The following is a 907423-nucleotide window of genomic DNA, read 5'->3' on the forward strand; positions in this document are numbered from 1 at the left end:
ACGATCGGCAGCGTCATGCCGAACACGTCCAGTTCCTGGAATGCGTCGGTGCCCATCAGCGGCGTCGCCACCTGGCCGGTGATCACCACCATCGGCACCGAGTCCAGCATCGCGTCGGCGATGCCGGTCACCAGGTTCGAGGCGCCCGGGCCGGAGGTCGCGACGCACACACCGACGCGCCCACTGGCCCGCGCGAACCCGTTCGCAGCGAACGCCGCGCCCTGTTCGTGGCGTACCAGCACGTGCTTCAACGATGCGCCGTGCAGCGCGTCGTAGAACGGCATGATCGCGCCGCCCGGATAGCCGAAGATCGTGTCGACCCCCTCGGCTTCCAGCGCCTGCACCAGCCAGCGGGCGCCGTTCATCAGGCGGCCTCGCTCTGCGGTTGTGCCGGCGCGCCGGTCTGCTCGCCCAGCCAGGTCATCTTGGCGCGCAGTTCGCGGCCGACCTGCTCGATCGGGTGGTCCTTGTCGGCCTGCTGGAACTTCTTGTAGTTCGGCAGGCCGGCGTCGTATTCGGCCTGCCAGTTGCGGGTGAAGGTGCCGTTCTGGATGTCGGTCAGCACATCCTTCATGCGCGCCTTCACCGACGCGTCGATCACCCGCGGGCCGCTGACGAAGTCGCCGTACTGCGCGGTCTCGGAGATGAACTCCAGCATCCGGGTGATGCCGCCCTCGTAGAACAGGTCGACGATCAGCTTCAGCTCGTGCAGCACTTCGTAGTACGCGATTTCCGGCTGGTAACCGGCTTCGACCAGCGTCTCGAAGCCGGCCTGCACCAGCGACGACGCGCCGCCGCACAGCACCGCCTGCTCGCCGAACAGATCAGTCTCGGTTTCTTCCTTGAACGTCGTCTTGATGATGTTCGCGCGCGCGCCGCCCAGGCCCGCGGCGTAGGTCAGCGCCAGCTGCTCGCCCTTGCCGGTGGGATCCTGGTGCACGGCGTAGATGCAGGGCACGCCACGGCCGATCTCGTACTCGCGACGCACCAATGCGCCCGGGCCCTTGGGCGCGACCAGCACCACGTCCAGATCCTCGCGCGGCGCGATCATGTCGAAATGCACGTTGAGGCCGTGCGCGAACAGCAGGCAGGCGCCCTGCTTCATGTGCGGCGCGAGCACGTCGGCATACAGCTGCTTCTGCACCATGTCGGGCGTCAGCACGGCGACCAGGTCGGCATCGGCGACCGCGTCGGCAGGCGTCTTGACGGTGAAGCCGTCGGCCTTCGCCTTCTGCTCGGTCGGGCCGCCGGGACGCAGGCCGACGACGACGTCGAAGCCGGAGTCGCGCAGGTTCAGCGCGTGCGCGCGGCCCTGGCTGCCGTAGCCGACGATGGCGATGGAGGGATTGGTATTGCTCATGGGTGGTGGTGTCCGATCTGCGGGTGGAAAGGGGAGGGCGGGCGGCTCACGCGGTGACGCGTGAGGCCCGGATGTGGAAACGGCCGGCGGTCGAGGGCGTTGCCCCGTCCCGACCGGCCGTCCGAAACACCGCGTCGGCGGTGGAGGAGGCGGTATCGCCGCATGCATCCGGACACGCGGCCGACGCACGCGCTGCGCCTTGCGGCGTCGCGGGCTGGGTCGTGCAGGCGTTGGCGGGATGGCTGTGCATGGCGGGTGGCTCTGGGACTGGAGGTTTTGTGGGGGCCAAACAAAAACCCCGCGCCTTTCGGCGCGGGGTTCAGGTTCTTTCGACCTTCTGGAGTTTCGTCTTGCTACACGAACCCCATCCCCGCGCCATTCCGGACGGTAATAAGGAGTACGAGTACGAGGAGAATGGCCGAGGTGAGCGCAACCGGCAGGCGCACGTCGCGCACGCGGAGGCGTGCGGCGGTCGCGATCTGGCGGTGGTTGTTGCGCTGCGTCATGTGGTCGAGAAAAACACGCCAATGACCGGCGTGTCAACAGTTACTTCGACAACGGTTTGCCGGCCGGACGCTTGCGATGCCGCTGACGCAACAGCTTCAACGCAGACGCTTCCCACTGGCGTTCACCGCGCGCGTTGCCCGCCGCGCGCTGCAGTCCGCCATCGCGCCAGGCCTCGTAGAGCACCGGATCGATGTAGGCCTTGCGGCACACTGCGACCGTATTGCCGAGCGCATCGGCGACATCGGCGATGACGATCTTCTCCTGCGTCGCCAGCGCACGCTCGCTGGGCTCGCCGCCTTTTCTGCCTTCGGGCAACGGCATCGCCGCGAACCGGCGGAACGCCATCAGCGTGCCGCCCCAGGTGCGGAAATCCTTGGCCGTGAACGCGCCGCCCATCGCCTCGCGCAGGTAGTCGTTGACCATGCCGGAGTCGACGCCGTGGCGTTCGCCGTCGTCGTCGACATACTGGAACAACGCCTGGCCCGGCAACTGTTGCACCTTGCGCACCAGTGCGGTCAGCTTGGCGTCGTCGAGTTCGATCTCCTGCTCCTGCCCGCTCTTGCCACGGAACTTCAGCCGCGCGCGGCCGCCGCGCACGAGTTCGAAATGGCGGTTGCGCAGCGTCGTCAGACCGAACGAGCCGTTGCTGCGCGTGTAGCTGTCGTTGCCGACGCGCACAAAGGTCTGCGCCATCAGCGAGACGACGATCGCGAGCACCTTGTCGCGCTGCATGCCCGGCAGTTTGAGATCGCGCCCCAGCGCACGGCGCAGACGCGGCAGTGCGGTCGCGAACGCGACGATGCGATCGAACTTGCCGTGGCCGCGCACCTCGCTCCAGTCCGGGTGATAGCGGTATTGCTTGCGTCCGCGCGCGTCGCGGCCGGTGGCCTGCAGATGTCCGTTCTCGAGCGCGCAGATCCACACGTTGCGATACGCGGGCGGGATCGCGAGCATGCGCACCCGGTCGAGTGTCGCGCGATCGCGCACGGCCTTGCCATCCGGATCGCGATAGCTGAATCCCTTGCCGGCGCGGCGGCGGCTCAGCCCGGGCAGATCGTCGCTGACCCAGCGCAGGCCCGCGAGGCGCGCAGCGCGCACGTTGTCGTCATCGTTCACGGATTTGCCCGTCAGCTTCATGAGCGGCTGATAACAAGCGCGGGATCAGTGCCTCGTGAACAGGCCCCGCTTCACCCCTTCGGCACGCGGCGGTTCGCACACTCCGCCCACACAAATGCACGAGGAACACCGCCATGAAGACGATGCACAAGACCCTGATGGGTGCCGCGATTGCCGGCACGATGCTGATCTCGGGTACGGCTGTTGCGCAGCAGATGCAGGAGCGCGGCGAACGCACCGTGGCCGCGCAGTCCGAGTCGGACCAGCCGGTCTCCGATACGTGGATCACCACCAAGGTCAAGGCCGACCTGCTCGCGTCGAGCGACGTCGCCGGCCTCGACATCGGTGTCGAGACCACCAATGGCACCGTGAGCCTGTCAGGCGATGTCGAATCGCAGGCGCAGATCGACCGCGCCAAGGCGATCGCCGGCGAAATCGAAGGCGTCAAGCGCGTCGACAGCGCGCAGCTGAAGGTCGGTCCGGCGAACTGACGCCTCAGCGATCCGCATGACCTCGAGGCCTCCCGCATCTGCGGGAGGCCTTTTCGTTTGCGGTGTCCGCAGATTTTCTCAGCGTTGTGCTGCGAGCAGCACCTGTTCCAGCGCATCGCTGTCGTTGTGCATCGGCGCGCCTGTCGCGGGACGCGACAGGCAGTCGGCCAGTGACGCCGGCAGCGCTACCGTGTGACCCACCAGCGGCTCGACGATCGTGTCGAATTTCGCAGGGTGCGCAGTCGCCACCACCGCCCAGTCGCGGGTATCACCATCCGCGCGCAGGGTTTCAAGCAGATGCAGGCCCGTCGCGGTATGCGGGCAGGGCACGATGCCGTGGCGCGCGGGCGCGGTCTGGATCGTCGTGCGGATGGTCGCGTCGTCCACCGAGCGCGCGACGAACGCGGCGCGCAATGCGGCGTCGTCGGCATGCCAGTGGCGCAGCCGTTCGAAGTTGCTCGGCGCCCCGACATCCATCGCGTTCGCGAGTGTGGCGCGCGTGGGTTGCGCGTCGTAGTCCGCGCCGTCGAAGAACCGTGGCAACGTGTCGTTCGCATTGCAGGCTAGGCGGATCTCGCCCAGCGGCGCGCCCATCGCACGCGCCACGAACGCGGCCGACGCGTTGCCCAGATTGCCGGTCGGCACGATCAGATTGAGGACCTGGCCGGTCGCGGCGTGGTGGTGCGCGGCGGCATGCGCGTAGTACGCGGCCTGCGGCAACAGACGGCCGAGGCTGATGCTGTTGGCGGTGCCCAGCGTGATGCGCGCGCGCAAGGCCGGATCCGACAGGGCCTGCTTCGCGAGGCGCTGGCAGTGGTCGAAACTGCCGTCGACGCGGTAGGCGTGCACGTTGTCGCCCCAGCACTCCAGACCGTGCGCCTGCCGCGGCGACACGCGGCCGTCCGGGTACAGGATCACGACCGAGAAACCGGGCCGGCGATGGAACGCGGAGGCGACGGCCGCGCCGGTATCGCCTGACGTCGCCACGAGAATCGTCGTCTCCGGTGCCGCGGGGTCGCGCAGTGCGCCGAGCGCGCCTGCGAGGAAGCGGGCGGCGTAGTCCTTGAACGCCGCGGTCGGCCCGTGGAACAGCTCGAGCAGATGATCGCCCGGACCTGCGAGCGGACGCAGCGGCGCATCGAACGCGAAGGCCGTTGCACAGAGATCGGCGAGTTGCGACTCGATACGCGAACCAGCGAACCACGGCGCGAGCGTGGCGACGGCGGTGTCGACGAGCGTCGCGCGCGGGGTGACGAGATCGATCGTCGGAATCGACTCGGGTACGTACAGGCTACCATCCGGTGCGAGACCGGCGACGAGCGCATCGTCGATGCCGACTGCAGGTGCGTTGCCGCGGGTGCTGACGAACTTCATGTGGCGTCTCCATCGAGCAGATCTGCGCGTGGACCGGCGACTGGCGACACATAGGCCTGCGCTTCGATGCCGGTATCGGTGAAGCCCGCGCGCATTGCAGGTGCGGCGCGTTCGGCCGCCTCGCATGAATCGAACCACGCGAACACACTGGGCCCGCCACCGGAAATGCTCGCGCCCAGCGCGCCGTTCGCGATCGCCGCGGCCTTGACAGCAGCGAAGCCGGGAATCAGCGGTGCGCGGCGTGGTTCGACCAGCACGTCGTGCAGGCCGGCACGGATCAGGTCGCGATCGCCACGCTGCAGGCCGGTCAGGAACAGCGCCAGATGCGTGCTGTGCGTCACTACATCGTGCAGCGCATACGGATCCGCCAGCACCGCGCGCGAGCGACGCGTTTCCAGCACCTGGTCGGGATGCACGACGACCGCGAACAGCCAGTCCGGCACGTCGAGCGCGATGAGTCGATCGGTGGTCGACAGCGTCACGCCGCCGAGCAGCATCGGCGCGATGTTGTCGCCGTGGCGCGCGCCCGAGGCGACCGATTCGCCGTCGAGCGCGAACGGATACAGCGCTTCGCGCGACAGCGGGTCGTCGAGCAGTGTGTTAGCCGCGACCAGCGCCGCGACGCAGGACGCCGCGGAACCGCCAAGCCCCGAGCCGAGCGGAATGCCCTTCTCCAGCGTCACCGCGAAGCCGAACGGCAGCGACAGCGCGGCGCGCAGCGACTGCAATGCACGGCCGGCGGTGTTGTCGGCCGCTGCCAGCGGCAGGCGTTCGACGCCCTCGACCGCGCCACCGATGGACTCGATGCGCACCTCTGGCGTGTCGAGGCGACACACGTGGGCGATGTCGCGTGGGCCTTCGATGACATGACCGAGCACGTCGAATCCCACGCCGATGTTGCCGACGCTGGCGGGCGCGAACGCGCGCGCGGATGCAGGCCTGTCGCTCATGCGTGGCGCCATCCGGTGCGCGCGCCGAGTGCGTGGGCGATTGCGAGCACGTCGCCGAATACGCCGGCGGCGGTGACCTGCGGGCCGGCGCCCGGGCCCTGCACGACCAGCGGATTTTCGGCATAGCGGGCCGTGGTGAACTGGACGAGGTTGTCGGTCAGGCGTGTATGCATGCACGCATGATCGGCGGGAAGTGCGCGCACGCCAACACTCGCGTCGCTGCCGGCGCCGAGCCGGGCGATGTGGCGCAGCCCGCACCCGGCCGCGCGCGCGGCATCCAGGCGCGCCTGCATCGGCGCATCGAGTTCGGACAGGCGATCGAGGAACACGTCCAGCGACACCTCGCGCAGCGCTTCGGGCACCAGGCTTTCGACGTCGACATCCGCCAGCGACAACGGCCGGCCGGCCTCGCGCGCGAGAATCACCAGCTTGCGGGCGACATCCAGCCCCGACAGATCGTCGCGTGGGTCGGGCTCGGTGTAGCCGAGGGCGCGCGCTTCGCGCACGAGTTCGGAGAACGGCCGGCTGCCGTCGAAACTGTTGAACAGCCAGGCCAGCGTGCCCGACAGCATGCCGTCGATCGCATGCAGCGTGTCCCCCGTGTCGAGCAGGTTGCGCAGCGTCACGATCACCGGCAGACCCGCGCCCACCGTCGCCTCGTAGAGAAACCGGCTGTGGCCGGTGACGCGTGCGTCGGCGATCCGCGCATAGCGCTGCCAGTCGCCGCTGCCGGCGTGCTTGTTCGGGGTGACGACGTGGATGCCGGCGGCGAGCCAGTCCGCGTACTTCGCCGCGACAACATCGCTGGCACTGCAGTCGACGATCATCGCGTGCGGCAGATGGTCGGCGCGGACGTGCGCGGCGAAGGCATCGAGATCGCAGGCGTCGGCGTGGTCGTCGAGCAATGCGGATGCGGCATCCGGATCGATGGCGGCGTCGCTGAGGCGCATGCGCCTGCTGCTCGCGACTGCACGCAGGCGCAGGTCGACACCGGCGCGCGCACGCAGGGCCGGGATCACGTCGGCCAGCTGCGCCAGCAGCGCGCGGCCGACGTTACCGGGACCGATGACACCCACCGACACCGTCTGCGGCGACAGCCAGAACGCGGCATGCGCGGCGCGCAAGGCGCGTGTGGCGTCGTCCTGCGCGATCGCGACCGAGATGTTGCGTTCGCTCGCGCCCTGGGCAATCGCGCGGATATTGACGCGGGCCTGCGCCAAGCCGTCGAACAGGCGCGCCGCAACGCCCTGGCTGCCGACCATGCCGTCGCCGACCGCTGCGAGCACGCACAGATCCGTCGTCACCGCGACACCCTGCGCCTGGCCTTCGGCGATCGCATCGGCGAAGGCTTCGACAATCGCGTCGTGGCCGCGGTTCGCCTGCTCGGCGCGCACCACGCAGCAGATCGAATGCTCGGACGAGCCCTGCGAGATCATCGTCACCGACACGCCGGCGCCGTGCAGCGCGGCGAACATGCGCTCGGCCATACCCGGCACGCCGACCAGGCCGTTGCCGACGAGTTCGAGCACCGCGACATCGCGCACCAGGCTCAGGCCCTTGACCGGGGACGCCGCGGGGGCTGCGTCCAGCGCGATCAAAGTGCCGGGCGCTGCAGGATTGCGGCTGTTGCGGATACGCACCGGCGTGCCGCGTGACTGCACCGGTGCCAGCGTCTGCGGATGCAGCACCTTGGCGCCGAAATAGGCGAGTTCGCAGGCTTCCGCATACGACATCGCGTCGAGGCACACGGCGTCCGGGACGAGGCGCGGATCGGCGGACAGCACGCCGTCGACATCGGTCCAGATCGTCAGCGCGTCGGCATCGAAGAGATTGGCGAAGATCGCCGCCGAATAGTCACTGCCGTTGCGGCCCAGCGTGGTGTCGCGGCCGTCGGCAGCGCGCGCGACGAAGCCGGTGATCACGACGTCGCGTGCGCCGTGGGCGAGGCGCCAGGCGGCGAGCCGTGCGCGGCTGGCATCCCAGTCGACGACGGCGCCCATCTCGGCGGCGTGGACGACCAGGACATCGCGTGCATCGAGGCGGTGCCAGTCCGGACCGAGCGCGGCCTGGGCAAGCCGCGAGGACAGTTGTTCGCCGCAGCCGTGGATGCGCGCGAGGCGCGCGTCCCGCGATTGCGGATCGGCACCGGATTCGTGGTCCTGCAGATCGCGGGCCAGTGTGGCGAACTCCGCCTCGAGCGCGACGTGCAGCGGACCGCCCGCTTCGGATTCGAACGCATCCGCCGTGTCGAGATGGCGCTGGCGCAGTGCGTCCCAGCCCGGCTTCCAGTCTTCACCAGCAGCGGCCGCATCGCCGAGTGCAACCAGCGCGTTCGTGGTGCCGGCCATTGCCGAGACCACGACCGGCCGCAGGCGCGCGTCAGCAGGTACGAGGGCGGCAAGCCTGCCGATATGCGCGGCATCGGCCAGGCTGCTGCCGCCGAACTTGTGCACGTGACAGGCGAGCGCGGGCGATGCCAGGGGGGCGGGTGGAGCGAGCGGCGCAACAGCGGACATCGGAGAACTCCTCATGGAGCTCCGCAGCCGTCTGGGCGGGACGTAGCGTCCGCACCCCGGGTCGGGATGCGGAGCGGGCGGTCAGATCAACTGGCGGCGCGCGTCCACATCCCGTGGCCGGTGGTACCGGTGCCGGTAATGTTGCCGCGCGTGGTGATGGACGCCGCGTCCGCACGCACGCCGACGATCGCCGGGGCGGCGATCGGGCGGGGAGTGCGCTGGTTGGTGCGGCGCGTCATTTCTGCAGGGAATCACGGCGCCGCGCGGAGTGTCAACGGTTTTCGCGGTAACGATCGACGCGTGCGCAGGTGACGGATGCGACGCGAGAGGCGCGTCGGGCGGCAGAGCCTGTTGGGGCATGCCCGCGCTTCATGCTCTAATCCGCGCCGAAGCGGGGGTACCGGCGTCAGCCGGTTGAGACAGTCCCTTCGAACCTGATCCGGTTGATACCGGCGTAGGGAAGCTTCGCAGGACCCGCCGCAGGACCGTCTTCCGCATCTCCGTGCGGCGGTTGTCGCGTCAGGCCCGCGCCGCCGCTTCGTCCGCGAGAAGGAGAGCCCGCCCTCGGGCTCCCGTCGCCACCACAGGACGAATGCCATGAATGCCGTGCCTTCCACGCTGCTGCAGCAGACCGACCAGCTGTCCGAATCGGTGACGCGCCCGATCCCGGGCTCGCGCAAGATCCACGTCGAGGGCTCGCGCCCGGACCTGCGTGTGGCAATGCGCGAGATCGTGCAGACGCGCACGCCGACGCTGTTCGGCGGCGAGGAGAATCCGCCGATCACGGTCTACGATCCGTCGGGCCCGTACACCGATCCGGACGTCACGATCGATCTTGCCGCGGGCCTGGCGCCGCTGCGCGCGCGCTGGATCGAGGAGCGCGGCGATACCGAAGCGCTTTCGGCATTGAGTTCGGCATTCGGCCGCGGCCGCGAACACGATCCGAAACTCGCTCACGTGCGATTCCCGTCGCGCACGCTGCCGCGCGTGGCGAAAGCCGGCACTAACGTCACCCAGATGCATTACGCACGCCGCGGCATCGTGACGCCGGAGATGGAATACGTCGCGATTCGCGAGAACCAGCGCCTCGAACTCGTGCGCGATGCGCTGCTGCGCCAGCAGCATCCGGGCGAGGCGTTCGGCGCGAACATCCAGCAGGTGATCACGCCGGAATTCGTGCGCGACGAGATCGCCCGCGGACGCGCCATCCTGCCCAACAACATCAACCATCCCGAAAGCGAGCCGATGATCATCGGCCGCAACTTTCTGACCAAGATCAACGCCAACATCGGCAACAGCGCGGTGTCCTCGGGTATCGCCGAGGAAGTGGAGAAGCTGGTGTGGTCCATCCGCTGGGGCGGCGACACCGTGATGGACCTGTCCACCGGCAAACACATCCACGAGACGCGCGAGTGGATCATCCGCAACTCGCCGGTGCCTATCGGTACGGTGCCGATCTACCAGGCGCTGGAGAAGGTGGACGGCCGCGCCGAGGAGCTCACCTGGGAGATCTTCCGCGACACGCTGATCGAACAGGCGGAGCAGGGCGTCGACTACTTCACGATCCACGCCGGCGTGCTGCTGCGCTACGTGCCGCTGACCGCGAAGCGCGTCACCGGCATCGTGTCGCGCGGCGGCTCGATCATGGCCAAGTGGTGCCTCGCGCATCACCGCGAGAGCTTTCTCTACACACACTTCGAGGACATCTGCGAGATCATGAAGGCCTACGACGTGGCCTTCTCGCTCGGCGACGGCCTGCGCCCGGGCTGCATCGCCGATGCGAACGACGCCGCGCAGTTCGGCGAGCTGGAGACGCTGGGCGAGCTCACGAAGATCGCGTGGAAGCACGACATCCAGACCATGATCGAAGGCCCCGGCCACGTGCCGATGCAGCTGATCAAGGAGAACATGGACAAGCAGCTGCGCGAGTGCGGCGAGGCGCCCTTCTACACGCTGGGGCCGCTGACCACCGACATCGCGCCGGGCTACGACCACATCACCAGCGCGATCGGTGCGGCGATGATTGGCTGGTTCGGCACCGCGATGCTCTGCTACGTGACGCCGAAGGAGCACCTCGGCCTGCCCAACCGCGAGGATGTGCGCGACGGCATCATGGCCTACAAGATCGCCGCGCATGCGTCCGATCTCGCCAAGGGGCATCCGGGCGCGCAGGTGCGCGACAACGCACTCAGCAAGGCGCGCTTCGAGTTCCGCTGGCAGGACCAGTTCCATCTCGGCCTCGATCCGGAAAAGGCCGAAGCCTTCCACGACGAAACCCTGCCCAAGGACGCGCACAAGGCGGCGCACTTCTGCTCGATGTGCGGCCCGCATTTCTGCTCGATGAAGATCACCCAGGACGTGCGCGAGTACGCGGCCGAACACGGGGTCGGGACCGGTGACGCGCTGGCCGCGGGCATGGCGGAGAAGTCGGCGGAGTTCCGCGCGCAGGGCGCCGAGGTCTACCGCCCGGGCTGAATGCACGGCGGCCGGATGAACCGTTCCTCCGGCCGTCGCATCCGCGCGACACTGCACCGCGTATGTTCAGTAACGGTATCGGGACAGCGCGTCACGATCCGCCCCAGAACAGGGAGATCCGATATGAAGACTTCGACGTCCCGCGTCGCCGTATGGCTCGTGGCGCTGTGCGGCCTCGCACTGCTGGCCGGCTGTGCCACTGGCCCCCGCATCACCACCGAGGCCGATCCGCGCGCGGACTTCTCGGCGTACCGCACGTGGTCCTTCTACACGCCGCTGGCGATCGAGAAGGAAGGCTACGAGACCCAGACCAGCGAAATCACCAAGGCCGCCGTCCGCGCCGAGATGGAACGCCGTGGCTACCGCTACAGTGAATCCAATCCGGATCTGTGGGTGAACATCAATGCCTACATGGAACGCCGCACCGACGTCAGCAGCTATCCGACGGTCGACTACGCGTACTACTACAGCTATCGCGCTCGCGGCTATTTTGCGGTGCCGTACTGGAACGAGCGCACCAGCGTGTACCGCTACACCGAGGGCACGATGAACGTCGATCTGATCGACGCAAGCGCGAAGCGTCTGGTGTGGGAGGGCATCGCGGTGGGCCGCGTCTCCAACAACCGGGCGGACCAGCGGGCCCAGCGGATCAACTCGACGATCGCCGAGATCTTTGCGAACTATCCGCACCAGGCCGGCGCACGCGCGCAGACCTTGTAAGCGAGGTGCTCATTGCGGCAACGAGAAAGCGGGCCATGTGGCCCGCTTTTTTTTTGTGCGATACGTGCTTCAGTCCGCGTCGGTGCGCGCTGCGCCAAGATCCTGCGCGAGCCGCTGCAGCCAGCCGCGCCAGGTGGCGCCGTCACGGGTCGGGTCGTACTCGCTGCCCAGCGCGGCAATCCGGTGGCCCAAGGCCTCTTCGTCGAGTACTTCGCCGAGCAGCGCCTCGGCCTCGGCACGCGCGCGCGACACCTGCTCGGGTGCCTCGCTGCTGCTGTAGTAGGCGACCACCGCATCCGGCGTGTCGTGCTCCATCGCCCAGTCCTGATGGAAGTAGGCGGCGAAGAAGTTTTCCAGCGTCGGATAGGCGCTCATCAGGGCTTCGACTCGTCAGGGCTTGTTGGGATAGCCGGTCACGATTCTATAGCCGATGTCGAGCTGGTTCGAACGCTCGAGCACCAGGCGTACCGAGAAGACGTCGACAGCGCTGGTGTCGCCGCGGCTGACCGAAATGCCGGTGCTCGCGTCGAAGCGGGTGTCGATAACCAGACGGTTGCCGCCACTGCCATCCACCCACGCGTCGACGCGATCCTGATGGTCGGCGATCGTCGCTGACACGAAGTGTTCCGCTGCCGGCATGTCGCGGAAGGTGGAGGCCGCGCTGATGTTCTGCCCGGTCACGCGGTCGACCAGCCACTGCTCGCTCTTGCCGACATGGCGCTCGATCAGATGTCCGCCGGCATCCTCATGGGCCTGCAGGCCGCCGCCGGGGACCTGGGCCGTGCCGTCAGGCCCCTCCGGTGCGTCGATGCTGCCCAGCCAGGTGTCGATCTCTCCGACCGTCGTCTCGACCGCATCGCGCTCGACCCGCGACAGGGACTGCGGATCGAGTGCCGACAGCGCATCGCGGATATCGCCGAGCAACGGGGCGAGTTCGTCGGCGAACACCGGACTGCGCTCGGCCAGCATGACCGCATCGCCTGTTTCCTCGAGGAATTGTGGAAGGGTGCCGGCTTCGAGTCGTGCAGCGACGTGGGCGTCCAGTCCCTCGCGCGACAGAGCCAGTCCCTCGCGCGACAGAGCTAGCGACGGAAGCGCAGCATCGCCTGAATGCGCGGACCAGGCAGTCGGTTGCCCCGATATAGGGGCGTTGGCGGGGAGGCTCACGTCCATCGGCGGTTCCTGTCATCGGGGGCTGCCACGCTAAAGCCGCCGGGGATGCTGCGCAGCCTCGGGCCGACCCGAGGTGGCTTGATCCTGACCCGCGCGACGCTGTGCATGATCTGTCGTGGCATTGCACTTCATTCAGCCCGGGGTGACTAACCTCCCGACTCCTGAGCTGGTGTACCGATGTCAGATCCGATCCTCCCCGGCACCCGGTCGCATGCGCGGCTGCGTGTAGGTGCCGGTATCGTCGATCTCGCCACGCGCGAGGTCCGCATGCCCGATGCACGCCTCGCGCGCCGCGTGACGCCGAAGGCGATCGGTGTGCTGCGCGCGCTTGCACGCGTGCCGGGCGCCGTGGTGGGCCGCAACGAGCTGCTCGGTGAGGTGTGGCCCGACACGCTGCCGACCGATGATGTCCTGACGCAGGCCATCACCCAGCTGCGCAAGGCTTTCGGCAGCGGCTCGGTCGGTGCGGAGGCGGGCAAGCAGTACATCGAGACGATCGCCAAGGGCGGGTACCGGTTGACGGTGCCCGTCGAAGTGCTGGATCCGGTGCCGGACGCTAAGGAGGGTGTGGTCCGGGTTACCGATCCGGCATTCGATACGGCCTCGGTTCCTGCAGAGCTGGCGACGTCGCAGAGGCCGCAGCAACGGGGTTGGCTGTTGGCGGTCGCTGCCTTGCTGCTGGTCACGCTGGCAGTGCTGGGCACGTGGACTGCGTTCGAGGCCGCGCGGTTGCCACGGGATGCTTTGGCGGCAGGCCCCGGCCCGGCGCCCCTCAACCGGCCCTACCGGCTGATCACCAGCGGAGCTGGCTTCGAGCTGTCGCCCTCCCTGTCGCCCGATGCCTCGATGCTGGCCTACGCATCGACGGGGGGCGGGGGAGAGACGACGAGCGCCTCCAGGATTCTCGTGCAGACCACCAACAGTGCGTCGCCGCGTGCGCTGTCGCAGCCGCCGGAAGGCGCGCGTGATGACTTGCCGGCCTGGTCGCCGGACGGGCGCGAGATCGCGTTCGCGCGCTGGGCGGTCGACGGGTCGTGCCGCATCCTGCTGACCCCGGCCGCTGGTGCGGGCGGCGAGCGCGAGATCGCCCGCTGCGACGGCAGCGATCTGCTGAGCTTCGGCTGGTTGCCCGATGGCAGTGGGCTGCTGTTCGGCACGATGACCGGCGTTGAAGACGGGGGCCGTCTGCGGATTCTGGATCCGGTGCAGGGCCGCTGGCGGAACCTGGCGTATCCCGGTGCTCCCGGAGACATCGATTACGCACCGCAGGTGTCGCCGGACGGGCGCTGGATCGGCTTCATCCGCAATCCGCAGATGGGCGACCTGTGGCGGGTACCCGTCGAAGGCGGTACTCCGGAGCAGATCACGCGCCTGGGCGCGGAGTTGCGCGGCTGGGCGTGGGCGCCGGACGGGCGGACCATGGTGTTCGGTTTGCGCGTCGACAGCGAGGCGCGGCTCTACCGGGCCGATGTGAACGCAGGGACGATCGTCGACCTGGGCATCGAGGACGCGCAGGCGCCGGTGATCTCCCCGCGTACCGGCATGATGGCGTTCGTGCACCGGCGGCCGCAGTTCGGTCTGTACCGGGTCGACGGCAGCACGGGAGACTGGGGTCGGCTGTTTACGTCCAGTGGACGGGACTCTCAACCGACCTTGTCTCCGGATGGTTCACAACTCGTGTTCACATCCGACCGCGCAGGGCGTTTCGAACTGTGGTGGGCCCGTCTGGATACGCCCGATTCCCTGCGCCCGATCGAGGGTGTGCGGCCCGATACGCGGCAGCCGCCCGGATGGTCGGCAGACGGCACACGCCTGTTGATGACGGCGCTGGACGCGGACAACAGCCCGGTGGTTCTGGAAGTCGAGCCGTCCAGTGGGCGGGTGGAGCGACTCCCCGTTCCGTCCACCCGTCCTGCGCAGGCGATCTACGGGCCCGCAGGGACCTTGTTCGTGGTGGAAGAGACGGGTGCAGAGGGCGCGACGTCGCTCGTCGCCTATTCGCGCGATGGCTGGCGGGTTCTCGGACGTATCGACGGCGTGTCGCAGGTCCGGTTCGATGCAGTCCGGCAACGCCTGCTGTACACGCGGCTCGATGCCAGCGGCCTGTGGGCCACCGCTCCGACGCTCGACAAGTCCTCCATCGTGAGGTTGAGCACGTCGGTGCCGTCGCGATGGCGCTACCGCAGCTGGTCGCTGGCGGCCGACGGCAGCCTCGCATACCTCGACGCGACGCCCGCCTGTTGGACCCGGTTGTCCCGCTACGAGGTCGAAGGCTCCGGCTTGGCCCCTCTGGGCGAGGCCTGCGTGGATCCGGAAGTCCGCAGTGCCACCAACGGATTTTCTACGGGTGACGGCGCCTGGTACGTGTCGCTGGCGTCCGACGATGGCAGCGACATCGGATTCATGCGCTTGCCAGATGTATCGGAGGCGCCGGACGCGATCGCCAAGTGGTTGATGATGCTAAGGAAAAAGCCTTCGTAATTTCGTCGTAAAAGAATTCGCAGCAAATTCGGCAAACTCTAGGCGTGGGTTCGGGCAAGGCGTCCAGCACTCCCTCACAACGTCGGCATCCATTCCTTACGGGTGTCGGCATGTCGAACTGTGTATGGGCCGCTCGCGGCCAGTTGCTGTCCATCGATTCGTTGGAAGATGCTTCCGCGCGCTGCATCGGTGCGTCACGCCTCGGCGCCGTGCAGTTCTCCGCGCCAGTGTTCAATCTGTGGATCCAGGTGCGCGGCGAAGGCTGGATCGAATCGCGCGAAGGCCGTTTCCGGATGCGGCGTGGCGACTGGATGGCCTTCGAGCGCGAGTCGGCACCTCTGGTGCAGACCGGGCCGCAAGGGCTGTGCATCGGTATCGCCATGGATGCGAGTGCGCTTGAAGCGCTACAGGCCCTGAGCGACGGCAGTCTGTATACGGGCCGTGGCCGCTTGCCCGCACGCGAGATCCGGGTGCTGTTGCGCCTGTGGCGCGAGGCGGCGGAAGCCGGTGGTGAAGCATTGTCGATCCGCCCCCTCCTGCTGCAGCTCGCCCACGTGCAACGCGACCTGGCGGCCCGGGTGCGTCGTTGTCCGGGGCGTTCGCGGAGCCGCAAGCGTCAGGTGTTCGGCCGCATGCAGCGTGCCCATCTCTATCTGCAGGGCAACGCGGATCGCGTCGTGAGGATCAGTGAACTGGCCGATCTCACCAGCTTCTCGAACTGGTACTTCTCGAAAGCGTTCCACGCGCTGTACGACGAGAGCCCCCAGGCACTGTCGGTGCGGCTGCGGCTCGAGCGTGCCGCACAGCTGCTCCGCACCACCTCGATGATGGTCGGTGAGGTGGCGGCCGCGACAGGCTTCGATAACTGCTGCAGCTTTGCGCGTGCCTTCAAGAATCATCATGGAGTGCCTGCAAGCCGCTATCGCGGGAACGCGCGTCGGGCGCAGTCGATGAAGGCCAACGGAACCCTTGCCTCGGCTTAACACGCCCGTGTGACAGGCGTCGCGCAGCAAGGCCGCGTGACGTCCAGGCGACACACTCGGCAAAGCAAGAGAGGGGTGGCAGCAAGGCGGTGCGGGTCGTTCCAGACGTAACGTGCGAATGGCGTCTTAACGCCTCAGTAACGCACACACTCTGGAGAGAGAACTTTGAACAATTTTCGCACTCCCGCATTGCGGAAGGGCCTGCTGCCGGCTGCGATCCTCGCGGCTGTCGCCCCGGTAGCCGCGTTCGCGCAGGCACAGCCCGCGACCGGTACGACTGAGCTCGACCGCATCCAGGTCACGGGTTCGCGCATCCGCAAGGTGGATGTCGAGAACGCACAGCCGATCCAGACGATTTCGCGCACCGAGATCGAGAACCAGGGCTTCCAGTCCGTCGGCGACATCCTGCAGAACATCGCGGCGACCGGCAGCCCGGCGCTGAGCCGCTCCTCGCCGCTGAGTTCGGGCGAAAGCCCCGGCGGTACCTATGTGGACCTGCGCAACCTTGGTCCGCAGCGCACCCTGGTTCTGCTCAACGGACGCCGTCTGGGCGTCAACAACGATGGCCTGCAGGATCTTGCGACGATTCCGTCGTCCGCAGTCGAGCGCATTGAAGTGCTGAAAGACGGCGCCTCGTCGCTGTACGGCTCCGATGCGATCGCCGGTGTCATCAACGTGATCACGCGCCGCAACTTCGATGGCGCCGAGATGAATGCCTACATCGGCCAGTACGGCCAGGGCGACGGTCAGACCCAGTCGTTCGACTTCACCATCGGTGCACAGGGCGAGCGCAGCTCGATCGTGTTCGGCGCGCAGTACGACAAGGAAGAGCCGGTCTTCTCGAAGGATCGCTTCTGGGCGATCGACAGCTACCCCGGCTTCCCGTCCTACAGCTATTCGACGGTCGGCGCGATCGGCAACATCCGTAATCCGGCCAATCCCGCGCAGTGGCTGGTGCTCGGAGAAGGTGGCGACCCCACCAATCTCGCCGATTACCGTCCGCAGGTCGGCGGTCCGAACGGCGACACCAGCAACCCGGCCGAGCAGATGATGGCGAAGACCGGCATGGAGCGCACGTCGATCTTCACCAGCGCCGATTTCGACCTGACCGACAACCTGCGCCTCACGACCGACGCGAGCTTCAATCGTCGTGAAACCAGCGTGCAGGTGGCGGGCTATCCGCTGCAGAGCGCCGCGGTCGATGTGCAGACTCCGATCAGCGCCGACAGCTACTTCAACCCGACCGGTGAGGAGCTCGACTTCCGCCGCCGTGGCTCGGAAGTGCCGCGCACCACCGACCGTCGTCTCGACACGTACCGCTTCAGCGCTGCGCTCGAGGGTTCGTTCGAGGTTGGCGAGAAGTTCTTCGACTGGGATGCCGGCTACCTGTTCACCCGTGGTGACGCGACGATTCGCGGCCAGGGCGACTTCAACAAACTCGCAGTGCGTGACGCCGTGGGCCCGTCGTTCCTCAATGCCAACGGCGTCGTCCAGTGCGGCACTGTCGCCAACCCGATTGCGCTGGCGGACTGCACCCCGTGGAGCCCGGTCCTGAGCGAAGGCCCGAATTCCCTGGCCAACCCGGACATCCAGCGCCGCTTCTTCCTGATGGAGAACGCGACGTCCGAGACCACCACGCACAACTACTTCGCCAACATCAGCGGCACCCTCGCCACGCTCCCGGCCGGTGATCTGGCGTTCGCGGGTGGTCTGGAAAACCGTCGCGTGAGCGGTCGCTATTCGCCCGATGCGTTCGCGCAGACCGGCAACTCGACCAATCTGGCCGCACAGGAAACCTCGGGCGGCTACAGCGTCAACGAGGCCTACCTCGAGCTCGACATCCCGCTGCTGGCCAATGTGCCGGGTGCGCAGGAACTGGCCATCAACGTCGCCAGCCGTTACTCCGACTACGACGTGTTCGGTGACACCACCAACAGCAAGGCCAGCTTCCGCTGGAAGCCGATCGACGACGTGCTGGTCCGCGGCACCTGGTCGCAGGGCTTCCGTGCCCCGGCGGTCTCCGATCTCTACGGTGGTACCGGCCAGACCTTCGATTTCTACAGCGATCCTTGCGATACGGTGAACGGTTCCGCAGCGTCCAATCCCGAGGTGTACGCGCGCTGCGCCGCCGCCATCTCCGGCTATGCGGGTTACACCTATGTGGATGACGAGGATGGCAATGTCGGCTTCCAGCAGACCGGCCAGGGCGGCACTCTCTCCTACTCCGGCCAGACCGGCACGCCGTTCCTCAGCGGCTCCAACCCGGAGCTGACGCCCGAAACCTCGGTGAGCCGTTCGCTGGGCCTGGTGTACAGCCCGCAGTTCGTGACCGGCCTCGGCCTTTCGCTCGACTGGTGGAAGACGCGCATCGACAACGTCGTGACGGCGTTCTCGGCCAGCGGCATCCTCAACGACTGCTACGTCTACAACATCGACGCACAGTGCGGTTACTTCACCCGCGACGAGTCCACCGGCGTCGTCAACAACCTGACCCGTATCGGCCGCAATGCCGGCTTCATGGAAGTCGAGGGTTGGGATTTCGAAGCGAACTACAGGCTTCCCGAAACGAGTGTCGGCAACTTCAGTGTCAACTGGGCGACGACGTACTACAGCAACTACGAGACCAAGTCTGACAGCACGGACAACACGGTCCCGCAGCCGCAGGTCGGCTTCTACAACAACTTCCGGATCCGCTCGGTCGCGACTCTGAACTGGGAATACGGTGACTTCGGTGCCAGCTGGACCGCCCGCTACTTCTCGGGCACGAAGGAAGACTGCGTGATTCCGGGTCAGGTCTGCAGCCTGCCTGACTTCGTGACCCACGACGGTTTCGCGGTCCCGATGAACGAGATCGGCTCCAACACGTTCAACGACGTGCAGGTCCGTTGGAAGGCACCGTGGAATGCGACGGTCTCGGTCGGTGTGAACAATGTCCTGGATCGCACCGGCCCGGTCATGTTCACGCAGAACCTGATCGGTGCCAACGGCTACGCGTACTCGCCGTCGTTCGACATCGGTCGTTTCATGTACATGAAGTACCAGCAGCGCTTCTGATCCATCGAAGCCCTGTGTGAAACCGCTACGGCCCCGCAAGGGGCCGTAGTTTTTTCTGGAGTAGGGGGCGCAGCACGCGTGTCGACACGATCGTCCGGGGGTATTCGGGCGATCTTGGAATCCCTGGTTTCCAGAGCACAATGCGTGTAGCGCAGGGCGCGCCTCAGGGGATGCCGCACAAGCATATGAAGGCGGGCCGCTTGGCAATCCGGCACCTCATCCCGCAGTCGGGTGCAGGACTCGCCCCTCGACGTGCGCGTCAGCGCTGGGCGAGGACGGGCCGCAGATCGCGTCGCAGCCAGTCGTCGATCAACTGCTTCTCGTAGCGCAGCGAATCGCTGCCCAGACGGGTCCCTGCGCGGTCGAGGAAGCCCAGGTCACGCAGGTCGCGTGCGCCTTCGGCGACGACCGTGCCCGACGCGTCGCGCAGCACGAAATCGAGATCGATCCGCGGCGGGTAGTGGTTCTTGATGATCCGCACGTGGTCCATCTGCGGGCCGCGCCACGGTTCGTACATGCCTGCGCGGCGGATGTCGCGGATGGTCACGTCCAGCGTGGTGCCTGCGGGCAGTTCGCGTTCGGCACGCTGGCGGACGTATTCGGCGAGCTGCACGACCCAGTTGCCACGGCGCGCTTCCCAGCGGTTGCCGCTGAGCCGGATATCAGAGAACGCTTCAGGATCGGTCCACTGCACGGCCACCGGGCTGTCGCCCGTCAAGTTGCGCGACAGTTCCGGATTGGTGACGTCGTTGCCGGCAAGTGCCGGCATAGCGAGGGCACTCAGTGAGGCAGCGAGCAAAAGGGGCAGTGATCGGAGGTGCATCGCGATGACTTCCTCGTGTGCGGCGGCCCGCACAGCACTTGTGGACTGGAGCCCGAGCATGCGCTGGATGGGCTTAACCGGCGGTCAAGATTGCAGATCGTCACTGGAGCAGAAACGGGTGCGCTCTGGCTCGGTAGTGCTGCAGCGTCTCGTGCGCCATCACCAGATAGGCCGAAATCAGCAAGGGCCACACGATGAGCAGTGCCGGGATGAAGCGCGTCTCCGGGATACGGAAGAAGCCGAGGGTCATGGTGATCGTCGATAGGACAATCAGCGGCACCAGCATCAGCAAAGCGCGTCTGGAGACGAGGGATCGGCCGGCCAAGGCCCGCAGGCACAGCATCAGGCTAGCGGCAGCTACACCCATCCACATGACGCCCATCAACAAGAGCTGGGTGACCAGGGGCTGCCGTGTCCCTGCGGCCAGGGCCAGACCGGCTAACATGAAAATCAGCAGCCGTGCCAGGCGCCTCAGCATCAACCCGAGCATGGTCCGCCGCGCGGCGTCCGGGCTGCCCAGGCCGGGCAGCAGCGCCAGCTCCGATTGGGGGCCCGAGGCTCTCTGCTGTTGCAACTGCACCCCTCTGGCGAGCAGCCAGCCGTAGGCCAGTGAACCGCCTACGCCGCCCCAGAGCACGGCGTCGCGCATGTAGGACAGGCTCGTCGCCGATAGCGGGTTTGCCACTAGGATCAGGACCACAAATGCCAACAGTCCCCATTGCTTCATGGCATCGCGCGGGGGGCGCTCGCCGAGGTCGCCGCCGAAGCACGCGCCGATCGCAGCGCCGATATCATGCGGGCCGGCATGGTCAGCGCGCATGCGCGTGTTCTGGCCGACGACGGATACCTGACGGGTGTCCGCATCGCGCTGCGGCGACGTCGGCACGTCCTTGTCGGCTGCAATCGCGGTGTGGTTGAGCACCATCGCGCGTTGCCATCGGCGCAGGCGTTCGGGTTCGCACGCACCGGCCACGACGCGCCAGCGCCAGGCGACCAGAGCGGCAGTCAGCCCGATGCAGGCCAGCGCTGCCGTGGGCGGAAACGCATGCAAGCGGAACTGTGCGCCGAACCAGGTCGCAACCGTTTCCGCGAGCGTCGGTCCCACAATCGGCAGCATCAACAGCGCCCAGGCGAACGGCGCCGGGCTGAGCGCTGCCAGCAGTCCCCAGAGCGCTGCAATGACTGGCAAGCTCAGGGCCCAGATCGGCGTCACGCCGGACCACGCGAAGAAGAGGCCGGGAACCAGGACGGTCACCATCGTCACGATCGCCAGGGCGCGCGTGACGGTGGACGCGATTCCCGGCAAACGGAGGCTCTCGGCCTTCGACTGCATCAATGCCAGGCGACCCACCCACATGTGCCAGATCAGCGCGATGCTCATGAGCGGAAACGGCATCAGGTAGATCGTCGCGCTTGTAGCGTCGTGCGCAGTACGTGGACCGAAAACCATGATCGACAGCATCAGCACACACGGTACGAGTGCCCATATCCGGAGTCGAAGCGGGATCGCGGCCTGGAGGAGAGCCAGCACCTTCCATCGCAGGTGCGCACGCGTGCGGACGGCGCTCACGCCGACACCTCGATGAAGAGATCCTCCAGCGGCAACGCTTCGGCGCGCACCCCCGGCACCTGGACCAGGTCCGGCCACGGCGCGTCCTCGCCGCGCAGCACGGTGATCGACACGCCCCCGTAGGGATGCGGGCGACGCGAGACTTCGCCGGGCACGTCGTCGCGCAGTTGCGCGGCGACCGCCTCGGGGACGTGCAGGCGCAAGTTGCGCTCCTTGAGGCTGTCGAGCTCGCTGTGCAGCAGCAGTCGGCCTTCGTGCAGGAAGGCGACGTGCGAGGCGACGCGCTCAAGATCGGACACGATGTGGGTCGAGAACAGCACGGTAGTGCCGGACTCGCCCGCGCGCGACGCGATCTCGCGAAGCAGTTCCCGACGTCCGACCGGGTCCAGCGCCGAGGCCGGTTCGTCGAGCACCAGCAGTTCCGGCTGCGGGGCCAGGGCGCGGATGATCGCCACGCGCTGTCGCTCGCCGGGCGAGAGCCTCGCTAGCAGTTTCCTGCGCGGCAGTTGCCAGCGGTCGAGCGTCGCGTCGACGTAGGCCGCGTCCCAGCGCGGGTAGAAGCGGCCAATGAAGTCGAGCATCTCGCCGACCTCCAGCCATGCCATCGCTTCGGGTTGCTGGGGCACGTAGCCCAAGCGCTGCTTGGCCGCATCGCCCATGCGCAGCGCCGGTTCGCCCCAGACGGTCACGGTGCCGGCATCGGGTTCGATCAGACCGAGCATCGCGCGGATTAGGGTGCTCTTGCCTGCCCCGTTGCGGCCGATCAGGCCGAGTACCGTGCCCGGCTCAACAGCCAGAGACACACCCTTGAGCACGCTTTCGTGGTCGTACTGTTTGATCAGGCCGTCTGCCGCGAGCGGCGCGGCGCCGCCGAGCGCAGCCGGCATGGCGACAACGGAAACGGAACGGTCGAGCATCGTGTTCATGGCAGGTCCTCCGTGAGTCGGGTCTTGAGGCGGTCGAGCAGGGCGTCGGCCGGCAGTTCGAGTTCGCGCGCCTGGCGTGCCAGCGCGTCGAGTGCGGGATCGATCAGCGCCCAGCGCGCGGCGAGATCGGGTGGCGCGGCGAGATCGGCGACGACCATCCCCTTGCCACGCAGCCGCAGCAGCACGCCCTCGGCCTCGAGCTGGCTGTACGCCTTGGACACGGTCATCGGATTGATCGCGTGCAGCCCGGCCACATCGCGCACCGAGGGCAGGCTCTCGCCGGGGCGCAGCACACCGCCCGCGACCAGCCGCCGAATCTGACCGGTGATCTGCCGGTACAGCGGCTCGGCGGCATTGGGCTGGATCGAGAGCAGGCTTGCGTCCATGTGTATCAATACAACAATACACTTGGACGGGTGTCAAGCGCTCGGGGTGGATACGCGCGGGAAGTCAGGCGGTGTCGAGTGGGGGGAAGCCGTTGGACGTGCCCCCGCCAGCGCTAAGCTTTGCCGCATGCGCACCCTCATTCTTCGGGCACTGCTGATGCTGTCGCTACTGGCGACGTCATCGATGCTGCAGGCTGCCGACGCCACGCTCGACACCCTGTCCGCCGCCGCGCCGGCGCTCGATCGCGACGTGCTGTCGCTCGCACTCGATGCGCGCGCATGCGCGGCGCGCGATCACGAGGTCGGACGCCGGCTCGCGGTCATCGACTACTCGCGCCCTTCGACCGACGTCCGCATGTGGATCTTCGATGTGCAGACCGGGCGCCTGCTGCATGCCGAGCATGTCGCGCATGGCCGCGGCAGCGGCGACAACGTGCCCACGGTGTTCTCCGATGTCGAAGGCAGCTACCAGTCGAGCCTCGGCCTGTTTTCGACGGCCGAAACCTACACCGGCCAGAACGGGTATTCGCTGCGCATGGATGGACTGGAGCCCGGCATCAACGGCCGTGCGCGCGAGCGGTTGATCGTCATGCATGGCGCCGATTACGTGGATCCGGAACAGGCGCGTCGGCAGGGCCGGCTCGGGCGCAGCTGGGGCTGTCCCGCCGTGCGTGACGAAGTGGCGCAGGCGGTGATCGACGATCTCAAGGACGGCCAGCTGCTGTTCGCCTACGCCAACGATCCGGCGTGGCGGCGCGACTCGACATTGCTGCGCTGCCCGGCACGCTGAACGGTCCGCGCGCGGCTTCACGCGGTTGGCGCGCGCGCGCCGGGAGCATGCGGCGTATCGAGCCCAAGGAATGACGCCATGCCCGCCCACTGGATCCGCACCGCCCACGCGCCTGTCTGCGCATTCGCCATGCTGCTGGTCGCAGCGCCCGCGGTTGCGCAGGACGCCTCCGCACGCGATGACATCGCGCAGAGCGCCGAGGCGTCTGCGGCGCTAACGGCTGAATCGGTCAATGCAGCGGACATGGACGCCGGTGACGCGGCGATGCTGCGCACGCAGGTCCTGCTAGATCGCGTGCATTTCTCGCCCGGCGAGATCGACGCGCGCGGTGGCACCAACACCACGCGTGCGATCGCCGCGTTCCAGCGTTTTCGCGGCATCGAGAGCAGCGGCACGCTCGATGCGCGCACCTGGGACGCGTTGACCGGTGACGCGGCGCCCGCGCTGCTCGCGCACACGTTGACCGCCGAAGACGTCGCCGGTCCATTCGTCGCGGTGCCCGACGACATGATGGCGCAGTCCAAGCAGGACGCCCTCGGCTTCGAGAACGTCGTCGAAGCCCTCGGCGAACGCTTCCATGCATCGCCCGCGCTGCTGCGCCGGCTCAATCCCAGCAGCGACTTCAAGGCCGGTACGCGCATCGTCGTGCCGAACGTCACCGAGGCCGCGCCGCTGGCCGAGCCCGCGCGCGTGGTCGTGAGCAAGTCGGATTCGGTGGTGCGTCTGGTCGATGCCGGTGGCAAGGTCTATGCGCAGTTCCCCGCTTCCACCGGCACCGAGCGCGATCCGCTGCCGATCGGCGAGTGGAAGATCGAAGGCGTCGCCACCGACCCGACCTTCCACTACAACCCGGACCTCTTCTGGGATGCCGATCCTTCGCACGCGAAGGCCGCGCTGCCGGCCGGCCCGAACAATCCGGTCGGCACGGTGTGGATCGATCTGTCGAAGCCGCATTACGGCATCCACGGCACGCCCGAGCCGCAGAACATCGGCAAGACCCAGTCGCACGGCTGCATCCGCATGACCAACTGGAGCGCGCGTCGCGTTGCCGATGTGGTCAAGCCGGGTACGGTCGCGCTGCTCGAGGAGTAAGCCATGAAGCGGCCGGGCACATGGATTGCGCTGATCGCCGTACTGCTGCTTGCGAACATCGCATGGTTCGTCTGGAAGGGCGGGCCACTGTTCGAGCAGGGTGGCAACCAGCCTGGCGATGTTTCAGAAAGCGTGCCCGCAGAGCCGCCCGGCGTCCCTGTAGTGTCCGATGTCACGTCCGCACGTTCCGGCACAGTGGCGCTCGGTGCGCCGGTCGCGGCGCCGCCGGCGAGGCCGCCCATCCCTGCATCTGTCACCGGCTCCGAATCGGCCGAAGGGTTGTTGCTGCCCGTGCAGGGCATCGCCATCACCGACATCCACGACACCTTCGGCGATGCACGCGGCAGCGAGCGCCAGCACGAAGCGCTGGACATCATGGCGCCGACCGGCACGCCGGTACTCGCGGTCGCCGACGGCACGATCGAGAAGTTGTTCACCAGTGATCGCGGCGGACTGACGATCTACCAGTTCGAGCCCAGCGGGCAGTTTTCGTACTACTACGCGCATCTGCAGGCGTACGCGCCCGGCCTGGCGGAGGGTGCGACGGTGAAGCGCGGCGACGTGCTGGGCACCGTCGGCAGCACCGGCAACGCGGATGCTGCCGCGCCGCATCTGCACTTCGCGATCTTCCAGCTGACGCCGGAAAAACAGTGGTGGACCGGGACACCGGTCAATCCGTATCCGCTGTTGCGTGCGGCGGATGGCACGGCCGCGCCGTCGCGGTAACCCGCAACGATCGCGCGACAAAAAAAGGCGGCCCGAGGGCCGCCTTCTTCGTGTCTGCAGAACGGAACAACCGTTTCGCAATTCGTGCGTGCGCCGTTACGGCATCAGCACCGTATCGATCACATGGATCACGCCATTGCTCTGACGCACGTCGGCCGTGGTGACGCGAGCCACGTCGCCCTTGGCGTCGGTCAGCGTGACGGTCTGACCATCCAGCTTCGCGGTCAGCTCGGCGCCTTCCACAGTCTTGAGCATGGCGCTGCCGCCACCGGCCTGGATCTGCTGCACCAACGCTGCGGCATCGATGTTGCCCGGCACCACGTGATAGGTCAGCACCTTGGTCAGGTCGGACTTCATTTCCGGCTTCAGCAGGCCGTCGACGGCACCGGCCGGCAGCTTCTCGAACGCCGCGTTGGTCGGCGCGAACACAGTGAACGGGCCGGGACCCTTGAGGGTATCGACGAGGTCGGCGGCCTGGACGGCAGCGACCAGCGTGGTGTGGTCCTTCGAGGTTGCAGCATTGGTGACGATGTCGCGGTCGGCGAACATCGGCGCGCCGCCGACCATCGGGTTGTCGGTCTGCGCGGTGGCATCGGCTTCGGCGGACATCGCCGGATCCGTGGCCGTGGCGACCGGCGGTGCGGTGACCGGGGCTTCGGCCGGCGGCGGCATCGTGGCAGCGGTGGAGTCGGTGGCGGCGTCCTTCTGGCATGCAGTGAGGGCGGCGATCGAGGCGAGCAGCATCGTGGCGAGCAGAGTGCGCTTCATGGTGTTTTTCTCAGAAATCGTCCGGAGACGGTGAGGTGACCCGCCGCACATTGCGACGGATTCACCCCTCTCTACGCGCCTGGAAGGCCCGCTGGATGCATCACGCGATCCTTACATTTGCGGCGCTGCGGACGGCGCCCGGAGCGCGCCTGTTCAGTCCAGCAGCGGCTGCAGTGCGGTCCACACATGGTCGAGCAGCTGCCCCTGCACCGCGGCGGTCGGGTGCAGATTGTCGTCCTGGAAATTCCCGCGATCGCTGGCGATCGGTTCGAGCAGGAAGGGCAGCAACGCGGTATCGAAGGTCTTCGCCAGCAGGCGGTAGTTGTCCTCGAAGCCGCGCGTGTAGTCGGCGCCGAGATTCGGCGGCATGCGCATGCCAACCAAGAGCACCTTGGCGCCCACGTGCTGGGACGCGCCGATCATCCGCGCGAGGTTGCGGCGCGCATCGGCCAGCGGCAGGCCACGCAGTCCGTCGTTGGCACCGAGCGCGATGATCACGATGTCGGGCTGCTCGCGGACCACCGCCTCCGCAATCCGCGATGCGCCGCCCGCACTGGTCTCGCCTGAGATGCTCGCGTTGACCACGCGCCAGCCGGGCGTATCGCGCTGCAGGCGCTGCTGCAGCAGCGACACCCAGCCCTCGCCGGCGGACATGCCATAGCCCGCGGAGAGTGAATCACCCATGACCAGAATGGTCTTCGCCGCGCCGCCGGGCTGCGCTGCAGGTGACGCCGACTGCGCCTGTGCTAGAACGGGCAGTGCCAGCAGGCACGCCAACATCCAGCGCATCCACCGCGCTTGCATCCGGCGGCGCGCGGCCGCAGTTCCCTCAATCATTCCCACATCTCCGGTCGGTCCGGCGACGCCGCTGCTTGGCGACGTGCGCGGCGCTGGTTCGATACATCGAAGGATATCTATGCACGACGGCACCCCCACGCAAGATGAAACCGCACGCGCCGGTCATGCACTCGACGTCACGGCGCTGGGCAAGCGGGTCGCACTGCCGTCGGGCGAACTGACCATCCTGCAGGACGTCGGGTTCCGCATTGGCCACGGCGACACGGTGGCGATCGTCGGCGCGTCGGGTTCGGGAAAGAGCACGCTGCTGTCGCTGCTCGCCGGTCTCGATACGCCGAGTACCGGCACCGTCGTGCTCGATGGCGCGCCGATCTCCACGCTCGACGAGGACGGTCGCGCGAAGGTGCGCGGCGAGAAGGTCGGCTTCGTGTTCCAGAGCTTCCAGCTGCTGCCGTCGCTGACCGCGCTGGAGAACGTGATGCTGCCGCTGGAACTGCGCGGCGATCGCGAAGTGGAAGTTCCGGCGCGCGACGTGCTCGCGCGCGTGGGCCTTTCCGAGCGCCTCGGCCATTACCCGCGTCAGCTGTCCGGCGGCGAGCAGCAGCGCGTGGCACTCGCGCGTGCGTTCGTGACCCGGCCGTCGCTGCTGTTCGCCGACGAGCCCACCGGCAACCTCGACACCGCGACCGGCCAGTCGATCATCGAACTGCTGTTCGCACTCAATGCAGACGCCGGCACCACGCTGGTGCTGGTCACCCACGACGATCATCTGGCGCAGCGCTGCAAGCGCCGCCTGCGCATCGACAGCGGCCGTCTCGTTGCCGACGAGGCGATGACCGCATGAGGACCGCCGCGCTCGCGTGGCGCCAGCTGCGCCGCGATTTCAAAGCCGGCGACATCCGCATTCTGTTCGCCGCACTGGTACTCGCGGTCGTCGCGGTGACTGCAGTGGGCTTCGTCACCGACCGCGCCGAACGCGCGCTGGCGATCGAAGCCAATCGTCTGCTCGGCGGCGATGCGGTCGTGCGTGGCGACGCGCCGATCGAAGGCGCGATCCGCGATGCGTCCAAGGCCGCGGGTCTCGAAGCCGTCGACACGATCGAACTCGACAGCATGATCCGCGTCGGCGCGGGCAACACCGCGACCCTGCAACTGGGTGACGTGCGCGCGCTCGGTGACGGTTTTCCGCTGCGCGGCAGTTTCCGCATCGCCGGCGCCGATGGTGTCGAGCGCGATGCCGAGGCCGTGCCCGAACCCGGCACTGCATGGATGAGCCGCGCCGGCGCCGACACGCTGGGCGCGTCGGTCGGCGACACCGTGTTTCTCGGCGACCGCAGTTTCCGCCTGACCGCGCTGGTGCTGCAGGAACCGGATGCGTCGATCGATTACTTCAACGTCGCGCCGAAGGTCTTCCTGCACCTGTCCGACCTGGAAGCGACTGGCCTGATCCAGCCGGGCAGTCGCATCCGCTATCGCCTGGTGATCGCCGGTGACGCGAACGCCGTCGACAGCTTCGCCAACGCCGCGCGCGCGAACATCGGCCGCGGCCAGCGCGTCGAAACCATCGGCGATGCGCGCCCGGAAGTGCGTTCCTCGCTCGATCGCGCCGGCCGCTTCCTCGGCCTTGCTGCGCTGGTGTCGGTGATCCTCGCCGCGGTCGCCGTGGCAATGGCCGCGCGCCAGCATTCGGCGCGGCATCTGACCTCCGTCGCGGTGATGCGCTGCATGGGCGCGCAGCAACGCACGCTGGTCGGCATCCATGTCGGCGAACTGCTGTTGCTCGGCGTGATCGCCTGCACCCTGGGTGTCGTCATCGCCTTCGGTCTGCAGTGGGGCATCGGTCGCTGGCTGGAATCGTTGCTGGGCCTGTCGATTCCGTCTGCGGGGTGGATGCCGGCGCTGCAGGGTTACGGCGTTGGCCTCGTCGTGCTGATGGCCTTCGGCGCGCCACCGGTGCTCGCGCTCCGCCGCGTGCCGGCGTTGCGCGTGCTGCGGCGTGATCTCGGCGGTTTCGAGCCGAGTGCGTGGCTGGTCGGCGGCGCCGGGTTCGTCGGCCTCGCCGCGCTGCTGTGGTGGAAGGCGGGTTCGGCGACGCTCGGTGGCGCGATGCTCGCGGGTATCGCGGCGACGTTCGCCGTACTCGCACTGCTGGCCTGGGGCCTGATCCTGCTGGTGCGCGCGCTGCGGTCGCGGCTGCGCGGTAGCCTGCGTTACGGCCTGGCCAATGTGAGCCGGCGCGCGGGCACCAGTGTCGCCCAGGTCACCGCGCTCGGGCTCGGCCTGATGGCGCTGCTGCTGCTGACCTTCGTGCGCACCGATCTGCTCGACCGCTGGCAGCTCGCGATCGGCCAGGACGCGCCGAACCGCTTCATCATCAACGTCCAGCCCGACCAGCTCGATCCGGTGCGTGCCTTCATCGCCGATCAGGGCGTCGATGCACCGGTGCTGTTCCCGATGATCCGCGCGCGTCTGGTCGAGCGGAACGGTGAGCCGGTGCGCGGCGAAGACTATGCCGGCCGCAGCGGCGACGAGGCGCAGGACCGCCAGGCGCAACGTCGCGCCGAGCGCGAGTTCAATCTCTCGATGCAGAGTGATCTGCGCGACGACAACCGGGTCACGGCCGGCACATTCTGGGGCGAGACCGCGCCGGCGACGCCGGAGATCTCGGTCGAGGAAGGCTTCGCCAAGGATCTGGGCTGGCAGCTCGGCGACCGCATCGTCTTCGACATCGCTGGCCAGCGTTTCGAAGCACCGATCACGAGTTTCCGCAGCATCGAGTGGGAGAGCTTCCGGCCGAACTTCTTCGTCGTCGCCTCCCCCGGCGCGCTGGATGCGTATCCCGCCAGCCACATCACCGCGGTCCGCGTGCCGACCGACACACCGCGCTTCACCGCCGATCTGGTGCAGCAGTTCCCGAACCTGTCGGTGGTCGACATCGACGCGGTGCTGACCCAGGTGCGCAGCACAGCCGATCAGGTCTCGACGGTGGTGCAGGTGGTGTTCTGGTTCTCGCTCGCGGCTGGCGTGCTGGTGCTGCTGGCGGCTGTCAGTGCGAGTCAGGACGAGCGTCTGCTCGAAGGCGGCGTGATGCGCGTACTCGGTGGCAAGCGTGCACAGCTGCGCCTCGCGCAGGCGTCGGAGTTCGCAGCAATCGGTCTGCTGGCGGGACTGGTCGCGTCGATCGCGGCGTCAGTGCTGGCGGGCGTGATCGCGGTGCAGGTGTTCGATCTGCCGTGGACGCCGAACTGGGCGCTGGCCGCGGCCGGCGGTGGCATCGGCGTGCTGATGACGCTGCTCGCCGGCTTGTGGGCGACGCGCAAGGTGCTGGATGCGCCGCCTTCAGTGACGCTGCGCGCGCTGCAGGACTGATCGACGGCGCGCCGCGCGCAGTGTGCGGCGCGATGTGGTCGTCACGGTGTTGCCGGAGCGCCGCATCCTGCGCCCGGCTGGGGCGCAGGCGACGGCGGCGGTTCGACGCTCAGTCGACCGCAGTCTCGGTCGCACCGAAGCGCCGCGCATAGTCGCGTTCGCCGCTGACCCGTTGGACTTCCCCGGTCGACACATCCGGCGCGCCGTAGACCGCATACGCAACGTCATCGCCGCTGCGGCCGACCGCATGGAGGCGATAACGCGAGTGCCCGCTGCCGGTTTCGGGCGGGTAGTGCACCGGCGGCTCGGTGCCGTCGAGGTCGAGTTCGTTGTTGTCGATGACACCGCCGACGAACAGTGCGCGCATCGGAATCTCCCGGACTGTGGACAGGATTGGAGACTGCGCGGGCGGATGTTCGGGAAAGCTCAAGATCGCGTTGGGATTCGATTGCGCCGCAGCCTTCCGTACAGGTGCACACGCGGTGCATGCGCTGGGCAGGCCGGTCCTGGAACGATGCCGGCAGGCTGCCGGTTAGAATCCGCGTCCCGATCTTCCTCGCGTGCGTACCCGCCTTGTCGCAGTCCGATCCCGCCCTCGACGCCTTGTTCCTGCCGCTCGAACACCGCCAGATCCCCTGGCCCGACGACGGCGCACTGTTCCTGCGCGCGCGTCCGGGCGTGCCGACGACCGGTGGCCGCTGGCCGGGTCTGGTCTGCGAACAGAGCCTCAAGCCACTGCATGTGGCCCTGCAGCGCGCCGGTCTCGAGGTGCTGCCCGGCGACGACGGTGATGTCGCATTGCCGCGCAAACCGCTCGTGCTGGTGCTGCCGCCGCGTCAGCGCGACGAGTCGCGCGCGGTACTTGCGCGTGCGCTGCAGACGGTGACGCCAGGCGGCTGGGTGCTGGCCAGCGTGTCCAATGACGCGGGCGCGAAGTCCGCGCAGGATGATCTCGCGAGGCTCGCCGGCAACATCGGCGCATTGTCGAAGCACAAATGCCGCGTGTTCTGGGCGCAGGCCGGTGACACCGTCGACACCGCGCTGGTCGAGAGCTGGGCCACGCTGGACCGTCCACGCGACGTGCTCGGCGGCCGTTTCCAGAGCCGCCCGGGCGTGTTCGCCTGGGACCGCATCGATCCCGCGTCCGCGCTGCTGGCATCGCACTTGCCGAGCACGCTGGCCGGGCGCGGCGCCGATCTGGGGGCTGGTTACGGCTATCTGTCCGCCGAACTGCTGCAGCGTTGCAAGGGCATCACTGCGCTGGACGTTTTCGAAGCGGAAGGTCGCGCGCTGACACTGGCCCGCCGGAATCTGGATGCACTCGGCGCGGGCGCGACGCTGGCTTATCACTGGCACGACGTCACCACCGGCGTGCCGCAGGGCTATGACTTCATCGTCAGCAATCCGCCGTTCCATGCGCACGGCCGCGAAGGCCGGCCCGACATCGGACGCGCGTTCATCGGCGCCGCTGCAGTCGCGTTGAAACCAGGCGGCGCCTTGTGGCTGGTCGCCAACCGCCATCTTCCGTACGAGGAAGTGCTTGATTCGCGCTTCAGCGAGGTCAACGAGATCGCGTCCAGCGGCGCGTTCAAAGTGATCCATGCGGTGCGCGCACGCGCGACGCCGGCGAGGCACCGCGCATGAAGCTGGTCAAACTGCTCGCCAATCTCGGCTACGGCAGCCGCAAGCAGGTCGCGTGGATGTTCCGCGAAGGCCGGGTCACCGATGCGGCCGGCGATGTGCTGTATGCCGACGACCAGGTCGGCCATGCCGACGTGCGCGTCGACGGCGAACCGCTCGATCCGCCGCTCGGCCTGACGCTGCTGATGCACAAGCCGCCCGGCTACACCTGTTCGACCAAGGACATCGGACGCCTGGTCTACGACTTGTTGCCGCCGCGTTTCCGGCTGCGATCGCCGGTGCTGTCGACGGTCGGTCGACTCGATCGCGAGACCAGCGGCCTGCTGCTGTTCACCGACGATGGCCAGTTGCTGCACCGGATCATCTCGCCGAAGGCCGCGTTGCCGAAGGTCTACGAGGCCACGCTCGCCGAGCCGTTGCGCGGCAACGAAGCCGTGCTGTTCGCCAGCGGCGCGATGCTGCTGGAGGCGGACAACACCCCGTTGAAGCCGGCAGTGCTCGACGTGCTGTCGCCGACGCAGGCGCGACTGACGATCACCGAAGGTCGTTATCACCAGGTGCGGCGCATGTTCGCCGCGGTGGGCAACCACGTCGTCGCGCTGCATCGCAGCCGCGTCGGCGGACTTGCGCTCGATGATCTGCCGGAAGGCGCATGGCGTGCGCTCGATGCCGCCGATATCGAGAGGCTGATGGCCGCGCATGGCTGAGATCGCGCCGCTGCCGTTCCGGCCCGCGGCGGTGATCTTCGACATGGACGGGCTCATGCTCGACAGCGAGCGCGCGATTCTCGATTGCTTCCGCGAGGCTGCGGCAGAGCAGGGCGCAGACATCGAGCCCGAGTGGTGGCTGGGCATGACCGGCCGTGGAGATGCGGTCTGTCGCGCGTTGCTGACCGATCGTGTCGGCACGACGGTCACGTCTGAATTGCTGGGGCGCGGGCAGGCGCGTTACGTGGCCATGGCGGAGGCGGGCTTGCCGCACCGGCCGGGCGTCGTCGCGCTGCTCGATCTGCTCTCGTTGCACGCCATGCCGCGCGCAGTCGCGACGTCGACACGTGCACCGTTGGCACAGCGCAAGCTTGAAGCGGCGGAACTGCTCGGATACTTCGACGTGGTCTGTACCAGCAGCGATGTCGCGCATCCCAAGCCTGCGCCGGATGTCTATCTGCTCGCCGCCGAGCGTCTCGGCGTGCCGCCGGCGCAGTGCCTGGTGCTGGAGGACTCGCCGACCGGTGTACGCGCTGCACTCGCCGCCGGCATGACCGTGGTGCAGGTGCCGGATCTGCTGGCGCCGGACGACGACGTGCGTGCGCTCGGGCATCGCATTGTGGACTCGCTGGAGGATGCGCAGGTGCTGCTGGCGCCATGGTTGCCGGTGACGACGGCTGTCTGATCGCAGCGGCAGGGGACCACCCGCAAAGGCCACTGCGTGTTCGAGCCGAACCCACACAGGTCCGCTGGCAGGTGAATTCGGCTTCGTCGGCAGGCGTTCGTAGTGAGCGCCGCCGATGTGGGGCCTCCCTGCCTCGTGATCAGGCGTGCTCGCCGGTGTGGTCGAGCATGTCGCGCAGCATGTCCTGCACGTGCGCGTCGTCGGCCTCGTACAGCACCTGACGCGCCTGACGCTCGCCACGCACCAGTCGAGCGCCGCGCAGCAGTCGCAGGTGATGGCTGACCAGGGGCTGCGAGGCGCCCGTGCGGCGCGCGATCTCGCCAACCGCGACCGGCCCGTCGAGACAGGTCAGCAGCACCCGCAGGCGCGTGGGATCGCCGAGCAGCTTGAAGGTCTCGGCGAGAATCGCCAGACGCGCATCATCGAGAGTGGTCATCGCACAGCACCGGAGCCATGCGGCGTGTCGTGCGTGTCGTCGTGATCTTGATCGTGGTGATGCGCGTGTTCGTGCGCATGCGCGTCGCCGCTGCGCTGCTGCTCCAGCGCGCACTGCGCCTGTGGCATGTGCACGACTTCAACGGTGGCGTGGCCGATCGCGAACCGCTCGGCGAGCGCGCGTTTGACCGCGGGCACCACCTGCGCCGGTTGCGCGTTTTCGGACAGCGTGAGTTCCAGCGTCGCCAGCACCTTGCCCGACGTGATCGACCACACATGCACGTGGTCGATGTCTGCGACGCCCGCCACGGTGTTGCGCACGTGGTCCTGCAGTACGGCGATATCAATGTCCGGCGGCACGGCTTCCATCAGGATGTCGAACGCGCTGCGCAGCAACGCCCAGGCGCTGCGCAGGATCAGCAGGCACACCAGCACCGACAGGATCGGATCGATCGGCATCCAGCCGGTGAAGTGGATCACCAGCGCCGCGATGATGGCCGCGACCGAGCCGAGCAGATCGCCCAGCACGTGAATCGTGGCGCCCTTGATGTTGACGTGCGACTGGTCGCCGCGATGCAGGATCCAGAACACCAGACAGTTCACCAGCAGGCCGACCACCGCGACCGCGAGCATCGGCCCGGCCAGCACCTCGCCCGGGCTGCGCAGCCGCTGGACGGCCTCCCAGACGATCCAGATCACCAGCGCAAACAGCGTGACCGCATTGACCAGACCGGCGAGAACCTCGAATCGCATGTAGCCGAACGTCCGCCGGGCATCGGATGCACGGCGCCCGATGCGAAAACCCACCCATGCCAGCAGCAGCGCCGCCGCATCGGTCAGCATGTGCCCGGCATCGGCGATCAGCGCCAGCGAACCCGACAGCACGCCACCCACGACCTCGACCAGCATGAAGCTCGCGGTCAGCGCGAAGCCGGTCAGCACCACGCGTTCGTTGGCGGCGGAAACCGACGGCGCGTGGCTGTGGCCGTGTTCGTGGGTGTGATCGTGGTCGTGCGACATGGGAGAGCGGGGCAGGTCGGTCCGGCGGTCATTATATAAACATATTTTTATGTGTTGATAGCGGTCGCTGTCTGAGCCGGTCAGTTGGCGCCGAGGCCGGGTCAGGAATTCCCTGCAGCGTTGCGGGCAGCGCTCGTTCCGACGTCTGGGCTAACCTCGACCGATCGCGTATGGAAGCGCCGAGGTCGGAATGGACACGATGGGTCCGTCAGGTCGCCACGCCCGCATGTCGCAGTGGCGCGACCTGTGCACGAAATGGTTGCTTGCCCTGGCGGCGTCGATCGTCGCGCTGTCCGGCTGCGTGCTGGCGTTGCCGCCCCCTGACCCAACGGGCGAACGCGCCGCGGCCGCGCGTGTGTTCGAAGATCCGAAACTGCAGGCGCTGGCCATCGCGGCCGGCAGCGGTGACGCGGCCGCGGTCCGTCGCCTGATGCGCGACGAGGGCGTCGATCCCTATGGTGTGTTCTGGGGACGCGACGGCGGGATTCCGATGCTCGCGTGGCCGATCTATCGCGGCAATCCCGACGGGCTTCGCGCGATGCTGGAGAGCGGTGCGGATCCGAACGTGAAAACGCGCTACCCGTCCGACGATGGAATCGTCCGATACCACAGCAATGCAATGGTCTGGGCTGTCCGGCAGCAGGATCCAGTCTATTTGCGGATGCTTCTGGACCATGGTGGTGACCCGGATACGCGCAATCCCAACCGCGAGACGCTGCTGTACCAGGGCTTCCTACACGACAGATGGGAGAACGTGCAGCTACTGGTGGAGCGCGGGGCGGATGTAAATGCCCGGGCATCCCCAGGCAGCTCGATCATCGACAGCTATGTGCTTTTCGGCGCCTTCGAGATGGTGTACTGGCTACTGGAACATGGCGCTGATCCTTCGGTGCAGTTCTCCTACGGAAGGCCGGTGCAGCGCGCCGACTCGCATGTGATCGAGGCGATTTTCTGGCATCACGGCAATCCGGATGATCCGCAGTGGCAGATCAAATGCCAGCGTTGGCTGTTGGCGCGCGGATTCGAACGTCCGCCCATGCCGGAGTTCCATCGGAAAAAACGCGAGGCGCTCGGGTTTCCACACAGCGAAGACCAGATTCCACTGCCCGACATGGACGACGAAGGAGGTGGAACATGACGACACGCCACGAGGCACGGCAGCATCTGTTGCATGAACTGCGCAGCAGCGGTTCCTATGCGGCCGCCGAGGAAGCTGACCGGCTTGAAACGCTCTATCACGCACTGGAGATGGCCGGGTTGTCGCATGACAGCTACGACGCCGCCAAGAATGTCGGGGCACCCGATGCGGGCTGGGCACGCGTCAGTGCGAATCCGGGATTGCTGCGGGAGCTGCTGCCCGATCTCGATCTTGATGATGCGGAGATCCGGGAACTGCTGCATCCCGGGGACTCTGGGCTACGAGCGGAAATCTACATTCCGGATACTGCCGTATTGGGGCCGGGCTTCAAACCGACCCTTGTGTTCAAGGGCTCCAGAGGAGAGGTCATCGAGAACGGCGCGCTGCGCGACACTTCGCTTGAGGATTTCCTTGGCAACAATCTGCCGCAATCGATCGGGAAAGAGACCCATTACTACACCGGCGCAATGAGGTTGGCGCTCGCACTCGAGCGCGCAGGGCTCGACTTCGATATCGCGGGTCACAGCCTTGGCGCTGGCATGGCGTCGGCGGCATCCGCAGTGACAGGCATGCGAACGGTGACCTTCAACGCGGCCGGGCTGCATCCGGACACCGCGCCCAACTTCCTGAAAGACAAGCCGGGAGCGCAGCTCTTCGACACCAGCGAAACCGTCACCGCCTGGCAGGTGCAAGGCGAAATCCTCAACGACGGCGTGCAGCAGGACATCCGTGGCATGAGCGATCTGCAGCGCGAGCGGTTTGCAACGGTCTTCACCAATGGCGTCGCCGCTCTGCAAAGCACGCCGGCTGGCCGTGACTATCTCGAGCACCGGCTGCTCCCGAGCATCCCCGAATCGTCGCATCCCGCCGTGCGCGCACTGCTCGCCGCGCTCGAGCGCGGCGAGGCAGCGTCCATGATCCACAACATGCCCGAGGCCGCAGGCAAACGCATGCCACCGCTGGTGGCGATGACGCAACAGGAACAAGCGCTCGTCGCGCGCGAAGACCGTGCCTCGATGGCCGAACTGCATCAGCTGGGCGGACCCCTTCTGACCGTGCTGGCGATGGGCGCGCGTGGTGCGAACGCCGGCGCACAGGCGGGCGAAGTGGTCGCCAACGGAGGCCGCGCGCTGGGCGACGGACTCGCGAACGCTGGTGATGCGGCGCGCACCGGAACGTCGCTCGCCGGCGTCCACATCGACCGGACCTGGCAAGGCGCAGGCATCGTGTTATCGCAGGGCACACAGGCGATGGGGGAGTTCACCGCGCAGGCGCGGCTGGTGGGCGCGCATGGCGCGGCGGCCATCGATCATGCGCAAGGCCGGGCACAAGCGGGTGTTGCGAGCGCGCGTGGTGGTCTCCTGCGCAGCGTGGGAGATGCGGCGGGCATGTTCTCCGACACATGGCGCGAGGGTCTGTACGCGCGCGCGGAACGCATCGAGACAGAAGGCGATGCCGCGCTGCAACGCAACCGGAGCGAAGCCGCAGCTGCGATCGAACAGGGGCGCGCTGCGGCGCAGGATCGGCGCGACGTGGCCGGTGCCATCGCAGACGGCGTCCAGGCAGGTACGAGTGCGGTCGGCACCCAGGCGCGCAATCAGCTTGTCTACGTCGGCGAACGCCTCGACGCGGGCTTCGAAGTCGCCGGCGCGCGACTCACGCAGGTGACGGCGCATGCGCCGACCGCCGGTGCAGGGCTCGGCGGACTGAGTGGCGTGATTGCCGGCGGCGCTCTCAGATTCGACCCGCGCACGCCGCAGGGGATCCAGCATTGGTCCGGTGCGATCGAACTGGTGCGCGAGGCCGGCCCGGCGCTGTCCGAGGCGGTGGAGCGCCACGGCATGGCGTCGGCCGTGTTGCCGAGCCTGGAGCGCCACGTCGCCGAACAGGAAGCGGCCGCGCGGGACATGCTGCGCGAGCGCGACCGGAAGGTGGAAGCGCCGACGTTGCAGACGCAGTCCGCACTGCTGTCAGGTGGCACAGGCGCCGCGCTGGAGCGTCTGTTCTCGGCGGTCAGGCAGGGCGATGCGGAGTCCGCAAGACAGGCGTCGTCCGCACTGATGGAGACGACGGGCGCGCAGGCATGGCTGGCAGAAGGTCAGACGCGACTCGGCGCGCGCGACCAGGTCACGGCGCAGGCGCCTGAGATGGAACGGCACCCGACGCAGGCACTGCAGAGCGCCGCCGAGCAGACGGCGCCGGCGCACTGACCTGACGTTCCTGCGGTAGCCAGACACGCGACGCAGTCCCGGGTCGCGCTGCCCTTCAGTTCGCTGCGGTGAACAGCCGCGCCCAGCCGGCATGTCCCAGCGTTTCGAGCGTGGCGAGATTGCGGTCGATGATGCTGTCCGGCTCGGGATACGCATCCACCGCGCGTGCCACGCTGTCTTCGCGCAACAGATGCAGCGTCGGGTACGGCGCGCGGTTGGTGTAGTTGCCGATGTCGTCGGGCGCGGTGCCGGCGAACTGGTAGTCGGGGTGGAAACTCGCGACCTGCAGCACGCCATCGAGATCCAGCGCTTCGACCAGGCCGTCGGCCTGGTCGAGGAAATCGTTGTAGTCGAGGAAGTCGCCGAGCACCTGCGGGTGCACGATGAGGGTCGTGTCGATGTCGTCGGCAGGCGTGTCGCGCAGGCGCAGCAGCTCCTCGCCCAGCACTTCGAGCAGCGTCTCGGGCGTGATCGCGTCGCTCAGCACGAAGCGCACCTGCGCCTTGACCACGACCGCCTTGGCGAAAGGACACAGGTTCAGTCCGATCACCGCGCGTTCCAGCCACAGGCGGGTATCGGCGATCGGGTCGGCACCGGGGCGCGACTGCATACGGGAACGCTCCTTGAATCGGGCGGGAAGTCTAGTCGAGTCCAGCGGCTGCGATGGTTTATGATGTTATAAAATAACTATTGCAGTGGTGTCCCGGTTGTCCACGTTGTCCTCCTCCCTGCCGTCGCAGCGGCTGGCGCAGATCGATCTGCTGCGCGGCCTGGTCATGCTGCTGATGTTGCTCGACCACGTCCGCGAGACCTTCTATCTGCACATGCAGCTGTCGGATCCGGTCGATGTCGACCAGGTCTCGCCCCTGCTGTTCGGCTTCCGGCTGCTGGCGCACCTGTGTGCACCGGTCTTCGTGTTCCTCACCGGTCTGGCGGCGTGGCTGTACGGCCAGCGGCAGGCGGATCCGCGCACGGCAACCGCCGCGTTCCTGTTCAAGCGCGGCCTGTTTCTGGTGGTGCTGGAACTGACCCTGGTCAACTTCGCCTGGACCTTCGCGTTCCCGCCCGACACGGTCTATCTGCAGGTGATCTGGGCGATCGGCGTGTCGATGCTCGCGTTGTCGGCACTGCTGTGGCTGCCGCGCCCGGCGCTCGTGGCGCTGGGCCTGCTGATCATCGCCGGCCACAACCTGCTCGACGGTGTCGCGCCCGGCGAAGGGCCGGCGGCGACGCTCTGGGCCGTGCTGCACCAGCGCGCATGGCTGGAACCCTTCGATGGCCTGCGGCTGCGCACCTCGTACCCGGTGCTGCCGTGGATCGGCGTCATCGCGCTGGGCTATTCGGCCGGTCCGTGGTTCGCGCGCGATGCCGATCCGGCGCGGCGCCGACGCCTGCTGCTGTGCTGGGGCGTGGCGGCGCTGGTGGCATTCGCGGTGCTGCGCATCCTCAACGGTTACGGCGACGCGCCTTGGCAGGGCGGCGGGGACGTCACGCGCACGCTGATGAGCGTGTTCAACGTCACCAAGTACCCGCCGTCGCTGCTGTTCCTGTGTCTCACGCTGGGCGCGGGACTGCTGTTGCTCCGGCTGTTCGAGCGTCCCGGTCTCTTCGGGCGTCTGGCGCCGCTGGCCGTATACGGTGCGGCGCCGATGTTCTTCTACCTGCTGCACCTGTATGTGCTGAAGCTGCTGTACATCGGCGCTGAGGCCATCTGGGGACGCAACCAGGGCGCGTTCTTCGGCTTCGACCACCCGGCCTGGTTGCTGCCGGTGGCCGCCGCCCTGGCGGTGGGCCTGTATCCGGCGGTGCGGTGGTTCGCGCAGCTGAAGGCCCGTCGCCGGGACTGGGCCTGGCTGCGTTACCTGTAGCGGTCAGTCGCGGAAGTTGTCGAACTGCAGCGGCAGTTCGAAATCCGCGCCGCGCAGCAGCGCCATCGCGGCCTGCAGGTCGTCACGCTTCTTGCCGTTCACGCGCAGCTTGTCGCCGTTGATCTGGCTGTCGACCTTGAGCTTGGCCTCCTTGAGCGTGTTCTGGATCTTCTTGGCCAGATCGCGCTCGATGCCCTGCTTGACGGTCACCGTCTGCCGCGCGCCGGCGAGATTGGTCTCGATGTCACCGAACTCCAGACACTTCACGTCGATCTTCCGCGCGGCCAGGCGCTGACGCAGGATTTCGGTCATCTGCTGCACCTGGAAGTCGCTCGGCGCCGACTGCTTGATGGTCGCCTCGTCGAGCTCGAACGAGGCTTCGACGCCCTTGAAGTCGAAGCGCGTGGTCAGCTCGCGATTGGCCTGGTCGACGGCATTGGTCAACTCGTGGGTGTCGACTTCGGAGACGATATCGAAGGAGGGCATGTAGGCACCTGCAGGTGGGACGAAGGCGCGCAGATTACCGCACAGGCGGTATGGGCTGTTCCGTCACTGCCACACCGGCGACGCATGGCGGCGCGCAGAATAGGCGGTCCCCCGATTGCCTACGACGAGGCCTCCGCCATGCTCGACACCCCTGCCTACGCCGCCGCCGACGCCACCACGCCACTGGCGCCGACCACGATCCAGCGCCGCGCCCCGCGCGCGAATGAAGTCCTGATCGATATCGCCTTCTGCGGCGTCTGCCATTCCGATCTGCACCAGGTCCGCGACGAGTGGGGCGGTTCGATCTTCCCGATGGTCCCGGGTCACGAGATCGTCGGCCATGTCGCCGAAGTCGGCACCGGCGTCACGAAGTTCAAGGTCGGCGATGCCGTGGGCGTCGGCTGTTTCGTCGACTCCTGCCGGTCGTGCGCGCAATGCCAGGCGGGCGAGGAGCAGTTCTGCGAGCAGGGCATGACCGGCACCTACAACGCGATGGAACGCGACGGCAGCGCCCCGACCTACGGCGGTTATTCGACCCGCATCACCGTCGACCAGGACTACGTGCTGCGCGTGCCGGAGTCCCTGCCGCTCGACGCCGCAGCGCCGCTGCTGTGCGCCGGCATCACCACCTATTCGCCGTTGCGCCATTTCGGCGTCAAGGCCGGCGATGCAGTCGCGGTGGTCGGCCTCGGCGGCCTCGGCCACATGGCGGTGAAGTTCGCCGTGGCGATGGGCGCGCGCGTGACCGTGCTCAGCACGTCCGAATCCAAGCGCGAGGACGCACTGAAGCTCGGCGCGCACGATTTCGCCGCCACGCGTGACGACAACACGTTCAAGACGCTGGCCAAGACCTTCGACTTCATCGTCGACAGCGTCTCCGCGCCGCACGACTACAACGCCTATCTGTCGCTGCTGAAGGTCGACGGCACGATGATCCTGCTCGGCGTGCCCGACCAGCCGGCCCCGGTCGCGGCCGGCGCACTTATCATGCAGCGCCGTCGCCTGACCGGTTCGCTGATCGGCGGCATCCGTGAGACCCAGGAAATGCTCGACTTCTGCGCCGAGCACGGCATCGTGTCCGACATCGAGCGCATCGGCATCGCCGACATCAACACCGCCTACGAGCGCATGCTCAAGGGCGACGTGCGCTACCGCTTCGTCATCGACACGGCCACGCTGAAGGGCTGAGCCGTAACGCGCGCGCCGGATGCCCGGCGCGCGCGTCCATGCGAGGATGCGCGGCCCGTCCGCCGAGTCGCCCATGTCCCGCTCCGCCACTGCACCCCGGACCGATGCCCGCGCCGCCGCGCTGTGGATGCTGTTTGCCGTGCTCGCGTTCGCCGGCATGGATGCGGGCATGAAGTGGATCGCCAACGACTATTCCGCCTTCCAGGTCGCGACCTTCCGCAGCCTGGCGACGCTGCCGCTGATCGTCGGCTGGCTGCTGCTGCGCGGGCGTGCGGGCAGTCTGTTGCGTATCCACTGGCCGCTGCATCTGCTGCGGGGGATTCTGGGCGTCGGCATGATCGCCGGCTTCGTCTACGGGCTGGCGCGGATGCCGTTGTCGACGGCCTACGCGATCGTGTTCGTGTCGCCGCTGATGGTCACCGCGCTGGCGGTGCCGTTGCTCGGCGAGAAGGTCGGGCCACGGCGCTGGACGGCGATCGCGCTCGGCGTCGTCGGTGTGCTGGTCGTGCTGCGGCCGACCGGCGAGGGCATGGCGACGCTGGCCGGGCTGTCGGTCGTCGGTGGTGCGCTGTGTTACGCGATCGCGTCGATCACCGTGCGCAAGCTTGCGCAACGCGACAGCCCCGAGGCGCTGGTGTTCTGGTTCCTCGTGCTGATGGCGGTGTTCGCCGGTGTGCTGGCGTGGCCGGACTGGCAGCCGCTGCAGCGCGAACACTGGTGGGTGCTCGCGCTGATCGGCGTGACCGGTGCGCTGGGCCAGGTCGGGCTGACGCATGCGTTCCGGCTCGGCGAAGCCAGCCAGGTGGCGCCGCTGGAGTACACCGCGCTGCTGTGGGTCGTACTGCTGGATCTGTTCGTCTGGCAGGTGCTGCCCGACGGCATGACGTGGCTGGGCACCGGCATCATCGTCGCCAGCGGTCTGTACATGTTCCGGCGCGAGAAAGTGCTGTCGGACACCGGCACGGTCGATCCGGAAATCAAGCGGCTCGACGGAACGCCGCCGCCCTAGCGTCGCCGCGCGCATCGGCGCGCATCTTCATCGATGTCCTGCACGCGATCGTCGATCATGCGTGCACGCCACCTGCGGAATCCGCGACACCTCATGCCTCTCCTGCTGCTCGCCGTGTGTCTGATGGTCCTGTTCGCGCTGATGCTGCTGCTGTGGCCGCTGGCGCTGTGGAACCGCTGGCGCGTGGGCACGTCACGGCGACAACCGCGACGCTGGCTGACGCGTCTCAACGCCTGGCTGATTCCGGCGTCGCTTGCGCTGTTTCTCGCGGCGATGGGCGTCACGCAGCTGTTCGTCGCACATGCGTTTCCCTACGCCGCGCTCGGCGTGCTGGCAGGGCTCGCGCTCGGCGGCGTCGGCTGGCTGTTGACCCGGGTCGAGCATCGTCCCGGGCAGGTCTGGTACACGCCCAACCGCTGGCTCGTGCTGGCGCTGACGCTGGCCATCGTCGCCCGGGTCACCGCAGGCATCTGGCAGGCCTGGGAGCGGATGCGCGGCGATACCGCGGCGCTCGCGGCGTGGGGCCCGCTGGGCGAGCCCGCCGGTCTGTTCGCCGTGGCCGGCCTGTTGCTCGGCTACCACGCGGCCTACGCCGTGCTGCTGCACTGGCGCCTGGGCCGCTGGGCGCGTTGAGCCCGCCCGGGTGCTGACGCAGGACGGGTATCCAACACCGCGTCGCGACCGGGCAGACGCCGGAAACAGGAAAGGCCGCGCAGTGCGCGGCCTCTCCCGAAACGCACTCCGCACGGCAATGCCGTGCGGACAGGCTCAACCGCCCTGCTTGTAGCGTTCCATCGACTCGACCAGCACCGCCTTGGCGGACGCGGCGTTCTCCCAGCCCTCGATCTTGACCCACTTGCCCTTCTCGAGATCCTTGTAGTGCTCGAAGAAGTGGCCGATGCGCTCGAGCCAGTGCGCTGAGACCTGCTCGATGTCGCTGATGTGGGCGTAGCCGCCGAACACCTTCTCCACCGGCACTGCGAGGATCTTCTCGTCGCTGCCGGCCTCGTCGGTCATCTTCAGCACGCCGACCGGACGGCAGCGGATCACCGAGCCGGGAATCAGCGGCAGCGGCAGCACGACCAGCACGTCGGCCGGATCGCCGTCGCCGCAGACCGTGTTGGGCACATAGCCGTAGTTGCACGGATACCGCATCGGCGTGGACAGGATGCGGTCCACGAAGATCGCGCCGCTTTCCTTGTCGACCTCGTACTTGACGGGCTCGGCGTCCTTCGGGATTTCGATGATGACGTTGATTTCGTCCGGCGGATTCTTGCCGGTGGGGACGGAGTCCAGGCCCATTGCGATGCACATCCAGTAATCGGTGGAACGGCCATTTTACGGCAAGCATGTTGCGACGCAGCGGTCGGACGCAGCCGGGCATGGTTTCGGCTGCAACTGCGGGCCGGGCAGGGGACCAAGGGTACGCCCCAGTATGGAAAGTCCATACGGAGGCGTACACATGGATCCCCGTCTTCCGTCCTGCAGGCCTGTTCCCGATGACCACGCTCGATTCGCTGTCTCCTTCCGTCAACGCCGCCCAGGGTTACTGGCAGAATCCGCTGGCACCGACGCACACGCATGATCACGACGGTCCCGCCACCGGCGGTGTCGATCCGCACGCCGACATCGAGGGGCTGGCCGACGGCCAGGACGTGTCGCTGCTGGATGGACCGGACCGCACACCCGACGGCGCGATCGCGATCGATGGCAACAGTGGCAATTCCACGGGTCAGACGACCGGCCGCACGCCCGATGGCAAGCCGATCCAGATCGATCCGCTGCACAGCGACGGCCAGGTCGAGATCGCCCGCGAGCGCACCGTCGCCCAGGGCTACGTCAGCCGCGACCAGGTGGTCTTCACCACCGGAACCGGGGACGACAATGTCGGCGTCACCCAGCGCGACGACGGCACGCTCGATGTCGCCGTCAACGGCGAAAGCTATGAAGTGCGTCTGGCCGAAGGACAGGAACTGACGCTGCGCACCGGTGCCGGCAACGACACCATCCAGGTCGCTTCCAACGTCAAGGTCAACGTCGTCGTCGACGCCGGCGACGGCAACAACGACATCAACGTCGAAGGCGACGGCGACAACCGCATCACCAGTGGCGATGGCGACGACACCATCCGCGCCACCGGCAGCGGCCGCAACGACATCCACACCACCGGCGGCACCAACGAGATCTTCGGTGGCAGCGGCGTCAACGTGATCTACGGTGGCGACGGCAGCGACACCATCCACGCCGGCACCGGCACCAACTACATCGAGGGTGGCCGCGGCGACGACGTGATCCACGGCGGTGGCACGTTCGACATCATCTCCGCCGGTGGCGGCGACGACACCATCAACGTCGGCGCAGGCACCACTACCGTCTACGCGGGCGCCGGCGGCGACACGATCGAGGGCGCGCATGCGGACACCACGATCTATGCCGAAGCGGGCGATCTCATCAACGCCGCCACCGGTGCGCGTCCAACCGTGGTCAACGTCGAGATCGACAGCACCGTCGGCGACACCGGCGTGCGCGTCGAAGGCTCCGATGCCTTCAAGCAGCGCATGCAGTCGGAGCTGGATTTCCTGCGGGCCTCGCCCAACGGGCAGCAGATGATGGCCGAGTTCGACCAGGCGGCCGAGGCCAAGGGCAACACCGTGACGATCCGGGAACTGTCGAACGAAGACAACGGATATGCCCAGACCTTCAGCAATGACGCCGACATCGTCAACGGCCGGCCGGGTGCCGGTGGCGACGTGACGATCAGCTACAACCCGTCGTTCCACATGGATGCGTTCCCGGCGCCGTCGGTGGTCCTGTACCACGAGATGTCGCATGCCTATAACGGCGTCAACGGCACGTTCCTGCAGGGCACCTATCGGGGTGAAGGCCCCGACAGCGGGCGCGTCCCCAATGCCGAGCGACAGGCCGTGGGCCTGGAGACCAGTGCAACGCCCTTCGATTTCGACGGCAGTGGTGCGATCACCCACAATCCGATTCACCTGACCGAGAACGGCATCCGTCGCGAACTGGGTCTGCCGGATCGTCCGAGCTACGCGCTCTGATGCAGTGATCCGCAACGGGGCGACGCAGAGATGCGTCGCCTCCGCGTCGTCGGATCCCGCGCGGCAGACGGTCCCTGTCCGCCACCTGCCATGCACACGCCCACGCAGCTTCATCGATGACCATGCCCATCCCTGAGTCCACGCCACGGGTGCCGTCGCCCGGTCTGCAGCGCCTGCGACTCGCCGTTGCCGCCTCGTGCATTGCCTGTACCGTGTGGCCGGCGCCTGCAGTGTCCGGCGTTGCTTCCCCATCCACGCAGAGATCCGAAATGCCGTCCAGTGATTCCGCCCGCGCCCGTGTCGAAGTCGAAGGCGCCGTCCTGGAGGCGGTGTTCGCGCGCGAAGGCGAGGGCATCCGCGTGGACTACCGGATCCGCAATACGGGCGAAACCACCCTGCTGGTGTTCGACCGCGGCGACCGGCACGCGGTACTCACGCGTCGCCAGGCGTCGGGCGATGTCGGTGTGCCGCTGCTGCAGACACAGGCCGGTGCACGCGCGACGCTGACGCATCTCGCCCGCGCATTGCCGACACCGGCGCCCACCGTGCCGCCCACGCCGCTGGCGCGCCGCGTCGCGCCGGGCGACAGCGTCGATGCGACGTTCGGGTTCTCGAACTGGCTCGAGGCGACACCCGCGCAGGTGCAATGGTGCGTCGGGGTCGCAGTGGCGGACGAGGCGCGCCTGTTCTCACCCGACGCCAGTGGCGATGTCGAAGTCTGGCAGGCCGACTTCGGCTATGCGGGTGACCAGCAGACGCTCTGCACGCCGTGGTTCGACATGGACAGCGGGACCTTCGAACGCTAGTGCCGCAGTCTCACGCGCCGGGTCCGCATGGACCCGCGCACCGGATGGTGCGCGGGTCACAAGCGGTGGTGCCCGCAGTCAGAGCAGGGGCACCAGCAGCAGCGCCACGATATTGATGATCTTGATCAGCGGATTGATCGCCGGGCCCGCCGTGTCCTTGTAGGGATCGCCGACGGTATCGCCGGTCACCGCGGCCTTGTGGGCTTCGCTGCCCTTGCCGCCGTGGTGGCCGTCCTCGATGTACTTCTTGGCATTGTCCCAGGCACCGCCGCCGGTCGTCATCGAGATCGCGACGAACAGGCCGGTGACGATCGTGCCGATCAGCAGGCCGCCGAGTGCGCGGATGCCGGCGCCGGGTCCCATCAGGGCATTCATGCCGAGCGCCACAACCACCGGCACCAGCACCGGCAGCAGCGAGGGCACGATCATTTCCTTGATCGCCGATTTCGTCAGCATGTCGACCGCGCGCGAATAGTCGGGCTTGGCGGTGCCGGCCATGATCCCGGGGATCTCGCGAAACTGGCGACGGACTTCTTCGACCACTGCGCCCGCCGCGCGACCCACCGCTTCCATCGCCATCGCGCCGAACAGGTATGGAATCAGGCCGCCGATGAAGAGGCCGATGATCACCGCCGGATCCGCGAGGTCGAAGCGGAACTCGGTGCCCGGATACTTCGCTTCCAGGTTGTGGGTGAAGTCGGCGAACAGCACCAGCGCCGCAAGCGCCGCCGAGCCGATCGCATACCCTTTGGTCACCGCCTTGGTCGTGTTGCCCACCGCGTCCAGCGGATCGGTGACATCACGGACTTCCGATGGCAGTTCCGCCATCTCGGCGATGCCGCCGGCGTTGTCGGTAATCGGCCCGTAGGCGTCGAGCGCGACGATCATGCCGGCCATCGACAGCATCGCCGTCGCCGCGATCGCGATGCCGTACAGACCCGCGAACGAGAAGCACGCCCAGATCGCAAAGCACACCGCGATCACCGGCATCGCGGTCGACTTCATCGACACGCCGAGGCCGGCAATGATGTTGGTGCCGTGTCCGGTCGTCGACGCCTGCGCGATGTGCTGCACCGGCGCGTACTGCGTGCCGGTGTAGTACTCGGTGATCCAGACGATCGCACCGGTGAGCAGCAGACCGATCAATGCGCACCAGTACACGTTGGTGGCACCGTGCACGTTGTCGGCCATCAGTTGCGTGGTGATCGGCCAGAACAGCACGGCAGCGATGACGCCCGACACGATCACGCCCTTGTACAGCGCGCCCATGATCGAGCCGCCGGCCTTCACCTTGACGAAGAACGTGCCGACGATCGACGCCAGGATCGACGCGCCGCCGAGCACCAGCGGGTACAGCACACCGTTCGCGCCGACCGTCGATGCCATCAGGAACCCGAGCAGCATCGTGGCGATCACGGTGACCGCATAGGTCTCGAACAGATCGGCCGCCATGCCGGCGCAGTCACCGACGTTATCGCCTACGTTGTCGGCGATCACCGCCGGGTTGCGCGGGTCGTCCTCGGGAATGCCGGCTTCGACCTTGCCCACCAGATCCGCGCCGACGTCGGCGCCCTTGGTGAAGATGCCGCCGCCCAGACGCGCGAAGATCGAGATCAGCGAACTGCCGAACGCCAGCCCTACCAGTGCGTGCAACGCGGCTTCGCCTTCCAGGCCGAAGTACGGCAGCACCATCCAGTACCCGGCGACGCCGAGCAGGCCGAGCCCGACCACCAGCATGCCGGTGATCGCGCCGCCTCGGAATGCGACGTCCATGGCCGGTCCGATTCCGCGACGTGCCGCTTCGGCGGTGCGGACGTTGGCCTTCACCGAGACGTTCATGCCGATGTAGCCGGCCGCGCCCGACAGCACCGCACCGAGCAGGAAACCGATGCCGGCCGCCCAGCCCAGAAACACGCCGATCAGGACGAACAGCACGGCGCCGACGATGGAGATCGTCAGGTATTGCCGGTTGAGATACGCGCGTGCGCCTTCCTGGATCGCGCCTGCGATTTCCTGCATCCGTGCGTTGCCGGCAGGTTGCCGGTTGATCCAGCCGGCGGAGATCACGCCGTAGAGAATCGCGATGGCGGCACAGCCCAGTGCCAACCACAAACCGTGTTGCTCGAGCATGGAAACCCCTCCCAGAGTCGGTATGCCAAGACTTACAGCGGTGCAGCGGTGTTGATGCGCGCCGACTATCGCACAGCGCGTCTGCGCCGGCACATCAGTGCAGGCGGGCGGGATCTGTCGACACGTTGCGCGGTTGCGCCGGACGCGCCAGGCAGTGTCTCCGACGCGGTCAGGAGGTCGGGGCGTCCTCGTAGCCGAACGTGAAACCACGCAGGACGTGCACGCGCGTCGCATTGAACAGCGGATACCCGACATGCTGCCCGTGGATGGTGCCGCGCAGGACCAGCGCGAGCGGTGCGGGCAGGCGCGCTTCGAGGTTCACGTAAAGCTGGGTGCGGGTGATTGCGGACAGCGGCAGCGATGCGAACAGCAGGAACGCCAGGAACGGGCCGGCCAGGACGGCGACGCCGATCAGACGTGCACGCGCCGGGGGGCGGCCGAGCACCAGCTTGAGCGTCAGCAGGGCCAGTTTGCCGACGTGGGCGAGGGCACCCAGCAACGACAGCGACAGGGCGATCGCAGGAATCAGCAAGGCCCGCATCGCGTCGCGTCCGGCCTGCGGTTCGGCCTGCGCGGCCAGCGTCTCGGCCTTGAGGCACTCGACCTCGGCATCGTAGACATGGACCTTGAACGCCTCGGCCGTCGGCAGGTTCGTGTCGAACGTCGTCAGGCAGCGGTACCCCATGGCTCGTAGCACGCGCGTCTGGCCGTCGGGCTCGCGCAGCAGTTCCCCGAGACTGTCGGGAGGGCTGATGCCACGGAACGCGGCGTGTTCGGTGGCCAGTTCGCCGGCGAAGCGGCGCGACGCCTCGTTCCGCTGGGGCGCGGTGGCTGCGGCGATGAAGCCTGCGCGTTCGTTCGGTCGCCAGCTGTCTGGCACATGGACACCGTCGCGGCGGACCTGGTTGCGAACCCTTGCATGACCGCGACGCGGAACGCTCCCGGGGCTGTATCCACGTTTGCGCAGCGCACGCACGTAGTCACCCCAGGCGTCGTGTCCCGCCTGGTCGATCTCCGCGAGCGCCTCGCCATAGGTGGTGTACGCGGTCTGCAGGCCGGTGAGCAGTTCGCGGTAGCCGTCGAGATGGCGATTGGGATCGCCCATCTCGCGGCGCACGAGGCTGGCGGTCGCCTGCTCGCGCTGCGTCGCACCGAAGACGTTGCCCACGACCGGCCCCAGCCCGCTGCCGAGCATCGGAAACATCGCCATGAACGCCTTGCCATCGGGTTCCGACAGCTGGCTGCGCGGTACGTCGAGCCCGGGAAGTGCGACGTTGCCGTGATGGAGCGAACTGCGTAGCAGCACCAGATGCTGGGCCTGCTGCATCGCGTCTGGGGATGCGCGGGACACGAGCCAGCGCAGGAAGGCTTCCTGCGCCACGTACATCACCAGCATGGCCACCAGTGTCCAGGCCATGATCGACCACAGCCGCCTCGCCAGCGAGCCGAAGTGCAGCCAGGCCCGCGCGATGATCTTCGGCCAGAACAGCAGCGCCAGCGCGAAGCCGGAAATCGCGCGGCCCCACAGTTCGATCCGGTCGATCTGCTGCGCCGTCGCACTGCCGCCGACGACATCGAGCAGTCGCGCATTGAACGAGAACTCGATCAGCAGATAGAGCGCGGTCGCGATCCAGACAGTGACGAGCCAGCCCGGTCGGGGCGCGGCGAGCAGTGGAGGACCGAACTCGATGCCGGTCGCATTCGCGGTCGACGATGCCGACATCTCAGTTGCCGGCGCCGGTCAGATCGACGATCTCGGTCGGTTCGGTCTGCGTTGCGATGGAACCGGTCGGCATCACGATGGGGGAACTGGCCTTGGCCGCGCGCGGCGGCACGGTCGCGGGTCGTGAGGCAGACGATGTGGCGGCGCCGGTGCTCTGCGGGCGAGGCGCGGGGCGAGCCGACGCGGCCGGCGTTGCACGCCGTTCGGCGGCGACCGCAGGCGCCGGTGTGCGTGCGGGCGGCGGCATGCGCCCACTGCGGACACCTGCGGGCGTCCACGCCCAGAAACGCGGCTGCGTCTGCGCCTGTTCGCGGACGATCAACTCGTCGTTCTGCACGAAGGCTTCGAGCCGCGTGCCGCAATTCGTCGACAGCCGGTTCCGGCCGACCTGGTCGGCCGTGATCGTCAGGAGTTCGTACCTCGAACACGTCCCGTCGCGCAGCTCGAACAGTGCACCGGTCTTGCCGCCCGAGGAATGCTGCGTGACGAGTCTGACTTCGTCTTGCCGCCCCATCCGGTACTGGTTGAAGCGGTCGGGAAAATACAGGCTGTAGGTGCCGTCGAGGTGGCGTCGCAGCCGGGTGTTGCCACCGGCGGAATGGAACTGGGCGACCGACGCGCCCGGATCGATGAACCCGAACGAATACTGGCCGTTGCGTGTCGGCGTCACCACGCAGCCGACGAGCAACGCGGCACCGATGATGCCTGCGAGCATGATTTTCATGTTGTCCCCTGTCCCTGTGATGCGCAGCGCACGCACCGGGTGCGAGACGACTGCGGTTCCATGATCCCCGGTTGCCATGATGCCAAGCTGCGTCGCATCGCGAAAGCGGGGTTGCCGGTCGACCGGCCCTGGTGTCGATTACGGAGGCGGCGGATCGTTGTCCTGCACCTCGCGCGCACCTGCCATCGTCAACGCGAGCGTGCCGTCGGCATCCGCGCGGATGCGCACCGGTGCGTCGAACGCCTGCGACAGCAAGGCATCGGTGAGCACGGCCTCGCGCGGTCCGTCCGCAAGCACGCGGCCCGCGCGCAGCAGGACGACGTGGTCGATCTCCGGGACCAGCTCTTCGAGGTGATGGGTGACCAGCACCAGCGTGGTGCCGGCGCGGGCGATCGCGCCGATCTGCTTCATGAGTTGCGCGCGGGCCACGACGTCGAGTCCGCTCGACGGTTCGTCGAGCAGCAGTGCGGCCGGCGCATGGAACAGTGCGCGCGCCAGCAGCACACGCCGTGCTTCGCCCGCAGACAACGTGGTGTAACGACGCCCGGCAAGATGCGCCGCCTGCATCCGCTGCAGCGCCGCGCGTGCCTGCACATGCAGTGTCGAATCCGTTGCGCTGTGATCTGCGATCGCGCCCAGGGAGGCGCCGGCGACCACCGCACTCGCGGTCAGTGAAGGCAGCGTGCGCAGGTCCTCGTGCAACCGCTGCGTCACGATGCCCAGCCGCCCGCGCAATGTGCGCACGTCCCACAGATGCGCGCCCAATACACGGACCGGCGCGCGACCGTCGTCATGGGCCAGCGGATGCAGCTCGCGTGTCAGCAGCTGGATCAGCGTGGACTTGCCACTGCCGTTCGCGCCGAGGATGGCGGTATGCCGGCCGAGCGGGATCGTCAGGTCGAGCGCGTCCAGGGCGACATGGGCGCCGCGACGCACCGTGGCGCGATCCAGTTCCAGCAGGTGCACGAGGCTCCGATTCATGCACAGACGCGCCGCGACGCGGCATGAATGCGACGTGCGTAGCGAGTCTGAATCGCGAGGTCGTCCATACGTGGTCGGAGGGATGGAAAGGGGCCGGGGATGCCGCCATGATGCATGGGTTCACGCCTTCTAGACGCGCCCATGACCTCTACGATTCTCGAGTTCCTGTCCGGTGGCCTGCTGCAGTTCGGCTGGGGGGCGATGCTCGTCTACCTGCTGGTGGTGACGCAGCTGACGATCCTTGCGGTGACCCTGTATCTGCATCGCAGCCAGGCGCATCGCGGCGTCGATTTCCATCCGGTGATCGCGCATTTCTTCCGCTACTGGACGTGGCTCACCACGTCGATGATCACGCGCGAGTGGGTGGCGATCCATCGCAAGCACCACGCCAAGTGCGAGACCGAAGACGACCCGCACAGCCCCCGCTTCAAGGGCATCAAGACCGTGTTCTGGCAGGGTGTGGAGCTGTACCGCGAAGCACGTGCGCAGCGCGCCGACATCGAGCAGTACGGCAAGGGTGCGCCCACCGACTGGATCGAACGCAAGCTCTACACCCCGCACGCCAATCTCGGACCGACCTTCCTGCTGCTGCTGAGCTTCGTGCTGTTCGGCTTCAAGGGCGTTGCAGTGTGGGCGATCCAGATGGCGTGGATTCCGTTCTGGGCCGCCGGCGTCGTCAACGGCCTCGGCCACTGGTGGGGCTACCGCAATTTCGAGACCACCGACACGGCGACCAATCTGACGCCGTGGGGCGTGTGGATCGGTGGCGAAGAGCTGCACAACAATCACCATGCATTCCCCAGCTCGGCGAAGTTCGCGCTGCGCAAGTGGGAGTTCGATCTGGGCTGGGCGGTCATCAAGGGTCTGGAGTCGGTGCGTCTGGCGAAGGTGCTGCGTGTCGCGCCGTCGCTCGACATCCGCCCCAACATCCATGTGCCGGATACAGACACCATGCGCGCGCTGCTGGCGCACCGTTTCCAGGCGATGACCGATTTCCAGCGCAATGTGCTCAAGCCCGCGCTGCGCGAAGAAGCGCAGGCCGCCGGTGCGCGCCTGCGCGCGCTGTTGCCGCGCAAGCTGCGCAAGGGACTCGTCGACGACGGTCGCTGGCTGCAGCCCGATGCGCGCGAGGAACTGCAGCAGTGGGTCCAGCAGCGCCCGCGCATCCGCACGCTGGTCGAACATCGCGCACGCCTGACGGCCTTGCTCGAAGCGCGTTCGCAGAACGCCAGCGAAGCGCTGCACAACCTGCAGGTCTGGTGTCGCGAGGCCGAGGCCAGCGGTATCCGCGCGTTGCAGGAGTACTCGGCCCGGCTCAAGGGTTATTCGCTGCAGAGCGCGCACGCCTGAAACCGCGGGCGACGTCCGTGACACCCCGGCCGGTCCGGAAACGGGTCGGCCGCAGCGTGTGTGCGGCGCTCGCACTCCTGCTGGCCACCGGCGCCGGCGCGCAGGTCACGCGCACGGCCGAGTATCTCGAACAGATGGACACCGACGGCGATGGCCGCGTGTCACTGGCCGAGTACCAGGCGTGGATGCGCTACGCCTTCGACCGGATGGACCGCAACGGCGACGGCGTGCTGACCGCCGATGAACTGCCGGGCGGCAAGGGCCGCCCGGTGACGCTGGCCGAGCACATGGCCAAGCTCGCGACGACCTTCAACCGGCAGGACACCAACCGCGACGGTTACCTCGACGCGCGGGAACTCGCGGCGCCCCCGCAGAAGTAGACGGCTGCTGCGACGGATCCATGCCGCGTCACCTTTCGTCTGGTGCGCGCTGTGCGTCGCAGTGCTGCAGCAGACCGCCGACCGACGTCATCGGATCGCGCCCTGTCGCGGTCGCTCGAGTTCAATCCAGCGGCATCGCGGTTTCGATCCAGCGTGTGACCGAATCGTGACGCGGTGCCCAGCCCAGTTCGCGCCGCGCGCGCGTGCCGCGGACACGGCTGTTGGAGCCGAACGAGTATCGCGCGTGGCCTTCGCCCCAGACCTGCGCGGCCTCGTCGACGGTCCAGGATTCGACGGGTCCGAGTCCGAGCCGCGTCGCGATCGCCGCGCCGAGTTCCGCGTACGAGGCTTCACCGTTCTCGACGAAGTAGAACGCGCCTGCCGGCGCATCCGCGAGCGCGAGGCGGTACAGCGCAACGACATCTTCGATGTGCACGTTCGACCAGCGGTTGATGCCGCGGCCGACGATGCGGACCACGCCGCTGTCCTGCGCCTGTTGCACCAGCGGCGGAATCTGCACGCTGTCGCGCGCCAGGCCCGTGCCGCTGCCGTAGATCATCGTGTTGCACAGCACGACGCTGCGCACGCCGTCACCGGCCGCGGCGAGGATCCGCGTGTCGACCGCATGGCGGGCCTGCTTGCCGGGTTCGACGATCAGCGGCGTGTCCTCGTCGAAGATGTGTGGTGACAGCGCATTGCCGGCGACGTCGTCGCCGATGACGCTGGAGCCGCTGGTGTGCAGGAAGGCCTTGCCGGAACCGCGCAAGCCGTCGAGCAGGGCGTCCACCGCACCGCGGTGGTCGCTGCTCGCGGCATTGATGACCGCGTCCGCGCGCTGCGCCTCGGCGATCAGCAGATCGCGGTCCTCCAGCGTGCCCGGCACCGGCACGATGCCGAGCGCCTCGAGCCGCGCGGCCGCGTCCGGTGCGCGGACCAGGCCGCGGACCGTGTGGCCGTCCTGCAGCAGGGCCGTGGCGAGCGAGCCGCCGATGAAGCCGGTGACGCCGGTGATGAAGAGGTCCATGGGGCATCTCGATGCGGGGAGGACGGCCAGTCTGCGCCGCGGGATTCGCCCCGGAAACCGCCCATCCGGGAGATGTCTTTTGATTTCCGGTCAATAATCGACACCCGATCCGTCGCGGACCCAGCTGCCATGAAGACCACGCTGGACGAACTGCAGGCCTTCGTCGCCGTCGTCGACAGCGGCTCGATCACCGCCGCCGCGCGCCAACTCGAGCAGACGGTGTCGGGTGTCAGCCGTGCGCTGGGCCGGCTGGAATACAAACTCGGGACCACGCTGCTGCAGCGGACCACGCGGCGCATTTCGCTGACCGGGGAGGGGCGCGCGTTTCTCGATGACGCACGCGAGGTGCTCGCGCGCATGGACGCCGCCGAGGACCGCATGCGCGGACTGCGCGAGGGGCCGTCGGGCGTGCTGCGCGTCGACGCGGCGACGTCGTTCCTGCTGCATGTGCTGGTGCCGCGCGTGGCCGCGTTCCGCGCCGCGTATCCGAAGATCACGCTTGAACTCACCAGCAGTGATCGCACCATCGATCTGCTCGAACACCGCACCGACATCGCGATCCGCGTCGGCCCGCTGAAGGATTCGAGTCTCGTCGCGCGGCATCTGATGGACAGTCGCCTGCGTCTGCTGGCATCGCCGGCGTATCTCGACGCGCATGGCGCACCGGCCACGGTCGCGGCACTGGCCGATCACGCAGTGCTGGGCTTCACCGGCCTGCCGCATCTCAATGTCTGGCCCGTGGCCGGCCCCGATGGTGGCGCGCTGACGATCGTGCCGACGGTTGCCGGTTCCAGCGGGGAGACCGTGCGTGCGCTTGCGGTCTCCGGTGCGGGCATCGCGTGCCTGTCCGACTTCACGACGGAGGAGGATCGCCGCACGGGGCGACTGGTGGAACTGCTCGCGGGCAGGACGCGCGACGTGCGCCAGCAGGTGCACGCCGTGTACTACCGCAACTCGGGCGTGTCGTCGCGGATCCGTGCGTTCGTCGATCATCTGGCCGCATCGCTGGCCGACGACGCGCGGACATCGAATCCCTGAAACGAAGAACGCCGGCCCTTCCGGGCCGGCGTCCTGGTGAAACGCGCGGGAGACGTGGTCCCGCGCGGGTGCCGCACTTACTTGGTGATGTCGACGTCCTTCGTCTCGCGCAGGAAGATCGTGCCGATCACCAGCGACATCAGCGCGATGCCGATCGGGTACCACAGGCCGTAGTAGATGTTGCCGGTGGCCGCGACCAGGGCGAACGAAATCGCCGGCAGGAAGCCACCGAACCAGCCGTTACCGATGTGGTACGGCAGCGACATCGACGTGTAGCGGATCCGGGTCGGGAACAGCTCGACCAGATACGCCGCGATCGGGCCGTAGACCATCGTCACGAAGATCACCAGGATCCACAGCAGGAAGATCGTCATCGGGATGTTGATGCGATCGGTGTCCGCCTTCTCCGGGTAACCCGCGGCATTGAGCGCGCCGCGCAGGTCGGTGCCGAAGGTGCCCTGCTGGGTCTTGAGCGCATCGCCGGCCAGGCCTTCGGCCTCGTACGACGCGACGCTGTTGGCGCCCACGCGCACTTCGGCCAGAGAACCCGCCGGTGCCGGCTCGACGCTGTACGGCACACCGGCGCGTGCGAGCGCGGCGGTCGCCACGTCACAGGAGCTGGTGAACTTGCGCGTGCCCACCGGATCGAACTGGAAGCTGCAGGTCTTCGGATCGGCCACGACCACCGCCGGCGAACTGGCGACGGCTTCTTCGATCGCCGGATTGGCGAAGTGGGTCAGGCCCTTGAAGATGGGGAAGTAGGACACCGCCGCGATCAGACAGCCGGCCATGATGATCTTCTTGCGGCCGATCTTGTCCGACAGCCAGCCGAAGAACAGGAAGAACGGCGTGCCGAGCAGCAGGGCCGCGGCGATCAGCAGGTAGGACACCGTCAGATCGACCTTCAGCATGCTCTGCAGATAGAACAGGGCATAGAACTGGCCGGCATACCAGACGACGGCCTGGCCGGCGGTTGCGCCGAACAGCACCAGCAGCATCAGCTTCAGGTTGCCGCCCTTGACCGAATCACGGAACGGCTGCTTGGAGCCCTTGCCCTCGGCCTTCATCTGCTGGAACAGCGGGGATTCGCTCAGCTGCAGGCGGATCCACACCGAGACGCCCAGCAGCACGATCGAGCCCAGGAACGGAATGCGCCAGCCCCAGTCTTCGAACGCTTCGACACCGAGGAGCCAGCGGCACAGCAGGATCACGGCCAGCGACAGGAACAGGCCGAGCGTCGCCGTGGTCTGGATGAAGGCGGTATACAGGCCGCGCTTGCCCTGCGGTGCGTGTTCCGCGACGTAGGTGGCCGCGCCGCCGTACTCACCGCCCATCGCCAGGCCCTGGGCCAGACGCAGCACGATCAGCATGATGGGCGCCGCGATACCGATCGACGCGTAACTGGGCAATACGCCGACGAGGAACGTCGACACGCCCATGATGATGATCGTGACCAGGAACGTGTACTTGCGGCCGATGCGGTCGCCGAGGCTGCCGAAGAAGGCCGCGCCGAACGGACGGACGAAGAAGCCGGCCGCGAACGCCAGCAGGGTGAAGATCATGCCCGTCGTCGGATTGACGCCACTGAAGAACTGGCGCGACAGGATGATCGCGAGCGAGCCGTACAGATAGAAGTCGTACCACTCGAAGACGGTGCCGAGACTGGACGCGAAGATGACCTTTTTATGGCCCTTCGTCAGCGCGGGCTTGGGTGCCGGGTTGGCGGTCGTGCTGGACATGGAAGCTTCCCCTCCGAAGCGTTCGTGATGTGGTCGGGGCCGGTGGAATACCGGCGACCCGGTCAGGCGTGCTGCATGCGATCGCGGAACAGACGTTGGTGCGGGTGGGGGCCGCTCGCACGCGGCGGTGAAACGCAACAGGGACGGCGCGTGGCCGTCCCTGTCGGGTCAATCAGAACGAGTAGCGGGCCATCGTGTGCAGGCGCATCAGCTCGCCGTCGGCACCGGACTGCAGCGTGCGCTCGCCCCAGATCGCCTCGACGCCGAAGTCCAGCTTGGGCACCGGCGACCAGATCATGTTGGCGTGCACCGAATGCACCTTGCGGGTCACGCCCAGGCCGGTCCACGCCGCGTTGTTGTCCCACTGCGAGCGCGAATAGAACAGGTTGCCGCGGACCTTCGGGCTGAACACCTGGCGCAGGCCGACATAACCGGCCCAGCCGCCGAGCGCGTCGATGTCGCCGGCGGCATCCACCATCGCGTCCTGCTGCACCGTGGCCAGACCGATGTAGCGGCCGATGCCGTCGCCGCCGCTGACCTGGTAGCGGATGTCGGTGCTGTCGCCGAGCTTGACCAGGCCACTCACCTGCGCGCCGAAGCCGGTGTCGGTGCTCTCGGCACCGGCAGGCTGCAGACCGGCGGCGTTGTAGGGCTGGTACTTCAGCTGGCGGGCGAGGCCGGCGAAGCTGATGTGGCCCCAGTCACCCTTGTGCGTGTAGCGGGCGATGATGTCCGGGATCGCACTGTTGTCGCCGCCGATCACGCGCGCGCCGCCACCGAAGGGCTGCACGGTGGTTTCGGGACGCTCGATCGAGATCGCCCACGGGCCGCTGGTGTAGCGCAGCTGCGGCTGGCGGACGAAGGCGACGCCGTCGGTCGGGCCGACGAAGTCGACCGCGTCGATCAGCGCGTTGGTGTCCATGAAGTTGGACCACGTCTGACCGACCAGCCAGTTGTTGTAGGTCAGGTAAGCGTGGCGCAGCGTCGCACCGTAGGTGTTGGTGGCCGCCGGGTTGCCCAGCGCGCCGCCGAAGAAGTCGAACTCCACGCGCGCGCCGAGCTTGTCGCCCGAATCGAGCACCGTGCTGGCGTCGAACCACAGGCGCGAGAACTTCAGGTGCGCGTCCGAATAGGTATCCGGGGCCGTGCCGCCGACCGGAATCGCGCCGGGCACGTAGAAGTCGCGGCCAGCCGAACCCTGGGCGATGTCACCGTCGGTGGTCTTGGTGACCATCGCGTCGGTGCGGATCATGCCGCCCACGGTGAACTTGGTGCCGGGGTTGGCGGTCGGGGTGATCGTCGTCGCCTGGATCGGCGCGGCGGCACCGGTGCCGGCGGCAACCGGTGCGGGCTGCGCCGCCTGTGCGGTGCGGACCTCGGTCACGACGGTGTCGGTCTGCTGCTGCTGGGTCACCAGCTGCTGGACCATCGCCTCGAGCTGGGCGACGCGTGCTTCGAGCTCACGCTCCTTGGCGGTCTGCGCGAAGGCGACGCCCGGCAGCGTGAGTGCGGCGAGTACGGCGGCGGCCAGAAGGCGTGGACGTGCCGTTTTGATCTGTGTCATCGGGTTTCCCCTCCCAGGGATGGTCAAAGGCAAGCGGTGGAGGCGAACGGTCTGCCGGTCCATGGGTGGACGGTCTGTTTCACGCAGACTGCACGCTGCGCGCGTCCCCGCCCATTCCCCATTGGTCGATACCGCCCGCCGCCGGTTAGACCAAGGTCTAGCGTGGCGCGATGGCGAATCCGGCACACTGGTCCGACGTGTTCCCGGGAGGTCCCCACGATGTCCAACCCCGCAGAAATCCACACGGTGCCGGCCGGTTTCGCCGGTCCCGACACCATTACCGCCGATGCCTACGAGCGCGACTACGCGCGCTCGGTGCAGGACCCGGACGCCTTCTGGGGCGAGGCCGCCAAGCGCCTCGACTGGTTCAAGGCGCCGACGAAGATCCGCAACGTCAGCTACGACCTGCAGGATTTCCGCATCCGCTGGTTCGAGGACGGCGAGCTCAATGTCAGCGTCAACTGCCTCGACCGGCACCTGGCGACCAAGGGCGACAAGACCGCGCTGATCTGGGAGGCCGACGGCCCCGACACCGAGTCGCTGCACGTCAGCTATCGCGATCTGCATGCGCGCGTCTGCAAGCTCGCCAATGCGCTGCGCAACCTCGGCGTGGGCAAGGGCGACCGCGTCACGATCTACCTGCCGATGATCGTCGAGGCAGCCGTGGCGATGCTCGCGTGCGCGCGCATCGGCGCGGTGCATTGCGTGGTCTTCGGCGGCTTCTCGCCGAATTCGATCGCCGACCGCGTCTCCGACTGTGGCAGCAAGCTCATCATCACCGCCGATGAAGGCCTGCGCGGCAGCAAGAGCGTGCCGCTCAAGGCGAATGTCGATGCGGCGCTGAAACTGCCGGGCACGAATACCGTCGAAACCGTGCTGGTCGTGCGCCACACCGGCGGCGCGGTCGACATGCAGATGCCGCGCGACCGCTGGTACGACGCCGTCGTCGACGATCAGCCCGATACCTGCGAACCGGAGCGCATGAACGCGGAAGACCCGCTCTTCATCCTCTACACCTCCGGTTCCACCGGCAAGCCGAAGGGCGTGCTGCACACGACCGGCGGCTATCTGCTGTTCGCCAGCTACACGCACGAAGCGATCTTCGACCTGCGCGACGACGACGTGTACTGGTGCACGGCCGACGTGGGCTGGGTCACCGGCCACAGCTACATCGTCTACGGCCCGCTGGCGAACGCCGCGACCTCGCTGATCTTCGAAGGCGTGCCGAACTATCCGGACGTCTCGCGTTTCTGGAACGTCATCGACAAGCACCAGGTCACGATCTTCTACACCGCGCCCACCGCGATCCGCGCGCTGATGCGCGAGGGCGAAGCGCCGGTCAAGAAGACCTCGCGCAAGTCGCTGCGCCTGCTCGGTAGCGTCGGTGAGCCGATCAATCCGGAAGCCTGGCGCTGGTACTACGAGGTCGTCGGCGACAGCCGCTGCCCGATCGTCGATACCTGGTGGCAGACCGAAACCGGCGGCATTCTGATCTCGCCGCTGCCCGGCGCCATCGACGCCAAGCCCGGTTCGGCGACCAAGCCGTTCTTCGGCGTGCAGCCGGCGCTGGTCGATGCCAACGGCGCTTTCCTCGAAGGCGCGGCCGAGGGAAATCTGGTCATCACCGATTCCTGGCCCGGCCAGATGCGCAGCGTCTACGGCGACCACCAGCGCTTCATCGACACCTACTTCAAGGCCTATCCCGGCACCTACTTCACCGGTGACGGCTGCCGTCGCGACGAAGACGGCTATTACTGGATCACCGGCCGCGTCGACGACGTCATCAACGTCTCCGGTCACCGCATCGGCACCGCGGAACTGGAAAGCGCGCTGGTCGCGCATCCGAAGGTGGCCGAGGCCGCAGTCGTCGGCTTCCCGCACGACATCAAGGGCCAGGGCATCTACGCCTACGTGACGCTCAAGGCCGGCGAGGAGTACAGCGAAGACCTCCGCAAGGAACTGGTCAAGCACGTGCGCAGCGAAATCGGCCCGACCGCATCGCCGGATCACATCCAGTGGGCACCGGGTCTGCCGAAGACCCGCTCGGGCAAGATCATGCGTCGCATCCTGCGCAAGATTGCCGAGAACGCGCCCGACCAGCTCGGTGACACCAGCACGCTGGCCGATCCGTCGGTCGTCGATTCACTGGTCAAGGAGCGGTACATCCCGCAGGCATGATTCTGACCCGATGACCACCCTGCTGATTGCCGACGATCACCCGCTGTTCCGCGAGGCACTGCGCGGCGCGATTTCCCGCGCCGTGCCGAACGCGCGCCTGCGTGAAGCGCACAACGTCGATGCGCTGTATGCAATGGTCGAATCCGAACCGGATGCCGACCTGCTGATGCTCGACCTCAACATGCCCGGCGTGCACGGTTTCAGTGCGCTGGTGCACCTGCGCGCGCAGTTCCCGCAACTGCCCGTGCTGATGGTGTCCGCGCGCGAGGAGCCGGCGGTGATGCGCCGCGCACTCGACCACGGCGCATCGGGCTTCGTGCCCAAATCCGCCGATGCCGAAACGCTGGCACGCGCCGTCGCGCAGGTGCTCGACGGCGATCGTTTCGTGCCCGAAGCGGCCGCGTCGGCCGCCGGTGTATCGCCCGGCGAACACGACGTCGCCGCGCGCCTGCGCGATCTCACCCCGCAACAGTTCCGCGTGCTGCAGATGCTCGGCGACGGCATGCTCAACAAGCAGATCGCCTACGAACTCGGCGTCTCGGAGGCGACCGTCAAAGCGCACATGACCGCAGTGCTGCGCAAGCTGGGTGCGTCGAACCGCACGCAGGCGGTGCTGATTGCCGGCAAGCTCGCGGTCGATCCGGATCCGGACGAGATTCCTGCAGACGCGCGCTGAAGGTCAGCTGCCTGCGCGCGTTCGACGCGCCCCAGCAGTCGTCCGAACGATGACATCGGCGGACGCCTGACCGGTCCGGACGGGTCCCGCTTCCGCGTGCGGAAGCGGGACTTCGCTGATCAGCGGGCCCGGTAGGCCCGCGGCAGTCCACCCTCGTTCGCTGGCATCGCCGGACGCAGGTAACGATCCCGCAGCTCCGTCTGGCGCGAGCGCATCTCGATCGCGCGGCCGTCGAACCAGACCTGGTCGGCGGTGCTGGTGACATCGAGCGGATCACCGGACCACAGCACCAGATCCGCGGTGCGACCGACCGCGATCGTGCCGATGGAATCGCCGACGCCGAACGTCTCCGCCGGCACGCGCGTCAGGCCCGCGAGGCCTGCGTCCCACGGCAGGCCGTGCGCGACGGCGTTGCCGGCGAGCTGACGCAGCTTGCGCGCGTTGTGCGAGGCGTCGCTGGCCTGGGCGAAGCCGACGCGCACGCCGGCGGCCTGCAGGCGCGCGGCGTTCTCGAGCGTCGCGCCGATCTGGTCGAAGTCCGATGGCAGGTTTACCAGCGGATCGACGAACACCGGCACATCGGCCGCCGCGATGTCCGACGCGACACGCCAGCCTTCTGCGCCGCCGCGGATCGCGATGCGCAGGCCATGACGCTTCGACCAGCGCAGCAGCTGGCGGATGTCGGCCGCGCGATTGACGCCGACCACGATCGTGCCGCGACCATCGAGGTAGGGCGCGAGTGCGCGCTTGCCGGCCGGGGTCAGCGCGGCGACGTGCGAGTCGGCCGGCAGACGGCCGCGCGCTTCGTCGATCAGCTGGTCGAGCAGCATCCACTGCGCCGCACGCGAGGACCCGCTCTGCTCCGCACCGCCTGCGCCGAGCGACAGATACAGCACCTTCGGACCCGCAGGATCGAAGCTGCCGTCCAGGCGCATCACCGCGCCCTGGCCGCCGATGATCGAACTCGCGCTGCCGGCCGAGATCAGGGTGAAGCCGATGCCCTCCACGCGCGCCACCGGAATCACGATCGAATCGGGATTGAAGGCCAGCGTGACGTCGAACTCGGGCCGCACGGCCATGTCGCTGGCTTCGCCGAGCGACAGGCGATCGTCGCGCGTGCCGCGCTCGCCCGATACTTCCTCGATGCCGATCCCGGTGACGCCGCCGAACAGGGTCGGCGTCAGCGGACGACCGTTGGCTTCGACGACCTGCGCATCGCCTGCGGCGAGTCCCGCGCCGACCGCGGCCACGCGGCCATTGCGCACCAGCACGTCGGTGTTCTGCAGCGAACCCTGCGGGCCGACGGTGTGCACGGTCGCGCCGCGGATCAGCACCGACTGCGCGGCGACGGGCAGGGTCGCGGCGAGCAGCGCGCCCACGACCAGCAGGCGCGTCATCGCGCGTGGCAGACGGCGGCTCATCGGGCACCTCCATTGGCTGCGGCGCCCTGGCCGAGCATGAAATCCGAGACTGGCTGACGTGCCGGATCGAAGCGGTCGTAGACGTGGGCGCCGTCGATCCACACCTGTTCGGCCAGCGCGTAGACGGTGAACGGATTGCCGTTCCACAGCACCGCATCACCCATCTTGCCGGCGGTCAGCGTGCCGGTCTGCTCGAGCACGCCCAGCGACTTCGCCGCGTTCTCGGTGAGCCAGCGGATCGCGTGTTCGGGTGTGATCTCGATGCCCGCGCGATGTGCACTGGCCATGACCTTGGCCGCTTCCTGGTTGAGGCGCTGGATGCCTTCATCGGAATCGGAATGCACGATTGCGCAGCCGCCCGGCGCGCGGTCGACGATCGCGATGTTTTCCTGGATGCCGTCGAAGGCTTCCATCTTGAAGCCCCACCAGTCGGCCCACAGCGCGCCGCAGACACCCTCGGCGCCAAGCCGGTCGGCAATCTTGTAGGCCTCCACGCCGTGGTGGAACGCGGCGATCCTGAAGTCGAATTCCTTCGCGAGATCCAGCATCTGCGCCATCTCGTCGGCGCGGTAGCAATGGATGTGCACGAGGATGTCGCCATCCATCGCGCCGGCCATCGTCTCGACCTTGAGGTCGCGCTTGCCGGGCGAATCGCCAGCCTGCTTGCGGCGGTACTCGGCCGCGTCGATCAGCGCCGCGCGATAGCCGGCGACGTTGCCCATGCGTGTCGCCGGGCCACCCTTCTGGCCGTAAACGCGCTTCGGGTTCTCGCCGCAGGCCATTTTCAGACCGTAGGGCGCGCCCGGGAATTTCATGTCGGTGACGGTCGTCGACGCGACGTTCTTCAGCGTCACGCCACGACCGCCGATGAGGTTGGCCGAGCCGGGCAGGATCTGCAGCGACGTCACGCCGCCGGCGAGTGCCGCGCCGAAGCCCGGGTCCTGCGGCCACACTGAATGCTCGGCCCAGACCTGTGCGGTATTGGGCGCGGTCATCTCGTTGCCGTCGCTGTGCGCGCTGGCGCCCGGGCTCGGATACACGCCCAGATGCGAGTGCACATCGATGATGCCCGGCGTGACCCACTTGCCGGTGCCGTCGACGCGCTGCGCGTTCGCGGGTGCGTCGAGACCGACGCCGACCGCACTGATGCGCCCGTCCTGCAGCAGCACGTCGGCGCCTTCCAGACGCTGGCCGTCGCCGACCAGCACGGTGGCGTTGGTGATCAGCACCGGCGCCGATGCGATCGGCGCATAGGTGCTGGCGTAAGCGGTCGCACCGACGTGCGAGGTGTCGGACGACGCGGCAGACGTGCCGGACGTGGAGGTGGTGGCACAGCCACCCAGCAGGACCGCCGCAACGGCAGCGGACAACAGACGCGACATGGAGAATCCCCTTGCAGATGGTGCCCACTGACGTGGCGCGGTCATGGCCGCACCACGTCCGCTGCATGCGGGCGTGGGCGCCAGGGCAGTGTAGCCGGGCATCGGCGTGCGGGCCGGGCACGGCCGCACACTAATGACGGGTGATGGCCGCATCGCGCGTGCTGCGGTCAGAACCACGCGCGGATGCCGACGACCACGCGGGTGTCGCGCGCATGGTCGCCGGCAGCGTCGGCGTATGCGGCGGTGTTGCCGAATCTGCGCTCGTGCACCAGGCCGACATAGGGCGCGAAGCGACGGCTGAGCACATAGCGCAGGCGCAGTCCCGTCTCGACACTGCCCAGTCCCGCGCCGATGCCCGCCTGCGGTTCGTTCTTCGCCGACACCGTCGCTTCCACCATCGGCTGCAGCACCAGCCGGTTGGTGAGCCGGATGTCGTACTCGGCCTCGGCCTTGAACTGCACCTGCCCGCCGCTGCCGACATAGGCGGTCGCGGAGATCTCGAACATGTGCGGTGCCAGCCCCTGTACGCCGAGCGCGGCCCAGGTGCGGCCCTGCGGCTGGACGTCGTGCCGCACGCCGGCCACACCGTCCCACCACGCCGTCAGGCCGCGTCCGTACAGCGCCTCCAGACGCGCGCTGCCAGTGCGTCCACCGCTGCGTTCGCCTTCGCTGCGCAGCCACAGCCGGTGCAGGTCGCCACCGATCCACGCCTTCGCGTCCCAGGCCTGGCCGGTGGCGGCATCGGCGTCCCACACTTCGAGACGGTCGAGCAGCACCATCGAAGTGATCGGCGACGCGTGTTCCATCGAGTGGTGGTGCAGGTCCGGGAATGCCGCTGCACGGTCGGCATCCGTGGGCACCGGGACCGGCGTACGCAGCTGCTGCGGTGCGGTGGCGGGCATCGTGCAATGGCCCATCGCCGCGTGTTCGGGCGTGCAGCCGGCGTGGGGAGCAGGTGCATCGTGCGGCGGCGTCGCATGCGATGCAGATGCCGGCATCGAGCAATGCCCCATCGCTGCATGTTCGGGCGTGCAGCTGTCGTCGGCGGCATGCGCGTCGTGTGGCGATGTCGCGGGTGGTGCGGGTGCAGGTGCCGGCATCGTGCAGTGCCCCATTGCCGCATGTTCGGCCGAGCAGGTGGCGCGGGTGCCTAGCGCGTCGTGTGGGGTCGACACCTCTGTTGCAGGTGCGCGTGGCGTTGCAGGCGCACGTGTGGGCGCAGGCATCGTGCAGTGGCCCATCGCTGCATGTTCGGGCGTGCAGCCGGACGGTGCGGTGTGACTGCCGGAATGCTGCGCATGCACGGCCGCGGGTACGGCCAGCAGCATTGCCATCTCCAGCAGATGGCGGCGTGGATACCGGCTCATGCGCTGGCCTCCTCGATCCGCACCTCGCGCATCATCCCCGCCTCCATGTGGTAGAGCAGGTGGCAGTGGAAGGCCCATCGGCCGAGGGCGTCTGCGCGGACGCGGATGCTGCGTTTTGTGCCGGGCGCGATGTCGACCGTGTGCTTGCGCACCATGAAGTCGCCGTTGGCATCTTCGAGATCGCTCCAGACACCATGCAGGTGGATGGGGTGGGTCATCATCGTGTCGTTGACCAGCACGATGCGCATGCGCTCGCCGTAATTCAGGCGCAGCGGTTCGGCGCTGGCGAACGGGATGCCGTCGAACGACCAGGCGAACTTCTCCATGTGGCCGGTCAGATGCAACTCCACGTCGCGGCCCGGGTCCCGGCCATCCTCGTCGGGCGCGATACTCGCCAGATCGGCGTAGGTCAGCACGCGGCGACCGTTGTCGCCCAGGCCGATGCCCGGATCGTCGAGACGCGGTGTCGGCGTCATCGTCTGCATGTCGACCAGCGGGTTGCCCGTTTCGCTGGCCGGATGGGCCTGCATGCCGCCGCCGCGTGCGCCATGTCCGCCGTGGTGCACATGCGGATCGGGCGCACCGCCACCGTGCGACGCGTGATCGCCGTGGCCCATGTCGGCCATGGTCAGCAGCCGTCGCGGATCGACGGCCGGTACCGGCGCCGCCAGCCCCGGCTGCACCGCCAGCGTGCCGCGTGCGAAGCCGGTGCGACCCATGTCCTGGGCGAAGATGGTGTAGGCGTCCTGGCCCGACGGTTCGACGATGACGTCATAGGTCTCCGCCGCACCGATGCGGAATTCGTCGACCGTCACCGGGTGCACCGGCAGGCCGTCGGCCGCGACCACGGTCATCTTCAGACCCGGAATGCGCACGTCGAAATAGGTCATCGCACCGGCGTTGATGAAACGCAGCAGCACCTTCTCGCCGGAGCGGAACAGACCGGTCCAGTTCGCGGCCGGCGTCGTGCCGTTCATCAGGTAGGTGTAGGTGTGCGCGTTGACGTCAGACAGGTCGGTCGGCGTCATCCGCATGCGACCCCATGCGCGGCGGTCGGCCACGGTGGCCGCCCAGCCCTGCGCACGCACGTCGCGGACGAAATCGCCGACGGTCGGCTTGTACCAGTTGTCGTATTCCGCGTCCTGCTTCAGGCGCCGGAACAGGCGGCCGGGATCCAGATCGGTCCAGTCCGACAGGAGCACGACATGCTCGCGGTCCCAGCGATAGGGCGGCGGTTCGACCGGGTCGACGATGATCGCGCCGTACAACCCGGCCTGCTCCTGGAACAGCGAATGGCTGTGGTACCAGTAGCTGCCCGACTGGCCGAGCGTGAAGCGGTAGAGATAGCTCTCACCGGGCTGGATGCCGTCGAAACTCAGCCCCGGCACGCCGTCCATGTTGCTCGGCAGGATGATGCCGTGCCAGTGGATCGAGGTCATCGCGTCGGGCAACCGGTTGGAGACGCGCAGGGTCACCGTGTCGCCCTGGCGCCAGCGCAGGATCGGTGCCGGCAGGCTGCCGTTGACGGTGATGGCCGGCCGCGGCCGGCCGGTGAAATTGACCGGCGAGGTGCCGATCGACAGATCGAACGCAGTGCCGGCCAGCACCTGCGGGCCAGTTCGGGCATCGGCCATGGCGGCCTGGGCGGGTAGGCGCCAGCCGGCGCCCAGTGCAAGACCGCCCAGGGCCAGGCCCTGGACGAAACGGCGGCGCGACAGCGCCTGTCCGTCGGACGGAAAGGGGGAATGCTGCATGGAGAACTCCAGGTGCGGCGCCGCGCGTGGCGGTGCCGTCATGACGCGGACGCATGGCAGCACATCGGCGGCCATGCATGCGGAGGCGGGTCGTCAGGCGACCCCGGCGTCAGACCGGAATTGGAGGGCGCAGCGGTGGATACGGTTGCTTGGATGCCGGCCCCTGCGCGTGCAGAACCGCCGGCCCCTGGCGGGCGGCCGGCGCGGCGTCGATGACGTGGCCCACGGGCAGCGCGGGCGCATGCTGCATGCAGATGTCGACGCAGCGTTCCAGGCAGCCGTCGTCGGCAGGCGGTGCCGGCGTGCCGGCCGCCGCATGCGGGCAGTCCGCATCGGCCGCGTGGGCCATCCCGGCCGACGCGGCCGCTTCCATCTGCATCACGTGCACCGACGCCATTGCCGAGCCGATGCCGTTGAACAGCAGCAGGGCGCAGAGCAGCAGTCGGAACAGGCAGGGACGCACGGCGGGCACACGCGGGGCGGGAGTCCGCAGCATACCGCAGCGTCGCGCGCGGCCCGGTGGCGGGCCGACCCGATGCACGTCCTAGAATGGAGGCCACGATTGCCGGAGGTTGCATGAAAGAAAAAGAACAGATCGTCGAGAACTGGCTGCCGCGCTACACCGGCGTCCCGCTCGACCAGTTCGGCGAACACGTCCTGCTGACCAATTTCGGCGGCTACCTGCATCACTTCGCCCGGCTGACCGGCACCGAGGTGGTGGGCCTGGACCGGCCGATGCCCAGCGCCACCGCCGACGGCATCACCATGATCAACTTCGGCATGGGCAGCCCCAACGCCGCAACGATGATGGACCTGCTGTCGGCAATCATGCCCAAGGCCGTGCTCTTTCTCGGCAAGTGCGGTGGCCTGAAGCGCAAGAACCAGCTCGGTGATCTGGTGCTGCCGATCGCGGCGATCCGCGGCGAGGGCACCAGCAGCGACTACCTGCTGCCCGAAGTGCCGGCACTGCCCGCGTTCGCGCTCCAGCGTGCGGTCTCCACGATGATCCGCGACCTCGGCCACGACTACTGGACCGGCACCGTCTACACGACCAACCGCCGCGTCTGGGAACACGATGCCGCGTTCAAGGAACGCCTGCGGACGATGCGTTGCATGGCGATCGACATGGAGACCGCCACGGTGTTCGCCGCCGGTTTCGCCAACCGCATTCCGTCGGGCGCGCTGCTGCTGGTGAGCGACCAGCCGATGATTCCAGAAGGCGTCAAGACCGAGGCGTCGGACGCGCTGGTCAGCGCGGACTTCGTCGAGCGCCACATCAACATCGGCATCGAGGCACTGAAGCTGATCCGCCGCCACGGCAAGTCGGTGCGGCATCTGCGCTTCGACGAATGACGCGCATGCCGGACGCCGCGTCTGCAAGCGACATCCGGAACTCCGTTCCATGAAAAAGCCCGGCGCAAGCCGGGCTTTTTTTTACATCCGCGACAGGCGCGGGACTTACTTCGCGTCGGGCCGGCGGACGCCGAAGATCAGGCCGTCCTCATGGGCCTTGAGCAGGTCGGCCTTCGGAATCTGGATGCGCTCGCTCTCGTCGAACACGATCTCGGCCTGGTCGCCGCGCAGATCGCTGCGTGCGACCGACTGCTCGCCCGCGGCGGCATTCTCGGTGATCACCACCACGCCGGCGGTATCGGCCGAGACGACCTGCATCAGGCCGTAGGCCGGATCGATCGGCTGCTGGGCATCATCGGTGAATTCGAACTCGGAGAACGCGCTGAGCTGCGCGGCGTACAGATCGCCGACCGCCGGTGCTTCGAGGAGCGCCTTCTCGCTTTCGCCACGCTGGCAGGCGACGAGAAGCAGGGCACCCATGGCGAGGGTCAGAACGGGCAACAGGCGCTTGCGCAAACGCATCGGGAATACTCCGGGTGATGAGGTCACGCGGAGTATAGGACGCTGTCATGCCGGTCGCGCTAGTCTGTGGCGATGGACATTCCAGACCCCAAAGACGTCATCGCGTTCTGGCGCGAGGCCGGCATGCAGAACTGGTTCAAGGGCGGCGACGCCTTCGACCGCGAATGCGACGACCGCTTTCGCGATCTGCACTTCGTGGCAGGCCGCCGCGAGCTCGAACACTGGATCGACACCGCCGACGGCGGACTGGCGCTGCTGATCCTGCTCGACCAGATTCCCCGCAACATCTTCCGCAGCAGCGGCCATGCGTTCGCTACCGATGCGCTCGCCCGCCACTACGCGGACCGCATGATCGCCGCCGGCCACGACCGCAGCTTCGAGGCCGACCTGCGCGGCTTCGTCTACCTGCCGTTCGAGCACTCGGAAGACCTGGCCGACCAGCGCCGCTCGGTCGAACTGTTCGCCGATGTCGACAACGCGCAGTACCGCGATTACGCGCAGGCGCACCTTGATGTCATCGCACGCTTCGGCCGGTTCCCGCATCGCAACCGCGCGCTGGGCCGCACGAATACGGCCGAAGAGCAGGCCTGGCTCGATGCCGGCGGCGGGTTCTGAAGTCAGCCGGCGCGGCCAGCTTTACAGGAACGAATCGGCCAGCCGGGCGATGCCCTCGACGCTGCGGCGCCACGCAGGCCGGGCGCGCCATGTGTCGATGTCCAGCACATCGGACTGCCGCAGGTAGTCCTGCTCGATCGTCCGCAGCTGCGCCACCACGGCGCTGTCGTAGCAGAGCAGTCCGGCTTCGGCGTTGAGGGCGAACGAGCGGATGTCGAGATTGCTCGACCCGACCAGCGCGATGTCCTCGTCGATGCTCAGGTGCTTGGCATGCAGGAAGTGCGGCCGGTACAGCGCGATGCGCACGCCCGCCGCCAGCAGCTCGTCGTAGAACGCCGCCTGTGCCCACGCGGTGAGCCGCTGGTTGTTGGTGGCCGAGAGCACCAGCTGCACCGACACGCCCGACAGCGCCGCCACGCGCAACGCGCCCAGCGTCGCCTCGTCGGGCACGAAGTAGGGCGTCACCAGCACCGCACGCCGGCGCGCGCGCTGGACCAGGGCGATGAAGACGTCGCGCGCGTTCTCGAACGGATACGCCGGCCCGCTGGGCAGCAGTTGCGCCGGGCTGCGGCCGCTCGGTGCGATCGGCGGGGGATCGACTTCCAGCACCTCGCCGGTCTCGATGTACCAGTCACTGGCGAACAGCGCCTGCAGCTGCGCCACCACCGGTCCGCGCACGCGTGCCACGACCTCGCGGTTGGGATGCCCGGCAACGAAGTGCGGCTCGGCCAGGTTCTGCGAACCGGTCAGCGCGACGCGCCCGTCGAACACCGCGATCTTGCGATGGTTGCGCAGATCCATGCGCGCGCTGCGACGCCAGGCCAGACCGCCGGCCAGCGTGGCCTGTACGGTCACGCCGGCCTCGCGCAGCGGCCGGGTGAACGCACGCAGGCCGCGCTTGGCGCCCACCGCGTCGAGCAGCAGGCGGCAACGCACGCCACGCGACGCTGCACGCACCAGCGCATCGGCAACGGCGCGGCCGGCCGCGTCGTCGAACATCAGGTAGTACAGCAGGTGGACTTCGGTCGTGGCCTGGTCGATCTCGTCGACCAGTTGCTGCAGCGCGCCCGCGTAATCGTCGAGCAGCTCGATCGCGTTCCCGCCCATCGGCATGAAATCGCCGAGCCGCTCGGCCAGGCGCGCAAGCTCGGCCTGGTTGGAGTGCGGCTCCGGCGGACACCAGCGCAGCGCGCCCGGCGGTGCCTGCCGTTCGCGGATCAGGCGTGACGCACGCGCCTGCCGCTCGCGGCGCAGGCGCGACAGCCAGGGATGGCCGAACAACAGATAGGCCGGCAGTCCGAACAGCGGCACGAACCCGATCAGCAACAGCCAGCTGCGCGCCGCAGCGGGCCGCGTGCGCGCCGGAATCCACAGCAATGCGGCGATGCGGATCAGCCAGTCGGCGACCAGGACCCACAGACCCACATGGAGGTCATGCGTCGACATGGCGGGCCGTGTTGCCTGCACCCGGAGACGACGACGCGCGCATCGCCCCGGTCACGCCACCAGCGTGCGCACGATGCCGGGCAACTGCTCCAGATCGTCCTTGAGCAGCAGCGCATCGCCTTCGGGCAGGGCGTCGTCGCCGAGTGCGAACGCCGAGCCGGTCAGGAATACCACCGGCAGCCCGGGCAGCAGCGCGCGTGCCAGTGCCATGGCTTCCGCGCCGGAATAGCCGGGCAGGTTCACGTCCGACAGCAGGACCTGCGGCCGGAATTCGCTGAGCAGCGCCGACAGCCCGGCCGCGCCGGCGGCGCGCCGGCAGTCGATCACCATGCCGGCATCACGCAGGGTCAGTTCGGTGAGCTCGGCATCGTCGCGGGAGTCATCGACGATCAACACCCGCAACGGCTCGACACCGGTCATCGGATTATTCTTCGACCGTCTCGTTGAGCACGGCCCAGAACTTGCCCAGCGTGCGCACCGCGTCGAAGAACTGGTCCACGTCCACCGGCTTGACCACGTAGGCATTCACGCCCAGGTCCCAGCTGCGGGCCAGATCGCTTTCCTCGCGCGACGACGACAGGATCACCACCGGCATGCGCTTGAGCGTCTCGTGCTCGCGCAGCTGCTTGAGCACTTCCAGGCCGTCCATGCGCGGCATCTTGATGTCGAGCAGCAGCACCGCCGGGTCGCCCTCGGGACGGCCTTCGAACTTGCCGCGGCGGAACAGGTAGTCCAGCGCCTCGACACCGTCCTCGACGTGCACGATCGGATTGGCGAGGTGGGCTTCGCGCAGCGCATCGATCGCCATCTCGGCATCGTGCGGGCTGTCCTCTGCGAGGAGGATCGTGCGGATTTCGCTCATTGCGTTTTTCCTGGTGAGGACAGATGGCCCGGCTCCTGCGAGGAGGCGGGCAGGGTGAAGTGGAAGGTGGCGCCCTTGCCGGGCTCGGCTTCGGCCCAGATGCGGCCACCGTGGCGGCCCAGCACGCGACGCACGCTGGCCAGACCCACGCCGGTGCCCGGGAACTCGGTCGCCGAATGCAGACGCTGGAACACGCCGAACAGCTTGCCCGCGTACTGCATGTCGAAGCCGGCGCCATTGTCGCGCACGCTGAACTGGTAACCGCCATCGGCGCCGCGGCGGCAATCGATCTCGATCTTCGCCGGCTCGCTGCCGGTGCTGTACTTGACCGCGTTGCCCAGCAGGTTGAGCCACACCTGCCGCAGCATGTTCTCGTCGCCGACCACGATCGGCAGCGGCGTGATCGTCCATTCGATGCGGTGGCCGGGATGCTCGGAGCTCGAGTTCGAGTCCAGCATCGCGCGCGTGTCGGACACCATCGACTGCAGGTCCACGCTCTGCATGCGCAGCGCGCTGCGGCCCAGGCGCGAGTACACCAGCAGGTCGTCGATCAGCGCCGACATGCGCCGCGCCGAGCCGCCGATCACACCCAGATAATGCGTGGTCTTCTCGTCAGCCCCGTCGCCCAGATGCCGGCCCAGCTTGTCGGCGAAGCCGGCGATGTGGCGCAGCGGCGCGCGCAGATCGTGCGACACCGAATAACTGAAGGCTTCCAGCTCGCGGTTGACGTCCGAGACCTGCTCCACCTTGCCTTCGAGCTGTTGGTTGAGTTCGCGGATATGGCGCTCGCTGATGGCCTGCGCGGTCACGTCGGACGCGGTGACCAGCACCACCGCATCGTCGCGGTCGGGCAGCGGCATGCGCCGGGCGTTGAGCAGCATCGTCCGCTCCACGCCATCGACCGTCGACTGGCTCAGCCGGTAGTCCCACAGCTCGCGGTCGCGGGCCAGCACGTCGTGCAGCCGGCGCAGTGTCTCCGCGTGGTCCCACGCGCCTTCGCCGATCTCCGCCAGGCGTTCGCCGCGGATTTCGCCGCCGCTCACGCCATAGAGTTCGGCGAACGCGGCGTTGTGCATCACCACGCGCTGGTCGCGGTCGATCAGCACGATCGGCTCGCGCACGCTGTCGAGCACCAGCGCCGACCGGTTGCTGGCGCGCGCGGCAAGCCCTTCGGCTTGCCGGCGACCGGTCTGCTCGCGCAGCGCGAAGTAGCTCGCACTCAACAGCAGTGCCAACTGCACCAGCATCGAGGTCCAGCGGGCGATGTCGGCGTTGCTGTCGGCGCGCGTGGCGCGCGTGGTGCGCTCCGCAAGCAGTGACTGCTCTTCATCGACGATCTGGTCGATCAGGCGCTGCAGCGGGTACAGCACCAGCATGTCGTCGATGTCCTGGTCGCGGGCGCTTTCGCCCGCGCTGTACACCGCATCCACGCGCTGGAGCTTCTGTTCGATGTTGCCGCGAAGCGCGCCCAGGCGCGCCAACTGGTCGGGGTTGTCACGGGTCAGCTGCAGCACCGCGTCCACGCTGGGCAGCACCCGCGCCCGCGCCTCGTCGTAGCGCTGCTGCAGCGCGGGCGTGTCGATGCCGCGGGTCCGGATGACCGCCGCGCCTTCCAGACTGCGTGCGTCCGCCGCCACGGTCTGCATCAGCGATTCCACCTCGCGGGTGTGCAGCACCTTCTCCGTGGCGTAGTCCGCCTCGCTGATCGCCGACCGCATGATCAGGAACGGCCCCACCACGATGGCCACGATCGCCAGGCCCAGGACAGGCAGGCGCCAGCGGCTCAGCAGGGAGGGGGCAGAGGCGGTGTGCGGCATCGGAGCGGGCGTCTCGCGCGGGCGGAGTGGTCGCGCATCATGCCGCATCCCCCCCTGAACACGGGATCATCGCCGAGGGTCCCGGCGGCTGGCAATCGGAACCGTTCGCCACCGTCCGGTACCCGGTGTCACCCCTGTTAGAATCGAGGGTCCGAACGACCCCTTGAGACGCGGGCATGCGCGCCGCGCTGGAGCACTGAATGAACTGGCTGAACGACGTCCTGCAGAACGACCCCGATCCGACCGAGACCCGCGAGTGGGTCGAGTCGCTCAAAGCGGTCATCGACGTCGGCGGTCCGGAACGCGCCCACCAGCTGCTGGAGAACATGGTCGAGCTGACGCGCCGTGCCGGTGCGCACCTGCCGTTCGCCCCGACCACCGAATACGTCAACACCATCCCCACGCATCTCGAGCCGAAGATGCCGGGCAATTCCGAGCTGGAATGGCGCATCCGCTCCATCATCCGCTGGAACGCGATGGCGATGGTGGTGCGCGCCAACCGCAAGCCGGGCGACCTCGGCGGCCACATCGCCAGCTTCGCCTCGTCGGCCACGCTGTATGACGTGGGCTTCAATCACTTCTTCCGCGCGCCGTCGGCCGATCACCCGGGCGACGTCATCGCCACGCAGGGCCACAGCTCGCCGGGCATCTACGCCCGCTCCTTCCTCGAAGGCCGCTTCACCGAGACCCAGCTCGACCACTTCCGCATGGAAGTCGACGGCCAGGGCATCTCGTCCTACCCGCATCCCTGGCTGATGCCCGATTACTGGCAGGTGCCCACGGTCTCGATGGGTCTGGGCCCGATCGCCGCCATCTATCAGGCGCGCTACTGGAAGTACCTCGAAGCCCGCGGCCTGATGCCCAAGTCCGACCGCAAGGTGTGGTGCTTCATGGGCGACGGCGAGACGGACGAGCCGGAAAGCCTCGGCGCGATCTCGGTCGCCGGCCGCGAAGGCCTCGACAACCTGGTCTTCGTCATCAACTGCAACCTGCAGCGCCTCGACGGCCCGGTGCGCGGCAACGGCAAGATCATCCAGGAACTGGAAGGCGGCTTCCGCGGCGCCGGCTGGAACGTCGTCAAGACCGTCTGGGGCAGCTACTGGGATCCGCTCCTGGCGAAAGACAAGGACGGCATGCTCAAGAAGCTGATGATGGAGACCGTCGACGGCGAGTACCAGAACTGCAAGGCGTTCGGCGGCGCGTACACGCGCGAGAACTTCTTCGGCAAGTACCCGGAAACCGCGAACCTCGTCGCCAACCTCAGCGACGACGACATCTGGCGCCTCAACCGCGGCGGCCACGATCCGCACAAGGTCTTCGCCGCCTACCAGAACGCGATGGACACCAAGGGCCAGCCCACGGTCGTCCTTGCCAAGACGGTCAAGGGCTACGGCCTGGGCAGCGCCGGTGAGGCGCTCAACCCGACCCACAACACCAAGAAGCTCGACGACGAAGCCGTGCGCACCTTCCGCGACCGCTTCAAGATTCCGGTGTCCGATGCCGCGCTCAAGGACGGCGAAATCCCGTTCTATCACCCGGGCAAGGATTCGGAGGAAGTGCAGTACATGCTCGAGCGCCGCCAGGCGCTGGGCGGCTTCCTGCCGCAGCGTCGCCGCAAGAGCACCGAGACCCTCAAGGCGCCCGAGCTCAAGGTGTTCGACCGCCTGATGCAGGACACCGGCGAGCGTTCGATCAGCACCACCATGGCGTTCGTGCAGTCGCTGTCCATCATCCTGCGCGACAAGCAGGTGGGCCCGCGCGTGGTGCCGATCGTCGCCGACGAAGCCCGCACCTTCGGTATGGAAGGCCTGTTCCGCCAGCTGGGCATCTACGCCCCCCAGGGCCAGAAGTACAAGCCGGTCGACCGTGACCAGCTCTCGTACTACCGCGAAGACGCGGCCGGCCAGGTGCTGGAAGAAGGCATCACCGAAGCCGGCGCGTTCTCCAGCTGGATGGCGGCGGCGACGAGCTACAGCACCAACGACGTGCCGATGCTGCCGTTCTACATCTACTACTCGATGTTCGGCTTCCAGCGCATCGGCGACTCCGCCTGGCAGGCCGCCGACATGCGCGCCCGCGGCTTCCTGCTCGGCGCCACCGCTGGGCGCACCACGCTCAACGGCGAAGGCCTGCAGCACGAAGACGGCCACAGCCACCTGCTGGCCGGCGCCATCCCGAACTGCCGCGCGTATGACCCGACCTTCGCCGGCGAAGTAGCCGTGATCCTGCACTACGGCATGCAGCGCATGCTCGACGAGCAGGAAGACGAGTACTTCTATCTCACCCTGATGAACGAGAACTACAGCCACCCGGCGCTGCCCGAAGGCGCAGCCGAGGGCGTCATCAAGGGCATGTACCTGCTCAAGGATGCCGGCAAGGCCAAGAAGGGTGAGCTGCGCGTGCAGCTGCTGGGCTCGGGCACCATCCTGCGAGAAGCCATCGCCGCCGCCGAGCTGCTGGACAAGGACTTCGGCGTCACCGCCGACATCTGGTCCTGCCCCAGCTTCACCGAGCTGCGTCGTGACGGCTGGGATGCCGAGCGCTGGAACCGCTTCAACCCCGAAGCCAAGACCCCGCGCAAGGCGTACGTCACCACCTTGCTCGAAGGCCGCCAGGGCCCGGTCATCGCCGCGACGGATTACGTCCGCGCGTTCGCCGACCAGATCCGTGCGTTCGTCCCGGCCACGTACACCGTGCTCGGCACCGACGGCTTCGGCCGCTCCGACACCCGCGCCAACCTGCGCCGTCACTTCGAGGTCGATCGTTACTACATCGCCCAGGCGGCGATCGAGGGCCTGATGAAGGACGGCAAGATGACCGGCAAGGATGTCGCCCGGGCGATCAAGCTCTACAAGATTGATCCGGAGAAGGCGAATCCGGTTGGGGTTTAATTTTCCAAGAATGTGAGTTAGAAAGCGGCCAATGGCCGCTTTCTTTTTTGGGACGATAGATGGCGAAGGTTGTTGAAACGGACTTTCGGAATTTGGTGAGCGCGGACGGTGACATAATGAGGTCGTCGCTGAGGGTGGTCACTGGTGTGAATGGGAGTGGGAAAAGTAGATTCTTGAGGATTGAACTTGATCGGGCCCTGCGCCGTGGGCAGAGATGTCTGGCTATCTCCAGCTCGCAACATGACAAGTTCAAAGGGGCGCCTCGCAGCGTAAAGGTGCTATCTCCAAGGAAGAGTAGTAGCAAGCCCCAGCGAGTGTTGAAGGATGCTATAAAAAACTCTCTCAAAGGAGATGAAATACTTCTGCGATTAATCTCGAGAATTCTTCGGTACTGCGGTTATGTCCCGGAGGTCGGAGTTAGAGTGGTTGTTGGAAAGAACAAGAGGTACTTGAGGCGCGAGGAGGAATTGCCGGGAGTTTTGGGGGATTCTGAAAGACTTGACGCGGTTTTCTCTGCGAAACTTCTTGCTGAAAAGTATAAAGATGAAATCGTCTGGCTGGCTTTTGACGAATCTAGATTTCATTACTCTCAGCAGGGAAATATTGCTCTTATGCTTTCTGAGGAGTCAGCGCTGCGAGCTATTGGTCTAGTAAGCGAAATTGATCTCTATTTAAGGCGCGACGACTCAGTAATATCACTCAGCGAGGCCAGCTCTGGCGAACTGTCGCTAATTACACACCTCTCTTTTATAGCTACCTATTTGCGTGAAGGCGACTTGATTCTCGTCGATGAGCCTGAGAACAGTCTCCATCCGAGGTGGCAACGGGAGTATATAAATCTACTTCAGCAAGCGGTCTCATATCGCAATTGCGAAGTGGCAATTGCCACGCACTCGCCATTAGTTGTCATTGGGTCGAGTGATCTAGATAATGCTCAGATTATTATTCTGAATATTCTGACCCAGCAAGGCGGCCACCTCGAAGAGGTCAAGCCTCTGGTTGATCCAGGGCTTGAAGAGGTTATGGCCGAAGTGTTCGACACTATTACGCCAAAGAATCACTATCTAAGTCAGAAGTTGGTTGCTTGCTTGGAGGGGCTGGAGTCAGGAGCGCTGAGTGACGAAGAGTTCATCAACGTCTTAGACGACATAGAGAGTAGTGGCGTCGATGAAAATCAAAGAAAAGCCATTGCTTTAACAAAGAAGATGGGCACGGAGGCTTCGCGTTGACCTATCTAAACCTAATTTTCAATGACGAAGAAGCGGCTTTGAACGCGCAGGTCGTCGATAGGTCGATATCGTGGTCGGATGATGCTTTCCAAGCGACCAGAGTCAGGATTAGAAATTTCTTCAGAGCCTTGCAGGGTGACAAGTGCTGTTACTGTCGAAAAAGCTTCGAGGATGATCATCCGCTAGCTGTGGATGTTGAGCACGTGCTTCCGAAGTCAAAGTTTTCAACTTTGGCGGTGACTCCTCTGAATCTCGCTGTGGCATGCAAGCGATGTAATTTGACAGTAAAGAAAACTAAATACGATTTCGTGTTCGGGGTAGACGATGAAGAGCTGTTGTTAAATTACGAGTTATCGCAAGCTTATGAGATAGTTCACCCCAACCTTGACAACTACTACGATCATATAGGTCTGGCGGCAGTTCGCATTGACGATTCGGAATTTAAGCACTACTTGGTGAAGAACGGATCTCTGAAGGCGGTGAAAACAATTGATTTCTTTCGTTTGCGAGATTTGGAAGTAGATAACTTAGATGCCGTGCAGGGGATTGAGGTGCAGCACGAAAGTGAAAGTTTAATCGTCATCAAAGAAGCACTCGGGATCTAGTCAATTGCACGGCGCGATAACGGGGTCAGGTTCACTTCCCGTAGCGGCACCTGCGTCAGGTTCACTTATGGAGCATCTGCTGACGTTGCATCTGGCGTCGAACAGGCATTGATCCGCTCCATCCAAGATTCGCCGACCTTTGCTGCAATCTTCTCGGCATCGCTGTGCCAGAGGCTTAGGAGAGCGCCGGCGCCCATGACTATCGCAAACGTTGCGAACACCCACTGGTTGAAGCCGCTGACGCGAGTCGCGTAGTACGCGCCGAGGACGCCGGCGCCGATCATCAGGAAGTACCGCAGAACCGGCCAGAAGCGCAGCACGCCTCGGCTGGTCTTGTTGCGGTGCCGCTTGTGCTGCCAGCGGACTCGGCGTGTCTCCGGGTCGTAATCGAGAAACAACCAGAGCTCCGAGAGGTCGAGCAGCGCCTGGCTCGTGTGCGGATGCGCGAAGGCAGCGCGGATGACGTGGGCGGGAAGATGGGTGCCGTAGAGGTGCCGGATCGTCACTTCGAGCCAAAGGTCATCGTCGATCCGCTTCGAGTCCCAATGCTCCAAAAACTCCCGCCGATGCTGGCTGCATCGTCCGTGCAAGCCGAACAGGCCGCGGATGGCATACAGCATCAGCGCGAACAGGATGACGGGAATCAGCAGGCCCGGCCCCCCGGCCGAGATCAGATCGTTGAACACGCGAACCCTCCGTGGTGGGCGTCATCCGATGGGTGAAGTCTATGCCGCTAGCTGCGCCAGGAACGTGGTCGGATCGAGACGGCAGTGCGTGGCGATCGCGCCCGGCAGGTTGAAGACGCGCGGTCGCTCCCGGAAATCGAACACCCGATACAGCTGGTAGCGCTCCGCATCGGTGTTCGACCGCGCCAGCTCGTTGCGACTGACGAAGAACGGCGTCAGTTCGCCGAATGTGGTGGTCTTGACCTCGATCAGGCGCTCGCGGCCATCCGTCTCGAATGACAGCACGTCGTAGCCCAAGCCATCTCCCTGCGTGGTGGCGACATGTTCTACGCGGTTCGCGAGCGGCTAACGGGGTCAGGTTCACTTATCGGATCGATTAGGACGACACTCGCGGCTGGGGTTACACGCAAGGAAGAAGTGCTTATGCGGATTTCGTTGAAGGCGGTCGCGTTGCTGCTATGCCTCCTTACGCCGGCCTGGGCCAAGCCACCCGCCGAGACGGCATTCGACGAATGGCTGGACGCATTCAACCGCAACGACCGCGCCGCGCTGACCGATTTCAACGCACGGCGATTCGGCGAGCCCGAACACAACATCGAGTACCTGCTCGACAGTCGTGAAGAGACCGGCGGCCTGAATGTGGTCGCTGTCGAACGCAGCGAGCCCTTGGAGTTCGTCGCGTTGACGCAGGAGCGCAGCTTTCCCGTCCAACGACGCATCACCGTGAAGGTCGAGGACACAGCGTCGGGACGACTCGATCACATCACGCAGGCGCCGCTGCAGATTCCGCAGGCGAAAGCGCTGGAAGCATTCGACGCGTTCGCGACGCAACTGGCAGCAGCGGATCGCTTCTCGGGTGTGCTGGTGATCGAGCAGAACGGTCAGCGGCTCTACGCCAAGCCCTTCGGACTCGCCAACCGTGAAGACGACACGCCGGTGCGGTTGGACACGCAGTTCCTGTTCGCATCGCAGGGCAAGATGTTCACCGCCGTGGCGGTGCTGCAGCTGGTCGAAGCAGGAAGAGTCGGCCTGGACGATCCCATCGGCAAGTTCCTGACCGACTACCCCAATCAGGAGATGGCGGCCGTCACGATCCGGCAGCTGCTGTCGCATCAGGGCGGCACCGGCGACATCGGCGTGCTGCAGCCGGACGAAAGCGCGAACCGCGCGTGGGTGCGCTCCATCGCCGATCTGATCAAGCTCAACGGCGACCGCGCACCGGCGTTCCCTCCGGGATCGGACTTCGAGTATTCGAACTACGGCTTCCTGCTGCTCGGCGCGGTGGTCGAGGCGGTCAGCGGTCAGAGCTATTACGACTATGTTGCCGAACACACCTTCGCGCCCGCCGGCATGACGGCCACGCGCTTCCCGATGCTGGACGAGATGGACGACGTCGCGCGTGGCTATACGCAGGCCGATGACGGCACGCTGGTGCCCAGCGCCGATCAGTTGCCATGGCGCGGCACACCCGCGGGCGGCGGTGTCACCACGGCCAATGACGAAGTGCGATTCGTCGAAGCGCTCAAGGCCGGCAAGCTGATCCCGCAGCCGCTGCTGGAAGAGGCCATCAAGCAGCAGACCGACTGGTACGGCTACGGTTTCATCTCGTCAGGCCCAGCCGAGTTTCCGCACTGGGGCCACGGCGGCGGCGCGCCCGGGAACAGCGCCGCCCTGTCGATCTATCCGACCAACGACATGACCATGGTCTGCCTCAGCAACCGCGACCCACCGGTCTGTGACCGCTTACTGACGCGTCTGCATTGGCATCTATCGCCGTTGGCTGAGAAGGGAGGGTCGGCGAAGGAGTGACGGTGCTAGGCGCATCCAGTCCGAGAGCGATCTCCGCCGCCGGGTGCAGTGTTGAGGCGGTGTTGATCCTGTCGATCCATGCTTCGCCGACACGTGCGGCTACTTTGTCGGCGTCGCTGTGCCAAAGACTCAGGAATGCGGTCGCAAGCATGATCACCGCAAAGGTCGCGAAGACCCACTGATTGATGCCGTCGATACGCGTCGCATAGAACGCGGCGCAAACACCGACGGCGGCATATATGAAATATCGAAGAAACGGCCAGTGGCGAAGCGCATTCCGGCTCGTCTTGCTGCGATGCCGCTTGTGTTGCCAGCTGACACTGCGCGTCTCCGGGTCGTAGTCGAGAAACAACCACAGCTCTGAGAGGTCGAGCAGCGCCTGACTTGTATGCGGATGCGCGAAGGCAGTCCGGATGACGTGCGCGGGAAGGTGGGTGCCGTAAAGGTGCCGGATCGTCACTTCGAGCCAAAGGTCATCGTCGATCCGCTTCGGGTCCCAATGCTCCAGGAACTCACGACGATGTTGGCTGCGTCGCCCGTGTAGTCCGAACAGACCGCGGATGGCATAGAGCAGTAACGCAAACAGCACGACGGGAATCAGTAGGCCCGTCCCCCCGGCCGAGATCAGATCGTTGAACACGCGAACCCTCCGTGGTGGGCGTCATTCGAATGCTGGAGTCTATGCCGCGAGCTGCGCCAGAAACGAGGTCGGATCGAGGCGACAATGTGTGGCGATCGAGCCCGGCAGGTTGAAGACTCGCGGTCGCTCCCGGAAATCGAACACCCGATACAGCTGGTAGCGCTCCGCATCGGTGTTCGACCGCGCCAGCTCGTTGCGACTGACGAAGAACGGCGTCAGTTCGCCGAATGTGGTGGTCTTGACCTCGATCAGGCGCTCGCGGCCATCCGTCTCGAATGACAGCACGTCGTAGCCCAGGCCATCTCCCTGCGTGGTGGCGACATGTTCTACGCGGTTCGCGAGTGACTGTTTGCCGGCTGCGTGCAGGCGCTGGGCTTCGAGTTCCAGCACGAACAGTTCGCCAGCTTTTCCCAGTGAACGATTGCGGGCTTCCTGGGCGAGGTAGTCGCGGCGCGCGGGCGAGAATCGGGGTGCGTACTCGGGGGGTGAATCTCTGACTGCAGCAGGCTTGGGGCGAACCACCCAAGGCTGATCGATCAATTGCACCGGCGTTGCTAGAGCCGGGCGCTGTACCGCGTTCTCGACGGACGCCTGCAATGTTGTATTGGTCAACAGCTGTGACTCGATCACTTCGAGCAACAGCAGCTGATAGTTTTCCAGGGACTTGTAGCCGGTGACCGTGGGCCAGCCGAGTTCCTGCATCACCGCACTGATGTTGCGGAATTTGTACTCGGCCGAGCCTTTGCTACGCCCATCCAAACGCTGCATCAGTGCCTGGATGCGCTCGCTTTTGTTGAATCTCTGCCCATTGAGCTGCAAAGCCAACATCTGCAGGTAATCGGCGACGCAGGCTTCCACCTCGATCCGCGACCAATCTTCCCCTGTTGCCATGCTCGCGTGCCTGCTGCGGTTTCGAGATCGCGCCAGGTTAGCGGGCGCACGGCGCTAGAGTCGAGGTGGGTGTAGGACGCTGGCGCCGCTCCGTGGCTTCATTGTGCTTTGAGCCACTCGTCCAGCATCGCTTCGGGCATGGGGCGCGCAAACAGATAGCCCTGGAAATGGTCGCAGCCCATCCCGATCAGCAGATCGCGCTGAGTCGCGGTTTCGACACCCTCGGCCAGCGCGCTCATGTGCATGACTTGGGAGATCTCGATGATCTTGCCCAGCAGGCGCTGTGCGCTGTCCTGGCCGGCCGCTTCCTGCACGAACTGGCGGTCGATCTTCAGCTTCCGTACCGGCAATTGGCGCAGCGTCGCCAGAGACGAGTAGCCGGTGCCGAAGTCATCCAGTGCCCAGGTGATCCCCAACGCCTCGATGGCCCGCATCTTGTCGACGATCGCCGATGTGTCGGTGGACAACGCGGACTCGGTGAGCTCCAGTTCCAACAGGGCCGGGTCGATGCCCGTCTGGCGAATGACGGCGGTCAGGGACGGCGTGAAATCCTCGTCCATCAGCTGGATCGGGCTGACGTTGACGGCAATGCGGAGATGACGGGTGCGCGTCCCCTCGGACCATCCCCGGAGCTTCTCGCAAGCCTGACGCAGCACCTCCAGTCCGATGTCGCTGATCAGCGTGCTTTCTTCGGCCACGGGGATAAACACGTCGGGCGACAGCAGCGTCCCCGACGGGTGGCGCCAACGCGCCAGCGCCTCCACACCCGTGACCGCGCCGTCGCCCCGCACCTGCGGCTGATAGTGCAATTCGATCTCGCCGTTGCGCACGGCCCGGCCCAGTTGGCGCTCCAGATGCAGGCGCTTGCCGACGTCTGCCCGATAGATCCTGAAGATGGCCGCCAGCAGCGCGATGGCAATGAGGATGTTGGATCGCGCACCCCACTCACGCACTTCGAGCGGCGGCGAAATCTGCGGCGCCAGTGGATCCAGTGCGCCGGCCGCGAACGCGGCGAACGCGGCCAGGCAGATCAACGGGAAGACCAGCGAGCCGTAGCGCTCGCGCGCTTCGAACGTGAAAGCCGCCCCGGCCGCCAGCGGGAGCAGGAACATGTGCGCCGATCGCGGCACCCACTCGATGGGCGCATCGATCAACGCGATTGCGCACACCGCGACCAGGATGCCGTGGGCGACGAGCAGGATCGACCTGCCATCGCTTCGCTTGCTGCGGGCCAGTGCCAGTACGCCAACGACCATGACGCCTACGAACAGCAGCGACAGTCCCGCGCGGTCGAAATACCAGTAGCACAGCGCCCACGCCAGCCCGAGAACGATGCAGGCCACGCCTGTCAGCGACAGGATGGTGGCCACCTTCTCGCGACGCGCCGTGCTCTCGAACTTCAGCATCCGGTGCTGATCGTGCCCGTCTCTATCCGTCATTCTGTTGATCGTTCTTTGAGCGGCTGCGTGAAGTGACGACGTCAGCTCGTCTCCCCGGGAGATGGCTGACTGGGCAAGGTCAATTGGGGGAGCGTTCCGTCGCACCGATCCACGCTTCGAGGCAGCGCCGGACGGTTCGGAATGATGCCGGTTCCGCGTTCATCTTTGGCCCGAAACGTGCGGCCCGACGTCATCAAATGCGAACGCTGTCACAGCGCTTGGCACCGATGTGCTGCCGAGTGAGCAGCGCATCCCTGCATGTCGTCGCTGGGTGGCAACGGCCAATCGTGAGAATCAAGGATCGGCCGCGCCGCCACGCGACACCCGGCTGGCCGCAGGTCGGATAACGGTGCCAGGTGCACTTCGCGATCCGACACACATCGATGCCAGGTTCGGTCCTTGATGCGTCACGGACGATCGTGGGCAGGCCAGCCTCAGTCGAGTCGGTTCAAGAACAGCCCGAATTCTTCGGTCGACAGCAGCAGACCATCCTGCCCGCTGCGTTCGGCCAGCGGCGAGGCATAGAGGACCGCGATCGCGTCGTCCGAGCTTGGCATCCCGGAGGCCGAGGATTGCACGCGCAATTCAGGGCAGCGCGAAGCGAGATCGCTCGGCATCGTCTCTGGCGTGGTGAAGCGCCCCGTCTCGTCGAGTCGATAGTTGAGGCGCAGTTCGGGGCACGCGGTGTGCCGGAGCGTGCCGTCGGCGAAGACCAGGTGTCCGGGCGCTTCGGACAGGCCGGTACCCTGGGTACCGCCACCCGGCACGTAGTGCGTGATGTCCAGCAGTTGCCAGCTGCCTGCCAGTTCGCTGGGCGTGGGGATGAAGGCAAGCCGGCGTACCTCGGGGCGCTCGAGGATGAGCGTCTGGTCGCCGGCTTCGAGCAGCAGGCGGTGCGTGCCGACACTCCTGATGCTGGCCCGCTGATCGAAGAAAGTGAAGTAGCGTGCCTCGCGTGCATTGCCGTCCGTGCCGCAGCCCATCAACGTCTGCATGTGGTCCGCATCTGCCGCGGTCTCGAACACCCCGGCGCGCACCGCGCCGCGTCGGCCGGCGTAGTTGCACTCCATGCGCAGCCGCACGCCATCGGTATCGAAATCCGCATACGCGGCTCGGGTGGAGCCGACCATTCTCGACTGAGGCGTGTAGCCCTCGAACGACACGACATCCCACGCGCCCAGCACGTCTGCCGGGTCAGTGATTGCGATCGATTCGGTCTTCGTGCGGGGCGCGTCGGTCTCGGCTGGAAGACTCTGGTTTCCACCGCACGCACTCAACGCAGTCAGCGCAACAGCGCAGGCGAATCCTCGGTACCTGGCTGCGATCGGAAAGCTGGCTGGATCACGCATCTCTTCACCTCTCAAGCATCTGCGCTACTGATCGATGCATTGTGCCGCGGTGAAGGGTTTCACCCCGGTGATCGCCTGTCCGGTCCTGCCATACATTCGATGCAGTTCCATCAGCAAGGCCGTCATCGGTGATTCAAGGCACGCGCCAGGCTCGCGGGCATACGTTTCATGATCGTCCCCGCAGTCACTGAAAGTGTGCGTGGCGGTCACAGTGCCGCACTTGACTTGCCGTGTCGAAAGCGCACTCTGCACGAGGGATGGGCAGATCGGGGATGGTCTGCACACCGAAACCGCAGAGGATCAAGGATGAACAGAATGTTCGGTTCTTCGAAGGGGCGTGTGGGGGTATTGGTGCTGGGACTGGCGCTGGTGCCGCTGGCGGGATTCGCGCAGACGGGTGTCTGCTGGCAGAACAACGCGTGCTGGGGCGATCGACTCCAGGTGGGCGTGACGACGTCGGCTGATGCCGAAGCGCTGCTGGGTGCAGACCAGCGTCGGGTCGAACGCAGCTCCGAGCTGTCGTCCGACAACAAGCCGATTCATTACGAGAGCTGGTACTACTCGGCTGCCAGCGCGCCGCCGAAGCGGGGTCTGCTGGGCGGATTGCGTCAAGCCGCGAGCAGCGCCTTCGGCGTGGCAGACGATGTCAGCAGTGTGGTCGGTGGCGAGACCGGAAACAGGATCGTCCAGCAACGCACCACAGCCGCGTTCGGCGTCAGCCGGGCCAACCAGCGGGCGACGGGTGCGGAGCGTCTGGCGGGTCGGGCTGGCCTCAACCAGGAGGACGACGCAGTCGGACAGGGTGCTCGGTCGCTGCGACTGTCGTTCCGCGACGGCATTCTGGTGAGCGTCGCGGACGGCAGCTGACGCGGACTCGCGGGCATCGGCCCTCAGTGCCGATGCCCGGGCAGGGCGCGGCGGGTTGCCGCCCGCCGTGGTGCGGCCTTGGCGATGCGACTTGCGGTCGCGAATGCCGGATCAATCTCGCATTGCGCTCAGATCTGGATCATCTGTTGTGCACCGGCTTGTTCAAGATCGGGTGGCGCAGTGATCAGTCGCGGCTCGCATGCCGAAATTCTTCTTCGAGTTTGCTGACGCGGCAGCGCTGCAATGTCGAAGTGGCACATCGCCGAGGGAACGAAGGTCACGTACCGACTGCGCTGAGGCGTCAGCTGTGTGCGAACGCGGCTCCAGCGGGGTCGAACGCGACGATGCAGGTGCCCCGTCCACTCCGCGAGAATGGCGGGGCAGGCTGAATTCCATCCTCGAATGAAGCGTTTCGCGGCGCGGCGCACCTGCCACTGCTGCAAGTCAGAAGTGGCGGTCGTCCACTCGTTCGCGGATGGCTGGAAAGCGAGCGAATGCAAAGGTCGCAGGTGCGACAAAGTGTCGCGCGGATGCGCTCGGAGACAGGTCTAAGATGCTCTCGATGCCGGCACGCCCGAACTGGAGCTGCTGAAGCAGCGTTGTGAGGCCTGCGCGCCTCGCGAGCGGTGTGATCGAGTGCCGGCCTGGATGAAATCAGAATGTACGATTGGTTCCCGATAGTCTTCATCGTGTTCAAGGTTGCCGTGCTCGGCACGGGCATGTTCTTCGCCATCAAGTGGCATCACGATCAGGCGAAGAAGGACGCGCAAGAGAAGAAGGACGCGCAGGAGAAGCGCGACGCGCTGGAGAAGAAGGCGCGGGACGAGGCCAGCGAACCCTAAGCGCCTGTCGGACAGACTCGCGGTCGAATCGATCGACAGATCCGACGGCGATAGGGTCCGCCTGGCCCGCGAAGGTGCGCGTTCGTGCGCAAGCCGACCGCAATCGATGCAGGCCGCGACGGCGCGAGTAGACCCGTTGCCCATGCCGCCTTTTCTGGCGGGTCATCGGCCGCCGAACGGCATCTCTCAGGGCTTCACGAACCGATAGGCGAAACGATCGGTCCGGCCCTTGATCGAGGGGTCGAAGACCTTGATTGAATGTGCGTCTCGCTTGTCCGCGAGCAGGGTGCTCTCCTCGTCCAGCACGAAACCCGCCGCTTCCACTTCTTCGCGGACGGCCGCAGGGTCGATCCGGTGCAGCGACTGTGCGTCGCTCGTGCCTGTTCCTGCGTTCGCAGCGTGGTCGACGATGACGTAGCCGCCACCGGGTTTGAGGTGTTTGAGAACGGCGCGATTGAAGGCGGCTGCTGTCGCGCTTTTGGACTGCATCAGCGCGGTGTGGAGGTCGTGATAGAACAGATGCAGCCACAGCACATCGGCCTGCCGTGTGACCTCCGGGAACGCCACCAGGTCTGTCGAGACCGCTTCCACGTTTTCTCTACCCGGCTCCGCCGCGAGCGACTGCATGCGGCCGACCGGGTCATTCTTGAAGAACTCGGCCAGCTCGGCGGGTACGAAGCTATAGACCCGTCCTTCGGGCCCGACCGCGTCTGAGAACAGGCGTGTCCAGTCGCCGTCTCCCGGGTAGATGTCGATGACGGTGGCGCCTGTTTCGACGCGTGCGAAACGCAGCAGTTCGGATTGCGTGGATGGGTCGTACATGGGATCTCCTGTGCCGTGCGACATGCGATGCGTGCGCGGATGCCTGGGGCAGGGGACTCGGGAGACGCGCACCGTCTACCCGAATCGATGGCCATGAAGAGAGGATCCTCCTCCCGCGATGTGTGCGTGGCTGTGATCTTTCCGTTGTGGCGGCACACGGCCAGAGCGCGACCCCAGCGTTACGGATTCGAGGGCTTCGAACAGCGACGGGGTGTTGCGGGTGACGTCCCGAGTGCATGCGCGACAGGAAGGGCGTTGTGCGCGGATCTGTCGCAGCCGCGGGCAGCGTGTTCGCAATCGTTGATGGGGCAAAGACACGATGTCGCGTCGGCGTATGTCGACACGCGGAGTGGGTCTGCACCGCGCATCGCGGTGTGCATGCTCAGGCGTGGCGCGCATCCCGGTCAGACACGCGCGATCGAGCCGGCGCCTGCTGTCTCAGTTCCGACGCCGCGATGTGGGCCGTGCTTCGAGCGCATCCAGCGCGGGGCTGTTGCGACGGGCCCATGCGTAGATCAGTTCGATCGGTTCCAGCAGCGTGACGCCCAGCGGCGTCAGCGTGTACTCGACCATGGGCGGGACCGTGTCGGTCTCGTTGCGGGTCAGGGCGCCGGCATGCTCGAGGTCGCGCAGCGTCTGGGTCAGCACCTTGCGCGAAATGCCCGGCAGGCTGCGGTGCAGCGCGTTGCTGCGGGCCGAGCCCGCGTGCCGGTTGCCCAGCGTGTGCAGCACCATGGAAATCCATTTGGCGCTGAACAGTTCGAGCACGCGTCGGGGTGCGCAATCTTCGCGTCCCTGGTCTTCGGACGTTCCGGCTTTCATCGCATGGGTACCATTTGGTGCCTTCTATCGCGGCAGGTACCCGCCGACTAAGGTGGGCGCCCGATTTCCTGATGAGGTGGCAGTGTGGCGCACGAGGCGTTGATTGTTGGTGTAACGGGCATTGTGGGAAGCGCGTTGGCGCCGCAGCTGCAGCAGGCGGGCCGGTCGGTGTACGGGCTCGCACGTGGCCTGAAGCAGCTGCCGCCCGGCGTGACGGGCGTGCAGGCGGACCTGACCGATGCTGCAGCGACACGCGCGGCCCTGGCCGGACTGGCGCCGGAGCAGGTGTTCATTACCACCTGGTCCAGGCAGGCCAGCGAGGCCGAGAACATCCGCGTGAACCGCGCCATGGTGGAGAACGTGCTGGACGCGCTGGCACCGGCGGGCAGTGTCCGTCACGTCGCCCTGGTGACGGGACTCAAGCACTACCTGGGACCGTTCGAGGCCTACGGGCAGGGTGTGTTGCCCGCCACGCCGTTCCGCGAGGACCAGGGACGTCTCGACGTCGAGAACTTCTACTACGCGCAGGAAGACGCGGTGTTCGCGGCGGCGGCCCGCGGCGGATTCCAGTGGAGCGTGCATCGGCCGCATACGATCATCGGTCAGGCCGTGGGCAACGCGATGAACCTGGGCACCACGCTCGCGGTGTACGCGTCGCTGTGCAAGGCGAGCGGACGCCCGTTCTACTTTCCGGGTTCGGCCGTGCAGTGGAACGGCCTGACCGACATGACCGATGCGCGCCTGTTGGCATCGCAGCTGGTGTGGGCGGCTGGAACGCCCGAGGCTGCGAATCAGGCATTCAACGTGGTCAATGGCGACGTGTTCCGCTGGAGCTGGATGTGGCCGCGTCTGGCCGAGTGGTTCGGGCTCGAAGCTGCGCCGTTCACCGGCGAAGTCCGTCCGCTGGAACTGCAGATGGCCGACGACGCATCGCGCTGGGCGGAACTGGCCAGGACGCATGGCCTGGTGGAGCCGGACCTGCAGCGACTGGCGTCGCCGTGGCACACCGATGCGGATCTGGGACGTCCGGTCGAGGTGCTCACCGACATGTCCAGAAGCCGTCGCCTCGGGTTCCGCGAATACCAGCAGACCGACGAAGCGTTCTTCGACCTGTTCGCAGCGCTGCGCGCACAACGCCTGATTCCGTAAGTCCCGCGTTCCGTGCAGGGTCGCGTCGTGCATGGCTGTCCAGCCGGTGACCGCACCGGCCTGGGCGCTGAAGCCGGGGGTGCAGGCTTCAGTCGCTGCACTTTTCGGGAGGTCCGACGATGAGCGCAGGCATGCGTGCATGCATGGATGGCGAACGCCGGCGCGGCACGCCGTGCATCTGGTCTTGCCAACACGATCGCTAGACTCGTGCGCCCTGTTTGCGCTGGAGCATCGTGGATACAGAAGCGGACGTCGCACGCCTCAACGTCATCGAGCGCACCGGCCTGGCGTTCCTGCGCCGTGGCTGCCGTCGCGATGCGGGCGAGATCCGGGTGTGGCAGGACGAGGATCGCGCGCGCGTGCGCCGGCTGCAGTGGTGGGCGGCCGGCCTGTGTGCGCTGGCCGGTGCCGTGTCCGCGGCGTTGATCGGCGCGGCGGATCTGTGGCTTCGCGACGTGCTGGGCACCGGTGCCGAGCCATCCCTGTTCTCACCGGCGAGCGACGCGGCCTACTGGGCGTGGTACGGCGGCATCGCGCTGCTGGTGAGTCTGCTGGAACTGCTGGCGATGTACTGGGTGCTGCTGCGCAGCGTCGCGGGCATCGCCGATGCGGCAGGTCTTTCGGTGTCCCGCGAGGATGCCGAGGACGTGCTGGTGACGGGGCTGTCCCGCGCGGCGCTCGATATTCCCAATCCGCGTCGCTCGCTGCATGGTCTCGATCCCTACGCGCGGGCCTCGCGTTTCAAGATGCTGGCGTACACCGCGCTGTACCGCGTCAAAGTCGGTGCGACCAGCTTCCTCGTGCGCATCCTCGCCCGGCGCGTGCTGGCGCGCAGTGGCCTGCGCGTGTTGTTGCCCTTCGCGGCAGTGCCCGTCTTTGCGGGCTGGAACGCGCTGATCGCGTGGTGGGTGATCCGCGAAGCGCGCGTGCGTGCGGCAGGGCCGTTGGCCGTCCGCGAAGCGCTCGCGGCGCTCGGGCGCGCACAGCTGGATGACACGGGCCGGCGCCTGGCGCTGGACGCTGTTGCGGAACTCATCGTCGCGGCCGAGGACGCGCATCCCAACTACGACCTGCTGCTCGCGCACCTGTGCGAGGCGCTTGGCATCGAGGCGCGCGTGCCCGACTGGAGCGAGGTGCGTGCGCGTCTGTCCGATGCGGACGCGTCGACACAGCACGCCGTGCTGGCGTTGATGACGACGACGATCGCGCTGCGCGGGCGCAGCAGCCGTCGGCAGCGGCGCGTGCTCGAATCCGCGTACATCGCATGCGATCTGCCGATGGGCGATGCATTGCGGGAGGCGCGGCGGCGTATTGCCGAAGGTCGCTGTACGCCGGCATAGGCCGGCGCGTGTCGTTCGATCGTCGTCGCTGCGCTCCGGTCAGCGATGCGCGTTCGCTTGCTGCGCCGGATGCGGCTCACTGCAGGACGGTGCAACGTCCGCGTCGTCCAGGAATGCCTTCGTCGCCGCAACGAAGCAGGCCGGTGCGAAGAACGCCAGCATGTGTGCGCCACGCTCAACGGTCGTCATTGCGACCGGCCCGGCTTTGGCCAATGTGGCGACGTGCGTCTGTGCGCCTGCGTAGGACGTGTTCGGATCGAGTGTGCCGTGGATGACGAGCGTGCGCGGCAGCGCATCCGGCGTGCCACCGAAGAAGCGGTCGCGCGGATACAGCGGCACCGGCGGATCCACCAGGAAGCCGGGAATCGCGCTGGTGAACAGTGCATCGCGCGCTTCGGCGTCGACCGTCGCGCGGTCGAGGTCCGGACGGCTGTTGTTCTCGGATGAGGAGATCAGCATGACCAGCGGCAGCGAAGGCGGCGCGACCGGGTCGGCGGTGAGTTGTGCGTGGATGTCCTTGAGCGCGGCGAGCGCGTCCTGCAGTGGCGTGGCGTCGTTGCGGGACAGGGCGTCGATGATGGCCGGCAGGCGATCGCGAAGCGTCGGGAAGTTCAGCAGCGTGCCCAGCGTGCGACGCAGGTCGCCGCCGGGAACATGCGCGCGCCATGCGGCCTGCGGATCAGCGTTGGCCAGTACGGCCGCGTAAGCGGCGGATGCGTCCGGCCCCAGGACCTCGCGGCCGACGGCGTCGACGAGGGTGGTGCGATGGCCCAGGTCCCACTGCGTGTCGGACTCCAGCGGCACCAGACCATCGAGGACCAGTCCATCGAGTGGCTGGGGTGCGACCTGGAGCATGCGCAGGGCCAGCTGGGTGCCGTATGACACCGCGTAGACATGCACGTCGCCCGCACGGCGGTCTCGGGCGATGAGGGCCGACAGGTCCTGCGCGGACTGGGTGATGTTGAAGGCCGCCGTGCGTGGGGCATCCGCGTACAGCGCGCCGATGCACGGCCCCCATTCGTTGTCGGCGAGCGCGACGCCGTTGGCACTGTCCGGCGATTCCTGCGCCGGGCACAGGCGCGTGGAGCGCCCGGTGCCGCGATGGTCGGGAATGACCAGATCGTGATCGGGAAACGCAGCGCGGAATGTGGCGAACATGGGATGCAGCGAGACGCCGGGCTCACCCGGTCCGCCGGCGATCAACCAGACCTCGCCGCGCCGGCGTGCGGCATCGGCGGCCGGCACGCGGCGGACGAAGATCTCGATGCCGTCGTCGTCGGGTGCTTCGTGACGCAGTGGCAACGTGGCGATCGTGCATTCGCTGCCCGCGAACAGCTGCGCCGGCACCGCATCCGGGCACGGCACCTGGGTATCCGCTGCATGTGCGGTGTGCGGCAGCCAGCTGCCTGTCAGCAGAAAGAGGGTGGCGACGTACAGACGCATCGGGTCGTTCCTTGAAAGTCCGGGACGCAGTCTATTCGGCGGTGCACGCCAAGCCCATGCCTGCGTTCGCAAGCAGAAAGTATCGAAGCACAGGCCAGTGCCAGACCTCGCGCCGCGCCGCCAGCGCTCGTGCGAAACGTTCTGCGTGGTACCTGCGTACCGCTGTTGCCTGATCGACCGGCGACCACTGCAGTCGCAGCGATCGCCCCCGGTCCAGACGTCCGCCGCGTCAGTTCCTCGTGACCGCCAGGTCCGCTTCGTCTTCCAGGTCGTCGCGGCCGCCATCGATGCGATCCAGGCGCAAGGCCAGGCGCGTGTCGGCGGTGAGGTGCGCATCCGGCATGTGGCCCGGAATACGTTCACCGCGTTTCGGGGCACGGAAGCGCAGGCCCACGCCTGCGATCGTTTCGACGAGGGGTTCGGCGAACCCCGAGTTCAGCGCTCTGCGCAACTGGTAGAGATGGCTTCGCAACGAGTCGGAGTCGGGAAGGGTGTTTCCCCAGATGCTGCGCAGCAGGTCCTCCCGGGAGACGACGCGCGGATGGGCGCGCATCAGCGCCGCGAGGATGGCCGCGCCGGTGGGCAACACGTTGAGGAGTCGTCCTCCGCGCATCACGTGGCCGTCGAGCAGGTCGATCCTGACGTCCTCGAGCGTGATCACTTCAGGCGCGACCTCATGCCGGCTGCGCCGCATCAGCGCGGTGAGTCGCGCGACCAGTTCGTCCGGTGAGAACGGTTTGACGAGATAGTCATCCGCGCCGGCTTCCAGGCTCTGCAACGTCCAGTCGAGGCTGTCGCGGGCGGTCAGCATGATGATCGGCGTTGCAGGACTCGAGGTCGCACGCAGCCTCCTGCAGACGGTCACGCCGCCGATATCCGGCAGATCCAGGTCGAGGATGATCGCGTCGAAATGCTGCTCGCCCGCCAGGCTGAGGGCGTCGGCACCGCAGGCGGCGAAATCCATCCTGAAGCCTTTGCGTTCCAGCCAGTCTCCCGCCAGTGCCGCCAGGCGGGCATCGTCATCGACCAGAAGAACAAGCGCTTCCCTGTGAGGAACACCCATCTCGGCAACTCCCTGACGTTTCCGGAGGGCCGGGATTAAAAAAAAGGCGTCGTCAAACCGGCATGAATTTCGCGGGCAATTTCGAGGTGACGCTGGTGGACTCCGAAGGCGCCGCTGCGCGCATGCGGGACGGGCCGTTCGTGGGTGCCTGCGTGATGCGTCGCAGGCCGGGAAATCGCGAAAGCGTCAGGCGCAGACGACGCGTCCCCCGGCGCGTCCGCGACACGATGCGGACGCGGTTGGCGACGTCGAACGAGCGTGAATCACGTCGCCTGCGGTGCAACGATGCGATGCGGCCGATCGCGCGTCCCGATCGCTGCGGCGCTGAACTTCTGTCGGACCGTGCCTGTGCGGATCACGCGCGCCCGGGTCTTGCCGGCGTGTTACGCGTCGCGTGGCAGGGAGATCGTAAAACGCGTCACGCCGTCGGCCGAGGATGCAACGACGTCACCGCCATGTGCCCTGGCGATCTCGCGTACGAGGAACAAGCCGAGTCCCAGACTCACGTGTTCGTCCGTGGAGGCACGCTTCGCGCCGCGTCGCAGTGGATCGAACATCGCGTCCAGTGCGTTGTCCGACAGCGGTTCGCCCACGTTGCAGACCGTCACGCGGACGCAGTCGGCGTCGCCGGTCACGTCGACGTGCACGTCGGTGCCGGGACTGCCGTACTTGGCCGCGTTGGCGACGAGGTTGTGCAGCGCCTCCCGGAGACGCGACGTATCGAACACACCCCCGGTCGCGCCTGCCGTCTCGAACCGGATCGGGGTATCGGGCAGGGCCGCACGCAGCAGGTCGACCTCTTCGCCAAGCGCGGCGCCGAGATCACAGTCCTCGCGATGGAGCACCATGTCCGCACCGAGCTTGCTCCTGCTGTAGGCGAGCAGATCGTTGAGCAGCTTGTTGATGCGTTCGCCGCCGTTGCGGATGCGCTCGATGTGCCGCGCATACGGTGTGTCGCGGGTCTTCTCGACCAGCATGTCGGCCGTGAACACGACGGCCGTCAGCGGTCCCCGCAGGTCGTGCCCGAGTGCGCCCAGAAAGATCTGGCGCCAGGACTCCACCTGCGACGAGTACTCGGCCAGCGATTCGGCCACCGCCTGGTCGATGGCTTCGTTGAAGCGCACCAGGTCACTGGCGGAATCCGCGGTCAGCGATGCGTCGGCGGACCACAGGCGCAGGACCGATGCACGCAGTGCCCGGTACTCGGCCACCATCTGGTTGACGTCGAATCCGGACTTCGCACGCGTCCTGCCATGGATGCTGGCTGCCGTTTCCGGGCCGGTGTCCTCGGGTGCCCGCCCTTCGGATTTCGCGCGCTGTTCGGAGGGGCTCTGGGCGGTCCTGAGATCGAGCACGATCGCCTTGAGAATCTCGGGCAGATGGTCTCGCAGATCGCGAGCACTCAGCTGCACACCCGTCGGGACCTGGGTTTCTGCAAAGGCCTCGGCGCCTGCAAGGATCTGCGCTGAATTCTGGTCGATGAAATCGGCAAGTCGCATGATCTACCCGGCCAAGTCTCTGGGAGCGGGCATGGTACAGCGGCTGAATAGGTCGCTTCGGAACCGGTGTTCAGGTCCTGGGCGACGCGGGATCGCGATTGCGGGTGCGGTCAGTGCGGTCGCTGGATTCGGGGCATCGGGATTCCGCCAGAAGCGCCATATGCGCGCTGAAGGACATCGCGCTGGTGGGCCTGCCGGCGTCCACTTGATCACGACAACCGGCGGTTCCCCGATGTCGAAATGGCATGGCACTGCCGGCAGGCATGCCCTGGCTGACCTCAGCGTCCGCGGTACGGCTCGCAGCCCACGCCGTCGTTGTCGCGATCGAGATGCGGTCCGTAACCGGGGTCGCCACGACGGACCGGTGCAGCGCCGGCGGCACGGGCTTCCGCACAGTTGCGGAACATGTGCGGTGTGCGTTGTGGCGAAGGCGACTGTCGCGCGCGTGCAACACGTCCGGGCTGCAGTGTGTCCGGGGGCGGCACTGCACCTGCAGGTGCGCGATGGCAGTGGTAGCCGCCGTTCTTCCGGTCGTTGTGGCACCCGTGCCTGTCGAGGCCGCCGCCATGTGCGTGGACGGCGCCGGTGGTCAGCGCAAGCACGAGCAGCAGGTGACGTGCCACATGCACGGGCGGCGCACTGCCGCGCCCAGCTGCGGATGCGTTCAACCGTGTGCGGCGGAGGACAGCGATGCGCGGGATCGGACCTCGGTTTCGATCCGTTGCCAGATGGCACTGATGCGCGCTTCGAACGCCAACTCCTCTTCGAGCGAGAGCTTCTTCGTCGCATCGTGCAGCATCGGCGTTGCATATTCGGCAAACGCAGCGCGTGCGCTTTCGACGTCATCCGACGCGCTTGCGATCAGGCTCTGCATGTCCGACAGGCGATCCGCCTGCTGCTGCAGATGCCGGAGATGCGCGTCGACGAGTGCACTGGGGCCCAGTGCGCCTGCGACCTCGTGCATCAGCTCCAGCGTGGTCGCATCGATCTCGCTCGGCAGCAGATCGAACTGGCACAGCGTGCCGAACACGTTGCCGGATTCGTCGAGCAGGGGAACGCCGCAGTAGGCCTGCACCAGCTCGCGGGACGGGTGCTCCGCCAGGCGCGGTTCGGACAATGCGTCCGGTATCACCAGTTCGGCTTTCATCGCCTCCACGAGGTGGCAGTAGGTCGCGTCGTGGGGAATGTCGTCCATCAAGGGCGCGCGCGCATCGTCGCGGTCGACCATGATGAAATTCTGGGCATGGGTCGGACCGAGCCGGTAGAGCGCGGTGAACCGCAGCCGGGACTGGAGATTCAGCAGTTGCAGCGCTTCCCGCACGTTGCCTGCCAAAAGCAGGAAACGGAGCTGGTCGATATACGTGCTGCTGCCCTGATCTGCCATTCCGACAGGCTACCACCGGGGGGCGGGGCGGCTCTGTGCGTCGGCTCGCTTTGATCTGCGAGCGGGATATCCGGGTCCGATATTCACTGCGGCGCCCCGATCGCGGACCTAGGCTCGCGCTTCCTTCGATGAGGCCGCCCCCATGCATATCCGTATCACGCTGCTTGCCGCCGCGATGGCGCTCGGCCTGTCCGCCTGCAACAACCAGGATCCCGCCAACGACACCACCGGTCAGGACGTGGAGACCACGGCCGTCGCACAGGGCGTCGACAGCGACCGCGACGACGGAGCGACGCGCACGGGCGAGCGGACGGCAGCGGGAGCCGACCGGCTTTCCGCAGCGGATCGCAAGGCGTTGATGACGGTCGAGGAAATCGACCGTCACGAGATTGCCGCCGCAGAAGATGCGCTCAGGAAAACGCTCGAACCCGATGTGCGCAGCTATGCCGAGACGCTGCGTGACGATCACACACGCAACCTGGAAGCGAGCCGTCGCCTGCTGTCCAGCGGGGTGGCCGGTGCCTATGCCGCGGGGGCCGTAGAGACGCCGGCCGTGCGCGGTACGACGGATGCAGACCCGGCTGCGGACACGCCTGCGACGACCACGGCAGAGCGTGACGCAGCACAGCCCGCGGATCCCGCAATTGCGGCGATGCGTGCGGCGCACGACGCGGAGCGCGCACGTCTGGCGGCGCTGGGCGACGATGCGTTCGCGACTGCCTGGGTGGATGCCATGGTCAAAGGACACGAGGACGCACTGGCCAAGCTCGACGGTGAACTCATCCAGAGCGCGACCGACGAAGAAGTCGCACGTCACCTGCGTGCGACGCGCGACGCGATCGCGGCGCACCTGGAGACGGCACGGGGTCTGCAGCGCGCGCGCTGAGCCATCTGTCGGCCCGTGTCCGCACGGGTACCGCATGCCGATCGCAATGAAAAACGGAGCGGTGCACCGCTGCGTGTTGCAGGGGTGCATCGCTCGGTCAGCGGCGTGCGCAGCGGTGCTTCGTCGCGCGTGATCCGGAATGTCCCGGCGCTCGGGATCTGCCGGGGCGCTGGCCGCCGGCGTCGTTACGACGAGGCGGGTGTCAGATAGCCGGTCCACGTCTTGCTGGCGATCATCCACTGCCCCTCGACCTTGATCAGGACGACGTAGTCCACGCCGCGCCAGCCGGGGTAATCCAGGTCCACGCGGACCGCCGCGAGATCACGGGCCACGTCGACGATCTCGTAGCTGCGCTTGCGCCGGTCCTCGTTCGCGGCGGGCTTGCCGTCGAAGCCTTCGGCGAACTGTGCGCCGGTGCGCTGCACAAGTGCGGGGCCGCGATGTTCCGAGGTACCGATCATCACGCCGTCGCTCCGGAATACTTCTTTCGCCAACGCGTTGTCGGCGGTCGTGTACGCGCGCATGAAGGTCTGCATGACGCGGTCGACCGCGTCGCGGTCGCTGGTCTGGGCCATGGCGCCGGCGGGGAGCAGGAAGAAGAGGGCGGCTGCGAACGCGGTGGTGCGGTGTGCGGTGTGCATGGGTCTGTCCTGTGGGTGGTGGGTGGGGTCTTGCAGCAGCGCCATCGCGTTGCCGATGGCGCCGGGATTGCGTCAGCGTTGCGCCGTATCGGCGCGTGACGGGTGCGCGGCCAGCCTGCGCAGCACGTCGACGACGGCGTCGGCCACGGGTGCTGCGGAGGCGTAGTTCTGTCCGGTGACGACGCGGCCATCGACTTCGATGTGCGGGGCCCGGCTGTCCACCATGTGGAAGGTGGCGCCACGGGCTTCGACCGTCTGCCGGATCAGGAACGGGAACTGCCTGAAGTAGTCCGCGTCCTGGTCTTCGTGTGCTTCGGGGTAGCCGCTGATGCGCTTGCCCGCGACGAGATACCGGCCGTTCGCGAGCCGGAGGTGTGCGATGCCTGCGGTGCCGTGGCACACGGCGGAGATCACGCCGCCGTTGCGCTCGTACACTTGCATGGCGATGCGCTGCAGGACCGGGTGCTCCGGCACGCCGTACATCGCGTTGCTGCCGCCGACGTAATACACGGCGCGGTAGAGGTCGGGATCGATCTGTGCCGGCGTTGCGGTGTTGCGGAGGCCGCGCATGATGCGGCTGTCTTCGAGGCGCGGCGCCACGTCGTCATCGACATAGGGGTCGAGGATCGGCACGTCACCGCCATCGGGCGTCACGAAGTCCACCGCATAGCCCGCCGCATGGAATGTGTCCCAGGCGTGCACCACCTCGCCGAAGCTGATGCTGGCCGGAATCGTCGAGGTGCCGTGGACCTTGCTGCTGGCGAGGATGAAGAGGATGCGGCCCTGATCATCGCGGGCAGGCGTGCCGCGTCGGGCGTTCGCGGCGGTGCGCGTGGTGCCGGTCGTGGTGGCGGATGCGTCAGCCGGCAGACGGTCTGCACCGGTCCAGGCGGCGGGCTCGGGGGTCGCGAAGGCGCTGGAGATCCCGCACATCCAGGGCGACAGGACCAGAAGCAGGAGGGACAGGAGGAGGCGGATCGGATGCATGCGCACGGGCTCGCAGGAAGGAGCCGGTACGCTAGGTGATCCCTTTCAGATCAATGCATTGCAATCCATTCCCGGAGTCCGGGAATCGATTTCAGGAGTCTGCGTGGGCCGCGCGGAAGGCCGCCGGGGTGGCGCCTTCCTGCTTCTTGAAGGCGCTGTAGAAGGTCGACATCGACTGGAACCCGGCTTCCTCGGCGACGATCTCCAGGGGCCTGGCGGGCGTCTGCCGCAGCAGTGCCTTGGCCTCGATCACACGCAACTGCGCCAGGTACTGCTTGAACGAGGTCTGGTTGTGCTGGTTCAACACCTGCGACAGCCGGGTTGCCGGTACACCGAGCCGGCGCGCGAGGCGGGGCAGGGTCAGTGCGGGATCCAGGTGCAGCCGCTCACGCGCCATCAGGTCGGCCAGTGCCTGCAGCTGTGCGCTGGCCTCGGACTCCGGAATCCGGCGGTCCTGGTAGGGCTCGATCGGTGCCTGGCCGGCGCGCAGGCGCAGCCAGACCAGCACGCTCGCCGCCAGCAGGAAGGTGAAGGACAGCGCGCCGACGATGTAGGAGGTGTAGCCGGCGGTGTAGTACGCGGTCCAGATGACCCAGATGCCGGCCAGCGCCCCCAGCAGCAGCGCGCCGGAGGGCGTGCCACGGAGACGTGCACGATGGACGTACAGCTGCGCGGTCGCGAGCAGCAGATACGCCAGCCATGCGTAGTTGATGCCCGGCGTGATCACCCCCCGCCACAGCGCCCCGTGCTCGGTATAGGGGAACAGCAGGTTCACGGCTGCGGCGACGAGCAGCAGCGCGCCGATGTGCCAGCGGTCGGCCAGGCCGGGGCCGGGGCTGTCGCGCTGGCTCGATCGCACCAGGAAGAGCAGGCAGGGTCCGATCATGAAACACGCGGTCAGGCCGATCTGCAGCACGACCAGCGGAATGTCCGGCCAGAAGTGGAAAGCCACGGATTTCCCGGTGCGGACGCCGACCATCAGGATCAGCAGCGCCAGCCAGCGCTGCGTCGGCTGACCCTTGGCGCGCCACCACAGGAACGACGCCACGCCGATTCCGTTGAAGGCGCCGAGCATGGCGAAGAAGAACAGGAGGTGTTGGCTCAGCACACGTGCGTCATCGGTCGATCCGGTGGTCCTCGGCTTGCATCCGCGCGCCACGCCAGGGGCGCCGGTGTGCAGCGGACGGTCAGGAGGATAGTCCGATATCGCTTCGATGCTGCACGTTCCGACGCATTCGATGACACGTCGAAGTGCAGGGCGACGTGGGTACGCGTCCGCAGCGCCGGATCCGACCCGCGCCGCGCATCACGACATGTGGCATCGATCGCGCGCTGCCGCTGGAGACCGGTGAGGCCGCCAGCGGCAGGTGACGCTGCCTCAGCGTGCGCGGATCGCCGGCGTGTCGATGCGTGCGGCGCGTTCGCGGTACTCGAGCCGGCCCATGCGTCCCTGGTCGTGCAGACCCAGCTGCCGCAACTCGTAGGGCGCACGGCTGCCCGAGATGACGTCCGGTGGGAAGACCAGCGTCAGCGCACGGGCGCCCGGCGTGAGCCAGTCGGCGGTGTGGCCCACGGCCACCGGCGCCAACCGGCCGTCGGGCCCGGTGCCATAGAGCACGGCCCGCGCCTCGTAACGGCCTGCACTGCCGACATCCAGCGGCAGGTCGACGCTGAGCTGCCCGTCGGCCGTGCGCGACACGGTGTGTCGTCCATGCAGGCGCGCGGTCGGCGCGGTGACTTCGAACGCGACCTTCGCATCGCGCAGGACCGGCTGACCGTCGGCTTCACCACTCGCCAGGACATGCGCTTCCCACAATCCGGGCACGCGGGAGGGCGTGGCCGGCAGGGCGGCTTCCAGGACGATGCCTGCAGGCGTGCGTGTGCCGCGCAGGGGAATCTCGCGCCCGTCCGGGGCGGTCAGCACGCCGCCGATCTCACGCAGATCCGCAAGGCCCGCAGTGTTGTCGAGGCGCGCCTGCAGGCGGACCTGCGCGCCGGTGCGGTAGTCGGGCACCGGACTGTCCACGTGCAGCGCGACCGGACTGTCGGGTTCGCGGACATGCACGACGTAACGCCCCTGCGCGCCGGCCACCTGCAGCTCGATCTCGCCGACGCCCAGTGCCGGACTGAGCCTGAAACCGAGTGCGCCGGGCGCGAAGCGTGTGTCGGTGGCGTCTTCGAGTGCAGCCTGCGGCGCAAGCGCGACGGTGGCCTCGCCTGCGGCCACGACGCGACCGGCCTGGCGCACCTGCAACGCGTCGCGTGCCACCGCCAGGCTGTCGGGCCCCGCCGGGCTGATCAGCACCAGCGCACCGGGCGCGGTGGTATGCAGGCGCAGGCCGCGGGCGAGAGTGGCGCCGTCCACGTCGCGCCAGTGTTCGCGACTGGTGGCGGTATAGGGGGCGGGCGCTTCGATGGGGCCGGCGTCGGCAGGCAATGCCCAGGCGAAACGGACGGGTGCACGTTCGATCGTGGCCGGAGACGCGGGGGCGTCACGCACGAGACTGCGCAGCACCACGTCGCTGCGTGCGGGTGGCAGCAGTGCGGCATCTCGGGACTGCGCGGCGGCCGGCAGGACGAACGCGAGGGCGAGGGACAATGCGGTGTATCGGATCATGGTCGGGGCCCTCACAGATCGTTGCGCAGGATGACATCCAGGCCGAAGCAGTCGCGCCGGCTCTGGTTGTGGTTGAGCACGCGCTGGCTGGCGGTGCGCTGGGTGTCCTGGAACCAGATCAGACCGGCCGCGGACTGGCTGCGGCAGTCCAGGAAACCGTCCGAGCACGAGGCCAGCCAGTTCTGGGTGAACTCCAGACCCACGCTCTGCATGTAGCCGCCGCACGTGGCGTTGGCGCTGAACGGCATCGAGCGCACGTCGCTGCCCACCACGGCGTAGAAGTTGCGCGGCAACGCCGGGCGGCCCGCAGTGCCGTACAGCCAGTTGCTGTTGTAGTTGGCCATCCAGCCCACCTGCTGCATGCGGACGGCATCGTTCTGGTACCCCATCAGCCAGCCCAGCGCGGACTCGAACATGTTGCCGGCCATCACCGCATCGGCCAGCGGCGTGCCCGCCGAGGACGGTGCCAGGGCATTGACCCAGCGGGTGCGCGAGATGATCTGCGGGTAGCGGCTGTCCCAGGTCGGATTGGACAGGATCCAGCGCATGACGTTGCCGCCGTTGCTGTGCGTGATCACGACCAGGTCGGTGATGCCGCGGTTCTGGATGAAGCTCGTCAGCTGGCCGGCCAGGCAGCCCGCGGCATCGGCGTGCCACATGTACTGGGTGAAATCACAGTTGATGACGGTGTAGTTGGCCGGGTCCGGCAGGCCTTGCCTGACCGAGTCGATGTTGGCGTGCGTCCAGTAATCGGCCGCGGCATTGGTGTGCTGGCTCGTGCCGTGCACGAACGCGACGCCGGTTGCAGCGTGGGCGATGCCCGTGGTGGTGGCGCTGGCAAGCAATGCCGCCAGCACGGCGGTGTGGATTCGCATGGTCCCCTCCCTTCCCTCGATGGGCGCCGGTCGATGCCGGGCCGGTGACCACCGCCCCCCTGCGATGGATGTGCGGCAGGCGCGGCCTGCCGGCATCGATCATGTCCCAGGTGACGCCGTGGGGCATGACGCAGTGCGTGATCGCGCCGGACGACGCGGGCGTTGAAAACAGGTGTTCCCCGGTGCGTCACGGGGCCGGTCACGGCTGCGGGCCTGTGCGTCGTCGCACCGGGACGGGTCTCGATCGAGGTGAAGTGGCGGGACGCGCACGTGCCTGTCTGGCCGCACTGCAGGCAGCACGCACGGCATCTGGTCGCATCGTCGAAAGCGCACGCGATGCCAGCGCCTGAAAGGCGCGTCGCGTCGTGGACGCAGTGCGTCCGGTCTCGCGGATCCGTGCCCGGATCCGGACGGATCCGCGTGGACCCGTCCTGCAAGCGGACTCAGTTCCGGGGCAGGGACACCGAAACCCGTGTGCCTTCGCCCAGCGCGGACTGCACGTCGATCTGTGCGCCCAGCACGTCCGCGGCCTGGCGGACCAGCCACAGGCCGATGCCGAGACCTTCGGATGCGGCGTCGGCCTGGCGGAATGCGGCGAAGTAATCCTCGACCCGCGCGGCGTCCATGCCGATGCCGGTATCGGCCACGACGATGTCGATGGTGTCGTCGCCCACACGGCAATCCATCGTCACGCGGCCGCCGTCGGGCGTGTACTTGATCGCGTTCGACACCAGGTTGCCGAGCAGGGTTTCGAGCAGGCCGGCATTGGTGCTGGCGGTGCAGGCCGACGAATCGACGACCAGTTCGATCTGCTTGCGCCGTGCGGCGCGTGTCCATACCCGGCCCACTTCGGCCAGCAGCGGTGCCAGGTCGGTCGGGCGCAGTTCCGGTGCTGCGGCGCCACGCTTGCCGGTGGCGCCGGCGATCAAGTCGCCGAACTTCTGGTTGATGTAGGCGAGGTCCTGCTCGGCACTTTCGAGACGTGCGGCGCGGTCGTCGCCCTCTGCGGTCCGCGCCTTCGTCAGCGCGTACAGCGCCGCGCGCAACGGTCCTTTCAGGTCGTGGCCCGCGGTCGCGAGCACGCGCGCACGATGCTGGTTCAGGGCCTGCGCTTCGACCAGCATGCGGCGCAGTTCGAGCTGCGCCATCACCTGCCGCGCGAGCGCCTGCAGCGTGTCGATCTGCACCGCCGTCAGCGTGCGCGGCACCGTGTCGAGGACGCACACCGTGCCCAGCGGCAGGCCGTCGGGCGTCTTCAGCAGCGCGCCGGCATAGAAGCGCAGGCCCGGGTCGCCGGTCACCAGCGGATTGCTGGCGAAACGCGCATCGGTGGTCGTGTTGGGAACTTCGAGAAAATCGTGTTCGAGGATCGCGTGTGCGCAGATCGACGTATCGAGTGGCGTCTCGCGCACGCCCAGGCCGATCTCGGACTTGAACCACTGGCGGTCGGCGTCGATCAGGTTGATCACCGAGATCGGCGTGCCGCAGATTGCGGCTGCGATCCGGGTGATGTCGTCGAACACCGTTTCCGCGGACGTGTCGAGGATCCCGTAGCTGCGCAGCGCGGTCAGGCGCCGGGATTCGGCGTGGGCGGGCAACTTTGCGGCGGCCTGATGCATGGATCACTCCGAGGGGGTGGCGGATTCTGCCACGTCGGGCGGCAGCGGCACGTGCAGTCGTCGCACGAGGCCATCACAGGGCCCGCCTGTCGGGGATCGCATCCGGAATGTGCGGTCACGTCTCACGCCATGCGCCACGCCTCGGACACGCTGCGCCGATGGAATGGCAGACCAACCCCCTGCTGCGGGAAGAGATCACGGTGGCCCGGCGGGCGCCGCGGACGATTCCGTTGCTCTACGAGTGGCGTGCCTGCGCCGGCGCGACCCTGTTGATGTGGAAGGGCAAGACGGTCGGCGCGATCTATCCGGGCGGGCGTTACTGGATCCGCTGGCGGCGGAGGGAGTACGCCGGCACGGCGGCGTCACCGGCGCAGGCCAGGCGTTTCATGGCGCGCTGGATCGGGGCGCGTCGCAACGTCGCGCCGCTGCTGGACGAGGATTTGCCGCCGAAGGCACTCGTGCCACTCGAGACGTTCCTGCGCGAGTACGACGCGCACGGCGTTTGATGCGCCTGCGTCGACGCGGATGCCGGCCACGCTTGGCAGCGGTCGCATGTGTCCGCGCAGCGTGTCGCGTCAGCCCGTGGCGGCGACGCGCGGCGCAGCGGTTCGCGTCGGAAAGGTCAGCAGCCATAGCAGCACCAGCAGACCGGCCACCGGTACCAGGCTGATGAGCTGCCACCAGGGACCGAGGCCGGCGTCGCGCAGGCGTCGGGTGCAGGCGGCGATCCAGGGCAGCAGCACGAGCAGCGATGCGATCTGCAGGGGCAGGGGTCCGGTCTCCGCGGCAAGCAGACTGGCGAGCCCCAACATCATCAGCATGGCGAGCGCGAACCACCAGAAATCCGCACGCCCGGTGGTGCCGCTGAAATCCAGGCCGCGCAGCACGCCGGCGCGCATCGCGGCGAGCGCCGGCTGGCCTGCGGGTGACGTGCCCAGCAGCAGGCGCTCGGCCGGCACCTCGAAGACCGCGGCCAGTGCGCGCAGGGATTCAGTCGAGACCTTCGCGCCCGACTCGAGCCTTTGGATGGTCCGCAGGTTCAGGCCGCTGAGTTCGGCCAGCTGTTCCTGCGACCAGCGTCGGCCGGTGCGCAGTTCGCGGAGATAGGCGCTGTCGATATGCATGGGGCGGCTCGGTGATCGGTCCCGGAATGCGGCGATCATCGTGCCGCAGGACGCCCACCCGTGACGACTCGGACCCGACATCGGCATGACACGGGCCCGGCACCGCGCTGCCAGGGCGCAGTCTGCGCGTTCCATATCGCGCGTGCGCGGGGTCCGCACCGGAACGGGGCGAGCTTTGCGCCCCGGCAACACCCGGCCGCAACGCACGCAACTCTAGAGTGACGCCTTCGGCGAGCCAGGCTCGCGACCGCAGGATCCCGCCATGCCAGAGACGACCATGACCGCCATCGCCATCCGGGGTGGCACGGGCGATGCCGACGCACTGCATCCGGTGCAGCTGCCGCGGCCGGTGCCGAAGGATGGCGAAGTCCTGATCCGCGTCCGTGCGGCGGGCGTCAACCGGCCCGATATCGTCCAGCGCGGCGGCAAGTACCCGCCGCCGCCCGGCGCGCCGGAGACCCTGGGGCTCGAAGTCGCGGGCGAAATCGTCAGTGGCGCCGGACGCTGGAAAGCGGGCGACCGGGTCTGCGCCTTGCTGGGCGGCGGCGGGTATGCACAGTACGCCGTGGCCGACGCGCGTCACGTGCTGCCGATTCCCGACGGGCTCGACTGGGCCCACGCCGCGGCGCTGCCGGAGACCGTCTTCACCGTGTACGCCAACGTGTTCGAACACGGCGCGCTGCAGCCCGGCGAGTGGTTGCTGGTGCACGGCGCGACCTCCGGCATCGGCGTGGCCGCGATCCAGATGGCGAAGGCCGCCGGCGCGCATGTGCTGGCCAGCAGCCGCGGCGCGGACAAGGCGACGCGCACCCGGCAGCTCGGCGCCGATGTGTCGGTCGACACGCAACGCGAGGATTTCAGCGCGGCCGCCAAGGCGCATGGTGGCATCGATGTGGCGCTGGACATGGTCGGCGCGCCGACGTTCGAGGCCACGCTCGATGCGCTGAACCCCAAGGGCCGCGTCGTCTACATCGCAAGTCTCGGCGGGCCGACGCTGCAGGTGCCGGTGATGAAGCTGATGCAGAAGCAGGCGGTGCTCACCGGTTCCACGCTGCGTCCACGCAGTGCCGACGAGAAGGCGCGACTCGCGGTCGCGGTCGAGCACGTCGTCTGGCCGTGGATCGCCGACGGCCGGGTGAACGCGATCATCGACCGCACATTCCCGCTCGCCGAAGCCGCTGCCGCGCATGCGTATCTGGAAGGCGGCGAGCACTTCGGCAAGGTGGTGTTGGAAGTCGCATGAGCACCGCGCCCGCATCGTTCGCCGTCGGCACGGTCGACGCGCACTGGATCACCCTCGACGACGACGTGATGGGCGGACACTCCCGCAGCCATGTCGCCGTACGCGATGGTCTGCTGCAGTTCACTGGCACGACGTCGCTCGAGGACAACGGCGGCTTCGCCTCGATCCGCGCGCGCGGTGCCTTCGATCTCGGCAATGCCACCGCGCTGCATCTGCGCGTCCGCGGCGATGGCCGCGCCTGCCAGCTGCGCATCGCCACCGATGCCCGCCATCGCGGCTCGAACGTGTCCTGGCGCGGTGACTTCGACACCATCGCGGGCGCCTGGGTCGAAGTCGCAATCGCCTTCGCCGACATGCAGCCCACCTGGCGCGGCACCGTGCTCGACGACCAAGTTCTCGATACGTCGAAGATCGAAGAGGTCGGCCTGTTGATCGGCGATGGTCGTGCGGGTGACTTCGCACTGGACGTCGAATGGATCCGGCCGGCCGTGTGATGCAGACGGCTGTTTGCGCAGCGCACACACGCCCGGCATGACCTTCGGCACGTGGTGATGACTACAGGTGTAGTCATCATCTGCGGCCGTTGTGGACCAGGAGTTTCGGATGCGCGCACTGCTCGCGACCGTCATGTGCTGTATCGCGGCGTCGGCCGCCGTCGCTGCGGAGACGCAGCAGCCGTCGGACGTCATCACGGCCATCGAGACCCGCGCCGTCGCGTCGCATTCGGATGCGGTTCTCATCCAGCGTGGTGACGCGACCCTGTTCGAGATGCACGCGCCCGACGCGCCGGCACAGATTCCGTTGATGTCGGCGACCAAGTCCATCGTCGCGCTCGCATTCGGGCTGCTGATCGAGGACGGCACGCTCGACGGCATCGACCGGCGGGTCAGCGATGTCTACCCGGAATGGGCGCAGGGCCGGAAGCGCGACATCACCTTCCGCATGCTGCTCGACCACACCTCGGGTCTGCAGAACGTGCCCAATGCAGGCGTGGAACTCGAGGGCGCCCCGGATCTCGTACAACTCGCGCTTGCGGCCGAACTGGCCAGCGACCCGGGCACGACCTTCGCCTACAACAACAAGGCGACGAACCTGCTGACCGGCATCGTGGGCACGCTGGCAGGTGAGCCGATCGACAGCTTCGTTGCCACGCGACTCTTCGCGCCGCTGGGCATCACGGACTACACCTGGATGCGCGACGCTGCGGGAACGCCGATGGGCATGGCCGGACTGGCGCTGTCGGCGCAGGATCTCGCCAGAATCGGCCGGCTGATCCTGGACAGGGGCGTGGCCCCCGACGGCACGCGCATCCTCGGCGAGGACTTCGTCGCGATGCTGATCGCGGAGAGCGCGCGTTCGCCGGATGTCGGGCTGCTGTGGTGGCGGCACGCGGCATGGGAGCGCTACACGCTCGACGACGATGCGGGCGCGGTGCTCACGGAGAACGCCGTCGCTGAAGATGTGCGCGATGCGGTGCTCGCTGCGTCCGGCACGCAGTTCGACAGCCGGGCCGCGTTGACCGGTTTTCTGGCGCAGCGGCTCGGGCCGTCATGGGCGCAGCGTTACGGCGAGGAGATCACCGGGCGCGGCATCCGCCTCACCGATCTGTTCACGCGGGCGCGCGGACCGGTGGCAGCGTATGCCGCGAACGGCTATCTGGGTCAGCATCTGGTGATCGTGCCGGCAGAGGACATCGTTGCAGTGCGGTTGATCCACAGGCGCGAGACCCACGTGTTTCCGGAAGACGACTACGCCGGATTCGTCAGCGACGTGCTGCGGCTTGCGGAGACGACCACAGCGCATTGATCCGACGCGGCATGCAGCACGCCATCAGACGGATGTGCGCGCTGACGCGAGGTGATCCGCATACCAGTCCGCATACGGCGTGTTGCGGGCGAGATGCCGGTTGTAGTCCTGCGCGCCATCGGTCCACCACACGGGCCCGCGTTCGCCGAGTGCGTGCTTGGCGGCATCGACGTCTCGACGCGCGTCGGCCATCGCGTCGGCGTCGTCCGCCTGCTTCGCGTGTTTCACCGCACGCCGTGCGTCCATCAGTGCATCGACCAGACGCTGGCGTGTCACTTCGGGCAGATGCGGATTGCTGGTGCGCCACAGGCGCCCGCGGACGATCAGATAGCGGCCGTCAGGCGTGGTGAGTGGCGGCATCCGTCGTGGGCCCGTGGTGTGACGTCGTCGCGAGTCTAGGCGCGGCCGCGTGGTGTCGACGGCATGTGCGCTTCACGGGATGCGAAGGCGCGCGCGGCGAGGATCGCTGTTCCGGGCCGCCTGTCGTCATGCGCGGCCGCAACACAGACGAGGTCTGCATGTTCCCGACGAAATCCTCTGCGCTCACACCGTCTTCCATCGCGAAGGCGCTCGCCATCGCGTTCTGTTCGACGGCCCTGCTTGCGTGCGCGCCTGCCGACGACGCGGCCGAACCGGCTGCCGATGCACCCGCGCTCGCGCCGACCCCCACGGCTGCCGACGAGGTCGCGCCCGAGCCCGTCGCGCCTGCGCCGGTGGCCGCAAGCGGCACGGTCGGTGGCGACGGTTCGGAGATCGTGCTCGACACCCTGAGCGAAACCGATCTGACCGGCGCGGATCTGTCGGGCGAACTCGCCTGCAACTTTTCGGAAGACGGCGCGCAGCCGTTGCTCCACGCGATGGGCGTCGTCGGCTCGCAGGACCCCGCGCAGGGCATCGTCAAGGTCGCCGGCTACGTCGAACCGGTGCGTGCGTCGGGCGGCTTCGACGGCATGACCCGGAACCCGACCTTCACCGGACAGGGCAAGACGATCCGCATCGAGGAAACGGGCGCGGCCATCGGCGGTGGCGAGTCGCCGCCGCGACCGGCCACGCTGACCTATCAGCGCGCCGACGGCGCGAGCCGGACCATCGAAGGCCGCTGGCAGTGCGGGCCCTGATACAGACGGCGGAAACGCAGCAGCGCTGATGCAGCACCCGCAGGGCAGCATCGGCTGCCCTGCGGGTGTGTCAGCGCGTGTGACGCAGGCAGAACGCCAGGATCAGCGCGGACGCGTCCGGTCCCTTCGCGTCGGTGTGGCTGCCTGCCGGATCGCCGCCGCTCCAGGCGTGGCCGGCGCCGGCGATCAACACGTGTTCCACCCGGACGCGACCGTCGGCATCGACGAATGCGGTGTGCGTGCATTCGCGACCGTTGACCTTGCTGGTGCTGGACATCTCCGCACGCAGCGGCACGACCGCGGTGTTGCCGGCAGTCGCATCGGCCACGATCGCGCTGCCGTTGTCGGAACGCACGGTGTGATCGGCAGCGCCATGCAGGACGATCGTCGGCACGCGTTGCGCGTCGGTCGCGGGCAAAACTTCGGGACGCTTGCTGCGACCCTGCATCGCGGCGAATGCGCCGGGCACATCCGTCGCTGCCCCGAAGGGCAGACCCGAGTGCGCGCCGACGGCTGCGAATCTGTCGGGCCAGGTGCGGCCGAGGATCACCGCCATCGCGGCGCCTGCGGACAGGCCTGCGACATAGACGCGGCGCCTGTCCACACGATGCATGCGGTCGATGTCGTCGACGATGCCGGCCAGGATCGCGGGCTCGCCCGCGTCGCGTGACTGGTCTTCGCTGCGGAACCAGTTCCAGCACTTCTGACCGTTGTCGCGCGCGGTCTGTGCCGGGTACACCACGATGACGCCGTGCGCATCGGCGAGCGCGTTCATGCGCGTGCCGGTTGCGAAGTCCGCGGGCGTCTGCGTGCAACCGTGCAGCATCATCATCAGCGGCGCTGCGGGCGCATCCTCGGCATCGAGACCGGGCGGCACATACAGCGTGTAGCTGCGCGTGCCGGCGTGGTTGCTGTAGCTGTGCTCGGTGGTCGTGCCGCGTGCGGTCCGCGTGGTCGGCTCCGCGCCATGCAGACGCGCAGTAGCGTCCCGGTCCGCGGCAGTGCCCGTGGACGTCGCACCATCGGCAGGTGTCGTCGGGGTGGATGCGGCATCTTCCGGTGACAGCAGGCCGGCCTGCTGCAGCGCATCCTGGATCGTCTTCTGCATGCCGGTTGCGTTGGCGTCGGCGCGGATGCCTGCGGAGGACAGCGCGTCCTGGATGGTCGTCTGGATCTGCTGCGCACCGGCGGTGCCACGCGTCATCACGGATTTCGGGACCAGTGCAGCCATCGCCGGCGCATGCCGACGGAACAGGGAACTGAAGGATTTCAAGACAGGCGCCATGCGGAGAGGGGGAGGCCGCCTGTGCAGCCTACGGCCGGGCATGTGAGCGGGATGACGCAATCCAGCGCGAGGCCTGAACGGCTGGTGCAGCCGTCTGCTTCGACAGCGTGCGGGCGGGGCATTCGCCCCCCCGCCCGCAGGACACGGTCAGGGCGACACGCGGCCTTCGATCGAATCGTCGAGCGTCTTGCCGATCGCCGCACCGACGACCATCTTCGACGCGGCCACGAAGTCGCCGTGCTTGTTGTCCCAGTAGTAGCCGCCGGTCGGCTTGACCTGGATCACGGTGATGCGCGGGTCGTCCTTGCCCTCGGTGAACCAGGTTTTCATGATCGGATTCCACAGGTCCTCGATGCGCTGACGATCACGGCTGATCGTCGCGTGGCCGTCGAGGGCGAGGAAACCGGAATGCTTCGAGGCCTGGAAATACAGGCGCACGGCCGGGTCTGCTTCGATCTCGGCATTCTTGTGACTGTCGGATGCACTGAGGAACCACAGCGCACCGGTCTCGTCGGCCTCCTCGATCGACATCGGCCGTGTGCCGCCGGTGTCGCTGTTCGACAGCGGCGTAGTGCAGAAGAAGCACGACTCGGCATCTTTGGTCATGTCGCGGATGCGCGCAGCGGCGTCAGTGCCGGCGAGGTCTTCGCGGTTGTGCTCGGGCTGGTTGCGGTTGATCGAATCCATGGGTGGCTCCAGTGGTGTCGCAGGCGGCCGCCGCGCGCGGGCAGGGCCAGCGCGGCGGATGGTCGGGTCAGTGTGCGTTCGCGCCGCGAGACGCCGTCGTGTCGTCGTAGGACGCGCGGTTCGCGGTGTCGGATACGTCGGTAACCAGTGGCGGCGCCGCACGTTCGACTGCATCTGTATCTGTCTCGAGTGTATCTGTCTCGAGCGTGGGTGAAGCGGCCGCGCGGCGCTGCCAGGCCTGGTACGCGAAGTAGCCGAGTGCGCCTGCGGCAGCGATTCTCAAAAGTCCCATGGGATGTCCTGGGTGGTGGGTGAGGCGGGCACGACGGATCAGACCGGCGTGCGGTAGGCGGTGCGGGGAGCGTGATGTGCGACAGGCACGCCCGACGTAGGTGCGTCGCGCGGAGGTGTCCCGGTGGCATCGGGTGCGGCGTCGTCCGGACGCGTTGTCGGGTCCAGCGGCGTGCGTGTCGTGTCGTGATCGCGGCGGACCGGCGTGCGCGGCATGGTCGAACCCATCGTGTCGGAAGGCGCGACGCTGCATGGGCGGATGTGAATCCGGGGCGAGTCCGCAGCATTCAGCCGCGTCGGCGATGTGGCTGGACAGGCACGCTTCACCTGCGCGCAGCGTGCGTGATCCGCGTGGCGCGCAACAGCGCCTGCGGCGTGTTCCGCGAAACCATGACCATGCGATGTTGCCGGGGAGCGCCACGCGGCGGGCCCACCGGAGCCTGCGCTTCCCGGCTTCAACCGGGAGACGCCATACAGCGCTCCGGACTGTCGGTGTGACGAAATTTAGTTAAGCGTGCGGTCGGTTTCGACCTTAAATTCAGGTCGGAATTTTCCGAAGCCCGCCGATCGCAATGCACAGCCCGATGTCGAATGTCCGCGCCACAACGCCGCCACCACGTTGTCCGTGGTGTCGACGCTGTCCGGGCGCATCGACCGGCTGACGCCCCTGCGTCACCGCACCCGTTGCGGGCTTCGCGGCACATGACCTTCCGGGTCCCGCCGCACCACGCCTGATGTTTCCCATGAGCGCTGTCGCGATTGCGACGGATGGCCTGCGCTCGCCCCCACCGCCCCACGTCCGAGGTTGTTGCATGAAGAACGTCCGTCCTCCCGTCGCCACGCCGCTTGCGCTTGCCTGCCTGCTGGTACTCGCGCCCACCCTCCACGCGGCGGATACCGCCGATGCGGACACGCTGGCGCAAGCCGCCGGCGACGGCACACCGGCCGCCACGCGCACGCTGGATTCGGTGGTGGTGACGGGCTCCAACATCCGCCGCGCGCAGGTCGAAGGCCCCAATCCGGTGCAGGTGATCACCCGCGAGACCATCGAGACCAGCGGCAAATCGACGCTCGCCGAGTTCATCCGCGCACTCCCGGTCAACACCGGCAACAGCGCCGACGAGCAGTCCACCGGCAGCTTCTCCTCGGGCACCGCGAACATCGCACTGCGCGGCCTGAGTCCGAAGAACACGCTGATCCTCGTCAACGGCTACCGCGTCGCGAACTTCGGTTTCGCACAGGGCACGCAGGACACGTTCGTCGATCTCAACGCGCTGCCGATCAGCGCCGTCGACCGCGTCGAGGTGCTCAAGGACGGTGCATCCGCGGTCTACGGCTCCGACGCCATCGCCGGCGTGGTCAACATCATCCTGCGCCGCAATTTCGAAGGCATCGAGTTCGGCGCCGACTACGGCGCGGCCACGCAGGGCGGCTTCGACGAGTACAAGGGCAACGTGCTCGCCGGCTTCGGCGATCTGGACACCGATGGCTGGAACGTCCTGTTCGGGCTCGACGTGCTGCACCGCTCGCGCCTGGACGCCAGCGAGCGTCGCTACACCCGCGACGGCGATTTCCGCGACCGGCCGGGCGGGCGTCTGGCGTGGACCACGAATGCCGGTGCGTGGTTGACCAACCCGAGCCGGCCGACACCGTTCGATCCCTGCCCCGATGGCACACAGCTGCGGCCGTATTCCGACTTCGGCAGCACCGTGCCCGGCAACACCTGCGCCTTCAACCCGCGCGAGTACAGCACGTTGCAGCCCAGCGCCAAGCGTTACCAGGCGTCGCTCAGTGCGACGATCAAGCTCGGCGACAACACCGAAGCCTTCGGCGATCTGATCTACAGCGACAACTACACCGACCAGATCTTCAGCGCGCCGCTGGCCGTGGGGCCGGGTCTGCGCGCCTGGAATCCGGAAACCGGCACGCTGGTCGACGTGCCGTCGGTACTGCCGGTCGGCCATCCGAACAATCCGACCGGTGCGCCACTGCCGTTCCAGTACAACTTCTTCGACATCGGCCCGCGCCTGAAATGGAACAAGCAGGTGTTCTATCGCGCGCTCGGCGGCGTGCGCGGGCAGGCGGGCGAGTGGGACTGGGAAGCGGCGATCGAAACCTCGCAGAGCCGCCAACGCGAGTACGTCGACAACTTCATCGACCGCTACGCGTTCGAAGAGGTGCTCGCCGACGGCAGCTACGATTTCCTCGATCCGGCCAGCACGCCCGAGCGTCTCGAGGATCTGCGCCTGCAGACGCGACGTCCCGGCTTCTATCGCCTGCACTCGGCCAACTTCAAGGCATCGACGTTCCTGTTCGACCTGCCGGCGGGCGCGGTCGGTTTCGCGACAGGCGTCGAGCTGCGCCGCGAGACCATGGACGCACGCACCAGCGAGCAGGTGCTTTCGGGTGCGGAACTGCGTCCGGCGATCAACATCGTCAACGGCTCGCGTGACGTGGGCGCGATCTACAGCGAGTTCAGCGTGCCGGTGCACGAGACCGTCGAGCTGCAGCTCGCCGGTCGCGCCGACCACTACGACGATTTCGGCAATGCCTTCTCGCCCAAGTTCGGCGTGCGCTGGCAGCCCACGCAATCGCTGCTGGCGCGCGCGTCGTTCTCACGCGGCTTCCGGGCGCCGGCGCTGCCGGAAATCGCCGATGGACAGACGGTGAGCTACGGATCGGTGATCGATCCGCGCGACCCCTTCAACCCTGGCGGCAGCCGTGGCATCACCAATGTGCGCACCGGCAATCCGGATCTCGATCCCGAGCGCTCGCGCAACTTCAACGTTGGCGTGATCTGGTCGCCCAGTGCGGACACGACCATCGGCGTGGACTGGTTCCGCATCGAGCAGGAAAACCTGATCAATCCGGACAGCGCGCAGTTCATCGTCAACAACGAGGCGCTGTTCCCCGGTCGCGTGCTCCGCGATGCGCAGGGCCAGATCCAGATCATCACCAACCAGTACGCCAACCAGGGCGAGCGCGAGGTGTCCGGTATCGACATCGAGCTGGGCCACCGCATCCGCACGTCGCTGGGCGACTTCACCGCATCGGCCAACTGGAGCCATCTGCTCGATTACAGCGAGCCGCTGATCGCCGGCGCACCAGCATTCAACGGTGCCGGCAACAATCGCCTGGGCGTACTGCCGAAGTGGAAGGGCGTGACCTCGCTGGGCTGGAAGCGCGGTGACTGGCGCGCCACGCTCAACGCGCTCTACACCCACAGCTACGACCAGGCGGTCGCCACCGCGGCCAGCGCGCCGGGACTGCTCGATCACGTCAAGCCGTATCACCAGCTCGACCTGCACGTGGGCTACTCCGGCTTCGAACGCACGGTGGTCTCGCTGTCGGTGCAGAACCTCACCGACAAGGACCCGCCGTTCGATCCGGCCAGCACCTACAGCAGCTCGCAGTACAACCTGCGCGGGCAGTTCATCAACCTCGGCATCGACTACCGGTTCCGCTGAGGACGGCGTGCGGGGTCGTCGCCGCGCGACGCGGTGGCGGCCCTCTGCCCTTCATGCGGCGCGCTGCGCCGTGCCATCACATCGCGCGTCCGGTGGGGACGCGCACAAGGGGAATTTCATGCGCATTGTCCTGTCGCCGCTGGTGGCGGTCGCGTTCGGTCTGGCGGTGCTGTGCTGGCCGGCCGCAAGTCCGGCGGCGCCGGCGATCCAGCCCGGCGACCACACCCGCTTTCTGGACGTCGGTCACCCGCAGGTCTCGCCCGACGGGCAATGGGTGGTGTACACCGTCGGCACGCCCGACTTCACCAGCGACCGTCGCAACACCGACCTGTGGCTGGTGCGCTTCGACGGCAGCGAGCGGCGCCAGCTCACTTTCAGCAGTGCAAGCGAACGGCAGCCGCGCTGGCGTCCCGACGGACGCGCGGTGTCGTACCTGCGCGCACCCGGACAGGGCGAGGACGGTGTGCAGGTGTTCGTGCACGAGATCGACCAGCCCGAGCCACGCCAGCTCACGCGCCTGCCCGGCCGCATCACCGGGCATGCCTGGTCGCCGGACGGACATCGCCTGGCGCTGGAGTACCGCGCGCCGGAGCCGACCGACGCCGCCGGCCGCGATCGCGCGATCGTCATCGACCGCTATGTCTTCAAGCGCGACGGCGAGGGCTACCTGACCGATACCCAGCGCAGCCGGATCCATCTCTACGATGTCGCCAGTGGCGTGCTCGAGCCGCTGACCGCAGGCGGCGATCACGAAGAGTCGCGGCCGGCGTGGTCACCGGACGGGCGCCTGATCGCCTATGTCAGCAACCACGACGCCACTTGGGACCGCAGCCGCAACGACGACGTGTTCGTCGCCGATGCGCAAGCCGGCAGCGCGCCGCGGCAGTTGACCGCGACGACGCGCATCGAGGGTGGCTTCCTGGCCTGGAGTCCGGACAGCCGGCTGGTCGCCTTCGGTCGTGGCAGCGAGCAGACACTCGCGTTCCACAGCCAGAACGCGCTGGCCGTGGTGCCGGCCGCCGGCGGCGAGGTGCGCGAACTGACGACCGCATTCGACCGCGGTGTCTCGGCGGCGGTCTTCAGCGCGGACGGCAGGCACCTGCGGTTCCTCGTCGCCGATGATCGCGACCAGTCACTGGCGCAGGTGCCGGTGGCGGGTGGCGAGGTCCGCGTCCTGACGCCACGCGGGCAGCATGTGAGCGGGCTGGACCAGAACGCCAGCGGACGACTTGCGGTCGTCGCCACCGGCGACACCACGCCTGCGGAGATCCACGTGCTCGATGGCAGTCGTCTGCGTCGGCTGAGCACGCACAACACCGCAGCCGCCGCGACGCTGCCTTTGCAGCCCGCGCGCCGGATCGAGTTCGACGGTGGCGACGGCACGCGCGTGCATGCCCTGCTGACGTTGCCACCCGGCCATCGCCCGGCCGATGGCCCCTTGCCGACCCTGGTCTGGATCCATGGCGGTCCGAACGCGCAGGATGCGCACGGGTTCCGGTTCGAACGGCAATTGTTCGCCGCGCACGGCTATGCGGTGGTCAACGTCAACTATCGCGGCAGTTCCGGCAGGGGCGTCGCCTTCGGCCAGCAGATCGCAGGGGCCTGGGGACAGCGGGACGTACAGGACATCCTCGCCGCCGCCGAGCATCTCGTGGCCACGGGTATCGCCGATCCCGGACGCCTCGGTGTCGGCGGCTGGAGCTACGGCGGGCTGCTGACCAACTTCGTCATCGCCAGCGACACGCGTTTCCGCGCTGCGGTCAGCGGTGCGGGCAGTGCCAACAAACTCGCGCTGTACGGCCACAACCAGTACATCCATCTCTACGACAGCCAGTTCGGCGCGCCGTGGGAGAACCTGGAGGCGTGGATCGACGTGTCGTATCCGTTCCTGCGCGCGGACCGCATCAGGACACCGACGCTGTTCCTCGGTGGCGAGCAGGACTTCAATGTGCCGATCATCGGCTCGGAGCAGATGTACCAGGCACTGCGCGCGCTGGACGTCCCGACGCGCCTGGTGGTGTACCCCGGACAGCATCACCGGCTGACCCGGATCGGATTCGAAACCGACCGCTACCGGCGCTACCTGGACTGGTTCGACCGGTATCTGGCGCCGCCCGTTCCGCAGTCCTGAGGGACGTCGATCCGTGCGATCCGTGCGGATCGACCCTGACGGAAGCGGCGGGAGAGACGCGCCTCCGCGATACGCCGCATCGATACGCAGTGCTGCGCCGACTAGTCGGCTGGTGTGATCCGCAGCACGCGGCCGTTCTCGTTGTCGGTGAGCAGATACAGCGCACCATCGGGGCCGGTCCGCACATCGCGGATGCGTTCGTCGAGTTCGGTGAAGAGGATGTCCTGCGGACCGGGTCGGCCACCGGACATCGGCACGCGTCGCACGCTGCGCTCGGCAAGCGCGGACACGAACAGGCTGTCTCGCCATTGGGGAAACAGGGTGCCGTCGTACCAGGCCATACCCGATGGCGCGATCGAAGGCGTCCAGTGAGTCAGCGGCGCGGTGATGCCGGGCCAGGTGCGATAGGGCGTGACGCGGGCGCCGGTGTAGTCGACGCCATCGGTCGTGATCGGCCAGCCGTAGTTGGCGCCCGCATCGAGCAGGTTGAGTTCGTCGCCGCCTTTCGCGCCGTGCTCGTTCGAATACAGCAGACCGCCGACGCGGACCATGGCCTGCGGATTGCGATGGCCCAGCGTGTAGATCTCCGGCAGTGCGCCGTCGCGCTGGACGAACGGGTTGTCGTCCGGCACGCGTCCGTCGACGTGGATGCGGATCGCCTTGCCCAGGTGCGTGTGCAGACGCTGGGCATCGGTGCGCTCGAGGTTGCCGTCGCCGACGGCGGTCACCAGCGTGCCGTCCTCGAGCAGCGCCATGCGGCCACCGAAATGCTGGCCGTGGGATTTCGCCGGTTGCGAGGTGAAGATCGGCGTGACGTCGTGCAGGCCGTTGTCCTGCAGTCGTGCACGCACGATGCGCAGGTGGTTGGCCGTCGGTGTGCCGTGGGCGAACGACAGATACAGCGTGCCGGTGTCGGCGAACGCCGGATCCACCATGACATCGAACAGACCGGCCTGGCCCATTGCCAGAACCGGCGGCACACCGGAGACCGCGGGGTGCAGCACGTAGCCGCCACGTGCGTCGCGTTCGATCACCCGCAACTGCCCCGGCCGCTCGGTGACCAGCATGCGTCCGTCGGGCAGGAACGCGAGCGACCAGGGATGCACCAGCCCGCCGGCAATGGTTTCGACCCGGTAGCCGCGTGCGTCCGTCGCGGCCGCGATCGGCGCCGCCGTGAGCCACAGCGCGAGCACTGCCACGCACAGTCGTCCGAAGCCGTATCGCGTGCGTGTCTGTGCAACGCTGTCGTGCAGGCGGGGCGCAATCCGGGTCATGCAGGGTCCACGTCGGCGCCGCGACTGCGGCATCATGTCCACATGATGCTGCACATCTCCCGCCGATGACGACCCGCCTCCATCGCGACAGCGCGGGTTCCTGGCGCCGGACGACGTTCGCATTCGTCGTGGCCGCGTTGTGTGCGACCGCATGGGGCAGTGTGGTGCAGACACAGTTCAACCTGCAGGCGCTGGTCGCGCTGGACGTCGAGGTGCCGCTGCGAGTGCGGGCGCTGACCACGCTGCAGGATCTCGTCGGCTTCGGTCCCGCGTACGCCGGCATCGTGCTTGCAGCCTGGTTGCCTGCATTCGGCGCAGCGGCCCTGGGTACGCGCATGGCCAAGCGCCGCACGTGCGCATGGCGCACCGCGATCTATGCGCTGGCAGCGGGCGTCGGTCTCGTCGTCGCGGTGCGTGTCGTCGACGCAGTCGCGCCGATGCCGGTATTGATCGATGCCACCCGCGGCATGGGTGGCCTGCTGGCCATGGCCGCCGGCAGCGTCGCCGCTGGTGCGCTGTTCGCGCGTCTCGCCTGGGGACGTGCCATCCGCTGAGCCCATCGGCGCGGCGGCGACACGGCGCGTAACGGGTTCCGGATTGTCGTTGCGCACGTCTGCACGCGGTGTCGGATGTCTGTACCGCCGGCAACACGACACGACTGAATGCAATGCCCTCGCGATCGGCTCACGCCGTCTCGCAGAGCCTGCGCGCACGGCGATTCCCGCCGTTGGAGCACTCCCATGCGCAATCAGAATCCGGATCAGAGCCACCAGCCGCAGACGCCCGATACACGGGCGCCTGGTCATCAGGATGGTGCAGGCGGCCAGAGTGGCGCGCCGCGTCAGCAGCCCAGGACACCGGGCGAGGACAACGAGGAAGAGTGAGGGCGGGCCCGGCGTCGAGGCGCCGGTGCCGGAAGCGCGATGCCCCGACCGGGGCATCGCGACAACAGGTCAGGCGACTGCCTGACCGAGGTCTGCAACGCGGTAGCCCGCGCCGGTGATCGTGTGCAGCAACTGCACATCCTGATCGCGATCCACTGCCTTGCGCAGGTTGTAGAGATGGCTGCGCAGCGTGTCGGAGTCGGGCAGCGCCAGCCCCCAGATTTCCTGCTCGATCTCGCGACGGCTGACCACACGCGGTGCTTCGCGCATCAGGATCGTCAGGATCTTCAGTGCGATCGGCGCGAGATTCAGTTCGCGTCCGCTGCGCTGCACGCGCAACGATGCCGGGTCGAGCACGAGATCTGCGATCTGCAGCACGCTCGCACCCACTTCGCGGCGCTCGCGGCGGATCAGCGCACGCACGCGCGCTTCGAGTTCCTTGATGTCGAACGGCTTGGTCAGATAATCGTCGGCGCCCGCTTCGAGGCCTTCGATCTTCTCTTCCAGCGAGTCGCGTGCGGTGAGCATCAGGATCGGCGTCGTCTGCCGGTGCTCGGTGCGCAACCGGCGACAGACCTCGAGTCCACCGAGTCGCGGCAGCATGAGATCGAGCACGATCACGTCGAACGCGATCTCGGTTGCAAGGTTCACCGCATCGAGGCCGTCAGCCGCGTAATCCACTTCGAACCCCCGGCTTTCGAGAAACTCGCCGACGGGCTCGGAGATGTTGCGGTTGTCCTCGACGAGCAGGATGAGACCGCCGGGACTGTGGTGTGCCATCGAACGACTCCGTACATGTGAATTCAGGTTCGCGACGCTCGCATGAAGCGGGTGGATGGTGGGTGAAAACCCATGTTCGAAACCGCACATATGCGGCGCCACGAACGGGTGTCCCGCCGGGTGGCGCAGGGGACATGCGGACAGCCTGTCCCGGCGCTATCGTCGACGCTTCTGGACTGCCTGGAGCCGGACATGGACACGCAGCATCTGCACCGCGGACGCCTGATCGACCATCTGCAGTTGGTCGTCCACGACCTGCCGGCGAGCCGCCGCTTCTACGCAGCGGTGCTCGGGATCCTCGGCGTTCCGATCGGTGGCGAAGGCGAGGGCTGGTTCTGGGCGGACGAACTGTTCGTGTCCGCGCTGGACAGCGAGGCCGCGGCGGGACGTCCGACCGGTCGGCACCATCTGGCGTTCCAGGCCGGAGATCGCGCGACGGTCGACGCGTTCCACGCCGCTGCGCTCGCGGCTGGCGGCCAGGACAACGGAGCGCCGGGCGAGCGTGCCTACCATCCGGGTTACTACGCAGCGTTCGTGCTCGATCCGGACGGCAACAACATCGAAGTCGTCTTCCACGGGCCGGCGCATCGCAACGCAGCGTCGGTGGAGATCACGTTCGAGTCCTGAGTCGTACCGGCACGCGCGGTACCCTGTGCCGACTCTCAGGCTGTGCGTCCATGGGCTTCCGCGCGATCTTCCATCTGCTGTTGCATGCCGCCGTGCCGGCGCTGCTGGCCTGGCTGTTCTGGCGCGAGCGTTTCGCGCGCGCCTGGGCGCTGCTGATGCTGGGCTGGGTGATCGACGTCGATCATCTGCTGGCCGATCCGATCTACGAACCGGGGCGTTGCAGCATCGGCTTCCATCCGCTGCACACCGCGCCGGCCGTCGCCGTCTACGCCGCACTGACGGTGCCGCGTCGCACCCGTCTGTTCGGCATCGGCCTGCTGGTGCACATCGCGCTGGACGCCATCGATTGCGTGTGGATGCACCATGCGGGCTGAGGGGGCGACGGTCCTGCTGGTGGGTGCCAGCGGGCTGGTCGGCGGGCAGGTGCTCGACCGCCTGCTCGACGATCCCGGCGTGTCACGCGTCATCGCGCCGGCACGCCGGCCGCTCGCACGCGCGCATCCACGCCTGCAGGTGATCGAGGTCGATTTCGATGCACTGCCCGTCGACGCCGTGTGGTGGCGATGCGATGCGGTCATCTGCACCCTCGGGACGACCATGCGACAGGCCGGTTCGCGCGCTGCATTCCGGCGCGTCGACTTCGACTATCCGCTGGCGGTTGCCCGGTGCGCACGCCAGCAGGGGGCGACTGCCTTTGCGCTGACATCCGCAGCGGGCGCGGACGCTGGATCCCGCTTCTTCTACAACCGCGTCAAGGGCGAGCTGGAAGACGCCCTCGCCGCGCAGGCGTGGCCATCGCTGACACTCGTGCGTCCGGGATTGATCGGCGGCGCGCGCGAGGCGCGACGCGGGGGCGAGCATTTTGCCGGTCTGGTGCTGGGCGCGCTGGCGCCGTTGTTGCCGCGTCGCTGGCGCATCAGTCCGGCGACGCACATCGCCGATGCGCTGGTGACCCATGCGCTGGCTGCAGTGCCGGGACGCCATGTCGTGGATGCGGACACGCTGGCCGGGACCTGAAGCCAGCGCCGATTCAAGCGCGGTTTGCTAGCGTGTCGTGCAGGGCGCCACGCCCGCCCACGAATGAAGGTCACGCCGATGCGCATCCCGTCACTGCTGTGGATCTCCCTGCTGGTCGCGCCGGTGGCTGCGTACGCGGCGGAAGACGGCCAGGTGGATCTGAGCCTGCCGTCGACGCCGATGTTCACGGGTCCTGCTGCATTCGGTGATGGCGAGTACACCGGTCCACGCACCGACACGGCCGGGTATCGCGAGGCCCGCGATCCGCGCCTCGTCCGGCGCGGCGGCTGTCCGACCGGACCCGACGGCAGCGAGCGCACGGTGACGGGCAGTGTCAGCACCGGGATCGGCTATGCGTCGCGCGGTGGCACCAGCCACTGGAATGCGGCCGACATCAATCTCTGCAGGGAGACGGTGAGCAACTCGGGCAACGTCAACACCATGCATCTCAACATGCGGGTGTCGCAGTCGGACGGTCCGGGTTACTTCGGCGGTCCCTACGGCGGCTATTACGGCGGCGCCGGCGGGTATTTCGACACCTTCGGGCCCCGCTACCGCGACATCCACTCGCCCTGGGGCATGGGTGGCATGCCGCGCAACGAATCCTGGACCGAGGGTCGCCAGCCCTGGCGTTGAGCCGCCCGGCGCGGGATCGTGATGTGGGGACGTCGGCCGACTGCGTTCCGCGTCGGCCTCCGTGCACACCTGCCGCGTCGCAGGCCGGTCGCGTCTGAATGCATCCGCAGCTTTGAACGCCCCCGTGCCGCGCCGCTCACATTTGTCTGCCTACGCTGGCTGCAGCCGTATCGCGGCGCAGACCAAACGAAAAGTGGAGGCGATGATGACGATGAAGATTCCGAAGGGTGCCCTGATCGTAGTGGCGGATGGCGGCTCGGCCCGCGTGTTCAGCAACACCGGTGATGAGCGCAACCTGGCCCTGAAGCAGGAAGCACTGCTGGAAGGCATGAACCTCGATGACGAAGGCCCGTCCGGTTCGATGCCGTCGGAATCCAGCGCCTCGCAGCTCGACGAGGCGACGTTCGCCAAGCAGCTGGCCAAGGGCCTCAACGACGGCGCCCTGAAGAACAAATACGCGCATCTGGTGCTGATCGCCGATGCGAAGACGCTGGGCCGCGTGCGTCCGCTGCTGCACAAGGAAACCCAGCAGCGTCTGGTCGGCGATCTCGCCAAGGATCTGACCAACGCGCCGCTCGACGACATCCAGCGCTCGCTGTCCTGATGACGGCCACCAGCGGCTACCACGCAGAGGCGCCGTCACGCGACGTGGTCGACGCGATGCGTGGGCCGCTGGTGATCGAATTCGGCACGGACTGGTGCGGACATTGCCAGGCCGCACAACCGGCGATCGCATCTGCGCTCGCCGGTCACGGTGCCATCGAGCACCTCAAGATCGAAGACGGCAAGCGCCGTCCGCTTGGACGCAGCTTCGCGGTGAAGCTGTGGCCCACCCTGATCGTGATGCGCGACGGCGTGGAGCTCGCGCGTGTCGTGCGTCCGACGGATGCAGCGGCAGTTGCCGCGGCACTGCGCGCGCTGGGCTAGTCCGCGACGCGGCGCCGGGCCTTCGGTGGTCCGCGATGACGCGACACATGGGGATTGCCCGGCACACAGAAGCGCCACGGCGCATCGACTGCACGACGGATGCCGATACGGGTCGTGATGAGCGGTGTCTGCGGCGCCGGGGTGCCGTCGTCGCCGATCCAGATGCGTGATGCACGCCTCGTGATGTCGAGCCCCCCATCCTCCCCCGTCACGCCCAATGCCTGCGCAAGACGCCCCGGGCCCGAGGCGAGCAGGGTCGGCGTCGTGGTGCGTCGCACCGCGGACATCGCCCCCACGCCCGCCATCGGCTCCGCCGCGCGGATCAGCACGCCATGTCCCGAGTGCTGCCCGCAGACGGCATTGATCGCCCAGTGCATGCCGTAGATGAAATACACATACAGATGCCCCGGCGCGCCGAACATCACCGCATTGCGCGGCGTCGGTCCACGGAACGAATGCGCCGCCGGATCGTCGCCGCCGCAGTAGGCTTCGACTTCGACGATGCGTGCGCGGCGTCCATCGGCGGTGACCAGCACCTTGTTGAGCAGTGCGGGTGCGACGACATGCGCATTGCGGGCGTAGAAGCGACGGGGCAGGGGACGCATGTGTGCAGCGTGCAGGCATCGGCGTGGTTCGCGTGCGAACGCGGATCGCGCGTCGACTCACGCCGGGTCGTGCGCGCCGTCCTTGCGCGGGATGAAGGTGATCTCGCCCGAGGTCTCGAGCACGGCCAGCTCGATCTCCCCCAGCGTCGCGTAACCGGCTGCGCGACGTGCGATCGCGAAGTCCTGCTCGCTGATCGCCTGGCGCGCGAGCTGCGCGCGGAACACTTCGCCGCGACGCGCCAGGATCACCGGCGCACCTTCGATGAACCGGTCGAAGCGACGGCTGTGCGCCGACAGGCGGCCGACCAGCGAGTTGAGAGCCAACAGCGTGGCCGCGAGGATCAGACCGCCGAGCAGCGAACTGTCCTCGCCGATCAGGGAGTTCTGCACCGCGTTGCCGAGCAGCACGACGACGAGCAGATCGAACGGGGTGAGCTGGCCGACGGTGCGTTTGCCGGTTAGGCGCATGAGCACCAGCACGACGGCATAGACGACGACCGCACGCAGTACGAACTCCCACCACGGCATGCTGAGCGAGAACAGACTGTCGAACGCACTGTGCATGGTCTCTCTCCACCGGCACGACCGGTGTGCGGCTTATCGCGCGGGCGATGTGGCGCGCCGGTGAATGCGACCGTCAGGCGCATCCCGCAGCGGAAAACCCGGCTTCCGCGCGTGTCGGAAGGTACGGCGCGGATCGCCACACACGATGTCGTCATGCCGGACGTGTGAGGATGGCGTTGTGCCCGGCGGCCTCCTCACCGTCGATGGACATCCTGCAATGCCTCCCTTCAGTTTCACCTTGCGGCACAACGCCGCCACCTTCGACTGGGAACTCGCCGCTGCTGGCGACGCCGCACCTTCGCACCACGCCACCCATTCGTCCGCGTTCGACATGCTGTCTGCCAATCCGCTGATCATTGCGCGCGGCGCCACCGTGCGTGTCTTCGGCGCAGACGGCGGTTACGAACGCGAGCGCACCTATGCGCCTGCGCTGCCGAAGCCCGCTACCGGATCGGCGATTTCAACGGTCGCGCTCTAGCGCGCGACACGCGCCCGCGCTGTGCGCGGGGATCCTGCAATCCGCACGATTGTTCTCGATGCGGCATGGCGTGACCGTCAGCTGTGCGGCCCGATACGCCCGTCGCGCACACCGCGCCGACGCTTGATGCGTCGGCCGTTGCCGTGCGTCAGTACTGCTGTGGCGGATCCTGCGGCTGGTTCGGCGCGGGCGGGTCCTGCATCGGCTGCGGATCCCGCTCCGGATCGCCGGGCGTGGGCAGTGGCGGATCGACGGGCTGGTCCGGCATCGGGTCGTGCATCGGGTGCGGAATGCTGCCCGGCACGTCGTCCTGCGGTGTCGGCGGTCGCGAAGGATTCGGCATCTGCATGGCGCGTCTCTCGGTGCGGTGATGCGACCACCGTGATCGCAACGACGCCATGCACGCGTGAATTCCGCACATGCTTCACGCGTGTCATCGCAGGCTGACGGCATGTCGCAACGCGCGCGCCACGCTTCCGTCCCAAGGCCTTCCGATGCGTAGGTTCGTGCAGGCGATCGCCGCCGATGCCGTACCGGACAGCGTGTCGACCGACTGTGCGGCCGCGCTGTCGGACGCGCCGCCGCGCTACAACATCGCATCCGGCGCCGACGCGCTCGCACTGTTGGTGCACGACGGCAATGTCATCGTCGACACACTGCGCTGGGGACTGGTGCCGCGCTGGTCGAAGCTGCCGGAGACTGCGTACAGCACCATCACCGCACGTCTGGACCGTGCACCGAAGAGCCGCATCTACGCGCGGCCCTGGGCATCGCGTCGGTGCGTGGTGCCGATGAACGGCTATTACAAATGGGACCGCAGCGGCGCACGGCCGGTCCCGCATTTCATCCAGTCGCGCAGCGGCGAGCTGCTGTTCGCCGCAGGCCTGTGGGACCTGTGGGAACGCGAGCCGCCGCCGTTGGCATCCTTTGCGTTGCTGACGATGCCCAATGCCGCGATTCCGCGGCCGTTGTCGCCCGACGGCCCGCTGTTCCTGCCGGCATCGGAGGTCCCGGCCTGGCTGTCCGGCCCGGCGCCCGACCCCGCCCGGATGGCCGCCACACCGCAGCCGGTGCTGGAGGCCTATGCCGTATCACGACGGATCCGCAGTCGCGATGTCGACGACTACACCCTGCTCGAACCCGCTCCGCCGGACACGCCGGACGCACCCGACGACGGGTTCGATTCCGACGACGCCGACGCCGACTGACGGAAATCTCACATCGCAGCGCTATCGTCCGCGCGTCCCCCATCCGTTCCGGAGTCCGTCATGCCGATCCTGCGTACTGTTTGCCTGGCGTTGTCCCTCGCCGCCGTCAGCACCATCAGCTCTGCCCAGACCCCGCCCACCGACGCGCAGGCCGCGTACATCGGTGCGCATATCTTCGATCGTCAGATCGAGGTGTTCCGCGAGTTCTGCGGCACAGATCCGGCTGGCGCGCAGGCGCTGGATACCGGTCTGACCCAGTTCCGCATGAACAATCCCGACTACATCGCAGCGAAGGGCAGCAAGCCCGATTCGCCCGAATTCGGGGCCACGGTGCAAGCCATCGACGCGCAGTTCGACCAGGTGGCCGGCACCATGCGCACGCAGCTCGCGTCGCGCCCGGTCGGGCCGCAGTGCACGACGCTCGGCGACCAGCTGCGGCAGGCGCGTTTCGCGGCGCTGCTGGAGCAGGCCCGGCGCGGTGCACCGCCGCCGCCTGCGACGCCCTGACGCAAGGCGCTAGAACGGCGCGCCGTCGACGGGATCGTGCGGCGGCGCCGGCAGCGCATGGATGCGCGCGCGTGTCGCCGCATCCGGCGCGTCGCGCTGCAGATCCCAGTCCTGTCCGTCGGGATAGGCGCCGACCACACGGAACGCATCGTCGGCATCGATACAGCGATGGCCGGTGCCGACCGGTAGCAGCAGCGCGTCGCCTGCTTCGAGCGTGACGACACTGCCGCCGGGTCCACCGATTTCCAGTCGCGCATGACCGGCGTACACGCCCAGCACTTCGTGCGCCGTCGAATGGTAGTGGTGATAGTCGTAGACGCCACCGCGCCAGTCCGGCGGCCAGCCGTGCGCGGCGAACATGCGCTCGAAAGCCGGCGCATCCGGCACATGATCCTTGGCTGAGCGCAGGCCGCGATACACGCGCACCGCGATCGATGGATTGTTCGGCACCCGGTCGTTGCGGCCGAGGATCAGACGTTCGATGCGCATCGCAGGCTCCGGACAGATCTGCCGACAGCCTGCCTGCGGACACGTCAGCGCGTCGGGAAGTCAGCCCTGCAGCGCGACGTGCAGCGGCGCGTCGCTGTCCCAGCGTGCGCGGCCGTCGAGCTCGGGCAATTCGACGAGTACAGCCGCACCGACGACGGTCGCACCCTGCTGCCGCGCCAGTGACAACGCGGCACGCAGCGTGCCGCCGGTGGCGAGCACGTCGTCGACCAGCACCACGCGCGCGCCGGGCGGCAAGGCATCGGCATGCATTTCCAGCCGGTCGCTGCCGTATTCGAGTGCGTAGTCGTGCGCCAGCGTACGCGCCGGCAGCTTGCCCGGCTTGCGCACCGGCACGAAGCCCGCGCCCAGCGCATGCACGAGCGCGGCCGCAAAGATGAAGCCGCGCGATTCGATACCGATGAAGGCGTCGGGCACCGCGTCGCGCCATGGCGCGGCCATCGCATCGATCGCATCGGCGAATCCGCGTGCATCGGCGAGGACCGGCGTGATGTCCTTGAACACGATGCCGGGTTTGGGGAAGTCCGGGATTTCCCGGATCAGCGACGACCAGTGCGGCATCGGGGGAGGGCTCGTTCGGCGGGCGACGATCATGGCCGCACACGCGTTCCGACACAATGTGCACGCCACGCGGCGTATACAGCCGCGACCCGCTTCCGGTGCCGTCATGCCCCAGCTCCAGCCCATGTCGCACCGGTGGTCGGCCATTGTGCTCGCCGCCGCACTCGTGGCCGCCGCGCCGGTCGAGGCGCGTACCGTGTGGCGCTGCGTCAAGGGCGGCACCGTGAGCCTGTCGACCGCGCCCGAGCCGGGCTCGACATGCGAGGCGCGCGAGATCGCAGACGACGCGGTGCAGACGCCGAATCTGTGGGGCTCGATGGGCGTCTTCAGCGGCGTGCTGTACGAACGCGAGCAGGACGGCGTGATGGTCTACGGCACGCGCCGGCTGCCGGGGTCGCGCGAGTACCTGCGCTTCACCGCGCAGACGCCGCCGGGCGAACCCGCACACGAAGGCCTGGGCAATGTCGGCGCGCCGCAGCTCAAGCCGCACTCGGCGCTGTTCGCGGCGAACGCGAAGACCTATGGACTCGACGAAGCCTGGCTGCGCGCGATCGCCCATGCGGAAAGCGGCTTCGACGCCACCGCGGTCTCGCCCAAAGGCGCGCGCGGGGTGATGCAGCTGATGCCGGATGTCATTTCCGATTACGGCGTCGTGGATCCGGACGCACCGGCCGAATCGATCCGTGCCGGCGCGCAGCATCTGCGTGGTCTGCTGCGACGCTACAACGGCGACCGCACACTCGCGCTCGCGGCCTACAACGCCGGCATCGGCACGGTCGCGCGGTTCGACGGCGTGCCGCCGTATGCGGAAACGCGCGCCTACATCGACAAGGTGCAGGCGCTGTACGTGCGCTACCGCGCGGCGCTGGGCAATCCGATCGAACGACCGGAAATCTGAAAGCCCGGAACGACGAAGGCCGCGGTTGCCCGCGGCCTTCGATGCGACGCGTCGAGGATCAACCCTCGCGCGGCGCCAGGCGGATCAGGCGGCCGTCCTTGCCGTCCTCGATCACCCACAGGGCGCCGTCCGGTCCCTGGGTCACGCCGCGGATGCGCGCGCCCATCGCAAAGCGCTCGGCTTCACGCGCGCTGGTGCCGTCGAGTTCGATGCGCACCAGCGTCTGGCCCGAAAGTCCGCCCGCGAACGCATTGCCGGTCCACTCCGGGAACAGCGTGCCCGAATAGACCATCAGGCTCGACGGCGAGATGACCGGTGTCCAGCTGATCAGCGGCTTGATGAATTCCGGACGCGTGTCGTGGTCGGGAATCGGACGGCCGTCGTAGTGGTTGCCGTTGGAGACGATCGGATAGCCGTAGTTGCCGCCGCGCTCGATCAGGTTGAACTCGTCGCCACCGGCGGGGCCCATCTCGATCTCCCACAGCTTGCCAGCGTCATCGAACGCGATGCCCAGCGGATTGCGCAGACCCAGTGCCCAGACCTGCGAGGCGACTTCACCCTGGTCGGCAAACGGGTTGTCCGCAGGCACGCTGCCGTCGTCGTTGAGCCGCAGCATCTTGCCCATGTTCGACGTCATGTCCTGGGCCGGGTCGAACTTCTGCCGGTCACCCGACGAGATCCACAGCTTGCCTTCCGGACCGAATGCGATGCGGTGCGCGTAGTGCCCATTGCCGCTGACCTTCGGCACTTGGCGCCAGATCACTTCGACGTCCTGCAGCGCGCCCGCGTCGGCATCCAGTCGTGCACGTGCCACCGCTGCGCCGCGGCCGCCGTCACCGTCTTCGGCATAGCTGAAGTACACCAGGCCGTTGTCGGCGAACTGCGGATGCGGCATCACGTCGCCGAAGCCACCCTGGCCGCCGTAGCCGACGTCGGGCACGCCGGAAATCTCGCGTGCTTCGCCGCCGGGCAGGGTGACGTGCTTGAGCACGCCAGACTTTTCGGTGACCAGCAGGCTGCCATCCGGCAGGAAGGCCAGCGCCCACGGCTCGTTGAAGCTCGCGATTTCGGTGCTCGCGAACGGCAGGCCTTCGATCGCATCTTCCGCAGGCGCGGCGTTGGCCGCGTCGGTCTGTGCCTGCGGCGTCGCAGTCTGCGTCTCGCTGCCGTTGGCTGCGTTGCCGCTGCAGCCCGACAGCCAGAACAGCGAGGCGGCGAGTGTGGTGAGAACGAGAGGGCGCGTGTGATTCATGCGTGGCTCCGGGGCGCAATCAGGGAAAACCCGAGTGTCGCATAACGTCCTGTGCAGCCCTCGCGAGCCGCGGTTTCGTAAACGTTGTGTTCGATTCAGTCGCGCGCATCGATCGCGCAGTGCATGCGGCCAGCGACGACACGCATGCGCAACGGCGACGTGGCGCGTTTCGATGTCGCTGCCTCACGTGGCGTGGATATCCGGCTAGGCGCACCCAAGGCGCGTGTGGTTAAGCGTTCGTAAGCGCAGTCGCTTCGCACCGGTGCGGCATTCATCCGTTCGATTGCAAGGTGGAGTCGTGCGGTATCCACGACGAGGACGACTCACCACCCCGCGCAACAGAACCCAAGTCTAGTAACTGGAGTAGAAGCTCATGAAGAACGCACGCAATCCGCTGATCGCGACCATCGCCCTGGGTGTTGCCATGGCCATGCCGATGGCATTCGCGCAGGATCCGACCTCTTCCACCCAGGATGCGACCTCCCCGCCGCCGACCACCACGCAGGACTATGCGCAGGACGCCACGGCAGAAGCGCCGCAGGCCCAGCAGGGTCAGGTGACCTGGGCGGATCTGGACACCGATGGTGACGGCAAGCTGAGTCAGGCCGAGGCGGCAGGCCTCGAGGGTCTCTCGCAGGTCTTCAGTGAAGTCGATGCCGACGGCGATGGCTTCATCACGCCGGAAGAGTATCGCGACTTCGTGAACCGCCAGGCTGCAGGTGTCGGCGCTGCTGACGAGTGATCCCGGTAGAGGCGTGATGTGATCGCGTGATTGGATCACCTCATGAGGGCGGCCTTCGGGCCGCCCTTTTTTGTGGGCCTTTTTGGTCACTGCACGCGGACCGCAGCGCATAATCCGTGCATGACGCAGATCCGCATGATCGGCTTCGATGCCGACGACACCCTCTGGCGCAGCCAGGATTATTTCGACGACGCGCAGGCCGAGTTCGAACGCATCGTCGGCCGTTACGTCGACCTCGCGGACGTGCGGGTGCTCGATGCGCTGTATGCGGTCGAAACCGCCAACATCGCCGTGTTCGGTTACGGCGTGAAAGGCATGACGCTGTCGATGATCGAGTCGGCGACGCAGATCACCGGCGGCCGCATCGCGGCGCTCGACCTGCATCGCATCGTCGAGATGGCCAAGGGGCTGTTGCGGCATCCGGTGGAACTGCTGCCCGGCATCCGCGCGGCGGTGGAAGCGGTCGCCGCCGATTTCGACGTGGTCCTGATCACCAAGGGCGACCTGTTCCATCAGGAAGCCAAGGTGCGCGACTCGGGACTGTCGGACCTGTTCCGGCGTATCGAGATCGTCAGCGAGAAAGATCCGCCGACCTACGCGCGTCTGCTGGCCGAATTCGACATCGACGCAGGACAGTTCCTGATGATCGGCAACTCGCTGCGCTCGGATATCGCACCGGTGCTCACGCTGGGCGGCTGGGGCGTGCACATGCCGTATCGCACGACATGGGCGCACGAAACGGAGGCGGTGATCGACGCCGGACTCGATGACCGGATGTGCGTCGTTGCCGAGCCGGGTGCATTGCCGGATGCGGTCGCGATGCTCGCCGCGCGCGCAGCGGTATCGCGCAACGGTTGATTCGAATCGCCGCCCGATCGCGGCGTAAACGCTTCCATTGTCGGTAAACGTTTACAGTTTGAACCGTCTCTTTACGTGGCTGCGATCGCGGTCGCGCAAGCCGCGAAATTGCACGCGTGTTCATTCCCGGCGCGCCATGTTGGTGCCATGGCCGCTGCGGTGGCGGCCCACTGGAGAGACGCCATGACCACCAATCCTCTGACCCGATGGCTTGCGCCCGGCCTGCTTGCAGTCGGTCTGTCTGCCGCTGCGATCGCGCCCGCTCCGGCGCATGCCCAGTCCAACGACGACCTGGTGCAGGTCATCGTCGACGTGGCCGATGTGGTGCTGCGTGGCAACCAGCCGTACTACCGCGGCGACTACAATAACCAGCTGCGGGTGTCCTACGACAATCGCGGACGTCCGGTGTACTACCGCAACGCGCCGCGCCACGACCAGCGCTACAACGCCCGGAACCACCGCAACGGTCCGCCGCGCCACGCGCCGGCGCACGGCTGGCGCAACCAGCAGCAGGTGCGCCGCGAGACCTGTGACCGTCGCGGCCGCTGCACCGTGCAGTACTACGACCCCCGCCAGGACAGGTCGCGCGACCGTCGCTGGCGCTGAGCCGCCTCGCGGCATCGCCCTCTCATCGGGTCGCTTCCATTGCGCCGCAGTCATCCGACTGCGGCGCCTTTCTGATAGCGTTCCGCAATGTCCTGTCACCGCCGCGCCCACATGCACGCACGCCCCCTGGATGCCCGCTGGTTGCGCCTCGCCGCCGTTGCCGTTCTGGCATTGGGGTCGATGCCGGCCGCTGCGGCGGAGACGATGACCTGCGAACTGGTGTTCACCGCGGGCAACTGGTCGTCCCTGCACCAGGCCGCGCGTGGCCAGGGCGAACTGCGCTGCGCTGACGGACAGACCTTGCCCGTGCGCGTGAGCGTCAAGGCTGGTGGCCCGCAGTCGTTGCGCATCGATGCGGGTGCGGCCAGTTTCAGCAACGTCGAAGACCCGCGCGACGTGCTCGGCGCCTATGTCGCCGACGGACAGGTTGGTAGCAGCGATCTGTCGATGCGCAAGGGTGCGATCGCGTTGCGGGTGACCGCTGCCGGCGACTGGTGGCAGCAGGGTGGACGTCCCGACACGCTGGTGATCGCCGCGCGCTGAGCGGCGCCGTTCATTCGCTGCGGCCGGCCTGTTCGCTCTGTGGCAGCGCGCGGAGCGTGCTTTCGGCATCCAGCCCGATCCGCGCCGCGAACCGGTCCAGCGCAAGCCACCACGCGGCCAGCAGTCCGATCACCACGATGATGCCGATGCCCCAGCGCCAGAGGCGGGGCGTGCGGTTCTGCGGGCGGGAAGTGGCCATGGCGGCTGTCCTTGGATTGCGGGCGTGGGGTATGGTCGTTCGCCGCGTGTCGCGGGTGCGTCGCGGTCGGGGACGCATGTCGTGACACCTGTGCCGGACAACGCGTGGCGCCGGGCCGCGCGGCCAGTCGAGGAGCCTGTCGCCATGTCATTCCGTTCCGCCGCGATCGCCCTGCTGCTGGCCGGTATCGCCCTGCCCGCGATGGCGCAGGACACGTCCGGTGCGTCTGACGAGCCCGCGCAGGCACCGGCGGTCGCGGTCTGGTCCGCTGCAAGCGGCGACGACTGGCTCGATACGTGGCTGGCCGACACCAACACCTATGCCGGGCGGTATCGCGGTGCGTTCGTCGACGAACTGGTGCGTTACCAGGGCGCGCCGCGGGTGTTCGTCACCGAACTGCTGGACGCCGGCGCGCGACCGGGCGATGTCTATCTGGCCTGCGCCACGGCATACGTGCTGGGCCGGACCTGCCGCGAGGTGGTCGGGGAATGGCGGCGCGACCCCGCCGGCGGCTGGCGCGATGTGCTGGCGCGGCTGGACGCGGGCCCGGGCACGGAGGCGTTCTCGCGCGTGCGGCGTGGGCTGGTGTCGAGTTACGACCGCTGGGCGCGGCCGATCCGTCTGGACGCGGCATTGCGCCGCGCGTTGCCCGACCGCGAAGGTTGAGCCCGGGCGCCGCGAACGCGACGCCCGGAACCGGACTCAGCCGATCGCCAGCGTCTTGTTCTTGCGTTCGGCGAGGCGCTTTTCCAGGTAGTGGATGTTCTGTCCACCGGCATGGAAGCCCTGGTCGCGCATGATCCGCTGCTGCAGCGGGATGTTGGTCTTGATGCCGTCGACGACCATTTCCGACAGCGCCACGCGCATGCGGCAGATCGCCTGCTCGCGGTCGGCGCCGTGCACGATCAGCTTGCCGATCATCGAGTCGTAGTTCGGCGGCACCGCATAGCCTTCGTAGACGTGCGTGTCGACGCGCACACCCGGTCCGCCCGGTGCGTGGAAGTGGCGGATCGTGCCGGGCGAGGGCAGAAAGGTGTCCGGATCCTCGGCGTTGATACGGCACTCGATCGCATGGCCGGTCAGCACCACGTCTTCCTGTCGGATCGACAGCTTGTGGCCCGACGCGATCATCAGCTGCTCGCGCACCAGATCGATGCCCGTCACCAGCTCGGTCACCGGATGTTCGACCTGGATGCGGGTGTTCATTTCGATGAAGTAGAAGCGGCCGTCCTCGTAGAGGAACTCGAACGTGCCCGCGCCGCGGTAGCCGATGCGGATGCAGGCATCCACGCAGACCTTGCCGATCTGCGCGCGCGCTTCGGGCGTGATGCCCGGCGCCGGTGCTTCCTCGACGACCTTCTGGTGGCGACGCTGCATCGAGCAGTCGCGCTCGCCCAGATGGATCGCACCGCCCTGGCCGTCGGCCAGCACCTGGATCTCCACATGGCGCGGGTTCTCGAGGAACTTCTCCATGTAGACCATGTCGTTCGAGAACGCGGCCTTGGCTTCCTGCTTGGTCGTCGCGATCGCGTTGACCAGTGCGGCTTCGGTGTGGACTACGCGCATGCCGCGTCCGCCGCCACCACCGGCCGCCTTGACGATGACCGGGTAGCCGATCTCGCGGGCGATCTTGACGTTGGTCGCCGCGTCGTCGCCCAGCGGGCCGCCGGAACCGGGTACGCAGGGCACGCCGGCTTCCTTCATCGCGCGGATCGCCTCGACCTTGTCGCCCATCAGGCGGATGGTCTCGGCCTTCGGCCCGATGAAGATGAAGCCCGACTGCTCGACGCGTTCGGCGAAGTCGGCGTTCTCGCTGAGGAAGCCGTAGCCGGGATGGATCGCCTGGGCATCGGTGACCTCGGCCGCGGCGATGATCGCCGGCATGTCGAGGTAGCTCTGCGCGGATGGCGGCGGGCCGATGCAGACCGACTCGTCAGCCATCGCCACGTGCTTGAGGTTGCGGTCGACGGTGGAATGCACCGCGACCGTACGGATGCCCAGGGTGTGACACGCGCGCAGGATGCGCAGCGCGATCTCACCCCGATTGGCGATGACGACTTTTTCCAGCATCGTGGCGGCCTCAGCCGATCACGAACAGCGGCTGGTCGAATTCGACCGGCTGGCCGCTCTCGCACAGGATCGCGACGACCGTGCCCGAGGTCTCGGCCTCGATCGGGTTGAACATCTTCATCGCTTCGATGATGCCCAGCGTGTCGCCGACCTTGACCTGCTGGCCGACCGAGACGAACGACGGCTTGTCCGGTGCGGGCGAGGCGTAGTAAGTGCCGACCATCGGCGACTTGGTCACCACGCCGGCGGGCAGATCGTCGCCGGCGGCCTTCGGCGTGCCGCCGGTGGCGGCGTCGACCGGCGAGCTCATCGGCATCACCGGCTCGGCGGCGCGCGGGGCGGCCGCGGCCGGCGCGGGGGCGTACATCATCGGCGCGGCGGCCGCATTGCGCGACAGGCGCACGGACTCTTCGCCTTCCTTGATCTCGATCTCGGTCAGGTTGGACTCTTCGAGCAGGTCGATGAGCTTCTTGATCTTTCTCAGGTCCATGCGGGCCTCTCTCTTTGCGTGGGTCGCGCAGACGCGCGAATACGGAACGGGATGGATTCGGGTCGGATGTCAGCCGGCGCGCAGCCGGGCGATCGCGGCGTCGAGCGCGTAGCGGTAGCTGTCGGCGCCGAAGCCGCAGACCACGCCGATGGCGAGGTCGCTGAAGTAACTGGTGTGGCGGAACGGCTCGCGGCGGTGCGGGTTCGACAGGTGGATCTCGTAGAACGGCAGGGCGACCGCGGCCAGCGCGTCGCGCAGGGCCACGGAGGTATGGGTGAACGCGGCCGGGTTGAGCAGGATCAGCGCGGTGCCGTCGGCCCGGGCGGCCTGCACCCGGTCGACCAGCACGTGCTCGGCGTTCGACTGCAGGCTCTCCAGCATGTGGCCGGCGGCCTGCGCGGTCGTCTGCAGCGAAGCGTCGATGTCGGCCAGCGTCGCGTGCCCGTAGACCTCCGGCTCGCGGGTGCCGAGCAGGTTGAGGTTGGGACCGTGCAGGACGAGGATCGAGGCCATCGGGGACGGGGTGCGGCGGGTGCGCGAAGTCTGCGGGATGTCCCCGATGGTGTCCAGTTCGCAGACGTTTGACGATTTTAAACGTCCGTTTGAATTTCCGAGGTCAGGGTGCGACCCAGCCGTCGATCTCGCCGTGGGCGAAGGGGCCGATCCGTTGCTTGAGCAACCGCCCGTCCGGCGACAGCAGCACGGTATAGGGCAGTACGCCGCGCGGATTGCCCAGGCGCACGCCGGCGTCGGCCGGGCCGGGCGCATCCAGGGCGATGGCGTAGTTCACCGGAATCCGCTCGAGGAATGCCCGAACGGCTTCGGCGTCGTCGAGCGCAATGCCCAATACCTGCACGCCGGTGTCACCCTGTTCGCGGGCGAAGCGGTCCAGTTCGGGCATTTCCTCGATGCAGGGCCCGCACCAGCTGGCCCAGAGGTTCACCAGCACCGGACGGCCCGCATAAGCGTTCGGCATCTGCAGCGTCGGTCCGTCCAGACCGGCGACCTCGAACGGTGCGATGACATCGCCGCGGCGCGCGACGGTCACGCCTTCGGGCGGCGCAGGCGCAGTGGCGCTGAGCGTGTCGGCATACAGACGTTGTCCGGCTTCGGATCCGAGCAGCGGGCCGGGGCCGCCGACGAACAGGCTGGCGAGCACACCGAGACCGCCGGCAACGACCGCGATCGCGACGACCGTCAGCGGGCCGACCTTCACTGCGCCGAACCCGTGCGCCCGAGCGCGTCGACGATGATCGCGTCGCTGAGCAACGCAGGCAGCACGACGCCGTCACCGCCGCCGGCCGGATACACCACATACAGCGGCACGCCGACTGCGCCATGCGCCTCGAGGAAGGCGCCGATTTCCGGATCCACATTGGTCCAGTCGCCGACCATGTAGGTGGCACCGGCATCGGCCATCGCGGTCTTGAACGTGGCGCCCGACAGTACCCGGCGCTCGTTGGCCTTGCAGGTCACGCACCAGTCGGCGGTCATGTTGACGAACACCGGCGTGCCGGCGGCGCGCAAGGCGGCCAGGCGTTCGGCAGAGTAGGCGACGTGCGTGCCGCTCTCGCTGGCCGCGGTGTTCGCAGTCGCCGGCGTCGTGAGCCGGCCGACCGCGATCACCGGCAGCAAGGCCACCAGTGCGAGCGCCAGCGCGAGTCCGCGATGCAGGACGTGGCCGGTCCAGCGGCGACGTTCGAACCACCACAGCGCCAGCGCGAGCACGGTCATGCCGGCGACCAGCAGCGCCATCGCATCGACGCCGCGCTGCTTGCCGAGCACCCACGCCAGCCACAGCGCGGTCAGATACATCGGGAATGCCAGCACTTGCTTGAGCGTTTCCATCCATGCGCCGGGCTTCGGCAGGCGGTCGGCCAGCGCCGGCACCAGACCGATCAGCAGGAACGGCAGGGCGAGTCCCAGGCCCAGCATCAGGAATACCGCCAGCGCCATCGGCGTCGATGCGGTGAACGCATAGGCCAGCGCGCCGCCCATGAAGGGCGCGATGCAGGGGCTGGCGACTACACAGGCCAATACGCCGGTGAAGAAGTCGCCGACCGGGCCGCTGCGTCCCGCGAGCGCGTGTCCGACGTTGCCGATACGCCCGCCGAGGCTGAAGACGCCCGACAGGCTCAGGCCCACCGCGAACATCAGATAGGCGAGCGCCGCGACGAACCACGGTTGCTGCAACTGGAAGCCCCAGCCCATTGCCTGGCCGGCGGCGCGCAGAGCGATCGCGAGCAGACCGACCAGCGCGAATGCGACCAGCACGCCGGCCGTGTACCAGAGCGCATGCGAGCGTGCGGCCGCGCGACTGCCGCCACTCTTCGCAATGCCCAGCACCTTCAGCGACAGGATCGGCAGCACGCAGGGCATCAGGTTCAACAGCACGCCGCCGAGCAACGCCAGGCCGAGCGCGGCGAACAGGCCGATCGAGTCGGCGCCAGGCGGTCGCGTGCGCGATGCGTTGTCGGCGCTGGCGTCGGGGGTGTCGATATCGGGAGTCGGCGCGCTCAGCGCGTCGTTGCCGCCGCTCGCAACAGGCGACGGGATTTCAGACGTGGCGACATCGTTCGCATCGACGGCCGTGTCAGTCGTGGCAGCGTCGCCAGTGGATGCAGCACCCGCCAACTCAGCCGCGGCTTCGGCCACCGTCTGCACGCGGCCCGCCGGCAAGGCGACGCGCACGGAGCGGGTCATCGGCGGATAGCAGATGCCCTCGTCCTGGCAGCCCTGGAAGGTCGCGACGACCTCGACCTGCGCGGCCTCGGCCGTCGTGCGCACCAGCGGCAGCGGTACGTCGACCTGGTCGAAATAGACGGTGACGTCGCCGAAGTGCGCATCGTGATGCGCCTGTCCGGCCGGCCAGCGCGGTGCGCCGGCGCGGATGCCCTCGGCGCCGCGGACCTCGAACCGGTTGCGGTCGCGATAGAGGTAGTAGCCCTTGGCCGGGGTGAAGCGCAGCAGGATCGTGTCGCCGTCGCCCGCGATGGCCTCGAATGCGAACGCGCGCTCGGGCGGCAGCGCATCGTTCGCACCGGTGAGCGTCGGCGCGCGGCCGGCGCCGTTGCCGCCGAGCGCCTGGCCGAATGCGGCAAAGCCCGAATCGTTCGCGGCTGGCGCGCGCGCCGCACCCGCAGCGCCGCGAGGCAGCGCGACCTGCAGCATGCGCGTCTGCGGCGGATAGCAGATGCCCGCATCCGCGCAGCCCTGGTATTTCACTTCGACCTGCAGCGTGTCGACGCCGTCGGCCGGCGCGCCGGTCAGCACGCCGGTGACCCGTCCTCGGTAGGTCTCGACTTCGCCAAAGAATTCGTCGGTGTGCTTGCGGCCGGCCGGCAATTGCAGCGGATTGGTCTTGAAGCCGCTCTCGACCCGCGCGCCCATGCGATGGCGATACAGGTAATAGCCGTCGGCGATCGCCCAGCGGATCTCGATCCGGTCCGGGCCCACGGCCTCGGCCGAGACCGCGAGCGCTTCGTCGACCGGCAGCACGTCGTCGAAACCGATGCCTTGTGCCCATGCCGGCAGGCAGGCGAGGAACAGCATGCAGGCCGTCAGCCAGCCGATGACGCGGCCCGTCCTGTCTGCTGGAGAAGAACGCCGGTGTTCGCGGCTGGCCATGGATTCGGAGTCGGGCGGACGCATCGCGCAAGTATCGCAGGCCGTCGTCGTCGATGCCGAACGCAGGTTCAGCGCGGACGGGTCAGCTGCGCGGTGCAGGGGCGGTCGCCTCTTCGATCCACTGCAGGTAGGCCGGCAGTCCCCCGGCAACCGGGAGGGCGATCAGCTCCGGCACGTCATGGGGATGCAGCGCGACCAGTCGCTCGCGCAATGCCGGCAGGTGTACGGATGTGGTCTTGATCATCAGCAGGACTTCGTCGTCCACCACCACGTCGCCCTCCCAGCGATAGACCGAGCGCACGCCGGACAGCAGGTTCACGCAGGCGGCGAGCCGGGCCTCGACAAGCGCGCGGGCGATGCGCTCGGCGGTCGGGGCGTCGGGGCAGGTACTGAAGCAGGCGAGGGTGTCCATCGACGCACGATACTGCGGGCCGACCTGCACGAGGCCTGCACGGGCGCGTCGCCACGCTGGTGCGGCGCGGGACGGACGCTGCATCCCGTCAGTGGGAGAAAAATGTCGCGCGCATTACTGAACTGGTCGGTATGATTAATCGATCCCCTTCCAATATGCCGAGCCCTCCGCGGCTCCCGACGAGTTCGATGCGCCTGATCCCTACCGCTGTCGCCATGGCCGTGCTGTCGTGTACCGCCATTCCTGTTGCTGCCCAGTCCGCACCCGTCGAGGTCGGCATCGGCGCCTCCGCCACCCGTGAGAACGAGACCACCCTGGTGGCCAGCGTGGCCTGGCTGCCCGAGTGGCGCCGCACCGAGCATGGTGTGCTGCGCTGGGACGTCGGAGCGGTCTATGTCCGCGGCCGCGACAACACCCGTTTCGATCTGTCCGAAGATGCGGGCGTGTTCCATGGCGGCGCCCGTTACGAACGCGACAACGGATTCGTCGCCGGCTTCGGCGTCGGTGTGCAGGCCGGTCGTACCAGTGCGCTGTCGGGCAATCCGCAGTTCGTGAGCACGGTCGGCTGGCGCTGGGACCGGTTCTCGCTGCTGGCCCGGCATATCTCCAACGCCAGCATCAAGCAGCCCAACGACGGCGAGACCATGCTGCTCGCGACCTGGCGCTTCCGCTGAAGACAGCGCGGCGCCCGTCCGGACGCCGGTAGACGTGGCGTGCCGTCCTGCAAGACGGCATCCGATCCGTCGAAACGTCCGCCTGCCCTTGTAATCCCCGTTGCGGTACCCATCTCCCGTCCGGTCCCGGTTCTGCCGGGTGCGTGCGCCAGCGTTTCTGGCAGTCGCCATGGGCGAGTGCTAGAATCTGCGCACGATTTCTTTCCAATCAATCACTTAAAGAGGGTGACATGAGCAACCTGAAGCCGCTGTACGACCGTGTTGTGGTCAAGCCCGTCGAGGCAGAAGAAAAGAGCGCCGGCGGCATCCTGATCCCGGACAACGCCAAGGAAAAGCCCACCAAGGGTGAAGTCGTCGCCGTCGGCGAGGGCAAGGCCCTGGACAACGGCAGCGTGCGCGCGCCGAAGGTCAAGGCTGGCGACATCGTGATCTACGGCCAGTACTCGGGCAGCGCCTACAAGGCCGACGGCATCGAATACAAGATCATCAAGGAAGACGACGTCCTCGCGATCGTCGGCTGATCCGCGGCGGACGCCCTGCGTCCGCGCGACTCCGTGATCGACCCCGGCGGGCATTGCCCGCCATCCAATCCCCCTTTCATTTCTGAGGTAATACCGCAATGGCTGCGAAGGAAATCCGCTTCGGCGAAGACGCACGTTCCAAGATGGTGCGTGGTGTCAACATTCTCGCCAATGCCGTCAAGGCAACCCTGGGCCCGAAGGGCCGCAACGTCGTGCTCGAGAAGAGCTTCGGCGCGCCGACGATCACCAAGGACGGCGTGTCCGTCGCGAAGGAAATCGAGCTGGCCGACAAGTTCGAGAACATGGGCGCGCAGATGGTGAAGGAAGTCGCGTCCAAGACTTCCGACAACGCCGGTGACGGCACCACCACCGCGACCGTGCTGGCACAGGCGTTCATCCGCGAAGGTTCGAAGGCGGTCGCCGCCGGCATGAACCCGATGGACCTCAAGCGCGGCATCGACCAGGCCGTCAAGGCTGCCGTCGTCGAGCTGAAGAACCTGTCCAAGCCGACGGCCGACGACAAGGCGATTGCCCAGGTCGGCACGATCTCGGCCAACTCGGACGAGTCGATCGGCACGATCATCGCCGACGCGATGAAGAAGGTCGGCAAGGAAGGCGTGATCACGGTCGAAGAAGGTTCGGGTCTTGAGAACGAACTCGACGTCGTCGAGGGCATGCAGTTCGATCGCGGCTACCTGTCGCCGTACTTCGTCAACAACCAGCAGTCGCAGACCGCGGACCTCGATGACCCGTTCATCCTGCTGCACGACAAGAAGATCTCGAACGTCCGTGACCTGCTGCCCGTCCTCGAGGGCGTGGCCAAGGCCGGCAAGCCGCTGCTGATCGTCGCCGAGGAAGTCGAAGGCGAAGCGCTGGCGACCCTGGTCGTCAACACCATCCGCGGCATCGTCAAGGTCGTCGCCGTCAAGGCGCCGGGCTTCGGTGACCGTCGCAAGGCGATGCTCGAAGACATGGCCACCCTGACGGGCGGCACCGTGATCTCCGAGGAAGTCGGCCTGTCGCTCGAGAAGGCGACCATCGCCGATCTCGGCCGTGCGAAGAAGGTGCAGGTCTCCAAGGAGAACACCACGATCATCGACGGCGCCGGCGAGACCGGTGGCATCGAGTCGCGCATCAAGCAGATCAAGGCTCAGATCGAAGAGACCTCGTCCGACTACGACCGCGAGAAGCTGCAGGAGCGCGTGGCCAAGCTGGCCGGCGGCGTTGCGGTGATCAAGGTCGGCGCGTCGACCGAGATCGAGATGAAGGAAAAGAAGGCCCGCGTCGAAGACGCCCTGCACGCCACGCGCGCAGCGGTCGAAGAAGGCGTGGTCCCGGGCGGCGGCGTGGCCCTGGTGCGTGCACTGCAGGCCATCGGCCAGATCAAGGGCGCGAACGAAGACCAGAACCACGGCATCCAGATCGCCCTGCGCGCGATGGAAGCCCCGCTGCGCGAGATCGTCACCAACTGCGGTGAAGAGCCGAGCGTCGTGCTCAACGCGGTCAAGGACGGCACCGGCAACTACGGCTACAACGCCGCGACCGGCGAATACGGCGACATGATCGCGTTCGGCATCCTGGACCCGACCAAGGTCACCCGTTCGGCCCTGCAGAACGCGGCCTCGATCGCCGGTCTGATGATCACGACCGAAGCGATGGTCGCCGAGCTGCCGAAGAAGGAAGAGCCGGCGATGCCGGGCGGCGGCGGCATGGGCGGCATGGGCGGCATGGATTTCTGATCCAGCTCCATCCGCTTGACCGTTGCACGAAGAACCCCGCCGCGAGGCGGGGTTTTTTTGTGCCGCGCATGCCGGCGCGCCGCGGTGCCGGGGGGGCTCATATGTGACAAGCGTCACGGTTATCATGAGATGGCATGGCGGGCGCACGGGGAGGTGCACCGCCAAGCTCCGGCGGGGAGCCGGAATCTTTCCCAAGGGGTTGGAATGTGTCCAGGAATGGGGCAGCGGGTCGCCAAGGCGTGCCTTCGATGAGCACCACGCGCATGCGGGACTTCCGCAAGGCAGTCGACAAGGCGCGGTCATGGCAGTGCGCGTGGCCGGTCGCGGTGTGGGCGGGCATGCGTTACGCGCTGACCGGCAACAGCGGACGCTTCCGCAGCCACGGCGGCTGGCGCGTGTCCCGGATCGTACGGGACTGAGCCGGGCACATCCGGGACACCCGGTTCGAACGACGCGCATCGGCGCCTCGCCGGCCATGCCGCCGAACGTGGCCTGCATGATCGGACGTGCGCAGCCGGAGACGGTATCGGGAGGCGCGTTGATCGCGTATCTGTTGTCATGCACGCGGCCGCCGCCGCGTCACGTGCAGGCCGCCGTCACCGTGATTCCGCCATGCTGCGCGGATGCCGATGTCTTCCCCTGATCCGTGGTGGCGCGCGCACCGCACGGGGCTGCGGCGCGCGGGTGTCGCGCTGGGCGTGCTCTATCTGCTCTACCTCCTCGCGGCCAACGTCTTCCTCAACACGTCGGTGGGCGCCGACGTGATCAACCGCAAGCCCGACCGCTTCCACGCGCGCTGGGACTGGGCGATGAGCCTGTATCCGGGGCATATCCACGCACGCGGCATCGTCATGGGCGGCCATGCGCGGACCAACCTGTGGACGATCGCCAGTCCGCGCGCCAACGGACGCATCAAGATCCTGCCGCTGCTGGGGCGCCAGCTCGCGTTCGGCACCATCCGCGCGCAGAACGTGTCGGTCCACGTCGCACGCACGTCCCGGGACATGCCGACCACCAAGCGTCCGGGCAAGACGCCATGGACGCTGCGCTTCGATGCGATCACCACCCCGAGCCTGCTGCGGCTGGATTTCTACGATGCCCGCGTGACCGGCAACGGCGAGGCGCGGTTCGTGTTCGAAAAGGTTCTGCAGGGCGGCGCGATGGAAGTCGGTCCGTCCACGCTGACGATGCCGGACGCGACGCTGCAGATCAGCGATGTGACCGTGCTGCGCGAGGGCGCGCTCGAACTCGATATCGAAATTCCCGCGCACATCCGCGAGCAGGCGCAGGGCGAGGAGAAGCTGGTGCTGCTCGATGCGCGCATGCGCGTCGACGGGCCGGCGCCGGGCATCGATCTGGTCGCGCGCAACGACGATGCCCTGCCGATCGGCACCGCCGGTTTCGTCGGTCACCTGCGCGCCGATCTGACCCTGGAGCGCGGCGTGCTGATGCCGGGCAGCCAGCTCGACTGGTCGGCGCCGGTGTATTCCAGCGCGGCCGACGGGACGCCACTGCGGCATCCGCTGGGCGTGGCCTTGCGCACAGCGTCCGACGCGATTCTCGTCGCCGCCCGTGTGCCGGCGCCGGCGTCGGGCACGCCGTGGCTGCGTGCCGACCTGCGTGTGGCGGATCGCCGCATCGGCCCGGACGACTGGTTGCGGCCCGTGCGCGCGCTGGGCGGCACGGTCGAGACGCAATGGCCGGCGGTGCCGCTGCGCTGGATCGACGTGATCCTGCGCAACGTCGACTGGCTGGCCTTCGACGGTCGCGCCGATCTCGACGCCGACGTGCGCCTGCACGACGGGCAACTGCAGCCCGGCAGCCGCATCGATCTCGACAATGCCGCGCTGACGGCGCGCGTGCTCGACAACCGTTTCAGTGGCAATGCGCACGCCCGCATGCGGATGCGCGATGACGCCGAATCCGGTCAGCGCACGACGATCGGCATCGTCCTCGACCGCTTCACCCTTGCGCCGGAATCCGCGCCGGACCGGATCGACCTGCGCGGCCGCGATCTGCGCCTCGATCTCGCATCGACCGGCACGCTGGCCGAGTTCCACGAGCATCTCGATGCGCGGCTGCGCTTCGACGATGCGCAGGTGCCGGACCTGCGCACCTACAACCGCTATCTGCCCGGCGACAGCGCACGTCTGGTCGGCGGCAGTGGCCATGCCAGCGGCGATATCCGTCTCGACAATGGCGGCGAGATGATCGGCGGGCGCATGCGTGTGCGCGGACAGGACGTGCGCGTCGCATTAGGACCGTCGCAGCTGTCGGGCAACGTCGATCTCGACAGCCGCCTGTCGCGCATGCAGCGCGTCGGGCGGCGCTACAAGATCGATGCGATGGCGCTGCGTCTCGACGGTGTGCGGCTCGACGGGTCCGGCGGCGACGACGCGCCTTGGTGGGCGCGGCTCGCGCTGGAAGACGGCACGCTGGACTGGCGCGAGCCGTTCGAAGTCAGCGGCCGCGGCCGCGTCGACATGCGCGACGTCAGCGTGCTGCTGGGACTGTTCGCCGAGCGCAGCGTGTTTCCGCGCTGGATCGGCAATCTGATCGATTCGGGCGAAGCGCACGCGACCGGCGATCTGCGTCTGCGCGGCAACGAGCTGGTGTTCGATCGCGTGCAGGCCAGCAACGACCGCATCGACATGCAGGCGCGGCTGCGCATCGCCGACGGCACGCCGAACGGCGATCTGTACGCGCGCTGGGGCGTGCTGGGCATGGGCGTCGAGCTGCAGGGCGGCGACCGCAAGCTGCACATCGCCGGTGCGCGCGACTGGTACGAATCACGGCCGCCGCTGCTGCCCGAGTGACGGCGGCGGGCCGCGATGGTCGCGACTGCAACCGTCGCACCGCGCGGATCGCCGTGTTATCAATGGCGCCATGACCTCGCGCCCCTCCAGCTTTCTCTATTGGTATGCGTTTCCGACGCCACAGGCGGCGGACGGTCCGCGCGCGCCCTGACACCAGGTCGCACGTATTCCCCGGAAGCCGCCAGAGACCCTGGCGGCTTTTTTCGTTTCCAGCCTTCCGTTTCCGAGATCGACCATGCCCCCGCACACCGACGACCTCCGCATCCGCGACCTGCAACCGCTGACCCCGCCCGCCACGCTGCTCGCCGAACTGCCCTGCAGTGACGCGATGTCGACGACCGTCGCCGACGCCCGCGCGGCCTGCCACGCGATCCTGCACGGCGAGGACGACCGAATGATCGTCGTCGTCGGTCCGTGCTCGATCCACGACCCGGTCGCGGCGATGGAGTACGCGCATCGCCTGCGCGCGCTGCGCGATACGCATGGCGACGCACTGGAGCTGGTGATGCGCGTGTACTTCGAGAAGCCGCGCACGACGATCGGCTGGAAGGGCTTGATCAACGATCCCGATCTCGACGGCAGCTTCCACATCGACAAGGGCCTGCGCCTCGCGCGCGGCCTGCTGATTGAGGTCAATGCGCTGGGCCTGCCGGCCGGCGTGGAATTCCTCGACATCATCAGCCCGCAGTACATCGCCGATCTGGTCGCCTGGGGCGCGATCGGTGCGCGCACGACCGAGAGCCAGGTGCATCGCGAGATGGCGTCGGGGTTGTCGTGTCCGGTCGGCTTCAAGAACGGCACCGGCGGCGACGTGCGCATCGCGGTCGACGCGGTCGGCGCGGCCTCGCATCCGCATCATTTCCTCGCCGTCGGCAAGGACGGGCGCTGCGCGGTCGCCTCAACGTCCGGCAATCCGGATTGCCACGTGATCCTGCGCGGCGGCGCGGCGCCCAACTACGACGCGGCGCACGTCGAGGCTGCATCGGGCGTGCTGCAGGCGCAGGGTCTGCGCGCGGCATTGATGATCGACGCCAGCCACGCCAACAGCAGCAAGAATCCCGACAACCAGCCGAAGGTCATCGACGACATCGCGCGTCAGCTGGAAAGCGGCGAGCGCCGCATCGTCGGCGCGATGATCGAAAGCCATCTCGTGGCCGGCAAGCAGGCGCTGGTGCCGGGCACGCCGCTGGTCTACGGGCAGAGCATCACAGACGGCTGCATCGACTGGGAGACGACGGTGCGTACGCTCGATCGTCTTGCCGATGCGGTGCGCACGCGTCGCGCGCGGGCGGATTCGCGGGCGGCCTGAGCCTGCATGACGGCTAGGCCGCGCTGCCGGCCGCCACGCCCGAGGCCCATGCCCACTGGAAGTTGTAGCCGCCGAGCCAGCCGGTGACATCGAGTACTTCGCCGATGAAGTACAGCCCGGGCGCGTGCTGCGATTCCATCGTGCGAGACGACACGCCGCCGGTATCCACGCCACCCAGGGTGACTTCCGCGGTGCGGTAGCCCTCGGTGCCGCTGGCGACCAGCGGCCAGGCCTGCAGCAGCGCGGCGGTGTCCTGCAGCTGCGGCGGGGTGAACTGTTTCATCGGCCGGTTCGGCAGCCAGATCTCGCACAGGCGCTGGGCGAAGCGGCGTGGCATCAGTTCGGCGAGCACGTTCTTGAGTTCGGTGCCGGGGCGTTCGGCCTGCTGCGTCTGCAGCCACGCCAGCGCATCGCGGCCGGGCAGCAGGTCCAGACGCAGATCGTCGCCGGGTTGCCAGTAGGACGAGATCTGCAGGATCGCCGGGCCGCTGATGCCGCGATGCGTGACCAGCATCCGGTTGCGGAAGAACGCGCCATTGCAGCCGGCTTCGACATCCAGCGCGACGCCTGAGAGTTCGTCCAGGCGTTCCTGATGCTTGCCACTGAGCGTCAGCGGCACCAGGCCGGCGCGCGTCGGCACCAGCGTGTGGCCGAAGCCGCGCGCGAGGTCATAGCCGAAACCGGTCGCGCCCATGCTCGGAATCGACAGGCCGCCGGTCGCGACGATCAGCGAGGCGCAGCGCAGTCGACCGGCTGCGGTGTCGATCACGTAGCCGTCGTCGATGCGTCGCGGCAGCTGCACCGCGCAATGCGTGCGCACCTGCACGCCGACGGCATCCGCCTCGTCGAGCAGCAACTGCACGATCTGCTTCGAGGATCCATCGCAGAACAGCTGGCCCAGCTCCTTCTCGTGCCAGGCGATGCCGTGGCGGTCGACCAGCTCGATGAAATCCTGCGGCGTGTAGCGTGCCAGCGCCGACTTGCAGAAGTGCGGGTTGTCCGAGAGGTACTGCGCCGGCGTGGTGCCGGTGTTGGTGAAATTGCAGTGGCCGCCGCCCGACATCAGGATCTTTTTGCCGACCTTGTTCGCGTGGTCGAGCACCAGCACGCGCCGGCCGCGCTGGCCGGCCGCGATCGCCGCCATCAGGCCGGCCGCACCGGCGCCCAGCACGATGACGTCCCACTCGGTGGACGGAAGGGCGGCGGAGGCGGGGGCGGGAACGACGGACATCGCAGGACCGGTCGGGCAGGGGCGCGCAGTCTAGCGGGCGGCGGCCGCGGCTGTCGTCGGAGGCTGTCACCGACGCGTTCACGCACGCGTGCCTAGGCTGTCGCACCTCCCACACGATGCGCGCGCATGGACCTCAAGAGCGGTTACCCCTTCTGGGCCGTGCGCAACGGTCTGATGCACGCGTTCCCGCAGCTTGAAGCGGACGTGGCCTGCGACGTGCTGGTCATCGGCGGCGGCATCACCGGCGCGCTGATCGCCGACGAACTCGCCACGCACGGACATTCGGTTGTAGTCGTCGAGCAGCGGGACATCGCCTGGGGCAGCACGGCGGCGAGCACCGCGCTGCTGCAGTACGAGATCGACACCCATCTGGTGGATCTGGCCAAGCGTTACGGCGAGGACGATGCCGCGCTCGCGTATCGCGCCTGCGGCGAATCGATCGACATGCTGGCCGAGGTGGCACGCGGCCTGCGCGATGTGGATTTCGAACGTGCCGACAGTCTGTACTACGCCAGCCGCAAGCGCGACGTCGCCAGCCTGCGTGAGGAATACGACGCACGTCGACGGCACGGCTTCGACATCGAGTATCTGGAATCGGAACCGCTGAAAGCCAAATACCTGATCGACGCGCCCGCTGCGCTGCGCAGCAAGCAGGCTGCGCAGGTCGATCCCTACCGCTTCGCGTCACGGCTGCTCGCTCGACTGGTGAAACGCGGCGCGCAGGTGTTCGACCGCACCGCGATCCTGCGTCTTGATGCGCGTGCGCGCGATGTGGTCGCAACGACCGACAAGGGCGTGCGCATCCGCGCCCGCCACGTCGTGATCGCCGCCGGCTATGCCAGCCAGCACTGGCTGCCGAAGCAGGTCGCGCGCAACCGCAGCAGCTATGCCTTCGTCACCGACCCGATCTCCGAAGCCCAGCTCGGTCCGCTCACCCGCACCCTGGTCTGGGAAACCGCGCGGCCCTATCTCTATATGCGGACCACCGGCGACCGGCGCCTGCTGATCGGCGGCGAGGACGACGATGTCGACGTGCCCGCAAGGCGCGACGCGCGCGTCGAGAAGAAGGCGCGCGTGCTGATGAAACAGATCGCGAAGATCCGCCCGGATCTCGATCTCACACCCACGTTCTCCTGGGCCGGCACCTTCGCCGAAACCGAAGACGGCCTGCCGTTCTTCGGCCCGCATGCCGCGACGGGCAAGCGCGTGCATTTCGCGATGGCCTACGGCGGCAACGGCATCACCTATTCGATGCTGGGCGCCGGCCTGCTGCGGGCGCTGATCGAGCGGCGCAAACATCCGCTGGCGTCCCTGTTCTCCTTCGATCGCCTGGACCGCTGACAGCGTCGCGCACGTATGGATAATCGGTGCGATGACCGCACCGTCGCCCTGGCACCTGTACCTGCTCGAATGCCGCAACGGCAGCTGGTATGCCGGCATCACCAATGATCTCGACGCGCGGTTCAAAGCCCATGCCGCAGGACGCGGCGCGAAATACACGCGCGGCAACCCGCCGGTGCGCATCCTCGCCAGTCGCGGCTATCCCGATCGCGCCAGCGCCTCGCGCGCCGAATGGCAGCTCAAGCGCCAACCACGTGCGCGCAAGCTGGCTTGGCTGCAGGCGCCCGAGTCGACGCTGGAAATCCGCGCCGGCGGTCTCGACGATCCGCGCGTCATCGCGCTGCTGCAGGCCCATCTCGACGCGATGGCGTTGCATTCGCCGCCTGAAAGCATCCACGCGCTGGATCTGTCCGGCCTGCGCGCACCGGGCGTGTCGTTCTGGGGCGCCTGGCGCGGCGATGCCCTGGCCGGCTGCGGCGCGCTGAAGGATCTCGGCGAGGGGCATGGCGAACTCAAATCGATGCGCACCGATGTCGCGCACCTGCGCCAGGGCGTCGCCGCAGCGATGCTCGCGCACCTGATGGCCACGGCCGGCGCGCAGGGCTGGCAGCGGCTGAGCCTGGAGACCGGCACCGCGGCCGCGTTCGCGCCGGCACATGCGCTGTACGCGCGCCACGGGTTCGAACCCTGCGGCCCGTTCGGCGATTACGTCGACGATCCCTTCAGCACCTTCATGACCCGCACCTTGGACGATTGAGCGCCCCTTGCAGGCGTGATCGCATCGGGCGCACTGGCTATAGTCGTGCGCTGTCGTGAGCTCCCAGGTTGTCCATGTCGCACGTGTCTCCCGCATCGCTCCCCACCATCGCCTGCGCCGCTGGCGGCACCGGCGGGCATCTGTTCCCGGCCGAGGCGCTGGCGCGCGAGCTGCAGCGTCGCGGTCATCCGGTGGTGATCTACACCGAGCGCCGCGGCGCCGCGTACACGCAGGCGCTGGCGGGACTCGACCACGTGGTGCTGCCGGCGCGCAGCCTCGAAGGTGGCCTCTCGGGCAAGCTGGCCGCCGGCCTGACGATCCTGCGCGCGACGGCGCAGGCACGCGCCGACATGCGCCGTCGCAGCGTGCGCCTGCTGGTCGGGTTCGGTGGCTACCCGAGCTTCGCGCCAGCGTTGGCGGCCAAGAGCCGCGCGCTGCCGCTGCTGCTGCACGAGCAGGGCGCGCGCCTGAGCATGGCCAACCGCAAACTGCTGCGCTTCGCCGATGGCGTGGCGACGTCGTTCCCGGACACCGCCGGTCTCGACGGCTTCGACGCCGCGCGCATCGTCGACACCGGCAATCCCGTGCGCCAGGCGATCCTCGATGCACGTGGCGACTATCCGCTGCTCGATGCGGCCGCTCCGTTGCGCCTGCTCGTCGTCGGTGGCAGCCAGAGCGCACGCGTGTTCGGCGAGGTCGTGCCGCCGGCGTTGCTGCAGCTGCCCCAATCGATCCGGCAGCGCCTGCAGGTCTCGCTGCAATACAAGGGCGACGCGACCGACGAGATCGAGCGCACGCTGCGCGAGGCTGGCATCGACGCGACCGTGCGTCCGTTCTTCGACGACATGGGTGCGCGTCTGCGCGATGCGCATCTGGTGATCACCCGCGCCGGCGCAACGACAGCCGCGGATCTGCTGACCGTCGGCCGTCCGGCGGTGCTGGTCCCAATTCCCGCCGGCGGCTCGCGCGACGAGCAGCGCCGCAACGCCGAAACGCTGGCCGCGGCCGGCATCGGCTGGTGTGTGCCCGAATCCGAACTCACGCCCGAGCATCTGTCGAAGTTGCTCGCAGACGCCTTCGCATCGCCGACCGTCCTGCCCGATGCCGCGCGCGCCTCGGCGGCGCTCGGTCGCCCGCAGGCCGCGTCGACGCTGGCCGATCTCGTGCAGTCCACGCTGGCCCGGCACGCATGAGCGCCCGCCGCGACGACTGCGATGTGCTGGTCGTCGGCGGCGGCCACAACGGACTGGTCTGCGCGGCGTATCTCGCGGGCGCGGGCTTGCGCGTGCGGGTACTGGAACGTCGCCGCATCGTCGGCGGCGCGGCCGTCACCGAGGAATTCCACCCGGGGTTCCGCAACTCGCTCGCGAGCTACACCGTCAGCCTGCTCAATCGGAAGGTGATCGCCGATCTGCGGCTGGCGCAGCACGGCCTGCGCGTGGTGGAGCGGCCGTACTCGAATTTCCTGCCGTTGCCGGACGGCCGCGCATTCCGTCTCGGCGGCCCGGACGGTGCCGCCGAACTCGCGCGCTGGTCGCCACGCGATGCGGCGCGTCTACCCGAGTACTACGCGATGCTCGATCGCGTGGTCGTCGTGCTGCGAGAACTGATGCACGCGACACCGCCCAACGTCAGCGACCGTTTCGTGCTCGCCGACTGGCTCAACTCGCTGCGCGTCGCGCGGCAGCTGAAGTCGCTGGATATGCGTGGCCGCCGCGACCTGCTCGATCTGTTCTCCAAATCCGCCGGCGAACTGCTCGACGACTGGTTCGAATACGAACCGCTGAAGGCTGCGCTGGGCTGGGATTCGATCGTCGGCAATTTCGCCAGTCCCTACACGCCGGGCTCGGCCTACGTGCTGCTGCATCACGTGTTCGGCGAGGTCAACGGCAAGAGCGGCGTGTGGGGGCATGCGATCGGCGGCATGGGCGCGATCAGCGATGCGATCGCCACCGAATGCCGCGCGCGTGGCGTGGTGATCGATACCGATGCCGAGGTCGCGCAGGTGATTGTCGAGAACGGTCGCGCGGTCGGTGTCGCACTCGTCGACGGACGCACATTGCGCGCGGGCGTGATCGCATCCAACCTCAATCCGAAGCTGCTGTACACGCGTCTGGTCGCACCCGAACATCTCGACGAGGACACCACCGCGCGCATCCGCCGCTACCGCTGCGGATCCGGCACGTTCCGAATGAATGTCGCCCTGTCGGAACTGCCGGATTTCCGCGCAGCACCGGGCACGACGCTGCAGCCGCATCATCAGAGCGGCATCCTGATCGGCGATTCGCTCGGCTATTTCGAGCGCGCGTACTTCGATGCGAAATCGCGCGAACACAATCCCGGCTGGGCGCGCGCGCCGGTCGTGGAACTGGTGATCTCGTCGACGCTCGACGACAGCCTCGCGCCGCCCGGCCAGCACGTCGCTAGCCTGTTCTGCCAGCACGTCAATCCGGTGATCGAGGACGCCGACGGCGGCTGGGACGCGCACCGCGACACGGTCGCGCAACTGATGATCGACACGGTGGATGCGCAGGCGCCGAACTTCGCGCGCAGCGTGCTCGGCTATGACGCGCTGACGCCTTTCGATCTGGAACGCAGGCTCGGCCTCATCGGCGGCGACATCTTCCACGGCGCGCTGGGCCCGGACCAGTTGTTCAGCGCACGGCCCGTGCTCGGGCAGGGGAACTATCGCGGCGCGCTGGGCGGCTTGTACCTCTGCGGCTCCGGCTCGCACCCGGGCGGCGGCGTTACCGGTCTGCCCGGGCGCAACGCTGCGCGCGAGATCCTGCGCGACCTGCGGCGCGGTCCAAGACCCTGAACGGGCGGGGTTTTTGAACCCGTCGGTATCGTTTTGCAATGCAGCGTGCAAAGCGGTAACGACTCTTTCACTATCGCCCTGCACCCGACGTGGGGGAGGGAGCAAGGCCCGCAACCGGTTTACCGGTCGCGGGCTTTTTTTTTGCCTGACGTTTTTGAAGGGCATGCCGGAACGCCACGCGTCCGGGCGCGATATCCGCATCGCGATGCGACAATCCGCGGATGCCTGACGCCCCGTTGCCGCCCGAAATCGACGCCCAGCTCGACCGCCTGATCGCGCGACTGCCGGATGCCACCCGCAGCGATGCCGATGCCATCGCGCGCATCCGCCCGGTCGCGCTCGCCAGCGATTTCGCGCTCGACGTCTTGCAGCGTCAGCCGGACGCGCTCGCGCAACTCCTGAAGGACAGCGCGCAACACGGCATCGCGCCACCCGCACTCGACGCCGGCAACCGCGGCGAATGGCCGGCGTTGCTGCGTCGCTATCGCACCGCGTGTTCGGCGCGATTGGTCTGGCGCGATGTGCATGGTCTCGACGATGTCGACGAGACGCTGGCTGGCAGCACGGCGCTGGCGGAAACCTGCCTGACGCTCGCGCTCGACGCGCTGGAAGCGGAGTTCGCCCAGCGCTACGGCCAGGTGCGAGATGCCGACGGGAATGTCGTACGTCTGGTCGTGTTCGGCCTCGGCAAGCTCGGTGGCGGCGAACTCAATTTCAGTTCCGACATCGACCTGATCTACGGCTTCGCGACCGCGGGCGAAAGTGATGGCGCACGTGCGCTTGCGGCCGAGGACTACTTCACCCGGCTCGGCCAACAGCTCGCGAAGCTGCTCGACGAGAACACCGCCGACGGCTTCAGCCATCGCGTCGATCTGCGTCTGCGTCCGTTCGGCAGCGCGGGACGCATCGCGTTGAGCTTCGCGGCGATGGAGCAGTACTTCCAGCACGAAGGCCGCGACTGGGAGCGTTACGCCTGGCAGAAGGCGCGGCCCGTTGCCGGCGACATCGAGGCCGGCGAGCGGTTCCTGTCGCAGCTGCGGCCCTTCATCTATCGCCGCTATCTCGATTACGGCGCGCTCGACGGCCTGCGACAGATGAAGGCGATGATCGCGGCCGAGGTCGCGCGCAAGGAGCTGTCCGACGACATCAAGCGCGGAGACGGTGGCATCCGCGAAATCGAATTCCTCGCCCAGGCCTTGCAGCTGATCCGCGGCGGCCGCGAGCCGGCGCTGCGCGACCGGCGCCTGTTGCCGACGCTCGAGGCCTTGCACGCGCATGCGCAGATCGATGCGGACACGTTGGCGTTGCTCCAACGCGCGTATCGATTCCTGCGCCAGCTGGAGAACCGGCTGCAGATGCTGCGCGATGCGCAGACGCACATGTTGCCTGCCGATCCGCTTGACCGTCTGCGGATCGCGCGCGGTCTCGGCTATGTCGACTGGGACGCGCTCGTCGATGCACTGCGCGCTGTGCGCGCGTCGGTCGCGCAGGAGTTCGATGCGCTGTTCGCCGTGCGTAGCCAGCAGCGGGCGGTGGAGACGGATGACGATCTCGCTGGCTACTGGCGCGCGCTGCCCGAGGGCGGCGAGCGCGCGGTGCTCGAAGCCACGGGTTTCAATGACAGCACTGAAGTCGACGCGGCACTGCGCGATTTCGCGCGTTCCCCGAGCGTGCGCGATCTCTCCGACAGCGCGCGCACGCGACTGGACAGGCTGATGCCGGTACTGCTGCAGGCGTCCGCGCCCGCGGACCGTCCGCTGCAGGCGATCCGCCGGCTGCTCGCACTGCTGCACAACATCCTGCGGCGCGCGAGTTATCTGGCCCTGCTCGACGAACGCCCGGCAGCGCTCGCACGTCTGGTCGACGTGGTCACGCGCAGCGCGTTTCTCGCCGAACGGCTCGCCGCGCATCCGCTTCTGCTCGACGAACTGCTCGACACGCGCGATGAAGGACCGCTGCTGCAGCGTGGCGAGATGGCCCAGGCCTGCGCGCGCGCGTTGCGGCAGCCGGATCTCGAAGCCGGCCTGCTGGATCTCAACGAGACCCGCCAGCAGCTGAGCTTCCGCATCGCGCTCGCGACGCTCGATGGGCGCCAGTCGGGACAGGACGCCACGCGCCAGCTCGCGTGGCTGGCCGACGCGGTGGTCGACACCGTGCTGGCACTGGCGATGCGCGATCTTGAATCCACACATGGCGCGCTGCCCGACGCGCGGTTCGCGGTGATCGGCTACGGCAGCCTCGGCGGCGAAGAACTCGGCTTCGGTTCCGATCTCGACCTTGTATTCCTTTACGACGCGCCCGCCGATGCGCAATCCACCGGCGAGCGTCCGCTTGATGCACAGCGCTGGGCCGCACGGCTGGGGCAGAAGATCGTCGCGCTGCTGGGCACCGTCACCGGCGGCGGCCGTCTTTACGACGTCGACGTGCGCCTGCGCCCGGACGGCGGCAAGGGGCTGCTGGTCTCGTCGCTGGCCAGCTACGCCGAATACCAGCGCGAGCGGGCCTGGACCTGGGAACACCAGGCACTGGTGCGCGCGCGCTTCGTGGCCGGGCATGACGATATGGCGGCCGCGTTCGAAGACGTGCGCCGCGACATCCTGGCGACGCCGAGAGATCCGGCGAAGCTGCACGAGGACGTGCTGTCGATGCGCCGGCGCATGCGTGCCGAGCTGGACCGCAGCGCAGGCGACCGTTTCGATCTGAAACAGGGCGCGGGCGGTCTGGTCGATCTGGAATTCCTGCTGCAGTGGCTGGTGCTGCGCGAGGCGTCGACGCGGCCTGCCTTGCTCCCACCGCGCGCGACGCCGCTGCTGCTGGAAGCAGCGGGTGCGGAAGGGTTGATCGATGCGGCCACGAGCGCCGGGCTCCGCGCGGCCCACGCGACGCTGCTGGAACTCGGTCTGGGCTGCATGCTGGACCGGCGGACCCGGATCGTCGTCGAGACGCCCGAGCTCGAGACCGCGCGCGAGACGATCCGTTGCGCGGCCGACTGGGCCTGAATGCGGCGGTTTTCATGCGAGGTTGGCGGGTCGGTCCGCAGACTTGCTCCCAAGATGCGCAGTGACCGCCGGGGCCAACGACAATCCCGGACGTGAATAGAAGTCAACGAAATTCCCGGTGTCGTTCTGTGAATGGAACATTCGGGAACTCCTGTGCGTCTTAGCAGTCATAGGTATCGACTGCTAACATCCCTCCCCATGAGCACGCAGACCATGTCCCACGCCCTGGTTGCCAACAGCCTCCCGACCCTCAACCCGCTGGGCTCGCTGGATGCCTACATCGGCGCCGTGCACCAGATTCCGGTGCTGTCGGTCGAAGATGAGCAGGCGCTGGCGCAGCGCTACCGCGACGACGACGATCTCGACGCCGCACGCGAGCTGGTGCATTCGCACCTGCGCTTCGTCGTGCACGTGGCCCGTGGCTACAACGGCTACGGCCTGCCGTTGGGCGATCTGATCCAGGAAGGCAATATCGGCCTGATGAAGGCGGTCAAGCGTTTCGACCCCGACGTGGGCGTGCGCCTGGTGAGCTTTGCGGTGCACTGGATCCGTGCCGAGATGCACGAGTTCATTTTGAAGAACTGGCGCATCGTGAAGGTCGCCACGACCAAGGCGCAGCGCAAGCTGTTCTTCAACCTGCGCAAGAGCAAGAAGCGTCTGGGCTGGCTCAACGCGAGCGAGGTCCGGGCGGTTGCTGCCGATCTGAACGTGTCCGAGCGCGAAGTGCTCGAGATGGAGTCGCGCCTGTCCGGTCGCGACATCGGTTTCGACGCGCCCGCAGGCGAGGACGACGACAACGCGCCACCGGCGCCGGTCGCCTACCTCGTCGCGCAGGATGAAGATCCCGCGCAGGCCTACGAGCGTCGCGACAGCGAAGGCAGCAAGCTGGACCTGCTGCGCGAAGGCATGGCCACGCTGGATGCGCGTTCGCGCGACATCATCAGCCGCCGCTGGCTCGACGACGAGCACAAGGTGACGCTGCAGGAACTGGCCGACGAGTACGGCGTGTCCGCCGAACGCATCCGCCAGGTCGAAGCCAACGCGCTGAAGAAGATGAAAGCGCTGTTCGCGGCCTGATCCCCGGCTCGAATGCGACATGTGAAACGGCCCGCGCAAGCGGGCCGTTTCTGTTTGCGATGTCTAGGCGCGCCAGGCGCGGCGTGCACTCACCACTTGAACAGCACCAGGCTGATCGCCAGCGCGGCCATGCCCGAGACCAGGCCGTACACCGTCTCGTGTCCCTTGGCGTAGCGCTTGGCAGCGGGCAGCAGTTCGTCGAGGGCGAGGAACACCATGACGCCGGCGATCAGGCCGAAGACGACGCCGAACACCGGTTCGGACAGGAAGGGGCGCAGCACGGCGTAGCCGATCAGCGCGCCGATCGGTTCGGCCAGACCCGACAGCAGACAGGCGAGGAAGGCGTAAAGCTTGTTGTTGGTGGCGAAGTACACCGGCACCGCGATCGCGATGCCTTCGGGAATGTTGTGGATCGCGATCGCGAACGCGAGCGGCATGCCCACGCCGGGGTTCTCCAGCGTGGCGAAGAACGTCGCCAGACCTTCGGGAAAATTGTGTGCGGTGATGGCGACCGCGGTCAGCAGGCCGACGCGCTTGATGTAGCTGGTGTTGTGCTCGCGGAAGTAGGGATCGTCGACTTCCAGACGCTCGTGCGGGTTGGGCACCAGCCGATCGATCGTGACGATGAAGAGCACGCCGCCTAGGAACGAGAGCGTGCCCCAGGTGAAGCCGAGCTGCGGACCGTAGGCATTGGTGAAGGCGAGGATCGACTTGTCGAGGATCTCGGTCAGCGACACGTAGACCATCGCGCCGGCGGCGAACGCCAGGCCGAACGACAGCAGGCGCGCGTTCGGCTGTTTCGCGAACAGCACCAGCAGGCTGCCGAGGCCTGTGGCCAGGCCAGCGGCAGTGGTGACCGCCAGCGCGATCCAGAAATTGTGGGTCGAGATTTCGAGCATGCGCGGAACGCCGGAACGTGTGGGGGGAGCGACTCAGCCTGGCTGCAGATCCGGCTTGGGTGGGCGCGCGGCCATGCTAGCCGATGCGCGGTGCGTCGGGCCCTTCACGGTCCGGCTTGGCGGCCGCTTCGGCATCGAGGGGCGGGCCGAAGATGATCCGCGCCGCGCGCTGGTAGCTCCAGTACGCCATCGTCCAGTTGAGCAGCACGACCACGCGGTTGCGGAAGCCGATCAGGAAGAACACGTGGGCGATCAGCCAGAACCACCAGGCGAGTGCGCCCGACAGTTTGAGCCGGCCGAAATGCACGACCGCGGCCATACGCCCGATCGTCGCCAGGTTGCCGAAGTCGCGGTAGGCGAACGGCGTCGTCGCCTGGCCGCGCAGGCGTGCGCGGATGCTGGTCGCGACGTGCCGCCCCATCTGCTTGGCGGCCGGCGCGACGCCCGGCACGGGCTGGCCGGCGCTCTGGATCGCGGCGAGATCGCCGGCGACATAGATGTCGGGATGGCCCGGCACACGCAGATCGGGTTCGACCTGGACGCGACCGGCGCGGTCGCGCGGCGCATCGAGCAGGGCGCCGAGCGGCGACGCTGCCACGCCCGCGGCCCAGATCACCGTTTTCGCGGCGACGCGCTGATCGCCGAGGCGGTAGCCGTCGGCATCGATGTCGGCGACCGGCGTGCCGGTCTGCACCTCGACACCGAGTTTCTGCAGCTGGCGGCGCGCCTTCTCCGACAGATCGTCCGGGAACGACGACAGCACGCGCGGCCCCGCTTCGACCAAGCGCACTTTCGCCAGGGCCGGATCGATGTTGCGGAACTCGCTGCGCAGCGTGTGCCTCGCGATCTCGGCCAGTGTGCCGGCGAGCTCGACGCCGGTCGGGCCACCGCCGACGACAGCGAAGCTGAGCCACGCGGCGCGCTTGTCGGGATCGGTTTCGGCCTCGGCGCGCTCGAAGGCGAGCAGCAACTTGCGCCGCAACAGCAACGCGTCGTCGAGCGTTTTCAGGCCCGGCGCATGCGCGGCCCAGTGATCGTTGCCGAAGTAGGCATGGGTGGCGCCGGCAGCGAGTACCAGCGTGTCGAAGCCGAGGCTGGTGCCGTCGGCGAGCGCGAGTGTCTTCGCGGCGGTGTCGATGTCCTGCACCTCGGCCAGCCGCACCTCGACGTTGTCCTGGCTGCGCAGGATGTGGCGCAGCGGCGCGGCGATGTCCGGCGCTGACAGGCCAGCCGTCGCCACCTGGTAGAGCAGGGGCTGGAACAGATGATGGTTGCCGCGATCGACGAGGGTGATGCGCACCGGATCGCGCGCGAGTGCACGCGTGGCCCAAAGGCCGGCGAAACCGCCGCCGACAATGACGACATGGGGAATGCGATCGGAACTGGACATGGGATCGACGTGCGTGGGGTTGGCCGATTGTAGGCGGCCACCCGGTAACGCTTCGTCAGGACGCGCGCTGCACGCGTACGTGTGCAGCGGTCAAACGCCGGCGCTTGTGAGCGCCGGCGTCATGCCTCAGAGCCGCGCGCGCTGCGCGGCGAGAGCGTCGTGCTGCGCGGTCCAGTCGACGAGGCGCTGACGCTCCTGGTCGACGACGGCCGCCGGCACCTTGTCGCTGAACTTCGCGATCTTCGCGGCGCTCTTGTCCTTCTCCGACAGCACGCGGGCGATTTCCTTGTCGAGGCGCGCGCGCTCGGCATCCAGATCGACCAGACCTTCGAGCGGCACGAACAGCTTCACGTCACCAACAAGACCGGTCGCGGCCGGCGGTGGATCGCCGTCGACGCTGTCGATGCGTTCGAGCCGGTTGAGGAACTTCAGCTGCGAATCGAAGCGCTGCAGACGTGCGCGCGCGGCGTCGCTGCCGGCCTGCACCAGCAACGGCACCTGCTTGCCCGGCGAGACGCCCAGCTCGCTGCGCACGCGGCGCAGCGCGGTGACCATCTGCTTGAGCCATTCGACGTCGGTCGTCGCCTGCGCGCAGCGGGCGATCAGATCGCTGTCGGGTGCCGGATAGGGACGCAGCGAAATCGTCGCGTCCGCGATGCCGACGCGCGGTGCGACCTGGCGCCACAGCTCTTCGGTGACAAACGGAATGAGCGGGTGCAGCAGACGCAGCAGCGATTCGAGCACGTGCAGCAGCGTGTGCCGGGTGCTGTTCGCGGCGGCGGCGTCATCGCCGAGCAGCGCCGGCTTGGCGAGTTCGACGAACCAGTCGCAGAAATCGTTCCAGGCAAATTCGTACAGCGTCTGCGCGAGCAAATCGAAGCGGTAGCTGGTGAAGTGCGCGCGAGCCTCGTCGGCGGTCGTCGCCAGACGCGCGAGGATCCACTTCTCCGCATCCGTCGTCGGCTCGGGCGCACCCTCGGCGCTGAAGCCTTCGGTATTCATCAGCACGAAGCGCGTGGCGTTCCACAGCTTGTTGCAGAAATTCTTGTAGCCCTCGGCGCGGCCGAGATCGAACTTGATGTCGCGGCCCGGGCCGGCCAGCGCGGCCATCGTGAAGCGCAGCGGGTCGGCGCCGTGGGCGATGATGCCGTCCGGAAATTCCTTGCGCGTCGCCTTCTCGATCTTCGGCGCGTCCTTGGGCTTCATCAGCCCGGTCGTGCGCTTGGCGACGAGGTCCTCGATGGTGATGCCATCGATGATGTCGAGCGGGTCGAGCACATTGCCCTTCGACTTCGACATCTTCTGGCCGTCGCGATCGCGCACCAGGCCGGTCATGTAGACGTCGCGGAACGGCACCTGGCCGGTCAGGTGATCGGTCAGCATGATCATCCGGGCGACCCAGAAGAAGATGATGTCGAAACCGGTGACCAGCACGCTCGACGGCACGAAGTGCTCGAAGCCGCGCTCGGACATCGCCGTCTCGTCCGGCCAGCCCATCGTGTTGATCGGCCACAGGCCCGACGAGAACCAGGTCTCGAGCACGTCGGTGTCCTGGGTCAGCACGACATCGGCGCCGAGCCCGTTGCGCGCACGCGCTTCGGCCTCGTCGCGGCCGACGTAGGCGCGTCCGTCAGCGTCGTACCACGCCGGAATGCGGTGGCCCCACCACAGCTGGCGGCTGATGCACCAGTCCTGGATGTTCTCCATCCAGTGGCGATAGGTGCTGGTCCAGTTCAGCGGCACGAACTTCACCTGGCCGCTTTCGACGAGGTCCATGCCGCGCTTGGCGAAGCCTTCCATCGCGACGAACCACTGGTCGGTCAGATACGGCTCGATGACCTGGCTGGTGCGGTCGCCGCGCGGGACCTGCAGCTTGTGCGGCTTGGTTTCGACGAGGAAACCACCGGATTCCAGATCGGCGAGCACGGCCTTGCGCGCGTCGAAGCGATCGAGGCCGCGGTACTGCTCGGGCGCGTTCTCGTTGACCGCGGCGTCCGGCGTGAACAGGTTGATCATCGGCAGGTCGTGACGCTGGCCGACCTGGTAATCGTTGAAGTCGTGCGCGGGCGTGACCTTGACCACGCCGGTGCCGAACGCGCGGTCGACGTAGCCGTCGCCGATCACCGGAACCCGGCGACCGGTCAAAGGCAATACGACCGATTGGCCGATCAGATGCGCGTAGCGCGCGTCGTCCGGATGCACCATCGCCGCGGTGTCGCCGAGCATGGTTTCCGGGCGCGTCGTCGCGACGACGAGATAGTCGCGCGTCTCGCGCAGCGTCTCCACGCCGTCCGCGTCGACTTCGACGTGTTCGTAACTCGCGCCATCGGCAAGCGGATAGCGGATCGACCACAGCGAACCGTCTTCCTCCTCGCTGACGACTTCGAGATCCGAGATCGCGGTCTTGAGCACCGGATCCCAGTTGACCAGGCGCTGGCCGCGATAGATCAGGCCTTCCTCGTGCAAACGCACGAAGGCTTCGACCACCGCCTGCGAGGGCAGTGGATCCATCGTGAAGGTCTTGCGCGACCAGTCACCCGACGCGCCGAGACGGCGCATCTGGCGCTCGATCGTGTCGCCGGACTGGCTCTTCCACTCCCACACCTTCTCGATGAAGCCGTCGCGGCCCAGCGAGTCGCGGGTCTCGCCCTTGCCTTCGAGCGCGAGGTTGCGCGAGACGACCATCTCGGTCGCGATGCCGGCATGGTCGGTGCCCATCTGCCACAGCGTGCGGTGCCCCAGCATGCGGTGGTAGCGGATCAGCGCATCCTGCAGCGTGTGTTGGAACGCGTGGCCCATGTGCAGCGTGCCGGTGACGTTCGGCGGCGGCAGCAGGATGGTGTAGGCCGGGCCGTCGCCCTGCGGCTGGAAGACGCCGCTCTTCTCCCATTCCGCGTACAGGCGGGCTTCGAAGGTACCGGGGTCGTAGCTTTGGGCGAGGGACATAGGGCGTGGGATTCGGAAAAGGGGGAGTCGGGATTGGGCGGAGCAGGGATCCCGGCGGGGCGGAGTTCGCGTGTCGAATCCCCGATCCCCAATCCCGAATCCCGGCCCTCACATATCGTGCTTGGCGAGATCGAGGCCGGCGGCCTTGTACTGCTTCCAGCGCTCGCGCAGCGGTTCGCGGGCCGAGTCGTCGGCCGGCACCACTTCGAGCACGCGTTCGAAGCCGGGCGGGGCCACGGCGTCACGCAGGTTGATGACCAGCGCGCGCATCGGCGCGTCGAAGTCGGGCGTGGCGATGAGGACAGGCGTCTCGTCGTCCTCCTCGTCCATGCCGGCGATCTGGTGCGGGATGTAGGCGTCTTCGCCCATGTCCCACAGCAGATCGTCGAGCGCTTCGGCCTGTTCGGCGTCGCGGGCGAGGATCAGCGTCCACAGGTCGGCCGCATAGGATTTGCGGACGAGTTCGCAGACCAGGCGCAGCGGTTCCTCGCGGAAGCGCGGCTTGGCGATCAGGTAGAAGTCGGCGCGGGCCATGGCGGTGGCGGTCGGGCCGGAACCGGGGACGCGGCGCGATGCCGCATCCCCGCAAGGCCCGGACCGGTCAGTCGACCTGGTCCATGAGCCACTGGCTCAGCAGGCCGACCGGGCGGCCGGTGGCGTAGGCCATCTTGCCGCTGCCGCTGGCACTGCCGGCGATGTCGAGATGCGCCCAGCGCTGGCCTTCGGTGAAGCGCGACAGGAAGCAGCCCGCGGTGATCGCGCCGCCCCAGCGGCCGCCGATGTTGTAGACATCGGCGAAGTTGGAATCGAGCATCGACTGGTATTCGTCCCACAGCGGCAGACGCCAGGCGCGATCGAAGACGTGCTCGCCGGCGGCCAGCAGTTCGGCGGCCAGATCGTCGTGCTTGCTCATCAGGCCGGTGGCCTGCGTGCCGAGCGCGATCATGCAGGCGCCGGTCAGCGTGGCCACGTCGACCAGCGCAGCCGGCTCGAAACGCTCGGCGTAGGTCAGCGCGTCGCACAGGATCAGGCGGCCTTCGGCGTCCGTGTTGCCGACTTCGATGGTCTTGCCCGACATGCTGGTGATGACGTCCGACGGGCGATACGCGTCGCCGTCGATGCCGTTCTCCACCGCCGGCACGATCACGTGCAGGTTGATCGGCAGATCGAGGCCGACCGCGGACACGAAGGTGCCCATGACCGTCGCCGCGCCGCACATGTCGAACTTCATTTCCTCGATGCCGCCCTGCGTCTTGAGGTTGACGCCGCCGGTATCGAACGTGATGCCCTTGCCGACCAGCACGAAGGGCTTGGCGTCGCCGCCGTTCTTCCAGCTCAGCACGACCAGACGCGGGCGATTGGCCGAACCGCGCGCCACGGCGAGCAGCGAACCCATGCCCAGCGCTTCCATCTGGGTCTCGTCGAGGACTTCGCACGAAGCCTTGTCGAAGCGCGACGCGAAGGTCTGCGCCTGCTCGCCCAGATAGGCCGGGTTGCAGATGTTCGGCGGCAGGTTGCCGAGCTCGCGGGCGAACTTCACGCCGGCGGCGATCGCCTTGCCCTGTGCCAGCGCATCGGCGTCGTCGCCGACGATCGAGATCGCGGTCAGCGTGTCGGGCTCGCGCTTCTTGTTCTTGGCGCCCAGCGTGGCCACGTAGCGGTACGCGGCGTGGTCGGCGGCGACCACGGCCTGGCGGATCTTCCAAGCGGTGTCGCGGCCGGCGACGTCGAGGTCGGCCAGCGCGATCGCAGCGCTCGTGCTGTTGCCGTCGCGCAGGGCGCGCACGGCATCGGCAACCGCCTTGAGGTACTGCGGCACGCCGAACTTGGCGCGCTCGCCCAGGCCGATCGCCAGCACGCGCAGCGCGGTGACGCCCGGCAGGTCGTGCAGCAGGCTGGTGCGGCCGGCCTTGCCGGACAGATCGCCACGCGTGGCGAGGGCAGACAGACGACCGCCGCTGGCGGTGTCGATCGCGGCGGCGGCGCCGGCCAGCGGGCCGTCAGCGAAGACGCCAATGACGAGGCAATCGCTGGACAGGGTGGCGGGGGACGCTTGGTTCAGGGTGAATTCGAGGGTCATCAACCAGATTCCATGGGGTGATCGGTACACTTCACGGTCCAGCGCGCGGCGCCCAGTCAGGCTTGCCGCTGCAGAAGCGCCGTGGTGGCGCGGCTGGACGAACCCCCAAGTCTAAAGCAAAGCCCCCACACACGATGTCGAAGCTCGACCGATACCTGTCCCGCGAGTTGGCCCAGTCCACGTTCGCCGCCCTCGTAGTGCTGCTGATCGTGAGCCTGGGCGGCGTGTTCGCGGACGTACTGAGCGACATCGCCCGCGGCCGGGTGCCGGCCAAGCTGATGCTGGCCCAACTGGGCCTGTCGGTGATCAGCTACATGCCGCTGATCCTGCCGCTGGGCCTGATGCTCGGGCTGATGCTGGGCTTCGGCCGGCTGTACCGGGATTCGGAAATGCCGGTGCTGACCTCGGTTGGCATCGGCCCGCGACGCCTGCTGCGGCCGCTGTCGCTGGTGGTCGGGCCGATGCTGCTGATCATCGGCGCCTGTTCGCTGTGGCTCGGCCCGTGGGCGCGCGACTACTCGCAGCAGATGATCGAGGCCGGCCAGCGCAGCCTGCTGGTCACCGGACTGGAAGCCGGACGCTTCGTCGAGTTCCCCGGCGGTGGCGGTGTGGTTTACGTCAACGCGATGTCCGATGACGGCAGCCAGCTTGGCCGCGTGTTCGTCTATCGCCAGGACGATGGGCGGATGGATGTCACGACCGCGCTCAGCGGTGCGTTGAGCATCGAAGGCACCGAGCGGTTCCTGCGGCTGGACGAAGGTTTCCGCGTGGAAGGGCCGCTCGACGCCGGACTCGACTACCGCCTGATGCGCTACGCCAGCAACGAGCTGCGCCTGCCGACGGCCGAGGCGCGCGCCGATGGCGACGATCCCGAACTGCAGCCGACGCTGGCACTGTTCGGCGACGCGCGGCCGCAGGCGCACGCCGAGCTCCATTACCGGATGGCGCCCGTGCTGCTGACCCTGGCCTTCGCGCTCCTTGCGGTGCCGCTCGCGCGCAGTCCGCCGCGCCAGGCGCGCTACGGCCGGATGATGACCGGCTTCCTGGCCTACGTGCTGGGAATGAATTTCATGATGCTCGGCAAGGACTGGGTCGGCGAAGGCCGCATTCCGGTGCAGTTGGGCCTGTGGTGGCTGGTCCTGCCGCTGCTCGGCTTCGCCTGCTGGATGTACTTCACCGATGGCCGGGTCATCGCACCGAAGTGGAGGCGCGCGAAATGAGGCCCTTGCTGCGCATCCATGATGTGTATGTCGCCAAGGTCGTCACCGTCATGGTGATGGCGACGTGGGTGGTCCTGATCGGCCTCGACGCGTTGATGGCCGGCGTCAGCGAAATCGGCGCCGTCGGCCAGGGCGATTACACCTATTTCGGCGCGGTGACCTACATCCTGCAGACGCTGCCGCGCCGCGCATACGTCATGTTTCCCACGGCCGCGGTCATCGGCTCCCTGATGGGCTTGGGCCAGCTGGCGGCGACCTCGGAACTCATCGCGATGCGCGCCGTGGGCCTGTCGCGCACCCGCCTGAGCGTGTCGGTCGCGCTGCCGCTGCTGGTGCTGACCGGGGTGATGGTGCTCAACGGCGAGACGCTCGGCCCGATGGCTCAACGCAGCGCCGACAGCATGAAGTCGGCCGCGCGTTCGAGCGACATGATCGTCGGCCGCTATTCGGGCCTGTGGGCGCGCGAGGGCGACACCTTCCTCAATGCGCAGAACGGCAACGAGATCAGTGATGGCGCCGGCAGCCGCATCCAGTTGCAGGATGTGCGCCTGTTCGAGTTCGCCAGCGACGGACGCCTGGAATCGGTGGCGCACGCCAAGACCGCCGAGCACGGCGCCGATGGCTGGTTGCTGCGCGACGTCAATCGCACATGGTTCGAACCCCGCGCGGTGACGCGGACCGAGGCGATCGAGGAGCGCTGGGAGTCCCAGCTCGACGCATCCACGCTGGCTGCCAGCGCGAGCAACATCTGGCGGCCGCGTTATATGCCGGCGAGCGAACTGCGTGCGGGCATCGAGTACCGGCATCGCAACCAGCTCGATGCCAGCGAGTTCGAAGAGCATTACTGGGGCCGCTGGTTCTATCCGCTCAACGTGTTGGCGCTGTGCCTGGCGGCGATTCCTTTCGCGTTCGGGTCGCTGCGCAGCGGCAATGCCGGCGTGCGCCTGTTTGTCGGGGTGGTCTTCGCGCTGGGCTTCTGGCTCGCCCAGACCCAGGTCGTCAAGCTCGCCGCGGTGTTCCGCCTCGATTACCGCCTGGCCTACCTCATTCCGCCGGTGGTGATGCTGCTCATTTCCTGGACCCTCTTCCGACGCCGGAGTGGGTGAGGCCCCGTCGTTCACGCGGCATGCCGCGTGATGGGGCCGAACGCCCGGCGTGCTTCGCCGGGCCGGACGGGCGGTCCAATGAAAAGCCTGTCGCGTTTCGACCAAGACCGCGTGACGGGGCCGAACGCCCGGCGTGCTTCGCCGGGCCGGACGGGCGGTCCAATGAAAAGCCTGTCGCGTTTCGACCGAGACCGCGTGGCGGGGGCCGAACGCCTCGCGTGCTTCGCGAGGTGGAGCAAGCGATCCACTAAAAAGCCAGTAACGTCTCGACCGGTGTCACACGACGGGTCCGAGCGCATGGGGTGCGTCGCAGTGGAGAGCCCCGCGCTGGGCACCGCCCCGGCGACACAGCCGTTCAGTCGCGCGCGACGTCCCGCTTCGCTTCACGCACCACGCGCGTCCCACTCGCGCGGTCGTGCCAGGTCAGCTTTTCGCGATCGATCCATGCCCACCAGAACCCCAGTCCGCCTGCCAGCAGCGACACCGTGGCCACCGCGAACCGCAGCCAGAGGGTGCCGGTCGACGCACGCCCGCCATCGCGTCCGCGGACACGCAGCCGCCAGGGGCGCATGCCCAGTGTCTGCCCGCCGGTGCGCCAGCTGATGACGGCGTACAGCCCGGCCACAGCCCAGCAGGCCGTCCACAGCAGCCACTGGATGGCGCTGAACGGTCCGATGTTGTGGTGGACGTCGCCGCTGACGACCACATCGAACAGGACGAACGGGACGGCCGTCGCGAACCAGAGCGCCAGTACCGGCCACAGGTCGTAGAGCATCGCCAGCAGACGCCAGCCGATCCATGGGCGGGGCGGGGCGGGTGTCGTGGCGTCGGGCGCTGGCATCCACAGAGCATAGCGGGGACGTGGCGGCGGACTAAGCTGTGCGTGATGTCGAACCCTGCACATACACCTGCCGAGCGCCGTGCCCTCGCCATGGCCCTGCCGCCATTGCGCGAGCGGGACGCGCGCGACATCGAGGGATTCCTCGATGCGTTCTGGGCCGAGCACGGCACTGCGAAGCAGACCAGCGCGGCCTATCGGAGCGATCTGGAGGGATTCGCGCGCTGGCGGAACACCGACGGCGGTATCGCCAGTGCCGATCGTGAAGCGATCTTCGGGTTCCTGGCCTGGCGATCCGGTCACGGCTGGACCGCGCGCAGCAATGCACGTCTGCTGTCGGCACTGCGTGCGTTCTATGCCCACCGGCAGCGCCGGCATGACCGCAGCGACGATCCGACCGCACTGCTGGAGCCGCCGAAGCTGCCGCGTTCGCTGCCCAAGGCACTCGGTGAGTCGGAGATTGACGCGCTGCTGGCGGCGCCCGACACCGGCGACGTCGAGGGCCTTCGCGATCGCACCATGCTGGAGCTGATGTATGCCTGTGGCCTGCGTGTCAGCGAACTCACGGGCCTGCCGGCCAACGGGGTCAACCTGCGCCAGGGCGCGCTGCGGGTAACCGGCAAGGGCGAGCGCACGCGCCTGGTGCCGCTCGGCGAGGAGGCGCAGCACTGGCTGCAGCGATATCTCGGCGAAGCCCGTCCGGCGCTTGCCGGCGGCAAAGGTCCTGTGCGCGACGCGGCCGGCGACACGCCGCTGTTTCTCACTGCGCGCTGTGCCGCCATGACCCGGCAACAGTTCTGGGTCCTGGTGAAGCGCTATGCCGCTGCGGCCGGTATCGATCCCGCGCGCGTCAGCCCGCACGGCCTGCGCCACAGCTTCGCTACCCATCTGCTCAACCACGGCGCCGACCTGCGCGCCCTGCAGATGCTGCTCGGCCACAGCTCGCTGTCGACCACGCAGATCTACACCTTCGTCGCCCGCGAACAACTCAAACGCCTCCACACCACCCACCATCCGAGGGGGTGAGGCGCACCCGTTCGCGCGGCACCGCCGCGCGGGTGCGCCGAACGCCTCGCGTGCTTCGCGAGGCCGGGCGTGCGATGCAGTGAAGCGTCCGCAACAATCGGATCTTGACCTTGCGATAGAGCCGAACGCCCGGCGTGCTTCGCCGGGCTGGGTAAGAACCCGTCGCTCACGCGGCATGCCGCGTGATGGGGCCGAACGCCCGTCCTGCTTCGCCGGGCCGGACGCGCGAAGCACGGTCCCGCCGGCCCCCCGAATTAACACCGGACTCCCCGTCGGATACCCCAAACCGCCGGCCGACTGACTGGCCGCAGGCATGCCGCGATCCGCCCGCGGCCTTCATGCCAGAATGGCCGCCCCCGGGATGCCCCGTCATGGTCGCCATATCCGATGAAGCACTATGTGTTCGCGCTGCTCGGCGCTTTCAGCCTGTCCGCCTGCGCCCAGAACCCGGAAGCGTCCGATACCGCTGCAGCACCTGCCGGGACGGCCGCGCCGGCGTCCGCGCCTGCCGCGATCGAAGCGCCTGCGGGCTCGCCGGTCGCTGAAGCGCGCGACGCGATCATGTCGATCAACCCCAAGGTGTCGATCGAAAGCATCGCCGATGCGCCGTTGCCGGGTTTCCAGGAAGTCATCGTGTCCGGCCAGGTGCTGTACGTCAGCGACGACGGCCGCTATGTGCTGCAGGGCAGCCTGTTCGATGCGCGCGAGAAGCGCGACCTGAGCCAGGCGGGTTTGTCGAAGCTGCGCCAGCGACTGCTGTCCGAAGTGCCGGAAGACCAGCGCATCATCTTCGCGCCGGCCAATCCGAAGTACACCGTTTCGGTGTTCACCGACGTCGAGTGCGGGTATTGCCGGCGCCTGCATGAGGAGGTCGCCGAGTACAACAAGCGCGGCATCGCGATCGAGTATCTCGCCTATCCGCGCATGGGTCCGGGGACGGAGGACTTCCGCCTGATGGAGTCGGTCTGGTGCGCCAGCGATCGCAAGAAGGCGCTGACCGATGCCAAGGCCGGCCGTCGCGTCGATTCCAATGCCTGCGAGAACCCGGTCGCTGCGCACTACGCGCTCGGCCAGCGCGCCGGTCTGACCGGTACGCCGATGATCATCGCCGCCGATGGCACCACGATGCCGGGCTACATGCCGCCGGACCAGTTGCTCGAAGCACTGCAGCGGCTGGATGGCGAGACCGCCGGCGGCAGCCGCTGAGCGATGACGCCCCGCTCACGGACGTGACGGGGCGTGTGGGTGGAGGGCGCCGCCCGGACCGCGAAGCAGCGCTGATGCGGTCTGTTTCCAGGCGTTGTGCGCTCCCAGCCGGAACGATGACCTGCGGAGCGTCGCGGAATCCGCCTTGCGAGGCCCGCGTCCCGCTTCGAACGCCTCGGTCGCCAAACAGGCACGGGGCAGCGGGCGCGGCCATTGGCTACAATGGCCGGCCCTGAAATACGGTTTCCCCGGACATGATCGTCCTCGAGGGCCAGCAGGCCCTGTCGCCGTTCCGCCGCGAACGGCTTGAAGCACGTCTGCAGTCGGTGTCGCCCGCGCTCTCCGTAGCCGGCGCCTGGCATGTCTACTTCGTCGAAGCCGACGCCGGGCAGTCGCCCGACGACGCCACGCTGCGACGCATCCTCGAGGTCGATGCCGGTCCCGCACCGGCGCGCGTCGAGGGTGCGGTCTCGCGTTACGTCTCGCCGCGGCTGGGCACGATTTCGCCCTGGGCCAGCAAGTCGACCGAGCTGCTGCGCGGCGCTGGTCTGCCGGTGCATCGCGTCGAACGCGGCCTGCGGCTGGATCTGACCGGCTGGCCGGACGATGCGGCCACGCAGGCGGCCGTCTCGAAGCTGCTGCACGACCCGATGACGCAGTCGCTGCTGGGCGACGTGGACGCCGCCGACGCGCTGTTCGCGGCGCCCGCGCGCGGCGCGCTCGAACGCATCGCGCTCGACGATCTCGATGCCGCCAACCGTCGCCTCGGCCTGGCACTGGCCGACGACGAGATCACCTATCTGCGCGAGCGCTTCGGCGCACTCGGCCGCGATCCTGCCGACGTCGAGCTGATGATGTTCGCGCAGGCGAACTCCGAGCATTGCCGGCACAAGATCTTCAATGCGTCGTGGACCATCGACGGCGAGGACATGCAGCGCAATGGCCGCGCGCAATCGCTGTTCGGCATGATCCGCCACACGCACGCGAGCACGCCCGAGCACACGCTGTCGGCCTACAGCGACAATGCCGCGGTCGTCGAAGGCTATCCGGCGCGCCGCTTCCGCCCTGATCCGGTGTCGTTCGAGTACCGCAGCGAACCGCTGATCGACAGCGCGTTCTGCATCAAGGTCGAGACCCACAACCATCCGACCGCGATCTCGCCGTTCGCGGGCGCGGCAACCGGCGCCGGCGGCGAAATCCGTGACGAAGGCGCGACCGGCCGCGGCGGCAAGCCCAAGGCTGGCCTCACTGGTTTCTCGGTCTCGCACCTGCGCATTCCGACCCTGCCGCAGCCGTGGGAAGCGCCGCGCGCGCTGAATCCGCGCATGGCGCCGGCGCTCGAGATCATGCTCGACGGCCCGCTCGGCGGCGCCGCGTTCAACAACGAGTTCGGCCGCCCGAACCTGCTCGGCTACTTCCGCAGTTTCGAACTGCCCGAAGGCGACGACGGTCTGGTGCGCGGCTACGACAAGCCGATCATGCTGGCCGGTGGCCTCGGTGCGATCGATCGCGCGATGGTCGAGAAGAAAACCCTGTCGGCCGGCGATGCTGTCGTCGTGCTCGGCGGCCCGGCGATGCTGATCGGTCTGGGCGGCGGCGCGGCGAGTTCGGTCGCGTCGGGCGAAAGCGCCGAGGATCTCGACTTCGCTTCCGTGCAGCGCGACAACCCGGAAATGGAGCGTCGCGTGCAGGAGGTCATCGACCGCTGCGTGGCGCTGGGTGACCGCAACCCGATTCTGTGGTTCCACGACGTCGGCGCGGGTGGTCTGTCGAACGCGATTCCCGAACTGCTGCACGATTCCAGCGTCGGCGGCGTCATCGATCTCGACCGCGTGCCCAGCGACGATCCGTCGCTGTCGCCGATGCAGCTGTGGTGCAACGAATCGCAGGAACGTTACGTCCTCGGCATTCCGCAGGACCGCGTCGAGGAATTCGAAGCGATCTGCGCGCGCGAGCGCTGCCCGGTCGCGATCGTCGGCGTGGCGACAGCCGAAGAACATCTGACGGTCGGCCATGGCGCGACACCCGCGATGATCGGCAGCGGCCGTGACTGGCCGATCGATCTGCCGATGGACGTGCTGTTCGGCAAGCCGCCGAAGATGCACCGTGATACCGCACGCACCACGCCGCATCGCTGGCCGGCGCTCAACAGCCGCGCCGTCGATCTGCACGAAGCCGGTCTGCGCGTGCTCGCGCATCCCACGGTCGCGTCGAAGTCATTCCTGGTCACGATCGGCGACCGCAGCGTCGGCGGCCTGACCGCGCGCGACCAGATGGTCGGCCCGTGGCAGCTGCCGGTCGCCGATTGCGCGATCACGCTGTCCGGGTTCGAAGGCTTCACCGGTGAGGCGATGGCGATCGGCGAACGCAGCCCGCTGGCGCTGATCGATTCCGCCGCCGCCGCGCGCATGGCCGTGGGCGAGGCGATCACCAATCTGTGCGCCGCGCCGGTCGAGACCCTGCACCGGGTCAAGCTGTCGGCGAACTGGATGGCTGCCGCCGGACACGCTGGCGAAGACGCGCGCCTGTTCGATGCCGTGCATGCGGTCGCGATGGAGCTGTGCCCCGAGATCGACCTGTCGATTCCGGTCGGCAAGGATTCGCTGTCGATGCAGGCGCAGTGGCAGGCCGACGGCGCCGCGCACAAGGTCGTCTCCCCGGTCTCGCTGGTGGTCACCGCGTTCGCGCCGGTGCCCGACGTGCGCACGCAGCTGACGCCGCTGCTCAGCCGCGAGCCCGATACCGAGTTGTGGCTGATCGGCCTGGGCGCCGGAAAGCAGCGCCTCGGTGGCTCGGTGCTGTCGCAGTGTTTCGAAGGCTTCGGCGGCGCGGTTCCGGACGTCGACGAGCCCGAGCGCCTGAAAGCGTTCTTCGAACTGATCTGCGAAGCGCGTGAGGCCGGGCTGCTGATGGCCTATCACGACCGCTCCGACGGTGGCGCGTTCGCCGCGCTGTGCGAAATGGCGTTCACCGCGCATGTCGGCCTCGACATCGACCTCGAAGGCTGGGGCGACGACCGCAACCGCGATGCGTTGCGCACGCTGTTCTCCGAAGAGCTGGGCGCAGTGGTGCAGATCTCCGCAGAGGACCGCGCCGAGTTCGCCGACCTCGTCGCACGTCACGGCCTGATCGAATGCGCCCAGCGCATCGCCCGTCCGACGACCGCGAATGCGATCCGCGTGCTCGACGGCGAGGACGTGCTGGCCGAGTGGAAGTGGGAGACGCTGTTCGACGCCTGGTGGTCGGTCACCCATGCGATGCAGGCGCTGCGCGACAACCCGGAATGCGCCGAAGAAGAACGCGCAAGCGCGCGGCGCTTCGATGCGCCGGCGATGCGCCCGGTGCTGACCTTCGATCCGTCGGAAGATGTCGCTGCGCCGTACATCTCGACCGGCGCACGCCCGAAGGTCGCGGTGTTGCGCGAGCAGGGCGTCAACGGCCAGATCGAAATGGCGTCCGCGTTCGACCGCGCGGGTTTCACTGCGATCGACGTGCACATGAGCGACCTGATCGCCGGTCGCGTGGATCTGGCGACGATGCAGGGCCTCGTGGCCTGCGGCGGCTTCAGCTACGGCGACGTGCTCGGCGCGGGCCGCGGCTGGGCGACGTCGATCCTCGAGACCGCCGAACTGCGGGCCGCGTTCGAACGCTTCTTCGCCCGCGGCGACACGTTCTCGCTGGGTGTCTGCAACGGCTGCCAGATGCTGTCGCAGCTCAAGCCGATCATCCCCGGCGCCCAGCACTGGCCACGGCTGCTGCGCAACCGCAGCGAGCAGTTCGAGGCGCGCTTCGGCCTGCTCGAAGTCGACGAATCACCGTCGCTGTTCTTCACCGGCATGGCCGGTTCGCGGATTCCGGTGGCGATTGCCCACGGCGAAGGTCGCGTGCAGTTCGACGACGATGCTGACCGGATCGCAGCGATCGTGGCTTTGCGATACGTCGACGGCAACGGTCAGGCCACCAGCTACCCGGCGAATCCGAACGGCTCCCAGGATGCCATCGCCGGGCTGGCCTCGACGGATGGCCGGGCGACGATCCTGATGCCGCATCCCGAGCGCACCCCGCGCACGGCGAATCTGAGCTGGGCACCGACGGATTGGGTCGAAGACAGTCCGTGGTTGCGGATGTTCAGAAATGTGAGACGTTCTGTCGGGTGAGGTGACGCAGAGCGTCAGATTGAATGCGTGTTCCAGCAAGTCGGCAGGCCTACAGGCCTGCCGACTTGTTTTGTTTCAGGGGTTGCAACGCGCGGAAAGGACCGGCGAGAAGGATGATCAAGGTCTGCTGACTGCGCTGAAATTGCGGTCGATTCTTTTCTTATCAGCGACTTGCATGTCTTTCCTGAACCCGTTTGGAGGCTGAAGGCGGTAAGTGGCTACCCGAACGCGCGATTCCCGCCAGGACTGACAAATTTCCGCACCGGACCTTGACGCGGTCCGCTGTGCCGGACGAGTATCGGTCACAGTTCGACGTTTGGGGACGATTCAAGTTGCGTACATCCCAGCTTCATGCAGCGCTTTTCAGCGCCCGATGGGCGGCACCGGGAGACGGGGCCGACAACGTCTGACACAGGACATCAGCCACAGTGGTCGCATGACGACCCTGTGGCTTTTTTTTCGCCAATAATTTCAATCGAAACAAGTACTTCCAGGGGCAGGACCTAATGAATCGCATCTTCCGCAAGGTTTGGAACCGTACGTTGAACCAGGTCGTCGTCGCATCGGAGCTCGCCTCGAGCGACAGCGCCGGTGCGCAGGATGGAGGCGCGACCACGGCGCCACGTCGTAATGCCCTGATGCTGGCGGTCAGTGTCCTGCTGTTCGGATTCGGGTCGCCATTGGCGATGGCGCAGGCCGTCGAAGTCGGCGGCACGGTGCCCTGCACGATCCTGTCGAACGGCGTCCAGATCGAGACCAATTGTGCCGTCGACGGCAATGCCATCGCGTCCGGCAACGGCGTCGCCATCGGCGTCAACAGCGTGTCCACCGCGCCGCAGTCTGCTGCCCTTGGCGCGAACGCGGCGGCGAGCGCGAACAATGCCTCTGCACTGGGCGCCTTTGCGGTCGCCAACGAGTACGGCGCGACCGCAGTGGGTTCCGTCGCGCGTGCGACTGCGCAGTACGGCGTGGCCTTGGGCCTGTCCGCCCGCAGCTCCGCGACAGGCGCCATCGCGATCGGTCACAACGCCTTCGTCCAGACGGGCGGGACCGACTCCGTCGCGCTGGGGCAGGGTGCGTTTACGGACCAGGCCAATGTCGTGTCCGTCGGTCACGGCGGCTGGGGCGGTGCCACGCCGGGTACGCCGGCCACGCGCCGCATCGTCAATGTCGCCGATGGCGTTGCCGCATCCGATGCAGCGACGGTCGGCCAGGTCGACGCGCTGGCGGACGCGTCCGATGCCGCGATCGCCGAGGCGACGCGCCACTTCCAGGCCAATGGCACGGCAGACGCCGTCGCACAGGCTGCCAACAGCGTCGCGCTGGGTGCGGGTTCGGTCGCCGATCGTGCGAACACCGTCTCGGTCGGTGCGGCGGGCAACGCGCGCCAGATCACCAACGTGGCGGCGGGCGAACAGGACGGCGATGCCGTCAACGTGGCGCAGCTCAACGCGGTTGCCGATGTGGCCGATACGACCGCCGGCTACTTCACAGCAACCGGCACCGGTGATGCGGAAGTCGAAGGCGACAACGCACTGGCGGCCGGTGCGGGTGCCGCCGCGATCGGTGACGAGGCCGCCGCCGTCGGCGCCAATGCCATCGCCGTCGGCGAGGGAGCGTCCGCGTTCGGCAGTGATGCCACTGCGGTTGGTGCGGTGGCGACTGCGGTCGGCGCATTCGCCGTTGCCAATGACGAGGGCGCCGTGGCGATGGGTGGCTACAGCTACGCCTCGGGCCTGGGTGCGGTTGCGGTCGGCCTGGAAAGCTATGCCGAAGGCATCACGGCCGTCGCGCTCGGCGGTGCCGCAGAAGCGTTCGGGGATTTCAGCACCGCGATCGGTGGGCTTTCCACCGCGTCCGCGGAGGACAGCACCGCGCTCGGCAATTTCGCCCGCGCGACCGCCGTCGACAGCGTTGCGCTCGGCGCGAACTCCATCGCCGATCGCGCTGGCACGGTCTCGGTGGGTTCGGCCAACAACGAGCGTCAGATCACCAATGTCGCAGCGGGTGAGGAAGCGACCGACGCGGTGAATGTGGGCCAGCTGGCAGAAGCCACGGCCTATAACCAGTATTTCCGCGCGACCGGCGAAGGTGAAGCGTTCGCATTGGGCGAAGACGCCACGGCGTCGGGCTCGAATGCCTACGCTGAAGGTGACTACAGCACCGCACTGGGTTCGACGAGCAGCGCCTACGGCGCAGGCACCACGGCGGTCGGCAGCGGTGCGACCGCGGAGTTGGACTACGCGACGGCGGTGGGCTTCAACGCCTCGGCCTCCGGTGCCAATGCACTGGCAGCAGGTGCGCTGGCGGAAGCATCGGGCGTGTCATCGGTGGCGCTTGGCGCGGAGAGCCTGGCCAGTGGCCAGTTGTCGACGGCCACAGGCGCCGGCGCCATCGCCAGCGGCGATGCCTCTCTGGCGAGCGGCGCGTTGGCCGAGGCCAGCGGCCTCGAGTCGACAGCGGTCGGCGTCGGCTCGTTCGCGTCGGGCGATGCGAGCACCGCATTGGGTGTGGCCAGCGCAGCCGGCGGTCTGGGTGCGACGGCACTGGGCTATGGCGCTGAAGCGCTTGGCGACTTTGCGACGGCGGTCGGTGTTCGCGCTGATGCATCCGGCGTGAGTTCGACCGCGGTCGGCGAGTTCTCGATCGCTTCCGGCGCGGAAAGCACCGCAGTGGGTGGCAGTGCGATCGGGGGGCTGGTGTCCGCCGAAGCGCTGGGCACCAACGCGTCCGCATTCGGTGCTGGCGCGGGTGCGACAGGCGAGTTCACCACCGCACTCGGTTCGCTGTCGTGGGCACGGGGCGATGACAGCGTGGCGATCGGTTACGACGCCTATGCCGTGGCCGAGAACAGCGTGGCGATTGGCGTGAGTTCGGTGGCGAATCGTGCCGGAACGGTCTCGGTGGGTTCGGCCAACAACGAGCGTCAGATCACCAATGTCGCAGCGGGTGAGCAGGCGACCGATGCGGTGAACGTGGGTCAGCTGGCAGAAGCCACGGCCTACAACCAGTATTTCCGCGCGACCGGTGAGGGTGAAGCGTTCGCGGAAGGCATCGACGCGACTGCGTCGGGCTCGAATGCATACGCCGAAGGTGACTACAGCACCGCGATCGGTTCGACGAGCAGCGCCTATGGCGAAGGCACGACGGCGATCGGCAGCGGCGCGACCGCGGACCTGCAGAACGCGACAGCGGTGGGTTTCAACGCCAGCGCATCGGGTCAGAACAGCGCCGCGTTCGGCGCCGGTGCCGAGGCGATCGGTCCGGCGAGCGTGGCGATCGGCGGCAACGCGGTGGACGAGAACGGTGAGCCGCTGCTGCAACTGGGTGGTGTGCCGGTGGAGACCTCGGCAACGAGCGCGGGCGTGGCCGGTACGGCCGTCGGCGCGAGCGCCGATGCCTCGGGCTTCGCGGGTTCGGCCTTCGGTGTGGGTGCAACAGCGTCTGGCGAGGTCTCGTCGGCGTTCGGCGCGGTTTCTACGGCGGCCGGGGCCGCGTCGACGGCGATGGGCTACGCATCGGCCGCCAGCGGCGCTGACTCGACCGCGATCGGTTCGTACTCGGTGGCTTCGGGCCTCAACAGCGTGGCGGTCGGCGGTGGTGCCGGCTTCTTCAACCTGTTCCCGACCGAGGCGTCGGGCGACTACTCGACCGCGATCGGTGGTGCGGCCTGGGCCAGCGGCTTCAACAGCACGACGGTCGGCAACTTCTCGACCGCGTCCGGCGATGACTCGCTGGCACTGGGTTCCGATGCCACGGCATCGGCGGACGGCAGCGTCGCGCTGGGCCAGGGCTCGGTGGCGGATCGCGAGAACAGCGTGTCGGTGGGCAGCGCCAACAACGAGCGCCAGATCACCAATGTTGCGGCAGGTGAGCAGGCGACCGATGCGGTGAACGTGGGCCAGCTGGCGGAAGCCACGGCCTACAACCAGTACTTCCGCGCGACCGGTGCGGGCGAGGCGTTTGCACTGGGGGAGGATGCGACTGCATCCGGCTCGGATGCCTATGCCGAAGGTGACTACAGCACCGCACTGGGTTCGACGAGCAGTGCCTACGGTGAAGGCACCACGGCGGTCGGCAGCGGCGCGACCGCGGACCAGGACTACGCGACCGCGTTGGGCTTCAACGCCAGCGGCGAAGGCGCGGGTGCAATCGCCGCAGGTGCGTTCAGCACTGCTTCGGGTGAGCTCGCCACGGCCGTGGGCAACAGCGCTGCGGCCAGCGCGATTGGCGCTTCGGCGCTGGGCAATGCGGCGCAGGCGACGGGGGCCTATTCCACGGCGACCGGCACCGAGTCCGCGGCATCGGGCCAGCAGGCACTGGCGGACGGCTTCCGTGCGATTGCATCGGCGAATGGCGCCACTGCGACCGGCAGCTACAGCGAAGCGACCGGTCTGCTGTCCAGCGCGCTCGGTTATGGCGCCGTGGCCAGCAACACGCGTACGACGGCGGTGGGTGTGGCTGCCGAGGCCAGCGGTCTGAATGCCACGGCGGTGGGCAACACGGCGCTGGCGTCCGGTACGTCGAGCCTGGCAGCCGGTACGACCTCGAATGCGACCGGGCTCAACAGCACGGCGCTGGGTGGTTCGGCCTGGGCGACAGCGGACAACACCACGTCGGTGGGCCAGTTCGCATGGGCCACGGCGATCGGCGCAACGGCCGTTGGCCGGGATTCGTATGCCTACGCGCAGAATGCGACCGCGCTGGGGCTGAACGCCTGGGCCAATGGCGTCAACAGCGTGGCCCTGGGTGCGGGCTCGCGGGCGTCGGACGCGAACGTGGTGTCGATCGGCAACGGCACCGGCGCAGGTGGATATCCGGCGACGCGTCGGATCACCAACCTGTCGGCGGGCGTGAACGCGACAGACGCGGTGAACCTGGGTCAGCTCGAAAACGCGACGGCCTACAACCAGTATTTCCGCGCGACCGGTGAGGGTGAAGCGTTCGCGGAAGGCATCGACGCGACTGCGTCGGGCTCGAATGCATACGCCGAAGGTGACTACAGCACCGCGATCGGTTCGACGAGCAGCGCCTACGGCGAAGGCACGACGGCGGTCGGCAGCGGCGCGACCGCGGACTTGCAGAACGCGACAGCGGTGGGTTTCAACGCCAGCGCATCGGGTCAGAACAGCGCTGCGTTCGGCGCCGGTGCCGAGGCGATTGGTCCGGCGAGCGTGGCGATCGGCGGCAACGCGGTGGATGAGAACGGTGAGCCGCTGCTGCAACTGGGTGGCGTGCCGGTGGAGACCTCGGCAACGAGCGCGGGCGTGGCCGGTACGGCCGTCGGCGCAAGCGCCGATGCCTCGGGCTTCGCGGGTTCGGCCTTCGGCGTGGGTGCAACGGCGTCTGGCGAGGTCTCGTCGGCGTTCGGCGCGGTTTCTACGGCGGCCGGGGCCGCGTCGACGGCGATGGGCTACGCATCGGCCGCCAGCGGCGCTGACTCGACCGCGATCGGTTCGTACTCGGTGGCTTCGGGCCTCAACAGCGTGGCGGTCGGCGGTGGTGCCGGCTTCTTCAACCTGTTCCCGACCGAGGCGTCGGGCGACTACTCGACCGCGATCGGTGGTGCGGCCTGGGCCAGCGGCTTCAACAGCACGACAGTCGGCAATTTCTCGACCGCGTCGGGCGATGACTCGCTGGCACTGGGTTCCGATGCCACGGCATCGGCGGACGGCAGCGTCGCCCTGGGTCAGGGTTCGGTGGCCGATCGCGAGAACAGCGTGTCGGTGGGTAGCGCGAACAACGAGCGCCAGATCACCAATGTTGCGGCAGGTGAGCAGGCGACCGACGCGGTGAATGTGGGGCAGCTGGCGGAAGCCACGGCCTACAACCAGTACTTCCGCGCGACCGGTGCGGGCGAGGCGTTTGCACTGGGGGAGGATGCGACTGCATCCGGCTCGGATGCCTATGCCGAAGGTGACTACAGCACCGCAATCGGTGCATCGAGCACCGCCAACAGCATCGGTACCACGGCGATCGGCAGCGGCTCGACCGCAGACCAGAGCTACGCGACGGCGGTGGGCTTCAACGCCAGCGCAACGGGTCAGAACAGCGCTGCGTTCGGCGCCGGTGCAGAGGCGATCGGTCCGGCGAGCGTGGCGATCGGCGGCAACGCGGTGGATGAGAACGGTGAGCCGCTGCTGCAACTGGGTGGCGTGCCGGTGGAGACCTCGGCAACGAGCGCGGGCGTGGCCGGTACGGCCGTCGGCGCGAGCGCCGATGCCTCGGGCTTCGCGGGCTCGGCGTTCGGCGTCGGTGCGACGGCGTCTGGCGAGGTCTCGTCGGCGTTCGGCGCGGTTTCCACGGCGGCCGGGGCCGCGTCGACGGCGATGGGTTACGCATCGGCCGCCAGCGGCGCGGACTCGACCGCGATCGGTTCGTACTCGGTGGCCTCGGGCCTCAACAGCGTGGCGGTCGGCGGTGGTGCCGGCTTCTTCAATCTGTTCCCGACCGAGGCGTCGGGCGACTACTCGACCGCGATCGGTGGTGCGGCCTGGGCCAGCGGCTTCAACAGCACGACGGTGGGCAATTTCTCGACCGCGTCCGGCGATGACTCGCTGGCCCTGGGTTCCGATGCCACGGCATCGGCGGACGGCAGCGTCGCGCTGGGGCAGGGTTCGGTGGCGGATCGCGAGAACAGCGTGTCGGTGGGTAGCGCGAACAACGAGCGCCAGATCACCAATGTTGCGGCAGGTGAGCAGGCGACCGACGCGGTGAATGTGGGTCAGCTGGCGGAAGCCACGGCCTACAACCAGTACTTCCGCGCGACCGGCGAGGGTGAGGCCTTTGCGGAAGGCATCGACACCACGGCGTCGGGCTCGAATGCCTACGCCGAAGGCGACTACAGCACCGCACTGGGCTCGACCAGCAGCGCTTACGGCCAAGGCACGACGGCGGTGGGCAGCGGCGCGACCGCAGACCTGCAGAACGCAACGGCGGTGGGCTTCAATGCGACAGCGACGGGCCAGAACAGCGCCGCGTTCGGTGCAGATGCCCAGGCGATCGGCCCGGCGAGTGTGGCAGTGGGCGGCAACGCGGTGAACGCTAATGGCGAACCACTGATCAACGTCGGTGGCGTGCCGGTCGAAACCGGTGCGACCAGCGCAGGTGTGGGCGGCACGGCCGTCGGTGCCAGTGCCAATGCCACGGGCTTTGCGGCCACGGCCACCGGCGTCGGGGCGTTTGCACAGGGTGACCAGTCCTCGGCCTTCGGCGCGGTGTCCAACGCGCTCGGAGACGCCAGCACGGCGGTCGGCTCGCAGGCGCTTGCGGAAGGCGATCTCGCCACCGCGGTGGGCTTCGGCGCGGCGGCTTATGACTCGGGCAACGTGGCGCTGGGTGCGAACGCATCGGCCGCAGGTGCAGGCAGCCTGGCCATCGGTGCAGGCGCAGAGACCGGGTTCTCCCTGTTCGGTATCGGTTCGGCCGATGCGGTGGCGGTGGGCAGCAACGCATGGGTGCTGGGCGACCAGGGCACGGCGGTCGGTTCGGAGGCGTGGGCGGTGGGCCAGCAGAGCACGGCGCTGGGCCAGAACGCGTTTGCCTCCGCCACCGGCAGCGTGGCGCTGGGTCAGGGTTCGATCGCCGATCGCGAAAACAGCGTGTCGGTGGGCTCGGTCGGCAACACGCGCCAGATCACCAACGTCGCAGCCGGTACTGCGGGCACTGATGCGGTGAACGTGGGCCAGCTGGCAGACGCCATCTCGGCAGTCGATGCGGAGGGCAACCGCTACTTCTCGGCGACGCCGGCAGAAGGCGACGCCGGTGTCGGGGCGACGGCAAGTGGTGTGAACTCGGTTGCCGCAGGTGAGCTGGCGCAGGCCTCCGCAGAGAACACGGTCGCAGTGGGTGCGAATTCCAGTGCGACGGGTGTCCGCTCGACAGCGGTCGGCCAGGGTGCGACGGCCAGCGACGAGGAAGCTGCGGCATTCGGCCAGGCGGCCAATGCATCGGGCTTCCATTCGACGGCGATCGGCGCTCTGGCCGAGTCCAGCGGCCGCGGCGCGACCGCGATCGGCTGGGATTCCACGGCCTCCGGCGCACTGTCCACGGCATTGGGTAACTCGGCATCGGCGACCGGGGAGAACAGCACTGCCCTGGGTCGCGCGGCGACGGCGTCCGCGTTGCGGACGACGGCGGTGGGCCAGGGTGCGTCGGCCAGCGATGAAGAAGCCGCAGCGTTCGGCCAGGCAGCCAATGCGTCCGGCTTCCATTCGACGGCGATCGGCGCGCTTGCGGTCTCCAGCGGTCGCGGTGCAACGGCGATCGGTTGGGATTCGGACGCGACCGGCGCGCTGTCCACGGCGGTCGGCAACCAGGCCGCTGCAACGGGTGACAACAGCACCGCGCTGGGTCGTCAGGCAGCTGCGTCGGGTCTCAACAGCACCGCTGTCGGCCAGACCGCAGTGGCCAGCGCGGACAACAGCGTGGCGCTGGGTCAGGGCGCCGTGGCGGACCGGGACAACACGGTGTCGGTCGGCGCGGCAGGCAGCGAGCGTCAGATCGTCAACGTCGCCGAGGGCACCGAAGACACCGATGCGGTGAATCTGGCCCAGCTCCGCCGGATCTCCGACGGTGTGGGCGAGAACCTCAATGCCGGCCTGCAGAGCGTGGCCGATGCACTGGGCGGTGGCTCGATGGTGGATACGGCTTTCGGCACGATCTCGACGCCGAGCTATTCGATCCAGGGCAGCAGCTACGCCGGAATCGAAGCGACGTTCGGCGCCCTCAACACCGAGATCACCCAGCTCAAGCAGCGCGTCTCCAGCGTGGAAACGGTGATCGAGGCAGGTGATGGCACCAACGACCGCGTCGCGGTGGGCGGTGACGGCACCGGTACCGATGACGCCAGCGTCGGTGCGGATACCAATGCGGTGGCGATCGGTTCGAACGCGGCGGCCAACGGTCAGAACGGTGTCGCCGTCGGCGGCAACGCATATGCCCACGGCCCCAACGACACGGCAATCGGCGGCAACGCCCGCGTCAATGCGGACGGCAGCACGGCGGTCGGTGCGAACACCAGCATCTCGGCCAATGCGACGAACGCGGTGGCGGTGGGTGAGGGGGCGTCGGTGACGGCGGCTTCGGGCACGGCGATCGGTCAGGGTGCCAGCGTGACCGCGCAAGGCGCAGTGGCACTGGGTCAGGGCTCGACGGCCGACCGCGCGAATACGGTGTCGGTGGGCAGCGCGGGCAACCAGCGCCAGATCACCAACGTGGCCGCCGGTACGCAGGCGACGGACGCGGCGAACGTGGGTCAGGTGGATGCAGCCCGCACCCAGGCGGTCGCGACGTCGAACGCCTACACGGACCAGAAGTTCGCGGCGTGGAACGACAACTTCGACGCGTTCAAGGGCGATGTGGATCGCCGCTTCTACGACACCGAGCGTCGTATCGACCGTCAGGGCGCCATGGGCGCGGCCATGCTCAACATGGCCACCAGCGCCGCAGGCATCCGCACCCAGAACCGGGTCGGCGTGGGTGTGGGCTTCCAGGGTGGCGAGAGCGCGCTTTCGGTGGGTTACCAGCGTGCGATCAGCGAGCGCGCGACGGTGACCGTGGGTGGTGCGTTCAGCGGTGATGAGAAATCGGTCGGCGTGGGTGCTGGCTTCGGCTGGTAACGCGATGACGAAGCCGTCCGGTGTGCACAGCGCCGGGCGGTGGTGGTTCGGGGGAATGGAATGCAGACCGCAATGGATGCGACCCAATTAATTTCAGAGAGGAGCTTCACCTGATGCGTATCAACAAGAAATCCGTAGCGTGTGGTCTGTCGGTCGCCATCTCGATGGCACTGGCCGCGCCGGTTGCATGGGCGGGTGGATCGCTCGAGTACCTCCGTGCCAACACCACGGCGCTGCAGGCAGGCGAGACGTACGACGAATTCATCGTGAAATATCGCGCCGACAGCGTGCAGCGCGCAGATCGCACCCGACTGATGCAGTCGGTGAACACCGCAGCCTCGCGTGCCCTCCCGAGCACCGGCAAGTCCAATCTCGCGCTCAATGCGCAGTTCCAGCGCCGCCTGGCCGTCGGTGCCGACGTGGTGAAGATGTCGCGCAAGCTCGATGAGGCTTCGGCTGCTGCGCTGATCCGCCAGATCGCCGCCGACCCGGCAGTCGAATACGTCGAGCCGGTGATGCGCATGGTGCGTCTGGATACGCCGAACGATCCGATGTGGAACAACCAGTGGGGCCTGAAGGTTCCCTCGCAGAGCGGTGGCGGCATCAACCTGCCGCCGGCACTCGACCTGGCTAGCGGCGAAGGTGTGATCGTGGCCGTGCTCGACACCGGCGTGACCGAGCATCCCGACCTGTCGGCAAACGTCCTGTTCGATGCGGGCTACGACTTCGACGAGCGCAAGCCGGGCGGTTACGACCCGGGCGACTGGACCGACGGCAGCGAAGGCTGCGGCGTGGGCGCCAGCTCCTGGCACGGTACCCACGTGGCGGGCACGGTGGCCGCGGTCACCAACAATGACCTCGGCGTAGCCGGCGTCGCGCCCGAAGCAACCATCCTGCCGGTGCGCGTGCTCGGTAAGTGCGGTGGCGGCACGGCTGCTATCGCCGACGGCATCATGTGGAGTTCAGGCGCGACTGTCGCGGGCGTGCCGGCCAACCAGTACAAGGCCGACGTCATCAACATGAGCCTGGGCGGGCGCTCGCCTGCCGCATGCCCGAACGTCTTCCGTGACGCGCTGGCCTATGCGGAAAGCCAGAACGTGACCGTGGTCGTGGCGGCCGGCAACTCGGGCATCGACGTGACCCAGGCCAATGGTCTGGGCACCACGATGGGCAACTGCGGCAGCAGCATGGTCGTCGTCGGTGGCGTCGGCCCGGACGGCCGTCGCGGTGGCGTGGCGCCGAGCGGGCAGGTCGCCGGGAGCGGTGGCTCCAGCCACGGCGCGCGCGTCGACGTCGCGGGTCCGATGGGGCTCGGGTTCCTGCCCTACGAGGATCAGGTGCTCTCGACAGTGAACCTGGGAACCCAGGGTCCGACCGAGCCGGGCTATGACTACTACTACGGCACCTCGATGGCATCGCCGCACGTGGCGGGTGTGGTGGCCCTGATGATCAGCGCGACCGACGAAGTGCTGACGCCGGCGCAGATCAAGGAATTCCTGAAGGACAGCGCCCGTCCGTTCCCCGTGGCCATCGACCGGCCGATCGGTACCGGCATCGTCGATGCCGCTGCCGCCGTCCAGTTCGCAATCGACGGTCCGCCGCCGCCGTGTGACCCGGAAGTCGAAGAGTGCGGTCCGACGGCCACGATCATCGCCAACAAGGTGCCCCTCACCGGCCTGAGCGGTACGGGCGGGGAAGCGCTGTATGCGATCGAAGTGCCGGCAGGCGTCACGGGCCCGCTGAGCATCGCCACCAATGGCGGTACCGGCAACGTCGCGTTGCATGTCAGCGTGGGCGAAGCGCCGACGACGACATCGGCGCAGTACACCTCCAACCGTCCGGGCAACACCGAGTCGGTCCGTCTCGCCACTGTGGCGGCGGGCACGTACTACATCCTGCTCTCGGGTACCTACAGCAACGTCACGCTGAACGTACGTCACAACTGAGACAGGGGATGACCGGCATGCCGGTCACTGCCTGAAACCCGCGACCGGCTTCCGGTCGCGGGTTTTTTTTCTTGCCCGATCCGTATGCGCGCGGCAGACGGGCGCGCTCGTGTCCGGTAGTCCGGGCGTGATCTGGAATAATGTCGCGTCCGCCGTTGCCGAACTGCCGTCCCGATGTCCACGTCGTCCAAGTCCCGTCGCGTTGCGCCCTCCCGCACCGGCTCGCGTCGTACCGACAGTCGCACCGGCGCGCCGCAGATCCATGCGCAGCTCAAGGGGCCGGAGGATCGGGTGATCGCGGGCGCCACCTATCTGGAAGGCGAGTGGACACTGGTGCTGGGCGGCAAGCCGGTTGCGACCACCGTGAGCGCGGCCATGCTGATCGCGATGCTCCGGCATACGGCGGCCTCGCGCCAAGCGCAGGGCATCGCCACGCGTCTGTCGGTGTCGAAGGCACTCGATGCAGCCGCATGCGCCGAGGCGCAGGCCGAAGGCCGCACCCTGGGCGAACACCTCGACTGGCTCGAAGCCGAGCGCCGCACACGGAACGCGCCGGCAGAGGAACCGACCGCCCACTAGGCAGCCGCCCGAGCCGACCGTCCCTTCGCGTCCTGGGTCGCATCGACGCGGCCCCCGCTCCGGCAGCGGGAGCAGTCGAGTCTGTGAATCTCCACCAGCCCCGGAAGCACATGGACGCGGACTTCCCGGGTGTGACGTCTGTCGCCAGAAGCGGCCTGGCCAGCAAAGCGTCCAGCGCCGGCTTGTCCCGCCGCGTCACGCGTGGCAGAGTCGAAGCCAGTGACGCAAGTCAATCGCATTAGGAGTCCGCATCGTGATCGATCCGGACGGGTTCAGGCCCAATGTCGGCATCGTGCTGATGCACACGGACGGACGCGTCTTTTGGGCGCGTCGGGTCCGTCGTGACGGCTGGCAGTTCCCGCAGGGCGGGATGAACACTGACGAGACGCCGCTCGAGGCGATGTATCGCGAGCTGCGCGAGGAGACCGGGCTGCTGCCCGAACACGTCGCCGTGCTGGGCGCGACCCCGGGCTGGCTGCGCTACCGGTTGCCGCAGCGTGCGATCCGTCGCAACGACCGCATCGTCTGTGTGGGCCAGAAGCAGGTCTGGTTCCTGCTGCAGTTCGTGGGCGAGGAGACGCATCTGCGTCTGGATCTCACCGACAAGCCCGAGTTCGACCACTGGCGCTGGGTCGATTTCTGGTACCCGCTCGAACATGTGGTGATGTTCAAGCGTGGGGTCTACACCAGCGCACTGAGCCATCTGGCCAAGTACGCCCGGCAGGTCGCAGGCGCGCAGGCGATTCCACAGCCGGCGATCGAAACCTGGCCACGCAGCCGCCGTCCGCAACGTCGCCAGCCGCGGCGCGTGCAGGATGTCGCGCGCGGTCGTGACGAAGGCGCCTGAACGGTTCTCATTTGACACTAATTCTCGTTTATGGCCGAATGGAGTTCTCAGCCTCCGGCCAGGAACGCAGCCTTGTACGTGTGCATCTGCAACGGCGTCACCGACTCCCAGATCCGCCAGGCGGCCGGCAACGGCTGCCGTGAAGTCAGCGAGCTGACGATGCGCACAGGATGTGGCGCCACCTGCGGCAGTTGCCTGGACATGGCCGCCGGCATGCTCGACGAGTTCCATGCCGCAGCACGCCGTGCGCCGGTCATCGACCTGCCGCTGATCGCCTCGGCCGCGTAATCCGTCTGCGGCGCATCGCGCCGAATAATGATCACGATTCGCGTTCCGTCATCCCGGCTGACGGGTCGGTAGAGTGTGCGCATTCCGCGACACCAGGAGCATCCCTCGATGAAGGGCGACGCGCAGGTCATCCGTTTTCTCAACCAGGCGCTCTACAACGAGCTGACGGCCATCAACCAGTACTTCCTGCATGCCAAGATGCTGAAGAACTGGGGCCTCGACGCGCTCGGCAAGCGCGCTTACAAGGCGTCGATCGACGAGATGAAGCATGCCGACAAGCTGTCGGAGCGCATCCTGTTCCTCGAAGGCCTGCCGAACTTCCAGGCGCTGGGCAAGCTGCGCATCGGCGAGGCGCCGGTCGAGACGCTCGAGTGCGATCTGGCCCTCGAGATGGACGGGCTGCCCACGCTCCGCGAGGCCATCACGCACTGCGAGTCGGTCGGTGACTTCGTCAGCCGCAAGTTGCTGGCCGACATCCTCGCGTCGGAGGAAGAGCACGTCGACTGGCTCGAAACGCAGCTGGATCTGGTCTCGCGCCTCGGCGTGGAGAACTATCTGCAGAGCCAGATCGAGGAAGACTGAGCCAGTCAGACGCCGGGTGAATCCCGGCCCTCGCGCAGCATCCTGCGGGCGCGCGCGAACTCGTTGGACACCAGCGCCACTGCGACGGCAGGGCGTTCGAGTGTGCGCGCCCGGGCGCCGGCCTCGATCCGGCGTGCCGCGGCGGACAGCGACATCGCACCGAGGTTCGCACTCGAGGACTTGAGCGAGTGGGACGCGTCGCGAAGCGCGTCGTAATCCGGCCCGTCCACCGCATTCTCGAGTGCGGACAGCAGGCGCGGGGTGTCGTCGAGAAACACGTCGATCAGCCGGTCGACTTCGTCGCCGAGGATAGTCCGCAGATCGTCGAGCACTTCGTGATCGATAACCGGCGGCAGTGACTCGCGCGGCTCGCCCGGGGCCTGTGCAGGCGGTGCTGCCGTCGGCAGGGGCGTGGTAAAGGACGGTGCGGTGTCTGCAAGACCGGGTGCATCGGCCCGCAGGAGCGGCGTCGGCGCGGTGTCAGGCTCGGGCTCGACCGGCACCGTTGCCGGGTGCGACGCCGGATCCCACCAGCGATCGACGCAGCGTTCGAGCTCGCTCCGCGTCACGGGCTTGGCGAGGTAGTCGTCCATGCCTGCATCGAGGCACTTCTGCCGGTCCCCCGCCATCGCATTGGCGGTCATGGCGATGATCGGCAGGCGACGTGGGCTGCCTTCCGCGGCCTCGTGTTCGCGCCAGCGACGCGTCGCGGTGTAGCCGTCCATGACCGGCATCTGGCAATCCATCAGCACCAGGTCGTAGCGCGATGCGGCGATCCGCAGCAGGCCGGCCTCGCCATTGCTGGCGGTATCGCAGGTGATGCCCAGCACCGCCAGCAGACGCTGGCCGACCATCAGGTTGACGGGGTTGTCCTCGACCAGCAGCACGCGCGGTTTGCGCGGCCCCGGTCCATGGCTTCCATGCACGGTCGGATCTCCGGATTGCGTCGGGGCGATTGGGGTGGTCTGCGGCGTCGAAGCCGGGGCCGCCGGCAGAACATCGTGCGCGTCCGACGCAGGCAGCGTGGCGGCTTCGACCGGCTGTCCGGCCACGAACGCGGACGGCGTGCTCTCGATGCCGAGTACTGCCTCGCGCAGGTCGGCGTCGGGTGCCTGTCTGCTGAGCAGGGTCGCTCCCTGACGCAGCTCAGCGGCCACGACGTCATCGCCGTACAGACACACCAGACGCAGGTGTCCATAGGCGTCGTGGCGGGTGAGGTTGCGGTGCAGTGCGACCGCGGTGTTGCGCATGCCGGTGAGGTCGGCGACGACCACCGTATAGGCATGCGGCGCGCCCTGGTTGGCGGCGGTGCGCAGCCGGTCGAGTGCTTCCTGGGTGGTGTCCACTGACGTCATCCGCAGGCCCCAGTTGGGCAGCAGCATGCTCAGGCGCAGACGCAGGCGCGGATCCCCGCTCAGCAGCAGGAGACGTCCCGCCTGCGGCGCACCGGCTTCGACGGGCATGTCGCCCTGCGCCTTGCGCAGGGGAACCTCGAACCAGAACGTCGACCCCGCACCCGGCTCCGAGACCACGCCGATCCGCCCGTCCATCAGCTCGACGATGCGTCGCGAGATCGCCAGGCCGAGGCCGGTGCCGCCGTAGAGGCGTGTCGTCGACGCATCCGCCTGGCTGAAGGCCTGGAACAGGCGGCTGCGGCCTTCGGTGGTGATGCCGATGCCGGTATCGCGCACTTCGAAGCACAGCTGATGTTGCGCGGCGGTCTCGCCGATCCGGCGCACGCTCACGGCCACATTGCCGCGCTCGGTGAATTTCACCGCGTTGCTGATCAGGTTGCCCAGCACCTGGCGCAGGCGGACCGGGTCGCCGCGCACCGCGAGCCGCACGCCCGGGTCGACCTGCAGACTCATCCGCAGGCCCTTGCTCTGCGCGGCGCGCTCCATGAACTGGATCACGCCCTCGAGCAGTTCGCGCAGGTTGAAGCCGGTGACTTCGAGTTCGAGCTTGTCGGACTCCAGCTTGGAGTAATCCAGGATGTCGTCGACGATGCGCTGCATCTGCTGCGACGACAGGAAGGCGGTGCGCACCAGCTCGAGATGGTCGGGCGCCAATGGCGCATGCATCAGCAGGTCGAGCATCGGCGTGATGCCGTTGAGCGGCGTGCGGATCTCGTGGCTCATTGTCGCCAGGAATTCACCCTTGGCCATGACGGCGGATTCCGCGGCGCTCTTGGCCTGGCGAAGTTCGGCTTCGAGCCGGGTGCGTTCTTCGAGTTCACGCTGCAGTTCGCCCAGTGCCAGCTCGTCCTGGCGCAGACGCTCGTCGGCCGCCTCGAGTTCGCGCACGCTCTGCTGCATGTGCACGCCGACGCCGATCGACGCGATCACCGCCACCAGCGCGAGCACCAGGGCCAGGACCTGCCAGGGACCCGGTACCGACAGTGCGGCCAGCACCATCGTCAGTGCCGCGCCGCCGGCGGCGCCGAACGTGAGCCAGCGCAGGATCAGGGCGGACGGTCGACGACGGGCGATCATGAGCGTCGACGGGCCCCTAGAGCACGGAGTGGTGGAAGTCGAAGTCCAGCACGTTGTCGACCCGCTGGACGAGGTTGCCCTGGATGAAATCGATGCCGCTCATCCACAGCGTGGCGGCCGCCTGCGGGTCCTCGACCTGCTGGCCGATCACCTGCAGTCCCAGGCGGTGCGCACGCTCCACCGCCACGCGCATCTCGTCACGCACGCGCGGTTCGTCGAGCTGGCGCGAGTAGCGCGCCGACAGGCGCACGAAGCCGAGCGGCAGCTGGGCCAGGAGTGCGTCCGCCTCCTCGCTGGCGCTGTACTGCCCCAGGCACAGCTGCACGTCCGCCGGCACCATCCGCGCGCAGAAGTCGCCCAACGACAAGGCGTGGATCAGTGCATCGTCCTGGCGCACGTCGAGGACCAGCGCGGTGCCGGGCAATCCCGCCGCGGACAGCTGCTGCAGCAGCCAGTCGGCGTGACCGGCCAGGGTGAGACTGCGCGAGGACTGCGATACGAACAGCCGCATCGTGCTGCCCACGCGCTTGCGCTCGACGAGGGTGGCGATGGCCAGTTCGATGACCCGGCGGTCGATCTCGAGCAGCAGGCCTGCCAGTTCCGCCGCCGGCAGCACCTGCGCGGCGGAATGCAGCTCGCCATCGCGGCCACGCAGGCGCAGCAACGTCTGGTACTGGGCCTGGTCGCCACCGGCCACTGCCACGATGGGCTGGAACGCAAGTTCGATCCGCTGCTCGGCCAACGCCTCGCCCAGTTCGTCGCCCAGGCTGCCACGCACGTTCACCGGCACGCGGGGCGCCGGGATGTGGACGCTGATGCCGACCGGCGTACCACGCGACTCGCGTAGCGCCTGCTCGGCGGCGGCCAGCGCGGTCCCCGGGTCGTCGTAGCCGTGGGCCAGGTCGGCGTAGCCCACGAGCGCACGCAGGCGGATGGACTGTCCTGCCAGCGGGAAGGGATGACTGCCGATGCCGTCGCGCAGACCACGCGCCCACGCATCGAGCCCGCTGCGGGCGATGTCCGGCGCGAACACCAGAAATGTGTTGTCGTTGAGGCGTGCGGCCGCGGACGCACCGACCAGGTCGCGCAGATGCCGGCTGGCATCGGTCAGGATGGATTCCAACCCCGCATAGCCGTAGCGGTCACGCAATGCCGTGATGCCTTCGACCTCCACGAAGCCCAGCGCGCCGCGTGGCTGCGCAGGAATTGCCGCGGCCAGCTGTTGGAGCAGGCGCAGGCGGCTGTCCAGCCCGGTCACGGGGCTGCGTGCCGGGTCCGGCGCATGCTGGAGCGCGCGTGCGCGGCGGATCCGGTTCTGCACCGTCGACACCAGGTGCCTTGGACGCACCGGCTTGGTCAGGAAATCGTCGGCGCCCACCTCGAGCATCTCGAACTGGCGCTCCGGGTCCGCGTCGCCGGTGAGGAACACGACCGGTATATGCGAGAACGCGGGTGCCTTGCGCAGCTGTGCGGTCAGCTCGGCACCATCCATGCCGGGCATGTGCAGATCCATCAGCACCAGGTCGGGCTGGAAGTCCGCCAGCGTCTCCATGAAGGTAGCGGCCACGAACAGCACACGTGCCTCCATGCCGGCGCCGTTGAGCACGCTTTCGGCGAACAGCGCCTGGCTGGGATCGTCCTCGACGACCAGCACGCGCTCGGGTGTCGCGGATGCTTCCAGGGTGCCCGGGGCGACGGTCTCGTCGCGCGCCGGCTCGGTCGGATCACCGGGCGGAACGGGGTGGCCGGCATCGGCCACCCAGCGCCTCCAGTAGGCGGCGGGCGGGAATTCTGCGCGGTGTCTGCTGTCGGAGTCGGACATGGAGGCGGCACTGTGACGCGATGGGGGAATGCGGACAACTCTAACTGGTGTGTCCACAGTCGCGGACGGCCCTGCGTCTCAGGCCGCGCGTGGCCTGCGCCCGGGCAGGCGTCGCCACACCCACCGCATCAGCAGCACACAGGACACGACAACCCCGATCACCAGTGCCAGCGCAAGCCACGGATAGGCGAACACCAGCGCCAGCACGCCGACCGACAGGATGTCTTCGCCCGTGGACGCGGCGACATTGCTGAAAGGTTCGGGGGATGCGTTCAACAGCAGTCTGCTGCCGGCCTTGAGCGTGTGGCTGGCGAGTGCGACACCTGCGCCGGTGGCCAGCATGCCTGCAGCGAGATCCCCGTCGGGCGACAGCGTCGCCGCCGCCAGGAACGCCCCGGCCGGCACGCGGGCAAGCGTCTGCAACAGGTCCCACGCCGAGTCCACGCCGGGGATCTTGTCGGCGAAGAACTCCACTACGGCCAGCGTGCCCGACACGCCCAGCACCCAGGGCGAGGTGGCCGCTTCCAGCGCGGGTGGCAGGTCCAGCCATCCCAGTGCGCCCGCAAGACCGACGCCGAATACGGTCAGGTAAGCGCGCACGCCAGCCAGCCAGGCGAGCAGCACGCCGACCGCGAACAGATGGGCTTCGGACATCGCGACGCTCCGTGGCGAACGACAACGGGTGCACAACGCCGGCGAGTATAGGACCGGCTTCGCCTTGACGCGGCGCGACGGCGCTGGCTATACCGTGGCGATGAACGACACTCCACCTCCCGTGGCCAAGCCGCCATCGGCCACCCGGCGCGCGCGCGGCCCGCGCATCGTCATCGCACTGGCAGCCGTCGTCGCGCTCGCGCTGCTGTTCGGTCTCTGGGGTGCCTGGCAGGTGTTCTCGCCGACCTCGGGCAACCCGCAGCGCCAGCTCGCGACGCAACAGACCGTCCTCGAGGGCCTGCAGCAGCAGGTCTCCACGCTGACCCGCTCCGACCAGATCAGCCGCGATGCGAACCGCGAATTGCAGGGCACACTGGCCGAACGCGACGAAGAGATCGCCGCGCTGCGTGCCGACGTCGCGTTCTACGAGCGTTTCGTGGGCGCGACCGCACAACGCCGTGGCCTGACCGTGCACGAACTGCGCATGCAGCCGCGCACCGACCAGGGCTGGCACTACACCGCAACGCTGACCCAGAGCCTGAGCCGCGAGGCGGCCAGTGTCGGCACGATGCGTCTGTCGGTCGAAGGCACCCGCGACGGTCGGCTGGAGACGCTGGAGTGGGATCAGTTGCGCCAGCGCGACGACGCGGCGCGCGTGGCGTACTCGTTCAAGTACTTCCAGCAGGTCGAAGGCGACATCGTGCTGCCGACCGGCTTCCAGCCCTTGCGGGTCGTAGTGCGGCTCGAACCGGAGCGGGGCAGCGCGGTCGAGCGGCCGTTCAGTTGGGCCGACGTGACGCCGCGTTCCGCACCCGGCGCTTGAAGCGGGGGGCACGCAGCCCCATCCTGTGTGCCATGAATGACGTGCTCACCATCGAAGGTCCCGGTTACCAGTCGCTGGAGCGTCCGCTGGATTTCACCCCCGCGGCTGCGGCCAAGGTGCGCGAGCTGATCGAGGGCGAAGGCAATGCCGCGCTCAACCTGCGTGTCTACATCCAGGGTGGCGGCTGCTCGGGCTTCCAGTACGGCTTCGAATTCGACGAGCAGCGCACGGACGACGATCTGGCCGTGGTGACCGACGACGTGACCCTGGTGGTCGATCCGCTGAGCCTGCAGTACCTGATGGGTGCGTCGGTCGATTACGTGGAAAGCCTGCACGGCGCGCAGTTCACCATCCGCAATCCGAACGCCAAGTCGACCTGCGGTTGCGGCAGCAGCTTCACCGTATAAGCGCCGCTGCGCGACGGTCGCCATTGTGGCGGCGGTCGGGGCGATAATCGCCCGATGGACTTCAGCTTCGCGGACGCGCCGCTCGATCGCGCAGAACATCTCCGGACCGACTCCGATGCCCTGGCCCGCTTGTGGCCGGAAGCGCGTGTGCTGGTGCTCGACGCCAGAGGCGATGCCTGCGTCGATGCCCACGGCATGCCGCCGGCGCTCGACGGCACGGTGGTCGGCAAGCGCCCCGAATCCGCGGTCTTCCTCGGTCTGCACGATGCGCAGGGCTGGTTCGCGTTGCCGGCCGTCGATGCGCCCGCCACGCTGGATGTGCCGGCGACGATCGATCTGCGCACCGCGGCCGCGCAATGGCCGGTGCGCGAGGCGACCGCATTCGCGCAGGCGCGCGCGGTGCTGCACTGGCGCGATCGCCACCTCTTCTGCGGCGCCTGCGCTGCGCCGCTCGAATATGCACGTGCCGGTTGGCTGGGGCGCTGCACCGGCTGCGGCATCGAGCATTACCCGCGTACCGACCCCGCCGTGATCGTCGCGGTGACCGATGGCCAGCGCCTGCTGCTCGGTCGCCAGGCCGCGTGGCCGCCCGGGCGCTATTCGACGTTGGCCGGTTTCGTCGAGCCGGGCGAGACGCTGGAGCAGACCGTCGTGCGCGAGGTGTTCGAAGAAAGCGCGGTGCGCGTGACCGGCTGTCGCTATCTTGCCTCGCAACCGTGGCCGTTTCCCGCCTCGCTGATGCTCGGCTTCATCGCTGACGCGGGGCCGGATGCACCGCAGGTCACCGACGAACTGGAAGACGCACGCTGGTTCGACGCCGACACCATCGGTGCCGCGCTGCGCAATGCGCATCCTGAGTTGAAGTTGTCACCGAAGTCGTCGATCTCGCGCTGGCTGATCGCGCACTGGCATGCGCAGCACACGGGCGATGCGACTGGCTGAGTGTTTCGATCAGCCCGGCGCGAGCAGGGTGAACGGAAACCACGGCAGGTTGCGCGCGATCCAGTAGATCAGCACCAGCGCGACCCAGGGTTTCCAGTCCGCGGCAACGCGGGCGAGCCGCTGCAGCCACGGCGGCCGCCAGCCCAGATGCCAGACCGCGAACAGCGGTGCCAGCGCGAGCAGCACGAACAGCAACGGGTTCATCGAGAACGCCCGCGGCAGGTCGCCGTGGGCAAGCGCGTGCAGACAGCGGGTCAGGCCGCAGGCCGGGCAATGCCAGCCTGTGGCGCTGTAGAACATGCACGGCGGAAACGGATTGCCGGGCGCGTTCGGATCGAACGTGCGCAGCAGCCATGCGCCACCCGCCGCCAGTGCCACGCCGCCGCCCGCAAGGGGGAGGGTCGAAGCACGGAGGCGGCGCGGCGCGTGGCTGCCGGCCAGCGACATCAGCTGCCGGCCTGCATCTGGTCGAGGATCATCTGGTACTGCGCCATGCCGCCGCCGAGGGTCAGCGAGTAGATCGTCCACAGCAGGCCGATGATGCACAGGCCGGTGGTCACCCAGCACCAGGTCTTGGCGGTGTTCGACGCGCGCTGGGCGCCGGCGAGATCGCCCTGGCCGAGCAGCGTGTTGACCTTCGCCGAGAACACGATGGCGACGATGCCGGGGATCGTGCCGATGATGCAGCACAGGCACAGCGACAGCACGGTGACCACGATGGACCACGCGAGATAGTTGGGCACGGTGCCCGGGGCGATCGGCGAACCGGGAAGCGGCGCTTCCGGGATGCCGTACGAGCCGGGTGGCGGCGGCGGAATCGAACTCATCGAGAAAGCTCCTGGGTGCTGGAACGGTTGGGAAATGTCGATGACCGCCGTCCGTGGACGGGGACGCCGTACTGTAGCGCCAGAGACGCAAAAAGCGATGTCACGAAAGACTCAGGCGGCGTCGCCGCGCAGCATCCGCACCTGCGCCTCGAGCGTGCCGGCATCGATCGACGCGCCGTCCTCGATCCGCGGCCCGGCCACGACGTCGATATGCGCACGCGCGCGGCGCGGCACGCGCATGCGGCCCATGCGCGAATCGCGATGGCTCCACATGCTCGACCACATCCCGCGCAGCGCCATCGGCACCACCGGCACGCGCTGACCGCGTTCCGCGGCGCGCTCGAGGATGCGTTCGACACCCGACTTGAACGCGGCGATCTCGCCGTCGCGGGTCAGTTTGCCTTCGGGGAAAATGCCGACCAGTTCGCCTTCGGCCAGCGCCGCATCCACCGCGTCGAACGCGCGCTGCATCAGTTCGGGATCTTCCTTCGCACCGGCGATCGGAATCGCCTTCGCGTGGCGGAAGATCCAGTGCATGCCCGGCACGTTGTAGATGCGGTGATACATCACGAAGCGCACCGGCCGCGGAATCGCCGCCGACAGGATCAACGCGTCCATGTAGCTGACGTGGTTGCAGACGATCAGCGCAGCGCCATCGGCCGGCACCGCGGATTCGATGTCGCGCAGGCGCAGCCGGTAGAGCACGCGCACCAGCAGCATGCTGGCGAAGCGCATCAGGAACTCGGGCACGATGGTGAAGATCCACAGCGCGACCAGACCGTTCGCGATCGCCAGCGCCAGGAACACCTGCGGAATGCTCAGCCCCGGCAGCGGCACGCGCACGCCGCCAAACGCGAGCTCGTCCATCTGCAGCAGCACGCCGAGGATCGCGGCGGTGACGATGAAGAGCGAGTTCTGGATGTTGAGCCCGGCGATCACACGCGAGAGTTCGGACCTCGGCGTGCGGCTCTGGATCAGCGCGAACAGCGGCACGACGAAGAAGCCGGTGAACATGCCGATGCCGGTCAGATCGATGACGATGCGCCAGCCGGCCCAGTCGCCGAGAAACTGCGCGATGGTCAGGCCGGTGGCCGGCGGGGCGCCGGGGCGCGCGAAATACAGATCCAGCAGGAACGCGGTGATGCCGAACGCACCGATCGGCACCAGGCCGATTTCGACCGAGCGGCCGGACAGCTTTTCGCACAGCAGCGAACCGACGCCGACGCCGATCGAGAACAGCGCGAGCGCGAAGATGTACAGCGCGGTGTCGTTGGCGACGCCGCCCAGATGCAGTTCGGCGTAGGTCGGCAGCTGCGCGGTCAGCACCGTGCCGACGAACCAGAACCACGACACGCCGAGGATCGCATTGCGCACCGCGAGCTGACGCTTGGCCAGACGCATGATCGCGCGCGATTCGGGAACCGGGTTCCAGTTGACCTTGAGCTCGGGCGCGCCGGCGTCGACTTTGGGAATCATCCGCGCGACGACGTTGCCAGCGACGGCCAGCACGATCACCGAGACTGCGGCTGCCTCGGGCCCGTAGCTGCCGGCCAGCTTGAACACCAGGCCGCCGTAGATCATGCCGACGAGGATCGAGATCGACGTGCCCATCTCGACCAGGCCGTTGCCGCCGGTCAGTTCTTCCGGTCGCAGCACCGACGGCAGGATCGAATATTTCACCGGGCCGAACAGCGTGGACTGCGTGCCGGTAAGGAACAGCGCGACCAGTAGCACCGGCATGTTCTCGAGCAGGAAGCCCGCGGCCGCGACCGACATGATCACGATTTCCATCGTCGTCGTGATGACGATGAGCTTCTGCTTCTCGACCTTCTCCGCGATCTGTCCGGCGATCGCCGAGAACAGGAAGTACGGCAGGATGAAGAGTGCCGGCGCGAGGTTGGTGTAGAGCGTGCGCTCAGCGGTGCTGACGCCGAGGAAGAACAGCAGCGCGATGATCGACTGCCGGTAGACGTTGTCGTTGAACGCGCCCAGCGCCTGGACCGTGAAGTAGGGCAGGAAGCGGCGCTGCTTCAGCAGCGCGAACTGGGACTGGCCGGACATGCAGGCTCCTGTGCGATTGCGCGGAGCCTAGCAGGCACGCATGTCGATGTGCGCGTCAGCGGGCGTGCGCTGCGGGCGCGTCGAGCACCAGATGATCGGCGAGCTCCGGACCGCCACCGCGGTTGCCGCTGCCGGCGACGATGTGCAACGCGCCATCGAGCGCGGTGACCTGGGTGCCGTGGCGGCCGGTCGGCAGCGCGGGCAGACGCTCCCATCGAGCCGCGGCGGGGTTCCAGGCTTCGATCTCGTCGTGCGCATGGCGGTGCGCATCACTTTCGCCGCCGAGCACCAGCACGCGGCCGGCATGCGCGATCGCGGACGTGCCGGAGCGTGGCGTCGGGATCGGCGCATCGAGCGTGGACCAGGTGCCGGCCGCGATGTCGTAGACGTCGACCGCGGCGACCGAACGCATCGGGGTGCCGCCCCCATGCGCGCTGGTGCGTCCGCCTGCGGCATACAGCTGTCCGTCGAGTACGGCCGCGTGGAAATGATCGCGCGCATGCGGCGCATCGGGCAGCTCGCGCCAGGCGCCGCTGGCGGGATCGAAGACGTCGAGCCACGGCACGTAGCCGCCGGTATGTCCGCGGGTCACGCCGCCGACCACATAGAACAGGCTGTCGTGCACGGCGACACCGCTGGCGCCGCGACGGCGATGTTCGGGCACGGCGGGACCTTCCTGCCACGCGTCCGCGGCCGGGTCGTAGGTCCACACGGCAGGCACGGCCGGTTCATCCGGAAAATCTCCGGTCAGCGCGCCGAGCAACCAGATGCGGCCCGCATGCGCGACCGCCTGCACGTGATGCACCTCGAACGGCGGCGCGGTGCCCTGCGTCCATCGGCCGGTCGCCGGATCGAAGATCTCCAGCGGACGTTCGCCGCGACCGCCGAGCAGGTACAGCTTGCCGTCGAGTGCGACGAAGGCGTTCTCGTGCCGTGCGGTCGGCGCGGTATCCGAGGTCTGCGGGCGCCAGGCAGGCGCATCTGCGGTCACAGCGGACGTATCGATGGCCGGAGGATTCGCGCTGCCGGCGAGCGGCGTCAGCGCGAGTGCGAGGACGAGCAGGGAACGACGGATCATGCGGGCTCCTTCGACGTGCGCGCGGCGGAATCGCCGCGCCGGACGCATCATCGTGCCGCAGCGCGTGTCAGCGTTCTGCCGAGACCTCGTCGCGCACCGCGCGATAGCGCTCTTCCAGTTCCTGGCGGATCTCGCGACGCTGCTGGCCCTGACGGAAGCGGCGACGCTCTTCGTCGGTCTGCGGTTCGCGCGGCGGCACCGGCGTCGAGCGACCGTCCTCGTCCATCGCCACCATCGTGAAGAAGCAGCTGTTGGTGTGGCGCACCGCGCGGCTGCGGATGTCCTCGGTGATGACCTTGATGCCGACTTCCATCGAGGTGCGCCCGGTGTAGTTCACCGAGGCGAGGAAGGTCACCAGCTCGCCGACATGGATCGGTTCGCGGAACGTCACCTGGTCGACCGACAGCGTCACCACGTAGCGGCCGGCGTAGCGGCTGGCGCAGGCGTAGGCCACTTCGTCGAGATACTTCAGCAGCGTGCCGCCATGCACGTTGCCGGAGAAGTTCGCCATGTCCGGCGTCATCAGCACGGTCATGCTGAGCTGGGCGTTGCCTGGGATCACGAGTGTGGCCTTGGCGGGAGGGAAGGGATCAGGCGTCGCCGCGTTCGCGTGCGATCGCGCGCCAGCCGATGTCGTGGCGGTGGAACTCGCCCGGCCATGAAATGCCGGCAAGCTCGCCATAGGCGCGCTTCTGCGCGTCCGCAACAGTCTCGCCGAGCGCGGCCACGCACAGTACGCGACCACCGGCGGTCACGGCCTGGCCGTGCGCGTCGAGTTTCGTGCCGGCATGGAAGACCTTGGTATCGGCCAGCGGCGGCGTGTCCCAGGTATTGATAACGTCGCCGGTGCGCGGGGTGTCGGGATAGTGTTCGGCGGCCATCACCACGCCGAGCGACGGACGCGGATCCCACTGCGCTTCGATGCCGGCGAGCTGGCCGTCGATTGCGGCCTCGACCAGATCCAGCAGGTCGGACTGCAGACGCAGCATCACCGGCTGGGTTTCCGGATCGCCGAAGCGCACGTTGAATTCGATGACCTTCGGCGCGCCCTGCGGGTCGATCATCAGGCCGGCGTAGAGAAAGCCGGTGAACGGCACGCCGTCTTCGATCATGCCGCGCACGGTCGGCTCGACGACCTCACGCATCACGCGCGCATGCACCTCGGGCGTGACCACCGGCGCGGGCGAATACGCGCCCATGCCTCCGGTGTTGGGGCCGGTGTCGCCATCGCCGACGCGTTTGTGGTCCTGGCTGGTCGCCATCGGCAGCGCGGTCTTGCCATCGACGATCGAAATGAAGCTGGCTTCCTCGCCGTCGAGGAATTCCTCGATCACCACGCGCGCACCGGCCGCGCCGAACGCGTTGCCTGACAGCATGTCGGTGATCGCGGCTTCGGCTTCTTCCAGCGACATCGCCACGATGACGCCCTTGCCCGCAGCGAGGCCGTCAGCCTTGATGACGATCGGCGCGCCGTGCTGGCGCACGTATTCGATCGCGGTGTCGGCATCGGTGAACACCGAGTAGCCCGCGGTCGGAATCGCGTGGCGCGCGAGGAAGTCCTTGGCGAAGGCCTTGCTGCCTTCGAGCTGCGCAGCGGCCGCGGTGGGGCCGAAAATGCACAGGCCGGCTTCGCGGAAGCGGTCGACGACACCCGCGACCAGCGGCGCCTCGGGACCGACAACGGTCACGTCGACACCTTCGGACTGCGCCAGCGCCAGCAGCGCATCGAGATCGGTCGCCGACACGTCGACGTTGCGGCAGCCGGCTTCCTTCGCGGTACCGGCATTGCCCGGCGCGACCAGAACTTCACCGACCTGCGGCGACTGCGCGAGCTTCCACGCCAGCGCGTGTTCGCGACCGCCGGCACCGATGACGAGGACCTTCTTCATGCGCAACAGACCGGATGCAAGGGGGCCGCCAGTTTACGGCGTCGCGGCGGCCCTCGCTGGACGCGGCGCCACGGCCGCGCCGCCATGCCGACGGGTCGTCCCGGACCCGATTGCTAGACTCGATCGTTTCGCCGCAACGGAGTCGTGACCGCCGATGGATCTGGTCCAGCTGATCGAGAACGTCCTGTCACCCATCGTCGGCGGCATCAACGGCGTGTTGTGGAACTACCTGCTGGTCGGCGTGCTGCCGCTGGTCGGCATCTGGTTCAGCGTGCGCCTGGGCTTCATCCAGTTCCGGCGGTTCCCGAAGATGATCTCGGGCCTCGTGCGCGGCACCGGCGATGACAATGCCGGCATCTCGCCGCTGCAATCGCTGTGCACCAGCCTCGCGTCGCGCGTGGGCACCGGCAATCTGGTCGGCGTGGCGATCGCGCTGACGGTCGGTGGCCCGGGCGCGATGTTCTGGATGTGGGTGGTCGCGTTCTTCGGCATGGCGACGGCGTATGTGGAGAGCGCGCTCGCGCAGCTGTACAAGCGACGCGACGCGGTGGGCCACTATCGCGGCGGGCCGGCGCTGTACATGGCCTACGGCCTGCGCAAACCGTGGCTCGGCGCGATCTTCTCGGTGTGCCTGATCCTCGCCTTCGGTTTCGTGTTCAGCGCGGTGCAGGCGAATTCGATTTCTGAAGCGGTGACCGGCGCCTGGGGCATCCATCCGGGCTGGACGGCGGCAGTGCTCGTCGCGCTGTCGGCGCCGGTGATCTTCGGCGGCCTGCGCCGGGTGGCGAAAATGTCGGAGCTGATCATTCCGGTGATGGCATTGGCCTATCTCGCGCTCGCGGCCTGGGTGATCGTCAGCAACATCACCGAGGTACCGGCGATGCTGGCGCTGATCGTGCGCAGCGCCTTCGGTCTCGACCAGGCGGCCGGCGGCGTGCTCGGCGGCCTCGCGGTCGCGTTGCTCAACGGTGTGAAGCGTGGTTTGTTCTCGAATGAAGCCGGCATGGGCAGCGCGCCAAACATCGCCGCATCCGCGACACCGGTGCCGCATCATCCGGCCAGCCAGGGTCTGGTGCAGTCCTTCGGTGTGTTCGTCGACACGCTGGTGATCTGCACCGCGACCGCGCTGATGATCCTGATGTCGGGCGCGCTCGACACGGCGGGCGGCGACGGCGCGGTGCTGACCCAGCAGGCGATGGCCTTCCACTTCGGTGACTGGGGACCGACCTTCATTGCGGTGGTGCTGTTCTTCTTCGCCGGCACGTCGATCTTCGGCAATTACGCCTACGCCGAAAGCGCGGTGATGTTCCTGCGCGGCGGGCGCATCTCGATCCTGCTGCTGCGCCTGGGCAGTCTGGCGATGGTGGCCTGGGGCGCGTTCGCCAAGCTCGACATCGTCTGGGATACCGCCGATGCAGCGATGGGCATGATGGCGACGGTGAACCTGATCGCGGTCGTGCTGCTGTCGGGTGTGGCGATCAAGCTGACCCGCGACTACGACCGCAAGATCCGCGCCGGTGATGCGTCACCGCGACTGGATGCGGCGGATTTCCCGGAGCTGGGCGATGCGATCGATCGCAGCATCTGGACGGCGGAGAAGACGGTGGCGCCGGTGGCGAACGTCAAGTAAGCGCGGCGACGTCTACGGGCGTCGATACGGTCCTGCGGGCGAAGACGGGTGTCGCTGCGCTGTACCCGTCCTGCGATGCGTTGGCCCGGCTCAGTCGCAGCCTTCGCGCTGCAGCGAGGCGGGCACGGTCCACGTGCCGCTCGCCACCTCGAACGGCACCTGGTGCGTGCGCTCGACGCGACGTCCGCAGGCCTCGCCCTGTTCGCGCACACGCAGCGGCCACGCGGCTGCGCTGGCATCGCGATCGTCGATATCGAGTTCGAACGACAGGTCGTAGGCGGCATCCGGCGCGCAGTCGTCGCGCTCGCCGCAGCCCGCCATCGCGCCGAGATTGTCGAGGCTGCTGCGCAGCGTTGCGGCGACCTTGAAGCCGTCGCCGTCGGGCAGCACGAGGCTGGTGTTGCCGACAGTGATGCCCTGTCCGGTGAACCCGTCCTCGACAACGAAGCCGTACAGCCTCGGACCGAAACGGCGTACGGCGACTTCGGCGACATCGCCGGTGCTGCCGAACGCATCCATGTGCGTGCGGGCGGCCGGCGTGACCGTGCCCGCGTCTGCCCGCAGCAGGAAGAAATCGACGCGGGCGGTGGTCGCATGTCCCGCATCGTCGGGCACACCGCATACAGCGACGAGCTCGGCGGGTGCGTCCGGCGTGCCGATCGCCTTGCGTGCACAGACCTCGCGCGACGCGGCATCGCTGCCGAGCCCGTCGGCGATCGGCGCGCCGGGCCAGTCGCCCTGCAATTGCGCGAGCTCGCCGTACTGGGTGACGAGGAAGGTCCGCACCGCACCACCCCCCAGACCGGTGACGGCTGTCGCATCATCGTGCGGCCTGTCATCGGTCCGCGTGGCGATCGCCTCGGGCGTCGAGGCCGGCATGGCGGCAGCGGCCGGTGGCGCCGGTGCCTGGCCGCAGGCGCCGAGCGCGAGCAGCAGACACGCGGGGAGAGCGGCACGCGGCAGCGTCGAGCGGAACCACAACATCGGCGCATCCTGCGAAGAAGATGCGCCGGACTCTAGCAGCGGCATCGGCGTGCACCATTCACGCCGACGTGCATGCGCGATGCGCGGCGATCAGTGGCGGAAGTGGCGCACGCCGGTGAACACCATCGCGATGCCGTGCTCATCGGCGGCGGCGATCACCTCGCCGTCGCGCATCGAACCGCCCGGCTGGATCACCGCCTTGATGCCGGCTTCCGCGGCGGCGTCGATGCCGTCGCGGAACGGGAAGAACGCATCGGACGCCATCACCGAACCCGGCACGACCAGCCCCGCATCGCCCGCCTTGATGCCGGCGATGCGCGCCGAGTACACGCGGCTCATCTGGCCGGCGCCGACGCCGACCGTACGATGATCCTTCGCGTAGACGATCGCGTTCGACTTCACGAACTTCGCTACCTGCCAGGCGAACAGCAGGTCGCGAAGCTGCGGGTCGGTCGGCGCGATCTTCGTCACGACCTTGAGCTCATCCGCGGTCACGTCGCGCAGGTCGGCGCTCTGCATCAGCAGGCCCGAGCCGACGCGCTTCACGTCGACGGTGTTGCGGCCGTCGCCATGCGGAATGCGCAGCACGCGCACATTGGCCTTCTTCGTCGCGTAATCCAGTGCGCCCGGCTCGTAGTCGGGCGCGATCAGCACCTCGACGAACTGGCGGTCGAGAATCACCTTCGCCGTCGCCGCATCGAGCGTGCGGTTGAACGCGATGATGCCGCCGAACGCCGAAGTCGGATCGGTCGCGTAGGCGAGCTCGTAGGCATCGCCGCAGGCAGCACCGACGGCGACGCCGCAGGGATTGGCGTGCTTGACGATCACGCAGGCCGGCGCGTCGAACTGGCGCACGCATTCCCACGCGGAATCCGCATCGGCGATGTTGTTGTACGAGAGTTCCTTGCCCTGCAGCTGCTCGAACGTCGCCAGCGTGCCCGGCGCCGGGTGCAGGTCGCGATAGAACGCCGCCTGCTGGTGCGGGTTCTCGCCGTAGCGCAGGTCCATGACCTTGACGAAGTTGCCGTTGCTCTGGCCGCCGAAGGGCGCGCGCTGCGCGGCGCCGGCATCGGAGGGTTCGGCGATCGACGAAAGCATGTCGCTGATGCGCGCGTCGTACTGCGCGACGCGGTTGAACGCGGCGACCGAGAGCGCGAAGCGCGTCTGCGCCGACAGCGCGCCGTCGTTGGCGTCGAGTTCGGCCAGCAGCGCCTCGTACTGCGCCGGATCGGTGGCCACCGCGACATGGGCGAAGTTCTTCGCCGCCGCGCGCAGCATCGCCGGGCCGCCGATGTCGATGTTCTCGACGATGTCGTCGAACTTCGCGTCGGGCGCGTAGGCCACGCGTTCGAACGGATAGAGGTTGAGCACCAGCAGGTCGATCGCGTCGATGCCGTGTTCGGCCATCACCGCATCGTCGGTGCCGCGGCGCCCGAGCAGGCCGCCGTGCACCTTCGGGTGCAGGGTCTTGACCCGGCCGTCCATGATCTCGGGGAAGCCGGTCACGTCGCTGACGTCGCGCACGGTGAGGCCTGCTTCGCGCAGCGCCTTCGCGGTGCCGCCGGTCGACAGCAGTTCGACGTTGCGCGCGGCGAGCGCGCGGGCGAGATCGAGCAGGCCGGTCTTGTCGGACACGGACAGCAGAGCGCGGCGGATCGCGGTGGGCGCGCCGGACGGAACGGAGACGGTCATGGAAGTCGACTGCGGGCGAGGGAGCCCGCAATTATAACGGCGCTGCGCCGACGGCTCAGACGAGCGCGTATTCGCGCAGTTTCTTGCGCAGCGTGGCGCGGTGGATGCCCAGCATCGCCGCGGCGCGGCTCTGGTTGCCGTCGCAGAAATTCAGGACTTCGACGAACAGCGGAATCTCGAGTTCGCGCAGCGCGACCTCGTAGAGGTTGTCAGTGTCGTTGCCGTTGAGATCGCCGAGGTAGCGCTGGATCGAGGTCGCGACGTGCTCGCGCAGCGGCGTGTGCGGTGCTTCGCGCGGGCTGCTGTCGGTGCGGTCTGCGTTCAAGTCGACTCTCGGAAAGGCGGCGTCGCTGTCGCGGCCGGAAGTCGAGGACGACGGCTGTGCGGACGGCGGAGCGGCAGTCCAGTCTAGCGCGGCCCCCGGGTGCCTGCCAGCGTGGTTTCAGAGAAAATCGAAGGCGAACGAGACCGCCCGCGCGTCGGGCTCCACCAGGTGCAGACGGACCTGCGCGCTGTCGCCGGCGGCAAGTGTCGGCTGCGTCGGCGCGTCGGGCAGATAGTCCTGTGCGGTGAACACGCGGGTGCCCAGCGCCCGTCCGTCGATGTCGGACAGCGTCAACCGGAGACGTGGCCACGCCTGTGCCCAGCGCGCATCGTTGCGGAACGTCGCGGTCGCGAGAAGCTGGTCGGGACGCGTGCCGTCGGGCCGCACATCGCGCGCGAGCACGGTCAGTGCAGCGGGCTCGTGCCACGGCGGCAGACTGCAGCGCAGGACGCCGCACAGGCGCGCGAGCGTCGGGCGCCAACCCGGATCGGACGCGAGGCGTGCGCGATCGGCCAGCAGCACCTGCAGGCCGAGCAGCAGGCTCAACGCAACGACGGCGCCGGCGAGGATGCGGTGCTGCCGACGCATGCGCGCATCGAGCGGTCCGTTCGCGCCGCGACGCGCGAAGCTCGGGGACGTGCGCGTCGCAGCAGGCGCTGGCACCGGCAGCGGCGGTGCACGCTCTGCGGGCGTCGGAGGCGCAGGCGTCGTGCCGGTGGCAATGGTGTTCGCGTCGTCCTGGACTGTCGCGTCGACGGACACCTCAACCGGGCGTGACGCTTCGACGCCCTCGTTCCGTACCGCGTCCGGCAATGCGGGCGCCCCGTCCACTGATGCCGCCCGTTCCTGGGACGCACCGGTCGCGTGCGCAGCCGGCGCTTCGGATGCAGGCACCGGTTGCGCCGGGGTGTCGCCTGAGAGCGGCACCACTTCCACCGCTGGCGTCGGCGGCTTCAGCAACGACGCGACCGAGACCTGCGGCGTCGCACTGCGCAGCACGCCGCGGCAACGCGGGCAGCGTTCCGGCGGCTGGTCCGTTACCGGGTCGGTGGCGACCAGCGAACCGCAGTGCTTGCAGTTGATGAACATGCGGCTATTGAATCACGCCGCCGCGCCGCCGGATGCGGTGTCAGGCCGGCTTGCGGACGCCGTCGATGCGTACCCAGTCGCCCTCGCGCGTGACCGCCAGTTGCTCGAACCACGGCCGGTAGCGACGCAGCAGGTCTTCCTCCTGTCCATCGAGGATGCCCGACAGTGCGATGCGCCCGCCGAGTGCGACACGTTCGGCCAGCGTCTCAGCCAATGCATCGAGCGCGGTCGCGAGGATGTTGGCGACGACGACCGGATACGTGCCCTGCGGTGCCTCGGCCGGCAGGAACACGTCGAGCGCGGCGCCGACCTCGTTGCGGTCGGCGTTGTCGCGCGAGGCGAGCAGCGCCTGCGGATCGTTGTCGATGCCGACCGCACGCGCAGCGCCGAGCTTGAGTGCGGCCAGCGCGAGGATGCCGCTGCCGCAGCCGTAATCGAGCACCTCGGCATCGGCGAGCACGCCCTCGGCCGACAGCGCGTCCAGCCACTGCAGGCACAGCGATGTGGTCGGATGCGTGCCGGAGCCGAACGCGAGGCCCGGGTCGAGCCGGATCACCACCGCATCGTCGCCGGCTTCCTCCGGCAGCTCCGCATTCCACGGCACGATCCAGGTGCGTGCGCCGAACTGCAGCGGCGCGTACTGGTCCATCCACGCGCGCTCCCAGTCCTGGTCCTCGACCTTGCGGAAGCTCGCGCGGCCCCAGTCGAGCCCCGCGTCGAAAGCTTCCAGCGCGGACAGCACCAGCAGCGCATCGGTGTCGTCCTCGAACAGCGCGGTCAGCACGATCGCATGCCACAGCGGGGTCTCGCCGACGCCCGGTTCCAGGATCGCCTGTTCGTCCGTGGTGTCGGCATCGGCGTCGATCATCGTCACGGCCAGCGCGCCGATGTCCTCGAGGGCATGGGCGTAGCGCGGCTGCTCGGCTTCGGTGCAGCGCAGGCTCAGTTCGAGGAAAGGCATCGGGGTGGTCCGGGTGGGGCAGGGGGTCGGGCATCTTGGTGCCCCGGTCGGGGCGCGTAAAGGGGCGAACGGTGCCGCGTGTCGCAGACGGCCGATGACGGTCCGGACCGGATGTGCGCACCATCACCGCATCGACGCGCCCGGGCGCACGGTCCGGGCCGGCCGGACCGGTCCGGCCATGGGCGCCACCGCGGTCGGCTAGAATCCGCGCTTCAGAACCGCGTTATCGCCACCGCGACAGCGTCCGGCCCACCGATCACGGCGGCCGGATGCCGCAGGATCCGACGTGACCATCCGAGTGTTCGCCACCATCGCGCTGTTGGGAGCCGTCGTCGCCGCCTTGGCGATGTGGCGCCCGGCTGTGCCCGGTGTGGACGGAATCGCGCCGGACGCGGTCCCGCATGCCGACGTGGAGGCGAGCGGTGGTAGCGCAGCGCCCCCGTTCTACGCGGCCACGCGCCCGGAGGCGGAGCGCGCCGTCGCATGGTCCACGGCCACGCGACCGCTGCACCGCCAGTTCGAGCAGGCCGACGATCTGTTCGCGTTCCGCCAGCAGCTGCAGCCGATGGCCGATGCCGGCGATGCCGACGCGCGCTGGGTGCTCAGCCGCGTCGACGAGTACTGCGCCGGTTTTGCGCGTGATCCGGCGGGGTTCGAACGCGACAGCACGCTGATCGACGGCCTGCAGCTGGACGCGGCCCGCGCGCTGGGGAGCGCGCGCGATCGCATCGGTGCGCGCTGCGGCCGCTTCGTGCCCGGCGATGCGCCGACGTTCGTGCAGCTGGTCGAGCGGCGCCAGGAAGCGGCCGAGGCCGGCAGCCTCGCCGCCGAGGCTGCGCTGCTGGCAATGGGCGCACCGCTGCAGGACGACATGGACTACCGGCGCGATCTGGTCGGGCGCGTGCAGGCCTCGCGCGATCCCGAGGCGTTCGTCGCGCTGTCGCCGGCCATGGGGGTTGCTGCGAGCGGCGACGTGGCGCTCGCCGACAGCGTCGCCGGCACCCAGGCCAGCGAACTGGCCTGGCAACTCGCGGCCTGCGATCTCGGTCTGGACTGCAGCGCAAAGGGCGTGCTGATGACCGAGTACTGCGCCAACGGCGGCATCTGCGCACGCGATGCGCGACAGGATTTTTCCGCTTTCGTGCGTGACGCGGCGGTGCCGCGGCAGGGCGCGGAAGAACTTGATCGAATGAAGAAGACCCTGGTCGAGGACGCCCCCGCGTCCCGCCAATTGCTCGGAATGGTGACACGATGAAACGCATGCTCCCCCGCAAGCTCCGCTTCTGGCTCTGGGCGACGCTGTTCGTCGGCTACTCGGTGGCCGTCGCAGGCGTGGTCGTCGACGCGGTCGGCGAGAACTACCGACGCCTGGCGCAGGTGGCGGAGACCACGACCGCTGCGCCGCTGGAGCAGCGCCAGCTCGGTGCCGCGCAGATCGCCGCGCTGTATCGCGCGCAGAGCGCCACGCCGTTCCTCGCGCTGCCGCCCGGCAACACCTTCCGTGTCGTGTGGCCGGACGGCTCGACCGAGCTGGTGCGCATCGTCAGCCAGTCGAGTCCGCATGGCGCAGTGCCGATCGACGGCAGCCAGATCGAAGCCGCGCCGCAGCTCAATGGCGCGCAGGCCGAACTGCAGGTGGTGCCGGTGTCGGTCGCACCGCGCCAGGCGGCCAGCGTCGCGGAATAAGACGACTCAGTCCGCGCGCTGTCGCAACGCCCGCGCATGGCGCCGCCGCTCGGCGACGCCAGACCAGAACATCGCCGAGTGGAACTGCGCAACGCACAGCGCCAGCAGCGTCCAGACGACATCCAGATTGAGATACACGCCGGCCGCACGGTTCAGCACGGCCCATTCCGAACGGCGCATCGCCAGGCTGCCTTCGCCGAACACGCGGTGCAGGGCCTGGCCGGTCGACAGCGACTGCCAGTCGCCGTAACGCAGCAAGCCGGACGCACCGAGGCCGATGCAGGCCACGATGCCCAGCGCCCAGACGACCGCCAGCCACATCGGCGCGGCGTGCAGCACGCGACCGCGCTGCGACAGCTGGACCGCACCGAAGCACCACGCCAGCAGCAGCAATGCGGAGACCTGGAGAAACACCATCGACGGCTTCCTGCGCGCAGCGGTAGGGCGCTACAGGATGCCCGGCGCGCGCCGGCTGCGGCATGAAGCCAAGGGGCTGCGTGTATCCTGACGTCCCGTCGTGGCGGGCGGCCCGTACGCCACCGGCCCCGATGCGCCCCGCGCCCCACGCGCCTTCCAGCCCCGCAGACACATGACCGGATCCACGCTCCCGTCCTATGACGCGCATGCCGATGCCTATGCGGCATCGTTGCGTCTGTCCGTCGCACCGATGATGGACTGGACCGATACGCACTGCCGCGAGTTTCACCGGCTGCTGGCGCCGGGCGTGCGGCTGTACACGGAAATGGTCCACGCCAAGGCGGTGATCCACGGCGATCGCACGCGGCTGCTGGCGAAGACGCCGCTGCAGTCGCCGCTCGCGCTGCAGCTCGGCGGCAGCGAGCCCGACGCGCTCGCGCAGGCCGCGCGCATCGCCGCCGACCATGGCTTCGACGAGATCAATCTCAACTGCGGCTGTCCGTCCGATCGCGTGCAGGCCGGGCGCTTCGGCGCCTGCCTGATGCGCGAGCCGGCGCTGGTCGCCGACTGCGTTGCCGCGATGGCGCAGGCCAGCGACGTGCCGGTGACGGTGAAGTGCCGGCTCGGCGTGGACGACGATGACGATTACGACGCGTTCGCGCGTTTCGTCGACGGCGCGGTGGCCGCGGGCGCGTCGATGATCGTCGTGCATGCACGCAATGCCTGGCTCAACGGCCTGTCGCCGAAAGAAAACCGCGATATCCCGCCGCTGCGCTACGACTGGGCGCACCGGCTCAAGCGCGAGCATCCCGCCCTGCCGGTGGTGCTCAACGGCGGCATCGCCACGCAGGCGCTCGCGCTGGAACAGCTGGCGCACGTCGACGGCGTGATGCTGGGGCGCGCCGCGTATCACGATCCCTATCTGCTGCACGTGCTGGACGCGGCGCTGTCCGGCGCACCGCTGCGGCCGCGCGCCGATCTGCTGCGTGCGCTGCGGCCCTACGTCGAAGCGCGGATGGCCGAGGGCGTCTCGCTCAAGCACATCGTCCGCCACGTACTGGGCCTGTTCCACGGCCAGCCCGGCGGTCGCCTGTATCGTCAGGTGCTCAGCGAGGGCGCGCATCTGCCCGGCGCGGACTGGTCGCTGGTCGAGCAGGCGCTCGCGGCGACCGAGGCCACGGCTGCGCGCCACGCCGCCTGACCGCCGATTCGCGCGCCCGGGATGTCGCGAACGCGTTCGTAGCGCATCTCCGGCTGAACGGATACAGCCATGTCAACGAAAAGTTAAGGACGGATTCAACCCGTTTGCCCGACCATCGACAGTCCAGACCCGACCCAGAACAGGAGCGGCCGTGCCCGTCCCGTCGTCCACAACCCGAGTCCGACTGTGCGCAGGTGTGCTGCTGTTGAGCGCCGCGTCGGCTGGCGTGGCCGCGCAGGATGCGCCTGCGAATCCGGAAGCGGTGCGGACTGCCGAGAGCGGTCCGGAGATGCGCGCATCGTTCTCCCGTCCGGCCAGTGGTCGCCAGCGTGTGCACGATTCGATGTCCGACTCGGTCCGCCGGATCGAGCGCCAGACCCGCGGTCGTGTGCTCAGCATCGAGCAGATGCACTCCGACGGGCGTGACCTCAACCGGGTCAAGGTGATGGACGACAGTGGCCGCGTCCGCATCTACGTCGATGACCCCGCGCGTCCGGGCCGTGCACGCGGCAACGACGATTGATCCTGCATCCTCACCCCCATTCACGGCCGGTCCGGCCGTCAGACCGGAGTTGACCCATGCGTATCCTGCTCGTCGAAGACGAAGCTCCCCTGCGTGAAACCCTTGCCGCGCGCCTCAAGCGCGAAGGCTTCGCCGTCGACGCCGCCCAGGATGGTGAGGAAGGTCTGTACATGGGCCGCGAGGTGCCGTTCGATGTCGGCATCATCGATCTGGGCCTGCCCAAGATGTCGGGCATGGAGCTGATCAAGGCCCTGCGCGAAGAGGGCAAGCAGTTCCCGGTGCTCATCCTGACCGCGCGTTCGAGCTGGCAGGACAAGGTCGACGGCCTCAAGCAGGGCGCCGATGACTACCTGGTCAAGCCCTTCCACGTCGAAGAGCTGCTCGCGCGCATCAACGCGCTGGTCCGTCGTGCCGCGGGCTGGAGCAAGCCCACGCTCGAGTGCGGCACGGTCACGCTTGATCTGGCAGCGCAGACCGTCAGTGTCGAAGGCAAGAACGTCGACCTGACCAGCTACGAGTACAAGGTGCTCGAGTACCTGATGATGCATGCCGGCGAACTGGTCTCGAAGGCCGACCTGACCGAGCACATCTACCAGCAGGACTTCGATCGCGACTCCAACGTGCTGGAAGTCTTCATCGGCCGCCTGCGCAAGAAGCTCGATCCCGAAGGCACGCTCAAGCCCATCGAGACCGTGCGGGGCCGCGGGTACCGGTTCGCGATTCCGCGCAACGGCGAGAGCTGATCGCCCGCGCTGGCCGCAGTTGCGGCCAGCGCCCTGACCGCCCGCCCGGTGCCGCCGGTGCCGGGCAGGTCCTATGATTCCCGCAATGGCGTCCCACACTCCACTGTCCGCGCGGCTGCGTCCGCGCTCCCTGCGCGCCCGGCAGCTGCTGGCGGCGAGCATGGGCCTGCTCGCGTTCCTCGCGCTGGCGGGGTACGCGCTCGATCGCGCCTTCATCAACGTCGCCGGTGAAGGGCAGCGCGAGCGGTTGCGCAACTACGTCTATTCCTACGCCAGCGAGATCGACTTTCTCCGCGGCGGGGACATGTACCTGTCCGAATCCTCCGCACTCGACGAGCGCTTCCAGCGTCCCGGCAGTGGCCTGTATGCGGAGGTCGTCCTGCCCGCCGGGTCGTGGGCCTCGCATTCGGCGTCCGGACCGCAGTTGCCCGAGGCGACCATGCTGTCGCCGCGGGAGGAAAAGTTCGAAGGCCCGCTGGCGATGGTGCAGAGCAACGGCACCCCCGGCGAGGTGTACCGCTACGGACTCGGCCTGGTCTGGGCACCGGACGGCCGCAGTGACGAAGAGTTCGGCTACACCATCTACGTGATGGAAGACGCCGGCATCGTGCCGCGGCAGGTGCGCGTGTTCCGGGCGGCGCTGTGGGTCAACCTCGGCGTGGCGGGTGTGATCCTGCTGCTGCTGCAGGGCCTTATCGTGCGCTGGAGCCTGTGGCCGCTGCGCGGTGTCGAGCGCGAACTGGTGCGCGTCCAGCGCGGCCAGGCCGAGCGCATGGGCGTCCAGCATCCGCGCGAACTGCAGCCGCTGACCGAGAGCATCAACGCGCTGATCGACAGCGAGCGCGAACATCTCGCGCGGCAGCGCAACACCATGTCCGACCTGGCGCACAGCCTGAAGACGCCGCTGGCCGTGCTGCGCTCGCGTCTGGACGCCGGCAGCGGCGATGCGGAGCTGCGCGAGGAAGTGGAAACCCAGCTGCAGCGCATGACGGATCTGGTGACCTACCAGCTCGCTCGCGCGGCTTCCAGCGGCCACCAGCTGTTCTCGGCCGCGATCGAGATCGAACCGCATGCCGAGCAGATCGTGCGCGGGCTGGAGAAGATCTACGCGTCGAAGGGCGCGGTCTGCGAGTTCGAGATCGACCCTGCCGCGCGCTTCCATGGCGAACCGGGAGATCTGCAGGAACTGCTCGGCAACCTGCTGGAGAACGCATTCAAGTGGGCGGGCTCGCGCGTGCTGCTGACGGTGCGTCCCGGTGAGGCCGCGCCCAACCGCAGGCCCGGTCTGGAGCTGATCGTCGAGGACGACGGCCCCGGCATTCCGGCCGACCGTGTCGCCACCGTGCTCCAGCGCGGCGTACGTGGCGACGAGCGCGTCCAGGGCCACGGCATCGGCCTGTCGATCGTGCAGGACATCGTGCACAGCTATCGGGGCGAGCTGCATGTCGGCCGCTCGGAAGAGCTCGGCGGCGCCTGCTTCTCGGTACGCCTGCCGCCCGGTTTCTAGGCTTTCGCCTGGAACGGCGAAGGGCCGTAGAGCCGTGCCAGATGCGCGGCGACATCCGGCAGCACCTCACGCAACAGCGCCGGCGCACTGAAGTGGTATTCGCTGCAGACGGCGAAGAATTCTTCCGGTGCTTCGGCTGCATACGGATCGATCGGCATCTCTTCGCCGGCGTCGACGCGTTCGACGAACGCATCGAAGCTGCGCTGGAAATCCGCCGCCCACGCGCGCTGCCAGTCGCGCGGCAGTGGCGGGGTGCCGTCGAGCAGTCCGTCGAGCGCGTCGATCTTGTGCGCCATCTCGTGCACCGCGACGCAGAAGCCGGCGTCGGGTTCGGCGATGTCGGACTCGACATCCGCCCACGACAGCACCAGCGGACCGCTTTCCCAGGATTCGCCGATCAGTTCGTCGTCCCACTCGTGCATCACGCCCGCCGCATCGACGTGGCTGCGGTTCACCCGGAACGCTTCGGGATAGACGATCAGTTGCGACCAGCCGTGCAGGCCTTCCTCGCCGAATTCCAGCAATGGCAGACAGCACAGCGCGGCGAGCATCGTGCGCGCCGGGCCGTCGAGCTGCAGCCCGGCGACCGGCGTGATGGTCTTGCGGTGCAGGAACAGCGCGGTCAGCGTGCGCAGGCGCTCGCGCCGCGCCACGTCGAGCGCGCGGACCCACGGCAGACGGGCCGTCGCAGCGGTCCAGTCGTCATCGGAAACGGAGGCGGGCGCGCCTGCGAACAGGCGCCGGATCAGCGAACGCACGTGCGCACAGATGCCGTCAGCGGAACATGCCGGGCAGGAAGCTGTGCCAGCGCGGCCCGCGCGCCGGGCTTTCGATCTCGCCACCGGCACCCGTCGCCGGGCGGGTCCTCGACGCATTGCCGGACGTGGGCGCACGGCGCGTGCCACCAGCATCGAGCAGGGGCTCGGCCTGCGGCGCAACGGTCGTGCGCGGGCAGGGGTCGGCCGCGGCATCCGCAGTCGCGTCGCGGGCAGCCGCGGGCAGGCTGGCGCCCAGCAGGAGCATGCAGAAGATCAGTCGTGCGGACATCGGAACACCCCGGCAGGAAGCGGACGCACAGCCGGCCGATCATACCGCACGTTCCAGCGCGGTGACGCTGTGTCGCGATGGCGGGCGACACGCGGCGCCGGCCTCGCCGATAATCGGGCGATGCCGTCATCGCCACCTCCCCTGTCCGCCGCGGTGCCGCCCGAACGCGCCCTGTTGCAGCGCCTGATCGAAGGGCCGGTGTCGGGCGACGCACTCGCACGCGAATCGGGCCAGACCCGGGCTGCGGTGTGGAAGCGGATCGGCCTGCTGCGTGACGCCGGCGTGCCGGTCGTGGCGCGTCCTGGTACGGGGTACGTCCTCGCGCAGCCGATGTCACTCCTCGATGCCGCAATGATTCTGCGCGCGCTGCCCGACGATGCCGGTGCGGGCCTCGCCGCGCTCGATGTCGCCTGGAGCGTGGATTCCACCAATGCCGAACTGCTGCGCAGACCCATGCCGGGCCCGGCCGCCGAGGTGTTGCTGGCCGAGCGCCAGACCGGTGGGCGTGGCCGGCGTGGCCGCAGCTGGCAGTCGCCACTGGCGGCGCATCTCTATCTCTCGTTGCAACGCGGCTTCGAAGGCGGGCTCGCGCGGCTCGGCGGGCTGAGTCTGGTGGCCGGCATCGCGGCGGTCGATGCGATCCACGCGCTCGGCATCGGCGCGGTCCGTCTGAAGTGGCCCAACGACCTGGTCGTCGTGGACGCGGATGGCCTGCGCAAGCTCGGCGGCATCCTGGTCGAGGGCGGCGGCGAGCATGGCGGGCCGGTGCGGGCGGTGCTGGGTATCGGCGTGAACGTGCGCATGCCCGAAGCGCAGGCCGCTTCGATCGACCAGCCGTGGACCGATCTGGCCACGTGCTGCGATGACGCGCCGCCGACGCGCAACGCGCTCGCATCGGCATTGCTGGCTGCCTGGCTGCCGGCACTGGATCTTTTCGACCGGGAAGGCCTGGCGCCGTTCCGCGAACGGTTCGCGCGCATCGACGCGCTCGGCGGGATGCCGGTCGAGGTCTACACGGGCAATGGAACGGTGCATGGCGTCGCCGCCGGCATCGCAGACGACGGTGCATTACGCGTGGTGGTGGACGGCGAGACACGCGCCTTCCATGCCGGCGAAGTCAGCGTCCGCAGGGAGGAGCACGCATGAGCACGTGGTTGTTCGACCTCGGCAATACCCGGTTGAAATTCGCATCGATCGACAGCGATGGCCGCATCGGCGTCGTCCAGGGCACTTCGCATGTCGAGGGCGGCTTCGATCCCGAATGGCTCGAAGCACTGCCGGCGCGGATCGACACCGCCATCGTCGCCAGCGTCGCGGCGCCGGCCTTGCGGATGATCCTGCTCGACGCGCTGGCCGCGCGTGGCGCGCAGGTGCAGCTGGTGCAGACCTTGCCCGCGATCGACGGCCTGACGATCGCCTATCCGGATCCGGCGCGTTTCGGCGTCGACCGCTTCCTCGCGTTGCTGGCCGCGCATGACGGCCGCGGCCCCAGCTTGGTGGTCGGTGTCGGCACCGCGCTGACCATCGACCTGCTCGACGCCAGTGGCCGCCATCACGGCGGACGGATCGCACCGTCGCCCACGCTGATGCGCGAGGCGCTGCACCGTCGCGTGGCGCAGCTCGCGCCGTCGGGCGGCCGGTATGTGGAGTTCGCCGACGACACTGACGATGCGCTGGTGTCGGGCTGCGAGGGCGCTGCCGTCGGGCTGGTCGAACGCAGTCTGTCCGAGGCGACGCAGCGGCTCGGCGACACGCCGCGCCTGCTGCTGCACGGCGGCGGCGGCGCGCCGCTGCGTGCGCGTCTGCCGGACGCGCAATGGCGCGCCGATCTCGTCCTGCACGGCCTGGCGCGCTGGCACCGCGCCAGTGCCGGCGTCGCGGCACCGGAAGGCTAGGCCGGCATGCTGCTGCGCGCGCTGGTCGTCCTGCTGGTGATCCTCAATTTCGGCGTCGCTGCCTGGTGGGCGCTGCGCGGCGAACCCGGCGATGCGGTGCAGCCCGATGTCGCCGGCACGGCGACGCTTCGGCTCGTCGGCGAGGCGGATGCCGGGGACACGGCACCGGCGGTCGAACCGGCCGTAGCGCCTGCAGATGCCGAGCCCGGCTACGCCTCGGCACCGGTCGCTGTCCTGCAGCCCGGCGATCCGCCGCAGTGCGTCGCCCTCGGCCCCTTCGCCGACGCCGCCACGCGCGATGCCGCACGCGCGCGCCTGACGGAAATCGCGGTGACAACACGCAGCCGCGAGGTCGGCGAGACGCCGCGCGGCTGGCGCGTGTGGCGGGCGCCGCTGCCTGATCGCGCCGCGACCGACGCGGAAGTCGCCCGGCTCGTGTCTGCCGGCTTCAACGACTACTACGTGATCGCCGACGGCGCAGAAGCCAACGGCATCGCGCTCGGCCGGTTCGGCAGCGAGGCATCCGCGCAGGCGCGGGCGCAGGCCTTGCGCGCGTCGGGCTTCGAGGCCGAAGTGGAGCCGCTGGGCAGTCTGCTGGTGCGGTACTGGATCGACGCGATGCTCGCCGACGGCGGCAGTGGCGAGGACCTGCGCGCACAGGCGGGTGCAGCGCGCAGCGAAACCGGGGACTGCGACGCATTGACCGTTGCGGGTTAGAATTCCGCCGCGGCACTGCCGCATGCCATGCCGGCATAGCTCAGTTGGTAGAGCAACCGCCTTGTAAGCGGTAGGTCCCCAGTTCGAATCCGGGTGCCGGCACCATTCCGACGCGAGTTCCCGCGTGCCGCGCCTCCACGGCGTTCTCCCGGCCGCCGTGATGCCGGCGGCAGCGTTGCCGGCGCGACCCGCGTTGCCGCCCGCGTTCGCCAGGAGCGTCCATGCAGCAGTCCTATCTCCCCGTCTCGATTTTCGGCGTGCCCACAGATGTCGGGGCAGGCCGTCGCGGTGCATCGATGGGCCCCGAAGGCCTGCGTGTCGCCGGTCTGGTCGAAGCCCTCGTCGCGCGCGGTATCGAGGTCGACGATCTCGGTGATCTGGGGGGGCCGAAGAATCCCTGGACCGGCCCGCGCGACGGCTATCGCCATCTCGACGAGGTCGTGGCGTGGAACCGTGCGGTGCTGGAGGCATCGTCGGCCGAACTCGCACGCGGCCGCATGCCGATCATGCTCGGCGGCGACCATTGCCTGGCGATCGGGTCGATCGCCGCGGTCGCCAACCACTGCCGGGCGAACGGCCGCAAGCTGCGCGTGCTGTGGCTGGACGCGCACACCGACTTCAACACCTCGCAGATCACCCCGTCGGGCAACGTCCACGGCATGCCGGTGGCCTGCCTGTGCGGCATCGGCCCGGACGTGCTGACGCAGCTGGGCGGCGCATCGCCCGCGATGCAGGTCTCGCAGTTCCGGCAGATCGGCATCCGCTCCGTGGACCAGGACGAGAAGCGGCTGGTCAAGGCACACGGGCTGGACATCTACGACATGCGCTACATCGACGAGGTCGGCATGCGCCGGGTCGTCGAACAGGCGCTCGACGGCCTGGACGCAGACACGCATCTGCACGTGAGCTTCGACGTCGACGTGCTCGATCCCAGCATCGCGCCCGGCACCGGCACGCCTGTGCCGGGCGGCATCAACTACCGCGAGGCGCAGCTGGTGATGGAGATGATCGCCGACAGCGGGCGTCTGGGTTCGCTGGACGTGGTGGAGGTCAACACCGCGCTCGACCACGGCAACGCCACCGCCGAACTGGCCGTGGACCTGGTCGAAAGCCTGTTCGGCAAGTCCACGCTGATGCGTGACTGAAGCGGCGTTCTTCACGCGGCGGACGCATGGTTGAACGGGCGGTGTGACACGCCGCATCGATGCACACGGCTTTCACGAGGCAGGTTCCTATAGTCGCGCCATGGTTGTGGAGGTCCGCAGCCGTTTCGCAACGAAACCGGAATCCCTGGAGAATCCCATGAAGCGTTTGACCGCACTGATGCTGCTCGCCATGTTCACCGTCGGCACCCTGTCCGCCTGCAACACCATGAAGGGCGCCGGCCAGGACGTGCAGAAGGTTGGCGAGAAGGTGGAAGACAGCGCCAACAAGACCGGCGGCACCACCACGCGTCCCTGATCCACGCAGTCCATCGCATACGGGAAGGCCGGCGCAAGCCGGCCTTTCTGTTGTGCGGCATCCGGCCATGTCCGGGTGCTGGTGGCGCGCATGCCCGGTTCTACCTACCCTGAGCATCGTGTCCACGAACCCGGAATCGCATGAGCGAGCGTGTCGTCGAGGTCGTTGCCGGTGTCATCACCGACAAGCGCGGCCGCATCCTGCTGTCGCGTCGGACACCCGGCCGGGACATGCCCGGTCTGTGGGAATTCCCCGGCGGCAAGCGCGAGGCTGGTGAGACGCCCGAGGCGGCGCTGGCGCGCGAGCTGGACGAGGAGCTGGGCATCCAGGTGACCGTGGGCATGCCGGTGATGTGTGTGCCCCAGGCGTGGCCCGGCAGGCGCCTGCGGCTGGATGTCCGCCACGTGGTGCAGTGGCAGGGCACGCCGCGTGGGCGTGAGGGGCAGGCGCTGGCCTGGGTCGAGCCCGGACGGCTGGGCCGTTACGACATGCCCTCCGCCGATCTGCCGGTCGTGGCCGCGCTGCTGACGCCCGACCGGTATCTGGTCACACCGCCGCCGGGCAACGACGATGCGGCCTGGCTGCGGGGACTCGACGAGGCCTTGCGACTCGGCGTCCGCCGCGTCCAGTTGCGCCTGCCCGGCATCGACATCGAGCGCCAGACCACGCTGCTGCAGCAGGCGACCCTGCGCTGCCGCAGGCGGGACGCGCAGTTGCTGTTCAACGGTCCGGTTGATACCGCGCTGGCGGCCGGCGCCGGGGTCCATCTGACATCGACTGCGCTGCACGCCGCGACCGTGCGTCCGGTGCCCGACGGCACACTGCTCGCCGCGTCCTGCCACGATGCCGACGACCTCGCACAGGCAACGCGCCTGGGCTGTGATTTCGTGGTGCTGGGACCGGTCGCCGAGACCGCCAGTCATCCCGGCATGCCCGGCATCGGGTGGACCGCCTTCGCGCGCCTGCGCGAGACGAGCGCGCTGCCGATCTATGCGATCGGTGGAATGACGCCCGACGACATTTCCGAAGCCCGGCGGCATGGCGCCCAGGGCATCGCCGCGATCCGCGGCCTGTGGCCACGCGCAGAAGATCCGGGGCAGACGGGCGACTGATCCGCCGCGCGTGCGGCCCGCGCTACAGGCCGGGCGTGATCTGCCCGCGATACCGGCGGTCGAGATCCGCGACCGCCGCGTCCAGCGCTTCCAGCGTGCCGTCGTTGACGATCACGTCATCCGCAATCGCGAGTCGCGCGTCGCGCGAGGCCTGCGCGGCCACCATGCGCGTCGCCAATGCCAGGTCGATGCCGTCGCGGGCCAGCAGCCGTTCCAGCTGGATGTCCGGCGGCATGTCGATGACCAGCACCCGGCGCAGCCACGGATAGGCAGCGCGGCCACCTTCGGCCAGCAACGGAATCGCCGCCACGGCGTACGGGCCGGCAGCCGCCTCGCAGGCGCGTTGCAGGGTTGCACGCACCAGGGGATGCACGATGCCTTCCAGACGCGCACGCGCGTGCGGATCCTCGAAGATCCGGCGTCGCATCGCGGCCCGGTCCAGCCCACCGTCGGCCGACAGCGCGTCCGCGCCGAAGGCCTCCACCACGGCTGCCAGACCCGGGCTGCCGGGCGCGACCGCCTCGCGGGCCGCCACGTCGGCATCGGCCACCACGATGCCGCGCGCCTCGAACGCCCGCGTCGCCGCGGTCTTGCCCGAGGCGATGCCGCCGGTGAGGCCGATGATCAACGCAGGCATTGCCGGGCAGGGGTCAGCCGAGGCCGGCGATGCGCATGTAGGCGCCCACCAGATCGTGACCCCACATGAAGGTCACCCAGCCGGCGATGGCGAGATAGGGCCCGAACGGAATCGGCGTCGACCGGTCGCGGCCCTGCACGGCCAGCATGATCGAGCCGATGATCGCGCCGGCCACGGCCGACAGCAGGATGATCGGCAGCAGTCCGCTCAGCCCACACCAGGCGCCCAGCGCGGCAAGCAGCTTGAAGTCGCCATGGCCCATGCCTTCCTTGCCGGTGGCCTGCTTGAACAGCCACCACACCGTCCACAGGCTCACATAGCCCACCACCGCGCCCAGCAGGGCCGGTTTGGCGGGCATGTAGAGCGTGTCCAGACTGGCGATCAGGCCCAGCCACATCAGCGGCAATGTCAGCGAATCGGGCAGCAGCTGCGTGCGCACGTCGATGCCGGACGCCGCGATCAGGAAGCCGGTGAGCACCAACGCGCCGAAGCCCTGCCAGCCGAAACCGAACTGCCACACGCAGGCCAGGAACAGCAGCATCGTCAGCAGCTCGACGGCCGGGTACTGCGCCGAGATCGGTGCCTTGCAGCTGCGGCACTTGCCGCGCAGCGCCACCCAGCTCAGGACCGGGATGTTCTCGTACCACGAGAGCTGATGCCCGCAGTGCGGGCAATGCGAGCGCTCGACCACGATGCCGGGAGGCGGCGGGTCGTAGAGTTCCGGCTCTTCGAGGATCTCGCGCGCGTCGCGCTTCCACTGCCATTCCATGCGCCGGGGCATGCGCAGGATCACCACGTTGAGAAAACTGCCCACCAGCAGGCCGAGGCCGGCGGCGAGCGGGTACCCGAGTGCGGGGTTCTGATCGAGAAACGCCATCCGTCAGCCCATGGCCGCCATGGCGATCTTGAAGATCGGCAGGTACATGGCGATGACGATCGAGCCCACCAGCGTGCCGATGATCACCATCACGAACGGTTCGATCAGGCTGGAGATCGTATCCACGGCGTTGTTGACCTCTTCCTCGTAGAACTCGGCCACCTTGAACAGCATGGTGTCCAGCGCGCCGGCCTCTTCGCCGATCGCGGTCATCTGCACCACCATGTGCGGGAACAGCGCGGTCTGCTTCATCGCCAGGTTCAACTGGTAGCCCACCGACACGTCGTCGCGCATGCGCAGTACCGCGTGCTCGTACACCGTGCTGCCGGTCGCGCCGGCCACCGAGTCCAGCGCTTCGACCAGCGGCACGCCAGCCTTGAAGGTTACCGCCAGCGTGCGCGCGAAACGGGCGATCGCCGAGTTGTGCAGCACCTTGCCGATGATCGGAATGCGCAGCATCAGCCGGTCCACACCGTGTTGCATCTTCGGCGAACGTTTGTAGAGGTAAATGAAAATGCTGACAGCGGCCATCATCACCAGCAGCATCAGCCACCACCAGCCCACCACGACATCGGAGATCGCGAACATCAGCTCGGTGAATGCCGGCAGGTCGGTGCCGAAGCTCTGGAACGTCTCGCGGAAAGTCGGCACCACGAAGATCATCAGCGCCGCGCAGACCAGGATCGCCACCGCGATGACCGCGGCCGGGTAGAACAGCGCCTTCTTGATCTTGCCCTTGATGGACTCGATGCTTTCCTTGTAGTTGGCGATCGTCTCGAGCACGGTTTCCAGCGCACCGGCCGATTCGCCCGCGCGCACCAAATTGCGGTACAGCTCGTCGAACTGCACGGGGTGGCGGCTGAGCGCTTCGTAGATCGACGCGCCGCCTTCGATGTCACCGCGGATGTCGCCGATCAGCTTGCCCATGCGCGGATTGCGCTGGCCGTTGCCGATGATCTCCAGCGACTGCACGATCGGCACGCCGGACTTCATCATCGTGGCGATCTGGCGGCTGAAGACCGCGATGTCCTTGGCCTTGATCGACTTGCCGGCAGCGCCGAACAGCGGCTTGGACTTGACCTTGACGGTCTTGGGCTGGATGCCCTGGCGGCGCAGCTCGGCGCGCAGCAGGTTCGCGTTCCGGGCCTGCTGCTCGCCCTTCATCACGGTGCCGCGCTTGTCGGTGCCTTCCCACACGAACGTTTCGAGCGCCGGCATCTCGCGGACGGACCGGGCGGCGGGCTTGCGGACTGCAGTACGTGTGGTGGACATCATGGACTCCCCGGGCGCCGGCTCCCCAGCCGGAATGGTCCGCCGCATGGTAGCGGGTTGCGGCGGCATATGGGGTCCGCGGTTGTGACGTCCTGCGGAATTCGGCTGATCGTCCACGCCATGGACCCTGCCATCACAGTCTCGCAGGCCTCAGAGGTAACGACTCCAATGGACGCGGACCGCCATCGTCGGAGTGGTGGGCGCCGTCCCGCCGCCGCAGGTGCCGTTGAGCATGCAGGGCTGGGGCAAGGGGTCGTAACCGGCGGGCAGCCCGCGCAGGTCGATGGTGGTGCTGCCGCCGGCCGCGTGATCGGCCGATCCCTGTCCCAATGCAGTGACCGACCCGCGGATGGTGGTGCTGCCACCCGCGGTGAACATGTCGCCAGCCAGCACACTGCCGAACACGTTCACCGAACTGCCCAGCGCAATCTTTCCGCCCTGGTATCGGCCATTGGCGCCGTAGCTGCCTGCCAGTACTGCGTAATGCCCCAGCGTCGTGCCGGCGGGCGGCGTGAGCGTGCGTTTTGTCATGTCGCACCAGTTGGTCGGGTAGCGACCGGCGAACTGTCCGTTGACGCAGATGCCGCTGTAGTTGATCGAGTTCCCGTCTTCCCGTCGGGTACCGCCCGCGTAGCCGGCAAAGGTCATCGAGAAGATGCGGGTGCTGCCGGAGGTGGAGACATCGCCTGACGCGACGAAGGTGTTGTAGTAGTCGCCATTGCGGACATTGAGGTTGCCGTCGAACCAGGCGACGCCCGGAGAAAGCCCTTGGCCGTCAAGGCGCCATTCGCGCGTCGAGGCGTTGTAGGTCACACAGCCGTTCCACTCCGAATGGCCGCGGCAGATCGGCATGGGAGTTGTCGGAACGGGCGCCGCGCAGACCGGATTGGCTGCCGTGGACGCTGCCGTCAGGGTCTTGCACAGATGGTCCTTGTAGGGCCCGCTTGAGTAGTCGGCGATGAAGTAGGTGTCGTTCGCGATGCCGTGGATGTTGCGCAGGGTGACCACGCGGTAGCCGTTGCGGTCCACCTTGAAGACGTAGTGCGCCTGCGGCTCCACATCGTAGGCATTGAAGGCGGTCGCCTTCAGGACCACGGGCGATGCCGGCGCGATGGGCACCTGATGTCCCGGCACGATCCGCACCCGGTCACGATCTGCGGGGTTGGTGACGGTGACCGTCTTGCCGACCACGCCCGACTGCGACCCGCCCCAGTTCGTATCCACGAAGTGACCGACCGCCTGCAGGCCATTGGCCTGCGAAATCTGTCCCGAGGAGATGCGTACGCTTGCGCCGGCGCGCACGCTGCGCGCGCTGGAATTGCCCTGCAGATCGACCGCGTAGATCTGTCCGTCAACGTCCTTGCCGGGGACCTGGTTGGCCTGCGCGCAGAACGGAGACAGGGTGCCGCGGTCGCTGCGGCCGATGGCGGCGATGTCGCCCAGTTGAACGCCGCCATTGGCGAAGATGGAGCCGTTGGCCACCATGGTTGGGCCGCTGGCGCCTCCGGTCACGCAGATGTCGCCGCGGGAAGACACCGACTCCCGCACTGTGACAGAGCCGTCGAAGCGGATATCGCCATTGGCGCGCAGCACGCCGAACGACGAGCCGCTGTTGATGCGCACCGAGCCGGTCGACCAGATGGTGTCGACACCGGTGATGGAGTTGCCGCCGGTCGTGAGATCCCCGTCGACGTTGAGCTGGTAGCTGGTGCCCGGGTCCTTGCGGATGGTGATCGCGCCCGACAGATTCAGATCCCGGATGAAAGTGATCGCCGCCGAGTAAGGCGGTGCGGCGTCCTCGCCAGCGGGCGTGTCCCCGTCGGCACCGACCTCGTACACCACGTCGACGGTCGAGCGCGTAGCCGCGCTGCCTTCGCCGGCATCGGCGGCGATACGCGCGCGGACGCGGTAGCTGCGCGCGGTTTCCAGCCGAGAGATCTCGGTCAGCACCGCATGGATGCCGTCCTGCCCCGGCAGGGACACCACCATGCCGCCATCGCGCGCGCGCGCCACGGCGCCAGCGCCCGGCCATGCGGACGCACCGGCGCTTGTGCTGCTCGCCCGCGCGCTCTGGCTGCCATCGATGCGGAACGGTCCGCTGCCATCGGCCCAGGTATCAAGTACCTGGCGACCATTGGTGTCATTGGCCAGATCCACCAGGCCCAGTCGCACGATCTCCACGCCGCGCCATGCGGCCGCCTGTGCCGACGTCGCCGAGTGGGTCGTGAGGTGGCGTTGCTGCGTGCCGCGCAGCCCGTAGACGGTGTAGAGCACGGTGGATGTCACCGCCAGGCCCAGCATCACCGTCGTGAGCAGGGTGGCCGCGCCGCGTTGCCGTTGCAGCGGGTGAGAAGTGCCGTTGGAGACTTTGCGCATCAGGCCTTGCTCTGCAGGAGTCGAACGCGCTGACCCAGATTGGGCAGGCACGTGGAAAACACTTCACCGGCCGGCGGGTGGTAGCGCGTGGCGTTCTGATGCTGCTCGTAAGGCAGACAGCCGACATCCGGCAACTGTTCGAACCGCAGCAGACTGACGTCGATCGCGCCCGCATCCCGCGTGGCGGCCGCAGCCAGGGTGCCGTCGATGACCGCCAGCTCGCGTGCCGTGCCGGCGACCAGCGCGCCGGCGCAGGCAGTGGGCTGCAGCATCGACAACGTCCAGGTGCCATCGTTGGCCGCGCTCAGACGCAGGCCTGCACAGGTGAGCGGTCCATCCAGATCCTGGCGATAGCGCCAGAGCACGCGGTTGTCGCTGACCTCCAGGCTGTTGGTGCCCGCGTCCACGCCGAACCCGGCCTGCTGCAGTTCGATCTGCGCGCCCAGCAGGGCAGAGGCCAGCTGGCCCTCGCGCTGGGTGGTGCCGGTGGCGGCGGTCGCGGCTTCCACGGTCACCTTGTAGATGGCCAGCATCGCCGCGATACCCAGCAGCGCCAGCAGCATGCCGACCATCATCGAGACCAGCGAAGCGCCGGCCTCTGCACGACGGCGGGCATGTGGCGTGGCGGTCGCCGTCATCGGGTCTGACGCTGCGGGAACGCGGTATCGAAGGCGATGTCCGGTCCGCCGATATCCAGTCCGCTGGCACCTACCGACACCTGGATGCGGGCCGGCATCGCGACCTTGCTGGCGGTGTACTGGGTGCCGAAGACCACATCCGTCGTCCCCGGCTGGCAGGTCACCTTGGCCTTGGCCGCGGCCAGTTGCGCGGGCAGTGTCAGCGACACCTGGCCGGCGTCGCACAGCGCCAGACCCTGGTGCTGCAGCCCCGCGCGCACCTGCTGCACGGCCATCTGCTCCACGCGGGTGCCGTGCTGGGCCACCAGCACCCGCGACAGCACCTGCGACAGGCCCGCGCCGATCACCGCGGTCAGCGCCACGCCGACCAGCGCCTCGAGCATGATGTCGCCGCGCTGGCGGCGCCCGAAATCAGAGCAGGTGGACATCGGGCATCCCCCGGTTGTCGCCGCCGACGTGCAGTTTCAGAACGCGCTGCCCCTGGCAATCTGCAGCCCCGGTCATCAACGCACCGCGGCTGTCGTACGCGGCCAGACACACCGTCGCATCGCCGGCCGGGGCGTCGAAAGCCGCCACACCGACGCTGGCATGCACCGGGCCGGACCACACCGTCGTACCGGCGCTGCGGACTTCGAATGCATTGCGCGCCGTGCCCACGCCGGGCGCGGTCCACAACACGCGCGTCACGGCGGTGCCCGTCGCCAGGCCCTGCGGGTTGCGGATGGCGCGCGCACGCGCCTCGCCCACGGCCTGGGACAGCGTGCCGCGGGCCTGCATCTGGCGGTTGTCGTCGATCCACTGGCGGCCGAACGAGGCGCCGCCCGACATCAGCACGGCCATTACCGCGAGGGTGACCATCAGTTCCACCAGGGTCACACCACGCATGCGATGCGCGGTCACGCGCCTCACCATGTCGTGTCGCTGACGGTGGGGCAGCCGCTGATGCCACGGGTGCCGTCAGCGGTCAGGGTGATGGTGCAGCCGGCCAGCGTGCCGCTGCCGCTCGCGGTCAGCGTGTAGCCCGCCGCGTTGCTGTAGGCGAAGCCGAAGTCCGACGGTTTGGAACCGCTGGTCCAGCCCGGGAACGCGGCTTTCACCGCAGCCGCATCCTTGGCGGCCGCGGCGGGGTAGCCGAGCGTGCGCTGCCGGTGGTTTTCCACCAGCGCCGACAGCGCCTGCAGGTCGGACTGAGCCGTGCCGATCTTGGCGCGTTTGATGAAGCCCTGATAGGCGGGCAGCGCGATGGTGGCGAGAATCGCGACGATCGACACCACGATCATCAACTCGATCAGCGTGAAACCCGCCATCGGGGCGGGAAAACGTCGGGACGCGGCAGGCCGGACCTGTCGCGTGCACATGTGGGGGGTGCGCATGGGGCAACTCGGAATAGCGGACGGAAGACGCTGCGTCCGTGCGCGTCGGGGCGTATCAAGCAAATGCCATGCCAGATCCTGACGGCCGCCGGGTGTCGCCGTCCCTAGCCCCGTCGGCGTGGAGGTGGCGTGACAGTCGGGCGTGAAGTGACGACAGGCGTCGCCTTGTGCCGGTCTGCGAAGCGCACCGGTGTCATCTGCCACCTCAGGCAGCCCTGACGCAACGCGCCGGGCGATGACGCCCGGCGGCGGACTCAGTCCGTGGTGACGCGGTTGATCTCCGCCAGGCTGGTCATGCCCTGCTGCGCTTTGCGCAATGCGGACTGCCGCAGATCGCTGACGCCAGCGCGCTGCGCGGCTTCGGCAATCTGGATCGCGTTGCCGCCCTGCAGGATGATTTCCTGGATCTGCTCGCTCATCGGCATCACCTGGTATACGCCCACGCGGCCGCGGTAGCCATTGGTGCAGTCGTCGCAGCCCACGGCTTCATAGATCTCGATGCCCGCGCGCACCTGGTCCTCGCTGAAACCTTCGGACAGCAGGGCGTGGTCGGGCAGGTCCACCTTGCGCTTGCACTTGGGGCACAGCCGCCGCGCCAGTCGCTGCGCGATCACCAGCGTCACCGAACTGGTGATGTTGTACGGCGCGATGCCCATGTTCATCAGGCGGGCGATGGTCTGCGGCGCGTCGTTGGTATGCAGGGTGCTGAGCACCATGTGGCCGGTCTGCGCGGCCTTGATCGCGATTTCCGCCGTCTCGATGTCGCGGATTTCGCCGACCATGATGATGTCCGGATCCTGTCGCAGGAACGAACGCAGCGCCGCGGCGAAGGTCATGCCGCGCTTGTTGTTCTGCTGCACCTGATTGACGCCCGGCAGGCGGATTTCCACCGGGTCCTCGGCGGTCGAGATGTTGCGGGTCTCGTCGTTGAGGATGCCCAGCGCGGTGTACAGCGAGACCGTCTTGCCCGAGCCGGTCGGGCCGGTCACCAGCACCATGCCGTAGGGCTTGTGGATGGCGTCCAGGAACAGCTTCTGCTGTTCGGGCTCGTAGCCCAGCTTGTCGATGCCCAGCTTGGCCGCACTGGCATCGAGGATACGCAGCACCACCTTCTCGCCGAACAGCGTCGGCAGAGTACTCACGCGGAAGTCGATCTGCTTGGTCTTGGACAGGTTGAGCTTGATGCGCCCGTCCTGCGGGATACGCTTCTCCGCGATGTCGAGCTGCGCCATGACTTTGAGGCGCGCGGTGATGCGCTGGTTGAGCTTGACCGGCGATTTGGCGACCTGTTTGAGGATGCCGTCCACGCGCAGGCGCACCCGGTAGTCGGTCTCGTAGGGCTCGAAATGGATGTCCGACGCGCCGCGCTTGATCGCGTCCACCAGCACCTTGTTGACGAATTTGACGATCGGCGTGTCGTCCTTGCCGTCGACCACGTTCTCCAGCTTGCCGCTGCCGTCCTCGTCGGTGCCGACCTCCAGCGTCTCCAGCCCGTCGGAGTCGTCCAGCGAGTCGCCGAAACTGTCATTGGCCTGCAGCCAGATTTCCAGCGTGCGGCGGATGCTGTCCTCGTCGACCAGGATCGGTTCCACCGTCAGGTTGGTGTGGAACTTGATCTCGTCCAGGGCCTGGGTGTTGGTCGGGTCGGACGTGCCCACGAACAGCCGGCCGCCACGCTTGAACAGCGGCAGCACCGCGTGCTTGGCCAGCAGTTCCTCGCTGACCAGCTTCACCGCATGCGCTTGCGCGTCCATCGTCGTGGGGTCGAACAGCGGCATGCCGAACTCGACCGCATTGGCGGCCGCCATCTGCGCCGCGGTGACCAGCTTGTGCTCGCGCAGATAGATCGACACCTGCTTGCGCGCGGCGGTCGCCTTGTCCAGCGCCTCGCGCGCGGTCGCCTCGTCGAGTGCGCCATCGAGGACCAGCCGACGGGCGATACCGGTGATGCCGACGAGGTTGACGGTGGAAATGGCATTCATGCGACGCAGGTCCCGATGGGCGGATGCAGGCACTTTAGCGCACGGCATGGAGCAGGCAGGCCACGCAGCGCCGACAGAAGATCAGAGCAGGACGCAGGACCCGGTGCGCATGTCACAACGGGTCTGTCGGGTGCCGGGCAGCTGCGGCGTGCCCGTGATGTCGACGCCCAGTGCCGTCGCGTTCTCGGCGCTGGTGCAGGCGCCAAGCGGTGCGATGGCGGGGGTCTGCTGGTCCTGCAGCGCGACCAGTGCAAAGCTCGCGTAGTGCTTCATCTCGGCCTGGCACGCGCTTTCAGCCGTGCGTACGCGGTACTGGTTGTAGGCGGGCAGGGCGATGGCTGCCAGCACGGCGATGATGGCGACAACGATCATCAGTTCGATCAGGGTGAAGCCGCGTGCGGGGCGGTGCATGGGTGGCGTCCTAGTAGTGCGTGTGAAAGCGGACGCAATAACCGGGCCAAAGAGGGAAACATTCGAGAGACGCTGTCTTTCGAATAACGCATTGGGACAGCCGTCGTGATCTTGAAGAGCGTTCCTGGGGGGGATTGCGCCCGTGTCACGAACTGCGAGGGCGCCTCGATGATCGAGAAGCACGGTCAGCGGCAGTTTCCCCGGCTGACAGGTCGCCCGGCTGGACGCACGCCCGAGAACCGGCCGGTCCTGGCCTCGACCCATGCCTTGAACGTGTCGCCGCCGAACGCGCGTTGCTGTTTGAGATGGGCGCGGATCTCGGCCGCCAGTCCCGCCGGGAGCGCGTCTTCGAACAGCTGGCGATAGGCGGTTCGGCGTGAGGCAGGGTCGGGTGCAAGCGCCTGATAGGTGTCGTGGGGCGTGAGCAGCAGATCGTGGTGGCCATACGCGTTGCTGCGGAAGCTTGACCACGCGTAGTCATCCGGACGCTCGACCATCCATGCCCTGACGGGATTGAGCTCGATGTAGCGCATGCAAGCCAGCAGGTAATGGTCCGAGTCGACCAGACAGGCTTTGTATCGCCCTTCCCACAGCGTGCCGGTGCGGCCATGCCGTCCGTTGAACAGCCCAACGTAGTTGCGCGAGAAGGTCTGCATCAGGCGCGACAGTGCGCCGACTCCGGCGGCGGGATCAGCAGGTGGACGTGATTGGTCATCAGGACGTAGGCGTGGAGGCAGCACCCGAAACGCGTCAGTGCCTGGGCCAGCACGTTCAGGTATCGATGGCGGTCTCCATCGTCCAGAAAGCAGGGCAGGCGATTGTTGCCGCGTTGGATGATGTGTTGGGGATGCCGGGTAGGTCGGGTCTGGGGTGGCGGGCCATGGGTGGACCATGCCCGGCGCGTTGCGCGCTTCGTATAGGCGCTGTGGCGTTCGCGTTGTCAAACTCGGATGTTGCAAGAGTGGGCACCGTCATACCGACGGGAATCGATCCGGGTTAAACAAAAAACCCCGCCGAGGCGGGGTTTTATGCAAATCATGGCGTCAAGTCGAACGCGAAGGTGGCAGGGCAAGGCTAGCTACTTAATTGTCCCTGACACCGTTCTTTCTATCATTCAGTCGGGGTTCGGGGTCGTGCCGCCGCCAGCTGCCAGCTGACAAGTCGCATTGCCAGCGTTACAGGTCGTGCCGCGGGCACCGTCCGGGGACGCAGGCGCAGCGAACGTGATGGTCCCATTGCTTGCAACAGCGGCGTCGTCGATAGCGACAGTGCTTACGCCACACGCTTGATTATCGTAATCCTCAACTTCCATGTCGGCATGGACTGCAGCTACTGCAGAGTTCACGTAAGCCTTTGCCTCGCCGAGGCATGCATTTTCAGCCGCGCGAATCCGATAATTGTTATAAGCCGGCAACGCAATCGCCGCCAGAATCGCGATGATCGCAACAACGATCATCAGTTCGATCAGCGTAAAACCCTTCTGATTCTTCATGGTATTTCCCCTAGGAGTGGATGAGTCACGTGCCGCGTGGCCGGCTGGTGCCGATCCCTGGGCAGCCGTGCAACCTGCACGTGCACGGGGACTGATGCATAACGCGTGCCAACTGCTTCACGCGCGGTCCACGGGGCGTTGCTGGACACGAAATCGCGCTACGGACTGCATGTTGGCTGAACGAAGATGACCCGATGGGTCACATGGTGACGCTTAGGGTCCTTGTGAACGGACATACGCGTCGTTGGCGTCGTCTGCAGCGGTGGGCACTCACCACGCGCGTGAGCCGGGATGTGGTCGTGCTTGAGGGCGTCACTTGCCTGGGCGCGGACCGCGCCGCGCCTCAGTCGATGCCGAGCTTCTTGAGCTTGTAGCGCAGCGCGCGGAACGTGATGCCGAGGGCTGCCGCGGTCTTCGTCTTGTTGTAACGGTGTTCCTGCAGCGACTGCTGGATGGCTGCGCGCTCGATGTCCTCGATGAAGGAGGGCAGGGCGGTGCCGGCAGTTTCGTAGGGGCTCACGGTGCGCGGGTCGCGCGGCGGGGGCGCGGCGCTGGGTGGCAGGGCCTGGTGGGTGCCGGTGACGAAGGGGGATGTCGTGCGTGCCGCGGTCTGGGCGTTGCCGCGCGGGACGGGCAGGTGCAGGTCGGCGGCGGTGATGCGCTCGTCGTCGGCCATCGCCAGGGCACGTTCGAGCACGTTTTCCAGTTCGCGCACGTTGCCGGGAAAGCCGTAGCCCTCCAGCGCGGCAACGGCATCGCTGCTCAGGACGGGCGCCGGGCGGTGCATGGCCTGCGCGAGGCGGCGCAGGATGGCGTCCGACAGCAGCGGCAGGTCGCCGGCGCGGTCGCGCAGCGGCGGCACGTTCAGACCGATGACGTTGATGCGGTAATACAGGTCGTGGCGGAACCGGCCGTCGCTGACCAGTTGCGAGAGATCCTTGTGGGTGGCCGACAGGATGCGCACGTCCACCTGCACTTCGGCCGACGCGCCCACCGGGCGGATCGACTTTTCCTGGATGGCGCGCAGCAGCTTGACCTGCATCGGCAGCGGCAGCTCGGCGACCTCGTCGAGGAACAGCGTGCCGCCGTCGGCGGCCTGGAACAGGCCCGGCTTGTCGCTGTGGGCGCCGGTGAAGCTGCCCTTCTTGTGGCCGAAGAACTCGCTTTCCATCAGTTCGGTGGGAATCGCGCCGCAGTTCACCGGTACGAACGGACCGCTGGCACGCGCGCCCTGGGCGTGGATGGTGCGGGCGACGAGCTCCTTGCCGGTGCCCGACTCGCCGTTGATGAAGACCGGTGCCTGGCTGCGGGCGACCTTGGCGATGGTGTTGCGCAGCGTGACCATGGCCTCGGAGGTGCCGAGCAGGCGGCTGGCGTGTTCGTCGGTGTTGCGCTTGGCGCGCTCGCCCAGTTCCAGCGCCTGGTGGACCAGGCCGCGCAGGACGTGGATGTCGACCGGCTTGCTGACGAAGTCGAACGCGCCGGCCTTCAAGGCGTCGACGGCGGCTTCGACGTTGCCGTAGGCGGTGATGACCGCGACGGGCGTGCCGGGAAAGCGGGTGCTGATCTCGCCGACCAGGTCCAGGCCCGAGCCGTCGGGCAGGCGCATGTCGGTCAGGCAGAGGTCGTAGGGGGACGCGCCCAGCAGTTCACGCGCGGCCGCCAGGGTGGGGGCCGTCTCGGTGCGAAGCCCCATGCGACTCAGGGTCAGGACCAGCAGTTCGCGGATGTCGTGCTCGTCGTCGACGATCAGGACGCTGCGGTGTTCGCTCATCGATCAGGTAGGCAGGCGTTTTTGATGTGACGCATGGTGACAGCTTTCGACAAACGTGACGACTTTGACACCGGTGACCCCATGGCGCGGCCCGGACGGCGTGGGGCCGGGCCGGATGTGCGCCGTCGCCGCCTAGCGCTGCAGCAGCGTCTGCCGGGCGGCCATGGTGACCCGGAAGCAGGCACCGCCGCCGGGCACGGCCACGTATTCAAGATGCGCCTCGTTGGCCCGGCACAGCTCGTGGGCGATGTACAGGCCCAGACCGGTGCCGCTTTCGGACGTGGTGAAGAACGGCCGGAACAGCTGGGCGGCCACGGCATCGGGAATGCCGGGGCCGCGGTCGAGCACGCTGAGCGTGGGGCAGTCGCCGACCTGCTCGATGTGCAAGGTGATGCGGGGCGGGCCGCCGGGCAGGCGGCCGTAGCGCACGGCGTTGTTGGCCAGTGCGGTCAGGACCTGCTGCAGGTGGCGCGGGTCGAAGATCGCGCGCAGCGCCGGCTGGGCGCTGCTGATGCGGACCTCGGCGTTGTCCTCGGTGACGATGAGGCGGAAGTCGTGCAGGAAGGCCTGCGCGGCGCCGACCAGATCGACCGGCTCGGGGCGCGCGCGTTCGCGGCGGGCAAGTCCCAGCACGCTCTCTACGATGCCGTTGGTGCGCATGCATTGCTGGTGGATGATCTGCAGCAGCCGGCGGTCGGCCTCGCCGATCTGGTCGGATTCCTCCAGCAGCTGGGTGGCGTAGCTGATCGCCGCCAGCGGGTTGCGGATCTCGTGGGCGAGGCCTGCGGAAAAGCGGCCCATCGTCGCCAGGGTCAGCGATTCGGCGCGGCGCGAGACCAGCGAGGTGTCATCCAGGAACACCAGGGTGTTGTCGCTTCCGGCGACCAGTTTCACGAAGCGCGGCATCACGTCGGCATGCTCGCGCAGCGCCAGCGGCGTGCTGTCGACGGCGCCGTTGCGCATCCATTCGGCCAGGCGCATCGCCAGGGGCGGCGCCAGCTGCGAGAGCGGGCGACCGTGCACGCCCTCTGCGTTCGGCGCGCCGGCGTCGCCCAGCAGCAGCATGGCCGCTTCGTTGGTCAGGCGGATGCGACCGGCGCCATCGACCAGCAGTACACCGGTCTGCATGCGGCGGATGATCAGCTCGTTGATTTCGGCCAGGTTGGCCGCCTCGGCGCCACGCCGGTCGGCCAGCGCCTGGGTCTCGCGGACCTGGCTGCCCAGCTGGCGGGTCAGCGAGGCCACGGCGAAAAAGCCCAGCGCGAACATCATCATCTCGGCCAGCGGCCGGTCGAAGGTGCCGGTGCCGAACAGGCCGATGAAGCGCTCGGCCAGCAGGGCGGCCGAGGCGGCCGCTGCGATCAGCAGGCCGCTGCGCAGGCTGACGAACAGCGACGCGGCGCCGATGTTGAACAGCAGCAGCATCGCGATGCCGGGCGCGACTTCCGGCACGGCGTGGGTGACCAGGGTCGCCACGGCGATATCGACGCCGACGCCGACGATCGCGTGGTGGTGGGCGTGGGCGGCATCGGCGCGTCGCGCATGCAACAGCAGGCCGCTGGCGGCGATGAGGTAGCCGATGCAGGTCGCGATGGCCACCGGCCGGTCGGTGATTTCGCCCAGGACCGCGCCCCAGGGGCTGAACACCAGCAGCGCCAGCAGCGCCGCTTCCAGCACGCGATACAGGGAAAACAACGCCAGTTCCCGCTGCAGCAGCGAGGGAGGCATCGGGTGCGCGGCAGGCTGGGGCACGTGGCGTGATCCCAGAGGACGGGGTGCCGAGTATAGGAGGCGCCGGCGGGCGACAGGACCGGCGTTTTGCCCGCCGCCGCTGCATGGGCGAGAATAGCGGACCCCATCGGCCCGCCGCGCGCTCAGCGCCGCCCGTCGACCGGTGTCATTTCCTCCTCCGTACGGACCCCACATGAACTTCCACGAATACCAGGCGAAGCAGTTGTTTGCCGATTACGGCATCCCCGTGCCGGCAGGACGCGTTGCGTCCACCGCCGACGAAGCAGTCGAAGCAGCGAACTCCCTGGGCAATGGCCCCTGGATGGTCAAGGCCCAGATCCATGCGGGCGGTCGCGGCAAGGCCGGCGGCGTGAAGTTCTGCAAGACCACCGACGACGTGAAGGCCGCGGCTGCCAAGATGCTCGGCACCAAGATGGCCACCTATCAGACCGCCGGCGTCGAACTGCCGGTCAATCTGGTGCTGGTCACCGAAGCCGGTGAGATCGCCAAGGAACTGTATCTGTCGGTGCTGGTAGACCGCGGCACGCAGTCCATCACCTATATCGTCTCGAGCGAGGGTGGCGTGGACATCGAGCAGGTCGCTGCCGAGACGCCGGAGAAGATCGAGAGCCTCAACGTCAGCTTCGTCGAAGGCTTCCAGGCCTACCAGGGCCGCGAGATCGGCTTCAAGATCGGCCTGACCGCCAAGCAGGCCAACCAGCTCGCCAAGATCATGGGCGGCCTGTACACCCTGTTCAACGAGAAGGACCTGGCGCTGGTCGAACTCAACCCGCTGGCGATCCTCGACAATGGCGACCTGTACGCCCTTGACGGCAAGGTCGACTCCGACGACAACGCCGCGTTCCGTCACAAGGATCTGGCGGCGATGCGTGACGCCACGCAGGAAGACGAGGCCGAGGCGCGTGCCAGCCAGTACGACCTGAACTACGTGACCATGGACGGCAACATCGGCTGCATGGTCAATGGCGCGGGCCTGGCCATGGCGACGATGGACGTGATCGCACTCAACGGCGGTTCGCCGGCGAACTTCCTCGACGTGGGCGGCGGCGCGACCAAGGAGCGCGTGACCGAGGCGTTCAAGCTGATCCTGTCGAGCGACAAGGTGAAGGCGATCTTCGTCAACATCTTCGGCGGCATCGTCCGTTGCGACATGATTGCCGAGGGCATCATCGCCGCGGTCAAGGAAGTGGACGTCAAGGTGCCGGTGATCGTGCGCCTCGAAGGCACGAACGTCGAAGCGGGCAAGAAGCTGCTGGCCGAATCCGGCCTCGCCATTACCGCAGCCGACGACATCAACGACGGCGCCAAGAAAGCCGTCGCGGCTGCCGCGTAAGCCCACACATCATCTGTAGAAGCGCGCTTGCGCGCGGTCACGGTCTCCGTGATCCCGCGCGCGTTTCTACGACACCACAGGATTTCCAATGAGCGTCCTCATCAACAAGAACACCAAGGTGATCGTGCAGGGCTTTACCGGCCAGCAGGGTACCTTCCACGCCACCCAGATGGTGGAATACGGCACCCAGGTCGTCGGCGGCGTCACGCCCGGCAAGGGTGGCACCACGCACATCAACCTGCCGGTGTTCAACACCGTGCGCGAAGCGGTCGAGGCCACCGGCGCCGATGCCTCGGTGATCTACGTGCCGCCGCCGTTCGCGGCCGACGCGATCCTTGAAGCGGCTGCGGCCGGCATCAAGGTCATCGTCTGCATCACCGAGGGCATTCCGGTGCTCGACATGCTGCGCGTCAAGAACGTGCTGAAGTCGCATCCGGACGTGACCCTGGTCGGTCCGAACTGCCCGGGCGTGATCACGCCGGGCGAGTGCAAGATCGGCATCATGCCGGGCCACATCCACATGCCGGGCAAGATCGGCATCGTGTCGCGCTCGGGCACGCTGACCTATGAAGCGGTCAAGCAGACCACCGCGGCGGGCCTCGGCCAGTCGACCGTCATCGGTATCGGCGGCGACCCGATCAACGGCCTGAACTTCGTCGACTGCCTTAAGCTGTTCAACGAAGATCCGCAGACGCTGGGGATCATCATGGTCGGCGAAATCGGCGGCGACGCCGAGGAAGCGGGCGCCGAGTACATCAAGGCGCACGTCAAGAAGCCGGTCGTCGGCTTCATCGCCGGCGCGTCGGCCCCTCCGGGCAAGCGCATGGGCCACGCCGGTGCGATCGCCTCGGGCGGTTCGGGCACGGCCGAAGGCAAGTTCAAGGCGATGGAAGCGGCGGGCGTCAAGACCGTCCGTTCGCCGGGCGACCTGGGCGAAGCGATCGCTGCGCTCGTGAAGTAATCGCGCCTCATCGCGTGATGGGAAAGGCCGCCTCCGGGCGGCCTTTTTCTTGGCCGGTCGCCTGTGTGCGATGCGGCGCGCACGCGTGCGCCGCGCGCTGCCCGCGGCAACCGCGCCGCTATGATGGATGCCCCCGTTCCAGGCGTCCTCTGACATGACCGAACCCCTGCGTATCGCCCTGGCCCAGTTCGACTTTCCGGTCGGCGATGTCGGCCGCAACGCCGAGCGCATCGCGGAGATGATCGCCACGGCGCGCGACGAATTCGGCGCGGCGGTGGTGGTGTTTCCGGAACTCGCGATCAGCGGCTATCCGCCCGAGGACCTGCTGATGCGCCCCGGCTTCCTGATCGACTGCGAAGCGGCGCTGATGCAGATCGCCAAGGATGTGCGCGGCATCGTCGCCGTCGTCGGCTGGCCGGAATCGGCGGGCAGCGTGCTCTACAACTCGGCCAGCGTGCTGCGCGACGGCAAGGTGGAACGCACCTACCGCAAGCGCGAGCTGCCGAACTACAACGTGTTCGACGAGCGCCGCTACTTCCATGTCGACCCGGACGGCGAACCATGCGTGGTCGACGTGGGTGGCGTGCCGGTCGGCGTGCTGGTCTGCGAGGACCTCTGGTTCCCCGAGCCGCTGGCCGATACCGCGGCTGCGGGCGCGACCGTCGTCGTGGTGCCGAACGCTTCGCCCTACGAGCGCGGCAAGCACCGCCAGCGCGATGCGCTGCTGGCCGAGCGCACGCGCGAGAGCGGCGTGGCGCTGGCCTACGTCAACGTCGTCGGCGGGCAGGACGCGCTGGTGTTCGATGGCGCATCGGTCGTCGCCGATGCCGACGGCACCGTGCACCCGGCTGCGGTCGCATTCGACGACCAGTGGCTGGTGGTGGACTTCGATCCCGCCACGCGCGCGTTCTCGCCGGTGGTGTGGGTCGACGATGGCGACGAGAGCATCGACGCGCTGGCCTGGCGCGCGGTGGTGCGCGGCACGCGTGACTACTGCGGGAAGAACGGATTCTCGAAGGCGTGGGTCGGGCTGTCGGGGGGCATCGATTCGTCGGTGGTGCTGGCGATGGCCGTCGATGCGCTGGGCGCCGACAACGTCACCGCCGTGCGCATGCCGTCGCGGTTCACCGCAGGGCTGAGCAACGACCTGGCGGCCGAGCAATGCGAGGCGCTGGGCGTCCGCATGCTGACCATTCCGATCGAGCTGCCGTTCCAGGGATTCCTGGACACGCTGTCGGATGCGTTCGAGGGCAAGGATGTCGACATCGCCGAGGAAAACCTGCAGTCGCGCACCCGCGGCGCGATCATGATGGCGCTGTCGAACAAGCATGGCGGCTTGCTGCTGACGACCGGCAACAAGAGCGAGTACGCGGTGGGTTACGCGACGATCTACGGCGACATGTGCGGCGGCTATGCGCCGATCAAGGACCTCTACAAGACCGAGGTCTTCGGCCTGTCGAAGTGGCGCAACACCGTCGCCGGCGCGCCGGTGATTCCGCCCGCGGTGATCGCGCGGCCGCCGTCGGCCGAGCTGCGCGACAACCAGCTCGACCAGGATTCGCTGCCGCCCTACGACGTGCTCGACGCGATCCTGCGCCGCTTCGTCGACCAGGAGGAATCGCGCGACGAGATCGTGGCCGCCGGGTTCGATGCCGCGACCGTCGACCGTGTGCTGCGGCTGGTGCGCATCAGCGAGTGGAAGCGCCATCAGGCTGCGCCGGGACCGAAAATCTCACGCCGCGCGTTCGGTCGCGAGCGCCGCTATCCGATCAGCAACCGGTATTCGGGTTGAGCGGCGCGTCGATGCTTGCCGCGGCCGCATGCACCCGGCTCGGCGTGCGCGGGGTGCGGCAGTGCGCGGCGGATCGCGACGGGCGGCGCGCATGCTGAGCCTGATCCAGCGCGTCAGCCAGGCCGCGGTGCGCGTCGATGGCGAGGTCGTCGGCCAGACCGGCCCCGGCCTGCTGGCCCTGGTGGGCATCGAGCCGGGTGACGGCCCGGCGCAGGTCGCGCGCATGGCCGAGCGCCTGTTCGCCTACCGGGTGTTCGCCGACGAGGCGGGGCGGATGAACCTGTCCCTGGCCGACACCGGCGGCGGCCTGCTGCTGGTCAGCCAGTTCACCCTCGCCGCCGACACCCGCTCGGGCAACCGCCCGGGTTTCAGCACCGCTGCGGCGCCGGAAACGGCTGAACGGATCTTCGATGCACTGGTGACCGCATGCCGTTCGCGACAGTCGGGGGTGGAAACCGGGCGCTTCGGTGCCCATATGGAGGTCAGCCTGGTCAACGATGGCCCGGTCACCTTCCTGTTGCGGGCATGAACCCGGCCCTCCAGGTGGTATAATTACGGGTTCACTTTGACAACGGTGCGCCACATGGCGAATGAACGTCCCGCCCAGCAGTCCGACATCAAGCTCCTGATCAGCAAGGGCCTGGAGCAGGGCTATCTGACTTACGCCGAAGTCAACGATCACCTGCCCGACGACATGGTCGATCCGGAGCAGATCGAAGACATCATCGGCATGATCAACGGCATGGGCATTGCGGTCCATGAGGTCGCGCCCGATGCCGAGACCCTGTTGCTGGCTGGCGAGTCCAGCGGCAACCGGGAAGTCGACGAAACCGCGGCCGAAGAAGCCGCGGCCGCGCTGACTTCGCTCGACACCGAGGGTGGCCGCACCACCGACCCGGTGCGCATGTACATGCGCGAGATGGGTACGGTGGAGCTGCTGACCCGCGAAGGCGAAATCGCCATCGCCAAGCGCATCGAGGAAGGCCTGAACCAGATGATGGCCTCGGTGGCCAGCTTCCCGGGTTCGGTGCAGTTCCTGCTCGAAGAGTACGAGCTGCACAAGACCGGCAAGAAGCGTCTGGCCGAAGTGGTGGCCGGCTTCAACGACCAGTTGCTCGAAGAGCTGGCGGCCGAGGAAGAAGCGGCTGCAGGCAACGCGCCTGCGGCGGTCGAAGCCGAGGAAGAAGCGGACAGCGACGAAGACGAGTCGGACGATTCCTCGGACGAGGAAGAGAGCACCGGTCCGACCGGTCCGGATCCGGCGGAGGTCCTGCGTCGCATGGACCTGATGGGCGACCTGTACAACAAGTTCCAGAAGGGCTACGCCAAGAGCGGCGCGACCGCCAAGCCGGTGATCAAGCTGCGCGCCGAGATGGCCGAGATCTTCATGACCTTCAAGCTGCCGCTGCCGCTGACCGATGTGCTGGTCCGCAAGCTGCGCGAAGTCGTGTCGGGCCTGAAGGACCACGAGCGTCGCATCCTCGACCTGTCGACCCGCGTCGCCAAGATGCCGCGCAAGGACTTCATCCGCGCATGGGACGGCAACCAGACCAATACGGCCTGGGCGGACGAGATGATCAAGCGCAAGCAGAAGTGGTCGTCGGGTCTGAAGGACGTGCGTGACCAGATCGTCGCCGAGCAGGAAGCCACGATCGCGATCGAGAAGGCGATGGGCGTGACCCTGGGGGATCTCAAGGAGATCAACCGGGCGATGGCCTACGGCGAGACCAAGGCCCGCCGCGCGAAGAAGGAAATGGTCGAGGCCAACCTGCGTCTGGTGATCTCGATCGCCAAGAAGTACACCAACCGCGGCCTGCAGTTCCTCGATCTCATCCAGGAAGGCAACATCGGCCTGATGAAGGCGGTCGACAAGTTCGAGCACCGTCGCGGCTTCAAGTTCTCGACCTATGCCACGTGGTGGATCCGCCAGGCGATCACGCGTTCGATCGCAGACCAGGCGCGCACGATCCGTATCCCCGTGCACATGATCGAGACGATCAACAAGCTCAACCGCATTTCCCGCCAGATGCTCCAGCAGTACGGCCGCGAGGCCACGCCGGAGGAGCTGGCCAAGGAAATGGACATGCCGGAAGACAAGATCCGCAAGGTGATGAAGATCGCGAAGGAGCCGATCTCCATGGAGACTCCGATCGGCGACGACGAGGACTCGCACCTGGGCGACTTCATCGAGGACACCAACGTGGAGTCTCCGATCGACGCGACCACCAACACCAACCTCATGGAGACGGTCCGCGATGTGCTCGGCGGCCTGACCCCGCGCGAGGCCAAGGTGTTGCGCATGCGCTTCGGCATCGACATGAACACCGACCACACCCTCGAGGAAGTCGGCAAGCAGTTCGACGTCACCCGCGAGCGGATCCGCCAGATCGAAGCGAAGGCGCTGCGCAAGCTGCGTCATCCTTCGCGCAGCGAACAGCTGCGGAGCTTCCTCGACGTCGAATGAGTCGAGGCTGCGTGCCCCACGAAAAAGCCCGCCGGAAGGCGGGCTTTTTCTATGGGTGATGCGGCCGCGCGGATGCGGTTTCAGAGCACCGTCGGTGTCGCCGTGCCCACGATCACCACATCCGCCTTGCGGCGTGCGAACAGGCCCACACTCACCACGCCCGGGATCTGGTTGAGCTTCGCTTCCAGCGCGACCGGGTCGGTGATCGACAGGCCGTGGATGTCGAGCACCCAGTTGCCGTTGTCGGTCTTCACGCCTTCGCGCCACACCGGCTGGCCGCCGGTGGTTTCGAGGATCGTGCGGGCGACGAGGCTGCGCGCCATCGGGATCACCTCGACCGGCAGCGGGAACGTGCCCAGTACCGGCACCTGCTTGGCGGGATCGATGATGCAGATGAACTGCTTGCTCGCCTCGGCAATGATCTTCTCGCGCGTCAGCGCCGCGCCGCCGCCCTTGATCAGGTGCTTGCCGGGATCGCATTCGTCGGCGCCGTCGACGTACAGCGCCAGCGGGCCGGTCGCGTTGAGGTCGAGCACGTCGATGCCGTGGCCGCGCAGGCGCTCGGTACTCTGGTCCGAACTGGAGACCGCGCCGTCGATGCGGTGCTTGATGCGCGCCAGCGCGTCGATGAAGTAGGCGACCGTCGAGCCGGTGCCGACGCCGACGATCATGCCGTCTTCCACGTACTCGATTGCCTTCTCGGCGGCCAGGCGCTTGCCTTCGCTCATCGCTTCTTCTCCAGGGACAACAGCAGTTTCCACTGCGCGGACGTGACCGGCAGCACCGACAGGCGCGCGCCCTTGCGGATCAGCGCGAACTCTTCGCCGAGCGCCGCGGCATGCTCGCGGATCTCGGACAGGGGGATGGGGTGGGCGAGCGTGCGGACATAGCCCACGTCGACCAGGAACCAGCGAGGGGTCTCTTCCGTCGCCTTTTCGTCGTAGTAGTCGGACGACTTCTTGAACTGGGTCGGGTCCGGATACGCGGTGCTGGCGACCTCGGCGATGCCGTAGATGCCGGGCACGGCCGCGTTCGAGTGGTAGAAGAACACCTGGTCGCCGACCTGCATGCCGTCGCGCATGAAGTTGCGCGCCTGGTAGTTGCGTACGCCGGTCCATGGTTCGGTGCCGACACGGGCGAGATCGTCGATCGAGAATTCGTCCGGCTCGGACTTCATCAGCCAGTAGCGCTTGCGGGTGCTCATGGTGTCTCGTCAGTGATGGCGGTCGGGAACAGCGTGCCCGCTTCGGTGCAGACCGCATCCAGCGGCACGTCCCAGTCGGCGGCGTCGAGTGCGTCGACCTGCTGCAGCGCGAACGCCGCGCCCACCAGCAGCGGCGGCGCGGCTTCGGTGCGTCGGAACGCGAAGCTGCGGTCGTACCAGCCGCCGCCCATGCCGAGACGATGCCCGCGCGTGTCGAAGCCCACCAGCGGCGTGACGACCAGGGCCATGTCGCGGGCATCGAGGGCCGATGCCGGTTCGACGTCGGGCTCGGGAATGCCGTAGCGGTTGGTGACCAGCGGATCGCCGGCACGCCAGGGCGCGAAGCGCAGCAGGTCGTCGTGCAGCACGGGCAGGCAGTAGACCAGACCGGCAGGCAGGCGCATCTGCAGGACGTGCAGGCCGATCTCGCCATCGCTGGCCCAGTAGCCGGCGATGTAGCCGGTGGCGGGCAGCATGGGCAGTGCGAAGAGTTGCGACGCGAGTCCTTCGGCGGCGGCAATGCGCGCGGGCGCCGGCAGCGCGCGACGCTGGTCGCGCAGACGGCGGCGGAGGGTGGGGCGATCGATCATGCGGCCGGGCTCGTCGTCGGAAGTGCCGGCGACGCGGCAGGCGGGCTCAAAAAATACGTTCTCCGCCGATGCCGATGCAGGCGAAACGACCTTGAACCCGGGGTTCAAGTGGGAACGCTGGGATTCCTTTGGGCTTTCCGCTCGGGGGCGGACTGGCACTCCCGGTTTCCTGACGTCCCCGGTGTCGTTATTAAGGGACAAGGCGAATGTTTTGCACGCTGTCGAACACGGCAGAGAACGCACACGCAGTATAGCCAAGTGCTGTCGCGCGCGCGGGCCGTCCGTCGGCTGCACTGCAGATGCGACGGCAGAGATTCAGTTGTGTGTGCAGCGCGTGCAGCGCCACCGCAGTCAGCGCGGATCCACGTCCGCGGCGTCGAGGCGACGATGCAGCGCCGCGACGGCGTTCGCGATCTCGCGGCTGCCCTGCGACTGCCCGTCGCCCAGCAACTGCAGTTCGTGCGCCAGGTTCAGTGCGGCCAGTACCGCCACCCGGTCCACGGCCGCCATGCGGTTGGCGCCGCGGACTTCGCGCATGCGCGCATCGAGCACGCGGGCGGCGGCCATCAGGCTGTCGCGTTCGTCGGGCGCGACGCCGACGGTGTACTCGCGGTCGAGCACACGCACGCTCATCGGCTCGTTGCCACTCATGTGTGCTGCTCCAGCGACTTGAGACGCGCGATCATGGCTTCCACCCGCGAGCGTGCCTGTTCGTTCTTCGACAGCAACTGGGCACGTTCGCCGGTGATGGTTTCCTGCTGCTGGCGCAGGCTGCGGTTCTCGTCGCCCAGGATGCGGACGCGTTCGAGCAGCGCGTCGATGCGCGACGTCAGTCTCTGGAGCTGGGCGATGACGTCGGGCTGATCCATTTCCGCACCATAGGCAGCGCGCCGTTGGCGGTCAAGGCAGGGCAGCGAGCCGCTCGCGACGCAGCGGTGGGGCCGTGGCGGCGCGCCGGTTGCGCACGAACGCCAGGCACTGCAGCGTATCGAGCGGCGGGGAGATCCAGAAGCCCTGGATCTCGTCGCAGCCACGTTCGGCCAGGAACCGCATCTGCGCCTCGGTCTCCACGCCCTCGGCCACCACGCGCAGTCCCAGCGAGTGCCCCATCGCGATGATCGTCGGGGTGATGGCCGCATCCTCGATGTCGTGCGGCAGCCCGTCGATGAAGGCCTTGTCGATCTTGATCGTGGTGATCGGCAGACGCTTGAGATAGGCGAGCGAGGAATAGCCGGTGCCGAAGTCGTCGATCGCCAGCGACACGCCCAGCGCGCGGAACGCCTGCAGATGCGTCGCGGTCTGCTCGGCGTTGGCCATCAGCACGCTCTCGGTGAGTTCGAGCTCGAGCAGGTGTGGCGGAATGCCGGTGTCCTGGAGCACGCGCGCTACCACGCCGGCGAAATCGCCGCGCAGCAACTGCAGGACCGACACGTTGACCGAGATGGTCAGGTCGTCCAGTCCGTGCTGGCGCCAGCGCTGCAGCACCAGGCAGGCTTCGCGCAGCACCCATTCGCCGATCTCCAGGATCAGCCCGCTTTCCTCCGCGATCGGAATGAACTCGGCGGGCGCGATGTCGCCGTGCTCCGGGCTCGACCAGCGCAGCAGGGCCTCCACGCCGGTGATGCGCTCGGGCGACAGCGACATGCGCGGCTGCAGCACCAGTCGCAGTTCGCCCCGGTCGAGCACCTTGCGCAGCGCGCCGGACACGGTGGCGCGCTGGCGCACCGCCAGATCCATGTTGTCGTCGTAGCGCATGAACGTGCGCCGGCCTGCCGCTTTGGCCTGGTACATCGCCGTGTCGGCCTGCTTCAGCAGTTCGGTGGGGACCTGTGCGTTCTGCGGATAGAGGCTGATGCCGATCGATGGCGAGATCGACACCTCGCGGCGATCCTCGAGCACCAGCGGTGTCTCGAAGGCGTTGATGATCTCGCGCGCGACGTGTTCCGCATCGCCCGGTTCGCGGACGTCCTCGAGCACCACGGTGAACTCGTCGCCACCCAGCCTGGCCACGGTGATCTGCTCGCCGACGGTGCGCTGCAGGCGTGTGGCGACCGCGCGCAGGATGCGGTCGCCGGCGGCATGGCCCAGGGAGTCGTTGATGTCCTTGAAGCGGTCCAGGTCGAGGAACAGCACCGCCAGTCCGGCATCCTCACGATGCGCGCGCACGATCGCCCGCGACAGCCGCTCCGACAGCAGCGCGCGATTGGGCAGGCCGGTGAGCGTGTCGAAATTAGCGAGGTAGCGCAGTTCCTGTTCGGCGCGCTTCTGCTGGGTGATGTCGTTGAGGACGCAGACATGCAGCACGCAATCGTCGTCCGCCACACGCACCGTGCGCAGCTCCAGCGCGGCCAGCAGCTCTTCGCCGTCCTTGCGCCGCTGCCAGATCTCGCCGCTCCACTGGCCACCGGCACGGGCGTGTTCGCGCAGCTGCTCCATGAGGCCGGCATCGTTCCGGTAGCTGTCGAGCAGGGAGATGCTCTGGCCGACCAGTTCGTCCTCTCCGTAGCCGGACATGCGCAGGAACGCGGGATTGGCCGAGACGTAGCGGAAGTCGGCACACAGCACGATCACCGCCTCGCCCATGCTGCGCAGCACGGCGCCGGCGATCTGGCGCTCGCGTTCCGCCTCCCGTGTCGCGGTGACGTTGAGCGCGGTGCCCGCGATCCGCATGACCGAGCCGTCATCGCGACGTTCGACCGCGCGGCCGCGGACGCGGACCCAGATCCAGTCGCCCGCACCGTCGGCAATGCGCAGCTGCACCTGGAAGCGGCTCGATGCGCCCTGTAGATAACGCTGCAGCGTGTCGAACGCCAGCGCGTGGTCGTCGGGGTGCAGCAGCGCCTCGGCGGGCATGCTGTCTTCGAGGGTGCGGCTCTCCGCATCACCCGTGTCGCTGATGAGGCGGCGCAGGATGCCGCTGGCGATGTCGTAGTCCCAGTAGCGTTCGCCGGTCGCCCACAGTGCGAGCTCGAGCCGGTCGCGGCGATCGTGGATCTCGGTGAGGTAGGCGTGCTCGCTGCTGCGGCGGCGGACGACCACGACGACCAGCAACACCAGAAGCGCGATCAGAACCGCGGCGCCGGGCACGTGCAACTGGCTGGGTTCGATCACGCGGCGACACTCCATGCCGGGTTCGGCGTTGCGAATATAGGCACGCCGGCGCTGGCGCAACAAGCGGAGATGTGGCGGCGTGGGCGCGCGGTGCGGCGGAGGGCCGTTGGTACAATGAAGGGCCCCGTCCCGAGAGTGTCCGCCGTGTCCGAAACCCTGCCTGCCCTTGCACAGATCGAGGCGGAAATCCGCCACCTGCAACTGGCGGTCTCCGGCAGCGAGCTGCATGGCGGCCTCAGCGGCTGGCTGGCCGGCGGCGGCGACGATACGGGCGCCTGGCTGGCGCCGGTGCTGGCCGATCCCGCCTTGCCCGCGCCCGCGCAGGGCAGCGCGCTCGATCGCCTGCGGGTGGTGACCGCCGCGCAGTTCGAAGACCGCAACTTCGCCTTCGTGCTGGTGTTGCCCGAGGACAGCGCCCCCCTGGCGGAGCGCAGCGCGGCCCTGTTCGACTGGTGCCGCGGCTTCCTCGGCGGGTTCGGACTGGCCGCGGGTGGCCGGCCGCCCTTGTCGGAAGAAGGCAGCGAAGCGCTGTCCGATCTCGCCCGGCTCGCCGCTGCGCATCACGACGCCGACGGCGAGGATGACGACAGCGAGGAGGATGCGCTGCTGGAGATCGAGGAGTTCGTGCGTGTGGCGGTGTTGCTCCTGCACGGCGATGCGGCGCTGGGCCCCCGTCACCGCAGCCGGTTGAACTGACATGGCGGGCGCGACCGGCATCACCGCGGCCACTTACGAGAAGCGTCGGCGCCAGCTGATGCGGCTGGTCGGCGACAACGCGATCCTCGTGCTGGCCAGCGCGCCCGAGCGGGTGCGCAGCCGCGATACGCATCACGCCTACCGGCAGGATTCGGACCTCTGGTATCTCACCGGCTTCGCCGAACCCGATGCGGTGCTGGTGCTGGTGCCGGGCCGCAAGCACGGCGAGGCGCTGCTGTTCTGCCGCGAACGCGACCTGGAACGCGAAGGCTGGGACGGTCCGCGGGTCGGTCCAGAAGGCGCGGTCGAGGCGCTGGGCATGGACGATGCGTATCCGATCGATGATCTCGACGAGATCCTGCCCGGCCTGCTCGAAGGCCGCACGCGCGTCTATTACCACTTCGGCCGCGACACCGAATTCGACCTGCAGCTGATCGGCTGGCTCAACCGCGTGCGTGCGCAGGTGCGGGTCGGTGCGCAGCCGCCGCATGAATTCCTGGAACTGGGCCATCTACTCGACGAGATGCGTCTGTTCAAGGATGCCGGCGAACTCAAGCTGATGCGGCGCGCGGCGAAGATCAGTGTCGAGGCGCATGCCGCGGCGATGCGCGCCGCGCGTCCGGGCATCCACGAATACGCGCTGCAGGCCGAACTCGAATACGCGTTCCGCCGGCACGACGCGAGTCCCGCCTACGAAAGCATTGTCGGCGCAGGCGCCAATGCCTGCGTGCTGCATTACCGCGCCAACAATGCGCAGGCGCGCGACGGCGACCTGGTGCTGATCGATGCCGGCGCCGAGTACCGCGGCTATGCCGCCGACATCACCCGGACCTTCCCGGTCAACGGTCACTTCACGGCTGCGCAGCGTGCCCTGCACGAAGTGGTCGAATCCGCGCAGCAGGCCGCGCTCGCACAGGCGCGGCCGGGTGTCGCCTACGAAGCCGGCCACAACGCCGCGGTCGAGGCGCTGACCGAAGGCCTGCTGCGGCTCGGCCTGTTGAAGGGCAAGCTGGCGAAGAACATCGCCGACGGCAGCTACAAGCGGTTCTACCGGCACAAGACGGGACACTGGATCGGTCTCGACGTGCATGACGTCGGCGACTACCGCATCGAAGGCGAATCGCGGCTGCTGGAGCCGGGCATGGTGTTCACCATCGAGCCCGGCCTGTACGTGTCGACCGACGACACCAGCGTCGATGCGAAGTGGCGCGGCATCGGGATCCGGACCGAGGACGACGTGCTGGTGACGAAGACCGGGCATGAAGTACTGACGACCGGTCTGGCGCGTACGGCCGACGAGATCGAGGATTTCATGGCGCGCAGATAAGCGCGCGTGTCCGGTCCGCAGCGCGCATGGCGCGCGCTGCGTCTTCAGGTGTCAGCGGGCGCTCGACGCGCCCGTCATGATCAGGCGGCCGCGTTCTCTTCCGCCCACGCATCGCGCGTGAGGTTCTCGGGTGCGTCGTCGGTGCAGACCACATCGTCCTCGATGCGGATGCCGCCGTAGGGACGGAAGGCTTCGATGCGATCCCAGTCGATGCTGTCGCCGTGGCCGGCCGCCTTCAGGTCCTCGAGCAGCATGTCGACGATGTAGACACCCGGTTCGATGGTCACGACCATGCCCGGCTCCAGCACGCGGGTCAGGCGCAGGAACGGATGGCCATCGGGCTTGGCGATGACGCCGCCGGTCTCCGACGCCGCGAAGCCGGCCACGTCGTGCACCTGCAGGCCGATGCCGTGACCCAGGCCGTGCGGGAAGAACGCGGCGCTGACGCCGGTGGCCAGCGCGGCTTCCGGCGACACCTTGATCAGGCCGAAGTCGCGCAGCACGCCGGCGAGGGCGAGATGCGCATCGAGATGCATCTGCTTGTAGTCGGTGCCCCCGCGCACCTGCGCGACCATCGCCTGCTGCGCGGTGTCGACCGCTTCGATCATCGCCTGGAACTCGCTGCCGGTATCGGTGGCGTAGGTCCGGGTGATGTCGGCGGCGTAGCCGGCGTGACTCGCGCCGGCATCGATGAGGAAGCTGCGCACCGGATCTGGCGGCAGGCGTCCAAGCTCGGTGTAGTGCAGCACTGCCGCATGCTCGTTGAGCGCGACGATGTTGCCGTAGGGCAGTTCGTTCGCGTCCTGACCGGCCGCCTGGCAATACGCCAGATGGATGCCGAACTCGCTGGCGCCTGCGCGGAACGCACGCTCGGCCGCTGCATGTGCACGCACGCCACGGCGCGAGGCTTCGCGCAGCATCGACAGTTCGTACGGGGTCTTGAACGCACGGTGGTAGTCGAGATGGTCGATGACCGCCTGCGGATTGTTCGGCTTGTAGGCGCCGTAATGCCCCAGCGCACTCTGCGGCTCACCGAGGATCGCGCAACGCGCGGCGTTCTTGGGCAGATGCTGCTGCGCATCTTCGGGCTTGCGGATCACGACGATGTCGAAGTGCTCGACCCAATAGCCCGACGGCGCTTCCGGCACGACATGCCAGTAGTCGCGCGGCTGCAGATACACCAGCTTCGGTCGTGCGCCCGGCGTGATCACCAGCCAGCTGCCCGGATTGCGCGTCAGCGGCAGCCAGGCCTTGAACTGCGGATTGACCGCGTACGGATAGTCGCGGTCGTCGAACATCTGGTAGTGCAGCGTGCCGCTCGGGATCACCAGATGATCGAGTCCGGCGCGATCCAGCGCGGTGGCGGCGCGCGCCTGCAGCGTCGCGAGGTGGTCGGCGTAGAGGCTGGCGGCGGACGGAGCAGGCGTGGACATCTTGATCCCGGGGCGGCGAATGGATCGGCCTATTCTGCCGTATCGACAGCGGCGCGTTTTCCTGCCGGGCGGCGGACTTTGCCTGATCTGCGGCGTCGCGCGTCCTGTCGTGTCTTCGCCATCGCCCCGCGTTGGCTGTTGCGCGCCTTTCCCGGATGGACATGCACGCCGCGCGACTCGCATACGGCGGACGCCGCACGGCGCCCGCTGTGTCTGTTCACCGGAATGCCTGGGTCTGGAGGATCGAGCGCGGGCGTAGCGACCGTGACGCCGGACACGTCAGGCGTAATGGCTCCCCGGCGCATTGACCCATCCCTGCAACCGGTGCGCCAGCACCGGCGTCGTTGCGATGAAACGGAAGCCCGCCCAGCGGACGCCGGCGAGTGTCGCTTCATCGAGCCACAGCAGATGGGCGCCGACTTCGATGCGTGTGTCGGGGGCATCGGGCAGGGTGAAGGTGAACTGGTAGAGCGCATCGTCCAGCAGGGCTTCCTGGGCGATCAGCAGCATGCCGGTCGCCGACAGATTGCCCACACGACCGATCACGCGATCCGTCATCGCGTCGGTCACCAGGATGACGTCGGGCGCCTTGCGTCGTTTGGCGCGGCGGAATTCCTGCTTCATGCGCTTTCCTCCGGAGCACCCTGCTCGCCACGGGCGGCGAAGCTGCGCAGTACGCCCAGCGCCGTCTGCCAGGCGCGGTCGACGAGACGGCTGCGGTCGTTGGTCACCACGCGGGCGTTGCCCGAGGCCATGCGTCGCGCCACGGCATCCAGCGACTGCTCGCCGCAGCGCTGGCCCCGCTGGTTGACGAACAGCACGTGATCGCTGAGCGGGCTGAACCAGGACATCCGCCTGCGGACGATGTCGCCCTGCTGGCCTGTGGTGAATTCGATCCACGTGCCGAACGGCAGTGTCCGCAGGTAGTCGTACTGGGCCTGCTCCTCGGGCGACCGCGGGGGCAGCGTTTCGCGACGCGGCGCACCGGCTTCGTCGCCGAGCCGCGCACGCGCCTTGAGCCGCATCGCCAGTTCGGTCCTCGACGCGGCGTCGTCCGCGTCGTCGTGGCGGCAGGTCAGACGCTGGGCGATCACGGTGGCTTCTTCCCCGTGGTAACCGACCTGACCGAGTGCGCCTGCCACCTCTGTCTGCAGTGCGGCGTCGCCGGGGGGCGCCTCGCCCAGTGACAGGTCGACGATCTGACGGGTCGTGGCCAGTTGCCGCTGCGCCTCGTCCGAGGACTCGCCATGGCGCAGCAGGGTCAGCGTGACCACATCGGCCCAGGCCTGGTCGAGCAGGGCGCGCGCGAACTTCGGGACCCGGCGCTCGCCGATGATCGTCGACATCAGGTCTTCCGCACGGGCGCGCGCGGCGACGAGTTTCTCGCGGCCGCGCGCGGCTTCGACGTGGCGGCGCTCCTGCAGCTCGGCGGTGCGCGCCTGTGCCTGCAGCTGCGCATGCACGCGCGAATTGCCTTCGTCGAACACCGACAGGTCGGTTTCGTAGTTGTCGACCACATACGCGACGGCTGCGCGCAGCGCGGCTTCGGCGCGGGGATCGAGGGCGCCATCGTCGTGCCACGTGGCCGCGCTTTCGGCGACGGTATTGAGCAGTTGCCGGGCGGGATGCAGCTTGCGGGTGAAGAACGAATGGTCCTGCAGGGCGGCGCGAAGCACCGGGATCTGCAGCTCACGCACCAGCGGTGCGGCCGGGGCTTCCTGGCGGATCTCCTGTTCGATGTGGCCGTACAGCATGCCCAGCAGTTCGAACGCGTCTTCGTCCTGGGGTGCCAGGCTCGCGCCCTCGCCATTGCGCTGACGGGCCTGGGCCAGCAGTGCGCGTTTGAGTTCCGGCAGGCTGCGACCGGCGCGTCCGTCGTGCCCGACATGCTGCAGCTGGCGCAGGGCATCGGACACCTCGCTGGTGGCGAGCTGACGGCGCGGCAGGGCGGGCTGGGCGCGCGGCTGGAACTTGCGCAGCAGGTCCCGTCGGCCGGACATCAGCTGCTGCAGACGGGCGTATTCCGATTCGTGCGTCTGCGGATCGGCGAGCGGGTCCTGCCGGTCCACGGGGTCGCCCCAACCGGTGTAGGGCTGCTGGCCCGCAGCGGCCTGTGGCAGTGGCGGCGGCGCGGCCGTGCGATCGGGCAGCACTTCGACCGGTTCGGCCCGTGTGCGGATCGGCACGAATGTCAGTGCCGGCAGGATGCCGTCGTCGGCGAGCTGGGCATCCAGGCGTTCGAGCACCGTGGCATACCCCGAAAGCACCACGCGGTCGAAGACCCGGTACAGCAGCAGTCGCGCGTCGTGCTCGATCTCCAGCGCACGCGCCGCAACGGCGATCGCCCGGCACAGGCACTGGGGACCGAGCGGCAGCCGCTCGGCATCGAACGCCGGTGCGGCGGCGAGGACGCCGAAGCGTTGTCCCAGCAGGTGCAATGCGAGATTCGCGCGGCCTTCCTGGCGGCTGGCGATCTCGCGCAGCACCGTGCCCTCGTCCATCACGCTGTCGTCGACCAGGCTCAGGGTCCAGAACGTGGACGCGTTGCCGGGCGCGGCGGGGCCCGGGGTAGCGACAGGCGTCCGCACCGTCGCGAGCGAGCCCTCCAGTGCCAGCAGGAAGCGCGGCACCAGATCGGCACGGATGGCGCGGAATGTCCGCAATGAAGCCATGTAGCCGGCCTGGAGGCCCGGATCGCGGGCCAGATCCGCAAGCCGGAACAGCTCCCGTTCGAACTCCGACACCAGCGTGCCCAGGCCGGTGTCGAGTTCGGTGGACACCAGCGTCAGCGCACGGTCCAGCGTGCGTCGCACGCGGGGAGGCAGACCTGCCGCGGCGAGCGATCGGGGTGACGGGATGGACGGTTCGGTCACAGGCATTCCGGTTGCCAGGCTGGACATTGATCACGCTTCTTTAACACGCCGTCACGACCGCGACCAGCGTCGCCACCGACCGACCGTGGACTGCACGGGCAGACGTGTTGCGCGGGCGCTTCGTTCGCCCGGGATGCCGCGATGCGGCGCAGCCTTGCGGAGGCTTCAGTCCTCGAGGAACAGGGCGACGACGTCGTTGGTGAAACGCCGGCCGAGTTCGGTCGGCACCACCCGGTCGGCGTCGCGCTGCAACCAGCCCCTGTCGATGGCGATGGCCAGCGGGGCATCGATGGTCGAGGGCCGCAGGCCGGTCGTGGCCTCGAAGCCGGAGAGGGTGAAGCCGTCGACCAGTCGCAGCGTATTGAGCATGTATTCGAACGGACGACGCGCCGGCTCGATGCGTTCATCCCCGCCGATGCCGGCCTGCGTGCCGGCGCCTGCCAGCCACGCAATGGGGTGCTTGGATTTCCAGCGGCGCAGGATCGTCTGCTCGCTGCCCAGCGTGAGCTTGCCGTGCGCGCCGGCGCCGATGCCGAGGTAGTCGCCGAAGCGCCAGTAATTGAGGTTGTGCGCGCACTGCCTCTCGTCGCGCGCGTACGCGGACACTTCGTACTGCGCGTAGCCGGCGGCGGCCAGCAGCGCCTGGCAGCGCTCCTGCATGTCCCAGGCGAGGTCATCGTCGGGGATGCCGGTCGGCGGTCGCGCGGCGAACACGGTGTTGGGTTCCAGCGTGAGCTGGTAATGCGAGATATGCGTCGGCGCGAGATCGATCGCGCGCAGCACATCCGCCTCGGCCATCGCCAGCGTCTGGTCGGGCAGGGCGTACATCAGGTCGAGATTGAAATTGTCGAAGCCGGCGTTGCGGGCCAGATCGACGGCTGCAGCCGCCTGCGCGCTGTCGTGGATGCGACCGAGCTTCTTCAGCGTGGCGTCGTCGAAGGTCTGGATGCCGAAGCTGATCCGGTTCACGCCAGCGCGCCGGTAATCCTCGAAACGGCCGTGCTCGGCGGTGCCGGGATTCGTCTCCAGCGTGATCTCCGCCTCGGGCGCGAAACGCAGCCGCGAGGACGCGCCCTGCAAAATGCGTTCGATCGCATCGGCCGGAAACAGGCTCGGCGTGCCGCCGCCGAAGAACACGCTGTGCACCGTGCGGCCCCAGACCAGCGGCAGATCCTGGTCGAGATCGGCGAGCAGCGCATCGACGTAGGCGTCGAACGGGGGCGTGCCGCCCTTGAACTCGTGCGAGTTGAAATCGCAGTACGGGCATTTGCGCACGCACCAGGGCAGGTGCACGTACAGCGAGAGCGGCGGCGGGATCAGCATCGACAGAAGGTCAGGGCGGCGAGCGACATGCGCAAGTGCGCGCGGCGCTCGATCAGGCGAGCAGGCCGGACGACGCCAGCCGGTCGCGCAGCGCCTGCAGCGCCAGCGCGCGGTGGCTGATGCGGTTCTTCTGCTCGGGCGGCATCTCGGCCGCGGTCAGACCGTGCGTCGGATCGAGGAACACCGGGTTGTAGCCGAAGCCGTTGTGACCGCGCGGCGCGTCGAGGATGCGGCCTTCCCAGCTGCCTTCGGCGATCAGCGGCTGCGGATCGTCGGCGTGGCGCAGCAGCACGATCACCGCATAGAAGCGCGCAGTGCGTTGCGCCTCCGGCAGGCCATCGAGTGCCTGCAGCAGCTTGGCGTTGTTGGCGGCATCGTCAGTCGGGCTGCCGGCGTAGCGCGCGCTGTAGAGACCAGGCGCGCCATCGAGCGCATCGACGATCAGGCCCGAGTCGTCAGCCAGCGCCGGCAGGCCGGTGACGTGCGAGGCATGCCGCGCCTTGATCAACGCGTTCTCGACGAAGGTGGTGCCTGTCTCGGGCACATCGTCCACGCCGAGTTCGCGCTGCGGCACGATCGTCAGCGGCAGGTCGGCCAGCATCGCGCGCAGTTCGCTGAGCTTGCCGGCGTTGCCGCTGGCCAGGACGAGGGTCTTCATGCGGCAGGCTCCAGCAGATCCCATTTCGTGCCGTACAGATCGACGAACACCGCGACGGTGCCGTAGGGCTCGACGCGTGGCGCTTCGAGGAAGGTCACGCCGGCCGCGGTCATCGACGCGTGGTCGCGTTCGAAGTCATCGGTATAGAGAAAGTGGTCGACCCGGCCGCCGGTCTGGTCGCCGATGCGCGCGCGCTGCGCGTCATCGGCAGGCTGCGCCAGCAGCAGCGACGCGTCGTCTGCCTCGCCGGGACCGATCTGCACCCAGCGCTTGCCGTCGCCGAGTGGTCGATCCTCGAAGACCCGGAAGCCCAGCGCATGCGTGTACCACGCGATGGCCGCGTCGTAGTCGGCCACCAGCAGCGTGGTCAATGCGATGCGCCGCTTCGCGCGTCTGGATGTCATCCGGCGAGGGCTTCGCGCTGCAGGGCGACGAGCTGGGCGACGCCGGCTTCGGCCAGCTGCATCATCGCGTCCATCTCGGTGCGGCGGAACGCGTGGCCTTCGGCGGTGCCCTGGACTTCGATGAAGCCGCCGCCGTCGTTCATCACGACATTCATGTCGGTGTCGCAGTCGCTGTCTTCGGCGTAATCGAGATCGAGCACCGGCACGCCGCGATAGATGCCGACCGAGACGGCCGCAATCGCGCCGTGCACCGGGTCGCGGGTGATCTCACGACGGCCGCGCAGCACGCCGATCGCATCGACCAGCGCGATGTAGGCGCCGGTAATCGCAGCGGTGCGGGTGCCGCCGTCGGCCTGCAGCACGTCGCAGTCGAGCGTGATGGTGCGTTCGCCGAGTGCCTTGCGGTCCACGCAGGCGCGCAGGCTGCGGCCGATCAGACGCTGGATTTCCAGCGTGCGGCCGCCCTGCTTGCCGCGCGAAGCTTCACGATCGTTGCGGGTATTGGTGGCGCGCGGCAGCATGCCGTACTCGGCCGTCACCCAGCCCTCGCCCTTGCCGCGCAGGAAGCCCGGCACGCGGTTCTCCACGCTGGCCGTGCACAGCACGCGGGTGTCGCCGAAGCTCACCAGCACCGAGCCCTCGGCATGGCGCGTGAAGCCGCGCTCGAAGCGCACGGCGCGCAGCTGATCGGCAGCGCGGCCGCTGGGACGGGTGAAGTCGGACATGGAGAGCCTGCAGGGGGAAAGCGGGCATGGATTCTAGCAGTGGCGCCGGAACCGCCCCCGCGGGCGGTGGCATACTCGTCCGCCGTTTTCCGCAGTGAACTTGCCGATGATCCGCAGCATGACCGCCTTCGCTTCAGGCGAGCGCAGCACCGAGTGGGGCACGCTGGGCTGCGAACTGCGCGCGGTGAACCACCGTTTTCTCGAACTCGGCACGCGGATGCCCGAAGAGATGCGTGCGGCCGAACCCGCGCTGCGCGAGCGCATCGCGACGAAGGTCTCGCGCGGCAAGGTCGATCTGGGCCTGCGCCTGCGCAGCGCCGAGGGCGGCGGCGAGCTGCAGCTCAACCAGGCGCTGCTGACCCAGTTGCAGAATCTGGCCCAGGACCTGCGTGGCGGATTTCCGGAACTGCGCGCCAGCCTCACCGAGTTGCTGCAGTTCCCCGGCGTTCTGCAGTCGCGCGGTGTCGATCCGGCGGTGCTGCAGGTCGAAGTGCTGGCGCTGCTCGACACCGTGCTCGCAGACTTCATCGCCGCGCGCGAGCGCGAGGGCGGCAAGCTGGTCGCCGCGATCCTCGAGCGCGTCGACGGCATCGCCGCGATCGCCGCCGAGATCCGTGTGCTGATGCCGCAGATCGGCGAGGCCCAGCGCGCCAAGCTGCAGGCGCGTCTCGACGATCTGCCGCACCCGGTGGAGCCGGGCCGCATGGAGCAGGAGCTGGTGCTGTGGCTGCAGAAGCTCGACGTGGACGAGGAACTCGATCGCCTCGACAGCCACGTCGTCGAGATCCGCCGCGTGCTGGGCCAGCGCGAGCCGCAGGGGCGTCGCCTCGATTTCCTGCTGCAGGAATTCAACCGCGAGGCCAATACGCTGGGCTCCAAATCGGTCGACCGCCGCAGCTCGCAGGCGGCGATCGAACTGAAAGTGCTGATCGACCAGATCCGCGAGCAGGTCCAGAACATCGAGTGATCCCGCGCGGGCCGTCCGCCCTCCGGCGCGGGCCCGCGTAAAGCGGTACGATGCGCGGCCTTTCGAGCGCTGGAGACGGGCGTGACCCCCGAATCCCACCCTGCCGCGGACACGCCGCCGATGCGCGGCACGCTGTTCATCGTCGCCGCGCCGTCGGGCGCCGGAAAATCCAGCATCGTCAACGCCTGTCTGGCGCGCGATCCGGATATCGCCCTGTCGATCTCGTTCACCTCGCGCCTCGCGCGTCCGGGTGAGCGGCATGCCGAGCACTACCACTTCGTCGGCAAGGACGTGTTCCAGCAGATGATCGATGCCGGCGATTTCTTCGAGTACGCGCAGGTGCATGGCGACTGGAAGGGCACCGCGCGCCAGTCGGTGGAACCGCAGCTTGCCGCCGGCAAGGACGTGCTGCTGGAGATCGACTGGCAGGGCGCGCGCCAGGTGCGCGACAAAGTGCCAGAGGCCGTGAGCGTCTTCATCCTGCCGCCGTCGCGCGAAGCGCTGGACCAGCGCATGCGCAAGCGCGGCCAGGACAGCGAAGCGGTGATGGCCCAGCGCCTGGCCGCGGCGCAGGAAGAAATGTCGCATTACGACGAGTTCGACTTCGTCGTGGTCAACGAGGATTTCGACACCGCCGTGGGCGAGATGTGCGCGATCTTCCGCGCCAGCCGCCTGCGTCGCGAGCGCCAGGCCGAGCGTCATGCCGCACTGATCGCGCGCCTGTTGCGCGAACAGGCCGTGGCAGCGGCCTCGAACGCAGGCTAACTGTTTGATTCCTATAGCCGGCGCTTGCGTCGGCATGGGCCCGGCGCTACGATGCGCGACCCTTTTTCGTCAATTCGCGCGGCCGATCCGGTCGCCGGGAGCCCGTATGGCCCGCATTACCGTTGAAGATTGCCTGGAAGTCGTCGACAACCGCTTCGAGCTGGTCATGATGGCCGCCCGTCGCGCGCGTCAGCTCGCCAATGGCGTCGAATCGCAGCTCGACAACAGCGAGAACGATGACAAGCCGACCGTGCTGGCGCTGCGCGAGATCGCTGCGCGCCGCATCGACCAGCCCTACATCGAAGCGGTCGACAAGTCCGAGCGTGAGCGCAAGGAGCGCGAGGCGCTGGAGTGGGCGGCGGCTGAAGTCGTTGCCGATGAGGACATGGCCAAGGGCGACGATCTCTGATCGTTCCCGCCGCGCCTCCGGGCGCGGATTGCACGTCCCCCGACGACCCCGCCCCGGCGGGGTCGTCGCGTTTGCGGCACCGTGACGGAACGGCGATGTGACAGGCCTGTCACATGGTTCCCAAAGTCCGACCTTGGCCGTAGGCTTCGTGGATGACGCCCGCCGCACCTGCCACCGCCTTCGAACTGCCCGCCGCGCCCGCTGACGACGCGCTGCCCGAGTACGTGCGCGAGCTGGAACGGGCGGCGTTGTACCTGCCGGAAGCGCAGCGCGTGCAGCTGCGTCGTGCATGGACGGTCGGCGCGGCCGCGCATGCCGGGCAGATGCGCAAATCGGGTGAGCCCTACATCACCCACCCGGTCGCAGTGGCGGTGGTGCTGGCCGAACAGAAGGTCGACATCGAGACCCTGGTCGCGGCGATCCTGCACGACACGATCGAAGACACGCCGCTGACGCGCGAGGCGCTGGCATCCGCGTTCGGCGAGACCGTCGCCGAGCTGGTCGAAGGCGTCACCAAGCTCGACAAACTCAACTTCGGCAGCCGTCAGGAAGCGGATGCGGAAAGCTTCCGCAAGATGATGCTGGCGATGGCACGCGATCTGCGCGTGATCCTGATCAAGCTCGCCGACCGCCTGCACAACATGCGCACGCTGGGCGCACAGCCGGGCCCGTCGCGCGAGCGCATCGCGCGCGAAACGCTCGACATCTACGCGCCGATCGCCCAGCGCCTGGGCATGAACAAGATCAAGGCCGAGCTGCAGGATCTCGGCTTCCATGCGCTGCATCCGATGCGGCACATGATTCTGGAAAAGCGCATCCGCAACCAGCCGCTGGTGCGACGCGAGGCCCTGGCCAGCATCGAGGCGCAGCTGGCGCAGCGGCTCGCCAGCGCCGGGCTGCAGTACCGCCTGGTCGGGCGGGTCAAGTCGCCGTGGAGCATCTACAACAAGATGCAGGGCGAGGGGAAAACCTTCACCCAGGTCATGGATGTTTTCGGCTACCGGATCATCGTGGGCAACGCGGCGGACTGCTACCACGCGCTGGGCATTGCGCACTCGGTGTTCAAACCACTCGATGGCCGCTTCCGCGACTTCATCGCGATTCCCAAGGCCAACGGCTACCAGTCGCTGCATACCGTGCTGTTCGGCCCCTACGGCGCGCCGATCGAGGTGCAGATCCGCACCGAGGAAATGGACCTGATCGCCGAGCGCGGCATTGCTGCGCACTGGGCGTACAAGCACGGTGGAGACGGTCCCAACAGCGCGCAGTCGCGCGCGCATACGTGGATCGCCGGGCTGCTCGAATCGCAGCGCGCGACCGGTTCGTCTCTGGAGTTCCTCGAGAACGTCAAGGTCGATCTGTTCCCGGACGAGGTGTACCTGTTCACGCCGAAGGGCGACATCATGTCGCTGCCGCGCAATTCGACCGCGCTGGATTTCGCGTACTCGGTGCACACCGACATCGGCAACCAGGCGGTGGCTGCGCGTGTCGACGGCAAGCTGGTGCCGCTGCGCACGATGCTCGCCAGCGGCCAGCGCGTGGAGATCGTCACAGCGAAGTCGTCGATGCCGCGGCCGCAGTGGCTGGAATTCGTCGTCACCGGCAAGGCCCGTACCGCGATCCGCGCCCAGCTCAAGCATCTGCAGCACGAGGACGCGGTGCAGCTGGGTCACCGCATGCTCGACCGCGCGCTGGAACTGCTCGGCACCTCGCTCGACCGTCTGCCGCAGGAACGTCTGGACGCCTATCTCGTCGAAGCGAAGTATCCGCGCCTCGAGGAGCTGATGGCCGACATCGCGCTCGGCAACTGGATGCCGGCGCAGGTCGCGCTGGCGCTCGCGCAGCACGACGGCGGCGTGCCGACCGAGCAGATCGCCCGCGCTGGCGAGACGATCCGCATCCGCGGCGACGAGCGCGGAATCATCACGTTCGCCAACTGCTGCATGCCGATCCCGGGCGACGACATCATGGGCTACCACACCACCGGGCGCGGCATCGTCGTCCACCGGCAGGAGTGTCCGAACGTCGCCGAGTTCCGCAAGTCGCCCGAGCGCTGGGTCGCGATCGACTGGGACCGCGATGTGGTCGGCGACTACAACGTCGCGCTGCGCATCGAGGTCGAGAACCATCCCGGTGTGCTGGCGCAGGTGGCCGCCGCGATCGCCCGCGTGCATTCCAACATCGACGGTGTCGAGTACCTCGAACGCGACAGTACCGTCGCGGCGATCCGGTTCTCGATCGAGGTCAAGGGCCGGAAGCATCTGGCCGAGGTGATTCGCCGGACACGCCGATTGCCGGTCGTACATGGTGTGCAGCGGATGTAATCCGAGGTGCCGCATCGCCTGCGCCCGCTAGAATGGGTGTTTTCCCGCTGCCGGAGTTCCACGATGCCCCGTACGCCCGTTTCCACGCCGGATGCACCCGCCGCGATCGGTCCTTACTCGCAGGCCGTCCGCGCCGGCAACACCGTGTACTTCTCCGGTCAGATCCCGCTCGATCCCGCCACCGGCGAAGTCGTTGCGGGCGACATCACCGACCAGGCGCGTCGCGCATTCGACAACCTCAAGGCGGTGGCCATCGCGGCCGGCGGCAGCCTCGACGACATCGTGCGCGTCGGTCTGTACGTGACCGATCTGGGCGAGTTCGCGCAGGTCAATGCGGTGATGGCGGAATACTTCGCGTCGCCGTATCCCGCGCGCTCCACCATCGAAGTGCCGGCACTGCCCAAGGGCGTGCGCTTCGAGGTGGATGCGGTGATGGTGCTCGCCTGACCGAAGCCGCCCGCGCATGAGCCGGTCCGCCACGCAGGCGCCGACGCTCGCGGACGCGGGCCAGACGCCCGTCTCGGCATTGTCGGGCGTCGGTCCGGCAGTGGCTGCGAAGCTCACCGCGCGCGGGCTCGCCACGCTCGGCGATCTGTGGCTGCACCTGCCACGGCAGTACGAGGACCGCACCCGCGTCACGCCGATCCGCCACCTGCGCGGCGGCGTGCCGGCCCAGGTCGAAGGCGTCGTCGAAGCGGTCGAGAAGGGCTTCCGGCGTCGGCCGATGTTGCGCGTGGCGATCGGTGATGGATCCGGCGGCACGCTGGTGCTGCGGTTCTTCCACTTCCGCGCCGCGCAGGTCGCGCAACTCGCGGTCGGCACCCGCGTGTGCTGTTTCGGCACGCCACGTCCGGGCCAGCAGGGCCTGGAAATCGTGCACCCGAACTACCGGGTGCTCGAGGGCGACGCGATCACCGTACTGGATGACCGGCTCGATCCGGTCTATCCCGCCATCGAGGGCATCGGCCCGCAGGTGCTGCGCCGTCTCGTGGGTCAGGCGCTGGACCGGCTGCCCGCCAGCGCCACGCTGGAACTGCTGCCGGACGATGCGCTGGCGTCGCTTGCGATGCCGTCACTGCGCGATGCGTTGCTGTACGTGCACCGCCCACCGTGTGACGCCGACCTGCAGATGCTGGCCTCCGGCCTGCATCCCGCCCAGCGCCGGCTGGTGCTCGAAGAGATGCTTGCCCACCACCTGAGCCTGCGCCGGCAACGTATTTCGCTGCAGTCGCACCGTGCACGCGCGCTGCGCCCCGGTGCGCTGTCCGGAGCGCTGCAGGATTCGCTGCCGTTCGCACTGACCGGTGCGCAGGCGCGCGTGTACCGGGAGCTGCTGACCGATCTGGCCAGGCGCAAGCCGATGCTGCGCCTGGTGCAGGGTGATGTGGGCAGCGGCAAGACCGTGGTGGCCGCGCTCGCCGCCGCGGCCGCGATCGACGGTGGCCGCCAGGCTGCGCTGATGGCCCCGACCGAACTGCTGGCCGAGCAGCATGCGCAGACCCTGCGCGCCTGGTTCGAGCCGCTTGGCATCCGCGTTGCCTGGCTCGCCGGCAAGGTCACCGGACGCGCCCGCGCGGCCGTGCTCGAGGAGATCGCCTCGGGCGCGGCGCAACTCGTCGTCGGCACCCACGCGCTGATGCAGGCCACCGTCGCTTTCCATGATCTCGCGCTCGCCATCGTCGACGAGCAGCACCGCTTCGGCGTGCACCAGCGCCTCGCGCTGCGCGACAAGGGTGCCGACAGCGGTTGCGTGCCGCATCAACTGGTGATGACGGCGACGCCCATCCCGCGCACCCTGGCCATGTCCGCGTACGCCGATCTCGATGTGTCGGCGATCGACGAACTGCCGCCGGGCCGTACCCCCGTGCAGACGGTCGTGCTCAGCAGCGAACGGCGGCCTGCGCTGATCGAGCGGATCCGTCACGCCTGCGCGGAAGGCCGGCAGGCCTACTGGGTCTGCACCCTGATCGACGACTCGGACGAGGTCGTCGCGCAGGCCGCGCAGAGCACCTTCGAGCAACTGTCGGCCGCATTGCCGGCGCTGCGCCTCGCGCTCGTACACGGACGCCTGAAACCGGCCGCAAAGCAGGACGCTATGCGTGCGTTCAAGCAGGGCGCGGTCGATCTGCTGGTCGCCACGACCGTCATCGAGGTCGGGGTGGACGTGCCCAATGCATCCTTGATGGTGATCGAGAACGCCGAACGTCTCGGTCTCGCCCAGTTGCACCAGTTGCGCGGACGGGTCGGTCGCGGCAGCGCCGCATCGAACTGCGTGCTGCTGTACCAGTCGCCGCTGTCGAGACTGGCGCGGGAACGTCTGGACACGATGCGGACGACCAGCGACGGCTTCGTCATCGCCGAGCGTGATCTGGCATTGCGCGGACCCGGAGAGCTGCTGGGGACCCGGCAGGCAGGGCTGGCCGAATTCCGGATGGCGGATCTGGTCCGGGACGCCGATCTCCTGCCGGATGTACATCGTCTAGGCGCTTCGATCCTGACCCATCGTCCGGATCTTGCGGACCGTCTGGTGGAGCGGTGGATCGGAAGCGCGTCACGGTATGCGGATGCCTGAAACGGCGGATCGGAACCGCAGCAGGGCGCGATCCTGATCTATTCATATTGACGACGCTCACGTTTCGTTCATGATGGGCGTCGCAGTTGGCAGGATTGGCGCTGCGGTTTCATCTCCAGAGGTCTGTGCCGGTGGTATTCCATCCACACTGCACGAGGCTGGCTGGTTCCAGGAAGGAGTACCGGTGGTGCAATACCGCGTTTTCATTGCGGACGATCATCCGCTCACGCTCGCTGGCGTGCGCGCGGAGATCGAGCGCGCCGGAGATTCTTTCGTCATTGCCGGGGAGGCGGCGAGCGGCAAGGCGCTGCTTGCACTTCTGGAGCAGGCGAGCCTAGCGCGATCGGCGGCCGGGTGTCTGCTGGTCACCGACTTCTCCATGCGCGTCGGGCGGCTGCGCGAATGCGACGGCATCAACCTGCTGCAGACCCTGCGTCGCCAGTTTCCGCTGCTGCCTGTCATCGTCCTAACCGAGATCGGCAGTCCGGCGATGCTCCGGGCGATGGTCGAATCGGGTGTGCGCGGTCTTGTCGACAAGGTGTCTGCACCGAACGAGCTGCTCGTGGCCATCCAGCGTGTGGCTGCGGGGCGCATCCATTTCTGCCAGCGGATCCGTGCGGCGCTCGATCAGGCCGGTGGCGCAGAGAAGGGTGTCCGCATCTCGCCGCACGAAGCCGAGGTGATCCGCCTGTTCGTCGGCGGCTTGACGGTGAGTGAGATCGCGGTGCGCCTGTCGCGCAGCGTCAAGACCATCAGCCGTCAGAAGAGCGATGCGATGCAGAAGCTGGGTGTGGAAAACAACAGCCAGCTGTACGGGTACGCGCGCGACCACGGCTTGTCGTGACTGCAGGGGTGGCGCTGCATGGGGTCGCCGATTCCGGCGTCACCGGCAATAATGCGGGCATGACCCGACCGATTCCCCTTCTGATCGACACCGATCCGGGTGTCGACGATGCGCTGGCACTGCTGCTCGCGCTCGACGATGCCTCCCATGAGGTGGTCGCGCTGACCATCGCCGCCGGCAATGTCGGCCTGACGCATACCGTGGCCAATGCGCTCAAGCTCTGCGAAGTGATGGGGCGTGACGATATCCCCGTACACGCGGGCAGCCCGTCACCCCTGCTGCATGCCGCGCCCGATGCGGCCTACGTCCACGGCAATGACGGTTTCGGTGACATCGGATATTCCGCGGCGAAGCGCGGTGTGGAAGACGAGCACGCCGCGTTGGCGATCATCCGGCATTCGCATCTGCATGCCGGCCATCTGGTGCTCGTTGCGCTCGGACCCCTGACCAACGTCGCGCTGGCGCTGAAGCTCGACCCGACGTTGCCGTCACGCGTCGCGCGTTTCGTGGCGATGTCCGGCGCGGTGACCGGGCACGGCAACATCACGCCCTGTGCGGAGTTCAATGCCTACTTCGATCCCGAAGCGGCGAAGATCGTGTTCGATGCGTTTCCCCGCTTCGACCTGTCCGACTGGGAGGCCACGGTCGCCCATGGTCTGCCGCATGACGCGGCGCTGGGCTGGATGCAGGCGGGCGGTGAGGTCGGGCATTTCTATGAATCGATCTCGCGCAAGACGCGCGAATGGTCCGCGGACCGGCGTGGTGACGAGTGGCACTCCGCCGATGCGCTGGCGATGGCGTGGGTGCTGGAGCCGGACGGCGCGCTGGAAGTTGTCGAGCGGCCCCTGGATGTCGTGCTCGATCACGGGCCGGCGCGCGGTGCGACTGTGGTCGACTGGTCGCGGCAGCTTGGCCGCCCGGACAATGCCCGCATCCTGATGCGCTACGACACCTCGCGTTTCCACGCCCGGATCCGCAGTGCGCTTTCCCGCTGACGCGCGACTTGCGCGATGGGCAGGACGATGGTTAAAATGCCGCTCTTCCCTTGCGCAACTCTGGTGCCCGCCATGAAGGCCGACATCCATCCTGATTACCGTGAAGTCGTCTTCCAGGACGTCACGTCCGATGGCTTCAAGTTCCTTACCCGCTCGACCCTCGCCTCTTCGGCGAAGGAAAAGATCCAGTGGGAGGACGGCAACGAATACCCGCTCATCAAGATCGAAGTTTCTTCGGCCACGCATCCGTTCTATACCGGTCAGAACAAGATCATGGATACGAGCGGTCGCGTCGACAAGTTCCGCAAGCGCTACGCCAAGTAAGCGCGTGCGGGATGGTGCGTACCGCGTATGCGGTGCGTATCGCTCGACGACACCGGCGGCCGCCCTCGGGCGGCCGTCTGCGTTCCGGATCATCTGCATGCCTGCTGCGATTTCGACGTGGCAGGCATTGCCGTGTTCGACTTTCGTGCAATGCCGCGTACCGGCGCGCATGGAATCGCTATGCGATAATTGACGCATTGCGGCACGCGCCGCCCGCCAGGCCGGATGGCGTCGCCGTCCGGGGAAATGAGGAGCCTCCAGAGTGTCTGAATCCAACGCCAAGCTCGACCAGGTCACGCTCGATGCCGCCGGCAAAACGGTGACGCTGCCCGTTCTGCACGGCACGCTCGGCAACCCCTGCATCGACATCTCGAAGCTGCCCAAGGAAACCGGCTGCTTCACCTACGACTCCGGCTTTACCGCCACTGCCAGCTGCAAGTCGGCCATCACCTACATCGATGGCGACGAAGGCGTGCTGCTGTACCGCGGTTACCCGATCGACCAGCTGGCCGAGAAGTCGAGCTTCCTCGAAGTCGCGTATCTGCTGCAGGCCGGCGAACTGCCGACCGCCGACGAATTCGCCAAGTTCGAGCACGAAGTCACGCATCACACGATGATGCACGAGTCCCTGAAGAGCTTCCTGCAGGGCTTCCGTCACGATGCGCACCCGATGGCGATGCTCGCCGCGTCGGTCGCGTCGATGTCGGCGTTCTATCACGACACGCTGGATCTGCAGGATCCCGAACAGCGCCGCCTTGCCGCGATCCGTCTGATCGCCAAGGTGCCGACGCTGGCCGCGGCCGCGTACCGGTACTCGATCGGTCAGCCGATCCGCTATCCGCGCAACAGCCTGAACTACGTCGACCGCTTCCTGCACATGATGTTCGAAGTGCCGAGCGAGCCGCTGGAGCTCAACCCGGTCGTCGCCAAGGCGATGGACCTGCTCTTCATCCTGCATGCCGACCACGAGCAGAACGCGTCGACCTCGACCGTGCGTCTGGTCGGTTCGACCGGTGCGAACCCGTACGCTTCGGTCGCAGCCGGCATCACCGCGCTGTGGGGCCCCGCGCATGGCGGCGCCAACGAGGCGGTGCTCAAGCAGCTGGCCGAGATCGGCACGGCGGACAACGTCGAGAAGGCGATCCTGCGCGCGAAGGACAAGAACGACCCGTTCCGTCTGATGGGCTTCGGTCACCGCGTCTACAAGAACTTCGACCCGCGCGCGAAGATCATCCGCGAGATGACCCACAAGGTCCTCGGCGAGCTGGGCGTCAACGATCCGTTGCTCGATGTCGCGATGAAGCTGGAAGAAGCGGCGCTGAAGGACGACTACTTCGTGGAGCGCAAGCTCTACCCGAACGTCGATTTCTACAGCGGCATCATCTACAAGGCGCTCAACATCCCGACCGAAATGTTCACGGTGATGTTCGCGATCGGTCGCACCGCCGGCTGGGTCGCGCACTGGCTCGAGCAGCAGGTCGACCCGGAAGCCAAGATCGGCCGTCCGCGCCAGATCTACACCGGCTACGACGTGCGTGACTACCAGGACAGCGCCAAGCGCTGAGGCATCGGAAGCAGGCCGCTTGGCCGGCACCCGTGTCCTGTAAGGGCGGCCTATTGGCCGCCCTTTCTGTTTCTGAGAGCGCGTGTGTCGGGAGCGCCCCCGGAAGGGGGCGTGCCAGAGGCTGATGCACGTGGCCCCGGCCAGACCGGCCCTCTGTCATGCGCGAGGCGCCCGGTTGGCGCGCTCGCCCGAGTGTCTGGCTCGGGCGCGGCCGCGAAGATCATTGCCGCGCAGTGCTCGGCTGGGGCGCGCCTACCCCAGGAATCGCACCCTGTCAGTCGGCGCCGTGCTCCAGCGCGATCAGGCGCTCGAGCTGGGCGCGCGAGGTGCGGCGCATCGGTCGTTCGTCCACCCCGGAGAGCGGGGCCTGGCGCAGTGTCGCCTCAGGCAGGACCGTCAGGTCGAACGTGATGTCGTCGGCGGCAAACACCCAGACATCGAAATCACCGGCCCGCTCGCGGTCCAGGCGCACGCGTCGCACCCGGTTGTCGGCCGGAATGCCGTGATCGTCGAGGAAGCGGGCGACCACAGCGGGATCGTCCGTGTGGAGGTGCAGCGTCACTGCCGAATGATCGTCAGCGGTGCCTTCGAGTACGGGGCCTGCGAGCCGGGGCGAAAAGCGTTCGAAGAAGCCCAGGGCGCGCACGGCCGCTTCGCGACGGGTGCGCACCGCATCCATGTGGCGCACGCCGACGAACAGACGCTGATGGTCGCGCAACGCATCTTCGATCTCGCGGTTGCGGGGCAGGGATGCGTCGTCATGGATGCCCAAGCGACTCGCGGCCTTGAGCTTGGCCTGATGGAAGTCCCGGATTCCGCTTTCGGCCATCATGCGCGCGGCTTCCTGGGCGACACGGTAGCGGCGTTCGCGGGTGCGGGTTTCCGCGTGTTGCTGGGCGCGGTGCATGCACGTCCCCTGTTCCAGTCACCTGCATGGACTCTACGCCAGCGTCGTGACGGGTCAAGGTCGCGATGCGCGGCCTCGGCATCAGCGCGCCCGCCGGGAGACTCGATCAAAGGATCTCGCAGCGTCATGCCGACGCTGCGAGCGTGTGTCAGAAGATGTCGAAGGCTTCTTCGGCCGGCACGTCGTCGATCTGCAGATCGATCTCCGATTCCATCCGCTCCAGGTCCTCGGCTTTGACGTACTCGACGATGCCGCCGTCGGATGTCGTGGGCAGCAGGCGCCCGCCCGGCGTCACGGATACGCGCACCATGCCCTCCGGCGGCGTATTCGGTGATTCCGGTGTGCCGTCGAGCGCAACACGCATGAAGTCGATCCAGATCGGCAGCGCCGAGCGACCGCCATACTCGCGGAAACCCAGCGAGCGGTTGTCGTCGCGGCCCACCCAGACCGACGTGACCAGATTGCCGCCGAAACCGGAGAACCAGGCGTCGCGGTGATCGTTGGTCGAGCCGGTCTTGCCACCCACGTCTTCGCGTTCCAGCACGCGCGCGGCGGCGCCGGTGCCGCGACGGACCACGTCGCGCATCATCGAGATCATCTGGTAGGCCACGCGTTCGTCGATCGCACGCGGTGCCAGGACGGGTGCGGCACCGTCGGCGCGGGGTTCGGGTGCGGGTGCCGCTTCGACGGCTGTCGCAGCGGTCACTTCGCGTTTCTCTGCGGCAGGTCCCAGGTTGAACCCGTCGACCACGTGGCCGGGCGTAGCGGGCTGGCCCGGCGTGCCGCCGGTGTCGCAGCCACGGCAGGCACGTGCAGGATTCTCCTTGAAGATCGAGATGCCTTCGCGGTCGCGGACTTCATCGATGAACCACGGCGTGACGCGGAAACCGCCGTTGGCGAACACCGCGTAGCCCCGTGTGACGTCGAGCGGCGTCAGCGATGGCGTGCCCAGCGCGATCGACAGGTTCGGCGGCAGCTGCGATTCGTCGAAGCCGAAGTGGCTGATGTAGCGCCGCGCGTAGTCGACGCCGATGGCATCGAGCAGGCGCACTGCCACCAGGTTGCGTGACTGCACCAGCGCTTCGCGCAGGCGCATCGGGCCGACGAACCTGCCGTCCGAATTCTGAGGGCGCCAATCCTGGCCGCGGCGCATGCGGAAGAGCACCGGCGCGTCGAGGACGATCGACGCCGGATTGAAGCCCTTTTCGAAAGAGGCCGCGAAGATGAAGGGCTTGAAGCTCGAGCCCGGCTGGCGGCGCGACTGCGTGGCGCGGTTGAAGTTGCTGCCGGCGAAGCTGAAACCGCCGATCAAGGCGCGGATCGCGCCGTCGTCGGGTTCCATCGACACCAGCGTGGACTGGGCGCGGGGCAACTGGTCGAGCTGCCAGGTGACGGTCGGCGGCGGCAGGTCCTCGGGTGCGGTATCCGCAGCAGCCTTGGCGGGCGTCTCGATCCGGCGCACGCGGGTGAGATCGCCGCGGGCGAGCAGCGCGGCGGGATTCTTGCCGGTCCAGCGGCTTGCGGCGGCCTCCAGCGTCACCGTGCTGCCGTCTGCCAGCACGACGTCCGCCGTTCCCGAGCCACTGCGCGTCACGATTGCCGGCAGCAGGCCGCCCTGCGGCGCAATGCCGCGCAGGCGTCGGGCCGTGGTGTCGATGTCCTCGTCGGCTGCCAGCTCGAAGGTGTCGGCAGGCTTCACCCAGCCATGGCGATGGTCGTAGGTCGACAGGCCGTTGCGCACGGCCAGTTCGGCGGCGGCCTGCATCTTCGGGTCGATCGTGGTCGTGACGTGGTAGCCGCGGGTCAGGACGTCTCCACCGTAACGGGCCACCATCTCCAGGCGCACCATCTCGGCGACATAGGGCGCGAACACCTCGATCGGACGCTCGTGCGGGCTTGCGTGCATCTCGACGGCGCGGGCGGCGGAGGCTTCCTGCGGGCTGATGAAGCCCAGCTCCTGCATGCGCGCGAGCACGTACACATCCCGGCGCTCCTTGGCGCGTTCGGGATTGCTGAGCGGATTGCCGCTGGACGGGAACTTCGGAATCGCCGCGAGCGATGCCATCTCGTCGAGATCGAGCTCGTCGAGCGACTTGCCGTAGTAGAACTCGGCGGCCGCCGCGACACCGTAGGCGCGGTTGCCGAAGAAGCTCTTGTTGAGATACAGCTCGAAGATCTCGTCCTTGCTGAGGTTCTGCTCCATCTTCCTGGCGAGCAGCATCTCGGCGAACTTGCGTGTGAAGCTGTACTCCGAGCTCAGGAAGAACTGGCGTGCGACCTGCTGGGTGATCGTGGAGCCGCCGGGGACGCGGCGATCCCGCGTCGTGGCGAGCAGCCAGAGCGCGCGGGCGACGCCGCGGTAATCGATACCGCCGTGTTCGTAGAAGCGCGCGTCCTCGGTAGCGAGAAACGCCTGCTTCAGGCGGTCCGGAACGTCGTCGATGCGGACCGGGTAGCGGCGGGTTTCGCCGAACAGCGCAATCAGGCGCCCGTCGTTGGCGTAGACGTACATCGGCTCCTGCATCTCGATGTCGCGCAGCGCTTCGACATCGGGCAGCTTCGACGCGACCGCGGCATACAGGATGCCGCCACTGATCGCACCCAGCACCGCCAGCACCAGGACCAGGACGACGGTCCAGCGGACGACGCGGCGGAGCCGGGAGGGACGTGGCTTGGCAGGGGATTCGGTGACTGGGCTCATGGCCGCGGAGTATAGGGGAGCGGGCCGGGCGGGCGCTGGCGGCCGCCTGACCGGGCGGGTGCGGTGGCCTGTCGCGACGGACGATCGGCGCCCATCCGTGCAGGCTTTTCATCCCTCCCGGATGGTCGCGCGTGTTGCCAATACCCGGAAAGTCCGCTATTTAATGCGCCGGGACACGAGGCGTGGCTAAACGCCCGTGGCAAAGGGGATATTTCGTGGGGCTCATCACAAAAAGCCAGGTGCCGGTCATCGGCATCGATATCAGTTCGACTGCGGTCAAGCTTCTGCAGCTGTCGCGGCAGGGCACCCGGTATCGCGTTGAGCACTACGCGGTGGAGCCTCTGCCGCCCAATGCCGTCGTCGAAAAGAACATCGTCGAGGTCGAGGCGGTCGGCGAGGCGATCCGGCGTGCCGTGTCGCGCTCCGGCACCAAGGCCAAGCACGCGGCCGCGGCCGTGGCCGGATCGGCGGTGATCACCAAGACGATCCCCATGCCGGCGGACCTCGACGAGGACGAGATGGAATCGCAGGTCGAGCTGGAGGCGGTGAACTACATCCCGTATCCGATCGAAGAAGTGAACCTCGATTTCGAGGTGCTGGGCGCAGTGCCGGGCAACGTGGAGATGGTGCAGGTCCTGCTGGCCGCCTCGCGTTCGGAAAACGTCGAGCTGCGTGCCTCCGCGCTGGACCTCGGCGGTCTGACCGCCAAGGTCATCGATGTCGAGGCATTCGCGGTCGAAAACGCGTTCGCGATGATCGCCGGCACCCTGAGCATCCCGTCCGATGGCGTGGTGGCGCTGGTGGACGTGGGCGCGACGATGACCACGCTCAATGTGCTGCGCAACGGGCGCAGCCTGTACTCGCGAGAGCAGGTGTTCGGTGGCAAGCAGCTCACCGACGAGGTGATGCGCCGCTACGGTCTCAGCTACGAGGAAGCCGGTCTGGCCAAGCGCCAGGGTGGCCTGCCGGAGAGCTACGAGGTCGAAGTGCTCGAGCCGTTCAAGGAAGCCATGGTCCAGCAGGTGAGCCGCCTGCTGCAGTTCTTCTATGCGGGCAGCGACTTCAACCGCGTCGACCAGGTCGTACTGGCCGGCGGGTGCGCATCGATCCCCGGCGTGGCCGAGATGGTCGAAGAGCAGCTCGGTGTGCAGACCGTGCTGGCCAATCCCCTGGCGCAGATGACGCTGGGTCCGCGCGTCCAGGCGCACGCGCTGGCGCAGGATGCACCCGCGCTGATGATCGCCTGCGGCCTCGCGCTGAGGAGCTTCGACTGATGTCCAGGATCAACCTCCTCCCGTGGCGCGCCGAACGGCGCAAGCAGCGGCAAAAGGAATTCGGCGTCATGGTCGGCCTCGCCGCGGCGGTCGGCGTGGTCCTGTGGCTGCTGGTCAACATGTACTACAACGCGCAGATCGACGGCCAGAAGGCGCGCAACGCCTTCCTCCAGCAGCAGATCGCCCGCGTCGACACGCAGATCACCGAGATCGACGCGCTCGAGTCGCAGCGCGCGCGCCTGCTGGCACGCAAGGCGGTCATCGAGGAACTGCAGGGCAACCGTTCACAGATGGTCCACCTGTTCGACCAGCTGGTGCGCACGATTCCCGATGGTGTGCTGCTGACCTCGCTCAAGCAGGAAGGCCAGACCCTGACGCTGGAAGGACGTTCGCAGTCCAATGCGCGCGTCAGTACCTACATGCGTTCGCTGGACAGCTCCGGCTGGATGACCAGCCCGCAGCTGTCGGTGATCGAAGCGCGTGACGGTGTGCCGGGCCTGCCCTACGCCTTCACCCTCAACGTGCAGCTGTCGACGCCGGCCGCCAAGGAAGCTGCCGCGACCGGAACCGGTGACCCGATCGACGACGCGCCGGGCGCGGCGCCGGCTGCCGCACCCGCCGCCGAAGGAGCCGCATCGTGAGCAAGAAGAAGGTGTCGCTGCGCGATCTCGACGTCAACAACACCGGTGCGTGGCCGCGCGAGTACAAGATCGGCGCCTGCATCATCGTCGGCCTGCTGATCTTCTTCCTGCTGTGGTACGTCATCACCCGGGAGAAGGGCAACGAACTCAAGGGACTCGAGACGCAGGAATCCGATCTGCGCCGCGACTTCGAGGACAAGCAGGGCAAGGCCGCGAACCTGGAACCGCTCAAGCAGCAGCTCGCGCAGATGGAGCAGCAGCTCCAGCAGATGCTGCGCCAGCTGCCCAGCAAGACCGAAATGCCCGATCTGATCGTCGACATTTCCCAGACCGCGATCGCCACCGGCATCCAGAACGACCTGTTCAAGCCGGGCGAAGAGCTGCCCCGCGAGTTCTACGCCGAGCAGCCGATCGCCCTGCGCATGGTCGGCACCTACCACCAGTTCGGCGCCTTCGTCAGTGGCGTGGCCTCGCTGCCCCGCGTGGTGATCATGACGATGCACGACATCTCGCTGAAGCCGCGCGGTGGTGGCAGCGGGACCGATGGCCTGGCCGCGATCGGCCCCAATTCGAGTCTGGAACTGTCCGGGACCGTGAAGACCTACCGCTACCTCGACGAGGATGAAGCGGCCGCGCAGGCGCAGGTCGTGGAGGGCACGCCGTGAGGGCCGCCGCACGCGACACGATGCTGCGCGGCGCCGTGGCGCTGGGGATCGCTCTGGCCGTCGGTGGCTGTGGCCGGGGCGTGACCAGTGAGCCCGGACAGGCCCCCAATCTGGAAGTCTGGGTGGAAGAGGTCAGGCAACGACCCGCACCGGCGCTGGAGCCGCTGCCGGTGATGCAGCAGTTCGAGACCTTCGAGTACTCGGCGCAGGGCATCCGCGACCCCTTCAGCAACGCCTTCACCGACGACGGCACCGGCAGCGGTCCGCGTCCGGATTCCAACCGGCGCAAGGAGATCACCGAGCAGTTCCCCCTCGACGCCATGTCGATGGTGGGCACGATCGGAACCGGCAGCCGGATCGTGGGGCTGGTGCTGGCGCCGGACAAGGTGACCTACCGCATTACGCCCGGGAACTACCTGGGTCAGAACGATGGCCGCGTGACATCGGTCAATGAGAACCGCATCGAGCTCGTCGAGCTCGTGCCCGATGGCGCCGGTGGCTGGTTGGAGCGCCCGGCTTCGCTCGCGCTGAACGAACAATGATGAGGGGAAGCAACATGACCGTGAGCAATGCGGGTGGCCAGCGGACGGGCCGGATGAACTCGATGCGTGCCTGCGCGCTCGGGCTCGCCATCGGGCTGGTGGCGACGTTCAGTGGTGCCCAGGCGGCACAGGCGCCTGCGCCTGGCCTGTTGCTGCCCATGCTGCAGGCATCGGCGGTCGCGGCGCAGCCGGGGGGCGCGCTGGCCGTGACCGATCTCGACTTCCGGCGCGGCGACGGCGGCTCCGGCAAGCTGGTCCTGCGTTTCGATGGCGACGGTGCCGCGCCCGACCTGCGCACGCAGGGCGACAACATCGTGGTCAATCTGGGCAGCGCCACGCTGCCCGCATCGCTGCAGCGCCCGCTCAACGTCACCGACTTCGCCACGCCCGTGCAGCGCATCGATGCGCGTCAGGGCGCCGATGGCGCGCAGGTCGTACTGAGCGCGCGCGGCGATTTCGAGCCGATGGCCTATCAGAGCGGTCGCGACTACATCGTGGAGATCATCCCGCGTACCGGGGCGGCTTCGGCCGAACGTGCAGTGGGTGCGGCGAGCACGGCGGCCACCATGGGCCAGTCCGCGGCGGCGACGGTGTCCGACACCCGCTCGTACGGCGGTGCGCCGGTGACGTTCAACTTCCAGGACGTGCCGGTGCGCACGGTGCTGCAGCTCATCGCCGACGAGTCGAACCTCAACATCGTCGCCAGCGACAGTGTCGCCGGCAACGTGACGCTGCGTCTGCAGAATGTGCCGTGGGACCAGGCGCTGGACATCGTGTTGCAGGCCAAGTCGCTCGACAAGCGTCGCAGCGGCAACGTGGTCTGGGTCGCGCTGCAGAGCGAGATCGCCGCGTTCGAACAGGCCAAGGAAGATGCGCGCCTGGCGATCGAAGAACGCGCGGAGATGAGCACCGAATACATCCCGATCAGCTACGGCAACGCCGAAGACATCGCCAAGCTGCTGACCGAGGAGAGCAAGACCTCCGCGCGCGGCGGCGGCAGTGGCGGCGGCGGTGGCAGCGGCAGCCAGAGCCGTGATGCGGGCTTCCTGTCCTCGCGCGGCAGCCTGAGCTTCGACCGCCGTACGAACACCCTGCTGGTGATCGACATCCCGCAGCGTGTCGCGGAGATCAAGCGTCTGGTCATGATGCTCGACAAGCCGGTCGACCAGGTCGTCATCGAAGCGCGCATCGTGATCGCGAACGAATCGTTCGCCCGTGATCTGGGTGCGCGGTTCGGGGTCAGCGCGACCAAGGAGCGCGTGAATGTCGGCGGTGCACTAGATGGTTCGCTGACGCCGGGCGGACTCAACGTCAGCCTGCCTGTGGCTCTCGAAGGCGGTGCGCCATCCCTCGGATTCACGATCCTCGGGCGCACGATCGACTGGGCCGTGGAACTGCAGGCCCTGCAGACAGAGGGTCGCGGCGAGATCGTGTCCAATCCGCGTGTCGTCACCAGCAACCAGCGCGAGGCAGTGATCCGTCAGGGCCAGGAAGTCGGTTACCTGACCGTGACCGGTGGCCAGAGCAACAGCGTGCCGACCGTCGAGTTCAAGGACGTCCTGCTCGAGCTCAAGGTCACCCCGACGATTACAAACGATGGCCGCGTGTTCCTGGCGATGGACATCAAGAAAGACGAGATCGAGCGCTTTGTCAGCTTTGGTGAAAGCGGTGAAGTGCCGCTGATCAGCAAGCGCAACGTGACCACGGCGGTGCTGATCGACGACGGCCAGACCGTCGCCATCGGCGGTGTCTACGAGTTCACCGATCGCGCCTCGCTGCGCAAGGTGCCGTTCCTGGGCGATATCCCGGTGCTGGGCAACCTGTTCAAGAGCCGGGGACGCAGCAAGGAAAAGGCCGAGCTGCTGATCTTCGTGACCCCGCGCGTCATGCGCGTGGCCCAGCGTCCGGCCGGCTGACCGGTCCGCGCTGCGGCATCTGCGACGGGGCCTTCGGGCCCCGTTCGCGTTCCGGCGACCGGCGGTTTGGCTGGCGTTGAACCACCGGCGCGGGTTCCGGTCAAACTGGCCTCCTGCGCGACGTGCGCATGCGAACGGGAATGGCGATGGATCTGGAGGAACGGGTCGCGGACGGCCTGCATGCGCGTTTCGTCGCGCTGCGCGACGCGCTGTCGGAGGAGATCATCGGGCAGTCTGCGCTGGTCGAAAGGCTGCTGGTCGCGTTGCTCGCCGACGGTCATCTGCTGGTCGAAGGCGCGCCGGGCCTCGCCAAGACGACGGCCATCCGCGCGCTGGCGGCGCGGCTCGATGCCGACTTCGCCCGCGTCCAGTTCACCCCGGACCTGCTGCCGGCCGACCTCACCGGCACCGAGATCTGGCGGCCGCAGGACGGGCGCTTCGAGTTCCAGGCCGGCCCGATCTTCCATCCGCTGCTGCTGGCCGACGAAATCAACCGGGCACCGGCCAAGGTGCAGTCCGCGCTGCTGGAAGCGATGGGCGAGCGGCAGGTCACGGTCGGTCGCCAGACCTACCGTCTGCCGGACCTGTTCCTGGTCATGGCGACGCAGAATCCGATCGAGCAGGAAGGCACGTTCCCCCTGCCCGAAGCGCAGTTGGACCGCTTCCTGATGCACGTGCGCGTGGGCTACCCCGAAGCCGATACCGAGTCGCGGATCCTGGCGCTGGCACGTGGACGTGCGCTGGCCCAGCTCGATGCGGTGCCCGAGCCCGTCGAACGCATGCCGCTGGCGCAGCTGTTCGAAGCGCGACGCGCGGTACTGGCCCTGCACATGGCGCCGACGGTCGAGCGCTACCTCGTCGAACTGGTGCTGGCCTCGCGCGATGCCGCGCGCTACGACCCGGCGCTGGCCGGGCGGATCGCCTGGGGCGCGAGCCCGCGCGGTTCGATCGCCCTCGAGCGATGCGCGCGCGCCACCGCTTGGCTCGCCGGTCGCGATTTCGTGACGCCGGACGATGTGCGCAGCGTTGCGCCCGACGTGTTGCGCCACCGTGTGCTGCCGAGTTACGAGGCGACGGCGGAAGGCTGGGACGGCGAACGTCTGGTGCAGGCGCTGATCGAGCGGGTGCCATTGCCGTGAATCCCGGCGCGGACCCTGCACCGGGCATCCGGCCCTCGTTGGCCGAACTGGTCGCATTGCGTCCGGCGGCCCATCAGCGCGGTCTGGTGCGGCGCGCGCGCAGCGGTGTACGGGCGCTGGCGCCGTCACCGCACCGGGGGCAGGGCATGGAGTACGCCGAATCACGCGACTACGTCGCCGGCGACGATGCACGCCACATCGACTGGCGGGTGACCGCGCGGACCGGGCGACCGCACACCAAGATCTTCCAGCGCGAGCGGGAGCGCCTGACGCTGATCGTCGCCGACACCGCAGCCGCGCTCTATTTCGGTACGCGCGTGCGCTTCAAATCCACCCAGGCGGCACGTGCCGGCGCGATCGCGGCGTGGGCGGCGGCTGCCGACGGCGACCGGATCGGCGCCCTGCGTGGCACCGCGATCGAGCCACCCGTTGCACCCGCTGGCGGTACACGCGGGGCGCTGCGCGTCCTGCATGCGCTCACGCGCTGGTACGCGGCGCCGCCCGACGGCGATACGGGGCTGGGCGTGGCGATGGATCACGCCCGGCGCCTGTTGCGTCCCGGGTCCAGGCTGCTGGTCCTGGCCGATGCCGGCAGTGCGGCCGCCGTGCCCGCGCGCGACTGGGCGGCAGTGGGCGCGCATTGCGATGCGCTGGTGCTGCTGCTCGACGATCCGCTCGAGCGCCAGCCGCCGGACGCGCGCCTCGGATTCGCGCATGCGGACACACGCATCGACCTGGACCTGTCTGGCGCGGAACAGCGGGCGCGTTGGCGCGACGCGTTCGACATCCCCCGCGACACCGCCGTCGGGCATCTGCGCCGCGCCGGTATCGGCGTCGAGTCGCTGTCCAGCGATGCGCCCAGCGACGTCTGGCTGCCAGCGTTCGCGCGCGCCCGGCAGGGCTGATCGATGGCCATCCCCGATCTCGTCCTGCGCGACATCCACCAGCCGACCGCACCCTCGTGGTGGCCGCCTGCACCCGGCTGGTGGTGGTTGGGTGCCGGACTGCTCGTCGTGGTGCTGGCGCTGGCGGGCTGGCGCCTGTTCCGGGCATGGCAGCGGCGGCGCTGGATGCAGCTGTTCGATGCCGACGTGGACGCAGCCACGGGTGGCGCAGCCCGGATCGCGGCGATGTCCGCGCTGCTGCGCCGGGCGGCACGTCGCCAACGGCCCGACGCCGACCGTCTGCAGGGGCAGGCCTGGCTGGCATTCCTCGACGCCGGCATGCCCGGCGCACCGTTTACGACCGGGACCGGCAGCGCATTGCTCGACGGGGCGTTCCGGCGGGACGCGGACGCAGTCGACCTGCCGGCGCTGCAGACGCTTGCACGCAGCCGCTTCGTCGCACTGATGGTGGGTCGGTGAGCGGCGATCTGCCCGCCTGGCTGCAGGGCATCGGCGAGGTCTTCGCCTGGCCCTGGCTGCTGCTGGCACTGCCGTTGCCGTGGCTGGTGCGCCGGTTCGTGCCTGCATCGGCGACGACCGGGCATCACCTGCGTGTGCCGTATCGCGGGCTGGAGGCACTGGCGGCGCCGCGGTCCACATCGCGCGCGGCAGCGACGCCGTGGCTGCTGTGGATGGCCTGGTGCCTGCTGTGCATCGCCGCAGCGCGGCCATTGCAGTGGGGCGAGGTCGAACAGCCGCCGCGCAGTGCGCGTGACCTGATGCTGGCCGTCGACCTGTCGGGCAGCATGAGCGAAGAAGACATGGTCGTCGGACGCCGTCCGGTCGACCGGCTCACCGCGGCAAAGGCGGTCATCGCCGACTTCCTCGAACGCCGTGCCGGTGACCGCATCGGCCTGATCGTGTTCGGCCAGCGCGCCTATGCGATGACCCCGATGACGCTGGACCGTGAGACCGTGCGCCAGCAGCTCGATGCGACCGTCGTGGGTCTGGTCGGGCGCGAGACCGCGATCGGCGATGCGGTCGGGCTGGCGGTCAAGCGCCTGCACGACGCGCCCCGCGGCCAGCGCCTGCTGATCCTGTTGACCGACGGGGTCAGCAACGCCGGCGCCTTGACGCCGGACAAGGCGGCCGAGCTGGCGCGCGATGCCGGCGTGCGCGTGCACACCATCGCGTTCGGCAGCGACGGTGGCGCCGGTGGTCTGTTCGGCTTCCAGATGCCCGGTGGCGAACCGGCCATCGACGAGGCCGCGTTGCAGCGCATCGCCGATACGACCGGAGGACGTGCCTTCCGCGCCCGGGACACGGCTGAACTTGCCGGCATCTATGGCGAGATCGATCGCCTGGAGCCGGTCGCGCAGCCCGGGCCGGCCGTGCGCCCGCGCATCGAACGCTACCCCGTGCCGCTCGCGGCGGCCTGCGCCGTGCTGCTGCTCGCGCTGCTGCCGCGTCGGCGTGTGCTGGCAGGTGCACCGGCATGAGCCTGCCCTTCGACCTGCTGCAATTCGCGCGTCCCGCCTGGCTGTGGGCGTTGCTCGCGCTGCCCCTGCTGGCCTGGATCTGGTGGCGACGCCGACGCGGCGCCGATGCCTGGCGCGAGGCGGTCGATCCGCACCTGCTCGCACATCTGCGCGTGGCGCGCCCCGACCGCCGCAGCCTGTCCGGGCTGGGTGCCTGGTTGCTGGCCGCGCTGCTCGCGGTGCTGGCGCTGGCCGGGCCCGGCTGGCGCGCAGTGGAGGTGCCTCTGGAGGCCCGCGACATGGCGCCGCTGGTGGTGGTCATCGATCTGTCGACGGCGTCCACCGCCAGTGACCTGCCACCGTCGCGGCTGTTGCAGGCGCGGGCCAAGCTGGCATCGCTGCTTGCCGAGCGTAGCGCCGGCCAGGTCGCGCTGGTCGCCTATGCCGACGACGCGTTCACCGTCGCGCCGTTGACCGACGACGCGCGCAACGTGGCGCTGTATCTGGATGCCCTGTCGCCGGAGATCATGCCGGCCGACGGACATCGCGCGGATCGCGCGATCCCGCACGCGGTGGGACTGTTGCGACAGGGGCAGGCGGTGCGGGGCGACATCCTGCTGCTGACCGGCGATGCCGATGCCGCCGCCGTGGCCGAAGCGGGCATCGCCGCCCGCATGGGGTACCGGGTGTCGGTGCTCGGCCTGGGCACGGTGGCCGGTGCGGCCTATCGTGACGGTGCCGGTGCGCTGTCGCATGCACGACTCGACGCCGCGACGCTGCAGGCGCTGGCGGCCGCCGGCGGCGGGCAGTACCGGCGCTTGACGATCGACGACGACGATCTCGATGGGCTCGACGTCCTGCGTCCGGACGCACTGGCCGGTCCTGCCGCATCGCGCACGGACGCCAGCGTGCGTCGGGTGCTGGACGAAGGCTACTGGCTGCTGCTGCCGCTGCTCGCACTCGTGTTGCTGGCCTTCCGTCGCGGTACCGGCTTCGCCTGCGTGGCGGCCCTGGCGCTGGTGCCGGCTTTGCTGCCGGTGCACGCGCAGTCCCCGGCTGCGACGCCCTGGCAGCGTGCCGACCAGATCGCGCATGGGCAGATGCGCGATGGCACCCGGGCCTATCGCGGCGAACGCTACGACGAGGCCCTGAAGGCCTGGACCGCGCTGCCCGGTGCCGATGCCGCTTACAACCGGGGCAATGCGCTGGCGCGAATGGGACGCTTCGACGATGCCGTCGCCGCCTATGACGAGGCGCTGGCACAGCAGCCGGGTATGGACGATGCGCAGGCCAACCGCGCGGCCGTGATCGCCGCGCGCGATCGCAAGCCGCCGCCGGGTCCGGGCCAGGACCCGCGTGCGCCGCCAGCGCCCCGTGATGGGGATGGCGACGCGAAGCCCGGCGATGCGGGCGATCCGTCCGACCGTCAGCCCGGCGATGCGCAGGGGCAGGGGAAAGGCGAGCCGCGACCGCAGGATGCAGGCGCGCAGCCCGACGCCGGTGATGCCGGAACGCCGGTGGATGCGCAGGCCCAGCGCGACGCCGACGATGCACAGCGTGAGCGCATGCGGCGTGCGCTCGAGGGGCAGGCGGATGCGCCGCCCGAAGCGGCCTCTGCCACTGATGCGGACGCACAGCCCGGCGACGAGCGCGAGCAGGCCAATGCCGCCTGGCTGCGACGGGTACCGGATGATCCCGGAGGATTGTTGCGGGCCAAGTTCCGGCTCGAACACGAGCGTCGCGCCGCAGGAGGTGATCGATGAGCACAGCGGGTCGGATGGGCATGCGGACGACCGCCCGGGTGGTCGCGGTGCTGACGCTGCTGGCGCTGATGTGCGTGGTCGGTACTGCATACGCGCAGACACGCGCCTGGCTCGACCGCGAGCAGATCGCGCTCGGCGAGACCACGACGCTCAACGTCGAGACCGACGCTGCGACGGATACGCCCGACTGGGCACCGTTGTCGCGCGATTTCGAGGTCAGTGGCCACACCAGCCGGCGACAGGTGGAACTGACGGGCGGGCGTCGCAGCACCCGGGCGTTCTACGGCGTGGCCCTGAAGCCGCGCCGCGAGGGCGTGCTGGCGGTGCCGGCGCTGCAGGTCGGCACTGCCCGCACGCAGCCGCTGTCGCTCAGCGTCGCGCCTGCGCCGGCCGCCTCCGCACGCAGGGGCGGGCCGGTCTTCATCGAGGCCGAGGTCGACGCGCGCGCACCCTATATCCAGCAGTCGGTCGGGTATGTCCTGCGGCTGTTCTATGCGACGCCCCTGCTGTCGGGCAGCCTCGACCAGCCGGCGCCGGACGGCGCATCGCTGCAGCGCATCGGCAGCGATGTGCAGTACAACCGCGACATCGGCGGACGCCGCTACAGCGTGGTCGAGCGCCGCTACCAGATCGTGCCCGAACGGAGCGGCACGCTGACCATTCCGGGCGCGCGGTTCGAAGGCCGCGGCGCGAGCGGCGGCCTGTTCGACGACATGTTCAACCGGGGCCCGCGCGAACTCGCCGCGACCGGCCCGGCCAACGTGCTGGAGGTCCGCGCGATGCCCGCCGCTGCGCCACAGCCCTGGCTGCCGCTCCACGGTGTCCAGGCGCGCTGGCTGGAAGCGCCCACCGACGGCCGCGCCGGCGCGGCGAGCACATTCGTGCTGGAGGCCGTGTTCGATGGCGCTGTGGGCGTGCAATTGCCCGAGATCGGCCTGCCGCCGCTGCAGGGCGCGCAGGTGTTCGCCGAGCCGCCGCAGTACGACGAGAGTTTCGAGGATGGTCGGCCGCGGGTGCGGTTGACCCGTCGCTACTCGGTCGTGCCCCGGGACGCAGGCACCGTGCAGGTCCCCGGTCCGCGTATCGCCTGGTGGGACGTGAACGCCGATGCCGCACGCGCGAGCGGCCCGCCTGCGGTATCGCTGGCCGTTGCCGCCGGCGAAGCGCAGCCTGGTATTTCGGACGCGGCGGGGCAGGCCGACACGGTGCCGCTGTCCGTCGCCCCGGCGCCGGCCACTGGCAATAGCCGTTTCTGGCCCGCGATCGCGGCGGTGTTCGCGGCGCTGTGGCTGGCGACCGCGTGGCTGGCATGGCGGTTCCGGCAACAGCGGACTGATGGCGGGACGCGGCCACCGGCAGACGCTCCAGCCGCGCCGACGCGGGCGGCGTCCGCCGGCACGTCCGCGCAGGCGCATCGCAGACTGATGCAGGCCCTGACGACCGGTGAACCGGTCGAAGTGGAAAGCGCGCTGCTGGGCCTGCCGGCGGCGGGTGCACGCGATCTCGACACGCTGGTGGAGCAGTTCGAGTCCGCGCCGCAACGCGCGGCCGTGCAGCACTGGCAGCGCGCGCGCTGGACCGGCGGCGACCTGCCGGCTGCGCGTCAGATCCTGCGCGACGCGTTCCGGGGCGGCGTCGCATGGCGGACCCCACCGCGCGCCGACCGCGCGGGACCCGCATTGCCGCCGCTGTACCCGCACCGCTGAGCCCGGCTTCCTGCTAGCCTCCGCGCTTTCCCGCGGTCCTCCATGCCATGGCCGATTCCGAAGACGTTGCCGCGCGTGCGCGGATGCCGCTCCACTGGAAGATCGCGATCGGTTTTGCCGCGGGCCTCGCCCTCGGCCTGATCGCTCATTACACCGGCCTGACCGCGTGGACGCTGGCTGATCCCGCATCGGCCGCCTGCACCGGCGCGGAGCCGTCCTGGCAGTGCCGGCCGCTGATCGAAAGCTTCGTCGGCTGGGTCACCGAGCCGCTCGGCACGTTGTTCCTCAGCCTGATCTTCATGCTGATCGTGCCGCTGCTGTTCTCGGCGCTGGTGATCGGCGTGTCGGAAATGGGCGATGTCGCGGCGCTGGGCCGGATCGGCTGGCGCACGCTCGCGTGGACCGTCGTGCTGTCGGGCATCGCGGTGGTGGTGGGACTGGTGATGGTGAACCTGTTCCGGCCCGGCGAAGGCGTGGATCCCGCGCTTGCGCAGCAGTTGTTGGCCGAAGGTGCGCAGCGCACCGCGGCGATCGTGCGCGACAGCAAGGAAGGCGCGACCGGCATGGACATGCTGATGTCGATCGTGCCGCAGAACGTGGTGGGCGCCGCGTCTGACAACGCCAACATCCTGTCGCTGATGTTCTTCGCGCTGATGTTCGGCATCGGTCTGGTGCTGACCAAGTCCGAAGCCACCGCGACGCTCAAGCGCGGCATCGAAGGCCTGTTCGAAGTGTCGATGACGCTGATCGGTCTGGTGATCCGCCTCGCGCCGATCGCGGTGTTCTGCTTCATGTTCAATCTGGCCGTGCTGTTCGGCTGGGATCTGCTGCTGCGTCTGGGCGCGTATGTGCTGGTGGTGGTCGGCGCGCTGGCGCTGCACATGCTGGTGACGTATTCGCTGGCGCTGAAGTTCGTCGGTGGCTGGTCACCGCTGGCGTTCTTCCGCGGCGTGCAGGAAGCGATGCTGATGGCGTTCTCCACCGCGTCCAGCAACGCCACGCTGCCGACCGCGCTGCGCATCGCCGACGAGAACCTCAAGCTGCCGCGCAAGGTGTCGCGCTTCGTGCTGACCGTCGGTGCGACCGCCAACCAGAACGGCACCGCGCTGTTCGAAGGCGTCACGGTGATCTTCCTGGCCCAGTTCTTCGGCGTGGATCTGTCGATCTGGCAGCAGGTGCTGGTGATGCTGGTCTGCATCCTCGGCGGCATCGGCACGGCGGGTGTGCCGTCGGGCTCACTGCCGGTGGTCGCGCTGATCTGCACGATGGTCGGCGTGCCGGCCGAAGGCATCGGCCTGGTGCTGGGCGTCAACCACTTCCTCGATATGTGCCGGACCACGGTCAACGTGACCGGCGATCTCGGCATCGCGGCGCTGGTCTCGCGTGGCGAGGACGACGCGCCCGAGCCGTTGAAGACGGCCTGACGTCGCGCGGATCTGCAGATACGAAAACGCCCGGCAATGCCGGGCGTTTTCATGAAGCGGAACGCGATGCTTACTGCAGCAGCGAGCGCAGCATCCAGGCGTTCTTCTCATGCGTCTGCAGACGCTGGATCAGCAGATCCTCGGTCGGATCGTCGTCGGCGTCGTCGGCCACATCCAGCGCCTTGCGTGCGCTACGGCATACGGCCTCGTTGCCGACGACCAGCTGGCGCACCATTTCGCGCCAGTCCGGCGCCTTCTCCAGGCCCGGCTCTTCCTTGATCGACGACAGCTGGATGAACTCGCCATACGAACCCGGCGCGTTGTAACCCAGCGCGCGGATGCGCTCGGCGATCTCGTCCAGCGCGTTCCACTGTTCGGTGTACTGGCCCTCGAACATCACGTGCAGGGCGTTGAACATCGGCCCGGTGACGTTCCAGTGGAAGTTGTGGGTCTTGAGATACAGCGTGTAGGCATCGGCGAGGAACACCGACAGATGCTGGGCGACCGCCTTGCGATCGGCGTCGCTGATCCCGATATCGATGGCCGGCGCCTTCGACTGCGCGTCCGGCGACGCGACGGCCGGGGCGACCAGTGTCTTGGAGGATTTGGACTTGTTCGACTTGGCCTTGGCCATGACAGGACTCCGGTGATGAGGGGATTGCGCCCACAATATGGGCGCATCCGTTGTGGATTTGTGACTTGAGGGCGGGTTCGAGCGTGACGCAGCATTCCAGCGACAAGGCGGTGAACGGCGCGTTGAAGCACGCGCAGGCCGCGATCGAAAGCGCATCGACGCGCGACCGCGGCCGCCTGCTCGGACTGCTCGGTCGCTGGCGGCGCTCACCCGGCGATGCGTCGGCGCGCGAGACGTTCGAAACGCGCCTGCAGGCCTCCATCCGGCAGCGCGAGACGCGCGCCGCGCAACTGCCGCGTGCCGAAGTCGATCCGGTGCTGCCGATCGCCGGCAAGGCCGAGGAAATCGTCGCGCTGATCCGTGCGCACCAGGTCGTGGTCGTCGCCGGCGAGACCGGTTCGGGCAAGACGACGCAGCTGCCCAAGCTGTGCCTGACCGCCGGCCGCGGCGCCGCCGGACTGATCGGGTGCACCCAGCCGCGCCGCATTGCCGCGCGCACAGTGGCCAAGCGCGTGGCCGAAGAGCTGCAGGTGCCGAGCGGCGGCCTGGTCGGTTACCAGGTCCGCTTCAACGACAACGTCAGCGATGCGACCGCGATCAAGTTCATGACCGACGGCATCCTGCTGGCGGAAATCGCGTCCGACCGCTGGCTGTCGGCCTACGACACGATCATCATCGACGAGGCGCACGAGCGCAGCCTCAACATCGATTTCCTGCTGGGCTATCTGAAGCAGCTCCTTGGCCGGCGCCCGGATCTCAAGCTGATCGTGACCTCGGCGACGATCGACACCGCGCGCTTCGCCGAACATTTCGACGGCGCGCCGGTGGTGGATGTCGAAGGCCGCGGCTTCCCGGTCGGGGTGCGTTACCGCCCGCTGGACGGCGAAGGAGACGACGCCGGCGAGCGCAGCGTGCTCGACGGCATCGTGGCGGTCTGCGACGAGATCATGCAGATGCGCGGCACCGGCGACACGCTGATCTTCCTGCCCGGCGAGCGCGAAATCCGCGATGCGCACCAGGCGCTCGAGCGCCGCAAGTACCGGCACACCGAAGTGCTGCCGCTGTATGCGCGGCTGTCGGCGAAAGACCAGGACCGCGTGTTCAATCCCGGGCCGCAGCGGCGCATAGTACTGGCGACGAACGTCGCCGAGACCTCGCTGACGGTGCCGCGCATCCACTACGTGGTCGATCCGGGGCTGGCACGCGTCAAGCGCTACAGCCCGCGGCAGAAGCTGGATCGTCTGCACATCGAGCCGGTCAGCCAGGCCAGCGCCGACCAGCGCAAGGGGCGTTGCGGCCGTATCGCGCCGGGTACGTGTTTCCGCGTGTTCTCGGAAGCGGATTTCGCCTCGCGTTCGGCCTATACCGATCCCGAGATCCGCCGCGCATCGCTGTCGGGCGTAATCCTGCGGATGCTGTCTCTGGGGCTCGGCGATATCGAATCCTTCCCGTTCGTCGAGCCGCCGGATCCGCGCGCGGTCGCCGACGGCTGGCAGCAGCTCGCCGAGCTCGGCGCGATCGACGGCGGACGCCGGCTCACCGCGACCGGCCGCACGATGGCGAAGCTGCCGGTCGACGCCAAGCTCGCGCGCATGCTCGTCGCCGCGCGTGCGCATGGCTGTCTCGATGCGATGCTCGCGATCACCTCGTTCCTCGGCATCCAGGATCCGCGCGAGCGGCCGGCCGACCAGCGCGGCGCGGCCGATGCGGCGCACGCGCAATTCGCCGATCCGAAGTCCGAGTTCGTCGGCATCGTGAAACTGTGGGACGGCTACCGGCAGGCGCACGCCGACCTCACCCAGTCGCAGCTGCGCAAATGGTGCGACCGTAATTTCCTCGGCTTCCTGCGCATGCGCGAGTGGCGCGAACTGCATCGCCAGCTGCGGCTGCAGTGCGAGGATCTGGGCTGGTCGATCGAAGCACGCGACGCCGCCGTCGTGGACACGGATCCGCGCATGGCTGCACGTGCGGACGCCGCCGCCTTCATCGCGCTGCATCGCGCGTTGATCGCCGGTCTGCCGACCCAGGTCGGCCATCGCGCCGATCCTGGTGGCGGGGGCCGCGTGTCCGGCCAGTACGAAGGTCCGCGCGGACGGCGCTTCCAGCTGTTTCCCGGCTCGCCGCTGTCGAAGAAGCCGCCGCCGTGGGTCCTGTCGGCGACCTTGCTGGACACCGAGAAGGTGTGGTCGCTGACCAATGCCGCGATCGAGCCGGACTGGGTCATCAGTGAACTCGATCACCTGCTCGCGCGGCGCCATCACGATCCGCGCTGGTCGCGCTCGCAGGGGCGCGTGGTCGGCAGCGAACAGATCAGCCTGTTCGGTCTGGTGCTTGCACCGAAGAAGCCGGTCGATTACGGGCGGCTGTATCCGGACGAATCGCGCGCGCTGTTCCTGCGCGACGGACTGGTGACCGGCGAGATCAACACACGCGCGACGTTCGTCGAGCGCAACCTGCGTACGCTCGAACGCGCACGCGAAGAAGAAGCCAAGCAACGCCGCTCGGGACTCGTCGTCGACGAAGACTGGATGGCGCAGTGGTACGCGCAGCGCCTGCCCGCCGACGTGCTGTCGGCGCAGGCGCTGGATGCGTGGTGGCGCAAAGCGCCCGAGGCAGCGAAGCAGGCATTGGCCTGGAGCCGCGACGATCTGCTGGTCGCCGATGCCGTGGACGCCGATCTGTTCCCGGCCTTCATTGCGCTCGGCGACGCGCGGCTCGCCGTGTCGTACCGCTTCGAGCCGGGCGCGGTCGACGACGGCATGACCGTCTCGGTGCCGCTGCATCTGCTCAATGCGATCGATCCGGTGCGGTTGTCATGGCTGGCACCCGGCTTCGTCGAGGACAAGGCGGCGGCCTTGATCCGCAGCTTGCCGAAGGCACTGCGCCGCAATTTCGTGCCGGCGCCGGATTTCGCGCGTGCATTCGCGCAGGCCTGGCGCGACGGCGATGCCGACGCGTTCACCGGCACCCTGGCGCGGTACCTCAAGAAGCTCGCCGGTGTGGACATCACCGCGTCGGATTTCGACGAGACGGCGCTGGAGCCGCACCTGCGCGCGAACCTGCGTCTGGTCGACACCGGCCGCGATCGAAAGGGCGCTACGGTGCTCGCCGAATCGCGCGATCTCGATGACCTGCGCCACCGCTTCGGCGAGCGCGCGGCGCGCGCCTTCGCCGCGCACGCGGCGGACGGCCTGCAACAGGGCGGGCTGACGACGTTTCCGGAGACGCCGGTCCCGGTGTCGATTCCCGGTGCCGGCGGCTTGCCGGCGTATCCCGCATTGCAGGACGACGGCGACAGCGCGTCACTCGCGGTCCACGCCGACGCGACGAATGCGCGGCGCCTGCATCCGCAGGGCGTGCGGCGCCTGCTGACGATCGCGCTGGCGGATCGCGTGCGCCACGCGCGCAAGCAGTTGCCGGTCGCGCCGAAGACCGCGTTGCTCTATGCCGCGATCGAATCCGCCGCGCCGCGCGACGGCAAGCCGGGCGACCGCTTGCGCGAGGATCTCGTCGATGGTGCGCTTGCCGCGCTGCTCGCCGACGGACTCGAGACGATCCGCGACGCCGACGCCTTCGCCGCGCATCGTGACGCGGTCGGCAAGGCGCTGTTCGGCGAAGCGATGGCGCGCCTGCGGCAGGCGGAGGCGATCCTCGATCGCGTCGCTGAAGTGCGCGCGAAGCTCGAATCGAAGCTGATGGGCTGGGCGCGCGCGAACCTCGACGACATGCAGGACCAGCTCCATGCACTCGTGCCGCCCGGCTTCCTGCGCAATACACCGGCCACGGCACTGGCGGAGTACGCGCGCTGGCTGCACGCCCTGTCGCTGCGGGCCGAACGCGCGCAGCGCGATCCGCAACGCGACCAGCAGCGCATGCTCGATGTCAGTCCGTTCGTCGAGGCGCTCGCCGATGCCGCAGCGCGCGGACACGTCGCCGATCCGGCCTGGCAGGCCCTGCGTTGGGATATCGAGGAGTTGCGGGTGTCGCTGTTCGCCCAAGAACTGGGTGCGAAAGGCGGCGTATCACCGAAGAAACTGGCAGCGCGGGTCGCGGCGCTGCGCTGACCCGTGCGAGGTTCCCACCGGTGCGGCGTTGCGCACCGGTGGGGTGACGCGCGTCAGCGGACGCGCTCGACCTTCGCCTGGGTGTTGTAGCCGTCGATCTTCAGCCACCACACGCCCATGAAGCCGGGGCGGATCCTGACACCGACGTCATTGCCGCGCGCGCCGTCCAGGCGCGTGGCGTCGATCTGTCGCCAGACCTGGCCGTTGGCGAGCGTGTACTGGCGGCCGCTGGCGAATCCTTCGAAGGGACCGGTGATGGTGCTCTCGATCGGCTCGCGGGACTGGGCGGCGGCGGGCATGCTGGCGGCATCGGTCGCGGCTTCGCGCCGGCCTTCCTCGCGTGCCTGCGCAATGCGTGCTTCGACGTCTGCTGGCGGCGCGACGCCCGCCGTCGTGCCGGCAGTGCCGTCTGCCAAGAATGCGTTGAGGCGCGCAAGCTCCGATGCATCGAGCTTGTCCAGGCCTGCAGCCCGGAACTGGGCGGCGCTCATCCGGTCCTCGATCCGGGTGTCCTGCGCATGAAGCGGCGCAGTTGCGAGAAGTGCCGCGATCAAAACGCTGTGGACTGCACGCATGCTCTGTTCCTCCGGTCTGGGCGCGGCTAGTGTAGACCGTCCTGCCCGCATCGAGCGGCCGATGCCCGTGCGACCGGACAACCTGCGCGACCGACTGCTGACCCTGCCGACACTGCGGGTGTCCGGCGATGCGGTGCGCAACCTGCTGGCATCGCTGCCGGACGACACGGAGATGGCCGAAGGCGCCACCACCGTGCTGCTCGACACCGTGGGCGCGCTGGGCCTGCTCGGCGCCGACGTGGACGTGATCGCCACCGCGCTTGCCGACGCGGTGCCTGCGTGGCGGCCGGCGCTGGAGTCGCGTGTGCCGGCGATCACGCCGTTGCTCGAAGGGCTCGCCGCCGCGCACCAGGTGTGGTCGTTGCATGCCGAGCACGCCAGCGAGGGCAATCCGGAAGGCCTGCGCCGCCTGTTGCTGGCCCTGATCCGCGATCTGCGGCTGGTGCTGGTGCTGCTGGCGCGGCAACTGGCGCTGATGCGCGCGGCCGTGCGTAGCGAGGATGACGTCGCGCGTCGCGCACTGGCGTCGCTGACCCGCGACATCCACGCGCCGCTCGCCAACCGGCTGGGCATCTGGCAACTCAAGTGGGAACTCGAGGACCTGGCGTTCCGCTATCTCGAGCCGGAGACCTACCGGCGGATCGCCGGGCTGCTCGATGACAAGCGCTCGGGTCGCGAGGGCTACATCGAGCAGGTCCGCGTGCAACTGGGCGAAGCGCTGGCGTCGCAGGGCGTGCGCGGCGAGGTGGCCGGGCGTCCCAAGCACATCTACAGCATCTGGAAGAAGATGCAGCGCAAGCAGGTGCCGATCGGCGAACTCTACGATCTGCGCGCCGTGCGTGTGCTGGTCGACGACATTCCCGGCTGCTACGCCGCGCTCGGTGTGGTGCACGCGCTGTGGACGCCGATTCCCAGCGAGTTTGACGACTACATCGCCCGCCCCAAGCACAACGACTACCGGTCGCTGCATACCGCGGTCGTCGGGCCGGACGGCAAGACGCTGGAAGTCCAGATCCGCACGCGCGAGATGCACGAGGCCTCCGAGCTCGGCGTCGCCGCGCACTGGCGCTACAAGGAAACGGGCGGATCGCAGCGCTCCTCGGCTGGCAATGCCGCGCTCGAACGCCGTATCGAGTGGATGCGGCGTCTGCTCGACGCACACACCGAGCCCGCACGCGATGGCGATCCGTCACTCGCCGGCGCGCTGGGCACCGAACTGGTCGAGGACCGGGTCTTCGTGCTGACGCCCAAGGGCGAGATCGTCGACCTGCCGCAGGGCGCCACGCCACTGGACTTCGCCTACCACGTGCACACGATGGTCGGGCACCGCTGCCGCGGCGCCAAGGTGGACGGCCGCATCGTGCCGCTGGACTCCACCCTGCACAGCGGCCAGCGCGTCGAGATCCTGACCGCGAAGACACCCGCACCCCGACGCGACTGGCTGGTCGCGGCCAACGGCTTCCTCGCCAGTGCACGTTCGCGCGAGAAGGTGCGCAACTGGTTCCACAAGCTCGACCGCGCACGCAACCTGCAGGCCGGACGCGAGCTGCTGGAGAAGGACCTCCGTCGTCTGGGCCTGCTGCAGGCGGATCTGGTGCCGGTGCTGCAGCGCTTCAACGTCGCGACGGTCGACGATCTGTACGTGGTGGTCGCGCTGGGTGATGTCGGCCCCAACCAGGTGGGACGTGCACTGCTGGAACTCGAACGCGAGCGCGACGCACCGGCCGAGCCGGCTGCGCCGACGCTGCCGCTGCGTCAGCCGCGACGCGTGCCCAAGGCCACCGATTCCCAGTTCCATGTCGTCGGCGTCGACAACCTGCTGGTGCAGGTGGCGCGCTGCTGCCGCCCGGTGCCGGGTGAGCCGATCGCCGGCTATCTGACGCGCGCACGCGGGGTGACCGTGCACCGCCGCGATTGCCCGTCCTTCCTGCGCCTGTCGGCGAACGAGCCGCAGCGCGTGCTGCCGGTAGAGTGGGGGCGTGCGGGCGTCGGGCACGAATCCGATGTCCTTGTCGAGGCGGTCGATCGGCGTCACCTGCTCAAGGACCTGAGCAATGTGATCGCGCAGGAGGATGTGCACGTGCTGTCCATCCAGAGCGAAACACTGGACCTGTCCCGCGTGCGTCTGCGGCTGCGCGTGCGGGTGGCCGACTACGGCCAGCTCGCCCGGCTGCTGGGCAAACTCGACGACATGCCGGGCGTGGATGCCGCGCGCCGGTGACGCGATTGTTCAGCGGGGGCTTCCATACTGCGCCGCGTGCGCCACGAACCCGACATGCCTGATCCCGTGATGCCGTCCGAGCGCCAGCCGCTGGCCCGGCGTGCGTCGCCGTCCGCACGGACGGCCGCACTCCAGGTCGCGCACCGGCGGCGGACATGGTGGATCGCCGCCGCGGTGCTTGCGGTGACGGTGCTGCTGGTCGCTGGGGTGCGTGTGCTCGTGGTCGACCGGCTCTGGCCGGAGAACCGCGTCCAGGCGCTGCTCGACGATGCGTCCGCCGCCGCGACGGCCGGGCATCTGAGCGCACCCGACGGGACCGGCGCGCGTCAGCTCTACGAAGCGGCACTCGCGCTCGATCCCGACGACGCACGTCCGCGGGCGGGTCTGGCCGGTGTTGCCCGCGCAGCTGTCGCCGAAGCGGCGGCGGCCGTCGACGCCGGACGGTTCGAAGACGCACACGCAGCGCTGCGGCTCGCTGCCGAACTGTCCGCGCCGCGCGAGCACGTCGATGCGGTGACATCCGCACTGCGGCGGCGCGAAGCGGCGGGTGCCGGACTGGACGGACTGGTGATTGCGGCACAGGCGGCGCAGGCTGCCGGCAGGCTCGACGGCGACGATGCCAGCGCGCTGCCGCTGTACCAGCGGGTGCTGGCGTTGGCGCCCGACGACGCGGATGCGCTGCGGGGCCGCGAGGATGTGCTGGCGCTGCTGCAGGAGGATGCGCGGGCGGCGCTGCGGACCGGTGGGCTGCGCGAGGCGTCCGATCTGATCGCACGCGTCCGCAGCGCCGATCCCGGTCACGTCGATCTGCCCGATACCCAGGCACGCCTGACCGAAGAGCTCGATGCGCTGCGCCGGCGCGCCGCGCAGAGCCTCGAGGCAGGCAGCATCGAGCGGGCGGTCGCCGAATGGCGCACGCTGCTGGCGTTCGATGCTGCGGATACGCGTGCGCAGCGCGGATTGCTCGATGCCGGCGCCGCTTACGCGCGCCGTGCCGAACGGATGGCGCAGGACTTCAACTTCGCCGACGCCGATGCCCAGTTGCGCGAGGCGCGTGCCCTGGCCGGCGAGACCGATGCAGTGCGGATCGCCGGCGAACACGTCGAGCGCTCGCGTGCACGGCATGCGCGTCTCGCGCCGACGCTGCCGCCGGCCGAGCGTCGCCAGCGCGTCGACGCGCTGCTGCGGGAAGCGGCGGCGGCAGAAGCGCGCGGCGATCTGCTCACCCCGCCCGGTGACAGCGCCTACGACAAGCTGCGCGCGGCACGTCTGGTGGCGCCGGACGATCCCGCGATCACACGCGCGTCCGCACGGTTGCTGCCGTCGGCGCGGCAGTGCTTCGATGCCGGCCTGCGCGCCAACAGCCTGGCGCGTGCGCGCGGATGCCTGGATGCGCGCGAGGTGCTGGGCGACGACGCCGGTGCGGTCCGCGACGCGCGCCGGCGTCTCGCGCAGCGCTGGCTGGCGATCGGCGACGAGCGTCTGGGCGCAGGCAATCTCGCCGGCGCCGAAGCGGCGCTCGCATCGGCGCGCGATGTCGATGCCGGCGTGCCGGGCCAAGCCGAGTTCGCGCAACGCCTGCGCGCGGCGTCACCGGGCCGGAACTGATCGCGCGTCAGGCGTCGAGGAACACGCGCCGCACCGTGTCGCGCGCGGCATCGAGCGAGAAGTGCGCCTGCACGTTCGCCAGCCCGTTCGTCGACAGGCGCGCCCATCGCGTTTCGTCCTGGTAGAGCGCGACGACCGCATCGGCGAACGCGCCGGCGTCGTCGGCCAGCAGGACGTCTTCGCCATCGACCAGATGCATCCCCTCGGCCGCGCAGGGCGTGGCGACGACCGGCTGGCCATGCGCCATGCTCAGGTTGACCTTGCCCTTGACGCCGGCACCGAAGCGCAGCGGTGCGACCGCGATGCGGCAACCATCCATGTAGGGCGCGATGTCGGGCACGTGGCCGTGGATCTCGACACCGGGCGTGCCCGCGAATGCGGCGATCGTGTCGGGCACATAGCCACCGATGCAGTGGAAGCGCACCGTCGGCAGCGCGGCACGGATTCGTGGAAACACGTCGCCCAGGAACCAGCGCATCGCGTCGACATTGGGCGGATGGCGGAAGCCGCCGACGAACACCAGGTCGTGGCGGTCGGCGAACGCGGCGCCGCTGCCGGCGATCTCGTGCAGGTTCGACAGCACCGTGACCCGCGCGTCGGGCGCATCGCGCGAAAGCACTTCCGCTTCGGCGGCACTGACGACGAGGGTGTCGTCGCTGCGCGCGATGACATCGAGCTCGAGTGCGCGCGTGCGTGCAGCCGCCCGCACCAGTGCGGCATCGTCCGCGACCTCCGCGCCGCGCTGCTCGCGCACGTAGTGCAGATCGATGCTGTCGAAGACCACGCGCGCCTGCGGCGCATGCGTGCGCACCAGCGGCAGGAACTCGCGCGCGATGTAGTGGCGGCACAGCAGGACGCGCTGGAAGCGGGGGCCGTGGGTGCGCATCCAGCGGGCCACGCTGCCGACATGCGGGTCGTGCCAGACCTCGACACCGATCGCCTGCAGCGCGCGTGAGGCATCGCCGGCATGGCGGCGGTCGGCCGGCAGGAACACCACGTGCACACCGGCCTCGCGCAGCAGGCGCATCAGGTTGACCAGTCGCAACGAGGCCGAATCGCGGTCGGGACTCGGCGTCAGGTTGTCGACGATCAGCACCTGCGGTGTGCCGGGCCTGGGCAGCTGTCCGGCCGCGACCGGATCGACCGGTCGTGATGCCAGCGCGTCACGCCAGCGCGCTTCGAAGACCGGCAGGTTGCGCGCCTGCGCGGCCTTCATTCCGCTGCCGGGATCGGTGCCGGCGGTCGCGCCTTCCAGATGCACCACGCGCGCGGTCGCCTGTACCAGCACGCGCAGCCCGGCATCGCGCACCTTGAACGCGAGGTCGGTGTCCTCGTAGTAGGCCGGCGCATAACGGACGTCGAAGCCGCCGAGCCGATCGAACAGCGCGCGTTCCAGCATCAGGGCCGCGCCGGACACGTAGTCCACGTCGGCGCACCATGCGAAGGCCGGATGCGCAGGATCGGCGAAGCGGCCACGGCTTTCGCCGCGCCCGTCGCGTGCCAGCATCGCGCCTGATTCCTGCAGACGCCCGTCGGGATACACCAGCTGCGCACCGACGATGCCGGCGCCGGGCTGCGCGTCGAAGGTCGCGTGCATCGCATCCAGCCAGCCGGGCTGCGGCACCGTGTCGTTGTTGAGGAACAGCAGGAAACGGCCACGCGCGATCGCCGCGCCTGCGTTGCAGGCGCCGATGAAGCCGAGATTCTCCGGCAGCACGTGCAGCCGCAGGCCATCGACCTGCGCCAGCAGCGCCCGCGTGTCGTCGGGACTCGCGTCGTCGACGACGATCACTTCGAACGCCACGCGCGGGGGATGCGCGGCGATCGCGCGCAGGCAGGCGAGCGTTTCGCCGACATGGCCGTGCACCGGCACGACGATGCTGACCACCGGCGCGTCGGAGGCAGGCAGCGCGAACGGCGCGAACGGCGACAGGTCCGCCGTCAGCAGCGACTGCGCGGCAGTGGGCGCGAACAGCCCCAGCTGCGCGCTGACCCGCTGCCAGGTGGCGAGGGGGCCGCGCGTGCGCAGGCTGGCCAGGCCGCGGCGGCACAGGCCCAGCGCACGCGCCATCCAGAAGCGGGCGCCGGCCAGGGAAAACGACATGCGTGCGTAACTCCAGCTGACTGTTCGGGGTGCGGCCCGGCTCCGCGCCGGAGCGCTGGGATAGACTGCCCGGCGCTATTGTGGCATCCACATCGGCCCGCGCCCTGCGGGTGCAGGAACTCCATGGCCCGGATCGACTACGAAGACGACGACAGCGAGATTCTCGACGACGACGCACCCCCTGCGTGGCGCCGTCGCCTCGTCACCGCGCTGCTCGCGCTGATCGGCCTGGGTCTGGGCTTCCTGATTCCGTACACGCTCTATCTCAATCACCAGGTGAGCGAGAAGTTCGGTGCACTGACCTGGCAGGTGCCGACGCGGGTGTACGCGCGTCCGCTGCAGATCACACCCGGCGTGGCGATGAACGCCGCGACGCTCAAGACCGAACTCGATGCGGCCGGCTATCGCGAAGGCGACGGCGTCCGGCTTGGCACCTATGCGACCGAGGGTGCGCGCTGGACGATCTCCAGTCGCGGCTACCGCGATGTCGACGGCGCCGTGGCGCCGGGTCGCGTGCAGCTCACGCTGTCGGGTGGTCGTGTGTCGCGGCTGCGCGACGGCGATGGCGAACGTGCGCTCAAGGTCGCGCGCATGGATCCGGCGCGCATCGCGACGTTGTATGGCCAGCGTCAGGAGGAGCGTCGACTCGTGCGCCTCGACGAAGTGCCGCAGCTGCTCACCGATACGCTGCAGTCGGTCGAGGACAAGGACTTCGCGCATCACCACGGCATCGACCTCAGCGGCATGGCGCGCGCGGCGATGGTGAACCTGCGCGCAGGCGAAACCCGCCAGGGGGCCAGCACGCTGACCCAGCAGCTCGCCCGCAGTGGCCTGCTCGGCATCGGTCGCGAACAGACCTATACGCGCAAGTTCAACGAAATCCTGTACGCGATGCTGATCGAAGCGCGCTACGGCAAGGGCCCGATCCTGGAGGCCTATCTCAACCAGGTCTATCTGGGCCAGCGCGGTGCGCAGGCCATCCATGGTGTCGCCGCAGGCGCGGAATTCTGGTTCGGACGCCGGCTCGACGATCTGGAGACGGAGCAGGTCGCGCTGCTCGTCGGCATCATCCGTGGTCCCTCGCATTACGACCCGCGGCGGAATCCGGAACGTGCGCTGGCACGACGGGATTTCGTACTCGGCCGGATGCTCGAGTCCGGTCTGATCGACCAGGCCACGCACGACAGCGCCGCGAAGCGTCCGCTGGGCGTGACCGACACGCCGGGCAGCATCGCGGCGAACCGGTTTCCGGCCTATATCGACCTCGTCCGGCGCCAGCTGGCGCGTGACTATCCGGCCGGCGAACTGCAGGGCGCGGGACTGGCGGTGATGAGCGCGATGGCGCCGTCCGCGCAGGCCTATGCCGAGGGCGCCAGCGTGCGCACGCTCGAAGACCTGAGCACCGGCAAGCGCCCGCCGCTGCAGACGGGCCTGGTGGTCACGGATGTGCACTCGGGCGAAGTGGTCGCGGCCCTCGGCAGCCGGAACCCGCTCGAACACGGCTTCAACCGGGCGGTGGAGGCGCAGCGTCCGGTGGGCTCGCTGCTCAAGCCGTTCGTCTATCTGCTGGCGCTCGGCAATCCGGCGCAGTACTCGCTGGCCAGCTGGGTCGACGACTCGCCGGTGACGATCACGCTGGAGAACGGACGGCGCTGGACGCCGGGCAATTCGGACGGTCGCAGCCACGGCACTGTGCGGATGATCGACGCACTCGCGCGGTCCTACAACCAGGTCACGGTGCGCATCGGCATGGATGTCGGTCCGCGTGCACTGGCGGACCTGGTGCACGTGCTGGCCGGCGTGCGCGCGGAGGCCAATCCCGCCTTGATCCTCGGCTCGATGGACCAGAGCCCGTACGCAATGGCGCAGCTCTACCAGTTCCTCGCATCCGGTGGCGAGATCCAGCCGCTGCGCACCGTGCGCGGCGTCATCGACGAGCAGGGTCGCGTCGTGAAGCGTTACGACAATGCGCCGCGCCCGGCGCAGGACGGTGATGCGATCGCCGCGCGCATGGTCACGCTGGCCCTGCAGCACGCGGTCACCTCGGGCACCGGTCGCCAGCTCGTCAACGATGGCCTGGGTCGGCTCAATGCCGCTGGCAAGACCGGCACCAGCAACGACGGTCGCGACAGCTGGTTCGCCGGCTGGACCGGCGACCATCTGGCGGTGGTCTGGGTCGGCAACGACCAGAACGAACAGACCGGTCTCTACGGCGCCACCGGTGCGATGCGCATCTGGTCGGGGTTGTTCCGGCGCCTGCCGAGCGCACCGCTCGAGGTCGGCGATGCCGGGCTGGAATGGCAGTGGGTCGCGCAGTCCAACAGCACCGACGCCGATTGCCCGGACGCGCGCCGTTTCGCCTTCGTCGCCGGCTATGCGCCGCCGTACCAGCCGTGTCCGACCTACGATCCCAACCAGACCTTCGTCGACGAGAACGGCAATCTCGTCGATGCGACCGGCGCGCCGGTGCAGCAGGAGCGTCGCGGCTGGCGCGAATGGTTCGGCATCGGTCGCAACGAAGAATCCGCACCGCCGCCGGAACCCGCGCCGGCCGAACCGGCGCCCGCGCCGATCAACGAGGAGTCGCCCTGATGCGTTTGATCCGCATGCGTACCCGGCTGACGGCAGTCGCTGCCGTTTTCGTACTTGCCGCCTGCGCCAGCCCGTCGCCGACCACGGCCGATGCCGCCCCGGTCTCGACCATCCCGCCCGCGGCCATGGTCCAGGCGATCCGCGCATCCGCCGGCGATGGCGATGGCGAACTCGCCGTGCAGCCGCTGCGCGATCCGATGGTCGAGGACCTGCGCGCACGCGCGGTCACGCTGGAAGCGCAGGGCGATCTGGCGGGCGCCGTCGCCGCACTCGACGAGGCGATGACGATCGTCGACAGCGATCCCGCACTGCTGCAGGAGCGCGCGGAACTGGCGATCCTGCAGAACGATCTGCCCATGGCCACGCAGCTCGCCGAACGCGCCTACGCGCTGGGTGCGCAGGTCGGTCCGCTGTGCCGTCGCCACTGGATCACGCTCGAACAGGTGCGCCTGTCGACCGGCGATGCCGAAGGCGCGACCCAGGCACGCGGCCAGGCTGACGGCTGTCGCGTCGCCGGGCCCAATCGCTACTGATCGCGCCACCGGCCGGGCCCGTGCTCGACGCGCGTGACGCCCGCCTCGCGGACCGCAGCCGCGAGGCCCTCGTCGAAGGCGGCCTGCTGGCGGAACGGATTCCCGCGTTCCGGCCGCGCGTCGCCCAGCAGTCGCTGGCGATGTCGGTGGCCGATGCGATCGACCAGCGGGCCACGCTGCTCGCCGAGGCCGGCACCGGCACCGGCAAGACCTTCGCGTATCTCGTGCCGGCGCTGCTGTCGGGTCTGAAGACGATCGTCTCGACCGGGACGCGCGCGCTGCAGGACCAGCTGTTCCACCGCGATCTGCCGCGCGTGCGTGATGCGCTCGGCAGTGGATTGCGCAGCGCATTGCTCAAAGGCCGCGCGAACTATCTGTGCCTGTATCGCCTGGAGCAGGCGCGTGGCGAACCGCGGCTGGCCTCGCGCGAACAGATCCATCAGTTCCAGCGCATCGTCGCCTGGGCCGGGCGCACGCGCATGGGCGACATGGCCGAACTCGACGGCCTGCCCGAAGACACGCCGCTGTTGCCACTGGTCACCTCGACCGTCGACAACTGCCTCGGCAACGACTGCCCGTTCTGGAGCGAGTGCTTCCTGGTGCAGGCGCGCCAGCGTGCGCAGGCCGCGGACGTGGTCGTGGTCAACCACCATCTGCTGCTGGCCGATCTGGCGCTGAAGCAGGAAGGCTTCGGCGAAATCCTGCCCGGCGCGCAGCTCTTCATCGTCGACGAGGCGCACCAGTTGCCGGAACTCGCCGCGCAGTTCTTCGGCGAGGGCATGAGCGCACGACCGCTGGTCGAACTCGCGCGCGACGCGATCGCCGAATGCAAGGACGTGCCCGGCGCGTTGCCGGTGCTGCAGTCGCCTGCGCATGCGCTGGAAGAGGCGACGCGCGCGCTGCGCACCGCGATGGACGGACTGCCGCCACGCGGCACCCGCTATCGCGCGCTGTACGAACCCGCGGTCGAGGACGCGCTGCACGCGCTCGACGACGCACTGCTGCATCTGCGCGATGCGCTCGGTCCATTGCGCGAAGCCTCGCCCGGCTTCGACAGCTGTCACGCCCGGGCGCTGGCTTTCGTCACGAAGCTGCGACGCTGGAACGATGGCAGCGCGGCGGCGGATTCGATGTTCGACGACGACGCGCCCGTCGAGAGCGCCGACGCGCCGCCGCTCGATGACGGCGTGCTGTGGTACGAGCTCACGCCGCGCGGCTTCCGTCTGCAGCGCACGCCGCTCGATGTCTCCGCGCCGCTGCGCGCGCATCGCGAAGCTTCGGGCGCGGCGTGGATCTTCACCTCGGCGACGCTGGCGGTCGACGGCCACTTCGATCACATCGCCGAGCGCCTCGGTATCGAAGCGCCGCAGACCCTGCTGACGCCGAGCCCGTTCGACTGGCCGCACCAGGCGCTGTGCTATCTACCGCCGAAGCTGCCGCAGCCGTCGGCGCAGGACTACACGCGTGCCGTCGTCGATGCGGTGCTGCCGGTGCTCGAAGCCTCCGCTGGCCGCGCATTCCTCCTGTTCGCCTCGCATCGCGCCCTGCGCGAAACCGCGGCGCTGCTGCGCGATGGCAGCCGCGACTGTCCCTGGCCGTTGTTCGTACAGGGCGAAGCGCCGCGTCACGTGCTGCTGCAGCGCTTCCGCGAGTCGGGCAACGGCGTGCTGCTGGGCGCTGCAAGTTTCCGCGAAGGCGTCGACGTTGCCGGCGATGCGCTGAGCGTGGTGGTCATCGACAAGCTGCCGTTCGCCGCGCCCGACGATCCGGTATTCGAGGCAAGGCTGGATGCGATCCGCCGCGCCGGCGGCAATCCGTTCCGTGACGAACAGTTGCCGCAGGCGGTCATCGCGCTCAAGCAGGGCGTGGGCCGTCTGATCCGCACCGAGTTCGATCGCGGCGTGCTGGTGCTGTGCGATCCGCGACTGCTCGGCCGCAGCTACGGCGGCGTGTTCCTCGATTCGCTGCCGCCGCTGCCGCGCACGCGTGAGATGTCGACCGTTGCCGCGTTCTTCGCATCGCCTGCGACAATGCCGGCCGACGCAACCGCGTCGTCCCCGCTTCCGGAAATGCCGCCGTCATGAAACTGCTCGCGTTCGAAACCGCCACCGAAGCCTGCTCCGTCGCCATCTGGGACGACGGCCGCGTGCTGGAGCGCTTCGAGATCGCGCCGCGACGGCACGCCGAACTCGCACTGCCGTGGGCCGAGGCGCTGCTGCAGGAAGCCGGCATCGCACGCAGCCAGTTGGATGCGGTGGCCGTCGGTCGCGGGCCGGGTGCCTTCACCGGAGTGCGCCTGGCGATCGCAGTGGTGCAGGGCATCGCACTGGCGCTCGACCGCCCGGTCGTCGCGTGCTCCACGCTCGAAGTCTTGGCGATGCGCGCGCAGGCTGCGCCGGGCACGCAGGTGCTGGCCGCGATCGACGCGCGCATGGGCGAGGTCTACAGCCAGGCCTTCGTGCACGGCACCGATGGCCTGCGCGCACTCGGCCCGGCGCGTGTGTGCGCGCCCGGCCTGGTCGAACTCCCCGACGAGGCATCGGCGTGGTCCGGCGTCGGCACAGGATTCTCCGCGGTCGAGGGCGCGCTGCAGTCGCGCCTCGGCACGCGCTTCGCGCAGGTCGATGCGGCCGCGCTGCCGCACGCGGCGGATCTGGCGCACCTCGCGGCGGCGGCATTCGCGCGGGGCGAGGCGATCGCGCCCGAGCGCGTCGAACCTGTCTACCTGCGTGACAACGTCGCGCTGACCCTCGTCGAGCAGGTCGCGCTGCGCGCGTCCCGCCGCGCCGCGGAACCCGGTACGCCGGGCGCGGTCTGACGCCTGACCGGATGGAGATGCCCAGATGACCGCACACCCCACGCCCCCATCCCCCTGGCGCTCGGGGCAGCGCGGTGCGCGCCTGCGCATGTGGTTGCGGCGCGAGGCGCTGCCGCTGGTGTGCCTGCTCGGCCTGTTGCTGGTGGCGCGTTCGTCGCTGGCCAATCACTACTACGTGCCCAGCGGCTCGATGGAGCCCACGTTGCTGCCGGGCGATCGCGTCGTCGTCGACATGCGTGCCTATGGCCTGCGCGTGCCCTTCACCCAGTGGGCGGTGTGGGCCGGCGATGCGCCGACGCGCGGTGATGTCGTGGTGTTCCGCTCGCCGTCGGATGGCATCCGCCTGATCAAGCGTGTGGTCGCCGTCGGCGGTGACCGTGTGGATCTGATCGATGGACGTCTGGCGATCAACGGCACGCCGCTGGCGCTCGATCACGATGCGCCCGAAAACTTCGGCGATGTACAGGTCACCCTCAACCTCGATGCGGGCGGCGGCCCGGATCTCGATGACCTGCGTGTGCCCGACGGTCAGGTGCTGGTGCTCGGCGATCACCGGGGCGCCAGCATCGACGGGCGCTACTTCGGCTTCGTGCCGGCTGCGGCGATCTACGGCCAGGCGCGCGGCGTGTTCTGGCGTACGGGCGACGGTTTCGGCTGGCGCCGGCTCTAGGCGCCCATCTCAGCGGTCGTCGACCAGTTCGCCGCCCGGCAGGAAGTTCCAGGTCCGGGTCACGTGCAGCACATCGATCTCGTCGCCAGTCGCGGGCAGTGGCGGATAGGGCTCTGCGAGGCGCGCAATGCGCAAAGCCGCATCGTCGAGCATCGGCGTGCCGCTGCTGCGGATGATGTCGGCGCGCTCCACCGAACCGTCGCGGCGGATCGCCACGCTGATCACCAGCTCGCCGGCCAGCTGCCGGCGCCGCGCTTCGTCCGGGTAGTTGAGGTTGCCGACGCGCTCGACGCGATCGACCCATTGCCGCAGATACGCGGCATAGGCGTACTCCTGCGTACTCGCCGACACGAACTTGCGTTTGGGCCGGCGCGCGTAGCGCTCCGAACGCATGTGGATCTCGGCCGCGAGCCGCGCCATTTCCAGATCGCGTTCGATCTTCTCCGGCCCGCGCGGCAGCGTCGACGGCTCGCTCTGTGTGGTCGGATCTTCGACGGGCAGCGTCGTCTCGCCCCGCGTGCTGGCGACCACGCGGTCGAGCGGCGGAGGCTGCACATCCGGCGACTGCGCGCGCAGTTCCATCGGCGCGACGCCGGTGGTGTCCTGCGGTACCTGGCCGATCTGCGCCTCGCGCGGGCGGTTGGTCTGCTCGTGTTCGCCGCCGCCCTGGTTGCTGGCCTGGGCGAGGAAGTCGGCCTGCGCCTGGGTCAGCGGACTCGTGGTCTCGGTCAGGATCACGTCCAGCGTCGGCATCACCGGCGCGGCGTCCTCGGTCGCGAAGCCGATGCCCAGCACCAGCAGGCCGTGCACCAGCAGCGACAGCACCAGCGTCGCACCGAGGCGCGCGCCGTCGTCGATCTGCGGAGGCGGCGGGGCGGCCTGCATCGTCGGCAGTGCGGGTCGCGTCAGGGCGTGTGCGTCGCGACCGGGCCGCGCTCGATCGCGTCGAACAGCAGGCCGGCGATGTTGGTGCCGTAGGCCGCGTCGATCTCGCGGATGCAGGTCGGGCTGGTGACATTGACCTCGGTCAGCCAGTCGCCGATGACGTCCAGACCGACGAAGCGCATGCCGCGCGCGGCGAGCGTCGGGCCGACCTGCGCGGCGATCCAGCGGTCGCGCTCGCTCAGCGGACGCGCTTCACCGCGGCCGCCGACCGCAAGGTTGCCGCGGAACTCGTCGCCCTGCGGAATCCGCGCCAGGCAGTAGTCGACCGGTACGCCATCGATCAGCAGGATGCGCTTGTCGCCAGCCACGATTTCCGGCAGATAGCGCTGCGCCATCGCCAGGCGACGGCCGCCATCGGTCAGCGTTTCCAGGATCACGTTGAGGTTGGCGTCGCCGGCGACGGCGCGGAAGATCGAGCGACCGCCCATGCCGTCGAGCGGCTTGAGTACGGCGTCGCGATGTTCGGCGACGAAGGCCTTCAGCGACGGCGCATCGCGGCTGACCAGCGTCGGCGGACAGCACTGCGGAAACGCCAGCGCGCCCAGCTTTTCGTTCATGTCGCGCAGGCCCTGCGGATCGTTGACGATCATCGCGCCCTGCCGCTGCGCCACGCCGAGGATCTGCGTGTCGCCGACGAACTCCGGATCGACCGGCGGATCCTTGCGCATCAGCACCACGTCGCCGTCGCCGAAACGGCGCAGCGCCGGCGTGCCGAGGGTGTACCAGTCGCCCGGGTCTTCGCGCACGGTCAGCGGCGCGGTGCGTGCGACCGCCTCGCCGCCGGTCATCGCCAGGCCACCGGGAATCACGTAATGCAGGCGATGGCCGCGGCGCTGCGCTTCGAGCAGCATCGCGAACGTCGAGTCCTTGGCGATCCTGATCGACCCGATCGGATCCATCACCACGACGACATCCAGGGACATGCGCAACGCCTGCAGGGAGAGAGCAGCCGATCTTATCAGGGGGCATCGCGCGTGCCGCGCCGCCGCATTTGAGGCTTCGCGCACAAAGCGTGCGGAAATCTTGACAGTCCGACATCCGGGCGCGGTATAACACCTGCCTGCAGCGGCGTTGCCGACGTTCCGCGCCGCGCACCAGGGGAGACTGCATGACCACTGACGACAAGCCGTCCACCGGCAGCCTCGATGGACTGCGGGTGATGGTGATCGACGACTCGAAGACCATCCGCCGGACCGCCGAGACGCTGTTGCGTCGCGAAGGTGCCGAGGTCGTGACCGCGGTCGACGGCTTCGAGGCGCTGGCGAAGATCGCCGACCAGAAGCCGCAGATCATCTTCGTCGACATCATGATGCCGAGGCTCGATGGCTATCAGACCTGCGCGCTGATCAAGAACAACCAGGTGTTCCGCCACACGCCGGTGATCATGCTGTCCTCCAAGGACGGCCTGTTTGACAAGGCGCGCGGCCGCATCGTCGGTTCCGAGCAATACGTCACCAAACCGTTCACGCGCGAGGAACTCCTCGGCGCCATCCGTACGCACGTCAACGCCTGAGGGGGCAGGGACATGGCTCGCATCCTGTTGATCGAGGATTCGCCGACAGACACCGCTGTGCTGACCCAGTGGCTGGAGCGGCATGGCCACCAGGTGCTGGCATCGGCCAACGCCGAGGACGGCATCGCGACCTGCCGGCGCGAGCGTCCCGACCTCGTGCTGATGGACGTGGTCCTGCCCGGCATGAGCGGGTTCCAGGCCACGCGTGCGCTGGCGAAGGATGACGACACATCGGGCATCCCGATCATCATCATCAGCACCAAGGGCATGGAGACCGACCGCATGTGGGGCATGCGGCAGGGCGCGAAGGGCTACATCGTCAAGCCGCCGACCGAGGATGCGCTGATCAGCCAGGTCAACGCGGTTCTCGCGGGATGACTGCGGACGTACGGACAGGCGAGGCGCCTGCCAGCGGCGCGTTCGCGCTGCTGGCCGAGTACGAGCGGCGCAGTCTGGCCCACAGCGTAGGCCTGCCCGACCAGCTCGACGCGCCGGGCCTGTGGCGCGGCGTGGGCTATCGCGTCGGCCGGCGCATGCTGGCGTCGTCGTTCGAGGAAGTGATCGAGATCCTGCCCATGCCGCCGGTCACCAGCGTGCCCGGGGCGCAGCCCTGGATGCTGGGCGTGGCCAACATCCGCGGCAGCCTGCTGCCGATCGTCGACCTCAAGCAGTTTCTCGAAGGCGAGCGCACGGTGCTGCAGGAAAGCCAGCGCGTGCTGGTGGTGCGTCAGCCCGGCGGTGACGTCGCGCTGACCATCGACGAACTGTTCGGCCAGCGCAGCTTCCTCGAGGAAGACGAGGTCTCGGCCGACCGCATCGCCGAAGGCCGCTATGGCCACTTCGTCGAGCGCGCCTACGCCCATGCCAACGCGACCTGGGGGGTCTTCAGCCTCGACCGGCTCGGTCGCACACCCGAATTCAGACACGCCGCGGCCTGAAGGCCGCCGACGCACCCGGAACCAGGAACGGACCCGCAGCATGAGTACATCCACCGACACCCTCGTCGCCAAGCGTCGCACGCTGGGCACCAACTTCTGGGTCGTGCTGCTGGTCGTGGCCGGCGCCGTTCTGGTGCTCAACACCGGCTACAGCACCTGGAAGGCCTCGCGGCTCGGTGGCGCCAGCACGGCGGCCTCGAACCTGCGCGTCGACAGCCAGCGCCTCGCCAACCAGGGCACCGAGGCCGTGCGCGGCAACGCGGCGACGTTCGAAGCGTTCAAGGCGACGCGTGCGCGGATCGACGACGACATCCAGCGGCTCAACAGCAACTACGGCCAGACGACGGGTGTGTCTGGCCCGGTGGCCAAGGTCATCGACACCTGGGCACCGCTCAATGCCAGCGCCCAGCGGCTTGCGGACAGTGAGGCCGCAGTGACCGCATTCGCCGGTCAGGCCCAGCGCTTCAGCCAGGGCGTACCGCAGTTGCAGGCCCTGCTCGACGAACTGGTGCGCGCGATGTCGAGCAGCGGCTCGCCGTCCTCGCAGGTGTACATGGCGCTGCGCCAGGTGGTGATCGCCGGCGACATGGCGCGCCGCGTGACCGAGGTGCAGTCCGGCGGCGCCGGCGCGGCGATCGCAGGCCAGGGCCTGCGTCGTAACGCGGAGGATTTCCAGCAGGTCATGACCGGCCTGCGCGAAGGTGACCAGGCGCGTGAGCTGCAGGCGCTGACCAACGGCAACGCGCTTGCCGCGCTGACCCGCGCCGACGAAGCCTGGGGGCAGATGCGGGCCGAACTCGAAGCGATCCTCGGCAGCAGCGAGCAGCTGTTCCAGGCACAGGCCGCCGCCGGCGCCCTGGTCGCCGGTTCCGACGCCCTGCTCACCGACAGCGAATCGCTGTTCAGCGCCTTCACCGCGTTCGGCTCGCTGACCGACCGCAGCCTCATCGGCAACATCTGGATCAGCATCATCGCAGGCCTGGTCGCACTGGCCGCCATCGCCGGTCTGCTGATCGCGCTCAACCGCGCGCAGCGCGAGCGTTACGAAACCACGATGGAACTCAACAACCGCAACCAGGAGGCGATCATGCGCCTGCTGGACGAAATGGGTTCGCTCGCAGAGGGCGACCTGACGGTCAAGGCGACGGTCACCGAAGACATGACCGGCGCGATCGCCGACTCGATCAACTTCGCGATCGAGCAGCTGCGCAGCCTCGTGCAGACGATCAACGACACCTCGGTGCAGGTTGCCTCCAGCGCGCAGGAAACCCAGGCCACCGCGATGCATCTGGCCGAAGCCGCCGAGCATCAGGAGCAGGAAATCAACTCCGCGTCCGACCGGATCAACGAGATCGCGGTCAGCATCGACCAGGTCTCGAAGAACTCCGCCGAATCGGCCGACGTGGCGCAGCGTTCGGTGCAGATCGCGACCAAGGGCGCGGGTGTGGTGCGCGAGACGATCGCCGGTATGGACTCGATCCGCGACCAGATCCAGGAAACCTCGAAGCGCATCAAGCGGCTGGGCGAGAGTTCGCAGGAGATCGGCTCGATCGTCGAACTGATCAACGACATCTCCGAGCAGACCAACATCCTGGCGCTCAACGCCGCGATCCAGGCGGCCTCCGCCGGTGAAGCCGGCCGCGGCTTCGCGGTCGTGGCCGATGAAGTGCAGCGCCTCGCGGAACGCGCGACCAATGCGACACGCCGTATCGAAACGCTGGTGCAGACGATCCAGTCCGACACCAACGAAGCGGTGACGTCGATGGAGCAGACGACCTCCGAAGTGGTCGCCGGTGCGCGCCTGGCCGAAGACGCCGGCACCGCGCTGGGCGAGATCGAAAGCGTCTCGACCAGCCTCGCCGACCTCATCCAGGGCATCTCCTCGGCCGCGCATCAGCAGTCCTCGGCTGCGACCAACATCACCACGGCGATGCATACGATCCAGTCGATCACCAGGCAGACCTCGCAGGGTGCGAACCAGACCGCGGCATCGATCGGCAACCTGGCGCAGCTGGCCGCCGACCTGCGTCGCTCGGTCGCCGACTTCAAGCTGCCGGCCTGAGCCACGGAACGGACTCCATGACGGTCAGTTTTTCCAGGGCGTGCCGATCCCCTGACGGGGTCGCCGCATGAGCGGCCTGCGCGACGCCATCGACCACACCATGCTCGGCTGGATCAAACCCGAGCTGGACGAAGTCCTGCGCCAGGCGCGGCTCGAGCTGGAGGGGTTCGTCGACGATCCCCTCGACGTCAGCCGCATGCGGCTGTGCGCGGGCTATCTGCACCAGGCGCAGGGCACGCTGCGGATGGTCGAGCTGTACGCGCCGGCGACGGTGGTCGAGGAGATGGAGCTTCTGGCGGAGGCGCTGCGCAGTGACACCACCGCTGATCGCGACGTCGCATCGGCTGCCCTGCTGCGCGGCATGCTGCTGCTGCCCGATTACCTCGAGCGGTTGCAGAGCGGGCATCGCGACATTCCGATCGTGTTGTTGCCGTTGCTCAACGAACTGCGCGCCGCGCGCGGTGAAGGCGGGCTGGGCGAAAGCATCCTGTTCGCGCCGGATCTGGCACGTGCTGTGCCGGAAGCCTTGCCGGCGCAGGCTGCGGAGATCGATGGCGAGGCCGCGCTTCGCCAGTTGCGTGTCGCCCTGCAGGCGTGGCCGACCACCGGCGCACCCGGTGATGCCGGTGCACTGGTCGCCGGCGTGTCGGCGCTGTCGGCACGCGCAGAGTCGGAATCGCAGCGGCGCATGCTGTGGGTGGCCGCCCATGTTGCCGAGGCGATCGCCGATGGCGCGTTCGCGCCTGCCACGCTTGCCGCGCTGCGTCCCGTGTTCGCCAGCGTCGAGCGCGAGACACGCCAGCATGTGCAGGCGTCGCGCCTGGATGCCGCACTGTCGGATGGCGCGCAGGAACCGACGCGCCAGCTGCTCTACTACGTCACCGATGCGGAGGCCACGCATCCGGCGCTGGACGTCCTGCGCGAGGCATTCGACCTGCAGGCGCAACTGCCCAGCGAAGCGGAACTCGAACACGCGCGCGGCAGTCTGGGCGGGCGCAACCGGGCTCTGCTGAGCACGGTGTCGTCTGCGGTCAAGGAAGATCTGCTCCGGGTCAAGGATGCACTCGACCTGCATCTGCGCACCGGCGCGACCGACACCATCGGGCTGCAGCCCGAGGTGGAAGTGCTGGCCGGCGTGGCCGACACGCTGGGCATGCTCGGTCTCGGCGCGGCGCGAACCGTCGTGCAGCAGCAGCGCGATGTCATGCGCGACATCGTCGAGGGCCGCACTGCGGCCACGGAAGACACGCTGCTCGATGTCGCCGGCGCACTGCTCTATGTCGATGCGACGCTGGACGAGCAGGTCTCGCGCATCGGCGGCGACGGTCCCGACGTCGCCCAGGACACGCTGGCCGTCGAGGCCCAGCAGTCGCTCGCGGTGCTGATGCGCGAGGCCATCGCCAATTTCTCCGACGCGCGCCAGGCCCTGGTCGCGTTCGTCGAAACCAGCTGGGATCACGCCGAACTGCAGGAAGTGCCGCGTCTCCTCGCCGAAGTCGGCGGTGCGCTGGCGATGCTGGAACTGCCGCAGGCCGCCGACTATCTGGCGGGCGTGCGGCTGTATGTCGAGCGGGAACTCATCGCGCGCCAGCGCGTACCCAACGGCCGCCAGCTCGATACGTTCGCCGACGCGCTCGCCAGCCTGGAGTACTACCTGGAGGCGTTGCGCGAGCAGCGTTCGAACCGGAGCGACATTCTCGACATCGCGCGGGGCAGTCTCGAAACGCTGGGCTACTGGCCGTTGCCGTCCGAAGCGGACCGGGTGGACGACGACACGGCATCGCCGCTTGCCGATGCCTACGACGCCCCCGAGGTCGACATCGGACTGCTGGCGCGCGGCATCGAGGCGTGGACACCGCCGACGTCGGTTCCCGAGCCGGCTCCACCTGCGATCCCGCCCGCTGCGGTTCCCGTAGCACCGGCGCGCAATGTCATCGGCGGCTTCGCCGATGTCGGTGACGAGATCGACGACGAGATCCGCGAGGTGTTCCTCGAAGAGTTCGCCGGCGAGATCGAGAATCTCGATACGCTGCTGCCGCCCTGGCGCGCCCAGCCGGCGCACGTGGAACTGCTCCGCCCGATCCGTCGCGTGTTCCACACCCTCAAGGGCAGTGGTCGCCTGGTGGGTGCCAAAGCGCTGGGTGAATTCAGCTGGTCCATCGAGACACTGCTCAACCGGGTGCTCGACGGCAGCCGCGTGGCCAGCCCGGCGGTGGTCGAGATGGTCGACCAGGCCTTCTTCACCCTGCCCGAGCTGCTGGCGGTCCTGCGCGGTGATGCGCCCCTGCGCGCGGATCTCGAAGCGCTCCAGGCCAATGCCGCCCGGATCGCCGACGGCGACGAGACCGCGCCCGCGCGTCCAGCGCCGCTGGCCGTCGTCGCGGCGCCGGATCCGGCAACGGCGCCGGCTGTCGTGGACGAGGCGGATGCGACGTCTGCAACTGGCGCCCCGGATGTGACGGCTGCAGGCGAGCGGATCGATGACGACGCAGGTGCGGTTGCCGATGAGACCGTCCCGGCGTCGGTAGACGGGATGCTGCTGGAGATTCTGGACGCCGAAGTTCAGGGCTATCTGCTGAGCGTCGGCGACTGGCTCGGCGCCGTCGCGGCCGGTGTGCCGGTCGATGGGGAGCGTCTGCAGCGCGCGCTGCACACCATGCATGGCGCGTTCGCCATGGCCGAGGTGCCGGCCATCGGGCTGCTGCTCGGCCCTGCAGAGGAGTATTCGCGACGCCTGCTCGCAGCCGGGAGGCTGCCTGCTGCCGACGATCTTCCGGTGCTCGACGCAGTCTGCGTGTCCGTCCGCGAAGCCCTGCGCGAACTGCACGGCGATGAACCCAGGATCGCCGTGCAGCACGATCTTGCTGCGCGGATCCGCGCGCTGCGCGATGCGCTGCCGGACGTCCCGGCGCACTCGTTCGAGTTTGATCCGCTCGACATGCTGGAAGATGGACAGGCAGAGGCTTCGGACGCCGGAACCGGCGGTGCGGTGCCGGCTCCGCTCGAACCTCTGCCTGCCGACATGGCACGTGCGGAGGACGAACGTGTTGAAGCGATACGCGCTGAAGTTGCGCAACTTGAAGCCGAACGTGTCGAAGCCGAACGTGTCGAGTCCGAACGCGTCGAGGCCGAGCGTGTCGAAGCCGAACGCGTCGAAGCCGAACGCGTCGAGGCCGAACGTGTCGAAGCCGAACGTGTCGAAGCCGAACGCGTCGAGGCCGAACGCGTCGAGGCCGAACGTGTCGAAGCCGAACGTGTCGAGTCCGAACGCGTCGAGGCCGAGCGTGTCGAAGCCGAACGCGTCGAAGCCGAACGCGTCGAGGCCGAACGTGTCGAAGCCGAACGTGTCGAAGCCGAACGCGTCGAGGCCGAACGCGTCGAGGCCGAACGTGTCGAAGCCGAACGTGTCGAAGCCGAACGCGTCGAAGCCGAACGCGTCGAAGCCGAACGCGTCGAAGCCGAACGCCTCGAAGTTGAGCGTGTCGAAGCGGAGCGCGTCGAGTTCGAACGCGTTGAAGCCGAACGCATCGAAGCCGAACGCATCGAAGCCGAACGCATCGAAGCCGAACGCATCGAAGCGGAACGCGTCGAGTCCGAGCGCATCGAGGCCGAACGCGTTGAAGCCGAACGTGTCGAAGTTGAGCGTGTCGAAGCGGAACGCGCTGAAGCCGAACGTGTCGAAGCCGAGCGCGCAGAAGCCGCGCGCCTCGAAGCCGAACGTAGCGACGTAGCGCAAATCGACGTCGGACGGCCGGGCCAGGCCACGGTCGATCAGGCAGCCGCCGCTGCGGTGGCTGCCCTGCGCACGCAGGCCCTGCTCGATGCCGGCGTCCTTGCGGCGGAACGCATCCGGTTCGAGCGGCAGGCACGGGCAGCACAGGCACAGCCGGTGCCTGCACCTGCATCCATCGACGCGGACGCACCCGCCGCATCGCCGCCGTCGGAGGCCGCAGCGCATGTATCGGTTCCTGACGCTGGCGTTGCAGATACCGGGCAGGCACCCCTCGACGTGGCGGCAACGGCAGCAGTGCCGGACGAGGACACTGCGGACCCCGCCGGACAGGTGCGCCCGGTCGCGAGCCCGGATTCCGGCGCCGCGGCTGTCCCGGTGTCGGACGAGGATCCGGATGCGCCGCTTTCGCTCGAGGGCCTGGACCCCGAGCTGATCGACATCTTCGTCGAGGAAGGCATCGACCTGCTCGACCACTCCGACGCACTGCTGGCGCAGCTGCGTGCATCGCCCGAGAACCGCGACGCGATCGCGGGCCTGCAGCGCGACCTGCATACCCTCAAGGGTGGCGCGCGCATGGCCGGGCTGATGGAAATCGGTGAGCTCGGGCATGCAATGGAGACGCTGCTCGAGTCGGCTGCCGAGCGGCAGCGGACGCTGCGCCGCAACGACGTCAACCTGCTGGAGCAGGGCTTCGACCGGCTGCATACGATGGTGTCGCGTGCCGGCGAACGCCGCGCGATCGGCGCCTCGTCGGCGCTCGTCGATGCATTCAGCGGCAAGCGGAGCGATGAGACATCCGCGGATACCGCGCGTCCGGACGAAGCGCCCTCTCGTATCGGGCTGGCGCCCCTGTCGGCGCCGTTGCCCACGGCGGAGCCGGGCATCGACGACGACGACGGCGCGCTGCGTGGTTCGCAGGAACAGGTGCGCATCCGCGCCGATCTGCTCGACAAGCTGGTCACCTACGCCGGCGAGGTCGCGATCTATCGCGCGCGTCTGGAGCAGCAGCTCGGTGCGTTCCGCGGTGCGATGAACGAACTCGCGCAGACCAATACGCGTCTGCGCGACCAGCTGCGCCGCCTCGACAGCGAAACCGAAGCGCAGATCGTCGCCCGCTACCAGCGCGAGGGCGAGGACACCGATACCACCTTCGATCCGCTGGAGCTCGATCGTTTCTCGACGCTGCAGCAGCTGTCGCGTGGTCTCAGTGAGACCGCGTCCGACTTCGGCAGCCTGCAGCAGATGCTCGAAGACCAGACCCGCCAGTACGAGACGCTGCTGACCCAGCAGTCGCGGGTGAGTTCGGATCTGCAGGAAGGTCTGATGCGCACGCGCATGGTGCCCTTCGACGGCCTCGTGCCGCGCCTGCGGCGTGTGGTTCGCCAGGCCGCGCAGGACACCGGCAAGCAGGTGCAGCTCAAGCTCGACGGCACGCAGGGCGAGCTGGACCGCAACGTGCTCGAACGCATGGTCTCGCCGCTCGAACACCTGTTGCGCAACGCCGTCGCGCACGGCCTCGAAACGCCCGAAGCGCGGCGTGCCGCCGGCAAGGCGGACGAGGGCAGTGTGCGGGTGGCGGTGCGCCGTGAGGGTTCGGAAGTGGTGCTGGAAGTCGGCGACGACGGCGCAGGACTCGATCGCGCGGCGATCCGTCGGCGTGCGGAAGAGCGCGGCCTGCTGCAGCCGGGTATCGAGGTATCCGACTTCGAGCTCGATGCACTGATCCTGCAGCCAGGCTTCTCGACCGCGACCGAGGTCAGTCGCCTTGCGGGCCGCGGCGTCGGCATGGACGTGGTCGCCAGCGAAGTCCGCCAGCTCGGCGGCACGTTCGACATCCACTCGCAGCACGGCGCCGGCACCCGCTTCACGCTGCGCCTGCCGCAGACGCTCGCAGTCACGCAGGCGGCGTTCGTGCGCATCGGCGAGACCGTATTCGCGGTGCCGATCGCTTCGGTCCGCGGCGTCGGGCGCATCGGGCGCGACGATGCGAAATCCGGTGCGGTCTACCGGTATGGCGGCGAAGACTATCCGCTGCACGACCTCGGTCGCCTCGTCGGCCAGCCGGTCGCGCGCGCCGAAGGGCAGTTGCAGATGCCGCTGCTGCTGATCCGTGCCGGTGAGCTGCGCGCCGCGGTTGCGGTCGACGAGATCGTCGGCAACCGCGAGATCGTGGTGAAGCCGGTCGGTCCGCAGATCACGTCGATTCCGGGCATCTTCGGCGCCACGATCATGGGCGATGGCCGCGTGGTCGTGATCCTCGACATCGCGCCGCTGGTGCGACGCCATGGCGCGATGCTCGCCACGCAGCCCGACGTGCCGGCGCAGGCGCCCGAGCCCGTGGTGGAGCGCCGGGCCGTGCCCCTGGTCATGGTGGTCGACGACTCGGTAACGATGCGCAAGGTCACCGGCCGCGTGCTGGAGCGCCACAACTTCGAGGTGATGACCGCACGCGATGGTGTGGATGCACTCGAACGCATGGACGAGCGCGTGCCCGACCTGATGCTGCTCGATATCGAGATGCCCCGCATGGACGGCTACGAGCTGGCGACGCACATGAAGGCCGACCCGCGCCTGCGCGACGTCAGCATCATGATGATCACCTCGCGTACCGGTGAGAAACACCGGCAGCGCGCGTTCGAGATCGGCGTCGACCGGTATCTCGGCAAGCCCTACCAGGAGCCGGAGCTGCTGCGGCACGTCTACGCGCTGCTGAAACTGGAGCGCGACGATGACTGAAGCGATCCGCACCGTCGTGCTGTCGCGTGAAGGCGCAGCCTGCGACCGCGTGGTCGAAGGGCTGGCCGAAGCGGGTGCCGAACTGGTTGCGACACTCGACCCGTCGCAGCACGCGCCGGATGCGCTCGAAGCGCTGTCGCCTTCGGTACTGGTGGTGGTGCTCGATCCGGCAGACGAGGACGTGCTGGAAGCCTTCGAGCCGGCCTTCGCCGCGCCGGGTCGCACCGTGATCTTCGAAGAAGCCGCGCTGGTGCTCGAACGCACCGGCTGGGATGCCGCGCGCTGGGTCCGCCATCTGGCGGCGAAGCTGCGGGGCGTCGGCGATGTGCTGCCACCGTCTGCGACCAGTGACGCGGCGGGTGCCAGCACGCCGATGGCACTGGAATTCGACGCGCACACGGATGCTGCGCCCTCCGTCGTGCCGGACGCCGACGTGACATCCGACGGGTCGGAACCGTCGGCATCGGAATCGACCACCGACGATGCGATGCATCTCGCGTTCGACCCGGTTGCGGCCGAGTTCGATGCGCCAGCGAGAGCGCCGACACCGGCTGTGGAGTTCAGTTTCGATTTCGAACTGGCTGATTACGACGAGACCAGTTACACCCCGCCGGCCGCGCCCGCGGGCGAAGTGCGCGATCTGGACGAGAATCTGGCGGCGTTCCCGAACGCGACGTCGGTGTTCGACCCGCCGCCGGGCGATGTCGACGGGGCGGAGGCGGAGACTGGTGCGCCCGTGGTGTCTTCGGACGCATCGCCGGCAGACGCCGCACCGGAGCCGCTGACGCTGCTCGACAGCGATGCACTGCCTTCGTTCCGCGTCGCCGCACCGGCCGACGGGGATGCAGTTGGCGCAGCCACACCGGCCCACCCGTTGCAGCGCGACCTGGCCGAGCTCGAATCACGCATTTCCGGCCTGAGCCTCACCGATACCGACAGCTACGGCCAGGGCCCGGTCAGGGGCGTCGTGCTGATCGCCGGCGGCCTGGGTGGCCCCGACGCGGTGCGCCAGCTGCTGGGCGCCCTGCCCGAAGGGTTTCCGCGTCCGGTCCTGGTGCGGCTGCAGCTCGACGGTGGTCGCTACGACCGCCTCGTGCGGCAGATGGAGCGCGCGACTGCATTGCCGGTACAGCTGGCCGAGCCTGGCATGCGCGCTTCGCCGGGCGAGGTCTACTTTCTGCCGCCCGACCTGCTGCCGGAAGCCGTCAAGGGCGAGCTCCGTTTCGCGGAAGGCAGCGGCATCGCCGATCTCGCCGATGCGGTGCCGGCCGACGACAGCGCGCTGCTGTTTCTCAGCGGCGCGGATCCGTCGCTCGTCGACGTGGCGATGGGGCCTGGCTGGCAGGGCGCGCTGGTCGGTGGCCAGAGCGAAGAGGGCTGTTACGACCCGGTCGCGGCACGTGCCGTGGCGCAGCGTGGCGGTCCGTCGGGCAGCCCGACCGAGATCGCCGACTGGCTGATCGCGCGCTGGATGCCCGGTGCGCGACGTTTCGAATCCGGAGGGTTGTCGCTGTGAGCGCAGATCAGGAAATCCGCGGCGTGTTGATCCGCAGCGGTGCGACCCAGTTGTTGCTGCCCAATGCGACGATTTCCGAAGTGCTGTCCTACTCGCCGCCCGAAGCCGTGGCGAACGCCCCCGACTGGCTGCTCGGACGCCTGCGCTGGCGCGGTTGGCGCCTGCCATTGGTCGCGTTTCCGGTACTGTCCGGACAGGGCGAGGAGCGCGCGGATCTGGGCAGCAAGGTGGTCGTGCTCAAGACGCTGGGGGGTGATGCGCGCCTGCCGTTCTTCGCGCTGCTGACCGAAGGCTTCCCGCGGCTGGTGACGATTTCCGAAGCGAATCTGCTCGACGAATCCGACGGCGACGGCGATGCGCTCCCGTTCGCGGTGCGCGCCCGCGTGCGCCTCAACGACGACGTCGCGCTGATTCCCGATATCGACCTGATCGAACAGTCGGTGCGCGAGGCGCTGGCGGCCTGACGCGCCGCCGGCGCTCAGCTGGCGGAGTGTCCGATTTTGACGCCGGCGCTCAGCCGGCGAGATCGCCGAACCGCGCCTGCAGCGCCGCGATCGCGGCCATGCCGGCGGTCTCGGTGCGCAGGATCCGCGGGCCCAGTCGCAACCCGTTGAAGCCGGCGTTGATCAACGCCGCACGATCGTTCGCGGACCAGCCGCCTTCCGGACCGATTGCGAGCACGATGCTGCCGGAAGGCGGCGTCATCGTCGCGAGCCCTGATGTCGCATCGGGATCGAGCAGCCAGCGCGACGCACCGGGAGGCAGATCGGCGAGCGCGGCGGCCAGCGCGCGCGGCGGCGCGACTGCCGGAATCTTCGAGCGCCAGCTCTGTTCGCAGGCCGACACCACGACGCTGCGCCAGTGCGCCAGACGCTTGGCCGCGCGCTCGGCGTCGAGCTTCACTTCACTGCGATCGCTGGAGACCGGCACGAAGGCGGCGACGCCGAGCTCGGTCGCCTTCTGCAGGATCCAGTCCATCTTCTCGCCGCGTGCGATGCCCTGTACCAGGGTGATCGACAGCGGCGATTCCAGATCGATCGCGCGGCTGCCGGTGATCTCGGCCACAGCGCTGCGCTTGTCCACGCGGACCAGACGCGCGTCGTGATCGACGCCGTCGCCGTTGAACAGTACGCAGGCATCGCCTTCGCGCAAGCGCAGTACACGCACCAGGTGCGCCACGGCGTCGTCGGGCAGTTCGACCGGCTGGCCGGTGGCGAGCGGGCGATCGACGAAAGCGCGGATCACACGCATGCGGTGCCCGCCTCGATGGCTTCGGCAGTGACGTCGGCCAGCAACTGCAGCTGTGCATCGTCGATGCAGTAGGGCGGCATCCAGTACAGGATGTCGCCGAGCGGACGCAGCAGCACGCCGCGTTCGACCGCGTGCCGGTACGCGCGCAGGCCGACGCGCAGCGCCGGATCGAACGGCGTGGTCTTGTCACCATCACGGGTGAGTTCGAACGCGACGATCATGCCGGTCTGGCGCGTGTCGGCGACATGCCGGTGCGCACCGATCTGCGCCGCGAGTGTCGCCATCTTCGCTGCCGTGTCACTGTTGCGCGCCAGCACATCATCGGTGGCGAAGATGTCGAGCGACGCCAGCGCCGCGGCGCAGGCCAGCGGATTGCCGGTGTAGCTGTGCGAGTGCAGGAAGGCGCGTTCGCGTGAGGCGTCGAGGAAGCCGTCGTACAGCGCCTGTGTCGCCAGCACCGTCGACAGCGGCAGGAAGCCACCGGTCAGGCCCTTCGACAGGCACAGCAGATCCGGCTGCACCCCGGCCTGTTCGAATGCGAACAGCGTGCCGGTGCGACCGAAGCCGACCGCGATCTCGTCGGCGATCAGGAACACGCCATGCACATCGCACAGCTCGCGCACGCGCTTGAGATACACCGGGTCGTGCATGCGCATGCCGCCGGCGCACTGCACCAGCGGTTCGAGGATCAGCGCGCAGATCTCGCCGGCGTGTGCATCGAGCAGATGCGCCAGCGCATCGGCCGCGTCTTCGGCGTGGCCGGCCGCGCTCTGACCGGCGCGCGCGGTATAGGCATCGGGCGAGGGCGCGAACACCGACTCGCACAGCAGCGGCGCATAGACGCGGCGGTACAGCGGAATGTCGCCGACCGCGAGCGCACCGAGCGTCTCGCCGTGATAGCCGTTCTGCAGCGCGACGAACTTGGTCCGGCGCGGTTCGTCGCCGCGGTTCTGGAACCACTGGAACGCCATCTTCAGGGCGACTTCGACGCCCGCCGAGCCGTTGTCGGCGAAGAACACTTTGGTGAGCGGCGGGCGGCCCGGCTCGCGCGGGGCCACGGCGAGCAGGCGCTCGGCGAGTTCGACCGCCGCCGGATGCGTGCAGCCGGCGAGGATCACCTGTTCCAGCGTGCGCGCCTGCGTGGCGATGGCCTCGGCGATGCGTGGCTCGGCATGGCCGTGCAGGTTGGTCCACCAGCTGCTGCCCGAATCGAGGATCTTGCGGCCGCCCGCCTCGATCAGCCAGGCGCCTCCGCCACGCACGATCGGCAACATCGGCTGGATATCGGGATGCTCGCGCATTTGGGTGCAGGGGTGCCAGACCGCGGCGAGGTCGCGGGTCCGCCAGTCGTTGCCGTCGGCTAGAATGGCCGCATCGTGAATCTGTCCAGTCATCCCGTCATTATCGCTCCCCAGCGCCGCCGTCGTGCAGACGGGAGGGCGCGGGCATGAGTAAGACGCTGCCGACCATCCACGAGGTCACCGAGCACGAAGCGGCGCTGTACCGCATGGAGCGGCTCGATCTGGAGTTCTCCAACGGCGAACGGCGCCTGTACGAACGCCTGCATGGCCGCGGCCATGGCGCGGTGATCGTGGTGCCGATGCTGGATGCGGAGACGGTGCTGCTGGTGCGCGAGTACGCCGCCGGCTTCCATCGTTACGAGCTGGGTCTGGTCAAAGGCCGCATCGATGCCGGCGAGTCCGCGCTCGAAGCCGCCAACCGCGAGCTCAAGGAAGAGATCGGCTATGGCGCGCGCAGTGTCGAAGCGCTGCGCTCGATCTCGCTGGCGCCGCAGTACATGAGCCACCAGGCGACGCTGGTCATCGCGCGCGATCTGTATCCCGAGCGTCTGGCCGGCGACGAGCCCGAAGAGCTCGACGTGGTGCCGTGGAAGCTCGATGCTTTGCACGAGCTGATCCTGCTCGACGAGTTCTCCGAGGGTCGTTCGATCGCCGCGCTGTTCATCGTCCGCGACTGGCTGCGTCACCACGGTGGCTGACGCCGCCGGGCCCGTCACTGCAGCGGTTCGCGACGGCGTCATCGCGATCGCGCGCGCCGCGGCCGACGCGATCCTCGCCGTCTACGCCCAAGACTTCGACGTCATCCGCAAGGCCGACGCCAGCCCGGTGACCGCCGCCGATCTGGCCGCGCACCGCGTCATTGTCGAAGGCCTGCGCGCCCTGACGCCCGACATTCCGATCGTCTCCGAAGAATCCGCCGTCGTGGTGCCCGCTGCGGAGCGCCGCGCATGGACCCGCATGTGGCTCGTCGATCCGCTCGACGGCACGCGCGAGTTCGTCAAACGCAATGGCGAGTTCACGGTCAACATCGCGCTGATCGAAGACGGCGTCGCGGTGTTCGGCGTGATCCAGGCGCCGGTGACCGGTGCGCTGTGGCATGGCGCGCCCGGGCATGGTGCGTTCGTCCGCGAAGGCGATCGCGACATCGCACTGCAGGCGCCGCGCCATGACCCCTCGGCGCGCGTCGCATTGCGCGTGGCCGCGAGCCGCTCGCACCGCGATCCGCGCACGACGGCGCTGCTCGAGCGGATCGGCGATGTCACGCCGGTGCCGCTGGGCTCGTCGCTGAAGTTCTGCCGGCTCGCCGAGGGCGGCATGGATGTCTATCCGCGCTTCGGCCCGACCAGTGAATGGGACACCGCGGCCGGCCAGGCGATCCTCGAAGGCGCAGGCGGCGCGGTGCTCGACCGCCAAGGCCGGCCGTTCCGCTACAACCAGCGCGACACGATCCTCAATGGCGATTTCATCGCCCTGGGCGATCCGTCGCTGCCATGGCGCGACTGGCTCGACTCGCGCGACTCGCGCGACTGATCATCGCGTTGACGTCGTGCAGCGACGCCTTTCGACGCGCCCGTGCAGGCGCAGACACGCACGACGCTGGCTAGACTGGCGCACGCCGCATCCCACGTCTGGCCACAGGATTTCCCATGTCGCATGCCCCCGGCGATATCCATCGCATCCTCGACATCATGGCGCGCCTGCGCGATCCGCAGAGCGGCTGTCCCTGGGACGTCAAACAGGATTTCGCGTCCATTGCCGCCTACACGATCGAGGAGGCCTACGAGGTCGCCGATGCGATCGATCGCGGCGACCTGCCTGGCTTGTGCGACGAACTCGGCGATCTGCTGCTGCAGGTCGTCTTCCACGCGCAGATGGCGCAGGAGCAGGGCGCGTTCGCGTTCGGCGATGTCGTCGATGCGATCAGCGACAAGATGATCCGCCGGCACCCGCACATCTTCGGCGACGTCTCGGCCGACGATGCCGAGACCGTGCTGCGCAACTGGGAGGCGATCAAGCGCGAGGAGCGCGCCGCAGCGGGCGAGACGGACACGTCGGCATTGGCCGGCATCGCACGCGGGCTGCCGGAATGGCAGCGCGCGGTGAAGCTGCAGCAGCGTGCCGCACGCGTGGGCTTCGACTGGCCGGGCCCGGAGCCGGTGATCGCGAAATTGCACGAGGAGATCGACGAGGTGCGGGTGGAGTTCGACGCGGTCGCTGCCGATCCGGATGACACTGCGGCACAGGATCGACTCGAAGAAGAACTGGGCGATCTGCTGTTCGTCGCGGCGAATCTCGCGCGGCACGCGAAGGTCGATGTCGGCGCCGCATTGCGGCGCGCAAACCACAAGTTCGAGCGTCGTTTCCGTGCGATGGAAACGATGGCAGCGGCCGAGGGCAGTGCGCTCGCAGGCCAGTCGCTGGACGCGCAGGATGCGTACTGGAACCGCGCCAAGCAGGCCGAGCGCGAGACATGAAAACGCTGCTGCTGTTCGTCGCCACCGCGTTCTTCGAGATCGTCGGCTGCTATCTGCCGTGGCTGTGGCTGCGCAAGGACGGCAACGTCTGGTTGCTGCTGCCGGCCGCTGCGGCACTGGCCGCGTTCGTGTGGTTGCTGACCCTGCATCCCACCGCATCCGGGCGCGTGTACGCGGCCTACGGCGGGGTCTACGTCGCAGTCGCGCTGCTGTGGCTTTGGCGCGTCGACGGCATCGTGCCCAGCCGCTGGGATCTGCTGGGCGCCGCGCTGTGCCTCGGCGGCATGGCGGTGATCATGTTCGCCCCGCGCAGCGCCTGACGACGGTTGACGCACGCAGGCGCCGGTGCGATCAATGGCGCGTATACCGCCTGCTCTGGGAGGACGCATGCGCCGCTTCGCCAGTTTCCGCGAGTTCTATCCGTTCTATCTCGGCGAGCACGCGCATCCGGTGTCGCGGCGCCTGCATTTCATCGGCAGCTGCGGCGTGCTGGCGCTGGTCGGCGTGGCGATCTGGCAGCGCAATCCGATGTGGCTCTGGGCCGCGCTGGTCTGCGGTTACGCCTTCGCGTGGGTCGGCCACTTCTTCTTCGAGAAGAACCGGCCGGCCACGTTCAAGCACCCCATCTATTCCTTCATCGGTGACTGGGTGATGTTCAAGGACATCCTGACCGGCCGCATCCGCTTCTAGGCGGGCACTGCCGGGCCCGTGGCCCGTTCATGGTCGCTCCGGGACAGGTCCCGCCGGCACGCGGCTGCTAGACTGTGCAGCGCTGTCCGGGCTGGCGCCCATGCGCCGCGCGGCCACGTCTTTCCCACTTTTGCCGCGTGAGCGCGGCTGCAGGAGTCCGGATTCATGGCGATCAAGGTAGGCATCAACGGCTTCGGCCGCATCGGCCGCAACGTGCTGCGTTCGGCAGTGGAGAACTTCGACGGCGAGATCGAGATCGTCGCGATCAACGACCTGCTGGAGCCGGACTACCTGGCCTACATGCTGTCCTACGATTCGGTGCACGGCCGCTTCAAGGGCACGGTGTCGGTCGAGGGCAACACGCTGACCGTCAACGGCAAGCAGATCCGCCTGACCCAGGAACGCGATCCGGCCAACCTGAAGTGGGACGAAGTGGGCGCCGACGTCGTCATCGAGTCGACCGGCCTGTTCCTGACCAAGGACACCGCGCAGAAGCACATCGATGCGGGCGCGAAGAAGGTGATCCTGTCGGCGCCGTCGAAGGACGACACGCCGATGTTCGTGTTCGGCGTCAACGACAAGACCTATGCCGGCGAGACGATCGTCTCCAACGCCTCGTGCACCACCAACTGCCTGGCCCCGATCGCCAAGGTCATGCACGACAAGTGGGGCATCAAGCGCGGCCTGATGACCACCGTGCACGCGGCGACCGCGACGCAGAAGACCGTCGACGGCCCGAGCAACAAGGACTGGCGCGGCGGCCGCGGCATTCTGGAGAACATCATTCCGTCGTCGACCGGTGCGGCCAAGGCCGTCGGCGTGGTGATTCCCGAGCTCAACAAGAAGCTCACCGGCATGAGCTTCCGCGTGCCGACGTCCGACGTGTCGGTGGTCGACCTGGTGGTCGAGCTCGACACGCCGGCGAGCTACGAAGAGATCTGCGCCGAAATGAAGGCGCAGAGCGAGGGCGCGCTCAAGGGCATCCTGGGCTACACCGAGGACAAGGTGGTCGCCACCGACTTCCGCGGCGAGACCTGCACCTCGGTGTTCGACGCAGAGGCCGGCATCGCGCTCGACCCGACCTTCGTCAAGCTGGTCAGCTGGTACGACAACGAATGGGGCTACTCCAACAAGTGTCTGGAGATGGTCCGCGTGGTCGCGGCGAAGTAATCGCGCAGTCCCGCGACGCGATATCCGAAGCCCCGCACATGCGGGGCTTCTTGTTTCCGGGGCATCGCCGGTAAGGTGGCCGGACGCGCCGTCCGGCGCGGCGGGGGTGCCATGGAAGAACTCGTCGTACTGATCGGGCTTGCGCTGTTGACGGTGCCCGTCCTGCTGGTCGTCGGGCTGGTCATGCTGTTCGGCCTGCGCCGGCGCGTTGCCGAGCTCGAAGACCTCAGCGAACGGCTGCGTGCGGAGATCGCCGGTCGGGCAATGCCGTCCGCCGCGTCCGTGCCGGTCCGCGTGGCGCCCGCACCGGCTGTGACCACGCCCGTCGATCCATTGGCGCCGGCGGCTGCGGCGGCTTCTGTGCCGGTACCGCCAGTGCAGCAGGCGTCACCCGCGCCGGTCGCAGCGCCGCCACCGTTGCCGGCCGCGCCGCCGCGCGCGGCCTGGCGCGATGCGGACCCGGTCCGTCCTGCGCCCACCTCACACCAGCCGGCCACGCCTGGCGCGCCTGCCGGGCCGGACGTGTTCGAACGCGGCCTGCGCCTGGTCCGGCAGTGGTTCACCTCCGGCAACGTGCCGGTGAAGATCGGCATGCTGGTGCTGTTCGCCGGTGTCGCCGCGCTGCTCAAGTACGCCAGCGACGAGGGCCTGCTGCAGGTGCCGGTGTCGCTGCGTCTGGCGGGCGTGTCGGCGGCCGCGGTCGCGGGACTGGTGTTCGGCTGGATCCGCCGCGACAGCCACCGCACGTTCGCGCTGAGCCTGCAGGGCGGGATGATCGGCATCCTGCTGCTGGTGGTATTCGCCGCATCGCGGATGTTCGATCTGGTTCCGATGGGGTTCGCGTTCGCGGCGAGCGTGGCGCTGGTGTTCGGCGCCGGCGCGCTGGCGGTGCTGCAGGGCGCGATGGCGCTGGCGGTGTTCGCGGTGCTGGCGGGCTTCCTCGCGCCGATCTGGCTGTCGACCGGCAGCGGCAACCACGTCGCGCTGTTCGGTTACTACGCGGTACTCAATGCGGCGATCGTCGCCATCGCCTGGTTCCGGGCGTGGCGGCTGCTCAACCTGCTCGGTTTCGTCTTCACCTTCGGCATCGGCACGCTGTGGGGCGTGCTGGATTACGACGCGACCGACTACCCGTCCGCGCAGGCATTCCTCGCGCTGTTCTTCGCGATCTACCTCCTCGTGCCACTGCTGCATGCGCGCCGGCGCCCGCCGGGACGTCGCGATGCCATCGATGGCGCGCTGGTGTTCGGAACGCCACTGGTCGCCTTCTCGCTGCAGTCCGGCCTGTTGCGCCATGACACCACCGCGCTGGCGCTGTGCGCGCTCGGCGTGGCGGCGCTGTATGCAGGTCTGTCGTGCTGGCTGCGGCGTGGCGGACGCTTCGAAGTGCTGCAGCAGTCGTACGCGCTGCTGGCGGTCGGGTTCGCGACGCTGGCGGTCCCGCTTGCGCTGTCCGCGCAGGCGACCGCATGCGTGTTCGCACTCGAAGGTGCTGCGCTGGTGTGGCTGGGACTGCGCCAGCAGCGGCGGCTGCCGCGCTGGTCGGGCGTCGGCCTGCAGGTCGCGGCCGTGGTGGCCTATGTGTTCGCGGCCGGCAACACGACGGTCGACGGGACGCCATTCGCGAACGGACTGTTCGTCGGCGCGATGCTGATCGCGCTCGCCGGGCTCGCGATCGCCTGGGCCTACGCGCGCGCGCAGATGCGTGTGCCGGCACGCCTGGCCTGGATCTGGGCGCTGGCGTGGTGGCTGGGGGCGTGGGTGCTGGAACTGGAACGCGTCCTGCCGCAGGCGTCGGTGCCCGACGCATGGCTGGTGCTCGCCGCCGTGACCGCCTGGCTCGCTGCCGAGCGCCACCGGCGTGACCCCGATGTCGTGCTGGCTGCGACGGTGTGCGGTGCACTTGCGGCGGCAGTGCCGCTCGCGCTGTGGCAGGCCGATGTCCACCAGCAGCCGTTCGCTGGTTACGGCGTGTGGGCCTGGCTGGTGTTCGGCGTCCTCGGCGTGCGAAGCCTCGTCTGCCTGCGTGCGGGAGAGGGTGGCTTCGCGCGGGCGGCGCAGTGCGTCTGGTGGCTGCTGTGGCCGTTCGTGCTGTCGCTGCTGCTGGTGCGGATCGTCGACGACGTCGGCGGCGCATGGCGGCTGGTCGCGGTCATCGCGCCCTGGCTGGTGATCACCGCAGTCGCGTTGCTGCGCTGGACGCTGCTGACGCATCCGCTGGGTGCTGCGTTCGAACCGATGCGCGTGCCGTTCCGTGCGATCTGCTGCCTGGTACTGGCCGCATGGTGGCTGCTGGCATTGCGTACCGCCGGTGATCCCGCACCCCTGCCATGGATCGCGCTGCTGAATCCACTCGATCTTGCACAGCTCGCAGTCCTGTTGCTGCTGTCGCGCTGGTTGTGGAGTGGCGATGCGGCGGTCGGGATACCTGCACGCGTGCCGTTGCTGGCCGCCGGCGCATTCCTGCTGGTCACCGCGATCACACTGCGCGGCGCGCATCACTGGGGCGGCGTGGCATGGGATGCGACGCTGGCGGGCAGCAGTCTGGCGCAGACCAGCCTGACGGTGGTCTGGAGCGTGCTGGGCGTGCTCGGCTGGGTCATCGGCTCGCGTCGCGGCCAGCGCGTGCTGTGGCTGGCAGGTGCGGTGCTGATGGCGATCGTGCTGGCCAAGCTGGTGCTGGTCGACCGCAGCCACCTGGGCAACCTGTGGGGCATCGGCTCGTTCATCGCCTACGGCCTGCTGTGCACGGTCGTCGGCTTCTTCGCGCCGGCGCCTCCGCGCACCGCGGCACCCGAACCGGCGCCGGAGGCCGCCGCATGAGCCGCCTGCTGCGACGCATGAGTCTGCTGGCCTGCTGCCTCGCGAGTGCTGCAGCGGTCTCGGCCACGGACGACGCGGCCTTCGTCGCGCAGTGGGAACTGACGTTGCCGCCCGGTGATGCAGGGGCCTACCAGGTCCAGCTCGATGCAGCGGTCTATACGACCGCGGTGTCGCCCGCGCTGCGCGATGTCATCGTGGTCAACCGCGATGGCCGCCAGGTGCCGGCATTGCTGCAGTCCGCACCCACGCCGCCGGCACGCCGCACGACGCAGCCGCTGGCGTGGTTCCCGTTGCCGGCGACGGCTGCGCGCACGGGCAGTGACATCACGGCGATCAGCGAGCTCGACCCCGACGGCCGCCTGCGCCGTATCCAGTGGCAGCCGGCGCGCGACGATGCGCCGCCGGCTGCGTTGCTGGTCGACACCGGTGCGTCCGGGCAGCCGCTGCAGGCACTGGTCCTGGACTGGGGCACCGCGGCGTCGCCGTTCGAACGCACGCTGCATGTCGAAGCGTCCGACGACCTGCGCGCGTGGCGCCCGCTGCCGGCCGCGGCGCGCCTGCTCGATCTGCGTCGCGGCGAGGCGCGACTGGTCGAGCGGCGGATCGCGTTCGATACGCCAGCCCGGATGCGCTATCTGCGGGTCACGCCAGGCGCAGGTGCGGGCACGATGCCGGCCATCGTGTCGCTGGTCGGCGAAACGACGGTCGCAGGCGACGCGCCGGCACGGGAGTGGGTCGCGCTCGAAGCGACCGGTGCGCCCGACGCGGCCGGCGGCTTCGTCTACAGGCTCGATGCGCGCGTACCGGCGACCCGGGTCGACATCGGTCTGGACGGCAACGCGACCGCGCGCTGGACGCTGGCCGTGCGCGATGACGATGACGCGCCGTGGCGCACGGTGGCGCAGGACTGGCTGGTCTATCGCATCGGTGCGGATGCCGCCACGCGCACGCCGCCGCTCGGGCTCGACGCGCCGCTGCGCGCACGCCAGTGGCGACTGCTGCCGGATGCAGCGCAGGCAGGCGCCGCGCCGACGTTGCGCCTGGGCTACCGGCCGGAACGCCTGGTGTTCGTCGCCGAGGGCGCGCCACCGTTCTCGCTGCGCGCCGGCAGCGCGCGCTCGGTGCGCGGCGATGCGCCAGTTGCACCGGTGCTCGCCGATCTGCGTGCACGCAACGGCGGCAGCTGGACGCCGCCGGTCGCCACGCCGGGTGCGCGCGCCGCACTTGCGGGCGAGGCGGCGCTGGACGACACGCCGCCGCGCGACTGGGGCACGTGGCTGCTGTGGGGCGTGCTGGTGCTGGGCGTCGTGCTGGTCGGCGGTTTTGCGGTGCGCCTGCTGCGGACACCAGCGCCGGATCGATAGATCGACCGGGCGGCGCCCACGTCCGCCTGGTGCGGATGATCGACCTGCCGGTTTGCCTGCCCGCAGGCACAGCGCGGACAATGGGCGGCTGACGCACACGCGTTTCCCCCTCCCACTGCAGCGAGTCCAGCGCCCATGACCATCGTCCGCATGACCGACCTCGACCTTTCCGGCAAGCGCGTCCTGATCCGCCAGGATCTCAACGTGCCCGTCGACGGCGGCAGGGTCACCTCCGACCAGCGCATCACCGCGTCGCTGCCGACGCTGCGTTACGCGCTGGAGAAGGGTGTCGCGGTCATGGTGACCTCGCACCTGGGCCGGCCGAAGGAAGGCAGCTGGAGCGAGGCCGATTCGCTGGCGCCCGTCGCTGCGCGCCTGTCGGAGCTGCTGGGCATCGACGTGCCGCTGGTGCGCGACTGGGTCGACGGTGTCGAGGTCGCGCCGGGCCAGCTGGTGCTGCTGGAAAACTGCCGTATGAATGTCGGCGAGAAGGACGACGACGAGGCGCTGTCGAAGAAATATGCCGCGCTGTGCGACGTGTTCGTCATGGACGCCTTCGGCACCGCGCACCGCGCGCAGGCGTCGACGCACGGCGTGATCCGCCATGCGGCGACCGCGGCGGGTGGCCCGCTGCTGATGGCCGAACTCGATGCGCTGGCCAAGGCGCTCGACGCGCCGGCACGCCCGCTGCTGGCGATCGTCGCCGGCAGCAAGGTCTCGACCAAGCTCGAACTGCTGTCGTCGCTGGTCGGCAAGGTCGACCAGCTGATCGTCGGCGGCGGCATCGCCAACACCTTCATCGCCGCGCTGGGCCACAGCGTCGGCAAGTCGCTGGTCGAGACCGACCTGCTCGACACTGCGAAGCAGATCATGGCCGACGCCAAGGCACGCGGCGCCGACATTCCGGTGCCGACCGACGTCGTCGTCGCACCTGCATTCGCGGCAGATGCACCGGCGACCGTCAAGGCGGTGGATGCGGTCGACGCCGACGACATGATCCTCGACATCGGCCCGGACACCGCGAAGCGCTACGCGGCGATGATCGCGGATGCCGGCACCGTGGTCTGGAACGGCCCGGTCGGCGTGTTCGAATTCGACGCGTTCGGCAAGGGCACCGAAGCACTGGCGCGCGCGATCGCGTCGTCGAAGGCGTTCTCGATCGCCGGTGGCGGCGACACGCTGGCGGCGGTCGACAAGTACGGCATCGCCGACGATGTCTCGTACATCTCGACCGGTGGCGGCGCGTTCCTGGAATTCCTCGAAGGCAAGACGCTGCCGGCGGTTGCGGCGCTGGCTGCACGCGGGGCATGACCGACGCGCTGTTCTTCGATCTCGACGGCACGCTGATCGATTCGGAGGCCGGCATCCTCGGCGGCATCGCGCATACGCTCGAGGTGCTCGGCCAGCCGGCGTTGCCGCGCGAAGCATTGCTGCCGTGGATCGGCCCACCGTTGCGCGACAGCTACGAGACGCTGTTCGACGGGGACCGCGCGCGTGCCGAACACGCGGTGGCGCTGTACCTCGCGCGGTACGACGCCAGTGGCTGGCGCGAGCACACGGTGTATCCCGGGATCCCCGACGCGATCGCCGCCCTGCGGGCCGCGGGTTACAGGCTGGCTGTCGTCACGTCGAAGAACGAAGGCTTCGCGCGCCGGATCATCGACGCGTTGCCGTTCGGCACCGCGTTCGAGACCGTGGTCGGTGCCAGTGGCGACGGCACGCGCCGCTACAAGCGCGAGCTGATCGCCGAAGCCCTGTCGCGCCTGGCGATCACCGCGTCGCAGGCCACGATGATCGGCGACCGGCGCTACGACATGGAGGGGGCAGGGCAACACGGCATGCGCGCAGTCGGCGTATCGTGGGGTTTCGGCAGCGACGCCGAGCTCCGGAACGCAGGTGCGGACGTGGTCGTGGCATCCCCCGGGATGCTGTTTCCGGTCCTCGCCCGGGGCGCCTGACCGGACGATCGTGGCGCCGTTCCGCCCTTTCACGCAATGCGCGTGCTGCTCCGCAGCATGCGATTGACTACCGGTGGACATTACACTCGGCCCATGACCAAGACCGACCTGCCTTCCGTTCCGGCGCACCGTCGCCGCACCCGTATTCTCGCCACGCTGGGCCCCGCGACCGACGCGCCCGGGGTCCTCGATGCGCTCATCGCCGCCGGCGTCAACGCCGTCCGCCTCAACTTCTCGCATGGCGATCCTGCCTCGCAGCAGGTACGCGCCGAAGCCGTGCGCGCCGCGGCCGATCGCGCCGGCGTCGAGATCGGCATCCTCGCCGATCTGCCGGGCCCGAAGATCCGCATCGAGAAATTCGCCGAGGGCAAGGTGCAGCTGCGCGCCGGCGCGCGCTTCGATCTGGTCGCCGATCCCGCAGCGCCTCCGGGCACCGTCGACGAAGTCGGCGTCAGCTATCTCGGCCTGCCGGGCGACGTGGAGGCAGGCGACGTGCTGCTGCTCGACGATGGCCTGATGCAGTTGCAGGTCACCGCCGTCGAAGGCGCGCGTATCGTCACCACCGTGCTCAACGACGGCGTGCTGTCGAACCGCAAGGGACTCAACAAGCAGGGCGGCGGGCTGTCGCTCGGCGCGCTGACCGACCACGACCGCCAGCTGATCAAGGTCGCGGCCGACATCGGCGTCGACTTCATCGCGGTGTCGTTCTGCCGCAACGCCGCCGACATGGAAGAGGCGCGTTCGATCGCACGCTCGCACGGCAGTGACGCCGCGCTGGTGTCGAAGATCGAGCGCACCGAGGCGATCGACAACCTCACCGAGATCATCGACGCCAGTGATGTGGTGATGGTCGCGCGCGGCGATCTGGGCGTGGAGATCGGCGATGCCGAGCTGCCGGGCCTGCAGAAGAAGATCATCCGCGAGTCGCTGGCCCGCAACAAAGTGGTGATCACCGCGACGCAGATGCTGCAGTCGATGGTCGAAAGCCCGATGCCGACGCGCGCCGAAGTGCTGGACGTGGCCAACTCGGTCATCGACGGCACCGATGCGGTGATGCTGTCGGCCGAGACGGCTGCCGGCGCGTATCCGGTGCGTGCGGTCGAAGCGATGGCGCGTATCTGCGTCGGCGCCGAACGCCAGTTCGCCCACGACACCGATTTCGAGAAAGCACCGCGCAATCTGGAGCGCGCCGACCATGCGATCGCGATGGCGGCGATGTTCCTGTCCGAGCACGTTGGTGTCGGCGCGATCGTCGCGATGACCGAATCCGGCGGCACCGTGCGTTACCTGTCGCGTTTCCGCGGCGGCGCGTCGATCTATGCGTTCGCCCGCCACGATGGCGCGCGGCGGCGCATGTCGCTGATGCGCGACGTGTTCCCGTTCAACTACGACAGCCGCGGCCAGACGCCGCGTGAAGCCGCGCGTGGCAGCGTGCGCCTGCTGGTCGAAGCGGGCCTGCTCGGCCCCGGCCAGCGCGTCGTGTTCACCAGCGGCGAGCACATGGAAACCCACGGCGCTACGAACACGCTGCGCCTGCTGCAGGTGGGACCGGACGGGCGCGCCGAGGGCCTGGGCGAGCTGTAACACGCGGCCTGCGCGCGCCGGATTCTCGGAAGCGGCGCGCGGCAACCCGATGTCTCCGGAAGCCCGGCCGATGCGCCGGGCTATAATCGCGGCCCTTTCCCGTCGCGATCCCGGAACCCCGTCATGAGCATCGAACAACTTGCCGAAACCGCCCAGGCCATGGTGGCGAAGGGCAAGGGCATCATCGCGATCGACGAGTCGACGGGCACGATCGGCAAGCGCTTCGAGCAGGTCGGAATTCCGAACAACGAAGAGAACCGTCGCGCGTACCGCGAGCTGCTGCTGACGACGCCGAAGCTGTCGGAGCACATCAGCGGCGCGATCCTGTTCGACGAGACCCTGCGCCAGTCGACGAAGGCAGGCGTACCGTTCGCGAAGTACCTGACCCAGCACGGCATCATCCCCGGCATCAAGGTCGACAAGGGCACGCATGCGCTGGCGGGTTTCCCGGGCGAGCTGGTGACCGAAGGCCTTGACGGCCTGCGCGCGCGCCTGGAGGAGTACTACAAGCTCGGCGCGCGCTTCGCAAAGTGGCGCGCGGTGATCACGATCGGCGAAGACATGCCGTCGGGCACCTGCATCGACGTCAACGCGCATGCGCTCGCGCGCTACGCGGCGCTCTGCCAGGAGCAGGGCCTGGTGCCGATGGTCGAGCCGGAAGTGCTGTTGGAAGGCGACCACGACATCCAGACGTCGTACGAAGTCACCGAAGTCGTGCTGCGCGGTCTGTTCGATGCGCTGTACAGCCAGAACGTCATGCTCGAAGGCACGATCCTCAAGGCGTCGATGGTGCTGCCGGGCAAGGACTGCGAGGAAGACGCGGACATTGAAGAGGTCGCCGAAGCGACCCTGATGTGCCTGAAGTCGTCGGTGCCGGCGATCCTGCCGGGCATCGTGTTCCTGTCGGGCGGCCAGTCCGACGAACTGGCCACCGCGCATCTCGATGCGATGAACCGTCTCGGGCCGAACCCGTGGCCGCTGTCGTTCTCCTACGGTCGCGCGATGCAGCAGGCCGCGCTGAAGCTGTGGTCGCAGGATCTGGCCGGCAACGTGCGCAAGGCGCAGGACACCGTCTATGCGCGCGCCCGCGACAACGGTCTGGCCGCGCAGGGCAAGTTCGACGGCTGATCGCGGCAGCGGATCGTCTCTGGAAACGCCGGCTTCGTGCCGGCGTTTCCGTGTCCGGCCTTTAGCAATCCGCGAGCGCGGCTTCGTAACGCGCGCGCATCGCGGCGTCGTGGCAGCAGAACAGCACCTGCGTCGGCGTGTCGCCGGTCCACGCGCGCACGGTGTCGACGGCGATCTGCACCGCTTGATCGATCGGATAGCCGTAGACGCCGCAGCTGATCGCCGGAAATGCGATGCGTGCGAAACCATGTTCGTGTTCGGCTGCGAGCGCGAGGCTGTTGCGATAGCAGGCCGCGAGCGCCTCGGCTTCGCCGGCATCGCCGCCGCGCCACACCGGGCCGACGGTGTGGATCACCGACTGCGCCGGCAATCTGAAGCCCGGCGTGATCCGCGCCTCGCCGGTCGGGCAGCGCACACCCGGACGCACCTCCGGCAGGGCGCGGCACGCCTGCAGCAGGGCAGGCCCGGCAGCGCGATGGATCGCGCCGTCGACACCGCCGCCGCCGAGCAGGGTTTCATTCGCGGCGTTGACAATCGCATCGGCGTCGACGCGGGTGATGTCGGCCTGACGGGCTTCGAGAATCGGCATGCGCTCAGGCTCGGCGCCGCGGCGTGGAGGCCGGGTGAGTCTTTCGCGCGGAGGCGGCGATTAGGCTGGTCCGGCATTTCCGAGCGCCGAGGTCATCGATGAGCGTCGTTTCCCGATCCACACGCCTGCATGTGCCGCTCGCGGTCCACGACGCGCTACGACGCGGCAGCGCCATCGAGGCGATCAAGCAGTTGCGCGAGGCGAATCCCGGGCTGAAGCTCGCCGACGCGCGCGACGCGGTGCAGCGTCTGGCGGAAAACCCGTCGGATGCGCTGGATCCCGATGACCGGTTCCGGCCCGCGGGCGGCGCCGCGCCCCCGTCGAGCGGCACGCTGCCCAGCGAAGTCGCCGCGAAGCTCGCGACCGGCAACATCGTCGACGCCGCGAAGCGTCTGCGCGAGGTCAAGCCGGGACTGAGCGACCAGGCGGCACGCGACGCGATTGCGAAGCACAGCTCGTCATTGATGCGCGAGGCGCGCCAGGAAACCGTGGTGCGCGGCGACAGCGGCCAGTTCGGCTGGCTGGGCTGGGTACTCGCGCTGGTGATCGTCGGCGGTGGCCTGGCGATCTGGCTGGGCTGAGACGTCCGCCCGGGGACGTCGGACGCATCGGCGCACGCGGATGCATGCGCCGATGCATAGAGCGGTCAGGGCAGGCCGGCCAACCAGTCGTCGTCGGAGCCTTCGTTGACGTCGGCGAACAGCGGCGTAGAGAAATAGCGCTCGCCGGTGTCGGGCAGCATCATCAGGATCACATCGCCGTCTTGTGCGGTCTTCGCCACTTCGAGTGCGGCGGCCGCGGTCGCGCCGGCGGAGATGCCGACGAAGATGCCTTCCTCGGCGGCGAGCCGGCGTGCAGTCTCGATCGACAGGCCGTCATCGATCGAGATCACTTGCGCGGCGATGTCGCGATTCAGCACGGCCGGCACGAAGTCCGGCGTCCAACCCTGGATCTTGTGCGGTGCCCATTCCTTGCCCTGCAGCAGCGCGGCGCCTGCAGGTTCGCAGGCGGTGACCTTCACTTCCGGACGCGCGACCTTCAGCACTTCGCCCACGCCGGTCAGCGTGCCGCCAGTGCCCCAGCCGGTGACGAAATGGTCGAGCCGGCGGCCGGCGAAATCGCGCAGGATCTCGGCGGCCGTGGTCTGCCGGTGATACGCCGGATTGGCGGGATTCTCGAACTGGCTGGCCCAGAACCAGCCGTGTTCCTCGGCCAGCGCCTTCGCGCGCTTGACCATGCCGCTGCCACGTTCGGCGGCGGGGGTGAGGATGACCTTGGCGCCATAGGCGCGCATCAGCTTGCGGCGTTCGATCGAGAAGGTCTCGACCATCGTCGCGACGAACTTGTAGCCGCGCGCCGCGCAGACCATCGCCAGCGCCACACCGGTATTGCCCGACGTCGCCTCGACGACGGTGTCGCCCGGCTTGAGCAGGCCCCGCTGTTCGGCATCGAGAATGATCGCCAGCGCGAGGCGGTCCTTGACCGAGCCACCGGGGTTGAAGGATTCGACCTTGGCGTAGAGTTCGACGTTCGGCGGGGCGATGCGGTGCAGACGCACGACCGGCGTATTGCCGATGGTCTGGAGGATGTTGTCGTACAGGGCCATGGGGGATGCCTCGACACGAGCGCTGGGCGCGGTCGGACCAGACTGGGCCATAACGCACGAGGCCGCCAGCGGTTGACGTGGAACGCTGTTTTTTCATGCCCATCCGATGGCACAGGGAACGTCACGGACCAGCGGGTAAGATCGGGCGGTTTTCCGTACCGGTAGCGCTCCCTTGTCCCAGCAGCACGTCTCTGTCCGTCCCGCATTTCCGCTGCGGGCCCTTGGTTTGGCCGCCGCACTCGTGCTGTCTGCCTGCGGAGGAGGCGAGGCCGGACCGTCCGGTCAGGCCGCAGCCGCGGCCGTGCCGGTGACGACGACCGTCGTGCAGCCGCGCCAGTGGAACGACAGCGTCACCGCGCTGGGTACCGTGAATGCGCGCGAGTCGATCACCGTGACCGCGAAGGTCAGCGAGATCGTGCAGGGCGTCCACTTCGACAGTGGCGACGAGGTCGCGGCCGGCGCGCCGCTGATCACGCTCAGCGGCAACCAGCAGCAGGCCACGCTGCAGGCGGCCGAGGCGGCTGCCATCGACGCCGACAGCCAGTACCGCCGCGGGACCGAACTGGTGGAAACCCAGCTGATCGCGCGGGCATCCGTCGATACGCTGCGTGCGAACCGCGACTCGGCACGCGCCAACGTCGCCGAGATGCGGGCCAACATCGGCGACCGCACCATCCGCGCGCCCTTTGCCGGCGTGCTGGGCCTGCGCCAGGTCAGCCTGGGCGCGCTGGTCACGCCGGGCACGCCGATCGCCACGCTCGACGACATCGGCGCGGTCTATGTCGACTTCCCGGTGCCCGAAACCCAGCTGTCACGCGTGATCACGGGCCAGCGCCTGTTCGGCCGCATCGCCGCGTTCCCCGGCCGCGATTTCGAGGGCGTGGTGCAGACGGTCGATGCGCGCATCGATCCGCAGTCGCGCGCGGTCACGGTACGTGGCGCCTTCGAGAATCCTGATCGCGAACTGCGCCCCGGCATGCTGGTGCAGGTGCGCCTGCAGCAGGCGGCGCGCGAGGCGCTGATGATTCCGGAGATCGCGGTGATCCAGGTCGGCCGCGACACCTTCGTCTATCGCGTGCGCGAGGACGAGACCGTCGAGCAGGCGCCGGTGACCGTCGGCGTGCGCGCCGAGGGCCTGGTCGAGATCCTCGAGGGGCTGGAACCCGAGACGCGCATCGTCGTCGACGGCACCGGCAAGCTGCGCCCCGGCATGCAGATCACCGAAGGCACGGTGCAGGAAGCGAAAGCGCAGCAGGCCGACGAGGCCGCACCGGCGGGTGACACGCAGTGAAGCTGTCCGATCTCTCGATCAAGCGGCCGGTCTTCGCGGCCGTCATCAGCCTGCTGCTGGTCGTGCTGGGCATCATGGCGTTCATGCGCCTGACGGTGCGCGAACTGCCGAACGTCGATCCGCCGATCGTCTCGGTCGACGTCAGCTATCCGGGCGCATCGGCGGCCGTCGTCGAGACCCGCATCACCCAGATCCTCGAAGACGCGCTGGCCGGCATCGAGGGCATCCGCACGATCGAGTCGCGCAGCCGCAACGGCCGCTCCGACGTCACCATCGAATTCAATCTCAACCGCGACATCGAGGCGGCGGCCAACGACGTGCGCGACGCGATCAGCCGCGTCATGGACCGCATGCCGGTGGAGGCGGATCCGCCGGAGATCTCGAAGGTCGAGGCCGACGCCGACGCGATCATGTGGCTCAACATGCGCTCCACGGTGATGGACACCATGGAGCTGAGCGACTACGCCGACCGTTACGTCATCGACCGTCTGTCCTCGCTCGACGGCGTGGCCCGCGTGCAGCTGAGCGGCGCGCAGCGCTACGCGATGCGCATCTGGCTGGACCGCGATGCGATGGCGGCGCGCGGCATCACCGCCAACGACGTCGAGACCGCACTGCGCAACGAGAACGTCGAACTGCCGGCCGGCCGTATCGAGTCGGAAACCCGCGACTTCACCCTGCGCGTGGAGCGCGGCTACCGTGAGCCCGAACAGTTCGCGACGATTCCGCTGCGCCGTGGCGCCGATGGTTACGTGATCCGCATGGGCGACGTGGCCCGGATCGAACTGGGCACGGCCGAGCGCCGCTCCTACATGCGCAGCAACTCGGTGCCCAATGTCGGCCTCGGCATCGTGCGCACCTCGATCGCCAATGCACTGGACGTGGCCCACGCCGCGCGCGCCGAGGCCGAGCGCATCCAGCAGACGCTGCCCGAAGGCACCGAGATCTTCGTCGCCGCCGACAACACGGTCTTCATCGACGCGGCGATCAGCCGCGTGTACTGGACGCTGGCCGAAGCGATGGGCCTGGTGTTCATCGTCATCTGGCTGTTCCTCGGCAGTCTGCGTGCGGCGCTGATTCCTGCGATCACCGTGCCGGTGTGTCTGGTCGCAGCGTTCATCGCGCTGTACGCGTTCGGCTTCTCGATCAACCTGCTGACCCTGCTCGCGCTGGTGCTGTGTATCGGCCTCGTCGTCGACGACGCGATCATCGTGCTGGAGAACGTGCAGCGCCGCGCCGATCTCGGCGAGCCGCCCCTGGTCGCGGCCAAACGCGGCACCGCGCAGGTTGCGTTCGCGGTCATCGCGACGACCGCGGTGCTGGTCGCGGTGTTCCTGCCGGTCGGTTTCATGGAAGGCAATTCGGGACGTCTGTTCCGTGAACTGTCGGTGGCACTGGCCGGCGCGGTCGCGTTGTCGGCCTTCATCGCGCTGACGCTGACGCCGATGATGTGCTCCAAGCTCGTGCGTCCCCAGAATCACAAGAAGACCGGCTTCAATGCATGGAGCAACCGTCAGCTCACGCGCCTGTCCAACGGCTACGGGCGCCGAGTCGGCGGGCTCGTCGCGCTGTCGGGTGGTCGTCTGCTGTTGCTGGTGGTGGGTGCGATGGCCGCCTGCGCCGTGGCTGCGGCACTGCTGTACTGGCGCGTGCCCAGCGAGCTGTCGCCGGCCGAGGACCGCGGCCGGTTCTTCATCGGTGTCGACGGCCCGGAAGGTGCAGGCTACGACTACACGGTCGCGCAGATGCAGCAGGTCGAGCGGATCTTCGCGCCGCTGGTCGGCGAGGACCAGCCGATCGAGCGCGCCAACTCGCGCGTGCCGCGCGGCTGGGGCGGCAGCGAGGACATGCACACCGGACAGATCGTGGTCTTCCTGCAGGACTGGCGCACGCGTGATGTCAGCACCGCGTCCGTCGTCGAAGAACTGCGCGGACAGCTGGCCGAGCTGCCGGGCGTGCAGGCGCGCGCCAACGTGCCGGGTGGTCTGGTCGGTGGTCGCGGCCAGCGCTACCAGCTGGTACTCGGCGGACCGGACTATGCGGAGATCGCCCAGTGGCGCGACCGTATGCTCGTGCGCATGCGCGAGAACCCGGGCATCCAGGACCCGGATTCCGACTACAAGGAAACGCGCCCGCAGATGCGCGTCGATATCGACCGTGCACGCGCGTCCGACCTCGGCGTCTCGGTGCAGGAGATCGGCCGCACGCTGGAAACCATGATGGGCCAGCGCCAGGTCACGACCTTCGTCGACAACGGCGAGGAATACGACGTGCTGCTGCAGGCCGACCGCGAGCGCCGCATGTCGCCGTCGGATCTCACCGGCACCTTCGTGCGCGGCCGCGACGACACGCTGGTGCCGCTGTCGAACCTGGTGACGCTCAGCGAGATCGCCGAGCCCGGCAGCTTCAACCGCTTCAACCGTCTGCGTTCGATCACCATCGCCGCCGGCCTCGCGCCGGGCTACACGATGAGCGAGGCGATCGCGTGGACCAACGCGGTCGCGGCCGAGGAACTGCCGGACTACGCGCAGGTCGACTGGAAGGGCGAGAGCCGCGAATTCCAGGAAGCCGGCGGCGCGGTGCTGCTGACCTTCGCGATGGCGCTGCTGATCGTCTATCTGGTGCTGGCGGCGCAGTTCGAGAGCTTCATCCATCCGCTGTCGATCATGCTGACGGTGCCGCTGGCGGTGCTCGGCGCGCTGCTCGGGTTATGGGCGACCGGGGGTACGCTGAACCTCTTCAGCCAGATCGGCATCGTGATGCTGATCGGCCTGGCGGCGAAGAACGGCATCCTGATCGTCGAGTTCGCCAACCAGCTGCGCGACGACGGCCGCAACGTGCGCGAAGCGATCGCCGAAGCCTCGGCGGTGCGTCTGCGTCCGATCCTGATGACTTCGGCGGCGACGATCATGGGTGCGATCCCGCTGGTCGTGGCCGGCGGTCCGGGGTCGGCGAGCCGCGCGACGATCGGCATTGTGGTGATCTTCGGCGTCGCGTTCTCGACGCTGCTGTCGTTGTTCGTCGTGCCGGCGTTCTATGCGCTGCTCGCGCCGTTCACGCGTTCGCCGGAAGCACTGGCGCACGAACTCGAGCGACTGGAAGACGAGACGCCCGTGGTCAGCGGCCATGCCTGATGCCGCGCGCTGGGACGCGGTGCGCCTCGGCGGTGCGGGCTTCGTGCTCCGCCGCTGGCGCGCCAGTGATCTCGACGCGCTGCTGCACCACGCGGACGATCCTGCGATCGTCCGCGGTCTGAGCGACCGGTTTCCACATCCCTATACACGCGCCGATGGCGAGGCTTTCCTCGCCGGGCGCGTCGTCGATCTGTCGCTGCCGGTGCTGGCGATCGAGATCGACGGCGCGGCCTGCGGCAGCATCGGCGTGCGCCATGTCGCCGGCGGCGAGCGCGCGCACTCGGCCGAACTCGGGTACTGGCTCGGCCGCACGCACTGGAACCGCGGCGTGATGCGCCAGGTTGTCGCGCTCTACACACCCTGGGTGATGGACGCACTGTCGCTGTCCCGGATGCAGGCCAATGTGCTCGACATCAACCCGGCCTCGGCGCGGGTGCTGCAGGCCAACGGCTTCGTCGAGGAAGGCCTGCTGCGCGGCGCGATCCGCAAACCCGATGGTCTGCACGATCTGCGCGTATTCGGCTTGCTGCGCAACGTTGCCGACGCCTGATCCGCCCCAGAAAAGCGGTCGTGGCGCGGCACGCAGCGTGGAAATGCAGGTATCGTGTCCGCCAGTTGCGACGGGGGTCGCGACAGCCACCCGACCGGAGCATCGCGCCACGTGGATACCTTACTCAGTGCATTGAACGGGCTGATCTGGAGCAAGGCGCTGATCGCGCTGTGCCTGGGCGCGGGCCTCTGGTTTTCGTTCCGCACCCGTTTCATGCAGGTCCGCGGCTTCGTCGAGATGACCCGGCTGACCTTCAGCGGCAAGAGCTCGAATGCGGGCGTGTCCTCGTTCCAGGCACTGGCAATGTCGATGGCTGGCCGGATCGGCATCGGCAACATCGCCGGCGTCGCGACGGCGATCGCCTTCGGCGGCCCGGGCGCGGTGTTCTGGATGTGGGTGATGGGGTTCCTCGGCGCCTCGACCTCGTTCGTCGAGTGCACGCTGGCGCAGATCTACAAGGAAAAGGACAGCGAAGGGCGCTATCGCGGTGGCCCGGCGTACTACATCGAAAAGGCCATGGGCCTGAAGTGGTACGCGCTGGCGTTCGCGTTCGCGACGCTGATCGCCGCCGGTCTGCTGATGCCGGGCGTGCAGGCGAATGCGATCGCCGACAGCATCGCCAACGCCTGCGTGGGCACTTCGGTCTGCGGTGACCTGTCCGGCCAGTGGATGGGCATGGAAGCGCGCACCGCACTCAAGGCCGGCATCGGCATCACCGTGGCGCTGATGCTGTCGGTGATCATCTTCGGCGGCGTCAAGCGCATCGCCGCGTTCGCCGAGCTGGTGGTCCCGGTGATGGCGATGGCCTACATCTTCATCGCGGTCGCGGTGATGATCATCAACTACGACTTCGTGCCGACGATGTTCCGCATCATCTTCGAGAGCGCGTTCGGCGTGCACGCCGGCTTCGGCGCGATGCTGGGCCTGGCGATCGAGTGGGGCGTCAAGCGCGGCATCTACGCCAACGAAGCGGGCCAGGGCACCGGTCCGCATGCGGCGGCCGCGGCCGAGGTCTCGCACCCGGCCAAGCAGGGTTACGTGCAGGCGTGGGCGATCTACTTCGACACGATGCTGGTCTGCACCGCGACCGCGTTCCTGATCCTGGCGACCGGCATGTACAACGTGATCATGCCCGACGGCACCGTGCTGCATCAGGCACTGCCGGGCGTGGAAGCGGGCTCGGGCTTCGCCCAGGCGGGCATCGAATCGATCCTGCCGGGCTGGGGCGCGGCGATGGTCGCCGTGGCGCTGTTCTTCTTTGCGTTCACCACGATCATGGCCTATTACTACATGGCCGAAACCAACCTCACCTACCTCAACAACCACGTCGCCCGTCCGACCCGCACGCTGCTGCTGCGCCTCGCGATTCTCGGCATGGTGATCTTCGGCGCGGTGCGCAGCGCGGAGATGGCGTGGATGCTCGGCGACATCGGTGTCGGCCTGATGGCCTGGCTCAATATCGTCGCGATCCTGATCCTGCAGAAGCCCGCAATGCTCGCATTGCGCGATTACGAGACGCAGAAGAAGCAGGGTCTCGACCCGATCTTCGATCCCGACAAGCTCGGGATCCGCAACGCCGATTTCTGGCGCAAGGCCCCCTGATATGACGAAGTCCCCCTGGTCCGGCAGTGGCCGCGACACGCCACGCACACCAGCGCCCGCCCCCGGGCGTGACAGCCCATGGGGCGCGCGTTCGCGTCCCGCGACGTCGGCCCCGCCGCCGCGCGCGCCCGCGCCGCGGCCCGACGTGCGCGCGGACGAAGCGGATGCCGGTGAGACCGAAGACCGGCGCGAAATGCGCCTCTACGGTCGAAACGCGATCGATGCCGTGTTCGCCCGCCGACCCGAATCGATCCGCAAGCTGTACCTGCTCGAGGCCCGTATCCCGCAGTTGCAGCCGCTGTTGAAGTGGTGCGCAGCGAACCGCATCGGCTATCGCGTCGTCGCCGAAGACGACCTGCGCAAGCTCGCGGCCAGTTCGCACCACGAAGGCGTCGTCGCTGATGTGTTGCGCGAAGCGCCGCAGTCGCTGGGCACATGGCTGCAGGCACTGCCGGACGGCCCCGTGTGTGGGCTGTGGCTCGACGGCGTCGGCAATCCGCACAATCTCGGCGCGATCCTGCGCTCGGCGGCACACTTCGGCGCGTCCGCGGTGCTGCTGCCCAAGACCTCGACGCTGGCGCTGTCCGGGGCCGCCGCGCGCGTCGCCGAAGGCGGCGCGGAATCGGTGCCGTTCGTGCGTCTTGGGCGCGACGACAACGCGCTCGCCCAGCTGCGCAGTGTCGGCTTCTCGCTCGCGGCCACCGTCGTGCGCGGCGGCGAGAACCTCTTCGCACGCCCGCTGCCCGAACGCATCGTGTTCGTGATCGGCTCGGAGGGCGAAGGCATGGACCCCGACCTCGCCAAGGCCTGCGATCTGCAGATCGGCATTCCCGGCAGCGGCAAGGTCGAGAGCCTCAACGTGGCATCGGCGACGGCCGTACTCCTGGCGCAGTGGACCCAGCACTAGCACCGGGCGTGAGCCACTGGCGTGATCTCGCGTCATGGCAGGCGGATGCCGCGGCCGCGAGAGCGTCAGACCATGTGCTGCAGCTGGATGGGCGCGTGCGTCCGGGTCTGTGTGATCTGTGCGGATCGGCGCGGGGATTCTCGCCCGCTTCCGGACCGGCAGACGCGCGGGAAGGACTGCAATGCCTGAGCTGTGGCTGCAACGCGCGCCAGCGCGCTGCAGGTCGCCTGCTGCTGGAGCAGCTGGCTGCGCACGCGCAAGCCCGGATCCATCTGACCGAGCAGGCGAGTCGTCTCTATCTCGCTGTGCGGCGGCGGTTTCCGCGTACGAGTGGCGCGGAGTTCATCGGCAGCTGGCACAAGCGGCTGCGTCTTTCGTTCTGGCTGTGGCGCAAAGGGGTATTCGAGATCGTCCGGCACGGCGACGTCACCGCATCCGGTTCGGCGGATGGCGCTTTGGACGCCGTGCTCAGCCTCGATGTGCTCGAGCATGTGCCGGACGCGCGCAGCGCGTTCTCGGAGCTGGCGCGGGTCATCCGGCCTGGCGGCGTCCTCGTCGCGACGATTCCGTTCTATGACGACGCGTTGCAGAGCACGCAGATCGCGACGCTGTCCGCCTCGGGCGCCGTCGAGTTCGTCGGCGAGCCCGAGTACCACGGCGATCCACTGGGCAGCGGCGTGCCCTGTTTCCATCATTTCGGATGGGCGGTGTTGCAGGACCTGCGTGACGCCGGCTTCAGCGACGCGGCAGCGCATCGCGTGTCCGACGCCACGCGCGGTCTTCCGCACGGCATCTGGGTGATCGTCGCGAATCGCTGATCGCGATCCGCAGCTGGATCAGTGCGCCGGCGCGTCTCCGGTCTTCGGCGCGCTGCCGAAATCTCCTTCCGCTTCCGCCGCCAGCCACGCGAACACGGCATAGGCGGCGGTGTTCTGCGCGACCGCGTCGGGATCGACCTTGTCGAAGGTGTCGTTTGCGTTGTGGTGCAGGTCGAAATAGTCGGTGCCGTCCTGACCGAGCCAGCCCCAGGCGCCACCCCGGGCCGCCAGCGGCGAGATGTCCGGACCGGGGCCGCCTGCGTCCTGCAGATAATCAATGCCGAGCGGGCGCAGCACTTCGGCAATGGCGTCGCTGGTCGCACGCTGGCCGGCGGGTGCGCTGGTGTTGAAGCCGTAGATGCGCCCTGCACCGAAGTCGCTTTCCGCACCGATCACGTGCCGTGCGATCACGTCCGGGCCGCCATGCGCCTGGGCGTAGGCGCTGGCGCCGATCAGGCCCTGCTCCTCGTTCGCGAACGCGACCACGCGTACCGTGCGACGCGGCCGCTGGGGCAACTGCGCGATCAGGTGCCCGGCCGCCATCGTGATGCCGACGCCGGAGGCGTCATCGACCGCGCCGGTGCCCAGGTCCCAGGAATCGAGGTGCCCCGCGATCAGCACGATCTCCTCAGGCACTTCGCGCCCGGTCAGTTCGGCGATGACGTTCTGCGAGGTGTAGTCGCCGTTCCAGCCGACATCCAGCGCCAGGTGCACCTGTACCGGGCCGCGCGCGAGCAGGCGGGTGAGCTGGTCCGCATCGGGCAGCGACAGCGCGGCGGACGGGATCGGCCGCACGTCGGCATCGAAGCGGGTCAATCCGGTATTGGCGACGCGGTGCGGACTCGTACCGATCGAGCGCATCAGGTAGCCGGCAGCCCCCTTGCGCGCCGCGATCGAGGGACCACGGCTGCGGACCGGTCCGGCGACGCCATAGCCGCTTCCGTCGCGCGAACGCGCCATCGGGACATCGACGAACGCGAGCTTGCCGTGGAGTGCGGCGGGATCAGCCGCTTCCAGCGCGGCGATGCTGTCGAAGCGCACGAGTTCGGCGGTGACATCGCCGGCCGGGCTGCCGCCGAGCGCGGTGATCACCAGCGGCTGCGCATGCGCGCCGACGACGGCCGCGTGTTCGCTGCGGCGCTCCCATTTCGGAAATGTCACCGGTTCGGTCCACACCTTGTCGTAGCCCAGCGCCTCGAAACGCGCCTTGGCCCACGCGACCGCACGCGCGTCGGCTTCGCTGCCGGGCAGGCGCGGGCCGACCTCGGTGGTCAGCGATTCGATCAACGCGTACGCGGTGCCGTCCTGCGCGGCGCGTTCGCGCAATTGTGCGGCCTGTTCGAGTGCGGCCGCCGACAGCGGCGTGGCCTCGCGCGATTGCGCGAATGCGGGAGATGCGGCCAGCAGCGCGGTCGACAGCAGGGCGATGGCCAGAGGCCTGATGGACGGAACGCGCATGTGGACGACTCCAGCGATGAAAGGGATCGGCGATACAGAAACGGGCCGCGGCAGTGTCGCGCGCGGCCCGTGGGATGGCTCTGACGTGTGGAACGCCGCGTCAGGGCTGCGTCCGCAGCGAGTCGCGGATCTCGCGCAGCAGCTTCACTTCTTCGCTCGGCTCGGCCGGCTTGGCCGCTTCCGGCGCCTCGGCCTGCTTGCGCTTCAGGCGGTTGATGAACTTGACCGCGAGGAAGATCGCGAACGCGACGATGGTGAACTGGATGATGGTGTTGATGAAGATGCCGTAGCCGATCGCGACCGCGGGAATCTCCTCACCGGTGGCGGCGTCGATCGTTGCCGCGCGCAGCGTGATGGCCAGTTCGGTGAAATCGACATTGCCGATCAGCCAGCCGATCGGCGGCATGATGATCTGGTCGACCAGCGCGGTGACGATCTTGCCGAACGATGCGCCAATGACGACACCGACCGCGAGATCGATGACGTTGCCGCGGACCGCGAACTCCTTGAACTCGGACAGAATGCCCATGGATCACTCCTGCACTGTATTTGGGGAACAAGCGCGGACGACTATACCGACGGCGGAGTGATTTCGAGATGCAGTTCGATCGCGTCGTCGAGCCTGGCGACGCAGCGGTCTCCGGGCTGCAGCGCGGCGACACCGGCCGGCGTGCCCATGAAGACCAGATCGCCTGCGCGCAACGCGAACAGCTTCGACAGTTCGTGCAGGATCTCGGGCACGTCCCAGATCAGCTGGTCGAGTGTCGACACCTGGCGCTGCACACCGTTGACCTCGAGGAGAAGCGTGCGCGATTCGAGCGCGCCGATCTCCGATGCCGGCACGAGTTCGCCGACCGGCGCGGACGCATCGAAACCCTTGGCGATATCCCACGGCAGGCCCTTGGCCTTGGCCGCTGCCTGCAGGTCACGACGGGTGAGATCGAGACCGACCGTGTAGCCGAGCACCAGCGCCTGCGCGTCCGCGACCGCGAGCACGCCTGCCGGCGCGTCGGCACCGAGCGCGACGACCAGTTCGACTTCGTGATGCAGATCCTGCGTGGCGCTGGGGTAGGGCACCGCATCGCCGGTCACGACCGCATCGGCCGGCTTGGCGAAGAACACCGGTGTCCCACGTGCGGCCTTCGAGGCCGGCGCCTCGGCACCCATCTCCTTCGCGTGATCGGCGAAGTTGCGGCCGACGCAGTAGACCCGGCGTACCGGGAAGCGGCCACCGCCCCGCACCGACAGGCGCACGGGCTCGAGAGCGGGCACGACATCGCGCGCGGGATCGGTCATCGCGGGTCCTCGGCGCAGCGCGCCATCAAGATGGGGGACAGGCGCGGCGCAGTCGCCGCGCAAGTTGGATCAGCGCAGTGCGGCGTGGTCGCGCTCGCGCACGACGCGATATTCGGCATCGACGATGCGCGTGTCGCGGCGTGGCGCGGGGCCGCGCACGAGCAGGCGACGAGCGATGCCAAACAGGATCATCGCAGCGCCGATGAAGACACCGGCGACGAGCAGCACCGCGAGCATCGCCACGCCGACCAGGCCGAGCGCGATGCGCAGCAGCGGATGACGCGGTTTACGCGGCGCGAACATCGCGCGCACGCCGGAGGCGTCGAATCGGGCATGGAGATCGCGGAAGAAAGGCTTGGACATGGGTTCCGTAAACGTCGTGACACAATGCGGCCTGTGTGGCCGATGACCAGTATCGGTCCGGGGCCAATCGGAGTTGTAATGTCTTCGTTAAATCCACGTGAGGGGCATCCGCCGCTGCTCGCGCTCGACGCCATTGCCGACGGCGGATTCGCCGAAGTGGAGGCAGTGCTGGACGGTGATGCGGAATCGCTGGTGCTGTTCCGCGAAGGCACACGCGTACAGGCGTGGTTGAACATCTGCCCGCATGCAGGGCGCCGTCTTGATTGGGCGCCGGGCCAGTTCCTGCGCGCGAAGACCGGTGAACTGGTGTGCGCGGCGCATGGTGCGAGTTTTTCGCTCGTCGACGGTGTATGCGTCGCCGGGCCATGTCGCGGCGAATCGCTGCGCTCGGTCGCGGTGCGCGTGCAGGACGGGCAGGTCGTGCTGGATTGAATGTGGCGCGCTGCGTGCCGGCGTGCGATTGAACGGCTTCGATCAGAACAGCAGATTGACCATCAGCACGACGATCACCGTATAGATCAGCGAGATCGGCAGGCCGATCCGCCACAGCTCGCGCGCCTTGTAGCCGGCCGGGCCGATGATCATCGACATCACCGGATTCGACTGGGTCATGAAGTTGTTCGACGCCGACAGCGCGACGATCAGCGCGAACGCGGTGGGATTGCCGCCCACCGCAAGCGCGAGATTGATCGCCAGCGGCACCACGACGATCGTCGCGCCGACATGACTGATGACCATCGAGAACGCCGCCGTCAGCAGCGCGACCGCGATCTCCAGCACCCAGATCGGCAGACCGCTCGGCAGGCGTTCGATCGTGTGCCCGGCGACCCACGCCGCCGCGCCACTGGAATCCATCGCCCAGCCCAGCGGAATCAGGCAGGCCATCAGGAACACGGTCTTCCAGTTGATCGCGCTGTAGGCCTCGTCCATTTTCAGCACGCCGAACACCAGCATGCCGGCGACACCGGCCATCAGCGCGACCGATGTCGGCACGCGCGAGGACAGCGCGATCAGCATCGTCACCGCGAAGATCGCCATCGCGATCTTGAACTTGTGCGGTCGCTGCTCGCCCTTCGGGTAATCGGTGACGATGATGAAGTCGAGGGATTTCGCCGTGTTCGCCAGGTCCTGCCAGATGCTGTGCAGCACCAGCATGTCGCCGGCGCGCAATGGCATGTTGCGCACGTCTTCGCGGATCACCTGCTTGTCGCGGTTGATCGCGAGCAGGCGCACGCCGTACTTCTTGCGCAGGCTCAACTCGGCTGCCGACTTGCCGATGAACTTCGAGGTCGGCGGCACCACGGCTTCGGCGATGCCGGCGCGGCTGGGGTTGAACAGATCACCGAAATTACGCAGGCGCGTGCTCAGACGCAGGAACTGGTTCTGGGCGAAATCGGCGACCTGCTGGCGCTGGCCCATCGCGCCGATCACGCTGCCGACCCAGATGCGCGCATCCGACGGCGGTGCGAGTCGTGACTCGTTCTCGGACTTGAGCGCGAGCAGCACCGGCGCGTCGTGGATCGATTCCGCTTCGCCGAAGGTCATGCCGACCAGCGGACTTTCCGCGGTGACCACGAGTTCGTAAACATCGCCGTCGATGCCGTAGGCGCTGGCGAAGTAACTCTGCGTGCGCGCCGGCGTGACATTGCCTTCGCCGTCGCCCAGATCGCCCAGCTGCCGGTTGCCGCGGAAATGGAAGTAGGCGAGGGCGGCGGCCAGCAACACCAGACCGATCGGCAACGGCGCGAACATGTTTAACGATTCCAGCGTCGCCGAGCCCGAGGGCAGGTTGGCGTTGGCCGCGGTCAGCAGATCGTTGAGCAGGATCAACGGCGAGGAGCCGACCATCGTCAGCGTGCCGCCCATGATGATGGCCACGCAGATCGGCAGCAGCATCTGCGCCAGGCGCAGACCCGAACGAGAGGCCAGACGCGCGGCGACCGGCATGTACAGCGCCATCACCGACGGGTTCTGCATGACCGAGGAATTGAGGCCGGCGATACCGGCGGTCAGCATCAGCAGCCGGTCTTCCTGGCCCTTGGCCCGCCGCAGCAGCCAGCCCGCGAGGCGGTTCAGCGCGCCGGTGCGGTCGAGGCCCATGCCGAGGATCATCGTGGCGATGACGCTGATCGTCGCGTTCGACGAGAAGCCGTTGAACACGTCTTCCGGTGCGACTAGACCGGTCAGCCCCAGCATCACCAGCACCACCAGCGCCACCAGATCCGCGCGCACGCGCTGGAACACGAAGAGCACCATCGTCAGGCCCACGAGGGCCAGGACGATCTTCATGTCGGTGGTGAGGGCGAGCGCGGTGTCCATCAGCGTCGCAGGCCGTCCTGGCCATCGGTGATGCGTGGAGCGGGGCGGGCGCAGGCCATCGGCAACAGACTGCGCGGCGCCGCGTGCAGCGGATGTCGAACCCGGCGTCCTGGGGCCCGTGTCACGGCACTAGCGTCCGGCGGCGTCTTCGGCGACGCGGTCGTACAGCAGATCCCAGACGCCGTGTCCGAGCTTCTGCCCGCGGGTTTCGAAATGGGTCTGCGGCCGCCACGGCGGTCGCGGCACGTGGCCACGTGGACCGGCACGATTGCGCAGGCCGGGCGTCGCGTCGAGCACGTCCCACATCTGCTCGGCGTAATCGGCCCAGTCGGTCGCCAGGTGCAGTCGGCCTTCGGGGCTGAGCTTGCGCACCAGCAACGCCGCGAACTCCGGCTTCACCAGTCGGCGCTTGTTATGGCGCTTCTTGTGCCAGGGATCCGGGAAATAGATGCGGATCTCGTCGAGCGCGCCGTCTGCGATCTCGTGTTCCAGCACTTCGACCGCGTCGTGGTGATACACGCGGACGTTGCCGTTGCCGTCCTCAGCCAGCGCATTGAGCACGCGGCCGACGCCCGGCGCGTGCACTTCGATGCCGATGTGGTCGCGCGCGGGATCCAGCTGCACCGAATGACGCAGGGCCGTGCCGTTGCCGAAACCGATCTCGACGATGCGCGGCGCACTGCGGCCGAACACTGCGTCGAAATCGCGGGGGGTGCCCCCACGTTCGGATGGTGTGTAGTCCAGGCCGAACTTCGGCCAGGCGTCATCGAACGCGCGCTGCTGGGCCGGCGTGAACCGGCCCTGGCGCAGCACGAAACTGCGGATCTCGCGACGGCCTTCGGTTGCCGTGAACGGCTTCGGCGGGGCCTTGGCACCTTCGCTGGAAAACGGGTTGGTCATGGAATTGTCTGGTCGTTCCGCAGCGATGCTGCCGTCCGTGGCGCAGCGACAGCGACTCCGGGCTGCCCGGCCCGGCCATCCGTGGCCGGGCGTTCGCCGATGTGCGCGGCAGTGCCGCGCGAGCGACATCTGCTCACCCGATAACGCCATCGACGGGCGAAGACGCGCTCGCGAACCGCTTGCGCGGAATCCGGCCGGCGAGGAACGCCTCGCGACCGGCTTCGACTGCCTTGCGCATCGCGCTGGCCATCAGCACGGGATAGCGTGCGCCGGCGATCGCGGTGTTCATCAGCACGCCGTCGCAGCCCAGCTCCATCGCGATCGCGGCATCGGACGCGGTGCCGACACCGGCGTCGACGATGATCGGCACCTTCGCGTTCTCGATGATCTCGATCAGGTTGTACTTGTTCTGGATGCCCAGGCCCGAGCCGATCGGCGCGGCCAGCGGCATCACCGCGGCGCAGCCGATCTCTTCCAGGCGCTTGGCCAGGATCGGATCGTCGGAGGTGTAGACCATGACGTCGAAGCCATCCTTGACCAGCTGCTCCGCAGCTTTCAGCGTCTGCACCACATCGGGGAACAGCGTGCGCTGGTCACCCAGCACTTCGAGCTTGGTCAGGTTGTGGCCGTCGAGCAGTTCGCGCGCCAGGCGGCAGGTGCGCACCGCGTCTTCGGCGGTGTAGCAGCCGGCGGTGTTGGGCAGGATCGTGTAGCGGTCCGGCGGCAGCACGTCGAGCAGGTTGGGCTCGCCCGGGTTCTGGCCGATGTTGGTGCGGCGGATCGCGACGGTGACGATCTGCGCGCCCGCGGCCTCGGTGGCCAGGCGGGTCTCGTCGAGATCCTTGAACTTGCCGGTGCCGGTCAGCAGGCGGGAAGCGTAGGTCTTGCCGGCGATGATGAGGCCGGCATCAGCAGGGGATGCAGTGGTCATCGGGGGATTATCGCGCGTATTGGCGAGTTTGAGGCGTGTCCCGATGGCCAGTGCGCCGTAACAGAGTCGATCTGTCGAACATGCCTGCTGCAACCGTCCCACACCCTCGGGCTCGTATTGCCGGCTTGCGCTGGGTTTCGGCGCGTGTTACCGATTGCAGGCAGCTTTCGACGCATGGTGCAACTGTCAGGAGACCGGGGTGATGAAAATGGAAGAGCGGTTCGGCTTTGTCTGCAGTGGGTTTCTGCTGGTAGCAATGTTGAGCTTTTCGGCAACCATCGAAGCCAACGATCGTGCTATCGATGTGAGTGGGGAGTTCGGTCTGCAGCGCGAGGAAGTGCTCCGGGATCTTTCGGACGGCAAAACCTATGCGGAGATCGCCCCGGTAGATCGGGATCGGGTGGTGCAGGCGCTGACCCGCATCGGAAACACGCTCGGGGGCGTGTCGTCTATCGACGAGCTGAACGAGGATGCCCGACTCTCGGTCCATAACGACCAGGATGTGATCAACACTGTACTGACGCGCGCACGCGCGGACAGTCGGCTCATATGCGAGAGACGCGCGCAAACCGGTTCGCATCGTCGAACCTCGGTGTGCACGACAGTGGCGCAACGTAATCGACTCCGAGACGAGTCCACCGACGAATTGCGCAACAGTCTTTACCGTACCCCGGGGCGTCAGATAGGCAACTGACGGGGCGAAGGCGTAAAGCGCCTCAGCCGCCGCCCAGCGCGTGCACGATCTCGACCCGGTCGCCGTCGTGGATCGTGTGCTCCGGATGCCGCCCGCGCGGCACGATTTCGCCGTTGATTTCGACCGCAACGCGGCGGCCGGCCAGTCCCTGTCGGATGAGCAGTGCGGCGATGGTGCTGCCGGTGTCGATGGCGAGATCCTCGCCGTTGAGTCGGATGTTCATGGCGGAATTGTCGCCGCTTCGTGCAGCCGGCGCACGTGTGCCGCACTGCGGCGTGCCGACTCTGGAGCCGGGTGGGATGATCCCGCGATTCGGCGCCATGCGCTGCCGGATGGACCGGCGGACACACGCCGGCCACTTCGAATTCCCAGGAGAACCCCCAGATGTCGTCCAGGCCCATCCGTGCCGCCCTCGCTGTCGCGCTCGCCGCGGCTGCCACCCTGCCTGCATTCGCAGCCGAGACGTTCTCGCGCACCGTGTTCTTCGGCGACAGCCTGACCGACTCGGGCTATTTCCGCCCGGTCATCGTGGGGCAGGTCGGCGCCCCCGGTGCACTCCTCGGTCGCTTCACCACCAATCCGGGCCTGACCTGGGCCGAGCATGTCGCGGACCGCTACGGCACCCGCGCGGACGCGAACGGCAACGGGCAGGTCGGCGACAACTACGCCGCCGGTGGCGCACGCGTGTCGGCGACCGCGGTCACCGCGCTCGGCCAGGCGCCGTCGCTGGCATCGCAGGTCAACACCTACCTGACCGCCAACGGCGGCCGCGCGGACGCCAATGCGCTGTACACCGTGTGGGGCGGCGCCAACGACCTGTTCGCGGTCGCTGCCAACCCCGCGCAGGCGCAGCAGATCATCGGCTCGGCGGTCACCGCCCAGGTCGGTCTGGTCGGCACGCTGCAGGGCGCGGGCGCCCGCTATGTCGTCGTGCCGTCGATCCCCGACATCGGCCTGACCCCGCAGTCGCGCGCCGGCGGTCCGGTGGCGATGGCGACCGGCACCGCGCTCGCCAACGCCTACAACACTGCGCTCTACGCCGGCCTGGCCGGCCAGGGGCTGCGCGTGATTCCGGTCGACACCTTCCACTTCTTGCAGGAAGTCTCTGCCAGCCCCGCGCTGTACGGGTTCGCGAACGTGACCTCTGCTGCCTGCCGCGCGCAGCCGGGCGTGGGCGACTCGTCGGTGTTCTGCAATCCGAATTCCTACGTCACGCCGACAGCAGCCGACAGCTATCTGTTCGCCGACGGCGTGCACCCGGCCAGCCGCGCGCACGAAATGATCGCCGACCTGGCGATCGCGATGATCGACGGCCCGCAGCAGATCGCGGTGCTGCCGCAGTCGGCGACCATGACCGGCCGCGCGCGCGCTGATCGCATCAACAACCGCCTGAGCCTGGCACCGGTACGCAGCGAAGGCCGCAGCTGGTGGGCCGACGTGCGCGCCGACATGCAGCGCTACGACCATGGCGATGCCTACGACGGCGTCGGCCCGGCCCTGACCGCGGGTCTGGACTGGACCTCGGGCAGCACGACCTTCGGCGGCTTCGTCGGCTACGGCAAGCAGGGCAACGACTGGGGCCTGCGTCGCGGCAACTGGGACCAGAGTGAAGCGACGGTCGGCGGGTTTGTCGGCTGGCGCGCCGACAGCGGCGCCTGGGTCAACGCGCAGCTCAGCTACACCTGGCTCGACTTCGACACCGACCGCACCGTGCAGATCGGCCCGGTGACGCGCGTGCATTCCGGTCAGGCCGACGGCAGCAACGTCACCGCCGCGATCGGCGCGGGCTGGAACTTCGGCGAGGGCGCGCTGCAGCACGGCCCGGTGCTGTCGCTGGTCGCGCAGCGCATCGAGGTCGACGGCTTCGCCGAAAGCGAGCCGACCATGTCGAGCTCGCTGGCATATCCGTCGCAGGACATCGACTCGCTGATCGGCAGCGCCGGCTGGCAGTTCGCCTATGCCGCCAGCGACGCGTTCCGTCCCTACGCGCGCCTCACCATCGATCGCGAGTTCGAAGACGCGCCGACGGAAGCCTTTGCGCAGTCGCAGTCGCTGCCGTCGACGCTGCCGTATGCAGTACCGGCGCGCGGCTACGACAACAGCTACGCAACCGCGACGCTGGGCACGCAGACGAAGCTGTTCGGCCTCGACGCCAACATCGGTGCCAGCCTGACGATCGGCCAGAAGGCCGGCAGCCACACGACCGCGTTCGCGACGATCGGCGCCGGCTTCTGAAGCCGCGCTTCGCGCTGGCGGCGACGCTTGATGCGTCGTTGCCAACGCGCGCGGCGGCGGCATAGACTGCCCACCTCGCGCGGGTGTAGTTCAATGGTAGAACTGCAGCTTCCCAAGCTGCTAGCGTGGGTTCGATTCCCATCACCCGCTCCAACAGGTTCCAGTGGTATCCGGGCGGCGACACCATCGAACTGGTGTCGCCGTTTTCGTTGGTGGCCCGTCTCTCTTCGCTGTGCGTCCTTCCGGTGATTCGATGAAGCTCGCGATCCTCTCCCGCAACACCAGGCTCTATTCGACACGCCGTCTGGTCGAGGCCGCGCGCGTGCGTGGGCACACCGTGCGCGTGCTCGATCCGCTGCGCTGCTACATGCGCATCAGCAGCGAGGGGTTCTCGATGCGCTACAAGGGCAAGCCGGTCACCGGCTACGACGCGGTGATCCCACGTTTCGCGGTCCAGGTCACGCGCTACGGCAATGCGGTACTGCGCCAGTTCGAACTGCTGGGGACGTTCGCACCCAACCCGTCGGCGGGATTCGCGCGCGCGCGGGACAAGCTGCTGTGCCAGCAGTTGCTCGCCGCCGAGGGTCTGGGCTTGCCGGTGACGGTATTCGGCGACAACCCCGACGACACCGACGACCTGCTGGCGATGCTCGGCCCGCCGCCGCATGTCATCAAGCTCAACGAAGGCATGCAGGGCGCCGGGGTGATGCTGACCGAGAAGCCGTCGGCATCAAGAGGCGTCGTCGAAGCGCTACGCGGTCTGTACGCGAGCTTCGTCATGCAGGAATTCATTGCCGAAGCCCAGGGCGCGGACCTGCGCTGTTTCGTGGTCGGGGACCGGGTCATCGGTGCGATGCAGCGTCAGGCGCCGCCCGGCGATTTCCGTTCCAACCTGCACCGGGGCGGTATTGCGACGCCGGTCGAGACGACGGCCGAGGAGCGTGCGGTCGCGGTACGCGCCGCACAGGTCATCGGCCTGGGCATCGCAGGCGTCGATCTGCTGCGGTCCGCGCGCGGGCCGCTGGTGCTGGAGGTCAATGCCTCGCCGGGGCTGGAGGGCATCGAGGAAGCGACCGGGGAGGACATCGCCGGGGGCATCGTCGACTATCTCGCGGCCCACGTCGGCGCCCGAACACCGCCCCGTCGCACACGCCGTGTCACGCCGAACGGAACTTGAACGTTTTTTTTCCGGATTTCGACGTTTGCGTCCGTAATCTGCACGTCCGGAATGCGCTCGCGCTCTCTCTCCGTCCCGGGTCACCGGGGCAGCAGCGGATGACGGCAATCGGGGCAACACTCCTTCGGCCCGGGCGGTTTCCGCCCGGGTCTTTTTGTGTCTGCCGGTGTGCCGTTCCATCGGAGTACGCCAGAGGCCCGTCCCGGCGATCTTTGTATGCGCGGCGACGACGTGCGCCGTGGAAGCATTGCGGGGCTGTGCCATCATCCGGCGCTGTACCGCATTCACCGTAATGCGCGCCCGCGGGCGCGACCCCAAGGACACCCAATGCACATCCTCGTCATCGAAGACAACCAGGACATCGCGGCCAATCTCGGGGATTACCTCGAAGACCGCGGACATACCGTCGACTTCGCCGCCGACGGCGTCACCGGCCTGCACCTGGCCGTGGTCCACGACTTCGACGCGATCGTGCTCGACCTCAACCTGCCGGGCATGGACGGCCTGGAGGTCTGCCGCAAGCTGCGCAACGACGCACGCAAGCAGACCCCGGTGCTGATGCTCACCGCGCGCGACAGTCTCGACAACAAGCTCGCCGGGTTCGATTCGGGCGCCGACGACTATCTGGTCAAGCCGTTCGCGCTGCAGGAAGTGGAAGTGCGGCTCAACGCGCTGTCGCGTCGCGGCAAGGGCACGCACACCCGCGTGCTCGACGTCGGTGAGATCGAATACAACCTCGACACGCTGGAAGTACGTCGCGGCGGCAAGCTGCTGCAGCTCAACCCGACCGCGCTGAAGATCCTGCAGTCGCTGATGGAGGCCTCGCCGGCGGTGGTCACCCGCCAGGATCTCGAGACCCGCGTGTGGGGCGAAGAACTGCCCGATTCGGATTCGTTGCGCGTGCACATCCACGGCCTGCGTGCGGTGATCGACAAGCCGTTCGACACGCCGTACATCCAGACCCGTCACGGCATCGGCTACCGCATCGCGGTTCCCGATGCGGCCAACTGAGGCCACCCAGGGCCGACCGGCCCGCACGCGTGGGCGTCGCCGCTACCGGCGGCGTCTGCGCAGTCGCATCATCCTGTCGTTCGTGCTGCTCGGTCTCGGGCTCACGACGCTGTTCGCATTCCTGACCCAGGAAGCGCGCGACCGCGTGGAGAACACGCTGGTCGAAGACCTGATGAACCGGAACATCGACGAGTACGCGCGTCGCTACTACGTCGACCCGACACGCAATCCGGCGGCCCCTGTCCAGCAGATCCAGGGGCGCGTGATCCGGCGCGACCGCTTCGAGGAACTGCGCCGGGACCAGCCGGACTGGTACGAACTGGGCGACGGTATCCACAACCTCAGTGGTATCGACGAGGACGGCACGCCTTTCATGTACAAGCTCGCGGTGCGCAAGACGCCCGACGAGTGGTTCTTCCTCGCCTACGACATGAGCGAGACGATGCGCGGCGCGACCCAGTTCCAGCGCGCGATCTTCGGGTCGGTCGTGCTGGTGTCACTGTTGTCGCTGCTGATCGGCTGGTGGTCGGCGTCGCGCGTCATGAGTCCGGTCTCGGCGCTGGCGAACCGGTTGCGCAGCTCCGGCGACACGTCGACACCCGAGGCGCTGGCGCCGCATTTCCCGGACGACGAAGTGGGTCAGCTCGCGAGTGCGCTCGACGACTACGCATTCCGGCTGACCGAGGTGGTGCAGCGCGACCGTGAGTTCAACGCCGACGTCAGCCACGAGCTGCGCACACCGCTCGCGGTGATCAAGGGTGCGGTGGAACTGTTGCTGTCGCGGCCCGAGCTCGACGCCAAGACCCGCACGCGCCTGGAGCGCATCCAGCGCGCCGAGCAGCAGTGCACGGATCTGATCAGCGCATTGCTGCTGCTGTCGCGCAACGAACGCGGGCATGGCGCGACCGATGTCGGTCGCGTGGTCGAGCAGTTGTTCGAAGCACATCGCGGCCAGCTGGGCGGCAAGGCGCTCGAACTGCGTCTGGAGACCGGCCCGCAGCGGCTGGTCGTCGATGCGCCCGAGGCTGCGGTCACGGTCGCACTCGGCAACCTCGTCGGCAACGCGATCAAGTACACGCAGGAAGGCGAGGTGGTCGTGCGTCTGGGCGAGTCGACCGCCGAGGTTGCCGACTCCGGGCCCGGCCTCAGTGCCGAGGACGCGGCACGCCTGTTCGAGCGCGGCTATCGCGGTACCCATGCCGAGCATTCGCAGGGCGGCGGCATCGGCCTGTCGATCGTGCGTCGCCTGTGCGCCCTGTACGGCTGGCAGGTGCGCGTGGTGCCCGGTGCGGTGCAGGGCGTCGTCGCCACCCTGTCCTTCGGCCCCGAACGGCCGCCGGTGGCGCCGGAGCGGCGCGGGCACTGAGCGGTGGGTCGGCGGGCGTGCCCGCCGACGCAGGCCCTGTGCCGTGCGGACCGGCCGTATCGTGGGCGACACCTCCGCGCGACGCGGGTGGTCGGCAGGTACCGTCCCGGCGTTACAGGCTCAGCCACCAGCAATCGAGGTGGCGCCTCAGGCGGAGGACGGTCTGGACCGCGCCGGTCCCGCTGTCGCCGGTCTGCTCGATCCGCAGCGATGACGGCGGGCGTTCCGGCGCGGCGGTGGGGATGTCGCGTGCGTTGACCCAGCCGGTGAATCCGGTGTCCGCCTGCGCGACCACGGTCTGCGCGGGCCGCTGGGCGACGATGTCGAGCAGGGGGCGCTGGGCGATCGCATCCAGTCGATCGAGAATCTGGTACCCACCCGCGTGGCTGATGCCCTGCCAGTGATAGAGCCCTGCGAGGCGGTTGGTGTCGCGCTGGTCGATTGCGAACTGCAGTTCCTGGATCAGTCCGCGCAACGTGCGCTGGCAACTGATCCGCGGTTGCCTGGCCTGCGCGCCGCCGCGGCGGGGCGTATTCGCGGTCGCGCCCAGCGCCGCGCAGGGCCGGTCGGTGTAGATGGTGCCGCCGTCAGGCGCGGTGCAGCGTCGGACCTGCGCTTCGGCGGGGGACGGCCAGCCAGGCGCGGCGATGACGACCAGCAGCAGGACGGGCATGAGGCGGCGTGACATTGCGGGAGCCTAGCCGCTGCACGGTGGGGGCGACAGTGACGACCGCGCCGGATGTTCAGGACAGTCGCGCGAGTACGGCCTGTGTGGGCCTGGCGAGATTCAACGTATAGAAGTGCAGCGCCGGGGCGCCGCCGGCGATCAGGCGTTCGCACAGGCGCGCCACGATTTCGGTCCCCAGCTCGCGCACCGCGTCGGTGTCGTCGCCGAAGGCGGTCATCTGGCGCTGCATCCAGCGCGGGATCTCCGCGCCGCAGGCCTCGGAGAACCGGCGCAACTGGCTGAAGTTCGAGATCGGCATGATGCCGGGGACGATCGGGACATCGACGCCCAGCCGCCGCGCGCTGTCGACGAAATGGAAGTAGGCGTCGGCGTTGTAGAAATACTGGGTAATGGCTGCGTCCGCGCCCGCATCCACCTTGGCCTTGAAATGCCGCAGGTCGCTGTGGGCATCGTCCGATTGCGGATGGATTTCCGGATAGCAGCCGACCTCGATATGGAACAGGTCGCCGAACTCGGCGCGGACGAACGCCACCAGATCGGCGGCATACCGCAGATCGCCCGGACGGCCCATGCCCGAGGGCAGGTCACCACGCAGCGCGACGATCCGCCGGCAGCCGATCGCGCGGTAGAGCTTCAGCAGTTCGCGGATTTCCTCGCGGCTGCCGCCCACGCACGACACGTGCGGTGCGGCTTCCAGCGCGTGACGCTGCTTGAGCCGGCGCACGGTCTCGGGGGTGTGGCTGAGCGTCGATCCGCCGGCACCGAAAGTGCACGACACGTACTCGGGCGCGTGGACCGCCAGCTTGCGCGTGGTGCGGTCGAGCTGCGCGCGCTGGTCATCGGTCTTGGGCGGATAGAACTCGAAGCTGATCGGGATCATCGCTGCAGGGTCTGCGAGTGTCGGGAAAGTCTATCTCTTTATCGAGATGGAAGCATGCAATCCGGTTGCAGGGTGTTCCGCTCTCGCATCGGGACCGCCGGGCCGGACACAGCGTTGCAGGGGATTTCGCCGGCCGATCACAAGCACGGGCCTATAATTGCTGCACTGCAGCAGCATCCCGTGCACGAACAGGAGCACTTGGCGCGCTGCCCAAACTGGAAGTGCCCGAGATGAAAAAGCTGCTCACGACCCTCGTGGGTCTGTTCGTGCTGTCGGCCGTGGCCGGCGTCGTGTTCCTCTACTGGCCGCTGTTCGAGCGTTCGCCGCCCGAGCCGGAAAATGCCGAGCCTGTCGACGTCGTCCTGATCGGCGCGGGTGTCATGAGCGTCACGCTGGCGACCTATCTCCAGGAACTCGAGCCCGACTGGCGCATCGAGATGTACGAGCGCCTGGACGGCGTCTCGCTGGAGAGCTCGGATGGCTGGAACAACGCCGGCACCGGACACTCGGGCTTCGCCGAACTCAACTACACGCCCGAGCGCGAGGACGGCAGCATCGAGACCGCGCGCGCTGTCGACATCGCCGAGCAGTTCGAGATCTCGCGCCAGTTCTGGTCGCACCAGGTCGAGGCAGGTCGCCTCGGCACGCCGACCGATTTCATCAACGCCACGCCGCATATGAGCTTCGTGTGGGGCGATGCGAACATCGATTACCTCCGCCGTCGCCACGCCGCGCTGTCGAAGGAGCCGCTGTTCAACGGCATGGAGTACTCGGAAGATCCGGCGCAGATCGCCGCGTGGGCGCCGCTGATGATGCAGGGGCGCGATCCCGCGCAGAAGATCGCCGCGACCTGGATGCCGCTCGGCACCGACGTCAACTTCGGCGTGATCACCCGCCAGCTCACCCAGGCGCTCGAGCGCAGTCCGAACTTCGGCCTGCATCTGCGTCACGAAGTACGCAAGCTGCAGCGCGAGGACGACGGCACCTGGACCGTCGCCGTGCGCGATCTCGCCACCAATACGACCCGCTCGATCCGCACGAAGTTCGTCTTCGTGGGTGCCGGCGGCGCCGCGCTGACGATGCTGCAGCACTCGGGCATTCCGGAAGCCGCGAACTATGGTGGCTTCCCGGTGGGTGGACAGTTCCTCGCCGCCGACAATCCGGCCGTCACTGGACGCCACGACGTGAAGGCTTACGGCAAGGCGGAAGAAGGCTCGCCGCCGATGTCGGTGCCGCATCTCGATGCGCGCATGCTCGACGGCAAGCCGGTGCTGCTGTTCGGCCCGTTCGCGCTGCAGAGCACGCGTTTCCTCAAGCACGGCTCGTGGTTCGACCTGTTCTCTTCGGTCAACAACCACAACGTCGCCGGCATGATGCGCGTCGGCGCGGAGAACCGGGATCTGGTCGGCTACCTCGTCAGTCAGGCACTCCTGTCGGACGCGGACCGCATGGCCGAGCTGCAGAAGTACTACCCGGATGCGCAGCCCGCCGACTGGCGTCTGGTGACCGCCGGCCAGCGCGTGCAGGTGATCAAGCGCGATCCCGAGAAGGGCGCGATCCTGCAGTTCGGTACCGAGATCGTCACCGACGCCGACGCCAGCATCGCCGCACTGCTGGGCGCGTCGCCGGGTGCGTCGACATCGCCCAAGATCATGCTCGACGTGATGCGCAAGGTGTATCCGGCGCAGATGGAAGGCCCTTGGCGCGATCGCATCGAGCAGATCGTGCCGTCGTTCGGTCAGACGCTCAACACCGATGTCGCGCTGACCAACCGCATCCGCGGCATGACCAGCCGTGTGCTGCAGCTGCCGTACCACGAAGTGCCGGGCGCGGCGATCGGCGACGGCCAGCCGCCGGCGGCGAACGACGAACTGCACGGGCCGGACGAAGGTCCCGACGAGGCCGAGCTCGACCGGCGCATGCAGGCGCTGTGATCGACCGGATGTCGTAAGCGGAACGGGAAAGGCGGGCCTCCGGGCCCGCCTTTTTCATGCGCGACGCCGGCGCGATACCCTGTCGCGCCATCGATCCGGCCCACCTCGATGTCCATCGTCCTCACACCCTTCGCCCGTCCACGCCTGTTTCCGCGCACGCCGCGCGGCAACACCATCCAGGACATCACGCCTGCGCAGTTCGAGGCGCACCTCAACAGCGAAACGCCGCACGCGGTACTCGATGGCTACGCGCCGTTCTGCAAGCTGCACGTGCATCGCAACTGGACCTCGACGCGCTGTCTGACGGTGCCGGTTACCGACGCCAACCGGCACCTGCTGCGCTCGGGTTACGAAGCGCGAAACAGCGCCGAACTGCCGGTTCTTGTGCGCTGGTTCGAAGGCGTGGAATCGCCGCGTGCCGAATATCTCGTCGTAATTCTCTACAGCGCCGAACAGCTCGCGAAGGAAGGCTCGCCGATCGATGCGGACTGGGGCATCGTCGGCTGCATCTACACCGCCGAGCCGGAAGAGATCCCGATGGCCCCGATCACGATGCTGCGCAACGCGCTGGGTTTGGAGGAGGGCGGTTCCGGCGTGCCGCTTGATCGCGAGGCCTACCGGCGCAGCGTGGAGTTCTGGGAACGGAACGCGAACTGGCGGCCGTAAGGCGGCCAGAACATCGCCGCACGAAAAACGGGCGCCTTTCGGCGCCCGTTCCGTGTCGCATCCGCGAAGCGGTTCGATCAGTAGCGGTAGTGGTCCGGCTTGAACGGGCCTTCGACCGGCACGCCGATGTAGTCGGCCTGTTCCTTCGACAGCGTGGTCAGCTTCACGCCGATCTTCTCGAGGTGCAGGCGCGCGACTTCTTCGTCGAGCTGCTTCGGCAGCAGGTACACCTTGTTCTCATAGCTGTCCTTGTTCGCCCACAGGTCGATCTGCGCGAGCGTCTGGTTGGCGAACGAGTTCGACATCACGAAGCTCGGGTGGCCGGTGGCGCAGCCGAGGTTCACCAGGCGGCCGTCGGCCAGCAGGAAGATCGCGTTGCCGTTGCCGAAGATGTACTTGTCGACCTGCGGCTTGATGTTGATCTTCTCGACGCCCTTCAGTGCGTTGAGCGCGTCGACCTGGATCTCGTTGTCGAAGTGGCCGATGTTGCAGACGATCGCCTGGTCCTTCATGCCCTGCATGTGCTCGACCGTGATGATGTCCTTGTTGCCGGTCGTGGTGACGTAGATGTCGCCGCGGCCCATCGTGGACTCGATCGTGTTGACCTCGAAGCCTTCCATCGCCGCCTGCAGCGCGCAGATCGGATCGATCTCGGTGACGACGACGCGCGCGCCGTAGGCACGCAGCGACGCGGCGCAGCCCTTGCCCACGTCACCGTAGCCGCAGACCACGGCGACCTTGCCGGCCAGCATCACGTCCATCGCGCGCTTCAGGCCGTCGGCCAGCGACTCGCGGCAGCCGTAGAGGTTGTCGAACTTCGACTTGGTGACCGAGTCGTTGACGTTGATCGCGGGCACCAGCAGCGTGCCGGCCTGGGCCAGCTGGTACAGACGGTGCACGCCCGTGGTGGTCTCTTCGGAGACGCCCTTCCACTCGGCGACGGTGCGGGTCCAGAAGTCCGGACGCTCGCTGCGCACGCGCTTGAGCAGTGCCTTGATGACCTGCTCCTCGTGGCTGCCGCCGGAGCTGTTGACCCAGCTCTCGTCGCCCTTTTCGAGTTCAAAGCCCTTGTGGATCAGCAGGGTCACGTCGCCGCCGTCGTCGACGACCAGCTCTGGACCGATCAGGCCGCCCTTGCCGTCGGGGAAGCTCAGCGCGTCGAGCGTACAGTCCCAGTATTCCTCGAGCGACTCGCCCTTCCACGCGAACACCGGCGTGCCGGTCTTGGCGATCGCGGCGGCGGCGTGGTCCTGGGTCGAGAAGATGTTGCACGACGCCCAGCGCACGTCGGCGCCGATGTCCTTGAGGGTCTCGATCAGCACCGCGGTCTGGATCGTCATGTGCAGCGAACCGGTCACGCGCACGCCCTTGAGCGGCAGGGTGGCGGCGTGCTTCTTGCGGATCGACATCAGGCCCGGCATCTCGTGCTCGGCGATGTCGAGTTCCTTGCGGCCCCAGTCGGCGAGCGTGATATCGGCGACCTTGTAATCACCTTCGGTCGAGAAGGTCTTCAGCTGTGCGTTCATAGCAGGCTCCGTAGTGGAATGCGCCACGCGCATTCGCGATTACGGGCGCCGTTCACAGGACACCGCGCCGAGCCTGGCCGTGCATTCCACGGTCGCAGCGCCCCTCGGCGAGGCGATCCCCATTCTATCGCAGGGCATGTCGGAGGCGTTGCAGTCTGAACATGCCTTCAGCGGGGAGGCGTCATCTGGGGTTTACCCCAGTGCGCCTGGCGGCTCGGGCAGGCGAGCATCACCGGTCTCCCGATCGAGGTGTGCAGATGGTCAACATGGTCCACGACGGCGGCGGTTCCGCGCCGGTCACCCAGCCGGGCGCGCCGGTCCAGCCGTCTTCCGACGCACGCGCGCACCGCGCCAATGGCACCGAGACAATCGATTCGCTTGCCGCGCTTTACGCAGTCAGCCCGGAATCGATCGTGGCTGCCAACCCGCAGCTCGCGAATGCCCCGTCCAACGGCGGCAATCCCATCCAGGCCGGTGACCAGCTGCAGATCCCGGCCTCGCCACAGAGTGTGGCGGGCGACATCGAGACCGGCGACGCGAACCACTCCACCACCGACGTCAAGGTGACGCTGAAGGATGCCAACGGCAGCATCACCTGGCAGCCGGACAGCGCTGCGCTGAAGCTGACCGACGAGCAGAAGACGGAGCTCGATTCCAATCGCCCCGAGGGCGCCGGCAAGCACACGAAGGGCGCGTCGATCTCACTGGCCAACGAGCATTCGGTGACGCTCACCGAAAGCCGGGGTGACGACAGCACCAGCTTCTCGGTCAAGACCCAGACGGAGGTCACCCTGTCGGCGGAGGCCACCGCCGGCGGCCGGGCCGGCGGTGCCGATGTCGCGGCCAGCGGTTCGACCGGGTTCGAAAGCACCTACAAGGTCACGTTGCCGGGCGAGGCGACGGTGGAGCAGGCGGCCGCGGTCAATCCGTTCGACCCGACCACCGTGCCCGTCGGCGGCAGTGTGACGCTCGACAGCCAGACGTTCGCGGGCACCTCGCTCGAAGGGTCGTTCCGCCACATCGCGGCCAAGTCGGAGCTTCAATACAACGCGGGCGTCAGCTACACGCTCGAGCGGGTCGACTCCGACACCGTCCGTGTCACGACCGGACCGACCGAGACCCTAAACGCGTTCAACGGCGTCGGCATCAAGGTCGGCGACGTGTCCGCGCTGGCCGGGCGCGAGGACCAGCTCCACGGTGCGACGCTGCAGACCGCCGAGTTCGACATCTCGACGGCGGAAGGCCAGGCCGCGCTGTCGCACTTCAACACCACAGGACAGATCGCGGACACCACGCCCGGCGTGGGCAACGTCGCCACCATCGACCGGATCGACTTCTCGTCGCAGACCCAGTTGCGCGCAGAGGCCGGCGATCTGAGCCTGGTGCTGGGCGGCCAGGCCAATCTCGGCAGTTCGGTCAAGGTGACCTACCCCGACGGGTCCTATTCTCTGACCACCGATCTCGGCTATGGCGCCAACGTGCCGCTCACCGTCGAACAGCGTTTCGATGCGCAGGGCAACGAACTGCCTGGCGAACGCCGCTTCGAATTCGAGGTCAGCACCGACCGGCCGGAATACAACTGGATCGAGCGCAACATCCTCGGCAAGAACGAGGCAAGCGAAGAGCGTTTCCTCGCCGAGCAGCTGAACTGGGCGATCGATGGCGATCCGTCGAGCGGTCGCGTGGCACCGGGCGAAACCGTGACCCTGTCCTTCACCGAGTCGCAGATCGATACGCTGATCGGACAGATCCAGTCGACCGTCGAGGGCAACAACATCGCCGGTGCCAACAACGATCTGCAGTTGCTGTTGAACAGCCGCGACGGTGGCGATGTACCCAACTCGATGGAGTTCGCCGTGTCGCTGGCCCGCAACCTCGGCAGCGAGGACGGTGGATTCATCGACAAGCTGTTCCGGATCTCGTCCGGCGCCGATGGCGACAACGCCAACAGTGTCTACGACGGCATCGATGTGTCGGTGAGCGGCGATGCATCGCGCGGCGGCGGCATGTAACGCACCGCGACCGGTACGATTCTGCGGCGGTGGATTCCGCCGTGTTTCCAGGGGCGCACGTTGCGCCCCTTTTTTCTGCCTGCACGATCGCGCGGATGGGTGCGAGGGTCGCGAGGCCGCGTTCCGCGCCGGTCGTCTGCCCCGGTCCGCACCGTTGCGCAAGTCCCGTCGGTCCTCCGTCGGATGCCGCGGAGGCACATCGCGTGCCGGTTATGCTCGACGACCCGTGTGCTTCCGGATCGCCTGCCGATGTCCCCAACGACCTCCCGCCGTCGACTGTCTCTCGTCGTCTCCGCCACGCTGCTCGCCGCAACGCTCTGCAGTGCGCCCCTGTTCGCGCAGTCTGCACCGGCGGCGACCGCCGACGCAGGGGGCTACCAGTTGCCACCCGATGCATTGCGCGCGATCGTCGACGCACCGCGTCCGCCGCGCTTGTTGTTGAGCCCGCAGCGTGACCTTGCGGCATTCCTGCAGACGCCCGCGCTGCCGTCGATCGCGGAGGTGTCCCAGTCCGAGCTCAAGCTCGGTGGTATCCGCATCAATCCGAAGACGTATTCGACCAGTCGCGCCTCGTTCGTGACCGATCTGTGGCTCAAGCCGATCGACGGCGGCGACGAGCAGCGCATTGCCGGACTGCCGGAGCCGCTGTCGCTGGCTTCGCTGCTGTGGTCACCGGACCAGCGGCACATCGCCTTCAGCCAGGTCGACATGCAGGCGGGCGAAGTGCAGCTGTGGATCGTCGACGTCCAGACGCGCCAGGCACGTCGCCTGCTTGCGCAGCCGCTCAACGCGGTGGTCGGCAACGGTTTCGAATGGATGTCCGACAGCGCCGGACTGCTGGTGCGCCTGCGCCCCGACGGGCAGGGCGCGGTGTCGCAGGAGGAGAGCGTCCCCGCCGGACCGAACGTGCAGGAAACCGGTGCCGGCGGCACGGTGCAGCAGCTGCGGACCTATCAGGACCTGTTGCGCAGCGAGCAGGATGCACGCGTGTTCTCGCACTACATGACCAGCCAGCTCGCGCGCGTTGCGCTCGACGGGACCGTGTCGCCGATCGGCACGCCCGGCCTGACCACGAGCGCGACCGTGTCGCCCGATGGGCGCCACATCCTGCGGCAGCAGATCGACCGGCCGTTCTCCTACCAGGTGCCGTATACGCGGTTCCCGCGTCGTATCGAGGTGGTCGGCCTCGATGGCCGCGTCCAGCACACTGTCGCCCGGCTGCCGCTGGTCGAAGGCCTGCCGGTCGGCAACGATGCAGTGCCGACCGGCGTGCGGTCGGTGGCATGGCGCAGCGATGCGCCGGCCACGCTGTCCTGGGCCGAGGCGCAGGACGGCGGCGATCCGGCACGCGAGGTCGCGGTGCGCGACATCGTGTACATGCAGGCCGCGCCGTTCCGCGGACAGCCGCAAGTCCTGGCCGAACTGTCGATGCGCTATGCCGGCACACGCTGGGGCAGCGGCGATCTCGCGCTGCTGAGCGAGTACTGGTGGCGCACCCGGCAGATCCGCGAATGGCGCCTGCATCCCGATGGCGGCACGGCGCCGGTCAAGATCCGTGACGGCTCCTACGAGGACCGCTACGCCGATCCGGGCCTCGCGGTGATGATGCCCGACGACACCGGCAACAGCCGGCTGTTGATCGCTGCCGACGGCAACAGCATCTACCGCATCGGCGATGGCGCATCGGAGGAGGGCGGCCGGCCGTTCCTGGACCGGCAGAATCTCGCGGACGGCAGCACCGAGCGCCTGTTCCATTCGCAGGCCCCGTACTACGAGTCGCCCAGTGCGGTGCTCGATGCCGAGGCCACGCGCCTGCTGACCTCGCGCGAGACCCAGACCGCGCCGGCGAACCACGTCGTGCGTCGTCTGGACGCGCCCGATGCGGCTCCGGTGCCGCTGACCGCGTTCGAACATCCCACGCCGCAGCTGCGCGACGTGCAGAAGGAACTGGTGCGCTTCAAGCGCAAGGATGGCGTGGACCTCAGCGGCACGCTGTATCTGCCGGCCGGCTATGACGCCGGGCGCAACGGCCCGCTGCCGATGCTGATGTGGGCGTATCCGGGCGAGTTCAAATCCGCCGACGCCGCCAGCCAGGTCACCGACTCGCCGCATCGCTTCAACGCGATCGGCTTCTGGGGGCCGCAGGCCTATCTGGCGATGGGCTACGCGGTGTTCGCGGATGTGTCGATGCCGATCATCGGTGAGGGCGATGCGGAGCCGAATGACACCTACATCGAGCAGCTCGTCGCCAGCGCCGAAGCCGCGATCGATGAAGCGGTGCGCCGCGGTGTCGCCGACCGTCGCCGCATTGCGATCGGTGGGCATTCCTACGGTGCGTTCATGACCGGCAATCTGCTGGCGCATTCGCGTCTGTTCGCCGCCGGCATCGCCCGCAGCGGCGCGTACAACCGTACGCTGACGCCGTTCGGCTTCCAGGCCGAGGAGCGCAACTACTGGCAGGCGCAGGAGACCTACCTGAAGATGTCGCCGTTCAACTATGCCGGCGACATCAAGGACCCGATCCTGCTGATCCACGGCGAGGAGGACAACAACTCCGGCACGTTCCCGATGCAGAGCGAGCGCATGTTCGCCGCGATCAAGGGGCTGGGCGGCAATGCGCGGCTGGTGATGCTGCCCAAGGAATCGCACGGCTACCGCGCGCGCGAATCGATCCTGCACATGCTCTACGAAACCAACGCCTGGCTCGAGCAGTACGTGAAGAATCGACCGGCGGAAGACGCGGCGCGCTGACGTCGATGGCCTCCCGCATGCGCGGGAGGCCGACTGCACCGCAGGACAGGTAGAGCGCAGCGCAGCCCATCATCGACCTGGCTGCGCGCGACGACAGAGCGCGAAGCGACGCATTCGGCATCCGGCGTACGGCGCGCTGTCTCCGCTGTGTCGCTCAGGCCCATTCCGGCGACGGCAACTCCGCGACCGCGCGCCGCATGCTGTCGTTCCAGTGATTGCGGATCGACTGCAGATACGCGTCGCCGTCTTCGAAGCGCTGCTGGATCTCGACCTTGAAGCTGTCGCGCCTGTAGACCAGCAGATCGATCGGCGGGCCGACCGAGAGGTTGGAGCGGATCGTCGAATCGAACGACACCAGCGCGCACTTGGTCGCGGTGACCAGGTCGGTGTGGCTGTTGATCACGCGATCGAGGATCGGCTTGCCGAACTTGATCTCGCCGGTCTGGAAGAACGGCGTCTCGCCGGCGCTCTCGATGAAGTTGCCTTCCGAGTACACCAGGAACAGACGCGGCGCTTCGCCGGCGATCTGGCCGCCGACGATGAAGGAGCCGCTGGGGTCGATGCCGCCGTCCCGCAGATAGGCCTCGTCGCGACTGCGGATCTCGCGCATCGCATCGCCGACCACCTGCGCCACCTGGAACATCGACTGCGCGTTGAGGATGCCGACGCGTTCGGGTTCGTGGCGTGCGCGATGCTCGAGCAGATTGAGCACGTTCTGCGTCAGCGAGAGGTTGCCCGACGACAGCGTGACCACCACGCGTTCGCCCTCCTGGGCGAAGACCCGCATCTTGCCCGCACGGCGGATGTGGTCCACGCCGGCGTTGGTGCGCGAGTCGGAGGCCAGCACGAGGCCCTCGTCGAGGTTCAATCCGATGCAGTAGGTCATGTCATGTCGCGGTACAGCGCAATTGCAGGCGCCATTGTGCCCCGCGATGACGGGCAGTGACAGCTCAGCTCGTGCGCTGCCGCTGGAACTGCCGGATCACCGGCGGTTCGGAGGGGGCGGCACCGGTGGTCATGAACTGCCGGTGGATCTCCACGCCCAGGCGCGACAGTCGGGTCATCGTGTCCTGCAACCACGGTTCCAGGCCGCCGGCGATGATCTCATCGATGCGCGCATAGCGCGACTGCGCCGCCAGTGCACCGGCCTGGCGCGCGACTTCCAGCGACTCGCCGCCCGAAAGCTGCTGCAGGATCTGGTGGATCGCGCCGACGCAGGTCTGCAGCGAGCGCGGGTTGTCGTCGTTGAGCAGCATCAGCGCTGCAACACCGGCAGGGCTCACGGACTCGCGGTACAGCCGGCGATAGGTCTCGAAAGCGGACAGCGCCTGCAGCAGCGCACTCCACTGGAAGTACTGCGTGGCGTCGCGCGCTTCACCGGTCTCGGGCAGTTCCTCGTCACTGCTGATCATGTCGAGCAGCCGGATCGACCACTCGGCGCGCTCGACGAATGCGCCGAGCTGCAGGAACTGGTAGCCCTCGCCGCGGCCGAGTGTGCCGATGGTGATGCCGCGGAATGCGGCCGAGCGGGTCTTGACCCAGTCCAGCGCACTGCTGAGGCCCTGCTGGCGCAGCCGGTTCGCATCCAGACGCCGGATCTCGAGCCAAGAGCTGTTGAGGTCCTCGTACATTTCCGCGGTGATGGCCACCCGCTGCGCGCGGGCATTCTCGCGCGCAGCGCGCAGGCAGCTCAGTACCGAGCCGGGATTGTCCGGCGACAGCAACAGGTGCTGCACGACGCCTTCGGCATCGATGCGCCCGTGCGATGCCTGGAAACTCTGCACCAGCCCGAGCGAGTCGAGCGCGCGACGCCACGGCGCCGCCTGCGCCTTGCCGCGATCGAGGCGCTCTGGCAGCAACGCGATGCGCTGCGCCATGTCGAGCAGGCGCGCGGTGTTCTCGGCGCGCTCCATGTTGCGGGCCACCCAGTAGAGATCGTTCGCGGTGCGGCAGAGCATGGGTCAGCGCCTGTTCGGATGGCCGGCACGCAGCGCGCCGACGGACGTGTGTGTGCCGGGGCGGGCGTCGCGGCAGACGGACATCGCGCGCCTCATGCCTCCATCACCCAGGTGTCCTTGGTGCCGCCGCCCTGTGACGAGTTCACCACCAGCGAGCCCTCGCGCAATGCGACGCGCGTCAGCCCGCCGGGCACCACATGGATGCGCTGTCCGCTGAGGATGTAGGGACGCAGATCGATGTGGCGGGGCGCAAGGCCGCTCTCGACATAGGTGGGGCAGGTGGACAGCGACAGCGTGGGCTGGGCGATGTAGTTGCCCGGATCGGCCAGGATGCGCGCCCGGAACTCCTCGATCTCCGCCTTCGTCGATGCCGGCCCGACCAGCATGCCGTAGCCGCCGGCACCGTGGACTTCCTTGACGACGAGTTCGGGCAGGTGCTCGAGCGTGTACTTCAGGTCGTCCGGATTGCGCAGCTGCCAGGTCGGCACGTTGTGCAGGATCGGCTCTTCGCTGAGGTAGTAGCGGATCATGTCCGGCACGTACGGATACACCGACTTGTCATCGCCGACGCCGGTGCCCGGTGCATTCGCCAGCGTGACGTTGCCGGCGCGGTAGGCGCCGAACAGGCCGGGCACGCCTAGCATCGATTCGGGCCGGAACACGGTCGGGTCGAGATAGTCGTCGTTGATGCGGCGATAGATCACGTGGACCCGCTGCGCGCCGCGTGTGGTCTGCGCGTAAACCATGTCGTTCTGCACGAACAGGTCGGCGCCTTCCACCAGTTCCACGCCCATCTGCTGGGCGAGGAAGGCATGTTCGAAATAAGCCGAGTTCGCCGCGCCCGGGGTCAGCACCGCGACCACCGGATTGTCGACGTTCGCGGGCGCGCACTGGCGCAGGATGTCGAGCAGCGCATCGGGGTACCGCTCGACCGGCGCGATCTGCTGGCGCGCGAACAGCTCGGGTGTCAGCCGCGCCATCATCCGGCGGTTTTCCAGCATGTAGGACACGCCGGACGCCACGCGCAGGTTGTCTTCGAGCACGTAGTACTCGCCGTCGCCGGCGCGCACCAGGTCGATGCCCGAGACGTGGGAATAGGTGTTGCAGGCGACCTTGAGCCCCTGCATTTCCTTGCGGTACTCGCTGTTGTCGAGCACCAGTTCAGCGGGGATGCGGCGGTCGCGCAGGATGCGCTGCTCGCCGTAGATGTCGCCGAGGAACAGGTTCAGCGCATGCACGCGCTGGCGCAGGCCGGCCTCGAGCATCTTCCATTCCCGCGCCGGCAGGATGCGCGGGACGATGTCGAACGGGATCAGCCGCTCGTTGCCCGATTCCTCGCCATAGACCGAGAAGGTGATGCCGACGCGGTGGAAGGAGATCTCCGCCTCGCGGCGCTTGTGCGCGACCTGCTCGTCGGGGGTGGCCTGTCGCCAGTCGTCGAAGCCGCGATAGTGCGGGCGGACGTGCCCATCGGCATCGTGCATCTCGTCGTAGCTGGGCGGCATCGTGTGACAGGCTCCGTGAGCAGCGCGCGGGCGGATCCGTGCTGCACTGCACAGATAGCATGCGAACTCGGCGATGCACAACGGGTGACGGCACCGGCCACGGCCCAACGGAAAACGGGCCGCATGTGCGGCCCGTTCCGGGATTGACGCAGTCGCGGCAGACGCCGCAGCCCGATCCCTTACTTCAGCTTCGCATCCGCACGCAGTGCATCGGCGCGATCGGTCTTCTCCCACGAGAACGACGTCGCGTTGTGCGAAGCGCCGGCGCCGTCGGTATAGCTGAAGTCCTTCGGCTTGCGACCGAAGTGACCGTAGGCCGCCGTCTGCTGGTACATCGGGTGGATCAGGTCGAGCATCTGGATGATGCCGTACGGGCGCAGGTCGAAATGCTTGCGGATCAGCTTCTCGATCTTCTCGTCCGGAATCTTGCCGGTGCCGAAGGTCGTCACCGAGATCGAGGTCGGCTCGGCGACACCGATGGCGTAGGACACCTGCACTTCGCAACGGTCGGCGAGGCCGGCCGCGACGACGTTCTTGGCGACATAACGCGCAGCGTACGCAGCCGAGCGGTCGACCTTCGACGGATCCTTGCCCGAGAACGCACCGCCACCGTGGCGCGCCCAGCCGCCGTAGGTGTCGACGATGATCTTGCGGCCGGTCAGGCCGCAGTCGCCCACGGGGCCGCCGATGATGAACTTGCCAGTCGGATTGATGTGGAACTTGGTGCCCTTGTGCAGCCACTTCGCCGGCAGCACGGGCTTGATGATCTCTTCGCGGACGGCCTCGATGAGATCCTTCTGCTTGACGCCCGGATCGTGCTGGGTGGACAGCACCACCGCATCGATCGCGGTCGCCTTGCCGTCTTCATAGCGCAGCGTGACCTGCGACTTCGCGTCGGGGCGCAGCCACGAGAGATTCGAATTCTTCTTCTTGCGGATCTGCGCTTGGCGCTCGACGAGGCGGTGCGACAGGTGGATCGCGGCCGGCATGTAGCTGTCGGTCTCGTTGGTCGCATAGCCGAACATCAGGCCCTGGTCGCCAGCACCCTGCTGCTCGGGGTTCTTGCGATCCACGCCCTGGTTGATGTCGGGCGACTGCTTGCCGATCAGGTTCAGCACGCCACAGGTCTCGCCGTCGAAACCGACGTCGGAGCTGTTGTAGCCGATGTCGAGGATCACCTTGCGGGTCAGCGCTTCCAGATCGATCCATGCGCTGGTCGTGACTTCGCCGGCGACGATCGCCACGCCCGTCTTGACCATCGTTTCGCAGGCCACGCGAGCGCGCTTGTCCTGCGCGAGGATCGCGTCGAGGACGGCATCGGAAATCTGGTCGGCGATCTTGTCCGGGTGGCCTTCGGAGACCGACTCGGAGGTGAAGAGATAGCTGGACATCAGGCCTATATCCCTATATTCGGATGAAAAGATGGGACGAAATGATACAGCGACCGCCCCGGAAATGCATTCTGCCCTGCAGAAGATTGCGCTGCGGTTAAGCGCGCCGCCGGCGTCCCGACTGTCACAGGCCTGAAAGCGCGCTGCAATGCGCGCGACGCGGCGCAGGCACAGGCTGCGCGCATCCCGCCCGCACTGGTTTCCCATGCTCCGGATCGAGGATCGCCTCCGGCAACGCTGGCCCGACTGGTTCCGCGGTCGCCGCGCCCGCATCACGCGCCCGCTGCTGCGTGGCATCGGCCACTGGTCGCGCTTCGACGACATCGACGCATTTCTCGCCGGCAGCGCCCACCTCTCCGGATTCGACTTCGTCGCCGCCTGCAGCGAGCACCTGGGCCTGCGCTTCGAGGTGAGCGACGCCGACGTCGCTCGCATCCCGGCGCGCGGCCGGTTGCTGGTGGTTGCCAACCATCCCTCCGGCGCACTCGATGCGCTGGCGCTGCTGGCCTGCATCGGCCGGGTGCGTCGCGATGTGCGCATCGTCGCCAACGATCTGCTGTCGACAGTCCAGCCGCTGGCGCCGCTGATGCTGGGCGTGCGGATTCTCGGTGGCCGGCCGACCGAAGCCAGCATCGCCGCGGTCGAAGCCGCGTTGCGCGAAGATGCCTGCGTGGTGATCTTCCCGGCCGGTGAAGTCTCGCGACTCGGCCCGGGTGGGGTGCGCGATTCGCGCTGGCGTCGCGGCGTGCTGCGCTTCGTACGCACGACCGGCGCGCCGGTGTTGCCGGTCCGTATCGAGGCGCGTAATTCGCCGCTGTTCTACGGCGTCTCCGCGCTATATCGGCCTGCGGGCACGGCGCTGCTGGCGCGCGAAATGTACGCGCGGCGCACGCGGCCGTTGCGTCTTCGCATCGGCATGCCGCTGGCACTGCCTGCCGATGACGATGGCGATGCCGTGCTGCGTTCGCTGCGCCGTCAGCTCTATGCGATCGGCACCCGCCGCGAGGCCTGCGCCGACGGCCAGGCGCCGCTGGCGCGTCCGGAATCGCCTGCACGTCTGCGCGCGGCGGTCGCAGTGACGGAATGTCTGTGCGAACTCGGCGCCGGTCAGCAGGTGCGGTTGTTGCGCGGCGACCTGCGCAATCCGCTGCTGCGCGAAATCGGCCGCCTGCGTGAGCTGACGTTCCGCCGGGTCGGGGAGGGCACTGGACGCGCCCGCGATCTCGACGCCTTCGATGCGCACTACGACCACATCGTGCTGTGGGACGACAGCGCGGCGCGCGTGGTCGGTGCGTACCGCGTGGCCTGCGGCGCGGACGTGCTCGCGCAGCGCGGACTCGAAGGCCTCTACTCGGCATCGCTGTTCCGCTATGCCGACGCGGCGCTGCCGCGCCTGCAGGCCAGCATGGAACTGGGCCGCAGTTTCGTCGTGCCCGAGTGCTGGGGCGGGCGCGGGCTCGATGCACTCTGGCAGGGCATCGGCGTGTATCTGCAACGTCATCCACAGGTGCGCTGGCTGTACGGACCGGCGTCGATCAGCGCGGCGCTGCCGCGCGATGCACGCGAACACCTGGTCGCGTATTTCCAGTGCTACCACGCCGGCGATGGATTCGCGGTCGCGCGCCGCCCGTTCGCGTTCGCCGGCGACGCGCCATCGTTCGGCGATCTTGACGCCGCATCCGCGCTGACGCGACTGAAGACCGGACTCGCTGCGTTCGGTGCCGGCGTGCCCACGCTGTACCGCCAGTACGTCGAGCTGTGCGAGCCGGGCGGCGCGCGCTTTCTCGCATTCGGCGTCGATCCCGACTTCTGCAATTCCGTCGACGGCCTCGTCGAACTGGACCTGCACCGCCTGCGTCCGCACAAGCGGCGCCGCTACCTGGGGAAGACCGACGCATGAGCCAGCCGACCCGACTGCCACCAGCGCGCCCGCATCACCGCGCGGTGTTCGTTTCCGATGTGCATCTCGGGGCCAAGCACTGCCATGCCGCGGAACTGGCCACGTTCCTCGATGGTCTGCGCTGCGACCGGCTGTATCTGGTCGGCGACATCGTCGATCTGTGGTGGATGGCGCAGCGCCGCGCGCGCTGGGGCGCGCCGCAGATCCGCGTGGTCGAAGCGCTGCACGCATTGCGCCGCGCCGGCACCACGATCGTCTACGTGCCCGGCAACCACGACCGCGCCCTGCGTCGCGTCTGCGGCCTTGCGCTGCCGGCGATGCAGGTGCGCAGGCGCACCGTGCACGAAACCGCCGACGGACGGCGTCTGCTGGTCACCCATGGCGACGATTACGACGCCATCACGCACTTCGGCGGCCTGCAGGAACGGTTCGGCGACTGGCTCTACTACCGCATCCTCACCGGCAACCAGTGGCTCAACCGCGCGCGCCGGCAACTGGGCATGCGCTACTGGTCGCTGTCGGAATTCCTCAAGTCGAAGAGCGGCGCGGCCGAGCGCTACATCGAACGCTTCGTGCAGGCCGGTCTCGACGACGCGCGCCGCCGCGGCCTCGACGGCATCGTCTGCGGCCACATCCATCGCGCGTCGCTGGTCGAACGCGACGGTCTGGTCTACGCCAACGACGGCGACTGGGTCGAAAGCCTGACCGCGCTGGCCGAGGCGCAGGACGGCAGCCTGCGCCTGCTGTCGCACTAGGGCGAGGTGCTCGCGGCCCTGCCTGCGCGGGACGCGAAAGTGCCGGCGGCACTCGTGCCGCGCGCGGCCTGAGGCATCGCCGTCGCGTGGCCGACTGCTAGCATCGGCGGATGGATTCCCTGACCCAGATCGTGCTCGGCGCATCGGTCGCCGCTGCCATCGTGCCTGCCGCCCATCGTCGTGCCGCGCTCGCAGCCGGCGCCGTGCTCGGCACCTTGCCGGACCTCGACGGCATTCCGATCGCGCTGATGACCGATGACCCGGTGCTGCGGATGACGCTGCATCGCGGCCTCACGCATTCGCTGCTGGTGCTGCCGCTGATCGCCGCTGCCATCTGGTGGCTGTTCAAGCGCTTCGGCAAGGGCCGCGTCGCCGAGTCGCCGGTGCGCTGGTTCTGGGCGATCGCGCTGGCGCTGGTCACGCATCCGCTGCTCGATGCGTTCACCGTCTACGGCACGCAGCTGTGGTGGCCGCTCACGCCACCGCCGGCGATGTGGTCCAGCGTTTTCATCATCGATCCGCTGTACACCATCTGGTTGTTGATCGGTGTACTCGTCGCCGCGTTCGCCGGCCCGCGCCTGATCGCCGGTCGCCTGATCGCCGCCGGCCTCGTGCTCAGCACGGTGTATCTGGGCTGGTCGCTGGTCGCCAAGACCCTGGTCGATCGCGAAGCCGATCGCGCTCTGGTCGCGATGGGCCTCGGCGATGCACCGCGGTTCTCGGTGCCGATGCCCGCCAACACCGTGTTGTGGCGCGTCGTCGCGATGACCGACGACGGTTATGTAGAAGGCTTCCGCTCATTGGCGGCCGATCGTGGCCCGATGCAGTTCACCGCATATCCTTCCGATGTCGCCGCACTGCGCGAAAACGCGGGCCTGCCCGCGGTGCAGCGGCTCGCGTGGTTCAACCACGGCTTCATGGGCGCGACTGTCGTCGACGGCACCCTGCAGCTCAGCGATCTGCGCATGGGCAACGAGCCGGACTACTTCTTCCGCTTCGACGTGGCACAGCGCGCCGGCGATGGTTGGCAGTCGGTTCCGCCGACGCAGGCGCCGATGGCGCGCGACCTGGCCGGGACATGGAACGCCACCTGGGCGCGCATCTGGCACGAGCCGGCAGCGCCTGGCCTGGACACCGGCGAGGCAGTCGGCAGCCATTGAGGCCGGATGCCCGGGACCTCAGGCGGCGAGTGTCGGCCTGACGTCACCAGCGACCAGCGCGTCGAAGTAATCGCGGGTCAGCGCGAGCTGCGCGTCGGCGCTTTCGGCGCGATTGACCACGCTGCGGAAGGCGGCGTTCTCCGGGCGATCCTTGGCGTACCAGCCCAGATGCTTGCGCGCGATGCGCACGCCGGACGTCTCGCCGTAGAACGCGTGCAGCGCTTCGAGATGGCCGAGCAGGATGTCGCGGATCTCGGTCAGCGTCGGCGGCGCCAGATGCGTGCCGGTGGCGAGAAAATGCGCGATCTCGCGGAAGATCCACGGTCGGCCCTGCGCGGCGCGGCCGACCATCACCGCGTCGACGCCAGTGTGTCGCAGCACTGCAAGCGCTTTCTCCGGCGAATCGATGTCGCCGTTGGCGAGCACCGGAATCGACAGCGCGGCCTTGATCGCGGCGATCGTGTCGTACTCGGCGGTGCCGGTGTAGTGCTGGTCGCGGGTGCGGCCGTGTACCGCAAGCGCGGCGATGCCGGCGTCCTGCGCGATGCGCGCGATGGTCGGTGCGTTGCGGTGTTCGGCGCACCAGCCGGTGCGGATCTTCAGCGTCACCGGCACGTCGACCGCACGCACCACGGCGTCGAGGATGCGCGCGACCAGTGCCTCGTCCTGCATCAGCGCCGAACCGGCCCAGGCGTTGCAGACCTTCTTCGCCGGGCAGCCCATGTTGATGTCGATGAGCTGCGCGCCATGGTCGACGTTGTAGCGCGCGGCGTCGGCCAGCATCGCCGGCTCGGTGCCGGCGATCTGCACGCCGACCGGCGCCGGTTCGCCGTCGTGATCCATGCGTCGCAGCGATTTTTCAGTCTGCCAGAAGCGCGAGTCGCTGATCGTCATTTCCGACATCGCCAGGCCCGCGCCCAGCCGCTTGCACAGCTGCCGGAACGGCTTGTCCGTGACCCCGGCCATCGGCGCCAGGACCACGTTCGGTTCGATGCGGTAGGGACCGATCTGCATGCCGCTATTGTCGCCGATCGGCGGACGCCGGCCAGGCGCGGTCGGCGAGAGGCGTTCAGCCGCCGGCGGTGAGCCGTGGCATCGCCAGTGCGGCGCCGACGTGTTCGGTCGACAGGCCGGCGTAGCGGTTGGCGAAGCGCACGTGCTCGGCGAACGGGTGGCCATGCGAGGCGGCGTAGGCCGCGGCGAGGGCGCCATTGAACGCATCGCCGGCGCCGGTGGTGTCGACCGGCTCCACCTTGTCGGCGGCCACGCGATAGAACGGGACGTCGTCGCCGCGCAGCAGGTCTTCGCGGTGCGAGACGAACGCGCCGGCGGCGCCAAGCGTGATCACCACGGTGCCGCGCGGCAGCAGGGTGCGGCACAGGCGGTGCAGCTGCGCATCGGGCGTGCCGGCGATCGCGTCGTTGTCGATGCGGTGGCTGGTGTGGCATTCCAGCAGCGCAGCGAACTCGGTCTCGTTCGGGGTCAGGATGTCGGCGGCGGCCAGCAGTTCGCGCAGGCAGTCGGCATTGGCCGGTGCGGGGTTGAGCATCGTGGTGGTGCCGGCCGCACGGGCCAGGCGCATCGCTTCGAGCACGCTGTCGAGCGGCGATTCGAGCTGGGCCAGCAGGACGCGTGCACCGGCGAGGGCCTGGGCCTGGCGGGCGAGCCACGCCGCGCTGAGGTCGGCATTCGCGCCGGCGCCGATCACGATGGTGTTGTGGCCGGCCTCGTCGACGTAGATGCCAGCCGTGCCGGTGGGGTGGACGCTGTCGTGGACCCGCAGGTCGATGCCGTCCGACTCGGCGAGCGCGCGGGCCTGACGGCCGCCTGCGTCATCGCCCAATGCACACAGGAAGCCGGTTTCCGCGCCCGCACGCGCAGCCGCGACCGCCTGGTTGAACCCCTTGCCGCCAGGACCGGTGTGGTACTGGCCGCTCAGGGTCTCGCCACGACGCGGCAGCGAGGCGCAGTTCCACACATGGTCGACATTGAACGAACCGACGACAACGACACGACTCACGCGCACATCCCCTTGTCCCGCATCACTGGCACCGCATTCCGGATCCGGCGTCTCAGACGCCGACGTAGGTCAGCACGCCGGCGATGGTGGCCGTCATCAGCGTGGCGATCGTGCCGCCGAGCACCGCGCGCAGGCCGAAGCGCGCCAGGTCCTGGCGACGGTCGGGGGCGAGCCCGCCGATGCCGCCGATCTGGATCGCGATCGAGCTGAAGTTGGCGAAGCCGCACAGCGCGTAGGTCGCGATCAGGCGGCCCTGCTCGCTGAGCACCACGCCGTCGACGCGGCCGTTGACGATGTCGGCCAGCTGCAGGTACGCGACGAATTCGTTGATGACGATCTTCTGGCCGATCAGCGAACCGACCACCGAGGCGTCCTGCCACGGCACGCCGATCAGCCAGGCGATCGGGGCCAGCACGAAGCCGAAGATCGTCGCCAGATTGGTCGGCTTGCCGATCGCTTCGGCCAGACCGGTGACTTCGCCGATCCACTCCAGCGGGTAGTTCACCATCGCGATCAGTGCGATGAAGGCCAGCAGCATCGCGCCGATGTTCAGCGCCAGACGCAGACCGTCGCCGGCGCCCGCGGCTGCCGCATCGATGACGTTGCTGGTGGTCTTCTCGACCTCCATCTTCACCGTGCCGCGGGTCAGCGGCTCGCCGGTTTCGGGAATCAGGATCTTGGCGATCACCAGCGTGGCCGGTGCGGCCATGATCGACGCGGCCAGCAGATGCTTGGCGTAGAACGCCTGCTCTTCCGGATTGCCGCCGCCGAGCATGCCGACATACGCGGCCAGCACGCCGCCGGCGATGTGCGCCATGCCGCCGATCATCATCGTGATGAGTTCGGATTCGGTCATGCGCGAGATGTAGGGGCGCACCGTCAGCGGCGCCTCGGTCTGGCCGATGAAGACGCTGGCGCAGACGCTGGTGGTCTCGGCGCCCGACACGCGCATCACCTTGGTGATCGCCGAGGCCATGATCCGCACGATGAACTGCATGATGCCCAGGTGGTACATCACGCCCATCAGCGCGGCGAAGAAGATGATCGTCGGCAACACCTGGAAGGCGAAGATGAAGCCATAGGTCTCGATGTTCATCAGCCCGCCGAAGATGAACTCCGAGCCGGCGTTGACGAACGAGAGCACCTTGACGAAGCCGTGTCCCAGGGCGTCGAACACCTCGCGGCCGCCGGGCACGCGCAGCACGACCGCGGCGAATGCGATCTGCAGCGTCACGCCGGTAACGACCAGTTTCCAGTCGACCCTGCGCTTGTTGTTGGAGAACAGCCACGTGATCGCGAGCAGCACGGCCAGTCCGAACAGGCCGAAGCCGATCCGCGTCAAGTCATCCATCATGGCCCCCGGGCCCTTCGCCAAGTCGCGCAGACTAGTGCAGCGGGGCGGCATGGGCAACCACAGCGCCTGTGAAAACGCCGTCGTTCAGGCGTCGCGCGCTTCCACGCGGTTGCGTCCGGCGCGTTTGGCCTGCTGCAGACGACGGTCTGCGACACCGAGCAGGGCCGACACGTCGCCACCGTCGGGCGGGAACGCGGCGAGTCCGGCGCTGAAGCTCAGCGGCAGCGGTCGCCCGTCGCGATCGACCACCAACGACTCGGTGCTCATGTCGCGTCGCAGCCGGTCCAGCCGCTCCCAGGCGCTGCCGGCCGGGCAGCGCAGCAGCAGCACGAATTCCTGGCCGCCGATGCGCGACAGCGACTCGTCGTCCTCCAGCATCGTCTGCAGCCGCAGCGCGATGCCGCGGATCGCGCGGTCGCCGGCGCGTGGGCCGGCGTCGGCGTTGATCCTCCGGAAGCCGTCGAGGTCGAGCAGGCCCAGCGTCAGCGAGCGGCCTTCGCGGCGCGAATCGGCGAGCTGCCGCGGTGCGTGCTGCAGCAGCCAGGCGCGGTTGGGCAGGCCGGTCAGGCCGTCCCGCCCCGACAGGTCCACCAGCCGCTGCATCCGGTACACGACGGCGCAGGCGATCACCGTCATCATCGCCAACAGCAACAGGCGTTCGACCTGTCCGGCAACCGAGGCCACGCCATAGCCCAGCGATGCGGGGCGCGCCTCGCCGGTGCCGGCCATCAGCACGATCACCAGCACCGCGTACTGCACGACCGCCAGCCCGCCGACGTACAGCGCCAGGCGGCCGTCGTTGCGGAGCGCAGTCAGTGCGATCGCCAGCATGTAGAAGTTCCACACCACCACACTGTTGAGTGCGGCTGCCGGCTCGCGGGTTGCCAGCAGCACCAGCACCAGCGTGGTCATGCTGATGTCGTAGCTGGCGGTGGCGTAGGGCAGCCAGGGATGACGACGCTGGCGCCGCGCGAGCGCCAGCCACACCTGGGCCATCAGGTTGGCGAATGCCGCCAGCGCAAGTCCGACCACGACCGTGCGGGTGCCGTGGCCCCCGACCGCGGCGATCAGCGGCAGCAGCAGGATCAGCAGGGAGAGCGCTGCGCGGACGCGCGCGACCATCAGTTCGCCGCCGGCACCGAGCTCGAGCATCACCTCGTCGGCGCGGCCGAACAATGTGGCGACGACGCCCTGCCGGGTGCGTTGCGGTGCGCGCATCAAGACGGTCCCTGTGGCAGCTGCGGCAGCATAGCGCGGGCGGTGGCCGGTGGACGGCGGGCATACTTCCGCATTCCGACCGTTCCAGGAGTTCCCATGCAGTACCGCCGCCTCGGCTCGTCCGGCCTGCAGCTGTCCGCGTTGTCGTTCGGTGCCTGGGTCACCTTCGGCAGCCAGATCGGTCGCAGTGAAGCGCGCAACCTGGTCGCGGCTGCGTGGGACCACGGCGTCAATTTCTTCGACAACGCCGAGGGCTATGCCAACGGCGCGGCCGAAGAGGTCATGGGCGACGTCATCGCCGATCTGCGCCTGCCGCGCGACGGCTACTGCGTGTCGAGCAAGGTGTTCTTCGGCGCGGCCGCCGATCCGCGCCCCACGCAACGCGGCCTGTCACGCAAGCATGTGCGCGATGCCTGCGACGCGACGCTCAAGCGCCTGCGCGTCGATCACCTCGATCTGTACTTCTGCCATCGGCCCGATCCCGACACCCCGGTCGCCGAAACCGTGTGGGCGATGGATGCGCTGATTCGCCAGGGCAAGGTGCTGTACTGGGGCACGTCCGAATGGCCGGCGGCGCTGATCCGCGAGGCCGCCCAGATCGCACGCACGCACCATCTGCACGGTCCGACGATGGAGCAGCCCGAGTACAACCTGCTGCGCCGCGAACGCGTGGAACTGGAGTACGCACCTTTGTATGCAGAGCTCGGACTCGGCACGACGATCTGGTCACCGCTGGCGTCCGGCCTGCTGACCGGCAAATACGCCGATGGCGTGCCGGCCGACAGCCGCCTCGCGCAACCGCAGCTCGAATGGCTGCAGGGCAGCGTGCTCGGCGACGCGAACGCCAACCGCGTCGGGCGGGCAGGGCGCTTCACCGCGCTGGCCGCCGAACTCGGCGTAGCGCCGGCGCCGCTGGCGATCGCGTGGTGCCTGACCAATCCGCACGTCTCGACGGTGCTGCTGGGCGCGAGCCGGGTGTCGCAACTGCTCGAGAACCTGGAGGCGCTGACACTGCTCGATCGTTTCGACGACAACGTCTGGCGGCGGGTGGAGGCGGTGACCGGCTGACGGGTATCGCGCCGAAGTGGTCCGTGCCCGGCGGCGAGGAAACGCCCGGGACAGGGCATGGCCACGCGCAAGCAGGCCGACCCGCACCCCTGCTTGACTAGTGAATGAGAATCACTATCATCGGAATCCCCTACCGGAGGATCCCGACATGCGCGTGTCCCAGTTCCAGGATGCATCCGCTCCCCGCGACGCCCACGACGCCGGCAACGTCCATCCGTTGACCCGCACCCCCGAGGTCATCGAACTCGACAGCGTGCAGTTGCTGCGCGGCCAGCGCGAACTGCGCATCCGGCACGGCAACGAGATCTACCGTCTGCGCCACACCCGCAACGACAAGCTGATCCTCACCAAGTAAACCGCTTTCGCGCGTCGCCGCCCGGTCCCGATGGATCGTGCGGGCGACGCGCCGTGTTGCCCTTCCTCTCTCCAGAGGCTGCCCGCCCGCGCGATCCTCCCCCGCGCCCGCCAGCTCGCCGATCTCCACTTTTCGCGAGCGCCCATGCGTCCCAGCCTGCTGTCCGTCTCCCTGGCCCTGTGCCTGTCGTCCACCGCCGCCGTCGCCGCACCCGAAGGCGAGCCGCGCGACTTCGACCAGATCGTCGTCACCGCCACCCGCACCGAGCGGGCGATCAGCGACGTACCCAATACCGTCGACGTGATCGACCGCGCGCGCATGGACACGTTGCTGGTGCGCGACATCGCCGACCTGTTCCGCTACGAGCCGGGCATCACCGTCGGCAGCAGCTTCGGCCGCTTCGGCCTCAACGACATCCGCATCCGCGGCCTGGGCGGCAACCGCGTGCGTATCCAGACCGACGGCATCGCGGTGCCCGATGCGTTCGCGATCGGCAGCTTCTCCAGCGCCAACCGCAACTTCGTCGATCTCGAGACGCTCAAGCGCGTCGAAGTGGTGCGCGGGCCCACGAGTTCGCTGTACGGCTCCGACGCGCTCGGTGGCGTGGTCTCGTTCGTCACCAAGGACCCGTCGGACTACCTGCGCGCAGGGAAGACTGCGCACTTCGGCGCCAAGATCGGTTTCGAGGGCGCCAACGAGGGCCTGTTCGCCGGTGCGACTGCCGCCTTCGGGGGCGAGCGCTGGTCGGGCCTGGTCGCGGTGAGCCATCGCCAGGGCAAGGAAACCGAGAATATGGGCGAGGTCGGCGGCCAGGGCGCCGCGCGCACGCAGGCCAACCCGCAGTCGTCGAACGGCCGCAGCGTGCTCGGCAAGCTGGTGTTCGCGCCCAGCGATACGCAGCGCTTCAAGCTGACGGTCGAAGGCAACGAGGATGATGTCGACACCGACGTGCTGACCGCCCGTACGACGACACGCTCGCCGTTCCCGCCCTTCACCGAGACCAGGGTGCTGTGGCAGGACGGGCGCGACCACCAGTCCCGCGCGCGCATCACCTTCGGCCACGAGATCGACGGATTGTCGCTGGCGTTCGCCGACAGCATCGATTGGCAGGTCTACCGGCAGGACTCGCGCACGACGCAGGACACAGCGGAAGAGCGTACGCTGACGACGACTGGCAGGCCGGTCGTTCGGGATCGTCGCGAGCGCACGTTCCATTTCGATCAACGCAGCTACGGCATACAGGCCAATGCGCGAAAGTCTTTCGATACCGGGCGCGTGCGTCATGAACTCGTGTACGGGCTGGATGTCGATCAGACCGAGACGAGGCAGAAGCGCGACGGCCGCTACACGGACCTCGACACCGGCGCGGTCACCAACGTCATGCTGCCCGATGTGTTCCCTGTGCGGGACTTCCCGATCAGCGATACGACCAAGGCCGCGCTGTACGTCCAGGACGAGATCATCTTCGCCGACGGTGCGTTCCGGCTGGTGCCGGCGCTACGCGTCGATCACTACCGGCTGTCCCCCGACGTCGACACCATCTTCCGCGAAGACAACCCGACCACGCAGGTCGCCGACCTCAGTGAAACCAGCGTGTCGCCGAAGCTGGGCTTCGTGTGGACGTTCGCCGATGCCTGGTCGCTCTACGGCGGCTACGCGCGGGGCTTCCGCGCGCCGCCCTACAACGACGTCAACATCGGTTTCACCAACTTCCAGTTCGGCTACACCGCGATCCCGAATCCGGATCTGAAGTCGGAAACCAGCGACGGCCTGGAACTAGGTCTGCGCTACTCGAGCGACGCCGCCTACGCCAGCCTCAGCACCTACTACACGCAGTACGACGACTTCATCGAGTCGACGCGTTACACCGGTATCGATCCCGTGTCCGGGTTGATGGTCTACCAGTCGCAGAACATCGCCGACGCGCGTATCCGCGGCGTCGAGTTCAAGGGCGGCGTGTACTTCGACAGCTTCGCACCGGCACTGGCTGGATGGTCGCTGAGGGGCGCGGCGGCGTGGTCGCGTGGCGAGGACCGCACCACGGGTGAGGCGTTGACGAGTGTAGATCCGCTGACCGCGACACTCGGCGTCGCGTTCGACCAGGCAGCATGGGGCGCCGAACTCGCTGGCCGCTTCGTCGGCCGTCGCGACCGGTTGCCGACGGCGCCGGCCGGCAGTACCTACTTCGAAAGCCCCGGCCATGCCGTGCTCGATCTCTATGCGCACTGGAATTTCGCACCGGGCACGCGCCTCAATGCCGGGGTGTTCAATCTCGCCGACCGCAAGGTCTGGCAGGCGGGGCTGGTGCCGTTGATCGCTGCGAGCAGCGCCACGCTCGACCGCTACACCGCGCCGGGCCGCAACGTCGCGGTCAGCCTGTCGGTCGACTTCTGACCATGGCCACCGCCCTGTCGCCGTCCACTACATGCGTCGTCCCCACGCCGTCGCAACTGGCGGCGCTGGGCACGGTGTTGTGTCTGCACCGCCCGGGTGCCGCGCGCGAACTCGGCGGCTGGTCGTCGGCACTCCGCGCGCAAGCGCATTCCGGCCTCGACTTCGACGGCATGCACGAAAGCCTGCGCTTCTTCGATGCCGACGATGTCTGTTGCTGGCAACTGCACCTGCTGCCCGACAGCGACTTTCTCGCCTGGGAGCGTCTCGCCGGCAATCTCCCGCGTTGCAGCGATGTGGCGCCCGGCGGCATCGGCGAGCGTCTGTGGCGCGGCCTCGCACAGCGCATCCGTGGCGGCGCCTGGGAAGCCAGCGTGCTGCGCTTCCAGTCGGTCCCGGCGGCGCCGGAGGAGGGCGGCCCGATGCTGGTCGCCAGTCTCGGCACGCTGTCGCCGCTCGGCATCGACTGCGCGCGTCGCATCACGCGCGGCAACGGCATCACCCCGTCGTCCTCGCTCGACGACTGCTGCTGCCGACGCGCAGCCGCGGCCGCCAGAACCGCGTCGCCAGACGCGTATCGCCATCTGATCCATCTGACGTTTCCCCACTACGAGGTTCCACCGACATGACACCGCAAGCGACTGCGCTGGCACTCGCCGCCCTGCTGGCCGCCACCGCCGCACCGGCTGCCACCCGCACGCCCGCCACCCCGCCTGAGGCCGACCGCAGCGCGATCCTCGGCATGCAGGGCGAATACACCGTGCGTTTCCTGTTCGACGAGACAGTCGTCCTCGCGCCGGGCTACACGCGCAAGGAACCCAAGCGCAGCGGCGGCGACGAAGTCGTCATCGTCGTCGAGGACACGCCGACGAAGATCGTGCTGCAGCATCTGCTGCTCGACGTCAAAAGCGGTCACGTGATCAAGCACTGGCGTCAGGACTGGACGTTCGAAGCGCCGACGCGCTGGGAGTTCGCATCCGATCAGGCCTGGCGCCAGCGCAGTGTGCCCGCCGAGCTGGTGCAGGGCGGCTGGACCCAGTGCGTGTTCGAAGTCAGCGATGCGCCGCGCTACTGCGGCAGCGGTCGCTGGGTCCACGGGAACGGCGCATCGACGTGGACGTCGGATGCCGGCTGGCGTCCACTGCCGCGCCGCGAATACACCACCCGCGAGGACTACAACGCGCTCGCCGCGGTCAACCGCCACACCATCGTGCCCGGCGGCTGGACCCACGAGCAGGACAACCGCAAGGATGTCCGTGATGCAGCCGGCGCCGTCACCTCCAGCATCGTCCGCGAGACCGGCTTCAACGATTACGTGAAGACCGATGCGATCGATTTCACCCCGGCCTACGACTACTGGAAGGCGACGCAGGACTACTGGGCACGGGTGCGCGCGCGCTGGGATGCGCGACTGTCCGCACCTGATGGCGTGCACCTCAAGACGAAGGTCGACGGCATGGCACTGATCATCCCGTTCTTCGAACAGGCGCAGACCGTGCAGGACGGCGGCAGCGTCAGCGACGCTCAGATCGATGCCGTGTTCGCCGAATGGGTGGACACGCCTCGCGACTGAGCGCAGCGCTGACGGGAACCGGAAGGCGGGCGATGCCCGCCTTCCGCGTGTCGGGCGGGGGCGTTACAGGGCTGCGCCTATACTCGAAGCCAGCGGCATCGGCCGCCCGCACACAAGGATCGATCAATGGGAACCGGACTGTTTCTCGCCGTGGTACTGGCACTCGCCGGCGTCATCGTGCTGTTCAAGACCGTGCGCATGGTGCCGCAGGGATTCGAGTGGACCGTCGAGCGCTTCGGCAAGTACACGCATTCGATGGCGCCGGGCCTGCATTTCCTGATTCCCGTGGTCTACGGCGTCGGCCGCAAGATCAACATGATGGAACAGGTGCTGGACGTGCCCAGCCAGGAAGTCATCACCCGCGACAACGCGGTCGTGCGCGTCGACGGCGTCGTCTTCTTCCAGGTGCTGGACGCGGCCAAGGCGGCGTATGAAGTCTCGAATCTGGAGATCGCATCGATCGCGCTGGTGCAGACCAATATCCGCACCGTGATCGGTTCGATGGATCTCGACGAATCGCTGAGCAACCGCGAGCGCATCAATGCGCAGCTGCTCAACGTCGTCGACCACGCCACCAACCCCTGGGGCATCAAGGTCACGCGCATCGAGATCCGCGACATCCAGCCGCCGCGCGACCTCATCGATTCGATGGCCCGGCAGATGAAGGCCGAGCGCGAACGCCGCGCGGTGATCCTCGAGGCCGAGGGTCACAGGCAGTCGGAAATCCTGCGCGCGGAAGGCGACAAGCAGTCGTCGATCCTGCAGGCCGAGGGCAAGAAGGAAGCCGCGTTCCGCGAGGCCGAGGCGCGCGAGCGTCTGGCCGAGGCGGAAGCCAAGGCGACCGAAATGGTGTCCAACGCGATTGCGAACGGCGACGTGCAGGCGATCAACTACTTCGTCGCGCAGAAGTATGTCGAGGCGTTCAAGGAACTGGCGATGGCGCCGAACCAGAAGTTCGTGCTGATGCCGATGGAGACCAGCGGCCTGATCGGTTCGATCGCCGGCATCGGCGAACTCGCGCGCGAAGCGTTGTCGGGCAAGCCGGCGTCGCCCACGCCGCCGCCGGTCCAGCGTCCGCGCGCCGGAGCCTGAGCCATGGACTGGATGCGCTGGGATGTCGCGGGTTGGGGCGCGCTGGCCTTGCTGCTGATGGCGGCCGAGACGCTGGCGCCGGGTGCGTTCCTGTTGTGGATGGGCTTCGCCGCCGCGGCGGTGTTCCTGATCGCGCTGTTCGCTCCCGGACTGACGCTGCTGACCCAGGTCGCACTGTTCGTCGTGCTGAGTTTCTTGTCCGTGCTGGTCTACCAGAAGTTCTTCCGCAAGCGCGCCCGTCAGAGCGACCAGCCGCTGCTCAACCGCCGCGCGCAGCAGCACGTCGGTCGCGTGTTGCCGCTGGAGCAGGGCATCGTCGACGGCCGCGGCCGGATCAAGATCGGTGATGCGTTCTGGGTCGTCGAAGGTCCGGACCTCGTCGCCGGTACGCCGGTGCGCATCGTCGGCACCGACGGTGTGAACCTGCACGTCGAAGCGGCCTGAGCCTCGGTTGCCGGGGCGCAGCAGCGCCCCGTTCCGACCTGCGATAATCCCGGCTTTCCGCTTGCGAGCCGGCCAGATGACGCAGAAGACGATCCTCAACGATGCCCACCGTGCGCTCGGCGCACGCATGGTCGATTTCGGCGGCTGGGACATGCCGCTCAACTACGGCTCGCAGATCGAGGAACACCACCACGTCCGCCGCGACGCCGGCATGTTCGACGTCAGCCACATGACCGTCGTCGACCTGCGCGGTGCGGGCACGCGCGATTTCCTGCGCCGCCTCGTTGCCAACTCGATCGACAAGTTGAAGGTGCCGGGCAAGGCGCTCTACACCTGCATGCTCACGCTGGACGGCGGCATTGTCGACGACCTGATCGTCTACTTCATGGCCGACGACTGGTTCCGCCTGGTCGTCAATGCGGCGACGCGCGAGAAGGACCTGGCGTGGATCGCAGCGCAGGCCGCCGACTTCGATGTCGCCGTGACCGAGCGCCCCGAGCTGGCGATGATCGCCGTGCAGGGCCCGCAGGCGCGCGACACGGTCGCCGCGCTGCTCGGCGACGGCAACGGCAAGACCGTCGCCAAGCTCGGCCGCTTCGCCGCCGCCGCGCTCGAAGGCACCTCGTTCGGCGATCTGTTCGTCGCCCGTACCGGCTACACCGGCGAGGACGGTTTCGAGATCGTCGTCGGCGAGTCGCACGCGGTCGCCCTTTGGACTGCGCTTCACGAAGCAGGCGTCGCACCGGCCGGTCTCGGCGCGCGCGACACGCTGCGTCTGGAAGCCGGCCTCGCGCTCTACGGGCAGGACATGGACGAAACCGTGTCGCCGTTCGAAGCCGCGCTTGGCTGGACCGTCGTGCTCGACGAAGGCCGTGCGTTCAACGGCCGCGCACTGCTGGAGTCGCAGGCCGATGGCGCGCCGCGGCAGATGATCGGTCTGGTGATGGACGACAAGGGCGTGCTGCGTCACGGCCAGACGGTCGCGACCGCGAACGGCGCCGGCGAGATCCTGTCGGGCACGTTCTCGCCGACGATCGGCAAGGCGATCGCGTTCGCACGCGTGCCGGCCGGCGAGCCGGGCGAGGTCACCGTCGACATCCGCGGCCGTCAGGTCCCGGTGCGCGTGGTCAAGTTCCCGTTCGTCAAGAATAGCCAGCCCGCCGACGGCGTCTGATGCGCGCCGCTCGGCATCGTCGTTACACTAGCCACACCTTCCCGATCGAACGTTTCCCCCGGAGCCGACCATGAGCGAAATCCCTGGCGACCTGAAATTCCTGAAGTCCCACGAGTGGGTCCGTATCGAAGGTGACGGCAAGGTCACCATCGGCATCTCCGACCATGCCCAGGGCCTGCTCGGCGACCTGGTCTACGTCGAACTGCCCGCCGTCGGCGACGACATCCAGGCCGGTACCGGCGTGGCTGTGGTCGAGTCGGTCAAGGCGGCGTCCGATGTCTACGCGCCGGTCTCGGGCACGATCACCGCCGTCAACGAAGCGCTGGCCGACAAGCCGGAGACGATCAACGAAGACGCCTATGGCGAAGGCTGGTTGTTCGTCGTCGAGCTGAGCGAGCCGGAGCAGCTCAACGAACTGCTCGCGCCCGACGATTACGCCGAGCAGCTCGAGGGCGAAGAAGACTGACGTCTTCGCTCGAACGTCGTGCACATCGACCGGTGCGTTCCGAGAGGAGCGCGCCGGTTTTCGTTTCCGCCGTTCCGATCCGGCGACGTGACGGCGACGTCGTGCAGGATCGTCGTGGCATGACCGTCGATGTCCTTCGACGCACGACGCGAACAGCGGATGACGCGTTCGAAGGCCGCGCATTTTTCGCGCAAACCGATCCCGCAACCGCGCAAATGCATCGCAAGTGACGTCGCCCGATTTACGTTGCGGTCGGCTGGGTGATCGGTCTTTCACCATGCCGGACATGCAGCCGCGCGTTTGGCGCAACCGCGCGCCATCCACACGCGTCTTTCCCGTGATGCCTTTTTTTATGATGTTTTTCGAATGCGTTGTGCATGCGATGTTCGATGACACAGGTCCTGGCGCAGCGAGGACGTGGCATCGCGGCAGGACAGCGCCGCGCAGGTGCGACTGCAGGCACGCAAGAAAATAGCGACGACCTGTTGACAGTGGAAAAAACCGTGATTAGGTTCGCCGCAACACATGTCTGCAATGAAACGAGTGAGTCGAGCCACGACACCAGCGCGCAGCACAACTCGGAACTCCGCCAGGAACATCAACAGGTGGATGCGGGCATCGTCTCCACTGCGAAACCTCACCCCTTTTTTTCGACGTCCGCATCCGCTCCGGCGCATGTGGATGTCCGCTCCACCGGGCGACGTCGTGAAGTCGACGACCTCTCCGTTTTGAATCCGGTCCGATGCGCGGCGCGCGTCGGCGGTTGTGCGCGGGTCCAACTCCCGCGCGCCGTTTGAGAACTGGGCCGCTGTACCTGCAAGTCCACTGACGAGGAGAGCCATTCCATGGCCACGAAGAAAGCCGTAAAGAAAGCGCCTGCCAAGAAGGCGGCCAAGAAGACCGCGAAGAAATCCACCGCCAAGAAGGTGGTGAGCAAGGTCAAGAAGGCAGTCAAGAAAGTTGTGAAGAAGGTCGCGAAGGTCGCCAAGAAGAAGCCGGCGAAGAAGACCACCAAGAAGGTCGCCAAGAAGAAGGTAGCCGCCAAGAAGACCGCGAAGAAGGCGGTGAAGAAGGCTGCGAAGAAGACGACCAAGAAGGCCGCCACCAAGAAGGTCGCGAAGAAGTCTGCAGCGAAGAAGGCGACCAAGAAGACCGCCAAGAAGTCGACTGCGAAGAAGGCGACCAAGAAGGCCGCAACCAAGAAGACTGCGAAGAAGTCGACCGCCAAGAAGGCCACGAAGAAGGCCGCCACCAAGAAGGCTGCGACCAAGAAGTCGGCGACCAAGAAGGCTGCAACCAAGAAGGCTGCAACCAAGAAGGCTGCAACCAAGAAGCGGGCTCCGGCCAAGCGCGCGAAGAAGTCGGTGCTGCCGGAAATCCAGACGCCGCTGGTGAACTCGCTCTGACGTCACGCTGACGATCCGTCGTCGAAAGCTCTTCCTCCGCGTGCCCAGGCGGAGGAGGAGTTTTTTTTGGCCGACGCACACGCACGAAGATCGAGGCGCCGGCATTGCAGGGCGCACGATGCGCGTCACGCGGCGACGCCGCGGGTTGAAATCGACCCGGGGGTGACGTGAGAGGTGCGGCCAGCGTACCGGCAGCGCTTTGGCCTTATTCGGGGGTCGCGGCTGCGCGCTGGGTCGTGCTGCCGCTCGACTGTGTCGTCGGCGAGGTCCGCGCACGCTGTGCGTGCAGCGTCTCGAGATTCGGATCCACGTCGAGCCAGCGCTGGGGCGGCAGGCCAATCGCGCGGTCGAGGATGGTCGGCAACATGCCTGACGGCAGGCTGCTCTCGCTGTTCCACAGGACGACCATGCCGAAGTCGCGCCCGGGAATGAGCGCCATCAGGCCGCGATAGCCCTGCACGGCGCCACCGTGGAAGACGACGCGTTCGCCGGCGTAGTCGTAGACGCGCCAGCCCAGCCCATAGCCGGCGGCATCGAGCCGATCCCGGCGCCAAGACGAATTGCGCATCTCCGGCGGCGTGCCGACGATGGGCGCCTGCAGCGTTGCCAGCAACGGCGCCGGCAGTACATCGGGCCGATGCCCGGTCTGCGCGACGAGCCACTGCGCCATGTCGCTGATGCTGGCGTTGACACCGGCCGCCGGGGCGAGCCGGTAATAGGTCGGCTTGGGCATCAGCGACGTCCAGCCGCCACCAGCGCGGACGTGAGGCTTGGCCCAGCGCGTGCTCGCCTGGATGCCCTCGAGTCCATAGCTGGCATCGTTCATGCCCAGCGGCTTGAAGATCCGTCGCGACACCGCTTCGCTGTAGAACTGGCCCGAAGTCGCGAACACCACGTCACCGACCAGACTGAAGGCGACGTTCTGGTAGGCGTAGCAGTTGCCGGGCTGGCAGGTCATCGGCAGCGCCGACAGACGCTGCACGAGATCGTGATAGTCGGCGTTGCGCTCGATGTCGCGATCGTAGGCATTGCGGCCCAGGCCGACGCGATGGCTCAACACGTCGGCGACCGTGAGCTGCTGCGCTGCCGACGGATCGGAGAAGCGCAGCGAGGGCAGGTAGTCGACGACGTGGCTGTCCCAGCGCAATGCGCCCTCGGACACCAGCATGCCGGTGATCGTGCCGGCGAAGGATTTCGACAGCGACGCAAGACGGAACACCGTATGCGCATCCACCGGCTCGGCGGCCTTGACGTCGGTGATGCCGTAACCGCGTGCGCTGAGCACTTGGCCCTTGTGCACGATCGCCATCGCCAGGCCCGGTACGCGCTGGTTGGCGACGAGATCCTGCGCCATCGCTTCGAGCAGGGTGACGTCGAATGTCGATGCCAGCGGACTGGCGCGGCCGGGAACCATCGGCTGCGGCTTGACCGCATCCTCGCGGCTGACGACGGCGGGATGTTCGTCGAGCGGCACGATGGCCGTGATGTCTTCGTCGAGCTCGTTCTCGACTACATCGGCAGAGGTTGGCGCCTGCGCGGCGGAACCCAGTGCGGCAGGCAGCAGCAGGCCGATCAGGCCCAGCCGTGCGAGCGGCCGGCGTGCTGGATGTCGGCTTTTCATCGGTCGGCCCCCCTGCGTATGCTCTGGTGCTGCGGCGATGATAGCGCCTGTGTAATGGATTGCATGAACAAGGGGAAGTTTGATGGCTAGCGCATTGATCCTGCTGGTATTGCTCGTGGTGATTGCCGCGGCTCTGGCGCTGTGGGGCGTCGGTATCTACAACGGGCTGATCACCGCCCGCAACGCATACAAGAATGCGTTCGCCCAGATCGACGTGCAGCTGCAGCGTCGTTTCGACCTGATTCCGAATCTCGTCGAGACCGTGAAGGGCTATATGAGCCACGAGCGCGAGACGCTCGAAGCCGTCACCCAGGCGCGCAATCTGGCGCAGGCCGGCCTGTCGGCGGCCAAGGCCGATCCCGGCGATCCCGCGGCGATGGCGCAGCTCGCGCAGTCGCAGGGCATGCTCAATGGCGCGCTCGGTCGCCTGCTCGCCGTGTCGGAGGCCTATCCGGACCTCAAGGCCAGCCAGAACATGCTGCAGCTCACCGAGGAGCTGACCAGCACCGAGAACAAGGTCGCGTTCGCGCGCCAGGCCTACAACGATTCGGTGATGGCCTACAACAACAGGCGCGAGGTGTTTCCCTCGAGCGTCCTCGCCGGCATGTTCAATTTCAAGGCAGCGGCGCTGCTCGACATTCCGGCCGATCGCGCCGAAGTGCGTGAAGTGCCGAAGGTGACGTTCTGAGGTTGACCCGCCCGCTGTCACCGGTCGCCTCGCGATGAACTTCTTCGAGCGCCAGGCGCAGGCGCGGCGCAACAGCACGCGCCTGATCACGCTGTTCTCGCTCGCGGTGCTGGGCATCGTGCTGATGGTCGGTGTGCTGGTGCTGCTGGTCGTCGGGCCGCGTCCCGGGCCATTGCTTGCGGCCGCGGCGGCGACGCTCGCGGTGATCGGACTGGGTTCGCTGTTCCGCATTTCGTCCCTGCGCAGCGGTGGCGACACGGTGGCCCAGCAGCTCGGCGGCGTGCCGGTTTCGGAAGACACGCGCGATCCGCAACTGCGGCGGCTGCGCAACGTGGTCGAGGAGATGTCGATCGCGTCCGGCGTGCCGGTGCCGAAGATCTATGTGCTCGAACAGGAAGCCGGCATCAACGCGTTCGCGGCCGGCTATTCGACGTCGGATGCGGTCGTCGCGGTGACCCGTGGCGCGCTCGACCGGCTCAACCGCGACGAGCTGCAGGGTGTGGTCGCGCACGAATACAGCCACATCCTCAACGGCGACATGCGGCTCAACATCCGTTTGATCGGCGTGCTGTTCGGCATCCTGATGATCGGCATCATCGGCCGCAAGATCCTGATACACGGTCGTGGCTTCAGGAACAGCGCGACGATCGTGGTGGTCGTGGGCGCGCTTGCGGCCATGGCCGTCGGCAGCCTCGGCATGTTCTTCGGCCGCATGATCAAGGCCGGTGTCAGCCGCTCGCGCGAAGTGCTGGCCGATGCATCGGCAGTGCAGTTCACCCGGCAGACGACGGGCATCGCCGGTGCATTGAAGAAGATCGGCGGTCTCGACAGCGGCTCGCGTCTCGCGCACCGCGAGGATGCCGAGGAGGTCAGCCACATGCTGTTCGGCGACGGCGTGGGCCTGAGCGGACTGTTCGCCACGCACCCGCCACTGATCAAGCGCATCCAGGCGCTGGAGCCGGGCTTCCGTCCCGAGCAGCTGACGCGCCTGCAGCAGCAGTGGATGACGAATCCACCCGATGGTCTGCAGGAAGACGTGGCGCTGGGTCTGGTCGCACCGGGCGAGGCATTGCCGCAGAAAGATCGCGCGCTGGCGGTGACGCCGCCGATGGTCGCCGCGCAGGTCGCGCACCCCCACGACGACGATTACGCCCGCGCGCATGCGCTGGTCACGGCCATCAGCGACCCGCTGCATGATGTCGCCACCCATCGCGAGGCAGCGATGCCGCTCGTGCTCGCTCTGCTGTTCGACGACAGCGATGTCGTGCGTGGTCGACAGCACACCGAGATCGTCGCGCGCATGGGCGCGTCGGTGGCGACGGAAGCAGCGCATCTGCACGAAACCCATCTGTCGGACCTGCACCCGATGCTGCGCATGCCGCTGGCGGCGTTGGCGTTCCCGGTGTTGCGTCGGCGTCCGCGCCCGGAACTGGCGACGTTCCTCGACACCGTGCACGCGGTGGTGCACGCCGACCAGCAGGTATCGCTGTTCGAGTATTGCCTCGGCCGGTTGCTCGAAGTGCAACTGCGCGAAACGCTCGACCCGGGGCGCCACATCCGCTTCGGCCGGCGCAAGCCCGGCAACGTGAAGCAGGAATTCGCGACGCTGCTGGCCGTCGTCGCGCAGGCCGGCAATCCCGGCGACAAGGCTGCCGCACAGCGTGCGTATCTCGCCGGCATGCAACGCGTGCTGCCGCGCGATCACGTGCCGTACGCACCGCCTGCGGGCGGCGTGCAGGCGCTGGACGATGTGTGGGAACCACTCGACGCACTCGACCCGCTGGCCAAGCAGGTGATGGTCGAGGCGATCACCGCGGCGGTCAGTCACGACGGCCAGGTCAGCGTGGCGGAGTCCGAACTGCTGCGCACGATCTGCGGCGTGCTGCATTGCCCGCTGCCGCCGTCGCTGGAACAGCTGCCGCACTAATCCGCGGAAGCGTGTTCAGCCCGTGCGGATGATGTCCGCCGCGCGCTCGGCGATCATGATCACCGGCGCATTGGTGTTGCCGCCCGGCAGGCTCGGCATCACCGACGCATCGACGACACGCAGTCCGTTGACGCCGCGCACGCGCAGCTGCGGATCGACCACCGCGTCATCGGCGATGCCCATGCGGCAGGTGCCAACCGGGTGATAGACGGACTCCGCCTTCGCGCGGACGAATTCGGCCAGTTCGGCATCGCCCAGATCGTTGCGCGCGGGAAAGATCGGCGTACCGCGGATGCCATCGAACGCGGCCTGCGACAGGATCGTCCGCGAGATGCGCGCGCACTCGACCATCATCTTCAGATCGAAGCCGTCCGCATCACTGAGGTAGTTCGCCTCGATGCGTGGCTTGTCGCTGACGCGGTTGCTGACCAGCGTGACGCGGCCGCGACTGCGGGGGCGCAGGAAGCAGGCGTGCAGGGTGTAGCCGTCGCCGGCCAGACGGTTGCGGCCGTGATCGTCGAGCATGGCCGGCACGAAATGGAACTGGATGTCGGCGCGGTCGTCGGGTGCGAGCGGCGAGCGGTAGAAGCCCCCTGACTCGGCGAGATTGCTGGTGCCCGGGCCGCGACGGCCACGCACGAAGTAGTCCCACGCGATCGCGGCATCGCTGACGCGGTCGTAGGTGATGCGTTGCGTGGCGTGGAACAGCGTGCAGATGTCGAGATGGTCCTGCAGGTTGCCGCCGACGGCGGGTGCGTCGTGCACGACTTTGAGGCCCTGCCGGCGCAGATCGCGTGCCGGGCCGATACCGGACAGCATCAACAGTTGCGGCGTGTTGATCGCGCCGCCGCACAGCAGTACCTCGCGCGTTGCCGGCTGGTGGAACGCACCACGTGCGGTCGAATACACCACGCCGGTCGCGCGTCCATCTTCGAACGTCACGCGGCTGGCGATGGCGCCGGTCTGGATCGTCAGATTCGGTCGCGCGCGCGTGGCGCGATCGAGGTACGCCGTCGCCGCCGAACACCGTGCGCCATCGCGCTGGGTGACCTGGTACAAGCCGACGCCCTGTTGCTCTGGCCCATTGAAATCGTCGTTCGCGGGCAGCCCCGCCTGCTGCGCGGCCTCGATGAACATCCGCGACACCGGATTGACGTAGCGCAGATCGGACACCGTCAGCGGTCCATCGCCGCCATGCAGTGCATCGCCTCCGCGCGTGTTGCCCTCACTGCTGCGGAACCAGGGCAGCACGTCGTGCCATGACCAGCCCTGCGCGCCCTGCGCGGCCCAGTCGTCGTAGTCCCCCGGCACGCCGCGGGTGTAGCACATGGCGTTGATCGAACTGGACCCGCCGAGCACCTTACCGCGCGGCCACCACAGCGTCCGGTTGTCGAGTTGCGGTTCGGGCGCGGTGTCGTAGTCCCAGTTCACGCCCTTGCGGTTGACCAGCTTCGCCAGGCCTGCGGGCATGTGGATGAAGGGGTGCGCGTCGTTCGGCCCCGCTTCGAGCAACAGCACACGCACGTCGGGGTCGGCGCTGAGCCGGTGGGCGAGCACGCAGCCGGCAGAACCGGCGCCGACGATGATGTAGTCGTAGACAGGAGCAGGGCGGGGAGGCATCGCGGCACGGCAGGTCAGGGGACTGGAGCATATGCTCCTCGCAAAGCACTGTACCGGTGATGTGCTGGTCGCCGTCATGGTGTTGCGTTAACGTGCCGCGTCCGCCAGGAGCCCGCCATGCGTCCCCCCGTCATGACGCCGCCACGCCCGCGGCTGCGCGCCGCGCTGGCGGAGTCGCCGCCGCTGTGGTGGGCGCTGCTGTATTTCTTCTGCCTGCTGTGCGGCTACTATGTGCTGCGCCCGGTGCGCGATGCGATGGGCGCATCGTCTGACGCTTCCGCGGTGTTTCCGTCTTTCCTGCTGGACTGGGCCGCGACGCGCGGCATCGCGCTGGGGGACTTCACCCTGCAGGTGCTCTTCAGCGCCACATTCGTCGTCATGCTGCTGTTGCAGCCGCTCTACGGCGCGCTGGTGTCGCGCTTCCCGCGCCGGGTGTTCCTGCCGGTGGTGTACCTGATCTTCATCGTCTGTCTGCTCGGTTTCCGCTGGGCCTTCGACACGGATCTCCAGGGCCGCGGCGCGCTGTTCTTCATCTGGATCGCGGTCTTCAATCTGTTCGCGGTGACGGTGTTCTGGAGCTTCATGGCCGACGTGTTCGATAACGAACACGCCAAGCGCTACTACGGCTACATCGGTGCGGGCGGCACGATAGGCGCCTTCGTCGGGCCGTTCATCACGACGATGCTGGTCGGTCGGATCGGCGTGGCGAACCTCACGCTGGTGTCGGTCGGTTTCTTGTGTGTGTGCCTGCTGTGCATCCTCAAGCTGCGCAGCTGGGCGCGGCGCAACGAGGCGACGCGCGCCGAGCAGGGCGAGCAGGCGATCGGCGGTTCGATCTGGGCCGGCTTGAAACTCATTGCCGCCGATCCGCTGCTGCGCGGCCTCGCGCTGCTGATGTTCTTCGGCGTCGGCGTGGGCACGCTGCTCTACAACGAACAGGCCGCGATCGTGCGGCGCCTGTATCCCACCGCCGAGGCGGCGACGCGTTACTACTCGATCATCGACTGGGCCGTCGCCAGCCTGACGATCCTGGTGCAGCTGCTGCTGACGCGCTGGCTGCTGCGGCGCTACGGCGTAGCGCCCCTGCTGCTGCTGCCGGCGGTGGCGATCCTGATCGGATTCGCGCTGCTGTCGGCCTCGCCGCTGCCGCTGCTGATTGCGACCGTGCAGGTGATGACCCGCGCCAGCGAGTTCTCCTTGGCCAAGCCGGCGCGAGAGACGCTCTACACCCGGGTAAGCCGCGAATCGCGCTACAAGGCCAAGGCGGTCATCGACACCGCCGTGTATCGCGGCGGCGACGTGACCTTCGTCTGGGTGCACAAGGCGCTGTCGGTGCTGGGGTCGCAGCTGGTGTTCGTGGCCGGCATCGGCATCGCGCTGGGCATGACCTTCGGCGCATGGCGGGTGATCCGCGCCGAGCGCAGGCTGCCGGAACAGCCGGTACCTGCCCGGCCTCCGGAGCACACCCATGGCAAGCCGTCGTGAGTTCCTCGCCCACAGCCTGACCGCCGCGACGTTCGCCGCGCTGCCGGCCGCCGTCTTCGCCTCGACCGGGCGCGCCGCGCGTCCGCTCAAACTCCTGATCCTCGGCGGCACGGGCTTCCTCGGCCCGCACTTCGTCGAACGCGCGCACGCACGTGGCCACACGCTGACCCTGTTCAACCGCGGCCGCAGCAACCCGACGCGCTTCGACGGCACACCGCTCGCCGGTATCGAACAACTGCGCGGCGATCGCAAGGACGATCTCGCCGCGCTCGAAGGCGACCGCCGCTGGGACGCGGTGCTCGACACCTCGGCGTACTTCCCCGACGACGTCGCGCGCAGCGCGGCGCTGCTGGCCGGGCGCGTCGGTCACTACCAGATCATCTCGTCGATTTCGGTCTACGCCCGCAACGACATCGCCAATGACGAGGACAGCGCGCTGGCGACGCTGGGCGATCCGTCCACCCGCACGATCACCGGCGAGACCTACGGCGGGCTCAAGGCCGCCTGCGAGCGCGCCGCGCAAGGCGCATTGCCCGGCCGCACATCAGTGGTGCGGCCCGGGTTGATCATCGGGCCCGGCGATCCGACCGACCGCTTCACGTACTGGCCCGCACGCGCCGATCGCGGCGGCGAGATCGCAGCCCCCGGTGCGCCAGACAATCCGACCCAGTGCATCGATGTGCGTGACCTCGCGGCATTCCTGCTGCAGCTGATCGAACAGGACACGACTGGCGTGTTCAACGCCGACGCGGCGCCCGGCACGCTTGATATGGGGCGTCTGCTCGACAGCTGCCTGCGGCAGGCGAAGGCGGCCGGCGGTGCGTCGGATGCAAGGCTGACGTGGTTGCCCGCGGATTTTCTCGAGGCGCAGGGCGTGAACGCGTGGTCCGACATGCCGGTCTGGATCGCGCCGGTGGGCGAGTATGCCGGCTTCGGACGGACACGCGTCGATCGTGCGATCGCGGCCGGGCTCACCCATCGCCCGATCGACGACACGGTGCGCGACACGCTGGTCTGGTGGCGCGCGCAGCCGGCCGAGCGCCGCGCTGCACTCAAGTCGGGACTGACGCCGCAACGTGAGGCCGAGGTGCTGGCGACGTGGCACGCGCGGAACGCCTGACCGGGCGCCTCCCACATACGCGTGATGGATGTTGGCAACGAGTCGTCCTTCGCGCGCTCAGCGCAGCGCGGCCACCGTGAACAGCACCGCGCCGATCAGGAATGCCGCGCTCAACGCATGCACCAGCAGGTGCTGCAGGCGCAGCCAACTGCAGCGCCAATCTCAGCCACCAGAAGCCGGCCATGCCGGCGAGCACCGCACGCCCGAGCGGGGTGTTATCCAGGTCGCCGGGCATCACGAAGCAGAGCAGGGCGACCGCGCCGAATACCCACACCAGCTGTGCGTTCGCGATCTGCACGATCGCGCGATTGGGGCGCGTCGTCGTCTGCAGCGTGCGTGGCCAATCGAACAGCCGCCAGAAGCCGAGATGGAACAGTGCAAAGGCTGCGCTGTGCAGACCGCAAAGGAGAACCAACCAGTCGGGTGCGGCCCGCATCTGCGCGTGCTCAACCGCTGCGAGTGGCGCGCGGTGAGACCCACATCGCGATCTGCGCGCGGAACACCGCATCGCCAGCCGGATCGCGGATCACCACGTCGACCGGCAAGGCATAGCCCGAGTCGGACTCGACAGGCTGGATCGCAGGCGTCGCCGTGGCGGTCATCGTGCCGACGGCCTTCTTCAGATATTCGACGGTCATGCCCCTGGGAATCCAGCGCATCGACACAGGAATGCTGACGTCGGTCGTCAGGCCGCCGATCAGTTCGGCGAGGTTGCACAGCGCGATCGCATGCACGGTGCCGATGTGGTTGGTGACCGCCCGACGATGGCGCATCGTCGCCTCGCCCTGGCCGATGCGTAGTGCAGTGATGCGTGGCGCGATGCTGGCGAAGTAGGGCGCCTTGCGGCACACGAGGAAGCCGAACAGCCAGGTACCGCCCGGCCAGCGGATGAGGCGATTGCGCAGCGTCAGCAGTGGGGCGGTCATCGCGTGCTCCGAAGACATGGTGAAAACCGGAATGCCGGATACGACAACGGCGGGACTGGCCCGCCGTTGCCGGTGTCACGTCACGTGTGTCGCTCAGGCTGCTTCGCGCGACGCGCTCGACGGCTGCGTCGGCGCGCGATAGCCCGCCGAACGCAGTTCCTCGGTATCGAAGTCATCGACGGTGATCGCATCCAGCGTGAGTTCGCGAAGCTCCACCAGCAGCGTGCGCTCCTCGGCGGTGATGTGACCTTCGCTCACGGCTTCGTCCAACTGCGCGCCGTAGTCCAGCGCCTCGATGCCCTTGCTCTTCATCGCCTTGAGGAACTTGCGCTCGACCGGCTCGGCTGCGATTGCCTTGGCCAGATAGCTGTCGATACGGCCGCCCGGATTGTTCTCGCAGGGCGTCATGAACACACCCTCGGCCAGACGCGAGCGCGCTTCGTTCGGCGCCATCAGCAGCGCGGCAACGCGACGCGACAGGCGATCGCCCGGTGCCTCGGCACGACGGCCCCACGGGAAGATCAGCAGCCACATCAGCCAGCCGACCGGACGGATCGGGAAGTTGCGCAGCGCAGCCGACAGTGCGAGTTCAATCTTGTGCACGCTGTCGTGGAAGGCCCACGCCAGCAGCGGCTGGTCGGCCTGCGGCGCGCCTTCGTCGTGATAGCGCTTGAGCATCGCGCTGGTCATGTAGACATGGCTGAGCACGTCGCCGAGGCGGCCCGAAAGCGATTCCTTGAACTTCAGCTTGCCGCCGAGCGTCAGCATCGACACGTCGGCCATCAGTGCGAGATTCGCGGAGTAGCGATCCAGCTTCCGGAAGTAACGGCGCGTGTAGTCGTCACCAGGTGCCGCACCGATCTTTGCGCCGGTCAGGCCGAACCAGAACGAACGCACGGCGTTGGAGATCGCGAAGCCGATGTGGCCGAACAGGTTGCGGTCGAATTCCTCGAGACCGCGCTGCGCGTCCGGGTCCTGCGCCGCCTTCATTTCCTTCATGACCCACGGATGGCACAGGATGGCGCCCTGGCCGAAGATCAGGAGACTGCGCGTCATGATGTTCGCGCCCTCGACGGTGATGCCGATCGGCGCGGCCTGCCAGCTGCGGCCGACGAAGTTCTTCGGGCCCAGGATGATGCCCTTGCCGCCGACGACATCCATGACATCGCTGACGACTTCGCGACCCATCGAGGTGCAGTGGTATTTCGCGATCGCCGACGGCACCGACGGCACGTCGCCGCGATCGACCGCAGCCGCTGTCGCCTGCGACAACGCACTGATCGCATAGGCCTTGCCGCCGATGCGCGCCAGCGCTTCCTCGACGCCCTCGAAGCGACCAACCGACAGGCCGAACTGCTTGCGGATGCGCGCATACGCACCGGTCACGACCGCGCCTGCCTTCGCACCGCCCGAAGCGGTGGACGGCAGCGTGATCGAGCGGCCGACGGCGAGACACTCGTTGAGCATGTTCCAGCCCTTGCCCGCCATGTCGGCGCCGCCGATCAGCTGGCTCAGCGGAATGAAGACATCCTCGCCGTGGATCGGGCCGTTCTGGAAGGGCGAGTTGAGCGGGAAATGGCGACGACCGATTTCCACACCCGCCGTCTCACGCGGCACCAGCGCCAGGGTGATGCCGATATCGTTGGTGTCGCCGATCAGGCCGTCCGGGTCGTACATGCGGAACGCAAGGCCGATCAGCGTCGCGACGGGCGCCAGCGTGATGTAGCGCTTGTCGAAGGTCAGGCGCACACCGAGTACGTTTGCGCCGTTCCAGTCACCCTTGCAGACGATGCCGTAGTCCGGAATCGAGGTGGCATCCGATCCAGCGAACGGGCCGGTCAGGCCGAAGCAGGGCACTTCCTCACCCACTGCGAGTCGGGGCAGGTAGTAGTCCTTCTGCTCTTTCGTGCCGTAGTGGTTGAGCAGCTCGCCGGGGCCGAGCGAGTTCGGCACGCCGACCGTCGAACTGACCACGCTCGACATCGATGCCAGCTTCTGGATCACCTTGTGGTGCGCCAGCGCCGAGAACCCGAGGCCACCATATGCCTTGGGAATGATCATGCCGAAGAACTTGTTGGCCTTGATGTAGTCCCACAGCTCCGGCGGCAGATCGGCGTGGACGTGGGTGATCTCCCAGTCGTTGATCATGCTGCAGAGCTCTTCGACCGGCCCGTCGAGAAATGCCTGCTCCTCGGCGGTGAGCTGCGGCTTGGGATAGTCGAGCAGCTTCTGCCAGTCGGGATCGCCGGTGAACAGTTCACCTTCGAAACCGACCGAACCGGTTTCCAGCGCGATGCGCTCGGTCTGCGACAGCGGCGGCAGCACCTTGCGGAAGAATTTCAGCAACGGCGTGGTGATCAGCGATTTGCGCACCGATGGGATCAGCAGCGGCACTGCGATCGCGGCGACCAGCAGCGCGGCGATGACGGTGGCGACGCCATTGGCGCCGAGCAGCCAGCACGCGAGCAGCACAGTGACCGTGATCGCCGCCCAGTAGACGAGACGAAGACGGTGGTAGGCGGCGAAGGCACCCACCAGCAGGAAGGCGAGAAAGGGGATCGCGACGCTCATCATCAACTCCGGCAAACGCATTACAGAGGACGGGGCCGGCGCTGGGCCGGCTGCACGGGCGGATCCCGATGCTGACCGTACGGTCGAGTATGGTGACGGTTTTCGATGGTGTCAATGCTGCCAGCCGGCCTGTGTCCGGCATGTCGATACTGTTGCGGATGGATGCGTATGGATAGACTGTCGCAATGAGCAGACCTGCCCCGAAATCCGCGGTGCCCGCCCAGTCGGGCGACGCTTCGCCCGCCGAACGTCCAAGCCGTCTGAGCGCCGATGACTGGGCCCAGGCCGCGCTCGACCTGATCGCTGAAACCGGCGTGCAGGCCGTCGCGGTCGAGCCGTTGGCGCGCCGTCTCGGCGTGACCAAGGGCAGTTTCTACTGGCATTTCCCGTCGCGTGATGCGCTGCTGCAGGCCGCGCTCGAGCGGTGGGAAAACGTCGAGCAGGAAGCGCTGTTCGGTGCGCTCGAAAAAGTGCCCGACGCCCGTGAGCGTCTGCGCGCGCTGTTCCACATGGTCGCGCGCGAGTACAAATCGCACGTGATCTACAGCGCGCTGCTCAAGGCACAGGATCATCCCATCGTGCACCCGGTGATCGAACGCGTCTCCAAGCGCCGCCTCGACTATCTGACCGCCTCGTTCCGCCAGGCCGGCCTCGGCCGCGAAGACGCGCAGCATCGTGCGCGCCTCACGTACGCGGCCTACGTCGGCTTCCTGCAGCTCAACCTGCAGCTGCACCAGGCACGCATGCAGCAGGATGAGTTCGACGCGTACGTCGAGCATCTGGCGCAGACGCTGGTTCCTGCCTGATAGGCGCGCACCCGCGAGGCGCGACAGAGGATGGACCTGCAAATTCGTTTTTGTGCCAGCGCGGCCCGGCGGCGGGGGCTAGAGCCTGCAGATGATTGACCAGCCGAGCAGCCGACTCGTGTCGCGAAGTTCGTCGCACGAGATGATTTCCAGTCCCACGCGAGCGAGCGCATCACGCAGATGACCGCATGTCACCTCGTCGAGCGCACTCGCGACGAGTTCGCTGGATCGGAGCTGCGCATCGCGGATGCCGTCGCGATAGGCGTCGAGTTGCGTCTGCGCGGCTGCGGCGTTCCCTGATGCGAGAGTTTCACCGATCAGCCGTCCGCACACCGCCCGGCCCTCGAGCAGAGCATCCGGTGTCGCCAGAGTCGACGCCACATCGGCGAGATCGTGCAGTGCGCTGTTGTAGGCGCGACGTGCTTCGTTTCCAGCGGCGGGCATGTCGGATGCGGTTTTGACCATGGCCGCGAAGGGAAGCACCTCGTGTGCCCGATCAAGGAGATGCGCATCGGCGAGAAGCCAGTCATAGGCTGTTACATCGTCCCTTGCGACTTCGCAGAGGGCGGAACGCGCGTGATGGAGGACCATGGCCGCAATCGCGCCAGGCGCCATGACACGACGTAGCTCGGGAATCGACAGGTCTAGATCGGTGTACTCAAAGCCGTATTGGCTCGACACGAACTCGAAGCGGCCGGACTCGAACGGCAAGACTTCGGCAGTCGTCCCGGAATGGAAGATCAGCGTTCCAGGCAGCGACGATGACAGTGTGGGAGGCGAGATACGCGCGCAGTCGATTGCATCGATCCGAGTGCCTTCTGCGACAAACATATCCGCAAACATGACGGGAAGCGCGCCATTGCCGGTCGCGATATCCAGGATGCGTGTGGCAGAGGGTGCCAGCCCGACAGCGCGCTCCCAGAAACCAGCGATGGCACCGCTGTATCCGGCGTCGAACGACCCCTCGAGAGTGTGCGCGAATCCATGTGCCCAGTATCTGGACCATGCAGCGCGCCTGCGTGCGGTTTCGTCCTGTTTCATCTGCCAAGTATGCGGTGCTTCTGCGTTCGATCGAACTATCATGGTTGTCGACGGGACTAGGGTGGCAACGTATGCAGGCAGGTAGCCGATCAATCGCGAACGCGTATGACGAAGTTCCATACCATTCGATAGCCCTGCCGCAGACGTCGCCGGAGCGGCTCGCTTCCCTTGCGACCCTGTGGGGGCTGGAGCCGCGTTCGCCGAGCGACTGTCGTGTTCTCGAGATCGGTTGTGCAAGCGGCGGCAACCTGATCCCGCTGGCTTGTCGAAATCGCGGATCACACTACGTCGGGATCGATATCTCCCCCGCTCAGATTCGTGCCGGTCAGGCTTGCGTCGAGGCGCTAGGCCTGCGGAACATCGCTCTCGACGTACGGGATGTCGCCGACTGCGACGATCTTGGCGACTTCGATTACGTCATATGCCATGGTGTTTACAGCTGGGTGCCCGAACACGTGCGGTCAGCGATCCTTTCGCTTTGCGCACGGTCACTGACGCCTGACGGCCTGGCTTATATCAGCTACAACACCTATCCGGGGTGGAAATTCCAAGAAGTCGTCCGTGACGCGATGATGTACTGGGCCGATGGGGCGAAGACGCCTGCTGAACGGCTTGCACGGGGCAAAGGAATCGTGGACTTTCTCTCGGGCGCGGCGGCCGAAGACTCTCTTCTGCAAAGGGTGATGCATGAGCAGGCTGGTGGCTGGGGCGATGCGCGCCACGATTACCTTCTGCACGAGTATCTCGAAGAGCATAACGCGCCCTGCTACTTCTCCGCCTTCGTGGAGCGCGCGGAAGCAAGCGGTCTGGCCTACGTCGGCGATGCAATTCCCGCCACCATGTCGTCAGCCGGACAGAGGCCGGAGGTCGTGAAGGCCTTGCGTGCCGAATGCGGTAGCGACCGGCTGCGTTTCGAGCAGGCCCTGGATTTCGTAGTCGGGCGAAAGTTCCGGCAATCCGTTCTCACGCGTGGGGTTGATCGTTCCGGGATCTCGATATCGGCTTCCGCGGATCGACTCCAGCGGCTGCACTTCGGCGCACCGATCCGAGCTGTGGGGCAGATGGGCTCTGCGACGCGTGGAGATGCGCGCGAGTACGAGAGTCTGGCTGGGCGGCGTTTCACTCTTTTTTCTCCGGTCGCAAAAGCTGCTGCAGATGCGATCGGCCAGGCATGGCCCGGCACCCGGGACTGGAATGCACTCGTCGGCGCGGGGGACGGGCATTGGGACGAGGCCTTCAGAGTCCGCGAGCTCACTACGTTCCTGTCATTTGCCGTCGAGTGTGATCTTGTCAGGACACGCGTGTCAGGCATCGATGTCCCCGATGGCGGGGGAGCGCCCGTCGCGCAACGCGAGGTGCGGGACATGGTGGCATTCGTCGCCCGCGACGCGTCGCCCGTGATCGCGAATGCGTGGCACGACCCGGTGCCCTTGGACGAGGTGGAGTTGCTCCTGCTGCCGCTCCTTGATGGTACGCGTGCAGAATCCGCTCTCGTCCAGGTCATTCTCGACGCAGTCGCCGACGGCAGGCTGCGGGTCTCGGACCGGGGGCGGACGCTGGCCGGTCTCGAACTCGACGAAGTTGCGATCAGACTCGTACAGAACGCTGTGGCGACATTGCGAACAAAGCTTCTGGTGAGCTGAGAGCGGTCCCAGTCGTCCAGTTCTGCAAGGGGTCTAACGCACCCGCAGCTGGCACCACGCTCCATTTCGTAGGAAAAAAAGAGGGGCGCTTGCGCGCCCCTCCTTCTCAAGCATTGTCGATCCGATCAGAACTTCTGCTCGTAGCGGACGTACGGCGAGCGGCCGTAGGCGTCGTAGAGGCTGAAGTTGAAGGGGCGACCGTCGAACGCGATCAGCTGGGGGAACTTGTCTCCGACATTATTCACGCCCAGCGTCACTTTCCCGTTCCAGGGTGCGTTGTAGGACAGCTGGAGGTCATGGGTCGTGTACGAGGATGTGTAACTGGCGTCCGATCCATGGTCGCCGATATGGCGGATGTTGTAGCCGAAGCCCACATCACCAAAACTCCACTCGTTCTGCAGAGTCGCACGGATCTGCGGGAAGCCCTGGATCTTCACCTGATCCTCGCCACCGTCAATGGTGTATTCGTTGACGTACGTGACCTGCAGCTGGTTGCGGAGCGCGCCCCAGCTGTCGAAAGCGAAGTTGGTGCGGAGGGTGAGATCCACGCCGTCCGTCTTGACTTCACCCTGGTTGAAGTAGCAGTTGTGGATTTCCGACAGGGGATTGCCCAGCGCGGTGGTGATGTTCGGGTTGCGCAGGAGGCTGCAGGGTGCGCCCGGAACCGGCGTCGGGTCATCGCCGATATCGATGTCGATCAGCTTCTGCGAGCTGAAGAACGCGATGCGGTCTTCAATCTTGATGTTGTAGTAGTCGGCCGTGATGCTCAGCCAGTCGGCCGCGTCCCACACCACGCCGAACTGGTACTGCGTCGACTCTTCCGCACCCAGGCCTTCCGCCCGCTCACGGTACGAATCGACCTGGATGCCGCCCAGGCCACCTGTTGCGGCGCAGTACGCGGCAGCATCGGCATACTGCTTGCCGGCACCGACCTTGCTCGGGTTGATGTCGCCATTGAGGAGACACGTAGCCGGATCGAAGACGGTATCAGCCGAGAACGCTGTGGCCTGCGAGATAACATCCAGCGTCGGGGCGACGAAGCCCTGCCCGACCGACGCACGCAGTGTCAGCGCGTCAAACGGCTGGAAACGTACGGAAAGCTTCGGTGCGAAGTTCGTGCCGAAGTCCGAATAATCCTCGTAGCGACCCGCGAGATTGGCTTCGAACATCGATGTGATCGGAAACAGCCATTCGAAATAAGCTGCGCCGACGCGACGGCTATCGCCTGCCGAAGCGCCCGAGCTGCCGAGTACCACGCCGGCAGCGGACAGAGAATCGTAGATGTCTGCGAAGTCTTCTTCGCGATACTCGGTGCCGAGTACCAGGGCAGAGGAGCCGCCGCCCATTTCGAAGAGGTCGTTGAACGTGACGCTCGCGTAGGCTTCCTTCGTGGTGAACTCGCTGTCGCGGCTGATGGTCGCCTTGATCGAGTTCAGCACTTCGGCCGGCGTGCTTGCCGGATTGTAGATGTTGTAGCGACCGTCCTCGATGGCCTGCTCGGCCAACGACTGGACGATGTAGTTCCGGCCCAGCTCGAGGAACTTGTAGGTGTTGTAGCGCACACCTGCGGTTACATCGATCGAGTCACCTACCGTGCCGTTGACGCCCAGGTTGATGTCGTAGACGTTCGCGTCGGTGTTGTTGTCACGGTTACCCGCAGCAGCGAAGCGGTGATAGAGATATGTGATGTCGCCGGGGGACGGATTCGCCGCACTGTCCGGGGAAATCGTCACCAGGCCCGGTGTCGGCGCGTAACGGCCGAACGACTTGGTGTTCGACACGCTCGTGCGGAGATAGATCGACCAGTCGTCGTTGATATCGAATTCGCCGTTGGCGAAGAACGACTTCTGCGTGATGCTCGCTTCGTCGGCGGCAACAGCGTTGAAGTTGTAGCTGCAGCGACCGTCGGACTGGGTGCCGGTGCCGCTGAGGATGTAGAAGTTCGGGTCGGTACAGCCACCCGGAACAGGCGAGACGATGTCACCGCTCGGACGACCACTGGTGATCGCACCGGTGTCGGGATCAACCGATACGTAGTTGTTTCCGTAGACGCTGACGCCGAGACGCTGTCCCCAGGGACGCTGGTTCGTATAGATCATCGCGCGACGGTTCGTTGAAACACCCGCGATGACGCGGCCGCGCTCACCGGTGACGCCGACGACGGCCGAACCCTCATCGGTCTCGCCGACGGTGGGGAACGACTTGCCGATCATCACGGACGCGCCGTTGAAGTCTTTGCGGGTGATGATGTTGATCACGCCGCCTACAGCGTCGGCGCCATAGATCGCGGATGCGCCATCGGTCAGGATTTCGATGCGCTCGACGGCGGCAAGCGGGATGACGTTGAGATCCTGGGAGTCGGCGGCGAACGGCGACTTCGGTGCACGGTGTCCATCGATCAGCACCAGAGTGCGCTGAGAGCCAAGGCCGCGGAGATCCGCGAACGCACCTGCCTGTGCAGAGCTGCCCGACTGGGGACGGAACTGACCCGTTGAGCTGAAGTTGGTCGAGCGCAGATAGTCGGAGACGGACGTCTCGCCGCTGGCATCGATCTGGGCACGGCTGATGACCGCAACGGGCACAGACCCTTCGATGTCTGCGCGGCGGATGCGCGAGCCGGTCACTTCGACCCGGTCAAGCGTCGTCGCGTCAGTGGAGCTCGATCCTTCGTTGGTGGTTTCCTGTGCAACAGCGGAGCCGAGGCCGACCAGAGTGGTCGCACCTGCAACGAGCGCGAAATTGATCGCGTCTCGCAGTTTGCTTGTCTTCAACATCTCTCTCTCCAAGAAAGGGCAGGACACGTCTTGCACCTGTAGGGGGCCGCAAACGGAAAGTGAAAGGCCAGAACCTGCAAGGTGATCCGATGTTAGCTGTGGTAGAGAAAGAATTAAAGAGCTGTTAAGAAACAGAACTGCTTATTTCTTATTCATGTTTGTGAAAGAGTTCTGCATAGTTGCGCCATCTTCCCACTGATCCTTGATGGATGGGCTGTCTGACCTGCCAGCGACTTGGAGTCGCGATTGGACGATCGCTACCCGCGTAGTCTTCTTGCCCGTCATCCGGCGCAAGCCCTGCTTCGACCAGAAGCCGGGATGAAGCGCGGGGCGGATCTTTCACAAGCTCCTCGTACACGGAGGGATAGATGTGCAAGCGCGTGGTGTCGATCCAGTGTTGCATCAGATCAGCCTGGATACGCCCGTACGCTATGACGTCTTCTATACGGGTTGCGAATGTGGATTCGATGGCGAAATTCTCACCGAAGATCGATAGCGCGACATCTCGCAGGTCGCGTTGACACCACACGATAGTGCTGCCTGGAAACAGGCGGTCGATCAGCCACAGGTGCAGGAAGTTCAGGGGCGCCTTGTCGATCAGGGTCCGGGTGTCGCTGGGCGCACCTCGACCGGCTGCAGTCAGCCAGCGCGCCTGCGCTTCACCCAGCCAGCCCGGGTCGAGCAATCTGTCTGGCGCTGATCGGACTTCCCGAGCCAGAAGACCGATCTCCGTGAGCTCTCCGGCCCCATGGACACCCCTTCGCGAGGCAAGGATCTGCTCGGTGAGTGTCGTACCGCTGCGCGGCATGCCGACTACAAAAATCGGGTGAGCCGCTGGAGTTGCGGCTGCGCGACTTGATGGCGGTGGTAAGGACGCATGGAGGCTCTTGACCTCCAAGACGTATCTCTCAAACGCGTGATGCGAATAGGGTGGCGCGTAGGAGCGTCTGGCGTCATTGGCCACGATCCACGCATCCGCTGCTTCGACATGCCGCGCCTTCATGTCCAGCACTTTTCCAAGAGCGTAGCCGAGCATCGCCTTCTCTTGCGCTGAACTCGTCTCGCCGAACACATGCGAGCGTGCCTCGGTGATGGATGCCTCGTCGGTCTCTCCGCGATCGACCGAAAGCAGGCCCGCAAGCGGAAAGGGCCAGCCGGGCTTGAGTTCAAGTGCGCGGATATAGGCTTCACGCGCATCAATGCGTCGGCCGAGGTCCTCCGAGATTTCTCCGATCGCCACCCACAGGTCAGGTGAATCCGGGAGGAAGCGGACGCCCTCTTCAAGCAGCGATTTGGCATCATCGAAGCGCCCCATGCGAGACATGGATTCCGCAGCCCGAAGCCGATAGTTGACGTCGCGCGGATTTCGCATCAGCAGGCTGGTATAGAGCGGGAGCGCATCCTCTGCGGATCCCCAACGGAACAGAGCGTCTGCCAGAGGCGCCGTAATCCGGCTGTCTGCGGGTCGCATTATCGACGCGTGCTCCAGTGCCTTGATCGCGGGAGCACTCAGGCCGAGTCGCGAAGCGGTCATGCCGGTCAGCAGCCATCCCTCTGCATTTCCGGGGTCCGATTCGGTAACCGCCTGAAAGTGGGGGAGCGCATCGCCGAGACGCCCCGAAGAAGCGATGACCTGCCCGAGCGCCAATCTGATGTCCATCGCGCCGGGACTGATCCGGAGGGCGTCCCTCAAATGGCTTTCAGCCTTGCTCAAGTCTCCGGCAGCAGCGCATCCGCGGGCCTGTCCCAGAAGAATCCGGGCTTGGTTCTGTGCAGGTTGCAACATGTTTTCCAGTCGGCGATCGCGGTGGTGCTCACGCTATCGGCTGATGTCGGCTGCGACAACCATGCATTTGCGACCTGCAGCTTCTGATCGAACCCGCTGCTCGTTCTGACGGTCGATGTAGAAGATGAAGTGCTTGGACACCGAAATTTCTGCGGCCGAGCGAGGGCCGACTATTGCCTCAGATAAAGCGGTATGCAGGACTGTCAAGGTAATTGGAGATACCCGGCAACCTTCATCCCTCGATCGCTCAAAGGTCCTGCTGGTACCGGATGTACGGCACCGCGCCCTCGTCTTCCGCACTCTCGGTCATTTTCGAGAACGGATTCCTGCCGCGGGTGATGACGTTGTCGGCACCTACGGTCAGCTGCCCACTCCAGGGCGTACGCCAGCTCACGCCCACGCCGACGCCTTCCCACTTCGGCAGGCCGGGGGTGTCGACGACCTGGCCGACGATGTTGGCGCTGAAACGGCCGATGCCGCCGCCGACGGACACGCTGCGGCTGGACCAGTGATCCGAAAGATTGGCTGGCGCTGCGGATGTCGGAATCAGGGTCGCCTTGGCCAGTGTGCCGGCCAGTGAGACGTAAGCGTCATCACCGATATTGCGCTGGGCGAAGACGGTGAGGTCGTGGACGTCGACTGCGCCCGCCGACCCGGCCCGGGAGGGGCTCAGCCAGGCGGGAAGCGTCTCGCGACCTTCCCCGACAGTCAGGCCGACGCCGCCGGCCGGACGGCTGAAGGCTGCGCTGGCGGTCGCACGGCGGTCGCCGGGCACGGCATCGCCCACCGTGGCCAACTGGCAGTTGCGGGCCAGGCTGCTGACCGCACCGGTGAAGCTGCTGCCGGGGCTGCACAACAGGGCAAGTGAACTGCCGGCATCGAGGCCGAACGCGGCATCGAACTGGCTCCCGCCTGCGCGCCAGCTTCGGCTGGCGGGATTGGTGCTGGCAGGTTCGAGTACGAGGAACGCTTCGACCTTTCCGGAGGTGTCGAGTACAGGCAGGACCGTCTGGCCACGCTTCTCTTGCGCAGCCACACCCGAGGCCGCCGCGAGGGCGATTCCGAGGGCTACAACGAGGCGCGTGACGGGCAGATGCATGGCCTTGTGACCCGGTCTGAACCGGAAAGTTCCCCAATCGTTCGATCCAAGACTCTATGGCATTTATGTTTATTTAACAATCAAGGGAGTGTGACGGCGGCCACTATTGCAGACGTTCCGATGCCACGATGTCCGTGCTCGGCGCTTCGACAAGATCTTCGATCTGCGCGGCCGTGAACCGGTAGTGCTGTCCACAGAACTCGCAGATCACGAGCGCCTCGTCGTCGACTACTGCAGCGCGGGCCTCGTCCGCCCCCAGGGAGGTCAGCATGTCTTCGACCCGGGCCCTGGAGCAGGAGCAGCCGAAGGTCAGCGGACGTGTCCCCAGCAGTTGCGGTGCATCATCGGGAAACAGGCGCGACAGGAGCGTTTCGACGGGCCATCGGAGCAGTTCGGACGTCGTGAGCGTGTCAAACAGCACGCTGGCGCGATTCCAGCCGTCTTCGTCTCCACCGTCGCCGGGAAGCTTCTGCAGCATCAGGCCGGCGGCCTCGTTGCCGTCTACCGTCAGCAGAACGCGGGTGGGCAACTGCTCGGACTGCCGGAAATAGTCCTCGAACGCGCCCGAGAGGGACTCTGCAGTCAGGCCGACCAGTCCCTGGTAGCGGTTCGGTTCGCGGTTCGCGGAGGGATTCTCGATCGTGATCGCCAGCAACGCCTCGTCGCCGAGGGCGCGCAGGTCGCGGGAGACATCGGCGCCGTTACCGTCGAAGCGTGCGATGCCCCGAATGGTTCCAGCCGCGGTGCACTCGGCGAACAGGGTACGCAGCGGCCCGGGCGCGCGCAGTTGCACGGACAGACGACCGTCGACCTTGGCATGGCCGGTGAACAGGGCGGATGCGACGCAGGCTTCGCCCAGCATCTCGTCGATAGCCAGCGGATACGGACCATTCGCCTGCACGGACTGCCATGCCTCGCGGAGGTGGACACGCACGCCGCGCACGCCGGCAGTCTGCAAGAGGAAACGGGACAGGCAGTCGCTGTCGGGTGGGGTATCGGTCATGTCGGCTCGCAGGAATTTCGATTGGCGGTATCCGGGGCGACCGATAGAGTGGCCGCCATGGAACCTCTGGAAGCACGACAAGATGGGGGCGCAGACGGCGCGCGGCAAGCGCGTCCGTCCTTTGCCCGGCGATGGTTGCGACGGCTGGCCTCGCTGGCGGTGCTGGTCGCGGTCGCACCGGTGTTTCAGGTCCTGCTGCTGCGCTTCGTCGACCCGCCGTTCTCGTCGTTCATGGCGATCCGGCAGGTCGAGGCGTGGACGGGGCGGCAAGCCGACTTCCAGCTCCACTACCAGTGGCGGAACTTCGACGGGATCGCGCCGTCATTGCCGGTCTCGGTGATTGCGGCCGAGGACCAGAACTTCGCCAGGCACCGGGGCTTCGACCTCGAGGCGATCGAGAAGGCGCGCGCGCACAATGCCCGCGGCGGACGCATGCGCGGTGCCAGCACGATCAGCCAGCAGACGGCGAAGAACCTGTTCCTGTGGGGCGGACGCAGCTGGGTGCGCAAGGGTCTGGAGGCGTACTACACGCTGCTGATCGAAACACTGTGGCCGAAGACGCGGATCCTCGAGGTCTACGTCAACGTGGCCGAGTTCGGCGACGGCATCTACGGCGCGCAGGCGGCGGCGAAGCGACATTTCGGCAAGGACGCCGCCCAACTGAGCGCCAGCGAAAGCGCGCGACTGGCGGCGGTGCTGCCGAGTCCGCAACGCTATAGCGCTTCGCGGCCTGGCCCGTATGTGCAACGACGCGCGCAGTGGATCCAGCGCAACGCGCGCCAGATCGGCGGCGAGTCCTATCTGGAGGCGCTCAAGTGAGTGCCCACGATCGGCTGACCATCGTCATCGCCGCGTTCGACGAAGCGCATGCGTTGCCGGTCCTGCATCCGCGCATCGCCGCGGTCATGGAGACGCTCGCCGCGGACGGCATCGAGACGCGTGTGCTCTACGTCGATGACGGCAGTGGCGACGCGACCTGGGAGGTGCTGCAGGGCATCGCGGCCGGCGACGCGCGCGTGGCACTGCTGCGGCTGTCGCGCAATTTCGGCAAGGAAGTCGCGCTGACCGCAGGCCTCGACGTGGTGACCGAGGGCGCGGCGATGATCCTCGATGCCGATGGCCAGGATCCGCCGGAACTGATTCCGCAATTCGTCGCGCACTGGCGCAACGGCTACGACGACGTACACGGCACGCGGCTGAGCCGCGAAGGCGAGAGCTGGCTCAAGCGGTCGACCGCCCATGTGTTCTATCGCGTCATCCAGCGCCTCGCGAAGACGCCGGTGCCGGCCGACACCGGTGATTACCGGTTGTTGTCGCCCCGTGCGCTCGATGGGCTACGCCAGTTGCGCGAACGGCATCGCTTCATGAAGGGGCTGTTTGGCTGGATCGGATTCAACCGCATCGCCGTGCCGTACGCGCGCGAGCAGCGGATTGCCGGACACACCAAGTTCGGCTTCTGGCGCCTCTGGAATTTCGCGCTCGACGGCGTGACGAGTTTTTCGACCGCACCCTTGCGACTGGCCACCTATGTCGGCGTGTTCACGGCCTGCGGCGCGTTCGCGTTCGCGCTGTACGTGATCGGAAAGGCGCTGATGTACGGCGACCGCGTCGCGGGCTGGCCGACGATGATGGCGGTGATCCTGTTCCTCGGCGCCGTGCAGCTGGTCGCGCTGGGCGTGATCGGCGAGTACCTGGGGCGCCTGTACGAAGAATCGAAGCAGCGTCCGCTCTATCTGGTGAGTGCCTGGCACCCGGCGCCCGGACCAGGCGCGTTGAACCAGCTGTCCGACGTCTGATCGTCTACTTGGCGTAAGGCCCGCCGCAACCGCTGTCTTCGCCGCCGCCCAGTTCCAGCGTCGCGAGCAATGCGGCCGGCGGGGCGATCGAACCGAGCGCGAGGGCGATCGCGCCGCGCAGGCCCAGACGCGCGAGATCGGGTCGGAAGCTTGGCGATGCGAACGTGCCGCTGATCGTCAATGGCGTACGCAGCGCGAGGATGCTGCGGTCCTTGGGGCGTGGACGCAGCAGCAGATCCAGTTGTTCCTCGCGCAGATTGATCGTGCCTTCGCCGAGGATGATGGTGTCGGTGGTGTCGAACGCGAACGCGCGGCTTTCCATCACGCCTCGCTGCACGCCGAAGTCCGCGAACGCGCAACGCACCGGGATCTGCTTGTCGTTGCCGATCAGGTATTTCAGCGTCTCGTAGACGTCGATGCCGGCCAGCTCGACCAGCAGGTTGCTGACCCGTCCGGCGCCCATGCCGATCGCGACGTTGCCATTCGCGCTGCCGAGCATCGCCGCGACCGAATTGCCGGTGCCGGCGAGATTGAAATCGCCGCCGATCCGGCCGACGGCTTCGCCGGCGAGCGTATCGGGCGGGAACAGCCCGCCGAGGCTGATGCGACGCACCGAGGCCTGCAGTCGGGTCTGGATGACGTCCTGGCGCGCGTCGAGCCGGATGTTGGAGCGGATGTTGCCGCCGGCCACGCCGAAGTTCAGCGGCTCCAGCTGCAGCAGACCGGCATCGAGCTTGAGATGCGCATCCATGTCGTCGATCGGCAGCTTCGGCGCATTGATGCGCTGCGCGCGCAGGCGCACGTCGGCGTCCATTGCCCGTAGCTTCGCGAGGTCGTAGGGCGTATCGGGCAGCACACGGCCCTTGGCCGCGAGCGCGCGTTCGCGTTCGACGAGTTCGGGGTCGAGCGCGTCGCCTTCGGTATCCGGCGTGCCGCCGATGAAGCCGGCGAGATCGTCGAAGTCGAGGCGCTTGGAGACCAGATCGGCCTTCAGGAACGGACGTTCGCCGCCGAGCGTGATCGCGGCGGAACCGCCGAGATCGCTCTGGCCGACCTTGCCGGTGAAGCCGTCGTAGTGCCACGTGGCCGCATCGCGGGTCAGGCGACCATCGAGTGCATAGGGCGGCGTGTCGGGCAGGGCGACGCCGACGAGCGGAAACAGATCGGCGAGGTTGCGTCCCGACAGTGCGAACTGCAGATCGAAGTCGCGCAACTGGAACGGCGCGACCAGCGAACCGCGCACATGGGCGCGCGTGGCACCGGCGCGGGCACGCAGATCGATGCGATACGGCTTGTCCGTGTCCTGCAAGGCGAGTGGCGATTCGGCCACGCCCTCCAGCGTGAACCGGTTGTTGGTCCAGCTGCCGCCGCCTTCGATGCCGATCGCCGGCGCGGCATCTTCGCCGCCGCGCGATTCACGGCTGGCGAGACGCACGTCGATGTCGGTCTGGCCCGGCACATCGAGATAGCGCAGGCGCCCGTCGTCGACCCAGAGGCGTCGGATCTGCGGCGGTGGGCCGTCGCCACCGCCACCGAACGCGATGTCCCAGTTGCCGGTGCCGCCTTCGGGATTGGTTTCCAGACGCAGGATCGGTTTCACCAGCCTGATTTCGGGCAGCCGCACTTCGCGCTTGAACAGCAGCGGGAAGACCTCGACTTTGATCTCCAACCGCTCGACCGAGGCCATCGTCTGCGACTCGGACCAGTCCGCATTCGCGAACCGCAGCGCATCGGCGCGGACGGTCGTCGTGCGCCCCAGGTCGACATCGAGATCGCCGCCGATGACCAGTGCGCGGCCGGTGCGGGCTTCGACGATGCGCTCCACCGGACCCTTGAACCAGTTCCAGTCCCACAGCAGCACCAGCAGCACGATAGCCACCAGAAGCACGAGCGCGATGATGCGCAGCGGTCGCGACGATGCAAATCGACGGAAGCGCGGACGCGGCGTTGCGGAAGGTGGGGGCGTGGTCGTCATGGGGGGCCTTGTTCAGCCCCACCATCGACGCGCCGCGGTCAACTGCGGGTGAATGTTCCGTTGCGGTTCGGCATCACGATGCTTCCGCGGGCCCCGAGTCCGGTAGTGCGGTTTCGGTGCAGCGCACGGTGCGGCCGTTGTCCTGCGACAGTTCGGCGCCGTCATCGGTGGTGACGAAACGCAGGCCGACCTCCGACCACACCGGCGGCTGGCTGCCGCGGATCACGCCGAGATTGACGATGCGGCCATCGGTCATGCGCAGCCGGGCGAAGCGACCCTCGCGGATGATCTCGACGACGGCGGCCGTCGGGCAGTCGTAGGCCGCGGTGACGGTTTCCGGCGCGGGCGCAGGCGTCGCGGGCGGCGGCGCGGGCGCGGCCACGGGTGCAGGCGGCGCCGGTGGTTCGGCGGAACAGGCCGCCAGCATGACGACGGCGAGGGCGGACAACATCGGGGCGGATCGCATGCGGAACTCCGGCGTGGGCGACGATCGCTTGATTGTCGCGACGCGCGCGCAGGCGATCAACGCGCCGGCACGACCTGGGCCAGCACGGCCACGTAATGGCAGACGCTGCCGCCGATGCAGAACAGGTGCCAGATCGCATGCGCGTAGGGAATCGAATCGCGCATATAGAAGAAGGTGCCGGCCGTGTAGAACACGCCGCCTGCGATGATCCAGCTCAGCGTCCAGGTGTCGAGCGCTGCGGCAACCGGTCCGATCGCGATCACCACCAGCCAGCCCATCGCCACATAGATCGCGGTCGACAGACCGCGGAAGCGGCCGGTGTAGAACAGCTTGAACACCACGCCCGCCAGCGCCAGCGTCCAGATGATGCCGAACAGCCACCAGCCCAGCGTGCCGCGCAGGCCAATCAGCGTAAAGGGCGTATAGGTGCCGGCGATCAGCAGATAGATCGCGCAGTGGTCGAATACTTTCAGGCGGCCTTTGGCCACCGGATGTTCGACCGCGTGGTACAGCGTGGACGCCAGATACAGCAGCAGCAGCGAGACGCCGAACACGATCGATGCGCCGAGTTGCCAGCCGTTGCCGTAGAGCGCGGCCAGGGTGATCAGGACCGCACCGCCGGCGAGCGCGGCGGTCGCGCCGAGACCATGGGTCAGGGCGCTTGCAAACTCTTCACGCTTCGCGCGCAGCGAACGGGGCGGGGCGGTGATCATCGACGTCCGGCTGGGGGGTTTGGACTGCCGCGAAGTATGACCGCGCGCCCGTGTCCTGTCAGAGGTCGCGGCGCGGATCAGTCCACCGACACCGCATGCGCGTGCTCGCGCGTGGCAAGGAACTCGACACCCTCCGCGCGCTCCTGGGCCAGCTGCAGGTTCACCCGGGTCGGGGCCAGATAGACCAGCTGATCGGCGGCGTCATAGGCCAGATTCATCGCGTGCTTGTCGCGGAAGGCCTCGAGCGTTTTGGCGTCCTTGCAGCGGATCCAGCGGGCGGTATTGACCTGCACCGCTTCGAAGCTCGCGTCGACGCCGTATTCGTCCTTCAAGCGGTACGCGACCACGTCGAACTGCAGCACGCCGACCGCGCCGAGAATCAGGTCGTTGCTCATCAGCGGCTTGAAGAACTGCGTCGCGCCTTCTTCCGACAACTGCGCCAGGCCCTTCTGCAGCTGCTTGAGCTTGAGCGGATCGCGCAGGCGCGCGCGGCGGAACAGTTCCGGGGCGAAGTTCGGGATGCCGGTGAAGGCGATGTTCTCGCCTTCGGTGAAGGTGTCGCCGATCGAGATCGTGCCGTGGTTGTGGATGCCGATGACGTCGCCCGGAAACGCCTCGGCGGCGATCTCGCGATCACTGGCCATGAAGGTCAGCGCGTTGGCCAGCTTGAGCGGCTTGCCGGTGCGCGGCTGGAAGACTTTCATGCCGGCTTCGAACCGGCCCGAACACACGCGCATGAATGCCACACGGTCGCGATGCATCGGATCCATGTTCGCCTGGATCTTGAACACGAAGCCGGTGAGCTTGTCTTCCTGCGGCGCCACTTCGCGCGTCGTCGTTTCGCGCACCTGCGGCGGCGGCGCGTGGTCGACGAAGAAGTCCAGCAGCGGCTGCACGCCGAAGTTGTTGACGCCCGAGCCGAAGAACACCGGCGTCTGCTTGCCGGCGCGGTAGGCGTCGAGATCGAAGGGATGGCTGGCGCCCTGCACCAGTTCCAGTTCGTCGCGCAGATCGGCCAGCATCTTCTCGCCGATCTTCTCGCTCAGACCCGGCGCATCGATCGACGGGAAGATCGTCGAATCCTGACGGGTGAAGTTGCGGCCCGGCTCGTAGAGATGCACTTCGCCGGTCACCAGATGCACCACGCCCTTAAGGCGTTGGCCCATGCCGATCGGCCACGTCACCGGCGCGCACTGGATGCCGAGCACGGTTTCGACTTCATCGAGCAGGTCGATCGGGTCCTTGCCCTCGCGGTCGAGCTTGTTGATGAAGGTCATGATCGGCGTGTCGCGCAGCCGGCAGACTTCCATCAGCTTGATCGTGCGTTCCTCGACGCCCTTGGCGACGTCGATCACCATCAGCGCCGAGTCGACCGCGGTCAGCACGCGATAGGTGTCCTCGCCGAAGTCGGCATGGCCGGGCGTATCGAGCAGGTTGACGACGCGGCCCTCGTAGGGGAACTGCATCACCGAGCTGGTCACCGAGATGCCGCGCTCCTTCTCCAGCGCCATCCAGTCGGACGTCGCATGGCGTGCGGCCTTGCGACCCTTGACCGAGCCGGCCATCTGGATCGCCCCGCCGAACAGCAGCAGCTTTTCGGTGAGCGTGGTCTTGCCGGCGTCGGGATGCGAAATGATCGCGAACGTGCGGCGGCGGGAACTTTCGGAGGCGATATCGGACATGCGGGCGGCCGCGCGGGTGCGCGCAGGCTGGAATCGGGAAGCCGCCGATTATACGCCGCCGTGCGGCGGGCTCAGGGCTCGGGCCGCCCTGCCTCGGCCTGCACCTGTCCGAAGCGCAACGGGCCGTTTGGCCCGGCCATCCGGAACGGCAGTGATTCGAGCCGCATGCCGCGGTTGGCCTGGACGACGAAATGCAGATGCGGCGCGGCGCTCAGGCCGGTGTTGCCCGAGAAGCCGATGATCGTGCCGCGCAGCACGCGTGCGCCGGGTGCGACGACCACGCCGGCCTGCTGCAGGTGCGCGTAGAGCGCCATCGTGCCGTCGTCGTGGAGGACGCGGATGAAGTTGCCGCGCACGCGGTCGTCGCCCGCATCCACTATCGCTTGCGGATCGAGGCGCGCGGTCGCGCCGGACTCGACCTGCATCACCAACCCGTCGCGCGCCGCGAGGACCGGCGTGCCGGCGGGCACCGCAAAATCGACCGCGTGCCGGTTTTCGTCATCGGCGTGACTGAAGCCGCCGCCGAAGCCCTGGGCGATCCGTACGGGCGCGTCGCGCAGTGGATACAGATATTCGACGTTGCGCGCACGGGCGCCCGGCAGACCGGGGATGGCGACGAGCCGCAGGCGCGTGCCGGCGGCGCCATCCTGCAACTGCGCGATCACGAGGCGGCTGTCGCCCGGCACCGCGACGCGTGCCGGCAGGGCCGGCGTGGCGATCGGCGGCGGACCGTCGGCCAGTAGCGTCACTTCCACCGGCCCGGCGAGATGGTTGATCGCGGTCGCCTCGGTGCCGCCGAAGCGCGGGCGCAGTTCGAGTTCGACGCTCGAAGCGCGGGTTGGCGAGGTGACGGCCTCGACCGAAGGCGCGGGTGGCGGCGTCGTGGTGCCGGGCCAGGTTCCGCTCGACGGCGTCTGCGCGAGCGCGGCGCCGGATGCGCACAGCGCCAGCAGCGCGAGCGCTGACTGCCATCGCCGCATCGGCATCAGCGCGCTCAGCGGCTGCAGTCGGGATCGAGCTGCAGCGCGGTCGCGACCTCGCGCAGATCGAACGCGACCACCGATGTGTCGTCGTCGACGGCGAACAGCGCACCGGCGGGGAAGCGCGCGGTAGGCGAGGGATGCAGTGCGATGCCGTCGGTCGCGGCGACGTGGGCGCCGGTGAAGCTGCCGGCCGGCGTCAGGTGTTCGCGATCGAACACCCGGAACACGGTGCGTGGCCGCTGCTGGTCGGCGACGATCCAGTAACCGCCGTCGACACTGCATGACCACAGCGCGATGCCTTCCGGTTCGGCATCGAATGTGCCGGCCGGCAATGCGCGGCCGGTATACGCGCCTTCGAGCGTGTAGACGTGGACCGTCGCGTTGTGGCGCAGATCCTCGTCGGCGATCAGCAACTGGTCGTAAGCGGCGTCACCGGCAATCGACTCGACGATGCGCAACGCGGTCTGCGCATCGGTAGCGCCGAAGCTGCCCAGCGCGGTGACCTTGGGCGCGGCGCCGTCGTGCGATTCGAAGCGGTAGCGGCGCACGCGCTGGTCGAGGCGGGAGAAGTCCGGCACCTGCTTGTGGTCGGCGCCGTCCATGAAGCTGTCGGTGACGTAGACATCGAACGCGTCCGGCGCGGTCTCGTGGACCCATAGACCGTAAGGGCTGCGGAGGTCGTCGGCGCCAAACGCGGCCAGCGGGGTGAAGCCGGGGAGCGAGAACACCTGCACGCGGTGGTTGTCGCGCTCGGCGACGAACACCAGATCGCCGTGCACGGCGATGCCGTTGGGCCGGTCGAACTGGCCGGGCATGGCCCCGCGGGCACCCACGGTGCGCAGCATCGCGCCGGTGTCCGCATCGAACACGCGCAGCTGATGCGTGCGCTTGGCCGTGGCGATCAGCCAGGTGCCGCCCTCGGGCGTCGGCCAAGTGGCGAGCGAATCCAGTTCATCGCCCGCGTGCGCGGACGAGCGCCAGGCTTCGACGATCGCCGGTCGGTCGGCCGCTTCCGCGCCTGCCATGGCATCGGCTTCGGGCGCGGTGGGACGGGGGGAACTGGTGGTGCAACCGGCCAGCAGGGCGGCCGCGAACAGGAGGGCGATGCGCATCGTCGGATTATGCCGAGCGCCGCGTCATCTGCGTGACCGGTTGCATCCGAAATGATCCATCGCTGCATCCGGATGAAGCGATTGACTTTCCGGAATCGCGCTGGCAACCTGCACGCTCCATCGAGACCGGCGGAGGGGCAGGCCCTTTGATGCCGGGGCAACCTGATGGGATCCGCGTTTCGCGCGGCGTCCATCGCGGTGCCAAGTCCTGCGGGGACCTGTGTGTCCACCGGAAGATGGTGATGCCGTATCGGCGTTCGCGCCGGTGTTGTATTCCGCCGACAGGCGACTTCCGGTGATTCCCGCGAGACGCGATGGCCCAGTCCATCCGGAATCCCGTGCCATGAGTCTCGTCGACACCGCCTACCGCCCCGAACCCACGCCCGACGCGGCGTACGTGCACGCGCTCGCTGCCGATGCGCTGATTGCGCATGACGTCACCCGCGGCAGCCTCGACGTGCAGCTCGCCACCCGGCATGCCGGCATGCGTCAGGTCACGCTGCGGTATCAGCTGCAGGGCCCGGCAATGGCGCCGGTGGTGTTCGTCGCCGGCGGCATCTCCGCGCACCGGCATCTGGCGGCGAACGCCGCGCATGCTGAAGCCGGCTGGCTGGAAGAGCTGGTCGCACCGGGCCGTACGCTCGATCCGGCGCAGCTGCGCCTGCTGGCCTTCGATTTCGTCGGTGCCGATGGCGCGCTCGATGCGCCGATCGACACGACCGACCAGGCCGATGCGATCGCCGTGCTGCTCGACGCGCTGGGCATCGCGCGCTTGCATGCCTTCGTCGGCTATTCCTACGGTGCGCTGGTCGGCCTGCAGTTCGCGGCGCGCCACGCGACCCGTCTGCAGCGGCTGGTCGCGGTCAGCGGTGCGCATCGCGCGCATCCCTATGCGGCCGCGTGGCGCGCGCTGCAGCGGCAGGCCGTCGCGCTGGGCCAGCTGCAGTGCGCCGATGCGCAGGGCCTGTCGCTGGCGCGCCAGTTCGCGATGCTCAGCTACCGCACGCCGGAAGAATTCGCCGAGCGTTTCGACGCCCCGCCCGAAGTCGTCAACGGCCGCGTGCGCGTGGCTGCCGAGGACTATCTCGATGCCGCGGGGGCGCGTTACGTCTCGCGCACGCCGGTCACCGCGTGGCTGCGGTTGTCGGAATCCATCGACCTGCACCGCGTCGATCCGCGCGACATCCGCGTGCCGACCACCGTCGTCGCCGTCGAGGGCGACCGCCTCGTGCCGCTGGCCGATGCGGTGACGCTGCTTGAAGGCCTGGGCCCAAACGGCCAGTTGCGCGTGCTGCGCTCGCCCTATGGCCACGACGCCTTCCTCAAAGAAACCGACCGCATCGATGCACTGCTCGCGACCGCGCTGCGTGCCCCCACTTCCGGAGACCCCGCATGAGCATCCACGCCCCGACCGACGCCGCCTGTCAGCCCGCGACCCGCGCCGTGCGCGCCGGCATCGATCGCGATCCGGCCTACGGCGCGGTGACGCCGCCGATCGTGCTGTCGAGCAACTTCAGCTTTGCCGGCTTCGGTGAGAAGCGGCAGTACGACTACACCCGCAGCGGCAATCCCACGCGTGATCTGCTCGGCGAAGCGCTGGCCGAACTCGAAGGCGGCGCGGGCGGTGTGATCACGCCGACCGGCATGGCCGCGATCACCCTGGTGCTCAATGCGCTGCTCGAGCCGGGCGATCGTCTGGTCGTGCCGCACGATGCCTACGGCGGCAGCTGGCGCCTGTTCGATGCGTTGGCGCGCAAGGGCCACTTCGAACTCGTCACCGCCGATCTCACCGATCCGCGCAGCCTCGCCGACGCGTTGGCGAAGCAGCCCAAGCTGGTGCTGGTGGAGACGCCGTCGAACCCGCTGCTGCGCATCACTGACCTGCGCTTCGTCATCGAGGCCGCGCATCGCGCCGGCGCGCTGGCGGTGGTCGACAACACCTTTCTGTCGCCCGCGCTGCAGCGCCCGATCGAATTCGGCGCCGATGTGGTGCTGCATTCCACGACCAAGTACATCAACGGCCACAGCGACGTGGTCGGTGGCGCGGTGATCGCGCGCGACGCCGAACTGCATGCGCAGCTCGCGTGGTGGGCGAACGCGCTGGGTATCACCGGCTCGCCGTTCGACAGCTTCCTGACCCTGCGCGGCCTGCGCACGCTGGATGCGCGCCTGCGCGTCCATCAGGAGAACACCGCCGGCGTAGTCGCGCTGCTCGACGCGCATCCGGCGGTCGCGCGCGTCCACTATCCGGGTCTGGTTGACCATCCGGGTCACGCGATCGCCGCGCGTCAGCAGTCGGGCTTCGGCGCGATGCTGTCCTTCGAACTCGCCGGCGCGCCCGGTGTGGCGCAGGAAGATGTGGTGCGCGCATTCGTCGCTGGCCTTCAGCAGTTCACGCTGGCCGAATCGCTCGGCGGTGTGGAGAGCCTGATCGCGCATCCGGCGACGATGACGCACGCGGCGATGACGCCGGCGGCGCGCGCTGCGGCCGGCATCTCCGACGGTCTGCTGCGCCTGTCGGTCGGCATCGAAGCGCTGGACGATCTGCTGATCGACATCGAGGCCGGCCTCGCTCGCGCCGCGACCGTGCTGGCCGCGGCCACGCGTCCGTCCCGCGCAGGCGTCGAAGCATGAGTACCGTCGTGCAACTGCGGCAGGGGCGCCGCGCGCAACCGCGGCCCGCGCGTCTGGCGTTGCTGGGTACCGGCACGGTCGGCTCGGCGTTCGTCGAACGTTATGCGCGACTCGCCAAGCAGGGCGTGGCGCTGCCCGAGGTCGCGTGGCTTTGCAATTCGCGGACCCAGGTCGGCGGTGGCGATGATCTGCATGCCGCGCTCGCGCAGGCCCGCGCCGCGGCGCGTCGGCGCGCCGGATTCCCGCCGTGGGCCGAAGGCGAAAGCCCGAAGCCGGGCGACATCATCGTCGACGCGACCGCGAGCGAAACCGTCGCCGACTGGCATCCCGAATGGCTGACCCGCGGCGTGCACGTGGTGACTGCGAACAAGCTCGGCACCGGCGGCGATCTCGGGCGCGCGCTGTCGATCGGCGATGCGCGCGCGATCGGCGGCCGCTATGGCGACAGTGCGACGGTGGGCGCCGGCCTGCCGCTGTTGCGCAGCCTGCGCGCGCTGATCGACGGCGGCGATCGCATCCACGCGATCGAGGGCGTGCTGTCGGGCTCGCTGGCCTGGCTGTTCTCGCATCACGACGGCAGCCAACCGTTCTCGGCGCTCGTGCGGCAGGCGAGCGCGGCGGGCTACACCGAGCCGGATCCACGCGTCGATCTGTCCGGCGAGGATGTGCGCCGCAAGCTGCTGATCCTCGCGCGCGCCGCGGGCATCGCATTGCCGGCGCATGAAGTCGTCGTCGAATCGCTGGTGCCGGATGTGCTCGCGCGCGCCGCGGGTGCGGATGTCGATCAGGCGCTGGCCGCACTCGACGACACACTCGAAGCGCGTCGCGCGGAGGCGGCCGCGAACGGTGATCGGCTGTGTTTCGTCGGCCGCTTCGACGCCGACGGTGCACGCGTGGGTCTGCGTGCATTGCCGGTCGGCCATCCACTGTGTGCAGGCAACGGCACCGACAACCGTGTCGCGATCCACAGCGATCGCTACAGCGCGCAGCCGCTGGTGATCCAGGGCCCGGGCGCGGGCGCGGAGGTCACCGCGGCGGCATTGCTCGATGACGTGCTGGCCATCACCCACGCGCAGGTGGTCTGACGGCGGCGCAAGTTTCGGAAGTCCCTGACTGGGGCGAACCCTAGATCGGGTGCGCCCCGGTGTCGTGGGCGCTGCGCGCGCGCTGGAATGGCGTCATTCAGATTCCATCCAGCCAGGGGCCCACCGTGACCGACAACCTCAGCATCTCCGTCTCGCTCAGCATCAGCGGTCAGCTGCCAGCCGTGCAGAGCGCCGCCAGTACGCAGCGCACCGCCGACGGCCGCGTGCAGTTCGAAAACGAGAATTACCGCATCACCGCCGGCGACAACGACGAAGTCATCGTCTTCAACAAGGGCACCGGCGAGAACTACCGGATCTGGGGCGACCCGCACGTCGAGATCGACGGCAAGCACGCCTTCGATTTCTGGGGCCAGACCACGTTCCAGCTCGACGACGGCACCAAGGTCACGATCGAGACCACGCCGTGGGCGCAGGGCGGCGACGGCGCGACCGTGGCATCCGTAGTGACGATCACCGATGGCGACTACGGCGTGCAGATCAGCGGCGTGGACAGCAACACCCATGGCGATCTGTCGTTCCAGGAATTCGCCGGCGGCGGCCGCGTGCTTGATGCCGCGGTGCGCGACGGCAACGTGTTGCTGGAGAACGAGAACGGCAGCGGCTTCATCGCCGTCGACCGGAATGGCAACATCCAGAACGTCGATCAGGCCTTCATTCTCGCGACAGACGAACTGAAGAACGGCGGGCCGGATTTCCTCGCCCACTTCGCCGAGATCTTTTCGTTCTTCACCGGCCTGATGGCGATCAACTTCAACGGCGGCCTCGCGCTCGGCAGCGACAACGCTCATCGTGATCCCGAACCGGTGGCGAAGCCGGCGGTGCCATGGCAGTTCAGCCTGACGCTGTCGATCAGCGCCTGAGCCGCAGCGTGCCTGTGTGCGGCGCGCGTTCCGGCCAGTGCCCGGTCGCGCGCCGCTGTCTTCATCTGCCGTGATGCTTCTGAGTTTCCGGTGACGACCAGCGGGATTACGCAGGCGGGTCGCGTCCGCACAGCAAAGGACGAGGTCAGGTTGCTGCGTGTCCCGAGTGTCCCGCATCGCGCTCCGGACCGATCGCCAGCGACCGGACGTCCACCTTGGGCAGCAGCCTCCTGGTGAAGTAGCCATCCTTGTAGTACCGGATCTTCCGGCACAGCACCGGGTGCGCCAGCCCCTCGTACAGCACGATCTCCTTCTCGGGCCCCATGGCCTTGAGTTCCTGCGGCAGCATGAGCGCGCGCCGCTCCAGGACTTCGTTGTCGGACACGTTGCGGGCGCCGCCATGCGAGTGCGTGCGGGCGCGACGTCGAACGGTGGTGAAGCCCAGCATCTCGGAGTAGTCGTTTGCGTCCTGCTGCTCGCGCGGGGCGTAGATGATCTGCAGCGCATGGTTGGTGATGATGGTGCGCGAGAGCTCCTTGCCATAGACCGCGTCCAGCTGGGCCATCGACTGGATGATCGGCAGCAGGCGCAGGTTGTAGCCCGCCATGTAGGCAACCGCTTTGGTGATGATGTCGACGCGACCGATCGATGTGAACTCGTCCATCAGCAGCAGGCACTGGTGCTTCAGCGAAGCGTCGTTCTGCGGCAGGGTCCGGGTGTTGACGTTGATCAGCTGGCTGAAGAAGAGATTCACGATCAGCCGGCTTTCGGCCAGCTTGCTGGGCTGGATGCCGACGTAGATGGTCATGCGTCTGCGGCGCACGTCGTCGAGGCGGAAGTCGTCGCCGCTGGTGGCCGCGTCGAGTACAGGATTGAGCCAGGCATTCAATGGTTCGCGGAACGCGCCCATGATCGAGGCGAAGGTCACGTCGGCCTGGGAGAGCAGACCCGCGAATGCAGTGCGTGCCTGGTCACCGAGAAAGGGAGCCCGGGACAACGTCTGCAGGTAGGGCTTCAGCTCGCTGCCGTCGCCCGAGGAGAGCCGCAGTACTTCGCCCAGCGTGGGCGTCGGTGCATCGTCCTGGTGATCGGCGCGTTCGAAGAGGTACAGCGTGAACGCGAGGAAGGCGTTGCGCGCCTGGCCGGTCCAGAACCTGTCGCGGTCGTCACCGTCGGGATACAGCATCGCGGCGATCGCCTGCAGATCCGAGACGCGGAACGATGGATCCGACGCCACGTAGGTCATCGGGTTCCAGCGATGCGACCGCCGGTCGTCCGCAAACGGATTGAACAGGAAGATCTCGTGGCCGATCGATCTGCGCCAGCCCGAGGTCAGATCGAAGTTCTCCTGTTTGATATCGAGTACGACGGCCGACTCGCGGTAGTCAAGCAGGTTGGGGATCACCACGCCGACACCTTTGCCCGAGCGTGTCGGCGCTGCGAGGATCACGAACTGCTGGCCCGACAGACGCAGCAGCTTGCCGTTCATCCGGCCGAGAATGATGCCATCGTCGCGATGCTTCAACAGACCCGTGTTGGCGAGATCGAGCATGCCGGCGAAACGCGCGCGGCCATGGATGTTGCGATGGCTGCGCAGCTTGAACAGCATCACCACGAGCGCCAGCCATACTAGGCCCATCAATCCGAAGCCGATCCCCCCAGCGGTCCAGATCCGCCAGGCATGCGGCGCGACCTGAGGATGTCCGACGACGCTGGCGTAGGCGTACCAGGTGCCGATGCCGAGCAATGCGGTGTCCAGCCCGAGCAGCACGAGCACGAGATAGCCCGCGAGATAGAGCGCGGCCACGACCGTGCCGATCGTGACGAGTGCGGCGCCAATCCAGCGCTCAGCCGACATGTGGCGCCCTCCGGTCGCGCTGCCCGGTGGCTGCTGTGCACACGGTCATGGCGCCGGTTGCCGCGTATCGACGAACACGTAGTCATCGTTCGAGGACCAGCGGCTGAGTCCATCGTCGAGCTTGATGCAGGGGCGACCGTCGCAGGCGGTGATGGCGACCTGCTGCAAGGCCTCGAGCACGTCCGCGCGCACGCTGGCGCGTTCCGCACGGTCCAGATTGAGCTTGGCGACATAGCCACTGGCGCCGATCAAGGCAGTCCCGCCGAGCACCAGCGCCAGCAGGGCTCCACTACCCAGCAGGCGTGATCGTGCAGTCAGGCCTGCCTGGGTGCGGTCGAGGTGCGCGATGAGGTGCTCGATCCGTTGTGCGGCCGATTCCGCACGCGTGGTGGTGGCATCGAGCTGACCGGTCAGGGCATCCCGCACTGCCGTTGTGGTGGCCCGCAACACTGCGTCGCGACCTGCCGCGGTGTGCTCGGCGACCCCTGCCGCCGCACTCTGCAGTGCGCCGGCTGCCTCGCGTTGATCGCTCGCGGCCTGTTCGCACTGCCGCGTCAGGTGCGCGGCGAGCAGTGCCGCGCTCGCAATGAAGTCTTCCATCTGCGTCCGTTCCATGGCTTCCGCTGACGATGTCTTCCCGTGGGGAGAAGGATGCGGGCACCTGCATCGCCGCAGCGGATCTGGTTGTCCGGAACAAAGGGTCGGGAAATCACCCGAGGGTTTGCGGGATTCGCGTCATCGCGTGTCGGCCGAGGCCTGCACGCGTCGCAGGAAACGTCGGGAGAGCGGTTCCGATCCGGCCGAAACCCCTTGATTCAAGAGGTTTCCCACTGCCTGTGCCACACCGTCCAGATCGCGCCCTCCGGTGCTGAATCGAAAGACCGATGCGTTGACGGGTTTTTTCCGGGTCGCTTAGCGTCGGCCGTCATCGCATCGCAGGCGCCGGCAGAGACGGCACGCGATGTAGCCAGGGGACGCACTTCGGCGATCGCGCGCTCGAACCGCGAACGCAGCGCCGTCGAACGTGCACATCGGGGGAGGAGCGCGTGGGCACAAGCACACCATTTGCAGGATGGATGTCTGCAGGGATGACGGGCCTTGGCCTGTTCGCACTGGTTGGCTGCGCAACGCCGCAGGCGGCCGACCCGCGGGGACAGTGGCGGCCTGTTCACCAGTTTGCAGAAGCGCCGCAGGTGCTCCCCCTGCAGCAGGCCTACATGTTCCAGGCCTTTCCGTCGGATCGGACGCTCAAGGCGCTGCTCACCCGCTGGTCGAATGATGCCGGCCTCGCGCTCTCTTACCAGCACGCCAACGATTACACGCTGCACGCGCCAGTCGCGTTGCTCAGGACCACAAGCATCGAACAGGCTGCGTCCGCGTTGACGGCTGCCTATGCGGCGCAGGGCGTGCGGATATCGGCTGACCGCGGGGCGATCGTGGTCAGTCAGACCCACGTTGCGTCGGTCGCAGCGGCCTCCGGTCGCCCGGACTGACGGAGCGGACATGTTCGGAAAGCGCACCGCATCGCCCGAGATCGACAAGGCCGTCGCGCAGGGCGTCAGTTACGAACTCACGCTGACCGACCAGATCCGGCGCAGCGAGCGACGTGCCTGGCGTATTGCCGGGTGCGCAGTCGCGATGTCGCTGTTGCTCGCTGGCGGGTACGTGCTGTTCCTGCCGCTCAAGGAGCGCGTGCCATACCTGGTGATGGCCGATCCCTACACCGGAACCGCAAGCGTTGCGCGCCTGGCCGGCAACTTCGACGAGCGGGACGTCACGATGGAGGAGGCGATCAACAAGAGCAACGTCGCCCAGTTCGTGCTCGCGCGCGAGTCCTACGACTCCGGGTTGATCGGTCAGCGCAACTGGCGGACCACGCTGTCCATGGCCGGCCCGGCCGTTGCGCCCGCCTATATCAACCTGCATTCGGAACAGAATCCCGAGCGCCCGTTCCGGCTGTACGGCACGGGTCGTTCGGTCAGGACGCGGATCCTGAGCATCGTGCTGATCGGTGGTGGCGAAGGCCGGCGTCCCGCGGGTGCGACCGTGCGCTTCCAGCGCAGCCTCTATGACAAGTCCAATGGCCGGCTGGAGCCGATCGATGCGCGGATCGCAACGCTGGAGTTCAGCTACAACCGGGAGCTGCGGCTGAGCGACGAAGACCGCCTGCTCAATCCGTTGGGCTTCCGGGTGACCAACTATCGCGTCGATCTCGACTTCGCTGCCGCACCGGTGCCGGAACGGGAGTTCCCGGTGTATCGCTCCGCGGCACCGGCAACAGGAATCGAAGGCGTCGACGCGGAGCCGAGGGTGCCCGCCAGGGACGGAGAAGACGTATGACTCGTGGCTTACGTACCCGGCCGGGCGTGAATGGGTTCCTCGTCGCGGCTGTCCTGCTGCTGGCAGGTCCACTGCCGGCACTGGCGCAGGTCGTGGAGGAGTACGCCTACCAGCCCGACGCCGTCTACCAGGTGCGGACCGGGCTGGGCATCACCACGCAGATCGAGCTCAGCGCACACGAGCAGATTCTCGACTACAGCACCGGCTTCAGTGGCGGCTGGGAGATCAGCCGCCGCGACAACGTGTTCTACGTCAAGCCGCGGAATGTCGATGTCGACACCAATCTGCTGGTGCGCACTGCCGCGCATGCCTACATTTTCGAGATGAAAGTCGTCGCGAGTGACTGGCGCTCGCTCGACCAGGCGCGCGCCGCCGGGGTGCAGTACAAGATCCGTTTCAGCTATCCCGGTGATACCCGCTTCGCGCCCGATACGACCGAAGCGCCGGAGGCTGCCGCCGAACTGAGCACCGGCCTGCATCCGGACCGCCACTACCACTTCCGCTACGACTACACCCAGCATCGGCGCACGCCGCACTGGCTGGTGCCCTCGACGGTCTACGACGATCGTCGCTTCACCTACATCCGCATGGGGGATCGCGCCCGTTTTCCCAGCGGCAACTTTCCTGCAGTGTTTGCCCGGGACAGCGAAGACGGCGAAGAGTTCGTCGTCAATTCGACGGTCGAAGACGATGTGATCGTGGTCCATGGGACCTATCCGTTTCTGGTCGTCCGGCACGGCGCACACGTCGTCGGCCTGCGCAGGAGTGCCGAGCCGTGAGCGAGCATCCCGTCGACAACGAACGCCCGCCTGCTCCTGGCGGTCGCGGCCCTGCGAATCCCTACGAGGCACGAGTCGGCCAGCAGACAGATCTGGACGCGGACGCGCCCGTGCTGCAGTCGTCCGAGGTCCAGCGTCTCAACCGTCGCGCGCTGGTGTTTCTCGCAGGCATCGTGCTGCTGCTCGGTGGACTCGCATTCTGGCTGTTCTCGGGCGGCGGCCCGAGCGGCGAGGACGCGCGTCCCCGCACGCAGGTGGCCGAACAGATCGTGATTCCTGCCGCGCCGCGGGATCTGCCCGAACTTCCCGTCGCAAGGATCCCTGCACCGCAGCCGGAGCTGCCGCCACTGCCGGTGATCGAAGATCCGCGTCCGGCATCGTCAGGCGGCATGGGCGATGCGCTGTCGGGCGGCATGTTCTCCGGCAGCCAGCAACCCTCCTTGCTGGAGCGGCGCATGCAGGATGTCGCAGCAGGATCGGGCACGTCCGGCATACCAGGGGCGGGGCCTGACGGAATGACCGGGATGCCTGACGGTTTCAGCGCAGCCGCGCCGGTGTCCGTCACGCAGGCGCCCGCCGATGGGCCAACGAGTGCACGTCCGCTCTACGGCCCCGATACGCTGCTGCTGCGCGGCACGTACATCCGCTGCGTGCTGCAATCCCGCGTCATCAGCGACTTCCCGGGATACACCTCCTGCATCGTCACCGAGCCGGTGTATTCGGTGAACGGTCGGCGGTTGCTGCTGCCGCGTGGTTCGAAGGTCATGGGTTTCTACAACGCCGACAGTGTCATCGGCGATCGCGCGGGCATCGTCTGGGACCGGATCACGACGCCGACCGGCCTCGACGTCAATATGCGCAGCCCGGGCGTGGACGGGCTCGGCTCAGCGGGCAACGCAGGCCACTACACGGCGCACTGGGGACAGCGGCTTGCCTCGGCCCTGTTGATCAGCATGCTCAGCGACGCCTTCAAGTACGCGGCTGCGGAACACGGCCAGCCACAGGCCTCATTCGGCAACGGCTTCGTGGTGCAGAACCCCTACGAGAGCAACACCGCGCGCACGCTCGAGCGGATGGCCAACATGGCCCTGGAACGCAACATGGCGCGTCCACCGACGGTCACGATCAACCAGGGCACGGTGGTCAACGTCTACGTCGCACGCGATGTCGACTTCTCCGCGGTGGTGCGCTGAGCCGGCCATGGACCTCCAGCCCGCCACCGTCGCACAGATCTCCAACCGGTTCCTCGAGTACCAGTACGAGGTGCTCGGCATCGGTGCGCACATGCAGTCCGCGGACGTGACCGAGATCTGCATCAACCGTCCGGGCGAGCTGTACCTGGAAACCCGGGAAGGCTGGCGCCGCACGGACGTCCCGTCGCTGACTTTCGAGCGTGCACGCCAGTTCTGCACTTCGATCGTCAATGAAAGCAATACGGGCCAGCGGATCACCGATGTCGATCCCATGGTGTCGCTGACGTTTCCCACCGGGCAACGCGCGCAGTTCGTGATTCCGCCCGCATGCGATGCCGGCCGCGTGTCGATCACGATTCGGCTGCCGTCGCGCTACGCCAGGACACTCGACGAGTACGAACGCGACGGCTTCTTCGCCGAGATCCCCGAGGCGTCGGCGTCGATCAGCGACCAAGACCGGGAACTGCTCGAACTGCGCCGCGCGCGCGATTACGCCCAATTCTTCCGCCAAGCCGTCCGCTACCACAAGAACATCGTCGTGGCCGGCGCGACCGGCAGCGGCAAGACCACATTCATGAAATCCCTCGTCGACCATATCCCCGAGCAGGAGCGGCTGGTGACGATCGAGGACGCACGCGAACTCTTCCTGCGCCAACCGAACGTAGTGCATCTGCTGTACTCGAAGGGCGGCCAGAGCGCGAGCAACGTCACCGCCAAGAGCTGCATGGAGGCCTGTCTGCGGATGAAGCCGGACCGGATCATCCTCGCCGAGCTGCGCGGCGACGAGTCGTTCTACTTCATCCGCAACTGCGCCTCCGGCCACCCCGGTTCGATCACCAGTTGCCACGCCGGCAGCACCAGCCAGACCTGGGACCAGCTCGCACTGATGGTCAAGGCATCCGCCGAAGGCGCAGGTCTGGAGTTCGACGTGATCAAGCGTCTGCTGCGCATGACCATCGAGATCGTCGTCCACATCAAGGCACATGCAGGTCGACGCTTCATCACGGGCATCGACTTCGATCCCGAACGTGCGGTGGCAGCATGAGCCGGGCCTGCACACGCATGCATCTGCGCGCAGCGGTCTGCATGGCCCGGATGAGGAGGGCACACTGATGCTGCCCGGCATGGAACTGATGGGCTGCGCGGGGCTCGCTGTCCCCGCCGAGGTCATGCACCACGTGGTACAGGTCGAGTCCTCGTACAACCCGTTCGCGATCGGGGTGGTCGGTGGGCGGCTGGCGCGCCAGCCGCGGAGCCTCGAGGAAGCGCTGTCGACCAGCCGCATGCTCGAGCGCGAGGGCTACAACTTCTCGCTCGGCCTGGCACAGGTGAACCGGCACAACCTGCGCCATTACGGCCTCGACTCGCACGAGAAGGCGTTCGACATCTGCCCGAACCTGCGCGCTGGCGCGCAGATCCTGTCCGAATGCCATACGCGTGCCGGCGGCGACTGGGGCAAGGCCTTCAGCTGCTACTACTCGGGCAACTTCGTCACCGGCTACCAGCACGGCTACGTGCAGAAGGTGCTCGCCTCCTGGCAGGCGGTGGCGCCGGCGCAATCCATTCCGGTGATCCGCAATGGATCGGCTTCCGCTCCTCCTGCGCGCGTCAGCGGCGCTTCCGCGCAGTCCGCAAGAGTGGCCAGCCGCGTGCAGGAGGCGGCCCGCTCCCCGCAAACGGACGCGTCCGAAGTCGGGGCCGGGCTATCCGGGCGAGCAGCACCCGCAGACACGCCCGTGCACCTGCAGGCAGACGGGAATGCGCAGACCCCGTCGATCGGCCAGGCGCCTGGTGCCACATCGCTGCAGGTCGACGACGACGCCCCGGTCACGGTGCAACTCAGCGCTGCGCCGGCCCAGCAAGCCGCGCCGTCATCGAATACGCCTCGCCAAGCCGCACCACCGGGCCAGCCGGCCGACACCGCATTCGTGTTCTGAGCGAACCGGACGACATCGAACCTCCCACCGCCAACGCCAACGCCGAGGAAATCATCATGCAGAAGACCATCATTCCGGACCGCGCCCGCAACGCCCGCACGCAGCTGCGTGTCTCCCTCGCATGCGGGTCGCTCGCGCTGCTTCCGGTCGTCGCCTGGGCCCAGGACGTGGCGGGCGCGACCACGCGTGTGCAAAGCTTCTTCGGCAACATCAACGCGCTGTTGAACATCGCCTCGATTGCGGTCGTCACCATCGCAATCATCTTTGCCGGCTACCAGATCGCGTTCAACCACAAGCGCATCGGCGATGTCGCGCCCGTTCTCATCGGCGGTTTCCTGATCGGTGCCGCGGCGCAGATCTCCAAGATGCTGCTGCCCGGCGATGTCACGTCGACCGCGATGACCGTGATCCAGCTGCTCCCGGGTCATGCGTAAGGACATCCTGTTCCGGGGCTGCACGCGTCCATCGATGTTCATGGGCGTCCCCTACCTGCCGTTCGCGGTCGGGGCGGGCGCGTGCCTGTTGCTGACGTTCTACATCGACATGTTCTTCCTGGCCCTGCTGCCCTTCGTGATCATGGTCATGCGACAGATGGCGCGACGCGACGAGATGATCTTCAGGCTGCTCGGGCTGCGCTGGATGTTCCGGCTCAGGGCCCGGAATGTCAGCCGGGCCGCGGGTGTCTGGGTATTCACCGCCAACAGCTACCGGGCGGAGATCCACGACGGCCGAAGGACCTCCTGACCATGCGAGCGCCCGCCACGTCGATTGCCGAGTTCGTGCCCCTGTCGGCCCATGTGTCGCCGCACGTGGTCAAGACCACCGGCGGCGACTATCTGCTGACCTGGCGTCTGGGTGGCCTGCCGTTTGTCGGGCGCGACACCTGGGAACTCGAACATCGCCACGCAACGTTCAACCGCCTCCTGCAGACATTGCGCGCGCCGGATTTCGTCAACGTGGCGTTCTGGGTCCATGACGTGCGCAGACGGGGTCGCGTCGAGATGCCGGCCACATTCGCGCAGGCGTTCAACCAGTCGCTGTCCGACCATTACTTCGAAGCGCTCTCGACGCAGAAGATCATGCAGAACGAGCTGTACCTGACGATGATCTTCCGCCCGGTCGTCAGCGGGAAGAAGCTGATGGAGAAATCTTCCGACCTGGTGCGTCTGCAGGCCGAGCAGGACCAGGCGGTGGCCAAGCTCATCGAGCTTGCCGGCAATGTCGAGGCGGTCCTCAGGGACTACGCACCGGTGCGGCTGGGCATGTACTCGGGCGAGAACGGCGTGGTGTTCTCCGAAACGCTGGAGCTCTTCGCGTACCTGCTCAATCGCATCGACGCGCCGGTGCCGGTGCTGCGCGCACCGGTCTGCGACTACCTCGCGGTGAGCGGTCACACGTTCTCCGCCCGCACCGGGGACTTCGTGATCAGTACGCCCGGCGGCGGCAACCAGTACGGCGCGATCCTCAACATCAAGGAATACACCGACGCGACCTGGCCGGGCATCCTCAACGCGCTCAAGTACCTCGACTTCGAGTACGTGATCACGCACTCCTTCAGTCCGATGGGTCGCCAGGATGCCTTGAAGGTACTCGACCGCACCAAGGGGATGATGATCTCCTCCGGGGACAAGGCGGTCAGCCAGATCGGCGAGCTCGATCATGCGATGGACGAGATCGCCTCGGGCAACTTCGTGCTCGGCGAGTACCACTTCATCATGGCGCTCTACGCCCCGGACCAGCAGGCGCTGGCGCAGCAGATCGCCACGACACGCGCCGAGTTGTCCAACGCCGGCTTCGTGTCGGTGAAGGAGGACCTCGCTGTCTGCGCGTCGTTCTATTCCCAGCTGCCGGCGAACTGGAAATTCCGTACCCGGCTGGCCAACGTCAGCTCGCTCAACTTCCTGGGGCTCTCGCCGCTGCACAATTTCGCGACCGGCAAACGTACGCAGAATCCATGGGGAGAGGCGGTCACCGCGCTGCAGACCACCAACGGTCAACCCTATTACTTCAACTTCCACGCCACGCATCCGGCCGAGGATTCGCTTGGGGAGAAGGCGATCGCGAACACGATGGTGATCGGCAAGTCCGGCACCGGCAAGACGGCGCTGATCAACTTCCTGCTCAGCCAGGTGCAGAAGTTCGATCCCGTGCCCACGATCTTCTTCTTCGACAAGGACCGCGGCGCCGAGATCTTCGTGCGGGCCTGTGGCGGGGCCTATCTGGCGCTGGAGAACGGCGCGCCCACCGGTTTCAACCCGTTCCAGTGCGCGCACACCGAACCCAACGTCCAGTTCCTCGCCGGGCTGATCAAGGTGCTCGCCGGAAAGTCCCAGTACACCGCGCGTGAGGACGAGGACATTCACCGCGCGGTCGGGAGCATCCTCGACATGCCTCCCCAGCTGCGGTCGATGGGCAACTTCCAGAAGAGCCTGCCCAACATGGGCGACGACGGCCTGTTCGCGCGCCTGCGCAAGTGGACGGCCGGTAACGCACTGGGCTGGGTATTCGACAACCCGGTGGATGTCATCGACCTGGAGCGGGCCAGCATCATCGGTTTCGACTACACCGATGTGATCGACAACCCCGAAGTGCGCGTACCGGTCATCGGCTATCTGTTGCACCGGCTCGAAGCACTCATCGACGGCCGTCCGCTGATCTACGTCATGGACGAGTTCTGGAAGATCCTCGACGGCGGTGGTGCGTTGAAGGATTTTGCCAAGAACAAACAGAAGACCATCCGCAAACAGAACGGCTTCGGCATTTTCGCCACACAGAGCCCGGAAGATGCGCTGGCGAGCGACATCTCCGCAGCCCTGATCGAGCAGACGGCGACGCTGATCCTGCTGCCCAATCCGAACGCGTCGCGGAAAGACTACGTCGAAGGTCTGAAGCTGACCGAAGCGGAGTTCGAGGTCGTCCGCTCGCTCGACGAGCGTTCGCGCAGCTTCCTGGTCAAGCAGGGACACGGCTCGACCGTCTGCCAGTTGAACCTGCGCGGTATGGACGATGCGCTGGCAGTCATCTCGGCAAGCACCGACAACATCGAGATCATGCATCGGGTCGTTGCCGAGGAGGCGGCGTCTCTCGGAGTGGAGTACGGCGATCTAGATCCAGAAAGATGGTTGCCCGCGTTCTACGCACGGCGGAAAGGATCGGGACGCAACCGGCCGGTGCAGACCCGAGGCGAGCCAGTCGACCAACCCGAAGCCGCCGCGCTGGCGGATCGATGAGCTTTCCAACCCGCACCGGCACAGGAGGTGTCGCATGAGGTCCAGGACGATCCATCAGGCGAGGACGCACAGCCTCGAGAACGGCCTGCAACGCACGTTCGGACTCCGCTTCGGGTGGCCGCGCATGAGGCGCCGGTTCGTCTTCGCGATCGCAGCGGCGGCTGCCCTCGCGACAGGGGCAGCCGCAGCCGCGTGGCAGGTCCATGATCGCGAGACCTATCAGCAGGTCCAGCAGCTGCGCGACCGGATCGGCGGAGGCGGCACCACTACCGTTGTCGGCGAACTGCAGAAGGTCAACACGCGACTGCAGGTCGGTCACAAACCGACCGACGGGACCGTCGAACTCGTCGACGTGCCTGAAGGCGCGGTCGAGCTCGACCCGGCCGGGCCCTCGGCCGCGCCTTTGAGTATCGGCAGGCTTTGCCCATCGGGCGTAAGGAGCGGCCTTGGGCAGCAGCAGCGTACGCTGTGCCAGGAACTGGTGGAGACCGAACTCGCCCAGTACGCATTCGCGATACGCATGTTCGAACGTGCCGCGGAACACCACGCGCGTCTGGAATCGATCGAGCAGCGCCGACGCGCACTGGGCACCGAGGACTATGCCGACCTGCAGTCCAACTCGAACGAGCTGCTCGCGCTGACCGCGCTGATGGACAACGACCGTGACCGCTACCAGACCTATATGCGTGCCTATGAGGCGCGTGTCGCATATATCCGGCATACGCAAATCGCGCTGACCCGGAATGTATTCCGAGGCCGGGGCGGTGTGGACGTGCCCACCTCGTTGTAACGCATCTGGAGTTCGACATGGACAGTCTGGCCGGCTTCGCACAGTGGGCGTTCTTCGCGCTGGTCTTCGAGTTCCTCAACTCGCAGATCGCCTCGTTCCAGACCGGCCTGATCGCGCGTGGTACCCAATTCGTCAGTGGGCTCGCACTCACCCTGTGCACCCTCTGGGTGCTGCTGCAGGGATTCATGATCGTCACCGGGCGTAGCCGCGAATCGATGATGGGCCTGGTCGTCGGTTCGTTAAGAGTGTTTCTGATCGTCTCAGCCGCCACCGCGATGTCGTTCGCCGGCACCAATCTGACCAGCTTCCTCGCCGACGGACTGCCCAAGTCCATCAACACCATCGTGGCCGGCATCGACGAGAAGCCCGAGGATTCGATCGACAAGAACCTCAAGATCATGGGTCTGATCTTCGCCTTGGTCGACACAGTCGGAATCGGCGATAACGATCCACAGAACAAAGACAGTCAGAACCGTACGGTCGCGTTAACGGCCATCGGCATCGCCGGGCCATCTGTGGTCGGGGGCGCGATGTTGCTGCTGTACAAGATCGCGCTGGTGCTTTTCGTCGGCTTTGGGCCGTTGTTCATCCTGAGCCTGATGTTCGAACAGACCAAGGAACTGTTCAAACGATGGCTGCTCTACGGTCTCGGCACGATGTTCAGCCTCGCCGTCCTGTCATTCATGGTGTCGGTCGCCACGAAACTGGTGGCTATCACCGCCGCCGCCATGCTGTTGCAGTACACGCTGATCACCGAGGATGGGTTCGGTATACCCGGCGTCGTGCCTTCAGGTGGCCTCAACGCGGCGGCAATCCAACAAGGCGGAATCGGTTTGTTGATGTCGGTGCTCATGGTGATGGCGCCACCGATGGCCGCGATGTTCTTCAGCGGTACGCTTGGGCAGTTCGCGGCGAACTCCAGCTTTGGTAATGTCGGTCGCAACAGTACTGGCCAAGAGACGGACTACACGCAAAGAACTTCATCTGTTGAGCCGCCACCGTCTCATGGCACAACTACGACAGAAACCACGAAGAGAGTTGGGTAACGCTGCTGCGTTCGTCATGGAGGACGTGAAGTGAATTTACGTAGGTTCTGTGTTTTATTCGTTCTCATTGTTGTCTGCAGCGTCGGCTGGGCTCAGCAGCCTGGAACGGTTGAGTACAACACCGTATTTCTTCCTGCACACGGCGTTGGCGATACCCGCACGCCGATTCGAAACCAGTCTTGGGGGGCGTTCTCGATTGCGATGCTCGATGAGGGCGAAATATCAATGACTGGCTGGGCAATCAATCACGACACCGAGGCGAAGGCAGTACAAGCATCATTGGAAATGTGTTCTCGTCGCGGAGGGGTCGGCTGTGAAATCAATCTCGTTTTTATGAACCAGTGCGCGGCCGTTACGACCTCCGACGGTGGCACCTACGCGTCGAGAGATCGGACGCTGAGACTTGCGCGAAGCGCCGCCAGAAAGCCATGTCAATCGGACTGTCGGATTCTCTACGAAGGGTGTGCTCGCCCGAGGTAGAACGAAATGAGTGTTTCGCGCGCTGATTGAGTAGCAGTTTCAGAACTGGTGGACATAGGAAGCGCCGTAAGCAATCGGGTCAACCCGTGCGGTGCCCAGCTCGTTGCCATCCAGCCGCACCGCACTGTCGATGTCCATCCACCGCGCATCCAGCCGCAGCTTTCCGCGCCCGACCCGGATGTCTATGCCGGCGTGCAGCGCCAGCCCCCAGGAATCACCGAGTGCAAGCGTCGAGCCGGTCAACGCGCCGCGGGCCTCTTCTTCGAAGAACTTTGTGTAGTTGATGCCCGCGCCGGCGAAGGGGGCGAGGCGTGCCGTTGGTGCGAAGTGGTACTGCAGGCTCAACGACGGCGGCAGGTGCTTTGCGCTGCCGATATGGCCCATTCCGGCGATGTCGAGGTCATGGCGGAAGGGGGCGGCAGCGAGCAGTTCGACACCGAGTCCGTCCCGGATGAAGTACTCGACCGCGACGGTCGGTCGGGTACTGCTGCCGACCTTCAACGGCAACGTGCCGCCAGCCAACTGGCCGTTGTCGGATTTCGGGTTCACCTGGTGGACCCCCAGGGCGATGGTCCAGTCGCCGGCGGACTGGGCGGCGGCGGGGACGGCGAAGGACAGGCCGGCGAGAATGCACAGCATCAGGGCGGAACAGCGCATCGATGACTCCAAAGGCGGGGGAAACGCCGTCAGTGTCCGGTGACTGCATGTGCGCCGCCTTGATCGTGATCATTGCGCGCCGGCCGCGGGAGAGGCAGATGCAGTGCGCATTCCACGGGCGGAATCGTTACGCCGCGGATCACGACAGCGCTCCAGGAACCGGAAGCGATGTCGATGTTGATGCTGTGCCGTGCCGCCGTCGACACGGCACGTGCCACTACTCTAGAAAAATCAGCCAGGCCGCGACCACGATCAGCGCGAAACCGGCCCAGTGGTTCCACTTCAGCGGCTGATCGAGATACCAGGTCGAGAAGCCAGCGAACACCAGCAGGGTGATGACCTCCTGCATGCCCTTGAGCTGCGGCGCCGAGTAGACCGCAGCGCCGATCCGGTTCGCCGGGACCATCAGCATGTATTCGAAAAAGGCGATGCCCCAGCTGACGACGATGACCGTCAGGATCGGCACGCTGCGGTACTTGAGATGCCCGTACCAGGCGAACGTCATGAAGATGTTCGAGCCCACCAGCAGGAGGATGGGCAGATAACGCTCGTAGCCGGGCATGACGCGATTTCCGAAGGTGGAAGGGGCGGCGCAGATCGTAGCGCCAAGCCCGCCGTGACGCGGTCGGTCCACGAAATCTTCACAAATCCTGCACTGTGAAAGTGGGAAATTCACAAAGCTTAATCCACACGCACCCAGCTACGGAGTCGTTCATGCGCGCAGGTCAGGAACCCGGAGGCCTCGTCCTCATCGTCGAGGACAACCGCAACATTTCCGAGATGGTCGGCGAGTATCTGGAGGGTCGCGGCTTCGAGGTCGACTACGCCGCCGATGGTCTGGACGGCTACCGTCTGGCCACCGAAAACAACTACGACGTGATCGTGCTCGACCTGATGCTGCCGCGTCTGGACGGTATCGAAGTCTGCAAGCGCCTGCGCGAAGACGCGCGCAAGTCGACGCCGGTGCTGATGCTGACTGCGCGCGACACTCTCGACGAGAAGCTGACGGGCCTGAGCTCGGGCGCTGACGACTATCTGACCAAGCCCTTCGCGATCCAGGAACTCGAGGCGCGCCTGCGTGCGCTGATCCGCCGCGAGCGCCGCCAGGTCGGTTCGGAAGTGCTCAAGGTCGCCGACCTCGTGCTCGACCCGGCGAGCATGCGTGCCACACGCGGCGGCACCGAACTCCAGCTCTCGCCGATCGGCATGAAGCTGCTGACGATCCTCATGCGCGAATCGCCCCGTGTGGTGAACCGTCAGGAGATCGAGCGCGAGATCTGGGGCAACAGCCTCCCGGACTCCGACACCCTGCGCAGCCATCTCTACAACCTGCGCAAGATCATCGACAAGCCGTACGACAAGCAGCTGCTGCACACCGTCCAGAGCGCGGGCTACCGGATCGCCGACATCGAACAGTCGCCGGCGTGATCCGACGACGCGACGCCTGACGATGCCCCAGGGGCTCCCCAGTCGCATCCGTGATGCGTTCACCTTCCAGGCCGTCATCGCTGGAATGACGCTGATCGTCTGCGTGATGACCGCGGCCTTCATCGGTCGCGAGGTCGTCGCACGGCAGTGGCTGCAGGCTGAAGCCGATGCCTGGTGGCAGGCCAAGGTGACGGACGCGGCGTATCCCCCGCCGTTCGGTGTGAACCTGCAGGGGTACTTCGTACCGGCGGAAGGTGGCGAGCTGGAGGCCATCATCGGTGGAGACCGCGCGGTGGCGAACCTGCTGTGGTTCAAGGATGCGCCGGATGGGTTCTCCTCGCGGCGCGACACCGAAGGCGTGCTGCTGGTCGATCGACGCCCGGCTGGCGTGCTGTATCTGGCCGCGTCGCTGTCGCTGTTCGACCGCATCCTCGCGCTGGCCGCAGGCGGGCTGGCACTACTGTTGATGGCGACGATCTTCGTCGTCTCCTGGATGACCTACCGCACATCCAAGCGCTTGGTGTTGCCGATCCACCGGCTGGCCGACGAAGTGGGGCGCTGGAATCCGTCCGACAGCGATGACGGGGTCACCGCAGCGTTGACCACGCGCGACGATGCCGGACGCGAAGCGCAGGCATTGACCGGTGCCCTGCATGGCCTCGGCGAGCGGATCGGGGCGTTCGTGCGCCGCGAGCGGGAGTTCACCCGCGACGCCAGCCATGAGCTGCGCACACCATTGACCGTGATCCGCGTCGCCAGCGACATGATCGCGGCCGATCCTGCAACGCCGCCGCACCAGCAGCGTCCGCTGCTGCGCATCCGTCGGGCGACGCAGGACATGGAAGCGGTGATCGATGCGCTGCTGGTGCTCGCGCGCGAGCGCGGCGTCATGCCGCAGAGCGAAGTCTTCGACGTGGTGGAAGTGGTCGAAGAGGAACTCGACAAAGTGCGGCCGCTGTTCGACGGCAAGCAGCTGACGCTGGATCTCCAGATCCATGCAAGGCCGCGACTCGATGCGCCCCCGCGCGTGCTCGGCGTCATGCTCGGGCACCTGCTGCGCAACGGCTGGGCGTTCACCGAGACCGGCGGCGTTGAAGTGGTCGTCGACCGCGATCGCATCATCGTCCGCGACACCGGCATCGGCATGACGCCGGACGTGCTCAAGCGTGTCTACGACCCGTTCTATCGCGCCGATCCCTTTTCGCAGTCCGGCAAGGGCATCGGGCTGTCCATCGTGCGCCGCCTGGGCACGCGCTTCGGCTGGCCGGTGGCGCTCGACAGTACGCCCGACCAGGGCACCACGGTCACCATCGTGCTGGGCGACCGCCTCGTCTGAACCGACGCCTGCGCCGTGGCGGGGACCGGCGCATGGGACACAAAAAAATCGGTGCAGCGGTCAACTCCACGCCGCGCGATGCGTTAGCGTCTCCAGTTGCCCATCAAGACCGGACCCATGTCGACCCGTCCCAAGCCCCGTCGCCGCGCCGTATCGCGGTTCGTACCTGCCATCGTGATCGCCGTCGTTGTTGCGGGCGGCCTGTGGTTCTGGTCCCAGCGCAATGCAGCCGCCGCAGAAGGTGCCTGGCGCACCACGCCGGTCGAGCGCGGCGACATCCGCGTCGTGATCTCGGCTACCGGTACGCTCAGCGCGACCTCGACGGTCGTGGTCGGCAGTCAGGTCTCCGGCCAGATCACCGACGTCCTGGTGGACTTCAATGATCCGGTCGAACAGGGTCAGGTGCTCGCACGCATCGACCCGGCGACGTTCCAGGCGCAGATCGAACAGGGGTCGGCCCAGGTCAACAGTGCGCGGGCCTCGCTCGCGCAGGCACAGGCCAGCCTGCGCAACGCCCAGCTCGACTACGACCGCAAGGCATCGCTGGCCGGCCAGCAGCTGGTTGCGCGCAGCGATGTCGATCTCGCCCGCGCTGCGCTGGATCAGGCCAAGGCGCAGGCGACATCCGCCCAGGCGCAGATCGTGCAGCAGACCGCATCCACGCAGACCTCGCGCATCAACATGGAGCGCACGGTGATCCGCTCGCCGGTCGACGGCACGATCCTCACGCGTTCGATCGAACCCGGGCAGACCGTCGCCGCAAGCCTGCAGGCGCCTGAGCTGTTCACCATCGCCGAGGACCTGCGCAAGATGCGCATCGAACTCGCGGTGGACGAGGCCGACATCGGCCAGGTGCAGGTCGGCCAGACGGTGACGTTCACCGCCGATGCATTCAACGACCGCCGCTTCAACGGCACCGTCGAGCAGGTGCGGCTGGCGGCGACGACGACGAACAACGTGGTGACCTATCCGGTGGTCGTCGCGGTCGACAACGCCGACGGCACGCTGCTGCCTGGCCTGACCGTCAATGCGGAGATCGAAGTCAGCAACCGCGAGGACGTGCTGAAGATCGCCAATGCGGCGCTGCGTTATCGCCCGGCCGACGCCGCCGACATCGCCGCGGCCGCGCGTCCCGAAAGCGGCAATGCACCGCGCGGCGGCGGGTTGGCCGATGATCTCGCCGCCGCGGCTGCCGCAATGCAGCTCACCGCGCCCCAGCAGGCCGCGTTCGACACCGCGCTCGCCGCAATGCGCGAGCGCCAGCAGGGCCCGCGTCCTGGCGGCGCACAGGGCGGTCAGCGTGGCAATACCGGTGGCGGTCCGCCGCCGGGCATGACGATGGGCGGTGGCAGCAGTGATCCCAGCGTGCAGGCGCAGATCCGCCAGAGGATGATGGACCGCTTCCAGCAGACCTTCGCCGGCTTCACCGCGACGCTCGACGCCAACCAGCGCGCGCAGTGGAACCGCACACTGGCTGCGACCGTTGGCGCGACCCGCGTCACCGTGTACCGCCTGGTCGACGGACGTCGCGAAGCTGTGCCGGTGCGACTGGGCGCCAGCGACGGCAGCATGACCGAGGCCTCGGGTGGTGTGTCGGAAGGCGATCTGATCGTCACCGGCGAGCGCGCGGCGACCCGATGAGCACGGCCGACGTTGCGCCGCAGGCCGGCACCCGCCCGCCGGTCATCGAGACCCGCGGGCTGGAGAAGATCTATTCGGCCGGCACCGAGGCCGAAGTGGTCGCGCTCAAGGGCGTGCACATGTCGATCGCCCACGGCGAGTTCGTCGCGATCATGGGCCCGTCGGGCTCGGGCAAGTCGACGCTGATGAATCTGGTCGGCTGCCTCGACACGCCGACCGGCGGCCAGTACCTGTGCGACGGCATCGATGTCGCCACGCTCGACCGCGAGCAGCTGGCCGAGCTGCGCCGCGACAAGATCGGCTTCGTGTTCCAGGGCTTCAATCTGCTGCCGCGCATGACCGCGCTCGAGAACGTCGCGATGCCGCTCGGCTATGCGCGCGTGCCGAACGAGGAGCGCGCCGAACGTGCGCGCGAGGCGCTGGCCTCGGTCGGTCTGGAGAATCGCGGCACGCATCGTCCGAGCGAACTGTCGGGCGGTCAGCAGCAACGTGTGGCGATCGCACGCGCGCTGATCAACCGGCCGCCGGTGCTGCTCGCCGACGAACCCACGGGCGCGCTCGACACCAGGACCGGCGAGGAAATCCTCAGCCTGTTCAAACGTCTGCGCGACGACGGCCACACCGTCGTGCTGATCACCCACGATCCCGAGGTCGCCGCGCACGCCGACCGCACCTTCGTCATGCGCGACGGCGAGCTGCACGAGGAAGGCCCCTACGACACCCGCGCGCGCGCGCAGACCGGAGTCGCGTCATGACCTATCTCGACGTCCTGCGCACCGCGATCTTCGCGCTGCGCGGCAACTGGATGCGCAGCGCGCTGACGTCGCTGGGCGTCATCATCGGCATCGCCGCGGTCATCGTCATGGTGTCGGTGGGCCAGGGCACGCAGGCCGAGATCGATCGCATGGTGTCGGGCCTGGGTTCGCAGCGACTGGACATCTCGCCCGGCTCGCGGCGCACGCCGGGCGGCGCGCGGCAGGCGAGCAGCAGTTTCTTCACCTTGAACGAAGGAGACGCCGAAGCGATCCGCGGCGAGATTCCCGAAGTGCAATTGGTGTCGGGTTCGCTGCGTGGCAGCAGCCAGATCGTGTTCGCCGAAAAGAACTGGGCCAGCAGCTGGCAGGGCGTGCAACCGGACTTCTTCGAGATCAACGGCTGGACGGTCGTCGACGGCTCGGGCTTCGAGCCACAGGATTACAGCGGCGCCGGCAAGAACGTGATCATCGGTGAGACCGTGCGGCGTGAACTGTTCGGCGAGGACAGCGGCGTTGGGCAGACGGTGCGCATTGGGCGCACGCCGTTCGTGGTCGTGGGCGTGCTGAACTCGAAGGGGCAGGGCGGCTTCGGCCAGGACCAGGACGACGTGATGATGGTGCCGCTCGAAACCGGACGCCGGCGTCTGCTCGGCGCGATGGGCATGCCGGCGGGCGCGGTGATGCAGATCGCGTTGACGGTCGGCAACGCGGACGATCTGCCCTACGTGCAGGGCGAAGTGGAAGCGCTGCTGCGGCAACGTCATCGCATCGCGCCGGGCGCGGAAGACGATTTCAGCGTGCGCAACATTTCCGAGATCGTCGCCACGCGCACGGCGACGACACGCCTGATGTCATTGCTGCTCGGCGCGGTCGCGACGATCTCGCTGATCGTCGGCGGCATCGGCATCATGAACATCATGCTGGTCTCGGTGACCGAGCGGATCCGTGAAATCGGCCTGCGCATGGCGGTCGGTGCCGGACCCACCGATGTACGCCGCCAGTTCCTCGCCGAAGCGATGCTGCTCTCGCTCGGTGGCGGCGTGCTCGGCATCGCGATCGGCGTCGGCGGCGCCTTGCTGGTGGGCCGCTTCAGCGATCTGCCGACCGCGCTCAACAGCCAGATCGTGCTGCTGGCGGCGGGCTTCTCGGTCGCGACCGGTCTGTTCTTTGGCTACTACCCGGCGCGCAAAGCCTCGCAACTCGACCCGATCGACGCGCTGCGGCAGCAGTAAGGGTCGGCAGGGAAAGGGCGCCGGAAGGCGCCCTCTCTTCAGGTGCGTCCGCGCAGGCGGCACGTGCAGACCCGGACGGCTCAGCGCACCAGGTACGGCCCGATGATGTCCCGCCACAGGACATAGCCGGCGGCGTTCATATGCAGGCGATCCGCGATGAACAGGTCTTCGCGGGGGACCCCGTCGGCGTCCAGCATCGGCGTGAAGACGTCGATGTACGCGACGTTCCGCTGGGTCGCTGCCCAGGTGCGCAGTGCGTCGTTGGCGTCGCGCTGGATGCCGAGCAGGTGCGCGCGCGACGGGCTGGGCTTGATGCCGAGCAACGCGATCGGCGTGCCGGGCTGGACGGACCGGATGCGCGCCACGAAGGCTTCGGTGTCTGCAAGCACCTGCGCGGCGCTACGGCCTTCCGACACGTCGTTGTCACCGGCATACAGTACGATCTGCCGCGGCCTGTAGCGCAGCGCGACCTCGTCCGCATACCAGATCGCGTCGCGGACCTGCGAACCGCCGAAGCCGCGGTTGAGCACCGTGACGTCCGGAAAGTCGGCAGCCAGCGTCTCCCACATGCGCACCGACGAACTGCCGGTGAAGACGATGGGGCGCTCCGGGGGCGGTGTGACGGCATCCTCGGCGGCGAAACGCGCCATGTCGGCGGCCCATTCGGACGAGGACACCGGGTCCAGATCGGCTGGCACGCCGCCGCCGCTGGTGCAGCCGGTGAGCAGGCCGGCTGCCAGCAGCACCCCGGCACACAGGGCCCGGCAGCTGCGGAAGACATGGGACATACGCATCGCGTCGCTCCTGGAAAGATCCGGCGGGCAGTCAAACAGTCGCCGCCCTGCAATGCAAACCGCTGCCACCGTCGCGACGCGGACGATGTGTCAGAATTGCCGCAACGCGACTGCCTGACGCTCCGGCCCACCATGTCACCGACTGTTCCGCGGCCCGCGCATGGCCGCAGCGTGGCGCGCCCCGTGCGCGGTGTCGTTCGGCAGGGGCCCTGACCCGTGGCAGACGGGATCGGTCATCGCCCGCGCGGTTTCGGCCGCATGCTCCAGGCAGCCGTCTGGTCATGCCAGGGTCTGCGTGCGGCCTGGCTGCACGAGTCTTCGTTCCGGCTTGAGGTGTATCTGCTGGCGGTGCTCGCGCCACTGGCGCTCTGGCTGGGTGCCGATGGCGTAGAACGTGCGCTGCTGCTCGGCAGTTGTCTGCTGGTGCTGGCCGTGGAACTGCTGAACTCGGCGATCGAAGCCGTGATCGAGCGCTACGGCCCTGAATTCCACGAACTCGCGGGCCGGGCCAAGGACATGGGCTCGGCCGCGGTGTTCGTCACGATGGTCAATGTAGTGGTGGTGTGGGGCCTGATCCTGCTGCCGCGCTGGCTGTGAGCGTGGTGGCGGCCGGGCGCCGCGCCGATCGAATCTCAATGAGGATGTGTCACCGATGATGGAATTGATTACCGACCCGCAGGTCTGGATCCTGCTGATCACGCTCAGTGCGATCGAAATCGTGCTCGGCATCGACAACCTGGTCTTCATCTCGATCGCGGTAGCCAAGCTGCCGGTCGAGCAGCGCGAATTCGCGCGCAAGTTCGGCATCGCGGTGGCGTGCATCACGCGCATCGGCCTGCTGCTGATGCTGGCCTGGCTGGCCGGCTTGACCGAGCCGCTGTTCGAACTGTTCGGCCGCGGCATCTCGGTCCGCGATCTGGTGCTGATCCTCGGCGGCCTGTTCCTGATCGTGAAGGGCGCGATGGAGATCCGCGAGCAGCTCAAGGGCGAGGACGGTGAAGCGCACGGCACGCTCGGCAAGGCGACCGCCTCGTTCGGCGCGGTGATCGCGCAGATCGCGGTCATCGACATCGTGTTCTCGCTGGACTCGGTGATCGCCGCGGTCGGCATGGCCGGCGATTACGTGCCGGTGATGGTCTGCGCGATTCTGCTGGCGGTCGCGGTGATGTTGCTGGCGGCGCAGCCGCTGGGCAAGTTCATCGACGCGAACCCGACGGTGAAGATGCTGGCACTGGCATTCATCGTGCTGATCGGTGCCTACCTGCTGCTCGACGGCCTGGGCGTGCATGTGCCCAAGGGCTACATCTACGGCTCGATGGGTTTCTCGGCCGCGGTCGAGATGCTGAACCTGTGGGCCAAGCGCAACGCGATGCGCGTGCGCGGCGAGCGCACGCCGCCAGTGAACGAGCCGACCGATCCGTTGCCGCGCTGATCCGATGACGATCCTCCATCAGATCGATCCGATCGCGGTCCACCTGCCACAGGTGGGCCCCTTCCAGCCGTCGATCCACTGGTACGGCCTGATGTACCTGCTGGCCTTCGGCACGGCGTGGCTGCTCGGTCGCAGCCGCATCCGTGCGGGCCGACTGCCGGGCGTCAATGTCGAGCAGTTCGGCGATCTGCTGTTCTACGGGATCCTCGGCGTGATCCTCGGCGGCCGGATCGGCTACGTGCTGTTCTATGCCTTCGGTGATCTGCTGCGCGACCCGCTGATGCTGGTCAAGGTCTGGGACGGCGGCATGAGCTTCCACGGTGGCCTGCTCGGCGTGCTGGTCGCGGCCTGGTGGTGGACGCGCAAGCAGGGCCTGCACTTCTTCGATGTCATGGATTTCGTCGCGCCGTGGGTGCCGCCGGGTCTCGGTCTCGGCCGCGTCGGCAACTACATCGGCGCCGAGTTGTGGGGCAAGTACACGCAGGCCGGCTGGGGCGTGGTGTTCCCGACCGATCCCGCGTTTCGCGGCTGGTCGGCCGAACGCCTGCAGAGCGAATTCGCAACCGGCGCGCTGGACCAGTTCGCCCGCCATCCCTCGCAGCTCTATCAGGCATTTCTCGAAGGCCTGGTGATGTTCGTCGTGCTGTGGTGGTTCTCGCGCAAGCCGCGGCCGCGCTACGCGGTATCGGGCCTGTTCGCGCTGCTGTACGGCGTGTTCCGCTTCATCGTCGAGTTCGTCCGCGTGCCCGATGCCGAGCTCGGCTATCTGGCGTTCGGCTGGCTGACGATGGGCCAGGTGCTGTCGCTGCCGCTGATCGCGCTGGGCCTGTTCCTGCTGTGGCGTTCGCGCAGTGCGCCGACCCTGCAGCCGGTGCCGCCCGCGGCCACCGTCGAGACGAAGTAAGCGATGCACGCATCGCCCCGCATGATCCGGAGATCGCGATGAAGCAGTACCTCGATCTGCTGCAGCACGTCCTCGAGCACGGCGCCGAGAAGTCCGACCGCACCGGCACCGGCACGCGCAGCGTGTTCGGCTGGCAGATGCGCTACGACCTCGATGCCGGTTTCCCGCTGGTGACGACGAAGAAGCTGCACCTGCGCTCGATCATCCACGAGCTGCTGTGGTTCCTGCAGGGCGACACCAACGTCGCCTACCTGCGCGACAACAAGGTCAGCATCTGGGACGAATGGGCCGATGCCGACGGCGAACTGGGCCCGGTCTACGGCAAGCAGTGGCGGCGCTGGACGACGGCCGACGGCCGCACGATCGACCAGATGCAGTGGCTGGTCGACGAGATCCGTCGCAATCCCGATTCGCGTCGCCTGGTGATCAGTGCCTGGAACGTCGGTGAGCTGTCGGAGATGGCGCTGATGCCCTGCCACGCGCTGTTCCAGTTCTACGTCGTCGACGGCAAGCTAAGCTGCCAGCTATACCAGCGCAGCGGCGACATCTTCCTCGGCGTGCCGTTCAACATCGGCAGCTACGCGCTGCTGACCCACATGGTCGCGCAGGTCACCGGCCTGGGCGTCGGCGATTTCGTGCACACGCTGGGCGATGCGCATCTTTACTCGAACCACTACGAGCAGGCCCGCGAGCAGCTGACCCGCACGCCGCGTGCGCTTCCGACGCTTCGGCTCAATCCGGACGTCACCGATCTGTTCGGGTTCCGCTTCGAGGACATCGCGATCGAAGGCTACGATCCGGCGCCGGCGATCAAGGCGCCGATCGCGGTATGAAGCTCGCGCGCATCGCGCTGGCGCTCGTCGCGTCGTTGGCCGCTGCGGGCTGCCAGCAGATGCCGACGCGCGATGCCGGTACCACGGCGAAATCCGCTGCGTGCGCCGGCGCATCGCCAGTCGATGCCGCAGAGACGTTCTACCGTCAGGTCGTCGCGTTGAATCCCCGCGGCCTGCCGTCGGCTGACGAGATGCGCACGCTCGGACCGTTGCTGTCATCCGGCATGCAGGCTTCGATCGCGCAGGCACGTGTCCGGCAGCAGGCCGAAATCGCGGCGTCTCCGGACGACAAGCCGTCCTTCATCGAAGGCAGCCTGTTCACCAGCCTGTTCGAAGGTCCGACTGCGGTGCTGTCGGCAGAGGCCGATCCCGCTGCGCCCACGCGCGTGGCGGTCGAGATGACCTATGCCGGGCAGGGCGACGCGCGCTGGCGCGACCATGCGCTGATGCGCTGCGAGAACGCGCAGTGGCGCGTCGACGACGTCGAGTTCGGCGGCGACTGGGATTTCGCGTCCGATGGTCATCTGCGCGACGCGCTGGACGCCGAATGAGCCAGCCGACGCTGGTCCTCGTCGCAGCGCTCGATCGCCACCGTGCGATCGGGCGCGGCAATGCGATGCCGTGGCATCTGCCCGACGACTTCCGCCACTTCAAGGCGCTGACGCTCGGCAAGCCGGTGCTGATGGGGCGACGCACCGCGGAATCGCTGGGACGCGCGCTGCCCGGACGCACCAACCTCGTGCTGACCCGCAGCGGACGTGTGCCGTTCGCCGGTATGCAGGCGGTCGCAACGCTCGACGAGGCGATTGCCATCGCGGGCGCGCAGAACGCGGGCGAGCTGTGCGTCATCGGTGGCGGCGAGATCTACACGCTCACGCTGCCGCAGGCGGACGTGCTGCAGCTGACCCACGTCGACACCGCAGTGGACGGGGCTGATGCGTTCTTTCCCGCCTGGGATGCCGCGGCGTGGCGCGAGATCTCGCGTATCCCGCATGCCGCTGATGCGCGCCATGCGCACGCCTTCGACTTCGTCGAGTACCGCCGCGCGTGATCTAAGCGGTGCAGATGCGCCTCGCTGACTGACGTCAGGCTTGGACCTTCCGCGGCGGCAGGCCGGATACATCGCGGCCAGGCACCTGCACCAGATGCAGGGTTTCGGCATCGAGCTGCAGCGCGGTGAGCTTTCCGCCCCATACCGCACCGGTATCGAGCGCGTGCACGCCCATGCCCAGGAACAGGCCCAGCGTCGACCAGTGGCCGCACACGATCTTCAGGTCGCGCTCGGCGCGGCCGGGCACTTCGAACCAGGGATAGATGCCGGGCTGCTGCGTGCCGGGCGTGCCCTTTTCCTCGAATGCGATGCGCCCGCGCGGCGAGCAGTACCGCATGCGCGTGAACACGTTGATGATCGCGCGGTCGCGGTCGTAACCCGTGAGGTTCGGCGACCACGCCGGGCGATCGCCGTACATGTTGCGCAGCAGTTTCTTGTAGCCCGGGCCGCGCAGCTTGTTCTCGATCTCGCGCGCATGGCGCTGCGCCAGATCGACATCCCAGCGCGGTGCGAGGCCGGCGTGCAGCATCATCCAGCCGAGCTCGCGGTCGACGTGCAGCAGCGGGCACGCACGCAACCAGTCGAGCAGCACGTCGCGGTCGTGCGCGAACAGCACGCCCTGCAGATCGGCGTTGACCTTGCGCTGGTCTTCCTCGCGTCGCTCGGCGATGGCCAGCAGCGAGAGGTCGTGATTGCCGAGCACGCTGACGACGTTGTCGCGCAGCGAATGCACCAGGCGCAGCGTCTCGACCGATTCGCCGCCGCGGTTGACCAGATCGCCACAGAACCACAGACGATCGACCGCCGGGTCGAAGCGGATCGCTTCAAGCAGTCGCTGCGTCGGGCCGTAGCAGCCCTGCAGATCGCCGATCGCCCAGACGGCCATCAGTGCAGGGTTCGCGGAATCGAGAGCGTGAACGGCGGAATCGGCGCATCGAACTGCGCACCGTCGTCGCCGACCATGTCGTAGGAGCCTTCCATCGTGCCGACCGCGGTCGACAGCACAGCGCCCGAGGTGTAGGTGAAGGCTTCACCGGGTTCCAGGCGCGGCTGTTCGCCGACCACGCCGTCGCCGTGCACTTCCTCGATCCGGCCATTGGCGTCGGTGATGACCCAGTGGCGGGCCATCAGCTGCGCGGGCAGGCGGCCGGTGTTGCGGATGCGGATGGTGTAGGCGAACACGTAGCGGTCGTCGTCGGGCGTCGATTCCTCGTCAAGGAAGCGCGTCGCGATCTGGATCTCGAGTGTGTAGTCGGCTGTCTCGTCCATGCTGGAGACAGTGTATCCGCAGGCCATGAATGCATCGACTACGGTGTCACCGGATGATTCGCGAGACGCACGAAATCCGCGACTGCGAGCTGCTCGGCGCGCAGTTGCGGATCGATGCCGGCAGCGGTGATCGCATCGCTGTCCATGAGCGTCGACAGCGCATTGCGCAGCGTCTTGCGGCGCTGGCCGAACGCGGCGCGCACGATGTCGGAGAAGCGCCGTGGATCGTCGATGCCGACGGTGTCGGCCGGACGCGGCTTCAGGCGCACGACGGCCGAATCCACCTTCGGCGGCGGACGGAATGCGCCGGGGCCGACGACGAACAGCATCGTGACTTCGCAGTAGGCCTGCAGCATCACGCTCAGGCGGCCATAGACCTTGCTGCCCGGGCCGGATGCCATGCGCTCGACGACTTCCTTCTGCAGCATGAAATGCATGTCGGTCACGACGGCCGCATGGTCGAGCGCGTGGAACAGGATCGGCGAGGACAGGTTGTAGGGCAGGTTGCCGACGAGCCGGATCGGCGCGTCGCCGGCGAGCGCGGTGAAGTCGACGTCGAGCACGTTCGCGTGTATCAGCTCCAGTGCGCCATGTGCAGCGGCCTGCAGCGTCAGCGGTTCGAGCAGATCGCGGTCGAACTCGATCGCGGTCAGCGCGCCGTGGCGCTTGAGCAGCGGAAACGTCATCGCACCCTGGCCGGGGCCGATCTCGACGAGCCGGTCGCCGGGCTGCGGATTCACCGCGAGCACGATGCGATCCACGACGCCACGCTCGTGCAGGAAGTTCTGGCCGAGGGATTTCTTCGGCGGCTCGGAGAACGCGCCGGGCGCGGCAGGGGAACGCATCATCGTGTGATCAAGCCGAAACGTAAGGAGGGGTGGGTCACAGCAGGCGCGTGCCGGCTGCGATGTCGCCGTCGGGCATGCACAGGCGCACATGGCCGTCGGCATCATGGAAACCGGTAACCAGGCATTCGGACATCAGCGGGCCGATCTGCTTGGGCGGAAAATTGACCACGCCGACCACCAGCCTGCCGATCAACGTCTCGGGCGTGTAGTGCGCGGTGATTTGCGCGCTGGACTTGCGCACGCCGAGCTCCGGACCGAAATCGACGTGCAGGATGTAGGCCGGGCGGCGCGCTTTCGGGAATGGTTCGGCCGACACCACGCGGCCGACGCGCAGATCGACGCGCATGAAATCGTCCCAGCCGATCAAGCCGTCCGCGCTCATGCGGCGTGTCTGCGGTTGCGGCCGAGCGCGGCGCACTGCGTGATCGCGGCGAACAGGCTCGACGGGTCGGCGCGGCCGCTGCCAGCCAATTCCAGCGCGGTGCCGTGGTCGACGGCGACGCGCAGGTAGGGCAGGCCGAGGGTGAGGTTCACCGCGGATTCGAAGCCGCTGTACTTGAGCACCGGCAGGCCCTGATCGTGATACATCGCCAGCACCGCGTCGGCATTGGCCAGACGCGCGGGCAGGAACGCGGTATCTGCCGGCAGCGGGCCCTCGAGCAGCAGGCCGCGTGCGCACAGGCGTTCGAGTACCGGCGTGATGGTCTCGATCTCCTCATGGCCGAGATGTCCGGCTTCGCCGGCATGCGGATTGAGGCCGAGCACGGCGATGCGCGGCGCGGCGATGCCGAAGTCCGTGCGCAACGCGGTGTCGAGGATCCCGATGACGCGTTCGAGCAGCGGCGCGGTGATCGCGTCCGGCACGGCGCGCAGCGGCAGATGCGTGGTCGCCAGTGCAACGCGCAACGTCGGGTTGGCCAGCATCATCACGACGTCGCAGCCGGCGTCGTGGGCCAGCAGTTCGGTGGTGCCGGTGTAAGGCACGCCACCGGCGTTGATCGCCGCCTTGTGCACCGGGCCGGTGACCATGCCATCGAAGCGGCCGTCGCGGCAGCCGGCCGCGGCATGCAGCAAGCCGTCGAGCACGCTGCGGGCGTTGCGCGGATCCGGGGTGCCGAAAGCGGTGGCCGCGGCGTGCGGCAGTTCGATCAGGCGCAGCGTGCCGGGCGCCACGTCGGTGGCTTCGGCATCGGTGAAGGTGATCGACAGGCCGATGGCTTCGGCCGCGCGTTGCAGGGTGGGACGGTCGCCGATGGCGACGAGGTCGCAGTCCCAGGCGCGCCAGGCGGCGCGCACGCAGAGTTCCGGCCCGACGCCGGCCGGTTCGCCCGGGACCAGCGCCAACCGGACAGGTCGCATCTCAGCCGCCGCTGCCGATCTCGGGATCGCGGTTCGGACCGACGCGGACGCTGACATAGGCTTCGCCGCGCAGTTCGCGCACGTAACGATCCCACTCGTCTTCGAGCTTGCGCTGGCCGATGGCCTCGCGGACCTGGGCCCGGCGGTTGTTGTCATTGCCTGCCGCCTGGCGCGTCGCCTGGCGCTGGACGATGTGCCAGCCGGCCTGGGTGCGGAAGGGCTCGGACACGTCACCGTCGCCGATCGCCGCAACCTGTCCGCCGAAGTCAGGGCCGAACTCGTCCTGGGTGAACCAGCCGAGATCGCCGCCGTTGGCCTTGGTCGCGTTGTCTTCGGAGTCCTCGCGTGCCACTTCGGCGAAGTCGGCACCGCCGACGATGCGGGCGCGCAGGCTGTCCGCACGCCCCTTGGCGGCGGCGTCGTTGCCCGGCTCGCTGCGGATCAGGATGTGACGCGCCTGGTACTCGGTGACCGAGCCGGCGTCAGCCGACTCCGCGGCCTCGCGGCGATCGACGAGCTGCAGGATCTGGAAGCCGCTCGGGCCACGGATCGGGCCGAGGGTCTGGCCGGGCTGCAGGCCGGTGACCGCAGTCGCGAACGCAGCCGGGATCTCGTCGGCACGACGCCAGCCCAGATCGCCGCCTTCCAGCGCGTTCGGGCTGTCGGAGTAGCGCACGGCCGCTGCCGAGAACTCCATCTCGTTGCGGTCGAGAAGGGACTTGATGCCGTCGACCTTCTGCTGGCCGGTCTGGATCTGCTCCGGCGTCGCGCCTTCCGGCAGCGCCACCAGGATATGGGCCAGACGGTACTGCGCGCCGGTCGCTTCCGCCGACAGCGCCGCGTCGACTTCGGCGTCGCTGACCGAGATGCGGGTCTGCGCGAAGCGCTGGCGCATGCGCTGGATCATCAGCTCCTCGCGCAGCGAGGCGCGGAAGTCGTCGAACGACATGCCGTCGCCCGCCAGCTGCTGGCGCAGCTGATCCATCGAGAAGTTGTTTTGCTGGGCGATCGCGGCGATGGCCTGGTCGACTTCCTGGTCGCTGACGCGCACGCCGGTCCGCGATGCATTCGCAGTCTGCAGGCGCATCGTGATCAGGCGCTCCAGCACCTGGCGCTCGAGGATTTCCTGGGGCGGCAACTGGTCCTGACGTGTCGCGTACTGGCCACGGATGTTGGCGACCGCGCGGTCGAGCTCGCTGGCGAGGATTACGTCCTCGTCCACCACCGCGGCGATGCGGTCCAGCGGCTGCAGGTCCTGCGCGTGCGCAGTCGATGCGAACAGCGCGGCAGCGGCCGCGAGGGAATAGATCAGTGTCTTCATTGGCTCAGGCCGGGGGTCAGGGTTGCATCGTCGTCACTGTTGCGCAGCTCGGACGGCGGCACGAGATAGAGGTCATCGCGGTAATAACCGAGAATAGCACGGCGCAAACGGTCTTCCGTGTTGGGTCCGGCCGAGCCCAGACCCTTCAGTTCAAGTTCGAACATGATGGCGTTGTTCAGCTCGCCTTGGCGGTTGCGCAGGTAGCGACGGCCGACGACGCGGGCCGCGAGACAGCAGCTGTCCCACTGCACACCGGCCACGGCTTCGAGCAGTCGGGCCTCGGTGAACGAGTAGTAATAGCGGCCGACGATGCTCCAGGCCGGGCTGATCGGGTACAGGAAGGACAGATCGGCCTGTTCGATCAGGTCCGCGCGGCGGCGGTAGGCAAAGTTCGCGATGCCTTCTTCGCCGATCAGGTAGCGCGTCCGCAGCGACATCAGGTCTTCGCGGCGGAACTTGGGGTCCCACTGGTAACCGGCGCTGACCGTCCAGCGGTCGTTGATGGCATAGGTCGCGTCGGTGACCCAGGCGGAGCGGCCCTGTTCGACCTGCGCCTCGCCCGGGACCGTGACCCGCGAGTCGGAGAGGTAGACGATCTGGCCGAGGCTCGCAGACAGCTTCTCCTGGCCGTCGGATTCCCGGATCAGGCGCGTGCTGACCGCCATTGTGATCTGGTTGGCATCGGCCTGGCGATCGGCACCCGAGTAGCGGTTATCACGGAACAGCTGGCCCCAGCCGAAGGTCAGCGGGCTGGTATCGAACAGGGGTAGCGCCGACTGGTCGCGGAACGGCGAGTTCAGATAGAAGAGCCGTGGCTCGAGGGTGTGCAGGTACTGCTCGCCACGCCAACTGGTATTGCGGTCGAAAAACAGGCCCGCGTCGATCGAGCCGATGGGCTGACTGCGGCTGGGCGAGCTGTTGCGGTAGAGCGCTCGTGTATCGGCGGGTACCGGCACATCGCCGGGGATGCCAAGTTCTGCCCGGGCGCGCTGGTCGGCCAGTGCATCGGCCAGGGGCCGATCCAGTGAGTAGCTCGTATGCCGGAATGCAAGCGTCGGACGTACGAACCAGGCGGCACCTTCGAATGGCAGCGAGACGTAGGGCTTCAGGTCAAGGCGGCTGCCGCCTGGGCGCGCGGCATCGTCGAGATGGGCAAAACGTGTCGCAGTCGCGTCCACACCGGCGTTGATCCAGTCACCGTATGGACGTTGCCAGGTGAATGACGCCTGGGGCATGCGGTTGTAGGGAAGGATGCGTTCTGGAAGCGTGTAATCGGTCAGCAGCTGGTAGTCGGCGAGCACACTGGCGTTCCAGAAACCCCGGTCGCCAGAGCTGCCCTGACCGAACACGCCGATCAGGCTCACCGCGCTGACCGCCGAGATGCCGTCGACATTGTTGCTCGAATCCTCGAGGTAACGCGGGTCACTCATCCAGGTCAGGTTGGTGCGACCCTGCCACGTGGGGTTGATGTCCAGCGACCCACCGAAGTTCAAGAATGCTCGATCGGCCTTGCGCCGGTTCTCGACGATCAGCACCTGCGTTTCCTCCAGCTCGCGTTCGCGAGTGGTCAGCTTGTCCGACGGCAGATAGGCGAGGTCGAGTTCGCCACGCGCGCGCCCGGTCTGGAAGCGGAACTCGGCGCCCAACTGCACGCCGCGCCGGCTCATGAAGCGCGGCTCGAGCGTCAGATCGTAGTTCGGCGCGAGATTCAGGTAGATCGGCTGGGAATAGTCGAAACCGTTACGACCGGACTGCGAGATGCGCGGGAACAACAGACCCGACAGACGGCGCTCGTCGATCGGGAAGCGGAACCACGGCACGTACAGCACCGGCACCTTGCCCACGCGCAGGGTCGCGTTGCGCGCGGTACCCATGCCCATGTCGGTGTCGATGTCGATCTGGCCGGCCTTCAGCTCCCACCAGCGGTCGCTGGGCGTGCAGGTCGAATAGGTCGACCCGAGCAGGGCACCGACGGTGCCGTCCATGCGGATGTGGTCGGCGCCGCCGTTGCCGCGGCGCGCGGTCAACTGGTACTGCACGCTGTCCATGCGATAGGACTCGGCGATCGTGTCGCCTTCCACGCGGTCGGCCACGATGCGCATGCCACGGTCCTGGTAGCGCACGTTGCCGTCGGCGACGAAGGTGCCGTCGTCCTGGGAGAACTGCAGATCGTCGGTGCCCAGGAACTGGTCGCCGCGGCGCAGGGTCACGTTGCCGCTGACGTTGCCGGTGAAATCGCTGTCCACGCCGGCCAGGCCGTCGAAGGCGTCGCCGTCGATGTCGGTCGGCTGGGTCTCGCGTTGCTCGACCGTGCCCACCGGTGCCTGGGCGTCGGTGAAGGCCGGCACCGCGTCCTCGATCGGACACAGCGCCCAGTAGTTCGGACGGAGCTGGTCGTCGGCGTTGGCGGACAGCGAAATCGCGATGCAGAACGGAAGGGGAAGCAAGCGGAGGGCTGTGCGCACGGTCGATCCGTTCAGCGGTAAAAACGGGCGCCAGCATGACCGATCCACAGGGCAGCGGCAATGCGGCCTCGATACATGCTGTTCACGTGCGAGATCGCCGGTTTCAGCGGCCTCGAGACGCTAGCCCACGGCTGTTCAGCCGGACAGGGCGCGCAGGTGCGCGACGCTGCTCTCGCGCAGTGCCTGCAGGTCGTATCCGCCCTCGAGCATCGAGACGATCCGGCCTTCGCAATGCCGCTCGGCAATGGTCACGAGTTCGCCGGTCAGCCAGCCGAAATCCTCGGCATCGAGCTGCAGTTGCGCCAGCGGATCGCGCCAGTGCGCGTCGAAGCCGGCCGAGATCATCACCAGCTGCGGCGCGAAGGCGTCGATCTCGGGCAGCAGCCGTTCGCGCCAGGCCTCGCAGAAACGCCGGCTGCCGGTGCCGGCGGTCAAAGGCAGATTGACGATGTTGCCGACCCCGCGCTCGTCGCGCCGCCCGGTATCGGGGAACAGCGGCATCTGGTGCGAGCTGACGTACTGCACGCGCGGCTCGGTCTCGAAGATCGCCTGGGTGCCGTTGCCGTGGTGCACGTCGAAATCGACGATCGAGATCCGGGTCAGGCCGTAGCGATCGAGCGCATGCGCGGCCGCGACCGCGATGTTGTTGAACAGGCAGAAGCCCATCGCGATGTCGCCGGTGGCGTGGTGGCCGGGCGGACGTACGGCGCAGAAGACGCGGCGCTCCGTCCCGCCCTGCACCGCGTCGACCGCGGCGACGCCGGCGCCGGCCGCATGCAGCGCGGCCTGTGCCGAGCCCGGGGACAGCACGGTATCGCTGTCGAGCGGAATGCGGCCGCTCGGTTGCGAATCGAGCACCGTCTCGAGCAGCGTGGCGTCGTGGACGCGCAGCAGCTGGCCGCGTGTCGCGGGCGGCGCCTGGCGCAGGTCCAGATCGGGGAAGGCGGCGCGCAGTGCCTCGATGACGGCCGCGAGGCGCTCGGGACGCTCGGCATGGCCGGGGCCGGTGTCGTGGTCCAGCAGGCTCGGGTGCGAGAACACCGGCACCTGCCGCGGGTCGCTGCTGCCGAAGCCGACCGGATGGTGCATCAGCTCCGCCTCCCCTGGTGCCACAGCACTTCACCGTGGCCGCTGGCGCGCGCCAGCACCCGCGCAAGGACGAACAGCAGGTCCGAGAGCCGGTTGAGGTAGCGCACCGCCTGCGGGCGGACGGCCTCGACCCGGGACAGCGCGACCGATTCACGTTCGGCACGGCGGACCACGGTGCGGGCGATGTGGCAGCGCGCAGCCGCTTCGCCGCCACCGGGCAGGATGAAATCCTTCAGGGGAGGCAGGTCGTCGTTATAGCGGTCGAGTTGCTGCTCCAGGCGCTCGATGTCGGCGTCTTCGATCGCGGCGTGGCCGGGGATGCACAGCTCGCCGCCCAGATCGAACAGCTGGTGCTGGACGGTCGTCAGCAGGACGCGGATGTCGTCGGGGACGTCAGTGGCCAGCAGCAGGCCGATCGTCGAATTGGCCTCGTCGACCGTGCCGTAGGCGGACACCCGCAAGGCGTCCTTGCCGACGCGGGTCCCGTCACCAAGACCGGTCGAACCGTCGTCGCCGGTTCGGGTGTAGATCTTCGAGAGACGGTGGCCCATCGCCGGAACGCGTCAGTCGGCGTGCAACGGACGTGCGCCGGTCATCGGCCTCGGCAACACGCGCGTCAGCAGCACGTGGGCCATCGCGGCGGCGCCGACGTACAGGCCGGCGACGCGCATGTAGGGCAGCAGCCAGTCGCTGTAGTTCTTCCACCAGCCCGCGAACGTCGGCTCGGCGACCGAGGCGCTGATCCAGTAGAAGCTGCCTTGCGCCAGCAGATGGCAGACCGCGACCGAGACCACCAGCGCGACGACCAGCTGGCCGGTCGCGACCGGCGCGGACGCCGCCAGGCGCCGACGCAGCAGGCCGCCACCGGCCCACATGACGAAATAGGCAGGCACCAGACACCAGTACGCCGGCGACACGCAGTAGTGCTGCCAGAACGACAGGCCCTGACGCGTGATCACGAACCAGTCGATCACGACCGCCAGCACCATCAGTGCCGGGAATGCCCAACGCTGCCAGGAAGCAAGGTAGAAACCGCCGATGAAGAACACGGCCCAGGACGCATCCGGAATGGCGCCGAAGTGATGCACGCGCGTCGCCGCCATCAACGCGACCAGCAGAGCGAGGATCGTGGCGCGGCGGGCAGTGACGGACATCGGACGGTTCCGGGCGGGGCGGGGAGTCGGCTGCCAGTCTACCTGCGGCATGCGCCCGGCGTCGTGGCGCGCGGGGTGCGCGCGTATCATCGCCGCCATGGTGGACGCACATCCAGAACAGCAGTATCCGGTCCTGATCGTCGGCGGTGGTCTGGTCGGCGCCAGTCTTGCGATCGCCCTCGACCTGGCAGGCATCGATGTCGCGCTCGTCGAGGCCACGCCACCGGCGGCGATGCCCGCAGTGTTCGACGAGCGCAATCTCAGTTTCGCCGAGGCCACGGTCAACGCATTGACCGCGCTGGGGGTGCTGCAGCATCTGCGCGCACCGACCGGCCCGATCCGCGAGATCCATGTCAGCCGCGCCGGGGACTTCGGCCGGGTGAAGCTGGCCGCGCGCGATTACGGGCGCGACGCTTTCGGCCAGGTGGTGGTCGCACGTGATTTCGGTGCGGCGCTCGAGGCCAGGCTGGGTGGGCTGCAGCGGGTTGTGCGGCTTCGGCCCGCGCGCTTCGTCGGTTTCGACGGCATCGAAGACGGCGCGCGCATCGTCCGGCTCTCCGGCCCCGGGGGCGAGTATCGCGTGCGTGCGCAACTGGTGGTGGGCGCAGACGGGATCGACAGCGCAGTCCGGCAGGCCTCGGGCATTGCCGTCGAATCGCACGACTACGGGCAGACGTTGTTCGTCGCCCGCCTGCGCACCGCCCGCGCCCCGGACGGCCGCGCGTTCGAACGCCTGACCGATACCGGTCCGACCGCCCTGCTGCCGCGTGGCGACCGGCATTACGGGCTGGTCCACGGGGTCGCCAGCGATGAGACCGACGCGGTAGCTGCCCTCGACGATGCGGCTTTCCTTGCGCGTGTGCAGGCGGCCTTCGGCTGGCGGGCCGGGCGCATGCAGGAGGTCGGACCGCGGAGCCGCCACCCCGCAAGACGTGTGGTGGCCGAACGTTGTGTCGACACGCGGGTGGCCCTGGTGGGCAACGCTGCGCAGAGCCTGCATCCGATCGGCGCCCAGGGATTCAACCTCGGCCTGCGCGATGCGCTCACCCTCGCCGAATGCATCGCGGGCGCTGCCGATCCCGGCGCGTCGGCGCTGCTCGAACGCCACGCCGCGCGTCGTCTGGACGATCGCACCCGCACGCTCGCGTTCTCCGACGGCCTCGCCCGCGTGACGTCCAATCCCGCGCGCCTGCTGCGGCCGCTGCGCAGTCTCGGCCTGCTGGCGATCGATCGCGATTCCGCCTTGCAGGCGATGCTCGCCGGCGGTGCGATGGGCTATCGCGGCGATGTGCCCGCGCTCTGCCGCGGGGCCGCCGCGTGAGCCGCCGCGAGCGACGCGATGTCGTGATCGTCGGCGGCGGCGTGGTCGGTGCCGCCTGCGCGCTGGCACTGGCCGAGCAGGATCTCGATGTGGTGCTGGTCGAGGCGCGCGCGCCCGCCGCATGGTCGGCGGCGAGTCCCGATCTGCGCGTCTATGCATTCGCGCACGACAGCGCCGGCCTGCTGCGTTCGGTTGGTGCCTGGGACGACATACGCGCCGCGCGTGCACATCCCTACCGGCGCATGCAGGTCTGGGATGCGGGCGGCGGCAGTGAGCTGGTGTTCGACGCCGACCAGCTCGGCATGCGCGAGCTCGGCTGGATCGTCGAGCACGGCCTGCTGGTCGATCGGCTGTGGGCGCGACTGGCCGCGGCCGGTGTCGACGTGCGTGCGCCAGCACAGGTCGAAACGCTGGAGCAGGACGCCGACAGCGCGACCCTGCGCCTCGATGCGGGCAGCCGTATCGAGGCGCGTCTGGCGATCGCCGCCGATGGCGCCGCATCGACGCTGCGCACGCTCGCCGGCATCGGCACCCGCGCGCACGACTACGCGCAGGCCGGCGTGGTCGGCTATGTCGACAGCACGGAACCGCATCGCGATACCGCGTGGCAGCGTTTCCTGCCGACCGGTCCGCTGGCGTTGCTGCCGGTTGAACAGGGCTGCAGTTCCATCGTCTGGACGCTGCCCGCCGATGAAGCCACGCGCATGCGCGAACTCGATAACGCGGCGTTCTCGGATGCAGTGACGCGCGCGTCCGGTGGCCGGCTCGGCACGCTCACGCCGGTCTCGCCGCGTGCCGCGTTTCCGCTGCGGCGCCAGCTGGCCGATGCGCAGCTGCAGGGTCGCGTGCTGGTGATCGGCGATGCGGCGCATGTCGTGCATCCGCTGGCCGGGCAGGGCGTAAATCTCGGCCTGCGCGACGTGATCGGGCTGGCCGACAGCGTCGCCGATGCGCGTCGTCGCGGCGCGCGTTGGGATGCCCCGCAACGGCTGGCGCGCTGGGCGCGTATGCGACGCAGCGAAAGCGCGATCGCTGCCCATGCCTTTGAATCGATCAACCGCGCCTATTCCAACGAGGCACTGTTGCCAGTGCTGCTGCGCAGCCATGCGCTCGGCATTGCACAGGCCTTGCCGCCGTTGCGCAATCTGCTGTGGAAGCGGGCGGCGGGACTTTGAGTCCTGCGGTCCGGTTGCTGGTCGCCACGCTGCTGGCGTGCGCCGCATCGCCGGCGTTCGCGATGACCCAGTGCCCGGTCGAATCGGTCAAGCCGGGCTGGTTTATCGCCCTCGGTGTCGGCGTGCTTGCGCTCGCCGTGTGTATCGGACTCGCCGCGCCGGTGTTCACCTGGCGGCGCACCCGTGCATTGCGACCGGGCATGCGCGCGCTGTGGTTGCTCGGCGCCTGCGTCGTGATGCTGGGGTTGTGGCTCGCCGGCCTGATGATCTGGCTCGGCGCGTTCGTCCTGCCTTGCTGAGCGCGCGCCGTCAGTGCGCGAGCGCGGGCTTGCCGCGCATGCGCCGGATCAGCGCGATGATGCCCACCACGATGCCGCCGGCAACGATGCCGACCACCGCGTTGATCACCGTCGGCAGCATCGCGCCGAGCACCATGCCGACTTCGGGCAGTGCACCGAGGCCGGTCGCCGCATCGTCGATCCAGGTCTGCACGTCGTGCACGCCGTGGGTCAGGATGCCGCCGCCGACGAGAAACATCGCCGCGGTGCCGACGATCGCCAGTGTCTTCATCAGCCAGGGCGCGACGCGCAGGATGCCGCGACCGATCGCCTGCGCCGCGCTGGACGCGCGCTTGCTCAGATAGAGGCCGGCGTCGTCGAGTTTGACGATGCCCGCGACGAGGCCATACACGCCGACCGTCATCAACGCCGAGATGCCGACCAGCACGCCGACCTGGGTCGCGAACGCAGCGCCGGCGACGGTGCCGAGGGTGATCGCGATGATCTCGGCCGACAGGATCAGATCGGTACGCACGGCGCCGCGGATCTTGTCGCGCTCGAATGCCACCGGATCGACGTCCGGGCCGGCCAGCGCTGCGGTGCGGCCGGGCTTGGCGGCATCGTCCTCGGCCTTGTGCAGCACTTTGTGCAGCACTTTCTCGAACCCTTCGTAGCAGAGGAACAGGCCGCCGGCCATCAGCAGCGGCGTGACCAGCCACGGCAGCCATGCGCTGATGGCGAGCGCGGCCGGTACGAGGATCAGCTTGTTGCGCGCCGAGCCCTTGGCGACCGCCCAGACCACCGGCAGTTCGCGGTCGGCCTGCACGCCAGTGACCTGCTGCGCGTTGAGGGCGAGGTCGTCGCCGAGTACGCCGGCGGACTTGCGCGCGGCCACCTTGGTCATCAGGGCCACGTCGTCGAGCACGGTGGCGATATCGTCGAGCAGGGTCAGCAGGCTGGACGCCATGCGGGCGGATCCGGAAGGGGTGGCGCGCGCAGTATGCAGCCCGGATGTGGCGGCTGCGTCAGTACCGGTGCGATGCCGGCTGCGTCTTCCAGCTGGCGCCCGAACGGTGTCCGGATTGCGCGCGTCCCGCGCGTCGGCTGCGCCATCCGGAGGCGCGCGCGGCGGAGCCTCTAACAGGTTCTAGCGTGCGAGCGCCCAGGCCGCGAGGCCGAAGGCCAGCACTGCCACGGTGGTCGAGACCACGGCCAGCACCTGCGCCCGGAGCAGGCGTTTCTCGACGCGCGCCGCGCCCAGCTGCAGCACTTCGATGGTCTTCTGCATGTCGGCGGCCAGCTTGCCGATCGAGTCGGCGTTCTGGCTCGCCGCGTCCTGCAGCTCGGTGATCTGCGCGTCGATCACATCGTTGCGGCGCTGCTGCCCCAGGTCGACCAGGGGTGGCGGCGTGCGGGTGAAGATCGGCCGTGCCAGCCGGACGATTTCCGGCAGGTACGGGGCGACGACGGTGATCCAGCCTGCTGCCATGACGCGCTCTCCGGGTTCGGACTCAATCGACGCTGGCGTAGACCGTGATCTCTTCGCGGTCGTGATAGAGCTGACGCGCGCGGATCACCAGGTTCTCGTGCTCGCCGGCGTTGTTGGCGAACAGATCCAGCGCCAGCAGCGTTTCCTGCCAGCGCTTCTTCATCGGCAGCTTGAGGTTGAACACCGCATTGCGGCACCAGCCTTCGCGGAACCAGGTCGCCATGCGCTCGGCGACCTTGCGCGGCTGCTCGACCATGTCGCAGACCATCCAGTCGACCGCGCCCACGGGCTGGTAGCGGAAGCCGTCGACGCGGTGGTGGTCGACCAGACCGGTCTCCATCAGGTCGGCCTGCATCGGGCCGTTGTCGACCGCGACCACACGCATGTGCTCGCGCGTCAGCACCCAGGTCCAGCCACCGGGCGCAGCGCCCAGATCGACCGCACGCATGCCCGGCTTGATGCGCGCATTGCGCTCGCGTTCGGTCAGCAGCGCCATGAACGCTTCTTCGAGCTTCAGCGCCGACCGCGACGGCGCATCGGCGTGCGTGCGCAGGCGCGGAATGCCCATCGGCCACGGTGCGCTGTCACCGACGACCGACTGCGCGATGAAGGCATGCGTGCCCGACAGGAAGAACACATGCAGACGCGGGAACCGCGCCTCGTCCTTCTGGCTCAGGAAGCCGCGCTTGCGCAGTGCCGGACGCAGCGCATTGGCGAAGCTGCGGGCGAGGCCGGCCAGCTGCTTGCCTTCGTCCGAGTCCGGATGCTCGACCACCAGCTCACCATGGCGGCCGCGGCCGGCAAGAAGCTCGAAGATCGGTGTGATGCGGTCGGTCGGATCGAGATCGCGCAACTCCGCCAGCAGCATCAGCTTCTGTCGCGCGAAGATCAGTTCGCGGAACGGCAGTTCGCTGGTCAGCGACGGGCCGTTGTCGGAATGGAACAGCACATAGCCATCGCCGCGCCTGGTCTGGGCGTAACCGGCGACATGCACGCCGGCTGCGCGCTCGGTCAGTTCGGCGGCCAGGTCGGGCTCGAAGCCCGGGCGGCAGTAGCAGAGCAGGCCGCTGACCGCATGCAGCGGGGAAGTGGCCTCGTCGGCCGGTGCGGCGGCGCCGGTCTGATCGGTGTCGATATCGGTCATGTCAGTACTTCGCCCCATCGGTTTCGCCATAGGCGCGCAGCACCGCACGCGCGTCATCACGCCGCAGGTCGCGCACGACCTCGATGCCGCGCTGGTTCAATGCGCCGACCCAGTCTTCGGGCAGCGGGCCTTCGTCGAACGGCGTCAGTGCCTCGACGTCTTCCGAACGTGCGCCGATCAGCAGCCGGTCGATGCCGGCCCAGACGGTCGCGCCGTAGCACATGCAGCAGGGCTGCGAAGACGTTGCGAGCGTGACCGGACCGCCGTGCTCGTTGAGGCGCGGCGTCTGCAGGCGCTGCTGCGCGAGCATGTAGGCCATCGTTTCGGCGTGCGCGACCGAGCAGGTATGCGGCATCACCCGGTTCACGCCGACGGCGATGATGCGGTCGTCGCTGCCGAACACGGCCGCGCCGAACGGACCACCGCTCTGCGCCTCGATGTTCAGGCGCGAGAGATCGATCGCGAGTGCGACCTTGGCGTCATCGCCGGCGTAGTCGCGCGACACGTCGACGTGTTCGTGCACCCACGCGGGCAGGGTCAGGTGGACCTGGGCATACAGCATTGGAATTTCCGGAAAATGAAGCGGGGGATCAGCGCGGCAGGCGACCCGGTTCGGGTGCCTCGCAGCGCGAATTGACGCAGGCGCAGGACGTGATCTCGGCGAAGCCGCAAACCCCGACGATGCCGCGTCGGGCGCAGTCGGCCTGCACCGCCTGCGGGTCGACCTGCGCGTTCGCGTTGACGCAGGCCGGCTGGTAACCGCAGCAGCTGCCGACGTTCCTGACGGCGCAGTCGCTGTCGACGCGGCAGCTGGTGTCGAGCCGGGGTACACCCGGGGACGCAGCCGGTGCGCCGATGACCGGTGTACCGGCGGGCGGCGCGACCTCGGTCACCGGCGGCGCAGGCGCTGCGCATGCCACCAGCGCCAGCAACAGCAGGGCAGGCAGCAGACGGAACGGCAGGGCGCGCAGGCGGATCATGCCGGGGATGTTACCGCCCCGGCGCGCCCAGCGCCCGCAGCCGGCAGCCTTCGCCGCTGCATCGCAATGCCCGGATCAGCCGCTCGCCGGGCGCGCGGCAGCGTCCGGATTCCGCGATGCGCGGCCGCGTTTCAGCCCGCGGCCCTGTCTGCCGCCCAGGTATCGCGCAGGGTCACACTGCGGTTGAACACCGGCTTCGCGGCCATGTGGTCGACGCGGTCGGCGACGAAGTAGCCCAGACGCTCGAACTGGAACGACTGCTCGGGCGCGGCCGTCGCGGCAGCCGGTTCGACGTAGCCGGTCACGCTGCGCTTCGACTCGGGATTGAGATGGTCGCGGTAGGTCTGGCCGGTCGATTCGTCGTCGGGCTTCTCGACCAGGAACAGGCGATCGAAGAGGCGCACTTCGGTCTCCACCGCATGCGCGGCGCTGACCCAGTGGATCGTGCCCTTGATCTTGCGGTTCGCGCCTTCCGTGCCGGGACGCGATTCGGGATCGAGCGTGCCGCGCAGTTCGACGATCGCGCCGCTCTCGTCCTTGATCACCTCGTCGCAGCGCACGATGCCGGCACCGCGCAGGCGCACTTCGCCGCCCGGGATCAGCCGCTTCCAGCCCTTGGGCGGCACTTCGGCGAAGTCGTCGTGCTCGATCCACAGCTGGCGCGAGAACGGCACCTCGCGCACCCCCTGTGCTTCGTCCTTGGGGTGGTTCGGGAAGCTCAGGGTTTCGGCGTGGCCATCGGGCAGGTTGGTCAGCACCAGCTTCAGCGGGTTGACCACGGCCATGCGGCGCGGCGCGCGGGCGTCGAGATCGTCGCGCAGCGCGCCTTCGAGCACCGAGAAGTCGATGACCGAGTTCTGCTTGCTGATGCCGACGCGATCGACCAGCAGGCGCAGACTTGCCGGTGTGTAGCCGCGGCGACGCAGGCCCTGCAGTGTGTACATGCGCGGATCGTCCCAGCCGTCGACCAGGCCTTCGCCGACCAGCTGGGTCAGCTTGCGCTTGCTCATCACCGTGTAGTTAATGTTGAGGCGCGAGAACTCGATCTGGCGCGGCTTGGCGGCCACGACCGGCAGCCCGCGTTCGGTCAGCGACGCCAGCAGGTCCGGATTGCCGGCCAGATCGACGCGGTCCACCACCCAGTCGTACAGCGGGCGGTGATCTTCAAATTCCAGCGTGCACAGCGAATGGGTGATGCCTTCGATCGAATCGCCCAGCGCGTGGGCGAAGTCGTACATCGGGTAGATCGGCCAGGCGTCGCCGGTGTTCTGGTGGGTGACCTGCTTGATCCGGTACAGCGCCGGGTCGCGCAGGTTCATGTTGCCGCTGCTCATGTCGATCTTCGCGCGCAGCGTGCGCGTGCCGTCGGCGAACTCGCCCGCGCGCATGCGCCGGAACAGGTCGAGGTTTTCTTCGACGCCGCGGTCGCGGAACGGCGAGTTGCGGCCCGGCTCGATCAGCGTGCCGCGGTACTCGCGGATCTGCTCTGGGGTGAGATCGCAGACGAAAGCGTCGCCCTGTTCGATCAGCTTCTGCGCGGCGCGGTAGTACACGTCGAAGTAATCCGAGGCGTGGCGCAGCTCGGCCCACTCGAAGCCCAGCCAGCGCACGTCGTCCTCGATCGCGCGGACGAACTCGAGGTCTTCCTTTTCCGGGTTCGTGTCGTCGAAGCGCAGGTTGCAGCGGCCGTCGAATTCGGCGGCGATGCCGAAGTCCAGGCAGATCGCCTTGGCGTGGCCGATGTGCAGGTAGCCGTTCGGCTCCGGCGGGAAGCGCGTGCGCACCGCGGCGTGTTTACCGCTGGCCAGGTCCTCGCGGACGATCTGCCGGATGAAGTCCTGGCGTGCCGGGGCGGCGGCATCGGTCGGCGAGGCGGCGGATTTGGCGGTGCCTGCGGAAGACATGTCGGGGGCTCGGATGCGGTGGCGGAGAGCCGGACAGTGTAGCGGACGGCCCGGCCGTGACCGGGATACAGCGGTGTGCAGGCCCTATCTTCCGGCGTCAGCTCTGCCATAATTCCGCGCCGCAGGAAGCGGTGGCACGAAGTTTGCGTGTTGTGGATGGATCTCAAAGGGGGCAGGGCATGCGCGAATCTGCGCGTGCGGACATGACGGTATCCGGATACTGGCCGAGCGCAGCGGCTGGATGGGCGTGCCTGTGGAGGTGAACACCCGCCATCCCGCCATGCCCGGCCACGGGTGGGTGCTGGCGACCTGTCTGTTGCTGCTGCTCGGACTGTTTGCGGCGCTGGTGGCCACGACCCAGCTGCGGCCCGGCGAGACGCGTCCGCTCGAAGTGCGGGACGCCCCAGACGGAACCCTGGAGCTGCGGTTCGACCTGCCCGACGAAGCGACCCAGCGCTGGGCGTTGTGGTTTCCGCGCAAGCCGGTCGACACGCTGCAGGTCTCGACCCCCGATGGCTGGCATAGCGAGGTGCTGGGGTTCTTCCGCGTCGGGGATCAGGAAGGGATCCTCCCCGCAGGTTTCGGATTCGTGCTGCCGCAGGGGGCCGCCGGCGCCATGCGTGTCGATGTGCATCTGGAAGGCGGGCTGAGGGACGGCGTGCTGCCGGTCGTGGCACGGGTGGCCGACATCCGCCGGATCGAGCGCTCGGGTGTCGCCCTGGCGGCGGCCGTCTACGGTGGCCTGTTGGTGCTGGCCGCATTGGCGCTGGCACTGGCCTACGCCTCCCGCGACCGGATGTTCATCGGTCTGTTCGCCTTCGTCATGCTGCTGGTGCTGCTCCTGCAGGCGATGAACGGCCACCTGTACGGTCTGCCGGGCGTGCGCCTGTTCGGGTTCTGGCGCCTGCAGGGCCTGTCGGTCCTGATGCTGCTGCACAGCGCCACCACCCTCTGGCTGGTGGAAGCCTGGGCGATGGACAGGTCGCATCGACATGCGCGTGCGGTGCGCGGGATCGGTCTGGGACTGGTCGCAATGGCCGCGCTGTGCATGCTCAACCTGCCGATCCTGGCACCCGTCTCGCAGCCGTTGGCAGCGGCGGGCGGCACGGTGTCCAGCGCCGCATCGCTCTGGCTGCTGATCTGCGCCTGGCGTCGGGGACTGCCGATGGCAGCCGCGCTGGGCGCAACCGCCGCGCTGTGGACCTGCGTCGGGCTCTGGCTTGCACTGGCGCGTCTGGGGCTCGTGCAGCACGGCCCCTTGCTGCAGTTCGCCTACCAGGGCGCGGCGGTGGCGTTCGCGCTGCTGCTGGCGTTGGCGCTGATCCGCCGGATCGGCGACTACCGCGAGCAACGCGACCGGGATCGACGTGCGCGCGTGGAGACCGAGAAGAAGATGCGGCGCGAAGCGGCCCGCTCGGATCTGTCGACGGCCCTGCAGGGGCGGCTGGACGGACTCGATCCGGGTGAACTTCCGGCGCACGGGTTCCGGCTGCTGATGGACCATCTGCTGCCGCTGGTGCCCGCGGAGTCTGGCGTGGCGATCCTGCGGGGCTATCAGGGGCGCGACCATCTGCTGGTCGAGCCGGCCGCAGCGCTGGATGGTGTCGAACACGAAATCCGCCGTCGCAGCCTGGTCCTGCGTCGACAGGCGATGGCCGGGCTGCCTCTGCAGCAGCCGGTCCGGATACCAGCGGGCAGTGCGGCGACGACGATGGAAGCGCTGGTCCCGTTCCAGGTGCGTGCGCCCGGCTGGGGCATGCTGCTGCTGCGTCGAGCGGGAAGTGACGGTTTCAGCAGCGAAGAGCTGTCGGTGATCGCGGACATGGCGCGCGTGCTGCAACTGCACGTCGACCAGGCGGCTGCAGCCGTCAAGCTGCGGCGTTCGGCGGAAATGGACGCACTGACCGGCAGCATGAACCGGCGCACGATCGATCTGTGGATCGAGCGGGTCTTCGCCGAGGCCGAGCGGAGTGGCCGGCCGGTCTCGGTGCTGTTCATCGATCTCGACCACTTCAAGTCGGTCAACGACCGGTTCGGACACGCCTGCGGCGACGAATGTCTGCGCGAGGCGTCCAGGACCCTGCGCGGGGTCCTGTCGGAGGCAGACCTGTTCGGCCGCTACGGTGGCGAGGAGTTCGTGGCCGTGCTTCCCGGCCGCGACGGTGCCGAAGCGCGTGCGATCGGCGAGCGGCTGCGCAGCGCGGTGGAGAACATCGAGGTGCGCCACGAGGGCCGGCGGGTGACGCTGACCGTCAGTATCGGCCTCGCCACACGCCAGCGTGGCGAGAACACGCCTGCGGCGACGATCGCGCGCGCCGACAAGGCGCTGTACGCGGCCAAGCGCCAGGGCCGCAATTGCGTGCAGGTGGCGCCCGCCGTCTTCAGCTGAGGGCGCCGCAGCTGAAGACCGCCGCGCGGCGCTGCTACGCTGCGCGTCCCCCACGCGAGTCCTTCCCGATGCACGACACCCCGGCCGGTCGCGCCGCACTCGCGTGGATGCTGACCGGCGCCGCGCTGATCGGCACCAACGGGCTGATGGTGCGTCTGGCCGGCACGCCGCCGACGGTTTCGGCCTTCTACCGGATGCTGTTCGCCGGCGTGCTGCTGGCGCTGTTCGTGCATCTGCGCCGCGACTGGCGTCCGCTGCCGCGACGCATGTGGTGGCTGGCACTGCTGCCGGCCACCGCGTTTGCCGCCGACCTGTGGCTGTGGCACCGGAGCATCCTGCTGATCGGCCCAGGCCTGGCGACGCTGCTCGCCAATGCGCAGGTCTTCTTCATGGCGCTGGCCGGCGTGCTGCTGTTCGGCGAACGCGTCGGCCTGCGGTTCGTCGCCGGCATTGCGCTGGCGTTCTTCGGCCTGTGGCTGATGCTGGGCGCGGACTGGGCGACGCTGCCGGCCGATTACCGCTGGGGCGTGTGGCTCGGGCTCGCGACCGGGCTGTGCTACGCGGTCTACAACATCGGTCTGCGCCATGTGCAGCGTGCCGGCAATGTCGGCGCGTCGGGCGCAGCGGCCGCCGCGCCGGTGGCCCAGGTGCTGGCGATGGTGTCGCTGCTGTGCGCGGGGCTGCTGGGGCTGGCCGGCGTCGCCGAGGGCGTGTCGTTCGCGATTCCGACCTGGCAGGCGCTGGGTTGGTTGCTGCTGCTCGCCGCGCTCGGCCACTGCCTGAGCTGGATCCTTATCTCGCGCGCCATGCAGCACCTCTCGGTCGCACTGGTCGGTCTGCTGCTGCTCGTGCAGCCGGTCTGCGCGTTCCTGCTCGATATCCTCGTGCTGCAGCGCGAAACCCTGCCCCGCGAATGGATGGGTCTTGCGTTCACCCTGGCCGGCATCTTCCTCGCGAGCCTGAAGGGCCGGACGCGGGTCCCGCAGCAGCCGAGCTGACGCCCTTGGAAGCGGGCCCGCGCGCCCGCATCCAGAACGGACGGCAATCTGCCGCGTCCCCCGGAGATATCGCGATGCTCGGAATCGGAGCCTGGAAACAGCGTCTGCCGCGGCCCCAGGACGCGCTGCCCGGTCGCGATACACCGGTGACGCTACACAACGCGCACGCGGTGCACGGCCGCCCGCTGCAGGATGCGTTCGAAGGCCTGGAGCAGGTGCAGTTCGGCATGGGCTGCTTCTGGGGCGCGGAACGCAAGTTCTGGTCGCTGCCGGGGGTGGTCACGACCGCGGTCGGCTATGCCGGCGGCGTGACGCCGAATGCGACGTATCGCGAAGTGTGTTCCGGACAGACCGGCCACACCGAAGTCGTGCTCGTCGTCTACGACCCGGCGCAGGTCGCGTTCGAGACCCTGCTGCAGACGTTCTGGGAAAGCCACGACCCGACCCAGGGCATGCGCCAGGGCAACGACGCCGGCACCCAGTACCGCTCTGCGATCTACTGCACGACGCCCGGACAGGCCGCGCTGGCCCATCGCAGCCGCGACGCCTACGCGGCGAAGCTGCAGGCGGCGGGGTACCCGGACATCACCACCGAGATCCTCGACGAGGCGCCGCCGTTCTACTACGCCGAGAACGAGCACCAGCAGTATCTGCACAAGAATCCCGGCGGGTATTGCGGCATCGGCGGCACCGGCGTGGCCTGCCAGGTCGGCGTGCCGCTCTGAATCGTTTCGGTGAACCGTGCGGCGCCCGGGTTGGCGCCGCACGCAGTGCGATCAACGATCGGCGGGCGCGACTTCCAGTACGCGCAGGCGCAGGGTGCGACCGCCGCTGACCGGCCAGTCGATGCGCTGGTCGATCGTCAATCCCAGCAGGGCCGTGCCGACGGGCGCGAGGACCGACACGCGGCCGGCGTCCACGTCCGCTTCGTGCGGATAGACGAGGGTGAGCGTGTGTCGGGCGCCGGTGGCGTCGTCGATGCATGTCACGCGTGCATGCATGCCGACGGTCGCGTCGGCGGGCGCATCGTCCGGCAGCAGGTCGGCGCGATCGAGTTCGCGCTGCAGCGCGGCTGCGCCGGGATGTTGTCGCCAGGTCGGTGAGGCGAGCAGCGCGTCGAGGCGCGCGAGGTCGTGACGGGTCAAACGGATCGACGGTGCGTCGGAGGGTGGCAGGCCGCTGGTGGAGTGCGATGACATCAGGATTTCCTCGGGTCGGGAGAGCGCTCGAACGACGCCCATGAGAAAGGCGACGCTGTGCGCCGCCCGGGGTCCATTGTGCCGTGTCCTGCGTACGCGGGACGACTCAGGCCGCAGCGTGCTCGAACAACGCGGGCGGCAGATCGCGCAGCACGCCCGCCAGTTCCAGCAGGAACGCGTGCATGGCCGAGCTGCGCCGCCAGACCAGGGCGATGCGCCGGGTCGGGCGGGTGTCGCTGAAGTCGAGAAGGCGCAGATGCGGTGACGGTGCAACCGGCGGTTTCGTCGCCAGCACCGGCAGCAGGGTCACGCCGACGTTCGCGGCCACCATCTGCCGCAGCGTTTCCAGACTGGTGGCGCGGAATTCGGCGTGTTCGCCGGCGCCCGACAGGCGACAGACATCGAGCGCCTGTTCGCGCATGCAGTGTCCGTCCTCGAGCAGCAGCAGCTTCTGCGACGACAGCTCCTGCAGGCTCAGGCGTTCGTGTGCGGCGAGTGGATGCTGGTCGGAGACCGCGAGCAGGAACGGTTCCTCGAACAGGAACTCGGCATGCAGCGCGTCCTCGTCGACCGGCAAGGCGAGGATCGCCGCATCCAGGCGCCCGTCGCGCAGCCGCGTCAGCAGCACGTCGCTCTTCTCTTCGACCAGCAGCAGTTCCAGCTGCGGAAACCGTGCGCGCAGCGGCGGCACCGCGTGCGGCAGCAGATACGGGCCGAGGGTCGGAAACAGGCCGAGCCGGATCGAACCGGCTTCGGGATCCATGCTGCGCCGGGCCAGCGCCTTCATCTGCTCGACATCGCCGACGATGCGGCGCGCGCGATCGGCCACCTGCACGCCGATCGGCGTCAGCATGACCTTGCGCGGTGCGCGTTCGACGAGAGCGACGCCGAGTTCTTCTTCGAGCTTGCGGATCTGCGTCGACAGCGTCGGCTGGCTGACGAAACACGCGGCCGCGGCGCGGCCGAAATGCCGCTCGTCGGCGAGCGCGACCAGATAGCGCAGGTCGCGCAGGTTCACGGCGCGCACTCCGCACATGTCCCAGATCGCGCAGGCGATGCCGGGACGTGCAGGGCGCGTTCCGTGCGCGGGATCACGCCGCTTCGGCCTCGGCCGTCTCGACGACCGGCACGCGGATCAGATGGTCGAACGCGCTGAGCGCAGCCGTGGCACCCTGGCCCATCGCGATGACGATCTGCTTGTAGGGCACCGTCGTCGCATCGCCGGCGGCGAACACGCCGGGCATCGAGGTCTGGCCGCGGTCGTCGACGATGATCTCGCCACGCGGCGACAGCGCGACCACGCCCTTGAGCCACTCGGTATTGGGCAGCAGGCCGATCTGCACGAACACACCCTCCAGTTCGACACGGTGGCTGTCGCCGCCGACGCGGTCGCGGTAGACCAGCGCATTGACCTTCGCGCCGTCGCCGAGCACTTCGGTCGTCTGCGCGCTGGTCACGATGCGCACGTTCGGCAGGCTGCGCACCTTGCGCTGCAGCACTTCGTCGGCGCGCAGCTGCGCGTCGTACTCGATCAGGGTGACGTGAGCGACGATGCCGGCCAGATCGATCGCGGCTTCGACACCGGAATTGCCGCCGCCGATCACCGCCACGCGCTTGCCCTTGAACAGCGGGCCGTCGCAGTGCGGGCAATAGGCCACGCCCTTGTTGCGGTACTGGTCTTCGCCGGGCACGCCCATCTGCCGCCAGCGGGCGCCGGTCGACAGCACCACGGTGCGCGACTTCAATGCGGCGCCGTTCTCGAGCTTGATCTCGACCAGGCCGTCATCGCCGGCCGGCACCAGCTGCGTCGCGCGCTGCAGATCCATGACGTCGACGTCGTACTCGCGCACGTGCTGCTCAAGCGCCGCCGCCATCTTCGGGCCTTCGGTTTCCTTGACCGAGATGAAGTTCTCGATCGCCATCGTGTCCAGCACCTGGCCGCCGAAACGCTCGGACGCCACGCCGGTGCGGATTCCCTTGCGCGCGGCGTAGATCGCCGCCGCCGCGCCGGCCGGACCGCCGCCGACGACGAGCACGTCGAAGGGCTTCTTCGCCGCGATCTTCGACGCTTCGCGCTTGGCCGCGCCGGTATCGAGCTTGGCGACGATCTGCTCCAGCGTCATGCGGCCCTGGTCGAACTTCTGGCCGTTGAGGAACACGGTCGGCACCGACATGATCTCGCGCGCCTCGACTTCCGCCTGGAACAGCGCGCCGTCGATCGCCACGTGGCGGATGCGCGGATTCAATACTGCGGCGAGGTTCAGTGCCTGCACCACGTCCGGGCAGTTCTGGCACGACAGCGAATAATAGGTTTCGAACAGGTAGTCGCCATCGAGCGCCGCGACCTGCTCGATCGTGTCCTTGGCCGCCTTCGACGGATGTCCGCCGACCTGCAGCAGCGCCAGCACCAGCGACGTGAACTCGTGGCCCATCGGCAGGCCGGCAAAGCGCACGTCGATGTCCGTATCCGGCGACGTCAGTGCGAACGACGGCTTGCGCGCGTCGTCACCGGCGGTGTCGACGGTGATCTTCGGGCTGGCGTCCTTGAGGTCTTCGAGCAGCGACAGCAGCTCGCGCGACTTCGCGCCGTCGTCGACCGACGCCACGATGTGGATCGGGCGCACCGCGCGCTCCAGATAGGCCTTCAACTGCGCCTTGAGATCGGCTTCCAACATGGCAACGCTCCTGACGACGGGTGGGGGCGTCCGCGACGCGCCGTTGAGCGGCGCATCGGAACCGGGGGAGAGGGGTGGACCGCAGCCGGCGGGGGAGGGGGCCGGCTGCGGTCCACCCCCATCCGCGCTGGGCAGGATGGGGGTGGAAACGGCGCGGTGGACTGCGCCGTCGGGTCGCGTGAATCAAATCAGCGTGATTCAGATCGAGGCGATCAGATCTTGCCGACGAGGTCGAGCGACGGGGCGATGGTCTTCTCGCCGTCCTTCCACTTGGCCGGGCAGACCTCGTTCGGGTTGGCGGCGACGTACTGGGCAGCCTTGAGCTTGCGCAGGGTCTCGCTGACGTCACGGGCAATCGCGTTGTCGTGGATCTCGAGGGTCTTGATCACGCCGTCCGGGTTGATCACGAACGTGCCGCGCAGGGCGAGGCCGGCTTCTTCGATGTGCACGCCGAACGCGCGGGTCAGCTGGTGGGTCGGATCGCCGACCAGCGGGAACTGAGCCTTGCCGACGGCCGGCGAGGTTTCGTGCCAGACCTTGTGCGAGAAGTGCGTGTCGGTGGTGACGATGTAGACCTCGGCGCCCAGCTTCTGGAACTCGGCGTAGTTGTCGGCGGCGTCTTCGACTTCGGTCGGGCAATTGAAGGTGAAGGCGGCCGGCATGAAGATCAGGACCGACCACTTGCCCTTGAGGCTCTCGTTGCTGACTTCGATGAACTCGCCGTTCTGGAATGCGGTGGTCTTGAACGGCTGGACTTCGGTGTTGATGAGGGACATGAAAGCTCCTGGACTGGGGAAGGCGGGCGACTCGAAAATCGCGGCCGGCGAATCCGGCTGCGCATAGAGTAGGCGGCGCCTATCGATATGGGAAATCGATTATAGGAATTCAATCGATAGTCTTGGGCTATCGATTTCCGTTCAGGAATTGACGGCGGGAAACGGTTCCACAGGGGCTTGCAATCGCTGTTGCGCTGCAGCAATATCGGGTCAACAGGCGTCGCGCAGCGGTTTCACGCGGCGCCAGCGGCCCTCCGGGGCTGCGTACCGGGTTCCGTGTCCGTACCTCCCTCCCACACGTCCACGGAATTTTTGAAGGCGGCTTCGGCCGCCTTCATTTTGTCTGTTATTCGGCTTCGGTCGGATCCAGACCGATGAACGTCCGGATCGCCGGCAGCACCTCGGGCGCGCGCTCCGGGTCATAGAACGCGGCGGCGGTGACGAAGTGGTTGCCGCCCGAGATGATCTCCAGCGTCGAGTCCACGCCCTTGCGACGCAGCGCGAAGTCCAGCTTGCGGCTGTTGCCGACATCGACCGTGCGGTCGCCGTCGCCGTGGATCAGCAGGAACGGCGGCTCGTCGCCGTCGACGAACCGCACCGCCATGGCCTCGGGCCACTGGCTGCGCGGGCCGAAGATCTCCTCGAGCTTGCCGCTGATGACGAAGTCGTAGGGGCCCGACAGGCCGATCACGCCGGCCAGATCCCTGGGCTTCAGATCGACCGCAGCGAGGTGCCCCGCGTCCGTGCCCAGCAGCGCAGCGATCTGCGCGCCCGCCGAATGGCCTGCGATGAACACACGCTTCGGGTCGCCGCCGTATTCGGCCGCGTGGTCAACGGTCCAGCGCACCGCGTGCGCGGCATCGCCCATGAAGGCCGGGAAGCCGGCGGCCGGCCAGGTGCGGTAATCCGCGACGATCGCCACCACACCGTTCTGCGCCAGGCGGCTGCCGACGAACCGGTATTGCGCGCGCGTGCCGTACTGCCAGGAGCCGCCGTAGAAGAACAGCACCACCGGCGTATCGGGCGCTGCGTGTTGCGGACGGTAGATGTCGAGCGCCAGACCGCGCGTGGTGTCGTAGACCGCAGTGGCATCCGGCTGTGTGCTGTCGCGATTGACGAAGCCGAAGAACGCGCTCTGACAGCCCGAGACCAGCAGGGCGAGCGTGGCGGCAACACAGGCGTGGATTGAACGGCGCATCGGTGATCTCCTCGAGGTGCGACACCATGCCCGGCCGGGGGCCGGCTACGATGTGAAGTCATGATTACGAATCGAAGTCCCGCGCTGGATGCATTGCTGCGCGACGCCGCCGGCCGCATCGACGCGACCGACGCGCGCTGGCTGCTCGCGCACGCCGCCGGCCGATCGCAGACCTGGCTGTACGCGCATGCACGCGATCCCGCGCCCGACGGCGTAGCTGCACGTTTCGAATCGCTGGTCACGCGCCGCGCCGCGGGTGAGCCGGTCGCCTATCTCACCGGTGTGCGCGGCTTCTTTGGGCTGGATCTGGCGGTGACGCCGGCGACGCTGATTCCGCGGCCGGAAACCGAACTGCTGGTCGAGCTGGCGCTGGCGCGGCTGCCTGCAAAGGACGCGCGACTCGCGGATCTCGGCACCGGAAGCGGCGCGATCGCTCTGGCGATCGCACGCGAACGACCCGACGCCGCGGTGTTGGCGACCGATGCCAGCGTCGACGCACTCGCAGTCGCCCGTGCGAATGCGCAGGCGCTGGAGGTGTCGAGCGTGCGTTTCGCCCACGGCGACTGGTATGCACCGTTGGCCGGCGCCCGATTCGACGTAGTCGCGAGCAATCCGCCTTACATCGAAGATGCCGACCCGCATCTGGCGCAGGGCGATCTGCGCTTCGAACCCCCTTCGGCGCTGTCGTCGGGTGCCGATGGTCTGGACGCGATCCGCGTTCTCGCCGCGGGTGCGCTTGCGCACCTCGCGCCGGGCGGCTGGCTGCTGATCGAACACGGCCTCGCGCAGGGCGCGGCGGTACGCGCGCTGTTCAATCAGGCGGGCCTCGTCGAGGTCGCGACCGAGCGCGATCTTGAAGCCCGCGACCGCGTGACGCTGGGCCGTGCGCCCGGGCTCCAAAGGGCCGGCTGATAGACTGGGGACCGGTTTTCCCCGGATCCACGCGCATGCGCCAGCTCTATCCCGCCATCGAACCCTTCGACACCGGCACGCTCGCCGTCGACGACCGCCACACGCTCTATTACGAGCAGTGCGGCAATCCGAAGGGCAAGCCGGTGGTGCTGCTGCACGGCGGTCCGGGCGGCGGCTGCAGCCCGAAGATGCGCAGCTTCCACGACCCGGCCAAGTACCGGATCGTGCTGTTCGACCAGCGCGGGGCAGGGCGTTCGACGCCGCATGCCGATCTCGTCGACAACAGCACCTGGGATCTCGTCGCCGACATCGAGAAGCTGCGCACGCATCTGGGCATCGACCGCTGGCAGGTGTTCGGCGGCTCCTGGGGCTCGACGCTGGCGCTGGCCTACGCGCAGACGCATCCGCGCCAGGTCACCGAGCTGATCCTGCGCGGCATCTTCATGCTGCGTCGCTGGGAACTGGAGTGGTTTTACCAGGAAGGCGCCTCGCGCCTGTTCCCGGAAGCCTGGCAGCAGTACATCGCCGCGATTCCGGAGAGTGAACGCGGTGATCTGATCGCCGCGTTCCACAAGCGCCTCACCAGCGACGACGAGGCCACCCGCCTGGCGGCCGCGCGCGCATGGAGCGTGTGGGAAGGCGCGACGAGCTTCCTGCACATCGACGCCGATTTCGCCGACAGCCATGCCGACGCGCAGTTCGCGTTGGCCTTCGCGCGCATCGAGAACCACTACTTCACCAACGCGGGTTTCTTCGAGGTCGACGACCAGTTGCTGCGCGATGCCTACCGCATGGTCGACATCCCCGGCGTCATCGTCCATGGCCGCTACGACGTGGTGTGCCCGGTGCAGAGTGCATTCGATCTGCACCAGGTGTGGCCGAAGGCCGAACTCGTCGTGACCCCGACCTCGGGCCACTCCGCGTTCGAAGCCGAGAACGTCGACGCGCTGGTGCGCGCGACCGACCGTTTCGCCTGACGCACGCGCCGCAGTCGATCTGCGGCGACGTCATCTCCCATCTCGATGCGCGACGGCCAGCCCGTCGCGCACAGGAAATTCCGATGTCTGAAGAAGAACTCGTCGTCAAGGACAGCAACGGCGCCCGTCTCGCCGACGGTGATGCGGTTACCGTGATCAAGGACCTGAAGGTCAAGGGCACCAGCGTCACGCTCAAGCGCGGCACGCTGGCCAAGAACATCCGTCTGACCGACGACCCCGACCTGATCGAATGCAATGTCGAGAAGGTGAAGGGCCTGGTGCTGCGGACGGAGTTCGTCAAGAAGGCCTGAGGTCCATCCGATGGATGTACTCGAACACAATCGGGCGGCCTGGAATCGCGAATCGACGTCTGGCAGCGGGTGGACGATGCCGGTGGACGCCGAGGTCATCGCGGCCGCGCGACGTGGCGACTGGTCCGTCATCCTGACGCCGAACCGCACGGTGCCACGTGACTGGTTCGGTGCGCTGGATGCGCGTGATCTGCTGTGCCTCGCATCGGGCGGCGGACAGCAGGCGCCGGTACTGGCCGCGGCAGGGGCGCGCGTCACCAGCTTCGATCTGTCGGACGTGCAACTCGAAAAGGACCGCGCCGTCGCCGAGCGCGACGGGCTGGCGCTGCGTTGTGTGCGCGGCGACATGGCGGACTTGTCGGCATTCGCGGATGCGAGCTTCGATATCGTGTTCCACCCAGTGTCGAACATCTTCGTGCCCGACGTGGAAGTGGTGTGGCGCGAGTGCGCCCGCGTGCTGCGGCCTGGTGGACGCCTGCTGGCCGGCTTCATGAATCCGGCGTTCTTCCTGTTCGATCATGACGAGGCGACGGACACCGGTGCGTGCGTCGCGCGGCACCGGCTGCCTTACGCCGAGCCGGACAGCTTGAGCCCCGACGCGCGTGCGGCATGGAACGCAAGCGGACGTGCCGCGGAGTTCGGGCATTCGCTGCAGGCCCAGATCGGCGGGCAACTGGCGGCCGGTTTCCGCCTCGCCGGTCTCTACGAGGACGACTGGGACGACGCGGTCACTCCACTGAACCGCCTGATGCCGGTCGCCCTTGCGACCCTGGCGCTCCGCGCGCCATGAGCCTGCCGGGTGCATCAATCCGCGGGTGAACCATCCGGATTGAAGTCGACCATCCACAGGCCGGCCCAGAGCTTGAGATCGAGCTCGAAGCCTTCCGCATGTTTTTGCATCAGCCACGCCGGCGCAGTCGCGCGCGGCACGGTGTGGACGATGATCGCTTCGTCGTCGACGCCACCGCCGTCACCGACCCGCGTCAGTTCGCGCGCACGTACGAAAGCGACGCGCTCGTTGCTCATGCCGGCGGTGGTCGGGCCGGTCAGCAGCACGTCGACGCGGCCGGCGGACCAGCCGGTTTCCTCGATCAGTTCACGCCGCGCGGCGTCTTCCAGCGAATCGGTGGAACCGCCATCGCCGACCAGGCCAGCCGGCATTTCGATCGTGCGGGCGCCCAGCGGCACGCGGTACTGCTCGACGAACAGCACTTCGTCGTCGGGCGTCACCGCGATCACCAGCACCGCCATGCCGTTGCCGCCGTGCGTGCGTTCGCAGGCTTCCCATTTGCCGTGGCGGACCAGCCGCAGCCAGTCGCCCTGATAGAGGACTTCGGTGTGTTCGCGCATCGATGGATTCGTCATGCGCCGATGCTAACGCGCGGCCGTGACGACCGACAGCGCACTCAGGCCATCGCGGGCGGCGCGTAATCCAGGCCGGCGACGCTGTGCAGCCGACGCCGCGTCAGCGGTCCGAAGCGCAGCGCTTCGCACAGTGCGTGCAGCGCTGCGGCATCGCCGCTGCGACGCGCGAATCCGGTCGTGCCTTCGCCGAGCGGCGCATCGCAGGCGATCGTCGTCAGCTGGCGGTACAGACGCGCGGCATCGGCGTGTTGCCGCAGCTTCGGCCCGACCTGTCCGGCGCCGCGGAAGCGCAGGAACTGGATCTCGTCGCTGCGTTCGAGCAACGCGTCGAGCGTGCGGAAGTGATGCAGCAGACTGGCAGCGGTCTTGCTGCCGATGCCAGGCACGCCGGGGATGTTGTCGACCGCGTCGCCGCACAGCGCGAGATAGTCGGCGATCTGGTGTGCTTCGACGCCGTGGCGGTCGCGCACGCCGGCCGCGGTCCAGCGCACGCCGCGCGCGTAGTCCCATTGTTCGTCCGCGCCTTCGAGCAGCTGCGACAGGTCCTTGTCCGCCGACACGATGATGCCGTGATGCGCGCGGGCACGCCCGGCGACCAGTGCGCTGCCGATCAGATCGTCGGCCTCGTATTCGGTGTCGGCCAGCACCACGAATCCGAGCGCGCGGCACAGCGCCTTGCACTGCGCGAACTGGCGACGCAGTTCGTCGGGCGCGGGTGGGCGGTTGGCTTTGTACGCCGGGTAGATGCGGTTGCGGAAACAGCTGTCGAGCGCTTCGTCGAACGCGATCGCGATGTACTGCGGATTCGTCCGCTCCACCAGCTCGGCGAGAAAGCGCGCGAAGCCGTGCACCGCATTGGTCGGCCAGCCCTGCGCATCGCGGAACTCGTCGGGCATCGAATGCCAGGCGCGGAACACGTAGAGGCTGGCGTCGACCAGGTACAGCGGCGCGGTGGGCGGCGCCGGCGTCGCCTGCAGCGTCTGCGGCGGCAGGGTCACGGTGCGTGCCAGTCGGTCAGCAGGGTAGCCGGGTCCGGCCGCTCGCGTTCCGGCGCTTCGATGCGCGGCGTGCCGATATGGATGAAGCCGGCGACGCGCTCGTTCGCATCGAGACCGAGCAGGGCGAGCACTTCGGGATCGTAGGCGGGCCAGCCCGACAGCCACGAGCCACCGAAGCCCAGTGCCTGCGCGGCCTGCAGCAGGGCGAAGCAGACGCTGCCGGCGGTCAGCAGGCGCTCCACCTCGGGAATCTTGGTGTCCTCGGGATCGAGGACCGCGACCACGACGATCACCAGCGGCGCATGTGAGAACCGACGGCGGTCCTTGTCGAGGGCGCCGTCGCCGATGCCGGGATCGCGTTCGAGCGCGCGCGCTGCGAGCCGTTCACCGAGTGCGTCGCGATCGGCGCCTGCGATGCGAAGGAAGCGGAACGGCACGCGCTTGCCGTGATCGGGCACGCGCGAGGCCGAACGCAGCATGCGCAACAGGGTGGCGTCGTCGGGGCCGGGCGCCTCCAGTTGCCGGGCAGGCACGGAGCGGCGCGTGTCCAGTGCCGTCAGGGCACCGTGTTCAGAATTTGCGGATGTCGTCACAGACCTGTCGTCGGGGTTGCGGAATCTTATGCACGGGGCAGACTGCCCTTCCCCCGATTCTCCTCCAAATGACCCATCACCACGACATCGGCACCGGTTCCGCTCCGCGTGCAGGTCCGTCCCGCGATGCTGCGCGCGTGCTCGAGACGCTGCGCCATGATGCGGTGACGGCGCTTGGCGGCCTGCTGTCGGGGTTCTGGAGTGCGATCGAAGAGCAGGTCCAGCTGGCCGGCCTGGCGCGGCACGACTACATGGTGGCGCAGGAGGAGCGGGTTGCCGTACTCGACCTGAGTCATCGCGCGCTGGAACTGGCGACGCGCTTCCGGAAGACCATCGAAAGCGAATTCGACCAGTGGCTGGCCGACCAGCCTGCGCCGCAGGCGGCCGATGCGCTGTCGCTGATGTCCGAAGGCGAGCTGGAAGTCCATCTGGCCGCCCAGCAGATCATCGAACTGATGGACCATCAGTTCCTGCATCCACTGACCGCGCTCGGCGAGCGCCTGCATGTGCTGGCCAATCGGCTGGGCATCGAGGGCGTCCACGCCAATCCGCTGCGCCCCGAGGTGCCGGTCAAGGCCTTCATGCGCCTGTTCGAGGCCGACGAGTTGCCGCCTGGCCTGCGGACAATGGTGTTCAACCAGTTCGACAAGCGGCTGCCGTCGATCCTGGGCGAGGTGTACGCACGTGCGAACACCTCGCTGGATGTCGCCGCGATCACCCCCGCCGTCAGGACCGCGGCGCAGCCGCAGGCCAAGGCCGGACGGGTCGTGCCGGCCGCACAGCAACAGCCGACCGTACGCAGCGACGCCGCGCAGGCGGGCTGGATACCCGACGGCGGGGTGGTGGAACATGCCGCCGTGTCCCCGACCGGCGATGCCGGACAGGCGCCGCACTACGGGCCATTGGCTTCGGGTCTGATGGACGTCCTGGCCGCACACGGCCATGCACCCGCAGGCGCCGCGGCGCCCGCGCAGACGCGTTACCGGGATCTGGTCCGCGAACAGCTTCACCAGTGGCGCGAACGTCGCGAGCGCGACGGCGCGGTCCCCGCCGACGATGGCGACGACGCGGTGCTGAGCATGTCGCAGCTGCTGAGCGTCGCGCGGATGCTGCAGGGCGACGATCCGGCGCCGTTCGCGCGTGCGCTGGTCGGCGATGACCGCCGGCAGCTCGCCGACGTGATCCGCGACCAGCTGGTACGCGGACTGCGGGAGCTCGGCGTGGATCCGGAGCAGACGCCGCTCGCCCGCGATGACGAGGATGCGATCGATCTGATCGGGATCCTCTTCCAGTCGCTGTTCGACGCCAACGATCTGCTGCAGCAGGCGCGTGACATCTACGGCAGGCTGGTGGTGCCGTATCTCAAGGTCGCACTGACCGACGATTCGATGTTCAACCAGCGGACCCATCCGGCGCGCCGGCTTCTGGATGCGGTCACCGAAGCCTGTGACGGCAATGCAGGCGAGACGCCGCAGGACCGCGACCTGCTCGACCAGACCGGCCGGGTGGTGGACCGCGTGGTCGACGAGTACGAGACCGATCAGGCCGTGTTCGACCTTGCCGCGGGCGAGTTGCGTGAGCGTCTGGACCAGCAGCGTCGCCGGTCGGAGGTCGCCGAACGCCGTGCGGCCGAGGCGATCCACGGCCGGGAGCGCCTGCAGCAGGCCCGGCGCGGTGTCGACGACATCGTCGCCTCACGCCTGGCGGATCGGCCGCTCACGTCTGCGGTCGCGTTCTTCCTGGATCAGCACTGGCGCCACCACCTCACCCAGACCTGGCTGCGCGAAGGGCCCGAGTCGGAGCGCCACCTGTCGGCGATCGGCATCGGTGACGCGATGGTCCAGGTCGATGCCGATGCCGCCCATGCGCTGGGCAGTGCCGTCGCGGACGAACTGCTGGCTCTGCAGGTCCCGCTTGCCAGTTGTTATTCGAGCTGCGGGATGGACGCCGGGGCTGCGCGTGATGCGCTGGCCCGCATCATCTCGGCGCTTGCATTGCCCGATACGCCGCGGGCGGTCCATGCGCCGCACGCCCTGGAGGGAATGGAGGACGTGTCGGAGCCGGACCTCCATCTGGCGGGTGGCCACGATGCGCTGGAATTCGATCCTACGGTCGCCGCTCGCATGCGCCAGATCCGGGTCGGCCAGGGCCTGCGTCTGATCGACGGCAATGGACGTGAATCCGCTGCGCGCGTGGCCTGGATCAGCCCGTTGACCCATCGCCTGCTGATCGTCAACCGCCGGGGCGTGCGCCGGATGGTGGTGTCGCCGGAGGAGCTGGCCGCACTGGTCGGCGCCGGCCGTGCGGTCGTGCGTGCCGTCGATGCACCGTTCGACGAAGCCATGAAGCAGGTGTGGCAGCAACTCAACGCGGCCAATGACGTGCTGGGCGATACCGCCATCGCCTGATCAGGCCGGGGTGTCGGGGCACGAAGACGGCACCTGGCGTTGAACGGGTGATTCTCGGGAGGCGGAGTGGTGCTGCGCCTGAGCCGGGACTGGTGCAGACCATTTGGGTTACACACCCGCAGGCCTCGTGGACGACGTCCCAGCGCTGCGCTGTCAGCCGGTTTGGAGAGCCGAGCTTGTTCGACGACCGGTGCCCGCAGCAGTGGTGGGATGCAGCCACTGTTGCCGCGATCGGGCGTTGGCGATGGCGTCGTTTCTCGGCGCATCGGAGCGGGCCGCGCAGGCCAGCACGATCCGATCCGGGCTAGGATGAGATCGACTCCAGGCGAGGACGATGTCGATGGCGGTGACGATCGGCGTGGCGCGTGAGACAGCGGTAGGCGAACGGCGCGTCGCGCTGACGCCGGAGACCTGCAAGAAGCTCGTGGCGGCTGGCGTCGAGGTGCGCGTCGAGCGTGGACTCGGCAGGTCCGCCCATTTCTCCGATGACGCCTATGCCGATGCCGGCGCGGCCCTGGTCGACGATGCGCACGCGGCGTTGTCCGGCGCGGCTGTGGTGCTGTGCGTGCGACCGCCGGAGATCGAGCGCCTGCAACAGCTCGACGCCGGTGCGATGCTGGTTGGCGTGCTGCAGCCGGAAGCCGACGCTGCGCGCGGCGACGCGATCGTCGCGCGCGGATTGATCGCGTTTCCGCTCGAGCGTCTGCCGCGCACGACGCGCGCGCAGTCGATGGACGTGCTCAGTTCGCAGGCCGGCATGGCCGGCTACAAGGCGGTACTGATCGGCGCGCAACTCGCGCCGCGCTTCTTTCCGATGCTGACGACCGCGGCCGGCACGATCCGGCCGTCGAAGGTGCTGATCGTCGGCGCCGGCGTTGCAGGCCTGCAGGCGGTCGCGACCGCGAAGCGTCTCGGCGCGCAGGTCGAGGGCTTCGACGTGCGCCCGGAAACGCGCGAGCAGATCGAATCTTTGGGTGGACGCTTCCTCGATCTCGGCGTCAGCGCCGCGGGCGAGGGTGGGTATGCGCGCGCGCTGACCGACGAGGAGCGCGCCGAACAGCAGCGTCGTCTCGGTGATCACCTCAAGGGCATCGACGTCGTCGTCTGTACCGCGGCGGTGCCGGGGCGGCCTGCGCCGAAGATCGTCACCGCGGCGATGGTTGCCGGCATGCGGCCGGGCAGCGTGATCGTCGATCTGGCGGCGGAGAGCGGCGGCAACTGCGAGGCGACGCGGCCAGGCGAGACGGTGGACGTCAGCGGCGTCATCGTCGCCGGGCCACTGGATCTCGCCTCCATGGGCGCCACGCACGCGAGCGAGATGTTCGCGCGCAACATGTTCAATTTCGTCCAGCTGCTGCTCGTCGATGGCGCGCTGGCACCGGACTGGAACGACGAGTTGCTGGCGAAGACGGTGTGGCCGGTGCGCGCTGCAGCGGAAGATGCTGCGGCCTGAAGTCTTTGGCGTCCTGACTCATGAAGTCGGGAAGCGATGGGTTTCGCTGCGCGCTACCCATCCTGCGGATAACGCTCCGCCGTCATCAGGGGCCGCGCGATTCGCGACGCGGCGGTGCCGGATTTTCCGCGGCCCAGCGGCGGCGCTGTTCGGGCGTCATCTGCTTCCAGCGTTCGCGCAGGGCTTCGCGCTCGGCTTCCGGCAGCGTGCGCAGTTTGCTGTAGAGCGCGCGGGCTTCTTCGCGCTGCTCGGGCGGCAACTGTTTCCAGCTGTGCATGCCGTGACGCGCTTCGGCGCGTTCGGCCGGCGTCATCGACTGCCAGCGTCGTGCGTGCTCGAGCATGCGGCCGCGCTCCCGCGCATCGGCGCTGTTCCAGCGCTCGCGCACGGGGCCGATCAGCTGTTCGCGCTGCGCGGGGGTGAGCTGGTCCCACGCGGCGGGCGCCGTGGACTGGGCGAGCGCGGTGTCGCTGCACAGCAGCAGCAACGGCAGTGCGGCGGCGAGAAGAACGGTTCGGGTCAGTGACATGGTCATTCCACGGCAAGCAGGGTGGATTCGTTGGCGGCGAGCCAGCGATAGAAGTCGGGTGATTCGTCGTAACCGGCGAGGGCTTCATCGACGCCTTCGTCGATGTGCGCGGCCGATTCGGCCGCCGCGAGGACTGGCGTTGCCGTCGGCGCATCCGCGGCCGGCATCAGCATTCGTGCGCCGATCGCGAGCGCACAGGCTGCAGCGAATCCGGTCGCCAGCGGCATGCCCCAGCCGCGACGCGCGGGCGTAGTTCCCTGCGACGCGGCATGGCGTGCGCGGTGCAGGCGCGTGGTGGTCGCAGGCGTGATCGTGTCCTGCGCCTGGACGTAGAGCGCGCGCAGCGCGGCATCGTCCTGCGGGTCGTGAGACCGGTTCATCGGAATTCCTCCAGGTGCTTCTGCAGCGCTTCGCGGGCGCGGAACAGATGGGTTTTCACCGAGCCCTCGCCGCATCCCATGATGCGGGCGGTGGTTTCGACATCGAATTCTTCGAGCACGCGCAGCGAGAATGCTTCGCGCTGGCGCCTCGGCAGCTGCCGCAGGGCCTCGGCCAGCCGCCCCCAGGCCTCGCGCCCGTCGTGGTTGCGGGCCGGGTCCGGACCGGCGTCGGCCCAGTCGATCTCTTCGCCGTCCGGCATGCGCGCATCGCTGAGCCAGGTCAGCCGGAACGTGCGCCGACGCTGCACGTCGATGATCCGGCTGCGCAGCACCGTCCAGAACAGCAGGGTCCATTCCGACGGCGGTCGATCGCGATAGCCGAGCATCTTGATCATCGCGTCCTGGACCGCGTCCAGCGCATCGTCGCGCTGGCGGAGGCCGAGTTCGGCGAAGCGGAAGGCGCGGCGTTCGACGCTGGCGAAAAAGCCTTCCAGCGTCGTCGGCGGTACGGGGATGGCGGCGTCGGCCGCGACAGAAGTGTCGGTCACGTCGCCAAGCCTACCGTGCGCGATGTGCGCATGCGGGTCGGGAAAGTGGCTGCCATCCATCGTCGGGTCGTCGCCAGTGGCGGGGGTGTGCACAGGTCAACGCGCGTGCCGCGTCGCGGTTGACATGGGCGGTGCCGCGCGGCTGGCGCGCCGTTCAACGGCGGTTATGATGCGGACGACGGGCCCGGGGAATCGCAATGATCGATGGTGTCGTGGCGCTGTACATCTTCATGCTGGCGGCGATCGCCGGTCACGTGATCATCTCGCGGGTGCCGGTGATCCTGCACACCCCGCTGATGTCGGGTTCGAACTTCATCCACGGCATCGTGCTGATCGGCGCGATGCTGGTGCTCGGCCACGCGGACACGACGCTGGAGAAGGCGATCGGCTTCATCGCCGTGCTGATGGGCGCCGGCAACGCGGCCGGCGGCTATGTGGTGACCGAGCGGATGCTGGAGATGTTCAAGCCATCCGGCCGTCCGGGGAAGCCGGAGTGAGGGCCGCCAGCATTCCGATGGCCTCGCACGTGGGGCGCATCGCATGAGCGGCCTGCAGTGGCTCGTCGCTGCCAGCTATTTCATCGCCGCCACGCTGTTCCTGCTCGGCCTGCAGCGCATGGCCTCGCCGCGCACCGCGCGTTCGGGCATCCAGTGGGCCGGCGTCGGCATGGTGCTGGCGACGGTGGCGACGTTCTTCGTGCCGGGGCTCGCGAACATCGGTCTGATGCTGGTCGCGATCGCGCTGGGCACCGGGCTCGCCTGGGTGTCGGGCAAGAAGGTCGCGATCACCGACATGCCGCAGATGGTCGCGCTCTACAACGGCCTGGGTGGCGGTTCGGCGGCGGCGATCGGTGCGGTCGAACTGCTGCGCTGGTCGGCGGCGGGCGGCGCGCCGGCCAGGTTGTCGCTGGTGCTCGCGGTGCTGGGCGCATTGATCGGCGCGATCGCGCTGTCGGGCTCGGTGATCGCCTGGGCCAAGCTCGACGGGCGCATGGACAAGCGCTACGTGTTCCCGGGCCAGCAGCTCTTCAATCTGGCGGTGTTCGTCGGTGCGCTGATCGCCGGCGGCCTGATCGTGCACGCGCTGGGCGTGCCGGCGATCGTGGTGTTCTTCGTGCTGGCGCTCGCGCTGGGCGTACTGATGACGCTGCCGATCGGCGGCGCCGACATGCCGGTCGTGATCTCGCTCTACAACGCGCTGACCGGTCTCGCGGTCGCGTTCGAAGGCTACGTGCTGGGCAACGAGGCGCTGATCATCGCCGGCACCATGGTCGGCGCGGCCGGCATGCTGTTGACGCGGTTGATGGCCAAGGCGATGAACCGCTCGATCGCCAGCGTGCTGTTTTCCAGCTTCAGCGCCGGCGGCACCGCGGCGGCGATCGAAGGCAGCCAGAAACCGATCGAGGCCGCCGATGTCGCCGCGCAGATGGCGTATGCGGAGCGCGTGGTGATCGTGCCCGGCTATGGCATGGCCGTGGCCCAGGCGCAGCACAAGATCTGGGAGCTGAGCCAGCGGCTGATCGAACGCGGCGTCAAGGTGCGCTTCGCGATCCATCCCGTCGCCGGGCGCATGCCCGGGCACATGAACGTGCTGCTGGCCGAGGCCGGCGTGCCCTACGACCTGATCGTCGACATGGACGACGTCAATCCGGAGTTCCCGAACACCGACGTGGTGCTGGTGATCGGTGCCAACGACGTGGTGAATCCGGTTGCGAAGACCGACCCGCAGAGTCCGATCTACGGCATGCCCATCCTCGATGTGGTGCTGGCGAAGAACGTCGTGGTGATCAAGCGCGGCAAGGGCACCGGTTTCGCCGGCATCGAGAATGCGCTGTTCTACGCCGACAACACCCGCATGCTCTATGGCGATGGCGCCGAAGCCGCTGGCGCGCTGGTGGCGGAACTCAAGGCGCTCGACGGCGGCCACTGAGCCGTCGCGCGGTTCAGCGCGACGCCACCGCCGCGATCACGAGCGCGGCACCGAGCCAGGCCAGATCGACTGGAGCGTTGGCCAGAGATGCCAGCGTGTACGCATGGTGCGGGCCGAGTTTGAGCAACGACTCCCACGGCAGCATGCCCATCGGGCGGGCGAGCTGCGAAGCGACGATGCCGAAGTTCGCGATCACGATCGCCAGCGCGGTGGCCGCGGTGCCGGCGAGTGCGCGGACCAGACCGGGCCGGGCACGGGCCAGTCGCAGCAGCCAGGCTGCATCGAATGCGGCGATGACGGCCATCCAGCTCGTCTGCGCGTCGCGCGCGTCGGCCAGAAGAATCCAGGCGGCAGCGATGCCGAAACTGCCGAGCAGCAGCAGAGCAGTCGCCGTCGGCCAGCGACGGGCGCCCGCGGGGTGGTGCCTTGGCGGCATGGAAGGCTGCGTCGCGGAAACGGCCGGCCAGCATACCGGCGCGCAGCGATACAATGACAGGCCTTGTTGTGGCCGCCCCTGGCCACCATCTGATGGTCCTATGTACTCCCGCAGCAGCGAACCCGTCCGTTTCGAGCGCGATTGCGCCGCCGTCCTTGTGCCGGCCGGCGAACACGTGACCCTGCCCGCGGGCAGCGCCGGCTACATCACCCAGGCACTGGGCGGCAGCTACACGCTGTTCGTGGAGGGCAACCTGTTCCGGATCTCCGGCCGCGATGCCGATGCGATCGGCAAGGAACCGCCGGTGCCGCTGGAACTGCCCGACGGCGCCGACGATGCCGCCGTGGAGCGCATGGTCTGGAACCAGCTGCGGACCTGCTTCGACCCTGAAATTCCGATCAACGTTGTCGATCTGGGACTTATCTACGAAGCCGAGGTGCAGCCAACCGACGATGGACAGCGCCGGCTCGAGGTCAAGATGACGCTGACCGCGCCCGGTTGTGGCATGGGCGACATCCTCGTCGACGACGTGCGCAGCAAGCTGGAGCTGATTCCCACGGTCGTCGAGGCCGATGTGGAACTCGTGTTCGATCCGCCGTGGAACCGCTCGATGATGTCGGAAGCCGCGCGCCTCGAAACCGGCATGCTCTGACGGGCCGCGCGGCCCTCAACGCAGCAGCGGTCCAGCCGACCCGTCCATAAGGCGAGTGCGGGCGGCGACACCTCCGAAACCGGATCCCTGTTCCCCCTCGAGGCTCCTGCCTGCGGGTGGCTTTGCCGTGCGCGGTATTCGGATCTGATGCCCCGAACCTCCCGTCCTCCCCGACGCTGCCCCCGGAACGACATCCCTGCATTCAGTGTGCGTTCGGTACCGGAACCGCGATCGACATCGCAGTTATGGGATATCCATCGCATTTATTTACTAAAAATTAACGGTCTATTGCGTTGCGAAGGCGCTGCAGTGTCGCGTAGCGTCAGTTTGCGGCCGGTTTTGTCACGTCCGCGTTCGTTCCGGAGTCGGCGTTGCCCGAAGTTCAGGCGGCGATGCGGCTTCCGGATCTGCCGCTCACGTTGCGGCCTAGCCACGGTCTGGGGGTCATCGGATGTCGAATCACCCGCATCAAGCGCCGCGCCGTCGTCTGCTCGTCGCCGCCACCTCTCTCGCAATTGCGGCTCTGGCGCCGCTTTCGCTCAACGCCACGGACCGGCTCAACCTGGGCGGTCTGCAGTCTGGCGAGAGCCACGACCGCTTCATCGTCAAATACCGCGACGGCTCGGCCGTCCAGGCAGATCCGGCCACGATCGACACCGCGCTGCGGGCCTCCGCCAGCCGGATCGCCGTCAGCGGCGGCGGCAAGCAGCTGCGTCTCGAGCACGTCCGGCGCATGACGCTGGGTGCCGATGTCGTGCGCACCAGCCGCAAGCTCGACCGCGCCGACGCCGAATCGCTGATGCGGCAGATCGCCGCCGATCCGAACGTCGAATTCGTCGAGGTCGACAAGCTCAACCAGGTGTTCTGGACGCCGAACGATCCGCGCTTCAGCAGCCAGTACGGCTTCGGCACCGGCGCCGGCGGTATCCGCGCGACGACCGCCTGGGACACCACGAAGGGTGCGGGCGCGGTTGTCGCCGTGCTCGATACCGGCATCACCAGTCACAGCGATCTCAACGCGAACATCCTCCCCGGCTACGACTTCATCATCGATGCCGCGGTGTCGGGTGACGGCGGCGGGCGCGACGCGGATCCCAGCGATCCGGGCGACTTCTACAACGGTCGCGCGTCGAGCTGGCACGGCACCCACGTCGCCGGCACGGTCGCGGCGGTCACCAACAACGGCATCGGCGTTGCCGGTACCGCGCCCGAGTCGAAGGTCGTGCCGGTGCGCGTGCTCGGTCGCGGCGGCGGCTACGACTCCGACATCGCCGATGCGGTGATCTGGGCGTCGGGCGGCACCGTCAGCGGCGTGCCCGCGAACGCCAATCCGGCCGAGGTCATCAACCTCAGCCTCGGCGGTGCCGGCACCTGCGGCAATGCGATGCAGAGCGCCATCAACGGTGCGGTCAACCGGGGCACCACGCTGGTCATCGCCGCGGGCAACAGCAACGCCAACGTGTCGGGCTTCTCGCCGGCCAACTGCAGTAACGTGATCTCGGTCGCGTCGAACACCAGCACCGGTGCGCGTTCGAGCTTCTCCAACTACGGCGCCGGCATCACGATCTCGGCGCCGGGTTCGGGCATTGTCTCCACGCTCAACAGCGGGCAGACCACGCCCGGCAGCGAGAGCTACGCGTCCTACGACGGCACTTCGATGGCGGCGCCACATGTGGCCGGCGTCGTCGCGTTGATCCAGTCGGTCTCCAATCCGGCCAGGACCCCGGCGCAGATCAAGACCCTGCTGACCAGCACCGCGCGTGCGTTCCCGTCGACGCCGTCCCAGCCTATCGGCGCGGGCATCGTCGATGCCGCGGCGGCCGTCGCGGCTGCGACCGGCGGCACGGTCCCGAATCCCGATCCGGGCCCGGGCACCGGCGGTCTGCAGAACGGCGTGCCGGTCACCGGTGTGTCGGGTGCGGCCAACAGCACGCGGACGTGGACGTTCACCGTGCCGTCGGGTGCCCGCAACCTGGTCATCGCGATCTCGGGTGGCAGTGGCGATGCCGATCTGTACGTGCGTCGGGGCAGCGCGCCGACCACGTCGACCTACGACTGCCGGCCGTACCGCACCGGCAACAACGAAAGCTGCGCGTTCGCAACGCCACAGGCGGGCACGTACCACGTGCTGGTCCGCGGCTACACATCGTTCTCCGGGGTCACGCTGCGCGCCAGCCACAACTGAAGGCGGGTTCGGGGAGTTCCGGGGGAGGAAGGGCAGGCAGCGGACGTCGTGATCGTGATGTCTGCCGCCGGCGGAGCATGCCGCACGCGGTGTGCTCCGTTTTTATCTGTCACCACTGAGGGGTAGAGAACAGGATGAAGACTCTTATCGCATGCATCACCGCCGGCACGTTGTCGGTCGGCGCTGCCGCGGCGGCGACGCGCGACGCGCGACCGGCTGCGTTCGACAACCGGTTGCCGGCCGAACAGACGATCGAACTCAAGCGCATGCCGGCCGTCGACGCCGCGCGCCTGCGGGCCGAAGACGCGCGCCAGGATCGCGCGCTGGGCCAGCGCCCCGTCCGCTTCGCGACGCCGCACGCCGTCAATCTGACGCCGAACAACGCGGGTGACTGGGACGAGATCGCTGGCGGCGATCTGGTCTGGCGCCTGCGCGTCGAGTCGAAGGATGCGTTGTCGCTGAACTTCGGTTTTTCCGATTTCCATCTGCCCGAAGGCGCGCGGCTGCTGATCTATCCCGAAGGCTTGGACCGGAACGCGAATCCCGAAGCGATCCGTACGTTCACCGCTGCCGACAACAAGGCCAGCGGCAGCCTGTGGACGCCGCTGGTGCCGGGCGACAACGCAGTGATCGAGGTCGTCGTGCCCAAGGCGCGTGTCGGCGAGCTCAAGCTGCGCCTGACCAGCGTCAATCACGATTACGTCGGCTTCGGACGCCTCGCACGCGAGGGCGCATTGGCCGAGACCAAAGGCGTGTCGGGCAGCTGCAACGTCGACGTGGTGTGTCCGGATGGCGACGAGTTCCGCGACGAGATCCCGTCGGTCGGCGCCTACTCGCGCTTCGGCACGTTCTATTGCAGCGGTTCGCTGCTCAACAACACGTCCGGCGACCAGAAGATGTATTTCCTGACCGCCCATCACTGCGGCATGGGCACGCCCGATGCCGCTGCCAGCATCGTCGTCTACTGGAACTATCAGAACTCGACCTGCCGCACCCCGGGCAGCCCCGAGAGCGGCGCCAACGGCGACGGCAGTCTGTTGCAGAACCAGACCGGCGCCGTGGTCCGTGCGACCAGCGCGGCCTCGGACTTCACCCTGCTCGAGTTCGACGACGCGGCAGACCCCACGTTCAACCTGAGCTGGTCGGGCTGGGACCGTCGCGACATTGCGCCGTCGGGCGCCACGGGTATCCACCACCCGCGTGTGGCCGAGAAGCGCATCACGCACTCCGACAATCCGCTGCGTATCGAAGGCTACAGCGGCGCCAGCGGCACCTCGCATCTGTGGGTGCAATGGAACCAGCGGGGCACCACCGAGGGCGGTTCGTCCGGCTCGCCGATCTACAGCCCCGAAGGGCGCGTGGTCGGCCAGCTGCACGGCGGCCGGGCTACCTGCACCACGACCGGTTCGAACCACGTCGACTGGTACGGCCGTCTGTTCACCTCCTGGACCGGTGGCGGTACTGCGGCAACGCGTCTGAGTGACTGGCTGGATACGGCCGGGACCGGCGCCCAGTTCGTCGACACCATCGGTGCCGATGGCGGTGGTGTCCCGGGCGCACCGGATGCGGGCTTCGACTTCACGGTCGACAACGCGACCCTGACCGTGAGCTTCACCGACACGTCCAGCGACGACGGCGAGATCGTCAGCCGCGCCTGGGCCTTCGGCGACGGCACCACGTCGACCGCCGCCAATCCGGTCAAGACCTATGACGAGGCCGGTGTCTACTCGGTCGCGTTGACGGTCACCGACGACGAGGGCAATACCCACACCCGCACGCAGCAGGTGGAAGTGGGCGACCTCGGCCCGGATGCGACCGAACTGACCAACCGCACGCCGGTGACGGGGCTGTCGGGCGCGGCCGGTACCGAACTGCTCTACAGCATCACGGTGCCGGAAGGCGTCAGCGGACCGCTGTCGATCTCCACCTCGGGTGGCAGCGGCAACGTCACGCTGTACGTCAGCCGCGACGAGGAGCCGCAGGCCGATGCCTACGACTACATCTCGCAGCGTCCGGGCAACAGCGAGGCGGTGCGCATCGCCAATGCCGAAGCCGGCACGTACTACGTGAAGGTGGTCGGCGTGACCGCGTTCGCCAACGTCAGCGTGCAGGCGCGCTACGCCCCGCCGGGCGGCGGTGGCGGCGATGGTGGCCTGCAGAACGGCGTGCCGGTAACCGGGGTCGGCGGTGCGACGGGCAGCCAGCAGTTCTGGACGGTCCAGGTGCCGGCCGGTACCAGCACCCTGACGGTTGCGCTGAGTGGCGGTACGGGCGATGCGGATCTCTACGTCCGGGCCGGCGCCCAGCCGACGACCACCGTCTACGATTGCCGTCCGTACCTGCTCGGCAACAACGAGACCTGCACCATCAGCAACCCGCAGGCGGGCACCTACCACGTGCTGGTCGACGCCTACACGACCTTCAGCGGAGCGTCGCTGGTCGCGACCTGGTAACCGCACGAGGCGTTCACCCCGGGCACGCCCGGGGTGGAGGCATCATCACGGGGTCGCACACAGATGCGTGCCCCGCGGAGACCGCCATGTACCGACCTCATCATTTCGCGCGGCGCTTCGGCGCCGCGTTCTTCTTTCCGGCCGTGCTGCTGTCGGGGTGCGCGATGGGCGGCGATCCGCCCGCCACCACGTCCAGCGAGGTCAGCGCCATGCAGCAGCGTTTCATCGTCCGCTACACACCCGGCAGTGCGCCGGAACGCGATCCCGCGCTCGTCGCCGAGCGCATTTCCGAGAGTGCCCGCGGCGCGGGTCTGGTCGATGCCAGGGGCATGCCGGGCAAGGTGACCTGGCTGCGCCGGCTGGCCGTCGGCGCCGATGTCGTGTCGATCGATCCCGAACTCGATGCCGCGCAGGCGCAGCGGCTGCTCGAGGCGCTCAACGCCGAATCCGATGTCCAGTACGCCGAGCCCGATGGCCGCATGACCATCGGTCCGGGGCCGGAAACGCGGATGCGCGGCCCCGCGGTCGACTGAGGCTCAGCCCAGCGGTTCGAAGCGGTTGGCTTCGACGTTCTTGCGGACCTTCAGCGGGTCCCAGATGCGTCCATTCATGGCGACATAGACGCCCGGCGGCTTCGACTGCACGGCGCCGACGGCGGTGCCGATGTTGAACTCCGCGTCCGAGCCACGGAACCGCGCCGGGCTCAGCGCGCCGGTCAGGATGATGGTCTTGTCGGCGATCGAGGACAGCACCTTGGCGGTCTCGACCATCGAATCGGTGCCGTGGGTCAGCAGCACGTGCTTCGCCGGCTGCGCGGCGATCGTTGCGCGGATCAGCTCGCGGTCGTCATCGGTGATGTGCAGCGAGTCCTTGCGGATGATCGGAATCACCCGGAACCGGAACGCGACGCCGAGTTCCTCGAGCATGCGTCCGATCTGCGGATCGCCGACCTGGAAATCCGACTTGTCGTCGAAGTAGATCTTGTCGATCGTGCCACCGGTGGTGACGATCAGCAGTTCGTCCATCGTGATGCGGTCCTGCAGGGCAGCGAATCGGGCCGCCCATGATACCGGCGCGCGCGGCATCCGCCGCCAGCGCGTTCAGTCCCTGGGCGCACGACCCTTCGAAAAACGCGCCCGCATGCCGGGCAGGCTGGCCGAGAACACGACCGCCAGCGACAGCGCGATGCCGGCCCACGGCCACAGGCCGAGCTCGGGGTGCGACCAGGCGTACATCACCCCGTGCGAGAACCAGAACAGCGCGGCGATGCCCGACCACAGCGGCGCACTCGGCCGGCGCAGCAGCACACCGGCGAACAGCAGCAGCGGCGGCAGTACGAACACCAGCAGGGCCGCACCGAAGTGCGCATCGTTGCGGTGCCACGCCGCGTACAGCAGCGCGATCAGCAGCAGGGACGTCGCCAGCACGCGCGTGGACGGGGGCCGCATTCCACTCACGCGCCGAGCTTCGCGGCGAGCGTGGCGATGCGCCGGCCGAGCGCACGCGCGAGCACGGCCTCGTCATCGGTCGGCTGCGGATCGTCCTGCTGCCCGGCGACATGGCTGGCGCCATATGGCGTGCCGCCGCCGCGCGTGGTCGTCAGTGCCGGCTCGGTATACGGAATGCCGGCGATCACGCAGCCGTGGTGCAGCAGCGGCACCAGCATCGTCAGCAGCGTTGCTTCCTGGCCGCCGTGCTGCGTGGCGGTCGAAGTGAACACACCGGCCGGCTTGCCCACCAGCGTGCCGCTGGCCCATTCGGCGCCGAGGCCGTCGAGGAAATGCTTCAGGGGCGCAGCCATGTTGCCGAAGCGTGTCGGACTGCCGAGCAGGAGGCCCGTGCACTCGGCAAGGTCTTCGCGCTCCACGTACGGCGCACCGTCCTCGGGCACCGGCGGCGCCGCCTCGCGGGTGACGGCCGCGACCGGCGGCACCGTACGCAACCGCGCCTGCATGCCCTCGACCTCACCGATCCCGCGCGCGATCTGCCGCGCGAGCCGGGCGACGGAGCCGTTGCGGCTGTAGTAGAGAACCAGAATGTCGGGCATGGGATCGCCTGTATGCGAGAGGGAGCTGCGGGCCATCGAAGCCAGGTTGCCGCGCGATGGAACTGACGCGTCTGGCGGCGCTTGCGCTGCATTCGCTGCGACGACAACCGTGAGCAGGCCATGGTACCGAAGCGGAGGCTGCTCGAAGTCCCGCGCCGGCGGGCGAAGTGTCGGCGGATGCGCCTGCGACACCGGCATCGATGGATGTGAAGTCCGCTGCGGGCGCTGCAGTGTAGGGAAGCCATCTGTCCAAGCCGCATGGTGCACGTGCCTCTGCTGATCCACGGCAATTGCGGTCCCGATCCCGCCAATGTCTTGGGCTTGGATACGCCCCGTCGTCGCGGGTGAACGCTGGGCGAATCGAACACATGTGTTCTGCCTGCCTGGAGACGCAATGCGTCGCGAGGTGCCATTGCATGTTTCCGTGCCGCTCGATGCGCGGCAAGGGCGGCGTCCGCCCCCGGTGACTTGCGCAATTGTCAGAAAACACTTGGATCAAGTGGGAGAACGACCCGATACGCACCGGTCCGATAATTTTATGAACAAGAATATATTCAATAAAAACAGTTGCTTGAGTTTAAATCATGAACGGTTCATGCATCAGTATTCAGCTCGTAATCTTTTAGGGGTTGTTTTTTCAGAAACCTGTTGATTGTTAAGAGGAGGTTATCCGATAGTCGCGACGCCGCCGCTCCGCGCGGTTCCGTTCGGGTTTCAACCTTCTCTTGGGGAGAACAGCAATGTCGAAGCATCGTGGTGCCATGCGGTTCCGATATTCCGCTTTGGCGCTGGCTTTGGGCCTGGGTCTTGCAACGAGCGTCGTCTCTGCGCAAAGCACGACGGGCAGCATCTACGGCAACGTGGGGACCGGGGGCGGCGACGTCGTTCTCGAGAATCTGGATACCGGCGCACGCCTGACGCTGCGGCCGGATGCGAGCGGTCGCTATACCGCCAATGCGTTGCCCACAGGCCGCTATCGCGTGACGCTGCAGCGGGACGGGGCAATCCTGTCCCAGCGCGACGGCGTGCAGGTGCTCGTTGGACGCGGCACGGAAGTCGGATTCGTTGCAGGCGCCGGCGGGACCGAAGCCACCAACATGGCCGCAGTGACCGTGACCGGCCAGTTGCACCAGATCGACGTGTCGCAGATCGAATCGCGAACCGTGATCACCAAGGATGAGCTCGACCGGCTGCCGATCGCGCGCAATCTGGGTCAGATCTCGCTGCTGGCGCCTGGCGTGGTGAGCGGCGACTCCCGCTACTCGAGCAACGGGGCGGCCCTGCCGAGCTTCGCCGGTTCTTCGCAGTCCGAGAACGCGTATTACATCAACGGCTTTTCCGTCATCAATCCTCTGACCAATATCGGCTACACGCAGCTGCCGTTCAACGCGATCAGCCAGGTCCAGATCTCCACCGGCGGCTACGGTGTCGAGTACGGCCGCGCGACCGGCGGCGTGGTGAACGTGATCACCGCCCGCGGCACGAACGACTTCGAAGCGGGCGGCCAGGTCATCTGGCGTCCGGAAAGCCTGATGGCCGCGCCCCGCAACATCTACTACGGGCCCAACGAACGGAACCTCGGCGCATTCGGTGATGCCGGGCGCATCTACCAGTACCGCAACCAGAATACGTTCGGCCGCAAGACCTATTCGGCGTACGTGGGCGGGCCGATCATTCCCGATCGTCTGTTCTTCTACGCTGCAGGCGAATTCGTCGATCAGGAAGGGCAGGGCACCCGCATCGTCGCGAACTCGAATGCGACGGTGAACGGCACCGCGCTGCAGACCGGCTGGAACGAGAACCAGACCGACATTCCCCGCTGGCTCGGCAAGATCGACTGGCAGATCAACGACGATCACCGCGTCGAGCTGACCGGTTTCATGGACCGGAACAAGGTCGAGGACGCGTACTTCGGCTTCGATTACCGCAACGAGGCATATACGCATGACTTCGTGCAGCGCGGTGGGCTGTTCACCGACGACAAGAACACCACCTACGTCGCGAACTACACCGGTTACTTCACCGACGATCTGACCATCACCGCGATGTATGGCGAGGCGAAGTACGAGCACATCAGCCTGCCGTTCAACTACGACGCGTCGTGCCCGCGGACTTCGGTGACCTCAGCGCCGCCGGGTCTGACGATCCCGAACTGCCAGAACGCCACGGCCGCGCTCCTGATCCCGGACGCCAACGACAAGACCACCGGCTACCGCTTCGACATCGAGTACCGGCTGGGATCGCACACGCTGCGTGCGGGTTACGACTACCAGGACGTGAAGTCGTTGACCGGCACCAGCCTGCCGGGCGGCGCGACGTTCAACTATCTGCGTGCGACCAACCCGAACGAGGCCATCCTGCCGTCCGCCGGTATCGGTTCGCCCGCGTCGGGCGGCGGTTTCGGCACGCAGGGTTACTACGTGCAGCGTCTGGTCAACGGCGGTCGTTCGAGCATCGAGGTCGAGCAGAAGGCGCAGTACATCAAGGACCTGTGGCAGGTGACCGACAACGTGCTCGTCGAGATCGGCGTGCGCAACGAGCAGTTCGCCAATTTCAACAGCGCCGGACAGGCCTTCGCGGAAAAGAACCGCCAGATCGCGCCCCGCTTCGGCGCGACCTGGGACGTCAACGGCGATGCGAGCCTCAAGCTCTTCGCCTATGCCGGTCGCTACCACCTGGCAATGCCGCCGAACGTCGCGTATCGCGGTGCCGACGGCATCGTCAACACGCAGGAGTTCTTCACCTACACCGGCGTCGACCCGGTGACCGGCGTGCCGACCGGTGCGACCTCGCTGGGCCCTGTCTACTCGGCGAACAACGAGTTCGGTCTTCCGAAGGATCCGCGGACGGTGGCAGCGGATGACCTGCGCTCGCACTACCAGGATTCGTTCGCACTGGGCATGGAGCAGCGGCTGGGCGTCTACAACGTGGGCGCGAAGCTGAGCTACTCGACGCTGCGCAGCGCGATCGACGACTTCTGTGATTACCGTCCGTTCGAGGCCTGGGGCGCACGCAATGGCTACAGCGAGGACGACGCCGAGTACTTCGCCAACACCTTCAGCTGCGCACTGTTCAATCCTGGCGAGAGCAACGCCTTCTATCAGGATTACGACGGCGACGGCACGCTCGAGTACATCTCGCTGAGTTCGGCTGACCTGGGTTACCCCAAGCTCAAGCGCAAGTACTACGCGCTCGACCTGTTCGCCGAGCGCCCGTTCGACGGCGTGTGGTACGGCAAGCTCGACTACACGTTCTCGCGCAACTACGGCAATGCGGAAGGACAGCTGCTGTCCGACCTCGGCCAGGCGGACGTGTCGCAGACGCAGAACTTCGACTTCCCCGAACTGATGCGCGATGCGAGCGGCCTGCTGCCCAACCACCGCAAGCATCAGATCAAGGCGCTGGGCATGTACCAGTTCGCGCCCGAGTGGATCGTCAGCATGCGCGGCATCTATGCCAGCGGGCGGCCGCGCAACTGTCTGGGAGGCTACGACTATCCAGACCGCGCGACCAATCCGTCGGTGGGCTACGGTTCGAGCTTCTTCATCTGCGACGGGCGGCCCGTGCCGCGCGGCACCTTCGGCAACCTGCCGGCGGTGTATTCGCTCGACCTGGGCCTGCGCTACGCACCGAAGGCGGTCGAAGGTCTGCAGTTCGCGGTCGATGTCTACAACGTGGCCAACCGCCAGTCGGCGACCGGCATCTGGGAGCGTCGCAACCAGGGCACGTCGGTGACGACCGTGTCCCCGGACTGGGGCCGCGTGATCAACTACACGGCACCGCGGTCGATCGAGTTCACGCTTCGCTACGACTGGGGTCGCGGTCGTAGCGGGTCGAGCAGCACGCCGTCGGGGGGCGCACGCCCGAACAGCTGACGATCTGCAGGGCCGCCCGCAGCTGCGGGCGGCCCACCGTTGCGAGGGTCCGCGCCGTCGTAATGGCGCAGCGGGCCTGCAGTGCGTCGCGCGATGACAGGTGTTCTGCAAGCGCCGCCGATGCGCCATCGAGCGGGGCAGCCGCTGCCCATGCATCCCTGCACAATCGGCTTTGCTACGCTTCGCCGATGGAGCCACTCGCCACTTTCAACCGCTGGACCGAACGGATGGCGGACCGCGCGCGCGCGCTGAGTTTTTCGCGCTTCCTGTGGCGTCGCTTCATCGACGACCGTCTGTTCGAAGCTGCGGGCGCGCTCGCGTTCACCACCGTGTTCGCGCTGGTGCCGCTGTCGATGGTGGTGTTCGGCGTGCTGTCGGTGTTTCCGGCGTTCGGGCAATGGCGCGACCGGCTCAGCGACTACATCTTCTCCAATTTCGTGCCCGACTCGGCGCGCGCGGTGGAGCAGGTGCTTCTGCAGCTGTCCACCAACACCGGCCAGCTGACGACGATCGGCGTGATCGCGCTGGTGATCTCGGTGCTGGTCACGTTGCTCAGCGTGGAGACCACGTTCAACCGCATCTGGCGGGTCAAGTCGGCGCGGCCTACCTTCGGCCGGTTCCTCGTGTACTGGACCGTGCTGACGCTCGGCGCGCTGGTCGCCACCGCCAGTCTGGCGGTGTCCGCACGGTTCTTCGCGCTGGAGATCTTCAGTACCGATTCGGGACGTCTGCTGCGTGGACTGATGCTGTGGGCGGCGCCGATGCTGATCGAGATCGCGGCGTTCACGACGATCTTCCGCGTGGTGCCGCACCGCACGGTGCAGTGGCGCCATGCGCTGGCCGGCGCGTCGCTGGCGGCGCTGCTGTCGGAAATCGTGAAGTGGGCGATCGGCCTGTATCTGGGCAGCTTCGATGCCTACGAGAAGATCTACGGGCAGATCGCATTCCTGCCGATCTTCCTGTTGTGGGTCTATCTGAGCTGGGTCGCGATCCTGCTCGGTGCATCGTTCGCGTCGTCCATCTCCGCCTTCCGCTACCAGCCCGCGCATATGCGTCTGCCGCGTGGCTACGAGCTGTACGGGCTGCTGCGCATGCTCGGCCGGTTCGCCCATGCACGCCGTGAGGGGCGCGGGCTGCACAGCGACGAGATCCAGTCGCTGGAACCCATGCTCACCGACACGCTGGTGCAGCAGATGCTGGCGCAGCTGGAGGAGATCGCGTTGCTGCGCCGCGCCGAGACCGGCGAGTGGTTGCTGGCCCGCGATCTCGGCGACCTCACCGTGGGCGATCTCTATGAAGCCTGCGAGTTGCGCATTCCGGTCGCCGAGGCCCGCCTGCCGTGTCGTGACGATGCGCTGGGCGTGGCCGCCGGCGCCGCACTCGACCACCTGCGCATTCCGTTGCGCGACCTGCTCAAGCGGCCGGTCGCCAGCCTCTACGATTCCATGGAGACCGCTGCATGACCCGTTTCATTCCCTGCGTCGCACTCGCCCTGATGCTGGCCGCCTGTTCGCCGGACGGGCCGGCGCCCGCGACCCCGGGCACACCCGATGCAGCGACACCGGACAGTCCGGGCGATGTGCCGGCCGCCCAGGCGACCTCGAAAACGCATCCGACGCTGCAGGTCGAGACCCTCGACGGCGACACCTTCGATCTGGCCGCGCATCGCGGGCAGTGGGTGGTGGTGAATTTCTGGGCGACCTGGTGCGCCCCGTGCCTGAAGGAAATGCCCGAACTCTCCGCGCTCGACGCGATGCGCGAGCATGTGCAGGTCGTCGGCCTGGCCTACGAGGAGATCGAGGCGGACGACATGCGCGCGTTCCTGCAGAAGCACCCGGTGGTCTATCCGATCGCGATCATCGACACCTTCGACCCGCCCGCCGATTTCGACACGCCGCCCGGCCTGCCGATGACCTATCTGATCGGCCCGGAGGGACAGGTGGTCGAGAAGATCCTGGGGCCGGTGACGGCCGAACGGCTGGAAGCGCTGATCACCGCAGCAGGCGGACCCGCGCCGCAGGCGTAGGCGACGCTGCCCGGCATGTGTCTGTCGGGCTCAGGGAGCCGGCAACAGCCGGCGTTGTGTGTCGAGGCTGACCATCAGGTCTGTGCGCGCTGGAAGCGTGCGCAGCGCATGCCGGCTGACCCGCTCGTAGTGCTGCACGAAGCGTGCGATCCGGGCGCGGTCCATGCCGCTGCGTCCGGGATTGGCCGCCTGCAGCGCCTGCTCCTGCTGCCAGCGCCACTCCGGCACGATGTCGAACCCGGGCGGTTGCAGGAACAGCAGGCGATCGATGCCGGCCCAGAGCGGTGGATAGTCGCGTGCGAGCGCGTCGTTGCACCAGCCGCGCCAGATGCCCTCGACATCCTCGTCACGTTCAAGCGCGTTGATGGGCGCCACCAGCGCCGCGTCGTCCTCGGCGGTCGCGCCGACGCACCAGCCTTCGAAGACGAGCAGGTCGAGGTCGTGGACCTCCGGCCATGCGCTGGCCGGCAGACGACGATCGTCCAGCTTGTCGAAGCGCGGCAGACGGACCGGGGTGCCTGCCCGGACCGCGTCGAATACCGACAGGCCGAGCGCGACCTCGTGGGTGCCCGGCGGACCGCGCGTGGCCAGCAACGGATGGACATCCTCCGCAAGGGCCGCGCGGACGTCGCGATCGAAATAGAGATCATCGAGCGACAGCACCGCGCCCCGCAGGCCACGCGCCCCGGCTGCGGTGATGACCTGCGCTGCGAGCGTGGATTTGCCGGTGCCCTGCAGACCGCTGATGCCGAGCACGCGCGGCGGTTCGCCCGGGCGCAGACCCTCGAGCAGTCGGTCGACGAGTGGGGCCGGCCAGGGGCCGTGAGTCGGGGATGCGGACATGCGCGCCACGATAGCCGGTCCCGGCGCGCGTGCTGCGGCGCGGTTCGACAACGTCGCGGCCTGCGGCGATCATCGAGACATGAGCAACGCGACCACGACCCTGCTGTCCGAAGCCCTCGAGACCTTCGCCACCCTGTTCGACGAGGCGGAGGCCGCCGGCGAACCCGATCGCACCGCGATGACCGTCGCCACCGCGGCGCTGGACGGGCGGCCGTCCGCGCGCACCGTGCTGCTGAAGGCCTGGGACGAGCGCGGTTTCGTGTTCTACACGCACCTCGATGGCCGCAAGGGCCGCGAGCTGCAGGAGAACCCGCACGGCGCGCTGCTGTTCCACTGGCCGCGGGTGCGCAACGGCGTGCAGGTGCGGATCGAAGGGCCGGTGGTGATCGTGTCCGACGACGAGGCCGATGCGTACTTCGCGTCGCGTCCGCGTGGCAGTCAACTGGGCGCGTGGGCATCGAAGCAGTCCGAGGAACTCGCGACGCGCGAGACGTTCGAGACGCGCCTGTCCGATCTCGAACGCGAGTTCGAAGGTCGCGATGTGCCGCGTCCGCAACGCTGGTCGGGTCTGCGTGTGCGGGCGGACCGTATCGAGTTCTGGTACGGCGCGCAGTACCGGCTGCACGAGCGCTGGCTCTACGAGTGCGATGTGACCGGCGACTGCCGCAAGCGGATGCTGTATCCCTGACGCAGTGCGTGACCGCGAACCGATCGGTCGAAGGCGGTCTCGCAGTCCCGGTCGCGCGTGTTTGCCGGAACAGTGGGTTGCGATGCCGTCGCCCCGCACCTCTCGGCGGGGGCCTAGCATGGCGCCTCCCCACACCGCAGGTGCAGTCCCATGCAGCGCATCGCCCTTCTCGGCATCACCGGACGCGCGGGCTCGCGTATCGCCAGCGAACTGCTGGCACGCGGCCATCGCGTTACCGGCATCGCCCGCAATACGTCCGACACCCAGGCCCAGGCCGGGCTGATCCTGCAATCGGCCGACGCCTCGCGCGCCGATGCCATCGCGCCGCTGCTGCAGGGCCATGACGTGGTCGTCAGCGCGACGCGCTTCGATGGCGGCCCGACCGCCGACGTGCTGCTCGATGCCGCGCGCCAGGCGGGCGTGCGTCGCCTCCTGGTCGTCGGCGGCGCCGGCAGTCTTGAAGTCGCGCCGGGCGTGGCGCTGATCGACACGCCGGAATTCCCGGAGATCTACAAGGCCGAAGCCGGGGCTGGCCGCACGTTCCTCGACAGCCTGCGCGGTGTCGATGACGTCGACTGGACCTTCGTTTCGCCCGGTGCAGTGTTCGAGCCCGGCACGCGCACCGGCGCATTCCGCACCGGCGGCGATGCCCTGCTGGTCGGCGCGGACGGCAACAGCGCGGTCTCGATGGAGGACTACGCGATCGCCTTCGCCGACGAGATCGAGCATCCCGCCCACGTGCGCCAGCGTTTCAGCGTGGCTTACTGATGGCTGCTGCCGGACGCGGCACCGGTCGCTACTGGGCGCTGGTGTTCGCCGGCGGCCTGATCGAAACGGTCTGGGTGGTCGGGCTCAAGGCCGCGACCACACCGCTGGGCTGGGCGCTGACGATCGGCGCGATCGCGGTGAACTTCGCATTGCTGATGCGCGCGATCCGCTTCCTGCCGGTCGGCTCGGTCTATGCCGTGTTCTGCGGGCTCGGTGCAGCCGCGTCGGTGATCGCCGAGACCGTGTGGTTCGGTGAGCCGGTGCAGCCGGCGAAGATCGCGCTGATCGCATTGCTGATCATCGGCGTTGCAGGCCTGAAGCTGGTGACACCGCTGGCGCCGGCGCCCGACGTGGAGACAACGCCATGACCGGCTGGCTGTTTGTGTTCGCGGCCGGTCTGGCGGAAGTGGCCGGCGTGGTCGCGATGAACGCGATCAAGCAGCGGCCGAGTGCACTGGCCTATGCACGACTGGTCCTGTGTTTCGGCGTGAGCTTCGGCCTGCTGTCGCTGGGGCTGAAGAGCGGCATGTCGATCGCGATCGCCTATGCGGTCTGGGTCGGCATCGGCACCGTGGGCGCGGTGGTCGTCGGCATCCTGCGCTACGGCGAATCGGCGCGGCCGCTGCGGCTGTTCTTCGTCGCGCTGGTGCTGGCCGCGGTAGTCGGACTCAAGCTGATCGGCTGAGCCGCGTCGTCAGCGCGGGATATCCCGGTTGAAGCGCAAGGTGGTGCGCGCGCCGTCCTCGGCTGTGATCTGCAGGTCGATGCGCAGCGTGTCCGGGCCGCTGACACGGGCGACGGCGACGTGTTCGACCAGACCATCGAGATCCACCGAATCGAAGGCCAGCGTCTGACGTACGCCGCGCAGATCGCGCGCATTGCCGGTGATCTGCACCGGCACCGGTACGTCGCCGCGTTGCACGCTCACCAGCACCAGCGCCCGGTCGCGCGCCGGTTCGATCGCGTAGCGCCGCGCGACCGCCGCACCCATGTGCGCGGCCGGCACCACGCTGGCCATCACTTCGGCATCGCCGAGCATCGTCTGTGCAGGCATCGCGGCGTTCTGCGCACCGCCCGCCGCGCCGCTTTCGACGGGTGGCGCCTGTCCGCAGGCGGTCGCGAGCAGTGCGAGCCCGACGATGCATGCGGCGCGCGCGATCTCAATCATTGGCGGCCGACAGCTCGCCACCACGGCGCGCGGCATTGGCGACGGCGTCTGCCACGAGCGTGCGCAGGCCGCCGGCCTCGAACGTCTCGATCGCAGCCTGGGTAGTGCCGCCGGGCGAGGTGACACGGCGACGCAGGTCGGCCGGTGCCTCGTCGGATTCGACCAGCATGCGCGCCGCGCCCAGCACGGTCTGCAGCACCAGCGTGCGTGCGTCCTGCGGGGCGAGGCCCTGCGCGATCCCGGCGTCTTCCATCGCCTCGGCCAGCAGGAAGATGTAGGCCGGTCCGCTGCCGGACACGGCAGTGACCGCATCCATGCGCGCTTCGTCATCGATCCACACGGTCTCGCCGGCGCTTTCCAGCAGCGCCTGCGCGCGTGCACGGCCGGCATCGTCGACGCGCGCGTTCGCGAACAGGCCGGTCACACCGGCACCGAGCAGGGCAGGGGTATTGGGCATCGTACGCACCACGGGCACATTGCCGCCGAGCCAGCGATCGAGCTGTGTGGCGGTGATGCCCGCCGCGATCGACAGCACCAGCGGCTGCGTGGTCTGTGCCACGTCGGCCAGCGATTCGCAGACCCCGCGCAGCACCTGCGGCTTGGTCGCCAGCACCCAGGTCGCGGCGCCATCGGCGGCTTCGGCCACATCGGCGTAGACGCGCACGCCGAAGTCGCGGACCAGGGCGTCGCGGGTATCGGCATTGGGATCGACGACGCGGACATGTGCGGGATCGTTTCCGCGGGCGATCAGGCCGCCGATCAGGCTGCGGGCCATGTTGCCGCCGCCGATGAAGACGATGGGCGCGGCGAGGGTGTCGTGGATATCGGTCATGGTGTCTTCGCAGTCGGGAACGGGTCGATGGTAGCCGACCGCCTGCGTGGGTCCGGTCAGCGCGCCGGACGTGCGCCGAACAGCGCCGAGCCGACACGCACCATCGTCGAGCCTTCTGCGATCGCCAGTTCCAGGTCGTCGCTCATACCCATCGACAGCGTGTCGATCACCGGATCCTGTCCGGCCACGGTGTCGAACAGGCGGCGCATGCGCGCGAACGCGTCGCGCCGCCGCGCGGGCTCCGCGTGCGGGGCGGGGATTGCCATCAGTCCACGCAGTTGCAGGCCCGGGGCCGCACGGATCGCGGCGACCAGCGCCGGCACTTCGGATGGCGCGCATCCGTGCTTACTCGACTCGTCGTCGATGTTGACCTGCACCAGCACGTTCAGCGCGCCGCGTGCGGCCGGGCGATGCGCGGCCAACGCGTCGACGAGTTTCATCCGGTCGACCGTCTGCACCCAATCGAACAGCTCGGCCGCCTGCCGGGCTTTGTTCGACTGCAGATGGCCGATCAGATGCCATTCCAGCCCCAGGCCCGCGAGCGCCTCGATCTTGCCGGCCGCCTCCTGCACGTAGTTTTCGCCGAACGCTCGCTGGCCCGCCGCGGCGAGCGTCGCGATGGCCGCGGCCGGATGCAGCTTGCCGACCGCCAGCAGGCGCGGCGTCACTGGCCGCACTGCGGCGTGGGCCGCGTTGTGGATGCGTGCAAGCACGGCGTCGAGCGCGGGACTGGCAGGGGACGACGACACGGGCGTGGGGCCTCCGGGAGCGGGTGTGGATGGACCGGAACGGGTGGCGGGCGCCTGCGGGTCCGGGTCTATACTGCCGCCGGGGACGGGAGCGACGCCAGCCGGACGGCAGGTTTCGAAGCCCCGTGCGGATCATCATCAAGGGGAAGTGCATGGATATCGCCGAGCTGCTGGCGTTTGCGGTCAAGAACAAGGCGTCGGACCTGCATCTGTCGGCAGGGCTGCCGCCGATGATCCGCGTCGATGGCGACGTGCGGCGCATCAACATTCCCGCGCTCGAGCACAAGCAGGTCCACGCGCTGATCTACGACATCATGTCGGACAAGCAGCGTCGCGATTTCGAAGAATTCCTCGAAGTCGACTTCTCGTTCGAGATTCCGGGTCTGGCCCGCTTCCGCGTCAACGCGTTCAACCAGAACCGCGGCGCCGGTGCGGTGTTCCGTACGATTCCGTCGGAAGTGCTCACTCTCGAAGACCTGAACTGTCCGCCGATCTTCCGCCAGCTGATCGACCAGCCGCAGGGCCTGATCCTGGTGACCGGCCCGACCGGTTCGGGCAAGTCGACCACGCTCGCGGCGATGATCGACCACATCAACAAGAACGAGTACGCGCACATCCTCTCGGTCGAGGATCCGATCGAATTCGTGCACACCTCGCAGAAGTGCCTGATCAACCAGCGCGAAGTGCACCGCGATACGCATGGCTTCAACGAGGCGCTGCGCTCGGCGTTGCGCGAAGACCCCGACTACATCCTGGTCGGCGAACTGCGCGACCTGGAAACCATCCGCCTGGCGCTGACCGCTGCGGAAACCGGCCACCTGGTGTTCGGCACGCTGCACACCTCCAGTGCGGCCAAGACCATCGACCGCATCATCGACGTGTTCCCCGCGGGCGAAAAGCCGATGGTGCGCTCGATGCTGTCGGAGAGCCTGCGTGCGGTGATTTCGCAGGCGTTGCTCAAGAAGGTCGGCGGCGGACGTACCGCCGCATGGGAAATCATGGTTGGCACCCCGGCGATCCGGAACCTGATCCGCGAGGACAAGGTCGCGCAGATGTACTCGGCGATCCAGACCGGTCAGGCCGCAGGCATGATGACACTCGACCAGCATCTGCAGGATCTGGTCAAGCGCGGCCTGATCACGCGTCCGGCAGGCAAGGAATACGCCAAGGACAAGCGTCTGTTCGAATGATGCGTGAGCGGTGAGGGGGTGGGACGCCAGTCGTCAAACCCCGCGCCCTCGCGACCCCCTGACGTCTCACGCCACACGTCTTACGGGACACCACATGAGCAGCATCGACTTCACCTCGTTCCTCAAGCTGATGGCCCACCAGAAGGCCTCGGATCTGTTCATCACCGCCGGCATGCCGCCGTCGATCAAGGTGCACGGCAAGATCTCGCCGATCACCCAGAACCCGCTGACGCCGCAGCAGGCGCGCGATCTGGTGCTCAACGTGATGACCCCGCCGCAGCGCGAGGAATTCGAGAAGACCCACGAGTGCAACTTCGCGATCGGTGTCTCCGGCGTCGGCCGCTTCCGCATCTCGTGCTTCTACCAGCGCAACCAGGTCGGCATGGTGCTGCGCCGGATCGAGACGCACATCCCGAGCGTGGACGAGCTCAACCTGCCGCCGATCATCAAGACGCTGGCGATGACCAAGCGCGGCATCGTGATCTTCGTGGGCGCCACCGGCACCGGCAAGTCGACCTCGCTCGCCGCGATGATCGGCTACCGCAACCAGAATTCGACCGGCCACATCATCACGATCGAGGACCCGATCGAATTCGTGCACAAGCATGCGGGCTGCATCATCACCCAGCGCGAAGTCGGCATCGACACCGACAGCTGGGAGGCGGCGCTGAAGAACACGCTGCGACAGGCGCCTGACGTGATCATGATCGGCGAGGTGCGGACGCGCGAGGGCATGGACCACGCGATCGCCTTCGCCGAAACCGGCCATCTGGTGCTGTGCACGCTGCATGCGAACAACGCCAACCAGGCGATGGACCGCATCATCAACTTCTTCCCCGAGGACCGTCGCAACCAGTTGCTGATGGACCTGTCGCTGAACCTCAAGGGCGTGGTCGCGCAGCAGCTGATCCCGACGCCGGACGGCAAGGGCCGGCGCGTCGCGATGGAGATCATGCTCGGCACGCCGCTGGTGCAGGACTACATCCGTGACGGCGAGATCCACAAGCTCAAGGAGGTCATGAAGGATTCGACCAACCTGGGCATGAAGACCTTCGACCAGGCGCTGTTCGAGCTCTACCAGGCCGGCGAAATCTCCTACGAGGACGCGCTGCGTTACGCCGACTCCGCGAACGAGGTGCGCCTGCGCATCAAGCTCGCCCAGGGCGGCGACGCACGCACGCTGTCGCAGGGTCTGGATGGCGTCGAGGTGGCGGAGGTCCGCTGACCGTTCGCATCCCTCGCCAATGCCTGTACAGACGCCCCGCATCCGCGGGGCGTTGCGTTTCCGTCGGGTGTCCGCAACGCAGTGTTGCCACAGACCGTCACGCCGCAGCGCTATCGTGACGCTGCCTTGTCGCCAACTTGACCCCGTCCGGGGGACAATGGAGCGCATTCATTCACCAAGGAGATCGCTGATGGCCTACACCCTCCCCGAGCTGGGTTACGCGTACGACGCGCTCGAGCCGCATATCGATGCCAAGACGATGGAAATCCATCACACCAAGCATCACCAGACCTACATCAACAACGCCAATGCCGCGCTGGAAGGCACGCAGTGGGCGGACAAGTCGGCTGAAGAACTGATCGCCGATCTCGATGCGCTGCCGGAAGACAAGCGCGGCCCGCTGCGCAACAACGCCGGTGGTCACGCCAACCACTCGCTGTTCTGGACGGTGATGTCGCCCAAGGGCGGCGGCAACCCGGTCGGCGACGTCGCCAAGCACATCGACAGCGACCTCGGTGGCTTCGACGCGTTCAAGGAAGCCTTCACAAAGGCTGCGCTGACGCGCTTCGGCAGCGGCTGGGCCTGGCTGTCGGTCGACACGTCCGGCGTGCTGAAGGTCGAGAGCAGCGCCAACCAGGACAACCCCCTGATGAAGGGCGTCGGCTCGGGCAACACCCCGATCCTCGGCCTCGACGTCTGGGAGCACGCGTACTACCTGAACTACCAGAACCGTCGTCCCGACTACATCGCTGCGTTCTACAACGTCGTCGACTGGAACGAAGTCGAGCGTCGTTACCAGGAAGCGGTCAAGGGCTGAGAGTTCGCCCCTTGATGCAGTTCCGTTCCGGCCGCGCAAGCGGCCGGAATGCTGTGGGGCCTACTGCGGCGGGTCGTCACGGCGTCGACGCGACAAGGTGACCCACGCGATCAGCCTGCAGATCCCGAACCAGACGGACAGCCAGACGAACGCCCCCCAGGGCCGCGGTCCGAAGAGCCACAACGTCTGCTGGCAACTGACGGTTCGGAGGCGCGCCATTGCCGCAAGAGGCACGGCGGTTCCAGTGTGTAGAGGTGAATCCTGCCTGCAGCTATCAAGACGCCAATCAAGGCCGACGACGCTGTCAGGAGCCACAGTGCGAGGCGAACGACATGAGAGATCGTTGGCCGCTCCATGGATGCCTCCGCCTATGCGCGCGTCGCCCGCGCGATGTCCTGCATCACCGGACAGTCCGGCCGGTGCGCACCGGGCAGGTAGCCCAGGCTCATCAGGAATTCGCCGGTGATCTCGCCGCCGGTAAAGCGGAAGGTCTTCTTGAACAGCTTGACCCACGACGCCTTGTCGCGCGGCGCGCCGTCCTCGATCGCATGGGCGTCGAGCCAGTCCACGAAACCGCCGTGGCTGTCGCGCAGGCGCTGGATCACCTGCGCGTTGTGGATCGCCGCATCGACCTTGAGCCGGTTGCGGATGATCGAGGCGTCACCGAGCAGGCGCGCACGGTCGGCCTCGCCATAGCCGGCGACCGCATCGACGTCGAACCCGTCGTAGGCCGCGCGGAAGCCCTCGCGCTTGCGCAGGATCGTCTCCCAGCTCAGACCTGCCTGGTTGATCTCCAGCAACAGGCGTTCGAACAGCACGGCCTCCTCGCGCTGCGGAAAGCCGTACTCGGTGTCGTGATAGGGCCCGTGGACTGGATGTCCGGGGGCAATGTCGCAGTAGCCGCTCATCCGCGCAGCATAGGCGGGCGCGGACACCGTCGCCATCGGGTCCGACCCGGGTTGCGGCATTCACATGCATCGCGCCACCATGCACCGTCGCCCCTGCACGGATCTGTCGATGGAAATCGCCCACCGCCGCGTCGCCACGGTGCACTTCAGCCTGTCCGATACGACCGGCCAGCACATCACCAGCACCCGGGGACATGAGCCGCTCGTGTACATGCATGGCAGCGGATCGATCATCTCCGGGCTCGAGGAGGCGCTCGAAGGCCGCAAGGCCGGCGACACCTTCACCGTCGACATCCCACCCGAGCAGGGCTTCGGTCCGCGCCACGACGGCTTGGTGCAGGTCATCCCGCGCAGTCTGTTCAGCGGCAGCAGCACGCCGGCGATCGGCGAGAAGCTGCGGGCGCAGACCGAGAAGGGTCCGCTGGACGTGGTAGTCACCGGGCTCGATGCCGATCGCATCACCGTCGACGGCAACAACCCGCTGGCCGGGCGCACGCTGCGTGCGGACGTCGAGGTGGTCGCGGTACGGGTGGCCACGGCGCAGGAGATCCAGTTCGGCCTCTAGCGGCACCCGGCTTGCCGCATCCCCGACGTATCTGCCGCAGGTCTTGCGGTTCAGCGTCGCGTGGACGGGCGCACGGTGCCTGTACGTGCGCCCGGATAGAATGGGTCCATGTCGTTTTTCGCCAACCACATGCTGGTCGCGCTGCCCTCGCTGCAGGACCCGAACTTCTCCCGCACGGTGGCGCTGATCTGCCAGCACGACGCCGAAGGCGCAATGGGCGTCGTCGTCAACCGGCCTTCGGAGTACAGCTTCGGCGATCTGCTCGAGCAGATGGGAATCCCCCTGCGTGATGCGCGTCTGCGCGATCGCCGTGTCCTGGCGGGCGGCCCGGTGCACCCGGAGCGCGGCTTCGTGCTGCACGACGGTCAGGGCGGCTGGGATTCGACGCTTTCGATCACCGGTTCGCTGCATGTCACCACGTCGCGTGACGTGCTCGAAGCGATGGCCGCCGGCGAAGGTCCAGCGCACGCGACCGTCGCGCTGGGATGTGCCGGCTGGGGCAAGGGGCAGCTGGAGCGCGAACTCACCGAACACAGCTGGCTGACCGTCCCGTGCGATCCGCCGCTGGTGTTCGAGACGCCGCTGGATGCGCGCTGGCAGGCTGCCGCGGGCCGCATCGGCGTCGACATGATGCACATCGCCAGCCACAGCGGCCGCGCATGAGCGACGCCCCGAAACCGGCAATCCGCCGCGATGGCACGGTGCTCGGCTTCGATGTCGGTTCACGCCGGATCGGTGTCGCGGTCGGCAGCGCCTTCGGCCACGGCGCGCGCGCGCTGGCGGTCATCGACGTGCACGGCGAGCAGATCGACTGGCAGGCGGTCGACCGCCTGCAGAAGGAATGGCGGCCCGACGGCATGATCGTGGGCGATCCGATGACGCTCGAAGGCGGCGACCAGCCCGCCCGTGCACGAGCCCACGCGTTCGCGCGCGAACTGGTCGCGCGCTACCGGTTGCCGGTGGTGCTGGTGGACGAACGCGCCAGCTCGATCGAGGCTGCGCAGCGCTTCGCGATCGATCGCGCCGAAGGTCGCCGCAAACGTCGCGACGCTGCGGCGCTGGATGCGGTCGCGGCCGCGATCATCGTCGAACGCTGGCTGGCGTCACCGGACGAAGGCGTGCCGGTCTGAAGCGTCGTGCCCCGGGGTTGCTGGAATCGCCCGGGTCGTCTGCCGCTTACATCGATTCGCCACACGCGGCACTCGCCGCATCCGCGCCGCTGCGGGACAATGGCGCTCCCGACGCCGCACGTGCCCCGCAATGACTTCTGCTCCCGATGCCCAGATCGATGCGACCGGCCGTCTGCGCCATCTGCTGACGCTCGACGGCCTGCCGCGCGCGACTCTCGAAGCGCTGCTCGACCGGGCGCAGACGATGGCAGACGCCGGCGAAGTCAACGCGCGCCTGGCCGGCATCGCGGTCTGCACGCTGTTCTTCGAACCCTCGACGCGCACGCGGCTGAGCTTCCAGCGCGCCACCCAGCGCCTCGGCGCGGATGTGCTCGGCTTCGATGCCTCGACATCGTCGACGACCAAGGGCGAGACCGCGCTCGACACCTTCCGCAACATCGAGGCGATGGGCGTGCGCGGTTTCGTCGTGCGGCATTCCGACGACGGCGCGGTCGCCGCGCTCGCATCCGCCGCCGCGCCGGACACCGCGCTCATCAATGCCGGCGACGGCCGCAGCGCGCATCCCACCCAGGGCCTGCTCGACATGCTGACCCTGCGTCAGGCCAAGGGCACGGATTTCTCGGGCCTGAAGGTCGTCATCGTCGGTGACGTGCGGCATTCGCGCGTCGCGCGCAGTGATCTGCATGCGCTGCGTGCGCTCGGCGCCGGCGAGATCCGCGTCTGCGGACCGGCGTCGCTGCTGCCCGATGCCACGCTGCTGTCGGGCTGCACGGTCTCGCACGATCTCGACGCGGCGCTCGAAGGCGTCGACGCGGTGATGATGCTGCGGCTGCAGCGCGAGCGCATGGCGGAAGGGCTGGTCGATTCGCTCGAGGATTACCACCGCGACTACGGTCTCGACGCGCGTCGTCTGCGTCGCGCCGCGGGTGATGCCGTGGTGCTGCATCCCGGGCCGATGAACCGTGGCGTCGAGATCGACGACGACGTCGCCGATGGTCCGCAGTCGCTGATCCTGCGCCAGGTTGCCAATGGCGTCGCCGCGCGCATGGCAGTGCTGGAAACGCTGCTCGGCTGAGGGCCGCGCCGGCGCGAATCCGGTATGGTGCGGCGTCCCTTGGCCGCGCCCACACGATGTCCTCGAACGATCCCGATGCTTCCCTGCCGGCGCAGGCCGCCGCCGCGCCCGCGCACGCACTGACCCCGCGCCAGCTGGTGATGATGGGTCTGGGCAGCGCGATCGGCGCCGGCCTGTTCCTCGGTTCAGGCGTCGGCATCCAGACCGCCGGTCCAGCCGTGCTGGTGTCGTATCTGATCGCCGGCGCGCTGGTGATCGTGGTGATGCACGCGCTCGGCGAGATGGCCGCGGCCAAGCCGGCCAGCGGCGCGTTCTCGGTGTACGCGGCCGATGCGATGGGCCCGGTCGCCGGTGCAACGGTCGGCTGGTTGTGGTGGTTGCAGGTGGTGATCGTGATCGCCGCCGAAGCGGTCGGCGCGGCCGGGTTGCTCGCCTCGATCTGGCCGTCGCTGTCGGTACCCGGTCTCGCGGTGTGTTTCATGGTGGTGTTCACCGCGATCAACCTGCTGGGCGTGCGCAACTTCGGCGAGTTCGAATTCTGGTTCGCGATTCTCAAGGTCATCGCGATCCTCGCCTTCATCGCAATCGGCATCGCCCTGGTCGCAGGCTGGCTGCCGGCGGTGGCATCGCCGGGCCTGTCGAATCTGCTGGGCCCCGACGGCTTCGCGCCACGCGGCTGGGCCGGCATCGGCGCAGCGTTGCTGGTGGTGGTGTTCGCGTTCGGCGGCACCGAGATCGTCGCGATCGCCGCGGCGGAAACCAACGATCCGGCGAAGAGCCTCGCGCGTGCGATCCGTACCGTCGCCTGGCGCATTCTCGTGTTCTATCTCGGCTCGATCGCGGTGATCGTCGCCGTGGTGCCGTGGGACAGCCCGGCGCTGTCGTCGCCGTTTGCCGCCGTGCTGCAGGTCGCGCGCATTCCGGGCGCGGCGACTGCGATCACGCTGGTCGCGGTGATCGCACTGCTGTCGGCGCTCAACGCCAATCTCTATGGCGCCTCGCGGATGATCTGGTCGCTGGGTCGCCGCGGCGATGCGCCGGCCGTGCTCGGTCGTAGCGACCGCCGTAACGTGCCGATCGCCGCCGTCGTCGCGAGCGTGACCTTCGGGTTCGCCGCTGCCGCGCTGGAACTCGCATTCCCGCAACGCGTGTTGCCGGTGCTGCTCAACATCGTCGGCGCGACCTGCCTGCTGGTGTGGACGCTGGCGCTGGTGTCGCAGTACATCCTGCGTCGCCGCGCCGACCGCGCGAACGCACCGCTGCCGTTCCGCATGCGCGCGTTCCCGGTACCCACGCTCGCCGCCCTGGCGGTGCTCGCGCTGATCTTCGCGATGCTGATCGCGTCCCCGGATACGCGCGCGCAGTTCCTGTCGATGGCCGCGCTCACGCTGGCCATCGCCGGGCTCAATGCAGTGGCGCAGCGCCTGCGGCGGACACCGCCGGCAGGCTGAGATACGTCAGCGTGTCTGCTGGAACAGCCAGGACCACAGGTCCCCGGTGCGGTAGGCCGCATCCCAGCTGTTGTGGTTGGCGTCGGGAAACTCGGTGTAACGCACATCGGCGCCGGCATCACGTAGCGCGGCATGCATGCGTCGCGACTGCTCGGGCGGCACCACATCGTCGAGTGCGCCGTGGAAGATCCAGACCGGAATGTCGCGCAGACGACGCGCGGCCTCGGCGAACGGATCGGCGGCCCTGTGCGTGGATTCGACGAACAGCGTGTCCAGGTCCGGCCGTGAGCCGGGCGGGGTGATGCCGCCGCAGACCGGCACCAGCGCAGCGAAGCGTGTCGGCTCGCGCAGTGCCAGCGACCAGGTGCCATAGCCGCCGCGCGACATGCCGGTCAGCGAGGTGCGGCTGCGGTCGCCGTCGAATTCGGCGGTCGCCGCATCGAGCGTCGCCAGCGCCATCGTGGCGGTGTCGCCTTCCCAGGATTCGCCTTCGGGTGATTGCGGGAACACCACCAGCGCCGGGAAATCCGCCGCGTGCGCGCGCACGTAAGGCCCGAGTCCGGCGTGGATCTGCGTCTCGCCGTCTTCGCCGCGCTCGCCCGAGCCATGCAGGAACAGCACCACCGGCAGCGGACGCGGCAGCTGCGTCGCCGGCACGAAGACCTGGTAGACGTAGCGGCGGCCGTTCGAGGTGAGCTCGCGGCGTACGAAGCGGCCGGGTGCCGCGCCCGACGCGGGCAGTGCGCTCACGCAACCCGACAGCACAGCGGCACCGCCGGCGAGCGCGAGACCACGCAGCAGACGGCGTCGTGCACTGGAATGGGAGACGTTGGACATGCGATCACTCCGGAATGGATCAGGCGAAGGTCCACAGACCCAGCGCCAGCAGATGCAGAACGATCATTGCGACGAACATCTGGCGGTAGGCCGGTTTGGCGCGTTTGTGACGCAGCAGTTGCTGCGCGAACCCTGCGGCGGGCCAGCCGCCGAGCAGTTCGAGCAGATGCAGATGCGCCTCGGGCGTGCGCCAGCGCCCGTGTCGCGCGGCGTGCTTGTCGAGCGCGTAGGCGGCCGCGGTCAGGACATTGAGACCGGCCAGCGCGGCGAGTGCGAGGTGCGGCAGGCGTCCGGACACGACCCCGTATCCGAGCAACGCACACCAGGCCACGATCGCGATCAGCAGTCCGCGCATGCCGCCCGCGGGTGCGGACGGTGCACGCGCATTGCGGTGCTTCGACGTGGCGCGCGCCGTGCGCGGTGATTGCGCCGTGCCGACCGCGGCGACGTTCACCGCACGCCAGCGCCCGTCGGCCTGCCGTTCGGGCGTGTAGCGCACGCGTGCGCCGACGTCGGGACGCGCGCCGCTGCGATCGAAATCGCGGACGTGGAAGAACAGGCGATCCGGTCCATCGGCAGCGGCGTCTTCTGGCGTGATGAAACCGAAGCCGCGCGCGTCGTCCCAGCGTTCGATCCGACCGAATCCGGCACGTGCGCGCATGCTCGTCGCCTCAGCGCAGCATGATCGCGGTGGCGAGGCCGAGGAAGCTGAAGAAGCCCACGATGTCGGTCACCGCGGTGACGACCACGGTGCCGGCGACGGCGGGATCGACGCCCATGCGCTTGAGCAGCAACGGCAACAGCGTGCCTGACAGCGCGGCCGAGCAGAAGTTGATCACCAGCGCGGCGAAGATCACCAGCGAGAGCACCCAGTCGTGGAACCAGACCAGGGCCACGAGGCCGACCAGACTGCCGATCAGCAGACCGTTGATCAGCGCGACACGCAATTCCTTCCAGAGCAGGATGCGCGCGTTGCTCGCGCCGACCTGGCCCAGCGCGATGCCGCGCACCATCAGGGTGAGCACCTGCACCGCGGCGTTGCCGCCGATGCCGGCCACGATCGGCATCAGCACCGCGAGCGCGACGATCTGCTCGATCGTCGCCTCGAAGCGGCCGATCACGAACGCCGCCAGGAACGCGGTGCACAGGTTGATACCCAGCCACACCACGCGACCGCGCACGGCACGCTTGATCGGCGAGAACAGATCCTCGTCCTCGTCCAGACCGGCGGCGGACAGCGCCTGGTGCTCGGCCTGCTCGCGGATGATGTCGATCACGTCATCGACCGTGATGCGGCCGAGCAGGATGTTGCCGTCGTCGACGACCGGCGCCGAGACCCAGTCGTTGTCGGAGAACTGGCGCGCGACCTGTTCGGCGGATTCGCCGACGTGGATCGAATCGAGCTCGTCGTCGATCAGCTTGTTGATCGGCGTACCGGGCTCGCGCGTCACCAGATCCTGCAGCGCGACCCAGCCCGCCAGCTGATGGCGGCGGTTGACGACGTACAGATGGTCGGTGTGCTCGGGCAGTTCACCGCGCAGGCGCAGGAACCGCAGCACCACGTCGACGGTGGTATCGGCGCGCACCGTCACCACGTCGGGATTCATCAGACGGCCGGCGGTGTCCTCGGGATACGAGAGCACCTGCTCGAGACGTTCGCGGTTCTCGCGATCCATCGCCCGCAGCACTTCGTCGATCACCGCATCGGGCAGGTCCTCGACAAGGTCGGCCAGATCGTCGATGTCGAGATCCTCGACCGCGGCGACCAGCTCGTCGGCATCCATGTCCGCGATCAGGCTTTCGCGCACCTCGTCGCCGACGTGGACCAGCACCTCGCCGTCGTCCTCGGGATCGACGAGGCCCCACACGACCATGCGCTTGTCGTGCGGCAGCGATTCGAGGAGGTTGCCGATTTCGGCCGGCGCGAGCGTGTTGATCAGCCGACGCACCGGTCCCAGACGGCCGCTGTCGAGTGCATCGGACAGCAGGCGCAGCTGGCGCGCGGTCTTGTCGGGGCGGACGGCTTCGGCCATGTAAAGCTCCGTTGCGCGTCGCGACAGTCTCGGCGCGACAGGGGTCAGATGTGCATCCCGCCATTATCCGGGAAAGCGCACGTCTTACGCCATCGTCCCTGTGTCGACGGGCAGGTGGGCTTCATGCGGCCGGCCCATGTGACACGCGCGCGCGCCGGTGAATCAGCGGCTCCGGACAACAGCGAAGTGCGCGCGGACTCAGTCCGCCGCGTGCACGGGCTGCACCGCATCGAGCCAGCGCTCGATGCTGGCACGGTCACGCGCGCGCAGCAGCGCAGGGGCGCGGGCACGCAGATGGCCGAGGTCGAGTGCGCGGATCGCGCGGCGCACTTCCAGCAACGGCGACGGATGCAGGCTCAGTTCTTCGATACCGAGCGCGAGCAGCAGCGGGGTGAAGCGGGCATCGCCTGCAATCTCGCCGCAGATCGACGCGGGCATGCCGCGAGCGCGGGCGACGCGTACGACGCTGTGCACAAGTCGCAGCACAGCCGGGTGCAGCGGCGAATAGAGATCGCCGAGCGCGTCGTTGTTGCGGTCGGCCGCGAGCAGGTACTGCACGAGATCGTTGGTGCCGATCGAGATGAAGTCGAGATCGCGGGCAAAGGTCGGCAGCGCGATCGCCGCCGACGGCACCTCGATCATGGCGCCGAGCGGAATCCGCGCGGCGGTCTCCTGACCTTCGCGCGCGAGATCCTTGAGCACGCGCGTGAGCAGCAGCCGCACCGCGACGATTTCCTCGCGGCCGCTGACCATCGGCACCAGGATCCGGACCGGTCCGTAGCCGGAGGCACGCGCGATCGCACGCAACTGGGTCTCCAGCAGACCGGTACGCGCCATCGACAGGCGCACACCGCGCAGGCCGAGCGCAGGGTTGGGTTCGTTGCGCAGCGCGAGGCCGCTGTTGTCGGCCTTGTCGGCGCCGATGTCGAGCGTGCGGATCGTAACCGTGCGACCGGTCATGCCGAGCACCAGATCGCGATAGGCGCGGAACTGCGCGTCCTCGTCCGGGACCTCGCGGCCCTGCAGGAACAGGAATTCGGTGCGGTACAGGCCGATGCCCGCCGCGCCCAGCGCATGCGCCTCGGCGACGTCCTCGCGTGACTCGGCATTCGCGTACAGGCGGATGTCGATGCCGTCGAGGGTCTTGCTGGGCTCGCGGCGCAGGCGGCGCAGCTGTTTGCGCTCGCGCTTCTCCTCGCGCAAGCGTGCGCGGTAGACGCGCAGGTCGGCGGGACCGGGCTCGACAACGATCTCGCCGGTGGTGCCGTCGATGACCAGCACATCGCCGTCGTTGATCGCCCCCAGCGCCTGTGGCGCATTGACGATCAGCGGCAGGTGCAGGCTGCGGGCGAGGATCGCGGTATGCGACAGCATGCTGCCGCCCGAGGTCACGATGCCCAGTACACCCTGCGCGTGCAGTCGGCCGATCTCTGAAGGCGCGATCGCATCGGTGACGAGGATCTCGCCTGCCACGCCCTGCAGTTCCGCCTCGTGGTCGTGCAGCGCGGCATGCACCCGACCGATGACATGGTCGATGTCCTCGATGCGGCTGCGGAAGTAGGCATCGTCCATGCCCTCGAACACTGCGGCCAGCCGGTCGCGTTGCAGACGCAGCGCGTAGTCGGCGCCATACAGGCCCGAGCGCACGAGTTCGTCGAGACCGTGCAGCAGTTCCGGGTCTTCGAGCAGCAGGGTGTGCAGGTCGAGGAACTCGCCGACTTCGTGTGCCAGAGCGCCATGCAACTGGTCGCGCATCGCGCGGATTTCGCCGCGCACCTGCTCGATCGCGGCGTGCAGCCGCGCGAGTTCGGCCTCGGCCTCGTCCGGCGCGACCCGGGCCTCGGCGACTTCCAGCGCATGCGGCTCGCGCACGCGTGCACGGCCAAGCGCGCTGCCGCGTGAGGCACCCTGACCGTGGAGGCCCTGCCGCATCAGCCCTCCTCGTCGAACCTGCGCTCGAACAGTGCGGCGGCGGCCTCCATCGCAGCGGCTTCGTCCTCGCCGTCGAGTCGCAGCACGACGTGGGTCCCGTGCCCGGCAGCCAGCAGCATCACCCCCATGATGCTCTTGGCGTTGACCTCACGGCCCTTGGCGACGAGCGTGGCGTTGCAGCGGAAGCCCGACAGCACCTGGACGAGCTTGGCGGTTGCACGGGCGTGCAGGCCGAGCTTGTTGGCGACGAGCAGTTCGCGTTCGATCATCGGGAAGCAGTCCTGGTACAGCGCGGGGGAAAGAGGGTGGAGCGGTACGACTCAGGCATCGTCGAGCAGGACGCCGTTGCGGGCACCCGCAGCCGCGGTCGCAGGCAACCCGTCGAGTGCGAGCTCAGGATAGTTCATCACCCTGAGCAGCATCGGCAGGCTCAGCCCCGACACACGCCTGGCCGGCGTGCCCAGACGCGCGAGCTGCGCGGCGACGTTGCTCGGGCTGGCGCCGTACAGATCGGTCAGGATCAGCACGCCATCGCCGCTGTCGACGCGCCGCATCGCCGCGCTCGCACGCGGCAACGCAATATCGGGGTCCTCGTCGAACGGCATCTCGAACACATCCGTCTTCAACGGGAGCTGCTGCATCAGACGGGTCGCGACGGCGAGCATCGCCGAGCCGATGCCCTCGTGGGTCAATAGGAGTACGCCAACGGCCATCTGCAGACGTTAGCAGAGCAGGGGGATCACCCGGAAGCATTGCGGACGCGATGATGCGTCCATGCGCACGCACGCGCCTGCCTTCAGTCGAGTTCCCGGTGCCAGGTGGCCACGTCGCGCCAGCCCTGTTCGCGCGCATGCCGCGCCAGCGTCTCGGCGAGGTACACCGAACGGTGGCGACCGCCACTGCAGCCGAACGCCACGGTGACGTAGCTGCGCGTGTCGCTGCGCAGGCGGGGCAGCCAGTTGCCGAGGAACTGCGACACCTGGGCAACGAACTCGCCGACCAGCTCCTGGCCTTCGAACCACGTGCGCACGTCGGTATCCCGGCCCGACAGCGGCCGCAGTCGCGGATCCCAGTGCGGGTTGGGCAATGCGCGTGCATCGAACACGAAGTCCGCGTCGGGCGGCACACCGCGCCGGTAGGCGAAGGATTCGAACAGCAGCGAGACCGACTGGTCCTGGGCCAGGTCGAGCTCGGTGACGATGCGCCGGCGCAACTGGTGGACGTTGAGGTCGCTGGTGTCGATGACCGTGTCGGCGAGACTGCGAAGCGGCCGCAGCAGATTGCGTTCGAGCGCGATCGCATCGGCCAGCGACAGGCCGATCCGGCTCAGCGGATGGCGTCGGCGCGTGTCGGCGAACCGGCGCAGCAGCACCTCGTCGCCGGTCTCGAAGAACACCAGTCGCGGGTCGAGACCCAGCGCGCCGACGTCGGCCAGCCAGCCGGGCACCCTCGACAGATCGGTGTGGCGGTTGCGGACGTCGATGCCGACTGCCAGCCGACGCGGCGGTTCGTCCGCGCGGGTCAGGTTGGCGACGAAGTCGGCCAGCATGCCGGCCGGCAGGTTGTCGACGCAGTAGAAGTCGAGATCCTCCAGCGTACGCAGCGCGACCGACTTGCCGCTGCCCGACAGACCGCTGACGACATAAAACAGCGGCGGTGCGGTGTCGCTCACGAGGATCCCCGTTCGAGAAACTGCGAATGCCGGGCAAGGAACGCCGCGGCCGGATCCAGGCCCTTGGTCCGCAGGATATGGGTGCGCGTGGCGGCCTCGGCCAGCACCGCCAGGTTGCGGCCGGGCATCACCGGCAGGGTGATCAGCGGAACTTCCAGATCCAGCACCTGGCGTACGCCCAGATCACCGGTCAGGCGCACCATGCCGTCGCCGTCGCCCGCCATCGTGTCGGCGTTGGGCCGGCTGAGATGGATGATCAGCCGCAGGTACTTGTTCCGCTTGACCGCGGTGTCGCCGAACATCTGCCGGATGTTGAGCACGCCCAGGCCGCGCAGCTCCAGCAGGTCCTGCAGCAGTTCGGGGCAGGTGCCGTCGAGCACGTCGGGCGCGATCTGGGTGAACTCCGGCGCATCGTCGGCCACGATGCGGTGGCCGCGGGTGATCAGCTCTAGCGCGAGTTCGCTCTTGCCCGAGCCGGATTCGCCGGTGATCAGCACGCCGATCGAATACACCTCCATGAAAACGCCATGCAGGGTGATGCGGGGCGCGAGCTGGCGGGCGAGGTGGTACTGCAGCAGGTTCAGCAGCTCGTGGCCGCGGTTGGGCGAGCTCCACAGGGGCGTCTGCGACTCTTCCGCGGCTTCGCGCAGATCCTCGGGGCAGGGTTGTCCCTTGCTGATCACCAGCGCGAGCGGGCGGTACTGCATGACGCGTTCGATGGTCTCCCAGCGCAGTCGCGAATCGAGACCGTCGAGCCAGGCCAGTTCCTCGGTGCCGAGGATCTGGACCTTGTTGGGATAGATGATGTTGAGATAACCCGCGAGCGACGGACGTCGCGCGATCGTGTCCACCGCTTCGAGTACCCGGCGGGCACCGTGTTGTCCGGCAAGCCAGCGCAGGGCCAGCTTGTCCTGCAGATGCGCGAAGAGTTCCTGGGCCTGGATGCTTGCGTTCATGCCGGAAGCTGCCCGCTTCGCGGCGCGCGTTCGAGCAGGTGGTTGCGCAGCCGGGCCAGGTCGCGCGCATCACGCAATGCGTCGCGGAACTCGGCGTCGGAGAAATGTTCCACCAGTCCGGACAGGGTCTGCAGATGCTGGTCGACCTGGTGGTCGGGCACGCACATCGCGAAGACGAGATCGACCGGCTGGCCGTCCGCGGCGCCGAAATCGATGGGGTGTGACAGCCGGAGGAATGCGGCACGGGGTTCGCGGAACGCCGAACTGCGTGCGTGGGGAATCGCGACACCGCGTCCGATTCCCGTACTGCCCATCTGCTCGCGCGCACGCAGTGCGTGGGCGAGCAGCGGGGTCAGGGTGGGAGAGTTGCCGGCCAGCAGACGCGCGGCGGCATCCAGTACGACATCACGCGAGCCGGGCGCCACCAGCATCACGATGCGGTCGGCGGCGAGGAGATCGATGAAGGACATGCCGCGCGTTGCCCGGGGCTTTCGACGTGGAGCCGCAGCCTAGCCGAAAGTGCCGTCGCGTGCAGGGTTCTCGCCGCGATGGTGGTCGACGACCTTCTTGCGGTGCTTGACCAGCAGGCGGTCGAGCTTGTCGGCAAGCTGGTCGATGGCGGCATACATGTCGGCGGCGCTCGCATCGGCGTGCAGCGTCTTGCCGGCGATCAGTACGGTGGCTTCGGCCTTGTGGTGTGGCTTGTCGATGCTGAGCTGGGCGCGGATATCCAGCGGGCGATCGAAATGCTTGGCGAGCTTCTGCAGTTTCGTATCGACGTAATCGCGCAGGGCGGGCGTCACCTCGATCTGGTGGCCATGGGTTTCGACATGCATCGGCAACCTCCTTCTACGGTTCGGGAAGGACCCGCCCGCGATCGCGGGCGATCGGGTCCAGAGTAGCGCGGCCGGGGCGCGGTGCAAGCGCCGTCGGTCACATCTACATCGACCACGTTAGGGCGGAGGAAGTTCAGGCGATGCGAACGCGCTCGTGCGAGGACACGATCTGCAGGGCTTCGCGGTACTTCGCCACCGTACGCCGTGCAACGGGAACGCCTGCGGCCTTGAGCAGGTCGGCCAGGCGCGCGTCGGACAGCGGCTTGCGCGGGTCTTCTGCATCGACGAGCCCGCGGATCATCTGCTGGATGGCGGTGCTCGACGCCTCTCCGCCACTGCCGGTGCCGACGCCGGAATCGAAGAAGTCGCGCAGCGGAAGCGTGCCGCGCGGGGTGTGCACGTATTTGCGCGCGACCGCGCGTGACACCGTGGACTCGTGCATGCCGATCTCCTCGGCGACCTCGCGCAAGGTCAGCGGCCGCAGTGCGCGCTTGCCGAACTCGAGAAAGCCTGACTGCTGCCTCGCCAGGCAGCGCACCACCTTGAGCAGCGTCTCACCGCGCGCCTCGATGTTGCGGAGCAGCCAGCGCGCTTCCTGCAGTCGTCCCTTGAGATAGCCGGCGTCACTGGAGCCCGCGTGCTGGATCATCTGCTCGTAGCCGCGATGGATGGTCACGCGCGGAAAATGCGAGCCGGCCAGCGTGACCTTCCAGACGCCGTTCTGGCGCGCGATCACGCAGTCCGGGGTGACGTAGTTGTCGTGCGGGACGTTGCCGATCTGCGCGCCCGGGCGCGGATCGAGACTGCGCAGCAACTGCAATGCGGTCGCGGCTTCCTCGGGCGGGCAGCCCAGCGCATCCGCCAGTCCCGGCGCGCCGAGCTTGGGCAGACGTTCGATGTGATCACGTGCGGCCAGCAGCGCGACCGAGCGGCCGGGCGTATCGACGTGCAGCGGTTCGAGCTGCAGGCGCAGGCATTCGCCGAGATCGCGTGCGCCCACGCCGACAGGGTCGAAGCGCTGCACGCGGCACAGCACCGCAGCGACTTCGCCGGCGGTGGCGCGCGTTTCCGGCAACAGCGCCGCGACGATGTCGTCCAGCGATTCGCGCAGATAGCCGTCGTCGTCGATCGCGTCGATCAGCGCGATGCCGATGTTGCGGTCGCGCGGCGAGATCGTGCTCAGGTGCAGTTGCCAGGACAGATGGTCCTGCAGGCTTTCGGACTGGATCATGCGGTCGGCGGCATCGCCGTCACCGTCGTTGTCGCCGTGGCCCTGACCGCTGCCGCTGCCGCGTTCGTTCCAGCCGTCGTCGCCATCCCACGCAGCGGCGGGTTCGGCATCGCCGTCGCGACCGTTGTCGTCGTGATCCTGACGGCTGTTGTCCTGGTCCTGCGTGTGGCCGCGTTCGGACAACGGCTGCGCGGAGATGGACTCGGGTTCTTCCCAGTCGAGCAGCGGATTGCTTTCGACCGCGGTGGTGATCTCGGTCTCGAGTTCCACGGACGACAGCTGGAGCAGATGCAGCGCCTGGCGCAACTGGGGCGTCAGGACGAGGTGTTGCCCCAGCGATGTCTGCAGACGTGGCTTCATCGACTCCGGAACTCTCCGACCGGATGCGTGCGCCGCCTACAGACGGAAGGATTCCCCCAGGTAGACGCGACGCACGTCAGGATTGGCCAGCAGCGCTTCCGGAGCCCCCTGCGCAAGCACGCCGCCGTCACTGAGGATATACGCCCGGTCACAGATCCCCAAGGTCTCGCGGACGTTGTGATCGGTGATCAGCACACCGATGCCACGTTCCTTGAGATGGGTGACGATCCGCTGGATCTCGCCGACCGAGATCGGGTCGACGCCGGCGAAGGGTTCGTCGAGCAGCATCATGCGCGGATTGGCCGCAAGTGCACGGGCGATCTCGACCCGGCGCCGCTCGCCACCCGACAGGCTGGCGCCGGCCTGGTCGGCGACGTGGGTGATCTGCAATTCGTCCATCAGGTCGGCCAGCGCTTTCTGGCGACCGGCCTTGTCCAGGTCCTCGCGCAGCTCCAGCACCAGCATGATGTTGTCGGCGACGCTGAGCTTGCGGAACACCGACGGTTCCTGCGGCAGGTAGCCGACGCCGCGCTTGGCGCGGGTGTACATCGGCTCGGCAGTGATGTCGTGGCCGTCGAGCACGATGCGGCCGGCATCGGCCGGCACCAGGCCGACGATCATGTAGAAGCATGTCGTCTTGCCGGCACCGTTGGGGCCGAGCAGACCGACCACCTCGCCGGCATCGAGCGTCAGGCCGAATTCCTTGACGACCTCGCGCTGCTTGTAGCGCTTGCGCAGACCTTCGGCGACGAGCATCAGCGGCCGCCCTGCGCCGCAGGCGCCGGCTGCTGCGCCGGGGTCTGGTTGCGCGGCTGGAACTGCATACGCACGCGCCCCTGGCCTTCACCGCCGCCCTGCACCTGGCCGGTCGACATGTTGTAGACGATGCGCTGGCCTTCCATCTTGCCGCGCCCCGGCTGGTTGACGACGGCATTGCCGGTCAGCACCACGGTGTCGTTGGGCATGTTGTAGTCGGCCTGGGCCGCAGTCGCATCGACCCAGCCGCCGTCGTCCATCTGCTGCTTCATCTTCACCGGGCCACCGGTGAGGATCACGCGCTGGAATTCGCCACGGCTGCGGCGCACGTCCGCGCGGGTCGCCTGGATTTCCAGAGTGCCCTGGGTGATGGTCACGCCGCTGGTGAACAGGCAGGGCAACTGCTCGTTGCTGACCGAACAGTCGCTGCCGCCGGCGTCGACGTCGAGCGGCTGGTTGCGGTCCGAGGACTTGGCAGCTGCAGCCATCGGCAATGCCAACGCTGCAAGCAGGAGGAGACTAGCGGCGGGTGTTGGGGTCATTGCGGAGTTTCACATTGGAGAGGAGTTCGATCCGTCCCGAATCGAGGTCGGCGCGCATGCCGGTGCCCTGCATTGTAGAGCCGGGCTGTACGACATCGACCAGCGCCTCGGACGTGGCGCGATTGCTCTGCGGGAACACGTCCAGCGCCTCGGTGCGCATCGTCGTGGGCCGCGGACTGCCTTCTGGACTGTCGGCGACGACGTCACCGCGCAGGCGGACTTCATCGTTGTCTTCCGATACCCACCCCGTCTGTGCGCGGACCTGCCAGCGCCCGTCGCCTTCCTTCTCGGGGATGTGGAACAGCGGCGTCACCAGATCGAGGGTGCGCGCGCCGGGCGTCTGCTGGAGTTCGGGGGCCTGCAGCGAGAACGCTTCGCGGCCCTCGCTGTCGAGCGCGACGATGTCGAAATCACGCAACAGGTAATCCGTGCGGCCGTCACCGGCACCGTCGGCCGCGATGCTGTCCTGTTGGCGCCAGGCCGACCAGCCCGACACGAGCGCGCCGACCAGCAACACGACGGTGAGGACGAGGCGCCAGTTCACGAGACACGCCCATCGGCATGGATGCCGGCCAGGCGGCCCTGCGCGTGCAGGATCAGATCGCACAGTTCGCGCCCCGCGCCGCGTCCACCGTTGGCGCGGGTGCGCCAGTGCGCGCTGTCGCCGGCGCAGGCGTGCGCGTCAGCGGGCGACACGGCGAAACCGACGGCGCGCATCACGCCAACATCGGCCAGGTCGTCGCCCATGAAGGCCACTTCGTCCAGCGTGACGCCGAGCGAAGCGCACAGCGACTCGACGCGCTCGCGCTTGTCGGCGACGTGCACATGCGCCTCCACGCCGAGGTCCGCGGCGCGGCGCTCTACGATGCCGCCCTTGCGCGCGGTCACCAGCGCGACCGCGATGCCGACCTTGCGCAGCAGCACCAGGCCCTGACCGTCGTGGACATGGAAGGTCTTGATCTCGCGGCCGTCGCTGTCGAAGCCCAGGCTCCCATCGGTCAGCGTGCCGTCGACGTCGAAGCACGCCAGGCGCACGCGGGCGGCGCGGGCGAGGATCGCATCGGAGACATCGGCAAAGGGGGCAGGGGCGTCGGGCATGGTTTCGAAGGTATCGGGCATTGAATGAATGGGCGCCGGCTCAGACCACGCGGGCGCGCAGAAGATCCTGGATGTTCAGCGCGCCGACCACCCGGCGATCGCCGTCGATGACCGGAAGCATGGTGATCTTCCGGGTTTCCATCAGGCGCGCCGCCTCGACCGCGAGCGCATCGGCCGCGATCGCGATCGGGTCGCGGGTCATCACGTCGGCAATGCGCGCATCGCGGACGTCGATGGCCGGATCGGTCAGCGTGCGGCGCAGGTCGCCGTCGGTGTACAGGCCGATCAGGCGCTGGGCCTCGTCGACGACCACGGTCATGCCCAGTCGCTTGCGGCTCATCTCCAGCAGCGCGTCGGCCAGCGAAGCATCGGCGGACACGGTCGGAATCTCGCCGCCGCCATGCATGACGTCGCGGATGTGCAGCAACAGGCGGCGACCGAGGGCGCCGGCCGGATGCGAACGGGCGAAATCGTCGGCGGTGAAACCGCGGGCCTCCAGCAGCGCGACGGCCAGCGCATCGCCCATCGCCAGCGACGCCGTCGTGCTCGCGGTCGGTGCCAGCGCCAGCGGACAGGCTTCGGCCGGCACGCTGATGTCGAGGTGGATATCGGCGGCCATGGCCATCGTCGACGTGGCGCGTCCGGTCACAGCGATCAGCGCATTGCCCTGGCGCTTGAGCACCGGCAGCAGCATCAGGATCTCGTCGGACTCGCCCGAATACGACAGCGTCAGCACGACGTCGGCGTCGGTGATCATGCCCAGATCGCCGTGACCGGCTTCGCCCGGGTGCACGTAGAAGGCCGGGGTGCCGGTCGACGCGAAGGTTGCAGCGATCTTGCGGGCAACATGGCCGGACTTGCCCATGCCCATGCAGACCACGCGGCCGCGGCACTCGAGAATTCGCGCGCAGGCGGCGGAGAATTCGCCGTCCAGCCGCGCGGCGACCGCCTGCAGACCTTCGACCTCGACCGCGAAGACACGTCGTCCGCTGGCGGCGAAACCGGACCCGGCAGCGGTAACTTCACGGGGGTGGTCGACCATATCCGGCACAGGGCTTTTCCGTTAGGCTAAGCCGTTCATTTTATGCGCTTTCCGGCGTGAATGCCCCGCGACAGGCGGCGTCGGCGATGACGGCTCATCCGCGCTTCACGCAGCGGTCGCAGCGACGTTCACGGCCCGGCAGCGCGGCCACAGGACCCGATTCTTGGATACCCAGACCATCACCGACCTCATCCAGCAGGGTCTGCCCGACGCCGTGGTGCACGTGCAGGGCGACGACGGCGTGCACTTCGAGGCGCTGGTCGTCTCGCCCGCATTCGCCGGCAAGCTGCCGCTGGCACGCCATCGCATGGTGTACGCGACGCTCGGCGCGCTGATGGGTCGCGAGATCCACGCGCTCGCACTCAACACCAAGACGCCTGACGAACACGCGGCCGCCGGCGCAGGACAGGGCTGATGGACAAGATCATCGTCACCGGCGGCGCCACGCTGCAGGGCGAGGTGCGGATTTCCGGTGCCAAGAACGCCGTGCTGCCGATCCTGTGCGCGACCCTGCTCGCCGATGCGCCGGTCGAAGTCACCAATGTGCCGCATCTGCATGATGTGCTGACGACGACCAAGCTGCTGTCGGGCCTCGGCGCCGGCGTGGAACACGACGTCGACAACGGACGCGTCACCGTCGATCCGCGCAGCGTGACCAGTCACGTCGCGCCGTACGAACTGGTACGCACGATGCGCGCCTCGATCCTCGTGCTCGGCCCGCTGCTGGCCAAGTACGGCGCCGCGGAAGTGTCGCTGCCGGGTGGCTGCGCGATCGGTGCGCGCCCGGTGGATCTGCACATCAAGGCGCTCGAAGCGCTGGGTGCGACGATAACCGTCGAACACGGCTTCATCCGCGCGCAGGCCGAGCGTCTGCGCGGTGGCCACGTGGTGTTCGAGACGATCAGCGTCGGCGCGACCGAGAACGTGCTGATGGCGGCGACGCTCGCCGACGGCACCACGCTGATCGACAACGCCGCGCGCGAGCCGGAGATCGTCGATCTCGCCGAATGCCTGATCGCGATGGGCGCCGACATCCGCGGCGCGGGCACGTCGCGCATCGAAGTGCGCGGTGTCGAGCGCCTGCATGGCGCCACGCATGCCGTCGTCGCCGACCGTATCGAGACCGGCACCTTCCTCGTTGCCGCGGCGATGACCGGCGGTCGCGTGACCGCGGTGGGCGCGCGTCCGGACACGCTGGGCGCGGTGATCGAACGCCTGCGCCAAGCGGGCGCGACGGTCGAGATCGACGGCGATCGCATCACCGTCGACATGCACGGCCGTCGTCCACGCGCGATCGACATCGTCACCGCGCCGCATCCCGGTTTTCCGACCGACATGCAGGCGCAGTTCATGGCGATGAACTGTGTCGCCGAAGGCAACGGCACGATCGACGAGACGATCTTCGAGAACCGCTTCATGCACGTCAGCGAGCTGATGCGCCTGGGCGCGGAGATCGACATCGACGGGCCGCGCGCCAGCGTGCACGGTGTCGAACGCCTCAGCGGCGCGCCGGTGATGGCGACCGATCTGCGCGCATCGGCGTCGCTGATCCTCGCCGGCCTGGTGGCCGAGGGCGATACGACGATCGACCGCATCTACCACCTCGACCGCGGCTACGAGCACATCGAACGCAAGCTGTCCGGTCTGGGCGCACGCATCCGGCGGGTGAAGTAGGTCATGGCGTTCAGGGGCCGGTTGTCGAACCGCCGCATCGCGCTGTTCGCGACGATCGCGGTCGTGCTGCTCGCGCTGGGCTGGATGCGCTACACCAATGCTGCGGCACTCAGCGGCATGCCGTTCAAGGACATGGACTGGAACGAGGACGGCGAGCTGACCCGCGGCGAAGTGCTGCAAGGCTTCTTCACCATCACTGCGGTGCGCACGCGCGACGGCAACCGCAGCTGCGTCGACTATCGCCGCCGCGGCTCGGCCGAATCGATCCGGGTGGAGTGCAGGACCGAAACCGCGCCCTGATGCGCGGTCGCCGGAACCCACAAAAAAGGCCCCGCGATGCGGGGCCTTTTGCGTGATGCGACGTGCGGATCAGTTGACCGACTGCAGGCGCATGTCGATGTGGTCCTTGCCGTCGCGACGCTGCAGCAGACGCGCAGGTACCGGCATGTCGTCGACGATCCACGCGATGATCTCGCGGCGTCCGTCAGTACGCACGACCTTGGTGGCCTGCAACGCACGACCGCCGACGGTCACCTGCTCGGTGCCCTGGCGCTCGAACACCTGGCGCCTGGCGCGGCCGTCTTCGACCAGACGGTAGCGTAGCGGCGACTTGCCGGCCTGCACGTCACGCACCAGCACGAGGTTCATCAGCATGCCGTCGAGATCGCCGGCCTGCAGCTTCACCGGTCCGCTCTGGCCGTCGCGCACGTCGCCGGCGAAACGGGCTTCGCCCGCGTTCCAGTCGTACGTGGTGTTGAGTTCGCGGTTCTTCATCAGCATCGCCGCGAGGCCGGATTCGCCGCGCTGCGAGTCGCTGCTCGACACCGGACGCCACTGCTCGCCATTGGCTTCGAAGGTCGTCGTCTGTTCCAGACGCGCGCCGGCGCCCGCCACCTGCAGGTCGTACTTCCATCGGTTGCCGCCTTCCTGCGCGAGATTCATGTTCGCCTGCGCGCGCATGCCCATGTAGTTGGCCTGGTAGGTCGCGGTGAACGGCTCGATTGCCATCGCGGGCAGCGCAGCGAAGGCCAGCAGCGCAGCGCCGGTGGCGGTCAGCAATCGGGTCATGGGGGCTCGTGTCTTCATTGTGGTGCTCCTTGGTATTCGACCAGGCGCAGGTCCACCGCGTCCTCGCCATCTTCGCGTTGCAGGATCCGGACCGGCGTCGGTACGCCGTCCGCGACCCAGATGATCATCTCGTCGTTGCCGCCGTTGGTTCGTGAAACGCGCAACGCCGAATAACTGATGTCGCCGACCTGCACGAGCTCCGGCTCGGCCGCCGCCTGATACGCGTACTGGCGCACGCGGCCGCCGTCGACGAAGCGGTACTGCAGTGTCGCGTTCGGCGCGGCATCTCGCATCACTGCCAGATTGATCAGCAGCGCGCTCATGTCGCCGGGCTGCAGCGGTACCGGATCGCGGCGACGCTTGCTCAGATCGCCGGTCCAGCGTGCGACGTTGTTGGCCCAGTCGTAGACGCCCTCGACCTTGCGGTTGAAGAACACCGCAGCCTTGCGCGTCGTGCTCTGGCGCAGCGGGCGGTAGACGGTGCCCACCACGTCGAACAGCGTGTCCTGTTCCAGATTCAGACCCAGGATGCCGGCGAACCCGCGGTTGCCGCGGATGCCCAGATCCACCTGCCACTGTGCGCCCTGCGGTTGCAGGCGCATCGTCGCCGTGCCGGCCTGCTTGCCCTGGTGCCAGGCGTCGTAGGTCGCGACGAACGGCTCCAGCCCGGCACCGCGCGCGGCCGTGGGCCACGCGACGATCAACAAGGCGGTCGCGAACAGGGAGAGGAGGGCGCGCATAGGACGGGCATCATGCGAAGCGATCAGTGGCTGCCAGCTGAAGCGGCGCGGCGGCGCGCTGGCCGTCGACATGAACGCCGTCTTCATGCAGCCGCACACGGTCGGCGGCGATCCAGCGCAATGTCTCCAGCAGCAGCGGATGTTCCCGGCCCAGCACGCGCGCCGACAGCGTCTCGGCATCGTCGCCGGGCAGCACCGGCACCCGCGCCTGCGCGATCACGGGGCCACCGTCGAGCTCGGCGGTCACGTAATGCACGCTGGCGCCGTGTTCCGGCACGCCGGCATCGAGCGCGCGCTGGTGCGTGTGCAGGCCCTTGAAGTCGGGTAGCAGCGAAGGATGGATGTTGATCATCCTGCCGGCGCGCGCGGTCATCACCTCGGCGCCGATCAGGCGCATGTAGCCGGCGCAGACGATCAGGTCAGGTGATGCGGCATCAAGCGCGCCGAACAACGCGGCGTCGTGCGCGGCGCGGTCGGCGAAGTCGCGCGGACGGATCGCATGGGCCTGCAGGCCGGCGTCGCGGGCGCGCACCAGCGCCTGCGCGTCCTTGCGGTCGGACCAGGCGCCGATGACGTCCGCGTCCAGCGTGCCGGCCGCGATCGCATCGAGGATCGCCTGCAGATTGCTGCCGCGGCCCGAGGCCAGTACCGCCAGTCGCAACGTCATCAGCGTGCGCCCGTGGCGTCGAACAGGGCGCGGGTGTCGGGGCGCTGCACGATCACCAGCGTCGCGATGCCCAGCGCGGTGCCGAGCGGCACATGCAGGCAGAGCAGCGCGGCGACGGTCGTGCACAGGCCGGGGCGCGTGTGCCGCAGCAGATGCAGCCCGGACCAGATGCACAGCACGCCGCCGATCAACGAGCCGATACCCAGCATCGCGAAGACCGCGATCGTCGCCTTGCCGACGGGATCGGTGAAGCCTTCGGCGGCTTCCTGGGTGAAACCGAACACCAGAATGATGCCGAAGACCACGGCGCCGGCGAGCGAGAGCCCGCCGAGGATGAGGTGCAGCACGCCGAGCGTGCGCAACTGGCTGGACGCCGTGGCAGGCAACACCGGCACGCGCAGCACCGGCGATGCGGCCACCGGCGGCGCGTACGGAGACGCGGGTTCGGATCCGGCCGACACAGCGCCGGAATCAGCCGATGCGGACGCGATCGCCGTCGCCGGCTTCGATCACTTCGCCGATCGTCCAGTGGGCGAGATCCAGGCCATCGAGCGCGGCGCCGAACGCGGCCACGCTGTCGGCCGGCACCACCAGCACGAAGCCGATGCCGCAGTTGAACGTGCGCCACATCTCGTGATCGGCGACTGCGCCTTCGCGCTGCAGCCACTCGAACACCGGCGGCTGCGGCCAAGATTTTGCGTCGATCGTCAGGCCAAGGCCGTCGGGAATCACGCGGATGATGTTCTCGGTAAGGCCGCCTCCGGTGACGTGGGCCATCGCGTGCAACTGCGGGCCGAGATCGCTGCGCAGCAGTTCAAGCACCGGCTTCACGTACAGCGTGGTCGGTGCCATCAGCGCGTCGACCAGATTCACGCCGCCGACTTCGACATCGGTCGGGCGACCGGCGCGCTCGAAGATGCGGCGGATCAGCGAGTAGCCATTCGAGTGCGGGCCGCTCGATGCGATGCCGACCAGCACGTCGCCGGCCTGCACCTTGCTGCCGTCGCGCAGCTCGGATTTCTCGACCGCGCCGACGGTAAAGCCGGCCAGGTCGTATTCGCCGATGCCGTACATGTCCGGCATCTCGGCGGTCTCGCCGCCGATCAGCGCGCAGCCCGACAGCTCGCAGCCGCGGGCGATGCCGCCGATGACGGACGCGGTGGTGTCGATGTCGAGCTTGCCGGTGGCGAAGTAGTCGAGGAAGAACAGCGGCTCGGCGCCCTGCACCAGCACGTCGTTGACGCACATCGCGACCAGATCGATGCCGATCGTGTCGTGGCGGCCGAACTGCTGGGCCAGCTTGAGCTTGGTGCCCACGCCGTCGGTGCCGGAGACCAGCACCGGCTCCCGGTACTTGCCCGAAAGGTCGAACAGCGCGCCGAAACCGCCCAGGCCACCCATGACCTCGGGCCGGAAGCTGCGCTTGACCAGCGGCTTGATGCGTTCGACGAGTTCGTTGCCCGCGTCGATATCGACGCCGGCATCACGGTAGGTCAGGGGAGTGGGTGCGGTCACGGCAGCCGTCGCAAAGCGGGAAGACCGGTGATTTTAGCAGCCGGCCGGCTCCCGGGCGCAGGCCATGCGTCGGCATCGCCACGGACCGTCCGCATCGTTTATGGCACCATCGCGCCTCGATGACGCCCCGATCCAGGACTTGCCGGATGCACCGCCAGAAGCGCTCGTTGGACATGATGACGTGGCTGGTGGCCGCGCTGCTGGGCCTGTGTGCCGTTTCCGGCACCGCTTCCGCGCAGCGCGTGGAGGGCGACCGGGCCTCGGCCGTCGGTCTCTACGCGGCCGAAATTCCGGTCCGCAGCCAGAGCGAGTCCGAGCGCGAGGCCGGCTTCACCCGCGCGCTGGCACAGGTGCTGGGCAAGCTGTCGGGCGACCGCAACGCCGCCCAGCGTCCGGGCGTAGCGCAGGAACTGCGCCGCGCCGCCCAGTACGTCGAGGGCTACGACTACCGCCAGGACGAGGGCGTGTCCTCGCGCGGCTCGCCGACCTTCACCACCACCTTGGTCGTGCGCTTCCGCGAGGACGACGTCGACGCCGTCGCCGGCGCGCTGGGCCTGCCGGTGTGGCCGGATCCGCGGCCCAAGCCGGTGATGTGGCTGGCGATCGACGACGGGTCCGGCCCGCGTCTGGTCGGGCTGCAGCAGAACAATGTGGCCCGACCCGCCCTGCAGCGGGCCATCGAGCGCGGCTATCGTCTCGGCCTGCCGACCGGCAACGCTGCCGAACAGGCCGCCGTCGGCGCGATCTGGCGCGGTGACACGGCGTCGATCGCGCGCATCTCGGCGCGTTACAACCCGCCGATGCAGCTCATCGGCAAGCTCTACCGGGACGGCAGCGACTGGAAAGCCGACTGGATCTTCGTCGACAGCGGTCGTGTCCTCGCGCGCTGGAGCGAGACCGGTGCCGATGCGCGCCGGACGCTGGCGACCGGTGCCGATGGCGCTGCCGACGCGCTGACGAAGCGTTACGCGCGCACCAGCCCGACCGGCGCGCCGTCGACTCAGGCGATCGTGTTCTCCGGCATCAACAGCAGCGCCGACTACATCAAGCTGTCCGCGCAGCTGCAGCGCATGTCGGTGGTGCGCGGCATCCGTCCGGTCCGGGCGACGCCGCTGGGGCTGGAAGTGCAGCTCGATCTGCTCACCGGCCTGACCGGCTTCCGCCGCATGGCCGACGAGAATGTGTTCGTGGAAGCCGACGGCAACATCGAGGGCGTCACGCCCGTGTTCCATCTGCGTTGATCCCTTCTTCGCTGCACCGCACGGACCGCCACCGATGATCCAGACCGACCCCGCGAACGCCGACATCGCGCGTTTCCTCAAGCGCCTGCAATGGGGTCTGGTCGCGTTCGCCGTCGGCTATGTGATCTGGCTGCTCGGCCCGATCCTGACGCCCTTCGTGCTGGCGCTGCTGCTCGGCTGGCTCGGCGATCCGCTGGTCGACCGCCTCGAGCGTCGTGGCCGGTCGCGCGCGGTCGCGGTGACGCTGGTGTTCCTGCTGATGACGCTGCTGCTGGCGCTGGTGCTGATCATCCTGGTGCCGATGATCGAGCGGCAGATCGTCACCCTGATCGACAGCCTGCCCGAGTACCGCGACTGGCTGCTCGGCACCGCGCTGCCGTGGATCGAACAGCGCACCGGTTACGAAGTGGTGTCCTGGCTCGATACCGAGCGCCTGATCGAACTGATCCGCGGCCACTGGCAGCAGGCCGGCGGTGTCGCGGCGACCGTGCTGGCCTATGTGTCGCGCTCGGGTTTCGCGATTCTCGCGCTGGTCATCAATCTGGTGCTGGTGCCGATCCTGGCGTTCTATTTCATGCGCGACTGGGACCTGCTGGTCGACCGCGTCGCGGCGCTGATCCCGCGCGACCACATCGACACCGCCACGCGCCTCGCTCGCGAGACCAGCGAGTCGCTTGGCGGCTTCCTGCGCGGCCAGTTTCTGGTGATGCTGGGGCAGGGCGCGATCTATGCCGTCGGCATGTCGGTCGTGGGTTTGCGTCTGGGTCTGCTGATCGGCATGGTCGCCGGCCTGATCAGCTTCATTCCTTATCTCGGTGCGACCGTCGGCATCCTGCTCGCGCTGATCGCGGCCATCGTGCAGGCGCAGGGCTTCGACTGGCAGTTGCTGATCCTGATCGGCGTGGTGTTCACGATCGGCCAGCTGGTCGAGAGCTACGTGCTGACGCCGCGTCTGGTCGGCGACCGCATCGGCCTGCACCCGGTTGCGGTGATCTTCGCCGTGCTCGCGGGCGGCCAGCTGTTCGGCTTCCTCGGCATGCTGCTGGCGCTGCCGGTGGCGGCGGTCGTCAACGTGCTGCTGCGCTACGCGCACGAGCGCTACACGCACAGCCGCCTGTACGCCGGCGACAAGCCGGATATCGAGATCGCGGGCGCGGCGACGTCGCAGCGTCCGGTGATCATCGTGACCGACACCAAGGGTCTGGACGGCGAGCGTTGAGCCAGGCATGAGTGGTCCATCGCCCCAGTTGCCGCTGGCGCTCCGGTATCCGCCGGACCAGCGGCTCGAAACCTTCGTCGCCGACGATGCCGCGTTGCTGCCGCAGCTGCGCGACTTCGCGCTGGCCGGCGTGCGCCGCGGGCTGTATGTCGAAGGCGCCTCCGGCACCGGCAAGACCCATCTCGCGATCGCGCTGTGCGCGGAAGCCGACCGGCTCGGCCGGCGCGCCGTCTATCTGCCGCTGCGTGGCATCGCCGGCCGCCTGCGCGACGCTGCGCAGGCACTCGATGGTCATGATCTGGTCGCGATCGACGATGTCGATGCGATCGCCGGCGACCGCGACGACGAGGTCGCGTTGTTCGATCTGCACAACCGGCTGCACGACGCCGGCCGCGCGGTGTTCTACACCGCGTCTGCATCGCCGGATGCGCTCGCACTCGGCCTGCCGGATCTGCGCTCGCGACTCGGCCAGTGCATCCGCGTGCCGCTGCCGGTGCTCGACGACGCGGGCCGTCACGATCTGCTGCGCCTGCGCGCCGAACGTCGTGGCCTGCAGGTCGACGCGGCGACCATCGACTGGCTGCTGCGTCGCCATGATCGCGATCTCCCCGCGCTCACCGCGCTGCTGGATCGTCTCGATCACGCCTCGCTTGCCTCACAGCGCCGACTGACGGTGCCCTTCGTACGCCAGGTGCTGGCGCTCGACTGAGCGCGCGACTGGCGAAAGCCTCTCCAGGACGCTCGCGCGAAAACTCAACTCAAGGTTGCATCCAGGTGCGCCAGCCGCTCGGGCGTGCCGACATCGGTCCAGCGCCCCGGATGATGCGCGCCGGTCACGCGGCCGTTCGTCATCGTCGCGCGCAGCAACGGCGCGAGCTTGAATCGCGGCGGCTCCAGATCGACGCCCGGCGCGCTACCGATGATGTCGCGCCAGTCGTGCAGCAGGGCCGGGCGATAGACGCCGATCCCCGAGAACGTCAGCTTCGACGCGCCATCGCTGCGTACGTCCGCGCCGTCCAGTGCGAAATCGCCTGCGGGGTTGTGCGCGGGATTGTCGACGAGCACCAGATGCGCATCGCCCTCCGGCTCGGCCGGCAGCTGCGCGAAGTCGTAATCGCTCCAGATGTCGCCGTTGACCGCGATGAAGGGCGCATCGTCCAGCAGACGCAGCGCGTGCAGCATGCCGCCGCCGGTTTCCAGTGGCGGCGCACCTTCGTGCGAGTAATGCAGCCGCAATCCCCAGCGACTGCCGTCGCCGAGTGTCGGTTCGAATCGCTCGGCGAGCCATGACACATTGACCACGACATCGCGTACGCCGAGCGCGGCAAGTTTTTCCAGATGCCAGACGATCAGCGGCTTGCCGCCCGCCGCCAGCAGCGGCTTGGGCGTGGTGTCGGTCAGCGGCCGCATGCGTTCGCCCAGGCCCGCGGCGAAGATCAGGGCCTGGCGATGGCGGGCAGATGCAGGCGCGTTCGACACGGCGGATCCAGCAGGGCGGGCGCGACAGCGTACCCGTCAGCCGCAGTGCCGGCGAGCCGGCCCGCGGCTGAACGTCATCAGCGCATTGCCGCGTGCGCGGCACAAGCCGGGCGCATCATCGACTGCATCTCCGCAACCGTGCATCCGCAGGAGCCCCTCATGGTCCCGACCGTCCGCCGCCGTCTTCGCACTGGAGCAGCGCTGCTCGCGGTGCTCGCACTCGCCGCCTGCGGGAGCTTTCCGCGCACCACCGACGCCGAGAAGTACGCGCTCTACGACGCGCATGCCGGCGAAGCGGTCGATCACTTCCGCTACTTCGGTTCGATCAACGGCTGGACACCGCTCGGCGATTCGGCGCTCGCGGTGTGGACGCGGCCGAGCGAGGCCTGGCTGCTGGATCTGACCGGCACCTGCCAGGACCTCACGTTCACTCCGGCGATCGGCCTGACCAGCAGCATGGGGCGCGTCAATGCGCGCTTCGACAAAGTGCTGGTGCGCAGCCGCGGTTCGATCAGCATGCCGTGCCACATCCAGCAGATCCGTCCGCTGGACATCAAGGCGGTCCGCGCCGCCGAGAAGCGCAATCCCGAAGGCGCGCCTTCGATGGATCAGGCGTCGGACGCAGGCACGTAACCGGCGACGGTGCCGGTCTGGCGTTCGAACAGGTACTTGCGCATCTCGCCTTCGAGGAAGGCGCGGTGCTTGGGATCCAGCGGCGACAGCCGGTTCTCGTTGATCAGCATGGTCTGGTGCGCCAGCCAGCGCGCCCAGGCCGGCTTGCCGATTTCGGCGAAGACCTGCTTGCCGAGTTCGCCGGGCCAGGGAACGAAGTCCAGGCCCTCGGTTTCGGTCTGGTCGTGGACGCAGAAGACGCGTCGGCTCATGGTCAATCCTCCAGGGCGATGCGCGGCGCGAGCAGCAGCGTGCGGATCGGGGCGGGAATGCCGAGCGTCGCGAGTTCATCGCGTGCCACCCAGCGCAGTCGGTCATTGTCGCCCACGCGGTGACGGGCCGGGAGGCCCGACCAGTGCAGCGGTTGCAGGCGCAGTCTGAAATGGGTGAAACCGTGCTGCACCGGCAGCAGGTGTTGCGGCGTATCGAGATCGACAGCGTCGACGAGACCGGGTGCGTGCATGCGCAGCCAGTCGAGCGCGCGCGCATCGTCTTCGGCCTGCGGCAATGACCACAGCGCGGCCCAGATGCCGGTCGGCGGGCGCTTTTCCAGCAGCACGCGGCCCTTTGCGTCTTCGAGCAGCAGCACGCTGGCTTCGCGCTCGGGTAGGGCCTTGGTGGGCCTTGGCGTCGGCAGTTCGTCGACGCGGCCCTGCGCGAACGCGGCGCAATCCTCGTTGACCGGACAGAGCAGGCACGCGGGGTTGTGGCGCGTGCACAGCGTTGCGCCGAAATCCATCTGCGCCTGCGTGTAGTCAGCCAGGCGCGTGTCCGGCAGTAGCGTCGCGGCGATCGCCCACAGCTGTTTTTCGATCTTCGGTTGCGCAGGCCAGCCTTCGACGGCGTGGCGCCGCGCGAGCACGCGCTTGACGTTGCCGTCGAGGATCGGAAACGGATCGCCCCAGGCCTGCGACAGGATCGCGCCAGCCGTGCTGCGGCCGATGCCGGGCAGGTCGAGCAGGGCGTCGAGGTCTCGTGGCAGATCGCCGTCGTGCAGCTCGACGCAGCGCTGCGCGGCGGCGTGCAGATTGCGCGCGCGGGCGTAGTAGCCGAGGCCCGACCACAGCGCGAGCACGGTGTCCTGCGGCGCGTCGGCAAGTGCGCGCACGTCGGGCAACGCGTCGACGAAACGCTCGAAGTAGGGAATCACGACTCGCACCTGGGTCTGCTGCAGCATGATTTCCGACAGCCACACGCGATACGGCGTGCGCGGGTGCTGCCACGGCAGATCGTGCCGACCATGCACGTCGAACCACGCCAGCAGACGCGCCGCGTAATCGGTGCGTGCGATCACGGCGTCGTGTCTCCGCTGCCGTCGTCGAAGGTGATCTCGACGCCTTCCAGCACTGCGCCGGAGACTTCGACGCGATCGGCGGTCAGCTGTCCGCGCAGGGGCGGCAGGGGTGAGCCGGTCGAGAGTGCATCGAACCAGCCGAGCATCGCCGCGATCCGCGCCTCGCCATCGAAGCGCGCATGTTCGTGCTCGAGCCGCAGCGCGATCGGCGCCGACGCATCCGCCGGACCGTCATAGCGCAGCGCGAATGGCAACGGTTGTGTCGAGTCCGACAGCGGTGGCGGCAATGCCGGCCATGCGTCCGGCCACTGTGCGATGCGGCCATCGAGCGCGAGGGTGAGTCGTTCGCCGAGTGCGACGCGGCCACCGGCGACGAGATCCGGCACCACGCCTTCGCCGCGCAGGGCGATGCCCATCGGCGCGAAACCCAGCACGTTGCCGTCGCCGCCGACATGCAGCGCGCCGTGCAGACCGAGTACGAACGGCAGCGCATCGGCAGCGTCAGCGCCCTTCCAGCGCGCATCGATCGCGATGCGCAGCGGCGACAGTGCGAAACCGGGCATGTCCGCATCGATGCGTGTGGCATCGGCCTGCAGCGTGGTGTCGAGCCGGCCGGATGCATGCACCACCACGAGCGTGCCACGCGCCTGCAACTCGCGTGCATCGACTGCGCGATCTGCGTGCACGCGCAGCCGGAACGGCGCCTGGAGCGCGTCGATGTGCACGGTGCCGCCGACCTGCGCGTCGAGCGGCCGGTCGGCATGCAGGGCCGGCAGATCCAGCGCGAGTCCGTCGACATACCAGCCATCACCGTCGAGGCGGCCACGCACGATGCGCACGCCGTCGGTGATCGTCGGCACCTTGCCGTCGCCCGGCGGACGCGCATCGAGCCAGCGCAACAGCGACGGCAGATGCAGGCGCGGTGCATCCAGTTCGACGCGGCTGATTTCGAGATCGGCGCCGCGGCTGCGGATGGTTTTCCACGGCAGCGACAACAGCATGCGGTCCGCATGCAGCATCGGCACGTCGGACGTGGCCGATCCGGTCGCGGCGATGCTGACGTCGCGCACCACCAGTTGCGGCGTGCCGCGCAGACGGTATTCGACATCGCCTTCGAAGCTGATGCGCAGGCCCAGCGTGGGTTCGATGCGCGCCAGCACCAGACGCAGAGCGCGTTCGGGCGGCAGCAGTACCTGCACCAGCAGCGCGGCGACGATCGCCAGCACCAGCGCGATCAGCAGCAGGCGCAGCCAGCGCAGGCGCCGCGGCGCCGATGGCTCGGGCGCCGGAGCGGGGTTGCTCACGCCCCCAGCGTCTCCGGCAGCATCGCGTCGACGAAGGATTCGGCGTCGAACACCCGCAGATCTTCCGGACGCTCGCCGATGCCGGCGAAGCGGATCGGGATGCCGAACTCGCGGGCCAGCGCGAACACCACGCCGCCCTTGGCGGTACCGTCGAGCTTCGTCACGACCAGGCCGGTGACCTGCGCCGCGGCATTGAACTGGCGCAGCTGCGACAGCGCGTTCTGGCCGGTGGTGCCGTCGATGACCATCAGCACTTCGTGCGGCGCGGTCGGGTCGATCTTGCCGAGCACGCGGCGGATCTTGCCGAGCTCGGCCATCAGGCCCTGCTGCGTGTGCAGACGGCCGGCGGTGTCGGCGATCAGGATGCCGGTGCCGCGCGACTTCGCCGCCTGCAGCGCATCGAAGGCGACCGCGGCCGGATCGGCGTCCTGGCCCTGGGCGACGACGGGCACGCCGTTGCGTTCGCCCCAGGCCTTGAGCTGAGACACTGCAGCGGCGCGGAAGGTATCGCCGGCCGCGAGCATCAGCGCGTGGCCTTCGTCCTTGTAGCGCTTGGCGAGCTTGCCGATCGTCGTGGTCTTGCCGACGCCGTTGACGCCGACGGTCAGGATCACGAAGGGCTTCGCGTTCGTGTCGATGACCAGCGGTTTCGCGACCGGCTCGAGCATGGCGATGAGATCACCGCGCAGCGCTTTGAGCAGATCGTTGGCATCGACGAACGCGCGCGCCTTCATGCGTTTGCGCAAGGACTCGACCAGTTCGGTGCTCGCGGCGACGCCGACGTCGGCGGTCAGCAACGCGGTCTCGATCTCGTCGAGCAGATCTTCATCAAGCTTCGGATTGCGGGAGAACAGACCGCCGAAGCTCTTCGCGAACGTGCTGCCGCCCAGGCGCTCGCGCCAGCCGGACTTGCCGGGCGCGGCGGCGGGCATGGTGCTCGCGAACACATAGTCGGCCAGTGCCGCAGCCGGATCGACGAACGCGGGCGGAGGAGGCGCAGGTGCGGGCGTTGCAACGGGTTCGGGAACGACCGGTGCGATCTGCGTCGCCGGCAACGCCGCATCGGCGGGCAGGCGCTCGGCATCGAGCGGCTGCAGCGGTGCCGCGATCGGATCGACGGCCTGCGTATCAGGCGCAGCAGTCGGCGCAGGCGGGGGAACGACAGGCGCCTGCGCAGGTGCAGGTGCGGGCGCAGCGGGCGGCGCGAACGCAGCAGCGATGTCTTCGGCGCTGAGGCGGCGTCGGCCGCTGTCGGCCTCGGGCTTGTCGGGGGATTTGTCGCGCTTGAACCAGCTGACCATGCGGCGGTCGGGTCGGGGATGGGGGAGAATGGCGCGCATGGTATCACCCGCCTTTCAGGCGCCCCGTGCGGGCGCACACGTATGAAGACCCCTCGTAGCGGCGGCTCGGGCAGGTCGTCACCGAACGTCAACCGCAACACCGGGCCGGGTCGGGTGCGCATCGTCGGCGGCCGCTGGCGCGGCACGCGTCTGGATGTGCCCGATGTCGCCGGGCTGCGGCCGACCTCGGACCGGGTCCGCGAAACCCTGTTCAACTGGCTGCTGCCGGTGCTGCCCGGTGCGCGCGTGCTCGATCTGTTCGCGGGCACCGGCGCGCTCGGGCTGGAAGCCGTCTCGCGCGGCGCGGCCAGCGCGGTGCTGGTCGAACGCGACCTCGGACTCGCCGCCGCCCTGACCGCAACCGCGGCACGCCTGTCCGGCGGCGAAGTGGTCTCGGTCCAGCGCGGCGATGCGGTGTCGATGGCGGGCGCGCTGCCGGCCGGCAGCATCGACATCGCTTTCGTCGATCCGCCGTTCGCCGCCGACCTGTGGGCGCAGGCCTTCGCCGCGCTCGCGCCGGCGCTGGCGACGGACGCCTGGCTGTACGTCGAATCGATGGCCGAACGGCCCGCGCAACCCGGTCCCGGCTGGCAGCTGCACCGTGAGCTGGCGACCCGCGAAGCGCACTGCGCGCTGTACCGGCGCGCCGGCTGATCGCCGCGCGCGCCGCTGCTACACTTGCCGCCCGCGCCACGTTCCATCCGATTCCTTCGACAGCGAACGCAAGCCATGAGTGCGAGCCGCCACCGTATCGCGGTCTATCCCGGGACCTTCGATCCGATCACCAACGGCCACGTCGACCTCGTCGACCGTGCCGCGCCGCTGTTCGAAAAACTGATCGTCGGCATCGCCGAAAGTCCGGCCAAGCGCCCGGCGATGACGCTCGAAGAGCGCGTCGAACTGGCCCGCGTCGCGACCGCCCACCACACCAATGTCGAAGTCATCGGCTTCGACTCGCTGCTCGCGCACTTCGTGCACGAAGTCGGCGCCGGTGTGCTGCTGCGCGGTCTGCGCGCGGTGTCGGATTTCGAATACGAATTCCAGCTCGCCAGCATGAACCGGCATCTGATTCCGGATGTCGAAACGCTGTTTCTCACGCCGGCCGAGCAGTACGGCTTCATCTCCTCCACGCTGGTGCGCGAGATCTCGCGTCTCGGCGGTGACGTGTCGGGCTTCGTGCCCGCCGCTGTCGATCGCGCATTGCGCAAACACTCGCAACGCTGACGTTGCCCATCAAACACCAGAGAAAAGAAGAGGGAATCCCATGAAGTCCATCACCCGCGCAATGCTGATCGCCTGCCTCGTCCTGCCGGTCATCGCCTGTGGCAAGAAGGAAGAGCCGCAGCAGGTCGAGGCCGCGCCGGTCGCGGTGCCCACCACCGAGGACAAGACGGCGTGGAACGCCTATCTCAACGATGTGGCCGGCCGCCACATGGAAGGCGTCAACAACTCGCCCTACGTCTATCTGGTGCCGCCGGCGCCTGCGCCTGCTGCCGATGCGCCGCCCGCAGAGGCCACGACCGCCGATGGTGACCCGACGCTGTCGACGCCGGTCGACGGCGCGTATGAGCGTCTGCTCGAGAAGGCCGAGCAGGACGTCGCCCGCGGCATCACCCGCGGCAACCTGCTGATCTTCGCGGGCCTGGATTCGTCGCGCACTGCCGATCTGATGGTCGCCTCGTTCGCCAAGGTCGGCGCCGGCACCATGAACGGCGTGCGTGTGCTGTTCATCGGCAGCGCAGCGGACAGCGAGCGCGTCAAGGCCGTCGTCGAGCCGACCGGTTCGGAGTACGTGTTCATCGACAACGCCGCCTGATCCAGCGGTTCGACGGCGGCCGGCACGTCCGGTCCGCCGTTCTCGACAACGCCACCGCGCGCAGGCCCGGTGGCGTTGTCGTATCTGAAAGACGCGCGGTGGACCGAGTTCCACCCATGGAACGCCGGCACCACGGCGCACGCTCTACAATGCGCACATGTCCTTGAAGATCAACGAGCTCTGCGTCAACTGCGACGTGTGCGAGCCGGCTTGCCCGAACCAGGCGATTGCCCAGGGCGAGACGATCTACGTCATCGATCCGGCGCGCTGCACCGAATGCGTGGGTCACTTCGACGAGCCGCAGTGCGTGGTCGTCTGCCCGGTCGAATGCATCGACCCCGATCCTGATATCCCTGAAACCCAGGTGCAGTTGCTCGCCAAGCTGGCGCGCCTGCAGCAGGAGGCGTCATGAGCCGTTCCCGCTTCGCGTTCGCCGGCATGCCGGCGCTGCTGCTGTCGATGCTGCTGCTCGCGATCGCGCCGTCCTGTGCACGCGACGTCCGTGCGCCGGACGCGCCTGCGGCCAGCGCCGTGCAGAACACGGCGACGCCGCCCGGCAATGCGGTTGCGTCCGCGCACACGCTGGCGACCGAGGCCGGCCTGCAGGTCATGCGCGAGGGCGGCAATGCCTTCGACGCGGCGATCGCGACCTCGGCGGTGCTGTCGGTGGTCGAGCCGATCTCGTCCGGCCTCGGCGGCGGCGGCTTCTTCCTGCTGCACGACGCCAGAACCGGACGCGACATCTTCGTGGACGCGCGCGAGACCGCGCCGGCCAGCGCGCAGTCGGATCGCTATCGCAAGGCCGACGGCAGCTTCGACCGCGACCGCGCCGAGAACGGCCCGTGGTCGGCCGGCATTCCGGGCCTGCCTGCGGCGTTCGTGCACATCGCCGAGACCTACGGTGCGCTGCCGCTGTCGAAGTCGCTGGCGCCGGCGATCCGCATCGCCGAGGAAGGCTTCCCGGTCTACGCGCGGTTCGCGCGCGGCTACCAGTCGCGTCGCGCGGTGATGGAGCGCTACCCCGGCACGCGCGCAGTGTTCCTTGCCGATGGCCAGGCGCCGAAAGAAGGCGACACCTTCCGCCAGCCCGATCTCGCGAACACCCTGCGCCTGCTGGCCGAGCGCGGCTTCGACGGGTTCTACGGTGGCGAAACGGGCGCCAAGCTCGTTGCCGGCGTCAATGCAGAAGGCGGCGAATGGACCGCTGCGGACCTGTCCGCCTACAAGGTGGTCGAACGCGAGCCGATCCGGTTCCGCTATCACGACTGGGACGTGGTCACCGCGCCGCCGCCGTCGTCGGGCGGCATCGCGATGGCGCAGATGCTGCAGATCCTCGAGCCCTGGGATCTGACGAAACTGGACAATGCCGCGCGTACGCACCTGGTCGTCGAGTCGATGCGCCGCGCGTTCCGCGACCGCACCTTCTATCTGGGCGATCCGGACTTCGTGAAGATTCCGCAGCGCATGCTGCTCAGCCGCGACTACGCCGCCGGCCTGCGCGCGACGATCAATCCGGCCAAGGCGACGCCCAGCGATCTGCTGTCGGGCGATCCCACGCCGCTGGAAGACGAGGAGACCACGCACTTCTCGATCGTCGATGCCGCCGGCAACCGCGCCGCGGTCACCCAGACGGTCAACCTGCTGTTCGGCAGCGGCCTCGTCGCGCCCGGCACCGGCGTGCTGCTCAATAACGAGATGGACGATTTCGCCCTGCAGCCCGGCGTGCCGAATGCGTTCGGCGTGATGGGTTTCGATGCGAACGCGCCGAAGCCGGGCAAGCGCCCGTTGAGTTCGATGACGCCGACCTTCCTCGTTTCCGACGATCGCGTCGCCGTGCTCGGCACGCCCGGTGGCAGTCGCATCATCACGATGGTGCTGCTGGGCATCCTCGGTTACGACGCCGGCCTCGATGCGCAATCCGTCGCCGCGCTGCCGCGCTACCACCACCAGTGGATGCCGGACACGATCTCGGCCGAATCCGACGCGTTCTCCGCCGACACCGCGGCCAAGCTGCGCGCGATGGGCCACACCGTCGATCTGCCCGGCGATCGCGCTGCGGGTGGTCGCGGGTCCAGCCACGTCTGGGGCAACCTGCAGACCATCGAATGGAATCGCGCGAACGGCACGCTCACCGGCGGTAGCGATCCGCGCAATCCGGTGGGTTCGGCGAAGGTGGAACCCGTCGCGCGCTGAGCGGCTGCGCCTGGAATCGCGCACACATCCGGCGCGGGAGGCGTCATGACGCGGAGGTCGATCCGGAGCATTTCCCTCGCACCGGACCGGTGTCCTGCAACGCGCCGGCCGCGGCACGCGTCTCTGTTCCTGATCTGCGCTCCTGAAACCATACTGGCGCAGGTCGTGCGTGATGACGCCCGCCGCTCCAGCACCTGCCAACCCGCCGCGGCACTCGCCGCGCGTTCCCTGCACCACGCCTTCGAGACGACACCATGACGCCACGCATCTCGCTTCTCATCGCATCGCTGCACGTGCTGCTCTATCTGGTGCTGACGGTTCGTGTGGTCCTGCACCGCAACGTGCACAAGATCGGGATCGGCACAGGCGGCGACGAGACCCTGTCGCGCAAGGTCCGGGTGCACGCGAACTTCATCGAATACGTTCCGCTCGGCCTGCTGTTGCTGGCGCTGCTGGAACTGGCGGCCGTCAACACGACGCTGCTGTGGACGTTCGGCATCGCACTTCTGGTCGCGCGCGTGCTGCATGCGATCGGGCTGGGCGGTTCGGCGGGGTATTCGTTCGGCCGCGGCACCGGCGCGTTGCTGACCTTCGCGACGCTGTTCGCGATGGCCGCCTTCGGCATCTGGCGTTTCGTCGCCGGGGCGATGATCGTCCCCTGAGGGTGTTTGCGCAGGCGCGCGTTCGCGCGCGCCTGTTCTCGTGCTTTGTTCTCGTGCTTCAGTCGACTCGCGTGCCGAAGATCTTGTCGCCGGCATCGCCGAGTCCCGGCAGGATGTAGCCCTTCTCGTTGAGGCGTTCATCGATCGAGGCGGTGTAGACCTCGACATCCGGGTGCACCGCCTCGAGTGCCTTCAGGCCCTCAGGTGCCGCGACCAGGAACAGTCCCTTGATGCGGCTCGCGCCCGCGGCCTTGAGCATCGACACCGTCGCGATCAGTGTGCCGCCGGTCGCTAGCATCGGATCGAGGATCAGCGCGGTGCGATCGGCCATGTCGCCGACGAGATTCTCGTAGTAGGGCACCGCTTCGAGCGAATCCTCGTCGCGTTTGATGCCGACCACGCTGACCTTGGCCGCGGGAATGAGATCGAGCACGCCCGGCAGCATGCCGATGCCGGCGCGCAGGATCGGCACCAGGGTGATCTTGCGGCCCTTGATGCGGCGCACGCGCACGGTGCCGGCCCAGCCTTCGACCTCGGCATCCTCGGTTTCCAGATCCGCCGTGGCCTCGTAGGTCAGCAGCGTTGCGACTTCAGCCGAGAGTTCCCGGAAGGTCTTGGTGCTGTTGTCGGCGCGGCGCATCAGGCCGAGCTTGTGCTGCACCAGCGGATGGCGGACTTCGACGGTTTTCATGGCAGGACCTGTGCGGAAACGATGCACATAGGATCGCATGCGACTCCGCAGCAGGCGCCTCCGTCTCCGGAACGTAGAGGGGCCGGACAGGCCGGCCCCTCGTCACACAGGGTGCTGCGATGGATCAGAACTGGTAGCGCACACCGGCCAGCCACGAGCGGCCGAAGCCTTCCATTTCCAGCACGCGGTTGCGCTGACCCTGGAAGCGCACCTGGCGGGTGTCCTGGAGGTTGTTGGCCTCGCCGAACACGGCCCAGCCCGCACCCAGCTGGTAGCTGGCGGAGAGGTCCAGGCTGGCGCGGTCGTCCCAGTACACGTTGAGCGCGGTATTGCTCACGTCGAAAGCCTGGATGAACTTCGAGCGGTAGTTGTACGCGATTCGTGCGTTCAGGCCGTACTTCTCGTAGGTCAGTGCGACGTTGTAGTTCGTGCGTGATGTGCCGGGCAGTTCGGTCTTGCCGAGGCCGAACGGAAGCTCGGCTTCGGAATCGGCATAGGTGAAGTTCGCATAGATGCCCAGGCCGTCGAGCGCGCCGGGCAGCATGTCGAAGGTCTGCTGCCAGGTCAGCTCGGCACCGAAGATGCGGCCGTTCTCGCCGTTCTCCGGCCGGGTGATGCGCTGGCGCACGTCCGCGGTGGTGCCATCGGCCTGCGGCACGTCCTGCCAGAGTTCGGTGCTGTTGGCGACGAACAGCGGGTTCTCGATGCGCTTGTAGAACAGCGCTGCCGAGACCAGGCCCAGCGGGCGGAGGTAGTGCTCGAACGAAACGTCGAAGCTGTGCGCGTAGGCGGCCTTGACCTCGGGATTGCCCACCTGGATGTCGTTCCATGCGTTCTCGCCGAGGATGCGGTACGGCGCGGTGTGCATGAAGTCCGGGCGGTTGAGGCCCGTCGAATACGACGTGCGCAGGATCGTGTCGGGCGAGAACTCGTAACGCAGGTGCAGGCTGGGCAGGACGTGGCCGTAGGTCCGGCTGGCGGTGACCGGCGTGACTTCGATGATGTTGCCGTCTGCATCGGAGCGCAGCGAGGTGGCGGTGCCTTCCAGCTCGGTCCGCTCGTAGCGCGCACCGGCAATCATCGTCAGGTCGCCCCAGTTCGCGTCGACGCGCGCATAGGTGGCGTAGATGTCTTCGGATGCGGTGTAGTCGCCGGTGATCGAGGCGGCGTCCAGCCGTGCGTGGTTGTCGCTCTCGCGCAGCGGGTCGGCGTACTTGTTGAAGATGTCGCGGCAGAAGCGGCGGCCCGTCAGGAAGTAGTCGAAGTTGTTCGACACGCTGTCGCACAGCATGTCCGAGTAGCTGATGCCCAGTGCGTTGAAGTCGGCCGCGCTGCCGTTGCGATGGCGTTCGTCGTCGAAGCGCTTGTCACGCAGTCGTGCACGCACGCCGAACCGGAGGTCGCCGGTGTCGCCGACGAAATTCTGCGCGCGGGAGAAGTCGACGCGGAAGCTGTCTTCGCTTTCCTCGCTGTACTCGTAGCGTTCGTTGAGGCGCCGGAACTGGTACCAGTTCTCGGGCAGGTTGACGCCCGTCGCCGGTGCGTCCGCGCGTCCCAGGATCGTCCAGACGGGGAAGTCGGGGTTGCTGTAGTCGTAGGCCATCCGCGGGCGCACCGAGGAGCGGAACACGTACTGGTCGCGCGGTTCCGTGGTCTTGGTGGCCTTGCTCTGCGCGGCCTGCCAGTCGACGCGCCACTGGTCGCCCAGGTAGTGCTCGCCGCCGAGGTTGTAGGTGCGGATGGACTTGTCGTACGTGCGCTCGCGCAGCTCCTTGTCGAAGGTCGCGCGCCCGGCCACGCCGGAGCGTTCGTCGGAGCCCGCTTCGTGACGCTCGAGTTCGATGGCGAGCGTGTCGCGGAATTCGCGGTCCTCGAAGTTGGCGTCCGAAGCCACGAGATAGAGCAGGTGATCGGGGTTGATGCGGTAGTCGAAGCGGCCGGTCAGACCGGTCCGCGTGCGCGTGCCCTCGTAGTCCTTGATCTCGACGACGGTCGGCAGGATGTCGCCGTCCACGTCTTCGTACAGCGCTTCGACGTTGTCGGTGAAGCGTTCCTGCTTGCTGAGCGAGCCGGAGATCAGCACGCCGAAGTTGCCTTCCGCGCCGAAGCGATGGCCGACCGTGGCGTTGTAGCGCTGGTTGTCGCCGTCGCCGAGCTGGTACTTGCCGCCGGCGGCGGACGCACGCAGGGTCAGGTCCTCGCGGTCGAGCGCGCTCTGGGTGCGGATGTTGATGTTGCCGGCGATCGCATCGCCATCCATGTCCGGCGTGATCGCCTTGGTGACTTCGAGCGCGGCGATGACATCGGCGGGAATGGTGTCGAGCTCGACACCGCGGCTGGTGGCGTCGGGATTGGCCAGCTGCACGCCGTCGATGGTGACGGTGGTGAATTCCTTGGGCGCGCCGCGCATGGTGACGTAGCGGCCTTCGCCCTGGTCGCGTTCGATCGACACGCCCGGGATGCGCTGCGTGGATTCGGCGATGTTGTTGTCCGGGAACTGGCCGAGCAGATCGGCCGAGACCACGTTGACGTAGTTGGTCGAGGCGCGCTGCTGGTTGAGCGCCATGGCCTGCGCGTCGCGGCTGGCGCGCACTTCGACCACGCCCATGTCGGTCGCGGCGACCGTGCTGCGCAGCGTGACTTCGATCTGTGCGCCGCGCGTGTCGCCGACTTCGACGTCGGACTGGTGGCGTGTGTAGCCCAGGTAGTCGACCTGCAGCGGGTAGCGGCCCGGGGCCAGGCCGGTCACGCGGAAGAAGCCTTCGCGGTCGGTGCTGACCTGGCGGCCGTCGACGGTGACGATCGCGCCTTCGAGCGACACGCCGCGCGAGGCTTCGCTGACCTTGCCGACGATCGTGTTCGCCATGGCGGCGATCGTGTCGACGCTCGACGGCTGTGCGGTGGCGGGCTGCGGGCAGGCCAGGGCGAGCGTGGCGGCGATGGCCGCGGCAAGGACGGTACGACTGGGTGACATGGGGACTCCGATGGAAGATGCGTGTGCCGGGGGCATGGCGAAGCCGCAGCCGTCACGTCGCGGCAGGCGGCGTGCGTTGCGTGTGTGCGTTGTGGCGTGCGTCGCGTATCGGCGACGCCCCGTTCCCCCGGGGTCGGCATCTTGCGACGCTTCGATGACAGTTCTGTTGTGGTGGCGCGTCAGTGCGATGTCGCGGTGCGCATGCAACGTGCCTGCAACCTCGCGCGGCGATCATGACGCCCCGTGTCGATACGCATGACGGTCCCGCGACATCGATACGACCGTGGCGTGGCGATCGCCACCTCACCTCTCCACGCAGAATCTTTCGACATCCGTCGCCTGCGATGCCTTCGCAACCGTCGGATGCGGCTTTACACAAGGACACACCACCCATGACACACGCGCTGCCCGTACGCCTGCCCCGTCTTCTGCTGCTGAGCGCCGCGCTGCTCGCGATGCCGCTTCATGGCATGGCGGCTGGCGAAACACGCGTCGAGCCGAACACGCTCGTGCCTGAAGGCATCATGCGCTACGCGCCGAGCGTGTTTCCCGACCGCATCGTCGCGTCGCCGGCGCAGGACGCATCGACGGGCTTTGGCGTGTCGTGGCGCACGGCAGTGCCGGTCGACGCATCGCCGGTCGTCGATGCGCTGGTCGTGGAAATCGTGGTGGCCGGCGACTCGCCGGACATGGGGCCGCGTCGCCGGGTTGCCGCGCGCAGCACGACCCTCGACAGCGAGAACGGCAGCGCGGAGTTCCATCGCGCCGAAGTCGATGGCCTGCAGCCAGATACGCTCTATGCCTGGCGTGTGCAGGGCGGCGGCACCTGGAGCCCTTGGATGCAGACGCGCACCGCAGCCGCTGCCGACGCGCCGCTGACGCTGCTGTACTTCGGTGACACCCAGAACAAGAACGCCAGCCTGAGCACGCGGGTGCTGCGCGAAGCGCACCGGCATGCGCCCGACGCGAAGCTCGCGTTGTTCGCCGGCGATCTGGTCAGTGGCGGCGACGGCGAAGACGACAACGAGTGGGGCGAGTGGTTCGACGCGGTCGGCCCGCTGGCAACGATGGTCGTCAACGCGCCGGCGCCCGGCAATCACGAGTACTGGGAAGAATTCGAGGACACTCCGCAGGAGCGTCGCGTGCTCGGCGGCCACTGGCCGCGCACCTTCGCGCTGCCGGCCAATGGCGCGCCCGGCGCGGAGAAGACCAGTTACTGGTTCGACTACCAGGGCGTGCGCGTGGTGGTGCTCGACGGCACGTCCGCGCTCGATCTCGGTACGGCCGAAGCGCAGGCCGCCTGGCTGGATCGCACGCTCGCCGCCAATCCGCATCCCTGGTCGATCGCGCTGATCCACCAGCCGATGTATTCGCCGCGCCAGGATCGCGACAACGTCGCCCTGCGCGAACATGTGTTGCCGGTGCTGGACCGCCGCCGCGTCGATCTGGTGCTGCAGGGTCACGACCACGTTTACGGGCGTCGCCCCGGTGAGGACGCGTCGCGCGCGACGCCGCAGTACCTGGTGTCGGTGGTCGGCGCGAAGCAGTACCGCCTGTCGGACGGCGCCCGCCGCGACATGGCGCCGACAGCGGAAGACACCCAGCTGTTCCAGGTCATCCGTCTGGACGGCGACACGCTGCATTACGAATCGCGCACCACCACAGGCCGTCTCTACGACGCGTTCGAGATCCGTGGCGCCACGCTGGAGACCCGCACACTGCACGAGATCACCGAGGGCCGCATCGCACCACGCGACTGCGCGCGCGACGCAACGCTCAAGGGCCGCGCCGACCGGTGCTGGGAGTGACGCGTATGCGCAATCGCATGTCTGCAACGGTGCTGGCTGCCGCGCTTGCCTGCGTGATGTCGCTCGCAGCGCACGCCGCGACACCGCCCGCGCACGATCGCCAGCCGGCGAACGCGCCGGACGAAGCGGTGTTGCTGGTCGAGATTCCGGCCGGCGGGTTCACCAAGTACGAGAGCGATGCCGAAGGCCGGATCTTCGTCGACCGTTTCCTGTCGATGCCGATGGCCTACCCGGCGAATTACGGCTCGATGCCCGGCACGCATGCCGGCGACGGCGACCCGCTCGACGCGCTGGTGCTGACGCGCGCGCCGCTGTATCCGGGCGTGCTGATCCGCTTCCGTCCGCTGGGCGTGCTGCGGATGATCGACGGCGGCGAGCCCGACGAGAAGATCATCGGGGTGCCGGCCGACGACGTGGATCCCACGTACGCCGGGATGCGCACGCTCGACGACCTGCCGGCGATGGAGCGCGAGCGCATCGAAGCCTTCTTCCGCGTCTACAAGGATCTGCCGGCCGGCAGCAAGCGCGTCGAACTGTCGGGCTGGGGCAGTGCGGACGAAGCGCGCGCGCTGATTCGCGCCACGATCGACGCGGCAGCACGCTGAGCGTCGTCCGGAGAGAGGCAGCATTCGCGGTGCGAGCCGCCTGTGCGGTTACGCGCAGTACTGTGACCGCGCCAGTACCGCGTCCTGCAGCAGTGCGTGGTCGCGCGTACTGAGCGACGGCGCCTGGGACAGGGTGTCGATGGTCCGCCGCAGCGCCGGGCATGGACTTTCCGTATAGCCCGGCGGCCACAGGCCGATCAGCTGCGAGAACCCGCGCACGACGTCGGCCGGTGTGATCTGGCGACGCATGCGGAAGCGCTCCGGCGCCGCTTCGGGACGCGAAGCGGCGCGCTCCCACGGCAGCGTTTCGGCGATCGCGACAGGCACCTCGGCCTGGCCGAGCAGATTGCCGTAATCGAGTGCGACGCCCGACGTCTGCGTGTGCATCAGCGTCGCTTCGTCGCCCGGTGCATGCGTCCCATCCGGCACGGCGACGGCGGGCCGTGGCGCCGATGTCGACCGCGGCGTCTGCGGGACGACCGGCGCGGCGTCCGTGCGCCCGGCGACGGTGTCGACGGATGCTGGCGCCGCGCGCGTGGGGATGAAGACGAGGCGGGTGACGACGGTGGACGCATGCGTGCGCGTGGTGTCGTGACCGCTGCGCCAGCCCAGCAGCCACAGCGCCATCAGGGCAGGCAGCAACAGGGCGGTCGCCAGTGCGGCCAGCGCATGCGGTTCGTCATCGCGCAGGCGCGGTGTTCGGTGCGTCGACGACATGGGCATCCTTGCCTCGGGAACCGACAGGATAGTCCTGCGGTGCAGCGCCTTCCATCGCCGGACGTGTGTCCGCCGCACAGACGCAGCGCGCGGTCATGCGTGCGCCGGCAGGATCTCCTGCCGACGCGCGCGTTCGCTCAACCTTCGGCGGCTTCGGCCGCCTGTGCCTCGCGCGCCGTCTGCAATGCGCCATCGACCGCATTCCATGCCTGCGCGAGATCGACGGATGCGCCATTGGCCCACACCGCGTGGATGGTCCGCGTTGCGCGGATGTCGGCCAGCGGATTCCCGCTGACGACCAGCACATCGGCGCGTGCGCCGGCTTCCAGCCGGCCGAGATCGGGCTGGCCGAGGATGTCGGCGGCAACATGCGTCGCGGCCTGCAGCGCCTGCACCGGTGTCAGGCCGGCGCCGACCAGTGCATCGAGTTCCTGGTGCAGCGCGGGGCCCGGCACGATGTACGGTGCGGCGGGCGCGTCGGAGCCGGCGCCGACCGGCACACCAGCGGCATGCAGGCGCGGCAGCAGTGCATCGAGCAGGCGCTGGTCGGCGCGTGCGCGGGCGTGTGCGGCCGGCGGCTCGAGCACGCCTGCCAGATGCGACCAGTAGCCGTCGAAGTGCGGCGCGATGCGGTCGCCGCCGGGCAGGCCGTCGCGCTCGAGACTGTCGGGCGCGAGGAACTGGGCGGTGTTGCCGGCCGTCGGCACGACAGCGACCGCGCTGGCGGCGAGATCGGCGACGATCCGATCGATGTGCGCGGCGTCGAGCGTCCCGGCGAAGGGATCGCCGCCGAGCCGTGCGTACGCCAGCGCGGCGCCGCCGATGTGCTCGAGCGTGGTCACGCCCGTCGCAGCCGCCTGGCGGGCGTCGACGTCGGCGCCCGAGAGGCCGCGCGTGACCACCAGCCCGAGGTCGCTCATCACCGGCAGGTCGTGACGTGCGGCCGCTACAACGGCCGCGTCGAAGACGTCCGGCGGCAGTTGCTCATAGAGCTTGATCCAGTCCACGCCATGCTCGGCAAGCGCCGCGATCGCGGTCTCGGCCTCGGCGGCGTTGGTTACCGTCAGCGAAGGCTGTGCGCCGAGTGTGTCGACGTCGAGCGGCCGCGGGCCGTCGGGTGTCATCACGCTGTCGGGCCCGTCGATCAACGGGCCGGCGGCGAAGATCCGCGGCGCACCGGGCGTTCCGCGCAGCTGCGCGATGTTGTCGAGGGTGTTGCCGGCATCGCGGATGGTGGTCACGCCCGCGGGCACGAAGGCGCCGATGAAGTGCGGCCGCGCGTGCACATGCAGATCGATCAGTCCCGGCAACAGCAGGCCGTCGCCGTAATCGTGCTGTGCGTTCGCGTCGTCCCAGCTGCAGGCCTCGCGTTCGCCGGCGCAGCGGATGCGTTCGCCGGCGATCACCACGACGCCGCGTTCGATCACCGTGCCCGCGCGCGCGTCGAATACCCGGCCGAGCAGCACGGCATCGGCCGGGGAGTTCATCGAGGCTGTGGACGGCTCGCTGCCGCAGGCCGAGAGAAGAAGCGCCGCACACGGAAGTGCGAGCAGGGCAGAACGTCGAATCATGGTCACCACGCTGTCGGAAAAGCGCGCGGATCGAGGGCGACGGTGCACGTCTTCCAGGCACGTCCCGCGACTTGGACGCCGCGTCTGCGCCCGGGCGGACGCAGACCGGTGCCGGCCGCGCGGGGTGCAGACCTTATCAGGCCGCGGCGGCGTCCGTCTGGCGCGGACCTTCGCGCAGCGCCTTGCCGACCATCGACACCAGCAGTGCGATCTCGTCGTCGCCGATGTTGAAGTGCGGAGTGAAGCGCAGCGAATTCGTGCCGCCGTGGATCACGCCCATGCCCTGTTCGCGCAGCCATTCCTCGGTCGAGCCGGCGCCGTAGCACTTGAACTGGGGCGCGAGTTCGCAGGAGAACAGCAGACCGGTGCCCTGGACCTTGGTGATCAGTCCACCCAGTTCGGCCTTCAACGCTTCGAGCGCCTCGACCGACTTGCGGCCGGCGTCGCGGATGTTGGCGCGCACCTCGGGCGTGAGCTGCGCGAGCACCGCGCAGGCGACGTCCAGCGCACGCGGATTGGCGGTCATCGTGTTGCCGTACACGCCGCTCTTGTAGAGCTGCGCGGTGTGCTCGGTCACCGCGAGTACCGACAGCGGGTACTGGCCGGCGTTGAGGGCCTTCGAATACGTCTCCATGTCCGGGGCATCGAGACCTTCGAAGCCCGGGTAGTCGACGACCGACAGCACGCCGTGCGCGCGCAGGCCGGCCTGGATCGAGTCGACCAGCAGCAGGCTGCCGTGGGCACGGGTGACTTCGCGCGCGGCGGCGTAGAACGCCGGCGGCAATGCACGACCGGGGTCGCCTTCGCCCATCACCGGTTCCAGGAACACGGCTTCGACGAACCAGCCGTTCGCGTCCGCATCGGCGAATGCCTGGCGCAGCGCGTCGGCGTCGTAGGGCGCGATCGTGATCAGCGAATTCTCGTCGCGGAAGCTCGCGAGGTACTTCTTGTAGGTCGCGCGCGAGGAGTCCGAGTACAGCGCCGGACGCTCGGTGCGGCCGTGGAAGCTGCCCTTGACGACGATGCGCTTGATCGTGCGGCCGGCATGGCGGCCACCCGGATCGGTCTGGGTGCGGGTGTTGATGTCGGCGATGCGCGCGGCCAGGCCGACCGATTCGGAGCCGGAGTTCAGGCACAGGAAGTGGCTGTAGGGACAGCCGCCGTCACGGGTATGGCCGATCTCGCGGCGCAGCGCGCGGTCGAGTTTCAGCTGCGACAGACTCGGCGTCATGATGTTGGCCATCGGCACCGGCTGCGCCATCGCGGCGATCACATCCTTCGGCGTGTGGCCGAAGCCGAGCATGCCGTAGCCGCCCGAATCGTGCAGCACCGCGCCCTTGAGCGTGACGATCCACGGGCCGCGTGCGCTCAGTGCGACGTAGGGGTTCACCGCATCGCCGGGATAGAAGTTGATGTAGCCCGCCTGCACGGCGCGCGCCTGCGCGTCCTCGTCCAGATCGAGCAGGTCGGCGAAGTCCTGCGTCAGGCCTGCATGCGCCTGTGCGGCGGCCTGCACGGCCTCGACGAGTTCGGGGTGCGTCGCGGCGAAGCGTTCCAGCACGTCGTCCGGCAGGCCGGTGGTGCGGCGGGTGCCGCCATGGGCGCGCAGGGGGGCGAGGGTCTGGATCACGGACATGCGGGTCACTCCTTGGAACGTCGGGGAGGGCCGGGCGCTGGGCACGCTGGAGCGCGATCAGGCCGGCGGTCTCTCCATTATCTGGACGATTGTGTCGAACGGAAGCGACGGAACGACGAGCGATGGGTAGAATTTCGGCAGATCGCCGAACCGTTGCCGCACCTATGTCCACCGAATCCGCCGATGTCCGCCTGCTGATCCTGCTGCGGGAGAACGCGCGCCTGTCGACGGCGGAGATCGCGCGCCGCCTGGGGCTGTCGCGGACCACGGTGCAGAGCCGGATCGAGCGGCTGGAGCGCGACGGCGTGATCAGCGGCTACACCGTGCGCGTGCGCGACGATTTCGAGCAGGGCCACATCCGCGCGCAGATCATGATCACCGTGCGTCCGCGGCAGACCACACCGGTGGTGACTGCACTGCGTGCGATCGATGCGGTGCGCACGCTGCACTCGGTCAGCGGCCCCTACGATCTGATCGCGCTGGGCGTGGTACCCACGGTGGCCGACATGGACGAACTGACCGATCGCATCGGGTGCATCGAAGGCGTCGAGCGGACGACCTCATCGATCATCCTGTCGACGAAATTCGACCGCTGAGTCCGGACGGTCGGCGCCGGCCGCTCAGTCGGCGGTGTCGTCGAGTGCGGGCAGCAACGTCCGCGGATCGCCATCGTTGTCGACGGGCGTCACGCCCAGCAGGCGCGCCAGCATCGGATAGAGATCCACGTTGTCGAACCCGTCCAGCGTCACGCCGCTGCGGAACGCCGGGCCGTGCGCGATGAACACCGCGCGCATCTCCGGTGTCGCCGGATCGTAGCCGTGCGAGCCGCGGGTCCTGCCTTCGCGCCGGGCGAGCCCCGCGCGCGGAATCGCGTCCCAGCCCGGATGCATCTGGCAGACGATCGGCGGCACCCGCGGATGTGTGCCGAAATGCCAGCGCGCCGGCATCTCGCCGCGGCGCCAGCAGTCGTACTGCGGATGCGCGCCAAGCAGGCGCTGTTCGACGCGGGCCTCGTAGCCCGGGTTCGGAATCACGCCGATCACCTGGCCGGTGGACACCACGCGTGCTTCTTCCATGGTGACCATGTCCTCGATCGCGATCGACTGGCCAGGTGGCACCTCGGCCATGCCGTGGTCGGAGACGAGCACCAGGTTCACGCGGTCGTACAGGCCGCGCGCGCGCAGGCCGTCGAGCAGGCGCCCCAGCGCGGCGTCGACATCCCGCAACGCCGCGTGCAGCTCGGGCGAATCCGGGCCGTGGTTGTGACCGGCCGTGTCGGTCTGTTCGAAGTACAGGGTGGCAAAGGCGGGGCGGGTCGCTGCGGGGCCGGAAAGCCAGCCCAGCACCGTGTCCACGCGCACGTCGAGCGGACGCGTGTCCTCGAACGGCAGCCAGGTCGTGGGACGCACGCCACGGACCGGTGCCTCGCTGCCGGGCCACGACAGCGTCGCGGTGCGCAGGCCAGCATTCTCGGCAGTCACCCACAACGGTTCGCCGTCGCCGTACCAGTCGCCATTTCCGACCGCGTCCCGGTCCGACAACCGGAAGTCGCCGAGCGCGGCATCGTGCATCGAGTTGTGGATCAGACCGTGGCGGTCCGGACGCAGCCCGGTCACCAGGGTGTAGTGGTTGGGAAAGGTGAGTGACGGATAGGACGGGCGCATCCATGCCTGCACGCCTGTGGCGGCGAGCGCGTCGAGATGCGGCGTTTCGCCGCGACCGAGATAGTCGGGGCGCAATCCGTCGAACGAGACCAGCAGCAGGGTCGGACGCGCATCCGCGGTATCCGATATCGAAGCGGTCGTCGGGTCGGTGGGCGGGTCGGGCGGCGTGGCGCAGGCAGCCAGCAGCAACAGCGGAAGCAGCGCGAATGCGCGCGCAGAAGAGACGGAAATCATCGCGGCAGGATACCGGGACGACATGACATCCCGCAGTCAGCGGCATGAAAGCGGCACGACAGGACCGCACGACGGCTGAACATGGAACGCCCGTGAACCCGGGTACGGTCCGGCGCGCGTATCGTATGTCCACTGGTATCTGGCACCGCAGGAGGTGCGCGATGAGACATGCATGGTGGACGACGGCCCTGTTGGCCGGCCTTGCGTTCGGCGCAGCCGGTCAGGTGGCGCACGCGCAGCAGCAGGAAGAGGAAGAAGAGTCGGCGCGTGACCGCGGTCAGCGGACCAGTGCGGCCGATCGTTTCTGCATCCGCGAGACCGGGTCCCGCATCACGGCGTCCCGCAATGCACGCTCCAAGCGTGCCGAGCAGGAGTGCGTCACCGGCGGCGGTCGCGTCTATACGCGTGAGGACATCGACCGCACCGGCTCGACCGACGTCAAGGACGCACTGCGCAGGCTCGACCCGTCGATCTTCTGAATCGGATCGATCGCGAGACAGGCAACGCCCGGCTCCGGCCGGGCGTTTCCGTTTCCGGCGTCAGCAGGCGTCGCTGTGCCCGGTGCTCCACAGCAGGCCGCGCAGCAGCTGGGCTCGGAACACCGGATCGGCGTACAGCGCCGGATCGTGCCCCAGGCCGGTGTACCAGGCGCGGCCGCCGGCATTGCGGTGGCACCACGCGATGGGATGGTCCTCGCCCATGCGTCCGTCGGGATGCGAGGCGGTATCGATCGACGCGGTCACCCGCACGAAGGACCGCGGATTGCGCCGGTAGTCGTAGATCTCGTCGGTCACCCGCCACTCGCGCAGGCCGTCCGGTCCGGCGTCGTGTTCGAACACCACACGCACCGACTGCAGGCCTTCGGGATGCCGCGAGAACCACGCGCCTACCAGATCGCCGTACCAGGGCCAGGTGTAGCCGCTGTCGGCGGCCGCATGCACGCCCATGAAACCGCCGCCCGCACCCACATAGCGTTCGAACGCGGCCTGCTGTGCGGGATCGAGCACCTCGCGCGTCGTGCTGACGAACACCACGGCCGCGTAGCGCGACAGACCGGCGTCGTCGAACAGCGTCGCGTCTTCGGACGCGTCGACCGCGAAACCGGACTGCACGCCCAGGGCCCGCAGCGTGTCGATCGCGACCGGAATCGAATCGTGGCGGAAACCGGCGGTGCGCGAGAACAGCAGCACGCGTACGGGCGCTTCGCTTGAAGCGGGCGTGGCAGGCTGCGTCGATCCGGTCTGCGCGGCGCAGCCGGCAAGCGCCATCGTCCACGCGGCAATGAATAAACGAAACGTCACGGGCCGAGGATAGGGCGGCCGCGTCCGTGCGCTCACGCCGCAGCGCACCAGTCGGCGCCGGGATGCGATGCGATAATCGCCGCATCGACTTCAACGGAATGCCGCAATGACCGACGCCTCGCGCCACGACCCGTCCCGCACGATCCGCGCGCCGCGCGGCAGCGAACTGACCTGCCGGTCGTGGCTCACCGAAGCGCCGTTCCGCATGCTGCAGAACAATCTCGATCCTGATGTCGCCGAGCGGCCCGAGGACCTCGTCGTCTACGGCGGCATCGGCCGCGCTGCGCGCGACTGGGCCTGCTACGACGCGATCCTCGAATCGCTCAGAACCCTCGGCGACGACGAGACGCTGCTGGTGCAGTCCGGCAAGCCGGTGGGCGTGTTCCGCACCCACAGCGATGCGCCGCGCGTGCTGATCGCCAACTCCAACCTGGTGCCGCACTGGGCGACGTGGGAGCACTTCCACGAACTCGATCGCAAGGGCCTGGCGATGTACGGCCAGATGACCGCGGGTTCGTGGATCTACATCGGCAGCCAGGGGATCGTGCAGGGCACCTACGAGACCTTCGTCGAGATGGGGCGCCAGCACTACGGCGGCGACCTGACCGGCAAGTGGATCCTCACCGCGGGCCTCGGCGGCATGGGTGGTGCACAGCCGCTGGCCGCGAGCCTCGCCGGCGCGTGTTCGCTCACCATTGAATGCCAGCAGAGCCGGATCGATTTCCGCATCAAGACCCGCTACGTCGACGAGCAGGCCACCGACCTCGACGACGCGCTTGCGCGCATCGAGAAGTACACGCAGGCCGGCGAAGCGAAATCCATCGCGCTGCTGGGCAATGCGGCCGAGGTGCTGCCGGAACTGGTGAAGCGCGGTGTGCGTCCGGACTGCGTCACCGACCAGACCAGCGCGCACGATCCCGTGCACGGTTACCTGCCGATCGGCTGGAGCGTCGAGCGCTGGATCGCCGAACAGACGGCGAATCCAGAATCGGTCCGCGATGCCGCGAAAGCCTCGATGCGGGTGCACGTCGAAGCCATGCTCGCCTTCCACGCCGCCGGCATTCCCACCGTCGACTACGGCAACAACATCCGTCAGATGGCCCAGGACGAGGGCTGCACCAACGCCTTCGATTTCCCCGGCTTCGTGCCGGCCTATGTGCGCCCGCTGTTCTGCCGCGGCATCGGCCCGTTCCGCTGGGTCGCGCTGAGCGGCGATCCAGAGGACATCGCGAAGACCGACGCCAAGGTCAAGGAACTGATTCCCGATGACGCGCACCTGCACCGCTGGCTCGACATGGCAGCCGAGCGCATCGCCTACCAGGGCCTGCCGGCGCGCATCTGCTGGGTGGGCCTGGGCGTGCGCGACAAGCTGGGCCTCGCGTTCAACGAGATGGTGCGCAACGGCGAACTCAAGGCGCCGATCGTCATCGGCCGCGATCACCTCGATTCCGGCTCTGTCGCGTCGCCGAACCGAGAGACCGAAGCGATGCAGGACGGTTCCGATGCTGTCAGCGACTGGCCACTGCTCAACGCGATGCTCAACGTCGCGGGCGGCGCGACCTGGGTGTCGCTGCACCACGGCGGCGGCGTCGGCATGGGCTACTCGCAGCACTCCGGGGTGGTCATCGTCTGCGACGGCACCGCGGAAGCCGACAAACGCATCGCCCGCGTGCTGTGGAACGATCCCGGCACCGGCGTGATGCGCCATGCGGATGCGGGCTACGACATCGCGAGGGACTGTGCGAAAGCGCAGGGGCTGAATCTGCCGATGGTGCGCTGAGGCGCGACGCCTTCGGGCAAGCGCTCATGTCGATCGCGCGCGTGTGCAGGCGGCCCATGGTCGCGGCCCGCGCCCGGTAGACGACGTTGCAAGCGGGTGTGACAGCAGACATCCAGTTTCCGGGGAGGGGTGCGATGAAGTGCGTTGAACGTCTGGCCGCATGTGCGGTGTTGTCGATCTCGATCGCCCCGTCCGCGTTGGCCGCGCCGCTCCTGCGTGGCGACGCGCTGCACGTCTGCAACGCGCTGAGCGGTTTCACCAACCTGCGCGAAGGACCCAGTGCCAGCAGGTTCGACGTCGTGGCCCGGATGCCGAACGGCCAACGGCTCCGATTCGCGAATGCCGAGCGGACGCCCGAAGGGCATGTCTACTATCGCGTCGCCATGCTGGATGCGGAGGGCGACGCGATGCGCAGCGGCTATGTGCACCACGAGGCCGTGCGCGCCAGGTGCGACATTCCGCCCACGCAGAACGATGCGCTCGCGCGGCTGGCGACCAGCATCGCCGCGGACAATCCGGAGCTCGCTGCGTCCGACATCGTGGCCGTCAATGCGGACTTCGATGGCACTTCGATCGACCTCAAGCATCTGCCGCAACTGCATGACCTCTCCGCACTGGCGGCGTGGAAGACGCTCGAATTCATCGATCTCACCGGGTCGGGCGTCACCGATCTGTCGCCGCTGTCCGGCCTGCAGTCGCTGAAGACGCTGAGCCTCTACGAAACAGCCGTGCGCGACATCACGCCGCTGTCGTCGCTGCGCGCGCTGCGGACGCTGAATCTCCACGGCACGCGGATCGACGATGTGGATGCGCTGTCGGGGCTGCCGGATCTGCAGACGCTCTATATGTCGTCGAGCAGCGTGCGCGACATCTCCGCACTCGCCTCGCTGCCCGATCTGCGTCTGTTGACCCTGTCGGAAACGCAGGTGCGTGACTATGCCCCGCTCGGGGCGGTGTCGTCCCTGCGCACGCTGAGCCTCACCCGCGGCGGCGTGCGCGACACCTCATTCCTCCGTAACAAGCCGCTGCTGCGGTCCGTCAATCTGGACGGGAACGCGATCGTCGACCTGTCGGTGATCGCGACCCTGCCGGTGGTCGAGGATGCGGCGCTCAGCACCAATCCGTTCACCGACATCGGCCCGCTGGCAGGCATGCAGACGCTCAGAACGCTGTCGCTGGCCAACAGCAGGACTGTGGACTATCGCCCGCTGGCCGCGCTGACGTCGCTGACCGGGCTGGTGCTGACCGGCAGCACGGTCGTCGACCTTGCGCCGCTCACAGGGCTGACCAGGCTCGAATCGCTTTCGCTCGGGGAGACCGCCGTTGCGCGTATCGATCCTGTGGCGAACATGCCGTCGCTTCGCATCCTGGGGATGCACAACACGCGGGTCAGCGAACTGTCGCCGCTCGCAGGCCTGCATCGCCTGGAGCGGTTGTCGATCTCCGGCACGTCCGTCGACGATCTGTCGCCGATCGCGGGTCACCGGGCGCTGCGTGTGCTGGCGCTGCGGGGGACGCAGGCCCGGGACTTCTCGATGCTTGCGGGCCTGACCGCACTCGAGGATCTGGATCTGGCCAGCACGCCGTTCACCGCGATGGCGACGCTTGCGCCGCTGGCATCACTGCAGACACTGACGCTGTCGAGGACATCCGTCGACGATGTCTCGGTGCTCGCAGGCTTGCCCGAACTGCGCTGGCTGACCCTGGAAGAAACCCGCGTGGACGATGTGTCACCGCTGCGGTCCATGACCACGCTGCGCTCCCTGCGGTTGACCGGGTCGCCGGTCGGGAACGTGGACGTGCTGTCGGCACTGGCGGACGCGGGGCTCGATATCCGGAGCGACTAGTGCAATCAGGAGATCACGGGTCCAGGTTCAAGTTTGGGCGTGCACCTCTTCCAAAGGCCCACCAGGCTTTGGTGTTGTGTGGTGAACTGGAGCCTCGATGGCGGCCGTATCCCCCTCCCAATGAGACATCGGGTGATGACCATGAACGCTTGTGTGCGCGGGGCGATCGCCACGCTGGTGCTGTTCCTTGCATGCGTCGCCCATGCGCAGACGCAGCAACCGCTGCTGGACGCCATGCAGGCGATGGGGGTGGGATCAGCGGCGGTCGATTCGAAGGCCGGACGCGGTGATTCGACCATCAATGGACCTGAATTCGACCAGGCCAGCAACGAGTGGCGGATGATGATCGAACGGGGCGAGGGCGCCGCTTACCGGCGATTCTTCGTGTCGCTCAACGAGTCTTCCGGCCTGGTCTGCGTACATGCGCTGACCAGCGAGTGCGCTCCGCGCGACGACGCCATGCGGGCACTGCGGGATGCGCGCGACAAGCGGCGTGGCCTTGCCGACGCAGCGTTGAATCCTCCTCCCGATCTGCAGGGCGTCATGATTGCGGTGATACGCCATCAGCTGGACGCTGGCGGTTACCTGGCGAGCAACCGCATGCCGCTGTATGTCTCGCTGCATTTGCCCGGTGACGATCGCCCGATCGACCTTTCCGAGGAATCGATTCGATCTTTGGGTGATACGGGCCTGCAACTGCTGGCTGGTTCCGAATGGAGAGCGCCGGAGAGCGGCGCGCAAGAGCACACCGCGATGAGGATGGGCGTCGGCACGCCGACGCGACGGGCGGACGGGGGCTACGACATCACGTTCGGATTCTGGTGCGGCCCGCTCTGCGCTTCCAGCCATACGGCGGTCTCGCGCCACGGGACGTCGGGCTGGCACGTGATCTCCTCGGAGATGAAATCGATCTCCTGATCAGCAGGTGAGGTTTGCAGGTTCACTCACCGAGCTGTCGCAGGAGCGTTACTGGATGGACAAGATGCTCTGTCGAGATCACAGACGCGGCATTCGCGCGCGGAGCGCGGTTCTGTTGCTAGTGATGTCCTTTACGACGCTTTCGGCACAGGCCTGCATCGTCGCGCCATCGAGCGAGGCAATGGCGCCCAGCGTCGCGGCGGCCCAGCTCGTCGCCCACGGTGTGGCGTCGGGCGAACGCTTGGATGATCGAAGCAACAGCCTTTGGATTCTTGTCGATGTCGACAAAGTGTCGCGCGGTTTGACGCCGTTTCGCGTTGAGGCAATTTCTCCATGTGGCGTTGTTCTGCCAAAAGGGACGCGCGTGGTGGTGCTGGGGAACGGCCCGCGCTTGACGGTGTTCAGTGCGTGGACGCTGCGCGATGCAGGCGTGCCCGATCTGGCGCCCGCTCGCTGAGGCAGTGCTTGTTTGTCGCAGAAAGTCTCCGCAAAGCCTTCAGTCAGACACGCTTTGAACGAGCCAGTCGACGATCGCATCGAATCTTTGCTGGTCGAGCGCATGCCCACGCTCGACGCGCAGTTCGGTGATGAAGTCACCGGCGACCTTGGCCACGACCTGATCCGCGTCCCGCGAATATTTGTCCTCGCTCCCCGACACGACCAGCGTCGGGCGCGGGCCGATGGCCGCCAGCACGTCGTGCGTGTCGATCAGCTGCGCCAGGCCCGGTACCGCTTCGAACAGGGTGATGCCGGTCTCTTCGCGGCGTCGGGTGTCGAAGCTGCAGACCGCGCCGCTGATGCAGGCGAAGCGGCAGCGCGGGTCGACGGCAGCGTGGTACAGCGCGGTGTAGCCGCCGTACGAATGGCCCACGATGCCGACGCGGCGTGCGTCGAGTCCGGCGGCGTCGATCAGCACGCTCAACGCACGCTGGGCGTCGTCGAGGCCCTTGCGCATCAGCGTGTCGCCGTCGAGCAGGCGGTAGCTCATGGCGCTGTAGTGCTGCAGCCAATCGTAATAGTGCGGCTCCACGCCGTGCACTTTGCCGCGGCGATCCTCGAACGTGAGGGCGTCCGGCGCCAGCACTGCGAGGCCGCGACGTGCGAGCGCCGGGCCGAAGGCCTGGAACTGGCTGCCGACATCGCCGGCGATTTCGCTCTTGCCGAAGTGGAACTCGCCGTTGTGCTGGTGGAAGACCACCACGCCGCCTCGGGTGCTCTGCGTCGTGGGCATGAAGAGGAACGCTGGAATGATGTCGCCTTCCAAGCCGCGGTATTCGATCCGTTCCCGGGTGAATCCATCGAACGTATCGACGTCGCCATGTTCGAACGCGACGGGCACAGGCGCCGCAAGCTGGAGACGCTCTCGAAGCATCGCGCCGATGTTGCAGGTCATGACGTTCCCCATAAAAGGTGTGTGCCGATTCCGGTGTTCGAGTCGCGTTCCTGACGCCTGCGCATGTATCGAACGCGCGAGCGCATCAGTGATGCGTGTGCGCGTCGTCATCCGGAGCAGGCGCGTCAACAGCAACGCCGCGGTCCTGCAGCCAGCGCTGCATCTGCGCGATCTCGGTTTCCTGCGCGGCGATGACCTGCTGCGCGAGGGCGCGCACTTCCGGGTCGGTGCCGTGTTCGAGCACGACGTGGGCCATGTCGATGGCGCCCTGGTGATGCGGAATCATGCCGCGCATGAAGTCGACATCGGCATCGCCGGTGAAGCCGGCGCCCATGCCGGCGTGCATGGCGTCATTGACGCGCTGATAGGCCAACGTGGATGCGCTCGCGGTGTCGCTTTCAGCTGCTGCGGCCGCGGGCACGGATTCGACGGCTGCAGGCGGCGTTGCGTTGGCCTCGACCGTGGATGCGGTGTCGGACGCTTCGGGCGTGCAGGCGGCGAGCAGGGCGGTCATCGCCATCAACGGGATCAGGCGCATGCGGGTGGTCCTCGGGGTTGCGTGGAGCGCGACACCATGCCCGGTCGACTCGGCGCCTGTCCAATGCGCGGCAACACGTGCAGGGTGCTGCCGCGCTGGGCGCGGCTGGCGTTGTGGGCAGACGACCCGGATCCACCGCCGCCCGGGCGCGTATCGCGGCAGACAGGGGCCCGCAGGTGCGCCGATCCGCGCGTATCGATGCGTTCGCGTCCGGAGTCGCCTCGCCGGCCGGCAACTGGGAGAATGCCGGGAACCGCCGCCGTTCCCGCCGAGATCTCCTTGAACCCTTCGACCCAGAACGACACGCTCCAGGCCGCACGCGACGCCGAGCGCGTCGAACTGGCGCTCGCCGCCGGGGCCATCGTCGGCACATGGTTCTGGGACATTCCCCGCGACAACGTCACGATCGACGACGCGCTGGCCGAGGCCTTCGGTCTGGATCCGGCCGTGGTGCGCGGTGCGCTGCGCCTGGACCAGATCCTGGACTACGTGCATCCCGAAGACCGGTCGGGGCTGAAGGGCGCGATCGACGACGCGGTGCGTCGGGGCGGGCGTTACTCGCACGCCTACCGGACCCTGGGCCGGGATCGGCAGTACCGGTGGATCGAGGCGATCGGCCGGGTCGATCACGACGCCGACGGACAGGCCGTCGGTTTTCCGGGTGTGCTGATCGACATCGAGGAACGCCGGCGGATCGAGGCCGAGCGGGATCACGCCCAGACGCTGCTGCGGTCCTTCGTCGAGGCCGCGCCGGGCGTGGTCTACGCCAAGGACCGCCAGGGCCGCATCCTGATCGGCAACCGCGGGACCACCGAACTGATCGGCCGCCCGCCCGAGGCCTACATCGGCCGCACCGATGCCGAACTGCTGGGCGATGCCGCGCAGGCCGCCGCGGTGATGGCGACCGACGAACGCATCATGTCGAGCGGACGCGCGGAGCAGGTCGAGGAGGAGGTGAGCTTCCCCGATGGACGGCGCGCGTGGTGGCTGTCGACCAAGGCGCCATTGCGCGATGCCGACGGCACCGTCACCGGCCTGGTCGGCACCTCGCTCGACATCACCGATCGCAAGGCCGCGGAAGCGCGTCATCTGGAGATCGAGGAGCGCTACCGGCTTGCCGCGGGCGCCACCAACGATGCGATCTGGGACTGGCGCATCAACGACGGTCATGTGGTCTGGAACGAGGCGCTGTACACGCTGTTCGGCCACGCCGAAACCGCGACCGGTGCGCAGTGGTGGCTCGACCACATCCATCCCGAGGACCGGCACCGGATCGACACGCAGATCCACGCGGTCATCGAGGGGGATGGCTCGGTGTGGACGGGCGAGTACCGGTTCGAGCGCGCCGATGGCAGTTATGCGGCGGTCCTGGATCGCGGCACCGTGCTGCGCGACGCCGCCGGCGAACCGGTGCGCATGATCGGGGCGATGCTGGACCTGTCGGCGAGCAAGGCCGCCGAAGCCGCACTGGCGCAGAGCGAGGAGCGGCTGCGTCTTGCCACCGACGCCGGCGACATGGGGTTCTGGGATGTGGACCTCGTCAACAATGCGTTGATCTGGCCGCCCCGCACCAAGGCCATGTTCGGCATCTCCGGCGATGTCGCGGTGACCCTGCGCGATTTCTACAAGGGTCTGCATCCGGAAGATCTCGCAGCCACCACGGCCGCATTCGACGCGGCGGCCGATCCGGATCGGCGCGCGCTCTATGACGTCGAATACCGCACCGTCGGACAGGAAGACGGCGTCGTGCGCTGGGTCGCGGCCAAGGGCCGCGGCCTGTTCGAGGGTGACCGGTGCCTGCGTGTGCTCGGTGTCGCCATCGATGTCACCGCACGCAAGCGCGCCGACGCGCGGCTCAAGGAACTGAACGAGCGGCTGGAAAGCCGGGTGCTGGAAGAGGTCGCCGAGCGCACGCGTGTGGAAGACGCACTGCGGCAGAGCCAGAAGATGGAGGCGGTGGGCCAGCTGACCGGCGGCATCGCGCACGACTTCAACAACATGCTCGCAGCCGTCGTGGGCCCGCTGGATCTGCTGGCCTCGCGGCTGAAGGACCACCCCGATCCGCGTACGAAGCGCTACATCGACATGGCGATCGACGGCGCCAGTCGCGCCGCGCAACTCACGCAGCGCCTGCTGGCGTTCTCGCGGCAGCAACCGCTGCAGCCGGTCGCGGTGGATGCGAACCGGCTGGTCGCGGGCATGTCGGATCTGCTGGCGCACTCGCTGGGCAGCAGCGTGCGTCTGCAGATCGAACTCGGCGCCGACCTGTGGCCCACGCATGTCGATGCCAACCAGCTCGAGAACGTGATCCTCAACCTGGCGGTCAATGCGCGCGATGCGATGCCCGGTGGCGGGCGACTGGCGATCGCGACACGCAACTGCACGCTGGCGCCCGGAGATGGCGGTGGTGTGCAGGACGTGCCGCCCGGACAGTACGTCCTGATCACCGTGACCGACGACGGCTGCGGCATGCCGCCCGAGGTGATGGCCAAGGCCTTCGATCCGTTCTATACGACCAAGAAGGTCGGCAAGGGCACGGGGCTCGGTCTGTCGCAGGTCTACGGTTTCGTCAGGCAGTCGTCGGGCCACGTGCGCATGTCGTCCGAGGTCGGGCAGGGCACGGTCGTCCAGATCTGGCTGCCCAGGCTCGAGGGTGACGCCGGCATCGTGGCGCCTGCCGTTGCCGATGCGACCTCGCTTGCGACGGGACACCGGCAGCTGGTCCTCGTCGTGGACGATGAACCCGCCGTGCGGCAGTTTTCCACCGATGCCCTGCACGAACTCGGTTACCGCGTGCTCACCGCCGACGGTGCGGCCAGGGCGCTGCAACTGCTCGATGCGCACCCCGACATCGTCGTGCTGTTCACCGACGTCGTGATGCCCGAGATCAACGGACGCCAGCTGGCCGACGAGGCATTGAAACGCAGGCCGGATCTCAAGGTGCTGTTCACCACCGGCAACAGCCGCAACACGCTGGTGCAGGACGGCGTACTCGATGGGGGCGTGCAACTGATCGGCAAGCCGTTCACGGTCGATGCGCTGGCCACACGCATGGCCGCGGTGCTGGGCGCCACGCCCGACGCCTGAGGGCGATCGCAATCCAAGGCGGCGCGGCCGGAAGTCATGATGGCGAACGCCACGGGCGCGTGGCAGGCGCGCCCGCTGGATTTGCTGCCTGACCCCTGGAGCGCCTGGCGTCGCTCGCGCGGGTCCGCCTCCATCGCCTGACACGACGGGTTGTGCGACGGCCTGCGCGTCGCCATCTTGTGGGGACCCGCGAACTGCCGGAACTCCCATGAGCCGTTTCGATCTCACCCCGCCGTCCGCCGAACAGCGCGCCGCGCTGGAAGCCGACCTGTCCGCCGACGAACGTCGCGTGCTGCTGCAGCACGGCACCGAGGCGCCGTTCTGCGGCGTGTTCCTCGACAACAAGCGCGAGGGCGTCTACTGCTGCCGCCTGTGCGCGCTGCCGCTGTTCCGCTCCAGCGCGAAATTCGATTCGGGCACTGGCTGGCCGAGTTTCTTCGCGCCCTACGACGCGGAACACATCACCCTGATCCGCGACACCAGTCACGGCATGGTGCGTGTCGAGGAAGTCTGCGCGCGCTGCGGCAGCCATCTGGGCCATGTGTTCCCGGACGGTCCGCCGCCGACGCACGAGCGGCATTGCCTGAATTCCGTCGCGCTCACCTTCGTCGGCGAGGGCGAGGCACTGGCTGATCCGTTGCAGCGCGGCGGTGCGGAAGCCGGCGCCGCCTGAGGCACCGCTTCGATCCGCACAAGCAAACGGCGCCCTCGAGGCGCCGTTCGTCTGACAGCCGTGGGTCAGGGCGTCAGCACGACCTTGCGGCAGGCGTCTTCCTTGCCGTCGAAGATCTCGTAGCCCTTGGCCGCATCGGCCAGCGCCATGCGGTGCGAAATGATGACGTCCGGCTGCAGCCGGCCTTCGCCGATGTGTTCCAGCAGCTCGGGCATGTACCTCTGCACGTTGGTCTGGCCCATCTCGAAACGCAGACCCTTGTCGAAGGCATCGCCGAACATGAAGGCGTGGATGAAGCCGGCATACACGCCCGGCACGCTGACGGTGCCCGCGCGGCGCGTCGCGGCGATGCACTGGCGCAGTGCGGCGCCGCTGCTGCCTTCGAGCTTGAGCTGGGTGGCGATGGTGTCGGCCTTGCTGCCTTTGGCCTCGAAACCGACGGCGTCGATCGTCGCGTCGACGCCGCGGCCATTGGTCTGCGAAATGATTTCTTCCGCCGGGTCGTCGGTGTCCTCGAAGTTGATCGGAATCACGCCGTAGGTCGCGACGGCGAAGTCGAGGCGGTACTGGTAGCGGTCGATCATGAAGATGCGCTCGGCGCCGAGCATCTTCGCGCACGCCGCGGCCATCAGGCCGACCGGGCCGGCGCCGAAGATCGCGACCGTCGACCCCCTGGTGACGCGCGCATTGAGCACGGCCTGGTAGCCGGTCGGCAGGATGTCGGACAGGAACAGCACCTGCTCGTCGGGCAACGCATCGGGCACCACGATCGGTCCGACATTGCCTTTGGGTACCCGCACGTACTCGGCCTGGCCGCCGGGCACGCCGCCATAGAGATGGCTGAAACCGAACAGCGCCGCCGGCGGGCGCATACCCTTGGAGTTGAGTGCGGCGCCCGTGCCCGTGTTGGTGGTTTCGCACGCGGAAAACTCGGCCAGACGGCAATGGAAGCAGTCGCCGCAGGCGATGACGAACGGAATCACCACGCGGTCGCCCTTGCGCACGTTGGTCACATCACTGCCGACGTCTTCGACGATGCCCATGAACTCGTGGCCGAGGATGTCGCCCTTGTGCAGCTCGGGAATCTTGCCGCGGAACAGATGCAGGTCCGAGCCGCAGATCGCGGTCGCGGTAACGCGCAGCAGGATGTCGTCGGCGTCCTGCAGGACCGGATCGGGCACGGTGTCGACCCGCACATCCTTGCTGCCGTGGTAGGTGAGCGCTTTCATGTCGTGATCCTGTGCTTCGAGTGCGTCCATGAGGCACAGGCCCGATGGCAGGAACACGTGACGCGGAAATCGTGATGGCGTGATTCGCAACCGCCGCAGCGGGGTGGATCGCCATGCCACCGCGGTGCGCCGCGGTCGCAGGCGGCGTCGCCGAGCGCCGGAACAGGTGTCGCATTCCGTTACAGGCCGCGATGAATACGCGCATCGCGCGCCGTGTGGGGGCGGGGATGCGCGGATGCGGCGCGCGTTCAGCCCGCTTCGAACGCCTCGATCTCGTCGAGCAGGCGCTGGCTGCGGCGGATGCCGTCCGCGCCATCGGCGCGATCGGTGGGGCCATCTGTTCCGGTGCGCAGGCGCGCACGAGTGCGCCAGGCATAGCCCCAGGTCGCCGCAAGGCCGACACAGCCGATGACCAGGCTCCAGACGATCCAGACCGGCGTGGCGCCTGACGCAGGCGCATCACCGAGACCGGCAAATGCGACGACCACCGGCAGCCACATGATCCACCAGGGTGCGCCGCAGAGTCCCGAGTTCAACGCGTGCACACGCAGCAACGCGGCCAGCTGTCGCTGGATCTGCAGCACCGGCGCGGCGTAGTCGATGCGTATCGCAAGGACCAGCATCGCGGCTGCGCCCAGCACCGTCAGCACGCCGAATGCATGCACCGCGATGCCGGCGATGCGCAGCCCGGCGACATCCGTGTTGCGGGTCCAGCAGGCGACGCCGAGCACGATCAGGCACAGGCCCAGTTCGAGCTGCAGCCAATGGCCGACTTTCAGCGGGAGCAGCTGACGTTTGGCCCGCGTCATCCGTGTTTCGCGCAGCAGCGCGAGCTGCACGGCGTCGCTGCGGGCCATGCGTGCTTCCAGCGATTGCCAGGCGGTCTTCAGGTCATCGGGTTCCATGGCGGGTCCTCTACAGGGCTTGGCGGATGCGCTGACGCAGCCGGCTGATCTTGGTGGCGACATTGGTCTCGGAGAGACCGAGGATGTCGGCGATGTCGCGGTGGCTGCGGTCGTCGAGGTAGAGCAGCAGCAGGGCGCGGTCGAGCGGCGCGTGGTCGTGGATGAAGCGGTGCAGGGCGCGGACCTGCTGTTCGGCCTGCGGATCGCGCGGCGCGGGGTCGGCGAGGTCGTGCAGGGTCTCGTCGAGCGGCACCGCGTGGCGATGGCGCACGGTGGCGCTGCGGACCGCGCTGATCGCCACGTTCAGCGCGATCCGGTACATCCAGGTGCTGAAGGCCCTGGCCGGGTCGTATTTCGGCCACGCGCGCCACAGCTGCACGGCGATTTCCTGGGCCAGATCGGCGCGGTCGTCCGGATCGCTGCAATAGCTGGCCGCCACGGTCGCGACGATGCCGTGGTGGTCCTGCAGCAGCCGGGTGAACGCGGCGCGGTCATGCGCGAGGGGCATCGTGGTGTCCATGGAGTCCGTGTCGAACCTGTCATGAGGTGGTTCGTACCGGGGCGGCAGATATCACACGCCTGCCGGACAGATCCGGCAAACCGTCCGTCGGCACGGGCTGGAAGGCCCCGCCCGCGCAGGGCATCCATCTAGTCCCTCTTCGCTATTGACGCCGATCACCCCCGCTCCGGTGCCTATACTCGCCATCCCTTGCCCCCACGCAGGCCCCCCAACGATGACTGCTTCAAGCTCCGTGGCATCACCCGCCGCTCCCAATGCGGCCCGACCGGCCAGCCTGCGCCGGTCCGTGTCGAACACCCTGAAGGGTTCGGCCGGCAACCTCGTCGAGTGGTACGACGTCTACGTCTACTCGGTGTTCGCGATGTACTTCGAGTCGCAGTTCTTCTCGCCCGACGACAAGAATTCCACCCTTTACGTCTGGGCGATCTTCGCCGCGACGTTCCTGATGCGCCCGATCGGTGCCTGGTACTTCGGCCGCTTCGCCGACCGCTACGGCCGGCGCCTGGCGCTGACGGTGTCGGTGTCGGTGATGGCCGGCTGTTCGTTCCTCATCGCGATCAGTCCGACCGCCGCGCAGATCGGCATCTGGGCGGCGGTGCTGCTGCTGATCGCACGACTGGTCCAGGGCTTCGCGACCGGCGGCGAGTACGGCGCCAGTGCGACCTACATGTCCGAGGCGGCGATTCCCGGCCGTCGCGGCTTCCTGTCGTCGTTCCATTACGTGACCCTCGTCGGCGGCCACGTGCTGGCCCAGGCGACGCTGCTGGCGATGCTGCTGATGCTCGACACCTCGCAGATCTCCGAGTGGGGCTGGCGCATCGCGTTCGGCATCGGCGGTCTCGCGGCGATCGTGGTGTTCTGGCTGCGTCGCACGATGGACGAATCGCTGGAGTCGGGTTCCATCGAAGCGGCCAAAACCGGTGGCGCACAGGCCTCGGGCTCGATCCGCGAGCTGTTCGTGAACCAGTGGCGTCCGCTGCTGCTGTGCTTCCTGATCACCGCGGGCGGCACCGTCGCGTTCTACACCTACTCGGTGAACGGGCCCAAGATGATCCAGGCCGCGTTCGCCGGCGACGACGTCATGGTGGGCACGCTGATCAATCTGGGTCTGCTGACCTTCCTGATGCTGCTGCAGCCGGTCGGTGGCTGGCTGTCGGACAGCGTGGGCCGCAAGAGCCTGCTGGTGTTCTTCGGTATCGGCGGCGTGCTCTACACCTGGTTCCTGGTGACGGCGCTGCCGCAGCAGACCAGCGCGCTGTCGGCCTTCATCATTCTGGGTGTCGGTTTCATCATCCTGACCGGCTACACGTCGATCAACGCGGTGGTGAAGGCCGAACTGTTCCCGACGCACATCCGTGCGCTGGGCGTGGGCCTGGGCTACGCGCTGGCGAACTCGGCCTTCGGCGGCACCGCGCCGCTGCTGTACCAGGCCGCGCTGACGTCGGACCAGGTCATCGCGTTCGCGGTGTACGCCACCATCATCATCGCGGTCTCGCTGGTGGTCTACGTGTTCTTCCTGAAGAACAAGGACCAGAACTGGCTCGATGACGAAGCGCACATGCGCGACCGGATCGCCAAGCGCGGCTGATCGCAGCGTGACCGATGCAGCCATCCGCCCCACGCCGGGGCGGGTGGCTTTTTTTTGGGGCCGCTCGTCAGCCGAGGGTCAGGCCGGCGGCGGCACCGGCGCGCCATCGAACCGGTAGATGTCCATCGCCAGAAAGCCCATGTCGATGCCGGCATCGATGCGTTGCGCGTGCATCGGCGTGCCGCCTGCGCCCATCGCGACGTACAGCGGCAACAGATGCTCGTCGGTCGGATGCGCGCGTTCGGCGAACGGAGCCTGCTTCCGGTAGTCGAGCAGTGCGTCCACGTCCTCGCCCGCCAGCCGCTGCTCCACCCAGTCGATGAAGGGCTGCACATACGGCGCCTGACGGGCTTCGTCGTAGCTGCGCCAGTCATGCAGGTTGTGGGTGATGCTGCCCGAGCCGATCACCAGCACGCCCTCGTCGCGCAACGGCGCCAGGGCGCGGCCAAGCTGGAACTGGTGCGCGGGGCCGAGTCCGGGCTGGATCGACACCGGCACCACCGGAATGTCGGCATCGGGATACAGCAGGCGCAGCGGCACCCAGACGCCGTGATCGAGACCGCGTTGCGGGTCGAGCTGCGGCGCCAGTCCTGCCGCCTGCAGCAGCCCGGCCACGCGCGCGCTGAGCGCGGGGTCACCGGGCGCCGGGTACCGGATGTCGAACAGCGCCTGCGGAAAGCCACCGAAGTCGTGGATGGTCTCGGGCTTCGCCGCGCCGCCCACCAGCGGCGCGCGTGCCAGCCAGTGGGCGGACGCGATGACGATCGCACGGGGCCGGGGCAGCGTGCGCGCCAGCTCGGCCAGGCGTTCGCCGACCTGGCCCGGTTCCAGCGCGGTCATCGGCGAGCCATGCGAGATGTAGAGGGCGGGCAGGCGGGTCATCAGGCGTCTCCAGACACGATGCGGACAGGCTATGCCCGTCAGCGGGGGCGATAAACGGCCGCGCCGGCGAAGAACTGTTGCGGAGCGGGGCACAATCGCGGTCGCCCGTGTCGATTCACTGATACGGGGAATCCAATCCCGCCCTTGTGGCGTATGACCTCATGTCTCCGCCTGCACGTTGCCCACACGGCGCCATGCCCAAGCTGCCTGCCACCGCCGTCTCGAAGGTCACGCCCCTGCACGGGGCGGTTCGCATGTCCAAGCTGCTCGCCGATCCGGCTCCCGATGCGGTGTTCTGGTCCGACCAGATGAGCCGTGTGGCTGCGAATGCCGACGTCGACTGCTTCATGCGCATCTACGACCACTTCGCGCCGCGGCTCAACCGCTATCTGCTGGGCCAGGGCATTCCCGCCGCGCAGGCCGAGGATCTGGTGCAGGAAGCGATGCTGCGGCTGTGGCGCCGCGCGCGTTCCTTCGATGCGAAACGCGCCAGCCTCGGCACATGGCTGTTCCGCATCGCGCGCAACCTGCATATCGATTCGCTGCGTCGCGGCGCGTTGGCGACCGCGTGGCCCGACGATGTCGAACTGCTGCATGACGACGATGGCGAGATCGGCGCGAGCGGGCCGGAAGCCTTCACCGATCATGTCGGCCTCGGCCGCGCGATCGATGCGCTGCCGGTCGGGCAGGCGCGTCTGATCCGCATGTCGTATCTCGAATCGAAGAGCCACTCGGAAATCTCCAATGAACTCGGCATGCCGCTGGGCTCGGTGAAGTCCACGCTGCGGCGTGCGTTCGCGAAGTTGCGGCGCGGGCTGGGAGGCGAGGCATGAAAGTGCCGGTCCGCCATCTCGATCACGCGACCCTGGTCGGTTACTCGGCTGGCGCGCTGCCGGTCGCGTTCGCGGCCGTCGTCGCCAGCCATCTGGAACTGTGCGCGACCTGTCGCGCGCAGTTGCATGCGGCCGATGCGATCGGCGCGCGGCTGATCGAGCAGCAGGAAGGCGCGCCGTTGTCGGCACCCGCGCGTGATGCATTCCGTGCGCGACTCGAAGGCGCCGCGCCTGCGCCGCCTGTCGTCATCGCCGAGCCGGCACCTGCCGATCCTGATCTCCTGCCCACGCCACTGCGGCCGTGGTTCGGCGAGCGGTATTCCACGCTGCGCTGGCGCGCGGTCGGGCCGGGCATCCATCTGTTGCGCGCGCAGGACGAGGCCCTCGGTGCGCAGTTGCTGATGCTGCGCACGGCATCGGGTAAGCGCATGCCGATGCACAGCCACGGCAACAACGAACTGACCCTGATCCTGCGCGGCGCCTACGACGATGTGCTCGGCCACTTCGGCCCCGGTGATGTCGCCGATCTCGATCACGAGACCGAGCACCAGCCGGTCACCAGCCACGGCGTGCCTTGCATCTGCGTGGCCGCATCCGATGCGCCGATGCAGTTCAGCGGCTGGATCGCGCGGGCGATGCAGTCCGTGCTGCGGCTCTGACCGCGGCGGGCCGGCGGCCCGGCCGGATCGAAAGCGGAAGCGCGGTCGCGACCGTTACCTTGGTTGATGACGTTCGCACGCCGTGTCCGGCGTCCGACAGCGTCGGTGCGCCTGGAGATCGCAGGGCCTGCGACGTCGTGCTGATACACAACACGTCGGCCCGGATCGCGCACGCATATGCTCACCACGCTCGCCATCGCCCACTACCGCTCGCTGCACACGCTGGTCGTGCCGATGGGGCGGCTGAATCTCGTCACCGGTGCCAACGGCAGCGGCAAGTCCAGCCTGTATCGCGCGCTGCGCCTGCTCGCCGAAACCGCGCAGGGTGGGGTGGTGTCGGCGCTGGCGCGCGAAGGTGGTCTGCAGTCCACGCTGTGGGCGGGGCCGGAAACACTGAGCGCACGCATGCGCCGCGGCGAGGTGCCGATCGAGGGCGGGCCGCGCCAGCAGCCTGTGTCGCTGAAGCTCGGCTTCGCCGGTGAGGACTTCGGTTATGCGATCGATCTCGGTCTACCGGTGCCCGCGCGTTCGCTGTTCGCGCAGGAGCCCGAGATCAAGCGCGAAGTGATCTGGAGCGGGCCGTTCCTGAGGCAGGGCAACACGCTGGTCGATCGCCGCGGTGCGCTGGTGCGGGTGCGCGACGGCCGCGAATGGCGCGTCGCCGGTGAGCATCTGAATCCGTTCGAGAGCCTGTTCGGCCAGATCGCCGATCCGCGCAATGCACCCGAAGTGCTGCAGCTGCGCGAGACGATCCGCGGCTGGCGTTTCTACGATCACTTCCGCGCCGATGCCGATGCACCGGCGCGTCTGCCGCAGCTCGGCACGCGCACGCCGGTGCTCAGTCACGACGGCCATGATCTAGCGGCGGCCTGGGCGACGATCCGCGAGATCGGCGATGTCGAAGCGCTGGATGCCGCGGTCGCCGATGCGTTTCCTGGCGCGCGCGTCGAGGTGCTGGTGGAAGGCGGGCGCTTTTCGCTGCAGTTCCGCCAGCACGGGTTGCTGCGGCCGCTGTCGGCCGCCGAACTGTCCGATGGCACGCTGCGCTATCTGCTGTGGATCGCCGCGCTGCACACACCGCGCCCGCCGCCGCTGATGGTGCTCAACGAACCCGAGACCAGCCTGCATCCCGATCTGCTGCCGGCTCTGGCGCGGCTGATCGCCGGTGCATCGCAGCGCACCCAGGTCTGGGTGGTCTCGCATGCGACGCGGCTGATCGCCGCGCTGGAACAGGATCCCGACTGCAATCCGGTCCAGCTGGTCAAACGCGACAGCCAGACGACGATCGAAGGGCAGGGCATGCTGGACGCGCCGGCCTGGCACTGGCCGGAGCGCTGAGGCCGGACACGAAAACGGCCCGTTGCCGGGCCGTCTCCGTTGCACACAGGTGTGCGGTGCTCAGAGGCGCTGCGCGCTTCCGCTGGCGATGACCTCGTCCACGATGGCCTTGGCCCGGCGGCTTGCAAGCGCCTGTGCCTCGACCTGCTGTTTTGCGAGCTCGCTCTGTTCGCCGGCAAGCGCGGCCTGCTGCCGGGCGAGCGTGCCCATCTGCGCACCGAGCTCCTGCGACTCGTCCTGCAGCGTCAGCAGGATCTGCCTGCGCGAGGTGTCGTCGCCTGCGGCTGCAGCCTGCACCGCGATCTCGGCGATGCGCCCACCGATCTCGCCTTGGCGAGCGCCCAGCGTGCCCTGTTCCGTGCCCAGCGTGCCTTGACGGCCCCCGAGCGCGCCCTGCTGCGCGCCGAGTTCAGTCACATCCTCGAAGGCGTCGCGGAAGCGGGCGAGGGTCGCGGCATCCCGGACGACGTATCGCGCATCGCCGCGACGCACCCACAGCACCGGCGCGTTGCCCTGCTGCGCCGCACGCGCTTCGAGCAGTTCGTCGGTCGAACTCACCGCGACACTGTGCTCGCTGTCGAGCAGGACGTAGGACTCGGCGCCCGGCGTGCGGCCCAGGGTGAAGGTGCCGCGGATTGGCGTGCCATCGGTCTGCCGCGTGCTGGTGCGGACCATGTGCACGTTGCCACGCGCCGCGCTGGGGTCGAGAGCGGCAGGCGCGGGCGGCGCCGGCGGCGCGGGCGGTGTCGCCGGCAGGCGCGGTGTTGCGGGCGTCGCCGGGATGAGTGTGACGCGCGGTGCGGGCGGTGCAGGAGGCGCTTTGGGGGCGGCTGGCGCGGCGGGAGCCGCCGGCGGAGGCGGGGGCGCGGCACTGGTCACACGGTAGGGCAGCACGCCGACGGCGGCGACGAACAGGGTTGTCGACAACGCGATCGCGCGCGACATGGGGCGTGTGGTCTGCAACATGGTGAGTCTCCGCTTGAGGAAGGTGTAGTCGGGGGAGGCACTGGCCAGCCCGGCATCGGGACGCGGCGCGATACCGAGTCGCAGCAGCAGTTGGGCGTATTCGCGGGCGCCGTGTTCCTGGCCTGCGAGCACGGCGGCATCGCAGGCGCCTTCGCGGGCCAGGCCGTATTCGCGCACCGCCAGATGCGCGAGCGGGTGGAACCAGAACAGGTGCTGCGCCAGCGCCGGCAGCAGACCGAACCAGAGGTCGCGGCGCTGCAGGTGCACCAGTTCGTGGGTCAACGCCATGTCGAGTTCGTCGGCGCGCAGGGTGTGCGCGTAGCCCTGTGGCAGCAGCAGAACCGGATGCCAGGGGCCGATCAGTTGTGGCGATGCGATCGCGTCCGACACGCGGACCTCGGGCGCGGTGCGCAGGCCGTACGCATCGGCAGCGAGTGCGAGTGCCTGCAGCAGCGTCACGTCATCGCACGGCGCGGCGGCTGCGACGAGCCGGCGCGAGGCCTGCAAGCCCAGCAGGCTGCGCGCGACCGTTGCCGCGACACCGAGCAGCCAGAGAACAGCAATTGCCACCATCCACGACCATCCGGACGGTGCGGCCGCCTCGACCTGCACCGGATCGAAGGTGGCCGGCAGGGCCGTGAACGTCGATTCCATCTGCATGACTGCCGCGGATGGCGCGACGATCTGTTCGACCGCAGGCAGCAACGGCAGTGCGACCGGCGACGACCACGCCAGGCCAACGACGAGCTGCAGGGCGACCAGCCACCACAACCAGCAGCGCGCATTCGCCGACAGCCGCGGCAGGACGCGGCACAGTGCCCAGACCAGCGTCACCAGCAGGGTGCTCTGCACGCTCGCCGCAAGCAGGCGGGGCAGCAGCAGTTCGATCCACGTGGCGAGGACCATGTCAGGACTCCTTGCGCTTGGACTGGAGGGTCGCGACCAGCGCCTCGAGCTCGGCGAGTTCGTCGGCACTGACGTCCTTGCGCTCCGACATCCACGCGACGAACGGCGATACCGAGCCCTGCAGCGTCTTCTCGACGAAACTGCCGACCGCGTTGCGCACCACGTCGTCCTGGCGCGCGGTGGCCGAGTAGCGGTACACGCCGCCGTCGCCCTGCTTGCGCTTGAGGTAGGCCTTCGCGCGCAGGCGCTCCATCATCGTCAGCACCGTGGAGCGGGCCAGCCCGCGCGGCTCGCCGAAGCTGGCCGCGACCTCGCCGACCGAAGCGGCATCGTGTTCGGCGATGTGTTGCAGCAGGGCCAGTTCCTGGTCCCCGACGGTCTTGCTGCGCATGGCGCGTTCCTTGGTGATTACAACTGTAGGCAGATTGCGCCTGGCTACAGATGTAGTCAATAGGCGGGAAGTCACTCCTGCGCATGGCACCCGCCAGCTGGAAAGGGCAGGGCTTGCGTCGTGGCCGGCCGAGGGAACCGGGCGCGTTGCAGTCGATGGGCGCCGCGTTGCGCGGCATCGCGCAGAGACCTGCCATGTCCAATGCCGTACGTCACGCGCTATCACGTGGGATGGTCATCGTGCTGCTCTGGGCGGGCGCGGACATTGCCACCGCTGCCGGTGGCAACAGCGGCGACGCGGGCAGGTTCGCGATGCAGGCGCACGCACAGGCACTGGTGGACGGGTTCGTGGCGGACGTGCGCGCCCATGACGATCCGGCGTTCGAACGCATTGCAGTCGTCGTGCACACGACACCGTCGCTGACACATCTCGACCGCGAACGCCGCACGATCGTCGTGCCGTGCTGGCACGCATTGGCCCCGGCCACGCGCGCCGCCTTCGAGCAACGCGCCGGTGACGCGGAGGGCGGACGCCGGCTATTCGAACTGATGGTCAGCCGGTTCCTCGTCGTGCAGCAGGCGGCAATGCTCCTGTCACCCGGCGGCCCGGACCATTACCGCAACGAAGCGGACGCGAATGCGCGCGCCGTCGCGTACTGGATGCGGAACGCCGAAGGCCAGGCGCTCCTGTCAGCGCTGCAGCCGCTGGTGATCCGGGCCTTCGGACGGACGCCCGATCCGGTGCCGGAGGACACCACGCCTTCGGTCTACTTCAATCGCGGACACGATGCCTTACGGTTGGCACCGATGCCTTACGGCTGGTTCCGCCTGCGCGCCATCCTCAGCGCGCTCGATGCGCGACCTGTGGACACGGGACGCACGTCTGCGGCCCGGTAATGAAGCAGCGCGAGGCCTGCCGTCCGCGTTGGCAGCCAAAAACGTAGGTGCAGGTGTTGCGGAAAAGATGCGGCCCATGAACCAGCGTGCGTCGCTCAGTCCAGGCCGAACGATCCCGTCCGCACCTCGCCCGCACGCGCGTAACGCGCCACGACGATGCCGGTCGGTGAAACGATCGAGGTCTCCAGCGCGAACGACGCGGCCTCTGCGTCGTGTCCGAACAGCCGCTTGCCAGCGCCGAGCAGGACCGGGAACGTCATCAGCTGCAGGGTGTCGACCAGATCCGTCGCCAGCAGCTGCTGCACGAGGGCGCCGCTGCCCTGGGTCAGCAGGTCGGGGCCGTCCTGCGACTTCAGTGTGCGCAGCGCGCCGATGACGTCGTTGCCGAGCGCGCGGCTGTTCTGCCAGTCCAGCGATTCGGGCCGGTGTGTGGCGACATGCTTGGTCACGCCGTTGAACAGCCGGGCAAGCCCGGCGTCTCCGCTGTCGGCCGGGACGCGCGGCCAGTGTGCGGCGAAGATGTCATAGGTACGGCGCCCGAGCAGCAGTTCGAAGGGCTGCGCGAACAAAGCACCCACAGCCTCACCGAACACGGCATCGGCGAAGGGCACCGTCCAGCCGCCGTGGACGAATCCGCCCGTGGTGTCTTCCGCCGGTCCGCCTGGACCCTGCAGAACGCCGTCGAGGCTGACGAACGCGGCAACGATGAGCTTGCGCATGGGAGGTCTCCGGTTGCGGATCGGCCGCCGGTTGGCGGGTTTCATCATGACGACGCACGACGGCCCGCGAAATCGACATCCGACGCGAGGTGTCCGCAACGCAGGTCACGCGCAGTCCAGGGTGCCTGACCCATCAGGACCGCCGGTCGGCGGGGGACCCGTCCCGTGCGATCCCGGACGAGGCGATCCGCTGCGATGGGCCTGCTGGATGTCCGGCTGCGGGCACCCGCTGCGTTCGAGAGGAGGGGCGCCTCGTTCCCGCCGCACCGCGAAGACATTCTCCATGTCCGGATTCCTGTCCTGCTTTCTGTCGCGCGCGCTGGTCGGCCTCGTGTTGTGGACCGGTGCGAGCGCCGCGGTGTCCGCTGCCGACTGCGCGTGCCAGTACACCGACAAGGCCGCGCTGCAGTCCGGCGCGCAGACGATGGTCGACGGCTTCGTCGCTGCGGTCCGCGACAACGGCGAGGCCGATTTCACCGGCGTACCGGTCGTGGTCGACACCACGCCCAACCTGATCTACGTCAGCTTCGATCGCCGCGCGATCTTCGTGCCGTGGTGGGACGACATGGACCCGGCCGCGCAGGACATGTTCACGCAGCTGGCCGGCGATGCGACTGCGGGTCGACGCATGTTCGACCTGCTGTTCCAGCAGTTCTTCGTCGTGCACGAAGCCGCGCACTGGCTGCAGTTCCAGGCCTCCGGTCTGCGCGGCAACGCCGACTTCCTCGGGCAGGTGGACCACTATCGCAACGAGTCGGAAGCCAACGCGTTCGCGGTCGCTTACTGGATGCGCACGCCGGCAGGCGCCGCATTCCTCGACGAGATCGCACCGGTCATCGCCAGGGCGCACGCGAAACTGCCGGACCCGGTACCGCCCGGCACCACCGCGTCAGCCTATTTCAACGACAACTACGAAGCGCTCGGCCGGGACCCCATGCAGTACGGCTGGTACCAGTTCCAGTTCGTGCTCGATGCGCTTGCGCAGCGCAGGGCGCTGTCACTGCCCAGGCTGCTTGCCGGCCTCGACCGCGGTGATCGGGAGACGCCGCGGATCGGCGTGCTGTGGGTCGATCCGAACGCCCCGCCGAGCCTGCCGGGCGATCTGACGCCCTGACCAGGGCCGGCTCCGCCACCCGGTGACGCGTCCGCAGATGCGGGATCCGGGCGACGGGATCGCGTTACAGGCGGGCGTCGACGTCCGATGCGGGCAGCACGGCTTTGACGTCGAACAGCACCGCGCCCGGCTTGCCGAACGCGCGCAGGCCGTCGGCGCCGAGTTCGCGGAACCGGGTGTGCGCGACCGCGAGGATGACCGCGTCGTAGGCGCCGGGCTCCGGCGTATCGATCGGCGTGAGTCCGTACTCGTGCTGCGCATAGGCCGACGCGACCCATGGATCGTGCACATCGACTTCGATGCTGTAGCTCTGCAGTTCGCGCACGACATCGATCACGCGCGTGTTGCGCAGGTCCGGGCAGTTCTCCTTGAACGCGAGGCCCATCACCAGCACGCGCGCGCCGGCGGTCTGGATGCCGCGCTGCTGCATCAGCTTCACCACGCGCTGGGCGACATGCAGGCCCATGCTGTCGTTGATGCGGCGGCCGGCGAGGATCACTTCGGGGTGGTAACCGATCTCCTGCGCCTTGTGCGTCAGGTAATACGGATCGACGCCGATGCAGTGGCCGCCGACCAGGCCCGGGCGGAACGGCAGGAAATTCCACTTCGTGCCGGCGGCTTCGAGCACTTCGTGCGTGTCGATGCCGAGGCGGTCGAAGATCAACGCGAGCTCGTTGACCAGGGCGATGTTGACGTCGCGTTGTGTGTTCTCGATGACCTTCGCCGCTTCGGCCACGCGGATGCTCGACACACGATGCGTGCCGGCTTCGACGATGTCGCGATACAGCGCGTCGACGAAACCTGCTGCCGCGTCGCTGGAGCCGGCGGTGACCTTGAGCGTGTTCTCCAGCCGGTGCTGCTTGTCGCCGGGATTGATGCGCTCGGGGCTGTAGCCGACGTGGAAGTCGTCGCGATAGCGCAGGCCGGAAGCGGCCTCGAGGATCGGCACGCAGATCTCTTCCGTCGCGCCCGGATACACCGTCGACTCGTAGATCACCACGCCACCGCGCTGCAGCGTGGCGCCGACCGCGCGACTCGAAGCTTCCAGTGCCGAGAGATCGGGTCGCTTGTAGGCATCGACCGGCGTCGGCACGGTGACGATGTGCACGTTGCAGCCTGCGAGATCGGCCGCGTCCGCGCTGTAGCGCAGATGCACGGCTGCGCGCAGTTCGTCTGGCGACAGCTCGCGGGTGTGGTCGTCGCCACGCTGCAGGCCTGCCACGCGCGTCTGGTCGATGTCGAAGCCCAGCGTCGCGTGGCGACGCCCGAATGCGACCGCGAGCGGCAGGCCCACGTAGCCGAGGCCGATGACGGCGATGCGGATGTCGTCGCGTGCGGGCAGCGGTGCGGTCATGCAGGGAGTCGCTCGTTGGGCAATCGGCGCAGTGTAGCGGACGCCCGCAACCGGCCTCAGGTGCCGGCGAGCCAGGCGGCGATCGCATCCGGTGTGCGCATCCACGCGAAATGGTCGGCGTTCGCGCCCAGGCGCGCGGCGTCGAAACCCTCGATCGCGGTGTCCGTGCTGCCGAGTTTGCCGAGCAGGAAACGCAGCGACGATGGCGGGCCGAGCCAGTCGTCGTCGAGCCAGGCTGCGCGGACGGGCACATCGACACGCGCCATCGCCGCATCGATGTCGACATCGACGCCGGCGGCCCCGTAACGCCCGCGCAATCCGCTGCGCGTCCAGTCGGCGATCACGCCGCGCGATTCGTTGCCGGCGAAGCGCAGCCGGCGCCCTGGCAGCACACCGCGCGTACGCGCGAGCCACGCCATGAAGCGGTACAGCGGTGGCAACGTGTAGCGCACGCGCGGCGGAAACGCGCGCCAGTAGGGCGCGCCGCTGGCGACCAGCCACAGCGCGTCGGCCGCATCGGGCTGCAGCGCGAGATGGCAACAGGCGAGCTGACCGCCGAGGCTGTGCCCGCCGGTGACGCGTGTCGCGCCCGGCACGGCGGAATCCAGCGCCGCTTCGCTGCGCGCGATGTCGGCCAGCAGTTCGCGATAGCCCCAGTCGTGCGCGCGGCCGGCGCGCAGGCTGCTCGAGCCGATGCCGCGCCATTCGTGCAGGCCGACGGCGATGCCGCGCGCAGCCAGCGCGTCGGCGAAGGGCAGATAATGCTTCGCGGGCACGCCCATCGCCGGCAGCCACAGCAGCCGCCGCGTCGGCGCATCGGGCAGGCGCATGATCAGTTCGAAGCGGTGGCCGTCACCGCTGTCGAGCGGTTCGACGCGGTCAGCCGCCGTGCTCACGACGCCAGCGGGCCCAGGTGGCCGAGCACACTGACCGCGCTGCGTCCTGGGCGGTAGGCGTCGCGCATCGCGCGGTGCACGTAGTCGATGCCGGCGCGGCATGCAGTCGCGGCGTCGTCGCCCAACGCGAGGCGTGCGGCGATCGCCGATGACAGCGTGCAGCCGGTGCCGTGGCCGTCGATGTCGAGCCGTGGCGCGCGATGTGCGAAGGCCGCATCGTCATCGGCGTAGCGATCCACGACTTCGTCGCCTTCGTCGAGATGGCCGCCCTTGAGCAGCACGCCGTGGGCCCCGAGCGCGCGCAGCGCCGCAAGTGCGGCTTCGGCGTCGGCGCCGGCGGCGATGCGGCGGCCGAGCAGCAGCTCGGCTTCCGGCAGGTTCGGTGTCAGCACGCGTGCGCGTGGAATCAGGCGTGTGCGCAATGCGCCGAGCGCGTCGTCGTCGAGCAGCTTCGCGCCCGAGGTCGCGATCATCACCGGGTCCAGCACCACCGGCACGTCGGGAAACAGCGCCAGCGCGTCGGCCACCGCGTCGACGATCTCCGCGGTCGCGAGCATGCCGATCTTCACCGCACGCACGTCGAAGTCGTCGAAGCAGGCGTCGATCTGCGCGCGCAGGAACGCGACGGGCGGCGCATGCACGGCGGTGACGCCGCGGGTGTGCTGCGCAGTCAACGCGGCGATCGCGGACAGGCCGTGCACGCCGTGCGCGGCGAAGGTCTTGAGGTCGGCCTGGATGCCGGCGCCACCGCCGGAATCGGAACCGGCGATCGTGAGCACGGAAGGCGGGCGGGGCGCGGACGGATCGGTCATGCGCACATTGTGCAACAGCGCCCGGCGCGGAATGCAGCGTGCACGCATCGACCGGCCGCGTGTGCGGCCGGTCGTGCGCGGGTCAGAGCACTTCGGACGCGAAGTCGGCCAGACGCGAACGCTCGCCCCGACGCAGCGTCACGTGCGCGCTGTGCGCCCAGTTCTTGAAGCGGTCGACCGCGTAGGTCAGGCCCGACGTCGTCTCGGTGAGGTAGGGCGTGTCGATCTGTTCGACGTTGCCCAGGCACACGATCTTCGTGCCGGGACCGGCGCGGGTGATCAGTGTCTTCATCTGCTTGGGCGTGAGGTTCTGCGCCTCGTCGAGGATCAGATACCGCGACAGGAACGTGCGCCCGCGCATGAAGTTCATCGAGCGGATCTTGATGCGCGACGCCAGCAGATCGTTGGTCGCCGCGCGGCCCCAGCTGCCGCCTTCCTGGTTGTGCGTCAGCACTTCGAGGTTGTCGGTCAGCGCGCCCATCCACGGCGTCATCTTTTCCTCTTCCGTGCCGGGCAGGAAGCCGATGTCCTCGCCGACGCTGACCGTCGCGCGGGTCATGATGATCTCGCGGTAACGCTGCTGGTCCATCGTCTGCGCCAGCCCTGCCGCGAGTGCAAGCAGCGTCTTGCCGGTGCCGGCGGTTCCGAGCAGGGTGACGAAGTCGACCTCCGGATCCATCAAGGCGTTGAGCGCGAAATTCTGCTCGCGGTTGCGCGCGTTGATGCCCCAGACCGCGTGCTGGCTGTGGCGGAAGTCGTCGACGATCTGCAGCGTCGCGCGGCCGTCTTCCACTTTCGTCACGCGGAACTCGGACTCCTCGTCACCCGGCAGATACAGGAACTGGTTCGCGTACCAGCCGTCCTCTTCGGACACGGAAAGGTCGTAATACGTGCGGCCCTTGTCGGTCCACGAGCGCAGATCCTTGCCGTGGATCGTCCAGAAATCCGCCGGCAATGCGGTCGCGCCGGTGTAGAGCAGGCTGAAATCGTCGAGCGCGCGGTCGTTCTCGTAATCCTCGTTCGGAATGCCGGCGATCGCGGCCTTGATCCGCAGGTTGATGTCCTTGGAAACGAACACCACCGGGTAGTCCGGTTCGGTGCGTACCAGGTCGAGGATCGCGCCGAGGATCCGGTTGTCGGGCGCGGCTGCGCCGAACGAGGTCGGGTCTTCGCTGGGCGTCGTGGTCTGGAACCGCAGCTTGCCGACGCTCTGCGCGCCGCGCAGCTGCAGGCCCTGCGGACGCAGCAACGGCAGGCCGGTCGCGATCTGTTCGCTGCCCGCCGCTTCGATCAGTTCGTTGAGGAAGCGGCTGACCTGCCGCGCATTGCGGCTGGCCTCGGTGGTGCCTTTCTTGCCGTTGTCGAGTTCTTCGATCACCTGCATCGGCAGGTAGACATCGTGCTCCTCGAACTTGAACAGCGCCGTGGGATCGTGCATGAGCACGTTGGTGTCGAGAACGTAGACGCGCTTGCCTTTGGTCATCATCGGAGTGTCGGCGTTCCGTGTTGAAAAGGGATGACGGGAGTGGAGCTTTCGTTGCACACGCACGGCCGCGCCGCCGTGACCCGCGATGCGGGACGGCGAGTGGCACGTTCGGAAGTGGCCGTCACTGCGACTGCGCAGCCTGCAGTGCGTCGAGTACGGCCTGCGCATGGCCCGGCACACGGACCTTGCGCCATTCGGCCGCGATGCGGCCGTCGGGATCGATCAGGAACGTGCTGCGCTCGATGCCCAGCACGGTCCGGCCATACATGTTCTTCTCTCGGATCACGTCGAACGCGCGACACAAGGCTTCGTCCGCATCGCTGACGAGCGGAAACGCGAAGCCCTGCTTGGCGCAGAAGTTGTCGTGCGATTTCACCGAGTCGCGCGAGACGCCCAGTACGTCGGCGTCGAGCGCCTGGAACTGCGGCAGCAGCGCGCTGAAATCCAGGCCCTCGGTCGTGCAACCGGGCGTGGAATCCTTCGGGTAGAAGTAGAGGACGAGCCAGCGTCCGGCGTGGTCGGCCAGTGTGGCCTTCGCGCCGCCCGACAGCGCCAGTGGCAGCTGCAGGGTGGCCTTTGCGAGCTTCTTGCGTGTTCCGCTCATCGTTCGAACGGGCGTTCCATTGCGACGGTCGTGATCACAATGCGCGCGTGTTCCTGCTTTCGCAAGCGTCCGCGCGCATCACGTCAGAACTTCATCGGATCCATGATCGCGTCGAGGTTCAGGTGGTCGCAGAACTCGAGGAAATCGTCGCGGAGCGCGGCGATGTGCATGTTCGCCGGGATGCCGATCGTGATCTGCGCCGAGAACATGTCGGCGCCGGTCTGCATCGCGCGATAGCGCGAGGAGTGGAGGCTTTCGATCGTGATGCCCTGGCGATCGAAGAAGTCGGCCAGCTGGAACAGGATGCCGGCCTTGTCGGCCGCGACCACTTCCACCACGTAGGGCAGCAGGTTCGACTGGATCGGCTTCGGGCCCGTGCGATACCACACCAGCTTCAGGTCTTCCTCGCGCTCCAGGCGCGTGAGCATCGCTTCGAGCTTGGCGACCGCATCCCAGGGGCCGTTCGCCAGCGCCGTCACCGAAACGTCCCGGCCCACGGTCGACAGGCGCGTGTCGACCATGTTGCACCCGCTGTCGGACACGCGACGCGACACCGACAGCAGCGGCGAAGCCGGATGCGTGGTGTACGCGTTGATCAGCAGGTAATTCTCGTTCGGCGAGGGCCGGGCAGCGGTATCGGATTCGGTCAAGGGGGCGTCCGCGGCGGGAAATCTGTTCGACTGCAAGGGTCGATGGCGACTGGAGGGTGAACGGCGGTCCGGGCAGGGCCGGATGCGACGGTCAGCATACTTGCCCGCGCTTCGTGGCCGCAAGTAACATCGGCCAGCATTTTCCGGGCCAAACTGCGTGTTTCCCGGCCTCCACGTTTCTCTGCGACCGCACTGCGGCCGCCCATCGGACTCCCATCTTGCGACTTTCAGGCAGCATCACCGCACTCGCCACCCCCTTCGACGCCACCGGTGCACTCGACCGCGCGGCGTGGAAACGGCTGGTCGAGTGGCAGCTGGCGGCCGGCACGCAGGGACTTGTGGTCGCCGGATCGACCGGCGAAGCGGCGACGCTGGAAGACGATGAATACGAATGGCTGGTCCGCAGCGCGGTCGAACTGGCTGCCGGCCGCGTGCCCGTGCTCGCCGGCACCGGCCTGTCGGCGACGTCGAAGACGATCGCCGCGACGCAGCGGCTCGCGCAGCTCGGCGCGGACATCGCGCTGGTCGTCGTGCCGGCGTATGTGCGGCCGACCCAGGACGGCCTGCTCGCGCACTACCGCGCGGTTGCCGATGCCGGCGGCCTGCCGGTGCTGCTCTACAACGTGCCCGGTCGCACCGGCACCGACATGCTGCCCGGGACCGTCGCCGAACTGGCGAAGCACCCGCGCATCGTCGGCATCAAGGAAGCGCACAGCGGTGTCGAACGCATGCAGGCGCTGCTCGCGCTGCAGAGCGAGGATTTCGCGGTGTTCAGTGGCGACGATCCGACCGCCGCGCGCGCGATGCTCGCCGGCGCCGATGGCGTGATTTCGGTCGTATCGAACCTTGTGCCCGGCGCATTCCGCAAGCTGTGCGATCTGGCCCGCAGCGGCCAGGCCGACGCCGCGCATGACTTGGACGCGCGCCTGCAACCGCTGCACACGTTCTGCGGCATCGAACCCAACCCCATTCCCGTCAAGGCGGTGCTGAGCAGGCAGGGCCTCGGCCATGGTCTGCGTCTGCCTTTGACGACACTGGCCCAGGCGCATGACGCGCAGGCCGACGATGCGACGCGACTCGCGGCGGACCTCGAAATGTCCTGCCGTGCCCGCGCCGCCTGATTTCCCAGGAGATTCCACGATGCGTCCACCCCGTTCCTCCATGCGCTATCTCGCCATTGCCGTCGTCGCGGTCGCAGTCGTGGGCACCAGCGGCTGCCGCTGGTTCAAGAAGGACAACGCGCTGTACGCGCAGAGCCCGGAAACCCGTCCGCTCGAAGTCCCGCCGGATCTCGACCGTCCGCGTACCGACGGTGCGATGGCACTGCCGGAAGCGACCACTTCGGTGACCCGTTCGGGCACGGCGGCAGCGCCGGCCGATTCGAACGTGTCCTTCAGCGCTACCGGCACACGCGATGCGGTGTTCGCACAGGTCGGCGAGGCGCTGGCCGGGATCGACGGCGCCACCGTCAACAGCCGCTCGCAGGTGCTGGGCACCTACGACGTGTCCTACGCCGGCAGCCAGTTCCTGGTGCGCGTGGCGTCGCAGCAGGGCGGCGCCGTGGTGTCGGCCGTCGATCCGCGCGGCGTGGCCGCGACCGGTGATGCGCCGACGCGTCTGATCGCGTCGCTGCAGGCGGCGCTGGCACAGTAAGGGCGGGCAGGCGGCGTCCGCGGTTCGGACGTCGCTGATCCCTGGATACGGAAACGGGCGCCTCGGCGCCCGTTTTTCGTAGTGCGAGTGCGGTGCGCGGATCAGCGCTCCAGCAGTGGCAGCTTGTCCGGCTTGCCTTCCCAGTCCTTGGCATCTGCCAGCGCATCTTTCCGCGTGGTGATGACCGGCCACGCCTTGGCGAGATCGGCATTGAGCGCGACGAACGCTTCCTGCCCCGCCGGCACGTCGTCCTCGGGATAGATCGCGTTGATCGGGCATTCCGGCTCGCACAGCGTGCAGTCGATGCACTCGTCGGGATCGATGACGAGGAAGTTCGGCCCTTCGTGGAAACAGTCCACCGGGCAGACCTCTACACAGTCGGTGTACTTGCACTTGATGCAGTTTTCGGTAACGACGAAAGGCATGGATTCGGATCGGGTGGGGCGACGACGGGCTGCACTTTAATTCATCGCCCCGGGCGCCGGTGCGAAGTGTTCGCATTTGCGGAAGAGGTGGCTTCGCCCAGACAAGGATGGCGGGCGGCCGTGTCGTCCTGGAGCGCGAGCCGGAATCCCGGCTTCCGGGTCGCCCGCCGTTACCGATGGGTTCTCGATCGTCTCGCAAGGCAGAGGCGTGTGCTCGCCGGGGCAGTGGTGTGCAGCGCGTTGACGGGTAGCGGGTCGGCGGGCAGCGGCCATGAGCAACGCTCGATGCTCTGGGCGAGGGGCTTTGCCGCTCGTCAGCCCGTCGGCAGTCCCGGGTCGGCGGCTGGCGTGCACAAACGCAGACAGCCCACGCCTTGCGGCATGAGCTGTCTGCTTTGATATGGTGCTCCCTACGGGATTCGAACCCGTGTTTTAGCCTTGAGAGGGCCACGTCCTGGGCCTCTAGACGAAGGGAGCTGGGTGCCGCGAGCGGCTCCGGTTGGACGACCGGTCTGCAAACGCGTCTAAGACGTGTGCAGCTTGCTAGTATAGCAGGCTTGCTGGCGCCGCAACGGCCGCCTGAGAATTTTTTCAGACTTGATGCATACCGATTCCGCTCCGATTCCAAGCGCCGTCTCCGCCGAGCTGCGGACCATTCCGCGCGACCAGCACACCATCTCGCGGCGGCAGATCAGCCAGAACGCGCTGCGCGTGCTGTACCGCCTGCACGAGGCCGGTCACGAGGCCTATCTGGTCGGTGGCGCGGTGCGCGATGTGCTGGTCGGCCTGACCCCGAAGGACTTCGACATCGCGACCGACGCGACGCCGGAGCAGGTCAAGGGCCTGTTCCGCAACTGTCGCCTGATCGGCCGCAGGTTCCGCCTGGCGCACGTTGTGTTCGGCCGCGAGATCATCGAAGTCGCCACGTTCCGCGCGAATGTCGACGACGGCAGTGGCGACCGCGAGGTCCACGACGGCGGTCGCCTGCTGCGCGACAACGTCTACGGCACCATCGAAGACGACGCGGTGCGCCGCGACTTCACCGCCAACGCCCTGTATTACGCGATCGCCGATTTTTCGGTGCGCGACTACACCGGTGGCTTCGAGGATGTGCAGAACCGGGTCATGCGCCTGATCGGCGATCCCGACACGCGCTACCGCGAAGACCCGGTGCGCATGCTGCGCGCGGTGCGTCTGGCGGCCAAGCTCGGTTTCACGATCGAACCCGGCACCGCGGAACCCATTCCGCGCCTGGCCTCGCTGCTGGCCGAAGCCGCGCCGGCGCGACTGTTCGAGGAATGCCTGAAGCTGTTCCTGTCCGGACATGCGGTCGCCAGTTTCGAAGGTCTCGAGCGTCACGGCCTGCTGCCGGCGCTGTTTCCCGAATCCGCGGCCGCGCTCGCCAGCAACCGCAGCGGCGCGTTGCGCTCGATGGTGCTCGCGGGGCTGGCGTCGACCGATGCGCGCGTCGCCGCGGGGGATCCGGTATCGCCGGCGTTCCTGTTCGCCACCCTGCTGTGGCCGGCGTTCTGCCGCGCGTGGATGAAGCTGCAGGCCGACGGCGTGCAGCCGGTCGAGGCGCAGCGCCGCGCGGCCGACCGCGTCACGCTGCACCAGGTGACCACGGTCGCGCTGCCGCGCCGTTTCTCGCTGCCGATGCAGGAAATCTGGCTGCTGCAGGCGCGCTTCCCGTTGCGCCAGCGCAAGCGGGTCACGCGCACGCTGTCGCATCCGCGTTTCCGCGCGGCGTTCGACTTCCTCGTGCTGCGTCAGACCGCGTCCGATGCACACACGGCGGACGTCGCGTTCTGGGAAGAAGCGCAGAACGACCCGGATCACGCGATCGCGCTGTATCCGGGCGAAGACGACGTGGACGGCGAAGAAGGCGCACCGCGTCGTCGCCGTCGTCGCCGCCGCGCGCCCGCGACCGCCGGGTGACAACCTGCCCCGCACGCGTTGCGGGCGCCGTGCCCATGGCGCTGCACCGTTGAGCGTGCGCGCCTTCGTAGGGCTCGGCGGGAATGTCGGCGACGTGCCGAATGCCCTTCGCGAGGCCGTCGAATGTCTTGCGGCCTTGCCCGGGACCACGGGTGTGCGTCTGTCGTCGCTGTACCGCACGCCGGCCTGGGGACGCACCGACCAGCCCGACTTCGTCAATGCAGTGGCAACGCTCGACACCGCGCTCGCGCCGATGGATCTGCTCGATGCGCTGCTGGCGATCGAGCTGCGATTCGGTCGCGTCCGCAGCGACGAGGCCGGCGACCACTGGGGGCCGCGCACGCTCGATCTGGATCTGCTGCTGTACGGCGATGCGGTGGTCACGCTGCCGGGACTGACCGTTCCACACCCGCGTCTGCACGAACGCGCGTTCGTGCTCGTACCGCTGCTGGAACTGGATCCCGGATGCGTGATTCCCGGTGTCGGTCCGGCAAGCGACGCGTCCGCAGCCGTGGATCATGCGGGCATCGAAGCGCTACGCTAGTGCGATGAACACAACGTCTTCCGCGCCGGTCACCGTGCCCGCGCTGTTCGAGGCACGCGCCGCCGGTCGCCGGCTCGCGATGCTCACCGCCTACGACGCCGGCTTCGCCCGCACCTTCGATGCCGCAGGCGTGGATCTGCTGCTGATCGGCGATTCGCTGGGCATGGTGGTCCAGGGACACGGTTCGACGCTGCCCGTGACCGTCGACGACATCGCGTACCACACGGCCTGCGTGGCCCGTGCGGTGCAACGCGCACTGGTGATCGCCGATCTGCCGTTCCAGGCCGACGCGACACCCGAGCGCGCGCTCGATGCGTCGACGCGGCTGCTGCAGGCGGGCGCCGGCATGGTCAAGCTGGAAGGTGCGACGCCGAACAAATGCGACGTCGTACGTTTCCTCGTCGAGCGCGAGATTCCGGTCTGTGCGCATCTCGGCCTGACCCCGCAATCGGTGCTGCGTTTCGGCGGCTTCAAGATCCAGGGGCGTGGCGATGCCGCGGCGCAGGCGCTGCGCGACGATGCGCGCGCGATCGCCGAAGCCGGCGCGACGCTGATCGTGCTTGAAGGCGTGCCGGCGTCGCTCGCTGCCGAAATCACCGCCGCCTCGCCGGTGCCCACGATCGGCATCGGCGCGGGCCCGGATTGCGACGGCCAAGTGCTGGTGCTGCACGACATGCTGGGTCTCGACAGTGGCCATCGCCGGCCGAAGTTCGTCCGCGATTTCCTGGTCGAAGGCGGCTCGGTCGCTGGCGCCGCGCGCGCCTACATCGAGGCGGTGCGCGACGGCAGCTTCCCGGGGCCGGAGCACTCGTACAAGTAAGCAGGGCGTCGTGGCCGGGCAGGCGACCACGCGCGTCTAGCGATGACCTGCTGAGGTGTGCGCGCTGACGCCCGGGGACGCAGATCTGCGAAAATCGACGCTTCTCCATCGCCGGACTCGCCGTGATCGACACCGTCCATGACCTCGCCGCGCTGCGCGCGCGGATCGCCGACTGGAAGCGCGCGGGCCTGCGCGTCGGTCTCGTGCCGACGATGGGCAACCTGCACGCCGGTCATTTTTCGCTGGTCGAGGCGCTGCGCCCGCACGTGGATCGCGTGGTCGCCAGCGTGTTCGTCAATCCCACCCAGTTCGGCCCGAACGAGGATTTCGCCCGCTATCCGCGCACGCCGGACCAGGACGCGCAGGGTCTCGCCGCCGCGGGCTGCGATCTGCTGTGGCTGCCTTCGGTCGAGGCGATGTATCCGCTGGGCCTGCACAACACGGTGACCGTGCGGGTACCGGGCGTGACTGAAGTGCTCGACGGTGCGCATCGACCAGGCCATTTCGACGGCGTGGCGACCGTGGTCGCGCGTCTGTTCAACCAGGTGCAGCCGGACGTCGCCGCGTTCGGGCGCAAGGACTACCAGCAACTGGCGGTGATCGCGCATCTGGTCGCCGATCTCGCATTTCCGGTGGAACTGCTGCCGGTCGCGATCGCGCGTGAGGCCGACGGCCTGGCGATGAGCTCGCGCAACCAGTATCTCGACGCCGATGCGCGCGCCCGTGCGCCGGCGATGCACGCGGCGTTGCGCGCACTTCGCGACGCCATGCAGGGCGGCGCACCTGCAGCGCAGGCGGCGGGCAATGCCGCAGCGGCGCTGCGCGTGGCGGGCTTCGTGGTCGATTACGTCGAGGTGCGTGCGCCCGACCTGTCGGCCTACGTCGACGGCCAACAGGCTGCCGTCGCGCTAACAGCGGCACGGCTCGGCGCCACACGCCTGATCGACAACCTCGAATTCAGCATCGACGGTACGCCGACAGCCCGCTGAATCTCCCGTCGCTGCGGCAGGCGGTGATGTTGCGATGCCGCAGATGGTCCCTATACTTCGCGGTTCCTGCGGGCTTCCCGCGTTGTCCGATGCCGTGACCCGGCCGCATCCGTCATGCAACTCACCCTGCTGAAAGCCAAGATCCACCGCGCCTCCGTCACCCACGCCGAGCTGCATTACGAAGGCTCGTGTGCGATCGACGGCCGCCTGCTCGACCTGTCGGGCATCCGCGAGTACGAGCGCATCGAGATCTACAACATCAACAACGGCGAGCGCTTCGCGACCTACGCGATCCGCGCCGATGTCGGTAGCGGCATCATCTCGGTCAACGGCGCCGCCGCGCACAAGGCCGGCGTGGGCGATCTGGTGATCATCTGCGCCTACGGCGCGCTGGACGAAGCCGAAGTGGCGAAGTTCAAGCCCAAGCTGGTGTACGTGGACCGCGACAACCGCATGACCCACACCAACGATTCGATTCCCGCACAGGCCGCCTGATGACGACAGCGGCGCGGCGGATCGAAGACACGCTGGCGCCGCACGCGCGTCGCCTCGATTCGGCGCGCATCGCCGACCTCGTCGAAGCCGATGCGGTGCGTCCGCAGGATTTCGCGCTGCGCATCGGCGGGCTCTACGCCAGCTTTGCGCGCCAGCGGCTCGACCGCGACGCGCGTGACGCGCTGGTCGCGCTCGGTGACGCCGCGGCCTTGCCGCAAGCGTTCCGCGCGCTGTTCGACGGCGTCATCGTCAACACCTCGGAGAACCGTCCGGCGCTGCACATCGCGCTGCGGTCCGCGCTGTCGGACACCGCCATTGCGCGCGACGCGCATGCGCAGGCTGCCGAAGCGCGCGTGCGCATGGCCGAACTGGTCGCGCAGCTCGAAGCGTCCGACGTCACCGACATCGTCAATGTCGGCATCGGCGGTTCGGATCTCGGTCCGCGTCTGGTCGTCGACGCGCTGAAGGATTTCGGCACCGGTCGCTTCCGCGTGCATTTCCTGACCAACGTCGACGGCAGCGATGCGCAGCATCGTCTGGCGAAGCTCGATCCGGCGAAGACCGCCGCGATCCTGGTTTCCAAGACCTTCGGCACGCAGGAAACCCTGCTCAACGGCGCGGTGGTGCGCGACTGGCTCGGCGGCAGCGAACGCCTGTACGCGGTCAGCGCCAACGTGCCGCGCGCCGAGGCCTTCGGCGTCGCGCCCGAGCGCGTGCTGCCGATGTGGGACTGGGTGGGCGGGCGTTATTCGCTGTGGTCAGCGGTCGGTTTCTCGATCGCACTCGCGGTCGGCATGGACGGATTCGAAGCGCTGCTCGCCGGCGCCGCCGACATGGACACGCACGCGCTGCAGGCGCCGATCGGCGAGAACCTGCCGCTGCTGCACGCGCTGACGGGCGTGTGGAATCGCAACGCGCTCGGCCTCGCCACGCACGCCGTATTGCCCTATGACGAGCGCCTCGCGCTGCTGCCGGCGTATCTGCAGCAGCTGGTGATGGAAAGCCTCGGCAAGTCGGTCACGCCCGATGGCGAAGCGGTCGGCATCGATACCGTGCCGGTGCTGTGGGGCGGGCCGGGTACCAATTCGCAGCACAGCTTCTTCCAGGCGCTGCACCAGGGCACCCAGACCGTGCCGGCCGATTTCATCGGCGTGGTGAATCCTGCGCATCCGCATGCGGACAACCACGCGGCATTGCTGTCGAACCTGCTCGCGCAGACCGAGGCGCTGGCCAACGGCTATTCGGCCGACGATCCGCAGAAGTCATATCCGGGCAATCGCCCCTCGACGCTGTTCCTGCTCGATCGCCTCGACCCGCGCAGCCTCGGCGCGCTGATCGCGCTCTACGAGCACAGCGTCTACGCGCAGTCGGTGCTGTGGGGCATCAACGCCTTCGACCAGTGGGGCGTCGAGCTCGGCAAGCGCATTGCCGGCGAACTGATGCCGGCGGTGCAGGGCGATGACGTGGCGGTGGCCGATCCGGTCACGCGCGCACTGCTGGACGAGATCCGCGCGCGCCGCGCGCGCTGATCGATCGCTGTTCGCGCGGGCGCGTCCCGCGCCTGCGGAGTCAGTACACGCCGTGGCGCGCCAGCGCCCAGTCCACGTGCTCTTCGATCAGAAGATCGCCGGAGTCGCGGCGCGTGCGCAGCGCGGCGATGGTCTCCGGCGTCGTTGGTGCATTGCCGAGCGCAACGGCAAGATTGCGCAGCCAGCGGCGATGTCCGCTGCGGCGGATCGGCGAGCCTTCGGTACGCTGCAGGAACTCGTCCTCGTCCCAGGCGAACAGCTCGGCCAGGCTCGCGGTGTCGAGGCTGTTGCGCGCGCGGAAGTCGGGTTCGTCGGTGCGCTTGGCGAACTTGTTCCAGGGGCAGACCAGCTGGCAGTCGTCGCAGCCGAAGATGCGGTTGCCGATCAGCGGGCGCAGCGAGACGTCGATCGCGCCTTCGTGTTCGATCGTCAGATAGGCGATGCAGCGCCGCGCATCGAGCCGGTGCGGCGCGATGATCGCGCGCGTCGGGCAGACGTCGATGCAGCGGACGCAGGTGCCACAGTGCGCGGTGGCCGGTGGATCGATCGGCAGTGCCACATCGACGTAGATCTCGCCGAGGAAGAACCAGGAGCCGCCATCTTTGTCGATCAGGCAGGTGTGCTTGCCGATCCAGCCGAGCCCCGCGTTGCGTGCGAGCGCACGCTCGAGCACCGGTGCCGAATCGACGAATACGCGATGGCCGAACGGACCGATGTCGTCCTGGATCCGGTGCGCGAACTTCTGCAGCCGGTTGCGCATCAGCTTGTGATAGTCGCGGCCCAGCGCATACCGCGCCACGTAGGCGCGGCTGCCGTCTGCGAGCGTATCCCAGGCGCTGTCGTCGTCGTTGCGGCCGTAGTCGAGCCCGACCGAGATCACCCGCACCGTGCCGGGCAGCAGCTCTGCGGGGCGCGCGCGCATGTCGCCGTGGCGGGCCATCCAGTCCATCGTGCCGTACAGCCCCTGCGCCAGCCAGTCGCGCAGGTGTGCCTCGTCTTCCCGCAGATCGATGCCGGCGATGCCGCAACGCTGGAAACCCATGTCGGCAGCGATCGCTTTGATGCGCGCGGCAAGGGCGTCGGGCGTCGCAGTGGATGCGGCAGCAGGGGCGGCGGGCAGGTTCACGATGCGCGAAGTATAGAATCCGCGCGATGAGTGCTTCCTGTGCCACGCCCGTGTCCGGCGCTTCGCTGCCGGGCATCCCGCTGTACGACGCGGCCGCGTTGCGCGTGATCGAGGCTGCGGCGCTCGCGCACGCCAGCGATGCGACCACGCTGATGCGACGGGCCGGTCGAGCCGGCTGGCGCACGCTGCTGGCGCACTGGCCACAGGCGCGCCGCATCGTCGTAGTCTGCGGGCCGGGCAATAACGGCGGTGATGGCTACGTGCTGGCGACTCAGGCACTGGGCTCGGGCTGCGACGCAGTGGTCGTCCGGCTCGCCGCGCATGCGCCGCGCACCGATGCAGCGCAAGCCATGTGCGCAGCGTTCGAGGTCGCGGGCGGTAGGATCGTCGTGTTCGACAGACAGTTGCCGGCTGCGGACATCGTCATCGATGCGGTGTTCGGCATCGGTCTGTTCCGTGCCCCCGACCACGAAACCGCTGCACTGATCGAGGCGATCAACGTTGCCGGCGTGCCGGTGTTCGCACTCGACACGCCCAGTGGCCTGTCCGGCGATCGCGGCAGCGTGGCGGGTGCCGTCGTGCGCGCGACACGCACGCTGCAGTTCCACGCGCCGCAGATCGGACTGCAGACCGGCGACGGCCCGGATCATGCCGGTGCACTGTCGCTGGATACGCTCGGCGTCGACCCGCAGTGCTTCGCGGATGCGCAGGCGCAAGCGCGTCGGATCGATGCACGCGATCTCGGGCGCTGGCTGCGGCCGCGTCCGCGCAATGCGCACAAGGGCAGTCATGGGCGCGTGCTGTGCATCGGTGGCGATCACGGCACCGGGGGCGCGGTACTGCTCGCGGCCGGTGCCGCGTTGCGTGCCGGCGCAGGCCTGGTGGAAGTCGCGACCCAGGCTGTGCACGTCGCCCCACTGCTTGCGCGCTGGCCCGAGGCGATGGTCCGCCGGACCGACAACGTCTCGGCACTTGCCGGTGGCTTCGTCGCCGCCGACGTCATCGCGCTCGGTCCCGGCCTCGGGCAGGGCAGCTGGGGCCACGCCCTGTTCGACGAAACGCTCGATGCGGCCAGTGCAGCGGGCACGCCGCTGGTGCTCGATGCGGACGCGCTCAATCTGCTCGCCGCACGCCCGCGTGCGTTGCCGACTGGCGCGATACTCACCCCGCATCCGGGCGAAGCCGCGCGGCTGCTCGATCTCGATACCGCCGCGATCCAGCGCGATCGGCCGGCGGCGGTGCGCGCACTCGCCGCGCGCTGGAATGCGGTCGTCGTGCTCAAGGGCGCCGGTACGCTGGTGTGCGCGCCTGGTGGCCTGCCGTGGCTTGTTGCTGCCGGCAATCCGGGCATGGCCACCGGCGGCACGGGCGATGTGCTGACCGGCGTGATCGCCGCGCTGCGCGCGCAGGGACTCAAAGCCGAGCACGCGGCTGCCTGCGGCGCTTTGCTGCACGCCGTGGCCGGCGATACCGCCGCGCGCACGTCGGGCGAGCGCGGCCTGCTGCCGGGCGACCTCATCGAAGTACTGCGCGCCTGCGCGAATCCGGAACCGAACGCATGATCCGACGCCATCTTCCCGACGCCGCCGCGACCCGCCTGCTCGCCGAGATCCTCGCCGCGCACCAGCCGCGCGGCGCCGTCGTGCATCTGCAGGGTGATCTGGGGGCCGGCAAGTCCACCCTGGCCCGCGGCTGGCTGCGCGCGCTCGGCGTGACCGGCACGGTGCGCAGTCCCACGTACACGCTGGTCGAGCGCTATCCGGTGGATGGGGGCGAGGCTCTGCATCTGGATCTGTACCGGATCGGCGACGCCGGCGAGCTGGACTTCCTCGGACTCGACGACGTCGATGCCGCGCTGTGGCTGGTGGAGTGGCCCGAACGCGGCGCCGCAGCGTTGCCGGCGGCCGATCTGGAGATCCACCTGGCGATCGACGGATCGGGGCGCTCGGTGGAACTGATGCCGGACGGCGGGTCCGGAAATGCCTGGCTGGCCGCTGTGCTGGACGATCCCCGTTTGTCGACCCTTCCTGAACCGAAACCATAGGAAGGATCTGCAGGCCACGGATTTGAAAGGGAAAACGGCTTGCAATGTTCCAAGCGCGGTGATTGACTAGCCGCCATGCGCATCCGGGGGATCAATCTGTCTCAGCTCGCGTTGGCGGTCGCCCTGATCGCCGCGCTGTGCTGGAACCTTGCCTACGGCGCCGAGCTGCGCGGGGTCGACGTGCGCACCGGCGCCACAGGTACCCGCGCGGAGCTCAAGCTGGACGCCCGCGCCGAGTATTCGGTGATTTCCCTCGCCAATCCCGACCGCCTGGTCGTCGATCTCCCCGGCACCCGCCTGCGGACGACGGCGATGCCGGCCGGCGCGGGCACGATCAAGTCCGTGCGCAGCGGCCAGCCGGTCGCCGGCACCACCCGCATCGTGTTCGACCTGACTTCGTCGGTGCAGGCGATGCCGCCGCGCATCGAGGACGGCCCGGACGGTCCCAAGCTCGTCATCGAGTGGCCCGGTGACGGCGCGGCCGATCCGATCGCGCGCATTGCCGCGGCAACCACGCCGGCGCCCGCCGGTGCAGTGCCGACGGCGGCGCCCCCTAGCGATCCCGCACTGGCATCGAACGATGCCACCTCGCGCCTGATTTCGAGCATGGGGCCACAGCAGGGTCCGGCCGAGTCGGCGCCTGCGCCCGCCCAGGCCACCGCGCAGGCACCTGTCACGCAGTTGCCTCCGGCGCCCATCTCCACGCCGCCACCCGCGACCCAGCGCCAGATCGAACCCGCGGCACAGGTTCCGATGCCGGCCGCAGTCGGCCCGGGCATGCGCCCGCTGGTGATCGCGATCGATCCCGGCCACGGTGGCCGCGACCCCGGCGCGATCGGCCCGGCCGGTACCCACGAGAAGAACATCGTGCTGGCGATCTCGCGCGAGCTCGCGCGCCAGATCAACGCCACGCCCGGCATGCGCGCCCACCTGGTGCGCGACAACGACACCTACATCGAACTGCCGCAACGCGCACTGCGTGCGCGCCGGGCCAAGGCCGACATGTTCGTGTCGATCCACGCCGACGCGGCCCATAACCGCGCCGCGTACGGCTCGTCGGTCTATACGCTGTCCACGCGCGGCGCGTCGTCGCAGCAGGCGCGCTGGCTGGCCGACCGCGAGAACAGTGCCGATCTGGTCGGCGGCGTCTCGCTGTCGCGCGACACCCTGTCGAACGTGCTGCTCGAGATGGCGCAGAGCGGTCACATGCGCGCATCGCAGGATGCAGCCACGCATGTGCTCGCCGGCCTGCGCGGTGTCGGCAAGACCCACAAGGCGAACGTCGAGTACGCGAACTTCTCGGTGCTGCGCAATGCCGACATGCCGGCGATGCTGGTCGAGACCGGTTTCATTTCCAACGCCGAGGAAGAGCGCCGCCTGCTCGACCCGGCGCATCAGCGTCGCCTTGCGACGGCCGTGCTCAACGGCATCAACACCTATTTCACCGCGCAGCCCCCGCCCGGCACGCTGTACGCCGCACGCGCCGCGGCATCGGCAGCCAACGGTTCTGGCAGCGCTTCGGGTGCGGCTGCCGGCGGCAGTCCCTGATCCGGCATCCGCGTGTCTGACGGCCGCGCTTTGCGCGAGCCGCTATCATCACCACTGATTCCTGCCGCGACGTGCCGCGTCGCCGATGCCTCCGTGCCGATCCGCCAACTGCCCGACATCCTCGTCAACCAGATCGCCGCAGGCGAAGTGGTCGAACGCCCTGCGTCCGTGGTCAAGGAGCTGGTGGAGAACGCGCTCGACGCAGGCGCGCGCCGTGTCGACATCGACCTCGAGGAAGGCGGCGTCCGCCTGATCCGCATCCGCGATGACGGCGGTGGCATTCCACCCGATGAGCTGCCGCTGGCAGTGTCGCGCCACGCGACCAGCAAGATCGGCTCGCTCGACGATCTCGAAGCGGTCGCCACGCTCGGCTTTCGTGGTGAAGCGCTGCCTTCGATCGCGTCGGTGAGCCGCTTTTCGCTGATTTCGCGCCGCGAAGACGACGCGCACGGCTCGGTGCTGGAAGTCGAAGGCGGTCGCGTCGGCGAAGTCACCCCCAGGCCGCATCCGCGCGGGACGACGGTCGAGGTGCGCGATCTGTTCTACAACGTGCCGGCGCGACGCAAGTTCCTGCGCGCCGAACGCACCGAACTCGGGCATATCGAGGAGTGGTTGCGTGCGCTGGCGCTGGTGCGCCCGGATGTGGAACTGCGGGTCAGCCACAACGGCAAACCGTCGCGGCGCTACAAGGGCGACGAGGATCTGTTCTCCGGTGCGCGGCTGGTGGAGACGCTGGGCCGCGAGTTCGCCGACAGCGTGTTGCGCATCGAACACAGCGGCGCGGGTCTGCGGCTGCACGGCTGGATCGCACAGCCGTCTTACTCGCGTGCCAGCGCCGACCAGCAGTACCTGTACGTCAACGGTCGCGCGGTGCGTGACCGCAGCGTCGCGCATGCGGTCAAGCAGGCGTTCGCCGACGTGATGTACCACGGCCGCCAGCCGGCCTACGTGTTGTTCCTCGAACTCGACCCGACGCGCGTCGACGTCAACGTGCACCCCGCCAAGCACGAAGTGCGCTTTCGCGAGGCGCGCCTGATCCACGACTTCGTCTACCGCACGCTGCACCAGGCGCTGGCTGACACGCGTGCAGGGCAGGCGGGTCATTCATCGGCGGAGGCGGCGATGACGGGGTTCGCAGCCGCGCCGGTGTCTGCGGGCGCGTCGATGCCCGACTGGTCGCGGCCGATGCCGCAGCCGAATCTCGCGCTGCGCGTCGACGAAACGCGTGCGGCCTATGCGGGGCTCTACGGGCCGACGCCTGCGCAGATCGCATCGGGTGCCGAGACCTGGACGCCGTCGCCGATGGCACCCGACGCCGCAGTCGACGATGCCGGGACCCTGGTGCCGCCGCTCGGCTACGCGGTCGCACAGCTGCATGGCATCTACATCCTGAGCCAGGCCGCCGACGGCATGATCGTGGTCGACATGCACGCCGCGCACGAACGCATCGGCTACGAAAAGCTCAAGACCGCGCACGACGGCGAAGGCGTCCGCACGCAACCGCTGCTGGTACCGCAGACGGTCGCGGTGTCCGAGCGCGAAGCCGATGTCGCCGAGGCCGAAGCGGGGACGCTCGCCGACCTCGGGTTCGAGGTCTCGCGCGCCGGCATCCAGTCGCTGTTGCTGCGGGGCGTACCTGCATTGCTTGCGCAAGGCGACACCGAAGCGCTGCTGCGTGACGTGCTGACCGACCTGCGCGAGCACGGCGAAAGCCTGCGCGTGCGCTCGGCGCGCGACGAACTGCTGTCGACGATGGCCTGCCACGGCGCGGTACGCGCCAACCGGCGTCTGACGGTGCCTGAAATGAACGCCTTGTTGCGGCAGATGGAAGCCACCGAACGCTCCGGGCAATGCAATCATGGCCGTCCGACGTGGGCGCATTTTCCGCTCACCGAGATCGACCGCTGGTTCCTGCGAGGACGCTGACATGCTGCGATGGCGCCACTGCTGCACGATCGGACTGGTGGCGTTGCTGGCCGCCTGCGGCGAGACGTCCGCGCCCGAGGATCCGTCTGCGCGTGCCGACGCGGCGCGACTCGACGTGATGTTCTCGGCGCAGACCCGCGTCTGGCAGGACACGCGCCGCGCGGAACTGGTCGCGCCCGATGGCTGGCTGAGTCTGATCGGCCTGCATCGCATCGAACTGGAATCGCATTTCATCGGCAGCGGCGAGACGGCCGGCATCCGCCTGTCGATGGGCCCCGGCAAGCTCGGCCTGCTGCAATCCGACGACGGCGAGTATGCGTTCACGCCCGAGCGCGGCGTCGCGGTGACGCTCGACGGCGCGCCGGTGCGTGATCGCGTGTCGCTACAGACCGATGCAGATGCGGCACCCAGCGTGCTCGGTTTCGACTCGGGCAAGGGTGCGCTGACGATCATCGAACGTGGCGGCTCGGCATTCGTACGCGCGCGCCACGAAGACGCGCCCACGCGACGTCGCTTCACCGGTATCGGGTACTGGCCGACCGCGCGCGACTGGCAGGTCGATGCGGAGTTCGTGCCGGCGGCGGCCGGTGCGACGCTGCCGATCGCCAACATCCTGGGCATGGTCGAAGACACCCCGACGCCGGGCTCGGTCGCATTCGAACGCGACGGCACGCGCTACACGCTGCAGGCGATCGAGGGCGGCGACGGCACGCTGTTCCTGATCTTCGCCGACCGCACCAGCGGCCACGGCAGCTACAGCGCCGGACGTTATCTCGATGCACCTGCGCCGGGCACCGACGGCCGGCTGCAGATCGACTTCAACCGCGCCTACAACCCGCCGTGCGCATTCACCGCATTCGCGACGTGTCCGCTGCCGCCGGCCGGCAACCGGCTCGATCTCGCGATTCCCGCGGGCGAGAAGGTCTACGTACCTGCGACCACGGTATGACACCGAACTCCGAACAGGACCGCTCCCGCATGCGTCGATCCGCACCGATCCGTTTCTTCCGCGCGTGTGCCGTGCTGGTCTGCCTGTTCGCCGGCGGCGCGAGCCAGGCCGAACTGCCGCCACTGGAAGCGCCCGCGATCCTGCTGTCGCCGGTCGTCGTGCCGGCCGACGGTCTGCAGGAGACACCGGCCATCGGCTACGGCGCGCTGGCACCGGCGCCGGTACCGCTGTTGTGGCGGGTCAGCGGCGAGCATGGCGCGTTGTATCTGCTGGGCTCCTTCCATTTCCTGACGCCAGCGGATTACCCGCTGTCGGAGGACGTCGCGCGCGTCGTGTCCGGCGCTGGCGAAGTCGTGTTCGAGCTCGCGCCCGAAGAACTGCATTCGCCGACGCTGGGCCTGCAGATGATGCAGGCGGGCCTGCGCAACGATGGCAGCCAGCTCGACGACGAGATTCCGGCACAGACCGCGACGCAACTGCGCGCATGGGCCGACACGAATGCAGCATCGCTGCAGGGCGCAGGCGGCGCATCGAACCTGCAGCTGTTCGAGCCCTGGTTCGTGTCGCTGCTGGTGACGACCACTGAACTCGGCCGCTTCGGCCTCGAGGCGAAGCTGGGCATGGATGCGCAACTCGCGCGTCAGGCCCAGGCCGCCGGCACGCCGACTGCCGGTCTGGAATCCGCGCAGCAGCAGATCGAACTGCTCGACGGCATGGGCCGCGTCGAGCAGACGCAGATGCTGCAGGAAGCGCTGGAGCAGGCGGGCGCGGGCGCCGAATCGATCCAGGCCCTGCACGAGACCTGGCGCGCCGGCAACGCGGACGCGCTGTGGCAGGAGATGGGCCTCGACATGCAGGCGCGTTTCCCCGCGCTCTACGCGCGCATCAATACCGAGCGCAACGACGCCTGGCTGCCCAAGCTCGAACAGATGTTGCAGCAGCAGGGCGACATCCTCGTCGTCGTCGGCGCACTGCATCTCGTCGGGCCTGACGGTGTCGTCGAGAAGCTCGCGGCGAAGGGGTACGCGGTCGAGCGCGTGTGTTCGACCTGCGCGCCGACCGATGCGACGCTGCCTGCGACACCTGCATCGGTGCAGCCCGAACAAGGCACCTGACGTGCCGGCCGTCTAGGCGGCCGCGACCATCTCGATGCAGTCCACCGGACACGCCGGCACGCAGAGTTCGCAACCGGTGCAGGCATCGACGAGCACGGTGTGCATCAGCTTCGAACCGCCGACGATCGCGTCGACCGGGCAGGCCTGGATGCACTTGGTGCAGCCGATGCAGTCGGCTTCGATGACCAGCGCGACCGGCGGCAGTGCATGGTGCTCGCCGCGCTCGCGGTCGAACGGCAGCGCGATGGTCTCGAGTGCGCGGGCGAGCGCGCGCGCGCCGGCATCGCCGCCGGGCGGACACCGGTCCACGTCGGCCTCGCCGCGCGCCATCGCGTCGGCGTAGGGGCGACAGCCGTCGAAACCGCACTGGCCGCACTGGGTCTGCGGCAGCAGGCGGTCGAGACGTTCGACGAGAGACGGCGGCATGCGTGGCGTTCGGCTGGGCGTGCGGGCTGGGCAGGGATCGCGGCGATGCCGCGCCGGCTCAGCGGACCGGCATGCCCGGCTGCGCGGCGGCGTCGGCATCCAGCAATGCGAGCGCACCACCATCGAAACCGGCCGACAGGATCATCCCTTCGCTGATGCCGAAGCGCATCTTGCGCGGCGCGAGATTGGCGATGAACACCACGTTGCGCCCGACGAGCACGTCCGGCTCGCCGTAGCTCGCGCGGATGCCGGAGAAGATCTGACGCGTGCCGAGATCGCCGGCGTCGAGTTCGAAGCGCAGCAGCTTGTCCGAACCTTCGACGAACTCGCAGGCGACGACCTTGCCGATGCGCAGATCGAGCTTCGCGAAATCGTCGATCGAGATGTGCGCCGGCGCATCCGCGTCAGCGGCCTTCGCGGGCGTCGTGACAGGTGCTTCGACCGGCTTCTTCACCGCGGCGGGCGCGGCCGGTGCGGCGGCGAGGGTGTCCTTGGAAGCGTCCGTCATGGCGTCGATCTGCTTGGAGTCGATTCGGGTGAAGAGCGGGGCATAGGGTTGGATGACGTGGCCGAGCAGCGGCGCGTCGAGCGCGGCCCACGTGTCGGCCGGTGCGGCGAAGAACGCATCGACGTCGCGCGACACACGCGGCAGCACCGGCCGCAGCGCCGTCGCCAGTACGCGGAACAGGTTCAGACCCTGCGTGCAGACCGCCTGCAGTTCGGCATCGCTGCCATCCTGCTTGGCGATCACCCACGGCTTGCGGTCGTCGATGTAGCGGTTGGCCTCGTCGGCCAGTGCCATGACCTGACGCAGCACACTGGCCGGCTCGTTGCGCGCATAGGATTCGCGGATCGGCGCCAACGCCTCGACGAAGCGCGCATAGGTTTCCGGCTCCGGCAACGCATCGCCCAGACGGCCCTCGAAGCGCTTGCCGATGAAGCCGGCACAGCGGCTGGCGAGGTTGACCAGCTTGCCGACGACGTCGCTGTTCACGCGCGCGATGAAATCGCCGAGATTGAGGTCGAGGTCGTCGACACCGCCCGAGGATTTCGCGGCGAAGTAGTAGCGCAGCGCCTCGGGATCCAAGCCCTGGTCGAGATACGTACGCGCCATGACGAAGGTGCCGCGCGACTTCGACATCTTCGCGCCATCGACGGTCAGATAGCCGTTGACGTGCAGGCGCGTCGGCGCGCGCAGACCGGCGCCGTGCAGCATCGCCGGCCAGAACAGGCCGTGGAAATTGACGATGTCCTTGCCGATGAAGTGGTGCAGTTCGGCACCGCCTTCGGGTGCGAGCCAGGAATCGAAGTCCAGACCTTCGCGTGCGCACAGCGCCTTGAAGCTGCTGAGATAGCCGATCGGCGCGTCCAGCCAGACGTAGAAGAACTTGCCCGGGTGACCCGGAATCTCGAAGCCGAAGTAGGGCGCATCGCGGGAGATATCCCAGGCGCGCAGGCCGCCTTCGCCGTCGAGCCATTCGGCCAGCTTCGCCTTGACGCCCGACACGGCGACATCGCCCGCCAGCCACTTGCGCAGGAAGGCTTCGAAATGGCCGAGCTCGAAGAAGAAGTGCTCCGACTCGCGCACTTCCGGCGTCGCGCCGCTGACCACCGAGACCGGATCGATCAGGTCGCTCGGGGAATAGGTGGCGCCGCAGTTTTCGCAGTTGTCACCGTACTGGTCCGGCGTGCCGCATTTCGGGCAAATGCCCTTGACGTAGCGGTCCGGCAGAAACATGCCGCGCACAGGATCGAACAGCTGCGCGACATCACGCCGCGCGATGTGACCGCCCGCATCGAGACGCGCGTAGATCGTTTCGACCATCGTGCGGTTGCCCGCAGAATGGGTCGAGTCGTAGTGATCGAAGTCCACGCCGAACGCTGCGAAATCGCGCTCGTGCCCGACCTGGATATCCGCGATGAAGGCTTCAGGCGTCGTCCTCGCCTTTTCGGCCGCCAGCATGATCGGCGTGCCGTGCGTATCGTCCGCACAGACGAACCGCGCCATATCTCCGTCCATGCGCCGCGCCCGCACCCAGATGTCGGCCTGGATATAGCCGACCAGGTGGCCGAGGTGCAGCGGCCCGTTGGCATAGGGCAGGGCAGTGGTGACGAGCAGCGTGCGCGACATGGGGCGGGGCTTGAAGGAGCAGGCGGAGCGGGATTATCGCATGTGCGCTTGCCGTCAAAAAAAGAGCCCGGCCGAAGCCGGGCTCTTTCATGCAGCAGTTACAGGTTCATCAGAACTTGTAGGTGGCGCCCAGATACACGAAGCGACCCACACTGTCATAGAACGCAGAGCTGATGTCCGCGCCGAAGTAGTTCGCCGGCGGATCCTTGTCGAACAGGTTGTCGGCGCCGATGTACACCTTGATGCCCGAATCCGGGAAGGTATAGCCGACCTGCGCGTTGTGATAGACGTACGAACCGTTGCGGATCGGGTTGGCCTGGCCCGGATTGCTCTGGTAGGAGGCCGGCTCCACGCGCAGGTTGTGGTGCATGTAGCGCATCGTCCACGACGCGTCCCAATCGTCGCGGTTGTAGGCAGCTTCCAGATTCGCGCGGTAACGCGGATCGCTGACGGACGTGACCCACTCCTTGAACTCGTTCGGGAAGTCCTGGAAGGCCCACTCGCGCGACTGGATCAGGCGGGTGCCAACCAGGCGCGTGACAGCATTGCCGCCTGCCAGGTCGAAACGGTAATCGACCTCGAAATCGACGCCGACGCGACGCGACTTGGCGAGGTTCTCGTTCAACGCGGTCCAGTTGTAGATGCTGTAGCTCGGGAAGGCACGACCCTGGGGGTCGTTGTAGCCGCCAACCGGCGCACGGAGGATCTGGTCGCAGAAGATGTTATTGGTCACGCCGCCGGGCGAATCGACGCAGCGCGTCGCATTGGTCTGCGCGCTGACCGCACCGATTGCGTCATGCAGCGTGATGCGCCAGTAGTCGATCGAGACACCCAGACCCTTGACGAACTCGGGCTGCCACACAAGGCCGAACGAGACCGTGTCGGCTTCTTCCGGGTTGAGGTCCGGATTGCCGCCGCTCACGCCCGGACGGTTGGCGGAGTACTCATCTTCCCAGTTTGCAGGAACGCCGAGCGCTGCGCAGTTAGCCTGGCGAAGCGCGACATCGGCTGCCGTGGACGGGCGGTTCGGGTTGGTGATGCGTGTGTTGCAAGGATCGTTGATGACCGCAAAGTTCTGCGACTGCGGATTGAACAACTCGCCGATGCCGGGTGCACGTACGGCCTTGGCCGTGGTGCCGCGGAGGCGGAGGGACGGGATGATCTGCCAGTCAAGACCGACATTCCAGGTCGTCGTCGTACCGATCGTGCTGTAGTCCGAATAACGGCCAGCGAGGTCAAGCGACAGGCGCTCGACGCCAGGCAGATCGGCGAGCAACGGAATCGTGGTTTCCGCAAAGACGTCAGTGACGTCGTAGCGGCCGCCACGGCTGGAAATCGCGTTGAGGAAGGTCAGGCCGAGAGCAGACAGCGCGTCGGTGTTTTCCTGGCTCTCTTCACGGCGATGCTCGATACCACCTGCAAAACCGACATTGCCGGCGGGGAGCGAGAACAGCGCGTTGTTGGCGACCGAGGCGCTGTAGACCGTCTGCTTGAGCTTCGAGGAATTCAGCGAATTGGTGTTGAACCACGCGGCCGCTGCCGGATTCGCGGCCACAGCACCATCACCGAAGACCGAGAACGGCACGCAGCCCTGGACCAGTGCAGCGTTGTAGCGCTGACCGGTGTGGACGTTGATGGCATTGGGGTCGAGCGTGGAGCGGCACACGATGTTGCCCGTCGCAGGATCGCGCACGGCATCAAGACCTGCATGCCAACGCTCGTTGATGCGGTTGTTGAGGTTGATGCGTGAAATCGTCGACTCGCCGAAGTTGACCGAGGTCTCATAGCTCCAGTCTTCGCCGAGGAAGCCTTCCAGGCCCACCACGATGCGCTTGGTGTCACGATCGACGCGCTCACCGCGGCGGCCTGCATCCACGTTCATGCGATTGACGTTCAGGACGCGGTAGGAGCCCGGAGTGCCCGGAACCGGCGTTCCGAAGGTGACGGTGCTCAATGCAGTCGGATTCGCGCCAAGGAACGCAGCCAGCTCCGGCGAGATGAACGCGTTGTCCGGACGGACACGGATGGACTGGTCGAATGCCGACTGGCCGAAGAAGTGTGATTCGGTCTTGCTGTACTTCGCCTCGGCGAAGACGTTGTGGTCGTCGCTCAGCGCGAAGTTGAACATCGCGTTGACGCTCGTGCGATTGAATTCGGGCTCAAGGTCTGCAAGGGCGTTGAGATCGGTGAATTCGCAGTCGATACAGGAGTTGGCATTGAGCCAGCCGCCGTAGGTGTTGCGGACGAAGCTGCCATCAGGCAGGAAGCGGTAGCGCTGCGTCGGATTCGCCGGGTTGAAGGCGCCGACGTTGAAAGTGCCACCGTAGGACAGCGAATGATTGCCGCCCGGGCCGTCCAGGATCGTCTGCGGATTGGCCTCGCTCGACGGCTGGCTCGGATCGAAATTGGGATTGGGACGCGAAACCAGATAGCGGCGGCCGATTTCCCGGCTTGTGCGGCTGAAGCGGTCCTGCTCGCTGCGCTCAACCGAGATTGCCGCGTTACCACGGCCATCGGCGAACTCGCCGCCCGCGGAGACGCTGGCAAACGCGCGACCGAAGCCGCCTTCGCCCGCTGCACCACGCTGGGCGCGCATCTCGACACCGTCGAACGACTTCTTGGTGATGAAGTTGACGACACCTGCCACGGCGTCGGCGCCGTAGACTGCGGACGCACCGCCCGTGATCACTTCAACGCGCTCGATCCACTCCACGGGAATGGTATTGACGTCGACAGCGGTGGAGCCCGGCGTGGCGCCTACGTGGCGGCGACCGTTGACCAGAACCAGCGTGCGCGACGTACCCATGCCGCGCAGGTCCAGCAGACCCAGACCGGCAGTACCGATGAAGCGGGTCGAGTTGCCGAGTGTGTAGTTCGGGCTCAGAGCCGGCATCTTGGTCATCAGATCGGCGATGGTGACGGCGCCGGTGGCGCGGATCTCTTCAGCAGAGATCGCGGTGACCGGCGACGGCGTTACGAAACCTTCGCGCGCGATGCGCGAGCCAGTAACGTTGACGCGATCAAGCGTCTGCGTGTCGGTCGGCGCGGTGTTTTCCTGCGCGTGTGCAGCGGTCGCTGCGGTAGCAAGAAGCGTGGTGGCGATCGCCGCATAGAGCGGCGAGATCTTGTTCACAATCATTGACATCCCCATTGATGAAAAACCGCAAGCCGCCCAATTCCTTCCGGCTTGCAAACATCTGCTTAACGCAGGTTTAACCTATTTGCCATAAGGAAGTAACAAGTGCAAGTCTTTTTGCGCCTGCTTCCGATCAAATCCGGCGAAATCGCCGCGGGGAATGTGGTGCGGTCAAACGTGCAGCCCTACGGACGCACGAGCGTGTTGCGACGCAGCATAATTTTGCGCCATTCGTTTCAGGATCAATAGCTTGGCCCCCTCGCATGAAGCCGTGGACGTGCGTCGCGGTTCCGACGCCGTCGGTGGCGACCGGAACCGCGGCCGATGGAGGCGTGCTTACTCTCGCTGCCAGATCTGTTCGCGACAGATGAAGGCGATGCAGCCCGACACGCCCAGGCGGTTGGGGTCGATCAGCTTGGCTTTGGACCTGTAGGTCTTGCCATTGGCCGGATCAAGGATGGTGCCGCCGGACCACTCGCTACCTGCCGGTCTGAGATCCCACAGGATCGTCATCCCGGTGATGGGCTGATTGCGACGTTCGCCACTGCACTTGTCACAGGTGGGATTGGGACCCCGGTCGGATTGCAGCACCCGAGCGACACGGCCACTGAGCGTACCGTTGGCTGCCTGGCTGATTTCAACGATCGACTTCACACTGCCGGTCTCGTCGTCGATCGTCTTCCACCGTCCGACCGGCGACTGCGCTGCCGCAGCCATCGATGCAAGCAGGAGCGGCAACGCGGCCAGCGTGCTCAGGCGCATTCTCATATTGTTCAACACTTTGGTCTTCTCCTTTCACGTCATGCGACTGGCAAATGCCCGCATGGATCGACGTTGTTATAGCCGATCGGCCGGACGCTGTGAGGCGCGGTGCAGCGACCTTCGGTCGTCGGGATCTGGCCAGCCCTGGCCGGCACGCAGGGGGCTCAGCTCGTGCGTGCGGAACCCGGCCGGCACTCCGGCATCGGGCCGATCTGGAGATGGAGGTCGAAGGCGCCTGTCCATCGGGCGTCTGGATGCCTGAGTGACTGGACTTCGCTTGGTGCCCGTATCTTTGGCGAGGATGTGACAATGGAACGCCTAGGTCCGGTCGTTGTCATGCACACGCATCCCGTTGTTCCACGTTCCGTTCAAGGTGCACTGTCGCCACTCCCCCGCATCCGCAACATCATCGCCATCGGCTCCGGCAAGGGCGGCGTCGGCAAGTCGACCACTGCGGTGAACCTCGCGCTTGCGCTCGCGGCTGATGGCGCGCGGGTCGGGGTGCTGGATGCCGATGTGTACGGGCCAAGCATCCCGATGATGCTCGGGCTTTCAGGCAAGCCGGACAGTCCGGATGGCAAGTCGATCCTGCCGATGCGGGCGCATGGCATCGAGGCGATGTCGATCGGGCTGCTGGTCGATCAGGACACGCCGATGATCTGGCGCGGGCCGATGGCGACATCGGCATTGACGCAGCTGCTCAACGACACGCTATGGGGGGGCGACGAGGCGCTCGACTATCTGCTGGTCGATCTGCCGCCTGGCACGGGTGACATCCAGCTCACGCTGGCGCAGAAGATTCCGGTGGCCGGCGCGGTGATTGTGACCACGCCGCAGGATGTGGCGACGCTCGATGCGCGCAAGGCGCTCAAAATGTTCGAGAAGGTCGAGGTCGCGGTGCTCGGGCTGGTCGAGAACATGGCCCAGCACGTGTGCTCGAACTGCGGGCATGTCGAGCATCTGTTCGGCGACGGCGGTGGCCAGCGCATGGCGACGCAGTACGGCGTGCCGCTGCTGGGTTCGCTGCCGCTGGAGATCGGCATCCGCGCGCAGGGCGATGTCGGCGTGCCGATCGTCGTGGCGGCGCCGGATTCGCCTGCCGCGCAGGCCTATCGCGCCACGGCGCGGCGGCTGGTGGCGGAACTCGAGAAGCGGCCGCGGGCGCCGATGTCGATTTCCGCGTCGCTGGTCTGACACCGCGGCGGTGGCGGGGTGACGCAGGCGGGCTGGGCGGCGACAATGCGCGTCCAGGCCGCCGCGCCGCAGGAACCCCACGATGAGCATCAAGAGCGACCGCTGGATCCGCCGCATGTCCGAGCAGGGCATGATCGAGCCCTTCGAGCCGGGCCAGGTGAAACAGGACCCCGCCGGCCAGCGCATCGTCAGCTACGGCACGTCGAGCTACGGCTACGACGTGCGTTGCTCGCGCGAGTTCAAGATCTTCACCAACATCAATTCGACGATCGTCGATCCGAAGCACTTCGATCCCGGCAGCTTCGTCGACATCGAGGCGGACGAATGCATCATTCCGCCGAATTCGTTCGCGCTGGCGCGCACGGTCGAGTACTTCCGCATCCCGCGTGACACGCTGGTGGTGTGCCTGGGCAAGAGTACGTACGCGCGTTGCGGGATCATCGTCAACGTGACGCCGCTCGAGCCGGAATGGGAAGGGCACGTCACGCTGGAATTCAGCAATACGACACCGCTGCCGGCGCGCATCTACGCCAACGAAGGTGTCGCCCAGATGCTGTTCTTCCAGTCCGATGCCGACGACGTGTGCGAGACCTCGTACAAGGATCGCGGCGGCAAGTACCAGGGCCAGCGCGGCGTCACCTTGCCTCGGACCTGAGCCAACGGACCTCACGAACGGGCGTATCCCGCTCTGGGCACAAGCGAGTGGGCGGTGTGGCTGACCGCCGTTGATCGTGGGTCAGCGCCTGCCGCTCTGGATGTCGCGCGTGCTCCGCATGTGTCGGGTTGGATGCCGGTCCGGGCAGATCTGAGTACTGCCCGCTCGCCTACACATGCGGGCGTGTGCGCCGGTCGAAGCGGTTGCCGAGTCGCGACCGGCAGTAGTTCAGTCCGGCAATGCGGCCTGCAACTGACCGATGCGTTCCACGAGCTGTTCGGGCGTGTAGGGCCGCGCGGCGACACGGCCCCAGACCGGTGCCGGCCACGCGGGATCATCCTGTTCGCGGCCGATCACATGCACATGCAGCTGCTCGACCATGTTGCCGAGCGCGGCGATGTTGAGCTTGTAGGGCCGGAACGCATCGCGCAGCAGGCGCGCAGCGATGTCGATCTCGTCGGTCAGCTTGCGACGCTGGTCGGCATCGAGATCGATCATCTCGCGCGCGCTGGCGATGCGCGGCACTAGCACCAGCCACGGATAGTTGGCGTCGTCCATCAGCCGCAGCTCGCACAGCGTGAGCGTCGTCAGCGGGTGGGTGTCGTCGGCCAGCTGCGGATGCAGCGCGAAGGCGGTGTGGGTCATGGCGTCGCGTCCTGCCGCAGGGCGGCGTCGAGGAAGGCGAGGGTGGCGCGGCGTGCGGCGGCTGCGCTGGCTGCGTGATAGTGATCGGGGTCGACATCGCGGTTGAAGCCGTGCCCGCCCGGATGCACCAGCAACTCGGCGTCGGGCTGGGCGCTGCGATGGCGCTCGATGTCCTCGGGCGAGATCGCGGAATCTTCGGTGCCGAACTGGAACAGCATCGGTGCCTGCAGCGGTTCGTCGAGGAACGGCACGGTGCGCGCGCCGTAATAGCTGACCGCGGGCAGCGCCAGGCGCGTATTGGCGAGAAAGGCCAGCGTGCCGCCCCAGCAGAAGCCGACCACACCGATGCGGCGATGGCCTTCGGTCTGCAGCGCGCCGCGGCAGCTGCGGAGGATGCCGACGGCACGTTCGGTGCCCAGCGCTTCAACGAGTTCGCGGCCGCGCGCGAAGCCTTCGGCGTCGTAGGCGAGTTCGACATGGCGCGCGACCGGGTCGAACAGTGCCGGCGCCAGCGCCACGTAGCCCGCGGCCGCGTAGCCATCGGCGACGCTGCGGATATGCGCGTTGACGCCGAAGATCTCCTGGATCACGACGACCGCGCCGAGCGCGGCAGCGCCGTGGGGCGGATCCGCGCGCCAGGCGTTCACCGGTCCGGAGGGCGTGGCGAGGATGACGTCCCGGCCCATGGGGGAATCCCTGTTCAGGTGGCGCCCCGAGTCTAACCGAGTCGCGAACGGCGAATCCGTGCGGCCGGTCCACAGGCGGGCCGGCGGTATACTGCGCGGCCATCGCGCGCGGGCGTCACGCCGCGCGAGCGCGATCCCAGCCGCCCTCGGCGGCCATCTCCAAGCCACGGTTCCCATGTCCGCAGCCAATCCCAAGGTCGGGTTCGTCAGCCTCGGCTGTCCGAAAGCCCTCGTCGATTCCGAACGCATCCTCACCCAGCTCCGCGTCGAGGGGTACGACATCGTCCAGACCTACGACGATGCCGACGTCGTCGTCGTCAACACCTGCGGCTTCATCGATTCGGCGGTGACCGAATCGCTGGACGCGATCGGCGAGGCCATCGCCGAGAACGGCAAGGTCATCGTGACCGGCTGCCTGGGCAAGCGCGAAGAGGTGATCCGCGAGGCGCATCCGGGCGTGCTGTCGATCAGCGGCCCGCAGGATTACGGTTCGGTGATGCGTGCGGTGCACTCGGCAGCGCCGCAGTCGCACAATCCCTTCCTCGATCTGGTGCCGCGCCGCGCGGCGCTCGACGACATCGGCATCAAGCTGACGCCCAAGCACTACGCGTATCTGAAGATTTCCGAAGGCTGCAACCACCGCTGCAGCTTCTGCATCATTCCGTCGATGCGCGGCGATCTGGTTTCGCGCCCGGTCGACGACGTGTTGCGCGAAGCCGAGAAGCTGGTGCGCGGCGGCGTGCGCGAACTGCTGGTGATCTCGCAGGACACTTCTGCCTATGGCGTCGACGTGCGTTACGCCGAGCGCACCTGGCGCGAGCGCCAGTACGCCACGCGCATGAAGGCGTTGTGCGAAGGGCTGTCCGAACTCGGCGTGTGGACGCGCCTGCATTATGTGTACCCGTATCCGCACGTCGACGACATCATTCCGCTGATGACCGAGCGCCACGCCGACGGCATGCCGAAACTGCTGCCGTATCTCGACGTGCCGCTGCAGCACGCCAGCCCGCGCATCCTGAAACTCATGAAACGTCCGGGCGCGATCGACAAGACCCGTGAGCGCATCGCGCGCTGGCGCGAGATCTGTCCGGAGCTGACGATCCGCAGCACCTTCATCGTCGGGTTCCCCGGCGAGACCGAGGACGACTTCCAGCAGCTGCTCGACTTCCTCGACGAAGCCCAGCTCGACCGCGTCGGCGCGTTCGCCTACTCGCCGGTCACTGGCGCGACCGCCAATGCACTGCCTGATGCGGTGCCCGAGGAAGTGAAGCAGGAGCGCCTCGCGCGCTTCATGGAGAAGCAGGCGGAGATCTCGACGGCGCGGCTCGAGGCCAAGGTCGGCACGGTGCAGATGTGCATCGTCGACATGGTCGACGGCGATCTCGCGATCGCACGTTCGATGGGCGATGCGCCCGAGATCGACGGCGTGGTGCAGATCCAGGACGGGCGCGAGGCCGACCTGCAGCCCGGCGATTTCGTCGATGTCGCGATCATGGGCAGCGACGAACACGATCTCTATGGCGAGGTCGCCGAGGTGCTGGCGTGATCCGCCGCGCGGTGCTGCTGGCCATCGCGCTGCTCGCTGCGGGTGCGGTACACGCCGCCGACGGGCTCAGCGGGACCTATCAGCCGGCGGACGCGGGAGGGGAAGCATTCCCGGCCGAGGCGCAACTGGTGGTGCGCGCCGAAGGCCGCGGCTGGCTGGCGATGTTCCGCGGCGAAGGGCTGGCTTTGTTGCCTCTGACCGGGTTGGAACAGGCCGGCCTGTTTCCCGGCGTCGGCAGCGAGGCGCGACTGCAGTGCGCCTATTCGCAGGCATTCCTGTTGTGCCGCGTCGCCCCGGGAACGGAGTTCCCGGACAAGAACTTCACGTCGACGACCGGCTACTTCACCGCGATGTCCGACGACCGGATCTTCGAGATGCGGCGCGTCGACTGATCAGTCCAGCGCGCGGCCCAGCCGCCAGTAGCCCATGCAGGCCACCGCACGTCGATCGATGTCGAGTGCGCCGATGAGGTGACGCCGCATCGCCATTGCCGCAGCGGATTCGCAGGCGATCCATGCGTGGAAGCCATGGTCGCCCGCGGCGCTGCGTTCCCACAGGATCCCGGTATCGGGATCGATGTCGAGCCGGGCGGATGCGTCATCCGGCGCATGGATGGCGGGCATCAACCGGTGCAGCGCCGCCTGCAGCCGAGCACCGTGCGCGTGTTCGCCGCGCGGCAGCCAGTGGATCGCCGCGCCCACTGGCGCGCGCAGGTCGAGCTGGTCTGCGGTGTGCGGAACTTCGAGTAGAGCGACGACGCGTGGCGGATCGGGCGCCAGCGCCAGCTGTTCGAGGATGCCGGCGATCGCAGGCAACGCGGTTTCGTCACCGACCAGCAACACCTGGCGCAGCCCCGGGGGTGGTCGCCACTCGAAGCCGTCGGGCGCGCCGTCGAAATCCGCGTCGGGCGCCAGCATCACCAGTGCATCACCAGTACCGGCACGCAGGGCCCAGGCCGAGGCCGGACCGTTGTCGCCATGCAGGACGAAGTCCACATCGACTTCGCCCTTGTCGGCGCGCAGCGCGCGGATCGTATAGGTGCGCATCGGCGGTCGCGAGTCTGCCGGCATCGCGCGGTACTGCGCGTACCAGTCGTCGCCGTCCGGCAGGGCGGGCATCGTGTCGCCGTCCAACGGGAAGAACAGCTTCACCCGCTGGTCGGGTGCATGCGTGGCCATGCCGGCGACGGACGCGCCGTGCAGGGTGAAGCGGACGAAGCCCGGCGAGAGCGGGGTGCGGCGCAGGACGTGGAGCGGGAACTTGCGGTACGAGGCACGGGACATGCAGCGGATCCGGACATGCGCGGAGCGCGGGAAGGATTGGCTGCGTCGACCGGCGACGTGGCTGGGTGAGGGATTACCGGCCGTCATTCTAGAAGATCGGAATCCACGCGCGGCTGAAGCGCGGTTGCCGGTGCGTGGCTGGGTGCGATGGCGTATCGACGCCGCGCTTCGTCTGCAGGCCTGTGCGCCTGCGGTGCCGGATCAGTAGGTCGCCTCGACCGCATCCACGTAATCCCAGGTCGCCACCTCGATCGCGTCGATCGCGGCGATCGCCCAGGGCAGCAGGCGCCGGCCTTCGTCGCCGCCGTCGTCGCGCATCGTGCCCGCGGCGTTGTAGTCGACCAGGGCCTGCCATGCCGGAAGACGCGCATCGACGGTGTCGCGCAGCCGGCGTAGCGCGGCGTCGGCCACGGGCGCCGAACCGGGCGTGGAGAGGGTGGCGCTGGCCCGTGAGTGAAAGTCGGCCCCGAAGTGATGGGTATCGGTACGGGCGCGCCAGAACGCGCCGAACCGGAAGCGTTCGTCGTCGGCCGCCATCGGTCCACGCGGGACACCCGGCGGGGTCCGGTCGATCAGGAAGCGTCGCAGGCGGTGCGCGAGATCCGCGTGCGCCAGCGTCCTCGCGTCGGATGCCGGGCTCGCCGCGTTGTCTTGTGAGGGCGCCGGCGTCGATGCGTCTCGCGTACATGCGGATAGAGCGAGCGACGCGAGCGGCAGCAGCAATGCGGTCAGAACGCGTGCGGCGAAGCGGGCGTTCGAGCGCCGTCGCGGCGCAGGGCAACCAGACGCACTCACGCCGCGCGATAGTCCACGGCGAGCACCGCGAAGCGCACCAGACCGCTCGGCAGCTGCGCCTCGAACTCGTCATCGACACGCTTCTTCAGCATCGCGCGCGCCAACGGCGAATCGATGCTGATCCAGCCGGCCTTCGCATCAGTCTCGTCGGGCCCGACGATGCGGTACTGCGCGAGTTCGCCGCTGTCGGTGTCTTCCAGCTCGACATGCGCGCCGAAGAACACGGCGTCGGGATCGCTGGGCGCCGCATCGATCACGCGCAGTGATTCCAGCCGCTTCGACAGATAGCGCACGCGCCGGTCGATCTCGCCGAGCTGCTTCTTGCGATAGGTGTATTCCGCGTTCTCCGACCGGTCGCCTTCCGCGGCGGCGGCCGACAACGCCCGCACGACCTCGGGCCGGCGCACGCGCCACAGATCGTCGAGCTCGGCCTTCAGGCGCGCGTGGCCTTCTGGCGTGATCAGTGCCGTGCTCTTCTCGGCGGGTGGGCGCCAGCGGCTCATCGATCGCTCACTTCAGCCGGATCCCGCCGAGCAGATTGCGCACGATGCGGTTGGTGATCGTGCGCACTGCCTGCTTGCCGGCGCTCTGCACGGCGCCCTGACGGCGCTTGGTGCCGAACAGGAATTCATTGATCGAGCGGCCCACGCCACCTTCGCCCGCGTCGGCCTCGGCTTCGCGCGCGGTCTTGGCGGGCGGTGCCTTGGCCTGCGCGGTCGCATCTTCGGCGCGCTTTGCGAGCAGTTCGGCGGCGGACTCGCGGTTGATCGCCGTGTCGTACTTGCCGCCGACCGGGCTGTTCGCACGCACCTGCGCGCGCTCTTCCGGGGTGATCGCGCCCATGCGGCAGCGTGGCGGGGCGATCAGGGTGCGCTCGACCGGCATCGGCACGCCTTTGTCCTGCAGCGTGGAGACCAGCGCTTCGCCAGTGCCGAGCTGCGAGATCGCGCTGGCGACATCGAGTGCCGGGTTGGGCACGAAGGTCTGGGCGGCGGTGCGCATCGCCTTCTGGTCGCGCGGGGTGAACGCACGCAGCGCGTGCTGCACGCGATTGCCCAGCTGGCCGAGCACGTTGTCGGGCACGTCGTCGGGAAACTGCGAGCAGAAATACACGCCTACGCCCTTGGAGCGGATCAGGCGCACCACCTGTTCGATGCGCTGCTGCAGCGCGGCCGGCGCATCGTTGAACAGCAGATGCGCCTCGTCGAAGATGAAAACGAGCTTCGGTTTGTCCAGATCTCCGACTTCAGGCAGCGTCTCGAACAGCTCCGACAGCAGCCACAGCAGGAAGCTCGAATACAGTCGCGGGCGCAGGATCAGCTGGTCGGCGGCGAGAATGCCGATGACGCCGCGACCATCGGTGGACGTGCGCATCAGATCGTTGAGTTCCAGCGCCGGCTCGCCGAAGAAATGATCGCCGCCGTCCTGTTCCAGCCGCAGCAGCGAGCGCTGGATCGCAGCCACCGACTGCGGGCTGACCAGGCCGTACTGTGTGGAAATGTCCTTTCGCTCGTCGGTCACCACGCCCAGCAAAGCGCGCAGGTCTGCGAGATCGAGCAGCAGCAGGCCGCGGTCGTCGGCGAGTTTGAACACGATGTCGAGCACGCCCGACTGGGTGTCGTTGAGTTCGAGGATGCGCGACAGCAGCAACGGGCCGACTTCGCTGACCGTCGTGCGCACCGGATGGCCGAGCTTGCCGTAGAGATCCCAGAACACCACCGGGCTCGCGGCCGGCGCCCAGTCGGCGACTCCGATGTCTGCTGCGCGTGCGAGCAGCTTGTCATTCGATGTGCCCGCGACCGCCAGTCCGGCGACATCGCCTTTGACGTCGGCCATGAACACCGGCACGCCGATGCGCGAGAAGCCTTCGGCCAGCGTCATCAGGGTGACGGTCTTGCCGGTGCCGGTCGCGCCGGCGACCAGGCCGTGGCGGTTGCCGAGCTTGGGCAGCAGGTGGACGGGCCCGGCCTCGGGGGTGGTGACGGCCTTGCCGAGCAGGATCGGGTCCATCGCGCGCGCGCTCCATGTGGTGGATGCCGCGATTCTAGCGACTGCGTCGCGGTTCGCGCTGCATGCCTTGCCGCGTCGTGACGGGCGGGGCTACCCTGCGGGCCCTGTCTGCTGGACCCCCGTCACGATGCGAGATTCCGTTTCCACGACGCTGCGCCTGGGCGCCCTCGCGCTGGCGCTCGCGCTGGCCGGCACGGCCACCGATGCGAACGCGCAGTCGCGCCGCGACCGCGAGGCCGGCGAGGCGCTCAACCAGCGCATGCTCGATGCCGAAGCCCGCTACCGGCAGGCACTGGTGCAGATCGCCAACGACGATCCGGCAGGCATGACGGCCAGCAATGCGGCGCTGGAGGACATGGAAGACGTGATGCTGGCCTGCGAGAAGCAGCGCGGCTGCAGCGTTCCGCAGCTGCTGACGACCTACAAGCGCCTGCTCAAGTCCGATGCCGACGCCCAGGCCGGGCAGGGGCCGGAGGATGCTGACGTCGATGGCCTCGAAGGCACGCTGCCCACCGCGGACGTGCCGGCCGCCGCCAGCGCGTCGGCGCTGCTGGCCGAGGACGAGCGCTTCAAGCGCATGGTCCAGCTCAATCCCGCCGTGCAGGCCTCGATCCGCCGCTGGCTCACCGACATGCGCGTGTCGCTGATGACCAGCCACGAGAACTACCAGTACATGCAGCACCTGATGTCGCCGGCGTTCAAGCGCAGCGGGCTGCCGGAGGCGTTGCTGTTCGGCATCCTGGCCAAGGAGTCCAACGGGCGCGTCCATTCGCGTTCGCGTGCCGGTGCCGCCGGACCGCTGCAGTTCATGCCGGCGACCGGTCGTCGCTTCGGTCTTGGCCCCGACGGCACCGGATTCGACACGCGTTACGACCCGCGCCTGTCGGCCGATGCGGCCGCGGTCTATCTCAACGAGCGCTTCGCCCAGCACGGCAACGAGATCGAGTACTGGCTTGCCGGCTACAACGGCGGTGAGGGTCGCGCGCTGCGCGTCTACCGCGAGGCGGCTGGCCGCAGTTTCTGGGATCCGGACGTCTACAACCAGTTCCCGGCCGAGACCAAGGACTACGTACCGATGGTGATCGCCGCGGCGTGGCTGTACCTGCATCCGCAGGAATACGGCCTGACGTTCCCGAAGATCGACACGCGCCCGGCGACCTTCACCCTCGAGCGCCCGGCCTCTATCTACGAGCTGACGATCTGCCTGGGCAATGGCAATACCCGCGACGGCTACATGCGCGCGCTGCGCAATCTCAACCCGAGTTACGAGGCCGAGAGCCTGCTGCCGGCCGGTACCACGCTGGCCGGCACCACGCGCATGGCGAGCCTGTACCGGCGCTGGTGCGTGCGCGGCGAGCGCGCCGATCTGGCAGCCGAACTGGTCAACAGCGATCCGCGCGCAGCGATCGTGCGCACGGGTGCGATCGAAGTGCTGTCCACCGAAGGTGACGTGACACCTGCGGTGCAGACGCCGCCGCCGGCCGCGCCAGCGCCCGCGCCGGCCCGCACGCATCGTGTCGCTCGCGGCGAGACGCTCGGCAGCATCGCCCAGCGTTACGGCTGTGATGTACCGGTGCTGGCGCGGGCGAACGGCTTGCGTGCCCCCGCGTATGCAGTCCGGCAGGGGCAGTCGCTGCAGCTGGAAGGCTGCACGCGCTGACGGCAGCGCGCCGATAGGCAGACCTGCAGGCACCTGTGCCTGCAGGTTTGGGATGCAGCTTCAGGCGCCGGTGCGCACCGCCAGCCGCTGCCCCAGCCGCACGGGCGATTCGGCGTGCAGCGACGGATCCAGATCCGCCACACCCTTCGGCAACAGCACGATCACCGTCGAGCCGTAGTTGAAGCGTGCCATCTCTTCGAAGCGCTGCAGGGTGATGCCCTGGCCGCGCCAGTCCTTGCGCTGGATGCGGTCGCCATAGGCGGGAATTTCCTCGCCGCTCCAGACCGTCTCCACGCCCGAGACCAGCAGCGCGCCGACCATGACCTGCACCATCGGACCGAAGTCGGTGTCGAAGTGGCAGACCAGACGCTCGTTGCGGGCGAACAGGCGCGGCACCTTCGAAACCGCCGCGGTGCCGACGCTGAAAAGCCGGCCGGGGACGTGCACGGTTTCGCGCAGCGTGCCGGTCCATGGCATGTGCACGCGGTGGTAGTCGCGCGGCGACAGGTAGACCGTCGCGAAGCTGCCATCGAGATACGGCGCGGCGTCGGCTGCGTCGCCAAGCAGCTCGGCGACGGTGAACGACTGCCCCTTGGCCTGGAAGATACGGCCCGCTTCGATCGGGCCGCACTGGCTGATATGGCCGTCGGCCGGCATCACCAGTGCACGCGGATCGGGATCGGCGACGCGTGCGCCCTCGCGCAGGGCGCGGGTGAAGAACGCATTGAAGCTGGCGTAGGACTCGGGATCGGAGTTCGCCGCTTCCGACAGGTCGACGCCGAACTTGCGCACCACGGTGTCGATCAGCCAGCGGCGCGTGCCGGGGTTCTGCGAATACGCCAGACGGCGTGCCAGCGACGACAGATAGCGGTGCGGCAGGGCGTAGGTCAGCGAGGTGACGAGGCTCATGGGCGGTGCTCGGCCGTCAGGCGCAGCAGATCGGCGGCCACGGCCTCGGGGCGCGGGGTCTCGGCGTTGAGCACGCTGCCCGAGACCACGCCGGCCATGCGGCCCTGCGGATCGAGCACGGCCAGCGAGGCGCTGTGATCGACGGTGTAGGCGCCGTCGGGCGCGTCGCGGTCCAGCGGCACCTTGGCGAACACCATCGACAGCGAACGCGCGAAGCGCTCCAGCGACGGGATGTCGGCGGTCGCGGCCAGCGTGTCGCGATGGAAGGCATGCGCGTAGTCGCCGAGGCGCTCGGGCGTGTCGCGCTCGGGATCGACGGAGACGAACAGCACGCGCGGGCGCGTCGCTTCGGGCAGCGCTTCCCACTGGCGCTGGGCCTGGGCGAGGTGGGTCAGCGTCATCGGGCAGACGTCGGGGCAGTGGGTGAAGCCGATGAACACCAGTGTCCAGTGACCGGCGAGCTCGCCCGGCAGCAACTGCGTGCCATCGGATTGCTGGAGCGCGAAATCGGGCAGATCGCGCGGCGCGGGATACAGCTGCACGACCTCCAGCTGCGGCGTGGCGGCGCTGCTGCTCGAGGCGAAATACTTCTGCGCGACCAGCAGGCCGAGCCCGCCGGCGAGCGCAACGCAGAGGATGATGAGGGTGGTCCTGTTGAACATCGCGAAGTCCGGTTCGAGCGCCGGGCATGATAACCGGCACGCCGTCGGGGGCCGCGGCAGGCCGGTGACCTATAATCCGCGGCCATCAAGCCGTCCCGAGCTCCGCGCGCCATGACCGAAGAACTGCAGACGATCGTCGACCTGATCCGTTACGGCGCCAGCCGCTTCAACGCCGCCGGCCTGACCTTCGGTCACAGCTACGACAACGCGATCGACGAGGCCACCCAGCTGACCCTGCACGCGCTGCACCTGCCGCACGACCTGAGCCCGGTCTATGGCCAGTCGCGGGTCACGCTGTCGGAGAAGGAAGACGTGCTGGGCCTGTTCCTGCGCCGCATCGAAGAGCGCGTGCCGGCGGCATACCTGACCGGCGAGGCCTGGTTCGCCGGGCTGAGCTTCAAGTCCGACGCGCGTGCGCTGGTGCCGCGTTCGCCGATCGCCGAACTGATCCTCGCCGGCTTCGAGCCCTGGCTCGGCGGCCGCGAAGTGCGCCGCGCGCTGGACCTGTGCACCGGCTCGGGCTGCATCGCGATCGCGATGGCGCACCACAACCCGGACTGGCACGTCGACGGCATCGATCTCAGCGACGAGGCCCTGACGCTCGCCGCCGAGAACGAAAAGCGGCTCGAAGTGCCCAATACGCGCTTCCTCAAATCCGACCTGTTCGACGGCCTGCAGGGCGAGCACTACGACCTGATCGTCACCAATCCGCCCTACGTCACCAACGACGAGACCGACGCGCTGCCACGCGAGTACGCCTATGAGCCCGAGATGGGCCTGCGCGCAGGCGACGACGGCCTGGACCTCGTGCTGAAGATCCTGCGCGACGCCCCGCTGCACTTGACCGAAGACGGCTTGCTGATCTGCGAGGTCGGCGAATCCGAGCAGCACCTGATCAAGCTGCTGCCGGAACTGCCGCTGTTCTGGATCGAATTCCAGGTCGGCCAGATGGGCGTGTTCGTGGTCGAGCGCCACGATCTGGTCACGCACAGTGCGCGCATCACGCAGCTGGCGGCGACGCGCGAAGCTGCGCACGCGCCGGCGGCCGCGACCGGCCGCAGCGGAACGGACCTGTTCTGAGCAAGGTCCGCTGACGCGAGTGCCCCGGTTGCGGAACGATCCGGGGCGACGCGGATGTGCCGGAGGCGAGAGCGGCCCTTTCGCGCGGCGCAGGGCGCTGGCCGTTCCAACGGTTCGTCCGGAAACCATGCGTCCACGCGCGGCCCCGGCGCGTTAAGCTTGCCGGCCCGCGTTTTCGTGCCGCGTCGCTCCGACGCCCCGTCCCATGTCCAGCAACAGCTTCGGCCAACTGTTCACCGTCACGACCTTCGGCGAAAGCCACGGGCCGGCGATCGGCTGCGTGGTCGATGGCTGTCCGCCGGGCATCGCGTTGACGGTCGAGGATTTCGCCCACGACCTGGCGCGGCGCGCGACCGGCAAGACCCGGCACACCTCGGCGCGGCGCGAGGCCGACGCGGTCGAGATCCTCAGTGGCGTTTATGAAGGTGTGACCACCGGGACGCCGATCGCGCTGCTGATCCGCAACACCGACGCGCGCAGCAAGGACTACGGCAACATCGCGCAGCAGTTCCGGCCCGGGCATGCCGATTACGCCTACTGGCAGAAGTACGGCATCCGCGATCCGCGCGGTGGCGGCCGCTCGTCGGCGCGCGAAACCACGATGCGCGTCGCCGCGGCGGTGATCGCCAAGAAGTGGCTGGCCGAGCGTTTCGGCGTGCGCGTGCACGGCTATCTGTCGCAGCTCGGCGAGATCGTGCCGGCGCAGTTCGACAGCGCCGCGATCGACTGGGACGTCGTCGAATCGAATCCGTTCTTCTGGCCCGATGCCGCGCAGGTGCCTGAGCTCGAAACGTATATGGACGCGCTGCGCAAGTCCGGCGATTCCGTCGGCGCGCGCGTGACTGCCGTGGCGGACGGCGTGCCGCCGGGCTGGGGCGAGCCGATCTACGGCAAGCTCGACGGCGATCTGGCCGCGGCGATGATGTCGATCAATGCGGTCAAGGGCGTCGAGATCGGCGCCGGCTTCGCATCGATTCCGCAGAAGGGCAGTGAACACCGCGACCTGATGACGCCGCAGGGCTTCGCCTCCAATCACGCTGGCGGCGTGCTCGGCGGCATCAGCACGGGCCAGCAGATCGTGGTGTCGACGGCGTTCAAGCCGACGTCCAGCCTGCGGCTGCCGGCCGATGGCCTGGATACCGACGGCAACACGGTCGAAGTGATCACCACCGGGCGGCACGACCCGTGCGTGGGCATCCGCGCGACGCCGATCTGCGAAGCGATGCTGGCGCTGGTGCTGATGGACCAGGCGTTGCGCCATCGCGCGCAGTGCGGTGATGTCGGCACGGTGACGCCGCGGATTCCGGGACGCATCGATGACTGAGTCGCGGCCGAAGGTCTGGGTGTCGCAGCCCTTGTTCGACGACATCGTCGAGCGGCTGCACGCCCATTTCGACGTAGTGCAGGTGCCGGACGTCAGCGAACACGACGCTGCTGCAATCGCCGCCGCATTGCGCGAGGTCGACGGCGCGCTGGTGACGCTCAACGAGCGCATCGGCAGCGACGCGATTGCAGATGCGCCGAAGCTGCGCGCGATCGCCAACGTTGGCGTCGGCTACAACAATCTCGACGTGCCGGCGCTGCATGCGCGCGACATCGTCGCGACCAACACGCCCGACGTGCTGACCGAGACCACGGCCGATTTCGGCTTCGCGCTGATGATGGCCGCAGCACGCCGCGTCACCGAGGCCGAGCGCCATCTGCGCGCCGGCAAGTGGCAGGGCTGGAACTTCAAGGGTCTGCTCGGCGCCGATCTGCACGGCAGCACGCTGAGCATTCTCGGCATGGGCCGGATCGGGCAGGGCATTGCGAAGCGTGCGTCCGGCTTCGACATGCGTGTGATCTATCACAACCGCAGCCGCCTGCCGGCCGATGTCGAGCGCGAATTCAAGGCGTCGTATGTCGATTTCGACGCGCTGTTCGCGCAGGCCGATCACCTGGTGCTCGTGCTGCCGTACTCGGCCGCCAGCCACCACATCGTCGACGCCGCCGCACTGGCGAAGATGCAGCCCACCGCGACGCTGACCAACATCGCGCGTGGCGGTATCGTCGACGAAGCTGCGCTTGCCGATGCGCTGGCAAGTGGCCGTCTGGCCTCGGCCGCGCTGGACGTGTTCGAAGGCGAGCCCGCGGTCGATCCGCGCCTGCTCGCGCTCGACAACATCGTGCTGACCCCGCACATCGCCAGCGGCAGCCTCGCCACGCGTCGCGCGATGGTGACGCTCGCAGTCGACAACCTGATTGCCGCGCTCGGCGCGGGTCCGGATGCCGGCCATCCGCCGAGTGTGATTGCGCCGGCGAAACAGGACGATACCAACGCGAAACGTCCGGGAACCGCCTGAGCATCAGGGCGGGCGGTTCCCCGAAGCCCCAGCTGTGCAGCGCCCGCGCGCCACGCGCGACCCACGTCCAGATCTTTTCGAGAAGTTGTCCATGTCCAGTTCCCAGAACCGCCGTTTCCGCGTTGCCGTCGTTGGTGCCACCGGCGCCGTCGGCGAGACCATGCTGTCGATCCTCGCCGAGCGCGATTTCCCCGTCTCCGAACTCGTGCCGCTCGCCAGCGAGCGCTCGGCCGGCACCACTGTGAAGTTCGGCGACGACGACATCGTCGTGCAGGATCTCGCCACCTTCGATCCCGCCGGCATCGACATCGCCCTGTTCTCCGCGGGTGGCGACACCAGCAAGGAGTACGCGCCGAAGTTCGCCGCAGCTGGCGCCGTCGTCATCGACAACAGCTCGGCGTTCCGCTACGACGACGACGTGCCGCTGGTGATCAGCGAGGTCAATCCGGAAGCGGCCCGCCAGCGTCCGCGCGGCATCATCGCCAACCCCAACTGCTCGACGATGCAGATGCTGGTCGCGCTCGCACCGCTGCATCGCAAGGCGGGCATCGTGCGCATCAACGTGTCGACCTACCAGTCGGTGTCGGGCGCAGGCCGTTCGGCGATGGAAGAACTCGGCCGCCAGACCGGCGACCTGCTGAACTTCCGCAGCATCGATCCGCAGAAGTTTCCGGTGCAGATCGCGTTCAACCTGATCCCGCAGATCGACGCCTTCCTCGAGAACGGCTTCACCAAGGAAGAGATGAAGCTGGTCTGGGAGACGCACAAGATCCTCGGCGACGACAGCATTCTGGTGAACCCCACCGCGGTGCGCGTGCCGGTGTTCTACGGCCATTCGGAATCCGTCGCCGTCGAACTGCGCGAGCGCATCACCGTTGACGAAGCGCGCGCGATTCTCGCGACCGCGCCGGGCGTGGAAGTCGTCGACGAGCGCGTGAGCGGTGGCTGGCCGACGCCGGTCACGCACGCCTCGGGCCGCGACCCGGTGTTCGTCGGCCGTATCCGCGAGGATCTCTCGCACCCGAACGGCCTCAACCTGTGGATCGTCGCCGACAACATCCGCAAGGGCGCTGCGCTCAACGCGGTGCAGGTCGCCGAACTGGTCGCCGCCGAAGGCTGATCGCGCGCCACGATGCGTCGCAGCCACGGCTGCGGCGCGTTGCGTGGATACTGGAGTGATGCGGCGGACGCGTCGCGCGTTGCGGAGCGGGAGTCCGCGCCGCTACAGTCGCCGGATGAATCCGGAGCATCGGCAGCAGGCCCGGCAATGCCGGGTGGGGCAAGCCGCAAGAACCAGGGGATGTTCGTGTCGCGCACCTTGAAGCGTCTGTTGCTGGCCGGCGGCCTGTTGGCCCTGGCCGGGCCCGTGCTCGCGCTGGGACTGGGCCGCATCGAGGTCCGTTCGCAGCAGGGCCAACCGCTGCTGGCCGAGATTCCGGTCGTCTCCAGCGATCCGGCCGAGCTGCGTCAGCTGCAGGCGCGCCTCGCATCGCCCGAAACCTTCGCGCGCATCGGCCTCGAGCCGCCGCGCGGCGTGGTGTCCGATCTGCAGTTCAATGTCGCGCTCGACCGGAGCGGCCGGCCGGTGATCCGTGTCACCAGCGCCGCACCGGTGACGCAGGAAGCGCTGACGTTCCTGGTCGAAGTCGACTGGGGGCAGGGCCGTCTGGTCCGCGAGTACTCTGCGCTGGTCGCCGTGCCCGATACCGTGGCCGCGCCCGCGCAGGCGACGATCCAGGCGCCCGTGGCCGCGCCCGCACCGAGCATCGTGCGTCCGCCGGTCACGCCTGCGCCCGTGCAGGCACCGCCCGCACCGCCGCCGCAGCAGGCTGCCGCGCCCGTCGAGCCGGCACCTGCCAACAATTCGATCGCGACGACACCGCCTCCGCCGACTCCGACGCCTGCACCTGCACCGACACCCGCACCTGCGGCGCGTCCTGCCGCTGCAGCCGTCACGCCGGGCGATGCGCTGCCTGCGGTGCGCGCCGGACAGACGCTGTCGTCGATCGCCGCGCCGCTCGCCGACGAAGCCGGCATCAGCGTCAACCAGGCGATGTTGTTGCTGCTGCGCACGAACCCGGACGCCTTCATCGGCGGCAACCTCAACCTGATCCGTCAGGGCGCGGTGCTGCGGGTGCCGGCGCGTGATGCCTGGACCCGGTTCAGCGCCGCCGAAGCCAATGCCGTAGTGCGCGAGCAGGTGGGCCAGTGGCGTGAGATGCGCCGTCCCGCGCCGCAGCCCGCAGACTCCGTGGCCGAGGCGACGCCGACGACGGCGGCCACCACGCCGCCGGCCGCTGCCCCGCGCACCGCCGATGCACGACTCGAAATCACACCGCCCGCCAGCGACAGCCAGCCGGCGGGCACCCAATCCGGCATCGCTGCCGGCGCTGGAGGCGACATGCTGCGTCAGGAACTGCAACAGGCCAACGAGACCGTCGCTGCGCGCACCGCGGAAATCGACGAACTCAAGGCCCGCCTCGACGATCTCGAACAGCTGCAGCAGCAACAGCAGCAGCTGATCCAGCTCAAGGACGCCGAACTCGCCGCCGCGCAGCAGCGCATGGAAGCGAGCAACCAGCAGCCGACCAGCGTGGCTGCGCCGATGCCGTGGCTGTGGTTGGGTGTGTCGATCCTCATCGTCGCGGCGCTCGCATTCCTGCTCGGCCGTCGTGGCCGCACGCAGACCACGAAGCGTCCGTTCGACAGTGCCGCGCTGGCGGCCGGTCTGCCGACGGCGACCGTCGAACCGGCGGCGCCTGTCGTGACCGTGCCGGAACCGGCGACGCCGCCTGCATTCGTACGTGAACCGCCAGCGCCTGGCGTCGAGCCGGCACCGGTCGTCGCGCCGCCCGTGTCCGGCGGTCCGACCTGGCATGCGCCGCCGGCATCGGCATCGGCATCGGCCGTCGAGCCGATCGAACCCGAGGCCGCGCCGGTGATGGATGTGACCCCGGCGGTCAACGCGCCGGTCGAACTCGACGGCGGCGACGCCGTCGAGACGCCGATCGGTGTGGAGCGCATCGAGCTGGCGCGCGCCTACATCGACCTGGGCGACACCGAGACCGCGCGCAGTCTGCTGCTGGAAGTGGTGGAAGGCGACGATCTGCCGGCCGCCGCGCAGGCCGCGCAGCTGCTGCGCACCCTGGACTGAGACACGCGATGCGGGTCGCGATTGGCGTCGAGTACGACGGTCATGGTTTCCACGGGTGGCAGCGGCTGGGCAAGGCTGCCGAGACCGGTCCCGGATCCGTGCAGGCCGCGCTCGAGAAGGCGCTGTCGCGCGTCGCCGCGCATCCGGTCGTGACGACGTGCGCGGGGCGGACCGATTCCGGCGTGCACGCGCGCTGCCAGGTCGTGCATTTCGATACCGATGCCGTGCGCACGCCGCGCGCGTGGATGCTCGGCACCACCGCGCATCTGCCGCCGGCGGTCTGCGTGCGCTGGGCACAGCCGGTGCCTGACGATTTCAGCGCCCGCTTTTCAGCGCGCGCGCGTCACTACCGCTACCGGCTCATCAACCGACCCGTGCGGCCTGCGTTGCACCGGCAATACCTGTCGTGGGACCTGCGCCCGCTCGATGCCGATGCCATGCACCGCGCCGCGCAGGCGCTGCTGGGCGAACAGGATTTCTCTGCATTCCGCACCGTGCACTGCCAGGCCCCGCATGCGCGTCGTGACCTGCAACGCATCGCGGTGACGCGCGATGGCGACGAGGTCATCGTCGAAGTGCAGGCCAATGCGTTCCTGCACCACATGGTGCGCAACATCGTCGGTTCGCTGCTGGATGTCGGCGCCGGTGAGCAGCCAGAGGGCTGGATCGCGGAACTGCTGGCGGGTCGCGACCGCAGCGTCGCCGGTGCGACTGCACCGGCTGCGGGCCTCGTATTCCTGGGGCCGTTGTATCCGCCGGAGTGGGCACTGCCGGCGGAAGTGACGCTGTCCTGATATCCGGGCGCATGGCGCCCGGAATGCTGGGGTCAAAAGCGGGCTTCGAGGCCGAGCGTTACCAGGTCGGCGCGATTAATGGTGGTTCCATACACCGTGCTGTTCCAGTTGCGATAGACGTAGCTGCTGGCGTACGCGTGATAGGTGTATGCGAGCGTCAGATTGAGGTGGCGATTGAAGTCCACACCGAGGCCGACACCTGCGTAAGCACCGTCCACGATCTCGCTACCGAATCCGGTATCGGTATCGGCGCGCCAGTAGCCGACGCGTGTCATCGCGAACAATGGGCTGCTGCCGAACTGGAAACGCGCGTTTGCACCGAGGCTTGCGTAATCCGCCTTGCCGGTGCGGTAGGTCGTATTACCCTCGGTGAAGATCGTGCTGTCGATGCGGCCGTACACGCCTTCGATACCGACCTGCACGACCGGACCCGCCTGCCAGCGGTAGCCTGCGCTGATGGCCCGGGTGTCCTGGCGGACGTCATCGACAATCCACGCTTGGCCGGCCTGCGCGGCCACGAAGAACGCGCCACGCGTGCCATCGGCGGGCGGAGCGGCGTGTGCACTCTCCGATGCATGCGCGACCAGTGCGCTGGCGGCCGGTGCGTACGTCTGCTGTGCGGGTGCGACGTTTGCAGGTGCAGCGTCGGTGCTGCGCGTGTCGGTCGGCGCCATAGCTGGTGCATCGGACTGCGTACGTTCGCGATATTCGGTCCAGGCGGGCGACAGGCTCTGCGCGTGGACCGGCAATGCCGCCGCCAGTGCAACGAAGAGAAGCGCGCGTGGAATGGATGTGGATGTCATGGAGTTTTCCCCTGTCGTGCAGCCGCAGGCATGCCCGCATCCCTCCGGATGCGGCGCGCGCTGGTGCGCGAACGAGCTGCGTACCGGACGCGCGTCGGACATGACGCGGACCTCGAGATCGGGGCGATCCATCGGATAGAACGAAGGGCGCGGCAGGACAGCGGTCGTGACCGCACATCCCTGTCCACCTGTCGTCGTCCCTGACGGCACCCCCTGCCGGCGGCGCGTAGCGTGTGCATCGCCCGATGCGCTGTCAAGCGCGCGAATGCGCGCGGGCGACGTTAGGCTGTCGCCATGTCACGCACCTCGATCAAGTTCTGCGGCCTGACCCGCGCCGAAGACGTCGCCGAAGCGGTTGCGCTCGGCGTCGACTGCATCGGCCTCGTGTTCGCGGCGCGCAGTACGCGTCGGCTCACGCCGGACGCTGCGCGCGTGTTGCGCGAGGCGGTGCCGGCGTCGATCCGGGTCGTCGCGTTGACGATGGACAATCTGGTCGATGAAGTCGCGGCCATCGTGTCGACCGTGCGGCCGGACATCCTGCAGTTCCATGGCGCCGAGGACGACGCGTTTTGCGCGCGTTTCGGCCTGCCGTACTGGAAGGCGATCGCGATGGGCGGCGATCCGGCTGCGGCGTTGCGCACGCTGGATGCGTGGCCGAACGCCTCGGCATTCCTGTTCGACGGCCATGCGGCGGGCGAGCCCGGCGGCAGTGGCGAACGCTTCGACTGGGCGGCGCTGCCGGCGTCGCTCGATAGACCGTTCTGGCTCGCGGGCGGACTCGATGCAGGCAATGTCGCGCAGGCGATCGACGTGGCGCGCCCGGCGGGCGTTGACGTGTCCAGCGGCATCGAATCCGCACCGGGCATCAAGGATGCAGCGCGGATGCGCGCGTTCGCCGACGCGGTGCGCGGCACGCGCTGATCGTCAGGGCTGTCCGGGTCCGTCGCTCGCGCGTCGACGCGCGGGCATTCAAGTCATGCCAGTTCCTGCCTGAGCCAATCCGCCAGCGCATCGAGTCGCGCATCATCGTCGTCGCGACGCGTCGCCAGGATCCACTGCGCATCGGTTTCGACGAAGCCCCACGGCGCAAGCAGACGACCGGCGGCGAGATCGTCGGCCACCAGCTCCTGCGGCGCGATCGCGACACCGAGGCCAGCGGCCGCGGCTTCGAGCAGGAAGTACAGATGCTCGAAGCCCGTGCCGAGGTCACCGGGCGATGCGGCGCCTTGCAGCGAGGCCCACGTCGGCCACGCCTGCGGACGCGAGGTGGTGTGCAGCAGCGGTTCGCGCAGGAGCGCGTCGGGCGTCAATGCTGCGAGGCGTGTCGCGTCGGCGTGGCGTGCACTGAGCACCGGACCGATCCGCTCCGATGCGAGTGCGCGCACCGTCCACGAGGCCGGCCACGGCGGCGTGCCGATCAGCAGCGCCGCATCGAATCCGTCCAGCGACGCCGGAAACGCGCCTTCGTGCGGCGACAGATGCAGCTTCAGATCGGGCAGGGCATCGGTCAGGTGCGGCAGTCGCGGAATCATCCAGCGGGCAAGCAGGCTGCCCGGGCAACCGAGCACCCGCGCAGGCGACGTGCCCGAGCGACGGATAGCTGCCGCAGCGCCCTGCAAACGCGCGAACGCATCGCCGGCTGCGTCGCGCATGCGCATGCCGGCCGGCGTGAGCCGCAGGCCGCGGCCGGCGCGCACGAACAGCGGCGTGCCGAGCGCGTCTTCGAGCAGGCGTACCTGACGGCTGACCGCACCGTGGGTCACGTGCAGCACTTCGGCCGCGCGGCTCAGACTGCCCAGGCGCGCGGCGGCCTCGAAGGCACGCAAGGCGTTGAGCGGGGGCAGGTCGGTGTCGGTCATGTGAGATTTCCTGACATAAGCGTCAGATCTTATCGATTCTGGACGCAAGACGTGTGCGTTAGAGTGCAGACCAGCCCGCACCGTGCCCGCCCCGATGTCGCAGTCACCGATCACCGATTTCCACGCCTATCCCGATGCCAACGGTCATTTCGGCCGCTATGGCGGGCGCTTTGTCGCCGAAACGCTGATGGGGCCGATCGCCGAGCTTGCGGCGGCATACGACACCGCCAAGGCCGATCCCGCGTTCCAGCAGGCTTTCTACAAGGACCTCGCGCATTATGTCGGCCGGCCGAGCCCGATCTATCACGCCGAACGGCTCAGCGATGCCGTCGGCGGCGCGCGCATCCTGCTCAAGCGCGAGGACCTGAACCACACCGGCGCGCACAAGATCAACAACACCATCGGCCAAGCGCTGCTTGCCAGCCGCATGGGCAAGACCCGGATCATCGCCGAGACCGGCGCCGGCCAGCATGGCGTCGCATCGGCGACCGTGGCCGCGCGGCTGGGCCTGGAATGTGTCGTGTACATGGGCGCGACCGACATCGAGCGGCAGAAGATCAATGTCTACCGCATGCGCCTGCTGGGCGCGGAAGTGGTGCCGGTGACCTCGGGCTCGGCGACGCTCAAGGACGCGCTCAACGAGGCAATGCGCGACTGGGTGACCAACATCGCCGACACCTTCTACATCATCGGCACAGTCGCCGGTCCCGATCCGTATCCGCGCATGGTCCGCGACTTCAACGCCATCGTCGGCCGCGAAGCGCGCGCGCAGATGTTGGCCGAATACGGCCGCCTGCCCGATGCGATCACCGCCTGCGTCGGTGGCGGTAGCAACGCGATCGGCCTGTTCCATGCGTTCCTCAACGATCGCGATGTGCGCATCGTCGGCGCCGAAGCGGCGGGCGACGGCATCGATACCGGGCGCCATGCGGCATCGATCGCCGCCGGTCGTCCGGGCGTGCTGCACGGCAACCGCACCTATGTGATCTGCGACGACGACGGCCAGATCACCGAAACCCATTCGGTCTCCGCCGGCCTCGACTACCCGGGCGTCGGACCCGAGCATTCCTTCCTCGCCGACGCCGGGCGCGCGCAGTACGTCGGCATCACCGACGACGAAGCCCTGGCCGCCTTCCACCAGCTCGCGAAGACCGAAGGCATCCTCGCCGCGCTCGAATCCAGCCACGCGATTGCACAGGCGATCAAGCTCGCGCGCGAGCTGCCGAAGGACGCGATCGTGCTGGCGAACCTGTCCGGCCGCGGCGACAAGGACGTGCACACGATCGCGCAGCGGGAGGGCTTCGTGTTGTGAGGTTTGTCGCGGCATTCGCTGTGACCCTCGCACTGGCTGCCGCCACATCCTTCGCACATACGCCAGTCGCCGGTCCGGCTGGATTGACCGACAGCGTTTCCGGCCTGCGTGTCGGCGATCGGTTTCCGATTCCGCCTGGCGATCCTCGCTGGCGTATGGAGAACTGGCCTGATCCGATGTCGTGCACGCAGGTGTTTGGAGGCAGCCTCCCAGAGGGCATCTCCATGATGGTCATGGACGGGCGGATCGCGAGATTCGAGATTTTCTCGTCCCTCGCCGTTGTACCGACGTTGGAGCCCAGTGCGCCATTCGGATTGCGAACGGGAATGAGCATGGCCGAGGCGATGGTGCGGCTACCGTCCGGTGTGATCATCGAAGAACACAAGTACAACTGGCCGGGTGGTTATTACGTCACCTGGTACGACGTTCTGCGTCGTCGTGCGATCCGCATCCAGGTCGCGGATAGCCGATTCGTCGACGTCATCCTCTGGGGGGAGATCGAGGCTGTGAGGCTGACGGAAGGCTGCGTCTGAAGCCACCGCCCTTGTTTTGGTTTCCCCTCGCTACCGCAACCATCATCGCGCGTCGCCGACTTGGGCGCGCCCACCTTCTTTCATGTTCCATAAGCTCGACGAGTTCATTGCCATGTCCCGCATCGACACCCGTTTCGACACACTTCGCGCCGCCGGCCGCAAGGCGCTGATCCCCTTCTTCACCGCCGGTGATCCCTCGCTCGAGGCGACGGTGCCGGTGATGCATGCACTGGTCGCGGCCGGGGCCGATGTCATCGAACTCGGCGTGCCGTTCTCCGACCCGATGGCCGATGGCCCGACGATCCAGCGCAGTTCCGAGCGCGCGCTGGGGCGCGGCGCGGGCATGACCTATGTGCTCGATGCGGTGCGCGCGTTCCGCACGCAGGACGACGCCACACCGGTCGTGCTGATGGGCTATCTCAATCCGGTCGATATCCGCGGCGCGCAGACCTTCGCGAAGCAGGCAGGCGACGCCGGTGTCGATGGCGTGCTGCTGGTCGATCTGCCGCCGGAGGAAGCCGACGAGTTCCGCGTCGCCTTCGATGCCGCCGGCATCGCTCTGGTGCTCTTGGCCTCGCCGACGACCACCGACGCACGCATCGAAGCGCTGTGCGCGGGCGCGCAGGGCTATCTGTACTACGTCAGTTTCGCCGGCGTCACCGGCGCGGCAGACCGGCTCGATACCGCGCGGGCGTCGTCCCGCCTGCGGACGATCCGCGCCGCCAGTCGTGCGCCGGTCGTGGCCGGTTTCGGCATCCGCGATGCCGCGAGCGCTGCAGCGATGGCGGTCGATGCCGATGGCGTCGTGGTCGGCAGTGCGCTGGTCGCGGCGCTCGATGGCGCAGCGGATGCGGACGAGGCCGCCGCACGTGCGGCGGCATTCCTCGCGCCGCTGCGCCAGGCGCTCGACGCAGGCTGAACGAGCGCGGGATTCAAGCCGTCCCTGCAGGCGGGCGAGGGCTCGACGTCTTCCGCTCCGGGATGGGCTGGGGCAGTACTTGCCGTACGGCCCCCACCGGAAGCCCAACGGGCCGTCGGTTACACTTCCGCGCTTTGCGGCCCCGTTGCGGCCGTCGGGAGAAATACCCCCATGTCCTGGTTGCAGAAGATCATGCCGCCGCGCATCCGCACCGATGCGCCCGCGGCCAAGAAGCGCAGCGTTCCCGAGGGTCTGTGGGAGAAGTGCGAGCGCTGCAGCACCGTGCTGTACGGCCCGGAGCTCGAAGAGAACCTGGAGGTCTGCCCGAAGTGCAACTTCCACCGCGCGATCCGTGCGCGCGCGCGCCTGAAGGCGTTCCTGGATGCGGGCAGCCTGCAGGAGATCGCGGCCGATCTGGGCCCGACCGACATCCTGAAATTCAAGGACCAGAAGAAGTATTCGGACCGCATCAAGGCCGCGCAGCGCGCCACCGGTGAGCGCGACACGCTGATCGCGATGCAGGGCACGCTGATGCAGCGCCCGATCGTCGCCTGTGCGATGGATTTCGCCTACATGGGCGGCTCGATGGGGTCGGTCGGCGGCGAGAAGTTCGCCCGCGCAGCCGAGCAGGCGCTCGCGCTGGGCACGCCGTTCGTGAGCTTCGCCGCGAGCGGCGGCATGCGCATGCAGGAGAGCATGTTCTCGCTGCTGCAGATGGCCAAGACCTCGGCCGCGCTGGCGCGCCTGCGCGAAGCGGGCCTGCCGTATATCTCGGTGCTGACCAATCCGACCTACGGCGGCACCTCGGCCTCGTTCGCGATGCTCGGCGACATCAACATCGCCGAACCCGAAGCGCTGATCGGCTTCGCCGGCCCGCGCGTGATCGAACAGACCGTGCGCGAGACCCTGCCCGAAGGTTTCCAGACATCGGAATTCCTGCTCGAGCACGGCGCGATCGACCAGATCTGCGACCGCCGCGAAATGCGCGACCGCATTGCCCGCCTGGTGGCGCTGCTCGGAAAGCAGGACATGCCGACCGAGGCCGCTGCGTGAGCCGCAGGTACTTCGGTACCGATGGCATTCGCGGGCGGGTCGGTGAGGGGTCGATCTCCGCCGATTTCGTGCTGCGTCTGGGCAATGCCTACGGCCATTCGCTGCGTGGACGCGGCGGTGACTGGCGTCGCCCGCAGGTGCTGATCGGGAAGGACACGCGCATCTCGAACTACATGTTCGAGGCGGCGCTGGAAGCCGGTCTGGTCGCGGCCGGTGTCGACGTGCAGCTGATGGGCCCGATGCCCACGCCTGCCGTCGCGCATCTGACGCGCTCGCTCGGCGCGGACGGCGGCATCGTCATTTCGGCCTCGCACAATCCGCATCACGACAACGGCATCAAGTTCTTCAGCGCGCAGGGCGAGAAGCTCGACGACGCGACCGAACTCGCGATCGAAGCCGCGCTCGACCAGCCGTTTCGCACCGTGGCCTCCGAGAAGCTCGGCAAGGCCGTGCGCACGCGCGATGCGGTCGGCCGCTACGTGGAAGCCTGCAAGGCCTCGGTGCCGCGCGGGTTCGATCTCGACGGCATGCGCATCGTCGTCGACTGCGCGAACGGCGCGACCTACCAGGTCGGCCCGATCGTGCTGCGCGAACTCGGCGCACAGGTCGAGGTGATCGGCGCCGAACCCAACGGCGTCAACATCAACGATGGCGTCGGCTCCACCCATCCCGAACACCTGAGCGAACGCGTCAGCCGCAGCGGCGCGAACCTCGGCATCGCCTTCGATGGCGATGGCGATCGCGTGCTGTTCGTCGACGCCAATGGCACCGTGCGCGACGGCGATGACCTGCTGTACGTGCTCGCGCGCGACTGGCAGCAGTCGGGGCGCCTGCAGGGCCCGGTCGTCGGCACGCTGATGAGCAACTTCGGCCTGGAGCGCGCACTCGGCGAGGCCGGTATCGGCTTCGCGCGGGCCAAGGTCGGCGACCGCTACGTGCACCAGATGCTGCTCGAACACGATGGTGTGCTCGGCGGCGAAACTTCCGGACATCTGCTGTGCTTGGATCGCGCGACGACCGGCGACGGCATCATCAGCGCGCTGCAGGTGCTGGAAGTGTTGCGCCGTCGCGGCGAGTCGCTGCAGGAAGCGCTGCACGGTTTGTCCAAGGTGCCGCAGAAAACCGTCAACGTGCGTTTCGAAGGTGCGTCGAAACCCGCCGAGGCGCCGGCCGTGCAGGCCGCCCTTGCCGAAGCGCAGGCCGCCGTGCAGGGCCGCGGGCGCGCGTTCCTGCGCCCGTCGGGCACCGAGCCGGTGGTGCGCGTGACCGTCGAGGCCGACGACGACACCCTGATGCAATCGACACTCGATCAACTGGCCGACGCCGTGCGCGCGGCCGCTGCCTGATTCCAAGGAGTCCGCGATGCCCCCCCGTATTCCCACGCTCGACATCCGCCGCTTCGACACGGACCGCGAGGCTTTCGTTGCCGAACTCGGCGCCGCCTACCGTGAGTGGGGCTTTGCCGGCATCAACGGCCACGGCATTCCGCAGGCGCAGATCGACGGCGCCTACGATGTGTTCAAGGCGTTTTTCGCGCTGCCCGAAGCCACCAAGAAGCAGTACCACGTGACCGGCGGTGGCGGCGCGCGCGGTTACACCGCGTTCGGCGTCGAGACCGCGAAGGGCGCCCAGCACTTCGACCTCAAGGAGTTCTGGCACATCGGCCGCGAGATTCCGGACGATTCGAAGTACCGCGAGGTGATGCAGCCGAACCTGTGGCCGACCGAAGTGCCGGGCTTCCGTGAACACGGCTACGGCCTGTACCAGACGCTCGATGCACTGGGCTCGAAGGTGCTGTCGGCGCTGGCGCTGCACATCGGTCTGCCGGAGGACTACTTCGTCGACAAGACCGACTACGGCAATTCGATCCTGCGCCCGATCCACTACCCGCCGATCACCTCGGACGACATCCCCAACGAGCGCGCTGGCGCGCACGAGGACATCAACCTGATCACGCTGCTGGTCGGCGCGTCGGCGGCGGGTCTGGAAGTGAAGTCGTCGCGTGGCGAGTGGGTGCCCTTCACCTCGGACGCCGACACCATCGTCGTCAACATCGGCGACATGCTGCAGCGCCTGACCAATCACGTGTATCCGTCGACGACGCACCGCGTGACCAATCCGCCGGGCGAGCAGGCGCGCAAGCCGCGTTATTCGGTGCCGTTCTTCCTGCACCCGAATCCGGATTTCGTCATCGACGTGCTGCCGTCGACGGTGACCGCCGACAATCCGAGCCGCTATCCCGAAGCGATCACCGCGCAGGGCTATCTCGAAGAGCGGTTGCGCGAGATCAAGCTGAAGTAGGGCGTCAGTGGCGTCAGATGCAAGCAGAAACGGCGCCCGAGGGCGCCGTTTCCGTCATTGGGGATCGCGAGTTTCTAGAAGCCGTAGACCACATTGACCGTCGTCAGCCGGTCCGTGCGGCGGCGATCGTCGGACACATCGGTGTTGTGGCGGATCTCGAAGCCGGCCTTCAGCGCCAGCGCATCGGTCATCCGCACCTGTACGCCGAACTCGTTGCGCACGAAGGTGTTGTCGCCGCCGGATTCGATCAACAGCGTGTCGAACAGTCGCGTCGTTTCCGTCAGCTGGTGGCTGAAATCCATGAAGCCGCGCGCGATGGCCTCGTTGTTGTGCACGCGCACGTCCTGTTCCTTGGACCAGCGGTAACCCGGGCCGATCTCGAACACCAGCTTCGTCTCCTCGGACATGAAGGCCTCGAAGCCGTAGCCGCCGGCGATCGTGGTCTGGTATTCGTCGCTGCTGAAGTGGTCGCGCTCGTTGCGGCCCGAACCGAACACGTAGTGCCGCTCGGCGAAGCGGTAGCCCGAGGAGCCGAACAGCTCGTAGCGGCGCGCGTTTTCCAGACCGTCGCTGGTGCCGTAGAGGAACGAGGCGAGCACCGAATGCTTCCAGGTGTCGTCCTCGCGGGCGAGCTTGAACTTGCCGACCACGGTCTCGCTGTCCGTATTGCCCTTGGAAATCGCCAGACCCAGCTCGCCACTGCCGCTCCAGCCCTCCTCGACGGCGAATGCGGACAGGGGCATGAGGGCGCAGGCGAGCGCAGCGAGAACGGGTAGACGCATTGGGATCTCCATCGGACACGGACACGGTTCGACACACACGAAAGCACCGGCGAATGCCGGTGCACGTCTATTTTGCAACGTGAACAACGTGGTTTTGAACCCGTGGGATCCGTCGCACACTTTTCCAGCGCGTATCGGCGGCCGGACGGATGTGCAAACGCCGCGAAAAACCCGCCGGGAAACGCCAGAAACCGGTAGCGCAGCGGGAACGCTTCTGGTGCAATGCATGCGCCGTCCGCATGCGGCGGTACTGGGGAATCGGGAACATGATCGCGTCGAACAGGCTGCGCCTGTGGGTGAGGCAGTGGTGCCTGTGTGCGCTGGGCGTCTGCGCGATGGGCAGCGCGGCGGCCGCATCGCTGACCGTGGCGGTGGACGGGGCCGGCGAACACCTGGAGGGTGCGGTCGTGAGCCTGCATTCGTCGGCCGCGCGCGCCGCGGTACGACCGATGTCGGCGGAGATGGACCAGCGCCAGGCCGAGTTCGTACCGCATGTCCTGCCGGTCACCACCGGCAGCCGGGTGCGGTTTCCCAACAGCGACAATTTCCGCCACCAGGTCTATTCGTTCTCGCCCGCGCAGCGCTTCGAGTTGCCGCTCTACAGTGGCCGCCAGGCGCAGCCGGTGGTGTTCGACACGCCGGGCGTGGTCGAGCTGGGCTGCAACATCCACGACTGGATGCTCGGCTATGTGGTGGTGCTCGACACCCCGTATTTCGCCACGACCGGTTTGGATGGCGCTGCGCGCATCGACGCACCGGCGGGCGACTACACGCTGCAGGTCTGGCACGAGCGGCTCGACGACGGCCCCGGCGCGCGCGTGACACGTCGCGTGCAGGTGGGGGCGACACGGGTCGAGCGGGTCACGCTGGAACTGGAGGCCGCGCGGCCCCCGCCGCAACCCGCCGACGCGCGTCTGCGCCATCTGCAGGAGCGGTTCCGGAGTCTCAAGCGTGGCGGATGAGGGCTTGCTGCCCCGGCGCGGACTCGGGTTCCGGGGCCGGATCGTCCTTGGATTCCTGCTGCTGCTGATCGGCGCCCAGGTCGCGACGCTGACGATCGTCGGTCTCGCCGCCGAGCGCGCGGTGCGCGAGCAGCTGGGCGACCAGCTCAAGGTCAGCGAGCGCGTCTGGGCGCAGCTGTCTGCAGCCAGCGCCGAGCGGCTGCAGGAATCGGTGTCGGTGCTGGCCAACGATTTCGCATTCCGCGCCGCGGTCGCCACGCAGGACCAGCCGACGGCCGAAATCGCGCTGCTCAACCACGGCATGCGCATCGATGCCGATGTCGCGCTGCTGCTCGCGCCCGATGGCGCGGTGCAGGTGTCGATCGGTCCTGAAGACGATCCGGCAACCGCGCGCGCGATGGCGCCGCTGCTGGCCGAGGCCGAAGCCAACGGCCGCGCCACGGGCGTGGTGCTGCTCGACGCGCGGCCGTTCCTGATGGCGGTGGTGCCGGTCATGGCGCCGCGGCGCGTGGCCTGGGCGGCGGTCGGTCTGCATTACGGTGAAGCACTGGCGCGGCGCTACCGCGGCATCATCGGCATGGACGTGGTGTTCGTCGAAGACGACGGCGACTACGTCCGCGTGCTGGCCTCGACCCTGCCCGAGGCACAGACCGCGGCGCTGCGTCTCGACCGCCGGGCCGCGCGCGCCATCGATGGCGCCGATGTCGATCTCGCGCTCGATGGCCGCCACTACGCCGCACACAGTTTCAGCGCCGCGCTGATGTCCGGCCGCCAGGTGCAGGTCATGCTGCTGGCCGATCTGGACGAAGCGCTGACGCCGTATCACCGCCTGCGCGACCAGATCCTGTGGCTGGCCGGGTTCGCCGCGCTGGTTGCAGCGGTGCTGGCGGTCCTGGTGGGGCAGGGCATCGCACGGCCGGTGCAGCGTCTGGCCGATGCCGCGCGCCGGATCGGCGCCGGCGATTACGACACCACGCTGCCGGTGCGCGGCCGCGATGAACTCGCCGATCTCGCCCGTGCCTTCAACGGCATGCAGCGCGAGATCGGCCAACGCGAAGCGCGCATCCGCTTCCAGGCCACGCACGACGATCTCACCGGCCTGCCCAGTCGCGGTCACGCGCTCGGCGTGCTGGAACGCACGATCGAACGCGCCCGCCAGCAGGGCCGCAACTGCGCAGTGCTGATCCTCGACCTGGACCGTTTCAAGGAGATCAACGACGCGCTCGGCCACGCCTACGGCGATGCGGTGCTGACCGGCGTCGCCGATCGCCTGCGCGCGGCGGTGCGTGGCGAGGATCTGCTCGCGCGTCTCGGTGGCGACGAATTCCTGGTGGTGCTCGACGACGCGGATGCCGACGCGGCCTGCGAACGCGCGCGCCAGCTCGCGCAGGTGCTGGAGACGCCGTTCCGGCTCGAAAGCACCCAGGTCGGACTGGAAGCCAGCATCGGTGTCGCGGTCTATCCGGGCCATGCCGACGACGCGGCCACGCTGCTGCGCCGCGCCGACATCGCGATGTACGAGGCCAAGCAGCAGCACGTGCGCGTGCTGGTCTACCGGGCCGGCGACGACGAACATCACCTGCGTCAGGTCGGTCTGATGGGTCTGCTGCGTTACGCACTCGAGCTGCAGCAGTTCCGGCTGGTGTTCCAGCCCAAGATCGATCTCGCCAGCCGCCGTGTCGTGCACGTCGAAGCGCTGTTGCGCTGGACCACGCCCGAGTATGGCGACGTGATGCCCGACGAGTTCATTCCGCTGGCAGAACGCTCCGGAGTGATCCGCGCGATCACCCACCACGTCGTCGACGAGGCCTTGCGCCAGGCGGCGCCGTGGATCGCCAAGGGCCTGATCGAAGGCGTCGCGGTGAACCTGTCACCGATGGATCTCGTCGACGGCGATCTGCCCGAGTACGTGGCCCAGCGCCTGCAGGTCCACGGCGTGCCGTCGCGCAGCCTGGTGCTGGAAGTCACCGAACACACGGTGATGCGCGATCTCGAAGCCGCGCGCACCACGATGCACCGGCTGCGCGGGCAGGGCGTGCGGCTGTCGATCGACGACTTCGGCACCGGGCATTCCTCGCTCGCGCAGCTGCGCAGCCTGCCGGTGGATGAGATCAAGATCGACAAGAGCTTCGTTGCCGATCTGGGCAATGACAGCGGCGATGCGGTGATCGTGCGTTCGGCGATCGAGATCGGCCACAACATGGGGCTGAAGGTCATCGCCGAGGGGGTCGAAGGCGAAGCGAGTCTGGCGATCCTCGAGGCGCTCCACTGCGACATGGTGCAGGGCTATCTGTTCTCGCGGCCGCTGCCGCCGGAGGCCTTCGTCGACTGGTGCATGCGCTTCCAGCGCGAGCAGGCCGACGCATGACGCGCCACATTCGCGCGCTGGCAGTCGCGGCGCTTGAGTGCCTGCCGGCGTTGGCCTGCCAGGCGGGCGACGCGCGCCTGCTCGCGACCGGTGGGGCCAGCCAGATCGAAGGCGCTGCGGGCGGCGGGCTGGTGCCCTGGGCGGTGCTCGCGGGTTACGGCACCGAGGACCAGCAGGGCGGCACCGCCTTCGTGACCGCGGTGCGCACCGGTGACTACGGACTCGACGTCATCGGCGCTGCCTGGAGCTGGGACAACCGCATCGAACTGTCGATCGCGCGGCAGGCGTTCTCGCTCGACACGCTGCGCGACACCCTGTCGTTGCCGACGGCGCGCTTCCGCCAGGACGTGCTCGGCGCGAAGCTGCGGTTGCGCGGCGATCTGGTCTACGGACGTGGCCCGCAGATCTCGCTCGGCGTGCAGGCCAAGCGCCAGCTGGATTTCCAGGTGCCGTCGCTGGTCGGCGCACGCGACGACGACGGCATCGATGTCTACTTCAGCGCATCGCGCCTGATGCTGGCTGCGGCCGGCGGTCGCAACCTGTTGCTCAACGGCACCCTGCGCGCGACGCGTGCCAACCAGGCCGGCCTGCTCGGGTTCGGCGGCGACCGCCGCTCCGGTTACAGCGTCGTCGCAGAAGGCAGTGCCGCCGTCCTGCTGGATCCGCGCTGGGCGGTCGGCATCGAATACCGGCAGAAGCCGGACAACCTCGGTTTCGCCCGCGAGGACGACTGGCGCGACGTGTTCGTCGCCTGGTTCCCGAGCAAGCGCGTCGCCGTCGTCGGTGCGTGGGTCGATCTGGGTGACATCGCCACGCTGCAGCGCCAGCGCGGCGCCTACCTGTCCGTGCAGGCGAGCTTCTGATGGTGAGTCGCGCGCGCATCCGGATGGTGCTGGTCGCGGCCGTGCTGGCCTGCGGTGTATCCGCCTGCGCCACGCGTCCCGCTGCGCCTGCACCCGCGCCGGTCGACGACTCGGTCTATCGCGACCTGGGCGGACAGGTCGGCATCGAGGGCATCGTCGACGATCTGCTCGACGTGGTCGTCGAGGATCCGCGCATCAACTTCCAGTTCGCACTGGCCAACATCGTGCGCCTGCGCGCCATGCTCATCACCCAGTTCTGCAGCGTGTCCGGCGGCCCGTGCCGCTACGACGGTCTGTCGATGGAAGAGGCGCACGCGGGCCGCGGCATCACCACGGCGCAGTTCAACGCGCTGGTCGAAGACCTGATTCTGGTGATGGAGCGTCGGCGTGTGCCGGTCGCGGCGCAGAACCGGCTGCTGCGCCAGCTCGCGCCGATGCACGGCGACGTCACCGGTCCCTGAACCGGGCCGGCGGGTGCATCGGCTATCCTTTGCGCCCCTCGTCACAAGGAGTCGCCCATGCGCCGCAGGATCGTCGCCGGCAACTGGAAGCTGCAGGGCAGCCGCAATTTCGCCACCGATCTCGTCGAGGGCATCGCCGCCGGCCTGCCGGGCGGGGTGGAAGCGATCGTGCTCCCGCCGTTCCCGTATCTCCCCCTGCTGACGCAGTCGCATGGCGGACGTGGCGTGGCCTTCGGTGCGCAGGACGTCAGCGCGCATGCCAAGGGTGCCTACACCGGCGAAGTGGCCGCTTCGATGCTGGCCGATGTCGGCGCCGTCTACACGCTGGTCGGCCATTCCGAGCGCCGCCAGTACCACGGCGAGGACGACGCGCTGGTCGCGCAGAAGTTCGTCGCCGCCCGCGCTGCGGGCCTGGTGCCGATCCTGTGCGTGGGCGAGACCCGCGAGCAGCGCGAGGCCGGGCGCACCGAGGCCGTCATCGCCGCACAGGTCGAGGCGGTACTGGCCGAGGCCGGCGTGGCCGCGTTCGACGGCGCGATCGTCGCCTACGAGCCGGTCTGGGCGATCGGCACCGGTCTGACCGCCAGCCCCGAGGAAGCGCAGGCCGTCCATGCGTTCCTGCGTGGCGTGGTCGCGAAGCAGGATGCTAGAATCGCCGATTCGCTGCCCTTGCTGTATGGCGGCAGCTGCAAGCCCGACAACGCCGCCGCGATCTTCGCGCAGCCCGATGTCGACGGTGGGTTGATCGGCGGCGCCTCTCTGGCGTCCGACGACTTCCTGGCCATCGTCGCCGCGGCCGCGCGCTGAGCGCGGGCGGCGCTTCCGACACAAGGCCCGCTTGCGGGCACCCCAGAGCACCGACGCAATGCTGCTGACCGTATTCAATATCCTGTTCGTCATCATCGCCATCGCGATGATCGCGCTGATCCTCATGCAGCGCGGTTCGGGCGCCGCAGCCGGCTCCGGCTTCGGTGGCGGCGCTTCGGCGACCGTGTTCGGCGCCCGTGGCTCGTCGAACTTCCTCTCCAAGGCCACCAAGTGGCTGGCGATCACCTTCTTCGCGATCACGCTGTTCATGGCGTGGTACGCGATGCACCGCGCCAACCCGAATGCGCTGGACATGGATCTGGGCGTGATGGGCGGCGAGGTCCCGACGGCTCCGGTCGAGGGTGCGCCGGCTGCGCCGCAGGCGCCCGCCGACGCGACGGTGCCGGCGGCACCGGCTGCGGAAGGTGCTGTTCCCGCAGCGCCGCCCGCGCAGGAAGATTCTTCGCAGGAATCGCCGCAGCAGGCTCCCCAGAACGATTGATCAGGGGTACAATGCGCGGCTCGCCGGGCGGCATGCCAGGCAGACGGTTTCAGGTTGATCAGCCCAGGTGGCGGAATTGGTAGACGCACTACCTTGAGGTGGTAGCGGCTTAGGTCGTAGGGGTTCGAGTCCCCTCTTGGGCACCAACCGGAAAAAGCGGCACGATGCGAGTCGTGTCCGCGAACGAAGAGCCCCGCGCAAGCGGGGCTTTTTCGTATCCGATCCGGCGTTTCAGGTGTGGACGCGAATCATTCTCGCGACGCGCCCGTGCGTTGTCCGGCTGCATCACCGGAAGTTCCGGTCAAGCGGTCCGGCGGGGTCGGAAATCGTTTACTCATGAGTTCTGTAAACGGTACAATTGCCGCGATCGGGCGATCGCACACCACGTGCATCGCCCGGCCTTCGTGAAGCGCTTCGACGCTTCGAGAATGCGGCGTTTAGAGGCGCCGAGCCAAGGCCGCACATCGCGGCCGTAGCCGAGAGAACATCCGAGTGCTGGCCGAATATCTGCCGACCCTGCTGTTCCTGATCGTTGCCACGGGGATCGGCATTGCATTGCTGATCATTGGCAACCTGCTGGGGCCCAAGCGCCCGACGCTGGAAAAGCTGTCGCCCTACGAGTGCGGATTCGAAGCCTTCGAAGACGCGCGCATGCAGTTCGACGTGCGCTATTACCTCATCGCGATCCAGTTCATCGTCTTCGATCTGGAAATCATCTTCATCGTGCCCTGGGCCACCGTGTTCCGCGAACTCGGCGTGCTGGGTCTGATCGAGATGGGCATCTTCGCCGGCATGCTGCTGCTCGGCTTCGTCTACGTGTGGAAGAAGGGAGCGCTGGAATGGGAGTGAACCAGACCGTCGCGCGCCTGATGAACAACCCGCTGCCGGAAGGCCGCGTGGACGACATCCTGCGCCCGGAAGGCGAGAACCCGCTGCTCGAGCGCGGTTTCGTCACGACCAGTTCCGATGTGCTGCTCAACTGGGCACGTACCGGCTCGATGTGGCCGATGACCTTCGGTCTCGCCTGCTGCGCGGTGGAAATGATGCACGCCGGTGCGGCGCGCCTCGATCTCGACCGCTACGGCGTGGTGTTCCGCCCGTCGCCGCGCCAGTCGGACGTGATGATCGTGGCCGGCACCCTCGTCAACAAGATGGCCCCGGCGCTGCGCAAGGTCTACGACCAGATGCCGGATCCGAAGTGGGTCATCTCGATGGGCAGCTGCGCCAACGGCGGCGGCTACTACCACTACTCGTATTCGGTGGTCCGCGGCTGCGATCGCATCGTGCCGGTCGACGTCTACGTGCCGGGCTGCCCGCCGACGGCCGAAGCGCTGATCTACGGCATCCTGCAGTTGCAGAAGAAGATCCGCCGCGCCACCAACTTCGGCGACACCAAGACGGGGCAGCGCGATGCGTGAGTCCTCCACCGCGTTCGCGGCGCGCCTGCGCGCGCGCTATTCCGACGCCGACGTGGCAGTCGCATTGCCGCGCGGCGAGGTGACGATCACCACCGCCGGCGACTGGCTCGACACCGCGCGCGCCTTGCGCGACGAGTTCGGTTTCGAAATGCTGATCGACGTCTGTGGTGTCGACTATCTGAGTCACGGCAGCGACGAGTGGGACACCGACGTGTCCTCCGAAGGCTTCAGCCGTGGCGTCGAAGGTCGCGGGCCGGGCCGTTTCAAATTCGGCGAAACCGGCAGCCGCCAGGTCTCGCAGCCGCAGGGCGAAGCCGATATTCCGGTGCCGCAGCGCCGCTTCGCCGCGGTCGCGCAGCTGCTGTCGCTCCAGCACAACCAGCGCGTGATGCTGAAGTGCTTCGCGCCCAGCGACGATCTGCCGGTGGTGTCTTCGCTGACCGTGCTCTGGCCGGTCGCGAACTGGTTCGAGCGCGAAGCGTTCGATCTGTTCGGCGTGATCTTCGAAGGTCACCCGGATCTGCGCCGCATCCTGACCGACTACGGTTTCGTCGGTCATCCGTTCCGCAAGGATTTCCCGTTGATCGGCAATGTCGAAGTGCGTTACGACGCCGAGCGCAAGCGCGTGGTGTACGAGCCGGTGACCTCGGTCGAACCGCGTGTCGGCGTGCCGCGCGTGATCCGTGACGACGCCCGTTTCGCGACCGCAAGTGGCGAACAGGCCGCGCGTCGCGTGGAGGCTGCCAAGTGAGCGCCGTGCCGACCACCTCGCTGCACACCAATGCGACGCCGAGTGCGGAAGCGCTGAAGCAGGAAATCCGCAACTACACGTTCAACTTCGGTCCCCAGCATCCGTCCGCCCACGGCGTGCTGCGCCTGATCCTGGAAATGGACGGCGAGACCGTGATGCGCGCCGATCCGCACATCGGCCTGCTGCACCGTGGCACCGAGAAGCTGGCCGAGTCGAAGCCGTTCAACCAGTCCATCGGTTACATGGATCGCCTCGACTACGTGTCGATGATGTGCAACGAGCACGCCTACGTGCGCGCGATCGAGACCCTGATGGGAATCGAGGCGCCCGAGCGCGCGCAGTGGATCCGCACGCTGTTCGACGAAGTCACGCGCATCCTCAACCACCTGATGTGGGTGGGCTCGAACGCGCTCGATCTCGGTGCGATGGCCGTGATGCTGTACGCGTTCCGTGAGCGCGAAGAACTGATGGACGTCTACGAGGCGGTGTCGGGCGCGCGCATGCACGCGACCTATTACCGTCCCGGCGGCGTCTACCGCGATCTGCCGGCGCAGATGCCGCAGTACGCCGAGTCGCGCTGGCGCAAGGGCGAGAAGCTCAAGCGTTTCAACAAGTGGCGCGGCGGCTCGATGCTCGATTACCTCGAGGCGTTCGCGAAGGATTTCCCCAAGCGCGTCGACGAGTACGAGACCCTGCTCACCGACAACCGCATCTGGAAGCAGCGCACCGTCGGTATCGGCGTGATTCCGCCGGACCTGGCCAAGGCCTGGGGCATGACCGGCCCGATGCTGCGTGGTTCGGGCGTCGAGTGGGATCTGCGCAAGACGCAGCCTTACGCCAAGTACGCCGAAGTCGATTTCGACATCGCGGTGGGCGTCAACGGCGACTGCTACGACCGCTACCTCGTGCGCGTGTTCGAAATGCGCGAGTCGGCGAAGATCATCCAGCAGTGCGTCAACTGGCTGCGGGCGAATCCCGGCCCGGTCATGCTGGACAACTACAAGGTGTCGCCGCCGTCGCGTGAGTCGATGAAGGACGACATGGAAGCGTTGATCCATCACTTCAAGCTGTTCACCGAGGGCTACAGCGTGCCCGCCGGCGAGACCTACAGCGCCGTCGAAGCGCCGAAGGGCGAGTTCGGCTGCTACCTGGTCTCCGACGGCGCGAACAAGCCGTTCCGCGTGCATCTGCGCGCGCCCGGTTTCGCGCACCTCTCGTCGATGGACGCCATCACCAGCGGACACATGTTGTCCGACGTGGTGGCGATGATCGGTACCTATGACATCGTGTTCGGAGAAGTCGACCGATGAAGGCGACTGGCAATTTCGAGAACGCCCGCAACGTCGACCCGATGGTCGTGCTCAGCGGCGATACGCGCGCGCACATCGACCACTGGCTGACCAAGTTCCCCGAAGACCGCAAGCGGTCCGCGGTGCTGCAGGGTCTGTTCGCGGCGCAGGAGCAGAACAACGGCTGGCTGACCGACGAGTTGATCGCCGGCGTCGCCAAGTATCTGGGTCTGCCGCCGGTATGGGCCTACGAGGTCGCGACGTTCTACTCGATGTTCGAGACCGAGAAAGTCGGCCGCAACAACGTCGCGTTCTGCACCAATATCAGCTGCTGGCTCAACGGCGCCGAGGATCTCGTCGCGCACGCGGAGAAGAAGCTGGGCTGCAAGCTGGGTGAATCCACCGCCGACGGTCGCGTCTTCCTCAAGCGTGAGGAAGAGTGCGTCGCTGCGTGCTGCGGCGCGCCGGTCGTGGTCATCAACGGTCATTACCACGAGAAGCTCACACCCGAGACGGTGGACGAGCTGATCGACGGTCTGAAGTAAGGCATCGCGCGGACATGGCACATCACCATCCCAAGTCTTCCGAAGGTTACGGGCCCGTCGGGCCTGCGCCGCAGGAACACCAGGCGGTCTACACCACGCTGCATTTCGACAAGCCGTGGTCCTACGAGAACTACCTCAAGACGGGTGGTTACAGCGCGCTGCGCAAGATTCTCGAAGAGAAGATTCCGCCGGCCGACGTGATCGAGATGGTCAAACAGTCGGGCCTGCGCGGCCGCGGCGGCGCGGGCTTCCCGACCGGTCTGAAGTGGAGCTTCATGCCCAAGGGCGAGATGCAGAAGTACATTCTCTGCAATTCGGACGAATCCGAGCCGGGCACCGCGAAAGACCGCGACATCCTGCGTTACAACCCGCATTCGGTCATCGAGGGCATGGCGATCGCGTGCTACGCGACCGGCTCGACGGTGGCCTACAACTACCTGCGCGGCGAGTTCCACCACGAGCCCTTCGAGCATCTGGAAGAAGCCACCGCCGAGGCCTATGCCAACGGCTGGCTGGGCAAGAACCTGCTCGGCTCGGGCATCGACGTCGACATCTACAACGCGCTCGGCGCGGGCGCATACATCTGCGGCGAAGAAACCGCACTGATGGAATCGCTGGAAGGCAAGAAGGGACAGCCGCGCTTCAAGCCGCCGTTCCCGGCCAACTTCGGTCTGTACGGCAAGCCGACGACGATCAACAACACCGAGACCTACGCGTCGGTGCCGGCGATCGTGCGCAACGGCGCGCAGTGGTTCATGGATCTGGGCAAGCCCAACAACGGCGGCTGCAAGATCTTCTCGGTCTCCGGCCACGTGGCCAAGCCGGGCAACCACGAAATCCGCCTGGGCACCTCGTTCGCCGATCTGCTGGCGCTGTGCGGCGGCATGCGCGAAGGCCGCACGATCAAGGGCGTGATTCCGGGTGGTTCGTCGATGCCGGTGCTCCCGGGCGAGACGATGATGGGCCTGACGATGGATTACGACGCGCTGCAGAAGGCCGGTTCCGGCCTCGGCTCGGGCGCGGTGATCGTCATGGACGACACGACCTGCATGGTGCGCGCGTGCCGACGCATCGCGCGCTTCTACTACAAGGAGAGCTGCGGCCAGTGCACGCCGTGCCGCGAAGGCACCGGCTGGATGTACCGCATGCTGTGCCGCATCGCCGACCACACGGCGACGGTCGAAGACCTGCAGATGCTGCGGGCTGCGGCCGGCCAGATCGAGGGACACACCATCTGCGCGTTCGGTGAAGCGGCCGCATGGCCGGTGCAGGGCTTCCTGCGCCATTTCTGGGACGAATTCGAGTACGCGATTGTCAACAAGCGCTTCCTCGTCGACGACCAGCGCAACGGCACCGTGGTGCCCAAGGCGGTCGCCGCATGAGCGCGCAACCCGTGAATCCGAACCTGCCGCCCGACCACGTCACCGTCTTCATCGACGGCGTCGAACTGGCCGCGCCCAAGGGCTCGATGATCATTCATGCCGCCGACAAGGCCGGCATTCCGATCCCGCGTTTCTGCTATCACGACAAGCTCGAGATCGCCGCGAACTGCCGCATGTGCCTGGTCGACACCGAAGTCGGCGGCCGCGGTGCGCCCAAGCCGTCGCCGGCCTGCGCCACGCCGGTGATGGACGGCCTGAAGGTCTTCACGCGCAACGAGAAGGCGCTCAAGGCGCAGCGCAACGTGATGGAGTTCCTGCTGATCAACCATCCGCTCGACTGCCCGATCTGCGATCAGGGCGGCGAGTGCGAACTGCAGGATCTCTCGCTCGGTTACGGCCGTTCGGTCAGCCGCTTCGCCGAGCGCAAGCGCGTCGTCGCCGACGAGGACCTCGGTCCGCTGGTCGCGACCGAAATGACGCGCTGCATCCAGTGCACGCGCTGCGTACGCTTCACCGCTGAAATCGCCGGCACCTACGAGCTGGGTGGCATGCAGCGCGGCGAGAATCTGCAGATCGGCACTTACGACGGCAAGCCGCTGACAACCGAACTGTCGGGCAACGTCATCGACGTGTGCCCGGTCGGCGCGCTGACCAACAAGGTGTTCCGCTTCCGTGCGCGTCCGTGGGAACTGATCGCGCGCGAATCGCTCGGCGGTCACGACGCGCTGGGCAGCAACCTGTTCCATCACCTGCGCCGCGGCGACGTGATGCGCACCGTGCCGCGCGACAACGAAGCGGTCAACGAGTGCTGGATCTCCGACCGCGACCGCTATTCGCACCAGGGCCTGACGGCCGATGACCGTGCGGTGCATCCGCTGGTCAAGGACGGCGGGCAGTGGCGCGAGGTTTCGTGGGACGAGGCGCTCGAGCGCGCGATGAAGATCCTGCGCGACAACGCGGCCGACGAACTCGGCGTGCTGGTGCATCCGTCGACCTCGAACGAGGAGGGCGCGCTGCTGGCACGTCTGGCCGAGGCCCTGGGCACCGGCAACCTCGATCACCGCATCGCCCAGCGCGATCTCTCCGATGGCGCCATCGCGGAAGCCTTCGCGATGCCGGTCGCCGAACTCGAGCAGGCGGATGTCGTGCTGCTGGTCGGCAGCAACCTGCGCCACGAAGTGCCGCTGCTGCATCACCGCGTGCGTCAGGCGTGGAAGCGCGGCGCCAAGGTGTACGTGGTCAATCCGGTCGATTTCGAGTTCACCTTCGACATCGAAGACAAGGCCATCGTGGCGCCGTCGAAGATCGCCGAAACGCTGCAGGTCGCCGAGCTCGGCGACGCGCTGCGCGGCGCGAAGCACGCGGCGATCATCGTCGGTGCGCAGGCGGAAGCCAGCGCGCACGCGGCCGATATCCGCAAGGCCGCTGCTGCACTCGCCGCGGACACCGGCGCGTCGCTGTGTCGCATTCCGCATGGCGCAAACGCACTGGGTCTGTCGCGTCTCGGCGTGCTGCCGACCTCGCGCGATGCGAACGCGATGCTGGCCGAGCGCCGCGGCGCGTATGTGATCTACGGCATCGAGCCGGGTCTGGACTTCGCCGACCAGGCGCAGGCGTTGCAGGCGCTGGGCGCGGCGCAGGTCGTGGCCTTCAGCCACTTCGCCTGCCAGTCCACGCGCAGCGTCGCCGACGTGATTCTGCCGATCGGCGCACTCGCCGAAATCGACGCAACGCTGACCAATCTTGAAGGCCGCGACCAGCAGGCCACCGCGGCCGGCAAGCTGCCGGGCGACGCGCGTTCCGGCTGGCGTGTGCTGCGTGCCCTCGGTGGTGCGCTCGAAGCTCCGGGCTTCGAGTTCACCGATCTCGCCGGTCTGCGTGCGGGCCTGCAGGGCAGGGCGGTGTCGGTTGCCGCTTCCGCGGCGCCGGTCGTCGATGGTGATGGCTTCGAGCTGGCCGTCAGCCAGGCGATCTATCGCGTCGACGGTCTGACCCGTCGCGCTGCCGCGCTGCAGTCGCATCCGCTGACCTTGGGTCCGCGCATCGTGCTGCATCCCGACGACGCGGTCGCCAGCCAAGTTGCCGATGGCGGCATGGCCAAGGTCTCGAACGCGGTGGGCACCGCGACGCTGCAGGTGGCGATCGACGATCGCGTCGCACCGGGCGCGGCGTGGGTGGAATCGGGCTACGGCGCCACGGCGGCGCTGTCGGCCGGCAAGGTCAAGGTGGTGGCGGCATGAGTGCGACCCAAACCGGCGTGACCAACACCGCATCGCTGCTGGGCGATCTGTCGGCGCCGCTGTACGACTGGCTGATGTCGCTGGGCGCGATCGGCCTGATCCTGTGGATCGTGCTCAAGATCCTGCTGATCGCGATGCCGGTGATCATCTGCGTCGCGTTCTATGTGGTCTGGGAGCGCAAGCTGCTGGGCTGGATGCATCAGCGCCACGGTCCGATGTACGTGGGCATGGGCATCTTCCAGGCCTTCGCCGACGTCTTCAAACTGCTGTTCAAGGAAGTCATCCAGCCGACCAACGCGCAGCGCGTGCTGTTCGTGCTGGCGCCGCTGATCACGCTGGCGCCTGCATTCGCGGCCTGGGCCGTGGTGCCGTTCGATGCGCAGCTGGTGCTGTCGAACGCCAACGCCGGTCTGCTGTATCTGCTGGCGATGACCTCGCTCGGTATCTACGGCATCATCCTCGCCGGCTGGGCGTCGAACTCGAAGTACGCGTTCCTCGGTGCGATGCGCGCCTCGGCGCAGATGATCAGCTACGAGATCGCGATGGGCTTCGCGCTCGTCGGCGTGATGGTCGGTGCGGGCAGCTTGAACCTGTCCGAGATCGTCATGGCGCAAGCCGGCGGCAAGGGCCTGTTCGACTGGTTCTGGCTGCCGATGCTGCCGCTGTTCGTCATCTACTTCATCTCCGGTGTCGCCGAGACCAATCGCGCACCGTTCGATGTCGTCGAGGGCGAGTCGGAAATCGTCGCCGGTCACATGGTCGAATATTCGGGGTCGGCGTTCGCGCTGTTCTTCCTCGCCGAATACGCGAACATGATCCTGATCAGCTTCCTGGTCGCGATCTTCTTCCTCGGCGGCTGGCTGTCGCCGTTCCAGGGCTGGGGCATTCCGCTGCTGTCGGTCGACGGCTGGTGGTGGCTGTTCGCGAAGGTGTTCTTCTTCGCCAGCTGCTTCATCTGGTTTCGCGCCTCGTTCCCGCGCTACCGCTATGACCAGATCATGCGGCTGGGCTGGAAGGTCTTCATTCCGATCAGCATCGGCTGGATCGTGGTCACCGCGCTGATGGCGTACTTCGGAATCTTCGAGGCAGGGCAGTAATGGCCAAGTTCGTTGCATGGTTCAGGGGCCTGTTGCTGCTCGAGTTGCTCGGCGGCATGGCACTGACCTTCCGGTATCTGTTCCGGGACAAGTACACGCTGATGTACCCGATGGAAAAGACCCCGCAGTCGCCGCGCTTCCGCGGTCTGCATGCGCTGCGCCGGTATCCCAACGGTGAAGAGCGCTGCATCGCGTGCAAGCTGTGCGAGGCCGTGTGCCCCGCGCTGGCGATCACGATCGATTCCGAACAGCGCGAGGACGGCACCCGCCGCACCACGCGCTACGACATCGATCTGTTCAAGTGCATCTACTGCGGTTTCTGTGAGGAGTCGTGCCCGGTGGACTCGATCGTCGAGACCCATCTGCACGAGTACCACTTCGAGAACCGCGGCGAGAACATCGTGACCAAGCCGCAGCTGCTGGCGATCGGCGACCGTCTCGAGAGCGAGATCGCAGAACGCCGCGCCGCCGACTCCGCGTACAGGTAAGTCATGAATTTCGACCTGATTGCATTCCTCGTCTTCGCCGCGATCACCGTGATGTCCGCGGTGGCGGTGATCAGTGCCCGCAACCCGGTGCACGCGGCGCTGTTCCTGGTGCTGACGTTCTTCTCCACCGCCTGCACCTGGCTGCTGGTCGGCGCCGAGTTCCTCGGCCTCGCACTGGTGCTGGTCTACGTCGGCGCGGTGATGGTGCTGTTCCTGTTCGTGGTGATGATGCTCGACGTGGACGTCGCGCCGATGCGCGAAGGCTACGTGCGCTATCTGCCGGTCGGCCTGATCGTCGCGGTGGTGATGCTGGTCGAGATCGTCACCCTGATCGGCGTCCGCGCGAAGATGGCGCCATTCGCCGCCGATGCGGTCGACGAGGCGGGCGTATCGAACACGGTGTGGATCGCACGCCGCTTGTTCACCGACTTCCTGCTGCCGTTCGAAGTCGCCGCGGTCATCCTGACCGTCGCGGTCATCGCCGCGGTGATGCTGACGCTGCGCCGCCGTCCCGGCACCAAGCACCAGAATCCGGGCGAGCAGGCCCGCGTGCGGGCGTCCGATCGCATGCGCGTGGTCAAGATGGACGCGGTGCGTCCGGTCGTCGAGCCCACACCGGGCGAAGGCGAGGGAGAAGCGAAATGACCGAGCTGTTCGGGACCGGCCTCGCGCTGGGACACTACCTCTCACTGGGCGCGGTGCTGTTCTGCATCAGCGTCGCGGGCATCTTCCTCAACCGGAAGAACGTGATCATCCTGCTGATGTCGATCGAGCTGATGCTGCTCGCGGTCAACATCAACTTCATCGCGTTCTCGCGCGAGTTCGGCGACGCCGCCGGGCAGATCTTCGTGTTCTTCATTCTCACCGTGGCTGCGGCCGAGGCCGCGATCGGTCTCGCGATCCTGGTCACGCTGTTCCGCAACCGGCGCACGATCAATGTCGCCGAACTCGACACGTTGAAGGGCTGATCCGGGCATGGAGAACGCTGTTTCCGAGATCATGATTTCCCAGACCACGCTGGTCGCGATCGTCCTCGCGCCGCTGCTGGGCTCGATCATCGCCGGCCTGTTCGGCCGCCAGGTCGGCCGCGCCGGTGCGCACACGGTCACCATCGCGGGTGTCGCGATCAGCTGCGCGCTGTCGATCTACACGCTGTGGCAGCTGATGCAGGGCGCGCCGACGTTCAACGAGAACGTCTACACGTTCTTCGAAGTCGGCAACTATTCGGCGCACGTCGGCTTCCTGATCGACAACCTCACCGCGATGATGATGGTCGTGGTGACGTTCGTGTCGCTGCTGGTGCACGTGTACACCATCGGCTACATGTCCGAGGACCCGGGCTACCAGCGCTTCTTCAGCTACATCTCGCTGTTCACCTTCTCGATGCTGATGCTGGTGATGGGCAACAACTTCCTGCAGCTGTTCTTCGGCTGGGAAGCGGTGGGCCTGGTGTCGTACCTGCTGATCGGTTTCTGGTTCAAGAAGCCGACCGCGGTGTTCGCCAACATGAAGGCGTTCCTGGTCAACCGCGTCGGCGACTTCGGCTTCCTGCTCGGTATCGCCGGCGTGCTGTACTGGTTCGGCAGTCTCGACTACGCGACCGTGTTCGCCGCGGCGGATTCCACCATCGGTGGCGGCCAGACGATCGAGGTGATCACCGGTTTCGAGTGGTCGGTCGCGACCCTGGTCTGCATCTGCCTCTTCATCGGCGCGATGGGCAAGTCGGCCCAGGTGCCGCTGCACGTGTGGCTGCCCGACTCGATGGAAGGCCCGACCCCGATCTCGGCACTGATCCACGCCGCGACGATGGTCACCGCCGGCATCTTCATGGTGGCGCGCATGTCGCCGCTGTTCGAACTGTCGGAAACCGCGCTGCAGTTCATCCTCTTTATCGGTGCGACCACGGCCTTCTTCACCGGCCTGATCGGCATCGTGCAGAACGACATCAAGCGCGTCGTCGCGTACTCGACGCTGTCGCAGCTGGGTTACATGACCGTCGCGCTCGGCGTGTCGGCGTACTCGGCCGCGGTGTTCCATCTGATGACGCACGCGTTCTTCAAGGCGCTGCTGTTCCTGGCCGCAGGCTCGGTGATCATCGGCATGCACCACGAGCAGGACATGCGCAAGATGGGCGGCCTGCGCAAGTACATGCCGATCACGTTCTGGACCAGCGTGATCGGCACGCTGGCCCTGGTGGGCACGCCGTTCTTCAGCGGCTTCTACTCCAAGGACACGATCATCGAGGCGGCCAAGCACGCCAGCGACGGTGGCGGCTGGGTATTCCAGTACGCGTACTGGTCGGTGCTGCTGGGCGCGTTCGTGACCTCGTTCTACAGCTTCCGCCTGCTGTACATGACGTACTTCGGCAAGGAGCGTTTCCGCGACGCGCATGCGTCCGACGCCCATGCCGCGCATGACGCGCACGGCCACGAGACGCATCACGAGCCGCTGCACGACGACGGCCACGGCCATGCGGTCGCAGCGACCGGTCACGACGACCATGCGCACGACGACCATGGCCATCACGGTCCGCACGAGCCGCACGAATCTCCGTGGGTCGTGACGCTGCCGCTGATCCTGCTGGCGATCCCGTCGATCCTGATCGGTTACTTCACCGCCGGCCCGATGCTGTTCGGCACCGACTGGACCGGCCATCACGAAGTGCGCGGGTTCTTCGACGGCGTGATCCACGTGCTGGCGTCCAACGACGTGCTGGCCGCGCTGAAGGAAGAGCTGTGGCACGGCCCGGCGGCGTTCGCGCTGCACGGCTTCATGGCGCCGGCGTTCTGGCTGGTCGTCGCGGGCTTCGTGCTGGCGACCGTCATGTACTGGTGGAAGCCCGAGCTGGCGGCGAAGGCCGCGCACGTGTTCCGCCTGCCCATCCGCGTGCTCGAGAACAAGTACGGCATGGACGACCTGTGGATCGGCGGTTTCGCCGGCGGCGGTGTCGGCCTCGGCAAGCTGTCGCGGGTGTTCGATACCAAGGTGATCGACGGTGTCTTCGTCAACGGTCCGGCGCGCGTCGTCGGTCTGGTCTCGGGCGTTGTCCGCCGGCTGCAGTCCGGTGCTCTCTACCACTACGCTTTCGCGATGATCGTGGGCCTGATCGTGCTTCTGGCCATCCTCATCAAGTACTGGCGCTGACGGAATACGATACGTGTCGAACTGGCCTCTTCTCAGTCTCCTGATCTGGCTGCCGATCCTCGGCGGTGCGTGCGTGCTCGCTCTGGGCGAACGCCGCCCCGACGCGGCGCGCTGGGTATCGCTGGCGTTCGCGCTGCTCGTCTTCGTCCTCAGCATTCCGCTGTTCACCGGTTTCGACTACGGCAACGCGGGCCTGCAGTTCCTTGAGCGGCGCGAGTGGATTCCGTCGCTCGACATCGAGTACCACCTCGGCGCCGACGGCATCTCGATTGCGCTGATCATCCTGACCACGCTGACCACCGCGCTCGTGCTGATCGGCGCGTGGGGTTCGGTGACGAAGCGCGTGTCGCAGTACTTCGCGTCGATGCTGATCCTCGAAGGCATGATGGTCGGCGTGTTCTCGGCCGTGGACGCGATGCTGTTCTACGTGTTCTTCGAAGCCATGCTGATCCCGATGTTCATCATCATCGGTGTCTGGGGTGGCGCGAACCGCGTGTACGCGTCGGTGAAGTTCTTCCTGTACACGTTCCTCGGCTCGGTCTTCATGCTGGTCGCGCTGATCTATCTGTACATCCAGGCCGGCAGCTGGCAGCTGCCTGATCTGTACGCACTGCGCCTGTCGTCGACGGAGCAGATGTGGATCTTCTTCGCGTTCCTCGCCGCTTTCGCGGTGAAGGTGCCGATGTTCCCGGTGCACACCTGGTTGCCGGATGCGCACGTCGAGGCGCCGACCGGCGGCTCGGTGATCCTGGCGGCGATCATGCTGAAGATCGGTGGCTACGGCTTCCTGCGCTTCAATCTGCCGATCACGCCGGATGCGGGCCACGAATGGGCCTGGCTGGTCATCGGCCTGTCGCTGATCGCGATCGTCTACGTGGGTCTGGTGGCACTGGTCCAGCAGGACATGAAGAAGCTGGTCGCGTATTCCTCCGTGTCGCACATGGGCTTCGTGACGTTGGGTGTGTTCATCGCGTTCGCGCTGATGCGCGACGTACAGGGTGGTTCCGACGCCGCGCGTCTCGGCCTGCAGGGCGCGATGGTGCAGATGGTCTCGCACGGCTTCATCTCCGGTGCGATGTTCTCCTGCATCGGCATCCTCTACGACCGCATGCACACCCGGAACATCAAGGATTACGGCGGCGTCGCCAATGTGATGCCGTGGTTCGCTGCGTTCTACGTGCTGTTCGCAATGGCCAACTCCGGCTTGCCGGGCACCTCGGGTTTCGTCGGCGAGTTCATGGTCATCCTGGCCGCGTTCCAGAGCCATCCGCTGATCGCGTTCTTCGCGGCGATGACGCTGATCATCGGTGCGGCCTACACCCTGTGGCTGGTCAAGCGCGTGCTGTACGGCGAAGTGTCGAATGCGCACGTCGCGGCGCTCAAGGACATCAACGCCCGCGAAGCACTGGTGCTCGGCGTGTTCGCCGCCGGCACGCTGCTGATCGGCGTGTATCCCAAGCCGCTGACCGATCTGATGGAGCCGTCCATCGCGCAACTGGCGAACCTGATCGCCGCAAGCAAGCTTTAAGGACACCGTTGCGATGATTTCTGCCCCGATGACGCCTCCCATCCGCACGCTGGCCGAGCTGGGCCCGATCGTGCCCGAGCTCGTGATCGTGCTGGGTGCGTTCGCCCTGCTGATGCTCGACCTGTTCATCGACCCGCGCCGCCGGATCATCACCCACGTGCTGGCCGTCGCGACGATGCTTGCCGCCGCCGCGCTGATTGTGTTCGGTGTCGGTAGTCACGGCAGCATCCTCGCCGACATGTTCGTGCGCGATGGTGGTGCCGACGTGCTCAAGGTCGCCGGTCTCGTGGTCGGCGCCGTGGCGCTGGGCTACGCCTGGACCTGGTTGCGCGAGCGCGACCTGTACCAGGGCGAGATCCCGGTGCTGTTCCTGTTCACGACCGCCGGCATGATGCTGCTGGTGTCGGCGAACAACCTGACGATGGTCTATGTCGGTCTGGAACTGCTGGCGCTGTGTTCCTACGCACTGGTCGCCTGCGACCGCGACAGCAAGCTGGCCTCCGAAGCGGCGATGAAGTATTTCGTCCTCGGTGCGCTGGCGTCCGGCATGCTGCTGTTCGGCATGTCGCTGATCTACGGCGCCACCGGCACGCTGTCGCTGCCGGAGATCAACGATGCGATCGGCGGTCTTTCGGACGACGGTCGCGTGCTGATGCTGACCGGCATGGTGTTCCTGATCGTCGGCATCGCGTTCAAGTTCGGCGCCGCGCCGTTCCACATGTGGCTGCCCGACACCTACCACGGTGCGCCGACGCCGATCGTCGCTTTCATCAGCTCGGTGCCCAAGATCGCCGCGTTCGGCATGGCCTGGCGCCTGATGGAAACCGCGCTCGGCCCGCTGCACGACCAGGCGCAGATCCTGCTGTCGATCCTCGCCGCGCTGTCGCTGGTGGTCGGCAACCTGTTCGCGCTGGCCCAGACCAACCTCAAGCGCATGCTCGCGTATTCGACGATCTCGCACGTCGGCTTCCTGTTCCTCGGCCTCGCCGGTGGCGGGCAGGTGGGCTACGCGTCGGCGATGTTCTACGTCGTCAGCTATGCGGTGATGTCGGCGGCCGCGTTCGGCGCGATCGTCATGCTGTCGCGCAACGGTTTCGAAGCCGATCGCATCGACGACTACAAGGGCCTGAACCAGCGCAGCCCGTGGATGGCCGGCATGGTCCTGTGCATCATGGCCTCGCTCGCCGGTGTGCCGCCGTTCCTCGGCTTCTGGGCCAAGCTTGCAGTGCTGCAGGGCGCCCTGCAGGGTGATCTGCTGTGGCTGGCGATCGTCGGCATCGTGTTCGCGGTCATCGGCGCGTTCTACTACCTGCGCGTGATCAAGGTCATGTACTTCGACGCACCCGAGGCCGCGCCGATGGCGCAGCGCGCCGGGACGCCGATGCGCGTGGTGTTCGCACTGAACGTGCTGGCCTTGCTGGTCGTCGTGCCGTTCTTCAGCCCGCTGATGGCGTGGTGCCAGCAGGCATTCGCAGCCTAATCGTTTCAGCGCTGGTAATACGCGCGTCATCTGGTTAAGATGCGCGCCCGGTCACTGCAATGTGGTGATCGGGGGAAGTTCGAGGGACGCGGAATCGCTCGAAACTTCTTGCAATATCGAAGAGAAATCTTCATAATTCCGCTTCTGATGCGGGGTGGAGCAGTCTGGCAGCTCGTCGGGCTCATAACCCGAAGGTCGCAGGTTCAAATCCTGCCCCCGCTACCACATTCAACGCGGTACAGAGGACGCACTCCAGGGTGCATCCGGCGCGAAGAATCTGGGCTTTGCCGAAGCAACTGCTTCGCTTCGGCGCCGACATCCAGTGGTATCGGACAAGGGGCCCTCAGGGCCCTTTGTCGTTTTCCACGATCGGAAAACCGCAGGCGCCCCGGGTCATCGCGGCGCGCCCCCAGCGGCGTCGATCGTGCGGTACCGGACACACAACCGACGAGGGACCAGTGGCGGACAAGGCGACTCAACTCACGGAATTGCTGGCACCGACGGTCGCGGCCCTCGGGCTCGAACTGCTGGGCATCGAATACCTGACAGCGCCGGGTGGCGCGCTCGTGCGCATCTACATCGATGTGCCGGCGGACGCCGAGGCCGGTCAGGCCGATCCCGAAGGCGAGGGCGGGCAGGGCGTGACGATCGAACACTGCGAGGCGGTCAGCCGCGAAGTGTCGGCGCAGCTCGACGTCGAAGATCCGATCACCGGCAACTACACCCTCGAGGTGTCGTCGCCCGGGATCGACCGTCCGCTGTTCAACGTCGCCCAGTTCGCGCAGTTCCAGGGTCAGACCGTCAAGGTCGGCCTGAAGCTGCCGCAGGACGGGCGCCGTCGCCTGACCGGTCGCATCACCGCGGTCGAAGGCGACACCGTGACGTTCGACGTCGACGGCAATGCGTTCACCGCACAGGCCGACAACATCGAAAAGGCCCGCGTGGTGCCCGACTGGGCCGCGCTGGGCCTCGCCGCGTCGAAGGACAAGAAAGAGAACGGCCGCGCTACCGGTGCGACCCGCAAGGCCAACCACACACCACGTGACAACAAGCGGTCGACGGATCCGTCGACCGGTGCGGAGTGAATGAAAAGATGAGCAAGGAACTGTTGCTGGTCGTCGACGCGGTCGCCAGCGAGAAGGGCGTACCGGAATCCGTGATCCTGGAGGCCATCGAAGCCGCGCTGGCGACTGCCGCCAAGAAGCGCTACGTGGACCAGGACGTGCTGACCCGCGTCGCGATCGATTCGAAGGACGGTAGCTACGAGACCTTCCGCCGCTGGGAAGTGGTGGCCGACGACGTCGTCATGGAATCGCCGGATCGCCAGCTGCGCCTGATGGACGCCGTCGATGAAGCCGAAGGCGTCGAGGTCGGCGATTACATCGAAGAACAGATCGAGAACGTCGACTTCGGTCGCATCGCCGCACAGGCCGCCAAGCAGGTCATCGTGCAGCGCGTGCGCGAAGCCGAGCGCCAGCAGGTCGTCGATGCGTGGAAGGATCGCGTGGGCGAGCTGGTCACCGGCGTGGTCAAGCGCGTCGAGCGCGGCAACGTCTATGTCGACCTCGGCGGCAACGCCGAAGCGCTGATTCCGAAGGACAAGGCGATTCCGCGCGATGTCGTGCGCGCCGGCGACCGCGTGCGCGGTTTCCTGTTCGACGTGCGCAGCGAGCCCCGCGGCCCGCAGCTGTTCATCAGCCGCGCCGCGCCGGAATTCATGATGGAGCTGTTCAAGCTCGAAGTGCCGGAAGTCGGCCAGGGCCTGGTCGAGATCAAGGCCTGTGCACGTGATCCGGGCGACCGCGCCAAGATCGCCGTGCTGGCTTACGACACCCGCACCGATCCCATCGGCGCCTGCATCGGCATGCGCGGTTCGCGCGTGCAGGCGGTGTCGAACGAATTGAACGGTGAGCGCGTCGACATCGTGCTGTGGTCGGACAACCCGGCGCAGTTCGTCATCAACGCGATGGCCCCGGCCGAAGTGCAGTCGATCGTCGTCGACGAAGACAAGCACTCGATGGATCTGGCGGTCGCCGAAGACAAGCTCGCCCAGGCGATCGGCAAGGGCGGCCAGAACGTGCGTCTCGCCAGCCGCCTGTCGGGCTGGCAGCTCAATGTGATGACCCAGGACCAGGTCACCGCGAAGTCGGATGCCGAGCAGGCATCGGCGCGCGCCCTGTTCCAGGAGAAGCTGGAAGTCGACGAGGAAATCGCCGGCATCCTGGTCGCCGAGGGCTTCAGCACCGTCGAGGAAATCGCCTACGTGCCGGTCGGCGAGCTGCTGGCGGTCGAGGGCTTCGACGAGGACATCGTCGAGGAACTGCGCGGCCGTGCACGCGACTCGCTGCTCAACGACGCGCTGGCTGTCGAAGAGGACCTCGACGAGCACGCGCCCGCCGACGATCTGCTGGCGCTCGACGGCATGGACGAGGCGACCGCGTACGCGCTGGCCGCCAATGGCATCCGCACCAGCGAGGACCTGTCGGACCTCGGCGCGGACGAAGTGGTCGAGTTCGGCATCGAGGACCTCGACGAGGTCCGCGCCGCCGCACTGATCCTCGCCGCGCGTGCCGAAGAGATCGCGCGCCTGGAAAGGGAAGGCTGACGGGTCGCGCCCGGCCGGTGCCATGCACCCGCCGAGAACGCGGCCGCAGGCCTCGGAAGACGCTCCAGTTCGGAACGCATCCCATGCAGCGGTAGAATGACAAATCCACTGCGCCCCGCACTTCGCGGCGGCGCGCAAGGAACCGGAATCACGAATGTCGCAACAAACCACGATCCGCAAGCTGGCCGCACTGGTGAATACGCCGGTCGAGAAACTGCTTGAGCAACTGTCCGAAGCGGGCATGCCGTTCAGCGATCCCGACCAGAGCGTGACCAGTGCCGAGAAGCTCAAGCTGCTTGGTTTTCTCAAGCGCGCGCACGGCAAGGGCGATGCCCCGGCCGAAGAAATCGCTGCGCCCAAGAAGATCACGCTCAGCCGCAGCCGCAAGCAGGAATTGACGGTCGGTGGCGGCAAGAACCGCCAGACGGTCGATGTCGTCGTGCGCAAGAAGGTCACGCTGAGCCCTTCGGCCGCGGTCGACCCCGATGCCGAGCGCGCCGAGATCCTGCGCAAGCTCGAAGAGTCGCGCGCGAAGAACCTGTCCGAGCAGCAGCGTCTGGCGCAGGACGACAAGCGTCGCGCCGACGAAGCCGAAGCGCGCAAGCGCGAAGCGGAAGCCGAGGCCGAGCGTCTGCGCCAGGTCGCCGCGGCCGCTGCCGCTGCGCCGCCGGAAGAGGCCGCGGAAACCACGCGCCGTCCGCCGGCTGCGCACGGTCACGGTCACAAGCCGCCTGCGCCGCCGCGCGCCGATGATCGCAACGCGCCTGCCGGAGCCAAGAAGGGCAACCGTGGGTCGCACGCGATGGTCAGTGGCGTCGAGGATGACGACAAGACCGCGCGCTTCGCCGGCCAGATGCATCTCAGCGCCTCCGATCGCGCCCGTCGCAGCACCAGCAACACGCGTGGCAAGCCGCAGCGCGGCGGCCCGCAGCGTCGCGGCAATGCGCCGTCGCGCAGTGGCGGCGGTCCGCACGGCTTCGAACGTCCCACCGCGCCGATGCAGCGCGAAGTGGCGATCGGCGAAGCGATCACCGTGGCCGACCTTGCGCAGAAGCTTGCGATGAAGGGTGGCGACGTGGTCAAGGCGCTGTTCAAGATGGGCGTCATGGCGACCATCACCCAGTCGATCGATCACGACACCGCCGTGCTGGCCGTCGAAGAACTCGGCCACATCGCAGTGCGCGCTGACGCCGACGACGCCGAGAGCGAGCTGATCGCGCACGTGGGTGAAGCGCAGGGCGACCAGGTCGTGCGTCCGCCGGTCGTCACGATCATGGGTCACGTCGATCACGGCAAGACGTCGCTGCTCGACTACATCCGTCGCACCAAGATCGCCTCGGGCGAAGCGGGTGGCATCACCCAGCACATCGGCGCGTATCACGTCGAAACCGACAAGGGCGTCATCAGCTTCCTCGACACCCCGGGCCACGCGGCATTCACCTCGATGCGCGCACGCGGCGCCAAGCTCACCGATATCGTGATCCTGGTGGTCGCGGCCGACGACGGCGTCATGCCGCAGACGGTCGAGGCGATCAAGCACGCGAAGGCGGCGAAGGTGCCGCTGATCGTGGCGATCAACAAGATCGACAAGTCGGGCGCGGATCCGTCGCGGGTCAAGAACGAACTGCTCGAGCACGAGATCGTGGCCGAGGACTTCGGTGGCGACACGCAGATGGTGGAGCTGTCGGCCAAGACCGGTGACGGCGTCGACGATCTGCTCGATGCGATCTCGCTGCAGTCCGAAGTACTGGAACTGCGCGCAGTGGCCGAAGGCCGCGCGAGCGGTACGGTCATCGAGTCCTCGCTGGACAAGGGCCGCGGCCCGGTCGCGACGGTGCTGGTGCAGAACGGTCTGCTGTCGCGTGGCGATTACCTCGTCTGCGGCGTGCAGTACGGCCGCGTGCGTGCGCTGTTCGACGAAACCGGCAACCAGGTGCCGACGGCCGGTCCGTCGATCCCGGTGCAGGTGCTGGGTCTGTCGGGCGTGCCGGATGCGGGCGATGATTTCGTCGTCGTCGCCGACGAGCGTCTGGCCAAGGACGTGGCCTCGCAGCGCGACACCAAGCGCCGCGAAACGCGCCTGGTGCAGGCTGCGGGCAACCGCATGGAAGACATCATGGCGCAGATGGGTCAGGCCGAGCAGCAGCTGTCGCTCAACCTGGTCATCAAGGCCGACGTCCAGGGTTCGGTCGAAGCGCTCAAGCAGTCGCTGGTCGCGCTGTCGAACGAACAGATCCGCATCAACGTCATCGTCTCGGGCGTCGGCGGCATCACCGAGTCGGACGCCAACTCGGCGGCTGCGGCGAAGGCCACGATCATCGGCTTCAACGTCCGTGCCGACGCATCGGCACGCAAGGTGATCGAGAACAGCGCGCTGGATCTGCGCTACTTCTCGGTGATCTACGACGTGATCGACCAGGTCAAGCAGGTTGCCTCGGGCATCCTCGGCATGGAGATCCGCGAAGAGATCATCGGTACCGCCGAAGTGCGCGACGTGTTCCGCAGCTCCAAGTTCGGTGCGGTTGCCGGCTCGATGGTCATCGAGGGTGTGGTCAAGCGCAACAAGCCGATCCGCGTGCTGCGCGACAACACGGTCATCTTCGAGGGCGAGCTGGAATCGCTGCGCCGCTTCAAGGAAAACGTCGACGAAGTGCGCAACGGCACGGAGTGCGGCATCGGCGTCAAGGCCTACAACGACGTCAAGCCGGGCGACCAGATCGAGTGCTTCGAGCGCATCGAGGTCCAGCGCACCCTGTAAGGGCACGCCGGATGCAATGCCGGCGGCCGGGCTCCGTACACACGGACCCGGCCGTCGTCGTCTAGGGCGGTTCCATCCGCCGTGTTCCAGAGTTTCTTCCGTCCCATCGCAACAGGTTCCCATCCGTGCCCACGAAATCCTTCCACCGTACCGACCGCGTCTCCGCCCAGCTCCGTCGCGAGCTCGGAACGCTCGTGCGCGAGGCAGTCTCCGAACACGGCTTGCCGTCTGTCAGCGTGTCCGACGTCGAGGTCACCCGCGACATGGCCCACGCCAAGGTCTTCGTGACCGCGCTGCAGTCCGAGCGCGCCGACGAGGCGATGAAGGGCCTCAAGGCCGTCGCGCACGAGATCCGCTTCCGCCTGGCGCGTGCGGTGAAGCTGCGCCACGTGCCGGAGCTGCATTTCCATTACGACGATTCGGTCGATCGCGGCGAGCGCATCGACAATCTGCTGCGCGATCTCGACGACGGCCGTCCGGCCGAGTGAGTCCGGCGCGGCCACACGGCCGCATCGCAAACGCCCACGCACGCGCCCGCCCATGACGAGCCGCACCCAGCACAACCGGCCCCGCACGAAGTTCCGCAAGCTCGACGGCATCCTGCTGCTCGACAAGCCGCGTGGCATGAGTTCCAACCAGGCGCTGCAGCGCGTGCGCCACCTGTTCCGTGCGGACAAGGGTGGCCATACCGGCAGCCTTGATCCGCTGGCGACCGGCCTGCTGCCGGTGTGCTTTGGTGAGGCGACCAAGATCGCCGGTGGCCTGCTCGGTGCACGCAAGGCCTACACCACTGTCGCCCGTCTGGGGCAGGTCACCGATACCGATGATGCCGACGGGGAGATCCTGCGCGAGCGCCCGGTGCCGGCGCTGACCATCGAGACCCTCGATGCCGCGCTCGGCCAGCTGGTCGGCCGCATCCAGCAGCGCCCGCCGATCTATTCCGCACTCAAGCGCGGCGGCGAGCCGCTGTACGCCAAGGCGCGTCGCGGCGAGACGGTCGAAGTCGACGTGCGTCCGGTCGATGTCCACGCATTCGAACTCCAGTCGGCGGCCGATCTGCTCGACGGCGTGCTCGAACCCGGCGGCATGCCGCAGTTGCGCCTGCACGTCGAGTGCGGCTCGGGCACCTATGTGCGCAGTCTGGTCCGCGATCTGGGCGAACTGCTGGGCTGTGGCGCGCATGTGGCCGAGCTGCGCCGGCTCTGGGTCGATCCGTTCCGCGATCCGCGCATGTGGACGCTGGAAGACCTGCAGGCCCTGGCCGCGCGCAGCGAATCGCAGCTCGAAGCCTGCCTGCTGGAAATCGAGGCCGGCATGCTGGCCTGGCCGAAAGTGCACGTCGATACACGCCAGGCCGCGCGTCTGCAGAACGGCCAGGACGTGCCGGGATCCTACGCACCGGTAGGCGAGGTGGCCATCATCGGGCCGGCCGGCCGCGCCGAAGGTCTGGGCCAGGTGGCCGAGGATGGCCGCCTGAAACCGCAACGCATGTTCCGCCGCGCCGACGCGAACGACACCGGGGCCTGAATGGCCGCCTTGTCCGGCTGTCCGGCCGGCGGTACAATTTCGCCGCCTTTTTCAAGGCACACTGCAGCATCCATCCACAGGCGGTCCGGGCGGTACGCGACGGTCACACGACCGGTCGCTGTCTTCTGCGGGACCCGCGTCCAGAGAGCATGAAATGACCAGCACCATCGACAACGGCAAGATCATCGAAGACCACAAGCGCGGCGACAACGACACCGGTTCCCCGGAAGTCCAGGTCGCCCTGCTGACCGCACGCATCGTGCACCTGACCGAGCACTTCAAGACGCACAAGAAGGACCACCACAGCCGCCGCGGCCTGCTGATGATGGTCAATCGTCGTCGCAGCCTGCTCGACTATCTGCACCGGAAGGATGCGGTTCGTTACAAGGCCCTGATCGAGAAGCTCGGTCTGCGTCGCTAAACCCGATACACACCACGGCGCAGAAATGCGCCGTGGTTCTTTTTTGGGCGTGCCAGCGCCCTGCTGGCCGGAACACGGGTTCCGGACGGTTCATCGCAAGAGACATCAAGGAATTCCAACGTGGCAAAAGTGACAAAGAGCTTCCAGTACGGCAGCCAGACGGTGACGCTCGAGACCGGCGAGATTGCGCGCCAGGCCGGCGGCGCCGTGATGGTGTCCTGCGATGGCACCCAGGTGCTGGTCGCCGCGGTCGCCAACAAGACCGCGCGCGAAGGCCAGGATTTCTTCCCGCTGACCGTCGACTACCAGGAAAAGTTCTACGCCGGCGGCCGCATTCCGGGTGGCTTCTTCAAGCGTGAAGGTCGCGCCACCGAGAAGGAAACGCTGATCTCGCGTCTGATCGACCGTCCGATCCGTCCGCTGTTCCCCGATGGCTTCCGCAACGAAGTCCAGATCATCGCCACCGTGATGTCGATGAACCCCGATGTCGACGGCGACATCCTGGCCCTGCTCGGTGCATCCGCCGCGCTGGCCCTGTCGGGCGCGCCGTTCGACGGCCCGATCGGCGCCGCCAAGGTCGGTTACAAGGACGGCCAGTACCTGCTGAACCCCACCATCTCCGAGCTGAAGGATTCGGACCTCGAGCTCGTCGTCGCCGGTACCGCGAACGCCGTGCTGATGGTCGAGTCGGAAGCGAAGGAACTGTCGGAAGACGTGATGCTCGGCGCCGTGATGTTCGGCCACCAGCAGATGCAGGTCGCCATCGCCACGATCAACGAGCTCGTCGCCGAAGCCGGCAAGCCGAAGTGGGAATGGTCCGCGCCGGCCGCCAACGAAGGCCTGATCTCGGCCATCCGCACCGCGGTGGGCGAGCAGCTCGCCAGCGCGTTCCAGGTGCGTGACAAGCTCGAGCGCAAGGACGCGATCTCCAAGGTCAAGAAGGCGATCCTCGAAGCCGTGCAGCCGCACGCCGAAGCCAACGCCTGGTCGAACAGCGAACTGTCGAAGGAATTTGGCGAGCAGGAATACCAGACGATGCGCGACTCGGTCCTCAAGACCAAGGTCCGTATCGATGGTCGCGCGCTCGACACCGTGCGTCCGATCGCATCGAAGGTCGGCATCCTCCCGCGCGTGCACGGCTCCTCGCTGTTCACCCGTGGCGAGACGCAGGCGATCGTCGCCGTGACCCTTGGCACCGCGCGCGATGGCCAGATCATCGACGCCGTCGCCGGCGAGTACAAAGAGCACTTCCTGTTCCATTACAACTTCCCCCCGTACTCGGTGGGCGAAGCCGGCCGCATGATGGGTCCGAAGCGTCGCGAGATCGGCCACGGCCGTCTGGCCAAGCGCGGCGTGCTCGCCGTGATGCCGACGATGGAAGAATTCCCGTACACCATCCGCGTCGTCTCGGAGATCACCGAGTCGAACGGTTCCTCGTCGATGGCGTCGGTCTGCGGTTCCTCGCTGGCGCTGATGGACGCGGGCGTGCCGATCAAGGCACCGGTCGCCGGTATCGCGATGGGCCTGGTCAAGGAAGGCGACGACTACGTCGTGCTGTCGGACATCCTGGGTGACGAAGATCACCTCGGCGACATGGACTTCAAGGTTGCCGGCACCACGAACGGCATCTCGGCGCTGCAGATGGACATCAAGATCCAGGGCATCACCGAAGAGATCATGAAGGTCGCGCTGGCCCAGGCGAAGCAGGGTCGTCTGCACATCCTCCAGGAGATGAGCAGCGCGCTGACCACTGCCCGTACCGAACTCAGCGAGTTCGCGCCGCGCCTGATCACGATCAAGATCCACCCCGACAAGATCCGCGAAGTCATCGGCAAGGGCGGTTCGGTCATCCAGGCGATCACCAAGGAAACCGGCACCCAGATCGACATCCAGGACGACGGCACGATCACGATCGCATCGGTCGACGCCGCCGCCGGTCGCGCCGCGAAGGAACGCATCGAGCAGATCACCTCGGACGTCGAGCCGGGCCGCATCTACGAGGGCAAGGTGGTCAAGCTGATGGACTTCGGTGCATTCGTGACGATCTCCCCCGGCAAGGACGGTCTGGTCCACGTGTCGCAGATCTCCAACGATCGCGTCGAAAAGGTCGGCGACGTGCTCAAGGAAGGCGACGTCGTCAAGGTCAAGGTGCTGGAAGTCGACAAGCAGGGCCGTATCCGCCTGTCGATGAAGGCCGTCGAAGAAGGCGAGGGCACGCCGGCCGAGTAATCGCCAGCGTTGCATGTGACAGGAAAACGGGCCGCGCAAGCGGCCCGTTTTAGTTGGGGGCGTCAACGGGGCGCGCGCGGTCGCCACGTGACACATCCTGCATCGACATCGCGGTCCGGCCCTGGGCGCCGCTCTCACTGCTGTGCGGCGGAGGCGATGCCGGCACCGTCCTCGATCGGTCACGGCCCGCATTGCAGCCGGTCAGCGCGGTACGGCACAACACCGCGCAGCGGTTGGCAAGCGAATCAGGTCGCGCTGTCGTCGGTACAGATCCATGGTGCATTGCCGTCGTGCAGCCACGCGGGCAACTGCCAGAGCGGCGGTCCGCATCAACCTGACTGCGCCATCTAGTCCCATCGGGTGAGTTTGCGAAAGGCGTTCATCTGGCAGGCTTGCGGCATGCAGACCGAAACCTCTCCCCAGACACCCGTCAAAGCTCCGACTCCCGGGCCCGCGCTGAAGCGCAAGAAGCTGTGGCATCACCTGTATTTCTGGGTGTTGCTCGGCATTGCGGCAGGCATCGCCATCGGCCTTGCGGCGCCGGAAGTCGGCGCGCAGATGAAATGGCTCGCCGATCTCTTCATCAAACTGGTCAAGGTCGTTATCGCGCCGACCATCTTCGCGACCGTCGCGGTCGGCATCGCCGGGCTCGGCAATCTCGCCAAGGCCGGTGGCCTCGCGCTCAAGACCGTCGTCTATTTCAACGTCACCACCGTCTTCGCACTGGGCATCGGCCTGGTCGTCATCAACCTGCTGGGCCCGGGCCGCATGCTCGGCCTCGACATCGCCACCTTCGACGCCTCGGCGGCCGACGGCACGCTGCAGAGCGCGGGCGCGGCGGCCGGCGACGGCCTCACCGGCTTCCTGCTGCATCTGGTGCCCAGTTCGTTCTTCGGCGCCTTCGTCGAAGGCCAGCTGATCCAGGTGCTGGTCATGGCGATCCTCGTCGCCTGTGCGATCACGATGCTCGGTGAGCGCGGCAAGCCTGCCGTGGCCGCGCTCGACACGATTGCCCAGGTGATGTTCGGCGTCATCAAGATCGTCATGTGGTTCGCGCCGCTGGGTGCGATGGGTGGCATGGCCTTCACCATCGGCGAGTACGGCAGCGCGATCCTCGGCTCGCTCGGCTACTTCATGGTGAGCTTCTGGCTGACCTGCCTGCTGTTCCTGATCCTGGTGCTCGGACCGATCTGCTGGTGGTCGGGTTTCAGCATCTTCAAGTACATCCGCATGATCCGCGACGAGCTGCTGATCGTGCTCGGCACCTCGTCGTCGGAGACGGTGCTGCCGCGCATGCTGACCAAGCTCGAAGCGGCTGGCGTGCCGAAGTCGGTCGTCGGGCTGACGATTCCCACCGGCTATTCGTTCAATCTCGACGGCACCGCGATCTACATGACGATGGGCGCGATCTTCATCGCCCAGGCGTTCGGCATCGAAGTCCCGCTGGGCACGCAGATCGCGCTGCTGGTCTTCATGCTGATCTCGTCGAACGGTGCAGCCGGTGTGTCGGGTGCGGGCCTGGTGACGCTGGCGGCCTCGCTGGCTGCGTTCGAGAGCGTGATTCCGCTTGCGGGCATCGCCTTGATCGTCGGCATCGACCGTTTCATGTCGGAAGGTCGTGCGCTGACCAATCTGACCGGCAACGGCATCGGCACGCTGGTGATCGCCCGCTGGACCGGACAACTCGACCGCGAGCGTCTGGCCGAGGTGCTCGACAATCCGTCGCTGGTCGATCCCGACCGTCTGCTCGCCGAGAAGAACGCTGCCGAAGCAGCGGCGCCGGCCGACGCCGTGCCGGTCAAATGACCCCGATGGCCGCCCGTCGACGCCGCGTGCGTTGAACGGGTAGACGCAGCCGTTGCGCACGCAACGGTTGCGCGTCCACCCCATAGCCTTTAGGTTGCAGTCCATGCCCCGCATCGCCGCCAACAATCGCAACCGCAACGCACTGCGCACGAATAATCGTGCGCGGCCGATGCGGGTGTGGGAGCTGGCGCAGCAGTAAGACAGGACGCGCAGGCACCGGAACACGAACCCGCATCGGCCGCGATGCGGGTTTTTTTGTGTCCGCATCCGGCTCCCCCGACATCGCAATCCACGACATCCCAGGAGCTTCACCATGTGTTCGATCTTCGGCATCTTCGGCCTGCAACCCGGCGACGACGCAACCGTTCTGCGCCGGCAGGCGCTCGAGTGTTCGCAGCGCCAGCGCCACCGCGGCCCCGACTGGAGCGGTGTGCACGTCGACGACCGCGCGATCCTCGTGCACGAGCGTCTCGCGATCGTTGACCCGGCGGGCGGTTCGCAGCCGCTGCTGTCCGAGGACGGCGCGCTGGTGCTCGCGGTCAACGGTGAGATCTACAACCACCAGACGCTGAAAACGGAACTGCGCGTGCCGTACGCGTTCCAGACCGCATCGGACTGCGAAGTGGTCAGCGCGCTCTACCGCGAGCACGAAGCCGACGGCAGCGGCCCGTCGGCGTTCCTCGAGCGGCTCAACGGCATCTTCGCGTTCGCGCTGTGGGACCGCGACAGCGGCCGCGCGATCATCGCCCGCGATCCGATCGGCGTGGTGCCGCTGTACTGGGGCCATGACCGGGAAGGCCGCCTGCGCGTCGCATCCGAGATGAAGGCGCTGGCCGACACCTGCGCCGATGTCGCGCAGTTCCCGCCCGGTCACTGGTACGACAGCGCGACCGGCGTGCTCACGCAGTACTACAAGCGGCCGTGGCGTAACTTCGATGCGGTGGAAGGTGTGGATGTGTCGCTCGACGATGTGCGCGAGGCCTTCGAGGCTGCGGTGCATCGCCAGCTGATGACCGATGTGCCCTACGGCGTACTGCTGTCGGGTGGTCTCGATTCCTCGCTGGTCGCCGCCGTCGCTGCGCGCTATGCGCGGCATCGCGTCGAGGACGGCGACCAGAGCGAAGCCTGGTGGCCGCGCCTGCACTCGTTCGCGATCGGTCTCAAGGGCTCGCCGGATCTCGCGGCTGCCGCAATCGCCGCCGAATCACTGGGCACCGTGCATCACGGATTCGAATACACCTTCGAGGAAGGGCTCGATGCGATTCCCGATGTGATCCGCCACGTCGAGACCTTCGACGTGACCACGATCCGCGCGTCGACGCCGATGTTCCTGCTCGCTCGCCGGATCAAGGCGATGGGCGTGAAGATGGTGCTGTCGGGCGAAGGCAGCGACGAGATCTTCGGTGGCTATCTGTACTTCCACAAGGCACCGGACGCGCGGCAGTTCCACGAGGAGCTGGTGCGCAAGCTCGATGCGCTGCACAACTACGACTGTCTGCGCGCGAACAAGTCGATGATGGCCTGGGGGGTGGAGCCGCGCGTGCCGTTCCTCGATCGCGAGTTTCTCGACGTGGCGATGCGCTTCGACGCCGCGCACAAGATGATCCAGCGCGGCAGCGACGGCTATCAGCGCATGGAAAAAGGCGTGCTGCGCGCCGCGTTCGACGGCCACCTGCCGGACGAGATCCTTTGGCGGCAGAAGGAGCAGTTCAGCGATGGTGTCGGTTACGGCTGGATCGACGGGCTCAAGGCGCATGCCGACGCGCAGGTCAGCGATCGCGAACTCGCGGCCGCGGCGAGCCGCTTCCCGCACAACCCGCCGCAGACCAAGGAAGCGTACTTCTATCGCAGCGTGTTCGAGCGTGTGTTCCCGTCGCCGGCTGCAGCTGCAACCGTGCCGGGCGGCAAGTCGATCGCCTGTTCGTCGCCTGCTGCGATCGCCTGGGACGCCGCGTTCGCGAATGCGGCCGACCCATCGGGACGTGCGGTCGCCGGCGTGCACAACGCGGCGGTGGCGGCCTGAGTGCAAGCCCTTCCTCCCGAAGCGAGGAATAGCCATTTCCGCGAGCGGATGAGGCGCGCACCTGGGGCGACGCTGAAACAATCGTCATTCCCGCCTTCGCGGGAATGACGCGCAAAACCGGACTTGATCAAAGGCGCTTCAGAGCTTGCCCGCCATCCGCGCCAGCGTCGTATCGCGCCAGAAGACGTGATGCAGCGCGACCATCGCGACGTGGCCGGCGACGACGGCGAGCAGGGTCCAGGCGATGACGCCGTGCGACAGGTTCGCCGGCGCCATCAGCCATTCGAGCTTTTCGCCGGTGGCGGGAAACAGCGGCACGCCCCACGGTGCAAAGCCGCGGCCGCTGCCGTATTCCCGCAGCAGCGCGACGGTCGGCACGTAGGCCATCAGCGCGTACAGCAGCGCATGCCCCGCGAGTGCGAGGCGGCCGACCGGCGTCGCCGGATGCGGCGGGCGATTGCGCCACTGCGACAGGCCCCAGGCGCCGCGCAGCAGGATCGCCAGCATCAGCAGTGTGCCCACCGGCTTGTGCGAACCGACAAGGAACGCGGTCAGCGGATGCTTGCCCAGCGTCAGCTTCACGCCCATGCCGGTGAACTGCCACGCGAACAGCGCGCCCATGCCCCAGTGCAGCGCCCGCGTGACCAGGCCGTAGCGCAGCGGTGAATCGGTCCAGCGAGACGGCATGGGTGCATCCAGGGCGGAAATCCGGTGCACAGTTCAGCCGGGCGCCCGCGTGCTGTCAATCGTCTTTGCAAACGCGGGAACGGCGCCACGACAGCGATTGCCGCAGACAGCTCCCGGCGTGCTGGAGACAGGCGGCGGGCTGCGGAACAAACGATCCAGCTGCCGCCTCACCATCGACCCCCGTACGGGACCCCGGCGACCCCAGCCCGTAAACTGGGTGTCACGTTTCCAGACACACGAGCAGCACAGTGATCATCCATCCCAAGGTCCGCGGCTTCATCTGCACCACCACGCATCCGACCGGCTGCGACCACAACGTGCGCGACCAGATCGCCGCCACGCAGGCGCGCGGTGTGCGCGACGACGGTCCGAAGAAGGTGCTGGTGATCGGCGCGTCCAGCGGCTACGGCCTGGCGGCACGCATCAGCGCGGCGTTCGGCTTCGGCGCCGACACGCTCGGCGTGTTCTTCGAGAAGCCCGGCACCGAGAAGAAGCCCGGCACCGCCGGCTGGTACAACTCCGCCGCGTTCGATCGCTACGCGAAGGACGCCGGCCTCTACAGCCGCTCGATCAACGGCGATGCGTTCTCCGACGCCGCGCGCGCGCAGGCGATCGATCTGATCAGGAAGGAGATGGGCGGCCAGGTCGATCTGGTCGTCTATTCGCTGGCCTCGCCGGTGCGCAAGCTTCCCGACACCGGCGAAGTGAAGCGCTCGGCGCTCAAGCCGATCGGCGAGGCCTACACCTCGACCGCGATCGACACCAACAAGGACCAGATCATCGAAGCGTCGATCGAGCCTGCGACCGAGCAGGAGATCGCCGACACCGTGACCGTGATGGGCGGCGAAGACTGGCAGCTGTGGATCGACGCGCTGCGCGAAGCCGGCGTGCTGGCCGACGGCGCGAAGACGGTGGCCTTCAGCTACATCGGCACCGAGATCACCTGGCCGATCTACTGGCACGGCGCACTGGGCAAGGCCAAGGCCGACCTCGACGCGACCGCGCGTCGCATCGATGCGCAGCTCGCCGAAACCGGCGGCAGTGCGAACGTCGCCGTGCTCAAGTCGGTGGTCACCCAGGCTAGCGCCGCGATTCCGGTGCTGCCGCTGTACATCGCCATCGCCTTCAAAGTCATGAAGGAGAAGGGTCTGCACGAAGGCACGCTCGACCAGCTCGACCGCCTGTTCCGCGACCGCATGTACCGCACCGATAGCGCAGCGGCCGAGGTCGACGATGAAGCGCGTCTGCGTCTCGACGACTGGGAATTGCGCGACGACGTGCAGGCGCAGTGCAAGGCGCTTTGGCCGCAGATCACCAGCGAGAACCTGTTCGCGCTGACCGACTACGCCGGCTACAAGCACGAGTTCCTCAAGCTGTTCGGTTTCGAGCGCAGCGATGTGGATTACGACGCCGAGGTGGATCCGGTGGCGGAATTCGATGTAATCGAACTCCGCGACTGATTGCCCACGCGGTCCGGACAGAACCCCGCACCCGCGGGGTTTTTTTGTGCCTGCCTGCCGCCGGAGCTGCAGGCGTCTCGGGCGACGAGACGCACGTCTGCTCCACTGCAGTCCCATCGTGCGACCGCCATGACCCTGTTCGCTTCCGACACTGCGATTTCCCTCGTCGACGACATCGAGGGCGGCATCCGCTACTGGCCGAGTGCCGTGGATCCGCACACCGCGATGTCGTGGTTCGAAGCGCTGCGCGACGGTGTGCGCTGGGTGCGGCAACGTCGGCCGATGTACGACCGGATGGTCGAGGTGCCGCGCCTGCTCGCGGCCTGGCCGGTCGACTTGCTGCCGCGGCACCTGCCTCTGGCGGCGATGCTGGCCTGCGTGCAGCGGCTGGCGCCCGCGCCCTATACCGGCGCCGGTCTGAATTTCTATCGCGATGGCCAGGACAGCGTCGCGATGCACCACGACACCCTGCGCACGCTGGTGCCCGGTCATCCGCTGGTGCTGCTGTCGCTGGGCGCGCCGCGGCGCATGCTGCTGCGCGCCCAGGACGGATCTGCGAAGGCGATCGCCGTCGAGCTGGCGCCGGGCAGCGTGCTGGCGATGAGCCATGCCTCGCAGCGGACGCACCTGCACGGCATTCCCAAGACCACGCGGCCTGTGGGGCCGCGGATCAGCGTCGTGTTCCGGGTGCGTCCGGAGGCGGTGCGCGACGACGACCGCTACGGCGACTGACGCCGCAGACGGTTGACGGTTCAGCGCGGCACGAGCCGCAGCGTGTGTGTGGTCGCCTGCGGCAGGAACGGCGATGCCCGTCCCTGTGCCCAGTCGTCGTGGCCCGCGCCCCAGTAGGGCGACAGCGGGTGCCCGCTCTGGCCGCCTGGCATGTGGGTGATGCCGTCGGCCTCGTGTCCGGGTGCGACGACCATGCGCTGCGAGGCGCCGAATGCCGGCCCCTGGACGCGCGGCACGGTGCCGTCGCCGGGCAGCGGGTCGGCCGGCATGCACAGGGCACGCGTGCCGACCAGTGGCAGCGCTGCCGCCAGCGGATGACAGATCGCGGCCGTGTTGCGTTCGCCCCAGGTGCGCTCGGCCAGCGGGCCGCTCCCGGCCAGACTGTCGCGCACCTCGCGGGCGGCGTCTTCGAACAGGGCCTGCCAGCCCCCGTCGACCGGCGCGCAGACCTCGTGCTGCGTGTCCGCAGTGCAGGCGAACCGTCGCGCCAGCAGGTGTGCCGGACGTTGCTGGGCCAGCGGCCAGGCGACGCCTTCGAAGTTCGGAGGATCGGGCACTTCGAACGCATCACCTGCTGCAACTGCGGCAGGCGCCGCGAGACCGGCGGCGAGACGCGCGTGCACCGCCAGCCGCCACGCACGGACGAGCCGGTAGCCGACGGACTCGACGCTGGCGTGGCCGCTCCAGTCGCGTGAGGCATCGGCCAGTGCACGCAGTGCGCTGTCGCCGGTGGCGTCATCGGCGACCTCGCCGAGCAGCGCATGCCAGCGCGACAGCAGCAGGGCGCGATCGTCGAGCTGGATCGCCAGCAGGTCGGATTCGCTGAAACGCGCGTGCGCGGCGAGGCGCTCGCGGATCTGCCAGGCGCGGATGCCCAGTGCGGCCCCGCCGTCGCCGATGCGGGCGAAGTCGGCGCCGTCCACGACACGGCTGTTGGCGGTCCACAGGCGGTCGGCGTCCGGTGAGCGCAGCAGCGGGGACGCATCGGTGGCGATGGTCCACGGTGCGCACAGGTTCGTACCCGGTGCGGCATCGCGGGCCGGTGGCGGCTGCGAGACGCTGCGGCCATCGCAGCCTGCGCCGCGCACCGGAACGGGGCCCAGCAGACGCCAGGCGATCCGGCCGCTGCGATCGCCGATGACCAGGTTCTGGGTCGGCGTGGCGGTCCGGTCGGCGACCGCGAGCGCAGCGTCGAGATCGCCGGCGTGCGCGAACTCGGCGAGACCGAAGTTCAGCGCACCGGGCAGATGGGCGGTCCAGCGCAGGGCCAGCGCAGTGCCGTCGGCATCGTGATGGACGACGGGTCCCCAGGCGCTTTCGTCGACGGCCAGCGTGACGGGTGCATCGCCGGCGACCTCGATGCGTTCCTCATGCCGCACGACCGGCGTGCAGTCCGCGGCCGGGTCGTCGCCGCAGGGCACGATCTGCTGCCAGTCGAGGTAATCGCCGTAGCTGTTGGTGAAACCCCAGGCAACATGGGTGTTGCTGCCCACGATGACGGCCGGCAGGCCGGGCAGGGTGAAGCCGGTGATGTCGACCTGTCCGCCCGGGGCACGTGGATCGGGATAGCGCAGCCGCGCGCGGAACCAGATGTTCGGCGCGCGCAGGCCCAGATGCATGTCGTCGGCGATCAGCGCGCGGCCATCGGCGGTCAATGCGCCGGAGACGGCGAAGTTGTTGCTGCCGCGCGCGGCATCCGCCGACGCGAGTGCCGCTGCGAAGAGGTCCGGGGCGGGGCCGCGTGCGGACAGGGACGCCTGTGCCTGCGCGTCATCACGTGGCGGTACCGCCAGGGCACGCAGGTCCACGACATCCGCGCCCGGCAGGACCGCATCGCCTCGCGGGCCGCCGAACAGTGGCGCATCCCAGGCGCTGCCATCGTGCGCGAACAGGGCCACCAGTGCGGGCGGCAGGGCCTGGCTGAGTCGATGCATCTCGAGCTCGCGTGCGTTGCTGGCGTCCTGCAGGTCGAAGTACATCGCAAATCCGGTCAATGCCGAGTCGGCCGGCGCCCATGGCCGGGGCGTCTGGCGCAGCACCAGATAGGGCCACGGCCGCGAGCCCAGCGCTGTGAGGCCTGCATTGGCGCCGTCCGCGTAGGCCTGCAGTTGCGGCATGCGTGCGCCGGCGACATCCGCCAGCGATGCATCCACGCGGGCGCGCATGCGGTGCACGCGATTGGCGCGATCGACATCGAGTGCGCGGCTGCCGAACAGGGCGGAGAGCTCACCGGCCGGCACGCGGCGCATCAGGTCCATCTCGAAATACCGTTCCTGCGCATGCACGAAGCCGAGCGCGCGCATCGCGTCGGTTTCGCTGGCGGCGGTGATCGTGACCACGCCATCGGCATCGCGCTCGATGGTCGCCGGCGCCACGAGGCCGGCCAGCGGCTGGTCGCCGTCGAGCGTCGGCAGGCTGGCGCGCAGCGACAGCCAGGCGACGAGGCCGGCCGCGACGAGCAGCACGACGAGTGCGAGCACCGCCCGCAGGATCCATTTGCGCATGCGCGATTCCCCGGCCGCGACAGATGCGGCGCGGTCCGATTATTCCACGGGCATGTTGCGGGCCGGCCCGGTGACTCAGTTGCGCGCGTGCTCGGCCAGCCCGGACACCACGCCCAGTGACGGATCGCCGCGCACGATACGCGCCTGCGGAAAACGTGCCTGCGCCGCGGCCTGCACATAGGGCGCGCCGGACATGCCGCCGGTCAGGAACAGGCTGTCGGGCGGCGCATCGAGATCGCCACGCACCTCGTCGAGCAGGCCGCCGATGGTGTCGAGAAAGCGCGCGCTGGCGGTTTCGAGATCGACCCGCGTGGCCGCCACGTGCAGACCCCGTTCGATGTAGTCCAGTGCGTGGTCCGCGTCATCGTGCCCGCTCAGCCGCACCTTCATGCCTTCGACGCCGCGGTACAGGCGGGTGGTGCCGCCATCGCGCTGCAGCGCCTCCAGCCGTGTGCCGAACGGCGCGTCGACGTGGCGGAAGTCGCGGGCATGGAACTCGCGCTGGCGGGGCATGTCCTGCACCGTCGCCGCCTCGACGAAGTGATGCACCGGAATGCGGCTGGCGCCCTTGCCGAACAGCGGCATGACCTGGGCCATGCTCAACGCGAGATCGACGTCGGTGCCGCCGTTGGCCACGCCCCAGGCGCGATGCACGCGCGGCGCGCCATCGCCACCGACCTCGGCCAGTGCGATGTCGGTGGTGCCGCCGCCGATGTCGACGACTAGAGTCGTGTGCCGCTGCGGGCTTTCGGCGTGGTAATGCAGGGCCGCAGCTGCAGGTTCTTCGAGGAACTCGATCGAATCGAACCCGGCCTGCGCCGCCGCGTCGCGCAGCAGGGCCAGCGCCTGTTCGCCGCCGGCTTCGCCGAGCGAACTGCGGAAGCGCACCGGCCGTCCCAGCGTGGCCGAGCGCACCGTAGTGCCGAGCTGCTGGCCCGCGGTCAGGCGGATGTGTTCGAGGATGTGCGCGGCGATGCCGGTGATCGTCTCCTTGGCGCGCGGGTGCAGGTTGAAACCCAGCATGGACTTGGGCGACTGCACGAGATTGCCGCTGCCTTCGAGCAGATAGTTTTCGATCGCCGCTTCGCCGAATACCGCGTGCTGCAGGTCCGCCGCCGACGCGTGCGCATCGCGCATGCGGGCGTCCAGCCACTGCCGGCGCACGATGCGGATCGCGTCGCGGCGCAGTTGCGCGGACGGACGCGGCGCACCGCCTGCGCGGGCCTGGTCGTTGCGCAGGCTGCGGATCAGCGCCTCGACCTCGGCTTCCATCGCGTCGTCAAGCGCGAACGCGTCGAGATCGGGCAGGGTGGTCGGGAAGAACACCGCGGTCCGGAACTGCGGGTGCCCGTCGAACTGGATGTGGACCAGACGGTCGCCGATGCGCGCAGCGGCGGCGGAGTAGCTGGTACCGAAATCGATGCCGATCTTCATGTGGACGCCCGATGGAAGGCGCCGGAGTCTACGCCGAAGCGCGCAGCAACGCATGCGACAGCGGGATGCGCGGCACGGCCGGACGGCTGACGGAGCGGGCTGCCTGAGAATGCGAAATGCATGCATTCCCATCCGATCATCGTCATCCGCAGGTCGGCATACTGCGGGCATTCCAGCGTTGCGAGCAGCCGTCATGAAAGGCCATTCCGAAGTCGTCGATTACCTGAAGTTCCTGCTCCGTGGCGAGCTGGCAGCCCGCGACCAGTACTTCCTCCATTCGCGTCGTTACGAGGATCTGGGTCTGCACGATCTGTACGCGCGCATCAACCACGAGATGGAAGAGGAGACCCAGCACGCCGATGCGTTGCTGCGACGCATCCTGTTCCTGGAGGGCACGCCGGACATGCGGCCCGATGCGTTCGAACCCGGCGTCACGGTCGAGGAGATGCTGCGCAAGGATCTCGATCTCGAGTATCTGGTCCGCGACAACCTCGCCAAGGGCATCGCGCTGTGCGAGCGGCACGGCGATTTCGTCAGCCGCGAAGTGCTGGTGACCCAGCTCGCCGACACCGAGGAAGACCACACCTACTGGCTGGAGAAGCAGCTGCGGCTGATCACCATGATCGGTCTGGAGCGCTACCAGCAGAGCCGCATGGGCGAGGCTGCAGGCACGCACGCCGGCGTGGGTTGAACGCGGGGGCGGCGTTCAACCCATCGCGTACGTTTCGAGGACGCCCGCGCCAGTCGCGGGCGTTTCCGTTTCCGGAGCCCGCAGTGCCCGGGTCTTCATCTCGGCCTGCGCGGATTCGGGACGTCGGCGGGGATGCGCGCATGCGTCCACGCGCAGACGACCGGAACCGGTCGACAGAAGGCCAGGATCAATCCCGGCGCGCCACCCGGTAGACCGCGGTCGACAGCGCGGTCACCCCATCGGCCATGAATCCCGGCTCGTGCGCCAGGATGTCGCGCCGCTCGACGGCGTCGATCCGCCAGTCGTCATCGAGCAACGCATGCACCTCGTCGGCCACCACCGAGAACGGCGGGCCGGACTTCTCCGCCTGCGGATACTCCAGCGTGACCAGCAACCCGTGACATCCCGCCGGCAGACGCCGCCACGCGGTGGCCGCATAGGTGCGGCGCAGATCTGGCGGCAGTGCGATCAGGGCCGCACGGTCGTAGACGGCGGTGCAGTCCGCGAGCACGTCGGCCTGCAGTGCGAAGGCGTCGCCGACGATCAGCTCATAGGCACCGGCGACGAAATGCACGCCGGCAGCCGTTTCATGCATCGCCGGCACCAGGTCACGTTCGACGAAGAACTGGCGCACCGCCAGTTCCGACAGTTCGACACCGAGCACGCGATGGCCGCATCCGGCCAGCCAGACCATGTCGAGCGACTTGCCGCACAGCGGCACGAACACGCGGGCATCGGTCGCGAGGCCGAGCGTGGGCCAGTGTTTCAGGAGCAGCGGCAGGGGCGCATCGAGGTGGAAGCCGATGCGGTTGTGCGACCAGCGTTCGTGCCAGAACCCGGGGTGCATGACGGCTCCAGAATCAGGACGGCGTCGCGATCGCGACGATCAGATGCGCGTGGCGACCGGTCGTCGCCACGCGCGCATGCAGCGCATCACTCGACGTGCAGCCCTTCGACCTTCTGCCAGCCGCGCGGCAGCAGGCCACCACGCGATGCACGTGCGCCGATGTAGGCGTCGAGTTCCTTGAACGACAGCGTCATCGTGCGTGCGCCCGAGCGCACCAGCAGCGCGCTGCCCGGCGCGACCACAGCGAGTGCGACCACCTGTTCGGTACCGCGCTTGGCTTTCGGAATCTCGATGATCTTGTTGCCTTTGCCCTTGTCGAGTTCCGGCAGTTCGGCGACCGGAAACACCAGCAGATGACCGGCGCTGGTCACCACGACCAGACGGTCGGCATCGACAGCGCGCACCGCGGCCGGCTGCAGAACCGTCGAACCCGGCGACAACGACAGCATCGCCTTGCCCGCCTTCTGGCGGCCGGTGAGGTTCTCGAAGCGGGTCACGAAGCCGTAGCCGTGCGAAGACGCGACCACGAAGCGCGCGTCGGCTTCGCCGGCCACGACCGCCTGGAACGAGGCACCTGCAGCCGGCGAGAAACGGCCGGTCAGGGGTTCGCCGTTGCCGCGCGCCGACGGCAGCGAATGCGCGACGGTGGAATAGCTGCGGCCGGTCGAATCGAGGAACGCGACCTGCTGCGTGGTGCGGCCGCGCGCGAACGCGAGCAGGCTGTCGCCGTCGCGATAGTTCATGCCGGCCGGATCTACGTCGTGGCCCTTGGCTGCGCGCACCCAGCCCTTCTCGCTGACGACGATCGTCACCGGCTCGCTCGGCACCAGATCGCTTTCGTCGAGCGCCTGCGCGGCGCCGCGTGCGACCAGCGGCGAACGACGCACATCGCCGTACTTCTTGGCATCGGCCTGCAGTTCGTCCTTGATCAGCTTCTTCAGCTTGGTCTTGCTCTCCAGCGTCGTGATCAGGCGGTCGCGCTCGCTTTCCAGCTCGGCCTGTTCGCCGCGGATCTTCATCTCTTCCAGGCGCGCGAGCTGGCGCAGACGGGTTTCGAGGATGTAGTCGACCTGGTCGTCGCTGAGTTCGAACCGCGCCTGCAGCACGGCACGCGGCTCGTCCTCGGTGCGGATGATGTGGATCACCTCGTCGAGATTGAGGAACGCGACCAGCAGGCCATCGAGCAGGTGCAGGCGACGCTCGACCTTCTCCAGGCGATGGGTCAGGCGGCGGGTCACGGTGTTGGTGCGGAACTGCAGCCACTCCGACAGCAGCATCTTCAGGTTCTTGACCTGCGGACGCCCGTCGAGCCCGATCACGTTGAGATTGACGCGATAGCTCTTCTCGAGATCGGTGGTGGCGAACAGATGGCCCATCAGCTGTTCGGCGTCGACGCGGTTGGAGCGCGGAATCAGCACCACGCGCACCGGATTGGCGTGGTCGGATTCGTCGCGGATGTCTTCCAGCCACGGCAACTTCTTGGCGCGCATCTGCGCTGCGATCTGCTCGATCACCTTGCTCGGGCTGACCTGGTGCGGCAGCGCGGTGATGACGATGTTGGTGTGTTCTTTCTCGAACGTCGCGCGCGCGCGCACGCTGCCGTGGCCGGTCTCGTACATGTGCAGCAGGTCGGCGGACGGCGTGATGATCTCGGCGCTGGTCGGATAGTCCGGGCCGCGCACGTGCTCGCACAGGTCGCGCACGGTCGCGTCGGGATCATCGAGCAGACGCAGACAGGCGCTGACGATCTCGTTGACGTTGTGCGGCGGCACGTCGGTGGCCATGCCGACGGCGATGCCGGTGGTGCCGTTGAGCAGCAGGTGCGGCAGACGTGCCGGCAGCCACGAAGGCTCCTGCATCGTGCCGTCGAAGTTGTCGGTCCAGTCGACGGTGCCGTGGCCGAGTTCGGCCAGCAGCATCTCCGCGATCGGCGTCATCTTCGATTCGGTGTAACGCATCGCCGCGAAGGATTTCGGATCGTCGCTGGAACCGAAGTTGCCCTGGCCGTCGATCAGCGGGTAGCGGTACGAGAACGGCTGCGCCATCAGCACCAGCGCCTCGTAGCACGCGCTGTCGCCGTGCGGATGGTATTTGCCGATCACGTCGCCGACGGTGCGCGCGGACTTCTTGGGCTTCGACGCCGCGCCCAGGCCCAGCTCGCTCATCGCGTAGATGATGCGGCGCTGCACCGGCTTGAGGCCGTCGCCGATGAACGGCAGCGCGCGGTCGAGCACCACGTACATCGAATAGTCGAGGTAGGCGCGCTCGGCGAACTCGCGCAGCGGCAGCTGCTCGAAGCCATGGAAGGGGGTGCGGACGGACTCGGTCATCGGGACAGCATCTACGGTGGAACCGGGATTTTAGCGGGTGGTGGTCGCAGGTGCTGCGTTGCGATGCGTTGTCGACGCCAGCGGGCAGGGGCCAGGCCCGCCACCGGGCGCCGACGGGGCATCGGCGGTCGGCGGATGCGTGGCGGGTATCATGGTCACGTATGGACACCAAGCCGAGACCGCGCAGTTACGCCGAGCCTGCCGGCGCCGCGCGTCATGCCGCGGCCGGCAGCCCGAAGCGTGCACCGCACGGCGGCTGCGACGGCTGTCTGGCGCGCCCGCTCGCGATCTGCGCGTCCATTCCCGAGGCCGACACCCACGCGCTCGAAGCCACCGCCGGTGAAGTGTTGCTGCCCATCGGCGCCACGCTCGCCAGCGAAGGCGATCCACGCCGCGAGGTCTACACCGTCACCCGCGGCATGCTGCGCCGTGTGCGCCTGCTGCCCGACGGCCGCCGGCTGGTCGCAGGCTTTCTGATGACGGGCGATTTCATCGGCTTCAGTGGCGCGCCGCAGTACCGGCATACGCTCGAAGCGGTGACCGACTGCGTGCTGTGCGTGTTCCCGATGCAGTCGATGCGCAGCCTGTGCCAGCGCTATCCCGACCTCGAATCGGGAATGCTCGCCCAGGCCTGCAGCGAACTCGATGCGACGCGCGGCAGTCTGATGCTGCTCGCCCGGCTCGGCCCGGGTGAGCGTCTGGCCGGGTTCCTGGTCGAACTGGGCGAGCGCCAGCAGCGGCGCGGCGGGGCAGTCCATCACGTGGACCTGCCGATGACCCGCGCCGACATTGCCGACCATCTGGGGCTGACGATCGAAACGGTGAGCCGCAGCTTCACCAGGCTGCGGCAGAGCGGGGCGATCGCATTCGAGGATCCGCGGCGGATCGATCTGGTCGACGTGCCGGCGTTGCGACGCGCAGCCGGGATGTAACGGGTCGCCGCGCCATGTGGTTGCCTGGCGGTCATCAGGCCCGCGCGGCGCCAGGCGATACTGCAGGCGACAGGAAGCGGGGACGACCCCGCCGCTCCATCCAGACAGGGGACGACCCCATCGCAACGATGGAGGTTTCTCGTATGTCCTGGACCATTCTGGTACTTGCCGGCCTGTTCGAGATCGGCTGGGCGATCGGCCTGAAGTACACCGAGGGATTCACGAAGTTCTGGCCGACGGTCGGCACGGTCACGGCCATGGTGGTCAGCATCGGCCTGCTCGGCATCGCGATGCGCGAATTGCCGGTCGGCACGGCCTACGCGGTCTGGGTCGGCATCGGCGCGGTGGGAACGGTGATCCTGGGGATCGTGCTGCTGGGCGACGCCGCAAGTCCCGCGCGTCTGGTGAGTCTGGCCCTGATCGTGGCCGGGATCATCGGGCTCAAGCTCGCCGGTTGATGCGCACGGCCTGCACGGTCAGCCGTGCAGGCCGCAACACAGCTTTCCGGCGCGGGCGGGCCCGCGGGTGCTGGCATGCGCCAGCCGCATCGTCGACCATGGCCGGCCCACGTCGGTCCGTTTCGCACGGGCTGCCTGTCGACTGTTGCCGGAATTGCCTGTGCTGAGCGTCGTTGCGATCGTTCTTGCGTCCTATCTCGTCCTGCGTGTGGTGCTGCCGCTGCGACTGCCCTGGCCGGTCCGCGCCGGGTTGGCGGTGCTGGTCTACGGGCTGGCGCTGCACCATCGCATCGTCGCGCGCTTCGCCGGCACCATGGCCTCGCCGGAGTTGCCCAAGCTCGTCATCGCCGCGCTGGGCACCGGTTTCATCGCCCTGCTGCTGACCGCGGTGTTCGTGCTGCTGCTCGATGTCGTCACTTTGCTGGTCTGGGCGCTGCGTCGACGCCGGGCGCTCGGCACCTTGCGCGGGCCGTGGCTGCGGCCCGGCGCGGCGCTGCTCGCACTGCTGATATCGGGCTATGGCACGTGGCAGGCGATGGTGGTGCCGCAGGTCCGCCAGGTCGAGGTGTCGATCGCGGGTCTGCCGCAGGCCTTCGACGGCTACCGCGTGCTGCAGCTGACCGACATCCATGCAAGCCGGCTGCTGACCGGCGACTGGGTCGCCGGGGTCGTCGCCGCGTCCAACGCGGAGCAGCCCGACCTGATCGTCATCACCGGCGACCTCGTCGACGGCAGCACGACCGCACGCGCCGACGACGTGCGCCCGCTGGCGGACCTGCGCGCGCCCGACGGCGTCATCGCGATCACCGGCAACCACGAGTACTACAGCGCCTACAGCGAATGGATGGACGCGTTCCGCGCGCTGGGCATGGTGGTGCTGGAGAACGCGCACCTGCGCATCGAGCGCGGACCTGCGGCACTGACCATCGCGGGTGTCACCGATCCGGTCGCCGCAGGGCGCAACCTGCCCACGCCGGATCTCGACGCGGCGCTGGAAGGTGCGGACCCGCAGGCCACTGTGATCCTGCTCGACCACCGCCCGGTCGAGGCCCGCACGAACGCCACGCGCGGTGTCGCGCTGCAGCTGTCGGGCCACACGCACGGCGGCCACATCGTCGGCATGGACCGGCTGGTCGCGCGGGCCAATGGCGGTTTCGTCTCCGGGTTGTATCCGGTCGACGGCATGCAGCTCTACGTCAGCAACGGTGCCGGCCTGTGGCCGGGCTTCGCGACGCGGATCGGCGTGCCCTCGGAGATCACCACGATCACGCTGCGGCGCGCGCCCGACTAACGGCTGCGGTCAGTCGTCGGTGTCTGTCGCGTCCGGGGCGGCCGTCGCCATCGTCGGCCAGGCGTTGGCGATGCGGCAGAACAGCTGCGCGGTCAGCGTGGTGTCGTACAGCGCCGAATGCGCCTGCGCCTGGTCCCACTGCAGGCCGGCGGCCTGGACCGCGCGCGCGAGGACCGTCTGGCCGTACGCCACACCGGCCAGCGTGACCGTATCGAACACGCTGAAGGGGTGGAACGGGTTGCGCTTGTGCTGGGTGCGGGCGACCGCGGCGTTGACGAAGCCCAGGTCGAAATGCGCGTTGTGCCCGACCAGGATCGCGCGCTGGCAGTTGTGGTGGCGCACTGCATTGCGCACGTGCGCGAAGATGTGGTCGAGCGCGTCGCGTTCGGGCTTGGCGAAACGGAACGGGTGGTGGATGTCGATGCCGGTCACTTCGAGCGACTGCGGATCGATGTGCGTGCCGTCGGCCGGTTCGACGTGCGCGTGCACGGACGCACCGGGGACGAGGCGTCCGTCCTCGTCGAGATCCAGCGGAATCGCCGCGATCTCCAGCAGGGCGTGACGGCGTGACTCGAACCCGCCGGTTTCGACGTCGACGACGACCGGCAGGAAGCCGCGGAAGCGGCGGGACATCGGCAAATGGGACGTGGCGGCATCGTCTGCGGATGCCTGGTCGGGTGCTGCGGTTTCGATCATGCGCGCAAGCCTAGCAGAGCCGGGCGACGCGGCCGGCACGTGTGCGGGCGCACACGTGCCGATGGCGAGCATTGCGTCGCGCGGCGCTCAGGTGACGGTGTTGGTGAAGTCGCGCTTGTCGCGTGGCGGCAGCGGCTCGTCGCCCTTGACCAGGAACCAGACGTTTTCGGCGATGTTGGTCGCGTGGTCGCCGATGCGCTCGATGTTCTTGGCCATGAACAGCAGATGCGTGCAGGGCGTGATCGCGCGCGGATCTTCCATCATGTAGGTCAGCAGTTCGCGGAACAGGCCGGTGTAGACCGTGTCGATCTCCGCGTCCTGGGCGCGCACGCGCTGCGCCGCTTCCGGATCGCTGTCGCGGAACGCGACCAGCACTTCACGCACCTGGCGCACTGCCAGCTCACCGAGCACGGTCAGGCCGCGGGTGTAGGGCAGGGGCGGTGCGAGGTTGAGCGCGGTGGAGCGCTTGGCCACGTTGGCGGCGTAGTCGCCGATGCGTTCGATGTCGGCGGCGATGCGCAGCGCGGACAGGATCTCGCGCAGGTCGCGCGCCATCGGGCCGCGCAGCGCCAGCTTCATGACGTCCTGGCTGACCTCGTGCTCGAGCGCGTCGATCGCGTCGTCGTTGGCGATGATGCGCTCGGCGGCCTTGTCGTCGCGACGCTCCACGACGTCCAGCGCTGATTCCAGCTGCGCGGCGGCCATCTCGCCCATCCGCAGGATCTCGTTGATCAGACGGCTGCGCTCGTCGTCGTAGCTCTTGACGATGTGGTCGTTCAGTTGGTTGGGCATGGCGGGAAACCTGGAAGAGTGGCGACGATGTGCGATGGGGAGCTCGGGTCAACTGCGAACCGGCAGACTGCGCCCGTCCGGCCACACACAGCGCGTGTGGCGTTCGGCAGGCCGCGCGGCAATGCCGCGCAAGCCGGCCTGTCTCAGCCGAAGCGACCGGTGATGTAATCCTCGGTCTGCTGCTTCGAGGGATTGGAGAAGATCGTCTCGGTGGTGTCGTGCTCGATCAGGTCGCCCAGATACATGAAGGCGGTGAAATCCGAGACGCGCGCCGCCTGCTGCATGTTGTGGGTCACGATGACGATCGTGTAGTCGACCTTGAGTTCCTCGACCAGCTGCTCGATGCGACTGGTGGAGATGGGGTCGAGTGCCGAGGTCGGCTCGTCGAGCAGCAGCACATCCGGACGCAGCGCCACGGCGCGCGCGATGCACAGACGCTGCTGCTGGCCACCGGACAGGCCCAGCGCGTTCTGGCCCAGCTTGTCCTTGACCTCGGTCCACAGCGCCGCCTGGGTCAGGGCCTGCTCGACGCGCACGTTGAGCTCGGCCTTGGACAGCTTTTCGTGATGGCGGATCGCGTAGGCGACGTTCTCGAAGATCGTCATCGGGAACGGCACCGGCTTCTGGAACACCATGCCGACCTTCGAACGCAGACGGTTCATCGGGTACTTCGGCGACAGGATGTTCTCGCCGTCGAGCAGCAGCTCGCCGCTCGCCGTCATCTTCGGATACAGCGCATAGATGCGGTTGAAGATGCGCAGCAGGGTCGACTTGCCGCAGCCCGAAGGACCGATCAGCGCGGTCACGCGCTTTTCGGGAATCTCCAGGTCGATGCTCTTGAGCGCGTGGAAATCGCCGTAGTGGAAGTTCAGCCCGCGCGCGGCGATCTTGACCGGCGTCGGCGCCAGTTGCGTGCGCGCATGCGTCGCCAGCTGGATGCGCTGCGACGGAGCGGTGTGGAGGTCGTTCATGGACGGGTCCAGGCTGAGGTTAGTCATGGGAGATCTTGTTGCGCAGCAGGATGGCGCGAGCGCCCAGGCTGACCAGCAACACGAAACAGGTGAGCACCAGCGCGCCGGCCCAGGCCAGCTGCTGCCAGGACTCGTACGGGCTGCCGGCGTACTGGTACATCACCACCGGCACACTGGCCATCGGCTGCATGATGTTGTTGTTCCAGTACTGGTTGCCGAACGCGGTGAACAGCAGCGGTGCGGTCTCGCCGGAGATGCGGGCCAGCGCGAGCAGCACGCCGGTGACGATGCCGGCCGAGGCGCTGCGGTAGAGGACCTGCACGACGACCTTCCACTGCGGCACGCCGAGCGACAGCGCGGCCTCGCGCATCTGCGTGGGCACCAGCTGCAGCATCTCGTCGGTGGTACGCACGACCACCGGCAATACGATGAAGGCCAGTGCGATCGCGCCGGCCAGCGCCGAGAAGCGGCCGCCGGTGGTCATCACGAATGCGGTGTAGACGAACAGACCGAGCACGATGGACGGTGCCGAGAGCAGGATGTCGTTGATGAAGCGCACCACGACGCCGGCCTTGCGGGCGCGACCGAACTCCGACAGCCAGGTGCCAGCGGCGACGCCCAGCGGCGTGCCGATGGCGATCGCCATGCCGCACATCACCGCACTGCCGAAGAAGGCGTTGAGCAGGCCGCCTTCGACCATCGGCGGCGGCGTCATCTGGGTGAACAGTGCGGGATTGATGCCGCCGGCGGCCTTGGACACCAGCGTCCACAGGATCCAGCCGAGGAAGAACAGGCCGAACGCGGCGGTCAGGCATCCCATCGCGATGGCGATGCCGTTGTGCACGCGGCGGCGCGCGTAGAGGCGGTCGGCGACCTGGCGCTCGCGCTCGGTGACGGTGGCGACGGCCATTACTTGCCCTCCTTGCGGGACAGCTGCATCAGCATCAGGCGGGCGATGGCCAGCACGACGAAGGTGACCAGGAACAGCACGAAGCCGAGCAGCAGCAGCGCCGAACGGTAGGTCTCGGTCGCCTCACCGAAGTCGTTGGCGATCAGTGCCGCGATGGTGGTGCTGGGCTCGAGCAGCGAGGGCGTCAGGCGCACCGAGTTGCCGATGACGAAGGCGACCGCCATCGTCTCGCCCAGCGCGCGGCCGAGGCCGAGGAACACGCCGCCGATGACCGCAGAGCGCGTGTACGGCAGCACGATGTCCCAGCTCACTTCCCACTTCGTCGCGCCGAGCGCGTAGGCCGATTCCTTCAGACGCGTCGGCACGGTGAGGAACACTTCGCGCATGACCGCCGAGATGAAGGGGATGACCATGATCGCGAGCACGAAGCCGGCGGTCAGCGTGCCGATGCCCAGCGGCGGCCCCTGGAACAGGATGCCGATGCCGGGAATCGCACCCAGGTAATCGTTGAGGAACGGCGTGACGTAGGTCGTCATCACCGGCACGAGCACGAACAGGCCCCACATGCCGTAGATGATCGAGGGAATGCCCGCGAGCAGTTCGATCGCGGTGCCGACCGGCCCGCGCAGCCAGCGCGGCGCGACCTCGGTCAGGAAGAAGGCGATGCCGAAGCTGACCGGTACCGCGATCAGCATGGCTATCAGTGCAGTGGTGATCGTGCCCAGGATCGGCACGAGCGCACCGTAGCGGTTCTCGACCGGATTCCAGTCGGCGCTGGTGAAGAACGACAGGCCCTGCGAGGACAGGGCATCACGCCCGCCCCACAGCATCGACAGTGCGGCGCCGGCAAGCGCCAGCATCACGAAGACGACGGTGGCGGTCAGGACGATCTTGAACAGGCGATCGGCGCGCGCATCGCGGATATCGCGTTTGCTCGGAGCCGGTGGCGCGGCATGGAGGGTGGCGGCGTTCATGGGGAGTCCGGAAAAGGAGAGCCGCGGAGCGGTTCGGGACCGTCGTTCCGGCGGAGGCCGGAAGGCTGTTCAACAGCCGGAGGGCGGGTCACCCCGTGACCTGGCGCGTGGGAGCGCGTCCAGGTCACGGGATGACGCGACGTCAGCCGCGCGCACCGCGCGCGGCATGGGGCATCACTTGAACTCGGCGGCCCAGTAGGCCTCGATCTGCTGCACCAGCTCGGGCGGCAGCGGCACGTAGTGCAGCTCGCTGGCCTGCGTCTGGCCCGACTCGAACGCCCACTTGAAGAAGTCGAGTGCGGCCTGGCTGCGCGCGGCGTCCTTCGGCTGCTTGTGCATCAGCATGAAGTTGGTCGCGGTGATCGGCCACGCGTCCGGACCGGGCGCGTTGGTGATGACCAGGTTGAAGTCCTGCGCGCTCGCCCAGTCGGCGGTCGCGGCAGCGGCTGCGAAGCTGTCCTCGCTCGGCTGCACCCAGTTGCCGGCCGCGTTCTGCAGCGAGGCGTAGGGCATGTTGTTCTGCAGCGCGTACGCCAGCTCGACGTAGCCGATCGAGCCCTTGATCTGCTGCACGTACGACGCGACGCCTTCGTTGCCCTTGCCGCCCACGCCGGCCGGCCACTGCACCGAGGTGCCTTCGCCGACCTTGGACTTCCACTCTTCGCTGACCTTGGACAGGTAGTTGGAGAAGTTGAACGTCGTGCCCGAGCCGTCCGAACGGTGGACGATGCTGATCTTGCCGGCCGGCAGGGTCACGCCCGGGTTGAGCGCGGCGATCGCCGGATCGTTCCAGTTGGCGACCTTGCCCAGGAAGATGTCGCCGAGCAGCGCGCCGGTCAGCTTCAGCTGGCCCGGCTGCAGGCCGTCGACGTTGAGCACCGGCACCACGCCGCCGATGGCGGACGGGAACTGGCCCAGGCCCGCGGCCTGCAGTTCGGCGCTGTCGAGCGGCTTGTCCGACGAACCGAAGTCGACCGTGCCCGCCTTGATCTGGGCGATGCCGCCGCCCGAGCCGATCGACTGGTAGTTGACGCGGTTGCCGGTGGCGGCGTTGTAGTCGGCCGACCACTTGGACACCAGCGGGAAGATGAAGGAGGCACCGGCGCCGGAGATGTCGGCGGCGACGCGGTCGCCGGCCGGCTGGGCCGGGGCGGGCGCGCCATCGGCGGTCTGGCCCGCGGGGGCGTCGGTATTGCCGCCACACGCGGCGAGGAAGATGAGCGAGGACAACGCGAGGGCGCCAATCCGGACCGTCTGACGGGACATGCGGAACTCCATGTGAAGGCGGCAACGCTGGGCGTCGCCTCGGTCCGCACATGAAATGATGTTTTTGTTACAGCCGTATGACGCCCGTCATCTCCGGCTGTGACAGCCGCAACCGACGGGCGCGGCGCAGTGCGCTACCAAGGCAACGGGGGCGACATCAGACGCTCACTGCGTCGTGACACATGCACCCGGGCGCTCGGCGTTGATCGGAGGCGCTCGGGCGCCTGGAGACCGCGGATGCGCAGCGGTGCGCCCGGTCGACGCCTGCACGCCCGGCCACCCGGCGTGGCGGAACAGGCAAAAAAAAACGGGCCCGAAGGCCCGTGGAGGAAAAGAGAGAGACGTGCGTGTTCTGTGGTGCTGGGTTCAATAGCGGGCGTTTTCGGCCCAGTAGCGTTCGATCTGCTGCACCAGCGGCGCGGGCAGCGGCACGTAGCCCAGTGCGCGTGCCTGGGTGCCACCGTTGGCGTAGACCCAGCGGAAGAACTCCTGCGCGTTCTTGGCGCCGGCACGGTTGCGCGGCTGGCGGTGCATCAGGATGAAGTTGGTCGCGGTGATCGGCCAGGAGTTCTCGCCCGGCGCATTGGTCATGACCAGGTGGAAATCGCGGGTCGCAGCCCAGTTGGCGCTGGCGGCGGCAGCCGAGAAGGTTTCTTCGCTCGGATTGACGAAGTTGCCGGCGGCGTTCTGCAGGCGCGAGTAGGCGAGGCGGTTCTGCAGTGCGTACGACAGTTCCACGTAGCCGATGCCACCGCGGATCTGGCGGACGTAGGCGGCGACGCCTTCATTGCCCTTGCCGCCGATGCCGACCGGCCACTTGAGCGACGTGCCTTCACCGACGCCGCTCTTCCACTCCGGGCTGACCTTGGCCAGGTAGTTGGCGAAGTTGAACGTGGTGCCCGAGCCGTCCGAGCGATGCACGACGGTGATGCGCATGTCGGGCAGGTTGATGCCGCCGTTGAGCGCGGTGATCGCCGGGTCGTTCCAGCGGGTGATCCGGCCGAGGAAGATGTTGGCCAGCGTCGCGCCGTCGAGCTTCATCGCGCCCGCAGCCACGCCGTCGACGTTGATGATCGGCACCACGCCGCCGATGACCGACGGGAACTGCACCAGGCCGGACTTGGCGAGGTCTTCCGGCGTCAGCGGTGCGTCGGACGAGCCGAAGTCCACCGTGCCGGCCTTGATCTGGGCGATGCCGCCGCCCGAGCCGATCGACTGGTAGTTGATCTGCTTGCTGGTGGCGGTGCGGTAATCGGCGGACCAGCGGGTCATGGCCGGGTAGACGAACGATGCGCCTGCGCCGGTCACGTCGTTGGCCATGGCGGGTGCGGCGAACGAGGTCGCCAGCAGCGTGGTCGACAGCGCGACGGCCGTGACACGGTTCTTGAGCAGTGCGTACATGGGGTTCCCTGGAGTGATGGACGGCCTGTGTCGCCGCGGGCCGTATTTCACGCGGGGACCATGACGGTTCCGGGTCAATCGGGTGACGGATCGATGACGCGGTGCGGGCGCAGCGGTCCGGGCTGCGGAATGCGATGTCATGTTTCTGTCATCTGCGCGCCATCGGACTGTCAGCAAACCTGCGCAGTCTGCGCACCGTCGCTAACGGGCGCTTAACGCCACGACGGTTGCAGCCGGCGTGGCACGCGTGCGGAGGGCGATCCATACCTCACTCTCCTCGGGAATCCACCATGCGTCATTCCATCCTGGCCGCGTCTGTCGCACTTGCCGTCGCGTCCGTGTCGTTCTCCGCCGCCGCCCAGAGCCAGAACCGGGATTCCGAAGTCGCCGCACTGCGTGCGCAGCTGGCCGAAATGCAGGCCAAGATCGACGCACTCGAAGTCCGCACCGATGCGCAGTCCGACATCAACATCGGCACGCAGGAGAGCCTGGACAAGATGGCGACCACGATGCCGGTCGTCGACACCAAGGGCGGCCTGAAGGTCACGTCCGCCGACAAGAAGTTCGAGTTCTCGGCCGGCGGCCGCATCCACTTCGACGCCTACGCGTTCGACCGCGACACCGCGGCGAGCACCGGCACCACCGAATTCCGCCGCGCGCGTCTGACCCTGCAGGGCAAGGCCTACGGCTGGGACTACAAGCTGGAGCAGGACTTCAGTGCGGGCAGCGGCCTTGAGGGCTTCCGCGACGTCTATATCGCCAAGTCGGCGCTGGGCGGCAAGTTCACCATCGGTCACTTCAAGCCCTACCGCTCGATGGAGGAACTCACCAGCTCCAACGAGATCCTGATGATGGAGCGTCCGTTCTCCACCGCGACCGGCCTGTTCAACGGTCGCCAGTTCCAGCAGGGCGTGGGCTACATGCGCGCCGATGGCAACTACACCGCGGGCCTGTCGGTGTTCAACCTGCGCAGCGCCTCGGGCGTCCGCAACGAGGGCGTCGGCGCGGCCGGCCGCGTCACGTTCGCGCCGATCAACACCGAAGAGAGCACGCTGCACTTCGGCGGTTGGGCGAGCCAGGAAAATCTCAACCAGGGCTCGGCCGATTTCACCGCCGCCGCGAACTACGCCGGCCGTCGCGGCCCGTCGCAGACCATCGCCACGACCACCGGCGCGAGCCGCAACCAGGTCACCGCGGTCGGCGTCGAAGCCGCCGGTTCGTTCGGCCCGCTGTTCTTCCAGGCCGAGTATGCGAACGCGACCTACGGCCGTCCGCTCGGCGGCGACCAGGATCTGGCCACGTGGTACGTGCAGGGCAGTTGGCTGCTCAACGGTGGCCACAAGGCCTACAAGCCGGGCAACGGCATCTTCGCCTCGCCCAAGGTCGCCGACCGCGGCCTGTGGGAGCTGACCGCGCGCTACGACACGATCGAGAACAAGGACGTCTCCAACATGGACGTCAGCAGCTGGATCGTCGGCATGAACTACTACGTCAATCCGAACCTGCGCTTCATGTTCAATTACACGAAGGGCGACAACACCTTCACCGGTGACGAGACCGGCCAGTACGCACTGCGGACCCAGTTCTCGTTCTGATCGAAGCGAACCGTTCGTCCGGAAGGCCCGCGGCGATTGCCGCGGGCCTTCTGCGTTCTGGGCGGCCGGTCAACGCGTCTGGGCGCTGTCCGCACCGGCGAGCGCCTGTGCCTGCCGCAACACGCGCAGCAGATTGCCGCTCCACATCGCCTCGATCTGCGTTTCGGTGTATCCGGCCTCGAGCAGCCGCGCGGTGATCTTCGGCAGATCCGATACGTCTTCCAGTCCGACCACACCACCGCCGCCGTCCCAATCCGCACCAAATCCGACATGCTCGGGCCCGGCGACTTCGATGATGTGCAGGATGTGGGCGAAGTAATCGTCGAGCGTGGCCTTCTTCAGACCATGCTTCGCATCCAGTTCGCTGCGCAGGCGGTCGAACTGCGCGTAATTGGCCTCGCTCAGGTTCGCGCGGCCGCCGAAGCGTTCGTACAGCGCGCGCAGATCGCTCTGGTAGGCGCGCGTGGCGCCGGTGTCGATCAGATAGCTGCCCAGCGAGTTCACCAGGATCACGCCGCCGTGTTCGGCAAGCGTGCGGATGCGCGCATCGTCGATGTTGCGCGGATGCTCGAAGACCGCGTCCGCGCCGGTATGGCTGAGGATGATCGGCGCTTTGGACAGCTCGATCAGCTGGTCGAATACCGCGTCGGACGCATGCGAGTGATCGAGCACGATGCCCAGTCGGTTGGCCTCCGCGACGAGTGCGCGGCCTTTGTCGCTGAGCCCGTTCCATTCCGGCGGCGTACTCGCCGAATCGGCGAAATCGTTGTTGGAGGTGTGCACCAGTCCGAGCACGCGTACGCCGAGGCGGTGATACAGCGCCAGCAGTGACGGGTCCGCGCTCAGCGGCGAGGCGTTCTCGATGCTGATGTAGACCACACGCTTGCCGGCATCGCGGATGCGCACGGCGTCGTCGGCGGTGAGCGCGAGTTCGAAGGTGTCGGGATGCGCGGCCAGCAGCTCGCGAATCTCGACCAGCCGCACCAGGCCTGCGTCACGCGCCGCGCGATCGTCTTCGGGGGTCCGTCCGCGCTGGCCGGTGTAGATCACCCACAGGCCGCCGTCGAGACCGCCTTCGATCATCTTCGGCAGATCCACCTGGCTGGCCAGCGGCGGCTGGTCATTGCGCTGCAGGATGTCCCAGCCGTCGCGGCCGAAGAACATCGGCGTGTCGAGGTGGCTGTCGAGGGTGAGGATGCGTTCGTGCAGGGCGCGGGCGTCGGCGGAGACGGTGTCGTCGGCGAATGCGGGGGCGCAGGCGAACGACAGGGCGAGGGCGAGACCGGACAACAGTGGTTTCATGCGGGCGCGTCGGTGAGGGAACTGTCCCGATGGTCGCATCCCGCGGCGTCGCGGTGCATGCGGAGACGGACTGGCGACATGCGCGGAACGCAGCGTCAAGTGCCGTCATGCACCGGTCGCACGCGGCAGGCTGCGGGTAGCATGTGCAGCCGCACGCTGCGGGAGACGGTGCCGACACCGGTCTGCCATGCCTCGCGGGCCCATCGTTCCGATTTTTTCCGGGGAGTTCCGTGAGCAAGCCGCAATCCAACCGTATCCGTCTGCTGCAGGCGGCAATGGCCACCGTCGCCCTCGTGCCGTGTCTGGCCCTCGCGCAGACGGTCGAGCCGGTCGATCTCGATGTCGTCGCGCAGATCCGCCACGAGGCGTTCAACCGTTCGCAGGTCGCGGCCAACCTGAAGGAACTGACCGAGACCATCGGCCCGCGTCTGACCAATTCGCCGGCCTATGTGCGTTCCAGCGAATGGGCACGCGACAAGCTGACCGGCTATGGCCTGACCAATGTGCGCGACGAGGTCTACGACGAGGCCTTCGGCCGCGGCTGGGAGTTTCGCGCATCGCGCGTCGAGCTGCTGACACCGCGTGAGCTGCCGATCCACGCGCTGCCCAAGGCGTGGACGCCCGGCACCGATGGCCCGGTCGAAGGCGAACTGGTGCGCGCGACGTTCAAGACCGTCGAGGACATCGAAAAGCAGCGCGGCAAGCTCGCGGGCAAGATCGTGCTGCTCGACGAAGCGCGCGCCTACAAGCCGGCCGACAAGCCCGACTTCCGTCGCCACACCGAGGAAGACCTCGGCGAACTGCAGACTTTCCCGGTGCCGCAGGACCGCGATCCCGAAGCGCAGAACAAGCGCCTCGATGAGTACCGCAAGCGTCAGGAACTGGTGCGCGCGCTCAACACCTTCTTCGCCGAGGAAGGCGTGCTGGCGACGCTGTCGATCAGCTCCTGGGACAACGGCATCGTCCGCGTGATGGGCGGCGGTGGCCGCAAGGCCGGCGATCCCGAAGGGGTGCCGGACCTCGTCGTCGCGGCCGAGCACTACAACCAGCTGGTGCGCGCGGTCGACAGCAAGCAGGCGCCGCGCCTGCGCGTCGACGTGCAGGCACGTTTCACCAGCGACGCCGATCTGCCCGCGACCAACACCTTCGCCGAACTGCGTGGCAGCTCGAAGGCGAACGAGACGGTGATCATCGGCGCGCATCTCGATTCCTGGCACACCGGCACCGGCGCGGCCGACAACGGCGCGGGCGTGGTCGTGATGATGGAGGCGATGCGCATCCTCAAGGCGATCGACGCGCGCCCGAAGCGCACGATCCGCATCGCGCTGTGGGGCGGCGAAGAGCAGGGCCTGCACGGTTCCGCCGGCTACGTCGCCACGCATCTGGCCGACTGGCCGGCGCCGACTGACCCCGAGCAGATCGCATTGCCGCGCGCCTTCCAGCGCGGCACCGGCCCGCTGCAGCGCCGCGCCGGTTACGACCGCTTCTCGACCTACTTCAACTTCGACAACGGCACCGGTCGCATCCGCGGCATCTACGCGCAGGAGAACCACGCGGCCGTGCCGGTGTTCCGCGCGTGGCTCGAGCCGTTCGCCGATCTCGGCGCGACGGTCGTGACCACCCGCAACACCGGTTCGACCGACCACATCTCGTTCGACCGCGTCGGCCTGCCGGGTTTCCAGTTCGTGCAGGATCCGGCCGACTACTTCAGCCACGTCCACCACACGCATCTCGACACCTACGATCACGTCGTGCCGGACGACCTGAAGCAGGCCGCGGCGATCATCGCCTCGTTCGCGTACCACGCCGCAATGCGCGACGAGCGCCTGCCGCGCAAGCCGTTCACCGACCGCGACGAATGACCGCCCAGGCACGATGGCGCCTGCGCCGTCGTGCCGTCCGGCAGGTGATGCATCGCTGGAGGTCCGCCCCCTTTTCGTGCGGGCAGGTGCGCAGGCGGAGGCCGCGCGGTTGCGGCGACGCCGTCCGGGCAGCCGGTCTCGGCGCTATTCCACCGCGCCCGGCGTCTTGTCCTTGAACCGGCACAGATCCCGCACCACGCACGTCGGACAGTCGGGCTTGCGCGCCTTGCACGTGTAGCGGCCATGCAGGATCAGCCAGTGGTGCGCGCCGAGCAGGAATTCTGCCGGCACCACGCGCATCAGCCGGTCCTCGACCGCGCGCACATCCTTGCCCGGCGCGAGGCCGGTGCGGTTGGACACCCGGAAGATGTGCGTATCGACCGCGATCGCCGGTTCGCCGAACACCGTGTTGAGCACGACGTTCGCGGTCTTGCGGCCGACGCCTGGCAGGGCTTCGAGCGCAGCGCGATCGTTCGGCACCACGCCGCCGTGCTGTTCGACGAGGAGGCGGCAGGCGGCGATGACGTTCTTCGCCTTCGCGTTGAACAGGCCGATCGTCGCGATGTGGCGCTTGAGCGCGTCCTCGCCGAGATCGAGGATCGCCTGCGGTGTGTTCGCGACCGGATACAACCGCCGCGTGGCCTTGTTGACGCCGACATCGGTGGCCTGCGCCGACAGGATCACCGCAATCAGCAGTTCGAACGGGGTGGTGTATTCGAGTTCAGTCGTCGGCTCGGGATCGATCTCGCGCAGGCGGGCGAGAAATTCATGGATCTCCGCGCGCGTCATCGTCGGGCCGCGCCGTCTGGGCGCGGCGGTCAGGGCCGCACTCATGGTGTGCCGCCGCCGGCACGCGCCTTGGCGCGGGCGAGCAGGGCGGCCGCGCCGGCAGGCAATGCGGGGCGGGGTGCCGCGACATCGGCAGCGACCACGGGCGCCGGCACGCGGCGTCCCGCATCACGCTCGGCTGCGCGTTGGGCGAGCCGCAAGCGCCGCGCCTGGTAACGCGCACGCGCCGCCCACGCCTCGCGCAACCGCCGGCGTGTCGCCAGCAGCAGGCTGCGCGCATCGCCGTCGAGCGCATCGGCGCAGGTGTCCGGCCAGGCATCCATCAGGCCGGCTTCGATCGCGGCGTCGACGTCATCACCGCGCAGCAGCGCGACCAGATGGTCGAGGAACTCGGGGGTGGGGGCGCTGGCGGCGGGCTGGCGGTCCGACATGGCGGGCAGGCGACTCAGCGGTTCGCGAAAGCGGGTTTCCGGCGCTCGAGAAACGCGCGGGTGCCCTCGCGCATGTCCTCGGTCGCGAACATCAGGCCGAACTGCGCGGCCTCGTATGCAAGGCCTTCGCCGATCGCGCTTTCGCCACCGAAGTTGACGCAGTCCAGCACCCCACGCAGCGCGAGCGGCGCGGCATTCGCCAGCTGTTGGGCCAGTGCGAGCGTCTGCGTCTGCAGGTCGGACGCCGGCACGACGCGGTTGACGATGCCCAGCGCCAGCGCGCGCGCGGCATCGACCGGCGCACCCGTCAGGCACAGCTCCAGCGTCGCCGCGCGGCCCGCAAGACGCAGCAGGCGCTGGGTGCCGCCGAAGCCCGGAATCAGGCCGAGATTCACTTCCGGCTGACCGACTTTGGCGGTGTCGGCGGCGATCCGCAGATGGCAGCACATCGCCAGCTCCAGTCCTCCGCCCAGCGCGAAGCCGTTGACCATCGCGATCACGGGCTTGGACAGGGTTTCGACCCGGCGCATCATCGCCTGGCCACACAGGGCGAAGTCGCGGCCCTCGACCGGGCGCAGGTCTGCCATCTCGGCGATGTCCGCCCCGGCCACGAAGGCCTTCGGGCCGGCGCCTGTCAGCACCACGACGCGGACGGTGTCGTCGTCGGCGGCCGCGTCGAACGCGTGGTGCAGCGCATCCAGCGTGGCCGAGTTCAACGCGTTCAGCTTGTCCGGACGGTTCACGGTGATGACGCGCACGGCGCCCTGGTCTTCGACGAGCAGCGGGGATTCGGACATGGGCACTCCGGGCGCAAACGCATCGCCCGGGGAACTTGTGGGGGCGGGCGGGGTCTAGTTGGGGGTCGTCAGTGGCGGTTAAGCCCTTCGGCCGTTATCCTAGCGCGTCCACAGGGGGCGGTTCGACCGCCCTTTTGCGTGACAGGCGATATTGAAATCTGACCTAGCGGAGATCCACGGAATGAAGTTGCGTTTTATTGCGGCCGCCGTCGCGGCCATCACGTTCAGCGGCGCGGCGTACGCGCAGCAGGCGGCGGCCCCAGCGGCCAACGCGAACGACAGGACCACGCTGAGCTACGCGTTGGGTTTCGATCTCGGTAACCGCCTGGCGGAAACCGGTGAGTCGGTCGACGTCAACACGATCATCAAGGGGCTGCAGGACGGTCACGGTCGCAAGGACCCGACCTACACCCCCGAGCAGATGGGCACGGCCTACAACGGCTTCCAGCAGCGCATGCAGGAGCGCATCGTCGCCGAGCGTCGCGCGGCACTGACCCAGAACGAGGGCCAGGCCACGACGTTCATCAACGAGTACAAGGCGCGCGAAGGCGTGATCTCGTTGCCGAGCGGCGTGATGTACCGCGTTGTCGAAGCTGGCGCCGGCGCCAAGCCGACCGCTGCGAGCACTGTCGAAGTCGCCTACCAGGCCCTGATCGTGCCGGCCGGCATCGGTCTGAGCCAGGAAGACCAGACGCCGCCGTTCCGCGTCTCGGAAGCGCCGATCGCCGGTCTGCGCGAAGTGCTGCCGCTGATGCCGCTCAATGCGGTCTACGAAGTGGTCTTCCCGCCGGGCAAGTTCGTCACCGGTGAAGGCACGCAGGAAATCGCCCGCCAGCCGGTCGGCGTGATGGTGAAGCTGCTCAGCACCCGCTGATCCGCACTGCGACTTGAGATACCCGACGCCGACGTGCCTGCACGTCGGCGTCGTCGTTTGCGGCACGTCGCGCTTGCATGCAGTCGTGGGCGTCGGCGCGCGGCCCCGCGCACCGGCGCATCGTTAGAATGACCGGATGGACGAACGCCCCCGCGCCATGCCCACACCCTGCACCGGCGTCTGTACGCTCGACGCACACGGCATCTGCCATGGCTGTCTGCGCAGCCTGGCGGAGATCAGCGACTGGTCGCGTATGAGCGACGCCCGGCGCCAGTGGCTGATGGATGTCGAGCTGCCCGCACGCGAGGCAGCCCGCGGATGAATGCTGTCTTCGACGCCGCGTTCGACGCAGGCAGCCTGGCGCGCGCGTTGCATCCGCTGGATGCGCCGCCGCCCGCGCGTGGCTGGAATGTCGACGAGCTCGACGGCCTGCTGGACGGCACGGTCGTGCTGCGCGAAGCGGCGGTGCTGGTCGGACTGGTGCGGCGCGCCGATGGCCTGCAGGCGGTGCTGACGCGGCGCACCGATACGCTGCGCCACCACGCGGGGCAGGTCAGCTTTCCGGGCGGCCGCGAGGAGCCGGGCGATGGCGGGCCGCTTCAGGCGGCGCTGCGCGAGGCCTGCGAGGAGATCGGTCTCACCGCATCGCAGGTACAGCCGCTCGGCTATCTCGATCCGCTGGCGACGATCACAGGCTATCGCGTCACGCCGGTCGTCGCGCTGCTCGATCCCGATTTCGAAGCGGTGCCCGAACCCGGCGAGGTGGCCGAGGTGTTCGAGGCGCCGCTGGCGTTCCTGATGGCGCCGGGCAGCCTGCGCCACGTCGACATCGAGTTCCGCGGTCGCATGCGCCACGTCCTCGAATACGAAACCCTCGCCGCTGCGCCCACGCATCGCATCTGGGGCGCGACGGCGTCGATCCTGCTCAACCTGCGCGATCGTCTGGAGCGCGCATGAGCGCGCGCTGGACCACGCTGGTCGACGCGCCGACGCTGGCGGCATCGCTCGGCGATACGCGCGTGCGCATCGTCGATTGCCGCTTCACCCTGGCGGTGGCCGGCGCGGCGGATGGCGCCGGCGAAGCGGCGTGGCGCGACGCGCATGTTCCGGGCGCGGTCTACGCGCATCTCGAACGTGATCTGTCGGGTCCGAAAGGGCCGGGCCTCGGCCGTCATCCGTGGCCGACGGCCGACGCGTTCGCCGCGACGCTGTCGCGCCTCGGCATCGCGCCGGGCATGCAGGTCGTCGCGTACGACGACAGCGACGGTGCCTTCGCCGCGCGTCTGTGGTGGCTGCTGCGCAGCTTCGGCCATCCGCAGGTGGCGGTACTCGATGGCGGCTGGGCGGCGTGGCAGGCAGGCGATCTGCCGGTCGAAACGACAGAGCCGAACGTCCAACCCGCGCCAGCGCGTGCAGGTGCCTTCGACGAAACGCACCTGTTGCGCGATGCCGACGCCGTGCAGCGTCATCTCGATGCCGGCGGCCTGCTGCTCGACGCCCGCGCGGGTGCACGCTTCCGCGGCGAAGTCGAACCGCTGGACCCACGCGCCGGCCATGTGCCGGGCGCGCGCAACCGGCCGTATGCCGACAATCTCGAAGCGGGGCGGTTCAAGCCTGCCGGTGTGCTCGCGTCCGAGTTCGACGCCCTGATCGGCGGTCATGCGCCTGGCGATGTGGCGGTGATGTGCGGCTCCGGCGTCACCGCCTGCCATCACCTGTTGGCGATGGCGCATGCGGGGCGCGATGGCGCGACGTTGTACGCGCCTTCGTGGAGCGGGTGGGTGGATGCGCCCGAGCGTGCCGTGTCCGTCGGCGCCTGATCGTCAGCGACCCAGTCGCGCCACCAGCGCCCGCAGGCCCGCCTGCGTATCCGGCGCATTCCAGGCATCGACGAAGCGATCCAGTTCGATGTTCTGTTCCGACAGCGCATCCACCAGATCCGCACGTGCGATCGCGCGGGTCTCCAGCATCGGGGCGCGGGGCAGGGCGAGCAGGGATTCGAGCCACAGGCGCGCGCGCAGCGGGACCTCGTCGATGCCCGCCAGTTCGTCGACCAGGCCCAGGCGCAGCGCTTCCCCGGCATCGACCAGCAGACCGCCGACCAGCAGGCGCTCGGCCTGACGCGCGCCGATCGTGCGCCGCATCAGCCGCTGGATGCCGTCCGGTGCGACCAGGCCGACCTGGGTTTCGTTGAGACCGATGCGGTACGCGCCTGAGGCCATCACGCGGTAGTCGCAGCACAGCGCCAGTACGCAGCCGCCGGCGGGCGCATGGCCGGCGATCGCCGCGGCGATCGGCATCGGTGCACCGGCAAGCGCGCGCGCCGCGGCGAAGAACGCGTCCCAGGCCCCGCGCAGCGATGCGGTATCGGGCAGCGACAGCAGATGCGGCACGTCGAGGCCGCCGGAGAACACCTTCGGGCCACCGGCAAGCACGACGCCGCCGACGTCATCCGCGGCTGCTGCCTCGATGGCATCGCGCAAGGCGAGGCACAGCGCCGGATCGAGCGCATTCGCCGGCGGGCGGGCGAGCGTGAGCGTGCGGATCGGGCCGTGGTCCTGGATCTCGATCAAGGCGGTCATCGCGTCGGGTCCATGCGGGAAGACTCCGCATGGTAGCGGCAGTGCGATGACGGGCCGTGGGCCAGGCACTGGAAACGCAGCGCCTGCAGGTAACAGGCGCTGCGTTGAATCAGCCGGCGGCGAGCGCCTTCGCGCGCACCGATTCCGGCAGCGTGACCGGCCGCCCGGTGGCGCGGTCGATCCACACCATCACCACGTGGCCGTCGGCATGCAGCGTGGCGCCGTCGTCGGACACGATGCGGTGGCCGATCGTCACGCTGGAGTTGCCGAGACGATCGGCCAGCAGCTCGACGACGATCTTCGACGGATACGGAATCGGCACCTTGTAGTTCATCTGCACCGCCGCGAGCAGCGGCGCAGTTTCGTCGGTGACCCAAGGCTCGCCCACCGTGTCGAACCAGCGGATGCGCGCCTCTTCGAGGTAGGTCATGAAGTTGGAATTGTTGACGTGGTTGAACGCATCGAGATCGCGCCAGCGCAACTCGATCGGCATCCGGATCAGCACCTTCGACTCACTCATGCCTTGGCTCCCTTCTTCTTCGGCGCCTGCTTCGACGCGGTCTTCTTCGCACGCGGCGGCGTCGCTTCGACCGCTTCGGAATCCGCGTGCTTCGAGCCCGCCTTCATCAGTTCGGCGCGCACCTTCGCATCGGCCTCGGCAGCCTTCGTGGACGCGCCCTTGCGCGGCAGCGGCTTGGGCAGATGCGTCGTGGCCTTGCGCGCAAGCTTGCGTTCCGGCTTCGGCGCCGCTGGTTCCGGCAGCTTCGTCTCGAGCAAGCGCGCGAGGAAGTGGCCGGTATGCGACTGCGGCATCGCCGCGACCTGTTCGGGCGTGCCCTCGGCGATGATCTGGCCGCCGCGATGTCCGCCTTCCGGGCCGAGATCGATGACCCAGTCCGCCGTCTTGATGACGTCGAGATTGTGCTCGATCACGACCACCGTATTGCCGTCGTCACGCAGCTTGTGCAGCACGGCGAGCAGATGTTCGATGTCGTGGAAGTGCAGGCCGGTCGTCGGTTCGTCGAGGATGTAGAGCGTGCGTCCTGTATCGCGGCGCGAGAGTTCCTTCGACAGCTTGACGCGCTGCGCCTCGCCGCCCGACAGCGTGGTCGCGCTCTGGCCCAGCTTGACGTAGGTCAGGCCCACATCGACCAGGGTCTCGAGCTTGCGCGCGATCGGCGGCAGGTTCTCGAACAGGACCAGCGCGTCCTCGACCGTCATCTCCAGCACGTCGTGGATGCTGTGGCCCTTGTAGAGGATCTCCAGCGTTTCGCGGTTGTAGCGCTTGCCGTGACAGACGTCGCAGGGCACGTAGACGTCGGGCAGGAAGTGCATCTCCACTTTCAGCAGGCCATCGCCCTGACAGGCTTCGCAGCGTCCGCCGCGCACGTTGAAGCTGAAGCGTCCGGCTGCGTAACCACGGGCACGCGATTCCGGCACCTGCGCGAACAGCTCGCGCAGCGGCGTGAACAGACCCGTGTAGGTCGCCGGATTCGAGCGCGGCGTGCGGCCGATCGGCGACTGGTCGATGTCCACGACCTTGTCGAACAGGTCCAGCCCTTCGATCTCGCGATACGGCGCTGCCTTGTGCGACGCGCCGTTGATCTCGTTCGCCGCCAGCGAATGCAGGGTGTCGTTGACCAGCGTCGACTTGCCCGAGCCGGATACGCCGGTGATCGCGGTGAACAGGCCCGAATGGATCGTCAGATCGACGTTCTTGAGGTTGTGGCCGGACGCGCCGAGCAGCTTGAGCTGCATCTTCGGATTCGGCTTGTGGCGCCTGGTCGGAATCTCGATGCGCTTGCGGCCGCTGAGGTACTGGCCGGTCAGCGAGCGCGGTGCCTTGAGCACGTCTTCATACGAGCCCTGGGCGACGACTTCGCCGCCGTGCACGCCGGCGCCGGGGCCGATGTCGACGATGTGGTCGGCGAGACGGATCGCATCCTCGTCATGCTCGACGACGATGACCGTATTGCCGAGATCGCGCAGCCGCGTCAGCGTGCCGAGCAGGCGCTCGTTGTCGCGCTGGTGCAGGCCGATCGACGGTTCATCGAGCACGTACATCACGCCGACCAGGCCGGCGCCAATCTGCGACGCCAGGCGAATGCGCTGCGCTTCGCCGCCAGACAGCGTGTCGGCCTTGCGCTCCAGGGTGAGGTAATCGAGACCCACGTCGACGAGGAAGCTCAGGCGTTCGCCGATCTCCTTGACGATCTTGGCCGCGATCTCGCCGCGCCAGCCGGGCAGCTCCATCGTGTTGAAGAACGTCAGTGCCTCATCGATCGGCAGCACGACCAGCGACTGCATCGGCCGGTCGGCGACGAACACGTTGCGCGCCGAACGGTTGAGGCGCGCACCGCCGCAATCGGGACACGGCCGCTCGCTGATGTACTTGCCCAGTTCCTCGCGCACCGCCGAGGACTCGGTCTCGCGGTAGCGACGCTCGAGGTTCGGCACGATGCCTTCGAAGCGGTGCTTGCGCTGCGTGCGCGCGCCCGAATCGGTGATGTAGGTGAAGTTGATCGTCTCGGTGCCGCTGCCGAACAGCACCGCGTCGCGCGAGGCCTGCGGCAGTTCCTGCCACGGCGTGTCGACGTCGAAACCGTAGTGCTTGGCCAGCGACTGCAGCAGCTGGAAGTAGTACGCGTTGCGGCGATCCCAGCCGCGCACCGCGCCCGCGGCCAGCGACAGCTCCGGATGCACGACCACCCGGTCGGGATCGAAGAATTCGCTGACGCCCAGGCCGTCGCAGGTCTGGCAGGCGCCGATCGGCGAGTTGAACGAGAACAGGCGCGGCTCGAGTTCCGGCAGCGCGTAATCGCACACCGGGCAGCTGTACTTGGACGAGAACAGATGCGGTGCGACCGAGGCATCGTCGATCGCCTGCACCGACACCATGCCTTCGCCGAGCTTGAGCGCGGTCTCGAAGGATTCGGCCAGGCGCTGCTTCATGTCGTCACGGACCTTGAAGCGGTCGATCACGGCCTCGATCGTGTGCTTCTGGCGCAGCGCGAGCGTGGGCAGCCCATCGATCTCGTAGAGCACCCCGTCGACGCGTACGCGCACGTAGCCCTGTGCACGCAGCTGCTCGAACACCTGGGCATGTTCGCCCTTGCGCTCGCGCACGACCGGCGCCAGCAGCATCCAGCGCTGCGCGGGATCGAGGGTCAGCACGTGGTCGACCATCTGGCTGACCGTCTGCGCTTCCAGCGGATAGCCGTGATCCGGGCAACGCGGACTGCCGACGCGTGCATAGAGCAGGCGCAGGTAGTCGTAGATCTCGGTGATCGTGCCGACCGTCGAGCGCGGATTGTGCGAGGTCGACTTCTGCTCGATGGAGATCGCCGGCGACAGACCCTCGATGTGGTCGATGTCGGGCTTCTCCATCACGCTCAGGAACTGGCGTGCGTACGACGACAGCGACTCGACGTAGCGGCGCTGGCCTTCGGCATAGATCGTGTCGAACGCGAGCGACGACTTGCCCGAGCCCGACAGACCGGTGATGACGATCAGCTGGTCGCGCGGCAGGTCGAGGTCGATGTTCTTGAGGTTGTGGGTACGTGCACCGCGAATGCGGATGGTATCCATCGCCATCGGCTGGGAATCCGGTTGTGGAACAGGGGGGAGGACGGTCCGGCCCTGCGCGGCGGCACAGCCGGTGCAGCGCAAAGGCCAATCGATCAGACTACCGAGCCCGACAGATGGGGGCAAACTCCGGTTCGACCAGTCTGCGTGCGGGCTGTCGCAGGATCTGCGAATGGCCGCCGTTCATCGCGGAGCGCAGGCGACGGGGCGGGGCGGCACGGGCCGCGGCTGTCCTTCGGGCACGCGCGAGCTATCCGCGCGGCAATCCCGGGTCGACTTGACCGCAAGTCACTGATCCCATTAAAATCCCGCTCCTGTCCGCCCTCGATGGCGGCAGTGAGACCACAATAACTACAGAGGAAGTCTGGTCATGAGTTATGCAGTCCTCGTCACGGGCGGTAAGCAGTACCGCGTGATGGCAGGTGAAACCCTTCGCGTCGAGAAGCTCGAAGGCGACGTTGGTAGCGAGATCAAGTTCGACAACATCCTGCTGCTGGGCGACGGTGATGGCGTGAAGCTGGGCGACGCGCTGAAGGGCGCGACGGTTGCCGCGACGATCAAGTCGCACGGCCGCGCCGACAAGATCCGCATCATCAAGTTCCGTCGCCGCAAGCACTCCATGAAGCAGCAGGGACACCGTCAGTACTACACCGAAATCGAGATCACCGGCATCGCCGGTGGTAGCAAGTAAGGAGCAGCAGGCATGGCACATAAAAAGGGCGTAGGTTCTTCGCGCAACGGCCGCGACTCCAACCCGAAGTATCTCGGCGTCAAGATCTACGGTGGCCAGGCCATCGAAGCCGGCAACATCATCGTGCGTCAGCGCGGCACCCAGTTCCATCCGGGCGCCGGCGTCGGCCTGGGTCGTGACCACACGCTGTTCGCGCTGGTCGACGGCAAGGTCAACTTCGCGACCAAGGGTCCGAAGAACCGCCGCACCGTCAGCGTGCTCGCCGAGGCCTGAGCCTCCCGCGACGCGTGACACCGGAAAGCCCCGCTTCGGCGGGGTTTTTCGTTGATGGCCGCCACGCGGCGGCCGTCGATTCTCCACCCGGACGCCGGTGATGCCATGCATCGCGATTCCGCGCCTCGGGTAAGCTGGCTGGCGATGTGCGTGGTATCTGCCGCGCATCCACAGCCCGCGTTCCTTTTTCCGTTCCGCTTTTCCGGTTGCCTGTCATGAAACTCGTCGACGAAGTCGAAATCACTGTCACCGCCGGCAATGGCGGCAATGGCTGCGTCGGATTCCGGCGCGAGAAATTCATTCCGCTCGGCGGCCCGGATGGCGGCGATGGCGGTGCCGGCGGCAGCGTGGTGATCGTCGCCGACGAGAACCTCAACACCCTGGTCGACTTCCGCCACCAGACCATGTTCCGCGCCCAGCGCGGCGAGAACGGCATGGGGCGGCAGATGTACGGCAAGGGCGGCGACGAGCTGGTCATCGTGGTGCCGGTCGGCACCGTGGTGCACAACGTCATGACTGACGAGGTCATCGGCGATCTGACCGCCCATGGCCAGCGCCTGCTGGTTGCGCGGGGTGGCATCGGCGGCCTCGGCAACATGCATTTCAAGAGCTCGACCAACCGCACGCCGCGCCAGTCGACACCGGGTGAGCAGGGCGAAGAGCGCACGCTGCGGCTGGAGCTGAAGCTGCTGGCCGACATCGGCCTGCTGGGCTTCCCGAATGCCGGCAAGAGCACGCTGATCCGTGCGGTGTCGGCAGCAACCCCGAAGGTCGCGGACTATCCGTTCACCACGCTGTATCCGAATCTGGGCGTGGTCAGCGTCGAGCCGGCGCGCAGCTTCGTCATCGCCGACATTCCCGGCCTGATCGAAGGTGCGGCCGATGGCGCCGGCCTGGGCGCGCTGTTCCTGCGCCACATCCAGCGCACGCGCCTGTTGCTGCACCTGGTGGAGATCGCGCCGCTCGACGGCAGCGATGCCGTGGACCAGGTGCGTGCGATCGAGCGCGAGCTTGAGAAGTTCGACACCGCGCTGCTGGACAAGCCGCGCTGGCTGCTGATCAACAAGGCCGACACGCTGCTGCCCGAAGAAGCCGAATCCGAGGCTGCGCGCATCATCGATGCACTGGGCTGGACCGGCCCCTGGTTCCTGATCTCCGGCCTGGCGCACGAGGGCACGCGCGAAGTCATGCTCAAGGTGCAGTCCGCGCTCGACGAGCTCGACCGCGACGAGCGCGAAGCAGCCGACGCGGTGTGATCCGTGCGGGCGGCGAGGTCGCTGCCCGTCCGTGCATGAGACGGGTCGTGCGGGCGTATCCCCGCGCGATACGGCACTCGGGCAGCATGCGTGTCGCGCAGTCGCACTGTGGCGGCCACCACTCGCACGGCAAGCAGTTCTACTGCTGCAGAGCGCCTTTCAGGCGCGCGGACATGCGATCCCTCGCGACCACGCAACTCCCTGGCGGATGGAATGGCGACGCCTGTGCGCCCACAGCTCCGCTGGCGCAGCCTGTCAGAAGACGGACTTCACGCGCGAAGCACGCAACAAAAAACCCGGCCAACGGCCGGGTTCTTTCGCATCGACCGCCGAAGCGGCCGGGCGTTGATCAGGCGGCGGCCTTGATCGCCTTGATACGTGCGGTCAGGCGGCTCTTGTGACGGGCTGCCTTGTTCTTGTGGATCAGACCGCGCGAGCTGAAACGGTCGAGGATCGGCTGGGCGACGTTGAACGCCTCCTGTGCGCCGGTGGCGTCGTTGGCGTCGAGCGCCTTGAGCACCTTCTTGACGGCGGTGCGGAGCTGCGAGCGCTGGGCGGAGTTGCGCGCATTGCGCACAACGGTCTGCTTGGCGCGCTTCTTGGCGGACTTGATGTTTGCCACGATGGATTCCTGGAAGCTGGACGTGTGAAAATCCGGCTTGGCCGGACGAACTGGAAATTTGAGCAGGAAATTATGGGTGTTTCAGATACTTGCGTCAACCTGCACGGCCTGAACGGCGCTTTCCGGTGACGGCCCCCGATCCGGCGGCTTCCAGCCCGGCCCCGAAGAAGCGCGGCGGACTGCTGCGTTCGAGCGCAGTGTTCAGCGCGATGACCCTGATCTCGCGGATCGCCGGCTTCGCCCGCGACATGCTGCAGGCGACGCTTTTCGGCACCGGCGGCGCGATGAGTGCGTTCATTGTCGCCTATCGCATTCCGAATTTCCTGCGTCGCGTGTTCGCCGAGGGTTCGATGGCGATGGCCTTCGTGCCGGTGCTCAATGAGATCAAGGAGCGCGGGGATCGCGCCGCGCTGAAATCCTTCATCGACCACATGGCCGGTGCGCTGTGCGCGGTCGTGCTCGTGGTCTGCGCATTGGGCATGTTGCTGGCACCGGTGATCGCGCGTCTGTTCGCACCGGGCTGGGTGGATCAGCCGGAACTGCTGGGCCAGACCGCGCAGATGTTGCGCATCACGTTCCCGTATCTGTTCTTCATTTCGCTGATGTCGCTGTCGGCCTCGATCCTCAACAGCAACGGCAGGTTCGCGCTGCCGGCCTTTACGCCGGTGCTGCACAACCTGACGATGATCGCGGCGATGCTGTGGCTGGCGCCGCGCTTCGCGTTGCCGCCGGAGGGGCTGGCCTGGGGCGTGCTGATCGCGGGTTTCCTGCAACTCGCGCTGCTGTGGCCGGCGCTTGGTCGCCTTGGATTGCGCCCGCGTCTGCGTCCCGGATTCAGGCATCCGGAAGTGCGCAAGGTCGGCAGGCTGATGCTGCCGACGCTGTTCTCCTCGTCGGTCGCCCAGGTCAATCTGCTCGTGGGCACTGCGTTCGCGTCGCTGCTGGCGGCAGGCAGCGTGGACTGGCTGTATTACTCGGACCGTCTGATCGAATTTCCGCTGGGCCTGTTCGGCGTGGCGCTGGGTACGGTGATCCTGCCGCATCTGTCGCGCCGGCATGCGGCCGAGGATGCGACGGGCTACAACCAGTCGCTGGACTGGGGTCTGCGCATGGCGCTGCTGGCCGGCGTGCCGGCGGGTCTGGGCCTGCTGTTGCTGGCCGAGCCGATCACCGCCACGGTCTACAACTACGGCGCGTTCGGCGCCGACGACACGCGCATGGCGGCGATCAGCCTCACCGCGATGAGCCTCGGTGTGCCGGCCTTCATGCTCAGCAAGGTGCTGGCGCCCGCGTTTTACGCGCGGCAGGACACCAAGACCCCGATGCGCGCGGCGATCTGGACGGTCGCGGCGAACGTGCTGCTGACGATCGCGCTGACCACGCCGCTGTGGCTCTACGACGTGCCCGGTGCGCATGGCGGCATCGCCCTGGCGACGGCGCTTGCGGGCGTGGTCAATGCGGCGCTGCTGTGGCGGTATCTCCGCCAGCGCGGGATTTTCACCCCGGAGCCCGGCTGGGCGACCTATGCGCTGCGCCTGACCTGCGCCTGCGTGGCGATGGCGGTCGTGGTGCTGGGTTTGCGGTTCTGGATCGGTGCCTGGACCGACATCCACGGTGCGCTCCATCGCATCGGCTGGCTGGTGCTGGTGATCGGTGCGGGCGGGGCGACTTATGTGGTGGCCATGGTCGCACTGGGGTTGCGGCCGCGGCACCTGCGCCACTGACCCGCGCTCGTGCGCGAGGCAGCTGAACCCGGGTCAGGTCGGGTGGCGGCTATACTTGCCGGTCACTTTTTCCCGCGGGCGTCCACTGGTGCGCCCGCCGCAACGGACCCACATGAGCAGGCTGTTCCGCGACATCGCCGGCGGGCCCCTCTGTGCCGACGGCAGCGTGGTCTGCATCGGCGCGTTCGACGGGCTGCATCTCGGGCACCAGGCGTTGGTGCGGCACGCGGTCGCGCGGGCGCATGTGCTGGGCGTCGACGCCGCCGCACTGAGTTTCGAGCCGCTGCCGCGGGAGTTCTTCGCCGCTGCATCGCCGCCGCCACGGCTCGGACCGGTGCGTGCGAAGTTCGAAGGCCTGCGCGGTCTCGGCGCGGACGTCGTCGGCCTGCTGCGTTTCGATGCGCGCATGGCGGCGATGTCGCCCGAAGCCTTCGTCGATGCGGTGCTGGTGCAGCGCCTGCGTGCGCGCGAAGTCTGGGTCGGCCCGGGTTTCCGCTTCGGCCACAAGCGTGCCGGTGATCTGGCGACACTGCAGGCCCTGGGCCGCGAGGCGGGTTTCATCGCCGGCGAGATCGAGCCGCTGGTCGTCGATGGCGAGCGCGTGTCCAGCACCCACATCCGCAATGCGCTGGTGGCCGGTGATTTCGAACACGCCGCGCGCCTGCTCGGACGGCCTTATGCGGTCTCCGGGCGCGTGGTGCGCGGCAAGCAGCTCGGCCGCACGCTGGGCTATCCGACCGCGAACCTGCGCTTCGGCGGCAAGGTGCCGGCGCTGCGCGGCATCTACGCCACGCGCGTGCACGGCATCGGCGACGCGCCTTGGCCGTCGGTGTCGAGCTTCGGCACGCGGCCGACGGTCGGTGGCGTCGAACCGCTGCTCGAAGCGCATCTGTTCGATTTCGACGGTGATCTTTACGGCCGCCGCATCGAAGTCGAATTCGTCGCGCGTCTGCGCGACGAGGAAAAGTTCGACGACCTGCCGAGTCTGGTCGCGCAGATGGATCTCGACGCCGCACAGGCGCGGGCCGTCCTCGCCGCACCGCATTCCCCACGACACGAAACGCAACGACAGGACTTCGCGTGAGCGCAGACGCCAGCAACTCCAATCCCTACAAGTCGACGATCCATCTGCCGGCGACCGACTTTCCGATGCGTGGCGATCTGCCCAAGCGCGAGCCGGCGATGCTGGCGCGCTGGGAAGAAGAGGGCCTGTACGCGCAGCTGCGCACGCACGCACAGGGACGCCCGCAGTTCGTGCTGCACGACGGCCCGCCGTATGCGAACGGCTCGATCCATCTCGGCCATGCGGTCAACAAGATCCTCAAGGACATCATCGTAAAGTCGAAGGGCATGGCGGGTTTCGATGCGCCTTACATCCCGGGCTGGGATTGCCACGGCCTGCCGATCGAGATCGCGATCGAGAAGAAGTGGGGCAAGGTCGGCGTCAAGCTCGATGCGGTGGAGTTCCGGCAGAAGTGCCGCGAGTACGCCAACGAGCAGATCGACATCCAGCGCCGCGACTTCAAGCGCCTCGGCGTGCTCGGTGACTGGGACAACCCCTACCGCACGCTCGATTTCCGTTTCGAGGCCGACGAGATCCGCGCCCTGGCCAAGGTCGTCGACAACGGCCATCTGACCCGCGGCGTGAAGCCGGTGCACTGGTGCTTCGACTGCGGCTCGGCCCTGGCCGAAGCCGAGATCGAATATGCCGACAAGGTCTCGCCCGCGGTCGACGTCGCCTACGTCGCGCGCGATTCCGCCGCGTTCGCGCATGCGTTCGGCGCGACGCTGCCGGCTGACGTCGACGTCGCGCTGCCGATCTGGACGACCACGCCGTGGACGCTGCCGGCATCGCTCGCCGTGTCGCTGGGCGCCGATCTCGAATACGCGCTGGTCGAAGGTCCGCTTGCGCAGGACGGCCGTCGCCGCTGGCTGGTGCTGGCCGATGCACTGGCCGAACGCGCGCTACGTCGCTACGGCGTCGACGGCGATGTCGTCGTGCACGGTCGCGTCGCCGGCAGCGCGCTCGAACACCTGGTGCTCGCGCATCCGTTCTACGCCGAGCGCGATATCCCGGTGATCCTCGGTGATCACGTGTCGGCCGAAGACGGTACCGGCGCCGTGCACACCGCGCCCGGTCACGGCCAGGAGGACTACGTCGTCGGCAAGGCCTACGGCTTGCTCGATCTCTACACCGCGGCCCAGCTCAATCCGGTCGATGGTCGCGGCGTGTATCTGCCGTCGACGCCGCCGATCGGCGACACCGTGCTCGCGGGTCTGCACATCTGGAAGGCCAACGACGTCATCGTCGATGCGTTGCGTGCGCAGGGCAGCCTGATCGCGTTCGCGAAGATCGAGCACAGCTATCCGCATTGCTGGCGCCACAAGACGCCGATCGCGTTCCGCGCGACGCCGCAGTGGTTCATCTCGATGTCGCAGGCCAACCTGCGCAACGACGCGCTGGCCGCGATCAAGGACGTCACCTGGTATCCCGAATGGGGCCAGGCGCGCATCGCGGGCATGGTCGAAGGACGCCCGGACTGGACGATCTCGCGCCAGCGCACCTGGGGCGTGCCGATCGCGCTGTTCGTGCATCGCGAAACCGGCGAACCGCATCCGCGCAGCACCGAGCTCATGCGTCTGGTCGCCGATCGCGTGGAAGCACACGGCGTCGACATCTGGTACACGCTCGACGCCAGCGAACTGCTCGGCGACGAGGCCGCGGATTACGACCGCATCACCGACATCCTCGATGTCTGGTTCGACTCGGGCGTCACCCATGAAGGCGTGCTGCTGGCGCGTGGCTACCAGAAGCCGGCCGACCTCTATCTCGAAGGCTCCGACCAGCATCGCGGCTGGTTCCAGTCCTCGCTGCTGACCGGCGTCGCGATCGACAAGGCCGCGCCGTACCGGCAGTGCCTGACGCACGGCTTCACCGTCGACGAGCACGGCCGCAAGATGTCGAAGTCGCTCGGCAACGGCATCGAGCCGCAGGACATCATGAAGACGCTGGGCGCCGACATCCTGCGCCTGTGGATCGCCTCGGCCGACTACAGCAACGAGATGTCGCTGTCGCAGGAAATCCTCAAGCGCACCGCCGACGCCTATCGCCGCATCCGCAACACCGCGCGCTTCCTGCTCGGCAATCTCGCCGGCTTCGAGCCGGCGCGTGATCTCGTCGCGCCGCAGGACATGGTGGCGCTGGACCGCTGGATCGTGCATCGCGCGGCCCAGTTGCAGGCGCAGATCGAAGATGCCTACGCGCGCTACGACTTCGCCGAGATCGTGCAGGCGCTGTCGAACTTCTGCAGCGTCGATCTGGGTTCCCTGTATCTCGACGTCACCAAGGACCGGCTGTACACGATGCCGGAGCATTCGGTCGGCCGTCGCAGCGCGCAGACCGCGATGTACCACATCGCCGAAGCGTTCACGCGCTGGATCGCGCCGGTGCTGAGCTTCACCGCGGAAGAGCTGTGGAGTCATCTGCCGGCGCCGGTAGGCGGCACCCGCGAGGCCAACGTGCAGTTCGCGACCTGGTACACCGGCCTGACCGGGCTCGGCAGCGATGCCGACTGGTCGGCGCAGGATTTCGACCGCGTGCTGGAACTGCGCGAGCGCGTCTCCAAGGTGCTCGAACCGATGCGCGCCAGCGGCGAGATCGGCGCGGCGCTCGATGCCGAGATCGAACTGCGCTGCGGCGTGTCGGACGCGAACTGGCTGTCGCCGGTGGTCGACGAACTGCGCTTCCTGCTGATCAGCGGTGATGTGACGATCGTCGATGACGCCAGCGCGACCGCGATCGGCGTGACCGCGCGTGCGACGGCCAAGCCCAAGTGCGTGCGCTGCTGGCAGCGTCGTGACGATGTCGGCGCGCATGCCGAGCATGCGGAGTTGTGCGGCCGCTGCGTGGAGAACATCGCGACCGATGGTCGCGACGGGCAGGGCGAGCTGCGGAGGTGGTTCTGATGGCCAAAGTGACGCCCAATGCCCTGCCGTGGCTGGTGCTGTCGGTGGTGGTGATCGTGCTCGACCAGCTGACCAAGTACTGGGTGCTGACTTCGCTGCCCGAGTACACCGCGATCCCGGTCATCGACGGTTTCTGGAACTGGTACCGCACCTACAACACCGGCGCGGCGTTCAGCTTCCTGGCGAACGCGGGCGGCTGGCAGAAGTGGTTCTTCACGATCCTCGCGATCGGCATCAGCGGCATGCTCGGCTGGTGGCTGGCCAAGACCCCGCGCCGCGACTGGCGCACCGCGCTGCCGTTTGCGCTGGTCATCGGCGGCGCACTGGGCAATGTGATCGACCGGCAGATCCATGGCCACGTCGTCGATTTCATCCAGTGGCACTGGCAGGACTATTACTGGCCGGCGTTCAACCTCGCCGATGCCGCGATCGTGGGCGGTGCGATCGGAATCGCGTTGTTCGGGTTCTTCCCGGCGAAAAAGAAGGCCTAGTCGGTTCAGCGGAGGCGGTCGCGCCGGCTGGGCGTCCCGCGCCGTGAAAAGCCGACGTGGAAGTGGCGTCGGGTCCCTGTGCCATGCCGGAGACACTCCGTCGCGCCCGTTGCCGCTTCATTCCTGCTGCCTTCGGTAAACTAGCCGCCATGGACATCGTCCTCGCCAACCCCCGCGGCTTCTGTGCCGGCGTCGATCGCGCGATCGAGATCGTCAAACGTGCGATCGAGACGCTCGGCGCGCCGATCTATGTGCGCCATGAAGTCGTGCACAACCGGTTCGTCGTCGAAGATCTCAAGCGCCGCGGCGCGATCTTCGTCGAGGAGCTCGACGAAGTGCCCGACGGCGTCACCGTGATCTTCAGCGCGCACGGCGTTTCGCAGGCCGTGCGCGAAGAAGCCACGCGTCGCGGTCTCAAGGTGTTCGACGCCACGTGCCCGCTGGTGACCAAGGTGCACTTCGAGGTCGCGCGCCACTGCCGCGCCGGCCGCGACGTGGTGCTGATCGGTCACGAAGGCCACCCGGAAGTCGAAGGCACGATGGGCCAGTGGCGCGCCGAGGCGGGCACGGGCTCGATCTATCTGGTCGAGGACGAGGCCGACGTCGCCGCGCTGGTCGTCAGCCAGCCCGAGAACCTTGCCTACACCACGCAGACCACACTGTCGGTCGACGACACCCGCGGCGTGATCGCCGCGCTGCGCGAGAAGTTCCCGGTGCTGCAGGGGCCGAAGAACGACGACATCTGCTACGCCACGCAGAACCGTCAGGACGCCGTGCGCGACCTCGCGCGCGAATGCGATCTGGTGCTCGTCGTCGGCTCGCCGAACAGCTCCAACTCCAACCGCCTGCGCGAGCTGGCCGAGCGCGACGGCGTGGAGGCCTATCTGATCGATGGCGCCGAGGAAATCGACCCGCGCTGGGTCGAAGGCCGCCGCCATATCGGCGTGACCGCAGGCGCCTCGGCGCCGGACATCCTCGTCCAGGGTGTGCTCGACCGCCTGCGCGAACTCGGTGCGGACGGCCTGCGCGAGCTGTCGGGCGAGCCGGAGAACATGGTCTTCGCACTGCCCAAGGAACTGCGCCTGCAACTGGTCGATTGACCGCAGGCGCCGCGCTCCCTAGAATTCGCGTCCCAAGCCGGAATAGCTCAGTTGGTAGAGCGGCGCATTCGTAATGCGTAGGTCGTAGGTTCGATTCCTATTTCCGGCACCATGTTAAAGCTGTAAAAACAAAGGGTTGGCCGGTTTTCCGTCCAACCCTTTGTCGTTTCAGGCAGGGAAAAACAGGGATTTCCAGCCCCATCTTTTCCCAAAGTTTTCCCGAGGCCCATGGACGGAATGCTCCCTCTTCTGCGCGAGATGTTCCCCGGCAAGGTCATGCTGTCGGTGGAAGACGTCGCCCTGGTGATGGGGCGCACGGGTGCAGGCGGGTATGAGCAGACCCGCGAACAGCTCGCGGCCGGTGTCATTGTTCCGGGGCTTCGGAAGATGGGCGGCTCCTGGCTCGTTCCCATCACCGCGTTGGCAGCAGCTCTGGATCGCCTCGTGGCCGTCGACAACAACGGTCTGGCGTCACCCAAGCCGCTACCTGCCCAACGCGCTGTCATCAATCCTGAGCGCGCTCCAGAGCGTCCTAACAAGGGCCGCATACCCAACCGCCTCAAGCAGCAGCAGATCCGCGCTCTGGCCTTCTGGGGGAGCGTGCTGGCACTGGTCAACGCCAAGCGCTTCGACAAGGCATGGGCGCCAGGCGTGCCGTCCGGCGAGCCCACGCGCTTCTGACCTGACCAAAGACGAGTTTTCATGGCCCTGACTGCTGCACAAGCCCACAAGCGCGCCGCTGATCTTTTCTTCGACAAATTCGGTGTCCGCACCGTGGAGCGCCTTGAGAAGCTCATCGACGCGCAAGCTGAGAGAGCTCGGAGCAGCAAGTTTCGGAACGCCAAGGATCACGAGTTCGACAACACCGAGCTTTCCTTTAACGAAGCGGCCGGCGTGCTGGCGGTCAGCACCGCGCAGCTGGAGATGCTGCTGAAGAACCACCCCACAAAAAAGCCTCTGTTCCAGGTCAAGGGCACCAAGAAGCGCACAACGCGCCTCCTTGCCCTGCTCGAGTGGCGCGACTATCTGCGCAGGAACGGGGCTTGGTTGCCGTTGACCGCTCGCGGCGCGGCCCCCGATGCGTTGCTCACGGCCAAGCTGCCGTTTCTCGTGAGCAAGGGTGGGGGCGCCAAGCAAGTGTTCTTGGAGCCTCTCGTGGGCGACGAGCTTTCCGACGCGATGTTGGCGCGCATCGACGCAATCTTGCGGCGCGAGGTGGGCGTAGGCGTGCGGGTGTGCACCCTGGCTCAAGCCCTCCAGAAGCCATGGAAGGACGCAGGCATCAAGGTCGCTTGGCGGGCCTCCTACGACAAGTTCTTGGTCAAGCAAGTCGATCGGCTTGAGTCAACGGCGCAAAGCCTGCGCGAGGCGAGGGCCTTGCTGAAGAAGACGCAGTTGGAAGAGGCATGGGGCCAAAAAGAGCTACCCGCACGAACCAAAGGCGATCGGCGCGTCTAAACGACGACTGAAAAATTTTGGACACCCTTCCAAACCCCCGGTCCCAAAAGGCCGGGGGTTTCTCATGATGGCTCCAAGGTCGGAGCGCCCCTAACGCCCCGGCCGGTAAGCACCGGCATCCCGCCGCCTGCTCAATCCCAACGCTGACCCTGGACGGCCTCATTGGGGCCGTGATGGCGAAGCTTTGCCTGGAGAGTCTCATGAACGCAAAAGCCGCCAGCAAGCCCCTTTCCAGCGCTTGCTACAAAGCCTGCGACAAGTTGCACACGACGGACGCCTGGTTCACGAAAACGCCCATTGTCGAAGCCCTTGGAGGTCGAGAGGGATTCGATTTGGATCCCTGCACGCCCGAAGACCCTTTGCTTCTGCCCGCACGGACGGCTCGTCGTTTGATTCCGCCTAGTGAAGACGGCTTGTCGACTTCTTGGCCGAAGACCGACTTCGTGTGGTTGAACCCGCCCTACGGAAAGGGCATGCCGAAATGGATGGAGAAGATGGCGAACCACCCGGGGGGAGGCGTTGCCTTGGTGCCGGCGCACATGGATCCGAAGTGGATGCACGATTTCGTCCTCAACCACCGAAACGTCAACGCGATCTTCATCACACGCGGCCGATTGAAGTTCATCCGAAGCAATGGAGTGGTGGGAAATGCATCCCCGTCCGGATCGGTCTTTGTTGCCTACGGTCCGAGGGCTGAGAAGAACCTGCTCGAAGCCCAGAAAAATGGCGTGTTGGTCGGGAAGTTCTTTGCCTTCCAGAGGGTAGTGAAAGTGTCGTCCGGTGGTTTGGCGGCAGCTAACGACAACGAGTAATCCTAAGTGTTCGTGTGTGACCAGGCGTTGGCGCTTTGCGCAAGGATGATTGTTAGCTTGAAATAGTTTTTCCAAAAGTTAGCCAGCACTCAATCAGGAGATAACCAGCGGATAACCAGCATTCAAATGACTGATACCGAAGGATAAATTGCCAGATGCTGGTTAACTGGTCAGGATTTCGAGTTATTTATGATGCGCCCCCTTTTGAGAAATACCCTAACAATGGAATGGGGCAATGACAGGGGGCGCGCGTAAGTAGACCTGAAAAGATAAGCAGTTAACCAGCACTAGCCAGAGAAGTTCAAAAGAAACAGAGGCTTATGGGCTTTTAGTCTGCTGGTTATCTCCTGGTTATCTGCTGGTTAACGGGTTTGAGATAACCAGCAATCAAAGTATTTTCCATTGAGGGGGGTTGACGGATTTGGGATTTCTGTTTTGTTGGATGTATCGCAGTTGAAATACGGAGACGCCGTGAATACCCCCGACAAGCCTTCCATTCGCAAAATCATGTTGACGCTTCGGGTCGAGCCGGAATTGAGCAGGCGATTGAAGCGAGAAGCTGAAAAGTCTGGCCTGACACCAAGCGAGAAGCTTCGGCGAATCCTTGATAGGGCGCTTCCCGAAGCCGCGTAACCCTTCCCCCAAAAAGAAATCCCCCGCCTGGCAGGGCGAGGGATCGATGGAGCTACCGCTATGTCTAATTTCAATCTGGCCGAAGATCGGCCTGCAGTCAACCCCTCAAACGTTGAATCGCTTCTGGTGAAACGTTGGCAGAAAAATGCCAAGGATCGCGACGTCAACTTGAAGCAAGAAGATACTTGGTTGAACAGCCATTCCAAAGTGCGACTGGGCAAGGGCGAAATCAAACCGCCCAGTCTCGATTCCATCTATGCCCGGCATCTCATGCTTGGCCTCGACGGCAGCATGTGGGCATGTGCAGAAGACGAGTTCGCATCCGAGTCCTGCCTCGTCTATCGCTGGACCGGGACGCACTGGGGCGTCATCCACCGTGGTATCGGCGAAGGCCTTTGCTCAAGCTGGCTCGACCGAGGCGTTCCCAGCAAGGCGGGGCAACGGGCAGCCCGCGATTGTTGGTCCTATGCGCGCACCCGGTTGTCCCAGACCAACCCCCTTCCCCAGATTGACTTGGGCCGGGCAATCGTGCCCTGTCAGGACGCCTATCTGGAAATCACAAAGAAGGGCATCAAGGCCATGGCGCCGGACCCCGAGCTGGGGATGTCCCACGCGCTGAACATCGCCTCTGGCGCCAGGCACGGTCACGCCTATGTCCCGCAGGCGCTCCCCGCGTCTTCGAAGCTCCACAAGTTCCTGAGCCGTGCGTTACCGGACCCGGAAGTTCGTGCGCTCGTCCAAGAGCAGTGCGGCATGACCCTGTTGCCAGGCAACTACCAGATGGCGACGTGGTGGTTCGGCGTGCCCGGCAGTGGCAAGAGCACGCTGGCCGAAGCTGTCGAGCTCATGCAAAAGCAGATAGCGCGGCTGAACCTTCAGACGTTGGGCAACACGTTTGCGCTGGAGGGAATCATCGGGGCCAACCTCATTGTGGTGGACGAGAACGAGTGCGAGAAATACCAGGAGGGCACGTTCAAGTCGCTGGTCAGCGGCAATGGGGTGTCGATCAACCGCAAGAACCTTTCGGTCATCAATTACCACTCCCGGGCCAAGTGGCTGCTCACCTCCAATCAGTCGCCGTATTTCCGTGACCGGAGTGGCGGCGTCGCCCGGCGCCTCACGATCGTCGAGTGGAAGGTCCAGATCCCCGAAACGGAGCGCGAGCAGGACTTCCACAAGGTGATCTTTGAAGAGGAGGGGCAACTCTTTCTCGACTGGATGCTGGAAGGCGCACGCCGAATCGTGGAGCGCGGCCGTTTCATGGCCGACCATGAGTTGCCCGCCGCGGCACGCGAGGCCAAGCAGGCCTCCGTCCACAATTCGGACTCGATCGCGTCTTGGGTCCACCATGACCGGGTGCTGTTTGGCGACGCCGCTGGCGGCCGCAAGGCCGAGCAGGCCATCACGGTCATCTACGAGCGTTACAAGAAGTGGTGCGAAGGGCAGGGATTCGAGGTCTTCGAAATCCTCACCCAGCGGCAGTTCACGGGTGGGTTGAAGACAGCCGGCTTCATCCAGGGCAAGGGCGCCAACCGTCAGTTCAAGGGCGAGCAGAAGGCCTTCTTCCCTTGCTCATGGGCCGGTGCTCAACCCGAGATCGAACCCTATGTTGAACTGACTCACGACCAGCTCGACGCGATGGAAGACAACAGTCTCCAGGACGCCATAAACGACCAGAAGGCGAAGGAAGAGATTCTCAAGGAGGAGAGGCGCAAGGCAGAGCAGGAGAAGGCTGAGCGCGTGGCAAAGTCCAATGAGGTGTTTTCCGATCGTCTTTCGAAAAAGCTTGATGAGAAGGCCGGACGCCCTGGCGAAACACTGCCAGAATCGCTGAAGGGGCTGTTTGAACCGCCGGTCCACGAACCCACTGCCAGGAATTTGAAGGTTGTTGGGGGCGATGCCGCGGGAAGCGAAACGAAATTCAGTAATGGCTAAAATATTGGCCGCTTGCCAACGAGAAATCCCGCTTTATGGTCAATGCAATGCCATTGAGCGGGAATTCTCATGCAATCCGACGCCTTCATTGAAGACGCCCTTTCCGATGCTGACGCCCTGGCCGCGTCTCCCCAATACCGTCTGACCCAAGCCGAGGGGTTCATGACCCTCGAGCGCGTCATCCCCGGCGAGCCCATCGAAGGGTTGCTGGAAGACCACGAGGTCTCGGCCCTAGTGCTCGAGCTCCTCGACGCTGGGCACACCCTCCGCATCCAGACGGCGTGAGGGACTCGACATGGGCCGATATCCCGCACGCCAGCAAGCAAAGGCACCGTCGTCCACCTATTCGGACTACGTCCAGCAGACCAGCGAGCAGCTCGCCGAACTGATGGCGGCAAGCCAAGCGCCGTTCCAGCGGCTCTGGGAGCCAGGCGCTGGCTCCATGTCGATGCCCTACAACGCCACCACTGGCAAGGCCTATGCGGGCTTCAACTCGCTCTGGTTGTCCATCCAGCAGATGGTGTCCGGCTACGCGGATCCTCGCTGGCTGACCTTCAAACAGGGGCAGGGCTTGAAGGCCCGCCTGACCAAAGGGTCGAAGGGCGTCAAGCTGGTGAAGTGGGTTGAGGCCTCTGTTGCCAAGACCGACGAAAAAGGAGACGAGGAGGGCAAAGGCGCATCCCGCCTGGTCCCGGTGCCGTTCACCGTCTTCAATGCCGAGCAGTTCGAAGGCTTGGCGCCAGCCCTGGTGCGCGAACCCCGACCCGAGCACGAGCGGCACGCCCAGTGCGAAGCGCTTGTCGCGGCCACGGGCGCTCGCATCTTCCATGGCGGAGACCAAGCGTTCTACCGCCCGGCCACGGACTCGGTCCACATGCCCGAGCAAGCCCAGTTCCACACTCCAGACGGCTACTACGCAGTGCTCCTCCACGAGTTGGGCCACTGGACGGGCCATCCCACGCGGCTGGACCGAGATTTGTCGGGTGACTTCGGAAGCGAAAGCTATGCGCGCGAAGAGCTTCGAGTAGAGGTCGCCAGCTTCATGGCAGGGCAACGACTAGACATCGGCCACAACCCTGCACGGCATGCCCGCTACCTCAACAGTTGGGTCAAGGTGGTTCGTGAGGACCCCAAAGCCATCCTAAAGGCCTGCCAGGACGCCGAAAAGATCTGCACCTTCCTCGGGGTGGAGAAGTTCGAGCACGTGCCCACGCAGCCGATGGAGAAAGCTCAGGAGCATGCGCAAGAGCTTGAAAAAACTTCCCCCGTCTCCGTGCCCGTTTCCACCCCCATCGCGGCCCACTCGCCAGCCCCTTCGCTGGTCTCCCTCCACGCGGCAGCGTTTGCCGGTGACGTCGACACCATCCTTGCCCACGCCAAGCTCGGGGCTGACTTCAACGCCATCGGCGAAGACCGTCGCGGCATGACGCCCGCCCACCTAGCGTTGAGCAAGGCCTTCGCCTTCGATCACGTTAGCGGCTATTGGAACGAGAGCCTGCACCACCTCAACGCCTTTCAGGCATTGCTGAAGCATGGGGCGCGGCTGGACGTCCCCAACGCCCTAGGCTTCACCGTCGAGCAGCAGGCGGATCGCTTGATGGGGCTTTTCAAAGAGGGAGGGCCAACGACACCAGAGAAGCTATTTGGCCAAGGACGAGCCTTGAATCGGCGAAAGGAAATGGAAATGAGCCTTTAATCCTTGCCATTGTTGACTGGCTATGGGATTTTTACCGTTCATTCGAAAAGGCTGGAACTCAATGGCGAAGTCGCGCGCGGATTTGTTGGCAGAGAAGAGAAAGCACGAAGAAGCACTGGAGGCGGCTGCCGCATCCCTTCGTGCTCTTGATGAGCAGGAAGCTTCGAAGGTTTACGAAAAGGTGGTTGAGCTGATCGGTCAGTCCGGTGAATACTTCAGTCTCGCCCAGCGCAATCAAATCGTGCGCTTGGTCAAGCCGGATGGGTCTGCCAAGCCGGCCAGCAAGGGTGGATCGGTCGCCCCCAAGTATCAGCTCGACACCGGCGAGACGTGGGCAGGCCGCGGCAAGACCAGCGCCGCCCTGACCAAGTGGGCTGGCAGTGCAGAAGGCAAGAAGTGGCGGAAGGAGAACCCGGGGCAGCAGTATCCGGCTTATCCGAACCCGAAAGCACCGAAGTAAAAACACCGTCTATCCGATCAGAGGGCTCCCAATTGGGGGCCCTTTTTCATTTCTAGGGGTTGCCAAACGGGGCGGCAGTGATTAGCTGGAGTGAACCCTAGATTGGAGAACCGCCTTGAACTACATTCTCGCAGCCGTCGCATCCGTATTGACCCTGCTCATTATCCCGCTTCAGGCTGACATGGTTGTAGCCGCAGCTTCCGTGGCTTGGGGTGTTGCGTTGTTTGCAATCGCAGCCGATGCGCTGGACGCCGAAGATGGCCTACCCATCGTCCGTGGGGTGCTCATCTGGGGCATTGCTTTGACGGGCATCTTTGCGGCGATGGCGGGAGTGTTAGGTTTCTTGCTTTGCACCACTTCTTTGGGGCTCGCCGCTTTGTGCGTTTGGAAATTTCAGCGTCACCAAATAATTTCTTGATGGGCCCTTGCCAAACCCCAATCGTTCTCTAAAAAGAATGGAAGGCCGAAATGTCTCGGTCCCCACTCTTTCTCTGGAGAACCTGTCTCATGCTTCAAAAATCCCTCCTCGCTTCCATCGCCCTTGGCCTCACCCTTACCGCTGCTACCGCACAAGCTCAAGACGCAAGTGCAGATTTACGCATTGAAGCGTTTGTCGAGAACAGCTGCATCATCCTTCCGACTGACATGTCGGGCCTCTCGCTCAACGGCACCAGCAATGGGCAAGCCACCTCCACCAACATCGCTGTCATGTGCAATGCGGGCACCTCCTACGCTGTAACTCCGGGAGATGGGCTTCACTTCGGTGCTGGTAGCGACGCCGGTAGGCGCCATCTCTCGGATGGCGGCGCCAACTTCATTCCCTACGCGTTGTTGCACGAAGACGGGTCCACGAGTTGGGGCGAGGGCGCTCAGGCAATCTCAGGCGTCGGGACTGGTCAATGGGAACAGCACGGAATCTTCGTTGAGTTCTTCAACGTCAATCGTGCGCCGGGCGGAACGTATTCCGACACGGTCGTTCAAACCGTTTCTTACAACTGATCAGCTCTGATTTAAGAGGCCCCGCATTGCGGGGCTTTTTTTTGTTTCTGTGAATTGACAAACAGAATTTGAGATTTAGGTTGGAATAATCCTGACCAGAGTGCACAACGTGATTAAGAACATTTTTCTGGCCGCTGCATTTGCAGCTGCATGCTCATTGAATGCGTCGGCTTCGAATGGAATTTCCATTCATCCTGTGACACTGGTTGCGCCAGCAGAAAGCCGATCTCACGCGGTGACGTTAACAAACGAGGGCGACAAGCCGATTCGGTTCCAGGTCGATGCCTACCAATGGTCCCAAGTGGATGGGCGAAACGTCCATGCAGCCTCTTCTGATGTGTTGGCGTCTCCAGCGATCGTGGAGGTTCCCTCAAAGGAAAGGCGGGTGGTGAGGGCCATGCGTGTGCAGGGGCAGGGCACTGCGTATTACCGTCTGCTGCTTCGCGAACTGCCAGAGCCTGCGTCGGTCGGCCAGTTGGTTCGAATGCCGACCAATCACAACCTTCCGCTGGCTTTCGAGCCTGCGAGTCAGGTGCTGCCCTCGTTGGCAGCAACTTCCCAGGCAAACGGTTACCTACTCACGAACTCGGGCGCCACGGCCGCTCGCTTGACCGCGATCGGTGCCCCTGGCCAAGAGCCCTGGCGCAAGGGCGCGCTGGGCTGGGTGCTCCCCGGGTCTTCCCTGCTCATCGAAGTAGCGCCAGGCCAACGCGCCGCAGCGCTTGAGCTGACGGTCAACGGCAAGCCAGTCACCGTTACACCAGGGCAATAATGCTCCGCACGTTGTTGCTGTTGGGTCTGCTGGTCTCCGCGAGCGTGCTTGCCGCGGACATCCCCGAGGGGGCGGCACCTGCCATTCTCCAGCCCCTGGTCAACGGCAAGCCCGTCGGCGAAGCCGCGTTGTTCTGGAGCCTGGACGGACAGTGGTTCGCAGACGCCAGCACGTGGGTTGCGCTGGGCGCCAAGCTTGCCCCGGGCACCCAAGGGTCTCTCTCCGCGGAAGAGGCGGACGTGGGCCTGAGCGTCGACGAGAACGCGGCGACGGTCGCGCTCACGCTCCCCATCGACCCCGATGCAACTCAAGCACTGAACCGACATGCTCGTGCGAGCGCGCCCTTGGCCGATGCAGCGCCAGGCGTGTTGGCCAACTACTCCCTGGCCGCAAGGACCAACTCCGATCGCCAAGCGTTGTCGGTGGGCCACGAGCTTCGCACTGCTGGCCGCTGGGGCGTGCTCTCCACCAGCGGGCAGTTCAACGCGGACAGCGATCGAGGCGGCGAGTATCGCCGTGGCATCACGCGCTGGCAGCGCGACGACCTCGAGCGCCAGCTCACGTTTCAAGCGGGTGACGTGTTCGCCACTACCCGCACGGGCGCGATGAACCTCGGCGGCGTGCGCATCGCCAAAGACCCTGGCGCGCTCGACCCTCTAACGCCCACGTATCCGGTTTCCTTCCTGGGCGGCATCGCGCTGGATCCTTCCACCGTGGAAGTCCTGGCCAACCAGGCGAGAGTGCTCAACGCCGACGTCGAGCGTGGGCAGTTCCGGGTGGAGGGCAGCGTGTTGTCGCCCGGCGCCAACCAAACCCAAGTCGTGGTGCGCGATCGCTTCGGCCGCTCGTCGGTCTTGAGCGACGCCCGCGTCTACGTTTCCCCATCGCTGCTGCGCCCGGGTCTTTCGACGTGGGACATGGCGGTGGGGCAGGTGCGGCAGGACGAAAACACTTACGGCCCAACGAGTGGCAGCGCCAACTTCGCTACCGGCGTGTCGGACCGCTGGACCCTGCGCGGAAGCACGCAAGCCGATGAGGATGGCCGGTCTAACGTCTCCGTTGGGGCAGTCACTGCCTTGGGCACGTGGGGCACGTTCGACATCGAGGCAGGACAGTCGACCGGGGGCGGGCGACGATGGGCAGCGGGCTACAACTACCAAGGGCCGAAGTTCGGCATGCGCATCGACCACGAGCGCAACGAGGAATTCTGGCGGCTGTCGAGCAATGCCTCGCCCCAGCCCCTCCAGCGCACCCGAGCTTCTGCGTTTTACCGTCCCACACGCTCGCTGTCGTTCCGCGCGAGCTACTCAGACTTGGTGTTCCAGCACTCCGAGCTGTCGTTCGCTGACGTGGGCGTCCAGTGGCGCCGTGGCCCCAGCCACGTGTCCGCAGCGGTGCTCCGAGATTTCACCCGCAGCGAGACCCGCATCGAGCTCGGCTACGCATATGCGTTCGATCGCGGGCGCGTGAGCGCCAGTGCCAGGTTGTCTCCTGCCCAAGAAGCCTTCGTGCTGCGGGGCCGCACCCAGGTCGACGTCGCCGGCACCGCGGTGCACGTGGGCCTGGACCTGGAAGACGGCACGCTGGGCCAACGCGCTCGCGCTTCCGCCGACTGGAGCACTGGCGCCGGCTATGCCCGCGCTGACGTCGAGCATCGCTTCGGAAGCACCGATGCGTCCGCTTCCTTTTCCGGAGCGGTCCACCTCGATCGGGGTGGCGTCAGCTTCCTCCAGCCAGGCGAAGCGTTCGTGGTCGTGGACGTGCCAGGCCAAGCGGACGTCCCCGTGCGGGTGCATGGCAGGCTCGCCGGCAAGACCAACGCCAGGGGGCGACTGGTGGTCGGCGGCATCTCTTCATTGACCCCTGTTCGGGTTCAAGTCGACGAGCGCGCGCTTCCCATGGGCGCACGCATCGGTGAGGCGGAGAAGACGGCGATGGCCAACCGCTCAAGCGGCATGCGGATGTCGTTCCCGTTGCTCACGCAAGGCGCGCGGACCTTCCGCCTGACCGGCCCCAGCATCGAGCCCGGCACGAAAACGGAGACGAACACTGAGTCGACCCTGGTCGGTTTCGACGGCGTGCTCTACCTCGAGCATCCCAAGCCCGGCATGGCCCTGAGAGTGGAAGGCGTGTGCACGGCAACGCTGCCCGAGGACCTAGGTAACGCGGAAAGCGTCTCGACCCTTCAGTGCCAATGATCCCGACGTTGGGGCAGGGGCCTTCATTCGCGGTGGCCTCTCAAGGGGGACCTTGGCTGCGCTACACGCACCCGCAAGGGTGAACCTCCTCCTCTGCGTTTCGGCCCTTCTCTGCGCCGCTGCCGCGGTGCTCGTTCTCGGGTGCGGTTGCTCGACCGGCGGACCCCACGAGGCGCATCCGTCGCGCTTGGCGCGAGGCAGGCGTTGCTCGTCGACCGGATGAGTGTGTGCCGCAGGAGCGGGCTTAGAAGCCCTGTCCGAGTCATCCATAGTCAATTAGCAGCACGTCACCATTCAACTTTCCAAAGCCCGCCGCCTGTGCATGTTCCACAATGATGAAGAGATTTCCAATCTTCATCACCAAGCAAACGAGCAAGACCCTTCTTTGCTTTATGCGCCCCGTTCGAAGATTGCCAAGCGGTATGCCCGCAGTCGCTCGTTTGTGCCATCTTGTCAGCCTTCCCGGCATTAGCGATCTTCTTGTAGAACCTAACTTCGCCCTTTACAGGGGCGCTATCTTCGTCGTTAGAAGCGCCAGAATCACCTTGTCCGACATCCGAGATAGTCGCGGCTTGTTGCAATTGGTAAGAGAGCGCTCGATTCCTCTGCTCTGACGCCTCAAGCTTCCTACTTAAATCATCAGCTATGGCCTGCAACTTCTCCAAGCGTTCTTCGGAACTTTTACGGACATCCCGAAGTTCCTTACTCGCGGTAAGTTGATGAAGCTCTTTAATCTTGTTTGGAGGGGTGATGGAAACGGCCGTCGCTGAAAGTATGAGGTTGCGCAACTTGGCCTGGAATCGTTTGGCGTAGGTCTCATCGTCCGCTTCGTCTTCTGGAAGGAGAGATTCCTCCGTCCAAACGAAAGAGCGCGGCATCTCTTGTGTTCCATTTGCTGGCCAATAGAGACGAACGGCCCCCATATAGCACGAGTGCCTTTTCCCAACTTTTGAGCTCAAGAACCGAGAGCCGTCCTCTGTGATGCGGATAACTTCCGCTGCACCGACAAGATCACGGGCGAGCTTATCGGCAAGACCAGGCCATGCTTCCTCCCCTTTATATTCGGAGACTAAGACGAGTGGCATCTTCCTCGATTGAGCATCGGAAATGCGTTGAACTAGATCAGACACTTCTTTGTCGGTGTCCACTACGCTGGTGACCCGGGGAATCACGGAGTTCGCGTAAATCCAATCGTCGTAAGCTTCGAGCAGGTCACGAATAACCGCTGGGCAGCGAGCGTCCGTATAGGCGTCAATGATTGCTTCCTGTGGGCTTGAAACGGAAAGCCCACAGAAGACGGTGATCGTTCCTTCAGAGCACAAAGCGGAGATGGTTGTTGAAAAATCCAGTCCGGAGGTTGATTTTTCGAAGAGCGTAAAATCGATCAGCTCATCCCCGTCATGCTCATGTTTTGAAATGGTGTAGATGCCCGTGTCATCTTGTCGAGTCTTTGATCGGAAGAAGCCGTCCGCCTGTAAAGGAACTTCAGCCCCCTTCTTGATCAACCAATTTTCAATGATGGTAATTACTTGGGCATGGCGCTTCTGAGCCGTCCCTAAGTCATTTGAAGGAAGCGAAAGGCTGTAGGCAGCAAGCTGGCGCATATGTATCAACCCTCTTCATAAAAAATTACGTTGCAGGTGAGATGGCGCCAAGTCCGAGTGTCATCGGCGATGGTGACGCTTCGGCAGAGCGTCAAGCCACCTTCAGAACAATGATCTCGTCCGCCTCAAGGGCTTCTTTCATGGCGCCGGGACGCTGAACCTCAAGCTGCAGGAGCGTTGCTTCGCAATGCAGCTTGGGCAACGTGTTCTTCCCGTCCTCAAGCAGCGCCTTGACGTCGGCAAGGTGCTCGTGGGTGATGCCAGCAGCGAACTTCCGATCGCTGGTGAGCCCGTGCACGCGCCTGGCATTCAGGTCGACGATGTTTGAGGACAGTTCTTGAACGGTCTCAAGCGCCTCGTTGGCAGCATCCACACGCAGCTGCAAGTGGGCCATCACCATGCCAATGTTCACGAGGCGCGCCTGCATGAGTTTGACGTTTGCAACGTCTTCTGCGTTTCCAAGCGACTGGAACGACAGGTTCTGCAGCAGGCGTAGATTGAACTGATACTCCTGCTGGAAGGGAAGGATCAGGTTGCTCATGGCTTGCAGGTTGTTGGTGGCGCAATGCTGCCTAGCAGTCTTGATTAGCGCATGAATGTTCGATTCGTCTCGCAGGATGGCGCGCTCCTGAGCCATCGAAGCCAGCCCCAGGAGGCGATCCACTTTTTCGCCTTGTGCTTGGATCAGGTCGCTGACCTTGTTGAGCTTGTTACAAACGATTGCGAAACCAGCAACCGAGACCGCAAGGTTCACCGCCGACATCACCAGGTTCGCCTGCTGCAGACCCTTGATGACGTCCATGCTCTCCTGAAGCTGCCCCATGCCACCGCTTATCGCGTCCACGCTGCCTTGCATCTCGCCGAGCTTGCTCTCGAGCATCTGCTTGAGCTGCTCCATCTGCTCACGACTCTTGGCTTGGTCGGCCGGGAACAAGATGTGGCTATGGATCTGGCCAGCCTTGGGGTGGCCCTTGGGGTAGCGAAGCACGCCGCCCCATTCCTTGAGCTCACCGGACCCGAGCATTGCTTCAACGTCGAGGCGTTCGGTCAGGATGCGGGTAACGTCGCCGGTAGCGTTGGTGTTTACATGCATGCTTCGAGCTCCTTCTTCAGCACCGAAATTTCTTCGTCCATCTGGCGGCGGCGGATCAGAGCAATCTGAAGCACGGCTGGCGTGGTGACGCGGAACGCGGGTCCCGCGACTTCATTGGCCGTGTAGGCAAGGCCCGCCACGGCTGCAGGAGGAGCCACCAAGGAGGCAAGGCGCCCACCGACGAAACTCATGATGCCCGTCGCGGTCCCGGTGCCAGCGATGCCGGCAACGGTGCTGCCAGCAGTCGCCAAGCTCCCCACGATCGCTGAAAGGGCATCCGAGCTAAAGCCACTGGGCCCGCCTGTCGGCTCACCTTCTTGCGGTTTGCCATGCTTTTTGATTGCAGCTTCGCCTGCCTTCTCTTCGATCTCGAACAAGTCGTCCTCGGGCAGGATCTTCGCACCGAGCTTCTCAGCGACATCGCTTGCGATTTCACGGTAGTCCAGTTTGTTGGACCGAACGGCGTTCATGAAGGTATTGCCGCCGAACAGCATCAGCTCGTCGGCGAGATCGCCAGCGATCAAGTGGAGCTTCTCCGCCAACCTGTGGCTCTGGATCTTGACGAGGCTCTCGCTGGACAAGGACACGCGGCCTTTGCCGCTGTCCGTAATGACGTCAGCAAGAACCGCCAGTTCGTCGTGCGTGGCACGCGAAAGCAGATCTGCCAAGGGCAGATCGCGTTTAACAATAGTGTTCATCCATCCCCCTGTGAGAACAGCACGTAGCTGTTCGGTTCTTCCCTGGCCGCATGGTGGCCGACCCTTCGAAGTCTCACACGCGCGCGTGCATCTCGCTATCAGGAATCGGGTGATTTTTGCTGAACTCAGCGAGCTATCCGTTGCTGTAGTCACGACGGCTGACCCAACGGGCGACTGATTGCCAATCCGCGTCACCTTCGGTCAGCACAACCGAGCGCAAGGCAAGCCTCCTCCACTGCGTTTCGGCCCACGCCCACGCCTCTCGCTGCCTCTGTCGGCGGGCCTGGGTGCGCGCGTTCCTGCGCCTCCCTTTCCCGGTTCGCGAGCAATCCGCTCAGCCCACTGGAAAACACCATGACCCTCGACACCACCTGGCTGGCCCACCTCAACGAAGCCTTCCTGCGGCACTTCGGCATCACGACCACCGACGCGGGATTCAGCGACAGCGACCTGGCCCGCTATGCCGACCTGTCCCCCAAAGACGCTGCCCTGGAGCTGGGGGCCGATTACGACCTCGAACGGATCGATGTCGGGTGGCGGTAGCCCGGGAAACATTTTTCAAGCCAAAGGCCTGCAAAGGCCATTTCGCTTATTGACAAATGGGAAATCGTCTATTGCATGGAGTGTATAGCAAGTTCATTACAAAACCCGAAACGTGAAAAAGAAAAACCTAACCCCTGAGCCTTGACCTACCCATTGAGAATCGACCCATGACCATTCGCGCCATTCGCAACCTCGCCGTCAACTTTGCCTGTGCTTTCGCTCTGCTCTACCTGCTTCATCTGGGCACCAGCAAGGGCCTCCCGCAGTTCCATCAAGCCCTGGCAGACGTCCAAACCCAGACCAAAGCAAAACCCCAATTCCAAATCCAATACCCATCCCGCCGTTGACATGCCCAACCCCAAGCGCAAACGCCTCCTGCTGCCCCCCGTCCGCGTCGAGCCCAACCTCTACGACGCGATTGCGGGCATAGCGAACCACGAAGACCGCTCCCTTTCGGACGTCATGCGTGAGCTCTTGAGGGCTGGGCTGAAGCAGCAACGCCTTTTTCTTCCCACCGGAGCCCCACGCCCATGAACTACCGAACCCTCGTTCTCGCCATCACCCTCGCCATCATCCCCGCTGTCTCAATGGCGCAATCCAATTCCACCTCCGCCAGCCGCTACGGCGCCAGCGAAGCCTTGAGCGTCCAAGACGCTCGCCTTGGGGAGGTCTTGATGGTCCGCCAGGTCACCCTTCAGAACGACCGCAGCTTCAACACTGGTTCTGCCGTTGGCGCAGCCGTGGGCTACGCCGCGGCCCAGCAAGTCGACGGCAGCTACCGCGACGCGGCGCGAGTCGCTGGCACGGTCATCGGCGGGGTGGCGGGCACGTCCGTCCAACGACGCTTGTCGGGCCGCAACGCCATTGAGATCTACATCCGTGACCTCGCGAACAACGGCAGGGTGGTGGTCATCGTCCAGGACCATACCGATGGCATCCAGCAGGGCGATCGCGTGTTCCTGGTGGGGTCGGGTAGCAAGACCCGTGTGGTGCGCGCGCCCGACGCCGACGAGGCCTACGGCAGCATCGAGCTGGGCAGGAAGGCTAGCTGGATTCACGACGGTTCCCCGATTGGGGGCGTGGCCATCGGCTGCGATCCGTTCGTGTGCCAGGGCACCACGAGCACTGCCATTGGCCGTGGAGCGCGCTGATGAGGGCCATCGCACGAATGAAGGGTTGTGCACGGACTTTCCGCTTCCTGATGGAGAAATTAGGGCTTTGCTCTGCTAAGAGCGATCAGGCCGTTGAAGCACTCACGAGCGGTGAGTTGTCAGCGCATGTCCAGCAATTTGGCTCGGTCGGTAGCGGTAGGAGTTGGTCCGGAAGCGTCTTGCCGGGCTCATGTCAGCCGCGCTTGCGTAGTGCAGGCTGCTCGTGGCGGAAATATCAATCTCGGTGGGAGCGCTGATGGACCTCCACATCGCCAGAGAGAAGATTGAAAAGGTTGTCGACGCGGGTGCCGCCATTGCGATGCGTCGCGACGACGAGGCGCTGGGCCAACTGTTCGACGTGTATCAAGAAGCGCTGCCTGGCGATCTCCTCCTGCTGGGAGAGGGCGAGGTCGTGGCGATGTGCCGCGCGGATAGCGCGGTGGACGTGGCGAAGGTGAAAAAGTTTGTGGCAGCAGAAGGTCGTCGTCTTCCTCCGCTATCGACCGCAGCGACGGTCCTGACCTGGGGCATGTGCCCGGGTTCCATCAGCTACCTCGCGGCAAGCTTGCCGTTGCCTGGCCGTCGCATCGGCCAAGGGGACCTGTGTGAGTCGGACCAAGACCAACCTCTCGATGGCAAGGGTGAGCGGGCCGTCTTCGTGGGCTCGAACGACTTCATCGTCAAAGGAATCAACGAGCTTACGGAAGAGGAGCGAGTTGAAGCCAAATCTATTCTTGCCAGTCATCTCGCCGCTATCGAGAAGGAATTCGAAGCAATCGAAGCGAAGGCGAAGGAATCCCTGGAGGAGCGATTCGCTGTTGAGCCGGGCAAACCGCTTCACCGTCTTGCGCTATGGAAAATCGAGGAGCTGGAACGCCAGCTCTGCATCCGGTCAGTCCTCACCTCGGTGGCGTGCTTCATGTGCGCCATGGGTGGCATGGCCCTGATGGCGTGGGTGGCGGCATGAGCGCGGGCCATCCATATGTCCCTGACGAAGAAGCGCTCATGGAGCTGTCCGAAAAGGATCTGACTACCCACCATTTCGTGTTCGGACAGACCAGGAGCGGTATGACCTCCAGTCACAACCGCAGGTGGACGCGGTGTTGGTTGACCGGCAACAGGCCTGTTGTTCAAAGCGACCTGTTTGACTCCAGCCACGACCAGGTCATCGGCAACGACACCCCCGAGCCATCGAATCCTGCCGACCTCTCGCGCGAGGGCAACGCGCAACTCGACGTCAAAGGCGTGCTCGGCATCGTATCGATGTCCACCGACATGCTGATTCAGATGGTCAAGTTGCAAGCGGATCTCAGCGAAGCTGGCGAAGAGCGTGACCGCGCCTTCTGGTTGGGGATGTGGGTCGGTAGCGTCGCCGGCGCCCTCGCAATGCTCGCCGGCTGGCTGATGGGACGCTGACATGCACCTCTCCGAGCCCTCATTCCTCCATTTCGTTTGGTTTTGGGTGACCTTCTTCGCCGTTCCCTTTCTTCCCTGTTTGGGCCCGTTTTTCGCGATGAACGCGTTCCACAAAGCAACGTCTTGGTGGAAGCGGTTCGCGCGAAGCCCTACGTCCCCGGGCAAGCTCGTGCGGGCGTTGTGGCATACGGCATGCCTCGGTCTGCTGACGTGGCTCTTGGCGACGTTCTTCATCCCCTTCTTCATCGGAACCTGGCTCAGGCCTTCCACCTACCTGCCCGTGACGAGCTTCCTCACCACTCTGCTGCTGGTGGGCTGCTGCTTCGGCTGGTTCAACACGCGCCGAGACACGACGTGGGAGCTTGAGGAACGATGAACCTGATCCTCACCACCGCCGCTGTCTTGTTCGGCTTCTTTGGGCCCGTGTCCTTCGTCCGCGCTTTCGAAGCGACCTCCATCGCATGGAAGAAGGCACGTCTCGACGAGCGCGGCTGGGCCACCGCGGGCCAGGGGGCCGCCTTATTCTGGAAGTGCCTCCAACTGGCGTTTTGGACCGTTGCCGTCGTGGGCATGGGCGCCACCCTCTACCTCCGCATGCAAAGCCTTGACTTCGACCCCGCAGCAAGCGTCTTGTTCAACGCCTGGCTCATCGGCTGCGCAACGTTCGTGTGGCTGCTCTTTGCCCGCAGCACGGTGGCCATGGGCGTCGCCTGGGTGGCCCTGCTCGCCCTGACGCACGCCACCGGCTACGTCTGGTTCTACGTCGCGTTGCTTGCGCTGTGGACCTTCGGAGTTGCCCGCACCGCGTGGCACGAGTTCGCCGCCAAGCAGGAACCGCAGGTATGACCCGCCCCCCAACGAGTCATTTCCTGCCAACCCATCGCTCGCCCGACGTCCATGATGGCGACTGGTTGTTCGAGGGCGTGGGTAGGAATGACCCACACTTGGAAATCCTCTACCGCGTTTCGCTGACCCAGCGCCTCGACGTCGATGCCATTGACCGTGCCTTGGACGCGCACCTGGCAGCGCATGGCGAGCTGGAGCAGGTGGCTTACGCGAAGGCCGCGTGCATGGGCTACGACCGCACGTTTCCGGTGGTAGAGGCTCAAGCCGACGATTCGGACTACGTGCGCGAGCACCGCGCATGGAATCCGCTCACGGCGCGGGAGCGGGCGTTCCAACCCGTCGGTCAGGCCAAAGCCTCTGCGGTCACGTCTGCGCCAGCGCGCATCACGCGGAAGTCGATCGGCTTGTAAGAAAAATTGTTCGACTGCCCCGCAGAGCAAGCGGTCATCGCCGCGATCAACGGCATCTCCGCGCGGAAACGCACGTAGTCCCCGGGCTTGCTCAACGGCGGCAGCACTGAGACCCTTCCGGCTTCGTCGAAAGCGACGTTCATGAAGACGTTGAAGGCGGTGGGAATGCGATCAATACCGATGCCGTAAGGCTCCAATGCCGCAGCCAAGTTGCCCTCGCACCCGGGGCGGCCTTCCTTCTCCCCGTAGAGCTTTTCGAACATTTTCTTGGAGCAAGGCGTCAGGGTGAAGTCGTGGCGCCCGCAGGTGTCTTCGACGATCGAGAACATGGGGTTGCTGCGATTGGAGTAGAGCGTATCCCCTGTGCTCAAGAACAGTTTCGATGCGTAGTCGATGGATCGCCCAGACGACAGGTATTCCGCGGTGTCTCCGCGCGCAAACGCCGTCAAGTCGCTGACCTGTTCGCCCTGCGGATCAACGATGATCAGCTCATCGCCTTCTTCAAGAACCACCGCTCGTCCGGAGCAGGGGGGAATGCGTGCGGCGTTCGAATCGAGTGACGTCACTTCGGGCTCCTGACGTGGAAGGGGCATGACCAGCCGGCTTCGGTCTTCCGACCGCTGTATTGACGCGTTTCGGCGGCAGCGCCGAAGTCTGCCAGGTTGGGATTGATGGATCCTTGAAGCGCGATGTCCCGCTCCCGGGTTGCGGCCTGCATCTTCTGATAGCGACCATCGGCGCGAAGCTTCTCGAACTGCTGATGCGAATTGAACACCAGGGCTGGGGTCACGAACTGGCGAGCCAGGCGAGAGGCGCCTGGGTGCAGGCCGATGACAAAGAACGCATGCCCCGCGAGGCTCAAACTGAAGTGCGGGTCATTGGGATCCCTGCTGACACCCTGTGCCCAACGTGTTCCGCGCTTCGCGTCCAGGTCATGCAGACGCTGGAGTTGCGACCAGAGCATGGCCTCGAATCGTTCTTCGTTCGTATCGACCGGATTGTTGAAAAGCGCAGCAAACGAATGAACGGTGGTGCTGTCCCCGGGCTGCTCTTCTACCATCCTTGCAAACGCGTCCAGCGCGTCCAGTAACGGAGCATCGTTGGTTCGTTCGCCCATTCTTCCGAACACATGGGGTTCGACAGCGCCCTTGGCCAACGCGGCCTTCGATCCGACGCATGGCCAGTCCGCTGCGCGAATTTTTTCGAAGAACTGCTCAGGCAGATCGCTTGCCTGGCGACCGTGCGCCGCCGCAGCGCGCATGGCATGAGGACAACGGGCGGGTGAGGGTGTCATGGGGATGCCGGAAAGCCTTGAGTGGGCCGCAGGCTATGCACGCTCGAGGAACGTGACCGTGTAATCCCGGAATTTTTTGTCTGAAGCGTTTAGCGCGTGGCAGGCGTTGTGTATTTTTCGCGAATCGCGAGGAAGTGAATGGCTGTGCCACTCGCTCGCTTCATCAATGGGTCGTTTCCAATTGATCATCGTCGATCGTGAAGCTGGTGATGCTGGCTGCGGACCGTCGTTCAAGAGATCGCTCAGGGCTCTTATCAGTGTGTGGCTGATTTGCGGCAGGGGTGGTCGAGGCGTTTAACGCCAACGCTGACCGCATGAGTTCAGGAGATGATTCGAGCTTCTGACACGGAGCAGCTGCCCCATGGCGTGTTGATCACCACGGGCGTATGGGTTTCCAGAGCGATGTCGGCGGCGATAGCGTGCGCGACCGCGATTGCCCCCAACGAGCCTTCAAAGGCCTCGCAATGCCTCTCTTCCGCAAAGACCTCAAACCGTCCGTTCTCCAGCTCCCTGATTTCGACCACGGGCTCCTCCTTGGATGCTTCGGATAGGCTCATCGTCCAAACTGCTCTCCATTGACGCTATCGGCTGAGGTCGATGGGTGGGGTCAGGAACCACCTACGCATGGAGCCCCAATGACGATGCAGTTCTCCTTCCTAGAGGCCCCCAGTGGGGTGGACCCTGCCCGGGCCCTCATCTACCTGTGGGAGGTCCTCGATCCAGCAGGCCAGGTGGTTGGCCGCTACGTCGGCAAGGCCAAGAATGGGGCGCACCGCCCTCGCATGGACTACCGCAAGAACGTCAACAACGTCCTCGCGGGTCGGCCCTACCGGCTCAACAAGCCCACTGCCTTCCGCGCCATCCATCGCACCATGGCCGAGGCCATCCAGTCGGGTCACACGCTTCGCCTGACCTTGTTATGCAACATCCCGGCTGGGGACAGCATCGATGCCATCGAGCAGATGTGGCAGCGGCACTACGGCCTGCGTTGATCAGTGGATCTTTGCTCCCATGCAAGGTGCCATCCATGGCGTTTCACGCCGGTCAAATGCCCGGAGTGATTTCCATGGGGAGCCCGCATGCAGCACGCGCCATGCGGGTGGAATCGAGTTGCAGGTCGGTCGTCGAAAGACTGCGCTGCATGCCAGCGAGCTTGCCGTTTTCAAAGATCGACACGTCGACGAAGCGGCCCGTGCACGACGCTACGTTGACCTTCCATGTCTCGAAGTGTTCACGCCCGTCCTCGGCGACGTATTTGACGTCCAGGGCACGCACGACGCTGCCTCGATCGTTCTCAAGCTTTGCGGTAGCAGGGGAATGGTAGATCGCCGGAGCGCCTGGGGCGGGCGTGACCAACGGTTGCCACACCGGAGGGGCAGCTTGCGCCAAGGGCGAGCTCAGAAGCGCGACAAGAACCAACTTCTTCATGGCTTTCTCGAAATAGAGGAGGGAGCGCAGGACTCAATTGGGATAGGCGACCCACTCGCCACTCTCCTTCGAGAAACGGAAGCGGTTGGTGAGCTCCATGGCCATGTTTCGGCCCATATGGCTGATGTGGGCTGTGCCGCCCACGTCGCACATCACACCATTGGCGTTCTCCGCCTTAACGCAGTTGGATAGGGCGAAGTTCTCGATGCGATCGAGCTTGCCGCCCCTCACTTCGTGCTCGTATGAGCGTGCGAGCGCTGACTGAGCGTCCTTATCAGATGGTTTGCTCGGTCCGCAGCCCGAGACGAGTAGCGCCAGGGCGCCGACTGCAAAAATCCGTTTCATGGTGCTTCCTTGTTCAACCAGGGCTTCAGAGGGTTAGGCGCAACTACATGGCGTGGGCTACCCAGTCGCCGCTTGCCTTCGAGTAGCGGAATCGGCCGTTCAACGGGATTTGCGCAGAGTGGCCCATCGTCCGGAGATTGACCGTGCCCGACGTGTCGCATGCGTAGCCGTCTGCGCCGTCGACCTTGGTGCAGCCATTGATGGCGAAGTTCTCGATAGTGGTGCCTTCACCACCCAGTGAGTGGTTGAAGAGCTTCGTTGCGGCCTGCTGGGCAGCACCCTTCGAGGGTGCGCCGCTGCAGCCTGCTGCGAAAAGAGCGATGACGCTGGCGATGAGGATCTTGTTCATGGGTTTCTTCCTTGTGCGCTATAGCTTGCTTACTGAGCCACGATTTCGAAAAGCTTCCGCGGGTTCTTGATGTCCCAGCGCTGGGGCTGCTGGACGGTGACGCGCGTGGGCGTGACCAACAACGTCTCCCTGTCGTCCCGCATTTCGGCCGCTTCGACTTTTCCGTAGACCTGGACCAGGTGCTGGCGCATGCCCTCCGAAACCCCCGATTCGATCTCACGTGCATCTGCTTCACCGTTCGGCGCGAAAGATGCAAAGAGTTCGCGCTGGTTGAACATCACCCGATAGCCCCTGGTCCCCATGTTGCCGCTGGGCGTGATGTAGGTCCGCTGACCGATGACCTCACTCAGCGGATAGGCGCCCTTGTCGAAGTCGAATTTCGGAATCTCGCTCTGAAAGTCGATCTTCACGTATGGATTGGTTTTGGCTTGCGCTATGCCTGCATTGATTTCCGACGTGATCTCCGCGAGTCGATCGCGCTTGTCGAAGGCGTCTTGGATGACGGAGTAGCCGGACCACCGATCGGCGAGCTTTTCGTAGGGCGGCGTTTGGCCGCTTACCGCGTAATACTGATAGATCGACGTCAGCGCATCGATTTCCTGGTAGTCACTTTCGGGGCGCTCGCTGAACTTCACGTCGGACGCAGCGTGTTCTCGGACGCACCGCCGAACCTGGACGTGGGCATGCACGTCACCATGCTTCGTCGAGCCCTCAAGGATCTTCTGAGCACTCTCAGCGCTGGTGGCTTGAAGCACCATCTCGGCATCCGAGCGCTTTTCGACACCCAGTGCCGGGATGGCCTCGGCAATGCCTGCGCTGCTGACCATGTCAGACACCAGCACGGTGCACACAAACGTGGACTTCTCGCCTCGGTCTGCATCCATCGCCGCCTTCATGCGGCCGGCGTCCCAGTCATCGCTCACGTGGTCGACCGTTGGGGTTTCGGAACCGTCAGACACGTTGGCGCTTCCCTCATCAGCGTCAGCCGCCTTATCTCCACAAGCTGAGAGAAACGCGAGGCTGGAGAGCAGAACAAGGAAGAGGGTGCGGTGGGTCATGCGAGTTGTCTTCATGAGGAGTATTTCTGTATTAGGACGGGCTCAACGGCCGCGGAGCAGGCGATCGAGCACGCGGCCCGCGCCCTCGGAGACAGCGTCGTTGACCGCTCCTTGGACCTGCCCTTGTGGTCGGACGCCAATGAAATTCACGGGGTAGTCGTTCAATCGACGAATCCGACCCTGGCCCACGTCTTCGAACGCCGAGAAGGTGGCATTGATATCGAAGCTTTCTCCGGCGGTCTCTCCGTCACGCATGTAGCGCACCGCGAAGAAGGTCACGCTCTGGGTCTGGCCGGGTCGCAGAACACCGGAGGTGTCGGCTCGCTTTTCATCCGACACAGCCATTCCGGTGACGCCGGCGACCCCCGTGTAATGCTCCCGATAGAGGGCGTAACCGTATCCACGGGAATCGGTCACGTTGTAGGACCGCCGCTTGTAGTTCAGCGCAATGGGAACCGATCCGTTGTTTCGGATTCGAAGCGTGGCGGTGACCCCGGTGTGCCTCGGCGTATGTCCCTTGGCGGGTCCGACTCGAAGAGACGCCACCTCGAACGACAGATCGCCCACTTGCTGGGCACTTGCTGTTGACGGGTCGATACCCTGGCTGGAGTTCTGTGCTGTGACAGTGCCCGCTGACATCACGAGTGCCGCTGCCAGTGTCGTGAGCACGATTGCGCGCCCGAAGTGTTGCTTCATTTCGTTCCCCTGTTCCGTGGGTTTGATCCACCGCTGAGGACGAAATATGGCTACCATCAAGCGATAGGGAAGCTTTCAAATTGGACTTGACAGGCAGGGAGTTGCCGTGGCCGACATGGATTCGTTGTTGCTCGATTTGTATGCGGGCGTCCGCGACCCGCACCGCCTGCGGACCTTCATCGCAGGCCTCACCCAGGAACTGGGTTGCCACACCGCCGCACTGACCCGGCGCGACAGTTCGCTGCGAACGGGCAGCGCCGTTGAAGCTGTTGGGTCGGCCGTGGATGCCGAGAACATCATTCGCTACGAGTCCGAATTCGTCGGCTCCAGCGACAACCTTTGGTATGAGCGTGCGAAATCCATGATGCGCACGGGTGCGGTCATCGTGGGTGACGAGCTCGCCACCTCCGAAGAGGTGCGCAGAACCCGCTACTACGCGGACTTCCTTCGCCATATCGACACGCAACACAGCGCCGGCTTGTGCGGCGTCATGGAAGGCTCGAAGGTCAGCATCCTCACCCTGTGCCGGTCTGCCCCGGCAGGGGCCTTCGAGTCCAGTCAGATCGCATTGCTGCGTAAGGTAGCCCCACACTGGGAGAACGCCTACGCGCTGCTGTCTCGGTTCGAGGAACTCGAGGCCAGCGATCGCAGCAACCTCCCCGCCTTGGTCGCGCTCGACGAACGTTTCCGGTGGATGAGCGGCAACAACGCAGCGTTTCTGCTGGCGAAGACGGGTGCTTGGCGCGGCGGGCCGGGTCAAGAACTTGAGCCGCTGAATCCGGTGTCGAAGGCCGCATGGCAAGCGGCCACACGCGGGTTGGCCCGACAGGGCGTCGTCGCAGCCATGCCCATCCCGATCTACAGCAAGGGTGGCGCTCCTGTGGGCTTCGCTTCCTTGAGACCCTACGGTCGCTTCGCGGAGGGTCAGAACCTTCCGCACTACGTCCTGACCGTCAACACGATCAGCTACGGCAGCAGCAGTGGTTTGCTCACGGGGTTGAAGGCCGTCTTTGGGCTGACGCCCTCAGAAGCAGCGCTGGCCGCAGCGCTCTACGAATCCGGGGACCTTGCGGACGCTGCAAATGCTCTCAGCATCTCGGTGCCCAGTGCTCGCACCCGCCTGCAGTCGGTGTTCCAGAAAACAGGCACTCGGCGGCAGATCGACCTGGTGCGGATGCTCGAGGCGTTGGTGGCGAGCTTGGGCTAGGCTTCTTAACGATCTGAGACCTGCTTTGGCGCCACTACACTTCTTTCAGCCAACTTTCTGGAGGGAGTTCTGTAGTAGGAGTGAGTCCGCTCCCGACTTCGATGACATGGCCATTGCTGTCTTCCAGCGTAAGCGAGAGGCCTCAAGTGAAGGTCCTAGAAGCGCATTGCTTCATCTTAAGCTTGCTGTTGCGCACTGGTCAGGCGCTCTCAAGCCGTGTTCTGCTGGCCCGCATGCGCCCCCATGATCGATACTTGGCGGCTAGCTCAAGAGGTCTTGCCGTATGCAACCAATTCGCAACTGTGCATGTCCGGTCGGGTGGGCTGTGCCGACTTACGCCGATAGGGCTGGCGCGAAAGCATGAACCCCGTTGAGATCGAAGAGGCCCTTTCCGAGCTAGCTGATAACCCGTTTAATCCCGCCGAGTTCCCTTTTCAGTTCCTGGCGGCGTTCGGCAACAACGCGCTGACACTCCAACGCTTGCGTAAGGTCGGGTCGGGCGGCACCAATCACTCGGACCTGGATGGAGGCGTTCTCCAGCGCAGCCACGTCCACTTGGCGGTGTGCGCACTGGGCAAGGTGCACGAAACGCTCGACGCCCTACGGGCCAGCCCGAAGAGCCGGCCCAACAAGGTCAAGCTGATCCTAGCCACCGACGGTGAAGCAGTGCAGGCCGAATACCTGGCCACCGGCGAGCCGCTGGCGTGCCCGTTCGCCCAACTGGCCGACCACTTCGGCTACTTCCTGCCGTTTGCCGGCATCACCACCATCCAGGAGATCAAGGACAACCCGATCGACGTCCGGGCGACGGGACGCTTGAACAAACTCTACGTAGAACTGCTGACTCACAATCCGGAGTGGGACACCGAGGAACGCCGCTCAGACATGAACCATTTCCTGGCGCGGCTCATCTTCTGCTTTTTCGCCGAGGACACGGACATCTTTCTCGGCGACAGCTTGTTCACGCGCACCGTGGATCGCATGACTGAGCCGGACGGCTCGAACACGCGCCAAGTGCTCGAAACGCTGTTCTCTACGATGAACCTGGAGGGTGCAGCCCGCGCCGCGGAAGATCTGCCAAGCTGGGCCCTGCCGTTTCCCTACGTCAACGGCGGGCTGTTCTCCGATCGCGTGGACGTTCCGCGCTTCACTCGCGCGGCCCGCTCCTACCTGCGGCGCGTGGGCGAGCTGAACTGGCGCCAGATCAATCCGGACATCTTCGGGTCGATGATCCAAGCGGTGGCCGACAAGGAGCAGCGCGGCTCGTTGGGCATGCACTACACCAGTGTCCCCAACATCCTCAAGGTGCTCAACCCGCTGTTCCTAGACGGATTGCGCGCACAGCTGGAGGCCGCCGGCGAGAACAAGACAAAGCTGCTGGCGTTGCGGCGGCGCATGGCCCACATCCGGGTTTTCGACCCCGCGTGCGGTTCGGGCAATTTCTTGGTTATCGCCTACAAGGAGATGCGCAAGCTCGAAGCCGAAGCGAACTGCCGCAGGGGGGAGGGAGACCGCAGGTCCGACATCCCGATCAACAACTTCCGCGGCATCGAGCTCAACGATTTCCCGGCAGAAATCGCGCGCTTGGCGCTCATCATTGCCGAATTCCAGTGCGATGTGCTCTACCGCGGCCAACAGCAAGCTCTGGCCACGGTCCTGCCGCTGGACAGCATGAACTGGATCACGCGCGGCAACGCCTTGCAGATCGACTGGCTGTCAGTGTGTCCACCCACCGGCACCGAGGTGAACATTCAGGGTGATGACCTGTTCACAGCGCCCAATGATCAACCCGATATCGATTTTGAGAACGAAGGCGGGGAGACCTATTTGTGCGGCAACCCGCCGTATGTTGGATCCAACACCAAGCCGCCCAAGGGAGCCTCCAAGGAACAGAAGGCCCGCATGAAGCGCGAGTCCGAGCTACGCAAGGCCGACATGAAAGCTATATTCGGCAAGCGCACTACAAAATGGGGATCCCTCGACTACGTCGCGGCGTGGTTCATGAAAGCCGCTGACTACGGCAGGGCCACGAAGGCAGCATCGGCATTCGTATCCACCAACTCCATTTGCCAAGGGAGGCAAGTAGCCACGCTCTGGCCCCTTGTTTTTGACACGGGCCACGCTATTGCCTTCGCCCACACCTCCTTCAAGTGGAAGAACCTCGCGACAAAAAATGCGGGCGTGTCCGTTGTCATTGTTGGCATTTCTAACGCGCCCACAAAGGAGCGGTTGCTCTACAGCAGCGGCGAGGACGGCCAGACCCTCCTTAAGGCAACCGATAACATCAACGCCTATCTGTTGGCCGGCCCAAACGTGTTCGTGGTGGAGCGCTCTCACACCCTGAGCGACCTAGCGACCATGAATTTCGGAAGCATGCCCAATGACGGTGGTGGGTTATTGCTGAAAGAAGATCAAGCCGAGGACGCCGTTCGGAATCATGCGGTTCCGCGCCGATTTGTTCGAACGTTTTTGGGGTCTGAGGAAGCGATCAACGGTAAGCGGCGCCGATGTGTTTGGATTCGTGAGGATGACCGCTCGGAAGCGTGTGCAAATGCATGGCTCGCTTTTCGTTTCTCTATCGTGCAGGCGCACAGGCAGGCTAGCGATCGCCCAACGACCCAATCGCTCGCGAGAGTTTCATACCGTTTTGCCGAGGTGAGGCAAACAGGAAATGAGACGCCCATTGTCGTTCCGTTGGTTAGTTCAGAGAATCGCGAATACTTGCCGTGGGCTTTGGGGAACGTCGGAGATATTGTTTCTAATCTCGCCGCTACCCTACTGGATGCGCCACTTTGGAACGCTGCAATCTTGGCTTCGCGCCTGCATTTGGTTTGGATCGGAACTGTTTGTGGAAAGTTTAAAACAGACTTTCGCTATTCCAACACCTTGGGCTGGAATACGTTTCCCGTTCCGAAACTCACCGATCAACAGAGGGCTGAACTTACAGGTTGTGCCGAAGAAATATTGCTTAGGCGGGAAGTTCACTTTCCCCAAACCATCGCGGAGCTCTACGACAAGATGCCGGAGGACTTGCGCCGGGCACACGAACGCAATGACGAAGTGCTGGAGCGGATCTACATTGGGCGGCGTTTCCGCAACGACACTGAGCGGCTGGAAAAGCTGTTCGAGCTCTACACGAAGATGACGGCCGCGCAGGGCATGTCGAAAGCCAGGGGGAGAAAGGCATGACGGACGACAATCCGACTGAGCAGCACACGGTGCCTTCCGTCGAGGTGGCATTGGCGCGCACCGGCACGGCCAGCAAGGTGGATGCTTACGGCATGCGCCCCATGCAGGCCCGCGCGTTCGCCAGCCGCGGCGCGCAATACCTGTTGATCAAGTCGCCGCCCGCATCGGGAAAGTCCCGCGCGTTGATGTTTATCGCGCTGGACAAGCTCCAGAACCAAGGCTCGAAGCAGGCCATCATCGTGGTGCCCGAGCGGTCCATCGGCGGCAGCTTCGCCGACGAGCAGCTAACTGCGCACGGATTCTGGGCGGACTGGGTCGTGCGCCCGCAATGGAACCTGTGCAATGCACCCGGAGAGGACAACGGCAAGGTGGCGCCCTCCAAGGTCAAGGCCGTAGGCACGTTCTTGGCCAGCGACGACACCGTCTTGGTGTGCACGCATGCCACCTTCCGGTTCGCCGTGGACGAGTTCGGCATCGAGGCGTTCGACGGGCGGCTTATCGCCGTGGACGAATTCCACCACGTCAGCAGCAACCCGGACAACAAGCTGGGCTCGCAGTTGGGCCAGCTCATCGCGCGCAACCAAGTCCACGTGGTCGCGATGACTGGATCTTACTTCCGCGGGGACGCGGTGGCAGTGCTGGCGCCCGCGGACGAGGCGCGCTTCGAGACGGTGTCCTACACCTACTACGAGCAACTCAACGGCTACACCTATCTCAAGTCGCTCAAGATCGGCTACTTCTTCTACACGGGCCGATATCTGGACGCGATCATGAAGGTGCTGACTCCGAGCCTGAAAACTATCGTCCACATTCCCAACGTCAATGCCCGGGAAAGCCTCAAAGACAAGCATCGCGAGGTGGAGGAAATCATGTCCCGGCTGGGCGAGTGGATGGGCTTGGACCCGGCGACGGGCTTCCACCTGATCCAGGTGCCGGACGGACGCGTCCTTAAGGTGGCGGACCTTGTCGACGACAGCGACGAGGCGCAGCGCTCTCGGGTGCTGTCCGCGCTGAAAGATCCGGCGCATAAAAACGACCGCGGCCACGTGGACATTATTATTGCGCTGGGGATGGCCAAGGAAGGGTTCGACTGGATTTGGTGCGAACACGCCCTGACTATCGGCTACCGCAGCAGCCTCACCGAGATCATCCAGATCATCGGTCGGGCTACTCGAGACGCCCCTGGCAAGGAGCTGTCTCGCTTCACCAATCTCATTGCAGAGCCCGCCGCCGACGAGGCGGTGGTGGTCGACGCGGTCAACGACACCCTCAAGGCCATCGCGGCCAGCCTGCTAATGGAGCAGGTGTTGGCCCCGCGCTTCGAGTTCACGCCCAAGAACTCCGGTGAAAAGCAGGGCTTCGACTACGGCGAACAGGGCTACAAGGCAGGCGGCACCAACGTGGGCATCAATGCAGCCACGGGCCAGGTCCACGTTGAAATAGGCGGCCTAGCCATGCCCAGCTCTTCGGAAGCCGCCCGCATTTGCCGCGAGGACTTGAACGAGGTTATTACCACTTTCATCCAAGACAAGACGGCTCTTGAGCGCGGGCTTTTCGACAAGGAAAACACGCTGCCCGAGGATCTTACGCAAGTTCAACTGGGCAAGATTGTGCGCGACCGCTATCCGGAGTTGAGCGACGTGGACCAGGAGGCGGTGCGCCAGCACGCCATCGCCGCGCTCAACGTAACTCAGCAGGCAAAGCAGAGGCTGGCCGAAGACGACGCCCAAAGCGAGACGGGCAACACCTCGCTCATCGACGGCGTGCGTAAATTCGTTAACGTCCGCGACCTCAGCATCGATCTTATCGACCGGATCAACCCTTTCGACGCAGCCTACGCAGTGTTGGCTAAAGCCATGGACGAGAGGGTGCTGCGTCAAGTCCAAGCCAGCATCTCTGCCAAGCGCGTGGCTATCGCCTATGACGAGGCCAAGGCATTGGCTCTGCGCGCCCGTGCTTTCCAAGCTGAGAAAAAACGGCCACCGGACATCACGTCTACCGACCCATGGGAGCGCAAGATGGCCGAGGGCGTGGTGGCCTTGGGCAAGCACGTCCAGCAGCGCAAGGCCGCAGAGGGTGCGGGCCGTGGCTGACACCGAGGACGACGAGGCACTGCTGGCCGAACTGGGCCACGTGCTGGCCCCGGTCAAGGCCACCGAGCGCACGGCCCAGGAGGAACGCTTACTGGCGGGCTTCCAGGAAGTGTCGCGCTTCGCCGGTGCCCATGGGCGCGCGCCCCAGCACGGCGAGGATCGCCCCATCGGCGAGCGCCTGCTAGCGGTGCGCTTAGACCGCCTGCGCGCGCTGACGCAGGCGCATCCGCTGCTACTGCCTATGGACAGTTACGGGCTGCTCCTAGAGCCGTCCAGCTTGCCCTCGGACGAGGCGTTGGATGCGGTGGATGATGAGGCGTTGCTAGCTGACCTCGGGGCACCTTTGAGCAGCGAGGACGACATCACCCAGCTGCGCCACGTCCGCTCGTTCGAGGAACGCAAGGCTGCCGAGGAGGTGGCGAACCGCACCCCGTGCGCGGACTTCGACCGCTTCGCACCGTTGTTCCAGCGAGTGGAGCATGACCTCCGGACGGGCATGCGCAAGACGCTGCGCTTCGGGCGTGACGCCAGCGTTGCCGAAGGCAACTTCTTCGTCCTGGGCGGACAGATGGCGTTCGTAACCGAGATGGGGGAGATGTTCCGCACGCCGAATGGCGAGCCCGATGCCCGGATGCGGGTCATCTTCTCCAACGGCACCGAAAGCAATCTGCTCCAGCGCTCCTTGCAGCGAGCGCTTTACAAGGACGACACCGGCCGACGTATCACCGACAACGACCAAGGGCCTCTGTTCGGCGACACGCTCGAGCCCGACGACATCGTCCACGGCACCATCTACGTTCTGCGCAGCAACTCGCGCAACGACTACGTGGCCGAGCACCGCCAGCTAATTCACAAGATTGGGATCACCGGCGGAAAGGTCGAAACCCGTGTCGCCAACGCGGCCAAGGATCCGACCTACATGCTCGCCGGCGTGGAGGTGGTGGCCACCTACCAGCTGTCCAACCTCAACCGCACGCGTCTGGAAAACCTCTTCCACCGCATTTTCCAGTCGGCCCGATTGGATCTGACGATACAGGACCGCTTCGGCAACCCGGTGAAGCCGCGCGAGTGGTTCTTGGTGCCGCTCCACGTCATCGACGAGGCGGTGCGGCGCATCCAAGACGGGTCGATCACCGACTACGTCTACGATGCGAGCCACGCAGCACTGGTGCGCCAAGACTGACATGGCGCCACTGGACAATAGAGCGTTGGAGCGTTGCCTCGGCGCGGCCTACATCTTGTTGAAGGAGAGTGGCCGTGAGGACGCTGCCGATTTGCTTCGCACGTCGGCTGCGTCCATCCAGCACGACGCTCATGACAACCTGAACGGTGGGACTAATTACTGGAACGTGGTCCTGGAAGTGGGCGCGCCCGAATTCGCTCGTTTGCGCTCCAAGATCAAGATCATCGAGGAGCAAATCGGCGAGGCGTTGTCCGAGGCCATCCCGCCCACTGGGGTGGACTTCTACGCCGCCAAACTGGTGCCTATCTTGGGGCAGGACGAGGACTGGCGCGCTTCGTCGCCATCAAGCATTCCTCGAAAGGTTCGCCAAAACATCCTCGACGGCATACGGCTGGAACAGGTGAACGTGTTCGGCGTCCTGGACGACACGGAGTTTCTTAGCCGAATTTACGAGCTCCGCCGCTTGCCATCTTATGACTCTCGTTACAAGGACGCGGCCGGGGACATCTACCAGCATCGGGTCAACAACGACGACTGGGACAGCTATTGGATCTTCGACGACGATCGATTCCCATTATTAGATGGGCCGGCCGATACGTTTCTGCGATTCCTGTCGGAACTGGTCCACCCGGTCGTGCGGCCTGATCGCGAGGAGGCGGCCCGAATCGTCGATCACTTCAACGACCAGCTGCGACGAGCGGGTTGGGAATTGGTCGAGGTAGAGCGCATTGCGGGACGGGCACGGTATGAGCCACGGCCGGCGAGTTCGAGCGGTCGTGGCGCATTCGAACGGGCCCGGTCGGTAGCGGATTCGTTGGATGCCGGGGCCATCGCCAAGCAAATTCAACGCATGGAGTATGCGGTAGAGAGGGATCCTGAGTTAGCGATTGGGAGCGCGAAAGAGCTGGTTGAGTCGTGCTGCAAGACCATCTTAGGCAAGCTCGGAATTGAGATCGGCAAGTCCGACGACATGAACGATTTGGCCAAGAAGTTGGCCAAGAGTTTGGACTTGGTGCCCGAAGGAATTGATGATCAGGCGAAGGGTGCGGATTGCATAAAACGAATACTCAGCAACCTCAATCAGATTGCTGGCAATCTCGCTAACCTTCGTCGTCTGTATGGCACCGGACACGGAAAAGCTGGCCAGCACCGTGGGCTCCAACCACGACACGCAAGGTTGGCTGTTGGCTCAGCCGTTGCCTTCGTTGATTTCGTCACGGAGACCTATCGAGATCGGCAGTCCAAGGCGCAACCAGTAGAAAAGGAGCAAGCGCGAGAGAGTTGAAAGTGGTTTGCCATACTGGCGCGTCTGCAAGAAGGGCATTCCACTTGAGCATTGAAGCTGACATCAACGAGCAGATCGACCGAATGAGGCATCGCGTTGTGCCCGCCAGTGAAGGCGTGCCAGTTTGGTTGGAGATCAGCAACGACGCGCAAGGTCAGGTCAAGCCAGAACTCGAACCGCAAAGGAACCGCTACCTCGAGCTGATGGATTTCGGAGAGCACGACCCCATCACCGATCCAGAGGACGAGCGTTGGGCAACCTACAACCGCCCCACTGAGGACCGGTTTGGCGGGGCAATCGGCATTGACGACCCTGTCCTTCTGAGGAGCTTTCACGCTGATGATCTTGCACTCGCGCTGGCTGTGCGGCGTGCGAAGTTCAAGCAACGCGTGCTTGATGGCGTGGCACTGCGCGAAACGGGGCAGGTGGGTGAGCGTTTCTTAAGTGATGCCGAGATGGACGAGGGCAAGGCCCACTGGCGCATGTCGCTGCGTTGGGTTCTTCCAAAAGAGCTGGCCAACCTTGACGCAAGCGTTCGAGATTCAGTCGACGGCATGCGCTTGGCGGTCAGCCACGAGCGACGCGAAGTGGTGTTAGTGACCGACCATCGCGAAGACGGGTTCTCAGCCATGGAAGCCGTGCGCGCCATGGTGCGCTGTCCCGAAGTGCCCGAGCATAGCTACGCTGTGCGCGTGGTTGTGGTGGTCTTCATGGACACTGAGCATTCCGACCCGTTCCTGGCGAACCCCTACGAGATGGTCACCCTGACCCACTACGCGCCGGAGAGCGTGGTTCTTGTGGGATGCGGGGATGCGGCCAACGAGGCGCTAGATCGAGCCGTGAAAGGCGGGGAGGACACCATCGCCGACCTACATGAGCGCGCCATTGAATTTTTCTCCCGCTGGCTACGAGCGGACGATCCCAAGGGGCAGCAATTGGAAGGCTGGACGACCTTGGTTGGAAGAGCGTTGCATGAAGATCATCTGCGGCATCGCGAAAGCCCCTTCGAAGCACTGAAGGAGGCTCTCTCTCGCATCCCATTGGATGATCGCGCCCAGCTTGCCGGCGATCACTACCTCTACCTCCGCAGCCTTTTGAGAAGCGATGATCGAGAGGATATGCCCCGGCGCCTGTCCTTCAAGCACAACGTCTTCGAAGTCCAAACGGATGCATGAGCGCTACCGCACCCTCATGAGTTGGTCCCAACGGGTCGTGTAGGCCGGCGACAACGCGCTCTGATTCATTCGCCATGCCGGCGCCTGGAGGGCCTTGCCCTTTGGGCGCCACCCCGAGGCCGCGAATTGCATGGTCCGGCGTCCGAACTTCTGATTGACCTCGTCCAGCACACCCATGAGCGGGGACGCCCGTTGGTCGACGCCCGAGAACAGGTCGCCTTGCTGGATGTCCGTGTTGCTCAAGTCGAGCAGTCCGACGCCGGCCTTCTTCCAGCGGTAGCCGGGCTTCCACAACGCTTTCGCCAGGCCATTGGCGACCATCAAGACTTCGCGCGTGTCTTGTGTCGAACGGATGAAGCGGAAGGCCTTGGAGGGATGGTATTGCGGGACATCGGGTTTGAAGGGGTTGGTATGGAAGAACAGCCACACGCCCCCGGCCTGCAGCGACCGGGCACGCAGCTTCTCGCACGCACGCTGGGCGAAGGTCGACACCGCCTGCTGGAGGTCTTCCAGCGATTCCACCTCGCGTCCGAACGACCGCGACACGACGATCTGCTTGCGGTCCGGCTCGCTCTCCTCGAGCTCCGCACACACCACGCCTTGGAGCTCGCGCTGGGTGCGCGCCAACACCACGCCATACCGCGAGCGCAGCGTGTCCCCATCGGCCCGGGCCAGGTCGGCGGCCGTCAGGATGCCGTCGTTGCCTAAGCGCGCGGCCCACTTCCTCCCCACGCCCCAGAGGTCCTCAATGGGGAACGACTCGAGTTCTGGTGACCCGGGCAGGGCGGTGAGCACGCCATGCGAGGTCTTCTTCGCACGTTTGTTCGCGAGCTTGGCCAAGGTCTTCGTGGGCCCAATCCCAACGCAACACGGGATGCCCGTCCACTTCAGGATTCGCGCCCGGGCTTCGCGCGCCACGCGTTCTCGATCGGTCTCGCGGATGCCATCGAACGTCACGAACGATTCGTCGATGGAATAGACCTCGACCTGTGCGAACAGGTCGCGAAGTAGAGACACAACCCGGCCGCTGAGGTCGCCATAGAGACCGAAGTTCGCTGACAGCACCTTGAGCTGCCGGCGCACGTTCGGCTCAACCAGGTGGATGGGCTCGCCCATGCGGATGCCCAGCGCCTTGGCTTCGTTCGACCTCGCGATCGCGCAGCCATCGTTGTTGCTCAATATGACCACGGGCTGGCCGCGCAGCGAGGGGTTGAAGACCCGCTCGCAAGAGGCGTAAAAGTTGTTTCCGTCGACCAAGCCGAACATGGAGTTCAATGTGTCCAAGGGATCTAAGAAATCTTCCGCTCAACTAGATATTGGGAGCGATGAGTGGAACGCTGCGAAAGCACGTGAGGCACAGGAGGAAAAGCAGCGCTCGGAGCGTGAGGCCGCAGAGGTGGAACGAAAAGAGCGTCAGCGGCGCGTCGAAGAGGTGGAGGAAAGACGGGAAAAGCTGAAGGAAATCGTCCCGCCCGATAAGAGAATCAGTGAGGAAGACGAGAAGCCTGAGCCGCCGATCATGTGATGCACTAGCGCCTCAACTGCTTTCGAAAGCTCCAGGTCACTACCCCCCAGACGTCGAGCTCCACGTCCTCGGCCACGCGGATCGGCGCTGACTCCCGGTTGCCCGAATGGAGCTCGTAGCAGCCCGCGCGAAGGCGCAAGAGTTTGACGGTGAAGCCCCCCTCCCAGTTGACCATGACGATGTCCCCAGGTCGCGCCGTTTTGCTTCGGTCCACCACCAGCGTGTCGCCCGGGAAGATACCGAAATCGACCATGCTCGTGCCCGTGTCGGCCTCGACGAAGAACGTAGCCACTGGGTTGTCGATGCACCGCTGGTTGAGGTCCAGAACGTCGTTGGCGCCGTAGAAATCTTCGGCAGGCGACGGGAAGCCGCATGTCGCGCGCACTGGCAGCAACGGCAGGGGCATCGGTAGGGCGCGGAGGTCGGCGGCACCCAAGAAGCCAAGGGGAAGAGGTGAGGACATGGGGCGGAGTCTCCGAAGGGGCCGTATCACCCGGTGAGACTTCCACCGGGTCAACAGCTTAGGGACGGGGCCAGATCGTTCGCCACTCGTATTTCGCTGAACAGGCTGGCGGTCTGTCAGGAGAGCGGCTAATTTGTGCGCCTTGCTCAAGGACAGGGGGAGCGATGAACAACGCTGGGGCCAACGGAACAGGCTGGTTGGGCCTGCTGTGGGGTGCGCTGATGCGCATCTGGGGGAGCATTCCCGAACGCAGCAGGGATAAGATCATCGAGTCGATCGTGGATGGCTTCACTGGAGTTCTCGGAGCCTTCTTCGATCGGGTGACCAAGGGCGCGCGCTTTGATGGTGCAAACACCGACAAGGGCGAGGCAGCAGCATGACGAACGTTCCAGAGTCGCTTTACGAATCCATGCAGCAAGACGCTGACGGGGGCAAGGCCGAAGGCGTGCAGAAAGTGATGGGCAGCGAGCTGCAGGCGGCGGGCGTGCCAACTAAGGTGAACACCGAACTGGCAAGCCTCGCACCATCTCTGTTGCGCTTGCTCGGTAGCGCCAGCTTCGGGGAGCAAACAGTGGGCCTAGTCTCGTCACCAGACTTCCTGAAGTCGTTCTCCGACGACCTGGGCGTTCCCCAGCCGGAGGAGAGTCGCGATGCGTTCATCGCGCGCGGCAAAGACGTGCTGCGAGACAAGCTCAGGAAGGCGCTGAAGGCCTGACAGCGACCCGGCCGATATCGTCGGCGATGGACGCTTGAGCCATTGTTTGAAGCGCAGGCGCAGAGGCGCCTGAATCAGGAACCGGCGCCCCTGCAATGGGGGCGCTCGATAAGGATGTTTTCTTCAACAGGGGGCGGTAAGTGAATTTTTTTCTGAAGGCGACGGCTGGAGTCGTGGTCACGTTGATTGTTGCTGGGTGCGGTGCTGAGCGTCCGCTGGCATGTGATGCGCCAGAAGTGCTTGAAGACGTCCGCCTGATCGTTTCTCAGCAAGCCAGGCCGGATCAGATTCTCAGTCAGCTAAGCGCGGTGGATCGAGAAGATGCACTGAAGTTTGTGCTGGCGCGGAGCATCAGCTACGACGAGTCGGTGAAAAAGCTCTCGTGTGAGGGCACGCTCCAGGCTGAGTTCGGAAATCTCGGCCGCAACGTCCATTCTGCGCCCGTCACTTACGACTCCCAGATCAACAGCTCGGGCGACAACGAAGTGTATGTGTCGATCGCTCCGGGGCACGTTGACGGCCTGAATGAGGCAATTGCCTGGAAGCGCCATCTCGAAGAGAAGAAGCTTGCGGCGGCCAACGCGGCAGCAGCGTTGCCTGAAGCTCCTGAGGTTGCTGAGCACGCGGCGAGCGCGAGACCGGACGATTACACGGAAGCAGAGCCCTACGCGGAAGAAGTCCCGGCTCCTGTTCCTGATAGCGCTGAGTCGCCTTTAGTCGTTGCACCGAGCTTTAACTGCGCGAAGGCTTCGACCAATGCCGAGCGCCTCATCTGTAGCAACGCAGAGCTTGCCGGCCTCGATGCGGAAATGGCCGACGTGTTCAAGCAGGCAAGGGCATCCGCGAGTGACGCGAAGGCGCTGGTCGCAGACCAGAATGCCTGGCGCCGCGAAGTCCGTGATGCTTGTTCCGACGTGACCTGCATGAGCAGTGCCTACGCCGATCGAATCCTCTACCTCTACCGCCCTCACTGATCCCAAGGAAGGAATCCATGACCCTCAAGAACTCAACCGCTTCCAGCATTGGCGGCGTTGCCCTGCTGCTCGCGCTGACTGCCTGCGGTGCTGCTACCGAAGACGCGACAACGCCGGCCGTCGAGCAGCCGGCCGAGAACGCAGCTCCTGCGCAATACGCGACGCAGGCTGCTGCGGAAGCGGCGGCAACCGACGAACCCAAGAACTTCTCCAATGCTCCTCTTAAGCCGAACCTTCCGCCCAATTCATCGGAATCTATGTTGAGGATGGAGACCTATGATCGAGCTCGCGTTCGGAACGAGTTCTGGGTCGAAGGCGCCGTCTACACGAGGTTCGCCGAGGATCGCACCTATCTCGATCGCTACCCCGTGTTCACCGATCTCCAATGTCAGATGTCGCATGGCGCGACGACTTTTTGGTGCGCGCACGGCCGCATGGGCGAGGACCTGGACGTGGATATCGCCAAGCACGTGACCTTCCTCTACAACGAAGACGTGTTTGCCCAGCAGGGCGAGATTGCATGCTCGCAACACCTGTGCATCACGCACGATGGTCTGGTGGCAGGCGCTCTCCAGCCGGCAATGTGGAAGTGGATGCAGGAGCAGTGCGAGTTCGACGATCGCAACTACTTCCGCTGCGCCAACTAACCCAGCTGATGCCCGATCGTTCTGGAGCGATCGGGCAAGCTGGTGATGACGTTTTCAGGTCATGTTTCAGGCGGGGCGTTTCAGCCCTGCGTGCCTGCTTCCGCCAGAGCGGGGAGGTAACGGTCGTAGCCGAGTTCTTCTATCCGACTGACGAAGTAGCGTCGAAGGTCCGGATCCGATGCCAGTTCTCGGTTGACGTCCGCTAGAAAGCATTCCCGCTCGGCCTTCAATTCTTCAACCACCCCGCTTATTGCAGCTGCAGTAGCGGGGTCTGGATGAGTCAGCGTCAACCTGAAATCAGGAACGGGTTGTTCGAGACGTTCCGCCGGAGTGTCGGAGGCTTTGGTCGCTTCGATGGCGGCCCGCATCTGCTCATAAATCGCCCTGAACTCAGGCCGCTCCATGTGTTCGCGATGCTCAATGTCGGTCCTGGCGAGCTTCAGCGCAGATTCGATCGTGTAGCGCTCCGCGTAGGCCTGCTGCTTAAGCTCGGACGTAGCACGCATCACTTCCGCGGAGCGCCGAAGCTTCTCGTTGGTCGCAGCCATGCCCTCGTTGAAGCGGTTCAACATAGACAGCAGTGACATGGTCAGGTCCTTCTGGGTGCGGATAGGGCGAGGGCTTCTATCCAAGGATGCGGCCGCGCTGGCGCGAGCTTCAAGGGCTAGCGAAACCCCATGTCGCCGGCTACCGTGTGGCTTCCGCCGGGGAGGGTAGGCGGGTCGGCCACGGAATGGCGCGGAGCGATTTCCGCAGGGGGATGAAAGGGATGATTCGACTGTGTCTGTTCGATCTCGACAACACGCTGGTGCGCACGTCTGACCTGGACGGCTTTCGCGGACAGGCCAACGTTGGAAACGATGGCGTCGACTACCGGGAGCGGCTTGCTCATGCGTTCGATGCGGATGCGCGAAGGCACCTCTACACGCCCGCCATTCTTGATCGGCTGAGGCGCGAGCTTCCTGAGATGAAGTGGGGCGTGTTCACTCGAGCGCCCCGTGCCTACGCGCAAACCTTGCTGGCCCGGGCCTACCCGAACTGGCGCTGGGATGCGGTTGTAGCCCGGGAAGACGTGACTCACACGAAGCCGAATCCTGAAGGGGTGTGGGCTGCGATTCAATCTACGGGCGTGGCGGATGCCTCTCAGGTGGCTGTGGTCGGCGACGAGAAGCCGGATGTCATGGCCGCCTATTGCGCTGGTGCGTGGTCCATCGTGGACCAGTCGAGCTGGAGCAGGCCTTGGGCCAGTGGGTGCTATTGGGCGATGGAGCGTGTGCCCGATGCCGTCATCCAGCAACCAACGGAACTGGTCAACGTCCTGCCCCAAATCAAGTCGCACTTGCCAGACCTTGAGTGCCGGCTGGCGGGCGCAACGGCCGACGGGCGCATTCGCTCCCGCTTCGACACCATTAATCATTTCCATCCGGATCGCAGAAAGCAGGCGGTCACCGTGTTCGGAAAGATGTTCTCCGATTACCAGGCGATTCGCCCCCGGTCCGAAACCCACGTTCTCACCCAGCAGATCCTCGCCCACAAGGAAGCCGTGCGCTTCCCGGACGAATGGATTCAGTCGATTCGCGCCTTCTTGGCGCGCATGGCGTCGCTTGCCGGACCTCAAAGGGACCTCGTCGTCACCGTCATCCCAAAGAAGCCCGGCGGCGTGCCGCGGATGGAGTCGCTGCTGGTTCAATTAGCGCGCTCGCTGGACGGCAGTCCAATCCCGAACGTCCAGTGCCGCATCCACCCTGAGGTCATGGCGTTCTCGGAAGGGGTGGCTTCGGCGCACCGCGACCACCTCACCGCCGCGCAGCGTTTCGAGAACGTGGAACGGCACTTGAGGGTCATTGACGCGGCGGCCATTCAAGGGCGCCCAGTCTTGGTCATCGATGACGTCGTGACGTCGGGAGCCTCCCTGATCTGTGCCTCCCGAGCCCTCACGGCCGCAGGCGCCGCGCAGGTAAAATGCCTGGCTCTGGCCAAGGCGGTGAGCGACAAATGAGTGAGGTCAGCGCCGCCACGGGCAAGCTGTTGGGCTTGTCGATGCTGCCAGGCATTGGCCCCGCGACGCTGCGCAAGATTGCCGCGCTCCCGCTCTTCGAGACCCAGTCCATCGAGTCGCTGGCCGTGCTTATTCCGGCGCTTGCGAAGGCCATCGACGTGGGCTCCTGGGACAAGGCTCTTGAGCAGGCCGAAGACCAGGTCGAGCAGGCCATCAAGGCCGAGGCGCGCATCCTGTCGCCCTTAGACCCTGACTACCCCGGCTTGCTGGCGAATACCAAGGACGACCCGTTCCTGCTCTTCGTGAAAGGCACGCTCGCGCCCAATCCCGAGAAGTCGGTGGCCATCATCGGCACTCGAGAACCCACGCCGCACGGACGGATCATCGCGGAGCGCATCACGCAGTTCTTCGTGGGCGAGGGGTGGAGCGTGGTTAGTGGGCTGGCTCTAGGGTGCGACGCCATCGGCCACCAGGCCACGATCGACGCGAAGGGGCACACGTTGGCCGTGCTGGCCCATGGCCTCCAGACGATTGCTCCGACCCAGCATCGCCAACTCGCCGACGACATCCTCGCGTCGGGTGGAGCGCTGGTGAGCGAATTCCCCTTCGGCAAGGGTGCCATCCCCCAGCAGTTCGTCCGGCGCGATCGCACGCAAGCCGGGTTGGCGCAGGGCGTGGTCATGGTCCAGTCGGACCTCAAGGGTGGCAGCCTGCACGCCTCGCGCGCCGCGCTGGACTACGGGCGTTGGCTGGCCGTGCCATACCCGACCGAGAAGGACCGCGCGGCGGGGGAGGCCAAGGTGCAAGCCAACCTAACGCTGGCCGATGGCTCGGAGTCGGAGCGCATGAACCTTCTGCACCTCAAGCTGCCTGGCGCATTGTCGAAGCTCGTCGTGCTGCGGACCAAGGACGACTACCGCGCCTGCCTGACCACCAGTGACCTGATGCCGGCCACGCCCGACTTGGGCAGCGCTACCCAACCGTCGATGTTCTGACCATGGGTATGGGCATCCTCGGCTGGCAGCTCCTGATCCTAGTCACCATTGTCGCGGCCGGGCGCTCGCGCGGCATCGCCGTCATCTTCTGGGTGATCTGGACCGCCGTGCAGGTCTTCGCTTTGCCGTTGAGCCTCCTCCAGTTCGGAACCATTTGGCTGGGCCACACTATTGCCGCTGCGCTCTTCCCGAGCAGGCCGTCTGACACCGTTAGGGCGTCGTCTGCACCTCCGACGGTGGCAGTGCCGCCTGCGGCGAAGAAAGAGCAAGCCTCTGCCATCGAAGACAGTAAGACCTCAGCATCCACGCCAGCTCAACCCGCGTCACTCAAAGATTTGTCTGAACTTCTTGCGCCGCTGAGTAAGGACTTTTCCCTGCCTCCACTGTCAGGTGTCAACGCTCGCGCGAGAGGCGACTGGTTAGCCAATCACCAAGGAAAAAAAGATCTCGAAGACGTTCGCCAACGAGTTCGTGAGATGTATCGAACGTCCTCGGGTGTCGATGAATCCGTGCTCAAGACCGTTCCTCCTTCAACGGCGAGCTCTGCGCCGGCCCAACGTCTCACGCTTGCTCCCGCGCGGACCCCGGCAAGACGCAATACGCCTCCCCCTGATCAGGGCATCTCAAAGTCGCTTCTCGAGCATCTTGAAATGCTCAATCGCAGTTCCGTCGATAGCACTCCAATCGATTTGCCCTCGAACGGCAAGAGTCCAGCGAAGACGCAAAATAGAATGTGTGTGAGGTGCGATCCCGAGGGATCGAAGGCAGTAGGCGGGATGCGTTACTGCGGCGACTGCGGAGCGTTTGTTGGGATGGCTCACTGAGCGTGCGGAATCCTAACGAAGTTGGATTGACAGATTTCAACGCGCCTTCAACCTCGATGCACCATCTATCGAGGCCTGCCCGTGACCCATACATCCGACCTTCAAGCCCAACTGGCCACCGCCGCCAACCGCGGCTACCTCTCCGCCTGCAAGCAACTCATCGAACAAGGCGCGAAGCTCGACGCACAAGACCGCACCCAGATGACGCCGCTCCACATGGCGGCCGAAGGGAACCACCCCCGGGCCACGGCCGCCCTCATCGAAGCCGGCGCCCCGCTGGAAGCGACCGGCTATGAAGGCCGCACGCCGTTGTTTCAGGCCTCTCTCTACGGGTCGAGCGACGCGCTGGGCGTGCTCATCGAGAAGGGTGCCAACGTCGAGGCGTCGAGCTCTTTCCATGCAAAGACTTACCTTCAGGCCTTCCACACGCAGCGACGCACCCCGCTTCATGCGGCAGCTTGGGAAGGGGATGGTGGCTTTCGGACCGACAATCAGCCCGACCACGTGGCTTGCGCGAGGAAGCTGATCGAGGCGGGCGCCAAGGTCGACGCTGCTGAGCGGCTCAAAGTGGATACTCGTGTCGTCGCTTCTTTTCCCCGATACGACCTCGATCTCACTCCGCTGAACCATGTCCAGACCCCCGCCATGGCCCACCTGCTCATCGACAGCGGAGCGAACGTAGCTGGGGCGGGCGGTTGGCAAACCCCTTTTCGCTCGGCCATCGACGGCCGGCATAGGGACGTTGCGGCCACCATCGTCAACGCTGGCTACGGGCCGAGCGAGAAGGACTGGCAAGCGTTCGACGAGGCGAGGGGGGATACGCGGGGTGAATTCGCGGACCGATGCGGCCGCCTCAAAGCTGAGCGTCTGGAGAAGCGGCTCGCGGTGTCGTTCTACGAGCCCGGGGTAACGCTGGCCCAGCACCCGGTGCGGCAGGCCTCGATTGGGCAGGAGAGCGGCGCTGGGGTGCGAGTGCGGTTCTGATCCCTCTTGCCGATGGTTCACCGTAAGGAGCCGGACTCCTTCTTGGTAGTCCAGTGGGCTTCAACGCACTCAGCCGGCAAGCCGTGCTTCTGGACGATGCGATGCAATCCCTCATCGACCTGCGCCCGATCCTCGGGGGAGGGCGTCGAGTCATGGAGATAAAGCGCTGCGCGGCTGAACGCCGAGAGCTTCCTGAGGTTGCCATCCTCGCTCGCGTCATAACGACCGAGGTCGGCGTCTAGATCTTCTAACGTGGCTTGCGCGTCGCTTAGCGTGGTCATAGGGTCCTCCTTGCGCGGGAACCTACGAAGACCGAGGTGGAGAACGCGTCAGTTCGAAAGGTCCTGGATAGGGCCAGTCGGTCGATGCCTGGAGGGCTTCAGGAACGGTGATGAACGCTGGACCAAACAGCGCTGATCCGAGCCTCAATGTCTAAGGCGGCGGAAGGGGGTAGCCAGAGGTTGGCTTCAGCCAGCAGAGGGGCGGTGAAGTCATCGAACACAGCGCGAGCGTCTTCGCTGTCAACGGACATCAGCAGATTTTGCATGTCGGACAGGCGTTCAATGCGATCGAGCAGATGCTTGAAGCGCAAATCGGCCGCCGCCTCTGCCCCTAAGGCTGCGGCCACCTCCAGCATCAATGACACTGTGTGAGCGCTGATGGGAGTCGCCTGGAGATCGAATTGGCATAGAGTGCCCAAGACCACCCCGTTCAAGTCGAGCAAGGGCACGCCGCAGTAGGCGGCCATCGACTCACGAGACGGATGCCCTTCCAGTCTTAGATCGAGGCCGGCATTCGTGATGACGATGGGCGCGCCGGCCGCCTTCACCAGGCTGCAGTAGGAGCCGTCGAGCGGAATGTTGTTGGGCAGGCCACTGGGCGTGTCGTCTCGGTCAACCAACATGAAGTTGACAGCGTAGGTGTCCTCCAACAAATAGAGGGCCGTGAATCGCAATTTCGACTCGTCGTTCAACAGCTCCAGCGCCGCTCGGATGTTCCCGGAAGCGATGAGGAAGCGAAGCTGTTCCCGCTGATCGTTCTCGATGTTGCGCACCGCCCCATCTTACTCGAATGGCTGAGAGGCGGGTTGGGATTATTCCTACATAAGGCGCCTGCCAAACAAAAATAAAAAAGTAGCTGAAACCATATTGACAGATGGGTATTCGTCTCTAGCTTTGAATTAAGCCCTTTAGAGATTCCCACTTTGAAACTTTATCCCATTAGTCCGGTCCCAAAAACGAATCGACGCCTCTTTCGTCAAACCCGCGTCTCCAATGCAATGGAAGCGGCGTTCAGCGCCGAGATTCAAAAGCATGGCTTGAGCCGAATCAAAGCGTTGACCATGCTCCTCGAGCAATACAACACTAACCCCTGGTCGTTCCACCCCAAACCCGAGCGCGAAGAAAGCCTTCACTACACCTGGGCCGCCTTTGCCGCTGACGTGGACCTCGTCGACACCTTCACCGCCCACTGCGCTGCCGCGGGCGTGTCGACCGGGGAAGGCGTTCGCCAGATCGTTCAGCGGTGCCTCGATACCGCCAGCGGCAAGCTTGCTTGGGACCGTTTGGCAACCCTGTTGGGGCCGGACTCCCGCCTGCTCGAAGGGCGTAGCGATGCGGGGACGCCTCCCGGCGACGACTCGAGTCGTGAGGTCAGATTTCTGAGACATCTCCAATCGCTCGGAAACAGCTTCTCCGAGTGCGATGAGGCGGGCCAGAAGGAGGCCATCACCGCCCAGATCGTGGCCGCAGAGTTCTTCAACGTTTGCCAGGTAAAGGCATGCCTGGACTGGGGGGTGCCGGTCAACGCCCAGAGCAAAGAGCAAAAGAACCGCACGGCGCTCCACGAAGCCATGTGGCAGTGCCACGGCGTGAAGTTGGTCGAATTGCTGCTGGAACGAGGCGCTGATCCGCACATCAAGGACGAAGACGGCAAAAAGCCCCTTGAGCTTCTTTACTACGGGGAAACCTGGACGCCGGGTCATGACGTTCTGAGGAAGCGCATGCTCTGCGAGCCGGCTGGGAGCGGAGGCAGCCAATGATTGAAGTGATTATTTTTAGCTTCGCAACGGGTTGCCTTTTGATGGGCGGAGGCCTCATGACGGGTGCTTTCGTCGAGCGGCGAAACATGTCGCGTCGAATCGAGCGGATGGAGCGGCGGCAGGAAGACGCAAGGCTGGCGTTGGAAGAACAGAAGGCTCTTAATGCGCTTCGTGAGAGCCAGCAGCGGCGTGAGCGGCTGGCGAGAGAATGGCAGGTTCTGCAGCGCTTGACGGGGTCCACGACAGGCGTGGCCCCAGACCGCTCACCGACCGTGGGCGATCTCCGTGCTGCGTTCAAAGACGACGATGCTTGCCACAAAGCAATCGAAAATTTACAGCCTTACGTCGACTTCCTTCCAGGGTGTGAACCGCGCTTTAGAAGCAGCATGATGGCCGAAGGAGCCTGGTTGGAAAGCGCGAGCGACCTTGACGAACTTCCAAGGCTGATAAGTGACATCTTCGGAGAGGGCGGGATGAAGCTTTACATCCACCGCTTGGCCACAACGAAGCTCCGTGAGCTCAAGGCCGAGCGACTCAACAACGCCTGGCAGCAATGCACCCCGGACCAGTCTCGGGGTCGCTTCTGATGGATTCAACAAGCGATCTTCCGGCGACGACTCTCCAAATGGCCCTTCGGGAATGGGAAGCGAACGAATGGAGACGCTTTGTGATGCCGACCGGTTACTCCGACGAAGCCTGGTGGAAGCATGACCTCCAGACGGGGCTCAATGAGCTCTTCCACGTCTTTGCGCACCTGGCATCGAGAGATGGCATGTCCATGGATAACGTGTTCGATGTCATGGATCGTCTGCTGGAGGCTGGAGCCGAATTGACGGACGAGCTTCGCTGGTTTCTGCCGATGCACTGTGCGTCAGGCTCACTGGACCTGAAGAACCACGGCCTCGAACCCAATGAGCTAGACCTCTTGCGAGGGCTGGCGATGCGCGGAGCAAGCGTGAGCGAACTGTTAGCGCAAGCGCAGGAGCGGGGCAGCATTCTTGGGCTAAGACAGCTCAACACGGTGATAGCGGAGGTGCGAGCCAAGCATCTGGGGCCGCATCTGGATAACGCCTGGCAGCAGGCCGCCCCAGCCCCGGCCCGTGCTCGCTTCTGATCGGAGCGATCCTGGATCAAGCTGGGAATCGCGTAAAAAAACCGGGATCAGCGAGCTGCTCCCGGTCAGGATGACGATCAGCCATGTTTCACACTTTGCGAGGACAAAAAGCGACCGATGTCTGATCTAACATCCAAAAAACGCCCCTTTTGTCATAGCAGGGCAGCTGCAATGACACTTGCAGTCTAGACGGTAAGACGCCGTTGGTGAGGCGGGCGCGAATCAGAAATCTTGAGCTACGAAGCCGGCGCAACGTCCTCTTCGATGTGCACTTCGTCGCCTTCGAAGATCACGAGTATCCCGAGGACGTGCACCGGCCGGTCATCGTCGCGGCGCACGCCTTGCGAGCGCTTCATGTCGAATTCGAGCTCGGTGCGGCGGTGGGCTGGAACACGCACGCGTCGAACCGATTTGCCCTGCGAAATCATGACCAAGACAGCGCTTTCGATTTCCGACAGAAGAGTCATGTGGTCAGTGTGACTCATCTTCCGTGCATGCACAGTAGTTGCCCCGTTGCTCGACATCCTTGCTTGTGGAAGCGTCTGTCACATCTACCTGTTGGATGGCACGACCTACGATGCGGTGGACATCACCGCCTGTCTGTAGCCATCCGACAGAAAGCTCTTTCTCGCCGAGCTCAATGTTCTCGAGTGGACGCCCACACTCTGCCCGCGCCGATTCAGCGATTAGAGCAGGCCATCCTTGGCTACGCCTCGCTGGGCAAATGCCCGTGCCCAGCTTCCCCACGCGCCCGTTTGGGGCATCGAGGTGTTGCGAGGGGGAGCGCAGCGGCTGGTGCCGGGTGCGGGAACGTCGGCGAGTGGGAGAGCGACCTGACGGGGCAAGGCAGGCTTTGTTCCGGGGTGGAAGCCGGGGCCTGGGGTTAGAAGCAACCGCGGCGCGAGCAAGAGCATGAGCCCCTCCGGGGGGGTGAAGGCGGTCAAGAGCGGCTGACGCCCGAGCGCGGTTTGAATCGAATTCCATGCGTCAAAGGAAGGGGATGGGGGCTTTCTCTGCCCCTTTTTTGTTGTCTGGAAGATTTGCGTTGAGAGAATTAACCAATAATCAAATCTGCGGGCTGGTGGCCGCAGTTTTGGAAAGAAGTATCCAAAACAATATTGACGGAATGGGATGTTTCTCTAATCTGGATTAATAGAAAGCGAAAACGCTTTCCCCTCAAAATCAGACGGAGATACACCATGAAGGTTGCTAACCGAAACGCCATCCTCGAAGCCGCCACCCAGAACGGCTGGGTCGAGATCCAAACAGGCGTCTACGTGAATTCGCTGGCCAATATTCTCGCTGAGCAGGCTGGATGGGACGAAGGCGACGAGGCCAAGAATGTAGATTTCAAGAAAGCCCCGTTTTGGCTGACCACCGACAGCGGCGATGCGCCCCAGCCGGTTCGAAGCGACAGCGATCTGCCCGAGATCGATGCCTCGGCTCTCAAGAAGCTGGTGAAGGGCGGTGGTGTGGCCGTCGACCGCAAGTTCGTTGACTGAGCGAGAGCCACGCCATGAAATTTATCCGCCAATCCGACATCGACGCGCTCAACGCACTGACTAGCGACAAGCTGGCAGTTCGTGCCACCGCCACGCGCATCACGTTCCAGCTCACGGCTGTCGTTGCCATTACGCACTTCAAGACCCTCGCCGCCGGTGGCCGTGCAGGGGCCGGGGCGTCGTTCGATGGCAAGACGCGCACGTTGACGCTTGAGCTTCAGCCCGCCTCATCCATGAAGCCTGGCTCGATGGCCATGGGCTGTGGCGAAGCGCCCGCAGAAGGGTTCTGGATCAACGATCGCTTCTATGAAGTCTCCAAAGCCGCCGTCGTGGACGTGCTCGCTATCTACCCCAACGACAACTTTGCGACGCTGCAGAAACTCGCTACGAAGCTCAAGGGCGGCAAAGTCCAAACTTTCGAGAGCACGAAAGCAGCTGCCACAGCACGACGTGAGAAGCAGAAGGCGCGCGAGGCCGTGCGGCCCGAAGACATGGACATGCCGGAATGGGATCCGGTGCAGCGCGAATGGTATGACCTGGAAATCGAGACCCGGCATAGCAATACGTCCGGACCGGGCGCGAAGGTGACGGCATGAGCATCACTATCGAGAGGCGAGAACCAGGTCTTATCCATTTCGCCTACGACCTGGGGGATCGCTACGGACATGCCACTATCGTGGAGGTCGGCGATTCTTGGAACGTCGTGGGATTCGAAGTCGACGACTACACCGACGACGAGAATTCAGAACTTTTCGATGCCATTTGTAGTGCCGTGGAGTCCAGCAACCTGCCAGAACTCATCGGCGCCGAGTCTAAGGACGCCGCCGCGTGACAAGCCTTGAACTCCGACACGCCATCCAAACCGGCAACCTGGCAGCCGCCCGAGCCGCGGTCTGCCATGGCGCCCCCCTGGTCGATGTCGTCCACCCCCCGTTGCTCGACGCCGTCGCATCGGGCAACCCCGACATGGTCCGCCTGCTCATCAACGCTGGAGCACCTCCGCTGGCGTATGCCGCACGCCAAACCGCCCAGGGTGCCGTAGAGCAGGCCTTGGGCTTCCCTGAAGCGCTAGCCGAGTCGGGTCCTGGTAGTGAAGAAGCGTTCCTCGAATGCCTGGAGCTGGCGGACTCGTTGGGGGCTGATTCGATGACGACGATTCGCCAGCGGCGACGCGCTTTCGTGCTTCGGTTCTTCCACCAACCCGAGCATCGCGTCACCCATCTGCACGGCATCGTCCGCGCCATTACACGTCAGTCTGTTTCGCTCCCAACCGTTTCCAATGATCTCCGGCGGCTGGGGTTGCGCTGATTTTAAAAAATGCTGATTACAGCCCGCAGATTTGGAAAGAAGTATCTGAAATGCCATTGACGAACTCCATTGCTTCTTTAACTTTAAGTTATAAAAGAAATGGATGAAACCAATGAGCATTGTTTCCGCTGCTACCAATGACCGAAAAGTCGCCCTCGTCGTCTGGTGTGCTGACCCCGAACGCCTCCGAATCCGCATCCTTAACGGCAAGAACCACCATCTCCCCGTGCGCGTCGCTCTTATTCGTTTCGACCTGGCTTTCATGCCTCGTGCAATCGAAACGTTTCAGCACAACGGCTTGCGTGGCGGGGACGCTTTTGAAGTCTTGGAGGTTCGTCGCGGAAATTACTCGTTCAAAGGGCCCCGGTCGGCATACAGCAAAGCGCTGACCGCCCTGCAGGCCCGTCTCGACGACGTGCTCGATGGTCCTGCCACTGTCGTCCACGGCTTAAAACTGCTGCCCCGCGAAGCGCGCTTCGAGACCCTATTCCCAGGGCAGGCGGTGGCGGCATGAGCGCCCATCTCGCATCTCCAATCGTCCTGAAGTCTGGTGCTTGGGGCGCTCGCGTCGCCAGCACTGGGGTCAACGAGGGCGACGAGCTCACCGTCATCGCAAAGTCCGGCTCGTCGTGGGAAGCAACCGTTGAGCGCGTTGTCTGGCGCGGGCCTGACGTGACGCTCTGCGAGACGAAGCGCCGGGACGTGGGGCGCTGTCGCGAGTGCGGCCGTGCCGCGGTCGACGCCGACATTCACCAGGCCATGGGTGGCTTGTGCGGCCACTGCGCCTTCGACGAATACGACATGTGAGAACCACCATGAAGACGACCAACGCCATCCGCGATCTCGAGCACTTGGGCATCTATTCCATCCACCAGGCCGGCTACCGCGACATTGCGTTGGAGCCTACCGATTTCGAGCACCTGGAGGATCTGGGCTGGGGCGACAGCTACCGCGCCCAGCATCCCGCGAGGTGGAGCATCTGGCTGGGGACCGAGCACGAGCACGTCATGGCCCGGGGCAAGGAAGTCGTTGTCGAGAAGTCGGAAGCTGGAAACTTCGAAGCGCTGATGCGGGCGTGGCGCGAGCAACAGCTTGAGAAGCCGTGGGACGTTCGGACCAACTGACCCCCGGTGAGCATCTACCGGGGGCTTGAGCCGTGGTTAGTCGTCCAGCGGCGGTTCGTATTCCAAGATGACGTCGTCGTCCTCATCGATCTCGGTAGGGTTGAACACCACGTTGGATTTCACCAGCGTGTAGAGGCCGCTTCGGAGCTCATGAAACACAGCGCCTGATTCGTAGCTCCCCGAGACCCCGTCTTTGTCCCTGAAATAGCCAACGGCGCTGACACTACCGGGCCCAGGAAAAAGAACGATCGACATGGTCGACGGAGTGGAGAGCTCGCAAGTGAGACCAGGCAGTTGCCTGATTTCCAACTCGCCATACACGTAGTCGGGGTCTAGATCATCCATAGGCCCCATGCGAGGCTCCGCATGGACGAGGGCGCGAACGAGGTATCGGGTGGAGGGCGTATCCATCGCACTGACAACGTAGCCCGAGGTCGGGTGTCTGCTTGCTTCGAGCAACTCGCAGAGCAAAGCCACAATAGAATCAGGATCCACGCCCTCGCAGATATCCAGGCAGCGAGACCTGGCGAGCGCTTGGTTAAGGCGCACGAGAACCGGGGTGGATGAGAGAGCAGGGTGATCATTCACGAATGCAAGCATGGCTGCCTGCGAATTGAATCCGTGCAGGGCGGCGATCAGTTGGTGGAGCTTGCTAGAGCCGACAGGCAGGCTTTCAGACGCAAGGCGACGCTTCGCCTGGTAGGCGATGGACTTCAGAAGTTGGGTGTTCAACGGTTCGCTCCAAATGGATCAGCTGCATCGAGCGCTTACATGCAACCTTGGAAGGCGAAAGCCGGAAGAAGGTGCGGGCGAAGCGGTAACGCGGGTGACGCAAGCCCCGTTTGAGTCGCTCGTAACTCCGGCGGGCGCAGCCTTGTCGGAAGGATAGAAGAGGGCAGCATGACGCGCAAGTCGTAAACATGAGTCGAGCGGCCCCCCCCGAGATGGCTACTGTGCAGGGCACCGCACCACGCATTTCAACTAAAGGGGACCATTCCATGCGCAAGCTCGCACTCACCGCTCTGCTCGCTGCCATTTCTGCTCCAGCCTTCGCCGCTCAAGGGGAGGTGTGCATTACGGAACCCAAGGCGCCGACGGATGAGTCTGCGCTTCAGGTGACGAATGAATCGGTGTTCAAGTGCCCGACCGTGGGCGACGTGACCGTGCCACAGGTCTACGAGAAGGGCTGGCGGGTGGTCCAGATGACCTCGGGCATGCCGATGGTTAGCCGCACCTCTCTGCCTAGCATCACGCACGTGATTCTCATCGAGAAGATCTAACCGCTTGAGTGTTTTTCAACTCTGTTCAGCGGTTACTCCGCAGTGATGCTTCTAAAAGGATGTGAGCATGTTTTTGACATATGACGAAGCGATGGGACGCTTTCGTGGCTCCAACGCGCGGGACGCGCAAACCATTGCTTCTACGGCAGCAGGTATCCGGAGCACACCCACGCTGATCAAGTGGGTGGCGTTCTTCACGATGCTTCCAGGCATCGGGGCAACCATCACGATCTTCGGCGCCATCATTGGTATCCCGTGGCTCATCGTGTGCGGGATCATTGTTTCGAAGGCCAACACAGCGCTTCGCAACATCAAGAGAGCGCAGGACGATTACACCCGCTCGCTAGCCGCCGGTCCAACCCATGTCGTTCAGCAGGAAACGAGCGCATGAGGATCCACAGTTACCATCCAAAGTCACTTGCGCTGGTCGGCCTTGCCACCCTGTTGGCCGCGTGTGGCAGCAGCAACAAGGACGAGCCCACGGCAGAGACCATCGCAAACGCAACTCAAGCCGCCTTCGGCGACCTCATGCCACCCCAGTTGGGCCGGCGCGTCGAAGTGACGAAGTGGGACAAGCTGACCTTCGATTGCACTGACGCAGGCGCGAACGTCCAGCGCGTGACCTGCGTCACCGACGGGAAGATCTTTATCGTGGGCTACGAGAACGGTGTGGAGTTGAAAGGCGGAGGTCAGGAGATTGACGCGCCGTTCGACATCACGTTCGAGAAGCGCGCCGAGGGCTGGGTCGCCGTCGACTATAGACAGAAGGCGAACTGATCCCAGCTTTGATGTGACGGCGAAGAGGCTGAAAAAACTTCCCAGCCTCTTCGTTGGTCTGTCCTCGCTCAGCTCTTCGTTTTGAAGCGATCCGCGTGCGCTCGGAGATGGGTAGCATTTGGGTGATGAGCCAGGAGCTCAGGCAGCCCCAGCTTCCTGCCATCCAGTTCCTGGTATTCGGTCCCACGCAACGAGGGTGCGATCGCAATCCGCATGTCATCCGCCACCCACACCAGGCCCAGGTCGAACAGGGTGTGGATGTCCGCGCGCAACAGAAGCCCGTTGTCCACCCGGTTCGTGTGCTCCCCGCGGTAGGGGAGGATGTGCGCCGCCTCCAGCACTGCATCGGCCGTGCATCCCGTGACGGCGCAGCGACCTTCATAAGCTTCGAGGAGCTGCCCCCGAAAGGTGGACTGACCGCGGCGCTGGGCTACCGCACGCATGGCCCACACCCGGGCATCGTGATCGCTGTCGAGGGGCGGGAGCTGGACGAAGGCCTGGGACTCGGCTTCTGCTTCGATCTGGGCCTGCTCCGACATGGGGAGAATGACCACCTCCCACTTGCCCTCCGCGTTCTTCTGAAGGTCTACGTGTCCGTGGATAGCAGGCATGAAGACGTCGTAGCGCACTCGATTCTTGGTGCCAGGCAATGTTGACTTGAACAATCGGTCGCGCGAATGACCGCTGTCGCTTCTCCAGTTCGAGCGTGCGTAGTCGTAGTGGGGTCGACTCGCCGAATTGACGGTCAAGTGCTCGAGGTTGGCGCGCAGATCCCCGATGGGGTCTTGAGGATGGTGAGTTTTCAGCCAGTCGCTGACATCATCGATCGTTCCGCCCCCAATGGTCTCGACGGCTTCAGCCACCCGCCAATACTTCGCAGTCGTGGGAGCGCTGACCAGAGCCGTGTCGCCGGTGCGCTCGAAGATCAGTCGAAACTCATCCCCCTCGAGCTGGTCGACGCGCCCCACCCATCCGGGTTCGGCCTTGAACACGTTGCGCGGATTCTTCGCGCTACCGGCAAGCATGGCTTCGCGATTCAACTGCGTTGAACGCACCATTCGCAGTGGCAGGCCTTCGGCTTGGGCCGCGGCCAAGTGCTCGAGCAACAAGTTGCGGCCTGGGCCGCGCCAGCGCACTAACGTGTCTTCGTAGACGAGCTTGCCGTTCTGTTCCCGGAGGTAGTGATCCCACACGCTGACGACGACTTCGCGTGGCTCGTCCTTGAGCGATGACACCGCCCACATACGATTCACCAGGCTGGCACCCAGGTGCGCGAACTCCGATTCAATGCCCAATGTTGCCTTCCTTGGGTCGAGGGTTTGGCCACCATCTTCCCTTAGCTACGCGCTTGCGCACCAGCGCCTTGTAGGCGTCTGGCGACGGAGCGGGAGCAGGGCGCTTGTGCCGGCGCAGGTTGCAGAGATAGCAGGCGGCAACGATGTTCTCGGGCGTGTCCTCTCCACCGTCCTGCTGTGCCAACAGGTGCTCGGCGGTGCATTGGAAGGGGCGAGCCGACCTGGGGCGGAGACCCAGTTCTTCAGGCGATTTCAGCCACATGCGGAAGCCACAATAGAAGCAGCGACCGTTCTGATCGTGGAAGGATTGGGTGCGAAGTTTTTTCAGGCTCATCGGGCATCCGGAATCTAAGGAACGATTCCCGTGCCCCCAATGATGGGTGGACCTCGGGCACCTGCCGCGTTGCACGGACAGGCCAAACACCAACGCTTCAAGCGAGTGGCATAGCTTTTATAAGCCGTTGAACCATGGACTGCAACTCACGCCAAGCAGGTCTGAAGCGGTCTAGATCTTGCGGCGGCGACTACCGAACAAGGCAACCGCCACCAGCGCAACTGTCGTCAGCGACCACACTGCCAATACGCCTGCGATCAGCGACCCACTTGCTCGTGCGGAAATCACATCGAGGCCCAGTCGAGCATGGAGCGAAAGGGTGAAGGCAGTGGTCAGCCAAACGATCGAGGCACACACCCAGGCGGCCCGAAAACGGGTGAGCCGCGCGCTACGACGCCGGATGGCCAAGAACTCCTCGCATGCGATGCGGGATTCCCGGGAGTGGTTGCCGCATTCCTCGAGACGCATGCGAAGATCCTGACTGGTGTTGGTCAACCCTAACCACCGGAGGTCTCAAGCTGTAAGACTGTCCTCGAGCATCATCGTTTTTAAAGGAAATCTCTTCTTAAGCCCGATACTCAGTGATGGCATCGGGCCCTACTGGTTTGACAAGGAATTCCCATGCCCGATTCGAAGACAAGACTCGTTTGCGACCGATCCCACATGCGAGAGGAATTGGAGCGCTTGAACCCCTCCCACGTCGCCGTTGCCTACGTGGGGCGTGACTGGCGGCAACTGTTAGGAAGCCCTGGGGCGCTTGAAGAGATCGTTCTTGCGCCCGTTCCGGGGACCAATCCCAAGGCCGTCAAAGAGTTGGTTGAGCTGCTGGGGTGGGACAAGGTCCATTTCTTCGATCAGCTCCACGCCAAGGTCTACCTTGGCGCGTCCGGCGTAATGGTTGGCAGTGCGAACCTGTCCTCCAACGCACTTCTTCCAGGCGGAACACAACTCTACGAGATGGTTGTTGTCACCGAGGACGCCGGCATACGTGAGCAAGCCATGCAGGAGTGGAGACGCTACCGCGCACTAGCGCGAAGCCTTTATCCGACCCAAGAAGACAAGATTGCTCGCCTCAAGGCGCTGCAGAAGAAAAATCTCGAGAGCGCTCTGCAGGACGTCAGGGACGCGCTGCCCACGAGGACTACGCCCTCACTTTCGGGGTTCAAGGTTGGCTCTCAAGCCATCCACCTTGAGTGGGGGCAGTCGAGCAGCGAGGCCGACAGCGATCCCAACGATACGAATTTCATCAACACCCGCGTTGGAAAGTCGAAAGACGAATACAACGTGGGTGACTGGGTGCTTCAGTGGGAATCCGACGACGAGGGGCGTCCGGCCGGCCGCGCACCGCTTACGTGGATGCGCGTCGATGAGGTCAGGTTGGGAGGAGCCATCGGGGAGGAGCTCTACGTGGATCAACTTGCCGAGCGGGTGGAGCCGACCAAAAACATGCTTCCTTTCAAGCTCGACCAGCGAGTGCAGAAGGCATTCAAGCAGTTGATCGCCAAGAGCGACCTTCGGCCTGATTCGCTTGATGATCCATCCAACGAGGCGATTCCGCTAACGGAAGTAAACGAATTTCTCAACGAGCTCCAGCAGCTCTACATCAAGACTGAAATGGCTTAACCGCAAAGAAGGGACAGCGGCAGCTGGGTTTGATCAACGCCGAATTCACTCTCAAGTGCAGTCTCACTTCTTTTGGTCTGGCACCTTGCCTTGTCTCGAGGCTGAGCCTGCCTTGTCGTGGCCTTTGTCGCCGTCCTCCCCACCAAGCGGCTCGCTGCCTTGGCCGGGGTTTCTTGAGCCTTCGCTATGATCCGATTGGCCTTCAGCCGTCTGATCGGCGAAAGCGCCTTCATTTCCGCTTTTCTTATGGTTATGCATGTGCAACTCCGAGTGATCTGTTTGGAGGTCTGTTAGTTAACAGCCTGCTGCTGTAGCCGCTTCGCAATGTCCAGATGGGCCGAGATGGCCGTGCGAGTTGTCTGCAGGTGCGTCTTGATACGCTCATCGGTGGCGCCTGGAATCAGGTCTGAGTCGAGCTTGGTCAAGGCTTCCTGGTGACCCATCGCCATGGCGTCGACCCATGCTTTCTGGAAGTTGTCTCCCGAAAGAGCAGAGAGCCGCTTGCCCTCGGCCTCGTGCTTGCGCTGCATCTCAAGCAAGTCAGGGGGCGTGTTGCCTGCATCGGCGTCGGTGCTTGCGGTGGTGGTCGCCGTGCCGCCCGCGACGGTCGTCATCTCGCTACCCGCCTGGCTACCGCTGCCGAGCAACGCGCGCGTCGATTCCAGGTTGCGTGTGTGTTCCGCCTTCAAGGTCTCTGCGTATGCGCGAACCTCGCCTTGCACGTTCTTCGCAAGCGCCGTTTCGGCCGCCTCGATTTCATGGCGATCGACTTCCATGACCGCCATCAATGCTTTGCGATCGCCCTCTGCCAGGCTGGATGTGCTCCCAGTCGGGGTTCCAACGTTGGCCGTGGCAGGAGGCATCTCCGATGTAGCTGCCAACCCACGGCTTCTGTCTTCGGTGTCGCCGGTGCTGTTGGGCTGATCAGTCGCGTCACCGCTTCCGCTGTCTACCATCGTGCTGTTGTTGTCGCCGCACGCCGAAAAAACCAACGCGAGTGTGCTGGCAAGCAGGGTCTTCGAGAACTTCATGAGCCGATCCAGCTAAAGGGTGTTGCTTGATGCTGCGCTGATCTCGGGCATGACGAGCGTGATTTGACGATGCCGATGGGAGTGAAATCCCAGAACCTTCAGCAATTTCTGAAGCAAAAGCATTTTTAGTGCTGACTGTTGCTCGAAACTTCCAAGCGCTCGCCGGTTCCATTGCTTCGCGTCGTAATGCACTCGCCTTTTCGAGGTGCGCGAAACCGCATGCCTACGCCTGCAATGGTCTCTACCAAGGGTTCATCGAAGCCGAAGTTCACCGCACGGCGCAACTGATAAAGGTGGCTCCGTAGAGAGTCGGATTCCGGCAACGCTGCGCCCCAAACCTTCCGCAACAACTCGTCTCGGGTCACGACGCGAGGATAGGCACGCATCAACGTGGCAAGTATCGAAGCACCAATTGGGAGCACGCTGATCTTCTTGCCATCGCGGATCACTAAGCTGTTCGCTTCATCGATGACAATTCCGTCTATCTCGATGATCTCCGGGGCCACCTCGTGGCGGTGCCGTCGCATCAATGCATGGACCCGAGCCGCAAGTTCTTCCGGAGCAAACGGCTTGCTCATGCAGTCGTCGGCCCCGGCATCAAGGCTTTCGAGCTTAATGTCTAAGGAGCTAAGTCCCGTCAGCATGATGACGGGTGTCGTGGGGTTCGAACGTTCGCGCAGCCGGCGGCAAACGGTGATGCCGCCCACGTCTGGCATTTCGATGTCCAGAATGATGGCGTCGAACTGTTGGTCGGTAGCCAGTCGGAGCCCATCGGCACCGCTTGATGCGTAGTCGACAGAAAAACCGTGACGTTCTAGCCAATCGCCTGCAAGGGCTGCCAAACGAGAGTCATCGTCTACTAGGAGGATGACCGGTTTACGGTGGAAACTGCTCATGTCCGACTCGACGTTGCGCACGGAGGCGGGTTACCACAACTAGCCCTGCCTGCGTCCCGAGATGGTGAAATGTCGCCGCTCAGTCGATTCAGAAAGCACGCGGAGCACGTGTATGCACCGCTCCGCGACATGCTGCGATCAGCAAGCCGGTTGCACACGAATCAACCAGGCGTCGTAACCGCTTCCTGACGATTTTGCGTTGTCTCGGCGATCAAGGGATCTCCGGGACGCGGTTCGCGAAAGCGATAGCCAACGCCAGGGATGGTGGCGATAAGCTCCTCCTCGAATCCAGTGTTGAGCGATTTCCTCAACTGGTAGAGGTGGCTCCGTAATGCGTCGGATTCCGGGATGCGCGCGCCCCAGATTTTCTTGAGCATCTCATCGCGGGTCACGACCCGGGGGTGGGCTCGCATGAGCTCGATGAGCATGGTCATCCCCGTTCCCTTGATGTGCAGATGCTTGCCACCCCGGGTCACGGTGTCGCTCCATGGGTCCGCGCGCACGTCGTCGATCTCGAAAGCTTCTGGCGCCACCTCGTTACGGCTGCGCCTCACCAATGCCTCAATCCGAGCAGACAGTTCCTGGGGTGAGAAGGGCTTCACCAGGTAGTCGTCCGCACCCGCAGCCAGGCCTTCTACTTTGCTTTCCACGGTGTTTCGGGCAGTGAGGAAGATGATGGGCGTTTCGGGGTTAGACGAATCACGAAGCGTTCGACACACCGCCAGTCCTCCCATGCCAGGCATGTCGAGGTCCAACACGATGACATCGAAATGGTCTTGCGAAGCCAAGGTCAGTGCCTCTTTGCCAGAAGCAGCAAAGTCGACGGTATAGCCGCTGTTTTCCAGCCAATCCCCCACCAGGCCCGACAGCCGGGCATCGTCGTCGACAAGCAAGATCGTGACTTCTCGATGTCGGGTGCTGCTCATTTCGGGGTCCTCCATCTGTCTTAGACGGCGCGGAGAAATACCCCCGGCACCATCTACTTCAAGTGAAGAATATTTCTACGGCAGCAACGTTAGGTTCTGTGCGGTCTGCCACAAAGCGTCAACTCTCTTCGACACGATTTTCACGTCATCGCTCAAAGAATTTTCGCAACGCTGAGAAGGAGGCAGCAGTGGAAAGTTCACCAGAAGAGATAGCAGAGAGCACCTCTGCTTCAAGGCCTGCTACCAATGTCAAAAGGGTGGCGAACGAACTGAAAAGTCGGATGCGGCTGCCCGACGCGGCGAGCAAGCGGGCGCTGGAATGGACCGTGGATTGCGGAACGCTTTCCGATGAGAAATTGAGCGAGGTGCTCGCGGTGCTCAAACGGTCGGGCTACAGGGGATCGTTCGAGCGTGACTTCGGCACCTTCGTGCACTTCAAATTGTCGTGGTAGGCGTGGAAGGATGAGGGCACGTGTGGGCAGCTCCTCTCAAGGGGCGCCCATGGCCCAATACCGATCAGGTCGCGCGGTTTGAACCAGACGTCGATCCAAATCGAACGACGTGGGGTCGCCAACCAGAAGTTGACGTGCGTCCTCATGCATGGGGTTGATGAGGTAGTTGAAAGCCTCCGGACTCACGGCGCTCGGGACCTCGAGCACCAGGCTGCTTCTCGCTTCCACCCACTCATCACCGATGGCTTGAACCTCGGGCTGGTAGTCGGGAGACCGCCATGTCGAAGGGAGTCCGGCCGCGACCAGGGTTAGCGTGCCGGGCACGGTGGCCTTGGCCAGGTAGAGAGGCGAGGGTGGGTCGCCGTCCAGGTGGGCCAAGTATTCGAGGATCGCCGTGGCGATTGAGTCTGCTGCATAGACAACCGACGTGCCTTCCGTGGTCCATCGGCCAGGCATTGAGCAGGGTCTGCGGAATGCGGTGTCGACTGCATCGGCTTCTACGACGCGCCAGAGCTCGATTTCTTGCTTCGTCGAGCGCGGCCAGGCGTCGGTGGGCGAGCTCGTGCCAGGCACGCTATGCGAAGGCGGATCGCTGGCCGGGAAGGTGTCCTCTACCGAGTCGTCGATTTGGCTCTCCGAGGGCTGACCAGCGTTTTGCGTCGCAGCCTCATCGAGATCTGGGGTGATTTGCACTTTCGACTCCACGTAATGAGCTTTGGTGCGCTTTTTCTCGCCTTGAACGTCAATGATGTGTCAATCACACCACGCGTTCTAGAGGCGGGTGCCCAAGCGTTGTTCCAGCTCGCGCGCCAAGCGGCGGCGGGCAACAAAGCCCTGGATCTGCTTGGCTTTGATGCTGGTCGCGCACAGGCGCAGCGCGCCGTCCCGATCTTCAAGCCGGTAGGTCCGTGAAGCCGCGCATAGTTCTGCTCGCGCGGCGGTGATGGTGACCACCGTGATTTCCAGCGACGCGAGGGGCATGTCTGCCTGCACCTCTGGGTTTTCAGCGCAGGCCCGCTCGATCATTGTCTTGAAGCGGCCAATGTCGATCTGGACGCCGCTGCAAAGGGGGCCGACATTGGTGGCGCCACGGCCATCGTCGGGTCCCGGCTGGTCGTCGCTGGGCAATTGTTCGTTGCGCTCCGGAATGACCGCTCGAACGCGGCTCCCATCTGGCCGGGTCAGGTCCAAGATGATGTCGAGCACGTAAATCGGCTCCAAGCCCAAGTTGGTCACGAAACAATGCGCTCCCATGCCGCGCCCGGCGCCAGAGGTAATCAAGATGGACGGACGCCGCTGACGGCGATAGCTGGCCAGGAAGGCGGTCAAATAGACCACCCAGATCAGGGCGGTCAGACCGGCCATGCCGGCGGAAATCAGCGGGGCGTAACCGAGAAGGGTTTGGAACACAGTCCAGCCTAGAAGCGGGCCGTGGATGGTCTCACTCATGACCGTAAGGCCAGGTAGAGGGCCGCGTTCTCGCGGATTGAGACCCGAGCATGGTTAGCTGGCAGGGAGGCATGGCGCTCTATGCCCATGAAAGGCTGCGACCCGGATCAGGCCCTCAGCCGCTTTGCGCTCGTGGCGAGGAACTGGCAACTCGACGGGAGGATGGTGATGATCACCGTAGATCAAGACGCGAGGCTCCGTGAGCTCTGGGATTGGGTGCTCGCCTATCTCCCCGCGGGCAAGACTCGCCGGCAATTCTGGGTAGCGTTCGATGCGCAGGCGGGCGATCTACCCCAGCAAGTGTGGGCGGACAATGCCGATGAGGCATTGCGCGAACGCTGGGTTGACCTGTTGAGCCTCGCAAGCGATCGGGGTTTCGATGGTCCCGAAAGCCTTCAAGATCAGCCGATGGCGTGAGGCTTAAAGCTACGCTAGCCGTGTTCTTTCAGTAGCAGGGCTTCACGCCACACGGCCCAAGATGCTCAGACCGAACGATGTTTCAACCTCCCTTGCGAGAAGACTGGCACCCGGAGCCGACATGCTTAGCCTCGAAGACATCGATGGTTACATCGAACGAATCTACGCGTTGAACGGGTGGGTGAACGCGATTCCAAATTCAGACGAATTCCGCGAGCGCACGACCATTCGTGAGTTCCAAGAGATGCTGGATGCGAAGCGCGTTGAGCTGGGGTTGACTCCCGAAGTCGACCAGGAACTCCGGACCATCAAGGGTAATGCCGAATTGGATCGTGCTTACCTGGAGCTTGGGATGACACTCGATATCAAGGAGCTGCTGGGGCCGTCTTACTTCGAGGACTTCCCGCTCAACTATTACGACATGCCCGAATACGAATCGGCGATCCTCGCGGTGGAAGCGTTCATGGCCAAGCAGCCAAAGAACGTGGGCGTCAGTTACGACGTGCTTGCGGAAGTCGTGCGGGACCACATGCTCAGCAAGAAAACGGGAGGCTAGCCATGTGCTACAGCGCAGAAGCCTGGACCTTGCTCGATGCGTTCAAGCAGGAGACCGGCTCCGAAATCGACATGAAGGCTTTTTGGGAGCTCTATCTGCAGCGAGATGAGCGGTATCGCGTTCGTAAAAGCGGTGCCGACACCATCAGAATTCCCAAAGGCATGGATCAGAATTTTTTGAGGCCGAAGACGGAGCAAGAAAGAGAGATCCAAGACCTCATCGGCGAGTGGAACGGACGGAAGCTTGCAGAGAGCGTCGACGAGCTTGAAAAACAAAAGCTGCGCTTGGCTACGGCCGAAGCAAAACTGGCGGTCAAGGAGACGAAGACAGCTCTCAACGAACAGCGCATTGCCACGAACAAAATCGCCCAGCTAGAACGATGGATCACGGACGCCAAGCGCACCTCGCTGAAGCCTGAAATCGACAACCGGATCTTCCCCGATTGGTATGTGCCAGTGATGATTGTCGAAGACGGGAAGAAGATCGTTCGACCCATGCGCTACCACTGCCGACCTGCTGGCATGGACCCTTCCATCGACCGCACGCGGGATGGTCGTGTGTCTGGCACATACAACGCTCGACGCGACAACCTCACTCGCTTCTGGCGTCACCAGTTCGGGCACACTCATGGCCTGATGATCGCTGAGACGTTCTACGAGAACGTCGATGACGGGAAGGGCGGCAACAAGGAAATTCAGTTCCGCCCCCGCACCGGTGAACCCATGCTGGTGGCCTGCTTGTGGTCGAAGTGGACCGACCCCACAGGCATCGAACCAGACCTCTACAGCTTCGCCGCTGTGACGGATGACCCCGAGCCTGAGGTGGCCGCGGAAGGGCATGACCGCACCATCGTCAATCTGAAGCCCGAAAACGTCGATGCCTGGCTAACCCCGGTGGGGCGCAGCACCGAAGAGCTTCTGGGATTGCTCGACGACAAGCGCCATCCCTTCTACGAAGTCGTTCGTAAGGCCGCGTAGCGACCGTGGGGGAGGGCGATCGGGCTGAGGTGCTCGACCGCCATCTCCGATTCACCAGCGGAGGGTGTAGCGAAGCTCGGCCTGGCGCGGGGAGCCGTAGAACGCACGGATGTTCGGGGCGGAGACATACTCGCGATCGAACACGTTGTTGATGTTCAAAGCGAGCTCCCCCCTCCTAGACAGTGGCGCGGCAACGCGAACATCCATCACCGCGTATCGTGGCTGGCGGGCGGTGAATACGTAGGGTGCAGCGACCGCGAGCTCGCTGCTGCTGAAGGCACGGGCGCCAAGACCTGCAGACCAGCCGTTCAAGACGCCAGCGTTTTCCAGTGTGTAGGTCGTCCAGAGTTTGAAGGACTGACGCGGCGAGAACCCATTGAAGTTGCTGCCTTCTTCGCTGCCGTAGCCAGACGCGAACCGGGACCGGGTGTAGGTGTAACCCACCGTCGCGTTCCAGCTCGGGGTGATCTGCCCCGTGAGCTCAATCTCAGCCCCACGGCTCTCCACTTCGCCTGCAGCAATGCGAGCTGACGGGTCCACCGGATCCTGGATGGCGCGGTTGCGGTCTCGGGCATCGAAGACCGAGAGGTTGAGCAAGACGCGGTCGTCGACGAAGCCGATCTTGCTGCCCACCTCCACTTGGCGCCCGACTAGGGGTGGAAGCAACTCCCCCGAAGCGTCGTCAGTGCCAAAGCTCTGGGGCCGGAAGATGTCTGCATAGCTCGCATAGACGTTTACGCGGGGAGACGCCGTCCACACCAAAGCGCCGTAGGGAGTAAACACGCCGCTTTCGTCGTAGTTCGGCGCCGTGACGCCATTGTTGGTCGTGTGCGACCGATAACGGCTCAGCCGGCTCCCCAAGTGCAGATGCCACTGCTGCGCAAGCTCGAACCGGCCCTGGGCATACACGCCTGCCTGGACGATGCGGGTGCTCCGTGGGGCAGGGCGGGCCAGCTCCACATAGGGCACGTCGGAATTTCCAAACTCCCAAAGACCCACCGATGGGGCATTGCGCGTCCAGTTGTCGAAGTCGAAACGCTCTACGTTGCCGCCGACAACAAACTCATGCACGCCGCCATAAGCATTGAGCTCGCCACTGAGGTGCACGTCCCCCGTCCACTGATCGCCTTCAAACCAAGTGGCCCGATTGATGAGGGCCGAGCGACCAGTGCTCGCGAAATTCGGGTGTGGGTTGTGAAACGCGAACCGCTTCTTGTCGTCGTAGTTGCGGTAGTCCACTTGCGCGCTGAGCCGCAGGCGTTCGTTGAACCGATGCTTGACCCCTAGGCCGGCATCGGTCCGATTGAAGTCGAATTTGCTCCAACTCGCACCGGCATACTGGCCGCGCGGGGTGTAGCGCTCACCGTCGTAAAGCGCGCCAAAGTTGGGATTGACGTTGCTTGATTGCGCTTGCGCATGGAATGAGAGGGTGGTGGCGTCACCCGTGTCAATCTCAACGATTGCATAGCCCTGCGCTTTCTCGTTTCCGACGTGCGGCAGCCAGCTGTTGCGCCGGTCGCCTGTCAGAACGGCACGCCCGCGCACTCGTCCGTCTTGGCGCAGCCGGCCAGACACGTCCATCGAACTGCGGAAAGCGTCCCACTGGCCCGCGCCGATCTCAAAGCTGCGCTGGGTGAAGGAGGTGGGGCGTTTGCGAACCAGGTTTACCGTGCCACCGAGCTGGCCTTGGCCCTGCATGAGCCCGTCCGGCCCCCGAAGAATCTCCACGCGCTCATACAAAGACGTGTCCAATCCCGCTCCGTAATACGTCGTGTCGAACGGGATGCCGTTCTCCGATACCAACATTGCGAAGCCACGTGAATAGAACATAGGGCCGTCGTCCAGATCCCCTTGATCGCGCACGTAGACGCCAGTGGCGCGCTCCACCACTCTGGAAATCGACGTGGTCTGCTCTTCGTCCAAACGCTTTCGGTCAATGGTTGTGACTGACCGCGGTGTGTCCTTCGCGCTTAGCTCAAGCTTGCCCCCCACGGTGACCGGCGCATCGGGCCGGGTGCCACGGACCCAAACTGGATCGAGGGTCTTCGCATCAATGGGCGAACTGGAGACCTCGCCCTCATCGGCAGTGGCTGCGGCCAGCGGTGACACCATCGCGAGAAAAATTGAAAGGGAGAGCTTGGAAAGATTCATTGATGTAAACGTCTGCAAAGTAGTGCCGGCCAAACAACGGCCGATCAAATTGGGTGGGCAGGGTCAATCGCCGAAGAGCGCGATCGCTCTCCGCGTTGGTCGGTATCGATGCCCACTGGTGGTGAGTTTGGAGCCCCAAAGGAATGTTATAACATCATGATGCCATGATGAAGGCGTGTGGCCTTGGAACGGCTATGCCTCGTCAGACACTCGCCGCATGACGGAATCAATGAATGAAGCTGGGTATCAAGGTCGCGTGTGTCCACATAGCTGTTGCAGTGGCATGCGTCGCGGCGATCGGGCCCGCGTGGGCATCCGATTTGGGAAGGGCAGGCTGTTTTAACTTCGACCAACTCACGCCAGAACTTCGGGCCAAGTCCGAGTCATATCTCATCCATGCCCTGGACACGGAACACCTCTATACGATCGCGGGTGGCATGAAGCCTATGAGCGGCGGGTTCTTCTCCGCTCAACTTCCCATGGAAGTCCCGACCACCGAGGATGTAGAAGAAGCCGAGGCAGATGTCGGGTCGCTCACGGAAAGTGCGGATCCAGACGAGAGTCAGGAGCGGCGACTCGCGTCTGCGCAGCAAGTGCTTGCGAGGGCAAACGCATGGAAGGAAGTTGAGAACCTCAGGACGATTCTCGCGACGTGGCGCTGCGGCGGGGAGATCTACGCGGACGTTGTCCATTACGCGTCCGCCCGCGGCTCGCACCGGTCGGTTCAAGGCGTGGTCTTCAACAGGCCATCGCTCCAGAAGACCTTGGAAGAAAAGCAAGGCTTCTTTGGTAGGTGGGCACTGACTCCCAACGCGAGCCCTGTCGAGGTGGTCATGGCGGTGGAGAATTCGACTGGCGTGTCGAGGTATGCGGGCTACGGCTACCTGTTCGGTTATCCGGACGAAGCGGTGACGTTCTTTGCGACGGCTTCAGCATCCCAGGAGGCAACCGGCCGATTCGTCGAGCGTGAGGCCCGCGCCATTCCAACCTTTCAACGGCAAGCTGGGCAGTTCACCTACGCGGTTCCGAAAGGCACACCCTTGACCGCAACAGACGTTGCGATGCGTGCGCGCGCAGCGGCCGTCCTGAAGGCTTACACGTTGCGACGGGCAGAGTTCATTGGACCCGGAAAGCCAGGGCCTGCATCTCTGTTGCGAGACTGGTTCTGCGACGAACACGATAGATGTAGTCCGTCCAACGCAGCTCGTTGAGCCATCAGTCGCGACCAACTGGGACAATGCTGGCGTCAAGCGAGCAGCAGGCTCTTTTACGCGGCATCGCAGGGTTCTTCGTCTCCGGGGATGAGCCCGTTGTCTCTCAAGATGCATTGCGTGGCGGACCAGTAATGATCATGGTCCTCGTCGGCAACCCTGTCTTCGATCGCCTCGACGTGGCACGCGTAAGCGTCCATGTGCGAGTGCGGCTCAGTGTTCGCCAGCATCTCTGGCACCCAGTTGGCCAGCGCCGCGATGGCTTCGTTGAGCTCCAGACGGGTCATCTTCATTCGACGAGGCTCTTCCGGCACCAGTGAAGGGGGTGTCGTTTGGATGCTTAGCAAAGCGCCAAGCGCAATGCAAAAACATGCACGGAGTAGGTCATTCGGCGGATGGACGTCCGCTTCACGCGGTCGGGCCTATCTAGGGTTCATCCCTTAAACCGTAGGAGAGCACGCATGTCTGACGACAAGAGCAAGACCGGCAGCCCCGATCGCGACCGCATCAATCTCTCGGAAGACTATGAAGTTCAGTATTGGACCAAGGAACTCGGAGTGACTGCCGACGAACTGCGAGCTGCCGTCAAAGCGGTGGGTTCAACCTCGAAAGCCGTGCGCGAACACTTGAGCAAGTAAGCCGGGACATGAGCCTGGTCGACTACCGTCGCAAGCGCAGCTTCGACAAGACCCGCGAGCCCGAACCCGGCAAGAAGGTTCCGAAGGGGCAGCGCGCCATTTTCGTCGTCCAGCTCCATCACGCCAGCCGGAGGCATTACGACTTCCGCCTGCAGGTAGGGGATGCGCTGAAAAGCTGGGCCGTCCCCAAAGGGCCCAGCTACGACCCTAGCGTCAAACGCATGGCCGTCGAAGTGGAAGACCACCCCGTCGACTACGCCACGTTCGAGGGCGATATCCCAAAGGGCCAATACGGGGGCGGGCACGTCGCGCAGTTCGACAATGGGGTGTGGTCCACGGAGGGCGATCCGGAAGCTCAACTGGCCAAGGGCCATCTTCGGTTCGAGCTGTTCGGCACCAAGCTCAAGGGCGGTTGGCACCTGGTCCGCTCTGGGAAGCCTGCCCGGCAACCCCAGTGGTTGCTCTTCAAGGAGAAAGACGACTACGCGGGCACGCTGGAAGCCGATGACATGTTGGCTGACGTGGCGGCTGCGCCCGCCGAGGACTTGAAGAGGGCCGGGGCTGGCAAGGCTGACAAGAAAAAGCTCAAGGCCGTGCCGGTTCGCAAGGGCCGCAAGAATGTTTGGGCGAAGAAGGCATTGGCGCTTGAAGGGGCGAAGCGCGCTGGCGCCCTGACGGGCCCCTTCGAGCCGCAACTGGCCAAGCTCGGCGAGTCGCCTCCCCAGGGGGAGCAGTGGATCCACGAGATCAAGTGGGATGGCTACCGCATCCTTGCCACCGTCAGCGACGGCAAGGCGCGGTTGTGGTCTCGGAACGCCATCGAGTGGACGGCCAAGCTTCCTGACATTCGCGACGCCGTCGAAGCATTGGGCCTGACGTCTGCCGCATTGGATGGGGAGCTCATTGCCGGTGCCGGCACCAAGGAGGACTTCAACCTTCTCCAGTCCACGCTTTCGGGAGAACGCCAAGGGGCGCTGGCCTATGCCCTGTTCGATCTGCTCCACCTTGATGGGGTCGACGTATCGGAAGCAACGCTCCTGCAGAGGAAGGAACTTCTTCAGGAGGTTTTGAAAGACGCCTCCAAGCACTTGGCTTTCAGTTCCCACATCGAGGGCGACGGTGACGCTGCCTACCAACTGGCCGGCGAGCGCCACTTCGAAGGCATCATTTCCAAACGCGCAGATCGGGCCTATCACGGTGGGCGCAGCGACGATTGGCGCAAGACCAAGCAACTGGCGAGCGACGAGTTCGCCGTGGTGGGCTACACGGCTCCCAAGGGCTCGCGCACGGGGTTTGGCTCCTTGCTGCTTGCCAAGCCCGACGCGGAGCACGGTTGGCTTTACGTCGGCCGCGTGGGATCAGGCTTCTCTGACGAACTGATGCGGGAGATCAGCGCGGTGCTGGGGAAGGGCGGTGGCAAGAAGCCCACGGCCCATGTCGGCACGACCGACACGGATCTGCGCACCGCGACCTGGTTCGAACCGCGATTTGTCGTGGAAGTGTTCTACCGCGGCATTGGTCGGCAACAACTGCTGCGCCAGCCGTCGCTGAAGGCGGTTCGTCCGGACAAGAGCGTCAACGATCTGGCGGACAGCGACCGGGTTGAAGTGCCTGCGAAGGCACCTCGCCTGTTCAAGACGAAGGCGCGGACGAAAGAAGTGGCAAGGAAGACGACCAAGGCCAGCAAGAAGGTCACCGAGCGATCGCCGCCGAAGATGTCGAGCCCCACGAAGGTGCTCTTCCCCGACATCAAAGGCACCAAACAGGAAGTGTGGGACTACTACTCAGCGGTGATGGACCACCTGCTGCCAGAAATTGAAGGGCGGCCGCTTTCCATCATCCGGTGCCCGAGTGGGACCGAGAAGCCGTGTTTCTTTCAGAAGCACCACACCGCCGGACTCGAGCTCGTCTCGTCGGCGAAGTTGAAGGAAGACAGCGGCATCAATGCCCACTACCTGGTCGTGGAAGACGCGGCAGGGTTGATGGAACTCGTGCAATTCAATGCATTGGAGTTCCATCCTTGGGGGTCGCATGCGGACAATCCCGACATGGCGGACCGCGTGGTGTTCGACCTGGACCCCGGTCCCGACGTGCCCTTCGCCGAGGTCAAAAAGGCGGCCACCGACATTCGAAAGCTGCTCGCAAGGCTGGAGCTCGAATCGTTCCTGCGCGTGTCTGGGGGCAAGGGGCTTCATGTGGTCGTGCCTTTGAACCCAGGGTGCGACTGGAACCTGACGAAGCGGTTTGCAAAAGGCTTCGCGGAGACCCTTTCCCAGACCGAGCCCACCCGATTCCTTGCCACCTCCACCAAGGCGCTTCGCAACAAGCGCATCTACGTCGACTACCTGCGCAACGGGCGTGGGGCCACGGCGGTAGCCTCGTATTCGCTGCGCGCGCGCCCTGGTGCCCCAGTGGCCATGCCGCTGTCCTGGAACGACCTGGGCAAGCTCAAGCGTGCGGATGCCTTCACCATGCGGGAGGTGCCCGCGATGCTGAAACGGCGGCGTAAAGACCCTTGGGACGGCATCAATGCCATCGAACAAAACCTTGCCCGATGGGCCCATGACGACGACTAGCTAGATTTCTAGCGCTTCCGCCTTCGATCGCACGAGACCAATCATGAAAGACGAAGCTGCTCAGTTGATATGCACGCACATCCACGTGCCAGAAATTCGGACTGAGATCTCCTCCGCATGCTTTCAGTTCGTTGTGCAACGAGCCCATCCCGCCACGGGCGTTAATCCCACTGATCCGGTCGAACTCCTCATGCCCTATCAGGTGCTTCTTTCCATTGCAGGTGCGCTGCCGCGATTGCTTGCCGACATGGAACAGATGGGTGCAGACAAGACCATCTTTGAAGTGCCTCCGGCTTCGAGCCACTGATGGCCACCACGACATCGACCGATCTTTCGCGAGGATGGGACCCCGCTGCGCTTCCTGATGAGGCATGGCCCCCAGACGTGGCTTTTCTGCCCTATGTGGGGCGGCGTTACAAAGAAGGGTGGGGTGCTCACCGAGTGCTGCTTTTGGGAGAGTCGCACTACCGCGAAGACGGCATGACCGATTCACCAGAAGACACCCGACCCTTTGCCCGGTCTCACTTCGAGGGCATGCAACAGGCTGCTCGAACATCTGGGCAAGGCATCTTCTTCAGCGCACTCGATCGCTTGCTGGCCAATAGCGGCACGCCGACAGCCGCCGCTGCTGCTGAAGCCTGGGAACGTGTCGCTTTCGTCAATTTGAGCCAGGTCTTGGCAGGCACGGCAAGCAACCATCGGCCAAAAATTCGGGACATGAAGAGTGGCGCGGACGTTCTCGTTCGAAGCATTCTTCCCATCTTGAAGCCCACGGTGATCCTCGTCTTGGGGCGTTTCACCTGGGACAAGCTGGCCCATGGCACGCACACAACGGACGTCGCGCCATATCAGGCTATGGACATCCATCGGCACGCCAGACGTGCTTACGTGGAGATGCGCGAGGTGTGGTCCTCGGACTACGAGGGGGGGCTGCCTGGATGACGTGGGTGTATCACCCGTCCCGCCACATCGACACATGGAAGGACCGCGCTGGGGCGCTTCGCCACCTGCTCGGGCTGCCGCTACCATCGGCGGATCGCCTCATGGATGACGCCGGCAATGACCAAACGAAACCCCTTCCCGCGGCATAGCGGCAAGAGCAAGCTGAAGCCCGAAGGCAAAGCCGTTGCTGCGGCCATGGCGCTGCTCGATCTTGTGGAAGAAAAGATTGACCAGAAGCAACTGGGTCGACGACTGAAGGAGGAGGTCGGTCTTCAGTGGACCTGGCTGTCGTGCATCCAATATTTGTCGGGGAAGGAAGCGGTCAACGCGATGGTTGAGCTTCCGAACGACTGGTCGCAGGGGGGACGCAACAAGGTGGAGCTGCTGGCCGCAGCGTTCACCGCCGCCCACACGGTGGCCAATGTGCGATCCGATGGCACGGCGCTTTGTGCAAGCGACCTGGCCAAGAGCATGGCAGGCATCGAAATGGAAGACTGGATCAAACTCCGGCTGACCGAGCAGACTGGCCGTGCCCACTGACCGCCTGGCCGCCCCCAGCTTCAAGCTGCTTTTTGCAGCGACCACCTGTCACGCCTGCCAGCAGAAGACGCCCACGTGCGCCCTCTGGGTGCCGAGTGTCGAGGTCATGGGGCCTGACGGCGAGGATCTGTCGAACTACGGCCCAGGGCTCCTGAAGAATCTTGAGTGGGTCACGCCCGCAGTGTCCGAGCAGTTGCAGGAGCACGCTCCGTGGCTGCGAATGTGGCATGCGAAGCCTACGAGCTACTTGGCACATCACTGCGTCCACTGCGATGCGATCCAAGGCGATTGGTATGTTTTCGGCTACGGCGCGGGGCCCTATTGGCCCGAAACGCGGGAAGAGGTAGCGGCGTTTCGGTGTATTCAGGGGGTTGGTGCCATCGAAGCAGAGGCCAGCCCGAGTTGGTCGGCGTGGATGGAGTGGGTCGAAGACGGTCCACCCGTTGCCGAGCAGGGCAAATAGGCTCGGCGATGGAGTGGGACACCAATCCATTGCTTCGGGAAGAGATCGATGCGCCCAAGCGCGGGAAGCCCTCTCCCTACGTCTGGTCGGACGTCTTGGGGGTCTGGGTGCTCACTTACGAAGGGCACGCGATTGCAAGGATTCAAGCGGATGGGAAATACAGCCTGCGATGGCGCGAACGCGTGCACGAAGGGAAAGCCGCGTCATTGAGGCAGGCGAAGCGTTTCATGGGGCGTTGGCTGGCTGCGCGTGGCAAGAACTCGCCGATGTCGGACCAGCACACGCCGTCCTCGAAGTTGGTGCCCTTGGCAGACTTCCTGAAGGACTACGAGGACGGAAGCCTCTGAAGGGTGCTTGGCTTTGAAAAGCTTTGCTCGGTGTAATCGCAGCTTCAGCAAGGGTCGGTAGGGTGACGATGCCCCGGCCGTGACACTCGCGTCGGTTTCCGGTCAGAACGGTCGACGTTGTGGCGGCCGGGGCAATCTCGGCTCAACGATTGTTCCTCAGCCGGTCAGACTCACTACCCGGCTGAGGCTGCTCAGCAACGGTACTCGCAGCACGCGGTAGGCGTCTCGATCGAATTGCCCCTCGGTAAGTCGTATGCGCCGAGCCGCTGTCAGCGTCGGTGCGCTGCCCATGTAACGCCAATCCAGCACTACGTGGAGCTGGCGCATGTCCGCGCCGCGTTCCTCCAAAGCGATCGCGCCTGGAAACGGCCAAGCCGCTACCTGTCGGTCGTCCAGGACTCCGCGTAAGCGCTCCTCGTGCTCCCCTAAGCTCTCCTTCCCATGGCAGGCGCCCGCGCATTGCTTGAGCATCGAGCGAAAGCATGGCCTGCCGGGGGTTCCCCGTTCGATCCCCAATAGGGTGTAGCAGAGGCGGTTGTCATCGGCGATGCGGCGAAGCGACGTCATGGCGGAACGCTGGCTGGAATACAGCCCATACAGCGCTTGGGCTTTCCCAGGGTCCTGCTCGGATGAATTGACGACTGACACTTGCCCGCGGTGCAGCTGAAGAGAGAACTGTCGAGTGGTCCGGCGCAACTTGCGGTTGTAGAGCGGATTGCTGGCCTTGATCAGCTGGGCCTCGAGCAACTGCGCACCAATGTCTCCAGCTGTCCTGATGTGCGTGATGCGGCGTGCTTGGCGCAAGAGCCGGGCTTCTTCGGGGGTGCGGAGGTGATCCATCACCCGCCCTCGGATGTCGACAGACTTTCCGATGTAGAGCGGCAGCACGTCGCCCTCGAGGCCATGGAAGGTGTAGACACCCGGGGCGCGGGGCAGGGCATCAAGCTCTCCGCGTAGGTGCTCGGGGTATTCGTAGAGCGCAGCCGCCTCGCGCCGTCGATCACGAACCGGTCGCATCTACCCCACCAAGCCTTTGTCGCCTCGCATCACCAAAGTCCACACAACAATCCATCCGCCTTCTGAGGGGCTGGATGATGCGAGAGTTCTATCGCGAAGGGTGAGACGAGTGGGAAGAAATGGCCCTGTTCTCAAGAGCTCCAGACATGGCGAAGACGTTTACAGAAGAAAAGAGCTGAAATCAAAGGCGACGCGAGCGAAGAGCCCCCGTTGGGGTAAAAGGCGTTGAAAAGCGGCGTTTCTTAATCAGCAATGGATGTTCAAATCTGCGGTCATTAGGCCGCAGTTTTGAAAAGAAGTCGCCTGGATTGCATTGACGAATTCATGGTCATCTCTATCATGACTATATGGGTAGGTAATAACTACTCATAAAAAATCAGACCGGAGACCAAACCCATGATCATCGACACCGTTGACTACCTGCTCGACAACCTCGCTCTGTTGTTCGTCGGCACCCTAATCACTGCGCCCGCGGTAGCGGTCATCGCCGGCACCCTGGCATGACCATGCGTAGGCCAGAAGCGCCCAAGACCGTTCAACCGGTCCCCACAACGCCGAGGCCTAAGCCGGGCCCAAACCCGAGCTATCCACCAACGTTCTGCGTCTATGGGCGCCGGGCTGGGGTGGAACTCTGAACCATCCATTTGGAGTAGGGCGTCCCTACCCAAAAACCATCAACCAGGACAGAACCCATGGACATCTTCATTTCAATCATAAGCATCCCCCTGATGGTTCCTGTCTGGTTCGCTGTAAGCCTCATGTTGGGCGACATGCTTTCTGACCGAGACCAATGGATGGGGGATTGAATGACCAGTCGGCTCCAACCAAACACGATTCGATCCAGCACATTAACGACGACGAATTGACACTTGACTGCACGTAGGGTTTGCCCCAATCGTGCAGCCATCCAGTGACGGAACAGGGGGATAAGGAAATGGCGAAATTTATGACGGCCCCAAACGGGCTCGGCGGTTGGATACTGGGGGCGGCCATCTTGGGTCCGGCAGCATTTCTCATCGCGGCGGCCTCCTTGGAGACTGCCCTCAAATACAAGAACTACCTTTTGGGCTTCGCAGGCTTGATTGCCAGTGGCCTCGTGCTTCTGTTCCTTCTTGTCACTCTCTTGCTCAGCATGCGCTACAGCCGATTGTGGGATTGGCACGTGCGAACGGGAATGTATCCAGGGGATGGCTGGAGCAATGGCGGGTTCTTGAAGGGGTTCCTTATCGGCGGTGGGTTCTGCTTCGTTGTGGCGTTCATTGCTTACCTGCTGATGGATGAGCAGCACCGAGGTTTGTTCCTCTTGGTGGGATCGGGCCCTGGCCTCATCGTTGGCGGCGTGATCGCTCTGCTCTGCGGCGTAGTGTCGAAGCGTTGGAGGGGAACCAGGATCCCAAACGTCGACCAATACGGACCCACGGACGCGTCCCACCCCATGCATCCGAACTACCGCCAACCCTAACAAGCACCCCTTGCCGTTCGTCCGCGCCCCTCTTTACTGGAGGGAATCAATGATGGACGGTAGGCATGAAGCGACAACAGGGTTGGGGTCTCATCGAATTGCTGCTGGGCGTCACCGCCGGTGGTGTGCTGGTCGGGCTTGCGTTGACGATCTACACGTCCGCGGCGCGCAAGCAAGCGATCGAAGACGCGCGCCATGGCATCGTCCTCCTGGTGGAGAACCTCGAGGATGGCGTGGGGCGCAACCAGTCCTACCGGGACCTCACGACCAGCCAGGCGGTCGACAAAGGGTTGATGCCGAGGGAGCTGATGGCGACCGGTATACCGGCCACCCGTTGGGGGCCGATCGACATTGCTTCCGCGGGCGCTCTCTTCGATGGGATGCGGATCGACCTTGGAGTGCTGCCAGCGGACATCTGCTCAGAGCTCACGCCAGCGCTGGCGCCCCTGGCGACGGAAATCCGAGTGGGGAACCGGGTGGTCGGTCGACACTACGAAGTGGTGGTCGAGAACATGGGCGCATGCGAGGAGGGCGGGCCACTGGTTCTAGAACGATTCGTGCCGGGGGTGGGAATAAAAGCGGTCTGGGAAACCTGGTGAACCAAGCAATGAGAAGGCCTCCTTTACGGGGGTCTTTTTTTGCGTGAAGGCCGCAGATTTCAACATTGGTCGCCATTTTTAACAGCGAATTGCATTGACAACGTTTCGTGGTTTGGTTGGATGGAGAAAAGGTAAACGAATGATTACCTTTGACCACAAAACCATCGACCAAGGAAACGAGCATGTATGTCAACCCATTGAACGTCACCATCCCGATTCAAACCCCCTACGCTTTTGCAGACGGGGAACTCCATAGCGATCCCACGGCCTCGACCCACTTCATCGGGTCGGAACGACGGGCACCACGCCGCGACCAAGCCAGCTGCCTGGACCGCCGCTTCGAGAAGGCACGAAGGATCACCAAGCTGGCCGAGCGCGCGGGCAAGGAACGTCAGCGCCGGGCCCGCAAGGGACGGGGAAAATGACCATGCAGACCTTGACCCTACGCATCGGACACGTCGCACCCAAGTCCGTGGAAACCCTCATCGACTCAATCCAGGCCTGCAACACTGATTGGTTGTCGAGAGAGATCCGGGCGTTGACCACCGTCTACTCGTCCGCCAGTCCAATGGCGAAGAACCCTCTGGACCAACAGATGCCCAACACGCGCTTGACAGCGCTCCATGTCGCTGCCAAGGCCTACGCCCATTTCCGAAACGACCGAAACCGCGCCTTCGTCTACAACCGAGCCGTTGCCTTGCTGCTCGAGGCTGGAGCCAATCCCTTCATCGAAGCGTTCGGCACCGCGCGTCCCCAAACCCTCCACGGTAAAACCCATTGGGTCATCGAAGGGGGTCTGACGGTTGCAGAAGTTTGCCAAGGACATGTGCCGCCAGCCCTTTCGGAATGGTTTGCCCAACACGTCGACGACAACCTCAAGCAAATGCACAACGTTCAAGAAGCCCATTCGACCACATTGGCCCGCGAGTCACGACGTCTAACCAATAAGCCAATGGCGCTGAATTGACGCTGTCCGAAATTACCTAACGAATAAAGAGGGCTTGCTTGCATTGCCATTGCAGTTACTTTGAATGGGTAGATCGTGCCTACCCAAAAAATGAACCGTAATGCGCATTTGCATGCTCAATTGGAAGGGCGGCTCGGGCCGGACCACCGTGGCGTTGAACCTGGCTGGCTTCTATGCCGAGAAATGCCCCGAGTCCCGGGTGCTTGTGGCCGACTGCGACGACACGAATCAAAGCTCCCTGGCCTGGGCGAGCCTTTCGGACGAAACGCCTTTCACCGTCGGCCGCACCCGCTCGAGGGGGTTCGATACCGAGATCCTCGATATGGGACCCAAGAAGCCCGCGAACGGGGTGTTGCCCCAGGCCGACGTCTATGTCGTTCCCACGAAGCTTGACGGCTCCAGCTACGTCGCCTTCCTGAGCACCATGGCAATGCTCGAAGAGCAGGGTGTGCCGGTGGTGGTGGTGGCCAACCAGATCAACGACCGTCGCGCCGAGCATCGCAACCGGCTCAAGGAGCCAGCGCTCCAGGGTGCTGTCCAGATCCGCGACCGCGCAGCCTGGGTGAACTACTACGGGGCAGGCGCCACCGTCTTCTCCATGCCCGGCAAGCACGTCCTGGCCGCTCGCGAAGAAATCTCCAACGTGGCCTTGGCCATCGCCGCCGCTGTTGAAAGGAAGGCACAATGAACGCACCTACCCATGAATCGAAGGCTCGCATGGCCCCCGGCAAGCGCGACCTCTCTGCAGCGGCAAAGCTCGTCCACGCCAAGCCCAAGGCACCTAAGAAGCGGTCGCAGCTCGACCCGTCTTCCATTCCTGACCACCTGCTCATCGCCGCGGGTGACGCGCCCGAGCGCTCCAGCTTCTTCGAGCACGACGACACCCAGAGGGCAATGACCCGGCAGGGGCGCAAGGTCTACATGGTCCTTGGGGCCAAGGCTGCGTTGCCGGACTACCGCACCCGCGAGAACGCCCGCACCCATCGCTCCATGATCACGGTCCCGCCCAAGGTGCGCGAAAGCATCTGCGAGCTCTTCGGCGTGGACAGCAGCGACGAGGTGGCCTGGTCTACGGCCCTCATCGCCCTGGCCGACTACGGCGCAATGGCGCTGCGCCGTGACAAGAAATGCCTCCAGGTCGAGCCTGCAGCCGACCCGCTTGCTGACGAGCGGAAGGAAGCCAAGAAGGCCATCCGGCACGCCTCACGGGATTGAAAAACCTTTCCCGTGCGGGCGTGCCAGCAACGCCAGCACATCCGCTTCCATCGCCAGCCACTCCCCGGGCCCGGGGTCCTTCACCCTCCCCAAGCGCACGTCTTCCTTGAATCGGTCTAGGCCCGCTCTGGCCTCCAAGTAGGCTTGCCGACGCTCCCACGCCGCGTCCTTTCGTCGCCGTTTCCGCCGCGCGATTTCCTTCGGTTTCGTTGAGAGTTCCCGCCCCCGGTAGGGCGCGGCCAGCACCGCATCGCTCGACGTTCCGCCTCGGGCCCTCCGCCTACGCAAGTCCTCGACTCGGGGCAGCAGGACGTCCCAATGGTCTACCCAGGCACCCGAGTCCTTGGGTTGCTCGACCCCTTCCAGGCTCAACCGCTGGACGATGGCGTGGTGCTCGATGAGCAGCCATAGGGTCTCCCGGGCGAGCGCCGACGACATTGAAAAAACTTCCGCGTCACCGATGCGCTGGCGGCGGGCCGCGCCGTGCGTGCGCAACAGCATGGCCGCCCCGCCCAAGGACTCCGGCAACCCGTAGCGGCTCGTCCAGCCGACCCAGGCGTGGGTCTTCCCGATGCAGGCATGGACGAGGAAGCGAGGGCGGGCGAAACGTTTTTCAAGCTCCTGCTCGATGCGTTCGCGGGGGGCACGAGCCGGGGCATGGACCAGGTGGTTGTGGGAGCGGAGCAGCACATCACGGCGTTGGGCAAGCACGGCGGCGCGGCTGTCTTCCGACCCCCGCTGGGCGAACGCCGGCCAGGCCAAAGGGTCGCGCTTCGCCTTCGACTTCACGCAGGACCGGCAAGCGACGACACGGTTTTCCCGGATACGGGGAGAGCCGAGCGCGGGGGAGATGAGGTCGACCTGCACGAGGCCGGCGCGGGGGGAATCGTTGCGCGGGGGGGAGCAACAGAAAACGCAGCGAGGGGGGGAAGCGGGATCCGGGGGGAGACGTTGCCAGGCGCGAAGGGAGAGCCGGGCGGGGGATTCCGATTCGAGGAGAGCGGAGGCAAAGGCGTGGGGAATGGAAGTGGGGCCTGGGCTCTCGGAGAACGAAATGGGGCTAGGGGCGTGCGGAGTGGGGTGGGGCATTGGTGCGTTCCCGGGAAATAGACAGGCGGTTCTATTTGTTTCTAACGCGCACTCCCAATAACGCAAGGTCGGACGCAGAAAAAAAACAGAACCTCTCCCGGGATGAACTGCAATGGGGCGGCGTTGGTTTCGTTCGCTTCGCTGGCTAAAAACCAACGGGGAGCATACACAAGACTCACCCTGGGTGGTTGGTCCCGGTGCACCCATAAATGGGCCAAAAAGAAAGACGAAGCGCAAAGCGGCGCGGAAAACCATGGTGGCACACCATGGGTGCATGTATTGCCCGAATTCGGTTAGGAATGGCTTGGCGGCGCGTTTTCTCGTGGTGGCTTTACTTTTCCGAATCTTCGTTTAGATCTGGAGAAACGGTAAATCAGGATTCAAGTGCAACGCGTCCATTTCTATTTCAATGACACAGACCATCGGCAGTTCCAATCGTTCCTGTCTGAGCAGGGGGTCGGAATTTCCGAATTCGTTCGGAACGCGGTCAAAGAGAAGATGGATCGCGATCGCATCGGTGCCAACGTCGAACTCGCCCGCGAAACCCTCGAAGACCTGGCCGACCAACTGCGCGTTGAGATGGCCCGCATGCGCAAGGACGTCTTGGACGACCACCAGCGCACCGCAGCGCTGCTTACGGAAGAGAACCGGGCCTCGCACGAGAAGAACGAGCTGCTCTTCAAAGCCTTCGTGCGAACGCTCGCCGGCACCGAAGCGCCCAGGCCTTCAGCGAACCCCGCGAAGCAGGCAAAGCCCACCGCGTCGACTTCCGTCATCCCTGGCGTCAACGACTGACGCCAAGCCCACCTCTTCCCTCAACCCCACGGAGCATTCCCTTGAACACTTCCCCCGCCATTGCCCTCGCTGTATCGCTTGCCTTGCTGACCGGTTCGGTCAACGCCCAGCAACGTCCTCCTACTGACCTTGACCCCGTCGAGGTCCACGACACCCGGCCCGCGATCGACAAAGGCGAGGCCGCACGCGCTGCTGGCGCCGGCTGCGCGATTGGCGGTTTGCTTGGAGCCCTCGCTGGGGTGGATGGCACCGCTGCGTGTGCGGTGGGCGGTCTTGTCGGCTTCGGCTTCAACTACCGCCGCCAGATTCGCGACGCCCGCGAAGTGGAAGCAGCGGCCCAGGCGGCTGGCATGACGGCCACCGTTGAAACGGGTGAGCAAGTCGACAACCGGGGGCGCAAGCAAGAAGCGCTGTCGGCCCTGACCATCGACTACGACCCGGTCGACATGGAGCGGATGGAAGCGCCCACGCGCGACATGCTCGACAAGCTGGCGAGCCTCACCAGCCGCGCGAAGAACAATCTGGTCGTGCGCTTCGAAGGCACCCAGGCCTGCACCGTCCCCCTGGAGGAACTGACCCGACGCGGCGCCTTGGCCAACCACACCATCGACAACCAGTGTGGGCGTTCCAGCGTCAGCCGCATCGTCGTCTCGCCCATGCCGGACGTGCGCTGATGAGTAGCGATGACCTGATGCGCAAGGCCCGCCTGGCCGCGTTGCGGGAAGAGTCGGGTGGGGCAGCGCCTCCCCCGAAGCCTGCCACCAAGAAGAGCGACGACGCGCTGGTGTCCGACGACACCAAGGCCGCCTTGAAGACGGCTGGCGCGTTGGCGGGCATGGCCGGCAAGTGGGGTCTTGGCAAGGCCAAGCAGGCGGCCATTGCCACCGTCGAAAAAACCAAACAGGTCCAAGACGCCGCGGCGCAGAAGCTCGAAGCAGCGAAGCAGGCGAGGGAAGACGAAGCAGCGAAACACGCGGCACCGGCTCACCAAGAGTCCGTCGACACGCCTGCATCTGCGGGGGGCGAGGTGTCCAACGGCATGGGTGTTGAGGCACCGGAGTTGCTTGACGTCGACGCCAACGCTGCTCCACTCGAAGGCGTCTCGCCCGAAGTCATCGAGACAGTGCTGGCCGAGATGGTGGAAGCGGGAATACACGACGGACGTGGCTTTCTCTCCCCAGAGCCACCAGGCGATGAAGCGCGGGAGGTCGTCCGAACTGTTCTTGAAGAGGCCGGTTATGTCGTGACGGACTCGATCGATGACCCCGAGCTCGTTCCTCCCCTGGAAGACCCCCTGGGCGAACCTGCGCCGTTGCCGGATGACGCCTACAGCGAGGAGCTGTCCCAGCCGAGCACAGGCACCGACGACACAACTCCCCGCAAGGCTTGGCCATGGGTCGTGGGTAGCGTGGTGTGCCTGGGCCTAGGGGCTTACTTCCTGTTCGGTCCCAGCGACACGGTCCCCGAACCGTCCACGCCTTCGGTGGTGACGCCCCCGGCAACGGTGACGCTGGAGCCAGCGATGGATCCTCCTGCAGAGGTCATGGAGCAACCCGGTCCTGCCCCAGTCGAGGTGGACGTGGCGCAAGTGGTCGAGCCCACGACTAAGCCCGAGGAAGCGCTGGCCCCCATCGCCGTTGAACCCCAGCCGGCGGTTGTCGAGCAGCCACCAGCGAAGGTGGAGCCCACGCCCGTTGCCCGGGCCGTCCAGGCCACGCCACGCGCCGAGCCACAACCCGCAGCACGTCCAGCACCACGCCCCGTCCAACGCGCTCCTGCGGCGGCTCCTGCGAAGGCAGAGAGCGCGTGGCAGGACAAGGCCAAGCAGGATATGGATCAGTGGGCCCGGGACATGGGGATCGAGTAACAAAAAAGCCGACACCCCGTGGCATCGGCTTCTTGTCTTGCCTGACGATGCTTTCGCGGTTACTTGGTGCCCCGTGGCATCCAAGAACGGCGATCAGCTCAATCAGCGGCGCGAGGCCATTTTTTTGTAAAGCTTGAAGACGCCGAATCCAGCAGCAGCACCGGCAACAGGAGCCGCAGCAACTACTGCTAGCCCAGCGGCCATTCCTCCACCAACCAGAGCGCCTACGGAGGCAAGACCGGATGCGAGAGCGGCGGCGCCGCTCGTTCCCACAGCAGCTCCAGCGGACACACCAGCGAGTGCCGACGTAGCACCAGCGGCCCCCCCTGTAAGTCCGGATACCGCCGCCAACGTTTCCGACTGCTTGGCAGGCACACGTGTGCTGCGCTTTGCGACTTTCTTACTCACGAATTCCCCCTGATGGAACACGCCCGCTCCATGCGAGCAGCGGAACGATATCACCAGTCCGGGTCAGAAAATGGTGCATCGAGAGGTAGGGGTTGCCAAACCCCGATTTTCCATTTTATTGGGTAGATGAAGCCTACCCAAAAAAACAAAAAGTCTGGTTCCCATTCCTGGGGCCGCAGTCAGAAGTATCACCCCCGAGACCGTCACCTCTACGCGCTGCTGTTCGCAGACGGCGGTTGCTACATCGGGCAGAGCGTCGACGTGGGGCAGCGCGAGAAGCAGCACAGGAGCAGGACCGGTGGCTGGGGGCGTCCCTTCGAGTGTGTCCACCTCGGCACCATCCATGGCACCGAAGACCAGGCCAAGGATCACGAGCACGCCTGGCGCCACGTTGCAGCGAGGAATGGCTGGCGCATCTACGCGAAGCCTCCGCGCGTGGCCGTCAATCACCGCCGGCAGATGAGCCCCCGGCGCTACCTCATCGCGCAAGGCTTGCGGTGGCCGCAGCAGCACGCCCGCAGGCGTGGCCTGATTGGCAAGAGGAGCCCCGTGACGTGGGTGCTCCTCGCCATGGGGCTCTTGTGGGTCATGCAGGCCGTGTGGCCCTGGCTCTGGGCGCTCTTACTTTTCTAAGCCGAAGCCCCGAGCTTGGGTCTTCTCTTGCTTGCGTTCGCGCTGACGGTTCGCCGCGTCCGCCTGCTTGGCCTTGAACCCGTGGGCGGCGTTCTTGGCCAGAAGTTGGTCATCTATCGACAGCTTGACCTTCTTCACCCCCAGCCGCCGCTTCTTCTCCTGACCCTTGATGCCATCGCCCAAAGCCGTGCCCTTGAGCTTCTCTTCGGCCAGGCGCATGCGGAGCATCTCGATGTCATCGCTGGACCCGTAGAGCTTGTAGCGGCCTGACGTGAGGCGGGTGAACGCCACGAGCGAAGAGTGGTTGTTCATCATGCCGGTGTGGGCGAAATGGTAGATGTCGCGCTTGCCAGCGCCCTGGGCCTTGTGAACGGTCGTGGCGAAGTTGTGGGCCAGGTTGGAGTAGTCGGCCGTGTTGAATTTCACCAGCCGTCCGTCGTCTTTCGGGATGTCGGACTCCATGCGCACAACCAGATCGAAGGTGCCGTTTTTCCCCTTACGGATGCCTTCGATGGTGCCTTGCTGACTGTTGAACACGCCCATCTTCCGGTTGGAGTCGGTGAACCGGATCCGGTCGCGATTGGCGAAAGGCAGATCCACGTGCTCGCCGTTGGCCTCGGTGGTTACCACGAACTCGCGCGTGTCGAGCTTCCCTTGCTTCTGCAAGCCCTCACGGATGGCCAGGTTGAGTGCGTGGACGTCGGCCCTCGAGTGGCACAGCACCAGCTTATCGGTGACGGCTGTTTCGTTCTCCAAGTAGGCCTCGACGAGGGCGTTGCGGGCGTCCTCCTTCTTTTCGTAGTCGTCGACGGCGTCCAGGGCCTCCATCGCTTCTTGAATCTCTTCGCCCTTGCTCTTGGTTGCGGCGAACGACCGGGTGGCCTTCTCCAGTGTCTTGAAGTCGCCGTCATGGCCACGCTCGTAGAACAGGGCTGCCAAGTCCTTGGCTTCTTGGGACTTCTGACGGCGAATCTCCGTGAGCATCGTGCGCTCGGTGGCCATCGATGCCAGGCTCATCCCGCTGCCGGCCCCAATGGGCTGGAGCTGCATGGTGTCGCCCTGAAGGATGACCTTTGCACCCCCGTCTTGGGCATACGCCAGCAGGCGGCGAGTCTGGTCCGTGTCGAGCATGCCGGCTTCGTCAACGACGAGCACGTGGTTGGGCGTGAGCTTCATCGTTCCCTTCTTCAGCCGGGACAGGGTCATGGCGACGCTGGCGCACGGCATGCCGCTCTCGTGCTCGAGCTTCTGGGCCGCGGCGTTGGACACGCACGTGCCCACCATCTCGCGTCCCTGCGCACGGAACGCCTCGGAGTAGCAGTCCGACACGGTTGTCTTACCGGTGCCAGCGAAGCCTTCGAGGATGGCGACACCTCCCGATTCGGCCGTGGCGTGGACCACCGACAACCGTTGCTCATCGGAGATCTGGAAGCCCTTGCGCTTCTCGTAAGCCGCAATGGCGACGTCGACCGATTGCTTCGGCAACAGGAGTTGAGTTTCCGTCTCCCGGGCCTGGACCCGATCGACGATTTCCTCCTCCCAGCTAACCATCCAAGGGGCTGCATAGCGGGCTTCGGTGTGGCGGCGGGCGAGGGTGGCGCCGCGGTCGGGTTCGGCCAGGCCTTCGGGCAGGATTTCCACGAGCTGGTTGTCCACCTTGAACGCTTCGATCTTTGCCTTGAGCTCATCGAAGCGGACGTTGCCGGCGTTCTCTTGACCCAAGACCTCGATCATTTCGGCCTCGGTCAGCACCGCTTCGTGCTGGTGCATGCGCTCCAGAATCTCAGCGTCGCTCCGCTGCTCCATCCACTGGTGGTCCTGCTTCTTCAGTTCCTCCAGCGTTGGCACATGGATGTGCTCGGGCAGGGTGTCCATCGTCTGCTTCCACATCGCTTGCATCTCAGCGAAGGTCGGCTCGTCCTTATGTCGGCGAGTCGCCAAGCAGGCGGTTTGCGCGTCGACCTGGTGCTCAGCTTGGTAGGCCAGAATCTCTTCGCGTCGCGAGGAGAAGACCTTGCACAGCTCGTCAGAAAGGCCGTTGACCTTGTAGAGCACCGCGCCGGTTTCACGACCCCGGACGTCGAGCTGCCGTTCCTGGTGCATGGAGAACCCTAGCTCCCGCAGGTTCATCATGAGTTCGTTCTTGTAGACGATGTCAGCAGCGCGCTTGTGCGTGTAGAACTCCTTGGCGTCGAACGTTCCCCACTTCCCATCGACGCCCTTGGTCACGCCAAAGGCGAGGCAATGAGAGTGGAGCTGCATGTCGAGGTTCCGCGAGGCCAGGTGGTCGGCCTGCATGACGATCAGGCCTTGCGTGCCAATGACGCTCTTGCCGCCCTTGTCGCGGCGCGTCTCCACCTTATCTTCCATGTAAGCCAGTGCCACGCCCACAGCTTTGCGGTGCGCGTCGAGGATGGCGTCTCGCTCCTTGCCTTCTGCCATCGCGAAAAGGATCGATGCGGGTTTGGGCGCAGACATGGTGATGTCGAAGCCGACCCGGTGGCCGCCTTCGAGCTTCTTGATGACGTTGCCTTCCTTGTCGAGCTTCGGCTTGCCGTGCCGATCGAGCTTGATGATTTCCACCGGCTCTTCTCCGGCGTTCTGGCACAGCGGCATGCCCGACGGCGAGTAGCCCTTGGCGAGCTGGAGCATGTCTGCTTTCGTGACGGCCTTGCCCAGAAGGTTGAGATCCGAGTCGCTGGCAAGCTTGCCCGTCCAGCGGGTCATCTCTTCGTTGTGGCCTTGGCCGTTGACGTAATACTCGGTAGCGAGCAAGTAGTCGACGACTGCATCTCCGTTGCCGTTATGGCCGCGGGCGTTCAAGCGTGTGACGTCAATCATAGTGCGGGTCCTCATTGCGCCGGTGTCGATGCGGCGGGTTACGACCCACTCCAGAATTGATCAGACTGCTAGTTCGTCAAGGTGGCATCCGTGCCACCACGCCCATAGATGGCTTCCATCTCCTCGAGCAAGGCATCCATCGGCAACGCTTGCGCTGCTGCGTCCAGCTCTGCATGCAGGCCGGGAGACACAGGTGCCGCTTTCACGTGCGAGGACTGACGTGGCTTGGGTGGAGCAATCGTCCATTTCGCCGCTTCCTGGGCGGCCCGTCGTTGTGGCGGCACCACTCCTGGGAAGTCCAGCAGCAACGGATCCCCGGACGTCTGGACGATGGCGCGGATGCCGAAACCGTTCGGCCCATAGCGCTTGCCTTTTCGAAAGCCCAGGCTGTCGGTGAGCTCGGTGGGGGACACCACGTTGCGGTTCTCTTCGTGCGCGGTCGGGTTCGGCCCGTGGTTGGTCCACGACACCTTGCGCTTGCCCAACAATCGGGCGATTTCATCTCTGGTATTGCCGGCGTTGACCGCGCAAACGATGTGCGTGCCCACCATCGATGACATGGCTTGGGCCTGGTTGTCGCCATAGACGTCTCGCAACTGCGCGAGGTCTTGAAGGCCTGCGAGGACCATGACGCCCTTCGATCGCCCCTTGTCGATGAGCGGGCCCAGATTGATGCGCCCCAGGCTGGGGAGCTCGTCGAGGATGAAGGCGAGGCATCGGCCCGATTCGTTCTCGCTCAAAGCTGGTGAGACGATGGAGGGCACCGCCACGTTGATCATCGCTGAGATGTAGGCCCGGGTCAGTTGGACGTCGCCCCCGGCTTGAACCACCACCTGCTTTCGCCCCGTGTAGTCGTCTCGAATCCAGTCCGTGATCGAGAACAATCGCTTGCCATGTTTCGGCCATGCCATGGCCAGCTCGTCGATGACGCGGGTCTGCCCGGCCAGGTTGGCCAGGATGCTAGCGGTGGTCTGGCCTTCGGTGTTCTCGATAAGAGGCGCTGCTTTGGGGTGGTGCGCTCGCATCAGCACAAGCATCTTCTCCGCGCCCTGCGCCAGCCCGTCGGCAAGTTCCTGCCATCCCCAGTCGATGCCCTTCGTGGTCTGGAGGTAGCGCAGCACGCCCGTGAGCAACTGCTGGGCCGCCACGCTCCAGAACTTCGATCCGCCGTCCGCCGACTCGGGGATGATGCTGGCGGCGAACGCAGCCGCTTGCATGGGTGTGCGGCAATCTCGACCGATGTCCCAGACGTAGCTTCGGCGATCGAAGGGCGAGACGATGACGGGGCGCTTCGAGAGCGAAGTCATGTCACCCTTGACGTCGAAGATGAAAACCTTCGAATCGCGGCGAAGGAGTTGCTGGACGATTGGGATGATGACCTGCGTCTTGCCCGCACCCACCGAGCCGTAGATATACACGTGGCGGCTCCAGTGCTTCTTCGGCAACACCAGATTTGGATGCAATGCGAGATGGTGGGGGTCCGCCTCCCGCTCTGCTTTGGTCAGGCTTCTGCGTTTCGCCTCCACCAACGCTTCCTTGCCTTCGAGCATTTGAGGGCCGGATTGGTGGGCCACGTTGGAGTGGGGCGTCAGGGCGCGCCTGGTGGCCCACGCCGAGGCAATGATCGCCAGCAGCAACGGAGCGCCGACCTTGCCTATCTGGTGCCAGGGGTGGCGCACGGCATCGAGGTAGATCGCCGCCTCCTCGCGCATGGAGATGCCGATGGTGGCGTAGTAGAAGGCGGTGGCAGGCGCGCCCAGCACGTGCCGGTTGAAACCGCCGATGTAGGGCCCTGGCAGAAGCAACGCGAGGGCGAGCAGGCCCACCCAGACCAGCACGAACGTCATCGCGCCAGCGATGAGACCTTGGTCCCAACGGCGCACCTTGGTGCTGGGAGCCACGTGCGCGGGCACAGCCCCGAAGGCGTCATAGACTTTTGGCATGGGCCGCCTCTGCCCGCTTCCTCCACTCCAGCAAGAGGCAGTTGAGGGCCGTGGAGAGCGTGTAGCCGTGCTCAAGCGCATACGACTCCACGTCCGCGTAGGTCTCCGGCGTGACCCGAGCGATGATCTGCATGCTCCGAACCGGGCGCGGCGATGCCTTGGGCTGGGTCATGCGAACACCGCCGCGAACAAGGACGGTGTCGGCGGTGAGCACATGGCCGGGAAGCGGTGCTGGAAGGGAGACGTGGCGCGAGCCGCAAAAAGCCTGGCGCGGCGGCTGGCGGCGCAATCGGAAACTTTTTTCTCGAGCGTCGGGTCCGGGCCATCGACCCACATCACCGCGTTGTCGAGGCCGGCGTCTTCTAGCGCGTCCATCGTTGATTGATTCACCGCTGGGCAGCCTTGGCTTCGACCGACGCCCCATTCCGACACGTAGGCCGAGGGGTGAAGCACCACGGCCCGGTCGCGGGCGTTGCTGTTGAAGCTTGCGAACATGCCATCCAACCGGCGGGAGAGGCCGTATTTCCCTTCGTAGGCTTCAGCGATGCGATACAGGCCCAAGGACGTCATGTGGCTCTCGGGCGTATTGGAAAAACGGGAGGGCACACCGAATCGGCTGGGATCAGATCCCGAACCGTGCGCGACCCGGTCGTGGACCACCAGGCGCGGCACGTCGCCCGATACATCGAACGCCCACAGCCGCTTGCTCATGGATCGCTGGTTCATGTCGATGACGACCAAGCGCTCAACGGAGTGGCCGCGGTCCTGGGCGCAGTAAGCCGCTTCCACCGCACGCTCGGCCACGTCTGGGGACAGTTCCGGTGCAACGGACAGCAGGCTGTCAACGGCTTGCTGGGTGGGATCGGGGAGGAAAAACGAAAAAGGGACCTCGCCTTTCCACACGTATGCGTGCGAGGGAAGGGCGAGGGTGGTAGTCAGCACAAGGGCGAAGGCAGCAATGAGTCGGTGCATCGGTCGGGGTCTCAAAGGGTAGGATATACCTACCCATAGAAATACAGAATTCGCGTTTGGCAACCCTTACAGGGACTGGCCAAACGAATCCTCGTAGCCCGACTGACGCTTCTTCTGCGGCCCCGCTTCGTTGCCGACGTTGCTCTGCGCGGCATTGGCCTGGGCAGTGCGTTCGGCGTAGGTGCTGACCCCTCGGGCGCGACGTGCAGCAATAGATCCGAACTGCATGCCCTGACCGTCTGACGCTTGGGCGTCGTTGCCCGAGGCCTGCGTGTTCCCTGCCTGCTGCGCCTGATCGCGCTTCGCCTCGAACGCGACGACCTCGTTGTGCGTCGCTCGACGCCCCAGTTGGGACTGAAGCCGGTTCTGGTCTTGCTCAAGCTGGCGATCCTGAGCAGCCCCCGCCACGGTCTGCGCGGCATGGCCATTGTCGTAGCCCTGATAGCCACGGAAGATCTGTTGAACGTTGGAGTCGAACTGGCGCATGTGGGAGGGGAGGTGGTCGTCCCCATGTTGCTTGGTGATCTCCTCCACTTTGCGAGCGCGTCGTTCTTCGAGCCGTTTCGTGAGGTCATCCAGTTGGGTGTTGTCAGCCGTTCGAACCGATTCCGAGAACCGTTCTTGGGTAGTGGCTGCCTTATCGTCCAAGGCGCCGTAATTCTGGCTCCATGTCTGCGCCGCCCGGTTGCTACCGATGGCTGGAGGATTGGCCTGCCTGAAGTCATCGCGCTGGACGCGGGATTCATACAAAGCCTGCTCCACGTCCAAAAGGACTTCTTCTTTGCGGTTAGTCGTCGATTCGGCCACGGGTCAATCCTTGAAAAGGGTATGACTCCAATGTGCTTGAAATTGTCCATTTGGCAATAGCAAAAGAGCCCCAATAAGAGGCTCTAATGCTTTCTTCATTGCTGGATCACTTTCTCAAAGCGTCCGCTTCGAGGTAATCGAGCTTCGCCAGGTCGATACGGCGTTCCCCGGCTCGGTTCAACACCACGAACGCCTGTCCCTTGGTGAGCAGCGAGGTGTATTCCTCGGGCAGGAAGATGGGCTGGTTCTCGATCTTGCCGCCTTGGGGCACCACAATGTTCTTGGACACGGAACGGTCATCGATGTCCATGATCCGCTGACCGTTCCATTGCGCCCCCTTCTGGGCGCGCAGTGTGGTGGTGTTGGGAGTGGCCACGACCAACTGCCCTGCGCCTTTCCGCTCCAACTCTTTCATGAGCTCGCGTTGCGGGTGATGCGGGTCGTTGAGAGGGCTGGCAGCCAGAGCGTTCAATCCACCCCAGTAATCCAGGCCGATGGTGGGCTGAGAGAACTTCACCATGGGCGCCGTGCCCAAACGCTTGGCGAAGTAGTCGTAGGTCTGCGGGCTGGTCCGCATACACACCAGGCTTTGGAACGTGTTGCAGAACTGCGTGGCTTTCATCTCGCCATCGAACGCGTTGACTAGCGATTCGAAACCTTGTGTCAGCATCACCGCACACATGCCCAAGGAGCGGGCCTTCGGAAGCAAGCGGCGCTCGGCGTCGGACACCAAGTCCTGACACTCGTCCATCATGACCATGAGCGGCGACTCGCCCCGCTCACGCCATTTCGAATCGCTGCCGCGCAAGGCCACCGAGTTGTAGACGCGTTGCTTGACCAAGGCTGCGATCAGGCGGCCTGCTTCCTGGTGCTTCTCTTCGGGCAAATCCACGCCCACGGCCTTCCAGCGTAAGCATTCTGAAACGTCGATTCCATCCTCGAGGTTCTTCCAGTGATTGCCTTCGCTGTCGAGCAAGTAAGGAGCGGAGAGCAAGGGCAGGATCCGGATGTCCACGTTCGTATAGAACGATGACTTCTGGTTCGGCTCCTTCGAAGGCCAGTTCACGGTCGCGTAGATGATCGCTTCGTCCAGGAGGCCTTGCTTGCCGATGTCGGGATGAATCGAGTTCGGGTCGCGGTCGGCCTTCGAAGGGTTGAAGCCCAGGAAGTCGAGCGCGGCCATCATCTCGGGTCCAGCCGTCCAGGAACCGTCCTCCTGCTTCTTGTCGTTGAACGTCATGTTGAACAAGCGGGCCAACGTGGCGCCGTTCCACAACCACTCGCGCGGGCGGTCGCGATACACCGCGAAGCGATCGTGCTGGGCTTGGAGAGCGGCCAGGCGCTCTTCCTCGTGGGCGACGTCCCCAGCTTCGCGGCGCTTCTGCTCGATGACGACGATCTGGCGGGTGATGTCGAGTTCCAACAACGAAGCCGAGTGCGCGCAGAACGCTTTGTAGGCCTTCTCATGCTTGTGGAGCGCTTCGAAGAGCACGCAGGAGTTACGGATGAAAATGTCCGCGCCTGCGCCCCAAATGCCCTCTTTGTCGTCGCCATTGGTGCGGGCGACAGAGTTCAAAGCGGTCGCGATTCCATTTCCGTCGAGGCCTTGAAACGGAGCGAACTTCACACCTGGGGTGACCATGACGTCGATGATGCTGGAGAGGTCGCCCGCCAAGGCTCCCTTGCCATCGAGCACCAACAGCCCACCGAAGCGGCTTTCCATCCACTGCATGGCCATCGGGCGCGCGACGCTGGCCGTCTTGCCGATGCCGGTCTCGCCGAAACAAAGGAAATGGGTGGTGAGATCCATCGCGGACAACACCATCTTCATGCCCTTGTCGGGCGCGTAGGGAAAGTGCTTTTTCGTCAGCCAGCCCGAGGCGTTGCCAACAACGAAAAGGGGCGAGGTGTCCTTCAACGCGCGTTTGGCTTGCTCCAGGCGCGGTTGCACGTGCGCGCTGCTCAAGCCGCCCGCCCGAGCCAACGTGTCGCGGTGGCTCATCTCGTTAAGCCACTTGGCGCGCTTCACGTAGTTCGCGTTGGCGTAGAAGACGGGGTAGATCGATGCCAAGGCAAAGTAGACCGCGGGGCGCAGCCAAGGCGGGAGCACCGCGGCCACAAGCACAGCCACCGTCAGCAACGTGCCGACGGAAGCAACTCGGCGAACTTTTTCGAAGAGGCTGCCGATGATCCCTTCCGAAACGTTGCTGTCGAACACCACGAACAACACAGCAAAGCACCAAGCTGCAGCCACCAGTGCCGCGGTTCCAGTGAGGCCTCCAGTGAGGGGCGCGGTGAGGCTCAGGCCGAGCGGCAGCAAGCCCACCAATCCGAGGGTTTTCACCGCCTCCCATCTGCTCTCACCGTGGGCCAAGGCGACGACGAATGGCGCGAACAGCAGCGATACCGGGATAGCGAGCAGCAACGAGAACTGCGCGGCCAAGAAGACAAGCAACGCCACAGTCGTGATACCGCCATACATGAGCGGTGTGGCCGTGCTGTCGTCTCCTTTGGCCTGGTCCGAAGGCATGAGGTATCCCGAGATGGCACGGCCCAACTTGGTGTTGAGCATGCGGGGCGTGGTGTCGCGAAGGTCTTCCGGCACTAGGGGCCAGAAGTCCTTGAAGAGGTCCTCGTCGAGGTGGTCGGGCACCGTCCACGTCTTGTCGGCGTTCTCGATGGCGCCAAGCCTCAGAAGGTCCGCTCGCTCTTCCTCGAACGCAGGCGCGGGCAGGGTGCGGCTAGGCAGCCGCTGCGGCGCATCGAAACGCCCTACGAGGTTGTCGTAGCGATCCAAGGCGCGCTTCAAGAGGCGGGCTCGGTAGCCCTGCTTAGGCGCGGTGATTTTTCGGGTTGCCTCAACCAGCGTTTCGCGCTCTTGTGCGTCGGCATTGGCCTTATCGGCCTTGCGCTCGGCCAGTGCGATGGCGATGTGTTGCTTCAGGGGCCGGATAGCGCGTGAGGGCAACTCGTCGGTGTAATCGAGGAAGTCGTGGAAGGTGAAGGATTTCATGGGTAGGGGGTTCCTCGGTCAGAAACAGTGGGGGTGTTTGGCTTGCTCATCGGCAAGCTGCTCGGGGGTGAAGAACCCCGGAATGGCAGCCAGTTCTTGAAGGGCTTTGCAGCGTTCGGCGCTGGCCGGCTCACCGGCTCCTTTGAGTTCGCCGGCCTTTCCAGCCACCGTTTCGGCGGTGCCAGCGACCCAGGACGACAGCCCCGGTGCGACGTCCGGCTGGCCGCCCTTGAACGCGACCGGGAGCAAGGCCACCAAACCCACGACCAGGATCGACAGGGCGGCGTTCACGCGGAAAACGGCGCTGGCGCAAACGGGCAATTCTTCCTGGCGGTATTCGTTGGCGAGGATCGAGTGCTCGCGATGCTCGTGAAGCTGATCCGGAGGCGGCAGGGTCCGATCCTCTTTGCAGTAATAGAACTGCTCCTGGATCTCCTCGCGAAGGTGGCCCAATCCTTTTTTCACGGGTGACCCAAGAAACAGGGTTCCAGCGGCTTTCATGAAGCGAGAACCCCAGCGGGGGCCGCTGGATTCTCGGTAGGCGACGAAGAAGTATTTAAGCAAGGGAGGGCTCCAATGGATTGGTCTCATTCAGGGGTAGCAAAGAAATGGAATTGCGCAATCCCCAAAAACGAACAAAGCCCCCAATGGAGGCTTTGCCGAGACGGATCACCTCCTTTCGTTACCAACCAATAGCCCATGCCACGCCTACTGCCGTGTCACTACCGCTTCGAGAGACACCAACAGAGAAAGCAGATGGCGATCCACGAGGTGTGGTCACATCGCGGGCGTAGCCGACCGAGAGGGCAATCTCCCCACCGCAATGCCCGCTGCCCATCGCGAAGCGGTTACGCGTTTTGAGGGAGGCAGTTGAGGAAGCCATCTGGGCGTTTGCCTGACCCATTGCGCAGACGCTGCTCACTCGCCGGTCCAGCCGATCCACGCGACGATCCACGTCTTGCCAGCGGTCATCTTGCTGACGCTGAAGCTCCCAAATCTGCCCACCGTTCACCGCATCCGTCGACCCGGCCTCGATACGTCCCGAGGTCACGTTGGTCACCCGCTGATTGCCCGCGTTAACCCCCGCCGTCGTCATAGACGGGCCGCCTTCGATGGACACGCCCCGGCTGTCCACCGTTGTGCCGCCAACACGAATCGAGCCTTGCTCCGAGAGCAGAACCGTGTCCGACAGGCTTGCGGTCTGGCTCTCGTCGTCGTTCGCGGTCACCTGGACGTTGCGGCCGGCATGGAGCACTCGCCCATTGCCCGGCTCACCTTTGTCGCCCTTGTCACCCTTGTCACCCTTCGGGCCTTGAGCGCCGTCTTGGCCATCGGTGCCGTCGCGACCGTCGTTGCCAGGTGCGCCGGGTGTGCCTGGCTCACCAGGATTGCCTGGGCTGCCAGGCTCTCCCGGTTCGCCTGGAGTCCCAGGGGTGCCGGGGCCCGTCACAGGCGGTGCGGACTCCAGCGCGAAGAGCCGACCATCAAGGTTGTCGAGAGCGCTGCCGACGTTTGAGTGGCTCGTGTTGTCGCGGAAGAAGTAATTCGGGCCCAGCAACTGGCCGTTGAGCGAGGACACCACCGCGCCGCCGCCAAGGGCACCGGCAACCTGGTTCAACTGGCCGACGTTGGCCGCGTCCGTCGCGTTGAGACCTGGTCCGACGTGGACGAGGCGGCGAGCCTCCCCTTCGCGGCCGAATGAGGTGGTGTTCTCCTCGTTGCACTCCGCGCTGTAGCCATAGGCCGAACACCGGCGAGCGTTGGCCTGGGCATAAGCGCCGGTTGCCGTCGTTTCTTCAGCGTTGGCTTGGGCCTGGTGGCCCACGGCCGTTGCTGCTTCGGCTACTGCCCCAGACAGGGAACCCACGGCCGTGGTGCCGTAGAAAGTGGCTTGGGCTGATTGACCGGCTGCAACGGAGTAGGAGCCCGCTGCGTTCGCGCTGTTGGCTCCGGTGCGCTGGCCCTCGGCTGCGAAGAATGGGTTTTCGACTGCGCCACCACCGCCGCCGTTGGCAATGGCCGTGTCCAACGCAGCCAGGGCCTGGCCGACGTTGGTGAAGGTGCCCAAGCGAAGCGCGTAGCTGGGGGCGGTGAAAGCGCCCGTGGCAGGGTCGTAGGTCGCGCCGCCGCCCAGGCCCGTGACTACGCCCGAGAGGGCAGGCACGACCTGTTGATGGATGACCGCGTCATTAGCGGCCGTGGCGAAAGCGACATTGGAGACACGGCGCTTGAGCGATTCATTGCCAACAGAGACTTGATTCTCGCCAGCGACAGAAGAGGCACCCAGTGCGACGCCATTGGCAAAGCCGGTAACCCTAGCGTTGTGGCCAACAGCTGTTCCCGCATACGACGCCCCGGCGTTTTGCCCTACCACAGTCGCGTTTTGGCCCGCTGACGAGTCATTACCTACCACAACCGAACCGACTCCATCGATACGGGAGCGGCTACCGAGAATGACTCCCCCACGAAGAGTCATGGAATCTGCCCCAATAACGATCGCGTGATCAGCGTAGGGGGATGCCCACGCCACAGCGTTGTTGCCGATGGCGATGTTGTTGGCTTCGCCTCGCGTGTTCGCACCGTCACCGATAACGATCAAAGCTGCGTGGGCATTCACGGAAAGGGTGGCCGCTACAACTAGGGCCAAGGTTTTCAGGGACGTGTTCAAGGGGCGGACTCCGAAGCGGGGGAATGGGTGAGGCGGTGGTCGCAAACGACTCCCCCCTCGTGGATCTGGACGTCGGCTCGAAACCGTTCGGGCACGCCAATGGGCGCCGCGATTCGTTCTTGAAGAACGGCGGGGCCCGAGTAGGGAATGGAAAGGGCGTAAACGCCCCTGGCGTCGGTTACCGCGTCGAAGACCTCGCCACTGACCACGTCGATAAGCGCGATGGGAACGCCGGGACGGGGGCCATTGGCCCAGACCGCGCCACGGATGTGGCAGGTTTCGCCCTGCACCAATCCAATTGGCCGTTCGGCCAGGCTCTCAATCAAAGACAGGGATTGGGCGTTTGCAATTCCTGTTAGGGAAAGACAAGAAAGAAGAAGGGCGATTCGAAACACGGGGCTTCCATGGGATGAGGTCTGTATCCCAGGGGTAGCAAAGAAATGGGATTGCGCAATACCCGAATCGAAAATAAAAAGGCCCCCGATTTCTCAGGGGCCTGCCCTGACCAGGGGCGTTTCCGATTGGACCCATTGCGCCAACCGGCTTTCTACCCATAGCAGAAGAATGGGTGAAAGCAATACCAGAAAGGGAGAGCTAGCTGGTTTTATTTTTGGCTTTCTTCTTGGCCAAGGCCTTCAGCCGCCTATCGCGCTCCGCTTCAGCCAGCTCCACGTCGCGGCCCAGGTCCTCGGCTTTGGGGTTGTAGTAGCGCATGAGCATCTTCGGGGTCTTGTGCCCCGTGATCCGCATCACCTTCTGAAGCGGCAGCAGGTCGGCGAGCTCAGTGGTGCGGGTGTGGCGCAAATCATGGAGGGTGGCATCGACCACTTTTGCTTTGCCGCAGGCCCGCGCCCATGCCTGGGTCAGGCTGTCGGGGCGAACGGCACGGTTTTCTCCCATCGCGAAAACGGGTCCGATGGGCGTGGGCACGTCTTCCGGAATCAGGGCGGTTAGCACCTTCACGACCTCTTTCGTGAGCGGGATGGTCCGGTGCTGGACCTTGCCCGTCTTTGGAGACTTCGTATCCTTGAACGTGGCTACGGGACTGTCGTCCAGGCGCACGTTTTCCCAACGCAGTTTCACGGCCTCGCTTCGTCGGCATGCAGTCCAACGCAGGAATTCAATGGCGCTGCGGGTGGCGGGGTTTGCGCCCTCCATCGCTTTCAGGATGGCTGACCATTCCTTGTCGGTCACGACCCGGTCCCGCTCGTTGTCCACGCTAGGGCGTTTGGCCGTCAGCACAGGGTTGGCGACATCGAAGTGCCACTCTTTTGCCGCCACCGTGAACACATGGGACAGAACGGCCAGTTGTCGCACGATGGTAGAGGGGGCCAAGAAAAATTGCTCATCGAGGACTCGAGCAACCCCATGTTTCGCCGTGCTACCAAAGTCCTGCGGCAGCAACGATTGGGCGGGGCGAGCGCAGAGCTTGGGAAAGCGGGCGCGTAGCTGGCGGCTGGTTCGTCTGTCGCCATCACCACTCTTCTTCCGAGGGCAGATCTCATCCTCATACCGCTGCATCCAGGCACCCAGGGTCTGGGTCTCAAGGAGTGCAGTTGTCGGTCGCTTCTCAACATGCAGCGCGGCGCGCTCGGCGGCAGCGAAGGCGGCGGCTTTCTTATGGACGGCCTCTCGACTATGGGGCGACGCCGACGGCGCGTCGATGTCGTAAGGGAAGGTGCGGTTGATGCGATGGATCTGCTTGGACGCGTCTTGGCGCTTGATGCGAACCTGCCATGAGCCCCCGCGGTCGTAGACGCCTTGCGTGGACTTGTCCTTCTTGGGGCGGGCCATGCTGACTCCTTGTCAGGATTGAGCCCCATTTTCCCAGAAATTTCCCTAACGTTCTACAAGTGCATGATTACATTGTTAGTATTTTACATTCGTAATGCGTAGGTCGTAGGTTCGATTCCTATTTCCGGCACCAGATCCACGAAAAAAGCGACCTCCGGGTCGCTTTTTTCGTGGGTCCGGGTCAAGGCTTGTCAGGTGGCATCGACGCGATTGCGTCCGGCGGCCTTGGCGCGATAGAGCGCGGCATCGGCATCACGGATCCAGTCCACGAGCGCGGCCTGCGTGGCGCGCGTCTCGGCCAGCCCGACGCTGACCGTGCAGGACAGGCCGGGCTCGGCCTCGAAGACCAGCCCGGACACCTCCGTGCGGACACGCTCCGCAATTACAAGTGCGCGTTCGCGGTCGGCGGGCCACAGCAGCAGGGCGAACTCGTCCCCGCCGAAGCGCGCCGGCACGTCGTCGCCGACAGCCGCGCCGCGCAACACTTCCCCGACGCGCCGCACCACGATGTCGCCCATTCCGTGACCGTAGCGGTCGTTGGTGGTCTTGAAGTGGTCGATGTCGATCAGCAGCAGCGCGGCCTGACGCCCGCTGCGCTGGAACAGCGTGAAGGCGTGCGCCGCACGTGCGTCGAAGTGGCGCCGGTTGGGCAGGTCGCTGGCCGCATCGGTGCGGGTGGCGAGTTCGAGTTCACGGTTCTGGCGCGCGATCGTGCGTCCGAGCCGCCAGGTCACCACGCTGAGCGCGAACTGGTAGCCGAACATCAGTGGCAGGCAGGCGATCATCGTACGGGCCGACGTCGCCGGCTCGAACGCCTGTCCGCCCGCGAACCAGACGACGACGAATCCCAGGCCCAGCGCAGGCGCCGCCCGGGCCAGCAGGCGCGCGCCGCCCGCCGCGAAGCGGTCTGCGGTCAGTACGGTCAGCAGGACGGCGGTCGGCAGCAGGTTCACGGCCATCGCGGCAATCCACGCACCACCCACGGCCGCGTCGAACAACAGGTTGCGGTACTCGACGGCTGCGGGGTCGCGGGCGCGCCCCGCAAGCCACCAGGCGATCTGTGGCCAGGCGAATGTGTTGAGCACAAGCGCCACCCAGACCCAGCCGGGAACGCCACGCTCCAGCAGGACCGACCCGATGGGCAGTGCACAGAGCAGGGTGCCGAGCATGCGCATGCGACGGATGCGTGCCACGAAACGTAGGGCGGGCGTCCGCGAGCGGTCGACGATGTCGTCGTAGTAGGGCACCTGCGTGGCCGGCTCGCTGCTGTGTGTGGACGTGGTGTGAAAATTCTAGACCTGCCGGGCGGCCCCGTACTGCTTTTGCGTTCGCCGTCGGGGGAAGCGTGACGTCCGGCAGTTGCGTTTGGGGCCGCGCGTCATAAGTGCGCAGCCTGCCCGCGTCTCCGGTGATGCGACGCCGCTCCGATATGCTGTGGCCGTCCCTTCATGACCCGTGCAGCCTGTGGCCAAGACCGCTTCCAAAGCCCGTACCGCCTTCGTCTGCAACGAGTGCGGCGCCGATTTCAACAAGTGGCAGGGCCAGTGCAGTGCCTGCGGTGCGTGGGATTCGATTTCCGAGATCGTGCTCGAAAGCGCGGCCGCCGCCAGTTCGCCGGCATCGCGTCGCAGCGGCTGGGCCGGAAAGATCGATGCGCCCAAGGTCATGGCGCTGAAGGACGTGCAGCAGGGCGAAGACGTGCGCGTGTCGACCGGCATCGGCGAGTTCGATCGCGTGCTCGGCGGTGGCCTGGTCGAAGGCGCGGTGGTACTGGTCGGCGGCGATCCGGGCATCGGCAAATCGACGCTGCTGCTGCAGGCGCTGGCGCAGATGGCCGGCACGCTGCCGGGCCTGTACGTCACCGGCGAGGAATCGCTGGCCCAGGTCGCGGGTCGCGCGGTGCGGCTCGGGCTGTCGCTCGATGGTCTGCATGCGCTGGCCGAGACCGGCATCGAACGCATCCTGCAGCACGCGTCCGAACTGCGCCCGAAGCTGATCATCGCCGACTCGATCCAGACGTTGTGGACCGAGTCGCTGACCGCAGCGCCGGGTTCGGTGAGCCAGGTCCGCGAATCCGCCGCGCGTCTGGTGCGCTATGCCAAGGAAACCGGTACTGCCGTATTTCTCGTCGGCCACGTGACCAAGGAAGGCGGCATCGCCGGCCCGCGCGTGCTCGAGCACATGGTCGATGCGGTGCTGTATTTCGAAGGCGACAGCGGCAGCCGCTTCCGGGTCATGCGTGCGTTCAAGAACCGCTTCGGCGCGGTCAACGAACTCGGCGTGTTCGCGATGGGCGACAAGGGGCTGAAAGAAGTGCCCAACCCGTCGGCGATCTTCTTATCCGGCGGCAGTACGCCGCAGCCCGGCAGTTGCGTGATGGTCACGCGCGAAGGCACGCGACCGTTGCTGGTCGAGGTGCAGGCGCTGGTGGATGCGTCGCCGCTGTCGAATCCGCGCCGCGTCGCGGTGGGCATGGAAGGCAACCGGTTGGCGATGCTGTTGGCGGTGCTGCATCGCCACGGCGGCATCATGACCGGCGACCAGGACGTGTTCGTCAACGTCGTCGGCGGCATCCGCGTGCAGGAAACCGCAGCCGACCTGCCGGTGCTGCTGTCGGTGCTGTCGTCGCTGCGCGACGCGCCGCTGCCCGACAAGACCATCGCGTTCGGCGAGGTCGGATTGAGTGGCGAGATCCGCCCCGTGCCCAATGGCGAAGAGCGGCTGCGCGAAGCGGCGACGCACGGTTTCAAGCGCGCGATCGTCGCCAAGGCGAATGCGCCCAAGACCGGCAGCTTCAAGGGCATGGAAGTGATCGGCGTCGAACGTCTGGCCGAGGCGCTGGAACACATCTGACGCGGCGCGCGGGCTAACATCGGGCGATGCCCCGAACGTCCATTTCGACGACCGCCGCGCGCGTCGTCTCCATCGTCCTGCATCCTTTTCTCGTGCTCGCAGCGCTCGCGCTGCTTGCAGCTTGGCGCGTCGATCCCGCATCGCTGTCGCGCACCGCGCTCGGTATCGGCGTCGCGATCGCGATCGTGTCGGTCTTCATCTGGCAGCGGCGCCGCGGCGGTCACTGGCAGACCGTCGATGCCTCACGGCGGCAGGAGCGCCCGCTGCTGTACGCGCTGGCGCTGCTGGTTGCCGGTGCCTACTGGCTGTGGATGGGCGGCCGCGCGTCGGCGACATCGAACGGCGTACTCGCCGCCGTCGCGATGCTGTGCGTCGCCGGCATCGCCAACCGCTGGATCAAGCTGTCGCTGCACATGGCGAGCCTGTCGTTCGCGGGCGTGGCTGCGTGGCCACTGTGGCCTGCGGCATCGATCGTCGCGCTGGCTGCGTTGCCATTGCTTGGCTGGGCGCGATTGCGGATGGCGCGGCACACGGTGCCCGAGGTGCTCGGCGGCACGGCGCTGGGTCTGATCACCGGCGTGGTCCTGCTGTCAGCCACCTGACGAGCGGACGCGGCAGGGTCCGATGCCCATCCGTCATGTGTCGGCGCAGATTGCGGGTGTGGCACTCCGCCGCGATCGACATCCATGACAGATGCAGATGCGCCGTTTCCGCAGAGACATTCCGAAGCGCTGGGCGATCGCGGTGTGGTGGCTGGTGCTGCTGTGCGCGCCAGCGGGTGTGCTTGCACTCGATGTCGCCGATCGCATCGGTGTGCCGGGCCCGATCCGGTTCGGCGACACCGATTTCGCGCTGCAATGGGTCAGCACGCCTTCGGCGGCACTCTACAAACAGGAATATGTGCCGGCCGGTCAGCGTGTGCAGCGCTACGACAGCATGGTCCTGATCGACGTGCGGCCAGTCGGCGCCGGTGTCGTGCAGACGGTGCGCGCGATGATCGAACAGATCGAGGCACGCAAGGCCACCGATCCGGTCGCCAACTACGATGTGCTCGTCAACGATGCGGGCGACCAAATCCTGCTGGATTTCGTGATGTCGGCGCGCGATGCGTCCGGCCTCATCGTCGAGTGGAATGCCTACCGCTACTTCCCCGGTCCGGGCGGGCAGGGCACGACGCTGATCGCCATCAGTCGTCGCGGCTACGACGATGCAGCGCGCAACTTTCTGGTGGATCTGAAGACGCGCCGGCAGCAGGACATCAGCACGCTGTCTGCCTTGCAGCCGTTCGACATCAAGCTGCTGGACCGCTGACGCCGACGTCGATCGCGTGTGGCCTCAGTGTCCGCCCGACGCGGCGCCGCCGAGCTTCGCCACGAACGGCGGCTTTGCCATCCACACGAACGCGATCACCACCAGGAACAGGATGCCGAGCAGGTGGAAGATGTCGTTGAAGCCGAGCTGTGCGGCCTGCTGCGCAATCATCTGGTCGAGCATCATCGCGCCGCGTTGCACGTCGCCGTTGCCAAGTGCGGTGACGGTCTGCTGCAGCGTCGGATCGTGCGCGGGGATGTGTTCGATCAGCTGCGCGTGATGCACCGTGGTGCGCTGGTTCCAGCCCCAGGTCGTCAGTGACGCCGCGAAGCTGCCACCGAGCGTGCGGCAGAACGTCGCCAGGCCCGAGCCCGCGGCGATCTCGTGCGGCTCCAGATCCGACAGCAGGATCGTCAGCACCGGCATGAAGAACAGCGCGACGCCGAGGCCCTGCCACAGCTGCACCGTCGCGATGTGCTGGAAGTCGACGTCGAGATTGAAGCCCGAGCGCAGGAAGCTGGTGAACGCCATGACCATGAAGGCGAAGCTGGCGAGCACGCGCAGGTCGAAACGCGTCGCGTACTTGCCGACCAGTGGCGTGAGCAGTACCGGCAGGATGCCGATCGGCGCGGTCGCGAAGCCGGCCCAGATCGGCGTGTAGCCGAGGTTGCGCTGCAGCCATAGCGGCACCAGCAGGCCGACCGCGAAGAACGCCGCGTAGCCGAGCACCATCGCGATCGTGCCGAAGGCGAAATTGCGGTGCCGGAACAGGCGGAGGTTGACGATCGGATCCTTCTCGGTGAGTTCCCAGATCAGGAACACCGCCAGGCCGATCACCGCGGTGATGCCGAGCCACACGATCTTGGTCGACTCGAACCAGTCTTCCTCGTTGCCGAGGTCAAGCAACGTTTGCAGCGCACCGACGCCGATGATCAGCGTGATCAGCCCGACGTAATCCATCTTCGGCGTTTCGAGCTTTTCGGGTCGGCCGCGCAGCTGGTTGGCGACGACGACGCTGGCGAAGATGCCGATCGGCACGTTGATGAAGAAGATCCATTCCCAGCTGTAGTTGTCGGTGATCCAGCCGCCGAGGATCGGTCCGCAGATCGGCGCGACCACGGTGACCATCGCGAGCAATGCGATGGCCTGACCGCGTTTGGCAGGTGGATAGATCGAGATCAGCAGCGCCTGGGTGACGGGATACATCGGGCCGGCGACGAAGCCCTGGATCGCGCGCGCGGCCACCAGAAATCCCATGCTAGATGCGAGACCGCACAGCAGCGACGCGAGCACGAACGCGAACGTCGCCCACACGAACAGCTTGCGCTCACCGAAGCGCCGGACCATGTAACCGGTCAGCGGCAGCGCGATCGCGTTGCTGACCGCGAACGAGGTGATCACCCACGTCGCCTGGTTGGAACTCGCGCCGAGATTGCCGGCGATCGTCGGCAGCGACACGTTGGCAATCGTGATGTCGAGCACCTGCATGAACGACGCCAGCGCGAGGCCGATCGTCGTCAGCGCGAGATTCGGCGGACGGAACGCGGTTGGCGCGGCCGGGGCAGGGGCGTCCGGCGCGTCTGCAGTGGTCGTGGACATGGCGGACTCGGCGGGCGGCGGATCAGCGACGGGCGACGGTGGTGGCCGGCAGGTTCTGCGCGATGGTGCGTTCGATCAGCGCATCGGCCTGCGCCAGCTGTTCGGCATAGGCATCGGTCGACAGCAGCGGCGTGTTGCGCGGCGCATCGACCGAGGCGAGCACGGCGCCATCCTGATCGCGGATGGCGACATCGACATGCATCGACAGGCCGAGTCGCAACGGATGCTCGACGACCTGCTCAGGGTCGAGTTCGATCCGCACCGGCACACGCTGCACGATCTTGATCCAGTTGCCGCTGGCGTTCTGCGCCGGGAGCAGCGAGAACGCACTGCCCGTGCCCATGCCGAGACTCGCGACGCGACCGTCGTATCGAACGTCGCTGCCGTAGAGATCGGCGTGCACTTCGACCGGTTGGCCGATGCGCATCTTCGTGAGCTGGGTTTCCTTGAAGTTCGCTTCGATCCAGACCTGTTCCAGCGGCACGATCGTCATCAACGTATTGCCCGGAGCCACGCGCTGGCCGAGCTGCACGTCGCGCTTGGCGACATGGCCCGACACCGGCGCGACGATCGCCATGCGCTGCAGGTTGAGCCACGCCTGGCGCAACTGGCCGGCGGCGGCCTGCACCTGCGGCTGGCTGGCGATCTCGGTCGCATCCACCAGCGCGCGGCTGCGCGACAGCTGGCCCTGTGAGCCCGACAGCGCCGCTTCGGCGCCGGCCAGAATGTCGCGTGCGTGCGCGAGTTCCTCGCGCGACACCGCACCGCTGGCGACAAGCCCCTCGCGACGCTTCACGTCCTCGCGCGCCTGGCGCACGGCGACCTGACGCGCGGCGAGATCGGCCTGGCCGGATTCGACGCTGCTGTAGAGCCCGCGCACCTGACGCACGGTGCCGGCAAGATTCGCGACGGACTGGTCATAGGCGACCTGCGCGTCGTTGGGATCCAGATGCACCAGCGCCTGGCCAGCTTCAACGCGCATGCCTTCGTCGGCATCGATCGACACCACTGTGCCCATCGTCTGCGGCACGATGCTGACCACATTGCCCTGCACGTAGGCATCGTCGGTGTCCTGGTGCCAGCGCGCGACCAGCAGATACCACGCGGCCCAGCCGATGCCGGCAATGATGGTCACAGCGGCGAGGATCAGAAGCGCGCGGCGGCGCTTGCCGTTCTTCTGCGGCACAGCAGCGGCAGCAGCGGAAGTGGATTCGGAAGTCATGGCGTGATCGTCCCGGCGTGGGTCTGCATGGAAGAGGTGGGTGCGGTCGGCACGAGGCCGCCGCCGAGCGCGCGGTCGAGATCGACCGATGCGCCGAGACGCTGCGCGCGCAATGCTGCGAGTTGCTGTTCGAGCTGGAACAGCGGACGTTGCGCGGCGAGCACATCGAGCTGGTTGCCGAGGCCCGCCTGGTAGCGCGTGTCGGCGAGTGCGAACGCCTGTCGTGCGGCTTCGGTGGCCTCACTGACTGTCGCGATCTGCGCATCGAATGCGCGCGTCGCCTGCAGGGCGTCGGTCACTTCGCGCAGGCTCGTCACCAGCGTCTGGTTGTAACTGGCGACGGCGAGGTCGTAATCGGCATCGCGTTGCGACAGGCCCGCGCGCAGGCGACCGCCATCGAAGATCGGCAGGCTGATTGCCGGACCGCCGAGCCCGAGCACCGCGTCACTTCCGAACAGGTCCGACAGATTGCCGGCGGCAAGACCGACCAGCGCACTGAGATTGACGCTCGGCTTGAACGCGGCCTGCGCCGCATCCACGCCGCGCGATGCGGCTTCGACCCGCCAGCGCGCAGCGACGACGTCGGCGCGATGGCCGAGCAGTTCGCTCGGCAGCACCGCCGGCACGTTCGGCGCGGCGGCCTGCAGCAGCTGCGGGCGTGCGATGTCGAGACCGCGGTCCGGACCCTTGCCCAGCAACGCCGCCAGCGCATTGCGCAGCGCGTCGATCTGCTGCTGCGCCGCTTGTGCCTGCTGACGCGCAATGCCGATCGACGTGTCGGCGTTGCGCAACTGCAGCTGGTTGTCGAGACCGGCATCGACACGCTGCGCGGCCAGATCGCGCAGGCGGCTCGCACGCGCCTGTTCGCGCGCGGCGACATCCTGCGTGTCGAAGGCCTGGGCCAGCGCGATGTAGGTGCGCGCGACGTTCGCCGACAGGTTGAGCCGCGCGGCCTGCGCATCTACTTCCGCGGCGCGTGCCTGGCCGGCGGCGGCTTCGAACGTTGCACGCTGGCCGCCCCACAGATCGGGCGCCCACGCGAAGTTCAACATCAGCACGTTGCTGGCTTTGAAGTCGCCGCCCAGCGGTTCGGGCGCAATGGTCGCGGGCAGTTGCACGCCACTCACGCGTGCGCTGGCAGCAAGCGTCGGGTTGCGCTGCACGTCGGCGAGTCCGGCCTGCGCACGCGCGCTGCGGGCGCGGGCATCGGCCGCCGCCAGCGACGGGCTGTCGCGCAGGGCTTCATCGATCAACGCGTCGAGCTGCGGATCGGCGAACGCAGTCCACCAGTCGGCCCGCGGGAAGTCGGCCGCGCTCAGCGACTCGCCGCCGAGGCTGCGCGTCGTGGCGAGCGTGTCGGCATCGGTGGCGGTCAGTTGCGGCGCGAGCCCGCGGCTGCTGGCACAACCGGCCAGCAGCAACGCAGCCGCCAGCGTGGCAACGATCGGCAATGCGGCAGCCCGCGCCCGGCGCGGGGCGCGTGTCGTGGAAGAAGACATGGTCACTGTCCGGGGAAGGAGAGGTTGTCGCGGACCTGTTCGAGGACGCGGATGAACTGCAGGCGCTGCGCCTCGTCCATGCCCGACATCGCGCGCTCGCGCACACGGTTGCCGCACTGGTCGATGTCGCGCCAGATCGCCTGGCCTTGATCGCTGAGCTGGATGCGCACCACGCGCCGGTCGCCGGGGTTGGCGTGGCGCTCGACGAGGCCGCGTTCGATCAGCTTGTCGATCAGCCGTGTCATCGCACCGGGGTTGAGCTCGGCTGCGCGCGCCAGATCGGTCGCGCCCGTGGTGCCGAGCGCAAGCTTCTTCAGCGTGATGTATTGGCTGAAACTCAGATCGTGGCCGGCGTTCGACAGCTCATCGGCCATCCGCGCCCACATGGCGTCGCGGACTTGCCGGAACAGCAGGCCCAGCGAAGAACCGCTGGCAGACGCGCAGGGGCGGGTAGTGTCCATGGCGGCGCATATTCCTCGCCCGTGCAATTGTTGTCAAGGCAAGTATTGTTGCGGCGGACGGAGCCGAGCCCGCAGGTTCGCGGCCGTTCAGATCAGGAATCCGTACTCAGCCGCCTGGCACAAGGTCATAGGGCTGGCGCAGCTTGCGCTCGGGCTGGTCAGGATCCGCGACGATCCGGTACATCCACGCCGCGGCATCGCCGGCAGCGCGCAGCCGGGTCGCGGCCAGGCCTTCGGCGACTTCGGTCTCCACCGCGATCACCCGGCCATCCGGGCCGAAAGTCAGCACCCAGACGAAGCGGCCGCTGTAGTCCGCCGGCGCGATGTCGGGCAGGTAGCGCGTGCGGCCGTTGACGAATGTGCGGTCGCCGCGATGGAAGGCGGCGGTGTCGAGACTGTCGGCGACTTCGATCGTCGCCTCCGCGGCAATCCGCCCGTCGAAACGCAGGATGACGTGGCGCATGCCGGGTGCGACGCCGAGCGCGGCCAGATCGATGTTGCGGCAGCGGACGACCTGCGACGGTGCGCCGGTTTCGGCGCCGACCCACAGCGGATGCCGCCCTTGCGCATCATCGATCTCCAGCCGCACCTCGACCGCGCGCCGCGGAAACGCGGTCGATTTCCAGCAGGCGAGGTGCGGGACCTCGGGCCGAGTCAGCAGTCCGAGCGCAACCGGCCGCGCGTCCGAGCCGGGTGCGGGGGCCTCCCATAGGAACTCGATATGGCCGTGGATCGGCGAAGCCGGTTCCGCACTATGAGATGCGAGCGCGCCCGCTGACGACAGGCACGCGAGTGCAGATGCGAGAACAGTGGTGAACGTCCATGCGCGCATGCGGGGCTTCCGGATCAAGAAAACGGGAAATTGTCAGAACGTGCGCGTCCGCGCCAGTCGTGCTGTCGCACCATCCGACAAGCGATCGCGATGCGCGGCCAACGCGTCCAGCTACGCACGCCGGTTGCGCCGTTTTTGCGACTGGATTTCAGGGTTCACGCGTGTCTCACGCACGGCCGGTGTCAGATCGCCGGGCAGGGGTTGCACGGACGCCGTCGAGGCACGACACGGCGCCCAAGCGGCGTAAGCCGCGGGAGGTCCATCGATGATGATCACGAACCGGCGCATGCGCCGCGTGTCCCGCTCGGCGCTGGCGGGTGCGATCGCCGCATCCCTGTCGATCCTCTCGGCCAACGCGAACGCAGAGTGTGTACCCGTACCCACGACGGGCAACGATGCGCATGTCTGCAGCAGCGACGAGTACACCGGTGATCTCGTCGATACCGGCGGCAGCAACAGCCTCACATTCCCGTCCGGCGGCAGCGGTGTCATCGATGGCAACGTGGTGTTCGGCGCAGGTGCGGACCGCATCGATATGCAGTCGGGTGCCATCACCGGCAACGTCACCCAGGGCGCCGGCAACGACAGCTTCGTGATCGCCGATGGAACGGTCGCAGGCGCGGTGAGCCAGGGCGAGGGCGTCGACCGTTTCGTGATGACCGGCGGCACCATCGGCTCGCTCAATCAGGGCAGCCAGCTCGATTTTGCGGAAGTCCACGGCGGGCGGATCGTCGGCCTGTTCTTCGCCGGCGACTTCTTCACGATGACCGGCGGCCGCATCGGCGAGGTCAATCTCGAGCAGGGCAACAACGAGATGCGAATGTCGGGCGGCAGCATCGACGGCAACGTCAGTGCCGCGCAGAACAACGATCTGCTGGAACTGTCCGCTGGCGACATCGGCGGCACGGTGAACTTCGGCAACGGTGCCAATACGGTGCGGATCAGCGGCGGCCGCATCGGCGGCGATGTGCTGACCGGCAGCGGTGTCGACGTGTTCGACATGCGCGGCGGCACGGTCGCGGGCGGGGTGAATCAGGGCGCCGGCGATGATCTGTTCGTGCTCTCCGGCGGCACGGTCGACGGTACGGTCCTGCAGGGTGACGGCAACGATCGCGCCGAGGTTTCGGGCGGTCGCATCGGCGGTGATCTGGATCAGGGAGAAGGCGGCAACGTCGCGCTGGTCGGTGGTGGCGAGATCGCCGGCGCACTGACGACAGGCGGTGGCATCGACACGCTTGCAGTCACCGGCGGCAGCATCGGCAGCGTCAGCCAGGGCGGCGGCAACGACGTGTTCGAGATCAGCGACGGTGTGGTGCTGGGCGCGGTCAGCCAGGGCACGGGTGTCGATCGCTTCCTGATGACCGGCGGCACGATCGGGTCTTTGAACCAGGGCAGCGAGCTCGATGTCGCGGAAGTCCGCGGCGGACGAATTGTCGGTCTGTTCTTCGCCGGCGATTTCTTCACGATGACCGGCGGCCGCGTCGGCGAAGTGGATCTCGAGCAGGCGAACAACGAGATGCGCATGTCCGGCGGCAGCATCGATGGCAACGTGCGCGCGGCGCAGGGCAACGACCTGCTGGTACTGACGGGCGGCGCGATCGGTGGCGGCGTGACGTTCAACAACGGCAACGACACGGTAATCGTGTCCGGCGGCCGCATTGCTGGTGACGTGCTGCTGTTCAACCCGGGCAGTGCGAGTGTGCAATTGCACGGCAACAATCTCGTGCAGGTCAGCGGTGGCGCCATCGGCGGTGGCATCACGACCGGGCAGGGCAGCGACCGCTTCGAATGGACAGGCGGCGGCAGCATCGGCGGCGACATCGCGCTGGGCGCAGGCGATGACCAGGCGACCCTGCGCGGTCTCGACGACACGTTGCTGACAGCGAGTGCGGCCACAGACCGGTTGATCGATGGCGGTACCGGTGCCGACGTCACGACCGGCAACGCCGTCGATCGGCTGACCTTCGACGGCACGACATCCGCCGGCGCTGCGCGGTACACGCGATGGGAACAGGTGGCGTTGACGAACGCTTCGGTGTTGACGCTCGACAGCGATTTCTTGCTCGGCGATGCCGGCTCTGCGACGGGCCGGTTCGAGATCGATTCGACCAGCCAGCTTCTCGTGGGTGCCGGCGCGAATGCGGCCGTCACGCCGTTCGTGTCCGGGCGCACCGCCACGCTGGTCAATGCCGGCCTGATCGACTTCACCAATGGCGCGTCCGGTGCAGGCGACCGGCTGACGATCGTCGGCGACTACATCGGCGCGGACGGTTCGATGCGCCTGGACACGGTGCTGGGCGACGACGATTCGGCATCGGACCGTTTCGTCATCTCCGGCGGCCGTGCCAGTGGTTTGACCGGCTTGGACGTCGTCAATGCAGGTGGCGCCGGGGCACAGACGCGCACGGACGGCATCTTGCTGGTCCAGACGATCGACGGCGCGGGCACGGATGGTGATGCGTTCGCACTCAACGCACCCGTGGCCGCAGGCGCCTACGAATATCTGTTGTTCCGGGGCGGCATCAGCGCGGGCACCGCGGACAACTGGTATCTACGCAATACCCTCGTGGCAGCACCGGTGCCGTCCCCCGGGAATCCCGACCCGCCGCCTCCGCCACAACCTGCGCCGGTGCCGCCCGTTGCGCCCGATCCAGGCGTTCCCGAACCCGCACCTCCGATCCAGCCCCCGCCGCCGCCGTCACCTGCGTTGCCGGGCGAACCAGTGCCTCCGCCACCGGAACCGCCGACCCCGGGCGCTACACCGCGAATCGATGAGGTGGTGCCCTTGTTCCGCCTCGAGACGCCTGCCTATGCGGTTGTGCCTCCGGCGGCCTACGAGATGGGCATCGCGATGCTCGGCACGTTCCACGAGCGCCAGGGCGAGCAGGGTCTGCTGCAGTCGGAGGGCGCGCTGTCCGCAGCTTGGGTGCGCGTGCTGGGACAGCGGCGAGAGCAGGCGTGGCGCGGCACAGCACGCCCTGCTTTTGATGGCGGATTGAACGGCGTGCAGGCCGGACTCGACGTGTATGCCTCCGGGCAAGGCGGTGAGGCCCGACATCGCATTGGCGTGTTCGCCGGCCAGACCAGGTTGCGCGGCGACGTGCGCGGTTTTGCGCTCGGCTGGGACAACCTCACCGTGGGCGACCTGCGGCTCGACGGCGACCACGTCGGCTTGAGCTGGTCGCGCATCGCACCGGGCGGGAGCTACATCGACGCGGTCGTCATGGCGTCCCGGCTGGATGGCGATACCCGCTCGAGCCGGAATCTGGGCGTACAGCTCGACGGCGACGGTCTCAGTGCTTCGCTGGAAGGCGGCTGGCCGATCGCGCTCGGTCAGCGCTGGGTACTCGAGCCGCAGGCGCAGCTGATCTGGCAACGCGTGGCGTTCGACGATGTCGCAGATCGGTTTTCCACGGTCGGATTCGATGCAGGCGACGCGGTAACCGCGCGCGTCGGTGCGCGGCTGCATGGCAGCTACGACACCGCCGTGGGCATCGCACGGCCCTACCTGAAGGCCAACCTCTGGCACGACATCAGCAGCACCGACCGCGTCGTTCTGGGCGGCGATGTGTTGGCCAGCGAGCGTCGGGGCACGGCGCTCGAGATCGGTGGTGGCGTGGTGTCGCGGATCAGCGACGGCGTCAGCGTGTTCGCGGTCGGCGATGTCACGCGCAATCTTGGCGGCGAGCGTCGGCGGGTGCTGGAGGGCACGCTGGGCGTGCGTCTGGACTGGTGACGCGCGACGTCAGACAGTGCGCCGCAGCACCAGCTCCAGCACGAATTTGCTGCCGAAGAACGCCAGCACCAGCAGCGCCATCGCGGCCAACGTCCAGCCAACGGCGCGGGCGCCGCGCCAACCGTGACGCCAGCGGCCGAACAGCAGGGCGCCGAAGGCCAGCCAGGACAGCACGCTGAGCACGGTCTTGTGCATCAGGTGCTGGGCGAAGAAATCGTCGACGAACAGCACCCCGGTGACGAGCGTCGCGGTGAGCAGGGCGAAGCCGACCCAGATGGTGCGGAACAGCAGCGATTCGAGTTCGGTCAGCGGCGGAAGCGCGCGCAGCCAACGATGGAATTCGCGCCGGCGCAGCGCGCGTTCCTGCGCCCACAGTAACAGCGCGAGCAGGGCGGCGACGGCCAGTGCGGCGTAGGCGAGCAGCGCGAACCAGGCGTGCATCTGCAGGCGCCAGTCGAGCGTGTCGGACGACGGGTGCGCGGCCTGGCCGTAGCCGAGTAGGGTCAATGCGGCAATCGGAAACACGATCACGCCCAGCGCCGCCATGCGACCACGCACGTCATAGAGCACCGTCAGCACGGCCATGCCCAAGCCCACCAGCGACAGCGCGGCGAAGAAATGCAGTTCGGCGCCGACCTCGCGCCACACCAGCACATGCGCGGTCACGTGCAGCGCGATCGCGCCGAGCGCGGGCGCCGCCCACCAGAGCCTGCCCGGCGCCGGCTCGCGTGCGACGCCGCGCACGAGCGCCGCGGCCGCCAGCAGATAGAGCAGGGCTGCGATGAGAACGATTGTCATCGCGCGAGTGTCTCATGCCGGGCGCATCCGGAGGGCGCATCGCGGCGTGCGGGCAACGGGCCGCACAGGGCGGCGGGCTATAATCGTCGGCCGTATTCCGTCGCATCGAGTCCCGCATGTTCGAGTCCCTGACCCAGCGCCTGTCCGGCACCATGGAGCGCCTGCGCGGCCGCGGTCGTCTGACCGAAGAGAACATCCGCGAGGCCACCCGCGAAGTGCGCATCGCGCTGCTGGAAGCTGACGTCGCGCTGCCGGTGGTGCAGGCGCTGATCGAGCGCATCAAGGTGCGGGCGGTCGGCCAGGAAGTGCTGAAGTCGCTGACCCCGGGCCAGGCGCTGATCAAGGTCGTCCGCGACGAGCTGACCGCGGTCATGGGTGCGCAGGCGACCGAGCTCAACCTCAACGTGCCGGCGCCGGCGGTGATCCTGATGGCCGGCCTGCAGGGCGCGGGCAAGACCACGACGGTCGGCAAGCTGGCCAAGCTGCTCAAGGAAAAGCGCAAGAAGAAGGTCATGGTGGTCTCGGCCGACGTCTACCGTCCGGCCGCGATCGAGCAGTTGAAGACGCTGGCCGAGCAGGTCGACGTGACGTTCTTCCCGTCTGAATCCTCGCAGCAGCCGGTCGACATCGTGCGCGCGGCGATCGCCGCGGCGAAGAAGTCCTTCATCGACGTGCTGCTGGTCGACACCGCCGGCCGCCTCGCGATTGACGAAGCGATGATGGACGAGATCAAGGCGCTGCATGCCGCGGTCAATCCGGTCGAGACGCTGTTCGTCGTCGACTCGATGACCGGCCAGGATGCCGCCAATACCGCAAAGGCCTTCGGCGAAGCGCTGCCGCTGACCGGCGTGGTGCTGACCAAGACCGACGGTGACGCGCGTGGTGGTGCCGCGCTGTCCGTGCGCTACATCACCGGCAAGCCGATCAAGTTCGTCGGTACCGGCGAGAAGGTCGACGGCCTCGATGTCTTCCATCCCGAGCGTGTCGCCAGCCGCATCCTCGACATGGGCGACGTGCTGTCGCTGGTCGAGCAGGTCGAAGGCCAGGTCGACAAGGGCAAGGCGCAGAAGCTCGCCGAGAAGGTCGCCAAGGGCAAGAAGTTCGACCTCAACGACATGCGCGACCAGCTCGAGCAGATGCAGAACATGGGCGGCATCGGCAGCCTGATGGAGAAGCTGCCGGGTCTGGGCCAGGTGCCCGAGCATCTCAAGCAGCAGGTCAGCCAGGGCAAGGAAGTGCCGCGGATGATCGCGATCATCGGTTCGATGACGAAGAAGGAACGGCGCAATCCGAACCTGCTCAACGGCTCGCGCCGCGCGCGTATCGCCGCCGGTTCCGGCACCACGCCGTCCGACGTCAACAAGCTGATGAAGCAGTACATGCAGATGGAAAAGATGATGGGCAAGATGGCCCGCGGCGGCATGAAGGGCATGATGCGCGGCCTGCAGGGGATGATGGGCGGCATGGGCGGCCGCATGCCGTTCCGTTGATCGCATGAGCTCCGCGGCCCGCCAGCGCAGTGACGCCTTCTGCTCGCGCTTCGGACTGCGCCTGCCGGTGTTGCTGTCACCGATGGCGGGTGCGTGCCCGGTCGCGCTGTCGCACGCGGTGATCGAGGCCGGCGGCATGGGCGCGATGGGCGCGGTGCTGTCGCAGCCTGATGACATCGGCACCTGGATGCACGGCCTGCGCGCTGCAGGAGACGGGCCGGCGCAGATCAATCTGTGGATTCCCGATCCTGCGCCGGTGCGTGATGCCGCGGCAGAGGCGGCGACAAGCGCGTTTCTCGCGCAATGGGGGCCGGCCGTGCCAGCCGATGCCGGTGATGCGACACCGGCCGATTTCGAAGCGCAGTGCGATGCGCTGCTCGCCGCGAAGCCGGCTGTGGCCTCATCGATCATGGGCGTGTTTCCCGCGCCGTTCGTCGCGAGGCTGAAAGACGCCGGCATCGCCTGGTTCGCTTGCGCGACGACGCTCGATGAAGCACTCGCGGCCGAAGCTGCCGGCGCCGACGCGGTCGTTGCGCAGGGTTTCGAAGCGGGCGGTCATCGCGGCGCCTTCGATGCGGCGAACGCCGATATGCAACTGGTCGGTCTGTTCTCGCTGATTCCGCGACTGGCGGATGCGCTGCGCGTGCCGGTGATCGCTGCGGGTGGCATTGCCGATGGGCGCGGCATCGCTGCGGCGCTGACGCTGGGCGCGAGCGCAGTGCAGATCGGCACCGCGTTCCTGCGCACGCCGGAGGCCGGCATCGCACCGGCCTGGTCCGCGGCGCTGGCATCGTCGGAGCCCGAACAGACCTGGCCGACGCGCGCCTTCAGTGGCCGGCTCGGCCGCGCGCTGGCGACGGATTACGTGCGCGCCGCCGCATCCGAGGGCGCACCACCGCCGCAGCCCTATCCCGTGCAGCGCGCATTGACGGCGCCGATGCGCGCGACCGCGGCGCGCGACAACCGGATCGATGCGATGCAGGCCTGGGCCGGCCAGTCGGCTGCGTCTGCGCAGGCGCGGCCTGCGGCTGAGCTCGTCGCCGACTGGTGGCGCACGGCCGACGCATTGCTGTGAATCGCATCGCATCGGCCACCAGCCTCTGGAACGAGGGCCGGCCTGCCGATGCGGTCACGCTGTCCGCGTTGCAGACTAATTACGGCCACCTGTCGACGATGCAGGTGCGGGGCGGTGCGGTGCAGGGATTCGGGCGTCATCTGACGCGCCTGCAATCGGCCAACGTCGAGCTGTTCGGCAGTGCATTGTCCGCTGCGCGCATCCAGCGCGAACTCGCATCGGCGCTTCACGCTGCCGCAGTCGACGACGCCACGCTCCGGGTTTCGGTCGGTGCGGTGGATGCTGCGGCGGTCGACCGGGGCGATGCCGTGGATGTGACGCTGCTCATTGCGCTGTCGCCGCCGCGCACTGCGCCCACGACGCCGCAACGGCTGCAGAGCTGCCGGCACCAGCGCCTGCTGGCACATCTCAAGCACCTCGCCACCTTGCCCTTGCTGCACGCACGGCGTACCGCCCGTGCCGCAGGCTTCGACGACGCGCTGCTGGTCGATGACGCGGGCTGGGTGCTCGAAGGCGCCTTGTGGAACATCGGCTTCGTCGAGGTCGAGGGCGGCATCGTCTGGCCGGAAGGCGATGCGCTGCGTGGCGTTACCGAGGGCCTGCTTCGTACAGGTGTCGACGCCGTGGGCATGGCCCAGCGCGTCGAACCAGTCCGGCTGGCGGAGTGCATCAGCTTCCAGGCGGCATTCGCCTGCAACAGCAGCGGTCTGTGGCCGCTGGCCTCGGTCGACCGGCAGGCATTCGCGCGAGATCCGGTCGTTCCGGAGGCGTTGCAGGCCGTTCTGGCGGCCGTGCCGTGGGACCCGCTGGAGGCCTGAGCGGCCCCGGCTTGCCGAGCAGGCGGGGGTTTCCGCTATAATCGCCGGCTTACCTCGCCACTCTGGCGACTGGGCAACACAGGAAGCAAAGCAAATGGTCAAGATTCGTCTGACGCGCGGTGGCGCCAAGAAGCGTCCGTTCTACCACATCATCGTGACCGACTCGCGCAGTGCGCGCGACGGCCGCAACATCGAGCGCGTGGGTTACTACAACCCGGTCGCCACCGGTGGCGAGCAGCGCATCGTCCTCGACACCGCGCGCGTCGACCACTGGGTGTCCAAGGGTGCGCAGATGACCGACAAGGTCCGCGCGCTGTACAAGGACGCCGGCAAGGTCGCTGCTGCGACCGCGGCTGCCTGATTGACGGGCCGCGCCTTCGGGCGCGGCCATTGTCGACATGAACGACCCGACGCGCCAACCTCCCCGCCGGATGATCCAGGTGGGCAAGGTCCATGGCGCGTTCGGTGTGCGTGGCGAAGTGAAACTCGAATCCTTCACCGAGCCGCGCAGCGCGATCTTCCGCTACCAGCCCTGGGTGCTGCGCGATCCGCGCGGCATCGAGCGCGAGTGCGAAGGCGCGAAGGGTCGCGAGACGCCGAAGGGCGTCGTCGCGACGCTGCCCGGCGTCGAGGATCGTGACGGTGCCGAAGCGACGCGTGGACTCGAAGTCTTCGTGCCGCGCGAAGCACTGCCGCCGCCCAAACCCGGCGAGTACTACTGGGTCGACCTCGAAGGCCTGCGCGTGCGCAACGTCGAAGGCGTCGATTTCGGTGTCGTCTCGCATCTGTTCTCGACCGGCGCCAACGACGTGCTGGTCGCGCAGGGCGATCGCGAACGCATGGTGCCGTTTGTCGTGCCGGACTACATCGTGTCGATCGATTTCGACACGGCGCTGGTGACGGTGGACTGGGATCCCGATTTCTAGGACGGTGCGCCGCGCCTTCGAATCGGCCGCTGTTGCCGTCGATACACCGCTGCGTCTGCAGGCACCTGATGCACTGCGCGATGCGACCGCAGGGGACACGCCATGACGTCCGACATCATTCCGAATCCAGACGACACCGCGTCCGCAGATGCAGTGCGCGCGTCCGCCGATGCACGCGCCATCCGCATCGACGTCGTCAGTCTGTTTCCCGATTTCATCGACCAGGCCGCAGCCGTCGGCGTGGTCGGCCGTGCGCGCGAGCGCGGGCTGCTGACGATGCAGGGCTGGAATCCACGCGATTACGCCGAGGGCAATTACCGCCGTGTCGACGATCGCCCCTTCGGCGGCGGCCCCGGCATGGTGATGCTGATCGAGCCTCTGCGAGCCGCCCTCGCCGCCGCACGTGCGGCGGACCCGGCGCCGGTGCGCGTGATCTACATGAGTCCGCAGGGACGCCCGCTGACCCAGACCAGGGTGCGCGAGCTCGCGGCGCTGCCGCGGTTGCTGCTGCTGTGCGGCCGCTACGAGGGCGTCGACGAACGCTTGCTGCAGGCCGAGATCGACGAGGAACTGTCGATCGGCGATTACGTGCTGTCGGGCGGCGAGCTGGCCGCGGCGGTCGTCGTGGACGCCGTCGCCAGATTGCAGGACGGCGCGCTGGGTGATGCGGAATCCGCGGTGCAGGACAGTTTCGAGGGCGATGGCCTGCTCGATTGCCCGCACTACACGCGGCCTGTCGAGCACGACATGGGCCGGGTGCCGGACGTGCTGCTGTCGGGCAACCACGCGGAGATCGCCAAGTGGCGGCGCCAGCAGTCGCTGGTCCGCACGCTGGAGCGACGCCCGGACCTGATCGACGAAACCGCGCTGGGCAAGGCCGATCGCCGCCTCCTGGCCGCCTGGCGGGCGGAGCAGGGCGGGAATGCGTCCGATGGATCGGGCGGCTGACGCCACCCGCCGGGGTGCTGGCATTCGCCGCAAGGCCGCGGCTATAATGCGCGGCTAACCCGTTTTACCCGAGCCGAAGAGCTCGCCGAGCCAGAGCGTGCGTCCACGTGCACCACGCCTATAACGACACCAACAGGCAACGATCATGACCAACAAGCCCTCCCTGAACACCCTGCTGCAGGAATTCGAAAGCGCCCAGACTACGCGCGAGCTTCCCGACTTCGGCCCCGGCGACACCGTCGTCGTCAACGTCAAGGTCAAGGAAGGCAACCGCGAGCGTGTGCAGGCCTACGAGGGCGTGGTCATCGCGATCAAGAACGCCGGCCTGAACTCCGCGTTCACCGTCCGCAAGATCTCGCACGGCTTCGGCGTCGAGCGCGTGTTCCAGAGCCACAGCGCGCAGATCGACTCGGTCGAAGTCAAGCGCCGCGGCAAGGTCCGCGCGGGCAAGCTGTACTACCTGCGCGGTCTGGAAGGCAAGAAGGCGCGCATCAAGGAAGACCTGTCGGCTTCGGCGAAGGCCAAGAACGACAAGGCACGCGCCGACAAGGCTGCAGCCGCTGCTGCGCCGGCGCCGGCAGCCGCTGCCGAGTAATCGGGACGCTCCGAGTCGCACGACGGCCGCCGCAAGGCGGCCGTTTGCGTTTGGAGTGCCGCGCGTCGTACCTGCCTGTATCAGGCGGTGTTCGATCGGCGGTGTCGGCGCCGGCACTGTGGCCTCAGGGAGATACAGGCCTGCGGTCGATGCGTTTCGAGCACCTGTTGAGGGGTCGCGGCGCCTGCGGCCCACGAGGGCCAGGCGTATCGACCGCCCACGCGGGGACATGTCGTCGGATCCCCAATCACCTGGTGCCTGCGAGCATTCGCCCTGTCCGTGCATACGGAAAGGGCGCTGGATCCGCATCCAGCGCCCTTCGTTTCGACCGTGTGGCGTCGCGCGATCAGTCGTAATCAGCTTCGAGCAGACGACCGGTGCGTGCCGAATATTCCAGCTCGACGATGCGGCCATCGTCCTGGCGGATGTCGATGTCGTATTCGCCGTCGTCGTAGGACACATCGATGACGCGGCCCGGATGACGACGCTGCGCATCGGCGAGGATGCTGTCGAGCGAGGCGCTGTTGGCGCGGAAGCGCGGGTCGGCCTTGGCGGCGGCCGCGGCGTGCACGCGGTCATCGTCGCCGCGGCGATCGTCGCGGTCCTGGGCGAAGGCGAGCGGTGCGGCGACGGCGAAAGCGGCGGCGGTGATCAGGCTGGCAATGGCGGTACGGGTCATGGCGATTCCTCGGTGTGGGATGGAGTGCACCGGTCTGCAACCGGTTGACGCCAGTCTCCCCATCGCGCTTAACGCGGTTCTGATCGAGCCGTTCACGGTTCTGTTAATCCGCCTCGCCACACTGGCGCCATGCGTACTCTCATTGCTCCGATCGCGCTCGCTGCCGTTCTGTTCGCCGCGCCGCTCGTCGTGCCGCTGCACGCCGATGCGCAGGATCCGCAAGGCACCGCCGACTACGCACGCGACGGCGTGCGCAGCGGTGAATTCGTGCGGCTCGAACGTCTGCTCGCGGATGCCGAGCGCCGCTATCCGGGGCGCGTGATCGAAGTCGAACTCGACCAGGACGACGACGAGTACGAAATCGAGATCCTGATGCGCGACGGCCGCGTCGTGGAGCTGAAGTACGATGCGCGCTCCGGGCGCCTGCTCAAGGTCGAGATCGACGACTGATGCGCATCCTGCTGGCTGAAGACGACGTCGAGCTCGCGTCGCGCGTCGCCGCTGCGCTCGGTGCCGCGGGATTCGCGGTCGACCGTGCGGAAGACGGCACCGATGCCGAGTTCCGCGGCCAGACCGAGGCCTATGACGCGGTCGTGCTCGATCTCGGCCTGCCGAATCTTGACGGCGTCTCGGTACTGCACCGCTGGCGCGAAGCGGGTCTCACCTTGCCAGTGCTGGTGCTCACCGCGCGCAGCCGCTGGCACGACAAACTCGCAGGGTTCAACGCCGGCGCGGACGACTACCTCACCAAACCGTTCCAGATCGAGGAACTGGTGCTGCGGCTGCAGGCGTTGATTCGCCGCAGCGCCGGCCATGCGTCGCCGCGTCTGCGTTGCGGACCACTGGAATTCGATGCGAATGCGGGCCGCTTCGCGCTCGACGGCGATCCGCTCGCGTTGACCGCGCAGGAGCACCGCATCCTCGCGTATCTGATCCATCACGCCGGTCGCGTCGTCAGTCGTGGCGAACTCGGCGAACATGTCTACGACAACGGCTTCGATCCTGATTCCAACGCACTCGACGTGTTGATCGGGCGCATCCGCCGCAAGCTCGGTGTCGCCCTGCTGCACACGGTGCGCGGGCAGGGCTTCCGGTTGTCGGAGACGCCATGAACGCGCGACGCGCGCTGTCGCTGCGCTGGCGTCTGTGGCTGGCCGGCGCGCTGGGCGTGGCGATCTCGGCGTTGATCGCCGGCGGTCTGCTCGGCGCGATGTTCGAACGCTCCGGACAACGCGCGCTCGACAGCCGGCTCGACGACGATTTCGCGACGCTCGCCGGCCTGCTCGAAGCGCGTGCGGATGGCGGCTGGCAGCTGCGCCGGCCGCCGGCCGACGAACGCTGGGCGCGCGTGTTCTCCGGCTGGTACTGGCGGATCGGCGAAGGCGCGGACGCGGTACGTTCGCGCTCGCTGTGGGACGACGAACTCGTCGCGCACGATGTGCCCGGCACCGCCGCGGTGTGGTCGGTCGTCGAAGGGCCGCGCGGCCAGCAGCTGCGCATGCGCGCGCAGCTGCTGCGGCTGCCCGGTGTCGCCGATCCCATTCCCGTGCACGTCGCCGGCGACCGCGGCGACGTCATCGCCGAGACACGCGGGTTCCGGCAGGCGGCGATGCTGGCTTTCGCGGGTGCGGCAGCGGCGCTGCTGGCATTGCTGGCCTGGCAGATCGAATGGGGCCTGCGCCCGCTGCGGCGCATGCGCGGCATCTTGCAGCGCGTGCGCAATGGCGACGACGTGCGATTCGGCGCCGAGCGCTGGCCCGCAGAGGCGGCGCCGCTGGCGGAACAGATCGACGATCTGCTCGACGAACACGCACGCCGCGTCGCACGCGCGCGCCACGCCGCCGAGGACCTCGCGCATGCACTGAAGACGCCGCTCGCCGTGCTTTCCGCGGAAGCGCAGCGCCCGGGCGACGACATCGCCGGTGTGGTGTCGACCCAGGTGCAGCGCATGCGCGGCGAGGTGGAGCGCAGGCTCGCGGGTGGCTTCGCGGTCGATGCACGGCAGCGCACGCCGGTCGCGCCGGTGGCCGAGGCGCTGTGCGGGCTGTTCGCGCAGACCGCCGGCGATCGCGTGACGCTGCACTGCGAGGTCGCCCCGGATCTGGTGTTCGCCGGTGCGCGCGAGGATCTGGAAGAGATGCTCGGCAATCTCGTCGACAACGCGGTGAAGTGGGCGCGCGCGCAGGTGCGGATCCACGCGACCTCCGCTGATGGACGCGTGCGGATCGCGGTCGACGATGACGGTCCCGGCATGCAGCCAGATGCACTGGAGCAGGCACTGCAGCGCGGCGTGCGCCTCGACAGCCGGATGCCAGGGCATGGCCTGGGTCTTTCGATCGTGGACGGCATCGCGGCCGGTTACGAAGGCCGGCTGGTACTCGAGAACCTGCCGGGCGGATTCCGCGTGCTGCTTGATTTGCCGGCCGGCGCACCGATATCGGATGCATGAGCGAAGCACAGGTTCCCAACGCCGCCGACACCGTTCGCCTCGATCTCTGGCTGTGGGCCGCGCGTTTTTTCAAGACCCGCGCGCTGGCCAAGCAGGCGATCGAGACCGGCAAGGTCGACGTCGGTGGTCAGCGTGCGAAGCCCGCGCGTGCGGTCCGTATCGGCGATGCGCTGCGCGTGGCGCGGGGCGAGGAAGTGTTCGACATTGCGGTCGCCGGACTGTCGGACACGCGTGGACCCGCGAGCGTCGCGCAGACGCTCTACAGCGAAACCGAGGCCTCGCGTGAAGCGCGCATGGCGCGGCTGGCCGAGGCGCGCGCTGCGCGTGCCGGCTACCAGGCGCCGGAGCACAAGCCCGACAAGCGCGCGCGGAAACTGATCCGCGCACTCGGCGATATCGACGCACTCTGAAGCGCGTTTCCTACGCGGGCAGCCACCCGCGCACCAGCGACTCCGAAACGGTCCACAGCCGCGCGGCCATCGCCGTGTCGCGTTGCGCGTCGCTCTGCGGCGCAGGCGCAAAGTCGCGGTAGAACGCGCCGTTGATGCCGGATGCCGCAGGCGACGCCGCCAGCCAGCACGGTGTCGCCGCGCCCTGTTGCACGCTGCGCGCGTCATCGCGGTATCGGTTGCCGACGTTGCGCAGGATGTTGCTGCGCGTGTGACCGGGCGACACGCAATTGGATGTGGCCCGTGTGGCCGCCAGGCGCCGCGACAGTTCCAGCGAGAACAGGCCGTTTGCCAGTTTGGAATGTGCGTAGCGTGCGTCCCAGCCCGCGCCGGAGAGAGCGTCGAACTGGATGCCGCCCGGCGGTGCGTTGCGTTCGTCGCCGCTGCCGAGCACGACCACGCGGCCCTGCGGCGCGGCGGTCACGCGATCGAGCAGACGGCGCACCAGCAGGTAGTGGCCGAGATGGTTCACGACGAAGGTCTTTTCGATGCCGCGGACCTTTTCCAGATCGTCGAGCACCACACCGGCATTGCAGACCAGCGCATCGAGCGGCACATCGAGCGCACGGATCGTGTCGCTCGCGGCGACGACGGAATCGAAATCGGCGAGATCCAGCACCACCGGTGTCGCGCGGCCTTTGACCGCCACGCAGGCCGCCTCGCCGGTGGCAGGCGACCGCGCGGTGCCGATCACGTGCGCGCCGCGCAGTGCGAGCACACGCATGGTTTCCTGACCGATGCCGGACGTGCAGCCGGTGACGACGATGGTGCGGCCGCGCAGGTCGAGGCCGGCGGTCGCATCTTCGGCGGTGCTCGTCGCATCGAGATCTGGCGTGCGCGCGAAGCCGGGCAGGGCGGTCGCCAGTGTGGCCAGCGCGCCGGCCTGCAGCAGGCGGCGCCTGCGTTGATCGAAATGCATCGGTCGTCGGGTCTCTGACGGTTCGGGGCGTCGAGTGTAGGACGGTCGCGTGGCGACATCACGGAGATGCAATGGCCGGAAACGCGAACGCCGATGCAGGAGCACCGGCGTCCGGTCACACCATCGCCCGAGAGCGATATCGCGCAGCGATCAGCGCAGGTCGTAGCGATCCAGGTCCATGACCTTGGTCCATGCGGCCACGAAGTCGCGCACGAACTTCTCCTGCGCATCGTCGCTGGCATAGACCTCGGCCAGCGCACGCAGGATCGCGTTCGAACCGAACACGAGATCGACGCGGGTGCCGCTCCACTTCTTCGCGCCGGTACCGCGCGCGCGCCCTTCGAACGTCGTGCGGCCCGACGGCGCCCACTCCGTGCCCATGTCGAGCAGATGGCGGAAGAAGTCGTTCGACAGCACGCCGGGTCGATCGGTCAGCACGCCGTGCTGGCCGCCGTCGTGGTTCGCGCCGAGCACGCGCAGGCCGCCGACCAGTACGGTCGTCTCCGGCGCGGTCAGGGTCAGCAACTGCGCACGGTCGATCAGCAAGTGCTCCAGCGGCACCACCGAGTGGCCCTTGGCGTAGTTGCGGAAGCCATCGGCCCAGGGTTCCAGCGCATCGAAGGATTCGACATCGGTCTGCTCCTGCGAGGCATCGCTGCGACCCGGCGAGAACGGCACGGTCACCGACACGCCGGCGTCCTGCGCGGCCTTCTCGACTGCGGCTGCGCCGCCGAGCACGATCAGATCGGCCAGCGACACCTGCTTGCCGCCCGCGGCCTTGCCGTTGAAATCGGCCTGCACCTGTTCGAGCGCAGCGAGCACCTTCGCCAGCTGCGGCGGATTGTTGATCGCCCAGTCCTTCTGCGGTGCGAGCCGGATGCGCGCGCCGTTCGCGCCGCCGCGCTTGTCGCCGCCGCGGAACGTCGATGCCGACGCCCATGCAGTCGACACCAGTTCGGAGACCGAAAGCCTGCTGGCGAGGATCGCCTGCTTCAGCGAGGCGACATCGGCATCGTCGATCAGCGCATGTTCGACCGCCGGCACCGGGTCCTGCCAGATCAGTACTTCGTCCGGCACTTCCGGGCCGAGATAGCGCGCGCGCGGGCCCATGTCGCGATGGGTGAGCTTGAACCACGCACGCGCGAACGCGTCGGCGAACTGGTCCGGGTTCTCAAGGAAGCGACGCGAAATCTGCTCGTAGGCCGGATCGAAACGCAGCGCGAGATCGGTCGTGAGCATCGTCGGCAGCTGCTTCTTCGAAGCGTCATAGGCGTGCGGAATCGTCGCTTCCGCGTTCTTCGCCACCCACTGCTGCGCGCCGGCCGGGCTCTTCGACAGCTCCCATTCGAAACCGAACAGATGTTCGAAGAAATCGTTGCTCCACTGCGCGGGCGTCTTCGTCCACGTGACTTCGAGGCCGCTGGTGATCGTATCTGCGCCTTTGCCGCTGCCGAAACTGTTGTGCCAGCCGAAGCCCTGCGCTTCGAGCGTGTGTGCCTCGGGCTCTTCGCCGACGTGTTCGGACGGCGCCGCGCCGTGGGTCTTGCCGAAGCTGTGGCCACCGGCGATCAGCGCGACGGTTTCCTCATCGTCCATCGCCATGCGGCCGAAGGTGTCGCGGATGTCGGCGGCGGCGAGCAATGGATCGGGATTGCCGTCGGGACCTTCCGGATTCACGTAGATCAGACCCATCTGCACCGCGGCGAGCGGGTTCTCGAGCTTGCGCGAATGCACGTCGCCGTCGGCATCGTCATCCGACACCAGCACGCCGTCGTCGCCATCCTTCGGCACGCCGTGCGAGCCGTGCGCATAACGCACATCGCCGCCGAGCCACGTGGTCTCGCGGCCCCAGTACACGTCGAGGTCCGGCTCCCAGGTATCGTCGCGGCCGCCGGCGAAGCCGAAGGTCTTGAAGCCCATGGTCTCCAACGCGACGTTGCCGGTGAGGATCATCAGGTCCGCCCACGAGATCGCGCGGCCGTACTTTTGCTTGATCGGCCACAGCAGACGGCGCGCCTTGTCGAGGCTGACGTTGTCCGGCCAGCTGTTGAGCGGCGCGAAGCGCTGCTGTCCGCGACCACCGCCACCGCGACCGTCACCGATGCGATACGTGCCGGCGCTGTGCCAGGCCATGCGCACGAACAGGCCGCCGTAATGGCCGAAGTCGGCCGGCCACCAGTCCTGCGAATCGGTCATCAGCGCGGCGAGATCGCGCTTGAGACCGTCGTAGTCGAGTTTGGTGAATTCGGCGGCGTAGTCGAAGTCCCCGCCCATCGGGTCGGACTTCGCGGAATGCTGGTTGAGCAGATCCAGGCGCAGCTGGTTCGGCCACCAGTCGCGGTTGCTGGTGCCGCCACCGGCGGTCTGGTGGAAGGGGCACTTGGCGTCGGTCGACATGGCTGGAGTTCTCCCGTTGGGTCGTTCGGCGATGTCACGTCGGCTGTAAGCCGACGGGCATCGGAAATCGAGTCTGCGAAAAACGGATGACAGAAGGCGTGCACGCGGCGGTGCCGCGCGCTGTCAATCCGCGATGGAATGCAAGGCGCGGCAGTGCGGTCGCGGTAGAGGGGAATCGATGTGCTGGCGCATAGCTGGCGGCCTCCCGTTCTGGACGTTCAGGGTAGGCGCAGTCATTGCCGAGAGGGAAATCGATTGTTCGCGTCTATTCGATAGGGGCGGGCTATCGAGATCCGGGACTATCGCGCAGGCCGCGGGCGCGCGAATGCAGGAAGGCTTCGATGCTCGTCGTTCCGGCGCGTGGGCCGGAGTCGCGCTTCAACGGCCGGATTGCCGCTCACCCTTTGTGATTCCCGCCCGGTGCACCGGAATCGGAATGGGTCCCAGCGTGGGCTGGGACGACGGTCATCAAGACGCGACAGCGGGAGTCGGCGAGCCGCACTCCTCAGAGCAATGCCCGCACCCGGTACAACGCTTCCAGCGCCTGCTTCGGCGTCAGCTCGTCAGGATCCAGCCCGGCCAATGCTTCGAGCGCCGCCGAGGCCGGCGCGAACAGGCCGATCTGTTGCGGACTGTCGAGCGTAACGGCCGACAGCGGTGCGGGCGTGGGACTGTCATGGCGTCGCTGTTCGAGTTCGGCCAGGCGCGCGCGCGCGTCGCGGACGACCGCTTTCGGCAAGCCGGCCAGCGCGGCCACCTGCAGGCCGAAGCTGCGATCGGCGGGGCCGGCCTTGACCGCGTGCATGAACACCAGCGTCTCGCCACCCTGCTTGTCGCGATGCTCGACCGCGTCGAGATGCACGTTGGCGATGCCGCTGCCCGGCTGTGCGAGCGCGGTGAGTTCGAAGTAGTGCGTCGCGAACAGCGTGTAGCTGCGGTTCGCGGCTGCCAGATGGCGCGCGCAGGCGTCGGCCAGCGCGAGGCCGTCGTAGGTCGACGTGCCGCGGCCGATTTCGTCCATCAGCACCAGCGACTGGTCGGTGGCGTGATGCAGGATGTAACTGGTCTCCGCCATCTCGACCATGAAGGTCGACTGGCCTTTCGCTAGATCGTCGCCTGCGCCGATGCGGGTGAGGATGCGGTCGATCGGTCCGATCACCGCGCGCGAGGCCGGCACGAAACTGCCGATGTGCGCGAGCAGCACGATCAGCGCGTTCTGGCGCATGTAGGTGCTCTTGCCGCCCATGTTCGGGCCGGTGATGACCAGCATGCGACGCGCGTCGAACTCCGCGCCGTCGCCGAGCACCAGATCGTTCGGTTCGAAGGGTTCGCGGCGCACCGCCTCCACCACCGGATGGCGGCCGCGTTCGATGCGGATGCCGGGCGCGTCGTCGAGTTGCGGACGCGACCAGTCCAGCGCCTGTCCGCGTTCGGCGAAGCAGGCCAGCACGTCGAGTTCGCTGAGCGCGCCGGCGCAGTGCTTGAGCGCCTCGATGCGATCGTTCAGCGCGTCGAGCAGCTGTTCGTACAGCAGCCGTTCGCGGGCCAGCGATCGTTCGCGCGCCGAGAGCACCTTGTCCTCGAAGGTCTTGAGCTCTTCGGTGATGTAGCGCTCGGCATTGGTCAGCGTCTGGCGGCGCGTGTAGTGCGCGGGTGCCTTCGCCGAATGCGCCTTGGAGACTTCGATGTAATAGCCGTGGACGCGGTTGTAGCCGACCTTCAGCGTGGAGATGCCGCTGGCCTCGCGCTCGCGCGCTTCCAGATCGACGAGGAACTGGTCGGCGTGATTGCTCAGCCGGCGCAATTCGGCCAGCTCGGCATCGTGGCCATCGGCGAACACACCGCCATCGCGCGCGAGTACCGGCGGTTGCTCGACCAGCGCGGTGGACAGCAGATGCGCTTCGCCTGCGTGCTCGCCGAGGCTGTCATGCAGTGCGCGCAGTCGCGGCGAATCGAGTGTGCCGAGGACGCCGCGCAGATCCGGTAGCATCGCCAGACCGTCGCGCAGCGTGGACAGGTCGCGCGGGCGCGCCGAACGCAATGCGATACGGGTGAGCACACGCTCCATGTCACCGAGCGCACGGAAACGCTCGCGCAAGGTGTCGTCGCCGCCGGAATCGATCAGCGTCTGCACTGCATGCAGGCGTTCGCCCAGCACGGTGCGATCGCGCAGCGGCCGATGCAGCCAGCGCCGCAGCAGACGTCCGCCCATCGGCGTGACGGTGGAATCGAGCACGCCGAGCAGGGTGTTGCGGGTGTCGCCATCGACACGCGTGTCGAGTTCGAGATGGCGGCGCGTCGCCGCGTTCATCGCGATCGCACCGTCGCCGCTTTCGACCGAAATGGAGGTCAGATGCGGCAAGCGCTGTTTCTGGGTTTCCTCGACGTAGCCGAGCAGCGCGCCAGCCGAGGCCACGGCCAGCGGTTTGTCGTCGATGCCGAAGCCGGTGAGGTCATGCAGGCCGAAGAACTGCAGCAGCTGGCGACGGCCGGAATCCGCATCGAACAGCCACGGCGGGCGACGACGCGCACCGGTGCGCTCGGACAGGAAGCCCGGCCAGCCGTCTTCGTCGGGCACCAGCAGCTCGGCCGGATCGAGCCGGGCGATCTCGGCTTCGAGCATGTCTTCGGTCGCGCACTCGCAGACCAGAAAGCGACCACCGGCGAGATCCGCCCAGGCGATGCCGTAGTGCCCGGCGCGGTTGCGTGCGACCGCCATCAACAAGGTGTCGCGACGTTCCTGCAGCAACGCTTCGTCGGTCACTGTGCCCGGCGTGACGATGCGCACCACTTTCCGTTCGACCAGGCCCTTGCTCGCCGCGGGATCGCCGATCTGCTCGCAGATCGCCACCGACTCGCCGAGTGCGACCAGTCGCGCCAGATAGCCTTCGGCCGCGTGATGCGGCACGCCCGCCATCGGAATCGGCGCGCCGGCCGAATTGCCGCGCTGGGTCAGGGTGATGTCGAGCAGCCGCGCCGCCTTGCGGGCGTCGTCGTAGAACAGTTCGTAAAAATCGCCCATGCGGAAGAACAGCAGCACATCGGGGTGATCGGCCTTGGCACCGAAGAACTGCTGCATCAATGGCGTGTGCTGGGGCGAAGACATCCAATCGCTCGTTAGGCCGGCCGCATAGTCTGCCCGAAACCGGCGTTTTCCGCGGTCCGCAGGGGCCTCGCGTGCGGCGCTTTGACGACGTGCGATTTCCATGCGCACGCGTGTGGAAGCTGTGTTAGGTTTCCGTTCACGGCAGGCGACTGCCGGGCGTTCCGGTCTGTCCCCCACGATGACCGGAGCGGCGGGGAATCCCGATGGCGCAATGCCGTCGGGGGTCGGTTTTCGGATGAACCACACCACGTCATTGGGGGACAACATGGATTCACGTAAGTTGCAGCGCAGCCTGCTCAGTCACGCTGTCGTCGTTGCGTTGGCCGCCACCGTCGCGGCGCCCGCGATGGCGCAGTCGACCACCACGGACGACGAGGCGCCCACCACGCTGGCGACGATGACCGTCACAGCGCAGAAGCGCGAGGAAGCCATCCAGGACGTGCCGATTTCGGTCACGGTGCTCGACGAGCGGCTGATCCGCGACACCGGCGTGCGTGACATCAAGGACATGCAGATCCTGGTGCCGGGGCTGACGGTGACCAGCACGCAGAACGAAGCGATCACGACCGCGCGCATTCGCGGTATCGGCACGGTCGGCGACAACGTCGGTCTGGAGTCTTCCGTGGGCGTGGTGATCGATGGCGTGTACCGTCCGCGCAACAGTGTCGGGTTCGGCGACCTCGGCCAGATCGAGCGCATCGAAGTACTGAAGGGGCCGCAGGGCACCGTGTTCGGCAAGAACACGTCGGCCGGCGTCATCAATGTCGTGACCCGTCGCCCGAGCTATGCACAAGGGGCCGAAGGCGAGATCACGGTGGGCAACTACGGCGCCCTGGGCGTGGCGGGTGCCTACAACGACGCCTTCAGCGACAACGCCGCGTTCAGCGTCTACGCCGCCAAGCGCAAGCGTGACGGCTGGATGGACGTGCGGACCGGCAACGGCCCTCGCGCCGGTACCGACGACTACGACCAGGACTTCCACACCGTACGCGCCAAACTGTTGTTCGAGCCGAGCGATGCGGTCGAAATCGTGTTCGCTGCCGACTACACCAGCCGCGAGGAGAACTGCTGCACCGCGGTGCATACGACGATCGGCCAGACCTCGCAGGTCATCAATGGCCTGACCGGCGGGCAGGGCATGGAAGTCTCTCCCGGGCCGTTCCCCGTCGCCGGCGATCCCTTCGCGCGCGTGGCCTACAGCAACCGCAGCACCGAGCAGGACATCAAGGAACACGGTGTGTCCGCCGAAGTGAACTGGGAGCTCGGCGCGATGGGCGGCGCGACGCTGACTTCCATCACGGCGCAGCGCAAGTGGGAGGCGATCAACGGCCTCGACTACGACTTCACCGCGGCCGACATCCTCTATCGCAACGCCGACAAGAACGAGTCCTACACCGGCTTCGACACCTTCAGCCAGGAGTTCCGTCTGACCGGTTCGACCGACCGTCTCGACTGGATGGTCGGCGTGTTCTATTCGGATGAAGATCTCGATCGCAACGAGTCGTACCGCGTAGGTCCCCATTACGAGCCCTACCTGTCGACGCTGGTCGGCCAGCAGGTGCTCGGCGGCCTGGCACAGCAGCTCGCGCCGTTCGGCGTTACGGTGAACCAGGCGAATCCGGCGACGTTCCTGTCGCAGGTGTCGGGCCGACCGTTCGGCACCAACTTCGCAGGTCTGGGTGCGCTCGATCGCCACCAGCAAAATGCCAAGAGCCTGGCCCTGTTCACCAACAACACCTGGCATGCCACCGACCAGCTCGACATCACCGTCGGCCTGCGCTACACCCGCGAAGAGAAGGATCTGCTGTCGGTCTACAGCAACCCGAACGGAAGCCTGGGCTGCGGTTCGGTCCTGGCCAATCCCGCGGGCCGCGTCGGCGCAGCGCTGGTCGCACGCGGCGTGCCGGCCGCGCTGCTGCCACAGGTCCTCGGCGCCGTCGCGCCGCAGGTCACCGGTTTCATGTGCCTGCCGTGGGCCAACGCGCTGCACAACGGGCGCGTGATCGACCAGTCGCGGGAAGAGAAGGAATGGTCCGGCACGCTGAAGGCCGCGTACCGTTTCAACGACAACTTCATGGCCTACGGCTCGGCCGCGCGTGGCTACAAGGGCGGCGGCTTCAACCTCGACCGCGTGCAGTCCTCCAACGGACTGTCGAGCGGCGGTTCGGGCATTACGCCGGTCGACGACACGTCGTTCCCGGGCGAGTTCGTCGACAGTTACGAGCTGGGAACCAAGACCACCTGGGCGAACGGTTCGTTGCTGCTCAATGCGGCGCTGTTCCATCAGACCTACGACGACTTCCAGCTCAACAGCTTTCTGGGCACCAGCTTCGTCGTGCGCTCGATTCCCGAGGTCGTGTCCCGCGGTATCGATGCCGAGATCCTGTTCCAGCCGCAGGGCGTGCAAGGTCTGATGCTGCAGGGCGGTTTCATGTACGCCGACACCAAGTACGGCGACGACATTCCGGGCGTCGATTTCCTGCAGCCCGGCGCCCCGGGTGCACCGGCGGGTGGCGGCGCGCTGTACAAGCTGCCCGGTGCGACGATGAGCTTCGCACCGCGCTGGTCGGGTTCCGCATCCGTGACCTACGAGTGGGACGTCGGTGATTCGCTGCTGGCGCGTTTCAACGTCGGTGCGAAGTACACCTCGGACTACAACACCGGTTCCGATCTGGATTTCGAGAAGCACCAGGACGCCTATACCGTGGTCAATGCGCGTGTGGGTTTCGGCGCCAGCAATGGACGCTGGATGGTGGAGCTCTGGGCCACCAACCTGACCGATGCGGAGTACATCCAGGTCGGTTTCGATGGTCCTTTGCAGGCCGTGGGTACGCCGCAGCCAGGTCAGGCTCTCAACACCTACAACGGCTTCCCGGGTGCGCCGCGGATGTACGGTGCAACACTGCGCATGCGTTACTGATCCATCGCGTCGACGCAACGGCCGGCCCGCGAGGGTCGGCCGTTCGCGTTCCAGGCGCGCGGAAACGCGGCGTTCCAGGTGCCGGCGCGACGCGCGCGGCACGATGCGGTACAACGGCGGCTCCGATCGCAGGGCCGCCCATGCACGACACCCACTCCGATGCCGCGCTGCACACGCTCGCCGAAGAGACCGGCGCGCTGTTGCGCGCACGCCACCATCGCCTGGTCACCGCCGAGAGTTGCACCGGCGGCTGGATCGCCAAGGCCGTCACCGACGTCGCCGGCTGCTCGGACTGGTTCGACTGCGGCATGGCGGCCTACAGCTACGAGGCCAAGCAGGCGCTGCTGGGGGTGAACCCGCACACGCTGGAGACCCACGGTGCGGTGAGTCGCGAGACCGTGATCGAAATGGTGTCCGGTGCGCTGGTGAATTCGGGCGCGAGTGTCGCGGTCGCGGTGACCGGCATTGCCGGCCCGGGAGGCGGCAGCGAGGACAAGCCGGTCGGCACGGTCTGGATCGGCTGGAAACGCCGGGGCGGCTACGCGCGCGCCGAACTGTTCCAGTTCGACGGCGACCGCGACGCGGTACGTCGGCAGACCGTCGCTGCGGCGCTGCGTGGACTCGGTCCTACCGTCGGCTGACGCGATGTCCCGGGCGCGGCAGCAATGTGCTGATCGCATCGCGCCTCATGTAAGTCCATCCGGCACCCGCGACGCGGCGTCGTGCCGCGTCGCCTGAAGCGCGCTCACTGCGTCACGTCGACCCAGACCAGTCGATGGTCGGTGCCATCGACGATGTCTGCGTGGGCCGCATCGCTGCGGGGCCAGAACACGCCATTGCCGACGAGGGCATGACCCACCGAGGGCAGTGCGTAGTCGAGCCGCAGATTGCCCACACGCGGGCCGAAGCTGCCGGTGTCGTGTGCATGCGAACCGCGGTGCTGCACGTTCGCACCGCCGTCGGCTTCGGCCGCTTCGATCGCGCCCTCGCTGCGCGGCGTGGCCATGCGCAGGACACGCGGGTGTTCGAGCAGTTCCACGATCGCGGTGTGGTCGCCCGAGCCGTCGACGGGGTCGTTGTTGAGATCGCCGAGAATCACGAAGCGCGCGTCGGGCTCCAGTCCACCGCAGCGACCGGCGTCGTCGCACAGCCACTCGTGCGTACCCGGCGACAGATAGTCGGTCCAGAAGCGGATTTCGTCGTGATTGCGGGCGACGTTGCGCTTCTCCGGCCCGTCGAATGCGGGCGGTGTGGGATGCGATGCCAGCACATGGAGGACACCGCCCGGCGCGCGCACCTGCACATCCCAGTGCGACTTCGAGGACAGCCGCAGTTGCGACCACGTGCTGTCGGGATGGAAGGGGCGGCCATCAGGATGGCGCGGACGCCGCGCGTCGGGCATCGCATCCCACTTGAACAGCTGGAAGGTGCGCGCGGTAGTGGCATCGATCGGATAGCGCGACAGCAGCAGCATGCCGTACTGGCCGGGATGCAGCCCGTAGCCCCAGGCATCGTTGCCGCGATCACGACCGTCGCCACCGATGGTGCCGTTGTTGTCGAGATCCAGACCGCTCTGCACGCCGGTATTGACCGGTGCGAGATAGCGGTACGGATAGCGCAGCGGTTCGCCGCCGCCTGGCTGCGGGCGTTCGAGCCAGCGCTTCTGGAACAGCTCGGCGGCGCTGCCGTCGGCAACGTAGTCGAACTCGTTGAGCAGCACGATGTCGGGCCGCACCTGCTGCAATACCGCGGCGACCTTGCGGGCGCCGGCGTCGTCGCCCTGCAGGCTCTCGAGCAGGCCGCCAGCCTCGTCGCTGTTGAGCGAGGTGTTGTAGGTCGCGATGCGCAACGTGCCGGGCGACGCCGCGTCGGCAGTGCGCGGCGCGTCGCCGTGCGTGTTGACGCGCACGCAGGCAGCAAGCAGCACGAGGGCCGCGCAGGCGAGCAGGGCGATCAGCCACGTGCGGCTCATGGCGCGGCGTCCGTCAGCGGACGCCACTGGCGTCCATCGAAGCCTTCGAGCGGCTGGAAATTGCGTTTGTAAGCCATCTTGCGGTGTCCATCGATCCAGTAGCCGAGATAGAGATAGCGCCGGCGGTCGCGCTGCGCCCAGGCGATCTGTCGCAGGATCGCCAGTGTGCCGAGTCCGCGTGACACGAAGTCGGGGTCGTAGAAAGTGTAGACGGCCGACAGCGCATCCTCGATCAGATCCGTCACTGCGACCGCCACCAGTTGTCCGTGCAGGCGCAGTTCCAGCAGCCGGCCTTCGTTCCAGGTGCCGATCAGGAACTGGTCGAACTCGTGCGCGCCGTGATCGTCCATGCCACCGGCCGGATGTCGCGACACCAGATATTTCCGGTACAGCGCGAGGCGCTCGTCATTGCGCTCGGCGGGGACCACACGCGCATCGATGTCGGCATTGCGCGCGAGCGTGCGGCGCTGGCTGCGGTTCGGCACGAATGCATCGACGGGAATGCGCACTGCGGTGCAGGCGTTGCAGCCGGCGCAGTGCGGGCGGTAGACGATATCGCCCGAGCGGCGGAAGCCCCAGCGCAGCGCCTGCGGATAGACGGTGCCCAGACGCGGATCGCGCGGATCGAGCACCAGGTCGCGCGCCTCGCGGTCCGGCCAGTAGCCGCAGGCATGCGGTGCGGTGTGGAACAGGCGCAATTCGCCTGTGCCGGCATCCGGTTCTGGTGCGGGGCGCGACGGGGTCTGCATGCCGGCAGGATACGCACCGGCGTCGCAGACGGCGCGACCGGTTCGCCGACCGCAGGCTGAACCGCGCAGCCTGCCGGTCAACGCGATGCGTGGTGCGGGCGTTGATCCCTGCACAGCGGCACGGTGCCGCGGCAACGGGAACACACCCATGAAGACGAGGCTCATCACCACCGCGCTGCTCGCGGCGCTCTCCATCACCACGATCGGCGCGGCCGCGGCGCAGGCACAGGCGCCGGCTGCAGGCACGCAGGCGGTCAAGCCTGATGGCGAACGTCATCGCGGCCACGGCCTGCGCGGCCATGGCGGCGACCGTGTCGACGCGCTTGCGCGACTCGACACCGACAATGACGGCCGCATCAGCCGCGCCGAAGCGCAGGCCGGTCAGGACGCGATGCAGGCACGTCGCGACGCACATCGCGCCGAGCGCGCCGCGCGTGGCGACACGCCGCGTGCCGATGGCCCACGGCGCGAAGGCGCACGCAGCGCCGATGCTCGTGGCGAGCGTCCGCAGCGTGGACGGGGCGGCCCGCGTTCGCACAAGGGCGGCGGTTTCGATCTGGTCGCCAACTTCGACGCGATCGACACCAACCGCGACGGCTATCTCACCCGCAGCGAACTGCGCACCTGGCACACGGCGAAATCCGCCGAGCGTCGTGCAGAAGGCGAGCGTCGCTTCGATGCGAAGTTCCGCGAGGCCGACCTCAACAACGACGGCAAGCTGAGCCGCGTCGAGGTGTCGGAGAAGATGCCGCGTCTGGTCGAGCGTTTCACGTGGCTCGACGAGAACCGCGACGGCTTCCTGAGCCGCGAGGAGCTGCGTCCGGCACGTCCGCAGCGCTGAGTCGCGGGCGACATGTCAACGGAAAGGCCGCGCTTCGCGCGGCCTTTTTCTGTGCGCACGGGCTCGAAACGGGCTTCTAGGCAGCGCGTTTTCGAGGTCACGCCCGGCATCCGCAAGGTGGATCGCAAACGGAATGCGCGCGGATACATCCTTCGCGCGACACCCTCTGCACGCACGGCTCAGGCGTTTTTGAGCCAGAGGATCAACACGATGCCCAGCATGGCGACGTTGGTCAGGATCAGGCCGCTTGGCCCGAACATCAGCCGGTAGCCGAGTGCACGGCGGGCGCCGCCCTTGGGGTCACGCGCGATGTCCCGCGCAATCAGCGGATTCATCAGACGCGGCATGCTGGTCAGCAGCGGGTAGTTGTAGAGGAACAATGCGATTGCGACCGCCGCCGACAACCAGGCTGCCGGCATGTCGCGGCTGCCCGCCATAAAGCCGAAGCCCGCCCCGACGACACCACCCGCCAGCGACCCCCAGACGAACCAGCGGTCGTAGAGTTTCAGGATCGCCCGGCGTTCGGCTTCGGTATCGGCGTAACGCGCGACCATCTTCCGGCACAGCCACATCGTCAGCCCGCCGAACACCAGCGACACGCCTGCGGCGCCGAGCGCGCTCGCACTGCCCAGCGCGGCCTTGCCGGCGACACCTGCGCCGAATGCCCCGCCGGCTGCAACGCCTGCGAACGTGCCTGCCGCTGCCGGCTTCGCGAACGCCGCCAGTCCGGCCGTCACCAGCAGCGTGAACGCGGTGCCCGGCGCCGAGCCCGCGGCGAACTCCTGGAAGCGCGCCATCAGATCCTCGCGCAGGCTGCGGCGTGCGCGCGACAGGCGCTTGCGCACCGCGGCGTCCGACAGGCCGAGCAGCGCGGCGACCTGCTTCGAATTGCCGCCCTCGCGGTAATACAGCAGCAGCACCTCGCGGCTCTCGTCGGGCAGATCGGAGATCAGGTCCGCGGCGACGCGTCCGGTCTCGTCGTCGACGATCCGCTGCATCGGGCAGCCCTCGGGATCGGCCGCCTGCGCGATCGCGATCTCGGCGGCTTCGCCGGCCACCATGCGCTCGCGCCGCGCCCGCAGATGGTCGCGGGCGAGGTTGCGGGTGATCTGTCGCAGCCACGGCAGAAAACTCGTCGTGTTCTGCAGCCTGCCCAGTTGCTGCCAGGCCTTGAGATAGGCCTCCTGCGCGATGTCCTGGCTGGCCTGCACGTCGCGGGTGATCGCCAGCGCGATCGCGGTCGTCGCGTTCTGGCTCATCTGCACGATGCGGCCGTACGCGGCCTGGTCGCCACTGCGCGCGGCGGGCAACTCCAGGTGGATCCGGTCTTCGAGGCCGAGATCGGCGGCGATGGCGTTCATGGCGATCCTTGCAGGTCGGGTCGCTTCAAGAGACGCGACCCGGGCGCCGGATGTGACCGGCGCCTTCGATGATGCCTGCAGAACCGCGTGACTGCGATCAGTCGGCGGCGTCGAACTGCCAGTCGCGGCCGTCGCGGCGCACGTCCAGCGTGCGCGTGACCAGGCCCTGCGCGGCGTTGCTGCCGCCGCTGACCAGATCCACCGTGCCCTGTCCGGAACCATCGGTGCGGTAGTTGGTGACATCCAGCGATGCGGCCCGACCGTCGCCGCCGCTGCAGGCCGAGGACGGATGGACGTCGGGATAACCGGCTTCGAGTTCCGCCAGCAGGTGCGCCGCCGGCGCATCGCCGTCGATCGCCACGCACACCGGTCCCGCCCGCGAAGCCAGTGCATCTGCCAGCACGGCCGTGGCCAGTGCCCGCGGTACCGGCGCGCGGTACTCGCTGGCTTCGACGGTCGGCGGCACCATGTCGAGCACCGTCTCTGGCGCTGCGGCGACAGGTGCTTCCTGAGGCGTCTCCGTCGACGGCCGGTTCCACCACGACAGCGCGATCACCAGCACCGCGCCGCCGATCAGCGTGTAACGCACCTTGGACGCGCGCGTCATGCCCTTGGCCGGCGCTTCGGCGGCCGGCGCGAACACAACATCGCTCTGGCCGAGATAACTGCGCGTCGAAGGCTGGTTCTGCAGCAGGCCGATATCACGCAGCAGTGCGCGCGCCCGTGTCTGGTCGTCGGAGCGGATCACCCACACCGAAGGCCTGGGACCGCCGGCGTTGTCACGGAAGCTGAAGGCACTCCGGCGGCTGCCCTTGTAGGAGCGGCCGTTGAGGATGCGCACCTCGATGCCGTCGGCACGCAGCAGTTCGGCAACGCGTTCGACGTTCTCGAGGCGGGGGCTGGAGAAGACCTGACGCATCAGCCCGCCTTCGGCGCGGCGTCGCCCGGCAGCACGCGGATCATGCCTTCCTGCGCGGTGCTGGCGACCAGGCGTCCGGCGCGGTCGAAGATCTGCCCGCGCGCCAGTCCGCGCGCACCCTGCGCGCTGGGGCTGTCGAGCGAGTACAGCAGCCAGTCGTCGACGCGGAACGGACGGTGGAACCACAGCGCGTGGTCGAGCGAGGCCATCTGCACGTTCGGCTGGTAGTAGCTGATGCCGTGCGGGAACGTGGCCGTGCCCAGCAGCTGGAAATCGGATGCGTAGGCCAGCAGCGCACGATGCAGCGCGGGCGCATCGCCGACCGGGCCGGTCAGGCGGAACCACATCTGCTGGAACGGCGGACGCTTGGGCGGATGGAGCTCGTCGCGTGGATACACGTGACGGAATTCGAACGGTCCGCTGCGGTCGAGCCAGCGCTGCACCTTGACCGGCAGCTTGGCCAGCACTTCGGCCGGCAGCGGATCCTGCGGTGCGATGTCTTCCGGCGCCGGCACTTCCGGCATCGTCAGCTGGTGCTCGGCGCCGGCTTCCTCTTCCTGGAACGAAGCGGCGCAGAAGAAGATCACCTTGCCGTGCTGGATCGCGGTCACGCGGCGCACCGAGAAGCTGCCGCCATCGCGGGTGCGGTCGACGTCGTAGACGATCGGCGCGTCCACATCGCCGGCGCGCAGGAAATACGCGTGCAGCGAGTGCGCCGGGCGCGGGCTGGTCATCGTGGCCTGCGCGGCCGACAGCGCCTGGCCCAGCACCTGGCCACCGAACACGTACTTGGTGCCGATGTCGCGGCTCTGGCCGCGGAACAGGTTGTCTTCGAGGCGCTCGAGCGAGAGCAGGTCGATCAGTTCGGAAACGGGCGGGGTCATCGCGGGGGGCCGTGCACGGTGGGGCGGCAATGCGGATGCTTGCCGGCCGACGATTATAGGTGGGGGCGGGCCGGGGCTCTGACGCGGGCGTTCAGACGCCGATGCGGGTCAGCGGGACGCGCGCCAGCACATCCGTCCACGGGAAGAGCGGGCCGGGGTCGCGTTTGCGGGCGACGGTCAGGGCCGGATCGTCGCTGGCGGCGACGCGATCGGTGTCCAGATCCTCGTGGCCGGCAATGTCGCGAAGATTCGGCAGCGTGGCGCGCAGATGCGCGAGCAGCGCGACCAGCGCGTCGATCTGCGCCGGCGTGTAGGCCTCGTCCATCGCCTGGTGCCGGCTGTCGTACCAGTCCGGGAAGCGGCCGGTGTTGACGAGTTCGATCCCGACCGACTGCGCGTTGTGGCCGCGCACATGGTGGGCAACGCGGGTCGCGGGCACGTATTCGACGATGCGGCCGTCGCGGTCGATGTACCAATGGCCGCTGGCACCGGCGCCGCTGTCGTAGAGCGCGCGCTCGCCATAGACACGCGCCGTGGCGAGGTCGGGCAGCTCGGTGCAGTGGATGACGACCAGGGTGATGTCCGATGCCGCGCGCGGCGCCAGCAGGTCCACATAGGGCAGCGGTTGCAGCGCGATCCGGGGCGCGGACGTGGGGTCGGACATGGCCCGGATGCTAGCATTCACACATGAGAAATCCGCCGCCAGACTCCGACCTGCACGCCCTGATGACGCAGTTTCCGCGCGTCGGCCGGGTCGACTGGATCGGCCTGCGGCCGGCTCGCGACGCGCCGATCCGCGTCGTAGACAGCGCAGTCGCGGTAACCGGCATCGGCCTCGAGGGCGATCGTTACACCGGCGGCAGCGGCAAGCGCGGCGTGACCCTGATCCAGGCCGAGCATCTGCCGGCAATCGCTGCGCTGAGCGGCCATGCCGAGGTCACGCCGGTGACGCTGCGCCGCAACCTGGTGGTCTCCGGCATTCCGTTGATCGCGCTCAAGGGGCGGCGTTTCCGCGTCGGCGAGGTGCTGCTCGAAGGCACGGCGCCGTGTGATCCGTGTTCGAAGATGGAGGCGGCGCTCGGCCCCGGCGGCTACAACGCGATCCGCGGCATGGGCGGCCTGTGCGCGCGGGTGATCACAGGCGGCGCGCTGAAGATCGGTGACACGGTCGAATGGGTGGACGCATGAGCGCGCGCGGCCACTGCATCCTCTCGCACGGCTTCGAGAGCGGCCCCGATGCCACCAAGGTCACCGCGCTCGCCGAGGCCGCGGAACGCCTGGGCTGGAGCCACGAGCGCCCGGACTTCACCGATCTCGACGGCAAGCGTGATGTGAGCCCGCTCGGCGATGTCGCCGCGCGCATCGAACGTCTGCTGCGGCTGACTCTGGATGCCGCCGCGCGCGGACCGGTAGTGCTGGCCGGTTCCAGTCTCGGTGCGTGGATGGCGGGGCATGTCTCGCTGCAGGTGCCGGTCGCCGGCCTGTTCCTGATGGCGCCGCCCGTGCGCCTCGACGCCGCGCATCCGCTGCAGGCGGCCGACGTGCCGCTGTCGGTCGTGCACGGCTGGGACGACGAACTGATTCCCGCCGCCGATGTCGTCGACTGGACCTGCGCGCGCCGCGGCCGGCTGCTGCTGGTCGACGACAATCACCGTCTGACCGCGCATGTGGATGCGTCGGCAGATGCATTCGCGGCGTTGCTGCGGTCGCTCTGATCTGACTCCGTTTCCGCTTCGATCCGTCATGCCCGCCTGACCGGACTGGGTCCGTCGAACGCCTCGGGCACGACGCCGAGGCGAAGCGCGAACACCTCCTACGTATCACCCGGATTCCCATGAAATTTTTTGCCAGCTGCCCCAAGGGCCTCGAATATCTGCTCGTCGACGAGCTGCTCGCACTCGGCTGCGCGCACGCCACGGCGACGACCGCCGGCGCCAATGTCGAAGGCACCCTGCATGACGCGCAGCGCGCGGTGCTGTGGTCGCGTCTGGCCAGCCGCGTGCTGTGGCCCATCGCCGATTACGCCTGCGATGACGAGGACGCGCTCTACGCCGGCGCGCGCACTGTCGACTGGACCGAACATCTCGACGCGACCATGACGCTCGCGATCGATCCGCATGTCTCGGGCAGCGCGATCACCCATGCGCGCTACGCCGCGCAGCGGGTCAAGGACGCGATCGTCGATTCGTTGCGCGAAGCGACCGGCGCCCGTCCGGACGTCGATGTCGAATCGCCGGATCTGCGCCTGAGCCTGGTGGTGCGCAAGGGCCGCGCGATCCTGTCGGTCGATCTGGGCGGTGGCCCGCTGCATCGTCGCGGCTGGCGTCGTGCACAGGGCGAGGCGCCGTTGAAGGAGAACCTCGCGGCTGCAGTGCTGATGCGCGGCGGCTGGCCGGCGCTGTATGCCGAAGGCGGCGCGCTGCTGGATCCGATGTGCGGCAGCGGCACGCTGCTGATCGAAGGCGCGCTGATGGCCGCCGACGTCGCACCCGGTCTGGCACGTGATGGGGGTGCGGCGACGGCTGGCCGTGCGCCGAGCCGCTGGCGTGGGTTCGACGTCGCGCAATGGGAAACGCTGTGCGAAGACGCCCTCGCGCGCGAACGGACCGGCCGTCAGCGCCTGCGCGCCGTGTTCTTCGGCCGCGATCTCGATCCGCATGCGATCCATGCCGCGCGCGAGAACGCCACGGCCGCCGGCCTGCGCGAGGCGATCGAGTGGCAGATCGGCGACGTCGCCACCCTGCAGGCACCGGTGCCGCCGGCCTCGCAGGAGGATGCTGCGCTGGCGGAATCGGTGAAGCGCGGCCTCGCGGTCTGCAATCCGCCCTACGACGCGCGCCTCGCTGCCGACCCCGCGCTGTATCGCACGCTCGGCAACGCGCTGGGACGCGCGGTGCCCGAGTGGCGCGCGAGCCTGCTGTGCGGCGACCCCGAACTCGCACACGCCACCGGCCTGCGCGCGAAGAAGAAGTACCAGGTCTTCAACGGCGCTATCGAGTGCAGCCTGATCGTCTGCGATCCGGTACGGCCGCCGCAGCGCGCCGTCAGCGAAACTGCGGACGCACTCGGCGAAGGCGCGACGATGGTCGCCAATCGCCTGCGCAAGAACCTGCGCAAGTTCAAGACCTGGCGCGAGCGCGAGGGCGTGACCTGCTACCGCGTTTACGATGCCGATCTGCCGGAATACGCGGCCGCGATCGACGTCTACATCCAGTCCGAAGCGGACGTCAGCGCCGAAGGCACGCCGCTGTGGCTGCACATCCAGGAATACGCGGCGCCGGCCGAGATTCCGGAGGACGTGACGCGGCGGCGCTTCGGTGATGTGCTGGCCGCCGCGCGCGACGTGTTCCGCATTCCGCGCGAGCGCATCGCGGTCAAGACGCGTTCGAAAGGCAAGGGCGGCAGCAAGTACGGCCGCTTCGATGCGCGCCATGAATTCCTGCTGGTCGACGAAGGCCGCGTGCACCTGCGCGTGAACCTGTTCGACTATCTCGACACCGGCCTGTTCCTAGATCACCGGCCGATGCGCCTGCGCATTGCCGAAGAAGCCGCCGACACCCGCTTCCTCAACCTGTTCGGCTACACCGGCGCGGCGACCGTGCACGCGGCCGGTGGCGGTGCGCGCACCACGACCACCGTCGATCTGTCGGGCACGTACCTGCAGTGGTGCGCCGACAACCTCGCCGCGAATGGTTACGGCGGCGCGAAGCACCGTCTGGTGCAGGCCGACGCGCTGCAATGGCTGGAAGCCGAGACCGCGCAATTTGATCTGATCTTCTGCGATCCGCCGACGTTCTCGAACTCGGCGCGCGCCAAGGACTTCGACATCCAGCGCGAACACGTGCGTCTGCTGGAGGCCGCGGTGGCGCGGCTCGCGCCGGGCGGCGTGCTGTATTTCTCCAACAACTTCCGCCGCTTCAAGCTCGACGCCGAAGCCGTCGCCGCGTTCGCGCACGTCGAAGACATCAGCCCGGCGACGATTCCGCAGGACTTCGAACGCAACCCGCGCATCCACCGCGCCTGGCGCATCACCGCGCGCTGAGCCCGGAACGCCGGTCCGTCTTGCCCTCGGGGAGACGGGCCGGGACAGCGCCTGCGGATCGCGACGCATACGCGGACGGTCCGCACGCACTGTTCCCGTCCCGGATGACCTGACGGAAACCTCCGTTCCACCCACGCGTGTGGAATGTGGCCGCGATGCCCGCATGGTGTCTGGAGACCCGACAGGAGCCGCACGATGACCGCCACCACAGACGCACGCATCGTCCGCCTCGTCCGCGGCATGCCCGCCAGCGACGGTGCCGGCGTGAAGCTCACGCGCGTCATCGGCAGCCCGCAGCTGCCCGATCTCGATCCGTTCCTGATGCTCGACGAGTTCGGCACCGACAGGCCCGAGGATTACCTCGCCGGTTTTCCCGAGCATCCGCACCGCGGCTTCGAAACCGTCACCTACATGCTCGACGGCCGGATGCGCCACAAGGACAACCACGGCAACGAGGGCCTGCTGGTGCCGGGCAGCGTGCAGTGGATGACCGCCGGTCGCGGCCTCGTGCATTCGGAGATGTCCGAACAGGAAGCGGGCCGCATGCGCGGCTTCCAGCTGTGGGTGAACCTGCCCGCGAAGGACAAGATGACCGCGCCGAAGTACCAGGACTTCGCGCCCGGGCGTATTCCGGTCGTGCAGGCGGGCGAGGGCGTGTCGGTGAAAGTGATCGCCGGTGTCGTCGACGGCATCACCGGCCCGATCGCGCAGCCGGCGACCGACCCGGTCTACCTCGATGTCACGCTCGCACCCGGCGCGACGTGGGCGTACACGCTGCCCGATGGCCACAACGCATTCGCCTATGCGTTCGAGGGCGATGCGCGCGTGGGGACGGGCGATGACGCGCGGCCACTGTCGTCGCAGGAACTCGCCGTGCTCGGCGGCGGCGCGACGTTGCGTGTCGAGGCCGGAGAGGCCGGTGTCCGCCTGATCCTCGTGGCGGGTCGTCCGCTGCGTGAACCGGTTGCACGTCACGGCCCGTTCGTCATGAACACCCGCGAGGAACTCATGCAGGCCTTCGTGGATTACGAGCAGGGCCGGTTCTGACAGGTGCCCGGCGGCGTGCGGTGTCGAACGCGCAGGTGATCGTCTGAAGGCTGGCGTGCGCCGGCGACGCGGACGCCTACAGCCCCTGCGCCGCGAGTGTCGCTTTCAACGCGGCCACGGACTGCGCGTCCCAGCCCTGTGGTGCGGTCGTCGCGATCCAGGCGTCGACATAGTCGTCGGCGGCGAACACGTGCCCGTAGCCGGTCGGCGTCGACGTCGCGACCGCCATGTCCATGCCCAGCTGCAGAAAGGTCACCAGCGGAAACCAGTGCAGCGAATCGGAGACGTCATCGGCGCGCGGTCCTGACAGCCACGCGGGTCGTCGCCATGCGCTGCCGGGCTCGAAGAACGTGATCGGATCGCTCGGATACTGCAGGTAGACGATGCGGGTGCCGACCCAGGCGGCCTGGCCGGGCGCAGCACCGTCCTGGGTCAGGAAGCGCACGACCGAGCCGTCGCCATAGCGGGGCCGCCAGGCCGGCGTCGTCGCATCGCGCGCCTGTGTGGCATGCCGCCAGGTGCGGCTGGGGAAGGGCGGGCCCGCCCACAGTGCGCCATCGAAGGGTTCGCCGAGGATGTCGAACAGGTCCACCGACAGGTCGGAGTTGAGGGCGCCCAGGCTCAGGCCATGCAGGTACAGCCGCGGGCGCCCGTCGGGTGGCAGTGTGCGCCAGTGCCCATGCACCGCGGCGAACAGGGCGCGCGCCGATTCGGCGCCGTAGCCCGGGTCGACCATCAGCGCCATCCAGCTGGCGAGGTACGAGTACTGCACCGAGACCGTCGCCACATCGCCGTGGAGCAGGTATTCGAGCGCCTGCTGGCTGGCGGGGTCGAGCCAGCCCGTGCCGGTCGGCGTGTTGATGACCAGGGTCCCGCGTTCGAACGCGCCGACGCGGATCATTTCCGCCAGCGCGAGCTGCGCGCGCGCGGCGATGTCCGGCGCGGAATTGAGCCCGACGTAGATGCGCAGCGGTTCCTGCGCCGGCACTCCGGTCAAGGCTTCGATGTCGGCGCGTGTCGGCGCCGCGGCGACGGCCGCCCGGCCCATGCGGCCCAGCCCCGACCAGTCGACCAGCGACGCGTCACTGCCGGCCTTCAGCGGGTCGGTGGGTGGTGCCAGTGCCGTATCCACCACCGCGTCGAGTTGCCGGTAGGACGAATCGAGCATGCGCAGCCCGGTCTCGAACACGATGCCGTTGCCGATCGACCAGAACACGAGGCCGGCCAGCGCGAAACCGACGATGCGCGACACGCGCGGCGGCAGGTGCCGGTCGAGACGCCGCGACAGGACCCTTACCACGCCGCGGAACATGCGCCCGAGCGCCAGCAACGCCGCGGCGATGCCCGCGGCCACCAGTCCGACGAAGAACGGTCGTGCACTCGCGACCGCCTCCATGCCCATGCGGGCGCGGATGTCGTTCTGCCAGCCGGAGGCCTGCGCCAGAAAGCCGAACACCATCGTCGCGCCGACGACCACCGCGAATGCGGTGGCAACCCGGCCGATCGCCAGATCCCGCAGCCGTGGCAGTTCGAGGAACACCCAGAGCCATCTGAGCAGCACCCCGACGCCGTAACCGAGTGCGAACGCGATACCCGACAGCACACCCTGAAGCAGGGCATCGCGTGGAATCAGGCTGGGCATCAGCGAGGCGGCGAAACAGATGCTGCCCAGCCAGACGCCCATGCTGCAGAGCGGGTCGAGCAGGCGGGCGGCGATGCGACGGAAGGGCGGCAGGATCGGCATCGGACGATGATATCGCCCAGGTCGATCGCGACCCGGCGTAGAGAAGGCCGGACGCGTCATGCGCAGCAACGCTGCGGCTGGTGTCCTACCTGCCGCCCAGGCGTACGTCCTGGAAATGCAGCCCTTCCGCCATCCGGACCGACTGCGCCAGCGCAGCCTCGTCAGCCGCCCGCACGATGATGTGCGCGTACTCTCCGGACGAAAGTTCCAGCAGCGTTTCGCGCACCAGTGCACCGGTGAGTTCGTTGTCCGGCGCATGCCAGTACGTGCGGGTGCCATCGATGGTGATGCGGTCGCCGATACGATCGTTGCGTCTGGGCTTGAAGGTCGCGTTGCGCCCCAGGGTCACGGCGAATGCCTGCTGGCCGGAACTGCGGTCCACGGCGCGGCAGAACACGAAATCCGGTCCTGGCTGGACCTCCCACTGCACGGACGCGTCCGGCGGCAGGTGCGGGCAGTCGATGGTGGACTGGGCATGCGCCATGCCGGCGCAGACCAGCGCGCCGAGCAGCGCGAGCGGTCGGATCGGATGCATCGTCGGTGTCCCCTGAAACCCCAGTCCCCGACGATACCGCGAGTGCGCGCCGCCACACGCCCTCGATTGTGACAGGCGTCACCGTTCCGGAAGCGGAATGAACTCCGGATCGCCGGGCACCGTGCCGAACCGGCCTGCGCGCCAGTCGTCCTTGGCCTGCTCGATGCGGTCTTTGGACGAGGACACGAAGTTCCACCACAGGTGACGTGGCCCGTCGAGCGGCTCACCGCCGAACAGCATCGCCTTCAGCGGTGTCTTCGCCCGCAGCGTCGCGGGCGATCCCGCATCGAGCACCGCGAGGTGCCGCGGCGGGACGTCTGCGCCATCGAGTTGTGCATCGCCTTCGAGGACATAGAGCGCGCGTTCGACATGCGAGGGCGGAATCGACAGCTCGGCGTCCGGCTCGAGATCCAGCGCGACGTTGAGCGTGTCGGCGAACACGCGCACCGGCGATTCCTCACCGAACGCACGTCCGGCGATCACCCGCACCCAGGCGCCGTTGCGCCGGAACTGGGGCAGGGTGGCTGCGGCATGGTGATGGAACGCCGGTGCGGTTTCCTCGTGCGCTTTCGGCAGTGCGACCCAGGTCTGCATGCCGTGCAGCGGATGCGCACCTTCGCGCAGCGCGAGTGGCGTGCGTTCGGCATGCGCGATGCCTCGCCCGGCGGTCATCCAGTTGACGTCGCCCGCGGTGATGTCCTGCGAGTGGCCGAGGGTGTCGGCGTGATGGATCGTGCCCGACCACAGGAAGGTCACCGTGGCCAGGCCGATGTGCGGATGCGGGCGCACGTCGACGCCGGCGCCCTTTTCGAAGATCGCCGGGCCCATGTGGTCGACGAAGACGAACGGACCGACGCTGCGTGCCTGCAGCGTCGGCACCGCGCGGCGGACTTCGAAGCCCCCGAGATCGTGGGTGCGGGGATTGATCAGCAGGGTCATGGCGTCGGCTCCGGCGGCGGCAAGGGCGGAGCGCCAGCATGCCAGCGGGCCGGCATGTGCGGCCGCCTGCCGGCAAGACGATCCATTCCGGCGAAGATTCCAGTGCTGGAGCGGGGCAGCATCGCGGCACGTGCGGGTCTGCAACGTCCGCGCGCTGCCTGATGTCCTCCAGCGGCGCACCAGCGCTGCCTCATCAAGTGCTGCGTCCACCAGGAAGGTCGCCAGGATTGTTGCCGATCACGTCAGTCGTCGAGCAGCCCCGCACGCCAGGCTGCGCGTTTGGCCTCCAGTCCGAGCGACGCATGCGCCGGGCTGGTGGAGGGGAGGCGCAGAAGGTCAGGTACCCGGTCGAGTGCAGTCAGCACATGGCGCCGGAACAACGCTTCCGCGCTGGCGCCGTTGAAGCGGATCCGGACGATGCCCGGATAGCGCGCCAGCAGCCCGGCGATGTCGTTCGGCACCACGCTGCCCGCTTCGATCCGGGCGTCGAGGCTCCCGGGACGCACGCACTCGCTGGCCACGTCCCACAGGGCGACACCGGCATCGGCCAGGCGCGTGAGCCGTGCGTCGTAGGGCAGGCTGGCGTCGAACCCGAACAGCGAGCCGACGATCGGCCAGAACAGGTTGCGCGGATGGGCGTAGTAGCGGTCGGCGTGGAGCGACGCCACGCCCGGCATGCTGCCCAGCACGAGCGTGTGGGCACGCGGGTCGACGACGGGCGGGAAACTGCGGACCCGTGCGTCAGGCAATGGGGTGCCCTGTGGTGCGATGGATCGGGGGGGAGGGAATCCCATGGGAGGCAACAGGTCGTTCTTCTGCCGACGATGGATGAGCAGCATGGCGGGCCAGCCGTCTGCCGGACGTCACGGACCCGCGCATGCAGCCGATCCCTGCCGCGGACGGCCCGCGTGACCGCGGGCCGGATCTTCCGGAGACGACTGCAGACGCGGAAAGCGCGGGAGCCGCTTACTCGATCGTCTCGTCCAGCATCAGCTGACGTGCGAAGCGCACCGGAGGTGCGCCTTGGGCCAGCATGTCGTCGTGATACTGCTTGAGGTTGAACGCCTCGCCGGCCTTGGCTTCGGCGGCCTTGCGCGCGTCGAAATGTTCCTGCGCGCCGACGAAGTAGGTGGCGAGCTGGGTCGACGACAGCTGGGCGCGGATCCACTTGCCTTCGGCTTCGCTGGTCTGCTGGAAGGTCTGGCGGACCATCAGGTCCATCGCCTGTTCCTTGATCCAGTTGTCGACGTGGATGCCCTGGTCGAGGATCGCGTTCGCCACGGCGCGAGCGTAGAACTTCAGCTGCATCAGGCGGAACAGCGGGTCGTTGTCGGCATAGCCGGCGTCGGCCATCATCCGCTCGGTGTAGACCGCCCAGCCTTCGGCGAACGGACCCGAACGGAACACCGCGCGCAGCGTCGACGGGTGGTTCACCGAATGCGCGCCTTCGAGGTAATGACCGGGCATCGCTTCGTGGATCGTCAGCACGTGGATCATGTGCTTGTTGTATTCGCGCAGGAACGAATCGACCTGGCCGTCATCCCAGTCGTCCGGGATCGGCGAGATCGCGTAATAGGTGTCCAGACCCTTGTCGAGCGGGCCGGGCGAATCGCAATACGCGACCGCGACGCCGCGCTGGAATTCCGGCATCAGGATGATCTTGACCGGATCGTCGGGCACCGTGACCAGGTCGTGCTGGCGGGTGAACTCGGTCGCGACGTCGAGCGTGTGCTTGGCGAAATCGACGACTTCGTTGCGGCCCGGCTTGTCGGCGTAGGCGACTTCCATCGCCGCTTCGATCGCCGCCTGGCGCTGATCCTCGCTCGGCTGCGCCGGTGTCTCCGGTGCGCCTTCGCGATCCTTCAGCACGGCCTGCGCGACGACGTACATCTCGTCGCGGATGCGCACGAGTTCGGCTTCGGCGCGCTGGCGGATGTCCTGGCGGCTGAGCGAGGAGTTGAGCGCGAACTTGAGCTTCTGGTCGTAGATCTCCGCGCCGACGCGGAACTCGCCCTTGGCGTTCGGCACGAGGGTGCCGTCGAGCCAGGTCTGGTGTTCGTCGACCGCGGCGCGCAGCGTCTCCACCGCAGCGTCGAGGCGCGTGCGGTCCTCGCCCTGCAGCTGGTCGGCATTGGGCTTGATGAAGGTCTCGATCAGCGACAGCACGCCCTTGTTCTGCGCGGCGACGGTGCGTGCATGGGTGGCGGGAACACGCGCGGGGTCGAGGTTCTCACGGGCCTGGGCGAGGATCGCCGGGATCTTCTCCATGCGCGCGGTCGCGGACTTCAAGCGCTCGGGCATCGGCGCGAATTCGCGCGCCATCAGGTTGTAGATCGCGCCGCCGGCCAGGCCGCTGTACATCTGCGGATCCCAGGCCCAGCTCTGCAGCGTCTCGCTGTCCCAGATGCCGTATTCGAGGGTGTTCCTGAGGATCAGCGCATCGACGTGGTTGTCGCGCGAGAGCTGGGCGAAATCGATCGCCTCGAGTTCGGTCAGGTAGCGGCGGTTGAAATCGAGACCCGCCTGGCGGCCGGCCGCGGAGAGATCGTCGATCTCCGAATCGAAGCGGTGGTCACCGATCTGCGTGGCCGAGATCGGCGAGAACTTCATGCCTTCGTCGAGATAGCGCTTCGACAGTTCGGCGAACGCGGCGTCGGCCTGCGACGGTGCGGTGGCAGCGGGCGCGTCCTGCGCGGTGGCGGGCGTGGTCGGCGCCTCACGATTGCAGCCGGCGAGGGCGGCGGTGAGCACGGCGACAGCGAGCAGGGAACGACGCATGCGGCGGATTTCCGAAAAGTTGGGACAGCGCGCAAGCATAGAGGCGCGCCGGCGGCCCTGCATGTGCCGATGGTGGCGGAACGCGGGTTCACGTGCGCACCTGTGTAGGTGGGTTCCGCACGCATGCGGATGGCGCCCGATTTGACGCATGCACCACGCGCACCGAAGAATCGGGCGGTGTGCGGCCAACGCCGCGGGGAGAGTGGAATGCGGCGTCGTGACTTCATGGCCTACGGTGGAATCGGGCTCGGCAGCCTGTTGTTGCCCGGCGGCATCGGCCGCGCGATCGCGGCGGAAGAGCTGACCAGTACGCTCGATCCGGCGCTGAAAAAGCGGCTTGCTGATGTCGCCCTGCAGGCCTCGCGCGATGGCGGCGGCAGCTATTGCGACGTGCGCATCGGGCGTTATCTGCGCCAGTACGTGATGACCCGCGAGACGCGCGTGGAGAACGTGGTCAACGAGGAATCGACCGGCGTCGGCATCCGCGTGATCGCGAACGGTGCCTGGGGCTTCGCGGCGACGCGATCGCTCGATCCCGACGGCATCGCCGAAGCCACACGGCAGGCGCTGGCGATCGCCAAGGCCAATGCACGCATCCAGACCGAGCCGGTACAGCTGGCACCGGTGCGCGGCGTAGGCGAGGTGTCGTGGGCGACGCCGGTGCGCCGCAACGGCATGGCCGTGCCGCTGGAGGAAAAGGTCGCGTTGCTGATGGACGTGAACGCGGCTGCGACTTCAGAAGGTGCGGACTTCGTGAGTTCGCGGCTGTTCCTGGTCAACGAGCAGAAGTACTTCGCCAGTACCGACGGTTCCTACATCGATCAGGACGTGCACCGGATCTGGGCACCGTTCACCGTCACCGCGGTCGACAAGGCCAGTGGCAAGTTCCGCACCCGAGACGGCCTGTCGGCGCCGATGGGTCTGGGCTACGAGTATCTGTCGCCGGATCCCGCGCAGCGCTTCGAACTGCCGGGCGGCGTGATCGCCTACGGCCAGGCCTACGACATGCGCGCCGATGCTGCGGCCGCGGCGCGTCAGGCGCGCGAGAAGCTGTCCGCGCCGTCGGTGCAGCCGGGTCGCTACGACCTCGTGCTCGATCCGTCGAACCTGTTCCTGACCATCCACGAGAACGTCGGCCACCCGCTCGAACTCGACCGTGTGCTCGGCTACGAAGCCAACTACGCCGGCACCAGTTTCGCCACGCTCGACAAGCGCGACGAGGGCTACCGCTGGGGCAGCGACATCGTCAATTTCTTCGCCGACAAGACCCAGTCGGGCAGTCTCGGCGCGGTCGGTTTCGACGACGAAGGCGTGCAGTGCAAGCGCTGGGATCTGGTCAAGGACGGCATCCTCGTCGACTACCAGACCACGCGCGACCAGGCCCACATTCTCGGCAAGACCGAGTCGGATGGCTGCAGCTACGCCGATGCGTGGTCGAGCGTGCAGTTCCAGCGCATGCCCAACGTCTCGCTGGCGCCGGGCAACACGCCGCTGACGGTCAAAGAGATGATCGCCGGCGTCGAACGCGGCCTCTACATCCACGGCCGCGGCTCGTACTCGATCGACCAGCAGCGCTACAACGCGCAGTTCGGCGGGCAACTGTATTACGAGATCAGGAACGGCGAGATCGCCGGCATGGTCGAAGACGCCGCCTACCAGATCCGCACGCCGGAATTCTGGAACGCCTGCTCGGCGATCTGCGACGAGCGCGACTTCCGCCTCGGCGGCTCGTTCTTCGACGGCAAGGGACAGCCGAGCCAGGTGTCGGCGGTGTCGCACGGCTCGGCGACCACACGCTTCGATGGGATCAACATCATCAATACGGCGCGGAACATCTGAGTGGAGCGGGACGCAACCCGTCGACACCTGTTCCTTCTGGAGAGATCGACCAGCGCGGCGCGTCTGGTTGGGCCGGTAGAGTGGAATGCGTGGCGCAGTTGCGCGATTTCCGACAGTACTCTCGAGCGCTTCGGGTCGCAGCAGTCACCCAGCGACCCACATCACACCGCATATGCCGAAAGTCACTGGACGCTGTGCACGCATCGCGTCAAGAATCGGGATGGCCCCGCAGGATGCGACGCCGCCCTTGCCAACCCGCCCGCGATGATCGCGGGCCCGCTCCGGGAGAACTCCCTTGCATAGACGCGACTTCCTCGCCCTCGCTGGTGTCGGCGCGGGCGGTCTGATGCTGCCTGCCGTCTTCGGCCGGGTCATCGCCGCCGAACAGCTGGTGTCCACGCTCGATATCGGCTTCAAGAAGCGGCTCGCCGATGCGGGCCTCAATGCCGCGACATCCGCGGGCGCCACCTACTGCGATGTCCGCGTCGGCCGCTATCTGCGCCAGTTCGTGATGACGCGCGAGGACAAAGTGCAGAACGTCGTCAGCACCGAGTCGATCGGTGTCGGCGTGCGCGTGATCGCGGGCGGGGCATGGGGCTTCGCGGCGACCAACACGCTGACCGAGCAGGGTGTCGCGGATGCTGCGCGTCAGGCGACGGCGATCGCGATGGCGAATTCCAAGGTGCAGACCGCGCCCGTGCAGCTCGCGCCGGTCAAGGGTGTGGGCGAGGCCTCGTGGCGCACGCCGATCACCAAGAACGGCATGGAAGTGCCGGTGGCCGAGAAGGTGGAGCTGCTGCTCGGCGTCAACGCCGCGGCGATGGGCGCGGGCGCGAGCTTCGTGAACTCCACGCTGTTCCTGGTCAACGAGCAGAAGTATTTCGCCAGCACCGACGGCTCCTACATCGATCAGGACGTGCACCGCATCTGGGCGCCGATGACGGTCACCGCGATCGACAAGGCCAGCGGCAAGTTCCGTACCCGCAGCGGCCTGTCCTCGCCGATGGGCATGGGCTACGAATATCTGGACGGCGCGGCGTCGGGCAAGATCGTCTCGCCCAACGGCGTCGTGAATTACAACAAGTCCTATGACATGCGGGAGGACGCGATCGCTGCGGCCCGCCAGGCGCAGGAAAAGCTGCGTGCGCCGTCGGTCAAGCCTGGTCGCTACGATCTGGTGCTCGATCCCTCGCATACCTGGCTCACGATCCACGAGGCGATCGGCCACCCGCTCGAACTCGACCGCGTACTCGGCTACGAGGCCAATTACGCCGGCACCAGCTTCGCCACGCTCGACAAGCGCGAACAGCGTTTCCAGTACGGCAGCGACATCGTCACCGTGTTCGCCGACAAGACCCAAGAAGGCAGCCTCGGCGCCGTGGGCTATGACGACGAAGGCGTCGCGACCAAGCGCTGGAACATGATCACCGACGGCAAGCTGGTCGATTACCAGGCGATCCGCGACCAGGCCCACATCCTCGGCAAGACCGAATCCGACGGCTGCTGCTACGCCGATTCGTGGTCGAGCGTGCAGTTCCAGCGCATGCCCAACGTCTCGCTGGCGCCGGGCAAGGCCCGCTTGAGCGTCGCGGACATGATCAAGGACGTCGAGGACGGCATCTACATCGTCGGCGACGGGTCGTTCTCGATCGACCAGCAGCGCTACAACGCGCAGTTCGGCGGCCAGCTGTTCTACGAAATCAAGAATGGCGCGATCACCGGCATGGTCGAGGACGTGGCCTACCAGATCCGCACGCCGGAATTCTGGAACGCCTGCGTCGCGATCTGCGACGAGAGCGACTACCGCCTCGGCGGTTCGTTCTTCGACGGCAAGGGCCAGCCGAGCCAGGTCTCGGCGGTTTCGCACGGTTCCTCGACCGCGCGTTTCAACGGCATCAACGTGATCAACACCGCGCGTTCGCTCGGCTAAGGAGACCCGACCATGACCATCTTCACCGAAGCCCAGGCGCGCGAGATCCTCGAAAAGACCGTCGCCCTGTCCACCGCCGACGAATGCACGGCCACGCTGGCCGGCTCCGTCGCGGGCAACATCCGCTTCGCACTCAACAACGTCTCCACCAGCGGCATCGTCAGCAATGCCGAGCTCGCGGTGCAGGTCGCGTTCGGCAAGCGCGTCGGCACGGCCAGCATCAATGCCTTCGACGAGGCCTCGCTGCGCAGTGTGGTCAAACGCGCCGAAGACCTCGCGCGTCTGGCGCCGGAGAATCCGGAGTTCCTGCCGGCGATCGGCAAGCAGGAGTACCGGCCCAGCCCGACTTTCAGCGAATCGACGGCCGCGATCACGCCGGAATTCCGCGCCCAGGTCGCTGCCGGCTCGATCACCCCGTGTCGCGCCGAGCAGCTGATCGCCGCGGGCTTCCTCGACGACGGCAAGAACTTCGTCGCCTTCGCCAACAGCAACGGCAACTTCGGCTACCAGCAGGCGACGAACTTCAACTACACCTGCACCGTGCGCACCGAAGACGGCCGCGGTTCGGGCTGGGTAGGCCGCAACCTCAAGGACGCCAGCGCGTTCGACGCCGGCCGTGACGTGCGCGTGGCGATGCGCAAGGCCAGCGATTCGGCCGAGGCCAAGGCACTGGAGCCGGGCAAGTACACGGTGATCCTGGAGCCGGCCGCAGCTGCGGGCCTGATCAGTTTCATGATGCGGTTCTTCGACGCGCGTACCGCAGATGAAGGCCGCAGCTTCCTGTCCAAGCGCGGCGGCGGCAACAAGCTCGGCGAGCAGGTCTACGACCCGCGCGTCAACATCGTGGCCGATCCGTGGCACCCGGAAGCGGCGGTGATGCCATGGGATGGCGAAGGTCTGCCGCGCGAGAAGATGCCGATCATCGAGAACGGCAAGATCGCCAACCTCGACTACTCGCGCTTCTGGGCGCAGCAGCAGGGCAGGCGCGCCGTCGGCCGTCCGGGCAATCTGCTGATGTCGGGCGGCGAGGGCACGACTGCCGATCTGATCCGCGGTACCGATCGCGGCATTCTGGTCACGCGTACCTGGTACATCCGCATGGTCGATCCGCAGACCGTGCTGCTGACCGGTCTGACCCGCGACGGCACGTTCTACATCGAGAACGGCGAGATCAAGCATCCGGTGAAGAATTTCCGCTTCAACGAGTCGCCGGTGATCATGCTGAACAACATCGACGAGCTGGGTCGCCCGGTGCGCGTGGGTGGCGACGAGTCGTCGATGGTGATGATGCTGCCGCCGATGCGGTTGCGGGATTTCACGTTTACGTCGTTGTCGGATGCGGTCTGAGGACGTTGCGTACTCGCGCTGCCGGATAGCACGAGGCTTCTGCTCGCCGTGACGCACGCAGTGCAGTTTGCAGACCCGAAGGGCGCCGGCCATGGATGGCCGGCGTTTTCCGACCGAGCCAGGATGGCGAGTCGGAAAATCCCGGAACGAGTGACGCGCCGGGTGAGCTCCGTCGGGGAGGCCGTTTTCTTTGGTTCCGTTTCTTTTGGGCCAGCAAAAGAAATGAACCCGCTCGCCGCAAGGCGAGTGGAAGCTCTGGACTCTGCTTGTCTCGCCGAAGGCGCCGATAGAAGCGAGGAGCAAACGCTTTCGTCCGCTGACGCGGCCGAGTTCATTTCTTTTGGTAGACGCCAAAAGAAACAGAACCAAAGAAAAACGTCTCCCCGAGGAAGCAAATCCGGTGAGTCACTCGTTCCGGGATTTTTCGACTCGCCATCCATGGCTCGGTCGAAAAACGCCGCACATCCATGTGCGGCACCCTCCGGGTCTGCGGTGTGCGTTGACCGTTCACTGAAGATCCAGAGCCAGAGCCAGATCCAGAGCCAGAGCCAGAGCCAGAGCCAGAGCCGAAGCTGGAGCCAGTGCCAGAGCCACTCCCAGAGCGAAGTTGGGCGCCATCCGGGCGCGTGGCTGTCGAAATCGGCAAGAGGCCCCGCGCGATGAACCGCCGCCAATCCCTGCAACTGCTGCTCGCCAGCGCAGCAACGCTCGCGCTGCCACAACTCGCGGCCCAATCGGCCCGCTACGACTTCTGGTTCACCCGCCTGCGCTATGAATCCGGCAACTGGGATGTGGACCAGCGGATGCCGTCCAACGTCATCACCTCGCTGATCGACTACACCAGCCTGCGGGTCGATCCCGAGGAGCGAGTGGTCGCGCTGTCGGATCCGAAGATGCTGGCGTCGCCGTTCTGCTATCTCGCCGGGCACAAGCTGGTCGAGTTCAGTCCGGCCGAGCGACGCAATTTCGAGCGCTACGTGCGCGGCGGTGGCTTCGTGTTCGTCGATGACTGCAATCACGACATCGACGGGCTGTTCGCCAAATCGTTCGAGGCGCAGATGGCGGCGATCTTCGGCGCGTCGGCGCTGAAAGAGCTGCCTAACAACCATGCGCTTTACCGCAGCTTCTTCCAGTTCCCGGACGGTCCGCCGGCGACGAGTTTCGAGCTCAATGGCTGGGGCGACGATCTGGTGCACGACTATCTGAAGGGCATCACGATCGACGGGCGCCTGGCCGTGCTCTACAGCAACAAGGATTACGGCTGCGAGTGGGATTACGACTGGCGCAACAAGCGTTTCCTGGCCGAGGACAACACGAAGTTCGCGGTCAACATCGTCATGTATGCGTTGAGCGCATGACCATCTTTTTTCCACATACATGCCATGAGGCACGCATGACCGACACCGCTCCCACCGAATCCGATCTGCAGGCCCGTCTCGCGCAACTCGATGCCTTGCGCAGTGCGATCGGGCAAGCGGTCGTCGGGCAGGCCGATGTGGTCGAGCAACTGCTGGTCGCGTTGCTCGCGGGTGGTCATGTGCTGCTCGAAGGCGTGCCCGGTCTGGGCAAGACGCTTCTGGTGCGCACGTTGGGACAGGCGCTTGATCTCGGCTTCCGGCGCGTGCAGTTCACGCCCGATCTGATGCCCAGCGATCTGCTCGGCACCGAATTGCTAGAGGAAGATCACGGCACCGGCAAGCGCCACTTCCGGTTCCAGGAAGGCCCGGTGTTCACCCAGCTGCTGCTGGCCGACGAGCTCAACCGCACGCCGCCCAAGACCCAGGCCGCGTTGCTGGAAGCGATGGCCGAGCACACCGTCAGCCATGCCGGTGTCACCCGCGCGTTGCCGCGGCCGTTCTTCGTACTGGCCACCCAGAACCCGATCGAGCAGGCCGGCACCTATCCCTTGCCCGAGGCGCAGCTCGACCGCTTCCTGCTGCACGTTGCGCTCGGCTATCCCGTTGCAGACGAAGAGCAGGCGATTCTCGCGCGCACCACCGGCACCGCCGAGGCCGAGGTGCCGCGGGTCATGGGCGCCGACGCGGTGCTCGCGCTGCAGGCGCTGGTGCGCCAGGTGCATGTGAGCGAGGACCTGCTGGCGTGGATCACCGCGCTGGTGCGCGCGACGCGGCCGGGCGAGGGCGCTCCGGAGGTCGTGCGCGAATACGTGCGCTGGGGCGCGGGTCCGCGCGCCGGGCAGTCCCTGGTGCTCGCGGCGAAGGCACGTGCGCTGCTGCAGGGCCGGCTCGCGGCGACACGCGAGGATGTCGCGGCCTTGCTCGCGCCCGTGCTGCGCCATCGTCTGGTGCTGTCGTTCGCGGCAGAAGCCGCGCAGATCGATGCCGATGCGGTCATCGCAGGCCTGCTGCGCGTCTTGCCCGCGCCGGCGCGCTGATCCCCGCGATGGCGATTGCGGGACCCGACGTATTCGGAACGCCTTCGGCCGAAGCCGTCGGCGACGTGCTGTCGCCCGCGCTGCGCTCGCTGCTCGCGACGCTGCGCCTGCGGCCGCGTCACGCACCGGGACGACAGGGCATCGGCCACCACGCGAGCCGCAACCGCGGCAGCGGGCTCGAGTTCTCCCAATACCGCGCCTACGAATCGGGCGACGAGCCGCGGCAGATCGACTGGAAGCTCTACGCGCGCAGCGATCGTTTCTTCGTCCGCGAGGCCGAGCGCGACAGCCCGGTGCGTGCGTGGGTGTTGCTCGACACCACGGCATCGATGACCCAGGCCGACGAGGCCGCGCCGACGCGCACGCGCTTCGACGTCGCGCGGTTGCTGACGACCTGCGTCTACGAGATCGCGCAGCGGCAGGGCGATGCCTGCGGCCTGGTGCTATGCGGTGGTGCTGGCATCGCGCTGGTGACCCCGGGTACCGGTCCGCGCCAGCGCGACCGGCTACGGCATGCGCTGGCCGCGGTGCGTCCGGGTGGCGAATGGCCGGAGGCGAAGGCGCTTGCGCCCGCGTGGGGCCGCATCGCGCGTGGCGATCTCGTCGTCGCGATCGGCGACTGGTTCGACGACGCCCCAGTCGAGCAGCTGGTCCAGCTCGCCAACGCCGGCCGCGACGTGACCGCGCTGCAGGTGCTGACCGCCGACGAACGCGATTTCCCGTTCCGCGACGGACGCCGCTTCGTGGAACAGGAGGCCGGCGAATCGCTGCTCGGCGATGGGCCCGCGCTGCGCGCGGATTACCTCGCACGCTTCGAGACTGCGCGACGTGCGTTGGCGGCGCGATTCGCGGCGGCCGGCATCCGCTTCGCGACACACGTGATCGATACGCCGCCGGCAACCGTCCTTGGCGCACTGTTCGGTGACCGCGCGCCATGAGTGTCGGTCTGCTCGCGCCGGCCGCGCTCGTGGCGCTGATCGCACTGCTGTTGCCGCTCTTGTTGCATCTGGCACGTCGAGACGCAACGAGGCCCACGCCTTTCGCCGCGCTGCGCTGGCTGCGCGAACGCCCGAAGCCGCGGCGCCGCCTGCGCTTCGACGACTGGCCGCTGCTGCTGGTGCGGTTGCTGCTGTTGGCACTGATCGCGGTGTGGCTGGCGTGGCCGGTGCTGCATGGCGAAACCGCGCCGACGCGTTGGACCGTCGTCGTGCCCGGCGTTGCCGACGATGCACTACCGCGTATCGAGGACGGCGTACCGGCGCCGCGCTGGCTTGCGCCCGGATTTCCCGAAGTGGTCGGCGAATCCGCGCCCGCACGCAACGGGGCCAGTGTCGCCAGCCTGTTGCGCGAGCTGGACATGACCGCGCCGAGCGGCACCGCGTTGACGGTGCTGGTGCCCGAGACGATCGACGGCGCCGACGGTGGACGCATCGTGCTGTCGCGGCCGGTCGACTGGCAGATCGTGGCCGGCAGTGAACCCGACACGGACGCACCGCCGGTCCTGCCGCCGCGTCTCGATGTCTTCGGCATTGCCGCCGACGATCCGGCGTTGCGCGTGCTGCGCGCTGTCGCACGCGCGTGGCGCCCCGATGATGCCGATGCGTTGCGCATCGGACACGCAGACGACGCGCCGCGCGCGGATGCGATTGCCGTGTGGTGGGGCGACACCGCGCCCCCCGCTGCGTTGCGCACCGAAGCGCCTAGTCGCGTTTTGCTGCTGGGGCCGGACGTACCGCGCGAGGAAGTCGACTGGCAGTCGCTTCAGCAGGACGCGAACGGCATAACCGTGTTCGAACGTGCCGTCTGCGGCGAGGCGACCTGCATACGTGTCGCGCAGGCCGTCGATCCGGCGACGATGGCCGCTGTGCTCGATCCCGGATTCCCGTCGCGCCTGCGCGAGCTGCTGCAGCCGCTACCCGCACCGCAGCGCATCGCGGCCACGGATCTGGCGCCATCGACCGGCGCCGATGTCTGGCCGCCGACGCCACGCGACCTGCGGCCCTGGTGGGCCTTGCTCGTCGCGCTGGCATTCGCGCTGGAGCGCTGGATGGCTGCGGCGCCGCGTCGGAACCACGCGGCATGAGCGTCACTGCACAGCTGACCCGCACTCTTGGCGCCGCGCGCCGACGCGCGGTCGCGCGCGTGCTGCTTTGCGCACTGCCGCTGGTCGCGGGCATCGCAGTGCTGGTGTGGCGGCTCGTGGGCACACCGCTCGCTGCCGGTGTCGCGCTGGTGGGGCTGGTGATCGCCGCGTGGCTGGCGTCGCGTCGCATGGCGCGCTTCGATCGCACATGGCTGACACGCCGCCTGGACGCGGATCGCACCGACATGGACGACAGCGCCGCGCTGGTGTTCGCGCGTGCGGAGACGCTCGGTGCGCTGCAGCGCCTGCAGCAGTCGCGTCTACAGGCACGACTCGCGACTGCACCGTGGGCGCCTGCACCTGCACGGTTTCCGACGCGCGCTATCGCGGCAGCCTGGGTTTCGGGCGCGATACTGATCGCAGCGGCTGTGTGGTGGCCGTCCCTTACGCCGCACGCGGATGCACAGACGCGCGCGGCGTCGCGGTCCGCTGCGGTGAACGGAACGCCCGTGCTGCAGTCGCAATCGTTGCGGATTGATGCACCGGCCTACACCCGCCAGGCAATGCGCACGCAAACCGAACTGGACGCGCAGGCGCCTGCAGGCGCGACGTTGCGCTGGACGCTGCGCTTCGCGCCGCAGCCGCAGCGTGTCGCGCTGCGGTTGCACGACGACAGCGAGATCGCATTTGTGCGCGAGGGCGAGGACTGGGTCGCCACGTTGCGGCTCGACCAGTCCTGGCTGTATCGCATCGCGGTCGATGGCGACACCGACCACATCCTGGCGCGCGCGCAGCGCTGGCGGCTGGATGCGGTGCCGGACCGGCCGCCCGAGGTGCGCGTGCGCACGCCGGAGGAGACGCTGTCGACCTATACGCGCGGACAGCGCGCCTGGGCGCTGGCGTTCGAGGCCAGCGACGATCACGGCGTCGCGGCGGACGCGCAGCTGCGGATCACGGTCACGCGCGGCAGTGGCGAAGCGATCACGTTCGAGGACCGCACGATGCCGCTGCGCGGACGCGGCGATGCGCGCGCGTTGACCTTCGCAACGACGCTCGATCCGGTCGCACTCGGGCTGGAAGAGGGCGGCGATCTCGTCGCCCAGCTCGAAGTGCGCGACAACCGCGTGCCGGCACCGCAACGTGCCCGCAGCGCCAGCCTGATCCTGCGTTGGCCAACGCCGGCACCGGTCGATGCGGATGGGCTCGAAGGACTCGCGCGCGATGTGCTGCCCGCGTACTTCCGCAGCCAGCGCCAGATCATCATCGATGCCGAAGCCCTGATCGCCGAACAGCCGCGCATCGAGCGCAGCGCCTTCGAAGGACGCTCGGATGCCCTCGGCGTGGACCAGCGCATTCTGCGGCTGCGCTACGGCCAGTTCCTCGGCGAGGAATCGGAAGGGGGCCCACGCCCGCCGCCGACCGACGATGCCGAAGCGCCGCCTCCACCACCGCGCAAACCGCTGCCGATCGACGACTTCGGCCAGACCGATACGCCGGTGGTGGACACGCACGACGATGACGATGACGATCACGCGCACGACGATGCGCCCGCTGCACAGGGCGCGGCCACGCACCACGATCACGACCATGCACCGCAGAACGCGATGACCTTCGGTCGCGCCGATGACGTGCTGGCGACGTTCGGCCACACCCACGATCTGCCGGAAGCGGCGACACTCCTCGATCCGAAGACGCGCGAGATCCTGCGCGGCGCGCTGCAGGCGATGTGGCAGTCGGAACTGCATCTGCGCCAGGCCGCGCCGCGTGAGGCGTTGCCGCATGCGAACCGCGCGCTGGAGCTGATCAAGCAGGTGCAGGAAGCCGACCGCATCTATCTGGCGCGTGTCGGATCCTCGCTGCCACCCGTCGATCCCGCACGGCGGCTCGGCGGTGATCGCGACGGCATCGCGCCGCGCGCCGTGCCGGCGCCGGACGTGGACAACGACAAAGCACCCGCAAACGTCTGGCGCGCGCTTGCGTGGAACGATGCGCCGGATCTCGATGCATTGATCAGCTGGGCGCGGGCGCACCCGCGCCAGGTTGACGATCCGCTCGCGCTGCTGGCCGCCGTCGATGCGTTGCGCCGCGACGCGGGCTGCGTCGACTGCCGGCAGGCGCTGCGGGGACAGCTGTGGCGCGTGCTGCAGCGACCGCTGCCGGCGCCCGCACGGCGTGCAGCGCCGGATGCGATGGGCGCGCGTTATCTCGATGCATTGCAGGAAGACGCCCCATGAGCCCGGAACGCTGGCTGCTCATCGTGCTCGTGGTCGGCGCCGCACTTGCCGTGCTGCGGCTGGTCGTGGGTCATCTGCGCGCGACGCCCGATGCACGTCCCGCCGTGTGGCGCGTATGCGCGCTCGTCGCGCTGACGTTGGCGTCGACATCTCTGCTGTATCGCGGCCTGTTGCCGCCGCCCGTTGCGGTCGAACGCGGCACGCTGGCCGTCCTGACCGCCGGCGCGGACGGGCTTGCGGTGCCGGCGGCAGAGGCCGTCGTCGCCTTGCCGGAATCCGGCGACGGGCCGCCGGGGGCCGAACGCATGCCGGATCTGGCGACTGCGTTGCGTCGGCATCCCGATGCGCGCGCACTGGTCGTACTCGGTCACGGACTGGAGGCGCGGGATCGCGATGTGGTCGACGGTCGTGCGCTGGCGTTCGTGCCGGCCGAAGCGCCTGCCGGATTCGTCGAACTCGTCGCACCGGACCACACGGGCGCCGGTGCGCGTTTCGAAGTGCAGGGCCGCGTCGCCGGGATCGATGCGGCACGCGTGTCGCTGATGGATCCCGCGGGACGCCTCGTGTCGACCGTGGAGGCCGACGCCGCCGGACGCTTCCTGTTGGCTGCGTCCGCGCGCGATGCAGGCGCGACCCTGTTCGATGTCGTCGTGCACGACGCGGACGCGCGCGAGATCGAGCGCGTGCAGGTGCCGGTGATCGTTGACGCGGCAGCGCCGCTGCGCGTGCTGCTGATCGCGGGATCGCCGAATCCGGACATGCGCGCGCTGCGTCGCTGGGCCGAGGATGCGGGCCTGAGCTTGCGCTGGCGCACGACCTTTGGCGGCGGTGCGGGCGTGGGCGATGCGCCGGCCTTCGATGCCGCATCGCTCGCGCAGCAGGATCTGGTGCTGCTCGACACGCGCGCCTGGGACGGCCTCGGCGCCGGCGCGCGTGCGTCGTTGCTGACGGCCGTGCGCGGGGGGCTGGGCGTGCTGATCCATGCGCCGCAGACGCCATCTGCGGCTTTGCGTGGCTGGCTCCGCGGCGCCGGTCTGACGATCGAGACCGGCCTCGCGGTGGACTGGCAGCCGGACGTCGGCTCTGACGATGTCGCGCGCTTGCGCGCATGGATGGGACCGGGCAGCGACGACGCGCCCTTCGATCCATTGCTGGCCGGCGAAGCCGCACCGACGCTCGCGTTTCTGCCACTGTCGGGCGGCGCACCAGCGCACGGCAATGTGCCGTCCGGGATGATGCGCTGGCAGGCGGTCGGGCAGGGACGACTCGGTGTGGTCACGCTCGCCGACAGCTGGCAGCTGCCGCTGTCCGGACGCGGCGATCTGCACGCAGGGTTGTGGAGCGGTTGGGCGGCCGCGCTCGCGCGCGCCGGTGACGTGCAGCCGCCGCGTTTCGACGGCGAGTTCCGTGTGGACATGCGTTCGATGGTCTGCGGGCTGGACGCCGATGCACGCGTCCATGCGCCCGACGTCACGACGATCGCGCCGGTCCCCGATCCTGCGGCGAACGGCTGCGCCGGCATCTGGCCGACGGTGGCGGGCTGGCATCGCATTGAATCTGGTGCCGGCAGCTGGCCGTTTCTGGTCCGCGCAGACGGTGCCGCCGTGGGTCTCCACGTCACTGCGTTGCAGAGCGCGACGCAGGCGCTGGTGCGCGCATCGGACGCGACGCCCGACACGATGACGGCGACACGCCCGGGCCGCGCCTGGCCGTGGCTGCTGGCCTGGCTGTGCGTCACCGCCGCGCTGTGGGCGCTCGGCCGTGCGCGCATCGGGCGTACCCGAGTGCCGGCGCCCGCACCAGGCGCATAATCCCGCGGCACAAACTGGAGAGACGACGATGGCGCATACGGGGCGCTGCCACTGTGGCAGCCTGGCGTTCGAACTCGATGGCGAGATCGCCGAGGCTTACGACTGCAACTGCTCGATGTGCCGGCGGCGTGGCGGCCTGCTGGCATTCGCGGCCGCCGACGCACTGCGCGAAACCGGCAGCGGTACGCCGCAGACCTATCGCTTCAACACCCACAACATCGCCCATCACTTCTGCGGCACCTGCGGCATCGCGCCATACAGCCGCGGCGTTGGTCCGGACGGCGTGGAAATGGCCTGCATCAATGTGCGCTGCGTCGACGGGATCGATCTCACGGCGCTGAAGATCTTGCAGATCGATGGGGCGCGCCTGTGAGGCGCGTGCCTCTGCATTGGGTCGGCGCGTGGGTGCTCGCGGCTGCGTTGACAACCGGCTGCTCGTCAAAGTTGTCCGATGCGAACGGCATGGCCTATTCGGAAGCGGGCAGCGCGCCGACCGAAAACGCCGATGGCGCATTGCTGGCCTACGAGCACAGCGTCGGCGTGCAGCTCGACCGCGACATGATTCTGCCGCGGTTGCAGGCGATCCAGGCCGCGTGCCGCGATGCACGCTTCGGTGCGTGCACCCTGATCGAAGCGCAGCAGTCGGCCGGCGATCGCCCGTCCGCGCGTGCGGTGGTGCGTATGGCGCCCGCGGGCATCGAACCGATGATCGCGCTGGCAGGCGAGGGTGGCGAGGTCGGTGAGCGCAGCACGCGCGCCGAAGATCTCGCCGTCATCGTGCGTGACAACACCACCGAGCAGGATCGGCTGACGAAAGAAATGGCGCGGCTGCAGGCGTTCGAAGCGCGGCGCGATCTCTCCGTGGCCGACATGATCGCGTTGTCGGAGCGCATCGCCGCGACCGAAGCGCAGATCGAGGCCGCGCGTCGCGATGGTGCACAGCATCGCCGTCGCATCGACACGCAGCTGCTGACCGTGCAGCTGCGCGCACGCGACGGAGAGCAGGGCCGCAGCGAGATCGCGATGGCGTTCCGCGAGTTCGGCGGCACGCTCGCCACCGGCACCGCCTGGACGATCCGCGCGACTGCGTTTCTGTTCCCGTTGGCGATCGTCGGTGTCGCGCTGCTCGCCCTGCTGCGTGCGCTGTGGCGGCGACGTCGTCGCGGCTGATCGCCTCGAGCGCGCGTCGGTTGCCCGACGCGGTGGGGTACTGCAGACTCGGGACGCCGCATTTCAGCCGGCATTCCGTGCGCGCAGCGCGTGATCCAGCACCGCGCCGGTTTCCGACGCAGGCCCGGCCTGCGCCATCCATGCAAGGAGGACGCCATGGTCACCCGTCGCGATGCCCTGAAACTCTCACTCGGTGCCGGCCTGTCGCTGGCATTGCCCGGCACGCTGTTCGCCGCTACGCCCGCGCCGATGCTGACGCGCCCGATTCCGTCGAGCGGCCAGCGTATTCCCGTCGTCGGTCTCGGCAGCTCGGCAACGTTCTCGTCGACCGCGCGCGACGATGCATCCGCGCTCAATGAGGTGCTGCGCGCGCTGGTCGACCAGGGCGGCGCGGTGTTCGACACCGCGCCCAGCTACGGCGCCTCGGAAGAGGTCGCCGGCAAGGCCGTGCAGGATCTCGGCATCGCCGATCGCGTGTTCTGGGCGACCAAGGTCAATGTCGCCGGTCGCGAAGCGGATGCCAAGGCCGATCCGGCCGGTGCGCGCGCGCAGATCGAAGCTTCGTTCTCGCGCCTGGGCCGCGACACGATCGATCTGATCCAAGTGCACAACCTCGGCGACGTGCCGACCCAGCTCGGCATCCTCAAGGAGCTGAAAGAAGCCAAGCGCGTGCGCTACATCGGCGTCACCTCGACCAGCAAGCCGGCCTATCCGAAGCTGATCGAGACGATGCGCAACGAGCCGCTGGATTTCATTGGCGTGGATTACGCGATTGACAACCGCGACGTCGAGGAAACGATTCTGCCGCTGGCCGCAGAGCGCGGCATCGGTGTGCTGGTCTACGCGCCGTTCGGGAGGACGCGGCTGTGGCGTCGCGTCGGCGAGACGCCGGTGCCGGAGTGGGCGGCGGAGTTCGATGCGGCCACGTGGGGCCAGTTCTTCCTGAAGTTCGTACTGTCGCATCCGGCGGTCACGTGCGCGACGCCGGCGACGAGCCGCGCCTCGAACCTGATCGACAATCTCGGCGCGGGCCGTGGTCGCCTGCCGGATACCGCGCAGCGCGAGCGCATGGCCAGGCTGATCGAGGCATTGCCGGCGGCGAGCTGAGTCCAGCGAGCCCGCCGCCGCGCGCGGTGTGCGGGCTCAGCCTTCTTCTTCGGTCTCGAATTCGACGACCGCGTCGAGATCGAACGCCAGCGCCTCGATTGCCTCGCGCACCTTGCGCTCGGTCGAGGGATTGCCGACCTCGACTTCGATCTCGTGCATCTTCGGGCCGGCGACATCGCTGAGGCCGGCGGAGCTGGAATCGGCATCGTCCATGTGCGGCATCAGGTCGTCGATTTCCTCGACGTGCTCGATGCCCTCCACGCTCGACAGAAGATTGATCACCGCGCGTGCGGTGTCGTCGCTGCCGGTGAGGCGGATGCGGAGCATGGGCATGTCGGTTCCTTGTGGTGCGGGGGATGACGTGCAGGCTAGGCAGCGAAACGGAAAGCCGACGTGACGACACCACACCTCTGTCACCTGCGGGGCGTAGGCTCATGCCCATGAATGCGAACGCGCCCACGACCGAAACCGCCGACGAACAGTTGCCGGTCCTGCTGCGTCCACTCGAACGCGGCGATCTGCATTTCGTCCACGAGCTCAACAACAACCGCACGGTGATGAGCTACTGGTTCGAGGAGCCCTACGAATCCTTCGTCGAGCTCGAGGAGCTGTTCCGCAAACATATCCATGACCAGAGCGAACGCCGCTTCATCGTCGAAGACGGCGGCCACACGCGCGTGGGCATGGTGGAGCTGGTCGAGATCGATCATCTGCACCGGCGCGCCGAGTTCGCGATCATGATCTCGCCGACGCACCAGGGCCGCGGCTATGCGCGGCCGGCGACGTCGCTCGCGATCGCCTACGCGTTCCGCGTGCTCAATCTCTACAAGCTGTACCTGCTGGTCGACGTGGACAATGCCGCGGCGATCCACGTCTATGAATCGCTGGACTTCCAGCGCGAAGGCGTGCTGGTTGACGAGTTCTTCAGCGACGGCCGCTATCGCAGCGCGATCCGCATGTGCCTGTTCCAGCACCAGGCGCTGGGCAGCGACGACAGCCGCCGCGACGCCTGATCAGGCGCGCGGTCGCAGGCGCTCGAAGGTCAGCGTGGTCTCATCGTGGTACTGCGTCGGACCCGTTTCGACATAGCCGAGCTTGCCGGCCAGTTTCCGCGACGGCGCGTTGTCCGGATTGATGATGCAGACGCTGCGCCCGCCGAAGGGTTGTGCGTCGAACCAGGTGTGCATCGCCTGGGTGGCTTCCGACGCGATTCCGCGACCGTGCGCTTCCTTGGCGAACACCCAGGCACCTTCGGGCGAGGCGGAGAACGCATCACCGAGACCACGCCGGAAATCCGCGAAGCCGGCGCCGCCGACGTTGCGGCCGGTTTCGCGTTCGATCACCGCGAAGATGCCGAAGCCGAATGCGGTCCAGTGGCCGATGTAGCGCAGCAGCCGGTTCCAGATGTCCTCGTCGCTGGGCACGATCGAGGTGATGTGCCGCATCACCTCGGGGTCGCGGATCATCGCCCGCAGCGCGTCGAAGTCGTCGATCGTGTGCGGACGCAACAGCAGGCGTTCGGTCTCGATGCGCATCGCGTTCAGCCTGCCGGCGGCGTGCGCACCGGCACGCTGATGTTGCACAAGTCGATGTGCCCGGCCGGCTGCACGTACCAGTCGTCGCGGCGGTTGCGGCGCGATTCCACCACGGCGTCGAACAGCGGCGTGTCGGTGCGCAGCACTTGCAGCGGCGTGCGTTCGTTTGCTGGCACTTCGGAGGCGAGGCGGATGCGGCGGATCGGCGTGCGCTGCTTCGGGTCCTCGTAGAAGCCCAGTGGACCGGTGCCGCGCGGCAGCACGCTCAGCAGTTCCATGCCCTGCAGCACGCGGCCGACGGTGGTGATGTTGCGGTCGAGCTGGCGCGGCGACTGCCCGGTGACGATGTAGAGCTCGGTGCCGTTGCTGGAATCGGGCGCCATGTCGCGGCCCGCGCCCAGCGTGCCGTAACAGTGCGCGAGCCACGCGCGGCCGGCGCCGTTGCGGTCGTCGCGCGCGGCCGGGAAGCCGTCGGCGAAACCGGTCTGCGCCGCCCAGCCGTCGGGATCGGGCAGCGCGTGGAAGGCGAGGCCGGCCGACGCGCGATCGAATTCGGCCGGCAACTTCGCGCGTGCGCTGCCGATCGGCTTGCCGGGTGCGCCGTCCTCGGTGATGTCGCCGAACTGCACGACGAAGTTGTCCTGCGAGCGGTACAGGGTGAGTCCGTTCCAGAAGCCGCCGCGGGCGAGGGTGCGGATGTTGGCGACGTGTTCGGGCGCGAACGCCGGCGCCAGCTCGATCACCACGCGGCCGCCGTCGACGTCCATGTACAGCAGGTTGGCCGGATCGGGCGTGCGCCAGTCCGCAGGTGTCGAGGCGTCCAGCAATTCCTGCGTGGAACGGGTCTCGACGCTCGCCGGCGCGCCGGACGTGGCGCAGCCGGCCAGCGCGAGCACGCAGGCGGCGAGGGTGGCGGACAAGGCGTGGCGCGACAGCTGGCGCATGGATGGATTCCCCGGAAGACAGCCCCCGATTGTGGCCGAGTCGATGGTCTGCGTGACTACCGGCACATCCGCTATAGCGAAGTCCGCACTAGTATCTGGATCAACCTAGCGGAGGTGGCCCATGGCCGACGCCCCTGATGACAGCGATCTGCAGCTGCGCAAGTTCCAGAAGGAACTGAGCGCGGGCACGGTGTCGCTGGCATTGCTGGCGGTGCTGGGCAGCGCAGGCGAGCCGATGTACGGCTACCAGATCGCCAAGCGTCTCGAATCGCTCGACGGCGTGCTCAGCGGCAAACAGAGCGCGCTGTATCCGGTGCTGCGCAACCTCAGCGCTGCCGGACTGCTCGACAGCCACGTGGAACCGTCCGTCGCCGGACCGCCGCGCCGTTACTACCGCATCACCGAGGCAGGGCGGACCACCCTGCAGCACTGGACCGCCGCCTGGCGGGCCACACGGGATTCCGTCGACGCCGTCCTGGAGGGGATACGCGAATGAACATGCACAAGCCACCGCAAAGCATCCCCGAGTATCTGGAACAGCTGCGCGTCGCGCTCACCGGCGCGGATCCCGCACTCGTGCAGGACGCGCTCTACGACGCCGAGGAATATCTGCGTTCGGAACTGGCCGAACAACCGGGTCGTTCGGAAGCCGAGGTCATCGCGTCGGTCGCGTCGAGCTACGGCGCGCCGGACGAAGTGGCCGATATCTACCGCGACACCGAGGTCAAGGTGCAGACCGCGCTGCGGCCGCCGGCGCCGAAGCCGCGCACGTCGCTGGTCGGCCGCTTCTTCGGCGTCGCCGCCGACCCGCGTACCTACGCATCGATGTTCTACATGGTGCTGTCGATGGCGACGGGCATCTTCTACTTCACCTGGGTGGTGACCGGCCTGTCGGTGTCACTGAGCCTGGTCGTCGTGCTGATCGGCATTCCGCTGCTGATCCTGTTCTTCGGTTCGGTACGGCTGTTGTCGCTGGTCGAGGGCCGGCTGGTCGAAGTGATGCTCGGCGAGCGCATGCCGCGCAGGCCGCTGTATTCGGCCCGCGGTCGCAATTGGCTGCAGCGCATCGGCGACATGTTCACCGACGTGCGCACCTGGAGCACGCTGTTCTACCTACTGCTGATGCTGCCGCTGGGCATCGTCTACTTCACGATCAACGTGACGCTGTTGTCGCTGTCGCTGAGTCTGATTGCGGCGCCACTGGCACTGCTCCCGGGCCTGCATCTCAACGTCTGGATGTTCGGCATCGACATCCCGCAGCAGGCGCCGTACCTGTTGCCGCTGGTCTCGGCGACCGGTGTGCTGCTGCTGTTCGCGAGCCTGCACCTGTTTCGCGCGATCGGCCGCATGCACGGCGGCATCGCCAAGCACCTGCTGGTGAAGACGGCGCAGTACAGCTGAGCGAGTGTTCTCCGATCCACGAAAAAGGCGCGCCGGTTTCGACCGGCGCGCCTTTTGTTCGCGTGATCCGCGCCTGCGTGGCGCGCGGTATCAGGTCGTCTTCTTCGTCGTCCGCTTCGCAGCCTTCTTGCGTGCGGTCTTCGCTGCGGGCTTTGCCTGCGCCGGGCTCGCGCCCTGCGCATGCGATGCGATGAACGCGCGCACCTGCGGATACACCTGCGTGCGCCAGCGGCGGCCGCTGAAGATGCCGTAGTGGCCGGCGCCCTCGACGGTGAGATGCGCGCGGTCGGCTTCGGACACGCCGGTGCACAGCGTGTGCGCGGCGCGGGTCTGGCCTTCGCCGGAAATGTCGTCGAGCTCGCCTTCGATCGTCAGCAGCGCGGTGCCGGTGATCTTCGACGGATCCACGCGCTCGCCGGCGACGACCCACTTGCCGCGCGGCAGCAGATGCTCCTGGAACACGATGCGGATGGTGTCGAGGTAGTACTCGGCCGGCATGTCGAGCACGGCGTTGTATTCGTCGTAGAAGCGGCGGTGCGACTGCGCGTCGTCATCGTCGCCTTTGACCAGATCGCGATAGAAATCCCAGTGCGATTCGAGGTGGCGCTCGGGGTTCATCGCCATGAAACCCATGTGCTGCAGGAAGCCCGGATACACCAGGCGACCGCGGCCGGGATAGTTCATCGGCACCGGATGGATCACGTTCTGTTCGAACCAGGCGTGCGGCTTCTCGGTCGCCAGATTGTTCACCGCGGTCGGCGACTGGCGGGTGTCGATCGGCCCGCCCATCATCACCAGCGAACGCGGCGTGGCTTCGCCGCGGCCGGCCATCAGCGAGACGGCGGCGAGCACCGGCACCGTCGGCTGGCAGACGCTGACGACGTGCAGGTCATCGGCGCCGATATGGCGGATGAAGTCCTCGATGTAGGCGATGTAGTCGTCGAGCGAGAACGCACCGGCTTCGGCCGGCACCATGCGCGCATCGATCCAGTCGGTCACGTAGACCTTGTGGTCGCGCAGCAGCGTGCGCACGGTGTCGCGCAGCAGCGTCGAGTGGTGGCCCGACAGCGGGGCGACGACGAGTACGGTGGGCTGCGCCTTGATGACTTCGAGATGCGCCGGATCATCGGTGTAGCGCTTGAAGCGCAGCAGCTTGCAGAACGGCTTCACCAGCGCGTCGAGTTGTACGACCGGATAGGTGCGGTCGTTGTCGTCGTTCTCGACGGCATGGATATCGAACGCCGGCTTCTCGTAGTCCTTGCCGATGCGGTACAGCAGCTCGTTGGCGGCGGAGAGCTGCTCGGAGCCGGGCAGGTTGGACAGCCAGGTGGTGTCGGCGCCGAACGCCTTCGCGTTTGCGTCGGCCAGCAGCGTCCACGGCTTCATCCAGGCGCGGCCCATTTCGTGCAGTTGGTAGAACAGCATCGGCATTCCGGTCAGTGGTGTTGCTGCGGCGCAGCATAGCGCATCGGCCGTGAACGGCCGGCGCGGCAGCGGGCAGGATTCAGCTGACGCGCTTGCGCTGGATCAGGCAGTTTCGAGCGCCGTGGCCGCGTCGGCCAGCTGCGGCGACAGCCAGCAATGCGAGCCGAGTGCGCGGAAGCCGGCAGCGGCGAAACGTTCCCGGTAGAAGCGGGCGGGGCGCTGCTTGAAACCGTCGTCGTCGCCTTCGGCGCCATCTTCGCGGGTGAAGCATTCGAGGAAGGCGACACCACCGGTGAGGTCGGCCAGGCCGGGCAGGCCGCGGTCGAGTTCGCGCGTGTCGAGATAATGCAGCACGTCGCTGCAGATCAGCAGATCGACCGGCGGGCAGGGCCGCAGCATCTCGAAATCCGCGAAGCGCGCGTGATGCAGATTGCGCGCACGACCGAAGCGTGACACCGCGTACTCGCTGGCATCGAAGCCGAGGTACTGCGCCTTGGGACGCAACTTGAGCAGTGGCGCGCGCCACGCCCCTTCGCCGGCGCCGATGTCGAGCACGGTGCGCAGCGGGCGCTCCAGGTGGTACTCGGCCGTCGCGACTGCGAGCGCAACCTTGCGCGCGAGACGCGCGGGGCCGCCGATGTCGCCGGCGCGATACCAGCGGTCGAAATAGGCGCGGTCGTATTGCTTGGACATCGAGGAGCCGGACAGGTGTGCGGGACGCGCATTCTAGGCGGTGGCGTCGACTGCGACACAGCGTCGCAGCGCGCATATGTGATGCGAACCGCACGCGCGGGCGTGCGATCCTTGCTCGTCAGTCGAGGGAGCCAGCGCGATGCAAGCCTATCTGTGGGTCAAGACCTTCCATCTCGTGTTCGTGATGGCGTGGATCGCCGCCGCGTTCTACCTGCCGCGCATTCTTATCAACCTCGTCGAAGCCGGCGACACCGTCAACGTGCGCGCGCGACTGGTGCTGATGGGCCGCCGCCTGTACCGCTTCGGCCACGTGATGCTGGGGCTCGCGCTGCTGCTGGGCCTCATCCTGTGGATGGGCTACACGTTCATCACCGACTTCCCGACGATGGCCCCGATGGGCGGCGGCGCCGGCTGGCTGCACGCCAAGCTCGGGCTGGTGGTGCTGTTGATCGTGCATTTCGTCGTCGCCGGACGCTGGCTCAAGGGCGTCGACAAGGGCCGAGCGCTGCCTTCGACGAAAGCACTGCGCTGGTTCAACGAGATCCCGGTGCTGCTGCTGGTCGGCGTGGTGTGGCTGGTACTCGCCAAACCGTTCTGAGGACGTCGCCTGCCGCGCGTCAGCGGCGGGCATCCAGGCGCAGCGAGGGCGCGTGGTCGTCGACGACCTGGTCGCGGCCTGCATGCTTGGCCTGGTACATGGCATCGTCGGCGCGTCGCAGCAATGCGACCGGATCTTCGTCGCCTGCAACGCGCGTCGTCATGCCGATGCTGACGGTGAGCTCCAGGCCGGGTACACCGAGGCCCTGCGCGGCGTTGGCGATCCGCTGACGCACCGCTTCCAGGCGGGTGCGGGCCGCGTAGGCCGGCATGCCGGGCAGCATCACCAGAAACTCCTCGCCGCCCATGCGTGCGACCGCATCACGCTGCCCGACTTCCGCCAGCAGAGCCCCGGCGACGGCGACCAGGACGCGGTCGCCCGCATCGTGGCCATGCGTGTCGTTGATGCGCTTGAACAGGTCGACGTCGACGAACCCGACCGACAGCGGCGCGGCCGCGTCATGGGGCCGCGCGAACCAGTCCCCGAGCCGCGTCATGCCCGCCCTGCGGTTGAGCAGGCCGGTCAGCGCATCGGTATCGGCGAGCTGCTGCATCGCGTCGCGCTGCGCGCGCAGTTGTCCGTAGCCGTTGGTCAGCGTGTAGGCCATCACGATGAGGAACCACGTCAGCACGAGCTGGATGATCTCGACGCGGTACTCGATGACCACGCGGCTGGTCGCGATCTGGGGCACGAACAGGGCCAGGAACGGCAGCACCGCGATGATCGCCGCGCACGCACGTCGATCGCCGTCGCGGATGGAGCGCCAGGCCACGTACATCAGGGCCAGCGCGGCCACGGCGAAACCGCCATCGATGACCGACCAGGCACCGCGCAGTGCCGACGCGGGCAGCAACGGCACGAGCAGGCCCGCTGCGGCGAGCAGCCAGATGCCGCGACGCACGGCCTTCCGCCAGCCGGCTGCGCGACCCAGGCTGCCGGACTGGCTCCACAGGCCGTACAGCAGCGCGGCCGCACCGAATGCCGTCAACGCGACCTGCCACCACGCTTCGTGCTGGCCGACCGGCAGCCAGGGGGTCGGATATCCGCTGAGGCCGTTGAGCGAGGCCTGCCACAGCAGCAGCACCAGACACATCGCCGCATGCGCCAGGAAGATGCGGTCACGCGCGCCGATGAAACCCATCAGCGCGGAGAACGCCAACGCCAGCGCGACGGCGAGGCAGGCGGTCCGCACGACCAGGCGCAGTGTGTCTTCCTGCTGCACGGGGCTCGGCCCACCGATGCGGATCGTCGGAATCCAGTGCGCCTTGACCGGCGGCACCCAGCCCACACGGACCGGGCTGTCGGTGCCGGCTTCCGGCACGACCACCATGCCGACACCGGCGCGGAAACGGGAGTCGCGCGAGCGCGCATCGTGCATGCGTCCACAGACCACGCGGTCGCCGAGTCCGATCATCACTTCGCCGGCGAACACGTTGAACACGTTCACCGCCTGGGGGGTGCCGGACCAGCCATCCGCCGGCGCGGGGATCTCGACCTGGTGCAGGGTGGCGAGCATCGCCGGATCGCAGTCCCGCATCGGCGTGCCGGCATCTGTGGCGGTGCCGCGGAGCAGATGGTCGGGACGCGCGGACGGCGTTGCCGCCTGGCAGGCGGCAAGGAAAGCCAGCAGCAGGACGAGCACGCAGCCGCGTGCCCATGGATTTCGATTTGGCTGCATCCTGCGGCTCCCCTGACCCGGGGCGCGACCGCACCCGGGCCGCGATTATCGCGCCTGCGGGGTCACTTTGGGCGCAGGCGAGCCGGAACGCTTCATCCGCCGGGCGACGCGCGATGCACGTCGTGGGTCGCCATCCCCAGATCGCGATCGGGCAGGTCGAACCAGGACGGGTGTGCCAGCGTGCCCTGCATGTCGCGCCGGCCGCTGTCCCAGTGTTCGCGCAGCGGGATGTGCCCGAACGCGTAGTCCTTGTTCTGCTGCTCGTGCGGCTTGGTCTGGTAGATCAGATGGATGACGTTGAACACGCGGTCGTCGAGGTAGGGCGTCAGCACGTCCTCGAGATGCGCCGGCAGCCGCCGGTCGGGCAGATGGCCGATCAGCTCCTTCAGCGAAGCCCGCAGCGTCTGCGCCATCTCCACCATGCGCGTGCCGTGGCGCGTGCGGCTGGAGAAGCGGATGTCCTTCATCCGCTCGAGCACATCGAGCATCGACGCAGGCGCCGCGCCACGCGCGCTCCACAGGTCGACCTGGAACACCAGCGTGTCCTCGTGCGGGCGGCAGTCGAGGATGTATTCCAGCGGCGTGTTGGAGACGATGCCGCCGTCCCAGTACGGCTCGCCGTCGATCTCGACCGCGGGAAACGCCGGCGGCAGCGCGCCCGAGGCGAGGACGTGCTCGACCCGGATGGGTTCCCGCGCGCTGTCGAAGTACCGGAAGTTGCCGCGGGTGACGCTGGTCGCGCCGACGGTCAGGCGCACGCCGCGATCTCGGTTGATGCGGTCGAAATCGACGAAGCGCAGCAGGGTCTCGCGCAGCGGTGAAGTGTCGTAGAAACTCGTCGCCGCATCGCTGCCGTCGCCGGGCAGCAACAGCGGCGAGATCGGCCGCGCCTCGAAGAAGCCACGCTGGCCCTGCAGCAGTGCGCCCATCGCGCTCATGCCGCGCGCCCACGACAGCAGCATCGGGTCCTCGGGCAAGCCGGCGATCGCGGTGCGGATCGCCAGCGCCGGCAGCGACATCGGGCCGGCCGGTTCGGTGATCGTGTGCCAGAACGCCTGCAGCTGCGCGATGCGGTCTTCGGGCGCATTGCCGGCGAGAATCGCGGCGTTGATCGCGCCGATCGAGATGCCGGAGAACCAGTTCGGTGCGATGCCGGCCTCGTGCAGGCGTTCGTAGACGCCGCACTGGTAGGCGCCGAGCGCACCGCCGCCCTGCAGCACCAGGGCGACGGTGGGATAGCGCGCGACGTGCCGGCGGACTGCGGCCTCGGTCACTGCATGTACCAGCCGTGGCTGACGACGAGGCTCTGGCCGGTCAGCGCATTGGTTTCGAACGCGGCCAGCGTCAGCGCGACATTGGCGACGTCGTCGACGGTCGTGAACTCGCCGTCCACCGTGTCCTTGAGCATCACGTTCTGGATCACCTCGTCCTCGCTGATGCCGAGCTCCTTTGCCTGCTCGGGAATCTGCTTGTCGACCAGCGGCGTGCGCACGAAGCCCGGGCAGATCACGTTGGCGCGCACGCCGTAGGCCGCGGCTTCCTTGGCGACCGTGCGGGCCAGGCCGAGCAGGCCGTGCTTGGCCGTGACGTAGGGCGCCTTGAGCTTGGACGCGGTGTGGGAATGCACCGAACCCATGTAGATGATCGCGCCGCCGGTCTTGCGCTTTTCCATGTCGCGCAGGCATTCGCGCGTGGTCAGGAACGCGCCGTCGAGATGGATGGCGAGCATCTTCTTCCAGTCGGCGTAGCTGAAGTCGGTGACCTTGTTGACGATCTGGATGCCGGCGTTCGACACCAGCACATCGACCTGGCCGTAGTGCGCGACGGCCTTGGCGATGCCGTCGACCACCTGCGCCTCGTCGGTGACATCCATCGCCACGGCCAGCGCATCACCACCGGCGTTGCGGATTTCGGTCGCGGTCGCTTCGGCCGCATCGAGCTTGAGATCGGCGATGACGACCTTGCCGCCCGCCTGGGCATAGACCTCGGCGATGCGCTTGCCGATGCCGCTGGCCGCGCCAGTCACCACGCAGACCTTGCCGTCGAGTCGATTCATGGGTGCCGCTCCGCTTCGAATGGGGATGCGGCCAGCTTAGCCCGTCGATGTTGCGGACCGCGTCGTACTTTCGGGCGATGCGGGATGCCGTGCGTAGAACGCTCCGTACGCGATCGGGCTGATCGTTCGCGTACGGATCAATGGCGTCGGCCTCAGTCGGCCGCGCGCACCGGTGCGTCCACCGGCGTCATCACCGGCAGGTCCACCGGCACGCTGTCGGCATTGCAGTGGCCGGTCGCGCACAGCTGCGTGCGCAGCGCGGGCGTGGCCTGCACGATCAGGTGATAGATCACGTTCTGCTCGACCGTGCCGCGGACCGCGTCGCTGCCGGGGCCGCGCGCCCAGATGCCGACGTCGTCGCCGCCGTGCGATTCGCTGCGCATCGGCACCAGCGCTTCCTGCATGAAGTCCGGATGCTCGGTGTCGACCTCGCGCAGGTCCGGTCGGCCGTCGGACGGCTCGAAGCTGCTGGGCTTGTGGTAATGGACCTTCGGGCCGGCCGGCTGCTGGTTGCTGGCGCCGGTGTAACCCGGACCGTTGGCATAGACCAGCGTGGTGTAGGGCAGGCCGTTCGCGTCGAGCGCGTAGGCGTTCGGGTCGTCGTCCTCGCTGACCCGCCCGCGTACCTTGCCCAGGATCGGATTGCCGCGGGTCGGATAGCCGACGAAGTTCAGCGTGTGCGAATGGTCGGCGGTGACGAGGATCAGTGTGTCCTCGGCAGACGTCGCCTCGGCCGCGGCCTGGACCGCACGCGACATCGCGACGGTCTCGTCGAGCGCGCGGTAGGCGTTGCCTTCGTGGTTGGCGTGGTCGATACGACCGCCCTCGACCAGCAGCACGTAGCCCTTGCCGTCGCGTGCCAGACGCTCGATCGCGAACCGGGTCATCTCGGCGAGATCCGGTTCGCCGTCGTCGCTCTGGTTGCGGTCGTGCTCGTACTGCATGTGGTCGGGTTCGAACAGGCCGAACACCGCGTCGGCATTCTTTGCTGCGCGCAGCTGCGCGGTGTTCCAGACGAACGCGCCGCCGGGATTGGCCGCGCGCCACTCGGCGGTGAGGTCGCGGCCGTCGAGACGCTGGCCGACCTTGTCGTCGTACTCGGGATCGCGCTCGCCCGCAGGCAGGAAGTTGCCGCGACCGCCGCCCATCAGGACCTTCGGCGCGCGACCCGGTGCGAAGTCGAGGATCTGCTGTGCAATGTCGCGGCAGCCCTGCGCGCGCGCTTCGTCCGGCACATCGACATCGTTTTCCCAGTTGCGGTCCGGTACGTGCGCGTAGGTCGCCGCGGGCGTGGCGTGGGTCAGACGCGCGGTGGTGACGATGCCGGTGTCGAGACCGGCATCACTGGCCAGGCGCAGCCACGACTGCACATGCCGCTGGCGGCTGTCCTCGCAGTCGAAGCGCGGGCCCGACGAGACGCCGATCGCGCCCATGTGCGACTTCACCCCGGTCGCGACCGCGGTCATCGTGCCGGCCGAATCGGGCGTCTGCGAATCGGTGTTGTAGGTCTTGGACAGCGCCGTGGCCGGGAACTGCTCCCAGCTCAGTGCGTGCTCCTCGCCGCTGCCGCCCAGGCGCTGGCCTTCGAAGATGCGCGCCGCCGCCACCGTGGTCAGGCTCATGCCATCGCCGAGGAACACGATGACGTTCTTCGCGTTGCCGCCCATCGCGCCGTTGCCGGCTGCGCGCGCCGCACCGCTGCGGTACCACCACTGCGCGGTCTCGTCGGCGCGGGACGCGGCCGGCGGCACATCGATGGGTCGGACATGGCCGGCGGTGGAGGGGCCGGAGGACGCGCACGCGGCGCAGAGCAGGGTCAGCGAGCAGGCGAGGCCTGCGTTCAGAAGGCGCATGGGGCAGAAGGATTCCGGAAAAAAGCCGCGCAATTATGCCCGCCGCGCATGTCAGCTTCACGGCGGTGCGACCGGCGCCGCGTTTCGATCGCCGCCGGATGTGGTGTGACGGCACTGCTCCCATCGTTCCGGATTTGGGACGCTGGCGTCCCGGTGCCGGCATCGCCAGCATGGATGGCGTCACGTATCGTCGCCTGTTGATGTCGCGGACAACCCTCGAATGAATGCTCTGGCCTGGTGGTTCCGGATTCCGTTCTGGCAGCGGGTGCTGGGTGCGTTCGTGCTCGGCGCGCTGGTCGGCTGGCTGATGGGGCCGGCGGCCGGGACATGGCTGCAGCCGCTGGGCACGCTGTACGTGAATCTGATCCGCATGATCGCGGTGCCGCTGGTGTTCTTCGCGGTAATCAACGCGGTTGCCGCGTTGCACGGACAGCAGTCGATCGCTGCGCTCGGTGGGCGCACCTTCGGCTGGTTCGCCGCGACTGCGGTGCTCGCGGTCGGCGTGGGCTTCGCGGTTGCCTACACCTTCAATCCGGGTCTGAGCATCGAGGCCGGTTCGCTGACCCCGGCTGCGGACTACACGGTGCGGGAGGTCCCGACACCGGTCGAAGTCCTGCTCAACGTCGTGCCGACCAATCCGTTCGCCGCGCTGTCCAACGGCAACATCCTGCAGGTGATCTTCTTCGCCGGCCTGCTCGGCTTCGCATTGGTGAAGCTGGGCGAGCGTGTCGCGGCCTTGCGCGCGCTGGTCGGCCAGGCGTCCGACGCGATGATCCAGGTCACGCGTTTCGTACTGGAGCTCACGCCGATCGGCACCTTCGGCCTGATCGCTGCGCTCGTCGGCACCTACGGGTTCGAACGGCTGCTGCCGCTGGGCAGCTTCGTCATCGCGTTGTACGTCGCCTGCGCGGTGCACGTCGTCTTCGTCTACGGCGGCCTGTTGCTCACGCACGGCCTCAATCCGCTGAAGTTCTTCCGCGGCGCGGCGCCCGGTATGCAGGTCGCATTCGTCAGCTCGTCGAGTCTGGCGTCGATGCCGGTTGCGATCCGTGCGGTCACCCACAACCTCGGCGTCAATCGTGATTACGCCGCGTTCGCCGTGCCGCTGGGCGCGACGATCAAGATGGACGGCTGCGGCGCGATCTATCCGACGCTCGCGTCGGTGTTCATCGCGCAGTACTTCGGCATCGAACTGAGCTTCGCCCAGTACGCGGCGATCCTGCTGGCCTCGGTGCTCGGCAGCTTCGGCACTGCGGGCGTGCCGGGCACGGCGGTGGTCATGGCGACGGTGGTGCTGTCGGCGGCCGGGCTGCCGCTCGAAGGCCTCGGACTGCTGCTGGCGATCGACCGCATCCTCGACATGATGCGCACGATGACCAACGTCACCGGGCAGATGCTGGTGCCGGTACTCGTCGCACGCGAGACCGGGCTGCTGGATCGAGAGGTCTACGAGTCGGCCCGCAGCAATGTCGGACTCGACGACGCGGAAGCGGACGTCGACGCGCGGAAGTGACTTCGCGCGCAGCGAAGACCGCCGCGTTTCCATAGCGCTGCGGTCGACGTCGCCGGACCTGTCCGACCGCCTGCACGCGCAGGCACGCCCCGCGACTTATAGTCGGGGTTCGTGCCCCGGGGAGCGGGGCGGACAGGGAACCGACCATGAAACGACTCGCAGGACTGGGTGGCGCATGCGTGCTGCTCGCGATGCTGGCTGCACCCGCGGCCGCACAGCAGGCGGACTGGCGTCTGCCGATCGAAACCAAGCGCCTCGACAACGGCCTGACCGTCGTCGTCTCCGAAGACCGCAGTTCGCCGACCGTCGGCGTCAGCGTGGTCTATCACGTGGGCATGCGCCTCGAACCCGAGAACCGCACCGGCTTCGCGCACCTGTTCGAACACCTGATGTTCCAGGGCACACCGGTCGCGCCCAAGGGCACCTTCGATCGCGTGATCCAGGGCGGCGGCGGCCGTCTCAACGGTTCCACGCGTCCCGACTACACCAACTACATCGAGACCGCGCCGGTCTCCGCGCTCGCGCCGATCCTGTGGCTCGAAGCGGACCGCATGAAAACGCTGGATTTCTCGCAGGAAAATCTGAAGAACCAGCAGGACGTGGTCAAGGAAGAGATCCGCGTCAACGTGCAGAACCAGCCCTACGGCCTGTTCTTCGTGTTCGACATCAACCGCCTGGCGTTCTCCAAGTGGGCGAACGCGCATGACGGCTACGGCAGCTTCAAGGATCTCGAAGGCGCGACGCTCACCGATGTCGAGGCCTTCCACCGCGACTACTACGGCCCGAACAATGCAGTCATCGGCATCGCCGGCGACATCTCGCCCGAAGAGGCCTTCGCGATGGTCGAGGAGTACTTCGGTGACATCCCGTCGCGTGCGACGCCCGCACGTCCCGATGTGTCCGAGCCGCTGAACACCGAAGGCAAGCGTGAGGCGCAGGCCGATGCGCTGGCGCAGGTGCCGGCATTGGCGGTGGGCTGGAAGATGCCCGCGCGCGGCCACGCCGATCACGCCCCGATGGCAGTGCTGTCGCAGCTGCTGGCCGGCGGCAATGCCTCGCGCCTGTACCAGGGGCTGGTCAAGGGTCGCGAGCAGTTGCTCAACATCGACGGCGGCATGGGCTGGCCGCTGGGTCATGCCTGGGACTACGACGGTCCGACGCTGCTGACGCTGTTCGCGCTGTACAAGCCCAATGTCGAGCCGGACGCGGTGCTGGGTGCGGTCAACGAGGAAGTCGCGCGCATCGTCGCCGAGGGCGTGCCCGACGAGACGCTGGCCGCCGCCAAGACGAAGCTGTTGGCCGATTACGTCAATGGCCTCGAGCCCTTCATCTCGCGCGCCGACGAGCTCGCCAAGGCGCAGCTGCTGTGGGGCGATGCGCAGACGCTCAACAAGGTGCCCGAGTGGGTGCAGACGGTGACCGTCGCCGACGTGCAGCGTGTGGCGAAGACCTATCTGACCGATGCCAACCGCACCGTCATCGATCGTGTGCCCGCCGCGATGGCGCCTGCACGCGGCATCGCCCCGCCGGCCGCGCCGGCGCCCGCTGCCGCACCGGCGCAGGACTGAGGAGATCGACATGGACAAGCACCACATTCCGACCCGCGGCCTGCGTCCGCTCGCACTGGCGCTCGGCGCCTGCCTGTTCGCCAGCGCGACCTACGCGCAGCAGCCGGCCGCCCCCGGCGCACCGCCCACCACCGCGCCACCGACCGAGCTGCCGGCGGGCCTGCCCGATTACGGCGCCGACAAGCCGCTGCCCGAACTCGGCCTCGTCGAACACACGCTCGACAACGGTCTGACCGTCTGGGTGCTGCCGCGCCAGGGCGGGCTGCCGCGTGTCGACTATGTGCTGGCCGTACGCGGCGGTCTCGCCAGCGATCCGTCGCAGCTGCCGGGTATGTCGAACCTGCTCGCCGGCCTGTTGCGCGAAGGCACTGCCACGCGCAGTTCGGTGCAGATCGCCGAAGAACTGGAACGTCTCGGCGGCTCGATCGGTGCGACTGCAAGCAACGACGGCTTGTTCGTCAGCGCTTCGGGACTGTCGTCGTCGGCCGAGCCGCTGGCGACGCTGTTCGCCGACGTGGTGCGCAATCCGGCGTTTCCGGCCAACGAAGTGCAGCTGGCGAAGACCAACGCACTGCAGGGCCTGAAAGCCGCGCAGGCGCAGCCGAGTTACCAGGCCAACCGCGCGATGGGTCGCGTGCTGTTCGGCGACCATCCCTACGGCAACACGCTGCCGACCGAAGCCGCGATCAACGGCACCGACATCGCCGGCCTGCAGGCCGCGCATGCGGCGCGCTTCCGGCCCGATCACGCGTTGCTGGTGATCGCAGGCCCGGTGGAACCCGACGCGGCCAAGGCACTGGCCGAACGCATGTTCGGCGACTGGCAAGGCACGGGGCAGCCGATTGCCGAGGTCACCGCGCCGGCGTATCCGCAGGGTCCGCAGTTCGTGCTGGTGCCCCGCAGCGGCAGCGTGCAGTCGGCGGTCCGCATCGGGCGTCCGGCATTCGATGCCGACGACGATCGCGCGATTCCCGCCGCACTCGCCAACACCATCCTCGGCGGCGGCTTCGACAGCCGGCTGATGCGCAATCTGCGCGAGGACAAGGGCTATACCTACGGCGCGTACAGCGGTTTCAGCCTGCGCGCGGTGGGGGGCGCGTTCCAGGCCCAGGGCGACGTGCGCAACGAGGTGACCGGGGCTGCGGTCGGCGAATTCCTCAAGGAGTTCGAGCAGATGCGTGAGCAGACGGTCCCGGCCGACGAGCTGCAGCGCGCCAAGCGTTTCACTGCCGGTACCTACCTGTTCCAGAACCAGCTGCAGTACGCGGTGGTCTCCGCGCTTGCGGGCAACTGGTTGCTGGGGCGTCCCGCCGACTACCTCAGCAGTTATGTCGAGAAGGTCAACGGCGTGACGGCCGCACAGGTGCAGTCGGTCGCGCGCGAGTTCTTCGATCCGAAGCAGCAGAGCATCGTCGTGGTCGGCGATGCGGCGGTCGTCGAGCAGCTGAAGTCCTACGGGAGCTTCAGCACCGGCGAGTGACGTCCTCGCGTCCATGCAATGCAGAAGGCCCCGCACTCGCGGGGCCTTCCTGTATGTGGAGGCGGCCATGCTGCAGACGCATCGTTGCCCCGACCCTTGCGGTGGCACATGCGCAAGTCGTTCGACAGGTGGGCCGCAGCTGCAGCGGCCCGCAGACCGGCGCGCCGCCGTCTGTTCTGCTGACAGCGGCGCTTCCACGCGCCCTGCCGCAGCCGCCCCGCATCAGCCCCTCAAGGTGTGAAGCTCTTCGAATCAGCGGTCGCCGGCGCGTCACGGCGATGGACGACACCGCGCTTGATCGTGAAGGCGACGCTGCGCAGGTGGCCGATGTCCTGCAGTGGATCGGCGGTGAGGACGACGAGGTTGGCCAGCTTGCCGGGCGCGACGGTGCCCTGCGTGTCGGAGGCGTTCATCGCGGCCGCTGCGACCGAGGTGGCCGCGCGCAGGACGTCCATCGGTGCCATGCCCACCGGGCCGGCGAGCAGTTCCAGTTCGTCGTGCAGCGACGGCCAGGCAGCCTCCGGCGGATTGTCGCCATCGGTGCCGCTGGAGATGGGGACGCCCTGCAGATAGGCGGCGCGTGTGAGCCGGTAGGTCAGTTCCGCGGTACACCGCGGCGGCCGTCCCTCGGGACGCGCGGCCCAGGCCGCCTCGTGACGGGCATAGACGAGGTTCGTGGCATCCAGGATGGTGCCCTGGCGAGCCATGCCGGCAAACAGTTCGACGATCGCGTCCGGCATGCCATCACGGAATTTGTCGGCATCCACCGGCGTCGGATCCTGGTAGGTGTCCGGTGCGGCCTCAGAGACTTCGTATGCGATCGGACAACTGTGCGAGATCGCGTCCACGCCGGCCAGCAGATTGTCCGACGGCAGGGCGGGGAATACGGCAGCGTGCGCCCACACAGGAATGCCCTGCCGGTGCGCCTCTGCGGTGATGCTGGCGATGAGCGCGGGCGGCAGATTGGCATAGAGCTTGATGCCGCTCGCGGACGTGCCGCGTGCGATCGCGACCGCGGTCGGAATGTCGGTGTCGGCATCGATGGCCTGCATCCACGGCGTCTTCCCGGGCACATGCCCGCGGGTCACCGCGACTGTCCGCGGATCGTCGAAGAAACTCGGCCCGGCCATCAACGCGGCGAAGTGGATGTCAGGCGCGGGGATCTCGCCCGTCAGCGCCTGTCGGGCGAGCTCGGCCACCGAGCGCACGTCGTCGGCCATGCTGCGCACACCGGTGATGCCGGACTGGACCTGACGACGCAGCAGCGCACGGCTGCGTACCGCGTCCGGCGGCGTCGCCAGGTGCACGTGGGTATCGATGAGGCCGGGCAGCACGTACAGCCCCTCCACCGGGATCCGCGTCGCATCCAGATGCATCGCCTCCGCATCCGGCAGTACCGACTCGATCACCTCTCCTGTCACCAGGATGCTCATCGCCTGCCTGGGCGGCGCACCGGTGCCGTCGATCAGCGTGGCGCCGTGATACAGCGTGCGTTCGGCCGCCGATGCGGGCAGCGCGCACAGTGCGATCAGGCCGAGGGCGAAAAACGGTCGGCGCATTGCGTGACTCTCCCGTAGGTAATGGGACATGTGTCATCGGGTGATGGCGGCCTGCATGCCCGCGTCGCGCACCGGCTGCAGCCGGATCGTCGGATCCGTCCGCCCTGGATGCATCGGAACGCGTGTCAGGCGCTTGCGTCGGCTTCGCGCGGACCGGGCCGGTTGAGCCAGGCGGCGAAGGCAGCGGCAGTGAAGAACATCAGCAGGCTGTAGACCGCGGCCGGCGCCGACATCGTCGCGTTTCCGAGCACGCTGAGCGCGATGAAGATCGCCAGCGTACCGTTGTGGATGCCGATCTCCATCGCGATCGCGATCGCCTGTCGCCGCGGCAGTTTCAGCGCCCGCGGCGCCGCGTAGCCGGCGCCCATGCTGACCAGATTGAACAGCAGGCAGGCGATGCCGACCGCGGCGAAGTAGGCCAGCAGCGTGTCCCAGGTGCTGGCGACGGCCGCGACGATCAGCAGCACCAGCACGATCACCGACAGCAACCGGATCGGCTTCTCCATGCGCGAGGCGAAGCTGGTGGCGAACGCCCGTACCAGCATGCCGATGCTGACCGGCAACAGGATGATCAGCGCGACCTCGACGATCTTGCGCGTCGGCGGCGGCACGTACTGCCCGGCGCCGAGGAAGAATTCCAGCGACAGGTTGAGGATGACCGGCAGCGTGATCAGGCACAGCACACTGTTGACGGCGGTCAGGGTGATGTTGAGCGCCACGTCGCCACGCGCGATGTGGCTGTAGATGTTCGCGGTCGCGCCGCCTGGCGATGCGGCCAGCAGCATCAGGCCGACGGCGAGTTCGGGCGGCAGCCGGAACAGCAGGGCAAGTCCCAGCGCAGCCCAGGGCAGCACGCCGATCTGCAATGCGAGGCCGATCAGAACCGCGCGCGGATAGCGCGCCACGCGGCGGAAATCGTCGAGCGTCAGACCAAGGCCGAGCCCGAACATGATCACGCCGAGCGCGAGCGGCAACAGCAGTGTGGTCAACAGCGATGCCTGCATGGAACGTCCTTTGTTTTAAGCGTGCGCGTCGGCGCGCACGCGCCGCAGCGCGAGCCGCCCGCCGCACCAGGAAAGTGGAACCGGACCGATCACGCCGAGCAGCGTCATCCACAACGGATGCGGCAGCATCCAGGCATTGCCGATCACGCCCAGCACGATCAGCACGCCGACCGCGATCGCGGCACCCATCCGGTGCACGCGCGACACGCGTGCGGCGACCCAGCCCCCGCAGACCGCGGCGAGCAACCAGCCCGACAGCACCCAGACCAGCTTGCCGATCGGCGCGTTGGCGACGATCTGCGCGAGGTCTGCCTCACGCGCGAGTTGGCCGGTGGGCATCGGAAACATCCACGAGCCGACGAACTCCAGCCCGAGCATCACCATCATGGCGACGATCATGCCGAGCATCACCGAGAACATCGTGCGGATCATGGCGCCTCCCCAGCGCGAACCGGGCTGCAGCATCGCGCGGCGGGTGAAGGAGGGCAAGCCGCGGTGCGACAAGCGCGCGATCTGCCGGTGATCGCGTGCACGCATGCAACGTCCGGAGAGCGCGAACGCAGTGACGCGCTGACGTGCGGAATCCCTCAGGACGCCTCGGCCGCTGGCGCTTCCATCATGGGCGCCGCGTCGGCGCCTTCGCGCCGGTCCTTGATCCACGCATCGATCTTCGCATCGAGCAGGGGCAGCGGCAGTGCGCCGTCCTTGAGCACTTCGGCATGGAATTCCCGGATGTCGAAGGCATCGCCCAGTGCCGCCTCGCTGCGCTTGCGCAGTTCCTGGATCTTGAGTTCGCCGATCTTGTACGCCAGCGCCTGGCCGGGCCACGCGATGTAGCGCTCGGCTTCGGCGATCGCATCGGGCTCGCTGACCGACGAGTTCTCGAACATGTAGTCGAGCACCTGCTGGCGGGTCCAGCCCTTGCTGTGCAGGCCGGTGTCGACAACGAGGCGCACCGCGCGCCAGAGCTCGCCCTGCAGGCGGCCGAAGTAGTCGTAGGGATCGGTATAGAGGCCGAGTTCCTTGCCCAGACTTTCGGCGTACAGGCCCCAGCCTTCGATGTACGCGGTCTCGCCGCCGAAGCGGCGGAATGCGGGCAGGCCGGTGAGTTCCTGCTGCAGCGCGAGCTGGAAATGGTGGCCGGGAATCGCCTCGTGCAGGAACAGGTCTTCGGCATCCCAGCGCTTGCGCGTCGGCAGGTCGAAGGTGTTGACGTAGAAGATGCCCGGACGGCTGCCGTCCTCGCTGGGACTCATGTATTCGCCGCCCGCAGCCGACGCGGCGCGGAAGGCTTCGATGGGGCGAATCTCGAACCCGGCCTTGGGCGTCAGCGAGAACAGTTCGGGCACCCTGGCCTCGATCTTCTGTTCGATCGCGCGGTAATGCGCGAGCAACTGGTCCTCGGAGCGGAACTCGAAGCGGCGGTCGGTCTGCATGAAACGGAAGAAATCCTGCAGCGAGCCTTCGAACTGCGTCTCCGCCATCACCCCGCGGATCTGCTCGTGGATGCGCGCGACTTCATCGAGACCGATCTGATGGATCGCTTCGGGCGTCAGGTCGGACGTGGTCTGTTGCCTGGCCGAGAACGCATACCAGGCCATGCCGTCGGGCAGGGCATCGAGGCCGACGCTGTCACGCGCATGCGGGATGTAGTCGTTGGCGATGAAGTCGCGCTGGCGCTGGATCGCGGGATTGAGCTGGTCGGTGATCAGGGTGCGGAAGGCGGCGGTCAGTCGCTCGCGATCGGCCTCGGGCACGCCGTCAGGGAATTTCGCGACCGGGCCCCAGAACGGGCTCTTCTCCACGTCGTCGACGAGGATCGTGTCGAACTGCGGCAGTACCTTCTCCATCACCACGCGCGGCTGCACGACATTGGCGTCGATGCCGGCGCGCATGTTGGCGATCTCGGTGTCGAGCAGCACCGGGATGCGCGCAGCGCGGCGCAGCCAGGCCTCGTAGTCGGCGACGGTCGCGAACGGCTGCGCATTCGTGCCCGAGCCCAGCATCACCGAATAGCTGACGATGCTGCCCATCTGGTTGACCGGCATCATCCAGTCGGGGAACCGCTCACCGTCGAGCGTGTTGCGACGCTCGTCGACGAAGATGCGGTAGCTCAGCAGGTCCTGCCCCTGCAGGCCTTCGCTGCCGACCGCCTCGACGGTCTTGAGCCAGCGCTCGTTGAAGCTGCGCACCTGCTCGCGATACTCGGCGCTGCCGAAGTCCGGCAGCTGGTCGTTGTAGCGGGTATCGCCCTGGAAGGTCGCCTGCACCGGATTGAGCTTGAGCACCTCTTCCCAGTACTCGGCATACAGCGTGGTCAGCCGCGCGGCGCGCGCTGCGGCATCTTCGACCGGCACTTCGGCGACTGCAGCGGCCGTGGTTTGTGCGGGCGCATCACGGTTGCAGCCGGCGAGTCCGCCGCCGGCGGCGATGGCGACGGCGATGGCGAGAACGAGCGGCTGCTTCATGTCGGGCTCCAAAGGCGATTCGGGTCGATGCTGAAGAACGCGATACGCGGCCGGCAAGGGCCGGAGGTCACGGACTCAGGGCGCAGGCGCTTCCGGAGTGGGCGCTGCGGGCGGCACGGGCGGCGGATCGAACGGGATCGTGTCCGGCGCGACCGCACCACCGGAGATGATGAAGCTCATCGCCTGGTCGACGGTCCAGTCGGTCGGCGTGATCTTCTCCAGCGGCACGATTTCCAGATAGCCCGATGTCGGATTCGGCGTGGTCGGCACGTAGACGGCGGCGAGTTCGCGACCGGTGCCCTGTTCGCGGATCACCCGGGTGACGAAGCCGACCGATTTCATTTCCGCGTGCGGAAAGTCGATCAGCACCACGCGCTGGGTGCCGTCGGGCTTGGTCTGCAGGATGTCGAGCAGCTTGCGCGCGCTGGAATAGATCACGTTCGCCAGCGGGATGCGGCGCACCAGCGCATCGATCCACGACAGCATGCGCTGGCCGATGACGCGGCGCGCGAGCCAGCCGACGCCGAGAATCAGCGCGATGGTGGCGAGCATCGCGATCGTCGCCTGCACAGAGACCGCGTTGATCCAGCCCATCGAATTCGGAAAGCCCGCAGCGATCTGGTGCGCGAGTGGTGCGACCCACGGCGTGCTGATGTTGGAGAGCAGGACGAAGACGAACTTGACGACGATCCAGGTCAGCCAGATGGGCAGCAGGGTCAGCAGGCCGGTGAGGAACAGACGCTGCAGGCGTCCGCCCAGCGTGGGGGCACTCATTGGAATCCGGGGTGGCGTAGGGGAGCGCGCCATGATGCGCCCGCGGACTGCGGGGCGGAAGCATTGCAGGTACGAACCGCAGTCGATGCGGCGTCAGGGCAGGTGCGAGAGCCGGAAGCCGACGTCGTCGTAGCCGCGGTTGGGGTCCAGTGCGCGGCTGTCGAGGTCGTCTCGGCGGGTGTGTCCGACGGCGACGCGGTCCTTGCAGGCCGAAGCGCAGTCGCTGCGCCACTCGGCAGGTCCGTTCGCGGACGCGGCGATGCCGGCGCCCTGGGCGGTCGATGCGACCACGATGCTGCGTCCCTCCTGCTCGCTGCGCCAGCGTGCGTAGTCCACCGCGTCGTGCCACGAGACGCAGACGACGGGATCGGCCGGCGTCTGTTCGAAGCCGGGATCTTCCCAGCCGCGGGACGAGAACGCGCGCAGCACCGAACCGCGTGCCCGGCACGCAGCCGGCTTGCGGCCGGTTGCGGCGACGAATGCGGCGTAGTCC

Annotated in this window: 848 protein-coding genes, 6 tRNA genes, 1 other RNA gene, 11 pseudogenes and 3 riboswitches (2 of these 869 cut by a window edge); of the genes and pseudogenes, 484 read left to right on the forward strand and 382 right to left on the reverse strand. The window is 67.2% G+C overall.

The genetic code is table 11. The features are described from left to right. The 4 genes from ilvG to AC3A4E_RS03350 all read right to left on the reverse strand — a co-directional run. Positions 1-365: the beginning of an acetolactate synthase 2 catalytic subunit gene (ilvG, locus tag AC3A4E_RS03335; RefSeq protein ID WP_487630149.1), read on the reverse strand. It extends 1408 nt beyond the left edge of the window; only the first 365 of its 1773 coding nucleotides appear in the window; the start codon lies at positions 363-365; its stop codon lies off the left edge, out of view. Next, a complete protein-coding gene (ilvC, locus tag AC3A4E_RS03340) occupies positions 365-1360 on the reverse strand; it encodes a ketol-acid reductoisomerase (protein ID WP_487630150.1) in 996 nt (331 codons plus the stop codon). The genes ilvG and ilvC overlap by 1 nt, the downstream gene beginning before the upstream one ends. A 353-nt stretch (positions 1361-1713) precedes the next feature. Continuing rightward, positions 1714-1866, reverse strand: a complete 153-nt coding sequence (locus AC3A4E_RS03345) for a hypothetical protein (protein ID WP_232137555.1) — start codon at positions 1864-1866, stop codon at positions 1714-1716. A gap of 40 nt (positions 1867-1906) precedes the next feature. Beyond that, entirely contained in the window at positions 1907-3004 is a 1098-nt protein-coding gene (locus tag AC3A4E_RS03350) for a DNA topoisomerase IB (RefSeq protein ID WP_487630151.1), read from the reverse strand. A gap of 161 nt (positions 3005-3165) precedes the next feature. On the opposite strand from AC3A4E_RS03350, the gene AC3A4E_RS03355 reads away from it, so the two are divergent. Then, positions 3166-3474: a BON domain-containing protein gene (locus AC3A4E_RS03355; protein WP_487632003.1), complete on the forward strand. Its 309-nt coding sequence runs from the start codon at positions 3166-3168 to the stop codon at positions 3472-3474. 78 nt (positions 3475-3552) lie between these two features. Here the strand turns inward: AC3A4E_RS03355 and thrC are convergent, their stop codons facing one another. The 4 genes from thrC to AC3A4E_RS03375 form a co-directional block, all read right to left on the reverse strand. Beyond that, positions 3553-4848 (reverse strand): threonine synthase, encoded by a 1296-nt coding sequence (gene thrC, locus AC3A4E_RS03360; RefSeq protein ID WP_487630152.1) that lies wholly within the window; start codon positions 4846-4848, stop codon positions 3553-3555. After that, on the reverse strand, positions 4845-5798 hold the full coding sequence (locus tag AC3A4E_RS03365) for a homoserine kinase (RefSeq protein ID WP_487630153.1): 954 nt from the start codon (positions 5796-5798) through the stop codon (positions 4845-4847). Before AC3A4E_RS03365 ends, thrC begins: the two co-directional genes overlap by 4 nt. After that, on the reverse strand, positions 5795-8314 hold the full coding sequence (gene thrA / locus AC3A4E_RS03370) for a bifunctional aspartate kinase/homoserine dehydrogenase I (protein WP_487630154.1): 2520 nt from the start codon (positions 8312-8314) through the stop codon (positions 5795-5797). Before thrA ends, AC3A4E_RS03365 begins: the two co-directional genes overlap by 4 nt. An 86-nt stretch (positions 8315-8400) precedes the next feature. Continuing rightward, the gene (locus AC3A4E_RS03375; protein WP_487630155.1) at positions 8401-8553 is read right to left on the reverse strand and encodes a hypothetical protein; all 153 of its coding nucleotides are present in this window, start codon (positions 8551-8553) and stop codon (positions 8401-8403) included. Positions 8554-8697: 144 nt separating this feature from the next. Further along, a riboswitch (TPP riboswitch) is annotated at positions 8698-8793 on the forward strand. A 118-nt stretch (positions 8794-8911) separates the two neighbouring features. Here AC3A4E_RS03375 and thiC point away from each other — a divergent pair. Continuing rightward, on the forward strand, positions 8912-10789 hold the full coding sequence (thiC, locus tag AC3A4E_RS03380; protein ID WP_487630156.1) for a phosphomethylpyrimidine synthase ThiC: 1878 nt from the start codon (positions 8912-8914) through the stop codon (positions 10787-10789). A gap of 123 nt (positions 10790-10912) precedes the next feature. After that, on the forward strand, positions 10913-11509 hold the full coding sequence (locus AC3A4E_RS03385) for a DUF4136 domain-containing protein (RefSeq protein ID WP_487630157.1): 597 nt from the start codon (positions 10913-10915) through the stop codon (positions 11507-11509). Between the two features lie 69 nt (positions 11510-11578). Here AC3A4E_RS03385 and AC3A4E_RS03390 read toward each other — a convergent pair whose 3' ends face one another. Both AC3A4E_RS03390 and AC3A4E_RS03395 read right to left on the reverse strand, forming a co-directional pair. Beyond that, the gene (locus AC3A4E_RS03390) at positions 11579-11884 is read right to left on the reverse strand and encodes a contact-dependent growth inhibition system immunity protein (RefSeq protein WP_487630158.1); all 306 of its coding nucleotides are present in this window, start codon (positions 11882-11884) and stop codon (positions 11579-11581) included. Positions 11885-11899: 15 nt separating this feature from the next. Further along, the gene (locus AC3A4E_RS03395; RefSeq protein WP_487630159.1) at positions 11900-12682 is read right to left on the reverse strand and encodes an RNase A-like domain-containing protein; all 783 of its coding nucleotides are present in this window, start codon (positions 12680-12682) and stop codon (positions 11900-11902) included. 177 nt (positions 12683-12859) lie between these two features. Here AC3A4E_RS03395 and AC3A4E_RS03400 point away from each other — a divergent pair, with 177 nt between their 5' ends. The 3 genes from AC3A4E_RS03400 (at position 12860) to AC3A4E_RS03410 (ending at position 19200) form a co-directional block, all read left to right on the forward strand. Beyond that, positions 12860-15163, forward strand: a complete 2304-nt coding sequence (locus tag AC3A4E_RS03400; RefSeq protein WP_487630160.1) for a winged helix-turn-helix domain-containing protein — start codon at positions 12860-12862, stop codon at positions 15161-15163. A 110-nt stretch (positions 15164-15273) separates the two neighbouring features. Next, entirely contained in the window at positions 15274-16146 is an 873-nt protein-coding gene (locus tag AC3A4E_RS03405; RefSeq protein WP_487630161.1) for a helix-turn-helix transcriptional regulator, read from the forward strand. Positions 16147-16311: 165 nt separating this feature from the next. Beyond that, positions 16312-19200, forward strand: coding sequence for a TonB-dependent receptor domain-containing protein (locus AC3A4E_RS03410; protein WP_487630162.1), 2889 nt, complete (start codon positions 16312-16314; stop codon positions 19198-19200). A 259-nt stretch (positions 19201-19459) separates the two neighbouring features. Here AC3A4E_RS03410 and AC3A4E_RS03415 read toward each other — a convergent pair whose 3' ends face one another. The 4 genes from AC3A4E_RS03415 to AC3A4E_RS03430 all read right to left on the reverse strand — a co-directional run bounded on the left by AC3A4E_RS03415 (position 19460) and on the right by AC3A4E_RS03430 (position 22905). Beyond that, on the reverse strand, positions 19460-19969 hold the full coding sequence (locus AC3A4E_RS03415; protein ID WP_487630163.1) for a DUF3016 domain-containing protein: 510 nt from the start codon (positions 19967-19969) through the stop codon (positions 19460-19462). A gap of 154 nt (positions 19970-20123) precedes the next feature. Next, positions 20124-21593: a hypothetical protein gene (locus AC3A4E_RS03420; protein ID WP_487630164.1), complete on the reverse strand. Its 1470-nt coding sequence runs from the start codon at positions 21591-21593 to the stop codon at positions 20124-20126. Beyond that, a complete protein-coding gene (locus AC3A4E_RS03425) occupies positions 21590-22510 on the reverse strand; it encodes an ABC transporter ATP-binding protein (protein WP_487632004.1) in 921 nt (306 codons plus the stop codon). The genes AC3A4E_RS03420 and AC3A4E_RS03425 overlap by 4 nt, the downstream gene beginning before the upstream one ends. A gap of 5 nt (positions 22511-22515) precedes the next feature. Next, positions 22516-22905, reverse strand: coding sequence for a GntR family transcriptional regulator (locus tag AC3A4E_RS03430; protein WP_487630165.1), 390 nt, complete (start codon positions 22903-22905; stop codon positions 22516-22518). 127 nt (positions 22906-23032) lie between these two features. On the opposite strand from AC3A4E_RS03430, the gene AC3A4E_RS03435 reads away from it, so the two are divergent. From AC3A4E_RS03435 to AC3A4E_RS03445, 3 genes are all read left to right on the forward strand, one after another. Beyond that, positions 23033-23695: a murein L,D-transpeptidase catalytic domain family protein gene (locus tag AC3A4E_RS03435; RefSeq protein WP_487630166.1), complete on the forward strand. Its 663-nt coding sequence runs from the start codon at positions 23033-23035 to the stop codon at positions 23693-23695. Positions 23696-23824: 129 nt separating this feature from the next. Continuing rightward, the gene (locus tag AC3A4E_RS03440) at positions 23825-24787 is read left to right on the forward strand and encodes a L,D-transpeptidase family protein (RefSeq protein WP_487632005.1); all 963 of its coding nucleotides are present in this window, start codon (positions 23825-23827) and stop codon (positions 24785-24787) included. A 3-nt stretch (positions 24788-24790) separates the two neighbouring features. Then, positions 24791-25513, forward strand: coding sequence for a M23 family metallopeptidase (locus tag AC3A4E_RS03445; protein ID WP_487630167.1), 723 nt, complete (start codon positions 24791-24793; stop codon positions 25511-25513). A gap of 96 nt (positions 25514-25609) precedes the next feature. Here AC3A4E_RS03445 and AC3A4E_RS03450 read toward each other — a convergent pair whose 3' ends face one another. After that, the gene (locus AC3A4E_RS03450) at positions 25610-26185 is read right to left on the reverse strand and encodes a fasciclin domain-containing protein (RefSeq protein WP_487632006.1); all 576 of its coding nucleotides are present in this window, start codon (positions 26183-26185) and stop codon (positions 25610-25612) included. 249 nt (positions 26186-26434) lie between these two features. Beyond that, complete coding sequence (locus AC3A4E_RS03455; RefSeq protein WP_487630168.1) at positions 26435-27061, reverse strand: arylesterase; 627 nt, start codon at positions 27059-27061, stop codon at positions 26435-26437. Between the two features lie 136 nt (positions 27062-27197). Here AC3A4E_RS03455 and AC3A4E_RS03460 point away from each other — a divergent pair, with 136 nt between their 5' ends. Both AC3A4E_RS03460 and AC3A4E_RS03465 read left to right on the forward strand, forming a co-directional pair. After that, positions 27198-27923, forward strand: a complete 726-nt coding sequence (locus AC3A4E_RS03460; RefSeq protein WP_487630169.1) for an ABC transporter ATP-binding protein — start codon at positions 27198-27200, stop codon at positions 27921-27923. Then, positions 27920-30448 carry an ABC transporter permease gene (locus AC3A4E_RS03465; protein ID WP_487630170.1) on the forward strand — a complete coding sequence of 843 codons (2529 nt, stop codon included), beginning with the start codon at positions 27920-27922 and terminating at the stop codon, positions 30446-30448. The genes AC3A4E_RS03460 and AC3A4E_RS03465 overlap by 4 nt, the downstream gene beginning before the upstream one ends. A gap of 109 nt (positions 30449-30557) precedes the next feature. Here AC3A4E_RS03465 and AC3A4E_RS03470 read toward each other — a convergent pair whose 3' ends face one another. Next, entirely contained in the window at positions 30558-30815 is a 258-nt protein-coding gene (locus tag AC3A4E_RS03470; protein WP_487630171.1) for a hypothetical protein, read from the reverse strand. 206 nt (positions 30816-31021) lie between these two features. Between AC3A4E_RS03470 and AC3A4E_RS03475 the strand changes: the two genes are divergently transcribed. From AC3A4E_RS03475 to AC3A4E_RS03485, 3 genes are read left to right on the forward strand one after another with little or no spacing between them, the layout of a single operon-like run. Continuing rightward, entirely contained in the window at positions 31022-32092 is a 1071-nt protein-coding gene (locus AC3A4E_RS03475; protein ID WP_487630172.1) for a class I SAM-dependent methyltransferase, read from the forward strand. Next, positions 32089-32796 carry a pseudouridine synthase gene (locus AC3A4E_RS03480; RefSeq protein WP_487630173.1) on the forward strand — a complete coding sequence of 236 codons (708 nt, stop codon included), beginning with the start codon at positions 32089-32091 and terminating at the stop codon, positions 32794-32796. Before AC3A4E_RS03475 ends, AC3A4E_RS03480 begins: the two co-directional genes overlap by 4 nt. Next, a complete protein-coding gene (locus AC3A4E_RS03485) occupies positions 32789-33481 on the forward strand; it encodes an HAD family hydrolase (RefSeq protein ID WP_487630174.1) in 693 nt (230 codons plus the stop codon). The genes AC3A4E_RS03480 and AC3A4E_RS03485 overlap by 8 nt, the downstream gene beginning before the upstream one ends. 139 nt (positions 33482-33620) lie before the next feature. On the opposite strand, the gene AC3A4E_RS03490 is transcribed toward AC3A4E_RS03485, so the two are convergent. Both AC3A4E_RS03490 and AC3A4E_RS03495 read right to left on the reverse strand, forming a co-directional pair. Continuing rightward, positions 33621-33917 (reverse strand): ArsR/SmtB family transcription factor, encoded by a 297-nt coding sequence (locus AC3A4E_RS03490; protein WP_232137444.1) that lies wholly within the window; start codon positions 33915-33917, stop codon positions 33621-33623. Further along, positions 33914-34936, reverse strand: coding sequence for a cation diffusion facilitator family transporter (locus AC3A4E_RS03495; RefSeq protein WP_487630175.1), 1023 nt, complete (start codon positions 34934-34936; stop codon positions 33914-33916). The genes AC3A4E_RS03490 and AC3A4E_RS03495 overlap by 4 nt, the downstream gene beginning before the upstream one ends. 190 nt (positions 34937-35126) lie before the next feature. Here AC3A4E_RS03495 and AC3A4E_RS03500 point away from each other — a divergent pair, with 190 nt between their 5' ends. Both AC3A4E_RS03500 and AC3A4E_RS03505 read left to right on the forward strand, forming a co-directional pair. Next, positions 35127-36074 carry an ankyrin repeat domain-containing protein gene (locus AC3A4E_RS03500; protein WP_487630176.1) on the forward strand — a complete coding sequence of 316 codons (948 nt, stop codon included), beginning with the start codon at positions 35127-35129 and terminating at the stop codon, positions 36072-36074. Between the two features lie 29 nt (positions 36075-36103). Beyond that, on the forward strand, positions 36104-38284 hold the full coding sequence (locus tag AC3A4E_RS03505) for a Tle-like phospholipase domain-containing protein (protein ID WP_487630177.1): 2181 nt from the start codon (positions 36104-36106) through the stop codon (positions 38282-38284). Between the two features lie 55 nt (positions 38285-38339). Here AC3A4E_RS03505 and AC3A4E_RS03510 read toward each other — a convergent pair whose 3' ends face one another. Continuing rightward, positions 38340-38894 (reverse strand): DUF1415 domain-containing protein, encoded by a 555-nt coding sequence (locus AC3A4E_RS03510; protein ID WP_487630178.1) that lies wholly within the window; start codon positions 38892-38894, stop codon positions 38340-38342. Positions 38895-39000: 106 nt separating this feature from the next. Between AC3A4E_RS03510 and AC3A4E_RS03515 the strand changes: the two genes are divergently transcribed. Continuing rightward, a complete protein-coding gene (locus AC3A4E_RS03515; RefSeq protein WP_487630179.1) occupies positions 39001-40152 on the forward strand; it encodes an acetyltransferase domain-containing protein in 1152 nt (383 codons plus the stop codon). A 3-nt stretch (positions 40153-40155) separates the two neighbouring features. On the opposite strand, the gene AC3A4E_RS03520 is transcribed toward AC3A4E_RS03515, so the two are convergent. Then, positions 40156-40638: a YajQ family cyclic di-GMP-binding protein gene (locus AC3A4E_RS03520; RefSeq protein ID WP_487630180.1), complete on the reverse strand. Its 483-nt coding sequence runs from the start codon at positions 40636-40638 to the stop codon at positions 40156-40158. A gap of 138 nt (positions 40639-40776) precedes the next feature. On the opposite strand from AC3A4E_RS03520, the gene AC3A4E_RS03525 reads away from it, so the two are divergent. From AC3A4E_RS03525 to AC3A4E_RS03535, 3 genes are all read left to right on the forward strand, one after another. Next, the gene (locus tag AC3A4E_RS03525; RefSeq protein ID WP_487630181.1) at positions 40777-41826 is read left to right on the forward strand and encodes an NAD(P)-dependent alcohol dehydrogenase; all 1050 of its coding nucleotides are present in this window, start codon (positions 40777-40779) and stop codon (positions 41824-41826) included. Between the two features lie 73 nt (positions 41827-41899). Then, entirely contained in the window at positions 41900-42835 is a 936-nt protein-coding gene (locus tag AC3A4E_RS03530) for a DMT family transporter (RefSeq protein WP_487630182.1), read from the forward strand. Positions 42836-42928: 93 nt separating this feature from the next. Further along, on the forward strand, positions 42929-43468 hold the full coding sequence (locus AC3A4E_RS03535) for a DUF1453 domain-containing protein (protein ID WP_487630183.1): 540 nt from the start codon (positions 42929-42931) through the stop codon (positions 43466-43468). A 135-nt stretch (positions 43469-43603) separates the two neighbouring features. On the opposite strand, the gene ppa is transcribed toward AC3A4E_RS03535, so the two are convergent. Then, positions 43604-44137, reverse strand: coding sequence for an inorganic diphosphatase (ppa, locus tag AC3A4E_RS03540; RefSeq protein WP_487630184.1), 534 nt, complete (start codon positions 44135-44137; stop codon positions 43604-43606). A gap of 197 nt (positions 44138-44334) precedes the next feature. On the opposite strand from ppa, the gene AC3A4E_RS03545 reads away from it, so the two are divergent. Beyond that, positions 44335-45894 carry a M91 family zinc metallopeptidase gene (locus AC3A4E_RS03545; protein ID WP_487630185.1) on the forward strand — a complete coding sequence of 520 codons (1560 nt, stop codon included), beginning with the start codon at positions 44335-44337 and terminating at the stop codon, positions 45892-45894. A gap of 269 nt (positions 45895-46163) precedes the next feature. Continuing rightward, positions 46164-46700 carry a hypothetical protein gene (locus AC3A4E_RS03550; RefSeq protein WP_487630186.1) on the forward strand — a complete coding sequence of 179 codons (537 nt, stop codon included), beginning with the start codon at positions 46164-46166 and terminating at the stop codon, positions 46698-46700. A gap of 78 nt (positions 46701-46778) precedes the next feature. Here the strand turns inward: AC3A4E_RS03550 and AC3A4E_RS03555 are convergent, their stop codons facing one another. The 4 genes from AC3A4E_RS03555 to AC3A4E_RS03570 form a co-directional block, all read right to left on the reverse strand. Continuing rightward, a complete protein-coding gene (locus AC3A4E_RS03555; protein ID WP_487630187.1) occupies positions 46779-48830 on the reverse strand; it encodes a sodium-translocating pyrophosphatase in 2052 nt (683 codons plus the stop codon). A 169-nt stretch (positions 48831-48999) separates the two neighbouring features. Next, entirely contained in the window at positions 49000-50553 is a 1554-nt protein-coding gene (locus AC3A4E_RS03560) for a hypothetical protein (protein ID WP_487630188.1), read from the reverse strand. A gap of 1 nt (position 50554) precedes the next feature. Next, positions 50555-51277, reverse strand: a complete 723-nt coding sequence (locus tag AC3A4E_RS03565; protein WP_487630189.1) for a hypothetical protein — start codon at positions 51275-51277, stop codon at positions 50555-50557. A gap of 138 nt (positions 51278-51415) precedes the next feature. Further along, a complete protein-coding gene (locus AC3A4E_RS03570) occupies positions 51416-52258 on the reverse strand; it encodes an ABC transporter ATP-binding protein (protein WP_487630190.1) in 843 nt (280 codons plus the stop codon). A 141-nt stretch (positions 52259-52399) separates the two neighbouring features. On the opposite strand from AC3A4E_RS03570, the gene AC3A4E_RS03575 reads away from it, so the two are divergent. Then, on the forward strand, positions 52400-53608 hold the full coding sequence (locus tag AC3A4E_RS03575) for a DesA family fatty acid desaturase (RefSeq protein WP_487630191.1): 1209 nt from the start codon (positions 52400-52402) through the stop codon (positions 53606-53608). A 56-nt stretch (positions 53609-53664) separates the two neighbouring features. Beyond that, entirely contained in the window at positions 53665-53988 is a 324-nt protein-coding gene (locus AC3A4E_RS03580; RefSeq protein ID WP_487630192.1) for an EF-hand domain-containing protein, read from the forward strand. A 121-nt stretch (positions 53989-54109) separates the two neighbouring features. On the opposite strand, the gene AC3A4E_RS03585 is transcribed toward AC3A4E_RS03580, so the two are convergent. Next, positions 54110-55012: an NAD-dependent epimerase/dehydratase family protein gene (locus tag AC3A4E_RS03585; protein ID WP_487630193.1), complete on the reverse strand. Its 903-nt coding sequence runs from the start codon at positions 55010-55012 to the stop codon at positions 54110-54112. Positions 55013-55141: 129 nt separating this feature from the next. On the opposite strand from AC3A4E_RS03585, the gene AC3A4E_RS03590 reads away from it, so the two are divergent. Next, complete coding sequence (locus tag AC3A4E_RS03590; protein WP_487630194.1) at positions 55142-56050, forward strand: LysR substrate-binding domain-containing protein; 909 nt, start codon at positions 55142-55144, stop codon at positions 56048-56050. Between the two features lie 77 nt (positions 56051-56127). On the opposite strand, the gene AC3A4E_RS03595 is transcribed toward AC3A4E_RS03590, so the two are convergent. Beyond that, the gene (locus AC3A4E_RS03595; RefSeq protein WP_487630195.1) at positions 56128-57789 is read right to left on the reverse strand and encodes an MFS transporter; all 1662 of its coding nucleotides are present in this window, start codon (positions 57787-57789) and stop codon (positions 56128-56130) included. Between the two features lie 172 nt (positions 57790-57961). Further along, positions 57962-59353, reverse strand: a complete 1392-nt coding sequence (locus AC3A4E_RS03600; RefSeq protein WP_487630196.1) for a DcaP family trimeric outer membrane transporter — start codon at positions 59351-59353, stop codon at positions 57962-57964. Positions 59354-59572: 219 nt separating this feature from the next. Between AC3A4E_RS03600 and acs the strand changes: the two genes are divergently transcribed. Then, positions 59573-61531 (forward strand): acetate--CoA ligase, encoded by a 1959-nt coding sequence (gene acs / locus AC3A4E_RS03605; protein WP_487630197.1) that lies wholly within the window; start codon positions 59573-59575, stop codon positions 61529-61531. Between the two features lie 10 nt (positions 61532-61541). Beyond that, on the forward strand, positions 61542-62207 hold the full coding sequence (locus AC3A4E_RS03610) for a response regulator transcription factor (RefSeq protein WP_232137533.1): 666 nt from the start codon (positions 61542-61544) through the stop codon (positions 62205-62207). A 119-nt stretch (positions 62208-62326) separates the two neighbouring features. Here AC3A4E_RS03610 and AC3A4E_RS03615 read toward each other — a convergent pair whose 3' ends face one another. The 5 genes from AC3A4E_RS03615 to AC3A4E_RS03635 form a co-directional block, all read right to left on the reverse strand. Further along, positions 62327-63628, reverse strand: a complete 1302-nt coding sequence (locus AC3A4E_RS03615) for an amidohydrolase family protein (protein ID WP_487630198.1) — start codon at positions 63626-63628, stop codon at positions 62327-62329. Then, the gene (locus tag AC3A4E_RS03620) at positions 63625-65010 is read right to left on the reverse strand and encodes an amidohydrolase (protein WP_487630199.1); all 1386 of its coding nucleotides are present in this window, start codon (positions 65008-65010) and stop codon (positions 63625-63627) included. The genes AC3A4E_RS03615 and AC3A4E_RS03620 overlap by 4 nt, the downstream gene beginning before the upstream one ends. A 167-nt stretch (positions 65011-65177) precedes the next feature. Further along, on the reverse strand, positions 65178-66377 hold the full coding sequence (locus AC3A4E_RS03625) for a copper resistance protein B (protein WP_487630200.1): 1200 nt from the start codon (positions 66375-66377) through the stop codon (positions 65178-65180). Beyond that, positions 66374-68131, reverse strand: coding sequence for a copper resistance system multicopper oxidase (locus AC3A4E_RS03630; RefSeq protein WP_487630201.1), 1758 nt, complete (start codon positions 68129-68131; stop codon positions 66374-66376). The genes AC3A4E_RS03625 and AC3A4E_RS03630 overlap by 4 nt, the downstream gene beginning before the upstream one ends. 109 nt (positions 68132-68240) lie before the next feature. Next, positions 68241-68594 carry a CopL family metal-binding regulatory protein gene (locus AC3A4E_RS03635; RefSeq protein WP_487630202.1) on the reverse strand — a complete coding sequence of 118 codons (354 nt, stop codon included), beginning with the start codon at positions 68592-68594 and terminating at the stop codon, positions 68241-68243. Positions 68595-68707: 113 nt separating this feature from the next. Here AC3A4E_RS03635 and AC3A4E_RS03640 point away from each other — a divergent pair, with 113 nt between their 5' ends. Then, on the forward strand, positions 68708-69484 hold the full coding sequence (locus tag AC3A4E_RS03640; RefSeq protein WP_487630203.1) for an AMP nucleosidase: 777 nt from the start codon (positions 68708-68710) through the stop codon (positions 69482-69484). 105 nt (positions 69485-69589) lie between these two features. On the opposite strand, the gene AC3A4E_RS03645 is transcribed toward AC3A4E_RS03640, so the two are convergent. After that, on the reverse strand, positions 69590-70006 hold the full coding sequence (locus AC3A4E_RS03645; protein WP_487630204.1) for a hypothetical protein: 417 nt from the start codon (positions 70004-70006) through the stop codon (positions 69590-69592). A 72-nt stretch (positions 70007-70078) separates the two neighbouring features. On the opposite strand from AC3A4E_RS03645, the gene AC3A4E_RS03650 reads away from it, so the two are divergent. Further along, positions 70079-70621, forward strand: coding sequence for a DUF924 family protein (locus AC3A4E_RS03650; RefSeq protein WP_487630205.1), 543 nt, complete (start codon positions 70079-70081; stop codon positions 70619-70621). A gap of 21 nt (positions 70622-70642) precedes the next feature. On the opposite strand, the gene cls is transcribed toward AC3A4E_RS03650, so the two are convergent. The 4 genes from cls to AC3A4E_RS03670 are packed head-to-tail and all read right to left on the reverse strand — an operon-like array spanning position 70643 to position 74746. Then, a complete protein-coding gene (gene cls, locus AC3A4E_RS03655) occupies positions 70643-72067 on the reverse strand; it encodes a cardiolipin synthase (RefSeq protein ID WP_487630206.1) in 1425 nt (474 codons plus the stop codon). 51 nt (positions 72068-72118) lie between these two features. Further along, positions 72119-72487, reverse strand: a complete 369-nt coding sequence (locus AC3A4E_RS03660) for a response regulator (RefSeq protein ID WP_487630207.1) — start codon at positions 72485-72487, stop codon at positions 72119-72121. A gap of 4 nt (positions 72488-72491) precedes the next feature. Continuing rightward, positions 72492-72929: a response regulator gene (locus tag AC3A4E_RS03665; RefSeq protein WP_487630208.1), complete on the reverse strand. Its 438-nt coding sequence runs from the start codon at positions 72927-72929 to the stop codon at positions 72492-72494. Further along, positions 72926-74746: a sensor histidine kinase gene (locus AC3A4E_RS03670; protein ID WP_487630209.1), complete on the reverse strand. Its 1821-nt coding sequence runs from the start codon at positions 74744-74746 to the stop codon at positions 72926-72928. The genes AC3A4E_RS03665 and AC3A4E_RS03670 overlap by 4 nt, the downstream gene beginning before the upstream one ends. A gap of 200 nt (positions 74747-74946) precedes the next feature. On the opposite strand from AC3A4E_RS03670, the gene aceE reads away from it, so the two are divergent. Genes aceE through AC3A4E_RS03685 form a run of 3 tightly spaced genes read left to right on the forward strand, consistent with a single transcriptional unit; the run spans position 74947 to position 79471 of the window. Continuing rightward, complete coding sequence (gene aceE / locus AC3A4E_RS03675; RefSeq protein WP_487630210.1) at positions 74947-77637, forward strand: pyruvate dehydrogenase (acetyl-transferring), homodimeric type; 2691 nt, start codon at positions 74947-74949, stop codon at positions 77635-77637. Between the two features lie 59 nt (positions 77638-77696). Beyond that, on the forward strand, positions 77697-78866 hold the full coding sequence (locus AC3A4E_RS03680) for an AAA family ATPase (RefSeq protein WP_487630211.1): 1170 nt from the start codon (positions 77697-77699) through the stop codon (positions 78864-78866). After that, the gene (locus AC3A4E_RS03685; protein WP_487630212.1) at positions 78863-79471 is read left to right on the forward strand and encodes an HNH endonuclease; all 609 of its coding nucleotides are present in this window, start codon (positions 78863-78865) and stop codon (positions 79469-79471) included. Before AC3A4E_RS03680 ends, AC3A4E_RS03685 begins: the two co-directional genes overlap by 4 nt. Before the next feature lie 65 nt (positions 79472-79536). On the opposite strand, the gene AC3A4E_RS03690 is transcribed toward AC3A4E_RS03685, so the two are convergent. Both AC3A4E_RS03690 and AC3A4E_RS03695 read right to left on the reverse strand, forming a co-directional pair. Further along, positions 79537-80157 carry a hypothetical protein gene (locus AC3A4E_RS03690; RefSeq protein WP_487630213.1) on the reverse strand — a complete coding sequence of 207 codons (621 nt, stop codon included), beginning with the start codon at positions 80155-80157 and terminating at the stop codon, positions 79537-79539. 39 nt (positions 80158-80196) lie between these two features. After that, positions 80197-80475, reverse strand: a pseudogene (locus AC3A4E_RS03695) (protein NO VEIN domain-containing protein); the annotation flags it as partial. Between the two features lie 105 nt (positions 80476-80580). On the opposite strand from AC3A4E_RS03695, the gene AC3A4E_RS03700 reads away from it, so the two are divergent. Beyond that, positions 80581-81966: a serine hydrolase domain-containing protein gene (locus tag AC3A4E_RS03700; protein ID WP_487630214.1), complete on the forward strand. Its 1386-nt coding sequence runs from the start codon at positions 80581-80583 to the stop codon at positions 81964-81966. Here the strand turns inward: AC3A4E_RS03700 and AC3A4E_RS03705 are convergent. The 4 genes from AC3A4E_RS03705 to AC3A4E_RS03720 form a co-directional block, all read right to left on the reverse strand. After that, positions 81869-82606 (reverse strand): hypothetical protein, encoded by a 738-nt coding sequence (locus AC3A4E_RS03705; RefSeq protein ID WP_487630215.1) that lies wholly within the window; start codon positions 82604-82606, stop codon positions 81869-81871. The two genes, AC3A4E_RS03700 and AC3A4E_RS03705, sit on opposite strands and share 98 nt — an antisense overlap. Before the next feature lie 39 nt (positions 82607-82645). Further along, positions 82646-83497, reverse strand: coding sequence for a protein NO VEIN domain-containing protein (locus tag AC3A4E_RS03710; protein ID WP_487630216.1), 852 nt, complete (start codon positions 83495-83497; stop codon positions 82646-82648). 98 nt (positions 83498-83595) lie between these two features. Then, positions 83596-84903: a putative bifunctional diguanylate cyclase/phosphodiesterase gene (locus AC3A4E_RS03715; RefSeq protein ID WP_487630217.1), complete on the reverse strand. Its 1308-nt coding sequence runs from the start codon at positions 84901-84903 to the stop codon at positions 83596-83598. A gap of 467 nt (positions 84904-85370) precedes the next feature. Beyond that, positions 85371-86285 carry a hypothetical protein gene (locus AC3A4E_RS03720; protein WP_487630218.1) on the reverse strand — a complete coding sequence of 305 codons (915 nt, stop codon included), beginning with the start codon at positions 86283-86285 and terminating at the stop codon, positions 85371-85373. Between the two features lie 315 nt (positions 86286-86600). Between AC3A4E_RS03720 and AC3A4E_RS03725 the strand changes: the two genes are divergently transcribed. Continuing rightward, complete coding sequence (locus AC3A4E_RS03725) at positions 86601-87152, forward strand: hypothetical protein (protein ID WP_487630219.1); 552 nt, start codon at positions 86601-86603, stop codon at positions 87150-87152. Between the two features lie 128 nt (positions 87153-87280). Here AC3A4E_RS03725 and AC3A4E_RS03730 read toward each other — a convergent pair whose 3' ends face one another. Further along, a complete protein-coding gene (locus tag AC3A4E_RS03730; RefSeq protein ID WP_487630220.1) occupies positions 87281-87433 on the reverse strand; it encodes a hypothetical protein in 153 nt (50 codons plus the stop codon). A gap of 378 nt (positions 87434-87811) precedes the next feature. Between AC3A4E_RS03730 and AC3A4E_RS03735 the strand changes: the two genes are divergently transcribed. Continuing rightward, entirely contained in the window at positions 87812-87994 is a 183-nt protein-coding gene (locus tag AC3A4E_RS03735) for a hypothetical protein (protein ID WP_487630221.1), read from the forward strand. Positions 87995-88180: 186 nt separating this feature from the next. Here the strand turns inward: AC3A4E_RS03735 and AC3A4E_RS03740 are convergent, their stop codons facing one another. Then, entirely contained in the window at positions 88181-88816 is a 636-nt protein-coding gene (locus tag AC3A4E_RS03740; protein ID WP_487630222.1) for a class I SAM-dependent methyltransferase, read from the reverse strand. 438 nt (positions 88817-89254) lie between these two features. Continuing rightward, positions 89255-89638, reverse strand: a complete 384-nt coding sequence (locus AC3A4E_RS03745; RefSeq protein ID WP_487630223.1) for a winged helix-turn-helix transcriptional regulator — start codon at positions 89636-89638, stop codon at positions 89255-89257. A gap of 84 nt (positions 89639-89722) precedes the next feature. Between AC3A4E_RS03745 and AC3A4E_RS03750 the strand changes: the two genes are divergently transcribed. Continuing rightward, positions 89723-90787: an SDR family oxidoreductase gene (locus AC3A4E_RS03750; RefSeq protein WP_487630224.1), complete on the forward strand. Its 1065-nt coding sequence runs from the start codon at positions 89723-89725 to the stop codon at positions 90785-90787. A 233-nt stretch (positions 90788-91020) separates the two neighbouring features. Continuing rightward, positions 91021-92127, forward strand: a complete 1107-nt coding sequence (locus AC3A4E_RS03755; RefSeq protein ID WP_487630225.1) for an LBF_2804 family protein — start codon at positions 91021-91023, stop codon at positions 92125-92127. A gap of 39 nt (positions 92128-92166) precedes the next feature. On the opposite strand, the gene AC3A4E_RS03760 is transcribed toward AC3A4E_RS03755, so the two are convergent. The 5 genes from AC3A4E_RS03760 to AC3A4E_RS03780 form a co-directional block, all read right to left on the reverse strand. Then, positions 92167-93570, reverse strand: a complete 1404-nt coding sequence (locus AC3A4E_RS03760) for an alpha/beta fold hydrolase (protein WP_487630226.1) — start codon at positions 93568-93570, stop codon at positions 92167-92169. Positions 93571-93799: 229 nt separating this feature from the next. After that, positions 93800-94633 carry a response regulator transcription factor gene (locus AC3A4E_RS03765; RefSeq protein ID WP_487630227.1) on the reverse strand — a complete coding sequence of 278 codons (834 nt, stop codon included), beginning with the start codon at positions 94631-94633 and terminating at the stop codon, positions 93800-93802. A gap of 383 nt (positions 94634-95016) precedes the next feature. Next, on the reverse strand, positions 95017-96132 hold the full coding sequence (locus tag AC3A4E_RS03770) for an ATP-binding protein (RefSeq protein ID WP_487630228.1): 1116 nt from the start codon (positions 96130-96132) through the stop codon (positions 95017-95019). Positions 96133-96410: 278 nt separating this feature from the next. Beyond that, a complete protein-coding gene (locus AC3A4E_RS03775; RefSeq protein ID WP_487630229.1) occupies positions 96411-96761 on the reverse strand; it encodes an excalibur calcium-binding domain-containing protein in 351 nt (116 codons plus the stop codon). A 35-nt stretch (positions 96762-96796) separates the two neighbouring features. After that, positions 96797-97516: a hypothetical protein gene (locus AC3A4E_RS03780; protein WP_487630230.1), complete on the reverse strand. Its 720-nt coding sequence runs from the start codon at positions 97514-97516 to the stop codon at positions 96797-96799. A gap of 142 nt (positions 97517-97658) precedes the next feature. On the opposite strand from AC3A4E_RS03780, the gene AC3A4E_RS03785 reads away from it, so the two are divergent. Beyond that, positions 97659-98402, forward strand: coding sequence for a DUF4142 domain-containing protein (locus AC3A4E_RS03785; RefSeq protein WP_487630231.1), 744 nt, complete (start codon positions 97659-97661; stop codon positions 98400-98402). A 185-nt stretch (positions 98403-98587) separates the two neighbouring features. Here the strand turns inward: AC3A4E_RS03785 and AC3A4E_RS03790 are convergent, their stop codons facing one another. The 6 genes from AC3A4E_RS03790 to AC3A4E_RS03815 form a co-directional block, all read right to left on the reverse strand. Then, entirely contained in the window at positions 98588-99043 is a 456-nt protein-coding gene (locus AC3A4E_RS03790; protein WP_487630232.1) for a nuclear transport factor 2 family protein, read from the reverse strand. A 72-nt stretch (positions 99044-99115) separates the two neighbouring features. Beyond that, entirely contained in the window at positions 99116-100030 is a 915-nt protein-coding gene (locus AC3A4E_RS03795; protein WP_487630233.1) for a type 1 glutamine amidotransferase domain-containing protein, read from the reverse strand. Between the two features lie 91 nt (positions 100031-100121). Next, positions 100122-101138, reverse strand: coding sequence for an AraC family transcriptional regulator (locus AC3A4E_RS03800; protein WP_487630234.1), 1017 nt, complete (start codon positions 101136-101138; stop codon positions 100122-100124). Positions 101139-101408: 270 nt separating this feature from the next. Beyond that, positions 101409-102647, reverse strand: a complete 1239-nt coding sequence (locus tag AC3A4E_RS03805; protein ID WP_487630235.1) for a DUF4785 domain-containing protein — start codon at positions 102645-102647, stop codon at positions 101409-101411. Between the two features lie 11 nt (positions 102648-102658). Continuing rightward, the gene (locus tag AC3A4E_RS03810; protein ID WP_487630236.1) at positions 102659-103522 is read right to left on the reverse strand and encodes a hypothetical protein; all 864 of its coding nucleotides are present in this window, start codon (positions 103520-103522) and stop codon (positions 102659-102661) included. Between the two features lie 443 nt (positions 103523-103965). Beyond that, complete coding sequence (locus AC3A4E_RS03815) at positions 103966-105141, reverse strand: GAF domain-containing sensor histidine kinase (protein WP_487630237.1); 1176 nt, start codon at positions 105139-105141, stop codon at positions 103966-103968. Positions 105142-105299: 158 nt separating this feature from the next. On the opposite strand from AC3A4E_RS03815, the gene AC3A4E_RS03820 reads away from it, so the two are divergent. After that, entirely contained in the window at positions 105300-105647 is a 348-nt protein-coding gene (locus tag AC3A4E_RS03820; RefSeq protein WP_487630238.1) for a hypothetical protein, read from the forward strand. Positions 105648-105716: 69 nt separating this feature from the next. Here AC3A4E_RS03820 and AC3A4E_RS03825 read toward each other — a convergent pair whose 3' ends face one another. Continuing rightward, positions 105717-106265, reverse strand: a complete 549-nt coding sequence (locus AC3A4E_RS03825) for a DUF805 domain-containing protein (protein ID WP_487630239.1) — start codon at positions 106263-106265, stop codon at positions 105717-105719. A gap of 262 nt (positions 106266-106527) precedes the next feature. On the opposite strand from AC3A4E_RS03825, the gene AC3A4E_RS03830 reads away from it, so the two are divergent. From AC3A4E_RS03830 to AC3A4E_RS03840, 3 genes are all read left to right on the forward strand, one after another. Continuing rightward, positions 106528-107508 carry an NAD(P)H-quinone oxidoreductase gene (locus AC3A4E_RS03830; protein ID WP_487630240.1) on the forward strand — a complete coding sequence of 327 codons (981 nt, stop codon included), beginning with the start codon at positions 106528-106530 and terminating at the stop codon, positions 107506-107508. Beyond that, positions 107505-108002: a CIA30 family protein gene (locus AC3A4E_RS03835; RefSeq protein WP_487630241.1), complete on the forward strand. Its 498-nt coding sequence runs from the start codon at positions 107505-107507 to the stop codon at positions 108000-108002. Before AC3A4E_RS03830 ends, AC3A4E_RS03835 begins: the two co-directional genes overlap by 4 nt. Before the next feature lie 109 nt (positions 108003-108111). Continuing rightward, positions 108112-109314 (forward strand): serine hydrolase domain-containing protein, encoded by a 1203-nt coding sequence (locus tag AC3A4E_RS03840; protein WP_487630242.1) that lies wholly within the window; start codon positions 108112-108114, stop codon positions 109312-109314. Between the two features lie 24 nt (positions 109315-109338). On the opposite strand, the gene AC3A4E_RS03845 is transcribed toward AC3A4E_RS03840, so the two are convergent. Beyond that, positions 109339-109674, reverse strand: a complete 336-nt coding sequence (locus tag AC3A4E_RS03845) for a hypothetical protein (protein WP_487630243.1) — start codon at positions 109672-109674, stop codon at positions 109339-109341. Between the two features lie 158 nt (positions 109675-109832). Here AC3A4E_RS03845 and AC3A4E_RS03850 point away from each other — a divergent pair, with 158 nt between their 5' ends. Continuing rightward, entirely contained in the window at positions 109833-110432 is a 600-nt protein-coding gene (locus AC3A4E_RS03850) for a hypothetical protein (protein WP_487630244.1), read from the forward strand. Positions 110433-110502: 70 nt separating this feature from the next. Here the strand turns inward: AC3A4E_RS03850 and AC3A4E_RS03855 are convergent, their stop codons facing one another. The 3 genes from AC3A4E_RS03855 to AC3A4E_RS03865 form a co-directional block, all read right to left on the reverse strand. Beyond that, positions 110503-111717: an extracellular catalytic domain type 1 short-chain-length polyhydroxyalkanoate depolymerase gene (locus tag AC3A4E_RS03855; protein ID WP_487630245.1), complete on the reverse strand. Its 1215-nt coding sequence runs from the start codon at positions 111715-111717 to the stop codon at positions 110503-110505. Between the two features lie 147 nt (positions 111718-111864). Further along, positions 111865-112404, reverse strand: a complete 540-nt coding sequence (locus AC3A4E_RS03860) for a pyridoxamine 5'-phosphate oxidase family protein (protein WP_487630246.1) — start codon at positions 112402-112404, stop codon at positions 111865-111867. Positions 112405-112471: 67 nt separating this feature from the next. Then, on the reverse strand, positions 112472-112696 hold the full coding sequence (locus tag AC3A4E_RS03865; RefSeq protein ID WP_487630247.1) for a hypothetical protein: 225 nt from the start codon (positions 112694-112696) through the stop codon (positions 112472-112474). Positions 112697-113507: 811 nt separating this feature from the next. On the opposite strand from AC3A4E_RS03865, the gene AC3A4E_RS03870 reads away from it, so the two are divergent. After that, a complete protein-coding gene (locus AC3A4E_RS03870; RefSeq protein WP_487630248.1) occupies positions 113508-116162 on the forward strand; it encodes a TonB-dependent receptor in 2655 nt (884 codons plus the stop codon). A 118-nt stretch (positions 116163-116280) separates the two neighbouring features. Further along, a complete protein-coding gene (locus tag AC3A4E_RS03875; RefSeq protein WP_487630249.1) occupies positions 116281-118293 on the forward strand; it encodes a S9 family peptidase in 2013 nt (670 codons plus the stop codon). A gap of 101 nt (positions 118294-118394) precedes the next feature. Here AC3A4E_RS03875 and AC3A4E_RS03880 read toward each other — a convergent pair whose 3' ends face one another. After that, positions 118395-119567, reverse strand: a complete 1173-nt coding sequence (locus AC3A4E_RS03880) for a PQQ-dependent sugar dehydrogenase (protein ID WP_487630250.1) — start codon at positions 119565-119567, stop codon at positions 118395-118397. Positions 119568-119632: 65 nt separating this feature from the next. Between AC3A4E_RS03880 and AC3A4E_RS03885 the strand changes: the two genes are divergently transcribed. Together AC3A4E_RS03885 and AC3A4E_RS03890 are read left to right on the forward strand one after the other, a co-directional pair. Continuing rightward, a complete protein-coding gene (locus tag AC3A4E_RS03885; protein WP_487630251.1) occupies positions 119633-120121 on the forward strand; it encodes a hypothetical protein in 489 nt (162 codons plus the stop codon). Positions 120122-120307: 186 nt separating this feature from the next. After that, the gene (locus AC3A4E_RS03890) at positions 120308-120451 is read left to right on the forward strand and encodes a hypothetical protein (protein WP_487630252.1); all 144 of its coding nucleotides are present in this window, start codon (positions 120308-120310) and stop codon (positions 120449-120451) included. Between the two features lie 69 nt (positions 120452-120520). Here AC3A4E_RS03890 and AC3A4E_RS03895 read toward each other — a convergent pair whose 3' ends face one another. Continuing rightward, positions 120521-121231 (reverse strand): response regulator transcription factor, encoded by a 711-nt coding sequence (locus AC3A4E_RS03895; RefSeq protein ID WP_487630253.1) that lies wholly within the window; start codon positions 121229-121231, stop codon positions 120521-120523. Positions 121232-121423: 192 nt separating this feature from the next. Between AC3A4E_RS03895 and AC3A4E_RS03900 the strand changes: the two genes are divergently transcribed. The 6 genes from AC3A4E_RS03900 (at position 121424) to AC3A4E_RS03925 (ending at position 124438) form a co-directional block, all read left to right on the forward strand. Next, positions 121424-121858 carry a VOC family protein gene (locus tag AC3A4E_RS03900; RefSeq protein ID WP_487630254.1) on the forward strand — a complete coding sequence of 145 codons (435 nt, stop codon included), beginning with the start codon at positions 121424-121426 and terminating at the stop codon, positions 121856-121858. Between the two features lie 50 nt (positions 121859-121908). After that, a complete protein-coding gene (locus AC3A4E_RS03905; protein ID WP_487630255.1) occupies positions 121909-122232 on the forward strand; it encodes a DUF6122 family protein in 324 nt (107 codons plus the stop codon). Beyond that, entirely contained in the window at positions 122222-122875 is a 654-nt protein-coding gene (locus AC3A4E_RS03910) for an NAD(P)H-binding protein (protein ID WP_487630256.1), read from the forward strand. The genes AC3A4E_RS03905 and AC3A4E_RS03910 overlap by 11 nt, the downstream gene beginning before the upstream one ends. A gap of 78 nt (positions 122876-122953) precedes the next feature. Further along, positions 122954-123511 (forward strand): hypothetical protein, encoded by a 558-nt coding sequence (locus tag AC3A4E_RS03915; protein ID WP_487630257.1) that lies wholly within the window; start codon positions 122954-122956, stop codon positions 123509-123511. Positions 123512-123716: 205 nt separating this feature from the next. Continuing rightward, a complete protein-coding gene (locus AC3A4E_RS03920; protein WP_487630258.1) occupies positions 123717-124115 on the forward strand; it encodes a host attachment family protein in 399 nt (132 codons plus the stop codon). Continuing rightward, complete coding sequence (locus tag AC3A4E_RS03925; RefSeq protein WP_487630259.1) at positions 124115-124438, forward strand: thioredoxin family protein; 324 nt, start codon at positions 124115-124117, stop codon at positions 124436-124438. The genes AC3A4E_RS03920 and AC3A4E_RS03925 overlap by 1 nt, the downstream gene beginning before the upstream one ends. On the opposite strand, the gene AC3A4E_RS03930 is transcribed toward AC3A4E_RS03925, so the two are convergent. Both AC3A4E_RS03930 and AC3A4E_RS03935 read right to left on the reverse strand, forming a co-directional pair. After that, positions 124435-125034, reverse strand: a complete 600-nt coding sequence (locus AC3A4E_RS03930) for a DNA-3-methyladenine glycosylase (protein ID WP_487632007.1) — start codon at positions 125032-125034, stop codon at positions 124435-124437. The two genes, AC3A4E_RS03925 and AC3A4E_RS03930, sit on opposite strands and share 4 nt — an antisense overlap. A 66-nt stretch (positions 125035-125100) precedes the next feature. Further along, on the reverse strand, positions 125101-125607 hold the full coding sequence (locus tag AC3A4E_RS03935; protein WP_487630260.1) for a DUF421 domain-containing protein: 507 nt from the start codon (positions 125605-125607) through the stop codon (positions 125101-125103). Between the two features lie 217 nt (positions 125608-125824). On the opposite strand from AC3A4E_RS03935, the gene AC3A4E_RS03940 reads away from it, so the two are divergent. Further along, positions 125825-126085: a hypothetical protein gene (locus AC3A4E_RS03940; RefSeq protein ID WP_487630261.1), complete on the forward strand. Its 261-nt coding sequence runs from the start codon at positions 125825-125827 to the stop codon at positions 126083-126085. Positions 126086-126233: 148 nt separating this feature from the next. Here the strand turns inward: AC3A4E_RS03940 and AC3A4E_RS03945 are convergent, their stop codons facing one another. Next, the gene (locus AC3A4E_RS03945) at positions 126234-126434 is read right to left on the reverse strand and encodes a hypothetical protein (protein WP_487630262.1); all 201 of its coding nucleotides are present in this window, start codon (positions 126432-126434) and stop codon (positions 126234-126236) included. Positions 126435-126579: 145 nt separating this feature from the next. Between AC3A4E_RS03945 and AC3A4E_RS03950 the strand changes: the two genes are divergently transcribed. Both AC3A4E_RS03950 and AC3A4E_RS03955 read left to right on the forward strand, forming a co-directional pair. Beyond that, the gene (locus AC3A4E_RS03950) at positions 126580-127293 is read left to right on the forward strand and encodes an SOS response-associated peptidase (RefSeq protein ID WP_487630263.1); all 714 of its coding nucleotides are present in this window, start codon (positions 126580-126582) and stop codon (positions 127291-127293) included. A 60-nt stretch (positions 127294-127353) separates the two neighbouring features. After that, positions 127354-127800, forward strand: a complete 447-nt coding sequence (locus tag AC3A4E_RS03955; protein ID WP_487630264.1) for a hypothetical protein — start codon at positions 127354-127356, stop codon at positions 127798-127800. Positions 127801-127809: 9 nt separating this feature from the next. Here the strand turns inward: AC3A4E_RS03955 and AC3A4E_RS03960 are convergent, their stop codons facing one another. Both AC3A4E_RS03960 and AC3A4E_RS03965 read right to left on the reverse strand, forming a co-directional pair. Further along, positions 127810-128289, reverse strand: a complete 480-nt coding sequence (locus AC3A4E_RS03960) for a cupin (protein WP_487630265.1) — start codon at positions 128287-128289, stop codon at positions 127810-127812. A 60-nt stretch (positions 128290-128349) separates the two neighbouring features. Beyond that, on the reverse strand, positions 128350-128901 hold the full coding sequence (locus AC3A4E_RS03965) for an adenine phosphoribosyltransferase (RefSeq protein WP_487630266.1): 552 nt from the start codon (positions 128899-128901) through the stop codon (positions 128350-128352). 73 nt (positions 128902-128974) lie between these two features. Between AC3A4E_RS03965 and AC3A4E_RS03970 the strand changes: the two genes are divergently transcribed. Next, positions 128975-129766 carry a lytic transglycosylase domain-containing protein gene (locus AC3A4E_RS03970; protein WP_487630267.1) on the forward strand — a complete coding sequence of 264 codons (792 nt, stop codon included), beginning with the start codon at positions 128975-128977 and terminating at the stop codon, positions 129764-129766. A 58-nt stretch (positions 129767-129824) separates the two neighbouring features. Here the strand turns inward: AC3A4E_RS03970 and AC3A4E_RS03975 are convergent, their stop codons facing one another. Further along, a complete protein-coding gene (locus tag AC3A4E_RS03975) occupies positions 129825-131018 on the reverse strand; it encodes a PQQ-dependent sugar dehydrogenase (protein ID WP_487630268.1) in 1194 nt (397 codons plus the stop codon). A 373-nt stretch (positions 131019-131391) separates the two neighbouring features. Between AC3A4E_RS03975 and AC3A4E_RS03980 the strand changes: the two genes are divergently transcribed. From AC3A4E_RS03980 to AC3A4E_RS03995, 4 genes are all read left to right on the forward strand, one after another. After that, positions 131392-131760 carry an EF-hand domain-containing protein gene (locus AC3A4E_RS03980; RefSeq protein ID WP_487630269.1) on the forward strand — a complete coding sequence of 123 codons (369 nt, stop codon included), beginning with the start codon at positions 131392-131394 and terminating at the stop codon, positions 131758-131760. A gap of 120 nt (positions 131761-131880) precedes the next feature. After that, positions 131881-132618 (forward strand): HAD family hydrolase, encoded by a 738-nt coding sequence (locus tag AC3A4E_RS03985; RefSeq protein WP_487630270.1) that lies wholly within the window; start codon positions 131881-131883, stop codon positions 132616-132618. 183 nt (positions 132619-132801) lie between these two features. After that, positions 132802-133224 carry a hypothetical protein gene (locus tag AC3A4E_RS03990; RefSeq protein ID WP_487630271.1) on the forward strand — a complete coding sequence of 141 codons (423 nt, stop codon included), beginning with the start codon at positions 132802-132804 and terminating at the stop codon, positions 133222-133224. 111 nt (positions 133225-133335) lie between these two features. Continuing rightward, a complete protein-coding gene (locus AC3A4E_RS03995) occupies positions 133336-133767 on the forward strand; it encodes a hypothetical protein (protein ID WP_487630272.1) in 432 nt (143 codons plus the stop codon). 10 nt (positions 133768-133777) lie between these two features. Here AC3A4E_RS03995 and AC3A4E_RS04000 read toward each other — a convergent pair whose 3' ends face one another. Next, a complete protein-coding gene (locus AC3A4E_RS04000) occupies positions 133778-133966 on the reverse strand; it encodes a hypothetical protein (RefSeq protein WP_487630273.1) in 189 nt (62 codons plus the stop codon). A gap of 144 nt (positions 133967-134110) precedes the next feature. On the opposite strand from AC3A4E_RS04000, the gene AC3A4E_RS04005 reads away from it, so the two are divergent. Next, positions 134111-134632 (forward strand): hypothetical protein, encoded by a 522-nt coding sequence (locus AC3A4E_RS04005; RefSeq protein ID WP_487630274.1) that lies wholly within the window; start codon positions 134111-134113, stop codon positions 134630-134632. A 36-nt stretch (positions 134633-134668) separates the two neighbouring features. Here the strand turns inward: AC3A4E_RS04005 and accC are convergent, their stop codons facing one another. From accC to cutA, 6 genes are all read right to left on the reverse strand, one after another. After that, positions 134669-136036 (reverse strand): acetyl-CoA carboxylase biotin carboxylase subunit, encoded by a 1368-nt coding sequence (gene accC / locus AC3A4E_RS04010; RefSeq protein WP_487630275.1) that lies wholly within the window; start codon positions 136034-136036, stop codon positions 134669-134671. Positions 136037-136046: 10 nt separating this feature from the next. Beyond that, positions 136047-136526 carry an acetyl-CoA carboxylase biotin carboxyl carrier protein gene (accB, locus tag AC3A4E_RS04015; RefSeq protein ID WP_487630276.1) on the reverse strand — a complete coding sequence of 160 codons (480 nt, stop codon included), beginning with the start codon at positions 136524-136526 and terminating at the stop codon, positions 136047-136049. Positions 136527-136595: 69 nt separating this feature from the next. Beyond that, positions 136596-137039 carry a type II 3-dehydroquinate dehydratase gene (gene aroQ, locus AC3A4E_RS04020; RefSeq protein WP_232147873.1) on the reverse strand — a complete coding sequence of 148 codons (444 nt, stop codon included), beginning with the start codon at positions 137037-137039 and terminating at the stop codon, positions 136596-136598. A 103-nt stretch (positions 137040-137142) separates the two neighbouring features. Then, positions 137143-137742: a TlpA disulfide reductase family protein gene (locus AC3A4E_RS04025; RefSeq protein WP_487630277.1), complete on the reverse strand. Its 600-nt coding sequence runs from the start codon at positions 137740-137742 to the stop codon at positions 137143-137145. Then, complete coding sequence (locus AC3A4E_RS04030) at positions 137739-140078, reverse strand: protein-disulfide reductase DsbD family protein (RefSeq protein ID WP_487632008.1); 2340 nt, start codon at positions 140076-140078, stop codon at positions 137739-137741. Before AC3A4E_RS04030 ends, AC3A4E_RS04025 begins: the two co-directional genes overlap by 4 nt. 157 nt (positions 140079-140235) lie before the next feature. Continuing rightward, positions 140236-140565: a divalent-cation tolerance protein CutA gene (gene cutA, locus AC3A4E_RS04035; RefSeq protein WP_487630278.1), complete on the reverse strand. Its 330-nt coding sequence runs from the start codon at positions 140563-140565 to the stop codon at positions 140236-140238. 215 nt (positions 140566-140780) lie between these two features. Between cutA and AC3A4E_RS04040 the strand changes: the two genes are divergently transcribed. The 6 genes from AC3A4E_RS04040 to AC3A4E_RS04065 all read left to right on the forward strand — a co-directional run bounded on the left by AC3A4E_RS04040 (position 140781) and on the right by AC3A4E_RS04065 (position 147624). Further along, positions 140781-141239, forward strand: a complete 459-nt coding sequence (locus AC3A4E_RS04040) for an acyloxyacyl hydrolase (RefSeq protein WP_487630279.1) — start codon at positions 140781-140783, stop codon at positions 141237-141239. Between the two features lie 230 nt (positions 141240-141469). Continuing rightward, positions 141470-141760, forward strand: coding sequence for a co-chaperone GroES (gene groES, locus AC3A4E_RS04045; RefSeq protein WP_487630280.1), 291 nt, complete (start codon positions 141470-141472; stop codon positions 141758-141760). Between the two features lie 98 nt (positions 141761-141858). Continuing rightward, positions 141859-143499, forward strand: a complete 1641-nt coding sequence (gene groL, locus AC3A4E_RS04050; RefSeq protein ID WP_487630281.1) for a chaperonin GroEL — start codon at positions 141859-141861, stop codon at positions 143497-143499. 248 nt (positions 143500-143747) lie between these two features. Next, the gene (locus tag AC3A4E_RS04055) at positions 143748-143918 is read left to right on the forward strand and encodes a hypothetical protein (protein WP_487630282.1); all 171 of its coding nucleotides are present in this window, start codon (positions 143748-143750) and stop codon (positions 143916-143918) included. Positions 143919-144128: 210 nt separating this feature from the next. After that, positions 144129-146315 carry a translocation/assembly module TamB domain-containing protein gene (locus tag AC3A4E_RS04060; RefSeq protein WP_487630283.1) on the forward strand — a complete coding sequence of 729 codons (2187 nt, stop codon included), beginning with the start codon at positions 144129-144131 and terminating at the stop codon, positions 146313-146315. 235 nt (positions 146316-146550) lie between these two features. Then, complete coding sequence (locus tag AC3A4E_RS04065) at positions 146551-147624, forward strand: 3-deoxy-7-phosphoheptulonate synthase (protein ID WP_487630284.1); 1074 nt, start codon at positions 146551-146553, stop codon at positions 147622-147624. A gap of 13 nt (positions 147625-147637) precedes the next feature. On the opposite strand, the gene AC3A4E_RS04070 is transcribed toward AC3A4E_RS04065, so the two are convergent. Then, positions 147638-148855 (reverse strand): BaiN/RdsA family NAD(P)/FAD-dependent oxidoreductase, encoded by a 1218-nt coding sequence (locus AC3A4E_RS04070; RefSeq protein ID WP_487630285.1) that lies wholly within the window; start codon positions 148853-148855, stop codon positions 147638-147640. A 126-nt stretch (positions 148856-148981) separates the two neighbouring features. Between AC3A4E_RS04070 and AC3A4E_RS04075 the strand changes: the two genes are divergently transcribed. The 7 genes and pseudogenes from AC3A4E_RS04075 to rpoH all read left to right on the forward strand — a co-directional run bounded on the left by AC3A4E_RS04075 (position 148982) and on the right by rpoH (position 157847). After that, positions 148982-150196: an NAD(P)/FAD-dependent oxidoreductase gene (locus AC3A4E_RS04075; protein WP_487630286.1), complete on the forward strand. Its 1215-nt coding sequence runs from the start codon at positions 148982-148984 to the stop codon at positions 150194-150196. A 31-nt stretch (positions 150197-150227) separates the two neighbouring features. Further along, a pseudogene (locus AC3A4E_RS04080) lies at positions 150228-150503 on the forward strand (GIY-YIG nuclease family protein); the annotation flags it as partial. Positions 150504-150623: 120 nt separating this feature from the next. Next, positions 150624-150953 (forward strand): annotated as a pseudogene (locus AC3A4E_RS04085) (GNAT family N-acetyltransferase); the annotation flags it as partial. A gap of 74 nt (positions 150954-151027) precedes the next feature. Further along, positions 151028-152146, forward strand: a complete 1119-nt coding sequence (locus AC3A4E_RS04090; protein ID WP_487630287.1) for a UDP-N-acetylglucosamine--N-acetylmuramyl-(pentapeptide) pyrophosphoryl-undecaprenol N-acetylglucosamine transferase — start codon at positions 151028-151030, stop codon at positions 152144-152146. Beyond that, on the forward strand, positions 152143-153771 hold the full coding sequence (locus AC3A4E_RS04095; protein WP_487630288.1) for a phytoene desaturase family protein: 1629 nt from the start codon (positions 152143-152145) through the stop codon (positions 153769-153771). The genes AC3A4E_RS04090 and AC3A4E_RS04095 overlap by 4 nt, the downstream gene beginning before the upstream one ends. Positions 153772-153992: 221 nt before the next feature. Further along, entirely contained in the window at positions 153993-156770 is a 2778-nt protein-coding gene (gene glnE / locus AC3A4E_RS04100) for a bifunctional [glutamate--ammonia ligase]-adenylyl-L-tyrosine phosphorylase/[glutamate--ammonia-ligase] adenylyltransferase (protein ID WP_487630289.1), read from the forward strand. 198 nt (positions 156771-156968) lie between these two features. After that, entirely contained in the window at positions 156969-157847 is an 879-nt protein-coding gene (rpoH, locus tag AC3A4E_RS04105) for an RNA polymerase sigma factor RpoH (protein WP_232134244.1), read from the forward strand. An 89-nt stretch (positions 157848-157936) separates the two neighbouring features. On the opposite strand, the gene zupT is transcribed toward rpoH, so the two are convergent. The 5 genes from zupT to AC3A4E_RS04130 form a co-directional block, all read right to left on the reverse strand. Beyond that, a complete protein-coding gene (gene zupT / locus AC3A4E_RS04110; RefSeq protein WP_487630290.1) occupies positions 157937-158746 on the reverse strand; it encodes a zinc transporter ZupT in 810 nt (269 codons plus the stop codon). 76 nt (positions 158747-158822) lie between these two features. Then, positions 158823-160136 (reverse strand): NAD(P)/FAD-dependent oxidoreductase, encoded by a 1314-nt coding sequence (locus AC3A4E_RS04115; RefSeq protein WP_487630291.1) that lies wholly within the window; start codon positions 160134-160136, stop codon positions 158823-158825. A gap of 126 nt (positions 160137-160262) precedes the next feature. Beyond that, entirely contained in the window at positions 160263-163082 is a 2820-nt protein-coding gene (locus AC3A4E_RS04120; protein ID WP_487630292.1) for a valine--tRNA ligase, read from the reverse strand. A gap of 108 nt (positions 163083-163190) precedes the next feature. Further along, positions 163191-163616, reverse strand: coding sequence for a DNA polymerase III subunit chi (locus AC3A4E_RS04125; RefSeq protein ID WP_487630293.1), 426 nt, complete (start codon positions 163614-163616; stop codon positions 163191-163193). A gap of 67 nt (positions 163617-163683) precedes the next feature. Continuing rightward, positions 163684-165162, reverse strand: a complete 1479-nt coding sequence (locus tag AC3A4E_RS04130) for a leucyl aminopeptidase (RefSeq protein ID WP_487630294.1) — start codon at positions 165160-165162, stop codon at positions 163684-163686. Positions 165163-165296: 134 nt separating this feature from the next. Here AC3A4E_RS04130 and lptF point away from each other — a divergent pair, with 134 nt between their 5' ends. Both lptF and lptG read left to right on the forward strand, forming a co-directional pair. After that, a complete protein-coding gene (lptF, locus tag AC3A4E_RS04135; RefSeq protein ID WP_487630295.1) occupies positions 165297-166382 on the forward strand; it encodes an LPS export ABC transporter permease LptF in 1086 nt (361 codons plus the stop codon). Continuing rightward, complete coding sequence (gene lptG / locus AC3A4E_RS04140) at positions 166325-167488, forward strand: LPS export ABC transporter permease LptG (protein WP_487632009.1); 1164 nt, start codon at positions 166325-166327, stop codon at positions 167486-167488. Before lptF ends, lptG begins: the two co-directional genes overlap by 58 nt. Positions 167489-167843: 355 nt before the next feature. Here the strand turns inward: lptG and AC3A4E_RS04145 are convergent, their stop codons facing one another. Continuing rightward, positions 167844-168329, reverse strand: a complete 486-nt coding sequence (locus AC3A4E_RS04145) for an RDD family protein (protein WP_487630296.1) — start codon at positions 168327-168329, stop codon at positions 167844-167846. 45 nt (positions 168330-168374) lie between these two features. Between AC3A4E_RS04145 and xerD the strand changes: the two genes are divergently transcribed. The 9 genes from xerD (at position 168375) to bfr (AC3A4E_RS04190) (ending at position 188577) form a co-directional block, all read left to right on the forward strand. Continuing rightward, a complete protein-coding gene (xerD, locus tag AC3A4E_RS04150) occupies positions 168375-169352 on the forward strand; it encodes a site-specific tyrosine recombinase XerD (RefSeq protein WP_487630297.1) in 978 nt (325 codons plus the stop codon). A 387-nt stretch (positions 169353-169739) separates the two neighbouring features. After that, positions 169740-170558 (forward strand): DsbC family protein, encoded by an 819-nt coding sequence (locus tag AC3A4E_RS04155; protein ID WP_487630298.1) that lies wholly within the window; start codon positions 169740-169742, stop codon positions 170556-170558. A 254-nt stretch (positions 170559-170812) separates the two neighbouring features. After that, positions 170813-174715: a phosphoribosylformylglycinamidine synthase gene (gene purL, locus AC3A4E_RS04160; RefSeq protein ID WP_487630299.1), complete on the forward strand. Its 3903-nt coding sequence runs from the start codon at positions 170813-170815 to the stop codon at positions 174713-174715. Between the two features lie 506 nt (positions 174716-175221). Next, positions 175222-184335: an ESPR-type extended signal peptide-containing protein gene (locus AC3A4E_RS04165; protein ID WP_487630300.1), complete on the forward strand. Its 9114-nt coding sequence runs from the start codon at positions 175222-175224 to the stop codon at positions 184333-184335. 113 nt (positions 184336-184448) lie between these two features. Then, the gene (locus tag AC3A4E_RS04170) at positions 184449-186281 is read left to right on the forward strand and encodes a S8 family serine peptidase (protein WP_487630301.1); all 1833 of its coding nucleotides are present in this window, start codon (positions 184449-184451) and stop codon (positions 186279-186281) included. Between the two features lie 174 nt (positions 186282-186455). Further along, complete coding sequence (locus AC3A4E_RS04175) at positions 186456-186860, forward strand: hypothetical protein (RefSeq protein ID WP_487630302.1); 405 nt, start codon at positions 186456-186458, stop codon at positions 186858-186860. Between the two features lie 253 nt (positions 186861-187113). Next, complete coding sequence (locus AC3A4E_RS04180) at positions 187114-187707, forward strand: RNA pyrophosphohydrolase (protein ID WP_487630303.1); 594 nt, start codon at positions 187114-187116, stop codon at positions 187705-187707. A gap of 72 nt (positions 187708-187779) precedes the next feature. Continuing rightward, positions 187780-187995, forward strand: a complete 216-nt coding sequence (locus AC3A4E_RS04185; RefSeq protein WP_487632010.1) for a (2Fe-2S)-binding protein — start codon at positions 187780-187782, stop codon at positions 187993-187995. A gap of 108 nt (positions 187996-188103) precedes the next feature. Beyond that, positions 188104-188577, forward strand: a complete 474-nt coding sequence (bfr, locus tag AC3A4E_RS04190) for a bacterioferritin (RefSeq protein WP_487630304.1) — start codon at positions 188104-188106, stop codon at positions 188575-188577. A gap of 5 nt (positions 188578-188582) precedes the next feature. Here bfr (AC3A4E_RS04190) and AC3A4E_RS04195 read toward each other — a convergent pair whose 3' ends face one another. From AC3A4E_RS04195 to AC3A4E_RS04205, 3 genes are all read right to left on the reverse strand, one after another. Beyond that, positions 188583-191069 carry a hybrid sensor histidine kinase/response regulator gene (locus tag AC3A4E_RS04195; RefSeq protein WP_487630305.1) on the reverse strand — a complete coding sequence of 829 codons (2487 nt, stop codon included), beginning with the start codon at positions 191067-191069 and terminating at the stop codon, positions 188583-188585. A gap of 16 nt (positions 191070-191085) precedes the next feature. Then, positions 191086-192891 (reverse strand): EAL domain-containing protein, encoded by a 1806-nt coding sequence (locus AC3A4E_RS04200; RefSeq protein ID WP_487630306.1) that lies wholly within the window; start codon positions 192889-192891, stop codon positions 191086-191088. A 78-nt stretch (positions 192892-192969) separates the two neighbouring features. Further along, positions 192970-193545 (reverse strand): DUF4126 domain-containing protein, encoded by a 576-nt coding sequence (locus AC3A4E_RS04205; protein WP_487630307.1) that lies wholly within the window; start codon positions 193543-193545, stop codon positions 192970-192972. Positions 193546-193645: 100 nt separating this feature from the next. On the opposite strand from AC3A4E_RS04205, the gene AC3A4E_RS04210 reads away from it, so the two are divergent. The 3 genes from AC3A4E_RS04210 to nudC are packed head-to-tail and all read left to right on the forward strand — an operon-like array spanning position 193646 to position 195717. After that, a complete protein-coding gene (locus AC3A4E_RS04210; RefSeq protein WP_487630308.1) occupies positions 193646-194368 on the forward strand; it encodes a DUF6776 family protein in 723 nt (240 codons plus the stop codon). Positions 194369-194400: 32 nt separating this feature from the next. Continuing rightward, positions 194401-194775 (forward strand): iron-sulfur cluster insertion protein ErpA, encoded by a 375-nt coding sequence (gene erpA / locus AC3A4E_RS04215; RefSeq protein WP_332078174.1) that lies wholly within the window; start codon positions 194401-194403, stop codon positions 194773-194775. Positions 194776-194829: 54 nt separating this feature from the next. Further along, positions 194830-195717: an NAD(+) diphosphatase gene (gene nudC / locus AC3A4E_RS04220; RefSeq protein WP_487630309.1), complete on the forward strand. Its 888-nt coding sequence runs from the start codon at positions 194830-194832 to the stop codon at positions 195715-195717. Between the two features lie 9 nt (positions 195718-195726). Here nudC and AC3A4E_RS04225 read toward each other — a convergent pair whose 3' ends face one another. From AC3A4E_RS04225 to purD, 6 genes are all read right to left on the reverse strand, one after another. Continuing rightward, positions 195727-196164 carry a DUF2752 domain-containing protein gene (locus AC3A4E_RS04225; protein WP_487630310.1) on the reverse strand — a complete coding sequence of 146 codons (438 nt, stop codon included), beginning with the start codon at positions 196162-196164 and terminating at the stop codon, positions 195727-195729. Next, positions 196164-196544, reverse strand: coding sequence for a CD225/dispanin family protein (locus AC3A4E_RS04230; protein ID WP_232138035.1), 381 nt, complete (start codon positions 196542-196544; stop codon positions 196164-196166). The genes AC3A4E_RS04225 and AC3A4E_RS04230 overlap by 1 nt, the downstream gene beginning before the upstream one ends. Positions 196545-196655: 111 nt before the next feature. Further along, positions 196656-198605 carry an MFS transporter gene (locus tag AC3A4E_RS04235; protein WP_487630311.1) on the reverse strand — a complete coding sequence of 650 codons (1950 nt, stop codon included), beginning with the start codon at positions 198603-198605 and terminating at the stop codon, positions 196656-196658. Positions 198606-198660: 55 nt separating this feature from the next. Beyond that, on the reverse strand, positions 198661-199683 hold the full coding sequence (locus AC3A4E_RS04240) for a Kelch repeat-containing protein (RefSeq protein ID WP_487630312.1): 1023 nt from the start codon (positions 199681-199683) through the stop codon (positions 198661-198663). 67 nt (positions 199684-199750) lie between these two features. Then, positions 199751-200218, reverse strand: coding sequence for an acyl-CoA thioesterase (locus AC3A4E_RS04245; RefSeq protein WP_487632011.1), 468 nt, complete (start codon positions 200216-200218; stop codon positions 199751-199753). Between the two features lie 55 nt (positions 200219-200273). Beyond that, positions 200274-201572, reverse strand: a complete 1299-nt coding sequence (gene purD / locus AC3A4E_RS04250; protein ID WP_487630313.1) for a phosphoribosylamine--glycine ligase — start codon at positions 201570-201572, stop codon at positions 200274-200276. Between the two features lie 154 nt (positions 201573-201726). On the opposite strand from purD, the gene AC3A4E_RS04255 reads away from it, so the two are divergent. Next, a complete protein-coding gene (locus AC3A4E_RS04255) occupies positions 201727-203202 on the forward strand; it encodes an alanine/glycine:cation symporter family protein (protein WP_487630314.1) in 1476 nt (491 codons plus the stop codon). A 90-nt stretch (positions 203203-203292) separates the two neighbouring features. Here AC3A4E_RS04255 and AC3A4E_RS04260 read toward each other — a convergent pair whose 3' ends face one another. The 5 genes from AC3A4E_RS04260 to prmA all read right to left on the reverse strand — a co-directional run bounded on the left by AC3A4E_RS04260 (position 203293) and on the right by prmA (position 208253). After that, positions 203293-204186, reverse strand: coding sequence for a hypothetical protein (locus AC3A4E_RS04260; protein ID WP_487630315.1), 894 nt, complete (start codon positions 204184-204186; stop codon positions 203293-203295). A gap of 90 nt (positions 204187-204276) precedes the next feature. After that, a complete protein-coding gene (gene purH / locus AC3A4E_RS04265) occupies positions 204277-205878 on the reverse strand; it encodes a bifunctional phosphoribosylaminoimidazolecarboxamide formyltransferase/IMP cyclohydrolase (RefSeq protein WP_487630316.1) in 1602 nt (533 codons plus the stop codon). 55 nt (positions 205879-205933) lie between these two features. Continuing rightward, complete coding sequence (fis, locus tag AC3A4E_RS04270; protein WP_487630317.1) at positions 205934-206203, reverse strand: DNA-binding transcriptional regulator Fis; 270 nt, start codon at positions 206201-206203, stop codon at positions 205934-205936. 117 nt (positions 206204-206320) lie between these two features. After that, positions 206321-207292, reverse strand: a complete 972-nt coding sequence (locus AC3A4E_RS04275) for a DUF3426 domain-containing protein (protein ID WP_487630318.1) — start codon at positions 207290-207292, stop codon at positions 206321-206323. 40 nt (positions 207293-207332) lie between these two features. Then, complete coding sequence (gene prmA / locus AC3A4E_RS04280) at positions 207333-208253, reverse strand: 50S ribosomal protein L11 methyltransferase (protein WP_487630319.1); 921 nt, start codon at positions 208251-208253, stop codon at positions 207333-207335. 286 nt (positions 208254-208539) lie between these two features. Between prmA and AC3A4E_RS04285 the strand changes: the two genes are divergently transcribed. Together AC3A4E_RS04285 and AC3A4E_RS04290 are read left to right on the forward strand one after the other, a co-directional pair. Beyond that, positions 208540-209508: a hypothetical protein gene (locus AC3A4E_RS04285; RefSeq protein WP_487630320.1), complete on the forward strand. Its 969-nt coding sequence runs from the start codon at positions 208540-208542 to the stop codon at positions 209506-209508. Beyond that, positions 209505-209939: a hypothetical protein gene (locus AC3A4E_RS04290; RefSeq protein WP_487630321.1), complete on the forward strand. Its 435-nt coding sequence runs from the start codon at positions 209505-209507 to the stop codon at positions 209937-209939. The genes AC3A4E_RS04285 and AC3A4E_RS04290 overlap by 4 nt, the downstream gene beginning before the upstream one ends. 6 nt (positions 209940-209945) lie before the next feature. On the opposite strand, the gene AC3A4E_RS04295 is transcribed toward AC3A4E_RS04290, so the two are convergent. Beyond that, positions 209946-210356, reverse strand: coding sequence for a hypothetical protein (locus tag AC3A4E_RS04295; RefSeq protein WP_487630322.1), 411 nt, complete (start codon positions 210354-210356; stop codon positions 209946-209948). Positions 210357-210528: 172 nt separating this feature from the next. Between AC3A4E_RS04295 and dusA the strand changes: the two genes are divergently transcribed. From dusA to AC3A4E_RS04315, 4 genes are all read left to right on the forward strand, one after another. After that, positions 210529-211557: a tRNA dihydrouridine(20/20a) synthase DusA gene (gene dusA / locus AC3A4E_RS04300; RefSeq protein WP_487630323.1), complete on the forward strand. Its 1029-nt coding sequence runs from the start codon at positions 210529-210531 to the stop codon at positions 211555-211557. 196 nt (positions 211558-211753) lie between these two features. Beyond that, positions 211754-212080, forward strand: coding sequence for a PepSY domain-containing protein (locus tag AC3A4E_RS04305; RefSeq protein WP_487632012.1), 327 nt, complete (start codon positions 211754-211756; stop codon positions 212078-212080). 56 nt (positions 212081-212136) lie between these two features. Next, entirely contained in the window at positions 212137-212823 is a 687-nt protein-coding gene (locus AC3A4E_RS04310; protein WP_487630324.1) for a response regulator transcription factor, read from the forward strand. A gap of 85 nt (positions 212824-212908) precedes the next feature. Then, the gene (locus tag AC3A4E_RS04315) at positions 212909-214330 is read left to right on the forward strand and encodes an ATP-binding protein (protein ID WP_487630325.1); all 1422 of its coding nucleotides are present in this window, start codon (positions 212909-212911) and stop codon (positions 214328-214330) included. Here the strand turns inward: AC3A4E_RS04315 and AC3A4E_RS04320 are convergent. Both AC3A4E_RS04320 and AC3A4E_RS04325 read right to left on the reverse strand, forming a co-directional pair. Further along, entirely contained in the window at positions 214327-215067 is a 741-nt protein-coding gene (locus AC3A4E_RS04320) for a M90 family metallopeptidase (RefSeq protein ID WP_487632013.1), read from the reverse strand. The genes AC3A4E_RS04315 and AC3A4E_RS04320 overlap by 4 nt on opposite strands. Positions 215068-215104: 37 nt before the next feature. After that, entirely contained in the window at positions 215105-215377 is a 273-nt protein-coding gene (locus tag AC3A4E_RS04325) for a hypothetical protein (RefSeq protein ID WP_487630326.1), read from the reverse strand. A 120-nt stretch (positions 215378-215497) separates the two neighbouring features. On the opposite strand from AC3A4E_RS04325, the gene birA reads away from it, so the two are divergent. The 7 genes from birA to AC3A4E_RS04360 all read left to right on the forward strand — a co-directional run bounded on the left by birA (position 215498) and on the right by AC3A4E_RS04360 (position 220562). Further along, positions 215498-216523, forward strand: a complete 1026-nt coding sequence (gene birA, locus AC3A4E_RS04330; RefSeq protein ID WP_487630327.1) for a bifunctional biotin--[acetyl-CoA-carboxylase] ligase/biotin operon repressor BirA — start codon at positions 215498-215500, stop codon at positions 216521-216523. Then, positions 216520-217272: a type III pantothenate kinase gene (locus AC3A4E_RS04335; RefSeq protein WP_487630328.1), complete on the forward strand. Its 753-nt coding sequence runs from the start codon at positions 216520-216522 to the stop codon at positions 217270-217272. Before birA ends, AC3A4E_RS04335 begins: the two co-directional genes overlap by 4 nt. Positions 217273-217278: 6 nt before the next feature. After that, entirely contained in the window at positions 217279-217989 is a 711-nt protein-coding gene (locus tag AC3A4E_RS04340; protein WP_487630329.1) for a hypothetical protein, read from the forward strand. 29 nt (positions 217990-218018) lie between these two features. Beyond that, positions 218019-218094 (forward strand) — tRNA-Thr (locus AC3A4E_RS04345). Between the two features lie 116 nt (positions 218095-218210). Further along, positions 218211-219134 carry an arginase gene (rocF, locus tag AC3A4E_RS04350; protein WP_487630330.1) on the forward strand — a complete coding sequence of 308 codons (924 nt, stop codon included), beginning with the start codon at positions 218211-218213 and terminating at the stop codon, positions 219132-219134. Positions 219135-219291: 157 nt separating this feature from the next. After that, positions 219292-219450, forward strand: coding sequence for an entericidin A/B family lipoprotein (locus AC3A4E_RS04355; protein ID WP_487630331.1), 159 nt, complete (start codon positions 219292-219294; stop codon positions 219448-219450). Between the two features lie 140 nt (positions 219451-219590). Then, positions 219591-220562, forward strand: coding sequence for a Nudix family hydrolase (locus AC3A4E_RS04360; RefSeq protein WP_487630332.1), 972 nt, complete (start codon positions 219591-219593; stop codon positions 220560-220562). A 22-nt stretch (positions 220563-220584) separates the two neighbouring features. On the opposite strand, the gene coaE is transcribed toward AC3A4E_RS04360, so the two are convergent. The 15 genes and pseudogenes from coaE to AC3A4E_RS04435 all read right to left on the reverse strand — a co-directional run bounded on the left by coaE (position 220585) and on the right by AC3A4E_RS04435 (position 235122). Continuing rightward, a complete protein-coding gene (gene coaE, locus AC3A4E_RS04365) occupies positions 220585-221199 on the reverse strand; it encodes a dephospho-CoA kinase (protein WP_487630333.1) in 615 nt (204 codons plus the stop codon). Between the two features lie 13 nt (positions 221200-221212). Continuing rightward, complete coding sequence (locus AC3A4E_RS04370) at positions 221213-222076, reverse strand: prepilin peptidase (protein ID WP_487630334.1); 864 nt, start codon at positions 222074-222076, stop codon at positions 221213-221215. A gap of 3 nt (positions 222077-222079) precedes the next feature. Then, a complete protein-coding gene (locus tag AC3A4E_RS04375; protein ID WP_487630335.1) occupies positions 222080-223348 on the reverse strand; it encodes a type II secretion system F family protein in 1269 nt (422 codons plus the stop codon). A 150-nt stretch (positions 223349-223498) separates the two neighbouring features. After that, a complete protein-coding gene (locus tag AC3A4E_RS04380; protein WP_487630336.1) occupies positions 223499-225724 on the reverse strand; it encodes a hypothetical protein in 2226 nt (741 codons plus the stop codon). After that, entirely contained in the window at positions 225724-226362 is a 639-nt protein-coding gene (locus tag AC3A4E_RS04385; protein WP_487630337.1) for a PilW family protein, read from the reverse strand. Before AC3A4E_RS04385 ends, AC3A4E_RS04380 begins: the two co-directional genes overlap by 1 nt. After that, positions 226359-226790: a PulJ/GspJ family protein gene (locus AC3A4E_RS04390; RefSeq protein ID WP_487630338.1), complete on the reverse strand. Its 432-nt coding sequence runs from the start codon at positions 226788-226790 to the stop codon at positions 226359-226361. The genes AC3A4E_RS04385 and AC3A4E_RS04390 overlap by 4 nt, the downstream gene beginning before the upstream one ends. Continuing rightward, entirely contained in the window at positions 226774-227262 is a 489-nt protein-coding gene (locus AC3A4E_RS04395) for a prepilin-type N-terminal cleavage/methylation domain-containing protein (protein WP_487630339.1), read from the reverse strand. The genes AC3A4E_RS04390 and AC3A4E_RS04395 overlap by 17 nt, the downstream gene beginning before the upstream one ends. Positions 227263-227267: 5 nt before the next feature. Then, complete coding sequence (locus AC3A4E_RS04400; protein WP_487630340.1) at positions 227268-227735, reverse strand: type IV pilin protein; 468 nt, start codon at positions 227733-227735, stop codon at positions 227268-227270. A 254-nt stretch (positions 227736-227989) separates the two neighbouring features. Beyond that, positions 227990-229717 (reverse strand): type IV-A pilus assembly ATPase PilB, encoded by a 1728-nt coding sequence (gene pilB, locus AC3A4E_RS04405; protein WP_487630341.1) that lies wholly within the window; start codon positions 229715-229717, stop codon positions 227990-227992. Between the two features lie 308 nt (positions 229718-230025). Further along, positions 230026-230128: pseudogene (locus tag AC3A4E_RS04410) on the reverse strand (prepilin-type N-terminal cleavage/methylation domain-containing protein); the annotation flags it as partial. A gap of 185 nt (positions 230129-230313) precedes the next feature. Continuing rightward, positions 230314-230784: a transposase gene (locus tag AC3A4E_RS04415; protein ID WP_487630342.1), complete on the reverse strand. Its 471-nt coding sequence runs from the start codon at positions 230782-230784 to the stop codon at positions 230314-230316. Beyond that, positions 230784-230966 (reverse strand): transposase, encoded by a 183-nt coding sequence (locus AC3A4E_RS04420; RefSeq protein ID WP_487632014.1) that lies wholly within the window; start codon positions 230964-230966, stop codon positions 230784-230786. Before AC3A4E_RS04420 ends, AC3A4E_RS04415 begins: the two co-directional genes overlap by 1 nt. Positions 230967-231242: 276 nt before the next feature. After that, complete coding sequence (locus tag AC3A4E_RS04425) at positions 231243-231620, reverse strand: prepilin-type N-terminal cleavage/methylation domain-containing protein (RefSeq protein ID WP_487630343.1); 378 nt, start codon at positions 231618-231620, stop codon at positions 231243-231245. Between the two features lie 343 nt (positions 231621-231963). Beyond that, positions 231964-233394: a sigma-54-dependent transcriptional regulator gene (locus AC3A4E_RS04430; RefSeq protein ID WP_487630344.1), complete on the reverse strand. Its 1431-nt coding sequence runs from the start codon at positions 233392-233394 to the stop codon at positions 231964-231966. A gap of 132 nt (positions 233395-233526) precedes the next feature. Next, complete coding sequence (locus tag AC3A4E_RS04435; protein WP_487630345.1) at positions 233527-235122, reverse strand: sensor histidine kinase; 1596 nt, start codon at positions 235120-235122, stop codon at positions 233527-233529. A 196-nt stretch (positions 235123-235318) separates the two neighbouring features. Here AC3A4E_RS04435 and sucC point away from each other — a divergent pair, with 196 nt between their 5' ends. The 5 genes from sucC (at position 235319) to rpoD (ending at position 241696) form a co-directional block, all read left to right on the forward strand. Further along, entirely contained in the window at positions 235319-236479 is a 1161-nt protein-coding gene (sucC, locus tag AC3A4E_RS04440; RefSeq protein ID WP_487630346.1) for an ADP-forming succinate--CoA ligase subunit beta, read from the forward strand. A gap of 88 nt (positions 236480-236567) precedes the next feature. Then, positions 236568-237440 carry a succinate--CoA ligase subunit alpha gene (gene sucD, locus AC3A4E_RS04445; protein ID WP_096297267.1) on the forward strand — a complete coding sequence of 291 codons (873 nt, stop codon included), beginning with the start codon at positions 236568-236570 and terminating at the stop codon, positions 237438-237440. 154 nt (positions 237441-237594) lie between these two features. After that, on the forward strand, positions 237595-239232 hold the full coding sequence (locus AC3A4E_RS04450; protein WP_487630347.1) for an NAD+ synthase: 1638 nt from the start codon (positions 237595-237597) through the stop codon (positions 239230-239232). Positions 239233-239323: 91 nt separating this feature from the next. Next, a complete protein-coding gene (gene dtd, locus AC3A4E_RS04455; protein ID WP_487630348.1) occupies positions 239324-239761 on the forward strand; it encodes a D-aminoacyl-tRNA deacylase in 438 nt (145 codons plus the stop codon). A 54-nt stretch (positions 239762-239815) separates the two neighbouring features. Continuing rightward, complete coding sequence (gene rpoD, locus AC3A4E_RS04460) at positions 239816-241696, forward strand: RNA polymerase sigma factor RpoD (protein ID WP_487630349.1); 1881 nt, start codon at positions 239816-239818, stop codon at positions 241694-241696. Positions 241697-241776: 80 nt separating this feature from the next. Here rpoD and rpiA read toward each other — a convergent pair whose 3' ends face one another. The 7 genes from rpiA to AC3A4E_RS04495 all read right to left on the reverse strand — a co-directional run bounded on the left by rpiA (position 241777) and on the right by AC3A4E_RS04495 (position 246601). Then, a complete protein-coding gene (gene rpiA, locus AC3A4E_RS04465; RefSeq protein WP_487630350.1) occupies positions 241777-242424 on the reverse strand; it encodes a ribose-5-phosphate isomerase RpiA in 648 nt (215 codons plus the stop codon). After that, the gene (locus AC3A4E_RS04470; protein WP_487630351.1) at positions 242421-242900 is read right to left on the reverse strand and encodes an EVE domain-containing protein; all 480 of its coding nucleotides are present in this window, start codon (positions 242898-242900) and stop codon (positions 242421-242423) included. The genes rpiA and AC3A4E_RS04470 overlap by 4 nt, the downstream gene beginning before the upstream one ends. Then, positions 242897-243490 carry a 5-formyltetrahydrofolate cyclo-ligase gene (locus AC3A4E_RS04475; protein WP_487630352.1) on the reverse strand — a complete coding sequence of 198 codons (594 nt, stop codon included), beginning with the start codon at positions 243488-243490 and terminating at the stop codon, positions 242897-242899. Before AC3A4E_RS04475 ends, AC3A4E_RS04470 begins: the two co-directional genes overlap by 4 nt. A 55-nt stretch (positions 243491-243545) precedes the next feature. Next, positions 243546-243730: non-coding RNA, 6S RNA (ssrS, locus tag AC3A4E_RS04480), on the reverse strand. Between the two features lie 111 nt (positions 243731-243841). Next, entirely contained in the window at positions 243842-244141 is a 300-nt protein-coding gene (locus AC3A4E_RS04485; protein ID WP_487630353.1) for a cell division protein ZapA, read from the reverse strand. Beyond that, positions 244138-244359 (reverse strand): TIGR02449 family protein, encoded by a 222-nt coding sequence (locus AC3A4E_RS04490; protein WP_487630354.1) that lies wholly within the window; start codon positions 244357-244359, stop codon positions 244138-244140. Before AC3A4E_RS04490 ends, AC3A4E_RS04485 begins: the two co-directional genes overlap by 4 nt. A 31-nt stretch (positions 244360-244390) precedes the next feature. After that, entirely contained in the window at positions 244391-246601 is a 2211-nt protein-coding gene (locus AC3A4E_RS04495) for a putative bifunctional diguanylate cyclase/phosphodiesterase (protein WP_487630355.1), read from the reverse strand. Positions 246602-246745: 144 nt separating this feature from the next. On the opposite strand from AC3A4E_RS04495, the gene AC3A4E_RS04500 reads away from it, so the two are divergent. Both AC3A4E_RS04500 and AC3A4E_RS04505 read left to right on the forward strand, forming a co-directional pair. Then, entirely contained in the window at positions 246746-247297 is a 552-nt protein-coding gene (locus AC3A4E_RS04500) for a UPF0149 family protein (RefSeq protein ID WP_487630356.1), read from the forward strand. Position 247298: 1 nt separating this feature from the next. Beyond that, complete coding sequence (locus AC3A4E_RS04505; protein WP_487630357.1) at positions 247299-248624, forward strand: aminopeptidase P N-terminal domain-containing protein; 1326 nt, start codon at positions 247299-247301, stop codon at positions 248622-248624. A gap of 80 nt (positions 248625-248704) precedes the next feature. Here AC3A4E_RS04505 and pepQ read toward each other — a convergent pair whose 3' ends face one another. From pepQ to rph, 7 genes are all read right to left on the reverse strand, one after another. Next, positions 248705-250057, reverse strand: a complete 1353-nt coding sequence (pepQ, locus tag AC3A4E_RS04510; RefSeq protein ID WP_487630358.1) for a Xaa-Pro dipeptidase — start codon at positions 250055-250057, stop codon at positions 248705-248707. Between the two features lie 279 nt (positions 250058-250336). Then, positions 250337-250681 (reverse strand): PilZ domain-containing protein, encoded by a 345-nt coding sequence (locus AC3A4E_RS04515; protein WP_487630359.1) that lies wholly within the window; start codon positions 250679-250681, stop codon positions 250337-250339. Continuing rightward, entirely contained in the window at positions 250678-252930 is a 2253-nt protein-coding gene (locus AC3A4E_RS04520; protein WP_487630360.1) for a DUF1631 family protein, read from the reverse strand. The genes AC3A4E_RS04515 and AC3A4E_RS04520 overlap by 4 nt, the downstream gene beginning before the upstream one ends. 165 nt (positions 252931-253095) lie before the next feature. Then, positions 253096-254259 (reverse strand): radical SAM family heme chaperone HemW, encoded by a 1164-nt coding sequence (hemW, locus tag AC3A4E_RS04525; RefSeq protein WP_487632015.1) that lies wholly within the window; start codon positions 254257-254259, stop codon positions 253096-253098. A 46-nt stretch (positions 254260-254305) separates the two neighbouring features. After that, positions 254306-254911 carry an RdgB/HAM1 family non-canonical purine NTP pyrophosphatase gene (rdgB, locus tag AC3A4E_RS04530; RefSeq protein ID WP_487630361.1) on the reverse strand — a complete coding sequence of 202 codons (606 nt, stop codon included), beginning with the start codon at positions 254909-254911 and terminating at the stop codon, positions 254306-254308. Beyond that, complete coding sequence (locus AC3A4E_RS04535) at positions 254908-255315, reverse strand: VOC family protein (RefSeq protein WP_487630362.1); 408 nt, start codon at positions 255313-255315, stop codon at positions 254908-254910. The genes rdgB and AC3A4E_RS04535 overlap by 4 nt, the downstream gene beginning before the upstream one ends. Further along, complete coding sequence (gene rph, locus AC3A4E_RS04540; protein WP_487630363.1) at positions 255312-256040, reverse strand: ribonuclease PH; 729 nt, start codon at positions 256038-256040, stop codon at positions 255312-255314. Before rph ends, AC3A4E_RS04535 begins: the two co-directional genes overlap by 4 nt. A 106-nt stretch (positions 256041-256146) precedes the next feature. Here rph and AC3A4E_RS04545 point away from each other — a divergent pair, with 106 nt between their 5' ends. The 10 genes from AC3A4E_RS04545 to AC3A4E_RS04590 all read left to right on the forward strand — a co-directional run bounded on the left by AC3A4E_RS04545 (position 256147) and on the right by AC3A4E_RS04590 (position 266804). Further along, positions 256147-257007 carry a YicC/YloC family endoribonuclease gene (locus AC3A4E_RS04545; RefSeq protein ID WP_487630364.1) on the forward strand — a complete coding sequence of 287 codons (861 nt, stop codon included), beginning with the start codon at positions 256147-256149 and terminating at the stop codon, positions 257005-257007. A 120-nt stretch (positions 257008-257127) separates the two neighbouring features. Further along, the gene (gmk, locus tag AC3A4E_RS04550) at positions 257128-257772 is read left to right on the forward strand and encodes a guanylate kinase (RefSeq protein WP_487632016.1); all 645 of its coding nucleotides are present in this window, start codon (positions 257128-257130) and stop codon (positions 257770-257772) included. 106 nt (positions 257773-257878) lie between these two features. Further along, positions 257879-258181 (forward strand): DNA-directed RNA polymerase subunit omega, encoded by a 303-nt coding sequence (gene rpoZ / locus AC3A4E_RS04555; protein ID WP_487630365.1) that lies wholly within the window; start codon positions 257879-257881, stop codon positions 258179-258181. Between the two features lie 152 nt (positions 258182-258333). Continuing rightward, positions 258334-260505: a RelA/SpoT family protein gene (locus AC3A4E_RS04560; RefSeq protein WP_487630366.1), complete on the forward strand. Its 2172-nt coding sequence runs from the start codon at positions 258334-258336 to the stop codon at positions 260503-260505. A gap of 63 nt (positions 260506-260568) precedes the next feature. Then, entirely contained in the window at positions 260569-260952 is a 384-nt protein-coding gene (locus tag AC3A4E_RS04565; protein WP_487630367.1) for a RidA family protein, read from the forward strand. A gap of 16 nt (positions 260953-260968) precedes the next feature. After that, positions 260969-263077 (forward strand): ATP-dependent DNA helicase RecG, encoded by a 2109-nt coding sequence (gene recG, locus AC3A4E_RS04570; RefSeq protein ID WP_487630368.1) that lies wholly within the window; start codon positions 260969-260971, stop codon positions 263075-263077. Positions 263078-263261: 184 nt separating this feature from the next. Then, positions 263262-263921, forward strand: coding sequence for a response regulator (locus AC3A4E_RS04575; protein ID WP_487630369.1), 660 nt, complete (start codon positions 263262-263264; stop codon positions 263919-263921). Positions 263922-263980: 59 nt separating this feature from the next. Continuing rightward, a complete protein-coding gene (locus tag AC3A4E_RS04580) occupies positions 263981-264916 on the forward strand; it encodes a nucleoside hydrolase (RefSeq protein ID WP_487630370.1) in 936 nt (311 codons plus the stop codon). Between the two features lie 72 nt (positions 264917-264988). Beyond that, a complete protein-coding gene (locus tag AC3A4E_RS04585; protein WP_487630371.1) occupies positions 264989-265240 on the forward strand; it encodes a type B 50S ribosomal protein L31 in 252 nt (83 codons plus the stop codon). Between the two features lie 262 nt (positions 265241-265502). Beyond that, a complete protein-coding gene (locus AC3A4E_RS04590) occupies positions 265503-266804 on the forward strand; it encodes a citrate synthase (protein ID WP_487630372.1) in 1302 nt (433 codons plus the stop codon). Between the two features lie 274 nt (positions 266805-267078). Here AC3A4E_RS04590 and AC3A4E_RS04595 read toward each other — a convergent pair whose 3' ends face one another. Both AC3A4E_RS04595 and AC3A4E_RS04600 read right to left on the reverse strand, forming a co-directional pair. Beyond that, positions 267079-267711: a hypothetical protein gene (locus AC3A4E_RS04595; RefSeq protein WP_487630373.1), complete on the reverse strand. Its 633-nt coding sequence runs from the start codon at positions 267709-267711 to the stop codon at positions 267079-267081. 148 nt (positions 267712-267859) lie between these two features. Further along, positions 267860-270412: a penicillin-binding protein 1A gene (locus AC3A4E_RS04600; RefSeq protein ID WP_487630374.1), complete on the reverse strand. Its 2553-nt coding sequence runs from the start codon at positions 270410-270412 to the stop codon at positions 267860-267862. A 215-nt stretch (positions 270413-270627) separates the two neighbouring features. Between AC3A4E_RS04600 and AC3A4E_RS04605 the strand changes: the two genes are divergently transcribed. The 12 genes from AC3A4E_RS04605 (at position 270628) to AC3A4E_RS04660 (ending at position 283844) form a co-directional block, all read left to right on the forward strand. Next, positions 270628-271686: a pilus assembly protein PilM gene (locus AC3A4E_RS04605; protein ID WP_487630375.1), complete on the forward strand. Its 1059-nt coding sequence runs from the start codon at positions 270628-270630 to the stop codon at positions 271684-271686. Continuing rightward, entirely contained in the window at positions 271686-272327 is a 642-nt protein-coding gene (locus AC3A4E_RS04610; RefSeq protein ID WP_487630376.1) for a PilN domain-containing protein, read from the forward strand. Before AC3A4E_RS04605 ends, AC3A4E_RS04610 begins: the two co-directional genes overlap by 1 nt. Beyond that, a complete protein-coding gene (locus AC3A4E_RS04615; protein ID WP_487630377.1) occupies positions 272324-272992 on the forward strand; it encodes a type IV pilus inner membrane component PilO in 669 nt (222 codons plus the stop codon). Before AC3A4E_RS04610 ends, AC3A4E_RS04615 begins: the two co-directional genes overlap by 4 nt. A 20-nt stretch (positions 272993-273012) precedes the next feature. After that, positions 273013-273534 (forward strand): pilus assembly protein PilP, encoded by a 522-nt coding sequence (locus tag AC3A4E_RS04620; protein WP_487632017.1) that lies wholly within the window; start codon positions 273013-273015, stop codon positions 273532-273534. A gap of 14 nt (positions 273535-273548) precedes the next feature. Beyond that, positions 273549-275450, forward strand: coding sequence for a type IV pilus secretin PilQ (locus tag AC3A4E_RS04625; protein ID WP_487630378.1), 1902 nt, complete (start codon positions 273549-273551; stop codon positions 275448-275450). 128 nt (positions 275451-275578) lie between these two features. Next, complete coding sequence (locus AC3A4E_RS04630) at positions 275579-276589, forward strand: AAA family ATPase (RefSeq protein WP_487630379.1); 1011 nt, start codon at positions 275579-275581, stop codon at positions 276587-276589. Next, on the forward strand, positions 276580-277494 hold the full coding sequence (locus tag AC3A4E_RS04635; RefSeq protein WP_487632018.1) for a DUF58 domain-containing protein: 915 nt from the start codon (positions 276580-276582) through the stop codon (positions 277492-277494). Before AC3A4E_RS04630 ends, AC3A4E_RS04635 begins: the two co-directional genes overlap by 10 nt. 3 nt (positions 277495-277497) lie before the next feature. Next, positions 277498-277953 (forward strand): DUF4381 domain-containing protein, encoded by a 456-nt coding sequence (locus AC3A4E_RS04640; RefSeq protein ID WP_487630380.1) that lies wholly within the window; start codon positions 277498-277500, stop codon positions 277951-277953. Further along, the gene (locus AC3A4E_RS04645) at positions 277950-278972 is read left to right on the forward strand and encodes a vWA domain-containing protein (protein ID WP_487630381.1); all 1023 of its coding nucleotides are present in this window, start codon (positions 277950-277952) and stop codon (positions 278970-278972) included. Before AC3A4E_RS04640 ends, AC3A4E_RS04645 begins: the two co-directional genes overlap by 4 nt. Beyond that, entirely contained in the window at positions 278969-280714 is a 1746-nt protein-coding gene (locus AC3A4E_RS04650; RefSeq protein WP_487630382.1) for a VWA domain-containing protein, read from the forward strand. Before AC3A4E_RS04645 ends, AC3A4E_RS04650 begins: the two co-directional genes overlap by 4 nt. Then, complete coding sequence (locus AC3A4E_RS04655) at positions 280711-282420, forward strand: BatD family protein (RefSeq protein ID WP_487630383.1); 1710 nt, start codon at positions 280711-280713, stop codon at positions 282418-282420. Before AC3A4E_RS04650 ends, AC3A4E_RS04655 begins: the two co-directional genes overlap by 4 nt. 47 nt (positions 282421-282467) lie before the next feature. Continuing rightward, on the forward strand, positions 282468-283844 hold the full coding sequence (locus tag AC3A4E_RS04660) for a dicarboxylate/amino acid:cation symporter (RefSeq protein WP_487630384.1): 1377 nt from the start codon (positions 282468-282470) through the stop codon (positions 283842-283844). 70 nt (positions 283845-283914) lie between these two features. Here the strand turns inward: AC3A4E_RS04660 and AC3A4E_RS04665 are convergent, their stop codons facing one another. Further along, positions 283915-284478, reverse strand: coding sequence for a Dps family protein (locus AC3A4E_RS04665; RefSeq protein WP_487630385.1), 564 nt, complete (start codon positions 284476-284478; stop codon positions 283915-283917). 83 nt (positions 284479-284561) lie between these two features. Here AC3A4E_RS04665 and hrpA point away from each other — a divergent pair, with 83 nt between their 5' ends. Then, the gene (gene hrpA, locus AC3A4E_RS04670; protein WP_487630386.1) at positions 284562-288542 is read left to right on the forward strand and encodes an ATP-dependent RNA helicase HrpA; all 3981 of its coding nucleotides are present in this window, start codon (positions 284562-284564) and stop codon (positions 288540-288542) included. Positions 288543-288595: 53 nt separating this feature from the next. On the opposite strand, the gene AC3A4E_RS04675 is transcribed toward hrpA, so the two are convergent. Continuing rightward, positions 288596-289033: a hypothetical protein gene (locus tag AC3A4E_RS04675; RefSeq protein WP_487630387.1), complete on the reverse strand. Its 438-nt coding sequence runs from the start codon at positions 289031-289033 to the stop codon at positions 288596-288598. 145 nt (positions 289034-289178) lie between these two features. Between AC3A4E_RS04675 and AC3A4E_RS04680 the strand changes: the two genes are divergently transcribed. Both AC3A4E_RS04680 and AC3A4E_RS04685 read left to right on the forward strand, forming a co-directional pair. Then, on the forward strand, positions 289179-291338 hold the full coding sequence (locus AC3A4E_RS04680) for a RelA/SpoT family protein (RefSeq protein WP_487630388.1): 2160 nt from the start codon (positions 289179-289181) through the stop codon (positions 291336-291338). A gap of 54 nt (positions 291339-291392) precedes the next feature. Next, a complete protein-coding gene (locus AC3A4E_RS04685; RefSeq protein WP_487630389.1) occupies positions 291393-292946 on the forward strand; it encodes a hypothetical protein in 1554 nt (517 codons plus the stop codon). Between the two features lie 7 nt (positions 292947-292953). Here AC3A4E_RS04685 and AC3A4E_RS04690 read toward each other — a convergent pair whose 3' ends face one another. Then, a complete protein-coding gene (locus AC3A4E_RS04690) occupies positions 292954-295050 on the reverse strand; it encodes a glycosyltransferase (RefSeq protein WP_487630390.1) in 2097 nt (698 codons plus the stop codon). A 123-nt stretch (positions 295051-295173) separates the two neighbouring features. On the opposite strand from AC3A4E_RS04690, the gene mrcB reads away from it, so the two are divergent. From mrcB to lepB, 5 genes are read left to right on the forward strand one after another with little or no spacing between them, the layout of a single operon-like run. Then, positions 295174-297642, forward strand: coding sequence for a penicillin-binding protein 1B (mrcB, locus tag AC3A4E_RS04695; protein ID WP_487630391.1), 2469 nt, complete (start codon positions 295174-295176; stop codon positions 297640-297642). After that, positions 297642-298175 (forward strand): tetratricopeptide repeat protein, encoded by a 534-nt coding sequence (locus AC3A4E_RS04700; RefSeq protein ID WP_487630392.1) that lies wholly within the window; start codon positions 297642-297644, stop codon positions 298173-298175. The genes mrcB and AC3A4E_RS04700 overlap by 1 nt, the downstream gene beginning before the upstream one ends. Positions 298176-298195: 20 nt before the next feature. Continuing rightward, positions 298196-300259, forward strand: a complete 2064-nt coding sequence (yoaA, locus tag AC3A4E_RS04705; protein WP_487630393.1) for a DNA repair helicase YoaA — start codon at positions 298196-298198, stop codon at positions 300257-300259. Then, a complete protein-coding gene (gene tsaB / locus AC3A4E_RS04710) occupies positions 300256-300993 on the forward strand; it encodes a tRNA (adenosine(37)-N6)-threonylcarbamoyltransferase complex dimerization subunit type 1 TsaB (protein WP_487630394.1) in 738 nt (245 codons plus the stop codon). The genes yoaA and tsaB overlap by 4 nt, the downstream gene beginning before the upstream one ends. A gap of 25 nt (positions 300994-301018) precedes the next feature. Further along, positions 301019-301663 carry a signal peptidase I gene (lepB, locus tag AC3A4E_RS04715; RefSeq protein WP_487630395.1) on the forward strand — a complete coding sequence of 215 codons (645 nt, stop codon included), beginning with the start codon at positions 301019-301021 and terminating at the stop codon, positions 301661-301663. Positions 301664-301672: 9 nt separating this feature from the next. Here lepB and AC3A4E_RS04720 read toward each other — a convergent pair whose 3' ends face one another. Together AC3A4E_RS04720 and gshB are read right to left on the reverse strand one after the other, a co-directional pair. Further along, positions 301673-302548 (reverse strand): energy transducer TonB, encoded by an 876-nt coding sequence (locus tag AC3A4E_RS04720; RefSeq protein ID WP_487630396.1) that lies wholly within the window; start codon positions 302546-302548, stop codon positions 301673-301675. Positions 302549-302568: 20 nt separating this feature from the next. Then, positions 302569-303531, reverse strand: coding sequence for a glutathione synthase (gene gshB, locus AC3A4E_RS04725; protein WP_487630397.1), 963 nt, complete (start codon positions 303529-303531; stop codon positions 302569-302571). Positions 303532-303716: 185 nt separating this feature from the next. Here gshB and pilG point away from each other — a divergent pair, with 185 nt between their 5' ends. The 5 genes and pseudogenes from pilG to AC3A4E_RS04750 all read left to right on the forward strand — a co-directional run. Continuing rightward, the gene (pilG, locus tag AC3A4E_RS04730) at positions 303717-304121 is read left to right on the forward strand and encodes a twitching motility response regulator PilG (protein ID WP_487630398.1); all 405 of its coding nucleotides are present in this window, start codon (positions 303717-303719) and stop codon (positions 304119-304121) included. A 12-nt stretch (positions 304122-304133) separates the two neighbouring features. Continuing rightward, positions 304134-304499: a response regulator transcription factor gene (locus tag AC3A4E_RS04735; RefSeq protein ID WP_487630399.1), complete on the forward strand. Its 366-nt coding sequence runs from the start codon at positions 304134-304136 to the stop codon at positions 304497-304499. Then, entirely contained in the window at positions 304496-305059 is a 564-nt protein-coding gene (locus tag AC3A4E_RS04740; protein WP_487630400.1) for a chemotaxis protein CheW, read from the forward strand. The genes AC3A4E_RS04735 and AC3A4E_RS04740 overlap by 4 nt, the downstream gene beginning before the upstream one ends. A 40-nt stretch (positions 305060-305099) precedes the next feature. Further along, entirely contained in the window at positions 305100-307121 is a 2022-nt protein-coding gene (locus tag AC3A4E_RS04745) for a methyl-accepting chemotaxis protein (protein WP_487630401.1), read from the forward strand. Positions 307122-307482: 361 nt separating this feature from the next. After that, positions 307483-310839, forward strand: a pseudogene (locus tag AC3A4E_RS04750) (FimL-related protein); the annotation flags it as partial. On the opposite strand, the pseudogene AC3A4E_RS04755 reads toward AC3A4E_RS04750, so the two are convergent. Continuing rightward, positions 310787-311359 (reverse strand): annotated as a pseudogene (locus AC3A4E_RS04755) (hypothetical protein); the annotation flags it as partial. The pseudogenes AC3A4E_RS04750 and AC3A4E_RS04755 overlap by 53 nt on opposite strands. On the opposite strand from AC3A4E_RS04755, the pseudogene AC3A4E_RS04760 reads away from it, so the two are divergent. The 3 genes and pseudogenes from AC3A4E_RS04760 to AC3A4E_RS04770 form a co-directional block, all read left to right on the forward strand. Then, positions 311341-313590: pseudogene (locus AC3A4E_RS04760) on the forward strand (response regulator); the annotation flags it as partial. The pseudogenes AC3A4E_RS04755 and AC3A4E_RS04760 overlap by 19 nt on opposite strands. Further along, on the forward strand, positions 313583-315106 hold the full coding sequence (locus tag AC3A4E_RS04765) for a chemotaxis protein CheB (protein ID WP_487630402.1): 1524 nt from the start codon (positions 313583-313585) through the stop codon (positions 315104-315106). The pseudogene AC3A4E_RS04760 and the gene AC3A4E_RS04765, both read left to right, overlap by 8 nt. After that, a complete protein-coding gene (locus AC3A4E_RS04770; RefSeq protein ID WP_487630403.1) occupies positions 315103-315570 on the forward strand; it encodes a chemotaxis protein CheW in 468 nt (155 codons plus the stop codon). Before AC3A4E_RS04765 ends, AC3A4E_RS04770 begins: the two co-directional genes overlap by 4 nt. Positions 315571-315619: 49 nt before the next feature. On the opposite strand, the gene AC3A4E_RS04775 is transcribed toward AC3A4E_RS04770, so the two are convergent. Both AC3A4E_RS04775 and bioA read right to left on the reverse strand, forming a co-directional pair. Further along, complete coding sequence (locus AC3A4E_RS04775; protein ID WP_487630404.1) at positions 315620-316357, reverse strand: 16S rRNA (uracil(1498)-N(3))-methyltransferase; 738 nt, start codon at positions 316355-316357, stop codon at positions 315620-315622. Continuing rightward, positions 316348-317751, reverse strand: coding sequence for an adenosylmethionine--8-amino-7-oxononanoate transaminase (gene bioA, locus AC3A4E_RS04780; RefSeq protein WP_487630405.1), 1404 nt, complete (start codon positions 317749-317751; stop codon positions 316348-316350). The genes AC3A4E_RS04775 and bioA overlap by 10 nt, the downstream gene beginning before the upstream one ends. Positions 317752-317804: 53 nt before the next feature. On the opposite strand from bioA, the gene nudE reads away from it, so the two are divergent. The 12 genes from nudE (at position 317805) to AC3A4E_RS04840 (ending at position 330849) form a co-directional block, all read left to right on the forward strand. Then, the gene (gene nudE / locus AC3A4E_RS04785; protein WP_487630406.1) at positions 317805-318356 is read left to right on the forward strand and encodes an ADP compounds hydrolase NudE; all 552 of its coding nucleotides are present in this window, start codon (positions 317805-317807) and stop codon (positions 318354-318356) included. Next, on the forward strand, positions 318349-319188 hold the full coding sequence (gene cysQ / locus AC3A4E_RS04790; protein WP_487630407.1) for a 3'(2'),5'-bisphosphate nucleotidase CysQ: 840 nt from the start codon (positions 318349-318351) through the stop codon (positions 319186-319188). Before nudE ends, cysQ begins: the two co-directional genes overlap by 8 nt. 116 nt (positions 319189-319304) lie before the next feature. Next, on the forward strand, positions 319305-320132 hold the full coding sequence (mazG, locus tag AC3A4E_RS04795) for a nucleoside triphosphate pyrophosphohydrolase (protein ID WP_487630408.1): 828 nt from the start codon (positions 319305-319307) through the stop codon (positions 320130-320132). Further along, positions 320129-320452, forward strand: a complete 324-nt coding sequence (locus AC3A4E_RS04800; protein WP_487630409.1) for a YnfA family protein — start codon at positions 320129-320131, stop codon at positions 320450-320452. Before mazG ends, AC3A4E_RS04800 begins: the two co-directional genes overlap by 4 nt. Before the next feature lie 67 nt (positions 320453-320519). Next, positions 320520-320822, forward strand: coding sequence for an Mpo1-like protein (locus AC3A4E_RS04805; RefSeq protein WP_332079604.1), 303 nt, complete (start codon positions 320520-320522; stop codon positions 320820-320822). 165 nt (positions 320823-320987) lie between these two features. Further along, a complete protein-coding gene (gene gap / locus AC3A4E_RS04810) occupies positions 320988-321992 on the forward strand; it encodes a type I glyceraldehyde-3-phosphate dehydrogenase (protein ID WP_487630410.1) in 1005 nt (334 codons plus the stop codon). A gap of 111 nt (positions 321993-322103) precedes the next feature. Then, positions 322104-324815, forward strand: coding sequence for a DUF2339 domain-containing protein (locus AC3A4E_RS04815; protein WP_487630411.1), 2712 nt, complete (start codon positions 322104-322106; stop codon positions 324813-324815). Further along, positions 324812-326179, forward strand: coding sequence for a DUF3999 family protein (locus AC3A4E_RS04820; protein WP_487630412.1), 1368 nt, complete (start codon positions 324812-324814; stop codon positions 326177-326179). The genes AC3A4E_RS04815 and AC3A4E_RS04820 overlap by 4 nt, the downstream gene beginning before the upstream one ends. 135 nt (positions 326180-326314) lie before the next feature. Further along, a complete protein-coding gene (locus tag AC3A4E_RS04825) occupies positions 326315-327490 on the forward strand; it encodes a phosphoglycerate kinase (RefSeq protein ID WP_487630413.1) in 1176 nt (391 codons plus the stop codon). Continuing rightward, positions 327487-328137 (forward strand): HAD hydrolase-like protein, encoded by a 651-nt coding sequence (locus AC3A4E_RS04830; RefSeq protein WP_487630414.1) that lies wholly within the window; start codon positions 327487-327489, stop codon positions 328135-328137. Before AC3A4E_RS04825 ends, AC3A4E_RS04830 begins: the two co-directional genes overlap by 4 nt. 93 nt (positions 328138-328230) lie before the next feature. Next, the gene (gene pyk, locus AC3A4E_RS04835) at positions 328231-329721 is read left to right on the forward strand and encodes a pyruvate kinase (RefSeq protein WP_487630415.1); all 1491 of its coding nucleotides are present in this window, start codon (positions 328231-328233) and stop codon (positions 329719-329721) included. A gap of 123 nt (positions 329722-329844) precedes the next feature. After that, positions 329845-330849 (forward strand): class I fructose-bisphosphate aldolase, encoded by a 1005-nt coding sequence (locus AC3A4E_RS04840; protein ID WP_487630416.1) that lies wholly within the window; start codon positions 329845-329847, stop codon positions 330847-330849. 61 nt (positions 330850-330910) lie between these two features. Here AC3A4E_RS04840 and AC3A4E_RS04845 read toward each other — a convergent pair whose 3' ends face one another. After that, entirely contained in the window at positions 330911-331438 is a 528-nt protein-coding gene (locus AC3A4E_RS04845) for an O-acetyl-ADP-ribose deacetylase (protein ID WP_487630417.1), read from the reverse strand. 98 nt (positions 331439-331536) lie between these two features. Here AC3A4E_RS04845 and AC3A4E_RS04850 point away from each other — a divergent pair, with 98 nt between their 5' ends. After that, positions 331537-332019 (forward strand): hypothetical protein, encoded by a 483-nt coding sequence (locus AC3A4E_RS04850; protein ID WP_487630418.1) that lies wholly within the window; start codon positions 331537-331539, stop codon positions 332017-332019. Between the two features lie 65 nt (positions 332020-332084). On the opposite strand, the gene cysK is transcribed toward AC3A4E_RS04850, so the two are convergent. Next, positions 332085-333044, reverse strand: a complete 960-nt coding sequence (gene cysK / locus AC3A4E_RS04855; RefSeq protein ID WP_487630419.1) for a cysteine synthase A — start codon at positions 333042-333044, stop codon at positions 332085-332087. 211 nt (positions 333045-333255) lie between these two features. On the opposite strand from cysK, the gene AC3A4E_RS04860 reads away from it, so the two are divergent. The 6 genes from AC3A4E_RS04860 to AC3A4E_RS04885 all read left to right on the forward strand — a co-directional run bounded on the left by AC3A4E_RS04860 (position 333256) and on the right by AC3A4E_RS04885 (position 341346). After that, complete coding sequence (locus AC3A4E_RS04860) at positions 333256-334335, forward strand: efflux RND transporter periplasmic adaptor subunit (protein ID WP_487632019.1); 1080 nt, start codon at positions 333256-333258, stop codon at positions 334333-334335. Continuing rightward, entirely contained in the window at positions 334332-337469 is a 3138-nt protein-coding gene (locus tag AC3A4E_RS04865; RefSeq protein ID WP_487630420.1) for an efflux RND transporter permease subunit, read from the forward strand. Before AC3A4E_RS04860 ends, AC3A4E_RS04865 begins: the two co-directional genes overlap by 4 nt. Next, a complete protein-coding gene (locus AC3A4E_RS04870; protein WP_487630421.1) occupies positions 337462-338019 on the forward strand; it encodes a GNAT family N-acetyltransferase in 558 nt (185 codons plus the stop codon). The genes AC3A4E_RS04865 and AC3A4E_RS04870 overlap by 8 nt, the downstream gene beginning before the upstream one ends. Positions 338020-338130: 111 nt before the next feature. Then, positions 338131-339621, forward strand: a complete 1491-nt coding sequence (locus tag AC3A4E_RS04875) for an alanine/glycine:cation symporter family protein (protein WP_232137252.1) — start codon at positions 338131-338133, stop codon at positions 339619-339621. A gap of 1 nt (position 339622) precedes the next feature. Further along, positions 339623-340528: a TrmH family RNA methyltransferase gene (locus AC3A4E_RS04880; RefSeq protein WP_487630422.1), complete on the forward strand. Its 906-nt coding sequence runs from the start codon at positions 339623-339625 to the stop codon at positions 340526-340528. 95 nt (positions 340529-340623) lie between these two features. Further along, positions 340624-341346 carry a class I SAM-dependent methyltransferase gene (locus tag AC3A4E_RS04885; RefSeq protein ID WP_487630423.1) on the forward strand — a complete coding sequence of 241 codons (723 nt, stop codon included), beginning with the start codon at positions 340624-340626 and terminating at the stop codon, positions 341344-341346. Positions 341347-341364: 18 nt separating this feature from the next. On the opposite strand, the gene AC3A4E_RS04890 is transcribed toward AC3A4E_RS04885, so the two are convergent. The 4 genes from AC3A4E_RS04890 to AC3A4E_RS04905 all read right to left on the reverse strand — a co-directional run bounded on the left by AC3A4E_RS04890 (position 341365) and on the right by AC3A4E_RS04905 (position 344463). Continuing rightward, entirely contained in the window at positions 341365-342789 is a 1425-nt protein-coding gene (locus tag AC3A4E_RS04890; protein ID WP_487632020.1) for a M28 family peptidase, read from the reverse strand. 115 nt (positions 342790-342904) lie between these two features. Beyond that, complete coding sequence (gene mscL / locus AC3A4E_RS04895) at positions 342905-343333, reverse strand: large-conductance mechanosensitive channel protein MscL (RefSeq protein ID WP_487630424.1); 429 nt, start codon at positions 343331-343333, stop codon at positions 342905-342907. 41 nt (positions 343334-343374) lie between these two features. Further along, on the reverse strand, positions 343375-344100 hold the full coding sequence (locus tag AC3A4E_RS04900) for a fumarylacetoacetate hydrolase family protein (RefSeq protein WP_487630425.1): 726 nt from the start codon (positions 344098-344100) through the stop codon (positions 343375-343377). A gap of 69 nt (positions 344101-344169) precedes the next feature. Further along, the gene (locus AC3A4E_RS04905) at positions 344170-344463 is read right to left on the reverse strand and encodes a hypothetical protein (RefSeq protein ID WP_232137247.1); all 294 of its coding nucleotides are present in this window, start codon (positions 344461-344463) and stop codon (positions 344170-344172) included. Between the two features lie 78 nt (positions 344464-344541). On the opposite strand from AC3A4E_RS04905, the gene AC3A4E_RS04910 reads away from it, so the two are divergent. Further along, complete coding sequence (locus AC3A4E_RS04910; RefSeq protein WP_487630426.1) at positions 344542-344895, forward strand: Rieske (2Fe-2S) protein; 354 nt, start codon at positions 344542-344544, stop codon at positions 344893-344895. Between the two features lie 42 nt (positions 344896-344937). On the opposite strand, the gene AC3A4E_RS04915 is transcribed toward AC3A4E_RS04910, so the two are convergent. From AC3A4E_RS04915 to AC3A4E_RS04925, 3 genes are all read right to left on the reverse strand, one after another. After that, entirely contained in the window at positions 344938-346782 is a 1845-nt protein-coding gene (locus AC3A4E_RS04915) for an SLC13 family permease (RefSeq protein WP_487630427.1), read from the reverse strand. A 129-nt stretch (positions 346783-346911) separates the two neighbouring features. After that, positions 346912-347682 carry a tRNA (guanosine(46)-N7)-methyltransferase TrmB gene (gene trmB, locus AC3A4E_RS04920; RefSeq protein ID WP_487630428.1) on the reverse strand — a complete coding sequence of 257 codons (771 nt, stop codon included), beginning with the start codon at positions 347680-347682 and terminating at the stop codon, positions 346912-346914. 133 nt (positions 347683-347815) lie between these two features. Further along, positions 347816-348613 carry a thiazole synthase gene (locus AC3A4E_RS04925; protein ID WP_487630429.1) on the reverse strand — a complete coding sequence of 266 codons (798 nt, stop codon included), beginning with the start codon at positions 348611-348613 and terminating at the stop codon, positions 347816-347818. Between the two features lie 202 nt (positions 348614-348815). On the opposite strand from AC3A4E_RS04925, the gene AC3A4E_RS04930 reads away from it, so the two are divergent. Continuing rightward, complete coding sequence (locus AC3A4E_RS04930) at positions 348816-349307, forward strand: hypothetical protein (RefSeq protein WP_487630430.1); 492 nt, start codon at positions 348816-348818, stop codon at positions 349305-349307. Positions 349308-349329: 22 nt separating this feature from the next. Here the strand turns inward: AC3A4E_RS04930 and thiS are convergent, their stop codons facing one another. After that, positions 349330-349530, reverse strand: coding sequence for a sulfur carrier protein ThiS (gene thiS, locus AC3A4E_RS04935; RefSeq protein WP_487630431.1), 201 nt, complete (start codon positions 349528-349530; stop codon positions 349330-349332). A gap of 161 nt (positions 349531-349691) precedes the next feature. On the opposite strand from thiS, the gene AC3A4E_RS04940 reads away from it, so the two are divergent. From AC3A4E_RS04940 to AC3A4E_RS04960, 5 genes are all read left to right on the forward strand, one after another. Then, a complete protein-coding gene (locus AC3A4E_RS04940; RefSeq protein ID WP_487630432.1) occupies positions 349692-351542 on the forward strand; it encodes an autotransporter domain-containing protein in 1851 nt (616 codons plus the stop codon). Between the two features lie 79 nt (positions 351543-351621). Beyond that, positions 351622-351695 (forward strand) — tRNA-Gly (locus tag AC3A4E_RS04945). Between the two features lie 100 nt (positions 351696-351795). Next, complete coding sequence (gene rimK / locus AC3A4E_RS04950; protein ID WP_487630433.1) at positions 351796-352719, forward strand: 30S ribosomal protein S6--L-glutamate ligase; 924 nt, start codon at positions 351796-351798, stop codon at positions 352717-352719. Positions 352720-353046: 327 nt separating this feature from the next. Then, a complete protein-coding gene (locus AC3A4E_RS04955) occupies positions 353047-353730 on the forward strand; it encodes a response regulator transcription factor (protein ID WP_487630434.1) in 684 nt (227 codons plus the stop codon). Next, on the forward strand, positions 353717-355096 hold the full coding sequence (locus AC3A4E_RS04960) for a sensor histidine kinase (RefSeq protein ID WP_487630435.1): 1380 nt from the start codon (positions 353717-353719) through the stop codon (positions 355094-355096). Before AC3A4E_RS04955 ends, AC3A4E_RS04960 begins: the two co-directional genes overlap by 14 nt. Positions 355097-355208: 112 nt before the next feature. Here the strand turns inward: AC3A4E_RS04960 and AC3A4E_RS04965 are convergent, their stop codons facing one another. Continuing rightward, positions 355209-355784, reverse strand: a complete 576-nt coding sequence (locus tag AC3A4E_RS04965) for a hypothetical protein (RefSeq protein WP_487630436.1) — start codon at positions 355782-355784, stop codon at positions 355209-355211. 55 nt (positions 355785-355839) lie between these two features. Then, a complete protein-coding gene (gene metF, locus AC3A4E_RS04970) occupies positions 355840-356664 on the reverse strand; it encodes a methylenetetrahydrofolate reductase [NAD(P)H] (RefSeq protein ID WP_487630437.1) in 825 nt (274 codons plus the stop codon). Positions 356665-356894: 230 nt separating this feature from the next. Between metF and mqo the strand changes: the two genes are divergently transcribed. Both mqo and AC3A4E_RS04980 read left to right on the forward strand, forming a co-directional pair. After that, entirely contained in the window at positions 356895-358598 is a 1704-nt protein-coding gene (gene mqo / locus AC3A4E_RS04975; RefSeq protein ID WP_487630438.1) for a malate dehydrogenase (quinone), read from the forward strand. Between the two features lie 108 nt (positions 358599-358706). Further along, complete coding sequence (locus tag AC3A4E_RS04980; protein WP_487630439.1) at positions 358707-359264, forward strand: DUF3228 family protein; 558 nt, start codon at positions 358707-358709, stop codon at positions 359262-359264. Between the two features lie 77 nt (positions 359265-359341). On the opposite strand, the gene ahcY is transcribed toward AC3A4E_RS04980, so the two are convergent. After that, a complete protein-coding gene (gene ahcY / locus AC3A4E_RS04985) occupies positions 359342-360790 on the reverse strand; it encodes an adenosylhomocysteinase (RefSeq protein ID WP_487630440.1) in 1449 nt (482 codons plus the stop codon). 36 nt (positions 360791-360826) lie between these two features. Continuing rightward, a riboswitch (S-adenosyl-L-homocysteine riboswitch) is annotated at positions 360827-360902 on the reverse strand. 145 nt (positions 360903-361047) lie between these two features. On the opposite strand from ahcY, the gene AC3A4E_RS04990 reads away from it, so the two are divergent. Together AC3A4E_RS04990 and AC3A4E_RS04995 are read left to right on the forward strand one after the other, a co-directional pair. Then, positions 361048-362802 carry a hypothetical protein gene (locus AC3A4E_RS04990; RefSeq protein WP_487630441.1) on the forward strand — a complete coding sequence of 585 codons (1755 nt, stop codon included), beginning with the start codon at positions 361048-361050 and terminating at the stop codon, positions 362800-362802. A gap of 249 nt (positions 362803-363051) precedes the next feature. Beyond that, a complete protein-coding gene (locus AC3A4E_RS04995) occupies positions 363052-365553 on the forward strand; it encodes a S9 family peptidase (RefSeq protein WP_487630442.1) in 2502 nt (833 codons plus the stop codon). Between the two features lie 154 nt (positions 365554-365707). Here the strand turns inward: AC3A4E_RS04995 and AC3A4E_RS05000 are convergent, their stop codons facing one another. The 4 genes from AC3A4E_RS05000 to metK all read right to left on the reverse strand — a co-directional run bounded on the left by AC3A4E_RS05000 (position 365708) and on the right by metK (position 370407). Then, on the reverse strand, positions 365708-366439 hold the full coding sequence (locus tag AC3A4E_RS05000) for a proteasome-type protease (RefSeq protein ID WP_487630443.1): 732 nt from the start codon (positions 366437-366439) through the stop codon (positions 365708-365710). Between the two features lie 64 nt (positions 366440-366503). Next, positions 366504-367511 (reverse strand): alpha-E domain-containing protein, encoded by a 1008-nt coding sequence (locus AC3A4E_RS05005; RefSeq protein ID WP_487630444.1) that lies wholly within the window; start codon positions 367509-367511, stop codon positions 366504-366506. A gap of 92 nt (positions 367512-367603) precedes the next feature. After that, positions 367604-369016: a circularly permuted type 2 ATP-grasp protein gene (locus AC3A4E_RS05010; RefSeq protein WP_487630445.1), complete on the reverse strand. Its 1413-nt coding sequence runs from the start codon at positions 369014-369016 to the stop codon at positions 367604-367606. Positions 369017-369195: 179 nt separating this feature from the next. Beyond that, positions 369196-370407 (reverse strand): methionine adenosyltransferase, encoded by a 1212-nt coding sequence (gene metK, locus AC3A4E_RS05015; RefSeq protein ID WP_487630446.1) that lies wholly within the window; start codon positions 370405-370407, stop codon positions 369196-369198. Positions 370408-370612: 205 nt separating this feature from the next. On the opposite strand from metK, the gene olsF reads away from it, so the two are divergent. The 3 genes and pseudogenes from olsF (at position 370613) to AC3A4E_RS05030 (ending at position 374222) form a co-directional block, all read left to right on the forward strand. Then, positions 370613-372307 carry a bifunctional ornithine lipid synthase OlsF gene (olsF, locus tag AC3A4E_RS05020; RefSeq protein ID WP_487630447.1) on the forward strand — a complete coding sequence of 565 codons (1695 nt, stop codon included), beginning with the start codon at positions 370613-370615 and terminating at the stop codon, positions 372305-372307. Beyond that, positions 372304-373059: pseudogene (locus AC3A4E_RS05025) on the forward strand (UDP-2,3-diacylglucosamine diphosphatase); the annotation flags it as partial. The gene olsF and the pseudogene AC3A4E_RS05025, both read left to right, overlap by 4 nt. A 113-nt stretch (positions 373060-373172) precedes the next feature. After that, the gene (locus AC3A4E_RS05030; RefSeq protein WP_487630448.1) at positions 373173-374222 is read left to right on the forward strand and encodes a metal-dependent hydrolase; all 1050 of its coding nucleotides are present in this window, start codon (positions 373173-373175) and stop codon (positions 374220-374222) included. Positions 374223-374240: 18 nt separating this feature from the next. Here AC3A4E_RS05030 and dusB read toward each other — a convergent pair whose 3' ends face one another. The 4 genes from dusB to AC3A4E_RS05050 all read right to left on the reverse strand — a co-directional run bounded on the left by dusB (position 374241) and on the right by AC3A4E_RS05050 (position 378814). Continuing rightward, the gene (dusB, locus tag AC3A4E_RS05035; RefSeq protein WP_487630449.1) at positions 374241-375236 is read right to left on the reverse strand and encodes a tRNA dihydrouridine synthase DusB; all 996 of its coding nucleotides are present in this window, start codon (positions 375234-375236) and stop codon (positions 374241-374243) included. A gap of 55 nt (positions 375237-375291) precedes the next feature. After that, positions 375292-376242 (reverse strand): ribokinase, encoded by a 951-nt coding sequence (locus tag AC3A4E_RS05040; protein ID WP_487630450.1) that lies wholly within the window; start codon positions 376240-376242, stop codon positions 375292-375294. 52 nt (positions 376243-376294) lie between these two features. After that, complete coding sequence (locus AC3A4E_RS05045) at positions 376295-377596, reverse strand: NupC/NupG family nucleoside CNT transporter (RefSeq protein ID WP_487630451.1); 1302 nt, start codon at positions 377594-377596, stop codon at positions 376295-376297. Positions 377597-377680: 84 nt separating this feature from the next. Beyond that, positions 377681-378814, reverse strand: coding sequence for a GGDEF domain-containing protein (locus tag AC3A4E_RS05050; RefSeq protein WP_487630452.1), 1134 nt, complete (start codon positions 378812-378814; stop codon positions 377681-377683). Positions 378815-378910: 96 nt separating this feature from the next. Here AC3A4E_RS05050 and AC3A4E_RS05055 point away from each other — a divergent pair, with 96 nt between their 5' ends. The 11 genes from AC3A4E_RS05055 (at position 378911) to AC3A4E_RS05105 (ending at position 388783) form a co-directional block, all read left to right on the forward strand. Further along, positions 378911-379882 carry a potassium channel beta subunit family protein gene (locus AC3A4E_RS05055; protein ID WP_487630453.1) on the forward strand — a complete coding sequence of 324 codons (972 nt, stop codon included), beginning with the start codon at positions 378911-378913 and terminating at the stop codon, positions 379880-379882. Between the two features lie 148 nt (positions 379883-380030). After that, the gene (hemP, locus tag AC3A4E_RS05060; RefSeq protein WP_487630454.1) at positions 380031-380237 is read left to right on the forward strand and encodes a hemin uptake protein HemP; all 207 of its coding nucleotides are present in this window, start codon (positions 380031-380033) and stop codon (positions 380235-380237) included. Positions 380238-380381: 144 nt separating this feature from the next. Next, the gene (locus AC3A4E_RS05065) at positions 380382-382631 is read left to right on the forward strand and encodes a TonB-dependent hemoglobin/transferrin/lactoferrin family receptor (protein ID WP_487630455.1); all 2250 of its coding nucleotides are present in this window, start codon (positions 380382-380384) and stop codon (positions 382629-382631) included. Positions 382632-382633: 2 nt separating this feature from the next. Further along, positions 382634-383257 carry a Hemin transport protein gene (locus tag AC3A4E_RS05070; RefSeq protein WP_487630456.1) on the forward strand — a complete coding sequence of 208 codons (624 nt, stop codon included), beginning with the start codon at positions 382634-382636 and terminating at the stop codon, positions 383255-383257. Further along, positions 383254-384201: a DUF6607 family protein gene (locus tag AC3A4E_RS05075; RefSeq protein WP_487630457.1), complete on the forward strand. Its 948-nt coding sequence runs from the start codon at positions 383254-383256 to the stop codon at positions 384199-384201. Before AC3A4E_RS05070 ends, AC3A4E_RS05075 begins: the two co-directional genes overlap by 4 nt. A gap of 126 nt (positions 384202-384327) precedes the next feature. Then, positions 384328-385293: an SPFH domain-containing protein gene (locus AC3A4E_RS05080; protein WP_232137136.1), complete on the forward strand. Its 966-nt coding sequence runs from the start codon at positions 384328-384330 to the stop codon at positions 385291-385293. Positions 385294-385305: 12 nt separating this feature from the next. Beyond that, positions 385306-385737, forward strand: coding sequence for an NfeD family protein (locus tag AC3A4E_RS05085; protein WP_487632021.1), 432 nt, complete (start codon positions 385306-385308; stop codon positions 385735-385737). 76 nt (positions 385738-385813) lie between these two features. Further along, the gene (gcvT, locus tag AC3A4E_RS05090) at positions 385814-386911 is read left to right on the forward strand and encodes a glycine cleavage system aminomethyltransferase GcvT (protein WP_487630458.1); all 1098 of its coding nucleotides are present in this window, start codon (positions 385814-385816) and stop codon (positions 386909-386911) included. A 70-nt stretch (positions 386912-386981) separates the two neighbouring features. Then, positions 386982-387377 (forward strand): glycine cleavage system protein GcvH, encoded by a 396-nt coding sequence (gcvH, locus tag AC3A4E_RS05095; RefSeq protein ID WP_487630459.1) that lies wholly within the window; start codon positions 386982-386984, stop codon positions 387375-387377. Between the two features lie 389 nt (positions 387378-387766). Continuing rightward, complete coding sequence (locus AC3A4E_RS05100; protein WP_487630460.1) at positions 387767-388174, forward strand: hypothetical protein; 408 nt, start codon at positions 387767-387769, stop codon at positions 388172-388174. Between the two features lie 48 nt (positions 388175-388222). After that, positions 388223-388783: a hypothetical protein gene (locus AC3A4E_RS05105; RefSeq protein WP_487630461.1), complete on the forward strand. Its 561-nt coding sequence runs from the start codon at positions 388223-388225 to the stop codon at positions 388781-388783. A 205-nt stretch (positions 388784-388988) separates the two neighbouring features. On the opposite strand, the gene AC3A4E_RS05110 is transcribed toward AC3A4E_RS05105, so the two are convergent. Beyond that, positions 388989-390404, reverse strand: coding sequence for a serine hydrolase domain-containing protein (locus tag AC3A4E_RS05110; RefSeq protein WP_487630462.1), 1416 nt, complete (start codon positions 390402-390404; stop codon positions 388989-388991). A gap of 82 nt (positions 390405-390486) precedes the next feature. Between AC3A4E_RS05110 and AC3A4E_RS05115 the strand changes: the two genes are divergently transcribed. Together AC3A4E_RS05115 and AC3A4E_RS05120 are read left to right on the forward strand one after the other, a co-directional pair. Further along, the gene (locus AC3A4E_RS05115; RefSeq protein ID WP_487630463.1) at positions 390487-391092 is read left to right on the forward strand and encodes a LemA family protein; all 606 of its coding nucleotides are present in this window, start codon (positions 390487-390489) and stop codon (positions 391090-391092) included. A 34-nt stretch (positions 391093-391126) separates the two neighbouring features. Beyond that, positions 391127-393019: a M48 family metallopeptidase gene (locus AC3A4E_RS05120; RefSeq protein WP_487630464.1), complete on the forward strand. Its 1893-nt coding sequence runs from the start codon at positions 391127-391129 to the stop codon at positions 393017-393019. Between the two features lie 15 nt (positions 393020-393034). Here AC3A4E_RS05120 and AC3A4E_RS05125 read toward each other — a convergent pair whose 3' ends face one another. Further along, positions 393035-394639 carry a GMC family oxidoreductase gene (locus tag AC3A4E_RS05125; RefSeq protein ID WP_487630465.1) on the reverse strand — a complete coding sequence of 535 codons (1605 nt, stop codon included), beginning with the start codon at positions 394637-394639 and terminating at the stop codon, positions 393035-393037. A 117-nt stretch (positions 394640-394756) separates the two neighbouring features. On the opposite strand from AC3A4E_RS05125, the gene AC3A4E_RS05130 reads away from it, so the two are divergent. Together AC3A4E_RS05130 and AC3A4E_RS05135 are read left to right on the forward strand one after the other, a co-directional pair. Then, positions 394757-396124 (forward strand): NTP/NDP exchange transporter, encoded by a 1368-nt coding sequence (locus AC3A4E_RS05130; protein ID WP_487630466.1) that lies wholly within the window; start codon positions 394757-394759, stop codon positions 396122-396124. Then, positions 396108-397244: an NAD-dependent epimerase/dehydratase family protein gene (locus AC3A4E_RS05135; RefSeq protein ID WP_487630467.1), complete on the forward strand. Its 1137-nt coding sequence runs from the start codon at positions 396108-396110 to the stop codon at positions 397242-397244. The genes AC3A4E_RS05130 and AC3A4E_RS05135 overlap by 17 nt, the downstream gene beginning before the upstream one ends. Before the next feature lie 446 nt (positions 397245-397690). Here the strand turns inward: AC3A4E_RS05135 and AC3A4E_RS05140 are convergent, their stop codons facing one another. Then, complete coding sequence (locus AC3A4E_RS05140) at positions 397691-398170, reverse strand: hotdog fold domain-containing protein (RefSeq protein WP_487630468.1); 480 nt, start codon at positions 398168-398170, stop codon at positions 397691-397693. Positions 398171-398263: 93 nt separating this feature from the next. Next, the gene (locus tag AC3A4E_RS05145; protein ID WP_487630469.1) at positions 398264-400741 is read right to left on the reverse strand and encodes an acyl-CoA dehydrogenase; all 2478 of its coding nucleotides are present in this window, start codon (positions 400739-400741) and stop codon (positions 398264-398266) included. A 185-nt stretch (positions 400742-400926) separates the two neighbouring features. On the opposite strand from AC3A4E_RS05145, the gene AC3A4E_RS05150 reads away from it, so the two are divergent. Beyond that, positions 400927-401547, forward strand: coding sequence for a TetR/AcrR family transcriptional regulator (locus tag AC3A4E_RS05150; RefSeq protein ID WP_487630470.1), 621 nt, complete (start codon positions 400927-400929; stop codon positions 401545-401547). Positions 401548-401625: 78 nt separating this feature from the next. On the opposite strand, the gene AC3A4E_RS05155 is transcribed toward AC3A4E_RS05150, so the two are convergent. Continuing rightward, positions 401626-402588, reverse strand: a complete 963-nt coding sequence (locus tag AC3A4E_RS05155; protein ID WP_487630471.1) for a class I SAM-dependent methyltransferase — start codon at positions 402586-402588, stop codon at positions 401626-401628. 71 nt (positions 402589-402659) lie between these two features. On the opposite strand from AC3A4E_RS05155, the gene AC3A4E_RS05160 reads away from it, so the two are divergent. Further along, positions 402660-404231, forward strand: coding sequence for a methyltransferase regulatory domain-containing protein (locus tag AC3A4E_RS05160; protein ID WP_487630472.1), 1572 nt, complete (start codon positions 402660-402662; stop codon positions 404229-404231). A gap of 125 nt (positions 404232-404356) precedes the next feature. On the opposite strand, the gene AC3A4E_RS05165 is transcribed toward AC3A4E_RS05160, so the two are convergent. From AC3A4E_RS05165 to hslO, 4 genes are all read right to left on the reverse strand, one after another. Further along, positions 404357-407002: a TonB-dependent receptor plug domain-containing protein gene (locus AC3A4E_RS05165; RefSeq protein WP_487630473.1), complete on the reverse strand. Its 2646-nt coding sequence runs from the start codon at positions 407000-407002 to the stop codon at positions 404357-404359. Positions 407003-407153: 151 nt separating this feature from the next. Next, positions 407154-408791, reverse strand: coding sequence for a tetratricopeptide repeat-containing sulfotransferase family protein (locus AC3A4E_RS05170; RefSeq protein ID WP_487630474.1), 1638 nt, complete (start codon positions 408789-408791; stop codon positions 407154-407156). Between the two features lie 247 nt (positions 408792-409038). Continuing rightward, positions 409039-409890, reverse strand: a complete 852-nt coding sequence (locus AC3A4E_RS05175) for an XOO1806 family protein (RefSeq protein WP_487630475.1) — start codon at positions 409888-409890, stop codon at positions 409039-409041. Positions 409891-409993: 103 nt separating this feature from the next. Next, positions 409994-410893: an Hsp33 family molecular chaperone HslO gene (hslO, locus tag AC3A4E_RS05180; protein WP_487632022.1), complete on the reverse strand. Its 900-nt coding sequence runs from the start codon at positions 410891-410893 to the stop codon at positions 409994-409996. Between the two features lie 57 nt (positions 410894-410950). Between hslO and mtgA the strand changes: the two genes are divergently transcribed. Both mtgA and AC3A4E_RS05190 read left to right on the forward strand, forming a co-directional pair. Further along, a complete protein-coding gene (gene mtgA, locus AC3A4E_RS05185) occupies positions 410951-411712 on the forward strand; it encodes a monofunctional biosynthetic peptidoglycan transglycosylase (RefSeq protein ID WP_487630476.1) in 762 nt (253 codons plus the stop codon). Next, positions 411709-412689 (forward strand): glycosyltransferase family 2 protein, encoded by a 981-nt coding sequence (locus AC3A4E_RS05190; protein ID WP_487630477.1) that lies wholly within the window; start codon positions 411709-411711, stop codon positions 412687-412689. Before mtgA ends, AC3A4E_RS05190 begins: the two co-directional genes overlap by 4 nt. A 4-nt stretch (positions 412690-412693) precedes the next feature. On the opposite strand, the gene AC3A4E_RS05195 is transcribed toward AC3A4E_RS05190, so the two are convergent. From AC3A4E_RS05195 to AC3A4E_RS05220, 6 genes are all read right to left on the reverse strand, one after another. Then, positions 412694-414664, reverse strand: a complete 1971-nt coding sequence (locus tag AC3A4E_RS05195; RefSeq protein WP_487630478.1) for an AsmA family protein — start codon at positions 414662-414664, stop codon at positions 412694-412696. 73 nt (positions 414665-414737) lie between these two features. Further along, positions 414738-415130: a hypothetical protein gene (locus AC3A4E_RS05200; RefSeq protein ID WP_487630479.1), complete on the reverse strand. Its 393-nt coding sequence runs from the start codon at positions 415128-415130 to the stop codon at positions 414738-414740. Positions 415131-415186: 56 nt separating this feature from the next. Further along, the gene (trhA, locus tag AC3A4E_RS05205; protein ID WP_487630480.1) at positions 415187-415843 is read right to left on the reverse strand and encodes a PAQR family membrane homeostasis protein TrhA; all 657 of its coding nucleotides are present in this window, start codon (positions 415841-415843) and stop codon (positions 415187-415189) included. 77 nt (positions 415844-415920) lie between these two features. Beyond that, complete coding sequence (locus tag AC3A4E_RS05210; RefSeq protein WP_487630481.1) at positions 415921-417525, reverse strand: peptide chain release factor 3; 1605 nt, start codon at positions 417523-417525, stop codon at positions 415921-415923. A 71-nt stretch (positions 417526-417596) separates the two neighbouring features. After that, positions 417597-418511: a M23 family metallopeptidase gene (locus tag AC3A4E_RS05215; RefSeq protein ID WP_487630482.1), complete on the reverse strand. Its 915-nt coding sequence runs from the start codon at positions 418509-418511 to the stop codon at positions 417597-417599. Between the two features lie 8 nt (positions 418512-418519). Next, complete coding sequence (locus AC3A4E_RS05220; protein ID WP_487630483.1) at positions 418520-419620, reverse strand: NHL repeat-containing protein; 1101 nt, start codon at positions 419618-419620, stop codon at positions 418520-418522. Between the two features lie 114 nt (positions 419621-419734). After that, positions 419735-419863: riboswitch (SAM riboswitch) on the forward strand. A 100-nt stretch (positions 419864-419963) separates the two neighbouring features. Between AC3A4E_RS05220 and metX the strand changes: the two genes are divergently transcribed. The 4 genes from metX (at position 419964) to AC3A4E_RS05240 (ending at position 424220) form a co-directional block, all read left to right on the forward strand. Continuing rightward, positions 419964-421016: a homoserine O-succinyltransferase MetX gene (metX, locus tag AC3A4E_RS05225; protein ID WP_487630484.1), complete on the forward strand. Its 1053-nt coding sequence runs from the start codon at positions 419964-419966 to the stop codon at positions 421014-421016. After that, positions 421013-422254, forward strand: coding sequence for an O-succinylhomoserine (thiol)-lyase (locus tag AC3A4E_RS05230; protein ID WP_487630485.1), 1242 nt, complete (start codon positions 421013-421015; stop codon positions 422252-422254). The genes metX and AC3A4E_RS05230 overlap by 4 nt, the downstream gene beginning before the upstream one ends. Continuing rightward, positions 422251-423339, forward strand: coding sequence for a homoserine dehydrogenase family protein (locus AC3A4E_RS05235; protein ID WP_487630486.1), 1089 nt, complete (start codon positions 422251-422253; stop codon positions 423337-423339). Before AC3A4E_RS05230 ends, AC3A4E_RS05235 begins: the two co-directional genes overlap by 4 nt. Positions 423340-423464: 125 nt before the next feature. Next, positions 423465-424220: a DUF1521 domain-containing protein gene (locus AC3A4E_RS05240; RefSeq protein ID WP_487630487.1), complete on the forward strand. Its 756-nt coding sequence runs from the start codon at positions 423465-423467 to the stop codon at positions 424218-424220. 145 nt (positions 424221-424365) lie between these two features. On the opposite strand, the gene AC3A4E_RS05245 is transcribed toward AC3A4E_RS05240, so the two are convergent. Both AC3A4E_RS05245 and AC3A4E_RS05250 read right to left on the reverse strand, forming a co-directional pair. Next, positions 424366-426078, reverse strand: a complete 1713-nt coding sequence (locus tag AC3A4E_RS05245) for a type IV secretory system conjugative DNA transfer family protein (RefSeq protein ID WP_487630488.1) — start codon at positions 426076-426078, stop codon at positions 424366-424368. 45 nt (positions 426079-426123) lie between these two features. After that, positions 426124-426678: a hypothetical protein gene (locus AC3A4E_RS05250; RefSeq protein ID WP_487630489.1), complete on the reverse strand. Its 555-nt coding sequence runs from the start codon at positions 426676-426678 to the stop codon at positions 426124-426126. 488 nt (positions 426679-427166) lie between these two features. On the opposite strand from AC3A4E_RS05250, the gene AC3A4E_RS05255 reads away from it, so the two are divergent. The 12 genes from AC3A4E_RS05255 (at position 427167) to AC3A4E_RS05310 (ending at position 437873) form a co-directional block, all read left to right on the forward strand. Then, the gene (locus AC3A4E_RS05255; RefSeq protein WP_487630490.1) at positions 427167-427571 is read left to right on the forward strand and encodes a hypothetical protein; all 405 of its coding nucleotides are present in this window, start codon (positions 427167-427169) and stop codon (positions 427569-427571) included. A gap of 10 nt (positions 427572-427581) precedes the next feature. Beyond that, on the forward strand, positions 427582-428418 hold the full coding sequence (locus AC3A4E_RS05260) for a VirB8 family type IV secretion system protein (RefSeq protein WP_487630491.1): 837 nt from the start codon (positions 427582-427584) through the stop codon (positions 428416-428418). Then, positions 428415-429197: a TrbG/VirB9 family P-type conjugative transfer protein gene (locus tag AC3A4E_RS05265; RefSeq protein WP_487630492.1), complete on the forward strand. Its 783-nt coding sequence runs from the start codon at positions 428415-428417 to the stop codon at positions 429195-429197. Before AC3A4E_RS05260 ends, AC3A4E_RS05265 begins: the two co-directional genes overlap by 4 nt. Further along, a complete protein-coding gene (locus AC3A4E_RS05270) occupies positions 429194-430390 on the forward strand; it encodes a TrbI/VirB10 family protein (protein WP_487630493.1) in 1197 nt (398 codons plus the stop codon). Before AC3A4E_RS05265 ends, AC3A4E_RS05270 begins: the two co-directional genes overlap by 4 nt. 7 nt (positions 430391-430397) lie before the next feature. Continuing rightward, positions 430398-431435: a P-type DNA transfer ATPase VirB11 gene (virB11, locus tag AC3A4E_RS05275; protein WP_487630494.1), complete on the forward strand. Its 1038-nt coding sequence runs from the start codon at positions 430398-430400 to the stop codon at positions 431433-431435. A 79-nt stretch (positions 431436-431514) separates the two neighbouring features. After that, positions 431515-432327, forward strand: a complete 813-nt coding sequence (locus tag AC3A4E_RS05280; RefSeq protein WP_487632023.1) for a lytic transglycosylase domain-containing protein — start codon at positions 431515-431517, stop codon at positions 432325-432327. Positions 432328-432383: 56 nt separating this feature from the next. After that, a complete protein-coding gene (locus AC3A4E_RS05285) occupies positions 432384-432761 on the forward strand; it encodes a TrbC/VirB2 family protein (RefSeq protein ID WP_487630495.1) in 378 nt (125 codons plus the stop codon). Further along, positions 432754-433071 carry a VirB3 family type IV secretion system protein gene (locus AC3A4E_RS05290; protein WP_487630496.1) on the forward strand — a complete coding sequence of 106 codons (318 nt, stop codon included), beginning with the start codon at positions 432754-432756 and terminating at the stop codon, positions 433069-433071. The genes AC3A4E_RS05285 and AC3A4E_RS05290 overlap by 8 nt, the downstream gene beginning before the upstream one ends. Positions 433072-433073: 2 nt before the next feature. Beyond that, positions 433074-435557: a VirB4 family type IV secretion/conjugal transfer ATPase gene (locus AC3A4E_RS05295; RefSeq protein ID WP_487630497.1), complete on the forward strand. Its 2484-nt coding sequence runs from the start codon at positions 433074-433076 to the stop codon at positions 435555-435557. A 34-nt stretch (positions 435558-435591) separates the two neighbouring features. Continuing rightward, positions 435592-436347, forward strand: coding sequence for a hypothetical protein (locus AC3A4E_RS05300; protein WP_487630498.1), 756 nt, complete (start codon positions 435592-435594; stop codon positions 436345-436347). A gap of 17 nt (positions 436348-436364) precedes the next feature. Then, positions 436365-437393, forward strand: coding sequence for a TrbL/VirB6 family protein (locus AC3A4E_RS05305; RefSeq protein ID WP_487630499.1), 1029 nt, complete (start codon positions 436365-436367; stop codon positions 437391-437393). A gap of 30 nt (positions 437394-437423) precedes the next feature. Then, positions 437424-437873: a DUF4189 domain-containing protein gene (locus tag AC3A4E_RS05310; protein ID WP_487630500.1), complete on the forward strand. Its 450-nt coding sequence runs from the start codon at positions 437424-437426 to the stop codon at positions 437871-437873. 39 nt (positions 437874-437912) lie between these two features. Here the strand turns inward: AC3A4E_RS05310 and AC3A4E_RS05315 are convergent, their stop codons facing one another. Together AC3A4E_RS05315 and AC3A4E_RS05320 are read right to left on the reverse strand one after the other, a co-directional pair. Further along, on the reverse strand, positions 437913-438530 hold the full coding sequence (locus AC3A4E_RS05315; RefSeq protein WP_487630501.1) for an OmpW/AlkL family protein: 618 nt from the start codon (positions 438528-438530) through the stop codon (positions 437913-437915). 217 nt (positions 438531-438747) lie between these two features. Then, positions 438748-439092 (reverse strand): DMT family protein, encoded by a 345-nt coding sequence (locus AC3A4E_RS05320; RefSeq protein WP_487630502.1) that lies wholly within the window; start codon positions 439090-439092, stop codon positions 438748-438750. Between the two features lie 152 nt (positions 439093-439244). Here AC3A4E_RS05320 and AC3A4E_RS05325 point away from each other — a divergent pair, with 152 nt between their 5' ends. The 5 genes from AC3A4E_RS05325 (at position 439245) to AC3A4E_RS05345 (ending at position 444922) form a co-directional block, all read left to right on the forward strand. Continuing rightward, complete coding sequence (locus AC3A4E_RS05325) at positions 439245-439958, forward strand: response regulator transcription factor (protein WP_159680050.1); 714 nt, start codon at positions 439245-439247, stop codon at positions 439956-439958. A gap of 22 nt (positions 439959-439980) precedes the next feature. Further along, on the forward strand, positions 439981-441294 hold the full coding sequence (locus AC3A4E_RS05330) for a sensor histidine kinase (protein ID WP_487630503.1): 1314 nt from the start codon (positions 439981-439983) through the stop codon (positions 441292-441294). A 117-nt stretch (positions 441295-441411) separates the two neighbouring features. After that, positions 441412-442935: an efflux RND transporter periplasmic adaptor subunit gene (locus tag AC3A4E_RS05335; RefSeq protein WP_487630504.1), complete on the forward strand. Its 1524-nt coding sequence runs from the start codon at positions 441412-441414 to the stop codon at positions 442933-442935. Next, positions 442932-443690: an ABC transporter ATP-binding protein gene (locus tag AC3A4E_RS05340; protein WP_487630505.1), complete on the forward strand. Its 759-nt coding sequence runs from the start codon at positions 442932-442934 to the stop codon at positions 443688-443690. The genes AC3A4E_RS05335 and AC3A4E_RS05340 overlap by 4 nt, the downstream gene beginning before the upstream one ends. Continuing rightward, positions 443687-444922 (forward strand): ABC transporter permease, encoded by a 1236-nt coding sequence (locus AC3A4E_RS05345; protein WP_487630506.1) that lies wholly within the window; start codon positions 443687-443689, stop codon positions 444920-444922. Before AC3A4E_RS05340 ends, AC3A4E_RS05345 begins: the two co-directional genes overlap by 4 nt. 80 nt (positions 444923-445002) lie before the next feature. On the opposite strand, the gene AC3A4E_RS05350 is transcribed toward AC3A4E_RS05345, so the two are convergent. Further along, positions 445003-445710, reverse strand: a complete 708-nt coding sequence (locus tag AC3A4E_RS05350) for an SGNH/GDSL hydrolase family protein (protein WP_487632024.1) — start codon at positions 445708-445710, stop codon at positions 445003-445005. A gap of 222 nt (positions 445711-445932) precedes the next feature. Between AC3A4E_RS05350 and AC3A4E_RS05355 the strand changes: the two genes are divergently transcribed. Genes AC3A4E_RS05355 through AC3A4E_RS05380 form a run of 6 tightly spaced genes read left to right on the forward strand, consistent with a single transcriptional unit; the run spans position 445933 to position 449936 of the window. Next, the gene (locus AC3A4E_RS05355; RefSeq protein ID WP_487630507.1) at positions 445933-446313 is read left to right on the forward strand and encodes a diacylglycerol kinase; all 381 of its coding nucleotides are present in this window, start codon (positions 445933-445935) and stop codon (positions 446311-446313) included. A gap of 55 nt (positions 446314-446368) precedes the next feature. Beyond that, complete coding sequence (locus tag AC3A4E_RS05360) at positions 446369-447148, forward strand: TerC family protein (RefSeq protein WP_487630508.1); 780 nt, start codon at positions 446369-446371, stop codon at positions 447146-447148. A gap of 4 nt (positions 447149-447152) precedes the next feature. Further along, complete coding sequence (gene lgt, locus AC3A4E_RS05365; protein ID WP_487630509.1) at positions 447153-448052, forward strand: prolipoprotein diacylglyceryl transferase; 900 nt, start codon at positions 447153-447155, stop codon at positions 448050-448052. 38 nt (positions 448053-448090) lie between these two features. Further along, positions 448091-448885, forward strand: coding sequence for a thymidylate synthase (locus AC3A4E_RS05370; protein WP_487630510.1), 795 nt, complete (start codon positions 448091-448093; stop codon positions 448883-448885). Then, complete coding sequence (locus AC3A4E_RS05375; protein ID WP_487630511.1) at positions 448882-449436, forward strand: YqhG/Tai3 family protein; 555 nt, start codon at positions 448882-448884, stop codon at positions 449434-449436. Before AC3A4E_RS05370 ends, AC3A4E_RS05375 begins: the two co-directional genes overlap by 4 nt. Further along, positions 449433-449936 (forward strand): dihydrofolate reductase, encoded by a 504-nt coding sequence (locus AC3A4E_RS05380; protein WP_487630512.1) that lies wholly within the window; start codon positions 449433-449435, stop codon positions 449934-449936. Before AC3A4E_RS05375 ends, AC3A4E_RS05380 begins: the two co-directional genes overlap by 4 nt. A gap of 34 nt (positions 449937-449970) precedes the next feature. On the opposite strand, the gene AC3A4E_RS05385 is transcribed toward AC3A4E_RS05380, so the two are convergent. The 10 genes from AC3A4E_RS05385 to AC3A4E_RS05430 form a co-directional block, all read right to left on the reverse strand. Beyond that, a complete protein-coding gene (locus tag AC3A4E_RS05385; RefSeq protein WP_487630513.1) occupies positions 449971-450822 on the reverse strand; it encodes a symmetrical bis(5'-nucleosyl)-tetraphosphatase in 852 nt (283 codons plus the stop codon). Continuing rightward, positions 450822-451205, reverse strand: a complete 384-nt coding sequence (apaG, locus tag AC3A4E_RS05390) for a Co2+/Mg2+ efflux protein ApaG (RefSeq protein WP_232134397.1) — start codon at positions 451203-451205, stop codon at positions 450822-450824. The genes AC3A4E_RS05385 and apaG overlap by 1 nt, the downstream gene beginning before the upstream one ends. A gap of 38 nt (positions 451206-451243) precedes the next feature. Further along, complete coding sequence (gene rsmA, locus AC3A4E_RS05395) at positions 451244-452050, reverse strand: 16S rRNA (adenine(1518)-N(6)/adenine(1519)-N(6))-dimethyltransferase RsmA (RefSeq protein WP_487632025.1); 807 nt, start codon at positions 452048-452050, stop codon at positions 451244-451246. A 37-nt stretch (positions 452051-452087) separates the two neighbouring features. Beyond that, positions 452088-452435 carry a tRNA-binding protein gene (locus AC3A4E_RS05400; RefSeq protein WP_487630514.1) on the reverse strand — a complete coding sequence of 116 codons (348 nt, stop codon included), beginning with the start codon at positions 452433-452435 and terminating at the stop codon, positions 452088-452090. Further along, on the reverse strand, positions 452432-453412 hold the full coding sequence (gene pdxA / locus AC3A4E_RS05405; protein ID WP_487630515.1) for a 4-hydroxythreonine-4-phosphate dehydrogenase PdxA: 981 nt from the start codon (positions 453410-453412) through the stop codon (positions 452432-452434). Before pdxA ends, AC3A4E_RS05400 begins: the two co-directional genes overlap by 4 nt. 1 nt (position 453413) lies before the next feature. Beyond that, on the reverse strand, positions 453414-454733 hold the full coding sequence (locus AC3A4E_RS05410; RefSeq protein WP_487630516.1) for a peptidylprolyl isomerase: 1320 nt from the start codon (positions 454731-454733) through the stop codon (positions 453414-453416). After that, positions 454730-457198 carry an LPS-assembly protein LptD gene (gene lptD / locus AC3A4E_RS05415; RefSeq protein WP_487630517.1) on the reverse strand — a complete coding sequence of 823 codons (2469 nt, stop codon included), beginning with the start codon at positions 457196-457198 and terminating at the stop codon, positions 454730-454732. The genes AC3A4E_RS05410 and lptD overlap by 4 nt, the downstream gene beginning before the upstream one ends. 135 nt (positions 457199-457333) lie before the next feature. Further along, the gene (locus tag AC3A4E_RS05420) at positions 457334-458245 is read right to left on the reverse strand and encodes a histone deacetylase family protein (protein WP_487632026.1); all 912 of its coding nucleotides are present in this window, start codon (positions 458243-458245) and stop codon (positions 457334-457336) included. 41 nt (positions 458246-458286) lie between these two features. Beyond that, positions 458287-458838 carry a cob(I)yrinic acid a,c-diamide adenosyltransferase gene (locus AC3A4E_RS05425; RefSeq protein WP_487630518.1) on the reverse strand — a complete coding sequence of 184 codons (552 nt, stop codon included), beginning with the start codon at positions 458836-458838 and terminating at the stop codon, positions 458287-458289. 12 nt (positions 458839-458850) lie between these two features. After that, positions 458851-459441 carry a hypothetical protein gene (locus AC3A4E_RS05430; RefSeq protein ID WP_487630519.1) on the reverse strand — a complete coding sequence of 197 codons (591 nt, stop codon included), beginning with the start codon at positions 459439-459441 and terminating at the stop codon, positions 458851-458853. A gap of 97 nt (positions 459442-459538) precedes the next feature. On the opposite strand from AC3A4E_RS05430, the gene ubiH reads away from it, so the two are divergent. Genes ubiH through AC3A4E_RS05445 form a run of 3 tightly spaced genes read left to right on the forward strand, consistent with a single transcriptional unit; the run spans position 459539 to position 462236 of the window. Continuing rightward, a complete protein-coding gene (gene ubiH, locus AC3A4E_RS05435; protein ID WP_487630520.1) occupies positions 459539-460762 on the forward strand; it encodes a 2-octaprenyl-6-methoxyphenyl hydroxylase in 1224 nt (407 codons plus the stop codon). Further along, complete coding sequence (locus AC3A4E_RS05440) at positions 460759-461937, forward strand: FAD-dependent oxidoreductase (RefSeq protein WP_487630521.1); 1179 nt, start codon at positions 460759-460761, stop codon at positions 461935-461937. Before ubiH ends, AC3A4E_RS05440 begins: the two co-directional genes overlap by 4 nt. After that, positions 461934-462236 (forward strand): hypothetical protein, encoded by a 303-nt coding sequence (locus AC3A4E_RS05445; protein ID WP_487630522.1) that lies wholly within the window; start codon positions 461934-461936, stop codon positions 462234-462236. The genes AC3A4E_RS05440 and AC3A4E_RS05445 overlap by 4 nt, the downstream gene beginning before the upstream one ends. A gap of 10 nt (positions 462237-462246) precedes the next feature. Here the strand turns inward: AC3A4E_RS05445 and AC3A4E_RS05450 are convergent, their stop codons facing one another. From AC3A4E_RS05450 to AC3A4E_RS05475, 6 genes are all read right to left on the reverse strand, one after another. Further along, the gene (locus AC3A4E_RS05450; protein ID WP_487630523.1) at positions 462247-463182 is read right to left on the reverse strand and encodes a DUF808 domain-containing protein; all 936 of its coding nucleotides are present in this window, start codon (positions 463180-463182) and stop codon (positions 462247-462249) included. Positions 463183-463362: 180 nt separating this feature from the next. Further along, positions 463363-463704 (reverse strand): hypothetical protein, encoded by a 342-nt coding sequence (locus AC3A4E_RS05455; RefSeq protein ID WP_487630524.1) that lies wholly within the window; start codon positions 463702-463704, stop codon positions 463363-463365. A gap of 22 nt (positions 463705-463726) precedes the next feature. After that, entirely contained in the window at positions 463727-464785 is a 1059-nt protein-coding gene (rlmM, locus tag AC3A4E_RS05460; protein WP_487632027.1) for a 23S rRNA (cytidine(2498)-2'-O)-methyltransferase RlmM, read from the reverse strand. 64 nt (positions 464786-464849) lie between these two features. After that, entirely contained in the window at positions 464850-465410 is a 561-nt protein-coding gene (locus tag AC3A4E_RS05465) for a nucleoside deaminase (protein WP_487630525.1), read from the reverse strand. A gap of 28 nt (positions 465411-465438) precedes the next feature. Beyond that, positions 465439-465828 (reverse strand): hypothetical protein, encoded by a 390-nt coding sequence (locus AC3A4E_RS05470; protein WP_487630526.1) that lies wholly within the window; start codon positions 465826-465828, stop codon positions 465439-465441. A gap of 131 nt (positions 465829-465959) precedes the next feature. After that, complete coding sequence (locus AC3A4E_RS05475) at positions 465960-467732, reverse strand: glutamine--tRNA ligase/YqeY domain fusion protein (protein WP_487630527.1); 1773 nt, start codon at positions 467730-467732, stop codon at positions 465960-465962. A 280-nt stretch (positions 467733-468012) separates the two neighbouring features. On the opposite strand from AC3A4E_RS05475, the gene AC3A4E_RS05480 reads away from it, so the two are divergent. The 3 genes from AC3A4E_RS05480 to msrA all read left to right on the forward strand — a co-directional run bounded on the left by AC3A4E_RS05480 (position 468013) and on the right by msrA (position 471844). Continuing rightward, positions 468013-470121, forward strand: coding sequence for a GGDEF domain-containing protein (locus tag AC3A4E_RS05480; protein ID WP_487630528.1), 2109 nt, complete (start codon positions 468013-468015; stop codon positions 470119-470121). Positions 470122-470189: 68 nt separating this feature from the next. Further along, a complete protein-coding gene (locus AC3A4E_RS05485) occupies positions 470190-471119 on the forward strand; it encodes a DMT family transporter (protein WP_487630529.1) in 930 nt (309 codons plus the stop codon). A 74-nt stretch (positions 471120-471193) separates the two neighbouring features. Then, positions 471194-471844, forward strand: a complete 651-nt coding sequence (gene msrA / locus AC3A4E_RS05490) for a peptide-methionine (S)-S-oxide reductase MsrA (RefSeq protein ID WP_487630530.1) — start codon at positions 471194-471196, stop codon at positions 471842-471844. 51 nt (positions 471845-471895) lie between these two features. On the opposite strand, the gene rnk is transcribed toward msrA, so the two are convergent. The 5 genes from rnk to AC3A4E_RS05515 all read right to left on the reverse strand — a co-directional run bounded on the left by rnk (position 471896) and on the right by AC3A4E_RS05515 (position 476967). Further along, complete coding sequence (gene rnk, locus AC3A4E_RS05495) at positions 471896-472318, reverse strand: nucleoside diphosphate kinase regulator (protein ID WP_487630531.1); 423 nt, start codon at positions 472316-472318, stop codon at positions 471896-471898. A 106-nt stretch (positions 472319-472424) separates the two neighbouring features. Then, positions 472425-473336, reverse strand: a complete 912-nt coding sequence (locus tag AC3A4E_RS05500) for a LysR substrate-binding domain-containing protein (RefSeq protein ID WP_487630532.1) — start codon at positions 473334-473336, stop codon at positions 472425-472427. Between the two features lie 73 nt (positions 473337-473409). Continuing rightward, the gene (gene ahpF, locus AC3A4E_RS05505; protein WP_487630533.1) at positions 473410-474993 is read right to left on the reverse strand and encodes an alkyl hydroperoxide reductase subunit F; all 1584 of its coding nucleotides are present in this window, start codon (positions 474991-474993) and stop codon (positions 473410-473412) included. A gap of 212 nt (positions 474994-475205) precedes the next feature. Then, positions 475206-475769, reverse strand: a complete 564-nt coding sequence (gene ahpC, locus AC3A4E_RS05510; RefSeq protein ID WP_232134417.1) for an alkyl hydroperoxide reductase subunit C — start codon at positions 475767-475769, stop codon at positions 475206-475208. 346 nt (positions 475770-476115) lie between these two features. Continuing rightward, positions 476116-476967, reverse strand: coding sequence for an alpha/beta hydrolase (locus AC3A4E_RS05515; RefSeq protein WP_487630534.1), 852 nt, complete (start codon positions 476965-476967; stop codon positions 476116-476118). Positions 476968-477027: 60 nt separating this feature from the next. Between AC3A4E_RS05515 and prmC the strand changes: the two genes are divergently transcribed. The 4 genes and pseudogenes from prmC to AC3A4E_RS05535 all read left to right on the forward strand — a co-directional run bounded on the left by prmC (position 477028) and on the right by AC3A4E_RS05535 (position 479957). Further along, positions 477028-477879, forward strand: a complete 852-nt coding sequence (prmC, locus tag AC3A4E_RS05520) for a peptide chain release factor N(5)-glutamine methyltransferase (protein WP_487630535.1) — start codon at positions 477028-477030, stop codon at positions 477877-477879. Positions 477880-477914: 35 nt separating this feature from the next. Then, a complete protein-coding gene (gene pip / locus AC3A4E_RS05525; protein WP_232134420.1) occupies positions 477915-478856 on the forward strand; it encodes a prolyl aminopeptidase in 942 nt (313 codons plus the stop codon). Between the two features lie 101 nt (positions 478857-478957). Then, positions 478958-479167 (forward strand): annotated as a pseudogene (locus tag AC3A4E_RS05530) (alkylphosphonate utilization protein); the annotation flags it as partial. Between the two features lie 10 nt (positions 479168-479177). Beyond that, complete coding sequence (locus tag AC3A4E_RS05535; protein WP_487630536.1) at positions 479178-479957, forward strand: class I SAM-dependent methyltransferase; 780 nt, start codon at positions 479178-479180, stop codon at positions 479955-479957. 14 nt (positions 479958-479971) lie between these two features. Here AC3A4E_RS05535 and AC3A4E_RS05540 read toward each other — a convergent pair whose 3' ends face one another. From AC3A4E_RS05540 to AC3A4E_RS05550, 3 genes are read right to left on the reverse strand one after another with little or no spacing between them, the layout of a single operon-like run. Beyond that, positions 479972-480532 (reverse strand): NUDIX hydrolase, encoded by a 561-nt coding sequence (locus AC3A4E_RS05540; RefSeq protein ID WP_487630537.1) that lies wholly within the window; start codon positions 480530-480532, stop codon positions 479972-479974. A 41-nt stretch (positions 480533-480573) separates the two neighbouring features. After that, positions 480574-481530, reverse strand: a complete 957-nt coding sequence (locus AC3A4E_RS05545; RefSeq protein ID WP_487630538.1) for a 5'-3' exonuclease — start codon at positions 481528-481530, stop codon at positions 480574-480576. Continuing rightward, on the reverse strand, positions 481527-482123 hold the full coding sequence (locus tag AC3A4E_RS05550) for a nitroreductase family protein (protein WP_487630539.1): 597 nt from the start codon (positions 482121-482123) through the stop codon (positions 481527-481529). Before AC3A4E_RS05550 ends, AC3A4E_RS05545 begins: the two co-directional genes overlap by 4 nt. A gap of 68 nt (positions 482124-482191) precedes the next feature. Here AC3A4E_RS05550 and AC3A4E_RS05555 point away from each other — a divergent pair, with 68 nt between their 5' ends. Both AC3A4E_RS05555 and AC3A4E_RS05560 read left to right on the forward strand, forming a co-directional pair. Continuing rightward, entirely contained in the window at positions 482192-484531 is a 2340-nt protein-coding gene (locus AC3A4E_RS05555) for a DUF1631 family protein (RefSeq protein ID WP_487630540.1), read from the forward strand. Between the two features lie 340 nt (positions 484532-484871). Continuing rightward, a complete protein-coding gene (locus tag AC3A4E_RS05560) occupies positions 484872-485984 on the forward strand; it encodes an NAD(P) transhydrogenase subunit alpha (protein ID WP_487630541.1) in 1113 nt (370 codons plus the stop codon). An 85-nt stretch (positions 485985-486069) separates the two neighbouring features. Here the strand turns inward: AC3A4E_RS05560 and AC3A4E_RS05565 are convergent, their stop codons facing one another. The 3 genes from AC3A4E_RS05565 to AC3A4E_RS05575 are packed head-to-tail and all read right to left on the reverse strand — an operon-like array spanning position 486070 to position 487501. Further along, positions 486070-486519 carry a DUF3106 domain-containing protein gene (locus AC3A4E_RS05565; RefSeq protein WP_487630542.1) on the reverse strand — a complete coding sequence of 150 codons (450 nt, stop codon included), beginning with the start codon at positions 486517-486519 and terminating at the stop codon, positions 486070-486072. Further along, on the reverse strand, positions 486516-486893 hold the full coding sequence (locus AC3A4E_RS05570; RefSeq protein WP_487630543.1) for a hypothetical protein: 378 nt from the start codon (positions 486891-486893) through the stop codon (positions 486516-486518). Before AC3A4E_RS05570 ends, AC3A4E_RS05565 begins: the two co-directional genes overlap by 4 nt. Further along, complete coding sequence (locus tag AC3A4E_RS05575; RefSeq protein WP_487630544.1) at positions 486890-487501, reverse strand: RNA polymerase sigma factor; 612 nt, start codon at positions 487499-487501, stop codon at positions 486890-486892. The genes AC3A4E_RS05570 and AC3A4E_RS05575 overlap by 4 nt, the downstream gene beginning before the upstream one ends. A gap of 137 nt (positions 487502-487638) precedes the next feature. Here AC3A4E_RS05575 and AC3A4E_RS05580 point away from each other — a divergent pair, with 137 nt between their 5' ends. Both AC3A4E_RS05580 and AC3A4E_RS05585 read left to right on the forward strand, forming a co-directional pair. Further along, entirely contained in the window at positions 487639-487938 is a 300-nt protein-coding gene (locus AC3A4E_RS05580; RefSeq protein WP_232115306.1) for an NAD(P) transhydrogenase subunit alpha part 2, read from the forward strand. A gap of 43 nt (positions 487939-487981) precedes the next feature. Continuing rightward, positions 487982-489370: an NAD(P)(+) transhydrogenase (Re/Si-specific) subunit beta gene (locus AC3A4E_RS05585; protein WP_232148000.1), complete on the forward strand. Its 1389-nt coding sequence runs from the start codon at positions 487982-487984 to the stop codon at positions 489368-489370. A 13-nt stretch (positions 489371-489383) separates the two neighbouring features. Here AC3A4E_RS05585 and AC3A4E_RS05590 read toward each other — a convergent pair whose 3' ends face one another. Next, the gene (locus tag AC3A4E_RS05590; protein ID WP_487630545.1) at positions 489384-489806 is read right to left on the reverse strand and encodes a hypothetical protein; all 423 of its coding nucleotides are present in this window, start codon (positions 489804-489806) and stop codon (positions 489384-489386) included. 100 nt (positions 489807-489906) lie between these two features. Here AC3A4E_RS05590 and sufT point away from each other — a divergent pair, with 100 nt between their 5' ends. The 4 genes from sufT to AC3A4E_RS05610 all read left to right on the forward strand — a co-directional run bounded on the left by sufT (position 489907) and on the right by AC3A4E_RS05610 (position 495629). After that, positions 489907-490458 (forward strand): putative Fe-S cluster assembly protein SufT, encoded by a 552-nt coding sequence (sufT, locus tag AC3A4E_RS05595; protein WP_232134431.1) that lies wholly within the window; start codon positions 489907-489909, stop codon positions 490456-490458. Between the two features lie 451 nt (positions 490459-490909). Then, on the forward strand, positions 490910-492643 hold the full coding sequence (locus AC3A4E_RS05600; RefSeq protein ID WP_487630546.1) for a S8 family peptidase: 1734 nt from the start codon (positions 490910-490912) through the stop codon (positions 492641-492643). A 134-nt stretch (positions 492644-492777) separates the two neighbouring features. Then, complete coding sequence (locus AC3A4E_RS05605; RefSeq protein ID WP_487630547.1) at positions 492778-495096, forward strand: pre-peptidase C-terminal domain-containing protein; 2319 nt, start codon at positions 492778-492780, stop codon at positions 495094-495096. Positions 495097-495182: 86 nt separating this feature from the next. Beyond that, positions 495183-495629, forward strand: a complete 447-nt coding sequence (locus AC3A4E_RS05610; protein ID WP_487630548.1) for a hypothetical protein — start codon at positions 495183-495185, stop codon at positions 495627-495629. 3 nt (positions 495630-495632) lie between these two features. Here AC3A4E_RS05610 and AC3A4E_RS05615 read toward each other — a convergent pair whose 3' ends face one another. The 3 genes from AC3A4E_RS05615 to wrbA all read right to left on the reverse strand — a co-directional run bounded on the left by AC3A4E_RS05615 (position 495633) and on the right by wrbA (position 497143). After that, positions 495633-496121 (reverse strand): asparaginase domain-containing protein, encoded by a 489-nt coding sequence (locus AC3A4E_RS05615; RefSeq protein WP_487630549.1) that lies wholly within the window; start codon positions 496119-496121, stop codon positions 495633-495635. Between the two features lie 75 nt (positions 496122-496196). After that, positions 496197-496544 (reverse strand): DUF2069 domain-containing protein, encoded by a 348-nt coding sequence (locus AC3A4E_RS05620; protein ID WP_487630550.1) that lies wholly within the window; start codon positions 496542-496544, stop codon positions 496197-496199. Positions 496545-496549: 5 nt separating this feature from the next. Then, positions 496550-497143, reverse strand: coding sequence for an NAD(P)H:quinone oxidoreductase (gene wrbA, locus AC3A4E_RS05625; protein ID WP_487630551.1), 594 nt, complete (start codon positions 497141-497143; stop codon positions 496550-496552). A 740-nt stretch (positions 497144-497883) separates the two neighbouring features. Here wrbA and AC3A4E_RS05630 point away from each other — a divergent pair. From AC3A4E_RS05630 to AC3A4E_RS05640, 3 genes are all read left to right on the forward strand, one after another. Continuing rightward, positions 497884-501018 (forward strand): TonB-dependent receptor, encoded by a 3135-nt coding sequence (locus AC3A4E_RS05630; RefSeq protein WP_487630552.1) that lies wholly within the window; start codon positions 497884-497886, stop codon positions 501016-501018. Positions 501019-501206: 188 nt separating this feature from the next. Further along, on the forward strand, positions 501207-502481 hold the full coding sequence (locus AC3A4E_RS05635; RefSeq protein WP_487630553.1) for a YihY family inner membrane protein: 1275 nt from the start codon (positions 501207-501209) through the stop codon (positions 502479-502481). Beyond that, a complete protein-coding gene (locus AC3A4E_RS05640) occupies positions 502478-503044 on the forward strand; it encodes a TlpA family protein disulfide reductase (RefSeq protein WP_487630554.1) in 567 nt (188 codons plus the stop codon). The genes AC3A4E_RS05635 and AC3A4E_RS05640 overlap by 4 nt, the downstream gene beginning before the upstream one ends. A gap of 30 nt (positions 503045-503074) precedes the next feature. Here the strand turns inward: AC3A4E_RS05640 and AC3A4E_RS05645 are convergent, their stop codons facing one another. After that, positions 503075-503887, reverse strand: a complete 813-nt coding sequence (locus AC3A4E_RS05645) for a kinase (RefSeq protein WP_487630555.1) — start codon at positions 503885-503887, stop codon at positions 503075-503077. Between the two features lie 79 nt (positions 503888-503966). Here AC3A4E_RS05645 and pdxH point away from each other — a divergent pair, with 79 nt between their 5' ends. From pdxH to AC3A4E_RS05665, 4 genes are all read left to right on the forward strand, one after another. Further along, positions 503967-504575 (forward strand): pyridoxamine 5'-phosphate oxidase, encoded by a 609-nt coding sequence (gene pdxH, locus AC3A4E_RS05650; RefSeq protein ID WP_487632028.1) that lies wholly within the window; start codon positions 503967-503969, stop codon positions 504573-504575. Positions 504576-504725: 150 nt separating this feature from the next. After that, positions 504726-505343 carry an NAD(P)-dependent oxidoreductase gene (locus tag AC3A4E_RS05655; RefSeq protein WP_487630556.1) on the forward strand — a complete coding sequence of 206 codons (618 nt, stop codon included), beginning with the start codon at positions 504726-504728 and terminating at the stop codon, positions 505341-505343. Next, the gene (locus AC3A4E_RS05660; RefSeq protein ID WP_487630557.1) at positions 505343-505711 is read left to right on the forward strand and encodes a DMT family transporter; all 369 of its coding nucleotides are present in this window, start codon (positions 505343-505345) and stop codon (positions 505709-505711) included. The genes AC3A4E_RS05655 and AC3A4E_RS05660 overlap by 1 nt, the downstream gene beginning before the upstream one ends. Beyond that, on the forward strand, positions 505708-506028 hold the full coding sequence (locus AC3A4E_RS05665; RefSeq protein ID WP_487630558.1) for a DMT family transporter: 321 nt from the start codon (positions 505708-505710) through the stop codon (positions 506026-506028). Before AC3A4E_RS05660 ends, AC3A4E_RS05665 begins: the two co-directional genes overlap by 4 nt. Positions 506029-506037: 9 nt before the next feature. On the opposite strand, the gene AC3A4E_RS05670 is transcribed toward AC3A4E_RS05665, so the two are convergent. The 3 genes from AC3A4E_RS05670 to AC3A4E_RS05680 are packed head-to-tail and all read right to left on the reverse strand — an operon-like array spanning position 506038 to position 508056. Further along, entirely contained in the window at positions 506038-506511 is a 474-nt protein-coding gene (locus AC3A4E_RS05670) for a DUF4426 domain-containing protein (RefSeq protein WP_487630559.1), read from the reverse strand. Then, the gene (gene proC, locus AC3A4E_RS05675; RefSeq protein ID WP_487630560.1) at positions 506504-507343 is read right to left on the reverse strand and encodes a pyrroline-5-carboxylate reductase; all 840 of its coding nucleotides are present in this window, start codon (positions 507341-507343) and stop codon (positions 506504-506506) included. The genes AC3A4E_RS05670 and proC overlap by 8 nt, the downstream gene beginning before the upstream one ends. A 56-nt stretch (positions 507344-507399) precedes the next feature. Continuing rightward, positions 507400-508056, reverse strand: coding sequence for a YggS family pyridoxal phosphate-dependent enzyme (locus tag AC3A4E_RS05680; RefSeq protein ID WP_487632029.1), 657 nt, complete (start codon positions 508054-508056; stop codon positions 507400-507402). Between the two features lie 188 nt (positions 508057-508244). Between AC3A4E_RS05680 and AC3A4E_RS05685 the strand changes: the two genes are divergently transcribed. From AC3A4E_RS05685 to AC3A4E_RS05695, 3 genes are all read left to right on the forward strand, one after another. Further along, entirely contained in the window at positions 508245-509282 is a 1038-nt protein-coding gene (locus AC3A4E_RS05685; protein WP_487630561.1) for a type IV pilus twitching motility protein PilT, read from the forward strand. 94 nt (positions 509283-509376) lie between these two features. Next, positions 509377-510507 (forward strand): PilT/PilU family type 4a pilus ATPase, encoded by a 1131-nt coding sequence (locus tag AC3A4E_RS05690; RefSeq protein ID WP_487630562.1) that lies wholly within the window; start codon positions 509377-509379, stop codon positions 510505-510507. Between the two features lie 190 nt (positions 510508-510697). Then, entirely contained in the window at positions 510698-511324 is a 627-nt protein-coding gene (locus tag AC3A4E_RS05695) for a superoxide dismutase (RefSeq protein WP_487630563.1), read from the forward strand. A 368-nt stretch (positions 511325-511692) separates the two neighbouring features. On the opposite strand, the gene AC3A4E_RS05700 is transcribed toward AC3A4E_RS05695, so the two are convergent. Next, positions 511693-512232, reverse strand: coding sequence for a DNA-3-methyladenine glycosylase I (locus AC3A4E_RS05700; RefSeq protein WP_487630564.1), 540 nt, complete (start codon positions 512230-512232; stop codon positions 511693-511695). 109 nt (positions 512233-512341) lie between these two features. On the opposite strand from AC3A4E_RS05700, the gene AC3A4E_RS05705 reads away from it, so the two are divergent. The 5 genes from AC3A4E_RS05705 to AC3A4E_RS05725 all read left to right on the forward strand — a co-directional run bounded on the left by AC3A4E_RS05705 (position 512342) and on the right by AC3A4E_RS05725 (position 516453). After that, positions 512342-512797, forward strand: coding sequence for an FKBP-type peptidyl-prolyl cis-trans isomerase (locus tag AC3A4E_RS05705; RefSeq protein ID WP_487630565.1), 456 nt, complete (start codon positions 512342-512344; stop codon positions 512795-512797). A 108-nt stretch (positions 512798-512905) separates the two neighbouring features. Then, positions 512906-513460 carry a YqgE/AlgH family protein gene (locus AC3A4E_RS05710; protein WP_487630566.1) on the forward strand — a complete coding sequence of 185 codons (555 nt, stop codon included), beginning with the start codon at positions 512906-512908 and terminating at the stop codon, positions 513458-513460. Then, the gene (ruvX, locus tag AC3A4E_RS05715) at positions 513457-513927 is read left to right on the forward strand and encodes a Holliday junction resolvase RuvX (RefSeq protein WP_487630567.1); all 471 of its coding nucleotides are present in this window, start codon (positions 513457-513459) and stop codon (positions 513925-513927) included. Before AC3A4E_RS05710 ends, ruvX begins: the two co-directional genes overlap by 4 nt. 130 nt (positions 513928-514057) lie before the next feature. Then, the gene (locus AC3A4E_RS05720; protein ID WP_487630568.1) at positions 514058-515002 is read left to right on the forward strand and encodes an aspartate carbamoyltransferase catalytic subunit; all 945 of its coding nucleotides are present in this window, start codon (positions 514058-514060) and stop codon (positions 515000-515002) included. A gap of 56 nt (positions 515003-515058) precedes the next feature. Beyond that, on the forward strand, positions 515059-516453 hold the full coding sequence (locus AC3A4E_RS05725; protein ID WP_487630569.1) for an amino acid permease: 1395 nt from the start codon (positions 515059-515061) through the stop codon (positions 516451-516453). A 6-nt stretch (positions 516454-516459) separates the two neighbouring features. Here the strand turns inward: AC3A4E_RS05725 and AC3A4E_RS05730 are convergent, their stop codons facing one another. From AC3A4E_RS05730 to AC3A4E_RS05805, 16 genes are all read right to left on the reverse strand, one after another. Then, positions 516460-517290: a carboxylesterase family protein gene (locus AC3A4E_RS05730; RefSeq protein WP_487630570.1), complete on the reverse strand. Its 831-nt coding sequence runs from the start codon at positions 517288-517290 to the stop codon at positions 516460-516462. Positions 517291-517309: 19 nt separating this feature from the next. Beyond that, the gene (locus AC3A4E_RS05735; protein ID WP_487630571.1) at positions 517310-517951 is read right to left on the reverse strand and encodes a DUF1294 domain-containing protein; all 642 of its coding nucleotides are present in this window, start codon (positions 517949-517951) and stop codon (positions 517310-517312) included. A 10-nt stretch (positions 517952-517961) separates the two neighbouring features. Next, the gene (mgtE, locus tag AC3A4E_RS05740) at positions 517962-519323 is read right to left on the reverse strand and encodes a magnesium transporter (protein WP_487630572.1); all 1362 of its coding nucleotides are present in this window, start codon (positions 519321-519323) and stop codon (positions 517962-517964) included. 198 nt (positions 519324-519521) lie between these two features. Continuing rightward, on the reverse strand, positions 519522-521255 hold the full coding sequence (gene ptsP / locus AC3A4E_RS05745) for a phosphoenolpyruvate--protein phosphotransferase (RefSeq protein ID WP_487630573.1): 1734 nt from the start codon (positions 521253-521255) through the stop codon (positions 519522-519524). Next, positions 521255-521524, reverse strand: a complete 270-nt coding sequence (locus tag AC3A4E_RS05750) for an HPr family phosphocarrier protein (protein ID WP_487630574.1) — start codon at positions 521522-521524, stop codon at positions 521255-521257. Before AC3A4E_RS05750 ends, ptsP begins: the two co-directional genes overlap by 1 nt. A gap of 51 nt (positions 521525-521575) precedes the next feature. After that, the gene (locus tag AC3A4E_RS05755; protein ID WP_487630575.1) at positions 521576-521968 is read right to left on the reverse strand and encodes a PTS sugar transporter subunit IIA; all 393 of its coding nucleotides are present in this window, start codon (positions 521966-521968) and stop codon (positions 521576-521578) included. A gap of 83 nt (positions 521969-522051) precedes the next feature. After that, a complete protein-coding gene (gene rapZ, locus AC3A4E_RS05760; RefSeq protein WP_487630576.1) occupies positions 522052-522927 on the reverse strand; it encodes an RNase adapter RapZ in 876 nt (291 codons plus the stop codon). Beyond that, complete coding sequence (gene hprK / locus AC3A4E_RS05765) at positions 522924-523883, reverse strand: HPr(Ser) kinase/phosphatase (protein ID WP_487630577.1); 960 nt, start codon at positions 523881-523883, stop codon at positions 522924-522926. The genes rapZ and hprK overlap by 4 nt, the downstream gene beginning before the upstream one ends. Then, positions 523880-524353 carry a PTS sugar transporter subunit IIA gene (locus AC3A4E_RS05770; protein ID WP_487630578.1) on the reverse strand — a complete coding sequence of 158 codons (474 nt, stop codon included), beginning with the start codon at positions 524351-524353 and terminating at the stop codon, positions 523880-523882. Before AC3A4E_RS05770 ends, hprK begins: the two co-directional genes overlap by 4 nt. Before the next feature lie 39 nt (positions 524354-524392). Continuing rightward, positions 524393-524719: a ribosome hibernation-promoting factor, HPF/YfiA family gene (gene hpf / locus AC3A4E_RS05775; RefSeq protein WP_487630579.1), complete on the reverse strand. Its 327-nt coding sequence runs from the start codon at positions 524717-524719 to the stop codon at positions 524393-524395. Positions 524720-524852: 133 nt separating this feature from the next. After that, entirely contained in the window at positions 524853-526310 is a 1458-nt protein-coding gene (locus AC3A4E_RS05780; RefSeq protein ID WP_487630580.1) for an RNA polymerase factor sigma-54, read from the reverse strand. Positions 526311-526346: 36 nt separating this feature from the next. Next, the gene (lptB, locus tag AC3A4E_RS05785) at positions 526347-527066 is read right to left on the reverse strand and encodes an LPS export ABC transporter ATP-binding protein (protein WP_487630581.1); all 720 of its coding nucleotides are present in this window, start codon (positions 527064-527066) and stop codon (positions 526347-526349) included. Further along, positions 527066-527554, reverse strand: coding sequence for a lipopolysaccharide transport periplasmic protein LptA (gene lptA / locus AC3A4E_RS05790; RefSeq protein WP_487630582.1), 489 nt, complete (start codon positions 527552-527554; stop codon positions 527066-527068). The genes lptB and lptA overlap by 1 nt, the downstream gene beginning before the upstream one ends. A gap of 31 nt (positions 527555-527585) precedes the next feature. Next, complete coding sequence (gene lptC / locus AC3A4E_RS05795) at positions 527586-528152, reverse strand: LPS export ABC transporter periplasmic protein LptC (RefSeq protein ID WP_487630583.1); 567 nt, start codon at positions 528150-528152, stop codon at positions 527586-527588. Next, positions 528149-528706, reverse strand: a complete 558-nt coding sequence (locus AC3A4E_RS05800; RefSeq protein WP_487630584.1) for a KdsC family phosphatase — start codon at positions 528704-528706, stop codon at positions 528149-528151. The genes lptC and AC3A4E_RS05800 overlap by 4 nt, the downstream gene beginning before the upstream one ends. A 40-nt stretch (positions 528707-528746) precedes the next feature. Then, positions 528747-529748, reverse strand: coding sequence for a KpsF/GutQ family sugar-phosphate isomerase (locus tag AC3A4E_RS05805; protein ID WP_487630585.1), 1002 nt, complete (start codon positions 529746-529748; stop codon positions 528747-528749). A 163-nt stretch (positions 529749-529911) separates the two neighbouring features. Here AC3A4E_RS05805 and AC3A4E_RS05810 point away from each other — a divergent pair, with 163 nt between their 5' ends. The 3 genes from AC3A4E_RS05810 to AC3A4E_RS05820 are packed head-to-tail and all read left to right on the forward strand — an operon-like array spanning position 529912 to position 531722. After that, positions 529912-530163, forward strand: a complete 252-nt coding sequence (locus tag AC3A4E_RS05810) for a BolA family protein (RefSeq protein ID WP_232137043.1) — start codon at positions 529912-529914, stop codon at positions 530161-530163. Continuing rightward, positions 530163-531422, forward strand: coding sequence for a UDP-N-acetylglucosamine 1-carboxyvinyltransferase (murA, locus tag AC3A4E_RS05815; protein WP_487630586.1), 1260 nt, complete (start codon positions 530163-530165; stop codon positions 531420-531422). The genes AC3A4E_RS05810 and murA overlap by 1 nt, the downstream gene beginning before the upstream one ends. Before the next feature lie 3 nt (positions 531423-531425). Beyond that, on the forward strand, positions 531426-531722 hold the full coding sequence (locus AC3A4E_RS05820; RefSeq protein WP_487630587.1) for a hypothetical protein: 297 nt from the start codon (positions 531426-531428) through the stop codon (positions 531720-531722). Positions 531723-531791: 69 nt separating this feature from the next. On the opposite strand, the gene AC3A4E_RS05825 is transcribed toward AC3A4E_RS05820, so the two are convergent. From AC3A4E_RS05825 to purM, 5 genes are read right to left on the reverse strand one after another with little or no spacing between them, the layout of a single operon-like run. After that, positions 531792-532490 (reverse strand): DUF3108 domain-containing protein, encoded by a 699-nt coding sequence (locus tag AC3A4E_RS05825; RefSeq protein WP_487630588.1) that lies wholly within the window; start codon positions 532488-532490, stop codon positions 531792-531794. Between the two features lie 14 nt (positions 532491-532504). Then, positions 532505-533230, reverse strand: a complete 726-nt coding sequence (locus tag AC3A4E_RS05830; RefSeq protein ID WP_487630589.1) for a DUF3108 domain-containing protein — start codon at positions 533228-533230, stop codon at positions 532505-532507. Between the two features lie 10 nt (positions 533231-533240). Beyond that, positions 533241-533897, reverse strand: a complete 657-nt coding sequence (purN, locus tag AC3A4E_RS05835; RefSeq protein WP_487630590.1) for a phosphoribosylglycinamide formyltransferase — start codon at positions 533895-533897, stop codon at positions 533241-533243. Continuing rightward, a complete protein-coding gene (locus AC3A4E_RS05840) occupies positions 533897-534316 on the reverse strand; it encodes a hypothetical protein (protein WP_487630591.1) in 420 nt (139 codons plus the stop codon). Before AC3A4E_RS05840 ends, purN begins: the two co-directional genes overlap by 1 nt. A 52-nt stretch (positions 534317-534368) precedes the next feature. Beyond that, entirely contained in the window at positions 534369-535412 is a 1044-nt protein-coding gene (gene purM, locus AC3A4E_RS05845; protein WP_487630592.1) for a phosphoribosylformylglycinamidine cyclo-ligase, read from the reverse strand. Positions 535413-535558: 146 nt separating this feature from the next. On the opposite strand from purM, the gene AC3A4E_RS05850 reads away from it, so the two are divergent. From AC3A4E_RS05850 to hda, 3 genes are read left to right on the forward strand one after another with little or no spacing between them, the layout of a single operon-like run. Continuing rightward, entirely contained in the window at positions 535559-536653 is a 1095-nt protein-coding gene (locus AC3A4E_RS05850; RefSeq protein ID WP_487630593.1) for a DUF2066 domain-containing protein, read from the forward strand. A gap of 34 nt (positions 536654-536687) precedes the next feature. Then, positions 536688-537872: an AI-2E family transporter gene (locus tag AC3A4E_RS05855; RefSeq protein ID WP_487630594.1), complete on the forward strand. Its 1185-nt coding sequence runs from the start codon at positions 536688-536690 to the stop codon at positions 537870-537872. 7 nt (positions 537873-537879) lie between these two features. Next, complete coding sequence (gene hda, locus AC3A4E_RS05860) at positions 537880-538581, forward strand: DnaA regulatory inactivator Hda (protein ID WP_232137025.1); 702 nt, start codon at positions 537880-537882, stop codon at positions 538579-538581. Between the two features lie 44 nt (positions 538582-538625). Here the strand turns inward: hda and murU are convergent, their stop codons facing one another. Continuing rightward, the gene (gene murU, locus AC3A4E_RS05865; RefSeq protein WP_487630595.1) at positions 538626-539351 is read right to left on the reverse strand and encodes an N-acetylmuramate alpha-1-phosphate uridylyltransferase MurU; all 726 of its coding nucleotides are present in this window, start codon (positions 539349-539351) and stop codon (positions 538626-538628) included. Between the two features lie 159 nt (positions 539352-539510). On the opposite strand from murU, the gene AC3A4E_RS05870 reads away from it, so the two are divergent. Next, entirely contained in the window at positions 539511-539984 is a 474-nt protein-coding gene (locus tag AC3A4E_RS05870) for a DUF6491 family protein (protein ID WP_487630596.1), read from the forward strand. Here the strand turns inward: AC3A4E_RS05870 and AC3A4E_RS05875 are convergent. Genes AC3A4E_RS05875 through ftsY form a run of 4 tightly spaced genes read right to left on the reverse strand, consistent with a single transcriptional unit; the run spans position 539960 to position 543922 of the window. Then, positions 539960-540235, reverse strand: coding sequence for an oxidative damage protection protein (locus AC3A4E_RS05875; protein ID WP_487630597.1), 276 nt, complete (start codon positions 540233-540235; stop codon positions 539960-539962). The genes AC3A4E_RS05870 and AC3A4E_RS05875 overlap by 25 nt on opposite strands. A gap of 2 nt (positions 540236-540237) precedes the next feature. Then, positions 540238-541317, reverse strand: a complete 1080-nt coding sequence (gene mutY, locus AC3A4E_RS05880; protein ID WP_487630598.1) for an A/G-specific adenine glycosylase — start codon at positions 541315-541317, stop codon at positions 540238-540240. Then, entirely contained in the window at positions 541314-542621 is a 1308-nt protein-coding gene (locus AC3A4E_RS05885) for an AsmA family protein (RefSeq protein WP_487630599.1), read from the reverse strand. Before AC3A4E_RS05885 ends, mutY begins: the two co-directional genes overlap by 4 nt. Further along, the gene (gene ftsY, locus AC3A4E_RS05890) at positions 542618-543922 is read right to left on the reverse strand and encodes a signal recognition particle-docking protein FtsY (protein ID WP_487630600.1); all 1305 of its coding nucleotides are present in this window, start codon (positions 543920-543922) and stop codon (positions 542618-542620) included. The genes AC3A4E_RS05885 and ftsY overlap by 4 nt, the downstream gene beginning before the upstream one ends. Before the next feature lie 81 nt (positions 543923-544003). Here ftsY and rsmD point away from each other — a divergent pair, with 81 nt between their 5' ends. From rsmD to AC3A4E_RS05920, 6 genes are all read left to right on the forward strand, one after another. Then, on the forward strand, positions 544004-544615 hold the full coding sequence (rsmD, locus tag AC3A4E_RS05895; protein WP_487630601.1) for a 16S rRNA (guanine(966)-N(2))-methyltransferase RsmD: 612 nt from the start codon (positions 544004-544006) through the stop codon (positions 544613-544615). A 75-nt stretch (positions 544616-544690) separates the two neighbouring features. Continuing rightward, positions 544691-545185 carry a pantetheine-phosphate adenylyltransferase gene (gene coaD, locus AC3A4E_RS05900; RefSeq protein WP_232137019.1) on the forward strand — a complete coding sequence of 165 codons (495 nt, stop codon included), beginning with the start codon at positions 544691-544693 and terminating at the stop codon, positions 545183-545185. Between the two features lie 40 nt (positions 545186-545225). Continuing rightward, the gene (locus AC3A4E_RS05905) at positions 545226-545777 is read left to right on the forward strand and encodes a hypothetical protein (RefSeq protein ID WP_487630602.1); all 552 of its coding nucleotides are present in this window, start codon (positions 545226-545228) and stop codon (positions 545775-545777) included. Between the two features lie 157 nt (positions 545778-545934). Beyond that, the gene (locus tag AC3A4E_RS05910; RefSeq protein ID WP_232115790.1) at positions 545935-546189 is read left to right on the forward strand and encodes a YfhL family 4Fe-4S dicluster ferredoxin; all 255 of its coding nucleotides are present in this window, start codon (positions 545935-545937) and stop codon (positions 546187-546189) included. Then, on the forward strand, positions 546186-547970 hold the full coding sequence (gene ggt, locus AC3A4E_RS05915) for a gamma-glutamyltransferase (RefSeq protein WP_487630603.1): 1785 nt from the start codon (positions 546186-546188) through the stop codon (positions 547968-547970). Before AC3A4E_RS05910 ends, ggt begins: the two co-directional genes overlap by 4 nt. 254 nt (positions 547971-548224) lie before the next feature. Beyond that, complete coding sequence (locus tag AC3A4E_RS05920) at positions 548225-548632, forward strand: MAPEG family protein (RefSeq protein WP_487630604.1); 408 nt, start codon at positions 548225-548227, stop codon at positions 548630-548632. A 58-nt stretch (positions 548633-548690) separates the two neighbouring features. Here AC3A4E_RS05920 and upp read toward each other — a convergent pair whose 3' ends face one another. Then, complete coding sequence (gene upp / locus AC3A4E_RS05925; protein WP_487630605.1) at positions 548691-549323, reverse strand: uracil phosphoribosyltransferase; 633 nt, start codon at positions 549321-549323, stop codon at positions 548691-548693. Between the two features lie 124 nt (positions 549324-549447). After that, positions 549448-552297 (reverse strand): TonB-dependent receptor, encoded by a 2850-nt coding sequence (locus tag AC3A4E_RS05930; protein ID WP_487630606.1) that lies wholly within the window; start codon positions 552295-552297, stop codon positions 549448-549450. A gap of 392 nt (positions 552298-552689) precedes the next feature. On the opposite strand from AC3A4E_RS05930, the gene AC3A4E_RS05935 reads away from it, so the two are divergent. Continuing rightward, a complete protein-coding gene (locus AC3A4E_RS05935; protein WP_487630607.1) occupies positions 552690-554105 on the forward strand; it encodes a purple acid phosphatase family protein in 1416 nt (471 codons plus the stop codon). Between the two features lie 5 nt (positions 554106-554110). Further along, positions 554111-554710 (forward strand): inorganic diphosphatase, encoded by a 600-nt coding sequence (locus tag AC3A4E_RS05940; RefSeq protein WP_487630608.1) that lies wholly within the window; start codon positions 554111-554113, stop codon positions 554708-554710. 48 nt (positions 554711-554758) lie between these two features. Here the strand turns inward: AC3A4E_RS05940 and AC3A4E_RS05945 are convergent, their stop codons facing one another. From AC3A4E_RS05945 to AC3A4E_RS05955, 3 genes are all read right to left on the reverse strand, one after another. After that, on the reverse strand, positions 554759-555427 hold the full coding sequence (locus tag AC3A4E_RS05945) for a hypothetical protein (protein ID WP_487630609.1): 669 nt from the start codon (positions 555425-555427) through the stop codon (positions 554759-554761). Between the two features lie 137 nt (positions 555428-555564). Continuing rightward, positions 555565-556998, reverse strand: a complete 1434-nt coding sequence (locus AC3A4E_RS05950) for an amidohydrolase family protein (RefSeq protein WP_487630610.1) — start codon at positions 556996-556998, stop codon at positions 555565-555567. Positions 556999-557134: 136 nt separating this feature from the next. Then, positions 557135-558634, reverse strand: a complete 1500-nt coding sequence (locus tag AC3A4E_RS05955) for an aminotransferase class III-fold pyridoxal phosphate-dependent enzyme (RefSeq protein WP_487630611.1) — start codon at positions 558632-558634, stop codon at positions 557135-557137. Between the two features lie 164 nt (positions 558635-558798). Here AC3A4E_RS05955 and AC3A4E_RS05960 point away from each other — a divergent pair, with 164 nt between their 5' ends. Next, positions 558799-559230, forward strand: coding sequence for an Lrp/AsnC family transcriptional regulator (locus AC3A4E_RS05960; protein ID WP_487630612.1), 432 nt, complete (start codon positions 558799-558801; stop codon positions 559228-559230). A gap of 24 nt (positions 559231-559254) precedes the next feature. Here the strand turns inward: AC3A4E_RS05960 and AC3A4E_RS05965 are convergent, their stop codons facing one another. Further along, positions 559255-560532, reverse strand: coding sequence for an alkaline phosphatase family protein (locus AC3A4E_RS05965; RefSeq protein WP_487630613.1), 1278 nt, complete (start codon positions 560530-560532; stop codon positions 559255-559257). 161 nt (positions 560533-560693) lie between these two features. Here AC3A4E_RS05965 and AC3A4E_RS05970 point away from each other — a divergent pair, with 161 nt between their 5' ends. Then, complete coding sequence (locus AC3A4E_RS05970) at positions 560694-561011, forward strand: hypothetical protein (RefSeq protein WP_487630614.1); 318 nt, start codon at positions 560694-560696, stop codon at positions 561009-561011. Between the two features lie 60 nt (positions 561012-561071). On the opposite strand, the gene AC3A4E_RS05975 is transcribed toward AC3A4E_RS05970, so the two are convergent. Continuing rightward, positions 561072-561833 carry a ThuA domain-containing protein gene (locus AC3A4E_RS05975; protein ID WP_487630615.1) on the reverse strand — a complete coding sequence of 254 codons (762 nt, stop codon included), beginning with the start codon at positions 561831-561833 and terminating at the stop codon, positions 561072-561074. A gap of 106 nt (positions 561834-561939) precedes the next feature. Between AC3A4E_RS05975 and hutU the strand changes: the two genes are divergently transcribed. The 4 genes from hutU (at position 561940) to AC3A4E_RS05995 (ending at position 566835) form a co-directional block, all read left to right on the forward strand. Next, positions 561940-563613 (forward strand): urocanate hydratase, encoded by a 1674-nt coding sequence (gene hutU / locus AC3A4E_RS05980; protein WP_487630616.1) that lies wholly within the window; start codon positions 561940-561942, stop codon positions 563611-563613. 134 nt (positions 563614-563747) lie between these two features. Beyond that, on the forward strand, positions 563748-565460 hold the full coding sequence (locus AC3A4E_RS05985; protein WP_487630617.1) for a leucine-rich repeat domain-containing protein: 1713 nt from the start codon (positions 563748-563750) through the stop codon (positions 565458-565460). A 135-nt stretch (positions 565461-565595) separates the two neighbouring features. Beyond that, positions 565596-566378, forward strand: a complete 783-nt coding sequence (locus AC3A4E_RS05990) for a hypothetical protein (protein ID WP_487630618.1) — start codon at positions 565596-565598, stop codon at positions 566376-566378. Between the two features lie 55 nt (positions 566379-566433). Continuing rightward, positions 566434-566835: a hypothetical protein gene (locus tag AC3A4E_RS05995; RefSeq protein ID WP_487630619.1), complete on the forward strand. Its 402-nt coding sequence runs from the start codon at positions 566434-566436 to the stop codon at positions 566833-566835. Positions 566836-566874: 39 nt separating this feature from the next. Here the strand turns inward: AC3A4E_RS05995 and AC3A4E_RS06000 are convergent, their stop codons facing one another. Beyond that, entirely contained in the window at positions 566875-567771 is an 897-nt protein-coding gene (locus AC3A4E_RS06000) for an alpha/beta hydrolase family protein (RefSeq protein WP_487630620.1), read from the reverse strand. An 85-nt stretch (positions 567772-567856) separates the two neighbouring features. Beyond that, positions 567857-568309, reverse strand: coding sequence for a CopM family metallochaperone (gene copM, locus AC3A4E_RS06005; protein WP_487630621.1), 453 nt, complete (start codon positions 568307-568309; stop codon positions 567857-567859). Positions 568310-568588: 279 nt separating this feature from the next. Here copM and AC3A4E_RS06010 point away from each other — a divergent pair, with 279 nt between their 5' ends. Both AC3A4E_RS06010 and msrB read left to right on the forward strand, forming a co-directional pair. Continuing rightward, positions 568589-571396 (forward strand): PAS domain-containing protein, encoded by a 2808-nt coding sequence (locus AC3A4E_RS06010; RefSeq protein WP_487630622.1) that lies wholly within the window; start codon positions 568589-568591, stop codon positions 571394-571396. A gap of 208 nt (positions 571397-571604) precedes the next feature. After that, the gene (gene msrB / locus AC3A4E_RS06015; protein WP_487630623.1) at positions 571605-572069 is read left to right on the forward strand and encodes a peptide-methionine (R)-S-oxide reductase MsrB; all 465 of its coding nucleotides are present in this window, start codon (positions 571605-571607) and stop codon (positions 572067-572069) included. A gap of 65 nt (positions 572070-572134) precedes the next feature. On the opposite strand, the gene AC3A4E_RS06020 is transcribed toward msrB, so the two are convergent. The 3 genes from AC3A4E_RS06020 to AC3A4E_RS06030 form a co-directional block, all read right to left on the reverse strand. Further along, on the reverse strand, positions 572135-573298 hold the full coding sequence (locus AC3A4E_RS06020) for a zinc-dependent alcohol dehydrogenase (protein WP_487630624.1): 1164 nt from the start codon (positions 573296-573298) through the stop codon (positions 572135-572137). 248 nt (positions 573299-573546) lie between these two features. After that, on the reverse strand, positions 573547-574203 hold the full coding sequence (locus AC3A4E_RS06025; protein WP_487630625.1) for a serine/threonine protein kinase: 657 nt from the start codon (positions 574201-574203) through the stop codon (positions 573547-573549). Between the two features lie 10 nt (positions 574204-574213). Then, complete coding sequence (locus tag AC3A4E_RS06030; RefSeq protein ID WP_487630626.1) at positions 574214-574711, reverse strand: RNA polymerase sigma factor; 498 nt, start codon at positions 574709-574711, stop codon at positions 574214-574216. A 226-nt stretch (positions 574712-574937) separates the two neighbouring features. On the opposite strand from AC3A4E_RS06030, the gene AC3A4E_RS06035 reads away from it, so the two are divergent. Further along, a complete protein-coding gene (locus AC3A4E_RS06035) occupies positions 574938-576311 on the forward strand; it encodes an MFS transporter (protein WP_487630627.1) in 1374 nt (457 codons plus the stop codon). A gap of 78 nt (positions 576312-576389) precedes the next feature. Here the strand turns inward: AC3A4E_RS06035 and AC3A4E_RS06040 are convergent, their stop codons facing one another. Then, positions 576390-577193, reverse strand: coding sequence for a dioxygenase family protein (locus AC3A4E_RS06040; RefSeq protein WP_487630628.1), 804 nt, complete (start codon positions 577191-577193; stop codon positions 576390-576392). Between the two features lie 254 nt (positions 577194-577447). Between AC3A4E_RS06040 and AC3A4E_RS06045 the strand changes: the two genes are divergently transcribed. From AC3A4E_RS06045 to AC3A4E_RS06055, 3 genes are all read left to right on the forward strand, one after another. Then, positions 577448-578026 carry a sigma-70 family RNA polymerase sigma factor gene (locus tag AC3A4E_RS06045; RefSeq protein ID WP_487630629.1) on the forward strand — a complete coding sequence of 193 codons (579 nt, stop codon included), beginning with the start codon at positions 577448-577450 and terminating at the stop codon, positions 578024-578026. After that, a complete protein-coding gene (locus tag AC3A4E_RS06050) occupies positions 578023-578685 on the forward strand; it encodes a ChrR family anti-sigma-E factor (RefSeq protein WP_487630630.1) in 663 nt (220 codons plus the stop codon). The genes AC3A4E_RS06045 and AC3A4E_RS06050 overlap by 4 nt, the downstream gene beginning before the upstream one ends. Before the next feature lie 177 nt (positions 578686-578862). Further along, positions 578863-580023: an AAA family ATPase gene (locus AC3A4E_RS06055; protein WP_487630631.1), complete on the forward strand. Its 1161-nt coding sequence runs from the start codon at positions 578863-578865 to the stop codon at positions 580021-580023. A gap of 60 nt (positions 580024-580083) precedes the next feature. Here the strand turns inward: AC3A4E_RS06055 and AC3A4E_RS06060 are convergent, their stop codons facing one another. After that, the gene (locus tag AC3A4E_RS06060) at positions 580084-581895 is read right to left on the reverse strand and encodes a M56 family metallopeptidase (RefSeq protein ID WP_487630632.1); all 1812 of its coding nucleotides are present in this window, start codon (positions 581893-581895) and stop codon (positions 580084-580086) included. Between the two features lies 1 nt (position 581896). Next, the gene (locus AC3A4E_RS06065; protein ID WP_487630633.1) at positions 581897-582286 is read right to left on the reverse strand and encodes a BlaI/MecI/CopY family transcriptional regulator; all 390 of its coding nucleotides are present in this window, start codon (positions 582284-582286) and stop codon (positions 581897-581899) included. A 194-nt stretch (positions 582287-582480) separates the two neighbouring features. On the opposite strand from AC3A4E_RS06065, the gene AC3A4E_RS06070 reads away from it, so the two are divergent. After that, positions 582481-583182: a hypothetical protein gene (locus AC3A4E_RS06070; protein WP_487630634.1), complete on the forward strand. Its 702-nt coding sequence runs from the start codon at positions 582481-582483 to the stop codon at positions 583180-583182. 95 nt (positions 583183-583277) lie between these two features. Here the strand turns inward: AC3A4E_RS06070 and AC3A4E_RS06075 are convergent, their stop codons facing one another. Further along, the gene (locus AC3A4E_RS06075; RefSeq protein WP_487630635.1) at positions 583278-583901 is read right to left on the reverse strand and encodes a dihydrofolate reductase family protein; all 624 of its coding nucleotides are present in this window, start codon (positions 583899-583901) and stop codon (positions 583278-583280) included. A 283-nt stretch (positions 583902-584184) separates the two neighbouring features. Here AC3A4E_RS06075 and AC3A4E_RS06080 point away from each other — a divergent pair, with 283 nt between their 5' ends. After that, on the forward strand, positions 584185-585015 hold the full coding sequence (locus AC3A4E_RS06080; protein ID WP_487630636.1) for an ImmA/IrrE family metallo-endopeptidase: 831 nt from the start codon (positions 584185-584187) through the stop codon (positions 585013-585015). 64 nt (positions 585016-585079) lie between these two features. On the opposite strand, the gene AC3A4E_RS06085 is transcribed toward AC3A4E_RS06080, so the two are convergent. From AC3A4E_RS06085 to AC3A4E_RS06110, 6 genes are all read right to left on the reverse strand, one after another. Next, positions 585080-586369, reverse strand: a complete 1290-nt coding sequence (locus AC3A4E_RS06085) for a nucleotide sugar dehydrogenase (RefSeq protein ID WP_487630637.1) — start codon at positions 586367-586369, stop codon at positions 585080-585082. 56 nt (positions 586370-586425) lie between these two features. Next, positions 586426-587199 (reverse strand): alpha/beta hydrolase family protein, encoded by a 774-nt coding sequence (locus AC3A4E_RS06090; RefSeq protein ID WP_487632030.1) that lies wholly within the window; start codon positions 587197-587199, stop codon positions 586426-586428. Positions 587200-587261: 62 nt separating this feature from the next. Next, positions 587262-588077 carry a bifunctional hydroxymethylpyrimidine kinase/phosphomethylpyrimidine kinase gene (thiD, locus tag AC3A4E_RS06095; RefSeq protein WP_487630638.1) on the reverse strand — a complete coding sequence of 272 codons (816 nt, stop codon included), beginning with the start codon at positions 588075-588077 and terminating at the stop codon, positions 587262-587264. 82 nt (positions 588078-588159) lie between these two features. After that, positions 588160-589560: a PhoH family protein gene (locus AC3A4E_RS06100; protein WP_487630639.1), complete on the reverse strand. Its 1401-nt coding sequence runs from the start codon at positions 589558-589560 to the stop codon at positions 588160-588162. 124 nt (positions 589561-589684) lie between these two features. Next, positions 589685-590167, reverse strand: a complete 483-nt coding sequence (locus tag AC3A4E_RS06105) for a peroxiredoxin (RefSeq protein WP_232136950.1) — start codon at positions 590165-590167, stop codon at positions 589685-589687. A gap of 83 nt (positions 590168-590250) precedes the next feature. Beyond that, positions 590251-590817, reverse strand: coding sequence for a glycine cleavage system transcriptional repressor (locus tag AC3A4E_RS06110; protein WP_487630640.1), 567 nt, complete (start codon positions 590815-590817; stop codon positions 590251-590253). A gap of 218 nt (positions 590818-591035) precedes the next feature. Between AC3A4E_RS06110 and dapA the strand changes: the two genes are divergently transcribed. Beyond that, on the forward strand, positions 591036-591938 hold the full coding sequence (gene dapA / locus AC3A4E_RS06115) for a 4-hydroxy-tetrahydrodipicolinate synthase (RefSeq protein ID WP_487630641.1): 903 nt from the start codon (positions 591036-591038) through the stop codon (positions 591936-591938). 19 nt (positions 591939-591957) lie between these two features. Beyond that, complete coding sequence (locus AC3A4E_RS06120; RefSeq protein WP_487630642.1) at positions 591958-592470, forward strand: hypothetical protein; 513 nt, start codon at positions 591958-591960, stop codon at positions 592468-592470. Between the two features lie 101 nt (positions 592471-592571). Here AC3A4E_RS06120 and fdxA read toward each other — a convergent pair whose 3' ends face one another. Both fdxA and AC3A4E_RS06130 read right to left on the reverse strand, forming a co-directional pair. After that, the gene (gene fdxA / locus AC3A4E_RS06125) at positions 592572-592895 is read right to left on the reverse strand and encodes a ferredoxin FdxA (protein ID WP_232116506.1); all 324 of its coding nucleotides are present in this window, start codon (positions 592893-592895) and stop codon (positions 592572-592574) included. Positions 592896-593296: 401 nt separating this feature from the next. Continuing rightward, positions 593297-593372 (reverse strand) — tRNA-Glu (locus tag AC3A4E_RS06130). Positions 593373-593495: 123 nt separating this feature from the next. Between AC3A4E_RS06130 and pcnB the strand changes: the two genes are divergently transcribed. From pcnB to pgi, 6 genes are all read left to right on the forward strand, one after another. Beyond that, the gene (gene pcnB, locus AC3A4E_RS06135; protein ID WP_487630643.1) at positions 593496-594833 is read left to right on the forward strand and encodes a polynucleotide adenylyltransferase PcnB; all 1338 of its coding nucleotides are present in this window, start codon (positions 593496-593498) and stop codon (positions 594831-594833) included. Between the two features lie 55 nt (positions 594834-594888). Then, a complete protein-coding gene (gene folK, locus AC3A4E_RS06140) occupies positions 594889-595377 on the forward strand; it encodes a 2-amino-4-hydroxy-6-hydroxymethyldihydropteridine diphosphokinase (protein ID WP_487632031.1) in 489 nt (162 codons plus the stop codon). A gap of 4 nt (positions 595378-595381) precedes the next feature. Beyond that, positions 595382-596197: a 3-methyl-2-oxobutanoate hydroxymethyltransferase gene (panB, locus tag AC3A4E_RS06145; RefSeq protein ID WP_487630644.1), complete on the forward strand. Its 816-nt coding sequence runs from the start codon at positions 595382-595384 to the stop codon at positions 596195-596197. Positions 596198-596319: 122 nt separating this feature from the next. Beyond that, a complete protein-coding gene (gene panC, locus AC3A4E_RS06150) occupies positions 596320-597186 on the forward strand; it encodes a pantoate--beta-alanine ligase (protein ID WP_487630645.1) in 867 nt (288 codons plus the stop codon). Between the two features lie 114 nt (positions 597187-597300). Next, the gene (panD, locus tag AC3A4E_RS06155) at positions 597301-597681 is read left to right on the forward strand and encodes an aspartate 1-decarboxylase (protein WP_232136944.1); all 381 of its coding nucleotides are present in this window, start codon (positions 597301-597303) and stop codon (positions 597679-597681) included. Further along, complete coding sequence (gene pgi, locus AC3A4E_RS06160) at positions 597681-599210, forward strand: glucose-6-phosphate isomerase (RefSeq protein WP_487630646.1); 1530 nt, start codon at positions 597681-597683, stop codon at positions 599208-599210. The genes panD and pgi overlap by 1 nt, the downstream gene beginning before the upstream one ends. Before the next feature lie 40 nt (positions 599211-599250). Here the strand turns inward: pgi and queG are convergent, their stop codons facing one another. Continuing rightward, positions 599251-600336 (reverse strand): tRNA epoxyqueuosine(34) reductase QueG, encoded by a 1086-nt coding sequence (gene queG, locus AC3A4E_RS06165; RefSeq protein WP_487630647.1) that lies wholly within the window; start codon positions 600334-600336, stop codon positions 599251-599253. A 26-nt stretch (positions 600337-600362) separates the two neighbouring features. Between queG and AC3A4E_RS06170 the strand changes: the two genes are divergently transcribed. The 6 genes from AC3A4E_RS06170 (at position 600363) to AC3A4E_RS06195 (ending at position 607918) form a co-directional block, all read left to right on the forward strand. Next, positions 600363-601898 (forward strand): NAD(P)H-hydrate dehydratase, encoded by a 1536-nt coding sequence (locus AC3A4E_RS06170; protein WP_487630648.1) that lies wholly within the window; start codon positions 600363-600365, stop codon positions 601896-601898. Next, positions 601895-602380 (forward strand): tRNA (adenosine(37)-N6)-threonylcarbamoyltransferase complex ATPase subunit type 1 TsaE, encoded by a 486-nt coding sequence (gene tsaE / locus AC3A4E_RS06175; RefSeq protein ID WP_487630649.1) that lies wholly within the window; start codon positions 601895-601897, stop codon positions 602378-602380. Before AC3A4E_RS06170 ends, tsaE begins: the two co-directional genes overlap by 4 nt. A 75-nt stretch (positions 602381-602455) precedes the next feature. Next, positions 602456-603928: an N-acetylmuramoyl-L-alanine amidase gene (locus AC3A4E_RS06180; RefSeq protein ID WP_487630650.1), complete on the forward strand. Its 1473-nt coding sequence runs from the start codon at positions 602456-602458 to the stop codon at positions 603926-603928. Between the two features lie 147 nt (positions 603929-604075). Next, a complete protein-coding gene (mutL, locus tag AC3A4E_RS06185) occupies positions 604076-605854 on the forward strand; it encodes a DNA mismatch repair endonuclease MutL (protein ID WP_487632032.1) in 1779 nt (592 codons plus the stop codon). Position 605855: 1 nt separating this feature from the next. After that, on the forward strand, positions 605856-606803 hold the full coding sequence (locus tag AC3A4E_RS06190) for a DUF1684 domain-containing protein (RefSeq protein WP_487630651.1): 948 nt from the start codon (positions 605856-605858) through the stop codon (positions 606801-606803). A gap of 29 nt (positions 606804-606832) precedes the next feature. Beyond that, entirely contained in the window at positions 606833-607918 is a 1086-nt protein-coding gene (locus tag AC3A4E_RS06195) for a TraB/GumN family protein (protein WP_487630652.1), read from the forward strand. A 12-nt stretch (positions 607919-607930) separates the two neighbouring features. Here AC3A4E_RS06195 and rnfB read toward each other — a convergent pair whose 3' ends face one another. From rnfB to AC3A4E_RS06215, 4 genes are all read right to left on the reverse strand, one after another. Then, positions 607931-608344 carry an Rnf electron transport complex subunit RnfB gene (gene rnfB, locus AC3A4E_RS06200; RefSeq protein ID WP_487630653.1) on the reverse strand — a complete coding sequence of 138 codons (414 nt, stop codon included), beginning with the start codon at positions 608342-608344 and terminating at the stop codon, positions 607931-607933. A gap of 58 nt (positions 608345-608402) precedes the next feature. Beyond that, positions 608403-610475, reverse strand: coding sequence for a methionine--tRNA ligase (metG, locus tag AC3A4E_RS06205; RefSeq protein WP_487630654.1), 2073 nt, complete (start codon positions 610473-610475; stop codon positions 608403-608405). Between the two features lie 109 nt (positions 610476-610584). Then, the gene (locus AC3A4E_RS06210; RefSeq protein WP_487630655.1) at positions 610585-613614 is read right to left on the reverse strand and encodes a TonB-dependent receptor domain-containing protein; all 3030 of its coding nucleotides are present in this window, start codon (positions 613612-613614) and stop codon (positions 610585-610587) included. Positions 613615-613947: 333 nt separating this feature from the next. Next, the gene (locus tag AC3A4E_RS06215; RefSeq protein ID WP_487632033.1) at positions 613948-614379 is read right to left on the reverse strand and encodes a DUF2147 domain-containing protein; all 432 of its coding nucleotides are present in this window, start codon (positions 614377-614379) and stop codon (positions 613948-613950) included. A 330-nt stretch (positions 614380-614709) separates the two neighbouring features. On the opposite strand from AC3A4E_RS06215, the gene apbC reads away from it, so the two are divergent. After that, positions 614710-615567 (forward strand): iron-sulfur cluster carrier protein ApbC, encoded by an 858-nt coding sequence (apbC, locus tag AC3A4E_RS06220; protein ID WP_487632034.1) that lies wholly within the window; start codon positions 614710-614712, stop codon positions 615565-615567. 82 nt (positions 615568-615649) lie between these two features. Continuing rightward, entirely contained in the window at positions 615650-616222 is a 573-nt protein-coding gene (dcd, locus tag AC3A4E_RS06225; protein WP_232117224.1) for a dCTP deaminase, read from the forward strand. Between the two features lie 228 nt (positions 616223-616450). On the opposite strand, the gene AC3A4E_RS06230 is transcribed toward dcd, so the two are convergent. Beyond that, positions 616451-616867, reverse strand: coding sequence for an HIT domain-containing protein (locus tag AC3A4E_RS06230; protein ID WP_487630656.1), 417 nt, complete (start codon positions 616865-616867; stop codon positions 616451-616453). After that, positions 616864-617553, reverse strand: coding sequence for a dienelactone hydrolase family protein (locus AC3A4E_RS06235; protein ID WP_487630657.1), 690 nt, complete (start codon positions 617551-617553; stop codon positions 616864-616866). The genes AC3A4E_RS06230 and AC3A4E_RS06235 overlap by 4 nt, the downstream gene beginning before the upstream one ends. Before the next feature lie 175 nt (positions 617554-617728). Between AC3A4E_RS06235 and rimO the strand changes: the two genes are divergently transcribed. Beyond that, positions 617729-619099 (forward strand): 30S ribosomal protein S12 methylthiotransferase RimO, encoded by a 1371-nt coding sequence (gene rimO / locus AC3A4E_RS06240; RefSeq protein ID WP_487630658.1) that lies wholly within the window; start codon positions 617729-617731, stop codon positions 619097-619099. Beyond that, positions 619096-619491, forward strand: a complete 396-nt coding sequence (locus AC3A4E_RS06245) for a hypothetical protein (protein WP_487630659.1) — start codon at positions 619096-619098, stop codon at positions 619489-619491. Before rimO ends, AC3A4E_RS06245 begins: the two co-directional genes overlap by 4 nt. Here the strand turns inward: AC3A4E_RS06245 and AC3A4E_RS06250 are convergent, their stop codons facing one another. The 4 genes from AC3A4E_RS06250 to AC3A4E_RS06265 form a co-directional block, all read right to left on the reverse strand. Beyond that, the gene (locus AC3A4E_RS06250) at positions 619492-620382 is read right to left on the reverse strand and encodes a siderophore-interacting protein (RefSeq protein WP_487630660.1); all 891 of its coding nucleotides are present in this window, start codon (positions 620380-620382) and stop codon (positions 619492-619494) included. Between the two features lie 201 nt (positions 620383-620583). Then, a complete protein-coding gene (locus AC3A4E_RS06255; protein ID WP_487630661.1) occupies positions 620584-621105 on the reverse strand; it encodes a hypothetical protein in 522 nt (173 codons plus the stop codon). Between the two features lie 68 nt (positions 621106-621173). Beyond that, entirely contained in the window at positions 621174-621680 is a 507-nt protein-coding gene (greB, locus tag AC3A4E_RS06260; RefSeq protein WP_487630662.1) for a transcription elongation factor GreB, read from the reverse strand. Positions 621681-621687: 7 nt separating this feature from the next. Further along, a complete protein-coding gene (locus AC3A4E_RS06265) occupies positions 621688-623187 on the reverse strand; it encodes a helicase HerA-like domain-containing protein (RefSeq protein ID WP_487630663.1) in 1500 nt (499 codons plus the stop codon). A gap of 127 nt (positions 623188-623314) precedes the next feature. Between AC3A4E_RS06265 and AC3A4E_RS06270 the strand changes: the two genes are divergently transcribed. Further along, entirely contained in the window at positions 623315-624847 is a 1533-nt protein-coding gene (locus AC3A4E_RS06270) for a transglycosylase SLT domain-containing protein (RefSeq protein ID WP_487630664.1), read from the forward strand. A 60-nt stretch (positions 624848-624907) separates the two neighbouring features. Here the strand turns inward: AC3A4E_RS06270 and asd are convergent, their stop codons facing one another. Then, entirely contained in the window at positions 624908-625756 is an 849-nt protein-coding gene (asd, locus tag AC3A4E_RS06275) for an archaetidylserine decarboxylase (RefSeq protein WP_487630665.1), read from the reverse strand. Next, the gene (locus tag AC3A4E_RS06280) at positions 625753-626418 is read right to left on the reverse strand and encodes an SCO family protein (protein ID WP_487630666.1); all 666 of its coding nucleotides are present in this window, start codon (positions 626416-626418) and stop codon (positions 625753-625755) included. Before AC3A4E_RS06280 ends, asd begins: the two co-directional genes overlap by 4 nt. A 111-nt stretch (positions 626419-626529) precedes the next feature. Between AC3A4E_RS06280 and prmB the strand changes: the two genes are divergently transcribed. The 6 genes from prmB (at position 626530) to truA (ending at position 633788) form a co-directional block, all read left to right on the forward strand. Next, on the forward strand, positions 626530-627498 hold the full coding sequence (prmB, locus tag AC3A4E_RS06285) for a 50S ribosomal protein L3 N(5)-glutamine methyltransferase (protein WP_487630667.1): 969 nt from the start codon (positions 626530-626532) through the stop codon (positions 627496-627498). Between the two features lie 205 nt (positions 627499-627703). Beyond that, positions 627704-628822 (forward strand): chorismate synthase, encoded by a 1119-nt coding sequence (gene aroC, locus AC3A4E_RS06290; protein ID WP_487630668.1) that lies wholly within the window; start codon positions 627704-627706, stop codon positions 628820-628822. Next, the gene (locus AC3A4E_RS06295) at positions 628815-629840 is read left to right on the forward strand and encodes a 2-hydroxyacid dehydrogenase (RefSeq protein ID WP_487630669.1); all 1026 of its coding nucleotides are present in this window, start codon (positions 628815-628817) and stop codon (positions 629838-629840) included. Before aroC ends, AC3A4E_RS06295 begins: the two co-directional genes overlap by 8 nt. Before the next feature lie 91 nt (positions 629841-629931). Continuing rightward, entirely contained in the window at positions 629932-630960 is a 1029-nt protein-coding gene (locus AC3A4E_RS06300; protein WP_487630670.1) for an aspartate-semialdehyde dehydrogenase, read from the forward strand. Between the two features lie 186 nt (positions 630961-631146). After that, the gene (locus AC3A4E_RS06305) at positions 631147-632994 is read left to right on the forward strand and encodes a FimV/HubP family polar landmark protein (protein WP_487630671.1); all 1848 of its coding nucleotides are present in this window, start codon (positions 631147-631149) and stop codon (positions 632992-632994) included. Between the two features lie 8 nt (positions 632995-633002). Continuing rightward, a complete protein-coding gene (truA, locus tag AC3A4E_RS06310; protein ID WP_487630672.1) occupies positions 633003-633788 on the forward strand; it encodes a tRNA pseudouridine(38-40) synthase TruA in 786 nt (261 codons plus the stop codon). A gap of 32 nt (positions 633789-633820) precedes the next feature. On the opposite strand, the gene AC3A4E_RS06315 is transcribed toward truA, so the two are convergent. Continuing rightward, entirely contained in the window at positions 633821-634591 is a 771-nt protein-coding gene (locus AC3A4E_RS06315) for an outer membrane protein (protein WP_487630673.1), read from the reverse strand. Positions 634592-634885: 294 nt separating this feature from the next. Here AC3A4E_RS06315 and AC3A4E_RS06320 point away from each other — a divergent pair, with 294 nt between their 5' ends. Then, complete coding sequence (locus tag AC3A4E_RS06320; RefSeq protein WP_487630674.1) at positions 634886-635512, forward strand: phosphoribosylanthranilate isomerase; 627 nt, start codon at positions 634886-634888, stop codon at positions 635510-635512. Positions 635513-635565: 53 nt separating this feature from the next. On the opposite strand, the gene AC3A4E_RS06325 is transcribed toward AC3A4E_RS06320, so the two are convergent. Further along, complete coding sequence (locus tag AC3A4E_RS06325) at positions 635566-636450, reverse strand: LysR family transcriptional regulator (protein WP_487630675.1); 885 nt, start codon at positions 636448-636450, stop codon at positions 635566-635568. Between the two features lie 94 nt (positions 636451-636544). On the opposite strand from AC3A4E_RS06325, the gene trpB reads away from it, so the two are divergent. From trpB to AC3A4E_RS06355, 6 genes are all read left to right on the forward strand, one after another. After that, a complete protein-coding gene (gene trpB, locus AC3A4E_RS06330; protein WP_487630676.1) occupies positions 636545-637762 on the forward strand; it encodes a tryptophan synthase subunit beta in 1218 nt (405 codons plus the stop codon). A gap of 20 nt (positions 637763-637782) precedes the next feature. Continuing rightward, a complete protein-coding gene (locus AC3A4E_RS06335) occupies positions 637783-638295 on the forward strand; it encodes a hypothetical protein (RefSeq protein ID WP_487630677.1) in 513 nt (170 codons plus the stop codon). 112 nt (positions 638296-638407) lie between these two features. Then, positions 638408-639214 carry a tryptophan synthase subunit alpha gene (gene trpA / locus AC3A4E_RS06340; protein WP_487630678.1) on the forward strand — a complete coding sequence of 269 codons (807 nt, stop codon included), beginning with the start codon at positions 638408-638410 and terminating at the stop codon, positions 639212-639214. A gap of 171 nt (positions 639215-639385) precedes the next feature. After that, entirely contained in the window at positions 639386-640267 is an 882-nt protein-coding gene (accD, locus tag AC3A4E_RS06345; protein ID WP_487630679.1) for an acetyl-CoA carboxylase, carboxyltransferase subunit beta, read from the forward strand. Beyond that, on the forward strand, positions 640264-641613 hold the full coding sequence (glmM, locus tag AC3A4E_RS06350; RefSeq protein ID WP_487630680.1) for a phosphoglucosamine mutase: 1350 nt from the start codon (positions 640264-640266) through the stop codon (positions 641611-641613). The genes accD and glmM overlap by 4 nt, the downstream gene beginning before the upstream one ends. A gap of 16 nt (positions 641614-641629) precedes the next feature. Further along, entirely contained in the window at positions 641630-642568 is a 939-nt protein-coding gene (locus AC3A4E_RS06355; protein ID WP_487630681.1) for an isopenicillin N synthase family dioxygenase, read from the forward strand. A gap of 74 nt (positions 642569-642642) precedes the next feature. On the opposite strand, the gene AC3A4E_RS06360 is transcribed toward AC3A4E_RS06355, so the two are convergent. After that, entirely contained in the window at positions 642643-643350 is a 708-nt protein-coding gene (locus AC3A4E_RS06360) for a DUF481 domain-containing protein (RefSeq protein ID WP_487630682.1), read from the reverse strand. 266 nt (positions 643351-643616) lie between these two features. Here AC3A4E_RS06360 and AC3A4E_RS06365 point away from each other — a divergent pair, with 266 nt between their 5' ends. The 31 genes from AC3A4E_RS06365 to asnB all read left to right on the forward strand — a co-directional run bounded on the left by AC3A4E_RS06365 (position 643617) and on the right by asnB (position 678044). Further along, positions 643617-644312: a methylamine utilization protein gene (locus AC3A4E_RS06365; RefSeq protein ID WP_487630683.1), complete on the forward strand. Its 696-nt coding sequence runs from the start codon at positions 643617-643619 to the stop codon at positions 644310-644312. A 4-nt stretch (positions 644313-644316) separates the two neighbouring features. Next, complete coding sequence (locus AC3A4E_RS06370) at positions 644317-646680, forward strand: putative bifunctional diguanylate cyclase/phosphodiesterase (protein WP_487630684.1); 2364 nt, start codon at positions 644317-644319, stop codon at positions 646678-646680. Next, entirely contained in the window at positions 646677-647543 is an 867-nt protein-coding gene (locus AC3A4E_RS06375; RefSeq protein WP_487630685.1) for a DUF3034 family protein, read from the forward strand. Before AC3A4E_RS06370 ends, AC3A4E_RS06375 begins: the two co-directional genes overlap by 4 nt. 2 nt (positions 647544-647545) lie before the next feature. Continuing rightward, positions 647546-648004, forward strand: coding sequence for a group I truncated hemoglobin (locus AC3A4E_RS06380; protein WP_487630686.1), 459 nt, complete (start codon positions 647546-647548; stop codon positions 648002-648004). A gap of 57 nt (positions 648005-648061) precedes the next feature. Beyond that, on the forward strand, positions 648062-648811 hold the full coding sequence (gene tpiA, locus AC3A4E_RS06385; RefSeq protein WP_487630687.1) for a triose-phosphate isomerase: 750 nt from the start codon (positions 648062-648064) through the stop codon (positions 648809-648811). Between the two features lie 58 nt (positions 648812-648869). Beyond that, the gene (secG, locus tag AC3A4E_RS06390; RefSeq protein WP_487630688.1) at positions 648870-649313 is read left to right on the forward strand and encodes a preprotein translocase subunit SecG; all 444 of its coding nucleotides are present in this window, start codon (positions 648870-648872) and stop codon (positions 649311-649313) included. Positions 649314-649374: 61 nt separating this feature from the next. Further along, a tRNA-Leu gene (locus AC3A4E_RS06395) sits at positions 649375-649459 on the forward strand. Positions 649460-649805: 346 nt separating this feature from the next. Next, entirely contained in the window at positions 649806-650162 is a 357-nt protein-coding gene (locus AC3A4E_RS06400) for an NADH-quinone oxidoreductase subunit A (protein WP_159679484.1), read from the forward strand. Then, positions 650153-650731, forward strand: a complete 579-nt coding sequence (locus tag AC3A4E_RS06405; RefSeq protein ID WP_159679482.1) for a NuoB/complex I 20 kDa subunit family protein — start codon at positions 650153-650155, stop codon at positions 650729-650731. Before AC3A4E_RS06400 ends, AC3A4E_RS06405 begins: the two co-directional genes overlap by 10 nt. Beyond that, complete coding sequence (locus tag AC3A4E_RS06410) at positions 650724-651482, forward strand: NADH-quinone oxidoreductase subunit C (protein WP_487630689.1); 759 nt, start codon at positions 650724-650726, stop codon at positions 651480-651482. The genes AC3A4E_RS06405 and AC3A4E_RS06410 overlap by 8 nt, the downstream gene beginning before the upstream one ends. A 5-nt stretch (positions 651483-651487) precedes the next feature. Then, positions 651488-652792, forward strand: a complete 1305-nt coding sequence (locus AC3A4E_RS06415; RefSeq protein ID WP_232137349.1) for an NADH-quinone oxidoreductase subunit D — start codon at positions 651488-651490, stop codon at positions 652790-652792. Further along, the gene (gene nuoE, locus AC3A4E_RS06420) at positions 652789-653316 is read left to right on the forward strand and encodes an NADH-quinone oxidoreductase subunit NuoE (protein WP_232136885.1); all 528 of its coding nucleotides are present in this window, start codon (positions 652789-652791) and stop codon (positions 653314-653316) included. The genes AC3A4E_RS06415 and nuoE overlap by 4 nt, the downstream gene beginning before the upstream one ends. 14 nt (positions 653317-653330) lie before the next feature. Beyond that, positions 653331-654698 carry an NADH-quinone oxidoreductase subunit NuoF gene (nuoF, locus tag AC3A4E_RS06425; protein ID WP_465073739.1) on the forward strand — a complete coding sequence of 456 codons (1368 nt, stop codon included), beginning with the start codon at positions 653331-653333 and terminating at the stop codon, positions 654696-654698. Beyond that, a complete protein-coding gene (gene nuoG, locus AC3A4E_RS06430; RefSeq protein WP_487630690.1) occupies positions 654695-656938 on the forward strand; it encodes an NADH-quinone oxidoreductase subunit NuoG in 2244 nt (747 codons plus the stop codon). The genes nuoF and nuoG overlap by 4 nt, the downstream gene beginning before the upstream one ends. A 74-nt stretch (positions 656939-657012) precedes the next feature. Then, on the forward strand, positions 657013-658035 hold the full coding sequence (gene nuoH, locus AC3A4E_RS06435) for an NADH-quinone oxidoreductase subunit NuoH (RefSeq protein ID WP_425491117.1): 1023 nt from the start codon (positions 657013-657015) through the stop codon (positions 658033-658035). Further along, positions 658035-658523 carry an NADH-quinone oxidoreductase subunit NuoI gene (nuoI, locus tag AC3A4E_RS06440; protein ID WP_159679473.1) on the forward strand — a complete coding sequence of 163 codons (489 nt, stop codon included), beginning with the start codon at positions 658035-658037 and terminating at the stop codon, positions 658521-658523. The genes nuoH and nuoI overlap by 1 nt, the downstream gene beginning before the upstream one ends. 3 nt (positions 658524-658526) lie before the next feature. Then, positions 658527-659168, forward strand: a complete 642-nt coding sequence (locus AC3A4E_RS06445) for an NADH-quinone oxidoreductase subunit J (protein WP_232136879.1) — start codon at positions 658527-658529, stop codon at positions 659166-659168. After that, complete coding sequence (gene nuoK, locus AC3A4E_RS06450; RefSeq protein WP_055247260.1) at positions 659165-659491, forward strand: NADH-quinone oxidoreductase subunit NuoK; 327 nt, start codon at positions 659165-659167, stop codon at positions 659489-659491. Before AC3A4E_RS06445 ends, nuoK begins: the two co-directional genes overlap by 4 nt. Before the next feature lie 7 nt (positions 659492-659498). Then, positions 659499-661667 (forward strand): NADH-quinone oxidoreductase subunit L, encoded by a 2169-nt coding sequence (gene nuoL, locus AC3A4E_RS06455; protein ID WP_487630691.1) that lies wholly within the window; start codon positions 659499-659501, stop codon positions 661665-661667. A gap of 13 nt (positions 661668-661680) precedes the next feature. Next, positions 661681-663195, forward strand: a complete 1515-nt coding sequence (locus AC3A4E_RS06460; RefSeq protein WP_487630692.1) for an NADH-quinone oxidoreductase subunit M — start codon at positions 661681-661683, stop codon at positions 663193-663195. Positions 663196-663211: 16 nt separating this feature from the next. After that, positions 663212-664675, forward strand: coding sequence for an NADH-quinone oxidoreductase subunit NuoN (gene nuoN, locus AC3A4E_RS06465; RefSeq protein ID WP_487632035.1), 1464 nt, complete (start codon positions 663212-663214; stop codon positions 664673-664675). A 148-nt stretch (positions 664676-664823) separates the two neighbouring features. Then, a tRNA-Met gene (locus AC3A4E_RS06470) sits at positions 664824-664900 on the forward strand. Between the two features lie 233 nt (positions 664901-665133). After that, complete coding sequence (gene rimP, locus AC3A4E_RS06475) at positions 665134-665760, forward strand: ribosome maturation factor RimP (RefSeq protein WP_487630693.1); 627 nt, start codon at positions 665134-665136, stop codon at positions 665758-665760. Between the two features lie 8 nt (positions 665761-665768). Next, positions 665769-667280, forward strand: coding sequence for a transcription termination factor NusA (gene nusA / locus AC3A4E_RS06480; RefSeq protein WP_487630694.1), 1512 nt, complete (start codon positions 665769-665771; stop codon positions 667278-667280). A 154-nt stretch (positions 667281-667434) separates the two neighbouring features. Continuing rightward, positions 667435-670038: a translation initiation factor IF-2 gene (gene infB / locus AC3A4E_RS06485; RefSeq protein WP_487630695.1), complete on the forward strand. Its 2604-nt coding sequence runs from the start codon at positions 667435-667437 to the stop codon at positions 670036-670038. A 125-nt stretch (positions 670039-670163) separates the two neighbouring features. Next, entirely contained in the window at positions 670164-670526 is a 363-nt protein-coding gene (gene rbfA / locus AC3A4E_RS06490) for a 30S ribosome-binding factor RbfA (RefSeq protein ID WP_487630696.1), read from the forward strand. A 52-nt stretch (positions 670527-670578) separates the two neighbouring features. Continuing rightward, positions 670579-671565: a tRNA pseudouridine(55) synthase TruB gene (gene truB, locus AC3A4E_RS06495; RefSeq protein WP_487630697.1), complete on the forward strand. Its 987-nt coding sequence runs from the start codon at positions 670579-670581 to the stop codon at positions 671563-671565. Between the two features lie 154 nt (positions 671566-671719). Next, the gene (rpsO, locus tag AC3A4E_RS06500; protein WP_487630698.1) at positions 671720-671986 is read left to right on the forward strand and encodes a 30S ribosomal protein S15; all 267 of its coding nucleotides are present in this window, start codon (positions 671720-671722) and stop codon (positions 671984-671986) included. A 120-nt stretch (positions 671987-672106) separates the two neighbouring features. Continuing rightward, positions 672107-674215: a polyribonucleotide nucleotidyltransferase gene (pnp, locus tag AC3A4E_RS06505; RefSeq protein ID WP_487630699.1), complete on the forward strand. Its 2109-nt coding sequence runs from the start codon at positions 672107-672109 to the stop codon at positions 674213-674215. 399 nt (positions 674216-674614) lie between these two features. Next, entirely contained in the window at positions 674615-676021 is a 1407-nt protein-coding gene (gene dctA, locus AC3A4E_RS06510) for a C4-dicarboxylate transporter DctA (protein WP_487630700.1), read from the forward strand. Positions 676022-676334: 313 nt separating this feature from the next. After that, positions 676335-678044, forward strand: coding sequence for an asparagine synthase B (gene asnB / locus AC3A4E_RS06515; RefSeq protein ID WP_487630701.1), 1710 nt, complete (start codon positions 676335-676337; stop codon positions 678042-678044). Between the two features lie 138 nt (positions 678045-678182). On the opposite strand, the gene AC3A4E_RS06520 is transcribed toward asnB, so the two are convergent. Beyond that, positions 678183-678731, reverse strand: coding sequence for a cytochrome b (locus AC3A4E_RS06520; RefSeq protein WP_487630702.1), 549 nt, complete (start codon positions 678729-678731; stop codon positions 678183-678185). A gap of 248 nt (positions 678732-678979) precedes the next feature. Between AC3A4E_RS06520 and fabV the strand changes: the two genes are divergently transcribed. Then, positions 678980-680191 (forward strand): enoyl-ACP reductase FabV, encoded by a 1212-nt coding sequence (gene fabV / locus AC3A4E_RS06525; protein WP_487630703.1) that lies wholly within the window; start codon positions 678980-678982, stop codon positions 680189-680191. Positions 680192-680320: 129 nt separating this feature from the next. Beyond that, positions 680321-680923 carry an alpha-ketoglutarate-dependent dioxygenase AlkB gene (locus AC3A4E_RS06530; protein WP_487630704.1) on the forward strand — a complete coding sequence of 201 codons (603 nt, stop codon included), beginning with the start codon at positions 680321-680323 and terminating at the stop codon, positions 680921-680923. A gap of 20 nt (positions 680924-680943) precedes the next feature. On the opposite strand, the gene AC3A4E_RS06535 is transcribed toward AC3A4E_RS06530, so the two are convergent. Together AC3A4E_RS06535 and AC3A4E_RS06540 are read right to left on the reverse strand one after the other, a co-directional pair. Further along, a complete protein-coding gene (locus AC3A4E_RS06535) occupies positions 680944-683427 on the reverse strand; it encodes a penicillin acylase family protein (protein WP_487630705.1) in 2484 nt (827 codons plus the stop codon). 75 nt (positions 683428-683502) lie between these two features. Continuing rightward, positions 683503-684861: an Hsp70 family protein gene (locus AC3A4E_RS06540; RefSeq protein WP_487630706.1), complete on the reverse strand. Its 1359-nt coding sequence runs from the start codon at positions 684859-684861 to the stop codon at positions 683503-683505. Positions 684862-685054: 193 nt separating this feature from the next. Here AC3A4E_RS06540 and bfr (AC3A4E_RS06545) point away from each other — a divergent pair, with 193 nt between their 5' ends. After that, positions 685055-685552 (forward strand): bacterioferritin, encoded by a 498-nt coding sequence (gene bfr, locus AC3A4E_RS06545; protein ID WP_487630707.1) that lies wholly within the window; start codon positions 685055-685057, stop codon positions 685550-685552. Positions 685553-685739: 187 nt separating this feature from the next. Here bfr (AC3A4E_RS06545) and AC3A4E_RS06550 read toward each other — a convergent pair whose 3' ends face one another. Further along, positions 685740-686399, reverse strand: coding sequence for a thiopurine S-methyltransferase (locus tag AC3A4E_RS06550; protein ID WP_487630708.1), 660 nt, complete (start codon positions 686397-686399; stop codon positions 685740-685742). An 86-nt stretch (positions 686400-686485) separates the two neighbouring features. Then, positions 686486-688729, reverse strand: a complete 2244-nt coding sequence (gene parC, locus AC3A4E_RS06555; protein ID WP_487630709.1) for a DNA topoisomerase IV subunit A — start codon at positions 688727-688729, stop codon at positions 686486-686488. 161 nt (positions 688730-688890) lie between these two features. Here parC and AC3A4E_RS06560 point away from each other — a divergent pair, with 161 nt between their 5' ends. From AC3A4E_RS06560 to AC3A4E_RS06570, 3 genes are all read left to right on the forward strand, one after another. Next, on the forward strand, positions 688891-689661 hold the full coding sequence (locus AC3A4E_RS06560; protein WP_487630710.1) for a Crp/Fnr family transcriptional regulator: 771 nt from the start codon (positions 688891-688893) through the stop codon (positions 689659-689661). Positions 689662-689804: 143 nt separating this feature from the next. Next, positions 689805-690119 (forward strand): quaternary ammonium compound efflux SMR transporter SugE, encoded by a 315-nt coding sequence (gene sugE, locus AC3A4E_RS06565; RefSeq protein WP_487630711.1) that lies wholly within the window; start codon positions 689805-689807, stop codon positions 690117-690119. A 160-nt stretch (positions 690120-690279) separates the two neighbouring features. Beyond that, entirely contained in the window at positions 690280-691410 is a 1131-nt protein-coding gene (locus tag AC3A4E_RS06570) for a metallophosphoesterase (protein ID WP_487630712.1), read from the forward strand. A gap of 9 nt (positions 691411-691419) precedes the next feature. Here AC3A4E_RS06570 and rnt read toward each other — a convergent pair whose 3' ends face one another. From rnt to pstS (AC3A4E_RS06605), 7 genes are all read right to left on the reverse strand, one after another. Continuing rightward, entirely contained in the window at positions 691420-692106 is a 687-nt protein-coding gene (gene rnt / locus AC3A4E_RS06575) for a ribonuclease T (RefSeq protein WP_487630713.1), read from the reverse strand. Positions 692107-692193: 87 nt separating this feature from the next. After that, positions 692194-692898, reverse strand: coding sequence for a phosphate signaling complex protein PhoU (gene phoU, locus AC3A4E_RS06580; protein WP_487630714.1), 705 nt, complete (start codon positions 692896-692898; stop codon positions 692194-692196). Between the two features lie 143 nt (positions 692899-693041). Then, positions 693042-693869 (reverse strand): phosphate ABC transporter ATP-binding protein PstB, encoded by an 828-nt coding sequence (pstB, locus tag AC3A4E_RS06585; protein ID WP_487630715.1) that lies wholly within the window; start codon positions 693867-693869, stop codon positions 693042-693044. A 19-nt stretch (positions 693870-693888) separates the two neighbouring features. Next, a complete protein-coding gene (gene pstA / locus AC3A4E_RS06590; RefSeq protein ID WP_487630716.1) occupies positions 693889-694779 on the reverse strand; it encodes a phosphate ABC transporter permease PstA in 891 nt (296 codons plus the stop codon). Next, a complete protein-coding gene (gene pstC / locus AC3A4E_RS06595; protein WP_487630717.1) occupies positions 694779-695753 on the reverse strand; it encodes a phosphate ABC transporter permease subunit PstC in 975 nt (324 codons plus the stop codon). The genes pstA and pstC overlap by 1 nt, the downstream gene beginning before the upstream one ends. A gap of 174 nt (positions 695754-695927) precedes the next feature. Continuing rightward, on the reverse strand, positions 695928-697019 hold the full coding sequence (gene pstS / locus AC3A4E_RS06600) for a phosphate ABC transporter substrate-binding protein PstS (protein WP_487630718.1): 1092 nt from the start codon (positions 697017-697019) through the stop codon (positions 695928-695930). Between the two features lie 366 nt (positions 697020-697385). Beyond that, positions 697386-698420 carry a phosphate ABC transporter substrate-binding protein PstS gene (pstS, locus tag AC3A4E_RS06605; RefSeq protein WP_487630719.1) on the reverse strand — a complete coding sequence of 345 codons (1035 nt, stop codon included), beginning with the start codon at positions 698418-698420 and terminating at the stop codon, positions 697386-697388. A 290-nt stretch (positions 698421-698710) separates the two neighbouring features. Here pstS (AC3A4E_RS06605) and AC3A4E_RS06610 point away from each other — a divergent pair, with 290 nt between their 5' ends. Next, the gene (locus AC3A4E_RS06610; RefSeq protein WP_487630720.1) at positions 698711-700015 is read left to right on the forward strand and encodes a porin; all 1305 of its coding nucleotides are present in this window, start codon (positions 698711-698713) and stop codon (positions 700013-700015) included. A 69-nt stretch (positions 700016-700084) separates the two neighbouring features. On the opposite strand, the gene AC3A4E_RS06615 is transcribed toward AC3A4E_RS06610, so the two are convergent. Next, positions 700085-701317, reverse strand: a complete 1233-nt coding sequence (locus AC3A4E_RS06615) for a dipeptidase (RefSeq protein WP_487630721.1) — start codon at positions 701315-701317, stop codon at positions 700085-700087. Positions 701318-701592: 275 nt separating this feature from the next. On the opposite strand from AC3A4E_RS06615, the gene AC3A4E_RS06620 reads away from it, so the two are divergent. Next, positions 701593-703179 (forward strand): M28 family metallopeptidase, encoded by a 1587-nt coding sequence (locus tag AC3A4E_RS06620; RefSeq protein ID WP_487632036.1) that lies wholly within the window; start codon positions 701593-701595, stop codon positions 703177-703179. A 144-nt stretch (positions 703180-703323) separates the two neighbouring features. On the opposite strand, the gene nth is transcribed toward AC3A4E_RS06620, so the two are convergent. The 3 genes from nth to AC3A4E_RS06635 are packed head-to-tail and all read right to left on the reverse strand — an operon-like array spanning position 703324 to position 705196. After that, positions 703324-704013, reverse strand: coding sequence for an endonuclease III (gene nth / locus AC3A4E_RS06625; protein WP_487630722.1), 690 nt, complete (start codon positions 704011-704013; stop codon positions 703324-703326). Continuing rightward, positions 704010-704399 (reverse strand): hypothetical protein, encoded by a 390-nt coding sequence (locus AC3A4E_RS06630; RefSeq protein WP_487630723.1) that lies wholly within the window; start codon positions 704397-704399, stop codon positions 704010-704012. The genes nth and AC3A4E_RS06630 overlap by 4 nt, the downstream gene beginning before the upstream one ends. Before the next feature lie 14 nt (positions 704400-704413). After that, positions 704414-705196 carry an enoyl-CoA hydratase-related protein gene (locus tag AC3A4E_RS06635; RefSeq protein ID WP_487630724.1) on the reverse strand — a complete coding sequence of 261 codons (783 nt, stop codon included), beginning with the start codon at positions 705194-705196 and terminating at the stop codon, positions 704414-704416. Positions 705197-705377: 181 nt separating this feature from the next. Between AC3A4E_RS06635 and AC3A4E_RS06640 the strand changes: the two genes are divergently transcribed. The 3 genes and pseudogenes from AC3A4E_RS06640 to AC3A4E_RS06650 all read left to right on the forward strand — a co-directional run bounded on the left by AC3A4E_RS06640 (position 705378) and on the right by AC3A4E_RS06650 (position 707890). Further along, positions 705378-706070: an FKBP-type peptidyl-prolyl cis-trans isomerase N-terminal domain-containing protein gene (locus tag AC3A4E_RS06640; protein ID WP_487630725.1), complete on the forward strand. Its 693-nt coding sequence runs from the start codon at positions 705378-705380 to the stop codon at positions 706068-706070. Positions 706071-706206: 136 nt separating this feature from the next. Next, positions 706207-707027 (forward strand): annotated as a pseudogene (locus tag AC3A4E_RS06645) (CoA pyrophosphatase). After that, positions 707024-707890, forward strand: a complete 867-nt coding sequence (locus tag AC3A4E_RS06650) for a sulfurtransferase (RefSeq protein ID WP_487630726.1) — start codon at positions 707024-707026, stop codon at positions 707888-707890. Before AC3A4E_RS06645 ends, AC3A4E_RS06650 begins: the two are co-directional and overlap by 4 nt. A gap of 3 nt (positions 707891-707893) precedes the next feature. On the opposite strand, the gene AC3A4E_RS06655 is transcribed toward AC3A4E_RS06650, so the two are convergent. From AC3A4E_RS06655 to uvrA, 3 genes and pseudogenes are all read right to left on the reverse strand, one after another. Next, a complete protein-coding gene (locus AC3A4E_RS06655; RefSeq protein WP_487630727.1) occupies positions 707894-708652 on the reverse strand; it encodes an enoyl-CoA hydratase/isomerase family protein in 759 nt (252 codons plus the stop codon). 109 nt (positions 708653-708761) lie between these two features. Continuing rightward, a complete protein-coding gene (locus AC3A4E_RS06660; RefSeq protein WP_487630728.1) occupies positions 708762-709172 on the reverse strand; it encodes an acyl-CoA thioesterase in 411 nt (136 codons plus the stop codon). 250 nt (positions 709173-709422) lie between these two features. Further along, a pseudogene (gene uvrA, locus AC3A4E_RS06665) lies at positions 709423-712246 on the reverse strand (excinuclease ABC subunit UvrA); the annotation flags it as partial. Positions 712247-712607: 361 nt separating this feature from the next. On the opposite strand from uvrA, the gene rplU reads away from it, so the two are divergent. The 3 genes from rplU (at position 712608) to cgtA (ending at position 714457) form a co-directional block, all read left to right on the forward strand. Beyond that, positions 712608-712928, forward strand: coding sequence for a 50S ribosomal protein L21 (gene rplU, locus AC3A4E_RS06670; RefSeq protein WP_232136109.1), 321 nt, complete (start codon positions 712608-712610; stop codon positions 712926-712928). 12 nt (positions 712929-712940) lie between these two features. Beyond that, positions 712941-713201 carry a 50S ribosomal protein L27 gene (gene rpmA, locus AC3A4E_RS06675; RefSeq protein ID WP_159679374.1) on the forward strand — a complete coding sequence of 87 codons (261 nt, stop codon included), beginning with the start codon at positions 712941-712943 and terminating at the stop codon, positions 713199-713201. Positions 713202-713416: 215 nt separating this feature from the next. After that, entirely contained in the window at positions 713417-714457 is a 1041-nt protein-coding gene (gene cgtA / locus AC3A4E_RS06680) for an Obg family GTPase CgtA (RefSeq protein WP_487630729.1), read from the forward strand. Positions 714458-714806: 349 nt separating this feature from the next. On the opposite strand, the gene rpsT is transcribed toward cgtA, so the two are convergent. Continuing rightward, positions 714807-715079: a 30S ribosomal protein S20 gene (gene rpsT, locus AC3A4E_RS06685; RefSeq protein WP_232116222.1), complete on the reverse strand. Its 273-nt coding sequence runs from the start codon at positions 715077-715079 to the stop codon at positions 714807-714809. A gap of 179 nt (positions 715080-715258) precedes the next feature. Here rpsT and murJ point away from each other — a divergent pair, with 179 nt between their 5' ends. The 17 genes from murJ (at position 715259) to AC3A4E_RS06770 (ending at position 733323) form a co-directional block, all read left to right on the forward strand. Further along, the gene (gene murJ, locus AC3A4E_RS06690; protein WP_487632037.1) at positions 715259-716803 is read left to right on the forward strand and encodes a murein biosynthesis integral membrane protein MurJ; all 1545 of its coding nucleotides are present in this window, start codon (positions 715259-715261) and stop codon (positions 716801-716803) included. Between the two features lie 112 nt (positions 716804-716915). Then, a complete protein-coding gene (locus AC3A4E_RS06695) occupies positions 716916-717887 on the forward strand; it encodes a bifunctional riboflavin kinase/FAD synthetase (protein ID WP_487630730.1) in 972 nt (323 codons plus the stop codon). 65 nt (positions 717888-717952) lie between these two features. After that, positions 717953-720769 carry an isoleucine--tRNA ligase gene (gene ileS / locus AC3A4E_RS06700; RefSeq protein ID WP_487632038.1) on the forward strand — a complete coding sequence of 939 codons (2817 nt, stop codon included), beginning with the start codon at positions 717953-717955 and terminating at the stop codon, positions 720767-720769. Further along, the gene (gene lspA / locus AC3A4E_RS06705) at positions 720769-721260 is read left to right on the forward strand and encodes a signal peptidase II (protein ID WP_487630731.1); all 492 of its coding nucleotides are present in this window, start codon (positions 720769-720771) and stop codon (positions 721258-721260) included. The genes ileS and lspA overlap by 1 nt, the downstream gene beginning before the upstream one ends. Positions 721261-721409: 149 nt before the next feature. After that, positions 721410-722360: a 4-hydroxy-3-methylbut-2-enyl diphosphate reductase gene (gene ispH, locus AC3A4E_RS06710; protein WP_487630732.1), complete on the forward strand. Its 951-nt coding sequence runs from the start codon at positions 721410-721412 to the stop codon at positions 722358-722360. Positions 722361-722396: 36 nt separating this feature from the next. Next, a tRNA-Thr gene (locus AC3A4E_RS06715) sits at positions 722397-722472 on the forward strand. A gap of 116 nt (positions 722473-722588) precedes the next feature. Beyond that, entirely contained in the window at positions 722589-723041 is a 453-nt protein-coding gene (locus AC3A4E_RS06720; protein ID WP_487630733.1) for a hypothetical protein, read from the forward strand. A gap of 21 nt (positions 723042-723062) precedes the next feature. Continuing rightward, positions 723063-723818 carry a hypothetical protein gene (locus tag AC3A4E_RS06725; RefSeq protein ID WP_487630734.1) on the forward strand — a complete coding sequence of 252 codons (756 nt, stop codon included), beginning with the start codon at positions 723063-723065 and terminating at the stop codon, positions 723816-723818. A 200-nt stretch (positions 723819-724018) separates the two neighbouring features. Further along, positions 724019-724630 (forward strand): DNA N-6-adenine-methyltransferase, encoded by a 612-nt coding sequence (locus AC3A4E_RS06730; protein ID WP_487630735.1) that lies wholly within the window; start codon positions 724019-724021, stop codon positions 724628-724630. A 693-nt stretch (positions 724631-725323) separates the two neighbouring features. Further along, the gene (locus AC3A4E_RS06735) at positions 725324-727198 is read left to right on the forward strand and encodes a DNA primase family protein (protein ID WP_487630736.1); all 1875 of its coding nucleotides are present in this window, start codon (positions 725324-725326) and stop codon (positions 727196-727198) included. A 69-nt stretch (positions 727199-727267) separates the two neighbouring features. After that, positions 727268-727483, forward strand: coding sequence for a hypothetical protein (locus AC3A4E_RS06740; protein WP_487630737.1), 216 nt, complete (start codon positions 727268-727270; stop codon positions 727481-727483). A 10-nt stretch (positions 727484-727493) separates the two neighbouring features. Beyond that, on the forward strand, positions 727494-728894 hold the full coding sequence (locus AC3A4E_RS06745; protein WP_487630738.1) for an ArdC family protein: 1401 nt from the start codon (positions 727494-727496) through the stop codon (positions 728892-728894). Between the two features lie 61 nt (positions 728895-728955). Then, on the forward strand, positions 728956-729354 hold the full coding sequence (locus AC3A4E_RS06750; RefSeq protein WP_487630739.1) for a histone-like nucleoid-structuring protein: 399 nt from the start codon (positions 728956-728958) through the stop codon (positions 729352-729354). Positions 729355-729469: 115 nt separating this feature from the next. Next, complete coding sequence (locus AC3A4E_RS06755; RefSeq protein ID WP_487630740.1) at positions 729470-729772, forward strand: hypothetical protein; 303 nt, start codon at positions 729470-729472, stop codon at positions 729770-729772. Between the two features lie 89 nt (positions 729773-729861). After that, positions 729862-730353 carry a spore coat protein U domain-containing protein gene (locus AC3A4E_RS06760; protein WP_487630741.1) on the forward strand — a complete coding sequence of 164 codons (492 nt, stop codon included), beginning with the start codon at positions 729862-729864 and terminating at the stop codon, positions 730351-730353. Between the two features lie 109 nt (positions 730354-730462). Continuing rightward, the gene (locus AC3A4E_RS06765) at positions 730463-731125 is read left to right on the forward strand and encodes a fimbrial biogenesis chaperone (protein WP_487630742.1); all 663 of its coding nucleotides are present in this window, start codon (positions 730463-730465) and stop codon (positions 731123-731125) included. Next, the gene (locus AC3A4E_RS06770) at positions 731125-733323 is read left to right on the forward strand and encodes a fimbria/pilus outer membrane usher protein (protein WP_487630743.1); all 2199 of its coding nucleotides are present in this window, start codon (positions 731125-731127) and stop codon (positions 733321-733323) included. Before AC3A4E_RS06765 ends, AC3A4E_RS06770 begins: the two co-directional genes overlap by 1 nt. Before the next feature lie 287 nt (positions 733324-733610). On the opposite strand, the gene AC3A4E_RS06775 is transcribed toward AC3A4E_RS06770, so the two are convergent. The 3 genes from AC3A4E_RS06775 to AC3A4E_RS06785 all read right to left on the reverse strand — a co-directional run bounded on the left by AC3A4E_RS06775 (position 733611) and on the right by AC3A4E_RS06785 (position 736718). Beyond that, positions 733611-734927 carry a hypothetical protein gene (locus tag AC3A4E_RS06775; RefSeq protein WP_487630744.1) on the reverse strand — a complete coding sequence of 439 codons (1317 nt, stop codon included), beginning with the start codon at positions 734925-734927 and terminating at the stop codon, positions 733611-733613. 91 nt (positions 734928-735018) lie between these two features. Continuing rightward, positions 735019-736020, reverse strand: coding sequence for a hypothetical protein (locus AC3A4E_RS06780; protein WP_487630745.1), 1002 nt, complete (start codon positions 736018-736020; stop codon positions 735019-735021). Further along, positions 736011-736718, reverse strand: a complete 708-nt coding sequence (locus tag AC3A4E_RS06785; RefSeq protein ID WP_487630746.1) for a YaaW family protein — start codon at positions 736716-736718, stop codon at positions 736011-736013. The genes AC3A4E_RS06780 and AC3A4E_RS06785 overlap by 10 nt, the downstream gene beginning before the upstream one ends. 354 nt (positions 736719-737072) lie before the next feature. On the opposite strand from AC3A4E_RS06785, the gene AC3A4E_RS06790 reads away from it, so the two are divergent. The 8 genes from AC3A4E_RS06790 to AC3A4E_RS06825 all read left to right on the forward strand — a co-directional run bounded on the left by AC3A4E_RS06790 (position 737073) and on the right by AC3A4E_RS06825 (position 741084). Continuing rightward, positions 737073-737261 (forward strand): hypothetical protein, encoded by a 189-nt coding sequence (locus AC3A4E_RS06790; protein ID WP_487630747.1) that lies wholly within the window; start codon positions 737073-737075, stop codon positions 737259-737261. Positions 737262-737428: 167 nt separating this feature from the next. Next, on the forward strand, positions 737429-737608 hold the full coding sequence (locus AC3A4E_RS06795) for a hypothetical protein (protein WP_487630748.1): 180 nt from the start codon (positions 737429-737431) through the stop codon (positions 737606-737608). Positions 737609-737791: 183 nt separating this feature from the next. Next, on the forward strand, positions 737792-738412 hold the full coding sequence (locus tag AC3A4E_RS06800; protein WP_487630749.1) for an outer membrane lipoprotein: 621 nt from the start codon (positions 737792-737794) through the stop codon (positions 738410-738412). Between the two features lie 256 nt (positions 738413-738668). Continuing rightward, on the forward strand, positions 738669-739379 hold the full coding sequence (locus tag AC3A4E_RS06805) for a hypothetical protein (protein ID WP_487630750.1): 711 nt from the start codon (positions 738669-738671) through the stop codon (positions 739377-739379). Positions 739380-739417: 38 nt separating this feature from the next. Then, positions 739418-739828 (forward strand): hypothetical protein, encoded by a 411-nt coding sequence (locus AC3A4E_RS06810; RefSeq protein ID WP_487630751.1) that lies wholly within the window; start codon positions 739418-739420, stop codon positions 739826-739828. A gap of 1 nt (position 739829) precedes the next feature. Then, positions 739830-740204, forward strand: a complete 375-nt coding sequence (locus tag AC3A4E_RS06815; protein WP_487630752.1) for a hypothetical protein — start codon at positions 739830-739832, stop codon at positions 740202-740204. Continuing rightward, positions 740201-740674 (forward strand): hypothetical protein, encoded by a 474-nt coding sequence (locus AC3A4E_RS06820; RefSeq protein WP_487630753.1) that lies wholly within the window; start codon positions 740201-740203, stop codon positions 740672-740674. The genes AC3A4E_RS06815 and AC3A4E_RS06820 overlap by 4 nt, the downstream gene beginning before the upstream one ends. A gap of 98 nt (positions 740675-740772) precedes the next feature. Beyond that, positions 740773-741084 (forward strand): hypothetical protein, encoded by a 312-nt coding sequence (locus tag AC3A4E_RS06825; protein ID WP_487630754.1) that lies wholly within the window; start codon positions 740773-740775, stop codon positions 741082-741084. Here the strand turns inward: AC3A4E_RS06825 and AC3A4E_RS06830 are convergent. From AC3A4E_RS06830 to AC3A4E_RS06840, 3 genes are all read right to left on the reverse strand, one after another. Beyond that, entirely contained in the window at positions 741018-741650 is a 633-nt protein-coding gene (locus tag AC3A4E_RS06830) for a DUF1989 domain-containing protein (protein WP_487630755.1), read from the reverse strand. The genes AC3A4E_RS06825 and AC3A4E_RS06830 overlap by 67 nt on opposite strands. Beyond that, positions 741647-742345, reverse strand: coding sequence for a guanitoxin biosynthesis heme-dependent pre-guanitoxin N-hydroxylase GntA (gene gntA, locus AC3A4E_RS06835; RefSeq protein WP_487630756.1), 699 nt, complete (start codon positions 742343-742345; stop codon positions 741647-741649). Before gntA ends, AC3A4E_RS06830 begins: the two co-directional genes overlap by 4 nt. Positions 742346-742698: 353 nt before the next feature. Continuing rightward, positions 742699-742935, reverse strand: coding sequence for a hypothetical protein (locus AC3A4E_RS06840; RefSeq protein ID WP_487630757.1), 237 nt, complete (start codon positions 742933-742935; stop codon positions 742699-742701). A 78-nt stretch (positions 742936-743013) separates the two neighbouring features. On the opposite strand from AC3A4E_RS06840, the gene AC3A4E_RS06845 reads away from it, so the two are divergent. Next, positions 743014-743370, forward strand: coding sequence for a hypothetical protein (locus AC3A4E_RS06845; protein ID WP_487630758.1), 357 nt, complete (start codon positions 743014-743016; stop codon positions 743368-743370). 52 nt (positions 743371-743422) lie between these two features. On the opposite strand, the gene AC3A4E_RS06850 is transcribed toward AC3A4E_RS06845, so the two are convergent. Genes AC3A4E_RS06850 through AC3A4E_RS06870 form a run of 5 tightly spaced genes read right to left on the reverse strand, consistent with a single transcriptional unit; the run spans position 743423 to position 746254 of the window. After that, positions 743423-743806, reverse strand: coding sequence for a hypothetical protein (locus tag AC3A4E_RS06850; protein ID WP_487630759.1), 384 nt, complete (start codon positions 743804-743806; stop codon positions 743423-743425). A 33-nt stretch (positions 743807-743839) separates the two neighbouring features. Further along, entirely contained in the window at positions 743840-744151 is a 312-nt protein-coding gene (locus AC3A4E_RS06855; protein WP_487630760.1) for a hypothetical protein, read from the reverse strand. Between the two features lie 43 nt (positions 744152-744194). Further along, positions 744195-744500 (reverse strand): hypothetical protein, encoded by a 306-nt coding sequence (locus AC3A4E_RS06860; protein ID WP_487630761.1) that lies wholly within the window; start codon positions 744498-744500, stop codon positions 744195-744197. 29 nt (positions 744501-744529) lie between these two features. Then, positions 744530-745558 (reverse strand): hypothetical protein, encoded by a 1029-nt coding sequence (locus AC3A4E_RS06865; RefSeq protein WP_487630762.1) that lies wholly within the window; start codon positions 745556-745558, stop codon positions 744530-744532. Between the two features lie 42 nt (positions 745559-745600). Then, positions 745601-746254: a hypothetical protein gene (locus AC3A4E_RS06870; protein WP_487630763.1), complete on the reverse strand. Its 654-nt coding sequence runs from the start codon at positions 746252-746254 to the stop codon at positions 745601-745603. Positions 746255-746360: 106 nt separating this feature from the next. Between AC3A4E_RS06870 and AC3A4E_RS06875 the strand changes: the two genes are divergently transcribed. The 6 genes from AC3A4E_RS06875 (at position 746361) to AC3A4E_RS06900 (ending at position 756386) form a co-directional block, all read left to right on the forward strand. Next, positions 746361-747461 (forward strand): helix-turn-helix transcriptional regulator, encoded by a 1101-nt coding sequence (locus tag AC3A4E_RS06875; RefSeq protein WP_487630764.1) that lies wholly within the window; start codon positions 746361-746363, stop codon positions 747459-747461. Between the two features lie 360 nt (positions 747462-747821). Further along, positions 747822-750650 carry a class I SAM-dependent DNA methyltransferase gene (locus AC3A4E_RS06880; RefSeq protein ID WP_487630765.1) on the forward strand — a complete coding sequence of 943 codons (2829 nt, stop codon included), beginning with the start codon at positions 747822-747824 and terminating at the stop codon, positions 750648-750650. Beyond that, positions 750647-752743 carry a DEAD/DEAH box helicase gene (locus tag AC3A4E_RS06885; protein ID WP_487630766.1) on the forward strand — a complete coding sequence of 699 codons (2097 nt, stop codon included), beginning with the start codon at positions 750647-750649 and terminating at the stop codon, positions 752741-752743. The genes AC3A4E_RS06880 and AC3A4E_RS06885 overlap by 4 nt, the downstream gene beginning before the upstream one ends. Then, positions 752736-753926 carry a GIY-YIG nuclease family protein gene (locus tag AC3A4E_RS06890; protein ID WP_487630767.1) on the forward strand — a complete coding sequence of 397 codons (1191 nt, stop codon included), beginning with the start codon at positions 752736-752738 and terminating at the stop codon, positions 753924-753926. The genes AC3A4E_RS06885 and AC3A4E_RS06890 overlap by 8 nt, the downstream gene beginning before the upstream one ends. A 1-nt stretch (position 753927) precedes the next feature. Further along, positions 753928-755211, forward strand: a complete 1284-nt coding sequence (locus AC3A4E_RS06895) for an abortive infection family protein (protein WP_487630768.1) — start codon at positions 753928-753930, stop codon at positions 755209-755211. A 44-nt stretch (positions 755212-755255) separates the two neighbouring features. Then, complete coding sequence (locus AC3A4E_RS06900; protein WP_487630769.1) at positions 755256-756386, forward strand: hypothetical protein; 1131 nt, start codon at positions 755256-755258, stop codon at positions 756384-756386. Between the two features lie 3 nt (positions 756387-756389). On the opposite strand, the gene AC3A4E_RS06905 is transcribed toward AC3A4E_RS06900, so the two are convergent. Further along, positions 756390-757652 carry a Y-family DNA polymerase gene (locus AC3A4E_RS06905; RefSeq protein ID WP_487630770.1) on the reverse strand — a complete coding sequence of 421 codons (1263 nt, stop codon included), beginning with the start codon at positions 757650-757652 and terminating at the stop codon, positions 756390-756392. On the opposite strand from AC3A4E_RS06905, the gene AC3A4E_RS06910 reads away from it, so the two are divergent. Next, positions 757651-757911, forward strand: a complete 261-nt coding sequence (locus tag AC3A4E_RS06910) for a hypothetical protein (RefSeq protein WP_487630771.1) — start codon at positions 757651-757653, stop codon at positions 757909-757911. The two genes, AC3A4E_RS06905 and AC3A4E_RS06910, sit on opposite strands and share 2 nt — an antisense overlap. 4 nt (positions 757912-757915) lie before the next feature. Here the strand turns inward: AC3A4E_RS06910 and AC3A4E_RS06915 are convergent, their stop codons facing one another. Next, positions 757916-758374, reverse strand: a complete 459-nt coding sequence (locus tag AC3A4E_RS06915) for a LexA family protein (protein ID WP_487630772.1) — start codon at positions 758372-758374, stop codon at positions 757916-757918. A 164-nt stretch (positions 758375-758538) separates the two neighbouring features. Here AC3A4E_RS06915 and AC3A4E_RS06920 point away from each other — a divergent pair, with 164 nt between their 5' ends. The 4 genes from AC3A4E_RS06920 (at position 758539) to AC3A4E_RS06935 (ending at position 760710) form a co-directional block, all read left to right on the forward strand. Beyond that, positions 758539-758754 (forward strand): hypothetical protein, encoded by a 216-nt coding sequence (locus tag AC3A4E_RS06920; RefSeq protein WP_487630773.1) that lies wholly within the window; start codon positions 758539-758541, stop codon positions 758752-758754. Then, positions 758751-759089 carry a hypothetical protein gene (locus AC3A4E_RS06925; RefSeq protein ID WP_487630774.1) on the forward strand — a complete coding sequence of 113 codons (339 nt, stop codon included), beginning with the start codon at positions 758751-758753 and terminating at the stop codon, positions 759087-759089. The genes AC3A4E_RS06920 and AC3A4E_RS06925 overlap by 4 nt, the downstream gene beginning before the upstream one ends. A gap of 140 nt (positions 759090-759229) precedes the next feature. Then, entirely contained in the window at positions 759230-760063 is an 834-nt protein-coding gene (locus tag AC3A4E_RS06930; RefSeq protein WP_487630775.1) for a lysozyme inhibitor LprI family protein, read from the forward strand. A 17-nt stretch (positions 760064-760080) separates the two neighbouring features. Next, positions 760081-760710: a hypothetical protein gene (locus AC3A4E_RS06935; RefSeq protein WP_487630776.1), complete on the forward strand. Its 630-nt coding sequence runs from the start codon at positions 760081-760083 to the stop codon at positions 760708-760710. Positions 760711-760790: 80 nt separating this feature from the next. Here AC3A4E_RS06935 and AC3A4E_RS06940 read toward each other — a convergent pair whose 3' ends face one another. Further along, positions 760791-761297 carry a hypothetical protein gene (locus AC3A4E_RS06940; RefSeq protein WP_487630777.1) on the reverse strand — a complete coding sequence of 169 codons (507 nt, stop codon included), beginning with the start codon at positions 761295-761297 and terminating at the stop codon, positions 760791-760793. Between the two features lie 182 nt (positions 761298-761479). Here AC3A4E_RS06940 and AC3A4E_RS06945 point away from each other — a divergent pair, with 182 nt between their 5' ends. The 4 genes from AC3A4E_RS06945 to AC3A4E_RS06960 all read left to right on the forward strand — a co-directional run bounded on the left by AC3A4E_RS06945 (position 761480) and on the right by AC3A4E_RS06960 (position 765512). Then, on the forward strand, positions 761480-762709 hold the full coding sequence (locus tag AC3A4E_RS06945) for an HAD-IA family hydrolase (protein WP_487630778.1): 1230 nt from the start codon (positions 761480-761482) through the stop codon (positions 762707-762709). Continuing rightward, a complete protein-coding gene (locus AC3A4E_RS06950; protein WP_487630779.1) occupies positions 762706-763704 on the forward strand; it encodes a DNA-processing protein DprA in 999 nt (332 codons plus the stop codon). The genes AC3A4E_RS06945 and AC3A4E_RS06950 overlap by 4 nt, the downstream gene beginning before the upstream one ends. A 2-nt stretch (positions 763705-763706) precedes the next feature. After that, positions 763707-764528, forward strand: a complete 822-nt coding sequence (locus AC3A4E_RS06955; RefSeq protein ID WP_487630780.1) for a hypothetical protein — start codon at positions 763707-763709, stop codon at positions 764526-764528. Between the two features lie 81 nt (positions 764529-764609). Beyond that, positions 764610-765512, forward strand: coding sequence for an ankyrin repeat domain-containing protein (locus tag AC3A4E_RS06960; RefSeq protein ID WP_487630781.1), 903 nt, complete (start codon positions 764610-764612; stop codon positions 765510-765512). A 17-nt stretch (positions 765513-765529) separates the two neighbouring features. On the opposite strand, the gene AC3A4E_RS06965 is transcribed toward AC3A4E_RS06960, so the two are convergent. Together AC3A4E_RS06965 and AC3A4E_RS06970 are read right to left on the reverse strand one after the other, a co-directional pair. Beyond that, positions 765530-765793, reverse strand: a complete 264-nt coding sequence (locus AC3A4E_RS06965) for a hypothetical protein (protein WP_487630782.1) — start codon at positions 765791-765793, stop codon at positions 765530-765532. Positions 765794-765891: 98 nt separating this feature from the next. After that, positions 765892-766566: a hypothetical protein gene (locus tag AC3A4E_RS06970; RefSeq protein WP_487630783.1), complete on the reverse strand. Its 675-nt coding sequence runs from the start codon at positions 766564-766566 to the stop codon at positions 765892-765894. A 150-nt stretch (positions 766567-766716) separates the two neighbouring features. Between AC3A4E_RS06970 and AC3A4E_RS06975 the strand changes: the two genes are divergently transcribed. The 10 genes from AC3A4E_RS06975 to AC3A4E_RS07020 all read left to right on the forward strand — a co-directional run bounded on the left by AC3A4E_RS06975 (position 766717) and on the right by AC3A4E_RS07020 (position 772601). Beyond that, positions 766717-767553, forward strand: a complete 837-nt coding sequence (locus AC3A4E_RS06975) for an ankyrin repeat domain-containing protein (RefSeq protein ID WP_487630784.1) — start codon at positions 766717-766719, stop codon at positions 767551-767553. Continuing rightward, positions 767550-768140: a hypothetical protein gene (locus tag AC3A4E_RS06980; RefSeq protein WP_487630785.1), complete on the forward strand. Its 591-nt coding sequence runs from the start codon at positions 767550-767552 to the stop codon at positions 768138-768140. Before AC3A4E_RS06975 ends, AC3A4E_RS06980 begins: the two co-directional genes overlap by 4 nt. 83 nt (positions 768141-768223) lie before the next feature. Continuing rightward, entirely contained in the window at positions 768224-768667 is a 444-nt protein-coding gene (locus AC3A4E_RS06985) for a hypothetical protein (protein WP_487630786.1), read from the forward strand. A gap of 1199 nt (positions 768668-769866) precedes the next feature. After that, positions 769867-770169, forward strand: coding sequence for a hypothetical protein (locus AC3A4E_RS06990; RefSeq protein WP_487630787.1), 303 nt, complete (start codon positions 769867-769869; stop codon positions 770167-770169). 14 nt (positions 770170-770183) lie between these two features. Then, positions 770184-770765 (forward strand): hypothetical protein, encoded by a 582-nt coding sequence (locus AC3A4E_RS06995; protein WP_487630788.1) that lies wholly within the window; start codon positions 770184-770186, stop codon positions 770763-770765. Beyond that, a complete protein-coding gene (locus tag AC3A4E_RS07000; protein ID WP_487630789.1) occupies positions 770762-771001 on the forward strand; it encodes a hypothetical protein in 240 nt (79 codons plus the stop codon). The genes AC3A4E_RS06995 and AC3A4E_RS07000 overlap by 4 nt, the downstream gene beginning before the upstream one ends. Positions 771002-771102: 101 nt before the next feature. After that, positions 771103-771477: a hypothetical protein gene (locus AC3A4E_RS07005; RefSeq protein WP_487630790.1), complete on the forward strand. Its 375-nt coding sequence runs from the start codon at positions 771103-771105 to the stop codon at positions 771475-771477. A 112-nt stretch (positions 771478-771589) separates the two neighbouring features. Next, positions 771590-771991, forward strand: coding sequence for a hypothetical protein (locus AC3A4E_RS07010; RefSeq protein ID WP_487630791.1), 402 nt, complete (start codon positions 771590-771592; stop codon positions 771989-771991). Next, a complete protein-coding gene (locus tag AC3A4E_RS07015; protein ID WP_487630792.1) occupies positions 771988-772284 on the forward strand; it encodes a hypothetical protein in 297 nt (98 codons plus the stop codon). Before AC3A4E_RS07010 ends, AC3A4E_RS07015 begins: the two co-directional genes overlap by 4 nt. Before the next feature lie 8 nt (positions 772285-772292). Further along, the gene (locus AC3A4E_RS07020) at positions 772293-772601 is read left to right on the forward strand and encodes a hypothetical protein (protein ID WP_487630793.1); all 309 of its coding nucleotides are present in this window, start codon (positions 772293-772295) and stop codon (positions 772599-772601) included. A 36-nt stretch (positions 772602-772637) separates the two neighbouring features. On the opposite strand, the gene AC3A4E_RS07025 is transcribed toward AC3A4E_RS07020, so the two are convergent. Continuing rightward, on the reverse strand, positions 772638-773333 hold the full coding sequence (locus AC3A4E_RS07025; protein ID WP_487630794.1) for a hypothetical protein: 696 nt from the start codon (positions 773331-773333) through the stop codon (positions 772638-772640). A 266-nt stretch (positions 773334-773599) separates the two neighbouring features. On the opposite strand from AC3A4E_RS07025, the gene AC3A4E_RS07030 reads away from it, so the two are divergent. The 3 genes from AC3A4E_RS07030 to AC3A4E_RS07040 all read left to right on the forward strand — a co-directional run bounded on the left by AC3A4E_RS07030 (position 773600) and on the right by AC3A4E_RS07040 (position 774658). After that, on the forward strand, positions 773600-773881 hold the full coding sequence (locus AC3A4E_RS07030; RefSeq protein ID WP_487630795.1) for a hypothetical protein: 282 nt from the start codon (positions 773600-773602) through the stop codon (positions 773879-773881). A 67-nt stretch (positions 773882-773948) separates the two neighbouring features. After that, a complete protein-coding gene (locus tag AC3A4E_RS07035; RefSeq protein WP_487630796.1) occupies positions 773949-774272 on the forward strand; it encodes a hypothetical protein in 324 nt (107 codons plus the stop codon). Then, positions 774269-774658: a hypothetical protein gene (locus tag AC3A4E_RS07040; RefSeq protein ID WP_487630797.1), complete on the forward strand. Its 390-nt coding sequence runs from the start codon at positions 774269-774271 to the stop codon at positions 774656-774658. Before AC3A4E_RS07035 ends, AC3A4E_RS07040 begins: the two co-directional genes overlap by 4 nt. Before the next feature lie 68 nt (positions 774659-774726). Here AC3A4E_RS07040 and AC3A4E_RS07045 read toward each other — a convergent pair whose 3' ends face one another. The 3 genes from AC3A4E_RS07045 to AC3A4E_RS07055 form a co-directional block, all read right to left on the reverse strand. Continuing rightward, the gene (locus AC3A4E_RS07045) at positions 774727-775953 is read right to left on the reverse strand and encodes an HNH endonuclease (protein WP_487630798.1); all 1227 of its coding nucleotides are present in this window, start codon (positions 775951-775953) and stop codon (positions 774727-774729) included. Next, on the reverse strand, positions 775943-776287 hold the full coding sequence (locus tag AC3A4E_RS07050) for an HNH endonuclease (RefSeq protein WP_487630799.1): 345 nt from the start codon (positions 776285-776287) through the stop codon (positions 775943-775945). The genes AC3A4E_RS07045 and AC3A4E_RS07050 overlap by 11 nt, the downstream gene beginning before the upstream one ends. Positions 776288-776458: 171 nt before the next feature. Beyond that, complete coding sequence (locus AC3A4E_RS07055; RefSeq protein WP_487630800.1) at positions 776459-776755, reverse strand: hypothetical protein; 297 nt, start codon at positions 776753-776755, stop codon at positions 776459-776461. Positions 776756-776908: 153 nt separating this feature from the next. Between AC3A4E_RS07055 and AC3A4E_RS07060 the strand changes: the two genes are divergently transcribed. Continuing rightward, positions 776909-777910 (forward strand): phospholipase D family protein, encoded by a 1002-nt coding sequence (locus tag AC3A4E_RS07060; protein WP_487630801.1) that lies wholly within the window; start codon positions 776909-776911, stop codon positions 777908-777910. A 63-nt stretch (positions 777911-777973) separates the two neighbouring features. Here AC3A4E_RS07060 and AC3A4E_RS07065 read toward each other — a convergent pair whose 3' ends face one another. The 4 genes from AC3A4E_RS07065 to AC3A4E_RS07080 all read right to left on the reverse strand — a co-directional run bounded on the left by AC3A4E_RS07065 (position 777974) and on the right by AC3A4E_RS07080 (position 780763). Further along, entirely contained in the window at positions 777974-778168 is a 195-nt protein-coding gene (locus AC3A4E_RS07065; protein ID WP_487630802.1) for a hypothetical protein, read from the reverse strand. A gap of 32 nt (positions 778169-778200) precedes the next feature. Then, positions 778201-778941, reverse strand: a complete 741-nt coding sequence (locus AC3A4E_RS07070) for a DUF4142 domain-containing protein (protein ID WP_487630803.1) — start codon at positions 778939-778941, stop codon at positions 778201-778203. 125 nt (positions 778942-779066) lie between these two features. Continuing rightward, entirely contained in the window at positions 779067-779837 is a 771-nt protein-coding gene (locus AC3A4E_RS07075; RefSeq protein ID WP_487630804.1) for a response regulator transcription factor, read from the reverse strand. A 161-nt stretch (positions 779838-779998) separates the two neighbouring features. Beyond that, complete coding sequence (locus AC3A4E_RS07080) at positions 779999-780763, reverse strand: response regulator transcription factor (RefSeq protein ID WP_487630805.1); 765 nt, start codon at positions 780761-780763, stop codon at positions 779999-780001. Between the two features lie 188 nt (positions 780764-780951). On the opposite strand from AC3A4E_RS07080, the gene AC3A4E_RS07085 reads away from it, so the two are divergent. Continuing rightward, a complete protein-coding gene (locus AC3A4E_RS07085; protein ID WP_487630806.1) occupies positions 780952-781215 on the forward strand; it encodes a hypothetical protein in 264 nt (87 codons plus the stop codon). 36 nt (positions 781216-781251) lie between these two features. Here the strand turns inward: AC3A4E_RS07085 and AC3A4E_RS07090 are convergent, their stop codons facing one another. Both AC3A4E_RS07090 and AC3A4E_RS07095 read right to left on the reverse strand, forming a co-directional pair. Next, positions 781252-781908: an RES family NAD+ phosphorylase gene (locus tag AC3A4E_RS07090; RefSeq protein WP_487630807.1), complete on the reverse strand. Its 657-nt coding sequence runs from the start codon at positions 781906-781908 to the stop codon at positions 781252-781254. 78 nt (positions 781909-781986) lie between these two features. After that, entirely contained in the window at positions 781987-782664 is a 678-nt protein-coding gene (locus AC3A4E_RS07095) for a hypothetical protein (protein WP_487630808.1), read from the reverse strand. 87 nt (positions 782665-782751) lie between these two features. Between AC3A4E_RS07095 and AC3A4E_RS07100 the strand changes: the two genes are divergently transcribed. The 3 genes from AC3A4E_RS07100 to AC3A4E_RS07110 all read left to right on the forward strand — a co-directional run bounded on the left by AC3A4E_RS07100 (position 782752) and on the right by AC3A4E_RS07110 (position 784614). Then, positions 782752-783081 (forward strand): hypothetical protein, encoded by a 330-nt coding sequence (locus AC3A4E_RS07100; protein WP_487630809.1) that lies wholly within the window; start codon positions 782752-782754, stop codon positions 783079-783081. A 121-nt stretch (positions 783082-783202) separates the two neighbouring features. Beyond that, positions 783203-783637: a hypothetical protein gene (locus AC3A4E_RS07105; RefSeq protein WP_487628403.1), complete on the forward strand. Its 435-nt coding sequence runs from the start codon at positions 783203-783205 to the stop codon at positions 783635-783637. A gap of 2 nt (positions 783638-783639) precedes the next feature. Continuing rightward, positions 783640-784614 carry an SOS response-associated peptidase family protein gene (locus AC3A4E_RS07110; RefSeq protein WP_487630810.1) on the forward strand — a complete coding sequence of 325 codons (975 nt, stop codon included), beginning with the start codon at positions 783640-783642 and terminating at the stop codon, positions 784612-784614. Positions 784615-784665: 51 nt separating this feature from the next. Here the strand turns inward: AC3A4E_RS07110 and AC3A4E_RS07115 are convergent, their stop codons facing one another. Continuing rightward, positions 784666-786765, reverse strand: coding sequence for a TonB-dependent siderophore receptor (locus AC3A4E_RS07115; RefSeq protein WP_487630811.1), 2100 nt, complete (start codon positions 786763-786765; stop codon positions 784666-784668). 233 nt (positions 786766-786998) lie between these two features. Here AC3A4E_RS07115 and AC3A4E_RS07120 point away from each other — a divergent pair, with 233 nt between their 5' ends. Beyond that, the gene (locus AC3A4E_RS07120; RefSeq protein ID WP_487630812.1) at positions 786999-787976 is read left to right on the forward strand and encodes a hypothetical protein; all 978 of its coding nucleotides are present in this window, start codon (positions 786999-787001) and stop codon (positions 787974-787976) included. Positions 787977-788032: 56 nt separating this feature from the next. Here AC3A4E_RS07120 and AC3A4E_RS07125 read toward each other — a convergent pair whose 3' ends face one another. After that, the gene (locus AC3A4E_RS07125) at positions 788033-788269 is read right to left on the reverse strand and encodes a hypothetical protein (protein ID WP_487630813.1); all 237 of its coding nucleotides are present in this window, start codon (positions 788267-788269) and stop codon (positions 788033-788035) included. A gap of 168 nt (positions 788270-788437) precedes the next feature. Between AC3A4E_RS07125 and AC3A4E_RS07130 the strand changes: the two genes are divergently transcribed. The 7 genes from AC3A4E_RS07130 to AC3A4E_RS07160 all read left to right on the forward strand — a co-directional run bounded on the left by AC3A4E_RS07130 (position 788438) and on the right by AC3A4E_RS07160 (position 793482). After that, positions 788438-788614: a DUF3606 domain-containing protein gene (locus tag AC3A4E_RS07130; protein WP_487628400.1), complete on the forward strand. Its 177-nt coding sequence runs from the start codon at positions 788438-788440 to the stop codon at positions 788612-788614. Between the two features lie 8 nt (positions 788615-788622). Beyond that, positions 788623-791190, forward strand: a complete 2568-nt coding sequence (gene ligD / locus AC3A4E_RS07135) for a DNA ligase D (protein WP_487630814.1) — start codon at positions 788623-788625, stop codon at positions 791188-791190. Positions 791191-791233: 43 nt separating this feature from the next. Further along, positions 791234-791497 (forward strand): hypothetical protein, encoded by a 264-nt coding sequence (locus AC3A4E_RS07140; protein ID WP_487630815.1) that lies wholly within the window; start codon positions 791234-791236, stop codon positions 791495-791497. Further along, entirely contained in the window at positions 791497-792132 is a 636-nt protein-coding gene (locus AC3A4E_RS07145; protein WP_487630816.1) for a hypothetical protein, read from the forward strand. Before AC3A4E_RS07140 ends, AC3A4E_RS07145 begins: the two co-directional genes overlap by 1 nt. A 117-nt stretch (positions 792133-792249) precedes the next feature. Next, a complete protein-coding gene (locus AC3A4E_RS07150; protein ID WP_487630817.1) occupies positions 792250-792672 on the forward strand; it encodes a hypothetical protein in 423 nt (140 codons plus the stop codon). After that, positions 792662-793135: a hypothetical protein gene (locus AC3A4E_RS07155; protein ID WP_487630818.1), complete on the forward strand. Its 474-nt coding sequence runs from the start codon at positions 792662-792664 to the stop codon at positions 793133-793135. The genes AC3A4E_RS07150 and AC3A4E_RS07155 overlap by 11 nt, the downstream gene beginning before the upstream one ends. An 8-nt stretch (positions 793136-793143) precedes the next feature. Then, entirely contained in the window at positions 793144-793482 is a 339-nt protein-coding gene (locus tag AC3A4E_RS07160; RefSeq protein WP_487630819.1) for a hypothetical protein, read from the forward strand. A 156-nt stretch (positions 793483-793638) separates the two neighbouring features. Here AC3A4E_RS07160 and cho read toward each other — a convergent pair whose 3' ends face one another. Next, positions 793639-794499, reverse strand: a complete 861-nt coding sequence (gene cho, locus AC3A4E_RS07165) for an excinuclease Cho (RefSeq protein WP_487630820.1) — start codon at positions 794497-794499, stop codon at positions 793639-793641. 910 nt (positions 794500-795409) lie between these two features. On the opposite strand from cho, the gene AC3A4E_RS07170 reads away from it, so the two are divergent. The 6 genes from AC3A4E_RS07170 to AC3A4E_RS07195 all read left to right on the forward strand — a co-directional run bounded on the left by AC3A4E_RS07170 (position 795410) and on the right by AC3A4E_RS07195 (position 798742). Then, positions 795410-795961: a hypothetical protein gene (locus AC3A4E_RS07170; RefSeq protein WP_487630821.1), complete on the forward strand. Its 552-nt coding sequence runs from the start codon at positions 795410-795412 to the stop codon at positions 795959-795961. Between the two features lie 65 nt (positions 795962-796026). Then, complete coding sequence (locus AC3A4E_RS07175) at positions 796027-796560, forward strand: hypothetical protein (protein ID WP_487630822.1); 534 nt, start codon at positions 796027-796029, stop codon at positions 796558-796560. 182 nt (positions 796561-796742) lie between these two features. Next, positions 796743-796985: a hypothetical protein gene (locus AC3A4E_RS07180; RefSeq protein WP_487630823.1), complete on the forward strand. Its 243-nt coding sequence runs from the start codon at positions 796743-796745 to the stop codon at positions 796983-796985. Between the two features lie 2 nt (positions 796986-796987). Beyond that, the gene (locus tag AC3A4E_RS07185) at positions 796988-797527 is read left to right on the forward strand and encodes a hypothetical protein (RefSeq protein ID WP_487630824.1); all 540 of its coding nucleotides are present in this window, start codon (positions 796988-796990) and stop codon (positions 797525-797527) included. Between the two features lie 112 nt (positions 797528-797639). Beyond that, positions 797640-798215: a ParA family protein gene (locus tag AC3A4E_RS07190; protein ID WP_487630825.1), complete on the forward strand. Its 576-nt coding sequence runs from the start codon at positions 797640-797642 to the stop codon at positions 798213-798215. Then, positions 798212-798742 (forward strand): hypothetical protein, encoded by a 531-nt coding sequence (locus AC3A4E_RS07195; protein WP_487630826.1) that lies wholly within the window; start codon positions 798212-798214, stop codon positions 798740-798742. Before AC3A4E_RS07190 ends, AC3A4E_RS07195 begins: the two co-directional genes overlap by 4 nt. Here the strand turns inward: AC3A4E_RS07195 and AC3A4E_RS07200 are convergent. After that, complete coding sequence (locus AC3A4E_RS07200) at positions 798731-799609, reverse strand: hypothetical protein (RefSeq protein ID WP_487630827.1); 879 nt, start codon at positions 799607-799609, stop codon at positions 798731-798733. The two genes, AC3A4E_RS07195 and AC3A4E_RS07200, sit on opposite strands and share 12 nt — an antisense overlap. A gap of 606 nt (positions 799610-800215) precedes the next feature. Between AC3A4E_RS07200 and AC3A4E_RS07205 the strand changes: the two genes are divergently transcribed. The 4 genes from AC3A4E_RS07205 to AC3A4E_RS07220 all read left to right on the forward strand — a co-directional run bounded on the left by AC3A4E_RS07205 (position 800216) and on the right by AC3A4E_RS07220 (position 803534). Next, positions 800216-800626, forward strand: coding sequence for a hypothetical protein (locus AC3A4E_RS07205; RefSeq protein ID WP_487630828.1), 411 nt, complete (start codon positions 800216-800218; stop codon positions 800624-800626). A 41-nt stretch (positions 800627-800667) separates the two neighbouring features. Further along, positions 800668-801300: a hypothetical protein gene (locus tag AC3A4E_RS07210; protein WP_487630829.1), complete on the forward strand. Its 633-nt coding sequence runs from the start codon at positions 800668-800670 to the stop codon at positions 801298-801300. Beyond that, complete coding sequence (locus tag AC3A4E_RS07215) at positions 801300-802493, forward strand: hypothetical protein (protein WP_487630830.1); 1194 nt, start codon at positions 801300-801302, stop codon at positions 802491-802493. The genes AC3A4E_RS07210 and AC3A4E_RS07215 overlap by 1 nt, the downstream gene beginning before the upstream one ends. Before the next feature lie 534 nt (positions 802494-803027). Beyond that, complete coding sequence (locus AC3A4E_RS07220) at positions 803028-803534, forward strand: GIY-YIG nuclease family protein (protein WP_487630831.1); 507 nt, start codon at positions 803028-803030, stop codon at positions 803532-803534. Here AC3A4E_RS07220 and mobF read toward each other — a convergent pair. The 11 genes from mobF to AC3A4E_RS07275 all read right to left on the reverse strand — a co-directional run bounded on the left by mobF (position 803523) and on the right by AC3A4E_RS07275 (position 818819). Continuing rightward, a complete protein-coding gene (gene mobF / locus AC3A4E_RS07225; RefSeq protein ID WP_487630832.1) occupies positions 803523-806375 on the reverse strand; it encodes a MobF family relaxase in 2853 nt (950 codons plus the stop codon). The genes AC3A4E_RS07220 and mobF overlap by 12 nt on opposite strands. 68 nt (positions 806376-806443) lie before the next feature. Further along, positions 806444-808222, reverse strand: a complete 1779-nt coding sequence (locus AC3A4E_RS07230; protein ID WP_487630833.1) for a type IV secretion system DNA-binding domain-containing protein — start codon at positions 808220-808222, stop codon at positions 806444-806446. A gap of 79 nt (positions 808223-808301) precedes the next feature. After that, on the reverse strand, positions 808302-808490 hold the full coding sequence (locus AC3A4E_RS07235) for a hypothetical protein (RefSeq protein WP_487630834.1): 189 nt from the start codon (positions 808488-808490) through the stop codon (positions 808302-808304). Next, on the reverse strand, positions 808487-809290 hold the full coding sequence (locus AC3A4E_RS07240; protein ID WP_487630835.1) for a murein L,D-transpeptidase catalytic domain family protein: 804 nt from the start codon (positions 809288-809290) through the stop codon (positions 808487-808489). The genes AC3A4E_RS07235 and AC3A4E_RS07240 overlap by 4 nt, the downstream gene beginning before the upstream one ends. 66 nt (positions 809291-809356) lie before the next feature. Then, positions 809357-810097 (reverse strand): hypothetical protein, encoded by a 741-nt coding sequence (locus AC3A4E_RS07245; RefSeq protein WP_487630836.1) that lies wholly within the window; start codon positions 810095-810097, stop codon positions 809357-809359. 106 nt (positions 810098-810203) lie between these two features. After that, complete coding sequence (locus AC3A4E_RS07250; protein ID WP_487630837.1) at positions 810204-813110, reverse strand: TraM recognition domain-containing protein; 2907 nt, start codon at positions 813108-813110, stop codon at positions 810204-810206. 18 nt (positions 813111-813128) lie between these two features. Next, positions 813129-813674 (reverse strand): hypothetical protein, encoded by a 546-nt coding sequence (locus tag AC3A4E_RS07255; protein ID WP_487630838.1) that lies wholly within the window; start codon positions 813672-813674, stop codon positions 813129-813131. A gap of 118 nt (positions 813675-813792) precedes the next feature. After that, positions 813793-815778, reverse strand: a complete 1986-nt coding sequence (locus AC3A4E_RS07260; protein ID WP_487630839.1) for an adhesin — start codon at positions 815776-815778, stop codon at positions 813793-813795. Beyond that, positions 815775-816173, reverse strand: a complete 399-nt coding sequence (locus tag AC3A4E_RS07265) for a hypothetical protein (protein WP_487630840.1) — start codon at positions 816171-816173, stop codon at positions 815775-815777. The genes AC3A4E_RS07260 and AC3A4E_RS07265 overlap by 4 nt, the downstream gene beginning before the upstream one ends. Positions 816174-816372: 199 nt before the next feature. Beyond that, a complete protein-coding gene (locus AC3A4E_RS07270; protein WP_487630841.1) occupies positions 816373-817572 on the reverse strand; it encodes a tyrosine-type recombinase/integrase in 1200 nt (399 codons plus the stop codon). Between the two features lie 191 nt (positions 817573-817763). After that, complete coding sequence (locus AC3A4E_RS07275; RefSeq protein WP_487630842.1) at positions 817764-818819, reverse strand: diguanylate cyclase; 1056 nt, start codon at positions 818817-818819, stop codon at positions 817764-817766. A 217-nt stretch (positions 818820-819036) separates the two neighbouring features. Between AC3A4E_RS07275 and radA the strand changes: the two genes are divergently transcribed. From radA to AC3A4E_RS07290, 3 genes are all read left to right on the forward strand, one after another. Then, positions 819037-820425: a DNA repair protein RadA gene (gene radA / locus AC3A4E_RS07280; protein WP_232136102.1), complete on the forward strand. Its 1389-nt coding sequence runs from the start codon at positions 819037-819039 to the stop codon at positions 820423-820425. A 26-nt stretch (positions 820426-820451) separates the two neighbouring features. Then, positions 820452-821027 carry a hypothetical protein gene (locus AC3A4E_RS07285; RefSeq protein WP_487630843.1) on the forward strand — a complete coding sequence of 192 codons (576 nt, stop codon included), beginning with the start codon at positions 820452-820454 and terminating at the stop codon, positions 821025-821027. Positions 821028-821124: 97 nt separating this feature from the next. Then, positions 821125-821736, forward strand: a complete 612-nt coding sequence (locus AC3A4E_RS07290; protein WP_487630844.1) for a hypothetical protein — start codon at positions 821125-821127, stop codon at positions 821734-821736. Positions 821737-821760: 24 nt separating this feature from the next. On the opposite strand, the gene AC3A4E_RS07295 is transcribed toward AC3A4E_RS07290, so the two are convergent. The 5 genes from AC3A4E_RS07295 to AC3A4E_RS07315 form a co-directional block, all read right to left on the reverse strand. Further along, positions 821761-823335 (reverse strand): DHA2 family efflux MFS transporter permease subunit, encoded by a 1575-nt coding sequence (locus AC3A4E_RS07295; protein ID WP_487630845.1) that lies wholly within the window; start codon positions 823333-823335, stop codon positions 821761-821763. Between the two features lie 22 nt (positions 823336-823357). Then, entirely contained in the window at positions 823358-824557 is a 1200-nt protein-coding gene (locus tag AC3A4E_RS07300; RefSeq protein WP_487630846.1) for an EmrA/EmrK family multidrug efflux transporter periplasmic adaptor subunit, read from the reverse strand. Then, the gene (locus AC3A4E_RS07305; protein WP_487630847.1) at positions 824554-826056 is read right to left on the reverse strand and encodes an efflux transporter outer membrane subunit; all 1503 of its coding nucleotides are present in this window, start codon (positions 826054-826056) and stop codon (positions 824554-824556) included. Before AC3A4E_RS07305 ends, AC3A4E_RS07300 begins: the two co-directional genes overlap by 4 nt. Before the next feature lie 2 nt (positions 826057-826058). Then, positions 826059-826517, reverse strand: coding sequence for a MarR family winged helix-turn-helix transcriptional regulator (locus AC3A4E_RS07310; protein WP_487630848.1), 459 nt, complete (start codon positions 826515-826517; stop codon positions 826059-826061). Between the two features lie 106 nt (positions 826518-826623). Beyond that, positions 826624-827349: a hypothetical protein gene (locus AC3A4E_RS07315; protein WP_487630849.1), complete on the reverse strand. Its 726-nt coding sequence runs from the start codon at positions 827347-827349 to the stop codon at positions 826624-826626. 265 nt (positions 827350-827614) lie between these two features. Here AC3A4E_RS07315 and AC3A4E_RS07320 point away from each other — a divergent pair, with 265 nt between their 5' ends. After that, on the forward strand, positions 827615-831085 hold the full coding sequence (locus AC3A4E_RS07320; protein WP_487630850.1) for an autotransporter family protein: 3471 nt from the start codon (positions 827615-827617) through the stop codon (positions 831083-831085). 9 nt (positions 831086-831094) lie between these two features. Here the strand turns inward: AC3A4E_RS07320 and AC3A4E_RS07325 are convergent, their stop codons facing one another. After that, the gene (locus AC3A4E_RS07325; protein ID WP_487630851.1) at positions 831095-831883 is read right to left on the reverse strand and encodes a cytochrome C assembly family protein; all 789 of its coding nucleotides are present in this window, start codon (positions 831881-831883) and stop codon (positions 831095-831097) included. A 116-nt stretch (positions 831884-831999) separates the two neighbouring features. Between AC3A4E_RS07325 and ffh the strand changes: the two genes are divergently transcribed. The 7 genes from ffh to rplS all read left to right on the forward strand — a co-directional run bounded on the left by ffh (position 832000) and on the right by rplS (position 837735). Further along, positions 832000-833373 (forward strand): signal recognition particle protein, encoded by a 1374-nt coding sequence (ffh, locus tag AC3A4E_RS07330; protein WP_487630852.1) that lies wholly within the window; start codon positions 832000-832002, stop codon positions 833371-833373. Between the two features lie 4 nt (positions 833374-833377). Next, entirely contained in the window at positions 833378-834448 is a 1071-nt protein-coding gene (locus tag AC3A4E_RS07335) for an NAD(P)H-dependent flavin oxidoreductase (RefSeq protein ID WP_487630853.1), read from the forward strand. Beyond that, positions 834445-835266, forward strand: a complete 822-nt coding sequence (locus AC3A4E_RS07340) for an aminotransferase class IV (RefSeq protein WP_487630854.1) — start codon at positions 834445-834447, stop codon at positions 835264-835266. The genes AC3A4E_RS07335 and AC3A4E_RS07340 overlap by 4 nt, the downstream gene beginning before the upstream one ends. 94 nt (positions 835267-835360) lie before the next feature. Next, positions 835361-835627, forward strand: a complete 267-nt coding sequence (gene rpsP / locus AC3A4E_RS07345) for a 30S ribosomal protein S16 (RefSeq protein WP_232116211.1) — start codon at positions 835361-835363, stop codon at positions 835625-835627. Positions 835628-835664: 37 nt separating this feature from the next. Further along, positions 835665-836192 (forward strand): ribosome maturation factor RimM, encoded by a 528-nt coding sequence (gene rimM / locus AC3A4E_RS07350; RefSeq protein WP_487630855.1) that lies wholly within the window; start codon positions 835665-835667, stop codon positions 836190-836192. Between the two features lie 180 nt (positions 836193-836372). After that, positions 836373-837140, forward strand: a complete 768-nt coding sequence (gene trmD / locus AC3A4E_RS07355; RefSeq protein ID WP_487632039.1) for a tRNA (guanosine(37)-N1)-methyltransferase TrmD — start codon at positions 836373-836375, stop codon at positions 837138-837140. A gap of 145 nt (positions 837141-837285) precedes the next feature. After that, entirely contained in the window at positions 837286-837735 is a 450-nt protein-coding gene (gene rplS, locus AC3A4E_RS07360; protein ID WP_487630856.1) for a 50S ribosomal protein L19, read from the forward strand. A 346-nt stretch (positions 837736-838081) separates the two neighbouring features. On the opposite strand, the gene AC3A4E_RS07365 is transcribed toward rplS, so the two are convergent. Beyond that, positions 838082-838414 carry a PepSY domain-containing protein gene (locus tag AC3A4E_RS07365; protein WP_487630857.1) on the reverse strand — a complete coding sequence of 111 codons (333 nt, stop codon included), beginning with the start codon at positions 838412-838414 and terminating at the stop codon, positions 838082-838084. A 129-nt stretch (positions 838415-838543) separates the two neighbouring features. Here AC3A4E_RS07365 and AC3A4E_RS07370 point away from each other — a divergent pair, with 129 nt between their 5' ends. Genes AC3A4E_RS07370 through AC3A4E_RS07385 form a run of 4 tightly spaced genes read left to right on the forward strand, consistent with a single transcriptional unit; the run spans position 838544 to position 841273 of the window. Then, positions 838544-838864, forward strand: coding sequence for a PepSY domain-containing protein (locus tag AC3A4E_RS07370; protein ID WP_487630858.1), 321 nt, complete (start codon positions 838544-838546; stop codon positions 838862-838864). Continuing rightward, positions 838864-839526: a response regulator transcription factor gene (locus tag AC3A4E_RS07375; RefSeq protein ID WP_487630859.1), complete on the forward strand. Its 663-nt coding sequence runs from the start codon at positions 838864-838866 to the stop codon at positions 839524-839526. Before AC3A4E_RS07370 ends, AC3A4E_RS07375 begins: the two co-directional genes overlap by 1 nt. Next, the gene (locus AC3A4E_RS07380) at positions 839523-840863 is read left to right on the forward strand and encodes an ATP-binding protein (protein WP_487630860.1); all 1341 of its coding nucleotides are present in this window, start codon (positions 839523-839525) and stop codon (positions 840861-840863) included. The genes AC3A4E_RS07375 and AC3A4E_RS07380 overlap by 4 nt, the downstream gene beginning before the upstream one ends. Continuing rightward, positions 840860-841273 (forward strand): RNA-binding S4 domain-containing protein, encoded by a 414-nt coding sequence (locus AC3A4E_RS07385; RefSeq protein WP_487630861.1) that lies wholly within the window; start codon positions 840860-840862, stop codon positions 841271-841273. Before AC3A4E_RS07380 ends, AC3A4E_RS07385 begins: the two co-directional genes overlap by 4 nt. Before the next feature lie 10 nt (positions 841274-841283). On the opposite strand, the gene AC3A4E_RS07390 is transcribed toward AC3A4E_RS07385, so the two are convergent. The 3 genes from AC3A4E_RS07390 to mutS all read right to left on the reverse strand — a co-directional run bounded on the left by AC3A4E_RS07390 (position 841284) and on the right by mutS (position 847734). Beyond that, complete coding sequence (locus AC3A4E_RS07390; RefSeq protein ID WP_487630862.1) at positions 841284-842231, reverse strand: SDR family NAD(P)-dependent oxidoreductase; 948 nt, start codon at positions 842229-842231, stop codon at positions 841284-841286. A 150-nt stretch (positions 842232-842381) separates the two neighbouring features. Continuing rightward, complete coding sequence (gene katG / locus AC3A4E_RS07395; RefSeq protein ID WP_487630863.1) at positions 842382-844628, reverse strand: catalase/peroxidase HPI; 2247 nt, start codon at positions 844626-844628, stop codon at positions 842382-842384. Between the two features lie 505 nt (positions 844629-845133). Continuing rightward, positions 845134-847734 (reverse strand): DNA mismatch repair protein MutS, encoded by a 2601-nt coding sequence (gene mutS, locus AC3A4E_RS07400; RefSeq protein ID WP_487630864.1) that lies wholly within the window; start codon positions 847732-847734, stop codon positions 845134-845136. 265 nt (positions 847735-847999) lie between these two features. On the opposite strand from mutS, the gene AC3A4E_RS07405 reads away from it, so the two are divergent. Together AC3A4E_RS07405 and AC3A4E_RS07410 are read left to right on the forward strand one after the other, a co-directional pair. Next, positions 848000-850654 (forward strand): TonB-dependent receptor, encoded by a 2655-nt coding sequence (locus AC3A4E_RS07405; RefSeq protein WP_487630865.1) that lies wholly within the window; start codon positions 848000-848002, stop codon positions 850652-850654. A gap of 140 nt (positions 850655-850794) precedes the next feature. Beyond that, positions 850795-851295, forward strand: coding sequence for a CinA family protein (locus tag AC3A4E_RS07410; protein WP_487630866.1), 501 nt, complete (start codon positions 850795-850797; stop codon positions 851293-851295). Positions 851296-851399: 104 nt separating this feature from the next. On the opposite strand, the gene AC3A4E_RS07415 is transcribed toward AC3A4E_RS07410, so the two are convergent. After that, a complete protein-coding gene (locus AC3A4E_RS07415) occupies positions 851400-852626 on the reverse strand; it encodes an endonuclease/exonuclease/phosphatase family protein (protein WP_487630867.1) in 1227 nt (408 codons plus the stop codon). Further along, positions 852623-853375 carry an arginyltransferase gene (locus AC3A4E_RS07420; RefSeq protein WP_487630868.1) on the reverse strand — a complete coding sequence of 251 codons (753 nt, stop codon included), beginning with the start codon at positions 853373-853375 and terminating at the stop codon, positions 852623-852625. Before AC3A4E_RS07420 ends, AC3A4E_RS07415 begins: the two co-directional genes overlap by 4 nt. 148 nt (positions 853376-853523) lie before the next feature. Here AC3A4E_RS07420 and AC3A4E_RS07425 point away from each other — a divergent pair, with 148 nt between their 5' ends. Beyond that, positions 853524-854216 carry an EF-hand domain-containing protein gene (locus AC3A4E_RS07425; protein ID WP_487630869.1) on the forward strand — a complete coding sequence of 231 codons (693 nt, stop codon included), beginning with the start codon at positions 853524-853526 and terminating at the stop codon, positions 854214-854216. 179 nt (positions 854217-854395) lie between these two features. Here AC3A4E_RS07425 and AC3A4E_RS07430 read toward each other — a convergent pair whose 3' ends face one another. The 4 genes from AC3A4E_RS07430 to AC3A4E_RS07445 all read right to left on the reverse strand — a co-directional run bounded on the left by AC3A4E_RS07430 (position 854396) and on the right by AC3A4E_RS07445 (position 858044). Continuing rightward, positions 854396-855577, reverse strand: a complete 1182-nt coding sequence (locus tag AC3A4E_RS07430) for an RNA polymerase sigma factor (RefSeq protein ID WP_487630870.1) — start codon at positions 855575-855577, stop codon at positions 854396-854398. A gap of 97 nt (positions 855578-855674) precedes the next feature. Beyond that, positions 855675-856496 carry a hypothetical protein gene (locus tag AC3A4E_RS07435; RefSeq protein ID WP_487630871.1) on the reverse strand — a complete coding sequence of 274 codons (822 nt, stop codon included), beginning with the start codon at positions 856494-856496 and terminating at the stop codon, positions 855675-855677. Further along, complete coding sequence (tesB, locus tag AC3A4E_RS07440) at positions 856496-857380, reverse strand: acyl-CoA thioesterase II (RefSeq protein WP_487630872.1); 885 nt, start codon at positions 857378-857380, stop codon at positions 856496-856498. Before tesB ends, AC3A4E_RS07435 begins: the two co-directional genes overlap by 1 nt. Positions 857381-857471: 91 nt before the next feature. After that, entirely contained in the window at positions 857472-858044 is a 573-nt protein-coding gene (locus tag AC3A4E_RS07445; protein ID WP_487630873.1) for an N-acetylmuramoyl-L-alanine amidase, read from the reverse strand. 23 nt (positions 858045-858067) lie between these two features. On the opposite strand from AC3A4E_RS07445, the gene AC3A4E_RS07450 reads away from it, so the two are divergent. The 4 genes from AC3A4E_RS07450 (at position 858068) to AC3A4E_RS07465 (ending at position 862469) form a co-directional block, all read left to right on the forward strand. Further along, positions 858068-858568: an MOSC domain-containing protein gene (locus tag AC3A4E_RS07450; protein WP_487630874.1), complete on the forward strand. Its 501-nt coding sequence runs from the start codon at positions 858068-858070 to the stop codon at positions 858566-858568. Next, the gene (locus AC3A4E_RS07455; protein ID WP_487630875.1) at positions 858565-859095 is read left to right on the forward strand and encodes an alpha/beta hydrolase; all 531 of its coding nucleotides are present in this window, start codon (positions 858565-858567) and stop codon (positions 859093-859095) included. The genes AC3A4E_RS07450 and AC3A4E_RS07455 overlap by 4 nt, the downstream gene beginning before the upstream one ends. Positions 859096-859214: 119 nt before the next feature. Further along, positions 859215-861422 (forward strand): bifunctional 23S rRNA (guanine(2069)-N(7))-methyltransferase RlmK/23S rRNA (guanine(2445)-N(2))-methyltransferase RlmL, encoded by a 2208-nt coding sequence (gene rlmKL / locus AC3A4E_RS07460; RefSeq protein WP_487630876.1) that lies wholly within the window; start codon positions 859215-859217, stop codon positions 861420-861422. A 195-nt stretch (positions 861423-861617) separates the two neighbouring features. Continuing rightward, the gene (locus AC3A4E_RS07465) at positions 861618-862469 is read left to right on the forward strand and encodes a pirin family protein (protein WP_487630877.1); all 852 of its coding nucleotides are present in this window, start codon (positions 861618-861620) and stop codon (positions 862467-862469) included. A gap of 76 nt (positions 862470-862545) precedes the next feature. Here the strand turns inward: AC3A4E_RS07465 and AC3A4E_RS07470 are convergent, their stop codons facing one another. From AC3A4E_RS07470 to AC3A4E_RS07490, 5 genes are all read right to left on the reverse strand, one after another. Further along, positions 862546-864213, reverse strand: coding sequence for an alpha/beta hydrolase (locus AC3A4E_RS07470; RefSeq protein ID WP_487630878.1), 1668 nt, complete (start codon positions 864211-864213; stop codon positions 862546-862548). An 85-nt stretch (positions 864214-864298) separates the two neighbouring features. Continuing rightward, complete coding sequence (locus AC3A4E_RS07475) at positions 864299-864748, reverse strand: hypothetical protein (RefSeq protein WP_487630879.1); 450 nt, start codon at positions 864746-864748, stop codon at positions 864299-864301. Positions 864749-864826: 78 nt separating this feature from the next. After that, positions 864827-865687 carry a pirin family protein gene (locus AC3A4E_RS07480; RefSeq protein ID WP_487630880.1) on the reverse strand — a complete coding sequence of 287 codons (861 nt, stop codon included), beginning with the start codon at positions 865685-865687 and terminating at the stop codon, positions 864827-864829. A gap of 242 nt (positions 865688-865929) precedes the next feature. Then, the gene (locus AC3A4E_RS07485) at positions 865930-866436 is read right to left on the reverse strand and encodes a DNA-deoxyinosine glycosylase (RefSeq protein ID WP_487630881.1); all 507 of its coding nucleotides are present in this window, start codon (positions 866434-866436) and stop codon (positions 865930-865932) included. 217 nt (positions 866437-866653) lie between these two features. Further along, positions 866654-868465, reverse strand: coding sequence for a DUF885 domain-containing protein (locus AC3A4E_RS07490; protein WP_487630882.1), 1812 nt, complete (start codon positions 868463-868465; stop codon positions 866654-866656). 207 nt (positions 868466-868672) lie between these two features. Here AC3A4E_RS07490 and AC3A4E_RS07495 point away from each other — a divergent pair, with 207 nt between their 5' ends. From AC3A4E_RS07495 to AC3A4E_RS07550, 12 genes are all read left to right on the forward strand, one after another. Further along, entirely contained in the window at positions 868673-870304 is a 1632-nt protein-coding gene (locus AC3A4E_RS07495) for a TldD/PmbA family protein (protein ID WP_487630883.1), read from the forward strand. Between the two features lie 295 nt (positions 870305-870599). Beyond that, complete coding sequence (locus AC3A4E_RS07500; protein WP_487630884.1) at positions 870600-872234, forward strand: TldD/PmbA family protein; 1635 nt, start codon at positions 870600-870602, stop codon at positions 872232-872234. A gap of 12 nt (positions 872235-872246) precedes the next feature. Then, positions 872247-873581, forward strand: coding sequence for a TldD/PmbA family protein (locus tag AC3A4E_RS07505; protein ID WP_487630885.1), 1335 nt, complete (start codon positions 872247-872249; stop codon positions 873579-873581). 659 nt (positions 873582-874240) lie between these two features. Continuing rightward, the gene (locus AC3A4E_RS07510; protein ID WP_487630886.1) at positions 874241-874939 is read left to right on the forward strand and encodes a DUF4159 domain-containing protein; all 699 of its coding nucleotides are present in this window, start codon (positions 874241-874243) and stop codon (positions 874937-874939) included. Between the two features lie 35 nt (positions 874940-874974). Then, positions 874975-875976: an AAA family ATPase gene (locus tag AC3A4E_RS07515; RefSeq protein WP_487630887.1), complete on the forward strand. Its 1002-nt coding sequence runs from the start codon at positions 874975-874977 to the stop codon at positions 875974-875976. Between the two features lie 8 nt (positions 875977-875984). Next, positions 875985-876914, forward strand: coding sequence for a DUF58 domain-containing protein (locus AC3A4E_RS07520; protein WP_487630888.1), 930 nt, complete (start codon positions 875985-875987; stop codon positions 876912-876914). Next, positions 876911-878059: a BatA domain-containing protein gene (locus AC3A4E_RS07525; RefSeq protein WP_487630889.1), complete on the forward strand. Its 1149-nt coding sequence runs from the start codon at positions 876911-876913 to the stop codon at positions 878057-878059. Before AC3A4E_RS07520 ends, AC3A4E_RS07525 begins: the two co-directional genes overlap by 4 nt. Continuing rightward, entirely contained in the window at positions 878056-880293 is a 2238-nt protein-coding gene (locus AC3A4E_RS07530; RefSeq protein ID WP_487630890.1) for a hypothetical protein, read from the forward strand. Before AC3A4E_RS07525 ends, AC3A4E_RS07530 begins: the two co-directional genes overlap by 4 nt. Next, positions 880290-882104 (forward strand): carboxypeptidase regulatory-like domain-containing protein, encoded by a 1815-nt coding sequence (locus tag AC3A4E_RS07535; RefSeq protein ID WP_487630891.1) that lies wholly within the window; start codon positions 880290-880292, stop codon positions 882102-882104. Before AC3A4E_RS07530 ends, AC3A4E_RS07535 begins: the two co-directional genes overlap by 4 nt. Positions 882105-882132: 28 nt before the next feature. Next, positions 882133-882477, forward strand: a complete 345-nt coding sequence (locus AC3A4E_RS07540; protein ID WP_487630892.1) for a GFA family protein — start codon at positions 882133-882135, stop codon at positions 882475-882477. An 89-nt stretch (positions 882478-882566) separates the two neighbouring features. Beyond that, positions 882567-883274 (forward strand): DUF4349 domain-containing protein, encoded by a 708-nt coding sequence (locus AC3A4E_RS07545; RefSeq protein ID WP_487630893.1) that lies wholly within the window; start codon positions 882567-882569, stop codon positions 883272-883274. 156 nt (positions 883275-883430) lie between these two features. Then, positions 883431-884381, forward strand: a complete 951-nt coding sequence (locus tag AC3A4E_RS07550) for an aldo/keto reductase (RefSeq protein ID WP_487630894.1) — start codon at positions 883431-883433, stop codon at positions 884379-884381. Between the two features lie 36 nt (positions 884382-884417). On the opposite strand, the gene AC3A4E_RS07555 is transcribed toward AC3A4E_RS07550, so the two are convergent. Further along, positions 884418-884714 (reverse strand): hypothetical protein, encoded by a 297-nt coding sequence (locus AC3A4E_RS07555; RefSeq protein ID WP_232137791.1) that lies wholly within the window; start codon positions 884712-884714, stop codon positions 884418-884420. A 107-nt stretch (positions 884715-884821) separates the two neighbouring features. On the opposite strand from AC3A4E_RS07555, the gene speG reads away from it, so the two are divergent. After that, positions 884822-885394 (forward strand): spermidine N1-acetyltransferase, encoded by a 573-nt coding sequence (gene speG, locus AC3A4E_RS07560; RefSeq protein ID WP_487630895.1) that lies wholly within the window; start codon positions 884822-884824, stop codon positions 885392-885394. Here the strand turns inward: speG and AC3A4E_RS07565 are convergent, their stop codons facing one another. Both AC3A4E_RS07565 and AC3A4E_RS07570 read right to left on the reverse strand, forming a co-directional pair. Then, positions 885395-885916, reverse strand: coding sequence for a GNAT family N-acetyltransferase (locus tag AC3A4E_RS07565; RefSeq protein WP_487630896.1), 522 nt, complete (start codon positions 885914-885916; stop codon positions 885395-885397). It lies immediately after the preceding gene. A gap of 5 nt (positions 885917-885921) precedes the next feature. Further along, entirely contained in the window at positions 885922-886860 is a 939-nt protein-coding gene (locus tag AC3A4E_RS07570) for a peptidylprolyl isomerase (protein WP_487630897.1), read from the reverse strand. Positions 886861-886981: 121 nt separating this feature from the next. Here AC3A4E_RS07570 and AC3A4E_RS07575 point away from each other — a divergent pair, with 121 nt between their 5' ends. Together AC3A4E_RS07575 and AC3A4E_RS07580 are read left to right on the forward strand one after the other, a co-directional pair. Further along, complete coding sequence (locus AC3A4E_RS07575) at positions 886982-887356, forward strand: PadR family transcriptional regulator (protein WP_232137785.1); 375 nt, start codon at positions 886982-886984, stop codon at positions 887354-887356. After that, positions 887353-888261 (forward strand): sensor domain-containing protein, encoded by a 909-nt coding sequence (locus tag AC3A4E_RS07580; RefSeq protein WP_487630898.1) that lies wholly within the window; start codon positions 887353-887355, stop codon positions 888259-888261. Before AC3A4E_RS07575 ends, AC3A4E_RS07580 begins: the two co-directional genes overlap by 4 nt. Before the next feature lie 90 nt (positions 888262-888351). Here the strand turns inward: AC3A4E_RS07580 and AC3A4E_RS07585 are convergent, their stop codons facing one another. Continuing rightward, a complete protein-coding gene (locus AC3A4E_RS07585) occupies positions 888352-889692 on the reverse strand; it encodes a polyhydroxyalkanoate depolymerase (RefSeq protein WP_487630899.1) in 1341 nt (446 codons plus the stop codon). Positions 889693-889788: 96 nt separating this feature from the next. Beyond that, on the reverse strand, positions 889789-890379 hold the full coding sequence (locus tag AC3A4E_RS07590; protein WP_232137782.1) for a class I SAM-dependent DNA methyltransferase: 591 nt from the start codon (positions 890377-890379) through the stop codon (positions 889789-889791). Positions 890380-890518: 139 nt separating this feature from the next. Between AC3A4E_RS07590 and AC3A4E_RS07595 the strand changes: the two genes are divergently transcribed. Further along, complete coding sequence (locus AC3A4E_RS07595; protein ID WP_487630900.1) at positions 890519-890977, forward strand: HemJ family protein; 459 nt, start codon at positions 890519-890521, stop codon at positions 890975-890977. Positions 890978-890996: 19 nt separating this feature from the next. Here AC3A4E_RS07595 and AC3A4E_RS07600 read toward each other — a convergent pair whose 3' ends face one another. The 4 genes from AC3A4E_RS07600 to AC3A4E_RS07615 form a co-directional block, all read right to left on the reverse strand. Next, complete coding sequence (locus AC3A4E_RS07600) at positions 890997-892655, reverse strand: GGDEF domain-containing protein (RefSeq protein WP_487630901.1); 1659 nt, start codon at positions 892653-892655, stop codon at positions 890997-890999. A 92-nt stretch (positions 892656-892747) separates the two neighbouring features. Then, the gene (locus AC3A4E_RS07605; RefSeq protein WP_487630902.1) at positions 892748-893929 is read right to left on the reverse strand and encodes a patatin-like phospholipase family protein; all 1182 of its coding nucleotides are present in this window, start codon (positions 893927-893929) and stop codon (positions 892748-892750) included. Next, a complete protein-coding gene (locus AC3A4E_RS07610) occupies positions 893926-894711 on the reverse strand; it encodes a 3-hydroxybutyrate dehydrogenase (protein WP_487630903.1) in 786 nt (261 codons plus the stop codon). The genes AC3A4E_RS07605 and AC3A4E_RS07610 overlap by 4 nt, the downstream gene beginning before the upstream one ends. Before the next feature lie 152 nt (positions 894712-894863). Continuing rightward, entirely contained in the window at positions 894864-896564 is a 1701-nt protein-coding gene (locus tag AC3A4E_RS07615; protein WP_487630904.1) for an alkaline phosphatase family protein, read from the reverse strand. Positions 896565-896784: 220 nt separating this feature from the next. Here AC3A4E_RS07615 and AC3A4E_RS07620 point away from each other — a divergent pair, with 220 nt between their 5' ends. The 3 genes from AC3A4E_RS07620 to AC3A4E_RS07630 all read left to right on the forward strand — a co-directional run bounded on the left by AC3A4E_RS07620 (position 896785) and on the right by AC3A4E_RS07630 (position 901125). Beyond that, entirely contained in the window at positions 896785-898077 is a 1293-nt protein-coding gene (locus tag AC3A4E_RS07620; RefSeq protein WP_487630905.1) for a dicarboxylate/amino acid:cation symporter, read from the forward strand. Between the two features lie 146 nt (positions 898078-898223). Next, positions 898224-899645, forward strand: a complete 1422-nt coding sequence (locus AC3A4E_RS07625) for a M16 family metallopeptidase (protein ID WP_487630906.1) — start codon at positions 898224-898226, stop codon at positions 899643-899645. A gap of 10 nt (positions 899646-899655) precedes the next feature. Further along, complete coding sequence (locus AC3A4E_RS07630; RefSeq protein WP_487630907.1) at positions 899656-901125, forward strand: M16 family metallopeptidase; 1470 nt, start codon at positions 899656-899658, stop codon at positions 901123-901125. A 230-nt stretch (positions 901126-901355) separates the two neighbouring features. Here AC3A4E_RS07630 and AC3A4E_RS07635 read toward each other — a convergent pair whose 3' ends face one another. The 6 genes from AC3A4E_RS07635 to AC3A4E_RS07660 form a co-directional block, all read right to left on the reverse strand. Further along, positions 901356-902684 carry an amidohydrolase family protein gene (locus tag AC3A4E_RS07635; RefSeq protein WP_487630908.1) on the reverse strand — a complete coding sequence of 443 codons (1329 nt, stop codon included), beginning with the start codon at positions 902682-902684 and terminating at the stop codon, positions 901356-901358. Positions 902685-902809: 125 nt separating this feature from the next. Further along, positions 902810-903688 (reverse strand): bile acid:sodium symporter family protein, encoded by an 879-nt coding sequence (locus AC3A4E_RS07640; protein WP_487630909.1) that lies wholly within the window; start codon positions 903686-903688, stop codon positions 902810-902812. 15 nt (positions 903689-903703) lie between these two features. Next, entirely contained in the window at positions 903704-904120 is a 417-nt protein-coding gene (locus AC3A4E_RS07645; protein WP_487630910.1) for a hypothetical protein, read from the reverse strand. A 155-nt stretch (positions 904121-904275) separates the two neighbouring features. Beyond that, positions 904276-906156, reverse strand: a complete 1881-nt coding sequence (locus AC3A4E_RS07650; protein ID WP_487630911.1) for a DUF885 domain-containing protein — start codon at positions 906154-906156, stop codon at positions 904276-904278. 75 nt (positions 906157-906231) lie between these two features. After that, positions 906232-906963 carry a DUF502 domain-containing protein gene (locus tag AC3A4E_RS07655; protein WP_487630912.1) on the reverse strand — a complete coding sequence of 244 codons (732 nt, stop codon included), beginning with the start codon at positions 906961-906963 and terminating at the stop codon, positions 906232-906234. 60 nt (positions 906964-907023) lie between these two features. Then, positions 907024-907423, reverse strand: the 3' portion of a protein-coding gene (locus tag AC3A4E_RS07660; protein ID WP_487630913.1) for a serine/threonine-protein kinase. It continues 1655 nt past the right edge of the window; only the last 400 of its 2055 coding nucleotides appear in the window; its start codon lies off the right edge, out of view — the gene reads right to left on this strand; its stop codon occupies positions 907024-907026.

Source organism: Luteimonas sp. Soil_N_1 (genome assembly GCF_057656255.1).

Coding starts and splice junctions, on each gene's coding strand:
- ilvC (WP_487630150.1), bottom strand. CDS start 1,360: ATGAGCAATACCAATCCCTCCATCGCCATCGTCGGCTACGGCAGCCAG.
- AC3A4E_RS03345 (WP_232137555.1), bottom strand. CDS start 1,866: ATGACGCAGCGCAACAACCACCGCCAGATCGCGACCGCCGCACGCCTC.
- AC3A4E_RS03350 (WP_487630151.1), bottom strand. CDS start 3,004: ATGAAGCTGACGGGCAAATCCGTGAACGATGACGACAACGTGCGCGCT.
- AC3A4E_RS03355 (WP_487632003.1), top strand. CDS start 3,166: ATGCTGATCTCGGGTACGGCTGTTGCGCAGCAGATGCAGGAGCGCGGC.
- thrC (WP_487630152.1), bottom strand. CDS start 4,848: ATGAAGTTCGTCAGCACCCGCGGCAACGCACCTGCAGTCGGCATCGAC.
- AC3A4E_RS03365 (WP_487630153.1), bottom strand. CDS start 5,798: ATGAGCGACAGGCCTGCATCCGCGCGCGCGTTCGCGCCCGCCAGCGTC.
- thrA (WP_487630154.1), bottom strand. CDS start 8,314: ATGTCCGCTGTTGCGCCGCTCGCTCCACCCGCCCCCCTGGCATCGCCC.
- AC3A4E_RS03375 (WP_487630155.1), bottom strand. CDS start 8,553: ATGACGCGCCGCACCAACCAGCGCACTCCCCGCCCGATCGCCGCCCCG.
- thiC (WP_487630156.1), top strand. CDS start 8,912: ATGAATGCCGTGCCTTCCACGCTGCTGCAGCAGACCGACCAGCTGTCC.
- AC3A4E_RS03385 (WP_487630157.1), top strand. CDS start 10,913: ATGAAGACTTCGACGTCCCGCGTCGCCGTATGGCTCGTGGCGCTGTGC.
- AC3A4E_RS03390 (WP_487630158.1), bottom strand. CDS start 11,884: ATGAGCGCCTATCCGACGCTGGAAAACTTCTTCGCCGCCTACTTCCAT.
- AC3A4E_RS03395 (WP_487630159.1), bottom strand. CDS start 12,682: ATGGACGTGAGCCTCCCCGCCAACGCCCCTATATCGGGGCAACCGACT.
- AC3A4E_RS03400 (WP_487630160.1), top strand. CDS start 12,860: ATGTCAGATCCGATCCTCCCCGGCACCCGGTCGCATGCGCGGCTGCGT.
- AC3A4E_RS03405 (WP_487630161.1), top strand. CDS start 15,274: ATGTCGAACTGTGTATGGGCCGCTCGCGGCCAGTTGCTGTCCATCGAT.
- AC3A4E_RS03415 (WP_487630163.1), bottom strand. CDS start 19,969: ATGCCGGCACTTGCCGGCAACGACGTCACCAATCCGGAACTGTCGCGC.
- AC3A4E_RS03425 (WP_487632004.1), bottom strand. CDS start 22,510: ATGCTCGACCGTTCCGTTTCCGTTGTCGCCATGCCGGCTGCGCTCGGC.
- AC3A4E_RS03430 (WP_487630165.1), bottom strand. CDS start 22,905: ATGGACGCAAGCCTGCTCTCGATCCAGCCCAATGCCGCCGAGCCGCTG.
- AC3A4E_RS03435 (WP_487630166.1), top strand. CDS start 23,033: ATGCGCACCCTCATTCTTCGGGCACTGCTGATGCTGTCGCTACTGGCG.
- AC3A4E_RS03440 (WP_487632005.1), top strand. CDS start 23,825: ATGCTGCTGGTCGCAGCGCCCGCGGTTGCGCAGGACGCCTCCGCACGC.
- AC3A4E_RS03445 (WP_487630167.1), top strand. CDS start 24,791: ATGAAGCGGCCGGGCACATGGATTGCGCTGATCGCCGTACTGCTGCTT.
- AC3A4E_RS03450 (WP_487632006.1), bottom strand. CDS start 26,185: ATGCCGCCGCCGGCCGAAGCCCCGGTCACCGCACCGCCGGTCGCCACG.
- AC3A4E_RS03455 (WP_487630168.1), bottom strand. CDS start 27,061: ATGTTGGCGTGCCTGCTGGCACTGCCCGTTCTAGCACAGGCGCAGTCG.
- AC3A4E_RS03460 (WP_487630169.1), top strand. CDS start 27,198: ATGCACGACGGCACCCCCACGCAAGATGAAACCGCACGCGCCGGTCAT.
- AC3A4E_RS03465 (WP_487630170.1), top strand. CDS start 27,920: ATGAGGACCGCCGCGCTCGCGTGGCGCCAGCTGCGCCGCGATTTCAAA.
- AC3A4E_RS03470 (WP_487630171.1), bottom strand. CDS start 30,815: ATGCGCGCACTGTTCGTCGGCGGTGTCATCGACAACAACGAACTCGAC.
- AC3A4E_RS03480 (WP_487630173.1), top strand. CDS start 32,089: ATGAAGCTGGTCAAACTGCTCGCCAATCTCGGCTACGGCAGCCGCAAG.
- AC3A4E_RS03485 (WP_487630174.1), top strand. CDS start 32,789: ATGGCTGAGATCGCGCCGCTGCCGTTCCGGCCCGCGGCGGTGATCTTC.
- AC3A4E_RS03490 (WP_232137444.1), bottom strand. CDS start 33,917: ATGACCACTCTCGATGATGCGCGTCTGGCGATTCTCGCCGAGACCTTC.
- AC3A4E_RS03495 (WP_487630175.1), bottom strand. CDS start 34,936: ATGTCGCACGACCACGATCACACCCACGAACACGGCCACAGCCACGCG.
- AC3A4E_RS03500 (WP_487630176.1), top strand. CDS start 35,127: ATGGACACGATGGGTCCGTCAGGTCGCCACGCCCGCATGTCGCAGTGG.
- AC3A4E_RS03510 (WP_487630178.1), bottom strand. CDS start 38,894: ATGCAGTCGCGCCCCGGTGCCGACCCGATCGCCGATACCCGCCTGTGG.
- AC3A4E_RS03520 (WP_487630180.1), bottom strand. CDS start 40,638: ATGCCCTCCTTCGATATCGTCTCCGAAGTCGACACCCACGAGTTGACC.
- AC3A4E_RS03525 (WP_487630181.1), top strand. CDS start 40,777: ATGCTCGACACCCCTGCCTACGCCGCCGCCGACGCCACCACGCCACTG.
- AC3A4E_RS03530 (WP_487630182.1), top strand. CDS start 41,900: ATGTCCCGCTCCGCCACTGCACCCCGGACCGATGCCCGCGCCGCCGCG.
- AC3A4E_RS03535 (WP_487630183.1), top strand. CDS start 42,929: ATGCCTCTCCTGCTGCTCGCCGTGTGTCTGATGGTCCTGTTCGCGCTG.
- ppa (WP_487630184.1), bottom strand. CDS start 44,137: ATGGGCCTGGACTCCGTCCCCACCGGCAAGAATCCGCCGGACGAAATC.
- AC3A4E_RS03545 (WP_487630185.1), top strand. CDS start 44,335: ATGACCACGCTCGATTCGCTGTCTCCTTCCGTCAACGCCGCCCAGGGT.
- AC3A4E_RS03550 (WP_487630186.1), top strand. CDS start 46,164: ATGCCGTCCAGTGATTCCGCCCGCGCCCGTGTCGAAGTCGAAGGCGCC.
- AC3A4E_RS03555 (WP_487630187.1), bottom strand. CDS start 48,830: ATGCTCGAGCAACACGGTTTGTGGTTGGCACTGGGCTGTGCCGCCATC.
- AC3A4E_RS03560 (WP_487630188.1), bottom strand. CDS start 50,553: ATGTCGGCATCGTCGACCGCGAATGCGACCGGCATCGAGTTCGGTCCT.
- AC3A4E_RS03565 (WP_487630189.1), bottom strand. CDS start 51,277: ATGAAAATCATGCTCGCAGGCATCATCGGTGCCGCGTTGCTCGTCGGC.
- AC3A4E_RS03570 (WP_487630190.1), bottom strand. CDS start 52,258: ATGAATCGGAGCCTCGTGCACCTGCTGGAACTGGATCGCGCCACGGTG.
- AC3A4E_RS03575 (WP_487630191.1), top strand. CDS start 52,400: ATGACCTCTACGATTCTCGAGTTCCTGTCCGGTGGCCTGCTGCAGTTC.
- AC3A4E_RS03585 (WP_487630193.1), bottom strand. CDS start 55,012: ATGGACCTCTTCATCACCGGCGTCACCGGCTTCATCGGCGGCTCGCTC.
- AC3A4E_RS03590 (WP_487630194.1), top strand. CDS start 55,142: ATGAAGACCACGCTGGACGAACTGCAGGCCTTCGTCGCCGTCGTCGAC.
- AC3A4E_RS03595 (WP_487630195.1), bottom strand. CDS start 57,789: ATGTCCAGCACGACCGCCAACCCGGCACCCAAGCCCGCGCTGACGAAG.
- AC3A4E_RS03600 (WP_487630196.1), bottom strand. CDS start 59,353: ATGACACAGATCAAAACGGCACGTCCACGCCTTCTGGCCGCCGCCGTA.
- acs (WP_487630197.1), top strand. CDS start 59,573: ATGTCCAACCCCGCAGAAATCCACACGGTGCCGGCCGGTTTCGCCGGT.
- AC3A4E_RS03610 (WP_232137533.1), top strand. CDS start 61,542: ATGACCACCCTGCTGATTGCCGACGATCACCCGCTGTTCCGCGAGGCA.
- AC3A4E_RS03615 (WP_487630198.1), bottom strand. CDS start 63,628: ATGAGCCGCCGTCTGCCACGCGCGATGACGCGCCTGCTGGTCGTGGGC.
- AC3A4E_RS03620 (WP_487630199.1), bottom strand. CDS start 65,010: ATGTCGCGTCTGTTGTCCGCTGCCGTTGCGGCGGTCCTGCTGGGTGGC.
- AC3A4E_RS03625 (WP_487630200.1), bottom strand. CDS start 66,377: ATGAGCCGGTATCCACGCCGCCATCTGCTGGAGATGGCAATGCTGCTG.
- AC3A4E_RS03630 (WP_487630201.1), bottom strand. CDS start 68,131: ATGCAGCATTCCCCCTTTCCGTCCGACGGACAGGCGCTGTCGCGCCGC.
- AC3A4E_RS03640 (WP_487630203.1), top strand. CDS start 68,708: ATGAAAGAAAAAGAACAGATCGTCGAGAACTGGCTGCCGCGCTACACC.
- AC3A4E_RS03645 (WP_487630204.1), bottom strand. CDS start 70,006: ATGCGTTTGCGCAAGCGCCTGTTGCCCGTTCTGACCCTCGCCATGGGT.
- AC3A4E_RS03650 (WP_487630205.1), top strand. CDS start 70,079: ATGGACATTCCAGACCCCAAAGACGTCATCGCGTTCTGGCGCGAGGCC.
- cls (WP_487630206.1), bottom strand. CDS start 72,067: ATGTCGACGCATGACCTCCATGTGGGTCTGTGGGTCCTGGTCGCCGAC.
- AC3A4E_RS03660 (WP_487630207.1), bottom strand. CDS start 72,487: ATGACCGGTGTCGAGCCGTTGCGGGTGTTGATCGTCGATGACTCCCGC.
- AC3A4E_RS03665 (WP_487630208.1), bottom strand. CDS start 72,929: ATGAGCGAAATCCGCACGATCCTCCTCGCAGAGGACAGCCCGCACGAT.
- AC3A4E_RS03670 (WP_487630209.1), bottom strand. CDS start 74,746: ATGCCGCACACCGCCTCTGCCCCCTCCCTGCTGAGCCGCTGGCGCCTG.
- aceE (WP_487630210.1), top strand. CDS start 74,947: ATGAACTGGCTGAACGACGTCCTGCAGAACGACCCCGATCCGACCGAG.
- AC3A4E_RS03680 (WP_487630211.1), top strand. CDS start 77,697: ATGGCGAAGGTTGTTGAAACGGACTTTCGGAATTTGGTGAGCGCGGAC.
- AC3A4E_RS03700 (WP_487630214.1), top strand. CDS start 80,581: ATGCGGATTTCGTTGAAGGCGGTCGCGTTGCTGCTATGCCTCCTTACG.
- AC3A4E_RS03710 (WP_487630216.1), bottom strand. CDS start 83,497: ATGGCAACAGGGGAAGATTGGTCGCGGATCGAGGTGGAAGCCTGCGTC.
- AC3A4E_RS03715 (WP_487630217.1), bottom strand. CDS start 84,903: ATGCTGAAGTTCGAGAGCACGGCGCGTCGCGAGAAGGTGGCCACCATC.
- AC3A4E_RS03720 (WP_487630218.1), bottom strand. CDS start 86,285: ATGCGTGATCCAGCCAGCTTTCCGATCGCAGCCAGGTACCGAGGATTC.
- AC3A4E_RS03725 (WP_487630219.1), top strand. CDS start 86,601: ATGTTCGGTTCTTCGAAGGGGCGTGTGGGGGTATTGGTGCTGGGACTG.
- AC3A4E_RS03735 (WP_487630221.1), top strand. CDS start 87,812: ATGTACGATTGGTTCCCGATAGTCTTCATCGTGTTCAAGGTTGCCGTG.
- AC3A4E_RS03740 (WP_487630222.1), bottom strand. CDS start 88,816: ATGTACGACCCATCCACGCAATCCGAACTGCTGCGTTTCGCACGCGTC.
- AC3A4E_RS03745 (WP_487630223.1), bottom strand. CDS start 89,638: ATGAAAGCCGGAACGTCCGAAGACCAGGGACGCGAAGATTGCGCACCC.
- AC3A4E_RS03760 (WP_487630226.1), bottom strand. CDS start 93,570: ATGCGTCTGTACGTCGCCACCCTCTTTCTGCTGACAGGCAGCTGGCTG.
- AC3A4E_RS03765 (WP_487630227.1), bottom strand. CDS start 94,633: ATGGGTGTTCCTCACAGGGAAGCGCTTGTTCTTCTGGTCGATGACGAT.
- AC3A4E_RS03770 (WP_487630228.1), bottom strand. CDS start 96,132: ATGCGACTTGCCGATTTCATCGACCAGAATTCAGCGCAGATCCTTGCA.
- AC3A4E_RS03780 (WP_487630230.1), bottom strand. CDS start 97,516: ATGGCAGATCAGGGCAGCAGCACGTATATCGACCAGCTCCGTTTCCTG.
- AC3A4E_RS03785 (WP_487630231.1), top strand. CDS start 97,659: ATGCATATCCGTATCACGCTGCTTGCCGCCGCGATGGCGCTCGGCCTG.
- AC3A4E_RS03790 (WP_487630232.1), bottom strand. CDS start 99,043: ATGCACACCGCACACCGCACCACCGCGTTCGCAGCCGCCCTCTTCTTC.
- AC3A4E_RS03795 (WP_487630233.1), bottom strand. CDS start 100,030: ATGCATCCGATCCGCCTCCTCCTGTCCCTCCTGCTTCTGGTCCTGTCG.
- AC3A4E_RS03805 (WP_487630235.1), bottom strand. CDS start 102,647: ATGATCCGATACACCGCATTGTCCCTCGCCCTCGCGTTCGTCCTGCCG.
- AC3A4E_RS03810 (WP_487630236.1), bottom strand. CDS start 103,522: ATGCGAATCCACACCGCCGTGCTGGCGGCATTGCTTGCCAGCGCCACC.
- AC3A4E_RS03815 (WP_487630237.1), bottom strand. CDS start 105,141: ATGCATCAGGCCGCCGCAAAGTTGCCCGCCCACGCCGAATCCCGGCGC.
- AC3A4E_RS03820 (WP_487630238.1), top strand. CDS start 105,300: ATGGAATGGCAGACCAACCCCCTGCTGCGGGAAGAGATCACGGTGGCC.
- AC3A4E_RS03825 (WP_487630239.1), bottom strand. CDS start 106,265: ATGCATATCGACAGCGCCTATCTCCGCGAACTGCGCACCGGCCGACGC.
- AC3A4E_RS03830 (WP_487630240.1), top strand. CDS start 106,528: ATGCCAGAGACGACCATGACCGCCATCGCCATCCGGGGTGGCACGGGC.
- AC3A4E_RS03835 (WP_487630241.1), top strand. CDS start 107,505: ATGAGCACCGCGCCCGCATCGTTCGCCGTCGGCACGGTCGACGCGCAC.
- AC3A4E_RS03840 (WP_487630242.1), top strand. CDS start 108,112: ATGCGCGCACTGCTCGCGACCGTCATGTGCTGTATCGCGGCGTCGGCC.
- AC3A4E_RS03845 (WP_487630243.1), bottom strand. CDS start 109,674: ATGCCGCCACTCACCACGCCTGACGGCCGCTATCTGATCGTCCGCGGG.
- AC3A4E_RS03850 (WP_487630244.1), top strand. CDS start 109,833: ATGTTCCCGACGAAATCCTCTGCGCTCACACCGTCTTCCATCGCGAAG.
- AC3A4E_RS03855 (WP_487630245.1), bottom strand. CDS start 111,717: ATGGCGCCTGTCTTGAAATCCTTCAGTTCCCTGTTCCGTCGGCATGCG.
- AC3A4E_RS03860 (WP_487630246.1), bottom strand. CDS start 112,404: ATGGATTCGATCAACCGCAACCAGCCCGAGCACAACCGCGAAGACCTC.
- AC3A4E_RS03865 (WP_487630247.1), bottom strand. CDS start 112,696: ATGGGACTTTTGAGAATCGCTGCCGCAGGCGCACTCGGCTACTTCGCG.
- AC3A4E_RS03870 (WP_487630248.1), top strand. CDS start 113,508: ATGAAGAACGTCCGTCCTCCCGTCGCCACGCCGCTTGCGCTTGCCTGC.
- AC3A4E_RS03875 (WP_487630249.1), top strand. CDS start 116,281: ATGCGCATTGTCCTGTCGCCGCTGGTGGCGGTCGCGTTCGGTCTGGCG.
- AC3A4E_RS03880 (WP_487630250.1), bottom strand. CDS start 119,567: ATGACCCGGATTGCGCCCCGCCTGCACGACAGCGTTGCACAGACACGC.
- AC3A4E_RS03885 (WP_487630251.1), top strand. CDS start 119,633: ATGACGACCCGCCTCCATCGCGACAGCGCGGGTTCCTGGCGCCGGACG.
- AC3A4E_RS03890 (WP_487630252.1), top strand. CDS start 120,308: ATGCGCAATCAGAATCCGGATCAGAGCCACCAGCCGCAGACGCCCGAT.
- AC3A4E_RS03895 (WP_487630253.1), bottom strand. CDS start 121,231: ATGGCACACCACAGTCCCGGCGGTCTCATCCTGCTCGTCGAGGACAAC.
- AC3A4E_RS03900 (WP_487630254.1), top strand. CDS start 121,424: ATGGACACGCAGCATCTGCACCGCGGACGCCTGATCGACCATCTGCAG.
- AC3A4E_RS03905 (WP_487630255.1), top strand. CDS start 121,909: ATGGGCTTCCGCGCGATCTTCCATCTGCTGTTGCATGCCGCCGTGCCG.
- AC3A4E_RS03910 (WP_487630256.1), top strand. CDS start 122,222: ATGCGGGCTGAGGGGGCGACGGTCCTGCTGGTGGGTGCCAGCGGGCTG.
- AC3A4E_RS03915 (WP_487630257.1), top strand. CDS start 122,954: ATGCGCATCCCGTCACTGCTGTGGATCTCCCTGCTGGTCGCGCCGGTG.
- AC3A4E_RS03920 (WP_487630258.1), top strand. CDS start 123,717: ATGACGATGAAGATTCCGAAGGGTGCCCTGATCGTAGTGGCGGATGGC.
- AC3A4E_RS03925 (WP_487630259.1), top strand. CDS start 124,115: ATGACGGCCACCAGCGGCTACCACGCAGAGGCGCCGTCACGCGACGTG.
- AC3A4E_RS03935 (WP_487630260.1), bottom strand. CDS start 125,607: ATGCACAGTGCGTTCGACAGTCTGTTCTCGCTCAGCATGCCGTGGTGG.
- AC3A4E_RS03940 (WP_487630261.1), top strand. CDS start 125,825: ATGCCTCCCTTCAGTTTCACCTTGCGGCACAACGCCGCCACCTTCGAC.
- AC3A4E_RS03945 (WP_487630262.1), bottom strand. CDS start 126,434: ATGCAGATGCCGAATCCTTCGCGACCGCCGACACCGCAGGACGACGTG.
- AC3A4E_RS03950 (WP_487630263.1), top strand. CDS start 126,580: ATGCGTAGGTTCGTGCAGGCGATCGCCGCCGATGCCGTACCGGACAGC.
- AC3A4E_RS03955 (WP_487630264.1), top strand. CDS start 127,354: ATGCCGATCCTGCGTACTGTTTGCCTGGCGTTGTCCCTCGCCGCCGTC.
- AC3A4E_RS03960 (WP_487630265.1), bottom strand. CDS start 128,289: ATGCGCATCGAACGTCTGATCCTCGGCCGCAACGACCGGGTGCCGAAC.
- AC3A4E_RS03965 (WP_487630266.1), bottom strand. CDS start 128,901: ATGATCGTCGCCCGCCGAACGAGCCCTCCCCCGATGCCGCACTGGTCG.
- AC3A4E_RS03970 (WP_487630267.1), top strand. CDS start 128,975: ATGCCCCAGCTCCAGCCCATGTCGCACCGGTGGTCGGCCATTGTGCTC.
- AC3A4E_RS03975 (WP_487630268.1), bottom strand. CDS start 131,018: ATGAATCACACGCGCCCTCTCGTTCTCACCACACTCGCCGCCTCGCTG.
- AC3A4E_RS03980 (WP_487630269.1), top strand. CDS start 131,392: ATGAAGAACGCACGCAATCCGCTGATCGCGACCATCGCCCTGGGTGTT.
- AC3A4E_RS03985 (WP_487630270.1), top strand. CDS start 131,881: ATGACGCAGATCCGCATGATCGGCTTCGATGCCGACGACACCCTCTGG.
- AC3A4E_RS03990 (WP_487630271.1), top strand. CDS start 132,802: ATGACCACCAATCCTCTGACCCGATGGCTTGCGCCCGGCCTGCTTGCA.
- AC3A4E_RS03995 (WP_487630272.1), top strand. CDS start 133,336: ATGCACGCACGCCCCCTGGATGCCCGCTGGTTGCGCCTCGCCGCCGTT.
- AC3A4E_RS04000 (WP_487630273.1), bottom strand. CDS start 133,966: ATGGCCACTTCCCGCCCGCAGAACCGCACGCCCCGCCTCTGGCGCTGG.
- AC3A4E_RS04005 (WP_487630274.1), top strand. CDS start 134,111: ATGTCATTCCGTTCCGCCGCGATCGCCCTGCTGCTGGCCGGTATCGCC.
- accC (WP_487630275.1), bottom strand. CDS start 136,036: ATGCTGGAAAAAGTCGTCATCGCCAATCGGGGTGAGATCGCGCTGCGC.
- accB (WP_487630276.1), bottom strand. CDS start 136,526: ATGGACCTGAGAAAGATCAAGAAGCTCATCGACCTGCTCGAAGAGTCC.
- aroQ (WP_232147873.1), bottom strand. CDS start 137,039: ATGGCCTCGATCCTCGTCCTGCACGGTCCCAACCTCAACCTGCTCGGC.
- AC3A4E_RS04030 (WP_487632008.1), bottom strand. CDS start 140,078: ATGCTGTTCCTCGCCTGCCTGCCGGCATGGGCACAAGGCATCGGTTTC.
- cutA (WP_487630278.1), bottom strand. CDS start 140,565: ATGGACACCCTCGCCTGCTTCAGTACCTGCCCCGACGCCCCGACCGCC.
- AC3A4E_RS04040 (WP_487630279.1), top strand. CDS start 140,781: ATGGCCGTGCTGTCGTGTACCGCCATTCCTGTTGCTGCCCAGTCCGCA.
- groES (WP_487630280.1), top strand. CDS start 141,470: ATGAGCAACCTGAAGCCGCTGTACGACCGTGTTGTGGTCAAGCCCGTC.
- groL (WP_487630281.1), top strand. CDS start 141,859: ATGGCTGCGAAGGAAATCCGCTTCGGCGAAGACGCACGTTCCAAGATG.
- AC3A4E_RS04055 (WP_487630282.1), top strand. CDS start 143,748: ATGAGCACCACGCGCATGCGGGACTTCCGCAAGGCAGTCGACAAGGCG.
- AC3A4E_RS04060 (WP_487630283.1), top strand. CDS start 144,129: ATGTCTTCCCCTGATCCGTGGTGGCGCGCGCACCGCACGGGGCTGCGG.
- AC3A4E_RS04065 (WP_487630284.1), top strand. CDS start 146,551: ATGCCCCCGCACACCGACGACCTCCGCATCCGCGACCTGCAACCGCTG.
- AC3A4E_RS04070 (WP_487630285.1), bottom strand. CDS start 148,855: ATGTCCGTCGTTCCCGCCCCCGCCTCCGCCGCCCTTCCGTCCACCGAG.
- AC3A4E_RS04075 (WP_487630286.1), top strand. CDS start 148,982: ATGGACCTCAAGAGCGGTTACCCCTTCTGGGCCGTGCGCAACGGTCTG.
- AC3A4E_RS04090 (WP_487630287.1), top strand. CDS start 151,028: ATGTCGCACGTGTCTCCCGCATCGCTCCCCACCATCGCCTGCGCCGCT.
- AC3A4E_RS04095 (WP_487630288.1), top strand. CDS start 152,143: ATGAGCGCCCGCCGCGACGACTGCGATGTGCTGGTCGTCGGCGGCGGC.
- glnE (WP_487630289.1), top strand. CDS start 153,993: ATGCCTGACGCCCCGTTGCCGCCCGAAATCGACGCCCAGCTCGACCGC.
- rpoH (WP_232134244.1), top strand. CDS start 156,969: ATGAGCACGCAGACCATGTCCCACGCCCTGGTTGCCAACAGCCTCCCG.
- zupT (WP_487630290.1), bottom strand. CDS start 158,746: ATGCTCGAAATCTCGACCCACAATTTCTGGATCGCGCTGGCGGTCACC.
- AC3A4E_RS04115 (WP_487630291.1), bottom strand. CDS start 160,136: ATGTCCAGTTCCGATCGCATTCCCCATGTCGTCATTGTCGGCGGCGGT.
- AC3A4E_RS04120 (WP_487630292.1), bottom strand. CDS start 163,082: ATGTCCCTCGCCCAAAGCTACGACCCCGGTACCTTCGAAGCCCGCCTG.
- AC3A4E_RS04125 (WP_487630293.1), bottom strand. CDS start 163,616: ATGGCCCGCGCCGACTTCTACCTGATCGCCAAGCCGCGCTTCCGCGAG.
- AC3A4E_RS04130 (WP_487630294.1), bottom strand. CDS start 165,162: ATGACCCTCGAATTCACCCTGAACCAAGCGTCCCCCGCCACCCTGTCC.
- lptF (WP_487630295.1), top strand. CDS start 165,297: ATGTCGAAGCTCGACCGATACCTGTCCCGCGAGTTGGCCCAGTCCACG.
- AC3A4E_RS04145 (WP_487630296.1), bottom strand. CDS start 168,329: ATGCCAGCGCCCGACGCCACGACACCCGCCCCGCCCCGCCCATGGATC.
- xerD (WP_487630297.1), top strand. CDS start 168,375: ATGTCGAACCCTGCACATACACCTGCCGAGCGCCGTGCCCTCGCCATG.
- AC3A4E_RS04155 (WP_487630298.1), top strand. CDS start 169,740: ATGAAGCACTATGTGTTCGCGCTGCTCGGCGCTTTCAGCCTGTCCGCC.
- purL (WP_487630299.1), top strand. CDS start 170,813: ATGATCGTCCTCGAGGGCCAGCAGGCCCTGTCGCCGTTCCGCCGCGAA.
- AC3A4E_RS04165 (WP_487630300.1), top strand. CDS start 175,222: ATGAATCGCATCTTCCGCAAGGTTTGGAACCGTACGTTGAACCAGGTC.
- AC3A4E_RS04170 (WP_487630301.1), top strand. CDS start 184,449: ATGCGTATCAACAAGAAATCCGTAGCGTGTGGTCTGTCGGTCGCCATC.
- AC3A4E_RS04175 (WP_487630302.1), top strand. CDS start 186,456: ATGTCCACGTCGTCCAAGTCCCGTCGCGTTGCGCCCTCCCGCACCGGC.
- bfr (WP_487630304.1), top strand. CDS start 188,104: ATGAAGGGCGACGCGCAGGTCATCCGTTTTCTCAACCAGGCGCTCTAC.
- AC3A4E_RS04195 (WP_487630305.1), bottom strand. CDS start 191,069: ATGATCGCCCGTCGTCGACCGTCCGCCCTGATCCTGCGCTGGCTCACG.
- AC3A4E_RS04200 (WP_487630306.1), bottom strand. CDS start 192,891: ATGTCCGACTCCGACAGCAGACACCGCGCAGAATTCCCGCCCGCCGCC.
- AC3A4E_RS04205 (WP_487630307.1), bottom strand. CDS start 193,545: ATGTCCGAAGCCCATCTGTTCGCGGTCGGCGTGCTGCTCGCCTGGCTG.
- AC3A4E_RS04210 (WP_487630308.1), top strand. CDS start 193,646: ATGAACGACACTCCACCTCCCGTGGCCAAGCCGCCATCGGCCACCCGG.
- erpA (WP_332078174.1), top strand. CDS start 194,401: ATGAATGACGTGCTCACCATCGAAGGTCCCGGTTACCAGTCGCTGGAG.
- nudC (WP_487630309.1), top strand. CDS start 194,830: ATGGACTTCAGCTTCGCGGACGCGCCGCTCGATCGCGCAGAACATCTC.
- AC3A4E_RS04225 (WP_487630310.1), bottom strand. CDS start 196,164: ATGTCGCTGGCCGGCAGCCACGCGCCGCGCCGCCTCCGTGCTTCGACC.
- AC3A4E_RS04230 (WP_232138035.1), bottom strand. CDS start 196,544: ATGAGTTCGATTCCGCCGCCGCCACCCGGCTCGTACGGCATCCCGGAA.
- AC3A4E_RS04235 (WP_487630311.1), bottom strand. CDS start 198,605: ATGTCCGGCCAGTCCCAGTTCGCGCTGCTGAAGCAGCGCCGCTTCCTG.
- AC3A4E_RS04240 (WP_487630312.1), bottom strand. CDS start 199,683: ATGATCCGTCGTTCCCTGCTCGTCCTCGCACTCGCGCTGACGCCGCTC.
- AC3A4E_RS04245 (WP_487632011.1), bottom strand. CDS start 200,218: ATGACCGTGCTGATGACGCCGGACATGGCGAACTTCTCCGGCAACGTG.
- purD (WP_487630313.1), bottom strand. CDS start 201,572: ATGAAGAAGGTCCTCGTCATCGGTGCCGGCGGTCGCGAACACGCGCTG.
- AC3A4E_RS04255 (WP_487630314.1), top strand. CDS start 201,727: ATGGATCTGGTCCAGCTGATCGAGAACGTCCTGTCACCCATCGTCGGC.
- AC3A4E_RS04260 (WP_487630315.1), bottom strand. CDS start 204,186: ATGTTGTGGTTCCGCTCGACGCTGCCGCGTGCCGCTCTCCCCGCGTGT.
- purH (WP_487630316.1), bottom strand. CDS start 205,878: ATGACCGTCTCCGTTCCGTCCGGCGCGCCCACCGCGATCCGCCGCGCT.
- AC3A4E_RS04275 (WP_487630318.1), bottom strand. CDS start 207,292: ATGTTCATCAACTGCAAGCACTGCGGTTCGCTGGTCGCCACCGACCCG.
- prmA (WP_487630319.1), bottom strand. CDS start 208,253: ATGCCTTTCCTCGAACTGAGCCTGCGCTGCACCGAAGCCGAGCAGCCG.
- AC3A4E_RS04290 (WP_487630321.1), top strand. CDS start 209,505: ATGAAACGCATGCTCCCCCGCAAGCTCCGCTTCTGGCTCTGGGCGACG.
- AC3A4E_RS04295 (WP_487630322.1), bottom strand. CDS start 210,356: ATGGTGTTTCTCCAGGTCTCCGCATTGCTGCTGCTGGCGTGGTGCTTC.
- dusA (WP_487630323.1), top strand. CDS start 210,529: ATGACCGGATCCACGCTCCCGTCCTATGACGCGCATGCCGATGCCTAT.
- AC3A4E_RS04310 (WP_487630324.1), top strand. CDS start 212,137: ATGCGTATCCTGCTCGTCGAAGACGAAGCTCCCCTGCGTGAAACCCTT.
- AC3A4E_RS04315 (WP_487630325.1), top strand. CDS start 212,909: ATGGCGTCCCACACTCCACTGTCCGCGCGGCTGCGTCCGCGCTCCCTG.
- AC3A4E_RS04325 (WP_487630326.1), bottom strand. CDS start 215,377: ATGTCCGCACGACTGATCTTCTGCATGCTCCTGCTGGGCGCCAGCCTG.
- birA (WP_487630327.1), top strand. CDS start 215,498: ATGCCGTCATCGCCACCTCCCCTGTCCGCCGCGGTGCCGCCCGAACGC.
- AC3A4E_RS04335 (WP_487630328.1), top strand. CDS start 216,520: ATGAGCACGTGGTTGTTCGACCTCGGCAATACCCGGTTGAAATTCGCA.
- AC3A4E_RS04340 (WP_487630329.1), top strand. CDS start 217,279: ATGCTGCTGCGCGCGCTGGTCGTCCTGCTGGTGATCCTCAATTTCGGC.
- rocF (WP_487630330.1), top strand. CDS start 218,211: ATGCAGCAGTCCTATCTCCCCGTCTCGATTTTCGGCGTGCCCACAGAT.
- AC3A4E_RS04355 (WP_487630331.1), top strand. CDS start 219,292: ATGAAGCGTTTGACCGCACTGATGCTGCTCGCCATGTTCACCGTCGGC.
- AC3A4E_RS04360 (WP_487630332.1), top strand. CDS start 219,591: ATGAGCGAGCGTGTCGTCGAGGTCGTTGCCGGTGTCATCACCGACAAG.
- coaE (WP_487630333.1), bottom strand. CDS start 221,199: ATGCCTGCGTTGATCATCGGCCTCACCGGCGGCATCGCCTCGGGCAAG.
- AC3A4E_RS04370 (WP_487630334.1), bottom strand. CDS start 222,076: ATGGCGTTTCTCGATCAGAACCCCGCACTCGGGTACCCGCTCGCCGCC.
- AC3A4E_RS04375 (WP_487630335.1), bottom strand. CDS start 223,348: ATGTCCACCACACGTACTGCAGTCCGCAAGCCCGCCGCCCGGTCCGTC.
- AC3A4E_RS04380 (WP_487630336.1), bottom strand. CDS start 225,724: ATGCGCAAAGTCTCCAACGGCACTTCTCACCCGCTGCAACGGCAACGC.
- AC3A4E_RS04385 (WP_487630337.1), bottom strand. CDS start 226,362: ATGACGGCGACCGCCACGCCACATGCCCGCCGTCGTGCAGAGGCCGGC.
- AC3A4E_RS04390 (WP_487630338.1), bottom strand. CDS start 226,790: ATGTCCACCTGCTCTGATTTCGGGCGCCGCCAGCGCGGCGACATCATG.
- AC3A4E_RS04400 (WP_487630340.1), bottom strand. CDS start 227,735: ATGCGCACCCCCCACATGTGCACGCGACAGGTCCGGCCTGCCGCGTCC.
- pilB (WP_487630341.1), bottom strand. CDS start 229,717: ATGAATGCCATTTCCACCGTCAACCTCGTCGGCATCACCGGTATCGCC.
- AC3A4E_RS04415 (WP_487630342.1), bottom strand. CDS start 230,784: ATGCAGACCTTCTCGCGCAACTACGTTGGGCTGTTCAACGGACGGCAT.
- AC3A4E_RS04425 (WP_487630343.1), bottom strand. CDS start 231,620: ATGAAGAATCAGAAGGGTTTTACGCTGATCGAACTGATGATCGTTGTT.
- AC3A4E_RS04430 (WP_487630344.1), bottom strand. CDS start 233,394: ATGAGCGAACACCGCAGCGTCCTGATCGTCGACGACGAGCACGACATC.
- AC3A4E_RS04435 (WP_487630345.1), bottom strand. CDS start 235,122: ATGCCTCCCTCGCTGCTGCAGCGGGAACTGGCGTTGTTTTCCCTGTAT.
- sucC (WP_487630346.1), top strand. CDS start 235,319: ATGAACTTCCACGAATACCAGGCGAAGCAGTTGTTTGCCGATTACGGC.
- sucD (WP_096297267.1), top strand. CDS start 236,568: ATGAGCGTCCTCATCAACAAGAACACCAAGGTGATCGTGCAGGGCTTT.
- AC3A4E_RS04450 (WP_487630347.1), top strand. CDS start 237,595: ATGACCGAACCCCTGCGTATCGCCCTGGCCCAGTTCGACTTTCCGGTC.
- dtd (WP_487630348.1), top strand. CDS start 239,324: ATGCTGAGCCTGATCCAGCGCGTCAGCCAGGCCGCGGTGCGCGTCGAT.
- rpoD (WP_487630349.1), top strand. CDS start 239,816: ATGGCGAATGAACGTCCCGCCCAGCAGTCCGACATCAAGCTCCTGATC.
- rpiA (WP_487630350.1), bottom strand. CDS start 242,424: ATGAGCGAAGGCAAGCGCCTGGCCGCCGAGAAGGCAATCGAGTACGTG.
- AC3A4E_RS04470 (WP_487630351.1), bottom strand. CDS start 242,900: ATGAGCACCCGCAAGCGCTACTGGCTGATGAAGTCCGAGCCGGACGAA.
- AC3A4E_RS04475 (WP_487630352.1), bottom strand. CDS start 243,490: ATGATCGATCGCCCCACCCTCCGCCGCCGTCTGCGCGACCAGCGTCGC.
- AC3A4E_RS04485 (WP_487630353.1), bottom strand. CDS start 244,141: ATGAGTGGCAACGAGCCGATGAGCGTGCGTGTGCTCGACCGCGAGTAC.
- AC3A4E_RS04490 (WP_487630354.1), bottom strand. CDS start 244,359: ATGGATCAGCCCGACGTCATCGCCCAGCTCCAGAGACTGACGTCGCGC.
- AC3A4E_RS04505 (WP_487630357.1), top strand. CDS start 247,299: ATGGCGGGCGCGACCGGCATCACCGCGGCCACTTACGAGAAGCGTCGG.
- pepQ (WP_487630358.1), bottom strand. CDS start 250,057: ATGTCCACGCCTGCTCCGTCCGCCGCCAGCCTCTACGCCGACCACCTC.
- AC3A4E_RS04515 (WP_487630359.1), bottom strand. CDS start 250,681: ATGAAGCAGGAATTCCGCCGCGCCAAACGACGCAAGGCGCCCGACGTC.
- rdgB (WP_487630361.1), bottom strand. CDS start 254,911: ATGAAGACCCTCGTCCTGGCCAGCGGCAACGCCGGCAAGCTCAGCGAA.
- AC3A4E_RS04535 (WP_487630362.1), bottom strand. CDS start 255,315: ATGACATCCAGACGCGCGAAGCGGCGCATCGCATTGACCACGCTGCTG.
- rph (WP_487630363.1), bottom strand. CDS start 256,040: ATGTCCGACTTCACCCGTCCCAGCGGCCGCGCTGCCGATCAGCTGCGC.
- AC3A4E_RS04545 (WP_487630364.1), top strand. CDS start 256,147: ATGATCCGCAGCATGACCGCCTTCGCTTCAGGCGAGCGCAGCACCGAG.
- gmk (WP_487632016.1), top strand. CDS start 257,128: ATGCGCGGCACGCTGTTCATCGTCGCCGCGCCGTCGGGCGCCGGAAAA.
- rpoZ (WP_487630365.1), top strand. CDS start 257,879: ATGGCCCGCATTACCGTTGAAGATTGCCTGGAAGTCGTCGACAACCGC.
- AC3A4E_RS04560 (WP_487630366.1), top strand. CDS start 258,334: ATGACGCCCGCCGCACCTGCCACCGCCTTCGAACTGCCCGCCGCGCCC.
- AC3A4E_RS04565 (WP_487630367.1), top strand. CDS start 260,569: ATGCCCCGTACGCCCGTTTCCACGCCGGATGCACCCGCCGCGATCGGT.
- recG (WP_487630368.1), top strand. CDS start 260,969: ATGAGCCGGTCCGCCACGCAGGCGCCGACGCTCGCGGACGCGGGCCAG.
- AC3A4E_RS04580 (WP_487630370.1), top strand. CDS start 263,981: ATGACCCGACCGATTCCCCTTCTGATCGACACCGATCCGGGTGTCGAC.
- AC3A4E_RS04585 (WP_487630371.1), top strand. CDS start 264,989: ATGAAGGCCGACATCCATCCTGATTACCGTGAAGTCGTCTTCCAGGAC.
- AC3A4E_RS04595 (WP_487630373.1), bottom strand. CDS start 267,711: ATGCACCGCGCCCAGCAACACGCGGAAACCCGCACCCGCGAACGCCGC.
- AC3A4E_RS04600 (WP_487630374.1), bottom strand. CDS start 270,412: ATGAGCCCAGTCACCGAATCCCCTGCCAAGCCACGTCCCTCCCGGCTC.
- AC3A4E_RS04610 (WP_487630376.1), top strand. CDS start 271,686: ATGTCCAGGATCAACCTCCTCCCGTGGCGCGCCGAACGGCGCAAGCAG.
- AC3A4E_RS04620 (WP_487632017.1), top strand. CDS start 273,013: ATGCTGCGCGGCGCCGTGGCGCTGGGGATCGCTCTGGCCGTCGGTGGC.
- AC3A4E_RS04625 (WP_487630378.1), top strand. CDS start 273,549: ATGACCGTGAGCAATGCGGGTGGCCAGCGGACGGGCCGGATGAACTCG.
- AC3A4E_RS04630 (WP_487630379.1), top strand. CDS start 275,579: ATGCGAACGGGAATGGCGATGGATCTGGAGGAACGGGTCGCGGACGGC.
- AC3A4E_RS04640 (WP_487630380.1), top strand. CDS start 277,498: ATGGCCATCCCCGATCTCGTCCTGCGCGACATCCACCAGCCGACCGCA.
- AC3A4E_RS04650 (WP_487630382.1), top strand. CDS start 278,969: ATGAGCCTGCCCTTCGACCTGCTGCAATTCGCGCGTCCCGCCTGGCTG.
- AC3A4E_RS04655 (WP_487630383.1), top strand. CDS start 280,711: ATGAGCACAGCGGGTCGGATGGGCATGCGGACGACCGCCCGGGTGGTC.
- AC3A4E_RS04660 (WP_487630384.1), top strand. CDS start 282,468: ATGGCCGATTCCGAAGACGTTGCCGCGCGTGCGCGGATGCCGCTCCAC.
- AC3A4E_RS04665 (WP_487630385.1), bottom strand. CDS start 284,478: ATGGCCAAGGCCAAGTCGAACAAGTCCAAATCCTCCAAGACACTGGTC.
- AC3A4E_RS04675 (WP_487630387.1), bottom strand. CDS start 289,033: ATGAGCGCCGCCCAGTTCCGGGCTGCAGGCCTGGACAAGCTCGATGCA.
- AC3A4E_RS04680 (WP_487630388.1), top strand. CDS start 289,179: ATGCCCGTGCGACCGGACAACCTGCGCGACCGACTGCTGACCCTGCCG.
- AC3A4E_RS04685 (WP_487630389.1), top strand. CDS start 291,393: ATGCCTGATCCCGTGATGCCGTCCGAGCGCCAGCCGCTGGCCCGGCGT.
- AC3A4E_RS04690 (WP_487630390.1), bottom strand. CDS start 295,050: ATGTCGTTTTCCCTGGCCGGCGCCCGCTTCTGGATGGCGCGTGCGCTG.
- mrcB (WP_487630391.1), top strand. CDS start 295,174: ATGGCCCGGATCGACTACGAAGACGACGACAGCGAGATTCTCGACGAC.
- AC3A4E_RS04700 (WP_487630392.1), top strand. CDS start 297,642: ATGCGTTTGATCCGCATGCGTACCCGGCTGACGGCAGTCGCTGCCGTT.
- tsaB (WP_487630394.1), top strand. CDS start 300,256: ATGAAACTGCTCGCGTTCGAAACCGCCACCGAAGCCTGCTCCGTCGCC.
- lepB (WP_487630395.1), top strand. CDS start 301,019: ATGACCGCACACCCCACGCCCCCATCCCCCTGGCGCTCGGGGCAGCGC.
- AC3A4E_RS04720 (WP_487630396.1), bottom strand. CDS start 302,548: ATGCAGGCCGCCCCGCCGCCTCCGCAGATCGACGACGGCGCGCGCCTC.
- gshB (WP_487630397.1), bottom strand. CDS start 303,531: ATGTCCCTGGATGTCGTCGTGGTGATGGATCCGATCGGGTCGATCAGG.
- pilG (WP_487630398.1), top strand. CDS start 303,717: ATGACCACTGACGACAAGCCGTCCACCGGCAGCCTCGATGGACTGCGG.
- AC3A4E_RS04735 (WP_487630399.1), top strand. CDS start 304,134: ATGGCTCGCATCCTGTTGATCGAGGATTCGCCGACAGACACCGCTGTG.
- AC3A4E_RS04740 (WP_487630400.1), top strand. CDS start 304,496: ATGACTGCGGACGTACGGACAGGCGAGGCGCCTGCCAGCGGCGCGTTC.
- AC3A4E_RS04745 (WP_487630401.1), top strand. CDS start 305,100: ATGAGTACATCCACCGACACCCTCGTCGCCAAGCGTCGCACGCTGGGC.
- AC3A4E_RS04765 (WP_487630402.1), top strand. CDS start 313,583: ATGACTGAAGCGATCCGCACCGTCGTGCTGTCGCGTGAAGGCGCAGCC.
- AC3A4E_RS04775 (WP_487630404.1), bottom strand. CDS start 316,357: ATGCGTGTGATCCGCGCTTTCGTCGATCGCCCGCTCGCCACCGGCCAG.
- bioA (WP_487630405.1), bottom strand. CDS start 317,751: ATGACTGGACAGATTCACGATGCGGCCATTCTAGCCGACGGCAACGAC.
- nudE (WP_487630406.1), top strand. CDS start 317,805: ATGAGTAAGACGCTGCCGACCATCCACGAGGTCACCGAGCACGAAGCG.
- mazG (WP_487630408.1), top strand. CDS start 319,305: ATGTCGCATGCCCCCGGCGATATCCATCGCATCCTCGACATCATGGCG.
- AC3A4E_RS04800 (WP_487630409.1), top strand. CDS start 320,129: ATGAAAACGCTGCTGCTGTTCGTCGCCACCGCGTTCTTCGAGATCGTC.
- AC3A4E_RS04805 (WP_332079604.1), top strand. CDS start 320,520: ATGCGCCGCTTCGCCAGTTTCCGCGAGTTCTATCCGTTCTATCTCGGC.
- gap (WP_487630410.1), top strand. CDS start 320,988: ATGGCGATCAAGGTAGGCATCAACGGCTTCGGCCGCATCGGCCGCAAC.
- AC3A4E_RS04815 (WP_487630411.1), top strand. CDS start 322,104: ATGGAAGAACTCGTCGTACTGATCGGGCTTGCGCTGTTGACGGTGCCC.
- AC3A4E_RS04820 (WP_487630412.1), top strand. CDS start 324,812: ATGAGCCGCCTGCTGCGACGCATGAGTCTGCTGGCCTGCTGCCTCGCG.
- AC3A4E_RS04825 (WP_487630413.1), top strand. CDS start 326,315: ATGACCATCGTCCGCATGACCGACCTCGACCTTTCCGGCAAGCGCGTC.
- AC3A4E_RS04830 (WP_487630414.1), top strand. CDS start 327,487: ATGACCGACGCGCTGTTCTTCGATCTCGACGGCACGCTGATCGATTCG.
- pyk (WP_487630415.1), top strand. CDS start 328,231: ATGACCAAGACCGACCTGCCTTCCGTTCCGGCGCACCGTCGCCGCACC.
- AC3A4E_RS04840 (WP_487630416.1), top strand. CDS start 329,845: ATGAGCATCGAACAACTTGCCGAAACCGCCCAGGCCATGGTGGCGAAG.
- AC3A4E_RS04845 (WP_487630417.1), bottom strand. CDS start 331,438: ATGCCGATTCTCGAAGCCCGTCAGGCCGACATCACCCGCGTCGACGCC.
- AC3A4E_RS04850 (WP_487630418.1), top strand. CDS start 331,537: ATGAGCGTCGTTTCCCGATCCACACGCCTGCATGTGCCGCTCGCGGTC.
- cysK (WP_487630419.1), bottom strand. CDS start 333,044: ATGGCCCTGTACGACAACATCCTCCAGACCATCGGCAATACGCCGGTC.
- AC3A4E_RS04870 (WP_487630421.1), top strand. CDS start 337,462: ATGCCTGATGCCGCGCGCTGGGACGCGGTGCGCCTCGGCGGTGCGGGC.
- AC3A4E_RS04880 (WP_487630422.1), top strand. CDS start 339,623: ATGACGAAGTCCCCCTGGTCCGGCAGTGGCCGCGACACGCCACGCACA.
- mscL (WP_487630424.1), bottom strand. CDS start 343,333: ATGGGCATTCTGTCCGAGTTCAAGGAGTTCGCGGTCCGCGGCAACGTC.
- AC3A4E_RS04900 (WP_487630425.1), bottom strand. CDS start 344,100: ATGACCGATCCCGCGCGCGATGTCGTGCCCGCTCTCGAGCCCGTGCGC.
- AC3A4E_RS04905 (WP_232137247.1), bottom strand. CDS start 344,463: ATGTCCAAGCCTTTCTTCCGCGATCTCCATGCCCGATTCGACGCCTCC.
- AC3A4E_RS04910 (WP_487630426.1), top strand. CDS start 344,542: ATGTCTTCGTTAAATCCACGTGAGGGGCATCCGCCGCTGCTCGCGCTC.
- AC3A4E_RS04915 (WP_487630427.1), bottom strand. CDS start 346,782: ATGGACACCGCGCTCGCCCTCACCACCGACATGAAGATCGTCCTGGCC.
- trmB (WP_487630428.1), bottom strand. CDS start 347,682: ATGACCAACCCGTTTTCCAGCGAAGGTGCCAAGGCCCCGCCGAAGCCG.
- AC3A4E_RS04925 (WP_487630429.1), bottom strand. CDS start 348,613: ATGACCACTGCATCCCCTGCTGATGCCGGCCTCATCATCGCCGGCAAG.
- AC3A4E_RS04930 (WP_487630430.1), top strand. CDS start 348,816: ATGAAAATGGAAGAGCGGTTCGGCTTTGTCTGCAGTGGGTTTCTGCTG.
- thiS (WP_487630431.1), bottom strand. CDS start 349,530: ATGAACATCCGACTCAACGGCGAGGATCTCGCCATCGACACCGGCAGC.
- AC3A4E_RS04940 (WP_487630432.1), top strand. CDS start 349,692: ATGTCGTCCAGGCCCATCCGTGCCGCCCTCGCTGTCGCGCTCGCCGCG.
- rimK (WP_487630433.1), top strand. CDS start 351,796: ATGAAGCTCGCGATCCTCTCCCGCAACACCAGGCTCTATTCGACACGC.
- AC3A4E_RS04955 (WP_487630434.1), top strand. CDS start 353,047: ATGCACATCCTCGTCATCGAAGACAACCAGGACATCGCGGCCAATCTC.
- AC3A4E_RS04960 (WP_487630435.1), top strand. CDS start 353,717: ATGCGGCCAACTGAGGCCACCCAGGGCCGACCGGCCCGCACGCGTGGG.
- AC3A4E_RS04965 (WP_487630436.1), bottom strand. CDS start 355,784: ATGTCACGCCGCCTCATGCCCGTCCTGCTGCTGGTCGTCATCGCCGCG.
- metF (WP_487630437.1), bottom strand. CDS start 356,664: ATGATCCCGATCAGCTTCGAGTTCTATCCGCCCAAGACCGATGACCAG.
- mqo (WP_487630438.1), top strand. CDS start 356,895: ATGAAAAAGCTGCTCACGACCCTCGTGGGTCTGTTCGTGCTGTCGGCC.
- AC3A4E_RS04980 (WP_487630439.1), top strand. CDS start 358,707: ATGTCCATCGTCCTCACACCCTTCGCCCGTCCACGCCTGTTTCCGCGC.
- ahcY (WP_487630440.1), bottom strand. CDS start 360,790: ATGAACGCACAGCTGAAGACCTTCTCGACCGAAGGTGATTACAAGGTC.
- AC3A4E_RS04990 (WP_487630441.1), top strand. CDS start 361,048: ATGGTCAACATGGTCCACGACGGCGGCGGTTCCGCGCCGGTCACCCAG.
- AC3A4E_RS04995 (WP_487630442.1), top strand. CDS start 363,052: ATGTCCCCAACGACCTCCCGCCGTCGACTGTCTCTCGTCGTCTCCGCC.
- AC3A4E_RS05000 (WP_487630443.1), bottom strand. CDS start 366,439: ATGACCTACTGCATCGGATTGAACCTCGACGAGGGCCTCGTGCTGGCC.
- AC3A4E_RS05005 (WP_487630444.1), bottom strand. CDS start 367,511: ATGCTCTGCCGCACCGCGAACGATCTCTACTGGGTGGCCCGCAACATG.
- AC3A4E_RS05010 (WP_487630445.1), bottom strand. CDS start 369,016: ATGCCGCCCAGCTACGACGAGATGCACGATGCCGATGGGCACGTCCGC.
- metK (WP_487630446.1), bottom strand. CDS start 370,407: ATGTCCAGCTATCTCTTCACCTCCGAGTCGGTCTCCGAAGGCCACCCG.
- olsF (WP_487630447.1), top strand. CDS start 370,613: ATGCTCCGGATCGAGGATCGCCTCCGGCAACGCTGGCCCGACTGGTTC.
- AC3A4E_RS05030 (WP_487630448.1), top strand. CDS start 373,173: ATGGATTCCCTGACCCAGATCGTGCTCGGCGCATCGGTCGCCGCTGCC.
- dusB (WP_487630449.1), bottom strand. CDS start 375,236: ATGCAGATCGGTCCCTACCGCATCGAACCGAACGTGGTCCTGGCGCCG.
- AC3A4E_RS05045 (WP_487630451.1), bottom strand. CDS start 377,596: ATGATGGATGACTTGACGCGGATCGGCTTCGGCCTGTTCGGACTGGCC.
- AC3A4E_RS05050 (WP_487630452.1), bottom strand. CDS start 378,814: ATGCGCGCACCGCAACGCACCCGGCAGGGCGTCGTCGCCACATTGTTC.
- AC3A4E_RS05055 (WP_487630453.1), top strand. CDS start 378,911: ATGCAGTACCGCCGCCTCGGCTCGTCCGGCCTGCAGCTGTCCGCGTTG.
- hemP (WP_487630454.1), top strand. CDS start 380,031: ATGCGCGTGTCCCAGTTCCAGGATGCATCCGCTCCCCGCGACGCCCAC.
- AC3A4E_RS05065 (WP_487630455.1), top strand. CDS start 380,382: ATGCGTCCCAGCCTGCTGTCCGTCTCCCTGGCCCTGTGCCTGTCGTCC.
- AC3A4E_RS05070 (WP_487630456.1), top strand. CDS start 382,634: ATGGCCACCGCCCTGTCGCCGTCCACTACATGCGTCGTCCCCACGCCG.
- AC3A4E_RS05075 (WP_487630457.1), top strand. CDS start 383,254: ATGACACCGCAAGCGACTGCGCTGGCACTCGCCGCCCTGCTGGCCGCC.
- AC3A4E_RS05080 (WP_232137136.1), top strand. CDS start 384,328: ATGGGAACCGGACTGTTTCTCGCCGTGGTACTGGCACTCGCCGGCGTC.
- AC3A4E_RS05085 (WP_487632021.1), top strand. CDS start 385,306: ATGCGCTGGGATGTCGCGGGTTGGGGCGCGCTGGCCTTGCTGCTGATG.
- gcvT (WP_487630458.1), top strand. CDS start 385,814: ATGACGCAGAAGACGATCCTCAACGATGCCCACCGTGCGCTCGGCGCA.
- gcvH (WP_487630459.1), top strand. CDS start 386,982: ATGAGCGAAATCCCTGGCGACCTGAAATTCCTGAAGTCCCACGAGTGG.
- AC3A4E_RS05100 (WP_487630460.1), top strand. CDS start 387,767: ATGACACAGGTCCTGGCGCAGCGAGGACGTGGCATCGCGGCAGGACAG.
- AC3A4E_RS05105 (WP_487630461.1), top strand. CDS start 388,223: ATGGCCACGAAGAAAGCCGTAAAGAAAGCGCCTGCCAAGAAGGCGGCC.
- AC3A4E_RS05110 (WP_487630462.1), bottom strand. CDS start 390,404: ATGAAAAGCCGACATCCAGCACGCCGGCCGCTCGCACGGCTGGGCCTG.
- AC3A4E_RS05115 (WP_487630463.1), top strand. CDS start 390,487: ATGGCTAGCGCATTGATCCTGCTGGTATTGCTCGTGGTGATTGCCGCG.
- AC3A4E_RS05120 (WP_487630464.1), top strand. CDS start 391,127: ATGAACTTCTTCGAGCGCCAGGCGCAGGCGCGGCGCAACAGCACGCGC.
- AC3A4E_RS05125 (WP_487630465.1), bottom strand. CDS start 394,639: ATGCCTCCCCGCCCTGCTCCTGTCTACGACTACATCATCGTCGGCGCC.
- AC3A4E_RS05130 (WP_487630466.1), top strand. CDS start 394,757: ATGCGTCCCCCCGTCATGACGCCGCCACGCCCGCGGCTGCGCGCCGCG.
- AC3A4E_RS05135 (WP_487630467.1), top strand. CDS start 396,108: ATGGCAAGCCGTCGTGAGTTCCTCGCCCACAGCCTGACCGCCGCGACG.
- AC3A4E_RS05140 (WP_487630468.1), bottom strand. CDS start 398,170: ATGACCGCCCCACTGCTGACGCTGCGCAATCGCCTCATCCGCTGGCCG.
- AC3A4E_RS05145 (WP_487630469.1), bottom strand. CDS start 400,741: ATGAGCGTCGCGATCCCCTTTCTCGCCTTCCTGCTGGTGGGTGCCTTC.
- AC3A4E_RS05150 (WP_487630470.1), top strand. CDS start 400,927: ATGAGCAGACCTGCCCCGAAATCCGCGGTGCCCGCCCAGTCGGGCGAC.
- AC3A4E_RS05155 (WP_487630471.1), bottom strand. CDS start 402,588: ATGAAACAGGACGAAACCGCACGCAGGCGCGCTGCATGGTCCAGATAC.
- AC3A4E_RS05160 (WP_487630472.1), top strand. CDS start 402,660: ATGCAGGCAGGTAGCCGATCAATCGCGAACGCGTATGACGAAGTTCCA.
- AC3A4E_RS05170 (WP_487630474.1), bottom strand. CDS start 408,791: ATGTTGCAACCTGCACAGAACCAAGCCCGGATTCTTCTGGGACAGGCC.
- AC3A4E_RS05175 (WP_487630475.1), bottom strand. CDS start 409,890: ATGCATCTGCCCGTCACGCGCCTCGTTGTAGCCCTCGGAATCGCCCTC.
- hslO (WP_487632022.1), bottom strand. CDS start 410,893: ATGACCGATACCCCACCCGACAGCGACTGCCTGTCCCGTTTCCTCTTG.
- mtgA (WP_487630476.1), top strand. CDS start 410,951: ATGGAACCTCTGGAAGCACGACAAGATGGGGGCGCAGACGGCGCGCGG.
- AC3A4E_RS05195 (WP_487630478.1), bottom strand. CDS start 414,664: ATGACGACCACGCCCCCACCTTCCGCAACGCCGCGTCCGCGCTTCCGT.
- AC3A4E_RS05200 (WP_487630479.1), bottom strand. CDS start 415,130: ATGCGATCCGCCCCGATGTTGTCCGCCCTCGCCGTCGTCATGCTGGCG.
- trhA (WP_487630480.1), bottom strand. CDS start 415,843: ATGATCACCGCCCCGCCCCGTTCGCTGCGCGCGAAGCGTGAAGAGTTT.
- AC3A4E_RS05210 (WP_487630481.1), bottom strand. CDS start 417,525: ATGTCCGATATCGCCTCCGAAAGTTCCCGCCGCCGCACGTTCGCGATC.
- AC3A4E_RS05215 (WP_487630482.1), bottom strand. CDS start 418,511: ATGCCGATGCGGCGATGGCAGTCAGCGCTCGCGCTGCTGGCGCTGTGC.
- AC3A4E_RS05220 (WP_487630483.1), bottom strand. CDS start 419,620: ATGCGCATCGCCCTCCTGTTCGCGGCCGCCCTGCTGGCCGGTTGCACC.
- metX (WP_487630484.1), top strand. CDS start 419,964: ATGAGTCTCGTCGACACCGCCTACCGCCCCGAACCCACGCCCGACGCG.
- AC3A4E_RS05230 (WP_487630485.1), top strand. CDS start 421,013: ATGAGCATCCACGCCCCGACCGACGCCGCCTGTCAGCCCGCGACCCGC.
- AC3A4E_RS05235 (WP_487630486.1), top strand. CDS start 422,251: ATGAGTACCGTCGTGCAACTGCGGCAGGGGCGCCGCGCGCAACCGCGG.
- AC3A4E_RS05245 (WP_487630488.1), bottom strand. CDS start 426,078: ATGTCGGCTGAGCGCTGGATTGGCGCCGCACTCGTCACGATCGGCACG.
- AC3A4E_RS05250 (WP_487630489.1), bottom strand. CDS start 426,678: ATGGAAGACTTCATTGCGAGCGCGGCACTGCTCGCCGCGCACCTGACG.
- AC3A4E_RS05255 (WP_487630490.1), top strand. CDS start 427,167: ATGACGGGCCTTGGCCTGTTCGCACTGGTTGGCTGCGCAACGCCGCAG.
- AC3A4E_RS05260 (WP_487630491.1), top strand. CDS start 427,582: ATGTTCGGAAAGCGCACCGCATCGCCCGAGATCGACAAGGCCGTCGCG.
- AC3A4E_RS05265 (WP_487630492.1), top strand. CDS start 428,415: ATGACTCGTGGCTTACGTACCCGGCCGGGCGTGAATGGGTTCCTCGTC.
- virB11 (WP_487630494.1), top strand. CDS start 430,398: ATGGACCTCCAGCCCGCCACCGTCGCACAGATCTCCAACCGGTTCCTC.
- AC3A4E_RS05280 (WP_487632023.1), top strand. CDS start 431,515: ATGGAACTGATGGGCTGCGCGGGGCTCGCTGTCCCCGCCGAGGTCATG.
- AC3A4E_RS05285 (WP_487630495.1), top strand. CDS start 432,384: ATGCAGAAGACCATCATTCCGGACCGCGCCCGCAACGCCCGCACGCAG.
- AC3A4E_RS05290 (WP_487630496.1), top strand. CDS start 432,754: ATGCGTAAGGACATCCTGTTCCGGGGCTGCACGCGTCCATCGATGTTC.
- AC3A4E_RS05295 (WP_487630497.1), top strand. CDS start 433,074: ATGCGAGCGCCCGCCACGTCGATTGCCGAGTTCGTGCCCCTGTCGGCC.
- AC3A4E_RS05300 (WP_487630498.1), top strand. CDS start 435,592: ATGAGGTCCAGGACGATCCATCAGGCGAGGACGCACAGCCTCGAGAAC.
- AC3A4E_RS05305 (WP_487630499.1), top strand. CDS start 436,365: ATGGACAGTCTGGCCGGCTTCGCACAGTGGGCGTTCTTCGCGCTGGTC.
- AC3A4E_RS05315 (WP_487630501.1), bottom strand. CDS start 438,530: ATGCGCTGTTCCGCCCTGATGCTGTGCATTCTCGCCGGCCTGTCCTTC.
- AC3A4E_RS05320 (WP_487630502.1), bottom strand. CDS start 439,092: ATGCCCGGCTACGAGCGTTATCTGCCCATCCTCCTGCTGGTGGGCTCG.
- AC3A4E_RS05325 (WP_159680050.1), top strand. CDS start 439,245: ATGCGCGCAGGTCAGGAACCCGGAGGCCTCGTCCTCATCGTCGAGGAC.
- AC3A4E_RS05330 (WP_487630503.1), top strand. CDS start 439,981: ATGCCCCAGGGGCTCCCCAGTCGCATCCGTGATGCGTTCACCTTCCAG.
- AC3A4E_RS05335 (WP_487630504.1), top strand. CDS start 441,412: ATGTCGACCCGTCCCAAGCCCCGTCGCCGCGCCGTATCGCGGTTCGTA.
- AC3A4E_RS05340 (WP_487630505.1), top strand. CDS start 442,932: ATGAGCACGGCCGACGTTGCGCCGCAGGCCGGCACCCGCCCGCCGGTC.
- AC3A4E_RS05345 (WP_487630506.1), top strand. CDS start 443,687: ATGACCTATCTCGACGTCCTGCGCACCGCGATCTTCGCGCTGCGCGGC.
- AC3A4E_RS05350 (WP_487632024.1), bottom strand. CDS start 445,710: ATGTCCCATGTCTTCCGCAGCTGCCGGGCCCTGTGTGCCGGGGTGCTG.
- AC3A4E_RS05360 (WP_487630508.1), top strand. CDS start 446,369: ATGATGGAATTGATTACCGACCCGCAGGTCTGGATCCTGCTGATCACG.
- lgt (WP_487630509.1), top strand. CDS start 447,153: ATGACGATCCTCCATCAGATCGATCCGATCGCGGTCCACCTGCCACAG.
- AC3A4E_RS05370 (WP_487630510.1), top strand. CDS start 448,091: ATGAAGCAGTACCTCGATCTGCTGCAGCACGTCCTCGAGCACGGCGCC.
- AC3A4E_RS05375 (WP_487630511.1), top strand. CDS start 448,882: ATGAAGCTCGCGCGCATCGCGCTGGCGCTCGTCGCGTCGTTGGCCGCT.
- AC3A4E_RS05380 (WP_487630512.1), top strand. CDS start 449,433: ATGAGCCAGCCGACGCTGGTCCTCGTCGCAGCGCTCGATCGCCACCGT.
- AC3A4E_RS05385 (WP_487630513.1), bottom strand. CDS start 450,822: ATGGCCGTCTGGGCGATCGGCGATCTGCAGGGCTGCTACGGCCCGACG.
- apaG (WP_232134397.1), bottom strand. CDS start 451,205: ATGGACGAGACAGCCGACTACACACTCGAGATCCAGATCGCGACGCGC.
- rsmA (WP_487632025.1), bottom strand. CDS start 452,050: ATGCGTTCCCCTGCCGCGCCCGGCGCGTTCTCCGAGCCGCCGAAGAAA.
- AC3A4E_RS05400 (WP_487630514.1), bottom strand. CDS start 452,435: ATGAGCGCGGACGGCTTGATCGGCTGGGACGATTTCATGCGCGTCGAT.
- pdxA (WP_487630515.1), bottom strand. CDS start 453,412: ATGCGACCTGTCCGGTTGGCGCTGGTCCCGGGCGAACCGGCCGGCGTC.
- AC3A4E_RS05410 (WP_487630516.1), bottom strand. CDS start 454,733: ATGAAGACACTGATCTATTCCCTCGCGGCCGCTGCCGCGCTGTTCGCA.
- AC3A4E_RS05425 (WP_487630518.1), bottom strand. CDS start 458,838: ATGGGCCACCGTCTCTCGAAGATCTACACCCGAACCGGCGACGACGGT.
- AC3A4E_RS05430 (WP_487630519.1), bottom strand. CDS start 459,441: ATGTCCGTCACTGCCCGCCGCGCCACGATCCTCGCTCTGCTGGTCGCG.
- ubiH (WP_487630520.1), top strand. CDS start 459,539: ATGGTGGACGCACATCCAGAACAGCAGTATCCGGTCCTGATCGTCGGC.
- AC3A4E_RS05450 (WP_487630523.1), bottom strand. CDS start 463,182: ATGGCGTCCAGCCTGCTGACCCTGCTCGACGATATCGCCACCGTGCTC.
- AC3A4E_RS05455 (WP_487630524.1), bottom strand. CDS start 463,704: ATGGCAGCAGGCTGGATCACCGTCGTCGCCCCGTACCTGCCGGAAATC.
- AC3A4E_RS05465 (WP_487630525.1), bottom strand. CDS start 465,410: ATGCTGTATGCCCAGGTCCACCTGACCCTGCCCGCGTGGGTGCACGAA.
- AC3A4E_RS05470 (WP_487630526.1), bottom strand. CDS start 465,828: ATGATCCGCCTGCGCGCCCTGCCGTTCCGTCTGCTGCCTGCCCTGCTG.
- AC3A4E_RS05475 (WP_487630527.1), bottom strand. CDS start 467,732: ATGTCTTCCGCAGGCACCGCCAAATCCGCCGCCTCGCCGACCGATGCC.
- AC3A4E_RS05480 (WP_487630528.1), top strand. CDS start 468,013: ATGCCCGGCCACGGGTGGGTGCTGGCGACCTGTCTGTTGCTGCTGCTC.
- AC3A4E_RS05485 (WP_487630529.1), top strand. CDS start 470,190: ATGCACGACACCCCGGCCGGTCGCGCCGCACTCGCGTGGATGCTGACC.
- msrA (WP_487630530.1), top strand. CDS start 471,194: ATGCTCGGAATCGGAGCCTGGAAACAGCGTCTGCCGCGGCCCCAGGAC.
- rnk (WP_487630531.1), bottom strand. CDS start 472,318: ATGTCATCGCACTCCACCAGCGGCCTGCCACCCTCCGACGCACCGTCG.
- ahpF (WP_487630533.1), bottom strand. CDS start 474,993: ATGTTGGAAGCCGATCTCAAGGCGCAGTTGAAGGCCTATCTGGAGCGC.
- ahpC (WP_232134417.1), bottom strand. CDS start 475,769: ATGTCCCTCATCAACACCGAAGTCCAGCCGTTCAAGACCACCGCATTC.
- AC3A4E_RS05515 (WP_487630534.1), bottom strand. CDS start 476,967: ATGCGCCGTTCAATCCACGCCTGTGTTGCCGCCACGCTCGCCCTGCTG.
- prmC (WP_487630535.1), top strand. CDS start 477,028: ATGATTACGAATCGAAGTCCCGCGCTGGATGCATTGCTGCGCGACGCC.
- pip (WP_232134420.1), top strand. CDS start 477,915: ATGCGCCAGCTCTATCCCGCCATCGAACCCTTCGACACCGGCACGCTC.
- AC3A4E_RS05535 (WP_487630536.1), top strand. CDS start 479,178: ATGGATGTACTCGAACACAATCGGGCGGCCTGGAATCGCGAATCGACG.
- AC3A4E_RS05540 (WP_487630537.1), bottom strand. CDS start 480,532: ATGACGAATCCATCGATGCGCGAACACACCGAAGTCCTCTATCAGGGC.
- AC3A4E_RS05555 (WP_487630540.1), top strand. CDS start 482,192: ATGACCCATCACCACGACATCGGCACCGGTTCCGCTCCGCGTGCAGGT.
- AC3A4E_RS05560 (WP_487630541.1), top strand. CDS start 484,872: ATGGCGGTGACGATCGGCGTGGCGCGTGAGACAGCGGTAGGCGAACGG.
- AC3A4E_RS05565 (WP_487630542.1), bottom strand. CDS start 486,519: ATGACCATGTCACTGACCCGAACCGTTCTTCTCGCCGCCGCACTGCCG.
- AC3A4E_RS05570 (WP_487630543.1), bottom strand. CDS start 486,893: ATGAACCGGTCTCACGACCCGCAGGACGATGCCGCGCTGCGCGCGCTC.
- AC3A4E_RS05575 (WP_487630544.1), bottom strand. CDS start 487,501: ATGGATGGCAGCCACTTTCCCGACCCGCATGCGCACATCGCGCACGGT.
- AC3A4E_RS05580 (WP_232115306.1), top strand. CDS start 487,639: ATGATCGATGGTGTCGTGGCGCTGTACATCTTCATGCTGGCGGCGATC.
- AC3A4E_RS05585 (WP_232148000.1), top strand. CDS start 487,982: ATGAGCGGCCTGCAGTGGCTCGTCGCTGCCAGCTATTTCATCGCCGCC.
- AC3A4E_RS05590 (WP_487630545.1), bottom strand. CDS start 489,806: ATGCCGCCAAGGCACCACCCCGCGGGCGCCCGTCGCTGGCCGACGGCG.
- sufT (WP_232134431.1), top strand. CDS start 489,907: ATGTACTCCCGCAGCAGCGAACCCGTCCGTTTCGAGCGCGATTGCGCC.
- AC3A4E_RS05600 (WP_487630546.1), top strand. CDS start 490,910: ATGTCGAATCACCCGCATCAAGCGCCGCGCCGTCGTCTGCTCGTCGCC.
- AC3A4E_RS05605 (WP_487630547.1), top strand. CDS start 492,778: ATGAAGACTCTTATCGCATGCATCACCGCCGGCACGTTGTCGGTCGGC.
- AC3A4E_RS05610 (WP_487630548.1), top strand. CDS start 495,183: ATGTACCGACCTCATCATTTCGCGCGGCGCTTCGGCGCCGCGTTCTTC.
- AC3A4E_RS05615 (WP_487630549.1), bottom strand. CDS start 496,121: ATGGACGAACTGCTGATCGTCACCACCGGTGGCACGATCGACAAGATC.
- AC3A4E_RS05620 (WP_487630550.1), bottom strand. CDS start 496,544: ATGCGGCCCCCGTCCACGCGCGTGCTGGCGACGTCCCTGCTGCTGATC.
- wrbA (WP_487630551.1), bottom strand. CDS start 497,143: ATGCCCGACATTCTGGTTCTCTACTACAGCCGCAACGGCTCCGTCGCC.
- AC3A4E_RS05630 (WP_487630552.1), top strand. CDS start 497,884: ATGTCGAAGCATCGTGGTGCCATGCGGTTCCGATATTCCGCTTTGGCG.
- AC3A4E_RS05635 (WP_487630553.1), top strand. CDS start 501,207: ATGGAGCCACTCGCCACTTTCAACCGCTGGACCGAACGGATGGCGGAC.
- AC3A4E_RS05640 (WP_487630554.1), top strand. CDS start 502,478: ATGACCCGTTTCATTCCCTGCGTCGCACTCGCCCTGATGCTGGCCGCC.
- AC3A4E_RS05645 (WP_487630555.1), bottom strand. CDS start 503,887: ATGTCCGCATCCCCGACTCACGGCCCCTGGCCGGCCCCACTCGTCGAC.
- pdxH (WP_487632028.1), top strand. CDS start 503,967: ATGAGCAACGCGACCACGACCCTGCTGTCCGAAGCCCTCGAGACCTTC.
- AC3A4E_RS05655 (WP_487630556.1), top strand. CDS start 504,726: ATGCAGCGCATCGCCCTTCTCGGCATCACCGGACGCGCGGGCTCGCGT.
- AC3A4E_RS05660 (WP_487630557.1), top strand. CDS start 505,343: ATGGCTGCTGCCGGACGCGGCACCGGTCGCTACTGGGCGCTGGTGTTC.
- AC3A4E_RS05665 (WP_487630558.1), top strand. CDS start 505,708: ATGACCGGCTGGCTGTTTGTGTTCGCGGCCGGTCTGGCGGAAGTGGCC.
- AC3A4E_RS05670 (WP_487630559.1), bottom strand. CDS start 506,511: ATGATTGAGATCGCGCGCGCCGCATGCATCGTCGGGCTCGCACTGCTC.
- proC (WP_487630560.1), bottom strand. CDS start 507,343: ATGACCGATATCCACGACACCCTCGCCGCGCCCATCGTCTTCATCGGC.
- AC3A4E_RS05685 (WP_487630561.1), top strand. CDS start 508,245: ATGGATATCGCCGAGCTGCTGGCGTTTGCGGTCAAGAACAAGGCGTCG.
- AC3A4E_RS05690 (WP_487630562.1), top strand. CDS start 509,377: ATGAGCAGCATCGACTTCACCTCGTTCCTCAAGCTGATGGCCCACCAG.
- AC3A4E_RS05695 (WP_487630563.1), top strand. CDS start 510,698: ATGGCCTACACCCTCCCCGAGCTGGGTTACGCGTACGACGCGCTCGAG.
- AC3A4E_RS05700 (WP_487630564.1), bottom strand. CDS start 512,232: ATGAGCGGCTACTGCGACATTGCCCCCGGACATCCAGTCCACGGGCCC.
- AC3A4E_RS05705 (WP_487630565.1), top strand. CDS start 512,342: ATGGAAATCGCCCACCGCCGCGTCGCCACGGTGCACTTCAGCCTGTCC.
- AC3A4E_RS05710 (WP_487630566.1), top strand. CDS start 512,906: ATGTCGTTTTTCGCCAACCACATGCTGGTCGCGCTGCCCTCGCTGCAG.
- ruvX (WP_487630567.1), top strand. CDS start 513,457: ATGAGCGACGCCCCGAAACCGGCAATCCGCCGCGATGGCACGGTGCTC.
- AC3A4E_RS05720 (WP_487630568.1), top strand. CDS start 514,058: ATGACTTCTGCTCCCGATGCCCAGATCGATGCGACCGGCCGTCTGCGC.
- AC3A4E_RS05725 (WP_487630569.1), top strand. CDS start 515,059: ATGTCCTCGAACGATCCCGATGCTTCCCTGCCGGCGCAGGCCGCCGCC.
- AC3A4E_RS05730 (WP_487630570.1), bottom strand. CDS start 517,290: ATGTCCAACGTCTCCCATTCCAGTGCACGACGCCGTCTGCTGCGTGGT.
- AC3A4E_RS05735 (WP_487630571.1), bottom strand. CDS start 517,951: ATGCGCGCACGTGCCGGATTCGGTCGGATCGAACGCTGGGACGACGCG.
- mgtE (WP_487630572.1), bottom strand. CDS start 519,323: ATGGCCGAAGCCGTCCGCCCCGACAAGACCGCGCGCCAGCTGCGCCTG.
- ptsP (WP_487630573.1), bottom strand. CDS start 521,255: ATGCGGCAGGGCCTCCACGGTCAGGGTGCCTCACGCGGCAGCGCGCTT.
- AC3A4E_RS05750 (WP_487630574.1), bottom strand. CDS start 521,524: ATGATCGAACGCGAACTGCTCGTCGCCAACAAGCTCGGCCTGCACGCC.
- AC3A4E_RS05755 (WP_487630575.1), bottom strand. CDS start 521,968: ATGGCCGTTGGCGTACTCCTATTGACCCACGAGGGCATCGGCTCGGCG.
- hprK (WP_487630577.1), bottom strand. CDS start 523,883: ATGAACGCAAGCATCCAGGCCCAGGAACTCTTCGCGCATCTGCAGGAC.
- AC3A4E_RS05770 (WP_487630578.1), bottom strand. CDS start 524,353: ATGTCCTTCATCGATCTCCTCGCCGCCGACCGCATCGTGATGCTGGTG.
- hpf (WP_487630579.1), bottom strand. CDS start 524,719: ATGCATGTCGAAACCCATGGCCACCAGATCGAGGTGACGCCCGCCCTG.
- AC3A4E_RS05780 (WP_487630580.1), bottom strand. CDS start 526,310: ATGAAGCCACGTCTGCAGACATCGCTGGGGCAACACCTCGTCCTGACG.
- lptB (WP_487630581.1), bottom strand. CDS start 527,066: ATGCTCGTCGCCGAAGGTCTGCGCAAGCGCTACAAGCAGCGCGAGGTC.
- lptA (WP_487630582.1), bottom strand. CDS start 527,554: ATGGCTGCAGCTGCCAAGTCCTCGGACCGCAACCAGCCGCTCGACGTC.
- AC3A4E_RS05800 (WP_487630584.1), bottom strand. CDS start 528,706: ATGCCCGACGCCCCTGCCCCCTTTGCCGATGTCTCCGATGCGATCCTC.
- AC3A4E_RS05805 (WP_487630585.1), bottom strand. CDS start 529,748: ATGGTCGACCACCCCCGTGAAGTTACCGCTGCCGGGTCCGGTTTCGCC.
- murA (WP_487630586.1), top strand. CDS start 530,163: ATGGACAAGATCATCGTCACCGGCGGCGCCACGCTGCAGGGCGAGGTG.
- AC3A4E_RS05820 (WP_487630587.1), top strand. CDS start 531,426: ATGGCGTTCAGGGGCCGGTTGTCGAACCGCCGCATCGCGCTGTTCGCG.
- AC3A4E_RS05825 (WP_487630588.1), bottom strand. CDS start 532,490: ATGACCCGATTGCTGACCGCCACCGGCGCTGCGCTGCTGGCCTTCGCT.
- AC3A4E_RS05830 (WP_487630589.1), bottom strand. CDS start 533,230: ATGCGCGCCCTCCTCTCCCTGTTCGCGACCGCCTTGTTGATCGTCGCG.
- purN (WP_487630590.1), bottom strand. CDS start 533,897: ATGACGTTGCGACTGGCGGTACTGGCCTCGGGCCGCGGCAGCAATCTG.
- AC3A4E_RS05850 (WP_487630593.1), top strand. CDS start 535,559: ATGCACCGCCAGAAGCGCTCGTTGGACATGATGACGTGGCTGGTGGCC.
- AC3A4E_RS05855 (WP_487630594.1), top strand. CDS start 536,688: ATGATCCAGACCGACCCCGCGAACGCCGACATCGCGCGTTTCCTCAAG.
- hda (WP_232137025.1), top strand. CDS start 537,880: ATGAGTGGTCCATCGCCCCAGTTGCCGCTGGCGCTCCGGTATCCGCCG.
- AC3A4E_RS05870 (WP_487630596.1), top strand. CDS start 539,511: ATGGTCCCGACCGTCCGCCGCCGTCTTCGCACTGGAGCAGCGCTGCTC.
- AC3A4E_RS05875 (WP_487630597.1), bottom strand. CDS start 540,235: ATGAGCCGACGCGTCTTCTGCGTCCACGACCAGACCGAAACCGAGGGC.
- ftsY (WP_487630600.1), bottom strand. CDS start 543,922: ATGGTCAGCTGGTTCAAGCGCGACAAATCCCCCGACAAGCCCGAGGCC.
- rsmD (WP_487630601.1), top strand. CDS start 544,004: ATGAAGACCCCTCGTAGCGGCGGCTCGGGCAGGTCGTCACCGAACGTC.
- coaD (WP_232137019.1), top strand. CDS start 544,691: ATGAGTGCGAGCCGCCACCGTATCGCGGTCTATCCCGGGACCTTCGAT.
- AC3A4E_RS05905 (WP_487630602.1), top strand. CDS start 545,226: ATGAAGTCCATCACCCGCGCAATGCTGATCGCCTGCCTCGTCCTGCCG.
- AC3A4E_RS05910 (WP_232115790.1), top strand. CDS start 545,935: ATGTCCTTGAAGATCAACGAGCTCTGCGTCAACTGCGACGTGTGCGAG.
- ggt (WP_487630603.1), top strand. CDS start 546,186: ATGAGCCGTTCCCGCTTCGCGTTCGCCGGCATGCCGGCGCTGCTGCTG.
- AC3A4E_RS05920 (WP_487630604.1), top strand. CDS start 548,225: ATGACGCCACGCATCTCGCTTCTCATCGCATCGCTGCACGTGCTGCTC.
- upp (WP_487630605.1), bottom strand. CDS start 549,323: ATGAAAACCGTCGAAGTCCGCCATCCGCTGGTGCAGCACAAGCTCGGC.
- AC3A4E_RS05930 (WP_487630606.1), bottom strand. CDS start 552,297: ATGTCACCCAGTCGTACCGTCCTTGCCGCGGCCATCGCCGCCACGCTC.
- AC3A4E_RS05935 (WP_487630607.1), top strand. CDS start 552,690: ATGACACACGCGCTGCCCGTACGCCTGCCCCGTCTTCTGCTGCTGAGC.
- AC3A4E_RS05940 (WP_487630608.1), top strand. CDS start 554,111: ATGCGCAATCGCATGTCTGCAACGGTGCTGGCTGCCGCGCTTGCCTGC.
- AC3A4E_RS05945 (WP_487630609.1), bottom strand. CDS start 555,427: ATGTCGTCGACGCACCGAACACCGCGCCTGCGCGATGACGAACCGCAT.
- AC3A4E_RS05950 (WP_487630610.1), bottom strand. CDS start 556,998: ATGATTCGACGTTCTGCCCTGCTCGCACTTCCGTGTGCGGCGCTTCTT.
- AC3A4E_RS05955 (WP_487630611.1), bottom strand. CDS start 558,634: ATGTCCGTGATCCAGACCCTCGCCCCCCTGCGCGCCCATGGCGGCACC.
- AC3A4E_RS05960 (WP_487630612.1), top strand. CDS start 558,799: ATGTCCACCGAATCCGCCGATGTCCGCCTGCTGATCCTGCTGCGGGAG.
- AC3A4E_RS05965 (WP_487630613.1), bottom strand. CDS start 560,532: ATGATTTCCGTCTCTTCTGCGCGCGCATTCGCGCTGCTTCCGCTGTTG.
- AC3A4E_RS05970 (WP_487630614.1), top strand. CDS start 560,694: ATGAGACATGCATGGTGGACGACGGCCCTGTTGGCCGGCCTTGCGTTC.
- hutU (WP_487630616.1), top strand. CDS start 561,940: ATGACCGACGCCTCGCGCCACGACCCGTCCCGCACGATCCGCGCGCCG.
- AC3A4E_RS05985 (WP_487630617.1), top strand. CDS start 563,748: ATGAAGTGCGTTGAACGTCTGGCCGCATGTGCGGTGTTGTCGATCTCG.
- AC3A4E_RS05990 (WP_487630618.1), top strand. CDS start 565,596: ATGACCATGAACGCTTGTGTGCGCGGGGCGATCGCCACGCTGGTGCTG.
- AC3A4E_RS05995 (WP_487630619.1), top strand. CDS start 566,434: ATGGACAAGATGCTCTGTCGAGATCACAGACGCGGCATTCGCGCGCGG.
- AC3A4E_RS06000 (WP_487630620.1), bottom strand. CDS start 567,771: ATGACCTGCAACATCGGCGCGATGCTTCGAGAGCGTCTCCAGCTTGCG.
- copM (WP_487630621.1), bottom strand. CDS start 568,309: ATGCGCCTGATCCCGTTGATGGCGATGACCGCCCTGCTCGCCGCCTGC.
- msrB (WP_487630623.1), top strand. CDS start 571,605: ATGAGCCGTTTCGATCTCACCCCGCCGTCCGCCGAACAGCGCGCCGCG.
- AC3A4E_RS06020 (WP_487630624.1), bottom strand. CDS start 573,298: ATGAAAGCGCTCACCTACCACGGCAGCAAGGATGTGCGGGTCGACACC.
- AC3A4E_RS06025 (WP_487630625.1), bottom strand. CDS start 574,203: ATGGAACCCGATGACCTGAAGACCGCCTGGCAATCGCTGGAAGCACGC.
- AC3A4E_RS06030 (WP_487630626.1), bottom strand. CDS start 574,711: ATGCCCCTCGCGCATGACCGCGCCGCGTTCACCCGGCTGCTGCAGGAC.
- AC3A4E_RS06035 (WP_487630627.1), top strand. CDS start 574,938: ATGACTGCTTCAAGCTCCGTGGCATCACCCGCCGCTCCCAATGCGGCC.
- AC3A4E_RS06040 (WP_487630628.1), bottom strand. CDS start 577,193: ATGACCCGCCTGCCCGCCCTCTACATCTCGCATGGCTCGCCGATGACC.
- AC3A4E_RS06045 (WP_487630629.1), top strand. CDS start 577,448: ATGTCCAAGCTGCTCGCCGATCCGGCTCCCGATGCGGTGTTCTGGTCC.
- AC3A4E_RS06050 (WP_487630630.1), top strand. CDS start 578,023: ATGAAAGTGCCGGTCCGCCATCTCGATCACGCGACCCTGGTCGGTTAC.
- AC3A4E_RS06055 (WP_487630631.1), top strand. CDS start 578,863: ATGCTCACCACGCTCGCCATCGCCCACTACCGCTCGCTGCACACGCTG.
- AC3A4E_RS06060 (WP_487630632.1), bottom strand. CDS start 581,895: ATGGTCCTCGCCACGTGGATCGAACTGCTGCTGCCCCGCCTGCTTGCG.
- AC3A4E_RS06065 (WP_487630633.1), bottom strand. CDS start 582,286: ATGCGCAGCAAGACCGTCGGGGACCAGGAACTGGCCCTGCTGCAACAC.
- AC3A4E_RS06070 (WP_487630634.1), top strand. CDS start 582,481: ATGTCCAATGCCGTACGTCACGCGCTATCACGTGGGATGGTCATCGTG.
- AC3A4E_RS06075 (WP_487630635.1), bottom strand. CDS start 583,901: ATGCGCAAGCTCATCGTTGCCGCGTTCGTCAGCCTCGACGGCGTTCTG.
- AC3A4E_RS06080 (WP_487630636.1), top strand. CDS start 584,185: ATGTCCGGATTCCTGTCCTGCTTTCTGTCGCGCGCGCTGGTCGGCCTC.
- AC3A4E_RS06085 (WP_487630637.1), bottom strand. CDS start 586,369: ATGACCGCACCGCTGCCCGCACGCGACGACATCCGCATCGCCGTCATC.
- AC3A4E_RS06090 (WP_487632030.1), bottom strand. CDS start 587,199: ATGCGCCTGCCCGATGCGCCGACGCGGCGGCTGCTGTGGCTGCCGGCG.
- thiD (WP_487630638.1), bottom strand. CDS start 588,077: ATGACCGATCCGTCCGCGCCCCGCCCGCCTTCCGTGCTCACGATCGCC.
- AC3A4E_RS06100 (WP_487630639.1), bottom strand. CDS start 589,560: ATGACCAAAGGCAAGCGCGTCTACGTTCTCGACACCAACGTGCTCATG.
- AC3A4E_RS06105 (WP_232136950.1), bottom strand. CDS start 590,167: ATGAGCGGAACACGCAAGAAGCTCGCAAAGGCCACCCTGCAGCTGCCA.
- AC3A4E_RS06120 (WP_487630642.1), top strand. CDS start 591,958: ATGCGTCCACCCCGTTCCTCCATGCGCTATCTCGCCATTGCCGTCGTC.
- fdxA (WP_232116506.1), bottom strand. CDS start 592,895: ATGCCTTTCGTCGTTACCGAAAACTGCATCAAGTGCAAGTACACCGAC.
- pcnB (WP_487630643.1), top strand. CDS start 593,496: ATGCATACCGATTCCGCTCCGATTCCAAGCGCCGTCTCCGCCGAGCTG.
- panB (WP_487630644.1), top strand. CDS start 595,382: ATGAACACAACGTCTTCCGCGCCGGTCACCGTGCCCGCGCTGTTCGAG.
- panD (WP_232136944.1), top strand. CDS start 597,301: ATGCAACTCACCCTGCTGAAAGCCAAGATCCACCGCGCCTCCGTCACC.
- pgi (WP_487630646.1), top strand. CDS start 597,681: ATGACGACAGCGGCGCGGCGGATCGAAGACACGCTGGCGCCGCACGCG.
- AC3A4E_RS06170 (WP_487630648.1), top strand. CDS start 600,363: ATGAGTGCTTCCTGTGCCACGCCCGTGTCCGGCGCTTCGCTGCCGGGC.
- tsaE (WP_487630649.1), top strand. CDS start 601,895: ATGATCCGACGCCATCTTCCCGACGCCGCCGCGACCCGCCTGCTCGCC.
- AC3A4E_RS06180 (WP_487630650.1), top strand. CDS start 602,456: ATGCGCATCCGGGGGATCAATCTGTCTCAGCTCGCGTTGGCGGTCGCC.
- AC3A4E_RS06190 (WP_487630651.1), top strand. CDS start 605,856: ATGCTGCGATGGCGCCACTGCTGCACGATCGGACTGGTGGCGTTGCTG.
- AC3A4E_RS06195 (WP_487630652.1), top strand. CDS start 606,833: ATGCGTCGATCCGCACCGATCCGTTTCTTCCGCGCGTGTGCCGTGCTG.
- rnfB (WP_487630653.1), bottom strand. CDS start 608,344: ATGCCGCCGTCTCTCGTCGAACGTCTCGACCGCCTGCTGCCGCAGACC.
- metG (WP_487630654.1), bottom strand. CDS start 610,475: ATGTCGCGCACGCTGCTCGTCACCACTGCCCTGCCCTATGCCAACGGG.
- AC3A4E_RS06210 (WP_487630655.1), bottom strand. CDS start 613,614: ATGATTGTGAACAAGATCTCGCCGCTCTATGCGGCGATCGCCACCACG.
- AC3A4E_RS06215 (WP_487632033.1), bottom strand. CDS start 614,379: ATGAGAATGCGCCTGAGCACGCTGGCCGCGTTGCCGCTCCTGCTTGCA.
- apbC (WP_487632034.1), top strand. CDS start 614,710: ATGCACACGCATCCCGTTGTTCCACGTTCCGTTCAAGGTGCACTGTCG.
- dcd (WP_232117224.1), top strand. CDS start 615,650: ATGAGCATCAAGAGCGACCGCTGGATCCGCCGCATGTCCGAGCAGGGC.
- AC3A4E_RS06230 (WP_487630656.1), bottom strand. CDS start 616,867: ATGACCCACACCGCCTTCGCGCTGCATCCGCAGCTGGCCGACGACACC.
- AC3A4E_RS06235 (WP_487630657.1), bottom strand. CDS start 617,553: ATGGGCCGGGACGTCATCCTCGCCACGCCCTCCGGACCGGTGAACGCC.
- rimO (WP_487630658.1), top strand. CDS start 617,729: ATGTCCGCAGCCAATCCCAAGGTCGGGTTCGTCAGCCTCGGCTGTCCG.
- AC3A4E_RS06250 (WP_487630660.1), bottom strand. CDS start 620,382: ATGTCCCGTGCCTCGTACCGCAAGTTCCCGCTCCACGTCCTGCGCCGC.
- greB (WP_487630662.1), bottom strand. CDS start 621,680: ATGAGCCGCTGGCGCCCACCCGCCGAGAAGAGCACGGCACTGATCACG.
- AC3A4E_RS06265 (WP_487630663.1), bottom strand. CDS start 623,187: ATGGACCCGATCCTGCTCGGCAAGGCCGTCACCACCCCCGAGGCCGGG.
- AC3A4E_RS06270 (WP_487630664.1), top strand. CDS start 623,315: ATGCGAGATTCCGTTTCCACGACGCTGCGCCTGGGCGCCCTCGCGCTG.
- asd (WP_487630665.1), bottom strand. CDS start 625,756: ATGAGCCTCGTCACCTCGCTGACCTACGCCCTGCCGCACCGCTATCTG.
- AC3A4E_RS06280 (WP_487630666.1), bottom strand. CDS start 626,418: ATGTTCAACAGGACCACCCTCATCATCCTCTGCGTTGCGCTCGCCGGC.
- prmB (WP_487630667.1), top strand. CDS start 626,530: ATGACCGAAGAACTGCAGACGATCGTCGACCTGATCCGTTACGGCGCC.
- aroC (WP_487630668.1), top strand. CDS start 627,704: ATGTCCAGCAACAGCTTCGGCCAACTGTTCACCGTCACGACCTTCGGC.
- AC3A4E_RS06295 (WP_487630669.1), top strand. CDS start 628,815: ATGACTGAGTCGCGGCCGAAGGTCTGGGTGTCGCAGCCCTTGTTCGAC.
- AC3A4E_RS06300 (WP_487630670.1), top strand. CDS start 629,932: ATGTCCAGTTCCCAGAACCGCCGTTTCCGCGTTGCCGTCGTTGGTGCC.
- truA (WP_487630672.1), top strand. CDS start 633,003: ATGCGGGTCGCGATTGGCGTCGAGTACGACGGTCATGGTTTCCACGGG.
- AC3A4E_RS06315 (WP_487630673.1), bottom strand. CDS start 634,591: ATGACATCCACATCCATTCCACGCGCGCTTCTCTTCGTTGCACTGGCG.
- AC3A4E_RS06320 (WP_487630674.1), top strand. CDS start 634,886: ATGTCACGCACCTCGATCAAGTTCTGCGGCCTGACCCGCGCCGAAGAC.
- AC3A4E_RS06325 (WP_487630675.1), bottom strand. CDS start 636,450: ATGACCGACACCGACCTGCCCCCGCTCAACGCCTTGCGTGCCTTCGAG.
- trpB (WP_487630676.1), top strand. CDS start 636,545: ATGTCGCAGTCACCGATCACCGATTTCCACGCCTATCCCGATGCCAAC.
- trpA (WP_487630678.1), top strand. CDS start 638,408: ATGTCCCGCATCGACACCCGTTTCGACACACTTCGCGCCGCCGGCCGC.
- accD (WP_487630679.1), top strand. CDS start 639,386: ATGTCCTGGTTGCAGAAGATCATGCCGCCGCGCATCCGCACCGATGCG.
- AC3A4E_RS06355 (WP_487630681.1), top strand. CDS start 641,630: ATGCCCCCCCGTATTCCCACGCTCGACATCCGCCGCTTCGACACGGAC.
- AC3A4E_RS06360 (WP_487630682.1), bottom strand. CDS start 643,350: ATGCGTCTACCCGTTCTCGCTGCGCTCGCCTGCGCCCTCATGCCCCTG.
- AC3A4E_RS06365 (WP_487630683.1), top strand. CDS start 643,617: ATGATCGCGTCGAACAGGCTGCGCCTGTGGGTGAGGCAGTGGTGCCTG.
- AC3A4E_RS06375 (WP_487630685.1), top strand. CDS start 646,677: ATGACGCGCCACATTCGCGCGCTGGCAGTCGCGGCGCTTGAGTGCCTG.
- tpiA (WP_487630687.1), top strand. CDS start 648,062: ATGCGCCGCAGGATCGTCGCCGGCAACTGGAAGCTGCAGGGCAGCCGC.
- secG (WP_487630688.1), top strand. CDS start 648,870: ATGCTGCTGACCGTATTCAATATCCTGTTCGTCATCATCGCCATCGCG.
- AC3A4E_RS06405 (WP_159679482.1), top strand. CDS start 650,153: ATGGGAGTGAACCAGACCGTCGCGCGCCTGATGAACAACCCGCTGCCG.
- AC3A4E_RS06410 (WP_487630689.1), top strand. CDS start 650,724: ATGCGTGAGTCCTCCACCGCGTTCGCGGCGCGCCTGCGCGCGCGCTAT.
- nuoE (WP_232136885.1), top strand. CDS start 652,789: ATGAAGGCGACTGGCAATTTCGAGAACGCCCGCAACGTCGACCCGATG.
- nuoF (WP_465073739.1), top strand. CDS start 653,331: ATGGCACATCACCATCCCAAGTCTTCCGAAGGTTACGGGCCCGTCGGG.
- nuoG (WP_487630690.1), top strand. CDS start 654,695: ATGAGCGCGCAACCCGTGAATCCGAACCTGCCGCCCGACCACGTCACC.
- nuoH (WP_425491117.1), top strand. CDS start 657,013: ATGTCGCTGGGCGCGATCGGCCTGATCCTGTGGATCGTGCTCAAGATC.
- nuoI (WP_159679473.1), top strand. CDS start 658,035: ATGGCCAAGTTCGTTGCATGGTTCAGGGGCCTGTTGCTGCTCGAGTTG.
- AC3A4E_RS06445 (WP_232136879.1), top strand. CDS start 658,527: ATGAATTTCGACCTGATTGCATTCCTCGTCTTCGCCGCGATCACCGTG.
- nuoK (WP_055247260.1), top strand. CDS start 659,165: ATGACCGAGCTGTTCGGGACCGGCCTCGCGCTGGGACACTACCTCTCA.
- nuoL (WP_487630691.1), top strand. CDS start 659,499: ATGGAGAACGCTGTTTCCGAGATCATGATTTCCCAGACCACGCTGGTC.
- nusA (WP_487630694.1), top strand. CDS start 665,769: ATGAGCAAGGAACTGTTGCTGGTCGTCGACGCGGTCGCCAGCGAGAAG.
- infB (WP_487630695.1), top strand. CDS start 667,435: ATGTCGCAACAAACCACGATCCGCAAGCTGGCCGCACTGGTGAATACG.
- truB (WP_487630697.1), top strand. CDS start 670,579: ATGACGAGCCGCACCCAGCACAACCGGCCCCGCACGAAGTTCCGCAAG.
- rpsO (WP_487630698.1), top strand. CDS start 671,720: ATGACCAGCACCATCGACAACGGCAAGATCATCGAAGACCACAAGCGC.
- dctA (WP_487630700.1), top strand. CDS start 674,615: ATGCAGACCGAAACCTCTCCCCAGACACCCGTCAAAGCTCCGACTCCC.
- asnB (WP_487630701.1), top strand. CDS start 676,335: ATGTGTTCGATCTTCGGCATCTTCGGCCTGCAACCCGGCGACGACGCA.
- AC3A4E_RS06520 (WP_487630702.1), bottom strand. CDS start 678,731: ATGCCGTCTCGCTGGACCGATTCACCGCTGCGCTACGGCCTGGTCACG.
- AC3A4E_RS06530 (WP_487630704.1), top strand. CDS start 680,321: ATGACCCTGTTCGCTTCCGACACTGCGATTTCCCTCGTCGACGACATC.
- AC3A4E_RS06535 (WP_487630705.1), bottom strand. CDS start 683,427: ATGCGCAAATGGATCCTGCGGGCGGTGCTCGCACTCGTCGTGCTGCTC.
- AC3A4E_RS06540 (WP_487630706.1), bottom strand. CDS start 684,861: ATGAAGATCGGCATCGATTTCGGTACCAGCTACTCCGCCGCCGCTGCG.
- bfr (WP_487630707.1), top strand. CDS start 685,055: ATGAAAGGCCATTCCGAAGTCGTCGATTACCTGAAGTTCCTGCTCCGT.
- AC3A4E_RS06550 (WP_487630708.1), bottom strand. CDS start 686,399: ATGCACCCCGGGTTCTGGCACGAACGCTGGTCGCACAACCGCATCGGC.
- parC (WP_487630709.1), bottom strand. CDS start 688,729: ATGACCGAGTCCGTCCGCACCCCCTTCCATGGCTTCGAGCAGCTGCCG.
- AC3A4E_RS06560 (WP_487630710.1), top strand. CDS start 688,891: ATGGACACCAAGCCGAGACCGCGCAGTTACGCCGAGCCTGCCGGCGCC.
- sugE (WP_487630711.1), top strand. CDS start 689,805: ATGTCCTGGACCATTCTGGTACTTGCCGGCCTGTTCGAGATCGGCTGG.
- rnt (WP_487630713.1), bottom strand. CDS start 692,106: ATGATCGAAACCGCAGCACCCGACCAGGCATCCGCAGACGATGCCGCC.
- phoU (WP_487630714.1), bottom strand. CDS start 692,898: ATGCCCAACCAACTGAACGACCACATCGTCAAGAGCTACGACGACGAG.
- pstB (WP_487630715.1), bottom strand. CDS start 693,869: ATGAACGACCTCCACACCGCTCCGTCGCAGCGCATCCAGCTGGCGACG.
- pstA (WP_487630716.1), bottom strand. CDS start 694,779: ATGGCCGTCGCCACCGTCACCGAGCGCGAGCGCCAGGTCGCCGACCGC.
- pstC (WP_487630717.1), bottom strand. CDS start 695,753: ATGAACGCCGCCACCCTCCATGCCGCGCCACCGGCTCCGAGCAAACGC.
- pstS (WP_487630718.1), bottom strand. CDS start 697,019: ATGTCCCGTCAGACGGTCCGGATTGGCGCCCTCGCGTTGTCCTCGCTC.
- pstS (WP_487630719.1), bottom strand. CDS start 698,420: ATGTACGCACTGCTCAAGAACCGTGTCACGGCCGTCGCGCTGTCGACC.
- AC3A4E_RS06610 (WP_487630720.1), top strand. CDS start 698,711: ATGCGTCATTCCATCCTGGCCGCGTCTGTCGCACTTGCCGTCGCGTCC.
- AC3A4E_RS06615 (WP_487630721.1), bottom strand. CDS start 701,317: ATGAAACCACTGTTGTCCGGTCTCGCCCTCGCCCTGTCGTTCGCCTGC.
- AC3A4E_RS06620 (WP_487632036.1), top strand. CDS start 701,593: ATGGCCACCGTCGCCCTCGTGCCGTGTCTGGCCCTCGCGCAGACGGTC.
- nth (WP_487630722.1), bottom strand. CDS start 704,013: ATGAGTGCGGCCCTGACCGCCGCGCCCAGACGGCGCGGCCCGACGATG.
- AC3A4E_RS06630 (WP_487630723.1), bottom strand. CDS start 704,399: ATGTCGGACCGCCAGCCCGCCGCCAGCGCCCCCACCCCCGAGTTCCTC.
- AC3A4E_RS06635 (WP_487630724.1), bottom strand. CDS start 705,196: ATGTCCGAATCCCCGCTGCTCGTCGAAGACCAGGGCGCCGTGCGCGTC.
- AC3A4E_RS06640 (WP_487630725.1), top strand. CDS start 705,378: ATGAAGTTGCGTTTTATTGCGGCCGCCGTCGCGGCCATCACGTTCAGC.
- AC3A4E_RS06650 (WP_487630726.1), top strand. CDS start 707,024: ATGAGCGCGCGCTGGACCACGCTGGTCGACGCGCCGACGCTGGCGGCA.
- AC3A4E_RS06655 (WP_487630727.1), bottom strand. CDS start 708,652: ATGACCGCCTTGATCGAGATCCAGGACCACGGCCCGATCCGCACGCTC.
- AC3A4E_RS06660 (WP_487630728.1), bottom strand. CDS start 709,172: ATGAGTGAGTCGAAGGTGCTGATCCGGATGCCGATCGAGTTGCGCTGG.
- rplU (WP_232136109.1), top strand. CDS start 712,608: ATGAGTTATGCAGTCCTCGTCACGGGCGGTAAGCAGTACCGCGTGATG.
- rpmA (WP_159679374.1), top strand. CDS start 712,941: ATGGCACATAAAAAGGGCGTAGGTTCTTCGCGCAACGGCCGCGACTCC.
- cgtA (WP_487630729.1), top strand. CDS start 713,417: ATGAAACTCGTCGACGAAGTCGAAATCACTGTCACCGCCGGCAATGGC.
- AC3A4E_RS06695 (WP_487630730.1), top strand. CDS start 716,916: ATGAGCAGGCTGTTCCGCGACATCGCCGGCGGGCCCCTCTGTGCCGAC.
- ileS (WP_487632038.1), top strand. CDS start 717,953: ATGCGTGGCGATCTGCCCAAGCGCGAGCCGGCGATGCTGGCGCGCTGG.
- lspA (WP_487630731.1), top strand. CDS start 720,769: ATGGCCAAAGTGACGCCCAATGCCCTGCCGTGGCTGGTGCTGTCGGTG.
- ispH (WP_487630732.1), top strand. CDS start 721,410: ATGGACATCGTCCTCGCCAACCCCCGCGGCTTCTGTGCCGGCGTCGAT.
- AC3A4E_RS06720 (WP_487630733.1), top strand. CDS start 722,589: ATGGACGGAATGCTCCCTCTTCTGCGCGAGATGTTCCCCGGCAAGGTC.
- AC3A4E_RS06725 (WP_487630734.1), top strand. CDS start 723,063: ATGGCCCTGACTGCTGCACAAGCCCACAAGCGCGCCGCTGATCTTTTC.
- AC3A4E_RS06730 (WP_487630735.1), top strand. CDS start 724,019: ATGAACGCAAAAGCCGCCAGCAAGCCCCTTTCCAGCGCTTGCTACAAA.
- AC3A4E_RS06735 (WP_487630736.1), top strand. CDS start 725,324: ATGTCTAATTTCAATCTGGCCGAAGATCGGCCTGCAGTCAACCCCTCA.
- AC3A4E_RS06740 (WP_487630737.1), top strand. CDS start 727,268: ATGCAATCCGACGCCTTCATTGAAGACGCCCTTTCCGATGCTGACGCC.
- AC3A4E_RS06745 (WP_487630738.1), top strand. CDS start 727,494: ATGGGCCGATATCCCGCACGCCAGCAAGCAAAGGCACCGTCGTCCACC.
- AC3A4E_RS06750 (WP_487630739.1), top strand. CDS start 728,956: ATGGCGAAGTCGCGCGCGGATTTGTTGGCAGAGAAGAGAAAGCACGAA.
- AC3A4E_RS06760 (WP_487630741.1), top strand. CDS start 729,862: ATGCTTCAAAAATCCCTCCTCGCTTCCATCGCCCTTGGCCTCACCCTT.
- AC3A4E_RS06770 (WP_487630743.1), top strand. CDS start 731,125: ATGCTCCGCACGTTGTTGCTGTTGGGTCTGCTGGTCTCCGCGAGCGTG.
- AC3A4E_RS06775 (WP_487630744.1), bottom strand. CDS start 734,927: ATGCGCCAGCTTGCTGCCTACAGCCTTTCGCTTCCTTCAAATGACTTA.
- AC3A4E_RS06780 (WP_487630745.1), bottom strand. CDS start 736,020: ATGCATGTAAACACCAACGCTACCGGCGACGTTACCCGCATCCTGACC.
- AC3A4E_RS06785 (WP_487630746.1), bottom strand. CDS start 736,718: ATGAACACTATTGTTAAACGCGATCTGCCCTTGGCAGATCTGCTTTCG.
- AC3A4E_RS06790 (WP_487630747.1), top strand. CDS start 737,073: ATGACCCTCGACACCACCTGGCTGGCCCACCTCAACGAAGCCTTCCTG.
- AC3A4E_RS06795 (WP_487630748.1), top strand. CDS start 737,429: ATGACCATTCGCGCCATTCGCAACCTCGCCGTCAACTTTGCCTGTGCT.
- AC3A4E_RS06800 (WP_487630749.1), top strand. CDS start 737,792: ATGAACTACCGAACCCTCGTTCTCGCCATCACCCTCGCCATCATCCCC.
- AC3A4E_RS06805 (WP_487630750.1), top strand. CDS start 738,669: ATGGACCTCCACATCGCCAGAGAGAAGATTGAAAAGGTTGTCGACGCG.
- AC3A4E_RS06810 (WP_487630751.1), top strand. CDS start 739,418: ATGGAGCTGTCCGAAAAGGATCTGACTACCCACCATTTCGTGTTCGGA.
- AC3A4E_RS06815 (WP_487630752.1), top strand. CDS start 739,830: ATGCACCTCTCCGAGCCCTCATTCCTCCATTTCGTTTGGTTTTGGGTG.
- AC3A4E_RS06820 (WP_487630753.1), top strand. CDS start 740,201: ATGAACCTGATCCTCACCACCGCCGCTGTCTTGTTCGGCTTCTTTGGG.
- gntA (WP_487630756.1), bottom strand. CDS start 742,345: ATGCGCGCTGCGGCGGCGCACGGTCGCCAGGCAAGCGATCTGCCTGAG.
- AC3A4E_RS06840 (WP_487630757.1), bottom strand. CDS start 742,935: ATGAGCCTATCCGAAGCATCCAAGGAGGAGCCCGTGGTCGAAATCAGG.
- AC3A4E_RS06845 (WP_487630758.1), top strand. CDS start 743,014: ATGACGATGCAGTTCTCCTTCCTAGAGGCCCCCAGTGGGGTGGACCCT.
- AC3A4E_RS06850 (WP_487630759.1), bottom strand. CDS start 743,806: ATGAAGAAGTTGGTTCTTGTCGCGCTTCTGAGCTCGCCCTTGGCGCAA.
- AC3A4E_RS06855 (WP_487630760.1), bottom strand. CDS start 744,151: ATGAAACGGATTTTTGCAGTCGGCGCCCTGGCGCTACTCGTCTCGGGC.
- AC3A4E_RS06860 (WP_487630761.1), bottom strand. CDS start 744,500: ATGAACAAGATCCTCATCGCCAGCGTCATCGCTCTTTTCGCAGCAGGC.
- AC3A4E_RS06865 (WP_487630762.1), bottom strand. CDS start 745,558: ATGACCCACCGCACCCTCTTCCTTGTTCTGCTCTCCAGCCTCGCGTTT.
- AC3A4E_RS06870 (WP_487630763.1), bottom strand. CDS start 746,254: ATGAAGCAACACTTCGGGCGCGCAATCGTGCTCACGACACTGGCAGCG.
- AC3A4E_RS06880 (WP_487630765.1), top strand. CDS start 747,822: ATGAACCCCGTTGAGATCGAAGAGGCCCTTTCCGAGCTAGCTGATAAC.
- AC3A4E_RS06885 (WP_487630766.1), top strand. CDS start 750,647: ATGACGGACGACAATCCGACTGAGCAGCACACGGTGCCTTCCGTCGAG.
- AC3A4E_RS06895 (WP_487630768.1), top strand. CDS start 753,928: ATGGCGCCACTGGACAATAGAGCGTTGGAGCGTTGCCTCGGCGCGGCC.
- AC3A4E_RS06910 (WP_487630771.1), top strand. CDS start 757,651: ATGGAGTTCAATGTGTCCAAGGGATCTAAGAAATCTTCCGCTCAACTA.
- AC3A4E_RS06905 (WP_487630770.1), bottom strand. CDS start 757,652: ATGTTCGGCTTGGTCGACGGAAACAACTTTTACGCCTCTTGCGAGCGG.
- AC3A4E_RS06915 (WP_487630772.1), bottom strand. CDS start 758,374: ATGTCCTCACCTCTTCCCCTTGGCTTCTTGGGTGCCGCCGACCTCCGC.
- AC3A4E_RS06920 (WP_487630773.1), top strand. CDS start 758,539: ATGAACAACGCTGGGGCCAACGGAACAGGCTGGTTGGGCCTGCTGTGG.
- AC3A4E_RS06925 (WP_487630774.1), top strand. CDS start 758,751: ATGACGAACGTTCCAGAGTCGCTTTACGAATCCATGCAGCAAGACGCT.
- AC3A4E_RS06935 (WP_487630776.1), top strand. CDS start 760,081: ATGACCCTCAAGAACTCAACCGCTTCCAGCATTGGCGGCGTTGCCCTG.
- AC3A4E_RS06940 (WP_487630777.1), bottom strand. CDS start 761,297: ATGTCACTGCTGTCTATGTTGAACCGCTTCAACGAGGGCATGGCTGCG.
- AC3A4E_RS06945 (WP_487630778.1), top strand. CDS start 761,480: ATGATTCGACTGTGTCTGTTCGATCTCGACAACACGCTGGTGCGCACG.
- AC3A4E_RS06950 (WP_487630779.1), top strand. CDS start 762,706: ATGAGTGAGGTCAGCGCCGCCACGGGCAAGCTGTTGGGCTTGTCGATG.
- AC3A4E_RS06955 (WP_487630780.1), top strand. CDS start 763,707: ATGGGTATGGGCATCCTCGGCTGGCAGCTCCTGATCCTAGTCACCATT.
- AC3A4E_RS06965 (WP_487630782.1), bottom strand. CDS start 765,793: ATGACCACGCTAAGCGACGCGCAAGCCACGTTAGAAGATCTAGACGCC.
- AC3A4E_RS06980 (WP_487630785.1), top strand. CDS start 767,550: ATGATTGAAGTGATTATTTTTAGCTTCGCAACGGGTTGCCTTTTGATG.
- AC3A4E_RS06985 (WP_487630786.1), top strand. CDS start 768,224: ATGCCGACCGGTTACTCCGACGAAGCCTGGTGGAAGCATGACCTCCAG.
- AC3A4E_RS06990 (WP_487630787.1), top strand. CDS start 769,867: ATGAAGGTTGCTAACCGAAACGCCATCCTCGAAGCCGCCACCCAGAAC.
- AC3A4E_RS06995 (WP_487630788.1), top strand. CDS start 770,184: ATGAAATTTATCCGCCAATCCGACATCGACGCGCTCAACGCACTGACT.
- AC3A4E_RS07000 (WP_487630789.1), top strand. CDS start 770,762: ATGAGCATCACTATCGAGAGGCGAGAACCAGGTCTTATCCATTTCGCC.
- AC3A4E_RS07010 (WP_487630791.1), top strand. CDS start 771,590: ATGAGCATTGTTTCCGCTGCTACCAATGACCGAAAAGTCGCCCTCGTC.
- AC3A4E_RS07015 (WP_487630792.1), top strand. CDS start 771,988: ATGAGCGCCCATCTCGCATCTCCAATCGTCCTGAAGTCTGGTGCTTGG.
- AC3A4E_RS07020 (WP_487630793.1), top strand. CDS start 772,293: ATGAAGACGACCAACGCCATCCGCGATCTCGAGCACTTGGGCATCTAT.
- AC3A4E_RS07030 (WP_487630795.1), top strand. CDS start 773,600: ATGCGCAAGCTCGCACTCACCGCTCTGCTCGCTGCCATTTCTGCTCCA.
- AC3A4E_RS07035 (WP_487630796.1), top strand. CDS start 773,949: ATGTTTTTGACATATGACGAAGCGATGGGACGCTTTCGTGGCTCCAAC.
- AC3A4E_RS07040 (WP_487630797.1), top strand. CDS start 774,269: ATGAGGATCCACAGTTACCATCCAAAGTCACTTGCGCTGGTCGGCCTT.
- AC3A4E_RS07050 (WP_487630799.1), bottom strand. CDS start 776,287: ATGAGCCTGAAAAAACTTCGCACCCAATCCTTCCACGATCAGAACGGT.
- AC3A4E_RS07055 (WP_487630800.1), bottom strand. CDS start 776,755: ATGCGTCTCGAGGAATGCGGCAACCACTCCCGGGAATCCCGCATCGCA.
- AC3A4E_RS07060 (WP_487630801.1), top strand. CDS start 776,909: ATGCCCGATTCGAAGACAAGACTCGTTTGCGACCGATCCCACATGCGA.
- AC3A4E_RS07065 (WP_487630802.1), bottom strand. CDS start 778,168: ATGCATAACCATAAGAAAAGCGGAAATGAAGGCGCTTTCGCCGATCAG.
- AC3A4E_RS07070 (WP_487630803.1), bottom strand. CDS start 778,941: ATGAAGTTCTCGAAGACCCTGCTTGCCAGCACACTCGCGTTGGTTTTT.
- AC3A4E_RS07075 (WP_487630804.1), bottom strand. CDS start 779,837: ATGAGCAGTTTCCACCGTAAACCGGTCATCCTCCTAGTAGACGATGAC.
- AC3A4E_RS07080 (WP_487630805.1), bottom strand. CDS start 780,763: ATGAGCAGCACCCGACATCGAGAAGTCACGATCTTGCTTGTCGACGAC.
- AC3A4E_RS07095 (WP_487630808.1), bottom strand. CDS start 782,664: ATGAGTGAGACCATCCACGGCCCGCTTCTAGGCTGGACTGTGTTCCAA.
- AC3A4E_RS07100 (WP_487630809.1), top strand. CDS start 782,752: ATGAAAGGCTGCGACCCGGATCAGGCCCTCAGCCGCTTTGCGCTCGTG.
- AC3A4E_RS07105 (WP_487628403.1), top strand. CDS start 783,203: ATGCTTAGCCTCGAAGACATCGATGGTTACATCGAACGAATCTACGCG.
- AC3A4E_RS07110 (WP_487630810.1), top strand. CDS start 783,640: ATGTGCTACAGCGCAGAAGCCTGGACCTTGCTCGATGCGTTCAAGCAG.
- AC3A4E_RS07115 (WP_487630811.1), bottom strand. CDS start 786,765: ATGAATCTTTCCAAGCTCTCCCTTTCAATTTTTCTCGCGATGGTGTCA.
- AC3A4E_RS07120 (WP_487630812.1), top strand. CDS start 786,999: ATGAAGCTGGGTATCAAGGTCGCGTGTGTCCACATAGCTGTTGCAGTG.
- AC3A4E_RS07125 (WP_487630813.1), bottom strand. CDS start 788,269: ATGAAGATGACCCGTCTGGAGCTCAACGAAGCCATCGCGGCGCTGGCC.
- AC3A4E_RS07130 (WP_487628400.1), top strand. CDS start 788,438: ATGTCTGACGACAAGAGCAAGACCGGCAGCCCCGATCGCGACCGCATC.
- ligD (WP_487630814.1), top strand. CDS start 788,623: ATGAGCCTGGTCGACTACCGTCGCAAGCGCAGCTTCGACAAGACCCGC.
- AC3A4E_RS07140 (WP_487630815.1), top strand. CDS start 791,234: ATGAAAGACGAAGCTGCTCAGTTGATATGCACGCACATCCACGTGCCA.
- AC3A4E_RS07145 (WP_487630816.1), top strand. CDS start 791,497: ATGGCCACCACGACATCGACCGATCTTTCGCGAGGATGGGACCCCGCT.
- AC3A4E_RS07150 (WP_487630817.1), top strand. CDS start 792,250: ATGACCAAACGAAACCCCTTCCCGCGGCATAGCGGCAAGAGCAAGCTG.
- AC3A4E_RS07160 (WP_487630819.1), top strand. CDS start 793,144: ATGGAGTGGGACACCAATCCATTGCTTCGGGAAGAGATCGATGCGCCC.
- cho (WP_487630820.1), bottom strand. CDS start 794,499: ATGCGACCGGTTCGTGATCGACGGCGCGAGGCGGCTGCGCTCTACGAA.
- AC3A4E_RS07175 (WP_487630822.1), top strand. CDS start 796,027: ATGAAGCGACAACAGGGTTGGGGTCTCATCGAATTGCTGCTGGGCGTC.
- AC3A4E_RS07180 (WP_487630823.1), top strand. CDS start 796,743: ATGTATGTCAACCCATTGAACGTCACCATCCCGATTCAAACCCCCTAC.
- AC3A4E_RS07185 (WP_487630824.1), top strand. CDS start 796,988: ATGCAGACCTTGACCCTACGCATCGGACACGTCGCACCCAAGTCCGTG.
- AC3A4E_RS07190 (WP_487630825.1), top strand. CDS start 797,640: ATGCTCAATTGGAAGGGCGGCTCGGGCCGGACCACCGTGGCGTTGAAC.
- AC3A4E_RS07195 (WP_487630826.1), top strand. CDS start 798,212: ATGAACGCACCTACCCATGAATCGAAGGCTCGCATGGCCCCCGGCAAG.
- AC3A4E_RS07215 (WP_487630830.1), top strand. CDS start 801,300: ATGAGTAGCGATGACCTGATGCGCAAGGCCCGCCTGGCCGCGTTGCGG.
- AC3A4E_RS07220 (WP_487630831.1), top strand. CDS start 803,028: ATGAAGCCTACCCAAAAAAACAAAAAGTCTGGTTCCCATTCCTGGGGC.
- mobF (WP_487630832.1), bottom strand. CDS start 806,375: ATGATTGACGTCACACGCTTGAACGCCCGCGGCCATAACGGCAACGGA.
- AC3A4E_RS07230 (WP_487630833.1), bottom strand. CDS start 808,222: ATGACGTTCGTGCTGGTCTGGGTGGGCCTGCTCGCCCTCGCGTTGCTT.
- AC3A4E_RS07235 (WP_487630834.1), bottom strand. CDS start 808,490: ATGACCCAGCCCAAGGCATCGCCGCGCCCGGTTCGGAGCATGCAGATC.
- AC3A4E_RS07240 (WP_487630835.1), bottom strand. CDS start 809,290: ATGCACCGACTCATTGCTGCCTTCGCCCTTGTGCTGACTACCACCCTC.
- AC3A4E_RS07250 (WP_487630837.1), bottom strand. CDS start 813,110: ATGAAATCCTTCACCTTCCACGACTTCCTCGATTACACCGACGAGTTG.
- AC3A4E_RS07270 (WP_487630841.1), bottom strand. CDS start 817,572: ATGGCCCGCCCCAAGAAGGACAAGTCCACGCAAGGCGTCTACGACCGC.
- AC3A4E_RS07285 (WP_487630843.1), top strand. CDS start 820,452: ATGCCCCGAACGTCCATTTCGACGACCGCCGCGCGCGTCGTCTCCATC.
- AC3A4E_RS07290 (WP_487630844.1), top strand. CDS start 821,125: ATGCGCCGTTTCCGCAGAGACATTCCGAAGCGCTGGGCGATCGCGGTG.
- AC3A4E_RS07295 (WP_487630845.1), bottom strand. CDS start 823,335: ATGTCCACGACCACTGCAGACGCGCCGGACGCCCCTGCCCCGGCCGCG.
- AC3A4E_RS07300 (WP_487630846.1), bottom strand. CDS start 824,557: ATGACTTCCGAATCCACTTCCGCTGCTGCCGCTGCTGTGCCGCAGAAG.
- AC3A4E_RS07305 (WP_487630847.1), bottom strand. CDS start 826,056: ATGTCTTCTTCCACGACACGCGCCCCGCGCCGGGCGCGGGCTGCCGCA.
- AC3A4E_RS07310 (WP_487630848.1), bottom strand. CDS start 826,517: ATGGACACTACCCGCCCCTGCGCGTCTGCCAGCGGTTCTTCGCTGGGC.
- AC3A4E_RS07315 (WP_487630849.1), bottom strand. CDS start 827,349: ATGCGCGCATGGACGTTCACCACTGTTCTCGCATCTGCACTCGCGTGC.
- AC3A4E_RS07320 (WP_487630850.1), top strand. CDS start 827,615: ATGATGATCACGAACCGGCGCATGCGCCGCGTGTCCCGCTCGGCGCTG.
- AC3A4E_RS07325 (WP_487630851.1), bottom strand. CDS start 831,883: ATGACAATCGTTCTCATCGCAGCCCTGCTCTATCTGCTGGCGGCCGCG.
- ffh (WP_487630852.1), top strand. CDS start 832,000: ATGTTCGAGTCCCTGACCCAGCGCCTGTCCGGCACCATGGAGCGCCTG.
- AC3A4E_RS07335 (WP_487630853.1), top strand. CDS start 833,378: ATGAGCTCCGCGGCCCGCCAGCGCAGTGACGCCTTCTGCTCGCGCTTC.
- rpsP (WP_232116211.1), top strand. CDS start 835,361: ATGGTCAAGATTCGTCTGACGCGCGGTGGCGCCAAGAAGCGTCCGTTC.
- rimM (WP_487630855.1), top strand. CDS start 835,665: ATGAACGACCCGACGCGCCAACCTCCCCGCCGGATGATCCAGGTGGGC.
- rplS (WP_487630856.1), top strand. CDS start 837,286: ATGACCAACAAGCCCTCCCTGAACACCCTGCTGCAGGAATTCGAAAGC.
- AC3A4E_RS07365 (WP_487630857.1), bottom strand. CDS start 838,414: ATGACCCGTACCGCCATTGCCAGCCTGATCACCGCCGCCGCTTTCGCC.
- AC3A4E_RS07370 (WP_487630858.1), top strand. CDS start 838,544: ATGCGTACTCTCATTGCTCCGATCGCGCTCGCTGCCGTTCTGTTCGCC.
- AC3A4E_RS07375 (WP_487630859.1), top strand. CDS start 838,864: ATGCGCATCCTGCTGGCTGAAGACGACGTCGAGCTCGCGTCGCGCGTC.
- AC3A4E_RS07380 (WP_487630860.1), top strand. CDS start 839,523: ATGAACGCGCGACGCGCGCTGTCGCTGCGCTGGCGTCTGTGGCTGGCC.
- AC3A4E_RS07385 (WP_487630861.1), top strand. CDS start 840,860: ATGAGCGAAGCACAGGTTCCCAACGCCGCCGACACCGTTCGCCTCGAT.
- AC3A4E_RS07390 (WP_487630862.1), bottom strand. CDS start 842,231: ATGCATTTCGATCAACGCAGGCGCCGCCTGCTGCAGGCCGGCGCGCTG.
- katG (WP_487630863.1), bottom strand. CDS start 844,628: ATGTCGACCGACGCCAAGTGCCCCTTCCACCAGACCGCCGGTGGCGGC.
- mutS (WP_487630864.1), bottom strand. CDS start 847,734: ATGTCTTCGCCCCAGCACACGCCATTGATGCAGCAGTTCTTCGGTGCC.
- AC3A4E_RS07405 (WP_487630865.1), top strand. CDS start 848,000: ATGGATTCACGTAAGTTGCAGCGCAGCCTGCTCAGTCACGCTGTCGTC.
- AC3A4E_RS07410 (WP_487630866.1), top strand. CDS start 850,795: ATGCACGACACCCACTCCGATGCCGCGCTGCACACGCTCGCCGAAGAG.
- AC3A4E_RS07415 (WP_487630867.1), bottom strand. CDS start 852,626: ATGAGCCGCACGTGGCTGATCGCCCTGCTCGCCTGCGCGGCCCTCGTG.
- AC3A4E_RS07420 (WP_487630868.1), bottom strand. CDS start 853,375: ATGCAGACCCCGTCGCGCCCCGCACCAGAACCGGATGCCGGCACAGGC.
- AC3A4E_RS07425 (WP_487630869.1), top strand. CDS start 853,524: ATGAAGACGAGGCTCATCACCACCGCGCTGCTCGCGGCGCTCTCCATC.
- AC3A4E_RS07430 (WP_487630870.1), bottom strand. CDS start 855,577: ATGAACGCCATCGCCGCCGATCTCGGCCTCGAAGACCGGATCCACCTG.
- AC3A4E_RS07435 (WP_487630871.1), bottom strand. CDS start 856,496: ATGCGTCAGGTCTTCTCCAGCCCCCGCCTCGAGAACGTCGAACGCGTT.
- tesB (WP_487630872.1), bottom strand. CDS start 857,380: ATGACCCCGCCCGTTTCCGAACTGATCGACCTGCTCTCGCTCGAGCGC.
- AC3A4E_RS07445 (WP_487630873.1), bottom strand. CDS start 858,044: ATGTCCGACCCCACGTCCGCGCCCCGGATCGCGCTGCAACCGCTGCCC.
- AC3A4E_RS07450 (WP_487630874.1), top strand. CDS start 858,068: ATGAGAAATCCGCCGCCAGACTCCGACCTGCACGCCCTGATGACGCAG.
- AC3A4E_RS07455 (WP_487630875.1), top strand. CDS start 858,565: ATGAGCGCGCGCGGCCACTGCATCCTCTCGCACGGCTTCGAGAGCGGC.
- rlmKL (WP_487630876.1), top strand. CDS start 859,215: ATGAAATTTTTTGCCAGCTGCCCCAAGGGCCTCGAATATCTGCTCGTC.
- AC3A4E_RS07465 (WP_487630877.1), top strand. CDS start 861,618: ATGACCGCCACCACAGACGCACGCATCGTCCGCCTCGTCCGCGGCATG.
- AC3A4E_RS07470 (WP_487630878.1), bottom strand. CDS start 864,213: ATGCCGATCCTGCCGCCCTTCCGTCGCATCGCCGCCCGCCTGCTCGAC.
- AC3A4E_RS07475 (WP_487630879.1), bottom strand. CDS start 864,748: ATGCATCCGATCCGACCGCTCGCGCTGCTCGGCGCGCTGGTCTGCGCC.
- AC3A4E_RS07480 (WP_487630880.1), bottom strand. CDS start 865,687: ATGACCCTGCTGATCAATCCCCGCACCCACGATCTCGGGGGCTTCGAA.
- AC3A4E_RS07490 (WP_487630882.1), bottom strand. CDS start 868,465: ATGCGTCGTTCCCTGCTCGCTGTCGCCGTGCTCACCGCCGCCCTCGCC.
- AC3A4E_RS07495 (WP_487630883.1), top strand. CDS start 868,673: ATGCGGCGTCGTGACTTCATGGCCTACGGTGGAATCGGGCTCGGCAGC.
- AC3A4E_RS07505 (WP_487630885.1), top strand. CDS start 872,247: ATGACCATCTTCACCGAAGCCCAGGCGCGCGAGATCCTCGAAAAGACC.
- AC3A4E_RS07510 (WP_487630886.1), top strand. CDS start 874,241: ATGAACCGCCGCCAATCCCTGCAACTGCTGCTCGCCAGCGCAGCAACG.
- AC3A4E_RS07515 (WP_487630887.1), top strand. CDS start 874,975: ATGACCGACACCGCTCCCACCGAATCCGATCTGCAGGCCCGTCTCGCG.
- AC3A4E_RS07520 (WP_487630888.1), top strand. CDS start 875,985: ATGGCGATTGCGGGACCCGACGTATTCGGAACGCCTTCGGCCGAAGCC.
- AC3A4E_RS07525 (WP_487630889.1), top strand. CDS start 876,911: ATGAGTGTCGGTCTGCTCGCGCCGGCCGCGCTCGTGGCGCTGATCGCA.
- AC3A4E_RS07530 (WP_487630890.1), top strand. CDS start 878,056: ATGAGCGTCACTGCACAGCTGACCCGCACTCTTGGCGCCGCGCGCCGA.
- AC3A4E_RS07535 (WP_487630891.1), top strand. CDS start 880,290: ATGAGCCCGGAACGCTGGCTGCTCATCGTGCTCGTGGTCGGCGCCGCA.
- AC3A4E_RS07540 (WP_487630892.1), top strand. CDS start 882,133: ATGGCGCATACGGGGCGCTGCCACTGTGGCAGCCTGGCGTTCGAACTC.
- AC3A4E_RS07545 (WP_487630893.1), top strand. CDS start 882,567: ATGGCCTATTCGGAAGCGGGCAGCGCGCCGACCGAAAACGCCGATGGC.
- AC3A4E_RS07550 (WP_487630894.1), top strand. CDS start 883,431: ATGGTCACCCGTCGCGATGCCCTGAAACTCTCACTCGGTGCCGGCCTG.
- AC3A4E_RS07555 (WP_232137791.1), bottom strand. CDS start 884,714: ATGCCCATGCTCCGCATCCGCCTCACCGGCAGCGACGACACCGCACGC.
- speG (WP_487630895.1), top strand. CDS start 884,822: ATGAATGCGAACGCGCCCACGACCGAAACCGCCGACGAACAGTTGCCG.
- AC3A4E_RS07565 (WP_487630896.1), bottom strand. CDS start 885,916: ATGCGCATCGAGACCGAACGCCTGCTGTTGCGTCCGCACACGATCGAC.
- AC3A4E_RS07570 (WP_487630897.1), bottom strand. CDS start 886,860: ATGCGCCAGCTGTCGCGCCACGCCTTGTCCGCCACCCTCGCCGCCTGC.
- AC3A4E_RS07575 (WP_232137785.1), top strand. CDS start 886,982: ATGGCCGACGCCCCTGATGACAGCGATCTGCAGCTGCGCAAGTTCCAG.
- AC3A4E_RS07580 (WP_487630898.1), top strand. CDS start 887,353: ATGAACATGCACAAGCCACCGCAAAGCATCCCCGAGTATCTGGAACAG.
- AC3A4E_RS07585 (WP_487630899.1), bottom strand. CDS start 889,692: ATGCCGATGCTGTTCTACCAACTGCACGAAATGGGCCGCGCCTGGATG.
- AC3A4E_RS07590 (WP_232137782.1), bottom strand. CDS start 890,379: ATGTCCAAGCAATACGACCGCGCCTATTTCGACCGCTGGTATCGCGCC.
- AC3A4E_RS07595 (WP_487630900.1), top strand. CDS start 890,519: ATGCAAGCCTATCTGTGGGTCAAGACCTTCCATCTCGTGTTCGTGATG.
- AC3A4E_RS07600 (WP_487630901.1), bottom strand. CDS start 892,655: ATGCAGCCAAATCGAAATCCATGGGCACGCGGCTGCGTGCTCGTCCTG.
- AC3A4E_RS07610 (WP_487630903.1), bottom strand. CDS start 894,711: ATGAATCGACTCGACGGCAAGGTCTGCGTGGTGACTGGCGCGGCCAGC.
- AC3A4E_RS07615 (WP_487630904.1), bottom strand. CDS start 896,564: ATGCGCCTTCTGAACGCAGGCCTCGCCTGCTCGCTGACCCTGCTCTGC.
- AC3A4E_RS07620 (WP_487630905.1), top strand. CDS start 896,785: ATGAATGCTCTGGCCTGGTGGTTCCGGATTCCGTTCTGGCAGCGGGTG.
- AC3A4E_RS07625 (WP_487630906.1), top strand. CDS start 898,224: ATGAAACGACTCGCAGGACTGGGTGGCGCATGCGTGCTGCTCGCGATG.
- AC3A4E_RS07630 (WP_487630907.1), top strand. CDS start 899,656: ATGGACAAGCACCACATTCCGACCCGCGGCCTGCGTCCGCTCGCACTG.
- AC3A4E_RS07635 (WP_487630908.1), bottom strand. CDS start 902,684: ATGCGCCGACCGTTTTTCGCCCTCGGCCTGATCGCACTGTGCGCGCTG.
- AC3A4E_RS07640 (WP_487630909.1), bottom strand. CDS start 903,688: ATGCAGGCATCGCTGTTGACCACACTGCTGTTGCCGCTCGCGCTCGGC.
- AC3A4E_RS07645 (WP_487630910.1), bottom strand. CDS start 904,120: ATGATCCGCACGATGTTCTCGGTGATGCTCGGCATGATCGTCGCCATG.
- AC3A4E_RS07650 (WP_487630911.1), bottom strand. CDS start 906,156: ATGAAGCAGCCGCTCGTTCTCGCCATCGCCGTCGCCATCGCCGCCGGC.
- AC3A4E_RS07655 (WP_487630912.1), bottom strand. CDS start 906,963: ATGGCGCGCTCCCCTACGCCACCCCGGATTCCAATGAGTGCCCCCACG.